General features: G+C 59.1%; 625 protein-coding genes, 2 tRNA genes and 15 pseudogenes. 319 read left to right on the top strand and 323 right to left on the bottom strand.

Going from position 1 to position 728,155, the window contains the following annotated elements; genetic code table 11:
* Window positions 1-227 precede the first annotated feature (227 nt).
* Together C8K63_RS03890 and C8K63_RS03895 are read right to left on the bottom strand one after the other, a co-directional pair.
* Window positions 228-611, bottom strand: coding sequence for a VOC family protein (locus C8K63_RS03890; RefSeq protein WP_108215482.1), 384 nt, complete (start codon window positions 609-611; stop codon window positions 228-230).
* Window positions 612-743: 132 nt separating this feature from the next.
* Window positions 744-2,780 carry an NADH:flavin oxidoreductase gene (locus tag C8K63_RS03895; protein WP_108215483.1) on the bottom strand — a complete coding sequence of 679 codons (2,037 nt, stop codon included), beginning with the start codon at window positions 2,778-2,780 and terminating at the stop codon, window positions 744-746.
* Between the two features lie 206 nt (window positions 2,781-2,986).
* On the opposite strand from C8K63_RS03895, the gene C8K63_RS03900 reads away from it, so the two are divergent.
* Complete coding sequence (locus C8K63_RS03900) at window positions 2,987-3,976, top strand: isopenicillin N synthase family oxygenase (protein WP_108215484.1); 990 nt, start codon at window positions 2,987-2,989, stop codon at window positions 3,974-3,976.
* A gap of 108 nt (window positions 3,977-4,084) precedes the next feature.
* Here the strand turns inward: C8K63_RS03900 and C8K63_RS03905 are convergent, their stop codons facing one another.
* From C8K63_RS03905 to C8K63_RS03915, 3 genes are all read right to left on the bottom strand, one after another.
* A complete protein-coding gene (locus C8K63_RS03905; RefSeq protein ID WP_108215485.1) occupies window positions 4,085-5,293 on the bottom strand; it encodes an MFS transporter in 1,209 nt (402 codons plus the stop codon).
* Between the two features lie 87 nt (window positions 5,294-5,380).
* Window positions 5,381-6,403, bottom strand: a complete 1,023-nt coding sequence (locus C8K63_RS03910) for an alpha/beta hydrolase (protein WP_108215486.1) — start codon at window positions 6,401-6,403, stop codon at window positions 5,381-5,383.
* A 44-nt stretch (window positions 6,404-6,447) separates the two neighbouring features.
* A complete protein-coding gene (locus tag C8K63_RS03915) occupies window positions 6,448-7,497 on the bottom strand; it encodes an NAD(P)-dependent alcohol dehydrogenase (protein WP_108215487.1) in 1,050 nt (349 codons plus the stop codon).
* A 165-nt stretch (window positions 7,498-7,662) separates the two neighbouring features.
* On the opposite strand from C8K63_RS03915, the gene C8K63_RS03920 reads away from it, so the two are divergent.
* Window positions 7,663-8,571 (top strand): AraC family transcriptional regulator, encoded by a 909-nt coding sequence (locus C8K63_RS03920; RefSeq protein WP_108215488.1) that lies wholly within the window; start codon window positions 7,663-7,665, stop codon window positions 8,569-8,571.
* Window positions 8,572-8,644: 73 nt separating this feature from the next.
* On the opposite strand, the gene C8K63_RS03925 is transcribed toward C8K63_RS03920, so the two are convergent.
* From C8K63_RS03925 to C8K63_RS03940, 4 genes are all read right to left on the bottom strand, one after another.
* Window positions 8,645-9,601 carry a 2-hydroxyacid dehydrogenase gene (locus tag C8K63_RS03925; protein WP_108215489.1) on the bottom strand — a complete coding sequence of 319 codons (957 nt, stop codon included), beginning with the start codon at window positions 9,599-9,601 and terminating at the stop codon, window positions 8,645-8,647.
* A 33-nt stretch (window positions 9,602-9,634) separates the two neighbouring features.
* Window positions 9,635-10,393, bottom strand: a complete 759-nt coding sequence (locus C8K63_RS03930) for an SDR family oxidoreductase (RefSeq protein ID WP_108215490.1) — start codon at window positions 10,391-10,393, stop codon at window positions 9,635-9,637.
* 42 nt (window positions 10,394-10,435) lie between these two features.
* The gene (locus C8K63_RS03935; protein ID WP_108215491.1) at window positions 10,436-11,128 is read right to left on the bottom strand and encodes a fumarylacetoacetate hydrolase family protein; all 693 of its coding nucleotides are present in this window, start codon (window positions 11,126-11,128) and stop codon (window positions 10,436-10,438) included.
* A gap of 99 nt (window positions 11,129-11,227) precedes the next feature.
* Window positions 11,228-12,577: an MFS transporter gene (locus tag C8K63_RS03940; RefSeq protein WP_108215492.1), complete on the bottom strand. Its 1,350-nt coding sequence runs from the start codon at window positions 12,575-12,577 to the stop codon at window positions 11,228-11,230.
* Here C8K63_RS03940 and C8K63_RS03945 point away from each other — a divergent pair.
* Both C8K63_RS03945 and C8K63_RS03950 read left to right on the top strand, forming a co-directional pair.
* Complete coding sequence (locus tag C8K63_RS03945; RefSeq protein WP_146176368.1) at window positions 12,576-12,968, top strand: hypothetical protein; 393 nt, start codon at window positions 12,576-12,578, stop codon at window positions 12,966-12,968. The two genes, C8K63_RS03940 and C8K63_RS03945, sit on opposite strands and share 2 nt — an antisense overlap.
* Before the next feature lie 191 nt (window positions 12,969-13,159).
* A complete protein-coding gene (locus tag C8K63_RS03950) occupies window positions 13,160-14,092 on the top strand; it encodes an AraC family transcriptional regulator (protein WP_108215494.1) in 933 nt (310 codons plus the stop codon).
* Window positions 14,093-14,204: 112 nt separating this feature from the next.
* Here C8K63_RS03950 and C8K63_RS03955 read toward each other — a convergent pair whose 3' ends face one another.
* The 7 genes from C8K63_RS03955 to C8K63_RS03985 form a co-directional block, all read right to left on the bottom strand.
* Window positions 14,205-14,603 carry a helicase gene (locus tag C8K63_RS03955; RefSeq protein ID WP_108215495.1) on the bottom strand — a complete coding sequence of 133 codons (399 nt, stop codon included), beginning with the start codon at window positions 14,601-14,603 and terminating at the stop codon, window positions 14,205-14,207.
* Between the two features lie 22 nt (window positions 14,604-14,625).
* A complete protein-coding gene (locus C8K63_RS03960; RefSeq protein ID WP_108215496.1) occupies window positions 14,626-15,471 on the bottom strand; it encodes an alpha/beta fold hydrolase in 846 nt (281 codons plus the stop codon).
* A 53-nt stretch (window positions 15,472-15,524) separates the two neighbouring features.
* On the bottom strand, window positions 15,525-16,790 hold the full coding sequence (locus tag C8K63_RS03965) for an NADH:flavin oxidoreductase/NADH oxidase family protein (RefSeq protein ID WP_108215497.1): 1,266 nt from the start codon (window positions 16,788-16,790) through the stop codon (window positions 15,525-15,527).
* A gap of 24 nt (window positions 16,791-16,814) precedes the next feature.
* The gene (locus C8K63_RS03970; RefSeq protein WP_108215498.1) at window positions 16,815-18,458 is read right to left on the bottom strand and encodes a GMC family oxidoreductase; all 1,644 of its coding nucleotides are present in this window, start codon (window positions 18,456-18,458) and stop codon (window positions 16,815-16,817) included.
* Between the two features lie 199 nt (window positions 18,459-18,657).
* Entirely contained in the window at window positions 18,658-20,028 is a 1,371-nt protein-coding gene (locus C8K63_RS03975) for an outer membrane protein transport protein (RefSeq protein WP_108215499.1), read from the bottom strand.
* 354 nt (window positions 20,029-20,382) lie between these two features.
* Window positions 20,383-21,042: a winged helix-turn-helix transcriptional regulator gene (locus C8K63_RS03980; RefSeq protein ID WP_108215500.1), complete on the bottom strand. Its 660-nt coding sequence runs from the start codon at window positions 21,040-21,042 to the stop codon at window positions 20,383-20,385.
* Window positions 21,043-21,265: 223 nt separating this feature from the next.
* Entirely contained in the window at window positions 21,266-22,114 is an 849-nt protein-coding gene (locus C8K63_RS03985; RefSeq protein ID WP_108215501.1) for an SDR family oxidoreductase, read from the bottom strand.
* Window positions 22,115-22,310: 196 nt separating this feature from the next.
* Here C8K63_RS03985 and C8K63_RS03990 point away from each other — a divergent pair, with 196 nt between their 5' ends.
* Genes C8K63_RS03990 through C8K63_RS04005 form a run of 4 tightly spaced genes read left to right on the top strand, consistent with a single transcriptional unit; the run spans window position 22,311 to window position 27,367 of the window.
* Entirely contained in the window at window positions 22,311-23,285 is a 975-nt protein-coding gene (locus C8K63_RS03990; protein WP_256594892.1) for an enoyl-CoA hydratase/isomerase family protein, read from the top strand.
* Window positions 23,282-24,208 (top strand): alpha/beta hydrolase, encoded by a 927-nt coding sequence (locus C8K63_RS03995; RefSeq protein WP_218279787.1) that lies wholly within the window; start codon window positions 23,282-23,284, stop codon window positions 24,206-24,208. Before C8K63_RS03990 ends, C8K63_RS03995 begins: the two co-directional genes overlap by 4 nt.
* 39 nt (window positions 24,209-24,247) lie before the next feature.
* The gene (locus C8K63_RS04000) at window positions 24,248-25,708 is read left to right on the top strand and encodes a class I adenylate-forming enzyme family protein (RefSeq protein WP_108215503.1); all 1,461 of its coding nucleotides are present in this window, start codon (window positions 24,248-24,250) and stop codon (window positions 25,706-25,708) included.
* Window positions 25,709-25,768: 60 nt separating this feature from the next.
* Entirely contained in the window at window positions 25,769-27,367 is a 1,599-nt protein-coding gene (locus C8K63_RS04005; protein ID WP_108215504.1) for a GMC oxidoreductase, read from the top strand.
* A 42-nt stretch (window positions 27,368-27,409) separates the two neighbouring features.
* On the opposite strand, the gene C8K63_RS04010 is transcribed toward C8K63_RS04005, so the two are convergent.
* On the bottom strand, window positions 27,410-28,093 hold the full coding sequence (locus C8K63_RS04010) for a TetR/AcrR family transcriptional regulator (protein WP_108215505.1): 684 nt from the start codon (window positions 28,091-28,093) through the stop codon (window positions 27,410-27,412).
* Window positions 28,094-28,177: 84 nt separating this feature from the next.
* Between C8K63_RS04010 and C8K63_RS04015 the strand changes: the two genes are divergently transcribed.
* From C8K63_RS04015 to C8K63_RS04025, 3 genes are read left to right on the top strand one after another with little or no spacing between them, the layout of a single operon-like run.
* On the top strand, window positions 28,178-28,636 hold the full coding sequence (locus C8K63_RS04015) for a DUF2147 domain-containing protein (protein WP_108215506.1): 459 nt from the start codon (window positions 28,178-28,180) through the stop codon (window positions 28,634-28,636).
* Window positions 28,637-28,645: 9 nt separating this feature from the next.
* Window positions 28,646-29,647 carry an NADP-dependent oxidoreductase gene (locus C8K63_RS04020; protein WP_108215507.1) on the top strand — a complete coding sequence of 334 codons (1,002 nt, stop codon included), beginning with the start codon at window positions 28,646-28,648 and terminating at the stop codon, window positions 29,645-29,647.
* Window positions 29,648-29,660: 13 nt separating this feature from the next.
* The gene (locus tag C8K63_RS04025; RefSeq protein ID WP_108215508.1) at window positions 29,661-30,557 is read left to right on the top strand and encodes an alpha/beta hydrolase; all 897 of its coding nucleotides are present in this window, start codon (window positions 29,661-29,663) and stop codon (window positions 30,555-30,557) included.
* A gap of 964 nt (window positions 30,558-31,521) precedes the next feature.
* Here C8K63_RS04025 and C8K63_RS04035 read toward each other — a convergent pair.
* Window positions 31,522-32,100, bottom strand: a complete 579-nt coding sequence (locus C8K63_RS04035; protein WP_108215510.1) for a TetR/AcrR family transcriptional regulator — start codon at window positions 32,098-32,100, stop codon at window positions 31,522-31,524.
* Window positions 32,101-32,320: 220 nt separating this feature from the next.
* Between C8K63_RS04035 and C8K63_RS04040 the strand changes: the two genes are divergently transcribed.
* From C8K63_RS04040 to C8K63_RS04050, 3 genes are all read left to right on the top strand, one after another.
* A complete protein-coding gene (locus tag C8K63_RS04040; protein WP_108216061.1) occupies window positions 32,321-33,415 on the top strand; it encodes an alkene reductase in 1,095 nt (364 codons plus the stop codon).
* A gap of 68 nt (window positions 33,416-33,483) precedes the next feature.
* Window positions 33,484-34,269: an SDR family oxidoreductase gene (locus C8K63_RS04045; RefSeq protein ID WP_108215511.1), complete on the top strand. Its 786-nt coding sequence runs from the start codon at window positions 33,484-33,486 to the stop codon at window positions 34,267-34,269.
* Between the two features lie 3 nt (window positions 34,270-34,272).
* Window positions 34,273-35,169, top strand: a complete 897-nt coding sequence (locus C8K63_RS04050; protein WP_108215512.1) for an alpha/beta fold hydrolase — start codon at window positions 34,273-34,275, stop codon at window positions 35,167-35,169.
* An 8-nt stretch (window positions 35,170-35,177) separates the two neighbouring features.
* Here C8K63_RS04050 and C8K63_RS04055 read toward each other — a convergent pair whose 3' ends face one another.
* Complete coding sequence (locus C8K63_RS04055) at window positions 35,178-36,095, bottom strand: LysR family transcriptional regulator (RefSeq protein WP_108215513.1); 918 nt, start codon at window positions 36,093-36,095, stop codon at window positions 35,178-35,180.
* A 259-nt stretch (window positions 36,096-36,354) separates the two neighbouring features.
* On the opposite strand from C8K63_RS04055, the gene C8K63_RS04060 reads away from it, so the two are divergent.
* The 5 genes from C8K63_RS04060 to pgm all read left to right on the top strand — a co-directional run bounded on the left by C8K63_RS04060 (window position 36,355) and on the right by pgm (window position 43,246).
* A complete protein-coding gene (locus C8K63_RS04060; RefSeq protein WP_108215514.1) occupies window positions 36,355-37,377 on the top strand; it encodes a zinc-dependent alcohol dehydrogenase family protein in 1,023 nt (340 codons plus the stop codon).
* 547 nt (window positions 37,378-37,924) lie between these two features.
* On the top strand, window positions 37,925-38,131 hold the full coding sequence (locus C8K63_RS30035) for a hypothetical protein (protein ID WP_146176369.1): 207 nt from the start codon (window positions 37,925-37,927) through the stop codon (window positions 38,129-38,131).
* A 423-nt stretch (window positions 38,132-38,554) separates the two neighbouring features.
* On the top strand, window positions 38,555-40,045 hold the full coding sequence (locus C8K63_RS04070; RefSeq protein ID WP_108215516.1) for a hypothetical protein: 1,491 nt from the start codon (window positions 38,555-38,557) through the stop codon (window positions 40,043-40,045).
* A 40-nt stretch (window positions 40,046-40,085) separates the two neighbouring features.
* A complete protein-coding gene (locus C8K63_RS04075) occupies window positions 40,086-41,486 on the top strand; it encodes a PLP-dependent aminotransferase family protein (protein WP_108215517.1) in 1,401 nt (466 codons plus the stop codon).
* A 116-nt stretch (window positions 41,487-41,602) separates the two neighbouring features.
* The gene (gene pgm / locus C8K63_RS04080; RefSeq protein ID WP_108215518.1) at window positions 41,603-43,246 is read left to right on the top strand and encodes a phosphoglucomutase (alpha-D-glucose-1,6-bisphosphate-dependent); all 1,644 of its coding nucleotides are present in this window, start codon (window positions 41,603-41,605) and stop codon (window positions 43,244-43,246) included.
* 206 nt (window positions 43,247-43,452) lie between these two features.
* Here the strand turns inward: pgm and C8K63_RS04085 are convergent, their stop codons facing one another.
* Window positions 43,453-44,148: a pirin family protein gene (locus C8K63_RS04085; protein WP_108215519.1), complete on the bottom strand. Its 696-nt coding sequence runs from the start codon at window positions 44,146-44,148 to the stop codon at window positions 43,453-43,455.
* A 279-nt stretch (window positions 44,149-44,427) separates the two neighbouring features.
* On the opposite strand from C8K63_RS04085, the gene C8K63_RS04090 reads away from it, so the two are divergent.
* Window positions 44,428-46,902 carry a UvrD-helicase domain-containing protein gene (locus tag C8K63_RS04090; protein WP_108215520.1) on the top strand — a complete coding sequence of 825 codons (2,475 nt, stop codon included), beginning with the start codon at window positions 44,428-44,430 and terminating at the stop codon, window positions 46,900-46,902.
* 179 nt (window positions 46,903-47,081) lie between these two features.
* Here the strand turns inward: C8K63_RS04090 and C8K63_RS04095 are convergent, their stop codons facing one another.
* Complete coding sequence (locus C8K63_RS04095; RefSeq protein ID WP_108215521.1) at window positions 47,082-47,354, bottom strand: DUF1652 domain-containing protein; 273 nt, start codon at window positions 47,352-47,354, stop codon at window positions 47,082-47,084.
* A 263-nt stretch (window positions 47,355-47,617) separates the two neighbouring features.
* Here C8K63_RS04095 and C8K63_RS04100 point away from each other — a divergent pair, with 263 nt between their 5' ends.
* The 3 genes and pseudogenes from C8K63_RS04100 to C8K63_RS04110 all read left to right on the top strand — a co-directional run.
* Window positions 47,618-48,433 (top strand): AraC family transcriptional regulator, encoded by an 816-nt coding sequence (locus C8K63_RS04100; RefSeq protein WP_108215522.1) that lies wholly within the window; start codon window positions 47,618-47,620, stop codon window positions 48,431-48,433.
* A 50-nt stretch (window positions 48,434-48,483) separates the two neighbouring features.
* On the top strand, window positions 48,484-49,890 hold the full coding sequence (locus C8K63_RS04105; RefSeq protein ID WP_108215523.1) for an FAD-binding oxidoreductase: 1,407 nt from the start codon (window positions 48,484-48,486) through the stop codon (window positions 49,888-49,890).
* A gap of 99 nt (window positions 49,891-49,989) precedes the next feature.
* A pseudogene (locus C8K63_RS04110) lies at window positions 49,990-50,265 on the top strand (spermidine/putrescine ABC transporter substrate-binding protein PotF); the annotation flags it as partial.
* Between the two features lie 45 nt (window positions 50,266-50,310).
* Here the strand turns inward: C8K63_RS04110 and C8K63_RS04115 are convergent.
* Together C8K63_RS04115 and C8K63_RS04120 are read right to left on the bottom strand one after the other, a co-directional pair.
* The gene (locus tag C8K63_RS04115; protein ID WP_108215524.1) at window positions 50,311-50,988 is read right to left on the bottom strand and encodes an MliC family protein; all 678 of its coding nucleotides are present in this window, start codon (window positions 50,986-50,988) and stop codon (window positions 50,311-50,313) included.
* A gap of 138 nt (window positions 50,989-51,126) precedes the next feature.
* Complete coding sequence (locus C8K63_RS04120; RefSeq protein ID WP_108215525.1) at window positions 51,127-51,351, bottom strand: YgdI/YgdR family lipoprotein; 225 nt, start codon at window positions 51,349-51,351, stop codon at window positions 51,127-51,129.
* Window positions 51,352-51,544: 193 nt separating this feature from the next.
* Between C8K63_RS04120 and C8K63_RS04125 the strand changes: the two genes are divergently transcribed.
* Together C8K63_RS04125 and C8K63_RS04130 are read left to right on the top strand one after the other, a co-directional pair.
* Window positions 51,545-53,212: a VRR-NUC domain-containing protein gene (locus tag C8K63_RS04125; RefSeq protein ID WP_108215526.1), complete on the top strand. Its 1,668-nt coding sequence runs from the start codon at window positions 51,545-51,547 to the stop codon at window positions 53,210-53,212.
* On the top strand, window positions 53,209-55,485 hold the full coding sequence (locus C8K63_RS04130) for an ATP-dependent DNA helicase (RefSeq protein WP_108215527.1): 2,277 nt from the start codon (window positions 53,209-53,211) through the stop codon (window positions 55,483-55,485). The genes C8K63_RS04125 and C8K63_RS04130 overlap by 4 nt, the downstream gene beginning before the upstream one ends.
* 102 nt (window positions 55,486-55,587) lie before the next feature.
* Here the strand turns inward: C8K63_RS04130 and C8K63_RS04135 are convergent, their stop codons facing one another.
* The gene (locus C8K63_RS04135) at window positions 55,588-56,742 is read right to left on the bottom strand and encodes a MalY/PatB family protein (protein ID WP_108215528.1); all 1,155 of its coding nucleotides are present in this window, start codon (window positions 56,740-56,742) and stop codon (window positions 55,588-55,590) included.
* A 299-nt stretch (window positions 56,743-57,041) separates the two neighbouring features.
* On the opposite strand from C8K63_RS04135, the gene fdnG reads away from it, so the two are divergent.
* From fdnG to C8K63_RS04175, 7 genes are all read left to right on the top strand, one after another.
* Window positions 57,042-60,107, top strand: a complete 3,066-nt coding sequence (gene fdnG, locus C8K63_RS04145) for a formate dehydrogenase-N subunit alpha (protein ID WP_146176370.1) — start codon at window positions 57,042-57,044, stop codon at window positions 60,105-60,107.
* Window positions 60,108-61,043, top strand: coding sequence for a formate dehydrogenase subunit beta (fdxH, locus tag C8K63_RS04150; protein WP_108215531.1), 936 nt, complete (start codon window positions 60,108-60,110; stop codon window positions 61,041-61,043).
* Window positions 61,040-61,705 (top strand): formate dehydrogenase subunit gamma, encoded by a 666-nt coding sequence (locus tag C8K63_RS04155; RefSeq protein ID WP_108215532.1) that lies wholly within the window; start codon window positions 61,040-61,042, stop codon window positions 61,703-61,705. The genes fdxH and C8K63_RS04155 overlap by 4 nt, the downstream gene beginning before the upstream one ends.
* A gap of 3 nt (window positions 61,706-61,708) precedes the next feature.
* On the top strand, window positions 61,709-62,635 hold the full coding sequence (gene fdhE / locus C8K63_RS04160; protein ID WP_108215533.1) for a formate dehydrogenase accessory protein FdhE: 927 nt from the start codon (window positions 61,709-61,711) through the stop codon (window positions 62,633-62,635).
* Between the two features lie 51 nt (window positions 62,636-62,686).
* The gene (gene selA / locus C8K63_RS04165; RefSeq protein ID WP_108215534.1) at window positions 62,687-64,117 is read left to right on the top strand and encodes an L-seryl-tRNA(Sec) selenium transferase; all 1,431 of its coding nucleotides are present in this window, start codon (window positions 62,687-62,689) and stop codon (window positions 64,115-64,117) included.
* Window positions 64,114-66,021 (top strand): selenocysteine-specific translation elongation factor, encoded by a 1,908-nt coding sequence (gene selB, locus C8K63_RS04170; RefSeq protein ID WP_108215535.1) that lies wholly within the window; start codon window positions 64,114-64,116, stop codon window positions 66,019-66,021. Before selA ends, selB begins: the two co-directional genes overlap by 4 nt.
* 32 nt (window positions 66,022-66,053) lie before the next feature.
* Window positions 66,054-66,149: transfer RNA gene (locus tag C8K63_RS04175), tRNA-Sec, on the top strand.
* An 8-nt stretch (window positions 66,150-66,157) separates the two neighbouring features.
* Here C8K63_RS04175 and C8K63_RS04180 read toward each other — a convergent pair.
* The 5 genes from C8K63_RS04180 to C8K63_RS04200 all read right to left on the bottom strand — a co-directional run bounded on the left by C8K63_RS04180 (window position 66,158) and on the right by C8K63_RS04200 (window position 71,345).
* Window positions 66,158-67,486 (bottom strand): OprD family porin, encoded by a 1,329-nt coding sequence (locus C8K63_RS04180; RefSeq protein WP_108215536.1) that lies wholly within the window; start codon window positions 67,484-67,486, stop codon window positions 66,158-66,160.
* Window positions 67,487-67,662: 176 nt separating this feature from the next.
* On the bottom strand, window positions 67,663-68,316 hold the full coding sequence (locus C8K63_RS04190; protein WP_095942163.1) for a hydrolase: 654 nt from the start codon (window positions 68,314-68,316) through the stop codon (window positions 67,663-67,665).
* Window positions 68,317-68,542: 226 nt separating this feature from the next.
* Entirely contained in the window at window positions 68,543-70,021 is a 1,479-nt protein-coding gene (locus C8K63_RS04195; RefSeq protein ID WP_108215537.1) for a DUF1254 domain-containing protein, read from the bottom strand.
* A 16-nt stretch (window positions 70,022-70,037) separates the two neighbouring features.
* Window positions 70,038-70,187: a hypothetical protein gene (locus C8K63_RS30295; RefSeq protein WP_158273923.1), complete on the bottom strand. Its 150-nt coding sequence runs from the start codon at window positions 70,185-70,187 to the stop codon at window positions 70,038-70,040.
* Between the two features lie 72 nt (window positions 70,188-70,259).
* On the bottom strand, window positions 70,260-71,345 hold the full coding sequence (locus C8K63_RS04200) for an alpha/beta fold hydrolase (protein ID WP_108215538.1): 1,086 nt from the start codon (window positions 71,343-71,345) through the stop codon (window positions 70,260-70,262).
* A gap of 351 nt (window positions 71,346-71,696) precedes the next feature.
* Here C8K63_RS04200 and C8K63_RS04205 point away from each other — a divergent pair, with 351 nt between their 5' ends.
* Window positions 71,697-72,206, top strand: coding sequence for a cupin domain-containing protein (locus C8K63_RS04205; RefSeq protein WP_108215539.1), 510 nt, complete (start codon window positions 71,697-71,699; stop codon window positions 72,204-72,206).
* A gap of 752 nt (window positions 72,207-72,958) precedes the next feature.
* On the opposite strand, the gene C8K63_RS04210 is transcribed toward C8K63_RS04205, so the two are convergent.
* Genes C8K63_RS04210 through C8K63_RS30300 form a run of 5 tightly spaced genes read right to left on the bottom strand, consistent with a single transcriptional unit; the run spans window position 72,959 to window position 77,508 of the window.
* Window positions 72,959-73,957 carry a hypothetical protein gene (locus C8K63_RS04210; RefSeq protein ID WP_108215540.1) on the bottom strand — a complete coding sequence of 333 codons (999 nt, stop codon included), beginning with the start codon at window positions 73,955-73,957 and terminating at the stop codon, window positions 72,959-72,961.
* On the bottom strand, window positions 73,923-74,768 hold the full coding sequence (locus C8K63_RS30040) for a hypothetical protein (protein WP_146176371.1): 846 nt from the start codon (window positions 74,766-74,768) through the stop codon (window positions 73,923-73,925). Before C8K63_RS30040 ends, C8K63_RS04210 begins: the two co-directional genes overlap by 35 nt.
* Before the next feature lies 1 nt (window position 74,769).
* Window positions 74,770-75,663 (bottom strand): TniB family NTP-binding protein, encoded by an 894-nt coding sequence (locus C8K63_RS04220; protein WP_090321838.1) that lies wholly within the window; start codon window positions 75,661-75,663, stop codon window positions 74,770-74,772.
* A 1-nt stretch (window position 75,664) separates the two neighbouring features.
* Window positions 75,665-76,567, bottom strand: a complete 903-nt coding sequence (locus tag C8K63_RS04225) for a Mu transposase C-terminal domain-containing protein (protein ID WP_158273924.1) — start codon at window positions 76,565-76,567, stop codon at window positions 75,665-75,667.
* Window positions 76,519-77,508, bottom strand: a complete 990-nt coding sequence (locus C8K63_RS30300) for a hypothetical protein (protein ID WP_158273925.1) — start codon at window positions 77,506-77,508, stop codon at window positions 76,519-76,521. The genes C8K63_RS04225 and C8K63_RS30300 overlap by 49 nt, the downstream gene beginning before the upstream one ends.
* 250 nt (window positions 77,509-77,758) lie before the next feature.
* Between C8K63_RS30300 and C8K63_RS04230 the strand changes: the two genes are divergently transcribed.
* Complete coding sequence (locus tag C8K63_RS04230) at window positions 77,759-78,586, top strand: hypothetical protein (protein WP_146176373.1); 828 nt, start codon at window positions 77,759-77,761, stop codon at window positions 78,584-78,586.
* Between the two features lie 19 nt (window positions 78,587-78,605).
* Here the strand turns inward: C8K63_RS04230 and C8K63_RS04235 are convergent, their stop codons facing one another.
* From C8K63_RS04235 to C8K63_RS04245, 3 genes are all read right to left on the bottom strand, one after another.
* Complete coding sequence (locus tag C8K63_RS04235; RefSeq protein WP_090321830.1) at window positions 78,606-79,040, bottom strand: DNA-binding protein; 435 nt, start codon at window positions 79,038-79,040, stop codon at window positions 78,606-78,608.
* A 1,308-nt stretch (window positions 79,041-80,348) separates the two neighbouring features.
* The gene (gene folD / locus C8K63_RS04240) at window positions 80,349-81,266 is read right to left on the bottom strand and encodes a bifunctional methylenetetrahydrofolate dehydrogenase/methenyltetrahydrofolate cyclohydrolase FolD (RefSeq protein WP_108215545.1); all 918 of its coding nucleotides are present in this window, start codon (window positions 81,264-81,266) and stop codon (window positions 80,349-80,351) included.
* A 60-nt stretch (window positions 81,267-81,326) separates the two neighbouring features.
* A complete protein-coding gene (locus C8K63_RS04245; RefSeq protein ID WP_158273926.1) occupies window positions 81,327-83,756 on the bottom strand; it encodes an FAD-dependent oxidoreductase in 2,430 nt (809 codons plus the stop codon).
* A gap of 147 nt (window positions 83,757-83,903) precedes the next feature.
* Between C8K63_RS04245 and C8K63_RS04250 the strand changes: the two genes are divergently transcribed.
* A complete protein-coding gene (locus C8K63_RS04250) occupies window positions 83,904-84,779 on the top strand; it encodes a LysR family transcriptional regulator (protein WP_108215547.1) in 876 nt (291 codons plus the stop codon).
* A gap of 54 nt (window positions 84,780-84,833) precedes the next feature.
* Here C8K63_RS04250 and C8K63_RS04255 read toward each other — a convergent pair whose 3' ends face one another.
* Window positions 84,834-86,330 carry a CoA-acylating methylmalonate-semialdehyde dehydrogenase gene (locus C8K63_RS04255; RefSeq protein ID WP_108215548.1) on the bottom strand — a complete coding sequence of 499 codons (1,497 nt, stop codon included), beginning with the start codon at window positions 86,328-86,330 and terminating at the stop codon, window positions 84,834-84,836.
* Window positions 86,331-86,416: 86 nt separating this feature from the next.
* On the bottom strand, window positions 86,417-87,763 hold the full coding sequence (locus C8K63_RS04260; protein ID WP_108215549.1) for an aspartate aminotransferase family protein: 1,347 nt from the start codon (window positions 87,761-87,763) through the stop codon (window positions 86,417-86,419).
* 160 nt (window positions 87,764-87,923) lie between these two features.
* Between C8K63_RS04260 and C8K63_RS04265 the strand changes: the two genes are divergently transcribed.
* The 3 genes from C8K63_RS04265 to C8K63_RS04275 all read left to right on the top strand — a co-directional run bounded on the left by C8K63_RS04265 (window position 87,924) and on the right by C8K63_RS04275 (window position 91,814).
* The gene (locus tag C8K63_RS04265; protein ID WP_108215550.1) at window positions 87,924-88,844 is read left to right on the top strand and encodes a LysR family transcriptional regulator; all 921 of its coding nucleotides are present in this window, start codon (window positions 87,924-87,926) and stop codon (window positions 88,842-88,844) included.
* Between the two features lie 140 nt (window positions 88,845-88,984).
* Window positions 88,985-90,637, top strand: a complete 1,653-nt coding sequence (locus tag C8K63_RS04270) for an electron transfer flavoprotein-ubiquinone oxidoreductase (protein WP_108215551.1) — start codon at window positions 88,985-88,987, stop codon at window positions 90,635-90,637.
* 121 nt (window positions 90,638-90,758) lie between these two features.
* A complete protein-coding gene (locus tag C8K63_RS04275) occupies window positions 90,759-91,814 on the top strand; it encodes an ABC transporter substrate-binding protein (protein ID WP_108215552.1) in 1,056 nt (351 codons plus the stop codon).
* Window positions 91,815-91,971: 157 nt separating this feature from the next.
* Here C8K63_RS04275 and C8K63_RS04280 read toward each other — a convergent pair whose 3' ends face one another.
* From C8K63_RS04280 to galB, 8 genes are all read right to left on the bottom strand, one after another.
* Complete coding sequence (locus C8K63_RS04280; RefSeq protein WP_108215553.1) at window positions 91,972-93,201, bottom strand: OprD family porin; 1,230 nt, start codon at window positions 93,199-93,201, stop codon at window positions 91,972-91,974.
* Window positions 93,202-93,285: 84 nt separating this feature from the next.
* A complete protein-coding gene (locus C8K63_RS04285; protein ID WP_108215554.1) occupies window positions 93,286-94,599 on the bottom strand; it encodes a dicarboxylate/amino acid:cation symporter in 1,314 nt (437 codons plus the stop codon).
* A gap of 53 nt (window positions 94,600-94,652) precedes the next feature.
* Window positions 94,653-95,516, bottom strand: coding sequence for an amidohydrolase (locus tag C8K63_RS04290; RefSeq protein WP_108215555.1), 864 nt, complete (start codon window positions 95,514-95,516; stop codon window positions 94,653-94,655).
* A 114-nt stretch (window positions 95,517-95,630) separates the two neighbouring features.
* The gene (locus C8K63_RS04295; protein ID WP_108215556.1) at window positions 95,631-96,515 is read right to left on the bottom strand and encodes a LysR family transcriptional regulator; all 885 of its coding nucleotides are present in this window, start codon (window positions 96,513-96,515) and stop codon (window positions 95,631-95,633) included.
* A 51-nt stretch (window positions 96,516-96,566) separates the two neighbouring features.
* Complete coding sequence (locus C8K63_RS04300) at window positions 96,567-97,469, bottom strand: NAD(P)-dependent oxidoreductase (RefSeq protein ID WP_108215557.1); 903 nt, start codon at window positions 97,467-97,469, stop codon at window positions 96,567-96,569.
* Window positions 97,466-98,554 carry a 4-oxalomesaconate tautomerase gene (locus tag C8K63_RS04305; RefSeq protein WP_108215558.1) on the bottom strand — a complete coding sequence of 363 codons (1,089 nt, stop codon included), beginning with the start codon at window positions 98,552-98,554 and terminating at the stop codon, window positions 97,466-97,468. The genes C8K63_RS04300 and C8K63_RS04305 overlap by 4 nt, the downstream gene beginning before the upstream one ends.
* A 4-nt stretch (window positions 98,555-98,558) precedes the next feature.
* Complete coding sequence (locus tag C8K63_RS04310; RefSeq protein ID WP_108215559.1) at window positions 98,559-99,275, bottom strand: 4-carboxy-4-hydroxy-2-oxoadipate aldolase/oxaloacetate decarboxylase; 717 nt, start codon at window positions 99,273-99,275, stop codon at window positions 98,559-98,561.
* A complete protein-coding gene (galB, locus tag C8K63_RS04315; RefSeq protein WP_108215560.1) occupies window positions 99,272-100,006 on the bottom strand; it encodes a 4-oxalmesaconate hydratase in 735 nt (244 codons plus the stop codon). The genes C8K63_RS04310 and galB overlap by 4 nt, the downstream gene beginning before the upstream one ends.
* 155 nt (window positions 100,007-100,161) lie before the next feature.
* On the opposite strand from galB, the gene C8K63_RS04320 reads away from it, so the two are divergent.
* From C8K63_RS04320 to C8K63_RS04380, 13 genes are all read left to right on the top strand, one after another.
* The gene (locus C8K63_RS04320) at window positions 100,162-101,385 is read left to right on the top strand and encodes a LysR family transcriptional regulator (protein WP_108215561.1); all 1,224 of its coding nucleotides are present in this window, start codon (window positions 100,162-100,164) and stop codon (window positions 101,383-101,385) included.
* Between the two features lie 282 nt (window positions 101,386-101,667).
* The gene (locus C8K63_RS04325; protein WP_108215562.1) at window positions 101,668-102,417 is read left to right on the top strand and encodes an electron transfer flavoprotein subunit beta/FixA family protein; all 750 of its coding nucleotides are present in this window, start codon (window positions 101,668-101,670) and stop codon (window positions 102,415-102,417) included.
* Entirely contained in the window at window positions 102,417-103,355 is a 939-nt protein-coding gene (locus C8K63_RS04330) for an electron transfer flavoprotein subunit alpha/FixB family protein (RefSeq protein ID WP_108215563.1), read from the top strand. The genes C8K63_RS04325 and C8K63_RS04330 overlap by 1 nt, the downstream gene beginning before the upstream one ends.
* 10 nt (window positions 103,356-103,365) lie before the next feature.
* A complete protein-coding gene (gene purU / locus C8K63_RS04335; protein WP_046035443.1) occupies window positions 103,366-104,223 on the top strand; it encodes a formyltetrahydrofolate deformylase in 858 nt (285 codons plus the stop codon).
* A gap of 57 nt (window positions 104,224-104,280) precedes the next feature.
* Window positions 104,281-106,731 carry an FAD-dependent oxidoreductase gene (locus C8K63_RS04340; RefSeq protein ID WP_108215564.1) on the top strand — a complete coding sequence of 817 codons (2,451 nt, stop codon included), beginning with the start codon at window positions 104,281-104,283 and terminating at the stop codon, window positions 106,729-106,731.
* 405 nt (window positions 106,732-107,136) lie between these two features.
* The gene (locus C8K63_RS04345; RefSeq protein ID WP_108215565.1) at window positions 107,137-108,231 is read left to right on the top strand and encodes an ABC transporter ATP-binding protein; all 1,095 of its coding nucleotides are present in this window, start codon (window positions 107,137-107,139) and stop codon (window positions 108,229-108,231) included.
* Between the two features lie 31 nt (window positions 108,232-108,262).
* Window positions 108,263-109,543 (top strand): ABC transporter permease, encoded by a 1,281-nt coding sequence (locus tag C8K63_RS04350; protein WP_178086779.1) that lies wholly within the window; start codon window positions 108,263-108,265, stop codon window positions 109,541-109,543.
* 3 nt (window positions 109,544-109,546) lie between these two features.
* Window positions 109,547-110,395: an ABC transporter permease gene (locus tag C8K63_RS04355; protein WP_058420301.1), complete on the top strand. Its 849-nt coding sequence runs from the start codon at window positions 109,547-109,549 to the stop codon at window positions 110,393-110,395.
* A 73-nt stretch (window positions 110,396-110,468) separates the two neighbouring features.
* The gene (locus tag C8K63_RS04360; protein ID WP_256594895.1) at window positions 110,469-111,476 is read left to right on the top strand and encodes an ABC transporter substrate-binding protein; all 1,008 of its coding nucleotides are present in this window, start codon (window positions 110,469-110,471) and stop codon (window positions 111,474-111,476) included.
* 37 nt (window positions 111,477-111,513) lie between these two features.
* Complete coding sequence (gene folK, locus C8K63_RS04365; RefSeq protein WP_108215567.1) at window positions 111,514-112,293, top strand: 2-amino-4-hydroxy-6-hydroxymethyldihydropteridine diphosphokinase; 780 nt, start codon at window positions 111,514-111,516, stop codon at window positions 112,291-112,293.
* A 49-nt stretch (window positions 112,294-112,342) separates the two neighbouring features.
* Entirely contained in the window at window positions 112,343-112,768 is a 426-nt protein-coding gene (locus C8K63_RS04370) for a heme-binding protein (RefSeq protein WP_108215568.1), read from the top strand.
* Between the two features lie 117 nt (window positions 112,769-112,885).
* Window positions 112,886-114,142 carry a serine hydroxymethyltransferase gene (gene glyA, locus C8K63_RS04375; protein ID WP_108215569.1) on the top strand — a complete coding sequence of 419 codons (1,257 nt, stop codon included), beginning with the start codon at window positions 112,886-112,888 and terminating at the stop codon, window positions 114,140-114,142.
* 31 nt (window positions 114,143-114,173) lie between these two features.
* The gene (locus tag C8K63_RS04380; RefSeq protein ID WP_108215570.1) at window positions 114,174-115,550 is read left to right on the top strand and encodes an L-serine ammonia-lyase; all 1,377 of its coding nucleotides are present in this window, start codon (window positions 114,174-114,176) and stop codon (window positions 115,548-115,550) included.
* A 245-nt stretch (window positions 115,551-115,795) separates the two neighbouring features.
* Here the strand turns inward: C8K63_RS04380 and C8K63_RS30305 are convergent, their stop codons facing one another.
* The 7 genes from C8K63_RS30305 to C8K63_RS04410 form a co-directional block, all read right to left on the bottom strand.
* On the bottom strand, window positions 115,796-115,936 hold the full coding sequence (locus tag C8K63_RS30305) for a hypothetical protein (RefSeq protein ID WP_158273927.1): 141 nt from the start codon (window positions 115,934-115,936) through the stop codon (window positions 115,796-115,798).
* A gap of 198 nt (window positions 115,937-116,134) precedes the next feature.
* The gene (locus tag C8K63_RS04385; protein ID WP_371920730.1) at window positions 116,135-117,364 is read right to left on the bottom strand and encodes an OprD family porin; all 1,230 of its coding nucleotides are present in this window, start codon (window positions 117,362-117,364) and stop codon (window positions 116,135-116,137) included.
* 203 nt (window positions 117,365-117,567) lie between these two features.
* Window positions 117,568-118,497 carry a dihydrodipicolinate synthase family protein gene (locus C8K63_RS04390; protein ID WP_108215572.1) on the bottom strand — a complete coding sequence of 310 codons (930 nt, stop codon included), beginning with the start codon at window positions 118,495-118,497 and terminating at the stop codon, window positions 117,568-117,570.
* Window positions 118,498-118,618: 121 nt separating this feature from the next.
* Complete coding sequence (locus C8K63_RS04395; protein WP_108215573.1) at window positions 118,619-120,010, bottom strand: MFS transporter; 1,392 nt, start codon at window positions 120,008-120,010, stop codon at window positions 118,619-118,621.
* 133 nt (window positions 120,011-120,143) lie between these two features.
* A complete protein-coding gene (locus tag C8K63_RS04400; RefSeq protein ID WP_108215574.1) occupies window positions 120,144-120,983 on the bottom strand; it encodes an IclR family transcriptional regulator in 840 nt (279 codons plus the stop codon).
* Window positions 120,984-121,285: 302 nt separating this feature from the next.
* Window positions 121,286-121,561 (bottom strand): hypothetical protein, encoded by a 276-nt coding sequence (locus tag C8K63_RS31190; RefSeq protein WP_108215575.1) that lies wholly within the window; start codon window positions 121,559-121,561, stop codon window positions 121,286-121,288.
* Window positions 121,562-121,577: 16 nt separating this feature from the next.
* The gene (locus C8K63_RS04410; RefSeq protein ID WP_146176374.1) at window positions 121,578-121,916 is read right to left on the bottom strand and encodes a hypothetical protein; all 339 of its coding nucleotides are present in this window, start codon (window positions 121,914-121,916) and stop codon (window positions 121,578-121,580) included.
* A gap of 196 nt (window positions 121,917-122,112) precedes the next feature.
* Between C8K63_RS04410 and C8K63_RS04415 the strand changes: the two genes are divergently transcribed.
* Complete coding sequence (locus tag C8K63_RS04415; protein WP_256594910.1) at window positions 122,113-122,262, top strand: transposase; 150 nt, start codon at window positions 122,113-122,115, stop codon at window positions 122,260-122,262.
* Here C8K63_RS04415 and C8K63_RS04420 read toward each other — a convergent pair.
* Together C8K63_RS04420 and C8K63_RS04425 are read right to left on the bottom strand one after the other, a co-directional pair.
* A pseudogene (locus tag C8K63_RS04420) lies at window positions 122,247-122,371 on the bottom strand (beta-propeller fold lactonase family protein); the annotation flags it as partial. The gene C8K63_RS04415 and the pseudogene C8K63_RS04420 sit on opposite strands and share 16 nt — an antisense overlap.
* 81 nt (window positions 122,372-122,452) lie before the next feature.
* Window positions 122,453-123,460: a site-specific integrase gene (locus tag C8K63_RS04425; RefSeq protein WP_108215579.1), complete on the bottom strand. Its 1,008-nt coding sequence runs from the start codon at window positions 123,458-123,460 to the stop codon at window positions 122,453-122,455.
* Window positions 123,461-123,640: 180 nt separating this feature from the next.
* On the opposite strand from C8K63_RS04425, the gene C8K63_RS04430 reads away from it, so the two are divergent.
* Window positions 123,641-124,648, top strand: a complete 1,008-nt coding sequence (locus C8K63_RS04430) for a DNA-binding protein (RefSeq protein WP_108215580.1) — start codon at window positions 123,641-123,643, stop codon at window positions 124,646-124,648.
* Between the two features lie 956 nt (window positions 124,649-125,604).
* On the opposite strand, the gene C8K63_RS30710 is transcribed toward C8K63_RS04430, so the two are convergent.
* Together C8K63_RS30710 and C8K63_RS04440 are read right to left on the bottom strand one after the other, a co-directional pair.
* Window positions 125,605-126,045, bottom strand: a complete 441-nt coding sequence (locus C8K63_RS30710) for a hypothetical protein (protein WP_256594896.1) — start codon at window positions 126,043-126,045, stop codon at window positions 125,605-125,607.
* Window positions 126,046-126,139: 94 nt separating this feature from the next.
* The gene (locus C8K63_RS04440) at window positions 126,140-126,685 is read right to left on the bottom strand and encodes a hypothetical protein (protein ID WP_108215581.1); all 546 of its coding nucleotides are present in this window, start codon (window positions 126,683-126,685) and stop codon (window positions 126,140-126,142) included.
* 507 nt (window positions 126,686-127,192) lie between these two features.
* Between C8K63_RS04440 and C8K63_RS04445 the strand changes: the two genes are divergently transcribed.
* Window positions 127,193-129,166: an ATP-binding protein gene (locus C8K63_RS04445; RefSeq protein WP_256594897.1), complete on the top strand. Its 1,974-nt coding sequence runs from the start codon at window positions 127,193-127,195 to the stop codon at window positions 129,164-129,166.
* Window positions 129,167-129,417: 251 nt separating this feature from the next.
* Here C8K63_RS04445 and C8K63_RS04450 read toward each other — a convergent pair.
* The 8 genes and pseudogenes from C8K63_RS04450 to C8K63_RS31195 form a co-directional block, all read right to left on the bottom strand.
* Window positions 129,418-130,579 (bottom strand): annotated as a pseudogene (locus C8K63_RS04450) (IS30 family transposase).
* Window positions 130,580-131,161: 582 nt separating this feature from the next.
* Window positions 131,162-132,172, bottom strand: a complete 1,011-nt coding sequence (locus C8K63_RS04460) for a CFI-box-CTERM domain-containing protein (protein ID WP_108215585.1) — start codon at window positions 132,170-132,172, stop codon at window positions 131,162-131,164.
* Between the two features lie 917 nt (window positions 132,173-133,089).
* Window positions 133,090-133,422, bottom strand: a complete 333-nt coding sequence (locus C8K63_RS04470; protein ID WP_108216063.1) for a hypothetical protein — start codon at window positions 133,420-133,422, stop codon at window positions 133,090-133,092.
* A 363-nt stretch (window positions 133,423-133,785) separates the two neighbouring features.
* Window positions 133,786-135,138 (bottom strand): hypothetical protein, encoded by a 1,353-nt coding sequence (locus C8K63_RS04475; RefSeq protein WP_108215588.1) that lies wholly within the window; start codon window positions 135,136-135,138, stop codon window positions 133,786-133,788.
* Window positions 135,135-141,443, bottom strand: a complete 6,309-nt coding sequence (locus C8K63_RS04480) for an AAA domain-containing protein (RefSeq protein ID WP_108215590.1) — start codon at window positions 141,441-141,443, stop codon at window positions 135,135-135,137. The genes C8K63_RS04475 and C8K63_RS04480 overlap by 4 nt, the downstream gene beginning before the upstream one ends.
* A gap of 12 nt (window positions 141,444-141,455) precedes the next feature.
* Window positions 141,456-142,100: a 4Fe-4S single cluster domain-containing protein gene (locus tag C8K63_RS04485; protein WP_108215591.1), complete on the bottom strand. Its 645-nt coding sequence runs from the start codon at window positions 142,098-142,100 to the stop codon at window positions 141,456-141,458.
* Window positions 142,101-142,102: 2 nt separating this feature from the next.
* Window positions 142,103-143,935 (bottom strand): AAA family ATPase, encoded by a 1,833-nt coding sequence (locus C8K63_RS04490; RefSeq protein ID WP_108215592.1) that lies wholly within the window; start codon window positions 143,933-143,935, stop codon window positions 142,103-142,105.
* A 285-nt stretch (window positions 143,936-144,220) separates the two neighbouring features.
* Entirely contained in the window at window positions 144,221-144,409 is a 189-nt protein-coding gene (locus C8K63_RS31195) for an AbrB/MazE/SpoVT family DNA-binding domain-containing protein (RefSeq protein ID WP_108215594.1), read from the bottom strand.
* Between the two features lie 144 nt (window positions 144,410-144,553).
* Between C8K63_RS31195 and C8K63_RS04500 the strand changes: the two genes are divergently transcribed.
* Window positions 144,554-145,003, top strand: a complete 450-nt coding sequence (locus C8K63_RS04500; RefSeq protein WP_108215596.1) for an antitoxin Xre/MbcA/ParS toxin-binding domain-containing protein — start codon at window positions 144,554-144,556, stop codon at window positions 145,001-145,003.
* 255 nt (window positions 145,004-145,258) lie between these two features.
* Here the strand turns inward: C8K63_RS04500 and C8K63_RS04505 are convergent, their stop codons facing one another.
* Window positions 145,259-145,543 carry a helix-turn-helix domain-containing protein gene (locus C8K63_RS04505; RefSeq protein WP_019649822.1) on the bottom strand — a complete coding sequence of 95 codons (285 nt, stop codon included), beginning with the start codon at window positions 145,541-145,543 and terminating at the stop codon, window positions 145,259-145,261.
* Window positions 145,544-145,627: 84 nt separating this feature from the next.
* Between C8K63_RS04505 and C8K63_RS04510 the strand changes: the two genes are divergently transcribed.
* Together C8K63_RS04510 and C8K63_RS04520 are read left to right on the top strand one after the other, a co-directional pair.
* The gene (locus tag C8K63_RS04510) at window positions 145,628-146,155 is read left to right on the top strand and encodes a hypothetical protein (protein ID WP_256594898.1); all 528 of its coding nucleotides are present in this window, start codon (window positions 145,628-145,630) and stop codon (window positions 146,153-146,155) included.
* A gap of 529 nt (window positions 146,156-146,684) precedes the next feature.
* A complete protein-coding gene (locus tag C8K63_RS04520) occupies window positions 146,685-147,515 on the top strand; it encodes an inositol monophosphatase family protein (RefSeq protein WP_108215600.1) in 831 nt (276 codons plus the stop codon).
* Between the two features lie 1,502 nt (window positions 147,516-149,017).
* Here the strand turns inward: C8K63_RS04520 and C8K63_RS04525 are convergent.
* The 6 genes from C8K63_RS04525 to C8K63_RS04550 all read right to left on the bottom strand — a co-directional run bounded on the left by C8K63_RS04525 (window position 149,018) and on the right by C8K63_RS04550 (window position 156,093).
* A complete protein-coding gene (locus C8K63_RS04525) occupies window positions 149,018-149,767 on the bottom strand; it encodes a peptidase (RefSeq protein ID WP_108215602.1) in 750 nt (249 codons plus the stop codon).
* A gap of 82 nt (window positions 149,768-149,849) precedes the next feature.
* On the bottom strand, window positions 149,850-150,647 hold the full coding sequence (locus C8K63_RS04530; protein ID WP_108215603.1) for a transglutaminase family protein: 798 nt from the start codon (window positions 150,645-150,647) through the stop codon (window positions 149,850-149,852).
* Window positions 150,644-151,594: an alpha-E domain-containing protein gene (locus C8K63_RS04535; RefSeq protein ID WP_108215605.1), complete on the bottom strand. Its 951-nt coding sequence runs from the start codon at window positions 151,592-151,594 to the stop codon at window positions 150,644-150,646. The genes C8K63_RS04530 and C8K63_RS04535 overlap by 4 nt, the downstream gene beginning before the upstream one ends.
* Before the next feature lie 3 nt (window positions 151,595-151,597).
* Window positions 151,598-153,007, bottom strand: coding sequence for a circularly permuted type 2 ATP-grasp protein (locus tag C8K63_RS04540; RefSeq protein ID WP_108215607.1), 1,410 nt, complete (start codon window positions 153,005-153,007; stop codon window positions 151,598-151,600).
* A gap of 756 nt (window positions 153,008-153,763) precedes the next feature.
* Entirely contained in the window at window positions 153,764-155,062 is a 1,299-nt protein-coding gene (locus tag C8K63_RS04545) for an MFS transporter (protein ID WP_108215608.1), read from the bottom strand.
* 125 nt (window positions 155,063-155,187) lie between these two features.
* Window positions 155,188-156,093 carry a LysR family transcriptional regulator gene (locus C8K63_RS04550; protein ID WP_108215609.1) on the bottom strand — a complete coding sequence of 302 codons (906 nt, stop codon included), beginning with the start codon at window positions 156,091-156,093 and terminating at the stop codon, window positions 155,188-155,190.
* Window positions 156,094-156,203: 110 nt separating this feature from the next.
* On the opposite strand from C8K63_RS04550, the gene C8K63_RS04555 reads away from it, so the two are divergent.
* Both C8K63_RS04555 and C8K63_RS04560 read left to right on the top strand, forming a co-directional pair.
* Window positions 156,204-157,442 carry an SGNH/GDSL hydrolase family protein gene (locus C8K63_RS04555; RefSeq protein ID WP_108215610.1) on the top strand — a complete coding sequence of 413 codons (1,239 nt, stop codon included), beginning with the start codon at window positions 156,204-156,206 and terminating at the stop codon, window positions 157,440-157,442.
* A 330-nt stretch (window positions 157,443-157,772) separates the two neighbouring features.
* Window positions 157,773-158,381, top strand: a complete 609-nt coding sequence (locus C8K63_RS04560; RefSeq protein ID WP_108215611.1) for a trimeric intracellular cation channel family protein — start codon at window positions 157,773-157,775, stop codon at window positions 158,379-158,381.
* A 117-nt stretch (window positions 158,382-158,498) separates the two neighbouring features.
* Here the strand turns inward: C8K63_RS04560 and C8K63_RS04565 are convergent, their stop codons facing one another.
* Window positions 158,499-158,852: an NIPSNAP family protein gene (locus tag C8K63_RS04565; protein WP_108215612.1), complete on the bottom strand. Its 354-nt coding sequence runs from the start codon at window positions 158,850-158,852 to the stop codon at window positions 158,499-158,501.
* Between the two features lie 804 nt (window positions 158,853-159,656).
* Here C8K63_RS04565 and C8K63_RS04575 point away from each other — a divergent pair.
* Entirely contained in the window at window positions 159,657-162,251 is a 2,595-nt protein-coding gene (locus tag C8K63_RS04575) for an AAA family ATPase (RefSeq protein ID WP_108215614.1), read from the top strand.
* Window positions 162,252-162,628: 377 nt separating this feature from the next.
* Window positions 162,629-163,150: a 3'-5' exonuclease gene (locus tag C8K63_RS30715; protein ID WP_256594911.1), complete on the top strand. Its 522-nt coding sequence runs from the start codon at window positions 162,629-162,631 to the stop codon at window positions 163,148-163,150.
* Here the strand turns inward: C8K63_RS30715 and C8K63_RS04585 are convergent.
* Together C8K63_RS04585 and C8K63_RS04590 are read right to left on the bottom strand one after the other, a co-directional pair.
* A pseudogene (locus tag C8K63_RS04585) lies at window positions 163,097-163,501 on the bottom strand (ATP-dependent helicase); the annotation flags it as partial. The gene C8K63_RS30715 and the pseudogene C8K63_RS04585 overlap by 54 nt on opposite strands.
* A gap of 233 nt (window positions 163,502-163,734) precedes the next feature.
* Window positions 163,735-164,625: a LysR family transcriptional regulator gene (locus tag C8K63_RS04590; protein WP_108215615.1), complete on the bottom strand. Its 891-nt coding sequence runs from the start codon at window positions 164,623-164,625 to the stop codon at window positions 163,735-163,737.
* Window positions 164,626-164,699: 74 nt separating this feature from the next.
* Between C8K63_RS04590 and C8K63_RS04595 the strand changes: the two genes are divergently transcribed.
* From C8K63_RS04595 to C8K63_RS04640, 10 genes and pseudogenes are all read left to right on the top strand, one after another.
* Entirely contained in the window at window positions 164,700-165,500 is an 801-nt protein-coding gene (locus C8K63_RS04595) for a sulfite exporter TauE/SafE family protein (protein WP_371920727.1), read from the top strand.
* Window positions 165,497-166,405: an oxaloacetate decarboxylase gene (locus C8K63_RS04600; protein WP_256594899.1), complete on the top strand. Its 909-nt coding sequence runs from the start codon at window positions 165,497-165,499 to the stop codon at window positions 166,403-166,405. The genes C8K63_RS04595 and C8K63_RS04600 overlap by 4 nt, the downstream gene beginning before the upstream one ends.
* A gap of 43 nt (window positions 166,406-166,448) precedes the next feature.
* Window positions 166,449-167,492 carry an aromatic ring-hydroxylating dioxygenase subunit alpha gene (locus tag C8K63_RS04605; RefSeq protein WP_108215618.1) on the top strand — a complete coding sequence of 348 codons (1,044 nt, stop codon included), beginning with the start codon at window positions 166,449-166,451 and terminating at the stop codon, window positions 167,490-167,492.
* Window positions 167,493-167,507: 15 nt separating this feature from the next.
* Complete coding sequence (locus tag C8K63_RS04610) at window positions 167,508-168,887, top strand: diaminobutyrate--2-oxoglutarate transaminase family protein (RefSeq protein WP_218279788.1); 1,380 nt, start codon at window positions 167,508-167,510, stop codon at window positions 168,885-168,887.
* Window positions 168,884-170,185, top strand: a complete 1,302-nt coding sequence (locus C8K63_RS04615; protein ID WP_108215620.1) for a SidA/IucD/PvdA family monooxygenase — start codon at window positions 168,884-168,886, stop codon at window positions 170,183-170,185. Before C8K63_RS04610 ends, C8K63_RS04615 begins: the two co-directional genes overlap by 4 nt.
* Window positions 170,186-170,201: 16 nt before the next feature.
* Entirely contained in the window at window positions 170,202-171,437 is a 1,236-nt protein-coding gene (locus tag C8K63_RS04620; protein ID WP_256594912.1) for an FAD-binding oxidoreductase, read from the top strand.
* A 28-nt stretch (window positions 171,438-171,465) separates the two neighbouring features.
* A complete protein-coding gene (locus C8K63_RS04625) occupies window positions 171,466-172,092 on the top strand; it encodes an FMN-binding negative transcriptional regulator (RefSeq protein ID WP_108215622.1) in 627 nt (208 codons plus the stop codon).
* Window positions 172,093-172,099: 7 nt separating this feature from the next.
* A complete protein-coding gene (locus tag C8K63_RS04630) occupies window positions 172,100-172,489 on the top strand; it encodes a tautomerase family protein (RefSeq protein ID WP_108215623.1) in 390 nt (129 codons plus the stop codon).
* Window positions 172,490-172,794: 305 nt separating this feature from the next.
* A pseudogene (locus tag C8K63_RS04635) lies at window positions 172,795-173,299 on the top strand (LysE family translocator).
* Between the two features lie 196 nt (window positions 173,300-173,495).
* Window positions 173,496-173,675: a hypothetical protein gene (locus tag C8K63_RS04640; protein ID WP_095053983.1), complete on the top strand. Its 180-nt coding sequence runs from the start codon at window positions 173,496-173,498 to the stop codon at window positions 173,673-173,675.
* Between the two features lie 43 nt (window positions 173,676-173,718).
* Here the strand turns inward: C8K63_RS04640 and C8K63_RS04645 are convergent, their stop codons facing one another.
* From C8K63_RS04645 to C8K63_RS04660, 4 genes are all read right to left on the bottom strand, one after another.
* On the bottom strand, window positions 173,719-173,934 hold the full coding sequence (locus C8K63_RS04645) for a hypothetical protein (protein WP_108215624.1): 216 nt from the start codon (window positions 173,932-173,934) through the stop codon (window positions 173,719-173,721).
* Window positions 173,935-174,103: 169 nt separating this feature from the next.
* The gene (locus C8K63_RS04650; protein ID WP_108215625.1) at window positions 174,104-174,877 is read right to left on the bottom strand and encodes a ParA family protein; all 774 of its coding nucleotides are present in this window, start codon (window positions 174,875-174,877) and stop codon (window positions 174,104-174,106) included.
* A 156-nt stretch (window positions 174,878-175,033) separates the two neighbouring features.
* Window positions 175,034-175,966, bottom strand: coding sequence for a carbohydrate kinase (locus C8K63_RS04655; RefSeq protein WP_108215626.1), 933 nt, complete (start codon window positions 175,964-175,966; stop codon window positions 175,034-175,036).
* Between the two features lie 160 nt (window positions 175,967-176,126).
* On the bottom strand, window positions 176,127-177,692 hold the full coding sequence (locus C8K63_RS04660; RefSeq protein ID WP_108215627.1) for a carbohydrate porin: 1,566 nt from the start codon (window positions 177,690-177,692) through the stop codon (window positions 176,127-176,129).
* A 167-nt stretch (window positions 177,693-177,859) separates the two neighbouring features.
* Between C8K63_RS04660 and C8K63_RS04665 the strand changes: the two genes are divergently transcribed.
* The 6 genes from C8K63_RS04665 to C8K63_RS04690 all read left to right on the top strand — a co-directional run bounded on the left by C8K63_RS04665 (window position 177,860) and on the right by C8K63_RS04690 (window position 184,697).
* Window positions 177,860-179,134 carry an ABC transporter substrate-binding protein gene (locus C8K63_RS04665; RefSeq protein ID WP_108215628.1) on the top strand — a complete coding sequence of 425 codons (1,275 nt, stop codon included), beginning with the start codon at window positions 177,860-177,862 and terminating at the stop codon, window positions 179,132-179,134.
* Between the two features lie 21 nt (window positions 179,135-179,155).
* A complete protein-coding gene (locus tag C8K63_RS04670) occupies window positions 179,156-180,118 on the top strand; it encodes a carbohydrate ABC transporter permease (protein ID WP_108215629.1) in 963 nt (320 codons plus the stop codon).
* Window positions 180,115-180,957 carry a carbohydrate ABC transporter permease gene (locus tag C8K63_RS04675; RefSeq protein ID WP_108215630.1) on the top strand — a complete coding sequence of 281 codons (843 nt, stop codon included), beginning with the start codon at window positions 180,115-180,117 and terminating at the stop codon, window positions 180,955-180,957. Before C8K63_RS04670 ends, C8K63_RS04675 begins: the two co-directional genes overlap by 4 nt.
* A 27-nt stretch (window positions 180,958-180,984) precedes the next feature.
* Entirely contained in the window at window positions 180,985-182,130 is a 1,146-nt protein-coding gene (locus C8K63_RS04680; protein ID WP_108215631.1) for an ABC transporter ATP-binding protein, read from the top strand.
* Complete coding sequence (locus C8K63_RS04685; protein WP_108215632.1) at window positions 182,127-183,629, top strand: sucrose-6-phosphate hydrolase; 1,503 nt, start codon at window positions 182,127-182,129, stop codon at window positions 183,627-183,629. The genes C8K63_RS04680 and C8K63_RS04685 overlap by 4 nt, the downstream gene beginning before the upstream one ends.
* A gap of 75 nt (window positions 183,630-183,704) precedes the next feature.
* Window positions 183,705-184,697 (top strand): LacI family DNA-binding transcriptional regulator, encoded by a 993-nt coding sequence (locus tag C8K63_RS04690; protein WP_108215633.1) that lies wholly within the window; start codon window positions 183,705-183,707, stop codon window positions 184,695-184,697.
* A 49-nt stretch (window positions 184,698-184,746) separates the two neighbouring features.
* On the opposite strand, the gene C8K63_RS04695 is transcribed toward C8K63_RS04690, so the two are convergent.
* Window positions 184,747-185,388, bottom strand: coding sequence for a LysE family translocator (locus tag C8K63_RS04695; protein WP_108215634.1), 642 nt, complete (start codon window positions 185,386-185,388; stop codon window positions 184,747-184,749).
* Window positions 185,389-185,558: 170 nt separating this feature from the next.
* Window positions 185,559-186,059 carry an Lrp/AsnC family transcriptional regulator gene (locus C8K63_RS04700; protein ID WP_056724899.1) on the bottom strand — a complete coding sequence of 167 codons (501 nt, stop codon included), beginning with the start codon at window positions 186,057-186,059 and terminating at the stop codon, window positions 185,559-185,561.
* A 119-nt stretch (window positions 186,060-186,178) separates the two neighbouring features.
* Here C8K63_RS04700 and C8K63_RS04705 point away from each other — a divergent pair, with 119 nt between their 5' ends.
* The 3 genes from C8K63_RS04705 to C8K63_RS04715 all read left to right on the top strand — a co-directional run bounded on the left by C8K63_RS04705 (window position 186,179) and on the right by C8K63_RS04715 (window position 189,910).
* A complete protein-coding gene (locus tag C8K63_RS04705) occupies window positions 186,179-187,213 on the top strand; it encodes a histone deacetylase family protein (RefSeq protein WP_108215635.1) in 1,035 nt (344 codons plus the stop codon).
* 50 nt (window positions 187,214-187,263) lie between these two features.
* The gene (locus C8K63_RS04710) at window positions 187,264-188,319 is read left to right on the top strand and encodes an ornithine cyclodeaminase (RefSeq protein ID WP_108215636.1); all 1,056 of its coding nucleotides are present in this window, start codon (window positions 187,264-187,266) and stop codon (window positions 188,317-188,319) included.
* A 175-nt stretch (window positions 188,320-188,494) separates the two neighbouring features.
* Window positions 188,495-189,910, top strand: coding sequence for an amino acid permease (locus C8K63_RS04715; protein WP_108215637.1), 1,416 nt, complete (start codon window positions 188,495-188,497; stop codon window positions 189,908-189,910).
* A gap of 94 nt (window positions 189,911-190,004) precedes the next feature.
* Here C8K63_RS04715 and C8K63_RS04720 read toward each other — a convergent pair whose 3' ends face one another.
* A complete protein-coding gene (locus C8K63_RS04720) occupies window positions 190,005-190,619 on the bottom strand; it encodes a dTMP kinase (protein WP_108215638.1) in 615 nt (204 codons plus the stop codon).
* A 785-nt stretch (window positions 190,620-191,404) separates the two neighbouring features.
* On the opposite strand from C8K63_RS04720, the pseudogene C8K63_RS30720 reads away from it, so the two are divergent.
* The 3 genes and pseudogenes from C8K63_RS30720 to C8K63_RS04735 all read left to right on the top strand — a co-directional run.
* A pseudogene (locus C8K63_RS30720) lies at window positions 191,405-191,554 on the top strand (carbonic anhydrase); the annotation flags it as partial.
* A 78-nt stretch (window positions 191,555-191,632) separates the two neighbouring features.
* Window positions 191,633-192,109 carry a nuclear transport factor 2 family protein gene (locus C8K63_RS04730; RefSeq protein WP_108215639.1) on the top strand — a complete coding sequence of 159 codons (477 nt, stop codon included), beginning with the start codon at window positions 191,633-191,635 and terminating at the stop codon, window positions 192,107-192,109.
* Window positions 192,110-192,305: 196 nt separating this feature from the next.
* Complete coding sequence (locus C8K63_RS04735) at window positions 192,306-192,668, top strand: hypothetical protein (protein WP_108215640.1); 363 nt, start codon at window positions 192,306-192,308, stop codon at window positions 192,666-192,668.
* 89 nt (window positions 192,669-192,757) lie between these two features.
* Here C8K63_RS04735 and C8K63_RS04740 read toward each other — a convergent pair whose 3' ends face one another.
* The 3 genes from C8K63_RS04740 to C8K63_RS04750 form a co-directional block, all read right to left on the bottom strand.
* The gene (locus C8K63_RS04740) at window positions 192,758-193,300 is read right to left on the bottom strand and encodes a hypothetical protein (RefSeq protein ID WP_108215641.1); all 543 of its coding nucleotides are present in this window, start codon (window positions 193,298-193,300) and stop codon (window positions 192,758-192,760) included.
* Between the two features lie 47 nt (window positions 193,301-193,347).
* Entirely contained in the window at window positions 193,348-195,393 is a 2,046-nt protein-coding gene (locus C8K63_RS04745; protein ID WP_108216064.1) for a pyridoxamine 5'-phosphate oxidase family protein, read from the bottom strand.
* Window positions 195,394-195,491: 98 nt separating this feature from the next.
* The gene (locus C8K63_RS04750; protein ID WP_108216065.1) at window positions 195,492-196,115 is read right to left on the bottom strand and encodes a DJ-1/PfpI family protein; all 624 of its coding nucleotides are present in this window, start codon (window positions 196,113-196,115) and stop codon (window positions 195,492-195,494) included.
* Window positions 196,116-196,387: 272 nt separating this feature from the next.
* On the opposite strand from C8K63_RS04750, the gene C8K63_RS04755 reads away from it, so the two are divergent.
* Window positions 196,388-197,164, top strand: coding sequence for an alpha/beta fold hydrolase (locus tag C8K63_RS04755; RefSeq protein ID WP_108215642.1), 777 nt, complete (start codon window positions 196,388-196,390; stop codon window positions 197,162-197,164).
* A gap of 41 nt (window positions 197,165-197,205) precedes the next feature.
* Here the strand turns inward: C8K63_RS04755 and C8K63_RS04760 are convergent, their stop codons facing one another.
* The 3 genes from C8K63_RS04760 to C8K63_RS04770 form a co-directional block, all read right to left on the bottom strand.
* Window positions 197,206-198,117, bottom strand: coding sequence for a LysR family transcriptional regulator (locus C8K63_RS04760; RefSeq protein WP_108215643.1), 912 nt, complete (start codon window positions 198,115-198,117; stop codon window positions 197,206-197,208).
* Window positions 198,117-199,037: a LysR family transcriptional regulator gene (locus C8K63_RS04765; RefSeq protein WP_108215644.1), complete on the bottom strand. Its 921-nt coding sequence runs from the start codon at window positions 199,035-199,037 to the stop codon at window positions 198,117-198,119. Before C8K63_RS04765 ends, C8K63_RS04760 begins: the two co-directional genes overlap by 1 nt.
* 206 nt (window positions 199,038-199,243) lie before the next feature.
* Entirely contained in the window at window positions 199,244-199,873 is a 630-nt protein-coding gene (locus C8K63_RS04770) for a glutathione S-transferase family protein (RefSeq protein ID WP_108215645.1), read from the bottom strand.
* Window positions 199,874-200,237: 364 nt separating this feature from the next.
* Here C8K63_RS04770 and C8K63_RS04775 point away from each other — a divergent pair, with 364 nt between their 5' ends.
* Together C8K63_RS04775 and gorA are read left to right on the top strand one after the other, a co-directional pair.
* Window positions 200,238-200,459, top strand: coding sequence for a hypothetical protein (locus tag C8K63_RS04775; protein ID WP_108215646.1), 222 nt, complete (start codon window positions 200,238-200,240; stop codon window positions 200,457-200,459).
* A gap of 58 nt (window positions 200,460-200,517) precedes the next feature.
* Window positions 200,518-201,879 (top strand): glutathione-disulfide reductase, encoded by a 1,362-nt coding sequence (gene gorA / locus C8K63_RS04780; protein WP_108215647.1) that lies wholly within the window; start codon window positions 200,518-200,520, stop codon window positions 201,877-201,879.
* Between the two features lie 68 nt (window positions 201,880-201,947).
* On the opposite strand, the gene C8K63_RS04785 is transcribed toward gorA, so the two are convergent.
* From C8K63_RS04785 to C8K63_RS04795, 3 genes are all read right to left on the bottom strand, one after another.
* Window positions 201,948-202,361, bottom strand: coding sequence for a nuclear transport factor 2 family protein (locus tag C8K63_RS04785; RefSeq protein WP_218279789.1), 414 nt, complete (start codon window positions 202,359-202,361; stop codon window positions 201,948-201,950).
* A gap of 121 nt (window positions 202,362-202,482) precedes the next feature.
* The gene (locus C8K63_RS04790) at window positions 202,483-202,872 is read right to left on the bottom strand and encodes a helix-turn-helix domain-containing protein (RefSeq protein WP_108215648.1); all 390 of its coding nucleotides are present in this window, start codon (window positions 202,870-202,872) and stop codon (window positions 202,483-202,485) included.
* 180 nt (window positions 202,873-203,052) lie between these two features.
* On the bottom strand, window positions 203,053-204,018 hold the full coding sequence (locus C8K63_RS04795) for a LysR family transcriptional regulator (RefSeq protein WP_108215649.1): 966 nt from the start codon (window positions 204,016-204,018) through the stop codon (window positions 203,053-203,055).
* A 337-nt stretch (window positions 204,019-204,355) separates the two neighbouring features.
* Here C8K63_RS04795 and argH point away from each other — a divergent pair, with 337 nt between their 5' ends.
* The 8 genes from argH to C8K63_RS04835 all read left to right on the top strand — a co-directional run bounded on the left by argH (window position 204,356) and on the right by C8K63_RS04835 (window position 213,030).
* Window positions 204,356-205,783, top strand: a complete 1,428-nt coding sequence (gene argH / locus C8K63_RS04800; RefSeq protein ID WP_108215650.1) for an argininosuccinate lyase — start codon at window positions 204,356-204,358, stop codon at window positions 205,781-205,783.
* A 154-nt stretch (window positions 205,784-205,937) separates the two neighbouring features.
* Window positions 205,938-206,816 (top strand): amino acid ABC transporter permease, encoded by an 879-nt coding sequence (locus C8K63_RS04805; RefSeq protein WP_057396441.1) that lies wholly within the window; start codon window positions 205,938-205,940, stop codon window positions 206,814-206,816.
* Between the two features lie 10 nt (window positions 206,817-206,826).
* Window positions 206,827-207,591 (top strand): amino acid ABC transporter ATP-binding protein, encoded by a 765-nt coding sequence (locus C8K63_RS04810; protein WP_008001408.1) that lies wholly within the window; start codon window positions 206,827-206,829, stop codon window positions 207,589-207,591.
* 53 nt (window positions 207,592-207,644) lie between these two features.
* Entirely contained in the window at window positions 207,645-208,469 is an 825-nt protein-coding gene (locus tag C8K63_RS04815) for an ABC transporter substrate-binding protein (RefSeq protein WP_108215651.1), read from the top strand.
* Window positions 208,470-208,623: 154 nt separating this feature from the next.
* On the top strand, window positions 208,624-209,475 hold the full coding sequence (locus tag C8K63_RS04820; RefSeq protein WP_108215652.1) for a polysaccharide deacetylase: 852 nt from the start codon (window positions 208,624-208,626) through the stop codon (window positions 209,473-209,475).
* A complete protein-coding gene (locus C8K63_RS04825) occupies window positions 209,468-210,355 on the top strand; it encodes a polysaccharide deacetylase (protein WP_108215653.1) in 888 nt (295 codons plus the stop codon). The genes C8K63_RS04820 and C8K63_RS04825 overlap by 8 nt, the downstream gene beginning before the upstream one ends.
* Complete coding sequence (locus tag C8K63_RS04830; protein WP_108215654.1) at window positions 210,352-211,701, top strand: MmgE/PrpD family protein; 1,350 nt, start codon at window positions 210,352-210,354, stop codon at window positions 211,699-211,701. The genes C8K63_RS04825 and C8K63_RS04830 overlap by 4 nt, the downstream gene beginning before the upstream one ends.
* Window positions 211,702-211,851: 150 nt before the next feature.
* On the top strand, window positions 211,852-213,030 hold the full coding sequence (locus C8K63_RS04835) for an MFS transporter (RefSeq protein ID WP_108215655.1): 1,179 nt from the start codon (window positions 211,852-211,854) through the stop codon (window positions 213,028-213,030).
* Between the two features lie 56 nt (window positions 213,031-213,086).
* Here C8K63_RS04835 and ctlX read toward each other — a convergent pair whose 3' ends face one another.
* The 6 genes from ctlX to C8K63_RS04865 all read right to left on the bottom strand — a co-directional run bounded on the left by ctlX (window position 213,087) and on the right by C8K63_RS04865 (window position 217,829).
* Window positions 213,087-214,010 carry a citrulline utilization hydrolase CtlX gene (ctlX, locus tag C8K63_RS04840; protein WP_108215656.1) on the bottom strand — a complete coding sequence of 308 codons (924 nt, stop codon included), beginning with the start codon at window positions 214,008-214,010 and terminating at the stop codon, window positions 213,087-213,089.
* Window positions 214,011-214,255: 245 nt separating this feature from the next.
* Complete coding sequence (locus C8K63_RS04845) at window positions 214,256-214,735, bottom strand: Lrp/AsnC family transcriptional regulator (protein ID WP_007974731.1); 480 nt, start codon at window positions 214,733-214,735, stop codon at window positions 214,256-214,258.
* Window positions 214,736-214,747: 12 nt separating this feature from the next.
* A complete protein-coding gene (locus C8K63_RS04850) occupies window positions 214,748-215,509 on the bottom strand; it encodes an ABC transporter ATP-binding protein (protein ID WP_108215657.1) in 762 nt (253 codons plus the stop codon).
* A gap of 56 nt (window positions 215,510-215,565) precedes the next feature.
* Window positions 215,566-216,276 carry an ABC transporter permease gene (locus tag C8K63_RS04855; RefSeq protein WP_108215658.1) on the bottom strand — a complete coding sequence of 237 codons (711 nt, stop codon included), beginning with the start codon at window positions 216,274-216,276 and terminating at the stop codon, window positions 215,566-215,568.
* On the bottom strand, window positions 216,273-216,998 hold the full coding sequence (locus tag C8K63_RS04860; protein WP_108215659.1) for an ABC transporter permease: 726 nt from the start codon (window positions 216,996-216,998) through the stop codon (window positions 216,273-216,275). The genes C8K63_RS04855 and C8K63_RS04860 overlap by 4 nt, the downstream gene beginning before the upstream one ends.
* Before the next feature lie 51 nt (window positions 216,999-217,049).
* Window positions 217,050-217,829, bottom strand: coding sequence for a transporter substrate-binding domain-containing protein (locus C8K63_RS04865; RefSeq protein WP_108216067.1), 780 nt, complete (start codon window positions 217,827-217,829; stop codon window positions 217,050-217,052).
* 531 nt (window positions 217,830-218,360) lie between these two features.
* Here C8K63_RS04865 and C8K63_RS04870 point away from each other — a divergent pair.
* On the top strand, window positions 218,361-219,407 hold the full coding sequence (locus C8K63_RS04870) for an ornithine cyclodeaminase (protein WP_108215660.1): 1,047 nt from the start codon (window positions 218,361-218,363) through the stop codon (window positions 219,405-219,407).
* Window positions 219,408-219,581: 174 nt separating this feature from the next.
* On the opposite strand, the gene C8K63_RS04880 is transcribed toward C8K63_RS04870, so the two are convergent.
* Window positions 219,582-220,694 (bottom strand): CapA family protein, encoded by a 1,113-nt coding sequence (locus C8K63_RS04880; RefSeq protein WP_108215662.1) that lies wholly within the window; start codon window positions 220,692-220,694, stop codon window positions 219,582-219,584.
* Window positions 220,695-220,966: 272 nt separating this feature from the next.
* Here C8K63_RS04880 and C8K63_RS04885 point away from each other — a divergent pair, with 272 nt between their 5' ends.
* Window positions 220,967-221,788, top strand: coding sequence for a DeoR/GlpR family DNA-binding transcription regulator (locus C8K63_RS04885; RefSeq protein ID WP_108215663.1), 822 nt, complete (start codon window positions 220,967-220,969; stop codon window positions 221,786-221,788).
* A gap of 129 nt (window positions 221,789-221,917) precedes the next feature.
* Here the strand turns inward: C8K63_RS04885 and otnI are convergent, their stop codons facing one another.
* From otnI to ltnD, 5 genes are all read right to left on the bottom strand, one after another.
* Entirely contained in the window at window positions 221,918-222,700 is a 783-nt protein-coding gene (gene otnI, locus C8K63_RS04890; RefSeq protein ID WP_108215664.1) for a 2-oxo-tetronate isomerase, read from the bottom strand.
* A gap of 157 nt (window positions 222,701-222,857) precedes the next feature.
* On the bottom strand, window positions 222,858-224,318 hold the full coding sequence (locus C8K63_RS04895; RefSeq protein ID WP_108215665.1) for an SLC13 family permease: 1,461 nt from the start codon (window positions 224,316-224,318) through the stop codon (window positions 222,858-222,860).
* Window positions 224,319-224,532: 214 nt separating this feature from the next.
* On the bottom strand, window positions 224,533-225,171 hold the full coding sequence (locus tag C8K63_RS04900) for an aldolase (RefSeq protein ID WP_108215666.1): 639 nt from the start codon (window positions 225,169-225,171) through the stop codon (window positions 224,533-224,535).
* Window positions 225,172-225,179: 8 nt separating this feature from the next.
* Complete coding sequence (otnK, locus tag C8K63_RS04905; protein ID WP_108215667.1) at window positions 225,180-226,478, bottom strand: 3-oxo-tetronate kinase; 1,299 nt, start codon at window positions 226,476-226,478, stop codon at window positions 225,180-225,182.
* A 10-nt stretch (window positions 226,479-226,488) separates the two neighbouring features.
* Window positions 226,489-227,394 (bottom strand): L-threonate dehydrogenase, encoded by a 906-nt coding sequence (gene ltnD / locus C8K63_RS04910; protein ID WP_108215668.1) that lies wholly within the window; start codon window positions 227,392-227,394, stop codon window positions 226,489-226,491.
* A 558-nt stretch (window positions 227,395-227,952) separates the two neighbouring features.
* Between ltnD and C8K63_RS04920 the strand changes: the two genes are divergently transcribed.
* Entirely contained in the window at window positions 227,953-229,125 is a 1,173-nt protein-coding gene (locus tag C8K63_RS04920; RefSeq protein WP_108215670.1) for a DUF1624 domain-containing protein, read from the top strand.
* A gap of 224 nt (window positions 229,126-229,349) precedes the next feature.
* On the opposite strand, the gene C8K63_RS04925 is transcribed toward C8K63_RS04920, so the two are convergent.
* From C8K63_RS04925 to C8K63_RS04935, 3 genes and pseudogenes are all read right to left on the bottom strand, one after another.
* Entirely contained in the window at window positions 229,350-230,732 is a 1,383-nt protein-coding gene (locus C8K63_RS04925) for an LLM class flavin-dependent oxidoreductase (RefSeq protein ID WP_108215671.1), read from the bottom strand.
* A 33-nt stretch (window positions 230,733-230,765) separates the two neighbouring features.
* Window positions 230,766-231,475 (bottom strand): annotated as a pseudogene (locus C8K63_RS04930) (amino acid ABC transporter permease).
* A complete protein-coding gene (locus tag C8K63_RS04935; RefSeq protein WP_108215672.1) occupies window positions 231,472-232,293 on the bottom strand; it encodes an ABC transporter substrate-binding protein in 822 nt (273 codons plus the stop codon). Before C8K63_RS04935 ends, C8K63_RS04930 begins: the two are co-directional and overlap by 4 nt.
* Before the next feature lie 235 nt (window positions 232,294-232,528).
* Between C8K63_RS04935 and C8K63_RS04940 the strand changes: the two genes are divergently transcribed.
* Window positions 232,529-232,984: a glycine zipper 2TM domain-containing protein gene (locus tag C8K63_RS04940; RefSeq protein ID WP_108215673.1), complete on the top strand. Its 456-nt coding sequence runs from the start codon at window positions 232,529-232,531 to the stop codon at window positions 232,982-232,984.
* An 88-nt stretch (window positions 232,985-233,072) separates the two neighbouring features.
* Here the strand turns inward: C8K63_RS04940 and C8K63_RS04945 are convergent, their stop codons facing one another.
* A complete protein-coding gene (locus C8K63_RS04945; protein WP_108215674.1) occupies window positions 233,073-233,990 on the bottom strand; it encodes a pirin family protein in 918 nt (305 codons plus the stop codon).
* A gap of 119 nt (window positions 233,991-234,109) precedes the next feature.
* On the opposite strand from C8K63_RS04945, the gene C8K63_RS04950 reads away from it, so the two are divergent.
* From C8K63_RS04950 to C8K63_RS04960, 3 genes are all read left to right on the top strand, one after another.
* Entirely contained in the window at window positions 234,110-235,021 is a 912-nt protein-coding gene (locus tag C8K63_RS04950; RefSeq protein WP_108215675.1) for a LysR family transcriptional regulator, read from the top strand.
* 91 nt (window positions 235,022-235,112) lie between these two features.
* Entirely contained in the window at window positions 235,113-235,928 is an 816-nt protein-coding gene (locus C8K63_RS04955) for an AraC family transcriptional regulator (protein WP_108215676.1), read from the top strand.
* Between the two features lie 113 nt (window positions 235,929-236,041).
* On the top strand, window positions 236,042-237,112 hold the full coding sequence (locus C8K63_RS04960; RefSeq protein WP_108215677.1) for a low specificity L-threonine aldolase: 1,071 nt from the start codon (window positions 236,042-236,044) through the stop codon (window positions 237,110-237,112).
* A gap of 349 nt (window positions 237,113-237,461) precedes the next feature.
* Here the strand turns inward: C8K63_RS04960 and C8K63_RS04970 are convergent, their stop codons facing one another.
* Complete coding sequence (locus tag C8K63_RS04970; RefSeq protein WP_108215679.1) at window positions 237,462-237,902, bottom strand: DoxX family protein; 441 nt, start codon at window positions 237,900-237,902, stop codon at window positions 237,462-237,464.
* Between the two features lie 195 nt (window positions 237,903-238,097).
* On the opposite strand from C8K63_RS04970, the gene C8K63_RS04975 reads away from it, so the two are divergent.
* Complete coding sequence (locus tag C8K63_RS04975) at window positions 238,098-239,015, top strand: LysR family transcriptional regulator (RefSeq protein WP_108215680.1); 918 nt, start codon at window positions 238,098-238,100, stop codon at window positions 239,013-239,015.
* 16 nt (window positions 239,016-239,031) lie between these two features.
* On the opposite strand, the gene C8K63_RS04980 is transcribed toward C8K63_RS04975, so the two are convergent.
* Window positions 239,032-239,490: a helix-turn-helix domain-containing protein gene (locus C8K63_RS04980; protein ID WP_108215681.1), complete on the bottom strand. Its 459-nt coding sequence runs from the start codon at window positions 239,488-239,490 to the stop codon at window positions 239,032-239,034.
* A gap of 134 nt (window positions 239,491-239,624) precedes the next feature.
* Between C8K63_RS04980 and C8K63_RS04985 the strand changes: the two genes are divergently transcribed.
* Window positions 239,625-240,929, top strand: a complete 1,305-nt coding sequence (locus tag C8K63_RS04985; protein WP_256594900.1) for an MFS transporter — start codon at window positions 239,625-239,627, stop codon at window positions 240,927-240,929.
* Window positions 240,926-241,432 carry a peptide-methionine (S)-S-oxide reductase MsrA gene (gene msrA / locus C8K63_RS04990; protein WP_108215682.1) on the top strand — a complete coding sequence of 169 codons (507 nt, stop codon included), beginning with the start codon at window positions 240,926-240,928 and terminating at the stop codon, window positions 241,430-241,432. Before C8K63_RS04985 ends, msrA begins: the two co-directional genes overlap by 4 nt.
* An 85-nt stretch (window positions 241,433-241,517) precedes the next feature.
* On the opposite strand, the gene C8K63_RS04995 is transcribed toward msrA, so the two are convergent.
* Window positions 241,518-242,435, bottom strand: a complete 918-nt coding sequence (locus C8K63_RS04995) for a LysR family transcriptional regulator (RefSeq protein WP_108215683.1) — start codon at window positions 242,433-242,435, stop codon at window positions 241,518-241,520.
* A 115-nt stretch (window positions 242,436-242,550) separates the two neighbouring features.
* On the opposite strand from C8K63_RS04995, the gene C8K63_RS05000 reads away from it, so the two are divergent.
* The 4 genes from C8K63_RS05000 to C8K63_RS05015 all read left to right on the top strand — a co-directional run bounded on the left by C8K63_RS05000 (window position 242,551) and on the right by C8K63_RS05015 (window position 247,338).
* Window positions 242,551-243,744 (top strand): serine hydrolase, encoded by a 1,194-nt coding sequence (locus C8K63_RS05000; RefSeq protein ID WP_108215684.1) that lies wholly within the window; start codon window positions 242,551-242,553, stop codon window positions 243,742-243,744.
* The gene (locus C8K63_RS05005) at window positions 243,741-244,931 is read left to right on the top strand and encodes an MFS transporter (protein ID WP_108215685.1); all 1,191 of its coding nucleotides are present in this window, start codon (window positions 243,741-243,743) and stop codon (window positions 244,929-244,931) included. The genes C8K63_RS05000 and C8K63_RS05005 overlap by 4 nt, the downstream gene beginning before the upstream one ends.
* A 354-nt stretch (window positions 244,932-245,285) precedes the next feature.
* Window positions 245,286-245,804: a cysteine hydrolase family protein gene (locus C8K63_RS05010; protein WP_108215686.1), complete on the top strand. Its 519-nt coding sequence runs from the start codon at window positions 245,286-245,288 to the stop codon at window positions 245,802-245,804.
* Between the two features lie 160 nt (window positions 245,805-245,964).
* Window positions 245,965-247,338: a transposase gene (locus C8K63_RS05015; protein ID WP_108215687.1), complete on the top strand. Its 1,374-nt coding sequence runs from the start codon at window positions 245,965-245,967 to the stop codon at window positions 247,336-247,338.
* A 258-nt stretch (window positions 247,339-247,596) separates the two neighbouring features.
* On the opposite strand, the gene C8K63_RS05020 is transcribed toward C8K63_RS05015, so the two are convergent.
* The 11 genes from C8K63_RS05020 to C8K63_RS05070 form a co-directional block, all read right to left on the bottom strand.
* Window positions 247,597-248,166 (bottom strand): DJ-1/PfpI family protein, encoded by a 570-nt coding sequence (locus C8K63_RS05020; RefSeq protein WP_108215688.1) that lies wholly within the window; start codon window positions 248,164-248,166, stop codon window positions 247,597-247,599.
* Window positions 248,167-248,500: 334 nt separating this feature from the next.
* Window positions 248,501-249,718 carry a DUF3422 domain-containing protein gene (locus C8K63_RS05025; protein WP_108215689.1) on the bottom strand — a complete coding sequence of 406 codons (1,218 nt, stop codon included), beginning with the start codon at window positions 249,716-249,718 and terminating at the stop codon, window positions 248,501-248,503.
* Window positions 249,719-250,034: 316 nt separating this feature from the next.
* On the bottom strand, window positions 250,035-251,717 hold the full coding sequence (locus C8K63_RS05030; protein WP_108215690.1) for a hydantoinase B/oxoprolinase family protein: 1,683 nt from the start codon (window positions 251,715-251,717) through the stop codon (window positions 250,035-250,037).
* Window positions 251,714-253,765 (bottom strand): hydantoinase/oxoprolinase family protein, encoded by a 2,052-nt coding sequence (locus C8K63_RS05035; protein WP_177413284.1) that lies wholly within the window; start codon window positions 253,763-253,765, stop codon window positions 251,714-251,716. Before C8K63_RS05035 ends, C8K63_RS05030 begins: the two co-directional genes overlap by 4 nt.
* Window positions 253,766-253,821: 56 nt before the next feature.
* Window positions 253,822-254,535, bottom strand: coding sequence for a TorF family putative porin (locus C8K63_RS05040; protein WP_108215691.1), 714 nt, complete (start codon window positions 254,533-254,535; stop codon window positions 253,822-253,824).
* 172 nt (window positions 254,536-254,707) lie between these two features.
* On the bottom strand, window positions 254,708-255,997 hold the full coding sequence (locus C8K63_RS05045; protein ID WP_108215692.1) for a cytosine permease: 1,290 nt from the start codon (window positions 255,995-255,997) through the stop codon (window positions 254,708-254,710).
* Between the two features lie 160 nt (window positions 255,998-256,157).
* Complete coding sequence (locus tag C8K63_RS05050; protein WP_108215693.1) at window positions 256,158-257,930, bottom strand: aminopeptidase P family protein; 1,773 nt, start codon at window positions 257,928-257,930, stop codon at window positions 256,158-256,160.
* Window positions 257,930-258,469 (bottom strand): peptidylprolyl isomerase, encoded by a 540-nt coding sequence (locus tag C8K63_RS05055; protein WP_108215694.1) that lies wholly within the window; start codon window positions 258,467-258,469, stop codon window positions 257,930-257,932. Before C8K63_RS05055 ends, C8K63_RS05050 begins: the two co-directional genes overlap by 1 nt.
* Window positions 258,470-258,604: 135 nt before the next feature.
* Window positions 258,605-259,093, bottom strand: coding sequence for an Lrp/AsnC family transcriptional regulator (locus C8K63_RS05060; RefSeq protein WP_102675000.1), 489 nt, complete (start codon window positions 259,091-259,093; stop codon window positions 258,605-258,607).
* Between the two features lie 407 nt (window positions 259,094-259,500).
* The gene (locus C8K63_RS05065; RefSeq protein ID WP_108215695.1) at window positions 259,501-260,961 is read right to left on the bottom strand and encodes an MFS transporter; all 1,461 of its coding nucleotides are present in this window, start codon (window positions 260,959-260,961) and stop codon (window positions 259,501-259,503) included.
* A gap of 61 nt (window positions 260,962-261,022) precedes the next feature.
* Window positions 261,023-263,959 (bottom strand): EAL domain-containing protein, encoded by a 2,937-nt coding sequence (locus tag C8K63_RS05070; protein WP_108215696.1) that lies wholly within the window; start codon window positions 263,957-263,959, stop codon window positions 261,023-261,025.
* Between the two features lie 519 nt (window positions 263,960-264,478).
* Here C8K63_RS05070 and C8K63_RS05075 point away from each other — a divergent pair.
* Both C8K63_RS05075 and C8K63_RS05080 read left to right on the top strand, forming a co-directional pair.
* A complete protein-coding gene (locus C8K63_RS05075) occupies window positions 264,479-265,351 on the top strand; it encodes a TauD/TfdA family dioxygenase (RefSeq protein WP_218279791.1) in 873 nt (290 codons plus the stop codon).
* Between the two features lie 108 nt (window positions 265,352-265,459).
* On the top strand, window positions 265,460-265,939 hold the full coding sequence (locus C8K63_RS05080; RefSeq protein ID WP_108215698.1) for a 2,4'-dihydroxyacetophenone dioxygenase family protein: 480 nt from the start codon (window positions 265,460-265,462) through the stop codon (window positions 265,937-265,939).
* Between the two features lie 72 nt (window positions 265,940-266,011).
* Here the strand turns inward: C8K63_RS05080 and C8K63_RS05085 are convergent, their stop codons facing one another.
* A complete protein-coding gene (locus tag C8K63_RS05085; RefSeq protein WP_218279790.1) occupies window positions 266,012-267,058 on the bottom strand; it encodes an alpha/beta fold hydrolase in 1,047 nt (348 codons plus the stop codon).
* Between the two features lie 108 nt (window positions 267,059-267,166).
* Here C8K63_RS05085 and C8K63_RS05090 point away from each other — a divergent pair, with 108 nt between their 5' ends.
* Entirely contained in the window at window positions 267,167-268,204 is a 1,038-nt protein-coding gene (locus C8K63_RS05090) for an AraC family transcriptional regulator (RefSeq protein ID WP_108215699.1), read from the top strand.
* Window positions 268,205-268,268: 64 nt separating this feature from the next.
* Here the strand turns inward: C8K63_RS05090 and C8K63_RS30725 are convergent, their stop codons facing one another.
* On the bottom strand, window positions 268,269-268,499 hold the full coding sequence (locus tag C8K63_RS30725; protein WP_108215700.1) for a hypothetical protein: 231 nt from the start codon (window positions 268,497-268,499) through the stop codon (window positions 268,269-268,271).
* A gap of 293 nt (window positions 268,500-268,792) precedes the next feature.
* Between C8K63_RS30725 and C8K63_RS05100 the strand changes: the two genes are divergently transcribed.
* Window positions 268,793-270,115 carry a DUF1329 domain-containing protein gene (locus C8K63_RS05100; RefSeq protein WP_108215701.1) on the top strand — a complete coding sequence of 441 codons (1,323 nt, stop codon included), beginning with the start codon at window positions 268,793-268,795 and terminating at the stop codon, window positions 270,113-270,115.
* Window positions 270,116-270,299: 184 nt separating this feature from the next.
* On the opposite strand, the gene C8K63_RS05105 is transcribed toward C8K63_RS05100, so the two are convergent.
* The 4 genes from C8K63_RS05105 to C8K63_RS05120 form a co-directional block, all read right to left on the bottom strand.
* A complete protein-coding gene (locus C8K63_RS05105; protein WP_108215702.1) occupies window positions 270,300-270,599 on the bottom strand; it encodes a hypothetical protein in 300 nt (99 codons plus the stop codon).
* A gap of 126 nt (window positions 270,600-270,725) precedes the next feature.
* On the bottom strand, window positions 270,726-271,685 hold the full coding sequence (locus C8K63_RS05110) for a hypothetical protein (RefSeq protein ID WP_146176376.1): 960 nt from the start codon (window positions 271,683-271,685) through the stop codon (window positions 270,726-270,728).
* On the bottom strand, window positions 271,652-272,161 hold the full coding sequence (locus C8K63_RS05115) for a response regulator (protein ID WP_108215704.1): 510 nt from the start codon (window positions 272,159-272,161) through the stop codon (window positions 271,652-271,654). Before C8K63_RS05115 ends, C8K63_RS05110 begins: the two co-directional genes overlap by 34 nt.
* Window positions 272,162-272,365: 204 nt before the next feature.
* Window positions 272,366-273,007 (bottom strand): response regulator transcription factor, encoded by a 642-nt coding sequence (locus C8K63_RS05120; RefSeq protein WP_108215705.1) that lies wholly within the window; start codon window positions 273,005-273,007, stop codon window positions 272,366-272,368.
* A gap of 434 nt (window positions 273,008-273,441) precedes the next feature.
* On the opposite strand from C8K63_RS05120, the gene C8K63_RS05125 reads away from it, so the two are divergent.
* The 5 genes from C8K63_RS05125 to C8K63_RS05145 all read left to right on the top strand — a co-directional run bounded on the left by C8K63_RS05125 (window position 273,442) and on the right by C8K63_RS05145 (window position 284,180).
* Window positions 273,442-278,268: a HAMP domain-containing protein gene (locus tag C8K63_RS05125; RefSeq protein WP_256594913.1), complete on the top strand. Its 4,827-nt coding sequence runs from the start codon at window positions 273,442-273,444 to the stop codon at window positions 278,266-278,268.
* Window positions 278,269-278,316: 48 nt separating this feature from the next.
* Window positions 278,317-279,447 (top strand): response regulator, encoded by a 1,131-nt coding sequence (locus tag C8K63_RS05130; protein WP_108215707.1) that lies wholly within the window; start codon window positions 278,317-278,319, stop codon window positions 279,445-279,447.
* A 285-nt stretch (window positions 279,448-279,732) separates the two neighbouring features.
* A complete protein-coding gene (locus C8K63_RS05135; protein ID WP_108215708.1) occupies window positions 279,733-282,561 on the top strand; it encodes a multicopper oxidase domain-containing protein in 2,829 nt (942 codons plus the stop codon).
* Between the two features lie 677 nt (window positions 282,562-283,238).
* Window positions 283,239-283,892: a hypothetical protein gene (locus tag C8K63_RS05140; protein WP_108215709.1), complete on the top strand. Its 654-nt coding sequence runs from the start codon at window positions 283,239-283,241 to the stop codon at window positions 283,890-283,892.
* An 81-nt stretch (window positions 283,893-283,973) separates the two neighbouring features.
* Window positions 283,974-284,180 carry a co-regulatory protein PtrA N-terminal domain-containing protein gene (locus C8K63_RS05145; RefSeq protein WP_108215710.1) on the top strand — a complete coding sequence of 69 codons (207 nt, stop codon included), beginning with the start codon at window positions 283,974-283,976 and terminating at the stop codon, window positions 284,178-284,180.
* 131 nt (window positions 284,181-284,311) lie between these two features.
* Here C8K63_RS05145 and C8K63_RS05150 read toward each other — a convergent pair whose 3' ends face one another.
* On the bottom strand, window positions 284,312-284,878 hold the full coding sequence (locus C8K63_RS05150; protein ID WP_177413286.1) for a nucleotidyltransferase family protein: 567 nt from the start codon (window positions 284,876-284,878) through the stop codon (window positions 284,312-284,314).
* 230 nt (window positions 284,879-285,108) lie between these two features.
* Between C8K63_RS05150 and C8K63_RS05155 the strand changes: the two genes are divergently transcribed.
* Window positions 285,109-286,446, top strand: coding sequence for an MFS transporter (locus tag C8K63_RS05155; protein ID WP_108215711.1), 1,338 nt, complete (start codon window positions 285,109-285,111; stop codon window positions 286,444-286,446).
* A 319-nt stretch (window positions 286,447-286,765) separates the two neighbouring features.
* Here the strand turns inward: C8K63_RS05155 and C8K63_RS05160 are convergent, their stop codons facing one another.
* The 5 genes from C8K63_RS05160 to C8K63_RS05180 form a co-directional block, all read right to left on the bottom strand.
* Window positions 286,766-287,671 (bottom strand): amino acid ABC transporter substrate-binding protein, encoded by a 906-nt coding sequence (locus tag C8K63_RS05160; RefSeq protein ID WP_108215712.1) that lies wholly within the window; start codon window positions 287,669-287,671, stop codon window positions 286,766-286,768.
* Window positions 287,672-287,719: 48 nt separating this feature from the next.
* Entirely contained in the window at window positions 287,720-289,060 is a 1,341-nt protein-coding gene (gene potE, locus C8K63_RS05165; protein ID WP_108215713.1) for a putrescine-ornithine antiporter, read from the bottom strand.
* Window positions 289,061-289,140: 80 nt separating this feature from the next.
* Window positions 289,141-291,324, bottom strand: a complete 2,184-nt coding sequence (speF, locus tag C8K63_RS05170; protein WP_108215714.1) for an ornithine decarboxylase SpeF — start codon at window positions 291,322-291,324, stop codon at window positions 289,141-289,143.
* Window positions 291,325-291,574: 250 nt separating this feature from the next.
* Window positions 291,575-292,447, bottom strand: coding sequence for a DNA/RNA non-specific endonuclease (locus tag C8K63_RS05175; RefSeq protein ID WP_108215715.1), 873 nt, complete (start codon window positions 292,445-292,447; stop codon window positions 291,575-291,577).
* 327 nt (window positions 292,448-292,774) lie between these two features.
* Entirely contained in the window at window positions 292,775-293,209 is a 435-nt protein-coding gene (locus tag C8K63_RS05180) for a GFA family protein (RefSeq protein ID WP_108215716.1), read from the bottom strand.
* Window positions 293,210-293,488: 279 nt separating this feature from the next.
* Between C8K63_RS05180 and C8K63_RS05185 the strand changes: the two genes are divergently transcribed.
* The 4 genes from C8K63_RS05185 (at window position 293,489) to C8K63_RS05200 (ending at window position 299,251) form a co-directional block, all read left to right on the top strand.
* Window positions 293,489-294,997 (top strand): PLP-dependent aminotransferase family protein, encoded by a 1,509-nt coding sequence (locus C8K63_RS05185; protein ID WP_108215717.1) that lies wholly within the window; start codon window positions 293,489-293,491, stop codon window positions 294,995-294,997.
* Between the two features lie 111 nt (window positions 294,998-295,108).
* Entirely contained in the window at window positions 295,109-296,179 is a 1,071-nt protein-coding gene (locus C8K63_RS05190; protein ID WP_108215718.1) for a sugar phosphate isomerase/epimerase, read from the top strand.
* A 51-nt stretch (window positions 296,180-296,230) separates the two neighbouring features.
* Window positions 296,231-297,496, top strand: a complete 1,266-nt coding sequence (locus C8K63_RS05195) for an MFS transporter (protein ID WP_108215719.1) — start codon at window positions 296,231-296,233, stop codon at window positions 297,494-297,496.
* A 267-nt stretch (window positions 297,497-297,763) separates the two neighbouring features.
* Complete coding sequence (locus C8K63_RS05200; RefSeq protein WP_108215720.1) at window positions 297,764-299,251, top strand: histidine kinase; 1,488 nt, start codon at window positions 297,764-297,766, stop codon at window positions 299,249-299,251.
* On the opposite strand, the gene C8K63_RS05205 is transcribed toward C8K63_RS05200, so the two are convergent.
* The 12 genes from C8K63_RS05205 to C8K63_RS05260 all read right to left on the bottom strand — a co-directional run bounded on the left by C8K63_RS05205 (window position 299,248) and on the right by C8K63_RS05260 (window position 312,208).
* Window positions 299,248-299,934 (bottom strand): response regulator transcription factor, encoded by a 687-nt coding sequence (locus C8K63_RS05205; RefSeq protein WP_108215721.1) that lies wholly within the window; start codon window positions 299,932-299,934, stop codon window positions 299,248-299,250. The genes C8K63_RS05200 and C8K63_RS05205 overlap by 4 nt on opposite strands.
* Before the next feature lie 307 nt (window positions 299,935-300,241).
* Window positions 300,242-301,609: a HAMP domain-containing sensor histidine kinase gene (locus C8K63_RS05210; RefSeq protein WP_108215722.1), complete on the bottom strand. Its 1,368-nt coding sequence runs from the start codon at window positions 301,607-301,609 to the stop codon at window positions 300,242-300,244.
* A complete protein-coding gene (locus C8K63_RS05215) occupies window positions 301,606-302,268 on the bottom strand; it encodes a response regulator (RefSeq protein WP_108215723.1) in 663 nt (220 codons plus the stop codon). The genes C8K63_RS05210 and C8K63_RS05215 overlap by 4 nt, the downstream gene beginning before the upstream one ends.
* 174 nt (window positions 302,269-302,442) lie before the next feature.
* Window positions 302,443-303,087, bottom strand: coding sequence for a tetratricopeptide repeat protein (locus C8K63_RS05220; RefSeq protein WP_108215724.1), 645 nt, complete (start codon window positions 303,085-303,087; stop codon window positions 302,443-302,445).
* Window positions 303,084-303,893 carry an SDR family oxidoreductase gene (locus tag C8K63_RS05225; RefSeq protein WP_108215725.1) on the bottom strand — a complete coding sequence of 270 codons (810 nt, stop codon included), beginning with the start codon at window positions 303,891-303,893 and terminating at the stop codon, window positions 303,084-303,086. The genes C8K63_RS05220 and C8K63_RS05225 overlap by 4 nt, the downstream gene beginning before the upstream one ends.
* Entirely contained in the window at window positions 303,880-304,554 is a 675-nt protein-coding gene (locus C8K63_RS05230) for a TenA family transcriptional regulator (protein ID WP_108215726.1), read from the bottom strand. The genes C8K63_RS05225 and C8K63_RS05230 overlap by 14 nt, the downstream gene beginning before the upstream one ends.
* Window positions 304,551-306,032 carry an AMP-binding protein gene (locus tag C8K63_RS05235; RefSeq protein ID WP_108215727.1) on the bottom strand — a complete coding sequence of 494 codons (1,482 nt, stop codon included), beginning with the start codon at window positions 306,030-306,032 and terminating at the stop codon, window positions 304,551-304,553. Before C8K63_RS05235 ends, C8K63_RS05230 begins: the two co-directional genes overlap by 4 nt.
* Complete coding sequence (locus tag C8K63_RS05240; protein WP_108215728.1) at window positions 306,022-306,699, bottom strand: thermostable hemolysin; 678 nt, start codon at window positions 306,697-306,699, stop codon at window positions 306,022-306,024. Before C8K63_RS05240 ends, C8K63_RS05235 begins: the two co-directional genes overlap by 11 nt.
* A 200-nt stretch (window positions 306,700-306,899) precedes the next feature.
* On the bottom strand, window positions 306,900-309,026 hold the full coding sequence (locus tag C8K63_RS05245) for a TonB-dependent siderophore receptor (protein ID WP_108215729.1): 2,127 nt from the start codon (window positions 309,024-309,026) through the stop codon (window positions 306,900-306,902).
* A gap of 351 nt (window positions 309,027-309,377) precedes the next feature.
* Entirely contained in the window at window positions 309,378-310,847 is a 1,470-nt protein-coding gene (locus C8K63_RS05250) for a multiheme c-type cytochrome (RefSeq protein WP_108215730.1), read from the bottom strand.
* Window positions 310,848-311,182: 335 nt separating this feature from the next.
* Window positions 311,183-311,641 carry a MarR family winged helix-turn-helix transcriptional regulator gene (locus tag C8K63_RS05255; protein ID WP_108215731.1) on the bottom strand — a complete coding sequence of 153 codons (459 nt, stop codon included), beginning with the start codon at window positions 311,639-311,641 and terminating at the stop codon, window positions 311,183-311,185.
* A 114-nt stretch (window positions 311,642-311,755) separates the two neighbouring features.
* On the bottom strand, window positions 311,756-312,208 hold the full coding sequence (locus tag C8K63_RS05260) for an Ohr family peroxiredoxin (protein WP_108215732.1): 453 nt from the start codon (window positions 312,206-312,208) through the stop codon (window positions 311,756-311,758).
* A gap of 419 nt (window positions 312,209-312,627) precedes the next feature.
* Here C8K63_RS05260 and C8K63_RS30315 point away from each other — a divergent pair, with 419 nt between their 5' ends.
* Window positions 312,628-313,179, top strand: coding sequence for a hypothetical protein (locus C8K63_RS30315; protein ID WP_158273932.1), 552 nt, complete (start codon window positions 312,628-312,630; stop codon window positions 313,177-313,179).
* A 268-nt stretch (window positions 313,180-313,447) separates the two neighbouring features.
* Here C8K63_RS30315 and C8K63_RS05270 read toward each other — a convergent pair whose 3' ends face one another.
* Window positions 313,448-314,095 carry a hypothetical protein gene (locus C8K63_RS05270; RefSeq protein ID WP_108215734.1) on the bottom strand — a complete coding sequence of 216 codons (648 nt, stop codon included), beginning with the start codon at window positions 314,093-314,095 and terminating at the stop codon, window positions 313,448-313,450.
* Between the two features lie 717 nt (window positions 314,096-314,812).
* On the bottom strand, window positions 314,813-315,604 hold the full coding sequence (locus tag C8K63_RS05275) for a cysteine hydrolase (protein WP_177413283.1): 792 nt from the start codon (window positions 315,602-315,604) through the stop codon (window positions 314,813-314,815).
* 196 nt (window positions 315,605-315,800) lie between these two features.
* Here C8K63_RS05275 and C8K63_RS05280 point away from each other — a divergent pair, with 196 nt between their 5' ends.
* Entirely contained in the window at window positions 315,801-316,793 is a 993-nt protein-coding gene (locus tag C8K63_RS05280) for a GlxA family transcriptional regulator (RefSeq protein WP_108215735.1), read from the top strand.
* Window positions 316,794-316,824: 31 nt separating this feature from the next.
* On the opposite strand, the gene C8K63_RS05285 is transcribed toward C8K63_RS05280, so the two are convergent.
* Window positions 316,825-317,520 carry a tRNA (adenine(22)-N(1))-methyltransferase TrmK gene (locus tag C8K63_RS05285; RefSeq protein WP_108216072.1) on the bottom strand — a complete coding sequence of 232 codons (696 nt, stop codon included), beginning with the start codon at window positions 317,518-317,520 and terminating at the stop codon, window positions 316,825-316,827.
* A 125-nt stretch (window positions 317,521-317,645) separates the two neighbouring features.
* Complete coding sequence (locus C8K63_RS05290) at window positions 317,646-318,602, bottom strand: threonine dehydratase (RefSeq protein WP_108215736.1); 957 nt, start codon at window positions 318,600-318,602, stop codon at window positions 317,646-317,648.
* Between the two features lie 96 nt (window positions 318,603-318,698).
* Here C8K63_RS05290 and C8K63_RS05295 point away from each other — a divergent pair, with 96 nt between their 5' ends.
* From C8K63_RS05295 to C8K63_RS05305, 3 genes are all read left to right on the top strand, one after another.
* Window positions 318,699-319,520 carry an AraC family transcriptional regulator gene (locus tag C8K63_RS05295; protein WP_108215737.1) on the top strand — a complete coding sequence of 274 codons (822 nt, stop codon included), beginning with the start codon at window positions 318,699-318,701 and terminating at the stop codon, window positions 319,518-319,520.
* Between the two features lie 181 nt (window positions 319,521-319,701).
* On the top strand, window positions 319,702-319,992 hold the full coding sequence (locus C8K63_RS05300) for a hypothetical protein (protein WP_108215738.1): 291 nt from the start codon (window positions 319,702-319,704) through the stop codon (window positions 319,990-319,992).
* A 147-nt stretch (window positions 319,993-320,139) separates the two neighbouring features.
* Window positions 320,140-320,700, top strand: coding sequence for a hypothetical protein (locus tag C8K63_RS05305; RefSeq protein ID WP_108215739.1), 561 nt, complete (start codon window positions 320,140-320,142; stop codon window positions 320,698-320,700).
* 32 nt (window positions 320,701-320,732) lie between these two features.
* On the opposite strand, the gene C8K63_RS05310 is transcribed toward C8K63_RS05305, so the two are convergent.
* From C8K63_RS05310 to C8K63_RS05330, 5 genes are read right to left on the bottom strand one after another with little or no spacing between them, the layout of a single operon-like run.
* A complete protein-coding gene (locus C8K63_RS05310) occupies window positions 320,733-321,050 on the bottom strand; it encodes a cytochrome C oxidase subunit IV family protein (protein ID WP_108215740.1) in 318 nt (105 codons plus the stop codon).
* Window positions 321,051-321,063: 13 nt separating this feature from the next.
* Window positions 321,064-321,789 carry a heme-copper oxidase subunit III family protein gene (locus C8K63_RS05315; RefSeq protein ID WP_108215741.1) on the bottom strand — a complete coding sequence of 242 codons (726 nt, stop codon included), beginning with the start codon at window positions 321,787-321,789 and terminating at the stop codon, window positions 321,064-321,066.
* Window positions 321,790-321,795: 6 nt separating this feature from the next.
* Window positions 321,796-322,488: a cytochrome c oxidase subunit 3 gene (locus C8K63_RS05320; RefSeq protein ID WP_108215742.1), complete on the bottom strand. Its 693-nt coding sequence runs from the start codon at window positions 322,486-322,488 to the stop codon at window positions 321,796-321,798.
* Window positions 322,485-324,260 carry a cytochrome c oxidase subunit I gene (ctaD, locus tag C8K63_RS05325; RefSeq protein WP_108215743.1) on the bottom strand — a complete coding sequence of 592 codons (1,776 nt, stop codon included), beginning with the start codon at window positions 324,258-324,260 and terminating at the stop codon, window positions 322,485-322,487. Before ctaD ends, C8K63_RS05320 begins: the two co-directional genes overlap by 4 nt.
* A 49-nt stretch (window positions 324,261-324,309) precedes the next feature.
* Window positions 324,310-325,782 (bottom strand): c-type cytochrome, encoded by a 1,473-nt coding sequence (locus C8K63_RS05330; RefSeq protein WP_108215744.1) that lies wholly within the window; start codon window positions 325,780-325,782, stop codon window positions 324,310-324,312.
* Window positions 325,783-326,097: 315 nt separating this feature from the next.
* Here C8K63_RS05330 and C8K63_RS05335 point away from each other — a divergent pair, with 315 nt between their 5' ends.
* From C8K63_RS05335 to C8K63_RS05345, 3 genes are all read left to right on the top strand, one after another.
* Complete coding sequence (locus tag C8K63_RS05335; RefSeq protein WP_108216073.1) at window positions 326,098-326,436, top strand: hypothetical protein; 339 nt, start codon at window positions 326,098-326,100, stop codon at window positions 326,434-326,436.
* A 230-nt stretch (window positions 326,437-326,666) separates the two neighbouring features.
* Complete coding sequence (locus C8K63_RS05340; protein ID WP_108215745.1) at window positions 326,667-328,079, top strand: NAD(P)-binding protein; 1,413 nt, start codon at window positions 326,667-326,669, stop codon at window positions 328,077-328,079.
* 16 nt (window positions 328,080-328,095) lie between these two features.
* Window positions 328,096-329,055: an alpha/beta fold hydrolase gene (locus C8K63_RS05345; protein ID WP_108215746.1), complete on the top strand. Its 960-nt coding sequence runs from the start codon at window positions 328,096-328,098 to the stop codon at window positions 329,053-329,055.
* 78 nt (window positions 329,056-329,133) lie between these two features.
* Here the strand turns inward: C8K63_RS05345 and C8K63_RS05350 are convergent, their stop codons facing one another.
* Entirely contained in the window at window positions 329,134-329,604 is a 471-nt protein-coding gene (locus tag C8K63_RS05350; RefSeq protein WP_108215747.1) for a metallophosphoesterase family protein, read from the bottom strand.
* Window positions 329,605-329,759: 155 nt separating this feature from the next.
* On the opposite strand from C8K63_RS05350, the gene C8K63_RS05355 reads away from it, so the two are divergent.
* From C8K63_RS05355 to C8K63_RS05380, 6 genes are all read left to right on the top strand, one after another.
* A complete protein-coding gene (locus C8K63_RS05355) occupies window positions 329,760-330,395 on the top strand; it encodes a DUF4157 domain-containing protein (RefSeq protein WP_256594914.1) in 636 nt (211 codons plus the stop codon).
* Window positions 330,396-330,452: 57 nt separating this feature from the next.
* Window positions 330,453-330,938, top strand: coding sequence for an adenosine-specific kinase (locus C8K63_RS05360; RefSeq protein ID WP_108215748.1), 486 nt, complete (start codon window positions 330,453-330,455; stop codon window positions 330,936-330,938).
* 210 nt (window positions 330,939-331,148) lie between these two features.
* Window positions 331,149-331,547, top strand: a complete 399-nt coding sequence (locus C8K63_RS30600; RefSeq protein WP_108216075.1) for a hypothetical protein — start codon at window positions 331,149-331,151, stop codon at window positions 331,545-331,547.
* 3 nt (window positions 331,548-331,550) lie between these two features.
* Window positions 331,551-331,790: a helix-turn-helix domain-containing protein gene (locus tag C8K63_RS30605; RefSeq protein WP_218279792.1), complete on the top strand. Its 240-nt coding sequence runs from the start codon at window positions 331,551-331,553 to the stop codon at window positions 331,788-331,790.
* 277 nt (window positions 331,791-332,067) lie between these two features.
* Entirely contained in the window at window positions 332,068-332,877 is an 810-nt protein-coding gene (locus tag C8K63_RS05375) for a glycosyltransferase (protein WP_108215749.1), read from the top strand.
* An 84-nt stretch (window positions 332,878-332,961) separates the two neighbouring features.
* Window positions 332,962-333,765: a 2OG-Fe(II) oxygenase gene (locus tag C8K63_RS05380; RefSeq protein ID WP_108215750.1), complete on the top strand. Its 804-nt coding sequence runs from the start codon at window positions 332,962-332,964 to the stop codon at window positions 333,763-333,765.
* An 89-nt stretch (window positions 333,766-333,854) separates the two neighbouring features.
* On the opposite strand, the gene C8K63_RS05385 is transcribed toward C8K63_RS05380, so the two are convergent.
* The 4 genes and pseudogenes from C8K63_RS05385 to C8K63_RS30730 form a co-directional block, all read right to left on the bottom strand.
* On the bottom strand, window positions 333,855-334,781 hold the full coding sequence (locus C8K63_RS05385; RefSeq protein ID WP_108215751.1) for a LysR family transcriptional regulator: 927 nt from the start codon (window positions 334,779-334,781) through the stop codon (window positions 333,855-333,857).
* On the bottom strand, window positions 334,778-335,752 hold the full coding sequence (locus C8K63_RS05390) for a quinone oxidoreductase (protein ID WP_108216076.1): 975 nt from the start codon (window positions 335,750-335,752) through the stop codon (window positions 334,778-334,780). The genes C8K63_RS05385 and C8K63_RS05390 overlap by 4 nt, the downstream gene beginning before the upstream one ends.
* A 186-nt stretch (window positions 335,753-335,938) precedes the next feature.
* Window positions 335,939-336,340: a GFA family protein gene (locus C8K63_RS05395; protein ID WP_108215752.1), complete on the bottom strand. Its 402-nt coding sequence runs from the start codon at window positions 336,338-336,340 to the stop codon at window positions 335,939-335,941.
* Window positions 336,341-336,374: 34 nt separating this feature from the next.
* Window positions 336,375-336,491 (bottom strand): annotated as a pseudogene (locus C8K63_RS30730) (transporter); the annotation flags it as partial.
* 275 nt (window positions 336,492-336,766) lie between these two features.
* Between C8K63_RS30730 and C8K63_RS05400 the strand changes: the two are divergent.
* Window positions 336,767-337,507, top strand: coding sequence for an NAD(P)-dependent oxidoreductase (locus C8K63_RS05400; protein WP_108215753.1), 741 nt, complete (start codon window positions 336,767-336,769; stop codon window positions 337,505-337,507).
* 345 nt (window positions 337,508-337,852) lie between these two features.
* Here C8K63_RS05400 and C8K63_RS05405 read toward each other — a convergent pair whose 3' ends face one another.
* From C8K63_RS05405 to crcB, 5 genes and pseudogenes are all read right to left on the bottom strand, one after another.
* Window positions 337,853-338,293, bottom strand: a complete 441-nt coding sequence (locus C8K63_RS05405; RefSeq protein WP_090456003.1) for a CBS domain-containing protein — start codon at window positions 338,291-338,293, stop codon at window positions 337,853-337,855.
* A 101-nt stretch (window positions 338,294-338,394) separates the two neighbouring features.
* The gene (nirD, locus tag C8K63_RS05410; protein WP_108215754.1) at window positions 338,395-338,781 is read right to left on the bottom strand and encodes a nitrite reductase small subunit NirD; all 387 of its coding nucleotides are present in this window, start codon (window positions 338,779-338,781) and stop codon (window positions 338,395-338,397) included.
* Window positions 338,781-341,342, bottom strand: coding sequence for a nitrite reductase large subunit NirB (gene nirB, locus C8K63_RS05415; protein WP_108216077.1), 2,562 nt, complete (start codon window positions 341,340-341,342; stop codon window positions 338,781-338,783). The genes nirD and nirB overlap by 1 nt, the downstream gene beginning before the upstream one ends.
* Window positions 341,343-342,141: 799 nt before the next feature.
* Window positions 342,142-342,483 carry a DUF190 domain-containing protein gene (locus tag C8K63_RS05425; RefSeq protein ID WP_108215755.1) on the bottom strand — a complete coding sequence of 114 codons (342 nt, stop codon included), beginning with the start codon at window positions 342,481-342,483 and terminating at the stop codon, window positions 342,142-342,144.
* 14 nt (window positions 342,484-342,497) lie between these two features.
* Window positions 342,498-342,882: pseudogene (crcB, locus tag C8K63_RS05430) on the bottom strand (fluoride efflux transporter CrcB).
* Window positions 342,883-343,333: 451 nt separating this feature from the next.
* On the opposite strand from crcB, the gene C8K63_RS05435 reads away from it, so the two are divergent.
* From C8K63_RS05435 to C8K63_RS05475, 9 genes are all read left to right on the top strand, one after another.
* The gene (locus tag C8K63_RS05435) at window positions 343,334-344,014 is read left to right on the top strand and encodes a DUF3313 domain-containing protein (protein ID WP_108215756.1); all 681 of its coding nucleotides are present in this window, start codon (window positions 343,334-343,336) and stop codon (window positions 344,012-344,014) included.
* Between the two features lie 115 nt (window positions 344,015-344,129).
* Window positions 344,130-344,591, top strand: a complete 462-nt coding sequence (locus C8K63_RS05440) for a YMGG-like glycine zipper-containing protein (protein WP_108216078.1) — start codon at window positions 344,130-344,132, stop codon at window positions 344,589-344,591.
* Between the two features lie 664 nt (window positions 344,592-345,255).
* Entirely contained in the window at window positions 345,256-346,077 is an 822-nt protein-coding gene (locus C8K63_RS05445; protein WP_108215757.1) for a transcriptional regulator, read from the top strand.
* Complete coding sequence (locus tag C8K63_RS05450; RefSeq protein WP_108215758.1) at window positions 346,074-346,556, top strand: hypothetical protein; 483 nt, start codon at window positions 346,074-346,076, stop codon at window positions 346,554-346,556. The genes C8K63_RS05445 and C8K63_RS05450 overlap by 4 nt, the downstream gene beginning before the upstream one ends.
* Window positions 346,557-346,748: 192 nt before the next feature.
* Window positions 346,749-347,039 carry a hypothetical protein gene (locus C8K63_RS05455; RefSeq protein ID WP_108216079.1) on the top strand — a complete coding sequence of 97 codons (291 nt, stop codon included), beginning with the start codon at window positions 346,749-346,751 and terminating at the stop codon, window positions 347,037-347,039.
* A 178-nt stretch (window positions 347,040-347,217) separates the two neighbouring features.
* Window positions 347,218-347,550 carry a hypothetical protein gene (locus tag C8K63_RS05460; RefSeq protein WP_108215759.1) on the top strand — a complete coding sequence of 111 codons (333 nt, stop codon included), beginning with the start codon at window positions 347,218-347,220 and terminating at the stop codon, window positions 347,548-347,550.
* Window positions 347,551-347,677: 127 nt separating this feature from the next.
* Window positions 347,678-348,643 (top strand): helix-turn-helix domain-containing protein, encoded by a 966-nt coding sequence (locus tag C8K63_RS05465; RefSeq protein ID WP_108215760.1) that lies wholly within the window; start codon window positions 347,678-347,680, stop codon window positions 348,641-348,643.
* Between the two features lie 235 nt (window positions 348,644-348,878).
* Window positions 348,879-350,474 (top strand): EAL domain-containing protein, encoded by a 1,596-nt coding sequence (locus C8K63_RS05470; protein WP_108215761.1) that lies wholly within the window; start codon window positions 348,879-348,881, stop codon window positions 350,472-350,474.
* A 70-nt stretch (window positions 350,475-350,544) separates the two neighbouring features.
* The gene (locus C8K63_RS05475; RefSeq protein ID WP_046037049.1) at window positions 350,545-351,045 is read left to right on the top strand and encodes an outer membrane beta-barrel protein; all 501 of its coding nucleotides are present in this window, start codon (window positions 350,545-350,547) and stop codon (window positions 351,043-351,045) included.
* 223 nt (window positions 351,046-351,268) lie between these two features.
* Here C8K63_RS05475 and C8K63_RS05480 read toward each other — a convergent pair whose 3' ends face one another.
* The 17 genes from C8K63_RS05480 to C8K63_RS05565 all read right to left on the bottom strand — a co-directional run bounded on the left by C8K63_RS05480 (window position 351,269) and on the right by C8K63_RS05565 (window position 371,005).
* Entirely contained in the window at window positions 351,269-351,544 is a 276-nt protein-coding gene (locus tag C8K63_RS05480) for a type II toxin-antitoxin system RelE/ParE family toxin (RefSeq protein ID WP_108215762.1), read from the bottom strand.
* Complete coding sequence (locus C8K63_RS05485; protein WP_108215763.1) at window positions 351,544-351,816, bottom strand: CopG family ribbon-helix-helix protein; 273 nt, start codon at window positions 351,814-351,816, stop codon at window positions 351,544-351,546. The genes C8K63_RS05480 and C8K63_RS05485 overlap by 1 nt, the downstream gene beginning before the upstream one ends.
* Window positions 351,817-351,995: 179 nt before the next feature.
* The gene (locus C8K63_RS05490) at window positions 351,996-353,606 is read right to left on the bottom strand and encodes a mechanosensitive ion channel family protein (RefSeq protein ID WP_108215764.1); all 1,611 of its coding nucleotides are present in this window, start codon (window positions 353,604-353,606) and stop codon (window positions 351,996-351,998) included.
* Between the two features lie 256 nt (window positions 353,607-353,862).
* The gene (locus C8K63_RS05495) at window positions 353,863-354,318 is read right to left on the bottom strand and encodes a YMGG-like glycine zipper-containing protein (RefSeq protein ID WP_108216080.1); all 456 of its coding nucleotides are present in this window, start codon (window positions 354,316-354,318) and stop codon (window positions 353,863-353,865) included.
* Window positions 354,319-354,507: 189 nt separating this feature from the next.
* Window positions 354,508-354,870 carry a DUF6124 family protein gene (locus tag C8K63_RS05500; RefSeq protein WP_108215765.1) on the bottom strand — a complete coding sequence of 121 codons (363 nt, stop codon included), beginning with the start codon at window positions 354,868-354,870 and terminating at the stop codon, window positions 354,508-354,510.
* Window positions 354,871-355,362: 492 nt separating this feature from the next.
* Window positions 355,363-356,073 carry an NAD(P)H-dependent oxidoreductase gene (locus C8K63_RS05510; RefSeq protein ID WP_108215767.1) on the bottom strand — a complete coding sequence of 237 codons (711 nt, stop codon included), beginning with the start codon at window positions 356,071-356,073 and terminating at the stop codon, window positions 355,363-355,365.
* Between the two features lie 79 nt (window positions 356,074-356,152).
* The gene (locus tag C8K63_RS05515) at window positions 356,153-357,568 is read right to left on the bottom strand and encodes an aldehyde dehydrogenase family protein (RefSeq protein ID WP_108215768.1); all 1,416 of its coding nucleotides are present in this window, start codon (window positions 357,566-357,568) and stop codon (window positions 356,153-356,155) included.
* The gene (locus C8K63_RS05520) at window positions 357,561-358,751 is read right to left on the bottom strand and encodes a pyridoxal phosphate-dependent aminotransferase (RefSeq protein WP_108215769.1); all 1,191 of its coding nucleotides are present in this window, start codon (window positions 358,749-358,751) and stop codon (window positions 357,561-357,563) included. The genes C8K63_RS05515 and C8K63_RS05520 overlap by 8 nt, the downstream gene beginning before the upstream one ends.
* A gap of 24 nt (window positions 358,752-358,775) precedes the next feature.
* Window positions 358,776-360,383, bottom strand: a complete 1,608-nt coding sequence (locus C8K63_RS05525; protein ID WP_108216081.1) for a 5-guanidino-2-oxopentanoate decarboxylase — start codon at window positions 360,381-360,383, stop codon at window positions 358,776-358,778.
* Window positions 360,384-360,393: 10 nt separating this feature from the next.
* Window positions 360,394-362,493 carry an acetate--CoA ligase family protein gene (locus C8K63_RS05530; RefSeq protein ID WP_108215770.1) on the bottom strand — a complete coding sequence of 700 codons (2,100 nt, stop codon included), beginning with the start codon at window positions 362,491-362,493 and terminating at the stop codon, window positions 360,394-360,396.
* 18 nt (window positions 362,494-362,511) lie between these two features.
* Window positions 362,512-363,672, bottom strand: coding sequence for an acyl-CoA dehydrogenase family protein (locus C8K63_RS05535; protein ID WP_108215771.1), 1,161 nt, complete (start codon window positions 363,670-363,672; stop codon window positions 362,512-362,514).
* A 91-nt stretch (window positions 363,673-363,763) separates the two neighbouring features.
* On the bottom strand, window positions 363,764-364,555 hold the full coding sequence (locus C8K63_RS05540; protein ID WP_108215772.1) for an enoyl-CoA hydratase/isomerase family protein: 792 nt from the start codon (window positions 364,553-364,555) through the stop codon (window positions 363,764-363,766).
* Window positions 364,556-364,896: 341 nt separating this feature from the next.
* The gene (locus C8K63_RS05545; RefSeq protein WP_108215773.1) at window positions 364,897-366,309 is read right to left on the bottom strand and encodes an amino acid permease; all 1,413 of its coding nucleotides are present in this window, start codon (window positions 366,307-366,309) and stop codon (window positions 364,897-364,899) included.
* Window positions 366,310-366,517: 208 nt separating this feature from the next.
* A complete protein-coding gene (locus C8K63_RS05550) occupies window positions 366,518-368,773 on the bottom strand; it encodes an ATP-binding protein (protein WP_108215774.1) in 2,256 nt (751 codons plus the stop codon).
* Window positions 368,770-369,543, bottom strand: coding sequence for an ABC transporter substrate-binding protein (locus tag C8K63_RS05555; protein ID WP_108215775.1), 774 nt, complete (start codon window positions 369,541-369,543; stop codon window positions 368,770-368,772). The genes C8K63_RS05550 and C8K63_RS05555 overlap by 4 nt, the downstream gene beginning before the upstream one ends.
* A gap of 5 nt (window positions 369,544-369,548) precedes the next feature.
* Window positions 369,549-370,265 (bottom strand): response regulator, encoded by a 717-nt coding sequence (locus C8K63_RS05560; protein ID WP_108215776.1) that lies wholly within the window; start codon window positions 370,263-370,265, stop codon window positions 369,549-369,551.
* Between the two features lie 92 nt (window positions 370,266-370,357).
* Window positions 370,358-371,005, bottom strand: a complete 648-nt coding sequence (locus C8K63_RS05565; RefSeq protein ID WP_108215777.1) for a TetR family transcriptional regulator C-terminal domain-containing protein — start codon at window positions 371,003-371,005, stop codon at window positions 370,358-370,360.
* 554 nt (window positions 371,006-371,559) lie between these two features.
* Here C8K63_RS05565 and C8K63_RS05575 point away from each other — a divergent pair.
* Both C8K63_RS05575 and C8K63_RS05580 read left to right on the top strand, forming a co-directional pair.
* Complete coding sequence (locus tag C8K63_RS05575) at window positions 371,560-373,521, top strand: FAD-dependent oxidoreductase (protein ID WP_108215779.1); 1,962 nt, start codon at window positions 371,560-371,562, stop codon at window positions 373,519-373,521.
* Window positions 373,522-373,716: 195 nt separating this feature from the next.
* Window positions 373,717-374,297, top strand: a pseudogene (locus C8K63_RS05580) (cupin domain-containing protein); the annotation flags it as partial.
* Here C8K63_RS05580 and C8K63_RS05585 read toward each other — a convergent pair.
* A complete protein-coding gene (locus C8K63_RS05585; protein WP_108215781.1) occupies window positions 374,294-375,226 on the bottom strand; it encodes a helix-turn-helix domain-containing protein in 933 nt (310 codons plus the stop codon). The pseudogene C8K63_RS05580 and the gene C8K63_RS05585 overlap by 4 nt on opposite strands.
* Window positions 375,227-375,388: 162 nt before the next feature.
* On the opposite strand from C8K63_RS05585, the gene C8K63_RS05590 reads away from it, so the two are divergent.
* The 3 genes from C8K63_RS05590 (at window position 375,389) to C8K63_RS05600 (ending at window position 379,281) form a co-directional block, all read left to right on the top strand.
* A complete protein-coding gene (locus C8K63_RS05590) occupies window positions 375,389-376,747 on the top strand; it encodes a glutamine synthetase family protein (RefSeq protein ID WP_108215782.1) in 1,359 nt (452 codons plus the stop codon).
* Between the two features lie 147 nt (window positions 376,748-376,894).
* Window positions 376,895-377,983 carry a polyamine ABC transporter substrate-binding protein gene (locus tag C8K63_RS05595; protein ID WP_108215783.1) on the top strand — a complete coding sequence of 363 codons (1,089 nt, stop codon included), beginning with the start codon at window positions 376,895-376,897 and terminating at the stop codon, window positions 377,981-377,983.
* Complete coding sequence (locus C8K63_RS05600; RefSeq protein ID WP_108215784.1) at window positions 377,980-379,281, top strand: FAD-binding oxidoreductase; 1,302 nt, start codon at window positions 377,980-377,982, stop codon at window positions 379,279-379,281. The genes C8K63_RS05595 and C8K63_RS05600 overlap by 4 nt, the downstream gene beginning before the upstream one ends.
* A gap of 211 nt (window positions 379,282-379,492) precedes the next feature.
* Here the strand turns inward: C8K63_RS05600 and C8K63_RS05605 are convergent, their stop codons facing one another.
* Entirely contained in the window at window positions 379,493-381,145 is a 1,653-nt protein-coding gene (locus C8K63_RS05605) for an arylsulfatase (RefSeq protein ID WP_108215785.1), read from the bottom strand.
* A 373-nt stretch (window positions 381,146-381,518) separates the two neighbouring features.
* On the opposite strand from C8K63_RS05605, the gene C8K63_RS05610 reads away from it, so the two are divergent.
* The 9 genes from C8K63_RS05610 to C8K63_RS05650 all read left to right on the top strand — a co-directional run bounded on the left by C8K63_RS05610 (window position 381,519) and on the right by C8K63_RS05650 (window position 391,870).
* Window positions 381,519-382,115, top strand: a complete 597-nt coding sequence (locus tag C8K63_RS05610) for a paraquat-inducible protein A (protein WP_108215786.1) — start codon at window positions 381,519-381,521, stop codon at window positions 382,113-382,115.
* The gene (locus tag C8K63_RS05615; protein WP_108215787.1) at window positions 382,112-382,768 is read left to right on the top strand and encodes a paraquat-inducible protein A; all 657 of its coding nucleotides are present in this window, start codon (window positions 382,112-382,114) and stop codon (window positions 382,766-382,768) included. Before C8K63_RS05610 ends, C8K63_RS05615 begins: the two co-directional genes overlap by 4 nt.
* Window positions 382,749-384,425 (top strand): intermembrane transport protein PqiB, encoded by a 1,677-nt coding sequence (locus tag C8K63_RS05620; protein WP_108215788.1) that lies wholly within the window; start codon window positions 382,749-382,751, stop codon window positions 384,423-384,425. The genes C8K63_RS05615 and C8K63_RS05620 overlap by 20 nt, the downstream gene beginning before the upstream one ends.
* Window positions 384,426-384,442: 17 nt before the next feature.
* Window positions 384,443-385,000, top strand: a complete 558-nt coding sequence (locus C8K63_RS05625; protein ID WP_108215789.1) for a membrane integrity-associated transporter subunit PqiC — start codon at window positions 384,443-384,445, stop codon at window positions 384,998-385,000.
* Between the two features lie 301 nt (window positions 385,001-385,301).
* On the top strand, window positions 385,302-385,958 hold the full coding sequence (locus C8K63_RS05630) for a histidine phosphatase family protein (RefSeq protein ID WP_108215790.1): 657 nt from the start codon (window positions 385,302-385,304) through the stop codon (window positions 385,956-385,958).
* Window positions 385,959-386,132: 174 nt separating this feature from the next.
* The gene (arnT, locus tag C8K63_RS05635) at window positions 386,133-387,863 is read left to right on the top strand and encodes a lipid IV(A) 4-amino-4-deoxy-L-arabinosyltransferase (RefSeq protein ID WP_108215791.1); all 1,731 of its coding nucleotides are present in this window, start codon (window positions 386,133-386,135) and stop codon (window positions 387,861-387,863) included.
* 324 nt (window positions 387,864-388,187) lie between these two features.
* Window positions 388,188-389,201 carry an iron ABC transporter substrate-binding protein gene (locus C8K63_RS05640; protein WP_108215792.1) on the top strand — a complete coding sequence of 338 codons (1,014 nt, stop codon included), beginning with the start codon at window positions 388,188-388,190 and terminating at the stop codon, window positions 389,199-389,201.
* Between the two features lie 51 nt (window positions 389,202-389,252).
* Window positions 389,253-390,803, top strand: coding sequence for an iron ABC transporter permease (locus C8K63_RS05645; protein WP_263292454.1), 1,551 nt, complete (start codon window positions 389,253-389,255; stop codon window positions 390,801-390,803).
* Window positions 390,800-391,870: an ABC transporter ATP-binding protein gene (locus C8K63_RS05650; RefSeq protein WP_108215793.1), complete on the top strand. Its 1,071-nt coding sequence runs from the start codon at window positions 390,800-390,802 to the stop codon at window positions 391,868-391,870. The genes C8K63_RS05645 and C8K63_RS05650 overlap by 4 nt, the downstream gene beginning before the upstream one ends.
* A 4-nt stretch (window positions 391,871-391,874) precedes the next feature.
* On the opposite strand, the gene xerC is transcribed toward C8K63_RS05650, so the two are convergent.
* On the bottom strand, window positions 391,875-392,813 hold the full coding sequence (xerC, locus tag C8K63_RS05655) for a tyrosine recombinase XerC (protein ID WP_108215794.1): 939 nt from the start codon (window positions 392,811-392,813) through the stop codon (window positions 391,875-391,877).
* A 391-nt stretch (window positions 392,814-393,204) separates the two neighbouring features.
* Here xerC and arnB point away from each other — a divergent pair, with 391 nt between their 5' ends.
* The 14 genes and pseudogenes from arnB (at window position 393,205) to C8K63_RS05725 (ending at window position 407,156) form a co-directional block, all read left to right on the top strand.
* The gene (arnB, locus tag C8K63_RS05660) at window positions 393,205-394,353 is read left to right on the top strand and encodes a UDP-4-amino-4-deoxy-L-arabinose aminotransferase (RefSeq protein WP_108215795.1); all 1,149 of its coding nucleotides are present in this window, start codon (window positions 393,205-393,207) and stop codon (window positions 394,351-394,353) included.
* The gene (gene arnC, locus C8K63_RS05665) at window positions 394,350-395,369 is read left to right on the top strand and encodes an undecaprenyl-phosphate 4-deoxy-4-formamido-L-arabinose transferase (protein WP_108215796.1); all 1,020 of its coding nucleotides are present in this window, start codon (window positions 394,350-394,352) and stop codon (window positions 395,367-395,369) included. The genes arnB and arnC overlap by 4 nt, the downstream gene beginning before the upstream one ends.
* Complete coding sequence (gene arnA, locus C8K63_RS05670) at window positions 395,366-397,357, top strand: bifunctional UDP-4-amino-4-deoxy-L-arabinose formyltransferase/UDP-glucuronic acid oxidase ArnA (RefSeq protein WP_108215797.1); 1,992 nt, start codon at window positions 395,366-395,368, stop codon at window positions 397,355-397,357. The genes arnC and arnA overlap by 4 nt, the downstream gene beginning before the upstream one ends.
* Window positions 397,357-398,241: a 4-deoxy-4-formamido-L-arabinose-phosphoundecaprenol deformylase gene (gene arnD / locus C8K63_RS05675; RefSeq protein ID WP_108215798.1), complete on the top strand. Its 885-nt coding sequence runs from the start codon at window positions 397,357-397,359 to the stop codon at window positions 398,239-398,241. Before arnA ends, arnD begins: the two co-directional genes overlap by 1 nt.
* Window positions 398,238-399,887 (top strand): lipid IV(A) 4-amino-4-deoxy-L-arabinosyltransferase, encoded by a 1,650-nt coding sequence (gene arnT, locus C8K63_RS05680; RefSeq protein ID WP_108215799.1) that lies wholly within the window; start codon window positions 398,238-398,240, stop codon window positions 399,885-399,887. Before arnD ends, arnT (C8K63_RS05680) begins: the two co-directional genes overlap by 4 nt.
* Entirely contained in the window at window positions 399,884-400,228 is a 345-nt protein-coding gene (gene arnE, locus C8K63_RS05685) for a 4-amino-4-deoxy-L-arabinose-phosphoundecaprenol flippase subunit ArnE (RefSeq protein ID WP_108215800.1), read from the top strand. Before arnT (C8K63_RS05680) ends, arnE begins: the two co-directional genes overlap by 4 nt.
* The gene (arnF, locus tag C8K63_RS05690) at window positions 400,225-400,626 is read left to right on the top strand and encodes a 4-amino-4-deoxy-L-arabinose-phosphoundecaprenol flippase subunit ArnF (protein ID WP_108215801.1); all 402 of its coding nucleotides are present in this window, start codon (window positions 400,225-400,227) and stop codon (window positions 400,624-400,626) included. The genes arnE and arnF overlap by 4 nt, the downstream gene beginning before the upstream one ends.
* A complete protein-coding gene (locus C8K63_RS05695) occupies window positions 400,623-402,002 on the top strand; it encodes a UDP-glucose/GDP-mannose dehydrogenase family protein (RefSeq protein WP_108215802.1) in 1,380 nt (459 codons plus the stop codon). The genes arnF and C8K63_RS05695 overlap by 4 nt, the downstream gene beginning before the upstream one ends.
* A gap of 5 nt (window positions 402,003-402,007) precedes the next feature.
* A complete protein-coding gene (locus tag C8K63_RS05700; protein WP_371920731.1) occupies window positions 402,008-403,600 on the top strand; it encodes an ArnT family glycosyltransferase in 1,593 nt (530 codons plus the stop codon).
* Between the two features lie 80 nt (window positions 403,601-403,680).
* Window positions 403,681-404,859, top strand: a complete 1,179-nt coding sequence (locus tag C8K63_RS05705) for an MFS transporter (protein ID WP_108216083.1) — start codon at window positions 403,681-403,683, stop codon at window positions 404,857-404,859.
* 160 nt (window positions 404,860-405,019) lie between these two features.
* Window positions 405,020-405,727, top strand: coding sequence for an HPP family protein (locus C8K63_RS05710; RefSeq protein ID WP_108215804.1), 708 nt, complete (start codon window positions 405,020-405,022; stop codon window positions 405,725-405,727).
* Between the two features lie 14 nt (window positions 405,728-405,741).
* Window positions 405,742-406,087: pseudogene (locus C8K63_RS05715) on the top strand (xanthine permease XanP); the annotation flags it as partial.
* Window positions 406,088-406,112: 25 nt separating this feature from the next.
* The gene (locus tag C8K63_RS05720) at window positions 406,113-406,583 is read left to right on the top strand and encodes an LEA type 2 family protein (RefSeq protein WP_108215805.1); all 471 of its coding nucleotides are present in this window, start codon (window positions 406,113-406,115) and stop codon (window positions 406,581-406,583) included.
* 27 nt (window positions 406,584-406,610) lie between these two features.
* Window positions 406,611-407,156, top strand: coding sequence for a GNAT family N-acetyltransferase (locus C8K63_RS05725; protein ID WP_108215806.1), 546 nt, complete (start codon window positions 406,611-406,613; stop codon window positions 407,154-407,156).
* 2 nt (window positions 407,157-407,158) lie between these two features.
* Here C8K63_RS05725 and C8K63_RS05730 read toward each other — a convergent pair whose 3' ends face one another.
* A complete protein-coding gene (locus tag C8K63_RS05730; RefSeq protein WP_108215807.1) occupies window positions 407,159-408,175 on the bottom strand; it encodes an AraC family transcriptional regulator in 1,017 nt (338 codons plus the stop codon).
* Between the two features lie 269 nt (window positions 408,176-408,444).
* Window positions 408,445-409,788, bottom strand: coding sequence for a CDP-diacylglycerol--serine O-phosphatidyltransferase (pssA, locus tag C8K63_RS05740; protein WP_108215808.1), 1,344 nt, complete (start codon window positions 409,786-409,788; stop codon window positions 408,445-408,447).
* A 217-nt stretch (window positions 409,789-410,005) separates the two neighbouring features.
* Between pssA and C8K63_RS05745 the strand changes: the two genes are divergently transcribed.
* The 3 genes from C8K63_RS05745 to C8K63_RS05755 all read left to right on the top strand — a co-directional run bounded on the left by C8K63_RS05745 (window position 410,006) and on the right by C8K63_RS05755 (window position 412,065).
* Window positions 410,006-410,569: a TetR/AcrR family transcriptional regulator gene (locus C8K63_RS05745; RefSeq protein WP_108216084.1), complete on the top strand. Its 564-nt coding sequence runs from the start codon at window positions 410,006-410,008 to the stop codon at window positions 410,567-410,569.
* Window positions 410,570-410,625: 56 nt separating this feature from the next.
* Window positions 410,626-411,102, top strand: coding sequence for a nuclear transport factor 2 family protein (locus tag C8K63_RS05750; RefSeq protein ID WP_108215809.1), 477 nt, complete (start codon window positions 410,626-410,628; stop codon window positions 411,100-411,102).
* A gap of 183 nt (window positions 411,103-411,285) precedes the next feature.
* Window positions 411,286-412,065, top strand: a complete 780-nt coding sequence (locus C8K63_RS05755; protein WP_108215810.1) for a TSUP family transporter — start codon at window positions 411,286-411,288, stop codon at window positions 412,063-412,065.
* Here the strand turns inward: C8K63_RS05755 and nudC are convergent.
* Window positions 412,033-412,863, bottom strand: coding sequence for an NAD(+) diphosphatase (gene nudC, locus C8K63_RS05760; RefSeq protein ID WP_108215811.1), 831 nt, complete (start codon window positions 412,861-412,863; stop codon window positions 412,033-412,035). The two genes, C8K63_RS05755 and nudC, sit on opposite strands and share 33 nt — an antisense overlap.
* 6 nt (window positions 412,864-412,869) lie before the next feature.
* Complete coding sequence (locus C8K63_RS05765; protein WP_108215812.1) at window positions 412,870-413,682, bottom strand: crotonase/enoyl-CoA hydratase family protein; 813 nt, start codon at window positions 413,680-413,682, stop codon at window positions 412,870-412,872.
* A gap of 559 nt (window positions 413,683-414,241) precedes the next feature.
* On the opposite strand from C8K63_RS05765, the gene glgA reads away from it, so the two are divergent.
* From glgA to C8K63_RS05815, 10 genes and pseudogenes are all read left to right on the top strand, one after another.
* Complete coding sequence (gene glgA / locus C8K63_RS05770; protein ID WP_108215813.1) at window positions 414,242-415,825, top strand: glycogen synthase GlgA; 1,584 nt, start codon at window positions 414,242-414,244, stop codon at window positions 415,823-415,825.
* A gap of 12 nt (window positions 415,826-415,837) precedes the next feature.
* Window positions 415,838-417,634 (top strand): malto-oligosyltrehalose trehalohydrolase, encoded by a 1,797-nt coding sequence (gene treZ, locus C8K63_RS05775; RefSeq protein WP_108215814.1) that lies wholly within the window; start codon window positions 415,838-415,840, stop codon window positions 417,632-417,634.
* Entirely contained in the window at window positions 417,631-419,709 is a 2,079-nt protein-coding gene (gene malQ / locus C8K63_RS05780) for a 4-alpha-glucanotransferase (protein ID WP_108215815.1), read from the top strand. The genes treZ and malQ overlap by 4 nt, the downstream gene beginning before the upstream one ends.
* Window positions 419,706-422,501: a malto-oligosyltrehalose synthase gene (locus C8K63_RS05785; RefSeq protein WP_108215816.1), complete on the top strand. Its 2,796-nt coding sequence runs from the start codon at window positions 419,706-419,708 to the stop codon at window positions 422,499-422,501. Before malQ ends, C8K63_RS05785 begins: the two co-directional genes overlap by 4 nt.
* Before the next feature lie 21 nt (window positions 422,502-422,522).
* Window positions 422,523-422,843 (top strand): DUF2934 domain-containing protein, encoded by a 321-nt coding sequence (locus C8K63_RS05790; protein WP_108215817.1) that lies wholly within the window; start codon window positions 422,523-422,525, stop codon window positions 422,841-422,843.
* A gap of 193 nt (window positions 422,844-423,036) precedes the next feature.
* A complete protein-coding gene (glgX, locus tag C8K63_RS05795) occupies window positions 423,037-425,199 on the top strand; it encodes a glycogen debranching protein GlgX (protein ID WP_108215818.1) in 2,163 nt (720 codons plus the stop codon).
* Window positions 425,200-425,414: 215 nt separating this feature from the next.
* On the top strand, window positions 425,415-426,173 hold the full coding sequence (locus C8K63_RS05800; protein ID WP_108215819.1) for a PIG-L deacetylase family protein: 759 nt from the start codon (window positions 425,415-425,417) through the stop codon (window positions 426,171-426,173).
* Between the two features lie 78 nt (window positions 426,174-426,251).
* On the top strand, window positions 426,252-427,052 hold the full coding sequence (locus tag C8K63_RS05805; protein WP_108215820.1) for an endonuclease/exonuclease/phosphatase family protein: 801 nt from the start codon (window positions 426,252-426,254) through the stop codon (window positions 427,050-427,052).
* Window positions 427,053-427,151: 99 nt separating this feature from the next.
* Window positions 427,152-427,289 (top strand): annotated as a pseudogene (locus C8K63_RS05810) (autotransporter outer membrane beta-barrel domain-containing protein); the annotation flags it as partial.
* 88 nt (window positions 427,290-427,377) lie between these two features.
* Complete coding sequence (locus tag C8K63_RS05815; protein WP_256594901.1) at window positions 427,378-430,251, top strand: RHS repeat domain-containing protein; 2,874 nt, start codon at window positions 427,378-427,380, stop codon at window positions 430,249-430,251.
* A 72-nt stretch (window positions 430,252-430,323) separates the two neighbouring features.
* Here C8K63_RS05815 and glgB read toward each other — a convergent pair whose 3' ends face one another.
* From glgB to C8K63_RS05830, 3 genes are all read right to left on the bottom strand, one after another.
* Window positions 430,324-432,555, bottom strand: a complete 2,232-nt coding sequence (gene glgB / locus C8K63_RS05820) for a 1,4-alpha-glucan branching protein GlgB (RefSeq protein ID WP_108215821.1) — start codon at window positions 432,553-432,555, stop codon at window positions 430,324-430,326.
* A 2-nt stretch (window positions 432,556-432,557) separates the two neighbouring features.
* Entirely contained in the window at window positions 432,558-435,899 is a 3,342-nt protein-coding gene (gene treS, locus C8K63_RS05825) for a maltose alpha-D-glucosyltransferase (RefSeq protein ID WP_108215822.1), read from the bottom strand.
* A gap of 181 nt (window positions 435,900-436,080) precedes the next feature.
* Entirely contained in the window at window positions 436,081-438,078 is a 1,998-nt protein-coding gene (locus C8K63_RS05830) for an alpha-1,4-glucan--maltose-1-phosphate maltosyltransferase (RefSeq protein ID WP_108215823.1), read from the bottom strand.
* A gap of 540 nt (window positions 438,079-438,618) precedes the next feature.
* On the opposite strand from C8K63_RS05830, the gene C8K63_RS30065 reads away from it, so the two are divergent.
* The 3 genes from C8K63_RS30065 to mapR all read left to right on the top strand — a co-directional run bounded on the left by C8K63_RS30065 (window position 438,619) and on the right by mapR (window position 442,058).
* Window positions 438,619-438,867 carry a hypothetical protein gene (locus C8K63_RS30065; RefSeq protein ID WP_146176378.1) on the top strand — a complete coding sequence of 83 codons (249 nt, stop codon included), beginning with the start codon at window positions 438,619-438,621 and terminating at the stop codon, window positions 438,865-438,867.
* A gap of 224 nt (window positions 438,868-439,091) precedes the next feature.
* Window positions 439,092-440,504, top strand: coding sequence for a cytochrome c oxidase accessory protein CcoG (ccoG, locus tag C8K63_RS05835; protein WP_108215824.1), 1,413 nt, complete (start codon window positions 439,092-439,094; stop codon window positions 440,502-440,504).
* A gap of 144 nt (window positions 440,505-440,648) precedes the next feature.
* Window positions 440,649-442,058 carry a GntR family transcriptional regulator MpaR gene (mapR, locus tag C8K63_RS05840; protein WP_108215825.1) on the top strand — a complete coding sequence of 470 codons (1,410 nt, stop codon included), beginning with the start codon at window positions 440,649-440,651 and terminating at the stop codon, window positions 442,056-442,058.
* Between the two features lie 153 nt (window positions 442,059-442,211).
* On the opposite strand, the gene C8K63_RS05845 is transcribed toward mapR, so the two are convergent.
* The 8 genes from C8K63_RS05845 to C8K63_RS05885 form a co-directional block, all read right to left on the bottom strand.
* Entirely contained in the window at window positions 442,212-442,958 is a 747-nt protein-coding gene (locus C8K63_RS05845) for an SDR family oxidoreductase (protein WP_108215826.1), read from the bottom strand.
* Between the two features lie 85 nt (window positions 442,959-443,043).
* A complete protein-coding gene (locus tag C8K63_RS05850; protein WP_108215827.1) occupies window positions 443,044-445,161 on the bottom strand; it encodes a bifunctional diguanylate cyclase/phosphodiesterase in 2,118 nt (705 codons plus the stop codon).
* 379 nt (window positions 445,162-445,540) lie between these two features.
* Window positions 445,541-447,022 carry an efflux transporter outer membrane subunit gene (locus C8K63_RS05855; RefSeq protein ID WP_108215828.1) on the bottom strand — a complete coding sequence of 494 codons (1,482 nt, stop codon included), beginning with the start codon at window positions 447,020-447,022 and terminating at the stop codon, window positions 445,541-445,543.
* Window positions 447,019-450,126: an efflux RND transporter permease subunit gene (locus C8K63_RS05860; protein ID WP_108215829.1), complete on the bottom strand. Its 3,108-nt coding sequence runs from the start codon at window positions 450,124-450,126 to the stop codon at window positions 447,019-447,021. Before C8K63_RS05860 ends, C8K63_RS05855 begins: the two co-directional genes overlap by 4 nt.
* Entirely contained in the window at window positions 450,123-453,227 is a 3,105-nt protein-coding gene (locus C8K63_RS05865; protein ID WP_108215830.1) for an MdtB/MuxB family multidrug efflux RND transporter permease subunit, read from the bottom strand. The genes C8K63_RS05860 and C8K63_RS05865 overlap by 4 nt, the downstream gene beginning before the upstream one ends.
* Entirely contained in the window at window positions 453,224-454,540 is a 1,317-nt protein-coding gene (locus C8K63_RS05870; RefSeq protein WP_108215831.1) for an MdtA/MuxA family multidrug efflux RND transporter periplasmic adaptor subunit, read from the bottom strand. The genes C8K63_RS05865 and C8K63_RS05870 overlap by 4 nt, the downstream gene beginning before the upstream one ends.
* A gap of 309 nt (window positions 454,541-454,849) precedes the next feature.
* On the bottom strand, window positions 454,850-455,350 hold the full coding sequence (gene tpx / locus C8K63_RS05880; RefSeq protein ID WP_108215832.1) for a thiol peroxidase: 501 nt from the start codon (window positions 455,348-455,350) through the stop codon (window positions 454,850-454,852).
* A gap of 141 nt (window positions 455,351-455,491) precedes the next feature.
* A complete protein-coding gene (locus tag C8K63_RS05885; protein WP_108215833.1) occupies window positions 455,492-455,935 on the bottom strand; it encodes a polyketide cyclase in 444 nt (147 codons plus the stop codon).
* A gap of 178 nt (window positions 455,936-456,113) precedes the next feature.
* Here C8K63_RS05885 and C8K63_RS05890 point away from each other — a divergent pair, with 178 nt between their 5' ends.
* The 3 genes from C8K63_RS05890 (at window position 456,114) to C8K63_RS05905 (ending at window position 460,607) form a co-directional block, all read left to right on the top strand.
* Entirely contained in the window at window positions 456,114-456,539 is a 426-nt protein-coding gene (locus C8K63_RS05890; protein ID WP_108215834.1) for a YciI family protein, read from the top strand.
* Between the two features lie 371 nt (window positions 456,540-456,910).
* Entirely contained in the window at window positions 456,911-457,939 is a 1,029-nt protein-coding gene (locus tag C8K63_RS05900) for an HAD family phosphatase (protein ID WP_108215836.1), read from the top strand.
* Window positions 457,940-458,246: 307 nt separating this feature from the next.
* Window positions 458,247-460,607, top strand: a complete 2,361-nt coding sequence (locus C8K63_RS05905) for a tetratricopeptide repeat protein (RefSeq protein ID WP_108216085.1) — start codon at window positions 458,247-458,249, stop codon at window positions 460,605-460,607.
* 9 nt (window positions 460,608-460,616) lie between these two features.
* Here C8K63_RS05905 and idi read toward each other — a convergent pair whose 3' ends face one another.
* The 6 genes from idi to C8K63_RS05935 form a co-directional block, all read right to left on the bottom strand.
* Window positions 460,617-461,135, bottom strand: coding sequence for an isopentenyl-diphosphate Delta-isomerase (gene idi / locus C8K63_RS05910; protein WP_108215837.1), 519 nt, complete (start codon window positions 461,133-461,135; stop codon window positions 460,617-460,619).
* Window positions 461,135-461,944, bottom strand: coding sequence for a bifunctional 2-polyprenyl-6-hydroxyphenol methylase/3-demethylubiquinol 3-O-methyltransferase UbiG (locus tag C8K63_RS05915; protein ID WP_108215838.1), 810 nt, complete (start codon window positions 461,942-461,944; stop codon window positions 461,135-461,137). The genes idi and C8K63_RS05915 overlap by 1 nt, the downstream gene beginning before the upstream one ends.
* 37 nt (window positions 461,945-461,981) lie before the next feature.
* A complete protein-coding gene (locus tag C8K63_RS05920; RefSeq protein ID WP_158273933.1) occupies window positions 461,982-463,376 on the bottom strand; it encodes a cytochrome P450 in 1,395 nt (464 codons plus the stop codon).
* Window positions 463,363-464,073: a dUTP diphosphatase gene (locus C8K63_RS05925; protein WP_158273934.1), complete on the bottom strand. Its 711-nt coding sequence runs from the start codon at window positions 464,071-464,073 to the stop codon at window positions 463,363-463,365. The genes C8K63_RS05920 and C8K63_RS05925 overlap by 14 nt, the downstream gene beginning before the upstream one ends.
* A gap of 215 nt (window positions 464,074-464,288) precedes the next feature.
* Window positions 464,289-464,771 (bottom strand): DUF934 domain-containing protein, encoded by a 483-nt coding sequence (locus C8K63_RS05930; RefSeq protein WP_046037152.1) that lies wholly within the window; start codon window positions 464,769-464,771, stop codon window positions 464,289-464,291.
* Window positions 464,768-466,441: a nitrite/sulfite reductase gene (locus C8K63_RS05935; RefSeq protein ID WP_108215841.1), complete on the bottom strand. Its 1,674-nt coding sequence runs from the start codon at window positions 466,439-466,441 to the stop codon at window positions 464,768-464,770. The genes C8K63_RS05930 and C8K63_RS05935 overlap by 4 nt, the downstream gene beginning before the upstream one ends.
* A 241-nt stretch (window positions 466,442-466,682) precedes the next feature.
* Here C8K63_RS05935 and ccoN point away from each other — a divergent pair, with 241 nt between their 5' ends.
* Complete coding sequence (ccoN, locus tag C8K63_RS05945) at window positions 466,683-468,110, top strand: cytochrome-c oxidase, cbb3-type subunit I (protein WP_108215842.1); 1,428 nt, start codon at window positions 466,683-466,685, stop codon at window positions 468,108-468,110.
* A complete protein-coding gene (locus C8K63_RS05950; RefSeq protein WP_108215843.1) occupies window positions 468,110-468,331 on the top strand; it encodes a CcoQ/FixQ family Cbb3-type cytochrome c oxidase assembly chaperone in 222 nt (73 codons plus the stop codon). Before ccoN ends, C8K63_RS05950 begins: the two co-directional genes overlap by 1 nt.
* A 34-nt stretch (window positions 468,332-468,365) precedes the next feature.
* Here C8K63_RS05950 and C8K63_RS05955 read toward each other — a convergent pair whose 3' ends face one another.
* The 4 genes from C8K63_RS05955 to C8K63_RS05970 all read right to left on the bottom strand — a co-directional run bounded on the left by C8K63_RS05955 (window position 468,366) and on the right by C8K63_RS05970 (window position 471,180).
* Window positions 468,366-468,860 (bottom strand): hypothetical protein, encoded by a 495-nt coding sequence (locus C8K63_RS05955; protein WP_108215844.1) that lies wholly within the window; start codon window positions 468,858-468,860, stop codon window positions 468,366-468,368.
* 115 nt (window positions 468,861-468,975) lie between these two features.
* On the bottom strand, window positions 468,976-469,497 hold the full coding sequence (locus tag C8K63_RS05960) for a GNAT family N-acetyltransferase (RefSeq protein WP_108215845.1): 522 nt from the start codon (window positions 469,495-469,497) through the stop codon (window positions 468,976-468,978).
* 188 nt (window positions 469,498-469,685) lie between these two features.
* Entirely contained in the window at window positions 469,686-470,666 is a 981-nt protein-coding gene (locus tag C8K63_RS05965) for a LysR family transcriptional regulator (RefSeq protein ID WP_108215846.1), read from the bottom strand.
* A 73-nt stretch (window positions 470,667-470,739) separates the two neighbouring features.
* Window positions 470,740-471,180, bottom strand: a complete 441-nt coding sequence (locus C8K63_RS05970) for a carboxymuconolactone decarboxylase family protein (protein WP_108215847.1) — start codon at window positions 471,178-471,180, stop codon at window positions 470,740-470,742.
* A 205-nt stretch (window positions 471,181-471,385) separates the two neighbouring features.
* Here C8K63_RS05970 and C8K63_RS05975 point away from each other — a divergent pair, with 205 nt between their 5' ends.
* The 4 genes from C8K63_RS05975 to C8K63_RS05990 all read left to right on the top strand — a co-directional run bounded on the left by C8K63_RS05975 (window position 471,386) and on the right by C8K63_RS05990 (window position 474,780).
* A complete protein-coding gene (locus C8K63_RS05975) occupies window positions 471,386-472,819 on the top strand; it encodes a PLP-dependent aminotransferase family protein (RefSeq protein WP_108215848.1) in 1,434 nt (477 codons plus the stop codon).
* A gap of 123 nt (window positions 472,820-472,942) precedes the next feature.
* Window positions 472,943-473,236 (top strand): putative quinol monooxygenase, encoded by a 294-nt coding sequence (locus C8K63_RS05980; protein WP_108215849.1) that lies wholly within the window; start codon window positions 472,943-472,945, stop codon window positions 473,234-473,236.
* A gap of 193 nt (window positions 473,237-473,429) precedes the next feature.
* Window positions 473,430-473,840, top strand: a complete 411-nt coding sequence (locus tag C8K63_RS05985; protein WP_108215850.1) for a cupin domain-containing protein — start codon at window positions 473,430-473,432, stop codon at window positions 473,838-473,840.
* A gap of 229 nt (window positions 473,841-474,069) precedes the next feature.
* Complete coding sequence (locus tag C8K63_RS05990; protein WP_108215851.1) at window positions 474,070-474,780, top strand: ATPase; 711 nt, start codon at window positions 474,070-474,072, stop codon at window positions 474,778-474,780.
* Between the two features lie 187 nt (window positions 474,781-474,967).
* Here C8K63_RS05990 and C8K63_RS05995 read toward each other — a convergent pair whose 3' ends face one another.
* Window positions 474,968-479,863: an NAD-glutamate dehydrogenase gene (locus C8K63_RS05995; RefSeq protein ID WP_108215852.1), complete on the bottom strand. Its 4,896-nt coding sequence runs from the start codon at window positions 479,861-479,863 to the stop codon at window positions 474,968-474,970.
* A 504-nt stretch (window positions 479,864-480,367) separates the two neighbouring features.
* On the opposite strand from C8K63_RS05995, the gene C8K63_RS06000 reads away from it, so the two are divergent.
* The 10 genes from C8K63_RS06000 to C8K63_RS06045 all read left to right on the top strand — a co-directional run bounded on the left by C8K63_RS06000 (window position 480,368) and on the right by C8K63_RS06045 (window position 493,569).
* Entirely contained in the window at window positions 480,368-480,721 is a 354-nt protein-coding gene (locus C8K63_RS06000; RefSeq protein ID WP_108215853.1) for a hypothetical protein, read from the top strand.
* Between the two features lie 269 nt (window positions 480,722-480,990).
* The gene (locus tag C8K63_RS06005) at window positions 480,991-481,950 is read left to right on the top strand and encodes a MoxR family ATPase (RefSeq protein ID WP_108215854.1); all 960 of its coding nucleotides are present in this window, start codon (window positions 480,991-480,993) and stop codon (window positions 481,948-481,950) included.
* 5 nt (window positions 481,951-481,955) lie between these two features.
* On the top strand, window positions 481,956-482,900 hold the full coding sequence (locus tag C8K63_RS06010; protein WP_108215855.1) for a DUF58 domain-containing protein: 945 nt from the start codon (window positions 481,956-481,958) through the stop codon (window positions 482,898-482,900).
* Window positions 482,897-483,391 (top strand): DUF4381 domain-containing protein, encoded by a 495-nt coding sequence (locus C8K63_RS06015; RefSeq protein WP_108215856.1) that lies wholly within the window; start codon window positions 482,897-482,899, stop codon window positions 483,389-483,391. Before C8K63_RS06010 ends, C8K63_RS06015 begins: the two co-directional genes overlap by 4 nt.
* Entirely contained in the window at window positions 483,384-484,466 is a 1,083-nt protein-coding gene (locus C8K63_RS06020) for a VWA domain-containing protein (RefSeq protein ID WP_108215857.1), read from the top strand. The genes C8K63_RS06015 and C8K63_RS06020 overlap by 8 nt, the downstream gene beginning before the upstream one ends.
* On the top strand, window positions 484,463-486,190 hold the full coding sequence (locus tag C8K63_RS06025; RefSeq protein ID WP_108215858.1) for a VWA domain-containing protein: 1,728 nt from the start codon (window positions 484,463-484,465) through the stop codon (window positions 486,188-486,190). The genes C8K63_RS06020 and C8K63_RS06025 overlap by 4 nt, the downstream gene beginning before the upstream one ends.
* Window positions 486,187-487,836: a BatD family protein gene (locus tag C8K63_RS06030; protein ID WP_108215859.1), complete on the top strand. Its 1,650-nt coding sequence runs from the start codon at window positions 486,187-486,189 to the stop codon at window positions 487,834-487,836. Before C8K63_RS06025 ends, C8K63_RS06030 begins: the two co-directional genes overlap by 4 nt.
* A gap of 257 nt (window positions 487,837-488,093) precedes the next feature.
* The gene (locus C8K63_RS06035) at window positions 488,094-489,338 is read left to right on the top strand and encodes an exonuclease SbcCD subunit D C-terminal domain-containing protein (protein ID WP_108215860.1); all 1,245 of its coding nucleotides are present in this window, start codon (window positions 488,094-488,096) and stop codon (window positions 489,336-489,338) included.
* Window positions 489,335-492,976, top strand: a complete 3,642-nt coding sequence (locus C8K63_RS06040; protein ID WP_108215861.1) for an AAA family ATPase — start codon at window positions 489,335-489,337, stop codon at window positions 492,974-492,976. The genes C8K63_RS06035 and C8K63_RS06040 overlap by 4 nt, the downstream gene beginning before the upstream one ends.
* The gene (locus tag C8K63_RS06045; RefSeq protein ID WP_108215862.1) at window positions 492,973-493,569 is read left to right on the top strand and encodes a glutathione S-transferase; all 597 of its coding nucleotides are present in this window, start codon (window positions 492,973-492,975) and stop codon (window positions 493,567-493,569) included. Before C8K63_RS06040 ends, C8K63_RS06045 begins: the two co-directional genes overlap by 4 nt.
* Window positions 493,570-493,597: 28 nt before the next feature.
* On the opposite strand, the gene C8K63_RS06050 is transcribed toward C8K63_RS06045, so the two are convergent.
* The 9 genes from C8K63_RS06050 to C8K63_RS06085 form a co-directional block, all read right to left on the bottom strand.
* A complete protein-coding gene (locus tag C8K63_RS06050; RefSeq protein WP_108215863.1) occupies window positions 493,598-493,855 on the bottom strand; it encodes a hypothetical protein in 258 nt (85 codons plus the stop codon).
* The gene (locus tag C8K63_RS06055) at window positions 493,852-494,064 is read right to left on the bottom strand and encodes a hypothetical protein (protein ID WP_108215864.1); all 213 of its coding nucleotides are present in this window, start codon (window positions 494,062-494,064) and stop codon (window positions 493,852-493,854) included. The genes C8K63_RS06050 and C8K63_RS06055 overlap by 4 nt, the downstream gene beginning before the upstream one ends.
* A 115-nt stretch (window positions 494,065-494,179) precedes the next feature.
* Window positions 494,180-494,305: a hypothetical protein gene (locus tag C8K63_RS30735; RefSeq protein WP_256594902.1), complete on the bottom strand. Its 126-nt coding sequence runs from the start codon at window positions 494,303-494,305 to the stop codon at window positions 494,180-494,182.
* Between the two features lie 218 nt (window positions 494,306-494,523).
* Window positions 494,524-494,703 carry a hypothetical protein gene (locus tag C8K63_RS06060; RefSeq protein ID WP_108215865.1) on the bottom strand — a complete coding sequence of 60 codons (180 nt, stop codon included), beginning with the start codon at window positions 494,701-494,703 and terminating at the stop codon, window positions 494,524-494,526.
* A gap of 156 nt (window positions 494,704-494,859) precedes the next feature.
* Window positions 494,860-496,029 (bottom strand): lactonase family protein, encoded by a 1,170-nt coding sequence (locus C8K63_RS06065; protein WP_108216086.1) that lies wholly within the window; start codon window positions 496,027-496,029, stop codon window positions 494,860-494,862.
* Window positions 496,022-496,360, bottom strand: a complete 339-nt coding sequence (locus tag C8K63_RS06070) for a DUF5629 family protein (protein WP_108215866.1) — start codon at window positions 496,358-496,360, stop codon at window positions 496,022-496,024. The genes C8K63_RS06065 and C8K63_RS06070 overlap by 8 nt, the downstream gene beginning before the upstream one ends.
* Window positions 496,361-496,480: 120 nt before the next feature.
* The gene (locus C8K63_RS06075) at window positions 496,481-498,061 is read right to left on the bottom strand and encodes an aldehyde dehydrogenase (NADP(+)) (protein WP_108215867.1); all 1,581 of its coding nucleotides are present in this window, start codon (window positions 498,059-498,061) and stop codon (window positions 496,481-496,483) included.
* A 10-nt stretch (window positions 498,062-498,071) separates the two neighbouring features.
* Window positions 498,072-499,064: an AraD1 family protein gene (araD1, locus tag C8K63_RS06080; RefSeq protein ID WP_108215868.1), complete on the bottom strand. Its 993-nt coding sequence runs from the start codon at window positions 499,062-499,064 to the stop codon at window positions 498,072-498,074.
* Window positions 499,065-499,197: 133 nt separating this feature from the next.
* Window positions 499,198-500,505 (bottom strand): MFS transporter, encoded by a 1,308-nt coding sequence (locus C8K63_RS06085; protein ID WP_108215869.1) that lies wholly within the window; start codon window positions 500,503-500,505, stop codon window positions 499,198-499,200.
* A gap of 193 nt (window positions 500,506-500,698) precedes the next feature.
* Between C8K63_RS06085 and C8K63_RS06090 the strand changes: the two genes are divergently transcribed.
* Window positions 500,699-502,435, top strand: a complete 1,737-nt coding sequence (locus C8K63_RS06090; RefSeq protein WP_056727612.1) for an IlvD/Edd family dehydratase — start codon at window positions 500,699-500,701, stop codon at window positions 502,433-502,435.
* Window positions 502,436-502,647: 212 nt separating this feature from the next.
* Window positions 502,648-503,367, top strand: a complete 720-nt coding sequence (locus tag C8K63_RS06095; RefSeq protein ID WP_158273935.1) for a FadR/GntR family transcriptional regulator — start codon at window positions 502,648-502,650, stop codon at window positions 503,365-503,367.
* A 174-nt stretch (window positions 503,368-503,541) separates the two neighbouring features.
* Here the strand turns inward: C8K63_RS06095 and C8K63_RS06100 are convergent, their stop codons facing one another.
* The 8 genes from C8K63_RS06100 to C8K63_RS06135 form a co-directional block, all read right to left on the bottom strand.
* Window positions 503,542-505,926 carry an RND family transporter gene (locus C8K63_RS06100; protein ID WP_108215871.1) on the bottom strand — a complete coding sequence of 795 codons (2,385 nt, stop codon included), beginning with the start codon at window positions 505,924-505,926 and terminating at the stop codon, window positions 503,542-503,544.
* Between the two features lie 42 nt (window positions 505,927-505,968).
* Entirely contained in the window at window positions 505,969-507,021 is a 1,053-nt protein-coding gene (locus C8K63_RS06105; protein WP_108215872.1) for a YCF48-related protein, read from the bottom strand.
* 1,053 nt (window positions 507,022-508,074) lie between these two features.
* Window positions 508,075-510,732: an aminopeptidase N gene (gene pepN, locus C8K63_RS06110; protein ID WP_108215873.1), complete on the bottom strand. Its 2,658-nt coding sequence runs from the start codon at window positions 510,730-510,732 to the stop codon at window positions 508,075-508,077.
* A 10-nt stretch (window positions 510,733-510,742) separates the two neighbouring features.
* Window positions 510,743-511,573 carry a DUF2797 domain-containing protein gene (locus C8K63_RS06115; RefSeq protein WP_108215874.1) on the bottom strand — a complete coding sequence of 277 codons (831 nt, stop codon included), beginning with the start codon at window positions 511,571-511,573 and terminating at the stop codon, window positions 510,743-510,745.
* On the bottom strand, window positions 511,570-511,830 hold the full coding sequence (locus C8K63_RS06120) for a YeaC family protein (RefSeq protein ID WP_108215875.1): 261 nt from the start codon (window positions 511,828-511,830) through the stop codon (window positions 511,570-511,572). The genes C8K63_RS06115 and C8K63_RS06120 overlap by 4 nt, the downstream gene beginning before the upstream one ends.
* Window positions 511,831-511,862: 32 nt before the next feature.
* On the bottom strand, window positions 511,863-512,732 hold the full coding sequence (locus C8K63_RS06125) for a rhomboid family intramembrane serine protease (protein WP_108215876.1): 870 nt from the start codon (window positions 512,730-512,732) through the stop codon (window positions 511,863-511,865).
* The gene (locus C8K63_RS06130) at window positions 512,729-513,700 is read right to left on the bottom strand and encodes a metallophosphoesterase (protein WP_108215877.1); all 972 of its coding nucleotides are present in this window, start codon (window positions 513,698-513,700) and stop codon (window positions 512,729-512,731) included. Before C8K63_RS06130 ends, C8K63_RS06125 begins: the two co-directional genes overlap by 4 nt.
* Window positions 513,700-514,590: an NAD(+) kinase gene (locus C8K63_RS06135; RefSeq protein WP_108215878.1), complete on the bottom strand. Its 891-nt coding sequence runs from the start codon at window positions 514,588-514,590 to the stop codon at window positions 513,700-513,702. The genes C8K63_RS06130 and C8K63_RS06135 overlap by 1 nt, the downstream gene beginning before the upstream one ends.
* Before the next feature lie 117 nt (window positions 514,591-514,707).
* On the opposite strand from C8K63_RS06135, the gene C8K63_RS06140 reads away from it, so the two are divergent.
* Window positions 514,708-515,658: a DUF1853 family protein gene (locus tag C8K63_RS06140; protein WP_108215879.1), complete on the top strand. Its 951-nt coding sequence runs from the start codon at window positions 514,708-514,710 to the stop codon at window positions 515,656-515,658.
* 184 nt (window positions 515,659-515,842) lie between these two features.
* On the opposite strand, the gene C8K63_RS06145 is transcribed toward C8K63_RS06140, so the two are convergent.
* A complete protein-coding gene (locus C8K63_RS06145; protein WP_108215880.1) occupies window positions 515,843-516,403 on the bottom strand; it encodes an NADPH-dependent FMN reductase in 561 nt (186 codons plus the stop codon).
* Between the two features lie 175 nt (window positions 516,404-516,578).
* Between C8K63_RS06145 and C8K63_RS06150 the strand changes: the two genes are divergently transcribed.
* Window positions 516,579-516,806 (top strand): hypothetical protein, encoded by a 228-nt coding sequence (locus C8K63_RS06150; protein WP_108215881.1) that lies wholly within the window; start codon window positions 516,579-516,581, stop codon window positions 516,804-516,806.
* A gap of 88 nt (window positions 516,807-516,894) precedes the next feature.
* A complete protein-coding gene (locus C8K63_RS06155) occupies window positions 516,895-517,788 on the top strand; it encodes a LysR family transcriptional regulator (protein WP_108215882.1) in 894 nt (297 codons plus the stop codon).
* Here C8K63_RS06155 and C8K63_RS06160 read toward each other — a convergent pair.
* The 5 genes from C8K63_RS06160 to C8K63_RS06185 form a co-directional block, all read right to left on the bottom strand.
* Window positions 517,754-518,368: a GNAT family N-acetyltransferase gene (locus tag C8K63_RS06160; protein WP_108215883.1), complete on the bottom strand. Its 615-nt coding sequence runs from the start codon at window positions 518,366-518,368 to the stop codon at window positions 517,754-517,756. The genes C8K63_RS06155 and C8K63_RS06160 overlap by 35 nt on opposite strands.
* Window positions 518,369-518,382: 14 nt before the next feature.
* Window positions 518,383-520,638 carry an arginine/lysine/ornithine decarboxylase gene (locus tag C8K63_RS06165; RefSeq protein WP_108215884.1) on the bottom strand — a complete coding sequence of 752 codons (2,256 nt, stop codon included), beginning with the start codon at window positions 520,636-520,638 and terminating at the stop codon, window positions 518,383-518,385.
* A gap of 235 nt (window positions 520,639-520,873) precedes the next feature.
* On the bottom strand, window positions 520,874-521,632 hold the full coding sequence (dnaQ, locus tag C8K63_RS06170) for a DNA polymerase III subunit epsilon (protein ID WP_046037200.1): 759 nt from the start codon (window positions 521,630-521,632) through the stop codon (window positions 520,874-520,876).
* A gap of 195 nt (window positions 521,633-521,827) precedes the next feature.
* Window positions 521,828-522,280 carry a ribonuclease HI gene (gene rnhA / locus C8K63_RS06180; protein ID WP_108215886.1) on the bottom strand — a complete coding sequence of 151 codons (453 nt, stop codon included), beginning with the start codon at window positions 522,278-522,280 and terminating at the stop codon, window positions 521,828-521,830.
* A 92-nt stretch (window positions 522,281-522,372) separates the two neighbouring features.
* Window positions 522,373-523,131, bottom strand: coding sequence for a class I SAM-dependent methyltransferase (locus tag C8K63_RS06185; RefSeq protein ID WP_108215887.1), 759 nt, complete (start codon window positions 523,129-523,131; stop codon window positions 522,373-522,375).
* 65 nt (window positions 523,132-523,196) lie between these two features.
* On the opposite strand from C8K63_RS06185, the gene gloB reads away from it, so the two are divergent.
* The 8 genes from gloB (at window position 523,197) to fabI (ending at window position 533,904) form a co-directional block, all read left to right on the top strand.
* Complete coding sequence (gene gloB / locus C8K63_RS06190) at window positions 523,197-523,964, top strand: hydroxyacylglutathione hydrolase (RefSeq protein ID WP_108215888.1); 768 nt, start codon at window positions 523,197-523,199, stop codon at window positions 523,962-523,964.
* 99 nt (window positions 523,965-524,063) lie between these two features.
* Window positions 524,064-525,494: a transglycosylase SLT domain-containing protein gene (locus C8K63_RS06195; protein ID WP_108215889.1), complete on the top strand. Its 1,431-nt coding sequence runs from the start codon at window positions 524,064-524,066 to the stop codon at window positions 525,492-525,494.
* Window positions 525,495-525,719: 225 nt separating this feature from the next.
* Entirely contained in the window at window positions 525,720-527,540 is a 1,821-nt protein-coding gene (locus C8K63_RS06200) for an extracellular solute-binding protein (protein ID WP_371920732.1), read from the top strand.
* Window positions 527,537-529,378 (top strand): extracellular solute-binding protein, encoded by a 1,842-nt coding sequence (locus tag C8K63_RS06205; protein WP_108215891.1) that lies wholly within the window; start codon window positions 527,537-527,539, stop codon window positions 529,376-529,378. Before C8K63_RS06200 ends, C8K63_RS06205 begins: the two co-directional genes overlap by 4 nt.
* Before the next feature lie 4 nt (window positions 529,379-529,382).
* Window positions 529,383-530,456 carry a microcin C ABC transporter permease YejB gene (locus C8K63_RS06210; protein ID WP_008051869.1) on the top strand — a complete coding sequence of 358 codons (1,074 nt, stop codon included), beginning with the start codon at window positions 529,383-529,385 and terminating at the stop codon, window positions 530,454-530,456.
* 1 nt (window position 530,457) lies between these two features.
* Entirely contained in the window at window positions 530,458-531,477 is a 1,020-nt protein-coding gene (locus C8K63_RS06215; protein ID WP_108215892.1) for an ABC transporter permease, read from the top strand.
* Between the two features lies 1 nt (window position 531,478).
* The gene (locus C8K63_RS06220; RefSeq protein ID WP_108215893.1) at window positions 531,479-533,089 is read left to right on the top strand and encodes an ABC transporter ATP-binding protein; all 1,611 of its coding nucleotides are present in this window, start codon (window positions 531,479-531,481) and stop codon (window positions 533,087-533,089) included.
* Window positions 533,090-533,109: 20 nt separating this feature from the next.
* Window positions 533,110-533,904 (top strand): enoyl-ACP reductase FabI, encoded by a 795-nt coding sequence (gene fabI / locus C8K63_RS06225; protein ID WP_108215894.1) that lies wholly within the window; start codon window positions 533,110-533,112, stop codon window positions 533,902-533,904.
* Window positions 533,905-534,098: 194 nt separating this feature from the next.
* Here fabI and C8K63_RS06230 read toward each other — a convergent pair whose 3' ends face one another.
* Window positions 534,099-534,959, bottom strand: coding sequence for a LysR family transcriptional regulator (locus C8K63_RS06230; protein ID WP_108215895.1), 861 nt, complete (start codon window positions 534,957-534,959; stop codon window positions 534,099-534,101).
* A 113-nt stretch (window positions 534,960-535,072) separates the two neighbouring features.
* Here C8K63_RS06230 and C8K63_RS06235 point away from each other — a divergent pair, with 113 nt between their 5' ends.
* Window positions 535,073-535,498 carry a VOC family protein gene (locus C8K63_RS06235; RefSeq protein WP_108215896.1) on the top strand — a complete coding sequence of 142 codons (426 nt, stop codon included), beginning with the start codon at window positions 535,073-535,075 and terminating at the stop codon, window positions 535,496-535,498.
* A 138-nt stretch (window positions 535,499-535,636) separates the two neighbouring features.
* Here the strand turns inward: C8K63_RS06235 and C8K63_RS06240 are convergent, their stop codons facing one another.
* From C8K63_RS06240 to C8K63_RS06260, 5 genes are all read right to left on the bottom strand, one after another.
* Complete coding sequence (locus C8K63_RS06240; protein WP_108215897.1) at window positions 535,637-536,218, bottom strand: GGDEF domain-containing protein; 582 nt, start codon at window positions 536,216-536,218, stop codon at window positions 535,637-535,639.
* A 73-nt stretch (window positions 536,219-536,291) separates the two neighbouring features.
* The gene (locus C8K63_RS06245) at window positions 536,292-536,873 is read right to left on the bottom strand and encodes a hypothetical protein (protein ID WP_108215898.1); all 582 of its coding nucleotides are present in this window, start codon (window positions 536,871-536,873) and stop codon (window positions 536,292-536,294) included.
* A gap of 1 nt (window position 536,874) precedes the next feature.
* Entirely contained in the window at window positions 536,875-539,043 is a 2,169-nt protein-coding gene (locus C8K63_RS06250; RefSeq protein ID WP_108215899.1) for a xanthine dehydrogenase family protein molybdopterin-binding subunit, read from the bottom strand.
* 7 nt (window positions 539,044-539,050) lie between these two features.
* Window positions 539,051-539,506 carry a (2Fe-2S)-binding protein gene (locus C8K63_RS06255; RefSeq protein ID WP_108215900.1) on the bottom strand — a complete coding sequence of 152 codons (456 nt, stop codon included), beginning with the start codon at window positions 539,504-539,506 and terminating at the stop codon, window positions 539,051-539,053.
* A 171-nt stretch (window positions 539,507-539,677) separates the two neighbouring features.
* Window positions 539,678-540,832, bottom strand: a complete 1,155-nt coding sequence (locus tag C8K63_RS06260; protein WP_108215901.1) for an NnrS family protein — start codon at window positions 540,830-540,832, stop codon at window positions 539,678-539,680.
* Between the two features lie 340 nt (window positions 540,833-541,172).
* Here C8K63_RS06260 and C8K63_RS06265 point away from each other — a divergent pair, with 340 nt between their 5' ends.
* Together C8K63_RS06265 and C8K63_RS06270 are read left to right on the top strand one after the other, a co-directional pair.
* On the top strand, window positions 541,173-541,676 hold the full coding sequence (locus C8K63_RS06265) for a VOC family protein (protein WP_108215902.1): 504 nt from the start codon (window positions 541,173-541,175) through the stop codon (window positions 541,674-541,676).
* A gap of 33 nt (window positions 541,677-541,709) precedes the next feature.
* Window positions 541,710-542,543: an AraC family transcriptional regulator gene (locus C8K63_RS06270; protein WP_108215903.1), complete on the top strand. Its 834-nt coding sequence runs from the start codon at window positions 541,710-541,712 to the stop codon at window positions 542,541-542,543.
* 226 nt (window positions 542,544-542,769) lie between these two features.
* Here C8K63_RS06270 and C8K63_RS06275 read toward each other — a convergent pair whose 3' ends face one another.
* Together C8K63_RS06275 and C8K63_RS06280 are read right to left on the bottom strand one after the other, a co-directional pair.
* Window positions 542,770-543,357 (bottom strand): LysE family translocator, encoded by a 588-nt coding sequence (locus tag C8K63_RS06275; RefSeq protein WP_108215904.1) that lies wholly within the window; start codon window positions 543,355-543,357, stop codon window positions 542,770-542,772.
* Between the two features lie 102 nt (window positions 543,358-543,459).
* A complete protein-coding gene (locus tag C8K63_RS06280; protein ID WP_108215905.1) occupies window positions 543,460-544,791 on the bottom strand; it encodes a PLP-dependent aminotransferase family protein in 1,332 nt (443 codons plus the stop codon).
* A gap of 89 nt (window positions 544,792-544,880) precedes the next feature.
* On the opposite strand from C8K63_RS06280, the gene C8K63_RS06285 reads away from it, so the two are divergent.
* Window positions 544,881-545,777, top strand: a complete 897-nt coding sequence (locus C8K63_RS06285) for a DMT family transporter (RefSeq protein ID WP_108215906.1) — start codon at window positions 544,881-544,883, stop codon at window positions 545,775-545,777.
* Window positions 545,778-545,892: 115 nt separating this feature from the next.
* On the opposite strand, the gene merR is transcribed toward C8K63_RS06285, so the two are convergent.
* A complete protein-coding gene (gene merR / locus C8K63_RS06290; protein WP_371920728.1) occupies window positions 545,893-546,282 on the bottom strand; it encodes an Hg(II)-responsive transcriptional regulator in 390 nt (129 codons plus the stop codon).
* 149 nt (window positions 546,283-546,431) lie between these two features.
* Here merR and C8K63_RS30745 point away from each other — a divergent pair, with 149 nt between their 5' ends.
* The 5 genes from C8K63_RS30745 (at window position 546,432) to C8K63_RS06315 (ending at window position 550,924) form a co-directional block, all read left to right on the top strand.
* Window positions 546,432-546,698, top strand: a complete 267-nt coding sequence (locus C8K63_RS30745) for a GDCCVxC domain-containing (seleno)protein (protein WP_108215907.1) — start codon at window positions 546,432-546,434, stop codon at window positions 546,696-546,698.
* Window positions 546,699-547,739: 1,041 nt separating this feature from the next.
* Window positions 547,740-548,822 (top strand): bifunctional transcriptional activator/DNA repair enzyme AdaA, encoded by a 1,083-nt coding sequence (locus C8K63_RS06300; protein ID WP_108216088.1) that lies wholly within the window; start codon window positions 547,740-547,742, stop codon window positions 548,820-548,822.
* A 34-nt stretch (window positions 548,823-548,856) separates the two neighbouring features.
* Window positions 548,857-549,669 carry an isocitrate lyase/phosphoenolpyruvate mutase family protein gene (locus tag C8K63_RS06305; RefSeq protein ID WP_108215908.1) on the top strand — a complete coding sequence of 271 codons (813 nt, stop codon included), beginning with the start codon at window positions 548,857-548,859 and terminating at the stop codon, window positions 549,667-549,669.
* A gap of 4 nt (window positions 549,670-549,673) precedes the next feature.
* A complete protein-coding gene (locus tag C8K63_RS06310; protein WP_108215909.1) occupies window positions 549,674-550,291 on the top strand; it encodes a DNA-3-methyladenine glycosylase in 618 nt (205 codons plus the stop codon).
* Window positions 550,292-550,435: 144 nt separating this feature from the next.
* The gene (locus C8K63_RS06315; protein WP_108215910.1) at window positions 550,436-550,924 is read left to right on the top strand and encodes a GFA family protein; all 489 of its coding nucleotides are present in this window, start codon (window positions 550,436-550,438) and stop codon (window positions 550,922-550,924) included.
* Window positions 550,925-550,973: 49 nt separating this feature from the next.
* Here C8K63_RS06315 and C8K63_RS06320 read toward each other — a convergent pair whose 3' ends face one another.
* Window positions 550,974-551,582 (bottom strand): tRNA-(ms[2]io[6]A)-hydroxylase, encoded by a 609-nt coding sequence (locus tag C8K63_RS06320; protein ID WP_007986374.1) that lies wholly within the window; start codon window positions 551,580-551,582, stop codon window positions 550,974-550,976.
* Between the two features lie 162 nt (window positions 551,583-551,744).
* Here C8K63_RS06320 and C8K63_RS06325 point away from each other — a divergent pair, with 162 nt between their 5' ends.
* Entirely contained in the window at window positions 551,745-552,608 is an 864-nt protein-coding gene (locus C8K63_RS06325) for a universal stress protein (RefSeq protein ID WP_108215911.1), read from the top strand.
* A gap of 12 nt (window positions 552,609-552,620) precedes the next feature.
* Here the strand turns inward: C8K63_RS06325 and C8K63_RS06330 are convergent, their stop codons facing one another.
* Window positions 552,621-553,091, bottom strand: a complete 471-nt coding sequence (locus C8K63_RS06330; protein ID WP_108215912.1) for a DUF1289 domain-containing protein — start codon at window positions 553,089-553,091, stop codon at window positions 552,621-552,623.
* A gap of 457 nt (window positions 553,092-553,548) precedes the next feature.
* On the opposite strand from C8K63_RS06330, the gene acnB reads away from it, so the two are divergent.
* Window positions 553,549-556,149 (top strand): bifunctional aconitate hydratase 2/2-methylisocitrate dehydratase, encoded by a 2,601-nt coding sequence (gene acnB, locus C8K63_RS06335; RefSeq protein WP_108215913.1) that lies wholly within the window; start codon window positions 553,549-553,551, stop codon window positions 556,147-556,149.
* Window positions 556,150-556,331: 182 nt separating this feature from the next.
* Here the strand turns inward: acnB and C8K63_RS06345 are convergent, their stop codons facing one another.
* Window positions 556,332-557,612 carry a serine/threonine transporter gene (locus C8K63_RS06345; protein WP_108215914.1) on the bottom strand — a complete coding sequence of 427 codons (1,281 nt, stop codon included), beginning with the start codon at window positions 557,610-557,612 and terminating at the stop codon, window positions 556,332-556,334.
* A 359-nt stretch (window positions 557,613-557,971) separates the two neighbouring features.
* On the opposite strand from C8K63_RS06345, the gene C8K63_RS06350 reads away from it, so the two are divergent.
* The 4 genes from C8K63_RS06350 to C8K63_RS06365 all read left to right on the top strand — a co-directional run bounded on the left by C8K63_RS06350 (window position 557,972) and on the right by C8K63_RS06365 (window position 561,609).
* A complete protein-coding gene (locus C8K63_RS06350) occupies window positions 557,972-558,355 on the top strand; it encodes a tautomerase family protein (protein ID WP_108215915.1) in 384 nt (127 codons plus the stop codon).
* A gap of 175 nt (window positions 558,356-558,530) precedes the next feature.
* On the top strand, window positions 558,531-559,496 hold the full coding sequence (locus C8K63_RS06355) for a 2-hydroxyacid dehydrogenase (RefSeq protein WP_108215916.1): 966 nt from the start codon (window positions 558,531-558,533) through the stop codon (window positions 559,494-559,496).
* Window positions 559,497-559,640: 144 nt separating this feature from the next.
* Window positions 559,641-560,708, top strand: a complete 1,068-nt coding sequence (locus C8K63_RS06360) for a phosphotransferase family protein (protein WP_108215917.1) — start codon at window positions 559,641-559,643, stop codon at window positions 560,706-560,708.
* Window positions 560,709-560,841: 133 nt separating this feature from the next.
* Entirely contained in the window at window positions 560,842-561,609 is a 768-nt protein-coding gene (locus C8K63_RS06365) for an SDR family oxidoreductase (RefSeq protein ID WP_108215918.1), read from the top strand.
* Between the two features lie 172 nt (window positions 561,610-561,781).
* Here the strand turns inward: C8K63_RS06365 and C8K63_RS06370 are convergent, their stop codons facing one another.
* Window positions 561,782-562,786: a hypothetical protein gene (locus tag C8K63_RS06370; protein WP_108215919.1), complete on the bottom strand. Its 1,005-nt coding sequence runs from the start codon at window positions 562,784-562,786 to the stop codon at window positions 561,782-561,784.
* 66 nt (window positions 562,787-562,852) lie between these two features.
* Between C8K63_RS06370 and C8K63_RS06375 the strand changes: the two genes are divergently transcribed.
* Window positions 562,853-563,554 carry an SDR family oxidoreductase gene (locus C8K63_RS06375; RefSeq protein ID WP_371920729.1) on the top strand — a complete coding sequence of 234 codons (702 nt, stop codon included), beginning with the start codon at window positions 562,853-562,855 and terminating at the stop codon, window positions 563,552-563,554.
* A 172-nt stretch (window positions 563,555-563,726) separates the two neighbouring features.
* On the opposite strand, the gene C8K63_RS06380 is transcribed toward C8K63_RS06375, so the two are convergent.
* A complete protein-coding gene (locus tag C8K63_RS06380) occupies window positions 563,727-566,276 on the bottom strand; it encodes a hypothetical protein (protein WP_108215921.1) in 2,550 nt (849 codons plus the stop codon).
* 545 nt (window positions 566,277-566,821) lie between these two features.
* Window positions 566,822-567,943, bottom strand: a complete 1,122-nt coding sequence (locus C8K63_RS06385; protein WP_108215922.1) for a PAS domain S-box protein — start codon at window positions 567,941-567,943, stop codon at window positions 566,822-566,824.
* Between the two features lie 280 nt (window positions 567,944-568,223).
* Here C8K63_RS06385 and C8K63_RS06390 point away from each other — a divergent pair.
* Window positions 568,224-568,681: pseudogene (locus C8K63_RS06390) on the top strand (transposase).
* A gap of 114 nt (window positions 568,682-568,795) precedes the next feature.
* Here C8K63_RS06390 and C8K63_RS06395 read toward each other — a convergent pair.
* Entirely contained in the window at window positions 568,796-570,076 is a 1,281-nt protein-coding gene (locus C8K63_RS06395; RefSeq protein ID WP_108215923.1) for a Zn-dependent hydrolase, read from the bottom strand.
* Between the two features lie 156 nt (window positions 570,077-570,232).
* Window positions 570,233-571,717: an NCS1 family nucleobase:cation symporter-1 gene (locus C8K63_RS06400; protein ID WP_108215924.1), complete on the bottom strand. Its 1,485-nt coding sequence runs from the start codon at window positions 571,715-571,717 to the stop codon at window positions 570,233-570,235.
* Between the two features lie 540 nt (window positions 571,718-572,257).
* Between C8K63_RS06400 and hydA the strand changes: the two genes are divergently transcribed.
* The 3 genes from hydA to preA all read left to right on the top strand — a co-directional run bounded on the left by hydA (window position 572,258) and on the right by preA (window position 576,496).
* The gene (hydA, locus tag C8K63_RS06405; RefSeq protein ID WP_108215925.1) at window positions 572,258-573,697 is read left to right on the top strand and encodes a dihydropyrimidinase; all 1,440 of its coding nucleotides are present in this window, start codon (window positions 572,258-572,260) and stop codon (window positions 573,695-573,697) included.
* A 156-nt stretch (window positions 573,698-573,853) separates the two neighbouring features.
* Entirely contained in the window at window positions 573,854-575,221 is a 1,368-nt protein-coding gene (locus tag C8K63_RS06410; protein WP_108215926.1) for an NAD(P)-dependent oxidoreductase, read from the top strand.
* A complete protein-coding gene (gene preA / locus C8K63_RS06415) occupies window positions 575,222-576,496 on the top strand; it encodes an NAD-dependent dihydropyrimidine dehydrogenase subunit PreA (protein ID WP_108215927.1) in 1,275 nt (424 codons plus the stop codon).
* A gap of 115 nt (window positions 576,497-576,611) precedes the next feature.
* Here the strand turns inward: preA and C8K63_RS06420 are convergent, their stop codons facing one another.
* Complete coding sequence (locus tag C8K63_RS06420; protein WP_008017494.1) at window positions 576,612-577,232, bottom strand: TetR/AcrR family transcriptional regulator; 621 nt, start codon at window positions 577,230-577,232, stop codon at window positions 576,612-576,614.
* A gap of 210 nt (window positions 577,233-577,442) precedes the next feature.
* On the opposite strand from C8K63_RS06420, the gene C8K63_RS06425 reads away from it, so the two are divergent.
* The 7 genes from C8K63_RS06425 (at window position 577,443) to C8K63_RS06455 (ending at window position 584,802) form a co-directional block, all read left to right on the top strand.
* Window positions 577,443-578,738, top strand: a complete 1,296-nt coding sequence (locus tag C8K63_RS06425) for an OprD family porin (RefSeq protein WP_256594903.1) — start codon at window positions 577,443-577,445, stop codon at window positions 578,736-578,738.
* A gap of 269 nt (window positions 578,739-579,007) precedes the next feature.
* On the top strand, window positions 579,008-579,832 hold the full coding sequence (locus C8K63_RS06430) for an NAD(P)-dependent oxidoreductase (protein ID WP_108215928.1): 825 nt from the start codon (window positions 579,008-579,010) through the stop codon (window positions 579,830-579,832).
* 52 nt (window positions 579,833-579,884) lie between these two features.
* Complete coding sequence (locus C8K63_RS06435) at window positions 579,885-580,772, top strand: SMP-30/gluconolactonase/LRE family protein (protein WP_108215929.1); 888 nt, start codon at window positions 579,885-579,887, stop codon at window positions 580,770-580,772.
* 77 nt (window positions 580,773-580,849) lie between these two features.
* On the top strand, window positions 580,850-581,821 hold the full coding sequence (locus C8K63_RS06440; protein WP_108215930.1) for a TRAP transporter substrate-binding protein: 972 nt from the start codon (window positions 580,850-580,852) through the stop codon (window positions 581,819-581,821).
* A gap of 78 nt (window positions 581,822-581,899) precedes the next feature.
* Window positions 581,900-582,427, top strand: coding sequence for a TRAP transporter small permease (locus tag C8K63_RS06445; protein WP_108215931.1), 528 nt, complete (start codon window positions 581,900-581,902; stop codon window positions 582,425-582,427).
* Window positions 582,428-583,708 (top strand): TRAP transporter large permease, encoded by a 1,281-nt coding sequence (locus tag C8K63_RS06450; RefSeq protein ID WP_046037280.1) that lies wholly within the window; start codon window positions 582,428-582,430, stop codon window positions 583,706-583,708. It begins immediately after the preceding gene.
* 203 nt (window positions 583,709-583,911) lie between these two features.
* A complete protein-coding gene (locus tag C8K63_RS06455; RefSeq protein ID WP_108215932.1) occupies window positions 583,912-584,802 on the top strand; it encodes an aldose 1-epimerase in 891 nt (296 codons plus the stop codon).
* Here the strand turns inward: C8K63_RS06455 and C8K63_RS06460 are convergent.
* The 13 genes from C8K63_RS06460 to pedF form a co-directional block, all read right to left on the bottom strand.
* Entirely contained in the window at window positions 584,778-586,514 is a 1,737-nt protein-coding gene (locus C8K63_RS06460; RefSeq protein ID WP_108215933.1) for a NahK/ErcS family hybrid sensor histidine kinase/response regulator, read from the bottom strand. The two genes, C8K63_RS06455 and C8K63_RS06460, sit on opposite strands and share 25 nt — an antisense overlap.
* Window positions 586,498-587,661 (bottom strand): alcohol dehydrogenase-like regulatory protein ErcA, encoded by a 1,164-nt coding sequence (gene ercA, locus C8K63_RS06465; RefSeq protein WP_108215934.1) that lies wholly within the window; start codon window positions 587,659-587,661, stop codon window positions 586,498-586,500. Before ercA ends, C8K63_RS06460 begins: the two co-directional genes overlap by 17 nt.
* Window positions 587,662-587,864: 203 nt before the next feature.
* Window positions 587,865-589,007: a pyrroloquinoline quinone biosynthesis protein PqqE gene (gene pqqE, locus C8K63_RS06475; protein ID WP_108215935.1), complete on the bottom strand. Its 1,143-nt coding sequence runs from the start codon at window positions 589,005-589,007 to the stop codon at window positions 587,865-587,867.
* On the bottom strand, window positions 588,985-589,257 hold the full coding sequence (pqqD, locus tag C8K63_RS06480) for a pyrroloquinoline quinone biosynthesis peptide chaperone PqqD (protein ID WP_103393708.1): 273 nt from the start codon (window positions 589,255-589,257) through the stop codon (window positions 588,985-588,987). The genes pqqE and pqqD overlap by 23 nt, the downstream gene beginning before the upstream one ends.
* Window positions 589,254-590,006, bottom strand: coding sequence for a pyrroloquinoline-quinone synthase PqqC (gene pqqC / locus C8K63_RS06485; RefSeq protein WP_108215936.1), 753 nt, complete (start codon window positions 590,004-590,006; stop codon window positions 589,254-589,256). The genes pqqD and pqqC overlap by 4 nt, the downstream gene beginning before the upstream one ends.
* 118 nt (window positions 590,007-590,124) lie before the next feature.
* Window positions 590,125-591,039: a pyrroloquinoline quinone biosynthesis protein PqqB gene (gene pqqB, locus C8K63_RS06490; RefSeq protein ID WP_108215937.1), complete on the bottom strand. Its 915-nt coding sequence runs from the start codon at window positions 591,037-591,039 to the stop codon at window positions 590,125-590,127.
* A gap of 55 nt (window positions 591,040-591,094) precedes the next feature.
* Window positions 591,095-591,166 (bottom strand): pyrroloquinoline quinone precursor peptide PqqA, encoded by a 72-nt coding sequence (pqqA, locus tag C8K63_RS06495; protein WP_003253598.1) that lies wholly within the window; start codon window positions 591,164-591,166, stop codon window positions 591,095-591,097.
* A 262-nt stretch (window positions 591,167-591,428) separates the two neighbouring features.
* Window positions 591,429-592,949 (bottom strand): aldehyde dehydrogenase family protein, encoded by a 1,521-nt coding sequence (locus C8K63_RS06500; RefSeq protein ID WP_108215938.1) that lies wholly within the window; start codon window positions 592,947-592,949, stop codon window positions 591,429-591,431.
* A 238-nt stretch (window positions 592,950-593,187) separates the two neighbouring features.
* Window positions 593,188-594,963 (bottom strand): PQQ-dependent methanol/ethanol family dehydrogenase, encoded by a 1,776-nt coding sequence (locus C8K63_RS06505; protein ID WP_108215939.1) that lies wholly within the window; start codon window positions 594,961-594,963, stop codon window positions 593,188-593,190.
* A gap of 286 nt (window positions 594,964-595,249) precedes the next feature.
* The gene (locus C8K63_RS06510; RefSeq protein ID WP_108215940.1) at window positions 595,250-596,185 is read right to left on the bottom strand and encodes a quinoprotein relay system zinc metallohydrolase 1; all 936 of its coding nucleotides are present in this window, start codon (window positions 596,183-596,185) and stop codon (window positions 595,250-595,252) included.
* A gap of 31 nt (window positions 596,186-596,216) precedes the next feature.
* Complete coding sequence (locus tag C8K63_RS06515; RefSeq protein ID WP_108215941.1) at window positions 596,217-596,978, bottom strand: quinoprotein dehydrogenase-associated SoxYZ-like carrier; 762 nt, start codon at window positions 596,976-596,978, stop codon at window positions 596,217-596,219.
* 10 nt (window positions 596,979-596,988) lie between these two features.
* The gene (locus tag C8K63_RS06520) at window positions 596,989-597,864 is read right to left on the bottom strand and encodes an ABC transporter substrate-binding protein (RefSeq protein ID WP_108215942.1); all 876 of its coding nucleotides are present in this window, start codon (window positions 597,862-597,864) and stop codon (window positions 596,989-596,991) included.
* A gap of 3 nt (window positions 597,865-597,867) precedes the next feature.
* Window positions 597,868-598,329 (bottom strand): cytochrome c-550 PedF, encoded by a 462-nt coding sequence (pedF, locus tag C8K63_RS06525; RefSeq protein WP_108215943.1) that lies wholly within the window; start codon window positions 598,327-598,329, stop codon window positions 597,868-597,870.
* 210 nt (window positions 598,330-598,539) lie between these two features.
* On the opposite strand from pedF, the gene C8K63_RS06530 reads away from it, so the two are divergent.
* The 6 genes from C8K63_RS06530 to C8K63_RS06555 all read left to right on the top strand — a co-directional run bounded on the left by C8K63_RS06530 (window position 598,540) and on the right by C8K63_RS06555 (window position 603,736).
* Window positions 598,540-599,724: an ABC transporter substrate-binding protein gene (locus C8K63_RS06530; protein WP_108215944.1), complete on the top strand. Its 1,185-nt coding sequence runs from the start codon at window positions 598,540-598,542 to the stop codon at window positions 599,722-599,724.
* A gap of 30 nt (window positions 599,725-599,754) precedes the next feature.
* Complete coding sequence (locus C8K63_RS06535) at window positions 599,755-600,714, top strand: YVTN family beta-propeller repeat protein (RefSeq protein ID WP_108215945.1); 960 nt, start codon at window positions 599,755-599,757, stop codon at window positions 600,712-600,714.
* On the top strand, window positions 600,711-601,442 hold the full coding sequence (locus C8K63_RS06540; RefSeq protein ID WP_108215946.1) for an ABC transporter ATP-binding protein: 732 nt from the start codon (window positions 600,711-600,713) through the stop codon (window positions 601,440-601,442). Before C8K63_RS06535 ends, C8K63_RS06540 begins: the two co-directional genes overlap by 4 nt.
* Window positions 601,439-602,230 (top strand): ABC transporter permease, encoded by a 792-nt coding sequence (locus tag C8K63_RS06545; protein ID WP_108215947.1) that lies wholly within the window; start codon window positions 601,439-601,441, stop codon window positions 602,228-602,230. Before C8K63_RS06540 ends, C8K63_RS06545 begins: the two co-directional genes overlap by 4 nt.
* Before the next feature lie 226 nt (window positions 602,231-602,456).
* Entirely contained in the window at window positions 602,457-603,014 is a 558-nt protein-coding gene (locus C8K63_RS06550) for a PQQ-dependent catabolism-associated CXXCW motif protein (RefSeq protein ID WP_108215948.1), read from the top strand.
* A gap of 56 nt (window positions 603,015-603,070) precedes the next feature.
* Window positions 603,071-603,736, top strand: coding sequence for a response regulator transcription factor (locus C8K63_RS06555; protein WP_108215949.1), 666 nt, complete (start codon window positions 603,071-603,073; stop codon window positions 603,734-603,736).
* 108 nt (window positions 603,737-603,844) lie between these two features.
* On the opposite strand, the gene nahK is transcribed toward C8K63_RS06555, so the two are convergent.
* The 6 genes and pseudogenes from nahK to C8K63_RS06585 all read right to left on the bottom strand — a co-directional run bounded on the left by nahK (window position 603,845) and on the right by C8K63_RS06585 (window position 610,636).
* Complete coding sequence (nahK, locus tag C8K63_RS06560) at window positions 603,845-606,478, bottom strand: hybrid sensor histidine kinase/response regulator NahK/ErcS' (RefSeq protein WP_108215950.1); 2,634 nt, start codon at window positions 606,476-606,478, stop codon at window positions 603,845-603,847.
* Window positions 606,408-607,565 carry a nitric oxide-sensing protein NosP gene (gene nosP, locus C8K63_RS06565; RefSeq protein ID WP_108215951.1) on the bottom strand — a complete coding sequence of 386 codons (1,158 nt, stop codon included), beginning with the start codon at window positions 607,563-607,565 and terminating at the stop codon, window positions 606,408-606,410. Before nosP ends, nahK begins: the two co-directional genes overlap by 71 nt.
* A 154-nt stretch (window positions 607,566-607,719) precedes the next feature.
* Entirely contained in the window at window positions 607,720-608,904 is a 1,185-nt protein-coding gene (locus C8K63_RS06570) for a porin (protein WP_108215952.1), read from the bottom strand.
* Window positions 608,905-609,154: 250 nt separating this feature from the next.
* Window positions 609,155-609,961, bottom strand: a complete 807-nt coding sequence (locus tag C8K63_RS06575; protein ID WP_108215953.1) for a sulfite exporter TauE/SafE family protein — start codon at window positions 609,959-609,961, stop codon at window positions 609,155-609,157.
* Between the two features lie 12 nt (window positions 609,962-609,973).
* Window positions 609,974-610,120: pseudogene (locus tag C8K63_RS06580) on the bottom strand (FAD/NAD(P)-binding protein); the annotation flags it as partial.
* 174 nt (window positions 610,121-610,294) lie between these two features.
* On the bottom strand, window positions 610,295-610,636 hold the full coding sequence (locus tag C8K63_RS06585; RefSeq protein ID WP_108215954.1) for a helix-turn-helix transcriptional regulator: 342 nt from the start codon (window positions 610,634-610,636) through the stop codon (window positions 610,295-610,297).
* A 103-nt stretch (window positions 610,637-610,739) separates the two neighbouring features.
* Between C8K63_RS06585 and C8K63_RS06590 the strand changes: the two genes are divergently transcribed.
* Window positions 610,740-611,603: an MBL fold metallo-hydrolase gene (locus C8K63_RS06590; RefSeq protein ID WP_108215955.1), complete on the top strand. Its 864-nt coding sequence runs from the start codon at window positions 610,740-610,742 to the stop codon at window positions 611,601-611,603.
* Window positions 611,604-611,701: 98 nt separating this feature from the next.
* On the opposite strand, the gene bkdR is transcribed toward C8K63_RS06590, so the two are convergent.
* Entirely contained in the window at window positions 611,702-612,187 is a 486-nt protein-coding gene (gene bkdR, locus C8K63_RS06595) for a Bkd operon transcriptional regulator BkdR (protein ID WP_095944115.1), read from the bottom strand.
* A 185-nt stretch (window positions 612,188-612,372) separates the two neighbouring features.
* On the opposite strand from bkdR, the gene C8K63_RS06600 reads away from it, so the two are divergent.
* From C8K63_RS06600 to C8K63_RS06620, 5 genes are all read left to right on the top strand, one after another.
* On the top strand, window positions 612,373-613,608 hold the full coding sequence (locus C8K63_RS06600) for a 3-methyl-2-oxobutanoate dehydrogenase (2-methylpropanoyl-transferring) subunit alpha (RefSeq protein WP_108215956.1): 1,236 nt from the start codon (window positions 612,373-612,375) through the stop codon (window positions 613,606-613,608).
* 1 nt (window position 613,609) lies between these two features.
* Window positions 613,610-614,668 (top strand): alpha-ketoacid dehydrogenase subunit beta, encoded by a 1,059-nt coding sequence (locus C8K63_RS06605; RefSeq protein ID WP_108215957.1) that lies wholly within the window; start codon window positions 613,610-613,612, stop codon window positions 614,666-614,668.
* A complete protein-coding gene (locus C8K63_RS06610; protein ID WP_108215958.1) occupies window positions 614,669-615,943 on the top strand; it encodes a dihydrolipoamide acetyltransferase family protein in 1,275 nt (424 codons plus the stop codon).
* A gap of 3 nt (window positions 615,944-615,946) precedes the next feature.
* Entirely contained in the window at window positions 615,947-617,329 is a 1,383-nt protein-coding gene (gene lpdA / locus C8K63_RS06615; RefSeq protein ID WP_108215959.1) for a dihydrolipoyl dehydrogenase, read from the top strand.
* 208 nt (window positions 617,330-617,537) lie between these two features.
* On the top strand, window positions 617,538-618,557 hold the full coding sequence (locus tag C8K63_RS06620; protein ID WP_108215960.1) for a branched-chain amino acid aminotransferase: 1,020 nt from the start codon (window positions 617,538-617,540) through the stop codon (window positions 618,555-618,557).
* A 91-nt stretch (window positions 618,558-618,648) separates the two neighbouring features.
* Here C8K63_RS06620 and C8K63_RS06625 read toward each other — a convergent pair whose 3' ends face one another.
* Window positions 618,649-619,416 (bottom strand): helix-turn-helix transcriptional regulator, encoded by a 768-nt coding sequence (locus tag C8K63_RS06625; protein ID WP_108215961.1) that lies wholly within the window; start codon window positions 619,414-619,416, stop codon window positions 618,649-618,651.
* 79 nt (window positions 619,417-619,495) lie between these two features.
* On the opposite strand from C8K63_RS06625, the gene C8K63_RS06630 reads away from it, so the two are divergent.
* Window positions 619,496-620,605, top strand: coding sequence for a cytochrome P450 (locus tag C8K63_RS06630; RefSeq protein ID WP_108215962.1), 1,110 nt, complete (start codon window positions 619,496-619,498; stop codon window positions 620,603-620,605).
* A gap of 11 nt (window positions 620,606-620,616) precedes the next feature.
* On the opposite strand, the gene dmeF is transcribed toward C8K63_RS06630, so the two are convergent.
* The 3 genes from dmeF to C8K63_RS06645 form a co-directional block, all read right to left on the bottom strand.
* Window positions 620,617-621,540 carry a CDF family Co(II)/Ni(II) efflux transporter DmeF gene (dmeF, locus tag C8K63_RS06635; protein ID WP_108215963.1) on the bottom strand — a complete coding sequence of 308 codons (924 nt, stop codon included), beginning with the start codon at window positions 621,538-621,540 and terminating at the stop codon, window positions 620,617-620,619.
* Window positions 621,541-621,553: 13 nt separating this feature from the next.
* Window positions 621,554-621,829, bottom strand: coding sequence for a metal/formaldehyde-sensitive transcriptional repressor (locus C8K63_RS06640; protein WP_108215964.1), 276 nt, complete (start codon window positions 621,827-621,829; stop codon window positions 621,554-621,556).
* Window positions 621,830-621,897: 68 nt separating this feature from the next.
* On the bottom strand, window positions 621,898-622,236 hold the full coding sequence (locus C8K63_RS06645; protein ID WP_108215965.1) for an FKBP-type peptidyl-prolyl cis-trans isomerase: 339 nt from the start codon (window positions 622,234-622,236) through the stop codon (window positions 621,898-621,900).
* A gap of 202 nt (window positions 622,237-622,438) precedes the next feature.
* Between C8K63_RS06645 and C8K63_RS06650 the strand changes: the two genes are divergently transcribed.
* Together C8K63_RS06650 and C8K63_RS06655 are read left to right on the top strand one after the other, a co-directional pair.
* Window positions 622,439-624,247 carry a monovalent cation:proton antiporter-2 (CPA2) family protein gene (locus tag C8K63_RS06650; RefSeq protein ID WP_108215966.1) on the top strand — a complete coding sequence of 603 codons (1,809 nt, stop codon included), beginning with the start codon at window positions 622,439-622,441 and terminating at the stop codon, window positions 624,245-624,247.
* Window positions 624,248-624,390: 143 nt separating this feature from the next.
* Window positions 624,391-625,488, top strand: a complete 1,098-nt coding sequence (locus C8K63_RS06655) for a DNA alkylation repair protein (RefSeq protein ID WP_108215967.1) — start codon at window positions 624,391-624,393, stop codon at window positions 625,486-625,488.
* Between the two features lie 105 nt (window positions 625,489-625,593).
* Here C8K63_RS06655 and C8K63_RS06660 read toward each other — a convergent pair whose 3' ends face one another.
* Window positions 625,594-626,484 carry a LysR family transcriptional regulator gene (locus C8K63_RS06660; protein WP_108215968.1) on the bottom strand — a complete coding sequence of 297 codons (891 nt, stop codon included), beginning with the start codon at window positions 626,482-626,484 and terminating at the stop codon, window positions 625,594-625,596.
* A gap of 132 nt (window positions 626,485-626,616) precedes the next feature.
* Here C8K63_RS06660 and C8K63_RS06665 point away from each other — a divergent pair, with 132 nt between their 5' ends.
* Together C8K63_RS06665 and C8K63_RS06670 are read left to right on the top strand one after the other, a co-directional pair.
* On the top strand, window positions 626,617-628,278 hold the full coding sequence (locus tag C8K63_RS06665) for a GMC family oxidoreductase (protein WP_108215969.1): 1,662 nt from the start codon (window positions 626,617-626,619) through the stop codon (window positions 628,276-628,278).
* 95 nt (window positions 628,279-628,373) lie between these two features.
* Complete coding sequence (locus C8K63_RS06670; protein ID WP_108215970.1) at window positions 628,374-629,996, top strand: MFS transporter; 1,623 nt, start codon at window positions 628,374-628,376, stop codon at window positions 629,994-629,996.
* A 56-nt stretch (window positions 629,997-630,052) separates the two neighbouring features.
* On the opposite strand, the gene C8K63_RS06675 is transcribed toward C8K63_RS06670, so the two are convergent.
* Window positions 630,053-630,421, bottom strand: coding sequence for a DUF427 domain-containing protein (locus tag C8K63_RS06675; RefSeq protein WP_108215971.1), 369 nt, complete (start codon window positions 630,419-630,421; stop codon window positions 630,053-630,055).
* Window positions 630,422-630,689: 268 nt separating this feature from the next.
* Between C8K63_RS06675 and C8K63_RS06680 the strand changes: the two genes are divergently transcribed.
* From C8K63_RS06680 to C8K63_RS06695, 3 genes are all read left to right on the top strand, one after another.
* On the top strand, window positions 630,690-632,636 hold the full coding sequence (locus C8K63_RS06680; RefSeq protein ID WP_256594904.1) for a DNA topoisomerase III: 1,947 nt from the start codon (window positions 630,690-630,692) through the stop codon (window positions 632,634-632,636).
* A 188-nt stretch (window positions 632,637-632,824) separates the two neighbouring features.
* Window positions 632,825-633,328: a GNAT family N-acetyltransferase gene (locus tag C8K63_RS06685; RefSeq protein ID WP_108216090.1), complete on the top strand. Its 504-nt coding sequence runs from the start codon at window positions 632,825-632,827 to the stop codon at window positions 633,326-633,328.
* Window positions 633,329-633,850: 522 nt separating this feature from the next.
* Window positions 633,851-634,180 (top strand): hypothetical protein, encoded by a 330-nt coding sequence (locus tag C8K63_RS06695; RefSeq protein ID WP_108215974.1) that lies wholly within the window; start codon window positions 633,851-633,853, stop codon window positions 634,178-634,180.
* A gap of 123 nt (window positions 634,181-634,303) precedes the next feature.
* Here the strand turns inward: C8K63_RS06695 and cynR are convergent, their stop codons facing one another.
* Complete coding sequence (gene cynR, locus C8K63_RS06700) at window positions 634,304-635,185, bottom strand: transcriptional regulator CynR (protein WP_108215975.1); 882 nt, start codon at window positions 635,183-635,185, stop codon at window positions 634,304-634,306.
* Between the two features lie 123 nt (window positions 635,186-635,308).
* Here cynR and cynS point away from each other — a divergent pair, with 123 nt between their 5' ends.
* The gene (gene cynS, locus C8K63_RS06705) at window positions 635,309-635,776 is read left to right on the top strand and encodes a cyanase (RefSeq protein ID WP_007971791.1); all 468 of its coding nucleotides are present in this window, start codon (window positions 635,309-635,311) and stop codon (window positions 635,774-635,776) included.
* A 61-nt stretch (window positions 635,777-635,837) separates the two neighbouring features.
* Window positions 635,838-636,497, top strand: a complete 660-nt coding sequence (locus C8K63_RS06710) for a carbonic anhydrase (protein ID WP_108215976.1) — start codon at window positions 635,838-635,840, stop codon at window positions 636,495-636,497.
* Between the two features lie 61 nt (window positions 636,498-636,558).
* Here the strand turns inward: C8K63_RS06710 and C8K63_RS06715 are convergent, their stop codons facing one another.
* Window positions 636,559-638,061: an aldehyde dehydrogenase family protein gene (locus C8K63_RS06715; RefSeq protein WP_108215977.1), complete on the bottom strand. Its 1,503-nt coding sequence runs from the start codon at window positions 638,059-638,061 to the stop codon at window positions 636,559-636,561.
* Window positions 638,062-638,416: 355 nt separating this feature from the next.
* Here C8K63_RS06715 and C8K63_RS06720 point away from each other — a divergent pair, with 355 nt between their 5' ends.
* Window positions 638,417-638,923 carry a DoxX family protein gene (locus tag C8K63_RS06720; RefSeq protein WP_108215978.1) on the top strand — a complete coding sequence of 169 codons (507 nt, stop codon included), beginning with the start codon at window positions 638,417-638,419 and terminating at the stop codon, window positions 638,921-638,923.
* 67 nt (window positions 638,924-638,990) lie between these two features.
* Here the strand turns inward: C8K63_RS06720 and C8K63_RS06725 are convergent, their stop codons facing one another.
* Window positions 638,991-639,965: a nitrilase-related carbon-nitrogen hydrolase gene (locus C8K63_RS06725; RefSeq protein ID WP_108215979.1), complete on the bottom strand. Its 975-nt coding sequence runs from the start codon at window positions 639,963-639,965 to the stop codon at window positions 638,991-638,993.
* A 101-nt stretch (window positions 639,966-640,066) separates the two neighbouring features.
* Window positions 640,067-640,999 (bottom strand): GlxA family transcriptional regulator, encoded by a 933-nt coding sequence (locus tag C8K63_RS06730; RefSeq protein WP_108215980.1) that lies wholly within the window; start codon window positions 640,997-640,999, stop codon window positions 640,067-640,069.
* A 156-nt stretch (window positions 641,000-641,155) separates the two neighbouring features.
* On the opposite strand from C8K63_RS06730, the gene C8K63_RS06735 reads away from it, so the two are divergent.
* Entirely contained in the window at window positions 641,156-641,818 is a 663-nt protein-coding gene (locus C8K63_RS06735; protein ID WP_108215981.1) for a glutathione S-transferase family protein, read from the top strand.
* Window positions 641,819-641,902: 84 nt separating this feature from the next.
* Here the strand turns inward: C8K63_RS06735 and C8K63_RS06740 are convergent.
* Window positions 641,903-641,977: transfer RNA gene (locus C8K63_RS06740), tRNA-Gln, on the bottom strand.
* Window positions 641,978-642,299: 322 nt separating this feature from the next.
* Between C8K63_RS06740 and C8K63_RS06745 the strand changes: the two genes are divergently transcribed.
* Together C8K63_RS06745 and C8K63_RS06750 are read left to right on the top strand one after the other, a co-directional pair.
* The gene (locus C8K63_RS06745; protein WP_108216091.1) at window positions 642,300-642,728 is read left to right on the top strand and encodes a hypothetical protein; all 429 of its coding nucleotides are present in this window, start codon (window positions 642,300-642,302) and stop codon (window positions 642,726-642,728) included.
* 152 nt (window positions 642,729-642,880) lie between these two features.
* The gene (locus C8K63_RS06750) at window positions 642,881-643,423 is read left to right on the top strand and encodes a hypothetical protein (protein WP_256594908.1); all 543 of its coding nucleotides are present in this window, start codon (window positions 642,881-642,883) and stop codon (window positions 643,421-643,423) included.
* Between the two features lie 41 nt (window positions 643,424-643,464).
* Here C8K63_RS06750 and C8K63_RS06755 read toward each other — a convergent pair whose 3' ends face one another.
* From C8K63_RS06755 to C8K63_RS06765, 3 genes are all read right to left on the bottom strand, one after another.
* Window positions 643,465-645,453, bottom strand: coding sequence for a U32 family peptidase (locus tag C8K63_RS06755; RefSeq protein WP_108215982.1), 1,989 nt, complete (start codon window positions 645,451-645,453; stop codon window positions 643,465-643,467).
* A 237-nt stretch (window positions 645,454-645,690) separates the two neighbouring features.
* Window positions 645,691-646,071 carry a RidA family protein gene (locus tag C8K63_RS06760; RefSeq protein ID WP_008021538.1) on the bottom strand — a complete coding sequence of 127 codons (381 nt, stop codon included), beginning with the start codon at window positions 646,069-646,071 and terminating at the stop codon, window positions 645,691-645,693.
* A gap of 144 nt (window positions 646,072-646,215) precedes the next feature.
* Window positions 646,216-646,989, bottom strand: a complete 774-nt coding sequence (locus C8K63_RS06765) for a helix-turn-helix domain-containing protein (protein ID WP_108216093.1) — start codon at window positions 646,987-646,989, stop codon at window positions 646,216-646,218.
* A 133-nt stretch (window positions 646,990-647,122) separates the two neighbouring features.
* Here C8K63_RS06765 and C8K63_RS06770 point away from each other — a divergent pair, with 133 nt between their 5' ends.
* Window positions 647,123-648,352 carry an MFS transporter gene (locus C8K63_RS06770; RefSeq protein ID WP_108215983.1) on the top strand — a complete coding sequence of 410 codons (1,230 nt, stop codon included), beginning with the start codon at window positions 647,123-647,125 and terminating at the stop codon, window positions 648,350-648,352.
* Window positions 648,353-648,428: 76 nt separating this feature from the next.
* The gene (locus C8K63_RS06775; protein ID WP_108215984.1) at window positions 648,429-648,824 is read left to right on the top strand and encodes a VOC family protein; all 396 of its coding nucleotides are present in this window, start codon (window positions 648,429-648,431) and stop codon (window positions 648,822-648,824) included.
* 159 nt (window positions 648,825-648,983) lie between these two features.
* Here the strand turns inward: C8K63_RS06775 and C8K63_RS06780 are convergent, their stop codons facing one another.
* A complete protein-coding gene (locus C8K63_RS06780; protein ID WP_108215985.1) occupies window positions 648,984-649,334 on the bottom strand; it encodes a DUF6124 family protein in 351 nt (116 codons plus the stop codon).
* 490 nt (window positions 649,335-649,824) lie between these two features.
* Between C8K63_RS06780 and C8K63_RS06785 the strand changes: the two genes are divergently transcribed.
* The 3 genes and pseudogenes from C8K63_RS06785 to C8K63_RS06800 all read left to right on the top strand — a co-directional run bounded on the left by C8K63_RS06785 (window position 649,825) and on the right by C8K63_RS06800 (window position 651,554).
* Complete coding sequence (locus tag C8K63_RS06785) at window positions 649,825-650,061, top strand: MbcA/ParS/Xre antitoxin family protein (protein WP_108215986.1); 237 nt, start codon at window positions 649,825-649,827, stop codon at window positions 650,059-650,061.
* A 96-nt stretch (window positions 650,062-650,157) separates the two neighbouring features.
* A pseudogene (locus C8K63_RS06790) lies at window positions 650,158-650,427 on the top strand (aldehyde dehydrogenase family protein); the annotation flags it as partial.
* A gap of 359 nt (window positions 650,428-650,786) precedes the next feature.
* Window positions 650,787-651,554, top strand: coding sequence for a metallophosphoesterase (locus tag C8K63_RS06800; RefSeq protein WP_108215987.1), 768 nt, complete (start codon window positions 650,787-650,789; stop codon window positions 651,552-651,554).
* 59 nt (window positions 651,555-651,613) lie between these two features.
* Here the strand turns inward: C8K63_RS06800 and C8K63_RS06805 are convergent, their stop codons facing one another.
* A complete protein-coding gene (locus C8K63_RS06805; protein WP_108215988.1) occupies window positions 651,614-652,633 on the bottom strand; it encodes a GlxA family transcriptional regulator in 1,020 nt (339 codons plus the stop codon).
* A 123-nt stretch (window positions 652,634-652,756) separates the two neighbouring features.
* Between C8K63_RS06805 and C8K63_RS06810 the strand changes: the two genes are divergently transcribed.
* The 3 genes from C8K63_RS06810 (at window position 652,757) to C8K63_RS06820 (ending at window position 655,482) form a co-directional block, all read left to right on the top strand.
* On the top strand, window positions 652,757-653,398 hold the full coding sequence (locus C8K63_RS06810; RefSeq protein ID WP_108215989.1) for an HD domain-containing protein: 642 nt from the start codon (window positions 652,757-652,759) through the stop codon (window positions 653,396-653,398).
* 35 nt (window positions 653,399-653,433) lie between these two features.
* A complete protein-coding gene (locus C8K63_RS06815) occupies window positions 653,434-654,315 on the top strand; it encodes an NmrA family NAD(P)-binding protein (RefSeq protein ID WP_108215990.1) in 882 nt (293 codons plus the stop codon).
* A 135-nt stretch (window positions 654,316-654,450) separates the two neighbouring features.
* Window positions 654,451-655,482, top strand: a complete 1,032-nt coding sequence (locus C8K63_RS06820) for an NAD(P)-dependent alcohol dehydrogenase (RefSeq protein WP_108215991.1) — start codon at window positions 654,451-654,453, stop codon at window positions 655,480-655,482.
* 191 nt (window positions 655,483-655,673) lie between these two features.
* Here the strand turns inward: C8K63_RS06820 and C8K63_RS06830 are convergent, their stop codons facing one another.
* The 5 genes from C8K63_RS06830 to C8K63_RS06850 all read right to left on the bottom strand — a co-directional run bounded on the left by C8K63_RS06830 (window position 655,674) and on the right by C8K63_RS06850 (window position 660,088).
* Window positions 655,674-657,224 carry a glycosyltransferase family 39 protein gene (locus C8K63_RS06830; protein WP_108215992.1) on the bottom strand — a complete coding sequence of 517 codons (1,551 nt, stop codon included), beginning with the start codon at window positions 657,222-657,224 and terminating at the stop codon, window positions 655,674-655,676.
* Between the two features lie 3 nt (window positions 657,225-657,227).
* Entirely contained in the window at window positions 657,228-657,506 is a 279-nt protein-coding gene (locus C8K63_RS06835) for a lipid-A-disaccharide synthase N-terminal domain-containing protein (RefSeq protein ID WP_108215993.1), read from the bottom strand.
* Window positions 657,503-658,243: a glycosyltransferase family 2 protein gene (locus C8K63_RS06840; RefSeq protein WP_108215994.1), complete on the bottom strand. Its 741-nt coding sequence runs from the start codon at window positions 658,241-658,243 to the stop codon at window positions 657,503-657,505. The genes C8K63_RS06835 and C8K63_RS06840 overlap by 4 nt, the downstream gene beginning before the upstream one ends.
* Window positions 658,244-658,290: 47 nt before the next feature.
* Window positions 658,291-659,268, bottom strand: coding sequence for an NAD-dependent epimerase (locus C8K63_RS06845; protein WP_108215995.1), 978 nt, complete (start codon window positions 659,266-659,268; stop codon window positions 658,291-658,293).
* Window positions 659,269-659,467: 199 nt separating this feature from the next.
* On the bottom strand, window positions 659,468-660,088 hold the full coding sequence (locus C8K63_RS06850) for a cell wall hydrolase (protein WP_108215996.1): 621 nt from the start codon (window positions 660,086-660,088) through the stop codon (window positions 659,468-659,470).
* A gap of 142 nt (window positions 660,089-660,230) precedes the next feature.
* Between C8K63_RS06850 and C8K63_RS06855 the strand changes: the two genes are divergently transcribed.
* The 4 genes from C8K63_RS06855 to C8K63_RS06870 all read left to right on the top strand — a co-directional run bounded on the left by C8K63_RS06855 (window position 660,231) and on the right by C8K63_RS06870 (window position 665,253).
* On the top strand, window positions 660,231-661,082 hold the full coding sequence (locus C8K63_RS06855) for a CAP domain-containing protein (protein WP_108215997.1): 852 nt from the start codon (window positions 660,231-660,233) through the stop codon (window positions 661,080-661,082).
* A 326-nt stretch (window positions 661,083-661,408) separates the two neighbouring features.
* On the top strand, window positions 661,409-662,407 hold the full coding sequence (moaA, locus tag C8K63_RS06860) for a GTP 3',8-cyclase MoaA (protein WP_108215998.1): 999 nt from the start codon (window positions 661,409-661,411) through the stop codon (window positions 662,405-662,407).
* A gap of 5 nt (window positions 662,408-662,412) precedes the next feature.
* Complete coding sequence (locus tag C8K63_RS06865; protein ID WP_108215999.1) at window positions 662,413-663,312, top strand: bestrophin family protein; 900 nt, start codon at window positions 662,413-662,415, stop codon at window positions 663,310-663,312.
* Window positions 663,313-663,957: 645 nt separating this feature from the next.
* Complete coding sequence (locus C8K63_RS06870) at window positions 663,958-665,253, top strand: FAD-binding oxidoreductase (RefSeq protein ID WP_108216000.1); 1,296 nt, start codon at window positions 663,958-663,960, stop codon at window positions 665,251-665,253.
* A gap of 193 nt (window positions 665,254-665,446) precedes the next feature.
* Here C8K63_RS06870 and C8K63_RS06875 read toward each other — a convergent pair whose 3' ends face one another.
* On the bottom strand, window positions 665,447-666,229 hold the full coding sequence (locus tag C8K63_RS06875) for a DeoR/GlpR family DNA-binding transcription regulator (protein WP_108216001.1): 783 nt from the start codon (window positions 666,227-666,229) through the stop codon (window positions 665,447-665,449).
* A gap of 427 nt (window positions 666,230-666,656) precedes the next feature.
* Here C8K63_RS06875 and speF (C8K63_RS06880) point away from each other — a divergent pair, with 427 nt between their 5' ends.
* Window positions 666,657-668,840 (top strand): ornithine decarboxylase SpeF, encoded by a 2,184-nt coding sequence (speF, locus tag C8K63_RS06880; RefSeq protein WP_108216002.1) that lies wholly within the window; start codon window positions 666,657-666,659, stop codon window positions 668,838-668,840.
* Between the two features lie 49 nt (window positions 668,841-668,889).
* Here speF (C8K63_RS06880) and ppk2 read toward each other — a convergent pair whose 3' ends face one another.
* Together ppk2 and C8K63_RS06890 are read right to left on the bottom strand one after the other, a co-directional pair.
* A complete protein-coding gene (gene ppk2, locus C8K63_RS06885; protein WP_108216003.1) occupies window positions 668,890-669,708 on the bottom strand; it encodes a polyphosphate kinase 2 in 819 nt (272 codons plus the stop codon).
* A gap of 58 nt (window positions 669,709-669,766) precedes the next feature.
* On the bottom strand, window positions 669,767-671,488 hold the full coding sequence (locus C8K63_RS06890) for a SulP family inorganic anion transporter (protein ID WP_108216004.1): 1,722 nt from the start codon (window positions 671,486-671,488) through the stop codon (window positions 669,767-669,769).
* Between the two features lie 323 nt (window positions 671,489-671,811).
* Between C8K63_RS06890 and C8K63_RS06895 the strand changes: the two genes are divergently transcribed.
* Window positions 671,812-672,264 carry a hypothetical protein gene (locus tag C8K63_RS06895; RefSeq protein ID WP_108216005.1) on the top strand — a complete coding sequence of 151 codons (453 nt, stop codon included), beginning with the start codon at window positions 671,812-671,814 and terminating at the stop codon, window positions 672,262-672,264.
* Between the two features lie 246 nt (window positions 672,265-672,510).
* Here the strand turns inward: C8K63_RS06895 and C8K63_RS06900 are convergent, their stop codons facing one another.
* The 6 genes from C8K63_RS06900 to C8K63_RS06930 all read right to left on the bottom strand — a co-directional run bounded on the left by C8K63_RS06900 (window position 672,511) and on the right by C8K63_RS06930 (window position 679,229).
* The gene (locus tag C8K63_RS06900; protein WP_108216094.1) at window positions 672,511-672,969 is read right to left on the bottom strand and encodes a hypothetical protein; all 459 of its coding nucleotides are present in this window, start codon (window positions 672,967-672,969) and stop codon (window positions 672,511-672,513) included.
* 120 nt (window positions 672,970-673,089) lie between these two features.
* Window positions 673,090-673,539, bottom strand: a complete 450-nt coding sequence (locus C8K63_RS06905; RefSeq protein ID WP_108216006.1) for an anti-virulence regulator CigR family protein — start codon at window positions 673,537-673,539, stop codon at window positions 673,090-673,092.
* A 304-nt stretch (window positions 673,540-673,843) separates the two neighbouring features.
* Window positions 673,844-674,392, bottom strand: coding sequence for a cupin domain-containing protein (locus tag C8K63_RS06910; RefSeq protein ID WP_108216007.1), 549 nt, complete (start codon window positions 674,390-674,392; stop codon window positions 673,844-673,846).
* A gap of 401 nt (window positions 674,393-674,793) precedes the next feature.
* Entirely contained in the window at window positions 674,794-676,092 is a 1,299-nt protein-coding gene (locus C8K63_RS06920; RefSeq protein WP_108216009.1) for an FAD-binding oxidoreductase, read from the bottom strand.
* A gap of 51 nt (window positions 676,093-676,143) precedes the next feature.
* Window positions 676,144-677,634: an aldehyde dehydrogenase gene (locus tag C8K63_RS06925; RefSeq protein WP_108216010.1), complete on the bottom strand. Its 1,491-nt coding sequence runs from the start codon at window positions 677,632-677,634 to the stop codon at window positions 676,144-676,146.
* A gap of 218 nt (window positions 677,635-677,852) precedes the next feature.
* A complete protein-coding gene (locus tag C8K63_RS06930; RefSeq protein ID WP_108216011.1) occupies window positions 677,853-679,229 on the bottom strand; it encodes a glutamine synthetase family protein in 1,377 nt (458 codons plus the stop codon).
* Between the two features lie 284 nt (window positions 679,230-679,513).
* Here C8K63_RS06930 and C8K63_RS06935 point away from each other — a divergent pair, with 284 nt between their 5' ends.
* The 5 genes from C8K63_RS06935 (at window position 679,514) to C8K63_RS06955 (ending at window position 684,835) form a co-directional block, all read left to right on the top strand.
* The gene (locus tag C8K63_RS06935; protein ID WP_108216012.1) at window positions 679,514-680,275 is read left to right on the top strand and encodes a gamma-glutamyl-gamma-aminobutyrate hydrolase family protein; all 762 of its coding nucleotides are present in this window, start codon (window positions 679,514-679,516) and stop codon (window positions 680,273-680,275) included.
* Between the two features lie 352 nt (window positions 680,276-680,627).
* The gene (potA, locus tag C8K63_RS06940) at window positions 680,628-681,770 is read left to right on the top strand and encodes a polyamine ABC transporter ATP-binding protein (protein WP_108216013.1); all 1,143 of its coding nucleotides are present in this window, start codon (window positions 680,628-680,630) and stop codon (window positions 681,768-681,770) included.
* Window positions 681,767-682,681 carry an ABC transporter permease subunit gene (locus C8K63_RS06945; protein ID WP_108216014.1) on the top strand — a complete coding sequence of 305 codons (915 nt, stop codon included), beginning with the start codon at window positions 681,767-681,769 and terminating at the stop codon, window positions 682,679-682,681. The genes potA and C8K63_RS06945 overlap by 4 nt, the downstream gene beginning before the upstream one ends.
* Window positions 682,678-683,562 carry an ABC transporter permease subunit gene (locus tag C8K63_RS06950; RefSeq protein ID WP_108216015.1) on the top strand — a complete coding sequence of 295 codons (885 nt, stop codon included), beginning with the start codon at window positions 682,678-682,680 and terminating at the stop codon, window positions 683,560-683,562. Before C8K63_RS06945 ends, C8K63_RS06950 begins: the two co-directional genes overlap by 4 nt.
* Window positions 683,563-683,737: 175 nt before the next feature.
* Entirely contained in the window at window positions 683,738-684,835 is a 1,098-nt protein-coding gene (locus C8K63_RS06955; RefSeq protein ID WP_108216016.1) for a polyamine ABC transporter substrate-binding protein, read from the top strand.
* 234 nt (window positions 684,836-685,069) lie between these two features.
* Here the strand turns inward: C8K63_RS06955 and thpR are convergent, their stop codons facing one another.
* The gene (gene thpR / locus C8K63_RS06960; RefSeq protein ID WP_108216017.1) at window positions 685,070-685,612 is read right to left on the bottom strand and encodes an RNA 2',3'-cyclic phosphodiesterase; all 543 of its coding nucleotides are present in this window, start codon (window positions 685,610-685,612) and stop codon (window positions 685,070-685,072) included.
* 123 nt (window positions 685,613-685,735) lie between these two features.
* Between thpR and C8K63_RS06965 the strand changes: the two genes are divergently transcribed.
* Window positions 685,736-685,930 carry a hypothetical protein gene (locus C8K63_RS06965; RefSeq protein WP_108216018.1) on the top strand — a complete coding sequence of 65 codons (195 nt, stop codon included), beginning with the start codon at window positions 685,736-685,738 and terminating at the stop codon, window positions 685,928-685,930.
* A gap of 14 nt (window positions 685,931-685,944) precedes the next feature.
* On the opposite strand, the gene C8K63_RS06970 is transcribed toward C8K63_RS06965, so the two are convergent.
* Together C8K63_RS06970 and C8K63_RS06975 are read right to left on the bottom strand one after the other, a co-directional pair.
* Window positions 685,945-686,298 (bottom strand): DUF1428 domain-containing protein, encoded by a 354-nt coding sequence (locus C8K63_RS06970; protein ID WP_108216019.1) that lies wholly within the window; start codon window positions 686,296-686,298, stop codon window positions 685,945-685,947.
* 16 nt (window positions 686,299-686,314) lie between these two features.
* Window positions 686,315-687,379 carry a hypothetical protein gene (locus tag C8K63_RS06975; protein ID WP_108216020.1) on the bottom strand — a complete coding sequence of 355 codons (1,065 nt, stop codon included), beginning with the start codon at window positions 687,377-687,379 and terminating at the stop codon, window positions 686,315-686,317.
* On the opposite strand from C8K63_RS06975, the gene C8K63_RS30085 reads away from it, so the two are divergent.
* Window positions 687,357-687,704, top strand: a complete 348-nt coding sequence (locus C8K63_RS30085) for a hypothetical protein (protein ID WP_146176382.1) — start codon at window positions 687,357-687,359, stop codon at window positions 687,702-687,704. The genes C8K63_RS06975 and C8K63_RS30085 overlap by 23 nt on opposite strands.
* Window positions 687,701-687,961, top strand: coding sequence for a hypothetical protein (locus C8K63_RS06980; protein WP_108216021.1), 261 nt, complete (start codon window positions 687,701-687,703; stop codon window positions 687,959-687,961). Before C8K63_RS30085 ends, C8K63_RS06980 begins: the two co-directional genes overlap by 4 nt.
* A 37-nt stretch (window positions 687,962-687,998) precedes the next feature.
* Here C8K63_RS06980 and C8K63_RS06985 read toward each other — a convergent pair whose 3' ends face one another.
* A complete protein-coding gene (locus C8K63_RS06985) occupies window positions 687,999-688,235 on the bottom strand; it encodes a hypothetical protein (RefSeq protein ID WP_108216022.1) in 237 nt (78 codons plus the stop codon).
* Window positions 688,236-688,414: 179 nt separating this feature from the next.
* Here C8K63_RS06985 and C8K63_RS06990 point away from each other — a divergent pair, with 179 nt between their 5' ends.
* From C8K63_RS06990 to yghX, 6 genes are all read left to right on the top strand, one after another.
* Entirely contained in the window at window positions 688,415-690,178 is a 1,764-nt protein-coding gene (locus C8K63_RS06990; protein WP_108216023.1) for an L-lactate permease, read from the top strand.
* Between the two features lie 178 nt (window positions 690,179-690,356).
* The gene (gene glcD / locus C8K63_RS06995) at window positions 690,357-691,856 is read left to right on the top strand and encodes a glycolate oxidase subunit GlcD (protein WP_108216024.1); all 1,500 of its coding nucleotides are present in this window, start codon (window positions 690,357-690,359) and stop codon (window positions 691,854-691,856) included.
* Window positions 691,856-692,920 (top strand): glycolate oxidase subunit GlcE, encoded by a 1,065-nt coding sequence (gene glcE, locus C8K63_RS07000; protein WP_108216025.1) that lies wholly within the window; start codon window positions 691,856-691,858, stop codon window positions 692,918-692,920. Before glcD ends, glcE begins: the two co-directional genes overlap by 1 nt.
* A 3-nt stretch (window positions 692,921-692,923) precedes the next feature.
* A complete protein-coding gene (gene glcF / locus C8K63_RS07005) occupies window positions 692,924-694,141 on the top strand; it encodes a glycolate oxidase subunit GlcF (protein ID WP_108216026.1) in 1,218 nt (405 codons plus the stop codon).
* A 19-nt stretch (window positions 694,142-694,160) separates the two neighbouring features.
* Window positions 694,161-694,562 carry a heme-binding protein gene (locus tag C8K63_RS07010; RefSeq protein WP_108216027.1) on the top strand — a complete coding sequence of 134 codons (402 nt, stop codon included), beginning with the start codon at window positions 694,161-694,163 and terminating at the stop codon, window positions 694,560-694,562.
* Window positions 694,563-694,723: 161 nt separating this feature from the next.
* On the top strand, window positions 694,724-695,611 hold the full coding sequence (gene yghX / locus C8K63_RS07015; protein ID WP_108216028.1) for a YghX family hydrolase: 888 nt from the start codon (window positions 694,724-694,726) through the stop codon (window positions 695,609-695,611).
* A gap of 145 nt (window positions 695,612-695,756) precedes the next feature.
* Here the strand turns inward: yghX and C8K63_RS07020 are convergent, their stop codons facing one another.
* Both C8K63_RS07020 and C8K63_RS07025 read right to left on the bottom strand, forming a co-directional pair.
* Window positions 695,757-696,410 (bottom strand): peroxiredoxin, encoded by a 654-nt coding sequence (locus tag C8K63_RS07020; RefSeq protein ID WP_108216029.1) that lies wholly within the window; start codon window positions 696,408-696,410, stop codon window positions 695,757-695,759.
* A 123-nt stretch (window positions 696,411-696,533) separates the two neighbouring features.
* On the bottom strand, window positions 696,534-697,478 hold the full coding sequence (locus C8K63_RS07025; RefSeq protein WP_178086780.1) for an aldo/keto reductase: 945 nt from the start codon (window positions 697,476-697,478) through the stop codon (window positions 696,534-696,536).
* Window positions 697,479-697,606: 128 nt separating this feature from the next.
* Between C8K63_RS07025 and C8K63_RS07030 the strand changes: the two genes are divergently transcribed.
* From C8K63_RS07030 to C8K63_RS07045, 4 genes are all read left to right on the top strand, one after another.
* Window positions 697,607-698,395 carry an alpha/beta hydrolase gene (locus tag C8K63_RS07030; protein ID WP_108216031.1) on the top strand — a complete coding sequence of 263 codons (789 nt, stop codon included), beginning with the start codon at window positions 697,607-697,609 and terminating at the stop codon, window positions 698,393-698,395.
* A gap of 134 nt (window positions 698,396-698,529) precedes the next feature.
* Window positions 698,530-699,159, top strand: a complete 630-nt coding sequence (locus C8K63_RS07035; RefSeq protein WP_108216032.1) for a hypothetical protein — start codon at window positions 698,530-698,532, stop codon at window positions 699,157-699,159.
* Window positions 699,160-699,178: 19 nt separating this feature from the next.
* The gene (locus tag C8K63_RS07040; protein ID WP_108216033.1) at window positions 699,179-699,808 is read left to right on the top strand and encodes a metalloregulator ArsR/SmtB family transcription factor; all 630 of its coding nucleotides are present in this window, start codon (window positions 699,179-699,181) and stop codon (window positions 699,806-699,808) included.
* Between the two features lie 150 nt (window positions 699,809-699,958).
* Window positions 699,959-700,819 (top strand): CAP domain-containing protein, encoded by an 861-nt coding sequence (locus C8K63_RS07045; RefSeq protein WP_108216034.1) that lies wholly within the window; start codon window positions 699,959-699,961, stop codon window positions 700,817-700,819.
* 406 nt (window positions 700,820-701,225) lie between these two features.
* Here C8K63_RS07045 and C8K63_RS07050 read toward each other — a convergent pair whose 3' ends face one another.
* Both C8K63_RS07050 and C8K63_RS07055 read right to left on the bottom strand, forming a co-directional pair.
* Window positions 701,226-701,858 (bottom strand): DUF5074 domain-containing protein, encoded by a 633-nt coding sequence (locus C8K63_RS07050; RefSeq protein WP_108216035.1) that lies wholly within the window; start codon window positions 701,856-701,858, stop codon window positions 701,226-701,228.
* Between the two features lie 35 nt (window positions 701,859-701,893).
* Window positions 701,894-703,114 (bottom strand): helix-turn-helix domain-containing protein, encoded by a 1,221-nt coding sequence (locus tag C8K63_RS07055; protein ID WP_108216036.1) that lies wholly within the window; start codon window positions 703,112-703,114, stop codon window positions 701,894-701,896.
* Between the two features lie 84 nt (window positions 703,115-703,198).
* Here C8K63_RS07055 and C8K63_RS07060 point away from each other — a divergent pair, with 84 nt between their 5' ends.
* Together C8K63_RS07060 and C8K63_RS07065 are read left to right on the top strand one after the other, a co-directional pair.
* The gene (locus tag C8K63_RS07060) at window positions 703,199-703,957 is read left to right on the top strand and encodes a DUF899 domain-containing protein (RefSeq protein ID WP_108216037.1); all 759 of its coding nucleotides are present in this window, start codon (window positions 703,199-703,201) and stop codon (window positions 703,955-703,957) included.
* A 241-nt stretch (window positions 703,958-704,198) separates the two neighbouring features.
* Window positions 704,199-704,471, top strand: a complete 273-nt coding sequence (locus C8K63_RS07065) for a DUF2790 domain-containing protein (RefSeq protein WP_108216038.1) — start codon at window positions 704,199-704,201, stop codon at window positions 704,469-704,471.
* Window positions 704,472-704,527: 56 nt separating this feature from the next.
* On the opposite strand, the gene C8K63_RS07070 is transcribed toward C8K63_RS07065, so the two are convergent.
* The 5 genes from C8K63_RS07070 to C8K63_RS07090 form a co-directional block, all read right to left on the bottom strand.
* Window positions 704,528-705,460: a LysR family transcriptional regulator gene (locus C8K63_RS07070; RefSeq protein ID WP_108216039.1), complete on the bottom strand. Its 933-nt coding sequence runs from the start codon at window positions 705,458-705,460 to the stop codon at window positions 704,528-704,530.
* A 63-nt stretch (window positions 705,461-705,523) separates the two neighbouring features.
* The gene (locus tag C8K63_RS07075) at window positions 705,524-706,474 is read right to left on the bottom strand and encodes an aldo/keto reductase (protein WP_108216040.1); all 951 of its coding nucleotides are present in this window, start codon (window positions 706,472-706,474) and stop codon (window positions 705,524-705,526) included.
* Between the two features lie 23 nt (window positions 706,475-706,497).
* Entirely contained in the window at window positions 706,498-707,976 is a 1,479-nt protein-coding gene (locus tag C8K63_RS07080) for an efflux transporter outer membrane subunit (RefSeq protein ID WP_108216041.1), read from the bottom strand.
* Between the two features lie 19 nt (window positions 707,977-707,995).
* Complete coding sequence (locus tag C8K63_RS07085; protein WP_108216042.1) at window positions 707,996-709,492, bottom strand: MDR family MFS transporter; 1,497 nt, start codon at window positions 709,490-709,492, stop codon at window positions 707,996-707,998.
* Window positions 709,492-710,628 (bottom strand): HlyD family secretion protein, encoded by a 1,137-nt coding sequence (locus C8K63_RS07090; RefSeq protein ID WP_108216043.1) that lies wholly within the window; start codon window positions 710,626-710,628, stop codon window positions 709,492-709,494. The genes C8K63_RS07085 and C8K63_RS07090 overlap by 1 nt, the downstream gene beginning before the upstream one ends.
* Window positions 710,629-710,888: 260 nt before the next feature.
* Between C8K63_RS07090 and C8K63_RS07095 the strand changes: the two genes are divergently transcribed.
* Together C8K63_RS07095 and mug are read left to right on the top strand one after the other, a co-directional pair.
* Entirely contained in the window at window positions 710,889-711,515 is a 627-nt protein-coding gene (locus C8K63_RS07095; protein ID WP_108216044.1) for a TetR/AcrR family transcriptional regulator, read from the top strand.
* Entirely contained in the window at window positions 711,508-712,029 is a 522-nt protein-coding gene (gene mug, locus C8K63_RS07100; RefSeq protein WP_108216045.1) for a G/U mismatch-specific DNA glycosylase, read from the top strand. Before C8K63_RS07095 ends, mug begins: the two co-directional genes overlap by 8 nt.
* A gap of 144 nt (window positions 712,030-712,173) precedes the next feature.
* Here the strand turns inward: mug and C8K63_RS07105 are convergent, their stop codons facing one another.
* Both C8K63_RS07105 and C8K63_RS07110 read right to left on the bottom strand, forming a co-directional pair.
* Window positions 712,174-713,256: a sterol desaturase family protein gene (locus tag C8K63_RS07105; RefSeq protein ID WP_108216046.1), complete on the bottom strand. Its 1,083-nt coding sequence runs from the start codon at window positions 713,254-713,256 to the stop codon at window positions 712,174-712,176.
* Between the two features lie 77 nt (window positions 713,257-713,333).
* Window positions 713,334-713,996: a hypothetical protein gene (locus tag C8K63_RS07110; RefSeq protein WP_108216047.1), complete on the bottom strand. Its 663-nt coding sequence runs from the start codon at window positions 713,994-713,996 to the stop codon at window positions 713,334-713,336.
* Window positions 713,997-714,147: 151 nt separating this feature from the next.
* Here C8K63_RS07110 and C8K63_RS07115 point away from each other — a divergent pair, with 151 nt between their 5' ends.
* Both C8K63_RS07115 and C8K63_RS07120 read left to right on the top strand, forming a co-directional pair.
* Window positions 714,148-714,519 carry a DUF3302 domain-containing protein gene (locus C8K63_RS07115; protein WP_108216048.1) on the top strand — a complete coding sequence of 124 codons (372 nt, stop codon included), beginning with the start codon at window positions 714,148-714,150 and terminating at the stop codon, window positions 714,517-714,519.
* 3 nt (window positions 714,520-714,522) lie between these two features.
* A complete protein-coding gene (locus tag C8K63_RS07120; protein WP_108216049.1) occupies window positions 714,523-715,482 on the top strand; it encodes an HlyD family secretion protein in 960 nt (319 codons plus the stop codon).
* A gap of 132 nt (window positions 715,483-715,614) precedes the next feature.
* Here C8K63_RS07120 and C8K63_RS07125 read toward each other — a convergent pair whose 3' ends face one another.
* The 6 genes from C8K63_RS07125 to C8K63_RS07150 form a co-directional block, all read right to left on the bottom strand.
* Entirely contained in the window at window positions 715,615-716,655 is a 1,041-nt protein-coding gene (locus tag C8K63_RS07125) for a GGDEF domain-containing protein (RefSeq protein ID WP_108216050.1), read from the bottom strand.
* A 242-nt stretch (window positions 716,656-716,897) separates the two neighbouring features.
* Window positions 716,898-717,938 (bottom strand): ABC transporter substrate-binding protein, encoded by a 1,041-nt coding sequence (locus C8K63_RS07130; protein WP_108216051.1) that lies wholly within the window; start codon window positions 717,936-717,938, stop codon window positions 716,898-716,900.
* 35 nt (window positions 717,939-717,973) lie between these two features.
* The gene (gene argE / locus C8K63_RS07135) at window positions 717,974-719,143 is read right to left on the bottom strand and encodes an acetylornithine deacetylase (RefSeq protein WP_108216052.1); all 1,170 of its coding nucleotides are present in this window, start codon (window positions 719,141-719,143) and stop codon (window positions 717,974-717,976) included.
* Window positions 719,136-719,810, bottom strand: coding sequence for a DUF1028 domain-containing protein (locus C8K63_RS07140; protein ID WP_108216053.1), 675 nt, complete (start codon window positions 719,808-719,810; stop codon window positions 719,136-719,138). The genes argE and C8K63_RS07140 overlap by 8 nt, the downstream gene beginning before the upstream one ends.
* Before the next feature lie 10 nt (window positions 719,811-719,820).
* Window positions 719,821-720,231, bottom strand: coding sequence for a RidA family protein (locus tag C8K63_RS07145; RefSeq protein ID WP_003201555.1), 411 nt, complete (start codon window positions 720,229-720,231; stop codon window positions 719,821-719,823).
* Window positions 720,231-721,592: an NAD(P)/FAD-dependent oxidoreductase gene (locus tag C8K63_RS07150; RefSeq protein WP_177413327.1), complete on the bottom strand. Its 1,362-nt coding sequence runs from the start codon at window positions 721,590-721,592 to the stop codon at window positions 720,231-720,233. The genes C8K63_RS07145 and C8K63_RS07150 overlap by 1 nt, the downstream gene beginning before the upstream one ends.
* Before the next feature lie 274 nt (window positions 721,593-721,866).
* On the opposite strand from C8K63_RS07150, the gene C8K63_RS07155 reads away from it, so the two are divergent.
* The 6 genes from C8K63_RS07155 to phnE all read left to right on the top strand — a co-directional run bounded on the left by C8K63_RS07155 (window position 721,867) and on the right by phnE (window position 727,923).
* Entirely contained in the window at window positions 721,867-723,243 is a 1,377-nt protein-coding gene (locus tag C8K63_RS07155; RefSeq protein ID WP_108216054.1) for a pyridoxal-phosphate dependent enzyme, read from the top strand.
* On the top strand, window positions 723,240-724,418 hold the full coding sequence (locus C8K63_RS07160) for a PLP-dependent aspartate aminotransferase family protein (protein ID WP_108216055.1): 1,179 nt from the start codon (window positions 723,240-723,242) through the stop codon (window positions 724,416-724,418). The genes C8K63_RS07155 and C8K63_RS07160 overlap by 4 nt, the downstream gene beginning before the upstream one ends.
* 274 nt (window positions 724,419-724,692) lie before the next feature.
* Window positions 724,693-725,544: a putative selenate ABC transporter substrate-binding protein gene (locus tag C8K63_RS07165; protein WP_108216056.1), complete on the top strand. Its 852-nt coding sequence runs from the start codon at window positions 724,693-724,695 to the stop codon at window positions 725,542-725,544.
* Window positions 725,541-726,338, top strand: coding sequence for a phosphonate ABC transporter ATP-binding protein (locus C8K63_RS07170; protein WP_108216057.1), 798 nt, complete (start codon window positions 725,541-725,543; stop codon window positions 726,336-726,338). The genes C8K63_RS07165 and C8K63_RS07170 overlap by 4 nt, the downstream gene beginning before the upstream one ends.
* A complete protein-coding gene (locus C8K63_RS07175) occupies window positions 726,332-727,159 on the top strand; it encodes an ABC transporter permease (RefSeq protein WP_108216058.1) in 828 nt (275 codons plus the stop codon). Before C8K63_RS07170 ends, C8K63_RS07175 begins: the two co-directional genes overlap by 7 nt.
* Window positions 727,156-727,923 carry a phosphonate ABC transporter, permease protein PhnE gene (gene phnE, locus C8K63_RS07180; RefSeq protein ID WP_108216059.1) on the top strand — a complete coding sequence of 256 codons (768 nt, stop codon included), beginning with the start codon at window positions 727,156-727,158 and terminating at the stop codon, window positions 727,921-727,923. Before C8K63_RS07175 ends, phnE begins: the two co-directional genes overlap by 4 nt.
* The last annotated feature ends 232 nt before the right edge of the window (window positions 727,924-728,155 follow it).

Genomic DNA, 728,155 nt, shown 5'->3' on the forward strand with positions numbered 1-728,155 from the left:
TTTTTTCAAACCGCGCTAGAACTTCTGTCCACATCGTTTTCGTCACCCTGACTGGTTTTTAGGGGATTCTAAACGAAGACCTTGAAAGGGCTGGCTGTAAAAGCGAAACCAATAGTAGCCGTGACCACAGAAACGGAAATTCACCCCCATCCCCAGATAAAAAACAAAAAAAAGCGGCACTCCTCCAGAAACGAAAAGCGCCGCTCTCCTTAACCCAACACCACGCCCTATTCAGCCTTGAAGCAATACACCGCCAGCTTGTTCCCATCCAGATCCCGGGCGTAGGCAGCGTAGGCATTGTCCGCCCAGCCACGTGAGCCTGGCAGGCCTTCGCAAACGCCACCGTTTGCCAATGCAGCTGTATGGAAGGCATGGACAGCAGCGCGGTTCGGTGCTTCGAAACTGACGGTGACACCATTGCCGACGGTGGCCGGATTTCCATTAGCCGGATTGAGTACGAAGAACGAAGGCTTATCGATGCCCCAGATGGAGCCGGCCTCATCGAGATCGGTAACGCGGTTCAGGCCAATTTCCTTCAAAACAACATCATAGAATGCGCGTGCTTTTTGCAGATCTTTAGTGCCGACGGTGACATGAGTAAAAACAGACATCTTTGTTTCCTTACTGTTGGTGGTGATTGGGCTGCCGACGGATCAGAGACCCGTCGGATATCAGAAATGAATGACGGTGCGAATGCTTTGCTGTGAAAGTTGCCCCTGATGTTTGAAGTCAGGGGCATGACTTCAGATGTCTTTCAACAGCCGCAGCGCATCGTAGATGGCGGCGTGGGTATTGCGCGCCGAGACCGCATCGCCGATCCGGAACAGCTGGAAGCGGCCTTCAGGGTTGGTCACGATGTTCTGGGTTTTGCCGGCGATCAGATTGTGCTGCTCGACTGCGCCGTCATTGCTCGAATGGGGTCGCAGATCGAAGTACAAATCGTCCAGGGGAAGGGTGCCGTGGTTGATCACGACTTGATCGACCGCCCGCTGTTTATGCACCTGGCCATAATCGCTGCCGAAGTTGGCAACCAACTGTCCGTCGCGCTTCTCTACGGAATCGACCCGATACGTGACGGTAAAGGTGACGTCCAGGTCCTGCAGGCTGCGCATGTAAGGCACCAGGTTCATCGCCATCACCTCCGGCGAAAACGACCGGTCAGGCGTGACGATCTCCAGTTTTGCACCGCTGTTGGCGATGACCTCTGCTGCTTGTAGCGCCGCATGGTCGCCAGCGTCGTCAAAGATCAGCACGTTCTGGCCGGGCTTGACGTCGCCGGAAATGATGTCCCAGGTCGACACCACCAAATCGTTACCCTGTTTGAGCACTTCGGTGTGCGGCAAGCCGCCCGTGGCAACGATCACCACATCCGGCTCTTCAGCCAGCACCGTCTCGGCCTCGGCCCATGTGTTGAAGTGGAACTTCACACCCAGGCGTTCGCATTGCGCCATGCGCCAGTCGATGATGCTGATCATCTCGCGGCGCCGTTCGCTGAGCGCAGTCAAGCGGATCTGCCCGCCGGGCTGGTCGGCGACTTCGAACACCGTGACGTCGTGGCCACGTTCACCGGCGACCCGCGCCGCCTCCAGACCCGCGGGGCCGGTCCCGATCACCACCACCTTGCGCTTGGCCGGCGCCTTGGGAATTTCGTGGGGCATGGTGGTTTCACGCCCGGTGGCGGCGTTGTGGATGCAATACGCCGCGCCGCCTTGATAGATGCGGTCCAGGCAATAGTTGGCCCCTACGCAGGGGCGGATGTCTTCTTCGCGCTTTTCGATGATCTTGCGCACGATGTGCGGATCGGTCATATGCGCTCGGGTCATGCCGATCATGTCTACCTTGCCGGAGGCAATGGCGTGTCGCGCCGTGGCGACATCCGGGATCTTGGCCGCATGGAAAGTAGGGAAGCCGGTGGCCGAGCGGATCTCGCCGGCAAAATCCAGGTGCGCAGAGTTGCGCATGCCCTGGATCGGAATCACATCGGTCAGGCCGGCATCGGTATCGATGTGCCCGCGTACGACGTTGAGGAAGTCGACCAGACCGCTGTCCTTGAGCATGTGAGAAATCTGCATGCCGTCCTTCGCACCGAAGCCACCGGGCAGGTCCTCATCGCCGGTGTAGCGGACCCCGAGCAGGAAGTCTTCGCCACAGCGTTGGCGGATACCGCGCAGGACGTCAAAGGTGAAGCGCAGTCGGTTTTCCAGCGAGCCGCCGTACGGGCCGTCAAGATCGTTGGTCAATGGCGACCAGAACTGATCCATGAGGTGACCGTAAGCCTGCAACTCCAGACCATCGAGGCCCGCCGCCTTCATGCGTTCGGCGGCATCCACGTAGTCCTTGATGATTCGATCGATGTCCCAGTCTTCCATCTTTTTCGGAAAGGCCCGGTGGGACGCTTCACGGCGATGAGACGGCGAGACGACCGGCAGCCAGTCAGCCTTGTCCCAGCGCGTGCGCCTTCCCAGGTGGGTCAACTGAATCATCACCGCCGCACCGTGTTCGTGGCATTCGTCGGTCAGATCCTTCATCCATTTGACCACCTCATCTTTATACGCCAGCACGTTGTTGAACACCGGCGGGCTGTCGCGGGAAACAGCGGCGGAGCCTGCGGTCATGGTCAGCGCCACACCGGCCTTCGCGCGCTCAACGTGATAAGCGCGGTACAGATCCTTTGGCATGCCGTCGACAGGATAGGCGGGTTCATGGGAGGTGGTCATGATCCGGTTTTTGAGAGTCAGGTGCTTGATCTTATAGGGCTGCAGCAAGGGATCGCTGGACATGGTGTTGCGCTCCGGGAACAGAACATCAGGCTTGGTTTGACATGACGGTAGGTCGAATGTTCACTTGTGTCAATGAGTGAGACACAGGTGTACATTTTTCTTGCGCGGTGGAAAAACCAGGATTAAGATCGATTCGAACAGGGGGGATCGTCAGGGGGTCTTTCTGAACCCGCTGCCTTAATATGATTTTTAAAAGGAGAGCCTACGTGACAGCGTTATCCGATAGTCGTTTGGCGAGCAGGCAAACAGCTTTTACTGAAATTCCAATCATAGATGTGTCGCCACTTATCAACGGTAATAATCCACTGCAGGTGGCAAGCCAAATAGGTGATGCATGCGAAAAGGTGGGGTTCTTTTATATTAAAAATCATGGTGTTGATCAGCAGTTGATAGACAACATGTACAGGCTGAGCAAGGATTTTTTCAAGCTTCCATATGAGGAGAAAAACGATCTTAATGTCGTCAACTCCGGACTGACGCTGCGCGGCTATATACCGATGTATGCGGAGAACGTAGACCCTGCCAACACCCGCGACTTTAAAGAGTGTTTTGATTACGGCGCTCATTACGATGATATTTCTCCATTTTTTGGCCCTAATCAAATGCCTTCCGCACTGCCACAATTCGAGAAGGTTGCCGACGCTTATCATGGCGCTGTATTGGCGCTCGCGAGAACGCTCATCGGCGCAATTGCGCTGAGTTTAGGTTTGCCACAGGATTACTTTGAACGTCTTCAGCGCAAGCCCATCACTATTCAGCGAATTTTGCGTTACCCGCCCCAGATGGGTAGGGTTTCCCAAGAAGAGATTGGTATTGGGGCTCACACGGACTACGGTTTCCTGACAGTCCTGTCCCAAGATGCAGTTGGCGGTTTGCAGGTCATGAATCGTGCTGGGGAGTGGGTTACTGCACCACCGGTTGAAGGCACGTTTATCGTCAACATTGGTGATCTGGTTCAAACCCTGACCAATGATCGATACACATCGACAATGCATCGCGTCATCAATACCAGCGGCCTGGAACGTTATTCCATACCGTTCTTTATTGATTTGGATTTCGATGCGGTTGTTGAGCCTGTGTCAACCTGCGTGAGTGAGACTTTGCCTGCGAAGTATGAAGCGTACACGTGTGGCAAACACAAATTTAAGCGATTTGTTGATAGCTATGCGCACCTGAAAGAAACCGAGAAGGCATGATCGTTCTTCTGGCTACGAAGATGCTGATTGGAGGTCAAAGTCGCCAGCCTGCGAACGAATGTTCCACCAGAACCACAAGAAACGCCTTGGCGTGTCTTGTGGTTTTTTTCAAGCGATGTTTGCCGATGTAACAGGCTCCCGCGAGATTGCGCGTGCAGCCAGGAAGGCAAGAACAGCCGCCACGCCCAGCAACGCGGCGCTCAACTCGAAGGTCGCTCGATAGCCGCTCGAGTCAAACACCAGCCCGCCGACGGTTGCACCCGAGGCAATGGCCAGTTGAATGATCGCCACCATTAAACCGCCACCCGCTTCAGCTGCCTCCGGCAATGTCCTCGCCAGCCACGTCCACCATCCCACCGGCGCCGCAGTCGCAACCAGTCCCCAGAGACCCAGCAAGACAGTGGTGGTGGCCGCCGAACTGCCGAATGAAACCAGCGCCAGTGCGATCACCGCCATCAAGATCGGGATGACGATGAGGGTGCGATGCAGGCCATTTTTCAAGAAGGCTTCAATCAGGAAGGTTCCCGCGAGGCCCGCCAGACCGAGGACGAGCAGCATCAGCGAGAGCATGGAAACACTGACATGCGTGACGGCTTCAAGGAACGGTCGCAAATAGGTAAACAGCATGAACTGACCCATGAAAAAGACACTGACCGCCAACATGCCTAACGCGACGGGCAGGCTTTTCATCAACTTCAAGACATTTCCAGTGCCTGAAACGCTTTGCGATTTCATCGCTGGAAGGCTGAACAAAAGCCAGACACTGGCGACTACCGCGACCGGAATGACGCACATAAACGCACCGCGCCAGCCGATCAAGGAACCGAGGAAACTGCCCAAAGGTGCTGCAATCACCGTCGCCAGAGCGTTGCCGCCGTTGACGATTGCCATGGCCCGAGTGATCTGGTCTTCAGGCACCAGGCGCATGGCGGTTGCCGCCGACAACGACCAGAAGCCGCCGATCGCCACACCGATCAATGCGCGGCCGACCATGAACACCCAGTAGTTCGGCGCGAACGCGACCACTGTTCCCGAAATCATCATCAGCACAGTCAGTGACATCAGCAGAGGCTTACGGTCGAACCGCGCCGCCACCGCAGCGATCAGGAGGCTGGCGAACAGCGCAAACAGCCCAGAGACAGAAATGCCCTGGCCTGCTTGCCCTGCGGTGATCTGCAGATCGGCGGCAATCGGCGTCAGCAGGCTGACGGGCATGAACTCCGATGCCACCAGCACGAAGGCGGCGAGTGACATGGCGAATACGGCGCCCCACGAGGGTTCAGCTTTCCGGGGGGCGTGGAGGGAGTGGCTGGTCATTGATTGAATCCTGTCATGCGCGAAGCGTTGCGGCCCCGTGAACGAGGCCGCGAGAGAGAACCGGTGTCGGTCAGGGGCACTGGCCAGTTACTTCAGGTTGCTTTTGAAGAAGGAGGTCAACTTGGCGAATGGAATGAGGTTGACCCGGTCGTAAAGATCCACATGCCCGGCATCTGGAATGATGAGCAGTTCTTTAGGCTCGGCGGCGCGCTTGTACGCGTCCTCACTGAACTCGAGTGAGTGTGCCTGGGCGCCAGCAATGAACAGCAGCGGGCGAGGGGAGATCGTCTCGATGTCGTTGAACGGATAGAAGTTCATGAATTTCACGTTGCTGGTCAGCGTCGGCATAGTAGTAGTTTGCGGCGATGCGCCAGCGGGGGTGACCTCGCCGCGCGCAGTGCGGTAGAAATCATAGAACTCATCACCCACGGCGTTGCCGGTCAGCTTTAGTGGTGAGCCGCTGGTGTAGCGAACTTCGCCGCCCCAGAATTCCGCGTTACGCTGCTGCGCCGCATCGCGAATGATTTGCTCGCGTTGCTCCAACGTGACTGAGTGCTTGAGGCCGTTACGGTTGGCCGACCCCATGTCATACATGCTGACGGTGGCGATGGCCTTCAGACGTGGATCGATCTTGGCGGCGCTGATCGCGAAGCTGCCACTACCGCAGATGCCGATAACGCCGATACGCTCTCGATCGACGATCGGGCGAGTGCCGAGGTAGTCCACGGCGGCACTAAAGTCCTCGGCGTAGATATCAGGCGAAACCGCTTGGCGAGGCGTACCTGCGCTTTCGCCCCAGAACGACAAGTCCAGCGACAGCGTGACAAATCCCTGCTCGGCCATTTTGGTGGCGTACAGGTTCGCACTCTGTTCCTTCACTGCGCCCATTGGATGACCGACAATGATCGCGGCGTTCTTGGATTGAGGATCGAGACTCTTTAGGGTGAACAGGTTGCCTGCCACCTTCATACCGTATTGATTCTTGAAGGTGACCTTTTCTACGGTCACCTTGTCGCTTTTGTAGAAGTTGTCTGCACCGTTCGACCTATCGGCGCCCATTGAAGAAAATGAGGTAACAAGCAGCCCGAGGGCAAGAAGAATGCCTTTCACTGGATAGCCCTTTCGATTGAGTGGTAATTCGCTGGCGTCTTCGCTTAACCAGCCAAGGTGGCGTTGTCGATCACGAAGCGATACTTGACGTCGCCCTTGAGCATCCGCTCGTAGGATTCGTTGATCTGGTCGGCTCGAACGAGCTCGATGTCGGCGACGATGCCGTGCTCCGCGCAGAAATTCAGCATCTCCTGCGTTTCGGCGATGCCGCCGATCATTGAGCCGGCAATCGTCCGGCGCTTCATGATCAGGTTGAACACGTTGGGCGACGGATGTGGTGAGGCGGGCGCACCGACCAGGGTCAGCGCCCCGTCTCGCTTGAGCAGAACCAGGAAGGCATCGAGATCGTGCGGGGCTGCGACGGTATTGAGGATGAAGTCAAAGCTCTTGGCATGCGCAGCCATTTCTTCAGCGTTGCGCGACACCACAACTTCATCGGCACCCAGTTGTTTTGCTGCTTCGCGCTTGGATTCAGAGGTGGTGAACGCCACGACGTGAGCACCCATCGCATGGGCCAGCTTGATGCCCATGTGGCCCAGCCCACCGATACCGACCACGCCGATTTTCTTGCCCGGCCCGGCGTTCCAGTGACGCAGCGGGGAGTACGTGGTGATGCCCGCGCACAGCAGCGGCGCGACGGCGGCCAGTTGCTCCTCCGGGTGGCGGATGCGCAGAACATAACGTTCATGCACCACAATGTTTTGCGCGTAGCCGCCGAGCGTCCAGCCGGGTGCGTCCGGGGTCGGGAAGTTGTAGGTGCCGATCATGCCGTCGCAGTAGTTCTCCAGGCCGGTTTCACAGTCGTCACAGTGTTTGCAGCTGTCGACGATGCAACCGACACCGACCAGGTCTCCAACAGTGAAGTCCGAAACGTGCGCACCCACCGCCGATACACGGCCGACAATTTCGTGCCCCGGTACGCAAGGAAACTGAGTGCCTGCCCATTCGGCACGCACCTGATGCAAGTCCGAATGGCAGATACCGCAGAAGGCGATATCAATCTGAACGTCATGGGCGGCGGGGTGACGGCGGCGGATCTGCAAAGGCTCAAGGGGTTTGTCGCCCGCATGAGCACCATAGGCTTGTACAAGCATGGGAGAGACCTCAAAGAATTTGTCGGATGGACATTTTCCCGTTCTGACAAGGCTCTCAGTAGTGCAATCCGCTGGATTACTTGCCTGATTCTATGAGTCTTCGTTCTATCGCAGGACGGTTGCGGGCGGGCGGGTTAGAGTTCAGCGAAGAGGTATGAGACGTTCATGATGACCCAACACGAAACCGCCACATCGCCCCAGGAGGCGCTCGCCCAGGTCATTGGCTCGCGGGTCTTGAAACCCGGTGACTACGCAACCTCGATTGCAGGCCTCGGCTTCTTCAGGCGCGAACACCCGTCGCCGCCCGTTGTTTGCATGGTCGAACCGAGCATCATTCTTGTCGCCCAAGGCGAGAAACAGCTGTGGGTAGGCGGTGAGGGTTATCCGTATGACGCTTCGCGTTTTCTGGTCACCTCACTGGATTTGCCGGCCAACTCGGAGGTGCTCGCGGCGAGCCCGGAACAACCGTGCCTCGGGCTGACGCTCAAGCTCGATTTGCGCATGCTGGCAGAGCTGATAGCGCAGAGTGACCTGCCGCCCACCCGTGAACGTTCGGTCGCGAAAGGGGTGGGCATCGGTTCAGTGACCGCAGCCATGCTGGCGTCGTTCGAGCGCTTGTTGGCGCTGCTCGATGAACCGGAAGCCATTCCTGTTCTCGCCCCTTTGATCCAGCGTGAAATTCACTACCGTCTCTTGAAGAGTGATCAGGCGGGCAGGTTGCGACAAATCACGTCTGTCGATGGTCAGGGCTATCGGATCGCCAAAGCCATCGATTGGCTGAAATTGAATTACGCCTCGGCCCTGCGGGTCGATGACCTTGCCGGCCGGGTGCAAATGAGCACGCCGACCTTTCACCACCATTTCCGCCAGCTCACTGCAATGAGCCCGTTGCAGTACCAGAAATGGCTACGGCTAAACGAGGCGAGGCGCCTGATGCTCAACGAGCATCAGGATGTATCCAGCGCGGCGTTCAAAGTCGGCTATGAAAGCCCTTCGCAGTTCAGTCGCGAATACAGCCGACTGTTTGGAGTGCCGCCTAAACGAGATATTGCGCTGTTGCGAGGGGCAGGGTAGCGACAGGGTGAGGTCATTCAAAAATGGTGGTTGGTCCACGTGCGGGACGCAACGTCTCCTCGGCGGCCAACCGTCAGTCAGTCACGGAACCCTGCGGTATTCTCCCGGCGAAACTGTCCACCAGGCTCGCCACCACCATCTCTCCCATCCGCGTGCGGGTCTGCAGCGTCGCACTGGCGCGATGGGGCTGCAGTACCACGTTCTCGTTGCCGAACAGTGTCTCGGGGACGTTCGGTTCATCGACAAACACATCCAGCGCCGCACCCGCGATCTCACCAGCGGCAAGCGCCGCCACCAGATCGACCTCGTTGACCAGCTTGCCGCGCGCCACGTTGATCAGATACCCGTCCTTGCCCAGCGCCTGCAGCACCTCGGCATTGATGATGGCTTCAGCCTTGTCGGCAGCGGCGGCGAGAATCAGCGCATCACTGTTGCTGGCCAGCTGCTTCAGATCGGCGATGAAAGTGTGGTTCACATCGCTCATCGGCTGCAGATCGGTGTAACTGATCGGGCAGCCGAACGCTGCGGCCCGGGTCGCCACGGCACGGCCGACCCGGCCCATGCCGACGATGCCGATGCGCATGCCCGACACCTGACGCGCCAACGGCAACGGGGCCAACGGTGTCGGGCTATGGGGCCATTGCCCCGAACGCACATAACGATCACTGGTGCACAGACCCCGGCACACGGCAATCAACAAGCCGATGGCCAGGTCGGCGACATCTTCGGTCAGCGCGCCGATGGTTGCGGTCACGCGGATCCCGCGATCCCTGGCGTAAGCCAGATCCACCGCATCGGTGCCAACGCCATTGACCGCCACCACTTCCAGTTTGGGCAATTGCGCCATCAGCGCCTGGCTGATTCCGGTGTGGCCGCCGGTGATCACCCCGCGAATGTTCGCGCCGTGTTCCTGCAAATAAGCCGGCTTGTCGGCCTGCTGGAAGTAACGTCTGACGGTAAACAGCTCATCGAGCCGCGTGTTGATTTCGGGGATCAGGATCGGGCTGAGCTGCAAGACTTCTGGCTTCATGTAAACCTCGCGTAACAGAATAAAAAGTCCGGTTTAACCGCGACCGGCAAACGGCATGGCACTGGCCATGACGGTCATGTTCAGGACGTTCGCCTCCAGCGGCAGAGCGGCGATGTAGCGCACGGCATCGGCCACATGCTTGACGTCCACCATCGGCTCCACCGCGATGGTGCCGTTGGCCTGGCGCACGCCTTTGGTCATGCGCACCGACATCTCGGTGAGGGCGTTGCCGATGTCGATCTGGCTGCAGGCGATGTTGAATTCGCGGCCGTCCAGGGCCAGGGATTTGGTCAGTCCCAGCACCGCGTGTTTGCTGGCGGTGTAGGCGCTGCTGAACGGGCGTGGGGTATGGGCCGAGATCGAGCCGTTGTTGATGATGCGTCCGCCTTGTGGCTGTTGCCGGCGCATCAGTCCGAAGGCACCACGGGCACAGAGGAAAACGCCGTTGAGGTTGGTGTCGATCACGTTGCGCCACTGCTCGAACGTCAGCTCATCGAGCGGCACCGCAGGGGCGTTGACCCCGGCGTTGTTGAACACCACGTCGAGGCGTCCGTAGACCTCGGTGATGGTGGCAAACAGCGCATCGACACTGGCCGGGTCGCGCACATCAGTGGGCACCGCCAACGCTTCGTGTCCTTCGCTGAGCGCCAATCCGACCAATGCCTGTAAAGGCTCTGGCCGACGACCAGCCAATACCAGGGTAAAGCCGTCGGCCATCAGAGCCAGGGCCACGGCGCGGCCGATTCCGCTACCGGCGCCGCTCACCAGAGCCACTTTCAAAGGACTGTTCATGTTGTTATCTCCTTCTTCAATTCACGAGGGCGTAAGCCGGGTTCAAGGTCGCTGACCGACGCGCATTTCCAGTTGGCCGATGCCGTCGATCCCGGCGTTGATGATGTCGCCCGGCTGCAGCACATCAACGCCAGCCGGGCTGCCGGTCATGATCAGGTCACCGGCCCGCAGCGCTACCGACTGCGAGATGCGGCTGATGATTTCACTGACTGACCAGATCTGGCTGTCGAGGCTGTCGCGCTGGCGCTCTTCGCCGTTGACGTTCAGCCACAAATCGCCGTCCGGGTGTCCGGCGCGAGTGACTGGCACGATGGCGGTCATCGGCGCGGCGCCGTCGAACACCTTGGCACCTTCCCACGGCAAACCATTGCTTTTGGCCGAGCGCTGGACATCACGACGGGTCAGATCCAGCCCGGCGGCGTAGCCCCAGACATAGGCCAGCGCCTGGCTCTGCGGAATATTGGCGCCACCTTCACCGATGGCCACGACCAATTCGATTTCGTGGGCAAACTCTTCGGTCAACGGCGGGAACGCCACTTCACCCGCCGCATCTACCACGTTGCTCGCCGGTTTCATGAAGAACACGGGCGGCTGGCGGGACTGGCCCTGGGTGTCTGGCCACGGGTAGTTGCGGCCGACGCAAAATACCCGGCCAACGGGGAAACGCTGCTGGCTGCCGGCAACCGGCAAGGTCACGGGCAGATCCGGGGTAAACACATACTCGGTCATCATCATTTTTGTAGTAGTCCTGTTAGAAGCGTCAGCGTACGGCGGCAATCTTTTGCGAAGTTGGACGAATGCCGCCTCATGTTGGAGAAATACGGTTTTTTTGACTCAGCGCACCTTGAGTTCTATGCGGTACAAGCGACCGAGCAGCAACGAATAGGACAGGGTGCCAATCAGCGCCACGCCGCCAATGAACCAGAAGGCGTAGGCAAACGAGCCTGTCGCGTGGACGATGCCGCCAATCACGATCGGAGTGACGATCCCGCCGATGTTGGCGGCCAGGCTGGTAATCCCGCCGGTCAGGCCGATCAGTTCCTTGGGCGCGACTTCCGATACGGCTGCCCACGATGACGAGGCAATCCCTTGGGCGAAGAAAGCAATGGTCAGCACGGCAATGCAGATCACGTTCGAGTCGGTGAAATTCACCAGGACGATCGACATGCCCAGCATCGATCCGACCACCAATGGCAACTTGCGCGCGAAGGACATTGAGTAGCCGCGTCGTATCAGCAGGTCGGAGACGATGCCGGCCAGCAGAATGCCGACCGTTGCCCCCACGAACGGCAGCACCGCGAAGATCCCGGCCTTGATCATGGTCAGCTTGCGTTCTTCGATCAGGTACGTCGGGAACCAGGTCAGGAAGAAGTACAACGCCGAGGTGCTGGCGAACTTGCCGATGCAAATCGCCCAGATCTGCCGATAACTGAACAGCTCGGCGATCTGCCGCCAGTTGAACCGGGTGCGTTCCTGACTGCTCTTGACCAGTCCACCCCCGGCTTCGATGTACTTGAGCTCTTCCTGGCTGACGTTCTTGCAGTTCAACGGATCGCGGTACAGGTACAGCCAGATCACACCGAACACAATGCCAAGTATCCCGGTGCTGTAGAACACGTGTCGCCAGTCATAGGTCGTGGCCAGCCATAACAGCGCGCCGGTAAACAGTGCCGTGCCCAAATACTGGCCGCACACGTAGATGCTGCTGGCCAAGCCCCGTTCGCGGGCCGGGAACCATACCGTCACCGCTCGGCTGTTGGCCGGAAACGCTGGAGCTTCCATGGCGCCGACGGCCAGGCGCAGCCCGAACAGCGAAGCGAATCCTGTGGCAAAGCCTTGGCACACGGTGACCGTCGACCAACTGATCAGCGACACCCCGTAAGTGAACCGGGAACCGAAGCGATCGGCGATGAACCCGGCGGGGACCAAGGCCAGTGCGTAGGTCCAGGCAAACGCGGAAAAAATCAGGCCCATTTCGATCTTGTCCAGGCCCAGATCCTTGGCCATGAACGGTGCGGCAATCGAGATGTTCACGCGGTCGATGTAGTTGATGATGGTTGCAATCAGCAGCAACGACAGCATGAACCAGCGCCGACGTGTCGGCAGGCGCTGAGACAGTGCGGCGTCCCGGGCGCCGGCGCTCACCGACGGCGCGGTGGACGAGGAGGTGTGCGAGTTCGACATGAGTAGACCTTTTTTTGTTGGAAGAATCGAGATGTTCGCGCGCAGCCGAAGCCGTGCCTCCAGTGCCGGGGCAGAGCAATCGCTACTGGAAGGAGAGGCGCGGACAGCCGCTGTCAGGCGCTCAGATACGCCTTCGGACAGGTTCGGTCGGGGGAGGGTTGGCGAGAGAAAAAAGCAGGTTCATGAGTGCACACCTTTTGATTGTTTTTGGAAGGGTCGGGCTGCATTGCCTGCCACAGTGGTCGTACAACCATGCAAAATCAACGGAGGCGTTAGATCGTTTTTTCTCCTGAAAAAGGCGATTGATGCAGGTGTCCAAGAAAAATCAAATCAGCTCATTTCCTTGGTTATGCTTAATGTGTTTCATAAGATGATGTTTTTAAAAGATTAATGATTTTTGTGTGCTCGTGGTTTTTTGGACAAACGACACATCACACACGGATTCAATTAATTCTCTGTATTTCATTGTCATCCTATGACGTGTTGAACCCAGCGGTGTCTGCCATCACAATCACCGCGGTCGCCGCCGGCATCGCGGCGCGACGACAACCTGTCCATGTACCTGTCGAGGATCCTCAGGCGATGTCGTCACCGAGTCGAGTACCCACTTACGTCATGCAGCAACGCAGCGAATTGACGGACTTCTACATCCGCGACAAAAAGGGACGGCGCGCCGAAACCAGCCCGCATCGCCACGAGTATTTCCAGATCCAGGTCAACCTCGGTGGCGATACCATGCAGCACATCGGCAACGTCGAACGTCCGTTTCCGCGCAATACGCTGGCCTTCATCCTGCCGCATCGCGTGCACGTGATTCCGCATCCGGCAGACAGCAACTTCATGGTGATCAATTTTTCCCAGACCTTCCTGCTGCCGCATTTGCAGTGCGACCCGATGGACCTGGAGGAAGTCTCGATTCTGCTGGCGCCGGAGTTGTCGCCGTTCCGCTTTCAGGAGCATCTGGATTTCATCCTGGCCGATGAGGATTTCAGCAAAGTCTGTGGCTTGATCGAGCAGATGCGCGTGCTCGATGAGAACCGTCAGTTTGGCACCCGCGAGATGCTCAAGGGGTTGTTGCTGCAACTGCTGGGGAGCGTTTGTGCCTTGTATGCCGAGCCGCTCAAACGATTGGCCGAAGAGAATGCCGCCGAAGTCAGCCGGCGCAACGCGCTGAGCAGGATGTCCGAATACTTGCGCAAGAATATTGCCGACCCTGATCTCAATCTGATCAAGGTGGCTGCTGCGACTTACCTGTCACCAACTTACCTGACGCACTGGTTGCGCAAGGAAATCGGCAAGACTTTCACTGAGCTGGTGCTCGAACGCCGGATGCACGCGGCACGCAATTATCTGCTCAATGGGACACGACCGGTGGGGGAGGTGGCGAGGTTGTGCGGTTTTGCTGACGAGGCTTATTTCTCCCGACGCTTTCGCCAGATACATGGCCAGCCACCCGGGCAATTCAGACGTCAGCAACTCAACCCCGATACTCCGCAATCACCGTCCAGCACGTGATCGACAGCTGTGGGTGATGTGGCGGTAGATACCGAGGTCGATCTGGCCGAAACCGGACTTGCCGGCGCGTGCCAACGGCTGCCAGAGAATGTCCATCCGCCAGGTCAAAGTCCTAGCGCGTTGAAAGATTGAGGTGTGATATTTCTTTTGGGGGCTGTAAGTATTCAGTCAATCCCTGGAACCACATCACCTCCACGAAATTACCACTGATGCTCAGGTCTTCTGTACGCAAGCCTGTCAGGAATGCATCTTTACTGTTTTTTGCAGACAAGATGGCGAAACCCTTTTCTGCATCTTTAAACGTCAGGGTGAATGCTGGCTTTTCAGTCAAGCCGGCGGAGGAATTTATCTTGCCGTTTGTGATGGTGAAGTAGCGACCCACTCCACCCTCCGTTCGAATTTGAAAGACCAGCTCCTTGCCTCTAGCGTACTTTGCGCAGCCAGGGCTTTTTTTGATCGCTCGCTGTAACAGCTTGGTCAAAGCCCATAACAAAAATTTAAACTTCAGCATGGTGAGCTTGCTCCGTAAGTTATTACTCGTTGAGGAACTGAATAGCATGTTTCAGAAAACGCTCAGGGCATTGGAACTGAGCGCCGTGACCTGCATCTGGATACAGGAATAGCTGGGCGTTCGGGATGTTCTGAGCCATGTACCAGGAGTTGACCGTTGGAACCATAACGTCATTCATGCCGTTCAGAATGAACGTCGGCTGTTTGATCTCGCGCAGATGTTTGAAAGGATCGTTCGGGTCCAGCTTTGGCAAATAGTGCATATTCGCTTCGATCTGGGCCTGTATCACTTCAGGAGAGCTGGGTGGGTCCTGGTCGACACGCTGATGACGGCGCTCCCAGAAATCACGTCCGGCCTGCTGCGCCGCCGCGGATCGACCGAAGAACAGAAACAGAAAGTCTTCCAGGGTCGGAACGGGGCGCGGTGCAGCTTCCAGCACTCCAGGGTCTGAATCCGGATTACCGCCACGAGGTCCGGTGCCGAGCAGCATGAGCTTGCGCACGAGGTCGGGATGGCGTCGAGTCAGGTCCTGGGCTTGAAAACCACCGAGTGAGAAACCTAGAACATCGACCTTGGACAGGCCCAGCGCGCGGATCACCGCAGCCGCATCGTCGGCCATCTGTTCGATCCGGGTGCGCGGTTTTCCGGATGATGAGGCAATCCCGCGACCGTTGTAGAGGATGACCTCGCGCCCCGCAGCCAGGCCATCCGTGATGAGTGGATCCCAATGATCCATACCGCCGCGAAAATGTTGAAGAAAGAACAGGGGAGGCTGGCCTGTCGTATTGTTGCCCCAGCGGCGATAGGCAAATTGATCACCATCAACTTCCACGAAGCGGGTAGGGGTGGTGAAATGGGTGTCGGTCATATTGAAGTCTTCCAGGTGGTGGTTGTGGCGATCTGTGCGAGCGAGCCTCGGGCTTAGGCCCGCGCCCGCATGCGCCGCGTACGGAACGTGCCCCAGCCGCTTTTCATCACTGATTTCGAAAATGCCCACAGCCCACTTTCGTTGGGACGCGGATCACCGCCATTGGCGATTCGTTTGAGCTGCAGCGTGTACCAGAAGATTTCCATGACGCCCATCTGATCGATTTGCTTGATGCCTGTGGTGATCGGCCGTACGCGTTGCGAACTGTCCTGCCCTTGCAGCAGGGCCGCCGGTGCCTCGGGATCAATGGCCAATAGCCGCGCGAGGCCAATGACATCGAGCGCTCCAGAACGCAGCGCAGCGTTCATGGCGGCGGCACTGCGAAAACCGCCAGTGACCATCAAAGGCACCTTGATCGAGGCGCGCACCTTTTCAGCAAACTCAAGAAAGTAAGCCTCACGCGCTACGGTGGATGCTTTCTTCGTCTCCTGGAGCCCACCGCTCATGGCTGGTGCCTCATAGGTGCCCCCCGAAATCTCAATCAGGTCGATGCCTGCTTCGGCAAGTGCATGAATCGTCGCCATCGATTCCTCTTCGGTGAAGCCTCCGCGCTGGAAATCTGCGGAGTTGAGCTTGATGCCGACGGGAAATTCGGCGCCGACCTGGCGGCGAATCTCGGCGTAAACAGCCAACACGAAACGTCGACGTTTTTCCGGGCTGCCACCCCATTCATCCGTACGCCGATTGTGGTGTGGCGAGAGGAACTGGTTGATCAGATAGCCGTGCGCGCCATGGATTTGCACGCCGCTGAAGCCGGCCTCCTTACAGATGGCCGCGCTGCGTCCAAAGCGCAGGATGATGTCTTCGATCTCGGCCGTGGTGGCTTCGCGTGGAGTCTCGAAGAGCGCGGCCATGTCTTCGCGAAAGGGCACGGCCGATGGCGCGAGGTTGCTGGCATTCAAGCCTTTGGTCGACTGCTTTCCGGGGTGATTGAGCTGCACCCAGATCGCCGCTCCCTGCCCGGTTGCCGCACGAGCCCACTGGCGTAGCACAGGCAGGTCCGCTTCATCCTCGATCACCACGTTGCCTGGTTCACCGAGTGCACGGCGGTCGATCATCACATTTCCGGTGATGAGCAAACCAATGCCCGAGGCGGACCAACGCCGGTACAACTCGACCAGTTTCAATGTCGGGTGATTGTTGTAGGTGCCCAGCGTTTCGCTCATGGACGCCTTGGCGAGGCGATTGCGAAAAGCGCTGCCGTTCGGGAGATGCAAAGGCTGGTTCAGCAGATTTTCTTCAGGCGAGGCGGCGGTCATGGTGAGTTCTCTATAAGGGCTGATTCAAGATTGAAGGGTGTGCAGCGGAATGGCGTTCGATACCCGCTTGTTTTTCACTGGGATGTACGACATGGCATGCTCGGTCAGCGCGGTAATCGTCAGGCTTGGATTGACCCCGAGATTGGCGCTGAGCATCGAGCCGTCGCAAACCAGCAGGTTCTGATAACCGAAGACCCGGTTCTGTACGTCCATCACGCCGCGCTCCGGCGAGTCCGCCATCGCACAGCCGCCCATGCAGTGGGCCGTGGTCGGGATGTTGAATAAGATCTCGGACAGAAAGGTGGTAGGTATGCCACCGAGTGCCTTTGCGCCCTTTTCAGCAAAGGCATTCGCCTCTGGAATGAAGGTGGGGATGGGGCCGCCTTCGCTGGCGAGCCGTTTCGCGAACGGCCAAAACCAGCGACGCCTGAGCCGCATGTCGAGAGACGCGTCCGCTGTCTGCATCACCAGCAGTAACATGGTCTGACGGGCGAAACCTGCGGGGTTGTGCACGAGCAATGCTTGCAGTGGATGTTTGAGCAGCGTCCATAGCCAGGTCAATATTCGCGTCCACCCCGGGCGCCCGCCGCATAGCAAGGTCATCATCAGGCCTATCGCATCCGAGCCTTCCGGATAGCGCACGACTCCGATATGGGTGTGCTCATCGAGATAGATGCTGCCGCCCCCCGCCAGTCCCGGCGACATGCTCTTGTCCGCTGCCGGAAAGCGTATGCCGATAAGGGATTCGGCATTGGTGCGCACACGTTTTCCGAGGTCGTCGCTGATGCGCGGCAATGACCCGTTTTGCTTGAGCCGGAACAACAATTCCATGGTGCCCAACGACGAGGCGGCGAAGATCACGCCGCGGCAGCGAAAACTGCGGCGCTGTTTGGCGAACCAGGCGGTCGAGCATTCAGTGAAGACTTCATAGCCATCACTGCCGTCTTCTTTGCCGTTGAGCGGTCGCACGTCCACCACCTTGGTCTCGGCAAAAACCTGGGCGCCACGCTTTTCTGCGAGATAAAGGTAATTCTTGTCGAGTGTGTTCTTGGCGTTGTGCTTGCAACCCATCATGCAGCCACCGCACCCGGTACAGGTTCCGCGCGCCGGGCCTTCACCATTGAAGTAGGGATCCGGGTAGGTCTGACCGCCTTCTTCACCATCGGGAGCAAAGAAGGTACCAACGCGTGGAAGGTGAAACGTGTGGCCCACACCTTGCAAATCCGCCATTTTCCTGAGGCGCAGATCAGCCTCGCCCATGATCTTGCTCTCTGTCACGCCCAGCATCTTTTCCGCCGTGGCGTAGTACTGCGGCATGATCCGTTTCCAGTCCGCCAGGCCGGCCCAGGAACCCTCATTCCATACGTTATCGCGCGGTGTCAGCAAGGCATTGGCATAGGTGATGGATCCGCCACCGACAGCGTTGCCGCTGACGATCATCACGTGACGGAACAGGCGCATGTTGTAGAAGCCGAACATCTTAAGCCCAGGTCGCCACATCCAGCGCCGCGCGTCCCAGTTGGATTCTGGAAAGTCCTCGGCCGTCCAGCGTCGGCCCATCTCCATTACGCCAACGCGGTAGCCCTTTTCTGTCAGCCGGAAGGCGGACACGCTGCCACCGAATCCGGAGCCAATCACGACGTAGTCGAAATCGAAAGATGGATTCATTGCGTGCTGCTCAGGCAAGCACTGCGATCAGGCGTGAAAGCACGGGTCATGCGGTGTCTCCTTGTTTTTGTAATGGTGCTGCTGACACTGGTGGCAGGAGCGACTCCTGTCAGAATGACTATACCATTCGTATATTTATATCGCTATACGAACAGTATAGTATTATTGATCTGTAGACGTAGTCGCAGGAAGGGTCAAGTCAGAAACGGTAGGTTATCTGCGTACCTATAATGTGCGCGCTGTTGTCGTATTTTGCGTTGTAGCCGGGCTGTACGCCGGTTGTATTTGCCTGGCTGACGGAGGTGGTCGATTCCCATAGATAGCCGTAAGCCAAATCGATGGTCAGGTCGGTGTCGGGAGAGAAACCTATACCCAGCGTCACGGCTTTTCGGTCGCCCACGGGGAGTCGGACGTTTCGATCGGCATTGCGGGCAGGTGATGGATCGTAGGCGAAGCCGCTGCGCAACAGCCATTGCGGGGAAAGCTGGTAAGAGGCCCCAACGGCCATCGACCAGGTGTCATGTAATTTAAAGTCATCTGCGAAGCTGCTGAAACCCAGTTGCTGGCCCAGCGGCGGTACACCACTATTGACCGCTTCGATCCTCTGAACGCGGCTCCATCGGGTCCAGGTTGCGCCCAGGTAGCCAGTCCAGCGGTCGTCAAAGTGATGGGTAAACGATGTGTCCAGCGACTCTGGCAACGTGATGTCTATTTTATTGCTGTATTTGCCATCGAGACCGAAAGCACTTGGCGAGTTGCTCACCTGCGTATGGCCGTTGACATGAAAATCAAGTTTTGAATGATAGGTGACGCCCCACGTGGTGGAGTCGTTCAGGTCGACCATCAGGCCGAAATTATAGCCAACGGCGTTATCGTTACCCTTGATAGTGATCTTCGTATCGGTGCCCCCATTGAGCTGCCCTGTGGCCAAATAGGTTTGCATATTGTTTTCGATACGGTTCAATGTCAGCCCGCCTCCGACAGAGACATGATCATTGATGCGATAAGCAACGGCGGAGTCCAGGGTTTTAACTTGAACCTTGCTATAGGAGCCATGGTAGCGTCCCTGGAACGAACTTTCGTAATCGTTCACAAGACCATAGAGCGCGTACATGCCCAAGCCGAAAGTGAAGCGTTCGTCAATCGGTATGGATAAATAGCCAAAAGGGATTGTCGTCAGGGGTACGGAATCTCCTTTGTTGGTGCCTGGCGCATCGCCATGAGCGTTTTTAATATCGCTATTGACCTTGAACAAGGCGAACCCTGCGCTCACTTCCCTGCGCTTTATCTTGCTCAGGCCGGCCGGATTTCCATAGACAGTACTCGCATCCAGGGCCGCGGACGAGCGCCCGGCATAAGCAGTTCCGGCGCTGCTGACACTTTGCTCGTTAATGGATAAACCATTGGCTAAAGATAAAGTTGCCTGCCCACAGAGAGCCAATGACAGAGTGAATATGAACAACGCTTTGCTTGACTTGAGTATCGGGGTGGACCCTGTCTCAAGATGACGTTTCAAACGCAGTACTGATTTCTGGGAAGGGCGAAGCGCAGAAAGATATTCATGGTTCATCTGGCGGTACCTGTTGTTGTTGTTGTTGTTGTTGTTGTTGTTGTTGTTGTTGTTGTCGGGATGAATAGAAAACGTGGGCGGCCGTATACATCAACAGTCCCGGCTGGGCTGGAGTAGGAGAGTGTTAATTGGGTCTTGCAGATATGTAGTTGTTTTTTAGTTGCAGAGCCCTCTCTGGAATATCACGTGCTCAGGCGATCGCCGTATTTATATATTTGGGGGTTGCAAGTTGGGGCCAGACTGAGCCGCGTGCGGTTACAAGGGTGCGGGCAGCGCGCAGGTAAGAGGTAATGGCGGCTGTCCCCCTCGACTCGCATGACGCGAGAGAAGGGGAAAGGGAGGGGACCTGCAGTCCTAGGGCTTGTATTCGAGTACTTTGCACACGCGTGTGAAGGCGGGTCGATCCCCTTGCAACAGCTTTGCATGACCTTCGCGAAGTGCGCGAGTTGGGGTGATCTGGCGCAGGACTAACGCAATGAAGGTTTCCATGTCGCATTGTATTTTGACGTCGATGGGCTCTTCGCTCGGCCCGGAGCGTGCCAACAGGTTCCCGTCGTTGACTCGAATATGGAAGACTTCCGCCCCCACCTGGAACTCGTACAACTCCTGCAAACCGGCGCTCGCTGCCGAATCGTTCGAGCCTGTCAGGCACAGGGCTATGAGCTCCGCACGAGCACTGGACGGATCGATGCGCTCGTCGATCGGCAGGCTCAGTCCCCAGAATCCCAGCGCGATCACCGGCTTGCGTAGTTGCTCGCCCAAGTCCGTCAGCTCGTAAGCTGGCGTGGCGGAAGGTGTGTGCACGGTGACTTGTTGAATGACGCCGTTCTGCACCAGCATGGCCAGGCGTTCGGACAGTCGGTTTGTACCCATTGCAGGCAGGATCGCGAGCAGATCCTTGAAACGCTTCGGACCTAACAGGAGTTCGCGAATCAAGAGCAGCGTCCAGCGATCTCCGAGTACGTCGAGCGACCGGGCTAAGGGGCAGAGTTGACCGTAGGTTTTGTTTGTCATGGCGCATTGTACAAAATTCCGCTCAGTTGAAATACAGTGAAAAGCCACTGCTGCCTCAAGTCGAAGGCATTGGGCGTTGTTCCAGTCCCTTGGACGGCTGATCTCACGGTCGCTTTCATGTATCGCTCACTGAACAGGTTGAGTCATTCTTATTGATTTCACTATACCGTCCGCTTAGTCATTACGCTATATAAAACGTATAGCTACACTATAAACCTGTCCGTTATCGCGCAATGCGCTGGACGACCCAGCGGGTGAGAGCCGCAGGCGCGAGACGTGTAGCGAACGACAGGAATCCGGCTTGCATGCCGACTGTCCAGTGGGTCTTGTGGATTCGTCGTTTCGACGTCGCGCAAGCCCACACGGTCGATGCGACGTCGTGCGAGGTGAGCCGGATACCCAGCGATCTGGCGCTGGGGATACGACCGTAGTCATCAGCCATTGCGGTCTTTACGAAGCTCGGCCAGATATCGCTCACGCGAATACCGAACTTTCCCCATTCGAGGTCGAGCCCTTCGGTGAATCCGCGCACGGCGAACTTGCTCGCCGAGTAGGTTGCAAGTTCGGGCTGGCCGTAGATGGCGGTGGCGGAGGCCATATTGATGACATGAGAGCAGGGCGTGCCTCGCAGGTACCGGAAAGCGCTGTGACAGCCGGTGATCATTCCCTGAACGTTCACGTCAAGCATTGCCTGGTGTCTGGTCAAGGGTACGGCTTCAAATTGCCCGGCAGCGAGAATCCCGGCGTTATTGAGCAACACGTCAAGCCGCTGGCCGCTGTGTGCCCAGAAATCCACAAGCGCTCGCTTCCATGCTTCGGGATCGCTCACGTCGAGCGCTCCGCAGACGGCATTGCCCTCTCCCAGGGTCGCGGCAACCGCGGCGACACCCTCTGAATCGATATCGTATAGCCCCACGAACCAACCGCGCCGCGCAAACAACTCAGCGCAGGCGCGACCGATTCCCGAAGCCGCGCCTGTGACGAAGATCGCTGGTCTCCATTCAGGAAGAAGGGATTGAGTCGGGTTTCTGGCTGTTTGATTGCTCTGTACCACAGTGATGTGCGGTTTCATTTCAGAGGTTCCCTTCAGGAGCTGAGCATTCAGGTTTTGTGTGCAGGTCAGTGCATATTGCGAGAGTAATATAACGGTGTTATGTTTTGCAATAACAGTGTTATCCAGCTCTCCGACTGATCCGATGACTGGTCAGGAGGTGGAAATACTGATGGGAGCGCTTGCTCTCTACGTTTGTCACCGGAGGATCCAAGAGATGACGAAGATGCATGCACCGCCCGAGTACCTTGATATGGAGTCCCGTGGCTCTGTGTTGATTGCGCGGCTGGATGGAGGTCCACACGGGCTGATGGGGTTGGACATGGCCAATGAGCTTGCGGCGCTACTGGACAAGCTGGAGTCCGATACCGCGGTAAAAGCAGTTGTGCTCACCGGAACTCATCCTGAGCGTTTCATCGGTCATGCAGACGTTCGTTGGCTGCAGGAAGGTGGAAAGAGTATCCCGTCGGTCGGGCGCGGTATGGCCTCGGCGATCGCTCGAACCGCCAAGGCCGTTCGCGGTATTGCGCCATTGGCGGCAGCGGCGTCCCTGACACCGCTGGATGGCGGGATGCAACTGGACAAGCTGCACGACACTTTTTTACGGATGAACCGCAGTGGCGTCATTTTCGTCGCCGCGCTGAATGGATCTGCGCTGGGACTGGGCAGCGAGCTCGCGCTAGCGTGTGACGTGCGCCTGATGGCGGATGGCGATTTCTTCATCGGGCAGCCCGAGGTGCTTCTTGGAATCCTTCCTGGTGGCGGAGGCACTCAGCGATTGCCACGTCTGGTCGGCGCCCATCGCGCGCTGATGCTGATGCTTGAAGGTCGGCCGGTGGCGCCACAGAAGGCGCTCGAAATAGGCTACATCGACGAAGTGGTTGCTCCGGATGCGCTGCTTGATCGCGCCATCGAGCTGGCCGGGTATCTGGGTTCCCGACCCAAAGGGGCGATTGAGGCCGTCAAGCGAGCCGTGTACTTCGGCGGGTCAGCCACCCTCGACGAGGGGCTGCATAGGGAGCGTACCGAATTCATCAGGATCTCGCCGACCGAGACGGCGCAATCGCTGATGGTCGAATACCTTGAGCGCACCGATCGGGACGGCAACGCGCCGTTCTACAACCCGGCCATTTTCGAGCAAACCCTTGAGCAAGGCTCTTTGCCCCTGCAAAACGGGGGAGGGAGGAAATGAATCAAATGTCACCGCTTACCTATCAGTTCACTCGCCAGGACGTTCAATTTGACTCGGGTGAAACCTACTGTTCGGCCTGGCTCTACCTGCCGGTTGGCGTGGAGAAACCGCCGATCGTAGTGCTCGGACACGGACTGGGTGCGGTTCGCGAGATGCGCCTCGATGCCTTTTGCGAACGATTCGCCGCTGCGGGAATCGCTACATTGGCCTTCACCTACCGTTATTTCGGAGACAGCGGTGGTCGGCCCAGGCAGTTGATGTCTGTGAAACGGCAACTGGCTGACTGGGATGCCGCGCTGGACTTCGTCAAAGGCTGCGCGGAGGTCGATGGGCGCCGGGCTGCCGTATGGGGAAGCTCGTTTGGGGGAGGGCATGCGATTACCGTGGCCAGCCGGCATCCCGAGTTACTGGCCGCCATCAGTCAGTGCCCTTTCACCGATGGCCTGGCTTCAACTGCCGCACTGGGTGTGAAGGGATCGCTGCAGGTAATGCCGGTGCTCCTGCGTGATTTTGCAGCCAGGCTACTGGGTCGCCCGCCCGTGATGGTGCCAATCGCTGCCGCTCCCGGTCAGCCAGCCTTGATGAATGCGCATGACGCGCTGCCGGGTTATCTGGCCTTGGTGCCGAAGGGCATGGTGTTCGTCAATCACGTCGCCGCACGGGTGCTCCCGGAAATCATGGTTTATCGGCCCGGACGCTCGGCCTCCAAGGTGAAGCTCCCCATCCTGTTTTGCGTCAGCACCACTGACACCGTCACGCCACCGGAACAGACGATCGCCTTGGTGCGCAAGGCGCCGCATGGAGAAACCAGACTCTACGCGGCGGGGCATTTCGAGTTCTACATGGGCGACGCGTTCGAAGAGCTGGTGACGGATCAGACCCAATTTCTGACGAAGCATCTACTCGGCTCTTCAGCCAACTGATTCAAGCGTTTTCGTCACTTTTCAGAGAGAACAACAATAATGTGTTTTTCCAGACTTTCAGATGTGCGCGCGGCGACAGAGCCTGATGCTCTGTGCATCGCTGACGACAGCAGCAACCTGACTAACCGGCAGTTCCATTCCAGAGTCCTCGCGGCAGCGGGAGTATTCGCGGACAGGGGAGTGGGCGTTGGGGACGTCGTTGCAATCATGTTGCCCAACCAGGTGGAGTTTGTGGTGGCGATGTTCGCCGCCTGGCGTCTGGGGGCTGCGGTCACGCCTATGAATCCGGGGCTCACCAATAAGGAAGCTGCTCATCAATTGGTTGATTCGGGGGCGAAGCTGCTCGTCAATATCAGTGGCGAAACTGTGATCCCAAGTGTGCAATCCCTGCCAGTGGCCGATCTGGAAGCAGGGGCACCCTATACCGGTATGCCGATTGCAGAGCTTGCCGCACTCGCTCTGTTGATCTACACCAGTGGCACTACCGGCCTGCCGAAGGGCGTGATGCTCGATCACGCCAATATCGAAGCCATGTCACAAATGGGCCGACATTCGCTCAAGGTTACAGCAGCAGACCATTGCTTATTGATACTGCCACTCTTTCACGTAAACGGCATTGTGGTGAGTACCCTTATCCCGCTATCAAGCGGTGGTCGGGTTTCGATTCGCAAGCGTTTCAATGTCGACACGTTTTTTGAGGATGTCGAGTGGCTTCGACCCACCTACTTCTCTGCAGTGCCAACCATCTACGCAATGCTCAGCGCGTTACCTCGCGAGGTAAAACCTTATACCTCCAGTCTTCGGTATGGCATCTGCGGCGCGGCGCCTGCATCGGCGCAACTACTGGAAAAATTTGAAGCTCGCTTCGGTTTTCCGCTGCTTGAGGGATATGGTCTGTCCGAAGGCACGTGCGCTTCGACCATCAACCCCTTCGACGGCCTGCGCAAGGTCGGTACGGTCGGGCGGCCCTTCATCGGGCAACGCATTGCAATCGCCGACCCGAGCGGTGTGCATTTGCCGCAGGGCGCCACTGGCGAGGTGCTGGTTCAAGGCCCTAACGTCATGCGCGGTTACCTTGGCAAGCCCGAGGAAACGGCGAAGACCATCGTCGATGGCTGGTTGCACACCGGCGACATTGGCAGGATCGACGAAGACGGTTATCTGGCCATTGTCGGGCGCCTTAAAGAGATGATCATTCGCGGCGGCGAGAACATCTATCCGAAGGAGATCGAGGATGTGTTGTGCGAATTTCCGGGGGTGCTTGAAGCCGCAGTGATTGGTGTCCCTCACGAGACCTTCGGCGAAATAGTGGTTGCCTACGTCGCGTTTCGTACGGGAATCGCCGGTACCCAGGAGGGCTTGAATGAGCACTGCACTGACCGGCTGACGCGTTATAAAAGACCTTCCACGATCAACATCATCGATAGCCTGCCAAAGAATGCCGTGGGCAAGGTCGACAAGCTGAAGCTGCGCAAGATGTGGACCGAATGTGTCGATTGACAGGTAGTTACCTGATGGACTTTAGGCGAAAAGCAACCGGCACGTAGAAGGGGACACATCATGAAAAACGCAGACTTCGACTGGCTGGTGATCGGATCGGGATTTGGCGGCAGTGTCTCGGCGCTGCGCCTCGTGGAGAAAGGCTATCGCGTCGGGGTGCTCGAGCGCGGCCGTCGCTATCGCGACGAAGACCTTCCCAAGTCGGCCTGGCAGTTCAACAAGTATCTGTGGGCACCCGCATTGGGTTTGAAAGGCATCATGCGCATGTCGCTGTTTCGTCATGTCTTTTTTCCCAGCCAGTCGGGTGTCGGTGGCGGCAGCACCGTGTATGGCGGTGTGTTGTACCGCGCCAAGCCAGCGTTCTTCGACAACGTGCAGTGGCGCGAGCTCGGTCACTGGGACAGGCTATTGCAGCCTCACTACGATACGGCCGAGCGCATGCTTGGGGTAAAGACGGTGCCATTCGACTCGACGAACCAGCAACTGGCCCGGGAGATGGCGCAACACTTCGCAACCGAAGACACATTCACTCGAGCACCCACCGGAGTGTTCTTTGGCGAACCGGGAAAAACCGTCAAGGACCCCTATTTCGGTGGGGAAGGGCCTGACCGTACCGGGTGTATACGTTGCGGCGCCTGTATGGTGGGATGCCGCGTCGGTGCCGTGAACTCGCTGGTGAAAAACTACCTGTGGTTCGCAGAGAAACGCGGCGTGCAGATATTGGCAGAGCGCGAGGTCGTTGATGTGAGCCCGCTCGGGGCCGCCGACGGCAGTGAAGGCTATCGTGTGACCGCCCAGCGTCCCGGTGCCTGGTTCTTCCGTGATCGTCAGACGTATACCGCTCGTGGAGTGATCTTCGCTGGCGGGGCTCTCGGTACCAACGAATTATTGGCCAACTGCAAGCACGGCGGTTCGTTGCCCCGGGTCAGCGATCGCCTTGGTGAACTGGTGCGCACCAACAGCGAATCGATTCTGAATGTGCGCCTGCCCGAGGACCGCAAAACCTGGAACGATGTCACCGCCAGCAGCAGTGTGCACGTCGATCAGGATACCCACATCGAGTTTCTCACCTATGGTCGCAACGCGGACTTCCTGAGCTTGCTTTGCACGCTGTTGGTCGGTAAGGGTAACCGCGTGACGCGGCCGTTGAAATGGCTGGGGAATATCGTGTTGCACCCGGTGCGATGGCTCAAGTCAATGTGGCCAAGGGGCTGGAGCCGACACATGGTGATGCTGCTGGTGATGCAGACATTGGACAATGCGATTGCACTGCGTCCCAGGAAGCGTTGGCTGGGCCGTGGCTATCGCCTCGTCACTGAGCAGAACCGCAAAAAGCCAAATCCGACGTACATCGAGATGGGTAATCAGGCCGCTCAGTGGCTGGCCAGGCACACCGGCGGTATTGCCCAGAGCAACGTACTGGAAGCGCTGGGCAACATTCCGACAACAGCCCATGTGCTGGGAGGCGCCGTGATCGGCGCCGATGCCCAACGCGGCGTGATTGATCAGAACCTTCACGTTTTCGGTTACCACAACATGTTGGTGTGTGACGGCGCTGCGATGCCTGCAAATCCCGGGGTTAATCCTGCGCTGACCATCACGGCACTTGCCGAGTACGCCATGGCGCAGATTCCACAGGCTCCTGTGTACTTGAACTGAAATACTGTTCGCACCGCGTGACCGCATGGTTGCGCGGTTTTTTCAAGACTCTGGCGCAGTTGCCTGCCCGGCAATCACGCCAGCAGTGGAAGATTCGACTTTTTCGCGCTTTGCTCCCAAGCCGACGACAATGTTGTTACACGTCGCTACCAGGATCTGCGCAGCAGGATTTTCCACGCCTGAGAAGTGGCCGGCGAGTTCGAGCATGATGAATCCATGCGCGGTACTCCACAGCTGTGGCGCGATGAGAGCGGGATCGATTTTGCGAACGCATTTGGCATCGACCAGGCGAGCGCAAGCGTTGATCAGAATCGCGTATGTCGCTTTGAAGGCTTCCGATTGCCCATTTGCAATCGAGGTCATGGTACCTCGTGAGGGGCTATATCTGCCGTCAATCGAAAGACCGAACATCAAGTCGTACAGATGGGGATTGCTTCGTGCAAGGTCTCGGCAAGCCAGGAGCATCGCGCATAAGTCGGCTATGGGATCCTCCGTGATGGGCACACGCTTGAAGACTGCAGCCAAGCGCTTGAATCCCTCGTCAGCGACGGCTTGTAGAAGTTCCGGCACTCCGCCGAAGTGTGTGTAAACCCCCATGGTCGACAGGCCGGCTTCGCTCGCGACCGAACGGGCCTTGACTTCGGACGGGCCGCTGGAGGCGAGCACACGGATGGTTGCCTCGACGAGGCGGGTGGGGGCATTAGGGAGTGAGTTATCAGTGGTCATGTTGCAATACTGCCATAACGGCGTTATGTTTATCAAATAACATCGTTATTGATCTGTAACCGCTCGATCATGAGGATTCAGGCAATGCGCACTTTGAATAAAGCAGGTGTCTTCGGACTCACCCTGGCAGCAGCAGTCATGTCATCGGCGCTGTGGGCAGACGACAGTTCGCCGGTTGGCCTGTGGCAAAACATCGACGATGTCAGTGGCAAGCCGAGGGCGTTGATTCGCATCACCGAATCCGATGGCACGCTGAAGGGCATTATCGAAAAAGCGTTTCCCACTCTCAAAGAAAATCAGAATCCGAGGTGCGAGAAATGTGAAGGCGTGAACAAGAATGTGCCGATTGTAGGCCTGACCATTCTGACCGGTTTGCGAAAGGATGGCGAAGAGTACACCGGTGGCCACATCCTCGATCCGGATAACGGCAAGGTCTATAGCAGTAAAGTCCACCTGACCGACAACGGCAAAAAGCTCAGCGTACGCGGCTACATTGGCGTGCCGGTATTAGGGCGCTCACAGACCTGGGTACGCCAGGAATAAGGAAGCACGATGAAAGCATTCATTATCGATCGCTACGGAAAAAAGGCTGCGTTACGGGCGACCGAAATACCAGAACCTGAATTGGGCAAGGATGATGTTTTAGTCCAGATCCATGCGGCGGGTGTAAACCCTCTGGATTTAAAAATCAGAGACGGTGAGTTCAAAATGATTTTGCCTTATCGCATGCCGCTTGTTCTGGGTAATGATTTGGCTGGGGTCGTCGTACGGGTCGGCTCAGGCGTGCAGCAATTCAAGGCGGGTGATGAGGTCTATGCACGGCCCGATGACAATCGAATCGGTGCGTTCGCCGAATTCATTGCGATCGATCAACGTTCGCTGGCGCTCAAGCCGAAAGGTCTCACCATGGAGGAAGCAGCTTCGATCCCTCTGGTTGGCTTGACCGCGTGGCAGGCACTGGTCGAAAAAGCGAACTTGAAGAAAGGCCAAAAGGTACTTATCCACGCGGGCTCCGGTGGCGTGGGAACACTGGCCATTCAGCTGGCCAAACACCTGGGGGCGACCGTCGCGACGACCACCAGCACGGCGAATGTCGAATGGGTGAAGCGTCTCGGTGCGGATATCGTGATCGATTACCGCAAAGACGATTTCGAAAAGGTCCTGCACGACTACGATGTGGTCTTGAACAGCCTCGGCACAGAGACTCTCGAGAAGTCGTTACGCATCCTGAAGCCGGGTGGAAAGCTCATCTCAATCTCTGGACCGCCGGATGTAGACTTTGCGAAAAGCGCTGGATTGTCCGGGTTCCTGAAACTGGTCATGCGTCTGTTGAGTTATGGGATCAGGAAAAAGGCCAGGCGTCGTGGTGTCAGCTATTCATTTCTTTATATGAGAGCCAGCGGTGAGCAATTGCGCAAGATTACCGCGCTCATCGATTCCCGGGTCATACGCCCGGTGGTGGACCGGGTTTTTCCTTTCGAATCGACCCCGGAGGCCTTGGCTTATGTTGAAACCGGCCGGGCAAAAGGCAAGGTCATCGTCAAGGTAAAGTAACGAGATGACGTCCATGTTCGAAAACTTCGAAACGCACCGAATTACCGTAGGTGATGTAGAAATTGCCTGTGTTGCAGCGGGCATAGGCGAACCCATACTGATGCTCCACGGTTTTCCGCAGACCATGGCGCTCTGGGCGCGTATCGCACCTGGGCTGGTCGCGCGTGGCTATCGGGTTGTCTGTGCTGATTTGCGTGGGTATGGCGCATCGTCTAAGCCGCCGGCTCAACCAGATCTGTCGAACTACGGATTTCGCGCCATGGCTGCGGATCAGGTCGAACTGATGTGTGTGCTCGGGCATGAACGGTTCCATCTTGTCGGACACGACCGTGGTGCGCGCACTGCATACCGGATGACGCTGGATTATCCAGACAAGGTGGCGAGCGTCACGCTGATGGACATCGTCCCTACGGCTGTGATGCTGACAGATCTGCGCAAGGACGTCGCCCGCAGTTACTGGCACTGGTTTTTCCTGTCTCAGCCCGCACCCTTCCCGGAGCGCATGATTGAGGCAGATCCCGATTTCTTTTTCGAAAGCTGCCTGTTCGGCTGGGGCGCCGCAGGGCTGAAAGATTTCGATGCTGACCAACTGGCGGCGTATCGGAAAGCCTGGCGCGATCCGGCGACGATCGCCGGGTTTTGCAACGACTATCGCGCCACGCTCACTGTGGATCTAAAGGACGATTTGTCAGATTCCGGACGACGTATCACCGCGCCCGCGCTGATTCTCTATGGCGCCTCGGGTGCGATGGCCAGGCACTATGATTTACCCGCCTCCTGGGTGAGTCGCTGCACAGTGATGGAGGCCTCTGCGATAGTGGGCGGGCATTTTTTTGCTGATGCCCGGCCAGACGAGGTCGTTGAACGAGTCGCCGTATTTTTGGCAAGCCATCCCTTGCAGTCTTGCTGAATACCTTCCGTGCATCGATGTCGATGCCTGCCGTGCCCTGTTGATAGCGGATAACGCTCAGTGACGCTGGCTGCGAATGGCTCCCCACCATGGGTATCTACACATCTTCCCGAGTTTGATGGTGTACATATCCATTTCTGCGGTAACGGCCGCTTAGGGTTCCGCCCTGACGGCGGGTCACTTGGAAAAGCCCCAAGTAACCAAGGGCTCTTGCCCCGCCATTCGGTGCCTCGCTTAGGCTCGGCATACCCTCACTCCGGCATTGCTCCGGGGGCCCGCCGCCATCGGCCATCCATGGCCGGGGGCGGCTACCGCGGCATCCCTGCCGCGGTGCCCCCTGCGCAATACCTGCGTTCGGCCTCTGGGAAAGGGGCAACAGATCAAAATCAAAAGCCAAAGCAACGGCAGATCAACAGCATCGCGAGCAGGCTCGCACACAGTCGGAGTGGGTACATCCGGGGAAAATTGGTCGGCTGACAGGCCACCATCGCAGCGATGCGGCGACCCGACAAGCCAGCCACAAAAAATCAGCGCCCATCCGCTCTGCCTTTCACCACTCAACAGGCCGAGCGTTAGCTCGCCTGCAGCTGTTGATCTTGATGCACCGCCCCCTCGTGAGGCCGAGTGGAGGTTCTGCGTAGTGGGCAACCCGGCATGGATGCCGGGTTAGCCGCGTACGGCCATGGATGGCCGATCGCGGCGGGCCCCCGGAGCAGGACCGGAGCGAGGGCATGCCGAGCCTGGGCGAGGCACCGAACGAAAGGGGCAAGAGCCCTTGGTTACTTGGGGCTTTTCCAAGTGACTCGCTGTAAAAGCGAAACCGCTAGCGGCCGTTACCGCAGAAATGGATATGTACTCCCAACACCACGCCCCGGCAGTGAATCTCTGTAGCTCACAAGATATGTAGATACCTATGCACCATGGGCACGCAGCCTTTTCTCTGGATTGCCGCTGAGGCAACGACCTACGTGGACTGCGACGGTGACAGTGTCGCGAGAATTTTTTCGCGGCAGACCTCCAGAATCTCATCCGCCAGTGGGGAATCATCCGGGCAAGCCCGCGACAACACGACTGCGCCGATCGCATGGGCAAGCATGTCGATCATCCGTGCTCGCACTGTGTGCGGATCCACGTCGCCCGGCGAGTCATCAGGCTCAAGGGCTGCCAGCATGCTTTCGACCCCGTCGGCAAACGTTGCCTTGATCTCCCCTGATTGACGCGCAGCGTCGCCGCAGAGGGCGGCCATCGTGCAGCCAGCGTTGCGGCCATCACGGTGAGCCCGTGACACGTAAAGATTGACGAACTCGGTGACGTCCAGGTCCGCGGTATTGACCAGGCTCTGCGAAAGCCCGTTCGCCGCTGCTTCAGCCATCAAATCGGCTTTGGAGCGAAAGTGCTTGTAGAACCCGCCATGGGTGAACCCGGCAGCGGCCATCAGTTCCGCCACCCCCACACCGTCATAGCCGCGTTCACGAAACAGGGCGGAGGCCGTCTCGACGATGTGCGCCCGATTCGCCTGTGCCTGCGCTTTGGTGACTCTCATACCCACATGCCTCTTTGAATCTGCTGACTGTCAGGCGCTCAATATACATTGATGTCAATCATCATCAAAGTCATTGACGATTAAGATTATGATCATCATCATAACGGCTCGCCAACTTTGCAAGGGCTCAGGCCATGAGCGCCGCCCACCTGAAAGCGCCGATCGCATGGCGATGCACACTCGCAACAACGACCATCAGTCAACGTGGGAGAAACAAGGCATGACCGAAAAAACTTTATTTGAGCCCTACACCCTCGGCTCCCTGACGCTCTCCAACCGGGTGGTCCTGGCGCCGCTGACGCGCAACCGCGCCGGTGCGGGCTTCGTTCCAAGCGAGTTCGCTGCAACGTATTACAGCCAGCGGGCGTCGGCCGGCCTGCAGATTTCCGAGGCCACACAGATTTCGCAGCAAGGGCAGGGCTACCAGGATACGCCCGGCATCTACTCGCAAGCGCAGATCGACGCGTGGCGTGAGGTCACTGATGCCGTCCATGGGAAGAACGGGAAAATTTTCCTGCAGTTGTGGCACGTCGGACGAGTTTCGCATGTTGATCTGCAGGAGAACGGCGCCGCTCCGGTGGCGCCCTCGGCCATCCGGGCCGCAACCAAGACGTTCGTCAACAACAGCTTTGTCGACGTTTCCGAGCCTCGGGCGCTGGCGCTCGACGAACTGCCCGGGATCGTCAACGACTTCCGCCAGGCCGCGGCAAACGCTATTGCCGCAGGCTTCGATGGCGTCGAGATCCATGGCGCCAATGGCTATCTGCTGGACCAGTTCGTCAAGGACGGTGCCAACGTACGCACCGATGCCTACGGCGGGTCGATCGAAAATCGCGCGCGGCTGCTGCTGGAGGTGACGGCAGCAGTGGTGGCCGAGATTGGCGCCGAGCGCACCGGCATTCGTATCTCGCCGGTTTCGCCCACCAATGGTGTCTCGAGCAGCGATCCACAGGGGCAGTTCGACTACATCGTCGATCAGCTCGACGCCTTGGGCATCGTCTATCTCCATGTCGTCGAGGGTGCGACCGGCGGGCCGCGCGAGGTCGCACCGTTCGACTTCGATTCCCTGCGCCGGCGATTCAGGAACACCTACATCGCCAACAACGGTTATGACCTGGATCTCGCTACCTCCCGGCTCACCGAAGGCAAGGCAGACCTCTTCGCGTTCGGGCGCCCATTCATTGCCAACCCCGATCTGGTGGAACGTCTGAAAACCGCAGCGCCGTTGGCGTCCTTCGATCCGACCACGCTTTTCGGCGGTGGTGCTGCGGGATACATCGACTATCCGGCCCTCGCTGACGCCAGCGCCCTGTAACACTGGCGCGGTGTCGATTTATACGTTGCATGCCCGACATGGGTTCACCTGATCAAGAGAGCAACTATATGACTACCCATCCCGCAGTCCTGATTACCGGCGCTTCCTCCGGCATCGGCGCCACCTATGCCGAGCGCCTCGCACGTCGCGGCCACGATCTGGTGCTGGTTGCCCGCGACAAAGCCAGGCTGGAGACACTGGCGGCTCGCCTGCGCGAGGAACACAGCGTCGCTGTCGATATCCTCCAGGCCGATCTCACCCAGCCCGGCGACCTGGCCGTCGTCGAGACGCGCCTGCGCGATGATTCGCGCATCGGCATCCTCATTAACAATGCCGGGGCAGCCCAGTCTGGCAGCTTCATCGAGCAGACGACCGACGATGTCGCTCGACTCGTCGCGCTCAACACAACCTCGTTGGTGCGACTCGCCAGCGCAATCGCCCCTCGGCTTGCGCAGGCCGGTGAAGGCGCGATCGTCAATATCGGTTCAGTGGTTGGCTTGGCGCCGGAATTCGGCATGTCAGTCTATGGCGCCACCAAGGCCTTTGTGCTGTTTCTATCCCAGGGACTGAGTCTGGAACTCGCGCCCAAAGGCGTCTATATCCAGGCCGTGCTTCCTGCCGGTACTCGCACGGAGATTTGGGGGCGTGCGGGCATCGACATCAACGCGCTGCCGGAACTGATGGAGGTGGGTGAGCTGGTGGATGCCGCGCTGGTGGGCTTCGATCGGCGTGAGCTGGTGACCATCCCGCCACTGCATGACGCCAGTCGCTGGACTGCCCTGGATGCCGCGCGACAAGCGCTCATCTCGGACATTCGACAAGCGCATGTAGCAGAGCGGTATCGCACGGAGTAAACAATGACCCATTCCGACAATTACCTTGGATCGGGTACGTCCTACGTAACTGCCGTAAACCGCTCGATCAATGTCGCAGGGACTGTGTTTGCCTACCGTGATCTGGGGCCTCGCAGCGGGGTGCCGCTGATTCTTCTCAACCATTGGGGCGCGGTATTGGACAACTTCGACCCGCGGATCATCGATGGTCTTGCCAGTCAGCATCGCGTCATCGCCACTGACTACCGAGGCATCGGCGCATCGGGAGGAACCGCGCCCCTGACCATTGATGAAATGGCGCGGGATGCAATAGCCCTGATCCACGGGCTTGGCCTGGAGAAGGTTGATCTGATCGGTTTTTCCCTTGGCGGATTCGTGGCACAGGACATCGTGCTCAAAGCCCCCGACCTGGTACGCAAGCTCATTTTGGCGGGTACAGGGCCGGCGGGCGGCAAAGACATTGACAGGGTAGGGGCGGCATCCTGGCCATTGATGATCAAGGGGTTACTGACGCTGCGGGATCCGAAGTTCTACCTGTTCTTCACAGGCTCGGCCAATGGTCGCCAAGCCGCGAAGGCCTTCTTGAAGCGACTGAAGGAGCGCAAAACGGATCGGGACAAGGGGCCCACGCCAAATGCCTTCTCGCGACAGTTGAAGGCGATCAAGGCGTGGGGGATGCAGGCACCTCAGGATCTGGGCAGTATCCGGATCCCGGTACTGATCGCCAATGGTGATAACGACATCATGGTGCCGACAGTGAACTCTACTGATATGGCCCGCCGCATCCCGAACTCGCAACTGATCATTTATGAAGATGCCGGACATGGTGCGATTTTCCAGAATCACGCCAATTTCGTGGCGAAGGCGCTGGCTTTTCTCGATCCCGAACAGCCTGACAAAACGTTACCTGACCCGCACTAGTTTCTCGGTTACGCGAGGCTATCCGGATCCCCGAAGAACATCTGAATCCGCGAGCGCAGCCAGCGCTCCCCCGGATCGTTATCCTGCGACCCGCGCCAGGCCATATGCAGTTCAAAGCTGCGCACCGGCAACGGCGGATCTTCGGCACGCACACCGCCCGCGGCAGTCAGCGCATCGGCCGTGTAGTCCGGCACCGTAGCCACGATGTCAGTGCCCGCGAGCAGGGTGCTCAACCCGTTGAACTGCGGCACGGCGAGCACCACATGACGTTTGCGCCCGAGTTTTTCCAGTTCTTCATCGATAAAACCGCTGAGGTCCCCGGCGAACGACACCAGTGCATGGGGGCGAGCGCAGTAATCATCCAGGCTCAACGGCCCCGGCACGGTGTCGGCGCGCAACAGCTTGGGCTGGCTGCGGCGCAACACTTTGCGCTTGGCGTTGGCCGGCAGATCGGTGGTGTAACTGACACCGATGGAAATTTCCCCGGACGCCAGCATTCCCGGCATCAGGATGTAGTTGACCCTGCGCACCACCAGCACAATCCCCGGCGATTCGGCACGCAGGCGCTTGAGCAGCATGGGCAGCAAGGCGAACTCGACATCGTCCGAAAGGCCGATGCGGAACACGGCGGTACTTGTGGCAGGATCGAACTCGGCCGCACGGCTGACGGCGGTGGAAATCGAATCCAGTGCCGGCGACAGCAGGGCGAAAATCTCGATCGCCCGGGCGGACGGCTCCATGCTGCGGCCGGTACGCACAAACAAAGGATCATCGAACAAGCCGCGCAGGCGCGAGAGCGCCGCACTGATGGCCGGCTGGCCGAGGAACAGTTTTTCCGCAGCACGGGTCACGCTGCGTTCGTGCATCAATGTTTCGAAAACGATCAACAGGTTCAGGTCGACACGACGTAGGTCATTACGATTCATCTGGAGTCCTGGCAGAGTCAGCAAACTTGACGTGAGCAGCCATATGAGAACAATGGCCAGCAGGAATATTACGGGGAAAGGCTGGTACTCTGCACCGGGTAATTCAGATTTCCTACAAAGGCGGCTCCAGTTTCCTACGATATTGCCGCCGCCGCGGAATCAATGACAGGCATGTCGACTATTAATAGCCACAGATAGTGTTGGGTTGAAAGCCCAGCTAGAGTTCAAGGCATTAGAGGTTCAATTGGCGAGGTTTGCGATGTCCCGCACGATCCGTTTTCACAAGTTTGGTCCAGCCGAGGTGCTCAAATGCGAAGAGCATGCGGCGGCTCTGCCTGCACCGGGCGAAGTGCAGGTGCGCGTCGAAGCGATCGGCATCAGTTGGTATGACATTCTTTGGCGCCAGAACCTGGCCTCGTCCCACGCTCGTCTGCCTTCAGGCCTTGGTCATGAAATGGCCGGTATCGTCACGGCCGTCGGCGATGGCGTTGAAGACCTGGCCGTCGGTGACAAGGTTGCCAGTTTCCCGGCTGAAAGCCCGAACGATTACCCGGTCTACGGCGAGCAGATCGTTCTGCCGCGATCGGCACTGACCCGCTACCCGGATGTGCTCAGCCCGATTGAAGCCAGCGTGCACTACACGCCGTTGTTGATTGCCTATTTCGCCTATGCGGATCTGGCACGGGTCAAACCCGGGCAGTTTGCCCTGGTGACCGACGCCAGTCATTGCGCCGGACCTTCGTTCGTACAACTGGGCAAGGCCTTGGGTGTTCGAGTGATCGCCGCGACCAAGTCAGCAGACGAGCGTGAGTATCTGCTGTCACTGGGTGCCGAGAAAGTCATCGTCACCGAGGAAGAAGATCTTCTGGTACGAATCAACAAGATCACCGATAACCGCGGCGTGGATGTGGTATTCGATGGTTTGGGCGGTCCGCAGATGTCGTTGCTTGGCGATGTGTTGGCGCCTCGCGGCAGCCTGGTGCTGTACGGCCTGCAAGGCGGCAACCAGACGCCTTTCCCGGCTTGCGCAGCGTTCCAGAAAAACATTCAGTTCTTCGTACACTGCATCGGCAACTTCACTGGCAAGCCGGAACTGGGCATCACCCAGGACCAGGTCGCACTGCAACGTGCCTTGCGCGACATCAATCAGATGACTGCCGACCGCGTTCTGCTGCCGCTCAAGACTCGGGTCTTCCCGTTTGCCGAGTTTGTCGAAGCGCACCGCTACATGGACGAATGCCCGTGTCGCGAAAGGGTCGCGCTGCAGGTCGAACCGGCATAACAATCGCCGCAATAGCCCACCCAAGAGTCCGTGCCCACGCGGACTCTTTCGTTTCAGTCCCCCCCTCCCCAAAAAAAGGTTTTTCACGGAATTCCGGGGGAACACATATAACGAAATATCTGTAAGGGCTGCCGAAGGCTGCGATCTTTTTGATCTTGATCTTCAGCAATCTCCAGATCGCAAAAGCAAGATCAAAAAGATCGTCCGAACGCGGCCCGAACCTTCGGCAGCTCCTACAGGGGAACGCGTGCACCACCAAACAACGAGGTCGAGCGTTAGCTCGCCTCGCGGTGCTGTTGCGGTGCACGCCCCCTCGTGAGGCCGAGCGCAGGTTCTGCGCAGTGGGCAACCCGGCATAGATGCCGGGTTAGCCGCGTACGGCCATGGATGGCCGATCGTGGCGGGCCCTGTAGGAGCGAGCTTGCTCGCGAAAAACCTGAGAGCACCGCGGGGTGTCAGGCTCCCCGCGTCATCGTTGACCTCCATCGCGAGCAAGCTCGCTCCTACAGGCTCTTCCAAGTGACCCGCCGTCAGGGCGGAACCCTAAGTGGCCGTAACCGCAACAATGGATATGTACACCAGGAAGAAAATGCTCGGCCGTAAGGTCGCCATCGCTGGCAAGTCGGATCGCCGCACCGCAGCTTCTACAGGTATCGGTGTTCCCCGGGATTGTGTGAAGAACCAAAAAAAGCCGTCGATCCGCAGGCCGGTCCAGCAACTGAACTGGTTTTTGCCCGTAATCTGTAGCTTCTAATCATCCACTAAGCCCTGATAATTGAATGATTACTTTCATCTCAAGGAATGAGTCATGGTTGGGTGTCAGGCTGGAACTTTTCAATGTGCGCCGTCGGTGCGCATCTCCAAACTAGTGTGTCGTTGCGTAGTTGCCAACAAGACAGCGACAACTTCCTTCCTTATTTCTTGTATTAAGTGTCTGTGGGACATTGTCGGAAGTTTCCTAGGACTGCCGTTTAAATCGAGCAAGCCCTTGCCAGCCGGGCGCTACAGCTTCGCTTGCGTCGTTAAGCCGAGGGGGCGCTACGAACGTTTCAAATGATCGACAGAAAATTCAAGTGCTAGCATTTGGCAATAAAGTCCATGACTTCATACGTGCAGACAGTCCAACGGGATTTGCTGTCTGCGCGATATTGAACTTACGAGTATCAGGTAAATAAAGATGACCAGCATCCATGACCAAGCGATGAACTATGTCTATCAACAGGTGCTGCAGCGATTGCTGGGGTTTTTTTCCCGTGCCGAACGCACCGCATTGCAATTGTTGATTCAGCGCCTGGCGGTAGCGGCAGGGGGCATGGGGCGCATTGGCGAATACAAGGTGCTGGCGATCCAGTCCGGAACCCGTGACAACTGCTACACACTGGCATTGTTGCGTGCTGCGCAGCTGATCATCGCCACGCGGGCACCGGCGACATTCCAGTTGCGCATCGCCTCGTTGCGATTGAACGGGGCAAGCTGCGCGGCCGTGGAGAACATGCACCGGACCAACAGCGCATTGTTTGTCTATGACGATCCCCGAGTCGAGGTGTTGATGGTCGATGATCGCGAAGTCTTGCCGTTCAACCACCTGACGCCGACCTCCGACGCCGGTCGCGAGTCCGGCCGCCTGAACCTGTTGATGATCGGCCATCGCCGGGCTTGGCGCGGCGGGTTCGACCTGTGGGATGACGGTTATCTGACAACGGGAGAGTTCTACGGACAAATCGCCCGCTGGGACGGTGGTGTGGACGCCTTGCTCATCGCTGATACGTTGCGTCAGCAAAAGCAGTTCATCGATGGATTGAAACGTGCCGCGACCAAGGCAGGGCTCACGCATTCATACGGGGGCGAGGCCGGTTATTCGGGGTTGTTTGCGCTGCTCGATGAACTGGGCAGCGACTGCTATCACGCGTTCTACGCCGATTACGGCCAGGCCCGATGGCGTCCACAAGAGCGCTTTGAGACCTGTCGTCGTACGGCCTGCATCGATATTCACGACCTGCTGGTGAGTAACCTGGAAGAGCGCTGGCCATTGCTGACGGAGTTTCTCCGATTCCAGCCTGACGAACTGTTCGCGCAGATCAGTGACAACGAATTCGTCAGCCCGTCGATCTCGGCGCACGTGCAGGGCTTGCAGGCGAGCTTCGTGCAGGGTCGCGATTACGAGTCCGGCGTGGCGCAATACCTGCAACGCGCCCTGGTGATGATGCGCCGCAAGCGCTTGCCTGAGCGTTTGTGCGAGCAGGCCATCAAGGTCTTCGGCAACCCGGCGACATTGAGCGAGCTGCGCGCCAGGGCAGCGGCCGAGGCGCAAAAGAACCTGGGCCTGAGCGAAGCACAACTGGTGTGCCTGCTTTTTGCGCCTTTTATAGAAAGAGGTGCGGGGCTCGAGCGTTTTCTGCGTCAGTGCCATCCGGGCATGCTGGTGGCCATGCCCGAGTTGCACCGGGCCATGCAGGGGCACCCGGTCGCCGAACAGATCATGCAATGGATGATGGATGTCAGCGGATTGCCCATCAGCCTGATTGGCCGGCTTTATCGCATGGAGTGGGCGCGAGGAAGCGCTGGCAGAACGCCTGAAGCACTGATCCAGATGGCGGCGTTGCGAAATGCGCTGGGCGATCCTGACGCTGATATCACGTTGGTGGATGAATGGTCGGCGGGTCACTGAGCGTGGGCGGATTTTCAGCCAGTGCGGCCGGCCTTCATTCATGAAAGGTCCACGAGAAACGGATTTCGCCTATCAGGCGGTTTATCGATACCTGGCCAGCCTGATCAACGAGTCTGAAGGGGATTCGCCCATCCGCCTGCCGTCGCTGCGGCATCTGGCGGAGCGCCTCAATGTGTCGATCTCGACCATTCAGTACGCCTATTCGCTCCTGGAGAAAGAGGGGCGCGTCTATTCGGTGGCCAAGTCCGGTTACTACGCGTTGCCGGTGTCCTCAATCAACCTGCAGGACAGCGGCAGCGACCTGCTGGAAGCCGTCTACGTCAATGCCAGGCGTCCGGGGATGCTGGTCCTGAGCGCCGATGAACCGGCGCTGCTGCAGCCGCTCGACAGTCCTTTGTTGCTGCTGGAGCGAGAGTTGCTGCGCCAGTATCCCCGACAGCCGCAGTCGCCTTCGCAACCCTGTGGCGAGCTCGAATTGCGCACCGCCCTGGCTGCACGCTACACCACGTCTCCGATGCGTTACTGGCATGCCGATGACGTCTACATCGGCGCCGATCTTCGTGGTGTACTGGAAATCCTGATCGCCGTGCTGGGCTTGAAGGATGCCACCGTGGTGGTCGAATCGCCGTGCGACTGGACGATCCTGCGCCTGTTTCAAGCTGCCTGCGTGCGGGTGATCGAGTGGCCCGTACAAGCCGACGGTTGCCTGGATACGCAGCGGCTCAAAACGCTGCTGGATACCGAACCGGTCATGCTGGTGATGCTGTCGTCGGCCCTGAACATGCCCCGTGGCAGCCTGGCGTCTGACGAAAACAGGCAAGCCATTGCCCGGCTGTTGGCCGCGCATGACAGTTGGGTGCTGGAAAACGACTGTTATGGCGAACTCGGATTTGACCTTGGAGGCGTACGCTTTCGCGACTTGCTGGACCCTGAACGGCTGATGGTGTTTTCCACGTTCGAGAAAATCATCGGTCCGGAAGCGCCCTACGGCTACCTGCTTTCAAGGCATTTGAGCGCTGAGCTGCAACGGCACTTTCTGCTGCGCTCCTTTCGTCTGTCGCCGATTCGCCAGAAAGCCATCGCCCGCTTGTACAGCAGCGGTCGCATCGATCAACACCTGCTGGTGCTGCGACGGCTACTCAAGGAACGCAAGAGTCAAATGACCCAGTTGTTGCAGGAGCGATTGGGTGATGCCTTGCATTTCGTCGAGCCGCAAGGCGGTGCAACGATCTGGGTGCGCTCCTTGCGTCGGGTCAATGTCCGTCGTGTGTTCCAGCGCCTGCTGGCGCATCAGGTGGTCATCGCGCCGGGGGAACTGTTCAGCCTCCACGGTCTGCACGGGCAGCATTTGCGTTTGAGTCATACCTTCGGCGGCGATCGCAACCTGGCTGCCGCACTGGGCTTGTTGGGGGATGCGCTGCGTCTGGAATCAATCGAGTGAGTGATGAGACAAAAAATAACACCCTTCATTCTATTGGATCGATCCCATCGCGTTGCGGTCGAACTGCCAGTAAACTGCGACCCCATTCCTGAACCACTCTATTCCAGAGGTTTTGCATGACACTCAGTCCTTTTGCGGGTAAACCGGCACCGGTAGAATTGTTGGTCGACATCCCGCGACTGGTAACGGCCTATTACACCGGCCAGCCTGATGCCGCGATTTCGACCCAGCGCGTTGCCTTCGGCACGTCCGGGCACCGCGGCAGCTCGTTCGACTTGAGTTTCAACGAATGGCACGTGCTGGCGATCAGCCAGGCGATCTGCCTGTATCGCGAAGCTCAAGGCATCGATGGCCCGCTGTTTGTCGGCATCGACACCCACGCACTGTCCACCCCGGCCGGCGCCAGCGCCCTCGAAGTACTGGCCGCCAATGGCGTGACCGTGATGATCGCCGCTGGCGACGAGTACACGCCGACGCCGGCCATTTCCCATGCGATCCTCTGCTACAACCGCGGTCGCACCAGCGGCCTGGCGGACGGCATTGTCATCACGCCGTCCCACAACCCGCCGCAAAGCGGTGGCTACAAGTACAACCCAACCAACGGTGGTCCGGCCGATACCCACATCACCAAGTGGATCGAAGCCAAGGCCAACGAACTGCTGGCCAACAAGCTCGCTGGCGTCAAGCGCATCAGCTACGAGCAGGCACTGAAGGCCAGCACCACCCATCGTCACGATTACCTCAACACCTACGTCGCCGACCTGATCAACGTGATCGACTTCGACGCCATCCGCGATGCCAAGCTGCGCCTGGGTGTCGATCCGCTGGGTGGAGCGGGGGTGCGCTACTGGTCGGCGATTGCCGAGCATTACCGCCTGGACCTGGACGTGGTGAACAAAGAGGTCGACCCGACCTTCCGTTTCATGACCGTCGACTGGGACGGCCAGATCCGCATGGACCCATCGTCCGGCCACGCCATGCAAGGCCTGATCGGCCTGAAAGAACGTTTCGACGTGGCGTTTGCCTGCGATCCGGACCACGACCGCCATGGCATCGTCACGCCGTCCGGTGGCTTGCTGGCGCCGAACAACTACCTCGCCGTTGCCATCGACTACCTGTTCCAGAACCGTCCGCAATGGCGTGCCGATGCGGCCGTGGGTAAAACCGTGGTCAGCAGCGGCTTGATCGATCGCGTGGCCAGGCGCCTGGGTCGTCGCCTGTACGAAGTGCCGGTTGGCTTCAAATGGTTTGCCGACGGCCTGTTCGATGGATCCCTCGGTTTCGGCGGTGAAGAAAGCGCCGGTGCCTCGTTCCTGCGCAAGGACGGCAGCGTCTGGTGCACCGACAAGGACGGTTTGATTCCGGCCCTGCTGGCCGCCGAGATGACTGCCCGGACCGGTCGCGACCCGAGCCAGGCGTATCGTGCCTTGACCGATGAGCTGGGTGAGCCGTTCTCGGTGCGGGTCGACGCCAAGGCCAATCCGGAGCAGAAAGCGCTGTTGAGCAAGCTGTCGCCGCAACAGGTCACCTCGACCCAACTGGCTGGCGAACCGATCCAGAACATCCTCAGCCACGCGCCGGGCAATGACCAGGCCATTGGCGGTCTCAAAGTCATGACCGAAAACGGCTGGTTCGCGGCGCGTCCGTCTGGCACCGAAGACATCTACAAGATCTACGCCGAAAGCTTTGTCAGCGACGACCACCTCAAACAACTGGTGGCCGAGGCGCAAACACTGGTCGATGGTGCTATTTCCTTGTAGGAGCGAGCCTGCTCGCGATGGTCGTCAACGATAACGCTGGCAGCCTGACACCCCGCGGTATTCTCGGGTTTTTCGCGAGCAGGCTCGCTCCTACATTGGACCGCATTCCCCATGTAGGAGCTGGCTTGCCAGCGAAGACATTTGTACTGCACTAAAAAAGGGGCGACCAATACGGTCGCCCCTTTTTTGCAATTGCGCTCAGCGAATCAGGCCAGATCCACCAGAACGATCTCACTGTCCTCAATGGCCGTCACCCGCAACACGGTCTCATCGGCAACCGCGACACCATCTCGAGCTTGTGCACGCAACCCATTGACTTCAATGATTCCGGTGGCCGGCACCAGGTATGCACGACGACCGCTGTCCAAATGGTATTCGGCAGACTCGCCGGCCTTCAGATTGGCGGCTACCAGCCGGGCGTCGGCGCGGATGCGCAAACTCTGGTCGTCACCTTCCTTGCCGCTGGCCAGGGTGACAAAACCTTCGCGGTTGCCTTTAGGGAACGGCTTGGCGCCCCAGGAAGGGGCCAGGCCGGACTCGTTCGGGATGATCCAGATCTGGAAAATCCTGGTCGGCGTCGCTTCCAGGTTGTACTCGCTGTGGGCGATCCCGGTGCCTGCACTCATGACCTGGACGTCGCCCGCTTCGGTGCGGCCCTTGTTGCCAAGGTTGTCCTGGTGGGTGATGGCGCCTTCGCGGACATAGGTGATGATTTCCATGTCCCGGTGCGGGTGTTGCGGGAAACCGGTGCCGGGGGCGATCACGTCGTCATTCCAGACCCGCAGGTTGCCCCAGTTCATGCGCTTGGGATCGTAGTACTCGGCGAACGAAAAATGATGGTGAGCATCCAGCCAGCCATGATGAGCACCGCCGAGCGAGTTGAAAGGTCTGAGTTCAAGCATGATCGTCTCCAGAAAAGGTTCGTCATGGGGCAAGGCGCCTGAGCCACGAAGCGAGACCGGTGGGTGATGACGGCCATCATCCAACAGGCAATAATCGATAAAAAGCGTAAAAAATGCAGCATTCCCATCGAATATATTGATATAAAACGAACTCGAAAGTTTCTCATCCAGCCTTCACTTCATCGCATAAGCCAATGAGTCATAAGCAATTGACTAGAACTCCAGAGCAAATGCAGACACCATAGCGCTCAACAGCCTCACACCCTGGAGTCAGTCCGCGTGCCGCAACACACCCCCGATCTTCCTCCTGAACTTCGCCCCTTGGCCGAGATGCCGCTGATCAAGCGATTGCTCGCCCGATTCTTCGGTTACAGCCTGACCCGCCTGCATGCCCAGCACCGAGCATCGTGGTTGCACGGCCAGGCGGACGGTTTTCGCAGTGGCCACAGCGCCGGGGTCGATTACGGTTACAAGGAAGGCAAGCTCGAAGGACTGGAGGAGGGTCGACAGGTCCTGCTGATCCGCGACTCGCGCGCAACCGAACACCGGCCACCGAATGTCGATGACCTGTTGTTCGACGATTGGCGCCTGCCGTTGAACGCCGAATTGAAGAAGCGCATGAAGGCGGATGTTGCCCGGTTGTTGCCGGCTCATGCCCAACCCAGCGCCGCCCAGTGGAAAATGATCTTCAGCGATACACCGTCCACTTCGGTGATCGCGGGCGCCGGTGCCGGTAAATCGACCACGCTGGTGCTGCGTATCCTGCTGCTGAGCCATTACCTGGGCTTCGAGCTGAGTTCGATGACGGTGGTGACCTTCACCCGTGAGTCGCGCAAGGATTTCATCAATAAACTGATCGAACTGTTTGCGCTCTGGGGCCACGCCATCAGTTTCAAGGCGGCGCGGGATCTGGTGCGCACTTTTCACTCGCGGATCCTGCCGATGGTGCGCAGTCTTCCGGGTTTCGAGCGTTTGCAGGCTTTCGAGAACCTCAGCCTGCGGGCTGCACAGGGTGACGAGGAAGTCGACAGCAACCCGTTCGATCTGCGCATCAACGACGCTCAACGCCAACAGCTCAACGCCTGCTATCACCGGCTGCACCGTGACGATGAGCGCTTTCGCGAGTTGATCAAGCCACTGTCCCGGCATGCCTTGCAACTCAAGGAGCTGGAACGGGACCACCCGGATGTGCAGAAACGCATGGGCGTTACCGAACTGGCGGCCAAACGCGATGAAGAACTGTGCGACGTCATTGAAGACCTGTGGTTTCGCGCCGGTGCCTGGCCGATCAAGGGCATCGAACCGAAACGTCAGTCGTTCGATATCAACGGTTCGACATTCCATTGTCACGGCTACATCCCGTCCCTGGATGCCTGGGTGGTGCTGGGGTTCGATCCTCGGGAAAACCCGCAGGTCACGCGGCCAAACGCCAAGCTGACGGTGCGCGCAGAGTGGGCGGTCAAACGCACCCTGTTTCAAGCTTTCTGTCGTAAGCCATTGATATGGCTAGATAGTTATGAGTCATCGAAACGTGTTTTGGCCTCGCTCGCGGGTGATGCCAGCGCCGGGCCGGGCTTCGATTACAAGGTCAAGGGCGAGCTCGCCTCCGCGCCGTTGCTCGATTGCTTTGTCGCCGCCGCCGGATTCATCGAAAACCTCGGGCTGGATGTGCCGAGCGCCGTCGGCCAGATGAGTTTCGCCAAGGACGATCCCGACCGGTTCTTCTTCGAGGCCTTGAGCCTTTACTGGCGGGCACTGGAAGATCACTTGCTGGATCAGAAACCGCCGATCATGACCTACAACCGGATGTTTGCCCTGTTCAGCGAGCATTCGCCGGAGAACCTCAAACTGCTCGGCGATGAACTGCTGCGGCCGCTGTCGCACCTGATGATCGACGAATTTCAGGATGTCTCGCCGCAAATCGTCTCCTGGATCAGGGCCAGCCTGGCAGAGATCCGCAGTCGCGGACCGGCCATGCACGTCGGACGTGGAGCCCAGCGCTCCTCATTGCTCTGTGTAGGCGATGACTGGCAATCCATCTATGGATGGCGCGGCAGTTCGCCGACCTACTTCATGGAGTTCAACAAGGAGTTCCCGTCGCCGAGCACCACCAAGGTCATGCTCAGCGACAACTACCGCAGCCACCAGCACATCATCGATGCCGCCGAGCACATCGTGCGCGCTGCACCGGCAATTGCCGGGAAGAAAGCCAAGGCCAGCGGCGAACCCAAGGCATTGCTGCCCGTGAACGTGCTCGATCGTGATGACCAGGGCATGGCACAGCGCCTGATGGAGCATTACCGAAAGGGCGACTCAATCTTGATGCTTTATCGAAAAAGCAGCGATAAGTCATTGATAGAAGAGCATATTCAGTCTGTAGTTAATGTTGATTCGAGCTTGCCGCATGAGGCTCGCAGGCTCAAGCAACTGACCTATCACAGTGCCAAGGGCCTCCAGGCCGATGCGGTATTCCTGCTGGGCGACTGCCAGCACCTGACCAGCTCACCTTACAAGAATCAGGTGTACCGGATGGCGGGCCTGGGCAAGGCCGGTGACAGCGAACCCTACGACAACGCCCAGAAGGACGAGATCCTGCGGCTGGCCTACGTGGGCATTACCCGCGCCATCAGCCATTGCTACTGGTACGTCGATGCGCAAGACACCCAGGCCGCGAACATGCCCAAGGCATCCGACCGGATCGGCAAGGGCAAGGCGTTTTTTGTCGACCATCGTGAAGGCCAAATCACCGCCTGAATCGGCACTCTGTAGGAGCAGCCGGTCGACGCTCGATTGCTCGCGATGGTCGTTAACGATAACGCGTATTTACTGGCTAAACGCGGCGCTCTTGAGTCCATCGCGAGCGAGCTCGCTCCTACAGGGAACAACGCTCAACAAAAAGCCCACTTAAAGTGGGCCTTTTAATAACCGAGCCTTCAGGCATAACTCCTGAGGGTCTCCGGTGGGATGAAGGTTTCAAGTTCATCCTCCACCGCTTCGATTATTAGCTCTACATCCGCGGCATTCATGACGGTGGCGCAAGGAATACCGGCAATGGCGATCATGGTCTCGCCAGTGGCACGATCAAAAAGACGGGCAATCATGCTGCCCGGGGCGTCCATGCTCGCCTCGAAACCCATGGGATGAAAATGCCAGCGCATCAGCTGGCAGGCGTTTGGAAACGTGACCTTACTGAACCCTCTATTCATGTGTTACCCGCCTTCATTATCGAGCGCTTCCCTTAGCTCATGGTAGGAGGGAAGAACCTTCATTGGTTCAACCAGTGACAATGTTTAAAAGTAGCATCCGGATGTGAAAAGCGTGTGGCTTTTTCAGGCCATTTGGCGATTGCCGCCATTATTTTGATTCAGTCATGCTCGTGCGCATTTGCGGCCAAAAGCCATCATCCGTTTAGTCGTTGAAGACAAGGCGCAAGTTGGGCAAGCTCGGGGTTTTCCCGTCGAGATGTTCAATGCACGCCGATGATGATGGCCCGCTGCAAACCCAGGCCACGGGCGAGACGGTCATGCGCTATCACTTGCGCTGGAAGCACCGGGATCTGGACGGCGTCATGGCGCTCTATCACCCAGAAGTCCAGTACAACGACTTTTTCCAGAACCGGGTCATGGGCCTGGACCAATTGCGTGAATACGTGCGCAACAGCATGCCCCGGGATCCGGATGAAGCGCTGGAGCATTCCGACCGCATACGACTGGACGGCAACACGGCGTTCATTCAATACCGCATCACCTTGCGCGGCGGTGAAGGGCTGGTGTCGTTCCGCGCCAGCGAAGCGATTACCGTCAAGGACGGGCTGATCTGGCGGGTAAACGAATACGCTTCATTAGTGCATGAGCAACCTGCAAGCACAACGTCCAGCAACCAGCGCCCGGCGGTCAGCCGACTCGGGTTGTCGCCACGCCAATTGAGCTTCATGGCCGATGATCTGCAGCAATATTTTCAGCGTCAGCAACCTTATCTGGACCCGGAACTCGATCTGCAACGGGTGGCGAAGGAGTGCGGGTACAGCCGCAATCAGATTTCCTATCTGTTGAACCAGGTGCTGGGGCAAAGCTTCTACCGCTACGTCAACCAGGCGCGCCTGCAACACTTGCTCGCGGCGCTGGATGCCGCCACGCCGCCGCTGCGTATCGATGAACTGGCCTTCGCTGCCGGATTCAATTCGCTGTCGGCGTTCTACAGCAGTTTCCGCCAGCACACCGGCCAGTCACCCAAGGCCTACGTCAAACAGATTTCTTTGCGTGCACGCACGCAAGACAGCCCCTGAGCCCACGCACTAGGATCGACGCCATCGAAGTTTGAGTGGCGGAGTCTTGCATGCCGGCGTGGCGCACTATCAGTTTGTGGATGGACCAGCTCGACGAGCCTCTATTGGCGCGTCCGGCGCTGGAGCGGGACCTGGATGTGGACGTGGCGATCATCGGCGCGGGCTACACCGGTCTCTGGACCGCGTACTACCTCAAACAGCACAAACCGGACCTGAGCATTGTGATTGTCGAAGCGCAGACCGCCGGTTTCGGCGCGTCGGGGCGCAATGGCGGCTGGCTGATGGGCAACTTGCTGGGTGAAGATCGCCTGCTGGCCGACCTGCCGGCCGAAGAGCGACGTGCCTCCTACGATTTGTTGCATCACATACCGGATGAAGTGGAGATTGTCCTCGAACGTGAGGGGATCGACTGTGATTACCGTAAAGGCGGAGCGCTGTACTGCGCTGCGCGCTATCCGGAGCAGGAGACCAGCCTTCGCCACTATCTGGACGATCTCCACCGCCAGGGCCTCAACGACAGCCACTATCGCTGGCTGAGCCCGGAACAACTGGCGCAACAGATCCGCGTCGCCAAACCCTACGGCGCAATCTTCGCGCCGCACGTGGCGACCATTCACCCGGCCAGGCTGGTCCGAGGGCTGGCCCGGGCGGTGGAGCGCCTGGGAGTCAGAATCTACGAAAACAGCCCAGTCACCCATTGGCAGTCCGGCAGCCTGCGCACGGCCAAAGCTTCGGTGCGCAGTCGCTGGGTGGTGCCGGCGGTAGAAGGCTACTCCGTGACGCTGCCGCCATTGGGGCGTTACCAGATGCCGGTGCAGAGCCTGATCGTCGCGACCGAGCCATTGTCGGCGGCCACCTGGGACGAAATCGGCCTGAGCCGCGGCCAGGCGTTCAGCGAGGCCAGTCGCCAGGTCACCTACGGCCAGCGCACCGCTGACAACCGATTGATCTTTGGCGCCCGTGGCGGCTATCAGTTCGCGGGCAAACTGCGCCACGACTTCGACCTGACCACGGATGAAAAAGACCTGCGGCGCTACCTGTTCGGCGAGCTGTTCCCGCAGCTGAAGAACGTGCAGATCACTCATTCCTGGGGCGGCAACCTGGGCATGTCCCGGCACTTCAAGCCGCACATGCTCTGCGACCAGGCCAACGGCATTGCCTTGTCTGGCGGCTATGGCGGGGAGGGTATCGGCGCCAGCAACCTGGGAGGACGGACGCTGGCCGACCTGATCCTGGGCCGCGACACCGAACTGGTGCGCCAGCCGTGGGTCATCCCGCAGCGCGGCCTCGACGCACTCAGGGCCTGGGAGCCGGAACCCATCCGCTGGCTCGGCTACAACGCGATCATCCGCAGCTTTGTCCATGAGGACCATACCCTGGCCAACCCGGCGACCGCGCCCTGGCGGCGCAAGCTGGCCAGCGGGGTTGCCGGTTTCATGGAAGGTTTCATGCACTGAACGGCGCGCTCTTCATCTACAGGCTACATCGACAGGTATTCCCATGAGCATCACGCAATTCAAGAACACTGCAACCCTGAAACTGGAAGAGTCCACCCGGTCGCCATGCCGGCCGACGCTCCGGACGAAAAGGCCGGTTACGCCTTCATGGACTACCTGCTGCGCCCGGACGTCATGGCCAGCGTCAGCAACTACGTGCATTACGCCAATGGCAACGAGACGGCCGACAGCCTGATCGACCCAGCGATCAAGAACGACACCAAGGTTTACCCAAGTCCTGAAATGATGGGCAAGCTGTTTGCGCTGGAGGCCATGCCGCTGAATGTCGATCGGGTGCGTACGCGAGTGTGGAACAAGATTCGCACCGGCAGTTGAAGCGGTGAGCGGCCATCGGGACAGGACGTCCCGATGCCATCGTCCTCAGCCGACCGGCTCGGCTGCGCAATTCATCTTTGCTGAGCCGGGTATCTGCAAAAACACGTCATCGCCGATTTGCCAGAAGCTGTAGTTGCCTTTGTAATCCTTGCCCGTGTACTGGGTTCCGTAATTGTTCGGTACCTGGTCCAGGGTGATGGAGGTGTTGGCCCACTTCAGGAGCACAACGCCCGGTTCGACCGTAAAGAAGGTCGCGGCAACCAATGCGTTAAACCCTGCGCAACGATAAGCCAAGGGGCCTTCCGTGAGCCTGCTTGGGTCCTTGGTTCTCGCTATGGCCGAACCCTGACGCAGTTGGAACGCACGCTCGGCATAACTTCGCACGATGCACGCCCGGGCTTGCGGCCCGGCACCACACTGGTTACGGGACTCTAACCAAAACCGATGATCAATCTCGACTTTATTCGGGCGCGGCACTGAATGTTCATCGGTGAGCGCCAGCAGATATAGACGATTGAGCTCCAGGTCCATGCTCGCCAGTTGGGCGTCGTGGCAGATGAGTTTTTCGACGGATGCCTGGGGCGTGGCGCAATCGAAACTGGTTTTGTACGTTGGCAAGGGCTTTGGTTTTGGTTTTGCTTTTGTGGCGGCGTCACACAGGCTCGCCGTCACGCACGCGCTGACGGCGAGCACAGTGGCCAGAAGTGGCGTGACCATTTTCATTTCGACGTCACCTGAGTCTTTGCGTGATGCCCGCATTGCAACGCATCGTGTCGAAGCGTTGCACAGTCATTCGGTCGCACGGGGCCTATCGAGTGTAAAGCAGTGCTCGAAACCTGCCACATCGTGCCAGCAGAAACGTTAGTCTTCCTTGAGAATCGTCGCCACTTCGTCAGACCTGACTTTCACCGTCTTACCTGAAATGTCCTCAAACTCGAAGAAGCCGTCGATGGTTTTGGTTTTCGGCATGTCTTTGGTCAGGTACTGAGTGCCGTTCTGCAGCGTCACCACCGTTGGCGTCGAGCAACCGGCCAGCGTCAGCAGGGCCGCTCCCGCCAGGGGCCAGCCCAAAGTCTTGAAATCCATAATCACCTCCATACGTTCTGAAGCAGCGCCATCCGTTCGATGGCTTTCACTGCACCTCTATCGCGGTTGGTGCCGCCGGGGGGCAGAAAGTTCTACTGCTCGGGAAAAATTCCTACGGCGCCATTTATCCTTTTCCGATTGCACCGGGCAGGGTGGAACTGGTATCTGTACGCATAACCAGTACTCGCTCGCCATGGCCCATTTCCCTGTGACTGCAAATCCCCTCGACGATCCGTTCTATTACCTGAACAACTTCATGCAAGTGCTTGATTGGCTTGAGCGGCGCTCTGGCGATGTGTTGAGCGTCGAAGAGCAGCATTTCATTCAAGCGTTCAAGGGGTTACCCCGTGAATCGCAGGCACTGCTGGTCAGAATGGTGATGCGCAAAGGCATTCATTTCAGGGCGAGCAAGCTGCATTACGACGAAATCGGCGATATCGGCACAGCCATCGGCCCGTTGCTTGAACTGGGTTGGGTCGACAGGCAAATGCCCATCGCCATCGACGAACTGTTCGAGGTGCTGCTCAAGGCCGAAATCCTCCAGACCTTTGCCGCTGCCATCGAGCAACCCAAAGGCAGGAAAAACGACTGGTTGCCGACGCTGAGCGCGCAATTTCCCCAGACGCAGAGCTTCAACGACTGGTGTCCGTGGCTGGATGAGCGCCTGTTCAGCCTGACCATCATGGCGTTGTGCGATCGCCTGCGCCTGATGTTCTTCGGCAACCTGTACCAGGACTGGTCGGAGTTTGTGTTGGCCGACCTGGGCATTTATACCTACGAAAAAGTCGAGTTCTGTGCCGAGTCCCGCGGCTTGCGCTGCCGCGAAGACGTGGATGCCTGTGTCCTCCTGTACGCGTACCAGCAACAATTCGAGGCCGGTGAAGCGCTGGAAGAAGTAGTCGAGCGCATCAAGGGGCTGGTGCTGGACAACCCATGGTTGCAACGGCGGCGCGGCAAGCTGCTGTTCCAGATGGGCCAGTATTGCGAACGCATCACGGATTTCGCCATGGCCCTGAACCTCTACCGCGAATGTGCCTATCCGGGCGCGCGTTCACGGCTGATTCGCGTGCTGGAACGCAGTGGCGAGTTTGAGTCGGCGCTGGACCTGGCCGCACAGGCCGAACAGGCACCGGAAAGCGCCGCCGAACAACAACAGCTGCTGCGTGTGCTGCCGCGCCTGCGGCGCAAGCTCGGCGGGCCGCCCATCAAGCGGGCTGCGCCTCGGGAAATGCAGCGTCTGGACCTGCAACTACCCAGAGTCGATCCCGCCGTGTCGGTCGAGTTTTATGTTCAGACGCATCTGGCTGAGGATTCGGCGCCGGTGCACTACGTCGAAAACAGCCTGTTCAACTCGCTGTTCGGCTTGTTGTGCTGGCCGGCGATTTTCGCGCCGTTGCCGGGCGCGTTTTTTCACCCGTTCCAGCGTGGGCCGGTGGATTTGCTCAGCGAAGATTTCCATGGCCGTCGGGCCGAACTGTTTCAGGTTTGCCTGGCCGAACTCGACGACGGGCGCTACCGGCAGACCATCCGCGAACGTTATGCCGCCAAGTGGGGCGTGCAGTCGCCTTTCGTGTTCTGGAGCGTGCTCAGCGAAGAACTGCTGGAGCAAGCGCTGGATTGCCTCCCGGCCGAGCACCTCAAGCACTGGTTCAACCGGTTGTTGCTGGACATCAAGGCCAATCGCGCCGGCATGCCGGACCTGATCCAGTTCTGGCCGCAACAAAAGACCTACCGCATGATCGAAGTCAAAGGCCCGGGCGATCGCCTGCAGGACAACCAGTTGCGTTGGCTGGAGTTCTGCCACGAACACCAGATGCCGATTGCCGTGTGCTACGTGCAATGGGCGGAGCAGGGCGCTTGAGCTACAGCATTGCGGTGCGGGCGATGTGTGAGTTCACCGCCAAGGCCGGCGACCTCGATCTGCGCTTCACGCCGTCGCCCACCGCGCTGGAGGGTATCGTCGGGCACCGCACCGTGGCATCGCGGCGCAGCGAGGGTTACCAAAGCGAAGTCGTCCTTGAGGGCCAGTATCGAACCTTGACGGTCAAGGGCAGGGCGGACGGCTACGACCCTGGGCAAAACTGCCTGGAAGAGGTCAAGACCTACCGCGGCGACTTGAGCAAGCAACCGGCCAACCACCGTCAGTTGCATTGGGCCCAGGCGAAAATCTACGGCTGGTTGATGTGCCGCAAACTGGACCTGCCCCGGATCAACCTGGCACTGGTGTATTTCGACATCGTCAGCGAAAAGGAAACCTGTCTGGTCGAGCCCTTCGAGGCGGCGCAGCTGCAACCGTTCTTCGAACGGCATTGCGCGCGGTTCCTGCAATGGGCCGAACAGGAAGTCGCCCATCGTGACGGGCGCAATCTCGCGGCGCAGCGTCTGGCGTTTCCCCACGCCGACTTTCGGCCGGGGCAACGCCATCTGGCCGAGTCGGTGTTCAAGGCGGTCAGCACGGGGCGCTGCCTGATGGCCCAGGCACCCACCGGAATCGGCAAAACCCTGGGCACCTTGTTCCCCATGCTCAAGGCGCTGGCGCCGCAGCAGCTGGACAAAGTGTTCTTCCTCACGGCGAAAACCCCGGGACGCAAACTGGCCCTGGACGCCGCGCAAGTGATGCTTGCCAGCGCCGATGCGCCGCCGTTGCGGGTGCTGGAGATGATCGCCCGGGACAAGGCCTGCGAACACCCGGACAAAGCCTGCCACGGTGAGTCGTGCCCATTGGCCCGGGGTTTCTACGATCGCCTGCCCGCCGCGCGGCAGGCGGCCAGTCGACTGAGCCTGTTGAACCAGAGCGCCTTGCGCGAGATCGCCCTGGCGCACGATGTCTGTCCGTATTACCTGAGCCAGGAAATGGCGCGCTGGGCCGACGTGGTGGTTGCCGACTACAACTATTACTTCGACTTCAGCGCCTTGTTGTTCGGTCTGGCCCAGGCCAACAACTGGAAAGTCGCGGTGCTGGTCGACGAAGCCCATAACCTGGTGGAACGCGGCCGGCAGATGTACAGCGCCAGCCTCGATCAAGGGACCTTCAACGGCGTGCGCAAAACCGCGCCCGAAGCGCTGAAAAAGCCGATGCAGCGGGTCAACCGCGAGTGGCATGCCCTGCATGGCGCGCAAACCGGTGCTTATCAGGCCTATGACAAGGCGCCGGAAAAGCTCCTTCAGGCACTGTCGTCGTGCAGCGCCAGCATCGGTGATTACCTGAACGATCACCCTCAAGGGCTGGACAGTGCATTGCAGGGTTTTTACTTCGACATGCTGCATTTTTGCCGGGTGGCCGAGCTGTTCGATGAGCAGTTCCTGTTCGACATCAGCAAGCGCGACCTCGAGCGCCAGCGCAACCTCTCGCAGCTGTGCCTGCGCAATGTGGTCCCTGCCGGGTTCATCCGCCCGCGCCTGACGGCCGCGCGCAGCACGGTGCTGTTTTCCGCGACCCTCAGCCCCCGGCACTATTACGCCGATTTACTGGGGACACCGGCGGACACGGTGTGCATCGACGTCGAGTCGCCGTTTCATGCCGATCAACTGCAAGTGCACATCGTCGACCAGATTTCCACGCGGTTCGTGCATCGCCAGTCCTCCCTCGAACCGATCGTGGACTTGATCGCCAGACAGTTCTGCGCACGCCCCGGCAATTACCTGGCGTTTTTCAGCAGCTTCGATTATTTGCAGCAGGTGGCGCAGTTACTCACCGAGAAGCATCCGCACATCAGTCTGTGGTCGCAGTCCCGAGGCATGGGCGAAGCGCAACGTCAGCAGTTTCTCGATCAGTTCCACGCCGACGGCCAGGGTGTCGGCTTTGCGGTGCTGGGCGGAGCCTTTGGTGAAGGCATCGACTTGCCTGGTGCCCGGCTGATCGGCGCATTTATCGCCACCTTGGGGCTGGCGCAGCTCAATCCGGTGAACGAGCAACTGAAACGGCGAATGGCCGCCATTTTTGGCGCCGGTTACGACTACACCTACCTTTATCCCGGTGTGCAGAAAGTGGTGCAGGCCGCTGGACGGGTGATCCGCACCCAGCAGGATCAAGGGGTGGTGATGTTGATCGACGACCGTTTTGGCGAGAGCAAGGTCAGGCAGTTGCTGCCGCGTTGGTGGGCCATAACAGGCAATTGGGTTGTCACCCTGTAGGAGCGAGCCTGCTTGCGATGGTCGTTAACGATTACGCGTATTTACTGGCTAAACGCGGCGCCTTTGAGTCCATCGCGAGCAAGTTCGCTCCTACAAGGGGTATCAGGCCTTGAGGTTGCGCAAACTGCGTTCCATCCGCGCAATGCCTTCTTCCAGCAGCGATCGTGGGCAGCCGAAGTTCAGGCGCACGAACTGCTTGCAGTCATCGCCAAAGTCCAGCCCGGCGCTCAAGCCAACTTTGGCCTGTTCGAGGAAGAACTGTTGCGGGTTGTCCAGCCCCAGTGCCGTGCAGTCGAGCCACGCCAGATAAGTGCTTTGCGGCAGGTTCATGGTGATGCCCGGCAGGCGGGTGCGCACAGCCTCGGCGAGGAAATCGCGGTTGCCTTGCAGGTAGACCTTCAGCTCGGCCAGCCACGGCGCGGCTTCGCTGTAGGCGACGCGGGTGGCTTCCATACCCAGCGGATTGACGCTGTCGACCATGCCGCAACGGGCGTGGTTGACCTTCTCACGCAGGTGACGGTCCTGGATGATCATGAACGAGGTCTTGAGACCCGCGATGTTGTAGGCCTTGCTCGCCGACATCAGCGTGATGGTGCGCTGGGCCACTTGTGCGCTCAATGTGGCCATCGGAATGTGCTGGCGCCCGTCGTAGCACAACTCGGCGTGGATCTCGTCGGAAATGATCCAGGCGTCATGCTCCAGGCAAATGTCGGCAATGGCTTGCAGCTCTGTGCGGGGGAAGGCCTTGCCCAGCGGGTTATGCGGGTTGCTCAGCAGCAGTGCGCCGCCACCTTGCAGCGACTGGCTCAAGGTATCCAGCGGCGTGGTGTAGGTGCCATCGGCTTGCGCATCGAAGTTCAGCTCGACCTTGTTCAGGCCCCAATGCCCGGGTGCGTGGCGCAGCGGCGGGTAGTTCGGCACCTGCACAACGACGTTCTGTGACGCCTGCACCAGGGCCTTCAGCGCCATGTTGAAACCGGACTCGACGCCCGGCAGGAAGATCAGCTCCTGGGGCTCGACGCGCCAGGCGTACTTGTTCCAGAGGTCGGCGACGATCGCCTCGCGCAGGTCATCCCGGGCCACGCTGTAACCGACCATCGGGTGTTCCAGGCGTTTTTGCAGGGCCTGGATGATCACCGGCGGCGCGGCGAAATCCATGTCGGCGACCCACATCGGCAACACATCGGCCGGGTAGCGGCTCCATTTTGTACTGCCGGTGTTGTGACGGTCGAACACCTGATCAAAATCGAAAGTCATGCGCAAATCTCGTAAAGGCCGGTTAATCATGCCAGCCATGATAAGCGCCAACCCCCTGTAGGAGCGAGCCTGCTCGCGAAGGAGTGTCAGATACGGTGATGTCGACTGACACACCATCGCGAGCAGGCTCGCTCCTACAAGGATCTTCACGGCCCGCTGGATTTGCCCGACGGTCGGTTTTCACACAAAGCGCTAGTGCATTGACTACAGTTTGTAGTGTCGGCAGTCAGACTGCCACTACCGTGGTTGTTCAAAAAAACCCGGCCATATACCGGGTTCCACCTGATCAGGAGTGCACGATGGATCTCAGCCGTCGTCAGTTCTTCAAGGTCGCCGGTATCGGCCTTGCAGGCTCTAGCCTGGGCGCGTTGGGCATGGCCCCGACGACAGCCTTTGCCGAACAGGTGCGTCACTTCAAGCTTGCCCACACCCATGAAACCCGCAACACCTGTCCGTATTGCTCGGTCGGCTGCGGGTTGATCATGTACAGCCAGGGCGATGACGCGAAGAATGTCGCGCAAAACATCATCCACATCGAAGGTGACGCTGACCACCCGGTCAACCGCGGCACCCTTTGCCCCAAAGGTGCAGGCCTGCTGGACTTCATTCACAGCCCCAGTCGTCTCCAGTACCCGCAGGTGCGCAAGCCTGGCACCACGGAGTGGACGCGAATCTCCTGGGATGAAGCGCTCGATCGCATCGCCGACCTGATGAAGGCCGACCGCGACGCCAACTTCATCGAGAAGAACGCCAAGGGGCAAACGGTGAACCGCTGGCTGACCACCGGTTTTCTCGCGGCGTCGGCATCGTCCAACGAAGCGGGTTACATCACCCACAAGGTGATTCGCAGTCTCGGCATACTGGGGTTCGATAACCAGGCGCGTGTCTGACACGGTCCGACGGTGGCAAGTCTTGCCCCGACGTATGGCCGTGGTGCCATGACCAACCACTGGACCGATATCGCCAACGCGAATCTGGTTCTGGTGATGGGTGGCAATGCCGCCGAAGCGCACCCTTGTGGTTTCAAATGGGTCACCGAAGCCAAAGCCCACAACAAGGCGCGGCTGATTGTGGTCGACCCGCGTTTCACCCGTACGGCCTCGGTGGCCGACTATTACGCGCCGATCCGCACCGGGACCGACATTGCCTTCATGGGCGGGCTGATCAATTACCTGTTGACCGAAGACAAGATCCAGCACGAGTACGTGCGGGCCTATACGGACGTGTCGTTCATCGTCAAGGCCAGCTACGGTTTCGAGGACGGGTTGTTCAGCGGTTACGACGCGAGCAAGCGCAGCTACACCGACAAGTCCGGTTGGGGCTATGAAATCGGCGAGGACGGCTTCGCCAAAGTCGACCCGACCTTGCAAGACCCTCGCTGCGTCTACCAATTGATGAAGCAGCATTACAGCCGCTACACCCTGGAGCTGTCCAGTCAGGTCTGCGGCATGCCCGTGGACGCAATGCAGAAAATCTGGGAAGAGATCGCCACCTGCTCGCAACCGGGCAAAACCATGACGATTCTCTACGCGTTGGGCTGGACCCAGCACTCAACCGGCTCGCAGATGATCCGCAGCGCGGCCATGGTGCAATTGCTGCTGGGCAACGTCGGCATGCCGGGCGGGGGCGTCAACGCCTTGCGTGGGCACTCCAATATTCAGGGCCTGACCGACCTCGGCTTGCTGTCCAACCTGTTGCCCGGTTACCTGACCCTGCCGGCCGAAGCCGAACAGGATTACAACACCTACATCGCCAAGCGCGCACTCAAGCCGCTACGTCCCGGGCAGATGTCTTACTGGCAGAACTACGGCAAGTTCCACGTCAGCCTCATGAAGGCCTGGTACGGCGCCAATGCCACCGTCGAGAACAACTGGGGCTACGACTGGCTGCCCAAGCTGGACATTCCCGGCTACGACATCCTGAAAATGTTCGACATGATGGGCAAGGGCGAGGTCAATGGCTACCTGTGCCAGGGCTTCAACCCGATCGCCGCCTTGCCGGACAAAAACCGGGTGATGAAGGCGCTGGCCAAACTCAAGTGGCTGGTAGTGATGGACCCATTGGCTACCGAAACCTCGGAGTTCTGGCGCAACGTCGGGCCTTACAACGACGTGGAAACGGCCAACATCCAGACCGAGGTCATCCGCCTGCCCACCACCTGCTTCGCCGAAGAAAACGGTTCGCTGGTCAACAGCGGCCGCTGGCTGCAATGGCACTGGAAGGGTGCCGATGGCCCGGGGCTGGCGCGCACCGACGTGAAAATCATGGCCGAGCTGTTCTTGCGCCTGCGCAAGCGTTACCAGGCCAATGGCGGTGCCTGGGCCGAGCCGATCCTCAAGCTCGACTGGCCCTACAAAATACCGGATGACCCGACGCCGGAAGAGCTGGCCCGGGAATTCAACGGCTACGCCGTCGCCGATGTCACCGACGCCTCGGGCGCGGTGGTCAAGGCGGGTCAGCAGTTGTCCGGCTTCGGCCAGCTCAAGGACGATGGCAGCACGGCATCCGGTTGCTGGATTTTCTGCGGCAGCTGGACCGAGCAGGGCAACAACATGGCCCGGCGTGATAACAGCGACCCTTACGGGATGAAGCAGAACCTCGGCTGGGCCTGGGCCTGGCCGGCAAATCGACGGATCCTCTATAACCGCGCCTCGTGCGACCCGAAAGGCAAACCATGGGACGCGAACAAACGGCTGGTGTGGTGGAACGGCAAGGTCTGGACCGGCACCGACGTGCCCGACTACAAAGTCGACGCCGCACCGGAAGCGGGCATCAACCCGTTCATCATGAACCCCGAAGGCGTGGCGCGTTTCTTCGCCCTCGACAAGATGAACGAAGGGCCGTTCCCGGAACACTATGAGCCGTTCGAGACGCCCATCGGTATCAACCCGATGCACCCCAACAACAAGCAGGCGACCAGCAACCCGGCCGGGCGGATCTTCGATTCAGTCTGGGACTCCCTCGGGCAGGCCAAGGACTTCCCGTATGCGGCGACCAGCTACCGGCTGACCGAACACTTCCACTTCTGGACCAAGCATTGCCCGATCAACGCCATTACCCAACCCGAACAATTCGTCGAAATCGGCGAGGTGCTGGCCAAGGAAAAGGGCATTGCTGCCGGTGACCGAGTAAGGGTCAGCTCCAAGCGCGGGCATATCGAAGCGGTGGCGGTAGTGACCAAGCGGATTCGTCCGCTGCAGGTCAACAATCAGGTCGTTCACCAGATCGGTATCCCCTTGCACTGGGGCTTCACCGGCGCTACCCGTCACGGCTACCTGACCAACACCCTGGTGCCGTTCCTCGGCGATGGCAACACCCAGACCCCGGAATCCAAGTCATTCCTGGTCAACGTGGAGAAAGTCTAAATGGCCAGCCAAGACATCATTGCCCGCTCGGCCACCACCACCCCCGCGCCGTCGATACGCGGCGTGGAGGAAGTCGCCAAGCTGATCGACACCACCAAATGCATCGGCTGCAAGGCCTGCCAGGTCGCCTGCTCGGAATGGAACGAGTTGCGTGACGAGGTCGGTCACAACCATGGCACCTACGGCAACCCGCAGGACCTCACCGCAGAAACCTGGACCTTGATGCGCTTCACCGAGCACGAGACCGACGCCGGCAACCTGGAATGGCTGATCCGCAAGGACGGCTGCATGCACTGCGCCGAGCCCGGTTGCCTGGCGGCATGCCCCAGCCCGGGGGCGATCATCAAGCACGCCAACGGCATCGTCGATTTCGATCAGGACCACTGCATTGGCTGCGGCTACTGCATCACCGGTTGTCCGTTCAACATTCCACGGATCTCGCAGAAGGATCACAAGGCCTACAAATGTACGTTGTGTTCGGACCGGGTGGCGGTAGGGCTGGAACCGGCCTGCGTGAAAACCTGCCCGACCGGTGCCATCGTGTTCGGCTCCAAGGACGACATGAAGGAACATGCCGCCGAGCGTATCGTTGATCTCAAGAGCCGTGGCTTTGAAAACGCCGGTCTGTATGACCCCGCGGGCGTCGGCGGCACCCATGTGATGTACGTACTGCACCACGCCGATACGCCGAAACTGTACGCCGGTTTGCCGGCCGATCCGATCATCAGTCCCTTGGTCAACCTGTGGAAAGGCGTGAGCAAACCTCTGGCGCTGCTGGCCATGGGGGCGGCGGTGCTGGCCGGGTTCTTCCACTACGTGCGGGTCGGCCCGCAAGTGGTCGAAGAGGATGAACACCCGAGCCCGCCGGATACCTCGGTGCACGAAGTCGACCCGGCGGTGCATACCTTCGATCCCCGTGGGGAGGGTAAGCCATGAGCAACAAGACCATCCTGCGCTATACGAGCAACCAGCGCACCCATCACTGGCTGGTGGCGATTCTGTTCTTCATGGCCGGGTTGTCCGGGCTGGCGCTGTTCCACCCGGCGCTGTTCTGGCTGAGCAACCTGTTCGGCGGCGGACCGTGGACGCGCATTCTGCATCCGTTCATGGGCGTATTGATGTTCCTGTTGTTCCTCGGTTTAGTGCTGCGTTTCTGGCGCGCCAACTACTTCATCGCCAACGATCGCCTGTGGCTCAAGCGCATCGACCGGGTAATCAAGAATGAAGAGGAGGGCGTTCCACCCATTGGCAAGTACAACCCCGGGCAGAAGTTGCTGTTCTGGACTTTACTGCTGTGCATGCTGGTGTTGCTGTTCAGCGGCCTGGTGATCTGGCGCGCGTATTTCAGCGATTACTTCGGCATCACGCTTATCCGCTGGGCGAGTTTGCTGCATGCGCTGGCCGCTTCCGTGCTGATCCTGAGCATCATCGTGCACATCTATGCCGGGATCTGGATCAAGGGCTCGGTCAGCGCCATGGTGCACGGCTGGGTCAGCCGCGCCTGGGCGAAGAAGCACCACGAACTCTGGTACCGCCAAGTAACTCAAGATGAGACGCGTAACGCAGCACCCAAGCGACCGATCACCAAAAAGGGCTGACATTTGCCAACTATCCTGGAACCTGGAGAAATCGAAGCGGCGGCCAGTTCGCCGCCGTTTCTGTACATGCCACCGAATAACCTGTTCAGCCTGCGCGCCTTGCGCCTGGAAACGCTGGCCGAAGGGCACCAGCTGGCCGATTACCTGCGCCTGATTGCCGGATTGTGCCGGGTGCAGCAACAGGTGCTGGACGACCCGCCGCTGAGCGAGCCCCTCGACCGACAACGCATCGAGTTGTGCCAGCAACACGGCTTGCCGCCGTTCGCGGCCGACAGCCTGGCGCGCGAAGACGATTGGCAGCTTTACCTCGATGCTTTGCTGCAGCGCTATAGCGCATCGTCACAATCCGCCGTGGCCGATGCCGTGCAAACCTTGCGCCTGGCCGGTGCCGGGCAGCGTCGCGCCTGGGCGGTGGCGTTGGTCAGCGGCCAGTATTCGCTGGTGTCGGCAGCATTGGTGCCGTTTCTCGGTGCGGCGCTGCAAACAGCCTGGAGCCACTGGCTGTTGAGCACGCCCAATCTGCAACTTACCCCCGGTGACAGCCTCAGCCAGTGCCCGGCCTGTGGCTCGCCGGCCATGGCCGGGGTCATCCGCCATCGTGGCAAGTACAATGGTTTGCGTTATCTGGTCTGTTCGCTGTGCGCCTGCGAGTGGCATGTGGTGCGGGTCAAGTGCGTGTATTGCGAGCAGAGCAAGGGCCTGGAATACCTCAGCCTTAAAGATGACCGCCACGCCGCCAACCAGGCGCCGTTGCGCGCTGAAGTCTGCCCCGGTTGCAACAGCTATCTGAAGTTGCTCTATCTGGAGAACGATGCGGATGCCGAAGCGCTATCGGCAGACCTGTCCAGCCTGATGCTCGACATGCGCCTGACCCAGGACGGTTATCAGCGTCTGGCACCGAATCTGCTGCTGGCTCCGGGAGACGAATAACCGCAGGGTCTACACTCTGGCGCGAGGGTCTTTCGTTTTCAGGAGCGTCAGATGTCCGCACGCGGTGCCAGCCAACCCCTGCGTCTACCTTCCATCGACAGTCTGTTGCGGCACCCGGCGTGCCTGCCGTTGGCCGAGCGCTATGGACGCGACGCCTTGCTGAGTACCTTGCGGCTTTTGCTGGATGAGTTGCGCGAAGGGGTGCAGCAGGGGTTGCTCGAACCTGCAGAAGTCAGCGCCGAAGTGCTGGCGGGCAGGGTCGGCGAACGATTGACAACCCAGCATCGCAGCCATGTGCGCCGGGTGTTCAACCTCACCGGCACGGTGCTGCACACCAACCTCGGGCGGGCGTTGTTGCCCGAAGAGGCGATTGAGGCGGTGCAAATGGCGGCCCGCTATCCGCTCAACCTGGAATTTGACCTGCGCAGCGGCAAACGCGGTGACCGCGACGACCTGATCGAAGGCTTGATCCTCGAACTGACCGGCGCTGAAGCGGTGACCGTGGTCAACAACAATGCCGCAGCGGTCTTGCTGACCCTCAACAGCCTGGGTGCGCGCAAGGAAGGGATTATTTCCCGGGGCGAACTGATTGAAATCGGTGGCGCCTTTCGCATCCCCGACATCATGGGCCGCGCCGGGGTGAAGCTGATTGAGGTCGGCACCACCAACCGCACCCATGCCCGCGACTACGAGGCCGCCATTGGCCCGCGCAGCGCATTGATCATGCGCGTGCATGCGAGCAACTACAGCATTCAAGGCTTCACCACGCGTGTGGCGACGGCTGAACTGGCGAAAATCGCCCACCAGCATGGACTGCCGTTGCTCGAAGACCTCGGCAGCGGCAGCCTGCTGGACCTGACCCGCTGGGGCTTGCCCGCCGAACCGACGGTACGCCAGGCGCTGCTCGATGGCGCGGACATCGTTACCTTCAGTGGCGACAAACTGCTTGGCGGGCCGCAAGCCGGGCTTATCGTCGGCCGCAAGAAATTGATCGCCAGGATCAAGAAGAACCCGCTCAAGCGTGCGCTGCGGGTCGACAAAATGACCCTGGCTGCCCTGGAAGCGGTGTTGGCTTTGTACCGCAACCCGGACCGACTGGCCGAGCGCTTGCCGAGCCTGCGTCTGTTGACCCGGCCACAGGCCGATATCCTCGCCCAGGCTGAGCGATTGCGGCCAGCGCTGGCGCAGGTGCTGGGTGAGGGCTGGAGCGTCAGTGCCATGCCGTCACTGGGCATGATCGGCAGCGGCAGCCAACCGGTGGCACGGCTGGCCAGTGCGGCGCTGTGTGTGCGACCACTCACCTCGAAGCGTTTGCGCGGGCGATTTTTGCTGAGTCTTGAGCAGGCTTTGCGCGGTTTACCGATTGCGGTTCTCGGGCGCATTGACGACGACGCCCTGTGGCTGGACCTGCGACAACTGGACGACGAGCCGGCATGGCTGGCGCAGCTCGATCAATTACACGTGGAGGGCCGGACAGGGTGATTGTCGGCACCGCAGGGCACATCGACCATGGCAAAACCGCGCTGCTCCAGGCGCTGACCGGTCAGGCGGGTGACCGGCGCCGGGAAGAGCGCGAGCGCGGCATGACCATCGACCTCGGCTACCTGTATGCCGCGCTGGCGCCGGGAGCGGGCCTGACCGGTTTCATCGATGTTCCCGGCCATGAACGCTTCACCCACAACATGCTCGCCGGAGCGCAGGGTATCGATCTGGTGTTGCTGGTAGTAGCCGCCGATGACGGGGTGATGCCACAGACCCGCGAGCATCTGGCGATTGTCGAGCTGCTGGGCATTCCCCGGGCGCTGGTGGCAATCACTAAATGCGACCGGGTCGATGGTGCCCGGGTGCAGGCTGTTCGCGAGCAGGTGAGCGCATTGCTGGCGCCCGGTCCGTATGCCGGTGCACCGCTGATGGCGCTGTCGAGCGTGACCCTTGATGGCATCGGCACCTTGCGCCAGGCGTTGCTCGATGCCCAGCGTGAAGTGTCGCAACGCAGCACCGAAGGTGGTTTTCGCCTGGCGATCGATCGCGCCTTCAGCGTGGCCGGGGCCGGTATCGTGGTGACCGGTACGGCACTGTCCGGCCAGGTCGCGGTGGGCGATACCCTGCTACTGGGGCCACAAGGCAAACCGGTGCGCATTCGCGGCCTGCACGCGCAAAACCAGGCCACCGACCATGCCTTTGCCGGCCAGCGCGTGGCGTTGAACCTGAGTGCCGAACGGCTGGCCCTGGAGCACATCCATCGCGGCCACTGGTTGCTGGCCGCCGGCTTGTACGCACCGACACAGCGCCTGGACATCGACATGCAGTTACTCCCCGGCGAATCCCGCGCCTTCGAGCACTTTCAACCGGTGCACGCGCACCTCGGTACCCAGGACGTCACCGGGCGAGTCGCCTTGCTCGAAGGCACCAGCCTGGCGCCCGGTGGGCGGATGTTGGCCCAACTGCTGCTCAATGCACCGGTGCATGCGGTGAGAGGCGATCCGCTGGTCCTGCGCGATCAGAGCGCCCAACGTACGCTGGGCGGCGGCCGGGTGCTCGACCCGTTTGCCCCCACCCGGCAACGTCGCAGCCCCGAACGGTTGGCGCAGCTGGTCGCGCTGGCGAACAGCGCAACGCTGGAAGATGTATTGCCGACATTGTTGGCCCATAGTGACAGCGGGATCGATCCGCAGCGCCTGGAACGGCAGTTCAACCGACCGCGCAGCAGTTGGGTGTTGCCCGCTGACGTGCGCTTGATCGACACCCGTCAAGGCGCGTTGCTGTTCAGTGCCAGCCGTTGGGAAGCCTTGAAGGTGGCGGTACTGGAGCACCTCGCACGCTTTCATCAGCTCGATGCGGATCAAATGGGGCCGGACCGGGATCGCTTGCGTCGATTCGCCGGCAGCACGATGGAACGCGCGACATTTATCACCCTGCTCGAGGAGTTACTGGCCAGCGGCGACATCGCCAGCAGCGGCCCGTGGTTGCATCTGCCCGGGCATCAGGTGCGCTTGAGCGAAACGGACGAAACCCTGTGGCTGCACTTGCAGCCGTTGTTCGAACAGGCCGGTTTCGACCCGCCGTGGGTGCGCGACCTGGGGCATGAGGAAGCGGCCGTGCGCGACTTGCTGCGCAAAATGGCGCGCCTGGGCTTGATGCACCAGGTGGTGCGCGATCTGTTCTATACCGACAGCATGATTCGCCGATTGGCGGCTATGCTGTTGCAACTGGCCGACGCCAACCCGGTGATTCAGGTGGCGGCATTTCGGGATGCGGTGGGCCTGGGGCGCAAGCGCAGCATTCAGATACTGGAGTACTTCGACCGTATCGGCCTGACCCGGCGCTTTGGCGATCGACGACAGATTCGCCCGGACAGTGCGTTGGCCCGGCGCAATGAGCACTGATTCAAGGGCATGATTCAGAGGCAAGACTTCAAGGAAGGCAATCGCGCCCGGTGGCGCGGCCGGGCTTCAAACCCGGTTGGGGACGGCATCCGTTCCCGGGCAGGTTCGACTCCGGCTGCCTTCCGCCACTTTCCACTCAGAACGGCCCGAAGTCCAACGGGTACTGGATGACCACGTACACCCGGTCGATGTCATCGCCGGCCTGGGCCGCGTTGGCCCGGTGCGACACATGGGACAGTTGCAGCGACAAGCCCTTGGCCGCCCCGGACTGCACGACGTAGTGCAGGTCGATGTCGCGCTCCCAGTGTTTGCCCCCGTCACCCTGTTGCGGCACGAAGGTGCCGGTCGCCGGGTCGAACGGGTTGTAGGCCCCGCCTTGTGGCGCATGGGTGCCGTCGATCTGGTCGCCGGTGACGTAGCGGGTCATGAACTTCAGGCCGGGTACCCCGAAGGTGGCCAGGTCCAGGTCGTAGCGAACCTGCCAGGAGCGTTCGTGGGCGCCGTTGAAGTCGGCGTACTTGATCGAGTTGGCCAGGTAGATGGAGTCGCCACCGACAAAATCGAACGGCGTATCACCGTTGATTTTCTGATAGGCCAGGGTGAAACCATGGGCGCCCAGCGTGTATCGGCCGGACAGGCTGTACGCCGTATTGTCGATGGCGCCGGCCAGTGCCTGACCGGTGTCCCGGGTGTGATAGAGGTTGGCGTCGAGGAAGACTTCGGTCTGCTTGAAGTGCAGGTTGCCGTAGTACTGATGCCAGGTGTCAGTCAGATCCGAGGCATACAGGGCGCCACCGACCGGGCTTTGGGTAAACAGGTCTGCGCCGACAAACGAAATGCCGCCGGCCTCGGTGTTGGCGCCATAACCGAAAAAGTTGCCCTTGCCTGACGCACTGTCCTGATTCTTGAATGCCGTGAAGTGGCCGGCCTGCAGGTTCATACCGTCGATTTCGCGGCTGTCGAGCAGAAACCCGGTGGCGTACTCCGGTTGCAGGCGTTTGTCCGCGGTGTCGAACACCGGGCTTTCGACCTCCATTTCACCAAACGCCAGGGTGGTGTTCGAGGCCTTGAGCTTGATCGCGCCGCCACCGCCGGAGTAATCGCTTTCACTGCGGCCGTCACTGCCCACCGGCAGTAATCCGGTCCCGGAATGGCCCTTGCCGCCATCGAGTTTCAATCCCAGAAAGGCATGGGCATCGAGGCCGAAGCCGACCGTGCCCGGCGTGAAACCGGATGTAAAAGCGCCGATAAAGCCTTGAGCCCATTCGGCTTTGTAGCTCTTGCCGGTTGGCGAAGGGGATCGATAGTCGCTGTTCAGGTAAAAGTTTCGGCTGAGTACGCCAAGGGTCGCTCCGTCGAAAAATCCTTCTGCGCCTTGCGCCGGTTCATCGGCCAGTGCGTGGGTAGCGAACAGGCAGAAGCACAGGGCAATCGTCACCCTGAAGTCTTGCGGGAAGAGGGTCATCAATGGCTCACCACAGGGGGTAGCGACTGCGATGATTCACTGTAGGAGCGAGCTTGCTCGCGATGGTCGTTAACGATAACGCTTGTTTACTGGCTAAACGCGGCGTTCTTGAGACCATCGCGAGCAAGCTCGCTCCTACGGGAGTCCGCCTGCAGTCGCTGGTTTTTCAACGGACCTTAATGGCCTTCGGATGCACCAAACATGGTCTTGGCGTAGATCAGGCCCAGACCGTAGGCACCACCGTTGGCAATCGAGGTTTTCACCGTTTCGTCGTAGGTCTCGGTGCGGGCCCAGTCGCGTTGCAGTTCCAGCAGGTATTGCAGCGCGGTCATCGGCCGGGCGCCGATCTGGATCATGCGCTGCATGGCCATTTCATGGGCTTCGGTGCTGACGTCGCCACAGGCATCGGCAATCACATACACCTCGAAGCCCTGATCGATCGCCGACAGCGCCGGGCCGACGATGCAAACGGACGTCCACAAGCCGGCGAGGACAATCTTCTGCTTGCCGATGGCATTGACTTCCACAGCAATGCGTTCGTCTTCCCAGGTGTTCATGCTGGTGCGGTCGATGACGTTGTGTTCCGGGAACACAGCTTTGATTTCGTCGAAGATCGGCCCGGAAAAGCTCTTCTCGGCGACGGTGGTGAGAATGGTCGAGACCTTGAAGCCACGGGCTGCCTTGGCTACCAGTGCGGCGTTGTTGCGCAGGGTCACGGCATCGATCGACTTGGTCGCGAATGACATCTGCGACTGGTGGTCGATCATGATCAGGGTGTGGTCGGTCGGGGTCAGCAGGGTTTTGCCGGGGACTGCTTTTGCAATGGCCATGACAGGGTCCTTACGGGGTGAGTGAGGACGTCATGGTTACGCAGATCGAATCGGGAATATTGAATTGGTGTGCTGTCTTTGACCGCCGTGTGCAGTGAGCGTGGCGCGTACCTGTAGGAGCGAGCCTGCTCGCGATGAGGCAGGTACATTCAATAATGATGTCGGCTGACATGCCGCCATCGCGAGCAGGCTCGCTCCCACAGGGATTGGTGCTTACCAATTCTGCTCAGTTCGTTTTCACCACGGCCGGTGGGGTCCATTGGCCATTGAGTGCTTCGGACTCTGGCCAGTAAGCCCGGATATACAGCGAAAAACTGGCATCCCTGGGCGAGGGCAGCCAGTTGCTTTCCTTGTCCTTGCCGGGTGATTCGCTTTGCACGTAAAGGGTCAACGAGCCATCAGGGTTGGTTTGCAGGGACTTGTTCCTGGTGCCAATGGAATAGCGCTTGAGGGCATTCGGGGCGAAGAAGTGTTGTTCGTTGTACAGCGTCAGCGACCAGAAGCCCCTGACTGGCGGCAGCTTGCCTTTGGCGAATGTCACGCTGTAGCCGTACTGACCGTTAAGGCGCAGGCCGTTCTCATCCAGGTCCTGGTAGAAGTATTTGGCCTCTTTCTGCTGGTTCACGAAAATGTTCGAGCGCGCCACGGCGGTACGGGTGAAATAGTCGGTGCCGAACGCTGCGCCGTTACTCACCGTGCTCCAGTGATCGGGCAATTGCAGGCCATAGTTGCGGAACTGCAACAGCGGGTCGATCACTTCGCTGTCGGCCTTCCTCGCCTCGTCGATCATCGCGGCCCGAAGTTTGGGGTCGGCCTTGGCGATGGCCGCCAGGGCGGCCATTTGTGCGTAGCGAGACTCTTCGCCCGGCAATGGCTTGGCATCCTTGAGCAGGGTCGGCAGTTCGTCGAAGAACTTCTCCGGTATCACCCATTTGGTTTCGGCGTTGCCTTCGGAAGCCTGGGCCGGGAATTTCGGCAGCCTGGCCCAGGCACGCGTCTTCATCTTGCCGTCGTACTGCGACAGTGGGTACATGTCGATGCCCGACAGTGCCGGTTGCACAGCCAGACGGTCGGTAGCGGTGTCATCCAGGAATACCCGCGGGATCACGAACCCGGTGTTGGTGCGCGCTCGGTACACCCGCTTGATGCCGGGCGGCACCTTGCCGTTCCAGTCCGGGCCGACCAGCAGGTAGAAACCCGGTTGGGTGTTATACATTTTGCCCAGTTCGGCAAAGCTGTCGGAACGCAGGTCGACCACCTGATACACCCAGAAACGGCCGTCGAAGTCCGGTACTTGCAGCACCACCGGCTCAATGTCCAGGGCGATGCTGCCGGCGCCGTACACCACGTCCTGGTTCGGACAGGCCACCAACCGCTCGGCCGGGTCGATGTAGTCGCTGAGCATCGACAACCGATTGATCGGAGCCACGGGCACGATGCCGCCCATCAATCCGGGTTCGGGCAGGTTTTTTAAGGTCTCGCGACGATTGAAGATGTTGGCCATCGGCCAACCCCAGAAATACGCCTCGCGCGCCATCATGCGCACGTACGGCTCAGTGACTTTGGTGCCGGCGACGGGGCCCGCGACCGCGCTGGCGGCGGTGGCTTCGACAGCGCGGTTCTGTGCCCCCGGCAGAGGAGTGGCGGCGAGCGTACTGGCAATGGTCAAGGCAAAAAGAGCGTGGCGTCGGGGCAAACGAATCATAATGCGTCCTGACTTGTCAGCGGTCACCTGATGCAGGTGAGTTGCTGAAAAGATAGCTCATGTTTGCCGCAGCAATACCTGTAGGAGCCGGCTTGCCGGCGATGGACTCAAGTGCACCGCGTTTATCCGGTTCACACGCGTTATCGTTTACGACCATCGCCAGCAAGCTGGCTCCTGCAAGGGATCGTGCCCACGAAGGTGGTTATTCGGCAACAGCAGGCGAATGCCGGATCCGCCCTTAAAGATGATCCGCATCGATCACCGCCTTGGCGAACGCCTGCGGATCTTCCTGCGGCAGGTTGTGGCCGATGCCGCCACTGATCAGCCGGAATTGGTACTTGCCGGTGAAACGCTTGGCATAATCCGCGGGGGCAGGGTGGGGCGCGCCGTTGGCATCGCCTTCCAGGGTAATGGTCGGCACGCTGATGGACGGCGCCGTGGCCAGTTTCTGCTCCAGCGCTTCGTACCGGCTTTCGCCCTGGACCAGGCCCAGGCGCCAGCGGTAGTTGAACACGGTGATGTCGACATGGTCCGGGTTGTCCAGCGCCTTGGCACTGCGGTCGAAGGTGGCGTCATCGAACGCCCATTTCGGCGAAGCCGATTGCCAGATCAACCTGGCGAAGTCGTGGGTGTTCTTTTCATAACCGGCGCGACCACGGTCAGTGGCGAAGTAGAACTGATACCACCACTGCAATTCCGCCTTGGGTGGCAACGGGTTCTTGCCGGCCGCCTGGTTGCCGATCAGATAACCGCTGACCGAGACCAGCGCCTTGACCCGCTCAGGCCACAACGCCGAGACAATGTCGGCCGAACGCGCACCCCAGTCATAACCACCGAGCACCGCTTGCTTGATCTTCAGGGCATCCATGAAGTCGATGACATCACTGGCCAGCGCAGCCGGTTGGCCATTGCGCAGGGTTTTGTCGGAGAGAAAATGTGTATCGCCATAGCCGCGGGCATAGGGCATCAGCACCCGGTAACCCTTGGCTGCCAGCAAGGGCGCGACCTCATCATAGCTATGAATGTCGTATGGCCAGCCGTGCAGCAGGATCACCACCGGCCCGTTGGCCGGGCCTGTTTCGGCATACGCCACGTCCAGCAGCCCGGCGTTGACATGCTTGAGCGGGCCGAACGGCGAGGGCGCCGCCTGAGTGGTGCCAGCCGCGGTTGCCGCTGGCTGCGCAGCGGTGGCCGTTTGCCCGTGGGCTGCGCCGAAAACGCCGAACAGGGTCAGCGCAAGGATCGAAGGGCCGACCAAGTGGCGGCGAGCGTTGCCGGTGTTGCTGTTGCTGTTGCTGTTGCTGTTGCGCAGTGCCATCTTCATGGGGTTTCTCCATTGCTAGTCATGGGTCAGGGGGCCGGTCCGAGCCCCTTTAAAGCTGGCTTGCATTGAAACGCGGCAACGTATCCGGCCTGTGTCGAATCGCCGGGCGGGTGAAAGTCTGTGTATCGGGCGTTGGCGTTGACACACTGTGATACACAGGGACTTGGCCTGAGCCTCTTGGATACGCAGCGAAACTTGGTTGAGACTGAGGAGCGGGGAAGTCGACCGGTTTTCTGGTACGGCTTCGAGCCAGAGTAAAAGCCAACTCGACTAAAGCACTATTTAGTCGAGTTATGTCGGCAAATGCTGCGAATGCGGCACTAAGATCGCGAATAATGGGGTATACGACAAATGACTCAAAGCACCCTGAAAATTGGAGAAATGATCAAAGCCCTGGGTCTTGAGCCCCATATCGAAGGTGGATTCTTCCGCAGAACCTACCAATCGGCCGACGAGAACACGGTTGTGATTGCGGGTGGCCTACGGCATTGCATGACGTCGATTTTCTATCTGTTGACCCAGGATTCTCCGATAGGTCATTTCCATCTCAACCAGTCAGACATCGTTCATTACTATCATCTGGGCGATCCGATTCAGTACACGTTGATTTTTCCGGATGGCACGTTGAAAACCATCGTGATGGGTCACGACGTTCTCGCCGGACAATGCTTGCAACTGCACGTGCCCGGTGGCATCTGGAAAGCTTCGCAGGTGATGCAAGGCGCTGCAGGATTCGGCTTGATCAGTGAAGCGGTTACGCCAGGATTTGATTTCGCCGATATGGAAATGGGCGACCGGCAAAAGCTCGGTCAGCAGTTTCCTGAACATTGGGCGCTGATCGAAAAGCTGACGCGGGGCTGAGGTGGTTGCGTGTTTCAAGATCTGTTGTCAGCATTCACTAATAAACGGAATTTATAACTAGTTGATTTGCATGTATTTCCACGTATTAGTCACTAATAGACGGAAAAATAGCCAATGATTAACAGTTTTTCCGCCGATTGATGAACTTTTTTCGAGCAGGACGTGGGGGCGCTGATTTCTCATCACCAGGATGGGGAAAATAACCGATTGTGGTAATAGATGAGACATTGATTGGGGGGGTAAAGGTGAGGATGACGCAACTATGTAGTGATCGATTTAGAAGCCCGTTGAGTTGTATTCGCTAACTTTCTCACTGACATAGCGTTCCACAGCGTAAGTCGGGAGATATCGTCTGTGTATGAGCACTCTCATGTAGTTCAGTGGGATGTCCATCAAGAAATTTAGTAACGTATGGTCGCCTTCCCGTATTTCTCTCCATAAGCGCAGCTGAATAGAACACTGCGTCTCACTGAAAATTCTCGTGGAATTCGGAAACCAAGGAACCCCACCGTTGGGCGAAATATTCCACGCCTTAATGTCGTTTGAGTTTGAGTGAATCTTACAAAGTAGGATGAATCGGTCCATTAGAGTGGGGTGGCTATTTGTAAAAATGTAGCCTATTATTTTATTTGTTTCATTGTTCATGGAACAGATAACATGAAGCGGCCCTAGTTGAGTCCCTTTTGAAGGTGTTACGGGAATTCCAAGATTAAAGTAGCAATGGTGTATTTTTGATAGGTTGACGTATTTTTTCATATTCCGAGCCCTTTTTTGAATAAGGCGATATGGCGGTTGTTTAAGATTTCGAGCGCGGGTCCTATTTGAGTCATGTTGCTAAATATGTGATGATCGTAAATTTGACGACAAGAGCGACCAATATCTATAGGCCTCCAGCCCCACGTGATACGTTCTGAGCGTACCTCTTCATTAAGTATTTTAATTTGTTTTGCCGTGACCCAGCCCGTGACAACTCCCATCAACACGAGTGCGCATGCACGTTCCGCACAATTGCTTTGCAGTGCGCCGATTTTCATCAATAACTTAAGCCCGTGGACCCTCAATGAGGGTTCCTTTGGACGTGGCGTAGTGATGAATTGAGTTGCCAGGCCAGCACCTGCAGGAGCAGCTTGCAAAAAGAACTCTATCAAAAGCTTCCGTGCATTGTAGGTTTTCACGAGCGGACTGATGAACGATGAAGACCCTGCGCTCAATTGCTTTTCCATTCGGAGCATCTGGATCTGTAACTTGAGTGCGATTTTGACGACTTCAGCAGCTGCGTGTCGTGGCAAATTCATACGCAAAGGAGTTGTAGGCGGAAACAGATATTGCAGGTACCCACTCTGACGATCTCTAAAGCCAGTCAAGATCTCGCAATGAACGGGGCATATAGGTGCTACGACATATCTCCAGTTCTTCTGAAATACAATTCTTTCATGTTTTCTGAGTGAGTCGGCAATACACGACAGGCAAGCGTAGTCTACATAGCTGTGAGGCAATATCCATGAAGCCTGGGCACGAAATTGTTCAAAGCTAAATCTCTTCAAATGAAATGATTCACGCATTTTTGATTCAAAGTTGTATGGCAGGTCGAAGTCGGGATCGACCGTATCTAGACCATCGAGACCCGCCAATTGGCGTTCGGAAACGGTTTGCAGGATGTCTGCCTGCGAGAGCGTTGCTGCAGGTAGTCGTTGAAGCCAAGAGGAGAACGACTCGTCACACGCTGGTAAGCTGGCTGTATAGTCGGGCATTCGATTCAGTCAACTCCTTAAGCGACAATCGGAAGAGTTCAGATGGGATATGGCTTACATTGGAAAGTATGCTGTGAATGGCACACTGCCGAATGTGTATTAGCATGTGGGCTGTGTTGCCTTTGCTGAGTTTATAAATTTCTTTCATGTGGTTTGATAAGTGAGCATCTAACCTTAACGTCTTTCGGCACAGGCTTGACAAATCGTCTAGATAACTTGATAAAAGGTTGCCGCGTTCCCATTCATTTATGTGAAGGTGCTCCAGCGTACTTTCCTGGTTATCCCAAGAGTGCTTGACCTGGTCTAACGGTGCGGCTAACACCAATTTTAAGGTTAACGGAAAGGCCGTTAATTTTTTCCATTGTTCTATATGCCTTCGCTTCTGCTCAGGACTCGCAACGCCCGTCAGATAATCTTCGACTATCACGACAGAAAAGCCCAACATCTGCGCAAGATTCATGACGGGCGCGGGCAGTTGATTCATCGCAGATACTTCGAGTACCTCATAAGTACATTCGAATCCAAAGTGACGTAATAGCCTTGCTATTGGTGGTAATCCAGGGTCAACCCCTGTTTGTGGCATGATGAATACACCACCGTCATCCGTTCGTAGTGATAGGTAGATGCCTTGCGCTACTGTCGATACCCCTGAGCCTGAACGGCCAGTGATATACAATATGGGTGGTGGAGGTTCCTGGTTTTGCAGGAGGTACGCTGCCTTCTTAATTGTGTCTGTCGCTTGAGGTGTGCTCAGGGTTAAAAGCTCGTGCACTTCAGCGACCCGTCGGATCAGGGCGTCTTGTCGTTTCATGTCAATGCGAAGGCGACTTGATCAAAATAGACACGCCAAATTTGAGGGCGAGCAATGGCGCGCGATCAACGAGTTCCGGGGTGATTTTTTCGGTACCTGAGATGATGGCTTCGGCAGCACACACTTGAATGATTTTTGCCACGTTATCCATAATGCCTGCCGAGAGAGCATACAAGCGGGTTGCGAGGTCTTCGGACCACAGCATTGATTCCAGCTTCAACGGCAAAACGCGCTCATAACCTGCCAGAAACGCTCTGAAATTCTCGTCCAAAGACCAAGTCGGAAGGGGCAGTTGCATGTATCGCCGTTCCAGTTGTGGATCTAGACGAAGCGCTTCACTTGCTTTGTCGATTCCAAATGCAAATACGCTGAGATTGTAAGGGTCACCCGAAAGGTTTTTGAGCAATGATAAGTTTATTTTTTGCTGAAACGGGGTGAGTGTCAGTGCGTCGTGGATTTCGTCGATGACGATGCCTCTTATGTTTAGCCTTTGTACAGTGAGTGCGAATTCTTTCGAAGCATCATACCCGCTGAATTTGCGTGTAATTGGCATGCCGAATGACTCAAACAGCAATTCCCGGAAGTTATAGTTATTAGGGTTTTGACGGAAACTCATGAATATCAGTTTCTCTTTTTTCTCTGCGTTAATGGCTTTTATACGTTTGATGATGCTTGTTTTGCCATATCCGCCACTGCCCCAAACCAACATGCACGGTGCTTGGACCTTGTTCTCAACCTTGAGCATGTAGCCAATCGTTTCGATAATTGATTGGGACGTTGGATAGTCAATGAACACGTCTTGCAGGCAGATCATGACCCGTTGTTCGTCTGGAAGCAGGGTGAGATGCTGTAAAGATTTACGTAGGTGGGCGTACGGTTTGATTTGATCGCTCATGCTAATCCTTATCGTCGAACAAAGCGGGTGGTTTGGAAAAATTTACCGCGTCATTTGGCTGACAAGCCAGGACCTGATGGTATTCGTCATTGATCGGTATTTGCTTAGGTACACCACTAGAAAAACGATCCTTGTGCTGACGTTGAGCCTCGGTCTGAGTCGTCTCGCGTTTTTTTTGTTGGGTTTTTTTCTTCGATTTTTTTACCAATTCGTTGTTTTTTATCAGTTGCTGAAGCGCTTCGGGATCTGTGATGGTTCCAGCAGGTCGCCCTTGGTTGAATGCGCGATCTACCCGGTAGTACTCATAGTTAATGAAGTTGTGTGTGGATCGAATAAGGGGCACACGAATATAGTCATCATGTATTTTTGCCCAGATGTGCGTCATGTCATTGGGGTCATACTTTACAGTTGTTTTGCCTTTGCCCTGCTTGATCGCCAATTCTGGGGCATAATAAACCCCTGCATTAATCGTGATTCCGCTGTTCCGTACGGGCTTGTGCCGTTCGGGCAGGAAATCAATGTATAGGTTTCTTTTATTGATAATCATCGGAGGGAGCGCCATTGTTTTGTGGGAGTAGAACTCCTCCCAAGCATCTTTAGGCGACTTCCTGAGTTCGGAGTGAACCGTTCCGTGGTAGATCAGAACTTGCCCGGCAAACCAGGCGCAAAATTCCTTGAACGTCAGGACCGAGTGTTTTTCGCTGTCATATTCTCCACGCTGTTTAACATTGGAATAGGTAGTGCCAGGCAGGAAATGAACGGAAGTGGTCATCAGCGTGCCAATAAGGCTCTCAATGGTCCCTCCCATGTGTTTCTTGCCGATTTTGCGCCAATGTGGGTCGCAGCCGTGTTTTCTTAATCCTGCCTCCAAAACCGGAGAATGAAATTCTGCGGCATTGTCCATGCCCAGTTTTTCAGGCATCCCGTAATAGGGATAGCTAATCCCATGGGTGGGAGAGTTGGGGGACTCTTTTTTTTTGGCAGTGCCGCCATGCAGACAGTCTGTTGCACTGAAACCAGCGAGGGAGGGAACATGCTCAAGTAGAAACCGAGAATGATTCGTGTATGGACATCGATGAGCAACGTTACCCATGGCCTGCCGATGGTGAGACTGCGGTCATGCTCGGCACGAAGAATGAGATCAACTCGGGTATGGTCCATTTGCGCGTGCTGGAGCGGGTAGTCCGTGTGGACGTACCCTGGTCTGGTTTGAAATCGCTGGTTTGTCGCGTCCAGACCGTGCTTTTGCCTGAACACAATTTTGGGATCCATCTTTTTAATCAATCGCTGTACAGTTGAGAGACCTGGAGGCGGGAGCCCCTTTTCTGCACATGCGGCTTGAGTCTGTTTCCAAACATGGGAATAGGAGGCTGCCGCTCCTTGGTAATGGCGGTCAAAACACTCTTCAACAACAGCAACCACTGCCTCGGGAATTCGGTGGCTTCCTGTTTTGGCGCCAGGGGAGTTTTTTATGATGCTCAGTGCGCCCAAGGCGTGATTGAAGCGTGATGCCAGTTTGTAAAAGGCGGATTTCTTCAGCGAGAGTTTTTGAGCCGCCTCGTTTTGCGTCATGTCCCCGTTGAAATATTCTTTGAGAATCACTGCCTGCTCCGCGGCTGCGATCAGCTTCATGGCTTCCTTGGGGTCTGCGGGATCGTAGGTTGTGAGCTGAGTGATGGTTTCCTGCTCTTCAGGAATGATCTCCACATCTGCGACCGCCACAATTTTCGTTTCACCTGTGTCGTTAATTCTGACGCTGACCTGCTCAGTATTTTTTACTTCCGTGATAACCGCCAGCTTACCCAGCGCGATCACAACTGTTCCTGCCGCTATGGATTGTTTCACTACTAAGTCCCTTCCATTCGAAACGCAAGAGTACAAACGGACCGCATTTAGTACGGTACGTTTCCTTACTAATTCCAGCTTAGCGTCCATTTGGCGGGCATAAAACGGGCATAAAAAAATTTAGCTCATAAAAATAAAGCTATATTTATCAACGTGATGAATGATTTTCATAGGGCTGAAAACATTCCGCATTGTAAAAATTAAGGAAATTTTGATTAGAATCGTACTAAACACTTAAGAGTGAGAATGGATGGGGCGACATGCAAAACCACTGACGGAATACTTTCGCTCAATGGTTACAGCGGCACATCTGGCCGACTGTTTGGGGGTCGCTCGAGCAGGGTTTGCCTTAGCTAGATGGTTCGAGAAAGATCAGCACTTGCCGAAGGGATCGGCTGACGAAAAGGCATGGCGTCGTTTCCTAAACGGGCATCAGCCCCATCAATCGCGCCTCGACAAAATCTTTCATGCGGTACCTTCCGTACGGGCTTTTTACGAACACCCTGTTTGGCAGGCGGCGGGGTTGTCTTGTACCGACAGCCAAAGCCTCTGTATCCTCAAATCCTTCGGGTGGGACGGGACGCGGTACGGTGGGAAATGGTTCAAAGGCATCTATAGTTTATCAGCACTCGACCAACTGGCCTGTCTCTTAGCGATGCTAGGTTGTAGCAGTCGACCCACTTACTGCGCGGAGATTGCGCGCCGGTTGTGTGTTGCGTACATCGAAATCAGCACCGAGGAGCCTTGGCGATCATTTGCCAATGATCTATGGCTCATCATCAACGTTAAGCTGGCCCATAGCAGTGAGGTTACAAGGCGGCTGACGGAGCCGGAGGTTACGTATGAAAGAAAATTTTGGACCTTAGTGAAAAACGATTTTTTTGCTCATGAAGCCTCTGCAAGCTTCGAAGGGTGGTGTGCCTGGCGAGAGGCAGTCTTGGCTTTGGGCTGGCTAGATCGGGAGCGACTGGTTACTTACATTGATGGACGGAAAGATGCAGCACCTTCAGCCTGCAATGTTTTAGCGCTCCGTGTGTACAAAAAGGTTAGGGCCAAAATGTATCGAGCACTCAATTAACACCAACGTCAACGGGACGTCATTCTTTAATCGCGGACTGCATGGCATTCAGCATGCTTTTGTGCAGGTTCCGAATGTGGACAACTTCGGATTGACACTGCGTTACTTCAAGTCGCAAGCGTTGAATGACCACGCACAAGTCACTCATGATGCCGGTAGGGTCACTTTTTTCAGTGATGAGGTAGTTGATTGCACCCTCCATGTTTTCGGCACCGTCGACCTTTTCATAAAAGTCGGTCCGCGACAGGTAGGAGGGCATAGGCATGATGCTTTTCTCAAGAGCGGGAGTCGTGTTTGGCGTTTCTCTGATGTTTTTTAACAGCTTGACAATGGTAGACCTTGACCCTTGATTTCCCAAAGCGGTACGCACGGCGTCAAGCGTCGGCGGTGTGGCCATTGACTCCAATCGTGCCAGCGCGTTTTCAACGTCCGCTTGAGATATTTTTCTTCTCATAACTGTAAACCCTGAAGGGGTGGTAGTTAGTTCACATCTTAACATGAAGGTGCAGGTGGCGTCTTCAATACGATGAGATCATCTAAAGCTAAAGTTTTACTATCGTGTGTGTAGGTGGTAATGCGGTTTAAAAGTCTCAGCCTTTTACACGACTGACAGTGGTAGCTCGGTCGTAATATTATAATTTCTTGGTTTTCTGTGCCTTGCTTTGTTGTGCTCTGTTTCAATTTTAAGCCTGCTGAGTCGAATTGCGTGATTCCAATTGCGAAGTTTTCATAATCCCAGCATCTAGTTTGGGGTAGTGGATGGATACAATATTGAACTAATGGATAAATTCTGCTTGGGGTAACGGGGTAGCGTGACGTTCAAGTTAATTCAGTATTGGCTGTTTTCTTATGCGTGCGGGTCGAGCGATTCAAGGAAGTAAGTAAACGGCTGAGTCAGATTTAGCGAGTCCTGCAGTTCTCAACCAATAGAGGCTATGGCGTCGTCATTTTTACGGGCTGGTTGCCTCGCTGCTCAATGTTGAGCTTACGCAGTGTCACTTTAAGATGTGGAGCCGGTCTGCTCGGCGTGCCATGTGGGCGCGGGCACTTTTGAAGGTCAGTCATCTGCGCTAGAAGGCATCCACTACACTGCGATGAGCTTGAGGGGCGGTTCGTTACTCTCGTTCAGCGGCGATGTATAGCGTGCGAGACTTAGTCCGCTGGCTATCGTTAAACAATGATTGCGTCGGTTTGTAGAGAAATACTCTGTTTCCTTAGGAAAGCTTTGCGTCATTTCCAGATAATTTCTCAATGTTTTCATTCGTAACCCTCAAATATATCCAGGCCGCAGCGTCGGTTCGGGAGTCAAGGGCTTATGTCGCCAATGGAAAATTGCTGTTTTGGTATTGCCTCTCTGATTGCATTGAGATGCTTCTGGCTCGGCGATGTCAGACCTTTAGAGCTGATCAACCCGCGGTTGGTATATAAAAATATGCCTCGGCGGCTGGGAGGAGGGCATCTGTACCGGCTCTGTCAATTTCATCTCGTTCAACGCTTCAATAAGTCCGGATAACATTCCATTATCAGACCTAATATAGCTGGATCTGGGATTGCTGGAGCGGAACTGTGCGATTTTCAAGATATCGTAAGCGTAGGCGTTTTTACACACTCTGGGCCGATAGCAGCCTGTGGCACCAGAGATGTAAGGACTTCTTTTGATGGACGGTGAGTCTGGCAAACAGCAGTGATTAGCAAAGCTCGATCTGACAGGCACGACTGGAGGTCCGCTAACTGTCAGATCAAGTCTGAGCGCTCCGCACTATCAGTAGCGAGCCGCAGCATTGCTTTCAATCGCCTCTGCCGCTGCCAGCGTATTTCTCATCAAGCATGCTACGGTCATTGGACCAACGCCTCCTGGAACAGGAGTCATGGCCGCGGCGATTTCCTTGGCAGAGTTGAAATCGACGTCACCAACCAGTACCGAAACACCATTCTTTTCGACTCTGTTGATGCCAACGTCAATGACCACAGCACCGGGCTTGATCGACTTTGCATCAATAAATTCCGCCCGTCCAATCGCTACCACCAGGATGTCGGCCTGACGACATTCAGCGATGAGATCTTGCGTTCGGGAATGCACAATCGTGACCGTGCAGTTTTCCTGCAAGAGCAAATTCGCCATTGGCTTTCCAACGATGTTGGACCTGCCCACAATTACCGCTTTTTTGCCACTGAGGTCACCGATCTGATCCTTCAACATCATCAGGCATCCGAGAGGCGTACAGGGGATTAGTTTGGCTTTACCCTGACCCAGCAGACCCACGTTGATCGGATGGAAACCGTCGACATCTTTGGCCGGATTTATGGCCGCAATAACCTTCGATTCATCGATATGGGCGGGCAGCGGAAGCTGCACCAAAATCCCGTGCACATAGCGGTCATTGTTCAGCTTATCGATCAGGTTCAGCAGGTCCGCTTCGGACGTGTCGCTTTCGAGTAGGTGAGGGAAGGAGTCAATCCCGGACTCAAGCGCCTTTTTCATTTTGGTTTTCACGTAAACCTGGCTGGCAGGATCGCTCCCGACTAGTACGACAGCCAGCCCTGGTGCTCTGCCGCGTTTCTCCCTGAAGGCCCTCGCACCGACGGCAACATTCTTGCGCAAGATTTCGGCAAACGCCTTCCCATCGATTATGGAGGCCTCTGCATTGGGCGCGTTATCCAAAGGTTGTGTAGTGGTCATTTCGTCCTACCCATTAGCGGTCAGAAAGCTGCCTCCACGTTCTTGAAGGCAGCTGCATAATCAAGATTTAAGGCGTTCGCCTTTAGGATCGTAAAGGCACCCACGAATGACTTTCGCGGAGCATTCTTCACCCAGAATTGTGATGGTGAGTTCAGTATCCAGGGACGCCAGTTCGCGCTTGATAAAGCCCATGGCCAAACTCTTATTAACGCGATAACCAAAGGCTCCTGATGTCGTAAGCCCTACCAGTTTCCCTTGATGGAAAATTGGCTCGCTACCCAATGCATCAGCAAGGCCCGCTTGCACTTCCATCAGTACGAGACGATGGGTACTCGGCTTCTCTTTTTCTGCCAGCACTGCCGCACGCCCTTCAAAAACGCCCTTATCGGTCTTGATGAAGTAGCCCATGTTGGCAGCCAGCGCCGAGTACTCTGTTGTCAGTTCGCGGCCCCAGATTTGATAGCCCTTTTCGATGCGCATCGAGTCCATCGCTCGTAGCCCGAAGTCGACGATTCCATGCGCTTCACCCGCCCAAACGAGTGCTTCGTAAAGTGCCTGCTGGTGTTGGAGTGGATGGTGGAGTTCCCATCCCAATTCGCCGACAAAGTTCATCCGCAACGCGCGTACGGGAGCGCCAACGACCTGAATCTCTTGGCCGGTAAACCAGGGGAATGCTTCATTACTCAGATCGGTGTCAGTGAGTTTGGACAGCACTTCTCGTGCTCTAGGGCCAGCCAGGATGAGCGTGCCCCAGTCCCTGGAGATATTCGCGATGGAGATATTCGCGTATTTCGCTGCCCGTTGCCGGAGCCAATCTTCAATCAGCAGCTCACAAGCCGCCGGGCACATCAGGTAAAACGCGCCGCTTTCCAGGAGCGTCATGGAGAATTCCCACGCCACGCTTCCTGATGTGGTGAGTACATGGGCGAGAGCTACATCCCCGCATTTGGTAGGAACCTGGTTGGGGCTGATCCGATCCAGAAATGAACGAGCATCCTTTCCAGATATCTCGAATTTTGTGAAGGCGCTCAGATCGAGGATACCCACGCGATTTTGCACCGCTTCACATTCCGACCGGACTGCTGCATCCCAATTGCCCCGGCTGTAGCTGAAGTTCTCGACTGGGGCATTGGCAGATTGTGCAAACCAGCTGGCACGCTCCCAGCCGTAATAAGCGCCGAACACGGCATTCTTGTGTTTAAGGATTTCGTAAATTGGCGTGGTCTTGACCTCGCGACACGCCGGGCGCATCGCGTATTCGTTCGGGCAACTTAGTTGGTATTCGTTGGCGTACAGCTCAAGCGATTTGGTGACGGTGTAGGAAAGGTTCGCGTAGCTGCCAAAGCGGCGGGAATCCAGCTCCCAAAGCTCAACCTCAGGGTGGCCGTCGATGATCCACTGAGCAAGGTAACGGCCAGCGCCGCCACCCTGAGTGATCCCGAAACTGAACCCTGCGCAAGCGAAGTAGTTGTCGTAGCCATGCACGGGCCCGAGCAGGGGAAGGCCATCCGGGGTGTACACGATAGGGCCATTGACCACAGTCTTGATCCCGCCGTCACCGATAATTCCCACCTGTTCCATCGCTGCACCGATGATTTCTTCGAGACGGTTCAGCTCCGGTTGCAGCAGTTCCTGCCCGAATGTCGCTGGAACCCCATCGACTGCCCAGGCCACCGGCTCTCGCTCGTACGGGCCAAGGATCAGCCCCTTGCCCTCCTGGCGAAGGTAGTAGGAAATATCCGGATCGCGAAGCAGGGGAAGGTGGTGGGGTCTGTCCACCAAGGCTGGAATATTGTCGGTGACCAGATACTGATGTTCCAGGGAGCAGATCGGGAACTGATGGCCGATCATCGCGGCCACTTCATTAGCCCTGAAACCTGCGGCGTTCACGATAATGTCTGCGTGAATGACGCCTTGTTCGGTGGTCACTTCCCATTTTTTGTCGGCGAGTTGAGTAATCGCGGTAACCGGATTGTGCCGAACAATGGTAGCGCCGTAACCACGGGCCAATTGAGCCATGGCGTTGGTCACGCTGGTCGGATCTATATGACCGTCATACGGGTCCCAAAGCCCTCCCAGCAACCCGGTGGTGTCCAGGAAGGGATGCAGCTCCTTCAGGCGCTCATTGTCGACCACTTCGACGCCATTCAAACCGGCAAGCGTGGCCAGGCCTGCGACCCGTTTGAACTCATCCAGACGTTCCTTGGTATGCGCGAGCCGGATCGAACCTGTTTGGTGGTGACCGACCGATTGACCCGTCTGTTCTGCGAGTTGTTGATACAGCTCGATGCTGTTTTTCTGAAGCTTCATGATGTTCAGGCTGGTGCTGAACGAAGGAAGGTTGCCCGCGGCGTGCCAGGTCGATCCAGATGTCAGTTCAAGCTTCTCCACCAGCATGACATCCGTCCAGCCGGATTTGGCCAGATGGTAAAGCGTGCTCACACCGGTAATACCACCACCGATCACTAAAACTTTGGCTTCCGATTTCATCTCGGGGGGATCCTTTGACGGGTCTATTGGAGACATGATTCGCCGGGGCTCCGGGCGTCTGGATTCGATGCTAAGGCGCTTGAGATGGCTCTACAAACGATGTATACCAGTGTCATTTATAAGTAGGGCTTATGCCGGGGTGCCGCGATGTCGTTGACCAATCTTCAGCTCAACTGGCTTCGGACGTTTGAATCAGTAGGGCGACATTTAAGCTTTTCGGCTGCGGCGATTGAACTGAACATGAGCCAGTCTGCGGTGAGCCAGCAGATAAAATTGCTCGAGCACAAACTTGGCAAGGCGCTATTCCTGAGGCAAACACGTTCGATCCAGCTGACCGTATCGGGGCGGGCGTATTTGGCAGTGGTCCGGGAAGGCCTTTGGCATATGCACCAAGGGATGAACAACATCTTCAGCTCGGTCGCCCAAGGCGTACTTGAATTGAGCGTCAACAACTCCTTTGCGCAGTTGTGGCTCGCCCCCCGTATGGAGCGGTTCGCTGAGCTGTATCCGCAAATTTCTCTTCGCATGTACGGCGTTAACTGGGAGGCGGATGCTCCACCTTCCAGCGCAGAGCTGGAGATTCGCTACGGTGCGGGAAACTGGCAGCAGTACGACATCCAGCAGCTGCTCTCGACTGAGCTGAAGCCGTATTGCTCACTGGACGTTGCTGCCAAACTTCGAAGTGCCGGGGGATTGCTCAGCCTGCCCTTGATCGATGTGTTGGGCACACCCAATGGCTGGAGCGACTGGCTGGCTACTTACCCGCAAGGCGAGGCAGAAAACTATCAGCGTTTCTACGTCGACAGCTACGCAATCGCGGCGAGCATGGCGATTGAAAACGCAGGCGTGTGTCTGCTTAACGAGGAACTCGTGGAGAAATCCAGGCTGCGTGGACAGCTCGTGTCGCCGCTCGATCAGAGCATTGAGTGCCTTGCCGGGTTCTACTTGCTGAAGCCACATAACAAGCCGCTGTCTGGGGCTGCACAGGCCTTTTGCACTTGGCTGGAGTCAGAGCTTCGTTAATCTCTGCGGACTGGGTGAGGAGTCAGGAGCCCGCCACAGGCGGGCTCCTTTCCCTTAGCTGTTACTCGGAAACGCGAACTGTGCAGCCTCATGGCTGGCACGCTGAGGCCAGCGCTGAGTAATCGCCTTACGACGCGTGTAGAAACGAACACCATCCGGACCATACGCATGAAGATCGCCAAACAGCGAGCGCTTCCAGCCGCCGAAGCTGTGGTACGCCACCGGAACCGGTAGCGGAACGTTCACACCCACCATGCCGACTTCGATCTCGTCACAGAACAAGCGCGCAGCTTCACCGTCGCGAGTGAAGATGCAAGTACCGTTGCCGTACTCGTGATCGTTGATGAGTTGCATGGCTTGTTCAAGGCTCGCTACGCGCACGATGCAGAGAACCGGGCCGAAAATCTCTTCCTTGTAGATGCGCATTTCAGGCGTCACGCGGTCGAACAGGCATCCACCCAGGAAGAAGCCGTTTTCGTTGTTGGTCACCTGAAGCCCACGGCCATCGACGACCAACTCGGCCCCGGATTCAACACCTTCGTCCACGTAACCCTTCACTTTGTCCCGGTGGGCGCCAGTGATCAGTGGTCCCATGTCGAGGCCACAGGATGTGCCGGCGCCAATTTTCAGCGCCTGGATCTGCGGTACCAGTTTATCGATCAGCGCATCGGCGATTTGGTCGCCCACACAAACGGCGACGGAAATCGCCATGCAGCGTTCGCCGCAGGAACCGTAAGCCGCGCCCATCAGGGCGCTAACGGCATTGTTCAGGTCAGCGTCCGGCATCAGCACAGCATGGTTTTTTGCGCCGCCCAAGGCCTGGACACGCTTGCCGCGTTTGGTGCCTTCGGCATAGATGTATTCAGCGATTGGCGTCGACCCTACGAAGCTCAATGCTTTCACTTCCGGCGCCTCGATCAAAGCATCGACCGCTTCTTTGTCGCCGTGAACCACGCTCATCACCCCTTTAGGCAAACCCGCTTCTATCAGCAACTCTGCAATGTAAAGGGTAGAGCTTGGGTCGCGCTCCGAAGGCTTGAGGATGAAGCAGTTGCCGCAGACGATGGCTAACGGATACATCCAGAGTGGAACCATCGCCGGAAAGTTGAACGGCGTAATACCAGCCACAACTCCGACAGGTTGGAAGTCACTCCAGGCATCGATGTTCGGGCCCGCGTTGCGGCTGAACTCACCTTTCAGGATTTCAGGGGCCGCGCACGCAAACTCGACGTTCTCGATACCTCGTTTGAGTTCCCCAGTGGCATCTTCAATGGTTTTGCCGTGCTCTTCGCTGATCATCCGGGCGATTTTGGCTTCGTTCTGCTCCAGCAACTGCTTGAAACGAAACATGACCTGAGCGCGCTTGGCGGCCGGAGTCTTGCGCCATGCAGGAAAGGCGGCTGTCGCAACGTCAATGGCGTGTTGAACGGCGGCGCGATCCGCGAGTGAGACCTGATGGATAACCTCACCCGTGGAAGGGTTGAACACGTCCGCGGTGCGGCCGGTGGTGGCGATATGCTCGCCGTTGATCAGGTGTTGAATGATGCTCATGGATGAAGACCTGCAAGATTGAAAATAGAAGTGATGCTGGCGGCGTTGACCCGCCAGCACGGGTGGTTTGCCTGCACGTTGTTGCGTTAATCGATGTGGTTCAAGGCTTCCCCGACGGCATCAAACATGCGGTCAAGATCTTCAGGTTTAGCGTTGAAGGTCGGCCCGAACTGAAGGGTGTCGCCACCGAAGCGCACGTAGAACCCCGCTTTCCAAAGCGCCATGCCCGCCTCGAACGGACGAACAATTGCATCCCCTTCGCGGGGTGCAATTTGAATAGCGCCTGCGAGGCCGCAGTTCCTGATGTCAACGATGTGTTTTGCGCCCTTGACACCGTGCAATGTGCGTTCGAAATGCGGTGCCAGATCAGCTGATTGCTGGATGAGGTTTTCCTTCTCCAGCAGATCCAGTGTTGCGAGGGCCGCAGCGCAGGCAACCGGGTGCGCCGAGTAGGTGTAGCCATGGCCAAATTCGACCGCGTATTCCGGACTCGTCTGATTCATGAAGGTTTGGTAGATCTCACTGGAAGCGATCACGGCGCCCATTGGAATGGCACCATTGGTGATCTGCTTGGCCACGTTCATGATGTCCGGCTTCACGCCGAAGTACTCCGCGCCGCTCCAGGTGCCCATCCGCCCGAACCCGGTGATCACTTCGTCAAAGATCAACAGAATATTGTGCTGCGTGCAGATCTCGCGAAGGCGCTGCAAGTAACCTTTGGGAGGCACGATGGCACCTGCGGAGCCCGACATAGGCTCGACAATAACGGCTGCAATGTTCGTCGCATCATGCAGCTCAATGAGCTTCAGCAACTCATTTGCCAGTTCCACACCACCAGTTTCTGCCATGCCTTTGGTGAAGGCCATTCCCGGCTGCAACGTGTGGGGCAGGTGGTCGACATCCATCAGTTGACCGAACATCTTGCGGTTGCCCCCGATGCCACCCAGGCTCGTGCCCGCGATGTTCACGCCGTGGTAGCCGCGTGCTCGGCCGATCATTTTGGTCTTGGTCGACTGACCCTTGAGGCGCCAGTACGCCCGGGCCATTTTGACCGCGGTGTCCGCGCACTCGGAGCCCGAGTTGGTATAGAACACATGGTTCAGGTCGCCGGGCATGAGGTCAGCGACGCGCTCGGACAACATGAACGATAACGGGTGGCCATATTGAAACGCTGGCGAGTAATCAAGCGTGCCCAACTGGCGGGCGACGGCTTCCTGGATTTCCTTGCGCGAATGGCCTGCGCCGCAGGTCCACAGGCCTGACAGACTGTCGTAGACCTTTCTGCCTTCGGAGTCTGTCAGCCAGCTGCCTTGCGCAGAAACGATGAACCGTGGGTCACGCTGAAAGTTGCGATTCGAGGAGAACGGCATCCAGTGTGAATCCAGTTTCAGCTGGCTGGCCAAGGGAAGTTCGTGAGCCTGTTGTGTGTTCATGAGCAGTGGTCCTCGTGGAGAGATACTCATCGTGTTCAATCGGAGAGTTGGCCTTGTTGAGCGTCCTGAAATGCAATTCAAGGCTTGCCTAGAAACTGACACGCGCTTAGATTCAATAAAACACACCTTTCGATACCCTTGGTTTCAGGTCACCTAAACTATGAAAGCGCGCCGTGCCAATCCAGTTGCTCAAGTCACTGATTTTGATATTCGGATGCTCAAGATATTTCGCAGTGTCGTGGAGTGCGGAGGATTCTCCGTTGCAGAGAGCGTTCTAGGTGTTGGCAGGTCAGCAATCAGTCAGCAAATGACAGAGCTTGAGCAGCGATTAGGCTTACGGTTATGTCAGAGGGGACGTGCCGGGTTCTCCCTGACGGAGGATGGGCAGCAGGTGTATGAGGCGTGTTTACGCTTGTTGTCGGCGATGGAGGGATTTCGAAGCGAGGTCAACGGGATGCACAGTCATCTCCGGGGCGAGTTGATCATCGGCTTGACGGATAACCTGGTCACGATGCCTCACATGCGCGTCACGGATGCATTGGCTTCCCTAAAGAAAAAAGGACCTGACGTTCAGATCCAGATTCGAATGAGTACACCGGGTGAAGTGGAACAAGGCGTGCTCGATGGCCGTCTGCACGTAGGCGTAATCCCGCAGGTCGGTGCGCTTTCAGGCCTTGAATATCAGCCGCTGTATAGCGAGCGTTCTCAGCTCTATTGCGGTGTTGGCCATCCTTTGTTTTTCGTCAAGGATCTGGATTTAAATGAGCAGCGTATCCAGGAGCAGGACGCCATCGCCCCGACATTCCGTTTGCCGGCAACCATCCAGGAGCACTATCAGGCGCTAAATTGCACGGCGAGCGCATCGGACCGAGAAGGGATGGCATTCCTGATTCTCACCGGTCAGTACATCGGCTATCTGCCTGATCACTACGCGCGGAGCTGGGTTGCAGAAGGAAGGCTCAGAGCGTTGAAGCCCTATTCCTGTTTTTACGATCTGACGCTGGCTTCTGTTACCCGGAAAGGTCGCCGTCCCCATTTGGTATTGGAGACCTTTCTCGAATCCCTCGCGATGAGCGGCTGACGAATTGTCGAGTCTTCAACGTGGCAACTTACGAATCAGTACAGCTTATTAATAAGCACCTGATACATCGTTTGTTGTAGGCATAAAACCGCTCGTACGATTCGCTCCAGAGGCTATGTTCGATGCCTGTGGAGGTTTTGATGCAACGCGAGGCTATGGAATTCGATGTCGTCGTAGTAGGAGGAGGGCCTGCCGGGCTATCTGCTGCCATTCGCCTGCGTCAATTGGCAATGGTAGAAGGGCGGGAGTTGTCAGTATGTCTGGTCGAAAAAGGCGCAGAGGTCGGTGCGCACATCATGTCCGGTGCTGTGTTCGAACCTACCGCACTGAACGAATTGTTTCCCGACTGGCGAAACATGGGTGCGCCACTGAACACCCCGGTGCAGTCGGACGAGATTTTCTACCTGTCGTCTTCACGCCTTTCAATCCGGGTTCCCGGAGTCTTCGCGCCCAGCACGATGCACAACGAAGGCAACTTCATCGTCAGCCTGGGCAATGTATGTCGTTGGCTGGGCCAGCAAGCGGAAGCCCTGGGGGTCGATGTGTTTCCAGGCTTTCCTGCGTCCGACGTGCTGTACGACGAGGAGGGCAGGGTCCGGGGCGTGTTGACTGCCGACATGGGCGTCGGCCGAACAGGAGAGCATAAAGGCGGCTTTACGCCCGGTATCGAGCTGATCGGCAAGCAAACCATCTTCGCTGAAGGCTGTCGCGGGCACTTGGGCAAACAGCTGATCAGCAAGTATCAGCTCGATGCGGACTCCGATCCTCAACACTACGGGTTGGGCATCAAGGAAGTCTGGGAAATCCCCGCTGAGCAGCATGTTCCCGGGCTTGTGATTCATAGCACTGGATGGCCATTGACCCAGAGTGGCACGCAGGGCGGCGCCTTCATGTATCACCTGGAGGACGGTACGGTGGTGATCGGACAGGTCGTGGATCTCAACTATCGCAATCCTTACCTGTCGCCGTTTGATGAGCTTCAACAACTCAAGCATCACCCGCTTTACGAGCAGTATCTGCGCGGTGGCTCGCGCATCAGCTACGGCGCCCGTGCCATTGCGAAAGGCGGGCTTCAGTCTTTGCCGAAGATGCACTTCCCAGGGGGCCTGCTGATTGGGTGTGATGCCGGCACCTTGAATTTTGCGAAGATCAAAGGCTCCCACACGGCCATGAAGTCCGGAATGCTGGCGGCTGAAACCATCTTTGAGGCGTTTGCCGTCAATGAGTCGGCCGGTCAGGATCTGGCAGCGTATGCGGGAAAATTCAGGGCGTCGTCCATTTATGACGAGCTTTACCAGCAGCGTAATTTCGGTCCCGCCATGCACCGGTTCGGCAGTCTGATCGGGGCCGCCTACGCCTGGGTCGATCTGAACCTGTTGAAAGGGAAATTGCCTTGGACTTTCCACGACAAACGCCCCGACTACTCGACCATGGATCCTGCTGATAGTGCTTCGGTCATTCACTACCCAAAACCCGACAACGTCCTGAGCTTCGATAAGACCTCCTCGGTCTATTTATCGAACACGAACCATGAAGAAGATCAGCCCTGCCACCTGACGCTCAGGGACTCCTCGATACCCATCGCGTTCAACCTGCCCACCTATGCCGAGCCGGCTCAACGGTACTGTCCCGCCGGTGTGTACGAGGTTGTGGAGGATGCGTCAGCGAGCCGATTTCAGATCAATGCGCAGAACTGTCTGCACTGCAAAACCTGTGACATCAAGGACCCGAGTCAGAACATCGTTTGGCGTGCACCCGAGGGAGGCGGGGGACCCAACTACACCAGCATGTAGAGGAGAAAGAGTCGCTACGCGATTGAGCGACCGAAGCGTGACTAGTGCGATGCGTGGAACAAAACAATAACGAACTCAATGATCACACTGCCTTCCTTACTAGAAATCTATCGGGAGCATCATGAAAAAATTAGCGTTAGTCCTCGTCTCTGGCTTGACCTCCTTCACCGTGATGGCGCAAGAAAACCTCACGGTTGTCACATATGGCGGGAGCGTCGCGGCGGCTCAGCAACAGTCCTCGATCAAACCCTATGCCGATAAAACAGGCGTCAAGATTCGTACCGAAGATTACTCGGGAGGTATTGCCCAGCTCAAAGCTCAGGTTGACTCGAAAAAAGTGGCCTGGGATGTGATCGATATGGAAATGCCGGATGCTGTGCGGGCCTGTAATGCCGGCCTGTTGGAGCGCATCAACCCGGCGAAAGATCTTGCCGCCGCGCCCGATGGCTCTACGGCGACGGACTTCCTGCCAGGGTCGCTGAACGATTGCGGAGTCGGTGCCTACATCTGGAGCACGGCGGTTGCCTACAACACCAATGCCTTCAAAGGACAGGCCCCCACAACACTGGCTGATTTCTTCGACCTCAAAAAATATCCCGGCAAGCGTGGCTTGCGCAAAGCGCCCCAGGCCAACCTTGAGTGGGCTCTGTTAGCGGATGGTGTTCCTCGTGATCAGGTGTACGAAACACTGGAGACCGATGAGGGGCTTCAGCGTGCTTTCAAAAAGCTCGACTCGATCAAGAGCCAGGTCATCTGGTGGGAAGCCGGCGCGCAACCTCCGCAGTTGCTGGCAGATGGTCAGGTCACGATGACTTCCGCCTGGAATGGTCGGATCTGGGCCGCACAGGCGAAAGAAAAACAGCCCTTCAAAATCATCTGGGACGGCCAGATGTATGACATCGATGTGTGGGCGGTGCCGGTGGGTGCGCCCAATAAAGCCAAGGCCATGGATTTCCTGCGTTTCGCAACCTCGACTCAAATTATGGCTGACCAGAGTCAGTACATCGCTTATGGCCCGACACGCAAGTCGTCCCAGCCACTGGTTCACGCCGATATGAAGTCGAGTATGCCAACCGACCCGGCCAACTTTGCCACGGCATTGCAGGTGAATTCGCAGTGGTGGGGTGATCATGCTGACGAGCTGAACGAACGCTTCAATGCCTGGCTTGCAAAATGATCCTCTGACTTTAGCCGTTAAGCCGTGTGGGTGGGCCTGCCATCGAAGTACCAGATTCGGTGATGGATAGCGGCTATTAGCCGAGCTGATCAAAGGAATTGCTCTCTGCTTGGTGCACTTTGCCCGACGCTTGCGTCGGGCTTTTTTTGAGCGTTATTTAAAACAAAGAAAACGAGTAACTGGCGATCAACCGGTTTTCATCAATGTCGCGGCCATCGTCGCTGCGATAGGTCGCGTTGCGCAGGCGGACAGAGAAGCCTTTCAGGAAGTCTTGAAAAGCGTAGGTCACATCGATGTCGCGTTCCCATTCCTTTTCGGCGCCCGGTTTGTCCAGCCCCGTCCCGCGTATGTAGGCAGTGAAAAAGGTCAGGCCAGGAATGCCCATCGGCGCGAAGTTGTAACCGTAGCGCAATTGCCAGCTGCGTTCGCCAGCGCTACCAAAGTCATGGTATTGCACATAATTGGGCAGGTAGGGGTTGTTGATGTAGGGGAAGCCGGTTGCACCCTTCATGACTTGATAAGTGGCCAGCATGCTGTGGCCGCTATCGAAGCTGTAGCCCACAGCCGCGGAATAGGCCCGGTTATCAACCTCGCCTGCTTTTGCGGCGCCGATATCGCGACTGGAGAAGGCGCGTAGATCGGTGGTCATTTTGCCTTTACCGACGCGTGTAGTGTGAATCAGGCCGAGGAACTGCTGGCGATACACATCATCCAGTGCGCCATAGTAATAGCTACCGGTCAGTGTCGGAGTGATTTGATAGCTGCCGCCACCATAACGGAAGTGGTCACCGACGCCGGTGGCCCGATAACGTCCGTCCTTGGCCGCGATGCCGATGTCCCGTTGATCGGTAGAGTCCGGGGTGACGGTTTTATCAAACTGAGCGACGTTCACCGTCAAATGTTCGATTTCGCTGGAGCTGACTTGCGTGCCCTGGAAAGTCTGGGGAAACAGCCGACTGCCATTGAATTGCAGGACGGGCACCTTGGGCAGTGCGATGCCGTAAGTCAGGGTGGTTTTGGAAAACCTGGCCTTGGCTGCGAGTCCGCCTTTGGAGTATTCATCAGCGGCCTCACCGGACGCGCGTCGGGGCAATAATCCGCTGCCGGAGCGGTCGGGGCTGGAGTCCAATTGGTACCCGGCGTATCCCAGCGCATCGACGCCCAAACCAATCGCTCCTTGGGTAAACCCGGACTCATAGTTGAGCAAAAAGCCCTGGGCCCATTCATCTCGCTTGGATACACCAACGCCATCTCGAAAGTCGCCGTTATAGTAGAAATTACGTGCTTCAACGCTCGCCTTGCTGTCCTCGATAAAGCCTGCGGCCATCGAGGAAATGCTCCAGCAGACACCGGGTACAAACATTGCGATAGACAGGGTACGGTTCATTTTTATTATTTTCCTGACACGACGAGCCGCTGTTCGGTACTGGACCGAACAGGCACTCGATTGGAAGTTGTTAGGGGGAGAGTGTTAAGCCTTGCAGCCCAGCTCTTGAGCCAGTTTTTTGCGGTCTAGCTCTTTTTCCCAAGCGGAGACCACCAGCGTCGCCACGCCGTTGCCTACCAGGTTGGTCATGGCCAGCCCTGTGCCCATGAAACGGTGGATGCCGAGGATCAACACCATGCCAGCCACGGGGACGATTGGTACGACCATCAAGGTGCTGGTCAACATCACGAAGGCTGCACCGGACACCCCGCTGGCCCCTTTGGAGGTCAGCATCGCGACGATCACTAGAGTCAGTTGCTGAGACAGGGTCAAGTCGATGTTCAGCGCCTGGGAAATGAACAGCACGGCCATCGTCAGGTAGATGTTCGTGCCATCGAGGTTGAAGGAATAACCAGTCGGAATCACCAGGCCCACGACGGGTTTGGAGCAACCGAGACGTTCCATTTTGTCCATGATCTGCGGCAAAACCACTTCTGAGGAACTGGTGCCCAGCACCACCAGTAATTCCTCTTTGATGTAGGCGAGGAAGCGCAGAATGCTGAAGCCGCTAAGCCGTGCAACGCCGCCAAGTACAACGACCACGAAAAATATGCAGAGCAAGTAGAAACTGCCGATCAATTTCAGAAGCGGCAGCAGCGATTCGACGCCGTAAGTGCCGACGGTGAACGCGATGGCACCGAAAGCGCCAATCGCAGACAGTTTGGCGATGATGTGAACGATGCGGAAAAACACACCTGACAAGCCTTCGATGATGTCGTACACCGGCTTGCCTTTCTCTCCCATAGCCGACAGCGCACATCCGAACAGCACCGAGACCAGCAAGATGCACAGCACGTTGCCCTCTGCGAATGCCTGGGTGAACGTGCTGGGAATGATGCCCATCAGGAAGTCGACCATGTGCAAGTGCTGGGCTTTTTCCGCGAACCCGGTGACGGCGGAGGCGTCGAGCGTATTGACGTCAACGTTGAAGCCGCCACCCGGGTTGAAGAGGTGGCCGCCGATCAACCCGATCAGTAGCGAGACCGTCGAAATGATTTCGAAGTACAGCAGCGCCTTGCCGCCGACACGGCCGACCTTTTTCAAGTCCCGCATGCCGGCGATGCCTGTGACTACCGTACAGAAAACGACGGGGCCGATGATCATCTTGATCAGTTTGATGAACGCATCGCCCAGCGGTTTGAGGTCAGCAGCGAAGTCAGGCCAGAAGTGACCGACAAGCACACCGACGACGATCCCCAGCAGGACCTGGAAATACATCGCACGGTAAAACGGTTGCTTGGTCTTTACGTTAGCGCTGGTCGGTGTCTCGACCTGAGCGGGCACAGGGATAGGATTCATAAGGTTTACTCACTGCCATCTTATTGTTGGAGGTGTGGCAAAAGGTCCTGCTGTCAGCGTCCGTACAGTTTCAGCGGGTTATCGATCAATAGTTTCTGGCGCAATGACGGGTCGGTGCAGAAGCGGAACATCAGATCCACCAGACCGCCGTCGTTGGGCATGTCTTTGCTGATATTGGGATGTGGCCAATCGGTGCCCCATAGCACGCGATCCGGTGCTGCCTGGATCAGTCGTTCGGCGAAGGGGATAGCATCATCGAACGGTCGACGACCGCTGGACACTCGCTCGGCGCCACACACCTTGACCCAGGCCAGGGGATTTTCCATCAGATCGAGCAGGGCCAGGAAGGACGATTGTTCAACGCCTTCTTCAGCCTTGACCCGACCCATGTGATCGATGATGAACGGCACGGGGATCCGGGCCAGGCGATCGACATAGGTCAGGATGTCCTGAGCGTCGAGATGCAGCACCACATGCCAGCCCAACGGCGCGAGCCGATCGACGGTGCGATCAAAAACCTCCAGGTCGGGTGCGCCGCCCAGGTGCGCGACAAAATTGAAACGAACCCCGCGCACGCCGCCGGCATCCATCTCCGCGAGTTGGGCGTCGGTTTCGCTGCCGTCAACGATTGCCACGCCGCGATAACGTCCGTCGCTACGGGCAATGGCATCGAGCATGGCGCGGTTATCAGTGCCGTGGCAGCTGGCCTGGACGATAACGCCACGGCTGAACCCCAGGTGATCGTGCAACCCTCGCAGGGTTTCAAAAGGCGCGTCGGGCGGGGTGTAGCTGCGGTCGGCGGCGTAAGGGAATTGAGCGGCTGGGCCGAACACGTGGCAGTGTGCGTCCCAGGCACCCGCTGGCAGGGCATGCGCAGGTTGGGTGGGATTGGAATCGGGAGCCAGGCAATTTTTCATCAGATGTCCTTCATTGATCTGCGTTTGAACGCGATACCTGATGGTCGGCTTTGCAAGCGTCTCGAACAACAAAGCCCAAGTACTAGCAGCTATGCTGTTTTTGCATGAGTGACATCAAGGTATGCATATCTCACGGACCATCGCCAACGTCTTCTCAGCCAGACGCGTCAGCGGTCGCTGCTCGGATGTCGCGATAAACAAATGGGTAGGGATGGACGGCTCGACAATCTGCGCCGCTTTCAATCCGTCGGGCAGGCTGTTGCGGGCGGCGAGGGCAGATCGGAACAACACGCCGTAACCCATGCCCAGATTGATCAGCTCCAGGAGCGAGGGAATACTGTCGATTTCCAGGCACACATCCAGTTTGATGTCGTGGCGTGAGGCCTGGGTTTCGACCAGTCGACGCAGCGAATGAGGTTCGCTGGGAATGATCAGTGGATAGCGCCAAAGGTCTTGCATCGCGACCGTGTCAGGCAGGTCCGAGTTGGAGGCGCCGATCAACATCAATGGCTCAGAGTGGATATGCTCATAGTGCAGCTGCGCACTGTGGGCGGGGTTGAACAGGAGGGCGAAATCCAGACGGCCCAGCAACAGCCACTCTCGCATGGAATGACTCAAACCCTCCTTGATACCCAAGGAACAACCGGGGAATCGCTCGCGAAAGGCTGACACCAGGGCCACGGTGTGGCGTCGGGAAATGCTCGGTGGAAGCCCGATCACCACTTTGCCGGACAAGGTATCACGTTGCTCGCGCAACTCCTCGCGAGCCACTTGCACCTGCCGCAAGATGCCTTTTCCGTGATCGAACAGCCGCTGGCCGGAAGCTGTCAGCAACACGCCACGGCCATGGCGCAGCAGCAGATGCTCCTGTAATTCGACTTCCAGTTGTCGAACCTGGCGGCTGACCACCGACTGGGAGATATTCAATACCGCGGCCGCTTTGGTAAAGCTTCCGAATTCGGCGACCCGTACGAAACATTCGAGTTGTTTTAAGTCCATGAACCGTTCTCGGGGGAAAAACTCATGTTAACGCTTTTCCTCCGCCAGACTTTACCGGGTGAGTGGGCTGCCATAAAGCGTATCAACCAGGTTCAGCCAGTCGAAAGGCTCGATGTTGGGGTAGTCAAGATCGGCATCCACCATGGCATCCACCAGGCCACGTTGGGCGTTGACGATTGCCAGGCTCATGTTCGGCACCACACCCATGTCGGTCGAGGTTTTTGCTACTTCTTTCATTTCTTCGGAGCGTCGCCGACCATGTTCAGCCACGCGGCTGATCAAGTAGTGCGGCAACGCGTCGTCCCAGCCCATCTGCGGAAAACTCTGGTGCAATGACGCGAGCACTTCCCGTTCTGCCTGGTACTGGCGTGCGGTGCTCAAGCATTCGGTCGTCAGCGCTTCCAGGCCCTTGATCATGATGCTGCGACACATCTTGATCGCTGAAGCGACGCCGACCTCATCGGCCACCCGGCGTACGTTCATGCCCAGTGCAGAGAGCTGTTCAGCCACCTGTCCGGCAACTGCTCCGCCGAGCAAAATGGGTGTTTTCAAGCGCTGGGGAGGTACCGGGGCCATGACGGCAGCATCGATATAGCCGACGCCATGGCGCTGCATAGCGGCGAATGCTGCCCGCTTGGTGGACGGGGCAACCGAATTGATATCGATGAACAATTGATCGGGTCTCATCAGCACCGCCGCGGCCTGAGCCACCGTCAAAGCCTCATCGGCGGTCACCGCTGAAATGACCCAGTCTGCGAGCGCAATGGCGTGGGCGAAACTGTCGCATAGCAGCACGCCGCATTGATCGGCCTTGTCGTAAAGAGCCGCGCGAGTACTGGGGTTTTCTTGCAGGCGATCATAGGCGTAAACGGTCACACCCGAGGCTGCAAGATCCTCGCCAAAAATGGCTCCAGCCTCGCCGAAGCCAATCAACGTTAAGGTTTTCATGCTCATTGAGTCACCTCGTTCTGCCAGACACTCTGGGGAATACACACGTTACCGTCGAACAGCAGCCGGGCCGTGCGCAGCAGACCGCAACCGGCTAACTCACCGTTTTGCATGTGCAGTTCGACGGTAAATTCGCCCGTCGGATGTTCTACCGAGAGCTGTACTCGTGCACTTGGTTGCACTTGGGTCAGTCCATCGGCGACAGAGCCCGGAATCTGGCAGGCGGACGCTACACTCACGGCACCAAATACCCCGATTGACGTGTGGCAGCGATGGGGGATGAAGGTGCGACTGCAAATCGCGCCCCCCTCACGGGGAGCTGCAATCAAGGACACTTTCGGTACGCTGCGCTGGCTGACATCCCCCAGATTCATCAATGGCCCCGCCTGTAAACGGATGGATTCGAGTGCGGCTTTGAGTTCGCTGTCGGCGTCCAGTTGTTCGGCACTTTCGTAGCCGCTGCGGCCGACATCGGCGGCGCGAATCAAAATCACCGGCATGCCGTTATCAATGCAAGTCACGTCAATGCCGTCGAAACGGTCTGTGGGGTTGCCAGTTGGCAACAATGCGCCGCAGCTGGATCCGGCAATGTCTTCAAACTCGATAATCAGGGGGGCGCCGCCGCCGGGAACGCCATCGATGTGGGCTTCACCCGCGTAACTGACCGTACCGTCAGGGGTGGGGACATGGGCAATGGCAATCTGGCCGGTGTTCTCCATGAAAATCCGCACCGAAGTAAGCGCGCCTTGGGCGGCTACCAGCCTGCGCTCGATGGCGAATGGCCCAACACCCGCCAGGATGTTCCCGCAGTTCTGGCCATAATCGACCTGGGCTTGCTCGACCAGAACCTGCGCGAACAGGTAATCGACATCGGCGTCCGCCCGCTCCGAGCGGCGGATGATCGCGACCTTGCTAGTCAACGAATTCGCGCCGCCGATACCATCGATCTGTCGAGCATCGGGCGATCCCATGACTGCCAACAACACCCGATCCCGCACCGCCTCTTCGGCGGGCAGGTCTGGTGCAAGAAAGTACGCGCCTTTGGAGGTGCCACCGCGCATCATCAGGCACGGAATACGAGTTTGGCTCATGGGGTCATCCTTGCAGGTCGCAAAGGCTGTCGTAATAGGTCAGACCCCGGTCAGCGAGCTTCTGACGCATCTCGTAGATATCCAGGCCCAATTCGCCGGCAGCCAGGCGCACTCGTTTCTGCTCTTCGAATCGAGCGCGTTTGCGGCTGGTTTCAACGACGTCTGGTAACTCTTCGCGGCGGACAATGACCACGCCGTCATCGTCAGCCACAACCACATCACCAGGCTCGACCCATTGGCCGGCACAGATGATCGGAACGTTGACCGAGCCGAGGGTTTCCTTGACCGTACCTTGGGCATGAACTGCCCGTGACCAGACCTTGAAGCCCATGTCTCGCAGAGTTCGAGTATCGCGGACCCCAGCGTCGATTATCAGGGCGCGTACCCCCCGAGCCATCAATGAGGTGGCTAGCAAGTCGCCGAAGTAGCCATCGGTGCAGGGTGAAGATGTCGCAACCACCAGAATATCGTCGGGTTGGCATTGTTCGACGGCGACGTGAAACATCCAGTTGTCACCCGGCGCAACCAACACTGTCACAGCCGTTCCGCTGATGCTTTGGTTTTGCTGGATTGGGCGGATGGCTGAATCCAATAAGCCTTTGCGACCCTGAGCTTCATGCACGGTCGCAACGCCGAAGCGATCCAGTTCGTCGATCAGCGCCGAGTCGGCACGGGGAATGTTGCGCACGACAATGCCGGTTTTTCCGATCAGTGCGCTCATGCCAAGTTCTCCGTTACCCGTGGAAAGATGCTCTGGTAACCCTCGGCGTACACGATGTTGCGGGTAGAGGCGATTCCGACATTGCGCTTGGCCTGCACGCCGCGTTGCAGAGCGACGCGGGTGTAGTACTCCCAGAGATGCTCCTGGCCGGCCATGCACTGGATGGCGGCATATTTCTTGTCCCAGACCTCAGTGATATCCAGCAGGACATCCGGTCGCCATTCGCACTGCTCAGGCTGATGCGGTTCAAAGCTGTAGACCGGTGGCGCACCGACGATTTTTTCACCGGGCTTATAACCTTCCGCCTGGGCGATGATGCGCGCCTCTTGGGTCAGGTTCATGGCCAACGGATGGTCGTAGTTGTAAGGGTCTTTGATCGAGTGACTGAGCACGAAATCCGGTTGCACGCGACGAAACACATCGGCCAAACGAAACAGCGTTTCTTTGTCAGCGCGCATCGGATAGTCGCCGATGTCGAAGAATTCCACGCTCGCGCCAAGGATCTCCGCTGCGGCCTCGGCCTCGCTGCGACGCGCTGTTTTAACCTTGTCTTCCGACATCTCGCCTTTGCGCCAGAGCTTGGCCGATTCACCCCTTTCGCCATAGGAGAGGCACACGATATGAACGGCGTAACCCTGTTGTGCATGTAGCGCAATGGAGCCACCTGCGCGCCAGACGAAATCGGCGGAGTGGGCGCTAACAATCAGTGCGGTTTTTTTTGTATTGATCATTGGAGGGCTCTTCTTGCGGCTGTTTGATAGGGCCCACATTCGCACTTGGGGTCTGTGGTGAATAATGCGTTCGGCTGCAAGAGGTATGCGTTTTACTTATGGGGATGAGTTCTGCATGCTGTACGGCCGTTTCCTCGATAACACGGTAGGTGCACATGCACAGTCTTGAACTGCCCAATCTCATGCAGATTCGTGCCTTCCTTCGTGTTGTCGAGTACGGCAGCGTATCCAAGGCATCCGCCGTGCTTTTTCGTGCTCAGCCCGTCGTGACGCGCGCCATCCTTGCCTTGGAGAAACGTCTTGGAGTCTCTTTGTTTGAGCGCAACGTCAATGGTATGCGTCTGACCAATTACGGTGAACGTGCAGCTCCTCGGGCGCATCGTGCAATGGATGAATTGCTTGCCGTGCCACCTTTGCTGGGGCAGGTAAAGGGGCACGCCGCCGAGCCGCTTTATCTGTTCCAGACCCGACGCCTGGAGGTGTTCGCGAAGCTCTGTGAAACCCACCATATGCAGACCACGGCGAATATCCTTGGGGTATCCCAGCCAGCGATCAGTGCCGCCATCAAAGTCCTTGAACAGGGCAGTGGCTCTAGCCTGTTTGAACGCACGCCCCATGGCTTGCTGCCCACCCGCGCCTGTCTTGCGGTGTTGCTGCGGGTGCGCCGAGCACTGAATGAGCTGCGTCACATCGATGCGGACATCGCCGCGTTGGGTGGCTCCCTTCAAGGTGCCGTGCACGTGGGGGCCTTGCCTCTGGGACGCACGGAAATACTGCCCGAAGCCATCGTGCGCCTGACCCTGGAACACCCTCATGTACGGATCGTCACCAATGAAAGCCCGTTCGACTTGTTGGCCAGTGAGCTGCGCGCTGGCGATGTGGATTTTATCCTCGGCGCTCTACGCCCGTCGGCCTATGCCAGCGACCTGCATAGCGAGGCGTTGCTACAGGAAGAAATGGTGATCCTGGTACGCCGCGACCATCCTTGGTTGAAGCGGACGCCAGTCTATGAAGACTTGAGTGGCGCCCGCTGGATCCTGCCTCGCGCCGGTTCCCCGGCGCGACAATTGCTGGACGCATTTTTCGCCCACATCGGTATCGCCGCGCCCATCCCTGTGATTGAAACGGGCGACTTGGCGATTTTGCGCGGTGTGTTGCTGCGCTCAGATATGCTCGCTGCCGTTTCGGCACATCAGCTGGAACATGAAATGGCCAGCGGTGATCTGGTGCGACTGCCCCTTTCCCTTAGCCACACCACGCGACCGATTGGTCTGATCTCCCGAGCGGGGTCGCTTCAATCGCCAGCGGCGCAGGCGTTGATGGACAAAGTTCGGGAAGTGGTAGGGGAGGCGACGAAGGAAGTTACAGCGCCAAACTGACGCAGGTTTAGCCTGGCTGAGCCCTGTTATTCGTCAATCAGCTTTCACTATTTCGTTCTTCCGTTTTCAAACTCTGCGGTTGCCCCAGCGTTGGCGCTATCACTCGACCCGACCGTTATTCGCATCGTCCGCGAGCGTCTGGCACGAACTTCCACCGCATGTTAGAGCGATCAACGACGAATAAGCCCTACTTATCCATGTGCCCTATATAGATCGTTTGTAAGCATCTATAGGGGCTTATAGCATCGGATTCCAGAGGTTTGGACTTATTCGGAGGTTGCTATGAAGGTGCTGGTGGCGGTGAAGCGTGTCGTAGACGCCAACGTCAAAGTCCGTGTCAAAGCGGATGAATCTGACGTTGAGTTAAGCAACGTAAAAATGTCGATAAACCCCTTCTGCGAGATCGCTGTGGAGGCCGCACTTCAGCTGAAGGAAAGCGGCCAGGCCAGCGAAGTCATCGCCGTATCGGTGGGCCCTGATGCTTGTCAGGAGCAGTTGCGAACCGCCCTGGCGATGGGCGCAGACAGAGCCGTGCTGATCAAGGCGGGTAGCGATCTGGAACCCCTTGCGATTGCTAAGCTTCTCTACACGGTCACCCAGCGTGAAGAACCCGGCATTGTGCTGCTGGGCAAGCAATCCATCGATGGTGATAACAACCAGACCGGTCAAATGCTTTCCGCATTGATGGGCAGCGCTCAAGGCACCTTCGCTTCGCAAATCAACGTCGTCGGTGAGTGGGCCAATGTCATTCGCGAGGTCGACGGTGGACTGGAAACCAGAAGCTTGCGGTTGCCCGCAGTGATCACCGCTGACCTGCGTCTGAATGAGCCACGCTACGCCTCACTTCCCAACATCATGAAAGCGAAGAAAAAACCACTGGAGGTCATTGATGCCAGCGACCTCGGTGTCGATATCGCTCCTCGTTTGAAAGTCATCAAGGTCTCAGCGCCGCCTGAGCGTAAGGCAGGCATTCGTGTGAGTAGCGTTCAAGAACTGGTCGAGAAGCTGAAGAACGAAGCGGGGGTGATCTGATGGCTGTTTTATTGATTGCTGAGCACCATGAGGGGGCTCTTAAGTCAGGCACCTTGAACGCTCTTTCAGCAGCTGCGAGCCTTGGGGCCGACGTCGACATTCTGGTTGCCGGTCAGCTGGCGGGCAACGTTGCCGAAGAATTGGCGGCCTTCGCCGGTGTGAAGAGCGTACTGATTACCGATGCGCCCGCGTATGCCGATCAAGGTGTCGAGAACGTCGCGGCCCTGGTCACCGACTTGGTCAAGGCTTCGGCCTATGGTCACGTCATCGCCGCTTCGACCGCTTACGGCAAAAATCTGCTTCCTCGCGTTGCTGCATTACTGGATGTCGCCCAGGTCAGTGACGTTGTGGAAATCGTTTCCCCGAACACATTCGTTCGACCGTACTACGCCGGTAATGCCCTGGCGACCGTTGAAAGCTCTGACGCCGTCAAGGTGCTGACCGTTCGCACCACGGCGTTTGCAGCTGCCGAACGGACGGGGGCATTGGCGCCCATCAAGGCCATTTCCGTCTCTCACGACACCGGTCTTTCCAAATTCTTGAGTGCCGATTTCAGCGTCTCTGAACGGATCGAACTGACCTCGGCCAAGATCGTCATTTCCGGGGGGCGCGGCATGGGCAGTGGCGAAAATTTCGCGCTGCTGGAAAAAGTCGCCGACAAGCTGGGTGCCGCGGTGGGTGCCTCTCGCGCAGCCGTCGACGCCGGTTTCGTCTCCAATGATATGCAGGTTGGCCAGACAGGCAAGATCGTGGCGCCTGACCTTTACATCGCTGTCGGCATCTCGGGTGCCATTCAACATTTGGCCGGCATGAAAGATTCCAAAATCATCGTTGCGATCAACAAGGACGAGGAGGCGCCGATTTTCCGTGTTGCGGACTACGGCCTGGTTGCCGATTTGTTCGACGCCGTTCCAGCGCTTGAAGCTGCCCTGTCTTGAGGAGTCTGAAATGAGCGCCAAGCGTACTTATACCTTTGCTTTCGATTGTCCGGACCGGGTGGGAATCATCACCCGCACGGCGGGCCTGTTCGCCAGTCATGGCGGTTGGGTTGAAGAGGCCTCGCAGTTCTCTGACGAAGAGAGCAATCGCTTCTTCAGTCGCATGGTTGTTCGCGCGGAGACCCTGCCATTTGACATCGAAGTGTTGAAACGCAAAGTCGAACCGCTCGCGCAAGAGATGTCGATGAACTGGCGTCTGGTCGACAGTGACCAGCGCAAGCGTGTGGTGTTGATGTGCAGCAAAGGCTCGCACTGCATGACCGATTTGCTGGACCGTTGGAAAACCGGTGACCTGGTCTGTGACATCGCCTGCGTGATTTCCAACCATGAGGATTTGCGCAGCCTGGTTGAGTGGTACGGCATCCCATTCGAATACGTGCCGGTCGACAAAGACAACAAGGCTGCAGGGTTTGCCAAAACCGAACAACTGATCGATGAGTACCGCGCGGACTGCATCGTCCTTGCTCGTTACATGCAGATTCTGCCGCAGAACCTGTGTGAAAAATACCGCCACAAAGTGATCAACATCCATCACAGCTTCCTGCCCTCGTTCATCGGCGCAAAGCCGTATCACCAGGCATCCCGTCGTGGGGTAAAGCTGATCGGCGCGACCTGTCACTACGTGACCGAAGACCTCGACGAGGGGCCGATCATTGAGCAGGACGTCGCGCGCGTCAGCCACGAACAGTCTGTCGATGATCTTGTGCGGTTAGGCAAAGACGTCGAAAAAACCGTATTGGCCCGTGGGCTTCGAAACCATCTCGAAGATCGCGTGCTCGTGTACGGCAATAAAACCATCGTGTTCTAAGCACCCCCAATCGTCGAGCCAGTTGCCCTGCCTGGGGTGCTGGCCCTGGAGTTTAAAATGAGTAATACCGTTCCGAGTTCGGCTCGTGTAGTCATCGTCGGTGGTGGGGTTATCGGGTGCAGCGTTGCATACCACCTGACCAAACTGGGCATCAAAGATGTCGTGCTACTGGAGCGCAAGACGCTGACCTGTGGCACGACCTGGCATGCCGCCGGCCTGGTGCCGACCCTGCGTGCGACTTACAACATGAGCATGCTGGCGAAGTACAGTGCTGGTCTGTACGAGGGCCTTGAAGCAGAAACCGGTCAAGCCACTGGCTTCGTGCGTAACGGTTCCTTGAGCGTCGCGACTCACCAGGAACGTTTCACGGAACTCAAGCGCGGCGCGTCGATGGCCAAGCTTTGTGGCTTTCCCTGTGAAGTGGTCAACCCTGAACAAGCGCTTGACCTGTGGCCGCTGCTGAACATCGAAGACATCGTCGGCGGCGTGTATTTGCCGTTGGACGGTGTGGTCAACCCGGTTGACGTCACCCAGGCACTCGCCAAGGGTGCTCGAATGGGCGGCGCTAAAATCATTGAAAACACCCAGGTCCTGGACATCAAGATCAAGGATGGCAAGGCCGCCGGCGTCGTCACGGCTCAGGGCGATATCGACGCTGAGTTCGTGGTGAACTGCGCCGGTATGTGGGCGCGTAATTTCGGCAAGAAAGCCGGGGTCAACATTCCCCTCCACGCCGCAGAACACTACTACGTGGTCACGGAGCCGATGCCGCAAATCAACGGCATCATGCTGCCGACACTGCGTGACCTGGACTACTACAACTACTTCAAGACCGACGCCGGCAAGCTGCTGATCGGCACCTTTGAGCCCAATGCCAAACCTTGGGGGCATGAAGGCATTCCTGACAGCTTTAGTTTTGATGAGTTGCCGCCTGATTTCGATCACTTGGAACCCTATCTGGAAGCCGCCATTCGCCGTATCCCGGCGCTGGAGAAAACCGGCCTGCAAGTGTTCTTCAACGGCCCGGAAAGTTTTACCCCCGATGACCGCTACCACTTGGGTGAAGCACCTGAGTTGCGTAACTATTTTGTCGCCGCGGGCTTCAACTCGGTGGGCATCCAGTCAGCGGGCGGCGCCGGCAAAGTGCTGGCCGAGTGGATCGCCAAAGGTCACGCGCCGATGGATCTGTGGGACGTCGACATCAAGCGTAATTTGCCTTTCCAAGGCAACTCCCAGTACCTGTATGACCGCACCACGGAAGGTTTGGGCCTGTTGTATGCCATGCACTGGCCATTCCGTCAGTTCGAGTCCGCCCGTAACGCGCGCAAAAGTATCCTCCATGACCGCCTGGTGGCCGCCAATGCCTGCTACGGCGAAGTGGTGGGTTGGGAACGCGCTAACTTCTTCGCACCAGTGGGTGAGAAGCCGGAATACGGCTATAGCTGGGGCAAGCAAAACTGGTTCGAGTGGTCAGCAGCCGAACACAACGCAGTGCGCAACACCGTCGGCCTGTTTGATCAAAGCTCCTTCGCCAAAATACTGGTCCAGGGCCGCGATGCGATGTCGGTGCTCAACCGGATTTGCAGCAACAACATCGATGTCGAGCCGGGCAAGATCGTCTACACCCAGTGGCTCAATGAGCGCGGTGGTATCGAGGCCGACCTGACCGTGACACGTCTTGAGAAGGAGTCGTTCCTCATCGTCACCGGACCATGGACGCAGACTCGCGAGCTGAACTGGCTGCGCCGCAACACGCCGGACGAGGCGAATGTGGTCTACACCGATGTCACCTCTTCGATGGCTGTGATCAGCGTGATGGGCCCTAACGCCCGCAATTTGCTGCAACCGCTGACCACCGACGACCTCTCCAACGAAGGCTTCCCGTTTGCCACGTCGAGGGAGATCGAACTCGGCTATGCCCGCGTACGAGCGTCACGTATTACCTACGTGGGCGAGTTGGGCTGGGAACTGTACATCCCGACTGAATTCGCCCCGGATGTATTCGACCGAATTGTCGCGGCAGGTGAGCCGCACGGCTTGAAGTTGTGTGGTTATCACGCCCTGAACTCCCTGCGTATCGAAAAGGGCTATCGCCACTTCGGCCACGACGTGGTGGAGGAGGACACCCCGCTGGAAGCCGGGCTGTCGTTTGCCTCGGACTTCAACAAGGCCGGCGGTTTCATCGGCAAAGAGGCGTTGCTCAAGCAGAAAGCCGAAGGCGTGAAAAAACGCATGGTCCTGTTCAAGTTCCTCGACCCGGAGGCCACCAACTACCACGAAGAACCGATCTATCGGAACGGCGAAATCGTCGGCCGCACCACCTCTGGCATGTACGGCCACTTCATCGGCGGCAACGTCGCCATGGGCTATGTCTGCAACGCCGAAGGTGCAACGGCTGACTGGGTGAAAGAAGGCAAGTACGAGATCGAGGTGGCCACCAAGCGCTATGAGGTGGAGGCCAGCCTTCGAGCGTTCTACGACCCTGAGATGAACAAAATCAAGTGCTGACCCCCCTGGGCCAACCGTATTAGCGGCGGTCAGGCACGGTATAGAAACGTCATAACAACAAGTCGATTGAATCGCGCAGTGCCCGGAGGTCCGACTCCGGGCAAGGCGCAAAAATCGCCGGAGACAACCATGAATGCAAAATGCATCGCCAGGTCCAAGTCGTCGCCAACCCCGTCGGGTGCGCAGCTTTGTGCCGCTCCATCACACCTTATCGATTCCGGGCTCGCCCTGGGCCTTTTCTGCCGAAAGATTCCTCTTGAGTTTGCCGCGTCGACCATCAGACCTGGGCGTCCGTACGCCTGATTGATGGCTGTCCTGTGTCCACGCGAACAAGAGAAACCGTGTGAGCGCCGTTTAAGACGGCTTCGCACTTAGCTGATCAAAGAATTGCAGAAGGGTGTTCACATGCAAACAGAATCCTTTGTGAGTTTTCGCAATGTGCAGAAGAGCTACGACGGCGAAAACCTCGTGGTCAAAAACTTCAATCTGGATATTCAGCGCGGCGAATTCATCACCATGCTTGGGCCGTCCGGCTCTGGAAAGACAACGTGCCTGATGATGCTGGCGGGTTTTGAAACCGTCACTCACGGGGAAATCTCCATCGACCGCCAGCCGGTCAACGACATCTCGCCACAGAAGCGCGGTATCGGCATGGTCTTTCAAAACTATGCCTTGTTCCCGCACATGACCATTGCTGAGAACCTGGCTTTTCCGCTCAAGGTGCGCGGCCTGTCTTCAAGCGACATCCAGGACAAAGTCAAGAAGTCCCTGGACATGGTCGCCATGGGCCCGCTGGGCAATCGCATGCCCGCACAACTGTCCGGTGGGCAGAAACAACGAGTGGCCCTGGCTCGGGCGCTGATTTTTGAACCTCGCCTGGTGCTCATGGACGAGCCGCTCGGCGCGCTCGACAAACAACTGCGCGAGCAAATGCAGTACGAGATCAAGCGTCTTTCCAAGCAACTGGGCATTACCGTTGTTTACGTCACCCACGATCAGACTGAAGCACTGACCATGTCTGATCGCATTGCGGTGTTCAACGATGGTGTGGTTCAGCAACTGGCCAATCCGTCCGACCTGTACGAGAAACCCGAGACCGCCTTCGTTGCCAGCTTCATCGGTGAAAACAACCGGCTGACGGGGGAGGTCATCGAGCGCGACGGGGATTACTGCCAAGTGCAAGTCGGCAACCTTCGGGTGAAGGCCGTTGCGGCGAAATCCGCGAGTACCGCCCGTGGCACGAAAACCACCTTGTCGATTCGCCCGGAGCGCGTCTACCTCGATCCAACTGACGGCCAATGCGACAACCGGCTTCCGGCAAAAATTCAAGAGCTGATCTATCACGGGGACCACCTGCGCCTGCGGCTGAGCGTCGCGGACCAGGATGACTTCATCGTCAAAGTGGTCAACGGCGTCAACCAGTCGACGCCGACTCCCGGCGCCCTGGTGACCGTAGGGTGGCGTGCTGACGACTGTCGAGCGCTCAACACCGTTATCTAACTTTCGTCACCGCTCACACGGAGATCACTCCATGAATCGCCCTGTAATGTCTGAAGGGCCTGCGGATCGGCTGTTTGTGCAGCCGAAGGTTGGCCAGTCAATAAAGGAAAGCCTGGACAAGGCCGAGCGTCGGAACAAGTTCAAGTCCGTGCTACTGGTGTTGCCACTGCTTGCATTTATCGCCGTGTTCTTTCTCATGCCGATCGGCGACATGCTGATGCGCAGCGTGCAAAACGGCACGCTCGCCGACTACATGCCCAACAGTGCAGTCGAGTTGAAGCACTGGGAACGGCAGGAGCTGCCTGAGGAGAAGACGTTTGCAGTCCTCGGCAACGATATTCTCGCCCTGCTCAAATCGCAGAACCTGGACCGGGTCGGGACTGACTTGAACCGCGTGCAAAGCGGCATGAAGCTGCTGTTGAACAAGACGGCGAGAGGTCTGGAAAAACAGAGTCAGGCAGGGATCACCGAATTCAAGCCGCTGATGATCAGCATCGACAAACGCTGGGGTGAAACCGCAACGTGGTCGCAGCTCAAGGTGATGGCGCCGTCGATTTCCGCGGTGCATTACCTGGCGGCGCTGGATCGTCAATACGACGATAACGGCGACATCGTCCAGCAGCCGGAAAGCCGGCAGATCTATGTCGACAACCTGCTGAAGACGCTGGCGGTCAGTGTCGCGATCACTTTCATCTGCTTTCTGCTGGGCTATCCGCTGGCGTACTTCCTGGCCAGCTTGCCGGACCGCTTCAGCAACTTGCTGATGATCCTCGTGCTACTGCCGTTCTGGACATCGCTGCTGGTCCGGACCAGCGCCTGGATCGTGATTCTCCAGTCAAACGGGGTGTTCAACGACGTCCTTCGCAGTCTCGGCATCATCAATCAGCCGCTCGATCTGATGTACAACCTGTACGGCACGATCATCGCCATGACGCATATTTTGCTGCCGTTCATGGTGCTGCCGCTTTACAGCGTCATGCGCGGTGTCGACCAGACCTACATCCGTGCCGCGCACTCCATGGGCGCCAGCTCCATGCGCACCTTTTTCAAGATCTACTTTCCGCTGTCCCTGCCGGGCGTCAGTGCCGGGGGGATTCTGGTCTTCATTCTCGCGGTTGGTTACTACATCACGCCGGCACTCGTGGGTGGCCGGACCGGCCAGATGATCAGCAACTTCATCGCTTATCACATGCAGACGTCCTTGAACTGGGGTCTGGCCTCGGCAATTGCCAGCCTGCTTCTGGTGGTAGTGCTGCTGATGTACTGGGTCTACGACCGATTCGTAGGCATTACCAATATGAAGCTGGGGTGAGCCATGAGCCTTCCAAATTACATCGGACCTTTCGAACGCTGCTGGTTTTTCACCGTGCGCGGATTTGCCCTGCTCGTGCTGCTGTTTCTGGTGGTGCCGATTTTGGTAATCATCCCCTTGTCCTTTAACGTCGAGCCGTATTTCAGCTTCACGTCGGACATGCTTCATCTGAAACCGGAGGCATTTTCCCTACGCTGGTATCACCAGCTGATCAACGACCCGCTTTGGGTGCTGTCGATCAAGAACAGTTTCCTGGTGGCGTGTGGTGCAACGGTGATCGCTACCGCGCTCGGTACGCTTGCGTCCATTGGGCTGAGCCGCGCTGACTTGCCTTACAAGCGCCTGCTCACCGGCATTCTGATTTCGCCGATGATCGTTCCGGTGATCATTTCAGCCGCTGGCATGTACTTCTTTTACAGCAAATTGGGGATTGGCCAGAGCCTGCTCGCGCTGATCCTGTCGCACGCTGTGCTGGGTACGCCTTTCGTGATTCTGACCGTCACTGCAACGCTCGTGGGGTTCGATCATTCACTGACCCGCGCCGCCGCCAGCATGGGCGCATCGGCGACTTACACGTTTTTCAACGTGACGTTTCCGCTCATTCGCCCCGGCATCATTTCAGGCGGGTTGTTCGCATTCATCACTTCGTTCGACGAGGCGGTGATCGTTCAGTTTTTGGGGGGCGTCGAGCAGCGCACCATCCCTCGTCAGATGTGGTCCGGAATGCGTGAGCAGATCAGTCCCACGATTCTCGCTGCTGCCACGTTGCTGATCATTTTGTCTGTCCTGCTGTTGCTGTCTATCGAAGTCCTGCGCCGTCGTTCACTCCGCGTTCGTGGAATCACTAATTGATCTGAGATCTAGGGAAGCAGTTATGAAAAAGATGTTGATATGCGCGGTAACAAGCCTCGCGTGTGTGTCTGCGATGGCGCAAGAGAATCTGACGATTGTCACGTACGGTGGCTCATTGGCGGCTGCCCAGACCAAGGCAGCGATCAAGCCATTCAGCGAGAAAACCGGAGTGAAAACCACGCTGGAGGATTACTCCGGTGGCATCGCTCAGCTCAAGGCTCAAGTCGATACCAAAAACGTCACCTGGGACGTCGTCGACATGGAATTACCGGATGCCGTTCGGGCGTGCAATGCGGGGCTGTTCGAACGTATCAACCCGAGCAAGGACCTGGAAGCGGGGACGGGCGGCGCCCCGGTTGACGTGGACTTCATCTCCGGCGCCGTCACCGACTGTGCGGTGGCCAACATCATTTGGTCGACGGCGGTCGCTTACAACGTCAACGCGTTCAAAGGTGAGCAGCCCGCAACGCTGAAGGATTTCTTCGACCTGAACAAATTCCCTGGCAAGCGTGGCTTGCGCAAGGCGCCTCAAGGCACGTTGGAGTGGGCACTGCTGGCCGATGGGGTGCCTCGTAATGAAGTGTATTCCACCCTGGAAACCGAGGCGGGTATCGAGCGGGCTTTCGCCAAACTCGACTCGATCAAGAGTCAGGTGATCTGGTGGGAAGCGGGTGCCCAGCCGCCGCAATTGCTTGCGGACGGCCAGGTCGTAATGACCTCGGCATGGAATGGACGTATCTGGACGGCCCAGACCCAAGAGAAGCAACCGTTCAAGATTATCTGGGACGGTCAGCTGTACGACATGGATGTGTGGGCTGTGCCGGCCGGCAGCAAGAACAAAGCGCGGGCCATGGAGTTCCTCAAGTTCGCCACGAGCACCCCGGTGCTGGCTGAGCAAAGCAAATACATCGCCTATGGCCCGACGCGTAAATCTTCGCAAGCCCTGGTCAGCGAGGAGATGAAACCGCATCTGCCGACCTCCCCGGAAAACTTCAAGACAGCATTACAAATGAATGCCGAGTGGTGGGGTGACCATGCCGACGAACTCAATGAACGCTTCAATGCCTGGCTGACAAAGTAAAACTTTGCCCTTACAGCCTTCTCAGGAGTTCAGCGCCATGTCGACTTTGATTTACCTCGGGCTCGGGAGTAACCAGGACCGAGATCATCATTTGGGGCTGGCGTTGGAGTTCCTGGCCGCATTGCTAGTGGATGTTCAGTGCTCCCCGGTCTATTCCTCCGCGGCTGCCGGCTGCGTGGGCGACGATTTTTTTAATGTTGTTCTGTCCGGACGCACTGATCTATTGCTGGGCCAGTTGAGTGATGTTCTAAAGCGTTTTGAGGCCAGATACGCGCGCGTGCTGGCTCCTCGAATCGTCTTACCGGTGGATATCGATATTTTGTTGTATGGAGATTTCGTGGGCACTTACGCGCATGGGGTGCTGCCAAGGTCGGATCTCATCGATAGACCTTACGTGATGATGCCGCTTGCTGTGCTCGCCCCGGAAGCAGTGCATCCGGTCACCGGTAAAACCTATAAAACGACCTGGCTTGAGTTCGAGCGGGACATGCCTGCCGAGGAAAAACCGGTCCTTGTTGCCAGCGACGGGCTGACCCTGCACAAGGGTGCAAAAACAGCTGGGGTGGATGATTTTGTAATGGCACAAACGCTTAAATCGCTGCGTCTTCGACAAGGTCTTACACAGCGCAAACTCGCCGAAAAAGCTCGAGTGACTCATAGCTCCATATCTGTGATTGAGAAGAATCAAGCAAGTCCTGGGGTTAATACGCTCGACAAGATCCTGTCCGCGCTATCGACGTCATTGCCTGAGTTTTTTGCAGAGATTGAGCGAGGAGGTGCAGAAGTTAACCGCGAGAAGAGAGTCCCGGAGTTCTAAACCAATAGGTAATGAGTGGTTTGTATTCATCAATTCTGAGGTCGAGACAATGAAAATGGTACCCCGACTGACAATGGCTGATGCTCAGCACATCATGCAAGCTTGCCTTGCCAAAGCCAAAGAACTTGCCGTTGATATGGATATCGCCATTACAGATGATGCCGGTCATCTGATCATGTTCCAGCGTATGGACAACGCGCGTATCACCAGTATCGATATCGCCATCAGTAAGTCCTTCACCGCCGCTGCCGCCCGTAAATCAACGCGAGCCTATGGCGAAATCAGTGTGCCGGGTAAACCGGCTTTCGGCATCAACACTAGCAACCAGGGGCGCTTTTCCATTGTCGCTGGTGGGCTGCCGCTCTTCATGCAGGAGTTCATCGTTGGCGGCGTAGGGTGCAGCTCAGGTACTCCCGATCAAGATGAGATTGTGGCGCAAGCCGGCGTTAATGCGTTTACGGCTTACCTCAACTGATTGCATTAAAGATTCCCAGGTTTTTCATCCGGCGCGTTGACGTTCGCTGTTGGAAGCGTTTCTGCGCGCTTGATTTCCTGAACCAAACAAAAATAAAAGTTGAAGGAGAGATAAACGATGTTCAGCCAGCAAGACAAAATCCAGGGCTACGACGACGAACTGCTGAATGCGATCGACGCTGAGGAACTCCGTCAGGAGCAGCATATCGAGCTGATTGCCTCGGAAAACTATACCAGTCAGCGAGTGATGGAAGCACAGGGCAGTGGGCTGACCAACAAGTATGCTGAAGGTTATCCAGGCAAGCGTTACTACGGCGGCTGCGAGCACGTCGATAAGGTCGAGCAGTTGGCGATCGACAGGGCCAAAGAACTCTTTGGCGCTGATTACGCCAACGTTCAACCGCACTCCGGCAGCCAGGCTAACGCTGCTGTTTACCTCGCACTGCTCCAGGCGGGTGACACCGTACTGGGTATGAGCCTGGCCCACGGCGGGCATTTGACCCATGGTGCCAAAGTCAGTTTTTCCGGAAAGCTCTACAACTCGGTGCAGTACGGGATCGATACCGTGACGGGGTTGATCGATTACGACGAAGTCGAGCGACTGGCGGTCGAGCATCAACCGGAGATGATCATCGCCGGTTTTTCCGCTTACTCGAAAACCCTGGATTTCCCGCGCTTTCGCGCCATCGCTGACAAGATCGGCGCTTACCTGTTCGTCGATATGGCCCACGTGGCCGGATTGGTTGCGGCAGGTCTGTATCCCAATCCGCTTCCCTATGCGCATGTGGTCACGACCACCACGCACAAGACGTTACGCGGCCCGCGTGGTGGTTTGATTCTCGCCAAAGGTAACGAAGACCTTGAGAGAAAACTCAACGCAGCGGTCTTTCCAGGCGGGCAGGGTGGCCCGTTGATGCATGTGATCGCCGCGAAGGCCGTCTGCTTCAAGGAAGCGTTGGAGCCTGGATTCAAAACGTATCAACAGCAGGTGATCAAAAACGCCAAGGCGATGGCGAGCGTGTTTATCCAGCGCGGTTATGACGTGGTCTCGGGTGGGACCGACAACCATCTGTTTCTGGTGAGCCTGATCCGCCAACGCCTGACGGGTAAGGATGCCGACGCCGCTTTGGGCCGTGCACACATCACGGTCAACAAAAATGCCGTGCCGAACGACCCACAGTCACCGTTCGTAACTTCTGGGTTGCGCATTGGAACACCTGCGGTGACCACACGTGGATTCCAGGAACCAGAATGCAGCGTTCTTGCCAGTTGGATCTGCGACATTCTCGACAAACTCGGTGATGCCGAGGTAGAGGCCCGTATCGCCCGTCGCGTTTCAGAATTGTGCGAGCGTTTCCCGGTTTACAAAGCCTGATCATCCACCAGCATTCGCTGCGGAGTTGAGTATGTCGCTGAGTGTTTTTGATCTGTTCAAGGTGGGCATCGGCCCTTCCAGTTCGCACACCGTCGGGCCGATGCGCGCAGCCGTGCGTTTCGCTGAGGGGCTGAGGGACCAAGGCTTGCTGGAGCAAGTAGAGAGTGTTCGGGCAGAACTGTACGGTTCTCTCGGCGCCACAGGAAAAGGGCACGGAAGCGACAAAGCCATACTGCTGGGGCTGGAAGGGGAGTACCCGGATACAGTCGATACCACGGCAGTAGAGGCGAGGTTGGCGGTGATTCGCGGAACCGGAACTCTGAAGCTTTTGGGGGGGAAGTCCATTCGCTTTGTTGAGAAAGAGCACTTGGCGATGATCCGCAAGCCTTTGCCCTATCATCCCAACGGAATGATCCTGCGTGCATTCGACAGGGCTGGCTTACAGATTTGTAGCCGTGAGTACTACTCGGTGGGCGGCGGGTTTGTGGTGGATGAAGAAGCGATAGGGCTTGATCGTATTGTCGAAGATCGAACGCCACTTCGTTATCCTTTCTTGACGGGGCGGGAGCTGCTAGAGCAGTGCACACTGAATGGTCTCTCGGTCAGTCAGTTGATGGCCGAAAACGAGAAGGCGTGGCGTAGTCCGGAGCAAACCTGTGAGGGTCTGCTGCATATCTGGCAAGTGATGCAGGATTGCGTGCTTGCTGGTTGCCGCAACGAAGGCATCATGCCTGGCGGGCTGAAGGTTAAACGTCGTGCTGCGGCGTTGTACCGTCAGCTCAGTGGCAGTCCTGAGGCCAACTTAAGGGACAGCCTTTCAGTACTCGACTGGGTCAACCTTTACGCCCTGGCGGTTAATGAAGAGAACGCCAGTGGGGGCCGTGTAGTGACGGCACCCACCAACGGCGCTGCGGGTATCGTCCCGGCGGTTCTTCACTATTACCGCAGGTTTGTACCCGGGGCGGATGAGGAAGGGGTGCAACGTTTCCTGCTCACCGCCGCTGCAATCGGAATTCTTTACAAGGAAAACGCGTCGATCTCTGGCGCAGAAGTCGGTTGCCAAGGTGAAGTGGGGGTGGCCTGTTCGATGGCGGCTGGAGCGCTGTGCGAGGTCCTCGGCGGAACGGTGCAACAGGTAGAGAATGCGGCTGAAATTGGCATGGAGCACAACCTCGGCCTGACCTGCGATCCCATCGGTGGCCTCGTTCAGGTGCCCTGCATTGAGCGAAATGCCATGGGGTCGGTGAAGGCCATCAACGCCGCGCGCCTTGCTTTGCGTGGTGATGGGCAACATTTCGTCTCGCTCGACAAGGTGATCCGCACCATGCGTCAAACGGGAGCGGACATGAAAAGCAAATACAAGGAAACCGCGCGAGGCGGTCTTGCGGTGAACATTATCGAATGCTGAATTAGGTGGTACTCGGGGGCAGAGTGATCTGCCCTATGATTAGGATCATGTCATTTTAACTAAGGCATCTCATTGCCTCTTAACTGCGCTGGAATCGTTTGCAGCGCACACCGCTCACCCATGGGCTATTAGACAATTTTAAAGTCAGCTATTGGTCGATTTCGGCGTTCCACAGCTGATTGAAACCGACCAAATGCGGCCATTTACGAGTGGGACTTCGGGTCGATAGCATAGTGTCGGTGGCTTTAATTGGCTTTCCTACCAAAAATATACCAAGGACGAGCATCATTTCCTGCCACGACCGCAATTAAGTTCCAGCCCTCTCTCAGCTTTTCATTTGCCAGGGCCTCTCCCTGCACCTCAATAATTTCACCAACTTCATTCATTTTCACTTTTCACCTCAACAAAATTATTTAACTTTTCTGGCGCGCGCGTTATTGCGCATCACAATTGTCATGTGGGCTTAAATTTGCGTGATGCAACTCTAAATAGTATTTTAGTGCTTTGGTGTAAATCACCTTGAATGGTTTAATGGTTAGAGCTATGTCTGCTGCTGAGTCGCCACAAGTTTGAGTTTTTCTTGATTACAAAAATTTAAATGGAAAGCTAACGATCAGTCGATTTTCATCATAATCAACCGCGTTAAAGTCACGACGTACGCTTGCGTTGCGCCAGCGGACATTTAAGTTTTTCAAGCTGCCAGACTGGACCACATACCCCAGTTCGGTTTCACGAACCCATTCCGAACCATCTTCCACATTGCGCAACCTGACATCATCACCATGAACATAACGAGTCATCAACGTTAACCCCGGCACACCGTAGGGGGCAAAGTTGAGGTCGTAGCGTAGTTGCCAGGAACGCTCATCAGGGTTGTCGAAGCCATGGTTGAACGTGTTGTTGGCCAGATAGATGCCACCTGTGCCGTTGATCCGCATCCAGCCGGTGTCACCGCTCACATCCTGTAAGCCGATACTGAAAGTGTGCTCACGCACGCCCAAGCCCACCATCAATGACGCGGTACGGTTATCCAGCCGACCCGCTTTTGCACTGCCATCGTCCTTGCCCCAGAAGTAACCAAGGGTCGTGTTAAGGCTAACGGATTCAGAAAATGGCCAACGCTGGATGAAGCCAAGGTAGTTCTGCTGATAGATGTCCTTGAGTTGCCCTGACCACATGCGCACTGTGGCGCCGCTCGGAATAGCACGATAGTCTGCACCGAGGTAGTTGAATGCATCGCTGCGGGCAGTTCCGAAACTCAAGTCTTCCATGGATGAATCGTTGCGCAAGGCCGTCTTGTTGAATTGGCCTGCATACAGCGTCCAGTTCTTGATGTCCTGAGAGGACACTTGCGCACCCTGGAAGGTTTGCGGCAATGCGCGAAAATCATCGGCAGTCACCAGCGGCAAATTGGGCATCCACTCTCCCGCTTTAATTTCCGTCGCTGAGACGCGAGCCTTAAGGGCCACACCTAGGCGACCGAAGCTGCTGGCAGGGTCGCCGTCACCATCTCTGGGCAGCAACAGCGCACCATAATGACCGGCACCTCCGTCTAGTTTGACCGCATATTTACCCAAGACGTCGACGCCGAAACCAACGGTGCCTTGGGTGAAACCCGAACGAAAGTCAAAGATAAAACTTTGAGTCCATTCCCGGGCATAGTTTTGCGGTGCGCCCGGAGCGGTGAAGTTACGCTCGAAAAAGAAATTTCTGAGGTTCAAATTGGCGGTGCTGTCATCGACTAGCCCCTGAGCAAGGCCATAGGATGAAAACAGCACAGAAGTGGTTACCAACGCCACCACTTTAGGATAGATGTATGTGTTCAAGACCTTGATTCCCTATTGTTGTTTTTGACGGGTACAAGCGGCTTGCAATCACTCAGTAGGAGACGTATCACGTCGCGCTCTGGTGAAATCAATCGTTGTTAAGTTGAATGTGTTGTCCGCCACGAATGGCAGACAGGGCCGCGCGAACGCGCCGCCCTGTTTAAGCTTGACCGGTAGGGTCTTTGCTCAGATCAAATCAAACCGGCGGAGCGCAGTGCGTCGGCAATTTCACGGTCCGCGCCTTCTGCCAGTGGCAACAATGGCGAGCGAACGGTGGCATGCTCGAGGATGCCGCGAGCAACCAAGCCGTGCTTGAGTGCCACGGTACCTTCCATGTGCGAGCCACGGTGATAGACATTGCGGGTCACTGGCAGCAGTTTGTCGTGAATCGCCCGGGCAGCCGGGTAGTCTCGGCGTTTGCCCGCAGCGATCAGCTCGATCAGCGGTTCTGGAGTCAAACCACCGTAACCAACCAGTGCACCGTCCACATCGAACATGGTGTGCAGCAGGTATTCGTCATGGCAGGTGAGGATTTGCAGGTCTGGTACTTCTTTACGGATAACTGGGATTTCGGTGTCCCAACGACGCATGTTACGCACGCCGTTTTTCATGGCGAACACGCCTGGCTGTTTGGCGATTTCCAGTTGTGTTTCCAAGTCGTAGGTGGCTTTGGTCACATCCGGATACTGGAACAGAATCAGCGGCAGACCGCTGTGCTCGTAGATCGCACGATAGCGGTCTTGCGCTGCGCCTTTCTGGTAGCCAAAACGCAACCAGCCATGGGATGGGTAAACCAGGCCAGCAGCGGCACCATTGTCGACGGCGCGTTTGGCTTCTTCGGCAGCGACTTGAGTACCTTCGCCGGTGATGCCGGCGATCACCGGAAGCCGGCCTTCGCACGACTCGTTGAAGGCCCGGATAACCTGGGCTTGTTCCGCTTGGGTCAGGAAAGTGCCTTCACCTGCATGACCCAGCACCACCAGACCTTTTACGCCTTCGAAGCTGCCCAACCAAGCACCCAGTTTTTGGATGGCGTCAAAATCGATCTTGCCATCACGAGTAAATGGAGTGATAGGAGCCGGAACGAGGCCTCGGAGATCGATTGTATTTTTAGTGCTCATTTTATTTCCTCTGTTTGATTAAGTTTCTACAACTAACGCGTGCAGGGACGCAGAAAACACAAGGTGTATTTTCTGAGTTAAACATTAAGAATCCAGATTACGCCTATAACGCCATTTCAAATTACGGCGAAAGTTCCTCCAAAATTCGCCCTTTAGTTTCAATTGCGAACATTGCTGTAATGCAGCCGGTAATCAAAAGAACAACTGCAAACACACCAAAGACGTAATGTACACCAGCCCCTGATACCGCCACTCCGACAACTAGTGGTCCCGTAGCAGAGCCAAGCCGCAGCCAAGCACTGCCAATTCCCGTTCCCAGCGCACGCAGGCGAGTCGGAAATAATTCGGCAGAGTAGAGGTAAAGGGAAAAAGTAACAGTCTGTACTAAGGCATAACCCAAGCCCGCCAACACCAAAATCTGTAATGGTGTCGTCGCACCGGTAAGCGCTAGGCCTGCCAACGGCACTGCCCCTAGAAACAACGCACCGATGTACCAACGACGACGCCCCACCTTGTCGATCAGCAACGCACAGATGACTGCTGCGACTACACCAGCAGCTGAGGTAATGAAGCCATAGGCCAAGCTGGTCTCGAGCGGAAGATTAAAGTGCTGCCGGTAAAGTGTGGGCAGCCAAGTGATCAGACCGTTGGCAACCATGTATGCACCAAACCACAGGGCCCAGATCACCAGTGAGCGTTTGAAGTACATCCCATGGAACAGCTCTTTCCAACCCTGCTTAGCGTTAGGCTGCTGGATCTGTGGAACCTCCACGGGAGGCGCGAGGGTTTTACCGGCCTTTAGAGCGCTATTTTCCAAGCGCACGACAATACGGTCAGCCTCCTCAACTCTTCCTTTAGACGCCAACCAACGTGGTGATTCAAACAGGAAAAAGCGAAGCGGAATCAATAGTGACGCTGGTATTAGACCGACTGCGAACATGGCTTTCCAACCATAGATTGGAACTAACAGGTAGCCGATGACGCCAGCACCAACCAGCCCTAGCAAGAACATGACCTCATATAGAAGAAAGAACTTTCCGCGTTTTTTCGAACCGATCAATTCATTTATATAAGCACTGGCGACCGGCACCTCTCCACCGGTCCCGATACCTTGGAGAAATCTAAAAGCCATCATCGCCGCCGCACTCGTTGCGAACAGGCATGCCACGTCCATTGCAACAAACAACAGAATGGTGAAGGTCAGTACTTTCATCCGACCGATGCGTTCGGCCAGCCAGCCAAAAATAAGCGCACCAAATAACTGCCCTAAATAACCAGCCGACAGAATCATACCGATCTGCGTGGCGGTAAGGTTCCATTCTTTTGCTAATACCGGCATGGCATAAGCAATTGCGATCACTGTGTAGCCATCAAAGAAGGTTGCAGCTCCGATAATATTTCTGGCCCAGAATACTTGTTTGGTAATAGGCAGGCGCTCAAGTCTTGCGCTTATATTTGCTTGGCTTTTTAACCCCTCCGTCAGGGGTTCCGTTTCTACATGCTGCATCAACATGGCACTTCCTTTTATTGTTTTCAAGCTTTAGAGGGCGAGCGGGTACCCGCCGTAGGAGTTAACAGTGCTATTCATGAACTGCTGTGTTGCGTGAGTTGTTCTATTTACCTCACGCTATTTACATTCGGAATATTTAGCCAATGCTGCCGTTGGCCTCAAGAGCCTTGCCTATGTCAATAGCAGCTCTCAATGTAGAAAGTAGTGCTAGGTCCTTAAGCTCTGTTTCAGTACATCTAATAGTGGGGGCGGCAATACTAATCGCGCCTACTGGATAACCGTCGATATCCAAGACTGGCACCGCCAGTATTCTTAACCCCTCGGTGAAGAGAGACTCAGTCAGTAAGTAACCATCCTCTCGGATGCGCTCAAGCAACTCCGGCAGCGGGAGTTCAGTGGCGTGGGGCTTCACAGTGAAAGGCGCCAACGGTGTGAGTTGCTGGACTTTTTGAACTTCTCGTTCGGGTAAAAATGCCAGGATAGTCTGACCGATCGCGGTTTGAGTTGCAGGGACGGTGGTGCCGACGCGAATATCGACACCTAGGCGCGTGATTCCAGCGCGAACCCGTTCCAAATAGAGCACATCGGCCCCTTGCAGAACCGCAAAGCTCGCAGCCTCACTTGTTTCGCTGACCAGGCCACGCAAAATTGGCCGGACGATACTACGCAAATCCGTACGAGCAATTGCGTGGAAACCTAGGTCGAGTACCTTGAGGGTCAGAGCGAAACGCCGGCTTTCTGGAATTCTCGATACGTATCCTAGATCGACCAGCGTGTTGAGCATGCGAAAGGTCGTACCAGGGTCGAGATCGGCGGCCAATGCGATCTGGCTCAACGTCATCTCTTCGTTTTCGGCAGAGAACGCTTCCAGCACGCGAAAACCTTTGGCCAAGGATTGCACGGTGCTGCGGGCCTTCTTTTCATCCAGATCCTGACTAGGCTCAGAACCGACGATGCTGTTTACAGCCTTATTCATCTTTTTCGCTCCTTTTTTGTTTTTTCGGATTGCGAAATATTTTTCTCTCAATTAGAATATCACTTTGGAAGCTCTCTTCCTATTCTTTTTGCAGCCATTAATTTGTCTTTATATTCTTTATAGAAATAAAGACATTTGCGCGTACTCCCTGCACTCGCTGCATATCTTAAGCAAATGGCGCTACGTCAGCGTCTTAACGCAAGCCTTGGAATCTTCGTATGCCCCGATGGCGTTGTCCGTCTGGTACTTTTTGACTACGGACTCAGCGGGTCGATTACATCCCCTCACGCGCGCCCGAAAGGCTATAACAGCTCATGTTTAAAGCGTACTCGCGATACCCATGGGGCATCGTGAGGGGGGCGTGGTTTTATAGAGAAGGCGCTTTCGACGAGTAGACGCTGTTGCTCAACGTGTACTGTCATATTGCCGGGCGGAGTAGAAGCACCGGGAGGTGGTCCTGTGTACCGCAAGACCGCATTTTGCGGCAGGATCTCACACAGGTAATCGTCAACGAATTTACATGCTCCTTGGTTCCGCGATTCCCCTGACGCCGGACCACTGACTGCAGATCTTTGTATCGCACCAGTTCAGCAGCTACGCAACCAACGGAAACGGATACAGCTGGTCTAGGCGAGCCAGCGGAACCTGTTCAGCATCCAATGCACGGCGATGAGCCAGGAGCTCATAGTAGATTTTCCCGGAGCAGATGATGACTGTTGTAATTTTCTGATGCCCGGTGCGCGTGGTAAACCGATCGCCCAGAACTTCCTGGAACGCACCCTTGCTGAACTCGGCCAACTGGCTGACCGCTTCCGGATGTCTCAACGACGATTTTGGCGTCATCACGATCAATGGGCGCGGCGTGGAGTACAGGGCCGGATATCGCAATAAATGGAAGAACTGAACCGGAGTGGTCGGCTGGCAGACTCGCATATTGCCCTGTCTACGCACCTCGCAATTCTGCGGATTCAACACGGCATGGCAATGGCTAAAAGTCCCTCGCTCACAATCCTCACCGCTCAACCTCACATCAATACTGGCAGACAGTGCGGAAGCTGTAGGTAGGGTGGGGTGATGGTGTCCATCTATTTAAATGGACATCATTTTTAGCCCAGACGAGCGGATCACCATGCGCCAACGAACCTCTTATCCAAAGCCTTTCAAAGCGCAAGTCGCCCAGGAATGCTTGCGACCGGGCGCCTCTGTTGCCAGTGTTTCGATGAATCACGGCATTGACGCCAATGTCATGTGCCAATGGTTGCTGGCCACGGCAATCTGAGTCAATGCGCCGCTGCTGTCATTGATTGAAAATGCGGTGATCGTGCCGCTCATTTCGCCGACCACGAACAGGTGTTTTCCATCAGGGGAAAGTTCAGGTGCCGAGGCCCGGGGCGCTGATCAGCATCAGCGCGGGGCAATTTGATGGGGTAAATTGGAAGTCAGTGTCGTACCCCGCTCAGGCTGGAGACTCAGTCCTGACCTTGATATACCGCGTCCACGATTTTTTCAGTCAGCGCCACGGTGTTAGCCTGGTCAAGCGTCGCGGGCGTGAACGGCTGCCCCATCGCCAACTCCCCGAAAGAGTCTGCCGTGTCGATATAGCGCATGGCTGACTTCATATCCTTCCAGCCGACGTACGTCATCAGCGCTTTAATATCCCAGCCATTGGCCGCCGCCCAGGTGGCGAAGCCGCGACGCAGTGAGTGACTGGTGTACAGATCACCGGACACACCCGCGCGATTGAAAATTCGTCGCAGCAATGGAATCAGGCTGTTGGCATTCAAGCCGTCCTCCGCCAGGTGCCCCCAACGATCGAGTTTTCGGAAGACCGGTCCCTGCGCAATGCCGGCGACCCTAATCCAGTTCACATAAGCCTGAACGGGGCAGAGCTTTTTCAGCGCGGGCGTGCGGAACGTCGTCCCGCGGTGCTGACGATCGCCTTTGCTGTGCGGCAGGTAGAAGGTAATGCCCACCCCGGCTTGCGCCTGGGTGTGTTCGACCTGCAAGCGCGACAGCTCATCCCCGCGGAAACCTCGCCAGAAGCCAATCAGCACCAAGGCCATGTCCCGCCGGCTGCGCAGCAGGGCGGCCAGGTCCTGGCGGGCGGCCGCTTGCGCAGCCTCTTGCTCCAGCCACTGAACGGCCTGCTCCAGGTGTTGCAGGAGCAGGGGAGTGGCTTGTTTTTCCTGGGCGGGATGCAGCGCCCGAATGCCCTTGATCATCTGCCGCACCGCCGGCGTCTTGGTCGGATCCGGGAAGCCCTGGGTGATGTGCCATTGGGCGAGGGCAGCCAAACGTTGCTTCAGCGTGCTGATGGCATGCTGGTCGGCGTACTCGGCGAGGTAACGCACGATGCCGTCCCCCGTTGCCGGCAGAAACCCACCCCAGGTCACTTCGAAGTGTTCCACTGCCGCGCGATAGCTGCGCCGGGTGTTGTCCCGGGTGCCGGCCTGCAGATAGCGATCCGCCTTGTTCATCTCGACCCTTCTACGTGAAACGTACCTTTTCCGGTGCCAGAAAAAGCCAAAAACAGCTCTATGATGCGATAACGCTCCATTATTTTATCAAAGAATCACTCTATATTGTTCTTTTTATAGCAGTAAAGTGCTATGTATATACGTGGTATGTAAAACAGTACGAAATCGTAGGAGAGGAAAATGGCACGCGGCGGAATTAACAAGGCGATTGTCCAAAAAGCCCGGGAATCGCTGCTTGCTCGGGGAGAGAATCCGAGCATCGACGCCGTGCGCATCGAGTTGGGAAATACCGGCTCAAAGACCACTATTCACCGTTATTTGAAGGAAATAGAAGATTTTGACCCTCGACCACGAGCCTCTAGAGAGCGGCTGAGTGATGAATTAACCGAGCTTGTTGCCGGCCTCTTAGAGCGAATGACGGAGGAGGGAGGCGAAGCTCTTGCGTACGCCCAGGCGCGCTTCGACGAGCAGCGTAGCGAGCTCGAGCGAAAGCTCGACGGCTTGAGTGCCGAACTCACCTCATTGCAGCGTGAAGTGGATAGTCAGAAAGGAGCGTTAGCGCTTCAAGCGGATGAGTTGCAGATCTGTCAGACAAGCCTGCAAGCCGAGCTCACTCGCAATGCTCGCCTGAGCCAAAGCTGTGCTGACCAGGAGGTACGGGTGCATGAGAAAGACGAGCAGATTCGCTCCCTGGAAGAAAAGCACTCGCATGCTCGTGACGCACTTGAGCACTACCGAGCGGCCGTAAAGGATCAGCGCGACCAAGAGCAACGTCGTCACGAAGGGCAGGTGCAGCAAGTTCAGGTTGAGCTGCGACAGCTGCAGCAAACGTTGATGCTCAAGCAGGACGAACTGACTCGACTCAATAGAGATAACGAGCGCTTATTAAGTGAGGCGCGACAGCAGGCCAAGGCGGCGGCGACGCATGAAGACGCGGCGCTTCGTTTGAGCGGTGAGATTGCTGCCATGAAGACAGCAGTTGCCAAGGCAGACGGGGCAAAAGAAATGCTCCAGGAACAGCTAGGCATATCGCGTGCCGAATCCAAGCAGCTAGAGGAGGGTTTGGCGCAGGCTAGCTGGCAACTGGCGGAAGCCACGAGGTTGTTGGAGCAATATTCCGTGGAGCTCACTCAGCTTCGACACACCACGAATCATCCTGAACCTGACAACGAAAGCATCGCAAAATAAGACCAAGGGGGAGTTCGATTGAGCAAATTTGACGTGGCGTGCAGCGGTTCCGTTGGAAACACTCTTGACCTCAAGTACGCGCATGAGCGCCTAAGTCGGATGGTTTTTTCGAACGATTGTTCGGGCCTACTGAAGCGTATTGGTCGAGTCGCGTCACGCGTGAAGAAAGTGACGCCCGAAATGAGCAGAGAGGGCCTTGGTGCGTAGAGGGGCTATATTTTAGTGGATGTTTTGACCTACGTCCTTTGAGAGGGGGGGCCGCCTAGATAACGGGGCGCTTTAATCCCTACTAAGGAGTTTTTATGCAGTGAAAGAAGGTTGCATGCTCGTTCCCGCCCTTATCGGCTCGTCATCAGTATGACGTTCCAGATCTTGCAAAGCTGGATGTTCAATCTGATTGGGTGGAATTACAACTTCTGGTATGCGCTGTACCGCTTTACCTTTCCATTCGTGATCAAATATCTCTCATTCGCACTCAGCAAAGTACAGAGGGTGCCCCAGCCTCAGATCTCAAGCAAATCCAGAGCATCCGTTAGTACACCTGGCCGTCAGAATTTGTGCGTGTGCTGTGACGATCATTTGCGCGCGACTTTAAATAAGGGTCTGCTGCCCCCGTTTTGTTGGCGTTGCTTATATTCTTCTAGGCTCGATTGGAAAAGAAAAGTTAGTCGACGCAGCCACCAATGGAATCCCGATCACCTCACGACTGCGCAATTGCATGGACGTTTTCTGCCTGTCGCGACCGGCTGAAAACGACCGATTCTGTTGAAAAAGTCGGCCATGGTTTGCGCATCAGAAAAGTACGCGTCCGAGATTGAAATTTTTACATTTGGCAGAGGCATCCGGACTCGGATTTCACGTAGCAGCGTGCAAAAAAGGCGTTTTAACCAGTCAATGATCAGGCAGTTTGGGCAGAGCGACTTTTTCAACAGAATCGACCCATAGCAGACATCAGTTTACGGGCCACGGTTATAGATGGGCCAGGCTATGAAAGCCGCGAACAGAGAGAGGAGTATCAAGCCGCCGACGGCAACTGCCCACCCCCATGCAAAACCACTTTCTCCTTTGAAACGACCGCCACTCAGCAAGCCCAGCACGTAAACGCCAATGCGATGAGCTACTACATCTAAGATGAAGTCCATTTGATCCTCATGTCTCCTTGTCGGATTTCCTATGCACATCCGGATGACCGCTTCTGGGCCGATTGAGTTGAAAAAGACGTTTTTCTGAAATGGCCAGCAGAGCGATCGGTGAATACACCATTTTGGGACGCTGCCACGTGAAATCTGAGTCCGGCAGCCACTCTCGGAAGTAATGATTTCAATCTCAGACGCGTGCTTTACTGCTGCGGAAACCATGGCCGACTTTTTCAACAGAATCGGGCCGTTAGCAGCCATTTACCAACAGCTGCTTTCGACCCGAAGCGGGCTTGTGCTGAGGCGATTCGGTTGTGAGAGAATTCTAGAGGCTGCGGACAGGCCGTAGGTGGCCTCAAGCTACTGGGAAAACGGCCAATTGAAGTTCAGCCCGTTCTTTTGTGTGGGCCTCAAGGGAGGTGTCTGCCTTTATGGCGTCGGTGAATCGCTCCATAGCTGCCACCCACTGTTCCAACAGTTCGATGCACTGAACTATGACCACGTCGTCTGGTGTGAGACCTAATTTTGGTAGCTTTGCGTGGACCTCGGCCAGTATCTCTCCCTGTGGCCTACGAGGTCCGACAGAATAAAAGATTTGCTTCGCTTTTCCGTCGCGAAACAGTTTTGACTCTGAGGAGCCAGTATGGAGAAATCCGCATCTCGCTGCGTAAAGGTCAATTGCGTCAAGAGAGATTGAGCCTGCTGATAGAAGGTAATCGTCGACCCAACGTGTGAAGTCACTACGGGTGTGGTCGATATTTGCGCTGCTAAGCCAAGCCATTTTATCAATTGAACTGAACACCAGGGCCAGCGCGTGCGTGTCACAGCCGCTCTGAGTCAGGACTGTTACGGCACGCATGTCGGATTCGATGGTGTTCCAAACTGCGGAAGGGATAGGCATAAAAACTCCTTAAAAAATTGTTTTGCGTCTCCACGGTTCGCCGAAAGAGCTTGGAAAACTCGGATGCGCTGCTATCCACTCTGACGGCGTTGCGAAGATACAGCCGTGCGGGCTGGCATCCATATCGGATTTCACCATGGCTAACCGCCTAGCGTCCGCTGTCGGCCGATTCTGTAGAAAAATTCGCCCCGGCATGGCTACCCGCACGTTGACTAATGGAAACGCCATTTTTGCACGCTGCTATGTTAAATCTGCGTAATGAGTCTTCTGCGCAAAGCATAGATTTCAAGCTCAGACGCGTACTTTTCTGCAGGGGAAAGCGACCTCGACTTTTTCAACACAATCGGCCGCTTTCAGCCGGTCGTGGATGGAAGAAACCGACCCAGAGATACCGTTTATAGAGAGTGGCTCACGGTCAGGAGCGGTTGATCGAGCTATTAAACTGGACCAGACTCCCTTTCACTTAGCAGGTATGCAAAAATCTTCCGAAATATGACAGGGAAGCTTATGAATAACGTCTTCAAGGGCAGTGCTTCCATCGGCAATTCCGGTATCAAGAAGCACTTCAAAACGGCGGAGCCTTGGCAACCTCTATTCGAGCTGGCCTGGAATGGCTTCGATGCTGCCGCAAGCTCCGTATCCATTACTGTGTTCGAGAACGAAATCCACGGCGTGGAGCGTGTCATTGTGCTGGACGACGGTGACGGCATAGAGTTCGACACGTTGAACGACACGTTCGGAAGCTTCAATGACTCTGCGAAGAAGATCAACCTCGCGATGAAGGGAGAGCACGGTCGCGGGCGTCTTGCGTTTCATCTGCTTTGTCGCAACGCATCATGGTTCACTAGGTTCAGCAACGTCGATGCAGTAATAGACGTCGTCGAGCCGACCATCAAAGATTTTGAGGGGCGACTTCTAGAGAGGTCTGAGCAGAGGCTGGAGCTGCTGACCCAAGGAAAGGGCACTCTGGTGGAACTGACGCATTTTACGGGCGTTCTCCCTGAGTCGGATGATCTTCGCGAGATATTTTCCGTCGAGTTCGGTTGGTACCTTGCTGTGCATCCAGAAAAGCAGGTAGTACTGAACGGAGTGCCCGTTCTGGTTCCGAAACACGAAGTGGTTCAGAAAGAAATTGTGGTCGAGGATACTGTCTTTCAGGTCCGGGTGTTTCGCTGGGAGCAACGGCCTACCTCGGAGAGGTCATACCTATACTTGCTCAACTCCAGTGGGGCTCCTGTCTATAAAGTACTGAGCTCGCTCAATCAGAAGCCGAACTTCTTCACCAGCATATGCGTGATATCCGCATGGGCTGACACCTTCTCGAAAGAGCAAGATCTGCTCACTCCTGAGGCGCACACACCAGCTTCGCCAACTTGGAAGAAGTTCAAGTTACAGTTGGACCGTTTGAGTCAGTCCGTGTATGGCGATTTCTTGCGCGTGCGAGCCGAGGAGGTGGTACAGAGTTACGAAGATGAAGGCTACTTCCCGAGCTACGCGGGAATGGATGATACGGAGAAAGAATGGCGGCACCAGTACACCCGCGAGTTGGTGCGGAACATTTACATCGCTGAACCGCGGGTCTTCCACAAAACAAACAAGAAGCAGGCGAAACTGATCATTCGTCTTCTAGATAGGCTCGCCATCTCAAACGAGAACGACGCCCTGTTCGAGGTGCTTGAAGGAGCACTCGACCTTGATGAGAAGTCGATGCAAGACCTAGCGAAGCAACTGCATCGCACCTCGCTCGAAAATATTATTTCGAGCATCGAGGTGCTGCAACGACGAGCTACCGCGGTACAGCAGCTGCGATATGTGATGAACGAACACTATCGCGAGGTTCTCGAAACGCCGGACTTGCAAAAGGTCATCGAGGCCAACACATGGCTGTTCGGGCCACGCTACGAGACCATAGGCGCGGAGGAGGACACCTTCGCCAAGATCGTTCGCCGCATGCGGGATGAAGTCATGAGACGGTCGCCACTGAGTGTGGACGACGTAGATGAAGAGGCCGATTTTCCCGGTGCGCAACGGCAAGTAGACCTCTTTATGGCTCGAAAATTTCCAGCCTTTGATTCGCTGGGGAATCGGGTCTACAAATGCATTGTGGTGGAGATAAAACGGCCTGCGATATCTCTTAACAAGAAGCACCTTCGGCAGCTTGAGGATTACGCGGAAATCATCGCAAGCGAGCCACAGTTTAAGTCGGAGAAGATGCACTTTGAGCTCATCCTCCTTGGACGTCAGATTTCTTCTGCGGATTCCATCATCACCAGCCGGTTGAACGCTCATGTCTTGCGAAACGATCCTGGCCTCGTAACGGATGACCCGCGCATGAAGCTATATGTCATGAACTGGTACACGCTGCTTGATGGCTTCGAGTTGACGCACGGCTTCATGCTCGACAACCTCAAGCTAAAGCGAGACGACTACACCGACGCGACCAAGGAGAGGTTGATTGCAGAGTTGCAGGTCGAACACTAAAACAAGGAACGCTACCCCCCCCCGAATGAGCCGCGCGAGATGGCCGAGGAGATGAGAATTTCGTCGGCCATCTTCAAGCGCGGGAGGAGACTACCCCCCCTGAGCACCACCGATTTCAAAGGCCCGGATCGCTTTCGCAGCAAAGCTGGCCCCGGCATGCAAAAGCTAAACGACAGCAACGGCTCGGTCGGTGACAGTCGCGGATCGCGCCAATAGCTGCCGTTCGTGAACGTCAGCAATCGACTGTGGATTCAACCGGTCGATGCAACAGATTGGCTAAATCGTTCTGCCGGTGTTTCGTAGTCTAGTGTTTTCCGAGGGCGGCTACTTAGCTGCCTTGCGACTTCATTGAGCGTGGCTTGCGAGTGATCCGCAAGGTCGGTTCCTTTCGGGAAGTACTGCCTTAACAACCCGTTGGTGTTCTCATTCGATCCCCGTTGCCAAGGACGATGAGGATCGCAGAAGTAGACCTTGATGTCGGTAGCTACCGTAAAGCGCTTATGGTCAGCCATCTCTTTGCCGCGATCCCACGTCAGCGATTTGTAGAGTTCTTGGGGTAAGTTGCGGGCGTTTTCGATCAGGGCGCTGATGACCGTCTCGCTATCCTTACCGTCCAATTTCACCAGCATTACGTAGCGGGTATGACGCTCAACAAGAGTGGCAATTTGGCTGTTCCTGCTACCGCACAGCAGGTCGCCTTCCCAGTGACCTGGAACCGCCCGATCCTTAGCCGCGGCTGGGCGTTCGCGGATCGATACCGCGCCAGTGATTCGACCGTGATTTTCTTTCTTCTGCGTGTGATGGCGCGAGCGACGCATGGCCCGCGTGCGCCGTAAATGCTCAAGCAACTCCTTCTTCAGAGCCCCGCGAGTCTGTATGAAGAGCGTGCGATAGATTGTCTCGTGTGACACCTGATAGCTCGTATCGTCCGGGTAGGTACGCTTCAACCAACCGGCAATTTGTTCCGATGACCACTGCAATTGAAGCTTGTCTGCAACAATTTGCGCCACCGTTCGGTTCTCAACAAGTTTGCAAACCTTAGGGTCGATGCGCGCGATCCCAGGCAGCCTGATCAGCTTGATTAGCCCGGTAGCATCCTTGGCCACCGTTGCGTCTGATCTCACGACTGATCGTAGAGGCTGCTCGCCCTAGCAGCGCGGCCATGGAACGGATCGAGTCGCCTGCCACCACTGCACGCGAAATCTCTTCGCGCTCAGCCATCGTCAGCGCCAATCTGGACCTGCGGCGTACAGCGGGTCTGATACCGCCTGTTTCCGCCAAGATGCGCTGTATCGATGAATGGTTTCGATCAAATAGTTGGGCTATGTGCTGGAGAGAGTCGCCTTTCTGCCAGTGATCCCACATCAGTTTTTTCTGGCTTTCGGTGTAATAGATCCGAGGTCTCTGCTTCATCTGCAACACTCCTTCTGCTTACACAGAATTTAGTTGTGTTGCATCGACCGGTTGAATCCACAACCCATAGCTGCCGGTCGGCACTGGCAGAAGTGGGTCGAGAGCTGATACTTCCTGTTGTCTCTCGACGCCAACTGGCGCCGACTCAGATCCAGACGGCGTCCAAAGCATTTGTCTCGCCACCTTCATGGCTAGTTTCTACCAAAACCTTGTTCATAAAGCTTCAGTTCGTCAGGTCTTGCCCTTCGAACCGAGATAACTCTTTGAGTCATCAACCCAATTTCCCCCCCGGAGGGTGGATACCAACAACCATACTTTTTCATCAAATTTAAAAAGATGTTGATCTCGGAGAGGATCGGTATTTGCAAGCGTTCGCTGAATTCCCTTTGCCTCATAATCCAATGAATCGAGTGACTCCCAACTTTTCGCAACTTATCGCAAAGAATGTTTATCTGAGTCCAATGCCGAAACGGCATCAGCAAATGAAATCCCATGTTTTTCCATATTCTTTATATTCTTATTATCGTCCCACTCCCAACGGGATGACATAGGTAAGTGAGCGCTGGGCTTTCACCGGCAGACTTATCCGTCATTTTTTTGATCCTTCATTATCTTTTTCGCAACCCACGCGGCAGGCGAAACCAACAATGCGTAACAAAGCTTACGCATAATGGGTCTATCCCGGATCACGCTTGCAGCCACGGGCCCGTAAACGTAGTACCAAGCTATGAACGACTTGCCGCCAGGTTTATCCACCAGCCACCGATCTCGGAACTCCCGCATAAACGCGACGGTCGGGTGGTGTTCATCTCCCATGGTCGCAGTGACCACAAAGCACGCATCAGCTTTCTTCGCCTGAGCTACGGGAGTTACGTACGCGGGATCCAGCGCTTTTAAGGCGCCCCCCGCAAACTCAAGCTTCTGCCGAACAAGACGTTCGTAGTCCGGGCTCAGGAACCAAACCTTGGGAAGGTTTTTGTCGAACTGATCTCGATAACTGATCCCTTCGATATTGTCCTTGCAGAGGTGGACAATATTCTCCAACGTGATTTTGTCCAAAGGATCCCAAGCCAAGGCTCGCTCCAATGTCGTCAGCATTTCGGCTACCTGGGCCAGGTAATCAGTCCAGATATTGGGCAACGCCACGAACTCGATCAGGTGCTTGCGGGCCATGCCATACACAGTTACCACAAGCAGGTTTACTTCGTGCAGACACTCTCTGCACTGGGCTTCTTTTTGAGCGGCCGGTGCTGTGGCTATCGCGTGGCCGAACGCGACAAGCATCTCACTGAAACGAATGTGGCCAATGGTAGACAACCAGCCGGCAGCCTTTCCTTTGCCTACCCACGCCTCGGAAATTGTTGGATCAATTTCCAAAACACGATTGAAGTAAATTTCTGCCTCTGCTTGATTGCCGGCAGTAGATGCGGTACGAGCCATGCCGAGTAGATTGACAACGTTCGGCCCTGTGGTAAGAGAAATTTGCGCTATGGAGATTTTCTCACCGCAGTACATGCAGAGTGAAACCTTGGCGTCATCGGGTACCTGGATGTCTTTCAGGCACGAGGGGCATTGCGCTGGATGGAAACCCATTTACGTCGAACCTTCACTGGTTGATGAGCTATCTTCTAAGGCCCAGCAGACATCTCACGGAAGGCACTGTAATCAGATGCTGTTCAGACAGCATTCCAATCCTGGCGTCGCTTCCTGCGTCTACTTGGCAATCCTTTAAACGTTCCCGCTGCATTTTACGACTGACTTAAACGGGTTGCCATAGGTCCGGCACCGTATGCGGATCGGATCTATTCGGATTGAAAGGCTTTGCAAGAGATGGGAGAGCCACAGGTATAACCAGGCGGTCAGGACGCTTCGGGATTCACCGCTGCGCCTATCGCGCTCAGCTTTGAAACTGAATGACCGATGATGGTCGTGGTCAGACCTCAGCTGTTTTATACCAACTGTATCTGCCTAGCTATATTTATAGTACGCAGGATATATATTTGGATATTTCCCCCGTTCTCCTGCTTTACATCGGCAGAACCGACCCATTTTCCTCGCTATAACAGGGCGGCCCATGGCCGACATCGACTAAAATTCGACCGGCTGCAATGGGCCGATTCTGTTGAAAAAGGCGGTTTTTTCAGAATGCCGTAGGATGGATCGGTGAAAGCGCCTCTTCGGCACGATTCTACGTGAAATCTTAGCCTGAAAGGCTCTGCGGACATTCAGGATTTCAATCTCCGACGCGTTCTTTTCTGCTTTAGAAAATACGGCCAACTTTTTCAACAGAATCGGCCGATTTCTACCTGTCGCCACCGTCAGTAATGTGGCTTGGGCTGGCGAGCAATTAACATTGAGAGCGGTATGGAGTGAGGATGTTAAATCCAGTCCGGGATACGACTACCGCCCCCTAATCTTTAAGGCTTCATTCGACACGACCCTGTTGGGTGCTCCGCGGTAACCGAATGCGGTTTAATGCCCAGGCGGGTGAGCCAAAGGGAAGTACCCACTTACATCGACTTGACCGTTACCACTTCCACAAATCTGAATTTTTTTCTGGCTGTCTTAGTAGCTTCTTGTTCTGCAACTAGGGAGCTCAGCGTATCGGCCTCATGTACCATCTCGTGCATCTCGCCTTCAAATTCATTTCCCACACGGAGCGTGACTCTCAACCTAGGTGTGAAGCCTTTTGAGACTGACTTTTTCTTCTCTGCCTTCACCGGTTGCACGATCACAACATCCGGGACTGTGTCCTGCACGTCCGGGTGAATTGCCGGCGCAGAGGGCTCAGGATCACCGAATAGTGCCCGGCGCATCTCATCTTCCATCAATTCTGTATTCACGCTATTTCTCACAAGGGTGTTATCTATACCTGATCGATTCTATTAGGATGACCAGACTCTGTTGTAAAGCGTCGCTCGGGTGAGACCTCAAGTGGTAAGTGCCAGCAGATACCGGCGAGTGTCGGCGTTTCCATCTGCTGCCTATCATTGCGGGCAGCGAACGAACCATGGCGGTCTGTCACGAAGGCTGCAATCGACTCTGAGCGGGCGCTAGTTAACGTTCGTTGGGCGGGCTTTCAAGGCCGCACTGAGCGCTGTGTTCAGCAAAGAACGATGCTAATCGATGGGGCTCTGTGACTCCGTCACACCATTTGAGCAGAATGTGAGAAAGCCGCGCTTACGAGAGCGGTGTACTGTAGTGTTTTATACTGTTTTTTGCTGAGCAATGACCGCTTCCGCGACCTGTATGGACGCGCTCGCTTCTTTGAGCGGAACTTCACCTACTGAGAGGGAGCGCTCGATCAATAACTGGCTGCCCCTATCTTTTAACAGCGCCTGTAACCGCTGAAACTCGCTACACCAAATAGTTTCAATATCTCGATCCCGGGTTTTGTCACGGTCACCGCTGAGAGCTACTGCACGAACCTGCAGACGACCACTGTCGGCCTTGCCGCCAACTTCTACGCCATAGCCGGGGGTGGCTACTTTACGCAGTACGACCTTTCCAGTTTCCGCCCAAGCGGTCGCCATGCCTTCGCGTACTTCGTAGCCGAGGCTCGCCAATCCACTTAGCACGGCTTCGCGACGGGCCAAGGCCGCTTCGGCCTGCAAATGGGTTGCCATAAAGGCTTCACACTGCTCGGTCAGTCCCGCAATCGTCTCTAGGTTGGTGACGGTAGTACAGGTGCTGATTTGACTTAACAGCGCGGTATAGTCAGTACCTACCTGTGTTTCCATTTCGCTGGCCAAGTCCTGTAGCCGTTGGAGGCTCTCTCGCTTGTTTTTGAAAGTACGAGTGGATGAGGCCAAGTCGAGGACAAGACTGTCGAGCAGCAGATTACGCCGTTGCGATTCGGGTTCCGCCTCGGCTCTTTCCTGCGCCTGAAGGAATGACGCGGCGCTGCCGGTACCCTGCAGCAGCTGCAGTTCAGCGATGTGTCGGTTTATGCGTTGCAGGCGTATATCGGGCAAGGTATCAGGGTGTCGGGCAGCCATCCATTCGTTCAAGGAGTTCGGAGTGTCATCGACCTTGAGTTGCTGTGCCAAGGCTCGCTGGGCTTCGCTGAGCGTCTCTTTCTGATCGGCCTTGGCCAATTGGACGAAACCCGCAGCCAGTAGACGCTCACCATCTTCCTTGATGATGCCGTTGGCCAATTGCGTGAGAGAACGCAACAGGTCTTGATCGGCGCCTTCGGAGCACGCTTGCAATGCCTCGAGCAATGTTGCGGCGTTCTCCTTAAGGCGTCGTTCGCGTTGGCGTCGCTGAGCGGCACGAATAATCGCGCGTTCTTCGCGATCCTCCAGGTCTCGGCGTAGGTGCTCGATCTCGGCCGGTACGGCCTTCTGCAGCTCAGCAAAGCGCTCTTGCGCCAACAGGGCGCGCAGGCGATCGCGTCGGGCGAAGGTGGCGACGCGCTCCTGTTCGTTCAGCTCTCCGACCTTACTGGCTTGCGCCTGCCAACGTGTCAAGACCAGCTCCAGGCGTTGTAGGTGGCCTTCGCAGATGGCGATGATTTCTTCCCGGGTGACAATGCGAACGACCTTCGGACCACTCATAGGCAGGTTTCCGTATCGGCTGTAGTGGGCGTCTGTTGCGACGGGGGCGTGGCCTGCATGGCCTGTTCAATGGCTTCACGCAGGCGTGCACGCTCGCTTTCACCATTGTGATACCAAGCCTGTGACGAGACTCGGTGAATATGAGGGATGGCACGGTGCAGTACGGTCGGACGCCAGATTTCCCGGGCGCGGGCGCGCTCTAGCAGTGCGTGGCACGGGGCATCGCATTCGATGCCGATGCCGTATAGGCCCGTGCTGGCGTTCTCGATGGCGAAGTCGAGACCGAAGGCGTCGCCCTCGCTGGCAGGGGCGGCCTGCCAGCCCAGGGAGTGAATAAACTCGCCGACCAGTCTGACGAAACCATCACGGCGTTGGCCTTGTTCTCGTTGCTGGCCGTTTCGGTCTGTCTGCAAGCGCTCAAGCAGTTTACCGCTACTACCGAACTCACCCGCGGATAGAGCGCGCGCGTACTCCAGATAGCCTTGCAAGTAGTCACGCGGGCTGATCGGCGCGCGGTATGTGTTGAGCATGTCGGAGATATCGGCGATCGGCATCGAGGTGATCATCACCACCTTGCGTCGTGCACGGGTCACCGCCACATTGAGGCGACGCTCGCCGCCGGTCTGTCCGAGCACACCAAAGCTGCGACGGAAGGTGCCTTGACTGTTGCGACCGAAAGTCGAAGAGAAGACGATGACGTCGCGCTCATCGCCCTGTACGTTTTCCACGTTTTTGACGAACACTGACATATCCTCGCCGTCCTCACTGCGTTCGCGCTCTTCGGTGTAGGCAGCACGAAAAAGTTCGTCCTGTTCCGCACGCTGCTCCAAGTGCTCCTCGATTAACTCTGCCTGCTTTCGGTTGAACGTGACCACGCCGACCGAGGGACGCAGATCGTAGGGTTGCTGCCAGAGTTCATTGAGATACTCAACGACACGTTCGGCTTCCTCGGCGTTACTCTGGTTCTGGTATAGCCCCCCGACCTCGATCAGCTCCAGAGGCTTGATACGCAGAATGTTCGCTTGCGGATGACGGACCGGGACGTTAAGACGGTTGCCGTAGAATGAGGCATTGGAGAAGCCGATCAACTCGCGGTAGGCCGAACGGTAGTGGATCTGCAATGTTGTGTTGGGCAGGGCGGTGCGCGCCAGTTGCAGCAAGTCAGGGCAGTCCTTGATCTCGCGACGATTCCAGGTGTCTTCGAAGGCTTCGCGTTGTTCCTCGTCAGCGTCAGCGTCAGGCTCGTCGCCATCGAATGTTTCGGCTTCGTCGCTTTCGATGCGGCTGGAGAAAAAAGCAGTCGGCGGCATCTGTTTCTCGTCGCCGCTGACCACGGTGACCTGACCTCTAAACAGGGTCGGCAAGGCGAATTCCACAGGCATCTGCGAAGCTTCGTCGTAGATCACGGTATCGAACAGGCCGGCCTTAAGCGGCAGCACACGGCTGGCCACGTCCGGGTTCATCAACCATACCGGACGTAAGCTCATTAGACCGAGGTGGCTGCCCAGTTCGATGAATTCGCGCAGGCGCCGCGAGCGCTTGCCCGTTAGTCGGGTGACGTCCTCCCACTGTTTGTGATTGCCCAGGCGAGTAAGGTCGATGCCGTTGGCGAGTAACTCTCGGTTGAGCACACGCATCTGCGCGTCGGCTTGAGCGAGGCTGGCTACCTTGGCCCGAGCCTCATCCTGACTGAACAGCAGTTCGGGGTAGGCCTGCTCAAGTCGATGTTTCCAACCTAGTCGCGCTTCGCGATTAAGCAACCGTCTTACGGCGGCCTCCAGTTGCTCGGGTGCGATGCCGTCCAATTGCTCCTGGCGCTGTCTCAGCAGTGCGAGTAGCTCCAGATCCGGCTCGGCCAGCTGACTAGCGCGGCCACGGAATGACTGATAGGCGGCGAGAAACGGCTGCGCCTCATGTAGGCGATCAAGCGTCAATTGATTGTTCAGGTTGTGCGCGATGGCGTGTTGCAGTTGTTGCACCAGCTCATCGCCCAGCCAATCACCGAGCACTTTGAGCTGGTCAAGGCTGGACTGGCGGACCCCGTGGCGCATCAACGAGGCGTCGAGATTGTTGAGAAGCGCCTCGAGGTGTTGCTTGTCTCCAGCCAGGACGGCCTCGTCGGCTTCCTCAGGGCGCGGCGATTGCGCTATGGCGCGGGCCAGCGCCTGGATCTCTAGTAGGTGGCGGATGTCGCTCTTCACTGTGCTGACCAACTCCAGGCAGGCTTGCTGGCTCACGGTCTCCAGCTCTAGTACCTGATGCAGTGTCGCCAACTCGGCGCGCAGAGGACGCCACTGAATTTCCAGGTGGATCGCGGCGTGCAGAGTCGGGAGGACATCAGCAGCTAGACTTTGCCCTTGCTGTTGAAGAACGTTGCGCAAGCGCTTGCGCCGCAGCAGATGCAACGGGTTGATGTTCGCCAGCCAGGTTCGGGTAGCCATGACCTTGGCGCAGTCGTGCGCCAAATGCCTGAGTGTCTTGCTCTCAACCAGACTCAGTGCTGGCGATAGCGTGGCTGCGTAGTGGTCCTGGTCCAGCTGACCGAGCTGCTGATCGAGCTGGCGTAGTTCGCCGAGAATCGACTCACCTCTCGGCGCCTGGCCGACTTCGCGGCTGCGGAACAATGGCAGCCAGCGCGCCAAGCGTAGGCGTTGCTCTTCTTTCAAACCGAGCAGAGTAGCGACATGGGACGCTATCCAACTACGGTACGGCGTCGGATCGTCGATTTCGAAGCTGGCCGAATGCGTCTGCAGCGTGGCCTGACGGTTAATCTCGGCCTGGGTGAAACTGTTCAGGTTGTCAGTGAAGGCCTGCAAGGTCGCACGGTCGGCGGCGAATGGCTTCAACTGCTTCAACAGGCTGCCTTCGAAGCGAGAGGGTAGCCACAGACGTATCAGAGGGGCGCAGTTTTCCTCTAAACGCGTCAGGCTGGCGAGGTCCAGTGTTACCAATCGTTGACGTAAGGCCGGGAACTCGATTGGCTCAGGACCTGCCTCCAATTCAATCAGCTCGCCGAGCAGTTGGCGATAACTGAGGCCGGTGCTTTCATCTAGACGGTGCAAGCTCTGGTGGAAGCGGTCGAGTTCACCCTCTAGGGCTTCGATACGGGCAGCGATCTGCTCGCGTTGTCGCTGCCAGCTTGGCGGCCGAGTGCCGTCAGCGAACAAACGCTCCAGCTGTTCGCGGATGCTACGGATAACCGGTTCGCGGTCGCGGTTGACGTCATTGAGCATAACGATGCGTTGGCCCAGACCTTCAGCCACCAGGCGTTTGTACACCACTTCTAGCGCGGCATGCTTCTGGCAAACAACAAGCAGGCTGCGCTGACGGCCGATGGCGTCGGCGACCATATTGACGATGGTCTGGCTCTTACCTGTACCTGGCGGCCCCTCAACAAGTAGCCCTGGACTATGTCGTGCCTGGATCACCGCCGCTTCCTGGGACGGGTCGCTGGCAACAGTGAAGAACCGCTGCAACTCGTTTGGTGGTGTCACAGGCACAGCTGCATCGGCTACTTTGAGGCGCAATGCAGTTTCCAAGCCGGTGCCGACAGGCGACAGATTCTTCAGCTGGCGCAAGTCTTCGCCGATCGCCTGCCCCATGAAAGTCACATGAAAAAGTACCGCAGCGCAGCTCAGTTCATCTTGGTAAGGAGCAATTTCCACGGTACTGGGCGGTAAACTGCCGAGCACCCGCGAGCGTATGGTAGCGAGCATACCGAAGGCATCCATCACATCCGCCGCGCGGATCGACGAGCGACCTAGTAGTTCATCGGTTGTCTTACGCCAACGCTTGAAGGTTTCGGTACCGAGCACGCTTTCCAAGGCAGGGTTGAGCCGAATTTCTTCACGCTCGCTGTCAAACGCCAGAGCGGCGTGCCCACGGCTGCCCAGTTCAAGCTGCAGCTTAACCGGCCACAGCAACAACGGGATGATCCGCGTACGCGTGGTACCGCGTGCATCGCGGTTGAGCAGGAATGGGAAACCTAAATAAAGGCCATCGATACCGGTGTCGCGTTTGTACAGCGCGCTCTGCCGGTACAGGGCATGCAGGCGTGATTCCAGTTGGCTGTTGAGCTGGAAGCTTTCCGGGTCCAGGTTCACCGCATTGGCATTGCGTTGCAACAGATGGTCGAGCAAGGCCGCGGCCGGACTGCGTTCGCTGTTCAGTTCGTTGACGTCAACGCGGGCGGTGGTCTTGCCAATGCTCATGCGCACCAACGGACCGCGCATCACGGCGGTCACTACCTTCTTCTCGAAGAACTCGAGGATCTGCGACACATACTGCTGTTTCTGTGGCTCCAGCCACTGGTTGGACGGAATGGCCAGCAGCACCAACATCTGAGCCAATGGCATGCGCCGCTCCAGACGGAAGTGCTCGGCCCATTGGTCCACTGTCGCCACGCCGGAGCGGGCGAAGCCGCGAATGCGCTCATCGACACTACGGTACAACTCCAGACGTGAATGCAGCAGCAGTTCACCCGTAGTCTCAGTATCGAACCAGCTGACGTCGGCGGTCTTGGCTAGTTCGGCGGCCTCCTCGATGATCGAGCTGGCCGAACGGAACTGGCTAATCGCGGCACTGAGCAGCACAATTAGATCCTCTTCCGCGATTACCCGGCGCTCTGAAAGTGACAGCAGCCCCGGGTGATCGGTGTCGGGAAGTAGTCGTTGGCGCTCCTGCCACTGCGTCGCCAACTTGGCACGCGAGGTCGATAGCAAGTAAATCCGTAACGGCTCCTCGACCAGCTCGATATGTTGATGCAAGGCACGCTGACGGACACTTTCCGCGCGGGTCTTCAGGCGCGACAGCCAATGGTCAGTCTGTAGCTGCTCGAGCAAGTCTGGAACCGAACCGCTGATCAGGCGATAGCCTTCCAGGGGGTGTTCCAGCAACCATCCTGGGGTCACGATCTCGCCGCGATGGATTAAAGGAATTTCTGGATTGAGAGCCTTCAGTGCCAGCATCAGGCGGAAGTCGTCCTCGATGCCTTCGTGTTGAACGATCTGACGCAAACCTGCGACCAGGGAAGGCGCCAAGCTGACCTGCTCGGCCCAGGTCACTATTACCCCACGAAGCAGGTGGTCGAGGGCCTGTTGCCAGTTGTTCGTCTGTGCCGCTGCTAGGGCGAATACGCCGGGCAAGTGATAGCGGCGCGGTCCTAACTGCAGCGTAGCGCCTTCGCCCTCATCATTCTGTTGAACGGAGGAGGGCGGTGCCTCTACCGCAATACCGTTAAGCCAGGCCTCGACCTGCGGCCATTGCCAGCGCTGGTGGCGGTCGCGTGCCAACAGCCCACGCAGCAGCAAATGGAGTTGCGGGTCGAGGTCGTCAGGGATCGGCACGCCGTTTGCCAGTACGTGGATCAGGAAGGCATTGGCATTGACGCCACTGAAGCAGGCACCCTGCGTCAGTTGCTCGAGCAGAATCATGCCCATGCTCCACCAGTCTGAGGCAGCTGCAACGCCACCTGCAATGGCCTCTGGCGCCATGTAACGACTGGTTTCTAGGGGCGAGACGATATCTAGGTCGAACTCCGACAGGCGTGCCGAGCCGAAGCCGCTGATCACCAGGTCCAGCGGTTCGCGGGAGCGAACGAGAAGACTGGCGGGGCGCAGGTCGCGATGACGAAGGCCGGCCTCATTGAACACATGCAGCGCCTGGCCCAATTCGCTGACTACGTGACGCACGCTGGCGTTATCGCGAATGACGCTGCCAAGGTCAGCCAGGGTTCCACCGCTAAGTTCCTCAATAACTTCGTAGGCGCGATCATTCCAGCGACCGGTGACGATGATCTCGGGTACATGCTCGCGAGGCAACCGGCGTATCACATCGTAGATCACCGGATCCGGCTCAGAGCCGGATCGATACAAGGTCAATACCGCTTGTTGTGCTGTTTCGTTGTGCTCGACGAGGTAGCGCTCACGAACGCCGTCGGTGTTGCTGATTTCTCGAACCAAGCGCCAGCCATCGATCAGGGTTTCCGTGACCGCTTCTGATTCGCCGCTGTCTGGCACGGAAGCGAAAGGTACCGATTGCGCGAGCTCGCCGCCACATTCGTGGCACATCAGGTCGCCTAGGTCCATCGAGTGACCATTTTCACAAAGCAAGACCGTTGCGTTGTCCGGTGCTGGGCTCACTCTGGCGATGGTCTCCTGAGTCGTAATGGCCTGGGGACGCCATCCTTCAGGGTGGATGGGTTCTCCAGCGAGATCCCAGCCACAGGCCATCTCGAAGATGGATCCCTCGCAGAACATCTCCTGAAGCGATCGCTCGGTGTTGCAATTGGGGCAGAAACGAATCATGGGGTACTCCATTCAGCGGCGTCGCGTTGCGTGTGCGCTGATCTGTAATTGATGGCCCTGGTCCTGCAGCAGGTCGCGCAAACGCAGCAAATCACCGCGCCGAGGAATACCGGCCATCCACACGCTGCCCGTTTCGTCGAACATTAGGTCGAGTGCCTTGTCGGTGGTCATCAGTAGGCGTTCAAAGTCGCCCAAGCGCGCCCGACCCAAGGGGGTAAGCAAGTTAAGGCGTTGGTTGTCACTTCCCCGCAGAGCCATAGTTTGGCTGATGGCTTCGTCGTAGGGGTCGCTAATCAACGCATCGATCAGGCCGCTGGCCTGGCGCAGTTGGTCATCGAGGTGTTCCAGGGAATAACCGCTGTAAACGAGAATATCGACCTGACTAAGACGACGCAGGCCTTGGAGCAGGCGGATCAAGGCATCAAACTGATCGAACGGTTCGCCGCCTGAAATCGTGATGCCGTCTGCCACGTCCAGCCAGGGCGTAATCTGATCCAGCAGTTGTGCCGTTGACAGTCGACGCTGCCCTGGCCCCCATGTATCGGCAGAAATACAGCCAGGACATCGGATGCTGCAGCCTTGAAACCAGATGCCCAGGCGCTGGCCGGGGCCCAGGGTAGTGACCGGAAAATGCACGCGCGACAGGCTCAAGTCCATGCTCAATGACGTTCCATCATCAGTCCACTATTAGTCAACTTGGTGATCGTAAAATGTTCACCTGGCTGCGCATCCTGGTCGAACAACGCTCGCGACAAGGGGTTGAGCAGGCGTGCTTCCAACTGGTTGCGGATACCCCGTCCACCGTTGGATAGGTCCTGCAAGCAAAGGCTGTGCAGGGTTTGGCGTGCCTCGGCTGTCAATTCTATAAACAGCTCCTGTCCCTGGAGGTCGCTAAAGGTAGCGTTGACCATCTGCTCGAAGATTTGTACGGCGACATCCTCGCGGATAAAGTCGAAGACGATAATGTTCTCGCCAATACGATTGAGAATTTCCGGTCGGTTAAGCACCAGCTTGAAATGCCGGTCGATCTCGCTATGCACCTTGTTCTGAACCTGTTCGAAGGCTTCGCCAGGCAGCACATTAGCCACCCGTTCGCCGTTGTCGCCTTGACGGTAGATGCCAATGTTGGAGGTGAACACAATCAGTGCTTCAGAGAAGTACACTCGATCTCCGCGGCCGGAGGTGAGTACACCGTCATCAAGGATCTGCAGAAATTTGTCGAGGATGCGGGGGTGGGCTTTTTCAATTTCATCGAATAGCACCACGCTGAACGGTTTCTCCCGAATCGCATTGGTCAACTCGCCGCCGACGTCATAGCCAACGTAGCCGGGCGGTGCGCCGATCAAGCGCTGATCTGCATGTTCAGCACTAAATTCTGACATGTCGAAGCGTATATACGCGCTTTCGTCGCCAAACAGCAGACTGGTGATGGTCTTGGCCAATTCAGTTTTGCCCACCCCGGTCGGGCCGGCGAGGAAGGCCACGCCCCTGGGCCGATTGCCCTTGCGGGCGGCGCCGACACCGGTCATCGCGCGCTTGACGATGTCGAGCATGTGAGTCACTGCATGCTCTTGGCCTTTGACCCGCTGGTGAACGATGGCGTCTGCCTGGCGAATTCGCTGACGATCAATTTTTAGCCAAGGGTCTTCGGTAACACCGATCTTATAGCGGCGCACGGCATCGGCGATCTTTTCCATAGGTACACTCTCTACCCGTGCCAATTGCGCGATGGCACTGAGATCGAGTAGCAACAGCCCCTCAGTGTTTTGTACAAACGCTTCAACAGCCTGGGTAGTGGTTTCTTCGCTGGCGCCCTGACTACCTGTGAGCGCTTTTAGCAGAGCGGGCGCGAGTGCTCGGCGGACAACTTGATCAGGTTTGGACACCGGAATATGGCGAAGGCGTGGGTTGTCGACCAAAAACCAATCAGGTAGATCACCTTCCTTTTCCACTAGCCAGATCAGAGAGTTAAAGAACGGTTTACGCAACTCAGTCGCAGGACGGCTACGGGCCTGATGGGATTGCACCAGAGCTTGGGTGAACAGTTGGTGTTCAGCAGCGTTGAGTGAATCGTTGCGCATTACTAGGCGCGAAGCGAAGTCGACCAACAGCGCGACGGGCTCGCCGGTTCGGCCCACCAGGCGCGGTAAGGTGGCGCTTAACAGATCGATACCTGCTGGCGCGACCCCGTCAATTAGGGTCAAACCAAGTTCCTGCATGAATGTCTGGCCAGTTGCAGGATCAGTACCGGGCTTACCAATGGACCGGAAACCGGATACCGGGTCCCAGACAAGCACGTGGGCATAGCCTGCATCGAGCAGCTCATTACAAAGAGTCTGATTGAAGCTCTGCGCGGTTACTGTCCCAGGTGTCACTTCGCTTGCTTGCAGATCGCGAATGTTGCCTGACAGTACGAATTGGCTCTTCAGCGGCAGGAAGCGCAACAGGTCGCGCAGCCAACGTGGGCTTTCAAATATCTTAGTCCCTGACATATTTCAGCTCGTAACGTTCGGCGGATACACGCAGGGTATTGCTCACTGCAGGTATTTTCCAGCCCAACTCAACCAAAGCTTTGGGAAATGATAGGGGTTCAACCAGATTGGTCGCCGTGTTCGTCCTCGGAGAATCGACACTGGATAGAGGGGCGATCAATATTCTTGCTTGAAAAAGATGGATTTTCGAAGGCGATCCCAAGTCAAAAAACCGCAATGGGAAGCGGGCTTGGGTTCTTACCGGTTTTCGACAAATCGAGGCAGTTCTGACGAGTAGAGCAAAGTTCAGGACGAGGACGACGTATTGTGCTTCGGTTTCAGGACTATCACGCCATCTACCATCTCGATAGTTAACTCGTCCCCAAGGCCTAAACCTAATCTCGCAAGCAGTTCTGGTGGCAGATCAACGATGACGTCGCCAGTTCCATCCGCGGTTTCCTGGCATTTGACTGTCCAGCGTTCGTTTTCGCTCATGATCGTTTAACTCTCATTCCATCGTAGGGGACGTTTCATTATGCTCATGATTAGTTCTACTCGGACGGATATTACCGGCCGGTGATGGACGGTCGCTGCCTGTCGCGAAAGGTGCACCGAAAATGCCGAACAAGAGGGTGCCCTATGTTTGCTGAAATTCTGCGCGAGAATGCTTATGGTGCCTACCGGGTGCGGTTGGAAGTACTTCTCCAAATCCCCACGGACGCTTCAGATCGGGACATCCACGAACTGATCGAAGCTGGTTTCTCGGCTGGTAATGTGAAAGCCCTTTGCGACTTTGGCAGAATGAGTCCGCTAGAGCACGACCAGATAATTTCGCTCAAAGCTCTCAAAACCAAGCTGGCGCGCGGCCAGCGATTGACGGTAGACGAGAGCTATCGCCTGTTTCGTGTTGCACACATCATCGCCATGGCCCAGACGCTCTTCGGGGACGACGAAAAGGCCAAGCACTGGCTCTCCAAGTCCAAGGATTGCTTTTCGGGTAAAAGCCCAATTGCGATGCTTTCAACCATCCAGGGCACCCGCCGGGTTGAGGAGAAGCTGATTCAGTTAGCAGAAGGGTTAGCATTCTGATTCTATGGCGCATTAGCACTTTGCAGATAGGACAGGCCGCAGGGAGAGGCTGGTCAACGGCAGGTGACATATCGCCGGAAACCAGTCGCCTACCTGGCCAGCACGCCATCGGGACCATGCTGGAGATTCTCGTATACCTTGAGATTGACTAGGGGGACTTCCCCGGAACCCTCAAGTTGCTCATGGTCGATATACCTGACTCAGTACGAGACACCAGACAACGCTCCGCAATAATTCGACATCACCGGCTCCGAGCTAAGAGTTCTGGTCCGTATTGATTTCACGCCGAATACGCTCAAGCAGCGAATCTAAATCTGTATCCGGATCGAGGAGCAAAAAACTCTCAAGAAGGAGGGTAAGCGGGTGCACCCCCATTCTATCGGCAAGCTCCGATGCCTTTTCCAATGTAACGTTCTTAAGGCCGCGCTCAAGCGTACTGAGATATGTCCTGCTACTGACGATTCCAAAATCTTCTTGGGTCAAGCCCCGGCGAAGCCGTGTGTTACGTAACGCAATGGCGAACGCTTCCTTCAGTTCCATTTTGCTTAATCCACAAAAGGAACGATGAAGCCTTTTTGAACTCTATAGAGCTACAATCTATAGTGTTCATTTTGAGAGAGATTTATGCCCGCACTTCAGATTAGCGCCCGTCAGTTATCTGCGACGAGTAATGAGCACAGTCCTTCAACCATGCTGATGGTCGCGGTGGCGAACGTTGCTCAGCCGGAGCAGGGCATAGAGATAGTCAAACGCTTCTCCGGCCAACATCTGATCGACCTGTTCAACGAAATGGATCGGCCTGATTCAGATAAGGCCATCGTTGGTGTCCTGCTGGCAATACCTCCAAAACTTAACGGCTCTCCGCGCTGGATCGCTGAGAATGTGCTTAATGTTGGCCGAGTCGAGCTAAGGTTGGCGGATGACACTTGCTTGGATACATACGCCTACCGGCTTGCTTCAAAAGCTGTATTCAGAGACAACGCTAAGGTCGACCCAGCAGATATCCTGGGCTGGAGATCACTCTATGAAACGTCCAATGCGGACGGTGACGATGACCCAGAGCTTGTCGCCCATCAAACATGGTTGTCTATCGTCATCACTCGAATGGTCAACGCAGTAAATCTACCTGATGAGGAGGACGCCCCTGAGTAGTTGTCGATTCTCCATTGGTACCGTAGATCCCAAAGGAGACCTTTTTGCAGATAAAACCGGGGAGGAGGGTACGGATACTTCAGGCTTTCAAACTTATCGACCTCCGCGCTAATCAGAGCTGCCGGCTATATGGGCCACGACGAGCACAACGAAGAAGCACGCTTACCCAACAGTGTTTACGAGAGGCGGCCGTGAAAGGAAGACGTAAAGTCAAAACGTCTAAGTGGTTTTTAAAGGCTCAATTTGAGGCCGAAGCTCAGCGCATGATGGCAAATAGATCTAATGAAGCAGCACATAGATTTCTTGATGCGGCCTCGCAATTCGGAATAGAACATGAACCTACTGGGCGCCTTGCGGGCGGCTAGCATAACCTTAATCCTCAAGGTGACCGCGGCTGCACACGCCTATTTTCGACCCATTACATGTGGTCAGAGAATGCCCCCTGAATGCATAGACAAATCTGAATTGCATAGCTGACAGCCTAACCCTCATCAAGCGTCCCAGTATTTCTTCCGATATTGAGAGCCCCATGCACAAATCAGATCTTCCAATGCTACTCACTCAGACTATCGAGGTAGTTATCCGCGCGGGGCAGCTACTTATTGCGGAATGGGCGAGGGTAAATGGACCACGAGGGAAGGGCGATAAGGCCATAGTAGACATAGAAATCGAACGCGTCCTACGCCAGCAACTTCTAGGACTTTTTTCTTGTGACTTCTGGGGCGAGGAAACCGGACATAGCCTCACGGGACATTCCTGGTGTTGGGTCGTCGATCCTAACGACGGTACGAGTGATTTTCTCAAAGGTCTCAAAGGGTCTGCCATTTCTGTCGGCCTTCTGCATAAGCAAATTCCGGTATTGGGCGTGGTCTACGCACCAGTCACTGTTGAGGGCTCGCCTGATTGCATCGCCTGGTCTGAGGGACTACCCGATTTGTTACGCAATGGACAGCCAGTAGCAAGAAAGCTTACTGGACTGGCGTTGTCGAGCAGCTCCCACGTGATGGTAAGTGCCGCCGCGATCATCAAGCCAGATATCAATCGTGAGCTCTGCACCCCCAGCAGTTTTGTTGCGATGCCCTCAATTGCCTATAGGCTTGCAAAAGTCGCCGCAGGAGATGGCGTCTGCGGAGTTTCTCTGTACGCGGTTTCTGCACATGACGTCGTTGCAGGACACGCGTTGTTGCGAGGTGCGGGTGGCATTTTGCTCAATGAAAATGGTGAGTCAATTTGCTATGTAACAGAAGCAAACATGCAGACGGTCTCAAGACGCTGCTTCGGGGGATCAGAGATCGCGTGCCAGACATTGGTGGCTCGAGATTGGAATCGTATTTTCACAGCGAAGGAGAGCCAAGCTTAGACGCAATCATTGAATTTGGCGTTTATAGTCAAGCCATACCAATGTTGTCGCCTGAGGTGTCAGGCAATTCTCCGACTTAGGAGGCCAACCGATGACGATTAATTCCGATAAAGATGTCAAAGCTACCGCGATCGAGGCATTCAGCCGGGTCGAGAGCTCAGCTCCTGCGGGCAAACCACTACACTAAAAGAACAAGGAATAGACGTGTGTCCTCGTCCAGGGGCGGCGCCTTCAGGAAGGAAAGAAAAGCGTCGGACTATTTCGATGGCATCGGCGGTCCAATATACGGGTAGGGGGATTATTAATGCGAGATAGTAGCTTTTTTGAACACTGCCGTCGAATACGACTCACACTACTTTAAACTTAACTCAACTAAATAGATGTTTAGTCGAGCTAACCCATTATCCAAGTTATAGAGCGGTGCGATTGGCAGCGCATCGGTCCGTAGACTATACCCAATTGTATAAATCATGCATCAGACTTAATGCTTCTTAGTTTTCGAGCGTTTAGGTCTCATCCACCAGAAAGCCGAAAATTCACACGTGCGTTCAGATTGAGATCGGTCTGTTAGAAGTATTGTATGAGGAGGGTCGACTACTGCCAAGTCCAATGATGACCATCACGAGTGATAGCAATACGCGCGTTATATTAGATGTACAAATCTCAGGGGGCAACCTCGGACGAGGTCGGTAGCGCCACAAAAGCGCGATTATTTTCCGCTGAATACTGAGCATGATCAGAATTCGACGGAAACCCTTTGGGTGCGAAATTTCGCTGCCGAAGCGGAACAACCACCACAAGTAACTAAAAATCAATTCGTTAGCGCAAGACCTCGAATAAGCATTGGTCACTAATCCGTGGGACGCGGGCCAGACCTGGTCGTTATAACGCGGAAAATAGAGATTTGAGTCACTGTTTTTCCGCTGATTGATGACTATTGGACGGGTTTCATCGCGGTATCGCTCGGGCACACGCTCAGATTACCAGGCAGCAATAGACGAATAATCTTATGAAACTCATAGCGTTAGAGTGGTTTTCACTTGAGTGATGGTCATTGTTCGGCAGAAATATGAGCTCGCGCAAAATCGTTATTAAATGGAAAAGCCGAGAACGATGATCCAGGGGCTTGTAGAGAGTGACTTTCCGGCGATCTGTGACCAAACGGCTGGAGACAAACGTTGGCAGTAAAAAATATAGCCAATTAAAACAGATGGTTACGGCCTTAGCGGCGCTTTCCATTTATTAGTGGTTGCTGACAACCATCGACCCTCACGTAAGAATACGACGCTTCGCATAATGTATATTATGTTCAATCGTGTATTGAGGCAGACCCCCACTGCAGGTGTCTCCGATCTGATGGTTATCAAATGTTCCAGTCGTGAAATCCCCGGAAACGGCCTCAGTAGTCTCTTAACTCATTTGATCAACGCCACGAGTCTGAACACCCGCGGCCCGAGAAACCGCCCGGGAATCCGGGCGGCGCCCGTAAAAGAGCTGACACGTCAGTTTTTGTTGGTGGCCCCCGACATGTAGGTGTCAGGCGGCTCCGGCAGTGCGGCAAGCATGTCGCGTAGTCCGGCAGCCCACTGCATTCGGACACGAATGAAGTACGGGTCATCGGCCGTGATGCGATAACTTTTGGCACCGCTAAAACTGTCTTTCCTGTACACCAGCAGATCCAGCGGCATGCCCACCGACAGGTTGCTGTGCATGGTCGAGTCGAACGAGATCAGCCCACAACGCAGGCCCTCCTCGAGTGACGCTCGATGTGTCAGATTGCGATCGAGGATCGGCCGGCCATATTTGCTTTCACCCAATTGCAGGAAAGGTGTGTCCTCGGTCGCCTGAATGAAGTTGCCTTGCGGGTAAATGCTGTACACGTCCATCGGCTCGTGCGCGATCTGCCCGCCGACCAGAAATGAGCAGCTCAAGTCGGTCTTGCCTGCCAACTTGGTGCGATCCCGGGCGACGACTTCGCGAACGGTTTCGGTCACCAGTACCGTGGCGTCATAGAGCGAGCGGACATTCAACAGGTGCGGGCCCTGCCCCATGGAACGCTGCTTGAGCAGGTTGACCACCGATTGCGAAGTGGCCAGGTTGCCCGCGACTTGCAACACAATCAGGCGTTCGCCCGGCGTGCTGAAAATAAACAACTTACGGAACGTTGAAATCTGATCAATGCCCGCATTGGTTCGTGAGTCGGAGATGAACACCAGCCCGTCGGCCAAGTGCATAGCGACGCAATAAGTCATTCGTGTTAACTCATGAATTCGAGATGAGAGGCCATACCGTCTCCACGACGGTATAGCCAGTTTGCTGCGACTGATTCGGGGGTTATTGGTGCTGAACCTGAAACAGGGACGTTACCTGTACCCGAGCCAGCATCGACTCAGCCCCGCCGCCACGACGCATACCGCGTACCGGACAAGCGTCCAGATAGTCCAGACCCACCGCCAGTTTCAAATGGCGTTCAGGCCGGGCCAACCGATTCGTCACGTCGAAGCTGTACCAGCCATCGTCGAACCACGCTTCGGCCCAAGCATGACTGGCCAAGTGATTTTCATCTTCAGTACACAGGTAGCCAGAGACATAACGTGCGGGAATTCCCAGGCTGCGGGCGCAGGCCAGGAAAGCATGGGTGTGGTCCTGGCACACCCCTCCTCCGCCCGCAAACGCCTCGGCTGCGGTGGTATCCACCGTGGTCGCGCCCGGGTTGTAGACCATGTGGTCGGCCAGGCCATGCATCAGGTCAATCAGCGCCGCCCGATCACGCCGCGTGCCGCAGTGCTGCACGGCAAAGGCATTCAGGGCATCGTCCGCTTTGGTCAGGAGACTGGTGCGCAAAAACGGCAAAGGCGATTGGCTGTCGCGTTCAAACTCCCGGTCCGGGTCGATTTCCACCTGACCATAAGCCGTCAGCACCAGGGCTCCGTGGGGCTCGTCCATCGTCAAGACGTGCAGAATGTTGCCGTAAGGATCGAACTGGCTGCGGACCAGGCGCGGTAATTCCAGGTGCCATTCCAGGATGCGCTGGCGCTCACTGTTCTGCGGTGTCAGGCGCAGGAACTGGATGCTGGTGCAGACTTCATCGGCATAGCTGTAGGTAGTGTCGTGGCGTATGGACAGTTTCATACGACCTCCAGATAGGATTCGTGAACGGTCTGACCGAGATGGCGAACCTGGGAGATGAAATCAGTCAGCCACAGGTGCAGACCGAAGCCGAGAATCTCGTCGATCCCGGTGTAACGCAGCCGCGCATTCAGTTCTGCGGCCAGGCGTTGGGCCGGACGACCGTTGTTGCCTGGCAGGCTGGCGAGGATCTGGTCCAGTTCCTCGATGCAGGCGTGCAGCGAGCGTGGCACATTGCCGCGCAACAGCAGCATTTCGGAAACCTGCTCGGCGCCGGGCGCATTGCGGTAGATCTCGTTGAACGCCTCGAACGACGACAGCGCCCGCAACAACGCGCTCCACTGGTAGTAGCCCCGAGCCGAGTTATCACTCACCTCCTCCGACTCTTCGCCGAACATTTCGTAGCGTGCATCCAGCAGACGCAGAGTGTTGTCGGCCCGTTCGAGGAAGGTGCCCAGGCGAATGAAGCAGTAGGCATCGTTGCGCATGATCGTGCCTGAGGTCGCCCCGCGAAACAGGTGCGAGCGCTCCTTGACCCACTCGCAGAAATGGCTGATGCCGTATCGACCCAGACCATTGCTGGCGATATTGCGCATTTCCAGCCAGGTGGCGTTGATGTTCTCCCACATATCGGCAGTGATACGTCCGCGCACGGCGTGAGCATTGGACCGAGCCGCCTGCAGGCAGCAATAGATACTGTCGGGGTTGGTTTCATCCAGCGCGAAGAAGTGCAGCATGCGCTCGGTGTTGAGTTCGCCGTAGCGTTCGTTGTAGTCGTCCAGCGTGCCGGCGGCCAATAGCGACATCGCCAGCTCGGCGCGGCCATCGGTGCGCCCGGCCTGGGGCATCAGCGACAGCGAGTAACTGACTTCGAGCATGCGCGCCAGGTTTTCGGCGCGCTCCAGGTAACGGGACATCCAGTAGAGGTCCGAAGCGGTTCTTGAAAGCATGTCTTAGTCCTCCACTACCCAAGTGTCTTTGGTGCCGCCGCCCTGAGACGAGTTCACCACCAGCGAGCCTTCGCGCAATGCCACGCGGGTCAGGCCACCGGGCACCAGACGGGTTTCACTGCCCGACAACACAAACGGGCGCAGGTCAATGTGGCGTGGAGCGATGCCGTTTTCGACAAAGGTTGGGCACGTCGACAGGCACAGGGTTGGTTGGGCTATGTAGGCTTCAGGGCGCGCCTTGAGACGCCGGCGGAAGTCCTCGATTTCCGCCGCCGTGGCGGCCGGGCCGACGAGCATCCCGTAGCCGCCGGAACCTTGGGTTTCCTTGACCACCAGTTCGGGCAGATGAGCCAGCACATGGGACAGCTCTTCGGGTTTGCGGCATTGCCAGGTTGGCACGTTCTTGAGGATCGGTTCCTCGCTGAGGTAGAAGCGGATCATGTCGTCGACATAGGGATAGATCGATTTGTCGTCGGCCACACCGGTGCCGACGGCGTTCGCCAGCACCACATTGCCCGAGCGGTAAGCGGCAATCAGGCCTGGCACACCGAGCATGGAGTCCGGGTTGAAGGACAGCGGATCGAGGAACGCATCGTCGAGACGGCGATAGATCACATCCACCTGTTTCGGGCCAGCGGTGGTGCGCATGTAGACATGATCGTCACGGACAAACAGATCGGCGCCTTCCACCAGCTCCACACCCATTTCACGGGCCAGGAACGCGTGTTCGAAGTAAGCACTGTTGAAGCGACCCGGGGTCAGCACCACGGCAGTGGGGTTGTCCAGGGGGCTGGAGCTCTTGAGGGTGTCCAGCAGCAGGTTGGGGTAGTGATCGATGGGCGCCACACGCTGGGCGGCGAAGAGTTCGGGGAACAAGCGCATCATCATCTTGCGGTCTTCGAGCATGTAGCTGACGCCGCTGGGGGTGCGCAGATTGTCTTCCAGCACGTAGTAACTGCCATCACCGTCGCGGACCAGATCGACCCCGGAGATATGGGCATAAATGCCGCGGTGCAGATTCAGGCCCTGCATGGCGACCTGATAACCCTCGTTGGCCAACACCTGTTCGGCCGGAATAATGCCCTCCTTGAGAATGCGTTGCCCGTGGTAGATGTCGTCCAGGAACATGTTCAATGCCTGGACCCGCTGAATGCAGCCACGCTCGACCATTTGCCATTCACTGGCCTTGATGCTGCGTGGAATGATGTCGAACGGAATCAACCGCTCTGTGCCCTGCTCGTCCCCGTATAAGGTGAAGGTGATGCCGGCTCGGTGGAACAACAGGTCGGCTTCGCGACGACGTTGATCCAGCAACTCCAGAGGTGTGTCCGCCAACCAACGTGCGAACTCCTGGTAATGTGGGCGGCAACCACCACTCGCATCATACATTTCGTTAAAAAAAGCTTGGGACATACCCTACTCCTTGCCACGATACAGACGGCATTTTCTTATAACTTCGCTATTTCAATAAAATTAGGCCTTACGTTGTTTAGTGAGTACTGTTTCTGTTGAGCACCTCAGTGTGCGTCGTTAACTTCCTGTCCCATGCGAAAATAAATTCCTCATGATTTCGGCAATCTATTGACGCGTTCCGACGCCAGAGATTTTGCCTTTCTGATTTGATTTCTGGCGCCCAATTTATAACGCTCCCCATTATCTTTTTCGTAGAAAACCACACTTTCGGTGATTTGAAAGTACTTTTGCAAAGGCTGTGCCTAAGTAGTGTTACAGGTGGCAAAAAGGCAAAAACCCTTCAGTAAAGATACCTTTGCGACATATTGTGTCACTTTTGAGCCGAAAACCGTAAAGCTTACTGAAACGGTTTTTCCACTTGTAACTTGCACAACTCTGAAGCGTACGAAAACGGTGCAATTAGCAACTCAAGTGAGTTTTGTGCCCTATAAGCGGGAAATTTCTACTCACTGTTTTTATTGCCCTTGTAATACAAAGCCTCCCGCGCAGCACGATGATTAATGGCGACGCACTACTAATGATCACAAAAACGCACCAAGATCTGACGACTGGAGCGAAAACGCCAAGTCATGATGCAAAAAAGCATGCAAGAGAGACGGCCAACCCCTGAGGTATTGCCGTACGTGTAGAGGAGTAGACTTACTGCGGATTATTCGAGAAATTTCCGGGTTAGGGTCACCGACGGCATAGTCGGGGTCATCGGGCCACCTCGCTGCCATCCGCCAAGGATGACGACGAAGAGCCGTCTTCCCTGTTCGCCTGTACGACTTCGTTATCCTTGGGGGCTAGCAGCACAATTGCCCCCACGATCACTTCGAAAATCCCGGCACCGACAATCACCAGGCCGGTTTCAAAGCGGGCATACAGCTCAGCACCGCAGGCACCGGCAATCAGAATCGACGCGCCCAGCGCCGCAAAACGCAGCCGTGCCAGCCCGGCGATTTCGCTTTGTCTGAACCGGGTTTGAATCAGCAGAATGAAGGAGATGTCGATCAGTGGCCCGCCGAGTGCCGCAAGACTTGCGCCGACCATCATCCCCGTCAGGACGTGTTCCGGTGGCAGGTACAGCACCGCCGCACCGATGATCGCGATGCCCAGGCCGTTAACCACGGAACCGAAGGTAAACCCGTGATACAAGCGACGGATCTGCAGATTGCCCACAACAAAAATGGAGATCAGGTTCCCTGCCCCGTAAGCCCCCATGATCAGGCCGTAGGCAGCAAAACCCTGTACGCCGAATCCCTGGATATCGTATTTGACGACTGCCAGCGCCATGCCGATCGATATACCCACACTCCAGGCAACATTGCCCAGTCCCGCACACACATACACCGCCTGCATCTGGCTGCGTCCCGCAAGACTTCTCCAACCGGCGGTAAATCCGGCACGCCGGCTTGTTGCCTTGACAGGTTGGCGCGGCAACGCCTTGCCCAACTTCATGACCGCCCACGCGGAGATCAGGAAGGTGATGCTGTTCAGGGTAAACAGATGCTCGATCGGAATCAGCAGCGTAATCGCCGCTGCCAGCATTGGCCCGATCACCCGGGCGACCCGGATGATCGCATCGAACAGCGCGTTGACCGATTGCAGCTGGTCCGGCGCCGCGGCAATCCGTGGAAGACTGGCGCGCAGCGCCGGCTCGAACAACGAGTTGACGATCATCATGAGCATGAGCGGCACCGCCAGCATCCACAGACTCATGATGCCGAGCCCCCAAGCAAGCACCGGAATCAAGGCAAGCCCGGCCCGTGCCAGGTCGGCGCCGATCATCGTGCGACGGTGGTCCCAGCGCTCAGCCCATATTCCTCCCAGCAAAGCACCGGCCAACGCGGCAGCACCGCGTAAAGCACTGAGCCAGCTTGCATCGGTTCCGGCGATCTGCACCGCCATCCAGGCGATGGCAATCGCGAAGAGTTCGTCACCGATCGAAGAAAGCGCCAACCCTCCCCACAGCAAGGCTACGGGCCGCTGAAGCAACGGCCTGAACAATTTCATATCATCAACTCCGCACAGTCACTCAACAGGTTTGAAAAAAGCCTGTCGTCTCGTTACTCGTTGGTTGGAAACGATATGCCTCTCGCCCTGTGATCCAACCGGTTCGCGTCAATAGAGGTTTTTAGCTAGGGCATAAACCCAGGTAACTGCCCCACCCGCTCGGCCAGATATTGCATCAGTAATCGCGTACGCAGTGCGCGGTAGCGGCGCTCGGGATAAATCAGAAAAGCGTCGTTTGGCGGGCCATTCCACTCGGGCAGAACACGTACCAACTGCCCGCCTTCAAGCAGGTCACTGACAAGCCAGGCCGGGGTGATGCAGAGCCCGGCGCCCTGCAGAAGACCGTCGCGAATGGCCAATGAGCTGTTGGTTCGATAGCGCCCCTGAATCGTGACGCTTACCTGCTCACCCAGAGGGCCATTGAGTTGCAGACGATCGCCTGCAGTCAACCACGCAAACCGCAGGAAATTGTGGTCACTCAGGTCTGCCGGGCTTTTCAAGGGGGAATGCTGGCGCAGGTATTCAGGGGCTGCCACCAGATACCGCGGTGAGGTCGCTATGCGTCGGGCGACGGCGTTCGGTGGCAAGCTGCCTCCCAGGCGCAGGGCCAGGTCGACATTTTCCTCAGTGAGATCGACGAAACGATCATTGAGGATCAGCTCCACTTCAATGGCCGGATACTGCTCCATGAACGACAACAGCAACGCATTCAGACGCAACACTCCCAGACTGACTGGAACGTTGATGCGTAGAAAACCCTCGGGGCGTTCGGTCAGACCGCGCACCTCTGCAACAGCTTCGCTGTACTCCTCCAGCACGCCTTTGGCACGTTCGTAGAAACGCTTTCCCGGTTCGGTAGGTGTCAGCCCGGTCGTGCCCCGAATCAGCAGGCGGGCTCCCAATTGCTTTTCCAGAGCGGCGATCAGCTTGCTGACCGTGGGCTGGGTGCTGCCCGACTCACGGGCGGCAGATGACAGACTTCCTAGCTCGACGGCGCGGACGAAACACTGCATCGCCTTAAGATTGTCCATGGGTATTCGATTCAGGAATGGGCTGTATGGGATTTCCCCTTCTATCACACTCATTTTGAATAGACCAATCTGGCCTTCCTGAACCATTTACCGACCAGGGAGAAACCTGGATGACTGCCCTTCGCTCGAGAATACCCTTGTCTCTCGCATTGACTGCCCTGCTTGCCGCAAGCCCTGTCATGGCAACGGAAAACTGGGTCACCACCTGGATGGCCAGCCCTCAACCCACCTGGGGCAATGAGTTGCCGCTGCCCACGCGAATTCCCCAAGCACTGGCCGATAGCACGATCCACCAGACAGTGCGCATCAGCAGCGGCGGCAGCCGTATACGCGTGGTGGTTTCCAATGAGTATGGCCGGCAACCGTTGGTCATCGGTGCCGCGCGTGTCGCCCTCATAGAAGGTACCGATCACATTCGCGCGGGCTCCGGGCACAGCCTGACGTTCAGCGATCAGGAGCAGGTCAGCGTCGCTGCGGGCGAAACGCGGATCAGTGACCCGATAGACCTGGCAGTGCCAGCACTCAGTGAGCTTGCGATCTCTCTTTATCTGCCGCAGCACACGCCGTTGACGACCTTCCACTGGGATGGCAAACAAACGGCATTCATCACACCCGGAAAACAGGTCAACGCTCAGCGGCTGGAAGGCCGCGAGCAGGTGGAGGCGCGGCTGTTTCTCAGTGACATTCTGGTGGACGCACCGCCCGACACCCATGCGCTCGTGGTGCTCGGCGACTCCATTACCGACGGCAATGGCTCGACCCTGGACAGCAATCGACGCTGGACGGACTTCCTCGCCCAGCGCTTGATTACACAGAAGCTCGCCATACTCAATGCCGGCATCTCCGGGGCTCGTCTGCTCGAGGATGGCATGGGGGTCAGCGCGCTGGCACGTTTCGAGCGTGATGTGCTGGTCAAACCCGGGGTAAAAACGGTGGTTCTGATGCTCGGCATCAATGACATCAGTTGGCCGGGCAGCTCCTTCGAACCAGACAGGCTCGTGCCGCCCAAGGAAAAACTGATTGCTGGCTATCGTCAATTGATCGATCAAGCGCACCGGAACAACATTCGCATCATTGGAACAACGCTGATGCCCGTCGAAGGCGCGCTGGATGGAACGATCGTGAAGAATTATCACAGCCCGGAAAAAGAACAATTGCGCCAGGCGATCAACCACTGGATACGAACCAGTCACGCCTTCGACGCAGTGATCGACTTCGATCTCCTGACCCGCGATCCTGAACACCCCACTCGCTTGCTGCCACTTATTGATTCGGGAGACCACCTGCACCCCGGTGATGTTGGCAACAAGGCGATGGCGGAGAGTGCCGATCTGAAAATGCTTTTCTAACACCGTTATCCCGGGACGCAGGATTTCTCAGGCAACCGGCCCACAAGGCGACCCTGTGCCTGAACACCACAGCACATTCATCCTGGATCTCGCCTATGGCAGAAAAGGCACCATGACGAATCTTATGCGAGCACTCCCCCTCTCCTCCACCTCAATGCAGTCTCCGATGTGGGAAGGGCACAAACCCACTAGACTTCCGGTGGGTGAAGCACCCTCTACATTTACAACCCGCATTGCCAGGCCAACGACGATGCCTTGCAGATGGCGCGCGCCTGCATTCCCCACATCGCCATCGTTCACCTGATGGGTACCCTGAGAACGGAGTAATGGATGCTTTATTTTCAGCAAATGTTGGGCACCGCCGTGTTTGCCATTACCGGATTGTTGGCTATCCAAAAGGTAGGTGTCGATCTGTTCGGGGCAGTAGTGCTGGGCATCATCACTGCTATTGGTGGTGGCACCATTCGAGACCTACTGCTCGATCAACCGATTTTCTGGATTGCAGACTTCAACTACATCTGGGTCGCGTTGCTTACATCACTACTGGCATTTTTTCTCACCAATAGATTGCACAAACGCTATCAGCTATTGCTGTATCTCGACGGTTTTGCGGCCGCACTGTTCGGATTAGTCGCTACTGAGAAAGTGATGGCATTACAGCTTGGTGCACCTTTGGCGGTGATGATGGGCGTGCTGACCAGTATTGGAGGTGGCATAGCGCGTGATGTGCTAGCCGGCAGGGCCTCGTTGTTGATGTCACGTGAGATCTACGCCACGCCAGTCCTGCTGGGGTGCACCTTGTATGTCTTGCTGCGCGATACATTTCCGTCAATCCGGATCGCTGGTTGGATCGCTTTGATATTCACCTCAGGATTCAGGTTTCTCGCTATCTACAAGGAGCTCCAAATGCCAGCGATTTTCTCCACCAGGCAGAGGTAAGCTTGACGCTGATATTCGTTAACTGCGACGAATGGAGCTTCTACGGTAACCGTCCGACCAACACATCTTCCTGATCCCCGCATTTAAGGCTACGGGGTCTGCCTTTGTCGATGTCAGCTACGCGGATCGAGCTTCGGTTCTAGACCCTTTGATGGCATCAATTACGTCTTGAGCGAGCGCCATAACTGTCGTTGTACTGATTTCAATCCGACTGATAATGTCTTCTCTCGGGCCCTGCTTCCAGGCAGCGCTTGCGTAAAAAACATCTTGAGATACTTGGCGATGGCTCTCGCTTTCATAGGCGCGAATCAGGTGATAGCTGTCACAATCATGCAATGAGCCGCCATAAGAAACGACATCCATGCCAGCTTCCAGGTGAAGCGGAACACTTACATCCTGCATTATTCGATGAAAATCCAATCCCGATCCTGGCTTTAAGGTGTACATCAGGATTTCAATAATTCGAGTCATTCCAAGTCTTCCCTGTGGAGTTTCAACGTGAGCATCCGTACATCCCGGCTTACGTTATCAGGCGGGAGTCCAGTTATGCGGCAGCAGCTGCGTAATCTCACTCGCCCGCTGCATCGGCAGGCGTGCGGAGCGAATCACACTCGGACTGGATTGGTGAGCGCTACGTCTCGAGTAGGGCCATTCCAAGCGATGGGTAACAATAGGAATACAACGATAAGGAATGCTACCTGGGACAGGTAGAACGGCTCCAGCCACTGCTGCTTCAATGCGACGTAGAACGTGTTATGAATTACGTCGACCAATATAATCGTTGCCGTAAGCACGATTCCGGCTCTTGGCTTGATGAAAAGCAGCAGAGCTGCAAGCGGGTCAAAAAACGTAAGCGCCCCCCAGAAAATACGGCTAGCCAAGTAAGCGCCAGGCCCGTATCCATAGTCCCAGAGCAGTCCATGCGAAATATCTGCACGGATGTGATTAGCGGTTGCGATGAAAAGGCAGCATGCGAACAAAATTCTGACGGCGAATGACAATCTTTGCATAGCGTTATCTACATTCGTGATCTACGCCCTGCATGATAGCGGGATCGACCAATGGCGCCAGCAGTTGCAATGGGAGGGTGTGATCGCTGAACGCTTACTAACAACCAAGCGGTCAAGAACATCCAACGCAAGGAGCCGCCCTTAGAAAGTCACACCAATTACCTTCCAAAAGCAGGAAGCACCTCCGTCCCTTCTAGGCATTGCCGGCTATACGCCATCCTTCGCCTATGCTGCTTAACTCGCCCCCACTATTTGGAATGGAATCATGAGCAGTATCGAACTGGAGCCAGTTGTCGTAGACGAGTTTGAAGCGTGGCTAAACGAACGCCCGCGCTGGCTCCAAACCGCTGCAAAGATGCTAATAGACAAAAAGCGAACCCTGGACTCTTTGGAGATAGATGAGCTTGCCCGCCTGTGCCAAGTGGAAGCCAAGGGTCAGCCAGACCCAGGCTTTATCAAGATCACGCCCGGGGCCTTCGCTCAAGCGGCCGTCAGACCACAGCTCCGTATCGAAGAGATATCAGAGGTCTATGGCGTAAACGCAATTCGACCAAGTGCAGGTCTTCCACTCGGGCAACACAACCTCACCGTCATTTACGGGCAGAACGGAACGGGCAAGAGTGGTTTCGCACGGCTTCTCAAACAGGTGTGTGGTTCGCGGTCGAAGGACGACATTCACTGCAATGTCTTCGAGGAAACGCCCACCGCCTGCAGCGCTAAGTTCAAATTGTCGGTGAATGGAAAATCCTCTGACGTCGACTGGGACATTTCGAGTGGCCCTCATAAAGCATTACGGCATGCTCAAGTCTTCGACAGCAAAGCAGCCATGCAATACATGGGAAGAGCTGAGGCCAGCTATGAACCTAGTAGGATGAAGTTCGTCACAGCCTTGATCGTCACAGCGGACGCAGTTAGTGCTGAGCTTGGCAAGGCGAAATTTGCACTCCCCCGCGCCCTTCCGATGTTGCCCTCTGATCTCGTCGGCACTGCAGAAAGTAGATGGTTAGGGGCCCTGAAACCCACGACTACACCTGCCAACCTTGATAAGGAATGTCTGTTTGACGACAAGCTTGATCAGGAGCGTATACAGAGCGAGGCGCTCCTTGCTGAAAAGGATGTTGCCGGTCGTCTCACCGCCATTGGCAAAGAGCAAGGCGCGCTTCTGAGAATCAAGACAATCCTGTCGAATTTAAAGGCTGGCACGACGGACGATTGTGCTGCAGAACTCTTTCAACTCAAAGAGCAATCACAGGCTGCAAGGCGCATCAGCGAAGAGGCGGCGCAGAAGGTTTTTGGCGACACAGAGTTGGAAGGCGTTGGCACCCCAACCTGGCAAGGAATGTGGGAGCAGGCACGCCTGTATTCAACCATTGTAGCCTACGAAGGCCAGCCATTCCCGGTGGCGACCGATGAAGCTCGATGTGTGCTTTGCCATCAAAAGCTGGACGACGATACTCAGAAGCGGCTGGTGAACTTTGAAAAGTTTGTCACTGATGGCTTGGAGACCGCCGCTAAAACAGCAGAGAAAGCCTTGGCTGATCGAATCAAGACGATGCCTGTTCTGCCGAGCCGCGCGGATTGGCTGGTGCACTTGTCCACGCTGGGTTTTGAAGACGCCTCCAGTGGACAGTGGTTCGATGATTTGGCGGAGCGCCACAAACAGATCGCTGAAAGGCAGCCGGTGGCGAAATTGAAAGCTGTTGACTGGGCATCTATTGAATCGAATGAGACAACCAAATCGGCTACCTTGCTGACGGAAGAGACTTCGCTAAAAGCACTGCTCAACGATGAGCAGCGACAGAAGATGGAGAGCCGATTACTGCAGTTACGAGCGAAACAATGGCTTTCTCAAAACAAAATAGCCATTGATGAAGAACGCCTGCGTTTGATCGCCGTTGCTGCCCTCGATAAGGCTATCAAATCAGCTGCAACCAACGCCCTCACGACCAAGAAAAATGAGCTGGGTAAAACAGAGCTGGACGCTGGATATCAACAGCGATTCGCTGAGGAGCTTAAGTTTTTAGGTGGAAACCGCATTCCTGTTAGACCGGAGAGCAAACCTCAGGGAAAAGGCAAAATCACGTTTGGTTTAACCCTGGTTAAAGCCTTCGGCAAGCAACTGCCTGAGGCGATCCTCAGTGAAGGTGAAGCTCGGATTGTCGCTCTCGCCGCGTTTCTTGCTGATACGACAGGCTCCAATCAACTGGCCCCATTCATCTTCGACGATCCTATTTCTTCCCTTGATCAGGACTTCGAAGAAAGGGTGGTAGAGCGGCTGGCAACCCTCGCAAAAACACGCCAAGTAATCATCTTCACTCATCGGCTCTCGTTGGTAGCCCTGGTCGAGTCAGTGCTGTCCCGATGGGCAAACAATGGCACTACACCCAAAATCAATCACACACTCGTCTCGCTGCGTCGACTTGATAAATTGTCAGGCATCGTCGCGGCGCAAAGCGCCCGGGATCTCAAACCTGAGAAAGCGCTCAACAATATGTCCATTCAGACGCTGGCCCGTCTGCGTAAGCATCAGGCCCAAGGAGAGGTCGACGATTACGATATGCTGGCAAAGACGTCCTGCAGTGACTTCCGCATCATCGTGGAAAAGACCGTGGAGTTCATTTTGCTCGCGGATGTGGTCGGTCGTTTCAGACGGGATATCAATACCCGAGGAAAGCTGCAACGGGTGGCTAAAATCACTACAGCGGACTGCAATCTGATCGACGACCTTATGACCCGTTACTCAGTCTTTGAACATGCGCAGTCGGACGAGATGCCCAGTGTGCCACTTGAGCTAGCTGTATTCGAAGCGGACGTCGCGGCTCTGTCGGCCTGGATTGTCGAGTTCCAGGCCAGAGCTTGAACAAGCTGATGGTTTAACGCGCCGGCGAGTTATGCCGAAACTGAGCGAAGGAGGTGCTGTGATTTTGCAGTATCACCTTTGAATAGCCGATGCCAGTTCGGCTCAATTCTGTGTTATCACGGACGAGGCATATCGATCAGCCATATGCTGATCCGATCCAGCCAGGTCATCCTCACCATGAGCATCGAAGCAAAGCTTCTTCACCTTCAAACCATCCAGAACCTTCTCGCGCCCTACCGCTACCTCTATTGCGTAGACCTTGAGGCAACCTGAGATGAGGTTGATGAGTCGGAATCGCCAAGGTTGCTTGCAGTCGTCCCCGATCAGATGGAAACGATTGAATTGGCCTGGTTGTAATCGATCTGGAAACGCTTGAGATCGTCGATGAGTTCCAGCGCGTCGTTCGCCCCCAAATCAATCCAACCCTCACCGTTTTCTGCAAAAAGCTCACATCCATTCAACAAGCGGATGTGGAGAGTGCAGGAACCTATATGGAAGTTGGCCAGGAGCTAGGAGCGTTTATTACGCGATATCCAAACGCTGCTTGGGCATCGTGGGGTGACTATGACGCAAGACAGCTAGAGCGAGATGCAGGATTTGCTGCGTGCCCCTCCCTGCTAGCCGACCTCACACATTTCAATGCGAGGAAATGGCATAAAGGTCTATACGACAATCGCCCCAAAGGACTGAAGCAAACAATAGAGCCAATGGGCTTGGTTTGGCGGGGTACCTATAACCGAGGGATAGGCGCTAGAAATGTTGCGTGCGTCGTTTATCGAAATCGGCTGAACTCTAGGCGCAATGGCATTGTGGCTTACCTAACGCATAGGCCTAGAGTTACGTACTCAGGAAAGCTGTGTCCAGCCTGCCGCAGCCCAATCCAGATTCTCAGGTATTAGGTAGCGATTACTTGCATCTGCAAGTCTCTGGTTAGCCATTTCCGCTGCGACCCCGAACAGCAATTTAGAGGCATCCTCACCTGCGCTCTGGGTACTGTGCTCAGCTGGTGTCAGCAGCCATTGAGTCGCTTTTGTAGGGTTCATCGTGGCTCTGCCATCGTTTACCTGAATGGCTACAAACTCCTGCCGCATGCGTTTGCCCTGCGGGCCTTGCCACAGCAACATTGCTCCGATTAGTGCCCCCTCGCCGAGCTCAGGAGCTTTGAGCATTGCGGCCAAAGCACCAAAGTCATACTCGCAGGCTTTACCCAGCAGGTATTGCATCAGCTTGGAGTTGAGGTCGAGCATATGGAAATGTTGCTTTTATAGTGAAGGAGATGCTCACCTGACTGCCTGCTTGAGCCGGGCCCAAGTGCCCGAAGAAGCGATTTATCGCTCTAAAGGACTCAATTACATCCTCACGAGTGGATGTTAGATTCGCTTTTGGCAACTGGGTCAATTCGGCGTCGGCGCCAACAAGCAGGCCGCTTTTGGCGAACGTTATCGATTATTTTCGACTCTCTACCGTGCTATAACGCTGAACTTCAATCGACGGAAAATGCATCTCGAAAGTGCTCAACGAAAGCCGCGACCAGAGTGGAATCGCGCTCGTGATGGGCAAGAACGACCTCACTTTCACAACCCTCATCTGTGATATCAATGGCATGCAAGGAAGAAGCATCAACCATCGAAACGGGAAGCAGAGCTATGCCGAATCCTGCTTGGATAAGCAATGATTGCGTGCTTTTTAACGAATAAACCTGCGCTGACTTCGGCGCAAATCCTGCACGAGCGCAAAGCTCAAATGAAAGATAACTAAGCCCACCGCGTTTTGGATGTGCTATCGAGACGAATGACTCGTCTCTCAACTCGGCAAGTGATATGGATTTTCTTGATGCCAGATGATGGGTAGGCCCAACTGCGACGACAACTTTCTCACGATACAGGGTGAGAAGCTTAATATCATTTAATTGGTGCAAAACCGGCAATCGAAACAATCCAGCATCAATGCGATTATCAACCAAATTAATCAGCTGTGCTTCTGAAGATTCCTCCGACACTTCAATATGAACATCGGACATGCCCTCAAGATAAATCCCAAGCACATCTTTTAAATTCCCTATAAGCGGAACAGTGCTGGCATGACCAAGTCGAATAGTACCACTTTGACCGTTGCCTACCGAAGTAGCCAGTCGAGCTGCGCTATCGACGTCAATTAAAATTGATTTGGCCCTAGGTAAGAAGGCTAACCCAGCATGTGTTAGATGGGGCTGTCTTGCGGTGCGCTCGAACAAAAGCGTACCAAGGTTACTTTCTAGTTCCTTCACTTGTCGACTTAGCGCTGATTGAGCAATAAACAATCTCTGCGCTGCGACACTGAAGCTTCCATGTTCCGCGATTTCTACAAAATATCGCAACTGCTTCATTGATATCATAACAGCTATGCCAAAATGTGATCAGTAAGATGTCATTTCCATATTAGTGGTTTTTTTCCCTGTTGGGTAGGGTAATGAAACAACACGTAACGGAAATACCGACAATGCCAGATGCTTTTCTCCACGCCCCTTTCGACAATACGACCTTGGTAGTAATGTTCGTTACCATCAGCCTGGCATACATAATTTTTTCTATTGCAGGTTTTGGAACGGCACTGGTAGCGGGGCCTGTGTTAGTGAATTACATGCCTCTGTCGCAAGTGATCCCTTTACTGGTGCTCCTTGACTGCGTGGCTGCATTTGGAAAACTGGCACGTTCTCATCAGCATGTGGTGCGCATTGAACTCGCTAGGCTGCTGCCATTCATGGCCATTGGTAGCATGGCTGGCATAGCGGTGCTCCTAAAAACCAAATCTGACGTTTTAATGCTCGCGATGGGGTGTTTCGTAACCTTGTACGCGTTGTATATGCTTACAAAGCCTGTACGAACTAGTTACATATCTGCGGCTTGGGCAATGCCCTTGGGTATGGGCGGCGGCCTGTTTGGCGCCCTTTTTGGCAGCGGTGGCTTCCTGTACGCAATATATTTGAACGGCAGGATAAACACCAAAGAGAAAGCAAGTTCAACTCAAAGTACATTGATAGGGATTAGCACGCTCGTACGCATTTCCATGCTCACCATAGCGGGAGCATACGCCGACCTTGCGTTAGTTGTGACTGCGATCTACTTATTGCCAGCTTTAATGTTAGGGCTTTGGGCTGGCGAGCACATCTCATTTAAAATGTCTCGCAATACGTTCACGAAGCTAATAAATATTATCATATTGGCTAGTGGTATTACTCTCGTGTATCGAGCCTATCTTGGCGGCAATTGAAAACACATCAGGCGCGCTTGCCTGGAATTAACTATTTAAAGCGAGGTTTACAATTGAAAAGCTCTCAAGCTCTACGTGATCTATTGAATTCAGGAAAAACCATTATGGCTCCTGGTGCCTATGACGGCCTGTCGTCAAGACTAGTCAGCCTGGCTGGTTTTGACGCTGTGTATGCAAGTGGTGGCGCTATCGCTAGATCTGCTGGGTATCCAGATATCGGCTTACTGAGCTTTACTGAAGTTATCGAGCGGATTGAGAAAATTGTAGAAGCCAGCGATATTCCCGTTATCGCAGACGCTGACACTGGATTTGGTGGTACTGCCAACGTGCAACGCACCGTGAGGGCACTGGAACGCATCGGTGTTGCCGGCTTCCATCTGGAAGATCAAACATTCCCTAAGCGATGCGGGCACCTGGATAACAAGTCGCTTATTGATACCGAAGAGATGTGCCAGAAGATAAAAGTGGCGCGCGCTAGCTTGCATGACACTAATTGCCTAGTTATCGCTCGCACTGACGCGATAGCAATTGAAGGTTTCGAAGCAGCGCTTGTTAGAGCACAGCGTTACGTTGATGCGGGTGCCGACATAATTTTTGTAGAAGCGCCGGAGACGCTGGAGCAAATTCAGATTATTGCCCAACGGATTCCTGGGCCAAAACTCATGAACATGTTCTATGGCGGAAAAACCCCACTCGTTTCTCTACAAGCACTTGCAGAACTTGGTTATCAACTTGTCATCGTGCCATCGGATCTGCAACGGGCAGCCATCCATGCTATGAAAAAAACCCTGGTTGAACTCAAACGCTCAGGGGATAGCCATGCAATGTCGGCTGAATTAACGAGTTTTTCGGAGCGCGAGCTGATAATTCAAACTGAAAAGTATCTGGCACTGGACGACTTGTAAAAACAGCTTTGCAACCAACATGCGCTAAAAACAAGGAGATGGAATGTTATACCAAGGTGAATGGAATCCCAACGAACTCGATTACCGAGCGCTCGCAGGGCAATGGCATGTGGTCTGCCTGAGTACGGATGTCGGCGACGACCAACCCAAGGCCGTGCGGTTACTTGGCGAAGAATTGGTTTTGTGGCGAGACGACCAAGGTAAAGTCAATGCTTGGAAGGATTACTGCGGCCACCGAGGTGCAAAATTGTCACTTGGTTGCGTCAAACAAGGACAGATCGAATGCCCTTATCATGGGTGGCGCTACAGTAGTCAAGGCGAATGCACGTTAGTTCCAGCACATCCCGACCGAAAAGGGCCTTCCTCACAGCGCCTGATTTTTCGCCACTACGCTGAAGAGCGCTACGGATACGTCTGGGTAAGTCTAGAGGAACCGCTGCGACCGCTGCCGGAGTTGCCACAGTGGCATGACGAAAGCTTTCGCAAGGTGTTTGCAGGCCCATACCAGTACAACGCAAACGCGTTGCGCTCACTCGAAAACTTCATCGATGCATCGCACTTCCCCTTTGTGCATGCCAATCTCAATGGTCTGCCGGACGCGCCTGAACCGCTGAAGCGGTACAACGTGAAGGAAGACGAGCATGGCCTGCACTCTTCTGAAATTTGCGTCTTTCAACCGTACGGAGACCATCGTGGGATACCGGTTAATGCCCGTTATACCTATTCAGTCCTGAATCCTACGACTGCATATTTCGTCAAAAAAACCGGTGAAACAGAACGCTTCTGTACCTTTTTCAATGCCACTCCAGTGGATGAATCGCAATGTATTATCTGGCTGATAGTCGCTATTAACTTTGGCCCGGATCTCACGCTCGAACAGATCCTTTCTCGACAAAATACTGTTTTCGAACAGGATCGCCGTATTGTCGAATCCCAACGCCCCCCGCGCCTGCCACTAGACCCACAAGCGGAAATGCATGTGGTTAGTGATCGAATGGGTATTGAGTACCGCCGCTGGATTCGTGCCTTGGGTGAGGCCGCAACCACCAATAAACAAACCCAGGTCATTGAATCTGTTTCTATCTGACAAGGAATGTCAATTATGACTGAATCATCTATCGATTTTCTCACGCGCCTGGAATCCAATGCCCGGACGTACGCTAGGAATATTCCAACAGTTCTGAGTCAAGGTGCAGGCACCGAGGTTGTAGACATCGATGGGCGCCGTTATCTGGATTGCCTTGCTTGCGCAGGTGCTCTTCCCCTTGGGCACAATCACCCATTTGTTCAGCAACGCGTCATCCAGTTTCTGCAGTCCGGGCAGTTGCAACAGGCCCTCGATATCGCGACTCCGGCAAAGCTGCATTTCGTCCAGGAGCTCTACGAGATGCTTCCGCCTGCCTTCGCCAAACGAGCGAAGATCCAGTTCTGCGGGCCTACGGGAGCCGACGCCGCCGAGGCTGCCCTAAAGCTGTTCAAAACCGCGACGAAACGCCGCCCGATCATCGTGTTTCAGGGTGCTTATCACGGTATGACTCACGGCACGCTCGGTATGATGGGCAACCTAGCACCAAAAAAAGAGATTACTGGCCTGCCAGGCGAAGTGCACTTTCTGCCCTACCCCTACGTTTATCGCAGCCCATTTGGCGCCGGAACCAGTCCGGAAGAGACAGAGCGGCTCAGCCTCGTTTGCCTGGAAAACGCCCTCAGCGATCCGGAAAGTGGCATTGGTAAACCAGCAATGGTTTTACTTGAGGCAATACAGGGCGAAGGGGGCTGCATTCCAGCAAGCGCGCATTGGCTGCGCCAAGTGAGGGAAATCACTCAACGGCACGACGTTCCACTGGTCATTGACGAAATCCAGGCCGGTGTTGGTCGCAGTGGCGACCTGTTCGCGTTCCAGCAGGCGGATATCGTGCCGGACGCCATCCTTCTTTCAAAGGCTATCGGTGGTGGTTACCCACTGTCTTTGTTGCTGTATTTAGATCAGTACGACCAATGGAAGCCGGGGGCACACACCGGTACGTTCAGGGGCAATCAGATCGCTTTGGTCAGCGGAGCCGCAACCCTGGAGTTCATCAGAAATGAAGGGCTGCTGGATCACGTCAAGGTTGTCGGTGATCAACTAAGCCAGGGCCTGTTGCAGCTCCAGAATCGCTATCCATGCATCGGTGACGTGCGTGGACGGGGTTTGATGCTAGGTATGGAGATGGTGGAACCGGATGGCCGCGTCGATGCACTTGGTCACCCGCAGGCGGCTGGAGCCATAGCTGCAAGTGTTAAGCGTGCCTGCCTGAACGAGGGCCTGATTATTGAAACGGGTGGACGTCATGGTGCAGTGCTGCGTTTTCTCCCGCCGTTGGTAATCACCAGCGCTCAAGTCGACTTGGTATTGGAGCGGCTTGACCGAGCTCTGGCTGCACAAATGATCAGTTCAACTCGAGTCACGCAAGATACTCGCCATGTGGAGGTGCTGGCATGAGCACTCGTGGAAAGATCGTTGATGTACTGGGTATCGGATTTGGCCCAGCAAACATCGCATTGGCAATCGCCCTGGAAGAATTGGCTCCAGGCATGAGTGTGCAATTTCTTGAAAAGCGCCTGAGCCCATTGTGGCAGCCGAACATGTTGCTGCCGGGCTCGGATATCCAGAATCATCCGTTGCGAGATCTAGTGACCCCACGCAATCCGCGTAGCCGTTACAGCTTCACGAACTTCCTGTTCGAACAAGACCGCCTGTACGAGCATTTGAACCTTCCGTTGCATCATCCCCTGCGTGCGGAATATGCCCAATACGTTTCTTGGGTTGCAAATTTCTTTGAAGACATCGTCGCCTACGGTTGTGAAGCTGCATCGGTGGAAGCAGTAAACCCATCAAATGGCGAAGGCGCCCACTACAAAGTGTGCTGCGTCGATGGCGGGGTATTTCTTGCTCGTTCTTTGGTGCTCGCCCCTGGCCGTACGCCTCACATTCCTGCCCCTTTCACGGGGATCAAAGATCGACGCGTACGCCATTTAAACGACTATTTGCCTGCCCTCGCTGAAGCTTTGGCAGCCACCGATGGGCGATGCCGCATAGCCGTAATCGGTGGCAGTCAGAGCGCGGTAGAGATTTTGCTGCACGCAAGTGATCAGACTGGCGTACGAGAGGTCGTAGGGTTCACACGTAATTTTGGCTATCGCCAGAAGGATACGAGCCCGTTTTCCGACGAGGTCTACTTTCCCTCATTTGTCGACACATTCCACAACGCCAGCGCAGAACATAAGGCGCGGTTACGTCAGGAACTGGTGCATACCAATTATTCGTCTGCCGACATCGATGTCCTAAACCAGCTCTATGTACGTAAATATGAGCAAATGCTGCAAGGTGAAAGTCGGTTGCAACTACGAACGAGTGAGGACATGGTCGGTTGCATACCTACCCCTAACGGGGTGCAAATCAAAAGTCGGCAGTATCTTCAAGGAAGCATTCATAGCCAGTCGTTCGATTTAGTGATTCTGGCCACGGGTTTTCTCGACCTCGGCACCGGAGACCGTCAGGAGCCCTTCCCGAGTTTGCTAGCCCCAATCGCCCGTGAAAATGAAATCGACACGTTGACCATTGCCAGGGATTATCGCGTCGACTTGCTCAACGGCTTGCCCACCTACCTCAACGGGTTATGCGAGTCTTCACATGGCATGGGGGACGCAGGCTCGTTCAGCTTGCTGGCGTTACGTTCACAAAGCATCGTGGAATCACTGACCAGCAACTTGGAAGCCAGGGTGCAGCGCCATGCTTAACCAGGCCATAAGCGAAATGCTGGCGGCGCCTTCTTGTTGGCAAACACAACTGCCCTGTCGCACCGCTCGCGCCGGTAACCTTCCGTTTGAAAGTGATGTAGTGATAGTGGGAGCGGGAATTGGCGGATTAGCAGCAGCGCTACGTGCGCTGGAGTCAGGTTACTCGGTAACTGTGTTGGAGGCCGGGGACGTTGGCTCTGGGGCAAGCGGTCGCAATTCGGGCTTCGTGGTACCCATACCATCGAGGCACTCGCCGGAGTCACTCCAACATATGCTAGGCGAGGATACAGCGCCATTTTTAGCCGCTCTGAGCGATACAGCGAAGGCTGTTTTTGAGTACGCCCCATCCGATTTAACTGTCAAAGGCTGGGTACTACCAATGGTTGGAGCTGCGGGGGTTGGGGCCCATAAACTGGCAAAGAGTTGGATGCGCCAGGGGGTCAAGGTAGACCCCATGGAGCCCGAAGCACTGGAGACTGCATTAGGGACTACTGAGTATTCCGAAGGCCTCCATTTTAGCGATGCTGGTGCCATCAATCCCCTCGCATTCGTGTACCAACTGGCGGACACGGTCAACCGCAAAGGTGGGCATATCATCGAACGTTGCAGTGCGCTCGATGTTCGACCGAAGGGAGGCTGGGTTGCCGTCAAAACTGAGCGAGGTGAGATCAGGGCCGGGCGCGTATTTATCGCCGGCAATGCCTATGGTTCAGCGGCCAGCCTTACGACGCGGCGAGCAGTTAGTCCGCTAGCCCTAACCCTTGCGACTTTCGCCGTGCCGCAGCTGTGCCGGGCCGAAAGGCAACTGCCATTTTCAGACAACCGCAAGGACATGTGGTTTGCACGCCGTTTGGGGCCTACAAAGCTCCTGACGGGCTGCTTCGCGTTACCGCTCCAGCGCTCTTCCGCTTGCAGTGCATTGCTCCAGAATCGCATCAAGCGCCTCTACGGCACAGTTGTGCAAGAGCCCGAGCAACAGTGGGCCGGGTGGGTGGGCCTCACTACAGACGGGATGCCGAAGGTTCACCAGCATGACGAACGAATCATGGGGTGGAGTGGCTGTAACGGTCGAGGCATTGCGCTTTCAATGCTGATGGGGCGAACGTTGATGGATCGACTGTGTGGGGCCAACGGGCTGCATCTGCCAGTTTCATCAGGCACTTACAAGACGGGTAACGCCCTGACTTGGCTGGCGCAAATGGTCATCGCACTTGATCGCCGGAAACAACGTCGCACCGTGCTTGCGTCCTGATCTTATATACCAAATCCGAGTACACACTATGCCTGCCTGCCCCTTTCATTACCCTCAATACCGTTCCACTGACCAGGGAATGATCGACCGTTTCATTGATGTGTTTCCGCTGGCAATGATCACATCGCATCGGGACGGACAATTTCTTTGTAGCCACATTCCGCTATGGCGTCAGCCGGATGGGTCGTTGTTCGGACATGTTGACGGCAATAACTCGCAGTTCAAAGGCGAACAGTATCTGAGTGCTCAAATCGTCTTCATGGGGCCATCGGCTTACATTCCTCCACAGGCTTACGTCTCGCGACAACTCCCCACTTGGAATTACCTCGCCGTTCACATGCAGGCGAACATAACTGTGGTGGACGCCCCCCACCAAAAATTGGAAATCCTCGAGCAAACCGCGAAACGGTTGTCAGAGCAGCCTTCTGACTATCAGGTCGACGAGCGCGACCCTCGGGTGATATCGAACCTGCCACATATTCTTGGGTTGGTCATACAGCCGGAAAATACCGAGGGACGTTTTAAACTCTCCCAAGACAAAACCTCGCCAGATTCGTCAGCGGCTCTGCGGTGGTTACTCGACAACCGAAAACACGATCATGCCGAGTTCCTGATGGAGCTCCTGCACGCTGCTACCAAACCGCATTCAAACTGAGGTCAGTATGCCCATCGTTAGAGTAGAAGACCCTGTTCACCGTGACGCCGATACCCAACAAGCCATAATCGAGACAATTTATGGTTGCTTGAAATCGGTGTTCAAGGTCAGTGACGAAGAGCTCCAGGCACGCTATGTCTGCTATGACAAAGACCGCTTCCGCTCCCCAGGAGATCGCAGTGAGTTCATCCAAATTGAAATCACGGTCTTCAAGGGACGCAAGCTGGAAACCAAGCGCCAGCTTTATCAGTTGATCAGTAAAAGGATTGCTGCGCAGCTCGGTATTTCAGAGCATGCCACGCTGATACTGCTGATCGAGCAAGAGCCAGAGAACTGGGGTATGCGTGGTGGAGTGCCGGCGAGTGAGATCGACTTTGGATATGCTATTTCCATTTGATATCGTTCCGCTTTTGGATCAATAGCCTATGGCATATGCGGGTCAGTTTCAGCTTTGGCTATCTGCCGATTGCGCTGACCTAGCATTTGGCATTTGACCGACGCTCTGTGGAATCAAGGTTTTGTGATTGTTGGACTTGGCAACTGCCTCATCTTGAGCCTCTCGCAGCGTAGACTCGGTAGTCAAATGTATAGGCCGGTTGACCGTAACTTGTCTGAAGAACCCACCATTGGATCTCTGAACAGACGTTTTGCTCTTGCCCTACCAGCCGGTGACTGCATGTCCAAGTGTCCGGCTTCTTATCGATAGCCTTACGCATAGCGTTTACCTTCGCCGCCACTCTACTGACGCTGACGCCAGGCCTCGATACCGCATTGGTCTTGAGAACCGCAACAGTGGAAGGTAAACAACAGGCATTCCTGAGCTGCGCTGGGTATCAATGTTGGTTGCCTGTTGTGGGGCGCCGCCGTCGCCTTTGGTTTGGGTGCGTTGATTGCAGTCTCTGAGCTGGCATTCAATCTCTTGAAATACTGTGGCGCCGCTTACCTGGCCTGGATGGGGAACGTCCTTAATCCCAAGGTTGGCATTTTCTATGTCTCTTTTCTCCCTCAGTTCATTCCCCAAGGGCACTCCTTGATTGCCTGGACATTTGGCCTGGTCAGCATCCACGTGGCGCTCGGTTTACTGTGGTCGTCAATGTTGATTGGCGCCACTCAACCACTGCGTGAAAATGTAACCAAGTGGATGGATCGCACCACCGGTATGGTCTTTGTTCTGTTTGCCACTCGACTGGCGTTCAGCAAGCGTTGAGAACGACATCTCCCCTGCTTTCACATTTCCATCAGTGATTGGGGGTGATACCTGCCGAGGCAATATTCCTACAGTTTTTTGCAAGGCGGCCTGAACCGGATGCTTCGCAAAGCATTGATCTAGAGCATTTGTTTAATTTTTATACGTCTGAAAAGTACGCTACGATCCACCGCACCAAAACGCATAGGGATCGCAGATGAACGTCAGAATTGAAGCGCATGAGGAAGGCAGTGGATGCACGGTCTGGCTCGACAACAATGCAGTGTCGTTCCAGAACCTGGAGGAAGCGAAGACATATGTGACTCAGTTGCAGGAACGGATTGAAGCCGCATCCAGTTCATTCGCTCAAGGAACAACAGATTCCGAGCAAATGTAAGCGGTGTGGCTCAGGCGGACTGGTTTTAAGTGGTGGACGCAGGTCACGCGAGCTTGATGACTCCGCCCTGGATATCGTCCCGCGCCATTCGCAAGTCATTGGCGTCTTGGTTGAGCCGATGAATCAAGTTCAGCAATCGTTGGCGCAACACCTCATCCTGGAGCTGCTCTGCAGCACGCATCACATCAAGCGACGCTGCCTCATTGTTGGTGGCAACGGCGTCGAGCAGTTTGCGCATGCTTCTTGATGGCCGATTCATCTACAACCCTCCCAGGTTTCGGTGGTGCGAATCATATGGCCGGAATGTTTCGTTAGTGTTTCAACTGCACGGAATGGTTTTGAATCACCGGCTCTGGCTGGTTTGACACTAGCTGGAGGGACGCCCCCGAGGGGGCGATTACACTTGTAACAGCCCATCCACGATGAAGCTAAGCGGCCCGTTCCAGGGCGTCCAGCAAGCCAACAAACTCCAGCGAAAGCTTATGTCGCGGGGCCAAATGGATGATGGGAACTGACATTTCGTGAGATTCGCGCATCTTGACGGAGCTGCTCAGATAGACCGGTAGCACTGGCAAGCCTTCGGCCAGCAACTCATTCACGAGAGATTGATGCAGGCCGGTATACCCGGTGAACTGGTTGACCACCACCCCTTCCACTTTCAGTGATTCATTGTGATCAAGACGTAGTTCTTCTACCTGTGCGATAACACGGTACATCGCCTGGCGAGAAAAGCTGTCGCAATCGAATGGAATCAGCAATCGATCTGCAGCCACCAGCGCGCTGAATGTGTAGAAATTCAGCGACGGAGGCGTATCGATATAGATGCGCTCATAGTCCTCGGACAGCTCTACCAGCAACTTGCGCAGTTTGTTGATCTTGAACCTGCTCTCGAGTTTTGACTGGAGGTCTGACAGTTCAGAGCTAGCAGTCACCAGGTGAAGGTTGTCGTAAAGGGTCTCGGTGATGGCCACTCGATTCCTTCTGCCTTCAAAGCCACTGGACAACGTTTGTTTGAAGAAGTCGGCTATGCCTGCGGGAATGTGCTCGTTGGTCAGGCCCGTGAGGTAGTGAGTCGAGTTTGCCTGGGGATCGAGATCGACCAGCAGCGTTCGGTAACCTTCGGCAGCACTCACGGCGGCAAGGTTGCAGGCAATGCTGGATTTCCCAACGCCCCCTTTCTGATTGAATATGACACGACGCATAGGGCTTGCTCATCCATGAAAAAGGCCAAAGGCCGGCTGAAGTGTGTAAGAAGTCATGTCAATTCTATGACGACAACATTACAGTTTTGCGACAGCGATTGGCCAAAGCTGCGGACTAGAGCATTTGACTGCCAACACAAGGTGGTAGCGATAGATTTACACGGATGAGCAATCCCCTGGGTTTGCCAATGTTAGCCGCTTCAGCAAACCTTCCACATCAGCTAGCGCTGGAGCATGGGCTCCTGCATGGCGGCAAGATATGGATGCGCAAGCCGCTGAAAATTGCAGGCGCTCTCTCAAGTCTGCGATCCCCAATAACTCCGCAGCCAGCCAACCAGCCATACAAGCGTCTCCTGCTCCAACCGTGTCTTCTACCTTTACGGCAATCGCCGGCTGATCGAGTTGGCTGTCCGGGGTGTGGAGAACCATCCCGTGTTCCCCTCGGGTAAAAAGGATCTGCGCCTGAGGATTAAGAGCGCGAAGCTCATCCATTGCCTGGTGTTCTGTCAGCCCTGGATAAATTTGCCGAAGGTCTTCGTCGGAAAGCTTAATCATGTCAGCAAGGGTGGTCATCGTAGGGAAGGTCTGCTCCCGATAATGGCTATCCATTAAATTGCGCCAGTTCGGATCATAGCTAATCCGTTTACCGGCTTCTTTGGCCTGATGAGCAATTTTAACCAGCCTGTCTGCGAGTGGCTGTCGAGCCAAACTGATGCAGCTGAAATGACACAGCTCTGCATGGTTGATCCATCCTTCGGGCATCAGATCCGGATCAAAAAACAGATCGGCATCTCCAGCAAAAAAGTACCTTGGAGGACGGCTCGATGGAACGATGGCGACCAAAGGATCTCGGTCTACCCGTTGGATAAACCTCATATCCAATGCTGCCGCTTCCGACTGCGAAACTATCTCGTCACCCAGTGAATCCATGCTCACCGACCCAGCAAAAGCACTGCTGACACCCAAGCGACTTAGCGCTCGTGCAACGTTCCAGGGAGCACCACCTGGGTAGCCCTTCCACTGTCCGGGAGTGCCTTGGACAAGATCGGTCAGGGCTTCGCCAAATACTACTGCGCGAGGCAATACCATCGTCATTTCCTCAATTTTTTGTCGTAGGGAACTGCTGGCCGATCAGCTTCGACCAGTAATCACTGACTCAATACGCTTTGATGAAAGGCAGGGTTTGTTGAAGTTAGAGAAGTTCTCCTGGCCAACCTCAAAGCAGATGTTGGCCGGACTCGTTCAAATATTAAAACCAGGTTTCCATTTGTATACCGTATTGCCATACACCTCCGGCTTTGAAATCCGTCATGCCAAAGGAGTCTGTGGTACTGAATCCGTCCAGATCCGAAGACCAGTTCATGAAGCTTGCGAACACTCGCAATTCGGGACGTGTAAGAAGATCTCCAACCTCAGGTTTGAATGTCGGGGCGACAGTGAACTTCCAAAAGTTACCGTCGACCGCATTACGTTGTAGATAGTCCTTCGGGTCGAGGTTCATGGTTTGCCAGCTTATTTCGTAGGCCATCTCGAAATTGCTGTTGATTTTATTGGCCAGGCGCACGTTCAGGGTCAGCCAGCGGTAGTCGTCACCCTTGACGTATCTATCCTTGCTCTGTTCGGCCAGCAAGCTGGGGCCGATACGCCAGTCAGGCGCAAGGGGTGTCTCACCGTAAAGTGCCAGACGCAGAGCGCGGGCATCGTCGATGAGTTCGCCATCCGAGCCGATGTTCTTGACCTCGGCTCCCAGACCTTGCCCATAGAGCAGCGCCGTTTTGAAGAAGCCTTCCCGGCCGAAAAAGTTTTTCTGGTGATTGGCCAGCATGCTGTGCAAGCCGGAATCCGCAGGCGTCAAACCCGCTGCATTGGTGCGGGTAGCGAAATCGTTTTTCTTTGCGCCGATGCCATTGAACATCCACTGCCACTGACCATCCTCGAAGAACTGGTTGGAGGTCAGGATGTAGCTTTCTACATCGGCACTAAGATCGCCTTGACTGAAATCCCCGTAGTTACGCCCGATCAAAGAGTAGTTCGAACGCCAATTCTTGTTCATCTGCATATCGTAGATTCCACCCCCGGTGCCGGCCAGATAGACAACGTCCGAGTCCAGCCAGTGGATATCGAAATTATCTCTATCGAATCGCTTGCCTGCCCACAGGGTGGCGTTCTCGAACACTGAATTGCCCTTGAACGCAGCGAGATGGTCAAGCGCTGTGAATACCTGGCGCACGTTCAGTTTGCTTTCGTCGGCCGTCCAGTCATTGGAACTTTCCACACCGTCGGCGATGGAGACCGTGAATTTGGAACGGGTGCCGTTTTGCGCATAGATTTCTTTCGACAGGTCTATACGCATGTAGGTGTCGTCCTCGTTACCGAGTCGCCCGACTGCACCACCGACTGAACCGGCAGGCGTTTCATAAGGGCCACCACGACCACCACCCAGCCGATCGTTGATCAGCAATCCGGAGCGGGCGTAGCCGTTGAAGCTGAACCCATCAGTGAGGTGTCCGGTACTGCCCTCTTTCTCCAGGCTTTGCTGACGGGCCTCGAGTTTTGCCACTCGGGTATCCAAAGCGGGCGCCGAAATGACTGCCGCAGTAGACGCGGCGGGCTGCAAGGGAGCAGTGGCGAGTTTGATCTGCTGCAATTCCCTGGCAAGTGCCTGGGTTTGCTGTTCGGCTGCGGCCGCACGCTTCTCCGCTGCGCTGGTACGGGCTTCAAACGCGGCCATGCGTTCTTCCAGAGTCGCGGCCTGAGAGGTTACCGCCGAGGTGCTGAGCACGCCTGCGAGTAGCCAGCTTGATGCTTTCTGCATGTGGATTTCCTGTTTTGTTTTTATTGTCTTGTTCCCGCGACCGGCCATTTTTCGCGAGTTGCGAATTGTCGCAATCGACGAAAAAAAAGATGCCTCATCGCGAATACGCTGCTACATTTGGCGATGTTAACGTTAACTTTTCTAAAAACAAAAATAAAGAGGGCTTTATGAAAGCGCTTAAATCTCTTCTTCCAGCAGCACTGCTCACCCTTTGTGCCGGGCTTCCATCCCTCTCGAACGCAGCTGATTTGACGATCTCCTGCGGCGCGGTGGGTGCGGAGCTACAACTCTGCAAAGAGGCTGTCGAGGCGTGGTCCAAACAGACCGGCAACCACGTCGAGGTGGTCTCAACACCTAACTCGGCAACCGAGAGGTTGTCGTTCTACCAACAGATCCTCAGTGCGCAGTCCTCCGACATCGACATCATTCAGATCGATATGGTGTGGCCGGGTATGCTGGCCAAACATCTGATGGATCTGCGCGAAGTGCTTCCCGCCAACGCTACCCAAGGCTACTTCCAGGCACAGGTCGATAACGCCACGGTGAACGGACGGCTGGTGACGATGCCGTGGTTCACCGACTCGGGCCTGCTGTATTACCGCAAGGACTTGCTCGATAAGTACGACAAGCAGGTTCCCCAGACCTGGGAGGATATGACCGCTACGGCCAGGGATGTTCAGCAAGCCGAGCGCAACGCCGGGAACCCCAATGCCTGGGGTTACATCTTTCAAGGGCGCGCCTACGAGGGCCTGACGTGTAATGCGCTGGAGTGGATCAGCAGCCAACCGCAAGGCGGGCTGGTCAATCCGCAAGGCGACATCGTGGTCAACAACCAGGCCTCAAGAACGGCATTGACCCTGGCGAAAAGCTGGGTAGGAGACATCTCCCCGCGTGGCGTACTCAACTACACCGAGGAGGAAGGCCGTGGCGTATTCCAGTCGGGCAATGCGCTGTTCATGCGTAACTGGCCTTATGTCTGGGCCTTGGTGCAAAGCCAGGACAGTGCGGTAAAAGACAAAGTCGGCGTCGCTCCTCTGCCCCGTGGCGGCGAGACCGGTACCCATGCCTCCACCCTCGGTGGGTGGGGCCTGGCGGTGTCGCGTTACAGCGCCCATCCAAAACTTGCCGCAGAACTGGTGAGCTACCTGACCAGTGCCCAACAGCAAAAACATCGTGCTCTGGCTGCCGCCTATAACCCGGTGATCGAGTCGCTGTATCAGGATCCCGAATTGCTCGCGGCAATGCCTTATTACAGTCAGCTCCATAGCATTCTCAACGATGGGGTCATGCGCCCCGCCTCCATCACTGCCGATCGCTATCCACGGGTCTCCAATGCGTTCTTCGATCGAGTGCATGGTGTGCTGGCGGGCGAGTTGCCTGTGGATCAGGCGCTGGTCGAGCTGGAAAGCGAACTTACGCGCATCAAACGCCGGAACTGGTAAGCCACAAGGAAGAAAATCACCATGTCTGTCTCTACTACCCATGCCCCCTGTGACGAGCTCCTGCTCACCAGGGAAACGCCTGTGCAGCGTCGTCGAGTACGCGCCGCCTGGCTGTTTTTGACACCGATGTTGCTGTGTCTGGCCCTGGTGGCGGCCTGGCCGCTACTACGGACATTCTGGTTCAGCCTGACCGATGCCAGTCTGTCGGACACCGCTGGCGGATCCTTCGTCGGTCTGAGCAATTATCTGTTTCACAACGGTTCCACCTGGTCGGGCATCCTGGTCGATCCACAATGGTGGAACGCTGTGCGCAACACCTTGCATTTCACCGCGGTGTCGGTGGGACTGGAAGTCGTCCTGGGGCTGCTGGTGGCGTTGCTGCTGAACATCAAGTTCACCGGCCGCTCCCTGGTGCGGGCGATGATTCTGATTCCCTGGGCGATTCCGACCATTGTCTCGGCGAAGATCTGGTCATGGATGCTTAACGACCAGTTCGGCATCATCAATCACCTGATGCTGAGCCTCGGCCTGATTGACGCGCCCCTGGCCTGGACGGCCGATGCGGACCTGTCGATGTGGGCGGTGATCCTCGTCGACGTCTGGAAGACCGTGCCGTTTGTCACGCTGCTGATGCTGGCGGCCTTGCAGATGTTGCCGAGCGATTGCTACGAAGCCGCGAGGGTCGATGGCATTCATCCGCTGAAAGTGTTCTGGCGTGTCACCCTTCCCCTGCTGATGCCCGCACTGCTGGTGGCGGCGATCTTCCGCATCCTCGACTCGCTGCGGGTATTCGACGTCATCTATGTGCTGACCTCGAACTCGTCGAGCACCATGAGCATGTCGGTGTATGCCCGCCAGCACCTGGTGGAGTTCCAGGACGTCGGTTACGGCAGCGCGGCCTCGACGCTGCTGTTTCTGGTGGTTGCGGTCATCGCCATGCTTTATCTCTACCTCGGACGCCGTCAACTGGAGGTCCGGTCATGAACCTGCGCCTACTGAAAAAAGCACTGTTGCGCCTCGGGTTCTGGTGCCTGATCGGGGTATTGCTGCTGTATGCGGTTTTCCCTTTCTACTACGCCATCGTGACTTCACTGAAGCCGTCCAGCGCCTTGTTCGAGGTGAGCTACTGGATCGACAACCCCGACTTCTCCAACTACGCGGCGGTACTCCATCAAGCTTCATTCCTGCGGGCGATCGGTAATTCGCTGGTGGTGGCGCTGTGTGTGGTGACGCTGGCGCTGTTCCTCAGCGTGACCGCCGCCTATGCCTTGGGCCGGGTGAAATTCCGTGGGCGTGGAACGGTATTGATGCTGGTTCTTGGCGTGTCGATGTTTCCCCAGGTCGCTGTACTGTCGGGTCTGTTCGAAGTGATCCGCGCCCTGGGCCTGTACAACACGTCCTGGGCGTTGATCCTGAGCTACACGATTTTCACCCTGCCCTTCACCGTCTGGGTGCTGACCACGTTCATGGGGCAACTGCCACATGAACTGGAAGAAGCGGCCATCATGGATGGCGCTTCGCCTTGGGTCACGCTTACCCGGGTTCTACTGCCGCTGCTATGGCCCGCATTGGTCACCACTGGCTTGTTGGCCTTTATCGCCGCATGGAACGAGTTTCTGTTTGCCCTGACCTTCACCCTCACAGACACGCAACGCACGGTGCCGGTCGCCATCGCCTTGATTTCCGGCGGGAGTCCTCATGAGCTGCCTTGGGGGCTGTTGATGGCCGCATCGGTGGTGGTCACCGTCCCACTGGTGATTCTGGTGCTGATCTTCCAGCGCCGAATCGTTTCCGGTCTCACTGCCGGCGCGTTAAAGGGTTGATGCCCGACAACTACAAGGAACAGCATCGTGATCAAATTGAAACTGGACAACGTGAACAAACAATTGGGCGGCGCGCGGATTCTTCGCGACGTCAGCCTGGAGATCGCTGCGGGTGAATTCGTGGTGTTCGTCGGCCCTTCGGGCTGCGGCAAGTCGACTCTGCTGCGACTGATCGCCGGACTGGATTCGATCTGCGGCGGCGACCTGCTGATCGACGGGCGTCGGGTCAACGACCTGGAGCCGCGCGAGCGTGGCGTCGGCATGGTGTTTCAGTCCTATGCGCTGTACCCGCACATGAGCGTCTACGACAACATCAGCTTTGGCCTCAAACTGGCCAAGACTGAAAAGACCAGCCTGCGCGAGCGCGTGCTGAAAACGGCGCAAATCCTGCAGTTGGACAAACTGCTGCAACGCAAGCCAAAGGAACTGTCTGGCGGGCAGCGTCAGCGTGTGGCCATGGGCAGGGCCATGGCGCGGGAACCGGACATTTTGTTGTTCGATGAGCCACTTTCCAACCTGGATGCATCCTTGCGGGTGCAGATGCGCAACGAAATCGCCCGGCTGCATGCCCGACTGGGCTCGACCATGATCTACGTCACTCACGATCAAGTGGAAGCGATGACCCTGGCCGACAAAATTGTCGTGCTCAATGGCGGTCGCGTAGAACAGGTCGGCTCACCGCGCGAACTCTATGAGCGCCCAGCGAGTCGCTTTGTCGCCGGCTTCCTCGGTTCGCCCAGAATGAATTTTCTTGCGGCACGCCTGCATGCACCGGGTGAAACCAGCCTGGTCGATACTCCCGTCCTGGGTATGACCTCCCTGCCCTTCGACAGCTCGAACCTGGCGGCGGACGCTCCACTGAGCCTGGGGATTCGCCCGGAACACATGTCGCTCAAGGCGGCGCAGGGAACCGCCGGCGTCGTCGTGACCGCGGTCGAATACCTGGGCAGTGAAACCTATGTTCACCTCGATACAGGTCAGGACGAGCCACTGATCAGTCGTTGTGAGGTCAACGCCGGATGGCAGGCGGGCGATCGGGTCGAGCTGCAACTGGACGTCGACAACCTGCACCTGTTCGACGCCGACGGCACGGCCTTGAAGCGCCACCCACACGCCATTGAAACCCTGCCGGATGGCGTCCCTCTACGCTCGGCACGAGCAGGCGCCCTATGACTGTGTCTTTGAATTCCATGAGTGTTCCAATGTCCGCTGCCCTTGAGATTGCGCAGCATGCGCTGAGTGATGGCCTGTCTCGTGTCATCCACGATTATCGACCCGATTATCATCTTGCCCCCCCCGTGGGCTGGATGAACGACCCCAACGGGGTGGTGTACTTTCGTGGCGAATACCATGTGTTCTATCAACACCACCCTTTCGAAGCGAAATGGGGACCGATGTATTGGGGGCATGCCAAAAGTGCCGATCTGGTCCATTGGCAACATTTGCCCATTGCGCTGGCGCCCGGCGACGACTTCGACCGTGACGGTTGTTTTTCCGGTAGCGCGGTGGTGTGTGGCGATACCCTGGCACTGATCTACACCGGGCACACCTGGCTGGGGGAAGTGGGTGACGAACGCTCGATCCGCCAGGTCCAGTGCCTGGCCACCAGCATCGACGGCATCCGGTTCGTCAAGCATGGCGCCGTCATCGAGAACGCGCCGCAAGACACGATCATGCACTTTCGTGACCCCAAGGTATGGCAGAAGGATGACTATTGGTACCTGATTGCCGGCGCGCGTCTGGGTGATAAACCGCTACTGCCGCTATACCGTTCCACGGATCTGCACACCTGGGAATTCCTTGATTATGTGTCCAGCGGCAGCGAGGGCGATGGCTATATGTGGGAGTGCCCGGATTTGTTCCGACTGAACGGGCGCGATGTCCTGCTGTACTCCCCCCAGGGCATGCAACCCGAGGGTTACGAACGGCTCAACAAGTACCAGACCGGTTATCGAGTGGGCCGACTCGACAGCGAATGGCACTTCACCGGCGGGCCTTTTATCGAACTGGATAACGGCCACGATTTCTATGCCGCGCAAACGCTATTGGCCGCCGACGGCCGGCGCCTTGTATGGGCGTGGCTCGACATGTGGGAAAGCCCGATGCCGAGCCAGGCCCATCACTGGTGCGGCATGCTCGGGTTGCCGCGCGAACTTGAACTGCATGCAGATCGTCTTTACGTGTATCCGGCTCGGGAGCTCGCCGCCTTACGCAAGGAGCCATTGCCGGGCACGTCCTGGTGGGATGGCTCGGGAGCCCGATGGGTGCGGGAAGTGAGTGGCGACAGGCTCGAAATCCATGTGCATCTGGATTTGCTCGGCTGCACCGACGGCCACCTGGGAATCGCCTTGCGTTGCAGCGATGATGGTCAGGAAGAAACCCTGCTCTACTACGATGCATCACTGCAGCGTCTGGTGCTTGACCGCAGCCGCTCGGGTGCACAAGTCACCGGTCAGCGCAGCGTGGCGATAGACCCGACACAAGAACGACTGGACCTGCGTGTGTTCCTCGATCGCTCGTCCATCGAGGTGTTCGACGCGAACGGGCGCTTCAGCCTCAGCAGTCGCTTCTATCCGGGGCCCGACAGTCTGGGCGTGAAGCTGTTTGCCAGCGGAAGTGGCGGGCGTGTCTCGATTCCCAAGGCATGGCCTCTGGGCTCTGGATGGCTATGAGCAGCGTCATTCGAGTCGCGAGAAGCCCGGGCCCTGTGTCATGATTCTGCGTCAACCTGACCGGTCTCATCTCGCATGACTTCAGTGAAAGATGTTGCACAGCTGGCCGGCGTGTCCCTGATGACGGTTTCTCGAGCGCTCAATAATCCGGAAAAACTGAGCCCTGAAACCCTTCAGCGGGTGCGTCGCGCCATTGATGAACTGCAATTCGTACCGAGCCTGTCGGCGCGCAAGATGCGCGGCGACAACCTCCAGTCGCGAACCATCGGAGTGTTCGCGCTGGACACCGCGACCACACCGTTCGCGGTCGAACTGTTGCTGTCCATCGAACAGACCGCACAGCAAGCCGGCTGGAATGTCTTTATCCTCAACCTGTTGAGCAACCCGCCCACCGACCAGAACATCGACCTGATGTTGTCGCACCGTCCCGACGGGTTGATCTTCAGCGCCATGGGGTTTCGCCAGGTGAGCATTCCCGAGCGCTTGAAGAGCAAACCCCTGGTACTCGCCAATTGCCTGGCCGATGACAGTCACCTGGTGAGTTATGTGCCAGACGACGAGTCGGGGCAGTATCGCGCCGTACATCACGCGTTGAGCCAGGGCTATCGGCGTCCTCTGTGTATCAATCTGCCCAAACAGAGTCTGGCCTGGGACCTGCGACAAAAAGGCCTGCAGCGTGCCTGTCAGGCATTCGGCCTGGCGCCTGACGCACTGCTGCAATACGACCTTTCTGATCATGATGCCTATGGTGAAACCGCAGCCATCCTCGACCGGCACATCATCGAAGGTCGTCCCCAGTTCGATGTTCTGATCTGTGGCAACGACCGCATTGCCTTTTGTGCCTATCAGCTGTTGTTGGGCCGTGGCCTGAAAATTCCCGACGATGTCGCCGTGCTCGGTTACGACAACATGATCGGTATTGCCGAGCTGTTCATCCCGCCGCTGACCACGGTGCAACTGCCGTACTACGAGATCGGTCGCAAGGCTGCCCGCCACCTGATCGAGACCCTCGACGTATCGGGAGCCCAGCCAGTTGATTGTCCATTGGTGGTTAGGGCATCGCTATGAGATTCAGTTAATTCGGTGATGCCCGAACGGGCGACTAGCCACCCTCCTCTTATGCAGCCTGTCGACGCATGGTCAGGATGGCGGCTCCGAAGCAGATGAACGTCGACCCTACCACCCGGCTGACCCACCGGGACAAATCAGGCCGCGTCAGCACGCCCTTGGCCCGGGAGGCAAGCGCGGCATACAGGCTCAGCGACGTAACCGACAACGCCATGAAGATCGAGGTGAGGATCAGGAACTGAGGCAGCAACGTCGCGCTCTGATCGATGAATTGCGGGAACAGCGCAGTGAAGAACATCGTTGCCTTAGGGTTGGTCACCGCCGTCAGGAAGGCCGACTTGTACAACTTCAAGCGAGTGGGCCTGCTCTTCTTCGAACCATCCTGCATACCTTCGGCGAGCATCGGGCTCTTTTTGAACAACTGCCTTAGCCCCAGGTAGAACAGGTAGCCGGCACCGATGATCTTCACCGCATTGAACAGCCATTCGGAACTGGCAAGCAACGCCCCCAGCCCCAGCATGGCAGCGGCCGACAGGCAGAACAGGCCACTGGCATTACCAAGGGACGACCACACTGCGCTGCGCTGTCCATGGGCCAGGCTGTTGTTGATCGCCATCAGAGTCGCAGGCCCTGGGCTCGCAATGGCAATTGCAGCGACCAGGGTAAAAGCAAGAATCGAGTGAAACTCCATTTTCAACGCTCGTAGTGGGATAGGCGTTGCATATTACAGAAGATGATCTAGCGCGGACTACCATGTGTTGGTCATGGAGTCGATTTATGGAGACCATGGCATTAATGCAGGCTCCACTGACGGCATCTGCAAAGACAGGGTTTCAAAAGGTGATCTGACCCCCTGCCCATTCACTCCTTGCTCGATTTGGGTATCGCTATACGGCTACTGGTCTTGACCTCGCGTAAAGCCAGACTGGACTGGATGGACGCAATACCTACCTGACGCCTGAGCACCTGTTCGATAAAGTCACTGTAGCTATCAAGATCCTCTGCCAACACTTGCAGCACGTAATCGGCATCCCCGGTGATCTTGTGACAGGACAACACTTCAGGCAATTGCGCAATCACCGCCTCGAAAGCGTCGGGAGCGTGATCGGCGTGGGTGGAAAAACGGATGTGCACGAACGCCATGATATCCAGCCCCAGCATTCGTCGATCAAGGTTCGCCTGATAGCCCTTGATCACGCCCGCCTCCTCCATTCTCTTACGCCGCCGCCAGCAAGGTGTCAGGCTTAACGACAAGCGCTCACTGAGCTCAGCGTTGGAAATACTCGCATCTTCTTGCAGCAATGCGAGGATTGCCAAGTCGGTATCGTCGAGACTGATGCGTTTGGATAGTTTTTTCTGCATTACGCCATTCCAGAGTAAAAACGCCCGAACAATCTAGCAAACCACGAAAACAAAGCAAAGAAAGCGCATCCCGGCCGGAACAGAATATTTGCACTGGCTCACATTAACGGATGCGCAGAATGTTTACAGTTTTCAGTGATTCCCACCGCTTGCACCACGGCACCGAATTGAAAGACGGCGTGCTCAAGCCATCGTTCGAACAGCCCAGTCGGGCCGATACCGTCCATAACCGTGTCAAGCAGGTAGGCCTTGGCCAGATCATCGAACCGCGAGCATTTGACCGGTCGTGTTACGTCAATGCGCACAGCGAGCGCTACGTCAGCTTTCTAGAAAGCGCCTGGTCAGAATGGTGCGCGACCGGACGTACGCACGATGCCCTACCGCTGGTATGGCCAGTGCGTGACCTGTCCAACGAGCAAGTCCCGACGTTCATCGACGGCAAGCTCGGTTTCTATGCCATGGACGCCGGTTCCCCGATTACCGCCACCACTTGGCAAGCGGTGAAAACCAGTGCCGACATCGCCCTCACCGGCCTGGCACTGATCGATGAAGGCCATGACAGTGCTTTTGCCCTGTGTCGACCGCCCGGCCATCACGCAGCGCGTGAATACATGGGCGGTTACTGCTATCTGAACAACGCCGCCATTGCTGCACAGCAGGCCATTACCCAAGGTGCCAAACGTGTCGCGGTACTGGACGTCGACTTTCATCACGGAAATGGCACCCAGAACATCTTCTACGAGCGTAGTGACGTCATGTTTGTCTCGCTGCACGGCGAACCGGTGGTGTCCTATCCGTACTACTCAGGTTTCCGCCATGAAGTCGGCACAGGCCAGGGCGAAGGTTACAACCTGAACTATCCGCTGCCGAAGAACACCACCTGGGAAAGTTATCGCAACGCCTTGCTCCACGCCTGCAAGAAACTTCAGCAATTTGGGCCTGAAGTGCTGGTGATTTCACTGGGCGTCGACACGTTCAAGGACGACCCCATCAGTCACTTCCTGCTGGAAAGTGAAGACTTCATCGGCATCGGCGAGCTGATCGCGAGCGTCGGCTGCCCCACCCTGTTCGTCATGGAAGGCGGCTACATGGTCGATGAAATCGGCATCAATGCAGTGAACGTGCTGCATGGCTACGAGAGCAAACGCGCCTGAGTCACCCCCTGACCCGCAGCGTTTCAACTATTGAATCGGAGAATAAAAACATGACTCTTTTTATAGACGTCGATCATGCTGCACGCCTGTTCGCCACGGTGGGAATCCGCCGGGCAATCCGCGAAATGGCCACTTATATCGAAGCGGATTATTTGCGCTGGGCGCAGTTTGATAAGTCGCCCCGTACCGCCAATCATTCGGCTGACGGTGTGATCGAGTTGATGCCCACCGACGATGGCCAACAATATTCCTTCAAATACGTGAATGGTCACCCGGGCAATGGTCAAAGCAATTTGCTGACGGTCATGGCCTTCGGCGTCCTGGCCGATGTCCACAGTGGCTATCCAACCTTGCTCAGTGAACTGACGCTGACCACAGCCGTGCGCACGGCAGCGACTTCCGCATTGGTCGCACAATCTCTGGCGCGTCCAGGTGCAAGCTCCATGGCAATCATCGGCAACGGTGCCCAGAGTGAATTTCAGGCCCTCGCCTTCCACGAAATGCTGTCCATCAAGCAAATCCGCATTTTCGATATCGATCGCGACGCTTCACTCAAGTTGAAGCAGAACCTGTCAGCATTCCCGGAAATTGAGGTGATTCTGGCCAACTCGGTACAGGAAGCGGTCAAGGGCGCGCACATCGTCACCACGGTCACCGCAGATAAAGCCTATGCAACGATTCTGACGCCCGAGATGATTGAGCCCGGCATGCATATCAACGCCGTAGGCGGTGACTGCCCAGGCAAAACCGAACTGCACGCCGACATCCTGCGCAATGCCCGGGTCATCGTTGAATTCGAACCGCAAACCCGGATTGAAGGCGATATTCAACAGCTGGAAGCCGACTCTCCCGTCGTCGAATTCTTCCGGATTGTTCAGGGCGAAGTCCCGGGCCGCGAGAACGACGCACAGGTCACCGTGTTCGATTCGGTGGGTTTTGCCCTGGAAGACTTTTCGTCACTGCGCTACGTGCATGACCTGGCGCGGGAGCATGCCATCGGTGAGCGCATCCATCTGGTGCCGACGCCTGCCAATATAAAAAACCTCTACCAGCTGCTTGATCAACCGCCAGCAATCGTCCCCTCACGCCTGCGCACAGTGAGTTGATAGCCATTGGTGATGCCCCTGAGCAAAGTGCCAAGGGGCTACTCACCGTGCGAGTGGAGGACCAACCCTGCCGCCAGCAAATCACCACCGTCAGTAGCCGTTACATCTCCAACAAGAACGCTAAACACCCACTTTTCTGCCAAAACTCAAAAACATAAAATCAAGAGGTTTTGTAATGAAATCGACTCCGTCCGAGCGGGTTGAACAGCCCGCGCTGCAGCGCACGCTCAGCAATCGTCACATTCAGTTAATGGCCATGGGAGGCGCCATCGGTACCGGTCTTTTTATGGGTTCCGGGAAGATCATCGCCCTCTCCGGCACGTCGATCATCCTCATCTATATGATCATCGGTCTGTTCGTCTACTTCGTCATGCGCGCCATGGGCGAACTGTTGCTCTCCAACTTGAACTTCAAAACCTTCGCGGATTTTGCCGGTGCCTACCTTGGCCCACGCGCAGCATTCTTTCTCGGCTGGTCATACTGGCTAAGCTGGAGCGTTGCAGTGATAGGTGATGCAGTCGTGGTGGGTGGATTTTTTCAGTATTGGTTCCCCGATGTACCCGCCTGGATACCGGCGATCGGCATGCTGATGACACTGTTCGCTTTGAACGTGCTGACTGTCAGGCTCTTTGGTGAGGTGGAGTTCTGGTTCGCGATCATCAAGATCATTGCCGTCGTCGCCCTGATTGGCGTCAGCATGGTGATGATTGCCAGCTCCTTTGTCTCACCCAGTGGCGTCACCGCATCCCTGAACCACTTGCTGGATAAACAGGCCGCCTTCCCCAACGGCTTGTTCGGTTTCTTTGCCGGGTTCCAGATGGCGATTTTCTCATTTGCGGGCACCGAGCTGATCGGCACCGCAGCCGCCGAAACGCGCTCCCCCGAAAAGACCCTGCCTAAAGCCATCAACTCGATTCCGCTGAGAATCATCCTGTTTTATGTGCTGGCACTGGCCTGCATTATTGCAGTGACTTCCTGGCAACAGGTTTCGCCCAGCAAGAGCCCCTTCGTCGAGCTGTTTCTTGTTGCAGGGTTTCCCGCAGCAGCCGGCATCGTCAACTTCGTGGTACTGACCTCCGCCGCCTCATCGGCCAACAGTGGCGTATTTTCATCCAGTCGCATGCTGTTTGGATTGGCTAATCAGGACAACGCTCCAGGGGTTTTCCGACGTCTGTCGAGCAATAGCGTGCCTCTGCTGAGCCTGGCGTTCACCACACTGTTGATGCTGGTAGGCGTGTTGTTGCTGTTCATCGTTCCAGAAGTCATGACCGCGTTCACCATCGTCTCTACCGTGTCGGCAATCCTGGTGATTTTCACCTGGTCGACCATCCTCGCGTCGTACATTGCCTATCGCAAAAAGCGACCTGATTTGCATGCGATATCGGCCTACAAGATGCCGGGCGGCGTGCCGATGGCCTGGTTTTCCTTGGGGTTTCTGGGTTTCGTTCTCTGTCTGCTGGCATTGAGACCTGACACCCGTATTGCCTTGATTGTCATGCCAGGGTGGTTCATATGGCTGGCGATTGCCTATCAGCTGACCCATGCCAGGAAACTCAAACCCGCTGCTGACCCGGCAAGTCATTACAGCTGATGTTCACCTATTGATGGTATTAATTGGCTGAAAGGCTTTTTTCCAGCACAAAACAAACGCCCCGAACATGTCGGGGCGTTTGTTGGCGCCTTCGCTAGCATCGAAGGACTCTATAGATCTCAGAAATCACCTGCATCGTTGCGTCTTCGATCGTTCCTTCATTACGGCATAAAACCCAGCCGTGATCTGCAATCGCTCGCTCGAACGCCTTGGTACAAGCGACATGTTCTTCCAGCTTATGGATCACAGTACTGCTCAGCCCACGCCGTCGTGCCGCTGCCCTCGCCCATGAAATATCAGGGGCGGTGACAACCCCGACATGCAGGTCTGGCACTTGCACGTTTCGCTCGATGTTCAACTGTAGAATCTCTGCAAACGGGACTATCCGGCGAAACGCGGCATCAGACGGGTACCAGCGATCGATCAAGATGATGCTGCCTGGTGGCTGTTTAGCCAGCACGTGCCGGGAAATCCAGGTACGGCTATCAGCAAAGCGCTCACAAACCTCCAACTCCAAATCCCGGGTGGGATTTCTGACGAGTTTGTTAACGAGGGTCATTGTTTCACCCCTATAGGGATCGCTTTTTTTCTCGCAAAGTCGGATCACCTTTTTGTTGTCTGCCCTCAGTACTTTCGTAACGGCCTCCAACAGTGTGGTTTTGCCGGCTCCCTTGGGCCCATCCAGAGAAACAAACAGCGGACGATTCATTCTTCACATAACGATTGATATACGGTTTTTTTGCCCTGTTCGTTCGCTGGAGCCGCTTGGCGCGACTATGCGAATCGAGTGGAGGGGCCTTATGAACAGACATTGATGAACACTCTAACCTGTTTCTGGCTAGCGGGTCTAAAAATCCAGAGTTACAGCCGCTTATGAACATCGGTCATCGTCCATAAATCATGTACTGAGGCAGATTCCCACTGCAGGTTCTGAGAACTAGAGTTCCCGGAAGTAATTCTCCAAAACTAGAGTACGCCGAAGGAAATCTTTGGATAAAACTGTAGGGGCTCCGAGCATTGTTTGAAAACTTCGAGATGGTCGCAGTCGTGCCCGATTACGTAGCCAAAACCATGCCGCGACAAGGCGGTCTACACAGACCCCGTTCCAATGAATCTGCCAGCCCTCGACCTCTCTATGCCATGGAGTTCCACCTTGGATAATGATCCCGGCGAACGCTGGCTACGCTCCCGATTCAGTCATTACCTCAGCGAAAAAAGTGTTTTTTCGAGCGAAACAAGTATCTTAAAAGAAGCCGCTTAAAGATTCCGACAACAATCCTGCTTGCCAAGTGGAAATCATTGCGTTTATTGCCAAACAAGAAACCCGCGACCTTAAAGCTTTCCACACAAGAAGCAGGGAAATGGTAAAGCATTAGATTGATTTTATATAACAAACAGACCATTACTCCTTCTTATTCTTGGACGCCAAACGAGGCACCCTCTAACATCGCCATTTAAAATTCAACCTTGACAGGCTACAGCGCGAACTTGCCCTTGAAAGCACTTATAGAAGAACTCATAAAGTTTCAGAAAGAAGTATTCCCGCAATGAACAGACCTTTTTAAATATCTCGCCACCACCCAAACCCCTGAAACCTTGTTTATCACCTGCTCCGACAGCCGAGTCATCCCGGAATTGCTCACACTTCGATTTTATACGTGCGCGGATCTCTATCCGCCCTCCTTTGTAACCACGATGCACCACTAACCTGGAGTGACCGTCATGGCTGAATCTGAAACTCGTCCCCCACTGCCACCATTTGATCGGGAATCTGCAATCCTCAAAGTACGGCTTGCTGAGGATGGTTGGAACACCAGGGATGCGCAGAAAGTTTCTCTTGCTTATACACCTGACACCAAATGGCGCAACCGAGTCGATTTTGCGGTGAACCGAGCTGAGGCCACAGCATTTCTGACTCGGAAATGGAACAAGGAGCTCGATTATCGATTGATCAAAGAGCTGTGGGCGTTCACCGATAATCGAATCGCCGTACGGTACGCATACGAATGGCACGATGACTCGGGGAACTGGTACCGCTCGTACGGAAACGAGAACTGGGAATTCGCTGAAAATGGGCTGATGGCTCACCGCTTTGCCTGCATCAATGACATGCCAATCAAAGAGTCGGAGCGAAAGTTCCGTTGGCCGATAGGCCGGCGCCCTGACGATCACCCAGGTCTTTCCGAACTGGGACTCTGATGAGCGGTGCACGACAACCGATACGGCGAAAGAGGAAGTGAATAGGGTCAAGTTATTGGTTGTCTATCATTCGATGTATGGCCACATCGGTTGAGTGTGGCGATGCGCATCAATGGACAAAGGGCGGCGGCGCCTTATGTTGGCCGCACATGATGATCAATATGCTCGCACCGCGTGCCAGCCATCTGGAGGCAGCATGAAACACCTTGGTGTTTTAACCGTAACTGTCGGACTTTCACTATTCGGCGCAGGCGTAGCACTCGCTGACGAGGTGCTCTCACAAACCGGCGACACGACTGCGGGCGCCACATTTGGCGCAGGTACCGGGGTATTGGTCGGCGGTGCAGCTGGTGGACCGATAGGCGCGTTGATCGGAGCAGGAGTCGGATTGCTTGGAGGACGTGAAGTCCAGAAGGTTAGTGGACTGGAGGAACGTGCATACATAGTCCGCAATAGCAGCACAGGCAAAGAGCAGGTAGTGCGCTCTCCGCGTGAAGAGTTTGCTGTTGGCCAACAGGTAAACGTCAAAGGCTTACGACTCCATGCCGTTACCCCCTAGAAAAATCTGTAGAGCCCGCCACTCGCGGGCTCTATTTTTCAAATGACACTTCACACTTGCACCTCGTTGGCCAGATCGAGGTGCAGACCTCACGCCCCCCACCTCTGCTCTAACAGCGTTGCCAATGCCTTTGGCAAATCGCCCAGCCAATCCCGGAATGGCCGGACCGCAATCGATTCAGGATCAACTTCATGAGATTGAGTGGCCCAGACCACATCGAAACGGGCGAGGATTTCAATCATGTCGCTGCGCTTATAGGCATTCTGAGTGGCTGCCAGCGCAAGGTCGCGGAAGGCTTGTTCGACTGCGCCAGGCCATAACACCGCACCTACGGTACTCGGACCGGATCCATGCTGATGGATTCGGTGCGCAACTCCAGGGGCGAGTTTTATAGCGTTGCCTTCTTGAAGTAACGCTATCCGTTGTCGACCGGCACGAATATCCAGTTCGCCCTTGAGTGCCACCACCAGCTTTGTTTCCTGACGATGCATCAACGGTAGGTTGTGAGCATTCAAGGGCAATACAAATCGCATGGCTGTGCCCGCCCCGCCAATGCTCGCCTGAGCCACATCTATCCATACCGGGTAGCCGTCAGGAATCAGCAGTATGGCCTCTGAGTTTTCAACGTTCATGAGCGCTCCGACCGCATCTATAGGATGAGCGGCCGATGTCGCCCAAATTACAAATCCAGCACAAGGGGGGCGTCGCCCTCCTTGGCTTGTGCAGGAACCGCGCAGCAAATAAGCACCTCCCCTTCGGCCGGCATCTCAGCCGGCAGATTCAGATAATGCACTTGCCCACTGACCAGTCTGGTTCGGCACGTTCCGCAGGATCCACCCCGACAGCTAAAGTCCGGATTCAGGCCACGGCTTTCAGCCAGCTCTAATAAACTCCCGCCACCAGGTTCCCAACGGGCTTCTTTAGATGATCCTGCAAACAACACTTTGACCGGGATACTTGCTGCCGGCACCTGCTCGACTGCTGGAGTCAGTTGATCCCGCTGACGCACCAAAGTCGAAGGGCCAAAAGTCTCCGCGTGAATACGATCATCGCCAATGCGCAACTCGCGCAAGCCGTCGTATAGCGCTTGAGTAAATGGTCCTGGTCCGCACAGGTAAAAATCATAATCGTCCAAGGGCAACAACGCCTTGAGTAGCTCAACGTCGATGCGTCCTGCCATCTCATAGTGCTCACCTACACGAGCATGAGTCTCCGGTTGACTGAGTACTCGTAATGCACGGATTTTATCTTTGGTGCGAACCGCCAGCTCGTACAACTCATCGCGAAACCCCAGCTCGGCCAAAGTGCGTGCACTTTGAATGAACCAGGTAGGACGTGTGCGCCGGATACGCTCTCCTTGATAGATCACCTCACGGAGCATCGAGAGCATCGGCGTTACTCCAACACCTGCGGCCAACAGTACCAACGGTCGATACTCATCGGCCTGAACGGTAAATCGCCCTTGTGGCGCGCGGGCTTCGATCAGATCCCCTACTTTTACCCGGTCATGCAAATGCGACGAGACCACTCCATCACGCTTGACGCTGATGCGGAAAAAACTGTCGGAGGGTGCGCCCGATAGACTGTAGGTTCTAACCAGGGGGGCCTCTCCTGCGGTCACGCAAATACGCACCGGCAAGTGTTGACCCGCCTCAAAGCCCGGCAATCCTGCGCCATCATCAGGTTCAAAGTAGAAGGATCGAATTGAGCTGCTTTCATCAACAATGCGGGTAACCCGTAATTGCCGCCATTTGTCGCGTAAGGCATCAGCCTGCAATCGTCCCGCGGCCTGCTCCCAACTACCTGTCATCAGACTGTTGGGTGAAAAACCCTCAAACTGCCAACGTAGAGCCAAAACCGCGTGGCGTCGAACCACCTGTTCAACGGTCAGCGTCCAATGCCGCTCGGCCCCTTGGAATGCCGCGATTTCCGGGCTATCGAGAATGATTTCGGTGCGTCCGGCAACTTGCAATACATCACCCGATTCGAAGTCGATAAATACCAACCCCGCACGTGGATTGAGCAGGAGGTTACCCAAGGTATTGAAGTGCAGGTTGCCGGCAAAATCAGGAATCGTCAGCACGTTGCCTTCAATTCTGACGAAACCTGGATTTCCCCCACGGTGCGACACATCCACCGAACGTTTACCGTCCTGATCCAGGTAACTGGCGACAAAAAAGGTATCGGCTTTTTGGATCGTTGCCTTTGCGTCCTCATCGAGTTCATTGAGGTGCTCAGCTACGGAGTTTGATGAGGTGTGACCGAGGCTTACGGGTTCAACACTACGCAATTGAATGTATTGGGGGCAGTTACCGAAACTGTGCACCACAGTAATGGCACAACCGCCAGAGGAGGCAGTTGAGACATTACCGTTCATACGATTACGCCTTCGAGTCTTCAGATCGATACCGAGCAAACCTACGGCTGCTCCGTTTTGTAGTGCCGGCCTGACGGGATCACCGTCCGCGGGTAGACAGTCGATTTGCAACACCCGCGGTTCGGGAGAATGTGCGAACCCCGGGGGGCCTTCAACGAGTGTCGCCCAAGGGGTGCCCTGCTCATCGACGGCACCCAAAATCAAATAAGGGAGTTGGCTGTAAAACAGTCGGTGCTGATCTGGCATGTAATCACGCACGACTCTGCGCCCATTTGCCTCCATGACCTCTGCGACACCAACAGTTTCCTGTAATTGCCGCTCACCTGCATGCCAGGGTGATTCCCCCAGCCCGTCAATCTGACTCATGATCACCTCTACGCATTCACATTCTTAAACCAGTGTATTTCGCTCACTTTTAAACGAGAGTACAGATTCAGGGGGGCGAATCAGGGGACTTGCGGTGTCTCAAACCAATCTTGAGACGGCGTTGAAAAGCGCATTTTCTTACGGATATGAGCCGCATTTTCTGCACCGGTCAGTTGCTCCAACAACAAAAAAGCGACTTCGGTGGCGGTGCCTGGCCCGCTCGATGTGATGATGTTGCCATCGACGATCAAAGGACGGTCAACGAAGTAAGCACCCGTTTCGAGCAATTGGTTTTTGCGCTTGCCGCCTTCCTGGTGGTACGTCGTAGCATTTTTTCCTCGTAGCACTCCGGCGACACCCAAGCACACAGAAGACACACAGACACTGGCCACTGGTTTGCCGGCCTGGACAAAGTGGCGAATGGTATCCAGAAAGGGTTCGCTTAAAGCTTCCTCGTAAAAACCTGCTGGCTCAAAACCACCGGGCAAGGCCAATGCGTCGAAGCTGCTCACATCCACTTCACCCAGAAGAAAACCAGGACTCAGATTAAGTCCGAAGGTCGTCACGATATTTCTACGAAGGCCGGCGTTGACCAACTCAATAGAGACATCACCGAGTAAGTTGGCCCAGCCAAGCACATCAGTAAAGGCGGCCATTTCGAGTGGCTCAACACCATTGGCGAGCAACATGAGTACGCGTTTCATCAGGAAAAAGACTCCGCTGTCTGGTGTGTGTATCAATTGAGTGTGTGAACGCATGCTCCGCTTTAACCGCTGTTCAGAGAACGTCCAAAAAATGCAATCCACTGTTACGCTCTATGAAATGCCCGTGCTGAGGTTTGTATCCTTCTGTAGCCAGAGCGAGATGAGACACACTGCAATGCGTATCACCGGGTGATCAGACACATGCAGGACACAGCATCGATTTCAAATGGGGCCTGTCGTTTCACTCTTCCTCTCCCCCCAAGGAACACCCGATGAACAAGTTATTCGCAGGTCTTGCTCTCGCCACAGCAATGTTCAGCGCAACTGCTGCGCTGGCTGCCCCGGTCAAACCTACTGTTGTGCTTGTGCACGGGGCATTTGCCGACTCCAGCAGCTGGAATGGCGTGGTCAGGATTCTGGAAAAAGATGGCTACCCGGTGATCGCTGCTTCAAATCCGCTTCGCACGCTCAAGGGCGATGCTCAGTCGGTAGCTGATGTGCTGAAAAGTGTAAAAACACCTGTCGTACTGGTCGGACACTCCTATGGTGGCGGGGTGATCAGCGAAGCCGCCTCCGGTAATGCCAACGTCAAGGCGCTGGTTTATGTCGCAGCATTTGCACCTGAAGCAGGTGAATCCAGCGCGGATTTGGCTGGTCGCTTCCCAGGCAACACCCTGGGTCCAACCCTCGCGCCCCCGGTTGAACTGGCTGACGGTGGAAAAGATCTGTACATCCAGCAGGACAAGTTCCACGATCAGTTCGCAGCCGACGTATCAAACGCCGACGCCAGGTTAATGGCCGCTACCCAGCGCCCTGTGACTGTAGCGGCGCTCAATGAGGCATCGAGCGAGCCAGCCTGGAAAACTGTTCCGTCGTATTTCGTTTACGGTGACAAAGACAAGAACATTCCTGCACAAGCCCTGGCGTTCATGGCTGAGCGGGCGCATTCCCAAAAGACCGTTGTGGTCAAAGGAGCGTCCCACGTTGTGATGGTGTCCAATCCGAAAGCCGTTGCCCGCCTGATTGAAACGGCAGCCACCGCCAGGTAATCAAAGGAAGCGGTCGCACATACCGCGACCGCTTAACGAATTCAGAGATCATCTGGCCGCATTGCCGGATGCTCGCGCAGGCCCTCGACGATAAAGTCGACAAAGCTGCGTACCCGCATCGACGCTTTGCGTCCCTCGCGGTACACCACATGCACTGGCAGCGCTGGCAACTCATAGGGTTGTAAAACCCGTCGCAATTGCCCTCTATTCAAATAGTCGTACAACGGATAGCTAAGGCAGCGCATTAGTCCTGCACCGTGGGCTGTCGCATCAATAGTCGCCTGTACGGTGGCACAACTGAGCCGCGTGCGTGCTTTGATGGGGTTCAATTCACCTTCCTGATGAAAGTCCCACTGAACCTTGTCCCGATAAGCCTGCGTGGCAACCAACCGATGATGCTTCAGATCCTCAGGTGTTTGTGGCTCACCTTGAGTCGCAAGGTAACCAGGGCTGCCACAAACGATAGAACGTACATGGCCGACGGGACGCGCGATCAATGACGAATTTGGCAGGTTGCCAATCAGTACCGCTACGTCCAGTCCCTCATCATTCATATTCGGAAATCGATCGTGGTATTGGGCGAATACCCTGACCTGCGGATACATGCTCATATAATTTGCCAACATCGATGTCATGACATAGCGACTGAAAAGCAATGGCAGCAGCACTTTCAGATTGCCTTGAGCCTCGACATGCAGACCTTTGGCAGATGCCTCAGCCTCCTCGACCCCCTTGAGAATGCGCGAGCAATCGGCCATAAAAGCTGCCCCTGCGTCAGTCAGGGCTACCCCTCGAGTACTGCGTACCAATAAGGGAACGCCTAGACGTGCTTCCAATCTCGCGATGGCGCGAACGACCGTGGGACCGGATACATCCAGGCGACGTGCTGCTGAGGCGAGACTCGGATGCTCAGACAGCGCTTCGAACATCTGCATCTCATGAAATCGATCCATCACTCTGCACTCTTCACAACAGGTTTGAGAGCAGCATCCTGGCCCAATCGATCCGCGAGAAAATCGACAAAGGTGCGTACCTTCGCGGGCACTCGATTGCTTTTCTGGTACACCACCTGAATCGGTAACGCTGGCGGCTCAAACTCCTGAAGCACCACTTCCAACGCTCCGCTAGCAACATGGCCAGCGACTTGATAGGACAAAACGCGAGTAAGTCCCCAGCCTAAACATGCAATATTAATGGCGGCCTGATTTGCGGTAACGACCAGACGTGGTTCAAAACGGAAGCTCAACGCGTTGCCATCATTCACGAACTGCCAATCGCTCAAGAGATGACTTGCGGACGACATGACTATGTTGGCCGTACTCAGCTCCCCAGGGTGCCGTGGCTTACCGTACTGTTCAAAGTAAGCCGGTGCAGCACATATCACCTGTCGTACCTCACCCACCTTGATGGCGTGCTGATTGTTCTCATGCAGATGGCCGATGCGTATTGCCACATCGATTCCTTCGTCTGCCATGCTCACGACACGGTCGACCAGCAAAGCATTGAGATGCACCGAGGGGAATTGGTCTAGATACTCAGCCAACAACGGTGCGATGTACAACTCACCGAACATGACCGGAGCGGTCACTGTCAGATACCCGCACGGTATGGAAAAGCTACCGGCAGCGGCCTCCTCCGCTTCATCGACCTCGCTCAATATCCGTCGACAATCTTCCAGATAGCGTTGACCGGCTTCAGTGAGGTGCAAGCTTCGGGTGGTTCGAGACAGGAGTTGTGTGCCGATTCGCTCTTCCATCGCGGCGATGGCACGGGTCACGCTTGGAGGGGATATGTTCAGTCGACGGGCGGCTGCGGCAAACCCTTCTTCATCCGCCACAGCCATAAAAATCTGCATTTCATGAAAGCGATCCATGGGCGAACCTTTCTCGATGAAAGAACGGCAAGGTATCTGACCGTATAAGCGCACTGACTCAATCTGCCAGTATTCTCGGCAGACAGCGACTTTCGCACGTTATGTCTCTGACGGGTATTGCAAAAATACCCATTCGAGGAAAAGAGTTGCGAAACGAAATAGAACAGAGGCTACCGGAATAAGCTCGGCAGCCCCTCAGGATTGATTCAAGCCTCTTGCAAACCCTTCGCTGTACGTTGCATGCCAACGAAATGTGGCAGTGCTTCGATGCTGCTCAGCCAGGCACGGACATTCGGGTAGTCGGTGAGTGCGACATTGCCTTCCGGCGCATGGGATACGTAGGTGTAAGCGGCAACATCAGCGATAGTTGGCTTATCGCCAGCCAGAAACTTGCTCTGCCCCAGCTCCTCTTCCATGACTTTAAGCAAGCCATGAGAACGATTGATGGCATCTTCGGCGTCATAACCGGCACCAAACACGGTGATCAACCGAGCAGTGGCAGGGCCGGAATTTATCTGACCTGCGGCCGCCGACAGCCAGCGTTGAACCTTGGCTTGATCTACGGGATCGCTTGGCAGCCATTGCCCTTTACCGTATTTGGCCGCGAGATAAACCAGAATTGCGTTGGAGTCCGCCAGGACGGTGCCGTTGTCATCGATCACCGGCACCTGCCCAAACCTGTTGCGAGCCAAAAATTCAGGGGTTTTGTGCGCGCCTTTCATCAAGTCTACGAATACAAGTTCGGTTGGTAATCCAAGCAGGGACAGCATCAATTCGACACGGTGAGCGTGACCGGACAACGGGTGACGATAAAGTTTGATCGCTTGCTGGGACATGACGTACTCCGACTGTTGTTTGAGTTCGACCCGGTGATCGCGTCGATGGGGGTATCTTCCCCTCTCCTCACAAACACAGGAATTACCAGCATTTACAATCCAGCATTCCGCCAGCTGAAATGATGAATGCCCGTTTACTGAATGACCTGTTTTTACCGGTCCACTAGTGGACAAGTCACCCCCGGTCTTGGCATGCGGGTCCGTATCAGTAAGCGCCGGTGTTCTGTCGGCATTGTTTCACCCAGCACAATTAAGTCGTTACATCCCTGCCCATTCTCTAATCCTCCCTTGATGGCGAGACTGACGCGAGAAGCAACTGACCGTTTCCGGTCATTGCAGCGTTCTCCATCTTGGGAGTCATCACATGATTGATTTCAATCTCTCCAGCATAAACAGCACCTGGCCGGACTATTCGGTCATGTCGCAGAGCGAGTACGAAAGCGGCTTTCTGCTGCCCCAACTGATGGGAGCACTGGCCAACGATGCCAGATTTGCAACTTTGAATAATTGCTCTCGGCAGACGTGCAGCAGCGGCTTTTTCCCGAAGCTGCGCACCTCGCTTAAACGTGCACTGAAGCTTCGTTGACTTGCCCATTAATGATTTTGGATAGCCAGGGGCTGTTCACTCCTTTTAGAGAAATGAAATGACCTACGACTTTGATTTGTTTGTAATTGGTGCGGGTTCCGGTGGTGTACGAGCAGTACGTTTTGCCGCAGGGTTTGGTGCCAAAGTGGCTGTTGCCGAAAGTCGCTACCTCGGAGGTACGTGCGTCAACGTAGGTTGTGTGCCGAAAAAGCTTTTGGTCTACGGCTCGCACTTTGCCGATGACTTCGAACAGGCCGAGGGTTTTGGCTGGACCGCCGGCAAAGCACAATTCGACTGGGAAAAGTTGATTGCCAACAAGAACCGCGAGATCGAGCGACTCAACGGCATCTACCGCAAGCTGCTGATCAACAGCGGCGTGACGTTGCTAGAAGGTCACGCACGCCTGACCGATCCCAACCACGTCGAAGTCAATGGGCGGATCTTCAGTGCCGAACGCATTTTGATTGCTACTGGCGGCTGGCCGCAAATTCCGGATATCCCTGGTCGCGAGCACGCCATTACCTCGAACGAAGCGTTCTTTCTCAAGCAACTGCCTAAGCGCGTTCTGGTTGTCGGTGGTGGCTATATCGCCGTTGAGTTTGCCGGGATCTTCAATGGTCTGGGCGCTGACACGCGTCTGCTGTATCGCGGCGATCTGTTCTTGCGTGGATTTGATAATTCTGTCCGCACGCATCTGGTGGAAGAACTGACCAAGCGCGGACTGCAATTGGACTTCAACGCAGACATCGCTCGTATCGACAAGCAGCCAGACGGGAGCTTACTGGCGACACTTGAGGATGGGCGTCAGCTTGAAGCCGATAGTATTTTCTACGCGACTGGCCGGCGGCCGATGCTCGACAATCTGGGTTTGGAAAACACCCGCGTTGAACTCAACGAGAAAGGCTACGTTGTGGTAAACGACAACTTCGAAACCCACGAACCATCGATCCTGGCGTTGGGTGATGTGATTGGTCGAGTTCAGTTGACCCCGGTAGCTACGGCCGAGGGTATGGCAGTCGCTCGTCGTCTGTTCAAACCCGAGCAATACCGTCCAGTGGATTATCGGCACATTCCTACCGCAGTATTCAGCCAGCCCAACATCGGCACGGTCGGTTTAACCGAGGAACAGGCGCTGGAGAATGGCCACAAAGTGACAGTCTTCGAGAGCCGCTTCAAGCCGATGAAGCTTACCCTCACGCAATCATCCGAGCAGACGCTGATGAAGCTGGTGGTGGATGCTCGTACTGATCGAGTATTGGGCGTGCACATGGTCGGTCCGGATGCCGGGGACATCATTCAGGGGCTTGCTATTGCTCTGAAGGCGGGTGCCACCAAGCGCCTGTTCGATGAAACCATCGGTGTGCATCCCACTTCGGCAGAAGAGTTTGTGACCTTGCGGACACCTGTCGCTGGCAGATGACGGTGGTCGGCAAATCGGGTAGCTTCTCCGACACTCCAACTGCCGGAGAACAGCTATCTCAGCTTGAATTACTTGACTCGAGCGGCCTGCGATACTGCGAATGAATCCTCGAACATTTTGAAACTGCCGATGAGCTCATTGCTGATTTCGAGCACCAGTACAAAAGACGTCTCAATAAGCTTACCCGTTGCGTTGACGCGCGATGCGAGCACGCCCAGGATCATGGCACGATGTTCATTCGCCAAAATATCCTCAACAACAAGACTCTCGCTCGTGAGCAGTGTCGCGGTATCTCTCACGAAATTAACGATCGCCTCTTTGCCTTGCTGCTTGCCGAGCCAAGGTAGCGCTCCAGCGTCACCCGCAATCTCCCACTTCGCATCTTCTGCGAAAAGGAGGGCCAATGCATCCGCGTCACCAGTGCCCAGCTTCTGCAAAAAGTCTTGTGCGAATTCCAAATTGGCTTGCCCGTTCATCGTCATAGAGTCTCTAGTCGTTTTGAAGACTGCATTGTCGAGTAACGAAAATGGATTTCCTAGTACGCACCATTTGGTAAGTGCCCTACAAAGGTCTGGATCGAGATAATCGAATGAGCCCCTCCACCTAGCCTTTGTCCAACGCGCTGAAGATCAGGTCGTCCTTTGCGGTGTTGGTATTACGTACCCTGGCAATCGCAGCGATGACATCCATGTTTTGCGTACCCCATTCGCAAACAGGTTGTAGCGCACGTCCCATTTCGATCCCAAAGGCTTCCAACTCATATTCGACGTGCGGCGGCATCATCTGAAAATCGATGCGACGCACCAATCCATCACGAATCATCTCCTTCAGTTGCTGACTCAGTACCTTTTCGCTGACGTCGCCAACAAGTCGCTTCAGTTCGCTGAAGCGTCGCGGTTGCCCGCTCAGGTGGAACAAAATCAACAGCTTCCATTTTCCGCCTACCAGATTGAGCACGGCTTCCAAACCGCACCCGAATGGCATCTGTGTCATACCTTTATCTCCACTTCAAAACCTTCGATCAACTCTACCAATCCAGCTGTTAACCCGATGGCTCGGTATCCGGGCAGCGTTCATATACCAAGTTGCTGCAAGTGCTGAAGCCTTAAGCCTGGTCCAATCATCCCCATTGGCCGCCAGTGTTCATTAGTTAGTGTTCAACGCGGTGAACAATCAAACCGAGGCTTTTAAATCCACGCCCAGTGCCTGGGCAAATGCCTTCACCAAGGGGCTGCGCACAGTGTTATGGCGCAAGATCAGACTGAACGGCGTGACGATGTTGATCAGGTCCGGGCACACCGCGCGAAACTCTCCCCGCGCCACCATCGGCGCGGCGTAATACTGGGGCAGGAACCCCAGGAAACGCCCCGTCTTGATCAGTAGCGCAACGGCCTCCACCTGGGTTGCCGAGGCGGAAAAGCTGTCGTAGTGGGCGAATTTCAGTTTATCGCGATGAATCGCGTAGCGATGGTTGATGCACTCGTAATCCTTGAGCACATTACCCCCCATGTCCGCGTCCGCCATGGAGAACAGCGGGTGGCCGAGAGCGCAATAAACCTCCGAGCGTTCTTCGTATAGCGCGTAGTAATCGAACTCTTCGCGCTTTTGATAAACCGGCACAATTCCCGCCACCAACCGCCCTTCGACGACACCTCTTTCAACCTCATCAAGTTGCGTTGCCTGAAGTTGAAATCTAACCTTGGGAGATTGCTCGTTGATACGTCTAAGCGCGGCAACTAACGGCGAATTGGCGTCAGAGATTGTGTTATCAATAACCCCCACACCAAGATCACCGACAAGTTCGTTTTGCGCTGAACTAAGGCGGTCTCGAAAGTTGTCGACCGAGGCAAATAAGTCTATCGACGTCTGATACACCAGACGCCCTTCTTCCGTCAGGTGAAAGCCCTCTCGCCCCCGCGTGCAAAGGCGCATGCCGATACGGATTTCCAGGTCGGAAATCTGTTTGCTGATGGCTGCCAGCCCCACATTCAGCTCATTTTGCGCGGCACTGAAGCCACCTGCCTCGACCACGGCCTTGAATACTTTGAGCAGTTTGAAGTCCAGCCCACTGAGGGCCAGCGGTGCCCGTTGCAGCGTTTTCGGCGGCGGGTTTCCGGAATTGGAAAGTGGGGTTTCCATAATGCTTATTTACCTCTGGCGCCCAATTCAACAATCTGTGCCCAACAACAAAAACATAGCTGGCCTAATAATAATGAACACAGAAAACCAGGCTTGGCAACCGCCAATAAATCCCCAGCATCAGTGCCAAATCACTGATCTCAAAACATTAAAAGCTGACACTTCGATGTAGGAGCTGCCGAAGGCTCGGGCCGCGTTCGGACGATCTTTTGATCTTGGTTGGCCCATAAAAAATCAAGATCAAAAGATCGCAGCCTTCGGCAGCTCCTACATGAAATATCGCTTCCGCCTGACGGCACACCCATTTCAGCTCGCGTTACCGACGAGGAAAACAACAATGTCTCAAACCACCGACCGTCTCTGGGGTGCTCGCTTCAAAAGCGGCCCGTCCGAAGCCTTGGCGGCCCTGTCCCGTTGCCCTGAGCGCTACTTCCGGCTCACCCCGTACGACCTCGCCGGCTCCAAGGCCCATGCCCGGGAACTGCAGCGCGCCGGACTGCTGAGCGAGCAAGAAACCCGGACCATGCTCGACGCCCTGGAACGTATCGGCGCGGACTACCGCGCCGGCAGCATCGCCCCGACCCTGGACGACGAAGACGTCCACACCTTCATCGAGCGCCTGCTGACCGAACGCCTTGGCACCCTCGGTGGCAAGCTGCGCGCCGGTCGTTCGCGTAACGACCAGACGGCCAACGACCTGCGGCTGTTCCTGCGTGACCACGTACGCACCCTGGCCGTTGACGTGCTGGGCCTGCAGCAGGCGCTGGTGGACCAGGCCGAGCAACACATCGAGAGCATCTGCCCCGGCTTCACCCACCTGCAGCAGGCGCAACCGATCGTGTTTGCTCATCACCTGCTGGCCCACGCCCAGTCGATGCTGCGCGACGTGCAGCGCCTGGTGGACTGGGACGTGCGCACTTCGCTGTCGCCACTCGGTGCGGCGGCCATGGCTGGCTCGGCTATCGCTCGTTTACCTCAGCAATCGGCAAAAGAAATGGGCTACAGCGGTGTTTGCGAAAACTCCATCGACGCCGTGGCCAGCCGCGATCACGTCGCCGAGTTCCTGTTCATCGCCAGCATGCTCGGCATCAACATCTCGCGCCTCGCCGAAGAGTTCTGCCTGTGGTCGTCGCGGCAATTCCGCTGGGTCGCGCTGGACGATGCCTACGCCACCGGCAGCTCGATCATGCCGCAGAAAAAGAATCCGGACATCGCCGAACTGGCGCGGGGCAAGGCGGGTCGCCTGATCGGCAACCTGACCGGCCTGTTGTCCACCCTCAAATCCTTGCCACTGTCCTACAACCGCGACTTGAGCGAAGACAAGAACGGCGTGCTCGACAGCGTCGACACCCTGCTGCTGGTGCTGCCGGCCATGGCTGGAATGGTTGCGACCATGAAGGTCAACGTCGAAGAGCTGCGTCGTCAGGCGCCGCTGGGCTTCACCCTCGCCACCGAAGTCGCCGACTGGCTGGCGGTGCGCGGCGTGCCGTTCAAGGAAGCTCACGAAATCACCGGTGCGTTGGTCCAGGCTTGCGAGAAACACGACATCGAATTGTGGGAAGCCTCCCCGGCACTGCTGGCGGAAATCGACCCGCGCCTCACACCGCAAGTACGCGAAAGCCTGACCCTCGAAGCCGCCATCGCCGCCCGCAGCGGCTGGGGCGGGACCGCGCCACAACAGGTGCGCGAACAGATCGGCCGCCTGAAAACCGCCCTTGCCGCCCAGCAGCGATGGACCGAGGACTATCAGGGCTTCCGCCTCTGACCCACAACGCAAAACCTTGTAGGAGCGAGCTTGCTCGCGATGGAGGCACAGACACCGCGGGGTGTAAGGCAACCAGCGTCATCGTTGACGACCATCGTCGGAACGCCGCCCGGAGCAAGCTTGCTCCTACAGATAACGTTTACGGAGAACCACCATGAGCCAGACACAGGCAGAACGACTCCAGGCGGAGCGCAAACTGGCGGAAAACCAGTTCGACATCACCCAATACGATCATGTGCCCCGGCGTTACTACGGGCGGATTTTCTTCGCCACGGTGATCGTCATCGCCATCATCGGCCTGGTGCGCGCCTTCGCCGAAGGCAAGATCGAATGGTCGTACATCGGCCAGTTCCTCACCTCCCAGGCGATCATGTGGGGCCTGCTCAACACCATCGTCATGGCGGTGCTGGCGATGGCGCTGGGCATCGTGTTCGGCGTGATCACCGCGATCATGCGCATGTCGGCCAACCCGATCCTGCGCTATGTGGCGCTGACCTACACCTGGCTGTTTCGCGGTACGCCGCTGATTCTGCAACTGCTGTTGTGGTTCAACCTGGCACTGATCTTCCCCACCATCGGCATCCCCGGTCTGTTCGAAATGGACACCGTGAGCCTGATGACCCCATTCGTGGCGGCCCTGCTTGGCTTGAGCATCAACCAGGGTGCCTACACCGCTGAAGTGGTGCGTGCCGGCCTGCTCTCGGTGGACACCGGGCAGTATGAAGCCGCCAAGTCGATCGGCATGCCGCGCCTGCAAGCGTTGCGCCGAATCATCTTGCCCCAGGCCATGCGCATCATCATTCCACCCGTGGGCAACGAGTTCATCGGCATGGTGAAAATGACCTCGCTGGCGAGCGTCATCCAGTACTCGGAACTGCTCTACAACGCGCAGAACATCTACTACGCCAATGCCCGCGTGATGGAGCTGCTGATCGTCGCCGGCATCTGGTACCTGGCCACCGTCACCGTCCTGTCCTTTGGACAAAGCCGCCTGGAGCGTCGTTTCGCCCGCGGCGCCGGCAAGCGTTCCTGAGGAGCCGCACATGAGAAGCATCGTCAAGGCCGTGAGCCTGAACAAGTACTACGACCAGTTCCACGCACTCAAGGACATCAACATCGAGGTCGAGCAAGGCGAAGTGCTGTGCATCATCGGCCCGTCCGGCTCCGGCAAGAGCACCTTGCTGCGTTGCGTCAACCAGCTGGAAAAGATCGACAAGGGCGGCCTGTGGGTCGACGGCGAACTGGTGGGTTACCGGATCGTCGGCAACAAGCTGCACGAACTGAACGAAACGCAGATCGCCCGCCAGCGCCTGTCCACCGGCATGGTGTTCCAGCGCTTCAACCTGTTCCCGCACATGACCGTGCTACAAAACATCATCGAAGGGCCGTGCCAGGTGCTCAAGCGTTCACCCAAAGAGGCGAATGAAGAAGCCCTGGAATTGCTCGCCCGCGTCGGCCTGGCCGACAAACGCAACAGCTACCCGATCGAGCTGTCGGGTGGTCAGCAGCAACGAGTCGCCATTGCTCGTGCATTGGCCATGCGCCCCAAGCTGATGCTGTTCGATGAACCCACTTCGGCACTCGACCCGGAACTGGTCGGTGAGGTGCTGTCGGTGATGCGCGATCTGGCGCAGACCGGCATGACCATGATCGTCGTCACCCATGAATTGGGCTTCGCTCGCGAGGTTTCCAACCGCATGGTGTTCATGGACGGCGGGCAGATCGTGGAGGCTGGAAGCCCCGAAGAAATACTAATAAGTCCGCAAAACCCTCGCACCCAAAGCTTCATTTCTGCCGTTCGAACCTAAGGGCCTGGCTCGCAAATCAAGAGCTGCCTCACAACACTCATAAGAGAACGACCATGAAGAACTTCGTTATTCCAGCAGTACTCGCCGGCGTTATGGCATCCGGCTTCACTTTCGCGGCCCAATTGCCGGCCAGCATCGAGGCCAAGGGCGAGATCGTCGTAGCGATCATGCCGAACTACCCACCGATGGATTTCAAGGACCCGGCCACCAACACCCTCACAGGTCTGGACTATGACTTGGGCAATGCCCTGGCCGAACGTCTGGGTGTGAAGATCAAATGGCAGGAAACCGGCTTCGAGCAAATGATCAACGCCCTGACCACCGACCGCGTGGACATGGTGCTGTCGGGCATGACCGACACCGCTGAACGTCAGGCCAGCGTGACCTTCGTCGACTACTTCACCAGCGGTCCGCAGTTCTACACCCTGCAGAAAAACAAGGACACCCACGAGATCGTCGACCTGTGCGGCAAGAAGGTCGGCACCAGCCGCCGTACCACCTTCCCGGCGGAAATCGCCGAGTGGAGCAAGGCCAACTGTGAAGCCGCCGGCAAGCCTGCGATCAATGTGATCGGCACCGAAGGCTCGGCCGACGCCCGTGCGCAACTGCGCCAGAGCCGCATCGACGCGGCCATGCAGGGCAGCGAAACCCTGCCCTACCTCAAGACCCAGGAAAATGACATGTACAAAACCGTGGGCCTGCCGATCTCCGAGCAGTATTCCGGGATGGGCGTGAGCAAGAAAAAACCTGAGCTCAGTGAAGCGTTGAAGGTTGCGCTGCAGAGCATGATCGACGACGGCAGTTACCAGGCGATCCTGAAGAAGTGGGATCTGGAACTGGGTGCGATCAAGACGGTGACGGTGAACGCCGGCAAATAATCGCACAGACACCTCCAATCCAATGTGGGAGCGAGCCTGCTCGCGAAAGCGGAGTGTCCGTCGACGAAGGTGTTGAATGTGCCGGCCTCATCGCGAGCAGGCTCGCTCCCACAGGGATCGGGTGTTTACTTGAAAATAATTGGAGCGCCCCCGAATGTCCTCCTCCTCCCTCCAACCCACCTGGCCCGACCAGCACAAAGCCTGCCTGGCCCTGGCCTTCGACCTCGACGGCCCCACCGGCGATGCCATGCTCAATGGCTCGATCTGGCGCAAGCCCGAGTATTTCGGCTTCGGTGGTTATGGCCCGTACCGGGCGCTGCCGCGGATTCTCGATCTGCTCGACGAATTCCGTCTGCCGACGACGTTTTTTGTCCCGGCCTGGGTCGTGGAGAACTGGCCGAAACAGTGTCAGGCGATTGTCGAGCGCGGGCATGAGGTGGCTTATCACGGCTACAGACACGAATCCTTCTACGCCCTGACGCTGGAACAGCAAAAGGACGTGATGAAGCTGTCCCGCGAGGTGTTCTGGAAGCACCTGCATATCCGCGCCGAAGGTTTCCGCACGCCGTCCGGCGACTGGCGGGCCGAAACCCCGGCGATGCTGGTGGAGGCCGGCGTGACTTACTCCAGCAGCATGCGCGGCGATGACCGGCCGTACCTGGTGAATGTACCGGGCCACGCCACGCCGCTGGTGGAAATCCCCGGTCGCTGGGAAATGGACGACTACGCCTCCATCGCCTATACCCGCGCGCCGGACTTCCCTTCGGGGCTGGACCGCACCGCCAGCTACGCCCTGACCCTGGACAACTGGTGCCGCGAATACGACGGTGCCATGGATGAAGGGCTGTGCCTGACCACCCTGTTCCACCCCAAGATCACCGGCAAACCAGGACGCATCCTGTTGCTGGAAAAACTCTTCGAACACATGCGCCAACGCGACGACGTCTGGTTCGCCACCTGCCGCGACATCGCCCAGTGGTGGCTGAAGGAACATCACCATGGTTGATTCCACTGTCTGGCCCAAGGGCTACCGCTGCGCCGTGGTACTGACCGTCGACTACAACGACATCCACGGCATTCTCACCCAGGCCCCGCAAGTTGCCGGACGCGACAAGACCCTGTCGGTCTGGCGCTACGGCACCCAACGCGGCGTCGAGCGTTTGCTCGCTTTGTTCAAGGAGCTCGGTGTTTGCAGCAGCTGGTTCGTACCCGGTATCGTCGCCGAGGAAAACCCCGGGCATATCCGTGCGATCCAGGCGGGCGGGCATGAGATTGCCTGCGCCGGGTATCACCATCAGAACTACGACACCCTCGACCTCGCTGCGCAGAGCGCCGACATCGCCAAAGGATGCACGGCGTTGACGGCGCTGACCGGCCAGCGTCCCGCCGGTTTGCGCATCCCCGCCGGCAACGGTGCACCGGGCTTCATCGAGGCTTTGAGGGATCAAGGCATTCGCTGGTCGTCGTCCTGGCGTGGTGATGACTTGCCGTTCGCTCACCCGACCGCGCCCGACGTGATCGAGTTGCCCCTGCATTACGAGCTGGAGGACAAACCCTACTTCGCCTTCAATCTCAGCCCGGCGGTGCCACCGGCGCAATCGCGGATCGCATCCTATAGCCACACCCTGGGCAACCTGCAAATGGACTTCGCCGGGTTTCATCGCTTCGGCCTGTGCTACGTGTTGCGCCTGCATCCGGAAATCATCGCTACACCGGGTCGGATTGGTGTGTTGCGTGAGTTGCTCGAAGGGATTTTGCAGCACGATGACGTATGGATCGCTACCGGTGCCGATGTCGCCCAGTGGTGGGCGCAATCCGCAGCACCGATCACTGCAGATCATCCGGCGTCGGTGTATGAGCGGCATTATCGGGACTATGTGCTATGACAGAGCGCATGCAACGACTGGTGAGATTTTGCGTGGATACGCGGTTCGAGGACCTGCCGCCCGCACTGGTGGAACAAGCCAGGCGTCACATCCTCGATACTGTCGGCGCGACCCTCGCCGGGGCAGACAGCGAAGTCGCGAAAACGGCGCGGCAGGTATTCGAAGACGAAACGGGCGACACCCTGGTCTGGGGCACTCGCCAGCGGATCGGAGGCGCTCAGGCAGCCATGCTCAACGGCATCGCCGCCCATGCCCTGGAACTGGACGACACCGGTGGCTGCGACCACTCCGGCGCCGTAGTGCTGCCAGCGGTCATGGCGGCGGTGTCGATGGCCGGGCACCCGGTGAGCGGCCGCGAGTTCGTCACGGCCGTGGTGATCGGTTACGAAGTCGGGCGCCGGGTACTCGAAGCCTGCGGTGGCTACTCAGCCCATAACGGCGCTGGCTGGCACTCCACAGCGACCTGCGGAGTGTTCGGCGCGGCGGCGGCCAGTGCACGGATTTTTCGATTGAATGCCGGTCAAACCTTGTCGGCACTGGGCATCGCCGGCAGCTTCAGCGGTGGCTTGTGGGCTTTCATCCACGACGGCTCGCAAAGTAAAAAACTGCACAGTGGCCGGGCCGCCGAAGGGGGGTTGCTGGCGGCGCGGTTTGCGCAGCAGGGCATCAGTGGTCCCACAAGGTTGTTCGAGGATGTCTGGGGCGGTTTTCTGCAGACACTTGCCAGCGCCACCTCAACCCCCGAAGCACTGGATGCCGATCTCGGTGCCGTATGGAAACTCGCCCGCTGCTCGATCAAGCCCTACGCCTCGTGTCGCGGCACGCATTCGGCCATCGATGCGTTGGGGCTTTTGCTCGACCAATTGAATGTGCCAGTCGATCAGGTCGAAGACATACAGGTTTCGCTGTGCAGTTTTCTCAAGGACATGTGTGGCGGCCAGGATGTCGGCACCCTCGCGGCGGCGCAGATGAGCCTGGCGTATGCACTGGCGGCACGGCTGGTACATGGCCATTGTCGATTGCAGGCCTATGACGATGAAGCGCGTAACGATCCACGCATTGTCCAGTGGATGTCGCGCATTCGCCTTGATATGGACCCACTACTGTCCGAGGATGGCGAGCCTGTGGTGACACTGCGGACCGTGGACGGTCGGCAAGCGAGCCTGTGCGTTGAAGTGCCGTTGGGCGCGCCGGGTAATCCGCTGAGTGATGTGGCGCTTGCGGAGAAGTTTTTCAGTTTGGCGATGCGGGTCATGTCCCGGGAACGAGTTGAGGAACTGCTCGGACAGCTGTGGCGGATTGAAGAACTGGAATCGGTGCGCTCGCTGGATCGGTGGCTGGCTTGAACAAGGTGTTGTCTGTCCCGACCTCTTCGCGAGCAGGCTCGCTCCCACATTTGCAATGCGATCCCCTGTGGGAGCGAGCCTGCTCGCGATTGGCAGCGACTCGGTACATAGGCGAACACCAACCATCTGAATAAGGACATTTGCACCACCGTGGCCACTTACTCGCTCGTTATCCGCCGCTTGATGATCGTTTCACTGACCATCGTGGTCAGCCGCGCCATCACCAGCCCCTTGCTCACGCTATTCCTGAGCAACAAGCTGGGCCTCAACCAACAGGACGTTGGCTTGCTGCTCGGTATCGCGGTGTTCATCGCCACCCTGCTGGCTCTTTACGGCGGCTATATTATCGACCGCCTGGAAAAGCGCCGGCTGTTGATCCTGGCGATGTTCTCCAGCGCCATCGGCTTCGTGCTGCTGACCTTTGCCGAAAACCTCTACCTGACCACCGCCACCCTGGTGATCACCGAGACCGCGTCAGCGCTGTTCCTCATCGGCTCCAAAGCGATCCTCAGCGAAAACCTGCCCATGGGCCAGCGAGCCAAGGCGTTTTCCCTGCGCTACACGCTGACCAACATCGGCTATGCCACAGGCCCCATGCTCGGCGTGGTGATTGCCGGGGTCTATCCGATCGCACCGTTCCTGATTGCCGGTGGCATCGCGTTCTTCAGCATCTTCCTGATGATAGGCATTCCCAGGGATTCGGCGCAGCCACCCGCCATTGGGCAACCCCAGAGTTTCCTGAAAACCCTGGTCACCCTGAAAAACGACCGCACCCTGATCATGTTCACTTGCGGCTGCCTGCTCAGCACCGTGGTGCACGGACGTTTCACCCTCTACTTGTCGCAATACCTGCTGGTGACCCACGATTCCAGACGCGCCCTGGAAATCATGGCCGCCCTGCTCGCCTGTAACGCCATCAGCGTGATTCTGCTGCAGTACCAGATCGGCCGGTTCCTCAATCGCGAGAAGCTGCGCTACTGGATTGCCGCGGGCACCAGCCTGTTCATCCTTGGCCTGATCGGTTTCAGCCTGGCCGACGGCATGGTGAGTTGGTGCGTGGCGATGTTCATCTTCACCCTGGGTGAAATGATCATTTACCCGGCAGAATTCCTCTTCGTCGACACCCTGGCCCCGGAAGAGCTGCGCGGCAGCTATTACGGAGCCCAGAACCTGGCGGCCCTCGGTGGCGCCCTGAGCCCGGTGATTTGCGGCTTTCTATTGATGCACACCCCCTCGCCCACGATGTTCTATGCCTTGAGCACACTGACCGCAATGGGTGGGCTCCTGTGCTTCATGAGCGGTCGCCGGGTGGCTATAGTGCAAAAATAATGCACTGGAACTGCATTACCATGAACCTTTCAGTGGCACGAGCTTGTGGTTGCATATCAGCGGGACGAATGCCTGGGCAGGAACACCTCGGCCAGCATGCAGCGCGCGCTGCCGCCACCGATACGCTCGATGGTGTCGATGTTCACCGGCAACGGCGTGGTGTGGGTTTCGATCAAGCGACGCTGATCGGCGTCCAGCGATTGCCAGGCTGTGCGCGACATCACCAACAGCGGCTCGCCCGCTGCGTTGTGCACTTGCAGCATGTTGCCGGCAAAGGACTCCAGTTGCGCCCAGTTCAAGTCGATGAGCTGTTTGCCGCTGGTTTCAAGCCGATTACGCAGCGCCGCACGTTCGCCCGGTTGGGGCACGGACGCCAGGCAAACCACCGCCACGCGGGTGCCGACACTCATCATCACATTGGTGTGATAAATCGCCACGCCCTGGCGGTCCACCGCGTTGAATGCGCACAGTTCATAGCCCAGATGACTGACCAACCGATCCAGTGCCCGGGCGTGGGTGCGCGTGGAATACCCGGCGTAGCAGATCCGCTGTTGCCGATCCAGGACCATGCTGCCGGTGCCCTCGAGGAAAACCTCTTGCTCTTCGAGGCTGGACAGGTCCAGCACCTGCTCGACACGGTATTCGCCCAGCAACCCGTCGAGTACACCCTTGTCCCGCTCCAGACGCCGGTTGTGGCCCTGCATCGGGTAAAGGACCAAGGTGCCATCCGGGTGGCTGCTCCACCAGTTGTTGGGGAAGATCGAGTCCGGGGTATGCGGCGCTTCGCGATCGTTATGCACCAGGACCTCGACGCCGTGCCGACGCAACGCGTCAACATAACCATCGAACTCGGCAAGGGCCTTGAGTTGTACGTCTTCGGCAACGGTTGCCGGACGCTGGAATCGGTTGTTCGCCGCCGTGTCCTGATTGAAGGAGAAACGCGTCGGGCGAATCATTAAAACCGTATTGGTGGTTTGCATGGGCACAGACTCAATGAGGGTCGAGAGAGGCTCATTGTCTGTTTCGAAGCGGGAAAAACCCGGTTGATAACGGCTTTTTCGGTGATGAAAACGGCTGAAGATTCCCGATAGCCCAGCCGATTCGGCGGGCGCTGAAAAGCAAAAGATCGCAGCCTGCGGCAGCTCCTACACGGACCATGTTCACCGCGATTTTTCCGGTAAACACTCTTCCTGTAGGAGCTGCCGCAGGCTGCGATCTTTTGATCTTACTCCATGGTGGTCTTGACCATCGCCAGCTCCGGGTGGCTGACCAGTTTGTCGATGTGCAAATCCGGGTCGTCGAACCAGACCTCGGTCAACACCCGGTAGTGCTCCATGTCACGGCAGCGCATGCGCAGGCTGTAGTCGAACGCGCCGCTGATCAGGCGACATTCCAGCACCTGCGGGCAGGCGCGAACCTTGGCTTCGAAGGCCTTTTGCGCCGCGCGTCCGCTCTGGTTCGACAACGCCACCAGCACCAGCAGCGACAAGCCCGGCGTCAGTTTCTTCTCATCGAGAATCGCGCCATAGCCGCGAATGACCCCAAGCTGCTCCAGCTTGCGCACCCGCTCCAGACAAGGCCTGGGGGTCAGGTGCACGCGTTCGGACAGCTTTTGATAGGTGATGCGCCCTTCGTGGCGCAATACTTCAATGATCGCCTGATCGATACGATCAAGCACGATCGACAGATCGCGGATATCCGCCATGTACGCCTTGCCTCACTTCAAACGACCCGATAGAAATTGCTGCAAACGTTCACTGTTCGGCCGGTCGAGTATCGTAGCATCGCCCTGCTCTTCGACCCGCCCCTGATGCAAGAACAACACCTGGCTTGAGACCTGCCGGGCAAACCCCATTTCGTGAGTCACCATCAACATGGTCCGGCCTTCTTCGGCCAGTGCCTGAATCACCTTCAGCACTTCACCCACCAGTTCCGGGTCGAGTGCCGAGGTTGGCTCATCGAACAACAGGATTTCCGGTTCCACCGCCAGAGCACGGGCAATCGCCACCCGTTGCTGCTGCCCGCCCGACAGAAACGCCGGGTACTGATCGGCCACCCGTTGCGCCAGGCCGACCTTGTCCAGATACGCCCGCGCGCTTTCTTCAGCGGTCTTGCGGCTCATGCCCAGCACTCGACACGGCGCCAGCACGATGTTTTCCAGCACGGTCAGGTGACTCCACAGATTGAAATGCTGGAACACCATCGCCAATCGCGTGCGCAAGCGCTGCAACTGCTTTGGATTGGCAACGCGCATGCCACCGATGCCCTGACGGGTGAGCACTCGCTCGCCATCCAGAGCAATAGCGCCTTCGTCGGCCCGTTCCAGAAAATTGATGCAGCGCAGCATGGTGCTTTTACCCGAACCGCTGGCGCCGATCATGCTCACCACGTCCCCTGCCCGTGCGTTTAACGAGACGCCCTTGAGTACTTCGTTGTCACCAAAACGTTTATACAGATTTTCAACGGTGAGTTTGTACATGCGAATACTCCTGGAGCGGCACACTTATCGGCGCCGCTCTGGATAAAGAGTGGAAGTCAGTGGGCCGGGCCGAGAAAGCTCAGCCAGCGTTTTTCCGCCAGGCGGAAGGCACCGACCAGCCCGAACGAGAGCGTGAGGTACAGCAGACCGGCAATGCCGAAGGCCTGAAAGGTCATGAAAGTCGCGGCGTTGGCATCCCGGGCAATTTTCAGGATGTCCGGAATCGTTGCGGTAAACGCCACTGATGTCGCGTGCAACATCAGGATCACTTCGTTGCTGTAGTACGGCAGCGCGCGGCGCAGCGCCGAAGGCAGGATCAGTTGCAGGTACAGACGCCAGCCACTGAGGCCATAGGCATGTGCCGCTTCGATTTCACCGTAGGGAATGCTGCGGATCGCTCCGGCGAAGATTTCCACGGTGTAGGCGCAGGTGTTGAGGGTGAACGCCAGCAAGGTGCAATTCATGGCGTCGCGAAAAAACGCTTCGAGCAATGGCTGCGAACGGACCACGGCGATGCCGTAGATCCCGCTGTAGCAAATCAGCAACTGGATATACAACGGCGTGCCGCGAAAGACGTAGGTAAACAGCTGAGCCGGCCAACGCAAAACGCCCAAGCGCGAGACGCGCAAGATCGCCATGGGCAACGACAGGAAAAAGCCCATGGCAATACTCGCCACCAGCAACCACAGGGTCATCGCCAACCCGGTGAGGGTCTCGCCGTCGCTGAACAGAAAGGGCTTCCAGTATTCGGCAATCAACTCGATCATCGCGCCATCCCCCGTACACCCTGGTTGTAGCGCCGTTCCAGCACGCGCAAAACATAGTTCGAAGCGCTGGTGATCAGCAAGTAAAGCGCTGCGGCCAGCAGCAGGAAATCAAGCATATTGAACGTGCTTTTGCCGGCCTCCTGCGCGACCTTGACCAGGTCCGACAAACCAATGATCGACACCAGCGCCGTGGCCTTGAGCAGCACCAGCCAGTTGTTGCCCAGGCTCGGCAAGGCGAAACGCATCATTTGCGGGAACACCACGAATCGAAAGCGCTGCCAGCGGTTCAGGCCAAAGCACGCCGCGGCTTCCTGTTGCCCCCGCGGCACACTCAGAATCGCCCCGCGAAAGGTCTCGGTGAAATACGCACCGTAGATAAAACCCAGGGTGATGATGCCGGCCACGAACGGGTCGATTTCCATGTACGGCCAGCCCATGGCCTCGGTCAGGGCGCTGAGCCAGCCTTGCAGGCTGTAGAAAATCAGCAGCATCAACACCAGGTCGGGCACGCCACGGATCAGCGTCGTGTAAAAGGTCGCCGGGAGATTCAACAGCTTCAACGGCGACAGCTTGGCCGCCGCGCCGAGCAGCCCCAGCGCCATGCTCACCAAAAGCGCGAGCGCCGACAGTTTGAGGGTGACCCAGGTGCCGTGCAGCAACAAAGGGCCATAGCCTTGCAGGGCCGAAAGGTCGACCCCGATTAGATTCAGGAAGGAGTTCACGCCAGTCACCTGTCTTGATGCACCCCGGTCGCTGTGACCGGGGCGCGAGGATCAGTTGTTGTAGAGGTCCAGGTCACCGAAGTGTTTCTGCTGGATCTGCGCATAGATGCCCTTGTCGTGCAGGGCCTTGATGGCGGCATTGAGCATGCCTTTGAGCTCTTCGTTGTCCTTGCGCACACCAATGGCAATTTCCGCCGGTACCAATGGGTCGCTGATGCCTTCACTGTTCTGGAAGTCCGCCCCTTGTGGCGAGGTCAGGAAACTCATCTGCGCTTGCAGCTTGTCCTGGATCGATGCATCGAGACGGCCAAATACCAGGTCGGCATAGACCTGATCCTGGTTCTGATAGGCCCGCAGTTTCACCCCGCCCGGCCCCAGCTTGGCCTTGGCGTAGGTTTCCTGAATCGTGCCCTGCATGTAACCGATGGTTTTTCCACGCAGCGATTCGGCGGTCGGCAGCAGTCCGGAATCCTTGCGGGTGACGATGGCGGTCGGTCCGGCGTACAGGCGATCGGTAAAGTCGATCTGTTTTTTGCGCGCGTCGGTAACGGTCATTGAAGATTCGATGGCATCGAACTTACCGGCCTTGAGCCCCGGAATCAGCCCGTCGAAGTCATTGCTGACCCACACGCAGGTCAACTTCAACTCGGCACATATTGCATTGCCCAGATCCACGCCGAAGCCCTGGACCCCACCATCGGCCGTGGTGGATTCAAAGGGTGGGTAACTTGGGTTGACGCCAAATCGCAGCTCCTTCCATTCCTTGGCACTGGCGCCCGTGGTGCAGCACAGCAACGCGAGTGCCGGCAAAGTCAGCCATTTGATGTTCATCTTCTTGAGTCCCGGATTATTTGGATTTATCGCGATCCGGCGCCTGCGTCGGACCACACTTTTTGACAGGGGCAGAGAGTCGATGCGGTCTTCACCGCCGCCGTTTTTGTTGTTGTTTTCGACCGGAAACAGCCAGTCGCCGGAGTTGCACTCCATCTCAAGCAGCGATCAACAAGCGCTTGAAACGGACCGTCAGAATGCCAATTACCGGGAGGGTCCTGGTGTCGTAACCCCGGGCTCAAACAGCGTGCCTGTGTTGAACGAAAAGCTTTCACAGCCGATTCTGTCGTCGCAGCAAGTCGCTGTGTCTGCGCTTGAAGGGAGCGGCACAGGCATGTGCTTGTCTATGCGGCCGTCTTCATCTGCATGACGATACTGCGGTGACTGTCACTTCGCCGATTGCGCTGTGCGCTCGCTGTTTTTCGACTTTTCTTGCTGCATTCCGGGTCGGTATTGGCCGAAACCTTCTCTGCATTGCCTCGACAATAGTCCGGACCGGCACACCAAAAAAAACGCCCAAAGGAACCCAATATGACCCGTTACATTGACGTCAATGATCTGAGCCGCCTCGTCCAGGAAAAAGGCTTGCCCCATTGCCTGATCGAAATGGCCGAGTACATCCGTCAAGACTACGTACGCTGGCCGGATTTCGAAAAATGCGCGCGCCTGGCGAACCACTCACCCGAGGGCGTCATCGAGCTGATGCCCGTGTCTGATGCAGCGCTCTACGCCTTCAAGTATGTCAATGGGCATCCGAAGAACACCCACAATGGCATGCTGACGGTCATGGCCTTTGGTGCACTGGGAGACGTCGATACCGGCAAGCCTGTGTTACTGAGTGAAATGACCCTGACGACCGCCATTCGCACCGCTGCCACTTCTGCACTCGCGGCCCGCTACCTCGCCCGACCGGACAGTCGCCGAATGGCACTTATCGGCAACGGCTCACAGAGCGAATTTCAGGCCCTGGCATTCCATACACTGCTCGGCATCACTGAAATCAGCCTCTACGACATCGATCCTGCCGCGACGGCGAAGCTGGTAGCCAACCTGCGGGCCTACCCCGCCATACAGGTGACCGTTGCCAACACCGTCGCAGAAGCGGTGCGTGGCGCCGATATCGTGACCACGGTCACAGCCGACAAGGCCTACGCAACGATTTTAACGCCCGAGATGATCGAGCCCGGGATGCACCTCAACGCAGTGGGCGGCGACTGTCCCGGCAAGACCGAACTGCACCGGGACATCGTCGAGCGTGCGCGGGTCATGGTTGAGTACGAGCCGCAAAGCCGCATTGAAGGCGAAATTCAGCAGATGCCCGCCGACTCACCGGTTATCGAATTCTGGAAAGTCGTCAACGGTCAGACCCAGGGTCGCCAGCATGCCGAGGAAGTCACCTTGTTCGACTCGGTCGGCTTCGCCATCGAGGACTACTCTGCCTTGCGCTATGTGCTGGATGTTGCACGAACGCTCGACATTGGCAGCGACATTCAGCTGGTGCCAGAGCTGCAAGATCCCAAGAACCTGTTCTCGCTGCTGCAGCCTTCGGCAACCAACGATGTAAGGCTTCGGGCTTAATACCACTCGACACTTCAAAGAAGGTGCGCAGGCTAAACGCTGCGCCCCTGTGGGAGCGAGCCTGCTCGCGATGGACGTTAACGATAACGCGTGCTTTCTGAATAAACGCGCCGTCCTTCAGTCCATCGTCGGAACGCTGCCCGAAGCAGTCGAGTGTCGAGCCGCCAAAGGGGCTCACCAACGCAACTCGAAGGCATTTTTCGCGCCCGGCTGGATGCTGCTGCCCAAGCGTGCGCACTCGCGAGAAAGGGTGCCGTGCAGCCATTGACGGTCATCCCCTTCGGCGCGACAGAGGCGAAAGCGCCGCAGGCGGGTGGGTATCAAGTCCAGCGACTGCAGGTGCCCGCCCGGGTCCAGCGAGGCAAAGTATAGAAGCCCCAGGTCGCCGCGAAAGGCTGTGTAGCCCTCGATGCCTTCGTAATCGTTCAGAAGATCACCGCAGCCATAGAGAATCAGGTGTTCGCGGTACACCTCGATGCCTTTGACGTGGTGCGAGGAATGCCCGTGCACCACGTCAACTCCGGCCTCGTCGATCAAGGCGTGGGCGAACCGGACTTGCTCGCGCGGGATATCGAACCCCCAGTTGCCGCCCCAATGAATGGAGGCGACCACCAGATCCCGCGGTTTTTTGCCCTCCAGAATCCGTTTGGCCACAGGGCGCAGGCTTTGCATCGACAGATCCTCCAGCCGCGCGACGCCCGCGCGCTTATCCGTGGCAGCCCAGTCCGACGCTATGCCGCTGTCGGGTGCGCCGAGGCCAAACACCAGCAAGCGCCGCCCGCCAGGCAGCAGCAACACGGCGGGCGCTTCGGCAGATTGCCGGTTGTGGCCGGCGCCGGCGCTGCACATACCATTGCTCGCCAGGGTCTCCAGCGTATCGGCCAGGCCAGCTACCCCCCAGTCCAGTACATGGTTGTTGGCCAGCACGCAGCAGTCGATGCCAGCTGCGCTAATGACCGGGAAGTTCTCCGGGCTCATGCGGTAATTGATGCCCTTTGGCTCCGGTCGTCCGCGGCGGGACACCGCAGTTTCCAGATTGATGATGCGTGCGTGTGGCTGGCGAAGTTCGAACTCATCCAGCGCAGCGCCCCAGACATAGGTGAAATCGACTGGGCGGGGAATCGAACCATTGACTCGTTCTGCCAACCGGACGTAATCGCCGGCATTCTTGACGTAAGCTTCGTAAAGCCGCGGATCGCCAGGATGCGGCAGTACGGCGTCGATGCCGCGGGCAGTCATGACGTCGCCGCAGAGAAACAGCTTAAGCGTATCGGTAACAGCTGCCATGGCACCCTCCCGAATATAAGTCGGGGGGATGTTTCCATCCCCCGGCTTATTATTACGCTGAAATAGACAGAACGACTTCTGAACCTCTACTCGGTTGCTCTTCATATGCGACTGATAAAGCTCATTGGCAATGGCGATATCCTCCAGCCCCAGTCCGATCGAGCGAAAGAAGAATGTGCCCGACATCTCCTCCCGCTACTGATCCGGCCGCAGATTCGCTACTATGATTCCCCGCCTTCCTTGTCTGCGGATTTCTTCATTCTGGAGCCCGAATGCCTAGTCAAAAGGACATCGCCGCCGAAAGCGGCGCACCGATGATCCCTGAACAGCGCCGTGAATTGATGCTGCGTCAGTTGCGCAAGCATCAGGTGCTGAGCGTTCATCAATTGATGGAAATGTTCGACTGTTCGCACATGACCATACGCCGCGACATTGCCTTGCTGGAGCAGGAAGGTCGTGCTTACTCGGTAACGGGTGGGGTGCGGATCGCCAGTCAGCTGCACAGTGAGCCCAGCCATCAGATCAAGGCCGTGGTCGAGTTGCCGCAGAAGCAGGCCATGGCCAGGCTCGCCGCCCGGTTATTGCATGCCGACATGACGGTTTACCTGGATGCGGGAACCAGCACGCTGGAAATTGTCCCCTACATCAAGGCGCTGTCCGGCATGACCGTGGTGACAAACGACTTCGGCATTGTCCAGGCACTGATCGAAGCGCCTCATGTCACGGTGATTCATACCGGCGGGCAACTGGATCACTCCAATCAATCGTGCGTGGGCGGCCTGGCGGTTGCCACCTTGCGTCAGGTGGTCACCGATATCGCGTTCATATCGACCAGCTCATGGGATTTGCGGCGCGGCCTCACCACGCCTTCGGCGCTGAAGGTCGAGGTCAAGCAAGCCGCGATGCAATCGGCTGCGCAAGTGGTGCTGGTGGCCAGCAGTTCGAAATACGGCACCTTCAGCATGTACAGGATTGCCGGGCTCGAGCAGTTCGACATCATCCTCAGCGACGACGCATTGACCCCTGCCGCGGCCGATGGCATCCGCAAGCAGGGTGTCGAACTGTTGCTGCCGGCTGACCATACACCGGCTTGAAACGACGGGCTCCTGGCCTGATTTGTAGGAGCGAGCTTGCTCGCGATGGAGCTGAGGGCGACGTGTTTATCCAGTAAACACGCGGTATCGTTAACGTCCATCGCGAGCAAGCTCGCTCCTACAAGTTTCTTAACGCGCCTTCCAGTCGCGCAACCACTGCAAGCCGGCAGACGTATTGCCTCGCGGCCGGTATTCGCACCCTACCCAGCCGTCATAACCCAACTGGTCGATCAGCTCGAACAGATAGGGATAATTGACTTCCCCCAGGTCCGGTTCATGCCGGTCGGGCACGCCGGCGATCTGGATATGGCCGATACCATAGAAGTCCCGACGCAGTTTGGTGGCCAGGTCGCCCTCGACGATTTGGCAGTGGTAGCAGTCGAACTGAACCTTCAGGTTACTGGCGCCCACCTCCTTGCAGATGGCCTGGGCCTGGTCCTGGCGGTTGAGGAAAAAGCCTGGCATGTCTCGGGTATTGATCGGTTCGAGCAATACGGTGACGCCGGCCTTGGCCGCCTGGGCGGTGGCGTAGGCGAGGTTTTCCAGGTAAACGCCGTGATGCCGTGGGCGATCGCTTTCCGATGGCAGCAACCCGGCCATCACATGGATGCGTGAATTGCCCAGCACACTGGCGTAATCCAGGGCGCGATCAAAACCGCTGCGAAATTCACTCTCCCGACCCGGCAACGACACAGTGCCCCGCTCCCCCGCCGCCCAATCACCGGGCGGCGCGTTGAACAGTGCCTGTACCAAGCCGTTGTCGCTCAAGCGTCGCTTGAGTTCTTGCGCGCTGTAGTCGTAGGGAAACAGATACTCCACCGCTTCGAAACCATCGGCAGCCGCGGCGGCGAAGCGATCCAGAAACTCATGTTCCGGGTAGAGCATGCTGAGGTTGGCAGCAAAACGAGGCATGGTAGCTCCTATAGATGGCTTTTTTGTAGGAGCCGAGCTTGCTCCGGGCGGCGTTCCGACGATGGACTCAAGAGCGACGCGTTTATTCAAAGAACACGCGTTATCGTTAACGTCTATCGCGAGCAAGCTCGCTCCTACAGGTGGCGTCGATAGTTCGTTAGACAAAAGGCCAGATCAACAGGGTAATACAGAAACCCAAGGTGCCGAGCAAGGTGGTCAATACCGTCCAGGTGCGCAAACCGTCGGCCACATTCAGCCCCGCCAGCTTGGTGAAGATCCAGTAGCCGGCGTCATTGATATGGGACATGGCCAACCCGCCACCGCCCATGGCCAGGCACAGCAGGGCCATGTGGTTCGGGGTGAGATTGAGGGTCGCAATCAGCGGGCTGATGATACCGGCAGTGGTCACCAGCGCCACCGTGGTCGAACCCTGCACCGCGCGTAACAGCATGGTCAGCAGAAAGCCCAGGGCCAGCACCGGCAGACCGGTGGTGCGCAGCATATCGGAGACCACGGCACCGATTCCGGTGTCCACCAGCACCTTGCCGAACACACCGCCGGCACCGGCAATCAGAATCACCATGGCCACACCGGGCAAGGCCGAACCGATCACGTCAGACACCTGAGTGCGGCTCCAGCCCCGGCGCGAACCCAGCAGCCAGGCACACAGCAAGGTGTCGATCAGCAGCGCCACCAGCGGTGCGCCGAGCACGGTCATGATGCCGCGCAGGACCGATTCGGCAGGCAGCAACGAGGTGGACAAAGTCCCCAGCAGAATCAGAATGATCGGTAGCGCGATCAGGCTGACGATCATACCGAAACCTGGCGGCGGCGCCGGCGGCAACTTGGAAACGATGCTGCTGACGGACTCTTCCAGGCCCATGTGTGACACGGCTTCAGCCGCTCGCTCAGCGCTCTTGTCGTTGCCGTTGGACCAGGCAACCAGATCCTCGTTGGTAACATGCGGACCATAGACTTCCGCACGAATATCGTCGGTCATCGGATACACCCGACGGGTCATGCGCCCGGCCACGCGGTAGCCGACATAGCAAAGGAACGCGGTGAGCGGCAGACCGAACATCAGCACGCGGCCCAGGTCCGCGCCCAATTGACTGGCGGCGGCCACTGCGCCCGGGTGTGGCGGCAGAAAGGCGTGCACGGTCAACAAGGCCGCGCACATCGGCAGCGCAAACACCAACAGCGGCTTACGCGCAGTTCGGGCAACACCATAGGCCAGCGGCATCAGGATGATCACGCCCACTTCGAAGAACACCGGTACCCCGACCATGAAGCCGGCAATCGTCAACGCCAGGGGCGTACGCCGGTTGCCGAAACGGGTAATCAGGGTCTTGGCCAGCGCTTCGGCACCGCCGGAGAGCTCGATGATCCGCCCGATCATCGCGCCCAGGGCAATGATGATCGCGATATGGCCCAGGGTCTTGCCCATGCCGCCTTCGATGGTGGCGACCAGATCCGCCGGTTTCACCCCGGCCACCAGCGCCACCAGAATGCTCACCAGCATCAACGCCACGAAGGGCTGGAATTTGTACTTGAGCACCAGGAACAGCAACAGCGCGATGCCCACCCCGGCAGTCATCATCAGGATTAACGGGCTCATTTCACAAACCCTCCACGCCGGGTAAGTGAAAGAGTACAGCCAATGGATCTGAACATGCCGCAGTGAAGGTGAGTCATACCTGGATTTCCTGTTGTTATTGTTTTTTCAGGCAAGCCGGGGCCGTCGAGAGTCCCTGTGCGTCTCCCGGGCAGAGCCTGTGTTATCGATCTGTCGTGTTCTATCGTGTTCTATCGTTTTAAAAGAATTCAGCGCACTACCAGTGCGCACCGAAGGTCTCTCGCAGTTCGTCCAGCGCCGCCTGAGTCAGCGGTTGCGGCTTGGGATTGCTCATCAGCCAGAGACGTGCGGTTTCCTCGAGCTCCTCCAGGGCGTAGCTGGCCCTGGAGACCGAGCTCTCCCAGACCACCGGCCCAAGCCGCTCGAGCATCACCCCGCGAACGCTGTTGGCCAGCAGTGCGACCTGTTCGGCAACCTTCGGCGAACCGGGTCGCTGGTAGGCAATCAACGGGATATGCCCGACTTTCATGACCTGATACGGCGTCAGTGGCGGCAGAATGTCGTCTGGCTGCCAGACGCCTGCGAGCGTCAACGCCACCAGATGGGTGGAGTGGGTATGCACCACGCCGCCGACATTCGGGTTGCGGTCATAGACCTGGCGATGCAACGCCAGGGTCTTTGAAGGCTTGTCGCCGGACACCCATTCGCCGGCCAGATTGACCTTGGCGATGGTCGCGGGATCGAGGCGCCCGAGGCACACATCCGTCGGCGTGATCAACCAGCCGTCATCCAGGCGCGCGCTGATATTGCCGGCGCTGCCAACGGTGTAACCACGCTGGTACAGGCTGTGGCCAACCTCACAGATTTCTTCGCGCAAGGCGTTCTCGTTGCTCATTGCGCAGCTCATTGTGCACCCCCGGCCTGGGCGAGTTGGTTCAAGGCTTTACTGAAGAAGTCCCGACCACCGAAGTTGCCCGACTTGAGTGCCAGTGCCAATGGTTCGTCGGTATTGCTGACGGTCGCCGGTACACCCGGATCGATCTGCGCGCCGATTTGCAGCAGCTGCACGCCCAATGCCTGGACCACAGCGCCCGAGGTTTCCCCGCCGGCAATCACGAAGCGGCGCACGCCGCTCTGGCGCAGACCCTGGGCAATTTCGCCAAAGGCGTTTTCCACCAGACTGCCAGCCTGCTCGACGCCCAGTTGCAGTTGCACCGACTTGACCTCATCCGGTGAGCAGGTGGCGTAGATCAATACGGTTTGCTCGTTATCACGGGCGAAGGTCAAGGCTTGCGCCACCACCGGTTCCCCCGCCGCCAAGGCCAACGGATCAATCCGCAAAGCTGGCCGGCCGGCTTCGAGCCAGGCGGCCACTTGCCCATTGGTGGCGATTGAAGCACTGCCGGCCAACACCACTTCCCCGCCGGACACCGCCGGAAGTTTCGAGGCGTCGAGATCGCGCAGTTTGCCGGCACGACGGAAATTTTCCGGCAAGCCCAGGGCCAGCCCCGAGCCACCCGTCAACAGCGGCAGATCGGCGCAGGCGGCACCGAGGGTGTACAGATCGCCGTCCGACAAGGCATCCGCGATGGCCATGCCGACACCCTGAGCCCTCAGCTCGGCAATTCGCGCCCGCACCTGCTCAGCGCCACGGGCAATCGTGTCGTAGCGCAACAGGCCAACATTCAGACAGGTCTGCGATTGCAGCACCCGAACCAAATTGGCATCGGTCATTGGCGTCAACGGATGGTTCTGCATGCCCGACTCGCTGAGCAACTGATCCTGCACAAACAGATGGCCGCGAAAGATCGTCCGGCCATTCTCCGGGAATGCCGGGCACGCCAGGGTAAAGTCGCTACCCAGTGCGGCCAGCAGTGCTTCGCTGACCTGGCCGATATTGCCGGCCGCGGTGGAGTCGAACGTCGAGCAATATTTGAAAAAGATCTGCTCGCAGCCTTGCTCGCGCAGCCAGGCCAGCGCCGCGAGGGACTGCTCGACTGCTTCGGCGACTGGTGTGGTGCGCGACTTCAGGGCAATGACGATCGCATCGGCATCAAGCCCGGCAGCCACTTGCGCGCTCGGGATGCCAATGCTTTGCACGGTGCGCATTCCGCCGCGCACCAGCATGTTGGCAAGGTCCGTGGCGCCGGTGAAATCGTCGGCGATGCAGCCCAATAGCGGGCGTGCGGTGGAAGTAGTCATGGGGTGTTCCTCAAACAGGCTCAGGCTTGGCAGTCGGCAATTCGATGCCCGGGAAAATCTTGATCACCGCCGAGTCGTCCTCACGGCCGAAGCCGGCACTGGAGGCCTGCATGAACATCTGGTGGGCGGTGGCCGACAGCGGCAGCGGGAATTTGCTGGCCCGGGCGGTATCCAGCACCAGGCCCAGGTCCTTGACGAAAATATCTACCGCGGACAACGGCGTGTAGTCAGCCTTGAGAATGTGCGGCACGCGGTTTTCGAACATCCAGGAATTACCAGCGCTGTGGGTGATCACCTCATACAGCGCATCGGCATCGACCCCTTCACGCAGGCCCAGCGCCATGGCTTCGGCAGAAGCGGCAATATGTACCCCAGCCAGAAGCTGGTTGATGATCTTGACCTTCGACCCCAGGCCATGGACGTCGCCCAGGCGATACACCTTGCCGGCCATGCCTGCGAGGATCGACTCGGCCTTGGCGTAGGCGTCGGCCGGGCCCGAGGTCATCATGGTCATCTCGCCAGCGGCAGCCTTGGCCGCGCCGCCGGAAATCGGTGCATCCAGATACAGCAGGCCCAACGCGGCCAGGCGCTGACCAAGATCCACGGCGTAAGTCGGAGCGACTGTGGCGCAGCCGATCACCAGGCTGCCCGGCCGCAGAGAGGCCACGGCTCCACCCTCACCAAACAATACGGTCTCGGTCTGCTCGGCGTTGACCACCACGGTAATGACCACGTCACACTCAGCGGCCATGTGCGACGGTGACAGGCAAGCCACACCGCCCTCCCCGGCGAACTGCTCTGTTACGGCAGTGCGCACATCACAGGCATGCACATTGAAACCACTGCGCAACAGCGAGCGGGCAATGCCCAGCCCCATCGCGCCCAGACCGACCACACCGACATTCTTGTTATTCATGGGGTACTCCAGAGGAAAGCAGCGACTGCTTCTACGCCTGCAAGGCACAGACGTTGGCCGCGTTGTGAATAAGGCAGCGGTAGACAGAATCAGCACCACGCAGATAAGCCAGCCGAGGGGCGCTATCGTTCAGGACGTGAGTCGGGATCTCATCGAACATCAAGGCAATCCTGTTTTTGTCGTGTTATCAGGTTGTCATACCGCCTGATGAAGATCATCTACCAGTGATCAGATTATGTGAAGTATTTTTTATCAATAACATTTTTTAACACGATGTTCGCCACGTAGAAAAGAAGAGATGCTTCACTGGCCTCGGCCAGCCGGCGAACTGGGTCGTGGTCGATAGCCTGCGTCTTGAGGACGGCGTGATGGTCGAACACCGGGATGTGATTCAGGATGAGGCGACGCGCGAAGGTTCCGCCGGGGGGTGCCCTGTGCTGAACAGCTATCACGCAATGAAGCGGTCGCTTTTGGCGAAAATGTTATGTTATAACTTTTGTAAATATACGCTGCCAGTCACCCCTGGCAGAACCATCCACTCCCTGCCTGCGACATTCGATGACAATTTCTACTCACATCCCGCCCATCACACGCTTGAACCAACGCCTGCTGTCCATTGATGCCCTGAGGGGATTGGTAATCCTCCTCATGCTGTTGGATCACGTGCGCGAAACGTTCTTTTTGCACCGTCAGGTAGCAGACCCGATGGACATCGAATCCACTGAGCCTGTGCTGTTTTTCAGCCGCACACTTGCCCATTTGTGTGCCCCGGTTTTCATACTGCTCACCGGACTTTCCGCTTACCTGTACGGCCAAAAGCACCAGGGCAAGGGCGATGTGTCAGCCTTTTTATTCAAGCGCGGTCTGTTCCTGGTAGTGCTGGAGTTCTCCCTGGTGAATTTCGCCTGGACATTTCAATTCCCGCCTGCGGCAATTTACCTGCAAGTGATCTGGGCCATTGGCATCTGCATGATTGCCCTGGCCGCACTGGTCTGGTTACCCAGGCCCATTCTGTGCGGCCTGGGTCTGGTGATCGTGGCCGGGCACAACCTGCTGGATAATGTGCACTTCGCGCCGGGCTCGCCAATGCATATACCTTGGGCGATTCTGCATGATCGCGGCTGGATCGAATTCTCCGACAGCTTGCGTCTGCGCACCTCTTACCCTGTACTGCCATGGATCGGTGTGATCGCCCTTGGATACAGTATCGGCCCTTGGTTCGCTGGCCAGGTTTTGGCTGCGCAGCGTCAACGTGCTCTGCTAGTGGCAGGGGCCGGGACATTGATCGGATTTGTCGCACTGCGAGCCGTCAATGGTTATGGCGAGGCGCCTTGGGTCGCCCATGAAGGCCTCACACAAACCCTCATGAGCTTCTTCAACATCACAAAATACCCACCCTCCCTGTTGTTCCTTTCGCTGACGCTGGGAGTGGGCCTGTTACTGCTTCGTGCCCTGGAACGGGCGCAACAACGCAAGTGGGTCAATGCATTGGCAGTCTTTGGCGCGGCGCCGATGTTCTTCTACCTGCTGCACCTTTACGTACTCAAGGCACTGTATCTGGTCGGCGTGGCGATGTTCGGATTGAACCAGGGGATTTTTTTCGGCTTCGACAGCATTTGGGCGGTGTGGCTGACGGCGGTGCTCCTGGTTTTATCCCTGTATTTACCCGTGCGCTGGTTCGCGGCATTGAAGGCACGCCGTCGTGATATCGGATGGCTCAAATACTTTTGATCAGGATCATTGGAGAGTAATGCTGTTCAGTTAAGCGAATGTGGTCCTCTGTAGGAGCAGCCGGTCGACGCTCGATTGCTCGCGATGGTCGTTAACGATAACGCGTATTTACTGGCTAAACGCGGCGCTCTCGATTCCATCGCCAGCAAGCTGGCTCCTACAGTTTCCCGGGATTACGTGAAGAACCTTTTTCAAGACATACAACGGGATACCCCTCCGCCAGCCTAAAAACCTTTATCAAAGCGGAATGAGGCTCCGTAAGCAGAATCCGGTAAATGGTTGGCGCCATCGTCCCGTAGCCGCGAACGGAAAGTACCGCTCTGTGGCTGGGTGCGATACAAGCCACGTTTTTGCAGCTCAGGAATGATCAGCTCAACGAAATCCTCAAGGCTGCCTGGGCTGATCAGCGGGTTGAGCATGTAGCCGCTGGTGCCGGAAATACGGGCGTGCTCTTCGATCCGGTCGGCCACTTGTTGCGGCGTTCCCACCAGAATCAGATCACTGCCGCGGGTGACCTTGGCAAAGCGCTGTTTGACATCGCCGGCGGTCAAGGGCTTGCCACTGCCATCAGGCCGCATCACATAGGAAGTCATGCCTTCGGTGTGAGTCGACAACGCGTCGCCGTCCGCGTAGCGGCTGATGTCGATACCGGTATCCCCGGCATAACTCACCAGTTGCGCCTGCAAGTGATAGTTGTTTTGCAGTTCGTCATATTTGCGTTGGGCTTCGATCTCGGTCCTGGCCGTGACGATGCGCAGTACGGTCAGTGATTTGACATCCCCGGCGTGACGCCCCCGCGCCCTGGCCTGCGTCCATATATCTTCCAGTCCCTGGCGAATCTCCAGCGGGTTCGACTTGGCGATGAAAATCAGTTCGGCGTGCTTGGCCGCAAACTCGCGACCCCGGCCTGACCAACCTGCCTGGATCAGCAAGGGTGTGCGTTGCGGTGACGGGGACGTCAAATGCGGCCCGGCCACCCGGTAATGCTCGCCAACATGATTGATCGGTCGCACCCGATCGCCCTTGGCATAGACCTGGCGAGACTTGTCGGCAACCACAGCGTCATTTGCCCAGCTGCCTTCCCAGAGCTTGTAAACCACATCGAGAAATTCATCGGCGCGTTCATAGCGATCATCGTGCCTGATCATCTGCTCCAGGCCGAAGTTGCGAGCGGCACTGGTCAGGTAGGAGGTGACGATGTTCCACCCGACCCGGCCATTGGTCAGATGATCCAGCGTGCTGAAGCGCCGGGCGTGGGTGAAAGGATGCTCGTAACTGGTGGTGACAGTGACGCCGAAGGCGAGGTTTTCCGTCACGGCGGCCAATGCCGGGATGATCATCAACGGATCGTTGGCCGGTGCTTCCACCGCCCACTTCATCGCCGCGTCGGCATTACCGCCAAACACATCGTAGAAACCCAGCACATCACCAAAAAACAGCATGTCCAGATGAGCCTGGTCGGCGATGCGTGCCAGGTTCGACCAGTAGCCCAGCGAGTTGATGCTCAGTCGTTCGTCAGCCGGGTGCGTCCAGAGGCTTGGCGCGCCGCCACAGCCAACACTGGCTTGCTCGTATAACGCAAACAACAGAGGTTTTGGATCGGACATCGTAGTACCTGTAAAAGTCATTGAGCGGATGGGTCAGCGCTGATGCTTGAAACCCTTGCCGTAGTGGCGTTCAAGACGGTTCTGTATCAGCTCCAGGCCAATGGACAGGAGCCAGTAGATAACGGCTGCGGTGGTGAGCATTTCGATGTAGCGGTAGGACGAGCGACCGTATGACTGCGCCAGGAACATCACTTCCCAGACGCCCATCACCGATATCAACGATGAGTCCTTGAGCATTGAAATGAACTGACTGGTTGTCGGTGGAATGATCGTGCGCATGGCTTGCGGCAGGACGATGTGCAGGAACGTTGCCGCCGGCCCCAGACCCAGCGCCATCGCCGCTTCGCGCTGCCCGGGTGCCACAGCGATGATGCCGGCACGAAAAATCTCGCTGAGGTAGGCACCGTAATTGAGCGACAGCGCAATGATCCCGGCGCTGATGGCACCTGGAACGACACCCAGCTGCGGCAGACCCAGATCGAACAGAAGCACAAGAACAGCGTCAGCGCGGCGCCCTGCAAGAAACCGTCAGGCCCCAAATGCAGGCCGACCAGGTTGGGCAACTTCTGCACAATGATCGAGAACTTCAGATCGAAGCTCATGAAAAACATGACGCAGAGGCCGAACAGCACTGCCCAGGTCAAATACAGGCGAGTGCGAAAACCAACTAGCTGGCTGAAACGACGCGTCTCGGTTTCGGGGGCGACAGTCGCCTTGGCCGGGTGTGGATTGAGGGCTGTCATTGGCTGATATCGGCACCGATCCACTTCTGTGAAATCTTGCTTAAGGTGCCGTCGGCCTTGAGCTGGGTGACGACCTCAGTGACTTTGGCATTCCACTGCGGATCGCCCTTTTCGATCGCTACCACGTTGGGCTCTGCATACAGCGTGTCGCCGGCAATTTTGAAGCGAGGATCCTGGGCGATGCGTTCGCGAGCAGTGATCAGGTTGGTGACCATGGCATCCAGGCGCACGCCCGTGCCCAAGGCCAGATCCTGGAAGGCCACGGTTTCGTTGTCGTAGGGCGCGACCTGGACCCTTTCGAATGGATAGCTCAACGGCTTGTCCTCGGCGCCCTCGATCAGCAGATCCTTGTTCAAATAGGCTTCATAGGTCGACGCACTGATCACACCGACTTTTTTACCTGACAGATCCTTGCCCGTGACAATGTTCTGGTCTTTGGCATTCACCACGATCACGGCCGGGGACTGGTAATACTCCACCGGGAAGTCGAACACTTCGGCCCGTGCCTTGCTCGGGGTCATCGAGCAGACGCAGATGTCATATCGACCGTTCCAGTGTCCGGCAGCGATGACATCCCAGGACGGTGTCTGCAACTTCAGCTTCACCCCCAGTCGTTGCGCAACGGCCTTGGCGACGTCCACGTCGAACCCGTCCAGCTGGTTCTGTTCATTGAGAAAGGAGAATGGCGGATAGCTTTCCATCAGAACGCCGGTCAGCTCCCCGCTGCTGGTTACGCGATCCAGAGTGGCGCCAGCGAAAGCCGTCGAGCATGTCGCCAGTAATGCCAAGCCAAAAGGTAAAAGCGCCTTAGTGTTCACAGACAATTGCTCCAATCGATTCAAAATACTGAATAGATTAAAACGCACTATAAAAATAGTTTGTACTTCCTTTATGGAATATGCGACTACGTTCAAGCTATATCGGATCGAGCGGTCCAGGCGCTTGCACCGCAAATGCTTTGCGCAGCCAAACAACCGAGCGAATCAGGCATTTTCGTCTAACGTGAGTGGATGCGTTTGCATGATCCACTTCCTCTAAAAATGGAGTTTGACGATGAAAACTATCGCTTCCTGGCTGACGATTACGCTTTTTGGTGTTGTGCTTGGCGGCTGTGCCGCGGTTGGCGCCGGGAGCGGAGGCGCTGGCGAGATGGAAATTCGTTCGGGGAAAATCGAGCAGATTACACAGACCCAGATGCAGACCAATCACGATAGCGGTGTCGGCGCCATCATGGGGGGGATTGGCGGTCTGGCCCTGGGAAGCCTGGTCGGCCGCGGTACCGGCCGGGATGTGGCGATGGTCGCCGGTGCCCTGGCTGGTGCGGCGGGCGGCAACTACGTCGAAAAGAAAAAATATGATCAACCCATGGACGCACAGCAGATCATCGTTCGCACCCACAGCGGCGTACTGGTTCAGGTGACCCAGCCGATCAACCCGGGGCTGACAAATGGCATGAACGTTTATGTCGAGGGTTCCGGAAACCAAGCGCGGGTGGTGCCACAAGGTTAGGGGTAGCGACTGGACGTTGCTCCGCCGCCCCATGATCCATGACTGCGCGCAATCCTGACTCGAATGGCGCGCCGCCATGGGTCATGGGCTACTTGAATACCGGTACGCTGGCTGACCCGTTGGGCTTTTTCAGGTACTCACGCAACCGAACGCCAATCTCGGCAATTTTCACCTCTCCCGCACGCAAGGCCTGCGGGTTGGTGTGCACCGAGTAATTTCCCAACGCCAGATCATAGGGATGAGGTACGGCTGAACCGATCACGAAGACCGTATCTTTTTGCAGCGCCTTGAGCGTCACGGCGCCGTTGCCAGGTTCGAAGATGGCCAGCTCTCCTGCGTTGACCAGGCCTGGTGCAGACAAAGCGCCGCGGCTGACACTCAACCACAACGACTCATGTTCGCCAGGTGGAACATATGTCCAGGATTCCCCGGCACGTAGCGTGACCAGCAGATAATTCATTCCGGCGGGGGCACGGACCGGGCTCTGGACACCTTGGTACGTGCCGAGAATCAACCGCGCCGGCCCGACTTCAGGCATCACGCCTGACTCCAGGTATTGACTGTCGACACTGGCGTTTTCCAACTCGGGCGGTAGTGCAACCCACAGTTGAAAACCCTGAATCCGTTTCGATGTGCCCACCGACATTTCCTTGCCGTGCCAGACCCCGCCTGCGGCACGCATCCATTCGACACCGCCGTAGTCAATCATCCCCGTGCCCGAATCCACATCCTCGAAGCGCAAATTACCTTCGGTGATGACGGTGACGGTGGCGATTCCCGAGTGCGGGTGCATTGGCATGCCGTTGATCAGTGAGCTCTCACCTTCAAACAGATCCAGGAAAACGAACGGCTTGATCAAATGGCCCAGATCCGAAGGACTCATCAGCCGGACAATAGCGCCATGCCCGCTGCCTGTGGTGCGATAGCCGATTACGCGGTGAGTTCCGGTTTCGCGTACAGCGCCAGGATCCGTTGCGATGTGACGTGGTTGCTGAAGGTTCATCATGATCACTCGAAGTGGGAAGCCTCGCGGCCTGATACCTCAAACAATAGAGCGGGACCGATTGCTTGATTAGTCGATACAATCGGATTGCACTCGTCCACAATCGACAGGAATTAACGGTCATGCTCGACCTCAATGACATCGCGATGTTTGTGCAGGTAGTCCGCTGCGGCAGCTTTGCCGAGGCGGCGAGACGGCTGGGCATGCCGCCCAATACCGTGAGTCGTCGCATCCAGCAACTCGAGGTGCATCTCGACACGCGTCTGCTGCAACGCTCTACCCGCAAACTCACGCTCACCAATGCTGGCCAGGACTTCCATGAGCGTTGTGCAGGCGCAGTCGACGGCTTGCTCGAAGCCGGACAGGCGTTGATAACGGGTAGTGACGAGCCCAATGGCCTGGTGCGTGTGGCGGCTCCAGCGGACTTCTTCGACTTCTTCCAGATGGACTGGGTGACCGGGTTTCTCGCCGCGTATCCACGCGTGAGGCTCGACTTCATGCTCAGCGATGCGAAGGCCGACTTGATCGCAGAGCAGATCGATGTCGCGTTTCGCGGCGGCGCCTTGCGCGATTCCGGTTTTGTCGGGCGTCAGATCCTTGACCCGCGCAGCGTCGGAATGGTCGCAAGCCCCGCCTACATTGCCGCGCACGGCGCACCCTGCACGCTGCAAGACCTGGTAAACCACGATTGTGTGATCTCGGCGCAACCCGGCGGCCACGCCACATGGCGCTTGATCGGCCCGCAGGGTGAGGAGGAAGTGCAGGTCAGTGGGCGCTTCAGTGGCAATACCGCACAGGCACTGCGCAGGGCCGCCGTGGCCGGCCTCGGCATCGCGCTACTGCCACCGGTGATGGCCAGGCTCGATGTTCAGGCCGGTGTGCTCGTCCCGGTGCTGGCGCAATACCAACCCAAAGGCTATGGCCTGAACGTGCTGTATCCAAGCCGACGACAGTTGCCGCTTGCGGTATCGGCCTTCATCGACCTGGTGATCGAGAAGTTGAATGCGTCGCACGCGCCAGAGGTGCACTCGTAGCGAGCAGCAGTCGATGCCCATGGATCTATTGCGCTGGTGGCCCTAGACTTTGCAGTCCCCCGCCCTCCTCGCCGATTGTTGAACGGGTTTCATGACTGAGCATGCCAAGTACCATCACGTATCCGACGTACCAGGCCTGGTGCTGGGGTCCGCTCGCTTTGTGGACACCGGTTTCGATCGCCATTACCACCTCGATTTCCACGTTGGTTTGGTCACCGAAGGCATCCAGCGTCATCGATCCAAAGGCGAGTCGTATCTTTTAGGTCCGGGAAGGATTGCCCTGATGCCGCCGGGTGAAATCCACGATGGTGTGCCCGAGGGTGGCGACGCTTATACGCTCAAGACATTCCGTCTGTCCCAGGTGCTGGTCGCGAGTCTGACCGAGGAGATCAGCGGTCAACCGAGAGAACTTGAATTGACCGGTGTGTTGCTGGAAGACGCAGGGCTTGCCGGTAACCTGCGCGGGTTGCATGACGCGATGCAGCAGGCCGTTGGGCCAGGCAGCCTGGCGGTACAGACGCAATGGATCACCCTCCTTGAACACCTGTTGAGCCAGTCACGGGCGACCAGGCCCGAAACGATTACGGGCACACTATCTCCCCTGCAATGGTCTCGCGTCAGGGACTATTGTTTCAGCCACATCGATCAGCGAATCACCCTCGATGATCTCGCTGGCCTGTGCGGGTTGGGCCGGTTCCCGTTCCTTAAACAGTTCAAGCGGACCATTGGCATGACGCCGCACGCATGGCTGCTTCGCCTGCGTCTTGAACGGGCTTGTGGCCTGCTATCGCGCAGCGGGCAACCGATCATCGAGGTCGCCCATGCTGTCGGCTTTTACGATCAAAGCCATTTCAACCGCGCCTTTCGACAGGCATTCGGCGTCGCACCCTCGCGCTACAGGACATAGGGCGTCGGCCATCAGGCGACCGTCAATTTTTTACAAGCGCGACAACCTTCCCTCTCCATAGGATGCGCCAATACGGGCGAAACACCTTCGCCTGCGCAGCCGAGAAATGGATGATGAACGGTGAAACAAACAGACCGCCCGCGCTGGGTTTTTCAAGTGACAACATCGCTGGCGCATCGCCGGAGGTGGCACAAGCCATCGTGAAACACAGCACGGGCCAGGCCAGCCCCTATGGAACAGACGCGTTGACGGCGCAGGTCCAGCGCAAGTTCTGCGAGATCTTCGAGCGTGACGTGGAGGTCTTTCTGGTGCCCACCGGCACCGCCGCCAACGGCTTGTGCCTGAGCACCATGACGCCGCCCTGGGGCAACATCTATTGCCACCCGGCCAGTCATATCAACAACGATGAATGCGGCGCGCCGGAGTTCTTTTCCAACGGTGCGAAGCTGATGACCGTCGACGGCCCGGCGGCCAAGCTGGACATCGTCCGACTGCGCGAGCGGACTCGCGAAAAAGTCGGCGACGTACACACGACCCAGCCCGCCTGCGTCAGCATCACTCAGGCCACCGAAGTCGGCAGCATCTACACCCTGGACGAGATCGCAGCCATCGGTGACGTCTGCAAGTCATCTTCCCTTGGATTGCATATGGATGGCTCGCGATTTGCCAACGCCCTGGTGTCGCTTGGTTGCTCCCCGGCCGAGATGACGTGGAAGGCAGGCGTGGATGCCCTGTCGTTTGGAGCCACGAAGAATGGTGCACTGGCGGCGGAAGCCATCGTCCTGTTCAACACCTCGCTCGCAGCCGAAATGAATTACCGGCGCAAGCGCGCAGGCCATCTCTTTTCCAAGATGCGTTTCCTTTCGGCGCAGATCGACGCGTACCTGACCGACGACCTCTGGCTGCGCAATGCACGCCAGGCCAACGCTGCGGCCGAGCGCCTGGCGCAGGGACTTGCCGGCCTGAGCGGCGTTGAAATGCTCGGTGGCACTGAGGCGAACATCCTGTTCTGTCGTCTGGACTCGGCAATCATCGAAGCACTGCTCAAGGCCGGGTTCGGCTTCTACCATGATCGCTGGGGACCCAACATCGTTCGCTTTGTCACCTCGTTCGCCACCACTGCCGAGGATGTCGATCACCTGTTGAATCAGGTGCGGCGAGCGCTTGATCGTGTACACGAGTAACGGGTAGCAAAGCTACGCATTTCCCAGACGTAAAACTTCAGGTTCTTCACGCAATCCCGGGAAGAACCAAAAAAACGTGGGCACGCTCCCTTGTAGGAGCTGGCTTGTCGGGTCGCCGCATCGCAGCGAAGGTCGTTAACGATAACGCGAGTAAACCGGATAAACGCGGCGTACTTGAGTCCATCGCGAGCAAGCTCGCTCCTACAGTTTCCCGGAATTCCGTGAAGAACCAAACTTCAGGACTGCCGTATTTGTACAAACATATGGCATTCATGGAGGTCTCGACTTTTGAAAAGGAAGGGAGAAAAGCATTGCGCTGCGGGGGACCAGCCTTCGCAGCGCGGGGGGATCAACGACGGCGCGCGTCGAGGCTGAAGCGACCGGCACCAAAGGCCACGACCTGCAGCAGGCCACCGGCCATCGCGATGTTCTTGAAGAAGTGGATGAACTGGTTCTGATCGCCCAGTGCGTTATGGAACGCCAGTGCGGTAAACACGCTGAACACTGCCAGGACGGCGGCAACGGTGCGGGTGCGATAACCGGCGATCAATGCCAGGCCACCGCCGATCTCGACAATGATCGCCAGCGCCAATGCCAATTGTGGAAGCGGAAGCCCGACCGAGCTGATGTAACCGACCATCATGGCCGGAGCTGCCAGTTTCGAAAAACCGGAAAGGATGAAGATTGCGCTGAGCAGTACGCGGCCGATCAACGAGGCCGAGGCCTGGGTCACGTCGGAACGGCTCTGTTCAGGGGCGGTTGTTTGAGCGATGTTTGCCGAAGTCGTCATGGGGTATTTCCTTGAATTGGGTGCGATTCGACAAGAACCGCCCGGGTGAGGAAATATTGCTCTTCGTCAGCTAATCTGAATAGCCGACTAATTTATATCATTAGATTCGATAAATTAGAAAAGCAGACCTACGTAACCGGCAAAGGAGTTCAATCGTGCAACTTGCCAAGCGACGTCTGATTCAAGGAAACAGACATGATCTCTGACCCGGGCACACCGACACTGGACCAACTGCGCGTGTTCCTGACGGTCGTGGAAGTCGGCAGTTTTGCGGCGGCAGCCAGAAAACTGCACCGCGCCACTTCGGTCATCAGCTACTCGATCGCCAACCTTGAAATGCAACTCGGTGTGTCGCTATTCGACCGCCAGACAACCCGCAAACCCCAGCTCACCGATGCCGGTCGCACCGTGTTGGCCGAAGCCAGGACCATTGCCAACGGCATCCATGGACTACGCGCCAAGGTCAAAGGCTTGCTTCAGGGGCTCGAAGCCGAAGTCCACGTGGTGCTCGATGTCATGCTGCCCCCCGAGCGCGTGGTGGATGCACTCAAATCCTTTCGCGAAGAGTTCCCTACGGTTGCCCTGCACTTGCATATGGAAGCGCTCGGCGCCGTCACCGACCTGGTGATCAACGGAGGCGCGATCATCGGCGTCAGTGGCCCCATGAACGAGGGCATCGACGGTATCGAAAGAATCGGCGTCGGCAGTGTCGAGTTGATTCCGGTGGCGGCGCCGAATCATCCACTGGCATCAAGCGATGTGAATGTTCCCGGCGCCGGGCGAGAGTTCACGCAACTGGTGCTGTCCGACCGCTCGCGGCTGACCAAGGACAAGGATTTCGGCGTACTCAGTAACCGCACCTGGCGCCTGGCGGACCTGGGCGCCAAGTACATGCTGCTGCGTGAAGGCATTGGCTGGGGGAACATGCCGCGTCCGATGGTCGAGGAAGACCTGCAGGCCGGTCGGCTGGTACGTCTGAACCTGCCGGAATACCAGAGCGGGATTTATGCCTTTGACGTCATTTACCGCACCGATCTGCCACCGGGGCCGGCCGCGAGATGGCTGATCGAGCGATTCGTTCAACAAAGCTCGGCGCAGGAGACATCTGCTTGAGGGGGCACGTGTCGATTCACGACTCGTCGGCAACCACTCTCACTCTGTGGCAATCGGACGGCCCAAGTTTTTGACCGCTCAAGGAGCGAACCTCTATCGGCATCAGGGACTGGCCGAACGCATTGTCCAACAACACAGAACGGGTCTCTTCCCGCGTGAACAGGAAACGTTCGCCCCACTGCCTCATGCTGACCACCACCGGAAAGATCTCCCGTCCTTTCTCCGTCAGGACGTACTCCTTGTAGGCACTGCCATCAGAAGCCGGTTGAACGTCGAATACCCCGACCTCAACCAGCGCTTTCAGGCGCGATGCCAGGATGTTTTTGGCCACCCCCAGGCTTTTCTGGAATTCGCTGAATCGGCGGATGCCGTCAAACGCGTCGCGAATGATCAAGAGTGACCATCGATCGCCAATGGCTTGCAGTGTTCGTGCTACCGGGCATTCGCTGCTGTGCGATGAAGCGTCTTCGACCATCGTATTTACCTTTTGGATAAGACTGCCAAGTCTGCCGTTCAATTTAGAGCAATGTGGTTGTAATTTGAAACCTGATTCGACAACAATTGAATCGAGTTTTTAATTGAAACCAGTTTAACGCCACGGAGGCTCATGTGACAGCAGATGCCGACTCAGCCACCCAGCCTTTCGTCACGCAGGCTTCGGGGCTTTCTCCATCACTCACGTGTTTATTTTCGGTCACCTGCGCGCTGGCAGTCGCCAACGTTTATTTCGCGCAACCCTTACTCGACTCAATGGCTCAGAGCCTGGGTGTGGACTCATCGATGATCGGGTTTGTGGTGACGGCTACCCAGGTCGGTTACGCGATGGGGTTGCTGTTCATCGTCCCGCTGGGTGACTTGTTGAACCGTAAAGGGCTGATTCTGACTCAAGTGCTGCTGTCCGCGATTGCGCTGGCGGGGGTCGGCGCCGCACAGCAATGGTTGACCCTGTTGGGGGCCATGATCGTTGTGGGTTTGCTGGCCGTGATGGTTCAAGTGCTGGTGGCCTATGCCGCCGTGCTGGCAACACCGTCACAACGTGGTCAGGCCGTGGGAACCGTCACCAGCGGCATTGTCCTGGGCATACTTCTGGCGCGATTCACCTCCGGGCTGATCGCCGATCTGGCGGGCTGGCGCGCCGTGTATTTCGTTTCCTCGGGACTGATGCTGACCCTCGCGGCAGTGTTCTGGAAAGTCTTGCCTCCCGCAGTGACGCCACGCAGTCGATACACCTACCCGGCACTCATTCGCTCGCTCTTCACGCTGTTCATGACCGAACCGGTCTTGCGCATCAGGGGCCTGCTGGCCTTGCTGGTCTTTGCCGCTTTTTCCGTGCTGTGGACATCCATGGTGCTGCCGTTGAGCGCCCCACCGCTGTCGCTTTCACACACGGCCATCGGCCTGTTTGGCCTGGCGGGTGTCGCTGGCGCCCTTGCGGCCAGAAGATCCGGTCGCTGGGCCGATCAAGGTATGGGGCAACGAGTTACGGGCATTTCGCTGGCGATCCTGACGCTGTCCTGGTTGCCCATCGCGTTTGCGCAAACGTCACTGATCGCCCTGGTTTGCGGGGTGGTCCTGCTCGACTTCGCCGTGCAGGCCGTACACGTCACCAACCAGAGCTTCGTCTTTACGGCACGACCCGACGCGCAAAGTCGCATGGTCGGTGCGTACATGTGTTTTTACTCGGTGGGCAGTGCACTGGGCGCTGCTGCCGCGACGCAGGTTTATGCGCTATGGGGCTGGATAGCCGTCAGCCTGTTGGGCGCTTCGATCAGCGCGACTGCCCTGGCGCTGTGGTTCTTTACGTGGCGATTCTCAATGATCGATCAAGGATTTGCGCGAAACCTTGGAATTGGCCAACACGCCCTCATAACAAAGGCTATACCCAACTCCTCCGAGAGGAACGACAGACCATGACCAGACAAACCGAAACTGCCATTCTCGCCGGAGGTTGCTTCTGGGGCATGCAGGATCTGCTGCGGCGCTATCCCGGTGTGCTGCACACGCGGGTCGGGTACACCGGCGGCGATGTGCCGAATGCCACCTACCGCAACCATGGCAACCACGCCGAAGCCATCGAGATCGTCTTCGACCCTGCCGTGATCAGCTACCGGCAGATCCTTGAGTTCTTCTTCCAGATACACGACCCCAGCACGCCCAACCGTCAGGGTAATGACCTGGGCCCCAGCTACCGTTCGGCGATCTACTACCTCAGCGAGCAGCAACGCGACATCGCCGAGGACACCGCTGCCGATGTCGACGCTTCACACCTGTGGCCAGGCCGGGTTGTCACCGAAATCGAACCGGCGGGACCTTTTTGGGAAGCGGAGCCGGAGCACCAGGATTACCTCGAGCGTATACCGAATGGCTACACATGCCACTTCATCCGCCCGAACTGGAAGCTCCCCAAGCGCGCCTGAGAGTCGTGCTTGTGAAGCGCAGAGGTGACCACTTCTGGTCGGTTTCAGCCGGTCGTCGAGGGCAGAAATCGGCCATGGCGGACGTTTAGAGTAGTGAAAATAAATCCGTCCCCTTTCTCCCCGGAAAAACCCGGGCGCAGAGGAAGTCGACGAATACCCGCACTTTGGGAGATGGGTGTTTACTGGCAGGCCAGAGCAAATGAAACTCGCCATTGCGCTCTGTGTGCTCTGGCAAAACGCTCAACAGCTGCCCCTCGGCGAGCGCCTGCCTGACTGAGAACTCCGGCAGATAGGCGATACCCAGTCCCTGCAAGGCAAAGCATAAACGGGTTTCGATGGTGTTGCAGATCATCGAAATGGGCAAGGCTAACTCGGGCTCCTCGGCAGTACGACGCAAGGCCCAGGTTTCCAGCTTGCCGCTATGGGGGAAACGGTAGTGCAGGCAGCTGTGCTGCAGCAGATCGGTTGGTACTTTTGGCGTACCACGCGCTGCCAGGTAGTCCGGCGAGGCGACCAGCAACGAACGGAATGAACCGAGCTTACGCGCCGATAAACGCGAATCCGTAGGCGCGCCGGTTCTGACCACGACGTCGAAACCTTCCTCGATCACATCGACCAGGCGGTCGCTGAAGTCCAGGTCCAATTCAATGGCCGGGTACTCACGCATAAAGTCGCCGAGCACCGGATGTACCAGCGAACTGACCAAGGGCAGGCTGACCCTCAAGCGTCCACGTGGAGCGGCGCTGGCTTGCGACAGTTCCAGTTGAGCCGCCTCGATTTCTGCCAGAATCCGACGGCTGCGCTCCAGAAACAGCATGCCTTCGGCAGTCGGCGTGACGCTGCGCGTGCTGCGGTGAAACAGGCGAACACCGAGCTTCTCTTCCAGCCGCGCCACACTCTTGCCGATGGCCGACGCCGACACCCCCAGCATTCGGCCGGCCGCAACGAAACTGCGATTTTCAGCGACCTGCACAAACACCACAAAGCCATTCAAGCTGTCCATGCTGCCCTCCATTGCGGATGTTCTGCTCCGCATAAAATGGAACTCTACCCCAGTTTTTCTTTAATCCCAGACTTTCTATCGTGGCGGGGCTCTCCACTCTCAGAAGGAACTGCGCATGACCCTCCCCGAAATCGCTTTATCCACGGGCACGCTTTCACGTCAGTTGTCCGCGCGCATTGAAGCAACGGTCCAGCAAGCGCTGGAGCAGCAGCGACTGGTTGGCGCGGTAGTATTGGTGGCCCGCGATGGCGAGTTGGTCCATCGCCAGGCGGCCGGCTGGGCCGACCGCGAGAAGCGGTTGCCGATGAGCGTAGAGGCGGTGTTTCGCTTGGCATCGGTCAGCAAACCGATTGTCTCGACGGCGGCCCTGGTGTTGGTAGCGCAAGGCCGTCTCGGTCTGGATGACAGCGTTGAGCGGTGGTTGCCCGAGTTTCGGCCACAGTTGGCTGATGGACGTGCTGCCCGCATCACGGTGCGGCATTTGCTCAGTCACACGGGGGGGCTTGGCTATCGCTTTTTCGAAGCCGATGCGCATGGCCCCTATGCACAGGCCGGAGTCTCGGACGGTATGGATGCGTCCACCGTCAGCCTCACCGAGAACCTGAGCCGCATCGCCAGCGTGCCGCTGCTGTACGAGCCCGGCACGGCCTGGGGCTATTCGCTGGCAACCGATGTACTAGGGGCGGTGATTCAGCGGGTGCAGGGCGAGCAACTGGCTGATGCGGTGCGCCAGCTCGTGACTGATCCGCTGCGCATGACCGATACCGGCTTTGCCGCGCTGGACCCATCGCGCGTGCCTACCGCCTACGTCAGTGCGACTCCCGAGCCCCATGCGCTGGCCGAAGGCGAAATCGTTTCGCCGTTCGAGGGGGCGATCGGCATCCCGTTCAGCCCCGCCCGCATATTCAACCCGCAGGCGTTTGCGTCGGGTGGTGCCGGCATGGCCGGAACAGCCGAGGACTTCCTGCGTCTCCTTGAAACATTGCGTCGCGGCGGCGGTGAGCTGCTGTCCACGGCACTCGTCGAGGAGATGGCACGCGATCAAACCGGCGGCCGGGAATTGCCCGCTGCACCGGGGTTCGGCTTTGGTCTAGGGTTCTCGATACTGCGCGATCCGGCCTTGGCGGTCACCCCCGAATCACCAGGCACCTGGCGTTGGGGTGGCGCCTATGGCCATTCGTGGTGTGTGGATCGACAGCAGAAGCTGAGTGTCGTCGCCTTCACCAACACGTTGTACGAGGGCATGTCGGGACGGTTCGTAACCGACCTGCGGGACGCGGTATACGGCGTCGCGGAGCTAGGCCAATGAACTCGCAAGTGCAGGATCGCATGCCTTATGCACCCTTGTTGGCGCTGGCAATGGCCGCCTTCATCACCATCCTTACCGAGGCACTGCCGGCTGGTCTGCTGCCGCAGATGGCACAGGGGCTGACCGTCTCCGAGGCGTGGGTCGGGCAAACCGTCACCGCCTATGCCATTGGATCGCTAATGGCCGCCATGCCGTTAACGGCGGCCACACAAGGATTTCGTCGCCGTCCCTTGCTACTCGCTGCCATCGCCGGCTTTGCCATTGCCAACACGGTCACGACGTTTTCGACCAGCTTCACGTTGACGATCGCGGCGCGCTTTCTGGCCGGCGTTGCGGCGGGGCTATTGTGGGCGTTATTGGCCGGCTATGCCGCGCGCCTGGTGCCCGAACACCGCAAAGGCCGCGCCATCGCGATTGCGATGGTGGGCACACCCCTGGCGCTCTCGTTGGGCATCCCGGCCGGAACCTTTCTGGGCAACGTCCTGGGATGGCGCATGTGCTTCGGCATCATGAGCCTGCTGGCCGTGCTGCTGATGGCATGGGTGCGCTTCAACGTGCCGGACTTCGCCGCAAAGGCTGAAGAAAAACGTCTGTCGCTGCGCCATGTATTCACACTGCGGGGCATTCGCCCCGTGCTCTTCGTGGTACTGGCGTTCGTCCTTGCGCACAACATTCTCTACACCTACATCGCCCCGTTTCTGCAAGTGGCCGGCCTGGGAGCGCAGACGGATGTAGTACTGCTGGTCTTCGGAATCACATCGCTGCTGGGCATATTGATTGTTGGGGTGTTAATCGACCAGTACCTGCGCGCGCTGACCCTGGCGAGTACCGCATTGTTCGGGATTTCAGCGATAGTGCTGGGTATGGCAGCCACCGAACCCGTTGCCGTTTTCGTAGCGATTGGCGCGTGGGGGTTAGCCTTTGGCGGCGCAGCAACGTTGTTTCAAACGGCATTGGCCCAAACGGCTGGCGATGCGTCAGATGTCGCACAATCCATGCTCGTGACTGCTTGGAACACCGCAATTGCTGGCGGGGGCATTGTGGGAGGTCTGCTACTCGACCGACTCGGTGTAGTAGCATTCCCTCCTGCACTACTGGTGCTGTTGGTGGCCACGCTGATGGTGACGTGGTCGGCCAAGCTGCGCGGGTTTCCCGTGGTGCAGGGGGTGAAATCCGATGCAATCTGAATGTGCTGATGTGGTAGCAGGCAGCGGCGAACCTCGCTAACAGCGCATCCCAAAGCTTATGGACGGAAGTGGACCGGCATGACAGGCAGCTATCAGTCCAGGGGCGGACAGTGATCGATACTTCAATCAGCCTTCACGCTCGTAGTGCTCACTTGCCAACCCTGTACTGCGCAGCTATTGTCAACCCCATGAATCAATTACGAATTGCCTTGACCACGACTACCACGACCGCCAGAGGCGGGTCGTGAGAGGTGTCGTGAGTTAATAGCGCACGAATTTCAAAGGCCCGCCAGTGATGGACAGGGCCTTTTCTTTTGCCCTTGTGTCACTGGCCAAAACGCAGGGAAAAGCACTATGTATGCACTGTTGATTCTCGATATGCAGGTTGGATTGTTTCATGGCCCGGATAAGCCATGGGCTGGCGAAGCGTTGCTAGACACGTTGAATAATCTATTGAGTAAAGCCCGGAGTGCAGGCGCACCCATTTTTCTCGCCCGCCACATTGGTCCACCTGGTTCACCAATCGAGCCTGCAAGCCCGTTGACACAACTGGTGCAGGAACTGGCGCTGCACGGCGACGAAGTGATTTTCGAGAAAAGTCGTCCCAACGCCTTCACCAAGACAGCCCTGGCCGATCAGCTACGGGCTTGTGGAACTCAGGGTGTGGTCATTGCCGGAATGAAGACCCAATACTGTGTCGACAGCACCTGCCGCGCCGCACGTGACCATGGATTCGATGCAGTGCTGATCGCCGATGGCCATACCTGCACGGACACCCCTGCGCTGAAGGCCGAAGAGATTGTCGCTCATCACAATGCGACCCTCGCGGGACCATTCTGTCGTGTCGTACGCAATGAGGACTGGTGTTTCTAGCCGCCATAGACAGATCGGCTCGAGTCAAGCCGATCTGTCCGCTTTGAGTCGCTTTCAGCCGGTCGTGACAGGCAGAAATCGGCCGATTCTGTTGAAAAAGTAGCTCCCCTGTCTGGCCTGCGGCAAAATCTCTGCATTGGTCAGCAGGGAAGCACGCAGCATGATGGGACAGTTATCGAGTGGGCAGGAGCGGCTGTTTTACTCGTTCAACCTTGAAGATCACATTCCCGCCAATCACCTTCTGCGCAGCATTGATCAGTGTCTTGATCTGAACGACCTGCGCCATTACCTTGCCGATTTCTATAGCCCGATCGGGCGTCCGTCGATTGACCCTGAACTGATGATCCGCATGCTGATCGTGGGCTATTGCTACGGCATTCGCTCCGAGCGGCGGTTGTGCGAAGAGACCCATTTGAACCTGGCGTATCGCTGGTTCTGCCGGTTGAGCCTTGAAGATGAAGTCCCCAACCACTCGACCTTTTCCAAAAATCGACACGGCCGCTTTCGGGACAGCGATCTGTTTCGCTGGTTGTTCAATGAGGTGCTGCGTCGCTGCATGGAGGCAGGTCTGGTCAAGGGCGAAGGCTTCGCCGTGGACGCCAGCATCATCAAAGCGGATGCGAGTCGGCAGCGTGGCGTGCCGGGTGATGAACCGGTCAACTGGAGCGATCCGGCCCTGAGCACCCGCGCCGTGCGTGAGTACCTTGAGGCACTTGATGAAGAGGCTTTGGCCGAAACGCAACCGAAGCGCCTGTCGCTGACGGATCCTCAGGCTCGCTGGACCGCGGCTCCAGGCGGCCCAGCGTTCTACGCTTACTCCACGAATTATCTGATCGATACCGAGCACGGGGTGATCATGGATGTGGAACCCACACCGGCTCATCGCACCGCAGAAGTCGAGAGCACCAAGACGATGATCGATCGGGTCGAAGCGCAGTTCGACATCAAGCCGGAACGCCTCATTGGCGACACCGCGTACGGCACCGCGCCGATGCTGGCCTGGATGGTGGAGGACAAAGACATCGAACCGCATGTGCCGGTGTGGGACAAAACCGAGCGCAAGAACGACAGCTTTTCGAGTAACGATTTCCACTGGAATGAAGAGGCTGAGGAATACCGCTGCCCGGCCGGAAACGTATTGCGCAGCGAATGGCGAGCCTTCAAGAACGAGCGTTCGCACGTCACCAAAGCCAACACCATCATCTTCCGATCCCGACAGACCGACTGCGCGACATGTCCGATGAAAGCCAAGTGCTGCCCGAACACTTCGATTCGCAAGATCGTCCGCAGCGTCCATGAAGCCGCTCGTGATGTCGCTCGACGTATCGCGGCGACGCCGGCGTATCAGCGCTCTCGCCACGAACGTAAGAAGGTCGAAATGTTGTTTGCCCACCTCAAGCGCATCCTGAAACTGGATCGCTTGCGACTACGTGGCATGAGTGGCGCCTCCGATGAGTTCACGCTGGCCGCCGCGGTGCAGAACCTGCGCCGGCTGGCCAAATTTACCTCTCAAGGGCCACCTGCTACGGGATAGGTGCGCCTGCACGAAGCAAAAAACCTCAAACTAACCCACTAACCCACTAACCGAGCTGCAAAGCTCAACGAAGGGCCGAGAAACCACTCAATGTGGTGAGTAGGTTCTCCGGTGGTGGTCGTGCCTGAGTTCAGGCGAGCTGAAAATCCGACTTTTTCAACAGAATCGGTCGTTTTCTGCCTCTCACCGCAGGCAGAATCGGCCAGGAGCAGCCACTCGAACACATCACCTGATCGGCTGTTTTGTAGGACGAAGCGGTCACCCATGTTCCGCTGCCAACATTGACCTGAACTGAGAAATGACCTCTGAAGATAGCCCGGCACCTTCGAACACTGCGCAGGTGAAGCTAACGGGTGCAGGGCCTGGAGCGGTTATGATGCGGTCTGCAACCACAGCTACTGGACTGCTTCGATAAAGCGTGCGCCCTTCATAACCTACGGCATTTTGTTGTAAGAAGTCAGCGCTGTTCGAGGTATGAGGCACCGTGTCGAGAAGCCCGGCCCTCGCAAGTGCCAGCGTTCCCCCACAGATACCGGCAATTGTCGCTCCACTTGAACGGCTGGCATGAAGAAAGTCTCGAATATCCGGTGCTTCCGCACGTTCCCAGACCATTCCTCCAATGACGACAACAACGTCCGGTTTCCAGTCCAGACATTGTTGCAAACTGCTATCGACAGTTACAGCCAATCCACCTTGCGAGCGGAGCTGCCCCGTAGCAGTAGCGAAAAACCTGACGTCAATTCCATAATACGGGGACGCAGTTCCAGCAATGAAAGCATATTCCCAGTCCGCAAAACCGGGTGTCAGTATCAAACCCACGCGTGCCATCAGTCAGTATCCTCCATGAATGCCAATAACAGATGGCGACAACATATGGCGACAGCAAACAGACATCAAGGGCTGCTTTGGTTCCAGACTGTGTAAAAACGCAGACCCTATTTTGAAGTCTGCGTCGCTATGTAAAATCTGCCAATGATTGGTGACTCAGCGGAGCTGAAATTTGCATAGGAACGAGGTTTTCGTTCTGGTTCTGACTGTCAAACCTGCTCTAAACCGTTTTTACACAGCCTCGGCCATAAGCATTCAGCGACTTCAATAATGCGCGGGCTCCCGGTTTTTTTAAGACCATGAGCCTGGTACATAAAATTAGTCAGGTCATCGTCTAATGCTCTTTGGCTTTCTTGATACGCAACACGATCAACGCAAGAATGCCGATCGCAAGCGGCGTCATTGCCAGCATGGCGTCTCGTGGGGCTACCGCAACGCCGAGCAGATTTAGGCCTGAGTAACCAAGTTTGAGCAAATTAAGCAGGTAGTAGGTAATAGCAATAATCGACAGGCCTTCCACTGCGCGCTGGATCTTGATCTGAGCATCGGCTCGAGCATTCAGGCTTTTCAGGATTTCCGAGTTCTGTTCCTCCATTTCTACCTGGACTCGTGCTTGTAACAGATCGCCCAGGTTAGCGACACTTTCGGCCAAGTGTTCCAGTCGCTGTTCGGTGGCTGTGCAGTACCTGACGGTGGGCTTGAAGCGACGCTCGATAAACACGCCCAGGCGTTGGCAATCACCTACGTGACTTTCTCGCAGTTCACCCAAACGCTCGAATACCAGTTGCGCATAGGCTTGCGTGGCACTGAAGCGGTGACGGGTTTTTGCGGCGCTGCTCACCACTTGGGCAGAAAGGTTAGAGATATCCGCAAGCAGGGCTTTCGCATTACTGCCGTCGGGGTCGGCATTTCGTTCGGAAAGGGTGACCAAGGTCTTGTCAAAAACATCGAGCTGCGCGCTCAAGTCTTTGGCCATGGTCAAGGATAACGAGGCCATCATCCGATAGGTTTCGATTTCCAGAAGGCGGCGAATCATTCGGCCTTGGCGGTAGGCATTCAGGCGCCGATTGACGAACAATATGTGGTTGTTGCCACCCTCACTTATACGAAAATCGCTCCAGACCATGGCATCGCCACCACCCACGCACGAACCGCTCGGATCCCTGAAGCCGTATCGGGACAGATCCAGGTCGGCTTCACCACGCACTACAATCTGCACCGAGTTGATCAGGGCCGGTAAATGCACTTCGACCTTTGACGCCAGGATCTCGGGCAGCGTTGTCCAGGACAAGTCATCACAGGATGAAGTGACCACCAGTGTCAGGGTGAAAAACTCGGTATGGCGCTCCCATTTCAGTGCATGGCCATCGAGTTGAGTAATGCCTTGGGCGGCATTCAGGTCGAGGGAGCCAGGGCAGCATTGTTCAAGGAATACATTGCACTCCTGATCGCTGCCGAGGAAGGCCAAATGAAACACATGGGCCGGCTCATCGAAGTACAGTGACGGGCGCGCGTGTAGTTCATTGTGCAGGCTTAGTCGTAACGGGTGCATTTTGTATGGCCATGTTGGAGTTGTTATTGCCGCTTGCGATTAATGCCCTCCCGAGCCAGGTGCCAAGTCTTTCGGGGCATTATCGATTGCTGTTGTTGGTGGGACAGTTTGACGAACTGACGAGTCACCGCGAGGTGACAAACGTTGGGGAGGTACGGTGTAACCTGTCCGTAGGTGAACCCGTCTCAAGTCGAAAGAGCGAGACGCGAATGAGTGATCAGGTTTCCTTCGGCAGTAGCGAAGCCCTGCCGTCCCTGGCAGGCACCTCTCACACGAATTCCGTTGCCGGTTCTGTTACCAACAAGCTCCAGTTCAGCTATGCCAAGGACATCTGGTCGGGATAGTAGCGCCGGGCCTGTTCGACTGAGATGTATTCGTTTTTTATATCATCCTGGATAGCTTCCAGGGTCCGCGCTTTTGTCGGCCCCCAACCACCTCCGTTGGCAGTGACCAGACGCAGCAAATCGCCTTTTTCAAGCGCCACACGATTGGCTCGACTGAAGCACTCGGTTGGCCCCTGTGCGCGAATGACTTCGGCGTAGTTGCACGAGCCGTCATGACCTGCGTCAATTCCCCACGGAGGGGTGATGCCGCGACCGAAGAATGTCGACACCCAAGCCTTGGGCGACAGGATCCGATAATCGAGCATTACCCCTCTTCCGCCAGAGTGACGCCCCGCGCCACCCTCTTCATGATGAAAACCATAGCGCTCGACTAATACTTCATAACAACGTTCGGTCAACTCGACCGGAATATTGCTGGTTTCACCATTGCCCACACAGAACTGACCGTTCTCTCCGTCCTTGTCATGCCCGGCGCCCCAACCGCCGACCAACGGCTGAACCATAAGGTACTCATCGTTGGTAATGGAGTTGCGCCCGTTCAATACCATTGAGCACACGGAGCCGAGCTGCCCTGCGATCAAGCGATCCGGCAGCACTTGAGCCAATGCGCGACGTATCACATCGGCCGCCGCTACCATTGACTCGAAGTAAGCAGACACCGGCGCTGGACGCTGAGCCGTGCAGATGGTGCCAGGCGGACAGATCACTTCGATTGGACGGAAACACCCGGCATTGGCCGCAATACCAGGTCGCACAACTCCCATGAACACTTCGCGTACCGCTGACTGCAGACCGCACAAGGTATTGTTGATCGGCCCTTGCGCTTGCAGGCTTGACCCAGTGAAATCGGCCACGAAGCGACCTTCGCCGATCTCGACTTTGACTTTCACCGTGAACGGCCCGTTGCCCAGGCCGTCTTCGTCGATGACGTCCTCGGCATAAAAAACGCCCCTAGGCAGGCTTGCAAACGCCGCCAGCGTCATCGCCTCGCCGTGCTCCAGCAACCGCTCGATGGCATCAAGGGTGGTTTCCTCGCCGTACTTGGCCACGATCGACAACAGCCGCCGCTCCCCCACACGCAACGCAGCTGCGCAGGCGTGCAAGTCCCCCAGCGTCATGTCTGGCAGACGGACGTTGGCGGCAATCATGTCCACCACAGCCTGATTAATACGCCCACGGTCATAGATGCGTACGGTAGGAAACTGCAAGCCTTCCTGGTAGATCTCTGAGGCATCGGAACTGAAGCTGCCAGGATCCTTGCCACCCACCTCCGTCCAGTGAGCCTTGTTGGCCGTCCAGGCGATCAGGCGCTCCTTATGGAAAACCGGCATGATCATCGAGACATCCGAAAGATGCGTGCCACCTCCGCCGTAAGGGTCGTTGGTGATGAACATGTCGCCGGGCAAAATATCGGTCAGCGGGAATTTCTCCATCACGCTGCGTACGGCGCCATCGAGCGTGCCGATAAAGCCAGGAATGCCATTGCCCTGGGAAATCAACTGTCCTGTCGCATCCGTAAGACCAATGCCGTAGTCCAGTGCCTCATAGATGATCGGGCTCATGCTGGTGCGCTTGAGGGCAATGAACATTTCTTCGCCAATGGCAACCAGGGCGTTCTTGATGATTTCGCGGGTAAATGGATTGGCGTTGCTCATGCCGAAACCTCCTGCACGTTGATATGGATGTGAAGGCCACCGTACGGGTCGACTTCAAGCCGATCGGCCGGGCGTACGACTGTCGTGGTGGTGGCCTCTTCGATAATCGCCGGGCCATCGATCCGCATACCGCTGAGCAGTGCCGAGCGTTGGTACAGGGGCGTCTTGACAGATTGTTCAGGCTCGAATTCGACCCAGCGCCGCCCACTCAACGCAACTTCTGCTGTGGTCGACGTACTCACACCAATGGGCGCCATGGGCGATTTGGGAACGTCGCCAAATGCCACCAAATGGAGGTTGACGACCTCGATCGGCAAATCCAGCCGGAAGGTGTAGGCCTGTTCATGCTGCGCGTGAAAGCGCTCGAGTATTGACGGCAGCTGCAGCTCATCAAGGGCGACTTTTACGGTGTGTTCCTGGCCGGTATAACGCGCATCGATATGCCATTCGAAACGGAGTTTTTCGAGCGACATACCATCGTCGGCAAATTGTGCTTGGGCAGTGGCCTGAAGACTGGCAAAAGCCCTGGTCAGGCCAGGCAAACCTTCGCCATCGAGCAGTTGCAGGTGAGTCTGTATGTAATCGCGGCGGGAATCGAGCATCAACATGCCCCATGCCGAAAAGACACCGGCGAACGGCGGAATGATGACTTTCGGAATCCCGAGTTCCGCAGCCAGGGCAGTGGCATGCAATGCCCCGCCTCCGCCGAAGGCCATGAGCGCGAAGTCACGAGGGTCATGGCCACGGTTGACCGAAATCAACTTGAGCGCGTTGACCATGTTGGCGTTGGCGATTTGCAATACGCCATGGGCCAGCAGCTTGGCCGACACGCCAATCTGGTCTCCCAGTTTCGCGAAAGCTCTTTGCACCCCTTCGACATCCGGTTTGATTTCTCCGCCGGCGAAGTCATCCGGATTGATCCGGCCCGTATACAGATTGGCATCTGTGGTCGTCGGTGCCATGCCGCCTCGACCATAGGCGACCGGCCCTGGCGTGGAGCCTGCGCTTTGCGGGCCTACACGCAGGCTGCCCGCCGCATCGATCCAGGCCAGGCTGCCGCCGCCATTGCCGATTTCAACGATGTCCACAACAGGTGTCATGATCGGATAACCGGCACTGATCGCCGTTTTCTCGATCACGTAATCGTTGCTGATGTCCACCTTGCCGTCATGGATCAAGGAACACTTGGCCGTTGTGCCGCCGATATCCAACGCCAGCAACTGGTTTTCCCCAATCAACTCTCCGTAGGCCTGCGCCCCGAGAATGCCGCCGACCGGCCCGGACTCCACCAGGCTGATCGGATCCTGCTTGGCCGCATTGACCGGGGAAATGCCACCGTTGGACTTCATGATGAAAGGTTCCGAATGCAACCCTTTATCTGTCAGGTGCCTGGACAGATTATCCAGATAGTCTCGCGTAGCCGGCATCACATAAGCCGACAACACCGTGGTATTGGTGCGTTCATATTCACGCAGTGCGCGGCTGACCTGATGCGAAGCGATGACCGCCACTTGCGGCCACAGATCGCTCACGGCAGCCATCAATTGCTGTTCATGCACGGGGTTGCAATAGGCATGCAACAGGCAGATCGCAATGGCTTCGACGCCCTCTGCGCGCAAAGTGTCGAGTAGGGCTGGCAGGGCTTCAAGGTTCAGGGGGGTCACCACTTCACCGCGATAATTCAAGCGCTCACAGATTTCCAGACGCAGATGACGCGGCACGAAAGGCGTCGGCTTGCGGTAGTAGGTATTGAAAATATCCGGCGTATTGCCCCTCGCAATCTCCAGCACATCGCGAAATCCACGGGTGGTCAGCAAGGCGGTTTTGACACCTTTGCGCTCGGTCAAGGTGTTGATCACCACGGTCGAGCCATGGGCAAAAAACTCGATGTCGGCATAACTGACGCCACTTTTGGCGACCGCATTGAGCAGTCCCTGTTCAAAGTTCGGCGGCGTGGTGTCGACCTTGACCGCGTTGATCACGCCGTTTTCCAGGTAAACCAGGTCAGTAAAAGTGCCACCGATATCGGTAGCCACACGGATTGTCATAATTCCTCCGGCAGTCACGCTAAAGCCGGCCAGCCGCAGGGCCGCCGGCTGTTTTTTCAAAAAGTGTGGGAAACGGTAAAGATCAGGCGTCCGTCGTTACGCAGGTACTCGCCACTGTTGTGGTAACGACCGGACAGGTCGGTGTCGACCCAGCTCAGTTTTGTATTGACTGGGCCGAAGCTGCGTTTGAGTGCAACTTCCCAGTTCGAGTATTCATGGGCACCCGTCAGATCCGTCTGGCGAAAGTACTCACCAAAGGAGTGCCCGGCCAGGAACGTCAGATCGACTTGCAAAGGCAGATTGAAGGTGTAGTCGGCCGCCACATACTGTGACGACTGGGACGTACTGATCATGTCATTGGAGTAGTAGAAATAGGTATTGAAATTGCCATAACCGAGACTGAATCCAATCTCTGGGTAGTTGATGTTGTAGTTGGTTGAAGGGAACGTGTAGTAATAACCGATCACGCCATATCGCAATCCGTTTTCCAGTTGGCCATTATAGCCACCGTAAAAGTCGATCTCGATGTTCGCGCCATCGTCATAGGCGTTGCCACTTTCGTAGCTGTCGGTATTTGTCGCCCAGGCGCCGACAAATAACCCGCTCTCGCCGGCCCAGTCCAGGCTCATGCTCAATGCCGGATCGTTGCCGGAGTAACCGATACCACGAACCTGGTATTCGGAGGTCAAGGCCAATGTACTGGACACCTGCGCATGGGCTACGCAACTGAACCCGAGTGCCGCTATCACGATGAGTCGGATGATATTCATTGAAACTGCTCCTGAACTTCTAAAATTTTTTATGAGCGTTGCGATTGGCAGAAAAAAAGACGAGCCAGCCCGTCGAACACACGCTTGTAGTGTTCGCTTGACTAAAAACAGGCATGGCTTCGCCCTCCGGGTAAAACCCCGGGTCAACGCATTGGGTGGGGAGTTATCAGTTTTACGAGTGCGACGGCACTACCGTAGAAACAGGGGTCAATCGGTGGAGCACCAGGTACGCGACGAGGGCGACCAGTAGTGAGTCCAATGTGGGTTGCGAAGTCAGCGTCCAGCCTTCAAATGACGTCATCCAGGCGACTGCGCTGGCCAGCGCCCAACTGATCAGTGCCGGCCAGCCAAATGCGCAGGACTGCTTCAGCGCGTCGATGTCATAGCGTTGTTGACGCACCACAAAGAAGTCCGCGACATAGATGCTCGCCAATGGCGGGATCACGATGCTCAAGGCCATGACGAAATCCAGGAAATGCGTCATGAACCCACCCACTGCCAGACCGGTCGCCAGCACACTGCCTCCCACAGTCAGCTTCCAGCTCGCTGTACGGCTGACGGTCGCCAGCGTGAGTGTTGCCGAATACAGATTCGCGGTGTTGGTGATCCAGGTGGAGAACACCAATACAGCCAAGGCCGCAAGCAATACACCCAGACTTGCCATGACCAGCATGATTTCGGTCTGGCCGGTGATGATCGACAACACACCACCAACGATAAGCACAAACGGAAAGCCCAGAGCCATTCCAAGAATAGCGATCAAAGCATCTTTTTCGGTGCGTGCATAACGGGTGAAATCGGGCATCAATACCGGTGTCAAAATCACCATCCCGATGGTGCTAGCGATGGCCAGTGCCAGGCTGTCACCCGAGCCTGTGAACCCGCCCAGTTGGCCAGGCGCTGCACGCTGGAAGCCCAGATACAATGCAAACAGCATGAACAGCGCCATAAGCGGCACCGAGTAAATCGACAGCCGATCCAGGCCGCGCAGCCCGTAAACAGCCATCAATGTCATTAGGATGCTGCCCCACACACAGTGCACCCACGCCGGCGTGACAATACCCCAGGAACTCTGCAAGGCACTGGCCACTGTGCTGCCGAAGATATCCGCCGTGGCGGCATAGAACCCCAACAAGGTCACCGCCATGGTCAGGTTGATCAGCTTGGCGCCATGCCGCCCAAAGGAAAACTGCAGAACCATGTAGGTACTCAGCCGTGTCCGAACACCAACCATCGCGGTCAATGCACACAGCAAACCGAGCACAGCACATACCCCGACGAAAATCAGCGAGGCCGTCGAAAATCCTACTTTTTGAGTAACGTCTGCACCCAGCCAGAACACCGGCAAGGTCATCCCTATCCCAAAGGTAATCAGCGCCAGCCCTGTTCCGGAAACTGTTTCGGACTGGGGCACGGGTCTGCGATCGTACCCGTCGGGAATCACGTTTTCTGTACTGTTCATGCTCGCCTCTATACTGGCAACGCCTGCTCTCCCACTATGAAACAGGAGGCAAGCCGGCTATTGGAATTGTTTTGAGGCGCTCGCGAACGCAGGAAACATGTTGCCAGCCCTACTGAAATCTAACTGCGCTTTTGCAGGGGCCAGGAAAAACAATCAACGGTTATTCAGCACGAAACTGCATGTTGTTCGGTAGCGTTTGCCGCAGCAACCATGCTGCGACGTCCGGTTCCAGCGAGGGTGTCAATGCGACCCGGACTGCCCGCTGGTACTCATCGAGCCACTGCGCTTCGGCCTGACTTAGCAGTCCATGGTCGATCAGTTCAATGGCAAACGGCGCCAGGGTAAGGACTTGAAACCTGAGGAACCCTGGATGCGCCTCGACCTCAACCACTTCATAGAGGTTCTCGATACGAATTCCAAGCTCACCGGACAGGTAAACGCCCGGCTCGATCGAGGTCACCATCCCCGCTTGCAGTGGCACCACGCTGGCGTGGGAGGCAATTCTGTGGGGCCCCTCGTGCACACGCAGATAGCTACCAACCCCGTGCCCGGTGCCATGGGCGTAGTCCAACCCTTCACGCCACATCACCTGTCGCGCAACGCTGTCCAGTTGCTGGCCACAGGTTCCAACAGGGAACATACAGCTCGCCAGTGCGATATGGGCACGCAGCACGGTGGTGTAAAGGCAACGCTGGCGTGCGGTCGGGAGGCTGCAGGCCAGCACCCGGGTCACGTCGGTCGTGCCCTGGGGGTATTGGCCACCGGAATCGATCAGCAGCAACTCACCGTGTTTGAGCTTTGCCGCCCGCCCAGGCTGGGGCAAGTAATGGGGCTGGGCACCATTGGCACCGGTGGCCGCGATGGTCTCGAAACTCACACCTTGGTAATCGGGATGCCGAGAACGCCAGCCCTCCAGAGATTCGACAATCGACAGCTCGCTTTGCCCGACAAACCGGTCGCAGCTGCAGTGGAACTCATACAGAAACCGGCACAGAGCCAGGCCATCGATACGATGCGCTTCACGGCTGCCACGCAACTCGGCGGGCTGCTTGCAGGCCCGTTGCAATAGCAGAGGATTTTGCGCCTCATAAAACACACAGGCGGCGGACTCGAACTGACGATAAACAGCCGCCGTGCACATACCGCGATCAACCCATACCCGTTGGCCATACAGTTCGGCGATGGTCTGGGCGAGCCATTGGGGTGGACGTACAGTCACCGCAGCGGGCAGCCAGCCTTGGGGCAGTTGCAGGCGGTCGGCATCGATGAACCAGTCCAGCCGGCCGTCGGCGTACAGCAGAGCGTTGCTGAACGGCAATGGTGCGATATCGATATCCTGACCGCGCACGTTCAACAGCCAAGCCAACATATCCGGCGCCGGCAGCCACAAGGCATCGCACTGCGAAGCGCTCAAGCTCGCAGTGAGGTGTTCGAGCTTGTCTTGCGCAGCCATACCTGCATGTTGCAGCCCCCAGGCAAGCACCGGGCTGTTCGGCGCTGCCGGGCGATTACGCCAGCATTCATACACGGGATTGTCCAGTGACTCGTGCCAGTTGAAGCCCGATTGCGTCGCCATGACCTGCCAGCGCGCGCACTCATCGACGCTGTGCAGCCTTGAGTCACAGGCGATGGTCGCGCCGGGTTGCAACTGCCCGCGCAGCCAGCCAAACAGGCCGCTGTCGTCCAGCATCAAGGTATCGAACCGAGCGCATTCCTGGCGGGCCTGCTCGGTATAGCGGCCATCGACCAACAGCGCTGCGCATTCCTGTGTCAGCACTGCCAACCCTACGCTGCCACTGAAACCGGTCAGCCAGTGCAAGGCTTCGTCAGCGGGGGCCAGGTCTTCATTGAGGTAGGCATCGCTGCGGGGAAGCAGAAACGCATCGTATCCACGCGCTGCCATCACCGCCCTTACCTTCTCAGAGCGCCCCATCACACACCTCGCGACTGACGGTAGGCTCGCACGATGGCGATCTCAGCCTCAGGCGGCAAGTATTCCTGCGCCCCGGCACGACTCCAGATCGCCTCGACCACCTCCATGCCCGCACAGACCTGCCCGAACGCGGCGAAGCCCAGGCCGTCCGGATGGCGAGCTCCGCCATGATCGAAGTGCGGCTGATCGCCGATACAGATAAAAAAATCACCTTCGGCAGTGTTGGCCTCGTCACGGCCCAGCGACACACTGCCATGACAATGGCTCAAACCGGTCTGCAGGGTGCTTTCGAGTTCGATCATGGGCAGATTATTGGCTGCCAGGGGGCGCGTGCCCCCGTGCACGACACTGATGCGCACAGGATCTTCCGGTTGCTGATTGGACGGATTGACGATGCGGAAAATGCTGTTGCCGTCATAGCGACCACTGTCCACGTAGGCCAGAAAATTCGCGGTGGTCAGCGGTGCCTGATGACTAAACAACTCGAGTGTAAAGGCCCCCAATGCCGTTTCCAGGGTGACGTACGTAGATGTAGACATGGCTGTTCTCTCCCTCGGGATAAAACTGCCATTGTCCGCAAAGACGACGATGCAAAAGATTGAGATAGCCGGTGTGCAGAGCACTTGCTGCGGGATGCAGGCGCATTTACCGCAGATTGTGCAGGTCGGTCGTCGTCACTCCCGCCAAATCAGATTCTCTAGCGGATAGCCGGCAAACCACTTGGTTTTGTCGAGAATGATGTTGCTGCTGATTTTCAGGATGTTGGGGTTTTCATCCAGCAGCTGTTCACAGAGCGTGTTGAAGTCGGTAACGGTCGAACAGGTTGCCAGGGCAATGTAGTCAAACTCGCCATCGACCTTCAGGCAGTCGACCAGCTCGCGACGCTTGGCAATGAAGCGTTCGAATTGAACACGCAGATGTCCGGCGTGATCGCGCAGGCTGAACATGACATAGGCCATTACATTGATACAGATCGCGTCGATATCGATCGACGCCATGTAGGCGCGAATGTAACCGGCATCCTCCAGCGCCTTGGTTCTTTGCAGGCAGGCGCTGGGGGATAGATTGATTTTCTCGGCCAACTCCAGATTGCTGATCCGAGCATTGCTTTGCAGATTTTCAAGGATTGCTCGGTTGATACGATCCAACTTCACTTTTTTCATGTTGCCTCTACACCAATCAACGATAAACCCCAGGATCTGGCGGAAAAAATATCTGCCATGAGACTGACATGAGGCTAGCGATCTGAATAGCCCATACCTTATGACCCCCAATCGCAATCATTTCTGTTCATCCTGGCGCTAGCGAATAGTCAACACGGATGTCAGCTTTCGACTGAAGAAAAGAGCTTTGATGAATTGATGTTCAACTTTGCATAGCACACAACGAAAGATCCATTTTGGTCGGCGAATGTCTGCAATGGGTCGATTCTGTTGAAAACAGTCGGTCTGCCCAACTGCCTGACCATCGACTGGTGAAAATGCGCTGAAGTACATGACTGGCGTAAGCCTGAGGTGTTCCCCTTCACGAAAGGGCCAACACCTTTTCTCGCTGGCTGGTAGCCCCCCCTTCAATCCTCAGCCTGCGACAAAGGCCTGGCCACCTGCTCCAACGCTCGACGTTCCGCAGCCACCCCCCAAACCGCTTGCACCGCCGCCGCCACACACATGAGTGCAGCGCCTGTCAGGTAACCCATCAACAGGCTGCTGCGCTGCTGGGTCTGGATCAGTTGGCCAAACAACGTCGGCCCGATGATGCCGCCCAGGCCGGTGCCAAATGCGTAAAACACGGCGATGGCCAAGGCGCGGATTTCCAGTGGGAAGGTTTCCGACACGGTCAGGTAGGCCGAGCTGGCCGCAGCGGACGCGAAAAAAAAGATCACCATCCACGCCGCGGCTTGCTGGGTGACATCCAGCCAACCCTGCCGGAAGGCATAGCCATTGAGCGCCAGCAACACCCCCGACATCGCGTAGGTGAAGCTGATCATCACCCGTCGGCCGATCACGTCGAACAGGCGCCCCAACAGCAGCGGCCCGCAGAAATTGCCCAGTGCCAAGGGCAATACATACCAACCTACATGCTCGACGGGCACCTGGTAAAAATCGGTGAGCACCAGCGCATAGGTGAAGAAGATCGCGTTGTAAAAGAACGCCTGCGCGGTCAGCAGGGTCAGCCCCACCAGCGCGCGGCGGCGGAATCTGATGAACAGGGTATGGAAGATCTCCCCAATCGGCGTATGGTCCCGCGCGTGCAGGCGCAGTGGTTTGCCGGTCACGGCCGGCAGTTCATGGCCTTGTTCGCGCAGGCGCGCTTCGATGCCTTCGACGATGCTTCGTGCCTCATCGCGCCGACCGTGAATCAGCAGCCAGCGCGGGCTTTCCGGCAGCCACAGGCGCATCACCAGGATCACCAGGCCCAACACTGCACCAATACCGAAGCACAGGCGCCAGCCCAGATCGCCGCCGACCACTTGCGGATCCAGCAACACGATCGCCCCGCCGGCGCCAAGCGCTGCGCCTAACCAGAATGTGCCGTTGATGGTCAGGTCGACCCAGCCACGATAGCGTGCCGGGGTGAATTCCTGGATGGTCGAATTGATCGCCGTGTATTCGCCGCCGATGCCCATGCCCGTGAAGAAGCGCAACAGCAGGAAGCTTTCCAGGTTGAAGGAGAACGCCGTGGCCGCCGTGGCGCCTACATAAAGCCATAACGTAACGAAGAACAGCTTGCGCCGCCCCAGGCGATCGGTCAGCCATCCGAACACCAAGGCACCGAGCACTGCGCCAGCGATGTATATGCCGCCGGCCAAGCCAATATCGAAGTTGCTCATGCGCAGGTCGGGGCTGTTTTTCAGCGCGCCGGACACCGAGCCGGCCAGGGTCACTTCCAGGCCGTCGAGCAACCAGGTGATGCCCAGCGCGACCACCAGCAGAGAGTGAAAGCGGCCCCACGGCAAGCGGTCCAGGCGTGCTGGAAGATGGGTTTCGAATATGGCGCCGGGCTCGCGGCTATGCAGCTGTTGGTGGGTCATCGCTACAACATTGGCTTGTGCTCTACCTTGTGAGTTAGGAGTCATCCCCCGGATCGGGAGTTCAAAATTCCGCTGCCGGGTTGCACGCAGTGGTGAGCCCCTGGCGACCGAGCAGTGAACTCGCCAACAGCGCCTTCAAACCCATAGGCCTGGCAAAATGATAACCCTGGGCCTGCCCCGCCCCCATTTCGCGCAGCAGGTCCAGCGTCGCTTCATCCTCGACGCCTTCGGCCACTACACTCAGGTCCAGCGATTCGGCCATCCGCACAATCGCCCGGACAATCGCGCGACTGCGGGGACTGGTGGTCAGTTCGAGGATGAACGACTTGTCGATTTTCAATCCGCTGAAACGGTATTGATGCACATAGCTCAGGGATGAAAACCCTGCACCGAAGTCATCGAGTACCACCGACATGCCGTTGTCCGCCAGTTGCTGCATGGTCTGTCGGGCAATCGCCGGCTCGGCGACCAGCGCCCCTTCGGTCAGCTCCAGGCAGATTCGTGACGGCGAGACCCGGTGCTGCGCCAACAGTGTCAGCACCTCACCGGCGAAGTCCGGACGCGTCATGCTGTAGCTGGAGCAGTTGACGTGCACCGGCGGCCAATCGGCGTTCCCGGGTTGTGCGAGGATCGCTGCAATGCTGGTCAGCATGTACAGGTCCAGTCGACCGATCAGGCGCAAACCCTCGACATCCGGCAGGAACTCGCCCGGCGCAATCACCCGGCCGCCCGGCTGATGCCAGCGGATCAGCGCTTCAAGGGCCAACAGTTCGCCGGTTTCGACGCTGACGATCGGCTGGAAATACGGCAGCAGCTCGTCAGTACGCTTGAGCGCGTTGCGCAAGGCCCCTTCTCGCTCGACCTGGTCCGAGACTTCACGGCGCACTTGCTGGTTGAACACCGCGTAGCTGTCGCGCCCGGCACTCTTGACCCGATACATCGCCGCATCGGCATCGCGCAGCAAGTCGGCGGGCTCGTGATGGAACTGGTTGTCGGCACTGACGATACCGATGCTGCAGGACGAGAAAACCTCATGGCCGTTGATGAAAAACGGCAGGTCGAACGCCACCAGGATCCGCTCGGCAATTTCGATCATCACCTCCAGCGGGGCCTCGGGAGCCAGCACCGAAAACTCGTCGCCCCCCAGGCGCGCCAGCATGTCGGTGTCGCGCAGGCAACCGCGCAATCGGTGGGCCGCCTGCATCAACAGCAGGTCGCCAAAATGGTGGCCGAGGCTGTCGTTGACCATCTTGAAGCGGTCGAGATCAATGAACATCACCGACAGGTGCCCGCCTTCGTTGCCGAACCGCGACCAGGCCAGATTGAGGCACTGTTGCAGGTAGGTGCGATTCGGTAGTCCGGTCAGCGCATCGTGGGAGTTTTCGTGCTGCAACTTGGCATTGGCGTGGTCGAGCTCGCGGGTGCGGCTCTGCACCCGGGCTTCCAGTTGGAGGTTGGCGGCATGGATCGCTTCAGCGGCCGTGCGTCGCGACAACGCTGTGTCGATGTGCCGCGACACGAACGTCAGCAGCTCCTGGTCTCGCTGGGTGTAGCTCACCTGCGAGGTATAGCTTTGCACCGCCAGCACGCCTCGCACCACGTCGTCTTCGAACAATGGAATGCCCAGCCAGGAGTAGGAGCGCACAGACTCATGGGCAATTTCGATTTCACCGTGCGCGGACAATCGTTCAGCCTCGCCGGCGTCAATCAGGCAGGGTCGACGCTGACGAATCACGTACTCGGTCAAGCCCCGGCGCCCTCGGCGTGCCGCTGGGCGGGTCGTCTGCCGTTCATCGACGTAATAGGGAAACGTCACCTCACCGGTCGCGCCGTCGAACAGGGCAATGTAGAAGTTCTGCGCGAACAGCAGTTCACCGACGATACCATGCAAGGTCTGGAACAACTCGGCCATGTCGCCAGGCCGGCTCGACAGTTCGGCTATCTGGAACAGCGCGCTCTGCAGATGTTCGGCGCGCTCTCGGTCTGCCACTTCCTGCCTCAAGGCGTCGTTGAGTGCCGAAAGCTCCAGGGTGCGACGCATCACCGTTTCTTCCAGGTCCTCCCGGTGCAGAATCCGGTCCAGCGCCATGGCCACGTGACGGGCTACCACCAGAAACAGCGCGCGGTCTTCAGCGCTGTAGATGCGAGAAACGTCGTAGACCTGCATTGCCAGCATGCCAAACACGTCATCCGAGGCATTTTTCAACGGTGCCCCCATCCAGAACTCGGGACGATCACCCACGCAATAAAAACGGTTTTCGGCCTGAGCCGCGAGAATGCCGGCAGAGTCAATCAGCAACGGCTGGCCAGAGGTCAGCACCTGACTGGTCAACGACAGATGCGCAGGGTCAAGGTATTCGTAGTTCTCAGCCTCCAGGGCATCAGCGTCGATGATGTCGACGTAATACGGGTAGTCGATCTTGCCAGTGCGCGGGTTATACAGCGCGAGATAGAAATTCTCGGCGTCGATCAGGCTGGCCAGAAGCCGGTGAACCCCGACCAGAAACACTGACCGGTCGCGGGTCGAACTGGCCAGATAGGTAATTTCATACAGCACACGCTGCGTGATCTGCGCACGGGCAAGGGTATTGGTCTGGAGCTGAATGCCCAGGCGCTGGGCAAGTTCAGCGAGCGCCGGTTCTGCAGTATCGTCGACTGGCGCGAGTAGCCAACCCAGCACACTTTCGCCTCTACCGGTCGGCCAGCGGTGCACGTTGCGGGCCCGGCAAAAGGCTTCAAACTCGTCATTCGCAACGCTTGAAGGCCACTGTACCCGTGGGTCGCCCTGGCCAACCCGATGCATCTGTTCACCGGTGCGGTAAAACACCCAGGCGCTGGTATGGGCCCAGTTGCGCGCTGAGTCCAGCAATTGTCCGATCGTGTCGTCGCCGCCAGCGTAAGGCATGCCGACAGGATCAGGGTTCTCTATGGGTTCAAGTGCTGCAACTTCGCGCGTGAGCGATTGCCATGGGGAGTCGGTCAATGTACGAAAACTCATCAGCGCTCCCTGAGCCCAAAACTGCCGACACTCGCTTACTGATTGCCAGCAATGTGCCGTAAAGCTTTCCGTTTAAAGCTTATAGCGGTTTTTTTCAATGACTTTATGCACGTTGGTGCCAGGTATGAGACTGACCACAAGTTATTCGCTGCTTGTTGTCTGATGGGGCGGTGTGTGTTGCGGATTCAACCGGACGATGCAACTCACTGGGCTCCGTATAAGTGGGAGGAGCTGGCCGCGATTCGCCTTCGAGGTATGCCTTCGGCCAAACCGTCCCAATATGCGAAGAAACTGTCCTGCCATGCCAATAGCATCGCGCCCGGGATACCTACCATAGGAACGGCACCTCTGCCTGATAGGCAGGGGACAGCTACCTATACCGGATGCACATATTGCGCACCGCCATACAAGTACGGATTGGACACTACAATGACAAAAATCGCCGCAGCCCAGGACACTCCCTCACCACTCACGCCCTCGGCACCCGCCATTATCCGGTCGTCAGTGCGCCAGCATTCGATCAAGGTGCAGATTTGCTCCCCCGCCATCGGTGCCGAACTCAGCAACGTCAACCTGGCCGATGCTGCCCAAGACCCTGAACAGATCGCGGAAATCCGGGCGCTGTGGTTGAAGCACAAAGTGCTGTTCTTTCGCGACCAGGACATCACCCCCCTGGAGCAACAGCACTTCGCCGCGCAATTTGGCGAACTGGAAGGTCATCCCCTGGCGCCGAGCCATCCGGAGGCGGACAAGCTGCTAATGCTGTACCGCAACCTTGACCCGGGCAAGCCCAAGAGCTTTGTCGAAAAGGCCAGCCGGGAAAACCTCTGGCACACCGATGTCACCTTCAAGCCGGCTCCGCCTCGCGGTGCGATATTGCGCTGCGAACAGGGGCCTGAATCCGGCGGCGACACCCTGTTCTCCAACATGGTGTTGGCTTACGAAAACCTGCCCGACACCATCAAGCAAAGGATCGAAGGTCTATACGCAAAACACAGTGCCGAGCACTCCTTTGGCGCCCAGTTGCCGCGTGAGCAACGTCATGCCATGGCCGCGAAGAACCCCAGTGCTGAGCACCCGGTGGTGTTGATTCATCCTGAAACGGGCGAAAAGGTGCTGTTCGTCAACTCCGCGTTCACCACTCATTTCGCGAATTTTTTCAACTTCGAGGACATCCGCTACGGCCAGGACTTCATGCCCGAGGCTCATCACCTGATGAACTACCTGACCTCTCAGGCCGCGATTCCGGAGTACCAGGTACGTCTGAAGTGGCGCACCAACACGATTGCCATGTGGGACAACCTGCAAGTCCAGCACTACGCGGTGGCGGACTACGGCAATGCGCCAAGAAAGATGCTGCGCGCCACCCTCGCGGGCACCCCGCTCACCTGATTCGAACCGTCTCCCCATCGAAAACCAGGACACCCGACCATCAGAGATCGTCGGGCGGCCTTGGCTAACGACCAATACTCGATCTGAACCGCATCAATGGAGATAGACATGCTCTACGAACACGTCGACACCGCAGTCATCGATGGCGAATCGCTGCCGTGGGTACCCTTTACGCCCTACGCCGAAAACGTCCTGCTGAAGTACTTCAAGCTTGACCCGATTCGTGGTGAATGGATTGTCATGATGAAGTCGCCGATCGACATGCAACTGCCCAAGCACCATCACACGGGCACGGTGATGGTCTACACCATCGAAGGCCGGTGGAAATACAAGGAACATGACTGGATCGCCGGTCCTGGCAGCATCGTATATGAGACGGCTGGATCGACTCACACGCCTGAAGTCGTCAGCACCGCAGGCACAGACGGCTATGTGCTCACCCTGGTTCAGGTCAATGGCGATCTCGCGTTCCTGGACGGGAACGACAACATTGTTGCGCTCGAAAACTGGAAGTCCGGGTTGCATCGCTATCTGGCTTATTGCGAGCAGCATGACATCGCACCGAGAGACCTGACGGCATTCAACTGATGTCGTTCAAATGTCCCCAAGGCCCATGCATGGCCGCGAGTGATCGCGGCCATGCACAAAGCAATACGCTCGCTACTGGCGCTTCATCTGCTCGAGAAACTCAAGGAGCAATTCGCTGACATGATCGGCACTTTCTTCTGCCGCGCTATGGCCCACACCGGGTAGCAGTACCTTCTTCTGCAGTCCGGGCAGATAGGTGTCGAGCTGCTCGTAGAGACTACGGATTTCGACTGGTTCGAGTGATGGGTCGGCCGCACCTCCGATGAACAGGCTCGGCTGACGCACTACCGCACCGTCAAGAAACGCGGTGATTTCCCAGTTGCGATCGCGACAGCGGTAGTAGTTCAGGGCACCGGTAAACCCTGTGCGCGTGTATTCAGCGACGTAGTAATCGAGCGATCGCGCGCTCAGCCATGACGGAAACTCCCCTTCGGGCTCAGTGAAGGCGTTGAGAATGGGTTCACCTGGCTCAACGAACAGACGCCAGCGTTCGGCCCCGACGGCGTTGCCCGAGATCGAGTAGAAAACGCTGCGCAATGTTTTTCTCGTATCGCAGGCCAACTCGCGATCCGGCTTGTCGAGCTGCTGGAAATACAGATGGTGATAGACCCTGCCCTTCGCCATTGCCTGTAAAGCTACGGTCGGCTTGATCTTGCCGCGCGGTGGCACCGGCGTATTGAGCATCACCAGGCCACGGAACAGATCCGGCCGCAGCATGGCTGCCGCCTGGGCCACCCAGGCGCCCAGGTCGTGGCCGATGATCACGGCGGACGTTTCGCCCAGGGTTGCCATCAAACCCACCATGTCGCCAACGGCCTGACTCATGTCATAGGCTTCGACCGAGCCTGGTCGGCCGGATTGCCCAAATCCCCGTTGATCGGGAGCGATGACCCGAAAGCCCGCCTCGGCCAAAGCCACGATCTGGCGCCGCCACATGTACCAAAGGTAGGGAAAGCCGTGCAGCAGAATGACGAGCGGGCCCTGCCCCTCGTCGATGTAGTGCATGCGAATGCCGTTGACTTCGGCAAAGCAGTGGTTGAATGCATCGGGGTCGTCGGCATCCACTTGTCCCATTGCGGCGGGCGGCTGATCGATGCGTATTGCAGTGCGCGTGTCCATTATCTACCTCCATCTTTTGTAGTTGCAGGCTTGAAGGTAGCCGTGACAGGGTACCCTGCACTAAGCTCCTCAGGACACAATCTTGTGAAATTGGGACACGAGGGATGCATGTATACCCTGACGCGAAGCGCCAGCCTTACTGGCTATGAACAGGTTGCCCGTTCAGTGGGGCTGGATCCTTTACGTATGCTGCGGATGGCCAAACTGCCCACCAGTGTCCTCGACGATCCGAACATCATGATCAGTATCGATTCGGTGGGTTGGCTTTTGGAGGAGTCAGCCCGCCTTTCTGGCCAGGAGGCTTTCGGATTGTTGCTCGCGCAAACGAGGCACCTTTCCAACTTCGGCATGTTGGCGCTGCTGATCCGCGAAGAACCGACACTTCGTACCGCACTGCAATCGTGCGCGCGCTATATGCGGCTGCATAACGCTGGGGTGGAGTTGCGGCTTGAGGATGTGGGCGACCTGGTGCTGCTGCATGTGGGTGTGAATATACAGGGTCATCACGGTGTCTGGCGCCAGGCTATCGAACAGTCGACGGGCATCGGACTGCGGACGTTGAGCATGCTGACGCGCAATACGTTCCGCCCGGTCAGGGTCAGTTTTACTCACGAGCGCCCGGCCAACCTTGAAGTGCACCACCATGTGCTGGGAACAGCCATCGAGTTTTCACAGGAATTCAATGCCATCGTTTGCCGCGGGTGTGATCTGGACATGCCCATTGCTGCGGCTGACCCCGCGCTGCATCGCGAAGTGAAGCGATCGCTGGACATGCAGTTGGCTAACCTGCGTGACGAGCCGGCGCAGCGGGTACGCCAGATCGTCAAGATGCTGCTGCCCAGCGGACTGTGTTCTGTCGATGGGGTTGCCCAGCATCTTGGCATGCATCGACGCACCCTCAACCGGCACCTGGCAACCGAGGGAGAGAGTGTCACGACGATCATCAATGCCGTACGCGCTGAACTCGCCGAGGAGTATCTGGCCAACAGCAAACGGCGATTGTATGAGGTCGCCGAACTCCTGGGCTTTTCCTCTGCCGGTGACTTTTCACGCTGGTTCCGCAACCGGTTTGGCCAGACACCCTCGGATTGGGCTGCGTGCTACCGAGAGAGCAAGACGACACCCCGGCTCAATTTGCACAAATAGAAAGCCAGGTCCGGATGCGGATCAACCTCCCCCTCCCCGCTGCTTTTCAATGACGTTGAACGTATCAGTCGTCGTTGTCATCGCGATCGCGGTAGCGACGGTGATCGCGCTCGTAGTCACGACGATCATAGTCACGGTAATAACCTCGATCATCGTCCCCTCTCTGGTCGTAGCCACGTCGATGATCATGATCGTGATATCGACCGTACCTTTCTCCGTCATCCCAGTGCGGGCCACAGCCTCCCAACAAGACGGCGCTGGAAATGGCCACGATCAAGATTGCTGCGCGATTCATATGAACGTCCTAAACGTCGGAGGTATGGAATGGTTACAACTATGACCATTCAGTAACTCAATGATTCCTCAGGGAAATACAAACAAGTGATGGTCGCTCTCCCATCGAATGCCCGTCGAGACAGCCAGAGCCTGTCATGAATAGCCAAGGGACTGTCGTCAAATGAAAAGCGCCCCTAACGCGGGGGTTATTTAATGGCAGCACTGAAAAAGCCTCTGGCGATCGAGTCGACGTAAGCGACTGCTGCGCCTGAGTCACGAGTTGCCTGGTCCGCCTGGCAGGAGAATAACAATATGAAATTCGTGAAGAGCCTTCTGGCTGCCGTACCCCTCATGGCGCTGGCCATCGATGCCCTGGCCTATGTATCGAACCAGGAAGCCGCCCGGCTGGGCACCAGCCTGACGTGGGTGGGTGCCGAAAAGGCCGGTAATGCCGATGGCTCCATCCCGCCCTACAACGGTGGCCTGACCACTGCCCCCGCAAGCTTCAAAACCGGCGACAGCATGCGCCCGGACCCCTTTGCCCACGAAAAACCACTGCTGGTGATCAACGGCAAGAACGTCGAGTCGTACAAAGGCATGCTGACCGCCACAACCGTAGCGTTGGCCAGGCGTTACCCCGGTTTTCGCATCGATGTGTATCCGACCCACCGCACTGCATCGCTCCCACAGTCGGTACTGGACAATAGCCGCCGCAATGCCACTGCCGCTAGGTCCCTCAACGGCGGGATCGCCATCGACAATGTGATGCCCGGCGTGCCGTTCCCGATCCCGCAATCAGGCGCTGAAGCGATGTGGAACTTCCTGCTGCGCTACCAGGGTGTCAATATCCATTCCAAGTACGACTCCTGGAGCGTCGACACGGCGGGCGTACCGAGCCTGGCGGTCACCGGTGAGGCATTCGTCTCCTTCCCGATTTACGAGAACATGTCCAAGCCCTTCAACAGCTCCGACATTTACTATCAGTTGAAACTGTCCTATACCGGCCCCGCGCGCCGGGCCGGCGAGTCGATCATGCTCAAGAACGCCACCAACCCGACGCAGTTTCCTGGCCGGGCCTGGCAGTACATGCCTGCCCAGCGCCGCGTCAAACAGATTTCGATCCTGGCCTACGACACACCCAACCCCGGTACCGCCCGGGCACTGGAGTTGTATGACTGGACGCTGGTCGGCAAGCAGGAAATGATCGTGCCCTACAACACCTACAAACTGACCTACGCTCGCGATGCCAAATCGCTGACCACGCCAAACTTCATCGCGCCGGACTTCGTACGCTGGGAAAAACACCGGGTCTACGTCGTGGAAGGCAATCTCAAGCCCGGTGCAAACCACATCTACCAGAAGCGCCGCTTTTACCTGGATGAAGACACCTGGGCCGCTGTGGCCTCCGATCAGTACGACACCAGTGGCCAGCTATACCGTGGCTCCTTCGCTTTCTTCAGCCAGAGCTATGACCAACAGGTCCCGGACGCCACCCCTTTCATGACGTACGACCTGTCGAAAGGCACCTATAACATCAATGGCGTGGTGGGCCCTCATGGCGGCATCCGCTACATCGAGCCGCTATCGACGGCGCAGTGGGTGCCAGAGTCCATGGCGGGCACCGGCATTCGCTAGCAACGCCCGGTCATGTATGACCGATAAATCACAAAGCCCCGGTTCGAAAAAAACCAGGGCTTGAGATTTCGGGTGGGTCGAGGCTGAGGGCCTGAGCCTGTTTCGGCGCCTGACCGGCGGGATCTTCCTGCCGGCCGACGATAGTGAAATATCAGTTACCCGCACTCGTCATGGAGACAGGCATCTAGCGCTTCCCCTTCATGCAGACGACGGAAAGATAAGCACCCCAAAGAACACCACACAAGGCAAGTATGAGCTCCGGATTGAAAATGTTCTGATCGGCCGGCGCCACCAGGATTTCGCTATATAGGCACAAGGCGCCCGCGATCAACGCAAGAAAGTATCCGGTCCGGGTTCTGGTCCGGCGCAGCAACAGAACCTTTTTCAGCCCCTCGTCTTTCCATTCTTGAAGGGGTATGCATTGGATCTCCTCCAGCAGCACCACACCCCACAGCAACGCGCACAACCAATAGCCTATCATCATGATTTCCTCCAGTTAGAACATTGATTCAACAGGTAGAACATTAATTCAACATGAATACAGCGCACACTCCGCGCTCAACTTACAAAGATCGATTCCAGAGTCTTTTCTGACTCGTGCAATTTGCTCTCACGCAAATCCATATCCTGAAGCAGGTGAGAGGGTTCGAGCGACCGCTGCCTGGGGCGGCGATGCAGGACCATGGTCGGGGAGTCCGAGTGGAGCACGCCCGGTCTCGTTGCCAGTGGTCGCATCCCGCTGGACCACTTCAGCGGTGTCGAAGTCATACTCCCAGTGGCCTGCCTCATTCCACTTGTGGAGAAAGTAGGTATAAAACGGCACAAACAGTCCCTGGTCCGGCTCCGCGTATTGCAGCCCGAACACATACTCAGGCTGCTCCTTCATTTCACGACCGCTATGGCAATGCTGGACCCAGGCAAGGTCGTCGAGGACGACAACCTTCCAGAACGGGTCGTGGTCATAGAACTTCAACGAAACTTTCTTGCCGCTTCTGCGGCACTCGTTCAGGAACGCAATGCTGGCGGCAAGCTCCTGTTGAAAGGTCGAGGTCGTAATGTTTTTCGCAAGTGAGTCGACTCGCTTGCGCGCCGCTACGCCAAGTGGATTGAGCAACATGACGCGGATTTCATACGCCGTCGTGAAGACCTCCTTCAACAGGCTATTGGGGGCAATCAGGGTTTCGTACCCCGTGAGCGAAAGGATGGAGGCGTCACGCGCCGCCGGTAATGAGCGAACCAGATTCCGTTCCTGAAGGGTCGAAAGCCATCCCTTGCGCGGATGCCTGGTGAAGAGCAGCGAAGCCATCTTTGCGCTTGTCAGGCGATGACCGTTGTCCCATGCGCGTTTGCACAGATAGAACAGAACCATCAAGGTCGAGGCCAGCACGATTTCTGTCGCGAGCAGCAGATTCGCGTTCAACTCCACGCGTGGCCACCATACATAGAGGATGTACCGCGCGGCATCCGGCGTGGCAAACGCCATGGCCATAGCGAGCAAGGTGATGACGCCATGTGACATGACCTGCCGCAGCACGGCTAGAAAGTCGTGTTCTTTACTGATTGGTTCCATGGGGTACTGCTCCCATTTGGTGATGATTGCCAGCAGGAAAAATCTTCTGGTAACAGGTACTTGGCTAAACGCTCCAACATGCGGCCCATGATGGCCAGTTCATGGTTCTTGTCGTAGAACGCGTAGGCACCCGCTTTTGTGAAGTACTTCCAATGTGCCGGAGCTGCGCAATCGCTGACCACTATGACTTTTGTCAGCGGATACTCGGCTGCGACCACACGCAATACTTCCATGCCCTGACCGTCGCCGAGGTTGATGTCCAGCAAGACGACATCGGGCGGTTCACGCCGGATGGCGACGATGGCGGCCGTTGCGCGGTGGAACACCCCGGCAAGTGACAGGCCAGCGATCCTTGGCGACACCGTGCGCCACAGCGCGGGCACGGCGTTCGAATCCTCAACGACAAACAGACGCAAAGGGCCTGAATATCTGGCTGGCATCAGTGCAGTCAATGGTTCTGTGCTGGTGACCTGCATGATTTCACCTCTCTTTTTTGACATAGCTGTACAAGACGCTGACGAAGACAACTTCATTCAGCGGACTAAATCTTGCGTGGGGGTAACTATGCTCAAGTAGAACGAAACCGACTATCGACGTTAGCTGGACTTCTTTGTGGAGATATCGGCCAAGAGCTTGTAGTGATTCCACTACAAGCAGGCTGGATCGGGTGACGGGGCGCTCTAACTCAACAGGCCGTTTTCGAGCGCATAGCGGGCCAGTTTCGCGTTGCTGTCCATCCCTGTTTTTTCCAGGATGCGTGCCCGGTACGTCGTGACGGTACTCGGACTCAAGTGCAATATCTCAGCGATGCGGACAATTCGCTCGCCTGAAGCGAGGAGCTTCAGGACTTCAAGCTCCCGGTCGGATAGCGCTTCGTGGGGTGCCCCGTCGCCTCTGCCGATAGCGTTAACCAGTTTTTCTGCCAGCTCAGGACTGACGTGCTTGCCGCCTGAGGCCACCTTGCGGACTGCCGCCACCAGGGTGGCTGCGGAAATATCCTTGGTGAGGTATCCCGCTGCGCCGTGCTTGATTGCGCGTAATGCATAGGCCTCGACCGAATGCATGCTCAACATCAGAATCGCGAGCTTGGGCTTCTCTGCACGCATGAGCTTGAGGAGTTGGAGGCCGGTTTTATCGGGCAGCTGAATATCTACCAGCGCCACGTCGAAATCCTGCTCCCGGACCAGGCGCATGGCGTCTTGTGCCGTCTCTGCTTCGCCCGTTACGTCGATCTCGCCGGCAGTCTCCAGCATGCGTCGCACGCCGTTACGCACGATGCTGTGATCATCCACCAGCAAGACTCTGATTTTTTGGTCAATCATCTGTATTTTCCATTCGCACCCGCAAGGCCCTGGCCGTATCGTGTCTCGATGTACAGATGATGTTGAACCCGCCGGCACAGTGGCGCGCACTCATGCATTCCCACACTAACCCTGCGGCCAGCGGCCAGCAAGCCATGGAGTCTGCTGCAGAGTTTGACGTTAGCAGGCGCAGAGCACACTTGCACTTTTGCCTCAGGCGTTAGCACTCACTTCTCGGGAATGCGGGTGCAGGCGGTTGGAATGGCCTGTTCCCGGCCAACTTCCCCAGGATCCGGGGCATTGCGCCAACCTTGCTAATATTTCGTAAGCCAACGCTCAGTCTTCAGCATGGTCAATACTGCAATACCGGCTCCTGCGTAACGCCTTGCGCGTGTCATCCATTTTGCCTGGACATAGACATGGCCACAGTAACGACACCCATCGAAGTATTCGACATGAAGACGTTGCTGACAGCGCTGAAGGCGTTGCGCAATGGTGACTTCACCACGCGTATGCCGGATGACTGGACCGGCATGCCGGGCAAGATCGCCGACACGCTCAACGAGATCATCGACATGGCAGCCGATACTGCCACCGAATTCGAACGCGTGGCGCGACTGATCGGCAAGCAGGGCAAGGTCGATGAGCGTATTCAATTGCCGATGATGAAAGGCTCATGGCAAAAGATCGTCAACTCGAGCAATGCGCTCACCAGCGACCTCATCAGCCCGATGAACGAGATGATTCGCGTTATCGGTTCGGTTGCCGAGGGTAATCTGAGCCAGCAGGTACCACCGGTACTCGATGGCCTGAAACTGCGGGGCCAGTTCCTCAAATCCGCCGGGATCGTGAACACCATGGTGACTCGTTTGGGCTCCTTCGCCTCCGAGGTGACCCGCGTGGCGCTGGAAGTCGGTACCGAAGGCAAGTTGGGCGGTCAGGCGGAAGTGGGTGGCGTATCAGGCACCTGGCGCGACCTGACCGAATCGGTCAACGGCATGGCGGCCAACCTGACCACCCAGGTGCGCAACATCGCACAAGTGACGACCGCGGTGGCGCGCGGCGACCTCGGCAAGAAAATTACCGTTGAAGCCAGGGGCGAGATTCTCGAACTGAAAAACACCATCAACACGATGGTCGACCAGCTCTCCAGCTTCGCCTCGGAGGTGACACGCGTGGCGCTGGAAGTCGGTACCGAAGGCAAACTGGGTGGACAGGCCGAAGTGACCGGTGTGTCCGGTACCTGGAAGGACTTGACCAATTCGGTCAACGGCATGGCGGCCAACCTGACCACCCAGGTGCGCAACATCGCACAGGTGACGACCGCGGTGGCGCGCGGCGACCTCGGCAAGAAAATTACCGTTGAAGCCAGGGGCGAGATTCTCGAACTGAAAAACACGATCAACACGATGGTCGACCAGCTCTCCAGCTTCGCCTCGGAGGTGACACGCGTCGCGCTGGAAGTCGGTACCGAAGGCAAACTGGGCGGACAGGCGGAAGTGACCGGTGTGTCCGGTACCTGGAAGGACCTGACCAATTCGGTCAACGGCATGGCGGCCAACCTGACCACCCAGGTGCGCAACATCGCCGATGTGACGACGGCGGTGGCCAACGGCGACCTGTCGCGCAAGATCACAGCCGAAGCGAAAGGTGAAATTCTCCAACTCAAGGAAACCATCAACACCATGGTGGACCAGCTCTCGACCTTTGCCGACGAAGTGACGCGCATGGCACGCGAAGTGGGAACTGACGGCAAACTGGGTGGTCAGGCCAAGGTGACGGGTGTCGGTGGGACCTGGAAAGATTTGACCGACTCGGTCAACAGCATGGCGGCCAACCTGACCAATCAGGTGCGCAACATCGCCGACGTGACGACAGCGGTGGCCAAAGGTGACCTGGGACGCAAGATTACCGTGGAAGCCAAGGGTGAAATCATGGAGCTGAAGAACACCATCAACACCATGGTGGACCAGCTCAACAGCTTTGCCGCCGAAGTGACGCGGGTGGCGCGCGAAGTCGGCACCGAGGGAAAGCTCGGGGGACAGGCGCAGGTGCAAGGCGTGTCCGGCACCTGGAAGGATTTGACCGAAAACGTGAACTTCATGGCAGCCAACCTGACCAGCCAGGTGCGCGGCATCGCGAAAGTGGTGACCGCTGTAGCCAACGGCGACATGAAGAAGAAACTGACACTGGAGGCCAAGGGCGAGATCGCCGAACTGGCCGACACCATCAACGGTATGACCGATACGCTGGCGCTGTTCTCCGATCAGGTGACCTCAGTGGCGCGTGAAGTGGGCGTCGAAGGCAAGCTGGGCGGCCAGGCCAACGTGCCGGGTGCTGCCGGCACCTGGCGCGATCTGACCGACAACGTGAACGGTCTGGCGGCCAACCTGACCAATCAGGTGCGCGCAATTGCCGATGTGGCGACTGCCGTGACCAAGGGTGATCTGACGCGTTACGTGGAGGTGGAAGCAAAGGGTGAAGTGGCGGAATTGAAGGACAACGTCAACGAAATGATCCGCAACCTGCGGGAAACCACGCGGCAAAACGCGGAACAGGATTGGCTCAAGAGCAATCTCGCGAAGTTTAACCGTCTGCTGCAGGGCCAGCGCGATCTGGCGGCAGTCTCCAAGATGGTGCTGTCTGAACTGGCTCCGCTGATCAACGCCCAGCACGGTGTGTTCTACATGATGAACGAGAGCCCGCCCGATCCTGCGAAACTCAAACTGATGTCCGCTTATGCGTACAAGGGCAACATCAATGTGAACGATGAATGGCGGCTCGGCGAGGGCCTGGTCGGCCAATGCGCCTACGAGAAGCGGCGCATCCTGCTGACCGATGTCCCCGGAGATTACGTCGCGATTTCATCGGGACTGGGTGCGGCCGCCCCGCTCAATATCATCGTGTTGCCGATCCTGTTCGAGAACAAGGTCAAGGCCGTCGTCGAAATGGCTTCGTTCACGCGCTACAGCATCATTCATCAAACCTTCCTCGATCAGCTTGCTGAATCGATTGGTATCGTGCTCAACACGATCGAAGCCAATATGCGTACCGAAGAACTGCTCAAGCAGTCGCAATCGCTGGCGCAGGAGCTGCAAAGGCAACAAGAAGAATTGAGACAGACCAACGAGGAACTGGAGGACAAGGCCGGACTGCTGGAGGAGCAGAAAGCCGAAGTGGAGCGCAAGAACCGCGAAGTCGAAATCACCAAGCTGTCGCTGGAGGAGAAGGCGGAGCAACTGATGCTGACCTCCAAGTACAAGTCCGAATTCCTTTCCAGTATGTCCCATGAGCTCAGAACGCCATTGAACAGCTTGCTGATCCTGGCCCGGCAGCTCAGCGACAACGCGCAGCACAATCTCACGCCCAGGCAGGTCGAATATGCCAAGACCATCCGTAGCGCGGGCAAAGACCTGCTGGAGCTGATCGACGAGATCCTCTATCTGTCCAAGATCGAGTCGGGTACGGTCACACTGGATCTGAAAGAAGCGCTGTTCGCCGATCTGCACGACCAGATCGAACGCACCTTCCGGCCGGTCGCCGAAAGCCGAGGCCTGGACTTCACGATTGAACTGGCCCCTACCCTGCCCCCCTGCATCCGGACCGATGAAAAGCGCCTGCTGCAGGTGGTCAAGAACCTGCTGTCCAACGCTTTTAAGTTCACTGAACAAGGCAGTGTCAAGATCAGCATCGAACCCGCTGTGTCCGGGTGGAGCGTGGATCTCGGCGAACTCAATAGCGCCGACGCAGTGGTCGCCTTCGTGGTCACCGACACCGGCATTGGCGTATCTGCCGACAAGCAGAAGCTCATCTTCGAAGCGTTCCAGCAGGCAGATACCGGAACCTCACGAAAATACGGCGGCACCGGCCTCGGCCTGTCGATAAGCCGCGAGCTCGCACACCGGCTGGGCGGTGAGCTGCGGCTGATCCCCGGTGAGATCGGCAAGGGCAGTACTTTCGCGCTGTACGTGCCCTTGCGTACACAGGATGCCCAGCATCAGACGCTGGACGAATCAGCGACAGAGACGGTGCCAGGCCAAGTCAGGCGCGATCCCGTTTCAGCCCCGTCTGTACAGATACTGGACGACCGCGAGTCTGTCCAACCCGGGGACCAGGTGCTGCTGATGCTCGAGGGCGACGCCCGATTCGCCAGCATTCTGCTCGAGGCCGCGCGCCAGGAGGGGTTCAGGGCCATCGTCACGACCCGTGGCGCGGATGCACTGGAGCTTGTCGAACGCTTCAAACCCGCCGCGATCACACTGGACCCGGGCCTGACCGACATCGATGGTTGGTCGCTACTCGAGCAGTTGAAGCGCAATTTCGCCACGCGTCACATACCGGTCCAGATCATCTCGATCGCTGACGACCATACACGCGGGCTGCGCTATGGCGCTTTCGACTATCTGCTCAAACCGGTCACAGCCGACGAGATTCAAAATGCGCTGGTCGGCATCGTGGCATTCGCTCGGCGCAAGACCAGGAATCTGCTGCTCATCGACGGCGACGAAGGGAGCCGCGCCCGTATCCTCGATCTACTCGGCAACACCGACGTGAGGATCGCAACGGCCGGCAGCGGCGCGCAAGCCTTGAAGAAACTGGCAACGAAACGCTACGACTGCATGGCAATCAATCTCAAATTGCCCGACGCATCCGGCATCGGGTTTCTCGAGGCATTGCAGGAAGACCACGCAATGCGTGAATTGCCGATCGTCGTCTACGGTGCAGGGACACTGACCAAGCCGGAGCACGAGCGTTTCAGGGCACTGCTCGGCAAGGGCGTCATCAAGGCAGTTCAATCGCCCGAGCGCATACTCGACGAAACCGCGCTGTTTCTACACCGGGTCGTATCCGCACTGTCGCCGACCCAGCGCAAGATGCTGGAAAAACTCTATGAGGGTTCAGACAGTCTCGAGGGTAAAAAGGCCCTGGTGGTCGACGATGACGTGCGCAATATTTTTGCCCTGACCAGCGTGCTCGAGTGCAACAAAATGCTGGTGGCCACGGCCGAAAACGGCCGTACCGCCATAGAACTGCTGCAGCAGCAGCCCGATACCGACATCGTGTTGATGGATATCATGATGCCCGAGATGGATGGCTTTGAAACCATGCGCCAGATCCGTACATTCAAAAGGTTTGAAACCCTGCCCATTATTGCGCTGACGGCAAAGGCGATGATGGGTGACCGTGAAAAGTGCCTCGAGGCAGGAGCATCGGACTATGTCAGCAAGCCGGTGGATACCGACCAGCTGCTGTCACTGATGCGCAAATGGCTCTATCGATGACGCTGTACCGCGCTCATTGCGGCCAGCGCAAACCGAAGTGGCATAAATATGCAGGAACCCCCGGCATTCAAAGAGAGAGCCCAGGTGCGGCAACCGCTCCCGCCTGATGGCGTACCAGCATCCGTGTTGCTGGTGGATGACAATCCCGGCAAGCTTACGGCACTCGCCGCGGTGATTGCCGACATGGGCCTCGATGTTGCCACGGCGACCTCCGGGCGCGAGGCGCTGCGCCTGCTATTGCAGCGCGACTTCGCCGTCATTCTGCTCGACGTGAAAATGCCCGTGATGGACGGTTTTGAAACCGCGGCACTCATTCACGGCCGCCCGAAATCGGCCCACACGCCCATTATCTTCGTCACGGCGGAGGCCGATACGGATTCCGAGCGTTTCCGCGGTTATACGTCCGGCGCAGTGGATTACATCTTCTCGCCGATTGTGGCCGAAGTTCTTCGCGCCAAGATCCTGGTGTTTGTCGATCTGTACTACTTGCAGCGCAAACTGACGATGCAGGCCGAAGAACTGCTGCAATCGAAGCTGCAGCTGCGCGAACTGGCCGCCTATCAGGAGCACATCAAGGAAGAAGAGCGAAAGCGCATCGCACGCGACATCCATGACGAGCTGGGACAGAGTCTGCTGGCATTGCGAATTGACGTATCCATGTTGCAGGCGCGCACCAGTACCCGGCACCCCAAGCTCAACGAAAAGGTCAGCGACGCCCTGAATCACCTCGATACAGCCATCCGCAGTGTCCGCAGCATCATCAATGATCTTCGACCGCCCGTACTCGATCTGGGACTACAGGCAGCGATCGAGTGGCAACTTGAAGAGTTCCGGCAGCGCAGCGTGATCGATTGCACGATGTCGGTGAAAGACGAGAGTTTGCGTTGCGATCTGAATGAAAAATCCGCCACGACTCTGTTCCGCATCGTGCAGGAATCGCTATCGAATATTGCCCGGCACGCGCAAGCGACACAGGTGCATATCGAACTCTACAGGGAGGGTCGCCGGCTTTACCTGCTGATCAAAGACAATGGCGTAGGCATGACGGATCGCAAAAAAATGAACTCGTTCGGGTTGGTGGGGATGAAGGAACGCATCAGCATGCTGGGCGGCGAATTCACGATCGACAGCGCACCGGACAAAGGAACGAGATTGACGATATCGCTGCCACTCGACTGACGTGGCCATTTCTCTTAGCCCAGACACTGCGCATAATCGCACCCATTATTGGGGGATATTCCCCGTCATCGGGGGTATTCATCCTGGCTGCTCCTACCTGCCTGAAGCCAGCAGACAAGGGGTACGCGGCGTAGAGCCATTAGTCACCTTCTTTCACTTTTGGCGGAAAATTTGCATCATCCTTATCCCGGTTCGAAATCAAACATTTCGCCAGCCGGGCCAGGAGCAGTGGCTCAATGCCCATGTATTGCCGCGCGTTCCGAGGAATCGTCAGAGGTGTTTGCGATGAAACTGGATGCCGGAAGGCTGAAAACTAGTCCATTGTCCAAAACCAGGCTGGCGTTAAGTATCTCTGCTGCCGTGATCATCCTCGGGCTGGGCTTGTCCCGGACCCAGGCAGTCCCCCTCGACAACACCGATCCACCGCCTCCTACCGACCCATCGGCGTTCACCAACCCGCCCGCCGACCCCGATGCCGCATTGCGGGACTTGCTCAAGCTGCCTCCCGCAAACGTCGGGGCCTTCGACTTGCCCAATGGAGTAGTCGGTAACGGCAGGACCCCCTTTGTCGACAATGTGCTGCCCCCCGACCTGCAACCCAGCTTCAATATCCCCACTAACGGTAATGCCAGCCCGGTGTTCGGGGTTCAACCGTTCACCCAGAAGCTTGAACTTTTCGAGGAATTCGGCTCGAACAAACTGGATGCGACCGACCCGCCATCCCCCGTTCCGTTTCCGGTTCCGACGCTGGGCCCCGCACCAGCGCAAGATCCATTGAACGTGGCGCGTAGCGGCCCGTCACCGGATGCGCTGGATGCCTTTCTCAGGCAGCCGGCATTGACGCCCTTCCCGACCGAGTTCTCCAATGTACTGGACCGCAACCCCTGGAAGGCGCAGATCGAGCTGTTCCTCAATCGCCGGGTCGATTCGCCCGCAGAAGGCCGGCCACCGGGAAAAGGCTGGTCGCACCAGCGTTTCAACGAGTTTTTCCCGCGCGACGCCTTCAAGACGGTGCAAGCCGGCGCGCACGTCAACAGCGGCTTTCGTGATCGCATGCAACGGCATAACTACGCCGTAGGGGAATTTGCCCCAGGCGGGCTCTATCACAACACCAGCGGCAACCCGGCCAACGAGGGCACCACCAAGGGCATTCAAGTGCAGTTTCACCCCAACTTCCCTGTCCAGGACCACAATGCGTTGTGGACATTCGACGGCACCTTTCCGCCCAAACTGCTTTTAGTACGCTATGGCCAAGCGATGCTGATGCGTCATTACGATGCCTTGCCCATTGACCCGTCGGCCAACCGGGGCTTTGGCCTGCACACCCTCACCACCCATGAACACAACGGCCACACGCCCGCGGAAAGCGACGGCTTTACCAACGCGTTCTTCTTCCCGGGCCAGTACTACGACTATCGCTGGCCGATCCAGTTGGCCGGTTACGACACCATCAACACCACTGCCGAGGACCCACGGGCCGCGTTCCCTTGCGACCCCGGTGAAACCCTGTTCGTCAACGATGCCGCTCCGGGCCTCAAGACCTGTAACAACGGCACCATCAAGATCCGTGGCGACTGGCGTGAAACCATGAGCAGCCACTGGTTCCACGACCACATGCTCGATTTCACCGCGCAGAACGTCTACAAGGGCAATGCCACGATGATGAACTACTACAGCGCCGTGGACCGTGGCAACGAGTCGGTCGACGACGGGGTCAACCTGCGCTTGCCCAGCGGTTCGGCGCTGGGCTGGGGTAACCGCGACTATGACGTCAACCTGACGATCGCCGACAAGGCCTGGGACCAGACCGGCCAGTTGTGGTTCAACCCCTTCAACACCGACGGTTTTCTCGGTGACCAGATGCTGACCAACTGGGTGTACAAGCCCTTCCTGGACGTACGTGCCCGCCGCTACCGTTTCCGCATTCTCAACGGATCGGTTTCTCGCTACTTCAAGCTGGCGATGGTGCGCCAGGTCAATGGTAATGCTGGCGAGTTTCCTGGCCCGAACGGCTCCGGGGTCTCATACAACCGGGTGCCGTTCCACCTGATTGCCAACGACGGCAATATCATGGAGCACGCGGTACCGTTCGATGGCAGCCTGGACCTCGATGGCGACGGCGACACACAGGACCACAATGGCATTCTGCCGATGCAGGCCATTGCCGAACGCTATGACATCATCGTCGACTTCGCGAAAAACGGCATCAGCCCGGGCGACAGGATTTTCTTCGTCAACATCGAGGAGCATGAAAACGGCAGGCGTCCGAATCGTGACATTCCATTGGCCGATGTCCTCTCCGAAAGGTACCTGCCCGTGGTCAGGCAAACCAGCCACGGACCACAGTGGGTCAACGGTGACCCGGGCGTGGGCCTGTTCCTGCAACTGAACGTCCAGCCTTACACCGGCCAGGATGTCAGCATGAATCCGGTCGACTTCGAGCCCGCCAAGCCTGGCAAACCCGAGGGCAAGGTCATGATCCCCCTGCCCTTGCACCGTGATGACCCTGCCGATATCGCCCGGCTTGCCCAGGCGCGGCACCGCACCTTCATCTTTGGCCGCTCCAACGGCACGGATTTCAAGCCCTGGACGATCAAGACCGATGGCGGCGAAGGCTTCGGCATGGACCCGCGCCGGATTTCAGCCGCGCCACAACTGGCCACTGGCCCGACACCGGCAGGGTTCAAGGGCGAAGGCACGCTGGAAGTCTGGAAGATCGAGAACGGCGGCAATGGCTGGAGTCACCCGGTGCATGTGCACTTCGAGGAAGGGGTCATTCTCAGTCGAGGTGGCAAACCACCACCAGAATGGGAAAAAGGCGCGCGCAAGGATATCTACCGTGTAGGCGACAGTTCCGAGAGCCTCGACAATGTCGAAATAGCCATGCACATCCGTGAGTTTGCCGGTACCTACATGGAGCACTGCCACAACACACAGCATGAGGATACGGCGATGCTGCTGCGTTGGGACTCCGAGCACCCGGGCCAGTTCCAATTGATGCCCACACCCTTGCCCAGTTGGGACGGCGTGAAATTCGTGAACTCGGTTGCGTTACCGACTTTCCGTACCGGAGATGGCGTCGGGCCACAGGTCGAGGTCGACAGAAACCCGTAAATAGCAACGGCAACGGAGGCAAAGGCTAGCGTCGTCTATAAACGGCTGTTTATGTCGTCAGCAAATGCAGAGGCAACTTGTTTGCTGAAAATTCCCCTGTGGCTATGCCGCGAATGGGCTTTTTTGGAGGGGAAAATGGCAGTGCCTTGACCTGGTTTGTTAACCCGGCCAAAGGCTTTTTTATGGCGGATTCACTCACACATCCCGATTTCCTCCATGGAATCTGAAAAAAAAGACCAAAAAAACGCCAGGGCTCTTGTCTGCCTTCCGACTCGCCGCAAACCCAGTAATGGTGCAGGCTGCGCGATAAAAGCTGGCAATGTGCAACTAGCTAGGGACACTGCCGTTGGTCAGCAAAATTGATCAAAAAATGAACTGACACGGTTTTTTCGTTCAGAATGCGCAGCAGGTGGCACGGGCTCTGATCCTCACCTGACCCCAGAAGCGGAAGTTAAACCTCATATGCGCCAAGTGCGGATGAGGTTTTTTATTACCTGAAAATGGAATAATCGAATGACTAAAAGTTCATTCGCCAAACTCGCTTTTATCTTGGCCGCGTAATGCCACAAGATAATCCAATTGAAACGGCTGAATCATAACTTTCGTCAGCAACGGCAAACTCTAATCAAGCCGTCCTGAAAGTCAGATTGATTCACTGTTTGAACAAAGAGGTAGTCATGGAACTCAGTATTCTTACTTCACCAGTCGGGGAATATTTACGCCTGGGCGTTGTATATTTTCATCTTATCGCGTGCTGTGTGGCAATCGGGCTGGTTTTGACCAGTGACATTGCAATGGTCAAGCAACTCCTGAAGGGAGATGCATCGGGTCATCATGATGACGCGCACATGGACAGTCTTCAAAAAACCGTATCGCTTGCACTTGTCTGGCTCTGGATTACGGGCGTTGCCATTGTCGGGATCGATTATGCAGGCAAGGGGATGGAGTATTTCCTCAATCCAAAATTGCAAGCCAAAATCGGCATAGTCGTGCTGTTGACCATTAACGGCTTCGTGTTGCATCGCGCTGTATTGCCGGCGCTGAAAAAAGCCGGTTCGTTACTGAAACTCTCCTTCAGCCTGCGCATGCTGGCGCTGTTCTCGGGGGCGTTCTCTGGCGTGTCGTGGTTCTATGCCGCCATGCTGGGTGTTGGTCGTCCGCTGGCCTGGAAGTACTCGCTGGTGGAGTTGCTGGCAGCCTATCCGGTGCTCATCGTCGGCGGTTTCGCAATGATGGTACTGCTCACCGTCTGGGCAAAAAACAAAGACGCCGAAGCGCGCCTGGAGCAAGGCACCTGGACTCCAGGAAACGCCGCCCTGGCTGGCTGGTGAATCCAGGTTGAACAAGGACGTTCAGCGCTAGCCCATGAATTCTGCTTTAACTGTTAAAAAATCTCACTTGAGGATACCCAAATGAAATCCATGAAAGTTCTCTTCGTAGTCGCCGCTCTGACCGCTTCTTCTCTGGCGATGGCCACCGGTGGCGGTGATCGGACCGTCGCACGCATGGAGTCGGCCCGGACAGTCTCGATGAAAGCCTTCCAGGTTGCCCAGAAACAGAAGGCTGAAGCCGCTGTCACTCAAAGCAAGACCAAGGCAGCCGATCGCACCAACAGCTGATCTGTTGTGTCGAGTCCAGAGTCCAAGCAGCCCGTCTCCACGGGCTGCTTCGTTTACAGGCCGTCGTGGCACGCGTTATCAGCTTTCATCTCCAATAAATTGCTTCATCGGTAAACGCCCCTCGCGCCAATTCAACGTTGCGTCTCTACGATCCTGAGCCAAGGCCAGCGAACCTGATAACTGTTCGCCTTCTGGTCGAACAAGTCTGGTCTCGGATTCTTTGGATTGATTCTAAGTAGCCCTTGCTCAGTATCGGCCAGGCCGTTGGGTGCATAGACCTCGCCCGTTTCAATATCCAGACCCATGCAGGTACCGGCAATCAGGTAGCGGTCGATCCCGTCTCTGGCCGACTGCAGCTGAGGATAATCCCCGCCAAACCGCTGGCTGTACCACAGGTGAACGCGAGCCTGATTCTTGAACTCAACGTTCACATCGAGGTGGTCGAACAGATGCCGAGCGGATTGGATGACCTCATTCTCGGCTTCCCACGACAGATCATCATCGAAGTAAAAGACGTCGTAATCCTTCACTCCCCACGCTGGCGGTCGCTGTGACTGATGATTCCACACGGCCTGGAACAGGCAACCGGCGGTGAGCATGCACTGGTTCAAACCGAGCTTGGGCAAGCGATCGGCAAGTTCTGCGTTTACTGGATTGGTCATTGCGATCCTGACCAGGCTTTCGACAGTCAATGTCATCATCCCTTCTCAATCGATCAAGTCCTGGCGACCGACAATACCGCCAACGCTTTACAAATACGCGAAATACACCGCCCTTTTTTTCTCACCCTCGGCCAATCTGGCGCGAATCATGCCTCATTCAACGGCATGAAGTCGGTAGCGACTATGTGGATGACACTTTTGAAGTGAGCCGCCTCAGTGCCTGCCCCGATAATCGATAGCTTACTGACGAACGGTCGAGGTCAAGCATGACGAGCGCAACGATGGAACAAGTCAGCCCAAGAACGCTGAGAAGAGTGATTGTGGCTGCCGGCATCGGCAATTTCGTCGAGTGGTTCGACTTCGCCGTCTACGGCTTTCTGGCCACGACCATCGCCCAGCAATTTTTCCCCAGTGGCGATGCCAGTGCCGCGCTGCTCAAGACCTTTGCGGTATTCGCCGTGGCCTTTGCGTTTCGGCCCCTTGGCGGGATTTTCTTCGGCATGCTGGGCGACAGGATCGGCCGCAAGCGAACCCTGGCGATGACCATTCTGCTGATGGCCGGGGCGACGACCTTGATCGGTCTGCTGCCCACATATGCGGCGATCGGAGTCATGGCGCCGATTCTTCTGTCCCTGATCCGTTGCGCCCAGGGCTTTTCCGCCGGGGGTGAATACGCCGGTGCCTGTGCCTACCTGATGGAGCATGCACCGAGTGATAAACGTGCCTGGTACGGCAGCTTCATTCCGGTGTCGACATTTTCCGCCTTCGCCGCGGCAGCCGTGGTGGCCTACGCACTCGAGGCGTCATTGTCGGCCGAAGCAATGGGCAGTTGGGGCTGGCGCCTGCCGTTCCTGATTGCCGCGCCCCTGGGCCTGGTGGGTCTTTACCTGCGCTGGAAGCTCGATGAGACTCCGGCATTCCAGGCAGTGACCGAGGAACATGCAGTCGCACACTCCCCCCTCAAGGAAACCTTGCGCAACCATGGTGCGGCTATCTGTTGTCTGGGCGCTTTTGTGTCACTCACGGCACTGTCGTTTTATATGTTCACCACCTATTTCGCGACTTACTTGCAAGTCGCTGGTGGCCTGAGTCGCGCCACAGCGTTGCTGGTGTCGCTGATTGCATTGCTGTTCGCTGCAGCGATCTGCCCGCTGGCCGGGCTGTATTCGGACCGGGTCGGGCGTCGGGTTACGGTGATGACGACTTGCGCGCTGTTGATTGTGGTCGTGTACCCATCGTTCCTGATGGCCAGCTCCGGCTCGTTCGCAGCGTCCATCGTCGGCGTCATGCTCCTGGCGATTGGCGCGGTGTTGTGTGGTGTGGTGACGGCGGCCCTGCTCTCGGAAACCTTCCCTACCCGTACTCGCTACACTGCCTCGGCGATCACCTACAACATGGCGTACACCCTTTTCGGCGGCACCGCTCCGCTGGTGGCGACGTGGCTGATCAGCACGACCGGCAGCAACTTGTCGCCAGCGTTCTACCTGATCGCGGTTGCATTGCTCGCGCTGGCGGGTGGGCTGGCATTGCCGGAGACTTCGAGGATTTCCCTGCATGACGTTGCGTCGCAAGAAAAAGCCGAAGGAGTGAGTGCATCCGCCTGAAACACCAAACAAGCCTGTCCTGAGCTATTTCGCCATGGTCTTCGCGGATTGATGCTGCTCATCTGTAGGAGCGAGCCTGCTCGCGAAGGTCGTCAACGATAACGCGTGTTCACTGGATAAACACGGCGCTCTTGAGTCCATCGCTGGCAAGCCAGCTCCTACACTGTAGGAGCCAGCTTGCTCGCGAAGGTCGTCAACGATAACGCGTGCTCACTGGCTAAACACGGCGCTCTTGAGTCCATCGTCGGAACGCCGCCCGGAGCAAGCTCGCTCCTACAGTAGCATTACGTCCGCGGACGGCCCGTTGCCAACGATTCCACTAAGGCAACGCATACACCCTGAACAGTTTTTTCACGGTAGCGTTGGTTCCGCCCAGGTACTGGTCGTAGGCCTTTTCTATAAAGCCCGAGTGATAGGCTTCACTCAGGGCCATATCGACCAGCAGGCGGAAGTCTTCGTCGTTGCGCTCCACGATCATCGCCACCGGCGAGTACTCGAAGATGCGGTCCAGGAGCATCAGGTTCTTTGCCGCGCCCTCCTTGGTGACTTCGTTGCGCAGCAGCATGCGTTCGGAGAAGAAGGCATCGGCCTTGCCCTCGGCGACCAGCTTGACGCCCTCGTCGTTGTTGGCCACGGTCACCAGCGAGGCGATCACGTTGAGCAGGCGCATCTGCTCGCGAATCCAGTCCTCGGTCACCCCGCCCTCGATGGTGGCGTAGGTGTGGTTGGCCAGACCATTGTTGATGCTGGCACGCCAGGTCGGGCCGCTATTGGCGACCTTGCCATTGAGTACATTGAGCAGCGATTCGCGAGCATCGTTGCGCACCACGACCGAGAGGCCAGCGGTGTAGATCGGTATGGAGTAACTGATCATCTTGCGCCGTTCCAGGGTGGGCGGTGTCGGCGTGCAGAGGATATCGACTTTACCCTGGCTCACGGCGTTGATCTCGTCCGAAATCTTGACGGGCTGGTAGCGCACTTGCTGGTCGGGCAGTCCCAGTTCGCTCTTGAGCTTGTCGGCGACTTTCAGGCACAGGTCGATGGCATAACCGCTGGCTTTGTCGCCTTCCTGCTTGCTGAAAGGGGCCAGGTCCGGCAAGTAGCCCAGGGTAAAGGTGTGGCTGCTGCGCACGCGTTCAAGGGTGTTGGCGCCGGCCACGAGCGGCAGCGTCGAGAGTGCGAGGGCAAGCAGCAGTCTGGTGGTTGTGGCAAATGGTACGTTCATGTCCGGTTTCCCCGTATGCAGATGTCTGTGCAGTCCTGGTGGCCACGCCTAAAGATTGCCGGCCCTGGCCTGGTTGGCGGGTGGCGCTTCGGTGAAGCGTTTGGCGAGGAATCCATAGAGCAGGTAGCCGACGGCGAGCACCAGGGTGCCGCCCATCACAGCGTCCTTGCCGCAGGCATACAAGGCGTACAGGGCGTACGTTATTGCAATCAGCAGGACCACTACGTTACGCGAGTGTATGGCCGACGAGACCCCGGCCTTGTGCATGATCACCAGCAGGCCGGTCATTGCCGTTATATAAGGGATCAGGTTGGTGACCGCTGCCAGGCTGACCAGCTTGCTGAACTGTGCGGCGGCGTCGGGCGAGATGGTCGACAGGGCCAAGACGGTCTGCAGCACACCGCAAACGATCATGCCGACGACGGGCGCATTCATCGAGTTGACCTTGCTGAACAGCTTGAGGAACAGGTTCTGGTCAGCCGTCATCTTGGCGGTTTGCGCCAGGGTAAATTGCCAGCCCAGCAGCGAGCCGACACAGGCCATGACCGCCAGGGCCATGACGATATTGCCCACCATCGGGCTGAACATCGTGGCGTAGACCAATGCGAAGGGCGCCGAGGATTTGGCCAGTTCGTCATTGGGAATGATGCCCTGGATGACGGTGGTCGACAGCACATAGACCACGGCGGCACCCAGGGTGCCGAACAGGCAGGCCAACGGCACGTTGCGCTTGGGGTCTTCCACGGCATCGGTGGCCTGGGCCGCCGATTCCATGCCGAGGAAGGCCCACAGGGTCAGGGGAATCGCCTTGCTGATGGCTTCGGAGATCGGCAGGCTGTTGGGGTTCCAGGCGGCGGCCAGCACATCGGGCTTGAACCAGAACCAGCCGATGATGCTCAGGCCTGCTACCGGAATGATCACACCCCACACCGTGAGCGCGCCGATCTTGCCGGTGATGCCCGGTCCTCCGAAGTTGGCGAAGGTGGTCAGCCAGATCAGTGCGATCGTGCCGACGCACAGTGGAATCGCCCCCGTGCCCAGCCAGGGCACGAAGGCCGTCATGTAGCCCACCGCCGAAATGGCCACGGCCACGTTGGCGATGGCCAGGGACAGGAAGTACAGGTACGAGCAGAGGAAAAAACCCGACTTTGCATGGGCCTCTTCGGTGTAGGCGGACAAGCCGCCGGAGCGTGAACAGAAGACGCCACACTGGGCAAAGCAGTAGGCGATGGCCATCGAACCAATCGCCGTGAAAATCCACGATAACAAAGAGACGGCACCCAACTGCGCCATGTTGGTGGGCAACATGATGATGCCCGAGCCCATCATGTTGACCGTTACCAACGTCGTGAGCCCCATCAGACCCATTTTCTTGCTTGAATCAGCCATCGCAAACTCCTTGCCCTGTTCAGAGAGTTAACCCCTGGGCCCGCTGACCTGACACCTGCCACCGAGTACGAGGGTGATCCTTACTGCTTGATCACATAGCCATACGCCCGCGTGCGACCGCCTTCATGCTGCAGATAAACGCCTTGCAGTTCCGGTGTGAAGCCGGGCAAGCGGTTGATGCCCTCCTCCAGGGCCAGGAAGTACTTGAGCACGGCGCCACCCCAGATCTCCCCGGGTACAGCGCACAAGACGCCCGGCGGATATGGCAGCGCGCCCTCGGCGGCGATACGCCCGTCCGCATCCGCCAGCGCCACCAGTTCGACGTTGCCGCGGATGTACTCGATTTGCGCTTGCTGCGGGTTCATGGCCTTTTTCGGGAAGTGTTCCTTGCGGAACATGTCCTTCTGCAATTGCTGCACGTTGTGATGGCGGTAAAGATCGTGCATTTCCTGGCAGAGCCTGCGGATGGTGTAGTCGCGGTAGCGTTCTTCGTACTGCGAATAGATCGCTGGCAGCACCCGGCTCATCGGCGCGTCGTCCTGAACGAAGCGTTCGAAGCGGGCGATCTGTGCCGCCAGGTGACTCATCTTTGCCCAGTCTTCGGCCGGGGTGAGCAGGAACAGAATGGAGTTGAGGTCGCATTTTTCCGGAACGATGCCGTTCTGGCGCAGGAAGTTGGCCAGGATGCCGGCGTGAATGCCGAACTCGGTGTAGCTGCCGTCCACCGGGTCGATGCCCGGCGTGGTGAACAGCAGTTTGCACGGATCGATGAAGTACTGCTTGTCGGCATAACCGGGAAAGGCATGCCAGCGATCCTTCGGATGGAATTCAAAGAAGCGGATGTCGCTGGCGATAGCGTCGGTCGAATGATCCTGCCATGGGCGCCCGTCGATGGTATCCGGCACGAATGGGCGGACCAGGGTGCAGGCCTCGATGATCAGCTTGCGCGCATTGATGCCGAACTTCACGCAGTCGTCCCACAGGCGCAGGCCGCTGCGGCCGGAGTGGATGCGGGCATTGACATCCAGCGAGGCGAACAGCGGGTAGAACGGACTTGTTGAGGCCTGGGCCATGAAGGCGTTGTTGAGCCGGTGATGGTTGCAATAGCGCGCCTGGCCTTTGATGTGCCGGTCTTTCTTGTGGATTTGCGAGGCCTGGGAAAAACCGGCCTGTTGTTTGTGCACCGATTGCGTGACGAAGATGCCCGGGTCGTTCTCGTCCAGGTCGAGCAACATGGGCGAGCAATCCTTCATCATCGGAATGAACTGTTCGTAACCGACCCACGCCGAGTCGAACAGGATGTAGTCACACAGTTTGCCGATGCGGTCGACCACTTGCCGGGCGTTGTAAATGGTACCGTCATAGGTTCCCAGTTGAATGATCGCCAGGCGAAACGGCCGTGGCAGTTGCGCCTTGTCCGGGGCGACTTCGGCGATCAGTTGGCGCAGGTAGTCTTCTTCGAAACAGTGGGCGTCGATGCCGCCGATGAAGCCATAAGGGTTGCGCGCGGTTTCCAGGTAGACCGGCGTGGCACCGGCCTGCAGCAAGGCGCCCTGGTGGTTGGACTTGTGGTTGTTGCGGTCGAACAGCACCAGGTCGCCCGGGGTCAACAGGGCGTTGGTCACCACCTTGTTCGACGCCGAGGTGCCGTTGAGCACGAAGTAGGTCTTGTCGGCGTTGAACACTTGAGCGGCATGTTTCTGCGCCAGCAGCGCCGGGCCCTCGTGGATCAGCAGGTCGCCGAGCTTGACGTCGGCGTTGCACATGTCGGCGCGAAACAGCGTCTCGCCAAAGAAGTCGAAAAACTGCCGGCCGGCTGGATGCTTGCGAAAGAACTGGCCGCCCTGGTGACCGGGGCAGGCAAAGGTTGCGTTGGCCGATTCGGTGTAATGCTTGAGCGCATCGAAGAACGGCGGCAGCAGGCTTTCTTCATAGGCCCTGGCGGCGGTCTCCAGTTGATTGCCGTAGTACTCGGCATTATTGCTGGACAGGTCGAACACACCATTGACCTGCAAAATCACATCCTGCAGTTGTTTGTAGACTTCCAGGGAGCGATTGCTGCGGCCCTGAGATGCCACCAGGAAGATGGGGATGTCGAAGCCGGTACGCTTGATGGCATCCAGCGCCCCTGCTGCCAAATCATCTTTCGAGAGTACGGCGACGGCGACATCGGTAAAGTCAGTCTGGTCGAGCCGGACGACTTCACGGGCATTACGAAAGCAATCTCGTACCGCATCGCTGGCAGCGATTTTCAAAGCGTTCATAACCAGAATCTCTCAGTCTGTTTGACGTTGAAGTTCCTGGGACGACCAACTTCAGTGGCATCATGTCCCGGGGTCAGGAGCGATTGCCCTATTGGGTATAGTTCATTTTTACTATTTGTTACTTCCTGCCGATTTTTTAATGGGAATTAATCCAAAGGCATTGATCCTCAGCAATCACGCACAGCGCTCGACTGTGAATGAAGCACCCCATCAGTTGCATTCAACCTTTGGGGTGCTGCTCATCCAGCCATCAGGTGCGCCCTGCGGAACCTGTGACGGGCAGGTTCCCGAGCAATTTGAGCCCGGTACTCTTCACGAACGTCTCATAGTCCATCGGTTTCTCGATTCTGGCTTCTGCGTTAGGCAGCACGTAGGCCCAGGCACGTTTGGACGATGCGTCGTAAACCAGCTTGAACAGGCGCGTCGGCACCCACACCTGGTTGTCGCCGACGGTGGAGTGGCCAGGGTCAAACAGCGGGCCGGTAAAGACAAACACGTTGCCATCGGCGCGCTTGGCAAATTTCCTGACATCAGACTCGATCTTGCTCCAGATCTTGCGGTTGTTGGTCGGGTCTTGCGGCACCATGTTCGACAGCGCAAAGGATTGGGCCATTGCATTGGGGTTCGGTGCATCGGCGGCCGGGGATTGGTGACCACGGTCCACGGCCGGATGCTGGCTGCGGTAGTCGCTCAACTCGGCACGCCCACTCTTGGGGATGCGTGGGTCCGGGTAGAACTGGTTGGTGCGTTCCTCCCCTTTGGCATCCTGCAACTGGGCCGCATTCAGGCGTTCGACCACCACCAGCGGGGTCTTGCTGGTTTGCGAGTACAGCACCGCGAAGTTGTCGGAACACAAAGCCAGGGGTTTCATGGTTGCAGGCACAGTGGCCGTGTTGATCGGTTTCGCTGCCGGGAACAGATCTGCGCAGCCGTCGAACGATGCCTGTTTCTGTTTGCTTGAATAGAGATCCAGGGCCGCGTTCTGGCTGATCGAACGCGAGCGGGACGTTTGTTCATGTTGCGCGGTGGGTGGTTTGAGCAGGTCCAGCAGACTGCGGGCTTGCGCCCCGGTCGAGAGCAAAACAAGGGCCGACAGCCCAACTGCAATTTTGCGTAGGTACATGGGTTAAATCTTCGAAAGGAATTGAGGGGTAAACGTACGGCGGGTCCCGATTCACGGAACCGGGTGGAGGGCGTTGCTGATTATGTGGCGGCGAGCATGCTTTCACTGTCCTTGATCAAATTACCGATGCGGGGCCGGTCGGTTCCGGGCAGTTCGACCGCGGAGGGTCGTGCGGTGGTTATGGACCATGACAAGATACGTTAGTGCCGGGCGGCGGTTGGATTCTATTGGCCAGTGTTCGTCGAAGAAGCGGTCGGCAGCGTTTGGTCACGCTGTTCGGCTTAGGCCAGGCTGCCAATTCGTCTGCATGCCGACCAAGCTCCTGCGTCAATCGTTGTTGACCTGGAGCTCATGTAAAATAAACCCAAGTGAATCCGGGGCAGCGCGATGACTTCTTTCCGAGCGTTGTTCATCCCATGGCATAGCGTCATCGGTGCAGAAGTCTCCAACACACTCCATGCTCAACTCGACATCGAGAAGCCCAAGCGGAATCCAGAAGTAAGGCGTCTCGCGAAGAGGATTAGGCACAGTCGAGCCACATCGTGAGCAAAAGTCATTTCTGTATCCACTGGGTTTGCGCCAACTCGTGATCGCAGCCTGCCCTTCTTCCCATCGAAAATCGCAAGCTTTGACCAGCGTGGCGAGATTATGACCAACCCCGGTTTGCTTACGGCATAGGGTGCAATGGCAGCGATAAAAAAATCGTGGTTCAACCTCCAGGGAAAAACGTACAGCCCCGCAAAGACATTGTCCTGATGTCATGTGTCTCTCCATTGAAGAACGATTCATCGGTTTATTTACCGGCTCGAGTGCAGGTATAGGAAAAGGGATGGCGGTCATGGTACTGGCCTTTCATTGCCATGGATAATGCCGCACTCAGCAGCCATATTATTGTGACGCGGTTCATAACGGGCGGCACTGCGATCGCAGGGCTATCAATGCCTGTGGTGGATGACATATCCAGTACCGCTCGATACCCTTTCGCCCTCGGGTGCCTGACAGCAATTCAGGCCAGACTCACTCCATCCAGACGAACCAAAAATGAAATCCTCCGCAGGTTTGCTGTTGTCGGGTATCGAGCTGGACCGTGCCAGCTCCATCCCCTTGTACCGCCAACTCTACTTGCAGATTCGCAAACAGATTCTCGGTGGCAGGATTCAGGGAGGCGTACGTCTGCCGTCCACCCGAACCCTGAGCAAAGAATTGCAGCTTTCGCGAATCAGCATTCTCAATGCGTTCGATCAACTGATTGCCGAAGGTTTTCTGACGTCGCGCACCGGGGCCGGGACTTACGTCGGCCATGAATGGGAAGGCCGCGGTACTGATGACGAAGAACACCAGCCCCAGCCGCCTCGCCTGTCCGATCTGAGCCAGTCCATGCTGTCATTGCGCAGCGATCATTTTCGCGGTGTTTCCTATGCGGACTGGGCGACCGGGAGCCCGACTTCGTTCCTGCCCAGCCACAGTGCTTACGATGCTTTTCCGCAATCAGTCTGGAAACGGCTGATGAACCGCCACCTGCACAAGCCGACCAAGGCCATGCTCGGTTATGGCGAGCTGCAAGGTTTGCTGGCCCTGCGCGAGGCGATTGCCGAATACGTCTTCGATGCCCGGGGCATCGACTGCACTGCCGAGCAGGTGGTCATCGTTTCCGGTGCCCAGCAAGCCTTCAACCTGCTGGGCATGCTGTTGCTCAATCCGCAGGATAGCTTCTGGATGGAAGATCCGGGGCATATCGCGGCGCGAATTGCGCTCCAGGCCCAGGGTGGTCTGGTGGTCCCGTTGCGTATCGACGAACAGGGGGTCGATGTCCGACAAGGTGTGGCGTTGTGTCCTGACGCTCGCCTGGTGTTTACCACGCCTTCCCGTCAGCATCCCTTGGGCATCACCATGAGTTATGCGCGGCGCCAGGAGCTCATCGACTGGGCTGCGCGCAATCAAAGCTGGATCATCGAGGACGACTGCGACAGTGAGTTTCGCTACAACGGCCGCCCCCTGCCGGCACTCTATGCCATGGACCAATGGGCCCGGGTCATCTACGCCGGAACGTTCAGCAAAGTGCTCTTCCCCTCGCTACGACTGGGTTACGTGATACTGCCGAACGCCCTGATCGAACCCTTCTGCACCCTGCGGGCGGTCATGGATCGCAGCCCGCCCACGCTGCTGCAGGCCGTCACGGCGGACTTCATGCGCGAAGGCCACTTCCTCGGTCATATTCGTCGAATGCGTGCGCTGTACCAGGCTCGCCAGCAAGCACTGGTCGAACAACTGCAGCAACGGCTGGGCACTTTCTTCAGGATCACGCCGGTGGAAGCCGGCATGCACCTGATCGCCTGGTTACCCGCGCATCTTGACGACGACGCCATCGCCAGGGAGCTCGGCCAGCATGGCATTCATACCTATCCCCTGAGTGACTACTGCCTCGAGCATGTCCTGCCGCCAGCCCTGTTGATCGGCTTTGCCAGCACCCCTGAGGACCAGGCCCAAGAACGCGTCGAAGCGCTTGCGCGGGCCTTGCGCAAGATGGGCTGTCTGCAGCAGGCCACTTGAGGCAGGCAAGTGGTCTTATGATTTAACTGATAATGGATCTATCGAGAGTTCCTGACTGGCGCGATAAAGGCTGCGCCGGTAGACCCGGCGTCTGAACCAGGAACGACTCGAATGAACAATAAGATCCAGGAACGATTCAACACCTTGCTCAGCCATAAGGCTGCCCGGGCCGGGGCTCCCCCCGTACTGACTGAGGCACTGGCCCGCCAGTTGCTCGACCGAATGGGGCAACTGCGCCTGTTTGCCCATGCCTACCCCTTGCTGACCAACCTGACCCACGGCCGCGTGACACCTGCTGACCTGCTGGACTTCGCCTATCGCCACGAGCTGCAGGGGCTGAGCCTGCACTTGCTCGACGGTGAGGAAAACAGCCTCAGTCAAATGACCGCCGCGCAGCTTCAGGCGTTTGCAGACAAGGCCAAAACACTCGGGCTGGACGTGCATCTGGAAATCAGCAGCACCTTGAAAAAAGATGTCGATCAAGTGATCGCCATTGCCAAGGCGCTGGGCACCCGCAACATCCGTGTCTACTCACGCTACGAAGGGGCGCTGTCGCGGGTCATGGACCTGATCGAGTCGGACCTGCACTACCTCGCGCAGCAGGCAGACGAACACGACCTGTTCTTCGACTTCGAGCAGCATGAAGAACTCAAGAGCAGCGAGATCGCGCAACTGTTGAGCCGCCTGAACCACCCTCGCCTGCACGCCCTGTTCGACTTCGGCAACATGATCAATGCCTGTGAACAGCCCCTTGCTGCGCTGCGTAACCTGGCGCCGCACATACGCCAGACCCACCTCAAGGGTGTGCGCATCGTCCCCGAGCAAAACGCCTTCGGCCATTACGGCGTGTTGCAGGGCTGTGACGAAGACGACCTGCCCAGCGCACGCATGTTGTTCGAACTGCTGATGCTCGGCGAATCAGCTCCGCAAGTGATCGCCTTCATTCTCGAGCAGGAAAACCACTACGTCGCCCCGGCGTTCCGCCAACTCGACGAAGCCGCCGACCCGTTCATTGCGTACCGGGAAATGAGTGAAACAGCGCTGCCGGAAGGCTTCTCGCTGGAACGGATGCTGGCCGATGAACACCGTTGGGCCAACAACCAGGTGGCCTATGTACGAGGTCTGCTGGCCGAGTTCCGAACCCTGGCCGAGTTGACCCTGGCCCATTGCGCTGACGCCTGAACCTGACGTGCCGACCGGCACTGCTTACCCAAATACGCCTGGAGAACAATAATGACATCCCAAGACAAGGCCAAATGGCTCAGATTCCTGATTCTCATCCTCGGTGGCGGCACCATCTACAAGCTGGCGAATCTCAAAGACGCCTTCTACATCCCCATGCAGGAATTCATGGGGCTGTCCCACACTGAAATCGGCGTGCTGCTGAGCGCCAACGCCATCATCGCCACCGCGCTGTTCGTGGTGGGCGGCATGCTCGCCGACCGCTACGACACGCGCAAGCTGATCCCCCTTGGCCTGATCGGTACCGGCAGCCTCGGGCTCTACCTGGCGACCTTTCCGCCCTTCAGCAATCTGCTGGTTGTGTTCTGCCTGCTGGCCGTGTGTGCCGACTGCCTCTTTTGGCCTTCGCTGCTCAAAGCCATCCGCAACCTGGGCGACGATAAGGAACAGGGGCGCCTGTTCGGCCTTCTCGAAGGCGGACGTGGCGTCATCGATACCCTGGTCGCCTTCTCTGCGCTGGGCGTCTTCGTCGCCATGGGCTCCGGTGAAAACGGTCTGAAGTCGGCGATCCTCTTCTACTCGGTCATCGACATTCTTGCCGGTACCCTGACCTGGCTACTGCTCAAGAGCGGCAAAACCCAGTCGACCGTCAAGTCGAAGAACGGGTTGTCGAACCTGCTCGAGGCCATCAAGGTGCCGGGCATCTGGCTGGTCAGCCTTAACGTGTTCATGGTCTACATCGTGTACTGCGGCCTGACCTATTTCATTCCCTACCTCAAGGAAATGTACGAACTGCCCGTGGCTCTGGTGGGCGCCTACGGCATCATCAACCAGTACTTCCTCAAAATCCTGGGCGGCCCTGCCGGTGGCTTCATTGCCGACAAACAGTTCAAGAGTTCCAGCCGCTATCTGAAGTGGGCATTCCTGGCGTTGTTGCCGCTTATGGGCGTGATCATGCTCATCCCGAAAAGCCCGGATTACATCTACGCAGGCATGGCGGCCACCCTCTCCTTCGCGCTGATTGTCTTTTCCATGCGCGGCGTGTTCTGGGCACCCATGGGTGAAGTCGGCATTCCCCAGCACATCACCGGTTCAGCCTTTGGCATTGGTTGCCTGATCGGCTATGCACCGGGCATGTTTGCCTACGTCATCTATGGCGCAATCCTTGACCACTTCCCGGGGCAGCAAGGCTACAACTACGTGTTCTCGTTGATGAGCGTATTGGCCATTATCGGGTTCATGGTCTCCAGCCTGCTGTATCAAGCGGTCCGCAAGAATTCCACGGTCACCGGCAAGGTCAGCGCCGCGCAAGCCTGAACATAGGTCGGGTGTGCGCATCGCAACACATCGCCGTGCGGCGGTAACCGAAGCCTCTCGGTTACCGCCGCACGGGCGTCACCATCAAGCAGCACTGACGATGCTCTTGCTGAGCATCGTGGTGTGTAGTCCATCGGTGAAGCTGTCGGATCGCTATACAGTGAACTACTGTCAGTCATGGGCGTGGCGCTCACAGCCAATCTCCAGATATCCGTTGAGTTGCAGGGTTTCCAACCGACTTATCACGATGATCAGGGAACCAGGTCGATGGCAAAAGATGCAAAAGCCGAATCGGAAAACGCGACTTTTATCGCGCAGGAGGCTGAGGCGCTGGTCGAGCCGCCCCCTGTTGGCGATGTGTCTCGCAATGGAATCTGGCGCACCCGGATCAGGGTCAAGGCGCGCAATCTGAGTCGCTCGACCCAGTTTGTCATTGCCGCTGCGGTGATCCTGGGACTGACCATGTTCTTCGTCGGCAAACTGGTGAGCGCACGAATAGAAAGTGCCGCGGTACATAGCGCAGCAGAAGCAGGCGCTCAGTACATGGATACGTTTCTGGAGCCCTATGTGCAGGAGATGAGCCGGGACAACAAACTCTCGGCGGCAAGTGTCCAGTCCCTGGACCACCTCACCGAAAGTCGTTCGCTCAAACATCACATTGTCTCGATCAAGATCTGGCGGGCGGATGGCACGGTGGTCTACAGCACGAATAAAGCCATCACCAACCACACATTCCCACTGGATGAGATCACCGAGGCACTCAAGGGCAAAGTAGTCACCGACCTTGAAGGGCTGAACGAGGATGAGAACGAGTTCGAGCGCAACCTCAACGTGCCGCTCTATGAGATCTACGCGCCCCTGCGGGATTCAAGCACCAGGAAAGTCATCGCGGTGGGCGAATTTTATGAAAAGGCCGGTAGTCTCAAGCGCGAGATCAATCGCGTCCGAGAGCAGGTATGGGTGGTCGTAGGCGCCGCGACCCTGGCAATGCTGACGCTGCTTTTCTTCATCGTGCGACGCGGTGACAAGATCATCCAGCGCCAACAAGTGGCACTGCGCTTACGGCTGCAGGAGCAAACCCGTCTGCACAGCAGCAATGCGGAACTGCAGCGCAAGATGGCGACGGCTACCCAGGAATTTTCCCATGTCAACGAACTCACCTTGAGGCGCATTGGTGCAGACCTGCACGATGGGCCGGCGCAGCTATTGACCTTGATTCTGATCCGGCTCGACGACCTGGCCGAAAACTGTTCCGCTGTCGATCAGGAGTCGCTGGAAACCATTCGAGGCGCCGCCACCGACGCATTGCGTGAGGTCCGCGATTTATCGCGAGGTCTGGCACTTCCGGAAATCAATGAATTGAGCCTGGTGGAAGAGTTGCAACTGGTGGCGCAACGGCACGAGCAACGCACTGGCACCAAGGTCACATTAACCCTGGGACTGCTACCGGAGGCCGCGTCACTGCCGCTCAAACTCTGTTTGTACCGTTTTGTGCAAGAAGCCCTCAACAACGCTTACCTGCATGCCAACGGCGAGGGTCAGGTCATCGAGGCGCACTACAGTGATGAACTATTGAACATCAGCGTCAGGGACAGTGGTCCAGGCATGGCGGCAGACGCCATGCTGCAAGGGGCACCCGGCAGAACCCGATTGGGGCTCGCCGGTTTGCGTTATCGCATTGAATCTCTGGGTGGGTTGTTCAGCATCGACTCTGGCGTCTCTGGTACGTCGGTCAATGCACAGTTCAAACTCTAGGCATCCATTTGTGTTTTTGCTGCGCCGGTGTGAAGTCGCCCGACAGCTTCGCGCTCCCTGTAATGCCGTAGAGCCGTGACCGCTTCAACACGATTTCGGGCGTGCAGTTTCTGCATCACGCAGCCCATGTGGTGCTTGACGGTTTTTTCGCTGATCATCAGCTTTGTCGCAACCTCCCTATTGGTCAGCCCCTTTGAAACTTCACGAATGACCTCCTCCTCGCGATGGGTCAGATCAATCGTGTGAATTTGCGCTTCGTGCTTCTTGTCGTTACTCAGCAGTTTGTTGGCGAACTCGGGGGTGATATACGTCTCCCCCCTGGCAACCGATCTGATCGCCAGGACCAGTTCCGGTCCGCTGACACCTTTCAACACATACCCGCGCGCACCGGCCTCCAGTGCCAGAAATGCATCATCTTCGGCTTCCGAAACCGTCAGCATCAGCACCTTCACATTCGGCAGTTGAGTGGAAATGAACCGCACCGCGGCGAACACATCGCCCGGCATATTGACGTCCATCAACATCACATCCGGACGGATCTTGCGGGCAATATCCATGGCATCCTGCGCAGTGGCGCCCTGCTCCACGACCTGAAGATCCGCCCGTTTTCTCAACGTATTGGCAACACCCTCACGCAACATCGGATGATCGTCGGCAATGCCGATGCGAATGGTTGGATTCATGGCGCGCTCCCGAAACGATCAGCACTCGTACACTTATTGATTAATAGCAGGGAACCGGGGACACCGCCGGTCACCAGTCGCACGCCCCGGGCGCCTGGCATTCGGAAATCAGACTTAAGTCGGACCCAATTCGATCGTCAACAAGCATTCACTATGACAGGACTCTGATTTTCAGACGCCAACCCATTGTTTTAAAACGCCATTAAAAACGTCAATAAACAGCCAGGCTCATAAAACCCGGCGCCATCTTTCATCCGACCAACAGTCGCTCTCTTATACTCTGCACCAGACAAAACCAGGAACAACGTCAAAAGCGACGAACTTCTAACGTAGCGCGTAATCCTCCGGGGATGCGGTTCTCCAGTTTGATCTGCCCACCAAAGCGATCGGCAATGGTCTTGACGATGGTCAGCCCCAACCCCGCACCCTGATCATTTGCGCTGCTGTAGAAACGCTCGAAAAGCCGATCGCGATCCTGTTCATCGATGCCTGGCCCTTCATCCTCGACAGACAGTTCGTAGCTATTCTCCTTTTCCACCAGCCTTACAGTGATCACTCCATGCCGGGGGGAAAAATTCGCCGCATTGGTCACCAGGTTGTTCAAGGCAATATCAATCGCGGCTGGGTCGACTCTGGCAAGACTGATGTCGTCGCTGACATCAAAAACCAGTTCAAGCCCCTTGCTCAGCAACCAGGGCGTCAACTGAACCAGGCTGTCGCGAACGGTGCTGGCCAGATCAATAGGCGCAGGCGGTTCAGTCCCTGCCGTAGGCTCAATACGAGCCATCGTCAGCAATTGGTTAACCAGTCGGCCGGTACGGTCCACGCCGGCAATCAAGAATTCGAGCGATGCGCGACGATCCTCTTCACTCCCCGCGTCCATCAGGTTTTGCGCGTGAATCCTGAGCACGGCCAGAGGTGTACGCATTTCGTGGGCGGCGTCCGCGATAAAGCGTCGCTCGCGCCCCATGACTTCCTGGATTTGCGCGAGCATGCGATTGAGGGCTGCCTGCATGGGCTCGAGCTCGGTGGGTAGCGGCGTCAATTGCAAGGGCGCAAGTGAGCCGGGATGCCGGGCCCGCAGCGTTGCAGCCATGTTGACCAGAGGTTTCAATCCCCAGCCGATGGCCAGCCAGATCATGGCGGCCAGCAATAAACTCCCCAGAATATTGGGCCACAGCGTGTGGCGCACGATCCGGTCCACCAAGTCCGTTCGCACGTCGTCCCGTTCCCCCACCCAGATGCGCAGGTTGTTCTGCTTGTCTTCAAGCAGGAAGGCGCGCCAATGCCGGTTGTTCATATCAACTACGTCGCTGAAGCCTGGTGTGACCGCAGGTGTGCTGAAGGACGGAGAACTGGCCGTATGTACCAGCACTTCGTTCCTGGCGTTCCAGACCTGAAACGCAATCTTGGTTTCATACGAATGCCCGTCGGCCCTGGGCGTCGCCTCGTTCAGGGCCTGGTTGAAAGCCTTGTACAGATCCCCATGGTCCTTGCTCACCATGGGCATGCGCATGACGCCTTGCAGCAGGCGAGCGTTCTGGGCCAGTTGGGCATCATAGACTTCGGCGATTTCGTGGTTGCTGTCGTGCAGATTGAACACACTGATCACAGCCACGCCGGCGAGCATCAGGCCGATGATCAGGGTCAGGGTGCGACGCCGGATCGAGGTCATCGACGCTCCTCCACCAGGTAGCCGATACCACGGACGGTGCGGATCAGATCGGTGGAAAATTTCTTGCGCAGGTGATGGATGTGCACCTCCAGGGTGTTGCTTTCGGCCTCCTCGTTCCAGCCGTACAGCAACTGCATCAGATGATCGCGAGTCATTACCCGGCCAGGCGGCGAGAGCAGCTCGTGGAGCAACTGATATTCCTTGGGTGTCAGCGCCACCGGCTCGCCTTTGTAGCTGACTTGCTGGGTGCCGGGGTTGAGGCTGATACCGGCGTGCTCGATCAGCGATTGTCCACGCCCGGCACTGCGCCGCAGCAACGCACGTATGCGCGCCTTCAGTTCTGCCAGGTCGAAAGGCTTGATCAGGTAGTCATCGGCTCCGGCATCCAGACCGGCGATGCGGTCTTCGGTGGCATCGCGCGCGGTCAGGATCAACACCGGCAGATTGGAACCGCTGTCACGCAAACGCCTGAGCACTGCGAGACCGTCCATGCGTGGCAGGCCAAGGTCGAGCACCGCCAGATCGAAGATTTCACTGAGCAGCGAGTGCAAGGCGCTGTTGCCGTCCTGCAACCAGTCGACGGTATAACCTTCACGGCTGAGGGCCTGATGAATGCCCTCGCCGAGCGCCACGTCATCCTCTATGAGTAATAAGCGCACAGGGTCTCCTGTCAGCCGTAATGCTGTTCAGTGAAGCGAATGTGGTCCTCTTCCTCTGTAGGAGCGAGCTTGCTCGCGATGGACTCAAGAGCGCCGCGTTTAGCCAGTAAATACGCGTTATCGTTAACGACCATCGCGAGCGAGCTCGCTCCTACATTTTCCAGCATTATCCTGTCAGCCGAGTTTCTTGTTCACGTCCACCAACAGTGTTTCGATCTCCTTGCGGCGCCCGGCGTCAGCGCTCTCGCGGCCAGGTCGAGGCGCAGCCAGCAAGGCTTTTTGCAGCGCCGCCCTGGCGTCGACATAACGCTTGTGACGGTAAAGGTGATCGCCCCAGAAGTACAGGCTGTCGATACCGTTGGGGTTCATTTGCAATGCCAGCTTGAGCAACTGTTCGGCCTTGTCCGAGTCGCCGAAACCGATGGGCCAACCCGGTACGCGGTCATAGAGTGCACCCAGACTGGTATAGGCTGAGCCTTGCAGGGCCTTGGGGTCCAGGGCCAGGGCTTTTTCCAGGTCGGCCTTGGCGTCCTTGACCTTGCTCAGCGCACCAAACCCTCCCTGGAAGCCCGCCCAGCTACTGGTGACAATACCAGACCAGATCCAGGCCTCAGCCACCGTTTGGCGTTCCTGTTTGAAGCTCGAAGCCTGGGCGGCCAGTTTTTCAAAAGCCGCGGTTCGTTGTCCCTCGGGCAACTCGTACTGAATATGCGCCCAGCTTTGCTGGATACCGTTGAGGCGCTGCTGGTCGGCAGCATCCAGCGCCCACACAGTCTGGCTCAATGCGCCAAGCAGCAGGCAAGCGATGATCTTGTTCATGGTTCGAGATTTTCCTGGTCGGGTTTCTGGCTCAGGCGGCGGATCAGTGGCAATTGTTTGCGCAAACCACGGTCCACCAGATGGGGCAGGAGGCTGTTCAGGCGTACAAAAAAACGCTCAGGCCAGCCCAGGTACAAGTCGCGACGGTCACCGGCAATGGCGTGAATCACCGCGGCCGCCACGGTTTGCGGATCGTCGACATTGGCTTTGAGCGCATCGTTCAGCGCCTGGGCTGCCGGGCTGTTCATGCCGGTACGGGTCGCTCGCGGGGCGACGTAAAGCACACTGACCCGGGTGTCCGCCAGCTCCCGGCGCAAGGCTTCGGAGAACCCGCGCAGGGCAAACTTGGTGGCGCAGTAACTGGCGTAGCCGGGGTAGCCGATGGAGCCATAGGTCGAACCGACGTTCACCACCATGGCACTGTCGGCTTGCTTGAGCAGTGGCAACATCAGTTTTGTCAGGCACATCGGCGCGCCGATGTTCACCGCGAGCATCGAATTGATCTCACTGTCGTCCAACTGTTCGAGCATGGCGAAATGGTTGACGCCGGCGGCATTGATCAGCAGGTTGATGTCGCCGATGCCCTGGGCCTGCGCCAGCACCTGGCGGCGGTCGGAGAGTAACGTCAGGTCTGCACGGATCCAACTCAGGTTACGGGGATAGAGTTCCAGCAGCGGCGCCAACGGTTCCCGATGCCGAGCCACGGCCAGCACTCGGGCACCACTGGCGCACAGTGCGGTGGCGATGGCCAGGCCGATGCCGCCGCTGGCACCGGTCAACACGACGCGAGCTTCAGACAGGCGCATGCAGGTTCTCCCCGTTACGCGGCAAGCCACGAAACATATCGGTGTAGAGCCGGTACACCACTTTGGCGGCGTGAATGACGGCGGCCTGGTCGCCCGGGTCTTCAAGACTGTTCATCAGTCGACGGTAGGTCTGCATATGTTCGATATCCAGTGAGCCGTGGGAGCTGAGGTAGCTGAAGGCGCTTTCCGGCAACTCCAGACGCTGGCGAATGCTGTCGGCGGCGTGGGTGGCCAGGGCGATGCTCGTGCCTTCGAGTACGTTGACCATGCCGAACAGTCCCACCGGATTGTCCCTGGCAATCAGGTCGTAGAGGAAGCTGACCATCAACTCGATCGGCAATGACGGACGCCCGTCGCGTACAGCGACTCTGTCACCGCCGCAGGCTTCAATGTCATTGAGTACCCATTGTTCGTGGCCGTATTCGTCCTCGATGTATTCACATACCGCTTCGCGCAGCCACTCCAGACGTAATGGCAGGCGCGCACCGCAGGCCATCATCAACGGCACGGTATGGCGCACGTGGTAGTAGGCCTGTGCCAGAAAGGCCCGATAACTTTCCAGGCTGACGTCGCCCTGCAGCGCATCACGGATGACCGGCAAGTTGAACAACTCAATGCGTTCTTGCTCGGTGGCTTGTTGCAGCGTGTCAAAAAAACTCATGATACGGATTCCTCGGGAAATGCAGATTCGGTCAATTGCTCCCGGTAGCGCTCGACGATGGCATCACGACGGGGCCGGCCATTGGCGGTGAGCAAGCCGTTGGCAGGAGTGAAGGGTTGGGCGAGCCGGCTCCAGTGGCGGACCTGGGCGTATTCGGGCAAAGCCTCGTTGGCCTGGGCCACGGCGGCGGCCAGTTGTTCGTCGGTACAGTCCGGGCGATGCGGCCAGAGCAACGCATGGTTGTGAGGCATCGCCTCGCCATAGACGAAGGCCTGGGCGATATGGCCGCGCTGGGTCAATTCGGCCTCCACCCACTCGGGATTCACGTTACGCCCGAAACTGGTGACGAACTGATGTTTCTTGCGTCCCTTGAGGTAGAGAAAACCCTCGGCATCGAACTCGCCTAGATCGCCGCTGGGCCACCATTGGGCGGTGTGCGGCGCCTCTCCCAGATAGCCCAGCAAGGTCGAGCCCCTGATCAGCACTTCGCCGTCGTCCGCCAGGCGAATCTCCACGTGGGGCAGCGGCCGTCCAACACTGCCGGGGCGCGATGCTTGCGGGCGATTGAGGCACACCACCGACGCGCACTCGGACAGCCCGTAACCTTCATAGACGGGTATGCGCACCCGTTGAGCGCGGTGCAGGAGATCTTCGCTGACCCGGGCACCGCCCACGGCGGCAAAACGCAGGTGCTGTGGGTCAAAGGCCTTCTGCTCGGCAGCACTGACCAGCATCAGCAACAACTGCGGCACCAGAATCAGGCTCTGGGGCGATCGGCTGGCCAGGCATCCCGACAGTTTCGGCACATCCACACCGCTGGCGCCTTGAATCCCCAGGGTTTTCTGGCTCGGCAGGCTCAAGGTAGCGCCGGCATACAGCGCGGCGTAACAGCCGATGTTCTCCAGCAAAATGGCCAGCGGCAGCAGCGCCAAATGGTGATTCGCGGCGGTGGGTTTGCTGGCCAGGTCCAGCTCGCGAGCGACCCGCAGAATGCTGTCGGCACTCAAGCACACGCCCTTGGGTGTCCCGGTGGTACCCGAGGTGAAGGTCAACTTGGCGGTGCCGTCAGGCATCCGGTTCGGGCCACTGAAGGTGCGGTGCCAGAACTCGCCGCACTGCTGATACCCGGCCGCTTGCAGCTCGTCGTGCAGTTGCGGCTCGGTAATGACGTGTTCGGCCTGGCTCTGCTCCAGGCAATGCTTGCGTTGCGCCGGACTGAAAAAAGGCGGCAAGGCCACGCAGGTCAAACCCTCGAACAACGCAGCCAGATCCCACAGCATGGCTTCGACACCATTGTCCAGCGCCAGTGCGACCACCCTGACCCGTTCATCGCGCAGGCGCTGCTGGCGATAAATGACCTCGGCATACAGCGTGGCGTAATCCAGCTTCAGATGATCGCCCCACAACGCAATGTCGTTGGTTTTTTGCTCGGCGTGATTACGCAGGGTCTGTTTGAAGTGCTCCATTTCAGGCGACATGGCAGGCCCCCTCGATGGAGGTTGGCAAGCCCAGGCGGCTGAACAGGCCTATGTTGCGCAAATGAATGAATCCGGAGCGGATATTGCCAACATGAACCCACGGCTTGCTTTCGTAGTAACTGCCCCAGGCGTGGCGGTCCTCGCCCAGACGCGCCGGGTCGGCAGCACACAGCGTCACGGGCTTCAAGCCAAGTCGGTGAAAGCTGTTGACCAGCCCCAGGTTCCCGGTGAAGGCGATCCATTCCAGCCCCCCCATGGCGAGCAGGTAGGTCATCGCGATGATGCTCATCCGTGCGCTGCCGGTGTCGCTGGCAGCCAGGTTGCCTACCTCGACAATGGCTGACCGGCCTACGGTCTGGTCGGCAACGGCACTGATCAGCGGATCGATCGCCTCGTCCAGGTAACGTTCCAGAAACAGCGGCCCGGTGCTCGCCAGACGTACCCCGACCACCGCACAAAGCGCGCCGGACGCATCGCTCATGCCAAACAGCTGCGGCATGAAATGGCGAATATCGGCACCGTGGGCCCTACGAAAACGTTGCTGGATAAAGTCTTCGAAGGCGCTCCGTTGCGCAGCGTCCGGCAAGGCCCTGACGAGATACATCTGCTGTGCTTCGGCCAGGCCAAAGTGCAGCGACAACTGAACGTTCCAGTTGAAATCGGACATTGAAAACCTCTCCCCGGATCTAGTGGGGAGAAGTATCAAAGACATTTCTTAATGAAGTCTGAAGGTGACAAAACCATTGTCGCCCTGGCAGTCCGTCATGCCGATGTGCAACAGCGGTGCAGGCCGCCCCCCCGACTGGCTGGCCGCAGGTACTCATGCACACCCTGCCGGACGGCGCTGGAGTGCGACTTTGCGCCGGGCTACAACGTGTAGGAAATACCGACCTGCACCGTTCTTGGTGCCCCTGGAAAGGCGTAGACGTTGCCGAATGCGCCCTCCTCAAAATCTTCGTCCATCAGGTTCTTCACATCCAGGTTGAGCCTGATCCTGTCGTTGACCTTGTAGTAGCTCAGCAGGTCGACAACGGTGTAACTGCCCATCGAAAACGCCGTGTTGGCGGTCTGCCCTGCACGCTCATCGACGTACTTGAGCCCGGTGCCAAGTCCCAGTCCCTGGAGCGCGCCATCCTGGAACTCGTAGACGTTGAGCAGGCTGAAGCTGTTCTGCGGAATGTTCATCAGCCGGGTGCCGGACTGGATGACGTTGTCCTTGGTCACTTCGGCATCGACATAGGCGTAACCGCCAATCACCCGCCATTGCGGGGTCAGGTTGCCGGCGATGTTGAGGTCGAAACCACGGCTGCGCACCTCGCCTGCCGCCACACTGAACGTCGAGTCCACAGGATCGGTGGTGAGTACGTTACGCTTTTCGATCTGGTAGATCGCCGCGTCGACACTCAATTGACTGTCCAGCGCTTCCCACTTGATACCCAGCTCATAGGACTTGCCCTTTTCCGGTTCGAAACCACCGCCCTGGCGACTGGCACCGGTATTGGGCTTGAACGAGCGAGCCGTATTGGCATAGATCGCCACGGTGTCGGTGAGGTCATAGGTCACGCCAACGCGCGGGGTCACCGCATTGTCGCTGGCCTCCCAGCTTCTGCCGCCCGGCACGAAGGTTTCAAAGTCATGCTCGAAGCGCTCGAAACGGGCCCCGGCCAAAACTCTCAAACGCTCGGTCAAGGCCACCTGATCCTGGATGAACGCCGCGTAGGTCTTGAGGTTTTCCTTGTCGTTGGTCGGGGTACGGGTCAAGGCTGGACGCGGCTGGCCATACACCGGGTTGAAGATATCGATCGGGTAGGCACTCACCGCCCCGCTGGAGCGCTGGATAATCGCCTGGTAGTCGTAATCCTCGTACTCGATGCCGGTCAGCAGGGTGTGATCGAAACCGCCTGCGGTGAAATGTCCGGTGAGGTTGAGTTGGGTGTCCTTGTCCGTCCACTCCAGCTTGCGGTAGTTGAAGTTACGGCCCAGGGTGCGCCCGTCCGCGGCCACACCGTTGGCTTCGACCGCATTCCCCTTGAGGGTGCCGTCGAGCCATTGGAATCCGCCGCCCAACGTCCAGTTATCGCTCAGCAGATGCTCGAACCGCAGTTGCGCCATGTTGTTGTCGTTGTGCAATTTGCCAACGTCTTTTTCGCCGAAGAAGGTATCGCGCGAGGCCGTGCCGATCTGGTTTGGAAAGCGCGTCAGGCCGCGGTCGAGCGGGTGATTGTTGCGCATGAAGTCGCCTTCGAAAATCACCTTGGTGTCATCGCTGGCCTGCCAGGACAGCACCGGCGTCACGCCGTAGCGTTCGGTTTCGACATGATCGCGGAAGGTATCACCGCCCTCGCCCACCACGTTCAGGCGATAGGCCAGGCGCCCCTCTTCGTCCAGCGGGCCAGAGGCGTCCAGCGTGCCACGCTGCATGCCCTGGTCATCGAGTTGGCTACCCAGGGTCACCGTGGGCACGGCCAGGGGTTGTTTGGAGATGACGTTGAAAGTGCCACCCGGATCGCCTCGGCCATAGAGCATGGTCGCCGGTCCTCGCAGTACTTCCAGTCGCTCGATGGTGTTGGCATCGGGCATGTTCGGATAGCCACGGTTGATCGGGAACCCGTTGCGATAGAACTCCCCGGTGGTGAAGCCGCGCACGGTAAAGGTGGTCAGGCCCTGGCCGCCGAAATTGTTGGCCCGCCCCACCCCGCCGGCGTAATCGAGTGCATCCTGCAAACGGGTGGCACTGATGTCTTCGACGACATCCCGGGTGACCACACTGATGGACTGGGGCGTTTCGTGGATCGAAGTGTCGGTGCGCGTGGCGCTGGCCGAACGCGTCGCGCGATACCCGTCAACCGGCCCCAGGGCAGTTTCGAAGTCAGCTGTGCCAACGATGTCAGTCGCTTGCAACTCCAGACTGGATTTATCGGTAGTTGCTTGCTCCGCCCAAGAGGCTGCGGAGAATGCCTGAAGCACGCAGATAGACACCAGAGTACGACGCATCTAGGAAACCTTGTGAAAATAGCCAAATGGGGTGGCATACATGCCAACAAATCGCGGCGCATGGTATACCACGTCGCGATGTTTTGATACGTATTCTCATTTGTATTTTCTGAAGGCGACCTGCGCCATTTCAAATCGCTGATGGTTCAAGCCCCACTGGCGCAGCCAAAAAAGGGCCCCGAAGGGCTAATGCCGATCAGTTAAGCCGAGACACTGAACCTGTGGCGAGGGACTGCCCGTTACCGATGAATGGGGATGACCCACCTGCGCCGGCACCGTCTCAGGCTTTTGCTCCTCGATCTCACCATTGAGTGCCTTGTGCATCTTGACGGTGTCCAGCGCCCCGCCCCGCTAAAAGTGCGCCTTACCGGGTCCGGCGGCTTGCAGGCTGGGCGACAGGGGAACGCTCTGCGTGACTTTGGCCATCTGGGTGATTTCCACCTGCACCTTGTCCTTGCCCAGCAGGTAGTCGGCCAGCTTCTGGGAGAACGGCCAGTAGTTCAGTGCGGCCGTCAGGGTCAGAGGCCCGACGGCGTCGGGCGGCACCAGGAAGGAGAACTCCCCGATATCGTAGCCCTTGGGCAGAATGCGGTTATCCGAGAGAATCTGCGTGGCATTCCAGACCTCGACGTCCAACGGATTGCCGTCCTCGTCGCCGATGTGCACTTTGAAGTTTCGCGTGTTGTCCTCGGTCTTGCCGTCCTTGATCGCACCCAGTCGATAGAGCTCGCGACCACTGGCATCCAGCACCCGGAAATCGATCCACATCTCCCGTCCCTCCGGAAAACCGGTCGGCAGCTTGTGTCCGGCGCCGACGTTGGAAACTTTGACGGTTACCGAGTTGTATTGCCCTGGAATGATGGCGGCCGGCAGTTGCTGGAAGGTTATTTCCCCCGCGCGCGCGAGCATGTCGCGCGCGCGTTGCGCGCCCACTTCCTGACCGAGATGCTTGAGCATCATCGCGTTGGCTCCGCTGAACCAATGCGAGGCGACCTCCTCGCGGTCTGGCCCCATGATCGCGGCCTTGCCCGCATAACCCGGCATATGGCAGCTCTGGCAGGTTACGCCGTTGAGGCTGTAGGCGCTTTCCTGCCATTCGTCATAGGTACGCTCGACCGCCACACTGCTGAACGGGTGCGTGACGTTGTGGCAGGTGGCGCAAAAGTCCGAGCGCGTGTGCAGAGCGGAATACACAGTGTCGTGATAAGGCGAAACGGCGTCTTTACGCGGGCCGAACTTGGTCGGTTTACCGTGCGCCCGAGGGCTCAGGACATAGGCGCCGTTATCGAGGCCCGTGCGGGCACTGATGTTGTGGCAGGTCTCGCAATCGACCCCGGGCATCGGATGATTCTTCGCACTGTCTTCAATCGAGGAGCGGTTGACTTGCGAATTGATTTGCCCGGTCGTGAGACCGATCGGGGTATGGCAGCCAGTGCAGAAGTTATCGACCTTCCCTTCGGTGGCCGAACTCGCACGCTGGAGCAAGGCCCGATAGATGGGTTCATCCCAGGCCTGGGACATCATCGATGAGCGCCACTGTTTGTAAATCTCTGTATGGCAAGCGCCACAGACCTGGGCATTGTCGAAGTCTTTTATATTCAAAACCAGGTTGCCAGGGGTATTGGCCCGATGCGGAAAGAACGGCATCGCGCCAGTCACATGCATGATCCTGGAGCGTGCCGGCTCCAGCCACTTCTCATTACTTTGATTGTCATTACCCAGAGGTTCGTCTGCCGCCATCAGCGTAACCGTCAGCAGGCAAGCTAGAAAACACAACCCGCGCAGCGCTACCTGCGCACGTGTATGTCTGGAGTGGCTCATAAGCATTTCCCCTGGACGGTTGCAGAGGAGGACAGCAGCACTTCAATTGAGCCAGCGGGGTATTTCGCGATGTAAACCGATGGTTACATGCAATCACTCAATGGGGGTACTGACAGCTCCACAGGTTCCCGACTCTGCAACTTTCAAGAACGGGACAAGCTCTCACTCAGCAATTACTTTGCCAGCGTTGTGTAAACCATGTGCGAGCCCAGCAAACATTGGCCACAAGTTGAAATAGCGTGCTGGAGGAGACGCGAATACTGCTGGGGAAAGGCGCCCCATTTGTGGGGCAGCTCACTCCGAAATCGGGGGCCACTCACTTGACTCGCTACGACTTACTCCCTGTCTTTCGTCGAGCGGATGAGATTGCCCCTTAACTTCACAATGGCCTTCTGCATTTGCACGAAGTCGTCGGGGTCAAGACCGGTTTGCGGGAAGCCGTCTTCGGTGAGGCCTTCGCGCAGTTTTCGTCCCTCTTTGGTGAGACTGATCCGCACCTGGCGTTCGTCTTCCGGGTCGCGCTGGCGCAGCAAATACCCCATTGCTTCCAGCTTCTTGAGGATCGGCGTGAGGGTATTGGACTCGAGAAACAGCTTTTCGCCGAGGCTGCCAACGGTCTGGTTGTCTTCCTCCCACAGCGCAACCAGGGTGATGTATTGCGTATAGGTCAGGCCGAGCCGTTCAAGCATCGGCTTGTAGGCCTTGCCGAAGGCCAGGTTGGCTGAATAGACCGCAAAACACAGGAAATCGGAGAGTTTGAGATCCAGGGCGGATGTCTTGTCGGTGTTTTTCATGGACGTTCTCTTGGGTCAGTCTTGCGAGACTGAAACTATACGTCGTATGCGATGGTATCGGAAGTGCGTATAAACACCGACGGCGGGCCCCTGGTGAGCCCGCCGTGCAGTGGGTTATGCCGTCAGGACGTTGATGTCGACATCAATGTTGCCCCGTGTGGCCTTGGAGTACGGGCAGATTGCATCGGCGTTGTGGGCCAGCTCGGTCGCCACCCCATGATCCAGCCCCGGCACACGCAAAGTCAGTCGAGCCTGAAGGAAGTAAGCCGCGCCGGTCTGGCCCAGATCGACTTCAATGTCGACGGCCGTGTCGGTCGGCAGTGTCACCTTCATCTGCTGGGCGACCAGCCCCACCGCTGCGATGTAGCAGGCTGACCAGGCTCCGGCGAACAGTTGCTCGGCTTTCGGGTGCGGCTGAACGGCGGTGAGTACGTGTGCCGGTGTGTCGCTGCCAGGGGACGACAGCACGATGTCAAGGTTTCCGTTATGCCCGCGCAAGGTGTTGCCTGCGCTGTTATGAGTGGTGTGGGTTTTGCCGCTGGCCAGTACTTTTTCGATTTTGCTCATGGGGATTTCCTCAGGGTTTTATATGCATGCGATTTTATCGCATGCGGTGTATTTGGTATTTAAAAAGACAGCGTTCAGCAATTGGCGTGTGCAATGATCCAGTTGTTTCCGTTTTGGCCATGGGAGGCTTGAGCGGTAGAGATAAACATTCTGCGGCTGCTTGCGGTGTTCATGGCTGAATCTCCAAACGGCAAGGGTTGTTACTGATTGCCATCGCACTCGACTAGATCGCATGCGATAGATGAATACTCAACCAAAGCCCCAATCATGTCAAAGTTTATTTTATGCCTTGGCGATGAGCGGTAGACGCGAGGTCAACCCCGCTACCCTCCTCCTGCCGAAAGGATGATCGGCTTCCCACCGTCCGGCCCTGCGGGGACTTCGGGGTGAGGTATTGCGTCAGGAACGGATGGTGTGAGTTGTTACTGCTCGGTTCTCTGGAGCGGCATGCGTCACCAGACAATTTCCCGAATCAGAAACTGCCCCGTCCGCGGATCGAACTGACGCACAAAGTGAACGTGCCTGGAACCGAAGCGCTGATCGCTGAACCCGGACCCTCTGATCACCTCGAAGCTGTTTATCCGGTGGATCGGTATGAAGTGCTGGTTGTGCATTGGTACGAAATGCCGGTTGTGCATTGGTATGAAATGCCGGCTGTGCATTGGTACGAAATGCTGGCTGTGCATTGGCGCGAAATGCCGGCTGTGCATTGGTACGAAATGCTGGCTGTGCATTGGCGCGAAATGCCGGTTTCCCATATGAAACGAGCCACTGTGGAAATGGTGGAATTGCCCGCATTGCTGTGGCTGCCCACTGACCAGAACGGCCGGGTAAGGATTTTGACCGAGGCCGCCACCGCTGATTGCCTCCAGGGAGAAGCTGCTTGCCAGAAGCCCCGCGACCAAGAGCAGGAGTTGCTTGAAGATACGCATAGCGCCACCTCCGACGGTCCCCCCCACACTAAATTATAGTCGGCCATGGACCCCGGCCGGGCCCTGGCGCTGATTTTCGACCAGGACGCGGTCTCTTGTAGGAGCTGGCTTGTCGGGGCGCCGCATCGCAGCGATGGTCGTCAACGATAACGCGTGTAAACCGGATAAACGCGGCGCACTTGAGTCCATCGCCGGCAAGCCGGCTCCTACAGGTATTGCGTTATCGGTGTTTCCCGGGATTGCGTGAAGAATCAAAAAAAAAGCGCCGACGTTGCCATCGGCGCTCAGGAGTAGCGATGTCTTCAGCTCAGCGCAGCGCAGGAATTCCCGCGAACAGCCAAGTCTCCTGGGTCGGCGTTGCCTCGTGGCGATTGCGCGCCCACTGAGTCAGCGCCACCATCATCGCAAAGCCGAGCACGATCAACACCGGATAGGCCATCAGCAACTCGGTGAGCGAATATTTCCAGGCCAGCGGTCGACCGACACCGAGCATGGCGGCATACAGCCAGGACACGCCCGACAGTGCGCCAGAGAACAGGGCAAACATTCGTACACTGACCTTGAGATCAAGCAGCGATCCGACCTTCAGCATTGCCGGCAATACATAACGGTGCAACAACATGCCGTTGAATGTCAGCAACAATACAATAATGACTTTGGCTTGAAGTTTCGGATTGGCAAAATAGTTCATGCCTTTATCAAGGTAATCAATACCTATAATCGCAGCTCCGGTGATCCACAAGAATATCAACGCATTGGAAACAGACTTCTGAAGACTGGCCATATGTTCATTATCGTGCCCCGACGACACACGACCGTTCCATAAATCCTTGACCATCGCGGCATCGCTGGCAAACACCAGGCCAATCGCTACGCAGCAAGCCAACAGGTGAACGTAAACAACACCTAAACGCAAAAACTCCATGGATTCTTTTTGGCCGAGCAGGCCGATCATTGTATTAATATCCAAGATGACATCTCCACTTATAACAGCAGTGCAAATTGACCATGCCCCAGGCATGCGAATTATTTATTCGCACCTGCAAGATCAAGTTCGCAATGATTGAAGCAACTTAATAATTAGGTATTACAAGAGGGAGCGACTCGCCCAGCGAGTCAGTGATGACGGCATACAATCACTCCAGGTCTCAGGTAAAAAAAATCCCCATGTGCATTCCATTCAATGCAGATGAGGTATACGTCCTTTTTATTAGTGAGTGCAGCGCGACCTCTCAAGGGATCCCGTCTGCTGGAACATCAGAGCGAAGCCTATCAAAATCGTTCACTTTTTGAGCAGAATGCTCGACAAACGGTACTAAATCCAACACTTGGGGGTACCTGTTTCCTTGGCTGAAACCTGCGTCGCTACGGGGCTGAATCGTTTCCTGTCTTCTGTCGAAAAAAAACAGCAATCGCGCTGAACTCACATCGCCAGACCCGACCGAAGGCGAACATTGCCTAGCCCGTTCCCTCCCCAAATCCGGGGACGCGGCGCTCATCAGCGGCGACCATGCCGCGCTTATAACTGCGGAAAAATCAGAGCGGATCAAACCACTCGGAAAGGAAGAGTGATGAGGCCGATCCTTCGCTCATGGGTCATTCCGAATCAGTCAGCGGGCACGGGAGCCACAAGGACTCCCGTGTCTGTTCAGCGGATGGGTCATACCGCTGATCAGCGCCCTTCCAGCTTTTTCACGACCTCATCGGTGGTCATCAGGCCGTTGGCGATGTAGCGGAAATTGACCAGCGCACTCCCGTATCCGTCGCCATCAGGCAGCTTCGGGCCGGCGACCGCGTCACGTACGACGACTACCTCGAAACCACGCTCCAGAAACTCGCGTAGATGCGATTCGACGCACAGATTGGACGCCATGCCGGCCAGGATGATTTTGTCGATTCGCTGCTTGCGCAACTGCAGCATCAGGTCGTTGCTTTGCGGGCCATACAGCTTGTGAGGTGATGCGACGAGGGTCTTGCCGTCTTCGATGAAGGGTTTGAACTCCTTCATGAAATCGGCACCCGAGTTGCGGAATCCATCCAGCGTCAGGGCGCCCTTGCGGTCGAACATACCCAGCTTGTGCTGAACGCTCTCCGCTGGCGCTTCAAACTCCCACTGATGATCGTGGGGATAGTAGTAGTGCGGCGAGATGGCGACGGTTGCCCCGGCCTGCTTGAACGCCGTGAAAAGCCGGGTCAGATTCGGCACCAGGTTCTGCTCGGTCACGCTCTGGCCGAAGATTGACCAGCCCGCACCCTCCGGGCTCATGAAGTCGATCTGCGGGTCGATCACGACCAGCGCGGTTCGACTGGAATCCCATTGAAAGGTGGAGGCCGGGAGCGCGGGTTTGGCCGGATCGGCATAGGGGGTCTCGGCGGCGAAGCCGATGCCGGGCGCCATCAGGATAGCCCCCAGCAAGGTGGCGCAGGAGATGAGTCTGGCGGGATGAATTCGGTTGAAGGTCATGTTGCACGTCCGCAATGTGGGGGTGGTGCATTCACGGTACGGCGAGAAGACGGCACGAAATGGACATATATCCCTGGATTTCGGCCGACAAGCTCCTCACCTTGCATGAGACGGGTGGGCTCAATGCCCCCCGTGACCTTCCAGACAGCCAGCGCGTACTATGGCTCCCCCCATTCAGATCGTGGATGTTCCGTGCATGCAGCGTCACATATGTTTCCTGGTCTATTCGGGCTTCGTATTGCTTGATCTGAGTGGACCGCTCGAAGCCTTCTCCAACGCCAATCGTGCGCGCCCTTCTGGCTATCGATTCACAGTCGCTTCCCTTGAAGGCGGATTGATCAGCGCTTCGAGCGGACTGCAAGTCGCGACGCAAGCCTTGCAGGTGGTCGACCACCTCGACACGCTGATCATCGTCGGCGCCCCCACCGCTCCGATCGATGACCGGATGCTGCCGATGGCAGCGGCGATTCGGCAGATGTCCCCGCGCGCTCGCCGCACTGCCAGCGTCTGCACGGGCGCCTTCCTGCTGGCCGAGAGCGGCCTGCTCGACGGTCGCGTGGCGACCACGCACTGGAACTACGCGCCGCAATTGCAGGCACGCTATCCGGCACTGCGCGTGGATGGAGATCGAATCTGGACCGAAGACGGGAATGTCTGGACCTCTGCAGGCATGTCGGCTGGCATCGACATGGCCCTGGCGATGATCGAGCAGGACCTGGGAAAGGACGTGTCACGTTCCGTCGCGCGCATGCTGGTGGTCTACTATCGGCGACCGGGCGGTCAGTACCAGTTCTCTTCGCTGCTGGATTTCGACCCGGGCTCGGATCGGATCCGCACAGTGTTGAGCCATGTGCGCGATCATCTGCGTGATGATCTGTCGGTTGAACGCCTGGCCGACGTTGCACATATGAGCGTGCGCCAGTTTGGCCGCGTGTTCGCAGCATCGGTCGGGGTGACGCCGGCCAAAGCTATCGAGCGCCTGCGCATCGAGTCGGCGCGGCCACTGGTTGAGGACGGCCTGCAGACATTCGAAGAGATCGCCAGGTGCTTCGGATTCGGCGATGCCGACCACATGCTTCGCAGCTTCGTGCGAGTCGTGGGGCGCACGCCACAGGAACTGCGTCGCAGCGCCCGCCAGGCCAAAGGCAATGGTGGGACCGGAAAAAAGGGGGACTCATCGTCCGCGTGAGCGAAGACGCGTACAAAATCCCGGAACGGGCTCAAGCCAGCAACTGGGTGATCCACCGGGCCTGGCGCACGATGTCCTGCACCTTTTCCTCGGGCACGGCCTGTTGCATCCGGGCAAAGTGGGTCAGGGTCTTGTGCTTCTGGCGCAACTTGCGCTGCCACTTGAGCAGGAACGCCGGACTGCGGGCCTGCATCTGCAATGGGCCGAAGTACAGCTCCTGGGCGGTGTACATCACCGGCCCGGTGCGCTCGGCGACGATGATTTCGTAGTCGAAACGGTTTTCCCGCAGCACTTCCTCGCAGAGGATGCGGTAGCCATTGTCCATCAGCCATTGGCGCAGTGGCTGTTCGCCGCCGTTGGGTTGCAGGATCAGGCGCTCCTGACCGCTCAGGTACGCCTTGCCGCTGTCGAGGATGTCGCGGATCGTTTCGCCGCCCATACCGCAGATGCTGATTGCCGTGATCCTGTCTCCCGGCTCGATTGCCGCCAGGCCGTTGGCCAGGCGCACGGTGATCTGCGAGTCCAGGCCGTTCTCGCGCACGGTACGCTCGGCCGAGCGGAACGGCGTCAACGCCACCTCGCCGGCCACTGCCGCCGCGATGGCGCCACGGCGCATCAGCGCCACCGGCAGGTAGCCGTGATCCGAGCCGATATCGGCCAGGCGCGCGCCGGCTGGCACATGCGCCGCCACGCGCTCCAGGCGCATGGACAATGTCTGTTCGTTCACCAGCGGCCCCTTTTCACCACAAACGTCCGGCGCCTTCTGGCCGGATCGGGGCGCGATTGTGTCGAGCAACGCCGTGCATTTCAAATTTATGTGGCCAAATTTATGTGACCAAGATCATTGCCCCTTCATGCAATCACTTGCGCATACACCGGTCTGTCGACGTTGCCACCGGACAGGATCACACCCACCTTTCTTCCCGACATGGCTTCACGCTCCGAAATGAGCGCTGCCAGCGCCGCCGCACCAGCCCCTTCAGCCAGGTTATGGGTATCGGTGTAATACACGCGCATGGCCTCGGCAATCTGCGCATCACTGACCGCTACAATCCGCGCAGCACCTTTCGCGTAAACGGCAAAGGCCTCAGGCACTGGCTTGCGTACGGCCAGACCGTCGGCAAAGGTGGTTGCCGAGGCGGTTTCGCACAGGACTCCGGTGTCAAACGACAACTGTGCGGCGGCCGCCTCCGTGGAAACCACGCCCACCACCCGGGTGTTCAGGCCCAGCGCATCGCGGGCGGCGATCACCCCGCAAATCCCCGAACCACAGCCAATCGGTACATATACGGTATCCAGGTCCGGCGCTGCGTTGAACAGCTCCAGCGCATAAGTGGCGACGCCTTTGACCAGCTCGGTGTGAAACGGCGGGACCAGGAACAGGTCATGCACGTGCGCAAGGCGTGCAGCCTCTTCACGGGCCTCATCGAAATCGCGGCCATACTCGACCACTTCAGCGCCAAAGCCGCGCATGGCGTTGTTCTTTTCTACCGAGTTACCTTGCGGCACTACGATCAACGCCCGCAAACCCAGTGCGCCAGCCGCCAGCGCCAGGCTCTGACCATGGTTGCCGCGGGTAGCGCTGACAATGCCCTTCGCGCCTGGGTACTCGCGTTTGAGCCAGTGCATGAACGTGATACCACCACGCACTTTGAAAGCACCGGTAGGCGTGTGATTTTCGTGCTTGACCCACACCGAGCAACCCAACCGCCGAGCCAGCAAGGGCCAGGGGTATTGGGCGGTGGCCGGCATGACCTGGTAAACGTTGCGTGCAGCCTGTTCGATGTCGTCGCGAGTGATTCTGTGCATGAGTTATTCCCCTGAGATTTTGCCCAGTCTGGACACGGGCGTAGTACGCCGGCTTTCAAAAAACTGACCTGACTTTTGTCCCCCCTCTTCACTACTATGGCGTTCATGAGCCATCGAAATCGCCTGCCGCCAACGCTCCTGTCCGAACCGGTCCGCCGCATCGAGGCCGGCCCCTGGGCGATCGAATTGCTACCCGGCCGCGCCTACGCGACCCGCTATGTGGCGACCCAGGCGGGAATCGGCTTTGCCTTCGACAGCCAGCGGGGCCTGCACGCTATCGGCAGTGACCGAATACGCCCTTTCGATGCCGTGCCCGACGGCCTGGCGTTCGTTCCCGCCGGGTGTGACGTGTTGTCCGAATCACCCACGGGCGGTGAATACCTGCGGGTGATGCGCACCGACGGTATTGCGCTGGTGGGGGATCGTGCCTTCAACAATCGCATCGACCGGCAGGCCACTGCCCTCGCATGGCGAATGCGCACCGCGCTGTTGCGCGCGTCCGTGGAGGACGATTGGGAGGCCTGGGCACTGGCATTGTCTGCGCGGGCGACGGGTAGCGAGGCCGTGCTGTCACCGGCCCATGGCTCGATAACCGGTTACCGGATGCGCTTGCTCGATGAGTTCATTGATGCCGGCCTCGATGGCCCGTTGAGCGTACCGGCGATGGCGGGCCTGCTTGGATTGTCCGAAGGTTATTTCATGCGGGCCTTCAAAAACGCCACAGGCAAAAGCCCGCACGCTTACCTGATCGACCGACGCCTCGCCAGAGCCCGAACCCTGATGCGCGATTCGACCGCCACACTGACGGAGATCGCCTACGCCTGCGGTTTCAACTCCCAGGCACACATGGCGACCACCTTCAAGCAACGCCTTGGCGTGAGCCCGGCGCAGTTGCGTCAATGTTCAAGGTTCGGTTAGCGCCGGGTTTTCAGTTAGCTCCGCGGTTTTTGATGTTTGCGATGGGCCGGTGGTCGTTGCATTTCGGTTGTCGCCGGCGTTTGTCTAAGCTTAATGAATCAGGGCGAGCTGAAACTTGCGTGATGGCGGCCTCCAACGGATCTGGATGGGCATCAAGACGGTACTCCCAAAGGAGACGACTATGTACGCAGTGATAAGAACCTATCTGGGTACGGGAGCGAAGCAGCTTTTCGAGCTTCTGGAAGAGCGCAAAGACGACATCGAAGCGACCTTGCGGACAGTGCCTGGCCTCGTCAGCTACACATTGCTCAATACGGGTGACGGTGGTACGGCGATCACTGTTTGCATAGACAAGGCCGGCTGTGATGCGAGCCTGAAAGTCGCGCGTGACTGGATTCAGAAAAACACCTCGAGTATCCGCGCCAACCCGCCGATCGTAACCGAAGGTCCGGTCATAGTGCAGATCAACTAGGGGGCGTGCTGGCGAGTGCTATACTTTTTTTCAGTTGGCAAGAAGTGTGCAACGTTCCCCACGGCACAGCTACTGACTGCAAATCTCGGTTATTAACGGCTGCCGGAAAAAGGAGGTCTACGGCGAACTTGGGTTGGGAGGTGTGGCATGAATCGGCACTATTACATCAGTGACAATCTCAACGATCTCGAAACAGTTGAAAATGAGTTGGAAGCCAGCGGCATCAATTCTGAACAGATTCATGTACTCAGTGAAAAAGTTGCTGATGTCGAAGAACATCACCTCCACGAGGTCAACTCGTTAATGGAACAGGATGCTGTTCATTCCGGTGAGATTGGTGCTGTAGTCGGTCTGCCCCTTGCAGCACTGGTCCTGGGTGGCGCCTATTGGATGGGCTGGACCGAATCCGCAGCAGGCTGGACGCCTTTTGTCTTCCTGGCCATTGTTATTTTGGGCTTCTGCATCTGGGAAGGCGGTTTTTTTGGGTTCCAGGTGCCGAACACTCACTTCCGCAATTTCCAGCAGGTGGTAAAAGAGGGCAAGCATATTTTCTTCGTGGATGTTGAACCGGATCAGGAATCGATCCTGGACCAGGTAATCGATCATCATCCAAATCTGAAGATCGCCGGCACGGGAGCGGCAGCCCCCCACTGGACAGTGGCCTGGCAGCACAAATGGCATCAGTTCAAGCGAGTGATATCGGGTTAGCGTCTGGAAACTGATGGCCGTCCGAAAGCGGCTTATTGGCCGAAGAAAATGACCCGGCTGAGGAAAACATAGTCTGCTTCGGTGGCCATCAGTCCGACGAGCACCAGTAAACACAAAGGCGGCACCAATATGGCATAGACCAGGGCCAGCCGCTCCCAGGCCATATGCATGAAGATGGAGACAATTAAACCTGCCTTCAACAACATGAAAGTGATAATCAGGAACCACCGAAGGTAGCCATGGAAGTGGAAATAGTCGACAAGGTACGACATCGTGCTGAGGACGAATAACAGCCCCCAGATTTTAAGGTACAAACTGATTGGATGTTGCTGACTCTGAGCATGTGCCATCACCCGTGCTCCTCTACCATAAATAGAAGAATGCAAAAATAAACACCCACACCAAATCCACGAAGTGCCAGTAAAGTCCGGCTATCTCAACGTTCTGATAGTTTCCGGAGCGCTCATAATCTCCCCGCAATACTTTGCGCGCAACAATGCTGAGGTAGATGGCGCCGATTGACACATGCAGTCCGTGAAAACCGGTAATCATGAAAAAGCTGGCACCAAATTGCGCTGCCCCCATGGGGTTCCCCCAGGGACGCACCCCTTCTGCGATGAGCTTGCTCCATTCAAATGCCTGCATGCTGACGAAGGTCACACCCAAGGCAGCGGTCGCCAGCATCAGGGCCGTCGTTTTCGCACGATCACGGCGATAGGCGAAATTCACGGCCATGGCCATGGTGCCGCTGCTACTGATCAGCACAAAAGTCATGATGGCGATCAGAATAAGCGGGATCTCTCTTCCGCCGATCGTCAATGCGAACACTTCACTGGGGTTCGGCCAGGCGGTAGTGATGGCCATGCGTACCGACATGTAGCCGGTCAGAAAACAGGTGAATATAAAAGTGTCGCTGAGCAGGAAGATCCACATCATCGCCTTGCCCCAGGGGACCTGCTTGAAGGCCTCCCTATCCGAGGACCAGTCGCTGGCGATGCCCTGCCATCCCGGTGCAGGCGGTGAGCCCGGTGGATTGGATGAACGGCTCTCGGTTTGGGCTTGGGCTTGGGCTTGTGGGTGCAATGCCATGGCTTTTCACCTCAGGCCGCAGAATCTGGCGATGGCTTCATAGGTTTGTGGCGTGCTGGCCAGCAGCGCGAATAGTACGAACCAGAGACCCAACAAGTAATGCCAATAGATGGCACAGAGTTCTACGCTGGCGCCAAGTTGCGCCAATGGCACATGACGCAGGAATTTAGCGACGATCCAGCACCAGGCGATCACCCCGCCCAGCAGGTGGAGCCCATGCAGGCCGGTCAACAGGTAGAAGAAACTGTTGGCCGGATTGCTGGCCACAAAGTAGCCCCAGGCGACAAACTGCTGCCAGACCCAGAGTTGCCCCGCCAGAAAGGCAATTGCAAAGACGCCCCCCAATGCAAAACCAATGACAGTTGCGCCTGGCCGAGCCTTTCGGGCGGCCAGGCGCGACCACTGCAGTGCGATGCAACCGAGTACCAGAAAAGCCGAGTTCAGCCAGAGCGGCTGGAGATTGGCCAACGGCGCCAAAGGCTCTGTCAGGGGTTCCCAGTCCGCCAATTGTGAACGGGCAATAAAGGCGATCAGGAAGAGGAAGAATAACGAGCTCACCACCACCAGAAACAGGCGCAGGCCTACTTTTGCGGTTTGGCTTCGATCGGCCCCCTCGGCGGCCTGAATACCCCCAGGGTCGTGACTCCAACTGCCGCCGGGATCAGCGCCGCCGGCGTTTCTCAATAGCAGCCTGTTCATGTCTTGACGTCCGCGATTTTAGTTCCGGCACTGAGTTGCCGCATGTGCTCCAGCTCCTCGGCGGAAACCGTTTGCGGCACAAAATCCTGTTCTATCCCCGGCACACTGTAGTCATAGGCCCAGCGATGCACGACCGGCAACTTCTCTCCCCAGTTACCGTGTTTCGGCGGAGTGTCCGGCGTTTGCCATTCCAGGCTGGCCGCGCCCCAGGGATTACTGCCTGCCGGCTTGCCCTTGAATGCACTCCAGGCCAGGTTGAACAAGAACAGCAATTGGGAAACCCCGACGGTCAATGCGACCACCGTAATGAAAGCATTCAACTCTTGCGCCGACTGCGGGATGAACGCGTAGTTTTCATAGGCGTAGTAGCGGCGCGGCATGCCCTGGAAACCCAGGTAGTGCATGGGGAAGAAGATGGCGTAGGTGCCCAGAAAGGTAATCCAGAAATGCAGCTTGCCCAGGGTGTCGTTCAACATGCGCCCGGTCACTTTCGGAAACCAGTGATAAATGCCGCCGAACACCACCAGTACCGGTGCGACCCCCATGACCATATGAAAGTGGGCCACGACGAAATAAGTGTCCGAGAGCGGTATATCCACGATCACATTGCCCAGGAACAACCCGGTCAGACCGCCGACCAGGAAGGTGACGATAAAGGCCAGGGCAAACAGCATCGGCACGGTGAGATGGATGTCGCCGCGCCACAGGGTCAGTATCCAGTTATAGACTTTCAGCGCGGTAGGCACCGCGATGATCAAGGTGGTGACAGCGAAAAAAAAGCCAAAGTACGGGTTCATTCCGCTGACATACATATGGTGCGCCCAGACCACAAAACTGAGTACGCCAATCGCGATAATGGCCCACACCATCATTCGGTAGCCGAAGATATTTTTACGCGCATGTGTGCTGATCAAGTCGGAGACCAGGCCAAATGCAGGGAGAGCCACGATGTAGACTTCCGGGTGGCCGAAGAACCAGAACAGGTGCTGGAACAATATCGGGCTGCCACCCTGGTGACCGAGCTGCTGCCCCAGCGAGACCATCGCCGGCATAAAGAAGCTGGTACCCAACAGCTTGTCGAACAGCATCATGATCGCGCTGACAAACAACGCCGGGAACGCCAGCAAGGCCATGATCGAGGCCATGAAGATGCCCCATACCGAGAGCGGCATGCGAAACAATGTCATGCCGTGCGTGCGCGCCTGCAACACTGTGGTGACGTAGTTCAACCCGCCCATGGTGGTTGCGACAATAAAAATCGCCAGTGAGACGAGCATCAGTACGATACCCCACTCGACTCCCGGTGTCCCCTGAGTAATGGACTGTGGCGGATAGAGCGTCCAGCCCGAGCCCGTGGGACCGCCAGGAACAAAGAAACCGGCGAGCAACACCAGTACCGCCAGCAGGTAGGTCCAGTAACTCAGCATGTTGACATAAGGGAAGACCATGTCGCGGGAACCCACCATCAACGGGATCAGATAGTTGCCGAAGCCCCCCAGAAACAAGGCCGTCAGCAAGTATATGACCATGATCATGCCGTGCATGGTCATCGCCTGATAGTAAGTACTGGCGTCCATGAACGCCAAACTGCCGGGGAAACCTATCTGCAGGCGCATCAAGCCGGACAACACCAAAGCGATCAGCCCCACGAACAGAGCCGTCAAGGAATATTGAATGGCTATGACCTTGTGGTCCTGACTCCAGATGTATTTGGTCAGGAAGCTTTTGGGCTCGTGCAATGCTTCTGTCTCGGCTTGCTCCGCATAGGCCATCACGTCATCCTCCTGTCGAAGTTTCAGTGTATTTCTGGCTGCTTTACGGCTACTTCCCTGGCTCCGCCTTGTTCGTGTCAGCGTCAGCATTCGCTTTGGATTTGATAAAAGCGATCAGTGCATTCAGCTCCTCGTCACTCGGAGCAAGGACCGGCATGACGGCTGCATAGCCCTTGACGATTTTGGCATTGGGATGAAGAACCGAATCTTTGAGATAGCCCTCATCGACCTTCACGCTCGTATCGTCGGCAAGGGTTTCCGTCTTGCCATACAGGCCCTGCCAGCTGGGACCGACGCCCTTGTTGCCATCGACACTGTGGCAGGCCAGACAGCCCAGCGACCCGGCCAGCCGCTGTCCTTGCGCCGCCAGGTCTTCACCCGGGCTCGACGCTTCGCCAGTCGAAGCTCCATCGTCTTGCCCCGCAGCACCCAGTGATTTGATCAGGGCGATGACAGCACCCAGTTCATCATCTTTCAGAGTATAGGCCACCATCACCGGCGGGTAGCCCTGTACCAGGCGGGCCTTCGGATCGAGAATCGACTCTTTCAGGTAGGCCTCGTCGACCTGCACACTGGTGCCATCGGCAAGCTTTTCAGTGCGGCCGTACAGCCCCTTCCATCCCGGGCCGAGACTGGCACCGCCATCCTGGCTATGGCAGGCCTTGCAGCCGTGCTGTTCGACCAACTGGCGGCCTTTTTCCAACACGCTGTCTCGACCGGGTTTGGCCGCTGTCGTCAATGTCTGCGCAAAAGTCGGTTGGCCCTTTAGCCATTGATCGAAGACGCCCTGCTCTTCCACGATCATATGGCCGCGCATGTTGTAATGCCCTACGCCACAAAATTCAGCGCAAAGGACTTCGTATTTTCCGGTTTTAGTCGGCGTAAACCAAAAGTACGACACCATCCCTGGCACCATATCCATCTTGCTGCGAATTTGCGGTACATAGAAATCGTGCAGGACATCTTTAGCGCGCAGCAAGACTTTCACCGGCCGATCGAGCGGAAGGCGAACTTCATTATTCATTACCAGCACATCGTCCTGCCCTGCAGGATCCTTGGGATCAAGGCCGAGGGGATTGGCGGAATCAACAAACCTGATATCCGACTTGCCCAACTTCCCGTCCTGACCGGGAAAACGAAAGGCCCACTGCCACTGCTGGGCGACCACTTCAAGTTCGTAAGCATTTTTCGGCACCCGGATGAAATCGTTATAAACAACCAGACCAGGCGCCAACATCCCGGCGATCCCTAGCGAGGTAACGATAATCAGCCATAGTTCCAGCTTTTTATTTTCTGGCTGGTAGGCCGCCCGAGACCCCTTCTTGTGACGAAAGCGCATCACCGCTATCGCCATGAATACCGTGATGGCAATGAAAAATATTCCACTGATGACCAGGGTGATGAACAGGGTGGTATCTATGGAGCCCCAGTTGGAAGCTGCCGGTGTCGCCTGCCAGGGCGCCAGTATGTTGAATAGCACTGATGCAATAACGATGAGTATCAAGACAATTGCTATTGCCATGTCCTCTTCATCCTATTCCTGTTGTTCATTGGTTATGCAACAGCATCGCCACTTACGTCCAGGCAGGGCAGACAAATACCACCCATCCGGGCGGTAAAGTCAGTGAGAAGTATAGAGCCATCGGCTTGTACCGTGAGGCTGGCAAGGGAGTTCCGGTTGCCGGCTATACTTAATTTCTGATGACGGACGGCAGAGTGCGACCGGAGGCGGCCCCAAAGGATGAACCCTGCCCTTGCGCAGTCATCAAACTTAAGTGATGGCATTGAGCAGGGACGATAGCTACAGCGTCCAGCAATCCAAATGGGAGGTTTCGTCATGAGTGCCTTGACGATCGAAGGCTGGTGCAAAACCAGCGGCGCCCAAAAGTCCACCCCGATCGGGGAAGTCCATTTCTACGTCGACGGACCTTTGCATCTGCGTCTGGAAGAGGCCGAAGAACGCCTGCAGAAGACCCACGAGCCTGAAGCCATGGTCGATGTCGATATGGACTCGATGGAGTTGATCATGCCCGAGGGATGCGCGCCCTTGTCCGACTGTCAAATGCGTGTCTATCTGCACGACGAACGCGGTCAGTTTCATCTGGTCGGGCACCGCGCGATCGACGGCAGCTTGATCTATACCAACGCGGTGTTGATCGATCAGCTTATCGAGTAACGGTCAGATGCCTTGGGAGGTGCCGAACTGGCGTTTGAATGCGCGAGTGTGGAGCCGCCACGTGCATGCGCCACAGCGTCAGGTATTGCATCGACTGGAGAGTCGCGACTCAGACAGCAACCATTAATTCCATCGGTTATTTGTGTGAGGAGCATTCGTTCTATTGGGCTCGGTACAGGTGGCTAATCTTCTGAGGTTGAGCGGGGGAACCTTCAGGAAGGCGAAAGCATATGGACGCAAATCTGATCGAAACCGACTACCTGATCATCGGTGCTGGCGCGACGGCCATGGCTTTCGTCGATACGCTACTCAAGGAAACGAATGCACGCATCGTAATGGTGGATCGACACGATCGACCTGGCGGGCACTGGAATGATGCCTACCCGTTCGTCCGATTGCACCAGCCCTCGGCCTTCTATGGCGTCAACTCACGGGAGCTGGGCAGCGGAACGAAAGACCAGGCGGAACTCAACGAGGGCCTATATGAGCTGGCCTCCGGCGCCGAGGTGATGAGCTACTACGACCAGGTGATGAATCAGCAGTTTCTGCCGTCAGGTCAAGTCCGTTACTTCCCCATGTGCAACTACACCGGTGACCGCATTGACGACCACCGGTTTACCTCGCTGCTCAGCGGCATAAACCATCAGGTCCGGGTGCACAAAAAGGTGGTAGACGCCACCCATGCGCAGACGGCAGTTCCCTCGACCCACCCGCCCAGGTACAGGGTGGAGCCCGACGTGCAATGCGTGCCACTGAACGACCTGCCGAAGATCCGCCACCCCCCCTCTGGCTACGTAGTGGTGGGATCGGGCAAGACCGGGATCGACGCTTGCCTGTGGTGTCTGCAAAACGGTGTTGCGCCCGCAAAAATCTGCTGGATCATGCCGAACGATCCGTGGTTGATCGACCGGGCCAACCTGCAACCCGGCCCCGACAGCTTCGAACGAACAATCGGCGGCCTCATGGCACAATTCGAAGCCATCGCAGCCGCAGACTCGATCCCGGACCTGTTCGCAAGACTTGAGGCCGCGGGCCAACTCCTGCGTATGGACAAGTCAGTCGAACCCACTGCTTATCGCTGCGCCACCGTCACACAGGCGGAATTACGCGAGCTTCGACGCATCGGCAACATTGTGCGCCTGGGCAGGGTGCGAGCTATCGAGCCAACGCGCATCGTGCTGGACCGGGGCAGCATCGCCACGAACCCAGGCACTCTGCACATTGATTGCAGCGCCAGTGCCATCCCTTCACTGCCTGAAATGAAGGTGTTCGACGGCGGCAAGATTAACCTGTTGATGGTCAGCAGTTGCCAACCCGTGTTCAGCGCGGCCTTGATCGCTTACGTGGAAAGCCACCTGACCGATCGAGCGCAAATGAACGCGCTTTGCACGATGGTCCCCCCGCCTCACGTCCCCACGGACTGGATCAGAATGTGGGCGGTCTACCTGGGTAACCAACTACGCTGGGCAGAGCATGAAGGCCTGTCGCGCTGGATCAGGCAGTCGCGCTTGTTCTTTCTGACGGCGGTGCTCAGGGGCCTGCAAGAATCCGACACCGAGAAAATGGCACAACTGTATCGGCTCTCGGTCAGCAGGCAGAAGGCTCAGGCGAATCTGCCGCGGTTGCTGGAGTCCATCGTTTGAAAAGCAGGAAGCGCACATGAACGAGCCACACCTGGAAATGCTTGATATCAATGGCATCCGCATGCAGGTAGCAACGCAAGGTTGCGGCCCGTTGGTCTTGCTATGCCATGGTTTTCCGGAGCTGTGGTACTCGTGGCGCAACCAGCTTGCGGCGTTGGCGACCGCTGGCTATAGAGCGGTCGCGCCTGACATGCGTGGCTATGGCGGCACCGATGCGCCGGCCGAACCCGACGCCTACACCATGCTCCACCTGGTAGGCGACATGGTGGCGTTGGTCCACGCACTCGGCGAACAACAAGCCGTGATCGTCGGTCATGACTGGGGCGCGCTGGTGGCATGGAGCGCAGCAATGATGCGCCCCGATCTGTTCCGCGCAGTGGTTGGCATGAGCGTTCCCTTCTCGCCACCAGGTCGCGTGGAGCTCCTGAGCGCGCTTGCCTCGCGGGGTATCAGTGACTTTTATATCCAGTACTTCCAGACGCCGGGTGTGGCCGAGGCCGAGCTGGAAAGAGATGTCGAGTCGTCGATCCGGCGCATCTACTTCAGTGGCTCGGGTGACGGGCCCGATGGGCCGGTGTTCGGCCGGCTGCAGCCGGGCCAGGGCTTCCTGGGTGGGATGATCGAGCCCGAAACCCTGCCAGCCTGGCTAAGCCTCGCGGATATTGCCTACTACACCGGCGAATTCACCCGCAGCGGATTTCGTGGCGGCTTGAACTGGTACCGCAACATGACGCGCTCATGGGCACTGTTGGCACCCTGGCGCGGTTGCATTATCCGGCAGCCGTCGATGTTCATTGCCGGGAGCCGCGACGCCGTGCTGAAGTTTCCGGGCTCCCCGCAGCAGATCGAAGCCTTCGCGCAGACACTGCCGGGCCTGCGCGGGTGCCATATCCTCGAAGATGCCGGCCACTGGATACAGCGAGAGCGCGCGACAGAGGTCAATGAACGGCTACTGGTCTTCCTGAAACAACTCTGATGACGTATCACCAGCATTTAATACAAATTCTCATTTGTATTTTCTGAATACTGCTGTTTCAAATCGTCAAGGGTTCAATCAATCCGGGGGCTGCTCCAACAGGTCAAGCAACCGAGGCTCAATCGAAGTCGCTGTTACCTCGAGCAGGGCCAGCGTGACAGGCAGCTTGAAGCGTCGTCGCCCCGCACTGCCTGGATTGACAAACAATCGCTCCCCACGCCATTCCATGCGTGGCATGTGGGAGTGGCCGGTGATCACCAACTTTATGCCTGGGTCCAGATCGACCGGAACATCGGCAATGTCATGCACTAACAGCGTCTGCCAACCGTTGAGGTCCAATCGCAGAAAATCAGGGAGATTTGCTGCCCATGCCTGGTTTTGATCATTGTTCCCGCGCACGACGTGCAGCGTAGCGATGGACGCCAGTCGCTCAAGAATTTCCGGGCTACCGATGTCGCCGGCATGAATGATCTGCTCGCACCCCGCCAGGGCGGCAAGCGCTTCGGGACGGAGCAAGCCGTGGGTATCGGAAATCACGCCAACTTTCATGCAAGCTCCAGAACGATAGGGGCAATGGCCTGAATAATATTTGGACACCAGGGAATCGAACGGTACCCAAAGCGGTCCAACACGTGCGCAAGCTGCCCGAATGATCGCCTGCCGACCGCCATTGCCTCTGGGAGAACCAATTGTCACCTGCCTTTATGCGTCAACTTGTCCGCTTGGCGATACCGCTTTTCTGCGTGGCTACTTCGTCCTCTGCTTTCGCCTGCCCGCAAGGACAGTACCAGGTCTGCGTGGGCGCTTGTTTTTGTGCTCCAGGCGCCAAAGGGGACGTTGGGGAAATCTTCGATAACATGAACCAGATAGCGGCCGCCGGTTTACAGAGCTGGATCGTGCAATCGCGCAATACCCTGGCAACGGGTGATATCCGGCCAGTCCCGCTGAATATCCGGGCCCAGCTCGAACCCTACTATGACATTGGAGTGCTCGATTCGGCTCGCTACAAGGTTGGCGACGATGCGGAATTGAACGCCGCAAACACCATGCTGCAGAATCCCGATGTCAATGCAGTCACCCTTGTCGACATCATCGTCTTTCGCAGTCCCGATGATGCACTGAACAATGTCGCGCTGTGGGCGCACGAACTGAAGCACGTGCAGCAGTACCAGCAATGGGGCGTCAGCGAGTTCGCCACTCGCTATACCCGTGATTACTCAGCCGTCGAAACGCCTGCCTACGCGATCCAGACCCAGGTAGCCAGAGCGCTGAGGGCCAGCGTGGCCCAGCCAGGGTCTCCTCGAGTTCCTTCAGTGGACGCAGCGATAACCAATGAGTAGCTATGCTTGGTTTGTTGACAGACTCTGTTAGCAACATCGTGAAAGGAGGCGTTTGAGATGCAACTCATCACCTTGAAAATCGATAAACCGGATGTGACGAATTTCATTTTGGGTCAGACGCACTTCATCAAATCCGTCGAGGACATCCACGAAGCGTTGGTTAATGCCGTGCCTGGTATCCAGTTTGGCGTGGCCTTTTGTGAAGCCTCTGGCAAGTGCCTGGTGCGATGGTCTGGCACCGATACCTCAATGATTGAACTTGCACAGAAGAATGCCAAAGCCATCGCCGCAGGCCATAGCTTCATCATTTTCCTGGGCGACGGTTTCTATCCGCTAAACGTGTTGAACAGCATCAAAATGGTTCCAGAGGTATGCCGTATTTTTTGTGCAACCGCCAATCCAGTCGAAGTGATTCTCGCTGAGACGCAACAAGGGCGAGCAATCCTGGGCGTAGTGGATGGCTTCTGTGCCCATGACATTGAAGGCGATGAAGACATCCAGTGGCGCAAGAACCTGTTGCGGCAAATTGGCTACAAGCTGTGAATTGCAGAGCGGGCATCTCGTGAGAAAGGGGCTGGTCTGATTTCGTCTGGCTGAACATCTGCGACGTGTCGTTTGCAGCGGGTCCCTAGAACTTTTCCTTATTTATCGGTCTATGTGGGTAGGCACATCCGCTCGGTAAGCGCGTGCTCGCAGGCTTCCCGCAGCCAGATGGCCATACCCCCAAATGTCAACCAGAGGTTTTCTTCGCTCATGAAATTCCATGATCCACGGATGGTGCTCTTCGGCCTGTTCGCGCTCGCGGCAATGGGCTCGGCATCAGCAACACAGATGAAGGCCTCAACCTCTGTTTTCGCAACTGAAGTCGCAGCCGTTCAGGTTCCGGTCCAGGCTGCCGGCAACCCTTGGCCAACCCTGGCCAGTATGGCCGGCAAGCAGCCTGGGCCGTTGCTTGCCCATGACGACCGATACTGGCACGACGGCCGTTGGCATGATCGTAGAGACGATTGGCGCCGAGACGAATGGCGCAGAGAACAGTGGCGTAGAGAACAAGCCCGTCGAGAAGCCCTGCGCCATCGTGATTGGGAATACCACCAGGATCGGGCCATGCGGCACCGCTACGAGGACGATCACCGCTACTATCGTCGCTAGTGCCTGCACGATGAAGGCACCACCTTCCTAGCCTTGCTGGCCAAGGCTCGCAGCCGCAGCGCCATCGAGATGCTCAATGCCGAACGCTTGAGCCTCACCGAGATTGCCGAGCGATTGACTTTGAGTGACCTTTTGAGCTTTTCCCAGGCATTCAAGCGCTGGCATGGGGTAGCTCCGAGTCATTTCTCGCTGCGAAAAAGTAGCGGTGGCATGTGCTGGATGACGAACTGGAGTGATCAATGAGCTCAGTTCACACCTTCCCAAGACGCTCGCCTGAGCAGCCTCCTGATTCAACGAATCAAGTCACGGATATTTACCTGTAGAGCAGATCCTTATACGATGAAGTCCGTTCTACTGCGCGCCATCAGATCTGAGTAAGCTATGGTTGTTATGCATAACAAAGCGATCTAACAAAATGTGCTCTATAGCCACGAAAATTTTGCGTAGAAAACCAAGCAGAATCTGCATGCAGGTTCAACTACTTCTACAACTAAATACAATACCATTGAGCACCTGAACAATGAACAACCCTGATTCTGCGCCCGAAAGCTCTAACGCTTTCAGCATCGTCATAGTGAATTACAAAACACCGGAAATCACCAAGATATGCCTGGACTTATTGCACCAGCATGTGGGCAGCAAAGGCGTCCCAATCTGGGTAGTTGACAACTATTCCGCCGATGAAAGCACTGAGTATTTACGCACGCTTGACTGGATCAATTTAATCGAGCGTTCTGTGACTGAACCAGAACCGGGCCACATCGCGCATGGCAAGGCACTTGACCTGGTGCTGGAGCGGATTGAAACTGATTATTTATTCTTGATGCACACTGATACGTTTGTTTTCGATAAAAATGTTTTTCCGATGATGCTGAATAAATGCTTGAAAAACCCGAACGTCGTGGCCGTCGGTTGTGTTGAGCAATTAAACCGCGGTGCCACCAGAACTTTTTGGCGTTTTAGCTCGCGACTATTCAAACATCATTTCCGGCGTCTGAAAATCTCGATGGGGTTGCGCTCCAGAGAGCCAAAACCGTACAAAGAAGTCTACTTGAAAAGTTTCTGCACATTGTGGAACTGCAAACTTATCAAACAGCACGACTTGCATTTTTCGATGGATGACCGTGTACCAGGCTATACGCTCCAAGACCGCATGACCGAACTTGGCTATGTCGTTGAAATGTTATCACCGCGTAAAATTTTCAGTTACCTGGATCACATTCAGGCCGGCACTGTCGCAGCGGCTGGTGGTTATGACAAGAGTCATAGACGCACCAAAATGTACAACAACATCCTTAAGCGTCTGAACAAGGACGACAAAAAAAGTTAAGCTACGAATAGACGCAACGAGCCGTGCGCTCAACGCTGTTTGACGTCACTTAATAAGTCTTTATATCAAGTTATTGGAGCGGTAATGGCCCCCATCACTCAAGCACTACCTATCACCCTGTCCCCGGAGCTTGATTTCGACCAAAACGCCGCCAGCGCCTTTGGTGAGTCATTGACCAGTCGCTATACTCAGGCTACGCCATTTCCGCACATCGTCATCGACAATTTCTTGCACGAAGACCTGATTGCAAGTATCTGTTCGCACTTCCCGACCGAGCCAACCAACAACGAAATGCTCTACGAGCGAGGCTATAAAGGTCAACGAAAACGTCAAATCAGCCCCAACGAATGCGCGCCCCATTTGAAGGCTGTTTTCAACATCTTCAACTCGGCGCCCATGTTGCAATTTCTTGAAAAGCTCACAGGCATCGAAGGTTTGATACCCGACCCCTACTTTGTCGGTGGCGGCCTGCATGAAACCAAAAGCGGTGGTTTCCTGGGGGTGCACTCGGACTTCAGGCTCAACAAAAAGCTTAATGTCGAGCGCCGACTGAATATCATCATTTATCTGACTGAAGACTGGCGAGAGGAATACGGCGGCAACCTGGAGCTTTGGGATGTCGACATGAAGACCTGCCTTAAAAAAATCCTGCCGATTTACAATCGTTGTGTCATTTTCAACACGGACAAAGACAGTAATCATGGGCACCCAGAGCCTTTAACGACTCCAGAGCACATCACCCGCAGGTCTATAGCACTTTATTACTACACCGCAGGAACCATGGTGATCGATCCCGCACAAAGAAACAAAACCCACTACAAACCAAGGCCAAAAGATCGTTTTAGCCTAAAGTACTACATGAACAAACTCATCAAGAAGAAAAACTGAACTGTATCGCCAGACGATCGAATTCGTGCTTTTTTGAGCGTTAGCTTGCCAATCAGGATATGCCCCCCCATGCTCAGTTACAGCATCGATCAAATGGTCCATGGGGGCGCAGGGATAAACTTTGACTCGATCCATTGTTTGAACGCGACAACCACGGCACTGGGAAATCTGGCCGATGGCCTGACCAGATAAACCCCGCCTGCGGCATCCAGCTGCCAGTCAGGCAGGACATGCAACAGCCGCCCGGCAGCAATATCACGACTCATCAACCAGTCACCGGCGCCCAGTATTCCCGCACCCGCGCGGGCCGCTGCCAGTAATGATTCACTGTCATTGGCCGTCAGGTTTCCTTTGGGTGAAACCGTCTGAAGTTCGCTGCCGCGATGGAGTCTCCACTGGGGAAAAGACGCAAGACCGCTGAAGCGAAGGCAATTGTGATTGATCAACGCCTGTGGAGTTTCGGGCATGCCGAACTCTCTGATGTAAGCAGGCGAGGCGCACAGAATCCGGCGATGGTCACTCAGTTTTCTGGCTATCAACCGATTGTCTTCCAATTCTCCGATTCGGATTGCAGCGTCAAAACCTTCATCAATGATGTCGACCAGACGCTCGCTATAGTCTGCAAGGATCGAGACATGCGGATAAGCCTTGAGAAACTCCGGCAGCATCGGGCCAAGCCAAAGCCGTCCCATGGCTGCGGGCAATGCAAGTCGCAACGTACCCCGAATTTCGCTGGCACCTTCGGCCGCTTGCTGCTGCGCTTCATTCATCAACTCGATGGCTGAGCGAAGACGCAGCTCCAGCTTGGCACCGACTTCAGTAATTCGCACCTGCCGGGTCGAACGCTCCACGAGCCGAACGCCAAGGCGTTTTTCCATTGCCGCGAGCCGCTTTGAGACGATGGTTGGGTGTCGCTGCAATAGCCGGCCGGCGCCGACAAATGAGCCTTGCGAGGCCACGGCCAGGAACGCAGCGATTTCGTCACTGTGCTGATTGTTCAGAACATCAGGATTCATGGTTTTAGAATGATCGCCCCCGATGTACGCCCCGACTCCAGGTCGGCATGCGCCAATGCTGCGTCCGCCAGTGAATAGCTCGCCTGGATCCGGGGTTTGATGATACCCGCACCGATGGCGGCCAACACATCCTGCGCTCGTTCCTGGTATTCCGTGACACTCGCCGTATGGGCTGCCAACGAAGGACGTGTCAGGAACAGCGAGCCTTTGGCGTTGAGTGTCGACAGTTCCACGGCTGACGGCGCCCCCGATGAAGCGCCGAACGATACCATCACACCACGTGGTCGCAAGCTATCCAGGGAGGCCTGGAAAGAAACACGCCCTATCGGGTCATAGACGACGTCGACCTTTTTCCCGTTGGTGATATGAGCGACATTCGATGCCAGGCTGTCAGCGTCGAACACCAGGACTTCATCACATCCCGACGCTTGAGCTTTTTCGACACTGGCCTGCTTTGATACCACGCCGATCACGGTGGCCCCCAAGTGTTTTGCCCACGGCACCATAATTTCCCCCAGCCCTCCAGCCACACCGTAGAGCAGAATGGTTGTGCCATGCCCTACGGGATAGGTGGTTTTCAAAAGGTACTGCGCAGTGATGCCCTTGAACATGACAGCTGCGGCATCATCGAACGACAGTGCATCCGCAATCCTCACCAGCCGCTCTGCCGGATAAAGCCGGGCCGAAGCATACGAGCCAATAGGGCCGGTCGCATAGGCGACGCGATCTCCAACTTGCACATTACTGACACCGGCACCCACAACGGCGACACGCCCAGCGCCTTCCAGCCCAAGTCCGGATGGCAACGCAACGGGCACCGCGCCCTTGCGTTGGGTGACGTCGAGGAAGTTGACACCGATAGCTTCTTGCTCGAGCCAGACCTCGCCTTGCCCTGGCGATTGTTCGCCCAGTGTTTCCACATTCAGTACTTCAGGATTGCCGGGCTGGTTAAACCGGATCGCAGATACCATGGTCATTTCCCCTTCAGTCAGAAGCTGACTTCACATATGAGCTTCTAGTTTGAGAACTGACCCTGTAATGAACAAGACAGGTTGAATGCAGATCATTAGTGCACAGATTGCAGCAATAACACTTCTGATACCACACGTTATTGCGTAGATCGATGCGGGTCCTGGTAATTATGGAGACGCCAAAGGCTATCGCCGCCAGTCCTCAAAACGCCCCGTGGCATCCCGATCGCGTTCGTAGTGGTGTGTGAGCGCAAACGGCGGCAACCAGGCCTCGCGACGCACGATCCAGCTCTCGTAGGTTGGGGTCAGTTGGTCTGGGGCATCGAGGGACCCGAGGTTCACCTCGATTTCGTCTGCGCTGCGCGCGAATACGGACGAACCGCAGTGCGGACAGAAATGCCGCCCGGCGTAGGCACGTGTTTCGCCTTCGATCGTCACCGCATCCTGATGAAATATCGCGGACGCATGAAACAGCGCCCCGTGATGCTTGCGGCAGTCGAGACAGTGACAAACGCCAACCCTGAATGGACGCCCCGCTGCGACAAGGCGTACGTTGCCGCACAAACAACCGCCGGTGAATTGGTCCATGCAGTGTCTCCTCCAGGCTGTCCGAAACGGCGTATCAGCGTGGAAACAGGAACGTCACGGCGGCGCGAAAGCCCCAGCCTTGCGGGCCGTCTTCCGGGCTGTCGAGCCAGTAGCGCGGGCCGGCCTGCACCGTCAGCGGTTGGCCGCCGATTCATCGGCCTAAAAAGGCTGACTTTGGACCATCCCCCAAAGCTGTAAAAACAGCGTTGACGTGTTCCAGGTCGCGACTGATGCGACGCCGAGGCGTTGACTGCGCAATCGCTCAGTCAACGAGCGTCGATGATCGATTGCGATGAGGCCATGAGCGTTTTTTACACACTCTGGGCCAGAAGCGGACGTGTTGACGCTTGTTACTCTCATTGGAGGTTGTCAACCGACCACGACGCTGGGAAGCTACAGTGACGTTTACCATAAGGACATGCTGAAATGAACGCGCGAAAAATTTTAATCACAGGTGCTGCGGGCCGAATCGGCAGCGCTTTTTGGCAAGCGCATTACGATAAATCAGATTTGCGTTTAGCCGACATAGATGTATCAACACTTCCGCAATCGGCACAACGTTTCGCTCTCGACATCAGCGTTCAAGCCAGTTGCCTTGAAGCTTGCGAAGGCATACATACAGTGATTCATCTAGCGGCTGACCCTCGCCCAGACGCCGATTTCATGACCTCCCTGCTCCCTGTGAATATTGTGGGCACCTACAACATGCTATCCGCCGCAAAGGCTCAAGGCTGCGAGCGCTTTATATTTGCGAGCAGCGCTCAGGCTATCGAAGGTTATCCAGAGGATGTCCAGATACATGAATGTATGGCACCTAAGCCAGGCAATCTATACGGGGTCAGCAAAGCGTTCGGGGAAGCTCTGGCTTCGATGTATGCAAACGATGGTCAAATGACGACAATCGCAGTCCGTATTGCAAACGTAGCTATATTTCACCAAGGGGAAAATCACAGTCACAGGGATGTAGCTGCTTTTATTAGTATCAGGGATGTTGTCGCACTACTTAGAAATTGCGTCGAGGCCGAGCTGAGCGGATTTCATGTTATCCACGGGGTCTCAGATAACAGATATAAGCGACTTTCTATCGAGAAGACCAGAAAAGTTGTGGGGTACACCCCCCTTGATGATGGATTTGAGATTCTGGAAGGACACGCTCAACCTGACTGACCACCAGTAACTTCCTCTTCAACTGACTACGTCAAAAACGGTCGTTCCTTCTCAAGCTATCGAGGCCACCGTTTCCTGAACTTGCTCACGGCCGCGTTGTGCGGTTTGCTCGGACACCCGGGACGCCTCGCTGGTGCTGACGGCATTGCGTGCGACCTCGTCGCAACGCATAGAACACCAGGCCTGTCAGTACCACTGGCGCAATTGCAAAACCGATGACGATACGTTGTGCCGTGCTCAACCTGGCCATGTCCTGTGCTCCCTGATTAATTCCCGCCCGACGCCCGGCACATCTGAAAACCGCATGTACTCACAAGCCTTCGATCCACCCTGCCCCCGGTCGTTTTAATGGCCGCGAATGTAGTGTTCCAGTTGCCGGATCAGCTCGGCCTGCTCGACGATGGCTTCTTTAACCAGATCACCAATCGACAACAGGCCAATCAGTTGGTCGCCCTCCACCACCGGTAGATGGCGCAAATGACTGTCAGTCATGACCGCCATGCAACGCTCAATGCTCTGCTGGCTGTCTGCTGTCACGACGGGCGCGCTCATGATGGCCCGGACCGGCGTACCGACCGAGGAGCGCCCCTGTAGAACGACCTTGCGCGCATAGTCGCGTTCGCTGATCACGCCGACCACCTGCCCCTCCTCCATGACGGGTAGAGCACCGACATTTTTTTCCGCCATCATCTTCAACGCTTCAAGCACCGTCTGGTCTGGCGCGATGCTATGCACCCGCCGGTTCTGCACGGCCTTGAGCTTCAGCAGTTGTGCGGCTGTTTTCATATGATCCTCCGATACTGTTTGTCATTGATCATCGACTCCGCCGGCGCCTGGCATACATCATTAATTGAATGAGCGCTCAGACCCCGGCGAAATCCATGTGGTCAAGCCACTGCGACCTCCACCAGGCCTGCATTCAGGCGCACCGGCCAGACTCGCAGGCGCTGCTGGGGATACTCCAGACAACTGCCGTCCTCAAGGCGGAAATGCTGTTTGTAGAGTGGCGAGGCAATCACCAGATCGCCCTTGATGCTGCCGATCAGCCCGCGACCAATGACATTCGCCCCGGATTGCGGGTCATGATTATCGATGGCATAGAGGCTCTTGCCTTCGGCAGCCGGCAGGTAGAACAGCGCCACTTGTGCACCGTCGAGCCAGACCACGACGCCGGAGTTACTCACCAGATCCTCCTGGCTGCACACCGCTTGCCAGGCATCGGGATTGACCAGGGATGAACTGGAATAGGCTCGCTGGGTATCGGACTGGCTCATCAGGCAATCTCCTCGATGACAGGGATAAGGTGGAGTTCAGAGGCCATGATCGGCCGGCGCTGGCCGCGTTCCTGGACAAAGTGGATGTCCGGGTCCGGGCGTTGATCGTTGACGAAGGTGCGGAAACGCTTGAGCTTTTCCGGGTCTTTCAGGGCGTTGGCCCATTCGCATTCGTAGCGGTTGACCACCAATTGCATCTGCGATTCGAGCTCAAAGCCAAGCCCCAGGCTGTCGTTGATGATCACGTCCTTGAGGTAATCCAGGCCGCCCTCCAGGCTCTCGCGCCAGACCGAGGTGCGCTGCAATTTGTCGGCGGTGCGGATGTAGAACATCAGGAAGCGGTCGATGTAGCGAATCAGGGTGGCGTCATCAAGGTCGGTGGCGAACAACTCGGCGTGGCGCGGGCGCATGCCGCCGTTACCGGCCACGTAGAGGTTCCAGCCTTTCTCGGTGGCGATCACGCCCACGTCCTTGCTCTGCGCCTCGGCGCACTCACGGGTGCAACCGGAGACCGCGAACTTGAGCTTGTGCGGCGAGCGCAGGCCCTTGTAGCGATCCTCGAGGGTCAGGGCCATTTTCACGCTGTCCTGCACGCCGTAACGGCACCAGGTGCTGCCCACGCAAGACTTCACCGTGCGGGTCGATTTGCCATAGGCATGCCCGGTTTCGAAACCGGCCTCGATCAACTCGGCCCAGATGTCCGGCAACTGATGCAACTGAGCGCCGAACAGGTCGATGCGCTGCCCGCCGGTGATTTTGGTGTAGAGGTCGTATTTCTTCGCCACCACGCCAATCGCGATCAGTTTGTCCGCCGTGATCTCGCCCCCGGCGATGCGTGGCACCACCGAATAGGTGCCGTTTTTTTGCATGTTGGCCATGAAGGTGTCGTTGGTGTCCTGCAACGGCACCAGCGAGGCGTCCATGATCGGCTGGTTCCAGCACGAGGCGAGGATCGATCCCACCGCCGGTTTGCAGATGTCGCAACCGGTGTGGCCACGGCCATGCTTGGCCAACAGTTCATCGAAAGTGATCACGCCCTCTACCCGTACCAGCGCATAAAGCTCCTGGCGGGTGTAGGCGAAGTGCTCGCACAGGCTCTTGTCGACACTGACGCCACGGGCAATCAGTTCATGCTCGAACACTTGCTTGAGCAGACCGGCGCAACCGCCGCAGCCGGTACAGGCCTTGGTCTGCGACTTGAGCTGGCCCAGGTCGGTGCAGCCGCCGTCGATGGCCGAACAAATGGAGCCCTTGGTGACGTTGTGACAGGAGCACACCGTGGCCGACTCGGGCAGCGCACCCGGGCCCAGGGTCGGCGCGCCTTCGGAGGACGGCAGAATCAGGCTGGCGGGTTCCGCTGGCAAGACAATGGCGTTCTGCATGTATTGCAGCAGGGTGTCGTAATAGCTGTTGTCACCGACCAGCACTGCACCGAGGACATGTTTGCCACTTGCATCCACCACCAGGCGGCGATAGCTGGCGCTGGTTTCGTCGATGAATTGATAGCTGCGCGCGCCCGGGGTATTGCCGTGGGCGTCGCCGATGGAGCCGACATCCACCCCCAGCAGCTTGAGCTTGGTCGACATGTCGGCACCGGTGAATGGCTCGGCGACTTCCTTGCACAGACGGGCCGCGACGCTGCGCGCCATCTGGTAACCCGGCGCGACCAGGCCGAACAGGCTGCCGTTCCATGAAGCGCATTCACCGATGGCGTAGATGTTCGGGTCGCAACTGAGGCACGTGTCGTCGATCACCACGCCACCGCGCGGACCGATCTCCAGCGCGCATTGACGAGCCAGCGCGTCTTGAGCGCGGATACCGGCGGAAAACACGATCAGGTCGGTTTCGAGGAATTCGTCGTTGGCAAAATTCATGCGATAGCGGTACTGCTCGCCCGCGCTGATCGATTGAGTGGCGCGGGACAGGTGTACGCCGACGCCCAACCGTTCGATCTGCGCCTTGAGCGCCTGGCCACCGAGTTCATCGAGTTGTACCGGCATCAAGCGCGGCGCGAATTCCACCACGTGGGCTTCAAGGCCCAGGCTCTTCAAGGCGTTGGCGGCTTCCAGACCCAGCAAGCCACCGCCGACCACCACGCCGCGCCGGGCATTGGCCGCCGCAGCCCGAATGGCATCGAGGTCTTCCAGGGTGCGATAGACCAGGCGCGATTCACCTTCGGCGCCTTCGATTGGCGGAACAAACGGATAAGACCCGGTGGCCAGAACCAATTTGTCATAGGTGACGCAACCTTGCGAGGTGACCACCTGGCGACGGACGCGGTCGATCTCCAACACCGGCACACCCAGATGCAGCGTAACGCCGGGGGTCTGGTAAAGCGACGCATCGGACAGCGCCAGCGACTCGGCATCACGACCGGAGAAGTACTCGGAAAGATGCACACGGTCATAGGCACGCATCGGCTCCTCACTGAATACGTGCAGCCGGTAATGGTCAAGCGCTCCCCGCTCGATCAGCTGTTCGACACAATGATGTCCGACCATGCCATTACCGATCACAATCAACGTCTGCATCTTGTTCAACGTGGCAACATTGGAATTCATAGAAAGCACCCAGCCCGAGCCAATCACGGTTTTAAAAGCAAAAAAAACGCCTGAAACCTTGCGGTTCCAGGCGTCTTTGCCTGTTCTTTTGCGGTGTTGAAACCAGACGTCTATGCCTGATCCACCGATGCTGCCCACGACCTGTCCGGCCAATCGATCGTCGTTGACCGAGGGGGCTGTCCACACGAATGCGCTCCAGGTGGACCTGATGTCAGCCTTGCAGCCTTTGTGCCAGTCAGTAGCAAAAAGACTTCAACTATCTGGAAACACTGACTCTTGAGCCGGGGGGATTGTCACGGCGACTGCTGTCCAGGCGCGTTTCGGCAAGTGTCAGCCGATTACCAGGGAAGGTGAATGGTCAAGGGCAACCATTCGAGACGCTGGAGCTACCGCAGGCGAAAGCTCTTTGCGGCGCATCCGACTGGTGCACGTTGTTACGCATAGCGCTTTATAAAAGTGCATGTACGGTTCGATTCCACAGCTCGCTGGAACTCAAGTCCACTTCAGGCAACGGGTCATCTCGACGCCAGGCGTTGTCGTCATCACGTCCTCGGAGAACAGCCATCTGCCGAGCGTTGACGAGGCCGCGGCCGGACCTCCCTTCTCCGAGTCCCGTCTCAAATCAATCGAGACTAGAACCCAGACCGAAACAGCGCGAGAGGAGCTGCTCACACCGCCAGAAACGAGTAGCGCGCGATGCAACCTTTAAAGTTTTGAAAAGCTGCGACCTGCCCCCTCACAGGAATACAGGTAGTCAATCAGATCATTACTGACTTGGCAGTAATCGATGCTTCATGTTTCAAGGCTGGTGATCGGGCTGGTTGGCCTGTCTACCGACGGCTCCGAATTCAATCGGGGTCTTTATGTAAAACAAGGAGATATCTTCGACATCAAGTCGCTCAAACAGGCGAACGTACTCCTCTTCGGTAATTGCCAGGTGGATTTCGGTAGGCTGATCGGCCAGCTCAAAAAAATGCGAGGAATGCAGTTTCCCTGAATGCCCGAAGCCTTCGATACCCGTTGCCAAGGTGGCACCGCGCAAGCCCATCTCTTTGGCCAGATCGACGAGCCATTCACCCAGCATTTTTCCGCGATGTCGACGGTTCTGTTGGGTAAAGAAAATCACCAAAAAGCCTTTCATGACTCATCACCTCTCTAGCGTGTGCCAATCAATTGAAACGAAACAAGCCCTGCAACGGTCATCGCCAGTGAGCCTGCCACGTGTAGCAAAATGGCGCCAATTGCCCAAAGAAGCCTGCCTTCCTGAATCAAGGTGACAGTTTCGGCTGAGAATGTAGAAAAGGTCGTCAGGCCCCCACAGAAGCCGGTGATGATCATCAGTCGCCATTCAGGACTCAGTGATGGCGTTGCAGCCAGGAAGGCAATCGCAAAACCGATGATGTATCCCCCCGATCATGTTGGCGATCAGGGTTCCTGGCGGAACAGTCGGGAACAGGGCATTGAGTTTGATGCCCAGTAGCCAGCGTCACCAGGCCCCGAGGGATGCGCCAATAGCGATAACGAGTAGTGACTTCAGCATAGCTGTCCGCCTCCTCGCGGCATAAGCAGGCGGGAAAACTCTAACAACTGGATGAGCAGATGGGGGATTAACGGAGAGTTTGTAATCACGGTCTGCTTTCCCCAACGTCTAAATTGGGTTGTGTGCAGCCGGTCGTCGCTGCGGCATGTCATTGGTCAAGCCACATGCAAACAGGTGGTCAATACGAATGCGAATGCCTGGTCAGTGGCAATGCAATTCGGTGGTCACGTCAGTGCAATTTCCCATCGTGCGTTTATCAGTTTTTGAGAGTTATTGATTCGGATTATCCAGCCGTTACTGGCAGCATTCGGCCCGCATTGACCGGCGTGCAAGCACCTGCTTTGCGTAACCGGCTGGCGAGTACCAGTGCCCGAATATGTGGCGCCCAGACCAATGCCTGGAGCCAGCTCGGAACCCGAATGACAACTTTCATCACTTGAGAACCAAATACATGGGCATGTCGAATAAATGGATTGTGGGTATAGCTTTGAGTTGTGTATTCCAGGTCGGCTGTGTCTCGAAAGTGGCGCAGCAAGAGCAGTACTCGGGCTTCCTGGGCAACTACCAGGGCCTGGAGGAGCAAACTACGCCGAGTGAGCAGAAGGTATTGCGCTGGGTATCGCCGGGGTTCGATCCTCGCGCGTACTCCACGGTGGTGTTCAGGCAGATGGAGCTGTATCCAGCGCCGCAGCCGACCGCACGCGTCAGCCTGAAGACCCTGCAAGACCTGCAATTGATGGCCAGCAACAGCGTCAAGACCGCCTTTGCCCAGCGCTACACGATCGTCCCTTATGCGCAGTTGGTACCGACCGATTCGCGATCGCTAATCCTGCAAGCGGCGATCACTCACGTCAGCGCCAACAACGAAGGCATGCACTGGTATGAGGCTGTTCCAATCGGGGCCATTGTCGGGGCAACGCAAGCAGCCACCGGGCATCGGGATCAGACTGCCGAGATGTACATCGAAGCCAACCTGATCGATGCCAAAACCGGTATGCCGGTCGCGAAGATCGTTCGCAAGGTATTCGGCGAGACCATCAAGAATGCCGAACAGCCGATTGTTGCCAATGATTTCAAGGTTGCACTCAAAGGCATGACCGACGATATGCAGGCCCTCCTCCTAAAGCGTTGACGCTCAGGTAAACCCCATCGCAAGCAGACCTGCATGGGGTTTCAATGTGATACCTTGCCGTGTTTTCCCTCTGACAAACCGTTAACCGTACCGACGCCTGACGTGAGACTCAATGATGAAAATACTGGCCCATACCTTAGCGCTCGTTACGATATTGCTGAGCACCAGCGCCCTGGCTGCGACCGTGGTTCCCCTCAAAGGTCAGACCTCCCAGACCATCCAGCAGGACACCAGTGCCTGCCAGTCCCAGGCCAACGCGCAACATCCGGTACAAAGCACTGTGCCATCCGGTGGGCGGGTAAAGGGCGCCGCAACCGCCGCGGTAGCCGGGGCGACCGCGGCGGAAATTCGCGGTCGCCAACATGAAAACCTCTATGACCAGATCGACAACGATACCAAGCAAGATTATCGCCAGAACCGCGCACACAGTGCCGCAGCTGCCGGCGCCGTCGTGGGGGCTTCCAGGCAACGCCAGGAGCGACGGCAGAATCTGAGTGCGAGCGAACAAAGCATCACCGCCAACAACTCCGTCTACAGCAGCTGCCTGCAACAACGTGGCTACGATGTCTTGCCTTGATCGGCGACGACAATGGCCTGAAGTGTTTGTGTATGTGTTTCCCGGGATTGCGTAAAGAACCAAAAAAAGCCCCGGGCCCTTCATGAAAGGACTCGGGGCAAAGCCTTAGAACGAGAGGTGAGGATCGTTTACGCCGCGACAAACAAGCCCTGTACGCGATGTGCGTCAACGCTCCTCGAGATCCATTTAAATCGGTAAAACCCCTGGTTCAAAGCTAATAAGAATCAAAAATAATCTTTCACAAACCTGGCGCACAAAAACACAGTCATTAATTTGTATCCTGATAGTTCAGGCTGAAATAGAAGCCTGTCGCAACAGCGAGGTTAGTTCATTCAGACGTGGCTCCGCGCAATCCCACCCGCCCGAGCTTGCAGTTTTCGGATAGCGCAGATAATCCATTCCAAGCATTATTCACGGTGTCCAAATCAAAAGCCGTGGGTCATCCAGCAATGCTTTTCCCTTGTTTGATTCAACTGATACCTCTGACAGGCCGGGCTGCTTGCCGCACGGCACGCCTCTGAAACGAGCCAGTCCGGCATTGTAAATGTGACACACAGTGCACCTTCCGCCTGGCCCTCATCTTCGTTCACCTCGCAGACCAGAATGCATCGAGCCAAATCCGGCCCCTATACTCAGGCCAGTACCGCCTGAACGGAAGATTTCTATGAGCTACACCTTCAAGTTGAAAAATGGCGCCGTGGCGGTATTCGACCCGGACAGCGCCATGCTTTCCATTACAACACCCCATGGAGATGTACAAAATTCCACGTTAGGTAGAGCTGAGTCGCGTCTGTTGGACCTGCTGCTCACGGAGCCAGGTGTCACTAAAAGCCGCGATGAAATCATCGAGTACACCTGGAATGACCGCGTGGTTGCCTCCGGCAGTTTGAACCAAACGGTTTTCTCGCTACGCAATATTCTCAATGACAGTCGGGATCACGAGATCCTGATGACTGTTCCTCGACGCGGATACTGCTTCAACCGGCATTGTGTAGTCGATGCAGCAGCAGATGTACCAGCACCCTCAGAGCAAACAGTCCAGCCACCCGCCCCCATCCCTGGACAACTACCGCCACCTGGTAGTGATGGGCTGCTTGCGCCCTCAGGTAAAACCAATAAATCCACTCGCATTACAAAGGCCCAGCTGATCGCTTATATGGTTACGCTGGCAGTCGTTGCCTTTACTATTTTTCAATTCGACTTCGACACGCCAAGAATTGAAATTTCCAGCGTCGACAAGAATGGACTGGTCATTCACGCCGTGGGCAGCGATCTTGCCGAGGCTCAAGCGCTCATGGATCTGTCGGTCAAACAAACTGAACAGTTACCGCCAAACCTGAAGGGCCAGGTCTGGATCAACCTGTATAAAGCCAATTATTCCGTTTCGTGCATTCGCCCGGATCTAAGCACTGCAAATCTGCAATTGAACAGCAGCGAAAGAGACCTCGCCTTGATGATTCGTCAATGTCTGGAAGTCACCTTATGAAGTTCGGAATTCCGCAAGCCGTTCACTGGCCCCTTATAGGCTTGATCAATGCATTGTGCATTTTCTCTTTTGTCTATTCACCTTCGCACTACATGGAAAATACCAGTTACCAGACAAAATCCCGACAATGGCTGGAGGATCTCAATCAACTCAACACCGAAGAGTACCTCACTATCGGGCATGGTCGACTCACGGGGACTACGCTTGAAAGCCTGAATGGAAAAATCCGCAATGCGACCATCTCGGCGAATATAATCGGAGAAAACAATACACACGTCGAGATAAAAGTCAGCAATATCAAACTCAGCCAGGACAATGAACTTTTTGCCATTGAAAAGACCCCTGACCTGTTTTTCAGACGTCAATATGTCTTGCAAGAAGGCGCCATTCTAAACTACGAATTGATCCCGACCCAGGATAAAAACGCCGTGTGTTTTTACATCCATGAACTTGGCCGCTTGCGCTGCATGAACCATTAATCGGGCTGCCACAGCGACTCGATGCCCGCCTGGCACAGCGTCACATCAAAGAATTCTCAAACAAAAATAATACTTATTGATTTGAATCAAACGCCTCTCCTGCCAAAAATCCCTCGCCGATAATCCTTGGAGTCGAGCCTGCTTGATTCTCGTCCGGGACAATGCCCTATACAGGAGAATCAAGTGAACGCCATGCATTTCCTGCGAACCCATCATTCGACGACTTTCGGATTCCTGGGGGTTGTATTTTTGTCTGCCATGCCACTTTATTCGTTAGCTCACGACGAGCACTCCGTCGAAAGCACGACCATTGAATATTACGAAATCGAAACAACCCCGGATGATCGCCAGAAACTATCGCATCTGAAAATCCATAGTGAGAATGAGTATCACACGGACGATCAGGACAGTGATTTTCCTCTCTCCACCCCACCACAAGGTGATACCGGCACGAGTTACGCCAGCTCGCTCATATTACTCTGACGTGCAGGGTGTAACCCGGTGCAAGCAGTGTTTTGACCATTCTGACGACCTCATAAATATGAGTTATTGACTTTGGCAGACTCCATCGGGGTGAGATTATTTTCAGGCCAGGTCGTGGCAGAGATGCAGCTGACATTCTGCTCTGCCTGAATAAACTGTTCATAAGGAAATCGCCTCGATGCTACTGAAAAACTTCGTCACCGTGTCGTTTGGTTTATTGCTTTCTCTCAAGGCCATGGCCGACGACAAGGGTGTCTACAGTACCAAATTGACGAGTGTTGAAACCAACAAGAAGGTCCCAAGTGCAGTGAAAACCAGCTATCAGGTAAAAACCGGTTATCGTATTGACAACTTTTACGCCTTTACAGCTGCAGCCATTGACCCGATGAAACCCCAATCGCAGATCTTCAGTTCGGAAATTGACCCGCGCAACGTTCAACACATGGACGATTCACCGTTGGGCAGCAAGTATGCATTTTCGGCGGAGCTGGAACTGATCCGGGGACTCTGACAACCCGTTCAAAGCCAATGGCAATGGGGTCGATCTCACCGACAGCAAGGACGCCGAATCGCGTATCTTCTCCATGACTGCCCGCCAGGCTTGACCCTAATCATTTAACAGATGAGCCTTCAATTTCATGAGTATCGCACCGCCCGACGAGATCTTTCATTTGTCTTCTGCCTTGCCGAGCCAACTGAACAGAACAATAGGCAAATGGGAAATGAGCCTTATTCCGACCGAGCAAGAGGCGCGCATTCGGCAACATAAACTCTTTCACAGCCCGGAGCTGCAGTGCAGTCGCCTTGAGTTCGACTCATCCGTGACGCTGGTCAGTACTGTCCCTGCCGGATTCGTGACATTCGCCATCTCGCAGCCCCCGATTGGACGCCCCGTCGTAAACAATCACAAACTACGGCCTGACGAAATCATCGTACTGCACAGCGATGAATCGGTGCATTACACTTGCGAGCCGAATGAAACACTTTTCAGCATAACCACAACACTGGAAAACTATGACCGGTGCCGCCAACATCACGCTGTCATAGATATACTTGCCAACAGAACACAACACAGCTTCCAGGCTGAAAACTTTCAATTCATACAATCTGCCGTTCAAGCCATCAGCGCTTGCTGTGGCGACATCAACGACTCTGATTCTTCACAGCACAGCGAAGCAGAGGGTTCCGCGATTGAACGTGCCGTGCTTGCTGCTCTATTGCAGTCGTTGACACCCGCTGGTGGCTTCAGCCGTAAAGTCCCGACAAGAAGAAAGGTGGCGATAGAAGCCATAGAGTACATTCATGAAAACACAAAAAAAACGCTCACTATAAAATCGCTGGTAAGGCAACTTGATACCACCACTCGCACCCTGCATTTTGGCTTTATTGAAACGTTCGGGATGTCGCCAATCGCTTACATCAGAAACCTGAGACTCGCCAGTGCCCGCCGCGATCTGATTAATAAAACGTGGCCCACCGTGACAGAAACCGCGATGTTCTGGAATTTCCACCATCTGGGTCGATTTTCCAAGGCGTATCAGATTGCTTACGGAGAGACTCCGTCAGAAACGGCCAGGCGCAACTCAGCCAAGCCCTGCAAATGATGATTAATAATTTCCTTTGATTAACCACAGGGACCCACCATTGCTTATTTGCCCATTCAAGGAAATAAGCATGCATCATCGAATAAACACACTGCCGCTCAAGCAGAAAATCATTCTGTGCATTACCGCCTATGCCAGCGGCATCTTATTGGCAGGGGTAATTGACTGGTACTGAAGACGTTTAATCCGCGACTACAGGGTGCACAGTGAAATATTGATACCTCGGGGTTTTTCGATGATTGCCGCATATAAAGCGTTACCTGGAAGGCACGCAGTCACTGTATGCCTGATTGCTGCGACGTGCTGGGCTGCATGGTTCTGTGCTGGAGGACTGGCTGAGCAATTCATCGCTCGGAAGTTGAATAACGTTTCTGCCGATCTGCGTGCGGCTCAAGTAGAACCTAATGCGCAGATCGACAAAGTACTGGAAACCCTCGGCGATCTCGATCGTTCGGGCCAGGAATGCTCCGCCGAGCAATATTCACAACTGGCCGACCTGGTCAAGAACCTGCGATTTGTCGATCAAGCGGCAATTCAGTTGCCCAATGGCAAGATCTGTTCCTCCTACGGACAAGAACTCCCTTCAGTACTGGCAGGTAATGAGAAGCGCAAGTTCTCAATTGGAAGACGAACTTATTGGGTAGGTTCCGACCACGCAGCTTCTGCGGACACCGACTTCATCATTGTGTCGGAACAGTCAACCTACGTCTGGGCAAACAAGAAGATCCTGCTCGACAACTTGAAGTTTCCCGAGGACCTGCAACTGGACCTGATCGGCCCCGGCGGCGCAGTGCCCATTGCCTCCACGGGCCCTCGGCCGCTGGCGATGCAGAAGCCGTTTCACCTTGAAGAACTGGTTACCTCGGCAGACAAGGTCCTGATCGCCTTTGCGGGCAACCGAAATGAACTGATCTCGGTCATTTCTCTTCCATTGAACTACCTGACAAGTCTCAAATTCAAATTATTCATTGGCCTTGTGTGCGTGTTCGCAGCGCTGCTCTTGCTCGCAAGGTGTATTCAACGACATTACACCTCTATCGCCGTACGGCTTCGCAATGCCATAAAAGCCAACACGCTGGGTGTTCACTACCAGCCTATCGTTAACTTGACGACGGGCTATCTGGTGGGCGCCGAAGCACTTTCTCACTGGAGCGACAACGGCACCCACGTGCCTGCGGATGTTTTCATTCCAGTGGCAGAAAAATCTGACTTGATCCGCAAACTGACGCGCTCGGTGATTCGACAAGTGGCTGAGGATTACAGCACCTACCTTTGGGCGTGCAAGGACTTCTACATTACGGTCAATCTTTGCGCCCAGGATATTCAGGACCCGAGCTTCCCAGACTATGTGGCCAGCGTGCTGGCAACCTACAACATGCCTGTGTCCGCCATGGCCTTTGAAATCACCGAAAGGACGATGCTCGATCAGAAGCCTGCCGCCATGCAATTGCGACGGCTTCGTGCGTGTGGACATCGCATTGCCGTGGACGACTTCGGTATCGGCTATTCCAACCTCTCGCTTCTGGATTCGGTGCCTTTCGACATTCTGAAAATAGATCGCTCATTCATCGCAGACGACAAGATCGCTGCCGAGGATGCCTTGTGGCGACACATTGCCCGGTTGGCCAAATCGCTAAGACTCAAGGTCGTGGCCGAAGGTGTCGAGACTCAGGAGCAACTGCCGCATCTGGTTTCGGAGGGGGTTGTATTGGCGCAAGGCTGGTTGTTCTGCAAAGCGCTACCTGTTCAAGCACTGGCAAGACGCTACTTTCAATGCCCGGCAAACATCCCGCCTCACGACGCAAAAATATCAATCAATGACTTCTATTAACCCCTCACGGCCCCTCAAATGCTCGCCGAACCCTAACACCTGACAAACCTGTACAAGGACTCCACCACACATGCTACTTCGAAACCTTGGCTTCGCTTCACTGCTATCGTTGTTGTCTTTTCAGGCGCTCGCCGATGACAAAGGTTTATATCTTGGAGCTGGCGTAAGCAGCATACAGACCGACGAATCCAGACTGGACGACGACGACACCAGCTACAAGGTTTATGCCGGGTATCGCGTCAATAGTTACCTGGCCTTCGAGGGGGCCTACGTCGACCTGGGTCAATTCAAGGACAAGAATGTCGATTTCGAAGGCAAATCGGCTCAGGCTGCCGCCCATGTCGGCTTTCCCCTGGGCGATCGGATGCGGGTATTCGGCAGTGTCGGTGCTCACGCCTGGGACGCCGACGGCAATGCCACCGACGACGATACCGGGGTTGACCTGACCTACGGTGTGGGCCTTGAGGTCGATGTCTTTCGCAACATCGGCCTGCGCGCTGAATACGAAGTCCTGGAGGTCGGCGAGATCGACCTGAACCAGACGACCGCATCCGCCTATATGCTTTTTTAACACCGCTACAACTGAGCGGCCTTGCCGGTCGCTCAACGCACTCTGCGCAACGCGCATTCCCCGCCCCGCCTGCTCCCGCGATGACTTCTTGCACCCGACATCCTGACAGATCACCCCGCTCAATGACCGAGTACTGGAGATCGGCAGCCCCCGCGCCAGTCAACTGATGAGGGAAAGTGGATTTTGAAGGCTGGACCTGAGATTCGCCCCTTGCTTGCAGGCGCTATCGATGCTCGCGTGTATGCCACAAGCGCAGCAGATAGATCGTTGAATGCTGAATTTCATATCGAAGTTCATAGTGGCCGATCAGAATTCGCCGCACATCCCGTGGGTCGAACTCCTCCAGACGCTCTCCAATGCGCGGGTTGGCCAGCAACGTGCCTGGAGCAGCAATCAGCTGTTGAACCGTATGGGCAGCGGCAGGTTGATTGACGGAGGCTAGAAACTCGTACAAACGGGCTACATCAGAAAGCGCCTTGTCAGTCCACTTCAACTCCATCAGCGCGGCACCGGTAACGGAGATTCTGTGCTGAGACTTTCGGCCCATGCCTGGACAGCCTGATGGTCGATAACACGACCGGCATCCACATCGGCCAAGGCTTCACGGGTCAGACGACTGCGTTCTTCTTCCTGATCCAGCCACGCCGACAGGGCCTGCTTGACGATCCAGTTTCTAGAGCGATCCAGACGCTCAGCGAGCTGATCAACCCGTTCGGCCAGGTCAACCGGGACGTGTGCCGTCACTGAGCGGGTTTTGACGGTAGTAGCCATGACATTTGCTCCAGTGCCGCGAGATGCAGCAGATACCGGTTAACGTTATTCAGATTGCTTCAATATGAACCAGATTAAATCACATCTGATAACCCAGGGTGGTCAAGCACGATAGGTGGTCATCGCGCATAGCATGCAGCCCAAGCTCGATCATGTTGCGAACTCCCTTTCAGACGTAATCAGGATTCCTTCGATTCCTGCGCGGGGGCCGGGTACCACTTGTCCCTGGGCACCCATTTCTCCTGTTGTGGATCGCCCAGATAGTGCGGCGACATGATCTGCACACCATACTCATTGAACACATCCTGGATGTTGGCGTGCAGCATGCTCAGCAGCACAGCGCGCGGCCGTGGCTGGCTGGGGATGGCCTGGGCCACCAATCGGTATTCCGGGTAGAAGTCCGACAATGCTGTCTGGAATACCTGGGCCGGCGGCACTTCGAGAACTCCCGGCGTGCGTTTTGCGGCCTCCAGCAACATCGCCTCCACCTGCCGCCACGGCGTGTCGTAGCCGATGGTCACGACGGTGTCGACCACGTAGCCGGGGCCTTGTACCACTCGCGAATAGTTCTTGGTGACGGTGCCGGTGATCATCGAGTTGGGCAGGGTCAGCACCTCACCCAGGCCGGTGCGAATGCTGGTGGTAAACATGCCCAATTCGGTCACCGTGCCTTCGTAGTCGCCAATGCGCACGAATTCGCCGGGGCGCAGGGTTCGGGTGTAGGTCAGGATCAAACCCGCCGCTGCCTGGCCCACCACGCTGGTGGCGCCCAGGGAAATCATCAGGCCGATCAACACCGACAAGCCTTTGAAGGCATCGGTGCCCGCACCCGGCAGGTACGGATAGGCCATGGCCAGGGCAAACAGCCAGATCGCCAGGGACGTCAGGCGTTGGGTGGGTTGCAGGGTTTCATGGTTCAGCCAGCTCAGGGTTCCCGGTACAGCCATGCGCCGCAGTATCCGCCGCATGAAGGCGGTTGCGCCGCGGGCGATAAAGAAGATCGCCAGCGCCACGCCCAGCCCGGGTATGGCGCCGACAATCCCTTGCAGCAGATAACCGCCGAGCTCCAGCAGATAGTTATTGAGGCTTTCGCCCCAGGGACGGGTATAGGGAAAGCGTGACAGGACAAAGCCCAGCCATTCGTAGGTAAACAGCATCACGACGATCCAGCGCACCAGCTCCAACAGGCGACTGGCCAGCGGATACAGGAAATTGGCGTCGACCAGCGGAACCCGTCCGACCTTCAGGGCCTGGGTGTGCCGATGCATCAGTTCGGGCAGTTTCTTCAGCACTTTGCGCCGCACAAACAACATACCGAACAGCAAACCTATATAAACGCCGGTGGCGATCAACGCGGCGACTGCGGAGCGCAGAATCAATTGCAGGTTGCGGGCTTCCCGGGTTTCGGCAATGACCTGACGCAGCTTGGCAGCCGCGGCTTCGGCGGCCTGCTGTACCGAGTCGTATTCGGTCCCGTCGATATCCTTGGGCGAAACAATAAAGGCGCGCCGGCTACCCAGCAGCACCATGTAGCTTTCCATGATCGGGTCGATGGCGACATTGAGATCGTCGGCATCATCCAGCGCCTCACCGATCACCGCTTTCGCCCGTTTGACCCGCGAGGCCGGGGCTTCACCGAGGGTGGTCGCGTGAAACGCCATGATGGTGCGGTTGGCCACTTTCAATTCTACGGGAGCATCGACCACTTTCGGTGCGTCTTCGGCCCACAATTGCACCGACACAAACATCCCGAAGACAGTAAACATTACAGCGAGCAGCCTGCTCCGCATGTGTCGGATCCTTACGTCACGAAATTCAGATCGAGGGTACGTATCGCAGCGTAGTTCACCGATGAACGGTTGTCAGATTGGAGCTACAGGCAGTTTCCTTACCCGTCTGCCTCCTTGAAACAGAGAGCTCGAGGATCCTGTAGGAGCGAGCTTGCTCGCGATAAACCGGAGAGCACTGCGGGGCACCTGCCAACCAGCGTTATCGTTGACGACCATCGCGAGCAAGCTCGCTCCTACGGTGTGTTCTGTGCCCGACTCAAGGATTGACCTGATAACCCTTGCCCTGCAAACAACTGCTGTAGGCCGATGCAGTGTTCGTTTGCGTGGTTTTCGATTGCTCCCGGCGTTCCTGACGCTGGCGTGAACCACCGACAACCATACCGGCCGCGGCGGTTTCCTTGGCGCGGTCCTGGCGGACGTTCTGTTTCACGTCACTGTCGACACGATCATCAAACGCATCGTGCTGATTACTGCGCACACCAGACGCCACGGCGCCGGCAGCAGCCCCCGCGGCCGCCCCTTTGAGCCGCCCGCCGGATGGCGTCGAAGACGTCGATGTAGCCTGACTGTTGGCGATGCTGTTGCATTCGTTAATGTCGGCCTGGGTTTGTTGCGAACTCTGCCCTTTCATCGGCACCACCGATTGCGCCCATCCCGGGCTACTCAAAATCGACAATGCGATACACAGGCTGACCGGTGAAAACCTTTTCATGATGACCTCCGGCAGGCTTGCCACAACGGGCAAGCCTTTGGGTCGACTGGCGGCGGCAAGCGACGCCATGCGTCGCCTGCCGATCGGGTGGAGCAACTGAAAAGTGTAGTTCAACGGCCCCTCAGAGAAAGACTTCCGAACAAGCGGTTGGAGTCGTGTAGGAGCGAGCCTGCTCGCGATGGCGGCGTGTCAGACAAAATAGACGTCGACTGACACTACGCAATCGCGAGCAGGCTCGCCGAGCATGATCACTTGCGCAATGCCCAGCAGCGCATTGCGGCTGGTTCCTTGCAGATGGTCCACCAGATCGTTGGCCATGACATTGGCCGACGCCAGCGATTCACAGGCGTGCACCAGTAAGGTTTCGACATTGAGTTCGGGATTGACGATGAACATGGAGCTGGGTTTTCGCGGCGTGGCCATGATGCCGGGGCCGGGGTTGAGGTAATGATCGAGGGCGCGCTCGGCGGCTTCGTGGAGTTTCTGGAAGTCGAGGGTTTCGTGCGGGGATATCGGATCAGTGTCCGGCGGGTTGGGTGTGACTTTGAACATAGTGAAACTCCATATGTGATAAATGGAGCCATCACTCTCGCTACCAAACGATGGGTGGTGGCCATACGAAGGTTGGTAGACCGGCCCACATGGAAAAACCGGCGCGCCCGAGAGCGCCCTACGCATGGACACCATTAAAACAATTGCCAAAAAGGCGCCTGTCCATAGGTGATGCTACGCGTATGTGGAAAACGGGCTACCAAACCCGATCGCTGCTGTTTTGCAGCGACCGGTCAACGATAGAACCCGCCCCCAAGACGCACAAGCCGGCGGATTCTGGAGTAGCTGTAGGCAATGACGCAAGCCGTTGTAGCTTGCGGGAAGTAACGCTGACAGCCGCTAAACAACCCCCTTAAACACACACCAATAGGACAGCCAATACAAAGAACTGTAGGAGCGAGCCTGCTCGCGATGAGGGTATCAGCTTCAACATCCATGTTGGCTGAGCCACCATCGCGAGCAGGCTCGCTCCTACAGGGTATGTGGTGTTAGTCAGGCATTGGTGGTCAGTGGATAGAGCTTGTCATCGAACTGCGCCAACTTCGGAAATACCAGTGGTTGGTCGTCGCTCAAGTGCTGCAAACGCTGGCTGTAATCAACCAGAAATTGCTGGCGCGCCTCGTCACTGATGTACGGCACATGCCAGGCCACGAACGGTTCCAGCACATCGAACCCGACGTAAGCCAGGGTGCCACGCAGGATCGGCCGCAGCATGTCCTCCAGCGGGCCATGAATCGCGCCTTCGCCGAACATGTGTTCGCGCCCGCCCAGGGTCACGGTCACCAGTGCCTTCTTCCCAGCCAATCCGCCCTGATCATAGAAACGCTTGCCGCCGTAGCAGATGCCCGACACCAGCACCCGGTCGATCCAGCCCTTGAGCATCGCCGGGGCGGAGAACCAGAAGATCGGGAAATTGAGGATCAGCAGGTCGGCCCACAACAATTTGTCCAGTTCGGCCTGAATGTCCGCCGCCAGCGACTGGCTCTTCACACCCAGGCGTTGTTCCAGGGCATAGACCAGGTACTCGGGGTTTTCCCGATTCGAGAAGTCCGCGTCGCTGGCCACCGGGTTCCAGTTCATTTTGTACAGGTCGCCGACCTGCACTTCGTGGCCCTGGGCTTCGAGGGTCGCGACGGCCTGGTCCCGCAGGGCGGCGGTGAAGGATTGCGGTTCCGGGTGGGCGTGGACGATCAGTACTTTCATGGTGATTCCTTAGACTTTTCCCAGCGTATCGATTGAAGGTGTGGAGCAGTGGTTGATGAACAGTTCGAGTCACCAATCGTCACACCTGGATCGCCTTCACTTCGACGAATTCGTTCAACCCCTCCTCACCCCATTCGCGACCGTTACCCGACTGTTTGTAGCCACCAAACGGCGCCTGATAATTGAATGCCGCGCCGTTGAGGAAGCACTGGCCTGCACGCAGTTGGCGACCCAAATGCAAGGCGCGCTCGGCACTGCCGGCCCAGACGCCGCTGGACAGGCCGAACGGCGAGTCGTTGGCGATCTGGATCGCTTGTGCCTCATCGGTATAGGGAATCAGGCACAGCACCGGGCCGAAGATTTCTTCCTGGGCAATGCGCATGCGGTTGTCGACATCGGCGAACAGCGTCGGGCTGACATAAAAGCCGCGCTCGAACATTGACGGCGTGTCACCGCCGCACAGCAGTCGTGCGCCTTCCTGTTTGCCGACCTTGATGTAATCGAGCACGGTGCGTTTTTGCCCGGCCGAACACATCGGACCGAGGAAGCTTTGCGGGTCGAGGGGATCGCCCATGCGCAGGCTCAGGGTTTCCGCCAGCGCCAGTTCCACGGCCTCGGCGTAACGGCTGGCCGGCAGCAGCATGCGGGTCAACGCGGTGCAGGTCTGGCCGGAGTTGATCATCACGTCCTGCACGCCGTAGCGCACGGCCGCTGCCAGGTCGGCATCTTCGGCGATCAGCAGCGGCGACTTGCCGCCCAGTTCCAGGCACACCCGTTTCACCGAAGGCGCCGCCGCTTGCGCAACGCGAACGCCGGCGCCGGTGGAGCCGGTGAACGACACCATGTCCACGTCCGGATGTTTGGCCAGCGCTTCGCCGACTTTCGAGCCCGGGCCGCTGACCAGGTTGAACACCCCGGCCGGCAGGCCGATGTCCTCGATCATTTGCGCCAACAGGAAGGCATGCAGCGGGGTTTCCTGGCTCGGTTTGACCACCACTGTGCAACCGGCGGCCAGTGCCGGGGCCAGTTTGCCGATCAATTGATGCAGCGGGTAATTCCACGGGTTGATGAACGCGCAGACGCCCACGGCCTCGCGGATCACCAACGAGTTGCCGACTTCGCGCACTTCATCCATCAGTCCGGCCAGTTCGACGTACTGCTCAAGGCCGATGATCGGCCCGTCGACCTGCACCGAACGGCACCATTGCACCGGCATGCCCAGTTCCGTGGTGATGACCGAGGCCATCTCGTCGGCACGATTGCGCAGTTGATCGGCCAGTGCACGTATGTAACCGGCCCGCACGCTGGACGGCGTGCGCGACCATGAGGCGAAGGCCCGGCGTGCAGCCGCCACGGCATTTTCGACATCGAGTTCATCACCCAGCGGCACGCTGCCGCACACTTGCTCGGTGGCCGGGTTGATCACCTCGGCGATGCCCTGCCCCGAAGGTTTCTGCCAGCGACCATCAATAAACAACGCCTTGTGGTTAAGCATGTAGCTGAGCCTCCATCAGTTCTTGAGCACAATGGGCAATGCGCTGACAGGCATCGCGCAGCGGTTCGGCACCGACCACCAGACCGAGGCGAATGTGCCCCGCCGCGCTCGGACCAAAGGCCTCGCCAGCCAATACCGACACACCGTGGCGATCCAGCAGACGGTCGGCAAACGCCTGGGCGCTGAGCCCGGTCTGGCGGATATCGAGCATCACGAACATCCCGCCATCGGGTTTCAACGGCCGCGCGCCGGGGCAATCGGCCAGGCTGTCGCACACCAGATCGCGACGCTGGCGATAGGCTTCGCGCATGGCCTCGAGTTCCGGCAGGTTGCTTTCCAGGGCCACCACGGCGGCGTCCTGAATGAAATCCGGCGAGCCGTAGAGCATGCACAGCGCGAGGTTTTCCAGGTGCGCGGCCAGGGATGGCGGTGCCACCACCCAGCCGACGCGCCACCCGGTCATGGCGTGGGATTTCGACAGACTGTTGAGGGTCGCGGTGCGCTCGGCCATGCCCGGCAGGCTCGCCGGGCTGACGTGCTCGCCTTCGAACAGCAATTCGCTGTAGACCTCATCGGAAATCAGCCACAGGTCGTGGCCGATGCACAACTCAGCCAAGGCAGCCCAGGTGCTGCGCGGCAGACTGGCGCCGGACGGATTGTGCGGGCTGTTCAGGGCCAGTGCCCGGGTGCGCGGAGTAATGCGCGCGGCGACGTCTTCGGGCAGCACGCGGAAGCCGTTTTCCGAGCGCACCGGCACCGGCACCACCACGGCGCCGCAAGCCCCGAACACGGCTTCGTAGGTGACGTACATCGGTTCGGCGACGATCACCTCGTCACCGGGATTGAGCACGCATTGGGCCACGCTGAACAGCGCACATTGCGCCCCGGCCAGCACGGTGACCTGATCCGCCGAGACGGTTTGGCCGCTGCGCTGCTGATGACGTTTGGCAATGGCCTCACGCAGGGCACGCTTGCCGCGCACCTCGGCATAGTGAGTGTTGCCGCTGCGCAGGCTGTCGATGGCGCCCTGCACGATAGGCTGTGGCGTGTCGAAATCCGGATCGCCCACGGACAACAGCAGAATGTCTTCGCCCTGCTCGCGCAGTGCCAGGGCGCGGTAGTGAATATCCCACGCGGTGGCGCCGTCACCGGCGATACGTTGAGTCAGATCGGAAAAGCGCATGGCTTCATCCCCTTGAAATGCAAATCAATGCGCGCAGGCATGCTTGAGTTCGATCAAAGTCACGCCGTTACGCTTGAAGCCTTGGTGCAAGTCAGTCTGCAACTCGGCGAGGCTTTGCGGCTGGGTCACGGTGCAACCGAAGGCACGCGCGAGGGCGGCGAAATCCGGGTTGCGTGGCAGCACGCCGATGGGCTCGATATCCAGGCCGAGCATGTCGTCGCGGATCTGCCCCAGGGCGTCGTTGTTCCACAGCAGCACCACCAGCGGGCTGTCCAGTTCTTCAACAGCCGTGGCCAACTCCTGGGCGGTGTAGAGGAAACCACCATCACCCACCAGCACCAGGCCCGGCCGTTGCGGCGCGCCGAACTTGGCGCCGATCCCGGCCGGCAGGCCATAACCCAAAGTGCCGTAGCCGGTCGGGTGCAGCCAACTGCGGATCGCCAGGCTGTCGAAGGCGTAGTTGCCGGTGTAGGCCAGTTGGGTCATGTCGGTGCTGATGAAGGCGTTTTCCGGCAGCTCCATGGCGATACGGTCGAGGATCGATTGATGGATCGACTGCAACGGGCCGTGGCTGGCCTTGACCGCTTCGCGCAGGGTCGCGACCGAGGCAGTGGCGGCGCCAGCGTCGCGCACGTCGGTCGGCAAACGCTCAAGCAACCCACTGAGGGTTTGTTGTGCATCGCCATGCAACGCCACCGCGCACGGATAAAAGTCGTTGAACTTGCGCGGATCGATGTCGACACGCAGCAGTTCGGCGGTCAGCGGCAGGCGTTCACGCCAGTAGTCGGTGTCGGCCATTTCGGTACCGACCGCCAGCACCACGTCGGCCTCGGCGATCAGCTTCCAGCCCGGCTCCACACACAGGGATGAACCGGCGTTGAGCGGCGCATCCGGTGGCAGCAGGCCTTTGCCGGCGACGCTGGTGAATAGCGGCGCAGCGAGCCGGGTGCTGATGGCTTGCAGTTCTGAAGTGGCATTGAGCGCACCGCCACCGGCGATGATCATCGGCCGCTTGGCAGCCTTCAGTTTGGCCACAGCTTGATCGATGGCGTTGGCGGACGCCGGGCCGCGACCCGGGCGACGCACCACCTCATTGCTCCAGTCTCGGGCAATCGGCGCCGACAACACGTCCAGCGGCACCGAGATGTGCACCGGGCGCGGCCGTTCGCTGTCGAACACCGCGTAGGCACGGGCGATCAGTTCCGGCAGGTCTTCGGCGGTCAGCGCCACGGCGGAGAACGCGGTGATCGGCGCGGTCATCGCCCGTTGGTCCTGGCACTCGTGCAGACTGCCCCAGCCCTTGCCGAGGCTGGCGCTGTGGTTGACGCTGGAAATCACCAGCATCGGAATCGAGTCGGCGTAGGCCTGGCCAATGCCGGTGGCGGCGTTGGTCACGCCGGGGCCGGTGATGACGAAGCACACGCCGGGTTTGCCGCTGACCCGGGCATAGCCGTCGGCCATGAAACTGGCGCCCTGCTCATGGCGGGTCAGCACGTGGCGAATACCGCTGCCGGGCAAGCCGCGATACAGCTCCAGGGTGTGTACGCCGGGGATGCCGAACACGGTATCGACGCCGTAGTTGGCCAACAGACGCACCAGGGCCTGGCCACCGGTCAAGGTTTTGCTTTGCATATTCATGTCCTCACTCCTGGCCGAGGCGAATCAACGCATCGACCGCAGTTGTGCCATGGGCACCGACCAACAAAGGGTTCACATCGAGTTCGAGCAGTTGCGCGGCGTTCTGGCAGGCGTAGTCGGCCACGGCGCGGATCGCGCTCACCAAGGCGTCCAGGTCAGCAGGCTCGCGACCACGGAAACCTTGCAGCAACGGGGCGCTGCGCAAGCTGAGCAAGGCATTGCGGATCGCGCCGTCAGTGGTCGGCAGCAACAGGCTGCGACTGTCCTTGAGCAACTCCACCAGAATGCCGCCGGCACCGATCACCAGCGCGAGGCCGAAATCGTTTTCGCGTTTGATGCCGACGATCAGCTCAGCCAGTGGCGGCTTGGCCATGGGTTCGAGCAACAATTGATCGAGGGGTACGCCCGGGGCGTAAGCGGCAATGCTGCCGCGCATCTTCTCCAGTGCAGCGCTTAGCGCCGCGCCATCCTTGAGATTGAGCGCCACGGCGCCAGCCTCGGTCTTGTGCGGCAGCTGTGCGCTGACCGCTTTGAGTACCAGCGGATAGCCCAGGGTTTCGGCGTCCTTCAGGGCCTTGTCCGGGGTGCTCAATACGCCGTTGGGCGTTGGCAGGCCAAAGGCTTTCAACGCCTGTTTGGAGTTCCACTCATTGAGCAAACGCCCCTCACCTTCCAGCGCGTGCGGGCACAGCGGTACCAGTGCCGATTCACCCAAAGCCAACAAGGCCTGGCGGTTGCGCTGATAACCGGCAATGCGGCCCCACGCGGCCAAGCCATCTTCGACACCTTGCAAGGCCGCGACGCCTTGGGCGTGGAGACGCTCGCGGGCATGGGCCGGCAACAACTCGGGGAAGGCCGAGGTGACAAAACCGGTCTTGCCGTGGCATTGCAGTGCCGCGCAGTACAACTCCAGCAGCAGGTCGCATTCCTTGCGCTCGCCGGTGAACTCCGACGGGTAGTCGAGCACCAGCATCGCCGCGTCGGCCTCGGTGCGCAGCGCGCTGTCGAGCATGCGGTTCAAGGCTTCGCCGTCGCCCCAGATCGCCGTGGTGAAATCCAGCGGGTTGACCAGGTTGGCGTAGGTCGGCAGCACTTGCGCGAGTTCGCCGACCTGCCCTTGATCGAGTTTCGGCAGGCCCAGGTCGTTGCGTTCGGCGTAGTCGGCAATCAGCCCGGCGTCGCCGCCGGAACAGGCCAGCGCAATCAGGCTGTGACCCGCCGGCAGGTTGCCGCAGGCAGCGGCCTTCAGGGTTTCGACAAAGCTCACCGGGCCGCTGACGCGGATCACCCCGAGACGGTCGAACAACGCGTCGTACAGCGCATCGGAACCGGACAGCGAACTGGTGTGACTCAAGGCCAGTTCGGCGCCGATCTGCGACACGCCGGTTTTCAGGGCAATGATCGGGACGCCCTTCTCCAGTGCCTTGTGCGCGGCGCGGGCAAAACCCGGCACGTTCTTCAGGCCTTCCAGATGCAGGCCGATGGCGGTGACGCGCGGCTCGTCGAGCAACACGTCCATCAGTTCAGCGATTCCCAGTTGCGCCTGATTGCCGACCGAGGCCATGTAGGCCACTGGCAGCGAACGGTCGCTCATGGACAGGTTGTAGGCGAAGTTGCCGCTCTGGGTCAGCACCGCCACGCCCTTCTCCACCGCTTTGCCGCCATGGGCCACCGGCCACAGCGCGCAGCTGTGCAGGTAGTCGAGCAGGCCATAGCAGTTGGGGCCGAGCAAGGCCATGTCGCCAGCGGCCTTGAGCAGTCGCTGTTGCAGGGCCTGGCCTTCGGCACCGGTCTCGGCGAAGCCTGAGGCGTAGCAGATCGCGCCGCCCGCGCCGATGGCGGCCAGTTCGGCGACGCAAGTCAGGGTCAGTTCGCGGTTGGTGGCGATGAATACCGCATCGGGCCCGCAGGGCAGGTCGGCGATGTTGCGTACACACGGCACGCCTTCGAGGCTGTCGTGCTGCGGATTGACCAGCCACATTTGCCCTTGGTAGCCGCCCTCGGCGCAACGCTTGAGGGCGCGCGCCATGCTACGGCCGCCGACGAACGCCACGTGTTGCGGCGCGAGCATGCGTTTGAGGTTGTCACGAATGGTTTGGGACATGGGAATTCTCCGGGCCGATCAGCGCAGCAGCGGCCGCAGCAGCTCGCGGGAAATGATGTGGCGCTGGATTTCCGAGGTGCCTTCCCAGATCCGCTCGATCCGCGCGTTACGCCAGATACGCTCCACCGGACCTTCGTCCATCAGGCCCATGCCGCCGAAAATCTGCACCGCCTCGTCGGCGGCACGACCGAGCACTTCACTGGCGAACAGCTTGGCCATGCCGGCCTCGCCATCGGTCATGGTGCCCTGGTCCATTTTCCAGGCCGTGTGCAGGGTCAGCAGTTCCGCGGCGCGGATTTGCGTGGCCATGTCCGCGAGCTTGAACGACACGCCCTGGTAGGTGCCGATCGGCTGGCCGAATTGCTTGCGGTCCGCCGCCCATTGCAAGGACACATCCAGTGCGCGCTGGGCCTGACCGACGCAGTTGGCCGCGACCATCACCCGCCCGGCAGTCAGCCAGGCGTTGGCCACCTCCCAACCCTTGCCGACTTCGCCCAGCACTTTGCTGGCCGGCACCCGGCAGTCGTCGAAGAACATTTCGAAGGTGTGGTAACCGCGGTTGCTCACGCACTTGGGCCCACGGCGAATGGTCATGCCCGGGGTGTTGCGGTCGACCAGGAACGAGGTCACGGCGTTACGCTTTTTGCCGTTGTGCTCGTAAGTGTCGGTCACAGCGAAGACGATGGCGAAATCGGCATGGCCGGCGTGGCTGATGAAATGCTTGCTGCCGTTGAGAATGAAGTCGTCGCCCTCACGCACGGCGCGGGTCTTGATCGCATTGGCGTCGGAGCCGGCACCCGGTTCGGTCAGGGCGAAACAGTCGATCTTTTCACCCTGGATGCACGGCAACAGGTAGTCGTTGATCTGGTCGCCGGTACAGGCCATGAGGATTTTCGACGGCCGCGCGACAAACACGTGCAGCGCCCAGGACACCTTGGACAGCTCACGTTCGATCAGCGCCTGGGACAGATAGTCCAGGCCACCACCGCCCACTTCCTCAGGCATGTTGAAGGCGTAGAAACCGGCGGCAATCGCCTTGCCGCGAATCTGTGCCGCCAGTTCCGGGGACACCTCGTCGGCGCGGTCGACCTGCTCTTCATAGGGCAGCAGTTCCTTCTCGACGAAGCTGCGTACCGAGTCCACCAACATTTCTTGTTCTTGGGTCAGTTGGAAATTCATGGTGCTACCTGTTGTTCGTTAACGGCGTAATGGGGAGATGCTAAAAGCCTTCGCTGGCAAGCCAGCGCCTACAGATGGGTGTGCTAGCGGATTAGCGGCCGATAAAAGTTGCCGGGCGTTTTTCCATGGCGGCGCGCAGGGCTTCGTTGCCGTCTTCGCTGCGACCGCAGAGCAGGCCGGCGGCGAGTTCGGCTTGCAGTTGCTCCGCCAGGCTGCGTTCCGCGCCTTCACGCATGAGCTTTTTGGTCTGGGCGAAGGCGAAGGTCGGGCCACTGGCCAGGCGTGCGGCGAGTTCACTGGTAACGGTCAGCAATTGATCGTCGGCGCACACTTCGCCGACCAGACCGGCGGCCAGGGCACGGTCGGCGCCCCACATTTCGTCGAGGAACAACAGGCGCTTGGCCTGTTCGCTGCCGATCAAGCGCGGCAGGTGCCAACTGGCGCCGGCGTCCGGCGAGTACGCCATGCTGGTGTAGCCGGCCTTGAAGCGTGCCGATTGCCCGGCGATGCGCAGGTCGCAGCACAGGGTCAGGTCCATCCCTGCACCGACGGCGGTGCCGTTGATGGCGGCGATGGTGGGTTTTTCCAGACTGTGCAGGCGGGTCATCAAGGCGTGGGCGGTTTCGGTCCAGCCGTAGGTTTCCAGGGCGCCCCGGGCTTCGGCATCGGCCCATTCATCGAGGTCCGCGCCGGCGCAGAAACTGCGGCCGCTACCGGTCAATACCACCACGCGCACCGCCGGATCGGCGTTGAAAGCGTCGAGCAAGCCGTGCAGGTTTTTCAGCGTCGGAATGTCCAGCGCATTGCGCTGGGCAGTGCGGTTGAGGGTGATCCAGGCAACGCCTGCTTCAACCTGGCTGAGCAGCGACGATTGAGTGGTCATGGGAATCCTCGAATTATTTTGATGGGTCTGAGGTGATGCGACTTGAGGCCATACTAAACGAGTGTTCAGTAAGGCGGCAATCGGCGGAGAAATGGGCTGTAACAAGCTCAAAAATCATGTAACACATTGGTTTTATTGAATTATTTATAGATGGGCGAGCGTAAGCCGTTGGCGCTGTTACAACTTCGAACAACTGCCTACGCCCAGCACAAAACAACTGTAGGAGCGAGCTTGCTCGCGATGAACTTGAAAACGCCGCGGAGTGTCAGGTACCCAGCGTTATCGTTGACGACCATCGCGAGCAGGCTCGCTCCTACAGGGGAAACGGTTATCTGGAGGTGTCAGGCAGTCGGCAAGCTCGGCGCCAACGCGCCCTGACGCTTGCGATGGATCAGGAAGTAGGCGCCATAGCACAACGCAATGAAGCCAAAGCCCCAATACAGCGACGGACGCTGGGTCTCATCCAGGGCCAGGAACACGAACAGCGAGCAGCACAGCGTGATGCACATCAGCGGCAATACCGGGAACCACGGTGCGCGGTACTTCAGGTCGCTGAGTTTGCCGCCGTCACGCAGATAAGCCTTGCGGAACTTGTACTGCGCCAGCGCAATGACAATCCAGGTCACGGTGCCGGACATGCCGCTCACCGCCATCAGCACCATGAACAAGGTGTCGGCGGCGACGAAGCTGGTCATCAGCGACACCAGCGCGAAGCACAAGGTGATGCTCAAGGCGCGCAGCGGCACGCCACGCTTGCTCAATGGCGACAGACTTTTCGGCGCCATGCCGGTTTTCGACATCGCCCACAGGATGCGTGTCGAGGCATACAGGCCGGAGTTTCCCACCGACAGGATCGCCGTGAGGATCACGAAGTTCATCAGGTCGGCGGCGTAGGGAATGCCGACCATGTCGAACACCTGCACGAACGGGCTTTCCATCAGGCCGGCCTGCTGCCACGGCACGATGGCCGACAGCACGATGATCGCCAGCACGTAGAAGATCAGCACGCGGAACACCACGTTGCGTACGGCGCGGGGAATGCTCTTTTCCGGCTGATCGGTTTCACCGGCGGCCACGCCCATGATCTCGCAACCCTGGAACGCATAGACCACGGTCATCATCACCGCGAACACCGCCGACAGGCCGTTGGGGAACAGCGTATCGCCGATCAGGTTGGTCGCCATCGGCGCCGGTGCGCCACTGCTCAGGGGTATTACACCGAAGATCACCAGCACGCCGACCACGATGAAACCGAGAATCGCCGCGACCTTGATCCCCGAGAACCAGTATTCCGCCTCACCGAAAGCGCGGGTGGCCATGGCATTGATACCGAACAGCACCACCACGAACAGCGCCGACCAGTACCAGATCGGCACCGCCGGGAACCAGCGGGTCATCAGCATGCCAGCGGCGGTGAACTCCAGGCCCACGGTGGTGGCCCAACTCATCCAGTACACCCAACCGATCATGAACCCGGTGGCCGGGCCGATGTATTGGGTGGCGTGGGTCTGGAACGAACCGGAGACCGGCATCTGTACCGACAGTTCACCCAGGCAGACCATCACCAGGTACATCAGGAAACCCGCGACCAGGTAAGCCAGGATCGCCCCCACCGGGCCGCCCTGGTTGATGGTAACGCCGGAGCCCATGAACAACCCGGTGCCGATGACGCCGCCCAAAGACAGCATGAAAATGTGCCGGCTCTTCAGGGCGCGGGTCAGCTGTATGCCTTTACGATCAGTATTTTCGTTCATGTCGGCACCTCAGCAATCGGTGAGGTGTGCAGCGCGCGACAGGACGTCGCGGCGCAGGGTGGGATCGGCTTTACGGCAATTCATTATTATTATCTCCAATAAGCTTCGAAGACCGCGCTGCGGCGGTTGCGTCGATTATTGGAAAGCCATGTAAGTTCGCGTTGACCGTAAAGATCGAAGTTGTACAAAGTCGTAACAAACTTGTACGTCAGCTCTGCAACAGGCCTTTGAGGGTAGCAAGCGAGCGCAGCAATTGCTCATTGAGCGTGGGGCTCAGCCGCTGGATCGCCGATTCATCGTTTGCCAGCGCCAAGGTCTCCAGCGCCCTTAGGGTGGCGGCCAAGGCCCGAAAACCCAGGGAGTCGCAGCTGCCGGCCAGACGGTGCGCCAGTTGCGCAACCTCTGTGCAGTCATCGGCGGCCATGGCTTCATGCAGTGCATCGCGGTGCTGGAGAATCGAGTCGCGCAGCACCGCCAGCAGACTCTGGACCTTTTGCTCGCCGAGCAGGTTGCGATGGGTCTGCAGCAACGGCCAGTCCATTGCCTCATCGCTCAGCAGCGACTCGGCGACGGGCGCATGCCCTTCCAGCACCTGGCGCAGGTTTTCCAGCTTCAAGGGCTTGGCCAGGACACCGTCCATGCCGGCCTCCAGATAACCGCGCACCAGCGCCGGTTGCACGCTGGCGGTCAAGGCGAAAATCCGGGTGTGGCGATTCGGCCCGTCGCTGTTGCGGATCTGCCGGCATAACTCGACACCGCTGATGCCCGGCAGATGCACGTCGAGCAGCAGCAGATCGAAAACCCGCGCCGCGCAGTGTTCCAGCGCCTGATCCGCTTCTTCGGCGAGCCATACCCGGTGGCCGTCCCGCTGCAATAAACCCTTGGCCACTTCGCGGTTGAGCGCCACGTCTTCGACCACCAGGATGTTCAGTGCCGGCCCCACCGCGCGTACCGGCGGAGCCTCAGCCACGCCGCTGGCCGGCTGCAAGGACAGCTCGAACCAGAAACAACTGCCGCGCCCCACTTCACTCTCCACGCCGATGCAGCCGCCCATCTGCTCCACCAGATGTTTGCAGATCGCCAACCCCAATCCAGTGCCACCAAAACGCTGGGCCACTTCTTCGCTGGCCTGGGTGAAACGCTCGAAAATCTTCGCCTGCATCAAAGGGGCAATGCCGATGCCGTCATCCGTGACACTGACCCGCAGCCGCTGCCCGGTCTGTTCGCCGGTTTCGCTGAGAAGCGCCACCTCGACGCTGACTTCGCCGCCTTCGGTGAACTTGATCGCGTTCGCCAGCAGGTTGCTCAGCACCTGACGCAGGAACTGCTCGGCGCCGTGGTGATACTCGGCAACCCGCTGATCGATGCGGCAAGTGAGGATCGTGTCGTTGTTCAGCGCTCGCGGTTCCAACAATGTCAGCACCTCGTCGAGCAACTGGCGCAGCGAGAAATCCACCGGCTCGGGATGGCTGACGCCCTCCTCCAGCTTGGCGAAATACAGCACTTCGTTGAGGATCGTCAGCAAGCCTTCACCGGCCTTGTGCAAGGCATCCAGGCGTTTGCCGTCCCGGGCATCCAGGCGCGCGCCGCGCAACAGTTCGGCCATGCCGAGGATGCCATTGAGGGGCGTGCGCAGTTCGTGGCTCATGGTCGCCAGAAACCGCGACTTGGCAAGGTTGGCCGCTTCCGCCTCGTCCTTGGCCCGCATCAGGCTGGCGGTGCGGCGCTCAACCATTTTCAGCAGCTCGTCACGGTTGTCCTGCAAGGCCAGGCGATCGGTTTCCCGGCGCTCGATGTCCCGCAGGATCGCCCGGCGCATGTCGTCCAGTGCGTGGGCCACGGTGTCGATTTCGTCGCTGCCGCGGCGCTTGTCCAAATGCAGGGGCTCGTGCCATTCACCGGCGGCAATGCGCCGGGCGAACTCGGCCATGACTTTCAGGTGACGGGTCACCAGACGATAAAACAGCCCCGACAAGGCAACGGCCAGACCGCAGAGGAACACCGCCATCCACAACAGGCTGGTCAAACCGGTGGCATAGAGACGCTGGTACACCGCCCCCAGATCCGTGCTCACTTCCAGCTCGCCAAGGTTGCGCAACGGGCCGGACGGCGGCTGATAGTCCAGGGCAAAGCGCTCGATACGCAGCGGTCCCGCCGGGGTCGGATTGCCTTGTACCAGGTCGAAATCGGCGCTGGTCAAGTGCACCCGCGCGACGTCGGAGAAGTCCACCAGCCCGCGCAACTGCACGTTCAACTGCTCCTGGTTCAAATCCCAGAGGCTGCGTTCCAGGCTGGCCAGGTAGCCGGCGCGGATCAGCTCCATGCGCGAATCGATGTCGCGCATTTCCCGTCGATACTCGATGTACAGTTGCACGCTGCTGGCCAGTACGGTGAAGCACAGGCTGAACAACAGAATGAACAGCAACAGGCGTCGCAACAGTCCACCGGGGCGGGCGCGAATCATTGCGCATCCACCGGCAGGTTGATCATGTCGCGGTAGGTCACTTCGCTTTCGTTGAGCCAGCGCTCGATGTCGCCGGCATCGACCATGCGCTGCAATTGCGCGTTGATCTCGGGCATGCGCTCGGCCAAGGGCGAGCGCCGTGACACGGCAACCCGCAAATAGTCCACGCTCAAGGCCTTGGGCAAGGCGACGATGTCCTGGCCGCCGGGCAGGTTTTCCACGTACAGCTGGCCGGTACGCCGCTCCTGGGTGATGAAGTCGATGCGCCCTCGAATCAGCTTGCCGAAGTTCTGGTGGCTGTCGGAAACCCATTCGATATTGTTGTTGCGCGCGACCATGCGATCGAACGCCACACCGTAGCTCTCGCCGAACAACAGGCCGCCACGGTAATGGGCCAGGTCGTCCAGTTGTTCGAATGTCACCGGGTGTTGGCGGTTGATGAACAGCGCCACTTCTTCACGCAATACCGGCACCGTCGAGAACAGCATGCTCTGTTCGCGTTGCGCGGTGCTGTAGGCCAACACCACATCGACCCGGCCTTCGGCGGCGTCCAGCAGGCAGCGTTTCCAGTTGCCCAGCACGATAATCTCGACCTCATACCCCAACTGGCCGAACAGGCTTTTCACCACGCTCGGCGCCAGGCCGCGCACCTGCTTGCCGTCGCTCCAGGAGATCGGCGGGTACACCGGGTAATCGCAATAGCGAACCTTGTCCGCCGCAATGGCATGGCCGGCCACCAGCAGCGCCAGCAGGCAAAGCCATCGCGCCATCAGCTTCAGGCCGCCACGCCAGCGGTGAACAGGTAACCGGCGCCATGGATGGTGATGATCAACTGCGGTTCGGCAGGGTCGTCGTGCAACTTGCGGCGCAAGCGCCCGACCAGCACGTCGATGGAGCGGTCGTTGGGCACCCATTCGCGGTTGCGGATCTGGTCCATCAACTGATCGCGGCTGAGGGTGTGGCCGCTGTTGCGCAGGAACACGCTGAGCAACTGGTATTCGCCGTGGGTCAGCAGGGTTTCGCTGCCGGACGCATCGATCAGGCGGCGGCGGTCGGTGTCCAGTGACCAGTCGGCGAACTGCTTGACCGGCTTGGCCACCGCGACGGCAGGCTGTGGCGTTTGCGCGTGACGTACCCGGCGAATCAGGTTTTTCGCTCGCGACACCAGCTCCCTTGGGTTGAGGGGTTTGATCACGTAGTCATCGGCGCCGCATTCGAGGCCGACGATGCGGTCGATTTCGTCGTTGCGCCCGGTGATCAGGATGATCCCGACTTCCGAACGCACCCGCAGTTCGCGGGTCAGGGTCAGGCCGTCCTTGCCCGGCAGGCGGATGTCGAGCATCACCAGGTCGACGGTCTGGCTGGCGAGGAAGGTTTCCGCCAGTTCCGCCGTGGCGGCGCAATGGACGTCGTAGCCTTCCTGGGACAGGTAGGCGTGCAGCAGATCGCGAATCAGCGGATCGTCATCGACGATCAATACCCGAGGAGTCATCGCTTGGTGTCCGGCTCAGGCCCGAAGGCCAGTTTCTTATTAGAGTGTTTTCCTGCATCGGCGCCAGAGAGTATCGATTGCTGAACGACTGATCAACAGTCGCTCGTCTGCACGCAGAAGCGCCGGCGTCCGCCGGCCTGCAACCCGTCGACCCAGGCCTCGCAAATCTGGATGCCCTGCTCCGGGGTGAAGGTACCCGGGTTCAGCCCGTACTCCAGCCACAAACCGTCGAGCAAGGCGCTGAGGCTGATGGCGGCGAGGTCGGCGTCGAAGTTTTCCCAGCCCTCCTCCCGGGCCAGTTCCGCCAGCACCTTGCGCAGGATGCCGCGATACTCGCCATAGGAATGATCGTGGGCCTGGTTGATGGCCTCGGCGGTTTTTACCGCGCCCCAGAACGCCAGCCAGGCGTCGATCAGTTGCGGATCGAGCAATTCAGCGGAAAACGATCCGCGGAAAAACGCCGACAAGCGCTCCCGGGCATTCGGCGCGGCTTGCTCCATGGCGTCGCGCAGCAGGGTCATGACCCGCCCGGTGATCGCCATGTAGGCCTCGGCCACCAGTTCGTCCTTGCCGGAATAGTGATGACTGATCAGCCCCACCGAGACCCCGGCCTCAGCGGAAATCTTGCGGATCGACGCACCCTGGAAACCATGGCGCTTGAGGCACACCAGCGTCGCCTCGATCAGGTTGGCTTTGCGCAACTCCGGTTCCATGCGGGAAAAACGGGTTTCCTGATTCATCGGCGACACGCTCCTTGGTTCAATCGTTCAGGCCCGCACGGGTTAGCGGTGGGCTGAACGAATGTACAGCAAGAGCGGGCCATTTCTCCAGTCAGTTGCCAGTCTGATAGACCGTGGCACGCCCATCGCGAGCAGGCTCACTCCTACAGGGGGTTATAGCGACACATCAGATCAACTGTAGGAGCGAGCCTGCTCGCGATGAGGCCAGTCCTTTCAACAGTGATTCCGGATCAGTCCCGATACCCTCGGCGCCACTCGATCCAGCAGCACAACCTCCCCGGCGGCTTTTCGGCCCAGGAGCGGGCTCGAGACGAAACTACTGCAAGGCATAGTAAAGAAACAAGTTGATTTTTTACTGCAGGTAAATTTCTATAGACCAATAATAACAACACCGAAAACCTAAATGCCTCTGTAGGAGCGAGCTCGCTCGCGATGGACCTGAGAACGCCGTGGGGTGTCAGGTACCCAGCGTTATCGTTGACGTCCATCGTCGGGAACGCCGCCCGGAGCAAGCTCGCTCCTACACAGGTCAGCCTGCCTGGAGTACCCGCACCATGCCGACCTCGACACCCGCCTTCGCGCACCTGTTCGAACCCCTGGAGATCCGTGGCAAGCGCCTGAAGAACCGCATCATGTCCAGCGGTCACGACACCTCGATGCCCACCGACAACCTGGTCAACGAGCAATTGATCGCCTACCACCGGGCGCGTGCCGAAGGCGGTGCAGGGCTGATCGTGCTGCAGGTGGCTGGCGTGCATGACAGTGCGCGCTACACCTCCCATGTGCTGATGGCCACCGACGATGCGTGCATCGAGGGCTACCGCCAACTGGCGCAAACCTGCCATGCCCACGGTACCGTGGTGTTGTCCCAGGTGTTCCATCCGGGGCGGGAGATCATGGAATCCAGCGATGGCTTGCTGGCAGTGGCTTACTCCGCCTCGTCGGTGCCCAACGAACGTTTCCGGGTGATGCCCCGCGCGCTGGATCAGGCCATGATCGACGAGATTGTCGCCGGTTATGCCGCTGCCGCCCGCCGTCTGCATCAGGCCGGAATCGACGGCGTCGAGGTCGTGGCCAGTCACGGTTACCTGCCGGCGCAGTTCATCAATCCGCGGGTCAATCGGCGTACCGATGGCTACAACGGAGAGCTGGAACAGCGTTTGCGTTTTCTGCGCGAAGTCATCAAAGCCGTGCGCGCGGCGACCGACGAGCAGTTCATCGTCGGCCTGCGCATTTCCGCCGACGAGCGCGACCCGCAAGGCCTGACCGAAGACGAATCCCTGGCCGCCGTGCAGTCGCTGCAAACGCAGCTCGATTATGTGCACATTGTCGCCGGCACTTCGGCGTCGCTAGGTGGCGCGGTGCATATCGTGCCGCCCATGGCGATCGAAGCGGCGTACCTGGCAAAAGAAGCCGGGACGTTCAAGGCCAGTTTGAACATTCCGTTGTTCGTCACGGGGCGCATCAACCAGCCCCAGGAAGCCGAGCTGATCCTGGCTCGCGGCCAGGCCGATGTCTGCGGCATGACCCGGGCGCTGATCTGCGATCCGCAAATGCCCAACAAGACCGACACCGGCCGCGTCGAAGACGTGCGGGCGTGCATTGCCTGCAACCAGGCGTGCATCGGCCACTTCCACAAGGGCTTGCCGATTTCCTGCATCCAGCACCCGGAAACCGGGCGCGAGCTGATCTTCGGCGAACGCCGACAAGCGCCACAGCGCAAACGCATCATGATCGCCGGCGGTGGTCCGGCCGGGATGAAAGCTGCCACCGTCGCGGCCCAGCGCGGGCATGAGGTGACGCTGTACGAAGCCAGCTCACAATTGGGCGGTCAGGTGTTGCTCGCGCAGCTGCTGCCACGACGCAGCGAATTCGGCGGCGCCAGCACCAACCTGCAGCGGGAAATGGAACTGGCTGGCGTGCGGGTGGTGCGCAACACCCGGGTCGACCGCGCGCTGGTGGAGCAGGAAAAACCGGACATGGTGATCGTCGCTACCGGTGCCGAGCCGTACTGGCCGCCCTTCGAGCGCGGCGGCGAATTACAGGTGGTGGACGCCTGGCAGGTGCTGCGTGACGAGGTGAAGATCGGCCGTTCGGTGGTGGTGATCGACTGGCGCTGCGACTGGATCGGCCCCGGCATCGCCGAGCGTCTGGTGCGCGCCGGGCACCAGGTGCAACTGGCGGTCAACGGCACCCATTGCGGGGAAAACCTGCCGCTGTACGTGCGCGATCAACTGGCCGGCGAGCTGCATAAACTGGGGGTGCCGATCACGCCGTACGCGCGGTTGTATGGTTGCGATGACGACACGGTGTACCTGCAGCACACCGCCAGCGGCGAGCCGATGCTGATGGAGAACATCGACACCCTGGTGCTGTGTCAGGGTCACCAACCGGTGGATACCCTGGGTGCTGAACTGCAAGGGCTGGTGGAATTTCGCCGGATCGGCGACTGCCTGGCGCCGCGCACCGCCGAGGAAGCGATTTATGAAGGCCTGAAAGTCGCGTGGGAGCTTTAAGGCTGTTTATACTCCGGGGCTTTAGATTCAAATGATCGTTCTCTGTAGGAGCGAGCTTGCTCGCGATGGACTTCAGAACACCGCGTGTTATCCAGAAAACACGCGTCATCGTTAGCGACCATCGCGAGCAAGCTCGCTCCTACAGGGGCGTAGCGTAGCCCCCCGGTTCGGAACTTTCCATGAGCAACAACAGCAAGACCCAGCCCGCCTCAGGCAACGCCGAACCGCATTTTCTCGGCACGCGCATTCGCGGCCTGCGCAAGCGCCGGGGCATGACCCTGGCGGAACTGGCGCAACAGAGTGAGCTCACCGCCGGCTACATCAGCCAGCTGGAGCGCAACCTCGCCTACCCGTCGATCCCGGCGCTGTTCAACATTGCCCGCAGCCTCGGCGTCACCATCCAGTGGTTCTTCGCCAGTGAAGCGGTCACCGCACCTGAAGACGATGGCGTCGTGGTGCGCAAGAACAGCCGCCTGAACGTGCATTACGAAGACGGCATCGTCGATCAGTTGCTGACCCCGCAAGCCAACCGCCAACTGGAAATGCTCCACTCGCGTTTCCCGCCCGGCACCTACAGCCAGCAAAGCTACAGCCACGACGGTGAAGAAGCCGGTTACCTGCTGTCCGGCAGTTTCGAGTTGTGGGTCGGTGAGCGCCATTTCCAGCTCAACGAAGGCGACAGTTTCAGCTTTTCCAGCCAGGAACCGCATCGCTATGGCAACCCTGGCGATGTCGATGCAGTGGTGATCTGGGTGATTACGCCGCCGACGTTCTAACGTCGGCCGCGACCACTTGACTGAGTGGTACTCGCGCGCTTGAGGGTGTCACTCGGCAGCTCGTTGAACAGTGCACGGTAGCTACTGGAAAACCGCCCCAGGTGCCAGAACGACCAATGCATGGCCACTTCAGCCACGGTGGTTTGCGTGGGCGTGCGGCTGAGCAATTCGCGGCGGGCGCTGTTGAGGCGGCGCAGGCGCAGCCATTGGGTCGGCGCCATACCGGTGTAGGTCTTGAACGCATGCTGCAACTGGCGCAGTGAAACCCCGGCAACCTGGGACAGTTCCAGCAGGTTGAGGTGTTCTTCCGGGGTGTCCGCCGCCCATTCCCCTACCCGTTTCATGATCGCCCGCTCTCCCGCACGGCGCTGCAAGGCACTCTGGTCGAGGCCGACACAGGCGTTGTCGAGAATGAACAGACAGTCTTCCAGCAGTTGCTGGGTCAGCGCTTCGCGGCTCGGTGGATCGAAGGTCTGCGACAGCCGCGTCAAGGTCCCGCTGAGCCAGCGGCAGAACAGCGCGTTCTGCCGGGAGTTGAGCGGCGCCATGAACAGCCCTTCGAGCCGGGCGATGTCCAGGCTGTGGCGCTTTACAAACTCCGGCCCGAACACCACGGCGATTTCCTGGTAGTTCTCCGGGGTGATCCAGATGTTGCGGCTTTCGCCATTCAACACGTACAGCGCGTTGTCGCCGCGATCGAAACAGAACGACAACGAACCCTGGGGCGCGCTGAAATTCTGCTCGACCCGGGTGTTCATCGACTCTTCGTAAATCTCCACGCCCTGCAGATCCAGATAGCGCACCAGGCCTGCGAAATGCCCCGGCGACATCTGTTGGTAATGCTGGACCCAGCCCGGTGTGGCGCGGATTTGCTCGGCGACATCGGCGGTGTTGAAGGCTTGGACCTGGAGTGAATTGGAACCTGTCATGGGGCGACCTTACGCACTCTTTTGGTGCGCTTCGTGCTGCTTAAAGTGGATAGATGGAACCGCAAGGCTCGCCCAAGATAGACGTCAACGCGCTACAGGGGAAGTGTCCGGCGGATGAAACCGGCCTCCCCTGGCGTTAATAAAACCAATAACGAGGTCTTTATGAATGTCCCTTTCGATCAGCTGTTCACTTGGCTGAAAGATCACAAGATTACCGAAGTCGAGTGCGTCGTCAGCGACCTGACCGGCATTGCACGCGGCAAAATCGCACCCACCAACAAGTTCCTGCATGAGCGAGGCATGCGCCTGCCGGAAAGTGTGCTGTTGCAAACGGTAACCGGGGACTTTGTCGACGACGACATCTACTACGACCTGCTCGACCCGGCCGACATCGACATGATCTGCAAGCCGGATGCCGACGCCGTTTACGTGGTGCCGTGGGCCATCGAGCCGACTGCCATCGTGATCCACGACACCTTCGACAAGTTCGGCAACCCGATCGAACTGTCGCCGCGCAACGTGCTGAAGAAAGTCCTGCAGTTGTATACCGACAAAGGCTGGCGGCCGATTGTGGCGCCGGAAATGGAGTTCTACCTGACCCAGCGCTGCGAAGACCCGGACTTGCCGCTCAAGGCGCCGATGGGCCGTTCGGGTCGCGCCGAAAGCGGTCGCCAGTCGTTCTCCATCGATGCGGCCAACGAATTCGACCCGCTGTTCGAAGACGTCTACGACTGGTGCGAACTGCAAGGTCTGGACCTCGACACGCTGATTCACGAAGACGGCCCGGCGCAGATGGAAATCAACTTCCGTCACGGCAACGCCCTGGACCTGGCCGACCAGATCACTGTGTTCAAACGCACCATGCGTGAGGCGGCGCTCAAGCACAACGTGGCGGCAACCTTCATGGCCAAGCCGGTCGGCGACGAGCCGGGCAGCGCCATGCACCTTCACCAGAGCGTGGTGGACATTGCCACCGGCCAGCCGATCTTTGCCGATGCCGATGGCAACATGAGCGAGCTGTTCCTGCATCACATCGGTGGCTTGCAGAAGTACATCCCGAAAGTGCTGCCGATGTTCGCGCCGAACGTCAACTCGTTCCGCCGCTTCCTGCCGGACACCTCGGCACCGGTGAACGTCGAATGGGGCGAAGAAAACCGCACCGTCGGCCTGCGCGTGCCGACCTCAAGCCCGGATGCCATGCGCGTCGAGAACCGTCTGCCGGGCGCTGACGCCAACCCGTACCTGGCCATCGCCGCCAGCCTGCTGTGCGGTTACCTGGGCATGGTCGAGCGTATCGAGCCGAGCGCCGCGGTACAGGGCCGCGCCTATGAGCGTCGCAACCTGCGCCTGCCGATCACCATCGAGGACGCCCTGACCCAGATGGAGGAATGCGACACCATCAGCCGCTACCTGGGCGACAAGTTCGTGCGCGGCTATGTCGCGGTCAAACGCGCCGAGCACGAGAACTTCAAACGGGTGATCAGTTCGTGGGAGCGTGAGTTCCTGATGCTCAGCGTCTGAGATCTGCGCTGTCCTTAAGACCTTCGCGAGCAGGCTCGCTCCCACAGGGTACGCATTCCAATGTAGGAGTGAGCCTGCTCGCGATGACGGCAGCAAGAACACCCAAGAATTGCCTGAAGAATCCAATAATTCCAAGAAGGTATCGATATGCGTCTATTGAAATCCATGGTCCCGGCCGCGCTGGCGGTTCTGTTCAGCGCCGTTGCCCAGGCACAGCCCCAGGTCAGCGTCTACAACTGGACCGACTACATCGGCGAAACCACCCTCGCCGACTTCCAGGCCAAGACCGGGATCAAGGTGATCTACGACGTATTCGATTCCAACGAAACCCTGGAAGGCAAACTGCTTGCCGGTCGCACCGGGTATGACGTGGTGGTGCCGTCCAACCACTTCCTCGCCCGCCAGGTGAAGGCCGGCGCGTTCCTCAAGCTCGATCGCGAGCAGCTGCCGAACTTCAAGAACCTCGACCCGAAACTGCTGGCGCTGCTGGAGAAAAACGATCCGGGTAACTCGCACTCGGTACCGTACCTGTGGGGCACCAACGGCATCGGCTATAACGTCGACAAGGTCAAGGCTGTGTTGGGCATCGACAAGATCGACTCCTGGGCCGTGCTGTTCGAACCGGAAAACATCAAGAAGCTGAGCGCCTGCGGCGTGTCGATGATGGACTCAGCGGACGAAGTGTTTCCCGCAATGCTCAACTACATGGGCATGGACCCGCGCAGCGAAAACCCCGAGGACTTCAAAAAGGCCGAAGCCAAGCTGCTGCAGATCCGCCCCTACATCACCTACTTCCACTCCTCCAAGTACGTCTCGGACCTGGCCAACGGCGATATCTGCGTGGCCTTCGGTTACTCGGGCGACGTGTTCCAGGCCGCCAACCGCGCCAAGGAAGCCAAGAACGGCGTGAACATCGCCTACGCCATTCCCAAGGAAGGCGCCAATCTGTGGTTCGACTTGCTGGCCACCCCCGCCGACGCCAGTAATCCGAAAGAAGCCCACGCTTTCATCAACTACCTGCTGGACCCGCAAGTGATTGCCAAGGTCAGTGCTTCGGTCGGTTATGCCAACCCGAACCCGGCCGCCAAGCAGTACATGGACCCTGAGCTGGTCGGCAATCCCGAGGTTTATCCGTCCCAGGAAGTCCTCGACAAACTCTACATCTCCACGACGCCGCCGCAGTCGATCATGCGCCTGATGACCCGCTCGTGGAGCAAAGTGAAGTCCAACAAATGAATCAGTACACCAAGGAACACACCCTCTCCTATTACGCGGCGTCCGCCAGGGGCATGCGGCAGCGTCCCGCGCTGGCCTCGGACCTGGTGGCCGATGTCTGCGTGGTCGGCGCGGGTTTCACCGGTATCAACACCGCCATCGAACTGGCCCAGCGTGGCCTCTCGGTGGTCCTGCTGGAGGCCCGGCGAATTGGTTGGGGCGCCAGCGGGCGCAATGGCGGCCAGTTGATTCGTGGCATCGGCCATGACGTCAGCGGTTTCGCCAGGCACATCGGCGCCGATGGCGTGCAATACCTGGAACATGCCGGGACCGAATCGGTGCAAGTCGTGGCCAATCGCATCCGCCAACACGGCATCGATTGCGACCTGCGCTGGGGCTTCTGTGAACTGGCCAATACGCCGGCTCAGTTCAACGCGTTGAAGGCCGAGCAGGCAGAGCTGATCGAGTCCGGTTATGCCTTTGAAACCCGGCTGGTCGCGCCGGAACAAATCCGTGAACAGGTGGTGAACTCCGGCGTGTATGCCGGTGGCCTGGTGGACATGGGCTCGGGGCATTTGCATCCGCTGAACCTGGCGCTCGGTGAAGCGAAGGTCGCCGAGTCTCTTGGCGTGCAGATCTTCGAGCAGAGTCCGGTGCTGGAGTTGATCCACGGCAGCACGGTGCAGGTCCGTTGCGCCGGTGGCACGGTGCGCGCCGGCACGTTGGTGCTGGCTTGTAACGCGCATCTCGAAGAGCTTGAACCGAAGCTCAGCGGCAAGGTGCTCCCGGCGGGCAGCTACATCATCGCCACCGAGCCGTTGTCGGAAGAGGCCGCTGCAAAACTGATCCCGCACAACCTCGCGCTGTGCGACCAGAAGGTCGGACTGGATTACTACCGGCTCTCGGCTGACCGGCGTTTGCTGTTCGGTGGCGCGTGCCATTACTCCGGCCGCGATCCTGCGGACATCAGCGCCTACATGCGCCCGCAGATGCTCAAGGTGTTCCCGCAACTGGCCAAGGCGCGCATCGACTTTCAGTGGGGCGGCAAGATCGGCATCTCGGCCAACCGCTTCCCGCAGGTCGGGCGCTTGAGCCAGCACCCGAACGTGTTCTACGCCCAGGGCTACTCCGGCCATGGCTTGAACGTGACCCACTGGTGCGCGAAGTTGTTGGGCGAAGCGATCCATGCCGGCCACAGTAAAGGCTTTGACGTGTTCAGTGCCGTGCCGCACATGACCTTCCCCGGCGGACGCGCCTTGCGTTCACCGTTGCTGGCCCTTGGCATGTTCTGGTATCGGATGCGGGAAGTGCTCGGTTGATCGGGTAAAGCACTGACCGCTGCTGCAGGCAATGCTGTTCAGTTAAGCGAATGTGGTCCTCTGTAGGAGCGAGCTTGCTCCGGGCGGCGTTCCGACGATGGACTCAAGAACGCCGCGTTTAGCCAGTAAATACGCGTTATCGTTAACGACCATCGCGAGCAAGCTCGCTCCTACAATTTCCTTAACTGAACAGCATTGCGCCGCTGCAGGGCTAGTTTGGCATCGGGATAGCGACGCCCTCCTTCTGCAATTCTTCCCGTATCGACTGGAATTTCTGGTACTTGGACAATTCGATCGGCCCGTCGTAGCCCATGCTTTGCAGCTTGCGTGGCGGGTATTTGATGTAGGTCTGCATCAGCTTGTTGATCGCCTGACTGATCGGCACCATGGTCCAGGTGCGCTCGGTGACGTTACTCATGAAGATGTCGTAGCGCTCCTGTGGATCTTGCAGCAAGTCAAAGACTTGCGGTACGACCGCCACGTACTTCGACTCCCCTTTCCAGCCCAGGTTGGTGTCCACGGCCAAGCCGCCGGTCAGCGCACCATTGTCGCCACGCAGGTTGAACACGGCCTTGTAATTGCCTACGCGGGCCGCCCCCGGTGACAACTCGTTTTCGGTGAAATAGAACCACTCTTTACGTGGGTCGGGGCCCGTGCCGGTTATCACCGGTGTCATATCGTAACTGTCGAAATAGATCGGCTGACCTTCGCGGTCCTTTTCCGGCAACTTGATGCCGGCCACCGAGGCGAAGGTCGCCATCAAGTCGAGCCCACCGAGAATGTCGTGGTTCTTGGCGTTCGGTTTGATTTTTCCGGGCCAGGTCATGATCGCCGGGACCCGGTTACCGCCCTCGCGCACGGTGCCCTTGGTGCCACGGAAAGGCGTGTAGCCCGCATCCGGATAGACGTCCTGCCAGGCGCCGTTGTCTGTGGTGTAAACCACCAGCGTGTTCTTATCCAGGCCCAGCGCCTTGAGCTTGTCCATGATATGGCCGATACGCGTATCCAGTTCGACTACCGAGTCGGCGTACTTGGACTTGGAGATCGACTTGTGAACGAACTCCGGTGCCGGCAAGTTCGGCTGGTGCACTTTCATGAAGTTGACGTTGATGAAAAACGGCTTGTCCGATTTGGCGGCAGTGTCGAGGAATTCCAGTGCAGCCTTTTCCACATAACCGTCGAAATAGGGAATTCCGACTACACCGGGTTTGCCGTCGATGACCGGCGTATCAACATACTGGCCGTTGATCTTGAACTCTTCGACGGCCTTTTCTCCAGCCTTGCCCGAGAGTGCACCTTTGGTCACTTTGGCAAACATCGCCCGGGTTTCCGGGTCCATGTCGGGGAACCAGGTCGGATCGGCGTAGGTGTAGGCATTGAGGTGATAGAGGCCGACGTATTTCATCACGTCATAGCCCTGGGCATTGGGCAACGCATAGTCGGCTTCACCCAGATGCCACTTGCCGGTGAAGTAGGTCTCGTAGCCGCCCGTCTTGAGCACCGAGGCCAGCGTCCACTCGGCGGCGGGCAAACCACCGCCCTGACCCTGGAAGGCCACGGTGGTCATGCCGCTGCGATTGGGGATGCGCCCGGTCTGCATGGCGGCTCTGCCTGGCGTGCAGCTCGGTTGCGCGTAGAACGAGTAAAAGGTTGTGCCTTCAGCGGCCAGTTCGTCGATGCTGGGTGTCGGCATGCCGCGGCCGACACCGCCGCCATAGGGCCCCAGATCACCGTAACCGGTGTCGTCGGACACGATGAACAGGATATTGGGTTTTTCTGTTTGTGCAGCCTGGGCCATGCCGTTAAGCGCTATCAGTAATGAACCTGCAATGTAGAACCTTGAGCGATGCAAGAGTCTTTTCATGGCGACCTTCCTTTATCGGGACGGATCCTTGTGGCCGGCTACTTGTTTTCAAGTAATCCGAGACCGGACCCTGGTGAGTTACCCCAAAACCATGCCCTCTGGTTAGTTCCAAGCGTTCAACGGCCAAAAAAATGAAAAGCCTGTTGCTACTCAAGGCACCCGAGTCAGCCTAGTACGGTTATTATCAAAACGCGCATTGCAAGCCAAAGAATTCAAAATCGTTCGTCACTGGTTTCCCCATGAAATACCTTGGGTCGAGGCGTCCCCGGGCGGCGGATAGTGTTAAGGTTGCGACTTTCGATTTGCTCAATCGCAAGTCACTTCTATATTGAGGGGGTGCTCTGAACTTCCTGCCTTCTGTCGAGCTTGCCCCATGGCATCTACTGATCAACTGATCATCTGCGAGCACTGCGACAGCGTTTACCAGAAAGTCACGCTCGCCAAACATCAGAAAACCCTGTGTACGCGCTGCGGCGGCGTACTTCAACGCTATAACGGCCTCACGGTGGAGCAGCGTCTTGCGTTGACCTTCACAGCGTTGATGCTCTGGATATTCGCCAATTTCTATCCGGTGATGAGCATCAGCCTCAAGGGTGTGAAGAACAGTGCAACGCTCTGGGACTCGGTGCTGGCCCTGAGCCTGGGGCCTATCACGTTCATCGCCATGGTGGCGGCAATCGCCATGGTCATCGCGCCGGTTTTCCAGCTGTTGCTGCTGATCTGGGTGCTGGGCTTCGCCCTCGCCCGGCAACGCTCGCCCGGATTCAAATTCTGCATGCGCTGGCTGGAAACCCTGAGGCCCTGGAGCATGCTCGAAGTCTGCCTGCTGGGCGCCATGGTCGCGGTGATCAAGCTCGCCGGTCTGCTCGATGTGCTACCCGGCATAGGGCTGTTCGCCCTGGCGGCGCTGAGCCTGATGATGATCCGTATCGCCGGGCGCGATATTCGCGAACTATGGGACATCCTATGAGCACGCCTCCGTACGCCGACGAGCTCAACCTGTGCCTGTGTCACACCTGCGGACTCGCCTGCGACATGACGGGCGAACCTCACGAATGCGAACGCTGCGGCGCGCCTTTGCATCGACGCAAGACCAATGCCTTGAACCGGACCTGGGCCTACATGATCGCCGCCCTGGTGTTTTACATCCCCGCCAATTTGCTGCCGGTAATGAACACCAAAATGGTCGGCCATGGCGCCGACAGCACGATCATGAGCGGCGTGCTGGAGTTCTGGGAAGCCGGAGCCTGGGACATCGCCCTGATCATTTTCATTGCCAGTATCGCGGTGCCGGGCATCAAGTTCGTCGCCATCACGCTGCTGCTGGTCACCGTGCAACGCGACAGCGAGTGGGCGCGTAAAGAGCGGTCGACGCTGTACCGCTTCGTCGAGGTCATCGGTTACTGGTCGATGCTCGATGTGATCGTGGTCGCCCTGGTGGCCTCGCTGGTGAAGTTCCAGGCCCTGGCCGACATCGAACCACGCCCGGGCATTCTGTTTTTTGGTCTGGTGGTGGTGTTCACCATGCTGTCGGCCATGAGTTTCGATCCACGCATGATCTGGGATAAAGAACGGGAAACCCCACACAATGAGGAGGTCACGGATGAAGTCACAAGCCACTGACGGGCCGCAAGCCCTCGGGCCGGCACCGATCAAGACCAGCCGTTTCAGCGTTTCGCTGGTCTGGATCGTACCGATCGTCGCGGTGCTGGTGGGTATTTCGCTGGTGGTTCACAGCATTCTGCAGCAAGGCCCGACCATCGTTGTCACGTTCAAGACAGGGGACGGCCTGACCGCGAATAAAACCGAGGTCAAATACCGCAATGTCGTGATCGGTCATGTCTCCGATGTGGAGCTGAGCGCTGACCAGAAGAGCGTCAACGCCACGATCAAACTGGAAAAACAGGCCGAAAGCTTTACCCGCGAAGACTCGCAGTTCTGGGTCGTGCGGCCGCGCATTGGCGCTGGCGGTGTGTCGGGCATCGATACGCTGCTGTCGGGCGATTACATCGGTGCCGATATCGGCCAGGCCAACGGCCGGGCAAAACACTTCAAGGGGCTGGAGAATCCGCCGCCCATCACCTACGGCGAGCCGGGCAAGCGTTTCACCCTGTTCACACAGGATCTGGGGTCGCTGGATATCGGCTCTCCGGTCTACTACCGCAAGATCCCGGTGGGTCAGGTGGTGGCCTACGCGCTGGACCCGGATGGCAAAGGCGTGAACATCGAGCTGTTCATCCATGCACCCAATGACAAGTACGTCACCGAAAACACCCGTTTCTGGAACGCCAGCGGCATTGACGTGAGCGTCGGCGCCAACGGTTTTGCGGTCAAGACCGAATCGTTGTCTTCCTTGCTGGTGGGCGGTATTGCCTTCCGCGCGCCCGACTACAGTCCTGACGATAAACCTGCGGCTGCCGAGTACGCCTACGAACTGTTCGAAGACCAGCAAACCGCCCTCGCCCCGCCAAACGGCAAGCCGCAGTACCTGGCCATGCGTTTCGACCAGGCAATGCGCGGGCTCAAGGTCGATGCGCCGGTGGAATTCCTCGGCGTGGAAATCGGCAAGGTGGTGGCGGTCAATCTGGATTACGACGAGAAAAAACGCTCCTTTCCGGTCAACGTCGGCATCGTGATTTACCCACAACGCCTGGGCCAGGCCCACCTCAAAATGCTCAAGGCGCTCAGTCATGATCCCAATGACGAAGCCGGGAGTGTGCGTCTTATCGGCACCTTTATCGAAAACGGCCTGCGTGCCCAGGCCCGCACTGGCAACTTCCTGACCGGCCAGCTGTACATCTCCCTGGACTTCTACCCCAAGGCCGACAAAGTCGCCTTCGATACAGCGGCCCGCCCGGTCATGATTCCGACCCTTCCCGGCAGCCTCGAGCAGTTGCAGGAAAAACTCGAATCCATGGTCGACAAGATCAACAAACTGCCGATCGAGCGTATTGCCGGCAATCTCGATGGCAATCTCGTCGAACTGCGCAAAGGCATGATGCAATTCAACGGCAAGATCCTGCCTGGCGTGCAGACCACCTTGGCGGACGTCAGCAAGACCCTGGTAACGGCCAATTCGACCTTGCAATCCGCCAGTTCGACCTTGGCCGAGGATTCACCACAACGGGAAAAACTGGGACAAACCCTGGATGAACTGGGACGCACGTCGAGATCCTTGCGTGATCTTTCGGATTACCTGGGACGGCATCCGGAATCGCTGCTTCGCGGCCGTCCGAACAATGCCGCCCCCGTGGATCTGCAAGGGCCACCGCGCAACTGAACACAGGAGCAACACCCATGGCTTTTCCGCTGAAGCTCACATTGGTCACCGCGATGTTGCTGCTCGCCGCTTGCCGCAGTGACCCGATTCACTTCCATACCCTGACCCCGGCCCAGGCGGGCGATCACTCAAGGACCCGCGTCGGGGCGATTCAGATCGAGACGATCAGCGTGCCGCCCCAGGTCGATCGTGCGCAGATCGTCATTCGCGAGGGCAACAGTGGCCTGGCGATCCTGGAATCCCAATGGTGGGCCGCGACTCTCGTGGACGAATTGCGCAGCGCACTGGCCGATCAATTGAGTAACAGTCCTGCACAAGGCAAATATTCGGTGCGGGTCGATGTGCAGCGTTTTGACTCGGTTCCCGGTCAATACGCATTGATGGACGTGGAATGGCGCCTGCGCAGTGCCGGCATCGGCGATACGGCACGGGTGATTTGCCGCAGCACCTTGCAAACGCCGTCAGGTGCGAGCATCGATGACCTGGTGCTTGCCCAGCAAAACAACGTCAAACGCCTGGCCGCGCTGATCAGCCAGGCTGCCGCCAGACCACAGGCTGACTGCCCTTCGCCCTGAACGGGTTTCCTCTCTGCGGATTAACGGCGGCAAGTGCGTCGTTAATCCCGTTCCTTATGTCCCTTCTGTTTCCCGCTGTCATTCCCCGCTGAAGTACAAGAGAAAAAATCCCGGCATCAGATTAATTACCCACCGGAACCCCCTCTGCAATTTTTTCACATTCCTTTCACCGCTCCGACACCTGCTCTGATTTAACGTGGGCTGCAATTAATTCGCTGACTTAGTCTCGGCGGTCATTTTTCGCGCTGTTTCAAGTGTTGTTTAACAGCACTTCCCTGGCGCTCCAACGGGTGAAAAAAACTTGGTCAACCCCGTCTCGCGTAAATCGTCTTCGCGCCTGTCCAGATCGGTCGTGGCCATTGGTGCACTGAGCCTCGCCGTGCTTGCCACCTGTTTTGTCCTGTGGCCGAAATCACCGGCCAACCTGGCCCATGAGGGCGCACAAGCCCGGGCCCAATTGCTGCAACAATGGAGTGCCGGCGAGATCGCGGTGCTGCTTCGTCATGCCGAGCGCTGCGACCGTTCCAGCAATCCTTGCCTGGGCCCGGCCGACGGCATTACCCGTGTCGGCAGTGAAGCGGCCGCTCGTGTCGGGCAAGGCCTGGCACGCCTGGGTTTGACGCAAACCGACATCCTCACCAGCCCGGTGACGCGCACCGTGCAGACCGCACATTACATGTTCAACAGCGACCCACGGACCCAGGAGTGGCTGGCGACCTGCGGCACGACCCTGCGTAACGATGTCGTGGCGCACAAGGTGGCGCACCGCAATCTGGTGCTGATGACCCACAGCGGTTGCATCGCTGATTTTGAAAAGCAGACCGGCTTCAAGCATTCGGCGAAGGACGCCGAGTACAGCAGCGCGTTGTTTGTCCACATCGATGGTCATGGGCAACTGAAAGTACTCGGCATTGTGAATGCCGAAGACTGGAACACTCTATTACAAGAAAAGAACTGAAATCATTACGGATCGAGAACCTTGGCACTAAGTTGTTTCAAGCCGGACTGAATGGAACCTGAACAGAACAGCGAGAAGTGTGATTGAACTTCTCGCCGTTCAATATCATTCCGGCTTTCTCTCACTAGTTGCACATCACTCTTCAACCTGCCATCTCAGCGCCAAGGTCCAGACATGACGTCAATTCAGCCACTGCCGGATTTTGCTGACCATTCTTCCCGCCTGCACGCCCCACGCGCGCCTGCCAACGAGCGTAGCGAGCGCTGGATGCTATTGGCGTTGTTACTGGCGTTCCTCGTGTTCTACTTGCTGCCGCTGATGAGCCACGGACTGTGGATTCCCGATGAAACCCGTTATGCCCAGATCAGCCAGGAAATGCTGCAGGGCGGGAACTGGGTCTCGCCGCATTTCATGGGCCTGCGTTATTTCGAAAAACCGATTGCCGGGTACTGGATGATTGCCATCGGCCAGGCGGTGTTCGGTGACAATCTGTTCGGGGTACGCATCGCGTCAGCGTTGAGTACCGGGCTGAGCGTGTGGCTGATCTACCTGATTGCCCACCGGTTCTGGGGCGATCCACGCAAAAGCTTCGCCTGCGCGCTGCTCTACATGAGCTTCGGGCTGATTGCCGGACAAGCCGGGTACGCCAACCTCGATCCGCAGTTCACCCTGTGGGTCAACCTGAGCCTGGTTTCCCTGTGGTTTGCCATCGACGTTCGCAGCACTCGCGCCCGCCTGGGATTCTGGGCGCTGTTGGGCATCGCCTGCGGCATGGGCTTCATGACCAAGGGCTTTCTGGCCTGGCTGCTGCCGGCGGTGATCGCCCTGCCCTACATGCTCTGGCAGCGTCGCATGGGCGAACTGTTGCGCTACGGGCCACTGGCTGTTGTGGTCGCCGCGGCCGTCTGCCTGCCCTGGGCATTGGCCATTCATCATCAGGAACCGGACTTCTGGGATTTCTTCTTCTGGAACGAGCACGTACGCCGCTTCGCCGCCGACAATGCGCAACACGCCCGTCCGTGGTGGTTCTACCTGCCGATGCTGGTCGTTTCCGCCCTGCCCTGGGCTGTGTTGTTGCCGACAACGTTCATCCAGGCCTGGAACAACAAGCGTCAGCCCGTCGGTGGATTTCTCCTGCTCTGGTTGTTGTTGCCATTGGCGATTTTCAGCATGAGCAGCGGCAAGCTCCCGACCTACATCATGCCGTGCCTGTTGCCGCTGGCGCTGCTAATGGGCCATGCGCTGACCGGCCTGCTGGAACAGGCACGGGGACGGACGATTCGCGTCAACGGCTGGCTCAACGTGGTCATCGCCACGGTGGCTTTGATCGCTTTGCTGTACCTGCAACTGAGCAAAGAGATTTTCGAGAATACCGAGATGTTCAGCCTGTCCCTGGCGTTCATCGTGCTGCTGGGCTGGATCATCGCCAACGCGCTGCAAATCCTGCGGCCATTGACGTTATGGGCGATGCCGGCCCTCGGCATCTGGTTGCTGGTGGCGCTGCTGCCCGCCGCCATGCCGGGTCAGATCGTCGACAGCAAGATGCCCGACCGGTTTATCGCCGAACACCTGGACAGCTTGAACCAGACCACCTCGCTGCTGAGCAACGACCTGGGGGCGGCATCTGCCTTGTCGTGGCTGACCAGGCGACCGGAAGTAGCGCTCTACAATGTCGTTGGTGAAATGAAATACGGCCTGCAGGATCCCGCCGCCGCCTCGCGCAAAGTGGCCCTGCAGGAGGTCGGACACTGGATGACCGAGGCGCGTAAAAAGGGCTCGGTCGGGGTGGTGATGAGGGTCAACCGCGTCGATGAAATTCAGGAAGTCGAGGCGCTGCCCACCGACGGAAAACGCTATCGGCGCGGCAACTTGCAGGTCCTGATCTTCCCGCAAATCCAGCCCTGACAGGCAAGACGCAAAAAGCCCGAGAGGTCGAACCGGCCTCTCGGGCTTTTTTGCGGGTGAACGCCAAAGGCACGACAAAAGGCAGTCGAGGGCAGTGCCATATTCTGATCGGCGACATCGTTTGATCGACGAGTCGAACCACAGCGGGCACAACACTGCTAATCTGAATGAAAATTACATGTATTTACGGTTTTTTTTACGTTATTTTCTCATTTGGATGTCTACATTCCCTGCAATTCAAAACATGCAAATGATTCGCATTGGTTTACAAGCGTTTCAATGCGTATGACTTTCAAAAAAAATGCACCAGGAGCAGCCCGCAGAATGATTCCCAACATCCCTTCGTTCTTGAAAAAGGCCCTGCTGGCCACCGCTTTGCTGAGCGCTGGCCAGGTCTATGCAGCCGACTCCGTCGGCATCGTGGTGTACAACGCGCAACACGAAGGCCTGACCAAGGCCTGGGTCGAGGGCTTTACCCAGGAGACCGGTATTCCCGTCACCCTGCGTAACGGCGATGACACCGAAATGGGCAACCAGATCGTGCAGGAAGGCGCGGCTTCTCCGGCGGACGTATTCCTGACCGAAAACTCCCCGGCCATGGTGCTGGTCGACAACGCCGGGCTGTTTGCGCCGGTCGAGAAAACCACGCTGGAACAGGTTGACTCCGCCTACCGCCCGGCCCACGGCAAATGGGTAGGGATCGCTGCGCGCTCCACGGTGTTCGTCTACAACCCGAGCAAACTGCCGGAAGCCGACCTGCCGAAATCGATCATGGACCTGGCTTCGCCGAGCTGGAAGGGTCGCTGGGGTGCATCGCCAGGCGGTGCTGACTTCCAGGCCATCGTCGCTGCCATCCTGGAACAAAAGGGTGAAACCGCCACGCTGGATTGGCTTAAAGCGATGAAAACCAACTACGCCAACTACCGTGGCAACAGCTCGGTACTCAAAGCGGTGAATGCCGGGCAGATCGACAGCGGCGTGATCTACCACTATTACAGCCTGGTGGATCAGTCCAAGACCGGCGAAAACAGCAAAAACACCGCCCTGCACTATTTCAAGCACAAAGATCCGGGCGCTTTTGTTAGCATCTCCGGCGGCGGCGTCCTCGCTTCCAGCCAACACAAAGAACAAGCCCAGGCGTTTCTCAAATACATTACCGGCAAGGATGGCCAGGCTGTCCTGAAGAACGGCAAGTCGTTTGAGTACGCCGTGGGCAAGAACGCTGAATCCAACCCTAAATTAGTGCCTCTGCAGCAACTCGATGCGCCGACTGTCGATGCTTCTAAACTCGACAGCAAAAAAGCCGTGGAGCTGATGACACAGGCCGGACTGCTCTAATTGATACCTGAAACCCTGCCTGCGGGGGTCGTTGAGGCGACACCCGCACATTTGCGCCGACGATCCCGCGGAGTCTTTGCGGGACGTGGCGGTGTATGGGTGATCGGTTTATCGGTGCTGGTTTCATTACTGGCGCTGCTACCGATCGCTTACGTTGTTGGCGTGTCCCTGCAGACAGGCTGGTCAACCGTCGTGACTCTGGTGTTCCGCCCCCGGGTTGGCGAACTGCTGATCAATACCGTATTGCTGGTACTGCTGACGATTCCGTTGTGCGTTGCGCTGGGGGTGACGCTGGCGTGGCTCACAGAACGCACGAATTTACCCGGACGGCGCTGGTGGTCGTTGTTGGCCACCGCACCGCTGGCAGTGCCCGCGTTCGTTCACAGCTACGCCTGGGTCAGCCTGGTGCCGCCTATTCACGGGTTGTTTGCCGGTGTCCTGGTCTCGGTCATCGCCTACTTCCCGTTCCTGTATCTGCCGGTGGCGGCCACTTTGCGTCGGCTCGATCCGGCCATTGAGGACGTCGCCGAATCCATGGGGCTCAAACCCTGGAAAGTGTTTTTCCGCGTGGTACTGCCGCAATTGCGCTTAGCGATCTGCGGTGGCGCCTTGCTGGTCGGCCTGCATCTGCTGGCCGAATACGGCCTGTACGCGATGATCCGCTTCGACACTTTTACCACCGCGATCTTCGATCAGTTCAAATCGACCTTCAACGGCGCAGCGGCGCATATGCTGGCCAGCGTGCTGGCGTTGTGTTGCCTGGCGATGTTGACGGCCGAATCCGCCGCCCGGGGTTCGGCGCGTTACGCTCGCGTCGGTTCGGGAAGCGCCCGGGAGCAACGGGTCGTGTGCCTGAAACCGGTATCCACCCTGCTCTCGCTGACCCTGCAAATCGTGACCTGCGCCCTGGCCCTGGGCGTGCCCTTGATCACCTTGGGTAAATGGCTGATCGCCGGGGGCGTGGAAGTCTGGGACATGGCCGAATTGCTGCCTGCGCTGGAGCAAACCCTGCTGTTGGGCGTCGCTGGCGCGGCGCTGACCACTTGCGCGGCGATCCCGATCGCCTGGCTGTCGATCCGCTACCCCGGCCGACTGCAACGAGTGCTGGAAAGCTGCAACTACATCACCAGTTCCCTGCCGGGAATTATCGTGGCGCTGGCACTGGTGACCATCACGATCCATTTTGCCCGGCCGATTTACCAGACCACCTTCACCGTGCTGCTGGCGTACCTGCTGATGTTCTTGCCCCGCGCCCTGGTGAGCCTGCGCGCAGGCATTGCCCAGGCCCCGGTGGAACTGGAAAACATTGCCCGCAGCCTGGGCCGCTCGCCGGCCCGGGCCCTGTGGCTGATCACCTTGCGCCTGGCCGCGCCGGGGGCTGCCGCCGGCGCGGCGCTGGTGTTCCTGGCGATCACCAACGAATTGACCGCCACCCTGCTGCTGTCCCCGAATGGCACGCGCACCCTGGCGACCGGATTCTGGGCCATGACCAGCGAAATCGATTACGCGGCCGCTGCGCCTTACGCCTTATTGATGGTTGTGCTGTCGCTTCCGTTGACCGGACTTCTTTATCACCAATCGAAAAAAACGGCTGGCCGATGAACACTCTTGAATTGAATGCCCTCTACAAGTCCTATGGCGCCCATTGCGCCCTGGACAACGTCAGCCTGTCGGTGCCCAGCGGCAGTCGCACGGTGATCGTCGGTCCTTCCGGCTCCGGTAAAACCACGTTACTGCGCATGATTGCCGGCTTCGAATTCCCCGACGCCGGGCGTCTTTCGTTCAATGGTCAGACCCTGGTCGACGGCACCCACGAAGTGCCGGCCCATCGACGTCTGATCGGCTATGTGCCGCAGGATGGCGCACTCTTTCCACACATGACCGTGGCCGCGAACATCGGCTTCGGCCTGGCGACCAAGGGCACTGAAAAACAACAGCGAATCGCCGAATTGATGGACAGTGTGGCGCTGGACGCGAAGATGGCCGAGCGCTGGCCTCACGAATTGTCCGGTGGCCAGCAACAGCGAGTGGCCCTGGCCCGGGCATTGGCGCAACAACCACGGCTGATGCTGCTGGACGAGCCGTTCTCGGCGCTCGATACCGGATTGCGCGCGGCGATGCGCAAGATGGTTGCGCGACTGCTGGAAGACGCGGGCGTCACCACCATTCTGGTCACCCATGACCAGAGTGAAGCTCTGTCGTTCGCCGACCAGTTGGCAGTGATGCGCCATGGCCGATTGGTCCAGTCAGGGCACCCGCTGGACCTTTACCGTTATCCTGAAGACGAACAGACCGCGCTGTTTCTGGGGGATGCCGTGGTCATGCCCGCGCGCATCGAGGCGGGCTGGGCCCATTGCGACCTGGGGCGGATCCCGGTCAACAACCACCGCAACAACCGCTCGGCGCAGATCATGCTGCGCCCCGAACAGCTGCAACTGGCCAGCATCCTGCCCAGTGACCCGCAAGACAGCGGTTGCCGGGCCGTGGTCACCGACCGGGACTTCAGCGGCAACACCTGCACGCTGACGGTGGAACTCCAGCCGTTGACCAGTAGCGAGCAACCGGGCCGATCACTGCTGGTGCGCAGCTCAGGCATGTATGCACCACCCGCCGGCAGCTCGGTTCAGGTCTCGACCATCGGCCATGCCCATGTGCTGAGCGAGTTGTGATCGTTCACAGATCGAATCGATCCACCGCCCGACGCCGCTCGTTGTCATCGCGCACATCGTAGTTGGCCGTGGTCTGGATGTTGCTGTGATGTGCCAGTTTCTGCGCAATCGACAAATCATGCTCTTCGATCACCCGGGTTATGAATGAACGCCGGAAGTCGTGGGGCATGATTTTCACCCCGACCTGCGCGCCCCGCTGCCGGGCGATGTAATAGATCGCATGTTTGGTGATGCGCTCACGGGTGATATGGCTGCCCCGGCGGATGCGATTGAACAGAAACGGGTCGTCCGCCTCTCCTTCCTTGAGCAACGAACGACGCAGCTCGAGCCAGGCTTCAAGCTTGGCGAAGGCCCAGGCCGGGGCGTACTTGATCAATTGCTTGTTGCCCTTGGCCGTCACCCGCAGGCTGCGCTCGGTGAAATCGACCTGGTCCAGTTCCAGGTTCACCGATTCGGATTTGCGCATTCCCGAACCGTACAGAATCCCGATGATCGCGGCATCCCGCAGTCCCTGTGGCCGCGGATCGGCGGCGCAGACCGCCATCAATTCCTGAATCAGCGTGCGCCTGAGATTGCGCCCCTGGGACAGCCGTGTACCGGCCATGCCCTTCACCGTACGCATCTTCAACAGATGGTCCTGAGAGATCAGGCTCATGCGCCACGCTTCGTTCATCACCCCGCGCACCGCGTTGACATACAGCGAGGAGGTGTTCGGTGCATAGCCATCCGAACGTAGAGTGGCCACCAGCGCGATCACGTCTTCGGGCTGCAAGTTGTGCCAGGGTATCTCCTCGATATCGTGATCTTCGAAGCCCAGGCGGTCGGCGGCATCCTGCAGCACATAACGCATGGTCAGTTGGCTGGACGGCGCCAGTCGCGCCAGATACAGGGTCAGCGGATTGGTGAGGGGTAAACTTGAGTCAGTAACAGGTAAGTCAATCAAACGAAACGGCCTTGAATGAAAACAGTTCAATGAAGCAACTAAGAAGTGAAATAACGATGATGTAAAAGACATTACAGCTGTAGGACTTTTCCCAAGAACCGCCATACATGCGGGAAGTCTGAACAGCGGCTTAATAGCTTTCAGATAAACGATTCCCCAACCGTTTTTTCATGTTCCTTTCACAAAATCGGGCATAACCTTCTATAGAGTCGGCGCAGCCCAGATGGACGTCCAACCTGCCGGCCATGGCGAAAAAAGTCAACTGATGCAATTTTTTACCTCCATCCAGTAACTGGTTGATTTGATGCAGGTTCTGATTTAGCGTCTAGGCTGATTTTTGGATCCCTTTTAGCCTCAAAGGCTATTTACGTTTTCAGCCCCAGAGGTGCCCATGAGTCAGGCGTTTCTCCCGTTCTCCCGTCCCAGCATCGGCGACGAAGAAATCGCGGCCGTAGAACAAGTATTGCGCTCCGGGTGGATCACTACCGGACCGAAGAACCAGGCACTGGAAGAACACTTCGCCAACTACGTCGGTTGCCGGCATGCCGTGGCACTTTCCTCGGCCACCGGCGGGATGCATATCACTCTGCTGGCATTGGGTGTCGGTCCCGGCGATGAAGTCATTACGCCCTCGCAAACCTGGGTTTCCACCGCCAACATGATCACCCTGCTGGGTGCCACGCCGGTGTTCGTCGACATCGACCGCGACACGCTGATGACCGACGTGGCCGCTATTGAAGCCGCGATCACACCGCGCACCAAAGCCATTATCCCGGTGCATTACGCCGGTGCGGCATTCGACCTCGATCCGCTCTACGCCCTGGCCGACAAACACGGCATTGCCGTGATCGAAGACGCCGCACACGCGGCAGGCACTTTCTATAAAGGTCGCCACGTCGGTTCCAAAGGCACGGCGATCTTCTCGTTCCACGCGATCAAGAACATGACCTGCGCCGAAGGCGCCATGTTCGTCAGCGACGATGAAGCCCTGGCCTCGCGGGTACGCATGCTCAAGTTTCACGGACTGGGGGTTGATGCCTATGACCGCCTGACCCACGGCCGCAAGCCCCAGGCCCAAGTGGTCGAGCCCGGCTTCAAGTACAACCTGGCTGACATCAACGCGGCCATCGCACTGGTGCAGCTGGAACGCCTGGACGAGATCAACGCCAGGCGCACTCAACTGGCCCAGACCTACTTGCAACGCCTGGAAGGCTTGCCGGTGCAACCGCTGGCTGTCCCCGCTTACTCGCACAAGCACGCCTGGCACCTGTTCATCCTGCGCATCGATGCCGAGCGCTGCGGGCTGGATCGCGAAGCGTTCATGAAAGCGCTCCAGGAGCAGAATGTCGGCACCGGCATTCACTTCATCGCCACACACCTGCACACCTACTACCGCCAGCGTTACCCTAATCTGTACCTGCCCAACACCGAATGGAATTCGGCGCGGCTGTGTTCGATCCCGTTGTTCCCCGACATGACCACCGATGATGTCGAGCGCGTCGTCGGCGCCATTGAAAACTGCATGGACAGAAGCCTTTGAGACCTTACCCAATCAATTTCGTTTCGATCGTCATTCCGGTCTACAACGAACAGGAAAGCCTGCCTGAGTTGCTCCGGCGCACCGAAGCGGCCTGCCAGCAGTTGCACCAGGCCTATGAAATCGTGCTGGTCGACGACGGCAGTCGCGACGACTCCGCACAGATCCTGGAAGACGCCGCCTCCCGCGAAGGCAGCCCGGTGGTGGCGGTGATCCTCAACCGCAACTATGGCCAGCACGCGGCGATCATGGCCGGTTTCGAACAGTGCAAGGGCGATGTCGTCATCACCCTCGATGCCGACCTGCAAAACCCGCCCGAAGAAATCCCGCGGCTGGTGGCCCAGGCCGAACTTGGCTATGACGTCGTCGCGACGGTGCGCAACAACCGTCAGGACTCGGCCTTGCGCCGCTGGCCATCGAAGCTGATCAACCTGGCCGTGAAGCGTTCCACCGGCGTAGCCATGAGCGACTACGGCTGCATGCTCCGCGCCTACCGACGCAGCATCGTCGACGCCATGCTCGCCTGCCGTGAACGCAGCACCTTCATTCCGATCCTGGCCAACAGCTTTGCCCGCCACACCACGGAAATCCCCGTGACCCACGCCGAGCGTGAACACGGCGATTCCAAGTACAGCCCCATGCGCCTGATCAACCTGATGTTCGACCTGGTCACCTGCATGACCACCACGCCGCTACGACTGCTGAGCATCGTCGGCGTCGGCATGGCGGCCCTGGGCGTACTGTTCGCCATCACGCTGATCCTGTTGCGCCTGGTGTTCGGTGCCGGCTGGGCCGGTGGCGGTACCTTCGTACTGTTCGCCGTGCTGTTCGTCTTCACCGGTGGTCAATTCATCGGCATGGGCCTGTTGGGTGAATACCTGGGCCGCATGTACAGCGACGTGCGCGCACGTCCGCGCTTCTTCATTGAAAAGGTGCTGCGTAGCCAGCCCGAATCCCCCGCTTCCGTTGTTACCGTCGACGGCCTTACTTCCACTTCTTCAGATCAGGTTCCTTCATGAGTGCAAAAGCTGTTGTCTTCGCCTATCACGATATTGGCTGCGCCGGCATCGAATCCCTGCTCTCCTCCGGGTTCGAGATCGCAGCGGTGTTCACTCACGCCGACGATCCGAAGGAGAACGCGTTCTACGGTTCTGTCGCACAGCTGTGCGCCCGCCACGGCATTGCCGTGCATGCACCGGAAGACGCCAACCATCCGTTGTGGATCGAGCGTATCGCCAAGCTCGATCCCGACTACATTTTCTCCTTCTACTACCGCAACCTGCTGAGCGAAGCACTGCTGGCGACGGCGCGCAAAGGCGCGTTCAACCTGCACGGTTCCCTGCTGCCACGCTACCGCGGCCGCGCACCGGCCAACTGGGTGCTGGTCAACGGCGAAACGGAAACCGGCGTGACCCTGCACCGTATGGTCAAGCGTGCCGATGCGGGCGCCATCGTCGCCCAGCGAAAAGTCGCAATCGAGCGCAGCGACACCGCGCTGAGCCTGCACGGCAAATTGCGCACCGCCGCCGCTGAACTGCTGCGCGACACCCTGCCGGCGCTGCTGCAAGGCAAGGTCAGCGAAACACCGCAAGACGAATCCAAGGCTACTGTGTTCGGCCGTCGCACTCCGGCTGACGGCAAACTGGTCTGGGCCAGGCCGGCCGAAGAACTGTTCAACCTCGTCCGCGCCGTGACCCAGCCATACCCGGGTGCCTTCTGCGCGGTAGGCGAGCACAAGCTGATTGTCTGGAGCGCCGAAGTCGCCAAGGGCAACGAAGGCCTGGCGCCGGGCCGCGTCATCAGCGTCGACCCGCTGCGCATCGCCTGCGGTCAAGACTCGCTGATCATCAACGCCGGCCAGCGCAACGACAACGGTCTGTACCTGAGCGGTCCGCAACTGGCCAACGAACTGGGCCTGGTGGACGGTTCCGTGCTGCGCGGTGCCGAATCCGGCCGTGCCCCACGTCGCACCCGCGTGCTGATCCTCGGCGTCAACGGCTTCATCGGCAACCACTTGTCCGAGCGTTTGTTGCGTGACGACCGCTACGAGGTCTATGGCCTGGACATCGGTTCGGACGCCATCGAGCGCCTGCGCAGCCACCCGAACTTCCACTTCGTCGAAGGCGACATCAGCATCCACTCCGAGTGGATCGAGTACCACATCAAGAAGTGCGACGTGGTACTGCCGCTGGTGGCCATCGCCACGCCAATCGAATACACCCGTAACCCGTTGCGCGTGTTCGAACTGGATTTCGAAGAAAACCTGAAGCTGGTTCGCTACTGCGTCAAGTACAACAAGCGCGTGATCTTCCCGTCGACCTCGGAAGTCTATGGCATGTGCCAGGACAACAACTTCGACGAAGACAACTCCAACCTGGTGGTCGGCCCGATCAACAAACAGCGCTGGATCTACTCGGTCTCCAAGCAACTGCTGGACCGCGTGATCTGGGCTTATGGCCAGAAGGGCCTGAACTTCACCCTGTTCCGTCCGTTCAACTGGATGGGTCCACGCCTGGACCGTCTGGATTCGGCCCGTATCGGCAGCTCCCGCGCCATTACCCAGCTGATCCTGAATCTGGTGGAAGGTACGCCGATTCGCCTATTCGACGGTGGCGAGCAAAAACGCTGCTTCACCGACATCGCCGATGGTGTGGAAGCACTGGCGCGAATCATCGACAACGACAACGATGTCTGCAACGGCCAGATCATCAACATCGGCAACCCGGAAAACGAAGCCAGCATCCGTCAGTTGGGCGAAGAGCTGCTGCGTCAGTTCGAAGCGCACCCACTGCGCGCCAACTTCCCTCCGTTCGCCGGTTTCCGCGACATCGAGAGCAAGGCGTTCTACGGCACCGGTTATCAGGACGTGTCGCACCGCAAGCCAAGCATCGCCAACGCCAAGCGCCTGCTGGACTGGACACCAACCGTGGAGATGAGTGAAACCATCGGCAACACCCTGGACTTCTTCTTGCGCGAGGCCATGCTCGAAATCGCGGACAAGCGCTGATGCAGGCGGGACTGCGGATTGATGTCGACACCTACCGGGGCACCCGTGAAGGGGTGCCTCGGTTGCTGGAAATCCTTGATGAAGCGCAGGTCAAGGCGACGTTCTTCTTCAGTGTCGGGCCGGACAACATGGGGCGCCACTTGTGGCGCCTCATCCGTCCACAGTTTCTCTGGAAAATGCTCCGTTCCAACGCAGCCGGCCTGTATGGCTGGGACATTCTGCTGGCCGGCACCGCATGGCCTGGAAAACCGATCGGCCGCGACCTGGGGCACTTGATGCGCCAGGCCCGGGATGCCGGGCATGAGGTTGGCCTGCACGCTTGGGATCACCACGGCTGGCAAGCCAACGCCGGGCGCTGGAGCGACGCACAACTGGTCGAACAGATACGCCGTGGCGTGGACACCCTCGGCGACATTCTCGGGGATAAGATCACCTGCTCGGCGTCCGCCGGGTGGCGTGCCGACGAGCGTGTGATCGAAGCCAAGCAGGGTTTCGGCTTTCGCTATAACAGCGATTGTCGCGGCCTGAGCCTGTTCCAGCCGCGATTGGCCGATGGTCGCCTGGGTGCACCGCAAATCCCGGTGGACCTGCCGACCTTCGACGAAGTGGTCGGGCCGACCGTCGCCGCCAAGGATTTCAACAGGTTCATCCTGGACCGGTTCACGCCGGAAAAACTCAACGTCTACACGATCCATGCCGAGGTAGAAGGGATTCTGATGGCCAACGATTTCCGTCAACTGCTGAGCGATGCGCGTCAGCGGACTATACATTTTCAACCTTTGGGCGACTTGTTGCCCCAGGCCCCTGCCAGTTTGCCGATCGGCCGCGTGGTACGCGGTGCTCTCGAAGGTCGCGAAGGCTGGCTGGGAGTGCAAGGCGAATGAGCAAACGCTGGGCTTTGCCGTTATTGATGGCCATGGTGGCGCTGGCATACCTGTTGCCACTGGGTAGTCATGGCTTATGGATTCCTGACGAAACCCGCTACGCCCAGATCAGCCAGGGCATGCTCCTGAGCGGCAACTGGGTGTCGCCGCATTTCATGGACGTGCGCTATTTCGAAAAACCCGCGGCCGGCTACTGGATGATTGCCATCGGTCAGGCGCTGTTCGGCCAAAACCTTTTCGGAGTGCGCTTCGCTTCGGCTCTGAGCACCGGTTTGAGCGTGCTGCTGTGCTACCTGGTCGCCCGCCGGATGTGGAACGAACCGCGCAAGAGTTTCGCCTGCGCGCTGCTGTACATGAGTTTCACGGTCGTTGCCGCTTCGGCGGGATATGCCAACCTCGACCCGCAATTCACCTTCTGGGTCAACCTCAGCCTGGTGGCGTTATGGTTCGCGCTCGACAGTACGAGCCGCGGGCAACGCCTGATCGCGTGGGCGGCGCTGGGCCTGGCCTGCGGCATGGGCTTCATGACCAAGGGTTTCCTGGCCTGGTTGTTGCCGGTGTTGATCGCCCTGCCCTGGATGATCTGGCAAAAACGCTGGCGTGAACTGCTGGTCTACGGCCCGGTGGCGGTCGTGGTAGCCATCGCCGTCAGCCTGCCATGGGCGCTTGCAGTGCACGCCCAGGAGCCTGACTACTGGCGCTTTTTCTTCTGGCACGAACACATCCGCCGTTTTGCCGGGGACGATGCCCAGCACAATGCGCCATGGTGGTATTACCTGCCGTTACTGGTGGCTTTCAGCATGCCGTGGGTTGCCTTGCTGCCGCCAGCCTTGAAGCAAGCCTGGCAGACCCGACGCCAGTCCAATATCGGGTTCCTGCTGCTGTGGCTATGGATGCCGTTGTTCTTCTTCAGCCTGAGCAAAGGCAAGTTGCCAGCCTACATCCTGCCGTGCCTGTTGCCTCTGGCATTGTTGCTCGGCCATGCACTGGCTGACCGATTGAAGCTGGAGCGAGGTCGCGCCCTGGGCATCAACGGCCTGCTGAACCTGGTGGTGGGTGTGGTCACCCTGCTGGCCCTGGTTTATCTGCAATTGAAAAAGCCGATTTACGATCATGAACTGCACAACCTGGTGTTGGTGTTCATCGGCTTGACCGGCTGGATCATGGCCAACGTGCTGCAGGCCTTCCGCCCGCTGCAGTGCTGGGCAGCCCCGGCTTTTGGCAGCCTGTTGCTCATCGGTTTATTGCCTGCCGGACTGCCCAATTCCGTAGTCGCCAATAAAACCCCTGACCAGTTCATCCTCGATCACGCCCAGGAACTTGGCCAGAGTGCCAAATTGTTGAGCAACGATCTGGGCGCCGCGTCGGCGTTGTCCTGGCGGGTGAAACGCCCGGAAGTGGCTTTTTTCAACACGATAGGCGAGTTGAAATATGGCCTTGGCTACCCTGACTCGCTCAAGCAGCGTGTCGACCCCGACCAGGTGCAACAGTGGATGCACGACGCTCGCCAGCTAGGTTCGGTCGGTGTGGTCATGCGGGTCAAGGGCGAGGAAGAGTTGCGCGAACTCGAACAATTGCCCAAAGAGGGCAAGCGGTATGAACAAGGCAATCTGGTGATTTTGATCATTCCTCAGGCGGCGCCATGAGCCTGCTATTGCTGTTAATGGCCTGTCTGCTGACCTGCCTGGGCCAGATCGCCCAGAAATATGCGGTAGAAAGCTGGCGCGGCAAACCTTCCGGGTGGGCAGACAAACTGCGCTCGCCCTGGCTTTGGCTGGCCCTCGCCTCTTTGGGCCTGGGCCTGCTGGTGTGGTTGCTGGTGCTGCAACGCCTGGAAGTCGGGATTGCCTACCCGATGCTGAGCCTGAACTTCGTGCTGATCACTCTGGTCGCGCGTTTCGTGTTCCACGAAACCATCGACCGCCGCCACTGGCTGGGTGTGGCGCTGGTGATCGGCGGCGTGGCTCTGCTGGGGCAGCACGCATGAACCTGAGTCGCGGTATTGCCTTCGCACTGGGCAGCGTGTTGCTGGTCAGCGCCGCCCAATTGGGCATGCGCTGGAGCATGAGTCACCTGCCACAGCCCGAACAATGGCTCAGCGCTCACATGGACCTTACCGCCGTTGCCGTGGTGCTCGTGGCCATCTTCGCCTATGCCTTGTCGATGCTCTGCTGGCTCGCCGCCCTGCGGGACCTGCCGCTGGGCCGGGCCTACTCGTTGCTGAGCATCAGCTACGCGCTGGTGTACCTGCTGGCCGCCAGCCTGCCGCTGTTCAACGAATCATTCAGCCTTACAAAAAGCCTTGGCGTGGCATTGGTCATCCTCGGCGTCATTACCATCAATTCTCGACCTGCTCGTGCGCCCGAATCAAGGAGTGCCCCATGAAAATCAGTGTGTTTGGTAGCGGTTATGTTGGCCTGGTGCAGGCAGCGGTTCTGGCCGAAGTCGGCCACGACGTGGTCTGCATGGACGTTGACGAGAAAAAGGTCGAACTGCTCAAGCAGGGCCACGTGAGTATTTTCGAACCCGGGCTGGCCAGCCTGGTACGCGAAGGCCTTGACGCCAAGCGGTTGCAGTTCACCAACGACGAAAAATTCGCGGTACAGCACGGAGAGGTGCTGTTCATCGCGGTCGGTACTCCATCCCGGGACAATGGCTCGGCGGACTTGCGCTACGTGATGTCTGTGGGCGAAGCCGTAGCACGGCATCGCGAACAACCGGCGATCCTGGTGGAGAAATCCACCGTTCCGGTCGGCACCGGCGACGCCTTGCGTGCACACATCGACAAATGCCTGCTCAATGCCGGGCGCGCTTTACAGTTCGATATCGTCTCCAACCCGGAGTTTTTGAAAGAAGGTTCGGCCGTGGCCGACTGCCGCCGCCCGGACCGTATCGTCGTCGGTTGTGAACGCGACGAAGTACGCGAAGTGATGCGTGACCTGTACTCGCCCTTCAACCGCAACCATGAACGCATCATGTTCATGGACCTGCGCAGTGCCGAGCTGACCAAGTACGCCGCCAACTGCATGCTGGCGACCAAGATCAGCTTCATCAACCAGATCGCCGAACTGGCCGAACACCTGGGTGCCGACATCGAATCGGTGCGCCTGGGCATCGGCGCCGACTCGCGTATCGGTTACCACTTCATCTACCCGGGTTGCGGCTACGGCGGCTCATGCTTCCCCAAGGACATGCGCGCCCTGATCCACAGCGCCGAGGAGGCTCATTGCTCCAGCGACCTGCTGCAAGCGGTGGAAGCCATCAACGAGCGGCAGAAACACAAACTGTTCGAACGCATCAACGCGTTCTACAAGGGCGACTTGCGTGGCAGGACCTTTGCCTTGTGGGGCCTGGCGTTCAAGCCAAACACCGACGACATGCGCGATGCACCGAGCCGGGTATTGCTGGAATCGTTGTGGGCCGCCGGGGCGAATGTCCGTGCGTTCGATCCGGAAGCCATGCAGGAAACCCAGAAACTGTATCCCGACGAATCGAAACTGATGCTCATGGGGACGCCTGAGTCGGTCTTGACCGGTGCCGATGCACTGATCATCTGCACCGAATGGCAACAGTTCAAGGCGCCGGACTTCGAGCTGATCCAGCAGCGGCTCAACGCACCGGTAATCTTCGACGGTCGCAACCTGTACGACGCAGACCGTCTGGCACGCATCGGTTTCACCTACTTCCCGATCGGCCGGGGCGAGTCGCGCAAATTGCCGATTCCGTACCAGCAATGGTCAGCCGAATCCGTGGTCGCCTGAACTTCATGATCCCTCACATCCGCCAACAGTCCCTCGCGCTGGGTCTGTTGGCGCTGTTGTTGTTCTGCGCCGGGATGTATCAGCAGGCGGCCATCGGTTTCGATTCGCGCTTCGTGCTATTCGCCCAGGAGATGCTGCGCAATGGGCCGTCGTTTTTTCCGACGACCTATGGCCAGCCCTACGCAGACTATTCGGGACTTTCAACGCTATTCATCTGGCTGCTTTCACTGCCGTTCGGCCAGGTCACCAGTCTGACCGCATGGCTGCCGAGCGCCATCGCCGCAGCGGTCATCGTCACCTTGATGTACCGCCTGTTGGCACCCTATTCCACGCGTTGGGCGCTGCTGAGCATCGCCCTGATGCTGTTGACCAACACCTTCATTACGGAAACCCGCGCGGTTTCCCTCGACCTGATGCTGGCGGCCGTTGCGTTCAGTGTGTTTTACCTGGGTTATACCGCCGATCACTTTGCGGCGCCGCGCCGCCGGGTTCTGATCTTTGCCTTGTTGATGCTGGGCTTCTGGATTCGCGGGCCAATCGGCCTCGTGATTCCTGCGGGGATGCTATGCAGTTATTTCCTGGTCAATCGCCAATGGCGACGGCTGATCGTCTTCGGATTGCTGGCAGCGTTGCTGCTGGCGGTGTGCATCGGGCTGTTGTTGTGGATGGCGGACATCAGCGGCGGCCCGGCCTTCCTGCAGGACGTGATTCGCATGCAGTTCATGGGACGCATGGACGGCAGTGAAGGCAGCAACGGTGTGTTGTATTACTTCACCAGCTCGATGGGCAACTATGCACTCGCGTGGCCGTTGGCGGTGCTGGCGCTGGGGGCTGTTGCGCTGACAGGCCCAAAGGAAGCCGGGCCGGCACTGCGCCTGATGCAGTACTGCGTAGCGGCCGGACTGATCGTGATGATCGGCCTTTCCGTCCCGCAGGCGAAGAAGGCCCGTTACCTGCTGCCGATGCTGCCCATGGCGGCCATCGTGGCGGCGTATCCGTTCTACGCCACACAGGGTCGATTGCTGGGTTGGCTGCGGGGGTTGATGCAGGGGCTGTGGCTGCTGATCCCGGGCCTGCTGATCGTGGCATTGCTGGTGGTACGGCGAAAATTCCCCGAGGACGTTACTCACCTCACTTCCCTGTTCATCCTTCTCGGTATGCTGCAAGTGATCGCCCTGGCAGCGCTCAAGCAATCCCGCTGGCGAGCACAGGCACTGGCTTTTTGTGCGGTCCTGGCACTCTGGTCGTTCTATATCTTGCAGTTCGAGCCGGTCCAACGACAGCTTTACGACACCCAGGCCTTCAGCCGCGAGGCGTTTGAACTCGTGCAAAACGACCCGGCACCGCTGGTCATGCACGGGATGGGCAAAGACGCCAAGGCCATCAAATTCATGGTCAACATCCCGCAGGACCTGCACCCGGTTTTCACCGAGTCGCCCCAGGAACTGGAAAACCTCAAGGCCCCGGCGTGGCTGATGATGGACCTGAACCTGTACAAGGCATTGCAAGGCACGGCCGTTGGCGCATTGCCACCCGTGTTGAGCGGGCGGTTCGACAAGAATGATTTCGTGCTGCTGCACCTCAAGCAAATCCCGTAGCAACGACCGAGTGTCCGACTGCTAGAGTAGCGCCCACGACCGGGGTGATGCCGGCCCGATCGAATAAGGACATTCACGCCGTGACCACCTACTCCCCCCTCATCCGCCGCCTGTTGATCTGCTCTTTGACCATCGTCGTCAGCCGCGCCATCACCAGCCCGCTGCTCACACTGTTCGTCAGCGACAAACTTGGCCTCAACCAACAGGACGTTGGCTTGCTGCTCGGCATTGCGGTGTTCGTCGCCACCCTGCTCTCCCTGTACGGCGGCTACATCATCGATCGCTTCGAAAAACGCCGGCTGCTGATCCTCGCCATGCTTTCCAGCGCCATCGGCCTGATGCTGCTGACATTCGCCGAAAATCTTTACCTGACCACGATGACCCTGATCGTCACCGAAACCGCGTCGGCGCTGTTTCTGATCGGCTCGAAAGCGATTCTCAGTGAAAACCTGCCTGTGGGTCAGCGCGCCAAGGCGTTTTCCTTGAGCTATACCTTGACCAACATTGGCTACGCCGTCGGCCCGATGCTCGGCGTGATGATCGCCGGCCTGTATACCAGTGCGCCATTCCTGATCGCAGCGGCCATCGCCTTTTTCAGTATTTTCCTGATGACCGGGATCGCGAAGGACCCGGCACGTTCGTCTGTCACCGGTCAGGCGCAGAGCTTCCTCAAAACCCTGATCACCCTGAAAAACGACCGCACGCTGATCATGTTCACCGCCGGTTGCCTGCTCAGCACCGTGGTGCACGGGCGCTTCACGTTTTATCTGTCGCAGTACTTGCTGGTGACCAGCGATTCGAAAAACACCATGGACGTCATGGCCGCCCTGCTGGCCTGCAATGCCCTCAGCGTGATCCTCCTGCAATATCAGATCGGACGTTTTCTCAAGCGCGAGCAACTGCGTCAGTGGATTGTGGCCGGCACGGGCCTGTTCATCCTGGGCCTGATCGGTTTCAGCCTGGCCGATAGCCTGGTGAGCTGGTGCGTGGCGATGTTCATTTTCACCCTCGGCGAAATGATCATTTACCCGGCCGAGTTCCTGTTCGTCGACACCCTGGCCCCGGAAGAACTACGTGGCAGTTATTACGGCGCGCAAAACCTGGCCGCGCTCGGTGGCGCCCTGAGTCCGGTGATCAGCGGCATTCTGCTGATGCACACGCCCGCACCAACGATGTTCTATGCCTTGAGCGCTCTCGCAGCATTGGGCGGGCTGCTGTGTTTCATGAGCGGCCGTCGAGTGCCCTTACAGCAAAATTAATGCACTGAAAGCTCATTAATATGAATTTGTCAGTAGCTGGATTGAACGGCACACTGTGCGCGTTCCTCCCCCAACAGTTGGAACACCTTCAAGGGCTTTCTGGGCTTCCCAGCCAAGCCCTTTTTTTTGCCTCGATTTTTCTGCCGGAGTTTTTCTCGGAATGCTTGCTCGCTGGTTGCCCGCCGCCATCAACACCCGCCCCACCGAATGGAGCCGCGCCGCCATCGGCATGGCCTTGGGGACACTGATGAGCGTGTGGCTCTGTAGCCAGGTTTTCGGCATTGAGGTGGCCCAGCACCTGATTGGCCCGCTGGGGGCGTCGGCGGTGCTGTTGTTTGCCGTATCTTCGGGCGCGCTCGCGCAACCCTGGTCGATTCTCGGCGGCTACTTGAGCGCCGGGGTGATTGCCTTGCTGGTGGCCCATGTGTTGGGCCGAACCCTCGGCAGCGCTTGCCTGGCCGCGGGCATGGCGTTGATCCTGATGTGCTGGCTGCGGTGCCTGCACCCACCGGCCGGTGCATTGGCCCTGACCCTGGTGCTGGCCGATCCGGCAACCATTGCCATGGACTGGAGAGCCATTGAACCGGTGATGCTCAGCGGGGCGACGATGCTGCTCTGCGCCCTGGCCTTCAACAACCTGACCCGCGTTCGTTACCCCAAGAGTGCCAGCGAACCGGTGGCCAGGATTCCTGCCGATCACCCGCCAGTCGACAGTCAGGCCATCACCGCCGAAGACCTGAAACTGGCGCTGGCTGACATGGAGGCGTTCTATGACGTCACGCCCGAAGACCTCGAACAACTGATCCAGGCCAGCCAGCTGCACGCCAAACGCCGCAGCGTGGGCGAGGTGTTCGCTCCACGACTGTAAGCCACTGACTTGGCGGTTCTTTTGCCGTGGCCGGAATCAAGATTCTCGCCGAGGCCGGCCTGCATCGGCGCAACATGCTGATCGTGGCGATTTCCCTCGGCATGGGCCTGGGGGTGGTGGCGGTGCCGGAAGTCTTGCGTGAACTGCCCGAGGCCCTGCACAACATTTTCGAATCGCCCATCACCGTCGGCGCGCTGTGCGCTATCGTTCTTAATATCGTCCTGCCCGAGGAATTCATCGAACTGGAAGAGGACGAATCCGATCCGCAGGCCTCAGTGCTTCAAGTGATGCAGAACCCCGATGTGACCTGCCAGGGATGAACCCGCAAAGGCTACGGTGGTCGCACAGTCAATCCGCTAGCCCTTTTTCAGATGAGAGCACGACCATGCGCAGCGTTCACGCGGTCCTGATTTCCCTCCTGCTCTGCCTGAGCGCCTGTTCCTCACTGCCCAATCGAGACCCGTTGAAAGTCAACGTCGTGGGCATCGAGCCCCTGCAAGGCGAGGGCATGGAAGTGCGCTTTACCGTGAAAATCCGCGTGCAGAACCCCAATGACACCACCCTCGTCTACAGCGGCGTTGCGCTGGACCTGGACATCAACGGCCAACCCTTCGCCTCTGGCGTCACCGATGAGAGTGGCTCGATCGGGCGTTTTTCCGACACCGTCGTGAGCGTGCCGGTCAGCGTTTCGGCACTTTCGGTGATCCGCCAGACCTATGGCATCAGCCGGATGAAGTCGCTTAACAACATGCCCTACATCCTGCACGGCAAGCTCTCGGGTGGGGTGTTCAACACAATGCGTTTCGTGGACAGTGGCACACTCAAACTACCGGGATCGACTACTGGCAGCCGTTAAAGCCTGACTCAAGGAGCAGCACCCACCATGGAAACCACCCCCACGCTCTACACCGAGCGCCTGATCCTGCGCCCGCTGGAGCTGGCCGACGCCGATGCCATCCAGCAACAGTTCCCCCACTGGGAGGTAGTGCGTTACCTCAACGCTTTGGTGCCCTGGCCCTATCCGGCCGATGGTGCGTTGACGTACCTGCGTGACAATGCCCTGCCAGCCGTCGCCCGTGGTGAGCAATGGCATTGGTCGATCCGTCTGAAATCGGCGCCGGAGCAATTGATCGGCAGCATCAGCCTGATGAATGAACAGGACAACAATCGTGGATTCTGGCTCGGTCCGAAGTGGCAGGGTCAGGGACTGATGACAGAAGCCAGCGCCGCGGTCACCGAGCACTGGTTCAACGCGTTGGGGCGCACCGTGCTGCGGGTGCCAAAAGCGACACCGAACATCAGCTCGCGCAGACTCTCCGAACGCACAGGCATGCGCTTGATTCGTACGGATGAAGGCCGCTTTGTCGGCGGGATCTTCCCGTTGGAAGTCTGGGAAATCACCGGTGAAGAATGGTGGTCGCGCCGCTGAATTCACTCGGCGTCATTGAGAATCAGGCTACGGTAATGCCCAGGATTCGATCCCGACCACTTGCGAAACGCCTTGTAGAATGAACTGACGTCTGCGAACCCCAGCCGCGTGGCGATTTCGCTGAAGCTGATCGCGGGCTCGGCCAGCCACACAATCGCCAGTTCCTTGCGCACGCCGTCCTTGAGACCTTGATAGGTTTGCCCTTCTTCGGCCAGTCGGCGGCGCAGGGTTGATGCCGACATGCACAGGCGCTGCGCCAGGACTTCGGTTTCCGGCCAGTGTTCGGCCGGCAGATGGCGTAGATCGTGTTTGATGCGACTGGCCAGGCTCTGCGGATCGCGGTACTTGACCAGAATGTTCGCCGGCGCATGGGCCAGGAATCGCGTGAGTTCTTCAGGGCTGCGCTTGATTGGCAAATCCAGGCAATCGGCGGAGAAAATCATCCGCGTGCGCGGACGGTCGAAACGCAGGTTCTCGGAAAACATCACCTGATAGTCATCGCAGAAGTGCGGTTTCGCACAGCGCAGTTCGATGGCCAGGATTGGGATCCGCCGCCCTGCCAGCCAGCAGGCCACGCCATGCACGATCATCCAGTACGTGAAATAGGTGAAGGCCCGGCGCGGTTCCTTGTCGTCCTCCAGCAGGACGATTTCCGCCAGGCTCTGCTGGCGCACCAGCTGTGCCGGCAAGCCTTCGAGCATCAACGACAGAAACGCCAGGCCGCTGGACAATCCCGCCGCGACGTTGGGCTGGAGCATAGCGCTGCGACACAGGAAGGCAAAGCTGCCGGATTTAAGTTTGCGTGGGTCCATGCCAAAAAACTCATCGTCCCCGCGCCGTGCCAGCAGCCGCCACAGGCGCGCATAAGCCGTGGCCGGAACGCGGGCGCCGGTGTTGCCCAACAGCAGCGGGTCGATGCCAACCTTGATCAACACCTCGTCCGTGGCGATTCCCGGCGCGCAGCTTTGCAACAGTGCTTCACGCACCAGTTGAATGGAGATGGTGTCTTTTTCCGACATGGATCGCGGCAAGCCCTGTTCTTGTTCGAGTGGGGGGCATATTAGCCGAAACCACCCGCCCGGCGAGTGTCCCTTGTGGGAGCTGGCTTGCCAGCGAAGTGGCCGGCACATTCAACAGCGATGTCGCCTGCACAGCCGCCTTCGCTGGCAAGCCAGCTCCTACAAGGGTTTTGCGTCGATCACAGCACTGTGTTTCGACGCTGATTTTGTGGGAGCGAGCTTGCTCCGGGCGGCGATCCGACGATTGCTTTTCTGAAGCCCGCGCAGATTCACAAGATGCGATAGAGCAAGCGCTCGATCCGCACACGACTCACGCGCTTGAGGAACCTGGCCACACCCGCCGGGTACTCGGCGAGGGTTTCCAGGTTCTGGAAATGCTCGATACGCGAGGTGTGCTGGAAGATCGCAGTAAGCTCTTGGCGACGCGGCTCCAGCAGTTCGCCATGGGGATCATCGATCAACAAGGCGTTTTCCAGATCGAGTCGAAACGCCCGCGGGTTGAGGTTGTTGCCGGTCAGCAAGGTATAGCGCCGGTCGATCCACATGCCCTTGAGGTGATAGGTGTTGTCGCCATCACGCCACAGGTGCAGGTTCAACTGGCCGCTGTCGATGTCGCGCTGATGCCGTTTGGCAAACCGGCGCAAGCTGATTTCGTACAGGTACGGCAGCGCTGAAATAACCCGGAACGGTTCGCTCGGCGGAATGTAGAAATCGTTGGCCGTCTTGTCGCCGACCACAATGTCGATCTTCACCCCACGGGCCAGCGCGCGGTTGATCTCGCGGATGATCGCTAGCGGCAGGTTGAAGTACGGTGTGCAAATGGTCAGTTGCTGCTGGGCGCTGGCGATCAGTTCGCAGATCACCCGGTTCAGCGGATTGTTCTTGCCGACGCCGAGCAAGGGGCTGACCGACAAACCGCTCCTGTCGGTGGTGCCCCGCGAAGTGTCGTACGCCGCGTGCTTGAGACGGCTGCGCAGGTCGCCGATGTCATGGCGCAGGCTGCGGGTGGTTGGCAGGTTCGGCAGGTCGAGGCGGTGCACCGCCTTGGAAGCCACCAGGCCGTGCTGCACCAGGTGCTGCATCGAATCGGCCAGATCACGATTGTGCAGCAGGTGATAGCGGTCGTAGCGGTACTTGTCGAACTTGTGCAGATAGACGTTGTTCAGGCTCGCGCCGCTGTAGATCACGCAGTCATCGATCACGAAGCCTTTGAGGTGCAACACGCCGAACAGTTCGCGGGTTTGTACCGGGACGCCGTAGATCGGCACCTCGCTGGCATGGGTGCGGGTCATTTCCTGATACCAGGCGGAGTTGCCCGGTTGCTTGCCGGCACCGATCAGGCCGCGCTGTGCTCGCAGCCAGTCGACGACCACCACTACGTCCAGTTCCGGACGCGCCAGCTTGGCCGCGTGCAAGGCATCGAGAATTTCCTGGCCGGCTTCATCCTGTTGCAGGTACAGCGCAACGATGTAGATGCGCCGGGTCGCGCTGGCGATTTTCTCCAGCAGGCAACGACGGAATTCGGCAGCACCAGAGAGGATGCCGACGGCATCGGCCGTCAGCGGAAAACTGCGCAGTTTGGGCAGCAGGGAACGTTTGAAAAGCAACGGCATAGGGCTCGCAAATGGGTCGAATCCGAAGAGCCCCAGAGCTTACACCATGCAAAGGTTCGGGTCTTGTTACTGTCTGTAATATCCCCTTCGCGAGCAGGCTCGCTCCCACAGAAGAATGCATTTCAATGTGGGAGCGAGCCTGCTCGCGAAGACCATTTATCAGGCGCTACAAAAACATCGATTGACCAAGGAGAACGATCGTTCTACTGTCAGCGACATGAACGAAAACACTAGCAATGACACACGCAACATCATTCTGGATGTCACCGAAAAGCTGATCTACAAAAGTGGCATTGCCACCACTGGCATGGATCTTCTGGTGAAAACCGCCGGCGTCTCCAGAAAGAGCATTTACCGCTACTTCGCCAACAAGGACGATCTGGTTGTAGCCGCCCTGCAACGCCGCGACCAGCGCTGGATGCGCTGGTACAGAGGCGAAGTCGGCCGGGCACAAACCCCGGCCGAGCGACTGCTCAACCTGTTTACCGTACTCAAATCGTGGTTCGCTTCCGATGGCTTCCGCGGTTGCGCCTTCATCAACACCAGTGGCGAGACCGGCGACCCGCAAGACCCGGTGCGCCTGGTCGCCAAAGAGCATAAACAGAAGCTGCTCGACTACGTGTGCGAGCTGTGTACCGAATATGGCGCCGAGGATCCGCAGATGCTGGCCAGACAACTGCTGATCCTGATCGATGGTGCCATTACCGTGGCGCTTGTAATGGGCGATCACAGTGCCGCCGATAATGCGCAATGCATGGCGCGAAAGTTGTTGGACCTGTAGCAACTTGACCGAGCTCGACCCGATGTTTGAACTTTAACTTGATACGGAGACTTGAAATGTCTAATGCCGAAGTTCGTCCGCCATTACCCCCTTTCACCCGTGAATCGGCCATTGAAAAAATTCGCCTGGCTGAAGACGGCTGGAACTCCCGCGACCCCGAGCGCGTGTCCCTGGCCTACACCCTGGACACTCAATGGCGCAATCGCGCCGAGTTCGCCCACAACCGCGAAGAGGCCAAAGCTTTCCTGACCCGCAAATGGGCCAAGGAGCTGGATTATCGGCTGATCAAGGAACTCTGGGCCTTTACCGGCAACCGCATTGCGGTGCGTTACGCCTATGAATGGCACGACGACTCGGGCAACTGGTTCCGCTCCTACGGCAACGAAAACTGGGAGTTCAACGAGGACGGCCTGATGGCCCGCCGCTTCGCTTGCATCAACGACTTGCCGATCAAGGAAAGCGAGCGCAAGTTTCACTGGCCGCTGGGGCGTCGTCCTGACGATCATCCGGGCCTGTCGGATCTTGACCTGTAAACACTGATCAAACTGTAGGAGCGAGCCTGCTCGCGATAGCGATCTACCAGTCAACATGAATGTTGAATGTGATGACGCCATCGCGAGCAGGCTCGCTCCTACATTGGTTTTGTGTTGTTCGGGTGGGTAAGATGTCGCCCCTTCCCCGCAGTCCTTCCTGCACCCGCCGAATAAGCCGATCCCATGCCTTTCGAACTCAGCGTTGACCTCTCCACCCTGGCCATCCTGGCCCTTGTCGCTTTTGTTGCCGGTTTCATCGACGCCATCGCCGGTGGCGGTGGTCTGTTGACCACTCCGGCTTTGCTGACTGCCGGCCTGCCGCCGCACCTGGTGCTGGGCACCAACAAGCTCAGCTCGACCTTCGGTTCGGCGGTTGCCAGTTTCACCTTCTACCGCCGCAAGCTGTTCCATCCCGCGCAATGGATGCACGCCATCATCGGCACCCTGGTCGGCGCGCTGACCGGTGCCGTGGTCGCGCATTACCTGCCGGCGGAATGGCTGAACAAAATGCTGCCGGTGATCGTCTTCGCCTGTGGCGTATATCTTTTGTTTGGCGGCACGCCGAAAGCGCCAGTGGACAGCGATGCACCGATCAAGAAAAAGTGGCAGTCGACCCAAGGCTTCAGCCTCGGCTTCTATGACGGCGTGGCCGGTCCCGGCACGGGCGCGTTCTGGACCGTGAGCAGCCTGCTGCTCTACCCCATCGACCTGGTGAAAGCCAGCGGTGTGGCGCGCAGCATGAACTTCGTCAGCAACGCGGCAGCGCTGTCGATCTTCATCTTTTCCGGTCAGGTGGACTGGATCATTGGCCTGTGCATGGGCTCGTCGTTGATGGTCGGCGCCTTCTTCGGCGCCCGCACCGCCATCAGCGGCGGTGCGAAATTCATTCGCCCGGTGTTCATCACCGTGGTGCTGGGCCTGACCGTGCGCCTAGCCTGGCAGCACTGGTTCAGCGTGGCCTAAACGCCGCGCCACATAGAGGTCGATCAGGTAACGGGCAATCGAGCGTGACGCCGGCAACGGCGGCAGCTCGTGCACGTTGAACCACTGGGCGTCCTCGATCTCGTCTTCCTGACAGACGATCTCGCCGCCGGCGTATTCGGCATGAAAGCCGAGCATCATCGAGTGCGGGAACGGCCAGCACTGGCTGCCCATGTACTGGATGTTCCTGACCTCGATGCTCACCTCTTCGCGAACTTCGCGAATCAGGCAGTCCTCGGCCGATTCGCCCGGCTCGGCAAACCCGGCCAGGGTGCTGTAGACACCCGGCACAAAGCGCGGCGAACGCCCCAGCAGAATCTCGTCGCCGCGGGTCACCAGCACGATCATGCTCGGTGAAATCCGTGGATAGCTGCGCAGTTCGCACGGCTGGCAATACATTGCCCGTTCGCGCGGCACCTGAGTCATGGCCTGGCCGCAGTTACCGCAAAAGCGATGTTCACGGGCCCAGGTACCGATCTGCGCTGCGTAACCAAGCACCTTGTAGAGCGTGTGATCACCCTCCAGCATGAACGCCCGCAGGCCTTTCCAGTTGCAGCCCGGCACTTCGCTTTGACTGCGCAGCTCCAGCAGATAGACCGGCTCGCCATCGAGATGACCGATGCCATGCTCGGCGAGAATCGGCAAATCCTGGCGCTTGAGCCATTCGCGCGCAAACAGCGCGCCATTGTCATCGAACAGAAAACCTTCGGGGCTGCGCGCGACAGCCCAGCCGCCGGGTTGGTCGGTGTCCAGTACTGCAGTGGTCCAGCGAGGAATCATGGTTAATCAATCCAGAAATTCGGGTTTCTGTTTGCTCATATGGGCGGCCATGGCCACGCGCAGATCGGTGGATTGCAGCATGGCGGCGTTCCAGGTAGCGATGTATTCGAGGCCGTCATCGATGCGATGGTCGCGCATGTAGCCGATCATCTCTTTGGTGCCGGTGACAGCGATCGGCGACTTGCCGGCGATTTCGCGGGCAATGCCCATGACGCCGTCGAGCAGGCTGGCGTTGTCGCTGTAGACGCGATTGACCAGGCCCATGCTCCGCGCCTCGTCGGCGCCAAACGTGCGACCAGTGTAAGCCAGTTCGCGCAGCATGCCGTCACCGATGATCCGCGGCAAGCGTTGCAACGTGCCGACGTCGGCGGCCATGCCGATGTCGATTTCCTTGATCGAAAACTGTGCGTCCTCGGCGGCATAACGCATGTCGCACGCGGCAATCAGGTCGATGGCGCCACCCAGGCAGTAACCCTGAATCGCCGCAAGCACCGGTTTGCGGCAGTTATCGACGGCATTGAACGACGCTTGCAGGGTGAGGATCTTGCGCCGCAACAGGCGCGCATTGCGTCCGACGTCCTTGCCCAGTTCATTGGCCACGCCCGCCAGCATCATCAGGTCGATACCCGAGGAGAAATGCTTGCCTGCGCCGCTGAGAATCACCACGCGCACTTCATCGGTGTCGTCGATCCACTGGAAGATCTCGACGATCTCGCTCCAGAACGCAGCGTTCATCGAGTTGATCTTCTCCGGGCGGTTGATCTGCACATGGGCGATTTTATCGACCAGTTCGACGTTGAACGCGCTGTACCGAGACATGCCAGTGATCCTTTTGCGGGCAAAAATGAGGCCCGAACTATAACAAGGCACCAAGGTGGGCAGTAAGGCAGTGGTTCGGCCAAATGCGGGACTGGCCAGACTGCACCTTAACAGTGCACCACCACCAAAACGTAGCGCACATTTATGTGACGGCCCCGTGACTTTTTGCGGCCAAAACGCAAAAAAACATGCACTTCGTCGGGGCATTTGCACCTCGACCAGGCACGTCCGTACCGCTACAAACCGATTGTCGAACAATTTTGCCATCCGGCCTTCACCGCTCTAAGTTCTGGCCTAGACTCATTTTCTCGAGACGAAACCGACCGGTCACAAAGTGGAAAAATAGTCGAAACTTTTTCCAATCCCGATCGGTCCTCTGAAAAGACGGTGCGTTGCGACTGGTGCAATCTTTGCAGTGGCTCATTCACCCATTCTGCTTCAGCGCATTGGGCAGCGCTTGCTCACCGATGCGTAGCGCGTTTGCGCCCGGCCACGGAAATTGGCCATGGAACACCGTTTGCCAGACCTAAGAATTAGATCAACAACACGGGAGATTCATATGACCAGTACGGCTATGGAAATACAGGGAGAGCGTGCTCATCAGGTTGGTGAGTCGAGCGCCGTAACTGCCGCAAACACCCAACCCGTCAGCGTTCCTGGCACCCGGACGCTGACCCCGGTAGCCAACCGGAATCCGAACCGTAAAAAAGTCTTGTTCGTCACCTCGGAAATCGCCGACCTGGTGAAAACCGGCGGCCTGGGCGACGTTTCCGCGGCGCTGCCGCGGGCCATGGCCCATCTGCACGATGTGCGGGTGTTGATCCCGGGTTACCCGCAGGTGCTGCACAGCGAGAACCCCATCCATATCATCGGTGAGCTTGGCGGTCATGCTGCGTTGCCACCGTGCAAGATCGGGCGCATGGACATGCCCGACGGTTTGGTCATATACGTACTGATCTGCCCCGAACTCTACGAGCGCGAAGGTTCGCCCTACGGCGCCAACAACGGCCGCGACTGGCCGGACAACCATATCCGTTTCGCCCGCCTGGGCCTGGCGGCGGCCGATATTGCCGCCAACCTCGCGCAAATCCACTGGTGCCCGGACCTGGTGCACGCCCATGACTGGCCGGCCGGTCTGGCCCCTGCTTATATGCACTGGCGTGGACAGCGCACGCCCACCCTGTTCACCATCCACAACCTGGCGTACCAGGGCGTGACCAGCCTGGGTTCGTGCCCCGAATTGGGCATCCCCCATCACGCGCTGCAGCAAGAAGGCATGGAGTTCTACGGCAAGATGTCGTTCCTCAAGGCCGGCATGGCCTATTCGAGCCACATCACCACGGTCAGCGCGACCTACGCCCAGGAAATCACCACCCCGGATTTCGGCTGCGGTCTCGACGGTTTTCTCGCCGCCAAGACCCAGCAAGGCCTGCTCAGCGGGATTCCCAACGGCATCGATGAAAGCTGGGATGCGGCGACCGATCCGCACCTGTTCTGCCCGTTCAGCATCGGCGACTGGGAGGGCAAGGCCGTGAACGCTGCTCATGTCCGCGAGCTGTTCGGCCTGGAACATTCCGAAGGCCCACTGTTTGCAGTGGTCTCGCGGCTGGTTTATCAGAAAGGCCTGGACCTCACCGAGGCGGTCTCTGAATACATCGTCAAAAACGGCGGACAGATCGCGATCATCGGTCGCGGCGAGCCGGAAGAAGAACAGGCCATGCGTGAACTGGCCCTGCGTTTCCCCGGGCAGATCGGCGTGCGCATCGGCTTCAACGAAACCGACGCCCGGCGCATGTTCGCCGGCAGCGACTTCCTGCTGATGCCGTCGCGTTACGAGCCGTGCGGCCTGAGCCAGATGTACGCCCAGCGCTTCGGCTCGTTACCGGTGGCACGCAATACCGGTGGCCTGGCCGACACCATCGAGAACGGCGTGACCGGTTTCCTGTTCGATGAATCCACGGTGCAGAGCTATCAGGAAGCCCTGAGTCGCGCATTCAAGGTTTTCGCCTTTCCCGACCTGCTGCACGCCATGCGCTGCCGGGCCATGGCCGCGCCGTTCAACTGGTGCAAGGCGGTCGAACCCTACGCCGAACTCTATGAACGGCTTGTGGCGAAAGCGTTGGGGAAATCGAACAAACAGTAAGAGGCTTTCAAGATGCCGTTAAGGACCCTTGAGACCTGGCCTCACGGCGCAATCATGCTGGACGCAGAGCACACGCGATTTGCGTTGTGGGCGCCAGATGCGTTCTACGTCAGTGTCGAACTGGAAAATGGACAGTCCTTGCCGTTGCTGCCCCAGGCCGACGGCTGGTTCGTGAGCAACACCCGATGCCCGGCAGGCACGCGTTACCGCTACAGCATCGACGGCGAACTGGAAGTGCCCGACCCCGCCTCCCGCGCTCAGGCCGGCGGCATTGACCAGCCCAGCGTGGTGGTCGATCCGTTGGCCTATGCGTGGCAACACAGTACCTGGCTGGGACGACCGTGGAACGAAGCGGTGATATATGAGTTGCACGTCGGTGCGCTCGGCGGCTTCACTGCCGTCGAGCAGCATCTGGCACGCCTGGTCGAACTGGGTGTCACCGCGATCGAACTGATGCCCATCGCGCAGTTTCCCGGTGAGCGCAATTGGGGCTATGACGGCGTCCTGCCCTACGCGCCCCAGGCGTCATACGGCTCACCCGAGCAGCTCAAGCACTTGATCGACACCGCCCACGGCCACGGTCTGGCGGTGATTCTCGACGTGGTCTACAACCACTTCGGCCCGGATGGCAATTACCTGCATCGTTATGCCAGTGCTTTCTTTCGCGAAGACCGACACACGCCCTGGGGCGCAGCCATCGACTTGCGCCGTCGCGAAGTACGGGACTTCTTCATCGAAAACGCCTTGATGTGGCTGCTGGAATACCGATTCGACGGATTGCGCCTGGACGCGGTGCACGCCATCGAAGACCCGGATTTTCTTCAGGAACTGGCGCGACGGGTGCGCCAGCAGACGGGACCGGCGCGGCATGTCTGGCTGATGGTCGAGAACGAACACAACCAGGCCAGCCTGCTCGAACAGGGTTACGACGCGCAATGGAATGATGACGGCCACAACGCCCTGCACGTATTGCTGACCGGCGAAACCGACGCCTATTACGCCGACTACGCGCAAAACCCCACCGAACAACTGGCGCGCTGCCTGAGCCAGGGTTTCGTATTCCAGGGCCATCTCAACCGCCATGGTGTGGCGCGCGGTGAGCCCAGCGGGCATTTGCCGCCCAACGCCTTCATCCTGTTTTTGCAGAACCATGACCAGATCGGCAATCGGGCGTTCGGCGAGCGCCTGCATCAACTTGCCCACCCGCAAGCGCTGCGGGCCGCCACGGTGTTGCTGCTGCTGTCGCCGATGATTCCATTGCTGTTCATGGGTGACGAGTTTGCCGTCGAACAACCCTTCCTGTTTTTCACCAGCCATCACGGTGAATTGGCAATACAGGTACGCGATGGCCGGCGCAACGAGTTCGCGGCGTTCAGCGCGTTTGCGGACCCGCGTCAACGCGAACACATTCCGGACCCGAACGATCCGCAGACATTTGCAGCGTCCCGCCCTGTCCTGCCCTCGATCGGCCACAGCGAGATGCACGACCTGTACTGCCGACTGTTGCAGATCCGGCACCGGCTCATCGTCCCGCACTTGCCGGGCACCCAGGCACTGGGCGCCGACGTGCTGGGCGAAGGCGCGGTCAGTGCAGCCTGGCGATTGGGCGATGGCAGCCAACTGCGCATTGACCTGAACCTCAGCGACAGGCCCGTAGGCCACACCTCACAGACCGGTGCCGCGCGGTTGTTCGAATACCCGCCAGAGAGCGCCGGCCTTCTGGACCAAGGCACCCTTGCCCCGTATTGCGCGCTCGTCAGCCTCGCCGCCGCAGCCCCTTTGCTACCCCCGTATGGAGAGCGTCCATGAGTGATGCGCAACTGGAAATCCTGGCCAGCCGTGCCGGCCTCGCGGTCGACTGGATCGACGCCAACGGTCGCCCGCAAAAAGTCGCGCCTTCAGTGTTGCGCAACGTGCTGAGCGGCCTTGGCCACCCGGCCGGCAGTGCCCAGGAAATCGACGCCAGCCTGCTGGAATTGCAAACGGCGCAACAGACCCATCACTTGCCGCCATTGATCACCGCCGATGTGGGGATGGGCCTGGACCTGGCGCGTTATTTCGAGCCCCAGACCCCTTGCGAAATCCACCTCGAAGACGGTTCGCGGCTCAACCTGAAACTGGACGCCAACGCGGTGCTGCCGGGGCTGGTACCGGTCGGCTATCAACAGGTCAGCATCGACGGACAAACTTTCACTCTGGCGGTGGCCCCGTCCCGTTGTTACAGCGTGGCCGACGCCGTGGATAACCCCATTCCTCGTGCCTGGGGCCTGAGCGTGCAGTTGTACGGATTGCGCCGCCCCGGCGATGGCGGGTTTGGTGACACTCAGGCGCTGGAAGACCTCGCCCGGGTGGCCGGCGAGCGTGGCGCCGAGGCGCTGGCGATCAGCCCGTTGCATGCGATGTTTTCCAGTGACACCCAACGCTATAGCCCGTATTCGCCGTCCAGCCGTTTGTTTCTCAATAGCCTTTACTGTGCCCCCGGCACCATTCTCGGCGAACGCGCCCTGCGTACCGCCATCGATGCAACCGGCCTGGCCATTGAACTCAAGGCGCTGGAAGAACGTCCGCTGATTGACTGGCCGGCCGCCGCCGAAGCCAAGTATCGGCTGCTGCAGTCGCTGTACGAAGGCTTCGTCCAGGGTGAACATCCGTTGCACGAAGACTTCAGCAGTTTTCGCCACGCCGCGGGCGAAGCGCTGGAAAACCACTGTCGCTTCGAAGCCATCCAGGAGGCGCGCGCCGCCCGCGGTGAACACCTCGACTGGCGGCTGTGGCCCGAACCCTGGCGCAACCCGCGCAGCGCCGAACTGGCGGCATTCGCCGAAGAAAATGCCGGGCGCATCGGCTTCTTCGCCTTCTGCCAGTGGCTGATCACGCGCTGCCTGGAGCGCGCGCAAACCGCCGCCCGCGCCAGCGGCATGAGCATCGGCCTGATTGCCGACCTCGCCGTCGGTGCCGATGGCGGCGGCAGCCAGGCCTGGAGCCGCCAGGACGAACTGCTCGCCGCCCTCACCGTCGGGGCGCCGCCGGACATTCTCAACCGCAGCGGCCAGGGCTGGGGGATTTCCGCGTTCTCCCCCGAAGGCCTGGTACGCAATGGTTTCCGTGCCTTCATCGAAATGCTGCGGGCCAATTTCGCCCATTGCGGTGGCCTGCGCATCGATCACGTCATGGGGCTGCAGCGTTTGTGGGTGATCCCCAACGGCTCGCCGCCGGCCGACGGCGCCTACCTGTATTACCCGGTGGACGATCTGCTGCGTCTGCTGACCCTGGAATCCCATCGTCACCAGGCCATCGTCCTCGGTGAAGACCTCGGTACCGTGCCGGACGGCCTGCGGGAAAAACTCATCGCACGTTCGATACTCGGCATGCGGGTGTTGCTGTTCGAACAGGACAACACGCACTTCAAGCCGATCCTCGATTGGCCGGACAACGCCCTGGCGACCACCAGCACCCATGACCTGCCCACCCTCAACGGCTGGTGGCATGGCCGCGATATCGACTGGAACGCCCGGCTCGGCATGATCGATGCCAGCACTGAAATCGAATGGCGCCAGCACCGCGAGCGCGAGCGTGAGGGCCTGCGCCGGGCGTTGAGCCAGGACCCGCAGAACTTCCGCGAAGAGTCCCACGAAACCGACCAGGTGCTCGATGCCAGCGTGCGCTTCCTCGGCCATACCCGCTCGCCGTTGGTGCTGCTGCCACTGGAAGATGCCCTTGGCGTGGAACAACAGGCCAATCTGCCGGGCACCATCGATACTCACCCGAACTGGTCGCGGCGCTTGCCCGGATACAGTGAGGCCCTGCTCGATGGAGCGGATGCCGCGCGGCGTCTGGAACTGCTCGCCTGTGCGCGACTTCAGGCGGCCGAGCGTGATCGATGACTCAAGTGCCAAGCCGACCACTGCGCGCCACGTTGCGCCTGCAATTTCATAAAGGCTTCACGCTGGAAGATGCAGTGCCACTGGTGCCGTATTTCGCCCGTCTCGGCATCAGCCATGTCTACGCCTCCCCACTGTTGCGCGCGCGCGCCGGGTCGATGCACGGCTATGACGTGGTGGACCCGACAAGGGTCAATCCGGAGCTGGGCGGTGAGACGGCGCTGCGCAGTCTGGTCGGCGCCCTGCACGGGCACGACATGGGGTTGATCCTCGATATCGTCTCCAACCACATGGCGGTCGGCGGCAGTGATAATCCCTGGTGGCTGGATTTGCTGGAGTGGGGGCGCCTGAGCCCCTACGGCGAGTTTTTCGACATCCAGTGGCACTCGCCCGACCCGTTGATGGAGGGCCAGTTGCTCCTGCCGTTTCTGGGCAGCGACTATGGCGTCGCGTTGCAGGACGGCACCCTGCCCCTGCGCTTCGATGCCTGGCACGGAAGCTTTCATGTCGAGTACTACGAACACCGCTTTCCCATTTGCCCCTGGGATTACGGCGAGCTGCTCAAGGTCGATGCGCCGCTCGATACGCAACAGGCCGAACAACTCAAATCCCTGGCCGATCGCTTCAGCACCCTGAGCTACCAGACCGATGCCCACAGCCTGGCGCAACCGCTGAAAGCAGAACTACGCGACCTGGTCGGCGATCCGGCCATTGCCCAAGCCATTGACCAGCACCTGAAAAACTACGACTCAGTGACCGGCGAAGGCTTCCAGCGCCTGCACAACCTGCTGGAGCGCCAGAGCTACCGCCTGGCCAGTTGGCGCACCGCCGCCGATGACATCAACTGGCGGCGCTTCTTTGATATCAATGACCTCGGTGGGCTGCGCGTCGAGCGTCCCGCCGTGTTCGAAGCCACCCACGCGAAGATCTTCCAACTGGTGGCTGAAGGGCTGATCGACGGGTTGCGCATCGACCATATCGACGGCCTTGCCGACCCGCGGGGCTACTGCCGAAAACTGCGCCGTCGGCTCGACAGCCTGTCCGCGGGACGCCACCTGCCCATCTATGTCGAAAAGATCCTCGGTGAAGGCGAGAGCCTGCCTGGTGACTGGTCGGTGGATGGCACCACTGGCTACGAATTCATGAACCAGTTGTCACTGCTGCAAACCGACCCCAAGGGTGCGCAGGCGCTGGCCGAGCGCTGGAAGCGTCACAGCGGGCGGTCCGCCGACTTCTCCCAGGAAGCACAACTGGCCCGTCAGCAAATCCTCAATGGCTCCCTCGCCGGGGATTGCGAAAGCGTCGCCCAGGCGTTGCTGCAAGTGGCCCGAGACAATCTCATGACCCGTGACCTGACCCTCGGGGCCATTCGTCGGGCCTTACAGGCGTTGATCGTGCATTTCCCGGTGTACCGCACCTACATCAGCCCCCTTGGCCGGTCAGCCCAAGACGAGGTGTTTTTCCAGCAGGCCTTGGCCGGTGCCCGGCAAACCCTGGGCGAGGCAGACTGGCCGGTGCTCGACTGCCTGGCCGGCTGGCTCGGCGGTGAGCCCTGGCGGCGGCGCCCGGCCGGTCGCCAGCGAAAACGCCTCAAGCACGCCTGCGTACGTTTCCAGCAACTGACTTCGCCGGCCGCGGCGAAAGCGGTCGAGGACACCGCGCTCTATCGCTCGGCGATCCTGCTCTCGCGCAACGATGTGGGGTTCAACACCGAGCGGTTCAGTGCGCCGGTTGCCGACTTTCATCAAGCCTGCATCGAGCGCCTCGACACCTTCCCGGACAATCTGCTGGCCAGCGCCACCCACGACCACAAGCGCGGGGAAGATTCACGGGCACGGCTGGCGGTATTGAGCGAGCGCAGCGACTGGTACGCCGACCAGATCGGTCTGTGGCGCACCCTCGCCCGGCCACTGCGCAGTGACGATCAAGTGCCGTCGGCGGGCGATGAGTTGATTCTGTACCAGACGATCCTCGGCAGTTGGCCTCTGCAATTGCGTTTCGATAATCCGCTGGCGCTCGAAGACTACGCAAAACGCCTGAAGCAATGGCAACGCAAGGCCCTGCGCGAAGCCAAACTGCAAAGCAGCTGGAGCGCGCCCAATGACACTTGTGAGCAGGCGAGCGAGGACTTCATCCAGCGCCTGTTGCTCAGCCCCGAAGGTGAGCTGTTGCGTACGGCCCTGGCCAAGGCTGCCCGTTCGATTGCCGTGCCCGGTGCACTCAACGGTTTGGCGCAAACCTTGCTGCGCATGACCGTACCCGGCGTGCCGGATCTGTATCAGGGCAACGATTTCTGGGACTTCAGCCTGGTCGATCCGGACAACCGTCGCCCGGTGGATTACGCCAGCCGCCAGCAGGCACTGCAGCAAGCGGTGGACCTGTCAGACTTGTTGCTGAACTGGCGTGACGGGCGCATCAAGCAGGCCTTGATTGCGCGCACCCTGGGTTTGCGTGCCGAGCATGCCGAGCTGTTTCGGCGTGGCACTTACCAGGCCCTGGAAGTGGTGGGCAGCGAGGCCCATCGAGTGCTGGCTTTTGTCCGTGAACGGGAGGGAAAACGCGCCATCGTGATTGTGCCGATACGTTGTGCCGAGCTGCTGGAAAACGGTGCCGAACCACAGGTCCACGCGCCGCTGTGGGGCGATACCCGGGTCAAATTGCCGTTCACCGTCCCTGACGAAAATCTGAAGGGACTTTTTTCCGGCGTCGCAGTCACACAACACAGGGAGCTGCTGGTCAGCGCCGCGCTGGGGGATTTCCCGGTCAATCTCTTTATTCAAACTACCCACACTTGAGTTCAGTTCAGGAGCATTGCGATGAGTACCGACGATAAACGCATCCGCGAATTCGCCTATCAGATCTGGGAATCCGAAGGAAAACCCGAAGGCCAGGAAGCCCGCCACTGGGAGATGGCGCGCAAACTGGCAGAAGCTGAAGCCCTGGCCCCCAAAAAACCAGCCAAGGCAGCGGTGATTAAAACCCCGGTCAGCAAAACGGCCAATGGCAAGGCTGGTGAGAGCAAAGTCGCTGCGCCCAAAACCAAGGCCAAGCCGGCAGCGGCGTCGAAAGTAATCCCGCCGGGAGAAAAGACCGCCGAGAAAAAGTCTCGGGCTGCGCGAAAACCGCCAGCAGTTTGAGACTGTCCTGACAGGGCTTGTGAAGAGTCACCATGAATATTGAGCCTTATGGCCTCATCGCGAGCAGGCTCGCTCCCACAGGGGATCTGTGTCGTTGAAAAGTTTGCGGCCCGTTCCCGATAAATGTGGGAGCGAGCCTGCTCGCGATGGCGGCGTGCCAGTCGCCATAGGTTTTGAGTTTGCAGGAGCACTTATGACCAGCCCAAAGAAAGCCGCAGCGCCTCCCCCGCGTGCCGAAGCCACGCGAATCCGCGAAGGCCTGCCCTTCCCGCTGGGCGCCACCTGGGATGGGCTGGGCGTCAACTTCGCCCTGTTTTCCGCCCATGCCACCAAAGTTGAACTGTGCCTGTTCGACGACACCGGCGAGGTGGAACTCGAGCGCATCGAACTGCCCGAATACACCGACGAGATCTACCACGGCTACTTGCCCGACGCCCATCCGGGGTTGATCTACGGCTATCGCGTCTACGGCCCCTACGATCCGGCCAACGGTCATCGCTTCAACCCCAACAAACTGCTGATCGACCCCTACGCCAAACAACTGGTCGGCAAGCTGAAATGGTCCGAAGCGCTGTTCGGCTACACCATCGGCCACCCCGACGCCGACCTCAGCTTCGATAAACGGGACAGCGCGCCCTTCGTGCCCAAATGCAAGGTCATCGACCCGGCGCACACCTGGGGCCACGATCATCGCGTCAGCGTGCCGTGGGACAAGACAATCATCTATGAAACCCATGTGCGCGGCTTCAGCATGCGTCACCCTGCCGTCCCCGAAAACCTGCGCGGTACCTTTGCCGGGTTGATGGTCGATGACGTGGTGGAGCACATCCGCAAGCTCGGCGTGTCGTCCGTGGAACTGCTGCCGATCCATGCGTTCGTCAACGACCAGCATTTGCTGCACAAGGGCATGACCAATTACTGGGGCTACAACAGCATTGCGTTCTTCGCCCCCGATCCGCGTTACCTGGCCAGTGGCAAGATTGCCGAATTCAAGGAAATGGTCGCGCACCTGCACGAAGCCAATCTGGAGGTGATCCTCGACGTGGTCTACAACCACACCGCCGAGGGCAACGAGCAAGGCCCGACCCTGTCCATGCGCGGTATCGACAACGCGTCCTACTACCGCCTCAAACCCGATGACAAGCGCTTCTATATCAACGATTCCGGCACCGGCAACACCCTGGACCTGAGCCACCCGTGCGTACTGCAAATGGTCACCGACTCCTTGCGCTACTGGGCCTCGGAAATGCACGTGGACGGTTTCCGCTTCGACCTGGCGACCATTCTGGGGCGTTACCACGACGGTTTCGACGAACGCCACAGTTTCCTCGTGGCCTGCCGCCAGGACCCGGTGTTGCGCCAGGTCAAACTGATCGCCGAACCCTGGGACTGCGGCCCCGGTGGTTATCAGGTCGGCAATTTCCCGCCGGGCTGGGTCGAGTGGAACGACAAATTCCGCGACACCGTGCGCGCCTTCTGGAAAGGCGACGATGGGCAACTGGCGGATTTCGCCAGCCGCCTGACCGCTTCGGGCGAAATGTTCAATCAGCGTGGCCGCCGCCCCTATTCATCAGTGAACTTCGTTACCGCCCATGACGGCTTCACCCTCAACGATCTGGTGTCGTACAACGACAAGCACAACGAGGCCAACGACGAAGACAATCAGGACGGCAGCAACAACAACCTGTCGTGGAACCATGGCGTCGAAGGCCCCACCGACGATCCCGACATCAACGCATTGCGCCATCGGCAGATGCGCAACTTCTTCGCCACCCTGCTGCTGGCCCAGGGCACGCCGATGCTGGTGGCCGGCGACGAATTCGCCCGCACCCAGGACGGCAACAACAATGCGTACTGCCAGGACAGCGAGATCGGCTGGGTCAACTGGGACCTCAGCGAAGACGGCAAGGCCCTGCTCAAGTTCGTCAAACGCCTGATCAAGTTGCGCCTGACCTACCCGATCCTGCGGCGCGGGCGTTTCCTGGTGGGTAATTACAACGAGGACATCGGCGTCAAGGACGTGACCTGGCTGGCGCCGGACGGCACGCACATGACCACCCGGCATTGGCACGATGCGCACAATCGTTGCCTGGGCATGCTGCTCGATGGCCGCGCCCAGGAAACCGGCATTCGCCGCAAAGGCGCCGACGCAACGTTGATGCTGGTGGTCAACGCGCATCACGACATCGTCAATTTCCGGCTACCGCAAGTGCCTGACGGTGGTTTCTGGACGTGCATGATCGACACCAACCAGCCGTCGGTCCACGGCCAGGAGCGCTTCGAGTTTGGCCACGAGTACTCGGTCACCGGCCGCTCGTTGCTGCTGTTCGAGTTGCAGCATGAGGAAGAAGAGTAACGAGGAGGTTGAAAAATCACGGAGCCACTGCCGTAGAGCGGAAAAATCATATTGGTTGAGTTCGCGATGCGACGAATAGCGTTACATGAGCAATACTCGATTCGCGGCCATCCAGGGTCGGGATTGTCGCACCACGCTATCCACCAGCCCTCACGGGTCGGCCGGGCTTGACTCGCGCACGACTGAGGGCGAAACACAACAAGGACGTAATCCCCATGAAATCCGTTTCCGTCAGCGAAGCCAGCCTGCCATCACACATCTGGAACAGTGCCCCGCAACTGGACAGCATCCCGGTCATCAGCACCCAATCCCTGGTGCCCACCGGCTCACGCGCGGTGCTCATTGCCCCGCACCCCGGCGATGAAGTCGTGACCTGCGGCGGCCTGCTGCAATTGCTCAGCAGCCTGGGCCACCCGCTGCAATTGATCTCGATCACCGACGGCAGCGCCAGCCATCCGGGCTCTCGGCAGTGGTCGGAAAAGCGCCTCAGTGTATTTCGCCCCCAGGAAAGCGTCGAAGCCATCCGCCGACTCGGGTTGCCGATGCACAGCCTGAAGTGGATTCGCGGCGGGTTTACCGACAATGCCCTGGTGGAACACGAAGAACAGATCGCCCGATTCATCGCGCGCTACCTGCGCCCCGGTGATGTGGTGTTCAGCACCTGGTGCGAGGACGGCAACGTCGACCACGACACCGTCGGCCGGGCCAGCGCCAGGGCCGCGGCCTACGCAGGGGCATCCTACAACGACGTACCGCTCTGGGCCTGGCACTGGCCGGCAAGGGACCGGGAGCTGATACCCTGGCATCGTGCGCGCAAGGTGCGCCTCGATACCTGGACCGTCGCCCGCAAGAGCCACGCCATCCACGCCTACGCCAGCCAACTCGACGGCGAACCGGCCATCGGCCTCGCGCCATTGCTGCCGCGGGCGTTGCTCGAGCGTATCCGCTTGCCTTATGAAATCGTGTTGATTTGAAGGCGCAACCCATCAGACTGAACTGCCTGCCGACGCATCAGTCGCATACATAAGCAGCCCTGAATCAGAGGAGTGGATGTGGCCAGTCATTCAAAACGGCAGGTAGCCCAATCAACGCCATTGAACACACCCACGGCGATTCATCGGCTTCGCGTGCTGACGGTCAACACCCATAAGGGGTTTACCGCACTCAACCGGCGCTTCATCCTCCCAGAGTTGCGTGAAGCAGTGCGCAGTACGTCGGCAGACCTGGTGTTTCTGCAAGAAGTCGTCGGCGAACACGACCAGTATTCCTCCCGCTACAACGATTGGCCACAAACCTCGCAGTATGAATTTCTCGCCGACAGCATGTGGGGCGACTTCGCCTATGGACGCAATGCCGTCTATCCCGACGGTCATCATGGCAATGCCTTGCTGTCGAAATACCCGATCCGCGAGTACCGAAACCTCGATGTTTCCATTACCGGCCCGGAACGTCGCGGCTTGCTGCACTGCGTACTGGACGTGCCGGGGCATAACGAAGTGCATGCCATTTGCGTGCACCTCAGCCTGCTGGAAAGTCATCGTCAGCTGCAGTTGCAGTTGCTCTGCCAACTCCTCGAGTCCCTGCCTGACCAGGCACCGGTAATCATTGCCGGCGACTTCAATGACTGGCAGCTGCAGGGCAATGCCGCCCTGGCCCGTCGCGATTATCTGCACGAAGCCTTCGAACGCCACCATGGCCGCCCGGCCAAAACCTACCCCGCGCGGTTTCCCTTGTTGCGCCTGGATCGCGTCTACCTGCGCAACGCCAGCAGCCACGAGCCGAAAATACTCGGGCACAAGCCGTGGACGCACCTTTCTGACCATTTGCCGTTGGCGGTGGAAGTGCATCTTTGAATCAGGTCGAAACCCGACAACGGGGACCCTTTGGTAACGTACGGGTTGAAACCGCTCTGATTCGAAGTTTTTTAACGATCCTTCGAACAAACAAGTTCCTCGACTGTCGGGCTGGGCCTGGTCGCCAGGGTGACACTGTTGGTGAGCCTGTACATCAGCGCCGACTACAGCAGCGACGTGGATGACAATGATTTGAACGGATTGATTGGCAGCCTGGGGGTGCGGATGCACTGGTAAAAACTGGTATTTCTTACAGTTTCCATGGCACTGACGGTGATGCATTGTGATGGGCACGCCACCCTGATCGAGGTCGTCACGGATGTTAATGGACCATGCGCATCACGGCACACCGGTTCTTGCGGTTTCAGATCCCCGTGGCCTGGGGATCAGGGCCATTCAATACCATCGGCGGCAGGCGGCCGATCCGCTTGAAGCGCGGGTGACGCATCAACGGTTCGATGCCGCCGGGCGGCCGCTGGCCAGCCGTGATCCGTATCTGTTTGCCTTGGCGCAGGACGATGCCTCGGTGCCGGCCAACCTTAGCCAGGTGTTCAGTTTGTCCGGCGTAGCGTTGTCGAGTGACAGCGTCGATTCCGGGTGGCGGGTGGCGTTGCACGGCGGGGCCGGACAACGCGTCGAGGCTTGGGACGGGCGCGGTAGCCACTCCCTGACTGAGTTCGATGAACTGCTGCGGCCGGTGGCAGTACATGAACGTGGTGAAGATGTCACCGAGCATGTGCTTGAGCGCTTCACCTATGCGGGGGTCGATGCCGTCGCGGCCTTGCATAATCTGTGCGGTCAATTGATTCGCCACGACGACCCGGCGGGGACGTTGCACCTTAATGATCTCGGCATCGCTGGCGCACTGCTACAACAGACGCGGCATTTTTTGCTCGAAACCAATCCCGTGAACTGGCCCGACAGCGTGCCCGCCCGCGATGCGTTACTTGAGCCCACTGAGGGCGCCATCACCGCGCTGCACTATGCCGCCAGCGGTGAACTGTTCCAGCAAATCGATGCACTGGGTAATCAGCAGCGTTTTACCTACACCGTCGCCGGTGAATTGAGCGACACGCGACTGACCTTGGCCGGTGGAGGCCAGACAGAACGGACGCTGGTCAGCGATCTTCGCTACAACGCCTCTGGCCAGATCGAGTCGGAAACCGCCGACAACGGCGTCGTCACCCGCCACCGCTACGAGCCTGCGGATGGCCGCCTCATCGGCCTGAGCGCCCACAAAGCCAACGGCACGCCGCTGCAGGATCTGAAGTACCGTTATGACGCAGCCGGCAATGTGCTGAGCCTCGAAGATGCCGCCCAACCGATCCGCTACTTCAACAACCAGCGCATCGAACCGATCAAGACCTACTGTTACGACACCCTCGATCAATTGATCGAAGGCACCGGATGGGAGGCAAAGACAGGGCATGGCGGTCCCGCCCTGCCCGACCTTCAGCCCTTGCCCATCGACCCCAACCAGGTTGCCCAGTACACCCAAACCTATCACTACGACGCGGGCGGTAACTTGCTGGAACTGGTGCACGCCGGCCCCCAACCTCAAGGCCGCACCTTGACCCGTGCCCGATACAGCAACCGTTGCCTGCCCGAACGTAATGGACGGCCGCCGACGGAAGCAGAGCTGGCCGTCGGTTTCGATGCCAACGGCAACCTGTGTGAGTTGCAAGCCGGCCAATCGCTCGGCTGGGACCTGCGCAATCAGCTGTCCACGGTGCGCCCGGTCGTCCGCGCAGACGGCAACGACGATTATGAACGTTACCTCTACGACGGCGGCGGCCAACGGGTGCGCAAGCTGCGTGCAAGCCAGACCAACGCACGCACACTGGTCAGCGAAGTGCGTTACCTGCCCGGCGTGGAAATCCGTACTCACAGCGGCACCGGGGAAATCTTTCATGTGATCACCGCCAGCGCCGGCAGCAACAGCGTGCAGGTGCTGCATTGGGCTGCCCAAAAGCCGGAGAACGTCACCAACGACCAGATGCGTTACAGCCTCAATGACCACCTGCAATCCAGCGCACTGGAACTGGACCAGAACGCCGACCTGATCAGCCAGGAATGGTATTACCCGTATGGCGGCACGGCTTGTTTCGCGGCCCGCTCGGCCACAGAAGCCAAGTACAAGACCGTGCGTTATTCAGGCAAGGAGCGGGATGCGACAGGGCTTTATTACTATGGGTTCAGGTATTACGCGCCGGGGTTGCAGCGGTGGATCAATCCGGATCCGGCGTGGGCGGTTGATGGATTGAATTTTTACAGGATGGTTAGGAATAATCCTGTTGCGCTGCATGACCCGGACGGGTTGTCACCACATGGAGATATGGCGCGAGAAATAATGGCATCGAAAAGCTTTGAGAAGTTTTACGCCAAAAATTCTGAGTTCGCGCTCAAGGCGATGTTAGAAACATATATCGAAAATGGACATGACCCGAAAATCGTTTCGAAAGCAATAGAAAGAGTTCGAAGAGAAATGAGTGCAATAGATGAGCGAGTTGCCGAACACATGAGTAATCTCGCCATCACCGTCCCCCAGAAAAAACTTGGAAAACCCCCGCAAGAATATACCTACATGAAAGAATTCAATGCCATCTATTCCACAAATCGTGGTTCAACAGCAATCAATAGCGCCATGAGAACGGGATCCCGGATTTCCATTAACGGTAAAGAAGTACTACGTGAATTAACAAGGCGGGTTGGAGACGAGGAGTTTTCTGGAAAGGCTGGCAAGGACAATGCAAGATTCATCGAAATTATTGCTGACGGCTTTAACCTGCACAACACCGAACAAATTAGCTACCGACTCTACAATCAAAGCAATTCAACAGCAACCACCTATTATCGCGGTCAAGACATATCAGCTGAAGGACTGGACAAACTTATCTCAGCAAAGGAAGAGGGGACCGTCTTTCATTCAAAGAGCTTTCTTTCGGTAACCAAGGAAAAGAGCATTGCTGAAAAATTCATGCATGGAACTATGCCACTCCTAATAGCGATTAAAGGGTTTAGCGCCTCGAATGTAATTTCCAGACTCTCGGTGCAAAGTGAAAAAGATTTAGTATTTACACCGCATGCAGATTTTGTAGTGACCAGTATCGGAAAACGCGAGAGCAACCAGAACCAATACGTTGTTAACCTTAAAGAGATACGAGGGCACACTGGCACTCGAACCGCAATGCCATATTAAAGCATTCAATGTAGCGCTGGAGTGTGGCACTGGGTTGCAGGCTCACTCCAGAGCTTCTACTTCAGGTCTGAATCACCCCTCCGGCCTTAACATCAACACCGCCAACGGCGGCAAATTCAGCACCAACGACAACCCCTGCCCATGGCTCGGCGTTTCCTCGGCCACTGCCCCGCCACTGTTGCCATAATTGGAACCAGCATAAATCGACGAATCGCTGTTAAGCACCTCACTCCACTGCCCGGCAAACGGCACCCCAACCCGATAAGCCTCACGCGGCACCGGCGTAAAGTTGGCGACCACCAGCACGGGCCGGCCGTCCTTGCTCCAGCGCATCCACGCATAAACGCTGTTGATCGCGTCATCGCCGATCAGCCATTGGAACCCCTGCGGCACATCGTCCTGCTCGTGTAGCGCCGGCTCTTCGCGGTACAAGCGATTGAGGTCAGACACCAGTTTCTGCACGCCCTTGTGCTCGGGGTATTGCAACAGGTACCAGTCCAGCTGCTGGTCGTGGTTCCACTCGCGCCACTGGCCGAACTCGCAGCCCATGAACAGCAGTTTCTTGCCCGGATGCGCCCACATGAAACTCAGGTAGGCCCGCAGGTTGGCGAATTTCTGCCAGCGGTCGCCGGGCATCTTGTCGATCAAAGAGTGTTTGCCGTGCACCACTTCGTCGTGGGAAATCGGCAGGATGAAGCGTTCGGACCAGGCATACACCAGGCCGAAACTCAGCTCGTTATGGTGATGGGCGCGGTACACCGGGTCTTGCTGGATGTAGTGCAGCGAATCGTGCATCCAGCCCATGTTCCATTTGTAGGCAAAGCCCAGGCCGCCCTGTTGCGTGCCCTGGCTGACGCCCGGCCAGGCGGTGGATTCTTCGGCGATCACCAGCGCACCGGGCGCTTCGAGGGCCACTACGTCATTGAGGTGGCGCAGGAAGTCGATGGCTTCCAGGTTCTCCCGCCCGCCATGGCGGTTCGGCACCCATTCGCCAGCCTTGCGCGAGTAGTCGCGGTACAGCATCGAGGCCACTGCGTCGACCCGCAGGCCGTCGACATGGAAATGCTTGAGCCAGTGCAACGCCGACGCCAGCATGTAGCCGTGCACTTCGGTGCGCCCCAGGTTGTAGATCAGCGTGTCCCAGTCCTGGTGGAAACCTTCCTGCGGGTTGCCGTACTCGTACAACGCCGTGCCATCGAACTGGGCCAGGCCGTGGATATCGGTGGGGAAATGCGCCGGCACCCAATCGAGGATCACCCCGAGCCCGGCCACATGGCAGGCGTTGACGAAGGCGGCGAACTCGTCCGGCGTGCCATACCGCGCACTCGGCGCGAATTGCGACAGCAATTGATAGCCCCACGAACCGCCGAACGGGTGCTCCATGATCGGCATCAGTTCGATGTGGGTAAAACCCAGGTCTTTTACATAGGGAATCAGTCGCTCGCTCAGTTCGGGCCAGGTGTACTGGCGGGCCACTTCGCCCAGGTCATCCAGCTCACATTGCCATGAGCCGGCGTGCAATTCGTAGATCGACAAGGGCGCAGTCACCCGGTGGCGGTCGCCCCGGGTCAGCATCCAGTCCTGATCCTGCCAGTCGACGTTCAAGGGTGAAGCGACTTTCGAGGCGGTGTCCGGTGGCAGGCTGGTGGCCAGTGCCACGGGATCAGCCTTCAACGGCAGAATGCCGTGGGCGCCGAGAATCTCGTATTTGTAGGTGTCCCCGGCTTGCAGCCGCGGGATGAACAACTCCCAGACACCGGTGGGATGACGCAAGCGCATCGGATGCCGGCGCCCGTCCCAGACGTTGAAATCACCGACCACCGACACCCGCCGGGCATTCGGCGCCCACACGGCGAAACGCACGCCGTCGACGCCATCCACAGTCTTGAGTTGCGCGCCCAGGCACGCACTGAGGTCGCGGTGATTGCCTTCGGCGAACAGATACAAGTCCATTTCGCCCAGCAACGGGCCGAAGCTGTAAGGGTCTTCGGCCGTTTGCTCTCCGCCGGCCCAATGGGTGCGCAGCAGATACGCTTGCGCACGCTGGAAATGCCCGACGAACAACCCCGGTGTCGCTGTGGCTTCAAGACTCCCAAGCGCTTCGCCCGAGTCCCTGGCCAGCACTTCTACACTCAGGGCGCCCGGCAGATACGCGCGAATGAACTGCCCGCCCATGCCATCGGCGTGCGGGCCGAGAATCGCAAAAGGGTCGATATGCTCGGCGCGCACCAATGCATTGATATCCCGCGTGCTGGGCAGCAGCGCTTCTTTGTGATGACCCTGTTCCTTGTTCGAGACACTCATGACTACTCTCCACCAAGATCGGAAAAGGGTTTGATCCCACTCAATAATCCATATAAACCGTGCAACGGCACGGGCAACCAGGTGGGGCGATTTTCCGCCTCATAGGCCACTTCATACGCCGCCTTCTCCAGACCGAACAGCGCCAGCGCGGCATCCTCGCCTTCTGGATCTTGCCATGCATGGGCAAGACTAGCTGCCGCCAGCCGATAAGCGTCGACAAATGCTTGCCGCGCTTCGCTCGAGTAGCGATCGGTGACCCGCAAGCGCGCGGCAGCGGCTGTCGCGGTGTTATCGACGCTCTGCACGTTGATCGCCATCGCCGCCGCATAGTCGAAGGAACGCAGCACACCGCTGACATCCTTGTACGGACTGTGTTTGCCCCGTCGTTCATGCAATGGTCGCGCCGGTTCACCTTCAAAGTCGATCAGGTAGGCATCGCCCTTGATCACCAGCACCTGCCCCAGATGCAGATCGCCGTGTACACGAATGCGCAGGCCACCCGCAGTCTTTTTGCCTAACGCTTGCACATGGCCGAGGATGGCTTTTTTGTTGTCCAGCAAATGGCTGACCAGAGTCTGGTCCGCCGGGTTCAGTTGATTTTTATGCTGCTTGAGCAAGTTCAACGCATGATCGACTTGCGCCGCGACATCCCTGGCCGAAGCCAGCGCCTCCTTCGGCGTGGTGACCTGCGGCAAGAAGTCCGGATTGGCACTCGGCGCTGCCAGTACCTGATGCATTTCTCCCAGGCGCCGACCGAGCATACCGGCGAAATCTTTCAGTTCGCCGAGCGCGTTGTAGTGTTGTTCCTGCTCGGACACGGCGTCGGCCAGCTCATCGCGCAGCGCCCGCTCGAGGTTGTTCTGCGTCCACTCCCAGGCGTCGCCCTGATTGTTCAGATAGCCTTGGGCGATCATCAGCAGGTTGTCTTCACCCGCCGCATCCCGGCGCACCACCGCACCCAGCAATGGCGAAATATTGCTGAACCCGGCGTTGGTCAGATACGCGCTCATTTCCAGTTCCGGATGCACGCCTGAGGCAACCTTGCGGATCAGCTTCAGCACCAGGCTGTTGCCGATCACCACCGAGCTGTTGGACTGCTCGGCCGACAGGTAGCGCACCGGGGACTCGGCATTGAGGCCGAGTTTTTCAAGTTCCGCGGTGGACTCGAAGCGAATGTCGCCATCACTGGATGCCAACACGGTGCCGGCCTGAATGCCCTGTAATATGGCATGCACAAAGGTGTCCAGGCTGAAGGCATCGGTGATCAGGCCAACCTGACGTCCACGCCGTACCCGCGACAACGCCAACTGGTGCGGCAACGGAGTACCGACCTGATCCTCGGAAATAAAGCCGAACGGCAACTGGTAGCGACTGACCTGGCCAGCGCTGGTGACTTTGATCTCACTGAACAGCACCGGATGCTGCGGATCGCCGAAACGCACGCCATAGGCCAGATCGACCTGTTGAATGGCAGCGTCCTTGCCGGCGAACCAGCGGCGGTTCTGCAACCAGTTCGGCAGGATGCTTTGCTCCAGTGTGGTGCGTGACGGCGCTTCGAGCAGCTCTTCCATGCGTTTTTTCAGCACCAGCGTGGTGAAGTCCGGCAGGCTTTGCGCGGGTTCCACGTGCCAGCTCGGCATCTGGTTTTCCGCGGCGAGGCCAAACCAGTAAAAGCCGTAAGGCGCCAACGTCAGAAGGAAATTCAGCTGGCCAATGGGCGGGAACGCGTTACCCCCGAGCATTTCCACCGGCACCATGCCGACGTAGGCCGACAAATCCAGCTCGGCGGCCTGGGCACTGCGCGACACATTGGCCACGCACAGAATGACTTCGTGCTTGCCATCCACCCCGGTGTATTCACGGGTGTAGGCCAGAATCCGTCGGTTGCTGGGTGAAAGCATCCTCAACGTACCGCGCCCGAAGGCCTTGGATTGCTTGCGCACGGCAAGCATGCGCCGGGTCCAGTTCAACAGCGAATGCGGATCGCCGGCCTGGGTTTCGACGTTGACCGACAGGTAGCCATATTGCGGGTCCATGATCGGCGGCAGCACCAGGCTGGCCGGGTCGGCGCGGGAGAAACCGCCGTTGCGGTCAATGGACCATTGCATTGGCGTACGCACGCCGTCGCGGTCGCCGAGGTAGATGTTGTCGCCCATGCCGATTTCATCGCCGTAATACAGGGTCGGCGTGCCGGGCATCGACAGTAGCAGGCTGTTGAGCAGCTCGACCCGACGGCGGTCGCGCTCCACCAAAGGTGCCAGACGGCGGCGAATCCCCAGATTGATCCGTGCGCGGCGGTCGGCAGCGTAGTAATTCCACAGGTAGTCGCGCTCCTTGTCGGTGACCATCTCCAGGGTCAGCTCATCGTGGTTGCGCAGGAAGATTGCCCACTGACAATTGGCGGGAATATCCGGGGTCTGGCGCAGAATGTCGGTAATCGGGAAGCGATCTTCCTGGGCCAGCGCCATGTACATGCGCGGCATCAACGGGAAGTGAAAGGCCATGTGGCATTCGTCGCCGTTCAGGCCTTTTTTATCGGTGTCGCCGAAGTACAGCTGTGTGTCCTCCGGCCATTGATTGGCCTCGGCCAGCAGCATGCGGTCGGGGTAGTTGGCGTCGATTTCGGCGCGGATCTTTTTCAGGACGTCGTGGGTTTCCGGCAGATTCTCGTTGTTGGTGCCGTCGCGTTCGATCAGGTAGGGGATGGCGTCCAGGCGCAAGCCGTCGATGCCCATGTCGAGCCAGTAACGCATCACCGACAGCACCGCCTTCATGACTTGCGGGTTATCGAAGTTCAGGTCCGGTTGGTGGGAGTAGAAACGGTGCCAGAAGTATTGGCCGGCGACCGGGTCCCAGGTCCAGTTGGACTTTTCGGTGTCGAGGAAAATGATGCGGGTGCCGTCGTATTTCTGATCGTCATCGGACCACACGTAGAAGTCCCGGGCGGCTGAACCTTTTTTGGCCTTGCGTGCGCGCTGGAACCAAGGGTGCTGGTCGGAAGTGTGGTTGATGACCAGTTCGGTGATCACTCGCAGGCCGCGTTTGTGCGCCTCGGCAATGAAACGCCTGGCATCGGCCATGGTGCCGTAGTCACTGTGCACGCCACGATACTCGGCGATGTCGTAACCGTCATCGCGCCGTGGCGAGGGGTAGAACGGCAACAGCCAGATGGTGTTGACGCCCAGGTCGGCGATGTAGTCGAGCTTGGCGATGAGGCCGGGAAAGTCACCAATCCCGTCGTTGTTGGAGTCGAAATACGATTTGACATGAACTTGATAGATCACCGCGTCCTTGTACCAGAGCGGGTCCTTGATGAACGTGGCTGCCTTGGGTTTCTTCGCCATGTGAAACTCCTGGTGAATTCGACTTGGCCACAGGCTGAGACTTCTGTGGCGAGGGAGCTTGCTCCCGCTGGGTTGCGGAGCAACCCTATGCCATTTGACAGGTGCACCGTGTTCAAAGGGATTACGACTGCTTCGCAGCCGAGCGGGAGCAAGCTCCCTCGCCACAGAAATTGTGGTGTTCTCAAGAGGCGGTAATCCTCCAAATCCCGAACGGCTGGTACGCCGGGTCGATCCGCATGAACTGCTGCTTGCCGTGCCAGGTCCAGCGATGGCCATTCATCAGGTCTTCGCCCTGGGTGCTGGCGTCATCGGGCAGGCCCATTTCCCACAACGGCAACTCAAATCTCGCTTCCTGCACGTTGTGCGGATCGAGGCTGACCGCCACCAGAATGAAATTGCTGCCGTCAAAACTGCGTTTGCCGAAGTACAGGATGTTGTCGTTCCAGGCGTTGTAGACCTTAAGGCCCAGATGCGTGTGCAGCGCCGGGTTCTGCCTGCGGATGCGGTTGAGCTGGGCAATCTCGGCAATGATGTTGCCCGGCGCATTGAAGTCCCTGGGGCGGATCTCGTACTTCTCGGAGTCAAGGTACTCCTCCTTGCCCGGCACCGGCGCCGACTCGCACAACTCGAAACCCGAATACATGCCCCACAGGCCCGAGCCCATGGTCGCCAGCACGGCGCGGATGAGGAACCCGGGACGCCCTGAATCATGGAGGAACGCCGGGTTGATGTCCGGCGTATTGACGAAAAAGTTCGGCCGGTAGCATTCGCGCCATGGCGATTCGTTGAGTTCAGTGAAGTAGCTCGCCAGTTCGGCCTTGGTGTTGCGCCAGGTGAAATAGGTGTAGCTCTGGGAATAACCGACCTTGCCCAGGCGCGCCATCATTGCCGGGGTGGTGAAGGCTTCGGCGAGGAAGATCACCTCGGGGTACAACGCCCGTACATCGGCGATCAGCCACTGCCAGAACGGCAAAGGCTTGGTGTGCGGGTTATCGACGCGGAAGATCTTCACACCCTCCTCGACCCAGCCCACCACGATGTCGCGCAGTTCCACCCACAGGCTCGGAATCGCCTCGGGGGCATAGAAGTCGACGTTGACGATGTCCTGGTATTTCTTCGGTGGGTTCTCGGCATATTTGATCGTGCCGTCCGGCCGCCAGTTGAACCAGCCGGGGTGTTGCTTGAGCCAAGGGTGGTCCTGGGAACACTGGATGGCAAAGTCGAGGGCGATTTCCAGGCCATGGGCCGCGGCGGCCGCCACCAGTCGCCGGAAGTCTTCGCGGGTACCCAACTGCGAGTGAATCGCCTCGTGGCCGCCCTCCTCGCTACCAATCGCATAGGGGCTGCCCGGATCATCGGGGCTCGCCGTCAGGGAGTTGTTCGGGCCTTTACGGTAGCTGCGCCCGATCGGGTGGATCGGCGGGAAATACAGCACGTCGAAGCCCATGTCCTGAATCATCGCCAGCCGTGAATGCACGTCATTGAAGGTGCCATGGCGCGCCGGACTGTCGGTGATCGAACGCGGGAACAATTCATACCAACTGGCGAACTGCGCCAGTTCGCGCTCCACATCCACCGGGTACTCCGGGCTCAGGCTCAGGAAAGCACGATGATTGGCGCGAGCCATGAGGTCGGCACTACGCGGGTGCAAAAACAGCGCGACCTGCTCGGCTTCGAGCAGTCCTGACAGTTCATGGTGCAAGGCCGCCAGTTGCTCGCTGAGTGGCCCTTCGCTGCGTTCGGCGGCTTGTTGCACTTGAATTCGCCCTTCCTGCAGCTCCAGGCTGACGGGCACCGCGGCCGCATGTTTCTTTTCCAGTTCGTAGCAAAAACTGGCGAACTGATCGATCCAGGCTTCGATACAGAACAGATAACGGCCCTGGCTCTCGACACGGAACTGCCCTTGCCAACCGTTGTTGCCCAGATCGTGCATGGCCGCACTTTGCCAGACGTCCTCGTCCTCGGCCCGCCAGCGTACGCGAACCCCGAGTTTGTCATGCCCGTCGGCAAACACCTTGGCGGTCACCACCATGTCCTGCCCCACCACGGCCTTGACCGCGAACTGCCCGCCTTCAAGGGTCGGCATGATGTTTTCCATGACGATACGCGGCAGCAACAACGCCTGCGACAGCGGCATGTGCGGGTTGTAGCTCAACTCAGTCGGTTTTTCAGCCGTCATCGAGCCTCTCTCCTGACGCCCCATGGACGCGCGTGTGTCTGGTCGCCATCCCGCTGGACTGTCCGCCCCGGGAAGCACTCACTTAGGTTCCGAGCGACAGTCGCCGGGAAAGTTTCATCTGCAATTTGCGCAATCAAGTCTTTCGGGCAATGGTCAACCCACCAGTCCACCTACTTAAGCACGACTCACGCCATGTGCCACTTGAGGTTTGAACAATCCATTGCTGGCACGATCCTGCCGCCAAGGGAAGAACCGCCAACGACGATGCCGCCGGTGATTGTGAATCCGTCATGAAGACAGTTGATCGCTCCTGCGTCGAAAGCAGGCAAGCTCATAAAAAATGTATGACTCTTCCCAAGAACACGTAGTACCGATCCTAAAGCGGCAAATCTGCCCGCCCGACACTTTACGAAACGCATATCCCACGCCTTATATAGCCATCACTCCGTCAGCCTTGAGCGTGGCCAGCCATGAAAGTGTTTTTTTCCAGCGTCAGCGAACTCACAGACAACGCTAGCGCACAGCACCACGCGCTCAACCGTGAACGACCAATCGACGGCTGGCCTCCCTTTGAAAATATTCAACTACGAATTTCTTTGCTTCGAAGCCGAACGCACCCCCTCGGAACCATCAACCAGAAGCTCAATCATCAGGGAGCTGGAGAATCATCTGCTGCACGGTGATATTGACTACAACCAGCACGAACTCTCACTAACCCCGAGCAACGAGCAGGAATCAGGCTGTGAAAAACCTCCGCTGACAGGGCGGTGGTTGGACGCCGGCACTTGAAAGCCACCGACAGTGATTCGGTGATTTGACCGGGATTGATCAGCGCCTGCCGCCGCTGTTTTAGATAGCCTCCTGCGCTCAACTGCGGCAGGTGCTTCAAGTTGTCGCAGGCCGTGCGCCCAGCACCATCTGATCCGCTTTTTAATGCAATACCTGAGTCTGTTATGCAAACAGATCGCCACTCATAGTGCTCATGCCTGATGGAGGCTGATGAGCGAAAGACCATGAGCGAGAGAATCCCCGTCCGAACCGTAGAAACCTTCGAGCCTTCGCGTCCTAAGATGAAGGCCAAATCCAGCGACAACCACATCCACACCCGCAGCTTCACCGGGCTGTTCCGCAATCTGCGCATCAGTGGTGCGGGTTTTCTGTTTTTGCTGTTTTTCGGCACCGTGTGGTTGAACTGGGGCGGTCGTCAGGCGGTGCTCTGGGATCTTTCCGAAAGCAAATTCCATATCTTCGGCGCGACCTTCTGGCCGCAGGACTTCATCCTGCTGTCGGCGCTGTTGATCATTGCCGCCTTCGGCCTGTTTGCGATCACCGTGTTCGCGGGACGGGTCTGGTGCGGCTACACCTGCCCGCAAAGTTCGTGGACCTGGATCTTCATGTGGTGCGAGAAGATCACCGAGGGCGAGCGCAACCAGCGGATCAAGTTGCAAGCCGCGCCGTGGGGCCTGAACAAACTGATGCGGCGCGCGGCCAAGCACACCTTGTGGCTGGTCATCAGCCTGCTGACCGGTCTGACCTTCGTCGGCTACTTCACGCCGATCCGGCCGTTGGCCGAAGAGCTGCTGAGCTTGCAAATGAGCGGCGTCAGCCTGTTCTGGATGCTGTTTTTTACCGGCGCCACCTACATCAATGCCGGTTGGCTGCGTGAAGCGGTGTGCATGCACATGTGCCCCTACGCGCGGTTCCAGAGCGTGATGTTCGACAAGGACACCCTGACCATTTCCTACGACGTGGCCCGGGGCGAAAACCGTGGCCCGCGCAAACGGGAAGTCAAGCCCGCCGAGGTCGGTTTGGGCGATTGCATCGATTGCCAGCTCTGCGTACAGGTCTGCCCGACCGGCATCGACATTCGCGATGGCTTGCAGATGGAATGCATCGGTTGCGCCGCGTGCATCGACGCCTGCGATTCGATCATGGACAAGATGGGCTACGCCCCAGGATTGATCAGCTATACCTCCGAGCATCAGTTGCAGGGTGGCAAGACCCACCTGCTGCGTCCGCGCCTGATCGGCTACACCGCCGTGCTGCTGGTGATGATCGCCGCCCTGGTGATGGCGCTGGTGGAACGGCCGATGGTGTCGCTCGACGTCAGCAAGGACAGAGGGTTGTTCCGCGAGAACAGCCAGGGGCAGATCGAAAACATCTACAGTCTGAAGGTGATCAACAAGACCCAGCAGCGTCAGGACTATCAATTGAGCCTGGTCGATGCCGATGGTTTCGAGTTGCGGGGCAAGACCGGGTTGAGCCTGGCACCGGGCGAGATTGTCGATGTGCCGGTGTCGGTGGCGATGCTCTCGCAACGTCCGGCCAGTAGCTCACAGAGCATCGGCTTCAAGGTGGTCGACCACGATGAGCCCGACATCTACAGCGTGGCGAAGAGCCGGTTTGTTGCGCCGATGAATCGCTGAACCTTTAAGATACAGAGCTTTAAAGATCGCAGCCTTCGGCAGCTCCTACGCACGCAAGCCGATCCATTGTAGGAGCTGCCGAAGGCTGCGATCTTGGCGGTACGACCATCCCCTTTCTCCAAATGACACCCAACCGGGCTTTTGATGAAACGCTACGAAAAATTCGCCGACGACATCGCAGAACTGATCCGCTCCGGCGTCCTCGGCCCGGGCCAGCGTGTACCCTCGGTGCGCTACGCCAGCCAGACCTACGGCGTCAGCCCGTCGACGGTGTTCCAGGCCTACTACCTGCTGGAACGTCGCGGGCTGATCCGCGCTCGCCCGCGTTCCGGCTACTTCGTCAACGCTCATGCAACCCGACCGTTTTCCGAACCGGTGATCAGCAATCAGGTCAACGAATCCACGGAAGTCGACGTCAGCGAACTGGTGTTCTCGGTGCTCGACTCGATCAAGGACCCGAACACTGTGCCCTTCGGCTCGGCGTTCCCCAGCCCGACGCTGTTTCCCCTGCAACGCTTGTCCCGCTCCCTGGCCAGCGCCAGCCGCGCAATGGACCCGCGCATGGTGGTCACCGACATGTCGCCGGGCAACCCGCAACTGCGTAGGCAAATCGCCCTGCGCTACATGGTCGGCGGACTGATGCTGCCCATGGAAGAACTGCTGATCACCAACGGCGCGCTGGAAGCCCTCAACCTGTGCCTGCAAGCGGTGACCCAACCCGGCGACCTGGTGGCCATCGAAGCCCCGGCGTTCTATGCCTGCCTGCAAGTGCTCGAACGCCTGAAGCTCAAGGCCGTGGAAATCCCCGTGCACCCGCGCGACGGCATCGACCTCGGTGTGCTCGAGCAAACCCTGGAGCGCCATCCGATCAAGGCCTGCTGGTGCATGACCAGCTTCCAGAACCCCATGGGCGCGACTGTGCCCGAGGCCAAGAAACAGCAGCTTGTGGAGTTGTTGCGCCGCCACCAGGTGCCGCTGATCGAAGACGACGTCTACGCCGAACTGTATTACGGCCAGCAAGCACCTAAACCGGCCAAGGCCTTTGATACCGAGGGCCTGGTGATGCACTGCGGCTCGTTCGCCAAAAGCCTGGCCCCCGGCTACCGCATCGGCTGGGTCGCCGCCGGGCGCTATGCGCAGAAAATCGAACGACTGAAACTCATGACCTCACTCTGTGCCTCGATGCCGGCCCAGGCCGCCATCGCCGATTACCTGCAACACGGCGGCTACGACCGGCACCTGCGTAAATTGCGCCATGCGCTGGAAGACCAGCAAAGCGCCATGCTCGCCGCCATCGCCCGCTATTTCCCCGCGCAAACGCGGGTCAGCCAACCGGCGGGCGGGTACTTTTTGTGGCTGGAATTGCCGGAACAGATGGATTCGCTGAAGTTGTTTCAGATGGCGCTGGCCCAAGGCATCAGCATCGCGCCGGGGCCGATCTTTTCGCCGACGCAGCGGTTCAGGAATTGTATTCGGTTGAATTATGGCAGCCCGTGGGATGAGGCTGCGGAGAAGGCGATGGAGACGTTGGGGCGGATTGTGCGGTCGTTTTGATGGTTAGAGGGTGCCTTGCACTATCGCCTTCGCGAGCAGGCTCGCTCCCACAAGGGTTTATCCGTGTACACAATATCTGTGAACACTGGATATCCGCTGTGGGAGCGAGCCTGCTCGCGATGAGGCCATATCCAACAACACAAAACTGAAGCGTTAACGCCCACCACCAAGATCAACAAACGTCCCCGTCGCATAAGAAGCCTTGTCCGACAGCAACCAGACAATCGCCTCCGCCACCTCATCCGGACGCCCGCCCCGGGCCATCGGAATCGCCGATTCCATTTTGCTGACCCGATCCGGATCACCGCTCAAGGCATGGAAATCGGTGTAGATGTAGCCCGGGCGCACAGCGTTGACCCGAATCCCCTCGCCCGCCACTTCCTTGGACAGGCCGATGGTGAAGGTGTCCAGCGCACCTTTGGAGGCGGCGTAGTCGACGTACTCGTTGGGCGAGCCCAAACGCGAGGCCACCGAAGACACGTTGACGATGCTGCCGCCCTGCCCGCCGTGCCTGGGCGACATGCGCAGGATCGCGTGCTTGGCACAGAGGATCGGCGCCAGGACGTTGGTTTTCATGATTTTGAGAATGCGGAACTCGGACATCTCGTCGACCCGGGACTTTTGCCCGACGGTGCCGGCGTTGTTCACCAGCGCGGTGACCCGGCCCAGTTCACTGTCCACCCGATGGAACAGCGCGATGACTTCGTCTTCGATGCTGACGTCGGCCCGCACCGCAATGGCTTGCGCACCGAGGGCGCGGACTTGCTCGAGCACGCCGAGTGCAGCCTGTTCGTCGGCCTGGTAGTTGATGCAGATCCGATAGCCCTGCGCGGCGGCCAACAGAGCGGTGGCGGCACCAATGCCGCGGCTACCGCCGGTGATGATGATGACTTTGTCCATGCGAGCTTTCCCCCAATCAAAGCTAAAGCGGTCGGGGGCAAGAATAACCGCCATTGACGGTTTTTGCATGGCTTCACGTCAGCTGTCATGTCATCGACATTTCGCGCTCGGCACTGGCTTTCAACTGCTCGACCAATTGCTCCCCGCGATGGATTTCCACCATGAAGCCTGCGGCCGGCAACGGATGCCCCAGCAGGTACCCCTGCAACGAATCGCAACCGAGCTGGGTCAGGAAGTCCTGCTGCACGCCCGTCTCCACACCTTCGGCGACGATGCGCAACCCCAGCGCCTGGCCGAGGGCGACGATGGCCGAAACGATGGCGGCGTCATCGCTGTCGTGCTCCAGGTCGCGGACAAAACCGCGGTCGATCTTCAGTTCGTTGGCCGGCAGGCGCTTGAGGTACATCAAGCTCGAATAGCCAGTACCAAAATCGTCGATGGACAGGTCGACGCCCATTTCCGACAGTTCCTGAAGCACCGTCATGCTCGCATCGGCATCGCTCATGGCCGTGGTTTCGGTGATTTCCAGGGTCAGGCTGTTGGCCGGCAGTTGGTGTGTCGCCAGCGCTTTGGCGACGCTCTGGACCAGCCCGGAATGACAGAACTGGATAGCCGAAAGGTTCACCGCAATGCGCCAATCGGTGTAGCCCGACACGTACCACTCGCGCATCTGGCGGCAGGCTTCGTTGAGCACCCACTCGCCAATCGGGATGATCAGGCCGGTTTTTTCCGCCATTTCGATGAATTTGTCCGGTAACAGCAGCCCTTGCGTCGGGTGCTCCCAGCGCAACAAGGCCTCGGCGCCCACCGGACGGCCATTGGCGGCGTCGAACTTGGGCTGGTAATACAGGCTGAATTCCTTTTGTTCCACGGCATTGCGCAAGTCCTGCAGCAATTGCAGCTGTTTGCGGGCGTTGCTGTTCATCGAGGCATCGAAAAAACTGTAGCCGTTTTTACCCGCGCCCTTGGCGTGATACATCGCCGCGTCGGCGTTCATCAGCAACTCGTGGGCGGACTGCCCATTACCGGGGTAGAGCGCGATGCCGACGCTGGCGGAAATGTGCAAATCATGTTCGGCAACCCGGAACGCCCGCGCGATCAGCCCGACCTGACGGGCCGCGAGGCTCAAGGCGTCGTTCTGTTCGCTCAATTGCACCAGCAACACGAACTCATCGCCGCCGATCCGCGCCAGGGTGTCCTGGCTGCGCAAGTCTTCGCGCAGGCGCACGGCCACTTCGCGCAACAGCAAATCACCCATATGGTGACCAAAGGCATCGTTGACCGGTTTGAAGCCGTCCAGATCGATGAACATCAGGGCAAAGCAGCCACCCTGTTCCCGGACCCGCGACATGGCCTGATCGATACGATCGGCAAGCAACATCCGGTTCGGCAACCCGGTCAGGGTGTCATGCAGAGCCAGTTGGGTCAGTTCACGGTTGGCCTCGGTCAGCGACTCAGCCAGGCTCGCGGTGCGGGCCTCCAGGCGCGCATCGAGGATCGAGGTCAGCAAAGCGATGCTCAGCACCGCCAGCGTGGTGACCAGCACCAGATTGTCCAGGCCCTTGCCGCTCAGGCCATTGACCGCCGCCCCGCAAAAACTGCCATCGGCAAAGCGTGCGGCGGCCATGCCGGTGTAGTGCATGCCGACGATGGCGATACCCATGATCACGGCGGCACCACCACGGATCAGACGGACATAGGGCGTGTGCTGGCGCAGGCGGAAAGCAATCCACAATGCCGCGCCCGATGCACCGACCGCGATCAGAAGCGAAGCGCCGAACAACGTCGGATCGTAGTCGATGCCCGGTTGCATGCGCATAGCGGCCATGCCGGTGTAGTGCATCGCACTGATGCCGGCGCCCATGACTAACGCGCCGAAGGCCAGCTGCCAGGCGGGCAATTGCGGTTGGCTGACCAGCCACAGTGCAAAACCGCTGGAGAGCACGCCAATCAGCAGCGACAACAGGGTGATCGTGCCGTCGTAGCCCAGATCGATCGGCAACTTGAACGCGAGCATGCCGATAAAGTGCATCGACCAGATGCCGATGCCCATGGCAACCGCCCCGCCCGCGGTCCACAAATGCACGGCGCGGCCTTTGGCGGTGGCAATACGTCCGGTCAGGTCGAGTGCGGTGTATGAGGCGAGAATCGCGACACAGAGCGAAATGATAACCAGGGTGGGGGAATAGCTGCCGATGGACATGGGGACTTCTCGTGCATGCCCCCCTTGTTGGTATTGATTCTCGCTGGGGGGCAAATGCGGCGATTGTACTGATTCCAAATGAGAACGCACTCACAAAATGAGCAAAGGGCCATCAGTCCGATGAAACGCTTGTTTTAAGGTTTTACATTAACTCTGGCATACCCGGACTCGAGGCTTGGATTACCGTGCCAGACACGTGCGTCAATAGCGAATGCACTATTGTGGCGAGGGAGCTTGCTCCCGCTGGGCTGCGGAGCGGCCCCGAAACCTGACCCCAAAATCATTCAGAAGGATCACGATCGCAAGTTTTGCGAGTGCTTCGCGCTCGAGCGGGAGAAAGCTCCCTCGCCACAGACAAGTCACTCTGGGCACAAATGCATTACTGGCTATCGCTCACCTGAAGCTGCCCATCCCAGCCACCTCCCAACGCGGCAATCAACTGCACGCTGGCAATCAGGCGGCTTTGCAGCAGGTCCAGGTTACTGCGTTCATTGCTCAGCGCCGCGGCCTGGGTCACCACTACATCGATGTAGGCAATCAAACCGGCCTTGTACTGGTTCTGGGTCAGGCGTAGCGATTCACGGGCGGCGTCCAGTGCCTGTTGGCGCACGACGGCTTCGTCTTCAAGCACCTTGAGTTGCACCAGGAAGTTTTCCACCTCGCGGAATCCGTCCAGCACGGTCTGGCGGTATTTGGCCACCGTTTCGTCATAGGCCGCTTCACTGCGGTCGATTTCCGCCGAGCGCTGGCCGCCATCGAACAGGGTCATGGCCAATTGCGGTCCGACCGACCAGAAGCGGTTCGGCAGGCTGATCCAGTTGGAATAGGTGCTGCTGCTGTAACCGCCGTTCATGTTCAATGTCAGGTCGGGGTAATAGGCGGCCTTGGCCACACCGATGTTGGCGTTGGCGGCCATCACCGAACGCTCGGCGGAAGCAATATCCGGACGCCGCTCCAGCAACTGCGAAGGCAAGGCCGGCGGCACTTGCGGCAACGGCGGAATGTCCTGGCTTTCCGCCAGGCTGAACTCCGAAGGCGGCAGGCCGATCAGCACGGCAATGGCGTTCTCGAACTGCGCGCGTTGCCAGATCAGGTCAATCATATCGGCTTCGGTGCCTTTAAGCTGCGTCTGGGCCTGGGCCACGGCGTCCTTGCCCGATACGCCGGCGCGGTATTGGTTCTCGGTCATCTTCAACGACCGCTGATAAGCATCGACCGTGTCCTGGAGCAAGCGCTTCTGGCCATCGATCACGCGTAACTGCAGGTAGTTCTGCACCAGTTCCGACTGCTGGCTCAAGCGCATCGCGGCCAGATCGGCAAAGCTGGCCTGGGCATTCGCGGTGTCGGCTTCGAGGCCCCGGCGCAGCTTGCCCCATACGTCCGCTTCCCAACTGACGCCCACCTGGGCGGAATACGTGTCGCGAATACCGCTGGACGAACTGGTCAGGCTGGAATTGCTGCTGCCAGTGCCCTGACTTGAGCGGTTCTTGCTGACATTCAGGTCGACCGTCGGGAAAAACGCCCCGCGTGCGCTGCGCACCAACGCCTGGGCCTGCCGGTACTGGGCTTCGGCCTGGGCGACGGTCTGGTTGGAGCTATTGAGCTTTTCGACCAGGTCGTTGAGCTGCCGGTCACCATACAACTCCCACCAGGCGCCGCGCGCCAGGGCATCGCTCGGATTGGCCTGACGCCAGCCCTCTGCGGCCTTGTACTGCGCAGGCTCGGCGGTTTGCGGGCGCTGGTAATCCGGGCCGACGGCGCAGGCACTGAGCATTGCCACGCACAGTGACAGGCTCAACAGACGCGAGCCTCGAGCAATGAGCAGCGGTGCAGCCAGGTTGAAAAGCGAACGTTCAGTCATAGCGGAGTTTCCAGAGCAGCATCGGTACGCACCCCACGCCATTTATTGAAGCGATGGCGCAGTTTGTCGAGATAGAGGTAAACCACCGGGGTGGTATAGAGCGTCAGTACCTGGCTGAAGATCAGCCCGCCGATGATGGTCAGACCCAGCGGCTGGCGCATTTCCGCCCCTTCGGCACGGCTCAGCAATAACGGCAAGGCACCGAGGATCGCCGCCAGGGTGGTCATCAGAATAGGTCGCAAACGTTGCAGGCAGGCACTGCGAATCGATTCCAGCGGTGCCATGCCCTGGTGTCGCTCCAGCTGCAACGCCAGGTCGATCATCAGAATCGCGTTTTTCTTCACCACGCCGATCAGCAGAAACAGCCCCAGCAATGAAATCAGGCTGAACTCGCCGCCCAGCGCATAGATCGACAGCAATGCGCCGACCCCGGCCGACGGCAGGGTGGACAGGATGGTCAGCGGATGAATGTAGCTTTCGTACAACACGCCGAGCACCAGATACACAGCCACCAGCGCGCCGAGAATCATGAACGGCTGGCTTTTTTGCGTGGCGGCAAAGGCGTCGGCGGTGCCGGCCATTTTCACGATCACGTCTTCCGGCAGGCCGACCTTGGCAATCGCTCGTTCAATGGCGGCACTGCCCTGCTCCACGGTCACGCCTTCGGCCATGTCGAAGGCAATGCTTTCCGAAGCGAACTGGCCTTCGTGGCTGACCCGGTCGTTTTCCAGGCTGTTTTCGTAATGGGCGATGGTTGACAGTGGAATCCGTGCGCCATCAGCGGTAATCACCTGGACCTGCTTGAGAGTGATCGGGTCCTGGGCGTATTTCGGATTGACCTCCATCACCACCTGATACTGGTTGAGGCTGTCGTAGATGGTCGAAATCTGTCGCTGACTGTAGGCGTTGTTCAGCACCGCCGTGACCATGTCCATGTCGACACCCAGGCGCTTGGCCTGGTCGCGGTCGACGATCAGCGTCACTTGCCGGGCGCCCCGGCCTTCCCGCGCATCGATCGCCGTCAGCTCCGGCAAGGCCCTGAGCGCGGTGACGACTTTCGGATACCACTCGCGCAACGACCCCAGGTCACCGCTTTGCAGGATGTAGGAATATTGCGAGGAGGTCTGCTCGCGGCCGCCGCCGAATTGCAGGTCCTGATCAGCCATGAGCATCAGTTGTGCGCCTGGGACCTTGGGCATTTCCTTGCGCAGACGCTCGATGACCTTTTGCGCGGAAATGTTGCGTTCCTTGATCGGCTTCAGGCGCACCAGCATGAAGGCGTTGTTGGTGCCGTTGTTACCGCCAATGAACCCGGCGACGCTTTCTACCGCCTCATCCTTCAACACCGCGCGGCGGAAAATCTCCATCTTCGGCTGCATCACACTGAACGACAGGCCGTCGTCGCCGCGCACGAAACCGATCAGTTGGCCGGTATCCTGCTGTGGCATAAATGTTTTAGGAACAACCACATACAACGCGATATTCACGCCAATTGTCACGAATAGACTGAGCAAGGTCAGGCGCTTGTGGCGCAGCACCCAGTCGAGGCTGGTGGCGTATTTGCCGACCATCCAGTCGTTGGCCCGCCGGCTCCAGCGTTGCAGGCGGTTCTCCTGCCCCGGCGTGTGCGGCTTGAGCCAGCGAGCGCAGAGCATCGGGGTCAGGGTCAACGACACCACCAATGAGACCACGATGGCCGCTGCCAGGGTGATGGAGAATTCGCGAAACAGGCTCTCGATGATCCCGCCCATGAACAGGATCGACAGGAACACCGCCACCAGCGACACGTTCATCGACAACAAGGTGAAACCGACTTCCTGGGCGCCGAGGTATGCCGCCTTCATCGGCTTTACGCCCTCGTCGATATGCCGGGATATGTTCTCCAGCACCACGATGGCATCGTCCACCACCAGCCCGGTGGCCAGGATCAACGCCATCAACGACAGGTTGTTCAGCGAAAAGCCATAGAGGTACATCACGGCAAAGGTGCCGACCAGCGACACCGGCACCGCCAGGGTCGGAATCAACGAGGCGCGGAAGTTACCAAGGAACAGGAACACCACCAGGATCACCAGCGCCACGGCGATCAGCAGGGTCATTTCCGCTTCGTGCAGCGTGGCCTTGATCACCGGCGAGCGGTCCATGGCCAGGTTCAGCTTGACGCTGGCCGGCAACACCGCCTGCAACGCCGGCAACTGGGCCTTGATCTCGTTGACCGTCTCGATGATGTTGGCGCCGGCCTGCCGGTTGATCACCAGCAGTACCGCCGCGTCATCGTTGAAGAAACCGCTGTTGTAGCGGTCCTCGACGCTATCGCTGACCTTCGCTACGTCCTTCAGGCGCAGGGCCGCACCGCCGTTGTAGTGGATGATCAGCGACTCGTAGTCCTTGGCTTTTTCCAGCTGGTCGTTGGCCTGGACCTGCCACAGCCGTTGGTCGTCTTCCACCGAGCCCTTGGGCCGGCGCACGTTGGCATTGGCGATGGTGTTGCGCACATCGTCCAGGGCCACGCCGTACTGGTTGAGCGACTGCGGTTCGAGTTCGATACGTACCGCTGGCAGGGAACTGCCGCCGATCTGCACCTCGCCGACGCCCTGCACCTGGGACAGGCTCTGGGACAGGATCGTCGAGGCCAGGTCATAGAGCTGGCCTTTTTCCAGCACATCCGACGTCAACGACAGCACCATGATCGGCGCCTGGGACGGATTGACCTTCTTGTAGGTCGGCATGCTGCGCATCCCGCTCGGCAGCAAGTTGCGCGAGGCATTGATGGCCGCCTGCACTTCCCGCGCCGCGCCGTTGATGTCGCGGTCGAGGTCAAATTGCAGAATCACCCGGGTCGATCCCTGGCTGGACCGGCTGCTCATGGTGTTGACCCCGGCAATGGCGCCGAAAGAGCGTTCCAGCGGCGTGGCCACGGTGGACGCCATCACCTCGGGGCTCGCCCCCGGCAGGCTGGCCTGGACCACGATCACCGGAAAGTCCATTTGCGGCAGCGGCGACACGGGGAGCAAACCGAAGCTCACGCCGCCCAGCAGCATGATGGCCAGGCTCAACAACATGGTCGCGACCGGGCGCTTGATGAAAGGTCCGGAAAGGTTCATGGCTGCTCTACCGCTTCCACGGACTCAGGCTTGCGGCCCCAGCGCCGACCGAGACGGTCGAAATACAGGTAAATCACAGGCGTGGTGAACAGCGTCAAAACCTGGCTCAGCAGCAGACCACCAACCATCACCAGACCCAGCGGCTGACGCAATTCTGCGCCGGAACCGGTGGCCAGCATCAACGGCACGGCACCGAACAACGCGGCCAGTGTGGTCATCAGGATCGGCCGGAAGCGCAGCAGCGCGGCCTGATAGATCGCCGTCTGCGGGTCCATGCCCTGGTTGCGCTCGGCGTCGAGGGCGAAGTCGATCATCATGATCGCGTTCTTCTTGACGATGCCGATCAGCAAAATGATGCCGATGATCGCGATCATGCCCAGGTCGTTGCCGCTGAGGATCAACGCCAGCAAGGCGCCCACCGCCGCCGACGGCAGGGTCGAGAGAATGGTAATCGGGTGGATGTAGCTCTCGTAGAGCACGCCCAGCACGATGTACATGGTCACCACCGCCGCCAGAATCAGCAGCAAGGTGCTCGACAACGACGCCTGGAACGCCTGCGCCGCGCCCTGGAATTGGGTCTGCACGCCAATCGGCATGCCGATGTCCTTCTGCACCTGCTCGATGATCTGCACTGCATGCCCCAGCGCCACGCCGGGCGCAAGGTTGAAGGACATCATCACCGCCGGGAACTGGCCGATGTGGGTGATCGCCAGTTGCGCCTGACGCTCCTCGATATGCGCCAGGCTGGACAGGCGCACCTGGCCGCCATCGGTGGTCTTGACGTGAATCTGGTTCAACGCATCCGGGCCGATCTTCTCGCCGGACTGCGATTGCAGCACCACGCGGTATTGGCTTGCCTGGGTGTAGATGGTGGAAATCTGCCGCTGGCCAAAGGCGTCGTACAACGCATCGGTGATGTTCGACACCGACACCCCGACCCGCGACGCCGCATCGCGGTCGATCACCAGATAAACCTGCAAGCCCTTGTCCTGTAAATCGCTGGCAACGTCGGTCAGTTCCGGCCGGTCGGCCAGGGCGTCGACCAGTCGCCCGCTCCACAGGCTCAGCAGCTCAGAATCCGGCGAAGACATGCTGAACTGGTACTGCGTGCGGCTGACCCGGTCTTCGATGGTCAGGTCCTGCACCGGTTGCATGAACAGGCGGATGCCGACCAGTTTGTCCAGCTCCGGTTGCAGCCGGGCAATCACTTGCGTTGCACTCAGATCACGGTCGTGGTGCGACTTGAGGTTGATCAATAACCGACCGCTGTTGAGGGTCGAGTTATCGCCATCCACGCCAATATAGGAGGACAGGCTCTCGACGGCCGGGTCGGCCAGAATGACCTTGGCCAGTTCCTGTTGGCGCTCGCTCATGGCGGCGAAAGAAATCGATTGCGGCGCTTCGGAAATACCCTGAATGACGCCAGTGTCCTGCACCGGGAAGAAGCCCTTGGGCACCACCATGTACAGGAATACCGTCAGCACCAAAGTGCCAATGGCCACCATCAAGGTCAGCGGCTGGTGCTTGAGCACCCACTGCAACTTGCGTCCATAAGCGGCAATCATCCAGTCGATGAATGCACCGCTGGCACGGTAGAAACGGCCCTGCTCTGCTTCCTTGGGTTCACGCTTGAGCAACCGCGCGCACATCATCGGCGTCAGGGTCAGGGAAACGACCAGGGAAATCAGGATCGCCACCGCCAGGGTGATGGCAAATTCGCGGAACAGCCGCCCGACCACGTCCGCCATGAACAGCAGCGGGATCAGCACGGCGATCAGCGACAACGTCAGGGAGATCAGGGTGAAGCCGATCTGCCTGGCGCCCTTGAGCGCGGCGTTCAGCGGGCTGTCGCCCTCCTCGATAAAACGCGCAATGTTCTCCAGCATGACGATCGCATCGTCCACCACGAAACCGGTGGCGATGGTCAGGGCCATCAGGGTCAGGTTGTTGACCGAGAACCCGGCCAGGTACATCACGCCGAACGTACCGATCAACGACAGCGGCACGGCCACCGACGGAATGATCGTGGCGCTGGCGCGGCGCAGGAACAGAAAGGTGACCATGACCACCAGGGCGATGGCGATCAGCAATTCGTGCTGCACGTCCTTGACCGAGGCGCGGATGGTCTGGGTGCGGTCGGTCAGCACCACCACGTCGAGGCCGGCCGGCAGGTTGTCGGTGATGCTCGGCAGCAGGGCCTTGATCCGGTCCACCACTTCGATCACGTTGGCGCCGGGCTGACGCTGGATGTTCAGCAGCACGGCCTGGTTTTCGTTGGCCCACGCGGCGAGTCGCTCGTTCTCGGCGCCGTCGACGATTTCCGCCACGTCCTTGAGCCGCAACGGCGCACCGTTGGCGTAGGCCAGGATCAGGTTGGCGTAGTCCTTGGGTGAGGTCAGTTGATCGTTGGCATCGAGCATCGAGACCCGGGTCGGGCCGTCGAAGTTACCCTTGGGCTGGTTGACGTTGGAGGCGCCGATCAGGGTGCGCACGTCCGAAAGGTTCAGACCATTGGCGGCCAGCGCTTCCGGATTGACCTTGATGCGCACGGCCTGGCGTTGGCCGCCGGCAATGCTGACCATGCCGACACCGCTGATCTGGGCGATTTTCTGCGCCATGCGGGTGTCGACCAGATCGTTGAGCTTGGGCAACAGCATGGTCTTGGAGGTGATGGCCAGGGTCAGCACCGGCGTATCGGCCGGGTTGACCTTGTTGTACACCGGCGGCGCCGGCAGGTCCTTGGGCAGCAAGTTGGTCGCGGCGTTGATCGCCGCCTGAACTTGTTGCTCGGCCACGTCCATGTTGATTTCGAGGCTGAACCGCAGGGTCAGTACCGACGCCCCGCCGGAACTGGTGGAAGCCATTTGCGTCAGGCCAGGCATTTGCCCGAACTGCCGCTCAAGCGGCGCGGTTACCGCGCTGGTCATGACATCCGGACTGGCGCCGGGATATAGCGTCATGACGCGAATGGTCGGGTAATCGACCTGGGGCAACGCCGACACCGGCAGCAGCCGATAGGCGATGACGCCGGCCAGGATAATCGCCAGCATGCTCAGCGTGGTGGCTACCGGGCGAAGGATGAACAGCCGCGAGAGATTCATGCGCCGCCCTTTTTCGCCTTGTCGGTGGTCGCGGGCGTTGCCGCGTCGGCCGCCGACTTGCCTTGCAGGTGTTCGGTTGGCGTGGTCGGCACGTCCTGGCTGTCGTTGACCACCTCCACGTCGCTGCCGTCCTTCAGGCGGTCGGTGCCTTCCAGAACAACCCGCTCGCCCGCCGACAGACCTTCGGTGACCACGGTGTTCAGGCCGTCACTGGCGCCGACTTTCAACTGACGGATCCTGACCTTCTTGTCACCGTCCAGGGCATAGGCAAATGTACCGTTGGTGCCGAACTGGATCGCGGCGGAAGGCGCGAGCACTACATCTTTTAGGGTGTCGGCCAACAGGCGCACATTGACGAACTGGTTGGGAAATAGCGACTGATCGCGGTTCTCGTAACGGGCCTTGAATTTCAGGGTGCCGGTGGTGACGTCGATCTGGTTGTCCAGGCTCTGCAGCACGCCAGTGGCCTGCAATTTGGTATCACCGCGATCCCAGGCTTCAGCCGGCAATCTGGCACCGCTGCGATAACGGGCGAGTACGGTGTCGAGGCTGTTTTCCGGAAGAGTGAAGGCCACGCTGATCGGTTGGGTCTGGGTGATGATCGCCAATGCGGTGGTGTCATTGGCGGCTACCAGGTTGCCGACGTCCAGTTGACGCAGGCCAACGCGACCGGTGATCGGTGCGCGGATTTTGGTGAATTCAAGGTTGAGTTTAGCGTCGTTGACCGCGGCCTGATTGGTCTTGACCGTGCCCTGGAACTGTCCGACCAGCGCTTCGGCGGTGTCCAGGGTCTGCTTGGCAATACTGTCTTCGCGATACAGGCCGCGATAGCGCTCGACGTCGACCTGGGCGTTTTTCAGCTGCGCCTGATTCTGCAGCAAGGTGCCTTCGGCCTGAAGCAAGGCGTTCTGGTAGGGGCGCGGGTCGATTTCGGCCAACAGGTCGCCAGCCTTGACCATCTGACCTTCTTCGAAATGGATCTTGACCAGCTCACCACCGACGCGACTGCGGACATTGATGGTGTTCAGCGCAGTGACCGTGCCCAGCGCCTTGAAGTACAGAGGGAAATCACCGGTGACTGCCGGAGCCACTCGCACCGGTACCGGCCCGGACGCCCCGCCGAATCCAGGTCGCATTCCACCTGACCTGCCGGTATGCCCGGCGACGGCTTTCTGCCCCGCAGCCTCTTTGGGTGCAGCGCTGCCGGGCCAGAATTTCCAGCACAGGGCGGCGATGACCAGCAGGACAAGCAGGCCGAACAGCCAGCGACGAGGACTACGGGAAGCGGAGGATTGCATTGAGTGATCAACCATTGGGCGCGTGGGCTTTTTTTACATGAGGGAACGATAAGCACTGGCGGGTTTTAAGCAAAGCGCCTTTACCGGCAATTTACCTTTGGCTTACGTAGCAGGAGTTTTGTGTAAGACACTGAAGCACAAATGAAAACGGCCTGAACAGAGGGTAATGCTGGTCAGTGCAGGAGCGAGCTTGCTCGCGATGGTCGTTAACGATAACGCATGTCTACTGACGAAACGCAGCGTTCTTGAGTCCATCGCGAGCAAGCTCGCTCCTACAACAGCATTATTGACAGCGGGGGTGTCAACAATTGTAACGGTGCTTACTTACTTCAAAACAGCGAGTGCCGCTTCGTAGTTCGGCTCGTCAGCGATTTCACCGACCAGTTCGCTGTGCAGCACGTTGTCGTTTTCGTCCAGAACCACCACGGCACGGGCGGTCAGGCCTTTGAGCGGGCCGTCAGCGATGGCCACGCCGTAGTTCTGGATGAACTCGGCACCGCGCAGGGTCGACAGGTTCTGTACGTTTTCCAGGCCTTCGGCACCGCAGAAACGCGCCTGGGCGAACGGCAGGTCAGCGGAGATGCACAGCACAACGGTGTTGGCCACTTCGTTGGCCTTGGCGTTGAACTGGCGCACGGAGGTGGCGCAGGTCGGGGTGTCGATGCTTGGGAAGATGTTCAGCACTTTGCGCTTGCCGGCAAAGTCTTTCAGGGTGACGTCGGACAGATTGCCAGCAACCAGGGAAAAGGCTGGCGCCTTGGAACCGGCTTGTGGCAGTTGGCCGTTGACTTGAACCGGGTTGCCTTTAAGAGTGACTTGAGCCATGAACGGAGTCCTTCTGACATTGGTGTGGAGAAATTTGACGAGGCCGAAGTTAACCACGAAATTGTCCGACGACCTACGGTCAAACATAAATTGTCATGTATCGGCGCACAAAACTGGATACAACCCACAGGGACAGCAGTGTTATTTGAGTAACTTCAGCATATTGCGGTGGCGTGCCTCGAAAATCCGTCGCATGTAGCCATTGACCAGCAACCACTCCATGGGCGCGCCACCTATCGCCGAATACGTCACTCGGTCGGTGTATAGCGTACCGCCCTCGCCTGCCGCTACTCGATGTTCATGACGAAAGGCACGCATCGGTCCCTTGAGCATCTCGTCGATGAAATGCATCTTACCGACTTCCCTGATCACTACCGTCCAATTCGATGGAATCACATTGAACATCCAGTGACGAAAGCGAAATTGCCGCCCTGCTTCAATCCGCAGGTCGTTCAGATCGACATCGCCCAGCGGGGTAATGCGCTCGGGGAAAATCTTCGGAAAGTTGATCCCATCCAGGCAGAAGTCGAGGACCTGTCCGGGCGTACGGTCGGGGATAAGCGTAGAGAGTTCCAGAATTGGCATACGGGACACATTCCTTTGATCGTTGGGCAGGCTCGCCAGAAATACGGTGTAGCGAAATGGCGGTCCAAAAGAAACCTGCCAGAGTGTCTTCTACAACAATTTTGTCGAGGATCTGTCGATTTGCACGACAGCCATTCGACCATTTGACGAGTCACTCAATTACAACGGAGAAATCACCATGCGATTCATGATCATCATCAAGGCCAGCGCCGATTCCGAAGCCGGTGTGATGCCCAGCCAGGAACTGCTGACCGCCATGGGCAACTACAACGAAGAACTGGTCAAGGCCGGCATCATGCTCGCAGGCGAAGGCCTGCACCCCAGCAGCAAAGGCGCCCGCGTAAGGTTTTCGGGGGAGCAACGCTCGGTCATCGACGGCCCCTTCATCGAAACCAGGGAACTGATCGCCGGTTTCTGGTTGTGGAAAGTGAAATCCAGAGAAGAAGCCATCGAGTGGGTCAAGCGCTGCCCCAACCCGATGCCGGGCACCGAAGCCGAGATCGAGATTCGCCAGGTGTTCGAGGCCGAAGACTTTGGCGCCGAATTCACGCCGGAACTGCGTGAACAGGAAGAACGGGTGTGGGAGCAGGCTAAGAAGAACTGAATCTCCCTGTAGGAGCGAGCTTGCTCGCGAATGTGGCAGATCAGCCACTACCAGTATTGAATGTAAATCCGCCATCGCGGGCAAGCCCACCACACTGGATCTGTGTGCGCCACCGGTCCCCTGTGGGAGATTCTATGGTTGAGGGAAAGTCCTCAACCTGCTTTCGGTTGGTATTCACTTTGCCCTTTCAGGAGTGCAAATACGATCCGGGCAAACTTGCGAGCCTGCTACGGCCGTGAACCGGACAAAGATCAGGCGCTACGCCAAATCAGGCAATCCTTGTCTACGCTGCATAGTCAGGCCGGGCGCAACAGAGAATCCGTCTCTGGTGCACTGCATCCGCTCAACCCCGCTGACGAGAAGGATTTCCCATGACGAATTCGATATCTCTGCGCCATCGCCGCATGTTCAGCTTCCTGCTGACCCTGGCCTTGAGCCTGCCGTTACTGGTTCAGGCGGCCGAGCCGCTACCCTCCTGGAACGATGGCCCGTCGAAAAAACAGATCATCGAGTTCGTGCAGACGGTCACCGATCAAAACAGCAAGGACTTCGTAAAGCCCGAGGACCGCATTGCCGTGTTCGATAACGACGGCACCTTATGGAGCGAGCAGCCGATGTACTTCGAGTTATTGTTCGCCCTCCAGGAAGTCAAACGCACCGCACCGCAGCACCCGGAATGGAAAACCACCCAGCCCTTCCAGGCGGTGCTGGAAAACGATCACAAGGCCCTGGCCGCCACTGGCATGGAAGGCATGATGAAAATTTTCGCTGCCACCCACACCGGGATGACCACCGATGCCTTTGATGACTACGCCAAAACCTGGCTGAGCCAGGCCCGCCATCCGAAAACCGGCAAACCGTACACCGAGATGATCTTCCAGCCGATGCTGGAAATGCTCGACTACCTGCGCGGCCAGGACTTCAAGACCTACATCGTGTCCGGCGGCGACACCGGGTTCATGCGCGCCTTCGCCGAGAAGGTCTATGGCATCCCGCCAGAACAGGTCATTGGCACCACCTTTGTCACTGCCTATCAATTCAAGGACGGCCAGGCATCTATCCTGCGCACGCCAAAACTGGCCCACAACGACGATGGCCCGGGCAAACCGGAAAGCATCGACGCCGTGATCGGACGCCGGCCAATCCTCGCCTTTGGCAATTCCGACGGTGACTTGCAAATGCTCCAGTGGACCGCCGCCGGTCCCGGTAAACGCTTCATGGGCCTGGTGCACCACACCGACGCCAAACGCGAATGGGCTTACGACCGCAAATCGCAGATCGGTCGTCTGGACAAGGCTCTGGACGAAGCGAACAAACGTGGCTGGACGGTCGTCGACATGGCGTCCGAATGGCGTCGAATCTATCCGTTCGATGCCTCCACAGCCGAGCAAACGCAATAAAAAGACGTCATGCAGGACTGCGATAAACGTTTATCGCAGTACATTACCGGTGGATTGTCGGGGAGTGATTGGGGGCCTTGGCGGTCGCCATCGCGAGCAGGTCGGATCGCCGCACCGTCGCTCCCACAGGGGACTTGTGGCGCTCACAGATCCAGTGTGGGAGCGAGCCTGCTCCGGGCGGCGCTCCGACGATAGGGTCATCAGCCTCACAGCATCCGTCATTTGACAGACGCTGGCCATCCGGCAAAGCTGCATCGAGCTTGAACGCGTGCTTGATGGCAATCGCACCTGGACCATGGAAGTCGTGATGCGCAAACATAAAAATAAAGCTGCAAACCCACACCCTGATTCGCAACCGACCCTGATCAACCGTTACCTCTTCCCAGTCACCATCGGCATCTTGCTGCTCGCAGTGGCGGGTATTGGCTGGTTTTTGCTGAGCAGTGCACCGACGCGGCTCCAGCCAGTCCCTGTCAGCGCCCCTGTCGTGGAATTGGCCAAACCGCAACCGGTCGCTCTCGCGCCTGCGAAAATGGTCGACGAGCAACAATGCCAGGGCTGCCACGGCGAGCAGGTCAAGGACTGGCAAGGCTCCCATCACCAATTGGCGATGCAGCAAGCCAACGCCGACACCCTGCTCGGCGACTTCAATAACGTCACCTTCAAGACCGAAAAAGAGACCACGGTGTTCTCGCGCAAAGGCGACGAATTCTGGGTCAACACCCCCGGCGTCAACGGCAAGAATGCCGACTTCAAGGTGGCCTATGCTTTTGGCATCGCCCCCTTGCAGCAATACCTGATCGAGGTCGGCGAAGGCCGCTTGCAGGCCCTCGGCATAGCCTGGGATACCGAGAAGCACCGCTGGTTTCACCTGTATCCGGGCCAGGGTGTGAACTTCAAGAACCCGCTGCACTGGAGCAAACCGAGCCAGAACGCCAACTTCATGTGTGTCGAGTGCCACACCACCGGTTTCAAACGCAATTTCGACGCAGCGAAGAACACCTTCGACAGTCACTGGAACAGCCTCGGTGTCGGGTGTCAGGCCTGCCACGGTCCGGCGTCCAGCCACCTGGAATGGACGGCGAAGAAAACCGACCTGATCCATGCCGGATTTGCCGTCGACCTCATGGACAAGAACGCCACTGTCGAAATCGAAACCTGCGCCCGCTGCCACTCGCGCCGCGCGCCGCTGGACGACGGTTACACGGTCGGCAAGCGCCTGATGGACGACTACCTGCCGAGCGTCCTGACCCGTGAGTTGTACGCGCTGGACGGCAAGATCAAGGACGAAGTGTTCGAACACGGCTCCTTCGCCCAGAGCAAAATGTTCGACAAGGGCGTGCGTTGCAGCAACTGCCACAACCCGCACAGCACTCAATTGAAAGCGCCAGGCAACGGCGTATGCCTGCAATGCCACAACACCGCCGGCAAAACCACCGTGGAAGGTGTCGACGGCAAGGACCTGCAAGCGAAAAACTACGATTCCATCGAACACACGCGCCACACCATGGGCCAACCGGGCTCGCAGTGCGTGGATTGCCACATGCCCGGCAAGTTCTACATGGGCAATGACTTTCGGCATGACCACAGTTTCAGCATTCCCGACCCTGAGCGAGCAAAAAAACTCGGTACGCCTGACGCCTGCCTGACCTGCCACCAGGGCAAGGCCGGCGACAAGATCACCGAGCAATTCAAACTGTGGAACACCGCCAACGCCAGCGCGGTGCAGGCCCCGCGTTACGACGAAAGCCTGTGGTTGATCCGTAACGGTCAACCGGGTGCGGCGCAGGCGCTGTTCGAGCAGCTGCAACGCAGCAATCTGCCGGCGATCCAGCGCGCCACGTTGCTCGGCGAATTGTCGCTGTATCCGAGCGAACAAGCGTTGAAACTGGCCACCAGGGACCTGAGCAACACGGCGCCTCAAGTACGTGAGAGCGCCATACGCGCGCTCAGCGCATTCCTGCCGCCACCGGAACGCGCGCAGCTGCTGACCCCCTTGTTGAATGATCCTGTCAGAGCAGTGCGCATCGCCGTCGCCCGGGATTTGCTCAGTGTGGCGCGCAACGGCCTGGGCACGGCTCAGGACAGCTGGAATGCCGCTATCGTCGAATACGAGGCGGTGCAAAAGAGTCTGGTCGAGCGTGCCGAGGCCAACCTGAACCTGGCCATGCTCTATCAGGCAGATGGTCGCAGCGCAGAAGTCGAAGGTTTGCTGCGTACCGCCTTGCAGCGCGACCCGGACTTCTACCCGGCGCTGGTCACCCTGGTGCAATGGCTGGAGGCCAACGGTCGCCGTCAGGAAGGCCATGTCCTGCTGGCGCAAAGCCTCAAGGACCACCCTGACTCAGGCCTGCTGCAACACACCCAGGGCCTTGCGCTGATTCGCGCGGGCAAGGCCGCACAAGCCATGCCGTACCTGCGCAAGGCCGCGCAACTGGAGCCACAGAGCGGACAGTTCGGCTATGTGCTGGCGGTGGCCCTGCATGACAGCGGCAAGATTGACGAGGCGTGCGCAGAGCTGGAACGGCTGTTGAAAGAACAACCGTCCAACCGCAATGCCCGCTTGTCATTGATCCAGTACTACCTGGACAACGGCCAGGAGCCCAAGGCGCAGGTGCTGTTGCAAGGCTGGAAGAAAATGAACATGGGGGACCCGGCATTGAAATAACAGCTGGCGTCACACCTCAAACGCTTTGCTTGCCCTGACAAAAGTGTATCGAAACCAAGGCGTGAAATGCTCCGGGTCCCGGAGCATGTGCGCCTCTATTTGCCCTCGGGACAGGTAACAAAACGCTTGGGCTTCATCTGGGTTCAGTACCGGCAACTGGTCGCTGACCCCATAAAATACGTGACCGTATTCGTGCTCTACCAAGCCTTGGTCAACCTCCAGCCGGTACTTGATCTCAAAGCCCTTGTGTAGCGTACACCTGATGCCCATTTCTTCTTCAAGCCGCCTCTGTGCCGCTGCAAGTGTGTCCTCCCCTGGGTAAGGATGACCACAACAGGCGTTACTCCAAAGCCCACCACAGTGGTATTTGTCCGCGGCGCGCTGCTGGAGTAAAAGCTCACTGCGCGAGTTGAACACGTAGACCGTGACCGCTCGGTGCATCAGCCCCTTTTCGTGGGCTGCAAGCTTTTCCATTTCGCCCACCGGTTGGTCTTTTTCATCAACCAGAATCACTTTGATCTCAGCCATCACAGCTTCACCAGATGCAACTGAACCATGCGCAAGGTACCGACAACGTACAGTGGATCGCCGGCAATATGCGCCAGCTGGGCAAGAATGGAATCAGCCTCTTGCCCAGTACACAACCCCATCGAGACCAAGGGTTGATGAATTTGCGTAAATGAACGCCAAAGCAGGCTTTTCTGGCGGTCGGTAGCCAGGATCGGCTGGCTGAACGAATAAGCCTTTACCCGGACACTGTCCAGTGCATGAACATAGCGCCATAACGGATCAATACAGTCAAAACGCAAGCCCATCCTCGAGGTCAGTGCTTGTCCGAGGGCGTTCGCACGATCGAGCGCTTCATGGCGTGGATAACAGAAAAAGGGAAATCCCGGCTCTTCGATCAGCAGTGAACCGCCCGGCTTACAGAGTGCCAGAACGTTATGGAAGAAGGTGTCCCACTCTCTCAAGTGCAACAGGAGATAGCGGCAATAAACTGCATCTGCCTGTGGAATATCCGGGGCAGGGTCCAGCACATCATGACGATGGAAGCTGACATTCGGTACGTCAAGCGCCACCCGGTTCTGCTCACAGATAGACAGCTGCTCATCTGATAGATCCAGCCCGTAGACCCAGGCCCGGGAGAATGCCTTCGCCATCCAGCATGTCAGTTGGCCATGACCACAACCAAGATCAATCAGAGTACGTGCCTGAGCTGGCAGGTGACGTTGCAGAAAGTCCTGGCTGCCTGGATCGTAGATGCTGGCCAGCACTTCGAGGCGCTCGCGATCGGCATCGCCCACGCGCAATAGATAGGACTGGGATTGACTGTCCAATTAAAGCTCCATTTTCAAGGTTTATTTGCGGGTAGGGTCAGCGCTTGCTCAGTAGTACCGGCACATGCGAGGGGCAAAGGGTGAAGGCGTAAATTTCACTCGTTTCAACGGCGTCCGGGTCCGGTAGCACATGGAAGCTCCTGGCCAATGTGCTGATGGCCATGAGGCACTCCAGTTTCGCCAGGCGATGACCGGGGCAATACCTCGGCCCGGATCCAAAGGGCATGAAGGCCTTGGGGTTGTCATCGACATAGCGGACGTCATCGAGCCAGCGTTCGGGGCGCATCTGCCAGGCATCGGTAAAGCAGCCAGACTGCTGTCCCAGGTGGCCCGGCAACAGGAACAACGGGGTGCCTCGGGTCACCGACACATTGTCGATCAGCACATCCTGGTTAGGCTCAAGCGTCAGGAGCGGAAACACCGGTTTGAGACGCATGCTTTCCTGTATGACTGCGTTGACGTAGCGCAACTCATCAATTTGCTTTATGTCGCTCAACCGGGTGCCGGCACCAATGACACAGTCCACCTCGCGCTGCATCTCACGCTGGATATCGGGGTGACGGGCCATGTAGTAAATCGTCCAGGCAATCGTATTGGCAGTGGTGTCCTCTCCCGCCAACAGGAAAGTCAGTACATTGCCGACAATCTCGCCATCGCTCAGGGCTCCGGTGTCATTGTTGTTCTGATAGGCAACCAATGCTTCAACCATGTTACCCGGGCGCTCGCAAAGCGAGGGATCGGCTGCAATACGTACGCGCGCCTGCGCGATCATTTCATTGACTGTCTGGTTTATTTGCGCAAGGGATGCGTCGAACTTGCGGTCCAACTTAGACTTCAGGTAACGCCAATAGGGAAATATCGCGGCCTGACGCCGCGCAGCCGTGTGCAAGAATTGCGATAGGTGCCCCTGCAGCACGCTGTCCTTGTCATTCAAGGTATTCAGGTCATGACCAAAGGCAAACCCGGCAACGATGTCGACCGTATAGCTCATCGAATCCTGGCGAATATCAAACGCCCGCCGGGCGATAGCGCGCCCGCGCCAATGGTTCTCAAGGCGTTCCGTGACTGCCTCCAGCCGACTCCAGAAATGTTTGACATGCAGTTTGTCAAATGCCGGCACAACCAACTCGCGATGGCGTCGCCACTTCTGCCCCTCGGCCACAAACACGCCATCGGCTCCAACTTCCAGGCCCAGCTCTTCCATTTTGCTCCATCGACGAAACTTTTCCGGACGATTGCGCAACAACTCCCCGATCAGTGCCGCATCGGAAATAACCAAAATACGGCGCCTACCGATTCTGAATGTATAGATAGAGCCATATCGGTCCGCCCACTCGCATAGTTGCCTGTAGACCTGCGATGACTTGAGTTGCAATGCATTACCGAGCAACGGCAACCCGGCGGGTCCGGGAAGTTGTTCAATCGCAGGCATTGCTACCCCCTGGTTCGACATCATTTCGAGAGGTCAGGCGTAAATAGGCATTTTTTAATGTTTGATCGAGTTGCCAATCATGACTGGCACCTGTGCGACCACTGCTCTGGACGAGTTCAGCGAGATGCAGACTGTCTTCTTTTCCTTTCCAGTTTTTCCGGTACTCACCCGATTTGTATCCATTGCGTTGTCGAAACACATGCAATTCATATTTTTCGCGGTACGTTGAAACCACAGCGTCCCAGTCACTCAGCCCCGACAGGCAAAATATGCGCTCCAGCACAGGAAAGGCAGCTATTCCAAAAATCGCCAGGCCCGCGAACCACTCCAATAGCTGCAGGACATCACAGGCCTTCAGGTCAATCGCGCGCTTGTCGAACAGATAATGTTTCACTTCGGGATCTGATTGCCCGACCAGGGCGCGAGCAGAAATACTCAGGTCACCGCGATTTTCACTGATGTGATGGGAGAGGAAGAAGCTCAATACATCCATGAGTTCATATTGAAACTGTTGCAGATCGGGGGTCTGTGGAGTCCACCACTTCCAGCCGTGATGGTCCATGGCCTCGGCGGTTTCAGCCAGAACGCCACGCAGATAAGGATACTGGGCACGGGACCAGTCCGGATCCACCAGGCAATTGAGACTGTTCTGCCATGAGACCAGCGACAGAGCCTGTTCAAACGAAATTCCCTCCATCCGATGAAACCTCTTCGATCTGACCACCCATTCAAGAGCTGAACAAAGTGTCATCTCGGAATCAGAGCAACTATCAGCTCTTTCGGATATGTGCGTAGGAAACTACGCTACAGATTCAGCTACCCATGAAAAGACCGGGTCAGGGACGCTGGTTCGCATCAACTGACAGCCCCCGGCGCATTCCGCCGTTCGGGATGCGCCCTTTTGCTAGTGATCTAGCCCCGCCGACGAAACAACGGCCGCGGCTCAATCACTGAACGCCCGTACAACACGCTCATTCCTGCCAATCCTTTCAATGCATCTTCTGCGGATTTGTCTTCACGCACGGCAAAGCTGTCGAAGCCGCATTGGCGCATGTGGCTGAGTTGATCGCGCAAGACATCGCCGATGGCGCGCAACTCGCCGGCCCAGCCCAATCGCGTGCGCAGCAGATACGCCTGGCTGTATCCGCGGCCATCGCGAAAGCTCGGAAAATCCAGGGCGATCAAGGGCAGTTGGGCAAACCATGGCTGAAGGCTTTCCACTTCATCGTCCGGCCCCAGCCACACGCCGCTTTGCGACGGGTTTTCCAGCCAACGGCTCAGCGGCAGAATCGCGGCACCCACGGGCAGCGGTGCTTGCGGGTCGCGCACGAGCTTCCACGGATCATCCGCGACAATCCGCGCCATGCCCTCTTCCAGCCGCAACAGATTGTTCATGCCGACACCTCCAGCACTTTCGCATAGACCGCCTCCTTGAACGGCTCTAGCCCGATCCGTTGGAAGGCATCGACGAACAGTTCTTCGCTCTCGCGATAACGCACGAAGGTGTCGATGATGCGTTCGATCACCTCGGGCACTTCGGCTGCACTGAAGGACGGGCCAATGACCTTGCCCAATGCGCTGTGCTTACCCTGGGCGCCGCCGAGGGTGATCTGGTACCACTCGGTGCCGTTCTTATCGACCCCCAGAATGCCGATGTTGCCGATGTGATGGTGACCGCAGGCATTCATGCAGCCGGAGATATTGAGGCTGATGTCGCCCAGGTCGTGCAGGTAGTCGAGGTCTTCGAAGCGTGCGGTAATAGCCTTGGCGATGGGGATCGACTTGGCGTTGGCCAGCGCGCAGAAATCGCCACCGGGGCAGGCGATGATGTCGGTGAGCAATCCGGCGTTGGCGCTGCCTAGATTGTGTCCGCAGGCCAGGCGCCACAGGGTGAACAGATCGGCCTTGGACACGTCCGGAAGGACGATATTCTGCTCATGGGCAATGCGGATTTCGCCGAAGCCGAAGCGTTCGGACCACTCGGCCACCGCCTCCATCTGCTCGGTAGTGACATCGCCCGGTGGCGCAGCGCTGCCGGGCTTGGTCGACAACACTACGCTGGCATAGCCCGATACTTTGTGCGGCTGCACATTACGCTGCACCCAACGAGCGAACGCCGGGTTTTCGGCCAGGTGCGTGCCGAAATCGAGGTTGGTGTCGGACAGATTACGATATGGCGGTGCGACGAACGCACTGGCCACACGCTCGAACTCGTCCAGGGTCAGTTGCGCCGGGCCGTTCTTGAGGTACTGCCACTCTTCCTCCACTTCCCGGGCGAAGGCCTCGATGCCCAGGGCTTTGACCAGAATCTTGATTCGTGCCTTGTACTTGTTGTCCCGCCGGCCATGGCGGTTATACACCCGCAGCACCGCCTCTACGTAAGACAGCAGGTGCTGCCACGGCAAGCCTTCGCGGATCTGCACGCCGAGGATCGGCGTACGCCCCAGACCGCCGCCCACCATGACTCGCAGGAGCATGTGTCCTTCGCAACCCGGGTAAAGATAAAGGCCGATGTCATGCATCATGATCGCCGCGCGGTCCTGCTCGGCCGAGCAGATGGCGATCTTGAACTTGCGCGGCAGGAACAGGAATTCCGGATTGATGGTCGACCACTGCCGCAGAATTTCCGCCAACGGTCGCGGGTCAATCATTTCGTCGGCCGCAACCCCGGCAAAGGCTTCGGTGGTGATGTTGCGCACGCAGTTGCCGGAGGTCTGGATCGCATGCATTTCCACCTCGGCCAGGCGTTCGAGGATGTCCGGCACCTGGGTCAGTTCAATCCAGTTGAACTGCATGTTCTGTCGAGTGGTGAAATGGCCGTAGCCGCGATCGTAATCCCGGGCGATGCTAGCCAACGTACGCAACTGCCGGGCACTCAGCGTGCCGTAGGGAATTGCCACCCGCAGCATGTAAGCGTGCTTTTGCATGTACAGGCCGTTCTGCAGGCGCAACGGCAGGAACTCTTCTTCGTTCAGCTCACCGGCCATGAAGCGCTCGACCTGATCACGGAACTGCGCAACCCGTTCGAACACCAGCGCCCGGTCGTAGTCGTCGTACTGATACATGTAAATACCTCATCAGGATTGCGGGGCATCGGGCTCTGTGGCTCGTTCATAAGAGCGACTATGCGCCAGCGGTGCAGCGTGTTACAGATTCACCTGAATCGTTAAAAACCGTATCAGAGCGCGTGAGATCGCCGCAGTAGCGCAACTTATCTGATCCGCACAAATGAAATATTCCTGAACCTGTTTTGTTTTCGCCACGGTTTTTACAGTGCATGTCATTGCAACCGCGGAAGCTTCGATCATGAGCACAACAACTATCGGACAGGCTTATAACTACAAGGTCGTCCGCCAATTCATCGTGGCGACCGTGATCTGGGGCGTCGTGGGGATGGCGATGGGCGTGTGGATCGCCTCGCAACTGGTGTGGCCGCAGATGAACCTGGACCTGCCGTGGACCACCTTCGGGCGCTTGCGCCCGCTGCACACCAGCCTGGTGATTTTCGGTTTCGCCGGCAGCGCACAATTCGCCGCCAGCTATTACGCGGTGCAGCGTACCTGCCAGGTGCGGCTGTTCTCGGACACACTCGCCGCCTTCACGTTCTGGGGCTGGCAGTCGGTGATTGTGGTGATGCTGATCACCCTGCCGCTGGGCTACACCACCACCAAGGAATACGCCGAAATCGAATTTACCGGCGCGGTGTGGATGACCGTGGTCTGGGTTGCATACGCCGTGGTGTTCTTCACTACCATAGTGCAACGCAAGACCAGACACATTTACGTCGGCAACTGGTTCTTCGGTGCATTCATCGTGGTCATCGCCATGCTGCACGTGGTCAATCACCTGTCGATTCCAGTCGACTGGTTCAAGTCCTATCCGGTGTACTCCGGGGCCACCGACGCCATGGTGCAATGGTGGTACGGGCACAACGCCGTGGGCTTTTTCCTGACCACCGGTTTTCTGGGGATGATGTATTACTTCGTGCCAAAACAAGTGGACCGGCCGGTGTATTCCTATCGCCTGTCGATTGTGCACTTCTGGGCGCTGATCACCCTGTACATCTGGGCAGGTCCGCACCACTTGCACTACACCGCACTGCCGGACTGGGCTCAGTCCCTGGGCATGGCGATGTCGCTGATCCTGCTGGCGCCGAGTTGGGGCGGGATGATCAACGGCATGATGACCCTGTCCGGTGCCTGGCATAAGTTGCGCAGCGACCCGATCCTGCGTTTCCTGGTGCTGTCCCTGGCGTTCTACGGCATGTCGACCTTCGAAGGGCCGATGATGGCGATCAAGACCGTCAACGCCCTCTCCCACTATACCGACTGGACCATCGGCCACGTACACGCAGGCGCCTTGGGCTGGGTGGCGATGATTACCTTCGGTGCGACCTATCACATGGTGCCGAAGGTATTCGGACGCGATCAGATGCACAGCACGCCGCTGATCAACCTGCACTTTTGGCTCGCCACTATCGGCACCGTGCTGTACATCGCCTCGATGTGGGTCAACGGCATCACCCAGGGCCTGATGTGGCGCGCGATCAACGATGACGGCACGTTGACCTACTCCTTCGTCGAAGCCTTGCAGGCCAGCCATCCGGGATTCGTCGTGCGCTTTGCCGGCGGGGTGTTCTTCCTCAGCGGCATGCTGCTGATGGCCTACAACGTGTGGCGCACAGTGCGGGTTACGGACGTGGCGATGGCCGAACGCGAGGCGCGGTTTGCCTGATGATTGAAGTCATATTGAACATTCCGGCTGTGGCATTTTTGTGGTTCGCCATCGAGTATTGTCTGCGCCACCAGACCGCCGAGAGCCTGGACGATGCGAGCCTGATCCCGTTTGCGGATGACCCGGAAGTGGCGCGGCGGGTTGAGTTGGCGACGGGCAAGACAGTGAATGCGGTGGCGCCTGAAGTGCCGAAACCGGGGTGGGGCAACCTCGAAATCTGAGGCACCACCGACCACTCCTACAGGGTTATTTGTCTCAGCTGCGCTCCCGGGGAATCAGGCTTTGCAGTTGTTGCGCCAGGAAGTTTGCATCGAACTCAAAAGTGTCCGGGTCTTTCAAGCCATTGGTCTTGCGCCACTGCCAGCTAATGGAAGGCGGCAGGCACACCAGTGACACGCTGCCATAACGTGCTGCTGTAAAGCCCATCACCGCCACGCAAATCTGCCCGCCGACACCCATCACCTCCGGCACGAATTCCACCGGTTTGCCAGCGATCAGGATGCTCAGCTTTTCGGTCTTGAATGGAGAGGTCTCCACCGGAACACTCGGCCCCGACGCGACATACACTTCGCGGTTCACTTCGAGCAGGTCAGGTGCCTTGACCGGTTCCAGCCACTGCTGGATCTGATCGAACAGCGCACCAATGCGCTTCGCCCACTCGGCCGATTGCGACTCGAACACTTGCTTTTTGTGCGCTTCGCTTTCGGCGTAGTGGCGAAGCATTTCGCCCAGTTGCTGTACATCGTCCATTGCAGTGTTCCTTTGGTTGCAGCGGTGTTACGGACATTGAGCATGGCAGATGCGAGAGGCCGATGTGCGACTAACAGCCAGGAGGTATGCCAGGGGTTCGCCCTGGGCGGCTGACTCAACCGGCCTTGGGCGGGCGACGCAGGCGCGCCATGCTCAAGGTATCCACCAGCACGCCGTCGCGCACGGCGTAATCACGGAACAGGCCCTCGGTTTCGAAACCGAACTTGCGGTACAGGGCAATGGCCGCTTCGTTGTCGGCGTACACCGAAAGCTCGATGCGCTGCAGATTCATCCAGTTGTCAGCGATATCCAGTGCCGTCGCGAGCAGCTTCGAACCAACGCCCTTGCCCTGCCACGCCACCGCAACACCCATACCGAAACTGCCGGCATGGCTGCGACGAATGCGTGAGAACTGCTCCAGGCCAATGTTGCCGATGACCGTTCCTTGATGCAGGGCCACCACTTTCACCAGGCGTTCGTTATCCAGCGCCAGGCGACTGCGCCAGAGCTCGGTGGACTGAAACGGCATTTGCAGGGTTTGTCGGGCGATCTGCGGGTCGTTGTACAGCGCCGTGATGCCTTCGATATGGGACTCGTTGAAGCGTTCGAGGGTGATAACGGGCTCGGTGGCTGGCATGGGTGAATCATCCTTGAAGCAGACATGGCCGTTCACTCTATAACGCGACCTTCCTGTGTGGCGAGTACCAATGTGGGAGCGACGGTGCGGCGATCCGACCTGCTCGCGAAGGCGTCATCACATTCAACATTGAAGGTGACTGGTCAACCGCATTCGCGAGCAGGCTCGCTCCCACAGTCGGGTTGCGTTCAGCTTTCGAACCACGCCCGGCGCTCGTTGAAGGTGTTTTCGATCAATTCGACGATCATCCTTACCTGCGCGTCGCCCCCGGAATGGGCATTGACCGCCATCCACACCTGACGTCGCATCGGCTGGTCAAACAGGCCCGGCAAGGCGATCAGCGCGCGGTCGAAGTGGCTCATGTAGTGCGGCAGCAGGCCGATGCAGGCACTGCAACGGATCATCTCCAGCATCAGCTCCCAGGATTGCAGCTGCACCGCTCCGGCCAGGCGCTGATCCACCAGCGCATTCCATGGCCGCAGGCTTTCAACCTGGCTGTCCTGCTGCCATTGCACCAGGAGAAAACCGGCCAGGTCATCCACGCATTCCGGCCTGGAAGCGACCCGCGAGTAGCGCTTGGCAATGTGCGGCAGGTAATTCAGTTGCACCAGACGCCGGGGTTCAGTGGTGGCAAAGCTTGGCCCCGGTAACGGTGACTCGGTCTCGCCCAGCCACACCACCACGTCGGCGCTGACCGCCTGCAATGACAATTCGCTGTCGAGCGTGATGATATCCAGCCGCAGGCTGGCGTTGCGCCGCAGCAGTGCAACCAGGCCGCGTCCGAGAAGGTCATGCAGGATCGAATCCGCCACGGCCAGACGAATCAACGGCTGCTCGATCACCGGCAAATTGCGCTCATGGGCCAGGGCGATCAATTGTGCGTGCAAACGCAAGCCATCGCGGCTGAGGCTCAAACCATTGTCTGAATGATTGAACAGTGAACACTGGAGCTGCGTCTCCAGCTGCACCAGTTGCCTGCGCAGGCGGGTGGCCTTGAGGTTGAGACTGCGGGCGGCCTGCATGAAGCAACCGCAACGGGCGCTGGCGGTGAAACACAGCGCCAGTTCGGGGTCGATACCTGCTGCCAACTGGCGCCAGGAGGTGTTTTTTTCAATGGCTACACGATACTCGGTAGCCCCCAGGCGGGTGCTGGTTTCCATGACTGACATCGAGGACTCCCTGTCGATCTGACACTGACAGTTGCATCCTGCGGATCGTTCATGAACCTGCCATGACAAAGACTCAGGTGCTGGGCGTCTGGCGAAAGCTCACGGCCAGGCGGTTCCAGCTGTTGATGGTGGTGACGGCGATGGTCAAGTCGACCATTTCGCTTTCACTGAACTGCTCCCGGGTCTGGGCGTAGACATCGTCCGGCACATGGCTTTCGGAGAGCAAAGTGACCGCCTCGGTCCAGGCCAGCGCGGCTCTTTCCCGCGGATTGAAAAAATTACTGTCGCGCCAGACCACTATGCAATAGAGGCGCCGATCGCTTTCGCCCAGGCGCCGTGCATCCACCGAATGCATGTCGGTGCAAAAGGCACAGCCATTGAGCTGCGAAGCACGAATCTTGATCAGGTGCAGCAGGCCCTGCTCGATGCTCAGGCTGCTGGTCAGCGCCTCCATCGCGATCATGGCTTTCATCGCTTTGGGGGACGCGCTGTAGTAATCCAGGCGAAGGGTCATGGAGCGATCTCGTGCAGCAGTGATGTGACCTTCACCGTAGCCGCTGGCGCTCAGGCATGACAGATCCAATCAGGCGATTTCCCCGGGGACCACCGCCACCAGACCAATTGACGGTTTTTCCACTGCACAACTTCTGTACCACAAGCGGATAGGGGTAATCTTGCGCGACGCACACGCGCCTCAACAGCCCCGGAGCCTCGCCGGTATGGAACTACATGTTGTCATCAACGGCCGCAAGGACCTGGCCGGCCAGCTGTACAACCAACTGCGCAGCGCCATCGAGTCCGGTCGCCTGACCGCCGGGACGCAACTGCCGCCCAGCCGTTTGCTGGCCGAGCAATTGGGTATTTCGCGCAAGACCATTTCCGATACCTACTCCCAGCTGACCTACGAAAACTTCCTCACCGGCGTGGTCGGCAAAGGCACTTACGTCAACGCGCGCACTCCGAAGGTGCAGCGTAAACAGAGCCATTGCGAGCTTGCCGGTTTCGAGGTGATCGAGTCCTGGCGCAACCTGCCGGTGTTTCTGCGTCACCCGACGCTTGAGGGCTCGCTGCGCTACGACTTCATCGGCGGCGCCACCGGCAAGGGCCAGTTTCCCCAGGATGACTGGCGACGCTGCACCTCTCACGCACTGCGCCAGATTGCCGGTTCCAAAGGCCTCTACAGCCTGCCAGAGGGCTTGCCAGCCCTGCGCAACGCCATTGCCCGGCACATCGCGTTCTCCCGCGGGGTCAATTGCCAGGATGAAGATGTGGTGGTGTGCAATGGCGCGCAGCAGGCGCTGGACCTGATCGCCAGGGTGCTGATCAGTCCGGGTAGCCTAGTCGCCATGGAAGACCCAGGCTACCCACCGGCGCGGCTGCTGTTCGGCAGCCATGGCGCCACGGTGATTGGCATGCCGGTGGACGCCGAAGGCATTGTGGTGGACCAGATTCCTCGCGGTACGCGCCTGATCCACGTCACCCCTTCGCACCAGTTCCCGCTGGGCATGCCGATGAGCCAGGCGCGTCGGGTAGCCCTGCTGGCCAAGGCTCATGAGCTGGGCGCGATCATCATCGAGGACGACTACGACAGCGAATTCCGCTACGAGGGCCGTCCTGCCGATTCCCTGCAAAGCATGGATGAACGGGGGATCGTCGCTTACGTCGGAACGTTTTCGAAAACCCTGTTGCCGGAACTGCGTCTGGGCTATGCGATCCTGCCGCCAGCAATCCTCGAGGCCGTGGTTCGTGCCAAACAGCTCACCGACCTGCACACTTCGACCCTGCCGCAATGGGCGCTGGCCAAGTTCATCGCCGAAGGCTGCCTGCTCAAGCACATCCGGCGCTGCCATACGATCTATGCCGGGCGCCGCGAGCGAATCCTGACGCGTATGGCCGGCGATCTCTCGCCCTGGCTCGAGGCGGTGCCGACCACCGCCGGTTTCCACATGGTGGTGATGTGCAAAGTGCCGATGGATATTCCATTAGTGATCGAACTGGCGAAAAAAGTCGAAGTCGGGCTCTATGCCATCGACAGCTTCTTCTATCAGCAAGCGCCCAAGGCCGGGCTTTTCCTCGGTTTTGGCGCCATCGAAACCCTTGACATCGACATCGCCCTGGACCGTTTGCGCGACATTCTGCAGCAGGTGGCCTGACGGATTGGCCTGCGGCTTTATCCGGCGATTGGCTATTGGCGGTCCACGGGGGCAGGCCTATCCTGCATAGGCGTTATCCCTCAATGAGCAGGATTCGTCCGGCCTGATTCAGGAGTGTGAGCAATGTCCCATGAAGTGATCAATACCGTACAGGTACAGGCCGCCGCCGGCCGCTCGGATGAACTGGGTAAGCAACTGCAAAAGATTGTCGAAACCCTGCGTGAACTACCGGGCTGCGAATCCTATATGGTCGACCGCTGCCCCGAGGACACCAATCGCTGGACCGTCAGCGCCCACTGGCAATCGGAAGCGGCCATGCGATCGCATTTCAACTGCCCGCAGGTCCAGGGCTTCATCAGCCTGATCGATAGCCAACTGGCCAACGCCGTGGACTTCAACAGCTTTCCGATCGTTTAAAAACAAGATCAAAAGATCGCAGCCTGCGGCAGCTCCTGCACGGAATTCTCCGCAGGAGCTGCCGCAGGCTGCGATCTTTGCTTTTAACGCCGGTTAATTGGTCCCCTCGCCTTCCCCAATATTGGCTGTTTAACCTCTATTACTTGCGCACTACTGTTGTTTTCGACAACTAACCCACCGCAGGTAAAGAACCATGAACGTGTTGCGCTTCTGTGCTGCCCCCCTTGCCGCCCTGGCCCTGATGTTTTGTGCATCGGCTTTTGCCCATGATCCTTCGGAAAAGGTGACTGTCCTGCAGGACGAATTGCTGAAGAACGTCCCCGGTAAAAAAGCGCTGATGATCGAAGTCGATTACCAACCCGGTCAGTCGTCCATCGCCCACAAACACGATGGCTCCACCATGGCCTACGTCACCTCGGGAGCAATCGTTTCTCAAGTCAGGGGCGAGCCGGCGAAAACCTACAAGGCCGGTGAGTTCTGGTATGAGCCGGCGGGATCGGAACACCTGGTATCGAAAAACGCCAGCGCAACCAAACCGGCCAAATTGCTGGTGTTCATGGTGTTGGCCCCGGATGAAAAAGTGCTGATCCCATTGGAACACTGATGCCTGAACGTGCAGCTATAAATAAAAAGGCCCGAATCGCGAATTCGGGACTTTTAATTTCCTCACGCAATTAACCGAAGACTTTTAAACCAAACAAAACTATTGGCCACCTGACAAGTGCGGATATTTGCCATTTAAATAAATCAACCAGGGTTTAGTCTTGAGTCACCGCCGGAACAGCACCGGCAACTTTAACTTTCGACTAAAATTGTTTCACTGGAGAAACACCATGAAACTTGCGCTTGCCAGTACGTTGACCATGGCTGTTGTATTAACCGGCTGCTCGATCCCCACCGCGCCCACGGCGGTCTCTTCGCTGAACGGTATCTTCACCGAACCGGTGGGCCGTAGCGCTGCCACCAGCATTACCAACGGCAGCCATGTTTCGTTGGGCGTTATCTACAGCCAATCCACTCAGACCAATCGTGCCTACCTTCGGGATTATCAAGCCAACGCCGGCACCGGTTTCGGCCAGAGCCTGCTGGTGCAGCCGATTCATGACGCCTACGTAGCCACCTCCAGGCCAGACCAGGCGGTGGATTGGGTCAAGGCCTCCCTGCAGCGGCAATTTGGCTCGGTTATCGTATACCCGGACATTCAGAGCCTCAGGGCAGCGAAACCGGATGTGATGGCAGTGGTCGACACCCGCAGTCAACTGATGACCTCGCGCAGTTCGGATATCCAGGCGGATGTCCGTGCGGACTTTTATGACAAGAACTTCAACTACATCGGTACTGCGCAAGGTCATGACGCCAAGGCACTTAGTCCGGTTTGGGCCGACTTTAAACGCAGCGAGGAGATAGTTGCCGACATTAACGAACAACAAAATGTGCAAGTAAGGGCCTTGCAAAAGTTTGACCAGTCGCTCAGTAATTTATTGACCAGCCCGACAAGTAATGTGTCGATGTTTGGTAGTGAATCTGGTCAAAAGTTGTATTGATCTCACCGCCCTCTTCGCGGGCAAGCCCGCTCCCACAGTAATTGGTGTCTTACACACCACTCATGTACACCCCATTTACTGTGGGAGCGAGCTTGCTCGCGATGGCGCCGGTACAAACGCCACAAGATTCCCAGGCAAAAAAAAACCCCGCATCTTTCGATGCGGGGCTTTTTCATTCAACGCCTGATCAGGCAGCCGGTTCCAGCTCGGCGGCGACAGCGGCAGGCACCACCGCCTGACCGCTTAACGCCAGGTCCAGCAGTTCGCGGTTGGCCACCGCGTACATGGCGTAGTCGGTGCCGCTGGCGGCACGGATTTCCACCAGCATGGTGCGCCAGCGTTCGATCATGCTCTCGTGCTGATCCATCCACAGGGAGAGCCGTGTTTCCACGTCCTGGGTACCATCGCCCTGTTGCAGGACCGAGATGGTGATCGCACGTTGCTGCCAGTCGACGTCATCGCGGAACGCTTCACGGGCCAGGGCCTGCCAGTTGTTTTCAACCGGCAGAGCGCTGATCTGTTGCATGTACCAGGTGATGTCCAGCGCACTGCCCACGGCGAAGTAGGCCTTGGCCACGTCCGCAGGGTCCTGGCCGGTCACGTCGGAGGCCTCGATGATCGGCAGCAAGGTGTACAGGTGCGAGGTGCCAGCCACCATGCGCGCCAGCAGCTCCGGTACACCGGCTGCGACGTACGCCTGGTAACGGGCCTGCCAGGTTTCGTGGATCTCGCCACTGAGCAACTCGTCGAGCTTGAGGCCCAACTCCTTCAGGTGCGGACCGAAGTGGGCGACGTCACGGGCAGCGTTCTGCTCGTTGCGACGGGCACGCAGGAACCAGCGCGTGGCGCGGCGGCCCAGACGCATCAGCTCGTCCATCAGCTCCAGTTGCACGTCGGCGCAGACCTGGTAGTCCAGGTTCTCGATCTGACGGAACCAATGCGGGAGGTGGAAAATGTCGCGCACGATCACGTAGGCGCCGGCCACGTTCGCCGGGCTCATGCCGGTCGACTCTTTGAGTCGCTGAACGAAGGTAATGCCCATGTGGTTGACCAGATCGTTGGCGATCTGGGTGCTGACGATTTCGCGCTTCAGACGGTGACGACGCATCGCCGCGGAGAACTTGCTCACCAGGGTTGGCGGGAAAGCGGTTTCCATGTCGCGGGTCAGGTAGTCGTCGTCCGGCACCAGGGAGCCCAGCAACTGCTCCTTGAGGTCGATCTTGCTGTACGAGATCAGCACCGACAGCTCGGCGCGGGTCAGGCCGTGGCCTGCGGCGATGCGCTCGTTGATTGCATCTTCGGCCGGCAGGAACTCGATGGCGCGATCCAGCTTGCCGCGACCTTCCAGATCGTTCATCAAGCGCTTGTATTCGGCAATCCGCGGCAAGGCGCGACGGGCTGCCAGGGACAGGGCCTGAGTCTGCTTGTAGTTGTTGCCCAGCACCAGACCACCGACTTCGTCGGTCATGCTCGCCAGCAACTGGTTACGTTGCTTGTCGGTCATGTCGCCGGCCTGAACCACTTCGTTCAGCAGGATCTTGATGTTCACTTCGTGGTCGGAGCAGTCCACGCCACCGGCGTTGTCGATGAAGTCGGTGTTGGAACCGCCGCCATTGAGGCCGAACTCGACGCGACCCAGTTGGGTCATGCCCAGGTTACCGCCCTCGCCCACGACTTTGCAGCGCAGTTCGTTGCCGTTCACGCGCAGTGCATCGTTAGCCTTGTCGCCGACATCGGCGTGGCTTTCGCTGCTGGCTTTGACGTAAGTACCGATACCGCCGTTCCACAGCAGATCCACCGGAGCCTTGAGCAAGGCGTTCAGCAGTTCGGTCGGGGTCAGCTTGTCGGCCTGGATGTCGAAGCGCTCTTGCATCTGCGGGGAAATCGCGATGCTCTTCGCGCTACGCGAGAAGATGCCGCCGCCTTCGGACATGATGCTGGTGTCGTAGTCCGACCAGGCCGAACGCGGCAGGTCGAACAGGCGCTGACGCTCGGCGAAGCTCGATGCCGGCTCAGGGTTCGGGTCGATGAAGATGTGCAGGTGGTTGAACGCTGCGACCAGTTGCAGCTTGTCGGACATCAGCAAGCCGTTGCCGAACACGTCACCGGCCATGTCGCCGACGCCCACGACAGTGATGCTGTCTTCCTGGACATTGATACCGCGCTCGCGGAAGTGGCGCTGTACGCCGACCCACGCGCCCTTGGCGGTGATGCCCATTTTCTTGTGGTCGTAACCGGCCGAACCACCGGACGCAAACGCGTCACCCAGCCAGAAGCCGTAGTCGATGGCGATGCCGTTGGCAATGTCGGAGAAGGTTGCAGTGCCCTTGTCCGCCGCGACTACCAGATACGGGTCATCGTGGTCATGACGCACGACGTTGGCCGGTGGCACCAGGGCGCCGTCTTTCAGGTTGTCGGTGATGTCCAGCAGGCCCGAAATGAAGATGCGGTAGCAGGCGATGCCCTCGGCCGCGATCTCGTCACGGCTGCCGCCCAGTGGCAGGCGACGCGGCAGGAAGCCGCCCTTCGCGCCCACCGGCACGATCACCGAGTTCTTCACTTGCTGGGCTTTTACCAGGCCCAGGACTTCGGTGCGGTAGTCTTCTTCACGGTCGGACCAGCGCAGGCCGCCACGAGCCACGTTGCCGAAGCGCAGGTGCACGCCTTCGACACGCGGCGAGTAGACGAAGATTTCGAACTTCGGTACCGGCTTGGGCAGTTCAGGAATCAAGTGCGGGTTGAACTTGAAGCTGAAGTACGACTTGTTATGGCCGTTGGCATCGGTCTGGTAGAAGTTGGTGCGCAGGGTGGCCTTGATCAGGTCCAGGTAGCGACGCAGGATGCGGTCTTCGTTGAGTACCTGGACGTCGTCCAGGGCGCTGTGAATCGCGTGTTCCAGGCGTTGTTGCTTGTCGTCCAGATCGTCGCCGGTCAGCTTGCGCGCCAGGTAGAAACGGGTCTTGAACAACCGGGTCAGCTCGCGAGCGATGTCGGTGTGATTGTTCAGGGTGCTGGCGATGTAGCCCAGGTCGAAACCCAGACGAATCTGCTTCATGTAGCGGGCGTAGGCACGCAGCAGCGCCACGTCGCGCCATGGCAGGCCGGCGGTCAGGACCAGACGGTTGAACGCATCGTTCTCGGCATCGCCACGCACGATGTGGACGAATGCGTCCTGCAGCGTGTCGTTGAGTTGCTGGATGTCGAGTTCCAGGCCTTCAGCGGCAGTGAACGCGAAATCGTGAATCCAGAACTCGCGGCCACTGTTGTGACGCAGGCGGTACGGGAACTCACCCAGCACACGCAGGCCGAGGTTTTCCAGGATTGGCAGTACATCGGACAACGCCAGCGGGGTATCGGCGTGGTACAGCTTGCAGTGCAGCATGCGCTGGCCGGACACCTGGCCCAGCGGCTGGTAGAAGCTCATCACCAGCGGATTTTTTTCGTTGAGGCTCAGCAGGTGCTGCATGTCGACCACTGCCGAGTGAGCGGCGAAACGCTCGCGGTAGCCGGCCGGGAAGCCTTTCGGGAAGTCAGCCAGCACGTTGGTGCCGTGGGCTTCGCCGAAGCTTTCGATGGTCAGGGCGGCGTAGTCGTCCTGCCAGCTGCGGCAGGCCTGCACCACTTCTTTTTCCAGCAGCAGCGGGTCGATGTCGAGACGGTTTTTCGGGTCGACGCGCAGGATCAGCTGCACGCGGGCCAGCACGGACTCGGAGAAGAACGTCCAGAACTCGCAATCGGTCGCTTTCAGGCGATCCATCAGCACTTGCTGGATCTTCTGACGCACTTCGGTGGAATAGATATCACGCGGCACGTAGGCCAGGCAGTAGCAGAAACGGCCGTACGGGTCTTTGCGCAGGAACACGCGAATCTTGTTGCGTTCCTGGATCTGCACGATCGACATCACGGTGCTGAACAGCTCGTCCACCGGGGTCTGGAACAGATCGTCGCGCGGCAGCACTTCGAGCACCTGCGCCAGTTCCTTGCCCAGGTGAGCCTTGGCCTGGAAACCCGAACGGCGTTCGACTTCCTCGACCTTGCGGCGGATGTACGGGATCACCCGCACGCTCTCGCCATACACCGACGAGGTGTACAGGCCCATGAAACGGCATTCCTTGATGACCTTGCCGTTGGCATCAACTTCACGGATCGACACGAAATCCGGGTAAGCCGGACGGTGGACACGGCTTGGGTGCGAAGCCTTGGCGAACGACAGCAGGGTCGGTTCGCGCAGGTAGTTCACGGCGTAGTCTTCGATGCGCAGGTCATCGTAGGTCAGGCCGGCGCGCAGCAGTTTGGTCAGGCCGAGGAAGGAGTCCTTGTCATAGACGATGTGGCCGCCATCGGCTTCATCGCTGACCACGAACTCTTCGTAGCCGAGGAAGGTGAAGTGGTTACCCACCAGCCATTCCAGGAAGCTCTTGATTTCGCTCTTCTCATCGCCATCGACGGTGAACTGGCTGTTGTCCAGCATGGTCAGGATGTCCTGGACCTTGGCCTTCATCGGCTCGAAATCGCCAACGGCCACGCGGACTTCACCGAGCACCTGCTCCAGCTCTTTGCTCAGGACATTGAGCTCGGCGGTGTTGGCGCAGCGGTCGATTTCCAGGAACATCAGCGATTCTTGCTGAATGTCGTCGCCCTGGGTGCCTTTGGGCAGGATTTCCAACAGCTCGCCCTTGCTGCCACGACGCACGCTGAGCACGGTGGTTTGCAGGGTATGGATGCTGTAGCCGCGGCGGTTCAGCTCGGTACGCACCGAGTCCACCAGGAATGGCAGGTCGTGGTGCAGCACTTCGACCGCGGTGTGGGTCGACTGCCAGCCGTGGCGTTCGTAATCGGGGTTGAAGACGCGCACTTGCGGTTGCGCGTGATCGAAGCGCTCAAGCAGGCGCCATGCAGAAAGGGTGCAGCCAGCAAGGTCGGACAACCGACGCTGGGTCAGCTCGTCAAGGGAAATGATGCCGAAGAATTGTTCAGCGAACAGCGCCACTTGTGGCAGTGCCTGTTCACTGATGTGCTGCGCCAGTGCCGCTTGCAGTTGGTGCTGGAAGTCGGCTTTGCTGGCTGCGGTGAAGAACGCCATCTGTGGTACTCCGCTTGGGCTTGTTATTGATGGAAGCGTCGCGTGCAAAGCCCCTGTTCGGGGCTACCCGTCACCCGGCTCCTGATTCTCGGGCAGAGGAAACAGGGTGACAGGTGGGTGAAGCTGGACGAGACACTCAGGTCACATTCACCTTCCGTGAATGGGCATCTGCAAAAACGACTGGGCCGGGTGCAGCGCAATGTTTTTACGGGTGCTCATCCGTTGCGCAGCTTAACGAGTGCGGCAAGGCCCATGCTTGCGGTGCTGCGACATATTCGGTCATCGGTACGCAGCTCAAGGCACGCGCATCGAACAACACTAGCATTCGCACAGAAAAATGACGGTTTTTCGTCCGGTTTTACGGGACATGCGTACCAGAAATGACCAGTAACACTCTCTCCGTCCACGACCGGGTCTTTGACACTCGGACGAGCAGAAATCTTCGCGGGCTGGCAAAATCGCCCTTTGTTGCGTTTACCACGCCCGCCGGGCCAGGAATTTCCCATGAAAATGAAAACCGCCCTCTTGATCGTCAACCCTTGCGACGACGAAGAAGACAACATGGCCATGCTCTGCTGCCACAGCGACCAGGGCGAAATGTTCCTGATGAGCCGCTACCCCGATGAAGACGAGCTGGAAATCACCCTCGACGGCGAGCCTTCGACGCTCGATGGCGTGAAAGTCACGCTCAGCCCTACTCTGCTGAAGATTGAAATTGCGGCGGCGGATGCTGATGTGCTGAATGGGGATGATGTGCTGGAGATCACCTTCAATCCGGACATGGTGGATCTGGCTGAAGTGGAAGTGACCTTGCAGAACATTCTTAAGGGTACTGGTACCTTTATCAGCCAGATTTGAGGTGTTTGATCTGCCCTCATCGCGAGCAGGCTCACTCCTACAGTTGATCGTCGTACACCGTCAATGTAGGAGTGAGCCTGCTCGCGATGAGGCCGGTACAGCCACCCAATCACTCCCCTGCTACAAAAATCCAGCAATTGCCCCAATCATTTCCCGCACTTTGCGCAAAATGCCGTTAGTCGGCGCCCCCTGCGATGGATTAAAGTAACGCCCCCGGCCCTGGCGTACTTCGAACGTCCTCGGCCACCCTTTTGCAGGAACAGTCATCGATGGAACATCGTGAAGCGCTACTCGCGCTGCGAACCTTTCTTTCAACGCAGATTCTCGGCCAGGAAAAACTCATCGAGCGCTTGCTCATCGCCCTGCTCGCCGACGGCCACATGCTGGTCGAGGGCGCCCCTGGCCTGGCCAAGACCAAGGCCATCAAAGAACTCGCCGAAGGCATCGAAGCCCAGTTCCACCGTATCCAGTTCACCCCTGACCTGTTGCCGGCCGACATTACCGGTACGGAAATCTACCGCCCGGAAACCGGCAGTTTCGTGTTCCAGCAAGGCCCGATTTTCCACAACCTGGTGTTGGCGGACGAAATCAACCGCGCCCCGGCCAAGGTTCAGTCGGCCTTGCTCGAAGCCATGGGCGAGCGGCAAGTCAGTGTCGGACGCAGCACCTATGAACTGTCGCCCTTGTTTTTGGTGATGGCCACGCAGAACCCTATCGAGCAGGAAGGCACCTACCCGCTGCCCGAAGCCCAGCTCGACCGCTTCCTGATGCACGTGAAAATCGGTTTCCCGGACGCGACGGTTGAACGCAAGATCCTGCAACAGGCCCGTGGCGAAGCCCTGAACGGCGAAGCGAAGCCTGAGCGTCGGGTTACCCAACAGACGATCTTCGCCGCACGCAAGGAAATCCTCGGCTTGTACATGGCCGACGCCGTGGAGGAATACCTGGTGCAACTGGTCATGGCCACCCGCACCCCGGCCAAGTTCGATCCGGAAATGGCCGAGTGGATCGCCTACGGCGCCAGCCCGCGCGGTTCGATTGCCCTGGACCGCTGCGCCCGCGCCCACGCCTGGCTGGCCGGGCGCGACTTCGTCAGCCCGGAAGACATACAGGCCGTGCTGTTCGACGTGCTGCGCCATCGCATCATTCTTTCCTTTGAAGCCGAAGCCGCTGGCATCGACCAGGACCGGGTGGTCCAGCGGATTCTCGACGTCGTAGCCGTCGCTTGACCCCGATGAAAGCCAGCCTGCCGCCCGAGCCGGGCATCCGTGTCAGCCTCGCCGACCTGATCGAGATGCGCCATCGCGTGCGCGAAGTGCAGCTGTTTTCCACGCCGAGCCAACGCAGCCCGCTGATCGGCCTGCACCATTCCAAATTGCGCGGCCGTGGTGTGGACTTCGATCAGGTGCGGGTCTATCAGGCCGGCGACGATGTGCGCACCATTGACTGGCGCGTGACCGCACGCACCCAGGAGCCTCACACCAAGCTGTTCCACGAAGAACGTGAGCGGCCGATTTTCATCATGGTCGAACAAAGCCATCGCCTGTTTTTTGGCTCGGGCCTGATGTTCAAGTCAGTGCTCGCCGCACAGGCCGCGAGCCTGATCGGTTGGGCAGCCCTGGGGCATAACGACCGGGTCGGCGGGCTGGTGTATGGCGACAATCAGCACTACGAAATCAAGCCTCGGCGCAGCAAGCAAAGCCTGCTGCAGCTGCTCAACCGGCTGGTGCGGGTCAATCAGTCGCTGAACAGCGAAAGCGAGCCGGACCGTGATGCCTTTGGTATCGCCCTGCGCCGCGCCCGGGAAGTGTCCCGCCCGGGCAGCCTGGTGATTGTGATTTGCGATGAACGCGCGCTATCGGAAAGCGCCGAGCAACAGCTGAGCCTGTTATCGCGTCATTGCGACCTGTTGCTGCTGCCGGTGTCCGACCCGCTGGATCATGCCCTGCCCGCCGCGGGACTTTTACGTTTCGCCGAGCGCGGAGCGCAACTGGAACTCGATACGCTGAATTTCGACCTGCGCCAGACTTACCGGGCCCAGGCCGAAGCACGCATCGCGCGCTGGGAGCTGCTCGCGCAGAAACTGCGCGTCTTGCTGATGCCACTGAGTACCCAGAGCGAAATGGTCGAGCAACTGCGCGAGTACCTGAACCCACAGAAACCAGGGAAAGGTCGATGAGCAGCCTTGATCAACTGCAACCCCTGATATCCCCGCCACCGGTGGAATTCTGGCCTCCGGCACCGGGTTGGTGGTTGCTGCTTTTATTGGTGCCACTGATCGGTTTTGGCCTGTGGAAGCTGCGTCGCTTCATTCCGGACAAGCGCCCGGTGGTACGTGCTGAACAGCCGCTTGACCCGGTGCGCCTTGCCGCCCTGGCGGAGCTGGCCTTGATGCCCAAACCCTACGACGGTGCGCCAGCCGGTGCCTGGCTGCAGCAACTCAACGGCTTGCTCAAACGCCTGTGCCGCAACCATTACCCCTACAGCCAGAGCCATACCCTCAACGGCCGCAAATGGCTGGCGTTCCTCGACAACCGCTGCCCGGCGGCCGGGCTGACTCGCTGGATGGTGCTTGTGGAAGGCGCCTACAAACCCGAATGCAAGCTCGACGACAAGGCGATCGCCGGCCTGACCCAAGCCGTCGACACATGGATTCGCAAGCATGTTTGAATTTGCCTGGCCGTGGATTTTTGCCCTGCTGCCGCTGCCGTGGCTGATGCGCATCGTATTGCCGGTGGCCGACAGTGGCGAACCGGCACTCAAGGTCAGCTTCCTGAGCGATCTCGAAGGCCTCGCCGGACGTCGCGCCCGGGCCAACCTGCCGGCATGGCGCCAACAGACGCCGTTCATTCTGCTGTGGCTGTTACTGCTGGTCGCGGCGGCGCGCCCGCAGTGGCTCGGCGAACCCTTGCCGATCGCCGCCAGCGGTCGCGATCTGCTGGTCGCGGTGGACGTTTCCGGCTCCATGGATTTCCCTGACATGCAGTGGCAGGACGAAGATATGAGTCGACTGTCGTTGGTCCAGCACCTGCTCGGCGACTTCCTCGAAAGTCGCGAAGGTGACCGCGTCGGCCTGATCCTGTTTGGCAGCCGGGCCTACCTGCAGGCACCGCTGACCTTCGACCGCCACACCGTACGCGTCTGGCTCGACGAAGCGCGCATCGGCATTGCCGGCAAAAACACCGCCATCGGCGATGCTATCGGTCTGGCCCTCAAACGCCTGCGTTTGCGCCCGGCAACAAGCCGCGTGCTGATACTGGTCACCGACGGTGCCAACAATGGCGGTGAAATCGATCCGCTCACCGCCGCCCGACTGGCGGCCCAAGAAGGTGTGAAAATCTACCCGATCGGCATCGGTGCCGATCCGGAACAAAGTGGCTCCGTGGGGTTCCTCGGTGTCAATCCGAGCCTGGACCTCGACGAGCCGTCCCTGAAAGCCATCGCCGTAGCCACCGGTGGCCGGTATTTCCGCGCCCACGATGGCAAGGAACTGCAATCGATCAAGGACACCCTTGACCAACTGGAGCCCGTGGCCCAACAACCCACCCAGGCCCGCCCGACTCAATCGTTGTATCACTGGCCGCTCGCCTTGGCGCTGTGCTTGAGCATACTGCTGGTGGTTCCCGTACTCTGGCCGGACAACCCGTTGCAACGCCTGTTTACCAAGGATCTGTATTTGCAAACGCAATTGCTGCCCGACTGGCGCCAGCGTCTTAAACGCCTGCGTCTGCGGAGGCGCCGATGAGTGCGCTGTGGCCTTACTGGTTCCGGCCCTGGTGGCTACTGTTGCTGCCGCTGCTTGGCTGGTTGCTCTGGCAACTCTGGCACCGCAAGAAGCGCGCCGGGCGCTGGCAGATGATCCTGCCGCCGGCCTTTCACTCGGCACTGCTCAGCGGCGGCAGTGGTCGCGACAGTAAACTGCCCTGGGTCGCGCTCGGCGTGGCGTGGCTGTTGACCGTGCTCGCGCTGTTGGGCCCGGGTTGGGAACGCGTCGAGCAAACCAGCCAGAAACCCGCGGACCCGTTGGTGGTGGTTCTTGAACTGACCCCGGAAATGCTCGCCACCGACGTCACGCCCAATCGGCTGGAACAGGCCCGGCGCAAGCTGTACGACCTGCTGCAGATCCGCAGCGACGCGCAAACCGCCATTGTCGTCTACGCCGGCAGTGCCCACACGCTGGTACCGCTTTCAGATGACCTTTCCACCAGCCGCAACCTGTTGGATGCACTGAAACCGTCGTTGATGCCAGAGCCCGGTCATCGCGCCGATCTGGCGGTACTCAAGGCCCTGGCGCTGCTCGAACAAGCTGCCTTGGGCGACGGTCGGATCCTGCTGATGGGTTCGTCCCTGACCGAACCAGAGCGGCTGGGCATCCGTCGCGCGCTGAACGGCAAATCGACCCGGTTTCTGATGCTCGGCATCGGCACTGCCGAAGGCTCACCCATCACCCAGGAGGACGGCAGTTTCCTCAAGGATGAACAAGGCGCCATTCTCGTGTCGCGCCTCGACGAGCCCGGCCTGAAAGGTTTTGCCAACGACCTGGATGGACGCTTTCGCCAGGCGCGCCTGGACGATAGCGACCTGCACGCCCTTGGCCTGCTCGACGGTCCGCGCAATTTGCGCAACGACGGTCAGACCTTGCGCCTCGATACCTGGGCCGACCAGGGTTACTGGCTGCTGCTGCCACTGTTGCTGCTCGCGGCCTGCGCAGGACGTCGTGGTTGGTTGCTGTGCCTGCCGCTGCTATTGGCGCTACCGCAACCCGGCTATGCCTTCGACCTCGCAGACCTGTGGCTGCGTCCTGATCAACAAGGCGTGCAATTACTCAAACACAAGCGTCCGGCCGAGGCCGCCCGGCGCTTCGAGGACCATCAGTGGCAAGGCGTGGCGCTCTATGAAGCCGGAGACTACGTCGGCGCCGCCGAGCGGTTTGCCGAGGGCAACGATGCCCATGCCCACTACAATCGGGGCAACGCCCTGGCCAAAAGTGGTGAGCTGGAGGCCGCCCTGGACGCTTACGAACAGGCACTGGAACGTCAACCTGATTTGCGTCCGGCACTGACCAACAAGGCGCTGGTGGAACGTCTGCTCAAGGAGAAAAACACTCCTCCCCCTCCTGAGCCAGACGCCGCCAGCAACGCCCGGCCCGAAGCCGAATCGCAGGAACCACCGCCCGGTGCTGCTGCCCAACCCTCGAACAGCGACGAAGGGCAACCGCCCAGCGCGGGTGAGCGACAACCGCCCACCACACCACCGAAACCGGGGACCAATGAAGTACCAGGCAGCGAACTGGGTGACGAACAACACACGACACCACCCTTGCGCCCGGCCACCGACGGCATCGAAGGTGAACAGCGCCAGGCACTGGAGCAATGGCTGCGGCAGATTCCGGATGACCCTGGTGAACTGCTCAGGCGCAAATTCTGGTACGAACAGCAACAACATCAGGATCAGGAAGAAACTCGATGACCCGCTTCACCGTTTTATTGCTTGCACTGTTGCATGGCCTGTTGTTCTGCACCGCCCAGGCGCAGGCAGCAGAGCTGGTCGCCAGTGTGGACCGCAGTCGCCTCAGCTCAGGCGAGACGGTCGAGCTGACCCTGGAGTCCACCGATGTCACTCAGTTCGGCAAACCCGACCTGGCACCGCTGGAGCCGTTGTTCGAAGTGCGCGGCACACGCCAGGTCAACCAGTTGAACACCCTCAGCGGCGAAAACCAGGCCGCCACGCGGTGGATCGTCACCCTCCTGCCCCGGCAAAACGGCAGCGTGGTGATTCCGCCACTGCAACTGGGCGAACTGCAGAGCCAGCCGATCACCCTGCAAGTGGTCGAGAGCGAAACACCGGACAACCCGAACAACCGGGCCCCGGTGTTCATCGATGCCAGCCTCGATCAAACCAGCGTGTACGTACAGGCCCAGGCAGTCCTGACCCTGCGTATCTACCATTCGGTGTCGCTGTACGACGACAGCAGCCTGCCACCCTTGCAGATACCTGATGCGCGCATCGAGCAATTGGGCGACTCACGCACCTATGAAAAAGACATCGATGGTCAGCGCCACGGCGTGATCGAAATGCGCTATGCGATCTACCCGCAACACAGCGGCGAACTGATCATTCCGGCACAGGTCTTCAACGCCGCGCTGGTCGATGCGCAACCAGCACAGGACGCCACCCAAGGGGCGAAATCCGGCAAGTTGATGCCCGTTACCTCGACCGAACTGCTGTTGACGGTCAAGGCCAAACCCATCACCTATCCGGCCGACGCACCCTGGCTGCCTGCGCGCAGCCTGAGCCTGAGCGAAAGCTGGAACCCGGAGCCGGATCACACCCAGGTCGGTGATTCACTGACCCGCAGCCTGACAGTGACGGCCGAAGGCTTGTCCAGCACCCAACTGCCACCACTGCCCGGCACCGATGTCGGCGGCCTGCGCCGCTACCCGGATCAACCGGTGCTCGGCAACCAGAACAGCGAACGCGGCCTGGTCGGCAGTCGTGAAGACCGCGAGGCCCTGGTGCCGACACGGACCGGCGTCATCGAGTTGCCCACCGTCGACCTGGTCTGGTGGAACACCTTCGAAGACCATCTGGAACGCAGCAGCCTGCCCGCTCGCACGCTGCACGTGGCGGCCAATCCGAGCCTGGTGGTCGACACGCCTGCCGGCGCCTCACCGATCGATGCCAGCGCCGACAGCGAAGCGCTCTGGCGCTGGAAGCTCAGCACCTTGATCCTGGCCTGCACCACCCTGCTCGGCTTCGGCCTCTGGTGGCGTGGCCGCTGGCAACCGGCGGTGGCGCGTGTCGCTCAAACCGGCCCGAGCCCGCGCACCGTACTCGACGACCTCAAGCGCGCCTGCCAGGCCAACGACTCCCACGCCACCCGCCAGGCCCTCGACGCCTGGGCCCGCCAACAGCCGGAAACCCTGGCCGACATGGCCGCCCGCTTCGTGCCACTGTCCAACGCCCTCGACGGCCTGAACGGCGCGCTGTACAGCGAAACCGGCCAGTACTGGCAAGGTGACGAGTTGTGGCGGGTGATCAAGGCGATCCCGATTACCGAACGGGTGCAGGATCCGGTCGGTGACAGTGGGTTGCCGCCGCTTTATCCGAAGTAACGCCGGACAGAGGATCACGCCAAACCTGTAGGAGCCGGCTTGCCGGCGAAGCTCTGGCAGATATTGTGCAGGCTTCCGGGCCGCCTTCACTGGTAAGCCAGCTCCTACAGGCACGGGTGTTTGAAGTATTGGGGGACTGCTCCAGACCTGTATGAGCAAAGGCATTCAGCAACCTGTTCTGTTTGCCAGTAAACTCTCCCCCCTTTCGCCGCCTTCATTTTTCCCGCGGCCATTCCTATTTTGTAGCGGAGTCCGCCTTGCGCTTGTTTCACACCTCCGACTGGCACCTCGGGCAGAACCTGCACGGCCAGGATCGCGATTTTGAACACGGCTGTTTTCTCGACTGGCTGTTGCGCCAGCTGAAACTGGATCAACCGGATGTGCTGTTGATCGCCGGCGATATCTTCGACACGGTCAATCCGCCGGTCAAAGCCCAGGAACGCCTCTACGACTTCATCGTCAGCGCCCACGAGCAACAGCCGTCGCTAACCATCGTGATGATCGCCGGCAACCACGACTCCGGTTCGCGGATCGAACTGCCCGCACCCTTGATGCGGCGTTTGCGCACCCATGCGCTGGGCCGCGTGCTGTGGCTCGACGACGGGCAACTGGATGCCGAACGCCTGCTGCTGCCCTTGCCGGATGCCAGTGGTGAAGTCGCCGGCTGGTGCCTGGCGCTGCCGTTCCTGCGCCCGGCGGAAGTCACCGGCGCGCATTTGGGCGACGACTACCTGCGCGGGATCGGCCAGGTGCACGAGTGGCTGATCGAAGCGGCCAATGCCAAGCGCCAGCCGGGTCAGGCACTGATCGCCATCAGCCACGCGCACATGGCCGGCGGTTCGGTGTCGGAAGACTCCGAGCGCAGCCTGATCATCGGCAATGCCGAAGCCCTGCCCGCCAGCCTGTTCGGGCCGAGCATCAGCTATGTCGCCCTGGGTCACCTGCACAAACCGCAGAAGGTCAACGGCGAGGAGCGCATCCGCTACAGCGGCTCGCCGATCCCGCTGTCGTTCTCCGAGATCAGCTATCAGCACCAGATTCTCGACATCAAGCTCGACGGCGAGACCCTGCTCAGCGTCGAGCCGAAGCTGATCCCCCGCGCGGTCAACCTGCAACGCATCGGCCCGGCGCCATTGAGCGAGATCCTGCTGCAACTGGCGGACCTGCCGAACATCGACCTGTTGGCCGAGATCCAGCGCCAGCCATGGCTGGAGGTGCGGGTGCGCCTCGACGAGCCGCAGCCCGACCTGCGCAATCAAGTGGAAATCGCCCTGCAAGGCAAGGCCGTGCGCCTGGTGCGCATCGCCGCCGAGTACGCCGGCAACGGCGGCCGTGACGCTGCCGACGAAGGCGGCACGCTGATCGAACTGGACCAGCTCACGCCTCAGGAACTGTTCAGCCGCGCCTGGCAGGACAACTACGGCAGCGAGGTCGACGAGCAGACCCTCAAGGACTTTGCCGAGCTGTTGCAGGACGTGCAGATGGAGAGCGAACAGCCATGAAAATCCTCGCGATCCGCCTGAAAAACCTCGCCTCGCTGGCCGGGCCTTTTGAAATCGACTTCACCGCCGAACCCCTGGCCAGTGCCGGACTGTTCGCCATCACCGGCCCTACTGGCGCCGGTAAAAGTACCCTGCTCGATGCCTTGTGCCTGGCGCTATTTGGCGCCGTACCGCGCCTGAACAACACCGGCCGCGACGCCAAGGTACCGGACGCCGACGGCGAAATCGCTACCGGCGACCCGCGCACCCTGCTGCGTCGTGGCACGGGTGATGGCTATGCGGAAGTGGATTTCGTCGGTGTCGACGGCCGTCGTTACCGCGCCCGCTGGGAAGCCAATCGCGCCCGGGACAAGGCCGCCGGCAAGTTGCAGGCCAGCCGCCAGAGCTTGCGTGACATCGATCAGGATCAATTGCTCGCCAGCCAGAAAGGCGAATACAAGGCTCAGCTCGAAGCCGCGCTGGGGCTGAATTTCGAACAGTTCACCCGCGCGGTGATGTTGGCGCAAAGCGAGTTCAGCGCGTTCCTCAAGGCCGACGACAACGACCGCAGCGAATTGCTGGAAAAACTCACCGACACCGCGCTCTACACCCGCCTCGGTCGTCGGGCCTTCGACAAGACCAAGGAGGCTCGCGAGGCGCACAAGCTGCTGCAGGATCAGGCCAGCGGGGTGACGCCGCTGTCACCCGAAGCCCGCGCGGAACTGGATGAGCGCTTCTACCAGGCGCAGCAACAACTCAAGGCCCGGCAGGCGCAGCTCAAACAACTTGAACTGCAGGACACCTGGCTCAAGGACCTGCGTCGCTTGCAGGACGAACATCTGGCTGCCAGCGAACAACTGCAATCGGCACAGACTCACTGGGAGGCCCTGGCCAGTGAGCGCTTGAGGCTCACCCGCCTCGAACAGCTGGCCCCGCAACGGCACCAGTTCGCCCGTAAAGCCGAGGTCGACGCGCTGCTGACACCCTTGGCGGCGCAGATTGCCTTGCACACGCAGCAGCACGGCGAACTCGGCGAGCGTCAGACGCAGCTCGAGCAACAGCTTAGCGCCGCCCGGATCGCGTTGAACGAAGCGCAACAACGGCAAACCGCCAGTGCGCCGCTACTGCGCCAGGCCTTCGAAGCGCAAAGCACCCTCGCCCGCCTCGCCAAGGACACCGCCCTCAGTGCCGAGGCAAAGCAAAATGCCGAGCAGGCCTGCAGCCAGGGCCAGAGCACGATTCAGACTTTGCTCGATCAGCAAACCCGTGGCGCCGGGGACTTGCAGCGCATTGCCACCGAGCTGGAACAAAGCACTCATCTGGCACCGTTGAGCGATGCCTGGAATGCCTACCGCGATCGGCTGCAACAGTTGATGTTGATCGGTAACCGGTTGAATCAGGGCCAGGCCGAACTGGCCAGTCTTGAGCAAAACGCCGCGAGCACCGAACAAACGCTCAGCGCGCAGAAGCAACAACTGGAGGTGCTGTTCAAGGAGGCCGGTGCCGAGCCGGATGCCGTCGCCGAGCAGATCGGCATCCTGGGCAGTCTGTTGCAGGACAACCGCAAGCAACTGCGCGCTGTCGAAGACCTTGCACGCTTGTGGGCCAGCCAGCAGGAACTGGACCAGCGCGGCGCCGAGCTGCAGCAACGTCTGCTCACCGCGCAGCAGGAACGTGAACGCCTGACCCAGGACGGGGTCAAGGCCAAGGTTGATCTGAGCGTTGCCGAACAGACACTCAAAGTCACTCGCGAACTGCTGGAGCGTCAGCGTCTGGCGCGCAGTGCCAGTGTCGAAGAGCTGCGCGCGCAGTTGCAGGACAATCAGCCATGTCCGGTGTGCGGCAGCAACGAGCATCCGTATCATCAGCCCGAAGCCCTGCTGCAGAGCCTCGGCCGTTTTGATGAAAGCGAACAGGCCAACGCCCAGAAGGCCGTCGACCTGCTCAAGGAAAAACTCACCGACCTGCGTGCCGAAGTCGGCGGGTTGATCGCCCAGCAAAAGGAACTGCTGCAACAGCAGGAGCATCTGGCGACCCAACAGCAAGCCCTCGCCCCAAGTCTGGAAGCGCATCCGCTGGCTGCCCAACTGCTGAATCAGGACGCCGTCAAACGCGACGCCTGGCTCACCCAGCAAAACAGCCAACTCAACCAGAGCATCAGCCAGGACGAGCAACGGCAAAGCGCGCTGCTCACCCTGCAACAGGATGCCGCGCGCCTGACCCAACAACTGCGTCATGCCGAAACCGCGCACCAGCAAGCGGCCCAGCACCTGGGCAACCAGCAACGCGAACTGGACAACGACCGCCAGCGTCTGGACGAAGAACTCAAGGCATTCGCCAGCCTGCTGCCAGCCGAGACCCTGCAAGCGCTGCGCGTCGAACCGGCCGCGACCTTCATGCAGCTCGACCGGCAGATCGCCGAGCGCCTGGCGCAAGTCGAGCAACAAAAGGAAGAACTGGCCGAGCAGCAACAGCGCCAGCAAAATCTGGAGAAGGAACAGGATCGCCAGCAAAACCGCGTGCAACAATTGCAGGCCGCCGAACAGCAGTTCACCGGGCTGGCCGAGCAGCAACAGGCGAGCCAGCACACCCTCGGGCAATTACTCGGCGAACACAGCAGTGCCGAACATTGGCAGCAGCAACTGGAACAGGCCGTGGAACAGGCGCGCAGCGCCGAAACCAGTACCGCGCAGACGCTGCAAAGTGTCCTCACGCAGTCTGTGCAACTCGCCGCCGAGCTGAATGCCCAGCAAGAACGCTTGCACGCACTGGAAGCTGAAGAACGTGAGCTCGCCGGCAAGATCGGCGACTGGCGTGCCCGCCATCCCGAACTGGATGACGATGGCCTCGAAGACCTTCTGCGGGTTGACGACACTCAGGTCAGCGAACTGCGCCAGCGCTTGCAGCAAAGCGAAAAAGCCATCGAGCAAGCCCGCGTCCTGGTGCAGGAGCGCGACAAGCGCCTGCTCGATCATCAGGCGCAACACAACGGCAACCTCGATGCCGAGCAATTGGCCAGTGCCTTGATCGACTTGCAAAACCTCGCCGCCACCAACGAGCAACACTGCGCCGAACTGCGCGCCGAGCAGGCCGAGGACCAGCGCCGGCAGAACGCCAATCAGGCCCTGGCACAGCAGATTGCCGACGCCTATAGCGAATACCAGCGCTGGGCACGCTTGAATACGTTGATCGGCTCCGCCACCGGCGACACCTTCCGCAAGATCGCCCAGGCCTACAACCTCGACCTGCTGGTGCACCACGCCAACGTGCAATTGCGCCAACTGGTGCGGCGCTACCGCCTCAAGCGTGGCGGCAGCATGCTCGGGTTGCTGGTGATGGACACCGAAATGGGCGACGAACTGCGTTCGGTGCATTCGCTGTCCGGTGGCGAGACTTTCCTGGTATCGCTGGCGCTGGCCCTTGGTCTGGCATCGATGGCGTCGAGCACGCTGAAAATCGAATCGTTGTTCATCGACGAAGGCTTCGGCAGCCTCGATCCGGAATCCCTGCAACTGGCCATGGACGCCCTTGACGGCTTGCAGGCCCAGGGCCGCAAGGTCGCGGTGATTTCCCACGTGCAGGAAATGCACGAACGGATTCCCGTGCAGATTCAGGTCCAGCGCCAGGGCAACGGCCTGAGCACCCTGGAGGTGAAATGAACACGTTGTATTCCTTCCGCCGCTGCCCGTACGCCATGCGCGCACGCATGGCCCTGCGTTATACGGGAGTGGCCGTGGTCATCGTCGAAGTCAGCCTGAAGGCCAAGCCCGCCGAAATGCTCGCGCTGTCGGGCAAAGGCACGGTGCCGGTACTGAGCGCCGATGGCCGGGTGATCGACGAAAGCCTCGACATCATGCGCTGGGCCCTGGCCCAGAACGATCCGCAGGACTGGTTGCTCAAGGCTGATCCTGTCGCAGCAGCGCAAATCGCCCCGCTGATCGAACAGAACGATCAGGAGTTCAAGGTCCACTTGAATCGCTACAAGTACGCCGAGCGTTATCCCGAGCAGCCGATGGAGGTTTATCGCGGCGAAGGCGAAGTATTTCTGCAAAAGCTGGAGGTCTTGCTGGAAGGACGCGATTACTTGCTGGCCGATCATCCAAGCCTGGCCGACGTAGCGTTGATGCCCTTCGTGCGCCAGTTCGCCCATGTCGACCGCGAGTGGTTCGCGCAGACGCCGTATCGACGGTTGCAGGACTGGTTGCAGCGGTTTCTGGAGTCGGATTTGTTTACCGGTGTGATGCGCAAGTAAGCCGCCGCACACTGTGTTGAGGGGGGCTTCAGGCCAACACCTCACACATCCCGATCGCTGAGCAATCCACCTGGAACGGCCCGAACACCACCCCTTCTGTCCTGACCGGCGGATTGCCGGTCAGCATGCCCTGGGCGCTGGCGTTTTCGATGTTGCGGGCGATGTTGTGGTTGGCTTCGATGGTCCGTGCCACCGAGCCTGCCGAGCCCTGGCCGATCCCCAGCAGGGAGGATCCGTTGGTCATGAACGCCAGGAACGCAATGACCCAAAGTCTGTGCCCTTTCATGCGCCGACGACTCCCGCGAGTTCAGCCTGATCGACGCTCGCGTTTTGCGCTCGGTGTTCAAACTGGATGCCGGGATGAGCGACCTGGATCGGTGCTTCGAAGGTGGATTGCGACTGCGCCGAAAGGCTGACCAGCAGCACCATGGCAAGGTAAAGACCGATCGCCACATAGGCGCCGTATTTGGCAGAAGTGAGAATTGCGCTGGCCATGATGTTCTCCGCGGGCATGTTTCAATGCCAACAGAATCGATCAAAAAAGCCTGGGTAACCACTCAGGGTTATCCATAGTAACCATCAGCCTCATTGATCATTAAGCCAGTCTATTTCACTCTTCAATAAAACTTATCAAGCGCTCGCGCGCAGCCTCCGGCTCACCCGGAACAGGGTCGGCTGCCGACAGAATGGGGGTGGAATAGAGAAAAAGAACAACCAATGCCAGACGCGTCACCATGCTGCTGATCCTTGCCGTGAGGAGGAGTCAAAAAATCAGCGTCAATTTAAACGTATGTCAATATGATATCAAGCACAGCATTGGTGGCAAACTGATACTGTCGTAAATGCGTTATGCAGGAGCGACATCACTCTGATCGTTTTCGACACTCTGGCTTTCAACGCCAGGGTCTTCGATCATCAGTGACTTCGCTCCTGCATAAAGGCAGGGGTAAACGCTCAGGCTTGGGTTTTGTGATCCAGCGCGGCGTAGAAGTTGGCGCTCTGTTGCAGGTATTTTGGGGCGTAGCTCTGGGTGTGGGCTTTTTTGTCGCTGATTTCAACGTTGGCACTGGCTGGCAGTGCAACGGTGGCAGAAATGGCGGAAGCGGCGATGACAGAGAAGATGTTGAAGTTCATGGCGGTATTCCTCGGATTCAGTTGGCTTGCTTGCCCGGTGGGGCCGTGAAGCAAACTTAACCCTCGAGGGTTCGTGCCTTGAAATGCTTTGTAGCAGTACCAGATATCAGCGCCATTGATAAAAGCAGGCAAGCCCCATCAACCGGGGCCTGCGGCTTATTGACGCAGCAGAAACCTGAGGTCGCTCGGGGCGTCCATTGGCAGTTTTTGCACGGTCTTGCCCAGCAGACCAGTCCTGGCATCGCGTTCGACGACGACAATCTGGTTGCTCTTCTGATTGGCGATCAACAGGAATTTGCCGCTCGGATCGAGGCTGAATTCCCGCGGGTGATCGCCCTCCACCGCCCGGCGTTGCAGCTCGTTGAGGTGGCCGGTGGCAGGATCGATGGCAAACACCAGCAGTTGATTGGCCGTGCCACGGTTGCTGACGTAGAGGAACTTGCCGTCAGCCGAGGCATGCAACGCCGCCGCAGCTTTTTCCGAGACGGGTTGCCCGGCAGCCAGATCGACCATCTGCGTCTGTTCGAGTCGGCCGTCGTGGTAATCGAACACCGCCACTTGCGCGCTCATTTCCATGGTCAGCCAGGCGTGTTTGCCATCGGCGCTGAACAGCAGATGACGCGGTCCGCTACCGGGCGGCAGTTGCACGAATGCCGGGGTCACCGGAGTCAGTGGCAGTTCGGGGTTGGCCTTGGGGTCGAAGCGGTAGGCAAACACCCTGTCGGCACCAAGATCGATTGCGAACACGTATTGGCCATCCGGTGACGGGATGGCCGAATGCACGTGAGCCGAGGCCTGACGCTCGGGGTTGACCCGGCTCGCCGGGTGGCTGCTCATCTGCACCACCGGTTTGAGCGTGCCATCGGCCGCCACCGGCATCACTGCGAGGGTGCCGCCCGGGTCTTCGGCCACCGAGTAATTGCTGACGAACAAATGGCTGCCATCGGTGCTGAGGCTGGAATGGGTCGGCTCGTTGCCCAGGCTTTGTACCTGGCTGATCAGGCTCAGCGCATGGGTCTTGGGATCGATGGCGTAACTGCTGACGCGCCCGACCGGATCGGTCTGGCCCGGGCCGTTTTCGTTGACCACGAACAAGTGTCGCTGGTCCTTCGACAGGGTCAGCCACGACGGGTTTTCGCTTTTGATCACTTGCAGGGGCCGCGCATCGATCTGCCCGGTGCTGCTGTCGAAAGCCAGGCGGTAGATGCCCTGGCTTTGACCGGCGGTGTAGGAGCCCACGAGCAGTTGATAGTCTTCGGCGGATGCGATCTGGACACCCATCGCACCGATGCTGCCGGCCATCAACAGTGGCCAGAGGTTACGCATCGCCTTGATCGTCATCATCGTTGTCGCCACCGACGACATCGCCCAGGCACACCAAACGGTGTTCACCCGAGTCACCGGTGATCAACCAGCTTTGCAGCGAGGTGTCGAAGGTCGCGGCCTGGATCTGTGCCGGGGTGAACTCCCAGTGCTTGGCCGCACGGCCATCCATGCATTCAATGTGCAGGTTATCGACCTCGTCGAGGGCGAATTCGAAGGCATGCAGCCCGTCGATCTCTACCATTCCGCAGTGTTCGAGGGCATTGAGCAAGGTGTCGGTTGGGGAAGTCATGGCAGTCAATCTTTGAATGAGAAAGACGCAATGATAGCTCATGCACCACCTCCCCTGTAGGAGCGAGCCTGCTCGCGATGGCGGCAGTCCAGTCGATTTAAATGTTGACTGATGTTCCGCTATCGCGAGCAGGCTCGCTCCTACAGGGATTGTGGTCGGCCGCTAGAGTGCCTCGCGGGACGATTGCCCATCCACCAGTCGCTGGATACGCAGCGGATTGCCGTTCTTCAGCGCATCCGGCAGCAAATTGTCCGGATAGTTCTGGAAGCACACCGGGCGCAGGAAACGATCGATAGCCAGGGTGCCCACCGACGTACCGCGCGCATCGGACGTTGCCGGGTACGGTCCGCCGTGGACCATCGAGTCGCAGACTTCAACGCCCGTCGGATAGCCATTGAGCAGGATGCGTCCGACCTTCTGTTCCAGCAAAGCCGTCAGCCCGGCGAACTGTTCGAAGTCTTCCGGCTCGCCAATGAGGGTGGCGGTCAACTGGCCGTGCAGCGCGTTCAATGCGGCACTGAGTTGTGCCTGGTCAACGACTTCGACGAACACGGTGGTCGGGCCGAAGACTTCTTCTTGCAAGACTTCATCGCCGTCGAGCAACAGGCTGACATCCGCCTTGAACAGCTGCGGTTGGGCCTGATTGCCTTGCTGCGGGCTGCCGGCGAGGTGCTCGATGCCTGGATGAGCGAACAGTTTTTGCAGACCTTTGCCATAGCTGCTCAAGGTTCCGGCATTGAGCATGGTTTGCGCTGGCTGATCACCCATCAGCCCGGCGACCTGCTGCACGAACGCGCTGAACTGCGGCGAGCGAATACCGATCACCAGGCCTGGGTTGGTGCAGAACTGACCGCAGCCTTGTACCACCGACGCGGTCAGGTCACGGGCGATGCTTTCTGCGCGCACTTCCAGGGCTTGGGGCAACAGGATCACCGGGTTGATGCTCGACATCTCGGCGAACACCGGAATCGGTTGCGCGCGGGCCGCGGCCATGTCGCACAAGGCTCGACCGCCCTTGAGCGAACCGGTGAAACCCACCGCCTTTATCGCCGGATGCTTGACCAGCGCCTCGCCGACACCGCCGCCGTAGATCATGTTGAACACCCCGGCCGGCATCCCGGTTTTCTCGGCGGCGCGAATGATCGCATCGGCCACCTGCTCGGCCGTGGCCATGTGACCGCTGTGGGCCTTGAACACCACCGGGCAGCCAGCAGCCAGCGCCGAGGCGGTATCGCCGCCAGCGGTGGAGAATGCCAATGGAAAGTTGCTGGCACCGAACACCGCTACCGGCCCGAGGCCGATACGGTATTGACGCAGGTCCGGGCGCGGCAACGGTTGACGCTCCGGCAATGCCCGGTCGATCCGTGCACCGTAGAAATCACCGCGACGCAAGACTTTGGCAAACAGACGCATCTGTCCGCTGGTACGTCCACGCTCGCCTTGTATTCGCCCCGTCGGCAACGCCGTTTCGCGGCAGACCACGGCGACAAAATCATCACCGAGGGCATCCAGTTCATCGGCAATGGCCTCGAGAAACTGCGCCCGCCGCTCCGCACTCAAACTGCGATAGGCCGGGTACGCGGCGGCGGCCGCGTTGGCCGCCGCATCGACTTCCAGCGGGGTCGCCTGATAAAAGTCGTGGAGCAATGCCTCACCGGTGGTGGCATCGAAACTCTGCAACTTGACGCTGCCGGCGGCGCTGCGTTGGCCGCCAATGTAGTTGTGACCAAGAATCCGGGTCATGGGTAAGTCCTCAAAGTGTGCCGACGGTGCCAGGTTCGAAAGCCGCTGCAACCGGTGCGATGCCATTGATCAATGGCGCGCCGAATTCGGCCTGGGTGATCTCGAACACGTCACCCGGTTGCGTGCGAATGCCGTCGGCAAAGGACAGGGTCGCGGTGCCGAAGAAGTGAATGTGCACATCCCCGGGACGCAGGAACTGGCTGTACTTGAAATGATGGAATTCGAGGTTGGCCAGGCTGTGGCACATGTTCGCCTCGCCGCTGAGAAACTCGTTCTGCCATAGCACCTCGCCGTCGCGCAGGATGCGGCTGGTGCCCGCCAGATGCTGCGGCAGTTCGCCGACCCGCAGTTCCGGGCCATAGCTGCAGCTGCGCAGTTTCGAATGGGCCAGATACAGGTAGTTCTTGCGTTCCATGACGTGGTCTGAGAACTCGTTGCCCACGGCAAAACCCAGGCGATACGGCTTACCGTCGCGACCGATGACGTACAGGCCGGCGATCTCCGGCTCTTCGCCGGCATCTTCGGCAAACGGCGGCAGGGGAAACGGCTGGCCCGGCCTGACGACGATGCTGCCATCGCCTTTGTAGAACCATTCCGGCTGCACACCGGCTTGATCTGCTGCCGGTTTGCCACCCTCCACGCCCCATTTGAAGATGCGCATGGTGTCGGTCATCGCCGATTCGTCGCCACTTTGCTGGTGCATCTTGTCCCGGGCCGATGCACTGCCCAGATGGGTCAGGCCCGTGCCACTGACCAGCATGTGCGCCGGGTCCGGATGATCCAGGGGCGGCAGGATGCGCCGCTGTGTCAACAGTTCAGCATAGTCGTGGCTGATGCCCAGCCCCAGGCTTTGCACCTGTTGCTCAAGATTGGCGCCCGCCTCGATCGCCGCCAACGCCAGATCGCGAACGGTGCGCGCGTCCTGCACTTCACGGACCAGCCCCGCCTCGACCACGCCGACACGGCGTTCTCCGTTACTCAATTCGAACTGAACCAAACGCATGAAATTTCTCCTATTCCTTCAAAAACACCGCAGATCCCTGTAGGAGTGAGCCTGCTCGCGATAGCGATGTATCAGTCGCCGACAACATTGGATGTGCCGACGCTATCGCGAGCAGGCTCACTCCTACATTGCATTAGCGTGCACTTGCTGCAAATTGATCGACTGGCAGGACGTGTTTGCGCTCCAGCAGGCGATAGACGACGCCAGTCAGAATCAGGCCAAACACCATCACCCCGGAGAGGAAATACAAGCCGGACGCCAGGTTGCCGGTGTATTCCTTGAGTGCGCCGATCACGAATGGACCGAGGTAACCACCGAGGTTACCCACCGAGTTGATCAAGGCGATCCCAGCCGCCGCACTGGCGCCGGCAAAGAATCGACCCGGCAGGGTCCAGAACACCGCAGTGCAGGAAAACAGCGCGAACGCCACCAGGCACAGCGCCGCCAGTTGCAGCACCGGCACCGACAGCCAGGCGCTGAGGAACAGGCCGATCGCACCCAGTACGTAAAGCACGGCGAGGTGACCGTAGCGGTCGTTCAAGCGGTCGGAACTGCGCGGAATGATCAGCAGGCCGACGATCCCGAAGATGTACGGCACCGCGGAAACGAAACCGGTCACCAGGTCGCTGCCGCCGAATTGCTTGATCAGGGTCGGCAGCCACAAGCCCAGGCCATAGATGCTCAGGGTCACCGGCAGGTAGAACAGCGCCAGCAGCAGGACGCGTTTGTCCTTGAGGGCGTGCAGCGGATTGCCATGGCGGGTCTGGCCGTACGCGTCCAGGTCCTTTTTCAATTCGGTGCTCAGCCAGTCCTTTTCCGCCTGGTCCATCCACTTCACTTGTTGCGGACCGTCGGGCAGGTAACGCAGCACCGGCCAGGTCAACAGGATCGCCGGGGTGCCGATGACGATGAACAGCCACTGCCAGCCATGCAGCCCCAACACACCGTCCATGCCCAGCAAGCCACCGGACACCGGGCCGGTGATCATCATTGCGATGGGTTGCGACAGGATGAACAGCCCGAGGATCTTGCCGCGATGGCGCACCGGGAACCATTGGGTGATGTAGTACAGAACGCCCGGGAAGAACCCGGCTTCGGCGGCGCCGAGCAAAAAGCGCATCACATAGAAGCTGCTCGGCCCCTGGACGAAGGCCATACCGATGGTGATGGCGCCCCAGGTGATCATGATCCGCGCGAACCAGCGCCGTGCGCCGAAGCGGTCGAGCATCAGGTTGCTGGGGATTTCCAGCAGGAAGTAGCCGATGAAGAACAGCCCGGCGCCAAGACCGTAGGCGGCATCGCCCAGGCCGATGTCAGCGCCCATGTGCAGTTTGGCGAAGCCCACCGCAGAGCGGTCCACATAGGCGATCAGGTACAGCAGGATCAGGAAGGGAATCAGTTTCAGCGTAATGCGACGGATAAGCCGCAGTTCCTGGCTCATGAGATCGGTCTCCGATTGTTGTTGTTATGGAACCTCGGGGGACGCCTCTCGCGAAAAATCGCCAGGGCCATCCCTCCGTTTGAGCCGACTATATAGTAATACTATTTATCCAACAACACTTCCAAACAGTGCAATTTGCGCTTATGTTACGCCTCAGCTCGAACAATATAGTCATACAATAAGAGAATCGATCATGTCTGATAAGAAACCCACCCTGCGCTCCGCCCAATGGTTTGGCACGGCCGACAAGAACGGCTTCATGTACCGCAGCTGGATGAAGAATCAGGGCATCGCCGACCACCAGTTCCATGGCAAGCCGATCATCGGCATCTGCAACACCTGGTCGGAACTGACCCCGTGCAACGCGCATTTCCGCCAGATTGCCGAGCACGTCAAACGTGGGGTGATCGAGGCCGGCGGCTTTCCGGTGGAGTTTCCGGTGTTCTCCAACGGCGAATCGAACCTGCGCCCGACCGCCATGCTCACCCGCAACCTGGCGAGCATGGATGTCGAAGAAGCCATTCGCGGCAACCCGATCGATGGCGTGGTGCTGCTGACCGGTTGCGACAAAACCACCCCGGCCTTGCTGATGGGCGCCGCCAGTTGCGACGTGCCGGCCATCGTGGTCACCGGCGGGCCGATGCTCAACGGCAAACACAAGGGCAAGGACATCGGCTCCGGCACCGTGGTCTGGCAGCTCAGCGAACAGGTCAAGGCCGGCACCATCAGCATCGACGATTTCCTCGCGGCCGAGGGCGGCATGTCCCGCTCGGCCGGCACCTGCAACACCATGGGCACGGCCTCGACCATGGCCTGCATGGCCGAAGCGCTCGGCACTTCCCTGCCCCACAACGCGGCGATCCCGGCGGTGGATGCGCGCCGTTATGTGTTGGCACACATGTCCGGCATGCGGGCCGTGGAGATGGTGCGCGAAGACTTGAAGCTGTCGAAGATCCTGACCAAAGAGGCCTTCGAGAACGCCATTCGCGTCAATGCCGCCATCGGCGGTTCAACCAACGCAGTGATCCATCTGAAGGCCATTGCCGGGCGCATTGGCGTGGAACTGGACCTGGATGACTGGACCCGTATCGGTCGCGGCATGCCGACCATCGTCGACCTGCAACCGTCCGGGCGTTTCCTGATGGAAGAGTTCTATTACGCCGGTGGCTTGCCCGCCGTGCTGCGTCGCCTCGGTGAAGCCAACCTGATCCCGAACCCGAATGCCTTGACCGTCAATGGCAAGTCCATCGGCGAGAACACCAGGGACGCGCCGATCTATGGCGAAGACGAAGTGATCCGCACCCTCGACAACCCGATCCGCGCCGACGGCGGCATCTGTGTCTTGCGCGGCAACCTGGCACCGCTGGGCGCGGTACTCAAGCCGTCCGCCGCCACGCCCGAACTGATGCAGCATCGCGGCCGCGCAGTGGTATTCGAGAACTTCGACATGTACAAGGCGCGGATCAACGATCCGGAACTGGACGTGGATGCCAACTCGATACTGGTGATGAAGAACTGCGGGCCGAAGGGTTATCCGGGCATGGCCGAGGTCGGCAACATGGGCCTGCCGGCCAAGCTGCTGGCCCAGGGCGTGACCGACATGGTACGTATTTCCGACGCGCGCATGAGCGGCACCGCGTACGGCACTGTTGTCCTGCACGTTGCCCCGGAAGCCGCTGCCGGTGGACCGCTCGCCGCCGTGAAAGAAGGCGACTGGATCGAACTCGATTGTGCCAGCGGCCGTTTGCACCTGGATATTCCGGATGCCGAACTGGCCGCACGCATGGCCGATCTGCAACCGCCACAGAACCTGATCGTCGGTGGGTATCGTCAGCTGTACATCGACCACGTGCTGCAAGCGGACCAGGGTTGCGACTTCGACTTCCTGGTCGGTTGCCGCGGGGCTGAAGTGCCGCGCCACTCTCACTGACACCACCCTCCCCCTGTAGGAGCGAGCTTGCTCGCGATGGACGTGAACGATAACGCGTGCTGTCTGAAAGCAAACGTCGTCTTGAAGTCCATCGCGAGCAAGCTCGCTCCTACAGTCGTTCGGCGCCAGTATCAAACCCGGCTCTGACGACCATCCCTCCCGCGCCTGCTATCATGCGCGACACCTATTCGCACAGGACCGCGTCGTTCCCCATGGATTACCGCAAACCCTCCGACCGCAAAAGCATGCACTCGCGCATCGTCCAGGAACTGGGCATGCAGATCGTCTCGGGACGTTTCCTGCCCGACGACAAACTGCCCGCCGAAGCGCTGTTGTGCGAAGAATATGCGGTCAGCCGGCCGGTGCTGCGTGAAGCCACCCGGGTCCTGGTTGCCAAAGGCCTGGTGTATTCCCGTCCGCGGGTCGGGACCGTGGTCAAGCCGCGCAAGGACTGGCACATGCTCGATCCGGACGTGCTGCACTGGTTGATGCAAAGCAGCCCGCAGAATCAGTTTTTCGACCTGCTGACCAGTGTGCGCAGCATCATCGAACCGGCTGCCGCCGCCCTAGCCGCGCAATTCGCCACGGATGCGGACATTGCCTCCATCGGTGAGGCCTACCAGCGCATGGAAGCCGCACCGACGCCGGAGGCGCTGTTGCAGCCGGACCTGGACTTCCACAGTCGCATCGCCGATGCCACGCACAACGACTTGCTGGCCAACCTGTGCAACATGCTCTCGGTGGCCATCGCCGAAGCCTTGAAACATTCCAACCAGCGACCGAACCTGCATGAACTGGCGCTGCCACGGCACAAGGCAATCCTGACCGCCATCGAGAATCGTGATGCCCTCGGGGCCCGGCATGCGACGCTGGTGCAACTCGATGATGCGCGCAGTGCGTTGAATGTGGTTTTGGGTAGCGATCCTTCGTAATGGCAAAGTCAAAAGATCGCAGCCTTCGGCAGCTCCTACGTGGGATTGCCTACACCGATTAATTGTGGGTGTATTCGATCAATGTAGGAGCTGCCGAAGGCTGCGATCTTTTGATCTTCGCCCAAATAAAAAAGCCGCAACCTGAGGTTGCGGCTTTTTTGATTCAGCGATCGATCAATGGGCAAACAACGAATTGCCCTTCTGCCCTGCCAGCCTCGAAGGCTTGATCAGGAACCGCGCCAGTGCCGGCAACAGCCACAGCGCACCGAACATGTTCCACAACAGCATGAAGGTCAGCATCAGCCCCATGTCGGCCTGGAACTTGATGGCCGAGAAGATCCAGGTGCACACGCCGATGGCCAGGCACAGGCCGGTGAACAGCACCGCCTTACCGGTGGACTTCAGCGTCTGGTAGTACGCCTCTTGCAGCGGCAGGCCGGCACGCAGGAAGCTTTCCAGACGGCTGTAGATGTAGATACCGTAGTCCACTCCGATCCCCACCCCGAGCGCCACGACCGGCAGGGTCGCCACTTTCACACCGATGCCCATGAAGGCCATCAGGGCGTTGCCGAGTACCGACGTCAGCACCAGCGGCAGCACGATGCACAAGGTCGCCGCCCACGAACGGAAGGTGATCATGCACATGGTCGCGACGCAGATGTACACCAGGATCAGGATGGTCAGCTCGGACTTCTTGATCACCTCGTTAGTGGCCGCCTCGATCCCGGCGTTACCGGCAGCGAGGATGAACTCCAGGCCTTCCTTGTTGTTTTCCCTGGCGAACGCCTGCACCGCGTGCACCGCGCGATCCAGGGTCTCGGCCTTGTGATCGTTGAGGAACACCAGTACCGGCGCCAGGGAACAGCTGTTGTTGTACAGGCCGTCAGCGCGGGCGATGGAGTTGTTCAGCACATCAGGGTTACGCGACAGGGTTTCCCATTTCAGGTTGCCTTCGTTCATGCCCTTGATCATTTGCTTGGACACGGTCACCAGGGAAATCGCCGACTGCACGCCCTCGGTGTTCTGCATCTTCCACATCAGTTCGTCGATCGGCGCCATGGCTTCGTAGCGCGAGCACCCCTCGGCCTTGGTCTTGACCATCACCACCAGCACATCGGAACTGGTCGAATAGTTGTTGATGATGAAGTTGTTGTCCTTGTTGTAGCGCGAGTCCGGACGCAGCTCCGGGGCACCCTGGTCGAGGTCGCCGATTTTCAGGTTCTGGCTGTACCACAGGCCGCCGCCAAAGGCGATCAGCGCCAGCAGAATGGACACCGGTGCGACTTTCGAGCTGGCGAAATTCGCCAGCAGTCGCCAGAACGGATGCTCGCGATGCGCGTCCTTTTTGCTGCGTTCGACCGCACGCTTGCTTATGCCGACATAGGAAATCGCCACCGGCAGCAGGATCAGGTTGGTGAACACGATCACTGCCACACCAATGGATGCGCCGATGGCCAGTTCACGGATCACGCCGATATCGATGATCAGCAGCGTGATGAAACCCACGGCATCGGCGAGGATCGCGATCATCCCGGGCAGGAACAATTGACGGAAAGTGCGACGTGCAGCGGTCAGGGCATTGTCCGCCTCACTCGATTGCAGGGCGATCCCGTTGATCTTCTGCACGCCGTGGGAAATACCGATGGCGAAGATCAGGAACGGTACCAGCATCGAGTAAGGATCGAGCCCGAAGCCGAAGAAGTGCATCAACCCCAGTTGCCAGACCACTGCCACCAATGTCGTGCTCAACACGGCGACGGTACTGCGCAGGCAGTTGGTGAACCACAGCAAGAGGATCAGGGTGATGACGAAGGCGACACCGAAGAACATCACCACCATCACCAGGCCATCGATCAGGTCACCGACTTTCTTGGCGAAACCGACGATGTGGATCTTCACATTCGGGTTCTGTACTTCGAACTTGGTGCGGATCTTGTCTTCAAGTTCGTGTGAGAACTGGCGGTAGTCCAGCGCCAGCAACTTGCCCTGGTCCTGCGGGTCCGGGAAGGACTCCAGCAACGGAATGTCGACGATGCTCGACTTGAAATCGTTGGACACCAGCCGCCCGACCTGGCCGGACTTGAGCACGTTGTTGCGCAGCATATCGAGGCTGGCCTGGGAGCCGTTGTAGCTCTGCGGGATCACCTCACCGCCAGCGAAGCCCTCTTCCGTCACTTCGGTCCAGCGAACGCTCGGGCTCCACAGCGACTTGAGGCCGGAACGGTCGACACCGGAGATGTAAAACACCTCGTCGTTGATCTGACGCAGGGTCTCCATGTACTCCTTGGAGAAGATGTCGCCATTGGTGGCTTCCACCGAGATCCGTACGGTGTTGCCCAGGTTCGCCAGATCGTTGCGGTGCTCCATCATCTTCTGGATGAAGGGATGCTCCAGCGGGATCATTTTTTCGAAACTGGTGGACGGACGGATCAGCGTCGCCTGCCAGAACAGGAAAATACTGACCAGCAAGCAGATCGTGATCACTGCCGGGCGGTTGTTGAAGATCAGGCGCTCGAGGAACGTCGCCTTGTCCTGGTGATGGGTACTCAAGGAAGTCATAGCTCCGCCTTCTTATTATTGACCTGGCTCATTTGCCCGCTTTTATTTGCCAAGCTCAGTGCCGTTTGGCGAGGTGACGCGAACGCCGCCCTGCCCGGCCAGAACCAGATTGCCATTGCCTGCTGCAGTCACTGCCGAGACGGAAATACGGTCCGCACGATTGACCACCTTGAAGGTTTCGCCGTCGTCGCTGCTGCGAATCACCGAGCCGCCGTTGCCGACGATCACGATGGAACCATCGTCGAGCAGCGTGCCGCCGGACAGCCCGAACTCCAGGTCACCGCGTTCAGCCTTGAGCTCGACTTGCTCCCAGTTGCTGCCGAAGTCCGTGGAGCGATAGAGGTTGCCACGCAAGCCGTAGGCCAGCAGCGTATTAGGCTGCGCCGTACCGATCACGCCAAACAGCGAGCCTTCGTACGGACCTTCGAGTTTTTCCCAGGTCTGGCCCCAGTCCGCGGAGCGGAACATGCTGCCCTGCTCGCCAACGATGAACAGCCCGGCGTCCTTGACCGCAGCAATCGCGTTCAGGTGGTACTGGTCTTCATTGTCGAGGCGGTCGCTGGCGTCTTCCCAATGCTTGCCACCGTCGGTGGTTTCCATCAGCGAGCCGTAAGCGCCCACGGCAAAGCCGCTGTTGACGTCCTTGAACCAGACATCGAGCAGCGGCGATTCGCGTTTCAGGTCTTCGAATTGTCTGATCCAGGTCGCGCCGCCGTCCTCGCTGGCGAGGATCTGCGCGTCATGGCCGACGGCCCAGCCGTGCTTGTCGTCGACAAAGAACACCGACGTCAGCAGGGCCCGGGTCGGGACCTTGGCCTGGGTCCAGTTCGCGCCCTGATCATCGGAATAGAGGATGTGCCCACGATCCCCGACCGCCACCAGGCGCTTGCCGGCGTGGACGACATCGAGCATCAGGCTTTTGGCAGCCTTGGCAGATTCAATGGAATAAACAACATCGGATGCTGACGCCGCCGAAGCCAGCGCAGGCGCCGACAACATGGCAGAGCCCAACAGCGAGAGCGCTGTGGCCAGCAACGCGAATTTGCGCAGTGCCGGCGGGCGGCAGATACCCACACCCATGACAGGCTCACTCATAGACCTTCTCCCATTATTATTGTTAGGTCGTTCAACCTTTCTGGGCGCCGCAAGGGTGCGTGTCTGGACCGACTGCTTCAGAGCATAGTCCTGAAACCCGCAATCCAGAGCCCCTTCGGAAGCTGGCTTATCCTATCGGGGTTTTTTCATGTCTGACAATCGACGCCACGTTATGTTTTGTTAACCGGGGGGGATGGGGGGTTGTTCTGAATGGTTGGGTATCAGGTGGGGTGATTGCGGGTTTGGGGGTTGGGGGATTGGTGATTGGTGTACATATCCATTGCTGCGGTAACGGCCGCTTATGGTTCCGCCCTTACGGCGGGTCACTTTGAAAAGCGCAAAGTAACCAAACGCTCTTGCCCCTGACATTCGGTGCCTCGCCGTGGCTCGGCATGCCCTCGCTCCGGTCCTGCTCCGTGGGCCCGCCGCCATCGGCCATCCATGGCCGGGGGCGGCTAACCCGGCATCCATGCCGGGTTGCCCACTGCGCAGAACCTCCACTCGGCCTCACGAGGGGGCGTACACCGCAACAGCGCCCGAGGCGGCCTACCGGCCGGCCTGGTTGCTGGGTGCGTTCGTCTGTGATGTACCTGTGGCTGACAGGCCGCCTTCGCGAGCAGGCTCGCTCCCACAGAAGGGCAAAGGCAGATCGGCGTACACAGACGCTTCTCACCACTCATCAGGCCGAGCGTTAGCTCGCCTGCAGCTCTTGATCTTGATCCACCCGCCCCCTCGGCAGGCTGAGCGGAGGTGTTCATCCGGGGATTGGCGCGCAGCGCCGTTCGACGCAGTCGAACTCATTGCATGTAGGTCGAAGCGAAGCCGACCGGAGGGCAATGCCCCCGGATGAATACCGCAGCGAAGGAACCCCGAGCCTAAGCGAGGGGCCGTACGTAAGGGGCGAGCGTTTTTTGCTTACTTTTTTAGGCGCTTGTAAAAAAGTGAGTCGCCGTAAGGGCGAAACCGCCAGTCGCCGTTACCGCAGGAATGGATATGTACCCAATCAACCCATGACCCTGGTCGGCCCGAAGGCCGCCAAGGTCACCAGCAGACTCAGGCCAAACTCTTGCTGACCACCTCAAACACATCACTGGACAACTGCCCCGAAGCCCGAATCCGCTCCAACTCGCCTTTCATCAAAGCCTGACGAGCACTGTCGTACTTGCGCCAGCGAGTCAAAGGCGCCAACTGGCGAGAAGCAATCTGCGGGTTAAAGCCATTCAACTCGATCACCAGATCCGCCAGGAAGCGATACCCGGAACCGTCGGCCGCGTGGAAGTTGATCAGGTTCTGCCCGGCAAACGCACCAACCAGTGCCCGCACCTTGTTCGGGTTCTTGATGTTGAACGCCGGGTGCTGCATCAACGCCTTGACTCTCTCCAGGCCACCGGGCAACACGCTGCCGGCCTGGACACTGAACCACTGATCCATGACCAGCGGGTTGTCCTTGAAGTGTTCGGCGAAGCTGGCCAGTGCCTTGGCCTTCTCGGCTTCGAACGGCGAATTGACCAGCACGGCGAGTGCGGTCAGGCGCTCGGTCATGTTGTCGCACGCGTCGAACTGCTCCAGCGTCGCCGCCAGGACTTGCGGCTTGCCGCTGAGCATCAGGTAGGACAACGCGATGTTCTGCAAGGCACGACGGGCGAAATGCTCGGCTTCGGCCACATACGGCGTCTGCTTCGACAATTCGCGATTGGCCTGATAACGCAGCCACAGGCCATCGAACAGCGCGTCAGCCAGTTGCTTGCGGGCAAACTCGCGGGCGACATGGATCGACTCGACGTCCGCTATTTCGCTGATCTCGGTCAGGTACGCCTCGCTTGGCAGCGAGAGCATTTCGGCGACCATGGCCTGATCCAGCGACTCGTCCGAGAGCACCGTGCGCAGTGCCGACACCAGCCGCTGATCGAGTACCAGCGCTTCGCCCTTCTGCTGCTGGCCGATCAATTCCTGCAGCACCTGCACCGACAGCTGCTGGCCGGCATCCCAGCGGTTGAAGCCGTCGCTGTCGTGCTGCATCAGGAACATCAGCTGATCACGGTTGTACGGGAAGCTCAGCTTCACCGGCGCCGAGAAGCCGCGCAGCAACGATGGCAACGGTTGTTCGGCAATGTCGACGAAGGTGAAGGTCTGCTCGGCCTCGGTTACCGAGATCACGCGGGTCGTGCCTTGGGCGGCGGCTTCACCGGCAAGACGCAGGGCAATCTCGCCGCCCTTGCTGTCCAGCAGCCCCAGTTCGACCGGGATCACGAACGGCAGTTTTTCAACCTTGTCCGGGGTTTCCGGGCAGCTCTGGCGGAAGGTCAGGCTGTAGGTTTTTGCCGCCGCATCAAAGGACTCGCTCACCGCCAGGCGCGGTGTACCCGCCTGGCTGTACCAGCGTTTGAACTGGGTCAGGTCGACGCCATTGGCATCTTCCATGGCCTTGATGAAGTCATCGCAGGTCACGGCCTGGCCGTCGTGGCGTTCGAAGTACAGGTCGCTGCCTTTGCGGAAACCTTCGGCGCCGAGCAAGGTGTGAATCATGCCGACCACTTCCGAACCCTTTTCGTACACGGTCAGGGTGTAGAAGTTGGAAATCTCGATGAAGCTGTCCGGGCGCACGGCGTGGGCCATGGGGCCGGCGTCTTCGGCGAACTGGTGGGTGCGCAGGTACGCCACGTCCTGGATGCGCTTGACCGTGGCCGAGTTCATGTCCGAGGAGAAACCGGCATCGCGGAACACGGTGAAGCCTTCCTTGAGCGACAGCTGGAACCAGTCGCGGCAGGTCACGCGGTTGCCCGACCAGTTGTGGAAATATTCGTGGGCGACGATCGCTTCGACCCGTTGGTGCGCGGCGTCGGTGGCGGTTTCGGCCTTGGCCAGCACGGCGCTGGAGTTGAAGATGTTGAGGCCCTTGTTTTCCATGGCGCCCATGTTGAAGTCATTCACGGCGACGATCATGAAGATGTCCAGGTCGTACTCGCGACCGTAGACCTCTTCGTCCCAGCGCATGGATTTCTTCAGGCTGTTCATGGCGTGCTGGCACTTGTCGATGTTTTCCGGCTCGACGTAAATGCGCAGCGCCACGTTGCGCTCGCTCATGGTGGTGAAGCTGTCTTCGACGCACCACAGGTCGCCGGCCACCAGCGCGAACAGGTACGCCGGTTTCTTGAACGGGTCTTCCCAGGTCGCCCAGTGCCGGCCTTCTTCACCAGGACCGGAGGCGATCGGGTTGCCGTTGGACAGCAGCACCGGATAGCTGTGTTGTTCGGCGACCACCGTGGTGGTGAAGGTGCTCATCACGTCGGGGCGGTCGAGGTAATAGGTGATCTTGCGAAAACCCTCGGCCTCGCACTGGGTGCAGAACATCGTGCCGGACTTGTACAGGCCTTCCAGCGCGGTGTTGGTTTCCGGGTGGATCCGGACGCTGGTATCGACCGTGAAGGTGGTGCTGGTCGGGTGCAGGGTCAGGTGATTCTCGCTCAACTGGTAGTCGGCGGCGCTCAGTTCACGGTCGGCCAAAGTGACCGACAGCAGTTCCAGCTGCTGGCCGTCCAGCACCAGCGGCGGCAGGCCCGGGCCTCGCTCGGGGTTGCGGCGCATCACCAGTTGCGCATGGACCAGGCTGTGGTCCTCGTACAACTCGAAGGTCAGGTGCGTTTCGTCGATCAGGTACTCGGGCGCCTGATAGTCCTTGAGGTAGATCATCTTCGGTTGTTCGGTGCGCATGCTGGAGTCCTTACTGATGCACGGCGAGCTGGTAAGCCGTGTATTTACGAATGTTGATCACGCCGGTGTCGAAGATCAGGTATTGACCCTTGACCCCCATCAGCGTGCCTTCGGCAATCGGGTTCTTGTCCAGGTTGAAGCTGACGATCTTCGCCGGGTACTGCTCGACCGGGTAGCGGATTTCCAGCGGTTCGGCATCGGTCACCGGCTGGATCGCCTGCAAGCCAAATCGCTGCTGCAACCCCAGCAGACCTTCAGCGCAGCTGTCGAACAATTGATCGCGAACCTCGGCCAGGTTCACGGCTACCGCATCGCCCTTGAGTAAAGCACGCCAGTTGGTCTTGTCGGCCACCTGGCTGCGGAACAGATCCTCGACGAAACCGGATTGTTGCCGGGTCGATACGCGCATGATCGGCAACGCCTGGCTCGCACCCTGGTCGAGCCAGCGGGTCGGCAACTGGGTGGCGCGGGTAATGCCGACTTTCACCCCTGACGAGTTGGCCAGGTACACCACGTGATCGGTCATGCAGAACTTCTCGCCCCATTCCGGCTCGCGGCAGGTGCCGGCGTCGTAGTGGCAACGCTCCGGGCTCATGATGCAGACGTCGCACTGGGCCAGTTTGGTCATGCACGGGTAGCAGTAGCCCTGGCTGAAACTGGTCTTGGTCTTGCGTCCGCAATGGATGCAGTGGATCGCACCCAGGTATTCCAGACGCACCGTGGTGCCGATCAACGGATTGACCGGGACCTCGGTTTCGCCCAGACGCAAAGCGTATTGCACGTTCGGCCCGTCCAGGCGCGCCGACATTTTGCTGATTGCACCGCGGCCAATCTCGATCAATGGATGGCATCCGACTTGAACAGGATGTTCGGTACTTCGATCGACTTCGAAGCGCATTCCTGCGGCCCCATGTAGCCGGTACGCTGGTCCTCGGGCAGGTTCTGCATTTCCCAGGCGATCATCGCCTGCAGCGACAGCTCGCGTTGCTCGGCGGTGAGTTTGCCACCGTCGGACCATTTGCCGATTTCCACGGCCAGTTTCAGGCTCTCGTAGATATCGGAGGTAATGTTGTTGATCATTTCGTTAAAAGAGGACATTGGGTCTCCGTCTCTTTATTGCATGTTCTGAGTTAGGCGGCCAGTTTACGGCGGTTATACAACCCGCCCAACAAACCGGTGAAGCATCCGATGAGTAACCCGCTGACATGGGCCGCGTTGGCGATTTCGCCGAAGCCGATCATCGAGACCAGTCCGGACAGGCACAGCAACAACCACACCAGCATCATCACCAGCACGCCTCGCGGCAGGCGATAAGCCCGGTTCGGCGCCAGTAGCTGGAAAATCCAGCAATGCCCGAGCAGGCCGTACAGTACACCGGACAAACCACCGAACAAGGTCGGACCGCTGAAGTAATATTGGGCATAGTTGGACACCAGGCTGAACAGCAGGGTCAAGCCGATCAGGTTGATACTGCCCTGACGCGACTCGATGCGCCGCCCCAGCTCCCAGTACCACATGCCGTTCATCGCCAGGTGCAGGATGCCGAAGTGAATCAGCATCGGCGTGAACAGGCGCCACCACTGCCCCGCCGCCAGGCTGTCGGCCAGTGGCGTGAAGTGGAGGTACTCGCCGACCACGCGGAATTCGAGGAAGGTCAGCCAGCGCATCGTTTCAAGGTTGTCGCCGAGCAGGGTCACTGCACCGACAATCACGCTCAGCAACAGCACCAGCGCGGTGGCCCTGGCGTATTTCAATTGCTCGACGAACCCCGGACGCTCGATGGTCTGCGCCAGCGGAATGTCCAGCTGCTGATCGGGATCGCCCGCCGGAAAGCGTTCGTAGAGCGCACGCACGTCTTCGCTGATGTTCTGCGGCACCCACAGCACCTGTTCGCCAGCTTCTTCGCTGACCCGATGGGGCACTTGCATGCGCTTGAGCAAGGTGACGAACCCGCTCAAGTCCACCGCCAGGGGCAGACGCAATACCGCTACAGCACTCATTGCAGCACCTCCGGCCGCTCGACATCGACCCAGACGAATTTATGCGGATCCAGGCGGGTTTCCTGATCCAGGCGATAGGCAACCAGCTTGCCGTACAGCACCGCGCTGTAATCCAGACAGGCCAGGTTCGGCCGGATCGGTGCCGGCTTGCCGCTGCGCCAGTAATGACCGACGAACAACAACGGCTCATCGATGCCATAACGCAGCAAACTGTTCTTTTCGGTGGACGTCAGCGGCGTCCGGGCCACGGGTTCCGGCAGTGCATCGGGCTGGAACACGATATCGCCGTAGGTTTTCGGATCGTCTTCCCAGAACTTGGTGCGGAAGAACGAACGCACCAGCCCATCGCCGCTGGTCATGGTCAGGCCATGGGGCAAGCGCATGTCCGTGCCACGCAAAAGGCGATCGAATACGGTGCAGGCAAACGATCCCGACTGCGCCGAAGCCTGGAGAAAAGGCTCGTCGACGCAACCGTTGGGGAACAACGCCCGCAGCGGCTCGATCAGCCCGGCATCCCAGCAGGCGTGGACCACGCGAAAACGCCCGGCATCGACGAACAATGGCAGCTTATAGAACCATTGCTGGAAGTCGTGCCAGTCACCCGGATGGTGTTCGAACTGGGTCAGGGTTTCATGCAACAGGCGGGCATGGCGCGGCGTGTGCTCGCGCACGAATTGCTTGCCGCTGCCGGGTAGCGCCGGCGTGCTCCAGCCCAGCGCATTGAACTCGTGGTTGCCCATGATGCACAGTGCCTGACCGGCCTCGACCATGTCGTGGACGATATGCAGCGCCTCGCGAATCCGCGGGCCGCGATCGATGATATCGCCGACGAACACCGCCATGCGCGAGGCGTGGCGCCAGACGCCGCCCTGTTTGTGATAACCGAGTCGGTCGAGCAAGTGCTCCAGGGTCAGAGCGCAACCGTGCACGTCACCGATCAGGTCGTAGCTACGCGCGGGATCGAGCATCAGTCGCCTCCACCCCCCAACTTGCTGCCCCAGCCGAGCTTGGTCCGGCAGACTTCATAGTAGTTGTGGTCGAGCGGGTGAATCAGCCGCAGTTTCTGGGCTTTCTTGCTCACGGTAATGGTGTCGCCGGGCGCGCAGGTAAAGTGGTTCTGCCCGTCACACGAGACTTGCGGGTAAATCTGCATATCCTTGGACACGACGATTTTCAGCTCACTGTTGCCATCGACCACGATCGGTCTACCTGACAAGGTATGGGGGTACATCGGCACAATCACAATAGCGTCGAGCTTGGGATGCATGATCGGCCCGCCGGCAGACAGTGCATACGCGGTGGAACCTGTCGGCGTCGCAACGATCAGGCCGTCGGCCTTCTGGCTGCAGACGAACTGGCCGTCGATGTACAGCTCGAATTCGATCATTCGCGTGGATTTGCCAGGGTGCAGCACCACATCGTTCAGTGCATCGCCCTGGCCGATGGCCTCGCCGTGGCGGCGGACTTCGGCTTGCAGCAGGAAGCGGTTTTCCACCAGAAAGTGGCCATCCAACACTTCGGCGACCTTGGTTTCCAGCTCGTCGGGACGAATATCGGTGAGGAAACCCAGGCTGCCCCGGTTGATGCCGAGCACCGGAATATTGTGCCTGGCCAGCGCCCGGGCGGCACCGAGCAGGCTGCCGTCACCACCGACCACAATGACCATGTCGCAGACTTCGCCGAGCATCTTGCGCGACGAGGTTTGCAGGCCGTGCCCTGGCAGCACTTCGGCGATGGTGTCTTCGAGGATCACGTGCAGGTGACGATCGAGCAGAAACCGTTTCAGTCGGCGGACGGTATCCAGCACCTGGGAACTGCCCAGGCGACCGATGATGCCGATATTGCGAAATTGCTCCATGGGGCTCCTGCGGGGATCTGTGTGGCGGCGAAAACCACGATTATGGGCGAAAGCCGCCCGTAGACAAAATCCTTTCAGCTTCAAGGGTGTGCCCGGGTTTCGGGCTATGCTCGCAAGATGATGCTATTTCCGGATTTGCTCCACCTGCCCCATCAATTACGCCATCCCGAAGTGCGTGACCTGGCGTGGGTCATCCTCGCGCCGCCCATGCTGGACGATACCCCGTGGCCGCAGCGTCACCCGCTGGCCGGCAGCGACTGGGTGCAGGCACCGGATCGGCTGGAGCATTGGCTGCGGCAATTGGACCGAGACAGTTATGGCTTGCTGCACTGGCTGGCCCAGGCCCGGACCCGGCGTCTGGGCCTGTATTACGAACGCCTCTGGCAATTCGCCGTGCAGCATGCGCCCGGCATTGAACTGATTGCCGCCAACATGCCGATTCGCCGCGAGGGGCACACCCTGGGTGAACTGGACATGCTGCTGCGCGACCGCGACGGCGTGCATCACCTGGAACTGGCGATCAAGCTCTACCTCGGCCCGCAATCCGGCGACGGACACGACACCGCCCAGTGGCTGGGTCCGGGATGCCACGACCGGCTCGACCGCAAACTGGCGCACCTGAGCCAGCATCAATTGCCGATTTCCGCTCGCCCCGAAAGCCGTGAAGTGCTCGCGGCGCTGGATATCCAGGCGTTCAGCGCGCATTTGTGGCTGGGGGGGTATTTGCTGTACCCGTGGCCGGGACAGGCCGCTGCGCCGCTGGGTGCACATCCGCAGCATTTGCGGGGGCGCTGGCTGCATCAAAAGGATTGGCCGGCGTTAGTAGCCCAGAGCGCGCCCGGTCGCTGGCAACCTCTGCCCCGCCATGCCTGGCTGGCGCCGGCGCATTACTCGGCGGAACACACCTGGACCCCTGAGCAGATGCAGGCATGGCTCAATGACCTGGACCCGCTGGCGCCGGCACAACTGCTGGTGCGCCTGACGGAAAATGCCAATGGCGACTGGGAAGAAGCCGAGCGATTGTTTCTGGTGTCGGACCTTTGGCCGAATGTGCCGGGTAATGCCTGAGTTTTGCTGTGTCTGAGCCGGCCCCATCGCGAGCAGGCTCGCTCTCACATTGGGTCCCAGCCGAACACAAATCTTGTGTCCACTGAGGATCCCTGTGGGAGCGAGCCTGCTCGCGAAGGGGCCAACCCGGCCTGAAGAGATAACCTCCCAGCGCCTGGCAGGACAATACGCTGATCAATGAACATCAAACTTTCTTGTGCTGCTCGACCCATTGCCCATAGGCATTGATGAAACTTTGCAGGAACGGCTTGACCGACTCGGACAACTTGCCCGCCTCGTCGAACGCCGAACCGGCGTTCCCCAGATAGGCCTCTGGCTGCTGCATCATCGGCACATTCAGAAACACCATGGATTGACGCAGGTTGTGATTGGCGCCAAACCCGCCGACGGCCCCCGGCGAAGCACTGATAACGGCGCCGGGCTTGCCATTCCACGAACTCTTGCCATAAGGGCGAGAACCGACGTCAATCGCATTTTTCAACGGCGCCGGCACCGAACGGTTGTATTCCGGGGTCACGAACAGCACCGCGTCGGATGAGCTCACCTGTTGTCGGAAAGTGCTGTAGGCTGCCGGCGGTGAAGCGCCATCGATGTCTTCGTTATAGAGCGGCAGGTCGCCAATTTCGACGATGTTGAGCTTGAGATTGGCCGGCGCCAGCTCTATCAGGGCCCGTGCGACCTTGCGGTTGATCGATTCCTTTCTCAAGCTGCCGACCAGGACGGCGATCGTATAGACGTTGCTCATAAGAGTTTCTCGACTGTCCGATAGGAAGAGCTTGTAGTTATAGATGACGATTCAAGCAGCGGGCGACTGAAAACGCCGTCCCTGACTATTTTTTTCCTGTAGGAAAACTTACCTCGCCCAAGCGCGGTCTACAGAGCCGCAAATTGAGTGATTTATCTCCAGAGGTTCCAAGCAGATGGCAGCAGTACTCGTCGGTCAGTTCCATGCAAGAGATGCGCAAGGCCGTATTTATTCGGTGCACGAGTTCCAGGACTCCACCCCGGCGGTAGACGGATCAGGCCCTGTCACCACCTACAAGCTGGCCATTGGCGACCGTGTCAACAAGGTCGACGACAATCAATTCATGCTGGTGCAAACCGGCGTGACCATTACCCGCGAACCGCAAACCGCAAGCGTTTCATAACCCGTCGTTATGAGCAGAAGTCATATGCGCGGACTTGGGGTAGGATTCAGCCACTGACTCCTCCACCTGCTGAACATGGACTTCACGCATGCGCTTACGCCATATCGAAGTGATCCAGGCGCTCTTGCAGACCGGTCACCTGGGCACCGCCGCCGAATGGCTGCAGTTGCCGGTGACCGAAGTCGAGCGCTTGCTGCGCGATGCCGAGGATCAGTTGGGTTTCATGCTGTTCGCCAGCGTACGCGGGCGTTTGCAGGCCACCCGCGAGGCTCGGGAACTGCAAGTGGAAATTGCCCGGGTCTACGACGCGCTCGAACCCGTGCAGCGCCTGGCCAACAGCCTCAGGCAATACCTGGCGCCGCCGCTACGCATCATCTGCACCCCGCCCCTGGCCAATCAATTGTTGCCACACAGCATCGCGGCCCTGCGCCGACGCCTGCCCGACGCGCCTTGCACACTGCTGAGCCAGCCCACCCGCGACATCGTCAGAAGCCTGCTGCTGCGTGAAAGCGATCTGGGGCTGAGCCTGCACGACCCTGATCACGCCGATCTCGATTGCCAGGTGATTGCCCAGGGCAAACTTCAGTTGCTCGCACCCCATGGCTGGCTGCAACCGAAACAGAAATACATTTCACTGCAGGATCTGGCCGGTCAATCGATGATCGGCCTGGAGGGGCACGATCCGCTGAGCCCGGCACTGGAAAACAAACTGCACGGCTTGCGCCCTGCCCCGGTGATTCAAACCCGGGTCCAGACGCATCAGATGATGCGCAGCATGGTCGAGGCTGGCGAAGGTCTGGCCATCGTCGATCCCTTCACCGCCCTCGGCGCCAAAGCCTCGGGACTGGACACCTGCCCGTTGGCGCCAGCCGTGCCGATCAGTCTCTACGCCCTGTCCCTGAAAAACGTCGAACCCTCTCCGGCGGTTCAGGCACTGTTGGCCATCGTCACGGAACAAGCCGCGGCGATGCTGACGAACTGAACGGGTTTTCCAGCGGATTTTCGAACAGTCGATACCAGAACAGCGCCACTTCGGCAGTGTTCGGGTCAATGCCGCGATAGCGCAGCTGGTCGATCCCGCCCATCACGTATCCGCAACGCTCATAGAGCCGGCAGGCCCCCAGGTTGTTGTTCTGGGTTTCGAGCATGATGCCCGGGAGCTTTTTCTTGCGGCTCCAGAATTGCGCCACATCCAGCAGGGCCTTGGCCACTCCATGCCGTCGGGCCGGTGCATGCACCGCCAGTTCGTCGATATGGGCAAAGCCGTTCCAGTTGGTACTGACCACCAGATGCCCCACCGGCTGGTCATCCAGATACGCCATGAAAATCGCGCTGTCGGCACCATCGCGAAAGCTGCTGAATTCCTCAGGATCGATGCCGTAGCACTTGCGATAAGGCGTGATCGGGGTGACCGGCCACTGTGCCACCGGCTTGCCTATTTCGGCCGCACCATAGGCCGCGACTTCAAAACTGAAATCACTGCCCCAGATATAGGCGGCAAAACCCTCGTCGGCAACCCGTACCGACAACCCTGGATAATTCGGATTTATTACCGGTTGCATACTGGGAAAGGTCCTCATTCCTTGATGCAATCGACGGTGTAGCACCGCCCACCGCTCTGATCTTCGTGCTGCAATCCGTGCACATCAGCGACGAACCCCGGGAAACTGCTATCGAACGTGCGGGCAAACGCCAGGTAATCGATGATCGAGCGAGTCGACTCGGTAAATCGCTCACCCGGCATGATCAACGGAATGCCGGGCGGGTACGGCACCAGCATGACGGCGGCAATCCGCCCGTCCAGCGCATCGATCGACACCGCTTCGACTTCACCCCGCACCAATTGATCATAGGCGTCCGCCGGTTTCATCGCGACTTCCGGCAGTACGGTGTACATGCGCTTGAGGTGCCTGGCGGTAGCATTGCTGCGATAACAGGCATGCAACTGATCGCATAAATCACGCAGGCCCATGCCCTGATAGCGCGCGACATTCTCTTGCGCCACGCAAGGCAGGCAACTGGCCAGACTGACATTGGCGTCATAGCTGCGCTTGAACTCCAGCAATTCGGTGAGCAGCGTGCTCCACTTGCCTTTGGTGATGCCCATGGAGAACAACACCAGGAACGAATACAGACCGGTCTTCTCAACCACCAGGCCACGCTCCCAAAGGAACTTGCTGACCACCGCCGCCGGAATCCCGCGCTCGCTGAGGGCGCCACCGGCCGTCAGCCCCGGCATCACCAGCGTGACCTTGATCGGGTCGAGCAGCACATAATCGTCGGTCACGCCGCCAAAGCCATGCCAGTCGGCATCGGGCTGCAGCAACCAGTCCTCGGTGACGACCCGCTCGATGCCTTGCACCGACGGCGGTTGCCAGATCGAAAACCACCAGTCATCCGCGGCAATGTGCTGGCGCAAGTTAGCCAGCGCCCGGCGAAAACTCAGGGCTTCGTCGAACATTTCCTGCAACAGCGAACGCCCGGCCGGCCCTTCCATCATCGCCGAAGCCACATCCAGCGAGGCGATGATGCCGTACTGCGGCGAGGTCGAGATGTGCATCATGAACGCTTCGTTGAAGCGATCCCGGTCCAGTTGCCGCGCGCCGCCATCGCGCACGTGAATCATCGACGCCTGACTGAAAGCCGCCAGCAACTTGTGGGTGGAGTGGGTGGTAAACACCAACGGGCTGTCTTCATCACGGGACGTACCCATGCCGTAGCGCCCGGCAAAAAACTCATGAAACGCCGCATAGGCGTACCAGGCCTCGTCGAAGTGCAGCACCTCAACACTGTTGCCCAGTTGCTGCCTGATCAGCTCTGCGTTGTAGCAGAGGCCGTCATAGGTCGAATTGGTCACTACAGCGAGCTTGACCTTCGGCGAACGCCCCTTGGTCAGCGGACTGGCGTCGATCTTGGCCTGGATCGATTCGCGGCTGAACTCGCTCAGGGGAATCGGGCCAATGATCCCCAGTTCATTACGCTCCGGACACAAGTACAGCGGGATCGCGCCGGTCATGATGATCGAGTGCAGCACCGACTTGTGGCAATTGCGATCCACCAGCACCAGGTCATCGCGGGCGACCACCGAGTGCCAGACAATCTTGTTGGCCGTGGACGTGCCATTGATCACGAAAAAGGTGTGATCGGCGCCGAAATTACGTGCTGCACGGGCCTCGGCTTCAGCCAGGGGACCGGTGTGATCAAGTAAAGAGCCGAGCTCAGGCACCGACACCGAAAGATCCGAGCGCAGGGTGTTTTCCCCGAAAAACTGGTGAAACGCCTGCCCGACCGGACTCTTGTGATACGCCACGCCACCGCCGTGACCGGGGGTGTGCCACGAATAATTGGAGTCCGCCGTGTGTTGCACCAACGCCTTGAAAAACGGCGGCAGCAGGCCATCGAGGTATTTGCGCGCGGCGCGGGCCACCTGCCGGGCGAGAAAGGGCACCGTGTCTTCAAACAGGTAGAGAATGCCGCGTAACTGATTGAGCTCGGCCATGGCGTCGGCAGGCGCATTTTCCAGGGTCACTGTTTCGCCCAGGGCGAAGATCGGCAGATCCGGTGCACGCACTCGCGCCAGACCAATCAGTTCGGCCATGTTTTGCAATAAATGGGAATGGGCGCTGGCGTCCTCAGAGGCAATCAACATGCAGGACAGGCCATGGTAGGTCGACGCCACCAATCGTCCTTCGGTGTAGTCCACCGCCGAAACGACGCTGAACCCTTCCTGCTCCAGTTCCCGGGCAATTCCCCGCACACGGTCGCCGGCAACGCTGTCGGACTTGATGTCGCGATGGACAATCAGGACCGGGAATTTCAAATCTTTATACATGAGGCTCAGTGTCCTGAGGCGGCAGACCAGAGCCTGCCAATTACCTCAGGGTAGAGTGTTGCAGAGGATGTGGCGAGCGTCGCGCCCTGAAATGGGTCATCGGATGCATGCCAGCGGCGCGGCTATTCGAAGATCAAAAGATCGCAGCCTCGTTTCACTCGACAGCTCCTACAAGGGAATGTGTAACCCTGTAGGAGCTGTCGAATGAAACGAGGCTGCGATCCTTAAGAAACATCTACGCCTGCGCTTCAGCCTCAGCCAACTGCACCCACAACGCCGGAGCACCCGCGGATTTGCCGATGATTTCCAGGCGCGCCGCGTGGCGGGCCAGGTCGTCTTCGCTGGCGCGGATGATGCGCGTCGGCTGGCGATCTGCTGGCAAACGGCGAATCTCGGTGGCCGAATTGTCCGCCCCTTCACCGGAGCCATTGCCATCGGAGGCGTTACCGGCCAGGGACAGACTGGTCTGCCCCCCGGTCATGGTCAGGTAGACGTCGGCGAGAATCTCGGAGTCGAGCAAGGCGCCGTGCAGTTCACGGCCGGAGTTGTCGACGCCATAGCGCTTGCACAAGGCATCGAGGCTGTTGCGCTGCCCCGGGTGACGTTCCCGGGCCATCATCAGGGTATCGAGGATCGAGCAGTGCTGCGTGATGTCCGCGCGGTCCTGCTGCCCCATCAGGGCGAATTCGTTGTTGATGAAGCCAACGTCGAACGCCGCGTTATGGATGATCAGCTGCGCGCCCTTGATGAACTCGAAGAACTCTTCGGCCACTTCGGCAAAACGCGGCTTGCCCACGAGGAATTCGTTGGTGATGCCGTGGACGCCGATGGCGCCCTCGTCACTCTCGCGATCGGGTTGCAGGTACACATGAAAGTGCCGGCCCGTCAGGCGTCGGCCGATCAACTCGACACAACCGATTTCGATAATCCGGTGGCCGTCGGTCACCGGCATGCCGGTGGTTTCGGTGTCGAGTACTACGGATCTGGTGGCCATCAGCGCTCAGCTCTCAATCGGTCAATCGTGCAAAAGCGGCGATGTTAACACGCTCGCAGGGGTCTTTCAGGCGGACCGTGTTGCGCCCTTCGCGAGCAGGCTCGCTCCCACAAGGAATCTTCGGCATATGGAGCTCAACTGTGGGAGCGAGCCTGCTCGCGATTGGCCGCAACCCGGTGTATCGGTTGAACCGAATCAGCCCTGCTTGTACCCGCGCACTTCATCGACGCCACGGTTGGCCAACTGGTCGGCTCGCTCGTTGCCGTGATGGCCAATGTGTCCGCGCACCCATTTCCAGGTGACCTTGTGGCGGTTGACCTGCTCGTCGAGCAACTTCCACAGGTCAGCATTCTTCACCGGCTCCTTCGCCGCGGTTTTCCAGCCGCGCTTCTTCCAGTTGTCCATCCACTCGTTGATGCCTTTCATCACGTACTGGGAGTCGGTCACCAGCAGCACATCGCAGGGACGCTTGAGCTCTTCCAGGCCGCGGATCGCGCCCATCAGCTCCATGCGGTTGTTGGTGGTATTGGCTTCGCCGCCCCAGAGTTCCTTTTCGACGCCCTTGCACACCAGCAGCGCGCCCCAGCCGCCAGGGCCAGGATTGCCCTTGCAGGCGCCGTCGGTGAACAGTTCTACGCTATCGCTCATGCCAATCTATCCAGAAAATGCGCTGGCCCGCCGATCGCTGATCGACAACGGCCGAAGCCGGGACAGGCCCGGCCGCAAATAAAAAGTATGTATTACGGTTCGATGTTGCGCCGGTTGACCTTGGCCATCGGCAAAGGAATCAGCTTGCCCATCGGCTCGCGCCGCTCCTGACGAACTGGTCGCAGGCCCACCACGATCTTGCGCGCCACCAACAGATAGAAGCCGCCGCCCGACAGTTGCCAGTCACCTGCCTTGCGCTCCCAACCGGCCAGGCGGGTCTGCCATGCCGGTGACGCAAGCGGCGGACGATAGCACCCGAAGCGGCGTTTCTCCAGCGCGAAGCCCAGCAGGTTCAGCCAGTCCGCGACCCGCGACGGCGAAATGCAGCGCGCCTTGCGCAGCGCATCCTGGGCAAACACATGCCGCAGCCCCCAAGTGCTCCAGGGATTGATGCCGACGATCAGCAAATGCCCCCCGGGCCGCACGCTGCTTGCCGCCTCGCGAAGCAGACCGTGGGGCGACAGACAGAAATCCAGACCATGCTGCAGCACCACCACGTCGGCAGCATGTTCACTCAACGGCCAGGCCTGTTCCTCACAGACGATCTCGACCCCCGGCAACGGCGCGCCAAGGCGCACATTACGCTGCACCTGCGGGGCTGACGGCGGGGTCTGGGCCGAGGGGCCGTAATGCACCAGATAACCACCAAAGAACCGCCCGAGTTCGTCTTCGAGCATGCGCCGCTCTTCGTCCAGCAGAAATTGCCCGATGGGACCGGCCAGCCACTCGCGGGCGGCGCTGATCAACGCCAGCCAGTCAGGATCGGCTTGTGCGAACGCTTTATCAGTCATTGCATTCTCCAACGCGCCAGGAAGTTCTAAGATGCGCCAATGTTTTCCGCTTGGCGAATCCGACGATGATACAGATCACTGCCCTGCCCGCCTTCACCGACAACTACATCTGGTTGTTACAAGACCACGGCAGCAAACGCTGCGCGGTCGTCGATCCGGGTGATGCCGCCCCCGTGCAGGCCTGGCTCGGTGCCAATCCGGGCTGGGTACTGAGTGATATTTTGATCACTCATCACCATCATGACCACGTCGGCGGCGTCGAGTTGCTGAAAAAAGCGACGGACGCGAAAGTCTATGGTCCGGCCAGCGAAACGATCCCGGCGCGGGACGTTGCGCTCAAGGACAACGACAAGGTCAGTGTGCTCGGCCTGGACTTCGATATCTTCACGGTCCCTGGCCACACCCTGGGGCATATCGCCTATTACCATCACGGCTTGCTGTTCTGCGGCGACACCTTGTTTGCCGCCGGCTGCGGGCGGTTGTTCGAAGGCACGCCACAGCAAATGTACAGCTCGCTGACACGCCTCGCCGCGTTGCCGGAAGACACACTGGTCTACTGCACCCACGAATACACCCTCGGCAATCTGAAGTTTGCGGCGGCCGTCGAACCGAACAATCCGCACACCGCCGAGCGCCTGGCCAAAGTTACCCGCCAACGGGAATCCGGGATCATGACGCTGCCGTCGACACTGGCACTGGAAAAGCTCACAAACCCGTTTTTGCGCTCCGGTGAAACATCCGTTAAAGAAAAAGCGGACGAACGGACCGGCACCGATAACTCGGCGCCCGATATGGTTTTTGCTGCTATTCGAGCGTGGAAAGACACGTTCTAAAGGGATCTCGCAAGGTTGCAACAATTCTGAAAGGTTGACCGCGCAGGGTGCCCTTTCTAGAATCGCCCGACATTTTTGCCCGGAACTTACTTCCAGCCAATGTCGTCACCTATTCGCAAAGCCATCAGTTCAGACGCATTGACCCGCTTGGCTCAAGCCATTGCGGTGGCTGTGTCCGCCACCCTGGCGGGCTGTTCCAGCCATGCGCCGCAGACCGATGCGGCGCACGCGCAGAACATCGCCGCGCGCGCCAAGCAGAAGCCGATCTGGCTCAGCGAAAAACCCAGCCCGCAAATTCCGCAGGACGTCTGGGAGCGTATGCGCCAGGGCTTCCAGTTGCAGGACGGGCTGGGCGTCAACCCGCGCATCGAGCAACAGCGCCTGTGGTTCGCCAGCAATCCATCTTTCCTCGAAAACGCCGGCGAACGTGGCAGCTTATACATTCATTACATCGTCGAACGCCTTGAAGAGCGCAACATGCCACTGGAACTGGCACTGCTGCCAGTGATTGAAAGTGCCTACAACCCAATGGCCTATTCCCGGGCCGACGCGGTGGGTCTTTGGCAATTCATCCCCTCCACCGGGCGTTACTTCAACCTGCGTCAAACCCGTTTCTATGATGGCCGTCGCGACATCACCGCCTCGACCACCGCCGCGATGGATTACCTGAGCCGCCTGCACGACATGTTCAATGGCGACTGGTTGCTGGCCCTGGCGGCCTACAACGCCGGCGAAGGCACCGTCAGCCGGGCCATCGAGCGCAACGAGCGTCTCGGCCTGCCGACCGACTACTGGAACCTGCCGCTGCCCGCCGAAACCCAGGCCTATGTGCCAAAGCTGCTGGCACTCTCGCAAGTGGTGATGGCGCCGGAAGCCTACGGCGTGAACCTCAACCCGATCGCCAACGAACCCTACTTCCAGGTCGTCGAAATCAACCAGCGCATGGACCTGTCCAAAGTTGCTGAAGTCGCCAACATCGATGAAGACGAACTGTTCCAGCTCAACCCGGCCTTCAAGCAGCGCACCACCATCGACGGCCCGCAGCACCTGCTGGTGCCGACGTCCAAGGCGCAACTGCTGACCAGCAGCCTGCAGACCATGCGTCCTGAAGAGTTGATCAGCAAAAAATCGCTCAAGCCGGTCTTCGAAGGTGCCGACGACACTCAGGTCGCCAGCGTCAGGCGCTCCTACCGGGTCAAGCGGGGTGACAACCTCGGCGCCATTGCCAAGGCCAACGACGTTGACGTGAAGGACCTGCAACGCTGGAACAAACTGACTGGCAAGAACCTCAAGCCCGGCCAGACCCTGGTCATGCAGGACAACAGCAAACGCAGCTCCGGGCGCGTCAACACCGTGATTGCAGCCAATACCAAAAAACAGCAGACCACGTACAAGGTCCAGCAAGGCGACTCGCTGTACATCGTGGCCAAGCGTTTCAACGTGGAGATGCAGCACCTCAAGCGCTGGAACCCGCGTGTCGGCCAGGCGCTGAAGCCTGGCCAGATGTTGACGGTGGCCAATCCGCACTAAAACTGTAGGAGCAGCCGGTCGACGCTCGATTGCTCGCGAAAGTCGCCAACGATAACGCGGGCATTCTGGATAAATGCCGCGCCCTCAGGTTCTTCGCGAGCAAGCTCGCTCCTACAGGATTGCGACCGCCCAAATCTCCCGTCTTTTTCCTGTCCATACAAGCTGTTACTGTACGGTCCACAAAGCCCAAGCCGCCTGGATCGGATCTCCTATTTGAAGCGTCCCCTGCCCCTGCTCCTGATCAGCCTGGCGTTGAGTTCCACCGCAAGCGCGACGATCAGCGAAAGCCATGGTTATGCGCAATTCGGCACGCTCAAGTACCCGGCCCGATTTACCCACTTCGACTGGGTCAACCCGCAAGCGCCCAAGGGCGGTACGTTGCGGGTCATGGCATTTGGCACCTTCGATACGCTCAACCCCTACACCTTCAAGGGCACCAGCCCGGTCACCACAGCGAATTTCCTGCAATACGGCATCAACGAGCTCAACGAACCGCTGATGGTCGGCACCGGGCAGTACGCGCCGTCAGGTGATGAGCCCGCGTCCAGCTATGGCCTGATTGCCCAGTCCGTGGAGTACAGCGAGGACCGCAGCTGGGTGGTGTTCAACCTGCGCCCCGAAGCACGCTTCCATGACGGTACGCCGATCACTGCCTACGACGTCGCGTTCTCATATCGTGTGCTGCTCCAGAAAGGCCATCCGCTGTACCGCACCAGCCTTCAGGAAGTGCTGCGTGTCGACATTCTCAACTCGCAGCGAATCCGTTTCGTATTCAAGCGCGCCGGCAATCCGCTGCTGATCCTGCGCCTGGGTGAAATGCCGGTGCTGGCGCAGCACTACTGGAAAGGTCGCGACTTCAAAGCCACCACCTTCGAGCCGCCGTTGGGCAGCGGGCCATATCGCATCACCTCGGTCACGCCAGGACGGCAGATCGTCTTCGAACGGGTCAAGGATTACTGGGGCAAGGACCTGCCGGTCAATCGCGGCAAGTACAACTTCGACCGCATGGAAGTCGAGTTCTACCGCGACAGCGACGTGGCGTTCGAGGCATTCAAGGCCGGTGAATTCGACATCTACATCGAGCATCAGGCGAAGAACTGGGACACCGGCTACAACTTCCCGGCCATACGCCGCGGTGACGTGATCAAGGCGCAGATCCCCCACCAGATCCCGACCCAGACCCAGGGCCTGTTCATGAACAGCCGTCGCCCGGCATTCTCGGACGCCAGGGTCCGTGAAGCGCTGGGGCTGATGTTCAACTTTGAATGGACCAACCGCACGCTGTTCAGCGGCGCCTACCATCGTGCCATGAGCTACTACCCCAACAGCGAATTCTCGGCCAGCGGTTTGCCGGTCGGGCACGAATGGCTGTTGCTCAAGCCTTATCGTGAACAGCTGCCGGCCAGGCTCTTTACCGAGCCGTTCAGTCTGCCGCAGACCGACGGGCACGGCATCCCCCGAGAGACCTTGCGCAAAGCCCTTGACCTGCTCGCCGAAGCCGGCTGGAAGCTCAATGGCCAGCGTATGCAAAACGCCACCGGGCAACCCTTGCGGCTGGAGTTGCTGCTGGTCAACCCGAATCTGGAACGCATCCTCCAGCCTTACGTCGAGAACCTCGCCAGCATCGGCATCGACGCTCAGCTGCGCACCGTCGATCGCGCGCAATACAAGCAGCGCCTCGATCAATTCGATTTCGACATGATTCTGATGACCCTCAACCAGACACTCAGCCCGGGCCTGGAACAGTGGCAGTATTTTCACTCCAGCCAGGCCGGGGTCAAGGGCAGCAAAAACTACGCCGGCATTGCCGACCCGGTGGTCGACCATCTGCTCGAGCAGTTGCTGGCCGCCCGGACCCGCGATGAACAGGTCGCCGCCGGCAAGGCCCTCGACCGCGTGCTGTTGTGGCAGCACTACATCGTTCCCAACTGGTACCTCAACTATCACCGCCTGGCGTACCGCAACCGGCTCGCCTTCGTCACCACGCCGCCCTATACCCTGGGCCTGAACGCGTGGTGGCTGAAATCTTCGGAGAAAGATCAATGAACCCCATCCGCACCCTGCTCTTGCAGGCCAGCGGCCTGTTGTTCGCCGGGCTGGCCTGCGCCGCCCCGCAACACGCCTTGACCCTGTACAACGAGCCGCCGAAATACCCGGCCGACTTCAAACACTTCGATTACGTCAATCCCGACGCGCCCAAGGGCGGGATTTTCCGTCAGGCCGGTTTCGGCGGTTTCGACAGTCTCAACCCGTTCATCAGCAAAGGCGTGCCGGCGGAAGATATCGGCATGATCTACGACACCCTGGCCAAGCAAGGGCTGGACGAGCCGTTCACCGAGTACGGTTTGATCGCCCGCCTGATCGAGAAAGCCCCGGACAACGCTTGGGTGCGCTTTTACCTGCGCCCCGAAGCACGCTTCCATGACGGCCATCCGGTACGCGCCGAGGACGTGGTATTCAGCTTCCAGATGCTGACCAAGGACGGCGCGCCGATGTACCGCGGCTACTACAACGACGTGGCCGAAGTGGTCGCCGAAGACCCGCTCACCGTGTTGTTCAAGTTCAAGCACACCAACAACCGCGAGCTGCCGCTGATCCTTGGCCAGTTGCCGGTGCTACCCAAGCATTGGTGGGCCGACCGCGACTTCAACAAGGGCAACCTGGAAATCCCGCTGGGCAGCGGCCCGTACAAGGTCGCCGAAGTGAAGGCCGGACGCTTGGTGCGTTACGAGCGCGTCAAGGATTACTGGGGCAAGGACCTGCCGGTCAATCGCGGTTTCTACAACTTCGACGTTATGACCACCGACTATTACCGCGACAACACCGTGGCCCTGGAAGCGCTCAAGGCCGGGCAGTTCGACTATTGGCTGGAAATGAGCGCGAAAAACTGGGCCAACGCCTACAACACTCCGGCGATCACCGAAGGTCGACTGGTCAAGGAACAGATTCCCAACGGCAATCCGACCGGCATGCAAGGTTTCGTCTTCAACCTGCGCCGCCCGGTGTTCCAGGACGTGCGCGTGCGCCAGGCCTTGTCGCTGTTGCTGGACTTCGAATGGACCAACAAGCAACTGTTCAACGGTGCCTATGTGCGTACCCGCAGTTACTTCGAGAACTCGGAAATGGCCGCCACCGGCCTGCCTGATGCCGAACAGGTGGCGATCCTCGAGCCTTTGCGCAGCAAGCTGGCGCCGCAAGTGTTCAGCGAAGCGTTCCAGAACCCGACCACCGACGGTAGCGGCATGATCCGCGCCCAGCAACGGCAAGCCTATCAACTGCTGCAAGAGGCCGGCTGGCGCATCGTCGATGACAAAATGGTCGATGCCACCGGCAAACCGGTGGTCATCGAATTCCTGTTGGCCCAGACCGAGTTCGAACGGGTGCTGCTGCCGTTCAAGCGCAACCTGAGTGACCTGGGCATCGATCTGGTGATCCGCCGGGTCGATGTCTCGCAATACATCAACCGCGTGCGTTCCCGGGACTTCGACATGATCGTCGGCAGCTTCCCGCAATCCAACTCGCCGGGGAACGAACAACGGGAATTCTGGATGTCGGCCGCTGCCGACAAACCCGGCAGCCGCAATTCCATGGGCCTGAAAGATCCGGTGGTCGATCAACTGGTCGAGCAATTGATCAACGCCGATTCGCGCAGCAGCCTGGTGGCCCACGCCCGCGCGCTGGACCGCGTTCTGCAATGGGGCTATTACGTAATACCCAACTGGCACATCAAGACCTGGCGCGTGGCGTACTGGAACCACATCGGCCATCCAAAGGTCTCGCCTAAATACGACATCGGCACGGCCACCTGGTGGGTCAAGCCCGACATCAAGCCGGCGATAGAAGTCGAAACCACACTGCAGGCCGATCCTGCAGGCACGGAGTAATCAGATGCTGGCGTATATTTTTCGGCGACTGCTGCTGATCATTCCGACCCTGTTCGGCATCTTGCTGATCAACTTCGTGATCATCCAGGCCGCTCCGGGCGGGCCGGTGGAACAGATGATCGCCAAGCTCGAAGGCTTCGAAGGCGCCACCAGCCGTATCGCCGGCGGCGGTGCCGAAGTCTCGGTGGCAGGCTCGGCCTATCGCGGTGCCCAGGGCCTGGACCCGGCGCTGATCAAGGAAATCGAGCACATGTACGGCTTCGACAAATCGGCGCCGGAACGCTTGTGGATCATGGTCAAGAACTATGCGTCCCTGGATTTCGGCGACAGCTTCTTCCGCGACGCCAAGGTCATTGACCTGATCAAGGAAAAGATGCCGGTCTCGATCTCCCTCGGGCTGTGGAGCACGCTGATCATGTACCTGGTGTCGATCCCGCTGGGGATCGCCAAGGCCAAGCGGCACGGCAGCCACTTCGACGTCTGGACCAGTTCGGCGATCATCGTCGGCTACGCGATCCCGGCGTTCCTGTTCGCCATCCTGCTGATCGTGGTGTTCGCCGGCGGCAGTTACCTGGACTGGTTCCCGTTGCGCGGGCTGACCTCGAACAACTTCGATGAACTGAGCATGGGCGGCAAGATCCTCGACTACTTCTGGCACCTGGCGCTGCCGGTGACCGCGCTGGTGATCGGCAACTTCGCAACCATGACCCTGCTGACCAAGAACAGCTTCCTCGACGAAATCAACAAGCAGTACGTGATCACCGCCAGGGCCAAGGGCCTGACCAACCACCGCGTGCTTTACGGCCACGTGTTCCGCAACGCCATGCTGTTGGTGATCGCCGGCTTCCCCTCGGCCCTGATCGGCATCTTCTTCACCGGCTCGTTGCTGGTGGAGGTGATCTTCTCCCTCGACGGCCTCGGCCTGATGAGTTTCGAAGCGGCGATCAACCGTGATTACCCGGTGGTGTTCGGCACGCTGTTCATCTTCACTTTGCTGGGGCTGGTGGTGAAACTGATCGGCGACCTCACCTACACCTTTGTCGATCCGCGCATCGATTTCGAAAGCCGGGAGCATTGAGATGAACCTGTCCCCTCTCAATCGCCGACGCTTCGAACTGTTCAAGGCCAACAAGCGTGGCTGGTGGTCGCTGTGGCTGTTCCTGATCCTGTTTGGCGCAAGCCTGGGTGCGGAGCTGATCGCCAACGACAAGCCGCTGGCGGTGCATTACGACAACAACTGGTACTTCCCGGCGCTCAAGCGTTACCCGGAAACCACCTTCGGCGGCGAATTTCCACTGGAAGCCAACTACAAGAGTCCGTACATCCGCGAACTGCTCAAGGCCAAGGACGCCTGGGTGCTGTGGGCGCCTATTCCCTACAGCTACCAGAGCATCAACTACGACCTGAAAGTCCCGGCCCCGGCACCGCCCTCGACGGACAACCTGCTGGGCACCGACGATCAGGGCCGCGATGTGCTGGCCCGGGTGATCTACGGCTTCCGCATTTCGGTGCTGTTCGCCCTGACCCTGACCGTGCTCAGTTCGATCATCGGCGTGTTCGCCGGGGCCTTGCAGGGTTTCTACGGTGGCTGGGTGGATCTGGCCGGGCAACGCTTCCTGGAGATCTGGTCCGGGCTGCCGGTGTTGTACCTGCTGATCATCCTCGCCAGTTTCGTGCAACCCAATTTCTGGTGGTTGCTGGGGATCATGCTGCTGTTCTCGTGGATGAGCCTGGTGGACGTGGTACGCGCCGAATTCCTGCGCGGGCGTAACCTGGAATACGTACGCGCCGCCCGCGCCCTGGGCATGCAGAACGGTGCGATCATGTTCCGCCACATTTTGCCCAACGCGATGGTCTCGACCATGACCTTCATGCCGTTCATCCTCACTGGCGCCATCGGCACATTGACCGCCCTGGACTTCCTCGGTTTCGGCCTGCCGGCGGGCAGCCCGTCCCTGGGTGAACTGGTGGCCCAGGGCAAGTCCAACCTGCAGGCGCCCTGGCTGGGCATCAGCGCCTTTGCGGTGCTGGCCTTGATGTTGAGTTTGCTGGTGTTCATCGGCGAGTCAGCTCGCGATGCCTTCGACCCGAGGAAGTGAAATGAATCAGCACAATCTGATCGAAGTGCGCAACCTGGCCGTCGATTTTGTCGTCGGCAATCGCTGCCAGCGGGCGGTCGAAGGCGTCAGCTTCGACATCAAGCGCGGTGAAACCCTGGCGTTGGTCGGCGAGAGCGGCTCCGGTAAATCGGTCACCGCACATTCGATCCTGCGCCTGCTGCCCTACCCGCTCGCCCGGCACCCGTCCGGCACCATCGAATATTCCGGACAGAACCTGCTGGACCTGAAAGAAAAAACCATCCGCCACATTCGCGGCAACCGCATTGCGATGATCTTCCAGGAGCCGATGACCTCGCTCAATCCCCTGCACTCGATCGAAAAGCAGATCAACGAGGTGCTGGGCATCCACAAGGGCCTGACCGGCAAGGTCGCGACCAAGCGCACCCTGGAGCTGCTGGAGATGGTCGGCATTCCCGAGCCGCACATGCGCCTCAAGGCCCTGCCCCACGAGCTGTCCGGCGGCCAGCGTCAGCGGGTGATGATCGCCATGGCCCTGGCCAACGAGCCTGAACTGCTGATCGCCGATGAGCCGACCACCGCGCTGGACGTGACCGTTCAGCTGAAAATCCTCGAATTGCTCAAGGAACTGCAGGCCCGATTAGGCATGGCGCTGCTGCTGATCAGCCACGATTTGAACCTTGTGCGAAGAATTGCGCATCGCGTATGTGTCATGCAGCAAGGTTGCATCGTCGAACAGGCATCGTGCGAAGAGCTGTTCCGCGCGCCGCAGCATCCGTACACTCGGGAGCTGCTGGCAGCGGAGCCCGGCGGCAAGCCTGCAAGCAACGTGATCGGCCCGCCCTTGCTGGCGGTCGAGGACCTGAAAGTCTGGTTTCCGATCAAGAAAGGCCTGCTCAAACGCACGGTGGATTACGTCAAGGCGGTCGACGGCATCAATTTCAATCTGCTCCAGGGCCAGACCCTGGGGATCGTGGGCGAAAGCGGTTCCGGCAAATCGACCCTGGGCCTGGCGATTTTGCGCTTGATCGCCAGTAAAGGCGCGATTCGTTTTGAAGGCCAGCAGCTGGACTGCCTGACGCAGCAACAGGTCCGGCCGCTACGGCGGGAGATGCAAGTGGTGTTTCAGGATCCGTTCGGCAGCCTGAGCCCACGGATGTGCGTGAATGACATCGTTGGCGAAGGCCTGCGAATCCACAAGATGGGCACCGGGGCGGAACAGGAACAAGCGATCATTGCAGCACTCAAGGAGGTAGGCCTGGATCCGGAAACCCGGCACCGCTACCCCCACGAATTTTCCGGCGGGCAACGGCAGAGAATCGCCATTGCCCGGGCATTGGTGTTAAAACCGGCGTTGATTTTGCTGGACGAGCCGACTTCGGCCCTCGACCGCACGGTACAACGCCAGGTAGTGGAGCTTTTGCGTTCGCTGCAAACCAAGTACAACCTGACGTATCTGTTTATCAGCCATGACCTGGCTGTGGTGAAAGCGCTGAGCCACCAGTTGATGGTGGTCAAGCATGGCCAAGTGGTCGAACAGGGAGACGCGCAAAGCATTTTTGCCGCCCCCCGACATCCGTATACACAGCAGTTGCTGGAAGCCGCTTTTCTGGCTCCGGCCACTGCGCAATAACCTGAAAAGAGGAGCAACACATGGGTTTTCTCGCCGGTAAGCGCGTACTGATCGTCGGTGTCGCCAGCAAGCTGTCCATCGCATCCGGCATCGCTGCCGCCATGCATCGCGAGGGCGCTGAGCTTGCCTTCACTTATCAGAACGACAAACTCAAGGGTCGTGTCGAAGAGTTCGCACAAGGCTGGGGGTCGAGCCCTGAGCTGTGCTTCCCGTGCGACGTGGCCAGCGATGAAGAAATCGCCAAGGTCTTCGAAGCACTGAGCAAGAAGTGGGACGGCCTGGACTGCATCGTGCACTCCGTAGGCTTCGCACCGGGCGACCAACTGGACGGCGACTTCACCGAAGCCACCACCCGTGAAGGTTTCCGCATCGCTCACGACATCAGCGCCTACAGCTTCGTGGCCCTGGCCAAGGCTGGCCGCGAAATGATGAAAGGCCGCAACGGCAGCCTGCTGACCCTGTCGTACCTGGGCGCCGAGCGCACCATGCCGAACTACAACGTCATGGGCATGGCCAAGGCTTCCCTGGAAGCCGGCGTACGTTACCTGGCCGGCTCCCTGGGCCCGGAAGGCACGCGCGTCAACTGTGTATCGGCTGGCCCGATCCGCACCCTCGCCGCTTCCGGCATCAAGAACTTCCGCAAGATGCTGGCCGCCAACGAAGCGCAAACCCCGCTGCGCCGCAACGTCACCATCGACGAAGTCGGCAACGCCGGCGCCTTCCTGTGCTCGGACCTGGCGTCCGGCATCAGCGGTGAAATCATGTACGTGGACGGTGGCTTCAACACCACGGCCATGGGCAGCCTCGAAGAGTAATCTTCGGTCAGCCAAAAAACCCGCCTCTTTTGGCGGGTTTTTTATGCCTGCGATTTCCCCGGGCGATGCAGCCCCCCTGTAGGAGCGAGCTTGCTCCGGGCGGCGTTCCGACGAAAAACCCGGGCACGCCGCGTTCATCCAGACTGCGCGCGTTATCGTTGACGACCTTCGCGAGCAAGCTCGCTCCTACAGGGTTAGTGTTGTGTCAGACATTGCGCAAACAACTGCTGAATCGGCTGCATTCGCTGGCTGTACCGCTGCAACAACACAATCTCCCGATAGAACGTCAACTCGCCCAAGGGGATGACTCGCACCCTGGCCCCGTGCTCAAGCCACAACCCGGCTTCGGGCAATAGCGAAACCCCCAACCCACATTCGACCATTTTCACGATGGCCTCCAGTTCATCCAGCTCCAGCGCCACCTGCACCTCAATCTTCTGTTCGCGCAGAAATCGCGTCACCAGCCGCCCGCCAAACGAATTGCGGTCGTAGCGCACATGCGGGTGCCGGGCGAGCAGTTGCAACGGATCATCACCGTCCAGATCCGCCGGTACGATGAGCACGAATGGCTCCCGGCGAATCACCTGCGCGGACAATTCCTTGGGCAACTCGAACGGCGGTTTGATCAGGATCGCCAGGTCCACTTCTCCGGTGTCCACCTGACTCAGCAGGTTCAGTGACACCCCGGGCACCAGCTTGGGCTCCAGCAAGGGCGCCTGTTGGCGCAAGCGCACCAGCGCCTGGGGCAGCAGCCCGGTCTGGGCGGTCGCCACCGCGCCGATTTTCAGTTCGCCACGGTACTCACTGACATCGTCACTGACGGCCATACGACTGAAGGTCTCGAGCATTTCCCTGGCCATCGGCAACGCACGCTGCCCCGCCGCGTTGAGCAGCGCCTGACGCCCGGTGCGGTCGAACAGACGGATGCCAAGGGCCTGTTCCAGGTTGCGAATCTGCGCGCTGACCGCCGATTGCGTCAAGCCGATGTGCATGCCCGCAGCGGCAAACGTGCCGTAACGCGCCACCGCGATAAAGGTTTTCAGTTCTCGCAGCATGGCGGCCTCGATTGATCGAAATTATTTGAGCTCGACGCAAAAATTATCGTCTTTCAATCAAAAAGCACAGAGCTAAACTCGACACGTCCACACCCACCAACGAGGTTCGCCTGATGCAACTGTCCCCTTTTCACTTGGCCATCCCGGTCCACGACTTGCCGGCCGCCCGACATTTCTATGGTTCAGTGTTTGGTCTGGAAGAAGGTCGCTCCAGCGACCATTGGGTGGATTTCAATTTCTTCGGCCATCAACTGGTGATTCACCTGGCACCGAAAACCCCTGCGCAAGTAGCCGCGCACACCAATGCCGTGGATGGTCACGATGTGCCAGTGCCGCATTTTGGCGTGGTGCTCGGGATGGCGGAATGGGAGGCGCTGGCCGAGCGGCTGAAGTCATTGCAGACACGCTTCGTGATCGAACCGGGAATCCGTTTTCAGGGGTTGGTGGGCGAACAGGCGACGATGTTTCTGTTTGATCCATGCGGGAATGCACTGGAGTTCAAGGCGTTCAAGGACATTGGGCAGTTGTTTGCCAAGTGAGGATATGCGGTGCCTGTCAGGCCGCCTTCGCGGGCAAGCCCGCCCCTACAATGGCCGGCGTTGTTCGCAAATTGCCGGTTCACTATAAAACCCTGTAGGAGCGAGCCTGCTCGCGATGAGGCCCGCCAACACAACTGCCTAACGGCTCATCACCCGCTCGGCCTCACCCAGCAGCTCCTCGACCGAGTCATGAACAACGGGATCATATTCAACCTGGGTAACACTGAACCGAATGTCATAACTGCGATGGGCCGCGGCATTGCGCTCATCGAGAATCTCATTGAGCCGGGCCTTGATCGCCTCAATCTCCACGACGCTGGAACCGGTCAGCAACGCCACGAACCGGTCGCCTTCGAGTCGGCCGACCACATCGCTTTCACGAAAACCAATACGCAGGACATCGGCGAATGTCTTGAGCGCATCGTCTCCTTTGGTCCGGCCATACAGATAGCAGATGTGTTTGAATTCATCGAGGGTGAAGTACAGCAGCGTCGCCGGCGTCTCCAGCTCCCGGCAGGCGTCCAGCCCAAGTTGGGCCAGTGCGGTGAAGCCATGGCGATTGGAGAGCAGCGTCAGCTCGTCCATGCTCGCCATCTGCACCCCCGCCAGCTCTTGCTCGGCCTGACGCGCCAGATCCCGCAGCCGTTCACGTTCCTGCTGTGGCGTGAGCAACGGGTTTGCGGATCGACCCGATTTGCCCGCTTTACCTGAAATCAACATCGTTCACTCCTTGGCGGGTATGCACATTAGAGTCGCCCATACCCGCATTGACTCCCTGTTAGTGTGCCACTGGTCAGCTACCCGCCACAGGGCACGGCCCTCCTGCATCGGCCCAGCGCTTGAACCGGGTGACGAAGATATCGTGTGGTACCGGCACCGGCGCGCGATTGCCGCCCGGATTCCAGCCCCACAGCACCAGTTTGTCGTCGCTGACGTGTTTGATCAGCGCGGCGAAATCCCGATCGCCATTGCTGGAGCGATCCTTGATCATCGCGCACAGCCGGTCGGCCGGCAGGCCAATCCAGGCCATCCGCTGTGCTGCCGGCGGCAGGCTCCAGTGTGGCGCCCCTTGCGGCGCGTGCGGACCGTAACTGGCTGGCGGATTGCTTTGGGCATGGCACGTTGCACAGGGCAACCCGGCCGAGCCCTTGCCGTCCATGCCGCGCACGACATTCATCGCGTGGGGCACGCCGGCATCGAATTGCAGCGGCGAATCACCGGGAATGTGGCAGTTCTGGCAACGCGGGCTCTGGAAGACTTTCTGCACGGTGTCGAACGCCTGCAAGGCCTCGCGGTCTTCGGCGAACACGTGCGATGCGTAGGCGATGAGACAGATCAGGATCACCGTCCCAAGCAACCAATGATGTCGTTTCATCTCACACCCCCGACAGCTGCAACGGCAGTTCCCGCAGGCGCTGCCCGGTCAGGGCAAACACCGCGTTGGCCACCGCCGGTGCCGTGGGAGGCACACCGGCTTCGCCGATACCGCCGGGTTTGTCGCTGCTGGGCACGATATGCACTTCAACCACCGGCATTTCGTTGAGCCGCAGCACCTGATAGTCGTGATAGTTGGACTGCACCACCTGCCCGTCCTTGAGCGTCAGTTTGCTGTGCAAGGCGAAGCTCAGGCCAAAGGTGATACACGACTCCATCTGCGCAGCGATGCTCTGCGGGTTGACCGCAATGCCGCAGTCCACCGCACACACCACCCGGTGCACGCGAATGGCGAGGTTGTCCTGGGACACCTCGGCCACCTGGGCCACGTAACTGCCGAACGATTCATGCACCGCCACGCCCAGCGCATGGCCGTCCGGCAGCGGCGCCGTCCAGTTGGCCTTCTCCACCGCGAGGTTCAGCACACCGAGGTGACGCGGATGGTCCCTGAGCAAGGTGCGTCGATATTCCACCGGATCCTTGCCGGCCGCCGTGGCCAGCTCATCGATCAGCGATTCCATGACAAACGCGGTATGGGTGTGCCCCACCGAACGCAGCCACAACACGCTGATCCCGGTTTTCGGTGAGTGCAGTTCGATCTGGTGATTGGTCAGGCCTTCAAAGTAAGGGCTATCGGCCACGCCTTCGACGGAGGTCTTGTCGATCCCGTCCTTGACCATGCTCGCTTCAAGGGAAGTCCCGGCCATGATCGACTGCCCGACCAGCACATGTTTCCAGGCCAGCGGCAGGCCGTCGGCATCCAGCCCGATGCGCGCATGGTGCAGGAACGCCGAGCGGTAATAGCCACCGCGGATGTCATCTTCCCGCGCCCAAACGGTTTTCACCGGTGCACCGGCGGCCTTGGCGACGTACACCGCTTCGCTGACGAAGTCCGAGGTCGGATTGGCCCGACGCCCGAAGCCGCCACCGAGAAACTCGGTATGGATTTCGACCTGCTCGGGTTTGAGCCCGGTGATTTTCCCGGCGACCATTTGGTCCAGGGTCTGGAACTGGGTGCCGGTCCAGATTTCGCACTTGTCCTTGGTGACGCTCACCGTGCAGTTCAGTGGCTCCATCGGCGCGTGGGCCAGATAAGGCACGCTGTATTCAGCATCAATCGTCTTGGCCGCTTTCGCCAGCGCAGCCTGGGTATCGCCGGCCTGACCGGCGTTCAGGCCGGGGGTGGCAGCAAGTTTGCGAAAGCTTTCCAGCAGCGCCTGGCTATTGAGCCCGGCATTCGGCCCCGGGTTCCACTCGATTTTCAGCGCATCGCGCCCCAGCTTCGCCGCCCAGAAATGATCGGCGATCACCGCGATGCCCGTCGGCACTTGCACCACTTTGTGCACCCCCGGAATCGCCAGCGCGTCGGCGCCTTCAAAGGATTTGACGCTGCCGCCGAAGGTGGGTGAACGGGCGACCATCGCAGTCATCAGCCCGTCGAACTGCACGTCCATGCCGAATTTCGCCCGGCCAGTGATTTTCTCCGGCGTGTCCAGACGCTGGGTGGGTTTACCGATCAGCCGCCAGTCTTTGGCGTCCTTGAGTTTGATCGAGGCCGGGTCCGGCCGTGGCAATTGCCCGGCGTCATCGGCCAACTCGCCATAAGTTGCACGATGCTCACCGGCAATGACTACGCCCGATTCGGTATGAATCTCGGATGGAGCGACGTTGAAACGCTTGGCCGCCGCGTCGATCAGCATCAAACGTGCCGCCGCGCCGGCCTGGCGATAGCGGTCGAACTCCATCCAGGTCGAGGTCGAACCACCGGTGATCTGCATCCCGCCAAACCCGGGCATGCCGTATTCGGCGGCCGATGCCGGGGAATGCTCGACGCGGATTTTCGACCAGTCGGCGTCGAGTTCTTCGGCGACCAGCATGGTCAGGCCGGTCCAGATGCCCTGGCCCATTTCCGAATGGCCGAGCAACACGGTGACGCTGTTGTCATTGCCAATGCGCAGGAAGGCGTTGGGCGCAAACACATTGCCCTGGTTCTCTGCGCCCATGGCGAACCGATGAGCGCCAGGAATGACAAAGGCGACCACCAGTCCACTACCCAGCAACGCACCGCCCTTGAGAAAACCACGGCGCGATAACGCGTTGATGCTGTTCATGGCCACCTCAACCCAGCTCGGCGGCGCGCTTGACCGCCGCGCGAATCCGCGGGTAAGTACCGCAGCGGCAGATGTTGCCGGACAACGCCTGATCGATGTCGCTGTCGGTCGGTTGCGCAATTTTCGCCAGCAACGCCGCCGCCGACATGATCTGCCCGGACTGGCAGTAACCGCACTGGACCACGTCAAGCTCCGCCCAGGCCTGTTGCACCGGGTGCGAACCGTCCGCGGACAGGCCTTCGATGGTTAGAATCTTCTGTCCATGAGCCACGGCGGTGGCCGGTGTGATGCAGGAGCGTAGCGGAGCGCCATCGACGTGCACGGTGCAGGCCCCGCATTGGGCTATGCCACAACCGAATTTGGTGCCGGTGAGGTGGGCGACATCACGCAAGACCCAGAGCAGCGGCATGTCGGCGGGGACATCCAGCTCCTGATCCTGGCCATTGATGTTCAGGGTCAGCATGGCGCAATTCCTCAGACTCAGTGTGATCTGAAGGGGCGTCGCCGCGGCCTTGTACAACCTGCGCACGCCTCGGGTTATCCCTTCAGCTAAGCGCAGATTTGCCGGCAGACCGTGGCGCATCGACCACCGGTCATCAAAAGGCCGCCTCGATGGGCGGCCAGGAAACATTCGCTAGAGCCTTGGCCCCATTAAAATGCCGGTGTAGCGCCAGACAAAAACTGCAAAGGCGCTACACCACAACAGTGCCGACAGCGCCAATCCGAAACCGGAAAAAGGCACCAGCCATACCCGACACGCACTCGCCAGCAACAACAGGACAAACCCCGCAACGATCGCCCTGGACGGCTGCAACATTCGCCCGGTATGCCCCAGGCTAACCCGCGCGATCATCGCCAGAATCAACCCGCCGATACCGCCGACGGCCAGCGAATGGGTGGCCAGGCTTTGCTGCGGCATCCAGCCCAGGTGCCACAGCGCCATCGCCAGCGTCGCCACCGCGAGCCAGGCGTAAGCCAGGTACAGCGACCACAGCAGCGGCACGCGCCACAGGCCACGATCATGCCAGCGCCACAATCGCAGCAGATGCAAACCGCTGATCAACGCAAACAACAGCGCCAGCCACACACGGGCGACGTCGTTCAATCCGAGGGCAAAGGACACCGCCGCCAACATGGCGCTGACCAACAACACCTTGCCCGGCAACGAATGGGCCGCAGGCGTTGCGGGCCGGTTCAGGCCGCGCTGAATGAAGAACGGGATCACCCGCCCGCCGATCACGCTCATCAGCGCGCCCACCAGCCACAAGGCAGCCAGCACGCCATGGCGTTGCAGATTGGCGTCATCGACGGCGATCCCCAACAACGTGAGCGTCTGGCACCCGGCCAGCAGCGTCACCATCAACAGAATCGGATAATTCTCGCGCTTGCCCGCGGCCAGCAGATCGCGCCCCAACACCCACGCCAACAACGGCAGAAACGGAACTTGCAAGGCCAGCAGCAAGGGCGCCGGCACGGGCAACCACCAGGCCAGCCGCGCCAGCAGCCACACCAGCACCAGGCCGATCAGCGGCCAGCCCTTGAGCCCCGGCCGGCCGGTCCAGTTGGGCACCGCGGTCAGGAGGAACCCGGCAATGATGGCCGAGGCAAATCCGAAAGGCATTTCATGTCGATGCCAAGCGAGCATACCGCCCAGCGGTTGCGCACCGGGCAAGCGGCCGTACAACCACAAGGCCCAGATCGCTACGGCGATGGCGGCGAAACCGGCCCCGACCAGAAAGAACGGTCGAAAGCCCAGACTGAAAACCGGTGCAACGGCAAACCGGCGCATCAAGCCACCACTCGGGCCGGGACTTGGCTCGACAGATGAAGAACGTTCTGAGGGTTGCTGAAGAAATTGAACATTTTGCGTACTCCTGAAGGCGTTCAGTTGTGCGTTTATCTGTTCAAGTCCCGTGCCAGCTCTTTACCCCTTCAGATCCAGGCGTTCGCGCTCATACGAGTCATAAAGACTCGACACGCAAATAGTCTGTTTGACTCAACACAAAGTCATTTCGACTACACCTTCGCGACCCTGCGGCAATTTTCTCGATCTACGGTACGGCCGAACGACCAGAGGCTGACTACGCTGAAAGTCCGGGACATGCGCAATCTGCAGAGGAGTTTGCACCATGCAACACGTACAAAAACTCACACCCTGCCTGTGGTTCGACGATCAGGCCGAAGAGGCAGCGAAATTCTATTGTTCGATCTTCGACCATTCGAAAATCACTGCCGTCACCTACTATGGCCATGCCGGTTTCGAGCTCCATGGCCGGCCGGAAGGTTCGGTCATGACCGTCAGCTTCGAACTCGACGGGCAGAGTTTCACCGGTCTCAACGGCGGGCCGTTATTCAAGTTCAGTGAGGCGGTGTCGTTTCAGGTCAATTGCCTGACCCAGGAAGAAGTCGACCATTACTGGGGCAACCTGTCGGCCGGTGGCGCGCCCGAGGCCCAGCAATGCGGTTGGCTCAAGGACAAGTTCGGGCTGTCATGGCAGATCGTGCCCATGGCGATGATGGACATGATCAAAGACCCCGACACGAAAAAATCCCAACGGGCCATGCAGGCGATGATGCAGATGAAAAAACTCGATATTGCGGCATTGCAGCGCGCCTTTGACGGCGAGAGCTAATACACTCGGGCGCTGACCTGCCGAGGAGTGAGCATGAAGCACGCCGTTGCCAAGAACGCCGACCAGGCCCCGCGCTTCTGGCGCGATGACGCCCTGCCCTTCATCGAAGCCCGCTCCATCGCCGACGGGCGCGAAGTCTGCTACACCCGGCACGCCCACGAGCACTTTTCCATCGGGGCGATCACCGCCGGGCGCAGCACCTATCTCCATGAGCAGTCAGCCTTCGAGATCAGCGTCGGCACGGTCGTGCTGATGAACCCCGGCGACGTCCACGCCTGCAACCCGATCGAAGACCAACCCTGGTCGTACCTGATGCTGTACGTCGACACACCTTGGCTGGCCGATTTGCAGCATCAGCTCGGGTTCAGCGATGACGCTGCGTTTCGCCGTTTCTCGGTCACCCATACGCGGGACACCGACCTGTTTGCCGGCCTCGCGGGCCTGTATGAAGTGTTGGTCGATCCGCAGCACGATGTCTTATGCAAGCACGGCGCGGCCGTGGAGTTTTTCACTGATGTGCAGCAGCGATTGAACCCGATCGACCCACCGCTGCGTGAACCCAATTTCAAGCTGGAGCGTGCTGCCGATTACATCCGCGAGCACTGCACGCAAACCCTCAAGCTCGAAGACATCTGCGAGGCGGCGCAACTGTCACCGTCCTACCTGATCCGCGCCTTCAAACAGCATTACGGCATGACGCCCCACGCGTTCCTGGTAAACCGGCGCATCCAGTTCGCCCAGGACCAATTGCGCAACGGCAAGCTGATTGCAAACGTGGCACTGGAAGCGGGGTTCGCCGATCAGGCGCACTTTCAACGGGCGTTTAAACAGCATCTGGCGGCGACACCGGGGCAGTATCGGGGGTGAGGCACTGGCTGAGTCTGTGGCCTGACTGAATCTGTGGCTTGGTTGAGTCTGTGGCTTGGTTGAGACTGTGGCGAGGGAGCTTGCTCCCGCTGGGCGGCGAAGCCGTCGCAAAACCTGCATGCAAGATTTATCTGAAGGAAAGCGGGGGCCGCTTCGCAGCCCAGCGGGAGCAAGCTCCCTCGCCACAAAAGCTGTAACTTCGCCACAGAATTTGTAGTGACCGCCGTTACGGCAACAACAGATACACCGCACTCACCACCAGCAACAACGCCATCAGCCGATTGAACAGACGCATCCCCGCCGCATTGTTCAGAAAACCGCGCAAAAACGTCCCGGCGTACGCCCAGCAACCGACCGACACATAGCAGATCACCAGATAAATCGCCGCGAACTGCCACACCAGCCGCGCCTCGCCATCGGCGACAAACGCGCCCATGCCGGCCACACAGGCCAGCCAGGCCTTCGGGTTGAGCCATTGCATGATGGCGCCATACAGCATCGACGGGGCCTGCGCCGCTTCCCTGGCATGCACCTGCCCGTTGTCAGCCGCCAGCCTGAAGGCCATGTACAGCAGAAAGGCCACGCCCGCCCATTGCACCCCCTGTGTCAGCGCCGGCCAGCGTTGCAACAACTCATGCAGGCCCAACCCCATCAGCACCAACAGCAAGACAAACCCCAGCGTGGCCCCGGCCACATGGCGCTGGCTGGCCCGAAAGCCAAAGCGCGCGCCGGAGCTCAACGCCACAATATTGACCGGCCCCGGCGTGATCGAGGCGACCAGCGCAAACGCCGCCATGGACATCATCAGACTCATTGCACACCTTCTTCCATCGAGTTGAACAAGGTCCTCAAGGTAAAGAGCCGAGCGGCTCGCGTATTGAAGAAAACTGCCCTGTATCGCTATGACCCTATATCGCTATGAGTAATAACCCACGACGCTTTTCACTTTGCTCAATGCAATACGCAGCGAGTCCATGTCCACGGAGCCCAATGCCAGGCGTATCGCGTGGGGCACATGGGTTGATATCGCAAAGGGCTCGGCCGGCGACACCGACACCTGCTCGCGCATCAGCGCCATGGCGATCTGGTCGGCCCGGGCGTCATCCGCCAACGGCAGCCAGATGAAGTAGGAATTCGGGTGACCGATGGTCCTGAGCCCCGCCAACACCTCGCGGGCCAGGGCTTGCCTGGCCTGGGCATCCGCTCGTTTTTGCGCCTCAAGCTGGCTGACGGTGCCATCGTCGAGCCAGGCCGTGGCGATGGCGGTCATCACACCGGGAGTGTTCCAGGTGGTCGCCATGACGGTGCGCTCGAAGGCGACGATCCATTGCGCGGGTGCGGCAATGAACCCGACGCGCAGCCCGGTGGCGACATTTTTCGACAGTCCCGACACGTACACCGTCCGCTCAGGCGCCAGCTCGGCCAGCGGTGGCGGTACGTTTTCGGCCAGGAACGCGTAGGCGGCGTCCTCGATGATCGTCAGGTCATGCCGGCGCGCGATCGCCACCAACTGCTCGCGCTGATCGAGGTCCATCACCCAGCCCAGCGGGTTATGCAAGGTCGGCATCGAGTAGACGGCTCGCACCGATCGGCTGCGGCAGAGTTTTTCCAGGGCGGGCAGATCAGGCCCGGTATCGGTGACCGGAATCGGCAAGATTTCCAGATGCAGGGTTTCGGCCAGCGTCTTGAAACCGGGATAGGTCAGCGCATCGGCGGCGATCACATCGCCGGGTTTGAGCAGCGTCATCATCGCCACCGCCAGGCCATGCTGGGCGCCGCTGACGATCAACACCTGCTCAGCCGGCACGCACAGCCCGCGCTCAAGCAGATGACGCGCGACCGAAGCCCGCTCATGCAGGCGCCCCGCGTGGGGCTGATAACGCAGGAGGGATTCCAGGTCACCGGACAACGCCAACTGACGCAAGGCAGTGCGCAACAGGTCGGCCTGACCGGGCAATGACGGATAGTTGAAATTCAAGTCGATCATCCCCGCCGCCACCACGTGCTGCGAGATGCCTTGCCCCGGCGGCAGCGAGGTTTCCCTGACAAAGGTCCCGCGACCGGTTTCGCCGCTGACCAGCCCCATGCCTTCCAGCTCGGCATACACCCGGCTGGCGGTGACCAGCGCCAAACCGTGCTCGGTGGCCAGTTGCCGGTGAGTCGGCAGGCGCGTGCCGGGCGGCAGACGCCCGGAACGGATGTCGGCGGCAAAGGCATCCACCAGGGTTTTGTAGCGGGATCGAGGCATGTCGAGATGTATCCATGACAATTTTTTGATTGTATCGATAGTCGCTCATAGGATGAGTTTCGTGCAATCAGACAATGAGCGTGAGCCAAATGGAACGGACCTCGAACCTGCAACACCAGACGCTGGAAAACAGCACCGGCGGCTGGATCAACGGCCTGATCGGCGTGGTGATTTTCAGCGGTTCGCTGCCGGCGACACGGGTGGCGGTGCTGGAGTTCGATCCGCTGTTCCTGACGGTCGCGCGCGCGACCATCGCGGCGGTCCTGGCGCTGTGCCTGCTGGGGTTATTCAAGGAAAAACGGCCGGCGCGCCAGCAACTCATACCGCTGCTCATCGTTGCCATGGGCGTGGTCATCGGCTTCCCACTGCTGACAGCGCTGGCACTGCAATACGTGACGTCCGCGCACTCCATCGTCTTCGTCGGCCTGCTGCCCCTGGCGACGGCGGTGTTCGGCGTCCTGCGCGGCGGCGAGCGGCCACGGGCGGCGTTCTGGATTTTCTCGGTGCTGGGCAGTTTGCTGGTGGTCGGGTTTGCCCTGTCCCAAGGACTGACCGCCTCCCCGCAAGGCGACATTCTGATGCTGCTGGCCATCCTCGCCTGCGGCCTGGGTTATGCCGAAGGCGCGAAGCTGTCGCGCACGCTGGGTGGCTGGCAGGTGATTTCCTGGGCGCTGGTGCTGTCGCTGCCGGTCGTGGCGGCGCTGAGCTGGATGCGCATGCCGGCTTCGTTCACCGGCATCAGCGCGCCGGCCTGGTTCAGCCTGGCTTACGTCTCGCTGTTCAGCATGCTGATCGGTTTCGTGTTCTGGTATCGCGGACTGGCCCAAGGGGGCATCGCCGCCGTTGGGCAATTGCAGCTGCTTCAGCCGTTTTTTGGGCTTTCCCTGGCCGCCACCCTGCTGCATGAGCATGTCAGCCTCGGCATGCTGGGCGTCACCGTTGCCGTGATCCTCTGCGTCGCCGGGGCGAAAAAATTCGCCAAATAGCCCGGTGTACGGTGGTTTACGCCGATGACTGTGCGGGACTGACCACCGCTGAACCGTGATAACAACGGCACGGATTGCCGGCCTGACGCCCATGCAGCGGCCCCGCAACCAAACATCATTCCCTGTTCAGCGCATCGATGATAGGGCAAGCGGCTCCGCCGCCGGCATCGCATTGGCGCACCAGTTCGCCCAGCACCTGCTGCATTGCTGCAAGGTTGGCCATCTTTTTCTCGATCATGGCCAGCTTTCGCACGGCCAATGCCCGAGTCTCGCTACAAGCGCAGGCCGCATCCAGTGTCAGCAGTGCACCCACCTCATCCAGTGTGAATCCCAGCGCCTGTGCCCGCTTGATAAAGCGCAGCCGTTTGACCTGCTCCGGTAGATAGTACCGATAACCAGCGAGCGGCTTTGGCGGCTCATCCAGCAAGCCGCGTCGCTGGTAATAGCGAATAGTCTCGATGTTCACTCCGGCAGCTTCCGCCAATTTGCCGATACTCATTCCCATCGCTATCACACGCTCCTTGATTCTGTACCTAGGTACGGAGTGTAGAGTGACTCTAGGTTAGACCGATTCAATGGAGATGACGATGGTTCAACAAATCGGCAAGGGGACGAATGCGGGCGATCCCTCCACCGTGCACAAATGAGGCCGCCATGAGAGCCATCATCCTCGAATCCGTGTTGACCTGCCCGCATTGCAATTTCGCCAAACAGGAAGCCATGCCCACAGATGCCTGTCAGTTTTTCTATGAATGTGGCAATTGCAGGACTCTGCCACGCCCAAATCCCGGTGACTGCTGCGTGCTCTGCTCGTTTGGTTCGATGAAGTGCCCGCCGATCCAGGAGCGGCGCGGATGCTGTGGCATCGGGATGGATGCTCCCCCACATCTGGGAAAGCCCATTTTTTGGGGGGAGATTTAGGGTCAGCTTTCGTCTGGAGGAAGTAGCGTGGAACGCAGCGCTAAAGGCCCAGGGCTTGTAGCCAGCGTCCTTCACTCAAATGGCGCGATTATTGCTTTATTGCTCATACGAGCTCCCAATTTACCAGGCACCCATGTAAACACAGCGGTTATGGGAGGTGTGTCATGTGGAATCAACCCCTGATGCTTATGGCGATCTACCTTACGATCACCCTCAGCATCGGCTGGTTGTGGTCCATTGCTATCCTGTATTGGCTTTGATCCAGGGGAAAATTGAATCACTACCTGATTTTATAAACACAAATGACTGGCAGCTTCACGCTGTGAAGAAGTCAGTCAACCAGAATCGAGGTTCGAGGTTCGAGGTTCTCGAGGAGCGACTGTTTTACTCGTTCAACCTTGAAGATCACATCCCCGCCAATCACCTTCTGCGCAGCATTGTGTAGTGGACATCTGACACCTCGGTCTGGCGAGCATTCTCGCCTATATGAATTTCCGGTTTCATCAGACCACTTCACCCATCGAAGGGATGACAGGTGTAGACATAAACAGCAAGATTTTTACTGTATTAATAAACATATTGCATGAAATACATGTTTCGTGTAAGTAAAAAGTGCCTTGGCGGGACTTGCAGGGAGCATCTGCAGGGACCGCGACCGGGCTGGATGATGATGCATCAGCCCGGTCGCTCTTTTCACTTCGGTGCCGAGACTGCTTTGGCGCAGGCTCCACAGGCCGCCAGAGCATTCAGTCCTTGGTCGGCGCCATTGGCGACGATGCGAAACCTGGGGGTCATGGAATTTTTCCAAAAAAAACCCGCACAAGGCGGGTATGAAAGTAAGGAGCTTGAGTTATCAAGCGGCACGAGTGTAGACCATCAATCCCATAGCGTGTCCTGTTCCTGTGCTGCAGCGGCTTCGGTGCCGCTGATGGCTCGTCGCGCCTGAGGGATTTGTTTTTTTGTGGTCGTTTGCTTTGCGGTCCGAAATTCGCTGTCGATTTTCCGGTGGAGGCCACCCGTGACGCGATCTATGCTGCGCCCATGAACCTACAAAAAACGCTGCTTCCACCCCGTACCGAGATGGTTCGCGCCATGCTCGAGCGTGACACCTCCTACGAGGGCGTGTTCTTCACGGCGGTCAAGACCACAGGCATCTTCTGCCGCCCCGGTTGCACCGCCCGCAGCCCGAAGCCTGCAAACGTCGAGTTCTTTGCCAGCGCCGAACAGTGCCTGGCGGCGGGTTACCGCGCCTGCCTGCGCTGCAAGCCGATGGACACCGCCGCCAGCGCACCGGACTGGGTGCAGAAACTGTTCAAATCGGTAGACGCCGACCCGGAACAGCGCTGGAGCGACGCCCATCTGCTGACCGAAGGCATCGAACCGCTGAAACTGCGCCGCTGGTTCAAGCAGCATTTCGGCATGACCTTCCACGCGTGGCTGCGCGCCCGGCGCCTGGGCATGGCGCTGGGCGGGATCAAACAGGGCGACTCCATCGACGACGTAGCTTTCGATTCTGGCTACGAGTCCCTGAGCGGTTTTCGCGACGCCTTCCAGAAGTCGTTTCACATCACCCCGGGCCGCGCTGCCAACAGCGAGCCGCTGCTGTACACGCGCCTGACCACGCCGCTGGGGCCGATGATCGCCATGGCCGAACGGCGGGGGCTGGTACTGTTGGAGTTTCTCGATCAGGCATCGCTGAACCCTTCGGTCGAAGCGCTGCAAAACCGTTTCGGCTATGCCGTGGCGCCGGGGCACAACGTGCATTTGCAGCAGATCGAAGCGCAATTGTCCGCGTATTTCGCCGGCACACTCACCGAGTTCAGCGTTGCCCTGCACATGCCCGGCAGCGAATTCTCCCGCCGGGTCTGGGCCGAGCTGGCGAAGATCCCTTACGGCCGGACCACCACCTACGGCGCCATTGCGGCAAGGCTGGGCAAGCCCGGTGCCAGCCGCGCAGTGGGCCTGGCCAACGGGCATAACCGCTTATCGATTGTCGTGCCGTGCCACCGTGTGATCGGCGCCGATGGCTCGTTGACCGGCTACGCTGGAGGCCAGCCGCGCAAGGCGTTTTTGCTCAGGCTGGAGAACGCGGCGGTGCAGCTCACGGAGCAACTGGCGTTCTGATCCCCCACGTCTTTTTCAAAAGGAAGGAAGCTCGATGGACAGGCTCGACAATCAACTGCACCAACTGCATCACGAGGGTTTGCTGATCCTCACCAACGTCGCCGATGCCGCCGGGGCGCGGCTGGTGGAGCAACTGGGCAACAAGGCCGTGGCCACCAGCAGCGCGGCGGTGGCCTGGGTGCACGGCTATCCGGACGGCAACACCCTGCCCCTTGAGCGCCTGGTCTCGACCGTCGAGTCGATTGCCCGGGTCATTTCGGTGCCACTGACCGTGGACATCGAAGCCGGCTATTCCGATGACCTGGAACGGGTGGCACAGGTGGTTGACGCAGTCATCGCCGCCGGTGCGGTCGGGATCAACATCGAGGACGGTTCCTCGCCGCCGGAGTTGCTGGTACGCAAGATTGAAATCGCCCGCCAGGTGGCCGATCGACGCAATGTAAACCTGTTCATCAATGCGCGCACCGATGTCTACCTCCGGGGCCTGGTACCTGCCGAAGATCGCGTCGCCGAAACCCTCAGGCGCGCTACGCTGTATCAGGCGGCCGGTGCCAATGGTCTGTTTGCCGCCGGCGTTACCTCGGAGTACGAGATCAAGGCGCTGTGCCAGGGCACCTCGTTGCCACTGAATGTGCTGGGGTTCCCGGGCCTGCCGTCCCCCGAAGTGCTCGAGGCACTGGGCGTACGCCGTCTGACCGCCGGTTCGGGCATCGCCGAATTCCTCTACGGTGCCATGGCCGGCATAGCCAAAAGCTTTATGCAAACCGGCAAGTTCGATAGCCACGACCTGAAGGCTTTGACCTATGGCGAAGTGAACGCCCTGTTGAAACCGTTCGGGAAAGCCTGAGCCCATGGCCGACGGCTATCAGGCGGCCAGTGCGTTCCTGGCGGCCATCGATGACGACTGGCGCCGCCACATCGACGCCATCGGTCCGTGCCTGCACCAGCCGCATGCGGCGCGTGATCCGTATGAGTCGCTGGTGCGGGCGATTGCCTATCAGCAACTGCATGCCAAGGCCGGCGATGCGATTGTCGGCCGCTTGCTGGCGTTGTTCGGTTCGGATTCGTTTCCCAGGCCTGAACAGATCGTCGCGACAGATTTCGACCAACTGCGCAGTTGCGGCTTTTCCGCGAGCAAGATCGCGACCATTCAGGGCATCGCCCAGGCGTCGCTGGACGGCGTGGTACCGGATTACGCCACGGCGCTGGCCATGGACGATGAAGCGCTGATCGAACGCCTGATCACTCTGCGCGGTGTGGGCCGCTGGACCGTGGAGATGCTGCTGATCTACAGCCTGGAGCGACCGGATATCCTGCCGGCCGATGACTTTGGCGTGCGTGAGGGTTATCGCCGGCTCAAGGGCCTGGAGGTGCAGCCGACGCGCAAGCAAATGATCGAGATCGGCTCGGCGTGGAGCCCTTATCGGACGGTGGCGTCGTGGTATTTGTGGCGGGTGCCCGGGCGGTAGACCGCGTTATCGTTCTTCGCTGGCAAGCCAGCTCAGGTCTTATGTCGAACACAAAAACTGTGGGAGCCTGCTCGCGAAGGCGTCGGCACTGTTGGCACAAATATTCCAGGCTGCACGAGATCACTTCAGCCCAAGGAGAACAGCATGCAACTCGAAGGTTCCTGCCATTGCGGCGCGGTGTCGTTCAGTCTGACCAGCGCCCACCCCTACCCTTACCAGCGCTGCTACTGCTCGATCTGCCGCAAGACCCAGGGCGGTGGCGGTTATGCAATCAACCTCGGGGGCGATGCCGCCAGCCTCAAGGTTCGTGGGCGCAAGCACATCGCGATCTACCATGCACGGCTCAAGGAAGAAGGCGACAAACGCACCCACAGCAGCACCGCCGAGCGGCACTTCTGCTCAGTCTGCGGCTCGGGTCTGTGGTTGTTCAGCCCGGAGTGGCCGGAGTTGATTCACCCGTTCGCTTCGGCCATCGATACACCGCTGCCGGTGCCGCCGGAGCACACGCACCTGATGCTCGGCTCAAAAGCGCCGTGGGTGGAGGTTCAAGCGCAGCCAAGGGATAAACAGTTCGATGTGTACCCCGAAGAGTCCATCGCTCAATGGCATGAACGGCTGGGTTTGAGCCGTTAGCTTTTGTGTTGCTGATGGCCTCTTCGCGAGCAAAAACAACACCGAATAATCAGGCCGCTGCCGGTACGCCGCTATGAAAACGGAACTCCACGTCCGGCGATTCGATCAGTTCCTGCTCGGCGGCGCGGACCTTGTCGATCACCTGGGCGATGTCCTTGGCGTCCCCATATTGATAAGCCAGTTTCAGGTAACCCTGGAAATGCCGGGCCTCGCTCTTGAGCAGGCCGAAATAGAACTTGCCCAGTTCTTCGTCCAGATGCGGCACCAGCGCTTCGAAACGTTCGCAACTGCGGGCCTCGATGAACGCCCCCACCACCAATGTGTCCACCAGCTTCACCGGCTCGTGACTGCGTACCACCTTGCGCAGCCCCGACGCATAGCGCCCGGCGGACAGCTGGCGCAGTTCGATCTTGCGGCGTTTCATCAGGCGCATGACCTGTTCGTGGTGCACCAGCTCTTCCCGGGCCAGACGCGACATCATGTTGATCAGATCGACGTGGGAGTGATACTTGGCGATCAGGCTCAACGCGGTGCTGGCGGCCTTGAATTCGCAGTTCTTGTGGTCGATCAGCAGGGTTTCCTGATCGGCCAGCGCGGCCTGGATCCAGCCGTCGGGGGTGCGGCAGCCAAGGAACTCGTGAATTTCGGGAAGGATCATGGGGCTCACGGACAAATAGGTTCAAACGAAGGGCGCCGATTATACCGGCCTGCCCGCAGACCACCAGTCTGCCAACCGTTGATATGCATCAAGTCCCCGAATTGCAGACAGCAACTATAGTTGTGCAACGCCGTGCTTTTTTATTTTCAGGAGATCGCGCTCATGCAAGCCGTACGCAGCATTCTGGTGGTCATCGACCCCGAACACTCCGAAAGCCTGGCGCTCAAACGGGCGAAGTTGATCGCCGGTGTCACCCAGGCGCAGTTGCATCTGCTGGTGTGCGACCCCAAGCATGATCACAGCGGCATGCTTGGCGTGCTCAAGGCCGCTTTAGTGGAGGACGGTTACAACGTCACCACCGAACAGGCCTGGAACAAGAGCCTGCACGAAACCATCATCGATGTGCAGCAGGCGGAAGGTTGCGGCCTGGTGATCAAGCAACACTTTCCCGACAGCGCACTGAAAAAAGCCCTGCTGACACCCGAGGACTGGAAACTGCTGCGCCAATGCCCTTCCCCGGTACTGCTGGTAAAAACCGCTGGCTCATGGAAAGACAAAGTGATCCTGGCAGCCGTCGACGTCGGCAACACCGACCTCGAACACCGCCACCTGCACGACACCATCATCGATCATGGCTATGACATCGCCACCCTGGCCAAGGCCCACTTGCACGTAATCAGCGCCCACCCGTCGCCGATGCTGTCGTCGGCCGACCCGACGTTTCAACTCAGCGAAACCATCCAGGCGCGCTACCGCGAGCAATGCAAGTCGTTCCAGGCTGAATTCGACATTGACGATGATCACCTGCACATCGAGGAAGGCCCGGCGGACGTGCTGATTCCGTTCATGGCGCACAAGCTGCAGGCGGCAGTGACGGTGATCGGTACCGTGGCGCGTAGCGGGTTGTCAGGGGTGTTGATCGGTAATACGGCGGAAGTGGTGCTCGATTCGGTCGAGAGCGATGTGCTGGTGCTCAAGCCGATCGAAGTGGCGGATCACCTTGAGGAAATTGCCGGCAAGCATTGAGGACAGATCTTTTCAACCACCAAAGGCGTCTTTCAGGAACCCCGGCGCAATGTAGCGCTGGTAATGGGCCTCGGAGAGCAGGAAAAATTCCCGATCGATGGCATCGCGCAATTCCGGCAGGTTCCAGCCGCGAAACTCCGGCAGCAACACCATCCCGTAGGCTTCCAGGTTGTTGATCACCCGTGCGCCCCGGGCGATCAACTGGTAGGCCCAGCAATATTCCGACTGATGGGGCACGAAGCGGATCTTGCGTTGCTCCAGCTGCATTCGGAGCAGTGCCGGGTCGAAAATTTCCACCTTGGCGGCCATCACCTGGGACAGCAACTGCTCAAGGCGCAGCCATACCGCGCGCTTTTCCTCCTCGTTGTAACCGTTCCAGTGGATCACTTCGTGGTGGAAACGCTTGCAGCCACGGCACACCAGGTCACCGTAAACAGTGGAGCAGAGGCCGACGCAGGGTGTCTTGATGGTCTGATTGGGCATAGATACGCAAAACGCGAAAAAGCAGAACAGGCCGGCATGTTAGCCCTTTGTCGGCCATTGATCACCCCTCAACGTTCAGGGCCTTGGGTGAATAGGGGTTTGCCGGCTGCCTCCACCAAAGTCCAATAAAACCTGACTTACCTTTAATTTTTTTTTGCCGTAGAATCAGCCTGCCTTTTTAGGCGCCAATGTCCGTTAGAAGCTGTTTTCAAAGCGTCACGAGCACAGTCGTTCCTTCAGAGCGGTGTTGGCGAGGGGTTTTTCCAGCGGGGAAAAGCCCAACGCCAACCCTCATCAGCTCCCGTTCTGCAGGCGTAAAACTTTGAAAGCAGCTTCTGTAAGGAATTGTCGGTAATTCTGGCTAAGTGGCTCACAACGCCATGCAGCGCATGAGTGCGGCAATTTCGGGATGAGCGTCCCGGACACCCATTTGGGACCACTGATGAGGGTAATAACTGTGCTTGAAGCCTACCGCAAACATATCGAAGAGCGCGCAGCACTGGGTATCGTTCCCCAGCCGCTAAACGCCGAACAAACTGCAGGCCTGGTCGAGCTGCTGAAAAATCCCCCGGCTGGCGAAGAAGCATTCCTCGTTGACCTGATCACCAATCGCGTTCCACCAGGCGTGGACGAAGCTGCCTATGTCAAGGCCGGCTTCCTGTCTGCCATCGCCAAAGGCGAAGCCAAATCCCCCCTGATCGACAAGAAGCGCGCTGTTGAACTGCTCGGCACCATGCAGGGTGGCTACAACATTGTGACCCTGGTAAACCTGCTGGACGACGCCGAACTGGCGCCAGTGGCTGCCAAAGAACTCAAGCACACCCTGCTGATGTTCGACGCCTTCCACGACGTCGCTGAAAAAGCCAAGAACGGTAACGTTCACGCCCAAGGCGTGCTGCAATCCTGGGCTGACGGCGAGTGGTTCGTGAAGCGCCCGACCCTGGCCGACAAGATCAGCCTGCGCGTGTTCAAGGTGACTGGCGAGACCAACACCGACGACCTGTCCCCTGCCCCTGATGCCTGGTCCCGTCCAGACATCCCGCTGCACGCCCTGGCCATGCTGAAAATGGCTCGCGACGGCATCGTGCCTGACGCACAAGGCGTCACCGGTCCGATGAAGCAGATCGAAGAAATGCGCGGTCAAGGCTTCCCTATCGCCTACGTCGGCGACGTGGTCGGTACCGGTTCGTCGCGTAAATCGGCGACCAACTCCGTGCTGTGGTTCTTCGGCGACGACGTTCCTTACGTGCCGAACAAGCGTGCCGGCGGTTTCTGCTTCGGCAGCAAGATCGCTCCGATCTTCTACAACACCATGGAAGATGCCGGCGCACTGCCAATCGAATTCGACGTATCCAACATGCACATGGGCGACGTGATCGACCTGTACCCGCATGCTGGCAAAGTCTGCAAGCACGGCACCGACGAAGTCCTGACCACCTTCGAAATGAAGACCCCGGTCCTGTTGGACGAAGTGCGTGCCGGCGGCCGTATTCCGCTGATCATCGGCCGCGGCCTGACCGAGAAGGCTCGCACCGAGCTGGGTCTGCCACCTTCGACCCTGTTCAAGAAGCCTGAAGCACCGGCTGAAAGCACCAAGGGTTTCACCCTGGCGCAGAAAATGGTCGGCAAGGCTTGCGGCGTGACCGGCGTTCGTCCGGGCACCTACTGCGAACCGAAGATGACCACCGTGGGTTCCCAGGACACCACCGGTCCAATGACCCGCGACGAACTGAAAGACCTGGCGTGCCTGGGCTTCTCGACCGACCTGGTGATGCAGTCCTTCTGCCACACCGCGGCCTATCCAAAGCCGATCGACGTGACCACCCACCACACCCTGCCTGACTTCATCATGACCCGCGGCGGCGTTTCCCTGCGTCCGGGCGACGGCATCATCCACTCGTGGCTGAACCGCATGCTGCTGCCAGACACCGTCGGTACCGGTGGTGACTCCCACACCCGTTTCCCGATCGGCATCTCGTTCCCGGCCGGTTCCGGTCTGGTTGCGTTCGCCGCAGCCACTGGCGTCATGCCGCTGGACATGCCTGAGTCGATCCTGGTTCGCTTCAAAGGCGAACTGCAGCCAGGCGTCACCCTGCGAGACCTGGTTCACGCCATTCCTTACTACGCGATCCAGGCTGGCCTGCTGACCGTAGAGAAGAAAGGCAAGAAGAACGCCTTCTCCGGTCGCATCCTGGAGATCGAAGGTCTGCCTAAACTGACCGTCGAGCAAGCGTTCGAACTGTCTGACGCCTCGGCTGAACGTTCGGCTGCCGGTTGCACCATCCAGCTGTCCAAAGAGTCGATTGCCGAATACCTGCAGTCCAACATCACCCTGCTGCGCTGGATGATCGGCGAAGGCTACGGCGATGCACGTACTCTGGAACGTCGCGCTCAAGCGATGGAAGCCTGGCTGGCCAACCCTGAGCTGCTGCAAGCGGACAAAGACGCCGAATACGCTGAAATCATCGAGATCGACCTGGCCGACATCAAGGAGCCTGTGCTCTGCGCGCCGAACGATCCGGACGACGCCCGCCTGCTCTCCAGCGTTGCTGGCGAGAAGATCGACGAAGTGTTCATCGGTTCGTGCATGACCAACATCGGTCACTTCCGCGCTGCCGGTAAACTGCTGGAACAGGTCAAGGGTCAGCTGCCAACCCGTCTGTGGCTGTCGCCGCCGACCAAGATGGACGCTCACCAGCTGACCGAAGAAGGCTACTACGGCATCTACGGCAAGGCCGGCGCGCGCATGGAAATGCCGGGCTGCTCGCTGTGCATGGGTAACCAGGCACGTGTAGAGCCGAACTCGACTGTCGTGTCGACTTCGACCCGTAACTTCCCGAACCGTCTGGGTGACGGCGCGAACGTCTACCTGGCTTCGGCTGAGCTGGCGTCCGTGGCTTCCATCCTGGGTCGCCTGCCGACCGTCGAGGAGTACATGGAATACGCTGGCAAGATCGACAGCATGGCGGCCGATGTCTACCGCTACCTGTCCTTCGACCAGATCGCCGAGTTCCGTGAAGCTGCTGCGAACGCCAACATCCCGGTCGTTCAAGCCTAACGTTGCAACGCAATGAAAAACGCCGCCCATCGTGAGATGGGCGGCGTTTTTTTATGCCTTGATTCCACACAAAACAAATGTGGGAGCGAGCCTGCTCGCGAAAGCGGAGTGTCATTCAACATCGATGTCGACTGACATGACCTCTTCGCGAGCAGGCTCGCTCCCACAGGGTTTACCGCGGATCAGGCCGTCAACGAATAGATCAACGCCGTAATCGCCACCAGGCCCACCGCCGTCACGAAGACGTTGGATGCCTGACCGCGATAGCGCGCCATGGCCGGCACCTTGCGGATGGCGTACATCGGCATCAGGAACAGGATCGCCGCAATCACCGGGCCACCCAGGGTTTCAATCATGCCGAGAATGCTCGGGTTGAGCGTGGCGACTATCCAGCACACCACCAGCATGAACGCGGCGGTCATGCGGTCCAGGGCCTTGGCGGATGGACGCTTGCCGCTCTTGACGATCAGGCCCTTGAGACCTTCGCTGGCGCCGATGTAGTGGCCCAGGAACGACTTGGAAATGGCCACGAAGGCAATCAACGGCGCCGCAAAGGCGATGGTCGGATTGCTGAAGTGGTTGGCCAGGTACGACAGGATCGACAGGTTCTGCGCCTTGGCTTCAGCCAGCTGCGCTGGCGACAGGGTCAGCACGCAACTGAAGACGAAGAACAGCACCATCACCACCATCAGCAGGTGGGCGCGGGACAGGATCTGCGAGCTGCGCGCCTCGGCGTGCTCGCCATAGCGACGCTTCTGGTCCACGGCGAACGCCGAGATGATCGGCGAGTGGTTGAACGAGAACACCATCACCGGAATCGCCAGCCACATCGTGTGCAGCAACGCCGAAGGCGCCGGTACGCTGCTGGCGGTGGCCAGGATCCCGCCGTTCCAGTGCGGAACCAGGTACACCGCCAGGAACAGCAGGGCGACGATGAACGGGTAGACCATCAGGCTCATGGCCTTGACGATCAATTGCTCACCGCAACGTACCACTGCCAGCAGGCCCAGGATCAGCACCAGCGACAGCACGGCGCGCGGTGGCGGCATGATGTGCAGTTGATGCTCGAGGAAACTGCCCACAGTGTTGGTCAGGGCCACACTGTAGATCAGCAGGATCGGGAAAATCGCGAAGAAATAAAGCAAGGTGATCAGCGCGCCGGCCTTGATGCCGAAATGCTCTTCCACCACTTCGGTGATGTCGGCGCCTTCGCGACCGGACAGCACGAAACGGGTCAGCCCGCGGTGTGCGTAGAACGTCATCGGGAACGCCAGCAACGCCAGGATCAGCAGCGGCCAGAAACCGCCCAGGCCTGCGTTGATCGGCAAAAACAGGGTTCCCGCACCAATTGCCGTGCCAAACAGGCCCAGCATCCAGGTGGTGTCTTGGCGATTCCAGCTCGACAGTGTTGCTGGTGTCGCGTCTACATAGCGTTCGTTAACGCTATTGGCCTGATCATTCATCCGGTGGGATCTCCACATTCCGGTCACTTGCCACCCGGTCAGGACGCGTCGGAATACCCGACAGGCGGCGCCCTGGCCGGAACAGGGGCGCGATTCTGGAGGATTCGTGAGCAGAAGCAAAGACTTAGGTGAGGAACGGTGGTGCCAGATAGACGAAAATCCCCTGTGGGAGTGAGCCCGCTCGCGATAGCGGTGTATCAGTCGGAGAATATGTTGGATGTGCCGCAGCCATCGCGAGCAGGCTCGCTCCCACAAGAATCTGCAGTGCACCTGCGCGTCATCGCCAAAGCGAAGTCCGCACTTGATAAAGGTCCAACGCAATGTATTTTTAACTGACCTGTATCCTCCGGAGTCTTCCCATGCCACTGGTTCGCGTCGACATCAAAAAACATCAGGACCCTACCCACGCCAAGCGCATCGGCCAACTGATCTACGCGGCCATGCACAGCACCATTGGTGTGCCGGAGAACGATAATTTTCAGATTCTCGCCGAACACGATGCGCAGCATTTCATCTTCGATCCCGGTTATCTGGGTATCAACCGCACGGACCAGTTGGTGGTGATCCAGATCACCATGAGCGAAGGCCGGACCGTCGAGCAGAAAAAACTCCTCTACAAAACCATTGCCGAGAGCCTTCATGCAGAGCTGGCTGTGCGTCTGGAGGACGTTTTCATTAATCTGGTGGAAGTGAAAAAAGAGAACTGGTCGTTCGGCAACGGGATTGCCCAATACGCCCTCTGAAGTTCAACCTGCAGACCCGAGAGTGACCTATGCCCCGAGTTTCCCGCAAACAAGCCAGCGAAAGCCGGGGCCACCCGCTCTCGGACGAGATTCTCGAAGCCGCCCGCGCCACTCTCGTGCCGTCGAAACAAAGCGGCGCTCGATCTGACTTTACGATGCCCACAGGGAGCCAAGCATGCCCGTAACCGTTCTGGTACTGGTTGAAACCATCAATGATTACCTGCCCATCCTCGAACATCAGGGCTTCCATCTGATTCTGGCCCCGACGCCCGCCGAGCGCGCCGAAGCCATCGCTCGTCACGCCGGGCAGATCGACGCCGTCCTCACCCGCGGCCCATTGGGGCTGTATGCCGATGAAATCGCCGCGCTGCCCCACCTCAAGATCATCTGCGTGATCGGCGCCGGCTATGAACACGTCGACCTGCAGGCCGCCGCCGACCGGGGCATCACCGTCACCAATGGCGCCGGGGTCAACGCCTCGTCCGTCGCCGACCATGCCATGGCGCTGCTGCTGTCGCTGGTGCGCGACATACCCCGCTGCGATGCTGCCGTACGACGCGGCGAGTGGCCGAAGATCATGCGCCCTTCCCTGGCCGGCAAACGCCTGGGCATCCTTGGCCTCGGCGCGGTCGGCATGGCCATCGCCAAACGCGCCGGCGCCGGTTTCGACATGAGCATTTGCTACCACAATCGCCAGCTTCGCAGCGATGTGCCCTACACCTTCTGCTCGACCCCGACCGAACTTGCGCGTACCTCGGACTTCCTGATCGTCGCCACGCCCGGCGGCCCGGCCACCAGGCATCTGGTCAATCGCCAGGTGCTCGACGCGCTGGGCCCCAAGGGGTTTATCGTCAATATCGCCCGGGCCAGCGTGATTGCCACCGCTGACCTGATCAGCGCCCTGGAGCAACGCCGGATCGCCGGTGCCGCGCTGGATGTATTCGACGCCGAACCGAAGGTGCCGGATGTGCTCAAGACCCTGAGCAACGTGATCCTCACGCCCCATGTCGCCGGCCTGTCCCCGGAAGCCACCCAAGGCACCGTCGAACTGGTGGGCAAGAACCTCGTGGCGTTTTTCTCCAGCCAACCGGTGCTGACGCCAATCGACTTGCCACCCGCCACGAGCCATGTCGCCCAGTGACGGCGATTCAAACAGCTGTATCAAAAACAATGATTGGCCGGCAACACGCTCGCCTATAAGAGCCATTCGCGGTTGTGGGTGCGCCATGTGGGCATTAGATTAGCCAATAGTTTAAGGCCTCCAGAATAAGCAGAAGGGATAAGCATGGCGCTTAATGACCAGTCCACCCGTATCCGCACCGGCGAAGAACTCGATGCCAGCCTGATCGATCCGTACCTCAAGGCCCATATTCCGGGGATCAGCGGCTTGCCACGGATCAGCCAGTTTCCGGGCGGCGCTTCCAACCTCACCTACCTGCTGGAATACCCCGAACAGGAATTCGTCCTGCGTCGCCCCCCCTTTGGCCACAAGGCCAAGTCGGCCCACGACATGGGCCGTGAATTCCGCATCCTCAATCAACTGCGCGACGGTTTTCCGTACTGCCCGAAAGCCTATGTGCACTGCACCGACGAATCGGTGATCGGTGCCGAGTTCTATGTCATGGAACGGGTCAACGGCATCATCCTGCGCTCGGACCTGCCGCCGGAACTGGGCCTGGATCCGGAGAAAACCGAAGCCTTGTGCAAGAATTTCATCGACAAGTTCGTGGAATTGCATCGAGTCGACTACAAGGCCTACGGCCTGGGCGACCTGGGCAAACCCGAAGGTTACGTGGCGCGGCAAATCAAAGGCTGGAGCGATCGCTACGAAAAAGCCCTGACCCCCGATGCGCCACAATGGGCAACGGTCAAAGCCTGGCTCAACGACAAGATGCCGGCCGACCATCCGACCTCCAGCATCGTGCACAACGACTACCGCTTCGACAACGTGATCCTCGACCCGAACAACCCGATGCAGATCATCGGCGTGCTCGACTGGGAACTGACCACCCTGGGCGATCCGCTGATGGACCTGGGCAACACCCTCGCCTACTGGATCGAAGCCGATGACCCGGCGCCGGTGCAGATGATGCGCCGCCAGCCAAGCCACGCGCCGGGCATGCTGACCCGCCGCGAATTCGTCGACTACTACGCCGAACGCTCAGGCATCCGCATCGACAATTTCGACTTCTACTACACCTACGGCCTGTTCCGCCTGGCCGGCATCGTGCAGCAGATCTACTACCGCTTCTACCACGGCCAGACCCAGGACAAACGTTTCGCGCAGTTCATCCACATGAACAAGCTGCTGGAGCAGATGAGCTTGCAGGTCATCAACAAATCCAGCCTGTAGGAGCGAGCTTGCTCGCGAAGGTCGTAAACGATAACGCTCGCTCACTGACCAACGCAGCAAGCCCGCCCACAAGATGTCACTCGCCACCCCCCGGCATTTGACTCAACAACAAGACTTTTCATAAGGGAATCCCATGTCCAAGACTCAGTTGTTCGACCTCGACGGCAAGATCGCTTTCGTCTCCGGCGCCAGCCGTGGCATCGGTGAAGCCATCGCCAAACTGCTGGCCCAGCAAGGCGCCCACGTGATCGTCTCCAGCCGCAAACTCGAAGGCTGCCAACACGTCGCCGACGCGATCGTCGCCGCCGGCGGCAAGGCCACCGCCATCGCCTGCCACATCGGCGAAATGGAACAGATCAGCCAGGTCTTCGCCGGCATCAAGCAACAGTTCGGCCGCCTCGACATCCTGGTCAACAACGCCGCGACCAACCCGCAGTTCTGCAACGTGCTGGACACCGACCTCAGCGCCTTCCAGAAAACCGTCGACGTGAACATCCGCGGCTACTTCTTCATGTCGGTCGAAGCCGGCAAGCTGATGCGCGAAAACGGCGGCGGCAGCATCATCAACGTCGCCTCGATCAACGGTGTATCGCCAGGCATCTTCCAGGGCATCTACTCGGTGACCAAGGCCGCCGTGATCAACATGACCAAGGTGTTTGCCAAGGAATGTGCGCAGTTCGGGATTCGGTGTAATGCGTTGTTGCCGGGGCTGACCGATACCAAGTTTGCTTCGGCGCTGGTGAAGAATGAGGCGATCTTGAATACTGCGTTGCAGCAGATTCCGCTCAAGCGCGTGGCGGATCCGAGTGAGATGGCGGGGGCGGTGTTGTATCTGGCGAGTGATGCTTCGAGTTATACGACTGGGGTTTCGTTGAATGTGGATGGTGGGTTCTTGTCTTGAACGACTTCACTGGATGAACAAAAGGCAGTCTCTGACTGCCTTTTGTTATTTGCCGTCGATAAATGACATAGGTGAATCCGGCGGATCGATATTTTCCAGTGCCTAATACACCTCCAGCCCCAATAACCCTGCAGAACCTGGTGTTTATCCTTTTTCCAAAAATGCACCTAAATTACCAATTCCGCACATCCAAACGTAACGATGCCGTGTACGGTTTTCCATCCAGTGTCGATACTGCTGATAGTTCATACTCACCAACGCCAAATCCTACTGTGCCATACATGATCCCGGCGGCATTAGTTATGCCCGTTGTTGGCGAAGTGGCGGAGCAATCAACTGTCACTGAAACACCCGATATGGGGGAGTTGTCCGGTCCGGTAACCCGAACATGCGTGAAATAAGCACCCATCGGGATTTGCACCACGGCTGGGGGAACAGGCAGTTCCACGTATTCACCATCAATCACCCTCAAGAACCTCAGTTTATAACGTTCCAGTAATCTGTTCGTCGGTGTAAGCAGCACCGTCGTCTCTCCTTCGCTGAACAGCTTCAGCTTGAATGTTCCCGACTTCACCTGAGTTCCAGTGAGTTTCCATACGTGTGTCGGGGATGGCTGGCCAAGAGGCGGCTGGCTAACAAGATCACCCGTTACAAGACCCGGATCAGGAATCCAGTCAAGGGCCAAGGGAACACCCTTCAACACTTCTGCATTCTTGTAACTCAAGGTGAGTGTTTTAGTTACTCCCCCGTGGAAATCTACCCCGCTTGCCGGTATCGCAACACCGTCTAATAATACTGTCACCTCATCCGCCAGATCGCGCGAAATCACCAGGCTTAGATGCTCCCACACCTCATCCACTTCCCGGCTGAAAAACACCAGGGTGACACGACCGCTCTTGCCAGCCTCCGGCCTAATCTTCCAAGTGAACTTGCCATTTACGGGTTTAATCCATTCGCCAAATTTCGGCAATGCTTCGATGGTCAAACCGCCATTCTCTGCCAGCCCCAGGTTGAGCTCCCTGGCAATTTCCAGTGGAGCCTCCACCATCACTTCGTTCTCCTGCCCACGGAGCAAAACGAGTTTAGCCCCCCGTTCCACCTTCTTGCCGTTGATCCACAACGTGGCTGGTTCCCAAGGGCTTGCTGCAGCGGTTACAGTGGTTAGTTCGGCGGTCATGACGATGATTCCTTCTCAGTGATGGACATGAAAACAGTCCGTTAACTATCAGGAAAAATCGGCACGTTGGTAACTGTCATAACTGACAGGTCAGCTAGAACATGGTGCGATAAAAACCCAAACTCTCGTATTAAAAGTCATATAGAGAATGAAATCAGTGCGCCACTCGACAGCGGGCTCACGCTCGTATCCAGTGCCTGCCACATCGGCGAACTGGAACCGATCAGCCAGGTCTTCGCCAGCATCAAGCAACAGTTCGGCCGCCTCGACATCCTGGTCAACAACGCCGCGACCAACCCGTCGTTCGGCAACGTGCTGGACACCGACCTCAGCGCCTTCCAGAAAACCGTCGACGTGAACATCCGCCGCTACTTCTTCATGTCGGTCGAAGCCGGCAAGCTGATGCGCGACAACGGCGGCGGCAGCATCATCAACGTCGCGTCGATCAACGGTGTCTCGCCGGGGATCTTCCAGGGCATCTACTCGGTGACCAAGGCGGCCGTGATCAACATGACCAAGGTGTTTGCCAAGGAGTGTGCGCAGTTCGGGATTCGGTGTAATGCGTTGTTGCCGGGGCTGACCGATACCAAGTTTGCTTCGGCGCTGGTGAAGAATGAGGCGATCTTGAATACTGCGTTGCAGCAGATTCCGCTCAAGCGCGTGGCGGATCCGAGTGAAATGGCGGGGGCGGTGCTTTATTTGGCGAGCGATGCTTCGAGTTATACGACTGGGGTTTCGTTGAATGTGGATGGTGGGTTCTTGTCTTGAACGACTTCACTGGATGAACAAAAGGCAGTCTCTGACTGCCTTTTGTTATTTGCCGTCGATAAATGACATAGGTGAATCCGGCGGATCGATATTTTCCAGTGCCTAATACACCTCCAGCCCCAATAATCCTGCAGAACCTGGTGTTTATCCTTCTTCCAAAAATGCACCTAAATTACCAATTCCGCACATCCAAACGTAACGATGCCGTGTACGGTTTTCCATCCAGTGTCGATACTGCTGATAGTTCATACTCACCAACGCCAAATCCTACTGTGCCATACATGATCCCGGCGGCATTAGTTATGCCCGTTGTTGGCGAAGTGGCGGAGCAATCAACTGTCACTGAAACACCCGATATGGGGGAGTTGTCCGGTCCGGTAACCCGAACATGCGTGAAATAAGCACCCATCGGGATTTGCACCACGGCTGGGGGAACAGGCAGTTCCACGTATTCACCATCAATCACCCTCAAGAACCTCAGTTTATAACCTTCCAATAATCTGTTAATCGGCGTAAGAAGCCCCGCTGCTTCTCTCTCGCTAGACAACTTCAGCTTGAATGTTCCCGACTTCACCTGAGCTCCAGTGAGTTTCCATTCGTGCGTCATGGATAGTTGGCGAAGAGGCGGCTGGCTGACAAGATCACCCGTTACAAGACCCGAGACAGGAACCCAGTCAAGGGCCAAGGGGACGCCCCTCAACAACCCTGCGTTCTTGTAATCCAAAGTGAGTGTTTTGGCTTCCCCCCCGATGAAATCTGCCCCGCTTGCCGGTATCGCAACGCCGTCCAACAAAACTGTCGCCTCATCAGCCAGGTTGGTCGACAGCAACTTGCTGACCGGCGCCGTAATCACCGTGGTCATGCCCTCGCCCGCCAGGCTTAACTGGAAGGTGCCGCTGTTGGTCGAGCCGGTGACGCTCCAGCTGTGCACGATTTGCTTAACACCGAATGCAGGCACACTCACCACGTTGGCCACAACAAGGCCGCTTTTGATCGAGCATGTCAGCGTAACCGGATGCCCAGCGATCGGACTGCCAGCTTTGGGCGTCAGCGTAACGACCTGAGCCTGTCCCCTGAAAAACACATTGCCCCCCGCCGGTACCGGAGCGTTGGCAATCTTAACCTCCCCCTCATCCGCCAGGTTGGTCGACAACAACTTGCTCACCGCCACAGTGATCGGGCGGGTCATGTCCTTGCCCGTGAGACTCAGCTGGAAGGTCCCACTTTTGGTCGAGCCGGTGACGCGCCAGCTATGAGTTGTTTGCTCAAGGTTAAACCCAGGATCGCTCACCACATTGGCCGCATCAAGACCACTTTTGACCTCGCACGTCAGCTTCACCGGATACCCGGCGATCGGACTGCCAGCTTTCGGCGTCAGCGTAACCACCTGAGCCTGCCCCCTGAAAAACACATTGCCACCGGGAGGAACCGCTACGCCCCCAATCTTGACGTCCGCCTCGTCCGTCAGGTTACGCGAAATGACCTTGCACACAGGCAGCGTAATGCCAGTCGTCATGTCCGCACCGTTCAACTCCAGTTTGAACGTGCCGCTGTTGGTATGGGAGTTGACTGTCCAGGTATTCTTGCCCGACGCGGTGATCACCAGATTGCCAGGTTGCACGCCCGTGAGCGGCGTGCCTGTCAGCGCCAACGGGTAGTCTTGCAGGGGGCTGCCTGGCTTGTAGGTCAGGGTGACGGTCTGCGGCTCATTCCTGAAAAACACGGCACCGTCGGCCGGGGAAGCAACACCGCCCACCAGGACCTGATCCACTTCATCGGCCAGGTCGCGCGAAATCACCAGGCTTAGATGCTCCCACGTCATCTGCACTTCCTGGCTACAAAAACCCAGGGTGACACGACCGCTCTTGCCAGCGTCCGGCGTAATCGCCCAATGGAACTGGCCATTGACGGGCTCCACCCTCTCGCCAAAACTCGGCGATGCGCCGATGTTTAAACCGCCATCTTCTACCAGTCCCAGATTGAGCTCCCTGGCGATCGCAGGTGGAGCCTCCACCGTCACAGCGTTCTCCTGCCCACGGAGCAAAACGAGTTCCGCCCCCCATTCCACTTTGTTGCCATTGATCAACAACGTGGCCTGCTCCCAAGGGCTCTCCGCGTACACATTGATCGTAAATTTCTCCTCTACCGTTGTGTCGTCATAAGGGCTGTGAACCTTTGCCGTTATCGTATGCTCCCCCGCGGTGGTAACGACATGTTCGAACTTGCTCCACCCCAGACCGGTAGTCGGCACCTTCTGCACAATATCCTCGTCGTAGTACCACTCGACCTCAACGCCCTCCAGTTCCTTGTCGGTATAAAATGAACCGATTTGAACCTCCGCAGTCACTTTGTCCCCCACCACCGGAGCGCTGATCGGGTCACGCTTACTGAGAATGGCTCGCCGATAGTCGCCCAATTTCAATGCGACTTTACAAGGCGCGGCGGTAAATTCACTTTGCAGTTGAAGATCGAAATCGATGTCCGTTCCATTCGCCGGGCAATTCAACTTCCACTCAGTGCCCGCCGCCAGAAGCTTCTGATACGTGCCCAATTCTGGATCGGTAGTGATCGGAGAGGATCCCCCCGGAACCTGATTGAAACTCACCCCGTGATTCACCCACGGGCTATCCGCCCCGGCCGCAATCGTGAAGTCATGGTCAGCTCCGTGACAGATGTACACGGGTTCGATTCCTGTGGCTGCGGCTTTAACTTCGATGGTCATGGCGTGCTCTCGATGCTGGCAAGTGAATGATCAGGGAGGGTCATTCAACTATCGGGAAAAATGGGCACGCCTGAAACTGTCAGAGTTGACAGTTTTTCTAGAACCATTGGCGATAAGGAAGTGCTGAAAAAAAACCGTTCGCACGGTTCGCGCCTTCGAATTCCCAACCACGGGCCGACTGAAGGCCGCTTTGGGTTTACTGCGTCACACAGCGAGTCGTGGTGGTGACTCGGGTGACCTGCCCGTCTTCGCTCCGTACATCACCGAGGACATCGGTTTTGTCCATGGCCTGGCAGGTGCGCTCTGGAGGAGGTGGCGTGACCGCTGGAGGGGGCGGCGGACTGGCACAGCCACCGAGAATCGCTACGCACAACGCCAGCGACAAAGGTGAGATAACACGTTTCCCAAGAACTTTCATCGGTTGACCCGCGATAAGTGATAGACACATTTTTTGTGACAACAGAACCGGCGTGCAAAATCCATAAACCTGTCACAAAAATAAAAACCTGCGAATCACTTATGGCCCGGCCGGTGGCATTTGCGCCTTACCGCTGCCCCTTTGGCCGCCACTCTTTCGAGAACAGTCCCCACTCCCGCGCCCAGACAATCGCCTCACTGCGGCTATGCACATTGAGTTTCAAATACACCGCCGCCACATGGTTGCGCACTGTATTCGGCGCGAGTTTCAGGCGCGCGGCGATTTCCTTGTCGGCCCGGCCTTCACATATCAGGCCCAGCACATCACGCTCACGGGCAGTCAGGTCGGTGAAGGACACGCTGGGCAACTTCGGTGAATTGACGTTCTTCACCCTGGACAGTTTTTCGATCAGCGTGCGGCTGAACCATGAGGCGTCCTTCATCGCTTCCTCGATGGCCGACACCAGTTCCAGCTCGGTGCGCCTGCGCTCGGTGATGTCCACCAGCACCAGCAGATAGCACGGGTTGTCTTGAATGTTCACCGTGTCCGCCGACACGGTGCAATCGATCAGCCCGGCGTCTTTTCTGCGCACGCGCACATCGATGCGGTCCAGGCTGCCGGATTTCTCCAGCGCGGCGAACAGCCAGATGCGCGCGTTTTTGTCATCGATGAAATCGATTTGCGCAATGCTGATCCCAAGCACTTCCTCACTGGGATAACCGAGGGTATCGAGGAACGCTTCGTTGACGTCCAGCACCCGTTGATCAGCCGCGCCACACAGCAGAATCGGCACCGGGGACAGGCGAAACGCTGTGGCAAAGCGTTGCTCGGCGCTGACCCGGTCGGTGACATCGTCCATGATCAACACCAGCAATTGCGGTTTGCCATGGCTGTCGGTCAATACCAGGCTGCGCACGCGGTGGACCCAGGTACGCTCTTCGTCCGCCGCCGAGGAAACCTCCACCAGCACATCACTGAACGTCTCGCCACGGGCCACACGGTTGATCGGATAGCTGTCGGCTGGCACCCCATGGTTGTTGTTATGGCGCAAGGCGAAGCGTTTGGCATAGGCCTCGGCGTTGGCACCCAGATCGCTGACTTGCGAGACACCGTGCATGGCCAGCGCTGCCTCGTTGGCCCACAGGATGCTCTGGTCGGGATCCAACAGAATCACCCCGTCGGACAGGCCGGCGATGATTTGCTGCAGCTGACGGCGATTGGTTTCGGTGGTCAGGACGTCCTGGCTCATGGGATCTCCACGCGTGCGGCGGCGCAGTCATGCGCCGGCCTGTGAAGAATACGACCACAGGCGTTCATGATCGTGCAGATGTGCACGTGTAGGAGCTGCCGAAGGCTGCGATCTTTTGATCTTCAGCCACTCAACTGACGTCGAAAATCAAAAGATCGCAGCCTTCGGCAGCTCCTACGGGGATTGTGTACTCCCGAAATATTCTGAAAATGCCTTCATCCATGGCGTCCACGCTAACGGCTAACGTTCATTTGCCAATACATTTCAAGGAGGGCAAGGAATGCCTGTCGCTGCAAATGGATGTCGCCTGCGCAATGCTCGATTTTCGGAACCTGGTCGTATTTATCTGCTGACCGCCGTCGCCCATCGACGAGAGCCTGTGTTCGCAGATTGGCGGATGGGCAGGCTCGTGGTTGAGCAGTTGCGTTGTGCCGATGAAGCCTCGCTGGTGACCTCCATGGCCTGGGTTTTGATGCCGGATCATCTGCATTGGTTGATGGAATTGAAGCACGGCACGTTGGCCGAGCTGATGTGCCGAATCAAATCCAGAAGCAGCCGTTCGATCAATCTCATGCGCGGCGATCAAGGTCGTCTGTGGCAGCGGGGGTATTAGACCGGGCATTACATCGTGATGAAGACATCAAGGATGCGGCCCGGTACATCGTCATGAATCCTTTGCGGGCCGGATTGGTGAAACGGGTGGGTGATTATCCTTTGTGGGATGCCATTTGGATTTGATGGGGCAAGATCAAAAGATCGCAGGCTGCGCCAGCTCCTACGGGGAACGCGCACATCCGCAAGGGTTGTACTCGGTCAATGTAGGAGCTGGCGCAGCCTGCGATCTTTTGACTTTCAGGCTGCCGATTGACTGGCAATCGTCGCCGAAGCCGCCAGCATCGCCCGCAACAGCACCGCACACCCGGCCGCCAGGTCATCCGGCGCGGCATTTTCGATTTCGTTGTGGCTGATGCCGCCTTCGCACGGCACGAAGATCATTCCGGCCGGGCCGAGTTCGGCGAGGAAGATCGCGTCGTGCCCTGCTCCGCTGACGATGTCCATGTGCGACAGGCCCAGGCTTTGGGCGGCGCCGCGCACCGCTTCGACGCAGCCCTTGTCGAAGTACAGCGGTGGGAAGTCGGCCGTTGGCGTGAGCTCGAAGGTCAGGCCGTGCTCATCGCAGGTGGTTTCGATCACTTCACGCACTTCGGCGATCATCGAGTCCAGACGCGCCGGTTCCAGGTGCCGGAAGTCCAGGGTCATGCGCACTTCGCCGGGGATGACGTTGCGCGAGCCGGGATAGGCTTGCAGGCAACCGACGGTGCCGCAGGCATGGGGTTGGTGGCTGAGGGCAGCGCGGTTGAGCGCTCCGACGATCACCGCGGCGCCGACCAGGGCGTCCTTGCGCAGGTGCATCGGGGTCGGGCCGGCGTGGGCTTCGACGCCGCGCAGCTTGAGGTCAAACCATTTCTGCCCGAGGGCGCCCATGACCACGCCTATGGTCTTGCGTTCGTCTTCAAGGATCGGGCCTTGCTCGATGTGGGCTTCGAAATAAGCGCCCACGGCATGGCCGGTGACCTGACGCGGACCGGCGTAGCCAATGGCATTCAACGCTTGCCCTACGGTGACACCGTCGGCATCAACCTTGGCCAGGGTTTCTTCGAGGGTGAATTTTTCCGCGAACACGCCGGAACCCATCATGCACGGCGCGAAGCGCGAGCCCTCTTCGTTGGTCCAGACCACCACTTCCAGCGGCGCTTCGGTTTCGATGTTCAAGTCATTGAGGGTGCGCAGCACTTCGACACCGGCCAATACACCGAAGCAGCCATCGAACTTGCCGCCGGTGGGCTGGGTGTCGATGTGGCTGCCGGTCATCACCGGTGGCAGGTCGGGATTGCGCCCGGCTCGACGGGCGAAGATGTTGCCGACGGCGTCAATGCTGACAGTGCAACCCGCCTCCTCGCACCATTTGACGAAGATGTCCCGGGCCTGGCGGTCGAGGTCAGTCAGGGCCAGGCGACACACGCCGCCCTTGACCGTGGCGCCGAGCCTGGCCAATTCCATGAGCGATTGCCACAGGCGGTCGCGGTTGATGTGCTGATGGCTGGACTGCAGAACGTCGACGGCCGCGTTCATGATGATCTCCTCAGGCTGTTCTTATGGATTTCTTCAGGTGTTTCGTCGGTGGACTCAAAGGCCTCATCGCGAGCAGGCTCGCTCCTACAGGGGAATGCATTCCAAATGTAGGAGCGACGGTGCGGCGACCCGACCTGCTCGCGATGGGGCCAGTGTTCACACCGCAGATTTCGCGACAGACGGGCTGGGCCGCATCACACTCAACCCGTAATAAATAACCCCACCCAGCGCCGAGCCGGTGAACCAGCCATAGCTGTAGAACCAGCTGAAGGCATCGCTGCCCAGGGACAGCAGCGTCAACACCACCGGCACGCCGAAGGCCAGGAAACCGCACCAGTTCCACGCCGGATAAACGTCATCGCGGTACAGGCCGGCAAGGTCCAGTTGCTGTTTCCTGATCAGGAAATAGTCCACCACCATGATCCCGGCGATCGGCCCCAGCAGGCTCGAATAGCCAAGCAACCAGTTGGAATATACGGATTCCAGACTGACGTCCGAGACGATCAAACCGAGTTTTTTCAGCAGCTCATGGGCCATCAATGCCAGGCCGACAAACCCGGTGAGCAATACTGCCTTGGTACGGTTGATGGCCTTGGGCGCGATGTTCTGGAAGTCATTGGTCGGCGACACGATGTTGGCTGCGGTATTGGTCGACAGCGTGGCGATGATGATCAGCGCCATCGCCAGTGCGACCCAGACCGGGCTCTGGATATGACCGATCAGGGTCACCGGATCGGACACCGTGACGCCCACCAGTTTCACCGAGGCGGCGGTCATCACCACGCCCAGGGAGGCAAACAGGAACATGGTCAGCGGCAAACCGATGATCTGCCCGACGATCTGGTCCTTCTGGCTTTTTGCGTAGCGACTGAAGTCCGGAATGTTCAGTGACAACGTAGCCCAGAAGCCGACCATCGCCGTCAGCCCGGCGGCGAAGTAGCTGGCCACGCCGGCACCTTCGGGGCGCTTGGCCGGGATCGCCAGCAATTCGCTCATCGACACGTTGGGCATGGCCCAGACCAGCAGGCCTGCGCCCACCAGCACCAACAGCGGTGCCGACAGGGTTTCCAGCCATTTGATCGACTCGGCGCCGCGGATCACCACCCACAGGTTCAGCGCCCAGAACACCATGAAGCCGATGACTTCGCCGGTGCCGCCCAGGGATTTCCAGCCCTCGAACACAGAGCCGAGGAACAGGTGAATCGCCAGCCCGCCGAACATGGTCTGGATGCCGAACCAGCCACACGCCACCACGGCGCGGATCAGGCACGGAATGTTGGAACCGAGCACGCCGAAGGACGAGCGCAGCAACACCGGAAAGGGAATGCCGTACTTTGTGCCGGGAAAGGCGTTAAGCGTCAGGGGAATCAATACGATGATGTTGGCGAACAGGATCGCCAGCAGCGCTTCGCCGACGGTCAGGCCAAAGTACGCGGTCAGCACGCCACCGAGGGTGTAGGTCGGCACGCAGATCGCCATGCCCACCCACAGCGCGGTGATGTGCCATTTGTTCCAGGTGCGTTCGTGCACCCTGGTCGGTGCAATGTCGTGGTTGTAACGGGGACTGTCGAGGACATCGCTGCCGGCTTCGAGCTCGAACAAGCCGTCGCGCTCGGTCACTTGCGATCTGATCTGTTGCATGGCCGCTCCACTGTTCTTTTGATTATTGTTGCTCATCAGGGGCTGGCGGCATCAATAAACGTGCCGAGTGCCCCGATTACGCATCGGGCAGTTCCATAAACACATTGCAACCAACTGATGTTTATCGCTTTTATTCACTGATTCGACTATTTGTCAGGTCACTCAGGCCGAATGCCAAGCAAGTTGTCGAAACAGTCAGGGCTCAATCTGGTGCGTTGATCTTTTTTTCAATGGCTGCGCATCAACCATAGACCATACTCAAACAGCTGATTTCACATAAGAAATCTTGACCATTTTTAGATCCTGTCAAGTGCGTCAAAATGGTGAGCGGCCTCACCATTTTGGTGATCGTTGTATTTATTCATTAAATATCAAATAGTTAACAACTTAATAAGCTTATAAAAAATATTCTTGCCGATTCTGATAAGTGCAGCTAGCGTTTAATCCTGACAGCGTTGACAGGATTAGTTCTGTGCGAGCTGTTTTGAATAAAACATCTAGAACCGGCATAAGCCGGTCATTGCCTGCGAGGAACTCGGAATGTCTCTGTTGATCCGTGGCGCCACCGTTATTACCCATGATGAAAGTTATCGCGCCGATGTGTACTGCGCAGACGGCGTGATCAAGGCCATCGGCGAAAAACTCGATGTACCTGCAGGCGCCGAAGTGCTCGACGGCAGCGGCCAATACCTGATGCCCGGCGGCATCGATCCGCACACCCACATGCAGCTGCCGTTCATGGGCACCGTGGCCAGCGAAGACTTCTACAGCGGCACGGCGGCGGGACTGGCCGGCGGCACCACCTCGATCATCGACTTCGTGATTCCCAATCCACAGCAATCCTTGCTCGAAGCCTTCCATCAGTGGCGCGGCTGGGCCGAGAAGTCCGCGTCGGACTACGGCTTTCACGTCGCCATCACCTGGTGGAGCGAGCAGGTCCGCGAGGAAATGGCCGAGCTGGTCAGCCAGCACGGCGTCAACAGCTTCAAGCACTTCATGGCCTACAAGAACGCGATCATGGCCGCCGACGACACCCTGGTGGCGAGTTTCGAACGTTGCCTGGAACTGGGCGCGGTGCCGACCGTGCACGCGGAAAACGGTGAACTGGTGTATCACCTGCAACGCAAGCTGATGGCCCAAGGCATCACCGGGCCGGAAGCCCACCCACTGTCGCGGCCGTCGCAGGTGGAAGGCGAAGCGGCGAGCCGGGCGATCCGCATCGCCGAAACCCTGGGTACGCCGCTGTACCTAGTCCACGTCTCGACCAAGGAAGCCCTGGACGAAATCACCTACGCCCGGGGCAAGGGCCAGCCGGTGTACGGCGAAGTGCTGGCCGGGCACCTGCTGCTGGACGACAGCGTCTACCGCGATCCGGACTGGCAGACCGCCGCCGGTTACGTGATGAGCCCGCCGTTCCGTCCCCGCGGTCACCAAGAGGCGCTCTGGCATGGCCTGCAATCGGGCAATCTGCACACCACCGCCACCGACCACTGTTGCTTCTGCGCTGAGCAGAAAGCCGCGGGCCGCGACGACTTCAGCAAGATCCCCAACGGCACCGCCGGCATCGAAGACCGCATGGCGGTGTTGTGGGATGAAGGCGTGAACAGCGGACGCTTTTCGATGCAGCAATTCGTCGCGCTGACGTCCACCAACACGGCGAAGATCTTCAATCTCTACCCACGCAAAGGCGCGATCCGCGTCGGTGCCGATGCCGACCTGGTGCTGTGGGACCCGCAAGGCACGCGGACCATTTCCGCCAAGACCCACCATCAGCAGGTGGACTTCAACATCTTCGAAGGCAAGACCGTGCGCGGCGTGCCCAGCCACACCATCAGCCAGGGCCGCGTGGTCTGGGCCGACGGCGACCTGCGCGCCGAGCGCGGGGCCGGGCGGTATATCGAACGGCCGGCGTACCCGGCGGTGTTTGATTTGCTGAGCAAGCGGGCGGAGTTGAATCAGCCGGTTGCCGTGAAACGCTGAAATCGAGGCCTTCGGCCTTCGCGAGCAGGCTCGCTCCCACATTTGAAATGCATTCCCCTGTGGGAGCGAGCCTGCTCGCGAAGAGGCCCGTACAGACAACACAAAAAACAATGCCCATTCAGAGGCAGCACCTCAAATAACCGTGAGGCCAAAACCGTGATCAAGACCCTGGACCACCTCCCGCATCCCATTGAGAATGCGGCCGCCCTCGCCGGCCATTTCACCGATCTGGCGCCGCCGCTCAACGAGCGTCAGGCGCACCTGGAAGCCTCGCGCTGCCTGTATTGCTACGACGCGCCCTGCGTGAATGCCTGTCCGAGCGAGATCGACATTCCCTCGTTCATCCGCAACATTGCGCAGGACAACGTGCAAGGCGCCGCGCAGAAGATCCTCTCGGCCAACATCCTCGGCGGCAGTTGCGCCCGGGTGTGCCCGACGGAAATTCTTTGCCAGCAAGCCTGCGTGCGCAACAACGCTCACGAATGCGCGCCGGTCTTGATCGGCCTGTTGCAACGCTACGCCGTGGACAACGCCCACTTCAGCGCCCACCCCTTCCAACGTGCTGCCAGCACCGGCAAACGCATCGCCGTGGTCGGTGCCGGTCCGGCCGGGTTGTCCTGCGCCCACCGCAGCGCCATGCACGGGCATGACGTGGTGATCTTCGAGGCGCGGGAAAAGGCTGGCGGCCTCAATGAATACGGGATCGCCAAATACAAACTGGTGGATGACTACGCACAAAAGGAGCTTGAGTTCCTGTTGCAGATTGGCGGGATCGAAATCCGCCACGGGCAGAAACTCGGAGAGAACCTGACCCTCAGCGAACTGCATCAACAGTTCGATGCGGTCTTCCTCGGCCTCGGGCTCAACGCCAGCAAACAACTGGGCCTGGCCCACGAAGACGCGCCCGGCCTGCTCGCCGCCACCGACTACATCCGCGAACTGCGCCAGGCCGATGACCTGAGCCAACTGCCCCTGGCCGACCATTGCATTGTCCTCGGCGCAGGCAACACCGCTATCGACATGGCGGTGCAAATGGCCCGCCTCGGTGCCCATGACGTGAATCTGGTGTACCGCCGTGGCACCGAAGACATGGGCGCCACCCATCACGAACAGGAGATCGCCAAGGCCAATCAGGTGCGGCTGATGACCTGGGCACAACCCGAAGAAGTGCTGCTCGATGACCACGGCCGCGTGCGCGGCATGCGTTTCGCCCGCACCCATCTGGTCGAAGGTCGCCTGCAAACCACCGGTGAAACCTTCGAACTGGCCGCCGATGCAATCTTCAAGGCCATCGGCCAGGCTTTCGACGCCAGCGCCCTCAGCGATCCGCTGGCCCGTGAACTCAAGCGCCAGGGCGAACGCATCGAAGTCGATGAAAACCTGCGCACCAGTATCCCCGGCGTGTATGCCGGCGGAGACTGCACCAGCCTCGACCAGGACCTCACCGTGCAAGCGGTGCAGCATGGCAAACGCGCCGCCGAGGCGATCAACGCTCAACTGATGCTCAATGTGGAGGCTGCGTAAATGGCCGATCTGTCGATTGTCTTCGCCGGCATCAAAGCACCCAACCCATTCTGGCTGGCCTCCGCGCCGCCGACCGACAAAGCCTACAACGTGGTCCGCGCCTTCGAGGCCGGCTGGGGTGGCGTGGTCTGGAAAACCCTGGGGGAAGACCCGGCGGCGGTGAACGTATCGTCGCGCTACTCGGCGCACTTCGGGGCTAACCGGGAGGTGCTCGGTTTCAACAATATCGAACTGATCACCGACCGCTCGCTGGAGATCAACCTGCGGGAAATCACCCAGGTCAAAAAGGACTGGCCGGACCGTGCGCTGATCGTGTCCTTGATGGTGCCCTGTGTCGAAGAGTCCTGGAAAAACATCCTGCCGCTGGTGGAGGCCACCGGCGCCGACGGCATCGAGCTGAACTTCGGTTGCCCCCACGGCATGCCGGAACGTGGCATGGGCGCAGCGGTCGGCCAGGTGCCGGAATACGTGGAACAGGTCACCCGCTGGTGCAAGACGTATTGCTCGCTGCCGGTGATCGTCAAGCTCACGCCGAACATCACCGACATCCGCGTCGCCGCCCGCGCCGCGCACCGTGGCGGTGCCGATGCGGTGTCGTTGATCAACACCATCAACTCGATCACCAGCGTCAACCTTGAACGCATGGTCGCCAACCCCATGGTCGGCAGCCAAAGCACCCATGGCGGTTATTGTGGTTCGGCCGTCAAGCCGATTGCCTTGAACATGGTGGCTGAAATCGCCCGCGACCCGCAGACCCAGGGCCTGCCGATCAGTGGCATCGGCGGCATTGGCAACTGGCGCGATGCTGCGGAATTCATCGCGCTCGGCAGTGGCTCGGTGCAGGTATGCACGGCGGCGATGCTGCATGGTTTCCGGATTGTCGAAGACATGAAGGACGGTTTGTCACGCTGGATGGACAGTCAGGGCTACGCCAGCATTTCGGAGTTTTCCGGGCGCGCGGTGGGCAACACCACGGACTGGAAGTACCTGGACATCAACTATCAGGTGATCGCGAAAATCGATCAGGACGCGTGCATCGGTTGCGGTCGTTGCCATATCGCTTGTGAGGACACCTCGCACCAGGCCGTGGCCAGCCTCAAGCAAGCGGACGGCACGCACAAATACCAGGTGATCGATGAGGAGTGTGTGGGCTGCAACCTGTGCCAGATCACCTGCCCGGTGCAGGATTGCATCGAGATGGTGCCGGTGGAGAACAGCAAGCCGTTCCTGGACTGGAATCATGATCCGAGGAATCCGTATCACGTCGGCCCTTGAGATCACAGGCGTTTGAGCTGGCCCCATCGCGAGCAGGCTCGCTCCTACATTGGAATGCATTTCAACTGTAGGAGCGAGCCTGCTCGCGATGGGGCCAGCCGCAACAACACAAATCTCAGGGCTCCAACCCAATCCCCCGCAAAATCACACTGGTCACCGTCTGCACCGCTTTTTCAAATTGCATGTCCGACAACGGCTGGTGATCATTGAGAATATTCACCTGGTGATCGAAGTCAGCATAGTGCTGGGTCGAGGCCCAGATCATGTACAGCAGGCTCGACGGCTCCACCGGCAGGATGCGTTTGTCGTCCACCCACTGGCGGATTTTCGCTTCCTTCATCTTGGCCCAGTCATACAGGCTCGCGTCCAGCGCTGCGCCGAGGGTCGGCGCGCCATGGATGATTTCGTTGGCCCAGACTTTCGAACCGTAGGGCCGGCTGCGGGAATGGTTCATCTTGGCGCGAATGTAGCTGCTGAGCACCACACGCGGGTCATCGAACATCTCGAAGCACAGCGCGTCCTGCTTCCAGACTTCCAGCAAGTCGAACAGCACGGCACTGTACAGTTCGGTCTTGGTGCTGAAGTAGTAGTGCAGGTTGGAACGCGGCAGTTGCACCTCGGCGGCGATGTCGGCCATGGCGGTGCTGCCGAAGCCCTTTTCAGCGAAGACCTTTTCCGCCCCCAGCAGAATTTTTTCGACGTTACTGCGACGAATCTCGATCTTGTGATTGCCCATAAGGGCTCCCTGACAACAGCGTTGAACAAGACTAGCACCCGCTCTAGCTCGCGGCGACAGGGTCAAACCAAACATTTCACTCCCCCGCCTCCCGGACAGGTCATCGTATAACTTCCGATTGACAACCTCGGGAAATGCCGCAAATATCGCCGCCAATGTTGTACGACGACGTATGACAACTATAAAAACAAGAAACAAGGGAGCGTCACAGTGAGCAAGCTCGTCCGCAATTCGTCCATCCGTGGTTCACGCCCTACCCTCACCCGTTGCCACACTCTCAGCCTGATCGGCTGCAGCGGCCTGGCTCTCGTCCTGCCCATCACCTGCCAGGCCGCAGGTTTCACTGACGACGCCAAGGCCACGCTGAACCTGCGCAACGCCTACATCAATCGCAACTACACCAACCCGGCCTATCCCCAGGGCAAGGCTGAAGAGTGGACGCAAAACTTCATTCTCGACGCCCGGTCCGGGTTCACCCAGGGCACCGTGGGTTTCGGTGTCGATGTACTGGGCCTGTACTCGCAGAAGCTCAATGGCGGCAAAGGCACCGGCGGCACGCAGCTGTTGCCGATCCACGACGACGGCCGCCCCGCCGACAATTTCGGCCGGCTCGGCGTGGCGCTCAAAGGCAAGATTTCGAAAACCGAATTGAAGGTCGGCGAATGGATGCCAGTGCTGCCGATCCTGCGTTCCGACGATGGCCGCTCACTGCCGCAGACCTTCCAGGGCGCGCAAGTGACCTCCACCGAAATCAGTGGCCTGACGCTGTATGGCGGTCAATTCCAGCAAAACAGCCCGCGTAACGACGCGAGCATGGAAGACATGTTCATGAACGGCAAAGCGGCGTTTACCTCGGACCGTTTCAATTTCGGCGGCGGTGAATATGCGTTCAATGACAAGCACACGCAGGTCGGCGTCTGGTACTCGGAACTCAGTGACATCTACCAGCAGCAATACTTCAACCTGACCCACAGCCAACCCCTCGGCGACTGGACCCTGGGCGCCAACCTCGGCTACTTCATCGGCAAGGAAGACGGCAGTGCCAAGGCCGGTGACCTCGACAACAAGACCGCGTTCGCCCTGCTCTCTGCCAAGTACGGCGGCAACACCTTCTACGTCGGCCTGCAAAAACTCACCGGTGACGACGTCTGGATGCGGGTCAATGGCACCAGCGGCGGCACCCTGGCCAACGACAGCTACAACTCCAGCTATGACAACGCCCAAGAGAAATCCTGGCAGGTGCGCCACGACTACAACTTCGCCGCCTTGGGCGTTCCGGGCCTGACGCTGATGAACCGCTACATCAGCGGTGACAACGTGCACACCGGCGCCATCACCGACGGCAAGGAATGGGGGCGCGAATCGGAACTGGCCTACACGGTGCAGAGCGGCCCGCTGAAAAACCTCAACGTGAAATGGCGTAATGCGAGCATTCGCAAAAGCTTCAGCACCAACGAATTCGATGAGAACCGGGTGTTCATCAGCTATCCGATCAGCCTGCTGTAAACACAAAGCCACTGTAGGAGCGAGCCTGCTCGCGATGACGGAATGTCAGTCAACTTCGATGTTGAAAGTTAGACCGCTATCGCGAGCAGGCTCACTCCCACAAGGTGCGCGGGAGTTTTAAGAACTGCATCAGACCTCCAGGAAACGACCCTCCGTCAATTTCCACCAATGTCGCGTTGACAAGCAGCGGAAACCCTAACGATACTCCAGCACAGTCGTACGACAACCTACAACAAATCAATAACAACGACCACGCGTCCAGGATTCCCATGACGACCACCACAACCGCCCGCCCCCCTTTCAATCGCCTGCTGCTGACCGGCGCCGCCGGTGGCCTCGGGAAAGTCCTGCGCGAAAGCCTGCGCCCCTACGCCAATGTGATTCGCCTGTCGGACATCGCCGACATCGCGCCGGCCATCGATGATCGCGAAGAAGTGATGCCGTGCGACCTCGCCGACAAGCAGGCGGTGCATCAACTGGTCGAAGGCGTGGACGCGATCCTGCACTTTGGCGGCGTGTCGACCGAGCGCTCGTTCGAAGAGATCCTCGGCGCCAACATCTGCGGCGTGTTCCACATCTACGAAGCTGCGCGCCGTCACGGCGTGAAGCGGGTGATCTTCGCCAGCTCCAACCATGTGATCGGCTTCTACAAGCAGGACGAAGTGATCGACGCCCACTCCCCTCGCCGCCCGGACAGCTACTACGGGCTGTCCAAGTCCTACGGCGAAGACATGGCCACGTTCTACTTCGACCGCTATGGCATCGAGACCGTCAGTGTGCGCATCGGCTCGTCGTTCCCGGAACCGCATAACCGCCGGATGATGAGCACCTGGCTGAGCTTCGGCGACCTGACCCGACTGCTCGAACGCGCCTTGTACACGCCGAATGTCGGCCACACCGTGGTCTACGGCATGTCCGACAACAAGGACATCTGGTGGGACAACCGCTACGCCACGGCCCTGGGTTTTGTCCCGCAGGACAGTTCCGAAGTGTTCCGCGAAAAAATCGAAACCCAGCCGATGCCAGCCGCCGACGACCCGGCGCGGCTCTATCAGGGCGGCGCCTTCTGCGCAGCCGGCCCGTTCGGTGACTGAGCCCTCGCGCCCCGCTTGATCCCCACAACAAGAACCAAGGGAATGAGTTGCCATGCAAGCCGAATTGATTGTCGACGCCCGCAACGCCGTCGGTGAAAGCCCGGTCTGGGTGCCTGAGGAAAACGCGCTGTACTGGGTCGATATTCCCGCCGGCGGTTTACAGCGCTGGAGTGCCGATTCCGGCCTGGTGGATGCCTGGAAAACCCCGGAGATGCTCGCTTGCATTGCACGTCATCGCGATGGCGGCTGGGTCGCCGGCATGCAGAGCGGGTTCTTCCGCCTGCATCCGCACAACGACGGCAGCCTCGACAGTGAACAGTTGGCCCATGTCGACCATGCCCGCACCGACATGCGCTTGAACGACGGCCGTTGCGATCGTCAGGGACGCTTCTGGGCCGGCAGCATGGTGCTGGATATGGGCGCCAACGCCGCCGAGGGTACCTTGTATCGCTACAGCGCCGGACAACGTGGGCCACTCGAAGCGCAACTGAGCGGTTTTATCGTGCCCAATGGCCTGGGTTTCAGCCCGGACGGCAAGACCATGTACCTGTCGGACTCACACCCCAGCGTGCAACTGATCTGGACCTTCGACTACGACATCGAAACCGGTACGCCGTCGAACCGCCGTGTGTTCGTGGACATGAATCAGTACGCCGGTCGCCCCGACGGCGCGGCGGTCGACGCCGATGGCTGCTACTGGATCTGCGCCAATGACGCAGGCTTGATCCACCGCTTCACCCCCGACGGCCGACTCGACCGCTCCCTCGCCATACCGGTGAAAAAACCCACCATGTGCGCCTTCGGTGGCCCTCGACTGGACACGCTGTTCGTGACCTCGATCCGCCCCGGCGACGACCATGACCCGCAATCACTGGCCGGTGGCGTGTTCGCCCTCGACCCCGGCGTCAAAGGTCTACCCGAACCCTGTTTCAACGACTGAGCAACCTCGACAGAAAAGCGCTCCTGCTGCATCGCTGTGCCTTGAATATAAAAACAACAAAACTGGAGACACCCCCCATGGACTTCAAACGCACCTTGCTCGCCGCTGCACTTCCATTAGCCTTCTCCCTTAGCAGTGCCGCCCAGGCACTGGAAATCAAATTCGCCGACATCCACCCCGCCGGTTACCCGACCGTGGTGGCTGAAGAGCAACTGGGCAAAACCCTGGTGGCCGACAGCAACGGCGCGCTGACCTTCAAGATGTTCGCCGGCGGTGTGCTCGGCTCGGAAAAAGAAGTGGTCGAACAGGCCCAGGTCGGTGCCGTACAGATGGCCCGGGTCAGCCTCGGCATCGTCGGTCCGGTGGTACCGGATGTGAACGTGTTCAACATGCCATTCGTGTTCCGCGACCAGGCGCACATGCGCAAAGTCATCGACGGGGCGGTCGGCGACGAAATCCTCGACAAGATCACCCATTCCGAATTCAACCTGGTCGCCCTGGCCTGGATGGACGGCGGCACGCGCAACCTCTACACCAAGAAACCGGTACGCAGCATCGAAGACCTCAAGGGCATGAAGATCCGCGTGCAAGGCAACCCGATGTTCATCGAAACCATCAACGCCATGGGCGGTAACGGCATTGCGATGGACACTGGCGAAATCTTCAGTGCCCTGCAGACCGGCGTGATCGACGGCGCGGAAAACAACCCGCCGACCCTGCTCGAACACAACCACTACCAGAACGCCAAGTACTACAGCCTGACCGGCCACCTGATCCTGCCCGAGCCGATCGTGATGTCGAAAATCACCTGGAACAAACTCACCCCGGAGCAGCAAGCCCTGGTGAAGAAAACCGCCAAGGCGGCCCAGGCCCAGGAGCGCACCCTGTGGGATGCCAAGTCCGCCAGCAGCGAAGAGAAGCTCAAGGCTGCCGGTGTCGAGTTCATCACCGTCGACAAAAAACCTTTCTATGAGGCAACCGCCTCGATCCGCGAGAAATACGGTGCCCCCTACGCCGACCTGATCAAGCGTATCGAAGCCGTTCAGTAACCCTCCCTGCATTCAAGAAAGGCCCGGCGCCACTGACGTTGCTGTACATCAGTGCGCGCCCGGTTACGGTGGAACCCGATGAAGAATCTGCTGCTAGGCATCAATGACAAGCTCTACATGACCTGTATCTGGGTCGCCGGGCTCTCCGTTCTGGCCATTGCGTTAATCATTCCCTGGGGCGTGTTCGCCCGCTACGTCCTCGGCACCGGCTCAAGCTGGCCGGAGCCCACCGCCATTCTGCTGATGATGGTGTTCACCTTCATCGGCGCAGCCGCCAGCTACCGCTCCGGCTCGCACATGGCGGTGGCGATGCTCACCGACCGCATGCCGCTACATCTGCGCAAGGCCGCGGCCATTGTCGCGCAACTGCTGATGGCAACGATCTGCCTGTTCATGGCCATCTGGGGCAGCAAGCTGTGCCTGTCCACCTGGAACCAGTTCATGAGCGCCCTGCCGACCCTGCGCGTGGGCATCACCTACATGCCGATTCCGATTGGCGGCGCGCTGACGCTGGTGTTTGTCCTGGAAAAACTCCTGCTCGGCGACCAGAGCAATCGTCGGGTCGTGCGTTTCGACCTCGTTGAAGAAAACGAAGGGGCTGCCTGAATGGACGCTTTTATTCTGTTGGGCAGTTTTATCGCGTTGATCCTGATCGGCATGCCGGTCGCCTACGCCCTGGGGTTTGCCGCACTGATCGGTGCCTGGTGGATCGACATCCCGTTCCAGGCCCTGATGATTCAGGTGGCCGGGGGCGTGAACAAGTTCTCCCTGTTGGCCATCCCGTTCTTCGTCCTGGCCGGCGCGATCATGGCCGAGGGTGGCATGTCCCGGCGCCTGGTGGCGTTCGCCGGGGTGCTGGTGGGCTTCGTGCGCGGCGGCTTGTCGCTGGTCAACATCATGGCCTCGACCTTCTTTGGCGCGATCTCCGGTTCCTCGGTGGCGGACACCGCCTCGGTCGGTTCGGTGCTGATTCCGGAAATGGAACGCCGTGGTTATCCCCGGGAATTCGCCACGGCAGTGACTGTCAGCGGTTCGGTACAGGCGTTGCTGACACCGCCCAGCCACAACTCGGTGCTCTACTCGCTGGCCGCCGGCGGCACGGTGTCGATTGCCTCGCTGTTCATGGCCGGCGTGGTGCCGGGCCTGTTGATGAGCGCGTGCCTGATGGTGCTGTGCCTGATTTTCGCCAAGAAGCGCGATTACCCGAAAGGCGAAGTCATTCCGATGCGCGAAGCGCTGAAGATCTGCGGCGAAGCACTGTGGGGCCTGATGGCGATGGTGATCATCCTCGGCGGCATTCTGTCGGGCATTTTCACCGCGACCGAATCGGCGGCGATTGCCGTGCTGTGGTCGTTCTTCGTGACCATGTTCATCTACCGCGACTACAAGTGGAGCGAGCTGCCGAAACTGATGCACCGCACGGTGCGCACGATCTCGATCGTGATGATCCTGATCGGTTTCGCCGCCAGCTTCGGCTACATCATGACCCTGATGCAGATCCCGGCGAAGATCACCACGCTGTTCCTGACCCTGTCGGACAACCGTTACGTGATCCTGATGTGCATCAACGTCATGCTGCTGTTGCTCGGTACGGTCATGGACATGGCGCCGCTGATCCTGATCCTCACGCCGATCCTGATGCCGGTGATCCTCGGCATAGGCGTGGACCCGGTGCAGTTCGGCATGATCATGCTGGTGAACCTGGGCATTGGTTTGATTACACCGCCTGTGGGTGCGGTACTCTTTGTGGGGTCGGCCGTGGGTAAAGTCAGCATTGAATCTACCGTCAAAGCCCTGCTGCCGTTCTACGGCGTGCTGTTCCTGGTGCTGCTGGCCGTGACCTACATTCCTGCACTGTCGCTGTGGTTGCCGCATCTGGTGTTGTAAAACGCTGGTCGGCGAGCTCCCTGTATCAAGGGGTTTTGTGGTGAGGGGCTTTTGTGGCGAGGGAGCTTGCTCCCGCTGGGTCGCGCAGCGGCCCCCCCGCAGTTTTTCAAGAATGTACACGACTGCTTCGCAGCCGAGCGGGACGGTGCGGCGATCCGACAAGCTCCCTCGCCACAACAACTCATCAATACTCAGAACCGGTCATGACACTGAAAATCATCGAACTCGAAGACGAATTCACCCGCCTCACCCTCGCCCCGCAACTGGGCGGCAGTATCGTCAACTGGTCCGTGCGCAGCACTGGCCAGCCGTTGTTGCGCCACGCTGATGCCCATGCACTCGACAGCGGTTTGCCGGGCAAGCTCGGTTGCTTCCCTTTGGTGCCCTGGTCCAACCGGATTGCCGAAGGCGGTTTCGACTGCCCCGACGGCTGGCTGGCACTGACACCCAATAGCCTCACCGATCCCCTGCCGATTCACGGCAGTGCCTGGCAGCAGCCGTGGCGGGTGGTTTCTTCAACCGCGAATGAAGTGGTCCTGCAGCTCGACAGCACAACCCCCTTTGCGTATCGCGCCCGGCAACGCTTCCATTTGAGCGCGGGCAAGCTGAGCATCGAACTGCACGTCACGCACCTGGCTGAACACGCTGCGTGGCATGGTCTGGGACTGCATCCCTATCTGCCGCGCACCGCGAACTCCCGACTACAGGCACCGGCCCGGCACGTGTGGTTGTGCGACGGGGCAAAACTGCCGACAGAACTCAGCGCATTGCCGGTCGAATGGGATTTTCAGCAACTCAAGTCATTGCCCGAAGCGCTGGTGGACAACGGTTTCTGTGAATGGGACGGCCACTGCCTGATCCGCCAGCCCGACCTCGGCTATGAACTCGACTGCCAGGCCACCGGCAGCGATTATTACCTGCTCTACTGCCCCGTGGGCCTGGGGTTTTTCTGCATCGAACCGGTGAGCCACCCGGTCAACGCGCATCACCTGCCCGGTCGGCCAGGCTTGCGTTTGCTGGAACAAGGTCAAGCCACCGAACTGGGCTTCACCCTGCAGTATCGGCCGCTTCAGGCAGAGGCCCCCAACAGTTGACTCAACACCGCGCGCAATTTGCCGGGCTTCACCGGTTTGTTCAGCAAGGGTGCGTTGAGCCGCTGCAACGCACGCCGACAATGGTCGGTGCGGTCGGCAGTAATGATCACCGCGGGAATGTTCTGGTGGAAATGCTCGCGCAAATGTCGCACCACATCACAGCCGACCACCCCGTGGTCGAGATGATAGTCCGCGAGAATCAGTTCCGGCGCCTGCCCGCGCAGCGCCGCCAGCGCAGCTGCTTCATCGGTGGCGGTTACAACGTCGCAGCCCCACTGCCCGAGCAACGCGCCCATGCTGTCGAGAATGCTCACTTCGTTGTCGAGCACCAGTAAACGGCGGCCCGGCAGCGGGTTGCCGGTGCCCGGTTGTGGCACCGCCTGGCTCACGGGTAACGGAACCTCGTCGGAGATCGGCACCTCGATGCTGAACATCGAACCCCGCCCCGGCAACGAGTACACGCCGATTTTATAGCCAAGGATCTTGGCGATGCGCTCGACGATCGCCAGCCCCAGGCCCACGCCCTTGCGGTCGGCGGCGCGGCCGACGTCCAGCTGGTTGAACTCGAGGAAAATCGAATCGAGCCGGTCGGCGGCGATGCCACGCCCGGTGTCCCAGACCTCCAGGCGCAACATCTCGCCCCGACGCCTTGCCGCCAGCAGGATGCTGCCTTCGTCGGTGTAGCGGCAGGCATTGCTGAGGAAATTGCGCAGGATCCGCGTCATCAGGCGCAAGTCGGTGCTGATGGCGTAATCGGCCATGCGCACCCGCAGGTTCAAGCCGGCCGCCTGGGCGACAGACTGAAACTCCGACACCAGCGGCCCGAGCAGTTCGTCGAGGCGGTACGAGGCGATGTCCGGCTTGACCGCAGCCTGATCGAGACGGGAAATGTCGAGCAGATCCGTCAGCAGGTCTTCGGCCCCTTCCAGGGCCTGGTGAGTGCGTTCCACCAGCAGCTGTTCAGCTTGCGGCAATTGGCGTTCGCGCAAGGTCGAAATCAGCAACCGCGCGGCGTTCAGCGGTTGCAGCAGGTCGTGGCTGGCGGCGGCGAGGTATTTGTCCTTGCTGTGATTGGCCGCCTCGGCGGCATCGCGGGCGACGCGCAAGGCCTGGGCGATCTGTTTACGCTGGGTGATCTGCTGCTGAAGATTACGGTTGGCTTCGAGCAATTCATTGGTGCGCGCGACGACGCGCAGCTCCAGTTCGTCATTGAGTTGCTGCAAGCGTTGCTGGGCCAGTTTGCGCTCGGTGATATCGGAAACGAACCCTTCCACCAGCCCTTCCTGGCCGGGCTTGAGCAGCAGGTTCATCAACACATCGAGGTAACTGCCGTCCTTGCGCCGCAAGCGGGTTTCATAGCCGTGCAGGCTGCGCTGGTGCCTGAGGATTTCGCCGATGTTTTCCAGCTCCTGCGCGCCGTCGACGAACAGGGTGCTGGCAAGGTCAGTCAGGGAGAACAGCACCTCCTGCGGGTCCTGGTAGCCGAGCATGCGTGCCAGCGCGGGGTTGGCGGCGCGCATGCCATCGTGCAGGCTGACCTGGAAGATCCCGTGCACCGCGTTTTCGAACAGCCACTTGTAGCGGTTACGCTCGGCTTCCAGATCATCCAGGCGCGCGGCCAGTTCCGGGTAATGACTCTTGCGCGCCGAATGGCTGCCCAGCCCCAGCAGCCCGGCCAGGGCCCGTTGTTGTTCGTCAGAGGGCTTCGCCATAGACGACCTCGACATCACGCTGGCTGGACTCGCGCGGGTTGGTCAGGATGCACGGATCGTGCATCGCATGTTGCGACAGGAACGGAATGTCCGAGGTCCGCACGCCATGCAAACCGAGGGTTTCGTGAAAACCGATGGCATGCTTGAGGGCGATCAAGTGTTCGACCAGACGCCCGCAGATCTGCCGGTGATTCAGGCCCCGGCAGTCGATGCCAAAGGTCTCGGCGATCACCTTGAAGCGCTCCGGTGCCGAGTTGTAATTGAAGGCCACCACGTGCTCGACCAGCACCGCGTTGCACAGCCCGTGGGGCAGATCGAGAAAGCCGCCGAGGCTGTGGGACATGGCATGCACGGCACCGAGGATGGCGTTGGAAAACGCCAGCCCGGCCTGCATGCTGCCGAGCATGATTTTCTCGCGCAGGGCGATGTCGGTCGGGTTGGCGATCATTTGCACCAGGTTGCCATTGATCAGGCGCATCGCCTCCAGCGCGTGGGGGTCGGTCAGCGGCCCGTGGCCGGTGGACACGAAGGCTTCGATGGCATGCACCAACGCGTCGATACCGGTACAGGCCGACAGGAACGGGTCCATGCTCAGGGTGGTTTCCGGGTCGATCAGCGAAACGTCCGGCACCACCGCCTTGCTGACGATGGAGAACTTCATGCGTTCCTGCTGGTTGGAAATGATCACGAATTGCGAGACGTCGGCCGAGGTGCCGGCAGTGGTCGGAATCAGGATCAGCGGCGGGCTGGGTACGCGGATGGTGTCCACGCCCTCGAAATCGAGAATGCTGCGGCCATGGGCGACGACGATGCCGATGCCTTTGCCGCAGTCCATCGGGCTGCCGCCACCGACGGCGACGATCACGTCGCAGTGGTTTTCCCGGTACAGCTCGGCACCGCGCATCACCTCTTCGACCCGCGGGTTGGGCGAGACATCACTGTACAGGCAGTATTCGATGCCCAGGGCTTGCAGGCTGGCTTCGACATCGGCGACCCAACCGGCGGCGATCACGCCGGGATCGCTGACCACCAGGACCTTGCGCGCGCCAAAGGTCTTGGCGTAATTGCCGACACTGTGCCGGCTACCGGCACCGAAGATGATTTCAGGCGAAACGAACTTACGCAGCTGGTTGAGACTCTGGCTCATTGGAAAGCCTGTTTTTATTGTTTTGGAAGGTAGAAACCACACTAAACCATCCAGCTGTGAATGCAATCAGACCAAAGATCAAAGCGCCGCCCTTGTAGGAGTGAGCCTGCTCGCGATAGCGGTTCAACATTCAACATGTTTGTTGGCTGACACTCCGCCATCGCGAGCAGGCTCGCTCCTACAGGGGATTTGTGTCGCCAGGCTTATCCGCGATAGATCAGCTGGGAAGCCTTCTCATTGCGCAGCGTCAGGTGTTCGATCCCCAACCCCGGCGCCTCGGATTCCTCGCGGGCCTTGAGGATCACGCCGTGGTGGGGCGACTTGCTGCACACCGGGTCGGCATTGGCGGCATCACCCGTCAGCATGAAAGCCTGGCAGCGGCACCCTCCCAGGTCCTTGTGCTTTTCGTCGCAGGAGCGACACGGCTCCTTCATCCAGTCATCACCGCGAAAACGATTGAAGCCGAACGAGTCGTTCCAGATGTGCGAGAGGCTGTGCTCGCGCACGTTGGGAAACTGCACCGGCAACTGTCGGGCGCTGTGGCAAGGCAAGGCAGTGCCGTCGGGGGTGATGTCGAGAAACAGGTTGGCCCAGCCGTTCATGCAGGTCTTGGGACGCTCTTCGTAGTAGTCCGGGGTGACGAAGATCAGCTTGCACGGGTGACCCTGGGCTTCGAGACGCTGGCGATATTCGTTGGTGATGCGTTCGGCACGCTGCAATTGTTCGCGGGTGGGCAACAGGCCGACGCGGTTGAGTTCGGCCCAGCCGTAGAACTGGCAGGTGGCCAATTCAACGAAGTCCGCTTCCAGCTCCAGGCACAACTCGATGATTTGCGCGATCCGGTCGATGTTGTGCCGATGGGTGACGAAGTTCAACACCATCGGATAGCCCTGGGCTTTCACCGCCCTGGCCATGGCCAGTTTCTGGGCAAAGGCCTTGCGCGAGCCGGCGAGCATGTTGTTCACCGCCTCGTCGGCTGCCTGGAAGCTGATCTGGATATGGTCCAGCCCGGCCACCTTGAAATCGCGCACCTTCTGTTCGGTCAGGCCGATGCCGGAGGTAATCAGGTTGGTGTAGTAGCCCATGTCCCGGGCGGCCTTGATCAGCTGCGCCAGGTCTTGCCGCACAAGGGGCTCGCCACCGGAAAAGCCCAATTGCGCGGCACCCATGTCCCGCGCTTCGCGGAATACGCGAATCCATTCTTCCGTGCTCAGTTCCTCGCCGTGCCGGGCAAAATCCAGCGGGTTGGAGCAATACGGGCATTGCAGCGGACAGCGGTAGGTCAGCTCGGCGAGCAGCCACAACGGCGGTCCGGGCTGCGTCTCACTCGATCCAGAACTGCGCATGGGCCACCTCCAGAAACGCCAGCACGTCTTCGTCGATCCCCGGTACGCCGGGGAAATTCGCACTCAATCGATCAATGATCGCCGCTACGCTGCGCTGGCCATCCACCAGGTCGAGAATCTGTCCGGCACTGGCGTTGAGCTTGATCATGCCTTCGGGGTACAGCAGCACGTGGCAGTCCTGACGGGGCTCCCATTGCAGGCGAAAGCCGCGGCGCAAGGCCGGTGACTGCTGGCGATCGATCAGGCTCACAGGGCAATCCCCCGGTGCCAGACGTTGTCGCCGGTGACTGTGTGATACGGCGGGCGCGCAAACTCGTAGGCCATGCTCATGGCATCGAGCATGCTCCACAGCACGTCGAGCTTGAATTGCAGAATCTGCAGCATGCGTTGTTGCCCCTCGGCCGTCACGTAGTGCGCCAGGGTGATGCGCAAGCCATGCTCGACATCACGCCGCGCCTGGCTCAGGCGCGTGCGGAAATAGTCGTAGCCGGCAACGTCGATCCACGGGTAATGAGTGGGCCAGGCGTCGAGTCGCGATTGATGGATCTGCGGTGCGAACAACTCGGTCAGCGAACTGCTGGCCGCTTCCTGCCAGCAGGCACGACGGGCGAAATTGACGTAGGCGTCCACCGCAAAACGCACACCGGGCAGCACCAGTTCCTGGGACAGGATCTGCTCGCGATCCAGGCCCACGGCTTCGCCCAGGCGTAGCCAGGCTTCGATACCGCCCTCGCTGCCGGGGACGCCGTCGTGGTCGAGAATCCGTTGCAACCACTCCCGGCGCACGTCGCGGTCCGGGCAGTTGGCGAGAATCGCAGCGTCCTTGAGCGGAATGTTGATCTGATAGTAGAAGCGATTGGCGACCCAACCCTGGATCTGCTCGCGGCTGGCGCGGCCGGCGTACATGGCTTGGTGGAAGGGGTGGTGGATGTGGTAGAAGGCGCCCTTGGCACGCAGGGCGGCTTCGAATTCTGTGGGGGACATGGGGGTGTCAGTCATTTTGTTCTCCGGGAATTTTTGCGGTGCCTGCGCTGGCCCTATCGCGAGCAGGCTCGCTCCTACATTGAATCGGCGGTGTCCCCTGTGGGAGCGAGCCTGCTCGCGATAGGGCCATCAGCTACAGCTCAATACTCATGCCGTCATGGGCGACCTCGATCCCCCGCCGTTCCAGCAAAGCCCGCTCGGCCGAGTCTTCATCCAGGATCGGATTGGTGTTGTTGATGTGGATCAGCACCTTGCGCTGGCGGTTGAACCCTTCCAGCACTTCCAGCATCCCGCCGGGGCCGCTTTGCGGGAGGTGCCCCATTTCGCTGCCCAGGCTCTGGCCGACTTCGCAGATACGCATTTCGTCGTCGCGCCACAGGGTGCCGTCCAGCAGCAGGCAATCGGCACGCTGCATCCAGCCCAGCACTTCATCATCGATTCGGCCAAGCCCCGGGGCATAGAACAGCGAGGCGCCGTTGCGCAGGTCTTCGATGAACAGGCCTATGGTGTCGCCCGGTTGCGGGTTGCCGCGATTGGGTGAATACGGCGGCGCGTTGCTCACCAGGGGAATCGCGCGAAATTGCAAATGCTCGCAGGCCGGGATGCTGAACGGCTGGCGCTCGAGGCCAACCGGTTGCCAGTGCAATCCGCCGTTCCAGTGCTCCAGCATGTTGAACAACGGGAAACCACTGCTCAGGTCCTGATGCACGCGCTCGGTGCACCACACTGCATGCGGACAGCCTTCGCGCAGGCTGAGCAAACCGGTGCAATGGTCGATCTGGCTGTCAAGCAGCACGATGCCGGCGATGGCGCTGTCACGCAGGCGCCGCGCCGGCTGCATGGGCGCAAAACTCTCGAGTTGCGCACGGATGTCCGGTGACGCGTTGCACAGCACCCACTCCACACCGTCGTCGCTCAGGGCAATCGACGACTGCGTACGGCGCTGTGCCCGCAGGCTGCCATTGCGCACACCGGCGCACTGGCGGCAGTTGCAGTTCCACTGCGGGAAACCACCGCCGGCGGCGGAACCGAGAACGCGAATGTGCATGGCGGATGCTCCAGAAGGCAGGCCCGGCCAACGCAGCGGCTGGCCGGGTGATCAATCAACGGTTGGCGAAATACATCGTCACTTCGAAGCCAATGCGCAGATCGGTAAACGCGGGTTTAGTCCACATGGGTCATTCCTCTTCTTGTGCCGGGTGATTCCGGTAGAGCCATTAATGCACGGGGCATCGAGTGCCCGAATGCTACTTTCGAAGGAGCTTTGGGGGTGATTTGGTAGGGGGGTGCGCGATCGTCATGCACACACAAATACTGTAGGAGCGAGCTTGCTCGCGATGATCCCGAGAACGCCACGGGCACCAGGCTTCCCGCGTTATCGTTGACGACCATCGCGAGCAGGCTCGCTCCTACAGAGTGCTTGCCATCAGTGCGAAATCAGAAGAACCCCAGCGGATTGATGTCGTAGCTCACCAGCAGGTTTTTGGTCTGCTGGTAATGATCGAGCATCATCTTGTGGTTTTCCCGGCCGACGCCGGACTTCTTGTAGCCACCGAACGCGGCGTGTGCCGGGTACAGGTGGTAACAGTTGGTCCACACACGCCCGGCCTTGATCGCCCGCCCCATGCGGTAGGCGCGGTTGATGTCGCGGGTCCAGAGGCCGGCGCCGAGGCCGAACTCGCTGTCGTTGGCGATGGCCAGGGCTTCGGCTTCGTCCTTGAAGGTGGTGACGCCCACCACCGGGCCGAAGATTTCTTCCTGGAACACACGCATCTTGTTGTGACCCTTGAGCAACGTCGGCTGGATGTAGTAACCGCTGGACAGGTCGCCCTCCAGTCGTTCGGCCGCGCCGCCGGTGAGCAGCTCGGCGCCCTCCTCCTGGGCAATCGTCAGGTACGAGAGGATCTTGTCATATTGCTGCTCGGACGCCTGGGCGCCGACCATGGTCTCGGTGTCCAGCGGGTTGCCGCGCTTGATCTTGACGATCTTCTTCATCACCTCGGCCATGAACGGCTCGTAGATCGACTCCTGCACCAGCGCCCGGGACGGACAGGTGCAGACTTCGCCCTGGTTGAAGAACGCCAGCACCAGGCCTTCGGCGGCTTTTTCGATGAACGCAGGCTCAGCGTTCATGATGTCTTCGAAGAAGATGTTCGGCGACTTGCCGCCCAGCTCGACGGTGCTCGGGATGATGTTCTCGGCGGCACAATGCATGATGTGCGCACCCACCGGGGTCGAGCCGGTGAAGGCGATCTTGGCGATGCGTTTGCTGGTGGCCAGGGCCTCGCCGGCTTCGCGACCGAAGCCCTGGACGATGTTCAGCACGCCCGCCGGCAGCAGGTCGGCGATGAGCTCGGCGAAGACCATGATCGACAGCGGCGTTTGCTCGGCAGGCTTGAGCACGATGCAGTTGCCGGCGGCCAGGGCCGGGGCGAGTTTCCAGGCGGCCATCAGCAGCGGGAAGTTCCACGGAATGATCTGCCCGACCACGCCCAGGGGCTCATGGAAGTGATAGGCCGTGGTCAGCTCGTTGATCTCGGCAGCCCCGCCTTCCTGGGCGCGGATGCAACCAGCGAAGTAACGGAAGTGGTCGGCCGCCAGCGGCACGTCGGCGTTCAGGGTTTCGCGCACGGCCTTGCCGTTGTCCCAGGTTTCAGTGACAGCGAGCACTTCCAGATTTTGCTCGATGCGATCGGCGATTTTCAGCAGTACCAGGGAGCGGTCCTGGGCCGAGGTCTTGCCCCAGGCGTCGGCAGCGGCGTGGGCGGCGTCGAGGGCCCTGTCGATGTCGGCGGCGCTGGAGCGCGGGAACTCGGCGATCACTTCGCCGTTGACCGGCGAGGTGTTGGTGAAGTACTCGCCATTGATCGGAGCGACGAACTCGCCGCCGATGAAGTTGCCGTAGCGCGGCTTGAAGGTAATGACGGCGCCTGGGGTTCCGGGTTGTGCGTAGATCATGGTGGGCCTCTGTCTGGGTCGATGCCTGTCGTACTGACAGGCGATGAGCCGATACTAGAGAGCCCCGCGTGCCAGACGAATGCATCGTTGGCAGGAGGGGCTCTCGTTATTTAGTCGTAGGAGCGAGCTTGCTCGCGATGAACCCGAGAACGCCACGGGGTGTCAGGTTTCCAGCGTTACCGTTTACGACCATCGCGAGCGAGCTCGCTCCTACAGGGGTTATGCGGTGGAATCGGGATCAATGCTTGGCCACCAGGTCCTTGGGCAGCTTGAAGGTCCAGAGCATGCCGCCCTGGTTGAAGTCCTTGATGCGCTTGGCCACTTCGCCGCCCCACAGCGGTACCGCGCCGCCCCAGCCGGAGAGCACCGAGACGTACTGTTCGCCGTCCATTTCCCAGGTCACGGGCGAGCCGAGCACGCCGGAGCCGGTCTGGAACTCCCAGACCTTTTCGCCGGTCTTGGCGTTGAACGCCTGCAGGAAACCTTCCGGCGTGCCGGTGAACACCAGGTTGCCCTTGGTGGTCAGCACCCCGCCCCACAGCGGCGCGTAGTTCTTGTGGCGCCAGACTTCCTTGCCGGTTTTCGGATCGATGGCCCGCAGTACGCCGATGTAGTCCTCGTTCAACGGCTTGATGGTGAAGCCGGCACCGAGGAACGCCGCGCCTTTCTTGTAGGCGATGCCTTCGTTCCAGATGTCCATGCCCCATTCGTTGGACGGCACATAGAACAGCCCGGTGTCCTGGTTGTAAGCCATCGGCATCCAGTTTTTCGCGCCGAGGAACGCCGGCGCCACGAACACCGAACTGCCCTTGACTTCCGAGCCCGGGGCGCCGGGACGGCTGGCCTCGTTGTAGATCGGCCGGCCGTTCTTATCCAGGCCGGTGGCCCAGGTGATCTTGTCCACGAACGGGAAGCCACGGATGAATTTGCCGTTGGTGCGGTCCAGCACGTAGAAGAAACCGTTACGGTCGGCCGTGGCCGCCGCCTTGATCTCCTTGCCGCCTTCGCTGTAGTTGAACGACACCAGCTCGTTCACGCCGTCGTAGTCCCAACCATCGTGGGGGGTGCTCTGGAAGTGCCACTTGATGGTGCCGTCGTCCGGGTTGAGCGCCAGGCGCGATGACGAGTAGAGGTTGTCGCCAGGGCGCAGGTGCGAGTTCCACGGCGCCGGGTTGCCGGTGCCGAACAGCAGCAGGTTGGTTTCCGGGTCGTAATAGCCGCCAAGCCAGGGAGCTGCGCCGCCGGTCTTCCACAGATCGCCCGGCCAGGTCTTGCCCGCCTCGCCGCCGGAGATGCCGTTTTCCACGGCTTTGCCGTCCTTGTAGACGTAGCCCATATGGCCTTCGACCGTCGGCCGGGTCCACAACAGGTCACCGTTTTTCGGATCGTAGGCCTCGATCTTGCCCACCACGCCGAACTCGCCACCGGCCACGCCGGTAATCAGCTTGCCGTTGATCACCAGCGGCGCGGCGCTGATCGAGTAGCCTTCCTTGTGGTCGGCGACTTTCTTGCTCCACACCACCTTGCCGGTGTCCTTGTTCAGCGCCACGAGCTTGGCGTCGAGGGTGCCGAAAATCACCAGGTCGCCATACAGCGCGACGCCACGGTTGATCACGTCGCAGCAAGGGCGGATGTCATCGGGCAGGCGTGCGTCGTATTGCCAGAGTTTCTTGCCGGTGCGCGCATCCACGGCGAACACCCGGGAGTAGGAACCGGTCATGTACATCACGCCGTCCTTGACCATCGGCTGCGCTTGCTGGCCACGCTGTTTTTCACCGCCGAAGGAAAACGCCCACGCCGGTCGCAACTCCTTGACGTTGTCGACGTTGAGAATATCCAGCGGGCTGTAGCGCTGACCCTGAACGCCGAGGCCGTTGGTCACGACCTGTTCCGGGTTTTTCGGGTCCTGGAGAATGTCCTGGTCGGAAACCCCGGCCAATGCCTGGCCGGACAACAGCATGGCACTGAGCAGCAGGCTCAAGACGAAGGGCTGGCGACGTGCGGGTTGGGTCATGACGGCTTCCTCTGCGGATTTTTTGTTATGTCCGGGAAATTTTCCCGGTCTGGTGCAGATTCTTGAGCGCCGCCGCCCTGGCAACAATTGCCCGCAATGAGGAGATTGCTAGTTCCTTGGTAGCAGGTCGGATGAGATGGACACGAGATTTTGTGAACGGCGCCGCCCCCCTGTAGGAGCGAGCCTGCTCGCGAAAAACGTCAGACCACCGCGTTCATCCAGGCAGCTTGCGTTATCGTTAACGTCCATCGCGAGCAGGCTCGCTCCTACAGGGGAAATGAGTCGCTTATTGGCGGTTGGAATCCACCCGCGTCATCCGCTCGCGCTCGTAACGCGGGTACAGGTGGCTGACGCTGCGGATCAGTTCGTAGCGGCTCAAATTGATGCTGGCGAAGCGTTCAGGGATGGGGCTGCGGATCATCTCGGCCATGTCGCTGCCATTGGCGGCGCCGTCGCGCATGAGCTGATCGAGCCAGGTCAGGTAATCGCGCATCTGCTCGAAGGGTTGTGGATCGCTGGCCACCGGCCCATGACCCGGCACGACCTGAGTCCAGGGCAAGCCTTGCAGGGTCGCGATGTCCGCCAGCCATACCGACAGCCCTGGACTGTTGGGCGTGGTCAGGGCCCGTTGATAAAACACCAGGTCCCCGGCAAACAGCACGCCGGTTCGCTGGTCGAGAATAGCCAGATCCGCGCCCGTATGCCCACCCAGGCTCAGCAAGCGCAGATCGTGATTCCCAAAACTTTTCACGCCGGGTGTCAGCGTCTGCGTCGGCAGCACCACTTCGGTGCCACGCATCCAGTCACCCACCATGCGGTACATATTTTCGGCCATGGCATCGCCTTGCCGGTGCAACAGCTCGGTGGTGCCGGCCAGGGCACCGATCGGCACGTCGGCGAAGGCTTGATTGCCCAGCACATGGTCCGGGTGGTGGTGGGTCAGCAAGACCTCGATCACCGGCTTGTCAGTAGTGGCGGCAATGGCCTTGCGCATCGCTTCGCCGTAACGCCTGGACGGCCCGGTGTCGATCACCACCACACCGCGTTCAGTGACGATGAACGCGGTGTTGACGATATTGCCGCCATTGGCCTTGGCGAAATTATCCGTGCTGCCTTCCAGCAACCAAGTGTCCTGGGCGATCTGCCGGGGCTTGAGTGAGTACTCGAGATCGGCCAGGGCCGGCAGGCTGACGCTTAACACCATCAACAGGATCCAGCGCATGCCGCGCTCCTTGGGGTCACGCTTCTTTGGGTCAGAGTATCGACGCATCGAACTCATTGCCGCTGTTGTCCCGTAGCAGCAGGCGCGTTTGCCCTGCCCCTTCGATGTCGAAGGCCAGGTTGGGGTTTTCGCTGACCGCAGGAAACAGCTCCAGCCGGGCCAGCACTTGCTCGTTGTGGTCGCGCAACTCGGCATGGTTGATGAAGAATTCCGGGATGCCGCTGACCATGCCGTTGTCCATGGGATGAGCCACCTGCATACGCAAACGGCTGAATTCGCCCCGGGGATAGCGCCCACCGAGCACTTCGCCGATGTGCTCTTCCCAGCCTGGCTGGCTGCGTACCACGCTCGGCGCGGTGCAACCGCCACCTGCGGCGTCGATCAGGGTCGAACCGACATGCCACACGCCGTCGCGGGTCAACACCGCCGCGCGCAAGGGCGTGGCCTGTTCGATGCGAATGCGCAACGACAGCCAGGGCAGAACCGAATTCAGCGGCTGGAAGTCGACGATTTTCGGCAACGGATTCAGCTCTGCCCAGGCAAGGATTTTCACCACTTCGCCGTTGAATGCCCGGGCGTCGATTTCCAGCGGCACCTGCCGGGCATCTTCGGCAAACGGCGGCGCCAGCAGCTTGACCCGCTCATCGAAAACGAACGGCGCATTACCCAGAAACTGCTGCTGGTAGAAAGCCCACATCACCGATGGCACCGGGTCTTTGCCGGGATCGATAGCGCCAGCCTGTGCCGCCAGGCTTAACCAGCAGGCCAACAGACAACTCCCTCGCCATTTCATCGCCTGCTCCTTATTGATACATCTCGGGCACGTCGTAACGCAGGCCGTAATGGCCGTAGATGGTCTTCACCGAGCCCTCGCGGATCAGGCTTTCCAGCGCCTCTTCCACGGCATAGGCCAGTTGACGGTTGCTTTCGTGCACCGCCATGCCGATCTCCCAGAGCTGCTTGCCCATATTCGGGTAGGCGTTTTCTGCCAGCGCCACTTGCGGGTCGGCGGCCTGGTGTACCTGCCAGTCGATCTCGCCGCGCATGGCCATCACCGCGTCGACCTCACCGGCCTTCATCGCGGCAAACGCCTGGGGCACGCCGGGATAGTGATGAGTCTTGCCGGCGAGCATGCCGTTGAACACCGAGGTCAGGTAGAACGACGGCACGCTGTCGACTTCGACACCAATCGGGTGATGCTCGAACACCGCAACGCTGGCGACCTTGTCCAGTCGCCGACGGTCATAGGCCACCTGCCATTGCTCGTTCTGGTACGGACCGAACATCACCACTTGGCCGTTGACCAGTTCGCCGAACTCGTTGCGCTTTTGCGCGTAGTCACGGTCGTAGGGCACGCGCATCATCAGGTCGGCCAGTTGCTGGTTGTGCAAGGCACTGGCACGCCAGATGTAATCGCGCAGGTCGTCGTCGAGCTTTTCCCCGGCCGGCGCCCAGATCAGCGTCAGGCGTACGCCGAGCGCCTTGGCCAAGGCTTCGGCGAGTTCGACATCGACACCCTGGGGCTTTCCGGCACTTTCAAAACTATAGGGGGCGAAGTCCTTGTAGACCGCCACCTTCAGCTCCCCGGCGGCGATCATTTCGTCGTAGTTGCGAACCTGCGCCTGCACCGCCTGGCAGCACAGCCACAGAGCGCTGATCAACACCGCGAGCAGGCGCATGGGTCACTCCTCGACGTGCACGGTGTCCAGATAAGTGCGCACCGCCCACAGGGCTTCCTGGCTCAGGTAGTCGGCCATCTTCGGCATGTACACCCGACCGTCGCGCACCGCGCCATGGCGCACCCGTTCGGCGAACCATTCATCGCCCGCCTCGCCGACATCGAGCATGCGCAAGTCGGGGGCGATACCGCCGGACTTGGCTTCCAGGCCATGACAGGCCGCGCAGTTCTGGGTGTAGGCCGAAGAGCCGATCTCCACTGCCTTGTCGTGTTCCGGGGCAGTGCGATACGGGTTCACCGCGGCCCAGCCATCGGCATCGAGTTGCACTCCGGCGTCCTTGATCGGGGTCAGACCCGGGGTGGCCACGGCTTGTGGGACCACGTTGCCGTGGGCCCAGACGGAACCTGCGCTGATCAAACTGGCCAATAGCCCGGTCACGAGCAAGGCGTTGCGTTTTGTTGTCATTGTTATGCCCTCTGGGTTGCACGCAAAACCTCTTGGCAGAGGCTATGGCAGCCATCTTAGAAACGGTATCGCACTCACCCCATGCTGCTTTGGTGGTCGCCACCTAGTCCCTTGGTAGTAAGGCGCTGGATGGACACCACCGGTACTTTCTGCATATTTCCTCAGCCTCACGGGCTTTCTATGCTGGCGCTAACGGTCATGGAGAGCCTTATGCGCCAGCTTGCCCCTTACGCCCTGATCTACCTGCTGGCGATTGCCTGCGCCGCCGGCCTGGCCACCCAGAGCCAGGCCGCCGATGCGCCCTTGCAGGTGCGCATCGGCTACCTGGGTTATCACCCCGACCCCGGTCCGTTGTTATCGAACGTCATCCCCGAGCCTACCGATGCCGGGCTGCGCGGCGCCGAACTGGCGATCACCGACAGCAACAGCACCGGGCGTTTTCTCAACCACGGCTACAGCCTGGTCAGCGCCAGCGTCGACAGCCTCGAGAACTTGCTCGAAGCGGCGAAGGCTCAGCACGAACAAGGCCTGCGCCTGTTTGTGGTGAATGTCCCCGCCACCAGCCTGCGCCAATTGAGTGCCGCCCTGCCCGACAGCCTGCTGTTCAACGCCGGTAGCCCCGATGACAACCTGCGCAGCGACGATTGCCTGCCGAACGTGCTGCACACCTTGCCGAGCCGGGCGATGCTCGCCGATGCACTGGCGCAGTTTCTGGTAGCGCGCAAATGGCAGCGGGCGCTGCTGATTGTCGGCCCGACCCCGGACGATCAAGCCTATGCCGCCGCCCTGCGCCGCGCGGCCAAGCGCTTTGGCTTGCAACTGGTGGCGGAAAAACCCTGGAGCTTCGACAACGACCAGCGCCGCAGCGCCCAAGCGGACATGCCGCTGTTCACCCAGACCGCCGAGTACGACGTGGTACTGGTGGCCGATGAACGCGGCGACTTCGGTGAATACGTGCCCTACCAGACCTGGTACCCGCGCCCGGTCGCCGGCACCCAGGGCCTGACTCCGGTGGGCTGGCACAAGACCGTGGAAACCTACGGCGCCGCGCAGTTGCAAAAACGCTTCGAAGCCCTGACCGGGCGCTGGATGAACGACCGCGATTTCGCGGCATGGATGGCCGTGCGCAGTATCGCCAGCGCCGTGAGCAAACTGCGCCAGGCCGAACCGATGGCGATCCGTACGCTTGAAATCAGCGAGCAGTTGCCCCTCGACGGTTTCAAGGGCCGCAAGCTCAGCTATCGGCCGTGGAACGGCCAGTTGCGCCAGCCGATCCCTATCGTGCAGCCCCGGGCGCTGGTCAGTACGTCACCCCAGGACGGCTTTCTGCACCCCTTCAACGAGATGGACAGTCTGGGTTACGACAAGCCAGAGGTCAGCTGCCGCTTTCCCTGATCCGATCATCACAACAACAAGGAATCCGCCATGCGCCGCACTCTGCTCTCTTGCACCTTGCTGCTCGCCGCTGGCCATGCCGTTGCCAGCACTGCCTGGGTCTCCAACGAAAAGGACAACAGCCTGAGCCTGATCGACCTGCAGACCCTGCAAGTCACCGACACCCTGCCCGTCGGCCAGCGCCCCCGCGGCCTGCTGCTGTCCCATGACAACAAGCTGTTGTACATCTGCGCCAGTGACTCGGACCGGGTCCAGGTGATGGACGTGGCCACGCGCAAGATCATCAAGGAACTGCCCTCGGGCAAAGACCCCGAGCAATTCGCCCTGCACCCGAACAACCGCTGGTTGTATGTCTCCAACGAAGACGATGCGCTGGTCACGGTGATCGACACCGACACCTCCAAGGTCCTCGGCCAGATCAACGTCGGCGTCGAACCCGAAGGCATGGCGGTGAGCCCCGACGGCAAGTGGGCGGTCAACACCAGCGAAACCACCAACATGCTGCACTGGATCGACACCAGCACCCAGACCCTGGCCGACAGCACCCTGGTGGACCAGCGCCCGCGCTTCGTCGAGTTCTCCCCGGATGGCACGAAGCTCTGGGCCTCAGCGGAAATCGGCGGCACGGTGACCATTCTCGACGTGGCCAGCCGCAACGTGCTCAAGACCCTGAACTTCCAGATCAAGGGCGTGCACCCGGACAAGGTGCAGCCGGTGGGCATCAAGCTCAGCGCCGATGGAAAATACGCTTTCGTCGCCCTCGGCCCGGCCAATCATGTCGCGGTGGTCGATGCCAAGACCTTCGAGATTGTCGATTACCTGCTGGTGGGTCGACGGGTCTGGCAGATGGCGTTCACCCCGGATCAGAAGCAATTGCTGGCCACCAACGGCGTCAGCGGCGATGTCTCGGTGATCGATGTCGACAGCCTCAAAGTGAGCAAATCGGTGAAGGTCGGGCGCTATCCCTGGGGCGTGGTGGTGACGCCATGAACGCCCTTGAAGTCAGCGACCTGAGCTTCGCCTACGGTTCCCGAGAGGCCTTGCGCAAGGTGAGTTTCAGCCTGGAACCCGGGCGTTTCGCCGCGCTGCTGGGGCCCAACGGCGCGGGCAAGTCGACCCTGATTGCCCTGCTGACCCGGCTCTATGATTTGCAGCACGGCGAGATCCGCGTTGGTGGCAATTCATTGCGCAGCGCCGCACGCCCGGCACTCAGGCAATTGGGCGTAGTGTTCCAGCAAAGCACCCTGGACCTGGACCTCAGCGTCGAGCAGAACCTGCGTTATCACGCTGCATTGCATGGCCTGTCCCGGCGCCAGACCGATCTTCGGGTCGACGCCGAACTGGCTCGCCAGGCCCTGACCGAACGCCGCCGCGAACGGGTGCGCGAACTCAATGGCGGCCATCGTCGTCGAGTGGAAATTGCCCGAGCCCTGTTGCATGAGCCGCGCCTGTTGCTGCTCGATGAAGCCAGTGTCGGCCTCGACCCGGCGAGTCGCCTGGCGCTCAACCAGCACATCCGCAGTCTGTGTCGCGAGGAGCGCATCAGCGTGCTCTGGACCACCCACCTGCTCGACGAAGTGCAGCCCAGCGATGACTTGCTGATCCTGCATCAGGGCCGGTTGGTGGCCAGTGGGCAGGCCGATGCCCTGAGCCTGGAACACGGCGGTGACCTCGGTTCGGCCTTCACCCGCCTGACGACCACAGGAGCCCTGCAATGACTGCTTACTGGCAATGCTTGCGCGGTATCGTGCTGCGCGAATGGCTGCGCTTTGTGCTGCAACGCACGCGGTTTCTCAGCGCCCTGGTGCGGCCGCTGCTGTGGCTGCTGGTGTTCGCCGCCGGTTTTCGCGCAGCGCTGGGGATCGCGATCATCGAGCCCTACGACACCTACATTCCCTACGAGGTCTACATCATTCCCGGGCTGGCCTGCATGATCCTGCTGTTCAACGGCATGCAGGGCTCACTGTCGATGGTCTACGACCGCGAGATGGGCAGCATGCGCGTGCTGCTGACCAGCCCCCTGCCGCGCACCTTCGTGCTGTGCAGCAAGCTGCTGGCCACGTCGCTGATTTCGCTGTTGCAGGTGTATGCGTTCCTGGCGATTGCCTGGGTCTACGGCGTGCGGCCACCGGCCATGGGCCTGTTGTTGGCGTTGCCGGCCCTGCTGCTGGTGGCGTTGCTGCTCAGCGCCTTGGGCCTGTTGCTGTCGAACGCGATCCGTCAGCTGGAGAACTTTGCCGGGGTGATGAATTTCGTGATCTTCCCGCTGTTTTTCCTGTCATCGGCGCTGTATCCGCTGTGGAAGATGCGCGAGGCCAGCGAGTGGCTGTATTGGCTGTGCGCGGTGAATCCGTTTACCCATGCGGTGGAGCTGGTGCGTTTCGCCCTGTATGAACGCTTCAATCCGCTGGCGCTGGCGGTGTGCACGGGGCTGACGCTGCTGTTTGCGTTGCTCGCCGTACTGACCTTCAACCCGCAGCATGCGGCATTGCGCAAAGCCAACTGACAACACGCTCCCAATGTAGGAGCGAGCCTGCTCGCGAAAGCGGCGGCACATTCAAGAAATGAGCTGACTGACACGACGCCTTCGCGAGCAGGCTCGCTCCTACAGGGGGATCTTCTTTGAACAGGGTGAAATTACTACTTTAGTACTGGTTTCCCTGTCTATCGTCGCATTCCCAACGCCCCCCCGACTGGCATGTAATAGGTTCATAACTATAAGGACTGAACCCATGCCGCGTGCCCGACGTTGCCTGTTGCGCCCGACTCTCGCCGCCCTGTCGCTGGGCCTGCTGCTGAGCACCGCGCAGGCCGACACAGCGCTGTTCTCCGCCGAGGGTTATCGCATCGGCCTGTACCGCAGCCCGACGCCCGACCAGCTGCAAGGCGCAACCATCGTCGACACCCACGCCTTGCAAACGCTGCTCGGCCAAACCCCGCGCCCGGTGCTGATCGATGTCTACCGCCGTCAGTGGCTGCAAGGGCAATTCATCGAAGACCAGCCCCATGAAAATCTGCCCGGCAGCCACTGGCTGGCCAATACCGGGGACGGCGACCTGACGCCGCAATGGCAGGACTATTTCGCCGCCAACCTGAAAAAGCTGACCGCCGGCGACCCGACGCAACCGCTGGTCTTCTACTGCCGCTCCGACTGCTGGTTGAGCTGGAATGCGGTCAAGCGCGCAGCCACCATGGGCTATAAGACTCTGTATTGGTATCGCGATGGCCTGGACGCCTGGCAAGCGGCCAGGCTGCCGGTTTCGCCAGCCCGGCCCGAACCCTTTCCCTGAGCTTTACGCGTGCGTGTTGTTGCCACACCATAATCAAAATAATGAGGTGAAAGGCCATGTACAAAATCCTGATTGCCGACGATCACCCGCTGTTTCGCGAAGCCATTCACAACGTCATCAGCGACGGTTTTGCCGGCAGCGAAGTGATGGAAACCGCTGACCTGGACAGCGCCCTGGCCCTGACCCAGGAACACGACGATCTGGACCTGATCCTGCTCGACCTGAACATGCCCGGCATGCACGGGCTCAATGGCCTGATCAACCTGCGCAACGAAGCGCCGACCATTCCGGTGGTGATTGTCTCCGCCGAGCAGGACAAGCAGATCGTGCTGCAAGCCATCACCTACGGCGCGGTGGGTTTCATCACCAAGTCGTCACCCCGCACCCAGATGACCGATGCCATCCAGCAGATTCTCAACGGTAATGTCTACCTGCCCCCGGACATCATCCGCACCGCCAAAAGCAGCACCCACCGACGGATGAACGACACCCCGAGCTTCCCGCCCGAACTGCTCCAGGCCCTGACCCGCAAGCAACTGCAGGTGCTGGAACGCATGACCAAGGGCGAATCGAACAAGCAGATCGCCTACACCCTGGAAATCGCCGAGACCACGGTCAAGGCCCACGTCTCGGCGATCCTGCGCAAGCTCAACGTGCACAACCGGGTGCAGGCGATCCTGAGTGCCGGGGATATTGATTTCGGGTCATATCTGCGGCGTTGATTCAAGACCGCGGCGCCTCCATCGCGAGCAGGCTCACTCCTACAGGGACAGCGATGTACCTGTAGGAGTGAGCCTGCTCGCGATAGCGGTAGTGAAAACGCCGAGATCTCAAGGCCGGCCAAGCAAATGACTCATCGCCGTCTTCAGCTTCATCGGCCGCACCGGCTTGTGCATCAGGGTGTGGCCCAGTTCGCGGATTTGCTGCTTGAGTTCATTGCTGTAATTGGCCGTGATCATCATCGCCGGAATCGGTGAGGCACGACGGGCATTGATTCTTGCCACCGCATCGACACCATTCCGGTCGTTGTCCAGGTGATAGTCGGCGATCAGCAGGTCGGCCTCGGCGTGATAGTTGTCCACTTGCCGCGCCAGATCCTCCTCCGACAGCGCCGTCACCACCTGACACCCCCACCCCTCCAGCAAGGTGCGCATGCCGGCACAGATGGTCGCGTCGTTGTCCAGCACCCAGATCCGTGCACCGCGCAGGCGCTCGAGCATCGGCTCGCTCATCTGCAACGTCGGCGGCGGTTTCGGCGCGGTGGCGCTCAACGGCACTTCGACCGAGAACATCGAGCCCCGGCCCGGCCACGAGCGCACATGAATGCGATGCCCGAGGATGCCGGCAATTTTCTCGACAATCGCCAGGCCCAGGCCCAGGCCGCGATCCTGATCGGGTCGCTGCACATCACCGCGCTTGAACTCCTGGAAAATCTCCTCCAGGCGATGCTCGGCAATGCCCATGCCGCTGTCCCAGACTTCGATCGTCAGGCACTGATGATGCCGCCGGCAACCGAGTACCACGCGACCACTGCAGGTATAGCGAATCGCATTGCTCAGCAGGTTGCGCAGAATCCGCGCGAGCAACTGGATGTCGCTGCGCACCAGCGCCGAACAACCGATGAAGTGCAGTTGCAGGCCTTCACTGCGCGCCACCTGGGTGTATTCGGCGGCCAGGTTGTCCAGCAGTTCACTGAGGGCGAACGGCGCGATGTCGGCCTTGATCACCCCCGCATCGAGCTTGGAAATGTCCACCAGGGTGCCGAGCAGGTTCTCCACATCTTCCAGGGAATTGCTCACGTTGCGCACCAGAATCTCGCTGGACATCGGCTCGCGCCGTTCAAGCAAGGCGCTGGTAAACAGTCGCGCGGCATTCAACGGTTGCAGCAGGTCGTGACTGACAGCGGCGAGGAACTTGGTCTTCGACAGGTTGGCCTGCTCGGCTTCCTGCTTGGCCTCGCGCAAGCGTGACTCGACCAGGCGCCGCTCATCGATCTCGCGCAGCAGCTGGTCGTTGAGGGTGGTCAGTTCCGCCGTTCGCTCGCGCACCCGCAGCTCCAGGTTCTGATACGCCTGATGCAGCGCCTCGGCGGTGCGGCGGCGTTCGGTGATGTCGCGGATCAGCACGAAAATCCCCACCACCTCGCCACTGGCCAGACGGTTGGGCACATAGGAACGCAGCATGTAGCGCTCCTGGTTGTTGACGTTGGTTTCGGCGAACTCGAAGGTCACGCTCTCGCCGGCCAGTGCCCTGGCCACGTAGGGCTCCAGCCGCTGGTAATGCTGTTCGCTGTGCACTTCACGCAAGCTCTGGCCGAGCATCACGCCGCGGGGCCAGCAGTACCATTCTTCGTAGACCTTGTTGGTGAACTCGTAGACCAGGTCGGCATTGAGGTAGGCAATCAATGCCGGTACGTGATCGGTGATCAGCCGAATCCAGTGTTCGCTTTCACTCAACGCCTCGGCGTGCTGGTAGCGTTCGGTAATGTCGGTGAAGGTGTTGACGAAACCACCGGTGGGCAACGGATGGGTGCGAATTTCCAGGACCCGGCCATCGAACAGGCGCTGCTCGCATTCGCGCACCGGTCGTCCGTTGCCATCGCGACTGGCCGGGGTCAGCAGGTTCAACTCGCTGTCGGCGATCACTTCGGCAAACGGGCGATGGGCCGCCACCGGCGCCAGGCCGCTCAACTCCAGGAAACGCCGGTTCCATAATTCAAGAATGCCCTCGGCGCTGACCATCGCCACCCCTTGGGACAGGTTGTCGACCGCCCGCTGCAACAGATGGGACTTCTGCGCCACCGCCTGCTCACGGCGTACGGTTTCGCTGAGTTTGACGTCGGTAATGTCGGTGAACAGAATCACCCGCCCGCCTTCCTGGGTCGGCCGCTCGCTGACTTGCAGCCAGCGCCCGTTCTGCAGGCGGTACAGCAGGTTTTCGTCGGCATGCCCGCGCGACTCTTCGGTGAACAGGCCGTTGTTCATCATCAACCGCTTGACCTCGGTCAGGCGCATGCCGGCATTGATCCGCACTCGGCTGTTGCTCCAGAAAGCCTTGAAGCGACTGTTGAACAGCACGATGCGCTGCTCGGCGTCGAACAGCACGAAGGCGTCGGAAATGCTTTCGATGGCATCGATCAGGTGTTGATGCGCCGTTTCCGCGCGCAGGCGGGCTTCGCTGAGCAAATGATTACCGGCCTTGAGTTCGGCCATGGCCTGATTCAAGGCATCGGTACGCTCGCGCACCTGCTCGGCCAGCACCACCGAATGCTGGAATGCCGCGTACGGATCGTTGCCGCGGGTCACCCCAGACTCGACCCGTTCGATCAGCGCGCCATTGATGCGCTGCAGTTTATGGTTTTCCAGGCGCAGCCCGGCCAGTTCGGCCTGCAGCTCAGCGATGTCCTGGGGCACGGCCGCGGGCAATGGCAACGCCGGTGAAGGTCTGGTTGATGTGCATGCCATTGAACTGTTCTCCATAGGTGTTGAAACCCATCACCCGTTGCTCACGCAAAAACGAGCCGATCTGATCGAGGCTGCCGTCGTCTTCGAGTTCCAGACGCCGCAGGAAACAGTCGCAACCGATGGTCAGCAGCAAATCCCCCAGGCGCTCCTGCAACCCTTCGAACAGGCTCTGCAGGTTCGGCAGCATCGGCCCCGGGGTCATGGCGGTGAGGACGATGCCGTTTTCCACGGCGCAGTAGAAACTCAGGCTCAGGTCCGGATGCACCTGCTGGATGGCCCGCACGTAGTACTGCTGGTTGATCCGCACCGCCAACGGATGCGCGGCGAAGACCCGGTGATCGAGCTGCGCCACCGGTACGCCGATGTGCCGGGCGTACTCGGCGGCGGCCGGCTCGGCATTGAGCTCGAAGACCCGCCGTGAGGCGCTGTCGGCTCCGGTGACCACCAACTTCTCGGCGCGGGGCAGCACGTGGTGGGTGGTGAACACTTCGAAATCCAGCCAGGTATTGACCAGCACCACCACGGCTGCGCCGCTGTGAAACTCGCCACCGAAGTACACATGGGTATGGGTCAGGTAGTTGTCGTCGCCGGCCGAGCCGCCGAAATGCGGAATGTCGCCCAATGCTGCGCTCAAGGCCGCCAGGACCATTTCTTCGCGGCTGGACAGGCCATCGAGCAGGGTCAGGGCAAAGCTGTTGCCCTTGATCGGGGCCAGGGTGTTGCTGCGACAGCCGCTGACCAGGCGCTCGACCATCTGCTGGGCGTCGATCAGGCTGAAGTGCTCCATCTGGTCGATCAGCTCGATGGCGATGGAAAAGTGCCGGTGATCGAAGCCCACCGCCGTCACGCAATTGCGTCCGTAGCCCAGCGGGGTGATTTCCCCGGCGCTGGTGCAGCCCGCCAGGCGAATGCCGCCGAAGCTTTGCTGCAAGGCCTGGCCCAGCGCCTGCAAGTCGTACTCGGCGGAACAGAAGAACAGCACGAACCCCAGGTGCGGATGCAACAACTGTCGGGCCAGTTCCTGCGCGACCTGCCGGGCATCGGTGGCCTGGGACATTGCACTGACGACGCCTTCGCTCTGCTGCATCCTTACCTCCCGCAGGTGCGTGTGTATGAGGCACGAGTGTACGAAGTCTGTGGGGGGCGACGAATGCTACTTGGGTAGCGGGTAGCCGCTTCGATGGGATGAGACGGTTGGCGACCCTTGCCGCGATGCGCACGGCCAGGGCCACCTCCCGGGGTTACCAGGTCAGCACTGCGCCCACGGCAAAGGTGTCGGTGTCTTCGTTCTGTTCGTCAGTGTCGTGGCCGTTGATTTCGAACTGGTTGTACTCGGCCACCAGCTTGAGGTTGTCGTTCACGTCATGGAACAACGCGATGCCGCGGGTCTCGTAATCCGCGCCGCTGCCGACCACGCCGTTGCCATCGTCGTTGGTCTTGCCGTAGGACAAGGCCAGGCGGTTCTTGCCCAGTTTGTAGGAGCCCTGCATCAGGTAGCCGTCGCTGTCGACGTTGCGCAGGGTCGGCTCGCCGGCATTGTTGGTGAAAAACGGGTTGATGCCCTTGGCCTGGAAACCCGACCCGGTGAGGGACAAGCCGCCCATCTTCGCCTGCACACCATAACCGACTCCCTTGGAGGTGACAGTCTCGACCGTGGCATCGGTGTTGTCCGAGGTCTGGTAGCTGCCGTTGAGCCAGCTGTAGATCTTTGCCCCGGCCAGGTCGAACTGATAGGTGACTTCGCTCTCGGTACGCGGGTTTTCCTGATAGGCCTTGCCCGTCGGGCTGCTGTCGTTGGTATCCACCGGGTCCATGATGCCGACCGCCACACGCAGACCGTCCATCACCGGGGTGCGATAGGTGATCTGCGAGGTCGGGAACGGATACGGGTAACCGGTGCCAATGTTGCCGAACGACACCCCGCCGCCATCCACCAGCCCCAACGTATCGCTGACCTGACCGTAACCGGCGAGCATTTCGTCGAGCAGGATGTTGGAACGGGCGAACAGCCCGAAGTCTTTGCCGATCAGCACTTCGCCCCACTCCGGATTGGCCACGGTGCCGAAGAACTGCCGCACATCGATGGCGGTGTCGGTGCCGTTGGTCTGGCTGTCGTTGATGGTGACCCAGAACGAGGCGCGAGCACCGAGCTTGAGATCGTCTACCTGCTTGCCCATGTTGAATCCCAGGTAGTTGGGCAGGAACCCCATTTTGACCCGCGACTGTCGACGGTCGAACTGATCGCCGGCGCGGTCGACATCGCTGTTCACGTAGAAGGCGTTGATGTAGCCGTCGGTGGAGAACGTGGTCTGGTCCTTGTCGTACAGCATGATATCCGCCCCGGCCACCTGACTCAGGCCAAGGGCCGACAGGCTGGCGATAAAGGCCGGCAGAAAACGATGCGTGACGTTCTTATTGTTGTGCATGGCGCGCTCCGAAACGGGGGACTGAGTGTCGGAGGCGATTATCGAAACCTGACCGGCGGCGCCATACGCTGCCTTGGGGGTGGTTTTCAGGTGCTTTGGAGTGGCCGGCGGTGCGTGACCACTATGGCGTACGACCGCTTGTCGGCAGGGCAAGCCACTAAAGTTGTAAAGAACCGCTTTTCGCAGGAGCCGGCTTACCGGAGAAGGCGCACTTGAAGCCCCCTTCGCCGGCAAGCCGGGCTCCTACAAGTCAAGCGCCCGCTTTTATCAGCATGTACGCAGCGACCACGACGCAGATGCTGGCGAACCCGACCTGCAACGCCCGCGCCGGCACCCGGGCGCAGAGCTTGCGGCCGATGATCATGCCGACGATGCTGGAGACGATGAAGGCAATGCCCGAACCGTCGATGCGCACCCCGGCCTGGAAGGCGCCGATCACGCCGATGGCGGAAATCAGGCTGATCACCATCAGCGAGGTGGCGATGATCCCGCGCATCTGCACATCGGTCAGTTGCTTGAACGCCGGGACGATCAGAAAGCCGCCGCCCACCCCCAGCAATCCCGAGACCACGCCGGTCACTGCCCCGAGCGCGGCCAGGGTCGCGGTGCATTTGGCGGTCCAGGAAAAGCGCCCGGTCTGTTGATCGAGCATGCAGTTCTTCTGGCCCCAGTTGGCGTGACCGTGATCGCTGGGGCCCTCGTCCTTGCGCTCGCGACGCAACATCCGCCCGGCCACCACGACCATCAGCAGGCTGAACAGGATCATCAGGATTTTTTCCGGCAACTGATGGGCAAAATAAATGCCCACCGGCGAAAACACCGCGCCCAACGCCGCGATCAGCAGCGCCGCGCGATAACGCACCAGGCCATGGCGCAAACCATCGATGGCGCCGACCGCTGCCGCACTGCCCACCGCAAACAACGCCACCGGAGCGGCCTGGGTCATGCTCCAGCCCAACCCCAACACCAGGGCCGGGACCGCAAGGATACCGCCACCAGCGCCGGTCAAGCCAAGCACCAACCCCATCACTACGCCAAACAGACTTGCCAGCAACATAGGGAGTTCTCAGTAGTGCCGGGAGTCGGGTTCGATCACGGTGATGTTCAGATGCGGGCTACGCTTGAGCAGGCTGGCGACAAGGCCAATGCCCGCCGTGCCGCCGCCGATCACCACGATATCTGCACTGATGGATGGGCCCCAGTGTTGATCGTTCATTGCTTGTTCCTTTTGCTGCAGGCAAATTTCTTCCAGCCGCAATACAAAACTACTGTAGGAGCGAGCCTGCTCGCGATGGTCGCTAACGATTACGCGTGTTATCTGTATAAACGCGGTGTCATTACGTCCATCGCGAGCAGGCTCGCTCCTACAGGTTCGGTGTGTTAGCTGGCATTAAGATTGAACCCAGCTTTTAAGCACCGCCCCGCAATAAAGCCCGGAGAGGGTTTTCATCACCTGGATCACTTCGTGACTGGCAAGACCGTAAAAAATGTACTTGCCTTCACGACGGGTGGCGACCAGTCCTTCATCGCGCAGGATGCCCAATTGCTGGGACAGGGTCGGTTGGCGCACGCCGGTCATTTTTTCCAGATCGCCTACGTTGCGCTCACCCTGGGTCAACTGGCACAGGATCAACAGGCGATCTTCATTGGCCAGGGCCTTGAGCAGCGCACACGCCTTGGAGGCCGAGGCGCGCAGTTGAGCGACTTCGCATTCGGTCAGACTGGATTGCATTTGCAGGATGCCTTCAACGTCACTTAAGCTGCGAACATTATGTTTTTACATAAAGTGTTGCAACCCATGACTGACTTTTCTACCCCCGTACAGGTCCGTGTCCATGCCCGCGCTGATTGAAGCTTTCCTCGACCCCGCCTCCTCGACCTACAGCTACGTGGTCTACGAGGCGGATGGCGGGCAGTGTGCGATTGTCGATCCGGTGCTCGATTACGACGGGGCCTCCGGGCGTACCGCGACCACCCAGGCCGACAAAATCATCGCCTTCGTCCGCGCCCGTCACTTGCAGGTGCAATGGCTGCTGGAAACCCACGCCCACGCCGATCACCTGTCCGCCGCTCCCTACCTGCGCGGGCAACTGGGCGGCAAGATCGCCATTGGCGAGTCGATCAGCAAGGTGCAGGACGTGTTCAAGGCGCTGTTCAATCTGGAGCCTGCCTTTTGCGTCGACGGATCGCAGTTCGATCACCTGTTCGCCCCCGATGAATCGTTCATGATCGGCAACCTCAGGGCCACCGCCCTGCACGTGCCCGGTCATACCCCGGCGGACATGGCCTACCTGATCGGCAACGATGTGATCCTGGTCGGCGACACGCTGTTCATGCCGGACGTGGGCACCGCGCGCTGCGACTTTCCCGGCGGCAATGCCAACCAGATGTACGCCTCGATCCACAAGCTCTTGGCCTTCCCCGCCAGCGTGCGCCTGTACGTGTGCCACGACTACCCGCCCGAGGGCCGTTCCTCCCAGTACATGACGACTGTGGGTGAACAACGCAAAAGCAACATCCACGTGCGCGACGGCATCGACGAAGCCGCCTTCGTCGACATGCGCATCCGGCGTGATGCCGGGCTGGGCATGCCGACGCTGTTGCTGCCGGCGATCCAGGTGAATGTGCGGGCGGGGAATTTGCCGCCGGCCGAAGACAATGGCGTCAGGTATCTGAAAGTCCCCCTGAATCAACTCTGACCCTGTAGGAGCGAGCTTGCTCGCGAAAAACGCCAACGATAACGCGCAAAACCTGACGCCCCCGGGCGCCCTCAGGTTTTTCGCGAGCAAGCTCGCTCCTACGGCAACGTCAGCCCATTCGCCGGCAACGGCAGCGCGGTCTTATAGCGCACCTGCTTGAGCGCAAAGCTCGAACGGATATTCGCCACCCCCGGCACCTTGGTCAGAAAGTCCATCATGAAGCGCTCCAGCGACTGGATGGTCGGCACCAGCACCCGGATCAGATAGTCCGGGTCGCCGGCCATCAGGTAGCACTCCATCACCTCGGGGCGATCGGAAATCGCTTCTTCGAAATGCTGCAACGCCTCCTCTACCTGCTTTTCCAGGCTGACGTGAATGAACACGTTCACGTGCAATCCCAGCAGGTCGGCATCCAGCAGCGTCACTTGCTCGCGGATCACTCCCAGTTCTTCCATGGCCTTGACCCGGTTGAAACACGGCGTCGGCGACAGGTTCACCGAGCGTGCGAGGTCGGCATTGGTGATGCGGGCGTTCTCCTGAAGGCTGTTGAGAATGCCGATGTCAGTACGGTCCAGTTTACGCATGAGACAAAACCACCTGTTTTTTATGCTTATGCAGGTTTTTTATCTGCAAATGACCTTCAACGCAACGAAACAGAGAGAAATATTCTTCTTGGCCGGGCCTATGATTGTTGTAGGACAAGATTTCTTCTACCGAACGAAATCTGTCAGCTCACTACAAGAAATTCACAAGATCGAGCGTAGAAGCCATGACCCAAGCGTACGAACCGCTGCGCCTGCACGTCCCCGAACCCTCGGGCCGTCCAGGATGCAAAACCGACTTCTCCTACCTGCATCTGACCGATGCAGGCACGGTGCGCAAACCCCAAATCGACGTTGAACCGGCTGACACCGCTGATCTGGCCCGCGGCCTGATCCGCGTGCTCGACGACCAGGGCAATGCCCACGGCCCCTGGGCTGAAAACGTGCCAGTGGCGATCCTGCGCAAGGGCATGCGCGCCATGCTCAAGACGCGGATCTACGACAACCGCATGGTGGTCGCCCAGCGTCAGAAAAAGATGTCGTTCTATATGCAAAGCCTTGGCGAAGAAGCCATCGGCAGCGCCCAGGCCCTGGCCTTGAACATCGACGACATGTGCTTCCCGACCTACCGCCAGCAAAGCATCCTGATGGCCCGCGACGTACCGCTGGTCGACCTGATCTGCCAGTTGCTGTCCAACGAGCGCGATCCGCTCAAGGGCCGGCAACTGCCGATCATGTACTCGGTCAAGGACGCCGGTTTCTTCACCATTTCCGGCAACCTCGCCACCCAGTTCATTCAGGCCGTGGGCTGGGGCATGGCCTCGGCGATCAAGGGCGACACCAAAATCGCCTCGGCGTGGATCGGCGACGGCGCCACCGCCGAGTCGGATTTCCACACCGCCCTGACGTTCGCCCACGTGTACCGCGCTCCCGTGATCCTCAACGTGGTCAACAACCAGTGGGCGATTTCCACGTTCCAGGCGATTGCCGGTGGTGAAGCCACCACGTTCGCCGGTCGTGGCGTCGGTTGCGGCATTGCCTCCCTGAGGGTCGATGGCAACGACTTCGTCGCGGTCTACTCCGCTTCTGCCTGGGCCGCCGAACGTGCGCGCCGCGGTCTCGGCCCGACCATGATCGAATGGGTCACCTACCGTGCCGGCCCGCACTCGACCTCCGATGATCCGTCCAAATACCGTCCCGCCGACGACTGGAGCCACTTCCCGCTGGGTGATCCGATTGCACGCCTCAAGCAGCACCTGATCAAGATCGGCCAGTGGTCCGAAGAGGAACACGCCGCCGTCAGCGCCGAACTGGAAGCCGAAGTGATCGCCGCACAAAAAGAAGCCGAACAGTACGGCACCCTCGCCGGCGGCCAGATTCCGAGCGCCGCGACCATGTTCGAAGACGTCTACAAAGAGATGCCGGAGCACTTGAAGCGCCAGCGTCAGGAGTTGGGGATCTGACATGAACGATCACAACAACAAAATCGAGCTGGAAACCGCCATGACCACGACCACCATGACCATGATCCAGGCCCTGCGCTCGGCCATGGATGTGATGCTTGAACGTGACGACAACGTCGTGGTCTTCGGCCAGGACGTGGGCTACTTCGGCGGCGTGTTCCGCTGCACCGAAGGCCTGCAGAGCAAATACGGCACCTCCCGGGTGTTCGACGCGCCGATTTCCGAAAGCGGCATCGTCGGTACCGCCGTGGGCATGGGTGCCTACGGTCTGCGCCCGGTGGTGGAGATCCAGTTCGCCGACTACGTGTACCCGGCCTACGATCAGATCATTTCCGAAGCCGCCCGCCTGCGTTATCGCTCGGCTGGCGAGTTCACCGCACCGATGACCCTGCGCATGCCTTGCGGCGGCGGCATCTACGGCGGCCAGACCCACAGCCAGAGCATCGAGGCACTCTTCACTCAGGTGTGCGGTCTGCGCACCGTCATGCCGTCCAACCCCTACGACGCCAAAGGCCTGTTGATCGCCTCCATCGAAAACGATGACCCGGTGATCTTCCTTGAGCCCAAACGCCTGTACAACGGTCCCTTCGACGGCCACCACGAACGCCCGGTAACCCCATGGTCGAAACACCCCGCGGCACAGGTGCCGGACGGTTACTACACCGTACCACTGGACGTTGCTGCGATCGCCCGTCCGGGCAAGGACGTCACCGTGCTGACCTATGGCACCACCGTCTACGTGTCGCAAGTAGCCGCTGAAGAAAGCGGCGTCGATGCCGAAGTCATCGACCTGCGCAGCCTGTGGCCGCTGGACCTGGAAACCATCGTCAAATCGGTGAAGAAAACCGGCCGCTGCGTCGTGGTTCATGAAGCCACCCGCACCTGCGGTTTCGGCGCCGAACTGGTGTCGCTGGTGCAAGAGCATTGCTTCCATCACCTGGAAGCGCCGATCGAACGCGTCACCGGTTGGGACACCCCTTACCCGCACGCGCAAGAGTGGGCGTATTTCCCAGGCCCGTCCCGAGTGGGCGCGGCGTTGAAACGGGTCATGGAGGTCTGAATGGGCACGCACGTCATTAAAATGCCGGACATTGGTGAAGGCATTGCAGAAGTTGAATTGTCACAGTGGCACGTCAAGGTCGGCGACATGGTCGTCGAAGATCAGGTACTGGCCGATGTCATGACCGATAAAGCGATGGTGGATATTCCGTCGCCGGTGCATGGCAAGGTGATTGCCCTTGGCGGCCAGCCGGGCGAAGTCATGGCGGTCGGCAGCGTGCTGATCAGCATTGAAGTCGAAGGCGCGGGCAACGTTAAGGAATCGGCGCAACCGGCACCTGTTAAAGAAGCCCCGGTGGCCGCAGTCAAAGTTGAAGCCGTGGCTGAAAGCAAACCGGCCGCTGCCCCGGCGCCGAAAGCTGCCGTTTGCCAGGGCCCGATGGTCGCTCGCGAAGCCGATGAGCGTCCGCTGGCCTCCCCGGCCGTGCGCAAGCATGCGCTGGACCTCGGTATTCAGTTGCGCCTGGTGCGTGGCACCGGCCCGGCCGGCCGCATACTGCACGAAGATCTCGAAGCCTACCTGGCTCAGGGTCAGTCGAACGCTTCGGCACCGGTGGCGGCAGCTTACGCCCAACGTACCGATGAGCAGCAGATACCGGTGATCGGCATGCGCCGCAAGATCGCCCAGCGCATGCAAGACGCCACCCAGCGTGCCGCCCACTTCAGTTATGTCGAAGAAATCGACGTGACGGCTGTGGAAGAGCTGCGCGCGCACCTCAACGAAAAACATGGCGCCACCCGTGGCAAGCTGACTTTGCTGCCATTCCTGGTCCGCGCCCTGGTCGTCGCCCTGCGTGACTTCCCGCAGATGAACGCCCGTTACGACGACGAAGCCCAGGTCATTACCCGCCTCGGTGCGGTACACGTCGGCGTCGCGACCCAGAGCGATGTCGGCCTGATGGTGCCGGTGGTGCGTCACGCCGAAGCCCGCAGCCTGTGGGACAGCGCGACGGAAATCGCTCGCCTGGCCAGCGCTGCACGCAATGGCAAGGCCAGCCGCGATGAGTTGTCCGGCTCGACCATCACCCTGACCAGCCTCGGCGCCTTGGGCGGCATCGTCAGCACGCCGGTGCTGAACCTGCCGGAAGTGGCGATCGTCGGTGTGAACAAGATCGTCGAACGGCCAATGGTGATCAAAGGCCAGATCGTGATCCGCAAGATGATGAACCTCTCCAGCTCCTTCGATCACCGCGTGGTCGACGGCATGGACGCGGCGCTCTTCATCCAGGCCATTCGTGGCTTGCTCGAACAACCTGCGACCCTGTTTGTGGAGTAAGTCATGCAGACCCTCAATACCACACTGTTGATCATCGGCGGCGGCCCCGGCGGTTATGTGACCGCGATCCGTGCCGGCCAGTTGGGCATCCCGACCATTCTGGTGGAAGGCCAATCCCTGGGCGGCACCTGCCTGAACATCGGCTGCATTCCGTCCAAGGCGCTGATTCATGTCGCCGAGCAGTTCCACCAGACCCGGCATCACAATCAGCATTCGGCCCTGGGCATCAGCGTTTCGGCACCGACCCTCGATATCACCAAGAGCGTCGAGTGGAAGGACGGCATCGTCGATCGCCTGACCACCGGCGTCGCGGCGCTGCTGAAAAAGAACAAGGTTCAGGTCGTACAAGGCTGGGCCAAGGTCATCGACGGCAAGACCGTGGACGTCGGCGACACGCGCATCCAGTGCGAACACCTGGTGCTGGCTACCGGCTCCAGGAGCGTCGACCTGCCGATGCTGCTAATTGGCGGGCCGATCATCTCGTCCACCGAAGCCCTGGCGCCGACCTCCGTGCCCAAGCGCTTGATCGTGGTCGGCGGCGGTTACATCGGCCTGGAGCTGGGCATTGCCTATCGCAAGCTCGGCGCCGAAGTCAGCGTGGTGGAAGCGCAGGAGCGCATCCTGCCGGCCTACGACGCCGAACTGACCCAGCCTGTGCACGACGAACTGAAAAAACTCGGCGTGAAGCTTTACTTGAAACACAGCGTGCAAGGCTTTGATTCTTCTAACAATACCTTGCAGGTACTGGAACCGGACGGCGAGACCCTGAACCTGGAAACCGATCAGGTGCTGGTGGCCGTCGGTCGCAAGCCGAACACCCAGGGCTGGAATCTCGAAGCGCTGAACCTGGACATGAACGGTTCGTCGATCAAGATCGACAGCCGCTGCCAGACCAGCATGCGCAACGTCTATGCCATCGGCGACCTGAGCGGCGAACCGATGCTCGCGCACCGGGCCATGGCCCAGGGCGAGATGGTCGCCGAGCTGATCAGCGGTAAATCCCGCGAGTTCAACCCGACCGCTATCGCCGCCGTATGCTTCACCGACCCGGAACTGGTGGTGGTCGGCAAGACCCCGGACGAAGCCAAGGCCGCAGGCTGGGACTGCATCGTGTCCAGCTTCCCGTTCGCCGCCAATGGTCGGGCGATGACGCTGGAATCGAAAAGCGGCTTCGTGCGCGTGGTCGCCCGTCGCGACAATCATGTGATTGTCGGTTGGCAGGCGGTGGGCGTCGGCGTGTCGGAACTGTCCACGGCGTTTGCCCAGAGCCTGGAAATGGGCGCGCGGCTGGAAGACATCGGCGGCACCATCCATGCCCATCCGACGCTGGGTGAGGCGGTGCAGGAAGCGGCGTTGCGGGCCCTTGGCCACGCATTGCACCTGTAGGAGCGAGCTCGCTCGCGAAAAACGTCAGGACAACGCGGTCATTCAGACGAGACGCGTTATCGTTGACGTCCATCGCGAGCAAGCTCGCTCCTACAAGGAACGCAATCTGGGCTGCGAAATGGGCCCGGAATGAAGTATTGTTGTCCCCATCCAAAAAACGTCAGAAGCCTTGAACCGTTTCGGCGGTTGTTAAGTGATAGAGGGTGTCATGGGTAACGAAAGCATTAATTGGGACAAGCTGGGTTTTGACTACATCAAGACCGACAAGCGCTATCTGTCGCACTGGCGTAACGGCGAGTGGGACAAAGGCACCCTGACCGAAGACAACGTGCTGCACATCAGCGAAGGCTCCACTGCCCTTCACTATGGCCAGCAGTGCTTCGAAGGCCTGAAGGCCTACCGCTGCAAGGACGGTTCGATCAACCTGTTCCGGCCGGACCGGAACGCCGCACGCATGCAGCGCAGCTGCGGTCGCCTGCTGATGCCGCAGGTGTCCACCGAACAATTCGTCGAAGCATGCAAGGACGTGGTCCGCGCCAACGAGCGTTTCATCCCGCCGTATGGCACCGGCGGCGCGCTGTACCTGCGCCCGTTCGTGATCGGCGTGGGTGACAACATCGGCGTGCGTACCGCGCCGGAGTTCATCTTCTCGATCTTCTGCATCCCGGTCGGCGCCTACTTCAAGGGCGGCCTGACCCCGCACAACTTCCTGATCTCCAGCTACGACCGTGCCGCGCCACAAGGCACCGGCGCCGCCAAGGTCGGTGGCAACTACGCCGCCAGCCTGATGCCGGGCTCCCAGGCCAAGAAGGCGCATTTCGCCGACTGCATCTACCTGGATCCGCTGACCCATACCAAGATCGAGGAAGTCGGTTCGGCCAACTTCTTCGGGATCACCCACGACAACAAGTTCGTGACCCCGAACTCGCCATCGGTACTGCCGGGCATCACCCGTCTGTCGCTGATCGAACTGGCCAAATCGCGACTGGGCCTGGAAGTGATCGAGGGCGACGTGTTCATCGACAAGCTCTCCGACTTCAAGGAAGCCGGTGCTTGCGGTACTGCAGCGGTGATCACGCCGATTGGCGGCATCAACTACAACGACCACCTGCACGTGTTCCACAGCGAAACCGAAGTCGGCCCGATCACCCAGAAGCTCTACAAGGAGCTGACCGGCGTGCAAACCGGCGACATCGAAGCGCCAGCGGGCTGGATCGTCAAGGTTTGACCTGACGCCAGACGCACAAAAGCCCCCCATCGGGTGACCGATGGGGGGCTTTTTCGTGGCCGAATGAAAAGATCGCAGCCTGCGGCAACTCCTACAATGGCTGCCCCTCAACCCTTGTAGGAGCTGCCGCAGGCTGCGATCTTTTGCTCTTCTCCTCAATATCCAACCGCAACTCAACCCCGAACCGCCCCGCCACCTCCTTGCGCCCCAACGCCGTCAACGCCAACGCGCGACTGTCCAGATCCTGCGTCACCCACTTGCGCTTGAGCGCCGTTTGCAGCAATGCCGCGCCCAGCGATCCGCCCAGATGCGGCCGACGCATGCTCCAGTCCAGGCACGGGCAGGCAAAGCGGCGGCGCAAGGTGCTCAAGTCCTGTACCTCGATCCCGAGCCCCTGAAACATTGCCGAGCCACTGTCACTCAAGCGATAGGCCTGTTCGTCGGTTTCCTCAAGCCAGCCCGCTTCGAGCATCCGGTCATGCAACAGCACGGCCAGGGTGCCCGCCATGTGGTCGTAGCAGGTGCGGGCAAATTGCAGGCGATCCGGGGTACGCGACTGGAAGCTTGGCGCGGTGTTCTGGCCGATCCCCATCAGCGCCTCCAGGGCCTGGGCCACGCGTTTGTCCGCCAGGCTGTAATAGCGATGACGTCCCTGAACGTGCAACCGTACCAGCGCCAGCTCCTTGAGTTTGGCCAGGTGGGCACTGGCCGTCGACGCGCTGACTTCGGCCACCGCCGCCAGTTCGGTGCTGGTGCGGGCGTGGCCGTCCATCAGCGAACAGAGGATTTTCGTCCGTGCAGGCTCGGCGATGGCTGCCGCCACCTGCGAGACGCCAATGTCGTGTTGTTCTGCGCTCATATTTCGCTCCCGGACGAATCAATGCCCTTTCGGACTGGAGATAGTAGCAACACTTTCCGACAACAAAAGGCTCTCACCCATGGACCCGATCATCGCTACGACTCATGCCGATCCCTATCCCTACTACGCACAACTGCGTGCCGAAGGCGGGCTGGTTTTTCATCCGGGGCTGAACCTGTGGGTGGCCAGCAGCGCCCGGGCGGTGGCCGCCGTGCTGGCGCATTCCGATTGCCACGTTCGCCCCGCGCAGGAGCCAGTCCCCAAGGCGATTGCCGATGGCATTGCCGGCCAGGTGTACGGTCAATTGATGCGCATGAATGAGGGCGAGCGCCAGCGTTGCCCACGGTCGGCGATTGCGCCGGGTCTGGAGTTGATCGATGCGCGGGAAGTCGAGGCTCTGGTCAGCGCCCGATTGAACACCGCGGATGCCGCTGGCCTGTACAACGCCATGTTCCGTGGGCCGGTGTGCGTGGTGGCGGCGTTGTTGGGATTCTCCCCGGCTCAGGGCCGCGCCATCAGCGAGTTGACGGCGGATTTCGTCGCCTGCCTGTCGCCCCTGAGTGACGCGGCACAATTGACCGCCGCCCACGCTGCAGCCGAACACTTGAGCGGTTACTTCATCGAATTGCTCGACGATCCGCACAACCACAGCCAATTGCTTGCAGGTATCCGCCAGCGCTTCGCCTCCGGCGTGCCGCAAACGCTGATCGCCAACCTGATCGGCCTGTTCTCCCAGACCTTCGACGCCACTGCCGGATTGATCGGCAACGCCGTGCTGGCATTGACTCAACACCCGTCGTTGTGCAGCGAATCAACCCCTGTAGAAGACCTGCTGGCCGAAGTGCAGCGCTTCGACCCGCCGGTACAGAACACCCGCCGCTTCGTCGCCACCCCTTGCGAGATTGACGGCGTGAGGCTGAACGCCGCAGACGTGATCCTGGTGCTGCTGGCCTCGGCCAATCGCGACCCGCAGCTCAACGATAACCCCGACGCGTTCCTGCTCGACCGCCCGAACCGGCGCAGCTTCACCTTTGGTGCGGGGCGCCATCAATGTCCGGGGCAACGCCTGGCGTTATGCATTGCCGGCGCTACCGTCCGGCAAATTCTGGCGATGAAGCCGGCACTGGATCGCCTGAGCTGGCATTACCGCCCGTCCGTGAATGGACGGATTGCGCTGTTCGGTGACTGAGCGAAAACCGCTCAAGCAGTGCGGTATTCGACGGTCAGGTGAGACAACTCATGGACCGGCGCCAGGCGTTCGCGAATGGTGTCGGCACTGACATTGGCTGGCGCCACAACGCTGACAATCGCGGCCCGCGCCTGCGGGCCGACCTGCCACACATGCAGATCGCTGATACGCACATCGTCCGACTTGAGCAACTCGCGAATCTCATCGGCAACATGGGCATCGGTGACATCGAGCAACACCGCAGCGCTGTCACGCATCAATCCAACGGCCCATTTCGCGATCACGGTGGCGCCCACAATGCCCATCACCGGGTCCAGCCACACCCACCCCAGATACCGCCCGGCCAGCAATGCGGCAATCGCCAGCACCGACGTCAAGGCGTCGGCCAACACATGGACATAGGCCGAGCGCAGGTTGTTGTCGTGATGGTGATGATGGCCGTGGCTATGCCCGTGATCGTGGCCATGATGACCGTGGTCGCCCGCCAGCAAAAAGGCACTGACGATGTTCACCGCCAGCCCCACTACCGCAATCACCGTCGCTTCAGTGAATGCCACGGTGGTTGGCTGAAACAGGCGAAAAACGGACTCACCGGCAATGCCGATCGCCACCAGCCCCAGCACCATGGCCGAGGCAAAACCGGCCAGGTCCCCGACCTTGCCGGTGCCGAAGCTGTAGCGCGCGTTGTTGGCATTGCGCCGTGCGAATCCATAGGCCGCCGCCGCGATACCCAAGGCCCCGGCATGGGTGGCCATGTGAAAACCATCGGCCAGCAGCGCCATGGAACCGGTGATGTAACCGGCAGCGATTTCGCCAATCATCATCACAAACGTCAGCGCCACGACCCATAAGGTGCGACGGGCGTTTTCATCATGGGAGGCGCCGAGAAATACATGATCGTGAGAAAAGCGCGAAGCCTGGGGTGCCTGGGTCATGGGGTTCGGGCCTCTATTTGGCATAACGACGGATGGCCAGCAACAGGTCTTCCACGCCCTGGGCGCGTTCTTCATCGCTCAGGCCCGGATGGGCCACGTGCTCGCGGGCGTGGGCGTCGATGAACTGCTCCAGCAGACCATTGACCGCGCCCCGGATCGCAGCCACCAGATGCAGGGTCTTGGCGCAATCGGCATCGGACTCGAGCGCCCGCTCCACGGCTTCCACCTGACCGGCAATCCGCCTCACCCGCTTGATCAAGTCATCTTTGTGTTCGTGAATGTGCGACATACCTATACCCCCTACCCCTATATGGTGCGTATGGTCGCCGATAGAGCGGAGCTCTGGCAAGCTACAAGTCAATCATCCCGCGTCAGCACTTCCAGCAGTTCAATTTCGAAGATCAGGTTCGAATTCGGCGTGATCTTGCCCATGGTGCGTTCGCCATAGGCCAGATGCGCCGGCACCAGCAACCTGCGCTTACCGCCGACCTGCATGCCCATGATGCCCAAGTCCCAGCCCTTGATAACCCGACCGGTACCGATCACGCACTGGAAGGGCTTGCCACGGCTATAGGAAGAATCGAATTCGGTCCCGTCCTCCAGCCAGCCACGGTACTGGGTGGTGATCAGTGCGCCTTTGATGGCGGCTTTTCCGTCACCCACTTGCAGATCGATTACCTGAAGCTCGTCATTCATTGAATTCACTCGTATGTTCACTCGCCCTCAAGGGCCTGATGGGCGCCGTTTTCCCAGATTTGCCCTCGATTGGCAACCATTGCCTGCTCGCGAAGGCGGCGGCGCAACTGCATTGAGGTAACTGACAGCCCACGGTAGATCTTCAGCGAGCCCAGCCTTTATCCTTGACGCCCCCGCTGTGTCGAGTTCTGGAGTTTCGTCCATGCCCCATGAAGGCAACCTGCTACAAGCCGCTGTCGTATTTCTGATGGCGGCCGTGCTCATCGTTCCCTTGGCCAAGCGCCTGCAACTGGGGGCAGTTCTGGGCTACCTGTTTGCCGGGGTGATCATCGGCCCGTCAGTGCTGGGCCTGATCGACAACCCGCAAAGCGTCGCTAACATTTCCGAACTCGGCGTGGTGTTGCTGCTGTTCATCATCGGCCTGGAACTGTCGCCGCGACGCTTGTGGGTGATGCGCAAATCAGTGTTCGGCGTCGGTCTGGCGCAAGTGCTGCTCACTGGCACGGTGATTGGCGTGGTGGCGCTGTGGCTGTTTGGCCAGCCGTTGAACACCGCGATCGTCCTCGGCCTGGGCCTGGCGCTGTCGTCCACGGCATTCGGCCTGCAAAGCCTGGCCGAACGCAAGGAACTGACCAGCCCCCACGGGCGGCTCGCGTTCGCCATCCTGTTGTTTCAGGACATCGCCGCAATCCCCTTGATCGCCATGGTGCCGTTGCTGGCCGGTGGCGATCACAGCACCACCGCCAGTGAAAACCTGAACCACGGCCTGCAAGTGCTGGCCAGCATCGCCGTGGTGGTGATCGGCGGGCGTTATCTGCTGCGACCGGTGTTTCGCGTGGTGACCAAAACCGCACTGCCAGAAGTCTCAACCGCCACGGCGTTGCTGGTGGTGATCGGCACGGCCTGGCTGATGGAACTGGTCGGCATTTCCATGGCCCTGGGCGCCTTCCTCGCCGGCCTGCTGCTGGCGGATTCCGAGTATCGCCATGAACTGGAAGCCCAGATCGAACCGTTCAAGGGCCTGTTGCTCGGGCTGTTTTTCATCAGCGTCGGCATGGGTGCGAACCTGAGCCTGTTGCTGAGCACACCGGTCGCAGTGCTGGGCCTGACTCTGCTGTTGATCGCGATCAAACTGCCGCTGCTGTTTATTGTTGGTCGCCTGGCCGGCGGCTTGAACAAGGTCAGTGCGATCCGCCTGGGTATCGTGTTGGCGGCCGGTGGTGAATTTGCCTTTGTGGTGTTCAAGATCGGTCGCGATCATGGGCTGTTCGCGGCGCAACTGTATGACTTGCTGGTGTTGATCATCACCCTGTCCATGGCCGTGACACCGCTGTTGCTGCTGATTTGCGCGCAGTTGGTCAGCCCGAAAGTGCAACCGGTGGAAGTACCGGAGAAGTTCCGCGAAATCGACACCGACGCGCCACGGGTGGTGATCGCCGGCATGGGTCGCATGGGCCAGATCATTGCGCGGATTTTGCGCGCACAGAACATCAAGTTCGTGGCCCTCGACACCTCGGTGGAAACCATCGAACTGTCCCGCAGCTTTGGTGGCGTGCCGGTGTTCTATGGCGACCCGATGCGCCCGGAAATACTCAGCGCGGCCAAGGTCGGGGAAGCCGAGTATTTCGTGATCGCCACCGACGACCCGGACACCAACATCAAGACTGCCGAACTGGTGCGCAAGCTCTATCCGCATATGAAGATCATCGCCCGTGCCCGTAACCGTCAGCATGTGCACCGGCTGATGGACGTCGGCGCTCACGCCGTGCGCGAAACCTATTATTCGAGCCTGGAAATGAGCCGGCAAACCCTGATCGGCCTGGGATTGACCCAGGCCCAGGCGGATGCGCGGATCAAGCGCTTCAAGCAGCACGACGAAGTGGTGCTTGAAGCCCAGCATGCGGTGTATGACGACGCGGTGAAAGTGCTGCAGACGGCGCAGGAAGCCCGGGCGGAACTGGCCAGGTTATTCGAGTCGGATCAACTGCAGGAGCAAGCGGGCACAAAATGAGGTGAATTTGAGGGCCTCATCGCGAGCAGGCTCGCTCCCACACTGGATCTTTGTCGCTCACACGCTTTTCTGTAGGAGCGAGCCTGCTCGCGATGAACGATGACGCGGTGTGATGGATCAACAACAATCGCCAAGGAGCCACCATGGCTGACAAACCCTCTCCGGCCCTCAAGGAAATCTTCAACGCCGAGCGCCTCCAGCACATCGCCAGCGAAATGACCGCGGTCTATCCGCCATTCGAGGCCAGGCGTTTCCTGAAGCTGGCCCAGTCCGGCCTGGCGGATCTCAGCGTCATGCAGCGCATGGCCCGGGTCAGCGAGTGCCTGCACGCCGTGCTCCCCCTGGACTACGAGGCGTCGCTGCAAGTGCTGCGCGCCCTCGCCCCGCGCCTCAACAGCGGCTTCGTCAGCATGTGCCTGCCGCACTATGTCGCCAGCTACGGCGCCCATGCGTTCGATCAGTCGATGGACGCGCTGAAGTATTTCACCGCCTTCGGCTCCTCGGAATTCGCGATCCGTCATTTTCTGCGCAGCGACCTCGAACGCTCACTCAAGCTGATGCACGACTGGTCGCTGGATGACAACGAACACGTACGCCGCCTGGCCAGCGAAGGCTGCCGGCCACGCCTGCCGTGGTCATTCCGGCTGGAGCCCATCCAGGCCGATCCGGCACTCGCCGCGAACATCCTCGACAACCTCAAGGCCGACACCAGCCTGTACGTGCGCAAATCCGTGGCCAACCACCTCAACGACATCACCAAGGATCACCCCGACTGGGTGCTGGATCTGATCGAAGGCTGGGCGCTGGACAACAGGCACAGCGCATGGATCGCCAGACACGCCCTGCGCAGCCTGATCAAACAGGGCAACCGGCGGGCACTGGCGATTATCGGCGCGGGCGGCAAGCCCGAAGTCGAGATCGTCGGTGTGAAAGTCGAACCGCCGGTCATTGGCCTGGGAGAAAAAATCACCCTGTCGTTTGCCGTCAAATCCACCGTTGAAAGCAGTCAGCGTCTGGTGATCGACTATGCCATCGACTACGTCAAGGCCAATGGAAGCACCTCGGCGAAGGTGTTCAAGCTCAAGGCGCTGACCCTACCCGGCAACGCCGTCGAAGCCGTCAGCCGTGGCCAGCGGATCAAGGAGCTCACTACCCGCCGGCATTATGCGGGGCGCCATGCGGTGCATGTCATGGTCAATGGTGAAAGGCTGGCCAGCACGGCGTTCGAGATTCTTGCTTGAACCTCAAGATGGATATTGGATGTGCTGCCGCCTTCGCGAGCAGGCTCGCTCCCACAGGGGAGCGCATTCCAATGTGGGAGCGAGCCTGCTCGCGAAGGCGTCAGCTCAGGCACCGCCCAACAACAACCCCTGCTCCCGCTCACACAACTGCACCACATAATCCCACAACACCCGCAACCGCACCGATTTGTGCAGCTCCCGGCGGGTGCTGATCCAATAGCTGCGCTGGATGCTTTCGTCCGGCAACAATGGCACCAGCCCCGGATCAGCACTGGCCATGTAGCACGGCAGCACGGCAATCCCCAATCCCGAGCGCGCCGCCTGTTGCTGGGCGATCACGCTGGTGCTGTGAAACACCACCTGCGGATTGCGGCAGAAGCTGTTGAGGAACATCAGTTCCTGGCTGAACAGCAAATCATCGACATAGCCGATCCACGCATGACGCCCCAGGTCCTCGCGACTGCGCAACGGCGGCGAGCGGTCGAGATAGTCCTGGCTGGCATAGAGCGCCAGGCGATAGTCGGTGAGTTTGCGGGTGACCAGCATGTCGGCGGCCGGCCGCTCGAGGTGGATGCTGATTTCCGCCTCGCGATTGAGGATGCTGACAAAACGTGGCACCGCCACCAGTTCCACCTCCAGCCCCGGATAGCGTTCGAACAAGCCGTTCATGCGACTGGCGAGGAACATGATGCCCAGCCCTTCGGTCACCCCGACGCGGATCTTGCCCAGTGGCGCGGTGGACTGGGTGATTTCCTCCTGGGCCAGCAACGCCACGTTCTCCATCGCCTCGGCGTGTTTAAGCAACGCCTCGCCCGCCGGGGTCATCTCATATCCCTGGGCATGTTGAACGAACAACGCCGTGCCGAGGCTCTTTTCGATGGCTTCGATGTGCCGCGCCACGGTGGCATGGGTGGTGTTCAGGCGGCGGGCGGCCGTGAGCAAACGCCCGCTGCGCTGCAATTCGAGAAAAAACCGCAGGTCATTCCAGTCGAACATGAATCGTCCTTGTTCTTTGCCGTTCGGGATGCTGTTTAAAAACGCACAGCGGCTGCGCAAAAACTAACATTCTTTTGACGAAAGCTAACAACTAGGATGACAGACAACAAGAACAACAAAACGAGATCAGGGATGCAGACTTCTCTGGATGAATACGATTACATCGTGGTCGGGGCCGGGCCGGCCGGGTGTCTGTTGGCCAATCGACTGTCGGCCAACCCGCAACATCGCGTGTTGCTGCTCGAAGCCGGTGGCCGCGACAACTATGCGTGGATTCACATCCCCGTGGGTTACCTGTTCTGCATCGGCAACCCGCGCACCGACTGGTGCTTCAAGACCGAAGCGCAACCGGGCTTGCAAGGTCGGGCCCTGAGCTACCCGCGCGGCAAGGTGCTGGGTGGCTGCTCATCGATCAACGGCATGATCTACATGCGCGGCCAGGCCGCTGACTACGACCGCTGGGCCGCCGACGGCAACCCTGGCTGGAGCTGGCAAGACGTGTTGCCGCTGTTCAAGCAGAGTGAAAACCACTTTGCCGGCGCCGCCGAATTTCACGGTGCCGCGGGCGAATGGCGAGTCGAACGCCAGCGCCTGTCTTGGCCGATTCTCGATGCGTTCCGCAGCGCCGTAGAACAAAGCGGCATCGCCAGCATCGATGACTTCAACCAGGGCGACAACGAAGGTTGCGGTTACTTCCAGGTAAATCAGAAGGCCGGCATCCGCTGGAACGCGTCCAAGGCCTTTCTCAAACCGGTGCGCCAGCGTCCCAATCTCACCGTGCTGACCGGTGTCGAAGTCGACCGCGTACTGCTGGACAATGGTCGCGCCTCGGCGGTCAGCGCCCGCTGGCAAGGCCAGGCGAAAACCTTCAAGGCGCGCAAGGAAATCGTCCTGTGTGCCGGCTCCGTCGGTTCGCCCAGCATCCTGCAACGCTCCGGTATCGGCCCGCGTCCGCTGCTGGAACGGCTGGGCATTGGCGTCACCCATGAGCTACCCGGTGTGGGTGGCAACCTGCAGGATCACCTGCAACTGCGGCTGATCTACAAGCTGGAAAATGCCCGCACCCTGAATCAGATTGCCGGCAGCCTGTGGGGCAAGCTGGGCATGGGCCTGCGCTACCTGTATGACCGCAGCGGTCCGCTGTCCATGGCGCCGAGCCAGTTGGGCGCCTTTGCCCGCTCGGGGCCGGAGCAGACTTCAGCCAACCTCGAATATCACGTACAACCGCTGTCGCTGGAGCGTTTTGGCGAACCGTTGCACGCGTTCCCGGCGTTCACCGCTTCGGTCTGCGATTTGCGCCCGCAAAGCCGTGGCCGGGTGGACATCCGCTCGGCCAACCCGCAAGAAGCACCGCTGATTCAACCCAATTACCTGAGCCACCCGGAAGACCTGCGGGTCGCCGCCGATGCCATTCGACTGACCCGGCGCATCGTCGCCGCGCCGGCCCTGCGCCCCTTCAATCCCGTGGAATATCTGCCCGGCGACAGCCTGCAAAGCGAAGAACAGCTGCACGAAGCCGCCGCGCGGATCGGCACCACGATTTTCCATCCGGTGGGCACCTGCCGCATGGGCAACGACGCCGACGCCGTGGTCGATGCGCAGCTCAAGGTCCATGGCATCCCCGGCCTGCGCATCGCCGACGCCTCGATCATGCCGCGCATCACCTCGGGCAACACCTGCTCGCCGACGCTGATGATTGCCGAGAAGGCGGCGCAGATGATCCTCAACTCCGCTGCAAACACAATCCCTGTAGGAGCGAGCCTGCTCGCGAAAGCGGTGGATCAGCCAGCATAAACGTTGAATGGAACGACGCCATCGCGAGCTTGCTCCTACAAGGAACACGCAACACCAGTGGAACAACAAAAACAATCACTGTGAGGGATACCGGTATGTCAGAACACGTTCAGTCCCTGGAAGCCGTGCGCAGCGCGGGCACCAGTCAGGAAACCCAGAAAGTCATCTTTGCCTCGTCCCTCGGGACGGTCTTCGAGTGGTACGACTTTTTCCTCTATGGCGCCCTCGCGGCGGTGATCAGCAAGCAATTTTTCGCCGGGGTCAACGACACCACGGCGTTTATCTTTGCGCTGATGGCCTTCGCCGCCGGCTTCATCGTCCGGCCGTTCGGTGCGCTGGTGTTCGGGCGGCTGGGGGACATGATCGGGCGCAAGTACACCTTCCTCGCCACCATCATCCTCATGGGCCTGGCAACGTTCTGCGTCGGATTGCTGCCGACCTACGCCAGCATCGGCATCGCAGCGCCAATCATCCTGGTGGTGTTGCGCATGCTCCAGGGCCTGGCCCTGGGCGGTGAATACGGCGGCGCCGCGACCTATGTCGCCGAGCACGCGCCCATTGGCAAGCGAGGCTTCCACACCAGCTGGATTCAATCCACCGCGACCCTGGGCCTGCTGCTCTCGCTGCTGGTGGTGCTGGGCTGCCGCTACTTCACCGGCGATCAGTTCGAAGTCTGGGGCTGGCGCATTCCGTTCCTGTTTTCCATCGTGCTGCTGGGCATCTCGACCTGGATTCGCCTGAGCCTGCACGAGTCGCCGGCCTTCGTGAAAATGAAATCGGAAGGCAAGCTGTGTAAACAGCCGATTCGCGACTCCTTCGGTAAGTGGGAAAACCTCAAAGTGGTGTTGATCGCGCTGTTCAGCATCAATGCCGGGCAAGCGGTGACCTTCTACGCCGCGCAATTCTATGTGCTGTTCTTCCTCACCCAGTTCCTGAAAATGGACCCGGCCGTGGCCAACGGTTTGCTGATTGTCAGCGTGATCATTGGCGCCCCCTTCTTCATTTTCTTTGGCTGGCTGTCGGACAAGGTCGGGCGCAAACCGGTGCTGATGATCGGCCTGCTGCTGGCCACCGCGCTGTATTTCCCGATTTTCAAGACCCTGGCCCACTACGCCAACCCGGCCATCGACCAGGCCAGCCGCCAGGCACCGATCACCGTGATGGCCGACCCGGACACCTGCACCTTCCAGTTCGACCCGGTGGGCAAGGCGAAATTCGACAGCCCGTGCGACAAGGTCAAGACCTTCCTGGTCAAGCAGGGCCTGCCGTACCAGAGCGCAGCGGCCCCGGCCGGCAGTGGCGTGCAGGTCAGCGTCGGCGACGTGAAGATCGATGGTTTCGACGAAGCCGCCCTGCGCGGTGCCGTGACCCTCGCCGGCTACCCGCAACAGGCGGACATGCAGCAGATCAACAAGCCGATGATCGTGGCGCTGATCGTCGCGCTGATCATCATCTCCGCGATGTGCTACGGCCCGCTGGCGGCGCTGATGGTCGAACTGTTCCCGACCCGCATCCGCTACACCTCGATGTCCTTGCCCTATCACATCGGCAACGGCTGGTTCGGCGGCTTTTTGCCGACCGTGTCGTTCGCGCTGGTGGTGTACACCGGGGACATCTTCTACGGGCTGTGGTATCCGGTGGTGATCACCGGGGTGAGCCTGGTGGTGGGAATGCTGTGCTTGCGTGAGACGCGCAACGTCGATCTCGACAAGAACTGAGGCAAGGCCTGGCGACGAGGGAGCAGGCTCCCTCGTCGCGCCCCGATCAGCCCCAATCAAACCTCGGCATCGAGCAACTCGAACTTCACTTGATCCGGGTAGAACGCCACATACTCACGAATCTGTTCGACAGACACCTTGGGATTCTCGTAACTCCACGCCGCGTTGGCAGCTTCATACCCAGGCACCTGCAAACTGAAATAGCTGGCATCGCCCTTGTACGGGCAATAACTGGTGTGGTCGGTGCGGGCGAAATACTTCTCGTCGATATCCTCACGCGGCACGTAGTACACCGGCGGGTAATTGGCCTCCAGCAACACCAGGGTCCGCGCCGAGGCGGCTACTTGAATACCGTGAAACCTTACCAGCAGGCAGCCAGGCTGCTCGGCGATGGTGATGACAGGGCTAGGACCGGAGCTTTTCATGGAATGCGTTCCTCATGACGGTGATGGACCTGCAAATCGATGATGTGGGAGCGTGGCTTGCCCGCGATGGGCTGCGCAGCAGCGCCAAAACCTGAGACCTCGGTGTATCAGGTATAACCCAAGTTTCACCCTCGCGACTGCTTCGCAGCCGAACGGAGCCAGGCCGGCGCAACACACAAAGCTGTACATCCATACAGATAAAGATTGCTCCATCGTCCATCAACCGCCATTCTGTGCATCTCTCGCACATTGATCGACGATGGTGGTTATGCGGCTGTACCTCTGTGAAAAACCTTCCCAGGCCAAAGACATCGCGGCAGTCCTCGGCGCCCGGCGCCGGGGCGATGGCTGTTGGCTGGGAACGGACGTCACGGTGACCTGGTGTATCGGCCATCTGCTGGAAACCGCACCGCCGGACGCCTACGACGCACGCTACAAGCGCTGGGTGCTGGCGGACCTGCCGATCATTCCCGAAAAATGGAAAATGACCGTCAAGCCGCGCACCGCCAGCCAATACAAGGCGGTCAAGCGTCTGCTCGGTGAAGCGTCCGAACTGATCATTGCCACGGACGCCGACCGCGAGGGCGAGATGATCGCCCGGGAACTGGTGGAACATTGCCGCTATCGCGGGCCGATCCGCCGGCTCTGGTTGTCGGCGCTGGACGATGCGTCCATCCGCAAGGCTCTGGCGGCGCTCAAACCGGGGAACGAGACCTTCAGCCTCTATCACTCGGCCCTGGGGCGCTCCCGGGCCGACTGGCTGATCGGCATGAACATGAGTCGGCTGTTCACCTTGCTGGGGCGCCAGTCTGGCTATCAAGGCGTGTTGCCGGTCGGCCGGGTGCAAACGCCGACCTTGCGCCTGGTGGTGGATCGCGATCGCAGCATCGCCGACTTCGTGCCCGTCCCCTATTGGGCCATCGACGTGCAACTGCTGCACAACGGCACCGCGTTCACCGCTCAATGGCGCGCGGCATCCGAGGTTTGCGACGATCAGGACCGCTGCCTGAATCAGGCGCTGGCGCAACAAGCGGCGGCCGCCATGAGCGGCGCGGCCAGTGCGCGGGTGATCAAACTGCGCACCGAGCGGATGCGCGAAGTGGCCCCGCTGCCGTTCGATCTGGGCACCCTTCAGGAGGTCTGCTCGAAGAAGCTCGGCCTCGGCGCCCAGGCAACCCTCGACATCGCCCAGGCGCTGTACGAAACCTACAAAGTCATTACCTATCCACGCAGTGATTGCGGCTACTTGCCCCTCAGCCAGCACAGCGAAGCACCGGCCATCCTGGCGGCACTGCGCCAGGCCGATCCGGCGTTGAACGCCTTGCACGATCACCTGGATCCGCAACGGCGCTCACGGGCCTGGAACGATGCCAGGGTCAGCGCTCACCACGGCATCATTCCCACTGCTGCGGCGAAGAATCTCGACAAGCTGGCGGGCAAACAGCGCGCGGTCTACACCCTGATCCGTGCTCGATACCTGGCGCAGTTCCTGCCCAATCACGAGTACGACCGCACCCAGGCCGACTTCGACTGCGCCGGCGAGGCCTTACGCGCTGTCGGCAAGCAGATCATCGAGCCGGGCTGGAAACGCGCCCTGCCCGAAGCGCTGGCGCAGGCCAAGGGGCGCGAAGCTCCCGCGCCGCAGACCCTACCCAACCTGGCCGAAGGCATCGATTGCGCAGTGGCCGGCGTGCGACTCAAGGACCTCTGGACCCAGCCGCCGAAGCCGTTCACTGAAGGCGATCTGATCAAGGCGATGAAGAATGTCGCCAAACTGGTGGAAGACCCGCTACTCAAGCAAAAACTCAAGGACACCACCGGCATCGGCACCGAAGCGACTCGCGCGTCGATCATCCAGGGCCTGCTCGACCGTGGTTATCTGGTCAAGAACGGCAAGGCCCTGGCCGCGACGCCAGCCGCGTTCAGCCTGATCGACGCCGTACCGCGGGCCATCGCCGATCCGGGCACCACGGCGATCTGGGAACAGGCCCTGGACATGGTGCAAAGCGGGGAAATGAGCCTGGAAGAATTCGTCACCAAACAGGCGGCGTGGATGAGCAAGCAAGTCAGCCGTTGCGCCGGGCTGAGCATGACCATCAGCGGCCCACCGCCCACCGGTTCCGCCGCAGCCCCATGGAAGAAAAAACGTAAAGGCGCCCCGCGCAAACCAGCGAGCGGTACCAAGCGCAGGTCAAAACCGGCAAGCAACACGTAAACCTGACACCGAACCCTGTGGCGAGGGAGCTTGCTCCCACTGGGCCGCAAAGCGGCCCCCAAAAACCAAAACAGGGACTGCTGCGCCCGAACGCGGACCGGTCCAGCGGGAGCAAGCTCCCTCGCCACGGATCGTGCGACGCCGGCCATAATCAATTGTGTCCCTTGGCCTGTCAGGAGCCACTTCGAATGTCTTCGATAGAACTGCACGCCGCCCAACGCGATGAGCTGGAAACCATCGAGAACCTGATGCAGTTCTACGCCTACGACTTCAGCGAATGGTTGCCGCTGAAACTGGGCGAATACGGTTTCTTCAACATCCTGCCCATGCCGGACTACTGGCGAAACCCGGCCACCCGCCCCTTCCTGATCAAGGTCGACGCAGAACTGGCCGGCTTCGTAACCGTGGATAACCAGACCCATCTACCCGGTGCCGAGTACAACATCGGCTATCTGTTTGTCAGTCGACGCTTCCGTGGCCGGGGTGTCGCACGATTTGTCGTTTCCACTCTCTTGAGCCAATTCCCCGGTCAATGGCAGATTTTCCACATCGAGGCGAACCAGCCGGCACGCCTGTTCTGGGCCGCCGTGATGCCGGGGCTCGACATTGGCGGACTCACCTTGCATCAGCAGGTGATTGACCGCCATCCCTGCACTTTTTACCGCTTTCAGTGTCCGCCATTGTCGTCCTGACCGACACGCCCTCGACTTCCCCGCTAATTCCCAACAGCATTGTCCGACAATATGTAGTGACCAAAAATATTCACTACAAAACCGTTGACGCCTCCGATTTGCCCTTGCATGATGCAGACGTCTCCCCGATCGGGAGTACAGGCAACACGTTTGAGCAAGCTCGTCTGACCGCCGAGCTGTTTTTCCCGGATACACGCTGCCCACAAGGCAGATTGAAGAAGCTGACCTGGCCTGAACGTCCAGTACAAGGGCGAGAAGTCTTGGCGAGCAATCCTCATGAAGCTTGTGGCCGACCCTGAAAACGTCGGCAGTGGCCTTAAGGTTTTCGCCGCTTCTCTTCGTTGTGACGCTATTGCGTAGCAGTTATTCAACACGACTACATGCAGCAGACGCAGGACCCCGCCCGATAAGGCGGTCGAACGCTGACGTCCTGGTTTCGGTGCCAGGGATCAACTAACCGATGGGCTACCTGTATTAGCGAATCAACTTTGAAAGATCACCAATTGGTCAAGGGGCTTTATGATGAATCTGAACAATCAACCAACTATCGATGAACTGGCTCGTATCTTCGCTGCAAAGAAAGACAGCCACGACAACCATATTCTCTGGATCAGCAAGTGTGGCCAGGTTCATATCGACTGCCTGTCGCCGCACGCCCATGAAGCAGAGTTCGACCAGAACAACCAGAACCTGCTCGCCCGACTGAAGATGTACCGTCGCGGTCAGGGCTATGTCGGCAAGAAGGCCGCGGCCGACAAGGACTTCATCGGTAATGTTCTGCAAACCCTGAAACAGGCCTGGGCCTCGATGCAGGATCAGAACGAAGTTCGGGTGATTGACCGGTTCTACTAATTGAAATGAGTCATTGCTGACTTATTGATAAACAAGGCCTGCTCCCAAAAAGGAGCAGGCTTTTTTATGTCTGCTAAATAACCAATGTGGGAGCAAGCTCGCTCCCACAGGTATTTGGGCCAATCAAAAAAGATCAGCGCCGATCACCAGCTCCACAAACGCCAACGCCGCCGCGCTGTGATAGTTGTTCTTACGCCGTAGCAACGCGGCCCCACGCTCTGGCGCTGCGCCCTGCATGGACAATTTGCGCAATGCCCGATCCTGAGTAGCGATGGGTTCCGGCAGGATGGTGGCGATGGCGCAATGGCGGACGACTTCCAGCAGCGTATTGACCGAATTCACTTCAATCACAACCTTGGGCGTGATGTGCGCCTGAGCGAAATACGCATCGATGCACGTGCGGGTTATGTAGTCGGGGGTCAGCAGGGCGAACTCAAGGCGGGCTATCTCTTCAGCGGACAACGCCGCCTGATGCTCATATAGCGGATGATCGCGCCCAACCATCAACCCCAGGGTTTCGGTAAAGGCCGGAATCGATTCGATGTCGGTGCTTCTCACCTGATCAAACGCGATCGCGATATCCAGCGAATCATCGGCCAGCCCCGCCTCGATCTCGTCCATCGATAGCTCGAAAATCTCCAGATGGATGTTTGGGTAACGCGCCATGTAGTCGCGCACCAGCGGCCCTACCAGATAGGCCATGAAGGTCGGCGTCATGGCCAGGCGCAGGTTCCCGCGGGACAAGTCCTTCACGTCGTGCAACGCACGTTTGCCCGCCTCCAGCTCCACCAGTACCCGCCGCGCGCATGCAATGTAAGCCTCGCCGGCATCGGTGGGTTTGACCGTGCGCGAGGTGCGGTCGAACAGGCTCACACCGAGGGATTCTTCCAGCTGGCGGATCTGCTGCGACAAGGTCGGCTGGGACACGTGCAGCATTTCGGCGGCGCGGGTGAAGCCACCGTGGTCGGCCACTGCCAGCAGATAACGCAAATGTCGAAGCAACATGGGATTCTCAATCTATAGGCGGTACTTATGGATTGCATTGTATATCGGTCTTGGACGCTATGGATGGTTCGGCAGAAGATGGCCCCACACCCAAGCGACACCCCTTCCGATAGGAGAATCACCATGCAACAGTCCCATGCCTACAACGACCCAAGCCTGGCCCTGACCACTTCTGTCCTGGACGCCAAGGCGCGCAAAAACCTGTCGTGGCAGGACCTGGCCGACGGCACAGGTTTGAGCCTGGCCTACGTCACAGCCGCCCTGCTCGGTCAACACCCGCTGCCTGAAAGCGCTGCAAAAGTGGTCGGCGACAAGCTGGAACTGGACGCCGACGCCGTGGCCCGGCTGCAGATCATCCCGCTGCGCGGCAGCCTCTCTGGCGTGCCGACCGACCCGACCATCTACCGCTTCTACGAAATGATCCAGATCTACGGCACTACCCTCAAAGCCCTGGTTCATGAGCAGTTCGGCGACGGCATCATCAGCGCGATCAACTTCAAGCTCGACATGAAGAAAGTCGAAGATCCGGAAGGCGGCTCCCGCGCCGTCATCACCCTCGACGGCAAGTTCCTGCCCCTGCGTCCGTTCTAAGTTGATACCGGCCCGCACGCCCTGTGCGGGCCGAACCCTGCTCATCCATGAGGAAGCGATCATGAAAGCGCTCATCGACGGTTTTTTGAAGTTTCAGAAAGAAGCCTTTGCGCAACGCACCGACCTGTTCAAACACCTGGCCACCACCCAACATCCAGGCACGCTGTTCATCAGCTGTTCCGACAGCCGTGTCGTGCCGGAACTGCTGACCCAACAAGAACCCGGTGAACTGTTCGTGATCCGTAACGCCGGCAACATCGTGCCGTCCTACAGTCCGCATCCGGGTGGTGTGTCGGCCACGGTCGAATACGCCGTCGCTGTGCTCGGCGTGACTGACATCGTGATCTGCGGCCATTCGGACTGCGGCGCCATGACGGCCGTGGCCAAGTGCACCTGCATGGATCACCTGCCCGCCGTCAGCGGCTGGCTGCAACATGCCGAGTCGGCGAAAGTGATCAACGAAGCCCGGCCACACACCAGTGAGGCGGCCAAGGTCAGTTCGATGGTCCGGGAGAATGTCATCGCCCAACTGGCCAACATCCAGACACACCCGTGTGTGCGACTGGCCCAGGAAAAGGGCCTGTTGAACCTGCATGGCTGGGTGTACGACATCGAGACCGGTTCGATCGACGCACTGGATGCCGGCAGCCGAAGCTTCGTGTCGCTGGTCGAGCATCCGGGCACTTGTGCCGTATCGGCCAAGGCGATCAAAGCCGCGTAATCAGAACCGCGGTCTGATCACGAAAATGACCGCCCTTGCAGCGGTCACGGGTTCCGTCAGCTCAGCGTTTGACGCCCAGATCGACCTGGGTCATGCGGCTGCGAATGGTGAACACGCCATCACCCGAGAGAATCGCACTGCGCGCAAACAGGCGCCCGCTCTCCCAGTTCGAAAGCCCCAGTTCCGGCTTGTTCAACGCGTACTGGCCGTCGACCCATCGGGTAATGCCATTGCCGACAAAAGGCGCGTTGACCGCGTTATAGAAACGCTCCTGTGCCTCGGCACTTTCACTGATCAAGGACACGGTGAATTGCGGACTGTAGCGATTGAACAAGGCAATGGCGCTGTCCAGGTCGTCGACGATTTTCAGACTGACTTCCGGGGTTTCTTCCCATTCCCACTCACGGCCCAATTGATCTTCCGCCAATGGCTCGGCCTGCGCCTCGGTCTGATAGCCGTCGGCGCGGTACACCTCGACCGTTGCAGCCAGCCAGTCTTGCGGCAAATGCGACTCGCTGCCTTCGACGATGTGCAGCTTGCAGCCCTGCCCCCGTGCGGTGCCGGCCTGCTCGAGTGCATCGAGGAACAGCGGCACCAGTTCGGCGGCACGGTCGCGGTGAATCAGGCAGACGTTCAGGGTGTTGCAGACCTTGCGGTCCAGGGAGTTGCGCACCACGGCGGCAAAGCGCTGAGCATCGGCATCGGCGTTGGCGATCAGCCACGCACCACCGGTGCCGTGCAGGCTGACCGCCGTGCCGGCCTGCTGCGCGATGCTGCCCAGCTGGCTGACGGCGCGCCCCGAACCACGGGCCACCGCCAGTGACAGGCGCCGGTCAGCGAACATCGCCCAACCGGCGGCGTGGTTGACACTTTCCACCAGCGACACCGCACCGGCCGGCAAGCCGGCGTCGCTCAGCGCAGGGTTCAGTGCATGGGTGACGATCGCCTGGGCCGTACCCAACGCATCACTGCCGATGCGCAGCACGGCAGCGTTGCCGGTGCGTAATACACCAGCCGCATCGGCAAACACATTCGGCCGGCCTTCGAAGACAAATGCGACGATGCCCAGCGGCGAGACCACTTGTTCGACTTTCCAGCCATCATGCTCGACGCAACTGATCACCTTGCCACGGCTGGCCGCTGCATCACGCCAGGCGCGCAGGCCGGCGATCATGTCGCGACGCATGCGCTCATCGGCCAGCAAACGGGTGGTCGAGCGACCGCGCGCCTTGGCCCGTTCGATGTCGGCCAGGTTGGCGGCCTCGATCAAGGCCCAGCACTCCGGGGTTTCCAGGCGTTGGGCAAACAGATCGAAGAAGGCGCTGATCGCTTGATCGGACACCGCCGACAGCGCGGTAAACGCCGCTTCGGCGCGCTCGATCGCGACGCTGGCCGCTTGCTGGTCCGCCACGGGGATCAGCAGCAACTCGCCACTGACCTGCTCCACCAGCAGGTGGTCACCGGGCTGGAAGCGCTGCGCCAGTTCGGGGCTGACGACAGTGACGCGATTACCGGCGAAAGGGATGGGCGTGCCAGCGATTAGACGTTCGAGCGCAAGAGACATGAAGCGGTATCACCATGCTGTGGGCGGTTGGAAAATGTATAGCAATTTCCCTGTAGGAGCGAGCTTGCTCGCGATGGACTCCGGAACGCCGCGTTTATCCAGCAGGCACGCGTTTTCGTTAACGACCATCGCGAGCAAGCTCGCTCCTACAGGGGGACAGTGGTGGCCGGTTACGTATCTCATTGTATACAGCCCCGCCCCTGACACACCCCGCACTCAAAACCCCGCCACAACGACACACCGCAGATACACCCCATTGATGAAATACGCCTGTCGATTGGCCGCGCCGGTCAAACGCTCAACTCACCGGGCACGCCGTTGCCCCGCCTCCCTGACCTGAAAGAGATCAACATCCATGAGCACCTCCATTTCTTCGGCCGTCAAAGGCCTGCACCTGAACCTCGACCGTGCCGGCGACTGGGTTGCGCCTTTGGCGCTGCGGGTGTTCCTCGCCTGGGAGTTCTTCGAGTCGGGCCTTGAGAAATTCAACGGCCAGAACTGGTTCAACGATATCCAGGAGCGCTTCCCGTTTCCGTTCGACCACCTTCCAGCGACGCTGAACTGGGAACTGTCGATGTGGGCCGAACTGATCTTTTCCATGACCTTGCTACTGGGCCTGGGCACGCGTTTTTCGGCGTTGAGCCTGATGGTGGTGACCCTCGTCGCAACCGCCGCCATCCATTGGCCCGCCGACTGGCACACCCTGAGCGAACTTGCCCAAGGCTATGCCATCAGCAACAAGGGGTACGGCAACTTCAAACTGCCATTGATCTACCTGGTGGCCTTCACGCCGCTGGTGCTGTCGGGTGGCGGCAAGCTCAGTATCGATGCGCTGTTTACTCGTTTCTTCTGGCGTCGCTGAAACGAAAGCTGCGACGCGGACAAACAAAAGGGGACTTCCATGAAGTCCCCTGTTTTTTTGCCTGACACTAACGGGTCACTTCCTCCACACCGTTCTCTTCGGCCAGCTTCGGATGCACGCTGCGTTCATGCACTTGGGTTTGAGGTGTGCGGTCAATCAGCAGGCTCAGCAGTTCCGGGCGGCTGTAGTGGCCACGGGAATCCATCATGCGTTTGCGCTTGTCGATCAGGCCCATGTCGAGGTCGGCGATCACCTCACCCTCACCTTCCTGCAACGAACCCAGCACCGTGCCATCCGGACTGACGATCGCGGTATAGCAACCGCCGGAGATCGGGCCGATGGTGCAACCGGTGTCGGCCATGATCTGCGCCTGTTGCTCGGGGTGCAGCCACGCCGTGGAATTGACCACGAAGCACCCTGCCTCCAGGGCATGTTGGCGAACACTGACTTCCATTTGCGAGGCGAACAGGGGACCTGCAAACGACCCCGGATACATGGCCGCGTGGATCTGCTCGCCATCGGCCATCAAGGCATAACGGGCCAGCGGGTTTAAATGCTCCCAGCAGGCCAGTTGCCCGATGCGCCCTACCGCGCTGTCGACGGCCCGCAGGCCGGAACCGTCGCCCATGCCCCAGATCATGCGTTCGTGGTAGGTCGGGGAGATCTTGCGGCGACGCTGGATCAACGAGCCGTCGGCATCGAACAGCAACTGCGTGTTGTACAGCGAACCGCCATCGCGCTCGTTGACGCCGATGGACACGACCATGCCGGCTTGCCTGGCCGCAGCGCCAATGGCATCGGTGGCGTGCGAAGGCACGGTGACGGCCTGGTCCAGCAGCTTGAGGTGTTCGGAGGCCATTTCGAACGGCGACTGCACGTAGGAAAAGTACGGGTAGTACGGCACGATGGTTTCCGGGAACACGGCGAATTGCACGCCCTGCTCGCCGAGTTCGAGAATCTTTTGCACCACTTTGTCGACGGTGCCTTCTCGGCTATAAAGAACGGGGCTGATTTGTACGGCGGCGGCTTTGACGAGGGTCATGGCGGTGATCTCATTGAGGGAAAGGTTTCAACGAGATCAAGATTACGATAATAATATAACGACATGAATGTCGTATACACCACCTTTCAGGACATCATGATTCAGCCCCGACTGGCACGCTGAATCACCTGTGGCGGCTGCCCGAATGCCCGAATAAACGCACGGCGCATACGTTCCCGATCCCCAAAGCCGGTGTCCGTCGCCACCACATCGATGGGGTGCCGTCCGGTTTCCATCATCAAACGGGCCGACTCGACCCGCAGGCTTTCAATGGCCTTGGCCGGAGACTGGCCGGTTTCGGCATGAAACACCCGGCTGAATTGCCGAGGGCTCAGATTGGCCGCGTTGGCCAGTTCCTCGACCGTCAGCGCCGACTTGAGATTCTGCTTGGCGTAGCTCAGCGCGGCCTGTATGCGGTCGGTCTTGGGGGCCAGCTCCAGCATTACCGAAAACTGCGACTGTCCGCCGGAACGCCGGTGGTACACCACCAATTGCCGCGCCACCTTGCGTGCAACGTCCACCCCCAGATCCATCTCCACCAGTGCCAAAGCCAGGTCCACGCATGCGCTCATCCCCGCCGCCGTCCACAGGTGGCCATCGTTGATGAAGATCCGGTCTTCCTCGACTTTCACGTTCGGGTACGCCTTGCGAAAGGCCGGCACATGCGCCCAGTGGGTGGTCGCCCGCCGACCGTCGAGCAAACCGGCCTCCGCCAACGCATTTGCCCCCGTGCAAATCGAGCCCAGACGCCGGGTGCCGTGACTGGCGCAGCGCAAAAACTCCAGCATGCCCGGCGTGGTCGGGCGGATCAGGTTGTCGCCCATGACCAGCAGCGTATCGAACGCGCGCTGGTCGAACGCTTCGGTCTGCACAGCAAAACCGGCGGACGTCTGCACCAGACCACCCGGTTCGGACAGTAATGCAATGCTGTACAACGGCTCATCTGCGCCGCTGTTGGCCAACTCGAAGGCGGCACACATGGCCAGGCCCAGAACCTGAAAACCGGGGTAAACAATGAGTCCGATCTGGTGCATGGTGGTATGACCATAAACGCGGCATGCCTGATATTCAGGCCAGGATCTGCACTCTAACCCGAACAGCCCGCATTGGACATCAGGGTGGAGCGCCTCGCGGATTGGCGGATGGCGACAGATAATAAAGCGGTTTCCATCTGACCGAGGAATTGAAGGATGCCACTGACTCTTTATTTCCACCCGCTCTCATCGTTCTGCCACAAAGCGCTGATCGCGCTCTATGAACTGGACATCGCGTTTGAAAAAAGGATCATCGACCTGGGCAACGAGGCCGACCGGGCCGAACTTCAAGCGCTGTGGCCGATCGGCAAGTTCCCGGTGCTTCACGATCACGCCCGGCAAAAGGTTGTGCCGGAGTCGAGTGTGATCATTGAGTACCTGGACCGGTTTCATCCCGGCCAGGCGCAGCTGATTCCACACGATTGGGAAGCAGCCCTGGAAGTACGTCTGTGGGATCGTTTTTTCGACCTGCACGTCCAGGTGCCGATGCAGAAGATCGTCGCTGACCGAATCAATGCCGCAAACGGTGACCTGACCCGCGAACGCGCCGCGCTGTTAACGGCGTACGGCATGCTTGAACGTCAGCTGGCCACCAACACCTGGGCAGCCAGCCCGGCGTTCAGCATGGCCGATTGCGCCGCCGCCCCGGCGCTGTTCTACGCCAGCACCCTCGTACCCTTTCCCGACGATCATCACCACTTGAGTGCTTATTTCGACAGGTTGGTCCAAAGGCCCTCGGTCGCGCGCGTGATCGACGAGGCAAGACCCTGGTTTTCCTGGTATCCGTTTGCCGAGGCCATCCCGGAGCGCTTTCGGTAGAGGTGGACAATGGGCGCAAAAACAAAAACGCCGACGAATAATAACCGCCGGTCGAGTGTTATCTGATTACGCAGGAATAAAAAATGGCAGGGGCGGCTGGATTCGAACCAACGCATGGCAGGATCAAAACCTGCTGCCTTACCGCTTGGCGACGCCCCTGTATCTGTTGCGATGAGTGCCTGGCACTCGCTTTCTTGAGTGGCAACAAGAGCTGTTGCCTGCTTGCGCGAGAGGCTCCCTGAGGGCCTGTGCAAGAGTGGGCGCAAATTTACCAACCTTTGTCTCGTTTGGGAAGCCCCCAACAAAACAATTTGTTTTTTAAAACAGACGCTTAGTGTTGAACCGCATCATGGCGGATAGTCGACACAGGTTCAGCCCGACCAGGTCTGCTACGCTTTTCCTTACCCGAATGGAATCGGGAATTGTTTGCGCACCACCCTTCCCCTTGCCATCTGAGGGCGCCAATGTGAAAGGCAAATTCATGACTCCCGCTGCAACCCTCCTGGTGGTCGGGGCCGCGATCTATGGGTTGAATACCTGGGAGCACATCCAGAGCCAGCGACAGGAAGCGGTCTGCAAGGCCGCCCGGGAGCATCTCAATCGGCTGGAAACCCAGACGCGCGCCTTGGCCTCGGGGTTGACGGTCGAAGCCTATGCCGAAGCCGAAAAAGCCGAAGCCGGCCAGTTGGTTCTAGCGCTCGATACCGCAAAAGATGCAGCCGAGGTCGATGCCGTCATCGACAAGCACGCTGCGGCCATCGAGGCGCAGATAACGGCCGAGGACGCAGAGGTCCAGTCCCGGGGCGAGCAACCCTTCCTCGGTCAGGAAATGAAAAAGCAGCGCATCCCCACCGACGTCAAACAGGAATACAAACGAGCTGAAAAAGCCGTCGCCGAAAGCTGCGAATAGTTTCAATCGCCAGCTCCAGGTTTGTCGCCAGCGTCTAGACTTCAGCAAAAGCAGGTTGCAACCAGACCCCGCGTTTAAAACAAGATCCTGTAAAAAGCGAGGGGGTCTCGACCTTGAAAATATCAACCCTCTGCGCCATCGCGAGCCTGCTGGTGTCGGTCGCGGTGTCTGCCAACGGCGTCATTCCTGTCCTCGAAATGGACTTCACACGGTCTGCGATGCAAACCCTGAAAAACATCGGTATCGACGACGCGTGCATCATCGGCGCCTCGAGCCCCGCTACGTTCACCTACTGCCGGGAAGGTTCGATGACGCTCTGGAAGTATCAGGCACTGGACCTGGAGCAAATGGCGGCGATACACAGTGATGCACAACGGCCCACAACGGTTTACCAGCCCATTTCTGTCCTGGAGTTCGAGAGCGCGGTCTGTGAAGAGGAGATGAGAGTATCGGCCGCTAAAAAGCCGGCAACGATACGATGGCTGATCCTTGGCCTGATGGCTGTTTCGCTGCTCATCGGATTGGGCTACACCTGTCTGGCCATTCTGCAGCGCCGCCATGACGCCACCGCGTACTCGCAACCCCATGAGCAAGGGTCGGGCGAATTTCAGGCAACCGCACAAACAAAAGCCCTGGCAGCGTTTGGTCTGGCCGTTGCCGTGGCATTCGTTTACTTCAACTACGCAGGGTATTGAACAACAGGTGAGCGCGCCGTTGCGGCGCACTCACCCGTCACTCAGTGCGGCGCGCGCGGGATGGTCTTGAGCAGGTCTTCGGGGCTGATGTGACCGACCACGCTGCCCGGTTGCGGCAGGTTGAGGATGTGGCCTTTCATCTTGCCGATGATGTGCATTTCGCAAGGCTTGCAGTCGAACTTCAGCGTCAGCACTTCATCGCCGTGGATCAATTGCATCGGTGCAACCTTGGTGCGCACGCCAGTCACACCCTTGGCCTGTTTCGGGCACAGGTTGAAGGAGAAGCGCAGGCAATGTTTGGTGATCATCACCGGTACATCGCCGGTCTCCTCGTGGGCCTCGTAGGCCGCATCGATCAGCTTGACGCCATGCCGGTGATAAAAGTCGCGAGCTTTCTGGTTGTACACGTTGGCCAGGAACGACAGGTGCGACTCGGGGTACACCGGCGGCGGGCTGGTTTCGGCTTTACGGCTGCCACGCGGGTGGGCGGCGACCCGCGCTTCGGTCAGGGCTTCAATCACTTCACGGCGCAAGGCCTTGAGCTGCGAGTTCGGGATGAAGTACGCCTGCGACGCGTCCAGCTTGATATCGATGGCGTGGTACTGCGTGGTGCCCAGTTGACCGAGCAGATCCTGCAATTGCTCCAGCGCCTGTTCCGGCTTGTTGGCGGCGCCGAACGGGCCGTTCAGGGTGACGCTGGCGCTGATGCCTTCTTCGCTGGTAGCGGTCAGTTCCAGCTGGTCTTCACGCAGGCGAGCGACCCAGCTCAGGGCGATGCGACGCTCGGCAGAGGTCTTTTGCAGCGCCTGTTGCCAGTTGTGATCGAGATTGCGATTCAGCGGATGGTTGGGGCGCAGCTTGTACATCCCCTCCGGCATCTCATTGGGCTCGACGCGATAGCGATAACGCTTCTCGCCGTCCTCCTCGAATTCGCCTTTGGGTTCGGCGATGTTGGCGCGAAAACCCACCACTTCACGCTTGACCAGCACGTTGAGGCCGTCGCCGTTGGACAGCGGCTCGTGCGTCACGACCTGCATGTCACGCTTGGCGACTTTCTCGACCACACCCACCGGCAGACCGGTGAAGGTCGGCGAGTCAAAGGCGCCGATATCGATCTTGCGGTCGGTGACGAAGTAATCGGTGCTGCCACGGTGGAAGGTTTTTTCCGGGTCGGGCAGGAAGAAGTGCGCGGTGCGGCCGCTGGAGGCGCGGGCCAGGTCCGGACGGTCTTCGAGCACGGCGTCGAGGCGCTGGCGGTAGTAGGCAGTGATGTTTTTCACATAGCCCATGTCCTTGTAGCGACCTTCGATCTTGAACGAACGCACGCCGGCCTCGACCAGGGCGCGGATGTTGGCGCTCTGGTTGTTGTCCTTCATCGACAGCAGGTGCTTTTCGTAGGCGATCACCCCACCCTTTTCGTCCTTGAGGGTGTACGGCAGACGGCAGGCTTGCGAGCAGTCGCCGCGGTTGGCGCTGCGCCCGGTTTGCGCGTGGGAAATATTGCACTGACCGGAAAACGCCACGCACAACGCGCCATGGATAAAGAACTCGATGGCCGCGTCGGTTTCGTCGGCGATGGCGCGGATCTCCTGGAGATTCAGCTCGCGGGCCAGTACCAGTTGCGAAAAGCCAGCCTGATCGAGGAACTTCGCCCGCTCCAGGGTACGAATGTCGGTCTGGGTACTGGCGTGCAGTTCGATCGGCGGAATGTCCAGTTCCATCACCCCCAGGTCCTGGACGATCAGCGCATCGACGCCGGCGTCGTACAACTGGTGGATCAGCTGGCGGGCCGGCTCCAGTTCGTTGTCGTGCAGGATGGTATTGATGGTGGTGAACACCCGGGCATGGTAACGACGGGCGAATTCCACCAACTGGGCGATATCGCTCACTTCGTTGCAGGCGTTGTGGCGGGCGCCGAAGCTCGGGCCACCGATGTACACGGCATCGGCACCATGCAGGATGGCCTCACGGGCGATGCTCACATCGCGGGCAGGGCTGAGCAATTCCAGGTGATGTTTGGGCAAAGACATAGTTTTTTTAGTCAGGCTTGTCACGGTCGAGGCGTGCATTGTAGCGGCGAAACGCCTGACCGGCACCCGTATGCTGCCGGGTGGCGTTTCGGGCAGGCCTGGTGTACCTGAATCCCTGTAGGAGCGAGCTTGCTCGCGATGGACGTTAACGATAACGCGGGCATTCTGTATGCACGCGTCGCCCTTATGTTCATCGCGAGCAAGCTCGCTCCTACAGTATTGAGTGTGTCGGCGCGATCAGGCCTTGGCCGCCATCGCGGTCACTTCCACGCGCATGCCTTCCACTGCCAATGAGGCAACCCCGACAGCAGCGCGCACCGGCCATGGCTTGGCGAAGTAGCGCTTGTAGACCTCGTTGAATGCGGCGCGGTCGGCCATGTCGGTGAGGTAGATGGTCAGGTGCATCACGCGGTCCATGGAACTGCCGGCACGCTCCAGCGCAACCTTCAGCGCTTGCAGGGTGCATTCGCTTTGCAGGGTGATGTCGCCCAGTTCCAGGCTGCCGTCGGCGCGGGTTGGGATCTGGGTGGAGACCAGCACACCGCCAAACCCGACGACGTCGGAGGAAATCGAATCGGCATCAGGATCGGGGGTAAAGGTCAGGTCGTGGTTTGCCATTGCAGGTTCTCTTGCTTGAAAGGGTAAGGCAGGCGCCTTTTGCGCGGCCAGTTTACAGGGCGATCCCTGGCGCGTCGCTAATCCAGGCCGGACGACTGCTCGTGGCCGGTGGCCTGGCGGTACTGGCGCGGGGTTAAGCGTCCATCACTTGAAAAAATCACTCGGCGTCTTGCCGAACTGCTTCTTGAACATGGTCGTGAACGCGCTCGGGCTGTCGTATCCCAGCTCCCCGGCGATGTCGATGATCTTCTCCCCGACGGCTATGCGTTCCAGCGCCAGCAGCAAACGCGCTTGCTGGCGCCATTGGCCGAAGGTCATGCCGGTTTCCTTGCGAAACCTGCGCTGGATGGTTTTGGCGTCGAGGCCCAAACGGGCGCTCCAGTCCGACAACGTCGAGCCATCCCCGGGATCACGCTGCAATGCAGTGCAGATCAGGTTGATCCGTGGATCGACGGGCTGCGGCAGGTTCAACGGCAAGGTCGGCAGGATCGTCAGTTCATCCAGAATCAGCCGCAGCACCCGGGCTTCCCGCGAGTCCGGATCGCAGTTGAAATCGAAATCGACCGAGACCTTGATCAGTTCACTCAACAATGCGGACACACTCACGGCCCGGGTTTCGGTGGGCAGATCCAGGCTCGCGTCGGGGTGCACGAACACGCTGCGCATCTTGATCGGCCCCACACAGCGAATCGAGTGCACTTCTCCACTCGGCATCCAGATGCCGCGGCTCGGTGGCACCGTCCATTGGCTCGTTGCCGTGTGCACCACCATCACGCCTTCGATGGCATAGATCAGTTGATGCTTTTCATGGGAATGCGGCGCGATATTCCAGTTTTCCGGGTAGTCGGTCGCACTGCTGCGAACGCTCCAGCCGCCTTGGTCGATCTCCGCCAGAAATGTCTGCAATGGTTTGATCATGACGCCCTTTTTTAGATGGTCCATGCCCGAGTCGCGCGAGACGGGCGCCTTCAGGGCCCATAGGATAACGCCGAACCCTGAAATGGGCTGCGCCTTGCGTTCGCAGTTCGCGTTTTTATCCGGAAACTCGCCTATGTCGACCACTACCCTCAGCTCACCCTCGCCCACCGTCTCGGTTGCAAGCCAGGCCAGCCCGCTGGTCATGCGTGTCATCGGCGCTTGCGCCCTGGCGCACCTGATCAACGACTTGATCCAGGCCGTGCTGCCGTCGATCTACCCGATGCTCAAGGCTACTTATGGCCTGAGTTTCACCCAGGTAGGCCTGATCACCCTGACCTTCCAGCTCACGGCCTCACTGCTGCAACCGTGGATCGGTTTCTACACCGACCGTCATCCCAAGCCGTGGCTGTTGCCGGCCGGCATGGTCTGCACCCTGATCGGTATTCTGATGCTGTCGATGGTCGGCAGCTTCCCGGCCATTCTGGTGGCCTCGGCATTGGTGGGGGTCGGCTCGTCGACCTTTCACCCGGAGACCTCGCGGGTGGCGCGCCTGGCCTCGGGCGGGCGCTACGGCCTGGCGCAGTCGACCTTTCAGGTCGGTGGCAACGCCGGCAGCGCCTTCGGCCCATTGCTGGCCGCCGCGATCATCATTCCCTACGGCCAGGGCAACGTCGCCTGGTTCGGCCTGTTCGCGGTGTTCGCCATCCTCGTGCAGTACGGCCTGAGCCGCTGGTACCGCAATCACCTGAATCTGTTCAAGCTCAAGCAAGGCAGCAAGGCTACCCATGGTCTGTCCAAGCGGCGGGTGACCTTCGCCCTGGTGGTGCTGGCGTTGCTGGTGTTCTCCAAATACTTCTACATGGCCAGCTTCACCAGTTACTTCACCTTCTACCTGATCGAGAAGTTCGACCTGTCGGTGGCCAGTTCGCAGCTGTACCTGTTCCTGTTCCTCGGTGCCGTCGCGGCGGGCACGTTCTTTGGCGGCCCGATCGGCGACCGGATCGGCCGCAAGCAAGTGATCTGGTTCTCGATCCTCGGCGCCGCGCCCTTCACCCTCGCCCTGCCCTACGTCGACCTGTTCTGGACGGGCGTGTTGAGCATGATCATCGGCTTCATCCTCGCCTCGGCGTTCTCGGCCATCGTGGTCTTCGCCCAGGAACTGGTGCCCGGCAACGTCGGCATGATCGCCGGGGTGTTCTTCGGCCTGATGTTCGGATTCGGCGGCATTGGCGCCGCACTGCTCGGGCACCTGGCGGATATCCATGGCATCGAGTACGTCTACACGCTGTGTTCGTTCCTGCCGCTGTTGGGAATTCTGACCATACTGTTGCCGTCTACCAGACAACGCCCGTCGCGAGCGTGAATGGCCAAAAGGGTGTGCTCCTGAAAAGGGGAGCACCCTTTCGGTTTTGCGGCCCAGCCATCAGGAGGAAAACCCCATGAAAATCGTAGTCACCAGCGTGTTTGTCGATGATCAGGCCAAGGCGCTTGCCTTCTACCGGGATGTGCTCGGTTTTGAACTCAAGCACGATATCCCCATGGGCGAACATCGCTGGCTGACGCTGACCTCTTCCGGCGATCCCGATGGCGTCGAGTTGCTACTGGAGCCCAATGCACACGGCGCGGCAAAAACGTACCAGAGCGCGATCAAACAGGATGGCATACCCTGCACGTTTTTCGGCGTCGAAGACGTGCAAGCCGAATACGCCCGGCTCAGCGCCGCCGGCGTTCAATTCACCCGCCCGCCGACGGTGATGGGACCGGTCACCCTCGCGGTACTGGACGACACCTGCGGCAATCTCATCCAGATCGTCCAGCACAACTCATCCGCCTGATCATTTCTGCTACCCGCCCTGTAGCACTCGGTAACACCCGGCCCCAGTGCGTTGCGTCTTTTAAACGCCTTGCCATCTTTTGATCTTGATCTTCGGCATTTAAGAGCAGATCAGGAGCAAAAGATCGCAGCCTACGGCAGCTCCTACGGGGGATAGCGATTAATCCGTTGGGTCGAGCTGATCCAGCGCGCGGTTTACCACGAGTTCACCCAGCATGATCACCTGTGCAATTCCCAGCAGCGCATTGCGGCTCGTCCCCTCCAGATGATCCACCAGATCGTTGGCCATGACATTGGCCGACGCCAGGGATTCACAGGCGTGCACCAGCAGGGTTTCGGTATTGAGCTCGGGATTGACGATGAACATCGTGCTGGGCTTGCGCGGCGTCGCCATGATGTGGGGGCCGGGGTTGAGCGCGCGCTCGGCGGCCTCGTTGAGTTTGTTTGAATCGAGACTTTCGCACGGAGATGCGGGATCGGTGTTCGGCGGGTTGGGTGTGACTTTGAACATAGTGAAACTCCTTGTACCGTAAAAAGGAGCCATCACTCTCACGCTACCAAACGGGTGGTGGCCATACGCAGGTTGGTAGACCGGGTACAAGGAGACCGGCGCGCCCGAAGGCGCCCTGTGCATGGCCACCATGTAGCAGCAGAGCAGAAAAACGCTGCTGATAGTGACGCATTGCACCTTGTAACACCGGGCTACCAAACCCGATCACTGATGTTATTCAGCGACCGGCCAACGATAAAACCCAGCCCCAAGGCGCACAAGCCGGCGGATTCTGGCGTACCTGTAGGCAACGACGCAAGGTGTTGTAGCTTGCGGGAAGTAACGCTTACAGCGATTAAACACGCATGTTTAAACCATGCTGAATGACTGGATTCAAGCGACCTGCCAGCGTTGAAATCTTTCTGTAGATTCAGGAAATATCCCACGCGCTTTTAGGGTTGGCCGTCGGAAGTACGAGGTTTAATTTGACAGCTCCAGGCAAGTACAAGAGATGGCGAAGGAGACTAAGTCAGTGCGTCTAAACCAGCAGAAAAATACAGTCCGATATGCCCAGATCTTGAAACACGCCATCAACGTGTTCGGCAATCAGCAATTGGCTAAGGACTGGCTAAAGAGACCTTGCAAGTGTCTGGAAGGCAACATCCCGCTGGAGCTGATCCAAAACTCGCATGGCTTCCAGAAGGTTGAGAATTATCTGACCCGGATTGAACACGGGGTTTATCAATGATTGTTACGCCATACGTCTACTGAAAAACTTGAACAACTCCCCTCCTATCCCCCAAGGGATATATACACCGCAAAACCCCGATTGCTAGTTTTGCCCCCGACGCACTTGCGCGAAGGTTACTTCGTCGAGCCGGCAATTTTCGACGAGCCGGGCCACAGCAGCACCGCCCGGGTTGCCAACCAGCTACGCGCCGGGATCGTCTGGGTCAACTGCTCGCAACCGACCTTCGTCGAGGCGCCCTGGGGAGGAATGAAGCACAGCGGCATCGGCCGCGAGCTGGGGCAATGGGGATTGCACAATTATCTGGAGGTCAAGCAGGTGACCGAGTACGTCAGTGACCAGCCTTGGGGGTGGTACTTGAAGTAAACAGGTCAACTGTGGGAGCGGGCTTGCTCCGGGCGGCGATCCGACGAAGGCGGTCTGTCTGCCAATATTCCTGTTGAATGTGCTGGCCTCTTCGCGGGCAAGTCGGATCGCCGCACCGCCGCTCCCACAGGGATTGTGACCAGCCGTGGGATTGGCGTTCACTGAAGATCAAAACTGTAGGAGCGAGCCTGCTCGCGATAGCGGTGGATCAGTCAACATCTCTATTGAATGTGCCGGCCTCTTCGCGAGCAGACTCGCACACAGTGGATTTTCGGCGTGGCGTAAAGCAGGCTTGTGACAACGAGTTATCAACGCGTAACTTGATTGACCTGCCCTTCAAGAAACACCGGAGTTGATCCATGCGCATCGCCTTGCTGTCCGACATGCACCTGTCCGTCAACGTGATCCCTTTTCCCGCCGTGGAGGCCGACATTGTTGTACTCGCCGGGGACATCGCCCGGCCGGCCAAGGCCATCGAGTGGGCCAGCGCGTGCCCGGTTCCGCTGTTGTACGTGGCGGGCAATCACGAGTTTTATGGCAGTGACCTGGTCTCCACTTACGAACAGTTGAACAGCCTGGCGCAAGACACACAGATCCACGTACTGGAACGTTCGGAGTACGTCCACGATGGCGTGCGTTTTCTCGGTTGCACCTTGTGGTCTGACTATCGTCTGCTCGATAGCCCCGAGGATCGGGCGCTGGGCATCGATCTGGCGACCCAACTGATCCGTGACTTCAGCCACATCAGGATCGCCCCCGATTTCCCCGACCTGTTCACGCCGGCCATTTCCCAACTGGTGTTTCTGCAGACCGTCGCCTGGCTGGAAGACTGCTTCACCCGCGACAGCAGCACACCCACGGTGGTGGTCTCGCATTTCGCCCCGACCCGGTCAAGCATCAGCCCGACCTTTGCCGGTTCACCGATCAATTCAAGCTTTGTCTCGGACCTCGAAGCGCGGATCAAAGACTGGCAGCCGGCACTGTGGCTGCATGGCCATACCCATGGCAGCTTCGATTATCGGGTGGGCAACACCCGCGTGATCTGCAACCCACGGGGCTATGCCAAAAATGGCATCAATGAAAATCCTGATTTCGATGAAGCCTTGGTGATCGATCTGGAGTTCTGAGGTAACGCTCAGATCAACAGCTGCAGCGCCTCGAACAGTCCGACATTCTCCGAAAGCCCCTACCCCACGTCTGGCGCGAAACGTTGCGCGTACTCCCTGGGACTCACGCCAAGGCGCCGGACGAAAACCTTCCTCAGTACGTCAATGCTGTGATAACCGCATCGGCGTGCGACCTCCTCCATCGAGCGCCCACCCAGTTCGAGCTCCCGGCACGCGGCTTCCAGCCGAACGTCTTCAACGTACTTGGCCGGGGTGGTCTGCAACTCGCGTTGAAAGATCCGGATCAAGGTTCGGACACTGGTAGCAAAGCGATCTGCGAGGATTTCCACGGTCAGCTGTGAACTCAGGTGCTCACTGATCCAGTGGCACAGCTCATCCAGATTAGAACCGGGCACCTGCTGCGATTGCAGGGCGACACTGAACTGCGCCTGCCCACCAGGACGGCGCAGGAACAGCACCAGGTTTTTCGCGATGTCCAGCGCAACGTCATCCCCCAGGTCTTCGCTGACCAGCGCCAAGGCAAGGTCGATGCCCGCCGAGATGCCGGCCGAGGTATAGACGTTGTCGTCCTTGATCCAGATCGGATTCGGATCGACCTGCACCTTGGGATAACGCTCGGCAAGATCACGTGCCATGCGCCAGTGCGTCGTCGCCCGGCGCCCGTCCAGCAGCCCTGCGTCTGCCAGGGCAAACGCGCCGACACAGATCGAGCACACCCGTCGTACGCTTTCGGACCTCGTGCGAATCCATTCGATGGCCGCCCCGTCCAGTCGATCGATTGCCTGCCAGCCCGTCGCCACGATCAGCGTGTCGATGGTCTTGTCAGCACGCCGCTCGTGCTCGAGGGTCGTGTGCGCCATGAGCCCGATGCCAGTGCTGCTGGCCATTTGCGGGTCGACGCCCGCGCAGACCAGTTCAAGCACGTAGGGCGCGAAGGCTCCGTCGTGCAGAGTGTTCGCCAGGGAAAACACCTCGGCCGGGCCGATGACGTCGAGCCCGTCGACGGGTGGCAACCCCAGAATCACCACGCGTCTTGGTGTACGGCCCCTCAATGCATGGTCGGGTTTTTTCTTGCTCATCACGGCGGACTCCTGCACGTTCGAGGTGCCAATATTGGCACAAATCATCCGTAAATAGTCAATTGCGCCACGCGGCAAATCCCTAGAGTGAATGGCAAGTCAACGTCATTCCCGGGAGGCACCATGAATACACCCATCAACATTGGCGGCTTCAGCGCTCCAGACTCCGAGCTGGCCCGCAAAGCCGCATCGCTCGTGGAACGCGTCCATTCCAGGGCGCTTTTGCATCATGTGCACCGGACATGGTGGTTTGCCGAATTCCTTGGCCAGCGCCGGGGCTTTAAGTACGACCGGGAAGCGGTCTACCTCGCGGCACTGCTGCACGATTTGGGGCTGACGCCCGAGTTTGCCGCCGACCAGCGCTTTGAAGTCGATGGCGCCGATGCCGCCCGTCATTTTCTCCTGGCCAACGGTTTTGCGCAGGCGAAAGCTGAACAGGTCTGGGATGCGATTGCCCTGCACTCCAGCGCCGGCATCGCCGACCGCAAACAACCGGAAATCGCCCTGATCTATCTGGGCGCCCATGTCGATGTCATGGGCCTGCACCTGGATGAAATCACCCCTTCGCTGGTCGACGACACGCTCGCGCTTTACCCCCGCATCGGCATGAAAGCGGCCTTCACCCAGGCCGTTGCCGAAGTGGCCAGGAACAAACCCCATACGGCCATTGGTACCGGGCTCGCCGATGTCGGGCGCCGCCATGTCCATGGCTTTGATTGCCCGAATGTCTGCGACCTGATCGACAACGCACCCTTCGACAGCTGATCCACTTCCCGTTTATTACAGTGAGAGAACCCATCATGCAGCCACGTAAATACCTCATCACCGGAGCAACCGGTAAAACCGGCGTATATACCGTCCGTCATCTGCTCAATGAAGGTCATGCAGTGCGCGCCTTCGTGCATCAACTGGACGAACGCAGTGCCGCCTTGCAGAACGAGGGCGCCGAAATCTTTGTCGGCGACCTGCTGGAACATGACGACATCTTGCGCGCCATGGATGGCGTGACCGGCGCGTACCTGTGCTACCCGGTTCGCCCCGGCTACATTCAGGCGACCGCCTACTTTGCCGATGCCGCACGGCGCGCAGGCGTCGAGGTGGTGGTGGAAATGTCGCAGATCTCCGCCCGCGAAGACTCGCTGAGCCACGCAGCCCGCGACCACTGGATTGCCGAACGCGTACTCGACTGGTCGGGCGTGCCAGTGGTGCACATTCGCCCGACGTTCTTTTCCGAATGGCTGATTTTTCCGTGGGTGCTGGATCAGATCGTCAAGGAAAACAAAATAACGCTACCGTACGGTAGCGGGCGGCACGCACCGATTGCCGCCGAAGACCAGGCCCGTGTGATCGCCAGGCTCCTGACCCAGCCGTCCGGCCATATCGGCAAGACCTACCCGTTGTGCGGTCCCGTCGAACTGAGCCATCAGCAAATTGCCGAGGAAATCAGCGCCATCGTCGGCCGCACCATCACCTACAGTCCGTCGACGCTGGAGGAGTATCGCCAGCACCTGCAGACCTACGATCTGCCGGAATTTGTCATCCAGCACTTCCTGGCGGTGGCGGTCGATTACCAGAACGGGATCTTTTCCGGAGTGGATGGCGTGATCGGGCAGATAACCGGTCAAGCGCCGCAAACGGTGGCTGACTTCGTAGGGGCCAATCGCCCATTGTTCGAACAGTGACCGCGGGTGTATGCGTCGGGTGTTCAAGTATCCACGCTCGCGCCCGATGCAACGCCGGCAACCCGCTACACTTTCTTCGCTCCGCCGCTGCACCCCAGCGGCCAAGATCCCTGACGTCTGATCTGGAGGTATCCCATGAACGACAGCAGCGAACTCACCACCTTTACCGGCTGGGCCGCCACGGCAGCAGGCGCGCCACTGGAACCCTTCAGCTACGATCCCGGCCCGCTGGGCAGCGATGAGGTGGAAGTCGCCGTGGAATATTGCGGCGTCTGCCACTCCGACCAGTCGCTGATCGACAACGACTGGGGCATCAGTAGCTACCCCTTTATTCCCGGCCACGAGGTGGTCGGCCGTATCGTGCGGGTGGGCGACCAGGTTCGTGGCCTGGAAATGGGCCAACGAGTGGGCATCGGTTGGTACAAGGGCAGTTGCATGCATTGCACGTCGTGCATCGAAGGCTCGCATAACCTGTGTCGTACCGTGCAACCGACCATCATCGGCAGCAATGGCGGCTTTGCCGACCGCATTCGCTCGCACTGGGCCTGGGCCTTGCCGATCCCGGCCGGGCTCGATCCGGCGATGGCCGGGCCGTTGTTCTGTGCCGGCTCGACCGTGTTCAACCCGCTGGTGGTATTCGGCATCAAGCCCACTGACCGGGTCGGCGTGGTAGGCATCGGCGGCCTCGGTCACCTGGCGCTGCGCTTCCTCAACGCCTGGGGCTGCGAAGTCACCGCCTTCACTTCATCGCTGAGCAAGCAGGACGAAGCCAGGCGCCTGGGTGCGCACAAGGTGGTCGCCTCGACCGACACGGATGCGCTCAATGCCATTGCCGGCACCCTGGATTTTCTCCTGGTCACCGCTAACGCCAACCTCGACTGGACCGCCATGCTCGCCACCCTGCGCGGCAAGGGTCGCCTGCACTTTGTCGGTGTCGTGCCCGACGCCATCCCGGTGCACGTGTTCAACCTGATTCCCCAGCAAAAAGTCTTGTCCGCCTCACCGGTCGGCTCACCGGCCAACACCGCGATGATGCTGGAGTTCTGCGCCCGCCATCAGATCCTGCCGCAGGTCGAGATGTTTCCCATGAGCCGGATCAACGAAGCCATCGATCATTTGCGCAGCGGCAAGGCGCGCTACCGTGTGGTGCTGGATGCCAGTCAGTGACAGGCGACGAACGAAGAGAAAGGGCCGCTTGTAGGAGCTGGTTTGTCGGGTCGCCGCATCGCAGCGATGGTCGTTAACGATAACGCGTATTTTCTGTCTAAACGCGGCGCTCTTGAGTCCATCGCGAGCAAGCTCGCTCCTACAGAGGACCACATTCGCTTAACTGAACAGCATGGCCCCCTTTTTTGCCCTCAGGGATTGGCCACCTGCGCCGGCAGCGCTGGCATGTGCGGGTCATTCCAGGTGAACCGGTAGGCTTTGCCGGCCTCTTGCGGGAGGCATTTGCCGTTGTCGGCATCCGCGCCTGCGATCGACCAGTTCGCCCGTGAGTTTTCGCCCAGTTCACGGGCCGCTTCGGGTTTGAAGCACTGGTTCAGCACGTCATCCGGCACCAGAGCGTAGGCCTTGGGGTGTTCGCGCAGATACTGCGCAGCCTTCTCGACAGAGGAGTAATCCATGCCGAAATGCACGATTGGCTGACGGGCGAACAACCAATGCCCTTCCTCCCAGTTGACCAGCACCAGATCGGCGCCTTGGGTCATGGATGCCGCCTGGGTCATGAGCACCTGATCTATGTTGGTGCCTTCCTTGAGCGGTTCGATGAAACCACGGGCGAACCACAGCACGAACCAGGTCGCCACCAATGCCGGGAACACCCGACGCAAACGCGGGTGCCTTTTGAACCAGCGCTTGAGCAGCCATGGGATCAACGGTGCGGCGACCAGCACCAGCCCAGGCAGCGCCGGGTAGATGTACAACTTGCGCTTGCCCGTGCTGATGCAGAAAAACAGCACCACCAGCAGTACCCAACCGAGCAATACCAGGACCCGGCCGTCACGTTTTTGCAACTGCCGGCGCCAGGCGGGCACCAGCCATGGCAGCACCAGCACCAGCGGTAGCCAGTACTGCGGAATCACGTTGGTGAAAAAGTACCAGAACGGTTCGCGGTGATGCCACGCGGCGGCATAACGGCCCGCGGTCTGGTGCAGGAGGATCTCCCGCGCATAGGCAATTTCGTCAGCGCTGCCATTGACGATGATGGACAAGGCCAACGGCAACAGCCAGATCGCAATCGCTGCCAGCATCACCACCAACCCCAGCAACCACTTGCGCGCCTCGCCGGGCATGGCCACCACACCGGGCCAGTCCTTGCGCACCGCATAGGCGTACGGAATCAGCAACAGCGCCGGCAAGAAACCCACACCCTTGGTGATCACGCCAATGCCCATCGCTGCGCAGCCCGCGTAAAACCAGCGCCACGCAGGTCCCAGCAGCAGGTGCCGCGCCAGACCGTACAGGCCCAGGGAGGTGAACAGAATCAACAAGCTATCGATCTGGCCGGTGCGCAGGATGCTGTAGGTCTGGTACGTCGCCAGGTACAACAGCGCGGCGTTGCGCCCGGTGCGCTGGGTCCACAGGCGACGACCCAGGTCATAGACCATCGCCGTGACCGTCACGGCCGAAAACAGCCCCGGGATATAAAGGGCGATGTTCGGCTTGCCGGTCAGCCAGGTGAAGAACGCCACCGTCCACATGAAAATCGGCGGCTTGTCGCCGTAGATCTCGGCGGCCCGGTGCGGGATCAGCCACGAGCCGTTTTGCAGCATCTCCAGTGCGACGCCAAGGAAGCGTTCCTCGTCCACATTCTGTGCCTGGCGCAACCCCAGCCCCGCGCCGATCAACAGCAGGGCAAGCAGCATCAGGCCCAGGCATTCGACCCTGGGCGACAGTGATCTACGCATGGTTTATTCCTTCACGCTTCTGCTTTTGGCAATCAATTGCAGGTTGCGAAAATAGACGATGGAGCCAAACGCCTGCCCGGCGATGAACACCGGGTCCTGGCGATAAATGGCGTAGGCGAGCAACAAGGTGCTGCCGACGATGCTCAGGTACCAGAAGTTGGTCGGGATCACGCTGCGTTTCTTGTACTCGCTGTACAACCACTGCAGGACAAACCGCCCGGTAAAGGCCACCTGCCCCGCAAAGCCGACCAGCAGCCACAGGGTTTCACGAGTCAACGTCATCCTTCGATCTCCTGGGCAATGGTGTTCAGCCGCGTGCGCTTGATCAGCCACCAGACGCCGAACAAATCGAGAATGCCGACCAGGGCGCGGTCGAGATTACCGTATTTCGACACCCCGGCCGTGCGCGGCCGGTGGTTGACCGGGTGCACGATCATGCGGCCGTTATGGCGCTGGATCAGCGCCGGAATGTAGCGATGCATGTGGTCGAAGTACGGCAGGCGCAAGAACGCCGCGCGCTCGATCAGCTTCAGGCCGCAACCGGTGTCCGGGGTGGCGTCCTTGAGCAGGCGGCGGCGCAGGTTGTTGGCGAAACGCGAGGCGTAGCGCTTGCTCGCCGTATCACGGCGATTGACCCGATGCCCGGCGACCAGTTGCACATCGACCTGGCCCGGTTCGCCGCGCACCAGCGCCAGCATGCCGGGGATGTCCGCCGGGTCGTTCTGGCCGTCGCCATCGAGGGTCGCCAGCCATTGCCCGCGGGCCTCCTGCGCGGCGTGGTACAGCGAAGTGCTCTGCCCCAGCGAGCGCTCGTGATGCAGGATGCGCAAAGTGTTCAAGCCGTCGTGGCGGATCTGCCGCAGTTCATGCAGGGTCGAATCGGTGCTGCCATCGTCGACGACGATGATTTCGTACGATTCAGCGGCCAATGCGACGCGGATTTCCTCAAGCAATGGCTTGAGGTTGTTCGCTTCGTTCTTGGCGGGGATCAGTACGGATACAAAAATGTCTTGGCTCATGGGGTCTCTCTCGCCCTTTTGATTTTTCGAGATCAGAGGCGAACGCTTCAAATCTGATAGAACTGCCGATACCACTTCACAAACTCGCCAACGCCGGTTTCGAGCGTCACTTGCGGGCTGAAGCCCACCCACTCGGCCAGTGCCGAGACATCGGCCCAGGTCTTGACCACATCACCGGCCTGCATCGGCATGTAGTTGCGCCGGGCTTGCAAGCCCAGGGCGGATTCCAGGCAGTCGACGAAATCCAGCAACGCCACCGGCATGCCACGCCCGATGTTGAAGAGCCGGTTTACCCCGGTGACGGAGCCTTGCGGCACCGGAGGCCTTGGGCGTAGTCGGGCGATACCTTCGACAATGTCGTCGACGTAGGTAAAGTCGCGCGACATCTGCCCCTGGTTGTAAATGTCGATGGGCAGGTCTTTGAGGATGGCGTCGGTAAACTTGAACAGTGCCATGTCCGGGCGACCCCATGGACCGTAGACGGTAAAAAAGCGCAGGCCACTGGCTTTCAGGCCATACAAGTGGCAGTAACTTTCGGCCAACAGTTCATTGGCGCGCTTGCTGGCGGCGTACAGCGAAACGGGATGTTCGACAGGGTCCTCGACACTGAACGGCATCTTGCTGTTGGTGCCGTACACCGAACTGCTCGAGGCGTAGATCAGATGCTCGGGGCGATGGTGCCGACAGGCTTCCAGCACATTGAGGAACCCCACCAGGTTCGATTGCCCATAGACATCCGGGTTGTCCAGCGAATAGCGCACCCCGGCCTGAGCGGCCAGGTGCACCACCTCGGTAAAACGGTATTCTTGAAACAGGCTCATCAGGGCCGGTTTGTCGACGATGTCCATTTTCCGGAAGCGAAAGCCCGGCAAAGCCTCCAGCACCTTGAGGCGTGCATGCTTGAGTTCCACGTCGTAGTAGTCGTTGAGGTTGTCGATACCGACAACGTCCTGACCCTCGCGGCACAAGCGCTGGACCGTATGAAAACCGATGAAACCGGCTGCACCGGTGACCAGAACGGTCATTGGACGCACGCCTGCGACTGCGCCGCGATCGGCGCGAGATTACTGATCCAGACCCTTGTCAGCTTCATATTCAGCTCCTGCTTATGGCGTCATTCGCGCACGGTTTCGTTGTGAAGCTTATAAAACAGAAACATTTCAGTTTCGATAACCCCGTGCGCGACCTCAGCAAAAAAACAATATTTGGCCGAATCAACCGCTACTATCTGGCCGAATCGTCACGTGGTTTATAAAACCGGAACAAGCCGATATCCACGGTCTTGATGTATTGCGTCGCCCAATCCGGCTTGACGGTACGATCATGGAAATACAGGGCACCCTGGGTGCGGTCCGGCAGTTCCTTGTTCAGGGCCTTGCGTGCGATTTCCTTGGCCATCGCATAAGGCACCTCTTCCTGGACCGAATCGGACTTGCCGTCACACCACCAGGAAAACTGGCAACTCTTGGTCTCCGACCCCTGCTTCACCACTTTGCACACCGTGTCCGGAAAGCCCTCGTGGCCCAGGCGATTCATGACCACGTTGGCCACCGCCTCCATGTCGGCGACGTCCTTGCCCCTGGCTTCCCAGTAAATGGAGCGGGCCAGGCAGGTGATCGCGTCGTCCAGCGGCGCGGCCCCCGCCGGGTCGACGGCCTGGACTTCGGACGGGGTAATCGCTTCAGCCTTCGGTGCCGGTGCGGGGTCTTTATTCTCGGCGGCTTTCTGTTCCAGCACCTCGGCCTTGTTCTCGGCCGCTTGCTGTTTCTGTTCTTGATCCGTAGCGGACACCGGGCCAGCAAGCAACGTGAAGGCTAGGCAGCTGGCGATCCAGTCGAGGCGCATGGTCGGTGTCACTCGGTGAGCGATTCGATTCAGTGTAGTAGTGAAATGATTTCACCCGGCCCACTACACTCTGGATAATTCCGTTGTCTTAGACGGGGCAACTTCGCGCATCATGGGTGCCATCTGCTCAAGGGGGATTTTCATGGGTTTCATCTCATCCGCAATGCGTTTGGCCGGTTTGTCTCTGGGCCTGGTATTGGCCGCTAACGCTATGGCGGCGGACGAAGCGCAATTGATCGAATCGATCAACGTTTACCGCAGCCAACTGCAGCGCTGTGCCGGCCAGGTCTCAGCGGAGTTGCCGCCACTGTCGGCCGACCCGCGCCTGGTGCTGACCGCCTCGAGCATCGGCAATCTGCAGCAGGCCATGGCCACTGCGGGTTACCCCATGAAGAATGTGCAGGCCATCAGCCTGTCCGGGCCTCGCGATGCAGCCTCGGCGATGAAAGCGATTCAGGAGAGTTTTTGCCAGATCGTCCTCGACCCGCAGTTCGTCGATGTCGGCGTCAGCCGCCAGGACAATCAGTGGCGCATCGTCGTGGCGCGGCCACTGCTGAGTTCACGCCTGGGCGACTGGCAGACCGAGGGCCAGAAGCTGCTCATCGAACTCAACGCCGCACGGGCCAAGCCGCGTCAATGCGGCACCCAGTCGTTCAATGCGACCGCGCCGCTGGCCTGGAACGCCACGCTGGGCACGGCCGCCGAAACCCACTCGCGCTCCATGGCCAACAACAACTACTTCGACCACAAGGACCGCGATGGCCGCACCCCGGGCGACCGCGCGGAACTGGCCGGCTACGACTTCCAGCAGATCGGCGAAAACATCGCCGCCGGGCAGGACAGCGTACGCAAGGTGGTCGAAGGCTGGCTGACCAGCCCCGGTCACTGCGCCAACCTGATGAACCCGCAGTTCCGTGAATTGGGCGCGGCGTATGCGACCGATCCGAAGAGCGATGCGGGGATTTACTGGACGGCGGTGTTTGGCGCGCAGTAACCAAAAACCGAAGTCCCTGTAGGAGGGCTGGTCCACGTAGTGGCTCCAGACCGTGTACATCAGGATTACAGTTCATCATAGATCCGGTCGATCACCCGGTCATCAATAGTGATTGGACGCCCGTCAAAGTTGCTCTTAGCCTGCGCTCAACAAGTCCGCAAACAACGTAATCCGTAACTGTAGGAGCGAGCCTGCTCGCGATGGTCCCAAGGACACCGCGTTTAACCAGAAAGCGCGCGTAATCGTTAACGACCATCGCGAGCAGGCTCGCTCCTACAGGTTTTGCGGATACTCATTCAATGTGTGCCGTGCCAAGAAAGAAAATCATGTCAGAACGAGTCTTGATCGATGGCTTCTCCCGGCGCGTGGACTATCTGCGGATATCGGTCACCGACCGCTGCGATTTCCGTTGCGTGTATTGCATGGCCGAGGACATGCAGTTTCTGCCGCGCCAACGGGTGTTGACGCTGGAAGAGATTTATCAACTGGCACAAAGCTTCGTGGCGCTGGGCACCCGCAAGATCCGTCTGACCGGAGGTGAGCCGCTGATCCGTCCGGGCGTGGTGCAACTGTGCGAGAAGATCGCCGCCCTGCCCGGCCTGCGTGAACTGTGCATGACCACCAATGGTTCGCAGTTGGCCAAACTGGCCGAGCCGTTGTTCGAGGCCGGGGTCAAGCGCCTCAACATCAGCCTCGACTGCCTGGACCCGCAACGCTTTCGCGAACTGACTCGCACCGGTGATCTGGCGCAGGTGATCAAGGGCATCGACGCGGCCAACCAGGCGGGATTTCGCAACACCAAGCTCAATTGCGTGGTGATGAAAGGCCGCAACGACCATGAGATCAATGATCTGGTGAGCTTCGCCATCGACCGTAACCTCGACATCTCCTTCATCGAGGAAATGCCGTTGGGCACCATCGACGAACACAGCCGCGCCGAATCGTTTTTCGCAAGCAGCCAGGTCCGCGAACGCATCGCCGAACGCTACACTTTGATTGATTCCGCCGAGTCGACCCAGGGTCCGTCGCGCTACTGGCGCCTGGCCGAGGCGCCGCAGATTCGCCTGGGGTTCATCTCACCCCACAGCCACAACTTTTGCGGCACCTGCAACCGGGTGCGACTGACCGTGGAAGGACGTCTGCTGCTGTGCCTGGGCAATGAGCACGCAGTGGATCTCAAGGCTGTGTTGCGCAGCCACCCCGGACAGCCCGAACGCCTGGAAAAAGCCATTATCGAGGCGATGAAACTCAAGCCTTATCGACACAACTTCGAAGTGAACGACGATGTTCAGGTCATTCGCTTCATGAACATGACGGGCGGCTGAACCCCATGATCGTCAGACCCAAACCCAACCTGATCGGCGTGCTGACGTCCCTCAAGGGTTCGATTGCCAAGCGCATTGCCTGGCGCAGCCTGATGGTGACGTTGCTCGCCGCGGCCATCGTGCTCATCGAAACCTTGCACCCCAGCTACTTTTCCAAGGTCAGCGCCACGCCCTTCACGCTGCTGGGTTTGTCGTTGTCGATCTTCATGAGCTTTCGCAACAACGCCTGCTACGACCGCTGGTATGAAGCGCGCAAGGCGTGGGGCGATGTGATCGTGGAAGTCCGCTCGATGATTCGTGAAACCCTGGCCATCAAAGACACGGATGAGCGACACACGGTCCTCAGCAACCTGTGCGGCTTTGCCCATGCCCTCAATGCGCGGCTGCGCCAGGAAAACGAACTGGCCGCCAGTGGCGACTGGCTGCAGCCGATGCCCAAGGGCAACTCCACGGACGTCAGTGGGCAGATACTGATGCAGGTCGGCCAACAGTGCTCGGCTCTCAACGAGTCCGGGGCGATCAACGACTGGCGCTACACGCTCATGGCCAACCATCTGACCAGCCTGACCCACGCGCAGGCGGTTTGTGAACGGATCAAGAACACTCCACTGCCGTTTCCCTACACCCTGCTGCTGCACCGCACCATCTACCTGTTCTGCATCCTCCTGCCGTTCGCCATGGCCGAGCCCCTGGGCTGGCTGACACCGATTTTCACCGCGATTGTCAGCTACACCTTTTTCGGCCTGGATGCGATTGCCGATGAACTGGAAGACCCCTTCGGCCGCGACGAAAACGACCTGCCCACCGACGCCATCGTGCGCAACATCGAGCGTGATGTGTTGGCCGCGCTGGGTGTGACGGAACTGCCGCCACAACTGGAGCCGGTGGATTTTGTTCTGAATTGACCCTCAAGAAACACGCAATCCCTGTAGGAGCGGGCTTGCCCGCGAGGGCGGTGGGTCAGGCAACATCTCTGTTGAATGTGCCGGCCTCTTCGCGAGCAGGCTCGCTCCCACAGGGGACTGTAGCCAGGCGCGGGATTAGCGTGCACTGAAGATCAAAACTGTAGGAGCGAGCCTGCTCGCGATTGCGGACTGTCTGCAAACATCTCTATTGAGTGGTGCATCTGATGTTCTGAATCAAACATTTACACGCGTCACATTCCTCCCTAGTATCCAGCCATCCCCGGATGGCTTGTGCTACTCGCCACCGACGATTTGCGCCGCCGGAAACCTGCGCCATGCGTACTTTGCCATCAGAACAGCAACTGCTGAAACTCTCGAACCTGGCCGCCTCGCTGCTGGCCGTGGACGGCATTGCATGAAGCGCATCGTCAACCTGCCCATGGCCCTGCGCCGCTCCAAACTGCGTCACTCCGCACGTCCGCCGGATAGCGCCCTGCTCGCCTGATCGGCGAGCCCCTTCCTTTCGCTATCCCTGCGTTTGCTCAGCGTATGCAATCCCTGTAGGAGCTGGCTTGTCAGCTCCTGCAAGTTGCGCACGTTGACTGACCGGCATTGAGCTTCTTTCAATTCTGCGTGGACACCGACATGACTCAACGTTGCAATTCTTACTACACCGCCACCCTCGACCAAGACACCGACTACCCAACGCTGCAAGGCCAGCACCGGGTTGACGTGGTGATCATCGGCGGCGGATTCACCGGCGTGGCCAGCGCCGTCGAGCTGGCGGAAAAAGGCCTGAAGGTCGCCATCGTCGAAAGCCACAAGATCGGCTGGGGCGCCACCGGGCGCAATGGCGGCCAGGTCACCGGCAGCCTGTCGGGCGACGAAGCCATGCGCAAACAGATGCGCCGCACCATAGGCGATGAAGTCGACGACTTCATCTGGAACCTGCGCTGGCGCGGACACCAGATCATCCGGCAGCGCGTGGAAAAATACGGCATCGCCTGCGACCTCAAGCACGGCCACCTGCACGCCGCGTACAAACCCGCGCACATGGACGGCTTGCGCAAGGATTACGACGAGGCGGTGCGCCGGGGCATGGGCGATGAGGTCAGTCTGCTCGACCGCAGCCAGGTGCGCGACCTGCTGCAAAGCGACCTCTACCACGGCGCGATCAAGAACACCCGCAACATGCACCTGCATCCGTTGAACCTGTGCATCGGCGAAGCCCGCGCAGCCGAGAGCCTCGGTGCGTTGATCTTCGAGAACAGCGAAGTGCTGGAGATCATCCATGGCGATGGCCTTCACAAGCGCCCCGGCATACGCACCGCCCACGGGCAGATCGACGCCAATCAGGTGCTGCTGGCCGGCGACGTCTACCACAAGCTGGAACCGGGCAAGCTCAAGGGCAAGATTTTCCCGGCCATGGGCGGCATCGTCACCACCGCGCCGCTGGGCGATCTGGCCAGACAGATCAACCCCGAAGACCTGGCGGTCTACGACTGCCGTTTCGTACTCGACTACTACCGCCTGACCGCTGACGGTCGCCTGTTGTTCGGTGGCGGCGCCAACTACAGCGGCAAGGATTCGCGCGACATCGCCGCCGAGCTGCGCCCGTGCATCGAGCAAACCTTCCCGGCGCTCAAAGGCGTGGCCATCGACTACCAGTGGAGCTGCGCGATGGGCATCGTGATCAACCGTATCCCGCAACTGGGCAAGCTCTCGGACAACGTCTGGTATTGTCAGGGCTACTCCGGCCACGGCATCGCCACCACCCACATCATGGGCGAAATCATGGGGCGGGCGATCACCGGGCAACTGGAGCAGTTCGACACCTTCGCCGCCTGCCAGCACATCCGTGTGCCCATGGGCGACCTGCTCGGCAACCCGATGCTCGCCGCGGGCATGTGGTACTACCAGATGCTTGAGCGATTGCGCTGAGATTGTTGGCCAATACATTCAACATGGATGTTGTTTGTTCCGGCCCCTTCGCGGGCAAGCCCGCTCCTACAGGGGTTGTTTTCCGGCCTCGATATTTGTGGTCGACATCGATCCCTGTGGGAGCGGCGGTGCGGCGATCCGACTTGCCCGCGAAGGGGCCGCTACATTCAATACATCTACCAGCAAAAAATGCTCAAGCCTGCACCACCTCGATCCCCAGCGCCCGGTAATCCTCGACATTGCCTGACGCCACATGCCGTTCGGTGATCAGCGTGTGCACGCGGTTGCAAGGCGCGACGACAAAGGGCTCCACCGCACCGAGTTTGTCTGCGGTGGTGACGGCGATCACGTGGGAAGCACAGTCGAGCATCGCCTGTTTCACCGGCACTTCATCAAAATGCAGTGAACTCAAGCCCACCTGCGGGTGTATTGCGCAGACCCCGGTAAACAACAGGTCGGCCTTGATGCCCGCCAGCAGCCGCAGGGTTTCGTGGCCGCTGGCCGACAGCGTCGCCGGGTTTAGCTGGCCGCCGGCCAGGATCACCTTGATGCCTTGGTATTCGGACAGGGTAATGGCCGTCATCGGTGACGCGGTGATCGCGGTGATGGCGATGTCCGCCGGCAGCGAGCGCGCAATCTGCAAGGTGGTGGTGCCGGAATCGAACACCACGATCTGACCGTTCTGCACCCGTTGCGCGGCCAGTTGCGCCAGATGGGTTTTCACTTCATCGGTTTCGCTGATCCGGGTGAAATAGTCCTTGCCCGTATCCTTGGGTCGCGGCAACGCCCCGCCGTGCACCCGCTGCACCAGGCCGGCGCTGGCCAGCTCTGCCAGATCGCGGCGGATGGTGTCTTCGGACACCGCGAAATGCTGGCTCAACTCCGAGGCCATGACCTTGCCATCACGTTCGAGGATTAACAGGATCTTTTGCCGGCGCACTGACGGAAGTTCGGCTGCAGATTGGTTGTCGTGCATGTTTTTGCTCGTTTATGCGTTTAATTGCGTGTTACCCGAGAGTATCTGCAACCCTGCGCAAAAACAACGAACCGGCCAGGTATCATTTTTTTCGATCTTTCAAATCATTACGCCGAATTTTTCATTTTCCTGTGACCTGTTCAAGATGGCGCCGTCACTCATGTTTTGGATGGAAACTTCATGAATATCAATTTTGCTTTTGCGTGCATGATCGTGGTCTCGTTCACGATTGCACTGGTTCACGCCTGACCGACAGATCGTGAGGCTTCAAGATGTGCAAGGTCGTGGTAAAAAGCCTGACAGATCAGGAATATGCTCTATAAACAGTGGTGTCACGATTTCCGATCAGGGGAACTGGAAGGCTCCCCCGGAAGTTGATCTCTAAAAAAGCGGCGGACAATTGAGTGCCCGCCAGGAGACACCACCGATGAAAGCCCTGAAAATCGCCGCCAGTGAAGGCGCATCCACTTGTTTCCTGAACGCCCGGGAGGTGGTCCCGCTCGGTCACACCGACTTCACCGACGTCGCCGTGGCCGTGGTGTCGGTCAATGATGTGTTGGCCGGATCCCTCGACGCCATTCAGCGCACCGGTTTTGATATCCCGATTTTCCTGGTGGCGTCCCCCGGCACCAGCACCCACCCCCGGGAAGTCTACAAACACCTCAATGACGTGCTGTTGCAAGTGAACGGCATCTTCGACCTGTCCCCCAGCAACGTCGAATACCACGGTAACCAACTGGAGACCGCCGCCAAGGCCTATGAAGAAAGCCTGCTGCCGCCGTTCTTCGATGCGCTCAAACACTACACCGAAGCCGCCAACGCGACCTTTGCCTGCCCCGGTCACCAGGGCGGCCAGTTCTTTCGCAAGCACCCGGCCGGCCGGCAGTTTTTCGACTTCTTCGGCGAGACGCTGTTTCGCGCCGACATGTGCAACGCCGACGTCAAGCTCGGCGACCTGCTGATCCACGAAGGCCCGGCACTGCTGGCACAGAAACACGCCGCGCAAGTGTTCAACGCCGACAAGACCTACTTCGTGCTCAACGGCACCTCGGCCTCGAACAAGGTGGTGACCAACGCCCTGTTGACCCCGGGCGACCTGGTGCTGTTCGACCGCAACAACCACAAGTCCAATCACCAGGGCGCCTTGTTGCAGGCCGGTGCCACGCCGGTCTATCTGGAAACCGCGCGCAACCCTTATGGCTTCATCGGCGGCATCGACGCCCACTGTTTCGAAGAAAACTATCTGCGCGAGCTGATCACCGAAATCGCCCCGGACAAGGCGCAACTGCCACGGCCGTTCCGCCTGGCGATCATTCAACTGGGCACCTACGACGGCACCGTGTACAACGCCCGGCAAGTGGTCGACCGCATCGGCAAACTGTGTGACTACATCCTGTTCGACTCGGCGTGGGTCGGCTACGAACAGTTCATTCCGATGATGAAAGACTGCTCGCCGCTGTTGCTCGACCTCAACGAGAACGACCCGGGCATCTTCGTCACGCAATCGGTGCACAAACAGCAGGCCGGTTTTTCCCAGGCCTCGCAAATCCACAAGAAAGACCGGCACATCAAAGGCCAGGCGCGCTATTGCAACCATCACCGGCTCAACAACGCCTTCATGGCCCAGGCGTCCACCAGCCCGTTCTACCCGCTGTTCGCCTCACTGGATGTGAATGCGCGCATTCACTCCGGCCGCAGTGGCCTGCGTCTGTGGGAAGACTGCGTGAAGTTCGGTATCGAAGCGCGCAAGCTGATCCTCGAAGCCTGCACCCTGGTCCGCCCGTTCGTGCCGGATACCATTGAAGGGCGTGCGTGGGAGGACTATCCAACGGAAGAAATCGCCAGCGACATCCGCTTCTTCGAGTTCCATCCCAAGGACCGCTGGCACGCCTTTGCCGGCTACGCCGAGAAGCAGTACTTCATCGACCCGTGCAAGTTGCTGTTCACCACGCCGGGCATCGACCCGGTGGACGGCAGCTACACCGACTTCGGCATTCACGCCGGCATCCTGGCCAACTTCCTGCGCGAGAACGGCATCGTCCCGGAAAAGTGCGACCTCAACTCGATCCTGTTCCTGCTCACGCCGGCCGAAGACTGGGCGAAGATGACCCACCTGGCCGCACAGATCGCCCGCTTCGAACGCTTCATCAGCGAAGACGCACCGATGAGCCGGGTGCTGCCGGCCATCTACGCGCAGCACCAGGAACGCTACCGCGACTACACCATCCGCCAGCTCTGCCAGGAAATGCACGACCTGTATCGCAGCCACAACGTGCAGCAGTTGCAGAAGGACATGTTCCGCAAGGCACACTTCCCGAAAAAGGCCATGAACCCGCAGCAAGCACAAATCGAGTACATCCGTGGCAACGTCGAACTGGTGGCGCTGGCGGATGCGGACGGGCGTATCGCGGCCGAGGGCGCGCTGCCTTATCCGCCGGGCGTCTTGTGCGTGGTGCCCGGGGAGATCTGGGGTGGCGCGGTGTTGAAGTACTTCCTGGCCCTGGAAGAAGGCATCAACCGCTTGCCCGGTTTCACGCCGGAGTTGCAGGGGGTGTACCTGCAGCAGGAAGGCGGTCGCACCCGGGCGTATGGGTACGTGATCAACGCCTGATGGCAGGCGGCAGGAGCCGGCGAGGGCCGGCTCCTGCCCAACGCATCGATCAGAATTTTTCCGCAATGAACTTGAACGGATAGTCCGGCTCCCGGTACTTACCGGGACCTTGCCGTTTGGGCAGCTTCACTGTCGCCCGAGGTACTTCCTCGTAAGGAATGCTTTTGAGCACATCACTGATGATGTTCAGTCGCGCCCGTCGCTTGTCATTGGAGTTGGCGACTCGCCAAGGGGCGAATTTGGTGTCGGTGTACTTGAACATGTCGTCCCGGGCACGGGAGTAGTCGTACCAGCGGTTGTAGGACTTGAGGTCCATGGGCGACAGCTTCCAGATCTTGCGCCCGTCGGTGATACGCGCCTTGAGGCGTCGGGTCTGTTCCTCCTGACTCACCTCAAGCCAGTACTTGATCAGGATGATTCCCGATTCGACCAGTGCCTGCTCGACACGCGGCGCCACGGTAAGAAACGTGCGCACCTGCTCCTCGCTGCAAAAGCCCATGACCCGCTCGACCCCGGCGCGGTTGTACCAGCTGCGATCGAAGATCACCACTTCACCGGCCGCCGGCAGGTGCGGCAGATAACGTTGCAAATACATCTGGCTTTTTTCCCGGTCGGTCGGCGCCGGCAGCGCCATCACCCGGAACACCCGCGGACTGACCCGTTCGGTCAGCGCCTTGATGGTCCCGCCCTTGCCGGCGCCATCACGGCCCTCGAAGATGATGCAAATCTTCGCGCCCGTGTGCTGCACCCACTCCTGCAACTTGACCAGCTCGACGTGCAGCTTCGCCAGTTCCTCGAGATACACCTTGTTCTTGAGCTTGTCGCCTTCGACCGGTTTGCTTTTCGGTGCAGCCTTCTTCTTTGCCATGCCCGTTATCTCCTTCAATGCGTCACACAGCGTCCGGAGTGCGCCCGGCCGCGTTCATTCAGCCTCGACTGCGCTGGTAGTGTTCAACCGCCTGCTCCAGATTCAGGAACATGCGCGCCTCGCCCAACGTATGGCCCAACGGTGCCTTGATGACCATGTCCCATACGCCCGGGCTCATGCCCACCAGCCACAGTGAAATGCCTTTTTCGCGCATTCGCTGTTCCGCTCCGGTGAGCATTTTCAGGGCTGTGTATTCCAGGTCGAACACGCTGCGCAGGTCCAGGACCACGACTTTGGGGGTCGCGACATCAATCAGCGGTCGGATCTTCTCGGCGATGCGCTCGGCGTTGGCGAAAAAAATCCGCCCTTCAGGCCGAAGCAACAGCAGCCCGTCAAAGTGTTCGTCATCGACGTGGTCGGCGGACTGCGGCCGGTACACATTGGTGCCGGGTTTGCGCCCGAGGATGTGCACGGGTGGGTCCGAGACTTGATAGGCCAGTGCCAGCAACGAGACGATAATCGCCACGACGATCCCTTGCAGCGTGCCCAACAGCATCACGCCGATCATGGCCACCACGGCCCAGGCAAATTCGGTACGGCGAACCGACAGGATCTCGCGAAATTCCGCCGGCTCGATCAGACCCACCGAATACACAATCACCACGGCAGCGAGCGTGGCATTGGGCATCAGGCCAATCAGCGGCGCCAGCAGCAGGCAAGTGCCCAAAGCCAGTGCTGCGGTGACCAGTGCGGCCAGTTGCGAACGGGCGCCGGCCAGGCGGTTCACAGCGGTTTGAGTGGTCCCGCCACCGGCGACCATGGCCCCGAGAAATGCGCCGCCGATGTTGGCAACGCCGGTGGCCAGCAGCTCCCGATTCGGCTGTGGCGCGGGCTCGTCACTGCGGGCGAACGCGCGCCCCGCCGCGATGGTTTCGGTGAAACTCATCAGCGCGATGCCCATCGCCGAAGGCCACAGGGTTTCGGCCAGCGACCATACCGGCAGGGTCGGCGCGGGCAATCCGATCGGCACCAGGCCGACGGCGGACACACCAAAGCTCTCCAGGCCAAACAGGCTCATGCCAAGGATGCCCAGCGCCACCGCAATCAACGGTGCGGGCAGCCGCGGCGTAAAACGCTTCATGCCGACCAGCAGCAAGACCATGGACACACCGACCGCCACGGTGGGCAGCGAGGCATGACCGATGCTCTGAACCGTGGCCAGCAGATTGTGCAGGAAGCCACCTTTGTCGATGTGAGTACCGAGCAATTTGGGTAGCTGGTCGAGCACGATGACCACGCCGATGCCGGCCTTGAAGCCCACCAGCACCGGCTCGGAAATGAAATTGGCGACGAAACCCAGGCGCAGCAATCCCGCGACGATCAGGATCGCGCCCACCATCAGGGCCAGCGTGGCGGAACCCGCGAGCAAGGTCGCCGCATCGCCATCGGGGCTGATCTGGCCCAAGGCGGAACCGGCGAGAATGGCCAGGGTGGTCGTGGTGCTGACACTGAGCGGGCGCGAGGTGCCGAGCACGGCGTAGATCACCATCGGCACCAGCGCCGTGTACAGCCCGACCTGCACCGGCAGACCGGCAATGGTGGCGTACGCCAGCGCCTTGGGAATGACCACGGCCGCTGCCGTCAGCCCGGCGACCACATCGCCTCGCAGCCAGTCTGGCCGATAACTGCCGAGCCATTGCGGGATCAACAGGCTGCGCAAGGTACCCCGCGGCGGAGTGCCAGGACCGCGCTCTTGCGGATGGCTGCCTTGTTGATTCATGAGTCGCTCCAGTCGTAAATCGTCCCATGCGGATGATGAGTAGACTCAACTGACCGCACAATCCTTTAACTGCACGCGTAACCACTGCAAACCTTCATCGGCAGCGAAGCGCGTGTACCGGCAGGCAGTCCACGCAGGCTCGACCAGTTACAAATGTAGCCGGTTTGCACGGCTACGCCGCCCAATGGCTGGCGAAGGGGGCAGACGCCCCGCCATCACCGGTCAAAAAGGGAAAGCCTTGTATGGACGACGTCATGAAAGCGATAAATGAGCTATACCCGCTAACTCCCCCCATTGCAGTTCTTCAGCTCAGGAGTTTGGCAATGAAGCTCAAAACCTCACTGGCGGCACTCATGGTTGCGGCAAGCCTGTTCGGTTGCACCACCTCATCGACCCACGGCGTGAACGTTCCCCTGGTCGCAACCCGGCAAAACGCCGGTCAGATCGGCACCGTCACGTTGACGGACTGGGACAAGAAAACCGGGCTGAGTTTCTTCGTCAGCGGTGTTCCAACCGGGGTTATCCTGCCCTTGCGTCTTTACTCTTTCATCAATAACGGCAGCTGCCAGCAACCCGGGTCAGTCGCCTACGCGATGAACGACACCGTCAACACCGAACGCCAAGCCGTACGCGGCTGGTCTTTTACCAGAACCGCACCTGTGCCGTTGCAGACCCTGCTTGACGGCAAGTATTCGGTGGTCGTGCGCACGGCTGCGACCGATGGCAACGTCGATATTTTTTGCGGGGATATCAAGGCTGAAATGTTAGCGAAATAGCTGCGACCCTTTCAGGCCGGCCCTCGATACCGCTCGTGCCACCGGTTGTCCGGTGCGAGCGGTGGCGTCTGGTGAGTGCAGAGGGAGCCGGTAGAAGCTGAGTTCACGAATCTGTCATTACTCACTGATAACGTCCTGGCGCTTTTGCCTGTCCGCGTAATGTCCGGCGATCAAATTCCAAATGCAAAAAACCCGCCTTTGAGCGGGTTTTTGGCTTTTCAGAAACTGATGTCTACAACCGCGAACTCAATGGGATTTTTTCGAGGTCGACAGCCCGGCTTTACTCAAGCCTTTGGTGTTGTGATCACCTGGCGTCGAGGCCGAAATAGCGCTGGCCTTGGCGACGCCACGGGTATCGGAGTGGGCGAGGCCTGAGGTCGTGGTGCCATGACCGTTATCGTCATTGCGCTCACTACCGTAGTGGTTCCCGCTCAGGCCACGGTCGCGCACGGATTTGCCAGCATGGTCGCTGTCCAGCCCGTTGCCGCGGCCGTTACTGCCGGAGTGGCCCGTACCGGCGTGTCCGCCACCCATACCGCCGCCGTGGCCTCCACCGTTTCCGCCGCCGTTTCCGCCACCACCGCCACCGCCGTCCTTCGCGTATGCGGAACCCATGATCGACAGGCTATCAGGGAGTAACGGGGCGGCTGCAAGCATCATGGCGCATGACATTACAGCAACGAGACTCTTGTTTTTTAAAAGCATGATGGCTTCCATAGGTGGTTGATATCGCGTGACGTATGACGCGATATCCCTCCAACAGTTCAAATACCACGACAGATGGCTGGAGCACCTTGAAACAGCGGGAAGACTACCTTCCACAGGTTAATCAAACGCACCGTCGAGAATTTCATAGACAAGCCCGGTGGCCAGCGCAACCAGGATCAGGTCCGTGCCGACTTGCTGCCATTCGTAGCCATCATAGTGGGGCAGCCTGCCGGCCAGTCGGCCATCCAGTTTTTTCGCAATGCCGGGTGGAAGCGGCTTGCCTCGGGCGAGGTTCTTTTGAATACCCGGTGGCAAATCAGGCCCGGGGCTCCAGTAGCCCGTATTCACGCCAATGATCTCGAGCACGCTGCCACGGTTTATGCTCGGGCCATTGCTCCAGTCCTCACCACCGCCGGAACTCTTGTTCTTGTTGCCATGACCGCCCTGGTTGCCATGGTTGACCTTCCCGTTACCCTGGCCGTTACCGGGATCAGCCAGCGCCGTCACCGAGCCGCAGACCAGAGTCAAACAGGTAACAGCTGCAATCAATGATCGAGTCCTGAACATGATTCATTCCTTCGCGGTGGGGAATATTCCCTGAAATTTAGACGCTATTGGCGAAGTTGGTTCAATCGAGTCACCGAACACTGAACCGTCTACGCTTATCCGGTCGAAGCTTGGTTTCACGTCCGACCAATCGCCAACTTTACCGTAGACGTTGCCTATTAATCCGGGCGTGCGAAATCGCGAAGGAATTTACCCGCAGGGGCCATTTGGCGTCCTGCAGGCCGCTTTTTTCGAGGACCTGTTCGGTCAAGGGGTTTGCAGGCTCGTCCACAGGTATTGCGCCAGTTGACCGGCTGCCTTCACATCAGAAGTTGGCGGGCGTGTTGGCACTGATAATCTCCGCCTCATCCGCCCCGATATTGCGAAACTTGTGCGGCAACGTCGTCGGGAAGTAGTAACCATCCCCGGCGTTCAGCACGCTCACCTGGCCATCCACGGTCAATTCCACCGTGCCACGGGTCACCAACCCACACTCCTCGCCTTCGGAATGCACGATCGGCTCTTCCCCGGAACTGGCGCCCGGTGCGTATTGCTCGCGCAGCAAGCGCATCTGCCGGCTCGGCACGGACGCACCGATCAGCAGCAGGCGCAGGCCATGGCGGCCAAGGTCGGGCTGTTCGTTGGCGCGGAAGACGTACTGGTGTTCGCGCGGTGGCTGATCGAAGGTAAAGAAGTCGGCCAGGGACATGGGGATGCCCTCCAGCAATTTCTTCAGCGAGCTGACGGAAGGACTGACCCGATTCTGTTCGATCAGGGAGATGGTTGCATTGGTGACGCCGCTACGCCGGGCCAGCTCGCGCTGGGACATTTTGTAGCTTTCGCGTACTAGTTTGAGTCGTGAGCCCGTGTCCATGACAGCCTTATGTGCCAAACCTGTAGGAGCGAGCTTGCTCGCGATTGCGATCTGACCTTCAACATTGATGTCGACTGAACCAACGCTTTCGCGAGCAAGCTCGCTCCTACAGGGATAATGGATGGGTGGAGTGCAGGCGCGGATCACGCCGTTTTCCGGTCCCGGAAACGTGAAAGGCGGCTATTAAATCACGTTTGTTCGTAATGCTCAGCAGGTTCGATAAACGGCAGAAAAAAACGACCTGTGGGAGCGAGCCTGCTCGCGAAAGCGGTGTGTCAGGCGACATCGATTTTGGCTGATATAGCCTCTTCGCGAGCAGGCTCGCTCCCACAAGTGGACTGCGGTGTATCGGATAAAAAACCGGCAACTCCTGTTTCTGGAAGCCGCCGGCGAGGTAAGGCTTAGATGCCGAAACGGTCGCGCAGCGAGTAGTACACGGCGCCGAGGGCGGTCAACGGCGCCGAGAAGGTGCGCCCGCCGATCATCGGCATGTGCGGCAAGGATGCAAACGCGTCGAAACGCTCGGCGTCGCCACGGATCACTTCCGAGATCAGTTTGCCGGCCAGGTGCGAGCAGGTAACGCCGTGACCGCTGTAGCCCTGCATGTAATAGGCGTTTTTCTCGATACGACCGAATTGCGGCATGCGCGACATGGTCAGCAGGAAGTTGCCGGTCCAGCGGTAGTCGATCCTCACGTCCTTCAATTGCGGGAAGGTCTTGAGAATCTTCGGGCGGATCAGTTGTTCGATGTCGTCCGGCTCGCGCGCACCATAGACCACACCGCCGCCGTACAGCAGGCGGTTGTCGGCGGTCAGGCGGTAGTAGTCGAGCAGGTAGTTGCAGTCTTCGACGCAGTAGTTGTTCTTGATCAGGCTGCGGGCCTGCTTTTCCGACAACGGCTCGGTGACGACGATCTGCGAACCGCACGGCATGCTCTTGCTGGTCACGCGGTTGTCCAGACCCTGCGGCAGATAGGCGTTACCGGCGATCAGCAGGTACTTGGCCTTCACCACACCTTTGGCAGTGCGCACGGTGATGGGCTCGCCGTAGGTGATTTCCACCGCCGCCGATTGCTCGTAGATCTTGCCGCCCAAGCCGATGATCGCCGAAGCCTCACCGAGGGCCAGGTTCAGTGGGTGAATGTGGCCGCCCTGCATGTCCAGCAGGCCACCGACGTAGGCGTCGGAGCCGACTTCGCGCTTGATGTCGGCCGCGTCGAGCATTTTCAGGTTCTTGTTGCCGTAGCGTTCCCAGCTCTTCTTCTGCTCGGCCAGGCCCTTGAGTTGCTTCTTGTTCATCGCCGCGAAGATACCGCCGGGACGGTAATCGCACTGGATGTCGTAGTGCTGTATGCGCTGACGAATGATGTCGGCGCCTTCGAAAATCATGCTGCCGAGGATTTCAGCAGTCTTGTCGCCATAACGCTCTTCGATGACATCGACGTCGCGGCTGTAGGAGTTGACCAGTTGCCCGCCGTTGCGACCGCTGGCGCCGAAGCCGACTTTCGCCGCTTCGAGCACGGTCACGCTGTAGCCCGCTTCAGCGAGGAACAGGGCCGAGGACAGGCCGGTGTAGCCGGCGCCGATCACGCAGACGTCGCAGTCCACCGCCCCTTCCAGCACCGGAAAATCACCGGTGAAGTTGCGGGTGGCGGCGTAGTAGCTGTTTACATGCTGTTGGTTAAAAGAGTCTTGTTTCATACATTTCTCCGATGGCCGCCGACAGAGCCGGCGACCGTCGCTTTATTGTTATCAGAGCTTGATCCAGGTCGCCTTGAGTTCGGTGTACTTGTCGAACGCGTGCAGCGATTTGTCCCGACCGTTACCCGACTGCTTGAACCCGCCGAACGGCGCGGTCATGTCGCCACCGTCGTACTGGTTGACCCAGACGCTGCCGGCACGCAGGCCGCGGGCGAAGGTGTGGGCCTTGCTCAGGTTGCTGGTCCACACGCCGGCGGCCAGGCCGAAGATGCTGTCGTTGGCAATCGCCAGGGCTTCATCGAAGGTGTCGAAGGTGATGACCGACAGCACCGGGCCGAAGATTTCTTCCCGGGCGATGGTCATGGCGTTGGTCACGCCGTCGAAAATCGCCGGTTCCAGATACAGGCCACCGGAGTCCTCGAGGGTACGGCTGCCGCCGGCGATCAGTTGACCGCCCTGCTGCTTGCCGACTTCGATGTAGCGCAATACGTTTTCCAGCTGACGCTGATCGACCACCGCGCCGACCGTTGTTGCAGGGTCCAGCGCATGCCCCGGTTTCCAGGCTTGCAGCGCCTCGACCAGCAGCGGGATGAACTGCTCACGAATCGAGCGCTCCACCAGCAGGCGAGAACCGGCGGTGCAGACCTCACCCTGGTTGAAGGCGATGCCACTGGCCGCTGCCTGTGCTGCCGCGCGCAAGTCCGGCGCGTCGGCAAACACCACGTTCGGGCTCTTGCCCCCCGCTTCGGCCCAGACGCGTTTCATGTTGCTTTGTCCGGCGTAGATCATCAGTTGCTTGGCAATCGCCGTGGAGCCGGTGAAGGCCAGCACGTCGACGTCCATGTGCAGCGCCAGCGCCTTGCCGACGGTGTGGCCGTAGCCCGGCAGGACGTTGAACACGCCTTTCGGGATGCCGGCGTCCAGCGCCAGCTGCGCGATGCGGATCGCGGTCAGCGGGGATTTTTCCGAAGGCTTGAGGATGAACGAGTTGCCCATCGCCAGGGCCGGGGCGAATTTCCAGCTGGCCATGATCAGCGGGAAGTTCCACGGCACGATGGCCGCGACCACGCCGACCGCTTCGCGCGTCACCAGACCCAATTGATCGTGGGGCGTGGCGGCGACTTCATCGTAGATCTTGTCGATGGCTTCGGCGGTCCAGCGGATCGCGTTGGCGGTCGCCGGAATGTCGATGCTCATCGAATCGCTGATCGGCTTGCCCATGTCGAGGGTTTCGAGCAGGGCCAGTTCTTCCTGGTTCGCCAGGATCAGATCGGCGAAGCGGATCAGGATGCGCTTGCGCTCGGCCGGGGCCAGGTTGGCCCACACGCCGGATTCGAAGGTACGGCGTGCGACGGCGACTGCTGCATTGGCGTCGGCTTCGTCGGTGCTGGCGACGTTCGCCAGGAAACGACCGTCCACGGGGCTGATGCATTCGAACGTGGCGCCACTGGCGGCCGCGCAGTATTGGCCGTCAATGAATGCGCGACCTTCGATAGAGAGGGACTGGAAGCGTTGCTCCCAGTCGCTGCGAGTGTTTGTCATGGTTGTGACTCGACGCAGGGGAATAGGTGATCGTCGGGCTGAATGCCCTCAATCAAACATTTGAAACCCGATCCCTGTAGGAGCGAGCTTGCTCGCGAAGGAAGTCAATGATCACGCGGGAAACCTGAATCACCTCGGCGCCATCGGGTTTTTCGCGAGCAAGCTCGCTCCTACAGGGGTAGTCACCCGCCATCAAGGGTGTGGCGGGCAGCTGCCAATCAGACCGTATGCAAGTACCAGTTGTACTCAAGGTCCGAGATGGAGTTCTCGAACTCGGCCAGCTCGCTTTCCTTGCACGCCACGAACACGTCGATGTACAGCGGGTCGATGTACCTGGCCATGACTTCGCTGTCATCCAGCTCGCGCAGTGCATCGCGCAGGTTGTTCGGCAGGCTCTGCTCGTTTTGCTCGTAGCTGTTGCCTTCCACCGGGGCGCCCGGTTCGATCTGGTTGGTCAGGCCGTGATGAACACCGGCCAGGACCGACGCCATCAGCAGGTAAGGGTTGGCATCGGCGCCCGCTACGCGGTGTTCGATGCGCACCGAGTCTGGCGAGCCGGTCGGTACACGCACGGCCACGGTACGGTTGTCGATGCCCCAGCTCGGCGAGTTCGGCACGTAGAACTGTGCGCCGAAACGACGGTACGAGTTGACGTTCGGGCAAAGGAAGGCCATCTGCGCCGGCAGGGTCTCGAGCACACCGCCGATCGCGTGACGCAGCGCGGCGTTCTGCTCGGGATCCTCGCTGGCAAAGATGTTGTTGCCTTCTTTATCGAGAATCGAAATGTGCACGTGCAGACCGTTGCCCGCCTGGCCCGGATACGGCTTGGCCATAAAGGTGGTGTCCATCTCGTGGTCGTAGGCGATGTTCTTCACCAGACGCTTGAGCAGGACCGCGTAGTCGCACGCCTTGATCGGGTCGGCCACGTGATGCAGGTTGACTTCGAACTGCGCCGGGGCGCTTTCCTTGACGATGGCGTCAGCCGGGATGCCCTGCTCTTTCGCACCTTCGAGGATGTCTTGCAGGCAATCGACGTATTCGTCGAGGTCGTCGATCAGGTACACCTGGGTCGACATCGGACGCTTGCCGGACACCGGCGAACGTGGCGATTGCGGACGACCGTTCACATTGTCCTGGTCGATCAGGTAGAACTCCAGCTCGAACGCGGCGCAGATGGTCAGGCCCATGTCGTCGAACTTGCGCACGATATTGGCCAGCACTTCACGCGGGTCGGCGAAGAATGGCTGGCCCTCGAGTTCGTGCATGGTCATCAGCAATTGCGCAGTCGGGCGCTTCTGCCAAGGCTCGATGCTGAGAGTGCCGGGGATTGGGAAACAGATTCGGTCTGAGTCGCCGATGTCCAGACCCAGGCCGGTGCTTTCCACCGTAGAACCGTTGATGTCCAGAGCAAACAGTGACGCCGGCAGGTTAATGCCTTTTTCGTAAACCTTATGAAGACTGGTGCGCTCGATGCGCTTGCCGCGCACCACACCGTTCATATCCGCAATCAGAAGGTCGACGTACAAAACCTCAGGATATTTCTTAAGGAATGCGTTTGCTTCGTTGAGTTGAACGGCACGCAGAGGGACCGACATGATGCACCTATTTTTTAGCTGTTAATTATTATGTTCACTACCCTTTCACGAGCCCAGTCAACCCGAACGACAAAGTGAAGTCAATAGCGAACACCCAGCCTTTAAGCGTTTATTTTCGGGCCTCTCAGAACGACGAGAGTACCAGATACGCCCTCAAACACGCGTAAACCCTGAAGATTTGACGTGCGGCGTTTAGAATTTTTTACATGAGAGTTGTTAATTAAAATCAACAAGGCTAAGCTCCGGAAAAGCTCGTTCAAGTGTGAAACTTCGAGGTGATAAAAATGGCACTCAAGCCATTGATCGGCGTTACTGCGTGCGTCAAACAGATTGGCCTGCACCCCTACCACATCAGCGGCGACAAGTACTTGCGTGCTGTCAGCGTTGCGGCGCTGGGGCTGCCTGTCGTTATTCCTTCCTTAGGCGACCTGACCGAAATCGAAGATCTGCTGCCGCAGCTCGACGGTCTGTTGCTGACCGGCTCGCCATCGAACGTGGAACCCTTCCACTATCAAGGCCCCGACAGCGCCCCCGGCACGGATCATGATCCGGCGCGGGATGCCACCACCCTTCCCCTGATCCGCGCCGCTATTGCAGCTGGCGTTCCGGTGCTCGGCATCTGCCGTGGCTTCCAGGAAATGAACGTGGCGTTCGGTGGCAGCCTGCATCAGAAGGTCCATGAGCTCCCGGGTTTCCTCGACCATCGCGAGGCCGACCATCCGGACCTGGCCGTGCAATACGCGCCGGCCCATGGGGTGAATGTGCAGCCCGGTGGCGTGTTCGAAGCGCTGGACCTGCCTGCGGTGTTCCAGGTCAATTCGATTCACAGCCAGGGCATCGACCGACTCGCTCCCGGCCTGCGCGCCGAAGCCGTCGCGCCCGATGGCCTGATCGAGGCGATCTCGGTCGAACACAGCAAGGCCTTCGCCCTCGGCGTGCAATGGCACCCGGAATGGCAAGTGCTGGATAACCCTCCTTACTTGAGTATTTTCCAGGCGTTCGGCGAAGCGTGTCGGCAACGGGCGGCACTGCGTCACTCGAGCTGACGACCTGATACCCACATTCAACGATTGACTGCCCAACGCGAGCGGGCAGGCGCTTTTGCGTGCCCCGCTCGCGAAAACAACACACCGCGATAACAACAAGTACGACCAGGCAGCCAGGATGGCGGCGCCGAATAAACCCGGGGTGGGAAACGCAATTCCCTGTAGGAGCGAGCCTGCTCGCGATGGATGTCTGGACACCGCGGGCATTCAGACTGCCAGCGTCATCGTTGGCGACCATCGCGAGCAGGCTCGCTCCTACAAGGGATCAGCGCGGACCGGCTTCACGGGTTTGCAATCCACTATTAAGCCGGGCCGTGTTGGCCGGGCGACTGAAACCTGTTGGGAGTTTCACATGGCAAACGCCTCCAGCATCTACAGGAAGGCTCTTGATGGTCACCAGGCACCGAAAAAGGTGTTGGTGAAAGTCGATCGCGTCACCAAGAAATTCGACGAAACCACCGCGGTGGACGACGTGTCCCTGGAAATCCACCAGGGTGAAATCTTTGCCCTGCTCGGTGGTTCCGGCTCCGGCAAATCGACCCTGCTGCGCATGCTCGCCGGTTTCGAGCGCCCGACCGAAGGCCGGATTCTGCTCGACGGTGTCGACATCACCGACATGCCGCCGTACGAACGACCGATCAACATGATGTTCCAGTCCTACGCGCTGTTCCCGCACATGACGGTGGCGCAGAACATCGCCTTCGGCCTCAAGCAGGACCGTTTGCCAGCAGCCGAAATCGAAGCCCGCGTGCAGGAGATGCTGCGCCTGGTGCACATGACCCAGTACGCCAAGCGCAAGCCACATCAGCTGTCCGGCGGCCAGCGTCAGCGCGTGGCCCTGGCCCGCTCCCTGGCCAAGCGTCCGAAGCTGCTGCTGCTCGACGAGCCAATGGGCGCCCTGGATAAAAAGCTGCGTTCGCAAATGCAGCTGGAGCTGGTGGAGATCATCGAACGCGTGGGCGTGACTTGCGTGATGGTGACCCACGACCAGGAAGAGGCCATGACCATGGCCGAGCGCATCGCGATCATGCACCTGGGCTGGATCGCCCAGATCGGCAGCCCGGTCGACATCTATGAAGCACCGGTCAGCCGCATGGTCTGCGAATTCATCGGCAACGTGAACGCCTTCGACGGCACCGTGGTCGAGGACCTGGAGGGTCACGCGATCATCCACAGCCCGGACCTGGAACAGAAAATCTACGTCGGCCACGGCGTCAGCACCTCGGTGCAGGACAAGTCGATCACCTACGCGATCCGTCCGGAAAAACTGCTGCTCAGCACCGTCAAGCCCGAGCACCGCTACAACTGGTCCAGCGGCAAGGTGCATGACATCGCCTACCTCGGTGGTCACTCGGTGTTCTACGTCGAGCTGCCTGGCGGCAAGATCGTGCAGTCGTTCATGGCCAACGCCGAACGCCGTGGCGCGCGTCCGACCTGGGACGATCAGGTCTACGTGTGGTGGGAAGACGACAGCGGCGTGGTACTGCGCGCATGAAAACCTTCAATCAGCAATTTCTGAGACTGGTCCCCAGCGGGCGCAAGTTCGTCATCGGGATTCCATTCATCTGGCTGTTCCTGTTCTTCATGCTGCCGTTCTTCCTGGTGATGAAAATCAGCTTCTCGGAAGCAGCGCTGGCCATTCCGCCGTACTCGGAGATCTACACCTTCGCCGAGCAGAAATTTCAGCTGCTGTTGAACCTCGGTAACTACAGCCTGCTGACCCAGGACGAACTGTACATCTCGGCGTACCTCGGCTCGTTGAAAGTCGCGTTGCTCAGCACGATGATGTGCCTGGTGATCGGTTTCCCGATGGCCTACGCGATCACCAAGGCCAGCAAGGAATCGCAAAACGTCCTGCTGCTGTTGATCATGATGCCGACCTGGACCGCGATCCTGATCCGCGTTTACGCGTGGATGGGCATCCTCAGCAACAACGGTTTGCTCAACGCATTCTTGATGTGGACCGGGCTGACCTCGGCGCCGATCGAGATCCTCAACACCAACACCGCCGTCTACATCGGGGTCGTTTACGCCTACCTGCCGTTCATGGTGCTGCCGCTGTACGCCAACCTGGTGAAGCACGATGGCAGTCTGCTGGAAGCAGCGTCGGACCTGGGTTCGAGCAATTTCAACAACTTCTGGAAAATCACCGTGCCGCTGGCCAAAAACGGCATCATCGCAGGCTGCATGCTGGTGTTCATTCCGGTGGTCGGTGAGTTCGTGATTCCGGAACTGCTGGGCGGCCCGGAAACCCTGATGATCGGCCGTGTGTTGTGGCAAGAGTTCTTCAACAACCGCGACTGGCCGGTGGCGTCTGCCCTGGCGGTGGTGATGCTGTTGATCCTGATTGTGCCGATTCTGCTGTTCAACCGCAGCCAGGCCAAAGAGATGGAGGCACGGGGATGAAACGCTTCGGATTTTCAAAGTTCATGCTGATTTTCGGCCTGTCGTTTATCTACCTGCCGATGCTGATCCTGGTGATCTACTCGTTCAACGCCTCCAAACTGGTGACGGTGTGGGGCGGCTGGTCGATCAAGTGGTACGCCGGCCTGCTCGACAACTCGCAACTGATGGGCTCGGTGGTGCGCTCGCTGGAAATCGCCTGCTACACCGCCGTCGCGGCAGTCGCACTGGGCACCCTGGCGGCGTTCGTCTTGACGCGCGTTACGCGCTTCAAGGGCCGCACGCTGTTCGGTGGCCTGGTCACCGCACCACTGGTCATGCCTGAGGTAATCACCGGTCTGTCGCTGTTGCTGCTGTTCGTGGCCATGGCGCAGTTGATCGGCTGGCCGCAGGAGCGCGGCATCGTCACCATCTGGATCGCCCACACCACGTTCTGCGCGGCCTATGTGGCGGTGGTGGTCTCGGCGCGTTTGCGCGAGCTGGACCTGTCCATCGAAGAGGCGGCCATGGACCTGGGGGCGAAGCCGCTCAAGGTGTTTTTCCTGATCACCATCCCGATGATTGCGCCATCGCTGGCAGCGGGCGGCATGATGTCCTTCGCCCTGTCGCTGGATGACCTGGTGCTGGCGAGCTTCGTGTCGGGCCCGGGTTCCACGACCTTGCCGATGGAAGTGTTCTCGGCGGTGCGTCTGGGGGTGAAGCCCGAGATCAACGCCGTGGCCAGCCTGATCCTGTTGGCGGTGTCGATCGTGACCTTCATGGTTTGGTTCTTCAGCCGCCGTGCCGAAGAAAGCCGCAAGCGCGCGATCCAGGAAGCCATGGACCAGACCGCCAGCGAATCCTGGCAACAACCTAAAAAGCAAATGGCAGAAGCGACTGCCTAGTGCCGCCCCTGTAGGAGCGAGCTCGCTCGCGATGGACGTTAACGATAACGCGTGTTGTCTGGATGAGCGCGTCGCCCTCAGGTCCATCGCGAGCAAGCTCGCTCCTACAAAGGAGCGCTCTCGCCACAAATGTTTGCTATGTGTTTTTGAATAAAAAAGAAATGGAGTTGTACCGATGAAAATGTTTGGCAGGACTCTGCTGACACTGTCCTTATTGGGCGCAATCGCTACGGTTGCCCAGGCCAATGACAAGGTTCTGCGCGTCTACAACTGGTCGGATTACATTGGCCCGGACACCGTCAGGAAGTTCGAAGACGAGACCGGCATCCAGGTGACCTACGATGTCTTCGACAGTAACGAAACCCTTGAGGCACGCCTGCTGGCGGGTAAATCCGGCTACGATATCGTCGTGCCGTCCAACAGTTTCCTGGCCAAGCAGATCAAGGCCGGCGTCTATCAGGAACTGGACAAGTCGAAGCTTGCGAACTGGAAAAACCTCAACCCGGTGCTGCTGAAGAACGCTTCGGCGAGCGATCCCGATAACGCCCACGCCATCCCGTACATGTGGGGCTCGATCGGCATCGGCTTCAACCCGCAGAAGGTCAAGGAAGTGCTCGGCGCCAACGCCCCGACCAACTCCTGGGACCTGCTGTTCAAACCGGAAAACGCCGAGAAGCTCAAAGCCTGCGGCATCAGCTTCCTCGATTCACCGACTGAAATGATCCCGACCGCCCTGCACTACCTGGGCTACCCGGTGAACGATCAGGACAAACAGCACATCGCCCAAGCCCAGGCGCTGTTCATGAAGATTCGCCCGAACGTGGCGTACTTCCATTCGTCGAAATACATCTCGGACCTGGCCAACGGCAACATCTGCGTGGCCGTCGGTTACTCAGGCGACGTGCTGCAGGCCAAGGCCCGCGCCCAGGAAGCCGGGGACAAGGTGAAGATCGACTACAGCATCCCGAAAGAAGGCGCCGCCAGTTTCTACGACATGCTCGCCATCCCCCGCGATGCCGCCAACGTCGAGAACGCTTACCTGTTCATGAACTTCCTGATGCGCCCCGACGTGATCGCCGACGTCACCAACAACATCGGCTACAGCAACGCCAATGCGGCGGCCACGCCGTTGGTGGATGAAGCCATCCGCAACGATCCGGGCTCCTACCCGCCGGAAGCGGTAATGGCCACGCTCTATGCCGTGCCGGACCAGCCGATTGCCATCCAGCGGATCATGACCCGTGGCTGGACCAAGGTGAAGTTGGGCCAGTAGTTCACTCAGAAATGCCTTCGCGAGCAGGCTCGCTCCCACATTGGTCCGTGTTGACCCACACCGCCCCCTGTGGGAGCGAGCCTGCTCGCGATGGGGCCATAAGATTCAATGCAAATTTCAGCTGTCCCGTTTTCCGTTCATGCAGCGCCTTACCACCGCTGCCTCTCCTGCAGTAGAACGGCCTCACCTGGCTCTCTCGGTTCAGGTGAAGTTTGGCGCCCTCGGGCGCCTTTTTTATTGGGGATCGATCAGCGGCCATTCGGCCAGCGCCCGATAACGGCCCTTGTGGGATTCGAACAGGGTGAATCGGTCGGCACGCAGGAAGAATTCCGGTGCGGTTGTGGACTCCGGCACCGGCGCCCGATACTGTCGTGCCAGGGTCAGGTGCGGACGATATTCCCTGGGTGCTTCCTCCAGCCCGAACGGCAACATCGCCTGTTCCAGGGCATACACCAGGCGCAGCAATGCCGGGGGCGCCTGTTGCGGCGCGAGCACCAGCGCCCCTGCCCTGCGCCACACGTCCAGCCGATCCAGCACCACCGTCAAGCGCTCGCCCGGTGTGCGGATGGACGCCGCAGCGGTGCAGAGCTCGGCGATCTGCGCCACACCCACCGCCCCCAAAAACTTCAGCGTCAGGTGAAAGTTTTCCGCCGGCACCGGCCGTCCGTTGCGCAGTTGCAGCGCACTGCGCCACTGGGCGATCTCCCGGCGCAGGGCGGGGGCGCAGTTCAGCGCAAAGAACAGGCGCTTGAACGGCTCGCGGGTTTCGTCGTTCATGCCGGACACCTCCTGGATAAGACTGCCTGAGTGTACTCAACACCCGCGTTCCGGCCAGCGCATTTCTGGCGCCGTGGGGCAGGCGCGTTATAGTTCTACCATCCCGAAAAAACGGAGGGGGCCATGCGACAGATCATCAGCAAAGAGCCATGGTGGGCTACACCGCCCGAGCCAGGTCAGGATGAACTCAAGCTGGAATGGGGCTGGCTGGTGCATTACAACGAAGGTGAGCCGCGCTTCGAGTTCATCCACGAGCGGCCGACGGACGACGAGATCCGCCAGCGCAAGAGTTGCAGGATCACCCCGACGCCGGAGTGATCCCGCGTGCAGCGTCAGGCCTGGAGGAGCACTTCGAACCCGCCGTAGACCATGCGCTGGCCATCGAAGGGCATTGGATTGACGTCCGGTTTCATGCGCGGGTCCTGCATCATCCTGCCCATTCCGGCATTGCGGGTGGCCTTGTCAGGCCAGATGATCCAGCCAAAGGCAACGGTTTCGCCTTCCTTGAGCTTCACCGACATTGGAAACGAGGTGACCTTGCCTTCCGGGACATCCTCGCCCCAGCATTCGACCACGCTCAAGGCACCATTTTCCTTGAAGACCAAGGCGGCGACTTTGGCGTGCATGATGTATTGCTCACGGTTGGCGGTGGGTACGGCAGCGATAAATCCATCGACGTACGACATGCGTTTTCTCCTTGGGTCATGGGGTGTGCTGCAGGTTAGTCGGTTGCGCCGGCGTCCGATCGACAGTGCCGGCGCTCAAACCGACCGGCGGTTGTGCGCTGCCGCCCAGGTTGCCTTCGATCTGCGCCGCCATGTAAAGCGTGCCGGCCATGACGCCGCTGGTCGGGCTCTGCACCAGTTTGGTCCAGGCCTTGTCGAAGGTATTGCCCAGGCTACGGCGAATCAGCGCCTCGCTATCGGGCCGGTCAAAGGCCTGGATGAATGCGCGAATGCCAGCCACCCCTAGCGTGATCAAGCCACCGGCCAGTTTCCCGGTCGCTGCGGCCACGGCGCTGGCGGCCCCGCGCGGGGCCATCTCGGCTTCCATCCGCCGGCTGGCGCGCCTGGCCACCGGCGCCATCGCGGTGTCGGTCGAGCCCACCCCCTTGTCGCCACCGGCCTTATGGACTTTGTCGATCAGCGCAGCGAAAGCCGGCAAGGCGTTCAGCGGTTCGGTGTGCACGACCTGGTACAACGAGGCGTCCCTCGTCGGCGGAGGCCCAAGGGCGATGGCCGGGACTTTCTGGATGCGCCCGTTGAGCTGGGCCATCGGCACGCCGTGGCGGTCGGAGATTTTCTGCAGCTCTTCCTTGAGGATGTCGACATAGAACGCCGCTGCCAGGCCGAGAATCGCATCGGGATCGATTTCCACGGCCGCCGGGGCCAGGACCTTCTCCTGATAGGCTTCGAGCAGGTACGCCGCCAGGCGTTTTTCCACGGCGTCCTGCTCACCCTTGGCGCTGATGGTGTACCAGCTGACCTTCATCGACAGCCATTCCTGGGTCCAGTAACTGCTGAACCACGGAATGAAATTCTGTTCGGTCAATTCATAGACCCGTGTGCGCCAGTAATCCATGGCGCCGCGGGCGTAGATTCTGGTCTGCTCGGTGGCCGCCTGCGACGCGGTGACGATCTCCCGGTCCACTTCTTGCCAGGTGCTGGCAGGAACGATGACCGGCGCCACTTCCACCGGCGCGCGCACAGGCGTGGCACACCCCGCCAACACCACCAGCACGGCAATGATCAGCGAACGCAGGTTCAAGATGGCGGCTTCCTGGAGTTGGCACCGGGCGAAATGCCCGACACGCGAAACTTTCGGTTTAAGTATAGGTGGCGATGTCCCGGAGCCCGCGAAAGGGCCTGCATCAACAGCGAAAAAAACCGCCATCACTTGCATCGATATTCACCATCGCCGCGATTGCCTTCCGTTTGATGGCCGTCAGCGTAGGATCGATTCCAAGCCAACACGAAACCCCGAATCGGAGGGGGACATCATGCTGATCCATCTGCTGACCTGCCTGGCTCTGACGGCTTTCACTTTGAGCGTATTTTCCTGGTACGTCCTGAGCGAGGAGCAAACATCATGATTCACATCGTCACTCTCGCCGTGCGTTTTCCAGTGTTCGGCAACAATTTCTACGCGCAGAAATACGAGTCGCGTAAAGAGTTGACTCTGCTGTTCGACGAGAAGTTCGAGGCGTTGCTGATCCCGGCAGCCGATCATCACTTCAGCAACGAAGTGGTCGGGCTCAATGATCAGTTCCGTTTTTTGAATGACGTGCTGGTCGGGCATCTGCTGGATGTCGAGCTGGTCAAAGGCTCGGCCCGTTCGTTCGGGTTCTGACAGCGACCGCCGGACGCCGGGCACGGACGGCAACCGCTCACAACGTTCGCTGGCTATTGCCAATCCCCTTGGCAATATCGATCCCCCAATCCATCGCCGCTTCCATGTCGAGCATGTGCGGCCGTGGGTCATGGTTTTCATTGATGGCCGTGCCGTCCGGCCGATAGACACCAATGAACATGCCCAACGAACCGTCTTTCAATATCTCGGCTGTGACTTTGATGTTGCATCCGTTCGATAGCGTTTCCTTGTGCTCCATATGGCGCTCGGTCATGACTGCATTGCTCCCCTGACTGAATTCAAACCCTACTGGCCATGCTAGCTCAGCCCTCCGGAGCGCGCCGATTGGCAGGACCGGAGGCCTGCCCTGACAGCGGCGCAATGCCACCTATACTCAAGTCCACCTCCCCTCAGGGGATCTGCACGTTCAACAATAAAAAGCAGAGGTGGAACATGGTCTGGCAGCAAGTCTACGATCCGTTCGGTAACCCGGTGCTTTCAACGCTCATGGCGGCTGTGCCAGTGGTGGTGATGCTGGCGTCCCTCGCGTTTTTCCATGTCAAGGCGCACCTGGCGGCATTGCTCGCCTTGGCCTCGGCCTTGCTGATCGCGATTTTCGCCTTCGGCATGCCGGCGAACATGGCGGGTACCGCAGCGCTGTTCGGTGCAGCCAACGGTCTGCTGCCGATTGGCTGGATTGTGTTGAACATCATCTTCCTGCACCGCCTGACCACCGAGAACGGCTCGTTCAAGGTGTTGCAAGACTCCCTGGCGCGCATCACCGATGACCGACGCCTGCAATTGCTGCTGATCGCCTTCTGTTTCGGCGCGTTTTTCGAAGGCGCGGCCGGTTTCGGTACGCCGGTGGCGGTGACCGGAGCGATTCTGATCGGGCTGGGGTTTTCGCCGCTCGCCGCCTCGGGGCTGGCGCTGATCGCCAATACCGCCCCCGTGGCGTTCGGCGCCCTCGGCACGCCGATCATCACCCTGGCCAAGGTGACCGGGCTGGACGAAATGGAGCTGTCGATGATGGTCGGCCGGCAGTTGCCATTCTTTTCGGTGCTGGTGCCGTTCTGGCTGATCTGGGCCTTTGCCGGCTGGCGCAAGATGCTGGAAGTCTGGCCGGCGATTCTGGTGGCCGGGGTCAGTTTTGCCGTGCCGCAATTCCTGGTGTCCAACTATCACGGGCCGATGCTGGTGGACGTGATCGCCGCACTGATTTCCATGGCCTGCCTGGCCGGCTTCCTCAAGGTCTGGAAACCGGCCACCGTGCACACCTCCGCGGCGCTGTCCGGTCGGGTCGACAACTCGAAGATCGACGCCGAGCACGACGAAAAGCCTGTACCGACTGCAACCTTCGCCGATGAGGCAAAACCGGCGGTGATGCGCGCATGGATGCCGTGGATCATCCTCACGGTCTTCGTGTTCATCTGGGGCACCCAGGGCTTCAAGAACACCTTCGACACCCGCCCCGCCATCGACCCGCAAACCAGTGCCGCCAAGCTCGATCCTCAGGGCAAGCCGATGCGCGAGGCGAACCCGGTGTTTGCGCCGGCCGTGACCTTCACCACCCTGCATTTGCAGGTTGAAAAAGTCCCGCCCGTGGTGGCCGCGCCGAAAACCGAAGAAGCGGTGTACAAGTTCACCTGGTTCACCGCCACCGGCAGCGGCATTCTGCTGGCGGCGATCGTCGGCGGTTTGCTGATGGGTTACTCGATCCCGCAACTGATTCACCAGTACCTGCGCACCCTGTGGGTGGTGCGTTACTCGCTGATCACCATTGCGGCGATGCTCGCGCTGGGCTTCCTCACGCGCTATTCGGGCCTGGATGCGACCATGGGCCTGGCCTTCGCCGCGACGGGCATTTTCTATCCGATGTTCGGCACCCTGCTCGGCTGGCTCGGCGTGGCGTTGACCGGTTCGGACACGGCTTCCAACGTGCTGTTCGGCGGCTTGCAACGAGTGACGTCCGAGCAGTTGGGCATGAGCCCGGTGTTGATGGCCGCCGCCAACAGCTCCGGCGGGGTCATGGGCAAGATGGTCGATGCCCAGTCGATCGTGGTCGCCTCCACCGCCACCCGCTGGTACGGCCATGAAGGGGAAATCCTGCGCTACGTGTTCTTCCACTCGATTGTGCTGGCGATTCTGGTCGGTGGGCTGGTGACATTGCAGGCCTATGTCGCACCGTTCAGCCACATGGTGGTGGGCGGACATTGAGTCTGCGCGCCCTGTTCACCACTCTTGCAACGCCCGGGCTCCATCGCCCGGGCGTTGGCATTTTCTGCGCACATTTATTCAATGAATGCCCGCTTCCGGCTGACAAATACCCCATGGACAGTCGGCTGTATCAGGCCAATGATTAAGGTCAGTGGCCTCCAGCGAGAATCGTGACCCCATGAACATTCTCTACGATGAACGCGTTGACGGCGCCTTGCCCGACGTCGACAAACAGGCGCTATTGCACGCCCTCCAAACCCGCTTGCCGCATCTGGAAGTCCTGCATCAGCAGGAGGAACTCAGGCCCTACGAATGCGACGGACTGTCGGCCTATCGCACCACGCCGATGCTAGTGGTGTTACCCCGATATATCGACGAAGTGCAAGGGGTGCTGCGCGTCTGCCATGAGCTGCACGTCCCCGTGGTGGCCCGTGGCGCGGGCACCGGTTTGTCCGGCGGGGCGCTGCCCCTGGAGAAAGGCGTGCTGCTGGTGATGGCGCGCTTCAACAACATCCTGGGCATCGACCCCGCCGCCCGTACCGCACGGGTTCAGCCCGGCGTGCGCAATCTGGCGATTTCCCAGGCGGCGGCACCCTTCGGCCTGTATTACGCGCCGGACCCTTCCTCGCAAATCGCCTGCTCCATCGGCGGTAATGTCGCGGAAAATGCCGGTGGCGTGCATTGCCTGAAGTACGGCCTGACGGTGCACAACGTGCTCAAGGTCGACATCCTCACCGTCGATGGCGAGCATTTGAGCCTGGGCTCCAACGCCCTCGACTCCCCCGGTTTCGACCTGCTGGCGCTGATCAACGGATCCGAAGGTTTGCTCGGGGTAATTACCGAGGTCACGGTCAAACTGCTGCCTAAACCGCAGACCGCCAAAGTGCTGCTGGCAGCGTTCGATTCCGTGGAAAAAGCCGGGCGCGCCGTTGGCGACATCATCGCCGCCGGCATCATCCCCGGCGGCCTGGAAATGATGGACAACCTGGCCATCCGCGCCGCCGAGGACTTCATCCACGCCGGTTACCCGGTGGACGCCCAGGCCATTCTGCTGTGCGAACTCGATGGCGTCGAAGCCGACGTCAGCGATGACTGCGAGCGGGTGCGCCAGGTGCTGCAACAGGCCGGCGCCATCGAGCTGCGCCAGGCGAAAGACGAAGCCGAGCGCGTGCGCTTCTGGGCCGGACGCAAGAATGCCTTCCCGGCGGTGGGCCGCCTCTCGCCGGACTATTACTGCATGGACGGCACCATCCCCCGCCGCGAACTGCCCGGCGTACTGCACGCCATCGCCGAGCTGTCGAACGAATACGGCCTGCGGGTGGCCAACGTGTTCCATGCCGGCGACGGCAACATGCATCCGTTGATCCTGTTCGATGCCAATCAACCCGGTGAACTCGATCGAGCCGAAGCCCTGGGCGGCAAGATTCTGGAGTTGTGCGTGAAAGTCGGCGGCAGTATCACCGGTGAACACGGCGTGGGGCGCGAGAAGATCAATCAGATGTGCGCGCAGTTCAACAGCGACGAGCTGACTCTGTTCCATGCCATCAAGGCCGCCTTCGACCCGAGCGGCCTGCTCAACCCCGGCAAGAACATCCCGACCCTGCACCGCTGCGCCGAATTCGGTGCCATGCACGTGCATGGCGGTCAGTTGCCCTTCCCTGAGCTGGAGCGTTTCTGATGCGCAGCCCTGAAGATTTCGATGACAGCCCGTCACTGCTGGAACAGGTCAATCAGGCGCTGGAAAACGCCACGCCATTGCGCATCCAGGGTTCCAACAGCAAGGGCTTCCTCGGACGCAGCACGGCCGGGGAAATTCTCGATACCCGCGCGCACCGGGGCATCGTCAGTTACGACCCGACGGAGCTGGTGATCACCGTCCGCTGCGGCACGCCGTTGTCGCAGATGGCGCAGGTGCTGGACGCCGCGCAACAGATGCTGCCCTGCGAACCGCCGGCTTTTGGCGACGGCGCCACCGTCGGCGGCATGATCGCCTGCGGGCTGTCCGGGCCACGGCGCCCGTGGGTCGGTTCGGTGCGGGACTTCATTCTTGGCACGCGGGTGATCACAGGGCACGGCAAGCTGTTGCGCTTCGGTGGCGAGGTGATGAAAAACGTCGCCGGCTATGACCTGTCACGCCTGATGGCCGGCAGTTACGGCAGCCTCGGGCTGATCACCGAAGTCTCGCTCAAAGTGCTGCCAAAACCCCGGCAGTGCCTCAGTATCAGCCTGGAAATGGACGCCGAGCGGGCCTTGTTGCGCCTGGCGGAATGGGGCCAGCAGCCGTTGCCGATCAGCGCGGCCTGTCACGACGGCGAACGCCTGCACCTGCGGCTAGAAGGCGGTGAGGGATCGGTGGCGGCGGCCCATGAGCGCCTCGGTGGCGAGCAGCTGGACGCTTCCTGGTGGGACGATCTCAACGAACAGCGCTTGGGTTTCTTCGATCAAGACCAGCCGCTTTGGCGCCTGTCCCTGCCGCACAACACGCCGCTCCTGTCGCTGCCGGGGCGCCAGTTGATCGACTGGGGGGGCGCGCAGCGCTGGCTGAAATCCGATGCCGATGCGGCGTTCATTCGCCAGGTGGTCGACGAGGTCGGCGGCCATGCCACCTGCTTCAGCCACGGCCTGACCGACACCCCGTTCCATCCGCTGCCGCCAGCGCTGATGCGTTATCACCGCAACCTGAAACAGCAACTCGATCCACGGGGCATCTTCAACCCCGGACGCCTGTACGCGGAGCTTTGAACCATGCAGACGACCTTGAGTGAAAGCGCCAGCCAGCTGCCCCGCGCCGCAGAAGCCGAAAGCATCCTGCGCACCTGCGTGCACTGCGGCTTCTGCAATGCCACGTGCCCGACCTATCAATTGCTCGGCGATGAACTGGACGGACCGCGGGGGCGCATCTACCTGATCAAGCAAGTGCTGGAAGGCAACGAGGTCACGCAAAAGACCCAGCAGCACCTGGATCGCTGCCTGTCGTGCCGCAACTGCGAAACCACCTGCCCGTCGGGGGTCGATTATCACAACCTGCTGGACATCGGCCGCGCGGTGGTCGATGCGGCGGTGCCGCGCCCCCTCGGTCAGCGTCTGTTGCGCGAGGGGTTGCGGCAGACCGTGCCCCATCCAGAGCTGTTCAAGAGCCTGGTCAATAGCGGTCAGGTGTTCCGCGCGTTGCTGCCCGGCACCCTGCAAAGCAAGTTGCCGCGCAATGTCTACCCGGCCAAGCCGCGGCCCATGACCCTGCGTGAGCGTCAGGTGCTGATGCTCGAAGGTTGCGTGCAACCCAGCCTGTCGCCCAACACCAATGCCGCGGCGGCGCGGGTGCTGGACCGGTTGGGGATCAGCGTCATCGCGACCCGCGAAGCCGGTTGCTGCGGCGCCGTGGACTACCACCTGGACGCCCAGGCCGCCGGCCTCGATCGCGCCCGGCGCAACATCGACGCGTGGTGGCCTGGCATCGAAAAAGGCGCCGAGGCGATTGTGCAGACGGCCAGCGGTTGCGGCGCCTTCATCAAGGATTACGGCCATCTGCTCGCCAGCGACCCGGCCTATGCCGACAAGGCAAAAAAGGTCAGCGCGCTGGCCCGGGACCTGGTGGAAGTGTTGCGCGACGAACCACTGGAAAAACTTGGCATCCACGCCTCCCAACGCCTGGCCTTCCATTGCCCCTGCACCTTGCAGCACGGACAGAAACTCGGCGGTGCCGTGGAAGCGTTGCTGACCGGACTCGGTTTCAACCTGACGTCCGTCCCCGACGGGCACCTGTGCTGCGGCTCGGCAGGCACCTATTCGCTGACCCAGCCCGAACTGTCGCGGCAGTTGCGCGACAACAAGCTCAACGCCCTGGAAAGCGGCCATCCCGAGGTGATTGTCACGGCCAACATCGGCTGCCAGACGCACCTCGACGGCGCGGGCCGAACCCCGGTGCGGCACTGGATCGAACTGGTCGAAGCCGCCCTGCCTTAACCCAATCCTGGAGGTCCCCATGAACAGCAAAGCCGTCCTGAGCCAGACCGAAGTCAGCCAGATCATCAAAGCCGCCCGCGCCGAAGCGCAGGCCAATCAATGGGCCGTGACCATCGTGGTAGTCGATGACGGCGGCCACCCGCTGGCCCTCGAACGCCTCGACGGCTGCGCGCCGAGCAGCGCGTATATCGCCACCGAAAAGGCCCGGACCTCAGCCCTCGGGCGGCGTGAAACGAAAAGCTATGAGGACATGGTCAACGCCGGGCGCTACGCTTTCCTGTCAGCACCCTTGCTGACCTCGCTTGAGGGGGGCGTGCCGATCGTTTTCGATGGTCAGGTGATTGGTGCTGTCGGAGTGTCGGGCGTCAAGCCCGAGCAAGATGCGCAAGTGGCCAAGGCCGGGGCGCAGTGCCTGAAATGAGATTGTGGCGTCACCATTTCCACCCTGTAGGAGCGAGCTTGCTCGCGATGGTCGCAAACGAAAACGCGGGGCATCTGAAGCCCCGCGTTGTTTTGTAGTTTTTCGCGAGCAAGCTCGCTCCTACAGGGTCCGTGTTAAACCAGCCGAGAGGAGTTGCAGCAATGACCCGTCTAACTGCCAAAGACTTTTCCCCGCAACTGCTGGAACTGTACGACTACTACGCACACGGCATGATCAACCGTCGGGAGTTTCTCGACCGCGCGGCGTTGTTCACCTTCGGAGGATTGACGGCTGGAGCCCTGCTCGCCGCGCTAAGCCCCAACTACGCGCTGGCCGAACAGGTCGAGTTCACCGATCCGGACATTGTTCCCGAGTACATCACCTACCCGTCGCCCAAGGGCCACGGCCAGGTTCGCGGTTATCTGGTGCGTCCGGCCAAGGCCACGGGCAAGGTGCCGGCGGTGGTGGTCGTGCACGAAAATCGCGGGCTCAACCCATACATCGAAGACGTGGCCCGACGTCTGGCCAAGGCCGGTTTCATCGCCCTCGCCCCTGACGGCCTGAGTTCGGTCGGCGGTTATCCCGGCAATGACGACAAGGGCCGCGAACTTCAGGCCACGGTCGACCCGGAAAAGCTGATGAACGACTTTTTCGCCGCCGTCGAGTGGATGATGAAACACCCCGCCACCACTGGAAAAGTCGGCATCACCGGGTTCTGCTACGGCGGTGGGGTGGCCAATGCCGCCGCCGTGGCCTATCCGGAACTGGGTGCTGCCGTGTCGTTTTATGGCCGTCAGCCAACGGCCGAGGAAGTGCCACGGATCAAGGCACCGGTGATGCTGCACTACGGCGAACTGGATACGCGGATCAACGAAGGCTGGCCGGCCTATGAGAAAGCGTTGAAGGCCGGGGGCAAGACCTATGTGGCCTACATTTATCCGGGCTGCAATCATGGCTTTCACAATGATTCGACGCCGCGTTATGACGAGGCGGCGGCGAAGCTGGCGTGGGAGCGGACGTTGGGGTGGTTTAAAAAGTATCTGGTTTGAATAAAAATTCTGGGCCAGCAGGACTGGCCCCATCGCGAGCAGGCTCGCTCCTACAGGGAAATTCAGTGAACACAAAATCTGTGTTCGACCGAAGCCCAATGTAGGAGCGAGCCTGCTCGCGATAGCGGTTTGAAGGCCGCAGCAGTTATTTCGGTTGCGCCACCGTCCGCAGATACGGCTTCAGGGTCCTGAAGCCATCCGGGTATTTCTTCTTCGCGTCTTCGTCAGACACCGAGGTCGGGATGATCACGTCCTCACCCGGCCGCCAGTTCACTGGCGTGGCAACGGTGTGTTTGGCGTTCAATTGCAGGGAATCGAGCAGGCGCAGCACTTCATCGAAGTTGCGCCCGGCGCTCATCGGGTAGATCAGCATGGCCTTGACCTTCTTGTCCGGGCCGACGATGAACACCGAACGCACCGTGGCGTTGTCCACTGCCGTGCGCGCGCCGCCGCTGGCATTGGGATGGATCATGTCGTAGAGCTTGGCCACCACCAGGTTTTCGTCGCCGATCAGCGGATAGTTGACCGCCGTACCCTGAGTCTCGGCGATGTCACCGACCCAGCGGTTGTGGTCACTGACCGGGTCGACGCTGAGGCCGATGATCTTGGTGTTGCGCTTGTCGAATTCCGGCTTGAGTTTGGCCAGGTAGCCCAGTTCGGTGGTGCACACCGGGGTGAAATCCTTGGGATGGGAAAACAGGATGGCCCACCCGTCGCCGATCCATTGGTGAAAGTTGAGGGTGCCTTCAGTGGTGTCGGCGGTGAAATCCGGTGCTTCGTCGCCAATACGGATAGCCATGTTCGATCTCCTTGCAGTGATGGACAGGGACGCCGTTAGGGCAGCAAATACGCTTTCAACGGCATGGACGCGAGACATTATAGGATAGGTTCCGGCACTCGCCCGCCTGCGGTGGGTGAGTCGCTAGCCCACCAGCGCAATCAGTTGCTGACGCTGGGCATCGGTCAGCATCGGGCCGAAACCGGCCTGGGCATTTTCCGCCATGTAGCGCGGGTTGCCGGTGCCCGGAATCACGCAGGTCACCGCCGAATGCGACAGCAGGAACTTCAGCGCCAGTTGCGCCCAGCTTTTGACCCCGACTTGCGCTGCCCAGCCTGGCAGCGGCTTATCCTTGAGTTTGGCCAGCAAGCCGCCACCGCCAAACGGCCGGTTGCAGATCACCGCCACCCCCCGCTCGCGGCACAACGGCAGCAGGCGATTCTCGGCACCGCGATCATCCAGTGCGTAGTTGATCTGCAAGAAATCCAGTGGCTCGGCCTTGAGTACCGCTTCCACTTCTTCATAGGCCGACGCCGTGTAATGGGTGATGCCGATGTAGCGGATGCGCCCAGCTTCCTTCCAGTGACGCAGGGTCGGCAGGTGCGTCTGCCAGTCCAGCAGGTTGTGGATCTGCATCAGGTCGATCCGGTCGGTCTGCAACAGGGCGAAGGATTGCTCCATCTGCGCGATGCCTTCTTCGCGGCCCCGGGTCCACACTTTGGTGGCGAGGAACGCCGGTGAGCGTGGCTCATGGATCGACAGCAACTCGCCGACGGTCTGTTCGGCGCGACCGTACATCGGCGAGCTGTCGATCAACTTGCCACCCTTGTCGAACAACGCATCGAGCACCGCGGGCAAGTTTTTGCAGGCCGGTTGCGCAGGCTCGACATCGAATCCGCGATAAGTGCCCAGCCCTACGATCGGCAACGACTCGTTACTGGAAGGAATGGCCCGGGTCTGCATGGTCTTGCCTCCTGTTCCCGTCGACGGCGCGGGTTGCGCAACCGCCGAACCAAACGTGAAGACCGCCGAAGCACCGGCAGCCAGCGTGAGTATTGCTCTACGGGTGTAACCCTCAGGATGGCTCATAAAACGCTTCTCACCAGTCGCACGGGCTCGGCCCGTTGAATCGACAATCCGGATAATCCGCGCCAGGGTCGATTGACTACACTCAGGAAGCCTTGCGGCGCCAGCCACTTTCACTCCCCGAGCAGTCAATGCCGCCCATTAACGTTAGTCGAATGTCACGCACCCTGGTGTTACTCGTCGTCATCGTCGCTGCGTTGTACCTGGCGCTGTGCGTGGCGCTGTTCGTGTTCCAGCGGACACTGATTTATTTCCCGCAACCGCGTACCGTCGGCGGCGCCGAGACACTGCTCACCCTGCCGGTCGCCGACGCGCAGGTGCTGGTCTCCACCCGACCTCACGAGGGTCCCAACGCGCTGATTTATTTCGGCGGCAATGCCGAAGACGTCTCGCGCAACCTGCCCGGGTTCACCCAAGCGTTCCCTGACTACGCGCTGTATCTGCTGCATTACCGCGGCTACGGCGGCAGTTCCGGCTCGCCTTGCGAAGAAGCCATTGCCCGCGATGCCATCACATTGTTCGACCTGGTGTATGCCCATCATCGGCATGTGGCGGTGGTCGGACGCAGCCTGGGCTCCGGGGTTGCCGTGCGCCTTGCCAGCGAACGCCCGGCCGCGCGACTGGTGCTGATCACGCCCTACGACAGCCTCGAAGGGCTGGCCGCCCGTCAGTTCCGCTGGTTTCCGGTGCGTTGGTTGTTGAAGGATAAATTCCAGTCCTGGCGCTACGCTGCCCGCATCACGGTGCCGACGGTATTGATCGCGGCCGGGCATGACGAGGTGATTCCGCGCTCAAGTACCGAGCGTCTGTTGAGTCATTTCACCACTGGTGTGGCGTCATTGCAGGTCATTGCAGGGACGGGACATAACTCGATCAGCGAAAGCCCCGACTACCTCAAACGTCTGGGTGAAGGGTTGTAAAACCTCAGTGCAACTGGCCTTTTCCCATGACGAAATACGACCGTTGATCCGGGATTTTTCTGCGAGCCAATAAAAACATATTTTTATGTCTATATTGATATTGTCGAACGTTCCCACTCTCAGAGGGTCCCGTCATGAATATCAAAACCCTGGCTTTGCTCCTGCTGGCTTTGTGTGCGCAACCGGTCTGGAGCCAAACGCCCGCCGCCTCGCCTGCCGCTGTCGACAGCCCCGCGCTGACCACGCGCCTGGCCGAGCGAGACCTTTGGGTCGAACACATTTTCTGGATCAGAAACTACGCGTTGGCCAATCAATCCGCCGATAAAAAGCAAGCCAAAGTCGCGGCGGACCAGGTCGTCGACAATGCGACCAAAATCGCCAACAGCATCGCCCCGCTCTACGGCCAACCGGCGGCGGATCAACTGCTCAAGCTGCTGGCCGGTCACTGGGGCGCGGTGAAACACTACAGCGATGCCACTGTCGCGAAAGACGCCAAGGGCAAGCAGGCTGCCGTCGCCGAGCTGACCAGCAATGCCAAGGCGATTGCGGCTTTCCTGGCCACCGCCAACCCCAATCTGCCTGAAGCCACACTGGTCAACATGCTGTCGGCCCATGGCGGTCACCACATCGCCCAGATCGATGAGTTTGCCGCACACGATTACGCCGGCGAAGCCCGCACCTGGGCGATGATGCGCACGCACATCCAGGCCCTTGCCGACGCGCTGACCGCCGCGCTGGTCAAGCAGTTCCCTGACAAGTTCTGATATCGCGCGAGGGCATCCCATGCTGGAAGGACTGGGCCGAACACAGCAGGACCTGCTCAATGCGCTACTGCACCATGCGGGCGGCATGAGCATTGACGAGTTGGCTGAACATCTGGCCGTCACGCGCACGGCGATCCGCCAACATTTGGCCGCGCTGGAGCGTGACGGACTGGTGCTGCGCGGCGACACCCGTCCGACGGGTCGTCGTCCGGAGCAGCTGTATCGGCTCACCGACCACGCGCGGGAGCAGTTCCCTCGCCACTATCAGCTACTGGCCAGCGTATTGATTGATGAAGTCGCCGCCATCATCGGCCCCGAAGCCCTGGCCACGCTGATGCGCAGCATGGGCCGCAAGCTGGCTTCGGACCTGGAACAACAGGTCGTGGACGAAGCCAGAATCGTCCAGCACATGAACCAGACAGGCTACGAGGCCGAGGTGTTTTTTCGCTCGGGAGGCACCCCGGAAATCGTCGCGCATAACTGCGTCTTCCATCGCCTGGCCGCTGCCCACCCGGTGGTCTGCCAACTGGACCTGGCCTTGATCGGCACGCTGGGCGGCGGTGAAGTCGAGCACAGCGAATGCATGGTGCGTGGCGGGCATGTCTGTCGTTTCAGGCTGCGACCGAGAGAGGACCAGGATCCCGTTTAAACGGCGCACCACTCCTTATCCTTCCTCGAACGCATCGGTTGGACAACAGGTAGTTGCTTGTCCGCCGTGAACCTTGTGTCGAGTCACCAGTCATACCCAGCGCTTTCCCCCCACTCCTATCGTCGTCATCTCTTCCGAGTTGCCCGCCCCATGCGCCAAACCGCCGTTGCCTTGCGCTTTTCTTCGCTGTGCCTGTTTTCCCTGCTCCCCGTTTTTGCCAGCTCCGCCCACGCCGATGGGCAACGGCAACTGGTCGATGCCATCAACGACTATCGCGCCCATCCGCAACGCTGCGATCGACGACCGACGCAACGTTTATCACCCCTGACGCTCAAGTCGAACCTGGCCTTGCCCGTTGGCTATGGCGGTGGGTTGCGGGACCGGTTAAAGGCTTCCGGTTATCAGGCAACCATGGTGCGCTCTATCCGCGTAGTGGGTGCACGGGATGCCGAAGAAGCCTTCGATATGTTCCAGGACGAACACTGCGCCGCACTGCTCGACAATCAATACGCCGACATCGGCGTCAGCCGCGTCGGGAGTGAGTGGCAAGTGGTGCTGGCGCGGCCGGTGCTCGACGGGCAGACCGGTGATCCACGCAACGCCGGCCAGGCGTTGCTGGCGCAGGTCAACGCAGCCCGGGCAAGGCCGCGCCTGTGTGGTCGCCAGCGCTTCGGGGCCGCGCGGCCGCTGACCTGGAACGCCTCCCTCGGCGCCGCCGCCCAGGGCCATAGCAAGGCCATGGCCTATGGCAACTATTTCGCCCACCAGGACCCCGACGGCGACATGCCCTACGACCGCGCCAGGGCTGCCGGCTACCGTGGTCGGCAGATCGGTGAAAACATCGCCGCCGGGCAAGGCTCCCCGAGCAAGGCCATGGCCGGCTGGCTCGCCAGCCCCGGGCACTGCGCCAACCTGATGAACCCGATGTTCACCCAGGTCGGTGCCGCTTATGCCGCCAACGCCCGCAGCGACAACGGTGTTTACTGGACGATGCTGTTTGGCGCGCCCTGAGGCGCTGACCAGACCCACCTTGCGGGCATTAAAAAGCCCGCACTGGGCGGGCTCGCGGGTGAGTGAAGTAGGTGGCCGGCGCTGGTCTCCGGCTTACAAGGTTTATCAGGCCTCCCACAAAAGAGCCGTGAATCTGTCTTGGAACTCTTCTGCTTCACACGGCATAAGGGCTGGATCCCAGCGCGGGGATCTTTCTAACCGTGTACCCTTCGGAACGCGCCCCACGTCTCCTTGCTATCCTTTTGCGCATCAGTCTGCGTCTTCACCTACAAGGTTGAGGATAGCAAAACAGGCACGATTGCCAACCAGGCTTTTAGACCGATTTCGACCAGCAGAAAACATGGCAGGACGGAAAAATACTATCGATCCAGGGATGGCGTTACATGGCACATCCAACATCGGTGCCTCAGGCAGGCCGACGCACCACCCTCACCTTGCCGCTATCGCCGCCACCGCAGAACAACCGCTCGCCGCCATCGGACTCCAGCCCCGACACGCCCACGCCTTCGGGCATTGTCAGGCTCTGCAGCACTTCGCCCGATTGCGGATCGATCCTGCGCAGCTCGCTTTCATCGCCTTCCCACGTACCGTGCCACAGCGCGCCGTCCACCCAGGTCACGCCGGTAACGAAACGGTTGGATTCGATGGTGCGCAGGATCTTGCCGGTCTCGGGATCGATCTGGTGGATCTTGCGTTCGCGGTACTGGCCCACCCACAACGTCCCTTCGGCCCAGGTCAGTCCCGAATCGGTGCCTGCGCCGGGGGCGGGAATCGTGGCGAGGATACGGCCGGTGCGGGGGTCGATTTTGTCGATGCGGTCTTCGGCGATCTGGAACAGATGCTCGCCATCGAACGCGGTGCCGGCATGGGCAGCGACATCGATCGAGCTCAGCACCTTGCCGCTTTCCGGGTCCAGGGCGTTGATTTTGCTGTTGCTGGCGAACCAGACCTTTTCGCCGTCCCAGGTGACGCCGCACACATGGTCGACATCGGCAAACGGGCCATATTCACGAATGATCTCAGCAGTTGCGTGTTTCATTCCGGCATTCCTCATTGGGGTTGGTGGCGTTCATCCTAGCCACCGGGCGGCGGCACCGGGAGTAACAAGGTCGTCGCGAATCCCGGCACGGGCGGCGTCATCCAGCGCCGCGCGCGACCACGGCCAAACCATTGCACCTTGCCCTCCTCTGCCAGTGTATCGAGTGTGCGCTGTACCGTGCGCTGGCTGGTGCCCAGCGCCAATGCCAGGGCGGAGCTCGACCACGACTCGCCATCGGCGAGGCAGGCAAATACCGCGGCAAACTTTTCCTCGACCGGCGGCGCCAGCGTCACCACCTGCGTACACACCGGTGATTGCAGGGCAAAACCGCGAGCCGTCGCGGTGATGCCGGCCAAGGGCTTGAGTGCCTGACGCAACCTGCCGATTTCCACGCGAAGCCGGGCGCGATGGGATTCATCCGAGAGCTTCAAGCGGAACGCCCGCGCGATCAGCGTTTCCCGCGCTACGTCGGCGGGCCACGCTTCGGCCAACGCTCGGGCAAGCATGAACAGAATCGGCCGCGTCGCGAGCGACACCGACATGCCACAGCCACGCACAGCGTACCGGCAGGCATCCACCACCAGCGACGTGGAACCGAGCAACGCTTGAACTTCACCGAGCAACAGCGGCCGTGCCTCACCCTGGGCAATCAGGCGTGCCGCGGGGGCATCGAGCAGGCGCGCAGCGTGTTCGACCTCGGCCATCAGCGCGGCAATCCCCGCTTGACCAGCCGCTTGCCCGGCCCTGGTCAATGCGTCCCGTGCCGCGTTCGATTGCAGGCGTCGAATGGCAATACCCGCCAGTACCAGTTCATGGGTCGCACGCAATGCCGGCGGCAATGGCCCGGGATCGAGTTCGGCCAATCGCTGCTGCGCCTCATCGAGCTGACCAATCAGCAGCAACCGGCGGATTTGCAGATACCGCGCATGGGCGGCATTGACCCGATCACCGTGGTGTTCAAGGGTGACCCGCGCCGTTTCGAGCGCCTTGACCGGCCACCCGAGTTCCCGCGAAGCCAGGGCGATTTCGGCCTCGGCCACCACACAGCGCGCACGGGCCAGCACTTCCCCGGGCGCAAAGGCCCGTTGCGCACGCTTGACCAGCGCCCGGGCCCGCACCAGGTCGCCCAGTTGCGCCATGGCGATACCGCGCAGGGCCAGCGCCGGCGCATCGTCGCGCAAGGCCACACGGTCCAGTGCGCCCAGCGGATTGCCCGCCGCCAGCGCCTGTGCGGCTGCCATGATCATCGAGTCCATCGCAATCCCGCCACACTTGTCACTCCCCTCATTCGATACCCGGGTTTAGTCTAAATCACGACCTTTCACCAGGAGCGTACAACGATGAACACGCACAATACCGCGACCCGGGAACAATGGCTGGCAGCACGCTTGCAACTGCTCGAAGCGGAAAAGGCCCTGACCCGACGCAGCGATGAAGTGGCCAGGCAACGCCAGGCATTGCCCTGGGTTCGCGTCGACAAGACGTACCGTTTCGATACCGACAACGGCAGCGCAACCCTGGCCGAGCTCTTTCAAGGACGCTCGCAACTGCTGGTCTACCACTTCATGTTCGGGCCCGACTACACGGCCGGCTGCCCGTCCTGCTCAGCCATCGCCGATAGTTTCGACCCCATCGTCGTCCACCTGGCAAACCACGACGTGACCCTGATGGCCATATCCCGCGCGCCGTTGGCGAAACTGCAGGCCTACAAGCGCCGAATGGGCTGGACCTTCCCCTGGGCCTCGGCCGCCGACAGCGACTTCACCGCCGACTTCAACGTTTACTTCACCGAAGCGCAGCAGCGTGAAGGGCTGGTCGAGTACAACTACCAGCGCGGCGGCCATGCCATGGACGCCAGTGAAGTTCCGGAACCGGTGAAACAGTTCGCCGCAACCTGTGGCACCGATGCGCCGACCTATACCCGCGACAGGCCAGGACTGAGTACGTTTGTGCTGGAAGACGGCGAGATCTATCACACCTATTCCACCTACGCCCGGGGCTTGGACGGATTGTGGGGCATGTACCAATGGCTCGACCGCGCACCCAAGGGGCGCAATGAAACGGGGCCCTGGTGGCGTCGGCATGATGAGTACCAGTGAGCGCCAGCGGTGTCACTGACCGCTGATGAAGACGTCCGCCAGTTTGTCCACCGACGCCGTCAACTAATTCCCCTCGATTCATGAGCGATCCGGCAACAGTGTTTATCCCGCGAGCCGATATTTGCGCCCCCGCCAAACGCCTAATATCGGCTCTACCCAAGTGAGCAAACCCAATCAGATGCAACCCGCTCACAAGGCTGAATACCCTTGCAGGACAACGCTTGAACCACGAGGTGAAATCATGAAACTGTTGAACATCGCACTCTTTGTTGCCCTTGGCACCGCCGGTGCCCAGGCCTTTGCAGACGACAGCCACTCGACTGCCGCCACCGGCCAGACGCCGCTTGAAACCTACACCTACGGCACCAGGCTCGATATCAAGCGCGTCATCGAAGTCTCGCAAGTCGCCGATGAATGCGGACCGGTCCCGGCGCGCATGACCTATGAAGATTCCCAGGGTCAACGTCGCACCATTGAGTATCAAGTGATGGGCACCGGATGCTCGAACGGTTGAACACTGTATGGACGATGGAGGGTCGACACTCCATGCGTACAGCGCCAGCCACATCGCTACACAGATGCACCGACAATTTTTTCATCAGAGGCGAGCAAACCCGGAATGGAATGCTTCAGAAATTCCACCCAGGTTTTTATTTTTGCATCCACGAACTTGCGTGACGGGTAGATCGCAAACAGGTTCAGTTCCTCAAGCCGATACCCCGGCAATACCCGCACCAACGTCCCCGCTCGCAGGCCTTCGACGGCCGAAGCAATCGGTTGAATGCCAATCCCCATCCCGTTCTTGATCGCGAATGTCATGGCGTCAGCCGTGTTGACGTGAAAGGGCGACACCGGTGTGCTGAACGTTTCTATCCCCTGCGGGCCTTCAAATACCCAGTTCTGCGCCGGCATGACCGTGTTGACGATTCGCAGGCAATCATGGCCGCCAAGCTCACCCGGCGATTCGGGAGCCCCGCGTTTGCTCAGGTACGCCGGCGAGGCGCAGAGAATGCTGTAGGTGATACCCAGCCGCTGGGCGACGAATCCGGAATCGGGCAGGTCCCGCGCCAGCACGATCGACATGTCATAGCCTTCCTCGAGCAAATCCGGCAGCCGATTGGTCACGGTCAGGTCAAACAGAACCGAAGGATAGGTTTCCCGGTAGCGGGCGATGGCACCGATCACGTAATGGTTGCCGATGGCCGACATGGCATGGATTTTCAGCCGGCCGGCGGGCATGACCTGAGCCGTGCCCGCCTCTTCATCGGCCTCGCGTATGTCCTGCAGAATCCGCTCGCAGCGCTGCAAATAGCGCACGCCGGCCTCAGTCAGTGCCAGGCGCCGGGTGGTGCGGTTGATCAGCCGCGTTTGCAGCCGGGCCTCCAGGCTGGAAACGGCTTTTGAAACGTTGGTCGTGGTGGTGTCCAGCATCGCGGCCGCTGCCGTGAAGCTGCCGCTTTGGGCGACCGCCGTGAAACAGCGCAGGGTCTGGAAAACGTCCATCGTTTCACCTCAAGGGATAGGCAAACAGGACGGCCCCGTGACGGGCCGCCCTGACGTCAGGCATTACTTTTTGCGCGCAATGAATCCAGGCACACCGGTTTCAACCACCGAGTTGAAGCGTATACGGGTTGTGATGTCTTGTTGAATCTCAATCATGGCCCTGAGCGGCAAGGTCGAGATATCGATGTTTTCCCGGATATGGCTCGGCGTTGCCGAGGTGGTCAGGAACGCTACCCCACGTTGTACCGACCAGGCCAGCGCCACTTGGGCCGGGGTTTTCTGCACGCGCCGGGCGATGCCGACAAGCACCGGGTCCTGCAGCACATTCGGTTCCATGCCATGCCCCAATGGCGCAAACGCCAGCAGGATAATCCCGTGCTCTTTGCAGAACTCCAGCAACTCCCACTCCGGCAAGTAAGGGTGGGACTCGACCTGCACCACGGCGGGTTTTATCCGGGCGTCGGCAACCAGCACCTTCAGCGCCTCCAGCGTGATATCGGACACCCCAATGGACCTCGCCCGCCCCTCATCCACCAGCCGCTCAAGCGCCCGCCACGTCTCGATCAGCGTCACGCCGCTGTCGTAGATGACATTGCCCTGCTCGTCCCTCGGGTCCTGGTTGTCGCCGGGTTGAAAGGCAAACGGCGTGTGGATCAGGTAGCAGTCGATGTAGTCCACTTGCAGACGTTGGCAACTGGCTTCGAACGCGGGTTCGACACGCTCGGGACGATGGTTGGTGTTCCACAGTTTGGTGGTGATGAACAGGTCTTCGCGACGGATCTTGCCCTCCGCCTGCACTGCCTTCAATGCAATGCCAACCTGCGCTTCGTTGCGATAACGCTCGGCGCAATCGAAATGGCGGAAACCGGCGGCCAGCGCCTCCTTCACCGCTTCAGTCGTGGTGGCGAGATCGCGGAACAACGTACCGAACCCAACCGCCGGCATCTCGACCGCCCCATGGTTGAGCAGGAATCCGGTATCGCGCAGTCCGTCGTGAAAGGCTTCATAAGTCATGTCATTACTCCAGGCCGCAGCCATTATTGATACGAAGGTTTCTGCCCGTCGCCCGACGCCACGCGTTGCTCGAAGGCACCGACGGAGTTGCCGCCCAGCGCAATGAACAGCTGCACGGTGTCGAGGTACTGCGCGGTTTTCACGCGGATCTGTCCCAGCAGTGCCTGCTCGTAGGCACGCTCCGCTTCCAGGACCTGGAGAATGCTGTTCTCGCCTTGCGCGAAGGCTTGCTGGTTCAACTGCAAACTGGTTTCGGCCGCGCGCAATGCGTCGGTCTGGGCCTGGTGTTCCTCGGCGTCATGGTTGATCGCCTGCAAGGTGTCGGCGACCTGGCCGAACGAGGTGATGACCGTTTGCTGGTAACCAGCGAGCGTCGCCTTGTAGCCGTCGACGGCAGCTTGTTGTTCAGCCTTGAGCGTGCCGCCATCGAAAAGCGGCCCGGCCAACCCGGCAGCGAAACCCCAGAGTGCCGCGCCGCCATTGCCGGAAGCCGCCTGTGCCAGGGACGCTGACAGCGTGACATGGGGATAGAGGTTCGCCGTCGCCACGCCCACCGCTGCGCTGGCCATGTGCAGCTGAGCCTCGGCTTGCAGCACATCCGGCCGGTCGTGGGCCATTTCCGAAGGCAGGCTCACCGGCATGTTCGACGGCAAGGCAAACTCGCTCAAGTCGAAGTCGGGAGCGATCCAGTCCGCCGGTCCCTTCCCCGTCAGGATCGACAGTGCGTGGCGTGCGGCATCGCGCTGCTGAGCGAGGGGCGGCAACAGCGTGCGGTCCTGCGCGAGACGGGTCTCGGCCAGCGACACATCGATCTGCGTGGTGCTGCCATTGAGGTGGGCCATGCGCACCAGTTCAAGGTTCCTCGCGTCATTGGCCAGCAGCTTTTCCACGGCCTGTATCTGCGCGTTGGCGGAGGCCACCAGCAACGCCTGGCTGGCGACGTTGCCGGTCAGGGTCAGGTACGCCGCTTCGTAGCGGTGTTTTTGCAGGTCGGCCAACGCCTGCTGTTGTTCAACCAGTCGCTTGTTGCCGCCGAACACATCAAGGTCGAACCCCATCCGCGGCCCAATCGCATAGAAATTGGCGATGGAGGGTTCCCTGGTGTTGTGCAGCCGCTGACGGCCGGCCACGGCAGCGAAATCGACCTGCGGATACAGCGCACCCTGCGCCGCCGCCACAGAAGACGCGGCTTGCCGGATCGTGGCATCGGCGGCCACCAGATCCAGGTTGCCGTCGATGGCACGACGAACCACGCGATCGAGCTTCTGCGAGCGAAAGGCCGTCCACCAGTCGCCACTGACCTTCTTGCCCAGTTCAATGCGTGGGTCGGCACCATGAGCCAGACGCTGCTCGGCCTGTGGGTCATAGTGCTGCGACGCACTCGCCGCCGGTGCTTGATAGTCGGGGCCAACGGTGCAGGCCGTCAGGATGGCAAGCAGCGACAACGCCGCGAATTTCGTTTGCAGCAGATAGCGGTTGATGACCCGCGCATAAGAATTCATTTGGCACACTCCACGAACACTAATTGGCCGCAACGGGCTTGCGAAGGAACAACACCAGCGGGCTCACCACCAGCATCACCACCATCAGGATCTTGAACTGGTCGATCACGGCGATGAACGCGGCCTGGCCGGTGATCATTTCGTTGAGCCCGCCCAGCACCTGCAACGGCGCCGAGGCCAGCGAATGCGCAGCGGCGCGGTACGGCGTCAGGTGGCTGGCCAACGCCATGTGCATCGCCTGGGTGTTGTTGAAGAAGAACAGTTGCACGATCGCCACGCCCAGCGTGCTGCCGTAGACCCGGGCCAGGTTGAACAGGCCGGTGCCTTCGGGGCGCAGCGCGGGGTCGAGCGTACTGAATGCGACCTTGCTCACCGCCGGCATCAGGATGCCCAGGCCCGCGCCCTGGAGCGCACCGGCGACCGCCACGGGCCACTCGTCCATCAGCGGCGAATAACCGAGCATCAGCCAGTTGGCATAAACCACGATGGCGATACCGGCGGCCACGAAGAGGCGCCGGTCGAAGCGCTCGGGCAGTCGCCCCATCAACAGAAAAGCGCCAACCAGGCCAATGCCACGGGGAATCGTCAAGGCGCCGGTGGTGTCCGGCGGATAGCCGAGAATCTCATCCAGCATCGGCGACGTCAGGGCCATGGTCGACAACAGCACGAAACCGAGGGCGAAAAAGATCACCGTCGACAACACGAAGTTGCGGTCCTTGAGCAGGCGCTTGTTGAGGAAATGCACCTTTGAGGTCAGCACATGCACCACGAACAGGTAGGCCCCCAACGCAGCCGCCACGGCTTCGAGCCAGATCTCGGGCGAAGCGAACCAGTCCAGGCGCTCCCCCCGGTCGAGCAGCATTTGCAGGCTGATCAGGCCGAGGGTGAAGGTGCCAAAACCGAAGAAATCGAACGCCGGAGGTTTCTCGGCCTTCTTCTCGGTCAGCAACAGCGCCGCCACCAGGAAGATAAACGCCGACAGTGGCACGCTGAGGTAGAACATCGGCCGCCAGCCAAAATGTTCGGCGATCCAGCCGCCAATGCTCGGGCCGCTGACGATGCCGAACAGCACAATGGCCGTCCACCTCGCGCCAAACGTAGCCCGCTTGTCCAGCGGCAAGGTTTCCACGGCAATCGCCATCGACAGCGGCGCCAGCACGCCACTGGCGATGCCTTGAATGATGCGCGCCCCCACGAACTCCAGCGGCGTCGTCGCCACCGTGGCGAGCAACAAGCCAAGGACAAACACGGCCAGTGCCGCCTGATACACGAGCTTCAAGCCAAAGCGCCCGGCCAGCCACTGCGCGAGCGGCATGCTGATCGCACTCGCGGCCAGGTACGAGGTGAATATCCACCCAGCCTGATCGTCGCTCATCGACAGGCTGCCCTGAATCAACCTGAGTGCCGCGTTCGGCAGCGGCAGGTTCGCCGACTGCATGTAGGTCGCAAGCAAGGCGGCGAACCTGAGCGAGCGCGCGCCCTCCCCACCGGGGCTTACCACCGATTGGGCGTTCATCAGTAGTTACCTGCGGTCAATAACGCCTTGAGCGGATGCCACCAGGGGCTGCGAAAGCGGGTGTCGATCCGCACCGTGGCGCTGGTCCCGGAGAACAGCGGCAGCGCCGGGTCCATTTCGTCGAGCTCAAGCCGTACCGGCACCCGCTGCGTGACCTTGACCCAGTTGCCGGTCGCATTTTCCGGCGGCAGCAGCGCGAAATCCGAGCCGGCCCCCGGGCTCATGCTGGTGACGTGGGCCTTGAACACCCGATCCGGGTAGGTATCGATGCGGATGGTGGCTTCCTGGCCCGGGCGCATGTGGGTCACATCGGTCTCGCGGAAGTTGGCCTCGATCCAGATCTCGTGACCGGACAGCAAGGCAAAGGCCGGCGCGCCGTTATTCACGTAGTTGCCCACCTGCAGGTCGTCGACCTTGGCCACGATGCCATCCTGCGGCGCATACACCGTGGTGTACGAGAGGTACAACTGCGCCTCGTCGAGCTGCGCCCTGGCCTCGCGAACCGTCGGGTGACTATCGGCATCGATGTCCGGATTGCCGTTCAAGGCGACCACGGTACTGGCGATCTGTTGTTCGATGGACGCGATCCGTTGCCGCGCCACCTTCACGTCGGTGTCGGCCCGTTCGTAAATCGATTTCGACACGAACTCGGAGGCGACCAGGGCTTTCTTGCGGGCAAAATCCTTTTGGTCGAAGTCAGCCGACGCTTTCGCCGATTGCAGTTCCGCCTGTTGCTGGCGATAGCTGGCCTTGAGCCCATCGATACGCAGGCGCGCCACGCCCAGTTGTGCTTGCGCGCGGTCGACGGCGATCTGGAACGGTTTCGGGTCGATCCGAAACAGCACCTGGCCCTTGTGGACCTGCTGATTGTCTTCGACGGCAATCTCTACCACTTGCCCGGAGATCCGCGCATTGATCGACGCCTTCGCCACCCGGGCGTAAGCGTTGTCGGTCGAGACAAAAGCCTGCCCCGACACGTAGTGGGTATAGCCCAACGCTGCGAAGAGGATGGGAACACCCACCATCAGCCAGGGGCGCAACCTCTGTTTCAGTGGTTTGTTGATACGCGAGTCAGCCGGGTTTGGGCCTGGGTGCTCGAAGGTCTGCGAAGCCGGGATATCGAACTGTTTGGTCATGATCGAGTTCACCTTTAGCCGGGTAATCGGGCCGGCGTCGGCAACAAGCGCCGGCGGCCCGCAGGTCAATAAATGCTGGAAAGAAACAAGCCCGTGCGCGGTCAGGAGGATCGCTCCCGGCGCGTCGGTTTCGTCGCCGCAACACTCAGTTCGCGCTCGGCTACAACAAACCCTGGAACAAGGAATTTCTGATTCCTTAATTTTGTGCGATGGTGTAAGAATATCCCTCGATCCACCCTCCTACAAGGATTTTGTACGACATGGCACAAAATAAATCGACAGAGGGCAAAGTCCGCGGCCGCCCTCGCGCCTACGACCCGCAGACAGCGTTGCAACAGGCACTCGGTGTGTTCTGGAACACCGGCTATTCCGGCGCGTCGCTCGATAGCATCGCCACCGCCGCCGGCATGAATCGCCCCAGCCTCTATGCAGCATTCGGCGACAAGCACGCGCTCTATATCAAAGCGCTGGAGCAATATTGGGAGTTTGCCGCGGCGTCCATGCACGAGGCGCTGGCGGACCTGGAGCTGCCGTTGGCCGAGGCCTTGCAGCGTTTCTACGAGGGGCAGTTATCGATTTACTTCTCGGGCGACGGCCAGCCCCGCGGTTGCTTCGCCATCGGCACGGCAACCACCGAAGCCGTCGAAGACCCGGAAATTCGCGAGGTGCTGTCCGACCGGTTGAGCCGGCTGGATGCCGATCTGGAAGTTCGCCTGCAAGCGGCGAAAAATGCTGGCGAGTTGAAAGGCGATGCAGACCCGGCGGCCCTGGCCGTGCTCGCCTCGTCTCTGCTGCACAGCATTTCGATCCGTGCCCGGGCCGGTAAATCCCGAGCCGAACTGACAGCGCTGGCACGCCAGGCGATCAGAGTGATCTGCGGTGAGTGAAAAGCTCGAAGATATCCTCGCCGGACGGTTGGCCGTGATCTTCTGCGGCATCAACCCCGGCATGACGGCCGCCGCCCAGGGGCATCATTTTGCCGGGCGCGGCAATCGTTTCTGGCGCACGCTGCACCTCGCCGGGTTTACCCCAGAGCTTGTGCGACCGGAAGACGATCGGACGATCTTGAGCTATCGATGCGGATTGACCGCGGTGGTGGAACGGCCGACGGCCAGCGCGGATCAGTTGTCCCTGTACGAGTTCACCGCCGCGGCAGCGGCCTTCGAACAGAAAATCGCACGCCATGCGCCGCGTTTCGTGGCGTTTCTGGGCAAGGCGGCGTATGCCGCGCTGTCCAATCAGCGCGACATTGCCTGGGGCCTGCAAACCAAAACCTTCGGCAATGCCTCAGTCTGGGTCCTGCCCAACCCCAGCGGCAGAAATCGTGGGTTCAGTCTCGAGCAACTGGTCACGGCCTACCGCGAACTGCGCCTGGCCGTCGACGACCGACAGCGGGTGTAATCACGTCGGCGGAATCGTCGCAAGCATACCGATCAGGATGGTCAACAGCAGAAAACCGCCGAGAAAAATCGACATCTTGGCCATGGGGCCTCCCACACTATGAATTGGCGGTACAGGGGCGTCGTGCGCTGCCGTACCGGAGATTTATTGTGGGCTGGTGGCTGTATCCGTTACAGAGGCAGATTGCGCTGAAAAATACGGATCAGATCCGCTTTCAGGCCGTGCTTTCGCGCGTTTCCCAGAGAGGAGTTTGCGCGTGATGTCCACAAACGGCGTGACGATCAAACCGTGCAGCGTCAGGTAACGCTCGTGATCCTGTTCCCCGGTGCCGTATTGAATGGCCTCGGGTGTGGACCGGGTGACGTACAGCGTGCCGAACATCCAGTCCCACAATGACAAATTGATGCCGAAGTTCTTGTTGAAGTGTCGCGGCGCATCGCTGTGATGAATCTGGTGTTGCGCCGGGCTGCTCAGCACCCGCTCAAGCAGCGGCCCGAAGGAAAACCAGACATGGCTGTGGCGCAGGTTGGCCGCCAGGCTATTGAAGATGAACACCATGTAGGTCACGCCAAACAGCGTATAGCGGCTGATCTCCCCGCCGCAGGCGTACCAGAAGACACCGGCAAAGGCGCCGACGCAGATGATGTCCGTGAGCTTTTCGACGACTTCTTCCAGAAAGTGCACGCGGCTGGCCGTCGCCGGCACCAGCACGGGCGCCGAATGATGGACTTTGTGGAAGGCCCACAGATACCGCGAATGAAAAGCGCGATGGCCCCAGTAATGGCTGAAATCCTTGACCAGGAATACGCCCAGCCCATAAAGCAGGGTCAGTGCCAGGTGTTCCTCCACTTGCGTGCGCGCGCCCCACAGGTGGCTGAAGAACGCGATGTAGTCCGCTGAACGCAAGACATACGGATCGACCAGGCCGACGATGGGCAACACCAGGGCAACCTTGAGGATGGCGAGTACGAAGTAATAGCGGTAGTCGAGCAGCGCCGAGCGGTGCAGGTAAACCCGGCGGCCGCCGATGAACTGGCCGAACGAGCGCGCGTCGGTCAAGCCCCGGGATTTGCGCCGGCGGAACAGGCAATAAGCGACGCCGTAAGACATGCAGAGAAAGGATAGACCGAGTCTGCCGTTGAAGTCGAAAATGCCCAGGAACTGCCGGGTGACCGGCTCGATCACCCACTGGGATAAATAAAGATGGATTGCGGCAAGAACATCCATACCAGGCTGCCCGACGTAAATGGAAGGGCAATAGTAAATGAGAATGAGTCTTTAGTGTGTTGAATTATGACCAGCTGTCAGCCACCGAGCGCAATGATTGCCAGGATCAGCACGCCCCCCGTGGCGGCCATGATCACCCCACCCTGCCATTGCGTGGCGCCAGCGTATCTGGCGAGCATCCAGCCGGCGATGAACAGCACCACGAGGCCCACCAGGTTGGACAGGCGGATGGCGAGTGCCGTCTGATCAAGCAGGATGAACGGCACCACCAGCGGAAATGTCGAGCACACGACCAACAGGAAAACACCGAGCGCACCCTTGAAGTCGTTCCAGTCCAGGCCCGCCCTGGTCGGCAAGGGGGGCTGCTCGAGCAGCCGACGGCGCAACAACTCCAGGCCCTCGCTGCCGGCCGCCGCCGCGAATTGCACCGGCAACACTTGCGCAACGAGCGCCTGGCCGACCGCGGCGTCCGTGCCATTGCGCAGGGCGAGGTACAGCTTGATCCTGCGCGTGCGCTCGACCAGTGCGCGCAACAGGTACATGACAGCATCGGCCAGTCCCCAGGCGAGATTGCAACCGAGTGCGGCAATCATCATCGTGCGTTCGGCTGCCTGATCTGCCGTAGACACGCTGATGGTACCGGTGAACGTCATGGCCATCAGCAGGCCGAAGATCACCTCGGTAATGCGCTCGACAGGGTCAAGTACCGGCGCCCTTTCGAATTGACCAGTGGTTTGCATGATTTCACCTCGCCCGGGGGTGCCTGCACGATGTCGGTCAACGCTTCGGCCAGCCGCCGGTTGCTCAAGCTGGGCATCCGCGTTCCCGTCAAGTGTAGATTGAACGGCTACACTCTTGCGCACACGTCACCTGTTTCAAGAGGAGTGATTCATGCTTGATTACTTCGCGCTGGGCCTGCTGATCTTTGTCGGGCTCATCTTGTTCTACGGGGTCATCCTGCTCCACGACATCCCCTATGAAATTGCCGTCCACCGCAACCACCCTCACCAGGATGCGATCCATGCCACCGGCTGGGTCAGCCTGTTCACCCTGCATGCGCTGTGGCCGTTCCTGTGGATCTGGGCGATGGCCTATCGAGAGGACCGGGGTTGGGGTTTCAGTGACGGACATTCAGCAAAAAGCCATGTGGTTCACCTCGAACAACAAGTCGCCGAACTGCAAGCGCGGATCGAACGCCTCGAGGCGGTAACCGGCACTGCACCGGGCAGGCTGCCAACGGACAATCTCGGCGAGGGCATCTGAGCCATGGATCTTTTACTCATTCTGACGTATGCCGCACTCTGCGTTGCCATCTTCAAGATCTTCCGCATTCCCCTGAACAAATGGACGGTGCCCACAGCCGTACTGGGCGGGATCGTGATCATCGGCGCACTGATTTTCACGATGAACTACAACCACCCCTATTCCGAGGTGGCGCGTTCCTATTTCGTATCGGTTCCGGTGATACCCGTGGTCAGTGGCCAGGTGATCGACGTGCCGGTGCAGGCCAACCAGCCCCTGGAAAAAGGCGATGTGCTGTTTCGCATCGATCCAACGCCGTTCGAATACCGGATGAAATCCCTCAAGGCACAACTGATTGCCGCCCAGGCCGATCGCGCCCGGATCACCGAGCTGATCAAGCGTAATTTCGGCACCCAACGGGAACTGGACATTGTGGTCGCGCGCAGTGATGACCTGAAGGCACAACTGGACAACGTGCAGTACGAACTCGACAACACCACCGTCCGCGCGCCGAGCAAAGGCTTCGTCACCCATGTTTCGTTGCGTCCGGGCATGATGGCGACCAAGTTGCCGCTGCGCCCCTCGATGGTCTTCATTCCCGCCGAAGGGCATTACTTCGCGGCGTGGATGCGCCAGAACAGCCTGTTGCGCCTGAGCGAGGGCGACGAGGCCGAAGTCGCCTTTGATGGCATTCCCGGGAAGGTTTTCGAAGGCAAGGTCAAAACCGTGATTTCGGTCATCGCCGAAGGCCAGGTCCAACCTTCGGGCACGCTGCTCGGCTTCACCGGTTCACCACCGGCCGGCCGGGTCCCGGTGGTCATTGAAATCACCGATCCCGACTATGCCCAGTACGCCGACCAGATGCCCGGCGGGGCCTATGGCCAGGCGGCGTTGTACAGCCAGCATTTCCATCACATCGCGATGATGCGCAAGATCCTTCTGCGCATGGCCGCCTGGATGAACTACATCTTCCCGTTCCACTGATCGGGTAGCGACGGCAACTGACTCAATCCTTGAATGGGGTCAGTTGCCGGTTCAGCGAACCGGCCTGGGAACGTTGTCAGATGCGCAAGGTGCATTCACTCTCGGCCAAGTCGCACCCACCGCTACGTCAGGCTACTGACGTACCTGATTACGCCCGTTGCGCTTGGCCTGGTACAGCGCATCGTCGGCACGGGTCAGCAGGGTTTCCGGCGTGTCACCGGGTTGAGCATGAGCCACGCCGAACGACGCGGTGATGGTGTCCAGCACCGTGTCGGTGCCCCGGGCCTTGACCCGCAGCGCCTGGATTTTCAGGCGCAGGCGCTCGGCAAAGGCACCGGCGGCGGCCAGATCCGGGCAATTCTTGAGCACGACACAGAACTCTTCACCACCGTAACGCGCGGCAATGGCCTCGGCCGGCAGCGAGTCTCGCAACACCCGGGCGACATGCTGAAGCACGCGGTCGCCCAAGGGATGGCCGTACTGGTCGTTGAAGTGTTTAAAGTGGTCGATGTCCAGCATCACCAGTGCCACACCGGTCACTGCGTTGTTCATCGCCTGCTCGAGCTTGCGGTTGAAGGTGGTACGGTTGAGCAATTCGGTCAGGCCATCGAGGGTCGCGGCCAGTTGGGCGCGCTCCAGTTTGTCCCGCAGGCTTTTGATCTCGTGTTGCGCCGATTGCAACCGGGAGAGGAAGTGTTCCTGCTGACTCTGCATCAGTTGGGTGCTTTGCTGCAGCTGGATCAGGATGCTCGGCAAGTGCTCGCTGGCGGGCTCTTCAAGCATTTGCAGGTATTGGTCGAGGTTGGCCTGGAAATTCCGATTGCCCTTCACGCTGCGCGAAACATCGCGCTCCATATCGTCGACCAGGTTGATCGCTTCCTGTTGCCCGGAACGGGCGTCCGCCAGTTCATCGCGGATGATGTACTCGCGAAACAGTTTGGCGGCCGACTCCGGCGGGAAATAGTCGAAGTCGTTGACCACCCGGTCCAGGTGCCGATTGAGTTCCGGCTCCTGGCCTTTGCTGTAGGTGTACCAGAGCGCGTAGTGCACCGGGTTGGGCGCAATGTTGTGACGAACCATCAGCGGCACTGCCTGCTTGAGCAACGCCGCCGCCTCGCGGGAGTCTTCTGGATACAGCGCTAGAACAGTCGCACGCGTGTCGGATTGGCTCATGGTTTCACTGTGGTTGTTTTTATTTGGCGATTGGCAAACTCGCCGAGCATAACCATACGCCCGACAAACGACCATCCCGAATTACACAATCATTTCAACCCGGTACGCCCGAGGTATTGCACCCAGCTTTTCTGTAGGAGCGAGCCTGCTCGCGATGGCGGTGGATCAGTCAACTAAGATGTTGAAGCTGATGGCCTCATCGCGAGCAGGCTCGCTCCTACAGGGGTTATGCGGTGCCTGTATCAGCGCGCAGCCCAGGCATTGAAGCGCTGTTCAAGCTCTTCGCCATGGTCGACCCAGAACTCCGCGTCCACGGCCCGGGCGCCGGCCAGGTTGGCCGCGGCGGTCGGCAATTGCTCCTGCACGTCCTTGGGCAGCAATGGCAGGGTCTGGCGATGCACCGGCCCGTAGGGGATGGTTTCCGAGAAGACTTTTTGCGTCTGCGGCTGGCTGGCAAACGCGATGAAGTTTTCCGCCAGCGCCTTGTTCGGCGTGCCTTTGACCACCGCCCAGTATTCCGGGTCGTACAGGCTCTGCGGCCAGACGATGCTCAGTTTCATGCCTTCCTTTTGCGCCGAGGCAATCCGCCCGTTGTAGGCGGCGCTCATCACCACGTCGCCGGCCACCAGCCATTGCGCCGGTTGGGCGCCCGCCTCCCACCACTGGATGTTCGGCTTGATCTGGTCGAGTTTGGCAAAGGCCCGCGTCACGCCTTGCGGGGTGTTCAAGACCTTGTACACGTCGTCCGCCTTGACGCCGTCGGCCAGCAAGGCGATTTCCAGGGTGTACTTGGCGCTCTTGCGCAGGCCGCGCTTGCCCGGGAAGTCGGCGACATTCCAGAAGTCCGCCCAGGATTGCGGCGCCTTGGCCTGCTTGCTCTGGTCGTAGGCCATGACCATCGACCAGACGTATGTGGCCACCCCGCATTCGGTCAGTGCACCGGGCACGAAGTTCGCCGATTCACCGAAGCGTCCCGCATCGAGCTTCTCGAACAGGCCCTCCTCGCAGCCGCGCAACAGCTCGGGGCTTTCGACTTCCACCACATCCCAACTAGTGTGGCCGGCGGAGACCATGGCCTTGATCTTCGACAGCTCGCCGTTGTACTCACCGGCGATGATGTTGCCCGCGCCGCTGGCATTAAAGGGCTGGAAATAGGCTTTATCCTGAGCCTGTTTGGTAGCACCACCGAAGGAGATCACGGTGAGGTCCTGGGGGGCCGCCCACACACTGGCACTCAACACCGCCAGGGCAAACGGAACACTGCAACGCAAGGATCTGGACATGGATCGCTTCCTCGGGCCTTGTCGACCCTTTGTTGTCATGGGTGTTCGGATTCACTCAAGTACGCCGCCAGGCGATCCATCAGGCGGTCGCAGGCTGCCATCTGTTCGACGCTGACAAATTCATCGGGCTTGTGTCCCTGGTCCATGCTGCCGGGACCGCAGACCACCGAAGGAATGCCGGCCTGATCGAACAGCCCGCCTTCGGTGCCAAAGGCCACGGTGCTGAACTCGTCATTGCCGCATAGCCGGGCAATCAGCCGGGCCGCCGCGCTGTCGGTGGGTGTCGCAAGGCCCGGATAGGCCGAGATTTTTTCAAAGCGGATGCCGGTATCGGTGTCCACGGCCTGCATGGCCGGCAGCAACGTCTGCTCGGCGTAGTCTTGCAGCTCATCGACGACCACTTGCGGGGCGAAGTCCGGCAAGGCGCGGATCTCGAAATCGAAACGGCAGTCCGCTGGCACGATGTTCAGCGCCGTACCGCCCTGGATCACTCCGACCTGCACAGTCGTGAACGCCGGATCGAAGCGTTTGTCGTGCAATGGCGGCCGGGCCAGAGTGGCGCCGATGTCGCCCAGCCGACCGATCAGGCGCGCGGCCTGCTCGATGGCATTGACCCCATACGGTGCGTAGGCCGAATGACAGGCGGCGCCGCGCACATGACAGCGCATCGCCAGTTTGCCCTTGTGGCCGAGCACCGGCTTGAGCTCGGTCGGCTCGCCGATCAGACACAACGCCGGTGCCGGGATGCGTTGGGGCAACACTTCCAGCAACCCGCGCACGCCGAGGCAACCGACCTCTTCGTCATAGGAAAACGCCAGGTGCACCGGGCACTTCAAAGGGCTGGCGAGAAACATCGGCAAGGCGGCCAGCACCGAAGCCAGATAGCCTTTCATGTCAGCCGTGCCGCGGCCGTAAAGCTTGCCGTCCGCTTCGCTCAGGCAGAACGGCTCGACCGTCCAGGCCTGGCCGTCCACCGGCACCACGTCGGTGTGACCGGACAGCACGATGCCGCCGGCCACACGCGGGCCGACCGTGGCCAGCAGATTGGCCTTGGTCCGCTCGGCGTTGTAGATCAGTTCGCAATCCACGCCCAGTTCGTGCAGGTAGTCGCGCACGAACTCGATCAGCGCAAGGTTCGAATCGCGGCTGACCGTGGCGAACCCGATCAGTCGCGCGAGCATGGCGCGGCTGCGCAACTCACTCATCGCCGGGCACTCCATACGCGGGGGCCAGGGTCGGATTGAGGGCGCGGGTCAGGTAGTCCTGCAATTGCGGCTCGTAGGCAATCCACAGTTTGCCCAGCTCGCCAATCGGGTTTTCATCGGCCCAATCCACCCGCAGGTCGACAATCGGCCAGGTCAGCTCTCCCACCACCGACAACGCCGCCGAGTGCACCGCGCCGGCTTCGCCACCAGCATCCTGCCCGGCCTGCAAGGCGTTCATCAGCCGGGTGGCGAGGCAGCCTTCGCTGTTTTCGAACGCCGCAACCATCACCTCGATCACCCCACTGTTGGCCAACAGGTTGCCGGCCGCCACACATTGCTCACCGGCCACAGCGTTGTTGATGCCCAACGCATGGTTGCCGCTGAACACCGCCGTGCGCCCGTGGGCATCGACCACCGCCACCTGGCGGTATTGGCTGTAGCCGTTGCGGGTCAATGAATGGTCCAGCGCCTGGGGTGGCGCCGAGCCGCCCGCCAGTTCATCGAGGATCTGCGGGCCGAGGGCCGGCAGCGTGATGTTCTGGCTCGACACCGCGCCGACACCGGCCCGCAGCCAGGGGCAGCGCGCGCCGACGGCAATGCTCGAAGAGCTGATGGCAATGCCCAACTGACCGGTCTCGGCACAGCGACCCACGATGGAAAAAGTCATGGCGAATTCCTTATTCAGGGATGACAGCGATCACATCGATTTCCATCAGCCACTGCGGCTGGCCGAGGGCGCTGACCACCAGGCCAGTGGAAATCGGGAACACGCCCTTGAGCCACTTGCCGACTTCCTGGTACACCGGTTCGCGGTAGCGCGGGTCGATCAGGTAGGTGGTGGTCTTGACGATATGGCTCAGGTCGCTGCCCGCCTCCTCCAGCAGTTGCTTGACGTTGCGCATGGCCTGCTCGGCCTGGGCGCGCGGATCACCGAGGCCCACCAGTTGACCGTTGAAATCGGTGCCGACCTGACCACGCACATACACGGTGTTGCCGGCGCGCACGGCCTGGCACAGATCGTTGTCCAGCGTCTGGTTCGGGTAGGTGTCCTTGGTGTTGAACATGCGGATGCGGGTATGAGTAGGCATTAACGAACTCCCATGAGGCTGGCTTTCTGAAGAGGTGCACGGGCGGCGTCGGCTTGACGCTGGGTCGCATCCCGATAGTTGAGATAGGTGTGCTGTTTAACGATGTGATCGGCGATGTGCTTGGCGTCGTGCCAAACGCCCCAGATGAAGGCGGAGCCACGACGGGACTGCCACGGCAATCCGACGAAATACACCCCCGGCTCGGCCGACACGCCGCGCTGATGCCGGGGTTTGCCGTTTTCCTTGAAGGCATCGACCTTCAGCCAGCTGTAATCGGTGGAGTAACCGGTGGCCCAGATGATCGTAGTGACGCCGGCCTGGAGCAGGTCCAGCTCCAGGATTGGATTCGTCACGCAATCCGGGTCCGCCAGCATGGTTCGGGCTTCGGGTTCCAGCGGCAGGTCGAGGCCGTTGCGTTCGATGTAGGCGTCGGCCTTGTCGAGCAGCGCCAGGTAGTTTTCATCGCCACGCCGGATGTTGTCGGCGAGGTTGTCTTCGAAACTCACCACAGCGTCGTTGAACGACTGGGTCAGGCCGACCAGGGTCATTCCCTGGTGAGCCAGGCGGCGGAAGTCCACGGTGTGGCCGCCACGGGCACCGCTCACGGCGATGGTCACGTGCTCCTTGCCCGGCTGCATGGCTTCGGCATCCCACTCGCCGAGCACCCCCAGCCACCAGCAGAAATCACGGTTGCGATAGGCACGCGGCGGACGGTCGTGGGCGCCGACCGACAGGTAGACCTGTTTGCCGCAGCGTTGCAGCTCATCGGCGATCTGCACCCCCGAAGAACCGGCGCCTACCACCAGCACGGCGCCTTCGGCCAGTTGCTGCGGGTTGAAGTATTGGGCGGAGTGAATCTGGGTGATGCCGGCGATTTGCGGAGCAATCGGCGGGATTGCCGGGCGCTGAAACGGGCCGGTGGCGACCACCACGTGGCGGGCCTCGAGCACCCCATCCGAAGTTTCAACAGTGAAGCCTGGACGATCAGCGTTGCGTTCGACTTTCTTGACTTCAACGCCGGTGCGGATCGGCGCGTTGAACTTGCGGGCGTAGGCTTCGAAGTACTCGGCCACCTGCTCTTTTCCAGCGAAAGCATCCGGATCCAGACCGTCGAATTCCAGACCCGGAAAACGGTCGTGCCAGGCCGGACCGTTGGCCACCAGCGAATCCCAGCGGCCGGTGCGCCAGGCTTCGGCGATACGATTGCGCTCCAGCACGAGGTGAGGCACACCGAGCTTGCTCAAGTGTTCACTCATGGCCACGCCGGCCTGGCCGGCGCCAACTACAAGCGTATCAATTTCGGTCTTGTCAACTGTCATGGCTGTGCACTTCTGAAAGGTGGTTTGATTCAGGTCGGTCATGGCTGCCGCCTCGATACTGATCACTGTTGTTCTTCTGCTACGGCTATCGGTGTCAGGGTGTTGGCCGCATTCTGTTCGGAGCCGGGAAATAGCGAAATTATGTTTTTTGTGGTCGCTGGCGAGGAAAAAGCGTCGAGGCGACCGGTTGGCTGTGCAAGGTTGCGGCCGACCCAATCCCGGCCTATGGTCCAAGCGATGCATTGCCCGCGACCGACGCGAAGACCCGGCGCGGATTGCTGTCCATCCAGTGCGGATTTACGCAAGGAGTGATGACATGCCCGACAATTCCCGTCCTGCCGTGCTCGAACTGATTGGCAATACCCCGCTGGTGCGCGTCAGCCGTTTCGATACCGGCCCGTGCACGCTGTTTCTCAAACTCGAATCCCAGAACCCCGGCGGTTCGATCAAGGACCGCATCGGTCTGGCGATGATCGATGTCGCCGAACGCGATGGTCGCCTGCGCCCCGGCGGCACCATCGTCGAAGCCACCGCCGGCAACACCGGGCTGGGCCTGGCCCTGGTCGGCCGCGCCAAGGGCTACCGAGTGGTGCTGGTGGTACCGGACAAGATGTCCACCGAGAAGGTCCTGCACCTCAAGGCCATGGGCGCCGAGGTACACATCACCCGCTCCGATGTCGGCAAGGGTCATCCCGAGTATTACCAGGACGTCGCCGCGCGGCTGGCCGCGGATATTCCCGATGCGTTCTTCGCCGACCAGTTCAACAACCCGGCCAACCCGCTGGCTCACGAATGCAGCACCGCGCCGGAGATCTGGGCGCAGACCCAGCACGATGTGGACGCCATCGTCGTCGGTGTCGGCTCGGCCGGCACCCTCACCGGCCTGACCCGATTCTTCAAACGCGTGCAGCCGGACCTGGAAATGGTTCTGGCCGACCCGGTCGGCTCAGTGATGGCCGAATACAGCCGCAATGGCACCCTCCCCACCCCCGGTTCCTGGGCGGTGGAAGGCATCGGCGAAGACTTCATTCCGTCGATTGCCGACCTGTCCAGCGTGCGCCACGCCTATTCGATCAGCGACGAAGAAAGCTTCGACCATGCCCGCCAGTTGCTACGCGTCGAAGGCATTCTCGGCGGCTCGTCGACCGGCACCTTGCTGGCCGCCGCCCTGCGTTACTGCCGCGAACAGACCCAGCCGAAACGGGTGGTCAGCTTCGTCTGCGACACCGGTACGCGTTATTTGTCGAAGGTCTACAACGACCAGTGGATGAACGATCAGGGCCTGTTGCAACGCAAGCACTACGGCAACCTGCGCGATCTGATCGCGCGGCGCTTCGAGGACGGCCGGGTGATCAGCGTCGGCCCGGATGACACGCTACTGACGGCGTTTCAGCGCATGCGCCTGGCGGATGTCTCGCAACTGCCGGTGCTGGTGAACGGCAAGCAACTGGTCGGCGTTATCGACGAGTCCGACATCCTGCTGGGCGTGCACGAAGACGTTGCACATTTCCGCAAGGCCGTATCCAGCGCCATGACCGACAAGCTGCAAACCCTGTCCCCCGACGCCTCTCTGGCGGAACTGGAGGCAGAGCTGGGCCGTGGGCTGGTGGCAATCATCCAGGACGCCTCGGGATTTCACGGCCTGATTACCCGAACCGACATGCTCAATCACCTGCGGAGATCCCTGCCATGAGTCAACAGGACAAAAACGCCCCGCCACAGGGCTTCGCCACCCGGGTGATCCACGCCGGGCAAGCGCCGGACCCTTCGACCGGGGCGCTGATGCCGCCGATCTACGCCAACTCCACCTACCTGCAACAGAGCCCCGGGGTGCACAAGGGCCTGGACTACGGGCGTTCGCACAACCCGACGCGCTGGGCGCTGGAGCGTTGCGTGGCCGACCTCGAAGGCGGCACCCGGGCCTTTGCCTTCGCCTCGGGGCTGGCGAGCATTTCCACGGTGCTGGAGCTGCTCGACGCCGGCTCGCACATCGTCTCGGGTAACGATCTGTACGGCGGCACCTTCCGCCTGTTCGACAAGGTACGCCAGCGCAGCGCCGGGCACCGCTTCAGCTTCGTCGACCTGACCGACCTGGCGGCGTTCGAGGCATCCCTGCAGGACGACACCCGGATGGTCATGGTCGAGACCCCGAGCAATCCGCTGCTGCGCCTCACGGACCTGGCCGCCATCGCCCGCACCTGCCGCGCGCGCGGCATCATCTGCGTGGCCGACAACACCTTTGCCAGCCCGTGGATCCAGCGCCCGCTGGAACTGGGTTTCGACATCGTGCTGCACTCGACCACCAAATACCTCAACGGCCACTCCGACGTGATCGGCGGCATCGCCGTGGTCGGGCAGAACGCCGAACTGGCCGAGCGTCTGGGCTTCCTGCAAAACGCCGTCGGCGCCATCGCCGGCCCGTTCGACGCCTTCCTCACCCTGCGCGGGGTGAAAACCCTGGCCCTGCGCATGGAGCGGCATTGCAGCAACGCACTGGAGCTGGCGCAGTGGCTGGAGCGCCAACCGCAAGTCTCGCGGGTCTACTACCCGGGCCTGCCGTCGCACCCGCAGCACAAACTGGCCCAACGGCAAATGCGCGGTTTCGGCGGGATGATTGCCCTCGACCTCAACAGCGACCTGGCCGGCACCAAACGCTTCCTCGAGAGCGTGCAGATCTTCGCCCTGGCCGAGAGCCTGGGCGGCGTGGAAAGCCTGATCGAACACCCGGCGATCATGACCCACGCCACCATCCCGCCCGATACCCGCGCAGAGCTGGGGATCGGCGACGGGTTGGTGCGGTTGTCGGTGGGGGTTGAGGATGTGGAGGATTTGCGGGCGGATTTGGCGCAGGCGTTGGCGCGGATGTAAGTCACCTGAGTTGTGGGACACCGAAAAACCTGTGGGAGCGAGCCTGCTCGCGATAGCGGTGGATCAGTCGATACTATGCTGACTGATACTCCGCTATCGCGAGCAAGCCCGCTCCCACAGGTCTTTTTGGCCCTAAGTCTTGTTGCAAGGCTGGTCAAGCAAACAGGAGTCCCTATAATCGCGGCGTTTTCGTCTACCCTCACGAAGCGTCGTGCAGCAATCAGCTTGTGCGGGGCGCATCGACATTTTTCCGCTATTGAACCGGAGAACTTCCATGCTCAAACGTACCCTGGCAGTGGCCATTGGCCTGACCTTGTCTCTTTCCACCCTGCTGGCACAGGCCGTCGAGACCCTCAAGGTCAGCGCCATTCCCGACGAAGCACCCACCGAACTGCAGCGCAAGTTCAAGCCCCTGGGCGAGTATCTGGAGAAGCAACTGGGCATGAAAGTCGAGTTCGTACCGGTGTCCGACTACCCGGCGGTGGTCGAGGCGCTGGCCACCGACCGTATCGACATGGCGTGGCTGGGCGGTTTCACCTTCGTGCAGGCGCGGCTGAAAACCGGCAATGCCATTCCATTGGTACAGCGTGAGCAGGATGCCCAGTTCACCAGCAAATTCATCAGCGCCGACCCGGCCGTCAAGTCGCTGGCCGACCTCAAGGGCAAGTCGTTCGCCTTCGGCTCGGTCTCGTCGACGTCGGGCAGTTTGATGCCGCGCTATTTCATGCTGCAGGACGGCATCAAGCCGGAAACTTACTTCAGCCGTGTCGGCTACTCCGGCGCCCATGACGCCACCGTCGCCTGGGTTCAGGCTGGCAAAGTGGATGCCGGCGTACTCAATGCCAGCGTCTGGGCAAAACTGGTCGCGGCCGGCAAGGTCGACACCGACAAGGTCAAGGTCTTCGCCACCACGCCGGCCTACTTCGACTACAACTGGACCGTGCGCGGCACCCTCGACCCGGCCCTGGCCAACAAAATCAAGGTAGCCTTCCTCGCGCTCGACCCGGCCAACCCGGAGCAAAAAGCGATTCTGGACCTGCAAGCCGCCAGCCGCTTCATCGAGACCCAGCCTGAGAACTACAAGGGCATCGAGGAAGCCGCGCGCGCTGCCGACCTGCTGAAATGACACTGCATCTGAACCGGGTCAGCCTCACCCACGGCAATGGCGTGCGTGCGCTGCATGAGGTCGACCTGCACATCGCTGCCGGTGAGCAGGTCGCGATCATCGGTCCGTCCGGCGCCGGCAAGTCGAGCCTGCTCAACCTGTTGGCTACCGCCCTGCGCCCCGGCAGCGGCACGGTCGAGGTGCTCGGCGAGCAAGCCTGGCAGCTCGGCGCCCGACAGCGCCAACGGCTGCGTGCACGCATCGGCCTGGTGCATCAGGCGCCGCCACTGCCTGCGCGACAGCGGGTGGTCACGGCGGTGCTGGCCGGAAAGCTGGGACAATGGAGCTTTACCAAAAGCCTGCTGAGCCTGTTGCATCCGGTGGATGTTCCGGGTGCGCGGGCGGCACTGCTCAAGCTGGACCTGGGCGACAAGCTGTTCGCCCAGTGCCAGCAACTGTCCGGCGGCCAGTTGCAGCGCGTGGGCATTGCCCGCGTGCTGTACCAGGCGCCCGAAGTGCTGTTGGCCGATGAGCCGGTGTCGGCGATGGACCCGGTGCTGGCCGGGCACACCCTGTCGATCCTCTGCCGCCACGCCCGGGAACGCAACGTGACGCTGGTCGCCAGCCTGCATGCGGTGGAGCTGGCCCTGACGCACTTTTCACGCATCATCGGTTTGCGTGAAGGGCAGGTCCTGTTCGACCTTCCCGCCAGCGACGTCGACCACGATTTGCTCGACAAGCTCTACGCCAACGAGCAACTGCTGTCGCCGCCCGTTCCGGTGGCGCCCTTGAGCCTGCAGATTCCCCGATGCTGACGCGCGATACACGAGACCCGGCCACCCTGCCACGTCTGTTGCTCAGTCTGTTGGCGCTTGCCCTGCTGTGGCCCGGTATCCATTTCAGCGAGCTGGACCTGGGTGTGCTGCTCAAGGCCGACAGCCAGAGTGAGATGGGCCGGTTTGTCTCAGCCTTCTGGCCACCGGCCCATGGCGAAGAGTTCCTCCAGCTGCTGTGGCAAGCCACCCTGCAGACACTGGCCATCGCCACCGCCGGCATGGCTTTGGCGTTGCTGTTGGCCGTGCCCGCCAGCCTGTTGGCCAGCCGCGCACTGTCATTGTCGGCGGCTTCGCGCAGCGGTCGCCCGAGCGCCCTGGGCCGGCTGTTGCGCTGGCCGGTGCGCGGGTTGCTGATCTTCCTGCGCAGCGTGCCGGAAATCGTCTGGGCCTTGCTGTTCGTACGCGCCGTCGGCCTTGGCCCCACGGCCGGGGTGCTGGCGATTGCCATCACCTATAGCGGCATGCTGGGCAAGGTCTACGCGGAGATTTTCGAGTCGGTCGACCAGCGTCCGGCCCATGCGCTGTTGCAAGCCGGCAGCAGCCGATTGGCGGCATTCTGCTACGGCACCCTGCCCAATGTCGGGGCGGAGTTGCTGTCGTACACGGTGTACCGCTGGGAATGCGCGATCCGCGCGTCCGTGGTGATGGGCTTCGTCGGCGCTGGCGGGCTGGGCCAGCAGATCGACTTGTCGTTGCGCATGTTCGCCGGCGGTGAAGTGGCGAGCATGTTGCTGACCTTTTTCGTCCTGGTGCTGTTCGCCGATCAGATCAGCCGCCTGTTGCGCTGGAGGTTCGCATGAATCGCCTGATCAACCTGCTGCTGATCCTGTGCATCGTTGCGGCAGTCGTCGTCTCGTTCAGCTATCTGGGCATCGATCTCGGCGAACTGACGGGCAGCGGTAACCTTGCGCAGATGGGCGCCTACGTGCTGCGTTTTCTCAGCCCGGACCTGAGCGCCGGCCATCTGCAAGCCATCGGCCGCGGCGCCGTGGAAACCCTGGCCATGTCGGCCCTGGGCACCCTGCTCGCGGCGGTCTTCGGCCTGGTGCTGGCGCTGCCTGCGGCCGGGCGTTTCGGTTGGCCGTTGCAGAGCGCGTCGCGCCTTGTGCTCAATGGCCTGCGCGCCATTCCCGAACTGGTGTGGGCCGCTTTGATGGTGCTGGCGGCGGGTCTCGGCCCGAACGCCGGGACCTTGGCACTGGCCATGCACACCGCCGGGGTGCTGGGTCGACTCTTCGCCGAAGCACTGGAAAACACCCCGCCGCAACCGGCCGAAGCCATCCGTTTGCAGGGCGGCAACGTCGTCTGGGCCTTCTGCTACGGCACCCTGCCCAACCTGTTTCCACAGCTGTTGGCGTACATCCTGTACCGCTGGGAAAACAACATCCGCATGGCCAGCGTGCTCGGTTTTGTCGGTGCCGGCGGTTTGGGGCAGATGCTCTATGTCAGCCTCAGCCTGTTCCAGGAGGCCCAGGCTAGTACGGTGATTTTGGCGATGTTGGTGCTGGTGTTTGCTGTTGATGGGTTGAGTAGTTGGAGTCGGCAGCGGTGGGTTAAGGCGTGATGGGGAATTGCATGGATTTGCTCAGCTGATTGCATTCGAGCTTAGCAAGCATTTGTATGGATTTGACTACCGCGTTTTATGGGTATGACCGGTAGAAAACGACCCAAGCTGCCGGTGGGAACTGGCAGTAACCGGCCGATTCTGTTGAAAAAGTAGCTCCCCTATCTGGCCTGCGGCAAAATATCTGCATTGGCCAGCAGGGAAGCACGCAGCATGATGGGACAGTTATCGA

It is taken from the genome of Pseudomonas sp. GV085 (assembly GCF_003050925.1).
Classification (GTDB): Bacteria; Pseudomonadota; Gammaproteobacteria; order Pseudomonadales; family Pseudomonadaceae; genus Aquipseudomonas.

Excerpts from the sequence above, each read along its gene's own strand:
- C8K63_RS04280 (WP_108215553.1), bottom strand. The coding sequence starts at position 93,201 with ATGAACCGTACCCTGTCTATCGCAATGTTTGTACCCGGTGTCTGCTGG.
- tpx (WP_108215832.1), bottom strand. The coding sequence starts at position 455,350 with ATGGCTCAAGTCACTCTTAAAGGCAACCCGGTTCAAGTCAACGGCCAA.
- C8K63_RS07055 (WP_108216036.1), bottom strand. The coding sequence starts at position 703,114 with ATGGACTCGATGATCATGGCAGCCGCACAGGCGCTGGCGGCGGGCAAT.
- dnaQ (WP_046037200.1), bottom strand. The coding sequence starts at position 521,632 with ATGGCCACCAGATCCGTAGTACTCGACACCGAAACCACCGGCATGCCG.
- C8K63_RS05650 (WP_108215793.1), top strand. The coding sequence starts at position 390,800 with ATGAACACTCTTGAATTGAATGCCCTCTACAAGTCCTATGGCGCCCAT.
- C8K63_RS04135 (WP_108215528.1), bottom strand. The coding sequence starts at position 56,742 with ATGACTTTCGATTTTGATCAGGTGTTCGACCGTCACAACACCGGCAGT.
- C8K63_RS06555 (WP_108215949.1), top strand. The coding sequence starts at position 603,071 with ATGTACAAAATCCTGATTGCCGACGATCACCCGCTGTTTCGCGAAGCC.
- C8K63_RS04445 (WP_256594897.1), top strand. The coding sequence starts at position 127,193 with ATGAATAACGTCTTCAAGGGCAGTGCTTCCATCGGCAATTCCGGTATC.
- C8K63_RS05855 (WP_108215828.1), bottom strand. The coding sequence starts at position 447,022 with ATGACTGAACGTTCGCTTTTCAACCTGGCTGCACCGCTGCTCATTGCT.
- C8K63_RS05135 (WP_108215708.1), top strand. The coding sequence starts at position 279,733 with ATGAAACTGGATGCCGGAAGGCTGAAAACTAGTCCATTGTCCAAAACC.
- C8K63_RS06785 (WP_108215986.1), top strand. The coding sequence starts at position 649,825 with ATGGCGAAGGAGACTAAGTCAGTGCGTCTAAACCAGCAGAAAAATACA.
- C8K63_RS04265 (WP_108215550.1), top strand. The coding sequence starts at position 87,924 with ATGAAAGCGCGCCGTGCCAATCCAGTTGCTCAAGTCACTGATTTTGAT.
- pepN (WP_108215873.1), bottom strand. The coding sequence starts at position 510,732 with ATGCGCACCGAACAACCGAAGATGATCTACCTCAAGGACTATCAGGCG.
- C8K63_RS07155 (WP_108216054.1), top strand. The coding sequence starts at position 721,867 with ATGCCCGACAATTCCCGTCCTGCCGTGCTCGAACTGATTGGCAATACC.
- C8K63_RS05160 (WP_108215712.1), bottom strand. The coding sequence starts at position 287,671 with ATGAACGTACCATTTGCCACAACCACCAGACTGCTGCTTGCCCTCGCA.
- C8K63_RS06925 (WP_108216010.1), bottom strand. The coding sequence starts at position 677,634 with ATGACAAACACTCGCAGCGACTGGGAGCAACGCTTCCAGTCCCTCTCT.
- C8K63_RS04330 (WP_108215563.1), top strand. The coding sequence starts at position 102,417 with ATGGCTGTTTTATTGATTGCTGAGCACCATGAGGGGGCTCTTAAGTCA.
- C8K63_RS04560 (WP_108215611.1), top strand. The coding sequence starts at position 157,773 with ATGCTTTATTTTCAGCAAATGTTGGGCACCGCCGTGTTTGCCATTACC.
- C8K63_RS06930 (WP_108216011.1), bottom strand. The coding sequence starts at position 679,229 with ATGTCGGTCCCTCTGCGTGCCGTTCAACTCAACGAAGCAAACGCATTC.
- C8K63_RS07110 (WP_108216047.1), bottom strand. The coding sequence starts at position 713,996 with ATGCAAACCACTGGTCAATTCGAAAGGGCGCCGGTACTTGACCCTGTC.
- C8K63_RS05500 (WP_108215765.1), bottom strand. The coding sequence starts at position 354,870 with ATGTTCAAAGTCACACCCAACCCGCCGGACACTGATCCGATATCCCCG.
- folK (WP_108215567.1), top strand. The coding sequence starts at position 111,514 with ATGTCGACTTTGATTTACCTCGGGCTCGGGAGTAACCAGGACCGAGAT.
- C8K63_RS05100 (WP_108215701.1), top strand. The coding sequence starts at position 268,793 with ATGAAATTCGTGAAGAGCCTTCTGGCTGCCGTACCCCTCATGGCGCTG.
- C8K63_RS04010 (WP_108215505.1), bottom strand. The coding sequence starts at position 28,093 with ATGACCACTGATAACTCACTCCCTAATGCCCCCACCCGCCTCGTCGAG.
- C8K63_RS04035 (WP_108215510.1), bottom strand. The coding sequence starts at position 32,100 with ATGAGAGTCACCAAAGCGCAGGCACAGGCGAATCGGGCGCACATCGTC.
- C8K63_RS05730 (WP_108215807.1), bottom strand. The coding sequence starts at position 408,175 with ATGTCGGAAAAAGACACCATCTCCATTCAACTGGTGCGTGAAGCACTG.
- C8K63_RS05435 (WP_108215756.1), top strand. The coding sequence starts at position 343,334 with ATGGGCATGTCGAATAAATGGATTGTGGGTATAGCTTTGAGTTGTGTA.
- C8K63_RS06330 (WP_108215912.1), bottom strand. The coding sequence starts at position 553,091 with ATGCCCAATCAGACCATCAAGACACCCTGCGTCGGCCTCTGCTCCACT.
- C8K63_RS06530 (WP_108215944.1), top strand. The coding sequence starts at position 598,540 with ATGCGCCAGCTTGCCCCTTACGCCCTGATCTACCTGCTGGCGATTGCC.
- C8K63_RS06140 (WP_108215879.1), top strand. The coding sequence starts at position 514,708 with ATGATGCTATTTCCGGATTTGCTCCACCTGCCCCATCAATTACGCCAT.
- C8K63_RS05495 (WP_108216080.1), bottom strand. The coding sequence starts at position 354,318 with ATGAAAAGGTTTTCACCGGTCAGCCTGTGTATCGCATTGTCGATTTTG.
- C8K63_RS07085 (WP_108216042.1), bottom strand. The coding sequence starts at position 709,492 with ATGAACGCCCAATCGGTGGTAAGCCCCGGTGGGGAGGGCGCGCGCTCG.
- C8K63_RS06005 (WP_108215854.1), top strand. The coding sequence starts at position 480,991 with ATGGAACATCGTGAAGCGCTACTCGCGCTGCGAACCTTTCTTTCAACG.
- C8K63_RS04675 (WP_108215630.1), top strand. The coding sequence starts at position 180,115 with ATGAACCTGCGCCTACTGAAAAAAGCACTGTTGCGCCTCGGGTTCTGG.
- C8K63_RS06765 (WP_108216093.1), bottom strand. The coding sequence starts at position 646,989 with ATGATCAAACCATTGCAGACATTTCTGGCGGAGATCGACCAAGGCGGC.
- C8K63_RS06610 (WP_108215958.1), top strand. The coding sequence starts at position 614,669 with ATGGGCACGCACGTCATTAAAATGCCGGACATTGGTGAAGGCATTGCA.
- C8K63_RS03980 (WP_108215500.1), bottom strand. The coding sequence starts at position 21,042 with ATGACAAACAAAACCTACGGTCAACTCTGCCCCTTAGCCCGGTCGCTC.
- C8K63_RS06815 (WP_108215990.1), top strand. The coding sequence starts at position 653,434 with ATGCAGCCACGTAAATACCTCATCACCGGAGCAACCGGTAAAACCGGC.
- C8K63_RS06360 (WP_108215917.1), top strand. The coding sequence starts at position 559,641 with ATGGCGCTTAATGACCAGTCCACCCGTATCCGCACCGGCGAAGAACTC.
- C8K63_RS04700 (WP_056724899.1), bottom strand. The coding sequence starts at position 186,059 with ATGCAGAAAAAACTATCCAAACGCATCAGTCTCGACGATACCGACTTG.
- gorA (WP_108215647.1), top strand. The coding sequence starts at position 200,518 with ATGACCTACGACTTTGATTTGTTTGTAATTGGTGCGGGTTCCGGTGGT.
- C8K63_RS07175 (WP_108216058.1), top strand. The coding sequence starts at position 726,332 with ATGCTGACGCGCGATACACGAGACCCGGCCACCCTGCCACGTCTGTTG.
- glcF (WP_108216026.1), top strand. The coding sequence starts at position 692,924 with ATGCAGACGACCTTGAGTGAAAGCGCCAGCCAGCTGCCCCGCGCCGCA.
- C8K63_RS04345 (WP_108215565.1), top strand. The coding sequence starts at position 107,137 with ATGCAAACAGAATCCTTTGTGAGTTTTCGCAATGTGCAGAAGAGCTAC.
- C8K63_RS04550 (WP_108215609.1), bottom strand. The coding sequence starts at position 156,093 with ATGGACAATCTTAAGGCGATGCAGTGTTTCGTCCGCGCCGTCGAGCTA.
- C8K63_RS06575 (WP_108215953.1), bottom strand. The coding sequence starts at position 609,961 with ATGTTGCTGGCAAGTCTGTTTGGCGTAGTGATGGGGTTGGTGCTTGGC.
- C8K63_RS05980 (WP_108215849.1), top strand. The coding sequence starts at position 472,943 with ATGTCCCATGAAGTGATCAATACCGTACAGGTACAGGCCGCCGCCGGC.
- C8K63_RS06515 (WP_108215941.1), bottom strand. The coding sequence starts at position 596,978 with ATGAAATGGCGAGGGAGTTGTCTGTTGGCCTGCTGGTTAAGCCTGGCG.
- C8K63_RS05250 (WP_108215730.1), bottom strand. The coding sequence starts at position 310,847 with ATGAGCCACTCCAGACATACACGTGCGCAGGTAGCGCTGCGCGGGTTG.
- C8K63_RS05020 (WP_108215688.1), bottom strand. The coding sequence starts at position 248,166 with ATGGCACGCGTGGGTTTGATACTGACACCCGGTTTTGCGGACTGGGAA.
- speF (WP_108215714.1), bottom strand. The coding sequence starts at position 291,324 with ATGAACGCTTTGAAAATCGCTGCCAGCGATGCGGTACGAGATTGCTTT.
- C8K63_RS04520 (WP_108215600.1), top strand. The coding sequence starts at position 146,685 with ATGCACAAATCAGATCTTCCAATGCTACTCACTCAGACTATCGAGGTA.
- C8K63_RS04490 (WP_108215592.1), bottom strand. The coding sequence starts at position 143,935 with ATGTCAGGGACTAAGATATTTGAAAGCCCACGTTGGCTGCGCGACCTG.
- C8K63_RS04500 (WP_108215596.1), top strand. The coding sequence starts at position 144,554 with ATGTTTGCTGAAATTCTGCGCGAGAATGCTTATGGTGCCTACCGGGTG.
- C8K63_RS07115 (WP_108216048.1), top strand. The coding sequence starts at position 714,148 with ATGCTTGATTACTTCGCGCTGGGCCTGCTGATCTTTGTCGGGCTCATC.
- C8K63_RS05195 (WP_108215719.1), top strand. The coding sequence starts at position 296,231 with ATGACATCCCAAGACAAGGCCAAATGGCTCAGATTCCTGATTCTCATC.
- C8K63_RS06965 (WP_108216018.1), top strand. The coding sequence starts at position 685,736 with ATGCGACAGATCATCAGCAAAGAGCCATGGTGGGCTACACCGCCCGAG.
- C8K63_RS05615 (WP_108215787.1), top strand. The coding sequence starts at position 382,112 with ATGAGCACGCCTCCGTACGCCGACGAGCTCAACCTGTGCCTGTGTCAC.
- C8K63_RS06300 (WP_108216088.1), top strand. The coding sequence starts at position 547,740 with ATGAACCTACAAAAAACGCTGCTTCCACCCCGTACCGAGATGGTTCGC.
- C8K63_RS07170 (WP_108216057.1), top strand. The coding sequence starts at position 725,541 with ATGACACTGCATCTGAACCGGGTCAGCCTCACCCACGGCAATGGCGTG.
- C8K63_RS06735 (WP_108215981.1), top strand. The coding sequence starts at position 641,156 with ATGCCACTGACTCTTTATTTCCACCCGCTCTCATCGTTCTGCCACAAA.
- C8K63_RS06450 (WP_046037280.1), top strand. The coding sequence starts at position 582,428 with ATGGACGCTTTTATTCTGTTGGGCAGTTTTATCGCGTTGATCCTGATC.
- arnT (WP_108215799.1), top strand. The coding sequence starts at position 398,238 with ATGAGCAAACGCTGGGCTTTGCCGTTATTGATGGCCATGGTGGCGCTG.
- C8K63_RS05005 (WP_108215685.1), top strand. The coding sequence starts at position 243,741 with ATGAACTCGCAAGTGCAGGATCGCATGCCTTATGCACCCTTGTTGGCG.
- C8K63_RS04740 (WP_108215641.1), bottom strand. The coding sequence starts at position 193,300 with ATGAACGTTGAAAACTCAGAGGCCATACTGCTGATTCCTGACGGCTAC.
- C8K63_RS06015 (WP_108215856.1), top strand. The coding sequence starts at position 482,897 with ATGAGCAGCCTTGATCAACTGCAACCCCTGATATCCCCGCCACCGGTG.
- C8K63_RS04440 (WP_108215581.1), bottom strand. The coding sequence starts at position 126,685 with ATGCCTATCCCTTCCGCAGTTTGGAACACCATCGAATCCGACATGCGT.
- C8K63_RS06050 (WP_108215863.1), bottom strand. The coding sequence starts at position 493,855 with ATGAAAGGGCACAGACTTTGGGTCATTGCGTTCCTGGCGTTCATGACC.
- C8K63_RS05720 (WP_108215805.1), top strand. The coding sequence starts at position 406,113 with ATGCGCAGCGTTCACGCGGTCCTGATTTCCCTCCTGCTCTGCCTGAGC.
- C8K63_RS04220 (WP_090321838.1), bottom strand. The coding sequence starts at position 75,663 with ATGAGCGATCAAATCAAACCGTACGCCCACCTACGTAAATCTTTACAG.
- C8K63_RS04995 (WP_108215683.1), bottom strand. The coding sequence starts at position 242,435 with ATGGACAGCTTGAATGGCTTTGTGGTGTTTGTGCAGGTCGCTGAAAAT.
- C8K63_RS04695 (WP_108215634.1), bottom strand. The coding sequence starts at position 185,388 with ATGGAGTTTCACTCGATTCTTGCTTTTACCCTGGTCGCTGCAATTGCC.
- C8K63_RS05050 (WP_108215693.1), bottom strand. The coding sequence starts at position 257,930 with ATGGGGCGCTCTGAGAAGGTAAGGGCGGTGATGGCAGCGCGTGGATAC.
- C8K63_RS06150 (WP_108215881.1), top strand. The coding sequence starts at position 516,579 with ATGGCAGCAGTACTCGTCGGTCAGTTCCATGCAAGAGATGCGCAAGGC.
- C8K63_RS04270 (WP_108215551.1), top strand. The coding sequence starts at position 88,985 with ATGCAACGCGAGGCTATGGAATTCGATGTCGTCGTAGTAGGAGGAGGG.
- C8K63_RS03895 (WP_108215483.1), bottom strand. The coding sequence starts at position 2,780 with ATGTCCAGCGATCCCTTGCTGCAGCCCTATAAGATCAAGCACCTGACT.
- C8K63_RS05700 (WP_371920731.1), top strand. The coding sequence starts at position 402,008 with ATGATCCCTCACATCCGCCAACAGTCCCTCGCGCTGGGTCTGTTGGCG.
- arnA (WP_108215797.1), top strand. The coding sequence starts at position 395,366 with ATGAGTGCAAAAGCTGTTGTCTTCGCCTATCACGATATTGGCTGCGCC.
- phnE (WP_108216059.1), top strand. The coding sequence starts at position 727,156 with ATGAATCGCCTGATCAACCTGCTGCTGATCCTGTGCATCGTTGCGGCA.
- C8K63_RS04105 (WP_108215523.1), top strand. The coding sequence starts at position 48,484 with ATGCCGGCGTGGCGCACTATCAGTTTGTGGATGGACCAGCTCGACGAG.
- C8K63_RS06120 (WP_108215875.1), bottom strand. The coding sequence starts at position 511,830 with ATGTCCTCTTTTAACGAAATGATCAACAACATTACCTCCGATATCTAC.
- C8K63_RS06160 (WP_108215883.1), bottom strand. The coding sequence starts at position 518,368 with ATGCAACCGGTAATAAATCCGAATTATCCAGGGTTGTCGGTACGGGTT.
- C8K63_RS06895 (WP_108216005.1), top strand. The coding sequence starts at position 671,812 with ATGAAGCTCAAAACCTCACTGGCGGCACTCATGGTTGCGGCAAGCCTG.
- C8K63_RS06435 (WP_108215929.1), top strand. The coding sequence starts at position 579,885 with ATGCAAGCCGAATTGATTGTCGACGCCCGCAACGCCGTCGGTGAAAGC.
- C8K63_RS05180 (WP_108215716.1), bottom strand. The coding sequence starts at position 293,209 with ATGACATCAGGACAATGTCTTTGCGGGGCTGTACGTTTTTCCCTGGAG.
- msrA (WP_108215682.1), top strand. The coding sequence starts at position 240,926 with ATGACCAGACAAACCGAAACTGCCATTCTCGCCGGAGGTTGCTTCTGG.
- C8K63_RS03945 (WP_146176368.1), top strand. The coding sequence starts at position 12,576 with ATGAGTAGACCTTTTTTTGTTGGAAGAATCGAGATGTTCGCGCGCAGC.
- C8K63_RS06715 (WP_108215977.1), bottom strand. The coding sequence starts at position 638,061 with ATGTCTCTTGCGCTCGAACGTCTAATCGCTGGCACGCCCATCCCTTTC.
- C8K63_RS06090 (WP_056727612.1), top strand. The coding sequence starts at position 500,699 with ATGTCTGATAAGAAACCCACCCTGCGCTCCGCCCAATGGTTTGGCACG.
- C8K63_RS06310 (WP_108215909.1), top strand. The coding sequence starts at position 549,674 with ATGGCCGACGGCTATCAGGCGGCCAGTGCGTTCCTGGCGGCCATCGAT.
- C8K63_RS06260 (WP_108215901.1), bottom strand. The coding sequence starts at position 540,832 with ATGCGCCGGTTTGCCGTTGCACCGGTTTTCAGTCTGGGCTTTCGACCG.
- C8K63_RS05115 (WP_108215704.1), bottom strand. The coding sequence starts at position 272,161 with ATGCAGGTCACCAGCACAGAACCATTGACTGCACTGATGCCAGCCAGA.
- C8K63_RS04195 (WP_108215537.1), bottom strand. The coding sequence starts at position 70,021 with ATGATTCGTTTGCCCCGACGCCACGCTCTTTTTGCCTTGACCATTGCC.
- C8K63_RS04735 (WP_108215640.1), top strand. The coding sequence starts at position 192,306 with ATGAAACACCTTGGTGTTTTAACCGTAACTGTCGGACTTTCACTATTC.
- C8K63_RS06325 (WP_108215911.1), top strand. The coding sequence starts at position 551,745 with ATGCAAGCCGTACGCAGCATTCTGGTGGTCATCGACCCCGAACACTCC.
- pssA (WP_108215808.1), bottom strand. The coding sequence starts at position 409,788 with ATGCCGTTGCTTTTCAAACGTTCCCTGCTGCCCAAACTGCGCAGTTTT.
- C8K63_RS03990 (WP_256594892.1), top strand. The coding sequence starts at position 22,311 with ATGACGAAGATGCATGCACCGCCCGAGTACCTTGATATGGAGTCCCGT.
- C8K63_RS06855 (WP_108215997.1), top strand. The coding sequence starts at position 660,231 with ATGGGTTTCATCTCATCCGCAATGCGTTTGGCCGGTTTGTCTCTGGGC.
- C8K63_RS05315 (WP_108215741.1), bottom strand. The coding sequence starts at position 321,789 with ATGGCATTGCACCCACAAGCCCAAGCCCAAGCCCAAACCGAGAGCCGT.
- C8K63_RS05540 (WP_108215772.1), bottom strand. The coding sequence starts at position 364,555 with ATGACCACTCAATCGTCGCTGCTCAGCCAGGTTGAAGCAGGCGTTGCC.
- C8K63_RS04655 (WP_108215626.1), bottom strand. The coding sequence starts at position 175,966 with ATGGTATTGCCTCGCGCAGTAGTATTTGGCGAAGCCCTGACCGATCTT.
- C8K63_RS05140 (WP_108215709.1), top strand. The coding sequence starts at position 283,239 with ATGGAACTCAGTATTCTTACTTCACCAGTCGGGGAATATTTACGCCTG.
- C8K63_RS06745 (WP_108216091.1), top strand. The coding sequence starts at position 642,300 with ATGACTCCCGCTGCAACCCTCCTGGTGGTCGGGGCCGCGATCTATGGG.
- C8K63_RS06275 (WP_108215904.1), bottom strand. The coding sequence starts at position 543,357 with ATGAGTCTGATGATGTCCATGGCGGCGTTTGCGCTGGTCGCCTCGATC.
- C8K63_RS06165 (WP_108215884.1), bottom strand. The coding sequence starts at position 520,638 with ATGTATAAAGATTTGAAATTCCCGGTCCTGATTGTCCATCGCGACATC.
- C8K63_RS06870 (WP_108216000.1), top strand. The coding sequence starts at position 663,958 with ATGACTCAACGTTGCAATTCTTACTACACCGCCACCCTCGACCAAGAC.
- C8K63_RS04370 (WP_108215568.1), top strand. The coding sequence starts at position 112,343 with ATGAAAATGGTACCCCGACTGACAATGGCTGATGCTCAGCACATCATG.
- C8K63_RS06935 (WP_108216012.1), top strand. The coding sequence starts at position 679,514 with ATGGCACTCAAGCCATTGATCGGCGTTACTGCGTGCGTCAAACAGATT.
- C8K63_RS04555 (WP_108215610.1), top strand. The coding sequence starts at position 156,204 with ATGACTGCCCTTCGCTCGAGAATACCCTTGTCTCTCGCATTGACTGCC.
- ctlX (WP_108215656.1), bottom strand. The coding sequence starts at position 214,010 with ATGCAAACCACCAATACGGTTTTAATGATTCGCCCGACGCGTTTCTCC.
- C8K63_RS04430 (WP_108215580.1), top strand. The coding sequence starts at position 123,641 with ATGGCACGCGGCGGAATTAACAAGGCGATTGTCCAAAAAGCCCGGGAA.
- C8K63_RS05995 (WP_108215852.1), bottom strand. The coding sequence starts at position 479,863 with ATGGCGTTCTTCACCGCAGCCAGCAAAGCCGACTTCCAGCACCAACTG.
- C8K63_RS04535 (WP_108215605.1), bottom strand. The coding sequence starts at position 151,594 with ATGCTTTCAAGAACCGCTTCGGACCTCTACTGGATGTCCCGTTACCTG.
- C8K63_RS07020 (WP_108216029.1), bottom strand. The coding sequence starts at position 696,410 with ATGGCTATCCGTATTGGCGACGAAGCACCGGATTTCACCGCCGACACC.
- C8K63_RS06520 (WP_108215942.1), bottom strand. The coding sequence starts at position 597,864 with ATGCGCCTGCTCGCGGTGTTGATCAGCGCTCTGTGGCTGTGCTGCCAG.
- C8K63_RS06720 (WP_108215978.1), top strand. The coding sequence starts at position 638,417 with ATGAGCACCTCCATTTCTTCGGCCGTCAAAGGCCTGCACCTGAACCTC.
- C8K63_RS04415 (WP_256594910.1), top strand. The coding sequence starts at position 122,113 with ATGCGCCAACGAACCTCTTATCCAAAGCCTTTCAAAGCGCAAGTCGCC.
- C8K63_RS06510 (WP_108215940.1), bottom strand. The coding sequence starts at position 596,185 with ATGCGCTGGATCCTGTTGATGGTGTTAAGCGTCAGCCTGCCGGCCCTG.
- C8K63_RS05175 (WP_108215715.1), bottom strand. The coding sequence starts at position 292,447 with ATGTACCTACGCAAAATTGCAGTTGGGCTGTCGGCCCTTGTTTTGCTC.
- C8K63_RS06125 (WP_108215876.1), bottom strand. The coding sequence starts at position 512,732 with ATGAGTGCTGTAGCGGTATTGCGTCTGCCCCTGGCGGTGGACTTGAGC.
- C8K63_RS06970 (WP_108216019.1), bottom strand. The coding sequence starts at position 686,298 with ATGTCGTACGTCGATGGATTTATCGCTGCCGTACCCACCGCCAACCGT.
- C8K63_RS05850 (WP_108215827.1), bottom strand. The coding sequence starts at position 445,161 with ATGTCCATCGGCAGCTATTCCCCCACCCTGGTTATCATTTCGCTCTGT.
- nirB (WP_108216077.1), bottom strand. The coding sequence starts at position 341,342 with ATGAATTCCAATGTTGCCACGTTGAACAAGATGCAGACGTTGATTGTG.
- mapR (WP_108215825.1), top strand. The coding sequence starts at position 440,649 with ATGAAACGCTACGAAAAATTCGCCGACGACATCGCAGAACTGATCCGC.
- C8K63_RS03975 (WP_108215499.1), bottom strand. The coding sequence starts at position 20,028 with ATGAACCATGAATATCTTTCTGCGCTTCGCCCTTCCCAGAAATCAGTA.
- C8K63_RS06875 (WP_108216001.1), bottom strand. The coding sequence starts at position 666,229 with ATGCACGACAACCAATCTGCAGCCGAACTTCCGTCAGTGCGCCGGCAA.
- C8K63_RS07050 (WP_108216035.1), bottom strand. The coding sequence starts at position 701,858 with ATGAAACACGCAACTGCTGAGATCATTCGTGAATATGGCCCGTTTGCC.
- C8K63_RS04225 (WP_158273924.1), bottom strand. The coding sequence starts at position 76,567 with ATGGACAATGCCGCAGAATTTCATTCTCCGGTTTTGGAGGCAGGATTA.
- C8K63_RS05305 (WP_108215739.1), top strand. The coding sequence starts at position 320,140 with ATGAATCGGCACTATTACATCAGTGACAATCTCAACGATCTCGAAACA.
- C8K63_RS04510 (WP_256594898.1), top strand. The coding sequence starts at position 145,628 with ATGCCCGCACTTCAGATTAGCGCCCGTCAGTTATCTGCGACGAGTAAT.
- C8K63_RS05485 (WP_108215763.1), bottom strand. The coding sequence starts at position 351,816 with ATGGCTACTACCGTCAAAACCCGCTCAGTGACGGCACACGTCCCGGTT.
- C8K63_RS05295 (WP_108215737.1), top strand. The coding sequence starts at position 318,699 with ATGGCGTTCATGAGCCATCGAAATCGCCTGCCGCCAACGCTCCTGTCC.
- C8K63_RS04340 (WP_108215564.1), top strand. The coding sequence starts at position 104,281 with ATGAGTAATACCGTTCCGAGTTCGGCTCGTGTAGTCATCGTCGGTGGT.
- C8K63_RS05975 (WP_108215848.1), top strand. The coding sequence starts at position 471,386 with ATGGAACTACATGTTGTCATCAACGGCCGCAAGGACCTGGCCGGCCAG.
- arnF (WP_108215801.1), top strand. The coding sequence starts at position 400,225 with ATGAACCTGAGTCGCGGTATTGCCTTCGCACTGGGCAGCGTGTTGCTG.
- potA (WP_108216013.1), top strand. The coding sequence starts at position 680,628 with ATGGCAAACGCCTCCAGCATCTACAGGAAGGCTCTTGATGGTCACCAG.
- C8K63_RS03965 (WP_108215497.1), bottom strand. The coding sequence starts at position 16,790 with ATGACCGCCGCCTCGCCTGAAGAAAATCTGCTGAACCAGCCTTTGCAT.
- C8K63_RS04260 (WP_108215549.1), bottom strand. The coding sequence starts at position 87,763 with ATGAACACACAACAGGCTCACGAACTTCCCTTGGCCAGCCAGCTGAAA.
- C8K63_RS03925 (WP_108215489.1), bottom strand. The coding sequence starts at position 9,601 with ATGAAGCCAGAAGTCTTGCAGCTCAGCCCGATCCTGATCCCCGAAATC.
- C8K63_RS06945 (WP_108216014.1), top strand. The coding sequence starts at position 681,767 with ATGAAAACCTTCAATCAGCAATTTCTGAGACTGGTCCCCAGCGGGCGC.
- C8K63_RS06020 (WP_108215857.1), top strand. The coding sequence starts at position 483,384 with ATGTTTGAATTTGCCTGGCCGTGGATTTTTGCCCTGCTGCCGCTGCCG.
- ctaD (WP_108215743.1), bottom strand. The coding sequence starts at position 324,260 with ATGGCCTATGCGGAGCAAGCCGAGACAGAAGCATTGCACGAGCCCAAA.
- moaA (WP_108215998.1), top strand. The coding sequence starts at position 661,409 with ATGTCAGAACGAGTCTTGATCGATGGCTTCTCCCGGCGCGTGGACTAT.
- C8K63_RS06210 (WP_008051869.1), top strand. The coding sequence starts at position 529,383 with ATGCTGGCGTATATTTTTCGGCGACTGCTGCTGATCATTCCGACCCTG.
- C8K63_RS06355 (WP_108215916.1), top strand. The coding sequence starts at position 558,531 with ATGCCCGTAACCGTTCTGGTACTGGTTGAAACCATCAATGATTACCTG.
- C8K63_RS04395 (WP_108215573.1), bottom strand. The coding sequence starts at position 120,010 with ATGTTGATGCAGCATGTAGAAACGGAACCCCTGACGGAGGGGTTAAAA.
- C8K63_RS05905 (WP_108216085.1), top strand. The coding sequence starts at position 458,247 with ATGCGCAAACATAAAAATAAAGCTGCAAACCCACACCCTGATTCGCAA.
- C8K63_RS03915 (WP_108215487.1), bottom strand. The coding sequence starts at position 7,497 with ATGCTTGTACAAGCCTATGGTGCTCATGCGGGCGACAAACCCCTTGAG.
- C8K63_RS05200 (WP_108215720.1), top strand. The coding sequence starts at position 297,764 with ATGGCAAAAGATGCAAAAGCCGAATCGGAAAACGCGACTTTTATCGCG.
- C8K63_RS06095 (WP_158273935.1), top strand. The coding sequence starts at position 502,648 with ATGGATTACCGCAAACCCTCCGACCGCAAAAGCATGCACTCGCGCATC.
- C8K63_RS04155 (WP_108215532.1), top strand. The coding sequence starts at position 61,040 with ATGAGCAACAAGACCATCCTGCGCTATACGAGCAACCAGCGCACCCAT.
- C8K63_RS05755 (WP_108215810.1), top strand. The coding sequence starts at position 411,286 with ATGCCTTTCGAACTCAGCGTTGACCTCTCCACCCTGGCCATCCTGGCC.
- C8K63_RS06535 (WP_108215945.1), top strand. The coding sequence starts at position 599,755 with ATGCGCCGCACTCTGCTCTCTTGCACCTTGCTGCTCGCCGCTGGCCAT.
- C8K63_RS06365 (WP_108215918.1), top strand. The coding sequence starts at position 560,842 with ATGTCCAAGACTCAGTTGTTCGACCTCGACGGCAAGATCGCTTTCGTC.
- C8K63_RS04115 (WP_108215524.1), bottom strand. The coding sequence starts at position 50,988 with ATGAAAATGGTCACGCCACTTCTGGCCACTGTGCTCGCCGTCAGCGCG.
- nirD (WP_108215754.1), bottom strand. The coding sequence starts at position 338,781 with ATGAGCCAGTCCGATACCCAGCGAGCCTATTCCAGTTCATCCCTGGTC.
- C8K63_RS05845 (WP_108215826.1), bottom strand. The coding sequence starts at position 442,958 with ATGGACAAAGTCATCATCATCACCGGCGGTAGCCGCGGCATTGGTGCC.
- C8K63_RS05010 (WP_108215686.1), top strand. The coding sequence starts at position 245,286 with ATGTATGCACTGTTGATTCTCGATATGCAGGTTGGATTGTTTCATGGC.
- C8K63_RS06985 (WP_108216022.1), bottom strand. The coding sequence starts at position 688,235 with ATGACCGAGCGCCATATGGAGCACAAGGAAACGCTATCGAACGGATGC.
- C8K63_RS06590 (WP_108215955.1), top strand. The coding sequence starts at position 610,740 with ATGCCCGCGCTGATTGAAGCTTTCCTCGACCCCGCCTCCTCGACCTAC.
- C8K63_RS04765 (WP_108215644.1), bottom strand. The coding sequence starts at position 199,037 with ATGGATCGCTTTCATGAAATGCAGATTTTTATGGCTGTGGCGGATGAA.
- C8K63_RS04380 (WP_108215570.1), top strand. The coding sequence starts at position 114,174 with ATGTCGCTGAGTGTTTTTGATCTGTTCAAGGTGGGCATCGGCCCTTCC.
- C8K63_RS05605 (WP_108215785.1), bottom strand. The coding sequence starts at position 381,145 with ATGAAAAGACTCTTGCATCGCTCAAGGTTCTACATTGCAGGTTCATTA.
- rnhA (WP_108215886.1), bottom strand. The coding sequence starts at position 522,280 with ATGAGCGATAGCGTAGAACTGTTCACCGACGGCGCCTGCAAGGGCAAT.
- C8K63_RS30040 (WP_146176371.1), bottom strand. The coding sequence starts at position 74,768 with ATGAAACGACAAGACGCCCTGATCCGACGGGTCGCTGAAGTGCACGAG.
- C8K63_RS06315 (WP_108215910.1), top strand. The coding sequence starts at position 550,436 with ATGCAACTCGAAGGTTCCTGCCATTGCGGCGCGGTGTCGTTCAGTCTG.
- C8K63_RS06910 (WP_108216007.1), bottom strand. The coding sequence starts at position 674,392 with ATGGACACGGGCTCACGACTCAAACTAGTACGCGAAAGCTACAAAATG.
- bkdR (WP_095944115.1), bottom strand. The coding sequence starts at position 612,187 with ATGCGTAAACTGGACCGTACTGACATCGGCATTCTCAACAGCCTTCAG.
- C8K63_RS04805 (WP_057396441.1), top strand. The coding sequence starts at position 205,938 with ATGAGCCAGACACAGGCAGAACGACTCCAGGCGGAGCGCAAACTGGCG.
- C8K63_RS06670 (WP_108215970.1), top strand. The coding sequence starts at position 628,374 with ATGTCAGAACACGTTCAGTCCCTGGAAGCCGTGCGCAGCGCGGGCACC.
- C8K63_RS06550 (WP_108215948.1), top strand. The coding sequence starts at position 602,457 with ATGCCGCGTGCCCGACGTTGCCTGTTGCGCCCGACTCTCGCCGCCCTG.
- C8K63_RS05860 (WP_108215829.1), bottom strand. The coding sequence starts at position 450,126 with ATGAACCTTTCCGGACCTTTCATCAAGCGCCCGGTCGCGACCATGTTG.
- C8K63_RS04685 (WP_108215632.1), top strand. The coding sequence starts at position 182,127 with ATGACTGTGTCTTTGAATTCCATGAGTGTTCCAATGTCCGCTGCCCTT.
- C8K63_RS07035 (WP_108216032.1), top strand. The coding sequence starts at position 698,530 with ATGAATATCAAAACCCTGGCTTTGCTCCTGCTGGCTTTGTGTGCGCAA.
- C8K63_RS06045 (WP_108215862.1), top strand. The coding sequence starts at position 492,973 with ATGAACACGTTGTATTCCTTCCGCCGCTGCCCGTACGCCATGCGCGCA.
- C8K63_RS06010 (WP_108215855.1), top strand. The coding sequence starts at position 481,956 with ATGAAAGCCAGCCTGCCGCCCGAGCCGGGCATCCGTGTCAGCCTCGCC.
- C8K63_RS06145 (WP_108215880.1), bottom strand. The coding sequence starts at position 516,403 with ATGAGCAACGTCTATACGATCGCCGTCCTGGTCGGCAGCTTGAGAAAG.
- C8K63_RS04945 (WP_108215674.1), bottom strand. The coding sequence starts at position 233,990 with ATGATGAACCTTCAGCAACCACGTCACATCGCAACGGATCCTGGCGCT.
- C8K63_RS06230 (WP_108215895.1), bottom strand. The coding sequence starts at position 534,959 with ATGCTGCGAGAACTGAAAACCTTTATCGCGGTGGCGCGTTACGGCACG.
- C8K63_RS04620 (WP_256594912.1), top strand. The coding sequence starts at position 170,202 with ATGCTGGCGGCGCCTTCTTGTTGGCAAACACAACTGCCCTGTCGCACC.
- C8K63_RS04055 (WP_108215513.1), bottom strand. The coding sequence starts at position 36,095 with ATGAATCGTAATGACCTACGTCGTGTCGACCTGAACCTGTTGATCGTT.
- C8K63_RS06630 (WP_108215962.1), top strand. The coding sequence starts at position 619,496 with ATGGACCCGATCATCGCTACGACTCATGCCGATCCCTATCCCTACTAC.
- argH (WP_108215650.1), top strand. The coding sequence starts at position 204,356 with ATGTCTCAAACCACCGACCGTCTCTGGGGTGCTCGCTTCAAAAGCGGC.
- potE (WP_108215713.1), bottom strand. The coding sequence starts at position 289,060 with ATGGCTGATTCAAGCAAGAAAATGGGTCTGATGGGGCTCACGACGTTG.
- C8K63_RS04410 (WP_146176374.1), bottom strand. The coding sequence starts at position 121,916 with ATGCGAGTCTGCCAGCCGACCACTCCGGTTCAGTTCTTCCATTTATTG.
- fabI (WP_108215894.1), top strand. The coding sequence starts at position 533,110 with ATGGGTTTTCTCGCCGGTAAGCGCGTACTGATCGTCGGTGTCGCCAGC.
- C8K63_RS04400 (WP_108215574.1), bottom strand. The coding sequence starts at position 120,983 with ATGAATAAGGCTGTAAACAGCATCGTCGGTTCTGAGCCTAGTCAGGAT.
- C8K63_RS06900 (WP_108216094.1), bottom strand. The coding sequence starts at position 672,969 with ATGCTTTTAAAAAACAAGAGTCTCGTTGCTGTAATGTCATGCGCCATG.
- glgX (WP_108215818.1), top strand. The coding sequence starts at position 423,037 with ATGACCAGCCCAAAGAAAGCCGCAGCGCCTCCCCCGCGTGCCGAAGCC.
- C8K63_RS07140 (WP_108216053.1), bottom strand. The coding sequence starts at position 719,810 with ATGACTTTTTCCATCGTGGGTCGCTGTGCCGAGACCGGTCAGTTGGGC.
- C8K63_RS06605 (WP_108215957.1), top strand. The coding sequence starts at position 613,610 with ATGAACGATCACAACAACAAAATCGAGCTGGAAACCGCCATGACCACG.
- C8K63_RS06065 (WP_108216086.1), bottom strand. The coding sequence starts at position 496,029 with ATGCGTAACCTCTGGCCACTGTTGATGGCCGGCAGCATCGGTGCGATG.
- gloB (WP_108215888.1), top strand. The coding sequence starts at position 523,197 with ATGATACAGATCACTGCCCTGCCCGCCTTCACCGACAACTACATCTGG.
- C8K63_RS04070 (WP_108215516.1), top strand. The coding sequence starts at position 38,555 with ATGACCAGCATCCATGACCAAGCGATGAACTATGTCTATCAACAGGTG.
- C8K63_RS05055 (WP_108215694.1), bottom strand. The coding sequence starts at position 258,469 with ATGTCTACATCTACGTACGTCACCCTGGAAACGGCATTGGGGGCCTTT.
- C8K63_RS06100 (WP_108215871.1), bottom strand. The coding sequence starts at position 505,926 with ATGACTTCCTTGAGTACCCATCACCAGGACAAGGCGACGTTCCTCGAG.
- C8K63_RS05035 (WP_177413284.1), bottom strand. The coding sequence starts at position 253,765 with ATGACAATCCGTGTGGCTACCGATATCGGTGGCACTTTTACTGACCTG.
- nahK (WP_108215950.1), bottom strand. The coding sequence starts at position 606,478 with ATGGCATGCACATCAACCAGACCTTCACCGGCGTTGCCATTGCCCGCG.
- galB (WP_108215560.1), bottom strand. The coding sequence starts at position 100,006 with ATGATCAATACAAAAAAAACCGCACTGATTGTTAGCGCCCACTCCGCC.
- C8K63_RS06025 (WP_108215858.1), top strand. The coding sequence starts at position 484,463 with ATGAGTGCGCTGTGGCCTTACTGGTTCCGGCCCTGGTGGCTACTGTTG.
- malQ (WP_108215815.1), top strand. The coding sequence starts at position 417,631 with ATGAGTGATGCGCAACTGGAAATCCTGGCCAGCCGTGCCGGCCTCGCG.
- C8K63_RS06840 (WP_108215994.1), bottom strand. The coding sequence starts at position 658,243 with ATGAGCCAAGACATTTTTGTATCCGTACTGATCCCCGCCAAGAACGAA.
- C8K63_RS30725 (WP_108215700.1), bottom strand. The coding sequence starts at position 268,499 with ATGAATCGCGCAGCAATCTTGATCGTGGCCATTTCCAGCGCCGTCTTG.
- C8K63_RS05155 (WP_108215711.1), top strand. The coding sequence starts at position 285,109 with ATGACGAGCGCAACGATGGAACAAGTCAGCCCAAGAACGCTGAGAAGA.
- C8K63_RS04100 (WP_108215522.1), top strand. The coding sequence starts at position 47,618 with ATGCACGCCGATGATGATGGCCCGCTGCAAACCCAGGCCACGGGCGAG.
- C8K63_RS05965 (WP_108215846.1), bottom strand. The coding sequence starts at position 470,666 with ATGTCAGTCATGGAAACCAGCACCCGCCTGGGGGCTACCGAGTATCGT.
- C8K63_RS07025 (WP_178086780.1), bottom strand. The coding sequence starts at position 697,478 with ATGAGCCATCCTGAGGGTTACACCCGTAGAGCAATACTCACGCTGGCT.
- C8K63_RS07040 (WP_108216033.1), top strand. The coding sequence starts at position 699,179 with ATGCTGGAAGGACTGGGCCGAACACAGCAGGACCTGCTCAATGCGCTA.
- treS (WP_108215822.1), bottom strand. The coding sequence starts at position 435,899 with ATGGCGAAGAAACCCAAGGCAGCCACGTTCATCAAGGACCCGCTCTGG.
- arnD (WP_108215798.1), top strand. The coding sequence starts at position 397,357 with ATGCAGGCGGGACTGCGGATTGATGTCGACACCTACCGGGGCACCCGT.
- C8K63_RS06195 (WP_108215889.1), top strand. The coding sequence starts at position 524,064 with ATGTCGTCACCTATTCGCAAAGCCATCAGTTCAGACGCATTGACCCGC.
- C8K63_RS07060 (WP_108216037.1), top strand. The coding sequence starts at position 703,199 with ATGAACACGCACAATACCGCGACCCGGGAACAATGGCTGGCAGCACGC.
- C8K63_RS04275 (WP_108215552.1), top strand. The coding sequence starts at position 90,759 with ATGAAAAAATTAGCGTTAGTCCTCGTCTCTGGCTTGACCTCCTTCACC.
- C8K63_RS04505 (WP_019649822.1), bottom strand. The coding sequence starts at position 145,543 with ATGGAACTGAAGGAAGCGTTCGCCATTGCGTTACGTAACACACGGCTT.
- C8K63_RS06695 (WP_108215974.1), top strand. The coding sequence starts at position 633,851 with ATGAATCTGAACAATCAACCAACTATCGATGAACTGGCTCGTATCTTC.
- C8K63_RS04870 (WP_108215660.1), top strand. The coding sequence starts at position 218,361 with ATGACCCGTTACATTGACGTCAATGATCTGAGCCGCCTCGTCCAGGAA.
- C8K63_RS05550 (WP_108215774.1), bottom strand. The coding sequence starts at position 368,773 with ATGATTCGCGCCCGCCCCGGTGGACTGTTGCGACGCCTGTTGCTGTTC.
- C8K63_RS04865 (WP_108216067.1), bottom strand. The coding sequence starts at position 217,829 with ATGAACATCAAATGGCTGACTTTGCCGGCACTCGCGTTGCTGTGCTGC.
- C8K63_RS03920 (WP_108215488.1), top strand. The coding sequence starts at position 7,663 with ATGATGACCCAACACGAAACCGCCACATCGCCCCAGGAGGCGCTCGCC.
- C8K63_RS04880 (WP_108215662.1), bottom strand. The coding sequence starts at position 220,694 with ATGGCAGCTGTTACCGATACGCTTAAGCTGTTTCTCTGCGGCGACGTC.
- arnB (WP_108215795.1), top strand. The coding sequence starts at position 393,205 with ATGAGTCAGGCGTTTCTCCCGTTCTCCCGTCCCAGCATCGGCGACGAA.
- C8K63_RS04310 (WP_108215559.1), bottom strand. The coding sequence starts at position 99,275 with ATGAGCGCACTGATCGGAAAAACCGGCATTGTCGTGCGCAACATTCCC.
- C8K63_RS06105 (WP_108215872.1), bottom strand. The coding sequence starts at position 507,021 with ATGAGTGAGCCTGTCATGGGTGTGGGTATCTGCCGCCCGCCGGCACTG.
- C8K63_RS06540 (WP_108215946.1), top strand. The coding sequence starts at position 600,711 with ATGAACGCCCTTGAAGTCAGCGACCTGAGCTTCGCCTACGGTTCCCGA.
- C8K63_RS04900 (WP_108215666.1), bottom strand. The coding sequence starts at position 225,171 with ATGAGCAACGAGAACGCCTTGCGCGAAGAAATCTGTGAGGTTGGCCAC.
- speF (WP_108216002.1), top strand. The coding sequence starts at position 666,657 with ATGAAAGCCCTGAAAATCGCCGCCAGTGAAGGCGCATCCACTTGTTTC.
- C8K63_RS05085 (WP_218279790.1), bottom strand. The coding sequence starts at position 267,058 with ATGGACACGCGCACTGCAATACGCATCGATCAGCCGCCCGCCGCAATG.
- C8K63_RS06460 (WP_108215933.1), bottom strand. The coding sequence starts at position 586,514 with ATGGCGAAGCCCTCTGACGAACAACAACGGGCCCTGGCCGGGCTGCTG.
- C8K63_RS06780 (WP_108215985.1), bottom strand. The coding sequence starts at position 649,334 with ATGTTCAAAGTCACACCCAACCCGCCGAACACCGATCCCGCATCTCCG.
- C8K63_RS04790 (WP_108215648.1), bottom strand. The coding sequence starts at position 202,872 with ATGACACAGATGCCATTCGGGTGCGGTTTGGAAGCCGTGCTCAATCTG.
- glcE (WP_108216025.1), top strand. The coding sequence starts at position 691,856 with ATGCGCAGCCCTGAAGATTTCGATGACAGCCCGTCACTGCTGGAACAG.
- C8K63_RS05045 (WP_108215692.1), bottom strand. The coding sequence starts at position 255,997 with ATGAACAGTACAGAAAACGTGATTCCCGACGGGTACGATCGCAGACCC.
- C8K63_RS03950 (WP_108215494.1), top strand. The coding sequence starts at position 13,160 with ATGTCGTCACCGAGTCGAGTACCCACTTACGTCATGCAGCAACGCAGC.
- C8K63_RS04000 (WP_108215503.1), top strand. The coding sequence starts at position 24,248 with ATGTGTTTTTCCAGACTTTCAGATGTGCGCGCGGCGACAGAGCCTGAT.
- C8K63_RS04350 (WP_178086779.1), top strand. The coding sequence starts at position 108,263 with ATGAATCGCCCTGTAATGTCTGAAGGGCCTGCGGATCGGCTGTTTGTG.
- C8K63_RS05575 (WP_108215779.1), top strand. The coding sequence starts at position 371,560 with ATGCCGACCTCGACACCCGCCTTCGCGCACCTGTTCGAACCCCTGGAG.
- C8K63_RS06675 (WP_108215971.1), bottom strand. The coding sequence starts at position 630,421 with ATGAAAAGCTCCGGTCCTAGCCCTGTCATCACCATCGCCGAGCAGCCT.
- C8K63_RS04530 (WP_108215603.1), bottom strand. The coding sequence starts at position 150,647 with ATGAAACTGTCCATACGCCACGACACTACCTACAGCTATGCCGATGAA.
- C8K63_RS06455 (WP_108215932.1), top strand. The coding sequence starts at position 583,912 with ATGACACTGAAAATCATCGAACTCGAAGACGAATTCACCCGCCTCACC.
- C8K63_RS05425 (WP_108215755.1), bottom strand. The coding sequence starts at position 342,483 with ATGAAAGGCTTTTTGGTGATTTTCTTTACCCAACAGAACCGTCGACAT.
- preA (WP_108215927.1), top strand. The coding sequence starts at position 575,222 with ATGGCCGATCTGTCGATTGTCTTCGCCGGCATCAAAGCACCCAACCCA.
- pedF (WP_108215943.1), bottom strand. The coding sequence starts at position 598,329 with ATGACAACAAAACGCAACGCCTTGCTCGTGACCGGGCTATTGGCCAGT.
- C8K63_RS04775 (WP_108215646.1), top strand. The coding sequence starts at position 200,238 with ATGATTGATTTCAATCTCTCCAGCATAAACAGCACCTGGCCGGACTAT.
- C8K63_RS06545 (WP_108215947.1), top strand. The coding sequence starts at position 601,439 with ATGACTGCTTACTGGCAATGCTTGCGCGGTATCGTGCTGCGCGAATGG.
- C8K63_RS05925 (WP_158273934.1), bottom strand. The coding sequence starts at position 464,073 with ATGGAGGGAATTTCGTTTGAACAGGCTCTGTCGCTGGTCTCATGGCAG.
- treZ (WP_108215814.1), top strand. The coding sequence starts at position 415,838 with ATGCCGTTAAGGACCCTTGAGACCTGGCCTCACGGCGCAATCATGCTG.
- C8K63_RS05765 (WP_108215812.1), bottom strand. The coding sequence starts at position 413,682 with ATGTCTCGGTACAGCGCGTTCAACGTCGAACTGGTCGATAAAATCGCC.
- C8K63_RS05525 (WP_108216081.1), bottom strand. The coding sequence starts at position 360,383 with ATGCAAAGCAAAACCTTGACCGGTGGCCAGGCCCTGGTGCGTCTGTTG.
- C8K63_RS05900 (WP_108215836.1), top strand. The coding sequence starts at position 456,911 with ATGACGAATTCGATATCTCTGCGCCATCGCCGCATGTTCAGCTTCCTG.
- C8K63_RS04295 (WP_108215556.1), bottom strand. The coding sequence starts at position 96,515 with ATGGACTTAAAACAACTCGAATGTTTCGTACGGGTCGCCGAATTCGGA.
- C8K63_RS04540 (WP_108215607.1), bottom strand. The coding sequence starts at position 153,007 with ATGTCCCAAGCTTTTTTTAACGAAATGTATGATGCGAGTGGTGGTTGC.
- C8K63_RS06660 (WP_108215968.1), bottom strand. The coding sequence starts at position 626,484 with ATGTTCGACTGGAATGACCTGCGGTTTTTTCTCGAATTGCAGCGCAGC.
- C8K63_RS06835 (WP_108215993.1), bottom strand. The coding sequence starts at position 657,506 with ATGACGTTGACTCGTGAAACCCTGTGGCTGCTGGTCGGCTTTGCGGGG.
- C8K63_RS05230 (WP_108215726.1), bottom strand. The coding sequence starts at position 304,554 with ATGAGTTTTTTTGACACGCTGCAACAAGCCACCGAGCAAGAACGCATT.
- C8K63_RS07045 (WP_108216034.1), top strand. The coding sequence starts at position 699,959 with ATGCGCCAAACCGCCGTTGCCTTGCGCTTTTCTTCGCTGTGCCTGTTT.
- C8K63_RS04630 (WP_108215623.1), top strand. The coding sequence starts at position 172,100 with ATGCCCATCGTTAGAGTAGAAGACCCTGTTCACCGTGACGCCGATACC.
- C8K63_RS07090 (WP_108216043.1), bottom strand. The coding sequence starts at position 710,628 with ATGACCAAACAGTTCGATATCCCGGCTTCGCAGACCTTCGAGCACCCA.
- pqqC (WP_108215936.1), bottom strand. The coding sequence starts at position 590,006 with ATGACTGACACCCCCATGTCCCCCACAGAATTCGAAGCCGCCCTGCGT.
- C8K63_RS04705 (WP_108215635.1), top strand. The coding sequence starts at position 186,179 with ATGTTTACAGTTTTCAGTGATTCCCACCGCTTGCACCACGGCACCGAA.
- C8K63_RS03940 (WP_108215492.1), bottom strand. The coding sequence starts at position 12,577 with ATGTCGAACTCGCACACCTCCTCGTCCACCGCGCCGTCGGTGAGCGCC.
- C8K63_RS04640 (WP_095053983.1), top strand. The coding sequence starts at position 173,496 with ATGAACGTCAGAATTGAAGCGCATGAGGAAGGCAGTGGATGCACGGTC.
- C8K63_RS07095 (WP_108216044.1), top strand. The coding sequence starts at position 710,889 with ATGGCACAAAATAAATCGACAGAGGGCAAAGTCCGCGGCCGCCCTCGC.
- C8K63_RS06770 (WP_108215983.1), top strand. The coding sequence starts at position 647,123 with ATGTCGACCACTACCCTCAGCTCACCCTCGCCCACCGTCTCGGTTGCA.
- C8K63_RS04320 (WP_108215561.1), top strand. The coding sequence starts at position 100,162 with ATGCACAGTCTTGAACTGCCCAATCTCATGCAGATTCGTGCCTTCCTT.
- ccoN (WP_108215842.1), top strand. The coding sequence starts at position 466,683 with ATGAGCACAACAACTATCGGACAGGCTTATAACTACAAGGTCGTCCGC.
- C8K63_RS05985 (WP_108215850.1), top strand. The coding sequence starts at position 473,430 with ATGAACGTGTTGCGCTTCTGTGCTGCCCCCCTTGCCGCCCTGGCCCTG.
- C8K63_RS05950 (WP_108215843.1), top strand. The coding sequence starts at position 468,110 with ATGATTGAAGTCATATTGAACATTCCGGCTGTGGCATTTTTGTGGTTC.
- C8K63_RS30735 (WP_256594902.1), bottom strand. The coding sequence starts at position 494,305 with ATGGTGACGCGTCTGGCATTGGTTGTTCTTTTTCTCTATTCCACCCCC.
- C8K63_RS07105 (WP_108216046.1), bottom strand. The coding sequence starts at position 713,256 with ATGGATGTTCTTGCCGCAATCCATCTTTATTTATCCCAGTGGGTGATC.
- C8K63_RS04885 (WP_108215663.1), top strand. The coding sequence starts at position 220,967 with ATGCCTAGTCAAAAGGACATCGCCGCCGAAAGCGGCGCACCGATGATC.
- C8K63_RS31195 (WP_108215594.1), bottom strand. The coding sequence starts at position 144,409 with ATGAGCGAAAACGAACGCTGGACAGTCAAATGCCAGGAAACCGCGGAT.
- C8K63_RS06710 (WP_108215976.1), top strand. The coding sequence starts at position 635,838 with ATGAAAGCGCTCATCGACGGTTTTTTGAAGTTTCAGAAAGAAGCCTTT.
- C8K63_RS05815 (WP_256594901.1), top strand. The coding sequence starts at position 427,378 with ATGGACCATGCGCATCACGGCACACCGGTTCTTGCGGTTTCAGATCCC.
- C8K63_RS03930 (WP_108215490.1), bottom strand. The coding sequence starts at position 10,393 with ATGAACAGTCCTTTGAAAGTGGCTCTGGTGAGCGGCGCCGGTAGCGGA.
- C8K63_RS07130 (WP_108216051.1), bottom strand. The coding sequence starts at position 717,938 with ATGTCCAGATCCTTGCGTTGCAGTGTTCCGTTTGCCCTGGCGGTGTTG.
- C8K63_RS06980 (WP_108216021.1), top strand. The coding sequence starts at position 687,701 with ATGATTCACATCGTCACTCTCGCCGTGCGTTTTCCAGTGTTCGGCAAC.
- C8K63_RS05955 (WP_108215844.1), bottom strand. The coding sequence starts at position 468,860 with ATGGACGATGTACAGCAACTGGGCGAAATGCTTCGCCACTACGCCGAA.
- C8K63_RS04390 (WP_108215572.1), bottom strand. The coding sequence starts at position 118,497 with ATGAGCACTAAAAATACAATCGATCTCCGAGGCCTCGTTCCGGCTCCT.
- C8K63_RS04480 (WP_108215590.1), bottom strand. The coding sequence starts at position 141,443 with ATGATTCGTTTCTGCCCCAATTGCAACACCGAGCGATCGCTTCAGGAG.
- C8K63_RS04360 (WP_256594895.1), top strand. The coding sequence starts at position 110,469 with ATGGCGCAAGAGAATCTGACGATTGTCACGTACGGTGGCTCATTGGCG.
- C8K63_RS30745 (WP_108215907.1), top strand. The coding sequence starts at position 546,432 with ATGAGAGCCATCATCCTCGAATCCGTGTTGACCTGCCCGCATTGCAAT.
- C8K63_RS04545 (WP_108215608.1), bottom strand. The coding sequence starts at position 155,062 with ATGAAATTGTTCAGGCCGTTGCTTCAGCGGCCCGTAGCCTTGCTGTGG.
- C8K63_RS04665 (WP_108215628.1), top strand. The coding sequence starts at position 177,860 with ATGAAAGCGCTTAAATCTCTTCTTCCAGCAGCACTGCTCACCCTTTGT.
- C8K63_RS05400 (WP_108215753.1), top strand. The coding sequence starts at position 336,767 with ATGAACGCGCGAAAAATTTTAATCACAGGTGCTGCGGGCCGAATCGGC.
- C8K63_RS05535 (WP_108215771.1), bottom strand. The coding sequence starts at position 363,672 with ATGAATTTCCAACTGACCCAAGAACAAGAAATGTTGGTGGACTCGGTA.
- lpdA (WP_108215959.1), top strand. The coding sequence starts at position 615,947 with ATGCAGACCCTCAATACCACACTGTTGATCATCGGCGGCGGCCCCGGC.
- C8K63_RS05710 (WP_108215804.1), top strand. The coding sequence starts at position 405,020 with ATGCTTGCTCGCTGGTTGCCCGCCGCCATCAACACCCGCCCCACCGAA.
- C8K63_RS06730 (WP_108215980.1), bottom strand. The coding sequence starts at position 640,999 with ATGCACCAGATCGGACTCATTGTTTACCCCGGTTTTCAGGTTCTGGGC.
- C8K63_RS06810 (WP_108215989.1), top strand. The coding sequence starts at position 652,757 with ATGAATACACCCATCAACATTGGCGGCTTCAGCGCTCCAGACTCCGAG.
- nudC (WP_108215811.1), bottom strand. The coding sequence starts at position 412,863 with ATGATTCCTCGCTGGACCACTGCAGTACTGGACACCGACCAACCCGGC.
- C8K63_RS06380 (WP_108215921.1), bottom strand. The coding sequence starts at position 566,276 with ATGACCATCGAAGTTAAAGCCGCAGCCACAGGAATCGAACCCGTGTAC.
- C8K63_RS06085 (WP_108215869.1), bottom strand. The coding sequence starts at position 500,505 with ATGAGCCAGGAACTGCGGCTTATCCGTCGCATTACGCTGAAACTGATT.
- C8K63_RS04770 (WP_108215645.1), bottom strand. The coding sequence starts at position 199,873 with ATGTCCCAGCAAGCGATCAAACTTTATCGTCACCCGTTGTCCGGTCAC.
- C8K63_RS04085 (WP_108215519.1), bottom strand. The coding sequence starts at position 44,148 with ATGCTTGAACTCAGACCTTTCAACTCGCTCGGCGGTGCTCATCATGGC.
- purU (WP_046035443.1), top strand. The coding sequence starts at position 103,366 with ATGAGCGCCAAGCGTACTTATACCTTTGCTTTCGATTGTCCGGACCGG.
- C8K63_RS04690 (WP_108215633.1), top strand. The coding sequence starts at position 183,705 with ATGACTTCAGTGAAAGATGTTGCACAGCTGGCCGGCGTGTCCCTGATG.
- C8K63_RS04960 (WP_108215677.1), top strand. The coding sequence starts at position 236,042 with ATGAACGGTGAAACAAACAGACCGCCCGCGCTGGGTTTTTCAAGTGAC.
- C8K63_RS06865 (WP_108215999.1), top strand. The coding sequence starts at position 662,413 with ATGATCGTCAGACCCAAACCCAACCTGATCGGCGTGCTGACGTCCCTC.
- C8K63_RS03995 (WP_218279787.1), top strand. The coding sequence starts at position 23,282 with ATGAATCAAATGTCACCGCTTACCTATCAGTTCACTCGCCAGGACGTT.
- C8K63_RS07075 (WP_108216040.1), bottom strand. The coding sequence starts at position 706,474 with ATGACTTATGAAGCCTTTCACGACGGACTGCGCGATACCGGATTCCTG.
- fdxH (WP_108215531.1), top strand. The coding sequence starts at position 60,108 with ATGGCCAGCCAAGACATCATTGCCCGCTCGGCCACCACCACCCCCGCG.
- C8K63_RS07010 (WP_108216027.1), top strand. The coding sequence starts at position 694,161 with ATGAACAGCAAAGCCGTCCTGAGCCAGACCGAAGTCAGCCAGATCATC.
- C8K63_RS06070 (WP_108215866.1), bottom strand. The coding sequence starts at position 496,360 with ATGAGCTATCATTGCGTCTTTCTCATTCAAAGATTGACTGCCATGACT.
- C8K63_RS04895 (WP_108215665.1), bottom strand. The coding sequence starts at position 224,318 with ATGAGCCCGTTAATCCTGATGATGACTGCCGGGGTGGGCATCGCGCTG.
- C8K63_RS04645 (WP_108215624.1), bottom strand. The coding sequence starts at position 173,934 with ATGAATCGGCCATCAAGAAGCATGCGCAAACTGCTCGACGCCGTTGCC.
- C8K63_RS06890 (WP_108216004.1), bottom strand. The coding sequence starts at position 671,488 with ATGAATCAACAAGGCAGCCATCCGCAAGAGCGCGGTCCTGGCACTCCG.
- idi (WP_108215837.1), bottom strand. The coding sequence starts at position 461,135 with ATGGCTGAGATCAAAGTGATTCTGGTTGATGAAAAAGACCAACCGGTG.
- C8K63_RS06320 (WP_007986374.1), bottom strand. The coding sequence starts at position 551,582 with ATGATCCTTCCCGAAATTCACGAGTTCCTTGGCTGCCGCACCCCCGAC.
- C8K63_RS05960 (WP_108215845.1), bottom strand. The coding sequence starts at position 469,497 with ATGCCAGCCACCGAGCCCGTTATCACCCTCGAACGCTTCAACGAGTCC.
- C8K63_RS05290 (WP_108215736.1), bottom strand. The coding sequence starts at position 318,602 with ATGCACAGAATCACTCGCGACGACATCGAACAGGCTGCACGCAACGTT.
- C8K63_RS05460 (WP_108215759.1), top strand. The coding sequence starts at position 347,218 with ATGCTACTGAAAAACTTCGTCACCGTGTCGTTTGGTTTATTGCTTTCT.
- C8K63_RS05125 (WP_256594913.1), top strand. The coding sequence starts at position 273,442 with ATGAAGACGTTGCTGACAGCGCTGAAGGCGTTGCGCAATGGTGACTTC.
- C8K63_RS05070 (WP_108215696.1), bottom strand. The coding sequence starts at position 263,959 with ATGAGTTTTCGTACATTGACCGACTCCCCATGGCAATCGCTCACGCGC.
- C8K63_RS05465 (WP_108215760.1), top strand. The coding sequence starts at position 347,678 with ATGAGTATCGCACCGCCCGACGAGATCTTTCATTTGTCTTCTGCCTTG.
- C8K63_RS04845 (WP_007974731.1), bottom strand. The coding sequence starts at position 214,735 with ATGGCGGATATCCGCGATCTGTCGATCGTGCTTGATCGTATCGATCAG.
- C8K63_RS06395 (WP_108215923.1), bottom strand. The coding sequence starts at position 570,076 with ATGAACGCGGCCGTCGACGTTCTGCAGTCCAGCCATCAGCACATCAAC.
- C8K63_RS04610 (WP_218279788.1), top strand. The coding sequence starts at position 167,508 with ATGACTGAATCATCTATCGATTTTCTCACGCGCCTGGAATCCAATGCC.
- C8K63_RS05930 (WP_046037152.1), bottom strand. The coding sequence starts at position 464,771 with ATGAACAATCTGTTGCGGCTGGAAGAGGGCATGGCGCGGATTGTCGCG.
- C8K63_RS05260 (WP_108215732.1), bottom strand. The coding sequence starts at position 312,208 with ATGAGCAAAATCGAAAAAGTACTGGCCAGCGGCAAAACCCACACCACT.
- ppk2 (WP_108216003.1), bottom strand. The coding sequence starts at position 669,708 with ATGGCAAAGAAGAAGGCTGCACCGAAAAGCAAACCGGTCGAAGGCGAC.
- C8K63_RS05310 (WP_108215740.1), bottom strand. The coding sequence starts at position 321,050 with ATGGCACATGCTCAGAGTCAGCAACATCCAATCAGTTTGTACCTTAAA.
- C8K63_RS04290 (WP_108215555.1), bottom strand. The coding sequence starts at position 95,516 with ATGAAAAATTGCCTGGCTCCCGATTCCAATCCCACCCAACCTGCGCAT.
- C8K63_RS06805 (WP_108215988.1), bottom strand. The coding sequence starts at position 652,633 with ATGAGCAAGAAAAAACCCGACCATGCATTGAGGGGCCGTACACCAAGA.
- C8K63_RS06240 (WP_108215897.1), bottom strand. The coding sequence starts at position 536,218 with ATGTTGATTTCAGGTAAAGCGGGCAAATCGGGTCGATCCGCAAACCCG.
- C8K63_RS05625 (WP_108215789.1), top strand. The coding sequence starts at position 384,443 with ATGGCTTTTCCGCTGAAGCTCACATTGGTCACCGCGATGTTGCTGCTC.
- C8K63_RS03955 (WP_108215495.1), bottom strand. The coding sequence starts at position 14,603 with ATGCTGAAGTTTAAATTTTTGTTATGGGCTTTGACCAAGCTGTTACAG.
- C8K63_RS05255 (WP_108215731.1), bottom strand. The coding sequence starts at position 311,641 with ATGAAAAACACCGACAAGACATCCGCCCTGGATCTCAAACTCTCCGAT.
- C8K63_RS05935 (WP_108215841.1), bottom strand. The coding sequence starts at position 466,441 with ATGTATCAGTACGACGACTACGACCGGGCGCTGGTGTTCGAACGGGTT.
- C8K63_RS05275 (WP_177413283.1), bottom strand. The coding sequence starts at position 315,604 with ATGACCTTCAACCGAATTCATCCCGCCAGACTCATCTCCTGCGCCACC.
- pqqB (WP_108215937.1), bottom strand. The coding sequence starts at position 591,039 with ATGCACATTCGCGTTCTCGGTTCCGCCGCCGGCGGTGGTTTCCCGCAG.
- C8K63_RS06755 (WP_108215982.1), bottom strand. The coding sequence starts at position 645,453 with ATGTCTTTGCCCAAACATCACCTGGAATTGCTCAGCCCTGCCCGCGAT.
- C8K63_RS04950 (WP_108215675.1), top strand. The coding sequence starts at position 234,110 with ATGCTCGACCTCAATGACATCGCGATGTTTGTGCAGGTAGTCCGCTGC.
- C8K63_RS03935 (WP_108215491.1), bottom strand. The coding sequence starts at position 11,128 with ATGATGATGACCGAGTATGTGTTTACCCCGGATCTGCCCGTGACCTTG.
- C8K63_RS06270 (WP_108215903.1), top strand. The coding sequence starts at position 541,710 with ATGAAGCACGCCGTTGCCAAGAACGCCGACCAGGCCCCGCGCTTCTGG.
- C8K63_RS04730 (WP_108215639.1), top strand. The coding sequence starts at position 191,633 with ATGGCTGAATCTGAAACTCGTCCCCCACTGCCACCATTTGATCGGGAA.
- C8K63_RS05450 (WP_108215758.1), top strand. The coding sequence starts at position 346,074 with ATGAAGTTCGGAATTCCGCAAGCCGTTCACTGGCCCCTTATAGGCTTG.
- C8K63_RS04460 (WP_108215585.1), bottom strand. The coding sequence starts at position 132,172 with ATGGGTTTCCATCCAGCGCAATGCCCCTCGTGCCTGAAAGACATCCAG.
- C8K63_RS05590 (WP_108215782.1), top strand. The coding sequence starts at position 375,389 with ATGAATGTCCCTTTCGATCAGCTGTTCACTTGGCTGAAAGATCACAAG.
- C8K63_RS05345 (WP_108215746.1), top strand. The coding sequence starts at position 328,096 with ATGAACGAGCCACACCTGGAAATGCTTGATATCAATGGCATCCGCATG.
- C8K63_RS05120 (WP_108215705.1), bottom strand. The coding sequence starts at position 273,007 with ATGATTGACCAAAAAATCAGAGTCTTGCTGGTGGATGATCACAGCATC.
- C8K63_RS05440 (WP_108216078.1), top strand. The coding sequence starts at position 344,130 with ATGAAAATACTGGCCCATACCTTAGCGCTCGTTACGATATTGCTGAGC.
- C8K63_RS06640 (WP_108215964.1), bottom strand. The coding sequence starts at position 621,829 with ATGTCGCACATTCACGAACACAAAGATGACTTGATCAAGCGGGTGAGG.
- nosP (WP_108215951.1), bottom strand. The coding sequence starts at position 607,565 with ATGCAGCAGAGCGAAGGCGTCGTCAGTGCAATGTCCCAGGCCACCGAT.
- C8K63_RS05225 (WP_108215725.1), bottom strand. The coding sequence starts at position 303,893 with ATGCGCCTGTCTGAAGCTCGCGTCGTGTTGACCGGTGCCAGCGGCGGC.
- C8K63_RS05335 (WP_108216073.1), top strand. The coding sequence starts at position 326,098 with ATGAGTGCCTTGACGATCGAAGGCTGGTGCAAAACCAGCGGCGCCCAA.
- C8K63_RS06820 (WP_108215991.1), top strand. The coding sequence starts at position 654,451 with ATGAACGACAGCAGCGAACTCACCACCTTTACCGGCTGGGCCGCCACG.
- C8K63_RS06215 (WP_108215892.1), top strand. The coding sequence starts at position 530,458 with ATGAACCTGTCCCCTCTCAATCGCCGACGCTTCGAACTGTTCAAGGCC.
- C8K63_RS05000 (WP_108215684.1), top strand. The coding sequence starts at position 242,551 with ATGACCCTCCCCGAAATCGCTTTATCCACGGGCACGCTTTCACGTCAG.
- C8K63_RS05375 (WP_108215749.1), top strand. The coding sequence starts at position 332,068 with ATGAACAACCCTGATTCTGCGCCCGAAAGCTCTAACGCTTTCAGCATC.
- glyA (WP_108215569.1), top strand. The coding sequence starts at position 112,886 with ATGTTCAGCCAGCAAGACAAAATCCAGGGCTACGACGACGAACTGCTG.
- C8K63_RS04250 (WP_108215547.1), top strand. The coding sequence starts at position 83,904 with ATGTCGTTGACCAATCTTCAGCTCAACTGGCTTCGGACGTTTGAATCA.
- ccoG (WP_108215824.1), top strand. The coding sequence starts at position 439,092 with ATGAGCGAGAGAATCCCCGTCCGAACCGTAGAAACCTTCGAGCCTTCG.
- C8K63_RS06500 (WP_108215938.1), bottom strand. The coding sequence starts at position 592,949 with ATGATCTACGCACAACCCGGAACCCCAGGCGCCGTCATTACCTTCAAG.
- C8K63_RS05790 (WP_108215817.1), top strand. The coding sequence starts at position 422,523 with ATGAGTACCGACGATAAACGCATCCGCGAATTCGCCTATCAGATCTGG.
- C8K63_RS05355 (WP_256594914.1), top strand. The coding sequence starts at position 329,760 with ATGCGTCAACTTGTCCGCTTGGCGATACCGCTTTTCTGCGTGGCTACT.
- C8K63_RS06600 (WP_108215956.1), top strand. The coding sequence starts at position 612,373 with ATGACCCAAGCGTACGAACCGCTGCGCCTGCACGTCCCCGAACCCTCG.
- dmeF (WP_108215963.1), bottom strand. The coding sequence starts at position 621,540 with ATGACCCAGGCACCCCAGGCTTCGCGCTTTTCTCACGATCATGTATTT.
- C8K63_RS06570 (WP_108215952.1), bottom strand. The coding sequence starts at position 608,904 with ATGCACAACAATAAGAACGTCACGCATCGTTTTCTGCCGGCCTTTATC.
- C8K63_RS07150 (WP_177413327.1), bottom strand. The coding sequence starts at position 721,592 with ATGACCGACCTGAATCAAACCACCTTTCAGAAGTGCACAGCCATGACA.
- C8K63_RS05380 (WP_108215750.1), top strand. The coding sequence starts at position 332,962 with ATGGCCCCCATCACTCAAGCACTACCTATCACCCTGTCCCCGGAGCTT.
- C8K63_RS05530 (WP_108215770.1), bottom strand. The coding sequence starts at position 362,493 with ATGTCCCAAACCATTCGTGACAACCTCAAACGCATGCTCGCGCCGCAA.
- C8K63_RS06645 (WP_108215965.1), bottom strand. The coding sequence starts at position 622,236 with ATGAATGACGAGCTTCAGGTAATCGATCTGCAAGTGGGTGACGGAAAA.
- C8K63_RS07145 (WP_003201555.1), bottom strand. The coding sequence starts at position 720,231 with ATGCCTACTCATACCCGCATCCGCATGTTCAACACCAAGGACACCTAC.
- C8K63_RS04980 (WP_108215681.1), bottom strand. The coding sequence starts at position 239,490 with ATGGTCGAAGACGCTTCATCGCACAGCAGCGAATGCCCGGTAGCACGA.
- C8K63_RS05870 (WP_108215831.1), bottom strand. The coding sequence starts at position 454,540 with ATGGTTGATCACTCAATGCAATCCTCCGCTTCCCGTAGTCCTCGTCGC.
- C8K63_RS04940 (WP_108215673.1), top strand. The coding sequence starts at position 232,529 with ATGAAAACTATCGCTTCCTGGCTGACGATTACGCTTTTTGGTGTTGTG.
- C8K63_RS04975 (WP_108215680.1), top strand. The coding sequence starts at position 238,098 with ATGATCTCTGACCCGGGCACACCGACACTGGACCAACTGCGCGTGTTC.
- C8K63_RS07125 (WP_108216050.1), bottom strand. The coding sequence starts at position 716,655 with ATGAGCCAATCCGACACGCGTGCGACTGTTCTAGCGCTGTATCCAGAA.
- C8K63_RS05885 (WP_108215833.1), bottom strand. The coding sequence starts at position 455,935 with ATGCCAATTCTGGAACTCTCTACGCTTATCCCCGACCGTACGCCCGGA.
- C8K63_RS06725 (WP_108215979.1), bottom strand. The coding sequence starts at position 639,965 with ATGACCCTCGTCAAAGCCGCCGCCGTACAAATCAGCCCCGTTCTTTAT.
- C8K63_RS05455 (WP_108216079.1), top strand. The coding sequence starts at position 346,749 with ATGCATTTCCTGCGAACCCATCATTCGACGACTTTCGGATTCCTGGGG.
- C8K63_RS04025 (WP_108215508.1), top strand. The coding sequence starts at position 29,661 with ATGTTCGAAAACTTCGAAACGCACCGAATTACCGTAGGTGATGTAGAA.
- C8K63_RS05025 (WP_108215689.1), bottom strand. The coding sequence starts at position 249,718 with ATGCACCCGTTACGACTAAGCCTGCACAATGAACTACACGCGCGCCCG.
- C8K63_RS04830 (WP_108215654.1), top strand. The coding sequence starts at position 210,352 with ATGACAGAGCGCATGCAACGACTGGTGAGATTTTGCGTGGATACGCGG.
- C8K63_RS05395 (WP_108215752.1), bottom strand. The coding sequence starts at position 336,340 with ATGGACCAATTCACCGGCGGTTGTTTGTGCGGCAACGTACGCCTTGTC.
- C8K63_RS04815 (WP_108215651.1), top strand. The coding sequence starts at position 207,645 with ATGAAGAACTTCGTTATTCCAGCAGTACTCGCCGGCGTTATGGCATCC.
- C8K63_RS06955 (WP_108216016.1), top strand. The coding sequence starts at position 683,738 with ATGAAAATGTTTGGCAGGACTCTGCTGACACTGTCCTTATTGGGCGCA.
- folD (WP_108215545.1), bottom strand. The coding sequence starts at position 81,266 with ATGACCACTACACAACCTTTGGATAACGCGCCCAATGCAGAGGCCTCC.
- C8K63_RS04095 (WP_108215521.1), bottom strand. The coding sequence starts at position 47,354 with ATGAATAGAGGGTTCAGTAAGGTCACGTTTCCAAACGCCTGCCAGCTG.
- C8K63_RS05890 (WP_108215834.1), top strand. The coding sequence starts at position 456,114 with ATGCGATTCATGATCATCATCAAGGCCAGCGCCGATTCCGAAGCCGGT.
- C8K63_RS06370 (WP_108215919.1), bottom strand. The coding sequence starts at position 562,786 with ATGACCGCCGAACTAACCACTGTAACCGCTGCAGCAAGCCCTTGGGAA.
- C8K63_RS06505 (WP_108215939.1), bottom strand. The coding sequence starts at position 594,963 with ATGACCCAACCCGCACGTCGCCAGCCCTTCGTCTTGAGCCTGCTGCTC.
- C8K63_RS06830 (WP_108215992.1), bottom strand. The coding sequence starts at position 657,224 with ATGCGTAGATCACTGTCGCCCAGGGTCGAATGCCTGGGCCTGATGCTG.
- C8K63_RS06445 (WP_108215931.1), top strand. The coding sequence starts at position 581,900 with ATGAAGAATCTGCTGCTAGGCATCAATGACAAGCTCTACATGACCTGT.
- C8K63_RS04785 (WP_218279789.1), bottom strand. The coding sequence starts at position 202,361 with ATGACGATGAACGGGCAAGCCAATTTGGAATTCGCACAAGACTTTTTG.
- C8K63_RS04750 (WP_108216065.1), bottom strand. The coding sequence starts at position 196,115 with ATGAAACGCGTACTCATGTTGCTCGCCAATGGTGTTGAGCCACTCGAA.
- C8K63_RS05610 (WP_108215786.1), top strand. The coding sequence starts at position 381,519 with ATGGCATCTACTGATCAACTGATCATCTGCGAGCACTGCGACAGCGTT.
- C8K63_RS03970 (WP_108215498.1), bottom strand. The coding sequence starts at position 18,458 with ATGAATCCATCTTTCGATTTCGACTACGTCGTGATTGGCTCCGGATTC.
- C8K63_RS04625 (WP_108215622.1), top strand. The coding sequence starts at position 171,466 with ATGCCTGCCTGCCCCTTTCATTACCCTCAATACCGTTCCACTGACCAG.
- C8K63_RS05515 (WP_108215768.1), bottom strand. The coding sequence starts at position 357,568 with ATGCTTAACCACAAGGCGTTGTTTATTGATGGTCGCTGGCAGAAACCT.
- C8K63_RS05560 (WP_108215776.1), bottom strand. The coding sequence starts at position 370,265 with ATGACTCCTCGGGTATTGATCGTCGATGACGATCCGCTGATTCGCGAT.
- C8K63_RS05565 (WP_108215777.1), bottom strand. The coding sequence starts at position 371,005 with ATGAATCAGGAAACCCGTTTTTCCCGCATGGAACCGGAGTTGCGCAAA.
- C8K63_RS06920 (WP_108216009.1), bottom strand. The coding sequence starts at position 676,092 with ATGAAACAAGACTCTTTTAACCAACAGCATGTAAACAGCTACTACGCC.
- C8K63_RS04325 (WP_108215562.1), top strand. The coding sequence starts at position 101,668 with ATGAAGGTGCTGGTGGCGGTGAAGCGTGTCGTAGACGCCAACGTCAAA.
- C8K63_RS05360 (WP_108215748.1), top strand. The coding sequence starts at position 330,453 with ATGCAACTCATCACCTTGAAAATCGATAAACCGGATGTGACGAATTTC.
- C8K63_RS05475 (WP_046037049.1), top strand. The coding sequence starts at position 350,545 with ATGCTACTTCGAAACCTTGGCTTCGCTTCACTGCTATCGTTGTTGTCT.
- C8K63_RS05865 (WP_108215830.1), bottom strand. The coding sequence starts at position 453,227 with ATGAATCTCTCGCGGCTGTTCATCCTTCGCCCGGTAGCCACCACGCTG.
- C8K63_RS05235 (WP_108215727.1), bottom strand. The coding sequence starts at position 306,032 with ATGTCGCCTGAAATGGAGCACTTCAAACAGACCCTGCGTAATCACGCC.
- C8K63_RS04120 (WP_108215525.1), bottom strand. The coding sequence starts at position 51,351 with ATGGATTTCAAGACTTTGGGCTGGCCCCTGGCGGGAGCGGCCCTGCTG.
- C8K63_RS04180 (WP_108215536.1), bottom strand. The coding sequence starts at position 67,486 with ATGACCCTCTTCCCGCAAGACTTCAGGGTGACGATTGCCCTGTGCTTC.
- C8K63_RS05015 (WP_108215687.1), top strand. The coding sequence starts at position 245,965 with ATGATGGGACAGTTATCGAGTGGGCAGGAGCGGCTGTTTTACTCGTTC.
- arnT (WP_108215791.1), top strand. The coding sequence starts at position 386,133 with ATGACGTCAATTCAGCCACTGCCGGATTTTGCTGACCATTCTTCCCGC.
- C8K63_RS05210 (WP_108215722.1), bottom strand. The coding sequence starts at position 301,609 with ATGACCTCGATCCGGCGTCGCACCCTGACCCTGATCATCGGCCTGATG.
- C8K63_RS06185 (WP_108215887.1), bottom strand. The coding sequence starts at position 523,131 with ATGACTGATAAAGCGTTCGCACAAGCCGATCCTGACTGGCTGGCGTTG.
- C8K63_RS06905 (WP_108216006.1), bottom strand. The coding sequence starts at position 673,539 with ATGTTCAGGACTCGATCATTGATTGCAGCTGTTACCTGTTTGACTCTG.
- C8K63_RS04045 (WP_108215511.1), top strand. The coding sequence starts at position 33,484 with ATGACTACCCATCCCGCAGTCCTGATTACCGGCGCTTCCTCCGGCATC.
- otnK (WP_108215667.1), bottom strand. The coding sequence starts at position 226,478 with ATGACTACTTCCACCGCACGCCCGCTATTGGGCTGCATCGCCGACGAT.
- glgB (WP_108215821.1), bottom strand. The coding sequence starts at position 432,555 with ATGAGTGTCTCGAACAAGGAACAGGGTCATCACAAAGAAGCGCTGCTG.
- C8K63_RS05595 (WP_108215783.1), top strand. The coding sequence starts at position 376,895 with ATGCGTCTATTGAAATCCATGGTCCCGGCCGCGCTGGCGGTTCTGTTC.
- C8K63_RS06650 (WP_108215966.1), top strand. The coding sequence starts at position 622,439 with ATGCCCCATGAAGGCAACCTGCTACAAGCCGCTGTCGTATTTCTGATG.
- C8K63_RS05695 (WP_108215802.1), top strand. The coding sequence starts at position 400,623 with ATGAAAATCAGTGTGTTTGGTAGCGGTTATGTTGGCCTGGTGCAGGCA.
- C8K63_RS05270 (WP_108215734.1), bottom strand. The coding sequence starts at position 314,095 with ATGATCGGCCTGCTCGGCCAAAAAGAATCCATGGAGTTTTTGCGTTTA.
- C8K63_RS06075 (WP_108215867.1), bottom strand. The coding sequence starts at position 498,061 with ATGACCCGGATTCTTGGTCACAACTACATTGGCGGCCAACGCAGCGCC.
- C8K63_RS05620 (WP_108215788.1), top strand. The coding sequence starts at position 382,749 with ATGAAGTCACAAGCCACTGACGGGCCGCAAGCCCTCGGGCCGGCACCG.
- cynR (WP_108215975.1), bottom strand. The coding sequence starts at position 635,185 with ATGTTGCTTCGACATTTGCGTTATCTGCTGGCAGTGGCCGACCACGGT.
- arnE (WP_108215800.1), top strand. The coding sequence starts at position 399,884 with ATGAGCCTGCTATTGCTGTTAATGGCCTGTCTGCTGACCTGCCTGGGC.
- C8K63_RS05320 (WP_108215742.1), bottom strand. The coding sequence starts at position 322,488 with ATGAACAGGCTGCTATTGAGAAACGCCGGCGGCGCTGATCCCGGCGGC.
- C8K63_RS05800 (WP_108215819.1), top strand. The coding sequence starts at position 425,415 with ATGAAATCCGTTTCCGTCAGCGAAGCCAGCCTGCCATCACACATCTGG.
- C8K63_RS04795 (WP_108215649.1), bottom strand. The coding sequence starts at position 204,018 with ATGGAAACCCCACTTTCCAATTCCGGAAACCCGCCGCCGAAAACGCTG.
- C8K63_RS05920 (WP_158273933.1), bottom strand. The coding sequence starts at position 463,376 with ATGCCTGCGATTGAACAACTTCCCGGACCCGCCGGGTTGCCGTTGCTC.
- C8K63_RS30600 (WP_108216075.1), top strand. The coding sequence starts at position 331,149 with ATGAAATTCCATGATCCACGGATGGTGCTCTTCGGCCTGTTCGCGCTC.
- C8K63_RS05040 (WP_108215691.1), bottom strand. The coding sequence starts at position 254,535 with ATGAATATCATCCGACTCATCGTGATAGCGGCACTCGGGTTCAGTTGC.
- glcD (WP_108216024.1), top strand. The coding sequence starts at position 690,357 with ATGAACATTCTCTACGATGAACGCGTTGACGGCGCCTTGCCCGACGTC.
- C8K63_RS05750 (WP_108215809.1), top strand. The coding sequence starts at position 410,626 with ATGTCTAATGCCGAAGTTCGTCCGCCATTACCCCCTTTCACCCGTGAA.
- C8K63_RS04650 (WP_108215625.1), bottom strand. The coding sequence starts at position 174,877 with ATGCGTCGTGTCATATTCAATCAGAAAGGGGGCGTTGGGAAATCCAGC.
- C8K63_RS04285 (WP_108215554.1), bottom strand. The coding sequence starts at position 94,599 with ATGAATCCTATCCCTGTGCCCGCTCAGGTCGAGACACCGACCAGCGCT.
- C8K63_RS05065 (WP_108215695.1), bottom strand. The coding sequence starts at position 260,961 with ATGACCCACCAACAGCTGCATAGCCGCGAGCCCGGCGCCATATTCGAA.
- C8K63_RS04255 (WP_108215548.1), bottom strand. The coding sequence starts at position 86,330 with ATGAGCATCATTCAACACCTGATCAACGGCGAGCATATCGCCACCACC.
- C8K63_RS05185 (WP_108215717.1), top strand. The coding sequence starts at position 293,489 with ATGAAATCCTCCGCAGGTTTGCTGTTGTCGGGTATCGAGCTGGACCGT.
- C8K63_RS07120 (WP_108216049.1), top strand. The coding sequence starts at position 714,523 with ATGGATCTTTTACTCATTCTGACGTATGCCGCACTCTGCGTTGCCATC.
- C8K63_RS05480 (WP_108215762.1), bottom strand. The coding sequence starts at position 351,544 with ATGGAGTTGAAGTGGACTGACAAGGCGCTTTCTGATGTAGCCCGTTTG.
- C8K63_RS04190 (WP_095942163.1), bottom strand. The coding sequence starts at position 68,316 with ATGGCCATTGCAAAAGCAGTCCCCGGCAAAACCCTGCTGACCCCGACC.
- C8K63_RS05130 (WP_108215707.1), top strand. The coding sequence starts at position 278,317 with ATGCAGGAACCCCCGGCATTCAAAGAGAGAGCCCAGGTGCGGCAACCG.
- C8K63_RS04755 (WP_108215642.1), top strand. The coding sequence starts at position 196,388 with ATGAACAAGTTATTCGCAGGTCTTGCTCTCGCCACAGCAATGTTCAGC.
- C8K63_RS04015 (WP_108215506.1), top strand. The coding sequence starts at position 28,178 with ATGCGCACTTTGAATAAAGCAGGTGTCTTCGGACTCACCCTGGCAGCA.
- C8K63_RS06130 (WP_108215877.1), bottom strand. The coding sequence starts at position 513,700 with ATGCTCGATCCCGCGCGTAGCTACGACCTGATCGGTGACGTGCACGGT.
- C8K63_RS06040 (WP_108215861.1), top strand. The coding sequence starts at position 489,335 with ATGAAAATCCTCGCGATCCGCCTGAAAAACCTCGCCTCGCTGGCCGGG.
- C8K63_RS05545 (WP_108215773.1), bottom strand. The coding sequence starts at position 366,309 with ATGAACGAAAATACTGATCGTAAAGGCATACAGCTGACCCGCGCCCTG.
- C8K63_RS30305 (WP_158273927.1), bottom strand. The coding sequence starts at position 115,936 with ATGAATGAAGTTGGTGAAATTATTGAGGTGCAGGGAGAGGCCCTGGCA.
- C8K63_RS06030 (WP_108215859.1), top strand. The coding sequence starts at position 486,187 with ATGACCCGCTTCACCGTTTTATTGCTTGCACTGTTGCATGGCCTGTTG.
- C8K63_RS05300 (WP_108215738.1), top strand. The coding sequence starts at position 319,702 with ATGTACGCAGTGATAAGAACCTATCTGGGTACGGGAGCGAAGCAGCTT.
- C8K63_RS05785 (WP_108215816.1), top strand. The coding sequence starts at position 419,706 with ATGACTCAAGTGCCAAGCCGACCACTGCGCGCCACGTTGCGCCTGCAA.
- C8K63_RS04005 (WP_108215504.1), top strand. The coding sequence starts at position 25,769 with ATGAAAAACGCAGACTTCGACTGGCTGGTGATCGGATCGGGATTTGGC.
- C8K63_RS04850 (WP_108215657.1), bottom strand. The coding sequence starts at position 215,509 with ATGTACAAACTCACCGTTGAAAATCTGTATAAACGTTTTGGTGACAAC.
- C8K63_RS04575 (WP_108215614.1), top strand. The coding sequence starts at position 159,657 with ATGAGCAGTATCGAACTGGAGCCAGTTGTCGTAGACGAGTTTGAAGCG.
- C8K63_RS04485 (WP_108215591.1), bottom strand. The coding sequence starts at position 142,100 with ATGGACTTGAGCCTGTCGCGCGTGCATTTTCCGGTCACTACCCTGGGC.
- yghX (WP_108216028.1), top strand. The coding sequence starts at position 694,724 with ATGACCCGTCTAACTGCCAAAGACTTTTCCCCGCAACTGCTGGAACTG.
- C8K63_RS06385 (WP_108215922.1), bottom strand. The coding sequence starts at position 567,943 with ATGAGCCAGGACGTCCTGACCACCGAAACCAATCGCCGTCAGCTGCAG.
- C8K63_RS04075 (WP_108215517.1), top strand. The coding sequence starts at position 40,086 with ATGAAAGGTCCACGAGAAACGGATTTCGCCTATCAGGCGGTTTATCGA.
- C8K63_RS05725 (WP_108215806.1), top strand. The coding sequence starts at position 406,611 with ATGGAAACCACCCCCACGCTCTACACCGAGCGCCTGATCCTGCGCCCG.
- C8K63_RS07080 (WP_108216041.1), bottom strand. The coding sequence starts at position 707,976 with ATGAATTCTTATGCGCGGGTCATCAACCGCTATCTGCTGCAAACGAAA.
- C8K63_RS04125 (WP_108215526.1), top strand. The coding sequence starts at position 51,545 with ATGGCCCATTTCCCTGTGACTGCAAATCCCCTCGACGATCCGTTCTAT.
- C8K63_RS04615 (WP_108215620.1), top strand. The coding sequence starts at position 168,884 with ATGAGCACTCGTGGAAAGATCGTTGATGTACTGGGTATCGGATTTGGC.
- C8K63_RS05445 (WP_108215757.1), top strand. The coding sequence starts at position 345,256 with ATGAGCTACACCTTCAAGTTGAAAAATGGCGCCGTGGCGGTATTCGAC.
- C8K63_RS05330 (WP_108215744.1), bottom strand. The coding sequence starts at position 325,782 with ATGGCAATAGCAATTGTCTTGATACTCATCGTTATTGCATCAGTGCTA.
- C8K63_RS06400 (WP_108215924.1), bottom strand. The coding sequence starts at position 571,717 with ATGCAACAGATCAGATCGCAAGTGACCGAGCGCGACGGCTTGTTCGAG.
- C8K63_RS03960 (WP_108215496.1), bottom strand. The coding sequence starts at position 15,471 with ATGACCGACACCCATTTCACCACCCCTACCCGCTTCGTGGAAGTTGAT.
- C8K63_RS06060 (WP_108215865.1), bottom strand. The coding sequence starts at position 494,703 with ATGAACTTCAACATCTTCTCTGTCATCGCCGCTTCCGCCATTTCTGCC.
- C8K63_RS05745 (WP_108216084.1), top strand. The coding sequence starts at position 410,006 with ATGAACGAAAACACTAGCAATGACACACGCAACATCATTCTGGATGTC.
- C8K63_RS07030 (WP_108216031.1), top strand. The coding sequence starts at position 697,607 with ATGCCGCCCATTAACGTTAGTCGAATGTCACGCACCCTGGTGTTACTC.
- C8K63_RS04475 (WP_108215588.1), bottom strand. The coding sequence starts at position 135,138 with ATGAGTGGTCCGAAGGTCGTTCGCATTGTCACCCGGGAAGAAATCATC.
- C8K63_RS06055 (WP_108215864.1), bottom strand. The coding sequence starts at position 494,064 with ATGGCCAGCGCAATTCTCACTTCTGCCAAATACGGCGCCTATGTGGCG.
- C8K63_RS04230 (WP_146176373.1), top strand. The coding sequence starts at position 77,759 with ATGGGGCGACATGCAAAACCACTGACGGAATACTTTCGCTCAATGGTT.
- C8K63_RS30710 (WP_256594896.1), bottom strand. The coding sequence starts at position 126,045 with ATGGCTGCTAACGGCCCGATTCTGTTGAAAAAGTCGGCCATGGTTTCC.
- C8K63_RS03905 (WP_108215485.1), bottom strand. The coding sequence starts at position 5,293 with ATGACCAGCCACTCCCTCCACGCCCCCCGGAAAGCTGAACCCTCGTGG.
- argE (WP_108216052.1), bottom strand. The coding sequence starts at position 719,143 with ATGAGTGAGTTGCGCAGCCGCGCCATGCTCGCGCGACTGATCGGGTTC.
- C8K63_RS04425 (WP_108215579.1), bottom strand. The coding sequence starts at position 123,460 with ATGAACAAGGCGGATCGCTATCTGCAGGCCGGCACCCGGGACAACACC.
- C8K63_RS05280 (WP_108215735.1), top strand. The coding sequence starts at position 315,801 with ATGCAGCGTCACATATGTTTCCTGGTCTATTCGGGCTTCGTATTGCTT.
- C8K63_RS05390 (WP_108216076.1), bottom strand. The coding sequence starts at position 335,752 with ATGGTATCTGCGATCCGGTTTAACCAGCCCGGCAATCCTGAAGTACTG.
- C8K63_RS05150 (WP_177413286.1), bottom strand. The coding sequence starts at position 284,878 with ATGACATTGACTGTCGAAAGCCTGGTCAGGATCGCAATGACCAATCCA.
- C8K63_RS06440 (WP_108215930.1), top strand. The coding sequence starts at position 580,850 with ATGGACTTCAAACGCACCTTGCTCGCCGCTGCACTTCCATTAGCCTTC.
- hydA (WP_108215925.1), top strand. The coding sequence starts at position 572,258 with ATGTCTCTGTTGATCCGTGGCGCCACCGTTATTACCCATGATGAAAGT.
- C8K63_RS06775 (WP_108215984.1), top strand. The coding sequence starts at position 648,429 with ATGAAAATCGTAGTCACCAGCGTGTTTGTCGATGATCAGGCCAAGGCG.
- C8K63_RS04565 (WP_108215612.1), bottom strand. The coding sequence starts at position 158,852 with ATGACTCGAATTATTGAAATCCTGATGTACACCTTAAAGCCAGGATCG.
- C8K63_RS04235 (WP_090321830.1), bottom strand. The coding sequence starts at position 79,040 with ATGAGAAGAAAAATATCTCAAGCGGACGTTGAAAACGCGCTGGCACGA.
- C8K63_RS05555 (WP_108215775.1), bottom strand. The coding sequence starts at position 369,543 with ATGGCGCGATGGCTTTGCCTGCTGGCGCTGCTGGTGGCCGGCCATGCC.
- C8K63_RS06950 (WP_108216015.1), top strand. The coding sequence starts at position 682,678 with ATGAAACGCTTCGGATTTTCAAAGTTCATGCTGATTTTCGGCCTGTCG.
- C8K63_RS06845 (WP_108215995.1), bottom strand. The coding sequence starts at position 659,268 with ATGACCGTTCTGGTCACCGGTGCAGCCGGTTTCATCGGTTTTCATACG.
- C8K63_RS06250 (WP_108215899.1), bottom strand. The coding sequence starts at position 539,043 with ATGAACAGCATCAACGCGTTATCGCGCCGTGGTTTTCTCAAGGGCGGT.
- C8K63_RS06430 (WP_108215928.1), top strand. The coding sequence starts at position 579,008 with ATGACGACCACCACAACCGCCCGCCCCCCTTTCAATCGCCTGCTGCTG.
- ltnD (WP_108215668.1), bottom strand. The coding sequence starts at position 227,394 with ATGAATAACAAGAATGTCGGTGTGGTCGGTCTGGGCGCGATGGGGCTG.
- C8K63_RS05145 (WP_108215710.1), top strand. The coding sequence starts at position 283,974 with ATGAAATCCATGAAAGTTCTCTTCGTAGTCGCCGCTCTGACCGCTTCT.
- C8K63_RS03985 (WP_108215501.1), bottom strand. The coding sequence starts at position 22,114 with ATGAAACCGCACATCACTGTGGTACAGAGCAATCAAACAGCCAGAAAC.
- C8K63_RS06620 (WP_108215960.1), top strand. The coding sequence starts at position 617,538 with ATGGGTAACGAAAGCATTAATTGGGACAAGCTGGGTTTTGACTACATC.
- C8K63_RS04605 (WP_108215618.1), top strand. The coding sequence starts at position 166,449 with ATGTTATACCAAGGTGAATGGAATCCCAACGAACTCGATTACCGAGCG.
- C8K63_RS06155 (WP_108215882.1), top strand. The coding sequence starts at position 516,895 with ATGCGCTTACGCCATATCGAAGTGATCCAGGCGCTCTTGCAGACCGGT.
- C8K63_RS05830 (WP_108215823.1), bottom strand. The coding sequence starts at position 438,078 with ATGACGGCTGAAAAACCGACTGAGTTGAGCTACAACCCGCACATGCCG.
- C8K63_RS06655 (WP_108215967.1), top strand. The coding sequence starts at position 624,391 with ATGGCTGACAAACCCTCTCCGGCCCTCAAGGAAATCTTCAACGCCGAG.
- C8K63_RS06135 (WP_108215878.1), bottom strand. The coding sequence starts at position 514,590 with ATGGAGCAATTTCGCAATATCGGCATCATCGGTCGCCTGGGCAGTTCC.
- cynS (WP_007971791.1), top strand. The coding sequence starts at position 635,309 with ATGCAACAGTCCCATGCCTACAACGACCCAAGCCTGGCCCTGACCACT.
- C8K63_RS06235 (WP_108215896.1), top strand. The coding sequence starts at position 535,073 with ATGCAACTGTCCCCTTTTCACTTGGCCATCCCGGTCCACGACTTGCCG.
- C8K63_RS06345 (WP_108215914.1), bottom strand. The coding sequence starts at position 557,612 with ATGAATGATCAGGCCAATAGCGTTAACGAACGCTATGTAGACGCGACA.
- C8K63_RS06285 (WP_108215906.1), top strand. The coding sequence starts at position 544,881 with ATGGAACGGACCTCGAACCTGCAACACCAGACGCTGGAAAACAGCACC.
- C8K63_RS05990 (WP_108215851.1), top strand. The coding sequence starts at position 474,070 with ATGAAACTTGCGCTTGCCAGTACGTTGACCATGGCTGTTGTATTAACC.
- C8K63_RS06685 (WP_108216090.1), top strand. The coding sequence starts at position 632,825 with ATGTCTTCGATAGAACTGCACGCCGCCCAACGCGATGAGCTGGAAACC.
- C8K63_RS06800 (WP_108215987.1), top strand. The coding sequence starts at position 650,787 with ATGCGCATCGCCTTGCTGTCCGACATGCACCTGTCCGTCAACGTGATC.
- C8K63_RS05190 (WP_108215718.1), top strand. The coding sequence starts at position 295,109 with ATGAACAATAAGATCCAGGAACGATTCAACACCTTGCTCAGCCATAAG.
- C8K63_RS06990 (WP_108216023.1), top strand. The coding sequence starts at position 688,415 with ATGGTCTGGCAGCAAGTCTACGATCCGTTCGGTAACCCGGTGCTTTCA.
- C8K63_RS04210 (WP_108215540.1), bottom strand. The coding sequence starts at position 73,957 with ATGCCCGACTATACAGCCAGCTTACCAGCGTGTGACGAGTCGTTCTCC.
- glgA (WP_108215813.1), top strand. The coding sequence starts at position 414,242 with ATGACCAGTACGGCTATGGAAATACAGGGAGAGCGTGCTCATCAGGTT.
- selA (WP_108215534.1), top strand. The coding sequence starts at position 62,687 with ATGTCCGCACGCGGTGCCAGCCAACCCCTGCGTCTACCTTCCATCGAC.
- C8K63_RS05110 (WP_146176376.1), bottom strand. The coding sequence starts at position 271,685 with ATGGAACCAATCAGTAAAGAACACGACTTTCTAGCCGTGCTGCGGCAG.
- C8K63_RS04855 (WP_108215658.1), bottom strand. The coding sequence starts at position 216,276 with ATGATCGAGTTGATTGCCGAATACTGGAAGCCCTTTCTGTTCAGCGAC.
- C8K63_RS06665 (WP_108215969.1), top strand. The coding sequence starts at position 626,617 with ATGCAGACTTCTCTGGATGAATACGATTACATCGTGGTCGGGGCCGGG.
- C8K63_RS05520 (WP_108215769.1), bottom strand. The coding sequence starts at position 358,751 with ATGCGCTTTTCCGATCTGACTCAACGTATCGCCGGTGACGGCGCCACC.
- C8K63_RS04060 (WP_108215514.1), top strand. The coding sequence starts at position 36,355 with ATGTCCCGCACGATCCGTTTTCACAAGTTTGGTCCAGCCGAGGTGCTC.
- C8K63_RS04040 (WP_108216061.1), top strand. The coding sequence starts at position 32,321 with ATGACCGAAAAAACTTTATTTGAGCCCTACACCCTCGGCTCCCTGACG.
- C8K63_RS05600 (WP_108215784.1), top strand. The coding sequence starts at position 377,980 with ATGAATCAGTACACCAAGGAACACACCCTCTCCTATTACGCGGCGTCC.
- C8K63_RS05030 (WP_108215690.1), bottom strand. The coding sequence starts at position 251,717 with ATGAGCAACGCCAATCCATTTACCCGCGAAATCATCAAGAACGCCCTG.
- C8K63_RS04205 (WP_108215539.1), top strand. The coding sequence starts at position 71,697 with ATGACTCAAAGCACCCTGAAAATTGGAGAAATGATCAAAGCCCTGGGT.
- C8K63_RS04810 (WP_008001408.1), top strand. The coding sequence starts at position 206,827 with ATGAGAAGCATCGTCAAGGCCGTGAGCCTGAACAAGTACTACGACCAG.
- C8K63_RS05385 (WP_108215751.1), bottom strand. The coding sequence starts at position 334,781 with ATGAATCCTGATGTTCTGAACAATCAGCACAGTGACGAAATCGCTGCG.
- C8K63_RS05350 (WP_108215747.1), bottom strand. The coding sequence starts at position 329,604 with ATGAAAGTTGGCGTGATTTCCGATACCCACGGCTTGCTCCGTCCCGAA.
- C8K63_RS06420 (WP_008017494.1), bottom strand. The coding sequence starts at position 577,232 with ATGGGCAATCACAAGATCGAGATTCGTCGCAGTAACGTCGAAAAAATT.
- C8K63_RS03890 (WP_108215482.1), bottom strand. The coding sequence starts at position 611 with ATGTCTGTTTTTACTCATGTCACCGTCGGCACTAAAGATCTGCAAAAA.
- C8K63_RS04720 (WP_108215638.1), bottom strand. The coding sequence starts at position 190,619 with ATGAATCGTCCGCTGTTTGTTTCTCTGGATGGGCCCAAGGGAGCCGGC.
- C8K63_RS05585 (WP_108215781.1), bottom strand. The coding sequence starts at position 375,226 with ATGACAGGTTCCAATTCACTCCAGGTCCAAGCCTTCAACACCGCCGAT.
- C8K63_RS05220 (WP_108215724.1), bottom strand. The coding sequence starts at position 303,087 with ATGAACAAGATCATCGCTTGCCTGCTGCTTGGCGCATTGAGCCAGACT.
- C8K63_RS06625 (WP_108215961.1), bottom strand. The coding sequence starts at position 619,416 with ATGAGCGCAGAACAACACGACATTGGCGTCTCGCAGGTGGCGGCAGCC.
- C8K63_RS04300 (WP_108215557.1), bottom strand. The coding sequence starts at position 97,469 with ATGAGCATGAAAACCTTAACGTTGATTGGCTTCGGCGAGGCTGGAGCC.
- thpR (WP_108216017.1), bottom strand. The coding sequence starts at position 685,612 with ATGAACGACGAAACCCGCGAGCCGTTCAAGCGCCTGTTCTTTGCGCTG.
- C8K63_RS06220 (WP_108215893.1), top strand. The coding sequence starts at position 531,479 with ATGAATCAGCACAATCTGATCGAAGTGCGCAACCTGGCCGTCGATTTT.
- C8K63_RS04920 (WP_108215670.1), top strand. The coding sequence starts at position 227,953 with ATGACAATTTCTACTCACATCCCGCCCATCACACGCTTGAACCAACGC.
- C8K63_RS04710 (WP_108215636.1), top strand. The coding sequence starts at position 187,264 with ATGACTCTTTTTATAGACGTCGATCATGCTGCACGCCTGTTCGCCACG.
- otnI (WP_108215664.1), bottom strand. The coding sequence starts at position 222,700 with ATGCCTCGTTTTGCTGCCAACCTCAGCATGCTCTACCCGGAACATGAG.
- C8K63_RS05405 (WP_090456003.1), bottom strand. The coding sequence starts at position 338,293 with ATGAAAACAGCCGCACAACTGCTGAAGCTCAAGGCCGTGCAGAACCGG.
- C8K63_RS05205 (WP_108215721.1), bottom strand. The coding sequence starts at position 299,934 with ATGAATCCAACCATTCGCATCGGCATTGCCGACGATCATCCGATGTTG.
- C8K63_RS04760 (WP_108215643.1), bottom strand. The coding sequence starts at position 198,117 with ATGGATCGATTTCATGAGATGCAGATGTTCGAAGCGCTGTCTGAGCAT.
- C8K63_RS06205 (WP_108215891.1), top strand. The coding sequence starts at position 527,537 with ATGAACCCCATCCGCACCCTGCTCTTGCAGGCCAGCGGCCTGTTGTTC.
- C8K63_RS04660 (WP_108215627.1), bottom strand. The coding sequence starts at position 177,692 with ATGCAGAAAGCATCAAGCTGGCTACTCGCAGGCGTGCTCAGCACCTCG.
- C8K63_RS05470 (WP_108215761.1), top strand. The coding sequence starts at position 348,879 with ATGATTGCCGCATATAAAGCGTTACCTGGAAGGCACGCAGTCACTGTA.
- merR (WP_371920728.1), bottom strand. The coding sequence starts at position 546,282 with ATGGGAATGAGTATCGGCAAATTGGCGGAAGCTGCCGGAGTGAACATC.
- C8K63_RS05510 (WP_108215767.1), bottom strand. The coding sequence starts at position 356,073 with ATGAAAGTACTGATCGTCCACGCCCACCCGGAACCGCAATCCTTCACC.
- C8K63_RS05640 (WP_108215792.1), top strand. The coding sequence starts at position 388,188 with ATGATTCCCAACATCCCTTCGTTCTTGAAAAAGGCCCTGCTGGCCACC.
- C8K63_RS05080 (WP_108215698.1), top strand. The coding sequence starts at position 265,460 with ATGCTCTACGAACACGTCGACACCGCAGTCATCGATGGCGAATCGCTG.
- C8K63_RS04305 (WP_108215558.1), bottom strand. The coding sequence starts at position 98,554 with ATGAGCCAAACTCGTATTCCGTGCCTGATGATGCGCGGTGGCACCTCC.
- C8K63_RS07065 (WP_108216038.1), top strand. The coding sequence starts at position 704,199 with ATGAAACTGTTGAACATCGCACTCTTTGTTGCCCTTGGCACCGCCGGT.
- C8K63_RS04970 (WP_108215679.1), bottom strand. The coding sequence starts at position 237,902 with ATGACGACTTCGGCAAACATCGCTCAAACAACCGCCCCTGAACAGAGC.
- C8K63_RS04955 (WP_108215676.1), top strand. The coding sequence starts at position 235,113 with ATGACTGAGCATGCCAAGTACCATCACGTATCCGACGTACCAGGCCTG.
- C8K63_RS06350 (WP_108215915.1), top strand. The coding sequence starts at position 557,972 with ATGCCACTGGTTCGCGTCGACATCAAAAAACATCAGGACCCTACCCAC.
- C8K63_RS04925 (WP_108215671.1), bottom strand. The coding sequence starts at position 230,732 with ATGTCCGATCCAAAACCTCTGTTGTTTGCGTTATACGAGCAAGCCAGT.
- C8K63_RS06280 (WP_108215905.1), bottom strand. The coding sequence starts at position 544,791 with ATGCCTCGATCCCGCTACAAAACCCTGGTGGATGCCTTTGCCGCCGAC.
- C8K63_RS30085 (WP_146176382.1), top strand. The coding sequence starts at position 687,357 with ATGATCAGCGAACGCAGGTTCAAGATGGCGGCTTCCTGGAGTTGGCAC.
- ercA (WP_108215934.1), bottom strand. The coding sequence starts at position 587,661 with ATGAGCCAGAGTCTCAACCAGCTGCGTAAGTTCGTTTCGCCTGAAATC.
- C8K63_RS06000 (WP_108215853.1), top strand. The coding sequence starts at position 480,368 with ATGAAAATGAAAACCGCCCTCTTGATCGTCAACCCTTGCGACGACGAA.
- C8K63_RS06760 (WP_008021538.1), bottom strand. The coding sequence starts at position 646,071 with ATGGCAAACCACGACCTGACCTTTACCCCCGATCCTGATGCCGATTCG.
- araD1 (WP_108215868.1), bottom strand. The coding sequence starts at position 499,064 with ATGCGTTTGGTTCAGTTCGAATTGAGTAACGGAGAACGCCGTGTCGGC.
- C8K63_RS04355 (WP_058420301.1), top strand. The coding sequence starts at position 109,547 with ATGAGCCTTCCAAATTACATCGGACCTTTCGAACGCTGCTGGTTTTTC.
- C8K63_RS04245 (WP_158273926.1), bottom strand. The coding sequence starts at position 83,756 with ATGAAATCGGAAGCCAAAGTTTTAGTGATCGGTGGTGGTATTACCGGT.
- C8K63_RS04715 (WP_108215637.1), top strand. The coding sequence starts at position 188,495 with ATGAAATCGACTCCGTCCGAGCGGGTTGAACAGCCCGCGCTGCAGCGC.
- C8K63_RS05060 (WP_102675000.1), bottom strand. The coding sequence starts at position 259,093 with ATGAAAAAAGTGAAGTTGGATCGTATCAACCGAGCAATCCTTGAAAAT.
- C8K63_RS06265 (WP_108215902.1), top strand. The coding sequence starts at position 541,173 with ATGCAACACGTACAAAAACTCACACCCTGCCTGTGGTTCGACGATCAG.
- C8K63_RS06850 (WP_108215996.1), bottom strand. The coding sequence starts at position 660,088 with ATGCGCCTCGACTGGATCGCCAGCTGCCTAGCCTTCACGTTGCTTGCT.
- C8K63_RS06255 (WP_108215900.1), bottom strand. The coding sequence starts at position 539,506 with ATGCTGACCCTGAACATCAATGGCCAGGATCAGGAGCTGGATGTCCCC.
- C8K63_RS05245 (WP_108215729.1), bottom strand. The coding sequence starts at position 309,026 with ATGCGTCGTACTCTGGTGTCTATCTGCGTGCTTCAGGCATTCTCCGCA.
- C8K63_RS04670 (WP_108215629.1), top strand. The coding sequence starts at position 179,156 with ATGTCTGTCTCTACTACCCATGCCCCCTGTGACGAGCTCCTGCTCACC.
- C8K63_RS04020 (WP_108215507.1), top strand. The coding sequence starts at position 28,646 with ATGAAAGCATTCATTATCGATCGCTACGGAAAAAAGGCTGCGTTACGG.
- C8K63_RS04200 (WP_108215538.1), bottom strand. The coding sequence starts at position 71,345 with ATGAAGATGGCACTGCGCAACAGCAACAGCAACAGCAACAGCAACACC.
- pqqE (WP_108215935.1), bottom strand. The coding sequence starts at position 589,007 with ATGCGCAGTTCTGGATCGAGTGAGACGCAGCCCGGACCGCCGTTGTGG.
- C8K63_RS06245 (WP_108215898.1), bottom strand. The coding sequence starts at position 536,873 with ATGAAACGACATCATTGGTTGCTTGGGACGGTGATCCTGATCTGTCTC.
- C8K63_RS07070 (WP_108216039.1), bottom strand. The coding sequence starts at position 705,460 with ATGGACGTTTTCCAGACCCTGCGCTGTTTCACGGCGGTCGCCCAAAGC.
- C8K63_RS04525 (WP_108215602.1), bottom strand. The coding sequence starts at position 149,767 with ATGACTTATTGCGTCGCTATGCACTTGGCCGACGGGCTGGTGTTCATC.
- C8K63_RS05105 (WP_108215702.1), bottom strand. The coding sequence starts at position 270,599 with ATGATGATAGGCTATTGGTTGTGCGCGTTGCTGTGGGGTGTGGTGCTG.
- C8K63_RS05490 (WP_108215764.1), bottom strand. The coding sequence starts at position 353,606 with ATGCGGAGCAGGCTGCTCGCTGTAATGTTTACTGTCTTCGGGATGTTT.
- C8K63_RS05240 (WP_108215728.1), bottom strand. The coding sequence starts at position 306,699 with ATGTCCGATTTCAACTGGAACGTTCAGTTGTCGCTGCACTTTGGCCTG.
- C8K63_RS06680 (WP_256594904.1), top strand. The coding sequence starts at position 630,690 with ATGCGGCTGTACCTCTGTGAAAAACCTTCCCAGGCCAAAGACATCGCG.
- C8K63_RS07160 (WP_108216055.1), top strand. The coding sequence starts at position 723,240 with ATGAGTCAACAGGACAAAAACGCCCCGCCACAGGGCTTCGCCACCCGG.
- pgm (WP_108215518.1), top strand. The coding sequence starts at position 41,603 with ATGACACTCAGTCCTTTTGCGGGTAAACCGGCACCGGTAGAATTGTTG.
- C8K63_RS05340 (WP_108215745.1), top strand. The coding sequence starts at position 326,667 with ATGGACGCAAATCTGATCGAAACCGACTACCTGATCATCGGTGCTGGC.
- C8K63_RS05090 (WP_108215699.1), top strand. The coding sequence starts at position 267,167 with ATGTATACCCTGACGCGAAGCGCCAGCCTTACTGGCTATGAACAGGTT.
- C8K63_RS06305 (WP_108215908.1), top strand. The coding sequence starts at position 548,857 with ATGGACAGGCTCGACAATCAACTGCACCAACTGCATCACGAGGGTTTG.
- C8K63_RS04050 (WP_108215512.1), top strand. The coding sequence starts at position 34,273 with ATGACCCATTCCGACAATTACCTTGGATCGGGTACGTCCTACGTAACT.
- C8K63_RS04825 (WP_108215653.1), top strand. The coding sequence starts at position 209,468 with ATGGTTGATTCCACTGTCTGGCCCAAGGGCTACCGCTGCGCCGTGGTA.
- C8K63_RS04595 (WP_371920727.1), top strand. The coding sequence starts at position 164,700 with ATGAAACAACACGTAACGGAAATACCGACAATGCCAGATGCTTTTCTC.
- C8K63_RS04820 (WP_108215652.1), top strand. The coding sequence starts at position 208,624 with ATGTCCTCCTCCTCCCTCCAACCCACCTGGCCCGACCAGCACAAAGCC.
- C8K63_RS06585 (WP_108215954.1), bottom strand. The coding sequence starts at position 610,636 with ATGCAATCCAGTCTGACCGAATGCGAAGTCGCTCAACTGCGCGCCTCG.
- C8K63_RS05970 (WP_108215847.1), bottom strand. The coding sequence starts at position 471,180 with ATGACCCTTCGCCTGGATTACTACAGCGCGTCCCCCAAAGCGATGAAA.
- C8K63_RS07165 (WP_108216056.1), top strand. The coding sequence starts at position 724,693 with ATGCTCAAACGTACCCTGGCAGTGGCCATTGGCCTGACCTTGTCTCTT.
- C8K63_RS04590 (WP_108215615.1), bottom strand. The coding sequence starts at position 164,625 with ATGATATCAATGAAGCAGTTGCGATATTTTGTAGAAATCGCGGAACAT.